The sequence below is a fragment of the Klebsiella sp. WP3-W18-ESBL-02 genome (genome assembly GCF_014168815.1).
GTDB lineage: Bacteria > Pseudomonadota > Gammaproteobacteria > Enterobacterales > Enterobacteriaceae > Kluyvera > Kluyvera ascorbata_B.
The window spans coordinates 2353398-3276143 of record NZ_AP021972.1 but is presented as its reverse complement, the minus strand read 5'-3'; the positions used below and the strand labels follow the sequence as shown (position 1 = coordinate 3276143).

Annotated in this window: 894 protein-coding genes, 4 tRNA genes, 2 other RNA genes, 20 pseudogenes, 1 riboswitch and 2 other annotated features (2 of these 923 running past the window's edge); of the genes and pseudogenes, 477 read left to right on the top strand and 443 right to left on the bottom strand. The window is 55.7% G+C overall.

Annotated elements, in window-relative coordinates; translation table 11 throughout:
• Together kdsB and H7R56_RS15700 are read left to right on the top strand one after the other, a co-directional pair.
• Positions 1–378, top strand: the 3' portion of a protein-coding gene (kdsB, locus tag H7R56_RS15705) for a 3-deoxy-manno-octulosonate cytidylyltransferase (RefSeq protein WP_182928300.1). It extends 369 nt beyond the left edge of the window; only the last 378 of its 747 coding nucleotides appear in the window; the start codon falls outside the window, past its left edge; the stop codon is at positions 376–378.
• Positions 379–518: 140 nt separating this feature from the next.
• Positions 519–1412, top strand: coding sequence for a YcbJ family phosphotransferase (locus H7R56_RS15700; RefSeq protein ID WP_106928823.1), 894 nt, complete (start codon positions 519–521; stop codon positions 1410–1412).
• On the opposite strand, the gene elyC is transcribed toward H7R56_RS15700, so the two are convergent.
• Positions 1389–2168 carry an envelope biogenesis factor ElyC gene (gene elyC / locus H7R56_RS15695; RefSeq protein WP_106928821.1) on the bottom strand — a complete coding sequence of 260 codons (780 nt, stop codon included), beginning with the start codon at positions 2166–2168 and terminating at the stop codon, positions 1389–1391. The two genes, H7R56_RS15700 and elyC, sit on opposite strands and share 24 nt — an antisense overlap.
• A 124-nt stretch (positions 2169–2292) precedes the next feature.
• Between elyC and cmoM the strand changes: the two genes are divergently transcribed.
• The 7 genes from cmoM to H7R56_RS15660 all read left to right on the top strand — a co-directional run bounded on the left by cmoM (position 2293) and on the right by H7R56_RS15660 (position 13049).
• Positions 2293–3087 carry a tRNA uridine 5-oxyacetic acid(34) methyltransferase CmoM gene (cmoM, locus tag H7R56_RS15690; RefSeq protein ID WP_106928820.1) on the top strand — a complete coding sequence of 265 codons (795 nt, stop codon included), beginning with the start codon at positions 2293–2295 and terminating at the stop codon, positions 3085–3087.
• On the top strand, positions 3080–4402 hold the full coding sequence (gene mukF, locus H7R56_RS15685; protein WP_106928818.1) for a chromosome partition protein MukF: 1323 nt from the start codon (positions 3080–3082) through the stop codon (positions 4400–4402). The genes cmoM and mukF overlap by 8 nt, the downstream gene beginning before the upstream one ends.
• Positions 4383–5087, top strand: coding sequence for a chromosome partition protein MukE (gene mukE, locus H7R56_RS15680; RefSeq protein WP_106928817.1), 705 nt, complete (start codon positions 4383–4385; stop codon positions 5085–5087). The genes mukF and mukE overlap by 20 nt, the downstream gene beginning before the upstream one ends.
• Positions 5087–9544, top strand: a complete 4458-nt coding sequence (mukB, locus tag H7R56_RS15675) for a chromosome partition protein MukB (RefSeq protein WP_106928815.1) — start codon at positions 5087–5089, stop codon at positions 9542–9544. The genes mukE and mukB overlap by 1 nt, the downstream gene beginning before the upstream one ends.
• Positions 9545–9817: 273 nt before the next feature.
• Complete coding sequence (gene ldtD / locus H7R56_RS15670) at positions 9818–11602, top strand: L,D-transpeptidase (RefSeq protein ID WP_106928814.1); 1785 nt, start codon at positions 9818–9820, stop codon at positions 11600–11602.
• Between the two features lie 183 nt (positions 11603–11785).
• Positions 11786–12337 carry a YcbK family protein gene (locus H7R56_RS15665; protein WP_106928812.1) on the top strand — a complete coding sequence of 184 codons (552 nt, stop codon included), beginning with the start codon at positions 11786–11788 and terminating at the stop codon, positions 12335–12337.
• 64 nt (positions 12338–12401) lie between these two features.
• Positions 12402–13049, top strand: coding sequence for an MBL fold metallo-hydrolase (locus tag H7R56_RS15660; protein WP_106928810.1), 648 nt, complete (start codon positions 12402–12404; stop codon positions 13047–13049).
• A 101-nt stretch (positions 13050–13150) separates the two neighbouring features.
• Here the strand turns inward: H7R56_RS15660 and H7R56_RS15655 are convergent, their stop codons facing one another.
• From H7R56_RS15655 to pncB, 4 genes are all read right to left on the bottom strand, one after another.
• Positions 13151–14341 carry an amino acid aminotransferase gene (locus tag H7R56_RS15655; protein WP_106928808.1) on the bottom strand — a complete coding sequence of 397 codons (1191 nt, stop codon included), beginning with the start codon at positions 14339–14341 and terminating at the stop codon, positions 13151–13153.
• A 184-nt stretch (positions 14342–14525) separates the two neighbouring features.
• Positions 14526–15728: a porin gene (locus H7R56_RS15650; protein WP_182928299.1), complete on the bottom strand. Its 1203-nt coding sequence runs from the start codon at positions 15726–15728 to the stop codon at positions 14526–14528.
• Between the two features lie 609 nt (positions 15729–16337).
• The gene (asnS, locus tag H7R56_RS15645) at positions 16338–17738 is read right to left on the bottom strand and encodes an asparagine--tRNA ligase (RefSeq protein WP_106928804.1); all 1401 of its coding nucleotides are present in this window, start codon (positions 17736–17738) and stop codon (positions 16338–16340) included.
• A 166-nt stretch (positions 17739–17904) separates the two neighbouring features.
• A complete protein-coding gene (pncB, locus tag H7R56_RS15640; RefSeq protein WP_106928802.1) occupies positions 17905–19107 on the bottom strand; it encodes a nicotinate phosphoribosyltransferase in 1203 nt (400 codons plus the stop codon).
• A gap of 263 nt (positions 19108–19370) precedes the next feature.
• On the opposite strand from pncB, the gene pepN reads away from it, so the two are divergent.
• Positions 19371–21983 (top strand): aminopeptidase N, encoded by a 2613-nt coding sequence (gene pepN, locus H7R56_RS15635; protein WP_106928800.1) that lies wholly within the window; start codon positions 19371–19373, stop codon positions 21981–21983.
• A gap of 89 nt (positions 21984–22072) precedes the next feature.
• Here pepN and ssuE read toward each other — a convergent pair whose 3' ends face one another.
• Entirely contained in the window at positions 22073–22648 is a 576-nt protein-coding gene (gene ssuE / locus H7R56_RS15630; RefSeq protein ID WP_106928798.1) for an NADPH-dependent FMN reductase, read from the bottom strand.
• Positions 22649–22897: 249 nt separating this feature from the next.
• Here ssuE and pyrD point away from each other — a divergent pair, with 249 nt between their 5' ends.
• Positions 22898–23908, top strand: coding sequence for a quinone-dependent dihydroorotate dehydrogenase (gene pyrD, locus H7R56_RS15625; protein ID WP_106928796.1), 1011 nt, complete (start codon positions 22898–22900; stop codon positions 23906–23908).
• 165 nt (positions 23909–24073) lie between these two features.
• Positions 24074–24616 carry a cell division protein ZapC gene (gene zapC / locus H7R56_RS15620; protein ID WP_106928794.1) on the top strand — a complete coding sequence of 181 codons (543 nt, stop codon included), beginning with the start codon at positions 24074–24076 and terminating at the stop codon, positions 24614–24616.
• On the opposite strand, the gene H7R56_RS15615 is transcribed toward zapC, so the two are convergent.
• Positions 24613–25722, bottom strand: a complete 1110-nt coding sequence (locus tag H7R56_RS15615) for a YcbX family protein (RefSeq protein ID WP_106928792.1) — start codon at positions 25720–25722, stop codon at positions 24613–24615. The genes zapC and H7R56_RS15615 overlap by 4 nt on opposite strands.
• A 98-nt stretch (positions 25723–25820) precedes the next feature.
• Here H7R56_RS15615 and rlmKL point away from each other — a divergent pair, with 98 nt between their 5' ends.
• The 6 genes from rlmKL to rmf all read left to right on the top strand — a co-directional run bounded on the left by rlmKL (position 25821) and on the right by rmf (position 33747).
• Positions 25821–27926: a bifunctional 23S rRNA (guanine(2069)-N(7))-methyltransferase RlmK/23S rRNA (guanine(2445)-N(2))-methyltransferase RlmL gene (gene rlmKL / locus H7R56_RS15610; protein ID WP_106928790.1), complete on the top strand. Its 2106-nt coding sequence runs from the start codon at positions 25821–25823 to the stop codon at positions 27924–27926.
• A 12-nt stretch (positions 27927–27938) separates the two neighbouring features.
• Positions 27939–29846: an ABC transporter ATP-binding protein gene (locus H7R56_RS15605; RefSeq protein WP_106928788.1), complete on the top strand. Its 1908-nt coding sequence runs from the start codon at positions 27939–27941 to the stop codon at positions 29844–29846.
• 13 nt (positions 29847–29859) lie between these two features.
• Positions 29860–31119, top strand: coding sequence for a membrane integrity-associated transporter subunit PqiA (gene pqiA / locus H7R56_RS15600; RefSeq protein ID WP_106928787.1), 1260 nt, complete (start codon positions 29860–29862; stop codon positions 31117–31119).
• A gap of 4 nt (positions 31120–31123) precedes the next feature.
• On the top strand, positions 31124–32761 hold the full coding sequence (gene pqiB, locus H7R56_RS15595; protein WP_106928785.1) for an intermembrane transport protein PqiB: 1638 nt from the start codon (positions 31124–31126) through the stop codon (positions 32759–32761).
• Positions 32761–33318, top strand: coding sequence for a membrane integrity-associated transporter subunit PqiC (gene pqiC / locus H7R56_RS15590; protein WP_106928783.1), 558 nt, complete (start codon positions 32761–32763; stop codon positions 33316–33318). Before pqiB ends, pqiC begins: the two co-directional genes overlap by 1 nt.
• Before the next feature lie 261 nt (positions 33319–33579).
• Complete coding sequence (gene rmf / locus H7R56_RS15585; RefSeq protein ID WP_035892402.1) at positions 33580–33747, top strand: ribosome modulation factor; 168 nt, start codon at positions 33580–33582, stop codon at positions 33745–33747.
• Positions 33748–33843: 96 nt separating this feature from the next.
• Here rmf and fabA read toward each other — a convergent pair whose 3' ends face one another.
• Both fabA and H7R56_RS15575 read right to left on the bottom strand, forming a co-directional pair.
• A complete protein-coding gene (gene fabA, locus H7R56_RS15580) occupies positions 33844–34362 on the bottom strand; it encodes a 3-hydroxyacyl-[acyl-carrier-protein] dehydratase FabA (RefSeq protein WP_064548854.1) in 519 nt (172 codons plus the stop codon).
• 69 nt (positions 34363–34431) lie between these two features.
• Positions 34432–36192, bottom strand: a complete 1761-nt coding sequence (locus tag H7R56_RS15575; protein ID WP_106928781.1) for an AAA family ATPase — start codon at positions 36190–36192, stop codon at positions 34432–34434.
• Between the two features lie 184 nt (positions 36193–36376).
• Between H7R56_RS15575 and matP the strand changes: the two genes are divergently transcribed.
• Positions 36377–36832, top strand: coding sequence for a macrodomain Ter protein MatP (matP, locus tag H7R56_RS15570; RefSeq protein WP_106928779.1), 456 nt, complete (start codon positions 36377–36379; stop codon positions 36830–36832).
• 85 nt (positions 36833–36917) lie between these two features.
• Here the strand turns inward: matP and ompA are convergent, their stop codons facing one another.
• Together ompA and sulA are read right to left on the bottom strand one after the other, a co-directional pair.
• The gene (ompA, locus tag H7R56_RS15565) at positions 36918–37973 is read right to left on the bottom strand and encodes a porin OmpA (protein WP_106928861.1); all 1056 of its coding nucleotides are present in this window, start codon (positions 37971–37973) and stop codon (positions 36918–36920) included.
• 355 nt (positions 37974–38328) lie between these two features.
• Positions 38329–38838: an SOS-induced cell division inhibitor SulA gene (gene sulA / locus H7R56_RS15560; protein WP_106928778.1), complete on the bottom strand. Its 510-nt coding sequence runs from the start codon at positions 38836–38838 to the stop codon at positions 38329–38331.
• Between the two features lie 218 nt (positions 38839–39056).
• On the opposite strand from sulA, the gene H7R56_RS15555 reads away from it, so the two are divergent.
• Complete coding sequence (locus H7R56_RS15555) at positions 39057–39662, top strand: TfoX/Sxy family DNA transformation protein (protein ID WP_106928776.1); 606 nt, start codon at positions 39057–39059, stop codon at positions 39660–39662.
• On the opposite strand, the gene yccS is transcribed toward H7R56_RS15555, so the two are convergent.
• Both yccS and H7R56_RS15545 read right to left on the bottom strand, forming a co-directional pair.
• Positions 39663–41789 (bottom strand): YccS family putative transporter, encoded by a 2127-nt coding sequence (gene yccS / locus H7R56_RS15550; RefSeq protein WP_106928774.1) that lies wholly within the window; start codon positions 41787–41789, stop codon positions 39663–39665.
• Positions 41790–41807: 18 nt separating this feature from the next.
• The gene (locus tag H7R56_RS15545; protein WP_106928772.1) at positions 41808–42254 is read right to left on the bottom strand and encodes a YccF domain-containing protein; all 447 of its coding nucleotides are present in this window, start codon (positions 42252–42254) and stop codon (positions 41808–41810) included.
• Positions 42255–42376: 122 nt separating this feature from the next.
• On the opposite strand from H7R56_RS15545, the gene helD reads away from it, so the two are divergent.
• Positions 42377–44431, top strand: coding sequence for a DNA helicase IV (gene helD / locus H7R56_RS15540; RefSeq protein ID WP_106928770.1), 2055 nt, complete (start codon positions 42377–42379; stop codon positions 44429–44431).
• A 37-nt stretch (positions 44432–44468) separates the two neighbouring features.
• On the opposite strand, the gene mgsA is transcribed toward helD, so the two are convergent.
• Positions 44469–44927 (bottom strand): methylglyoxal synthase, encoded by a 459-nt coding sequence (mgsA, locus tag H7R56_RS15535; RefSeq protein ID WP_106928769.1) that lies wholly within the window; start codon positions 44925–44927, stop codon positions 44469–44471.
• Between the two features lie 133 nt (positions 44928–45060).
• Here mgsA and H7R56_RS15530 point away from each other — a divergent pair, with 133 nt between their 5' ends.
• A complete protein-coding gene (locus tag H7R56_RS15530) occupies positions 45061–45474 on the top strand; it encodes a CoA-binding protein (RefSeq protein ID WP_106928767.1) in 414 nt (137 codons plus the stop codon).
• Positions 45475–45552: 78 nt separating this feature from the next.
• Here the strand turns inward: H7R56_RS15530 and hspQ are convergent, their stop codons facing one another.
• Positions 45553–45870 carry a heat shock protein HspQ gene (gene hspQ, locus H7R56_RS15525; RefSeq protein WP_106928765.1) on the bottom strand — a complete coding sequence of 106 codons (318 nt, stop codon included), beginning with the start codon at positions 45868–45870 and terminating at the stop codon, positions 45553–45555.
• Positions 45871–45932: 62 nt separating this feature from the next.
• On the bottom strand, positions 45933–47123 hold the full coding sequence (gene rlmI, locus H7R56_RS15520) for a 23S rRNA (cytosine(1962)-C(5))-methyltransferase RlmI (protein ID WP_106928763.1): 1191 nt from the start codon (positions 47121–47123) through the stop codon (positions 45933–45935).
• Between the two features lie 127 nt (positions 47124–47250).
• Between rlmI and yccX the strand changes: the two genes are divergently transcribed.
• Positions 47251–47532, top strand: coding sequence for an acylphosphatase (gene yccX, locus H7R56_RS15515; protein WP_106928760.1), 282 nt, complete (start codon positions 47251–47253; stop codon positions 47530–47532).
• Here yccX and tusE read toward each other — a convergent pair.
• Together tusE and yccA are read right to left on the bottom strand one after the other, a co-directional pair.
• Positions 47529–47858, bottom strand: a complete 330-nt coding sequence (gene tusE, locus H7R56_RS15510; protein WP_106928758.1) for a sulfurtransferase TusE — start codon at positions 47856–47858, stop codon at positions 47529–47531. The two genes, yccX and tusE, sit on opposite strands and share 4 nt — an antisense overlap.
• 89 nt (positions 47859–47947) lie before the next feature.
• Complete coding sequence (yccA, locus tag H7R56_RS15505) at positions 47948–48607, bottom strand: FtsH protease modulator YccA (protein WP_106928755.1); 660 nt, start codon at positions 48605–48607, stop codon at positions 47948–47950.
• Between the two features lie 224 nt (positions 48608–48831).
• On the opposite strand from yccA, the gene H7R56_RS15500 reads away from it, so the two are divergent.
• On the top strand, positions 48832–50451 hold the full coding sequence (locus tag H7R56_RS15500; RefSeq protein WP_106928753.1) for an ABC transporter substrate-binding protein: 1620 nt from the start codon (positions 48832–48834) through the stop codon (positions 50449–50451).
• A gap of 144 nt (positions 50452–50595) precedes the next feature.
• Positions 50596–50683 (top strand) — tRNA-Ser (locus tag H7R56_RS15495).
• Between the two features lie 492 nt (positions 50684–51175).
• Here the strand turns inward: H7R56_RS15495 and hdeB are convergent.
• From hdeB to hdeA, 4 genes are all read right to left on the bottom strand, one after another.
• Positions 51176–51493 carry an acid-activated periplasmic chaperone HdeB gene (gene hdeB, locus H7R56_RS15490; RefSeq protein ID WP_223878953.1) on the bottom strand — a complete coding sequence of 106 codons (318 nt, stop codon included), beginning with the start codon at positions 51491–51493 and terminating at the stop codon, positions 51176–51178.
• A 194-nt stretch (positions 51494–51687) separates the two neighbouring features.
• Positions 51688–53025, bottom strand: a complete 1338-nt coding sequence (gene adiC / locus H7R56_RS15485) for an arginine/agmatine antiporter (protein WP_106928749.1) — start codon at positions 53023–53025, stop codon at positions 51688–51690.
• A gap of 116 nt (positions 53026–53141) precedes the next feature.
• A complete protein-coding gene (locus tag H7R56_RS15480; RefSeq protein ID WP_106928747.1) occupies positions 53142–53906 on the bottom strand; it encodes an AraC family transcriptional regulator in 765 nt (254 codons plus the stop codon).
• A gap of 331 nt (positions 53907–54237) precedes the next feature.
• Entirely contained in the window at positions 54238–54552 is a 315-nt protein-coding gene (gene hdeA / locus H7R56_RS15475; protein ID WP_106928745.1) for an acid-activated periplasmic chaperone HdeA, read from the bottom strand.
• A gap of 241 nt (positions 54553–54793) precedes the next feature.
• Between hdeA and H7R56_RS15470 the strand changes: the two genes are divergently transcribed.
• Positions 54794–55360 carry an HdeD family acid-resistance protein gene (locus H7R56_RS15470; protein WP_182928298.1) on the top strand — a complete coding sequence of 189 codons (567 nt, stop codon included), beginning with the start codon at positions 54794–54796 and terminating at the stop codon, positions 55358–55360.
• 58 nt (positions 55361–55418) lie between these two features.
• Here the strand turns inward: H7R56_RS15470 and H7R56_RS15465 are convergent, their stop codons facing one another.
• The 3 genes from H7R56_RS15465 to H7R56_RS15455 all read right to left on the bottom strand — a co-directional run bounded on the left by H7R56_RS15465 (position 55419) and on the right by H7R56_RS15455 (position 61198).
• Positions 55419–55949, bottom strand: a complete 531-nt coding sequence (locus tag H7R56_RS15465; RefSeq protein WP_106928742.1) for a helix-turn-helix transcriptional regulator — start codon at positions 55947–55949, stop codon at positions 55419–55421.
• 116 nt (positions 55950–56065) lie between these two features.
• A complete protein-coding gene (gene adiA / locus H7R56_RS15460; protein ID WP_106928740.1) occupies positions 56066–58333 on the bottom strand; it encodes an arginine decarboxylase in 2268 nt (755 codons plus the stop codon).
• A gap of 465 nt (positions 58334–58798) precedes the next feature.
• Positions 58799–61198, bottom strand: a complete 2400-nt coding sequence (locus H7R56_RS15455) for an autotransporter outer membrane beta-barrel domain-containing protein (protein ID WP_106928737.1) — start codon at positions 61196–61198, stop codon at positions 58799–58801.
• 792 nt (positions 61199–61990) lie between these two features.
• On the opposite strand from H7R56_RS15455, the gene cfa (H7R56_RS15450) reads away from it, so the two are divergent.
• Together cfa (H7R56_RS15450) and H7R56_RS15445 are read left to right on the top strand one after the other, a co-directional pair.
• Positions 61991–63130, top strand: coding sequence for a cyclopropane fatty acyl phospholipid synthase (cfa, locus tag H7R56_RS15450; RefSeq protein WP_106928735.1), 1140 nt, complete (start codon positions 61991–61993; stop codon positions 63128–63130).
• A 28-nt stretch (positions 63131–63158) separates the two neighbouring features.
• The gene (locus H7R56_RS15445) at positions 63159–64103 is read left to right on the top strand and encodes a LysR family transcriptional regulator (protein ID WP_106928859.1); all 945 of its coding nucleotides are present in this window, start codon (positions 63159–63161) and stop codon (positions 64101–64103) included.
• A gap of 548 nt (positions 64104–64651) precedes the next feature.
• On the opposite strand, the gene H7R56_RS15440 is transcribed toward H7R56_RS15445, so the two are convergent.
• A complete protein-coding gene (locus H7R56_RS15440) occupies positions 64652–65338 on the bottom strand; it encodes a DUF1275 family protein (RefSeq protein ID WP_223878952.1) in 687 nt (228 codons plus the stop codon).
• Positions 65339–65572: 234 nt separating this feature from the next.
• Here H7R56_RS15440 and H7R56_RS15435 point away from each other — a divergent pair, with 234 nt between their 5' ends.
• Entirely contained in the window at positions 65573–65770 is a 198-nt protein-coding gene (locus tag H7R56_RS15435; RefSeq protein ID WP_106928730.1) for a hypothetical protein, read from the top strand.
• Between the two features lie 539 nt (positions 65771–66309).
• Here the strand turns inward: H7R56_RS15435 and H7R56_RS15430 are convergent.
• The 5 genes from H7R56_RS15430 to H7R56_RS15410 form a co-directional block, all read right to left on the bottom strand.
• The gene (locus H7R56_RS15430; RefSeq protein WP_106928728.1) at positions 66310–67959 is read right to left on the bottom strand and encodes a glycerone kinase; all 1650 of its coding nucleotides are present in this window, start codon (positions 67957–67959) and stop codon (positions 66310–66312) included.
• Between the two features lie 67 nt (positions 67960–68026).
• The gene (gene dhaM / locus H7R56_RS15425) at positions 68027–69439 is read right to left on the bottom strand and encodes a dihydroxyacetone kinase phosphoryl donor subunit DhaM (protein WP_106928726.1); all 1413 of its coding nucleotides are present in this window, start codon (positions 69437–69439) and stop codon (positions 68027–68029) included.
• A 16-nt stretch (positions 69440–69455) separates the two neighbouring features.
• Positions 69456–70088: a dihydroxyacetone kinase subunit DhaL gene (gene dhaL, locus H7R56_RS15420; protein ID WP_106928724.1), complete on the bottom strand. Its 633-nt coding sequence runs from the start codon at positions 70086–70088 to the stop codon at positions 69456–69458.
• 11 nt (positions 70089–70099) lie between these two features.
• Positions 70100–71170, bottom strand: coding sequence for a dihydroxyacetone kinase subunit DhaK (dhaK, locus tag H7R56_RS15415; RefSeq protein ID WP_106928722.1), 1071 nt, complete (start codon positions 71168–71170; stop codon positions 70100–70102).
• 163 nt (positions 71171–71333) lie between these two features.
• The gene (locus H7R56_RS15410; protein ID WP_146145727.1) at positions 71334–71660 is read right to left on the bottom strand and encodes a hypothetical protein; all 327 of its coding nucleotides are present in this window, start codon (positions 71658–71660) and stop codon (positions 71334–71336) included.
• A gap of 83 nt (positions 71661–71743) precedes the next feature.
• On the opposite strand from H7R56_RS15410, the gene H7R56_RS15405 reads away from it, so the two are divergent.
• Both H7R56_RS15405 and dhaR read left to right on the top strand, forming a co-directional pair.
• A complete protein-coding gene (locus H7R56_RS15405) occupies positions 71744–72844 on the top strand; it encodes a glycerol dehydrogenase (RefSeq protein ID WP_106928720.1) in 1101 nt (366 codons plus the stop codon).
• 129 nt (positions 72845–72973) lie between these two features.
• Entirely contained in the window at positions 72974–74899 is a 1926-nt protein-coding gene (dhaR, locus tag H7R56_RS15400) for a dihydroxyacetone kinase operon transcriptional regulator DhaR (RefSeq protein WP_106928717.1), read from the top strand.
• On the opposite strand, the gene H7R56_RS15395 is transcribed toward dhaR, so the two are convergent.
• The 4 genes from H7R56_RS15395 to H7R56_RS15380 are packed head-to-tail and all read right to left on the bottom strand — an operon-like array spanning position 74877 to position 77470.
• Positions 74877–75413, bottom strand: a complete 537-nt coding sequence (locus H7R56_RS15395) for a cob(I)yrinic acid a,c-diamide adenosyltransferase (protein ID WP_106928715.1) — start codon at positions 75411–75413, stop codon at positions 74877–74879. The genes dhaR and H7R56_RS15395 overlap by 23 nt on opposite strands.
• A 2-nt stretch (positions 75414–75415) precedes the next feature.
• Positions 75416–75781, bottom strand: coding sequence for a glycerol dehydratase reactivase beta/small subunit family protein (locus H7R56_RS15390; protein WP_106928713.1), 366 nt, complete (start codon positions 75779–75781; stop codon positions 75416–75418).
• 60 nt (positions 75782–75841) lie between these two features.
• Positions 75842–77005: a 1,3-propanediol dehydrogenase gene (gene dhaT / locus H7R56_RS15385; protein WP_106928711.1), complete on the bottom strand. Its 1164-nt coding sequence runs from the start codon at positions 77003–77005 to the stop codon at positions 75842–75844.
• Positions 77006–77041: 36 nt separating this feature from the next.
• Complete coding sequence (locus tag H7R56_RS15380) at positions 77042–77470, bottom strand: GlcG/HbpS family heme-binding protein (RefSeq protein WP_106928709.1); 429 nt, start codon at positions 77468–77470, stop codon at positions 77042–77044.
• Between the two features lie 393 nt (positions 77471–77863).
• Here H7R56_RS15380 and H7R56_RS15375 point away from each other — a divergent pair, with 393 nt between their 5' ends.
• The 10 genes from H7R56_RS15375 (at position 77864) to dsbG (ending at position 88359) form a co-directional block, all read left to right on the top strand.
• Positions 77864–79531 carry a propanediol/glycerol family dehydratase large subunit gene (locus H7R56_RS15375; RefSeq protein WP_106928707.1) on the top strand — a complete coding sequence of 556 codons (1668 nt, stop codon included), beginning with the start codon at positions 77864–77866 and terminating at the stop codon, positions 79529–79531.
• 13 nt (positions 79532–79544) lie between these two features.
• On the top strand, positions 79545–80135 hold the full coding sequence (locus tag H7R56_RS15370; RefSeq protein WP_106928706.1) for a propanediol/glycerol family dehydratase medium subunit: 591 nt from the start codon (positions 79545–79547) through the stop codon (positions 80133–80135).
• On the top strand, positions 80132–80563 hold the full coding sequence (locus H7R56_RS15365) for a diol dehydratase small subunit (RefSeq protein WP_106928703.1): 432 nt from the start codon (positions 80132–80134) through the stop codon (positions 80561–80563). Before H7R56_RS15370 ends, H7R56_RS15365 begins: the two co-directional genes overlap by 4 nt.
• Positions 80564–80574: 11 nt before the next feature.
• Positions 80575–82407 (top strand): diol dehydratase reactivase subunit alpha, encoded by a 1833-nt coding sequence (locus H7R56_RS15360; RefSeq protein ID WP_106928701.1) that lies wholly within the window; start codon positions 80575–80577, stop codon positions 82405–82407.
• Between the two features lie 110 nt (positions 82408–82517).
• The gene (locus H7R56_RS15355; protein ID WP_181358021.1) at positions 82518–83645 is read left to right on the top strand and encodes an alkene reductase; all 1128 of its coding nucleotides are present in this window, start codon (positions 82518–82520) and stop codon (positions 83643–83645) included.
• A 90-nt stretch (positions 83646–83735) separates the two neighbouring features.
• Positions 83736–84047, top strand: coding sequence for an ArsR/SmtB family transcription factor (locus H7R56_RS15350; protein ID WP_106928858.1), 312 nt, complete (start codon positions 83736–83738; stop codon positions 84045–84047).
• Positions 84048–84234: 187 nt separating this feature from the next.
• Positions 84235–84918, top strand: coding sequence for a hypothetical protein (locus H7R56_RS15345; RefSeq protein ID WP_106928697.1), 684 nt, complete (start codon positions 84235–84237; stop codon positions 84916–84918).
• 170 nt (positions 84919–85088) lie between these two features.
• Complete coding sequence (locus H7R56_RS15340) at positions 85089–85685, top strand: transporter (protein ID WP_106928856.1); 597 nt, start codon at positions 85089–85091, stop codon at positions 85683–85685.
• Positions 85686–86061: 376 nt separating this feature from the next.
• Complete coding sequence (gene ansP, locus H7R56_RS15335) at positions 86062–87504, top strand: L-asparagine permease (protein ID WP_106928695.1); 1443 nt, start codon at positions 86062–86064, stop codon at positions 87502–87504.
• Positions 87505–87600: 96 nt separating this feature from the next.
• A complete protein-coding gene (gene dsbG, locus H7R56_RS15330) occupies positions 87601–88359 on the top strand; it encodes a thiol:disulfide interchange protein DsbG (protein ID WP_182928297.1) in 759 nt (252 codons plus the stop codon).
• A 61-nt stretch (positions 88360–88420) separates the two neighbouring features.
• Here the strand turns inward: dsbG and H7R56_RS15325 are convergent, their stop codons facing one another.
• The 21 genes from H7R56_RS15325 to H7R56_RS15225 form a co-directional block, all read right to left on the bottom strand.
• Positions 88421–88657 carry a hypothetical protein gene (locus H7R56_RS15325; protein ID WP_106928692.1) on the bottom strand — a complete coding sequence of 79 codons (237 nt, stop codon included), beginning with the start codon at positions 88655–88657 and terminating at the stop codon, positions 88421–88423.
• Positions 88658–88889: 232 nt separating this feature from the next.
• Positions 88890–89471, bottom strand: a complete 582-nt coding sequence (acpT, locus tag H7R56_RS15320; protein ID WP_106928690.1) for a 4'-phosphopantetheinyl transferase AcpT — start codon at positions 89469–89471, stop codon at positions 88890–88892.
• Between the two features lies 1 nt (position 89472).
• Positions 89473–90702 carry a beta-ketoacyl-ACP synthase gene (locus tag H7R56_RS15315; protein ID WP_106928689.1) on the bottom strand — a complete coding sequence of 410 codons (1230 nt, stop codon included), beginning with the start codon at positions 90700–90702 and terminating at the stop codon, positions 89473–89475.
• Positions 90699–91430, bottom strand: coding sequence for a 3-ketoacyl-ACP reductase FabG2 (locus H7R56_RS15310; RefSeq protein WP_106928687.1), 732 nt, complete (start codon positions 91428–91430; stop codon positions 90699–90701). The genes H7R56_RS15315 and H7R56_RS15310 overlap by 4 nt, the downstream gene beginning before the upstream one ends.
• Positions 91427–91903, bottom strand: coding sequence for a hotdog family protein (locus tag H7R56_RS15305; RefSeq protein WP_106928685.1), 477 nt, complete (start codon positions 91901–91903; stop codon positions 91427–91429). The genes H7R56_RS15310 and H7R56_RS15305 overlap by 4 nt, the downstream gene beginning before the upstream one ends.
• Positions 91900–93069 carry a beta-ketoacyl-[acyl-carrier-protein] synthase family protein gene (locus H7R56_RS15300; RefSeq protein WP_106928683.1) on the bottom strand — a complete coding sequence of 390 codons (1170 nt, stop codon included), beginning with the start codon at positions 93067–93069 and terminating at the stop codon, positions 91900–91902. Before H7R56_RS15300 ends, H7R56_RS15305 begins: the two co-directional genes overlap by 4 nt.
• Before the next feature lies 1 nt (position 93070).
• Positions 93071–93739, bottom strand: a complete 669-nt coding sequence (locus H7R56_RS15295; RefSeq protein ID WP_374956751.1) for a DUF3261 domain-containing protein — start codon at positions 93737–93739, stop codon at positions 93071–93073.
• 2 nt (positions 93740–93741) lie between these two features.
• Positions 93742–96060, bottom strand: coding sequence for an MMPL family transporter (locus tag H7R56_RS15290; protein ID WP_106928681.1), 2319 nt, complete (start codon positions 96058–96060; stop codon positions 93742–93744).
• Positions 96029–96634 carry a LolA family protein gene (locus H7R56_RS15285; protein ID WP_106928679.1) on the bottom strand — a complete coding sequence of 202 codons (606 nt, stop codon included), beginning with the start codon at positions 96632–96634 and terminating at the stop codon, positions 96029–96031. The genes H7R56_RS15290 and H7R56_RS15285 overlap by 32 nt, the downstream gene beginning before the upstream one ends.
• The gene (locus H7R56_RS15280; protein WP_106928677.1) at positions 96631–97053 is read right to left on the bottom strand and encodes an acyl-CoA thioesterase; all 423 of its coding nucleotides are present in this window, start codon (positions 97051–97053) and stop codon (positions 96631–96633) included. Before H7R56_RS15280 ends, H7R56_RS15285 begins: the two co-directional genes overlap by 4 nt.
• A gap of 3 nt (positions 97054–97056) precedes the next feature.
• Entirely contained in the window at positions 97057–98748 is a 1692-nt protein-coding gene (locus H7R56_RS15275; protein ID WP_106928675.1) for a glycosyltransferase family 2 protein, read from the bottom strand.
• Positions 98739–99092 (bottom strand): ApeI family dehydratase, encoded by a 354-nt coding sequence (locus H7R56_RS15270; RefSeq protein ID WP_106928673.1) that lies wholly within the window; start codon positions 99090–99092, stop codon positions 98739–98741. Before H7R56_RS15270 ends, H7R56_RS15275 begins: the two co-directional genes overlap by 10 nt.
• Positions 99079–100440: an AMP-binding protein gene (locus H7R56_RS15265; RefSeq protein ID WP_106928671.1), complete on the bottom strand. Its 1362-nt coding sequence runs from the start codon at positions 100438–100440 to the stop codon at positions 99079–99081. Before H7R56_RS15265 ends, H7R56_RS15270 begins: the two co-directional genes overlap by 14 nt.
• Positions 100437–101018 carry a COG4648 family protein gene (locus H7R56_RS15260; protein WP_106928669.1) on the bottom strand — a complete coding sequence of 194 codons (582 nt, stop codon included), beginning with the start codon at positions 101016–101018 and terminating at the stop codon, positions 100437–100439. The genes H7R56_RS15265 and H7R56_RS15260 overlap by 4 nt, the downstream gene beginning before the upstream one ends.
• A gap of 6 nt (positions 101019–101024) precedes the next feature.
• Complete coding sequence (locus tag H7R56_RS15255; protein ID WP_106928667.1) at positions 101025–101276, bottom strand: acyl carrier protein; 252 nt, start codon at positions 101274–101276, stop codon at positions 101025–101027.
• Positions 101277–101288: 12 nt separating this feature from the next.
• Entirely contained in the window at positions 101289–101546 is a 258-nt protein-coding gene (locus H7R56_RS15250) for a phosphopantetheine-binding protein (protein ID WP_182928697.1), read from the bottom strand.
• On the bottom strand, positions 101527–102342 hold the full coding sequence (locus H7R56_RS15245) for a lysophospholipid acyltransferase family protein (RefSeq protein WP_106928665.1): 816 nt from the start codon (positions 102340–102342) through the stop codon (positions 101527–101529). Before H7R56_RS15245 ends, H7R56_RS15250 begins: the two co-directional genes overlap by 20 nt.
• Entirely contained in the window at positions 102339–103061 is a 723-nt protein-coding gene (locus H7R56_RS15240; RefSeq protein WP_106928663.1) for a beta-ketoacyl synthase chain length factor, read from the bottom strand. Before H7R56_RS15240 ends, H7R56_RS15245 begins: the two co-directional genes overlap by 4 nt.
• 66 nt (positions 103062–103127) lie before the next feature.
• Positions 103128–104192, bottom strand: a complete 1065-nt coding sequence (locus H7R56_RS15235; protein WP_106928661.1) for a class I SAM-dependent methyltransferase — start codon at positions 104190–104192, stop codon at positions 103128–103130.
• A 29-nt stretch (positions 104193–104221) separates the two neighbouring features.
• Positions 104222–105247, bottom strand: a complete 1026-nt coding sequence (locus H7R56_RS15230; protein ID WP_040118421.1) for an IS630 family transposase — start codon at positions 105245–105247, stop codon at positions 104222–104224.
• Between the two features lie 111 nt (positions 105248–105358).
• Positions 105359–105745, bottom strand: coding sequence for a hypothetical protein (locus H7R56_RS15225; protein ID WP_182928296.1), 387 nt, complete (start codon positions 105743–105745; stop codon positions 105359–105361).
• A 31-nt stretch (positions 105746–105776) separates the two neighbouring features.
• Here H7R56_RS15225 and H7R56_RS15220 point away from each other — a divergent pair, with 31 nt between their 5' ends.
• From H7R56_RS15220 to H7R56_RS27710, 3 genes and pseudogenes are all read left to right on the top strand, one after another.
• Complete coding sequence (locus H7R56_RS15220; RefSeq protein WP_174332463.1) at positions 105777–106757, top strand: IS5-like element ISKpn26 family transposase; 981 nt, start codon at positions 105777–105779, stop codon at positions 106755–106757.
• Positions 106758–107566: 809 nt separating this feature from the next.
• A pseudogene (gene benC / locus H7R56_RS27715) lies at positions 107567–108574 on the top strand (benzoate 1,2-dioxygenase electron transfer component BenC); the annotation flags it as partial.
• 3 nt (positions 108575–108577) lie between these two features.
• On the top strand, positions 108578–110347 hold the full coding sequence (locus H7R56_RS27710; RefSeq protein WP_223878929.1) for a cytochrome P450: 1770 nt from the start codon (positions 108578–108580) through the stop codon (positions 110345–110347).
• On the opposite strand, the gene H7R56_RS15210 is transcribed toward H7R56_RS27710, so the two are convergent.
• Positions 110344–111261: a helix-turn-helix domain-containing protein gene (locus H7R56_RS15210; protein WP_106926128.1), complete on the bottom strand. Its 918-nt coding sequence runs from the start codon at positions 111259–111261 to the stop codon at positions 110344–110346. The two genes, H7R56_RS27710 and H7R56_RS15210, sit on opposite strands and share 4 nt — an antisense overlap.
• Before the next feature lie 312 nt (positions 111262–111573).
• Here H7R56_RS15210 and H7R56_RS15205 point away from each other — a divergent pair, with 312 nt between their 5' ends.
• The 4 genes from H7R56_RS15205 to H7R56_RS15190 all read left to right on the top strand — a co-directional run bounded on the left by H7R56_RS15205 (position 111574) and on the right by H7R56_RS15190 (position 115768).
• A complete protein-coding gene (locus tag H7R56_RS15205; protein WP_106926131.1) occupies positions 111574–113310 on the top strand; it encodes an FAD-dependent oxidoreductase in 1737 nt (578 codons plus the stop codon).
• Between the two features lie 14 nt (positions 113311–113324).
• Positions 113325–114443: an NADH:flavin oxidoreductase/NADH oxidase gene (locus H7R56_RS15200; RefSeq protein WP_106926133.1), complete on the top strand. Its 1119-nt coding sequence runs from the start codon at positions 113325–113327 to the stop codon at positions 114441–114443.
• Complete coding sequence (locus tag H7R56_RS15195) at positions 114440–114766, top strand: NIPSNAP family protein (RefSeq protein WP_106926134.1); 327 nt, start codon at positions 114440–114442, stop codon at positions 114764–114766. The genes H7R56_RS15200 and H7R56_RS15195 overlap by 4 nt, the downstream gene beginning before the upstream one ends.
• 81 nt (positions 114767–114847) lie before the next feature.
• Complete coding sequence (locus tag H7R56_RS15190) at positions 114848–115768, top strand: helix-turn-helix domain-containing protein (protein WP_106926136.1); 921 nt, start codon at positions 114848–114850, stop codon at positions 115766–115768.
• Here the strand turns inward: H7R56_RS15190 and H7R56_RS15185 are convergent.
• Positions 115765–116580 (bottom strand): SDR family NAD(P)-dependent oxidoreductase, encoded by an 816-nt coding sequence (locus H7R56_RS15185; RefSeq protein ID WP_106926138.1) that lies wholly within the window; start codon positions 116578–116580, stop codon positions 115765–115767. The genes H7R56_RS15190 and H7R56_RS15185 overlap by 4 nt on opposite strands.
• A 151-nt stretch (positions 116581–116731) precedes the next feature.
• Here H7R56_RS15185 and H7R56_RS15180 point away from each other — a divergent pair, with 151 nt between their 5' ends.
• Together H7R56_RS15180 and H7R56_RS15175 are read left to right on the top strand one after the other, a co-directional pair.
• Entirely contained in the window at positions 116732–117337 is a 606-nt protein-coding gene (locus H7R56_RS15180) for a class I SAM-dependent DNA methyltransferase (RefSeq protein ID WP_106926140.1), read from the top strand.
• A gap of 241 nt (positions 117338–117578) precedes the next feature.
• The gene (locus tag H7R56_RS15175) at positions 117579–117935 is read left to right on the top strand and encodes a hypothetical protein (protein WP_227674718.1); all 357 of its coding nucleotides are present in this window, start codon (positions 117579–117581) and stop codon (positions 117933–117935) included.
• On the opposite strand, the gene H7R56_RS15170 is transcribed toward H7R56_RS15175, so the two are convergent.
• From H7R56_RS15170 to H7R56_RS15160, 3 genes are all read right to left on the bottom strand, one after another.
• Positions 117932–119494: an EAL domain-containing protein gene (locus H7R56_RS15170; protein ID WP_106926142.1), complete on the bottom strand. Its 1563-nt coding sequence runs from the start codon at positions 119492–119494 to the stop codon at positions 117932–117934. The genes H7R56_RS15175 and H7R56_RS15170 overlap by 4 nt on opposite strands.
• A 181-nt stretch (positions 119495–119675) precedes the next feature.
• Complete coding sequence (locus tag H7R56_RS15165; protein WP_106926144.1) at positions 119676–120452, bottom strand: SDR family NAD(P)-dependent oxidoreductase; 777 nt, start codon at positions 120450–120452, stop codon at positions 119676–119678.
• On the bottom strand, positions 120430–122214 hold the full coding sequence (locus H7R56_RS15160) for a sodium:solute symporter family transporter (RefSeq protein ID WP_106926146.1): 1785 nt from the start codon (positions 122212–122214) through the stop codon (positions 120430–120432). Before H7R56_RS15160 ends, H7R56_RS15165 begins: the two co-directional genes overlap by 23 nt.
• Positions 122215–122530: 316 nt before the next feature.
• Between H7R56_RS15160 and H7R56_RS15155 the strand changes: the two genes are divergently transcribed.
• Entirely contained in the window at positions 122531–123226 is a 696-nt protein-coding gene (locus H7R56_RS15155) for a FadR/GntR family transcriptional regulator (protein ID WP_106926148.1), read from the top strand.
• Here H7R56_RS15155 and H7R56_RS15150 read toward each other — a convergent pair whose 3' ends face one another.
• The 15 genes from H7R56_RS15150 to H7R56_RS15080 all read right to left on the bottom strand — a co-directional run bounded on the left by H7R56_RS15150 (position 123227) and on the right by H7R56_RS15080 (position 138726).
• Complete coding sequence (locus tag H7R56_RS15150) at positions 123227–125320, bottom strand: heparinase II/III domain-containing protein (protein WP_106926150.1); 2094 nt, start codon at positions 125318–125320, stop codon at positions 123227–123229.
• Positions 125321–125564: 244 nt separating this feature from the next.
• Positions 125565–127088 carry a sensor domain-containing diguanylate cyclase gene (locus H7R56_RS15145; RefSeq protein ID WP_181357983.1) on the bottom strand — a complete coding sequence of 508 codons (1524 nt, stop codon included), beginning with the start codon at positions 127086–127088 and terminating at the stop codon, positions 125565–125567.
• A 688-nt stretch (positions 127089–127776) separates the two neighbouring features.
• Positions 127777–128106 carry a DMT family transporter gene (locus tag H7R56_RS15140; RefSeq protein ID WP_106926154.1) on the bottom strand — a complete coding sequence of 110 codons (330 nt, stop codon included), beginning with the start codon at positions 128104–128106 and terminating at the stop codon, positions 127777–127779.
• 17 nt (positions 128107–128123) lie between these two features.
• Positions 128124–128534, bottom strand: a complete 411-nt coding sequence (locus H7R56_RS15135) for a DMT family transporter (RefSeq protein ID WP_106926156.1) — start codon at positions 128532–128534, stop codon at positions 128124–128126.
• A 19-nt stretch (positions 128535–128553) separates the two neighbouring features.
• Positions 128554–129234 carry a hypothetical protein gene (locus tag H7R56_RS15130; RefSeq protein WP_106926158.1) on the bottom strand — a complete coding sequence of 227 codons (681 nt, stop codon included), beginning with the start codon at positions 129232–129234 and terminating at the stop codon, positions 128554–128556.
• An 11-nt stretch (positions 129235–129245) separates the two neighbouring features.
• Positions 129246–129866 carry a phosphate propanoyltransferase gene (locus H7R56_RS15125; protein ID WP_106926160.1) on the bottom strand — a complete coding sequence of 207 codons (621 nt, stop codon included), beginning with the start codon at positions 129864–129866 and terminating at the stop codon, positions 129246–129248.
• Entirely contained in the window at positions 129863–130276 is a 414-nt protein-coding gene (locus H7R56_RS15120) for a BMC domain-containing protein (RefSeq protein WP_106926162.1), read from the bottom strand. Before H7R56_RS15120 ends, H7R56_RS15125 begins: the two co-directional genes overlap by 4 nt.
• Before the next feature lie 11 nt (positions 130277–130287).
• Positions 130288–131235, bottom strand: a complete 948-nt coding sequence (gene cutD, locus H7R56_RS15115) for a choline TMA-lyase-activating enzyme (protein ID WP_106926605.1) — start codon at positions 131233–131235, stop codon at positions 130288–130290.
• A gap of 54 nt (positions 131236–131289) precedes the next feature.
• A complete protein-coding gene (gene cutC / locus H7R56_RS15110; protein ID WP_106926164.1) occupies positions 131290–134676 on the bottom strand; it encodes a choline trimethylamine-lyase in 3387 nt (1128 codons plus the stop codon).
• A gap of 77 nt (positions 134677–134753) precedes the next feature.
• Positions 134754–135914, bottom strand: coding sequence for a 1-propanol dehydrogenase PduQ (locus tag H7R56_RS15105; protein ID WP_106926166.1), 1161 nt, complete (start codon positions 135912–135914; stop codon positions 134754–134756).
• 15 nt (positions 135915–135929) lie between these two features.
• Positions 135930–136187, bottom strand: a complete 258-nt coding sequence (locus H7R56_RS15100) for a EutN/CcmL family microcompartment protein (RefSeq protein ID WP_106926168.1) — start codon at positions 136185–136187, stop codon at positions 135930–135932.
• Positions 136188–136213: 26 nt separating this feature from the next.
• A complete protein-coding gene (locus H7R56_RS15095; protein WP_106926170.1) occupies positions 136214–137800 on the bottom strand; it encodes an acetaldehyde dehydrogenase (acetylating) in 1587 nt (528 codons plus the stop codon).
• A gap of 53 nt (positions 137801–137853) precedes the next feature.
• Positions 137854–138132: a BMC domain-containing protein gene (locus H7R56_RS15090; protein WP_015585230.1), complete on the bottom strand. Its 279-nt coding sequence runs from the start codon at positions 138130–138132 to the stop codon at positions 137854–137856.
• Positions 138133–138146: 14 nt separating this feature from the next.
• Positions 138147–138431, bottom strand: a complete 285-nt coding sequence (locus tag H7R56_RS15085) for a BMC domain-containing protein (protein WP_065356252.1) — start codon at positions 138429–138431, stop codon at positions 138147–138149.
• Between the two features lie 16 nt (positions 138432–138447).
• Positions 138448–138726: a BMC domain-containing protein gene (locus H7R56_RS15080; protein ID WP_001540796.1), complete on the bottom strand. Its 279-nt coding sequence runs from the start codon at positions 138724–138726 to the stop codon at positions 138448–138450.
• A gap of 402 nt (positions 138727–139128) precedes the next feature.
• On the opposite strand from H7R56_RS15080, the gene H7R56_RS15075 reads away from it, so the two are divergent.
• Positions 139129–139428, top strand: a complete 300-nt coding sequence (locus H7R56_RS15075) for a hypothetical protein (RefSeq protein ID WP_106926172.1) — start codon at positions 139129–139131, stop codon at positions 139426–139428.
• Here the strand turns inward: H7R56_RS15075 and H7R56_RS15070 are convergent.
• From H7R56_RS15070 to H7R56_RS15060, 3 genes are read right to left on the bottom strand one after another with little or no spacing between them, the layout of a single operon-like run.
• Positions 139425–139943 (bottom strand): FidL-like protein, encoded by a 519-nt coding sequence (locus H7R56_RS15070; RefSeq protein ID WP_106926174.1) that lies wholly within the window; start codon positions 139941–139943, stop codon positions 139425–139427. The genes H7R56_RS15075 and H7R56_RS15070 overlap by 4 nt on opposite strands.
• The gene (locus tag H7R56_RS15065; RefSeq protein WP_106926176.1) at positions 139940–140758 is read right to left on the bottom strand and encodes a winged helix-turn-helix domain-containing protein; all 819 of its coding nucleotides are present in this window, start codon (positions 140756–140758) and stop codon (positions 139940–139942) included. Before H7R56_RS15065 ends, H7R56_RS15070 begins: the two co-directional genes overlap by 4 nt.
• Before the next feature lie 21 nt (positions 140759–140779).
• Positions 140780–141358 carry a TetR/AcrR family transcriptional regulator gene (locus H7R56_RS15060; protein ID WP_106926178.1) on the bottom strand — a complete coding sequence of 193 codons (579 nt, stop codon included), beginning with the start codon at positions 141356–141358 and terminating at the stop codon, positions 140780–140782.
• Between the two features lie 506 nt (positions 141359–141864).
• Here H7R56_RS15060 and H7R56_RS15055 point away from each other — a divergent pair.
• From H7R56_RS15055 to H7R56_RS15040, 4 genes are read left to right on the top strand one after another with little or no spacing between them, the layout of a single operon-like run.
• Positions 141865–142653, top strand: coding sequence for an ABC transporter substrate-binding protein (locus H7R56_RS15055; protein ID WP_374956739.1), 789 nt, complete (start codon positions 141865–141867; stop codon positions 142651–142653).
• A 1-nt stretch (position 142654) separates the two neighbouring features.
• Positions 142655–143473, top strand: coding sequence for an amino acid ABC transporter ATP-binding protein (locus tag H7R56_RS15050; RefSeq protein ID WP_106926182.1), 819 nt, complete (start codon positions 142655–142657; stop codon positions 143471–143473).
• The gene (locus H7R56_RS15045) at positions 143473–144255 is read left to right on the top strand and encodes an amino acid ABC transporter permease (protein ID WP_106926184.1); all 783 of its coding nucleotides are present in this window, start codon (positions 143473–143475) and stop codon (positions 144253–144255) included. The genes H7R56_RS15050 and H7R56_RS15045 overlap by 1 nt, the downstream gene beginning before the upstream one ends.
• Entirely contained in the window at positions 144245–144928 is a 684-nt protein-coding gene (locus H7R56_RS15040) for an amino acid ABC transporter permease (protein ID WP_106926186.1), read from the top strand. The genes H7R56_RS15045 and H7R56_RS15040 overlap by 11 nt, the downstream gene beginning before the upstream one ends.
• A gap of 115 nt (positions 144929–145043) precedes the next feature.
• Here the strand turns inward: H7R56_RS15040 and H7R56_RS15035 are convergent, their stop codons facing one another.
• The gene (locus H7R56_RS15035; protein WP_106926188.1) at positions 145044–145271 is read right to left on the bottom strand and encodes a YccJ family protein; all 228 of its coding nucleotides are present in this window, start codon (positions 145269–145271) and stop codon (positions 145044–145046) included.
• 16 nt (positions 145272–145287) lie between these two features.
• Positions 145288–145893, bottom strand: a complete 606-nt coding sequence (gene wrbA / locus H7R56_RS15030; RefSeq protein ID WP_106926190.1) for an NAD(P)H:quinone oxidoreductase — start codon at positions 145891–145893, stop codon at positions 145288–145290.
• A 288-nt stretch (positions 145894–146181) separates the two neighbouring features.
• On the opposite strand from wrbA, the gene H7R56_RS15025 reads away from it, so the two are divergent.
• The 3 genes from H7R56_RS15025 to rutR all read left to right on the top strand — a co-directional run bounded on the left by H7R56_RS15025 (position 146182) and on the right by rutR (position 147654).
• Positions 146182–146490: a hypothetical protein gene (locus tag H7R56_RS15025; RefSeq protein WP_106926192.1), complete on the top strand. Its 309-nt coding sequence runs from the start codon at positions 146182–146184 to the stop codon at positions 146488–146490.
• Positions 146491–146720: 230 nt separating this feature from the next.
• Positions 146721–146897, top strand: coding sequence for a con-10 family general stress protein (locus tag H7R56_RS15020; protein ID WP_106926194.1), 177 nt, complete (start codon positions 146721–146723; stop codon positions 146895–146897).
• A 118-nt stretch (positions 146898–147015) separates the two neighbouring features.
• Positions 147016–147654: an HTH-type transcriptional regulator RutR gene (gene rutR / locus H7R56_RS15015; RefSeq protein WP_106926196.1), complete on the top strand. Its 639-nt coding sequence runs from the start codon at positions 147016–147018 to the stop codon at positions 147652–147654.
• Here rutR and H7R56_RS15010 read toward each other — a convergent pair.
• Entirely contained in the window at positions 147651–148046 is a 396-nt protein-coding gene (locus H7R56_RS15010; RefSeq protein WP_106926198.1) for a lysozyme inhibitor LprI family protein, read from the bottom strand. The genes rutR and H7R56_RS15010 overlap by 4 nt on opposite strands.
• 187 nt (positions 148047–148233) lie before the next feature.
• Between H7R56_RS15010 and H7R56_RS15005 the strand changes: the two genes are divergently transcribed.
• Positions 148234–149574: an MATE family efflux transporter gene (locus H7R56_RS15005; RefSeq protein WP_106926200.1), complete on the top strand. Its 1341-nt coding sequence runs from the start codon at positions 148234–148236 to the stop codon at positions 149572–149574.
• 211 nt (positions 149575–149785) lie between these two features.
• Here H7R56_RS15005 and putA read toward each other — a convergent pair whose 3' ends face one another.
• Positions 149786–153748: a trifunctional transcriptional regulator/proline dehydrogenase/L-glutamate gamma-semialdehyde dehydrogenase gene (gene putA, locus H7R56_RS15000; RefSeq protein ID WP_106926202.1), complete on the bottom strand. Its 3963-nt coding sequence runs from the start codon at positions 153746–153748 to the stop codon at positions 149786–149788.
• Positions 153749–154158: 410 nt separating this feature from the next.
• Between putA and putP the strand changes: the two genes are divergently transcribed.
• The 9 genes from putP (at position 154159) to H7R56_RS14955 (ending at position 164656) form a co-directional block, all read left to right on the top strand.
• On the top strand, positions 154159–155676 hold the full coding sequence (gene putP / locus H7R56_RS14995; protein ID WP_106926204.1) for a sodium/proline symporter PutP: 1518 nt from the start codon (positions 154159–154161) through the stop codon (positions 155674–155676).
• Positions 155677–155963: 287 nt separating this feature from the next.
• A complete protein-coding gene (gene efeU / locus H7R56_RS14990; protein WP_106926206.1) occupies positions 155964–156797 on the top strand; it encodes an iron uptake transporter permease EfeU in 834 nt (277 codons plus the stop codon).
• Between the two features lie 50 nt (positions 156798–156847).
• Positions 156848–157975, top strand: a complete 1128-nt coding sequence (gene efeO / locus H7R56_RS14985) for an iron uptake system protein EfeO (RefSeq protein ID WP_106926208.1) — start codon at positions 156848–156850, stop codon at positions 157973–157975.
• Between the two features lie 5 nt (positions 157976–157980).
• Positions 157981–159255: an iron uptake transporter deferrochelatase/peroxidase subunit gene (gene efeB / locus H7R56_RS14980; protein ID WP_106926210.1), complete on the top strand. Its 1275-nt coding sequence runs from the start codon at positions 157981–157983 to the stop codon at positions 159253–159255.
• 611 nt (positions 159256–159866) lie between these two features.
• Positions 159867–160655 carry a phosphate starvation-inducible protein PhoH gene (gene phoH, locus H7R56_RS14975; protein WP_181357984.1) on the top strand — a complete coding sequence of 263 codons (789 nt, stop codon included), beginning with the start codon at positions 159867–159869 and terminating at the stop codon, positions 160653–160655.
• A gap of 286 nt (positions 160656–160941) precedes the next feature.
• The gene (locus H7R56_RS14970) at positions 160942–162165 is read left to right on the top strand and encodes an SfnB family sulfur acquisition oxidoreductase (RefSeq protein WP_106926216.1); all 1224 of its coding nucleotides are present in this window, start codon (positions 160942–160944) and stop codon (positions 162163–162165) included.
• 9 nt (positions 162166–162174) lie between these two features.
• Complete coding sequence (locus H7R56_RS14965) at positions 162175–162840, top strand: methionine ABC transporter permease (RefSeq protein ID WP_106926218.1); 666 nt, start codon at positions 162175–162177, stop codon at positions 162838–162840.
• Positions 162841–162861: 21 nt separating this feature from the next.
• Positions 162862–163635: a MetQ/NlpA family ABC transporter substrate-binding protein gene (locus tag H7R56_RS14960; RefSeq protein ID WP_106926220.1), complete on the top strand. Its 774-nt coding sequence runs from the start codon at positions 162862–162864 to the stop codon at positions 163633–163635.
• Positions 163636–163645: 10 nt separating this feature from the next.
• On the top strand, positions 163646–164656 hold the full coding sequence (locus H7R56_RS14955) for a methionine ABC transporter ATP-binding protein (protein WP_106926222.1): 1011 nt from the start codon (positions 163646–163648) through the stop codon (positions 164654–164656).
• 312 nt (positions 164657–164968) lie between these two features.
• On the opposite strand, the gene H7R56_RS14950 is transcribed toward H7R56_RS14955, so the two are convergent.
• Both H7R56_RS14950 and H7R56_RS14945 read right to left on the bottom strand, forming a co-directional pair.
• A tRNA-Ser gene (locus H7R56_RS14950) sits at positions 164969–165056 on the bottom strand.
• 230 nt (positions 165057–165286) lie between these two features.
• Entirely contained in the window at positions 165287–166147 is an 861-nt protein-coding gene (locus tag H7R56_RS14945) for a pirin family protein (protein WP_106926224.1), read from the bottom strand.
• 114 nt (positions 166148–166261) lie between these two features.
• Between H7R56_RS14945 and H7R56_RS14940 the strand changes: the two genes are divergently transcribed.
• Entirely contained in the window at positions 166262–167167 is a 906-nt protein-coding gene (locus H7R56_RS14940; RefSeq protein ID WP_182928294.1) for a LysR family transcriptional regulator, read from the top strand.
• A 17-nt stretch (positions 167168–167184) separates the two neighbouring features.
• Here H7R56_RS14940 and H7R56_RS14935 read toward each other — a convergent pair whose 3' ends face one another.
• On the bottom strand, positions 167185–167916 hold the full coding sequence (locus H7R56_RS14935; protein ID WP_106926228.1) for a MerR family transcriptional regulator: 732 nt from the start codon (positions 167914–167916) through the stop codon (positions 167185–167187).
• Positions 167917–168144: 228 nt separating this feature from the next.
• Complete coding sequence (locus H7R56_RS14930; RefSeq protein ID WP_106926230.1) at positions 168145–169365, bottom strand: diguanylate phosphodiesterase; 1221 nt, start codon at positions 169363–169365, stop codon at positions 168145–168147.
• 324 nt (positions 169366–169689) lie between these two features.
• Between H7R56_RS14930 and ycgZ the strand changes: the two genes are divergently transcribed.
• From ycgZ to H7R56_RS14910, 4 genes are all read left to right on the top strand, one after another.
• Positions 169690–169929, top strand: a complete 240-nt coding sequence (gene ycgZ / locus H7R56_RS14925) for a regulatory protein YcgZ (protein WP_106926232.1) — start codon at positions 169690–169692, stop codon at positions 169927–169929.
• Positions 169930–170004: 75 nt separating this feature from the next.
• Complete coding sequence (locus H7R56_RS14920) at positions 170005–170292, top strand: hypothetical protein (RefSeq protein WP_182928293.1); 288 nt, start codon at positions 170005–170007, stop codon at positions 170290–170292.
• Positions 170293–170334: 42 nt separating this feature from the next.
• Positions 170335–170601, top strand: a complete 267-nt coding sequence (locus H7R56_RS14915) for a biofilm development regulator YmgB/AriR family protein (protein ID WP_106926236.1) — start codon at positions 170335–170337, stop codon at positions 170599–170601.
• 111 nt (positions 170602–170712) lie between these two features.
• Positions 170713–171264: a helix-turn-helix transcriptional regulator gene (locus tag H7R56_RS14910; RefSeq protein WP_106926238.1), complete on the top strand. Its 552-nt coding sequence runs from the start codon at positions 170713–170715 to the stop codon at positions 171262–171264.
• A 340-nt stretch (positions 171265–171604) separates the two neighbouring features.
• Here H7R56_RS14910 and H7R56_RS14905 read toward each other — a convergent pair.
• Positions 171605–171692 (bottom strand) — tRNA-Ser (locus tag H7R56_RS14905).
• Positions 171693–171952: 260 nt separating this feature from the next.
• On the opposite strand from H7R56_RS14905, the gene ghrA reads away from it, so the two are divergent.
• From ghrA to H7R56_RS14885, 4 genes are all read left to right on the top strand, one after another.
• Positions 171953–172891 (top strand): glyoxylate/hydroxypyruvate reductase GhrA, encoded by a 939-nt coding sequence (ghrA, locus tag H7R56_RS14900; protein WP_106926242.1) that lies wholly within the window; start codon positions 171953–171955, stop codon positions 172889–172891.
• A gap of 64 nt (positions 172892–172955) precedes the next feature.
• Complete coding sequence (locus tag H7R56_RS14895) at positions 172956–173693, top strand: phosphatase (RefSeq protein WP_181357985.1); 738 nt, start codon at positions 172956–172958, stop codon at positions 173691–173693.
• Between the two features lie 20 nt (positions 173694–173713).
• Positions 173714–174265: a TorD/DmsD family molecular chaperone gene (locus H7R56_RS14890; RefSeq protein WP_106926246.1), complete on the top strand. Its 552-nt coding sequence runs from the start codon at positions 173714–173716 to the stop codon at positions 174263–174265.
• A 96-nt stretch (positions 174266–174361) separates the two neighbouring features.
• Positions 174362–174844 (top strand): DUF1097 domain-containing protein, encoded by a 483-nt coding sequence (locus H7R56_RS14885; RefSeq protein WP_146145710.1) that lies wholly within the window; start codon positions 174362–174364, stop codon positions 174842–174844.
• Positions 174845–174915: 71 nt separating this feature from the next.
• On the opposite strand, the gene csgD (H7R56_RS14880) is transcribed toward H7R56_RS14885, so the two are convergent.
• Positions 174916–175563 (bottom strand): biofilm master transcriptional regulator CsgD, encoded by a 648-nt coding sequence (gene csgD / locus H7R56_RS14880; protein WP_106926250.1) that lies wholly within the window; start codon positions 175561–175563, stop codon positions 174916–174918.
• A gap of 1100 nt (positions 175564–176663) precedes the next feature.
• Positions 176664–178385 carry a hypothetical protein gene (locus tag H7R56_RS14875; protein WP_182928292.1) on the bottom strand — a complete coding sequence of 574 codons (1722 nt, stop codon included), beginning with the start codon at positions 178383–178385 and terminating at the stop codon, positions 176664–176666.
• Positions 178386–178799: 414 nt separating this feature from the next.
• On the opposite strand from H7R56_RS14875, the gene H7R56_RS14870 reads away from it, so the two are divergent.
• Entirely contained in the window at positions 178800–179108 is a 309-nt protein-coding gene (locus H7R56_RS14870) for a hypothetical protein (protein WP_106926252.1), read from the top strand.
• Positions 179109–179178: 70 nt separating this feature from the next.
• Positions 179179–179736 (top strand): O-acetyl-ADP-ribose deacetylase, encoded by a 558-nt coding sequence (gene ymdB / locus H7R56_RS14865; protein ID WP_106926254.1) that lies wholly within the window; start codon positions 179179–179181, stop codon positions 179734–179736.
• On the opposite strand, the gene mdoC is transcribed toward ymdB, so the two are convergent.
• On the bottom strand, positions 179733–180893 hold the full coding sequence (mdoC, locus tag H7R56_RS14860; protein ID WP_106926256.1) for a glucans biosynthesis protein MdoC: 1161 nt from the start codon (positions 180891–180893) through the stop codon (positions 179733–179735). The two genes, ymdB and mdoC, sit on opposite strands and share 4 nt — an antisense overlap.
• A gap of 254 nt (positions 180894–181147) precedes the next feature.
• Between mdoC and mdoG the strand changes: the two genes are divergently transcribed.
• The 3 genes from mdoG (at position 181148) to H7R56_RS14845 (ending at position 185614) form a co-directional block, all read left to right on the top strand.
• Complete coding sequence (gene mdoG / locus H7R56_RS14855; protein WP_106926258.1) at positions 181148–182701, top strand: glucans biosynthesis protein MdoG; 1554 nt, start codon at positions 181148–181150, stop codon at positions 182699–182701.
• Entirely contained in the window at positions 182694–185222 is a 2529-nt protein-coding gene (mdoH, locus tag H7R56_RS14850; protein ID WP_106926260.1) for a glucans biosynthesis glucosyltransferase MdoH, read from the top strand. Before mdoG ends, mdoH begins: the two co-directional genes overlap by 8 nt.
• 164 nt (positions 185223–185386) lie before the next feature.
• Positions 185387–185614: a YceK/YidQ family lipoprotein gene (locus tag H7R56_RS14845; protein ID WP_106926607.1), complete on the top strand. Its 228-nt coding sequence runs from the start codon at positions 185387–185389 to the stop codon at positions 185612–185614.
• On the opposite strand, the gene H7R56_RS14840 is transcribed toward H7R56_RS14845, so the two are convergent.
• The 3 genes from H7R56_RS14840 to H7R56_RS14830 form a co-directional block, all read right to left on the bottom strand.
• Positions 185615–185989, bottom strand: a complete 375-nt coding sequence (locus H7R56_RS14840; RefSeq protein WP_106926262.1) for a MysB family protein — start codon at positions 185987–185989, stop codon at positions 185615–185617. It abuts the gene before it with no gap.
• 106 nt (positions 185990–186095) lie between these two features.
• Positions 186096–187313 (bottom strand): multidrug efflux MFS transporter MdtG, encoded by a 1218-nt coding sequence (gene mdtG / locus H7R56_RS14835; protein WP_106926264.1) that lies wholly within the window; start codon positions 187311–187313, stop codon positions 186096–186098.
• A gap of 123 nt (positions 187314–187436) precedes the next feature.
• Positions 187437–188357: a Kdo(2)-lipid IV(A) acyltransferase gene (locus tag H7R56_RS14830; protein WP_106926266.1), complete on the bottom strand. Its 921-nt coding sequence runs from the start codon at positions 188355–188357 to the stop codon at positions 187437–187439.
• 223 nt (positions 188358–188580) lie between these two features.
• On the opposite strand from H7R56_RS14830, the gene H7R56_RS14825 reads away from it, so the two are divergent.
• On the top strand, positions 188581–189642 hold the full coding sequence (locus tag H7R56_RS14825; protein WP_106926268.1) for an oxygen-dependent tRNA uridine(34) hydroxylase TrhO: 1062 nt from the start codon (positions 188581–188583) through the stop codon (positions 189640–189642).
• Here H7R56_RS14825 and H7R56_RS14820 read toward each other — a convergent pair.
• From H7R56_RS14820 to H7R56_RS14795, 6 genes are all read right to left on the bottom strand, one after another.
• Positions 189639–189752: a YceO family protein gene (locus H7R56_RS14820; RefSeq protein WP_106926270.1), complete on the bottom strand. Its 114-nt coding sequence runs from the start codon at positions 189750–189752 to the stop codon at positions 189639–189641. The genes H7R56_RS14825 and H7R56_RS14820 overlap by 4 nt on opposite strands.
• Before the next feature lie 46 nt (positions 189753–189798).
• Complete coding sequence (solA, locus tag H7R56_RS14815; RefSeq protein WP_106926272.1) at positions 189799–190917, bottom strand: N-methyl-L-tryptophan oxidase; 1119 nt, start codon at positions 190915–190917, stop codon at positions 189799–189801.
• A gap of 136 nt (positions 190918–191053) precedes the next feature.
• A complete protein-coding gene (gene bssS / locus H7R56_RS14810; RefSeq protein ID WP_106926274.1) occupies positions 191054–191308 on the bottom strand; it encodes a biofilm formation regulator BssS in 255 nt (84 codons plus the stop codon).
• Between the two features lie 274 nt (positions 191309–191582).
• Positions 191583–191828, bottom strand: a complete 246-nt coding sequence (gene dinI / locus H7R56_RS14805; protein ID WP_106926276.1) for a DNA damage-inducible protein I — start codon at positions 191826–191828, stop codon at positions 191583–191585.
• Positions 191829–191899: 71 nt separating this feature from the next.
• Positions 191900–192946 (bottom strand): dihydroorotase, encoded by a 1047-nt coding sequence (gene pyrC, locus H7R56_RS14800; protein WP_106926278.1) that lies wholly within the window; start codon positions 192944–192946, stop codon positions 191900–191902.
• 144 nt (positions 192947–193090) lie between these two features.
• Complete coding sequence (locus H7R56_RS14795) at positions 193091–193651, bottom strand: lipoprotein (RefSeq protein WP_106926280.1); 561 nt, start codon at positions 193649–193651, stop codon at positions 193091–193093.
• Positions 193652–194065: 414 nt separating this feature from the next.
• On the opposite strand from H7R56_RS14795, the gene rimJ reads away from it, so the two are divergent.
• From rimJ to murJ, 4 genes are all read left to right on the top strand, one after another.
• Positions 194066–194650, top strand: a complete 585-nt coding sequence (gene rimJ / locus H7R56_RS14790; protein ID WP_106926282.1) for a ribosomal protein S5-alanine N-acetyltransferase — start codon at positions 194066–194068, stop codon at positions 194648–194650.
• A 9-nt stretch (positions 194651–194659) separates the two neighbouring features.
• Positions 194660–195310, top strand: a complete 651-nt coding sequence (locus H7R56_RS14785; RefSeq protein WP_106926284.1) for a YceH family protein — start codon at positions 194660–194662, stop codon at positions 195308–195310.
• A gap of 5 nt (positions 195311–195315) precedes the next feature.
• Entirely contained in the window at positions 195316–196239 is a 924-nt protein-coding gene (locus tag H7R56_RS14780) for a Gfo/Idh/MocA family protein (protein WP_106926286.1), read from the top strand.
• Positions 196240–196412: 173 nt separating this feature from the next.
• Positions 196413–197948 carry a murein biosynthesis integral membrane protein MurJ gene (murJ, locus tag H7R56_RS14775; protein ID WP_106926288.1) on the top strand — a complete coding sequence of 512 codons (1536 nt, stop codon included), beginning with the start codon at positions 196413–196415 and terminating at the stop codon, positions 197946–197948.
• Between the two features lie 42 nt (positions 197949–197990).
• Here the strand turns inward: murJ and flgN are convergent, their stop codons facing one another.
• The 3 genes from flgN to flgA all read right to left on the bottom strand — a co-directional run bounded on the left by flgN (position 197991) and on the right by flgA (position 199477).
• Positions 197991–198422: a flagella biosynthesis chaperone FlgN gene (flgN, locus tag H7R56_RS14770; RefSeq protein ID WP_106926290.1), complete on the bottom strand. Its 432-nt coding sequence runs from the start codon at positions 198420–198422 to the stop codon at positions 197991–197993.
• A 4-nt stretch (positions 198423–198426) separates the two neighbouring features.
• Positions 198427–198720, bottom strand: coding sequence for a flagellar biosynthesis anti-sigma factor FlgM (gene flgM, locus H7R56_RS14765; protein ID WP_106926292.1), 294 nt, complete (start codon positions 198718–198720; stop codon positions 198427–198429).
• Between the two features lie 97 nt (positions 198721–198817).
• Complete coding sequence (gene flgA, locus H7R56_RS14760; protein WP_106926294.1) at positions 198818–199477, bottom strand: flagellar basal body P-ring formation chaperone FlgA; 660 nt, start codon at positions 199475–199477, stop codon at positions 198818–198820.
• Between the two features lie 156 nt (positions 199478–199633).
• On the opposite strand from flgA, the gene flgB reads away from it, so the two are divergent.
• From flgB to flgL, 11 genes are all read left to right on the top strand, one after another.
• Positions 199634–200047, top strand: a complete 414-nt coding sequence (gene flgB / locus H7R56_RS14755) for a flagellar basal body rod protein FlgB (RefSeq protein WP_106926296.1) — start codon at positions 199634–199636, stop codon at positions 200045–200047.
• Positions 200048–200050: 3 nt separating this feature from the next.
• On the top strand, positions 200051–200455 hold the full coding sequence (gene flgC / locus H7R56_RS14750; protein ID WP_064549094.1) for a flagellar basal body rod protein FlgC: 405 nt from the start codon (positions 200051–200053) through the stop codon (positions 200453–200455).
• Positions 200456–200467: 12 nt separating this feature from the next.
• On the top strand, positions 200468–201169 hold the full coding sequence (flgD, locus tag H7R56_RS14745) for a flagellar hook assembly protein FlgD (protein ID WP_106926298.1): 702 nt from the start codon (positions 200468–200470) through the stop codon (positions 201167–201169).
• A 27-nt stretch (positions 201170–201196) separates the two neighbouring features.
• Positions 201197–202474, top strand: coding sequence for a flagellar hook protein FlgE (gene flgE / locus H7R56_RS14740; protein WP_106926300.1), 1278 nt, complete (start codon positions 201197–201199; stop codon positions 202472–202474).
• A gap of 20 nt (positions 202475–202494) precedes the next feature.
• Positions 202495–203250: a flagellar basal body rod protein FlgF gene (locus tag H7R56_RS14735; protein ID WP_106926302.1), complete on the top strand. Its 756-nt coding sequence runs from the start codon at positions 202495–202497 to the stop codon at positions 203248–203250.
• Positions 203251–203258: 8 nt separating this feature from the next.
• On the top strand, positions 203259–204041 hold the full coding sequence (flgG, locus tag H7R56_RS14730) for a flagellar basal-body rod protein FlgG (RefSeq protein ID WP_106926304.1): 783 nt from the start codon (positions 203259–203261) through the stop codon (positions 204039–204041).
• A 169-nt stretch (positions 204042–204210) separates the two neighbouring features.
• Positions 204211–204909 carry a flagellar basal body L-ring protein FlgH gene (gene flgH, locus H7R56_RS14725; protein WP_106926307.1) on the top strand — a complete coding sequence of 233 codons (699 nt, stop codon included), beginning with the start codon at positions 204211–204213 and terminating at the stop codon, positions 204907–204909.
• An 11-nt stretch (positions 204910–204920) separates the two neighbouring features.
• Entirely contained in the window at positions 204921–206018 is a 1098-nt protein-coding gene (locus tag H7R56_RS14720; protein ID WP_106926309.1) for a flagellar basal body P-ring protein FlgI, read from the top strand.
• The gene (gene flgJ / locus H7R56_RS14715) at positions 206018–206968 is read left to right on the top strand and encodes a flagellar assembly peptidoglycan hydrolase FlgJ (protein ID WP_106926311.1); all 951 of its coding nucleotides are present in this window, start codon (positions 206018–206020) and stop codon (positions 206966–206968) included. The genes H7R56_RS14720 and flgJ overlap by 1 nt, the downstream gene beginning before the upstream one ends.
• A 63-nt stretch (positions 206969–207031) precedes the next feature.
• The gene (gene flgK, locus H7R56_RS14710) at positions 207032–208699 is read left to right on the top strand and encodes a flagellar hook-associated protein FlgK (protein WP_106926313.1); all 1668 of its coding nucleotides are present in this window, start codon (positions 207032–207034) and stop codon (positions 208697–208699) included.
• Positions 208700–208713: 14 nt separating this feature from the next.
• Positions 208714–209697, top strand: a complete 984-nt coding sequence (flgL, locus tag H7R56_RS14705) for a flagellar hook-associated protein FlgL (protein ID WP_182928291.1) — start codon at positions 208714–208716, stop codon at positions 209695–209697.
• An 85-nt stretch (positions 209698–209782) separates the two neighbouring features.
• Here the strand turns inward: flgL and H7R56_RS14700 are convergent, their stop codons facing one another.
• Positions 209783–210997: an MFS transporter gene (locus H7R56_RS14700; protein WP_106926317.1), complete on the bottom strand. Its 1215-nt coding sequence runs from the start codon at positions 210995–210997 to the stop codon at positions 209783–209785.
• 108 nt (positions 210998–211105) lie between these two features.
• Between H7R56_RS14700 and H7R56_RS14695 the strand changes: the two genes are divergently transcribed.
• Positions 211106–212041, top strand: a complete 936-nt coding sequence (locus H7R56_RS14695; protein ID WP_106926319.1) for a LysR family transcriptional regulator — start codon at positions 211106–211108, stop codon at positions 212039–212041.
• A gap of 86 nt (positions 212042–212127) precedes the next feature.
• Here the strand turns inward: H7R56_RS14695 and rne are convergent, their stop codons facing one another.
• The gene (rne, locus tag H7R56_RS14690; RefSeq protein ID WP_106926321.1) at positions 212128–215370 is read right to left on the bottom strand and encodes a ribonuclease E; all 3243 of its coding nucleotides are present in this window, start codon (positions 215368–215370) and stop codon (positions 212128–212130) included.
• Between the two features lie 780 nt (positions 215371–216150).
• On the opposite strand from rne, the gene rluC reads away from it, so the two are divergent.
• Positions 216151–217113, top strand: coding sequence for a 23S rRNA pseudouridine(955/2504/2580) synthase RluC (gene rluC / locus H7R56_RS14685; protein ID WP_181357987.1), 963 nt, complete (start codon positions 216151–216153; stop codon positions 217111–217113).
• Between the two features lie 64 nt (positions 217114–217177).
• Here rluC and H7R56_RS14680 read toward each other — a convergent pair whose 3' ends face one another.
• Both H7R56_RS14680 and H7R56_RS14675 read right to left on the bottom strand, forming a co-directional pair.
• Positions 217178–218299: a dienelactone hydrolase family protein gene (locus tag H7R56_RS14680; protein ID WP_374956740.1), complete on the bottom strand. Its 1122-nt coding sequence runs from the start codon at positions 218297–218299 to the stop codon at positions 217178–217180.
• 168 nt (positions 218300–218467) lie between these two features.
• Positions 218468–219052 carry a Maf family protein gene (locus H7R56_RS14675; protein ID WP_106926329.1) on the bottom strand — a complete coding sequence of 195 codons (585 nt, stop codon included), beginning with the start codon at positions 219050–219052 and terminating at the stop codon, positions 218468–218470.
• 142 nt (positions 219053–219194) lie between these two features.
• Between H7R56_RS14675 and yceD the strand changes: the two genes are divergently transcribed.
• The 14 genes from yceD (at position 219195) to ptsG (ending at position 231653) form a co-directional block, all read left to right on the top strand.
• Positions 219195–219716 carry a 23S rRNA accumulation protein YceD gene (gene yceD / locus H7R56_RS14670; protein WP_106926331.1) on the top strand — a complete coding sequence of 174 codons (522 nt, stop codon included), beginning with the start codon at positions 219195–219197 and terminating at the stop codon, positions 219714–219716.
• Between the two features lie 16 nt (positions 219717–219732).
• On the top strand, positions 219733–219906 hold the full coding sequence (gene rpmF / locus H7R56_RS14665; RefSeq protein WP_003036242.1) for a 50S ribosomal protein L32: 174 nt from the start codon (positions 219733–219735) through the stop codon (positions 219904–219906).
• A gap of 79 nt (positions 219907–219985) precedes the next feature.
• Entirely contained in the window at positions 219986–221044 is a 1059-nt protein-coding gene (gene plsX / locus H7R56_RS14660; protein WP_106926333.1) for a phosphate acyltransferase PlsX, read from the top strand.
• 60 nt (positions 221045–221104) lie between these two features.
• Entirely contained in the window at positions 221105–222058 is a 954-nt protein-coding gene (locus H7R56_RS14655) for a beta-ketoacyl-ACP synthase III (protein WP_106926335.1), read from the top strand.
• 17 nt (positions 222059–222075) lie between these two features.
• Positions 222076–223005 (top strand): ACP S-malonyltransferase, encoded by a 930-nt coding sequence (fabD, locus tag H7R56_RS14650; RefSeq protein ID WP_106926337.1) that lies wholly within the window; start codon positions 222076–222078, stop codon positions 223003–223005.
• A 10-nt stretch (positions 223006–223015) separates the two neighbouring features.
• Positions 223016–223750: a 3-oxoacyl-ACP reductase FabG gene (gene fabG / locus H7R56_RS14645; RefSeq protein WP_106926339.1), complete on the top strand. Its 735-nt coding sequence runs from the start codon at positions 223016–223018 to the stop codon at positions 223748–223750.
• Between the two features lie 209 nt (positions 223751–223959).
• A complete protein-coding gene (gene acpP, locus H7R56_RS14640) occupies positions 223960–224196 on the top strand; it encodes an acyl carrier protein (protein ID WP_000103754.1) in 237 nt (78 codons plus the stop codon).
• Between the two features lie 88 nt (positions 224197–224284).
• Positions 224285–225526 (top strand): beta-ketoacyl-ACP synthase II, encoded by a 1242-nt coding sequence (gene fabF / locus H7R56_RS14635; RefSeq protein WP_106926341.1) that lies wholly within the window; start codon positions 224285–224287, stop codon positions 225524–225526.
• A 122-nt stretch (positions 225527–225648) separates the two neighbouring features.
• Positions 225649–226458 (top strand): aminodeoxychorismate lyase, encoded by an 810-nt coding sequence (gene pabC / locus H7R56_RS14630; RefSeq protein WP_106926343.1) that lies wholly within the window; start codon positions 225649–225651, stop codon positions 226456–226458.
• A 1-nt stretch (position 226459) separates the two neighbouring features.
• Positions 226460–227482, top strand: a complete 1023-nt coding sequence (gene yceG / locus H7R56_RS14625; protein WP_106926345.1) for a cell division protein YceG — start codon at positions 226460–226462, stop codon at positions 227480–227482.
• A complete protein-coding gene (tmk, locus tag H7R56_RS14620) occupies positions 227472–228113 on the top strand; it encodes a dTMP kinase (RefSeq protein ID WP_106926347.1) in 642 nt (213 codons plus the stop codon). The genes yceG and tmk overlap by 11 nt, the downstream gene beginning before the upstream one ends.
• The gene (gene holB, locus H7R56_RS14615) at positions 228110–229114 is read left to right on the top strand and encodes a DNA polymerase III subunit delta' (protein WP_106926349.1); all 1005 of its coding nucleotides are present in this window, start codon (positions 228110–228112) and stop codon (positions 229112–229114) included. Before tmk ends, holB begins: the two co-directional genes overlap by 4 nt.
• A gap of 10 nt (positions 229115–229124) precedes the next feature.
• Positions 229125–229919 carry a metal-dependent hydrolase gene (locus tag H7R56_RS14610; protein ID WP_106926351.1) on the top strand — a complete coding sequence of 265 codons (795 nt, stop codon included), beginning with the start codon at positions 229125–229127 and terminating at the stop codon, positions 229917–229919.
• Positions 229920–230219: 300 nt separating this feature from the next.
• Positions 230220–231653, top strand: a complete 1434-nt coding sequence (gene ptsG / locus H7R56_RS14605) for a PTS glucose transporter subunit IIBC (protein WP_106926353.1) — start codon at positions 230220–230222, stop codon at positions 231651–231653.
• 136 nt (positions 231654–231789) lie between these two features.
• On the opposite strand, the gene fhuE is transcribed toward ptsG, so the two are convergent.
• The 3 genes from fhuE to melR all read right to left on the bottom strand — a co-directional run bounded on the left by fhuE (position 231790) and on the right by melR (position 238756).
• Positions 231790–233973, bottom strand: coding sequence for a ferric-rhodotorulic acid/ferric-coprogen receptor FhuE (gene fhuE / locus H7R56_RS14600; protein ID WP_106926355.1), 2184 nt, complete (start codon positions 233971–233973; stop codon positions 231790–231792).
• 292 nt (positions 233974–234265) lie between these two features.
• Positions 234266–237712, bottom strand: coding sequence for a transcription-repair coupling factor (gene mfd / locus H7R56_RS14595; RefSeq protein ID WP_106926357.1), 3447 nt, complete (start codon positions 237710–237712; stop codon positions 234266–234268).
• A gap of 117 nt (positions 237713–237829) precedes the next feature.
• The gene (gene melR / locus H7R56_RS14590) at positions 237830–238756 is read right to left on the bottom strand and encodes a transcriptional regulator MelR (RefSeq protein WP_106926359.1); all 927 of its coding nucleotides are present in this window, start codon (positions 238754–238756) and stop codon (positions 237830–237832) included.
• A gap of 269 nt (positions 238757–239025) precedes the next feature.
• Between melR and melA the strand changes: the two genes are divergently transcribed.
• From melA to H7R56_RS14575, 3 genes are all read left to right on the top strand, one after another.
• Positions 239026–240381 (top strand): alpha-galactosidase, encoded by a 1356-nt coding sequence (gene melA / locus H7R56_RS14585; protein ID WP_106926361.1) that lies wholly within the window; start codon positions 239026–239028, stop codon positions 240379–240381.
• A gap of 93 nt (positions 240382–240474) precedes the next feature.
• Positions 240475–241905: a melibiose:sodium transporter MelB gene (melB, locus tag H7R56_RS14580; RefSeq protein WP_106926363.1), complete on the top strand. Its 1431-nt coding sequence runs from the start codon at positions 240475–240477 to the stop codon at positions 241903–241905.
• 2 nt (positions 241906–241907) lie between these two features.
• Positions 241908–242162, top strand: coding sequence for a SemiSWEET transporter (locus tag H7R56_RS14575; RefSeq protein WP_106926364.1), 255 nt, complete (start codon positions 241908–241910; stop codon positions 242160–242162).
• 48 nt (positions 242163–242210) lie between these two features.
• Here the strand turns inward: H7R56_RS14575 and H7R56_RS14570 are convergent, their stop codons facing one another.
• Positions 242211–242834 carry a DUF2238 domain-containing protein gene (locus H7R56_RS14570; protein ID WP_106926609.1) on the bottom strand — a complete coding sequence of 208 codons (624 nt, stop codon included), beginning with the start codon at positions 242832–242834 and terminating at the stop codon, positions 242211–242213.
• Between the two features lie 174 nt (positions 242835–243008).
• On the opposite strand from H7R56_RS14570, the gene lolC reads away from it, so the two are divergent.
• From lolC to cobB, 5 genes are read left to right on the top strand one after another with little or no spacing between them, the layout of a single operon-like run.
• Positions 243009–244208, top strand: a complete 1200-nt coding sequence (lolC, locus tag H7R56_RS14565; RefSeq protein WP_106926366.1) for a lipoprotein-releasing ABC transporter permease subunit LolC — start codon at positions 243009–243011, stop codon at positions 244206–244208.
• Complete coding sequence (lolD, locus tag H7R56_RS14560) at positions 244201–244902, top strand: lipoprotein-releasing ABC transporter ATP-binding protein LolD (RefSeq protein ID WP_106926368.1); 702 nt, start codon at positions 244201–244203, stop codon at positions 244900–244902. The genes lolC and lolD overlap by 8 nt, the downstream gene beginning before the upstream one ends.
• The gene (lolE, locus tag H7R56_RS14555; RefSeq protein ID WP_106926370.1) at positions 244902–246146 is read left to right on the top strand and encodes a lipoprotein-releasing ABC transporter permease subunit LolE; all 1245 of its coding nucleotides are present in this window, start codon (positions 244902–244904) and stop codon (positions 246144–246146) included. The genes lolD and lolE overlap by 1 nt, the downstream gene beginning before the upstream one ends.
• A gap of 60 nt (positions 246147–246206) precedes the next feature.
• On the top strand, positions 246207–247118 hold the full coding sequence (nagK, locus tag H7R56_RS14550; RefSeq protein ID WP_106926611.1) for an N-acetylglucosamine kinase: 912 nt from the start codon (positions 246207–246209) through the stop codon (positions 247116–247118).
• Between the two features lie 12 nt (positions 247119–247130).
• Positions 247131–247952 carry a Sir2 family NAD+-dependent deacetylase gene (gene cobB / locus H7R56_RS14545; protein ID WP_106926372.1) on the top strand — a complete coding sequence of 274 codons (822 nt, stop codon included), beginning with the start codon at positions 247131–247133 and terminating at the stop codon, positions 247950–247952.
• Positions 247953–247992: 40 nt separating this feature from the next.
• On the opposite strand, the gene bglX is transcribed toward cobB, so the two are convergent.
• Together bglX and H7R56_RS14535 are read right to left on the bottom strand one after the other, a co-directional pair.
• Entirely contained in the window at positions 247993–250215 is a 2223-nt protein-coding gene (gene bglX / locus H7R56_RS14540; RefSeq protein WP_106926374.1) for a beta-glucosidase BglX, read from the bottom strand.
• A complete protein-coding gene (locus H7R56_RS14535) occupies positions 250212–251489 on the bottom strand; it encodes a PTS sugar transporter subunit IIC (protein ID WP_106926376.1) in 1278 nt (425 codons plus the stop codon). The genes bglX and H7R56_RS14535 overlap by 4 nt, the downstream gene beginning before the upstream one ends.
• Before the next feature lie 260 nt (positions 251490–251749).
• On the opposite strand from H7R56_RS14535, the gene H7R56_RS14530 reads away from it, so the two are divergent.
• Positions 251750–252454, top strand: coding sequence for a GntR family transcriptional regulator (locus H7R56_RS14530; RefSeq protein ID WP_106926378.1), 705 nt, complete (start codon positions 251750–251752; stop codon positions 252452–252454).
• A 35-nt stretch (positions 252455–252489) separates the two neighbouring features.
• On the opposite strand, the gene potD is transcribed toward H7R56_RS14530, so the two are convergent.
• The 4 genes from potD to potA are packed head-to-tail and all read right to left on the bottom strand — an operon-like array spanning position 252490 to position 256318.
• The gene (potD, locus tag H7R56_RS14525) at positions 252490–253536 is read right to left on the bottom strand and encodes a spermidine/putrescine ABC transporter substrate-binding protein PotD (protein ID WP_106926380.1); all 1047 of its coding nucleotides are present in this window, start codon (positions 253534–253536) and stop codon (positions 252490–252492) included.
• A 1-nt stretch (position 253537) separates the two neighbouring features.
• Positions 253538–254344 carry a spermidine/putrescine ABC transporter permease PotC gene (gene potC / locus H7R56_RS14520; protein WP_106926382.1) on the bottom strand — a complete coding sequence of 269 codons (807 nt, stop codon included), beginning with the start codon at positions 254342–254344 and terminating at the stop codon, positions 253538–253540.
• The gene (gene potB / locus H7R56_RS14515) at positions 254341–255198 is read right to left on the bottom strand and encodes a spermidine/putrescine ABC transporter permease PotB (RefSeq protein ID WP_106926384.1); all 858 of its coding nucleotides are present in this window, start codon (positions 255196–255198) and stop codon (positions 254341–254343) included. The genes potC and potB overlap by 4 nt, the downstream gene beginning before the upstream one ends.
• Positions 255182–256318 carry a spermidine/putrescine ABC transporter ATP-binding protein PotA gene (gene potA, locus H7R56_RS14510; RefSeq protein ID WP_106926386.1) on the bottom strand — a complete coding sequence of 379 codons (1137 nt, stop codon included), beginning with the start codon at positions 256316–256318 and terminating at the stop codon, positions 255182–255184. The genes potB and potA overlap by 17 nt, the downstream gene beginning before the upstream one ends.
• A 294-nt stretch (positions 256319–256612) precedes the next feature.
• Here potA and pepT point away from each other — a divergent pair, with 294 nt between their 5' ends.
• Positions 256613–257839, top strand: coding sequence for a peptidase T (gene pepT, locus H7R56_RS14505; RefSeq protein WP_181357988.1), 1227 nt, complete (start codon positions 256613–256615; stop codon positions 257837–257839).
• A gap of 102 nt (positions 257840–257941) precedes the next feature.
• Here the strand turns inward: pepT and H7R56_RS14500 are convergent, their stop codons facing one another.
• From H7R56_RS14500 to H7R56_RS14455, 10 genes are all read right to left on the bottom strand, one after another.
• A complete protein-coding gene (locus H7R56_RS14500; protein WP_106926390.1) occupies positions 257942–259063 on the bottom strand; it encodes a ribosomal protein uL16 3-hydroxylase in 1122 nt (373 codons plus the stop codon).
• A gap of 77 nt (positions 259064–259140) precedes the next feature.
• Positions 259141–260604 carry a two-component system sensor histidine kinase PhoQ gene (phoQ, locus tag H7R56_RS14495; RefSeq protein ID WP_106926392.1) on the bottom strand — a complete coding sequence of 488 codons (1464 nt, stop codon included), beginning with the start codon at positions 260602–260604 and terminating at the stop codon, positions 259141–259143.
• Positions 260601–261275, bottom strand: coding sequence for a two-component system response regulator PhoP (phoP, locus tag H7R56_RS14490; RefSeq protein ID WP_106926394.1), 675 nt, complete (start codon positions 261273–261275; stop codon positions 260601–260603). The genes phoQ and phoP overlap by 4 nt, the downstream gene beginning before the upstream one ends.
• 155 nt (positions 261276–261430) lie before the next feature.
• Positions 261431–262801: an adenylosuccinate lyase gene (gene purB / locus H7R56_RS14485; protein ID WP_106926396.1), complete on the bottom strand. Its 1371-nt coding sequence runs from the start codon at positions 262799–262801 to the stop codon at positions 261431–261433.
• A gap of 3 nt (positions 262802–262804) precedes the next feature.
• Positions 262805–263446, bottom strand: coding sequence for a high frequency lysogenization protein HflD (gene hflD, locus H7R56_RS14480; RefSeq protein ID WP_106926398.1), 642 nt, complete (start codon positions 263444–263446; stop codon positions 262805–262807).
• Between the two features lie 72 nt (positions 263447–263518).
• Positions 263519–264628, bottom strand: coding sequence for a tRNA 2-thiouridine(34) synthase MnmA (gene mnmA / locus H7R56_RS14475; RefSeq protein ID WP_146145712.1), 1110 nt, complete (start codon positions 264626–264628; stop codon positions 263519–263521).
• A 53-nt stretch (positions 264629–264681) separates the two neighbouring features.
• Entirely contained in the window at positions 264682–265143 is a 462-nt protein-coding gene (locus H7R56_RS14470) for an NUDIX hydrolase (RefSeq protein WP_106926402.1), read from the bottom strand.
• Between the two features lie 57 nt (positions 265144–265200).
• Positions 265201–265530, bottom strand: coding sequence for a curli assembly chaperone CsgC (gene csgC, locus H7R56_RS14465; protein ID WP_181357989.1), 330 nt, complete (start codon positions 265528–265530; stop codon positions 265201–265203).
• A 59-nt stretch (positions 265531–265589) separates the two neighbouring features.
• A complete protein-coding gene (locus tag H7R56_RS14460; protein ID WP_106926405.1) occupies positions 265590–266381 on the bottom strand; it encodes a hypothetical protein in 792 nt (263 codons plus the stop codon).
• A 44-nt stretch (positions 266382–266425) separates the two neighbouring features.
• Positions 266426–266932 carry a curlin gene (locus tag H7R56_RS14455; protein WP_106926407.1) on the bottom strand — a complete coding sequence of 169 codons (507 nt, stop codon included), beginning with the start codon at positions 266930–266932 and terminating at the stop codon, positions 266426–266428.
• A 333-nt stretch (positions 266933–267265) separates the two neighbouring features.
• Between H7R56_RS14455 and H7R56_RS14450 the strand changes: the two are divergent.
• From H7R56_RS14450 to csgG, 6 genes and pseudogenes are all read left to right on the top strand, one after another.
• Positions 267266–268071: pseudogene (locus tag H7R56_RS14450) on the top strand (IS5 family transposase).
• A gap of 452 nt (positions 268072–268523) precedes the next feature.
• Complete coding sequence (gene csgD, locus H7R56_RS14445) at positions 268524–269183, top strand: biofilm master transcriptional regulator CsgD (protein ID WP_182928290.1); 660 nt, start codon at positions 268524–268526, stop codon at positions 269181–269183.
• Between the two features lie 40 nt (positions 269184–269223).
• A complete protein-coding gene (locus tag H7R56_RS14440; RefSeq protein WP_000019402.1) occupies positions 269224–270204 on the top strand; it encodes an IS5-like element IS5 family transposase in 981 nt (326 codons plus the stop codon).
• 171 nt (positions 270205–270375) lie between these two features.
• A complete protein-coding gene (gene csgE / locus H7R56_RS14435; protein WP_106926411.1) occupies positions 270376–270765 on the top strand; it encodes a curli production assembly/transport protein CsgE in 390 nt (129 codons plus the stop codon).
• A 9-nt stretch (positions 270766–270774) separates the two neighbouring features.
• Entirely contained in the window at positions 270775–271188 is a 414-nt protein-coding gene (csgF, locus tag H7R56_RS14430) for a curli production assembly/transport protein CsgF (RefSeq protein ID WP_106926413.1), read from the top strand.
• Positions 271189–271207: 19 nt separating this feature from the next.
• Positions 271208–272053 (top strand): curli production assembly/transport protein CsgG, encoded by an 846-nt coding sequence (gene csgG, locus H7R56_RS14425; RefSeq protein ID WP_106926415.1) that lies wholly within the window; start codon positions 271208–271210, stop codon positions 272051–272053.
• A gap of 20 nt (positions 272054–272073) precedes the next feature.
• Here csgG and rluE read toward each other — a convergent pair whose 3' ends face one another.
• Positions 272074–272736 carry a 23S rRNA pseudouridine(2457) synthase RluE gene (gene rluE / locus H7R56_RS14420; RefSeq protein ID WP_106926417.1) on the bottom strand — a complete coding sequence of 221 codons (663 nt, stop codon included), beginning with the start codon at positions 272734–272736 and terminating at the stop codon, positions 272074–272076.
• Between the two features lie 215 nt (positions 272737–272951).
• On the opposite strand from rluE, the gene icd reads away from it, so the two are divergent.
• Positions 272952–274202, top strand: a complete 1251-nt coding sequence (icd, locus tag H7R56_RS14415) for an NADP-dependent isocitrate dehydrogenase (protein WP_106926419.1) — start codon at positions 272952–272954, stop codon at positions 274200–274202.
• Positions 274203–274270: 68 nt separating this feature from the next.
• Here icd and H7R56_RS14410 read toward each other — a convergent pair whose 3' ends face one another.
• Positions 274271–274513, bottom strand: coding sequence for a DinI-like family protein (locus H7R56_RS14410; protein WP_106926421.1), 243 nt, complete (start codon positions 274511–274513; stop codon positions 274271–274273).
• A gap of 300 nt (positions 274514–274813) precedes the next feature.
• Positions 274814–275374, bottom strand: coding sequence for a thioredoxin fold domain-containing protein (locus H7R56_RS14405; protein WP_223878924.1), 561 nt, complete (start codon positions 275372–275374; stop codon positions 274814–274816).
• Between the two features lie 223 nt (positions 275375–275597).
• Here H7R56_RS14405 and H7R56_RS14400 point away from each other — a divergent pair, with 223 nt between their 5' ends.
• On the top strand, positions 275598–276137 hold the full coding sequence (locus H7R56_RS14400) for a DUF2058 domain-containing protein (RefSeq protein WP_106926423.1): 540 nt from the start codon (positions 275598–275600) through the stop codon (positions 276135–276137).
• 11 nt (positions 276138–276148) lie between these two features.
• Here the strand turns inward: H7R56_RS14400 and H7R56_RS14395 are convergent, their stop codons facing one another.
• Positions 276149–276847: an RluA family pseudouridine synthase gene (locus H7R56_RS14395; RefSeq protein ID WP_106926425.1), complete on the bottom strand. Its 699-nt coding sequence runs from the start codon at positions 276845–276847 to the stop codon at positions 276149–276151.
• Positions 276848–277036: 189 nt separating this feature from the next.
• On the opposite strand from H7R56_RS14395, the gene H7R56_RS14390 reads away from it, so the two are divergent.
• Positions 277037–277513, top strand: coding sequence for a cold-shock protein (locus tag H7R56_RS14390; protein WP_106926427.1), 477 nt, complete (start codon positions 277037–277039; stop codon positions 277511–277513).
• A 69-nt stretch (positions 277514–277582) separates the two neighbouring features.
• Here the strand turns inward: H7R56_RS14390 and H7R56_RS14385 are convergent, their stop codons facing one another.
• On the bottom strand, positions 277583–277978 hold the full coding sequence (locus H7R56_RS14385) for a DUF1398 family protein (RefSeq protein ID WP_106926429.1): 396 nt from the start codon (positions 277976–277978) through the stop codon (positions 277583–277585).
• Between the two features lie 228 nt (positions 277979–278206).
• Here H7R56_RS14385 and H7R56_RS14380 point away from each other — a divergent pair, with 228 nt between their 5' ends.
• From H7R56_RS14380 to H7R56_RS14370, 3 genes are all read left to right on the top strand, one after another.
• Positions 278207–278431 carry a hypothetical protein gene (locus H7R56_RS14380; RefSeq protein ID WP_106926431.1) on the top strand — a complete coding sequence of 75 codons (225 nt, stop codon included), beginning with the start codon at positions 278207–278209 and terminating at the stop codon, positions 278429–278431.
• Positions 278432–278717: 286 nt separating this feature from the next.
• Positions 278718–280067: a GGDEF domain-containing protein gene (locus H7R56_RS14375; protein WP_106926433.1), complete on the top strand. Its 1350-nt coding sequence runs from the start codon at positions 278718–278720 to the stop codon at positions 280065–280067.
• Between the two features lie 105 nt (positions 280068–280172).
• The gene (locus tag H7R56_RS14370; protein WP_106926435.1) at positions 280173–280808 is read left to right on the top strand and encodes a carbonic anhydrase; all 636 of its coding nucleotides are present in this window, start codon (positions 280173–280175) and stop codon (positions 280806–280808) included.
• Positions 280809–281075: 267 nt separating this feature from the next.
• Here H7R56_RS14370 and H7R56_RS14365 read toward each other — a convergent pair whose 3' ends face one another.
• The 3 genes from H7R56_RS14365 to H7R56_RS14355 are packed head-to-tail and all read right to left on the bottom strand — an operon-like array spanning position 281076 to position 281975.
• The gene (locus H7R56_RS14365; protein ID WP_106926437.1) at positions 281076–281258 is read right to left on the bottom strand and encodes a DUF1869 domain-containing protein; all 183 of its coding nucleotides are present in this window, start codon (positions 281256–281258) and stop codon (positions 281076–281078) included.
• A gap of 5 nt (positions 281259–281263) precedes the next feature.
• Positions 281264–281617, bottom strand: coding sequence for a TehB family protein (locus tag H7R56_RS14360; RefSeq protein ID WP_106926439.1), 354 nt, complete (start codon positions 281615–281617; stop codon positions 281264–281266).
• A 31-nt stretch (positions 281618–281648) separates the two neighbouring features.
• Complete coding sequence (locus H7R56_RS14355) at positions 281649–281975, bottom strand: TehB family protein (RefSeq protein ID WP_106926441.1); 327 nt, start codon at positions 281973–281975, stop codon at positions 281649–281651.
• A 212-nt stretch (positions 281976–282187) separates the two neighbouring features.
• Between H7R56_RS14355 and H7R56_RS14350 the strand changes: the two genes are divergently transcribed.
• Both H7R56_RS14350 and H7R56_RS14345 read left to right on the top strand, forming a co-directional pair.
• Positions 282188–282448 (top strand): DUF2534 family protein, encoded by a 261-nt coding sequence (locus H7R56_RS14350; protein ID WP_106926443.1) that lies wholly within the window; start codon positions 282188–282190, stop codon positions 282446–282448.
• A gap of 195 nt (positions 282449–282643) precedes the next feature.
• On the top strand, positions 282644–284119 hold the full coding sequence (locus H7R56_RS14345; protein ID WP_106926445.1) for a GGDEF domain-containing protein: 1476 nt from the start codon (positions 282644–282646) through the stop codon (positions 284117–284119).
• A 102-nt stretch (positions 284120–284221) separates the two neighbouring features.
• Here the strand turns inward: H7R56_RS14345 and H7R56_RS14340 are convergent, their stop codons facing one another.
• Both H7R56_RS14340 and H7R56_RS14335 read right to left on the bottom strand, forming a co-directional pair.
• Positions 284222–284326, bottom strand: coding sequence for a YoaK family small membrane protein (locus H7R56_RS14340; protein ID WP_106926447.1), 105 nt, complete (start codon positions 284324–284326; stop codon positions 284222–284224).
• A 46-nt stretch (positions 284327–284372) separates the two neighbouring features.
• Positions 284373–285392 (bottom strand): sensor domain-containing diguanylate cyclase, encoded by a 1020-nt coding sequence (locus H7R56_RS14335; RefSeq protein ID WP_182928289.1) that lies wholly within the window; start codon positions 285390–285392, stop codon positions 284373–284375.
• A 324-nt stretch (positions 285393–285716) separates the two neighbouring features.
• Between H7R56_RS14335 and H7R56_RS14330 the strand changes: the two genes are divergently transcribed.
• Together H7R56_RS14330 and H7R56_RS14325 are read left to right on the top strand one after the other, a co-directional pair.
• The gene (locus H7R56_RS14330) at positions 285717–285965 is read left to right on the top strand and encodes a putative hemolysin (RefSeq protein WP_106926451.1); all 249 of its coding nucleotides are present in this window, start codon (positions 285717–285719) and stop codon (positions 285963–285965) included.
• A gap of 60 nt (positions 285966–286025) precedes the next feature.
• Positions 286026–286331, top strand: a complete 306-nt coding sequence (locus H7R56_RS14325) for a hypothetical protein (protein ID WP_106926453.1) — start codon at positions 286026–286028, stop codon at positions 286329–286331.
• Positions 286332–286361: 30 nt separating this feature from the next.
• Here H7R56_RS14325 and H7R56_RS14320 read toward each other — a convergent pair whose 3' ends face one another.
• Positions 286362–286706, bottom strand: coding sequence for a DUF488 domain-containing protein (locus H7R56_RS14320; RefSeq protein ID WP_106926456.1), 345 nt, complete (start codon positions 286704–286706; stop codon positions 286362–286364).
• Between the two features lie 139 nt (positions 286707–286845).
• On the opposite strand from H7R56_RS14320, the gene H7R56_RS14315 reads away from it, so the two are divergent.
• Positions 286846–287553: a CTP synthase C-terminal region-related (seleno)protein gene (locus tag H7R56_RS14315; RefSeq protein ID WP_106926458.1), complete on the top strand. Its 708-nt coding sequence runs from the start codon at positions 286846–286848 to the stop codon at positions 287551–287553.
• Positions 287554–287617: 64 nt separating this feature from the next.
• On the opposite strand, the gene H7R56_RS14310 is transcribed toward H7R56_RS14315, so the two are convergent.
• Positions 287618–288805, bottom strand: a complete 1188-nt coding sequence (locus H7R56_RS14310; protein ID WP_106926460.1) for a CynX/NimT family MFS transporter — start codon at positions 288803–288805, stop codon at positions 287618–287620.
• Between the two features lie 99 nt (positions 288806–288904).
• On the opposite strand from H7R56_RS14310, the gene H7R56_RS14305 reads away from it, so the two are divergent.
• On the top strand, positions 288905–289696 hold the full coding sequence (locus tag H7R56_RS14305) for an AraC family transcriptional regulator (protein WP_106926462.1): 792 nt from the start codon (positions 288905–288907) through the stop codon (positions 289694–289696).
• Here the strand turns inward: H7R56_RS14305 and H7R56_RS14300 are convergent.
• The 6 genes from H7R56_RS14300 to yeaG all read right to left on the bottom strand — a co-directional run bounded on the left by H7R56_RS14300 (position 289680) and on the right by yeaG (position 297135).
• On the bottom strand, positions 289680–290126 hold the full coding sequence (locus H7R56_RS14300) for a DUF441 domain-containing protein (RefSeq protein WP_106926464.1): 447 nt from the start codon (positions 290124–290126) through the stop codon (positions 289680–289682). The two genes, H7R56_RS14305 and H7R56_RS14300, sit on opposite strands and share 17 nt — an antisense overlap.
• A 350-nt stretch (positions 290127–290476) precedes the next feature.
• Complete coding sequence (locus H7R56_RS14295; protein ID WP_106926466.1) at positions 290477–290977, bottom strand: YbaK/prolyl-tRNA synthetase associated domain-containing protein; 501 nt, start codon at positions 290975–290977, stop codon at positions 290477–290479.
• Complete coding sequence (dgcJ, locus tag H7R56_RS14290; RefSeq protein WP_106926468.1) at positions 290970–292466, bottom strand: diguanylate cyclase DgcJ; 1497 nt, start codon at positions 292464–292466, stop codon at positions 290970–290972. The genes H7R56_RS14295 and dgcJ overlap by 8 nt, the downstream gene beginning before the upstream one ends.
• A gap of 373 nt (positions 292467–292839) precedes the next feature.
• The gene (locus H7R56_RS14285; protein ID WP_106926469.1) at positions 292840–293616 is read right to left on the bottom strand and encodes a hypothetical protein; all 777 of its coding nucleotides are present in this window, start codon (positions 293614–293616) and stop codon (positions 292840–292842) included.
• Positions 293617–293842: 226 nt separating this feature from the next.
• Positions 293843–295123: a YeaH/YhbH family protein gene (locus tag H7R56_RS14280; RefSeq protein WP_106926471.1), complete on the bottom strand. Its 1281-nt coding sequence runs from the start codon at positions 295121–295123 to the stop codon at positions 293843–293845.
• Positions 295124–295200: 77 nt separating this feature from the next.
• A complete protein-coding gene (gene yeaG / locus H7R56_RS14275; protein ID WP_106926473.1) occupies positions 295201–297135 on the bottom strand; it encodes a protein kinase YeaG in 1935 nt (644 codons plus the stop codon).
• 436 nt (positions 297136–297571) lie between these two features.
• Here yeaG and H7R56_RS14270 point away from each other — a divergent pair, with 436 nt between their 5' ends.
• Positions 297572–298318, top strand: a complete 747-nt coding sequence (locus tag H7R56_RS14270) for a MipA/OmpV family protein (protein WP_106926615.1) — start codon at positions 297572–297574, stop codon at positions 298316–298318.
• A 78-nt stretch (positions 298319–298396) separates the two neighbouring features.
• Here H7R56_RS14270 and H7R56_RS27865 read toward each other — a convergent pair whose 3' ends face one another.
• The 3 genes from H7R56_RS27865 to gapA form a co-directional block, all read right to left on the bottom strand.
• On the bottom strand, positions 298397–302425 hold the full coding sequence (locus H7R56_RS27865; protein ID WP_181357990.1) for an autotransporter outer membrane beta-barrel domain-containing protein: 4029 nt from the start codon (positions 302423–302425) through the stop codon (positions 298397–298399).
• A gap of 322 nt (positions 302426–302747) precedes the next feature.
• On the bottom strand, positions 302748–303632 hold the full coding sequence (locus H7R56_RS14260; RefSeq protein ID WP_106926477.1) for a D-hexose-6-phosphate mutarotase: 885 nt from the start codon (positions 303630–303632) through the stop codon (positions 302748–302750).
• Between the two features lie 84 nt (positions 303633–303716).
• Positions 303717–304712 carry a glyceraldehyde-3-phosphate dehydrogenase gene (gapA, locus tag H7R56_RS14255; RefSeq protein WP_106926479.1) on the bottom strand — a complete coding sequence of 332 codons (996 nt, stop codon included), beginning with the start codon at positions 304710–304712 and terminating at the stop codon, positions 303717–303719.
• Positions 304713–305051: 339 nt separating this feature from the next.
• Here gapA and msrB point away from each other — a divergent pair, with 339 nt between their 5' ends.
• Both msrB and H7R56_RS14245 read left to right on the top strand, forming a co-directional pair.
• Positions 305052–305465 (top strand): peptide-methionine (R)-S-oxide reductase MsrB, encoded by a 414-nt coding sequence (gene msrB / locus H7R56_RS14250; protein WP_106926481.1) that lies wholly within the window; start codon positions 305052–305054, stop codon positions 305463–305465.
• 43 nt (positions 305466–305508) lie between these two features.
• Positions 305509–305787 (top strand): YeaC family protein, encoded by a 279-nt coding sequence (locus H7R56_RS14245; protein ID WP_106926617.1) that lies wholly within the window; start codon positions 305509–305511, stop codon positions 305785–305787.
• Here H7R56_RS14245 and H7R56_RS14240 read toward each other — a convergent pair.
• Complete coding sequence (locus tag H7R56_RS14240) at positions 305784–307712, bottom strand: sigma-54-dependent Fis family transcriptional regulator (RefSeq protein ID WP_182928288.1); 1929 nt, start codon at positions 307710–307712, stop codon at positions 305784–305786. The genes H7R56_RS14245 and H7R56_RS14240 overlap by 4 nt on opposite strands.
• Before the next feature lie 273 nt (positions 307713–307985).
• On the opposite strand from H7R56_RS14240, the gene ssuD reads away from it, so the two are divergent.
• From ssuD to H7R56_RS14225, 3 genes are read left to right on the top strand one after another with little or no spacing between them, the layout of a single operon-like run.
• Positions 307986–309158 carry an FMNH2-dependent alkanesulfonate monooxygenase gene (gene ssuD, locus H7R56_RS14235; protein ID WP_106926485.1) on the top strand — a complete coding sequence of 391 codons (1173 nt, stop codon included), beginning with the start codon at positions 307986–307988 and terminating at the stop codon, positions 309156–309158.
• Positions 309159–309168: 10 nt separating this feature from the next.
• A complete protein-coding gene (locus H7R56_RS14230) occupies positions 309169–310554 on the top strand; it encodes an FAD/NAD(P)-binding protein (RefSeq protein WP_106926487.1) in 1386 nt (461 codons plus the stop codon).
• Positions 310555–310608: 54 nt separating this feature from the next.
• Positions 310609–312006, top strand: a complete 1398-nt coding sequence (locus H7R56_RS14225; RefSeq protein ID WP_106926489.1) for an LLM class flavin-dependent oxidoreductase — start codon at positions 310609–310611, stop codon at positions 312004–312006.
• Positions 312007–312102: 96 nt separating this feature from the next.
• On the opposite strand, the gene H7R56_RS14220 is transcribed toward H7R56_RS14225, so the two are convergent.
• The 4 genes from H7R56_RS14220 to sppA form a co-directional block, all read right to left on the bottom strand.
• Positions 312103–313356 (bottom strand): chitinase ChiD, encoded by a 1254-nt coding sequence (locus tag H7R56_RS14220; protein ID WP_106926492.1) that lies wholly within the window; start codon positions 313354–313356, stop codon positions 312103–312105.
• 215 nt (positions 313357–313571) lie between these two features.
• Complete coding sequence (pncA, locus tag H7R56_RS14215) at positions 313572–314213, bottom strand: bifunctional nicotinamidase/pyrazinamidase (protein ID WP_106926494.1); 642 nt, start codon at positions 314211–314213, stop codon at positions 313572–313574.
• A gap of 10 nt (positions 314214–314223) precedes the next feature.
• Positions 314224–315240: an asparaginase gene (ansA, locus tag H7R56_RS14210; RefSeq protein WP_106926496.1), complete on the bottom strand. Its 1017-nt coding sequence runs from the start codon at positions 315238–315240 to the stop codon at positions 314224–314226.
• A gap of 56 nt (positions 315241–315296) precedes the next feature.
• Positions 315297–317153, bottom strand: a complete 1857-nt coding sequence (gene sppA, locus H7R56_RS14205; protein WP_106926498.1) for a signal peptide peptidase SppA — start codon at positions 317151–317153, stop codon at positions 315297–315299.
• A gap of 160 nt (positions 317154–317313) precedes the next feature.
• Between sppA and H7R56_RS14200 the strand changes: the two genes are divergently transcribed.
• The 3 genes from H7R56_RS14200 to H7R56_RS14190 all read left to right on the top strand — a co-directional run bounded on the left by H7R56_RS14200 (position 317314) and on the right by H7R56_RS14190 (position 320979).
• Positions 317314–317865, top strand: coding sequence for an NAD(P)H nitroreductase (locus tag H7R56_RS14200; protein ID WP_106926500.1), 552 nt, complete (start codon positions 317314–317316; stop codon positions 317863–317865).
• A 128-nt stretch (positions 317866–317993) separates the two neighbouring features.
• Complete coding sequence (gene selD / locus H7R56_RS14195; protein WP_106926502.1) at positions 317994–319037, top strand: selenide, water dikinase SelD; 1044 nt, start codon at positions 317994–317996, stop codon at positions 319035–319037.
• Between the two features lie 4 nt (positions 319038–319041).
• Positions 319042–320979, top strand: coding sequence for a DNA topoisomerase III (locus H7R56_RS14190; RefSeq protein ID WP_106926504.1), 1938 nt, complete (start codon positions 319042–319044; stop codon positions 320977–320979).
• A 111-nt stretch (positions 320980–321090) separates the two neighbouring features.
• Here H7R56_RS14190 and gdhA read toward each other — a convergent pair whose 3' ends face one another.
• On the bottom strand, positions 321091–322434 hold the full coding sequence (gdhA, locus tag H7R56_RS14185; RefSeq protein ID WP_182928287.1) for an NADP-specific glutamate dehydrogenase: 1344 nt from the start codon (positions 322432–322434) through the stop codon (positions 321091–321093).
• Between the two features lie 249 nt (positions 322435–322683).
• On the opposite strand from gdhA, the gene H7R56_RS14180 reads away from it, so the two are divergent.
• The gene (locus H7R56_RS14180) at positions 322684–322938 is read left to right on the top strand and encodes a DUF1496 domain-containing protein (protein WP_223878931.1); all 255 of its coding nucleotides are present in this window, start codon (positions 322684–322686) and stop codon (positions 322936–322938) included.
• Here the strand turns inward: H7R56_RS14180 and H7R56_RS14175 are convergent.
• Entirely contained in the window at positions 322898–323314 is a 417-nt protein-coding gene (locus tag H7R56_RS14175) for a pyrimidine (deoxy)nucleoside triphosphate diphosphatase (protein WP_106926510.1), read from the bottom strand. The two genes, H7R56_RS14180 and H7R56_RS14175, sit on opposite strands and share 41 nt — an antisense overlap.
• Positions 323315–323392: 78 nt before the next feature.
• Between H7R56_RS14175 and H7R56_RS14170 the strand changes: the two genes are divergently transcribed.
• Both H7R56_RS14170 and H7R56_RS14165 read left to right on the top strand, forming a co-directional pair.
• Positions 323393–323959 carry a carboxymuconolactone decarboxylase family protein gene (locus H7R56_RS14170; protein ID WP_223878926.1) on the top strand — a complete coding sequence of 189 codons (567 nt, stop codon included), beginning with the start codon at positions 323393–323395 and terminating at the stop codon, positions 323957–323959.
• The gene (locus tag H7R56_RS14165) at positions 323952–324584 is read left to right on the top strand and encodes a CDP-alcohol phosphatidyltransferase family protein (protein ID WP_106926512.1); all 633 of its coding nucleotides are present in this window, start codon (positions 323952–323954) and stop codon (positions 324582–324584) included. The genes H7R56_RS14170 and H7R56_RS14165 overlap by 8 nt, the downstream gene beginning before the upstream one ends.
• Here the strand turns inward: H7R56_RS14165 and H7R56_RS14160 are convergent.
• The 6 genes from H7R56_RS14160 to H7R56_RS14135 all read right to left on the bottom strand — a co-directional run bounded on the left by H7R56_RS14160 (position 324581) and on the right by H7R56_RS14135 (position 330648).
• Positions 324581–325885, bottom strand: coding sequence for a rhodanese-like domain-containing protein (locus tag H7R56_RS14160; RefSeq protein ID WP_106926514.1), 1305 nt, complete (start codon positions 325883–325885; stop codon positions 324581–324583). The two genes, H7R56_RS14165 and H7R56_RS14160, sit on opposite strands and share 4 nt — an antisense overlap.
• Before the next feature lie 84 nt (positions 325886–325969).
• Positions 325970–326602: an ATP-binding cassette domain-containing protein gene (locus tag H7R56_RS14155; RefSeq protein WP_106926516.1), complete on the bottom strand. Its 633-nt coding sequence runs from the start codon at positions 326600–326602 to the stop codon at positions 325970–325972.
• Positions 326602–328137 carry an ABC transporter permease family protein gene (locus H7R56_RS14150; protein ID WP_182928286.1) on the bottom strand — a complete coding sequence of 512 codons (1536 nt, stop codon included), beginning with the start codon at positions 328135–328137 and terminating at the stop codon, positions 326602–326604. The genes H7R56_RS14155 and H7R56_RS14150 overlap by 1 nt, the downstream gene beginning before the upstream one ends.
• A complete protein-coding gene (locus H7R56_RS14145; RefSeq protein ID WP_374956737.1) occupies positions 328110–329297 on the bottom strand; it encodes an ABC transporter substrate-binding protein in 1188 nt (395 codons plus the stop codon). Before H7R56_RS14145 ends, H7R56_RS14150 begins: the two co-directional genes overlap by 28 nt.
• Complete coding sequence (locus tag H7R56_RS14140) at positions 329297–329989, bottom strand: TVP38/TMEM64 family protein (protein WP_106926520.1); 693 nt, start codon at positions 329987–329989, stop codon at positions 329297–329299. The genes H7R56_RS14145 and H7R56_RS14140 overlap by 1 nt, the downstream gene beginning before the upstream one ends.
• Positions 329986–330648, bottom strand: coding sequence for a TVP38/TMEM64 family protein (locus H7R56_RS14135; protein ID WP_106926522.1), 663 nt, complete (start codon positions 330646–330648; stop codon positions 329986–329988). The genes H7R56_RS14140 and H7R56_RS14135 overlap by 4 nt, the downstream gene beginning before the upstream one ends.
• Here H7R56_RS14135 and H7R56_RS14130 point away from each other — a divergent pair.
• On the top strand, positions 330574–330732 hold the full coding sequence (locus tag H7R56_RS14130; protein WP_181357991.1) for a hypothetical protein: 159 nt from the start codon (positions 330574–330576) through the stop codon (positions 330730–330732). The genes H7R56_RS14135 and H7R56_RS14130 overlap by 75 nt on opposite strands.
• 115 nt (positions 330733–330847) lie before the next feature.
• Here H7R56_RS14130 and xthA read toward each other — a convergent pair whose 3' ends face one another.
• Positions 330848–331651 (bottom strand): exodeoxyribonuclease III, encoded by an 804-nt coding sequence (gene xthA / locus H7R56_RS14125; RefSeq protein WP_106926524.1) that lies wholly within the window; start codon positions 331649–331651, stop codon positions 330848–330850.
• A gap of 449 nt (positions 331652–332100) precedes the next feature.
• Here xthA and H7R56_RS14120 point away from each other — a divergent pair, with 449 nt between their 5' ends.
• The 6 genes from H7R56_RS14120 (at position 332101) to spy (ending at position 338955) form a co-directional block, all read left to right on the top strand.
• Positions 332101–333321 carry an aspartate aminotransferase family protein gene (locus tag H7R56_RS14120; RefSeq protein ID WP_106926528.1) on the top strand — a complete coding sequence of 407 codons (1221 nt, stop codon included), beginning with the start codon at positions 332101–332103 and terminating at the stop codon, positions 333319–333321.
• Complete coding sequence (gene astA / locus H7R56_RS14115; RefSeq protein ID WP_106926530.1) at positions 333318–334349, top strand: arginine N-succinyltransferase; 1032 nt, start codon at positions 333318–333320, stop codon at positions 334347–334349. Before H7R56_RS14120 ends, astA begins: the two co-directional genes overlap by 4 nt.
• Entirely contained in the window at positions 334349–335827 is a 1479-nt protein-coding gene (gene astD / locus H7R56_RS14110) for a succinylglutamate-semialdehyde dehydrogenase (RefSeq protein ID WP_106926531.1), read from the top strand. Before astA ends, astD begins: the two co-directional genes overlap by 1 nt.
• Positions 335824–337149 carry an N-succinylarginine dihydrolase gene (gene astB / locus H7R56_RS14105; protein ID WP_106926533.1) on the top strand — a complete coding sequence of 442 codons (1326 nt, stop codon included), beginning with the start codon at positions 335824–335826 and terminating at the stop codon, positions 337147–337149. Before astD ends, astB begins: the two co-directional genes overlap by 4 nt.
• Positions 337150–337158: 9 nt before the next feature.
• The gene (gene astE, locus H7R56_RS14100) at positions 337159–338130 is read left to right on the top strand and encodes a succinylglutamate desuccinylase (protein WP_106926535.1); all 972 of its coding nucleotides are present in this window, start codon (positions 337159–337161) and stop codon (positions 338128–338130) included.
• A gap of 318 nt (positions 338131–338448) precedes the next feature.
• Entirely contained in the window at positions 338449–338955 is a 507-nt protein-coding gene (gene spy, locus H7R56_RS14095) for an ATP-independent periplasmic protein-refolding chaperone Spy (RefSeq protein ID WP_182928285.1), read from the top strand.
• 81 nt (positions 338956–339036) lie between these two features.
• On the opposite strand, the gene nadE is transcribed toward spy, so the two are convergent.
• Positions 339037–339864 (bottom strand): ammonia-dependent NAD(+) synthetase, encoded by an 828-nt coding sequence (nadE, locus tag H7R56_RS14090; RefSeq protein ID WP_106926539.1) that lies wholly within the window; start codon positions 339862–339864, stop codon positions 339037–339039.
• 217 nt (positions 339865–340081) lie between these two features.
• On the opposite strand from nadE, the gene osmE reads away from it, so the two are divergent.
• From osmE to cedA, 8 genes are all read left to right on the top strand, one after another.
• On the top strand, positions 340082–340423 hold the full coding sequence (osmE, locus tag H7R56_RS14085; protein ID WP_106926541.1) for an osmotically-inducible lipoprotein OsmE: 342 nt from the start codon (positions 340082–340084) through the stop codon (positions 340421–340423).
• Between the two features lie 285 nt (positions 340424–340708).
• Positions 340709–341029 carry a PTS sugar transporter subunit IIB gene (locus tag H7R56_RS14080; protein WP_106926543.1) on the top strand — a complete coding sequence of 107 codons (321 nt, stop codon included), beginning with the start codon at positions 340709–340711 and terminating at the stop codon, positions 341027–341029.
• 79 nt (positions 341030–341108) lie between these two features.
• Positions 341109–342467 (top strand): PTS N,N'-diacetylchitobiose transporter subunit IIC, encoded by a 1359-nt coding sequence (gene chbC / locus H7R56_RS14075; RefSeq protein WP_182928284.1) that lies wholly within the window; start codon positions 341109–341111, stop codon positions 342465–342467.
• 54 nt (positions 342468–342521) lie between these two features.
• On the top strand, positions 342522–342869 hold the full coding sequence (gene chbA / locus H7R56_RS14070) for a PTS N,N'-diacetylchitobiose transporter subunit IIA (RefSeq protein WP_106926547.1): 348 nt from the start codon (positions 342522–342524) through the stop codon (positions 342867–342869).
• 25 nt (positions 342870–342894) lie between these two features.
• Positions 342895–343719 carry a transcriptional regulator ChbR gene (gene chbR, locus H7R56_RS14065; protein WP_182928283.1) on the top strand — a complete coding sequence of 275 codons (825 nt, stop codon included), beginning with the start codon at positions 342895–342897 and terminating at the stop codon, positions 343717–343719.
• A 105-nt stretch (positions 343720–343824) separates the two neighbouring features.
• On the top strand, positions 343825–345171 hold the full coding sequence (locus H7R56_RS14060) for a 6-phospho-beta-glucosidase (RefSeq protein ID WP_106926551.1): 1347 nt from the start codon (positions 343825–343827) through the stop codon (positions 345169–345171).
• A gap of 11 nt (positions 345172–345182) precedes the next feature.
• Positions 345183–345938 (top strand): chitin disaccharide deacetylase, encoded by a 756-nt coding sequence (chbG, locus tag H7R56_RS14055; RefSeq protein ID WP_106926553.1) that lies wholly within the window; start codon positions 345183–345185, stop codon positions 345936–345938.
• Positions 345939–346071: 133 nt separating this feature from the next.
• On the top strand, positions 346072–346311 hold the full coding sequence (cedA, locus tag H7R56_RS14050; RefSeq protein ID WP_106926555.1) for a cell division activator CedA: 240 nt from the start codon (positions 346072–346074) through the stop codon (positions 346309–346311).
• A gap of 94 nt (positions 346312–346405) precedes the next feature.
• Here the strand turns inward: cedA and H7R56_RS14045 are convergent, their stop codons facing one another.
• The 4 genes from H7R56_RS14045 to hxpB all read right to left on the bottom strand — a co-directional run bounded on the left by H7R56_RS14045 (position 346406) and on the right by hxpB (position 350239).
• Complete coding sequence (locus tag H7R56_RS14045; RefSeq protein WP_106926557.1) at positions 346406–347797, bottom strand: L-cystine transporter; 1392 nt, start codon at positions 347795–347797, stop codon at positions 346406–346408.
• A gap of 178 nt (positions 347798–347975) precedes the next feature.
• The gene (locus tag H7R56_RS14040) at positions 347976–348566 is read right to left on the bottom strand and encodes a metal-dependent hydrolase (RefSeq protein WP_106926559.1); all 591 of its coding nucleotides are present in this window, start codon (positions 348564–348566) and stop codon (positions 347976–347978) included.
• Between the two features lie 89 nt (positions 348567–348655).
• On the bottom strand, positions 348656–349414 hold the full coding sequence (gene kduD, locus H7R56_RS14035; protein WP_374956738.1) for a 2-dehydro-3-deoxy-D-gluconate 5-dehydrogenase KduD: 759 nt from the start codon (positions 349412–349414) through the stop codon (positions 348656–348658).
• A 156-nt stretch (positions 349415–349570) separates the two neighbouring features.
• The gene (gene hxpB / locus H7R56_RS14030) at positions 349571–350239 is read right to left on the bottom strand and encodes a hexitol phosphatase HxpB (RefSeq protein WP_106926563.1); all 669 of its coding nucleotides are present in this window, start codon (positions 350237–350239) and stop codon (positions 349571–349573) included.
• A gap of 138 nt (positions 350240–350377) precedes the next feature.
• Between hxpB and H7R56_RS14025 the strand changes: the two genes are divergently transcribed.
• Positions 350378–350914, top strand: a complete 537-nt coding sequence (locus H7R56_RS14025) for a YniB family protein (RefSeq protein ID WP_106926565.1) — start codon at positions 350378–350380, stop codon at positions 350912–350914.
• 97 nt (positions 350915–351011) lie between these two features.
• On the opposite strand, the gene yciA is transcribed toward H7R56_RS14025, so the two are convergent.
• From yciA to H7R56_RS14005, 4 genes and pseudogenes are all read right to left on the bottom strand, one after another.
• Entirely contained in the window at positions 351012–351410 is a 399-nt protein-coding gene (yciA, locus tag H7R56_RS14020; RefSeq protein WP_106926567.1) for an acyl-CoA thioester hydrolase YciA, read from the bottom strand.
• Between the two features lie 15 nt (positions 351411–351425).
• The gene (locus tag H7R56_RS14015) at positions 351426–351965 is read right to left on the bottom strand and encodes a septation protein A (RefSeq protein ID WP_106926569.1); all 540 of its coding nucleotides are present in this window, start codon (positions 351963–351965) and stop codon (positions 351426–351428) included.
• Between the two features lie 47 nt (positions 351966–352012).
• Positions 352013–352743 (bottom strand): annotated as a pseudogene (locus H7R56_RS14010) (YciC family protein).
• A 25-nt stretch (positions 352744–352768) separates the two neighbouring features.
• The gene (locus H7R56_RS14005) at positions 352769–353182 is read right to left on the bottom strand and encodes a YkgJ family cysteine cluster protein (RefSeq protein WP_106926571.1); all 414 of its coding nucleotides are present in this window, start codon (positions 353180–353182) and stop codon (positions 352769–352771) included.
• Between the two features lie 268 nt (positions 353183–353450).
• Here H7R56_RS14005 and ompW point away from each other — a divergent pair, with 268 nt between their 5' ends.
• Positions 353451–354086 (top strand): outer membrane protein OmpW, encoded by a 636-nt coding sequence (gene ompW, locus H7R56_RS14000; protein WP_106926573.1) that lies wholly within the window; start codon positions 353451–353453, stop codon positions 354084–354086.
• Positions 354087–354158: 72 nt separating this feature from the next.
• Here the strand turns inward: ompW and H7R56_RS27690 are convergent.
• A pseudogene (locus H7R56_RS27690) lies at positions 354159–354233 on the bottom strand (LysE family translocator); the annotation flags it as partial.
• 260 nt (positions 354234–354493) lie between these two features.
• Positions 354494–355441: a quinone oxidoreductase family protein gene (locus tag H7R56_RS13990; protein WP_106926575.1), complete on the bottom strand. Its 948-nt coding sequence runs from the start codon at positions 355439–355441 to the stop codon at positions 354494–354496.
• Positions 355442–355516: 75 nt separating this feature from the next.
• On the opposite strand from H7R56_RS13990, the gene H7R56_RS13985 reads away from it, so the two are divergent.
• Complete coding sequence (locus H7R56_RS13985) at positions 355517–355972, top strand: MarR family winged helix-turn-helix transcriptional regulator (RefSeq protein ID WP_106926577.1); 456 nt, start codon at positions 355517–355519, stop codon at positions 355970–355972.
• A 32-nt stretch (positions 355973–356004) separates the two neighbouring features.
• Here the strand turns inward: H7R56_RS13985 and trpA are convergent, their stop codons facing one another.
• Genes trpA through H7R56_RS13960 form a run of 5 tightly spaced genes read right to left on the bottom strand, consistent with a single transcriptional unit; the run spans position 356005 to position 362536 of the window.
• The gene (gene trpA, locus H7R56_RS13980) at positions 356005–356814 is read right to left on the bottom strand and encodes a tryptophan synthase subunit alpha (RefSeq protein WP_106926579.1); all 810 of its coding nucleotides are present in this window, start codon (positions 356812–356814) and stop codon (positions 356005–356007) included.
• Complete coding sequence (trpB, locus tag H7R56_RS13975; RefSeq protein WP_106926581.1) at positions 356814–358007, bottom strand: tryptophan synthase subunit beta; 1194 nt, start codon at positions 358005–358007, stop codon at positions 356814–356816. The genes trpA and trpB overlap by 1 nt, the downstream gene beginning before the upstream one ends.
• 9 nt (positions 358008–358016) lie before the next feature.
• Entirely contained in the window at positions 358017–359375 is a 1359-nt protein-coding gene (gene trpCF, locus H7R56_RS13970; protein ID WP_106926583.1) for a bifunctional indole-3-glycerol-phosphate synthase TrpC/phosphoribosylanthranilate isomerase TrpF, read from the bottom strand.
• Between the two features lie 3 nt (positions 359376–359378).
• Positions 359379–360974 carry a bifunctional anthranilate synthase glutamate amidotransferase component TrpG/anthranilate phosphoribosyltransferase TrpD gene (gene trpD, locus H7R56_RS13965; RefSeq protein WP_106926585.1) on the bottom strand — a complete coding sequence of 532 codons (1596 nt, stop codon included), beginning with the start codon at positions 360972–360974 and terminating at the stop codon, positions 359379–359381.
• Complete coding sequence (locus H7R56_RS13960) at positions 360974–362536, bottom strand: anthranilate synthase component 1 (protein ID WP_106926587.1); 1563 nt, start codon at positions 362534–362536, stop codon at positions 360974–360976. Before H7R56_RS13960 ends, trpD begins: the two co-directional genes overlap by 1 nt.
• 34 nt (positions 362537–362570) lie before the next feature.
• Positions 362571–362662, bottom strand: a sequence feature (Trp leader region).
• Positions 362663–362828: 166 nt separating this feature from the next.
• Between H7R56_RS13960 and rnm the strand changes: the two genes are divergently transcribed.
• Both rnm and H7R56_RS13950 read left to right on the top strand, forming a co-directional pair.
• A complete protein-coding gene (gene rnm / locus H7R56_RS13955) occupies positions 362829–363710 on the top strand; it encodes an RNase RNM (RefSeq protein WP_106926589.1) in 882 nt (293 codons plus the stop codon).
• Positions 363707–364327 carry an L-threonylcarbamoyladenylate synthase gene (locus H7R56_RS13950; RefSeq protein WP_106926591.1) on the top strand — a complete coding sequence of 207 codons (621 nt, stop codon included), beginning with the start codon at positions 363707–363709 and terminating at the stop codon, positions 364325–364327. Before rnm ends, H7R56_RS13950 begins: the two co-directional genes overlap by 4 nt.
• 34 nt (positions 364328–364361) lie before the next feature.
• Here H7R56_RS13950 and H7R56_RS13945 read toward each other — a convergent pair whose 3' ends face one another.
• Positions 364362–365273, bottom strand: coding sequence for a LysR family transcriptional regulator (locus H7R56_RS13945; RefSeq protein WP_197974889.1), 912 nt, complete (start codon positions 365271–365273; stop codon positions 364362–364364).
• A 97-nt stretch (positions 365274–365370) separates the two neighbouring features.
• On the opposite strand from H7R56_RS13945, the gene H7R56_RS13940 reads away from it, so the two are divergent.
• From H7R56_RS13940 to H7R56_RS13920, 5 genes are all read left to right on the top strand, one after another.
• Positions 365371–365862, top strand: a complete 492-nt coding sequence (locus H7R56_RS13940) for a GNAT family N-acetyltransferase (protein WP_106926593.1) — start codon at positions 365371–365373, stop codon at positions 365860–365862.
• 241 nt (positions 365863–366103) lie between these two features.
• On the top strand, positions 366104–367006 hold the full coding sequence (rluB, locus tag H7R56_RS13935) for a 23S rRNA pseudouridine(2605) synthase RluB (protein ID WP_106929050.1): 903 nt from the start codon (positions 366104–366106) through the stop codon (positions 367004–367006).
• Between the two features lie 181 nt (positions 367007–367187).
• Positions 367188–368549, top strand: a complete 1362-nt coding sequence (locus H7R56_RS13930) for an MFS transporter (protein WP_106929048.1) — start codon at positions 367188–367190, stop codon at positions 368547–368549.
• 18 nt (positions 368550–368567) lie between these two features.
• Positions 368568–370925: a beta-glucosidase gene (locus H7R56_RS13925; protein WP_106929046.1), complete on the top strand. Its 2358-nt coding sequence runs from the start codon at positions 368568–368570 to the stop codon at positions 370923–370925.
• A gap of 18 nt (positions 370926–370943) precedes the next feature.
• Positions 370944–371921: a helix-turn-helix transcriptional regulator gene (locus H7R56_RS13920; RefSeq protein ID WP_106929044.1), complete on the top strand. Its 978-nt coding sequence runs from the start codon at positions 370944–370946 to the stop codon at positions 371919–371921.
• Here H7R56_RS13920 and cobO read toward each other — a convergent pair.
• Positions 371893–372483 (bottom strand): cob(I)yrinic acid a,c-diamide adenosyltransferase, encoded by a 591-nt coding sequence (cobO, locus tag H7R56_RS13915; protein ID WP_106929043.1) that lies wholly within the window; start codon positions 372481–372483, stop codon positions 371893–371895. The genes H7R56_RS13920 and cobO overlap by 29 nt on opposite strands.
• Entirely contained in the window at positions 372480–373241 is a 762-nt protein-coding gene (locus H7R56_RS13910; protein ID WP_182928282.1) for a YciK family oxidoreductase, read from the bottom strand. Before H7R56_RS13910 ends, cobO begins: the two co-directional genes overlap by 4 nt.
• A gap of 253 nt (positions 373242–373494) precedes the next feature.
• Between H7R56_RS13910 and sohB the strand changes: the two genes are divergently transcribed.
• A complete protein-coding gene (gene sohB / locus H7R56_RS13905) occupies positions 373495–374541 on the top strand; it encodes a protease SohB (RefSeq protein WP_106929039.1) in 1047 nt (348 codons plus the stop codon).
• A gap of 82 nt (positions 374542–374623) precedes the next feature.
• Here the strand turns inward: sohB and H7R56_RS13900 are convergent, their stop codons facing one another.
• Positions 374624–374875 carry a YciN family protein gene (locus H7R56_RS13900; RefSeq protein WP_106929037.1) on the bottom strand — a complete coding sequence of 84 codons (252 nt, stop codon included), beginning with the start codon at positions 374873–374875 and terminating at the stop codon, positions 374624–374626.
• Positions 374876–375270: 395 nt separating this feature from the next.
• On the opposite strand from H7R56_RS13900, the gene topA reads away from it, so the two are divergent.
• From topA to acnA, 5 genes are all read left to right on the top strand, one after another.
• On the top strand, positions 375271–377868 hold the full coding sequence (gene topA / locus H7R56_RS13895) for a type I DNA topoisomerase (protein ID WP_106929035.1): 2598 nt from the start codon (positions 375271–375273) through the stop codon (positions 377866–377868).
• A 180-nt stretch (positions 377869–378048) separates the two neighbouring features.
• A complete protein-coding gene (cysB, locus tag H7R56_RS13890) occupies positions 378049–379023 on the top strand; it encodes an HTH-type transcriptional regulator CysB (RefSeq protein ID WP_182928281.1) in 975 nt (324 codons plus the stop codon).
• Positions 379024–379362: 339 nt separating this feature from the next.
• Positions 379363–379479 carry a YmiA family putative membrane protein gene (locus H7R56_RS13885; RefSeq protein WP_106929033.1) on the top strand — a complete coding sequence of 39 codons (117 nt, stop codon included), beginning with the start codon at positions 379363–379365 and terminating at the stop codon, positions 379477–379479.
• A 1-nt stretch (position 379480) separates the two neighbouring features.
• Complete coding sequence (locus H7R56_RS13880) at positions 379481–379648, top strand: hypothetical protein (RefSeq protein ID WP_181358024.1); 168 nt, start codon at positions 379481–379483, stop codon at positions 379646–379648.
• Between the two features lie 216 nt (positions 379649–379864).
• Entirely contained in the window at positions 379865–382540 is a 2676-nt protein-coding gene (acnA, locus tag H7R56_RS13875) for an aconitate hydratase AcnA (RefSeq protein WP_106929031.1), read from the top strand.
• 251 nt (positions 382541–382791) lie between these two features.
• Here acnA and H7R56_RS13870 read toward each other — a convergent pair whose 3' ends face one another.
• Entirely contained in the window at positions 382792–383772 is a 981-nt protein-coding gene (locus tag H7R56_RS13870) for an IS5-like element IS5 family transposase (RefSeq protein ID WP_000019402.1), read from the bottom strand.
• Positions 383773–383942: 170 nt separating this feature from the next.
• Between H7R56_RS13870 and H7R56_RS13865 the strand changes: the two genes are divergently transcribed.
• The 3 genes from H7R56_RS13865 to H7R56_RS13855 are packed head-to-tail and all read left to right on the top strand — an operon-like array spanning position 383943 to position 386748.
• On the top strand, positions 383943–384713 hold the full coding sequence (locus H7R56_RS13865) for a carbohydrate ABC transporter permease (RefSeq protein ID WP_227674716.1): 771 nt from the start codon (positions 383943–383945) through the stop codon (positions 384711–384713).
• Positions 384706–385608, top strand: coding sequence for a carbohydrate ABC transporter permease (locus H7R56_RS13860; protein ID WP_106929025.1), 903 nt, complete (start codon positions 384706–384708; stop codon positions 385606–385608). The genes H7R56_RS13865 and H7R56_RS13860 overlap by 8 nt, the downstream gene beginning before the upstream one ends.
• A gap of 12 nt (positions 385609–385620) precedes the next feature.
• Positions 385621–386748 carry an ABC transporter ATP-binding protein gene (locus H7R56_RS13855; RefSeq protein WP_106929023.1) on the top strand — a complete coding sequence of 376 codons (1128 nt, stop codon included), beginning with the start codon at positions 385621–385623 and terminating at the stop codon, positions 386746–386748.
• A gap of 46 nt (positions 386749–386794) precedes the next feature.
• Here the strand turns inward: H7R56_RS13855 and ribA are convergent, their stop codons facing one another.
• On the bottom strand, positions 386795–387385 hold the full coding sequence (gene ribA / locus H7R56_RS13850) for a GTP cyclohydrolase II (RefSeq protein ID WP_106929021.1): 591 nt from the start codon (positions 387383–387385) through the stop codon (positions 386795–386797).
• 167 nt (positions 387386–387552) lie between these two features.
• Here ribA and pgpB point away from each other — a divergent pair, with 167 nt between their 5' ends.
• The 5 genes from pgpB (at position 387553) to yciH (ending at position 391142) form a co-directional block, all read left to right on the top strand.
• A complete protein-coding gene (pgpB, locus tag H7R56_RS13845; RefSeq protein ID WP_182928279.1) occupies positions 387553–388278 on the top strand; it encodes a phosphatidylglycerophosphatase B in 726 nt (241 codons plus the stop codon).
• Between the two features lie 169 nt (positions 388279–388447).
• Positions 388448–388756, top strand: a complete 309-nt coding sequence (locus tag H7R56_RS13840; RefSeq protein WP_106929017.1) for a LapA family protein — start codon at positions 388448–388450, stop codon at positions 388754–388756.
• 6 nt (positions 388757–388762) lie between these two features.
• Entirely contained in the window at positions 388763–389932 is a 1170-nt protein-coding gene (gene lapB / locus H7R56_RS13835; RefSeq protein WP_106929014.1) for a lipopolysaccharide assembly protein LapB, read from the top strand.
• Between the two features lie 149 nt (positions 389933–390081).
• Complete coding sequence (pyrF, locus tag H7R56_RS13830; RefSeq protein ID WP_181358023.1) at positions 390082–390816, top strand: orotidine-5'-phosphate decarboxylase; 735 nt, start codon at positions 390082–390084, stop codon at positions 390814–390816.
• Entirely contained in the window at positions 390816–391142 is a 327-nt protein-coding gene (gene yciH, locus H7R56_RS13825; protein WP_106929011.1) for a stress response translation initiation inhibitor YciH, read from the top strand. Before pyrF ends, yciH begins: the two co-directional genes overlap by 1 nt.
• Positions 391143–391200: 58 nt before the next feature.
• On the opposite strand, the gene osmB is transcribed toward yciH, so the two are convergent.
• The 13 genes and pseudogenes from osmB to pspF form a co-directional block, all read right to left on the bottom strand.
• Positions 391201–391419 (bottom strand): osmotically-inducible lipoprotein OsmB, encoded by a 219-nt coding sequence (osmB, locus tag H7R56_RS13820; RefSeq protein WP_064545993.1) that lies wholly within the window; start codon positions 391417–391419, stop codon positions 391201–391203.
• A gap of 279 nt (positions 391420–391698) precedes the next feature.
• Positions 391699–392448 (bottom strand): DNA-binding transcriptional regulator YciT, encoded by a 750-nt coding sequence (locus tag H7R56_RS13815; RefSeq protein WP_106929009.1) that lies wholly within the window; start codon positions 392446–392448, stop codon positions 391699–391701.
• Positions 392449–392509: 61 nt separating this feature from the next.
• Positions 392510–392692 (bottom strand): YciZ family protein, encoded by a 183-nt coding sequence (locus tag H7R56_RS13810; RefSeq protein ID WP_106929007.1) that lies wholly within the window; start codon positions 392690–392692, stop codon positions 392510–392512.
• Positions 392693–392768: 76 nt separating this feature from the next.
• Positions 392769–394760, bottom strand: a complete 1992-nt coding sequence (pdeR, locus tag H7R56_RS13805; protein ID WP_106929005.1) for a cyclic di-GMP phosphodiesterase — start codon at positions 394758–394760, stop codon at positions 392769–392771.
• Between the two features lie 147 nt (positions 394761–394907).
• Complete coding sequence (locus H7R56_RS13800) at positions 394908–396842, bottom strand: exoribonuclease II (protein WP_106929003.1); 1935 nt, start codon at positions 396840–396842, stop codon at positions 394908–394910.
• An 81-nt stretch (positions 396843–396923) separates the two neighbouring features.
• A pseudogene (locus H7R56_RS13795) lies at positions 396924–398082 on the bottom strand (CMD domain-containing protein).
• A 268-nt stretch (positions 398083–398350) separates the two neighbouring features.
• Positions 398351–399136 carry an enoyl-ACP reductase FabI gene (fabI, locus tag H7R56_RS13790; protein ID WP_106928999.1) on the bottom strand — a complete coding sequence of 262 codons (786 nt, stop codon included), beginning with the start codon at positions 399134–399136 and terminating at the stop codon, positions 398351–398353.
• Positions 399137–399160: 24 nt separating this feature from the next.
• Positions 399161–399967 (bottom strand): putrescine export ABC transporter ATP-binding protein SapF, encoded by an 807-nt coding sequence (gene sapF, locus H7R56_RS13785; RefSeq protein ID WP_106928998.1) that lies wholly within the window; start codon positions 399965–399967, stop codon positions 399161–399163.
• Between the two features lies 1 nt (position 399968).
• Positions 399969–400961 carry a putrescine export ABC transporter ATP-binding protein SapD gene (gene sapD / locus H7R56_RS13780; RefSeq protein WP_106928996.1) on the bottom strand — a complete coding sequence of 331 codons (993 nt, stop codon included), beginning with the start codon at positions 400959–400961 and terminating at the stop codon, positions 399969–399971.
• Positions 400961–401851, bottom strand: a complete 891-nt coding sequence (gene sapC / locus H7R56_RS13775; RefSeq protein ID WP_106928994.1) for a putrescine export ABC transporter permease SapC — start codon at positions 401849–401851, stop codon at positions 400961–400963. The genes sapD and sapC overlap by 1 nt, the downstream gene beginning before the upstream one ends.
• Complete coding sequence (gene sapB, locus H7R56_RS13770) at positions 401838–402803, bottom strand: putrescine export ABC transporter permease SapB (RefSeq protein ID WP_106928993.1); 966 nt, start codon at positions 402801–402803, stop codon at positions 401838–401840. The genes sapC and sapB overlap by 14 nt, the downstream gene beginning before the upstream one ends.
• Positions 402800–404449 carry an ABC transporter substrate-binding protein SapA gene (sapA, locus tag H7R56_RS13765; RefSeq protein ID WP_106928991.1) on the bottom strand — a complete coding sequence of 550 codons (1650 nt, stop codon included), beginning with the start codon at positions 404447–404449 and terminating at the stop codon, positions 402800–402802. The genes sapB and sapA overlap by 4 nt, the downstream gene beginning before the upstream one ends.
• Before the next feature lie 182 nt (positions 404450–404631).
• Positions 404632–405606 (bottom strand): phage shock protein operon transcriptional activator, encoded by a 975-nt coding sequence (pspF, locus tag H7R56_RS13760; protein ID WP_106928989.1) that lies wholly within the window; start codon positions 405604–405606, stop codon positions 404632–404634.
• A gap of 167 nt (positions 405607–405773) precedes the next feature.
• Between pspF and pspA the strand changes: the two genes are divergently transcribed.
• The 15 genes from pspA (at position 405774) to H7R56_RS13685 (ending at position 421057) form a co-directional block, all read left to right on the top strand.
• Complete coding sequence (gene pspA / locus H7R56_RS13755; RefSeq protein ID WP_106928987.1) at positions 405774–406442, top strand: phage shock protein PspA; 669 nt, start codon at positions 405774–405776, stop codon at positions 406440–406442.
• A gap of 56 nt (positions 406443–406498) precedes the next feature.
• Positions 406499–406723 carry an envelope stress response membrane protein PspB gene (gene pspB, locus H7R56_RS13750; RefSeq protein WP_106928985.1) on the top strand — a complete coding sequence of 75 codons (225 nt, stop codon included), beginning with the start codon at positions 406499–406501 and terminating at the stop codon, positions 406721–406723.
• A complete protein-coding gene (pspC, locus tag H7R56_RS13745; protein ID WP_106928983.1) occupies positions 406720–407079 on the top strand; it encodes an envelope stress response membrane protein PspC in 360 nt (119 codons plus the stop codon). The genes pspB and pspC overlap by 4 nt, the downstream gene beginning before the upstream one ends.
• Before the next feature lie 14 nt (positions 407080–407093).
• A complete protein-coding gene (gene pspD / locus H7R56_RS13740; RefSeq protein WP_106928981.1) occupies positions 407094–407312 on the top strand; it encodes a phage shock protein PspD in 219 nt (72 codons plus the stop codon).
• Positions 407313–407346: 34 nt separating this feature from the next.
• Positions 407347–408744 carry a YcjX family GTP-binding protein gene (locus H7R56_RS13735; protein ID WP_106928979.1) on the top strand — a complete coding sequence of 466 codons (1398 nt, stop codon included), beginning with the start codon at positions 407347–407349 and terminating at the stop codon, positions 408742–408744.
• Positions 408741–409808, top strand: coding sequence for a YcjF family protein (locus tag H7R56_RS13730; protein WP_106928976.1), 1068 nt, complete (start codon positions 408741–408743; stop codon positions 409806–409808). Before H7R56_RS13735 ends, H7R56_RS13730 begins: the two co-directional genes overlap by 4 nt.
• A gap of 125 nt (positions 409809–409933) precedes the next feature.
• The gene (locus tag H7R56_RS13725) at positions 409934–411502 is read left to right on the top strand and encodes an ABC transporter substrate-binding protein (protein ID WP_106928974.1); all 1569 of its coding nucleotides are present in this window, start codon (positions 409934–409936) and stop codon (positions 411500–411502) included.
• Between the two features lie 83 nt (positions 411503–411585).
• Positions 411586–412635, top strand: coding sequence for an ABC transporter permease (locus H7R56_RS13720; protein ID WP_106928972.1), 1050 nt, complete (start codon positions 411586–411588; stop codon positions 412633–412635).
• Positions 412635–413468 (top strand): ABC transporter permease, encoded by an 834-nt coding sequence (locus tag H7R56_RS13715; protein WP_106928970.1) that lies wholly within the window; start codon positions 412635–412637, stop codon positions 413466–413468. The genes H7R56_RS13720 and H7R56_RS13715 overlap by 1 nt, the downstream gene beginning before the upstream one ends.
• Positions 413461–414297: an ABC transporter ATP-binding protein gene (locus H7R56_RS13710; protein WP_106928969.1), complete on the top strand. Its 837-nt coding sequence runs from the start codon at positions 413461–413463 to the stop codon at positions 414295–414297. The genes H7R56_RS13715 and H7R56_RS13710 overlap by 8 nt, the downstream gene beginning before the upstream one ends.
• Complete coding sequence (locus H7R56_RS13705) at positions 414284–414988, top strand: ABC transporter ATP-binding protein (RefSeq protein WP_106928967.1); 705 nt, start codon at positions 414284–414286, stop codon at positions 414986–414988. Before H7R56_RS13710 ends, H7R56_RS13705 begins: the two co-directional genes overlap by 14 nt.
• A gap of 212 nt (positions 414989–415200) precedes the next feature.
• The gene (tyrR, locus tag H7R56_RS13700) at positions 415201–416742 is read left to right on the top strand and encodes a transcriptional regulator TyrR (protein ID WP_106928965.1); all 1542 of its coding nucleotides are present in this window, start codon (positions 415201–415203) and stop codon (positions 416740–416742) included.
• 210 nt (positions 416743–416952) lie between these two features.
• The gene (locus H7R56_RS13695; protein ID WP_106928963.1) at positions 416953–418212 is read left to right on the top strand and encodes an oligosaccharide MFS transporter; all 1260 of its coding nucleotides are present in this window, start codon (positions 416953–416955) and stop codon (positions 418210–418212) included.
• Positions 418213–418219: 7 nt separating this feature from the next.
• Positions 418220–419881 carry a hypothetical protein gene (locus H7R56_RS13690; RefSeq protein ID WP_146145730.1) on the top strand — a complete coding sequence of 554 codons (1662 nt, stop codon included), beginning with the start codon at positions 418220–418222 and terminating at the stop codon, positions 419879–419881.
• Between the two features lie 300 nt (positions 419882–420181).
• Complete coding sequence (locus tag H7R56_RS13685; protein ID WP_106928959.1) at positions 420182–421057, top strand: AraC family transcriptional regulator; 876 nt, start codon at positions 420182–420184, stop codon at positions 421055–421057.
• Positions 421058–421102: 45 nt separating this feature from the next.
• Here the strand turns inward: H7R56_RS13685 and tpx are convergent, their stop codons facing one another.
• A complete protein-coding gene (tpx, locus tag H7R56_RS13680) occupies positions 421103–421609 on the bottom strand; it encodes a thiol peroxidase (RefSeq protein ID WP_106928957.1) in 507 nt (168 codons plus the stop codon).
• 100 nt (positions 421610–421709) lie between these two features.
• On the opposite strand from tpx, the gene ycjG reads away from it, so the two are divergent.
• Positions 421710–422675, top strand: a complete 966-nt coding sequence (gene ycjG, locus H7R56_RS13675) for an L-Ala-D/L-Glu epimerase (protein ID WP_106928955.1) — start codon at positions 421710–421712, stop codon at positions 422673–422675.
• Here the strand turns inward: ycjG and mpaA are convergent.
• A complete protein-coding gene (mpaA, locus tag H7R56_RS13670) occupies positions 422666–423385 on the bottom strand; it encodes a murein tripeptide amidase MpaA (RefSeq protein WP_106928953.1) in 720 nt (239 codons plus the stop codon). The genes ycjG and mpaA overlap by 10 nt on opposite strands.
• Positions 423386–423577: 192 nt before the next feature.
• Between mpaA and H7R56_RS13665 the strand changes: the two genes are divergently transcribed.
• Positions 423578–425194, top strand: a complete 1617-nt coding sequence (locus H7R56_RS13665; RefSeq protein WP_106928951.1) for a peptide ABC transporter substrate-binding protein — start codon at positions 423578–423580, stop codon at positions 425192–425194.
• A 44-nt stretch (positions 425195–425238) separates the two neighbouring features.
• Here H7R56_RS13665 and H7R56_RS13660 read toward each other — a convergent pair whose 3' ends face one another.
• Both H7R56_RS13660 and bdcA read right to left on the bottom strand, forming a co-directional pair.
• Positions 425239–425808, bottom strand: a complete 570-nt coding sequence (locus H7R56_RS13660) for a DJ-1/PfpI family protein (protein WP_106928949.1) — start codon at positions 425806–425808, stop codon at positions 425239–425241.
• A 124-nt stretch (positions 425809–425932) separates the two neighbouring features.
• Positions 425933–426646 carry an SDR family oxidoreductase gene (gene bdcA, locus H7R56_RS13655; RefSeq protein WP_106928947.1) on the bottom strand — a complete coding sequence of 238 codons (714 nt, stop codon included), beginning with the start codon at positions 426644–426646 and terminating at the stop codon, positions 425933–425935.
• 158 nt (positions 426647–426804) lie between these two features.
• On the opposite strand from bdcA, the gene H7R56_RS13650 reads away from it, so the two are divergent.
• Positions 426805–427170 (top strand): hypothetical protein, encoded by a 366-nt coding sequence (locus H7R56_RS13650; RefSeq protein ID WP_146145729.1) that lies wholly within the window; start codon positions 426805–426807, stop codon positions 427168–427170.
• A gap of 43 nt (positions 427171–427213) precedes the next feature.
• On the opposite strand, the gene H7R56_RS13645 is transcribed toward H7R56_RS13650, so the two are convergent.
• Together H7R56_RS13645 and H7R56_RS13640 are read right to left on the bottom strand one after the other, a co-directional pair.
• The gene (locus tag H7R56_RS13645) at positions 427214–428203 is read right to left on the bottom strand and encodes an aldo/keto reductase (protein WP_106928943.1); all 990 of its coding nucleotides are present in this window, start codon (positions 428201–428203) and stop codon (positions 427214–427216) included.
• 169 nt (positions 428204–428372) lie between these two features.
• The gene (locus H7R56_RS13640) at positions 428373–430517 is read right to left on the bottom strand and encodes a putative bifunctional diguanylate cyclase/phosphodiesterase (RefSeq protein ID WP_106928942.1); all 2145 of its coding nucleotides are present in this window, start codon (positions 430515–430517) and stop codon (positions 428373–428375) included.
• Positions 430518–430893: 376 nt separating this feature from the next.
• On the opposite strand from H7R56_RS13640, the gene H7R56_RS13635 reads away from it, so the two are divergent.
• From H7R56_RS13635 to dbpA, 3 genes are all read left to right on the top strand, one after another.
• Positions 430894–432069, top strand: a complete 1176-nt coding sequence (locus H7R56_RS13635; RefSeq protein ID WP_106928940.1) for a methyl-accepting chemotaxis protein — start codon at positions 430894–430896, stop codon at positions 432067–432069.
• Between the two features lie 165 nt (positions 432070–432234).
• Positions 432235–433218, top strand: coding sequence for a zinc transporter ZntB (gene zntB / locus H7R56_RS13630; RefSeq protein ID WP_106929056.1), 984 nt, complete (start codon positions 432235–432237; stop codon positions 433216–433218).
• Between the two features lie 332 nt (positions 433219–433550).
• On the top strand, positions 433551–434924 hold the full coding sequence (dbpA, locus tag H7R56_RS13625) for an ATP-dependent RNA helicase DbpA (protein WP_106928938.1): 1374 nt from the start codon (positions 433551–433553) through the stop codon (positions 434922–434924).
• A 46-nt stretch (positions 434925–434970) separates the two neighbouring features.
• Here dbpA and ttcA read toward each other — a convergent pair whose 3' ends face one another.
• A complete protein-coding gene (ttcA, locus tag H7R56_RS13620; protein WP_106928936.1) occupies positions 434971–435906 on the bottom strand; it encodes a tRNA 2-thiocytidine(32) synthetase TtcA in 936 nt (311 codons plus the stop codon).
• Between the two features lie 312 nt (positions 435907–436218).
• Here ttcA and umuD point away from each other — a divergent pair, with 312 nt between their 5' ends.
• Complete coding sequence (gene umuD / locus H7R56_RS13615) at positions 436219–436653, top strand: translesion error-prone DNA polymerase V autoproteolytic subunit (RefSeq protein ID WP_106928934.1); 435 nt, start codon at positions 436219–436221, stop codon at positions 436651–436653.
• Positions 436637–437890 (top strand): translesion error-prone DNA polymerase V subunit UmuC, encoded by a 1254-nt coding sequence (gene umuC / locus H7R56_RS13610; protein WP_106928933.1) that lies wholly within the window; start codon positions 436637–436639, stop codon positions 437888–437890. Before umuD ends, umuC begins: the two co-directional genes overlap by 17 nt.
• 80 nt (positions 437891–437970) lie before the next feature.
• On the opposite strand, the gene ydfZ is transcribed toward umuC, so the two are convergent.
• On the bottom strand, positions 437971–438174 hold the full coding sequence (gene ydfZ / locus H7R56_RS13605) for a putative selenium delivery protein YdfZ (protein ID WP_106928930.1): 204 nt from the start codon (positions 438172–438174) through the stop codon (positions 437971–437973).
• A 412-nt stretch (positions 438175–438586) separates the two neighbouring features.
• Between ydfZ and uraH the strand changes: the two genes are divergently transcribed.
• Complete coding sequence (uraH, locus tag H7R56_RS13600; RefSeq protein ID WP_106928928.1) at positions 438587–438997, top strand: hydroxyisourate hydrolase; 411 nt, start codon at positions 438587–438589, stop codon at positions 438995–438997.
• A 416-nt stretch (positions 438998–439413) separates the two neighbouring features.
• On the opposite strand, the gene H7R56_RS13595 is transcribed toward uraH, so the two are convergent.
• Complete coding sequence (locus tag H7R56_RS13595; protein ID WP_106928927.1) at positions 439414–439926, bottom strand: hypothetical protein; 513 nt, start codon at positions 439924–439926, stop codon at positions 439414–439416.
• 115 nt (positions 439927–440041) lie between these two features.
• Here H7R56_RS13595 and H7R56_RS13590 point away from each other — a divergent pair.
• Positions 440042–440532 (top strand): annotated as a pseudogene (locus tag H7R56_RS13590) (ATP-binding protein); the annotation flags it as partial.
• Positions 440533–440919: 387 nt separating this feature from the next.
• Here the strand turns inward: H7R56_RS13590 and H7R56_RS13585 are convergent.
• Positions 440920–441441 (bottom strand): hypothetical protein, encoded by a 522-nt coding sequence (locus H7R56_RS13585; RefSeq protein ID WP_106928925.1) that lies wholly within the window; start codon positions 441439–441441, stop codon positions 440920–440922.
• A gap of 737 nt (positions 441442–442178) precedes the next feature.
• On the opposite strand from H7R56_RS13585, the gene H7R56_RS13580 reads away from it, so the two are divergent.
• From H7R56_RS13580 to ldtE, 9 genes are all read left to right on the top strand, one after another.
• A complete protein-coding gene (locus H7R56_RS13580; RefSeq protein WP_106928923.1) occupies positions 442179–443657 on the top strand; it encodes a SulP family inorganic anion transporter in 1479 nt (492 codons plus the stop codon).
• Between the two features lie 17 nt (positions 443658–443674).
• Complete coding sequence (locus H7R56_RS13575; RefSeq protein ID WP_106928921.1) at positions 443675–444502, top strand: universal stress protein; 828 nt, start codon at positions 443675–443677, stop codon at positions 444500–444502.
• 630 nt (positions 444503–445132) lie between these two features.
• The gene (gene sufA / locus H7R56_RS13570) at positions 445133–445501 is read left to right on the top strand and encodes a Fe-S cluster assembly scaffold SufA (protein WP_106928919.1); all 369 of its coding nucleotides are present in this window, start codon (positions 445133–445135) and stop codon (positions 445499–445501) included.
• A 10-nt stretch (positions 445502–445511) separates the two neighbouring features.
• A complete protein-coding gene (gene sufB / locus H7R56_RS13565) occupies positions 445512–446999 on the top strand; it encodes a Fe-S cluster assembly protein SufB (RefSeq protein ID WP_106928917.1) in 1488 nt (495 codons plus the stop codon).
• Positions 447000–447016: 17 nt separating this feature from the next.
• Positions 447017–447763, top strand: coding sequence for a Fe-S cluster assembly ATPase SufC (sufC, locus tag H7R56_RS13560; RefSeq protein ID WP_106928915.1), 747 nt, complete (start codon positions 447017–447019; stop codon positions 447761–447763).
• Positions 447738–449012 (top strand): Fe-S cluster assembly protein SufD, encoded by a 1275-nt coding sequence (gene sufD, locus H7R56_RS13555; protein WP_106928913.1) that lies wholly within the window; start codon positions 447738–447740, stop codon positions 449010–449012. Before sufC ends, sufD begins: the two co-directional genes overlap by 26 nt.
• Positions 449009–450229, top strand: a complete 1221-nt coding sequence (gene sufS, locus H7R56_RS13550) for a cysteine desulfurase SufS (protein ID WP_106928911.1) — start codon at positions 449009–449011, stop codon at positions 450227–450229. The genes sufD and sufS overlap by 4 nt, the downstream gene beginning before the upstream one ends.
• 12 nt (positions 450230–450241) lie before the next feature.
• Entirely contained in the window at positions 450242–450658 is a 417-nt protein-coding gene (sufE, locus tag H7R56_RS13545) for a cysteine desulfuration protein SufE (RefSeq protein ID WP_106928909.1), read from the top strand.
• A 110-nt stretch (positions 450659–450768) separates the two neighbouring features.
• Entirely contained in the window at positions 450769–451761 is a 993-nt protein-coding gene (gene ldtE, locus H7R56_RS13540) for a L,D-transpeptidase LdtE (protein WP_106928907.1), read from the top strand.
• Positions 451762–451824: 63 nt separating this feature from the next.
• Here the strand turns inward: ldtE and H7R56_RS13535 are convergent, their stop codons facing one another.
• Both H7R56_RS13535 and pykF read right to left on the bottom strand, forming a co-directional pair.
• Positions 451825–452061: a major outer membrane lipoprotein gene (locus H7R56_RS13535; protein WP_006118977.1), complete on the bottom strand. Its 237-nt coding sequence runs from the start codon at positions 452059–452061 to the stop codon at positions 451825–451827.
• 310 nt (positions 452062–452371) lie between these two features.
• Positions 452372–453784: a pyruvate kinase PykF gene (gene pykF, locus H7R56_RS13530; protein WP_106928905.1), complete on the bottom strand. Its 1413-nt coding sequence runs from the start codon at positions 453782–453784 to the stop codon at positions 452372–452374.
• Between the two features lie 448 nt (positions 453785–454232).
• On the opposite strand from pykF, the gene fumD reads away from it, so the two are divergent.
• Entirely contained in the window at positions 454233–454448 is a 216-nt protein-coding gene (gene fumD / locus H7R56_RS13525; protein ID WP_106928903.1) for a fumarate hydratase FumD, read from the top strand.
• A gap of 7 nt (positions 454449–454455) precedes the next feature.
• Here the strand turns inward: fumD and H7R56_RS13520 are convergent, their stop codons facing one another.
• Positions 454456–455094: a TetR/AcrR family transcriptional regulator gene (locus H7R56_RS13520; protein WP_106928901.1), complete on the bottom strand. Its 639-nt coding sequence runs from the start codon at positions 455092–455094 to the stop codon at positions 454456–454458.
• A 132-nt stretch (positions 455095–455226) separates the two neighbouring features.
• Between H7R56_RS13520 and H7R56_RS13515 the strand changes: the two genes are divergently transcribed.
• From H7R56_RS13515 to H7R56_RS13500, 4 genes are all read left to right on the top strand, one after another.
• Complete coding sequence (locus tag H7R56_RS13515; RefSeq protein WP_106928899.1) at positions 455227–457077, top strand: bifunctional sugar phosphate isomerase/epimerase/4-hydroxyphenylpyruvate dioxygenase family protein; 1851 nt, start codon at positions 455227–455229, stop codon at positions 457075–457077.
• A 90-nt stretch (positions 457078–457167) separates the two neighbouring features.
• A complete protein-coding gene (locus H7R56_RS13510) occupies positions 457168–458517 on the top strand; it encodes an MFS transporter (RefSeq protein WP_106928897.1) in 1350 nt (449 codons plus the stop codon).
• A complete protein-coding gene (locus H7R56_RS13505) occupies positions 458507–459343 on the top strand; it encodes a shikimate dehydrogenase family protein (protein WP_106928895.1) in 837 nt (278 codons plus the stop codon). The genes H7R56_RS13510 and H7R56_RS13505 overlap by 11 nt, the downstream gene beginning before the upstream one ends.
• 68 nt (positions 459344–459411) lie before the next feature.
• A complete protein-coding gene (locus H7R56_RS13500; protein WP_106928893.1) occupies positions 459412–460149 on the top strand; it encodes a substrate-binding domain-containing protein in 738 nt (245 codons plus the stop codon).
• Here the strand turns inward: H7R56_RS13500 and H7R56_RS13495 are convergent.
• The 4 genes from H7R56_RS13495 to chaA form a co-directional block, all read right to left on the bottom strand.
• Positions 460127–460885 carry an ABC transporter ATP-binding protein gene (locus H7R56_RS13495; protein ID WP_106928891.1) on the bottom strand — a complete coding sequence of 253 codons (759 nt, stop codon included), beginning with the start codon at positions 460883–460885 and terminating at the stop codon, positions 460127–460129. The genes H7R56_RS13500 and H7R56_RS13495 overlap by 23 nt on opposite strands.
• Positions 460885–461886, bottom strand: a complete 1002-nt coding sequence (locus H7R56_RS13490) for a FecCD family ABC transporter permease (RefSeq protein WP_106928889.1) — start codon at positions 461884–461886, stop codon at positions 460885–460887. The genes H7R56_RS13495 and H7R56_RS13490 overlap by 1 nt, the downstream gene beginning before the upstream one ends.
• A complete protein-coding gene (locus tag H7R56_RS13485) occupies positions 461873–462940 on the bottom strand; it encodes an ABC transporter substrate-binding protein (RefSeq protein ID WP_106928887.1) in 1068 nt (355 codons plus the stop codon). Before H7R56_RS13485 ends, H7R56_RS13490 begins: the two co-directional genes overlap by 14 nt.
• Before the next feature lie 156 nt (positions 462941–463096).
• Positions 463097–464197, bottom strand: a complete 1101-nt coding sequence (gene chaA, locus H7R56_RS13480; protein WP_106928885.1) for a sodium-potassium/proton antiporter ChaA — start codon at positions 464195–464197, stop codon at positions 463097–463099.
• A 364-nt stretch (positions 464198–464561) separates the two neighbouring features.
• Between chaA and H7R56_RS13475 the strand changes: the two genes are divergently transcribed.
• On the top strand, positions 464562–465242 hold the full coding sequence (locus H7R56_RS13475) for a gamma-glutamylcyclotransferase (RefSeq protein ID WP_106928883.1): 681 nt from the start codon (positions 464562–464564) through the stop codon (positions 465240–465242).
• A gap of 39 nt (positions 465243–465281) precedes the next feature.
• On the opposite strand, the gene H7R56_RS13470 is transcribed toward H7R56_RS13475, so the two are convergent.
• Together H7R56_RS13470 and H7R56_RS13465 are read right to left on the bottom strand one after the other, a co-directional pair.
• Positions 465282–465527: a DUF1883 domain-containing protein gene (locus H7R56_RS13470; protein ID WP_064544976.1), complete on the bottom strand. Its 246-nt coding sequence runs from the start codon at positions 465525–465527 to the stop codon at positions 465282–465284.
• 246 nt (positions 465528–465773) lie between these two features.
• A complete protein-coding gene (locus H7R56_RS13465) occupies positions 465774–466127 on the bottom strand; it encodes a DsrE/DsrF/TusD sulfur relay family protein (protein WP_106928881.1) in 354 nt (117 codons plus the stop codon).
• A 71-nt stretch (positions 466128–466198) separates the two neighbouring features.
• Between H7R56_RS13465 and nasR the strand changes: the two genes are divergently transcribed.
• The 7 genes and pseudogenes from nasR to H7R56_RS13430 all read left to right on the top strand — a co-directional run bounded on the left by nasR (position 466199) and on the right by H7R56_RS13430 (position 478646).
• Positions 466199–467407: a nitrate regulatory protein NasR gene (nasR, locus tag H7R56_RS13460; protein ID WP_106928880.1), complete on the top strand. Its 1209-nt coding sequence runs from the start codon at positions 466199–466201 to the stop codon at positions 467405–467407.
• A gap of 201 nt (positions 467408–467608) precedes the next feature.
• Positions 467609–468779: pseudogene (locus H7R56_RS13455) on the top strand (CmpA/NrtA family ABC transporter substrate-binding protein).
• A 1-nt stretch (position 468780) separates the two neighbouring features.
• On the top strand, positions 468781–469659 hold the full coding sequence (ntrB, locus tag H7R56_RS13450; protein ID WP_106928878.1) for a nitrate ABC transporter permease: 879 nt from the start codon (positions 468781–468783) through the stop codon (positions 469657–469659).
• 10 nt (positions 469660–469669) lie between these two features.
• Positions 469670–470458, top strand: coding sequence for an ABC transporter ATP-binding protein (locus H7R56_RS13445; protein ID WP_106928876.1), 789 nt, complete (start codon positions 469670–469672; stop codon positions 470456–470458).
• An 11-nt stretch (positions 470459–470469) separates the two neighbouring features.
• On the top strand, positions 470470–474534 hold the full coding sequence (nirB, locus tag H7R56_RS13440) for a nitrite reductase large subunit NirB (protein ID WP_106928874.1): 4065 nt from the start codon (positions 470470–470472) through the stop codon (positions 474532–474534).
• Positions 474531–477137: a nitrate reductase gene (locus H7R56_RS13435; protein WP_106928872.1), complete on the top strand. Its 2607-nt coding sequence runs from the start codon at positions 474531–474533 to the stop codon at positions 477135–477137. Before nirB ends, H7R56_RS13435 begins: the two co-directional genes overlap by 4 nt.
• Before the next feature lie 117 nt (positions 477138–477254).
• Positions 477255–478646, top strand: coding sequence for a YchO/YchP family invasin (locus tag H7R56_RS13430; RefSeq protein WP_182928278.1), 1392 nt, complete (start codon positions 477255–477257; stop codon positions 478644–478646).
• 43 nt (positions 478647–478689) lie between these two features.
• Here H7R56_RS13430 and narL read toward each other — a convergent pair whose 3' ends face one another.
• Positions 478690–479340 (bottom strand): two-component system response regulator NarL, encoded by a 651-nt coding sequence (narL, locus tag H7R56_RS13425; RefSeq protein WP_182928277.1) that lies wholly within the window; start codon positions 479338–479340, stop codon positions 478690–478692.
• The gene (gene narX / locus H7R56_RS13420) at positions 479333–481132 is read right to left on the bottom strand and encodes a nitrate/nitrite two-component system sensor histidine kinase NarX (RefSeq protein WP_106928868.1); all 1800 of its coding nucleotides are present in this window, start codon (positions 481130–481132) and stop codon (positions 479333–479335) included. Before narX ends, narL begins: the two co-directional genes overlap by 8 nt.
• A gap of 311 nt (positions 481133–481443) precedes the next feature.
• Here narX and H7R56_RS13415 point away from each other — a divergent pair, with 311 nt between their 5' ends.
• The 5 genes from H7R56_RS13415 to narI (H7R56_RS13395) all read left to right on the top strand — a co-directional run bounded on the left by H7R56_RS13415 (position 481444) and on the right by narI (H7R56_RS13395) (position 489892).
• Positions 481444–482832, top strand: a complete 1389-nt coding sequence (locus H7R56_RS13415) for a NarK family nitrate/nitrite MFS transporter (RefSeq protein WP_182928276.1) — start codon at positions 481444–481446, stop codon at positions 482830–482832.
• A 397-nt stretch (positions 482833–483229) separates the two neighbouring features.
• The gene (locus tag H7R56_RS13410) at positions 483230–486973 is read left to right on the top strand and encodes a nitrate reductase subunit alpha (protein WP_106928864.1); all 3744 of its coding nucleotides are present in this window, start codon (positions 483230–483232) and stop codon (positions 486971–486973) included.
• Entirely contained in the window at positions 486970–488508 is a 1539-nt protein-coding gene (narH, locus tag H7R56_RS13405) for a nitrate reductase subunit beta (RefSeq protein ID WP_106928863.1), read from the top strand. The genes H7R56_RS13410 and narH (H7R56_RS13405) overlap by 4 nt, the downstream gene beginning before the upstream one ends.
• The gene (gene narJ, locus H7R56_RS13400; protein ID WP_035895581.1) at positions 488505–489215 is read left to right on the top strand and encodes a nitrate reductase molybdenum cofactor assembly chaperone; all 711 of its coding nucleotides are present in this window, start codon (positions 488505–488507) and stop codon (positions 489213–489215) included. Before narH (H7R56_RS13405) ends, narJ begins: the two co-directional genes overlap by 4 nt.
• Entirely contained in the window at positions 489215–489892 is a 678-nt protein-coding gene (gene narI, locus H7R56_RS13395) for a respiratory nitrate reductase subunit gamma (RefSeq protein ID WP_035895580.1), read from the top strand. The genes narJ and narI (H7R56_RS13395) overlap by 1 nt, the downstream gene beginning before the upstream one ends.
• Before the next feature lie 237 nt (positions 489893–490129).
• Here the strand turns inward: narI (H7R56_RS13395) and H7R56_RS13390 are convergent.
• From H7R56_RS13390 to H7R56_RS13375, 4 genes are all read right to left on the bottom strand, one after another.
• A non-coding RNA gene (locus tag H7R56_RS13390) (RtT sRNA) lies at positions 490130–490260 on the bottom strand.
• A gap of 46 nt (positions 490261–490306) precedes the next feature.
• Positions 490307–490391 (bottom strand) — tRNA-Tyr (locus tag H7R56_RS13385).
• A 163-nt stretch (positions 490392–490554) separates the two neighbouring features.
• Positions 490555–491397, bottom strand: coding sequence for a formyltetrahydrofolate deformylase (purU, locus tag H7R56_RS13380; RefSeq protein ID WP_106930781.1), 843 nt, complete (start codon positions 491395–491397; stop codon positions 490555–490557).
• A 46-nt stretch (positions 491398–491443) separates the two neighbouring features.
• Positions 491444–491902, bottom strand: a complete 459-nt coding sequence (locus H7R56_RS13375) for a YchJ family protein (RefSeq protein WP_106930783.1) — start codon at positions 491900–491902, stop codon at positions 491444–491446.
• A gap of 113 nt (positions 491903–492015) precedes the next feature.
• Here H7R56_RS13375 and rssA point away from each other — a divergent pair, with 113 nt between their 5' ends.
• The 3 genes from rssA (at position 492016) to galU (ending at position 495257) form a co-directional block, all read left to right on the top strand.
• Positions 492016–492927, top strand: coding sequence for a patatin-like phospholipase RssA (rssA, locus tag H7R56_RS13370; RefSeq protein WP_106930785.1), 912 nt, complete (start codon positions 492016–492018; stop codon positions 492925–492927).
• A 91-nt stretch (positions 492928–493018) separates the two neighbouring features.
• Complete coding sequence (gene rssB, locus H7R56_RS13365) at positions 493019–494032, top strand: two-component system response regulator RssB (protein WP_106930787.1); 1014 nt, start codon at positions 493019–493021, stop codon at positions 494030–494032.
• Between the two features lie 316 nt (positions 494033–494348).
• Positions 494349–495257 carry a UTP--glucose-1-phosphate uridylyltransferase GalU gene (galU, locus tag H7R56_RS13360; protein WP_106930789.1) on the top strand — a complete coding sequence of 303 codons (909 nt, stop codon included), beginning with the start codon at positions 494349–494351 and terminating at the stop codon, positions 495255–495257.
• A gap of 161 nt (positions 495258–495418) precedes the next feature.
• Here the strand turns inward: galU and hns are convergent, their stop codons facing one another.
• The gene (gene hns / locus H7R56_RS13355; protein ID WP_064545023.1) at positions 495419–495832 is read right to left on the bottom strand and encodes a histone-like nucleoid-structuring protein H-NS; all 414 of its coding nucleotides are present in this window, start codon (positions 495830–495832) and stop codon (positions 495419–495421) included.
• Positions 495833–496743: 911 nt separating this feature from the next.
• On the opposite strand from hns, the gene tdk reads away from it, so the two are divergent.
• Positions 496744–497373: a thymidine kinase gene (gene tdk, locus H7R56_RS13350; RefSeq protein WP_106930791.1), complete on the top strand. Its 630-nt coding sequence runs from the start codon at positions 496744–496746 to the stop codon at positions 497371–497373.
• A 141-nt stretch (positions 497374–497514) separates the two neighbouring features.
• Here tdk and adhE read toward each other — a convergent pair whose 3' ends face one another.
• Positions 497515–500187 carry a bifunctional acetaldehyde-CoA/alcohol dehydrogenase gene (gene adhE, locus H7R56_RS13345; RefSeq protein ID WP_106930793.1) on the bottom strand — a complete coding sequence of 891 codons (2673 nt, stop codon included), beginning with the start codon at positions 500185–500187 and terminating at the stop codon, positions 497515–497517.
• Between the two features lie 493 nt (positions 500188–500680).
• Here adhE and H7R56_RS13340 point away from each other — a divergent pair, with 493 nt between their 5' ends.
• From H7R56_RS13340 to H7R56_RS13310, 7 genes are all read left to right on the top strand, one after another.
• On the top strand, positions 500681–501328 hold the full coding sequence (locus H7R56_RS13340; RefSeq protein WP_106930795.1) for a YchE family NAAT transporter: 648 nt from the start codon (positions 500681–500683) through the stop codon (positions 501326–501328).
• Between the two features lie 759 nt (positions 501329–502087).
• A complete protein-coding gene (oppA, locus tag H7R56_RS13335; protein WP_106930797.1) occupies positions 502088–503719 on the top strand; it encodes an oligopeptide ABC transporter substrate-binding protein OppA in 1632 nt (543 codons plus the stop codon).
• Between the two features lie 84 nt (positions 503720–503803).
• Positions 503804–504724 (top strand): oligopeptide ABC transporter permease OppB, encoded by a 921-nt coding sequence (gene oppB / locus H7R56_RS13330; protein WP_106930799.1) that lies wholly within the window; start codon positions 503804–503806, stop codon positions 504722–504724.
• 14 nt (positions 504725–504738) lie between these two features.
• Positions 504739–505647, top strand: coding sequence for an oligopeptide ABC transporter permease OppC (oppC, locus tag H7R56_RS13325; protein WP_106930801.1), 909 nt, complete (start codon positions 504739–504741; stop codon positions 505645–505647).
• Positions 505648–505658: 11 nt separating this feature from the next.
• Entirely contained in the window at positions 505659–506654 is a 996-nt protein-coding gene (locus H7R56_RS13320) for an ABC transporter ATP-binding protein (protein WP_106930803.1), read from the top strand.
• Entirely contained in the window at positions 506651–507655 is a 1005-nt protein-coding gene (gene oppF / locus H7R56_RS13315) for a murein tripeptide/oligopeptide ABC transporter ATP-binding protein OppF (RefSeq protein WP_106930805.1), read from the top strand. The genes H7R56_RS13320 and oppF overlap by 4 nt, the downstream gene beginning before the upstream one ends.
• 51 nt (positions 507656–507706) lie before the next feature.
• Positions 507707–508552 carry an ion transporter gene (locus H7R56_RS13310; RefSeq protein WP_374956760.1) on the top strand — a complete coding sequence of 282 codons (846 nt, stop codon included), beginning with the start codon at positions 507707–507709 and terminating at the stop codon, positions 508550–508552.
• A gap of 49 nt (positions 508553–508601) precedes the next feature.
• Here the strand turns inward: H7R56_RS13310 and H7R56_RS13305 are convergent, their stop codons facing one another.
• Together H7R56_RS13305 and cls are read right to left on the bottom strand one after the other, a co-directional pair.
• On the bottom strand, positions 508602–508931 hold the full coding sequence (locus H7R56_RS13305) for an HI1450 family dsDNA-mimic protein (protein ID WP_106930809.1): 330 nt from the start codon (positions 508929–508931) through the stop codon (positions 508602–508604).
• A gap of 33 nt (positions 508932–508964) precedes the next feature.
• Positions 508965–510425 carry a cardiolipin synthase gene (cls, locus tag H7R56_RS13300; protein WP_106930811.1) on the bottom strand — a complete coding sequence of 487 codons (1461 nt, stop codon included), beginning with the start codon at positions 510423–510425 and terminating at the stop codon, positions 508965–508967.
• A gap of 143 nt (positions 510426–510568) precedes the next feature.
• Between cls and H7R56_RS13295 the strand changes: the two genes are divergently transcribed.
• Positions 510569–510742 carry a YciY family protein gene (locus tag H7R56_RS13295; protein ID WP_015964169.1) on the top strand — a complete coding sequence of 58 codons (174 nt, stop codon included), beginning with the start codon at positions 510569–510571 and terminating at the stop codon, positions 510740–510742.
• A gap of 190 nt (positions 510743–510932) precedes the next feature.
• Here H7R56_RS13295 and cspF read toward each other — a convergent pair whose 3' ends face one another.
• The 3 genes from cspF to H7R56_RS13285 form a co-directional block, all read right to left on the bottom strand.
• A complete protein-coding gene (cspF, locus tag H7R56_RS13290) occupies positions 510933–511145 on the bottom strand; it encodes a cold shock-like protein CspF (RefSeq protein ID WP_106930813.1) in 213 nt (70 codons plus the stop codon).
• Between the two features lie 381 nt (positions 511146–511526).
• A complete protein-coding gene (locus H7R56_RS27680; RefSeq protein WP_219906276.1) occupies positions 511527–511691 on the bottom strand; it encodes a YnfU family zinc-binding protein in 165 nt (54 codons plus the stop codon).
• Positions 511692–512168: 477 nt separating this feature from the next.
• Positions 512169–513674: a sensor domain-containing diguanylate cyclase gene (locus H7R56_RS13285; RefSeq protein ID WP_106930815.1), complete on the bottom strand. Its 1506-nt coding sequence runs from the start codon at positions 513672–513674 to the stop codon at positions 512169–512171.
• A 390-nt stretch (positions 513675–514064) separates the two neighbouring features.
• Here H7R56_RS13285 and H7R56_RS28055 point away from each other — a divergent pair.
• Positions 514065–514176: pseudogene (locus H7R56_RS28055) on the top strand (hypothetical protein); the annotation flags it as partial.
• 57 nt (positions 514177–514233) lie between these two features.
• Here H7R56_RS28055 and H7R56_RS13280 read toward each other — a convergent pair.
• Both H7R56_RS13280 and H7R56_RS13275 read right to left on the bottom strand, forming a co-directional pair.
• Positions 514234–514509 (bottom strand): hypothetical protein, encoded by a 276-nt coding sequence (locus H7R56_RS13280; protein WP_106930817.1) that lies wholly within the window; start codon positions 514507–514509, stop codon positions 514234–514236.
• Positions 514510–514713: 204 nt separating this feature from the next.
• Positions 514714–515010: a YciI family protein gene (locus H7R56_RS13275; RefSeq protein ID WP_106930819.1), complete on the bottom strand. Its 297-nt coding sequence runs from the start codon at positions 515008–515010 to the stop codon at positions 514714–514716.
• Between the two features lie 221 nt (positions 515011–515231).
• Here H7R56_RS13275 and tonB point away from each other — a divergent pair, with 221 nt between their 5' ends.
• On the top strand, positions 515232–515945 hold the full coding sequence (gene tonB / locus H7R56_RS13270; RefSeq protein WP_181358060.1) for a TonB system transport protein TonB: 714 nt from the start codon (positions 515232–515234) through the stop codon (positions 515943–515945).
• A 29-nt stretch (positions 515946–515974) separates the two neighbouring features.
• Here tonB and H7R56_RS13265 read toward each other — a convergent pair whose 3' ends face one another.
• Together H7R56_RS13265 and pfkB are read right to left on the bottom strand one after the other, a co-directional pair.
• Positions 515975–516835: a fructosamine kinase family protein gene (locus H7R56_RS13265; RefSeq protein WP_106930823.1), complete on the bottom strand. Its 861-nt coding sequence runs from the start codon at positions 516833–516835 to the stop codon at positions 515975–515977.
• A gap of 253 nt (positions 516836–517088) precedes the next feature.
• Positions 517089–518021: a 6-phosphofructokinase II gene (pfkB, locus tag H7R56_RS13260; protein ID WP_106930825.1), complete on the bottom strand. Its 933-nt coding sequence runs from the start codon at positions 518019–518021 to the stop codon at positions 517089–517091.
• A gap of 315 nt (positions 518022–518336) precedes the next feature.
• On the opposite strand from pfkB, the gene H7R56_RS13255 reads away from it, so the two are divergent.
• The 3 genes from H7R56_RS13255 to H7R56_RS13245 all read left to right on the top strand — a co-directional run bounded on the left by H7R56_RS13255 (position 518337) and on the right by H7R56_RS13245 (position 520762).
• Positions 518337–519095 (top strand): DUF481 domain-containing protein, encoded by a 759-nt coding sequence (locus H7R56_RS13255; RefSeq protein ID WP_106930827.1) that lies wholly within the window; start codon positions 518337–518339, stop codon positions 519093–519095.
• 337 nt (positions 519096–519432) lie between these two features.
• Positions 519433–520464: an IS630-like element ISEc33 family transposase gene (locus H7R56_RS13250; protein WP_003033020.1), complete on the top strand. Its 1032-nt coding sequence runs from the start codon at positions 519433–519435 to the stop codon at positions 520462–520464.
• Between the two features lie 52 nt (positions 520465–520516).
• On the top strand, positions 520517–520762 hold the full coding sequence (locus H7R56_RS13245; protein WP_106929232.1) for a YdgH/BhsA/McbA family protein: 246 nt from the start codon (positions 520517–520519) through the stop codon (positions 520760–520762).
• Positions 520763–521000: 238 nt separating this feature from the next.
• On the opposite strand, the gene yniD is transcribed toward H7R56_RS13245, so the two are convergent.
• Positions 521001–521108, bottom strand: a complete 108-nt coding sequence (gene yniD / locus H7R56_RS13240) for a small membrane protein YniD (protein WP_100249959.1) — start codon at positions 521106–521108, stop codon at positions 521001–521003.
• 102 nt (positions 521109–521210) lie between these two features.
• On the opposite strand from yniD, the gene amyA reads away from it, so the two are divergent.
• The 15 genes from amyA to selO all read left to right on the top strand — a co-directional run bounded on the left by amyA (position 521211) and on the right by selO (position 535705).
• Complete coding sequence (gene amyA, locus H7R56_RS13235) at positions 521211–522698, top strand: alpha-amylase (protein ID WP_106929230.1); 1488 nt, start codon at positions 521211–521213, stop codon at positions 522696–522698.
• A gap of 291 nt (positions 522699–522989) precedes the next feature.
• Entirely contained in the window at positions 522990–524918 is a 1929-nt protein-coding gene (gene thrS, locus H7R56_RS13230) for a threonine--tRNA ligase (RefSeq protein ID WP_106929228.1), read from the top strand.
• A 3-nt stretch (positions 524919–524921) separates the two neighbouring features.
• Positions 524922–525464, top strand: coding sequence for a translation initiation factor IF-3 (gene infC, locus H7R56_RS13225; RefSeq protein ID WP_071845866.1), 543 nt, complete (start codon positions 524922–524924; stop codon positions 525462–525464).
• Positions 525465–525560: 96 nt separating this feature from the next.
• Entirely contained in the window at positions 525561–525758 is a 198-nt protein-coding gene (rpmI, locus tag H7R56_RS13220) for a 50S ribosomal protein L35 (RefSeq protein WP_003030583.1), read from the top strand.
• 51 nt (positions 525759–525809) lie between these two features.
• The gene (gene rplT / locus H7R56_RS13215) at positions 525810–526166 is read left to right on the top strand and encodes a 50S ribosomal protein L20 (protein WP_013366084.1); all 357 of its coding nucleotides are present in this window, start codon (positions 525810–525812) and stop codon (positions 526164–526166) included.
• Positions 526167–526284: 118 nt separating this feature from the next.
• Positions 526285–526409 (top strand) — a sequence feature (Phe leader region).
• Positions 526290–526334 carry a pheST operon leader peptide PheM gene (pheM, locus tag H7R56_RS13210; protein WP_001386830.1) on the top strand — a complete coding sequence of 15 codons (45 nt, stop codon included), beginning with the start codon at positions 526290–526292 and terminating at the stop codon, positions 526332–526334. Its footprint overlaps the feature before it by 45 nt.
• A gap of 60 nt (positions 526410–526469) precedes the next feature.
• On the top strand, positions 526470–527453 hold the full coding sequence (gene pheS / locus H7R56_RS13205; protein WP_106929226.1) for a phenylalanine--tRNA ligase subunit alpha: 984 nt from the start codon (positions 526470–526472) through the stop codon (positions 527451–527453).
• A gap of 15 nt (positions 527454–527468) precedes the next feature.
• Entirely contained in the window at positions 527469–529856 is a 2388-nt protein-coding gene (pheT, locus tag H7R56_RS13200) for a phenylalanine--tRNA ligase subunit beta (protein ID WP_106929224.1), read from the top strand.
• Between the two features lie 4 nt (positions 529857–529860).
• Positions 529861–530160, top strand: coding sequence for an integration host factor subunit alpha (ihfA, locus tag H7R56_RS13195; RefSeq protein WP_003030571.1), 300 nt, complete (start codon positions 529861–529863; stop codon positions 530158–530160).
• A gap of 100 nt (positions 530161–530260) precedes the next feature.
• On the top strand, positions 530261–531247 hold the full coding sequence (gene btuC, locus H7R56_RS13190; RefSeq protein WP_106929222.1) for a vitamin B12 ABC transporter permease BtuC: 987 nt from the start codon (positions 530261–530263) through the stop codon (positions 531245–531247).
• An 88-nt stretch (positions 531248–531335) separates the two neighbouring features.
• Positions 531336–531890 (top strand): glutathione peroxidase, encoded by a 555-nt coding sequence (locus tag H7R56_RS13185; protein ID WP_106929220.1) that lies wholly within the window; start codon positions 531336–531338, stop codon positions 531888–531890.
• On the top strand, positions 531887–532648 hold the full coding sequence (btuD, locus tag H7R56_RS13180) for a vitamin B12 ABC transporter ATP-binding protein BtuD (protein ID WP_106929218.1): 762 nt from the start codon (positions 531887–531889) through the stop codon (positions 532646–532648). The genes H7R56_RS13185 and btuD overlap by 4 nt, the downstream gene beginning before the upstream one ends.
• A 95-nt stretch (positions 532649–532743) precedes the next feature.
• Complete coding sequence (locus H7R56_RS13175; RefSeq protein WP_106929238.1) at positions 532744–533208, top strand: C40 family peptidase; 465 nt, start codon at positions 532744–532746, stop codon at positions 533206–533208.
• A 279-nt stretch (positions 533209–533487) separates the two neighbouring features.
• Positions 533488–534201 (top strand): EAL domain-containing protein, encoded by a 714-nt coding sequence (locus tag H7R56_RS13170; protein ID WP_182928275.1) that lies wholly within the window; start codon positions 533488–533490, stop codon positions 534199–534201.
• A 61-nt stretch (positions 534202–534262) separates the two neighbouring features.
• On the top strand, positions 534263–535705 hold the full coding sequence (gene selO, locus H7R56_RS13165) for a protein adenylyltransferase SelO (protein ID WP_106929214.1): 1443 nt from the start codon (positions 534263–534265) through the stop codon (positions 535703–535705).
• A gap of 34 nt (positions 535706–535739) precedes the next feature.
• Here selO and hemP read toward each other — a convergent pair whose 3' ends face one another.
• From hemP to H7R56_RS13150, 3 genes are all read right to left on the bottom strand, one after another.
• Positions 535740–535919, bottom strand: a complete 180-nt coding sequence (gene hemP / locus H7R56_RS13160; protein WP_106929212.1) for a hemin uptake protein HemP — start codon at positions 535917–535919, stop codon at positions 535740–535742.
• Between the two features lie 138 nt (positions 535920–536057).
• A complete protein-coding gene (gene aroH, locus H7R56_RS13155; protein ID WP_106929210.1) occupies positions 536058–537104 on the bottom strand; it encodes a 3-deoxy-7-phosphoheptulonate synthase AroH in 1047 nt (348 codons plus the stop codon).
• Between the two features lie 153 nt (positions 537105–537257).
• Positions 537258–538091 carry a posphoenolpyruvate synthetase regulatory kinase/phosphorylase PpsR gene (locus H7R56_RS13150; RefSeq protein ID WP_106929208.1) on the bottom strand — a complete coding sequence of 278 codons (834 nt, stop codon included), beginning with the start codon at positions 538089–538091 and terminating at the stop codon, positions 537258–537260.
• Between the two features lie 330 nt (positions 538092–538421).
• On the opposite strand from H7R56_RS13150, the gene ppsA reads away from it, so the two are divergent.
• Together ppsA and H7R56_RS13140 are read left to right on the top strand one after the other, a co-directional pair.
• Entirely contained in the window at positions 538422–540800 is a 2379-nt protein-coding gene (gene ppsA, locus H7R56_RS13145) for a phosphoenolpyruvate synthase (RefSeq protein ID WP_106929206.1), read from the top strand.
• 218 nt (positions 540801–541018) lie between these two features.
• Positions 541019–543391 (top strand): glycoside hydrolase family 3 N-terminal domain-containing protein, encoded by a 2373-nt coding sequence (locus H7R56_RS13140; protein ID WP_106929204.1) that lies wholly within the window; start codon positions 541019–541021, stop codon positions 543389–543391.
• Between the two features lie 46 nt (positions 543392–543437).
• Here H7R56_RS13140 and rprA read toward each other — a convergent pair.
• Both rprA and ydiK read right to left on the bottom strand, forming a co-directional pair.
• An RNA gene (gene rprA, locus H7R56_RS13135) (antisense sRNA RprA) lies at positions 543438–543537 on the bottom strand.
• A gap of 176 nt (positions 543538–543713) precedes the next feature.
• Positions 543714–544835 (bottom strand): AI-2E family transporter YdiK, encoded by a 1122-nt coding sequence (gene ydiK, locus H7R56_RS13130; protein ID WP_106929202.1) that lies wholly within the window; start codon positions 544833–544835, stop codon positions 543714–543716.
• Between the two features lie 258 nt (positions 544836–545093).
• On the opposite strand from ydiK, the gene H7R56_RS13125 reads away from it, so the two are divergent.
• Positions 545094–548150, top strand: coding sequence for a D-2-hydroxyglutarate dehydrogenase YdiJ (locus tag H7R56_RS13125; RefSeq protein ID WP_106929200.1), 3057 nt, complete (start codon positions 545094–545096; stop codon positions 548148–548150).
• Positions 548147–548557, top strand: a complete 411-nt coding sequence (menI, locus tag H7R56_RS13120) for a 1,4-dihydroxy-2-naphthoyl-CoA hydrolase (protein WP_106929198.1) — start codon at positions 548147–548149, stop codon at positions 548555–548557. The genes H7R56_RS13125 and menI overlap by 4 nt, the downstream gene beginning before the upstream one ends.
• A gap of 198 nt (positions 548558–548755) precedes the next feature.
• Here the strand turns inward: menI and H7R56_RS13115 are convergent, their stop codons facing one another.
• The 3 genes from H7R56_RS13115 to H7R56_RS13105 form a co-directional block, all read right to left on the bottom strand.
• Positions 548756–549046, bottom strand: a complete 291-nt coding sequence (locus H7R56_RS13115; RefSeq protein ID WP_106929196.1) for a putative quinol monooxygenase — start codon at positions 549044–549046, stop codon at positions 548756–548758.
• Position 549047: 1 nt separating this feature from the next.
• The gene (locus tag H7R56_RS13110; protein WP_106929194.1) at positions 549048–550055 is read right to left on the bottom strand and encodes a zinc-binding alcohol dehydrogenase family protein; all 1008 of its coding nucleotides are present in this window, start codon (positions 550053–550055) and stop codon (positions 549048–549050) included.
• A gap of 112 nt (positions 550056–550167) precedes the next feature.
• Positions 550168–550980: a DNA-binding transcriptional regulator gene (locus H7R56_RS13105; RefSeq protein ID WP_146145733.1), complete on the bottom strand. Its 813-nt coding sequence runs from the start codon at positions 550978–550980 to the stop codon at positions 550168–550170.
• Positions 550981–551168: 188 nt separating this feature from the next.
• Between H7R56_RS13105 and H7R56_RS13100 the strand changes: the two genes are divergently transcribed.
• The 7 genes from H7R56_RS13100 to mhpT all read left to right on the top strand — a co-directional run bounded on the left by H7R56_RS13100 (position 551169) and on the right by mhpT (position 558773).
• On the top strand, positions 551169–552833 hold the full coding sequence (locus H7R56_RS13100) for a bifunctional 3-(3-hydroxy-phenyl)propionate/3-hydroxycinnamic acid hydroxylase (RefSeq protein ID WP_106929190.1): 1665 nt from the start codon (positions 551169–551171) through the stop codon (positions 552831–552833).
• Position 552834: 1 nt separating this feature from the next.
• On the top strand, positions 552835–553779 hold the full coding sequence (gene mhpB / locus H7R56_RS13095; protein ID WP_106929188.1) for a 2,3-dihydroxyphenylpropionate/2,3-dihydroxicinnamic acid 1,2-dioxygenase: 945 nt from the start codon (positions 552835–552837) through the stop codon (positions 553777–553779).
• 17 nt (positions 553780–553796) lie between these two features.
• Positions 553797–554663 carry a 2-hydroxy-6-oxonona-2,4-dienedioate hydrolase gene (mhpC, locus tag H7R56_RS13090; protein WP_106929186.1) on the top strand — a complete coding sequence of 289 codons (867 nt, stop codon included), beginning with the start codon at positions 553797–553799 and terminating at the stop codon, positions 554661–554663.
• Between the two features lie 9 nt (positions 554664–554672).
• The gene (gene mhpD / locus H7R56_RS13085) at positions 554673–555476 is read left to right on the top strand and encodes a 2-keto-4-pentenoate hydratase (RefSeq protein ID WP_182928274.1); all 804 of its coding nucleotides are present in this window, start codon (positions 554673–554675) and stop codon (positions 555474–555476) included.
• Positions 555473–556423 (top strand): acetaldehyde dehydrogenase, encoded by a 951-nt coding sequence (mhpF, locus tag H7R56_RS13080; protein ID WP_106929182.1) that lies wholly within the window; start codon positions 555473–555475, stop codon positions 556421–556423. Before mhpD ends, mhpF begins: the two co-directional genes overlap by 4 nt.
• On the top strand, positions 556420–557439 hold the full coding sequence (gene mhpE, locus H7R56_RS13075) for a 4-hydroxy-2-oxovalerate aldolase (protein WP_106929180.1): 1020 nt from the start codon (positions 556420–556422) through the stop codon (positions 557437–557439). Before mhpF ends, mhpE begins: the two co-directional genes overlap by 4 nt.
• Before the next feature lie 107 nt (positions 557440–557546).
• Positions 557547–558773 (top strand): 3-(3-hydroxy-phenyl)propionate transporter MhpT, encoded by a 1227-nt coding sequence (mhpT, locus tag H7R56_RS13070; protein ID WP_106929178.1) that lies wholly within the window; start codon positions 557547–557549, stop codon positions 558771–558773.
• A gap of 72 nt (positions 558774–558845) precedes the next feature.
• Here mhpT and H7R56_RS13065 read toward each other — a convergent pair whose 3' ends face one another.
• Positions 558846–559364, bottom strand: a complete 519-nt coding sequence (locus H7R56_RS13065; RefSeq protein WP_106929176.1) for a hypothetical protein — start codon at positions 559362–559364, stop codon at positions 558846–558848.
• 332 nt (positions 559365–559696) lie between these two features.
• Here H7R56_RS13065 and H7R56_RS13060 point away from each other — a divergent pair, with 332 nt between their 5' ends.
• Positions 559697–560563 (top strand): aldo/keto reductase family oxidoreductase, encoded by an 867-nt coding sequence (locus H7R56_RS13060; RefSeq protein WP_106929174.1) that lies wholly within the window; start codon positions 559697–559699, stop codon positions 560561–560563.
• Positions 560564–560574: 11 nt separating this feature from the next.
• Positions 560575–560994, top strand: coding sequence for a GFA family protein (locus H7R56_RS13055; RefSeq protein ID WP_182928273.1), 420 nt, complete (start codon positions 560575–560577; stop codon positions 560992–560994).
• Positions 560995–561036: 42 nt separating this feature from the next.
• Here the strand turns inward: H7R56_RS13055 and azoR are convergent, their stop codons facing one another.
• Positions 561037–561639: an FMN-dependent NADH-azoreductase gene (gene azoR, locus H7R56_RS13050; RefSeq protein ID WP_106929170.1), complete on the bottom strand. Its 603-nt coding sequence runs from the start codon at positions 561637–561639 to the stop codon at positions 561037–561039.
• 201 nt (positions 561640–561840) lie between these two features.
• On the opposite strand from azoR, the gene hrpA reads away from it, so the two are divergent.
• Both hrpA and H7R56_RS13040 read left to right on the top strand, forming a co-directional pair.
• Positions 561841–565743, top strand: a complete 3903-nt coding sequence (gene hrpA, locus H7R56_RS13045) for an ATP-dependent RNA helicase HrpA (RefSeq protein ID WP_106929168.1) — start codon at positions 561841–561843, stop codon at positions 565741–565743.
• A 358-nt stretch (positions 565744–566101) separates the two neighbouring features.
• Positions 566102–566413, top strand: coding sequence for a COG4705 family protein (locus tag H7R56_RS13040; protein WP_106929166.1), 312 nt, complete (start codon positions 566102–566104; stop codon positions 566411–566413).
• Between the two features lie 102 nt (positions 566414–566515).
• Here H7R56_RS13040 and H7R56_RS13035 read toward each other — a convergent pair whose 3' ends face one another.
• From H7R56_RS13035 to H7R56_RS13010, 6 genes are all read right to left on the bottom strand, one after another.
• Entirely contained in the window at positions 566516–567175 is a 660-nt protein-coding gene (locus tag H7R56_RS13035; RefSeq protein WP_106929165.1) for an O-methyltransferase, read from the bottom strand.
• A 21-nt stretch (positions 567176–567196) separates the two neighbouring features.
• Entirely contained in the window at positions 567197–568573 is a 1377-nt protein-coding gene (locus H7R56_RS13030; RefSeq protein WP_106929163.1) for an efflux transporter outer membrane subunit, read from the bottom strand.
• Entirely contained in the window at positions 568570–569655 is a 1086-nt protein-coding gene (locus tag H7R56_RS13025; RefSeq protein ID WP_106929161.1) for an HlyD family secretion protein, read from the bottom strand. The genes H7R56_RS13030 and H7R56_RS13025 overlap by 4 nt, the downstream gene beginning before the upstream one ends.
• A gap of 17 nt (positions 569656–569672) precedes the next feature.
• The gene (locus H7R56_RS13020; RefSeq protein ID WP_106929159.1) at positions 569673–571331 is read right to left on the bottom strand and encodes an MFS transporter; all 1659 of its coding nucleotides are present in this window, start codon (positions 571329–571331) and stop codon (positions 569673–569675) included.
• Positions 571331–571762, bottom strand: coding sequence for a MarR family winged helix-turn-helix transcriptional regulator (locus tag H7R56_RS13015; protein ID WP_106929157.1), 432 nt, complete (start codon positions 571760–571762; stop codon positions 571331–571333). Before H7R56_RS13015 ends, H7R56_RS13020 begins: the two co-directional genes overlap by 1 nt.
• Positions 571763–571909: 147 nt before the next feature.
• Complete coding sequence (locus H7R56_RS13010; RefSeq protein WP_106929236.1) at positions 571910–573232, bottom strand: MFS transporter; 1323 nt, start codon at positions 573230–573232, stop codon at positions 571910–571912.
• A 361-nt stretch (positions 573233–573593) separates the two neighbouring features.
• On the opposite strand from H7R56_RS13010, the gene H7R56_RS13005 reads away from it, so the two are divergent.
• Positions 573594–574388, top strand: coding sequence for a YdcF family protein (locus H7R56_RS13005; RefSeq protein WP_106929155.1), 795 nt, complete (start codon positions 573594–573596; stop codon positions 574386–574388).
• A 45-nt stretch (positions 574389–574433) separates the two neighbouring features.
• Here H7R56_RS13005 and H7R56_RS13000 read toward each other — a convergent pair whose 3' ends face one another.
• Complete coding sequence (locus H7R56_RS13000) at positions 574434–574922, bottom strand: hypothetical protein (protein WP_181358027.1); 489 nt, start codon at positions 574920–574922, stop codon at positions 574434–574436.
• Between the two features lie 273 nt (positions 574923–575195).
• On the opposite strand from H7R56_RS13000, the gene aldA reads away from it, so the two are divergent.
• Positions 575196–576644, top strand: coding sequence for an aldehyde dehydrogenase (gene aldA, locus H7R56_RS12995; protein ID WP_106929153.1), 1449 nt, complete (start codon positions 575196–575198; stop codon positions 576642–576644).
• A 44-nt stretch (positions 576645–576688) separates the two neighbouring features.
• On the opposite strand, the gene H7R56_RS12990 is transcribed toward aldA, so the two are convergent.
• The 4 genes from H7R56_RS12990 to gap all read right to left on the bottom strand — a co-directional run bounded on the left by H7R56_RS12990 (position 576689) and on the right by gap (position 580581).
• Entirely contained in the window at positions 576689–577615 is a 927-nt protein-coding gene (locus H7R56_RS12990) for an alpha/beta hydrolase (RefSeq protein WP_106929151.1), read from the bottom strand.
• Between the two features lie 40 nt (positions 577616–577655).
• The gene (locus H7R56_RS12985; RefSeq protein WP_106929149.1) at positions 577656–578702 is read right to left on the bottom strand and encodes a bifunctional transcriptional activator/DNA repair enzyme AdaA; all 1047 of its coding nucleotides are present in this window, start codon (positions 578700–578702) and stop codon (positions 577656–577658) included.
• Positions 578686–579462 (bottom strand): isocitrate lyase/PEP mutase family protein, encoded by a 777-nt coding sequence (locus tag H7R56_RS12980; RefSeq protein ID WP_106929147.1) that lies wholly within the window; start codon positions 579460–579462, stop codon positions 578686–578688. Before H7R56_RS12980 ends, H7R56_RS12985 begins: the two co-directional genes overlap by 17 nt.
• 117 nt (positions 579463–579579) lie before the next feature.
• The gene (gap, locus tag H7R56_RS12975; protein ID WP_064545194.1) at positions 579580–580581 is read right to left on the bottom strand and encodes a type I glyceraldehyde-3-phosphate dehydrogenase; all 1002 of its coding nucleotides are present in this window, start codon (positions 580579–580581) and stop codon (positions 579580–579582) included.
• A 225-nt stretch (positions 580582–580806) separates the two neighbouring features.
• On the opposite strand from gap, the gene cybB (H7R56_RS12970) reads away from it, so the two are divergent.
• From cybB (H7R56_RS12970) to H7R56_RS12945, 6 genes are all read left to right on the top strand, one after another.
• Positions 580807–581334, top strand: a complete 528-nt coding sequence (cybB, locus tag H7R56_RS12970; RefSeq protein ID WP_106929145.1) for a cytochrome b561 — start codon at positions 580807–580809, stop codon at positions 581332–581334.
• Between the two features lie 72 nt (positions 581335–581406).
• Positions 581407–582045 (top strand): leucine efflux protein LeuE, encoded by a 639-nt coding sequence (leuE, locus tag H7R56_RS12965; protein WP_106929143.1) that lies wholly within the window; start codon positions 581407–581409, stop codon positions 582043–582045.
• A gap of 342 nt (positions 582046–582387) precedes the next feature.
• On the top strand, positions 582388–582540 hold the full coding sequence (locus H7R56_RS12960) for a Hok/Gef family protein (protein ID WP_106929142.1): 153 nt from the start codon (positions 582388–582390) through the stop codon (positions 582538–582540).
• A gap of 198 nt (positions 582541–582738) precedes the next feature.
• Entirely contained in the window at positions 582739–583014 is a 276-nt protein-coding gene (locus tag H7R56_RS12955) for a metal/formaldehyde-sensitive transcriptional repressor (RefSeq protein WP_106929140.1), read from the top strand.
• Between the two features lie 23 nt (positions 583015–583037).
• Positions 583038–584156, top strand: coding sequence for an S-(hydroxymethyl)glutathione dehydrogenase/class III alcohol dehydrogenase (locus tag H7R56_RS12950; protein WP_106929139.1), 1119 nt, complete (start codon positions 583038–583040; stop codon positions 584154–584156).
• A 137-nt stretch (positions 584157–584293) separates the two neighbouring features.
• Entirely contained in the window at positions 584294–585988 is a 1695-nt protein-coding gene (locus H7R56_RS12945; RefSeq protein ID WP_106929138.1) for a methyl-accepting chemotaxis protein, read from the top strand.
• Positions 585989–586030: 42 nt separating this feature from the next.
• Here the strand turns inward: H7R56_RS12945 and H7R56_RS12940 are convergent, their stop codons facing one another.
• Positions 586031–588406: a membrane-bound PQQ-dependent dehydrogenase, glucose/quinate/shikimate family gene (locus H7R56_RS12940; protein ID WP_106929136.1), complete on the bottom strand. Its 2376-nt coding sequence runs from the start codon at positions 588404–588406 to the stop codon at positions 586031–586033.
• A 423-nt stretch (positions 588407–588829) separates the two neighbouring features.
• On the opposite strand from H7R56_RS12940, the gene H7R56_RS12935 reads away from it, so the two are divergent.
• Positions 588830–589729 carry a lipopolysaccharide core biosynthesis protein RfaZ gene (locus H7R56_RS12935; RefSeq protein ID WP_106929134.1) on the top strand — a complete coding sequence of 300 codons (900 nt, stop codon included), beginning with the start codon at positions 588830–588832 and terminating at the stop codon, positions 589727–589729.
• A 37-nt stretch (positions 589730–589766) separates the two neighbouring features.
• Here the strand turns inward: H7R56_RS12935 and H7R56_RS12930 are convergent, their stop codons facing one another.
• The 3 genes from H7R56_RS12930 to pcaH all read right to left on the bottom strand — a co-directional run bounded on the left by H7R56_RS12930 (position 589767) and on the right by pcaH (position 592257).
• The gene (locus tag H7R56_RS12930; RefSeq protein ID WP_106929133.1) at positions 589767–590690 is read right to left on the bottom strand and encodes a LysR substrate-binding domain-containing protein; all 924 of its coding nucleotides are present in this window, start codon (positions 590688–590690) and stop codon (positions 589767–589769) included.
• A 209-nt stretch (positions 590691–590899) separates the two neighbouring features.
• Positions 590900–591520 (bottom strand): protocatechuate 3,4-dioxygenase subunit alpha, encoded by a 621-nt coding sequence (pcaG, locus tag H7R56_RS12925; RefSeq protein ID WP_106929131.1) that lies wholly within the window; start codon positions 591518–591520, stop codon positions 590900–590902.
• The gene (gene pcaH, locus H7R56_RS12920; protein ID WP_106929129.1) at positions 591517–592257 is read right to left on the bottom strand and encodes a protocatechuate 3,4-dioxygenase subunit beta; all 741 of its coding nucleotides are present in this window, start codon (positions 592255–592257) and stop codon (positions 591517–591519) included. Before pcaH ends, pcaG begins: the two co-directional genes overlap by 4 nt.
• Before the next feature lie 226 nt (positions 592258–592483).
• On the opposite strand from pcaH, the gene H7R56_RS12915 reads away from it, so the two are divergent.
• The 4 genes from H7R56_RS12915 (at position 592484) to rimL (ending at position 597759) form a co-directional block, all read left to right on the top strand.
• Positions 592484–593827, top strand: coding sequence for a 2-oxoadipate dioxygenase/decarboxylase HglS (locus tag H7R56_RS12915; RefSeq protein ID WP_106929128.1), 1344 nt, complete (start codon positions 592484–592486; stop codon positions 593825–593827).
• A 44-nt stretch (positions 593828–593871) separates the two neighbouring features.
• Positions 593872–595377 carry a carboxylesterase/lipase family protein gene (locus H7R56_RS12910; protein WP_182928272.1) on the top strand — a complete coding sequence of 502 codons (1506 nt, stop codon included), beginning with the start codon at positions 593872–593874 and terminating at the stop codon, positions 595375–595377.
• Between the two features lie 115 nt (positions 595378–595492).
• Positions 595493–597148 carry a glucan biosynthesis protein D gene (locus H7R56_RS12905; protein WP_106929124.1) on the top strand — a complete coding sequence of 552 codons (1656 nt, stop codon included), beginning with the start codon at positions 595493–595495 and terminating at the stop codon, positions 597146–597148.
• Positions 597149–597207: 59 nt separating this feature from the next.
• Positions 597208–597759: a 50S ribosomal protein L7/L12-serine acetyltransferase gene (rimL, locus tag H7R56_RS12900; RefSeq protein ID WP_106929123.1), complete on the top strand. Its 552-nt coding sequence runs from the start codon at positions 597208–597210 to the stop codon at positions 597757–597759.
• Here the strand turns inward: rimL and ydcK are convergent.
• A complete protein-coding gene (gene ydcK / locus H7R56_RS12895) occupies positions 597754–598734 on the bottom strand; it encodes a YdcK family protein (protein WP_106929121.1) in 981 nt (326 codons plus the stop codon). The two genes, rimL and ydcK, sit on opposite strands and share 6 nt — an antisense overlap.
• Before the next feature lie 124 nt (positions 598735–598858).
• On the opposite strand from ydcK, the gene H7R56_RS12890 reads away from it, so the two are divergent.
• From H7R56_RS12890 to H7R56_RS12865, 6 genes are all read left to right on the top strand, one after another.
• Positions 598859–599839: a threo-3-hydroxy-L-aspartate ammonia-lyase gene (locus tag H7R56_RS12890; RefSeq protein WP_106929119.1), complete on the top strand. Its 981-nt coding sequence runs from the start codon at positions 598859–598861 to the stop codon at positions 599837–599839.
• Positions 599839–600468: a helix-turn-helix transcriptional regulator gene (locus tag H7R56_RS12885; RefSeq protein WP_106929118.1), complete on the top strand. Its 630-nt coding sequence runs from the start codon at positions 599839–599841 to the stop codon at positions 600466–600468. Before H7R56_RS12890 ends, H7R56_RS12885 begins: the two co-directional genes overlap by 1 nt.
• Positions 600469–600514: 46 nt before the next feature.
• The gene (locus H7R56_RS12880) at positions 600515–601144 is read left to right on the top strand and encodes a LysE family translocator (RefSeq protein ID WP_182928271.1); all 630 of its coding nucleotides are present in this window, start codon (positions 600515–600517) and stop codon (positions 601142–601144) included.
• A gap of 58 nt (positions 601145–601202) precedes the next feature.
• Positions 601203–602204, top strand: a complete 1002-nt coding sequence (tehA, locus tag H7R56_RS12875; protein ID WP_182928270.1) for a dicarboxylate transporter/tellurite-resistance protein TehA — start codon at positions 601203–601205, stop codon at positions 602202–602204.
• Positions 602204–602800, top strand: a complete 597-nt coding sequence (gene tehB / locus H7R56_RS12870; RefSeq protein ID WP_106929113.1) for a tellurite resistance methyltransferase TehB — start codon at positions 602204–602206, stop codon at positions 602798–602800. Before tehA ends, tehB begins: the two co-directional genes overlap by 1 nt.
• Before the next feature lie 146 nt (positions 602801–602946).
• On the top strand, positions 602947–603615 hold the full coding sequence (locus tag H7R56_RS12865) for a DUF3313 domain-containing protein (protein ID WP_106929111.1): 669 nt from the start codon (positions 602947–602949) through the stop codon (positions 603613–603615).
• Positions 603616–603824: 209 nt separating this feature from the next.
• Here the strand turns inward: H7R56_RS12865 and H7R56_RS12860 are convergent, their stop codons facing one another.
• A complete protein-coding gene (locus tag H7R56_RS12860; RefSeq protein ID WP_106929109.1) occupies positions 603825–604724 on the bottom strand; it encodes a DMT family transporter in 900 nt (299 codons plus the stop codon).
• Positions 604725–604909: 185 nt separating this feature from the next.
• Between H7R56_RS12860 and H7R56_RS12855 the strand changes: the two genes are divergently transcribed.
• Entirely contained in the window at positions 604910–605785 is an 876-nt protein-coding gene (locus tag H7R56_RS12855; protein ID WP_106929108.1) for a helix-turn-helix domain-containing protein, read from the top strand.
• Here H7R56_RS12855 and H7R56_RS12850 read toward each other — a convergent pair.
• Positions 605762–606928, bottom strand: coding sequence for a benzoate/H(+) symporter BenE family transporter (locus tag H7R56_RS12850; protein WP_106929107.1), 1167 nt, complete (start codon positions 606926–606928; stop codon positions 605762–605764). The genes H7R56_RS12855 and H7R56_RS12850 overlap by 24 nt on opposite strands.
• A 130-nt stretch (positions 606929–607058) precedes the next feature.
• Between H7R56_RS12850 and H7R56_RS12845 the strand changes: the two genes are divergently transcribed.
• Together H7R56_RS12845 and H7R56_RS12840 are read left to right on the top strand one after the other, a co-directional pair.
• Positions 607059–607634 (top strand): helix-turn-helix domain-containing protein, encoded by a 576-nt coding sequence (locus H7R56_RS12845; protein WP_106929105.1) that lies wholly within the window; start codon positions 607059–607061, stop codon positions 607632–607634.
• Between the two features lie 198 nt (positions 607635–607832).
• Positions 607833–609794: a peptidase U32 family protein gene (locus H7R56_RS12840; protein ID WP_106929103.1), complete on the top strand. Its 1962-nt coding sequence runs from the start codon at positions 607833–607835 to the stop codon at positions 609792–609794.
• 77 nt (positions 609795–609871) lie between these two features.
• Here H7R56_RS12840 and H7R56_RS12835 read toward each other — a convergent pair whose 3' ends face one another.
• The 4 genes from H7R56_RS12835 to H7R56_RS12820 all read right to left on the bottom strand — a co-directional run bounded on the left by H7R56_RS12835 (position 609872) and on the right by H7R56_RS12820 (position 612883).
• Entirely contained in the window at positions 609872–610225 is a 354-nt protein-coding gene (locus H7R56_RS12835) for a hypothetical protein (protein WP_227674715.1), read from the bottom strand.
• Positions 610226–610350: 125 nt separating this feature from the next.
• Positions 610351–610476: a DUF2474 domain-containing protein gene (locus H7R56_RS12830; protein ID WP_181358025.1), complete on the bottom strand. Its 126-nt coding sequence runs from the start codon at positions 610474–610476 to the stop codon at positions 610351–610353.
• Entirely contained in the window at positions 610476–611486 is a 1011-nt protein-coding gene (cydB, locus tag H7R56_RS12825; protein WP_106929098.1) for a cytochrome d ubiquinol oxidase subunit II, read from the bottom strand. Before cydB ends, H7R56_RS12830 begins: the two co-directional genes overlap by 1 nt.
• Positions 611483–612883 (bottom strand): cytochrome ubiquinol oxidase subunit I, encoded by a 1401-nt coding sequence (locus H7R56_RS12820; protein WP_106929096.1) that lies wholly within the window; start codon positions 612881–612883, stop codon positions 611483–611485. Before H7R56_RS12820 ends, cydB begins: the two co-directional genes overlap by 4 nt.
• Positions 612884–613115: 232 nt before the next feature.
• Between H7R56_RS12820 and H7R56_RS12815 the strand changes: the two genes are divergently transcribed.
• From H7R56_RS12815 to H7R56_RS12780, 8 genes are all read left to right on the top strand, one after another.
• Positions 613116–614525 (top strand): aminotransferase-like domain-containing protein, encoded by a 1410-nt coding sequence (locus H7R56_RS12815; RefSeq protein WP_106929095.1) that lies wholly within the window; start codon positions 613116–613118, stop codon positions 614523–614525.
• Positions 614526–614822: 297 nt separating this feature from the next.
• Entirely contained in the window at positions 614823–615968 is a 1146-nt protein-coding gene (ydcS, locus tag H7R56_RS12810) for a putative ABC transporter substrate-binding protein YdcS (protein WP_106929093.1), read from the top strand.
• Positions 615969–615985: 17 nt separating this feature from the next.
• On the top strand, positions 615986–616999 hold the full coding sequence (locus H7R56_RS12805; RefSeq protein WP_106929091.1) for an ABC transporter ATP-binding protein: 1014 nt from the start codon (positions 615986–615988) through the stop codon (positions 616997–616999).
• 12 nt (positions 617000–617011) lie between these two features.
• Complete coding sequence (locus H7R56_RS12800; RefSeq protein ID WP_374956752.1) at positions 617012–617941, top strand: ABC transporter permease; 930 nt, start codon at positions 617012–617014, stop codon at positions 617939–617941.
• Entirely contained in the window at positions 617931–618746 is an 816-nt protein-coding gene (locus H7R56_RS12795; protein WP_106929088.1) for an ABC transporter permease, read from the top strand. The genes H7R56_RS12800 and H7R56_RS12795 overlap by 11 nt, the downstream gene beginning before the upstream one ends.
• A 14-nt stretch (positions 618747–618760) precedes the next feature.
• Complete coding sequence (gene patD / locus H7R56_RS12790; protein WP_106929086.1) at positions 618761–620185, top strand: aminobutyraldehyde dehydrogenase; 1425 nt, start codon at positions 618761–618763, stop codon at positions 620183–620185.
• 111 nt (positions 620186–620296) lie between these two features.
• Positions 620297–620533 (top strand): hypothetical protein, encoded by a 237-nt coding sequence (locus tag H7R56_RS12785; RefSeq protein WP_146145732.1) that lies wholly within the window; start codon positions 620297–620299, stop codon positions 620531–620533.
• A gap of 198 nt (positions 620534–620731) precedes the next feature.
• Positions 620732–620905: a GhoT/OrtT family toxin gene (locus H7R56_RS12780; protein ID WP_106929082.1), complete on the top strand. Its 174-nt coding sequence runs from the start codon at positions 620732–620734 to the stop codon at positions 620903–620905.
• A gap of 2 nt (positions 620906–620907) precedes the next feature.
• Here the strand turns inward: H7R56_RS12780 and H7R56_RS12775 are convergent, their stop codons facing one another.
• Entirely contained in the window at positions 620908–621939 is a 1032-nt protein-coding gene (locus tag H7R56_RS12775) for an AI-2E family transporter (RefSeq protein WP_106929080.1), read from the bottom strand.
• A gap of 396 nt (positions 621940–622335) precedes the next feature.
• Here H7R56_RS12775 and mdtJ point away from each other — a divergent pair, with 396 nt between their 5' ends.
• The 3 genes from mdtJ (at position 622336) to H7R56_RS12760 (ending at position 625287) form a co-directional block, all read left to right on the top strand.
• Positions 622336–622707, top strand: a complete 372-nt coding sequence (gene mdtJ / locus H7R56_RS12770; protein ID WP_181358026.1) for a multidrug/spermidine efflux SMR transporter subunit MdtJ — start codon at positions 622336–622338, stop codon at positions 622705–622707.
• Positions 622700–623029, top strand: a complete 330-nt coding sequence (gene mdtI / locus H7R56_RS12765; protein ID WP_106929077.1) for a multidrug/spermidine efflux SMR transporter subunit MdtI — start codon at positions 622700–622702, stop codon at positions 623027–623029. Before mdtJ ends, mdtI begins: the two co-directional genes overlap by 8 nt.
• A gap of 92 nt (positions 623030–623121) precedes the next feature.
• Positions 623122–625287, top strand: coding sequence for a putative bifunctional diguanylate cyclase/phosphodiesterase (locus H7R56_RS12760; RefSeq protein WP_106929076.1), 2166 nt, complete (start codon positions 623122–623124; stop codon positions 625285–625287).
• On the opposite strand, the gene H7R56_RS12755 is transcribed toward H7R56_RS12760, so the two are convergent.
• The 4 genes from H7R56_RS12755 to H7R56_RS12740 all read right to left on the bottom strand — a co-directional run bounded on the left by H7R56_RS12755 (position 625284) and on the right by H7R56_RS12740 (position 629629).
• Positions 625284–626108 carry a trypsin-like serine peptidase gene (locus tag H7R56_RS12755; protein WP_106929075.1) on the bottom strand — a complete coding sequence of 275 codons (825 nt, stop codon included), beginning with the start codon at positions 626106–626108 and terminating at the stop codon, positions 625284–625286. The two genes, H7R56_RS12760 and H7R56_RS12755, sit on opposite strands and share 4 nt — an antisense overlap.
• 342 nt (positions 626109–626450) lie before the next feature.
• Positions 626451–626876: an acid resistance repetitive basic protein Asr gene (gene asr, locus H7R56_RS12750; RefSeq protein WP_106929073.1), complete on the bottom strand. Its 426-nt coding sequence runs from the start codon at positions 626874–626876 to the stop codon at positions 626451–626453.
• A gap of 170 nt (positions 626877–627046) precedes the next feature.
• The gene (locus H7R56_RS12745; RefSeq protein ID WP_106929072.1) at positions 627047–628243 is read right to left on the bottom strand and encodes an MFS transporter; all 1197 of its coding nucleotides are present in this window, start codon (positions 628241–628243) and stop codon (positions 627047–627049) included.
• Positions 628244–628378: 135 nt separating this feature from the next.
• Positions 628379–629629 carry an MFS transporter gene (locus tag H7R56_RS12740; RefSeq protein ID WP_106929070.1) on the bottom strand — a complete coding sequence of 417 codons (1251 nt, stop codon included), beginning with the start codon at positions 629627–629629 and terminating at the stop codon, positions 628379–628381.
• Positions 629630–629745: 116 nt separating this feature from the next.
• On the opposite strand from H7R56_RS12740, the gene H7R56_RS12735 reads away from it, so the two are divergent.
• The 3 genes from H7R56_RS12735 (at position 629746) to bioD (ending at position 632817) form a co-directional block, all read left to right on the top strand.
• A complete protein-coding gene (locus tag H7R56_RS12735; RefSeq protein ID WP_106929068.1) occupies positions 629746–630654 on the top strand; it encodes a LysR family transcriptional regulator in 909 nt (302 codons plus the stop codon).
• A gap of 118 nt (positions 630655–630772) precedes the next feature.
• Entirely contained in the window at positions 630773–631990 is a 1218-nt protein-coding gene (gene mlc / locus H7R56_RS12730) for a sugar metabolism global transcriptional regulator Mlc (protein WP_106929066.1), read from the top strand.
• A gap of 131 nt (positions 631991–632121) precedes the next feature.
• Positions 632122–632817 carry a dethiobiotin synthase gene (bioD, locus tag H7R56_RS12725; RefSeq protein ID WP_106929064.1) on the top strand — a complete coding sequence of 232 codons (696 nt, stop codon included), beginning with the start codon at positions 632122–632124 and terminating at the stop codon, positions 632815–632817.
• Here bioD and clcB read toward each other — a convergent pair.
• The 5 genes and pseudogenes from clcB to ynfE form a co-directional block, all read right to left on the bottom strand.
• A complete protein-coding gene (clcB, locus tag H7R56_RS12720) occupies positions 632770–634065 on the bottom strand; it encodes a voltage-gated ClC-type chloride channel ClcB (protein WP_106929062.1) in 1296 nt (431 codons plus the stop codon). The genes bioD and clcB overlap by 48 nt on opposite strands.
• Positions 634066–634078: 13 nt before the next feature.
• Positions 634079–634693, bottom strand: coding sequence for a Tat proofreading chaperone DmsD (dmsD, locus tag H7R56_RS12715; protein ID WP_106929060.1), 615 nt, complete (start codon positions 634691–634693; stop codon positions 634079–634081).
• Positions 634694–634741: 48 nt separating this feature from the next.
• Positions 634742–635598: pseudogene (locus H7R56_RS12710) on the bottom strand (dimethyl sulfoxide reductase anchor subunit family protein).
• Position 635599: 1 nt separating this feature from the next.
• Entirely contained in the window at positions 635600–636217 is a 618-nt protein-coding gene (locus tag H7R56_RS12705) for a DMSO/selenate family reductase complex B subunit (RefSeq protein ID WP_182928269.1), read from the bottom strand.
• Between the two features lie 10 nt (positions 636218–636227).
• Positions 636228–638663, bottom strand: a complete 2436-nt coding sequence (gene ynfE / locus H7R56_RS12700; RefSeq protein ID WP_106930580.1) for a selenate/tellurate reductase subunit YnfE — start codon at positions 638661–638663, stop codon at positions 636228–636230.
• Between the two features lie 245 nt (positions 638664–638908).
• Here ynfE and H7R56_RS12695 point away from each other — a divergent pair, with 245 nt between their 5' ends.
• On the top strand, positions 638909–639310 hold the full coding sequence (locus H7R56_RS12695) for a dTDP-glucose pyrophosphorylase (RefSeq protein ID WP_106930582.1): 402 nt from the start codon (positions 638909–638911) through the stop codon (positions 639308–639310).
• Between the two features lie 33 nt (positions 639311–639343).
• Here the strand turns inward: H7R56_RS12695 and H7R56_RS12690 are convergent, their stop codons facing one another.
• Positions 639344–639598 carry a DUF1161 domain-containing protein gene (locus H7R56_RS12690; protein WP_106930584.1) on the bottom strand — a complete coding sequence of 85 codons (255 nt, stop codon included), beginning with the start codon at positions 639596–639598 and terminating at the stop codon, positions 639344–639346.
• A gap of 104 nt (positions 639599–639702) precedes the next feature.
• On the opposite strand from H7R56_RS12690, the gene H7R56_RS12685 reads away from it, so the two are divergent.
• The gene (locus H7R56_RS12685; protein WP_106930586.1) at positions 639703–640413 is read left to right on the top strand and encodes a YnfC family lipoprotein; all 711 of its coding nucleotides are present in this window, start codon (positions 639703–639705) and stop codon (positions 640411–640413) included.
• Between the two features lie 196 nt (positions 640414–640609).
• Here the strand turns inward: H7R56_RS12685 and H7R56_RS12680 are convergent, their stop codons facing one another.
• The gene (locus H7R56_RS12680; RefSeq protein ID WP_106930588.1) at positions 640610–640951 is read right to left on the bottom strand and encodes a DUF1283 family protein; all 342 of its coding nucleotides are present in this window, start codon (positions 640949–640951) and stop codon (positions 640610–640612) included.
• Positions 640952–641101: 150 nt separating this feature from the next.
• Here H7R56_RS12680 and H7R56_RS12675 point away from each other — a divergent pair, with 150 nt between their 5' ends.
• The 6 genes from H7R56_RS12675 to H7R56_RS12650 all read left to right on the top strand — a co-directional run bounded on the left by H7R56_RS12675 (position 641102) and on the right by H7R56_RS12650 (position 648123).
• On the top strand, positions 641102–641428 hold the full coding sequence (locus H7R56_RS12675) for a YnfA family protein (RefSeq protein ID WP_106930666.1): 327 nt from the start codon (positions 641102–641104) through the stop codon (positions 641426–641428).
• 181 nt (positions 641429–641609) lie between these two features.
• On the top strand, positions 641610–642824 hold the full coding sequence (gene manD, locus H7R56_RS12670) for a D-mannonate dehydratase ManD (protein WP_106930590.1): 1215 nt from the start codon (positions 641610–641612) through the stop codon (positions 642822–642824).
• A 47-nt stretch (positions 642825–642871) separates the two neighbouring features.
• Entirely contained in the window at positions 642872–644278 is a 1407-nt protein-coding gene (gene uxaC, locus H7R56_RS12665) for a glucuronate isomerase (protein WP_106930592.1), read from the top strand.
• A gap of 26 nt (positions 644279–644304) precedes the next feature.
• Complete coding sequence (locus H7R56_RS12660) at positions 644305–645846, top strand: MFS transporter (protein ID WP_106930594.1); 1542 nt, start codon at positions 644305–644307, stop codon at positions 645844–645846.
• A gap of 170 nt (positions 645847–646016) precedes the next feature.
• Entirely contained in the window at positions 646017–647477 is a 1461-nt protein-coding gene (locus H7R56_RS12655) for a mannitol dehydrogenase family protein (protein ID WP_106930596.1), read from the top strand.
• A gap of 217 nt (positions 647478–647694) precedes the next feature.
• Entirely contained in the window at positions 647695–648123 is a 429-nt protein-coding gene (locus H7R56_RS12650) for a universal stress protein (protein WP_106930598.1), read from the top strand.
• A 33-nt stretch (positions 648124–648156) separates the two neighbouring features.
• Here H7R56_RS12650 and H7R56_RS12645 read toward each other — a convergent pair whose 3' ends face one another.
• Entirely contained in the window at positions 648157–648843 is a 687-nt protein-coding gene (locus tag H7R56_RS12645) for a GntR family transcriptional regulator (protein WP_106930600.1), read from the bottom strand.
• Positions 648844–648934: 91 nt separating this feature from the next.
• A complete protein-coding gene (gene ydfG, locus H7R56_RS12640) occupies positions 648935–649684 on the bottom strand; it encodes a bifunctional NADP-dependent 3-hydroxy acid dehydrogenase/3-hydroxypropionate dehydrogenase YdfG (protein WP_106930602.1) in 750 nt (249 codons plus the stop codon).
• A 198-nt stretch (positions 649685–649882) separates the two neighbouring features.
• Between ydfG and dcp the strand changes: the two genes are divergently transcribed.
• Positions 649883–651934 carry a peptidyl-dipeptidase Dcp gene (gene dcp, locus H7R56_RS12635; RefSeq protein ID WP_106930604.1) on the top strand — a complete coding sequence of 684 codons (2052 nt, stop codon included), beginning with the start codon at positions 649883–649885 and terminating at the stop codon, positions 651932–651934.
• A gap of 343 nt (positions 651935–652277) precedes the next feature.
• Positions 652278–652448 (top strand): hypothetical protein, encoded by a 171-nt coding sequence (locus H7R56_RS12630; RefSeq protein WP_181358056.1) that lies wholly within the window; start codon positions 652278–652280, stop codon positions 652446–652448.
• Between the two features lie 167 nt (positions 652449–652615).
• Here H7R56_RS12630 and mgtS read toward each other — a convergent pair whose 3' ends face one another.
• Together mgtS and ftrA are read right to left on the bottom strand one after the other, a co-directional pair.
• Positions 652616–652711 carry a protein MgtS gene (gene mgtS / locus H7R56_RS12625; protein ID WP_146145744.1) on the bottom strand — a complete coding sequence of 32 codons (96 nt, stop codon included), beginning with the start codon at positions 652709–652711 and terminating at the stop codon, positions 652616–652618.
• Positions 652712–652794: 83 nt separating this feature from the next.
• Positions 652795–653784, bottom strand: a complete 990-nt coding sequence (gene ftrA, locus H7R56_RS12620) for a transcriptional regulator FtrA (RefSeq protein ID WP_106930606.1) — start codon at positions 653782–653784, stop codon at positions 652795–652797.
• Positions 653785–653869: 85 nt separating this feature from the next.
• Between ftrA and H7R56_RS12615 the strand changes: the two genes are divergently transcribed.
• Positions 653870–654268, top strand: coding sequence for a rhodanese-like domain-containing protein (locus H7R56_RS12615; RefSeq protein ID WP_106930608.1), 399 nt, complete (start codon positions 653870–653872; stop codon positions 654266–654268).
• 152 nt (positions 654269–654420) lie between these two features.
• Positions 654421–655524 (top strand): cobalamin-independent methionine synthase II family protein, encoded by a 1104-nt coding sequence (locus H7R56_RS12610; RefSeq protein ID WP_106930610.1) that lies wholly within the window; start codon positions 654421–654423, stop codon positions 655522–655524.
• 54 nt (positions 655525–655578) lie between these two features.
• Here H7R56_RS12610 and ydeE read toward each other — a convergent pair whose 3' ends face one another.
• The gene (ydeE, locus tag H7R56_RS12605; RefSeq protein ID WP_106930612.1) at positions 655579–656769 is read right to left on the bottom strand and encodes an efflux MFS transporter YdeE; all 1191 of its coding nucleotides are present in this window, start codon (positions 656767–656769) and stop codon (positions 655579–655581) included.
• 195 nt (positions 656770–656964) lie between these two features.
• Between ydeE and eamA the strand changes: the two genes are divergently transcribed.
• Positions 656965–657867, top strand: coding sequence for an O-acetylserine/cysteine exporter (gene eamA / locus H7R56_RS12600; protein ID WP_106930614.1), 903 nt, complete (start codon positions 656965–656967; stop codon positions 657865–657867).
• A gap of 32 nt (positions 657868–657899) precedes the next feature.
• On the opposite strand, the gene marB is transcribed toward eamA, so the two are convergent.
• Genes marB through marR form a run of 3 tightly spaced genes read right to left on the bottom strand, consistent with a single transcriptional unit; the run spans position 657900 to position 658980 of the window.
• The gene (gene marB / locus H7R56_RS12595; RefSeq protein WP_106930616.1) at positions 657900–658112 is read right to left on the bottom strand and encodes a multiple antibiotic resistance protein MarB; all 213 of its coding nucleotides are present in this window, start codon (positions 658110–658112) and stop codon (positions 657900–657902) included.
• 29 nt (positions 658113–658141) lie between these two features.
• Positions 658142–658525, bottom strand: coding sequence for an MDR efflux pump AcrAB transcriptional activator MarA (gene marA, locus H7R56_RS12590; protein WP_064545350.1), 384 nt, complete (start codon positions 658523–658525; stop codon positions 658142–658144).
• 20 nt (positions 658526–658545) lie between these two features.
• Positions 658546–658980 (bottom strand): multiple antibiotic resistance transcriptional regulator MarR, encoded by a 435-nt coding sequence (gene marR, locus H7R56_RS12585; protein ID WP_106930618.1) that lies wholly within the window; start codon positions 658978–658980, stop codon positions 658546–658548.
• Between the two features lie 225 nt (positions 658981–659205).
• On the opposite strand from marR, the gene H7R56_RS12580 reads away from it, so the two are divergent.
• The gene (locus H7R56_RS12580; RefSeq protein ID WP_106930620.1) at positions 659206–659874 is read left to right on the top strand and encodes a MarC family NAAT transporter; all 669 of its coding nucleotides are present in this window, start codon (positions 659206–659208) and stop codon (positions 659872–659874) included.
• Positions 659875–659920: 46 nt separating this feature from the next.
• Here the strand turns inward: H7R56_RS12580 and H7R56_RS12575 are convergent.
• Positions 659921–661119, bottom strand: a pseudogene (locus H7R56_RS12575) (sugar transporter).
• Positions 661120–661321: 202 nt separating this feature from the next.
• On the opposite strand from H7R56_RS12575, the pseudogene H7R56_RS12570 reads away from it, so the two are divergent.
• A pseudogene (locus H7R56_RS12570) lies at positions 661322–661756 on the top strand (PhzF family phenazine biosynthesis protein); the annotation flags it as partial.
• A gap of 157 nt (positions 661757–661913) precedes the next feature.
• Here the strand turns inward: H7R56_RS12570 and H7R56_RS12565 are convergent.
• The 30 genes from H7R56_RS12565 to H7R56_RS12420 all read right to left on the bottom strand — a co-directional run bounded on the left by H7R56_RS12565 (position 661914) and on the right by H7R56_RS12420 (position 686216).
• A complete protein-coding gene (locus H7R56_RS12565) occupies positions 661914–662483 on the bottom strand; it encodes a recombinase family protein (protein WP_182928267.1) in 570 nt (189 codons plus the stop codon).
• A 317-nt stretch (positions 662484–662800) separates the two neighbouring features.
• A complete protein-coding gene (locus tag H7R56_RS12560; RefSeq protein WP_182928266.1) occupies positions 662801–663202 on the bottom strand; it encodes a tail fiber assembly protein in 402 nt (133 codons plus the stop codon).
• Positions 663203–663206: 4 nt separating this feature from the next.
• Positions 663207–664274 carry a glycine-rich domain-containing protein gene (locus tag H7R56_RS12555; RefSeq protein ID WP_182928265.1) on the bottom strand — a complete coding sequence of 356 codons (1068 nt, stop codon included), beginning with the start codon at positions 664272–664274 and terminating at the stop codon, positions 663207–663209.
• A gap of 12 nt (positions 664275–664286) precedes the next feature.
• Complete coding sequence (locus H7R56_RS12550) at positions 664287–664871, bottom strand: YmfQ family protein (protein WP_023293624.1); 585 nt, start codon at positions 664869–664871, stop codon at positions 664287–664289.
• Positions 664862–665944 (bottom strand): baseplate J/gp47 family protein, encoded by a 1083-nt coding sequence (locus H7R56_RS12545; protein WP_023293625.1) that lies wholly within the window; start codon positions 665942–665944, stop codon positions 664862–664864. Before H7R56_RS12545 ends, H7R56_RS12550 begins: the two co-directional genes overlap by 10 nt.
• A gap of 1 nt (position 665945) precedes the next feature.
• Positions 665946–666383 carry a phage GP46 family protein gene (locus tag H7R56_RS12540; RefSeq protein ID WP_023293626.1) on the bottom strand — a complete coding sequence of 146 codons (438 nt, stop codon included), beginning with the start codon at positions 666381–666383 and terminating at the stop codon, positions 665946–665948.
• Positions 666380–666964, bottom strand: coding sequence for a phage baseplate assembly protein V (locus H7R56_RS12535; protein WP_023293627.1), 585 nt, complete (start codon positions 666962–666964; stop codon positions 666380–666382). The genes H7R56_RS12540 and H7R56_RS12535 overlap by 4 nt, the downstream gene beginning before the upstream one ends.
• Positions 666961–668094 (bottom strand): phage baseplate assembly protein, encoded by a 1134-nt coding sequence (locus H7R56_RS12530; RefSeq protein ID WP_123277547.1) that lies wholly within the window; start codon positions 668092–668094, stop codon positions 666961–666963. The genes H7R56_RS12535 and H7R56_RS12530 overlap by 4 nt, the downstream gene beginning before the upstream one ends.
• A complete protein-coding gene (locus H7R56_RS12525) occupies positions 668084–669508 on the bottom strand; it encodes a DNA circularization protein (RefSeq protein ID WP_023293629.1) in 1425 nt (474 codons plus the stop codon). Before H7R56_RS12525 ends, H7R56_RS12530 begins: the two co-directional genes overlap by 11 nt.
• 11 nt (positions 669509–669519) lie before the next feature.
• Positions 669520–671481, bottom strand: coding sequence for a tape measure protein (locus H7R56_RS12520; protein ID WP_023293630.1), 1962 nt, complete (start codon positions 671479–671481; stop codon positions 669520–669522).
• A 129-nt stretch (positions 671482–671610) separates the two neighbouring features.
• Positions 671611–672054 (bottom strand): phage tail assembly protein, encoded by a 444-nt coding sequence (locus H7R56_RS12515; protein WP_023293631.1) that lies wholly within the window; start codon positions 672052–672054, stop codon positions 671611–671613.
• 9 nt (positions 672055–672063) lie between these two features.
• Positions 672064–672420 (bottom strand): phage tail tube protein, encoded by a 357-nt coding sequence (locus H7R56_RS12510; RefSeq protein ID WP_023293632.1) that lies wholly within the window; start codon positions 672418–672420, stop codon positions 672064–672066.
• 9 nt (positions 672421–672429) lie between these two features.
• Positions 672430–673950 (bottom strand): phage tail sheath subtilisin-like domain-containing protein, encoded by a 1521-nt coding sequence (locus H7R56_RS12505; RefSeq protein WP_182928264.1) that lies wholly within the window; start codon positions 673948–673950, stop codon positions 672430–672432.
• Positions 673947–674120, bottom strand: coding sequence for a DUF2635 domain-containing protein (locus tag H7R56_RS12500; protein ID WP_115258398.1), 174 nt, complete (start codon positions 674118–674120; stop codon positions 673947–673949). The genes H7R56_RS12505 and H7R56_RS12500 overlap by 4 nt, the downstream gene beginning before the upstream one ends.
• The gene (locus tag H7R56_RS12495; RefSeq protein WP_023293635.1) at positions 674117–674650 is read right to left on the bottom strand and encodes a phage protein Gp37; all 534 of its coding nucleotides are present in this window, start codon (positions 674648–674650) and stop codon (positions 674117–674119) included. Before H7R56_RS12495 ends, H7R56_RS12500 begins: the two co-directional genes overlap by 4 nt.
• The gene (locus H7R56_RS12490; RefSeq protein WP_023293636.1) at positions 674650–675072 is read right to left on the bottom strand and encodes a gp436 family protein; all 423 of its coding nucleotides are present in this window, start codon (positions 675070–675072) and stop codon (positions 674650–674652) included. The genes H7R56_RS12495 and H7R56_RS12490 overlap by 1 nt, the downstream gene beginning before the upstream one ends.
• Positions 675072–675542, bottom strand: a complete 471-nt coding sequence (locus H7R56_RS12485; RefSeq protein ID WP_182928263.1) for an HI1506-related protein — start codon at positions 675540–675542, stop codon at positions 675072–675074. Before H7R56_RS12485 ends, H7R56_RS12490 begins: the two co-directional genes overlap by 1 nt.
• Before the next feature lie 88 nt (positions 675543–675630).
• The gene (locus tag H7R56_RS12480) at positions 675631–676551 is read right to left on the bottom strand and encodes a Mu-like prophage major head subunit gpT family protein (RefSeq protein ID WP_023293638.1); all 921 of its coding nucleotides are present in this window, start codon (positions 676549–676551) and stop codon (positions 675631–675633) included.
• On the bottom strand, positions 676548–677663 hold the full coding sequence (locus H7R56_RS12475; RefSeq protein WP_182928262.1) for a phage protease: 1116 nt from the start codon (positions 677661–677663) through the stop codon (positions 676548–676550). Before H7R56_RS12475 ends, H7R56_RS12480 begins: the two co-directional genes overlap by 4 nt.
• Positions 677664–677861: 198 nt before the next feature.
• The gene (locus H7R56_RS12470; RefSeq protein ID WP_023293640.1) at positions 677862–678320 is read right to left on the bottom strand and encodes a phage virion morphogenesis protein; all 459 of its coding nucleotides are present in this window, start codon (positions 678318–678320) and stop codon (positions 677862–677864) included.
• A complete protein-coding gene (locus tag H7R56_RS12465; protein ID WP_182928261.1) occupies positions 678317–679648 on the bottom strand; it encodes a phage minor head protein in 1332 nt (443 codons plus the stop codon). Before H7R56_RS12465 ends, H7R56_RS12470 begins: the two co-directional genes overlap by 4 nt.
• Positions 679632–681176, bottom strand: coding sequence for a DUF935 domain-containing protein (locus H7R56_RS12460; RefSeq protein WP_182928260.1), 1545 nt, complete (start codon positions 681174–681176; stop codon positions 679632–679634). Before H7R56_RS12460 ends, H7R56_RS12465 begins: the two co-directional genes overlap by 17 nt.
• On the bottom strand, positions 681176–682840 hold the full coding sequence (locus H7R56_RS12455) for a hypothetical protein (RefSeq protein ID WP_182928259.1): 1665 nt from the start codon (positions 682838–682840) through the stop codon (positions 681176–681178). Before H7R56_RS12455 ends, H7R56_RS12460 begins: the two co-directional genes overlap by 1 nt.
• 1 nt (position 682841) lies before the next feature.
• Positions 682842–683423, bottom strand: a complete 582-nt coding sequence (locus tag H7R56_RS12450; RefSeq protein WP_023293644.1) for a DUF3486 family protein — start codon at positions 683421–683423, stop codon at positions 682842–682844.
• Positions 683424–683431: 8 nt separating this feature from the next.
• Positions 683432–683719 carry a VpaChn25_0724 family phage protein gene (locus H7R56_RS12445; protein WP_023293645.1) on the bottom strand — a complete coding sequence of 96 codons (288 nt, stop codon included), beginning with the start codon at positions 683717–683719 and terminating at the stop codon, positions 683432–683434.
• On the bottom strand, positions 683719–684015 hold the full coding sequence (locus H7R56_RS12440; RefSeq protein WP_023293646.1) for a DUF2730 family protein: 297 nt from the start codon (positions 684013–684015) through the stop codon (positions 683719–683721). The genes H7R56_RS12445 and H7R56_RS12440 overlap by 1 nt, the downstream gene beginning before the upstream one ends.
• A gap of 358 nt (positions 684016–684373) precedes the next feature.
• Positions 684374–684760 carry a DUF2570 domain-containing protein gene (locus tag H7R56_RS12435; RefSeq protein ID WP_182928258.1) on the bottom strand — a complete coding sequence of 129 codons (387 nt, stop codon included), beginning with the start codon at positions 684758–684760 and terminating at the stop codon, positions 684374–684376.
• Complete coding sequence (locus tag H7R56_RS12430) at positions 684747–685250, bottom strand: lysozyme (protein ID WP_308538058.1); 504 nt, start codon at positions 685248–685250, stop codon at positions 684747–684749. The genes H7R56_RS12435 and H7R56_RS12430 overlap by 14 nt, the downstream gene beginning before the upstream one ends.
• Positions 685251–685365: 115 nt before the next feature.
• Positions 685366–685785 (bottom strand): Mor transcription activator family protein, encoded by a 420-nt coding sequence (locus H7R56_RS12425; RefSeq protein ID WP_023293650.1) that lies wholly within the window; start codon positions 685783–685785, stop codon positions 685366–685368.
• Between the two features lie 71 nt (positions 685786–685856).
• A complete protein-coding gene (locus tag H7R56_RS12420) occupies positions 685857–686216 on the bottom strand; it encodes a hypothetical protein (RefSeq protein WP_182928257.1) in 360 nt (119 codons plus the stop codon).
• A gap of 131 nt (positions 686217–686347) precedes the next feature.
• On the opposite strand from H7R56_RS12420, the gene H7R56_RS12415 reads away from it, so the two are divergent.
• Positions 686348–686770, top strand: a complete 423-nt coding sequence (locus tag H7R56_RS12415) for a DUF2513 domain-containing protein (protein WP_023293652.1) — start codon at positions 686348–686350, stop codon at positions 686768–686770.
• Here the strand turns inward: H7R56_RS12415 and H7R56_RS12410 are convergent.
• The 13 genes from H7R56_RS12410 to H7R56_RS12350 form a co-directional block, all read right to left on the bottom strand.
• Positions 686753–687067, bottom strand: a complete 315-nt coding sequence (locus H7R56_RS12410; protein WP_032676848.1) for a hypothetical protein — start codon at positions 687065–687067, stop codon at positions 686753–686755. The genes H7R56_RS12415 and H7R56_RS12410 overlap by 18 nt on opposite strands.
• A complete protein-coding gene (locus tag H7R56_RS12405) occupies positions 687064–687573 on the bottom strand; it encodes a gp16 family protein (RefSeq protein ID WP_182928256.1) in 510 nt (169 codons plus the stop codon). Before H7R56_RS12405 ends, H7R56_RS12410 begins: the two co-directional genes overlap by 4 nt.
• A complete protein-coding gene (locus H7R56_RS12400) occupies positions 687563–688015 on the bottom strand; it encodes a hypothetical protein (RefSeq protein ID WP_182928255.1) in 453 nt (150 codons plus the stop codon). The genes H7R56_RS12405 and H7R56_RS12400 overlap by 11 nt, the downstream gene beginning before the upstream one ends.
• Entirely contained in the window at positions 688012–688251 is a 240-nt protein-coding gene (locus H7R56_RS12395) for a hypothetical protein (protein ID WP_023293655.1), read from the bottom strand. Before H7R56_RS12395 ends, H7R56_RS12400 begins: the two co-directional genes overlap by 4 nt.
• Positions 688251–688694 carry a hypothetical protein gene (locus tag H7R56_RS12390; protein WP_182928254.1) on the bottom strand — a complete coding sequence of 148 codons (444 nt, stop codon included), beginning with the start codon at positions 688692–688694 and terminating at the stop codon, positions 688251–688253. Before H7R56_RS12390 ends, H7R56_RS12395 begins: the two co-directional genes overlap by 1 nt.
• Complete coding sequence (locus H7R56_RS12385) at positions 688691–689173, bottom strand: nucleoside triphosphate pyrophosphohydrolase family protein (RefSeq protein WP_182928253.1); 483 nt, start codon at positions 689171–689173, stop codon at positions 688691–688693. Before H7R56_RS12385 ends, H7R56_RS12390 begins: the two co-directional genes overlap by 4 nt.
• A complete protein-coding gene (locus tag H7R56_RS12380) occupies positions 689166–689432 on the bottom strand; it encodes a hypothetical protein (protein ID WP_182928252.1) in 267 nt (88 codons plus the stop codon). The genes H7R56_RS12385 and H7R56_RS12380 overlap by 8 nt, the downstream gene beginning before the upstream one ends.
• 83 nt (positions 689433–689515) lie before the next feature.
• Positions 689516–690133, bottom strand: a complete 618-nt coding sequence (locus H7R56_RS12375) for a DUF3164 family protein (RefSeq protein WP_182928251.1) — start codon at positions 690131–690133, stop codon at positions 689516–689518.
• A gap of 9 nt (positions 690134–690142) precedes the next feature.
• The gene (locus H7R56_RS12370) at positions 690143–690385 is read right to left on the bottom strand and encodes a hypothetical protein (RefSeq protein ID WP_182928250.1); all 243 of its coding nucleotides are present in this window, start codon (positions 690383–690385) and stop codon (positions 690143–690145) included.
• A gap of 245 nt (positions 690386–690630) precedes the next feature.
• The gene (locus H7R56_RS12365) at positions 690631–690804 is read right to left on the bottom strand and encodes a hypothetical protein (RefSeq protein WP_182928249.1); all 174 of its coding nucleotides are present in this window, start codon (positions 690802–690804) and stop codon (positions 690631–690633) included.
• Positions 690804–691742 (bottom strand): AAA family ATPase, encoded by a 939-nt coding sequence (locus tag H7R56_RS12360; protein WP_182928248.1) that lies wholly within the window; start codon positions 691740–691742, stop codon positions 690804–690806. Before H7R56_RS12360 ends, H7R56_RS12365 begins: the two co-directional genes overlap by 1 nt.
• A 78-nt stretch (positions 691743–691820) precedes the next feature.
• Positions 691821–693803, bottom strand: a complete 1983-nt coding sequence (locus H7R56_RS12355) for a transposase domain-containing protein (protein WP_227674714.1) — start codon at positions 693801–693803, stop codon at positions 691821–691823.
• 2 nt (positions 693804–693805) lie between these two features.
• Positions 693806–694051, bottom strand: a complete 246-nt coding sequence (locus tag H7R56_RS12350) for a helix-turn-helix domain-containing protein (RefSeq protein WP_163180918.1) — start codon at positions 694049–694051, stop codon at positions 693806–693808.
• Positions 694052–694213: 162 nt separating this feature from the next.
• Here H7R56_RS12350 and H7R56_RS12345 point away from each other — a divergent pair, with 162 nt between their 5' ends.
• On the top strand, positions 694214–694822 hold the full coding sequence (locus H7R56_RS12345; RefSeq protein ID WP_182928247.1) for a hypothetical protein: 609 nt from the start codon (positions 694214–694216) through the stop codon (positions 694820–694822).
• Between the two features lie 381 nt (positions 694823–695203).
• Positions 695204–695560, top strand: a pseudogene (locus tag H7R56_RS12340) (PhzF family phenazine biosynthesis protein); the annotation flags it as partial.
• A gap of 35 nt (positions 695561–695595) precedes the next feature.
• Here the strand turns inward: H7R56_RS12340 and H7R56_RS12335 are convergent.
• Positions 695596–696540, bottom strand: coding sequence for an L-lactate dehydrogenase (locus H7R56_RS12335; RefSeq protein ID WP_106930624.1), 945 nt, complete (start codon positions 696538–696540; stop codon positions 695596–695598).
• A gap of 151 nt (positions 696541–696691) precedes the next feature.
• On the opposite strand from H7R56_RS12335, the gene H7R56_RS12330 reads away from it, so the two are divergent.
• A complete protein-coding gene (locus tag H7R56_RS12330) occupies positions 696692–697171 on the top strand; it encodes a GNAT family N-acetyltransferase (RefSeq protein WP_106930626.1) in 480 nt (159 codons plus the stop codon).
• On the opposite strand, the gene ptrR is transcribed toward H7R56_RS12330, so the two are convergent.
• Positions 697125–698003, bottom strand: a complete 879-nt coding sequence (gene ptrR, locus H7R56_RS12325) for a putrescine utilization regulator PtrR (protein WP_106930628.1) — start codon at positions 698001–698003, stop codon at positions 697125–697127. The genes H7R56_RS12330 and ptrR overlap by 47 nt on opposite strands.
• 104 nt (positions 698004–698107) lie before the next feature.
• Between ptrR and sad the strand changes: the two genes are divergently transcribed.
• From sad to H7R56_RS12285, 8 genes are all read left to right on the top strand, one after another.
• Positions 698108–699493, top strand: coding sequence for a succinate-semialdehyde dehydrogenase (gene sad / locus H7R56_RS12320; RefSeq protein WP_106930630.1), 1386 nt, complete (start codon positions 698108–698110; stop codon positions 699491–699493).
• Between the two features lie 70 nt (positions 699494–699563).
• Positions 699564–700490, top strand: coding sequence for a glutaminase B (gene glsB / locus H7R56_RS12315; RefSeq protein WP_106930632.1), 927 nt, complete (start codon positions 699564–699566; stop codon positions 700488–700490).
• Entirely contained in the window at positions 700490–700855 is a 366-nt protein-coding gene (locus tag H7R56_RS12310; protein WP_106930634.1) for a DUF4186 domain-containing protein, read from the top strand. The genes glsB and H7R56_RS12310 overlap by 1 nt, the downstream gene beginning before the upstream one ends.
• A gap of 165 nt (positions 700856–701020) precedes the next feature.
• Positions 701021–702013: a sensor domain-containing diguanylate cyclase gene (locus H7R56_RS12305; protein WP_106930636.1), complete on the top strand. Its 993-nt coding sequence runs from the start codon at positions 701021–701023 to the stop codon at positions 702011–702013.
• An 87-nt stretch (positions 702014–702100) separates the two neighbouring features.
• The gene (locus tag H7R56_RS12300; protein WP_106930638.1) at positions 702101–702628 is read left to right on the top strand and encodes a GNAT family N-acetyltransferase; all 528 of its coding nucleotides are present in this window, start codon (positions 702101–702103) and stop codon (positions 702626–702628) included.
• Positions 702629–702742: 114 nt separating this feature from the next.
• Complete coding sequence (locus H7R56_RS12295; RefSeq protein ID WP_106930640.1) at positions 702743–704194, top strand: tagaturonate reductase; 1452 nt, start codon at positions 702743–702745, stop codon at positions 704192–704194.
• Between the two features lie 236 nt (positions 704195–704430).
• Positions 704431–705345: a bestrophin family protein gene (locus tag H7R56_RS12290; RefSeq protein WP_106930642.1), complete on the top strand. Its 915-nt coding sequence runs from the start codon at positions 704431–704433 to the stop codon at positions 705343–705345.
• A 12-nt stretch (positions 705346–705357) separates the two neighbouring features.
• Complete coding sequence (locus tag H7R56_RS12285) at positions 705358–705798, top strand: GNAT family N-acetyltransferase (RefSeq protein WP_106930644.1); 441 nt, start codon at positions 705358–705360, stop codon at positions 705796–705798.
• A gap of 303 nt (positions 705799–706101) precedes the next feature.
• Here H7R56_RS12285 and H7R56_RS12280 read toward each other — a convergent pair whose 3' ends face one another.
• Entirely contained in the window at positions 706102–707049 is a 948-nt protein-coding gene (locus H7R56_RS12280) for a GlxA family transcriptional regulator (RefSeq protein ID WP_106930648.1), read from the bottom strand.
• Positions 707050–707063: 14 nt separating this feature from the next.
• On the bottom strand, positions 707064–707840 hold the full coding sequence (locus H7R56_RS12275; RefSeq protein WP_106930650.1) for an MBL fold metallo-hydrolase: 777 nt from the start codon (positions 707838–707840) through the stop codon (positions 707064–707066).
• 270 nt (positions 707841–708110) lie between these two features.
• Between H7R56_RS12275 and H7R56_RS12270 the strand changes: the two genes are divergently transcribed.
• Positions 708111–708461 carry a PerC family transcriptional regulator gene (locus H7R56_RS12270; RefSeq protein ID WP_106930651.1) on the top strand — a complete coding sequence of 117 codons (351 nt, stop codon included), beginning with the start codon at positions 708111–708113 and terminating at the stop codon, positions 708459–708461.
• Here H7R56_RS12270 and H7R56_RS12265 read toward each other — a convergent pair.
• A complete protein-coding gene (locus tag H7R56_RS12265; protein WP_223878973.1) occupies positions 708458–709195 on the bottom strand; it encodes a helix-turn-helix domain-containing protein in 738 nt (245 codons plus the stop codon). The two genes, H7R56_RS12270 and H7R56_RS12265, sit on opposite strands and share 4 nt — an antisense overlap.
• 178 nt (positions 709196–709373) lie before the next feature.
• Between H7R56_RS12265 and cfa (H7R56_RS12260) the strand changes: the two genes are divergently transcribed.
• Positions 709374–710528: a cyclopropane fatty acyl phospholipid synthase gene (gene cfa, locus H7R56_RS12260; RefSeq protein ID WP_106930653.1), complete on the top strand. Its 1155-nt coding sequence runs from the start codon at positions 709374–709376 to the stop codon at positions 710526–710528.
• A 61-nt stretch (positions 710529–710589) separates the two neighbouring features.
• On the opposite strand, the gene H7R56_RS12255 is transcribed toward cfa (H7R56_RS12260), so the two are convergent.
• Both H7R56_RS12255 and H7R56_RS12250 read right to left on the bottom strand, forming a co-directional pair.
• Complete coding sequence (locus H7R56_RS12255) at positions 710590–711858, bottom strand: amino acid permease (protein ID WP_181358057.1); 1269 nt, start codon at positions 711856–711858, stop codon at positions 710590–710592.
• Positions 711859–712134: 276 nt separating this feature from the next.
• Positions 712135–713448: a glycoside hydrolase family 10-like protein gene (locus tag H7R56_RS12250; RefSeq protein WP_106930655.1), complete on the bottom strand. Its 1314-nt coding sequence runs from the start codon at positions 713446–713448 to the stop codon at positions 712135–712137.
• A gap of 244 nt (positions 713449–713692) precedes the next feature.
• Between H7R56_RS12250 and H7R56_RS12245 the strand changes: the two genes are divergently transcribed.
• The gene (locus H7R56_RS12245) at positions 713693–714697 is read left to right on the top strand and encodes a zinc-binding dehydrogenase (protein WP_106930662.1); all 1005 of its coding nucleotides are present in this window, start codon (positions 713693–713695) and stop codon (positions 714695–714697) included.
• Here the strand turns inward: H7R56_RS12245 and H7R56_RS12240 are convergent.
• The 3 genes and pseudogenes from H7R56_RS12240 to H7R56_RS12230 all read right to left on the bottom strand — a co-directional run.
• Entirely contained in the window at positions 714687–714971 is a 285-nt protein-coding gene (locus H7R56_RS12240) for a VF530 family protein (protein ID WP_106930670.1), read from the bottom strand. The genes H7R56_RS12245 and H7R56_RS12240 overlap by 11 nt on opposite strands.
• 212 nt (positions 714972–715183) lie before the next feature.
• Positions 715184–715453, bottom strand: a complete 270-nt coding sequence (locus tag H7R56_RS12235) for a hypothetical protein (protein ID WP_146145743.1) — start codon at positions 715451–715453, stop codon at positions 715184–715186.
• 49 nt (positions 715454–715502) lie between these two features.
• Positions 715503–715622 (bottom strand): annotated as a pseudogene (locus H7R56_RS12230) (VF530 family DNA-binding protein); the annotation flags it as partial.
• Positions 715623–716193: 571 nt separating this feature from the next.
• On the opposite strand from H7R56_RS12230, the gene H7R56_RS12225 reads away from it, so the two are divergent.
• On the top strand, positions 716194–717597 hold the full coding sequence (locus tag H7R56_RS12225; protein WP_001567368.1) for an ISNCY-like element ISKpn21 family transposase: 1404 nt from the start codon (positions 716194–716196) through the stop codon (positions 717595–717597).
• A gap of 28 nt (positions 717598–717625) precedes the next feature.
• Here H7R56_RS12225 and H7R56_RS12220 read toward each other — a convergent pair whose 3' ends face one another.
• On the bottom strand, positions 717626–718258 hold the full coding sequence (locus H7R56_RS12220; protein WP_001567369.1) for a DUF6904 family protein: 633 nt from the start codon (positions 718256–718258) through the stop codon (positions 717626–717628).
• A gap of 297 nt (positions 718259–718555) precedes the next feature.
• Here H7R56_RS12220 and H7R56_RS12215 point away from each other — a divergent pair, with 297 nt between their 5' ends.
• A complete protein-coding gene (locus tag H7R56_RS12215; RefSeq protein ID WP_106927039.1) occupies positions 718556–718999 on the top strand; it encodes a VOC family protein in 444 nt (147 codons plus the stop codon).
• A 46-nt stretch (positions 719000–719045) separates the two neighbouring features.
• On the opposite strand, the gene H7R56_RS12210 is transcribed toward H7R56_RS12215, so the two are convergent.
• Genes H7R56_RS12210 through H7R56_RS12200 form a run of 3 tightly spaced genes read right to left on the bottom strand, consistent with a single transcriptional unit; the run spans position 719046 to position 720461 of the window.
• Positions 719046–719696, bottom strand: a complete 651-nt coding sequence (locus H7R56_RS12210) for an ArsR/SmtB family transcription factor (protein WP_106927065.1) — start codon at positions 719694–719696, stop codon at positions 719046–719048.
• A 53-nt stretch (positions 719697–719749) separates the two neighbouring features.
• On the bottom strand, positions 719750–720142 hold the full coding sequence (locus H7R56_RS12205; RefSeq protein ID WP_106927037.1) for an amino acid-binding protein: 393 nt from the start codon (positions 720140–720142) through the stop codon (positions 719750–719752).
• Complete coding sequence (locus H7R56_RS12200; protein WP_106927035.1) at positions 720135–720461, bottom strand: antibiotic biosynthesis monooxygenase family protein; 327 nt, start codon at positions 720459–720461, stop codon at positions 720135–720137. The genes H7R56_RS12205 and H7R56_RS12200 overlap by 8 nt, the downstream gene beginning before the upstream one ends.
• Positions 720462–720621: 160 nt before the next feature.
• On the opposite strand from H7R56_RS12200, the gene H7R56_RS12195 reads away from it, so the two are divergent.
• Positions 720622–721206, top strand: a complete 585-nt coding sequence (locus H7R56_RS12195) for an NUDIX hydrolase (protein WP_106927033.1) — start codon at positions 720622–720624, stop codon at positions 721204–721206.
• Here the strand turns inward: H7R56_RS12195 and H7R56_RS12190 are convergent.
• On the bottom strand, positions 721203–722105 hold the full coding sequence (locus H7R56_RS12190; protein ID WP_181358001.1) for a LysR family transcriptional regulator: 903 nt from the start codon (positions 722103–722105) through the stop codon (positions 721203–721205). The two genes, H7R56_RS12195 and H7R56_RS12190, sit on opposite strands and share 4 nt — an antisense overlap.
• Positions 722106–722254: 149 nt before the next feature.
• On the opposite strand from H7R56_RS12190, the gene H7R56_RS12185 reads away from it, so the two are divergent.
• Positions 722255–723232: an NAD(P)H-dependent flavin oxidoreductase gene (locus H7R56_RS12185; protein WP_106927029.1), complete on the top strand. Its 978-nt coding sequence runs from the start codon at positions 722255–722257 to the stop codon at positions 723230–723232.
• Between the two features lie 50 nt (positions 723233–723282).
• Here H7R56_RS12185 and H7R56_RS12180 read toward each other — a convergent pair whose 3' ends face one another.
• The 4 genes from H7R56_RS12180 to H7R56_RS12165 are packed head-to-tail and all read right to left on the bottom strand — an operon-like array spanning position 723283 to position 726355.
• On the bottom strand, positions 723283–723597 hold the full coding sequence (locus tag H7R56_RS12180) for a non-heme iron oxygenase ferredoxin subunit (RefSeq protein WP_106927027.1): 315 nt from the start codon (positions 723595–723597) through the stop codon (positions 723283–723285).
• 9 nt (positions 723598–723606) lie between these two features.
• Positions 723607–724083, bottom strand: a complete 477-nt coding sequence (locus H7R56_RS12175) for an aromatic-ring-hydroxylating dioxygenase subunit beta (protein ID WP_223878933.1) — start codon at positions 724081–724083, stop codon at positions 723607–723609.
• 1 nt (position 724084) lies between these two features.
• Positions 724085–725341 (bottom strand): aromatic ring-hydroxylating dioxygenase subunit alpha, encoded by a 1257-nt coding sequence (locus H7R56_RS12170; protein WP_182928668.1) that lies wholly within the window; start codon positions 725339–725341, stop codon positions 724085–724087.
• 36 nt (positions 725342–725377) lie between these two features.
• Positions 725378–726355, bottom strand: a complete 978-nt coding sequence (locus tag H7R56_RS12165; protein ID WP_106927023.1) for a 2Fe-2S iron-sulfur cluster-binding protein — start codon at positions 726353–726355, stop codon at positions 725378–725380.
• Between the two features lie 115 nt (positions 726356–726470).
• On the opposite strand from H7R56_RS12165, the gene H7R56_RS12160 reads away from it, so the two are divergent.
• A complete protein-coding gene (locus tag H7R56_RS12160) occupies positions 726471–727376 on the top strand; it encodes a LysR family transcriptional regulator (protein WP_106927021.1) in 906 nt (301 codons plus the stop codon).
• A 19-nt stretch (positions 727377–727395) separates the two neighbouring features.
• On the opposite strand, the gene H7R56_RS12155 is transcribed toward H7R56_RS12160, so the two are convergent.
• On the bottom strand, positions 727396–728187 hold the full coding sequence (locus H7R56_RS12155; RefSeq protein WP_106927019.1) for a helix-turn-helix transcriptional regulator: 792 nt from the start codon (positions 728185–728187) through the stop codon (positions 727396–727398).
• A gap of 101 nt (positions 728188–728288) precedes the next feature.
• Here H7R56_RS12155 and H7R56_RS12150 point away from each other — a divergent pair, with 101 nt between their 5' ends.
• A complete protein-coding gene (locus tag H7R56_RS12150) occupies positions 728289–729047 on the top strand; it encodes a class I SAM-dependent methyltransferase (protein WP_106927017.1) in 759 nt (252 codons plus the stop codon).
• 85 nt (positions 729048–729132) lie between these two features.
• On the opposite strand, the gene H7R56_RS12145 is transcribed toward H7R56_RS12150, so the two are convergent.
• Complete coding sequence (locus H7R56_RS12145; protein WP_106927015.1) at positions 729133–729591, bottom strand: SgcJ/EcaC family oxidoreductase; 459 nt, start codon at positions 729589–729591, stop codon at positions 729133–729135.
• A 267-nt stretch (positions 729592–729858) separates the two neighbouring features.
• Between H7R56_RS12145 and H7R56_RS12140 the strand changes: the two genes are divergently transcribed.
• A complete protein-coding gene (locus tag H7R56_RS12140) occupies positions 729859–731553 on the top strand; it encodes an NAD-dependent malic enzyme (protein WP_106927013.1) in 1695 nt (564 codons plus the stop codon).
• Positions 731554–731957: 404 nt separating this feature from the next.
• Positions 731958–732218: pseudogene (locus H7R56_RS12135) on the top strand (ATP-binding cassette domain-containing protein); the annotation flags it as partial.
• A gap of 32 nt (positions 732219–732250) precedes the next feature.
• Here H7R56_RS12135 and H7R56_RS12130 read toward each other — a convergent pair.
• On the bottom strand, positions 732251–732856 hold the full coding sequence (locus H7R56_RS12130; protein ID WP_000509966.1) for a recombinase family protein: 606 nt from the start codon (positions 732854–732856) through the stop codon (positions 732251–732253).
• Positions 732857–732950: 94 nt separating this feature from the next.
• Between H7R56_RS12130 and H7R56_RS12125 the strand changes: the two genes are divergently transcribed.
• The 3 genes and pseudogenes from H7R56_RS12125 (at position 732951) to adhP (ending at position 738602) form a co-directional block, all read left to right on the top strand.
• Positions 732951–735848: a Tn3-like element Tn5403 family transposase gene (locus H7R56_RS12125; RefSeq protein ID WP_001553819.1), complete on the top strand. Its 2898-nt coding sequence runs from the start codon at positions 732951–732953 to the stop codon at positions 735846–735848.
• Between the two features lie 33 nt (positions 735849–735881).
• Positions 735882–737339 (top strand): annotated as a pseudogene (locus H7R56_RS12120) (ATP-binding cassette domain-containing protein); the annotation flags it as partial.
• Positions 737340–737591: 252 nt separating this feature from the next.
• On the top strand, positions 737592–738602 hold the full coding sequence (adhP, locus tag H7R56_RS12115; RefSeq protein ID WP_106927009.1) for an alcohol dehydrogenase AdhP: 1011 nt from the start codon (positions 737592–737594) through the stop codon (positions 738600–738602).
• A 38-nt stretch (positions 738603–738640) separates the two neighbouring features.
• On the opposite strand, the gene araJ is transcribed toward adhP, so the two are convergent.
• From araJ to fdnG, 4 genes and pseudogenes are all read right to left on the bottom strand, one after another.
• The gene (gene araJ / locus H7R56_RS12110; RefSeq protein WP_106927061.1) at positions 738641–739807 is read right to left on the bottom strand and encodes an MFS transporter AraJ; all 1167 of its coding nucleotides are present in this window, start codon (positions 739805–739807) and stop codon (positions 738641–738643) included.
• A gap of 376 nt (positions 739808–740183) precedes the next feature.
• Positions 740184–740840 (bottom strand): formate dehydrogenase-N subunit gamma, encoded by a 657-nt coding sequence (gene fdnI, locus H7R56_RS12105; RefSeq protein ID WP_106927007.1) that lies wholly within the window; start codon positions 740838–740840, stop codon positions 740184–740186.
• Positions 740833–741720, bottom strand: coding sequence for a formate dehydrogenase subunit beta (gene fdxH / locus H7R56_RS12100; protein ID WP_106927005.1), 888 nt, complete (start codon positions 741718–741720; stop codon positions 740833–740835). The genes fdnI and fdxH overlap by 8 nt, the downstream gene beginning before the upstream one ends.
• Positions 741721–741731: 11 nt before the next feature.
• Positions 741732–744779, bottom strand: a pseudogene (fdnG, locus tag H7R56_RS12095) (formate dehydrogenase-N subunit alpha).
• A gap of 222 nt (positions 744780–745001) precedes the next feature.
• On the opposite strand from fdnG, the gene yddG reads away from it, so the two are divergent.
• On the top strand, positions 745002–745883 hold the full coding sequence (gene yddG / locus H7R56_RS12090) for an aromatic amino acid DMT transporter YddG (RefSeq protein WP_106926999.1): 882 nt from the start codon (positions 745002–745004) through the stop codon (positions 745881–745883).
• A gap of 3 nt (positions 745884–745886) precedes the next feature.
• Here the strand turns inward: yddG and H7R56_RS12085 are convergent, their stop codons facing one another.
• The 3 genes from H7R56_RS12085 to H7R56_RS12075 all read right to left on the bottom strand — a co-directional run bounded on the left by H7R56_RS12085 (position 745887) and on the right by H7R56_RS12075 (position 748597).
• The gene (locus H7R56_RS12085; protein WP_106926997.1) at positions 745887–746582 is read right to left on the bottom strand and encodes an RES family NAD+ phosphorylase; all 696 of its coding nucleotides are present in this window, start codon (positions 746580–746582) and stop codon (positions 745887–745889) included.
• The gene (locus H7R56_RS12080) at positions 746579–746980 is read right to left on the bottom strand and encodes an MbcA/ParS/Xre antitoxin family protein (protein WP_182928667.1); all 402 of its coding nucleotides are present in this window, start codon (positions 746978–746980) and stop codon (positions 746579–746581) included. Before H7R56_RS12080 ends, H7R56_RS12085 begins: the two co-directional genes overlap by 4 nt.
• Positions 746981–747100: 120 nt before the next feature.
• Entirely contained in the window at positions 747101–748597 is a 1497-nt protein-coding gene (locus tag H7R56_RS12075; protein ID WP_106926993.1) for an MFS transporter, read from the bottom strand.
• 121 nt (positions 748598–748718) lie between these two features.
• Between H7R56_RS12075 and H7R56_RS12070 the strand changes: the two genes are divergently transcribed.
• From H7R56_RS12070 to H7R56_RS12060, 3 genes and pseudogenes are all read left to right on the top strand, one after another.
• Positions 748719–749300 carry a TetR family transcriptional regulator gene (locus tag H7R56_RS12070; RefSeq protein ID WP_106926991.1) on the top strand — a complete coding sequence of 194 codons (582 nt, stop codon included), beginning with the start codon at positions 748719–748721 and terminating at the stop codon, positions 749298–749300.
• Positions 749301–749477: 177 nt separating this feature from the next.
• Positions 749478–750866, top strand: a complete 1389-nt coding sequence (locus H7R56_RS12065; RefSeq protein ID WP_106926989.1) for a NarK family nitrate/nitrite MFS transporter — start codon at positions 749478–749480, stop codon at positions 750864–750866.
• Between the two features lie 136 nt (positions 750867–751002).
• Positions 751003–752793 (top strand): annotated as a pseudogene (locus tag H7R56_RS12060) (nitrate reductase subunit alpha); the annotation flags it as partial.
• A gap of 161 nt (positions 752794–752954) precedes the next feature.
• On the opposite strand, the gene H7R56_RS12055 reads toward H7R56_RS12060, so the two are convergent.
• The 14 genes from H7R56_RS12055 to H7R56_RS11990 all read right to left on the bottom strand — a co-directional run bounded on the left by H7R56_RS12055 (position 752955) and on the right by H7R56_RS11990 (position 760525).
• Positions 752955–753344 (bottom strand): Mor transcription activator family protein, encoded by a 390-nt coding sequence (locus H7R56_RS12055; protein ID WP_001281697.1) that lies wholly within the window; start codon positions 753342–753344, stop codon positions 752955–752957.
• Entirely contained in the window at positions 753341–753769 is a 429-nt protein-coding gene (locus H7R56_RS12050; RefSeq protein ID WP_048994581.1) for a gp16 family protein, read from the bottom strand. The genes H7R56_RS12055 and H7R56_RS12050 overlap by 4 nt, the downstream gene beginning before the upstream one ends.
• The gene (locus H7R56_RS12045) at positions 753759–753974 is read right to left on the bottom strand and encodes a hypothetical protein (protein ID WP_058814434.1); all 216 of its coding nucleotides are present in this window, start codon (positions 753972–753974) and stop codon (positions 753759–753761) included. Before H7R56_RS12045 ends, H7R56_RS12050 begins: the two co-directional genes overlap by 11 nt.
• Positions 753964–754194 (bottom strand): hypothetical protein, encoded by a 231-nt coding sequence (locus tag H7R56_RS12040; RefSeq protein ID WP_048994580.1) that lies wholly within the window; start codon positions 754192–754194, stop codon positions 753964–753966. Before H7R56_RS12040 ends, H7R56_RS12045 begins: the two co-directional genes overlap by 11 nt.
• Complete coding sequence (locus H7R56_RS12035) at positions 754191–754682, bottom strand: hypothetical protein (protein ID WP_048994579.1); 492 nt, start codon at positions 754680–754682, stop codon at positions 754191–754193. The genes H7R56_RS12040 and H7R56_RS12035 overlap by 4 nt, the downstream gene beginning before the upstream one ends.
• Positions 754669–754965 carry a nucleoside triphosphate pyrophosphohydrolase family protein gene (locus H7R56_RS12030; RefSeq protein WP_023214067.1) on the bottom strand — a complete coding sequence of 99 codons (297 nt, stop codon included), beginning with the start codon at positions 754963–754965 and terminating at the stop codon, positions 754669–754671. Before H7R56_RS12030 ends, H7R56_RS12035 begins: the two co-directional genes overlap by 14 nt.
• Positions 754962–755150 carry a hypothetical protein gene (locus tag H7R56_RS12025; RefSeq protein WP_048994575.1) on the bottom strand — a complete coding sequence of 63 codons (189 nt, stop codon included), beginning with the start codon at positions 755148–755150 and terminating at the stop codon, positions 754962–754964. Before H7R56_RS12025 ends, H7R56_RS12030 begins: the two co-directional genes overlap by 4 nt.
• 78 nt (positions 755151–755228) lie before the next feature.
• Complete coding sequence (locus H7R56_RS12020; protein ID WP_006118595.1) at positions 755229–755840, bottom strand: DUF3164 family protein; 612 nt, start codon at positions 755838–755840, stop codon at positions 755229–755231.
• Between the two features lie 17 nt (positions 755841–755857).
• Positions 755858–756127: a hypothetical protein gene (locus H7R56_RS12015; protein WP_000835317.1), complete on the bottom strand. Its 270-nt coding sequence runs from the start codon at positions 756125–756127 to the stop codon at positions 755858–755860.
• Positions 756128–756129: 2 nt separating this feature from the next.
• A complete protein-coding gene (locus H7R56_RS12010) occupies positions 756130–757296 on the bottom strand; it encodes an ExeA family protein (protein WP_048994574.1) in 1167 nt (388 codons plus the stop codon).
• 11 nt (positions 757297–757307) lie between these two features.
• A complete protein-coding gene (locus H7R56_RS12005; protein ID WP_048994573.1) occupies positions 757308–759077 on the bottom strand; it encodes an integrase catalytic domain-containing protein in 1770 nt (589 codons plus the stop codon).
• 3 nt (positions 759078–759080) lie between these two features.
• The gene (locus tag H7R56_RS12000) at positions 759081–759989 is read right to left on the bottom strand and encodes a DUF3102 domain-containing protein (protein ID WP_048994567.1); all 909 of its coding nucleotides are present in this window, start codon (positions 759987–759989) and stop codon (positions 759081–759083) included.
• A gap of 9 nt (positions 759990–759998) precedes the next feature.
• Complete coding sequence (locus tag H7R56_RS11995) at positions 759999–760304, bottom strand: helix-turn-helix domain-containing protein (protein ID WP_000042842.1); 306 nt, start codon at positions 760302–760304, stop codon at positions 759999–760001.
• A complete protein-coding gene (locus H7R56_RS11990; protein ID WP_001041677.1) occupies positions 760301–760525 on the bottom strand; it encodes a hypothetical protein in 225 nt (74 codons plus the stop codon). The genes H7R56_RS11995 and H7R56_RS11990 overlap by 4 nt, the downstream gene beginning before the upstream one ends.
• 88 nt (positions 760526–760613) lie before the next feature.
• Here H7R56_RS11990 and H7R56_RS11985 point away from each other — a divergent pair, with 88 nt between their 5' ends.
• On the top strand, positions 760614–761024 hold the full coding sequence (locus tag H7R56_RS11985; RefSeq protein ID WP_044241752.1) for a helix-turn-helix domain-containing protein: 411 nt from the start codon (positions 760614–760616) through the stop codon (positions 761022–761024).
• Positions 761025–761065: 41 nt separating this feature from the next.
• Complete coding sequence (locus H7R56_RS11980; protein WP_227537752.1) at positions 761066–761593, top strand: hypothetical protein; 528 nt, start codon at positions 761066–761068, stop codon at positions 761591–761593.
• A gap of 47 nt (positions 761594–761640) precedes the next feature.
• Here the strand turns inward: H7R56_RS11980 and H7R56_RS11975 are convergent, their stop codons facing one another.
• Entirely contained in the window at positions 761641–762411 is a 771-nt protein-coding gene (locus H7R56_RS11975; protein ID WP_048994563.1) for a DNA adenine methylase, read from the bottom strand.
• A 243-nt stretch (positions 762412–762654) separates the two neighbouring features.
• On the opposite strand from H7R56_RS11975, the gene H7R56_RS11970 reads away from it, so the two are divergent.
• Positions 762655–763221, top strand: coding sequence for a DUF2441 domain-containing protein (locus H7R56_RS11970; protein WP_048994562.1), 567 nt, complete (start codon positions 762655–762657; stop codon positions 763219–763221).
• Here H7R56_RS11970 and H7R56_RS11965 read toward each other — a convergent pair.
• A complete protein-coding gene (locus H7R56_RS11965) occupies positions 763142–763465 on the bottom strand; it encodes a hypothetical protein (protein ID WP_024160641.1) in 324 nt (107 codons plus the stop codon). The genes H7R56_RS11970 and H7R56_RS11965 overlap by 80 nt on opposite strands.
• A gap of 131 nt (positions 763466–763596) precedes the next feature.
• Between H7R56_RS11965 and H7R56_RS11960 the strand changes: the two genes are divergently transcribed.
• The 32 genes from H7R56_RS11960 (at position 763597) to H7R56_RS11805 (ending at position 786203) form a co-directional block, all read left to right on the top strand.
• Positions 763597–763947, top strand: a complete 351-nt coding sequence (locus H7R56_RS11960) for a putative holin (protein ID WP_048994561.1) — start codon at positions 763597–763599, stop codon at positions 763945–763947.
• Positions 763948–763949: 2 nt separating this feature from the next.
• Complete coding sequence (locus tag H7R56_RS11955; protein ID WP_048994560.1) at positions 763950–764678, top strand: transglycosylase SLT domain-containing protein; 729 nt, start codon at positions 763950–763952, stop codon at positions 764676–764678.
• A complete protein-coding gene (locus H7R56_RS11950; protein WP_048994559.1) occupies positions 764662–765312 on the top strand; it encodes a lysis system spanin subunit in 651 nt (216 codons plus the stop codon). Before H7R56_RS11955 ends, H7R56_RS11950 begins: the two co-directional genes overlap by 17 nt.
• The gene (locus tag H7R56_RS11945; protein WP_000175096.1) at positions 765309–765641 is read left to right on the top strand and encodes a hypothetical protein; all 333 of its coding nucleotides are present in this window, start codon (positions 765309–765311) and stop codon (positions 765639–765641) included. The genes H7R56_RS11950 and H7R56_RS11945 overlap by 4 nt, the downstream gene beginning before the upstream one ends.
• Positions 765634–765945: a hypothetical protein gene (locus tag H7R56_RS11940; protein WP_006122433.1), complete on the top strand. Its 312-nt coding sequence runs from the start codon at positions 765634–765636 to the stop codon at positions 765943–765945. Before H7R56_RS11945 ends, H7R56_RS11940 begins: the two co-directional genes overlap by 8 nt.
• Positions 765945–766490 (top strand): DUF3486 family protein, encoded by a 546-nt coding sequence (locus H7R56_RS11935; RefSeq protein ID WP_011410682.1) that lies wholly within the window; start codon positions 765945–765947, stop codon positions 766488–766490. The genes H7R56_RS11940 and H7R56_RS11935 overlap by 1 nt, the downstream gene beginning before the upstream one ends.
• Positions 766487–768010: a Mu-like prophage FluMu protein gp28 gene (locus H7R56_RS11930; RefSeq protein ID WP_048994558.1), complete on the top strand. Its 1524-nt coding sequence runs from the start codon at positions 766487–766489 to the stop codon at positions 768008–768010. The genes H7R56_RS11935 and H7R56_RS11930 overlap by 4 nt, the downstream gene beginning before the upstream one ends.
• Positions 768010–769506, top strand: a complete 1497-nt coding sequence (locus H7R56_RS11925) for a DUF935 domain-containing protein (protein ID WP_048994557.1) — start codon at positions 768010–768012, stop codon at positions 769504–769506. Before H7R56_RS11930 ends, H7R56_RS11925 begins: the two co-directional genes overlap by 1 nt.
• On the top strand, positions 769487–770308 hold the full coding sequence (locus H7R56_RS11920; protein WP_032637445.1) for a phage head morphogenesis protein: 822 nt from the start codon (positions 769487–769489) through the stop codon (positions 770306–770308). Before H7R56_RS11925 ends, H7R56_RS11920 begins: the two co-directional genes overlap by 20 nt.
• Positions 770309–770310: 2 nt before the next feature.
• A complete protein-coding gene (locus H7R56_RS11915; protein WP_006122439.1) occupies positions 770311–770769 on the top strand; it encodes a phage virion morphogenesis protein in 459 nt (152 codons plus the stop codon).
• Positions 770770–770983: 214 nt separating this feature from the next.
• Entirely contained in the window at positions 770984–772081 is a 1098-nt protein-coding gene (locus H7R56_RS11910) for a hypothetical protein (RefSeq protein ID WP_048994556.1), read from the top strand.
• Positions 772082–772094: 13 nt separating this feature from the next.
• Positions 772095–773048, top strand: a complete 954-nt coding sequence (locus tag H7R56_RS11905; RefSeq protein WP_048994555.1) for a hypothetical protein — start codon at positions 772095–772097, stop codon at positions 773046–773048.
• Positions 773049–773058: 10 nt separating this feature from the next.
• On the top strand, positions 773059–773415 hold the full coding sequence (locus tag H7R56_RS11900; RefSeq protein WP_048994554.1) for a DUF2190 family protein: 357 nt from the start codon (positions 773059–773061) through the stop codon (positions 773413–773415).
• Between the two features lies 1 nt (position 773416).
• Positions 773417–773863, top strand: a complete 447-nt coding sequence (locus H7R56_RS11895) for a gp436 family protein (RefSeq protein ID WP_000271666.1) — start codon at positions 773417–773419, stop codon at positions 773861–773863.
• Positions 773863–774327 carry a Gp37 family protein gene (locus tag H7R56_RS11890; RefSeq protein ID WP_001101809.1) on the top strand — a complete coding sequence of 155 codons (465 nt, stop codon included), beginning with the start codon at positions 773863–773865 and terminating at the stop codon, positions 774325–774327. The genes H7R56_RS11895 and H7R56_RS11890 overlap by 1 nt, the downstream gene beginning before the upstream one ends.
• The gene (locus H7R56_RS11885) at positions 774327–774578 is read left to right on the top strand and encodes a hypothetical protein (RefSeq protein ID WP_000666495.1); all 252 of its coding nucleotides are present in this window, start codon (positions 774327–774329) and stop codon (positions 774576–774578) included. Before H7R56_RS11890 ends, H7R56_RS11885 begins: the two co-directional genes overlap by 1 nt.
• Positions 774568–775995: a phage tail sheath subtilisin-like domain-containing protein gene (locus H7R56_RS11880; RefSeq protein ID WP_048994553.1), complete on the top strand. Its 1428-nt coding sequence runs from the start codon at positions 774568–774570 to the stop codon at positions 775993–775995. The genes H7R56_RS11885 and H7R56_RS11880 overlap by 11 nt, the downstream gene beginning before the upstream one ends.
• Positions 775992–776516 carry a phage major tail tube protein gene (locus H7R56_RS11875; RefSeq protein WP_162837902.1) on the top strand — a complete coding sequence of 175 codons (525 nt, stop codon included), beginning with the start codon at positions 775992–775994 and terminating at the stop codon, positions 776514–776516. The genes H7R56_RS11880 and H7R56_RS11875 overlap by 4 nt, the downstream gene beginning before the upstream one ends.
• 1 nt (position 776517) lies before the next feature.
• Complete coding sequence (locus tag H7R56_RS11870; protein ID WP_048994552.1) at positions 776518–776811, top strand: Gp49 family protein; 294 nt, start codon at positions 776518–776520, stop codon at positions 776809–776811.
• Positions 776801–777082 carry a hypothetical protein gene (locus tag H7R56_RS11865; protein WP_000215406.1) on the top strand — a complete coding sequence of 94 codons (282 nt, stop codon included), beginning with the start codon at positions 776801–776803 and terminating at the stop codon, positions 777080–777082. Before H7R56_RS11870 ends, H7R56_RS11865 begins: the two co-directional genes overlap by 11 nt.
• A 98-nt stretch (positions 777083–777180) precedes the next feature.
• Positions 777181–777495, top strand: coding sequence for a phage tail assembly protein (locus H7R56_RS11860; RefSeq protein WP_000084225.1), 315 nt, complete (start codon positions 777181–777183; stop codon positions 777493–777495).
• Positions 777461–777598, top strand: coding sequence for a GpE family phage tail protein (locus H7R56_RS11855; protein ID WP_001148841.1), 138 nt, complete (start codon positions 777461–777463; stop codon positions 777596–777598). The genes H7R56_RS11860 and H7R56_RS11855 overlap by 35 nt, the downstream gene beginning before the upstream one ends.
• 92 nt (positions 777599–777690) lie before the next feature.
• Positions 777691–780156: a phage tail tape measure protein gene (locus tag H7R56_RS11850; protein WP_048994549.1), complete on the top strand. Its 2466-nt coding sequence runs from the start codon at positions 777691–777693 to the stop codon at positions 780154–780156.
• Positions 780156–781040, top strand: a complete 885-nt coding sequence (locus tag H7R56_RS11845; RefSeq protein ID WP_048994547.1) for a phage tail protein — start codon at positions 780156–780158, stop codon at positions 781038–781040. Before H7R56_RS11850 ends, H7R56_RS11845 begins: the two co-directional genes overlap by 1 nt.
• Positions 781040–781252, top strand: coding sequence for a tail protein X (locus H7R56_RS11840; RefSeq protein WP_179192287.1), 213 nt, complete (start codon positions 781040–781042; stop codon positions 781250–781252). The genes H7R56_RS11845 and H7R56_RS11840 overlap by 1 nt, the downstream gene beginning before the upstream one ends.
• Positions 781240–782409, top strand: a complete 1170-nt coding sequence (locus tag H7R56_RS11835; protein WP_048994545.1) for a phage late control D family protein — start codon at positions 781240–781242, stop codon at positions 782407–782409. The genes H7R56_RS11840 and H7R56_RS11835 overlap by 13 nt, the downstream gene beginning before the upstream one ends.
• The gene (locus H7R56_RS11830) at positions 782409–782921 is read left to right on the top strand and encodes a phage baseplate assembly protein V (protein ID WP_048994544.1); all 513 of its coding nucleotides are present in this window, start codon (positions 782409–782411) and stop codon (positions 782919–782921) included. Before H7R56_RS11835 ends, H7R56_RS11830 begins: the two co-directional genes overlap by 1 nt.
• A gap of 54 nt (positions 782922–782975) precedes the next feature.
• A complete protein-coding gene (locus H7R56_RS11825; RefSeq protein WP_000859115.1) occupies positions 782976–783323 on the top strand; it encodes a GPW/gp25 family protein in 348 nt (115 codons plus the stop codon).
• On the top strand, positions 783314–784417 hold the full coding sequence (locus H7R56_RS11820) for a baseplate assembly protein (protein ID WP_006122457.1): 1104 nt from the start codon (positions 783314–783316) through the stop codon (positions 784415–784417). Before H7R56_RS11825 ends, H7R56_RS11820 begins: the two co-directional genes overlap by 10 nt.
• Entirely contained in the window at positions 784410–784988 is a 579-nt protein-coding gene (locus H7R56_RS11815) for a phage tail protein I (protein ID WP_016246279.1), read from the top strand. The genes H7R56_RS11820 and H7R56_RS11815 overlap by 8 nt, the downstream gene beginning before the upstream one ends.
• A 2-nt stretch (positions 784989–784990) precedes the next feature.
• A complete protein-coding gene (locus H7R56_RS27670) occupies positions 784991–785800 on the top strand; it encodes a gp53-like domain-containing protein (protein WP_227674737.1) in 810 nt (269 codons plus the stop codon).
• 1 nt (position 785801) lies between these two features.
• Positions 785802–786203, top strand: a complete 402-nt coding sequence (locus H7R56_RS11805; protein WP_048994542.1) for a tail fiber assembly protein — start codon at positions 785802–785804, stop codon at positions 786201–786203.
• On the opposite strand, the gene H7R56_RS11800 is transcribed toward H7R56_RS11805, so the two are convergent.
• Both H7R56_RS11800 and H7R56_RS11795 read right to left on the bottom strand, forming a co-directional pair.
• The gene (locus tag H7R56_RS11800) at positions 786151–786774 is read right to left on the bottom strand and encodes a tail fiber assembly protein (protein ID WP_075210026.1); all 624 of its coding nucleotides are present in this window, start codon (positions 786772–786774) and stop codon (positions 786151–786153) included. The genes H7R56_RS11805 and H7R56_RS11800 overlap by 53 nt on opposite strands.
• On the bottom strand, positions 786774–787265 hold the full coding sequence (locus tag H7R56_RS11795; RefSeq protein WP_182928693.1) for a phage tail protein: 492 nt from the start codon (positions 787263–787265) through the stop codon (positions 786774–786776). Before H7R56_RS11795 ends, H7R56_RS11800 begins: the two co-directional genes overlap by 1 nt.
• A 49-nt stretch (positions 787266–787314) precedes the next feature.
• On the opposite strand from H7R56_RS11795, the gene H7R56_RS11790 reads away from it, so the two are divergent.
• The 5 genes and pseudogenes from H7R56_RS11790 to narI (H7R56_RS11770) form a co-directional block, all read left to right on the top strand.
• Positions 787315–787896, top strand: coding sequence for a recombinase family protein (locus H7R56_RS11790; RefSeq protein ID WP_048994538.1), 582 nt, complete (start codon positions 787315–787317; stop codon positions 787894–787896).
• A gap of 70 nt (positions 787897–787966) precedes the next feature.
• A pseudogene (locus H7R56_RS11785) lies at positions 787967–789931 on the top strand (nitrate reductase subunit alpha); the annotation flags it as partial.
• On the top strand, positions 789928–791454 hold the full coding sequence (narH, locus tag H7R56_RS11780; protein ID WP_106926985.1) for a nitrate reductase subunit beta: 1527 nt from the start codon (positions 789928–789930) through the stop codon (positions 791452–791454). The pseudogene H7R56_RS11785 and the gene narH (H7R56_RS11780), both read left to right, overlap by 4 nt.
• Entirely contained in the window at positions 791454–792149 is a 696-nt protein-coding gene (gene narW, locus H7R56_RS11775) for a nitrate reductase molybdenum cofactor assembly chaperone (protein ID WP_106926983.1), read from the top strand. The genes narH (H7R56_RS11780) and narW overlap by 1 nt, the downstream gene beginning before the upstream one ends.
• Positions 792146–792625: pseudogene (narI, locus tag H7R56_RS11770) on the top strand (respiratory nitrate reductase subunit gamma); the annotation flags it as partial. The gene narW and the pseudogene narI (H7R56_RS11770), both read left to right, overlap by 4 nt.
• 148 nt (positions 792626–792773) lie before the next feature.
• On the opposite strand, the gene H7R56_RS11765 reads toward narI (H7R56_RS11770), so the two are convergent.
• Positions 792774–793754, bottom strand: a complete 981-nt coding sequence (locus H7R56_RS11765) for an IS5-like element ISKpn26 family transposase (RefSeq protein ID WP_033544729.1) — start codon at positions 793752–793754, stop codon at positions 792774–792776.
• 68 nt (positions 793755–793822) lie between these two features.
• On the opposite strand from H7R56_RS11765, the pseudogene narI (H7R56_RS11760) reads away from it, so the two are divergent.
• Both narI (H7R56_RS11760) and H7R56_RS11755 read left to right on the top strand, forming a co-directional pair.
• A pseudogene (gene narI / locus H7R56_RS11760) lies at positions 793823–794026 on the top strand (respiratory nitrate reductase subunit gamma); the annotation flags it as partial.
• A 194-nt stretch (positions 794027–794220) separates the two neighbouring features.
• Positions 794221–794404: riboswitch (M-box (ykoK) riboswitch) on the top strand.
• Between the two features lie 54 nt (positions 794405–794458).
• Positions 794459–795472, top strand: coding sequence for a magnesium transporter (locus tag H7R56_RS11755; RefSeq protein ID WP_182928665.1), 1014 nt, complete (start codon positions 794459–794461; stop codon positions 795470–795472).
• Positions 795473–795563: 91 nt separating this feature from the next.
• On the opposite strand, the gene H7R56_RS11750 is transcribed toward H7R56_RS11755, so the two are convergent.
• From H7R56_RS11750 to H7R56_RS11730, 5 genes are all read right to left on the bottom strand, one after another.
• Positions 795564–796352 carry an MBL fold metallo-hydrolase gene (locus H7R56_RS11750; RefSeq protein WP_106927059.1) on the bottom strand — a complete coding sequence of 263 codons (789 nt, stop codon included), beginning with the start codon at positions 796350–796352 and terminating at the stop codon, positions 795564–795566.
• Between the two features lie 40 nt (positions 796353–796392).
• A complete protein-coding gene (nhoA, locus tag H7R56_RS11745) occupies positions 796393–797238 on the bottom strand; it encodes an N-hydroxyarylamine O-acetyltransferase (RefSeq protein WP_106926979.1) in 846 nt (281 codons plus the stop codon).
• Between the two features lie 78 nt (positions 797239–797316).
• Entirely contained in the window at positions 797317–798969 is a 1653-nt protein-coding gene (locus H7R56_RS11740) for an ABC transporter permease (protein ID WP_106926977.1), read from the bottom strand.
• Positions 798970–799067: 98 nt separating this feature from the next.
• Positions 799068–800027, bottom strand: a complete 960-nt coding sequence (locus H7R56_RS11735) for an ABC transporter substrate-binding protein (RefSeq protein ID WP_106926975.1) — start codon at positions 800025–800027, stop codon at positions 799068–799070.
• Entirely contained in the window at positions 800024–800725 is a 702-nt protein-coding gene (locus H7R56_RS11730) for an ABC transporter ATP-binding protein (protein ID WP_106926973.1), read from the bottom strand. The genes H7R56_RS11735 and H7R56_RS11730 overlap by 4 nt, the downstream gene beginning before the upstream one ends.
• Before the next feature lie 212 nt (positions 800726–800937).
• Between H7R56_RS11730 and H7R56_RS11725 the strand changes: the two genes are divergently transcribed.
• Positions 800938–801519: a flavin reductase family protein gene (locus H7R56_RS11725; RefSeq protein WP_106926971.1), complete on the top strand. Its 582-nt coding sequence runs from the start codon at positions 800938–800940 to the stop codon at positions 801517–801519.
• 71 nt (positions 801520–801590) lie between these two features.
• On the opposite strand, the gene pptA is transcribed toward H7R56_RS11725, so the two are convergent.
• A complete protein-coding gene (gene pptA, locus H7R56_RS11720; RefSeq protein WP_035897392.1) occupies positions 801591–801818 on the bottom strand; it encodes a tautomerase PptA in 228 nt (75 codons plus the stop codon).
• Between the two features lie 71 nt (positions 801819–801889).
• Positions 801890–802444 (bottom strand): AAA family ATPase, encoded by a 555-nt coding sequence (locus H7R56_RS11715; protein ID WP_106926970.1) that lies wholly within the window; start codon positions 802442–802444, stop codon positions 801890–801892.
• 102 nt (positions 802445–802546) lie between these two features.
• On the opposite strand from H7R56_RS11715, the gene H7R56_RS11710 reads away from it, so the two are divergent.
• Complete coding sequence (locus H7R56_RS11710) at positions 802547–803437, top strand: LysR family transcriptional regulator (RefSeq protein WP_106926968.1); 891 nt, start codon at positions 802547–802549, stop codon at positions 803435–803437.
• Between the two features lie 57 nt (positions 803438–803494).
• Here H7R56_RS11710 and paaY read toward each other — a convergent pair whose 3' ends face one another.
• From paaY to paaA, 13 genes are all read right to left on the bottom strand, one after another.
• Positions 803495–804091, bottom strand: a complete 597-nt coding sequence (gene paaY, locus H7R56_RS11705) for a phenylacetic acid degradation protein PaaY (protein ID WP_106926966.1) — start codon at positions 804089–804091, stop codon at positions 803495–803497.
• A gap of 11 nt (positions 804092–804102) precedes the next feature.
• Positions 804103–805029, bottom strand: a complete 927-nt coding sequence (gene paaX, locus H7R56_RS11700) for a phenylacetic acid degradation operon negative regulatory protein PaaX (RefSeq protein ID WP_181357996.1) — start codon at positions 805027–805029, stop codon at positions 804103–804105.
• Between the two features lie 158 nt (positions 805030–805187).
• Positions 805188–806504, bottom strand: a complete 1317-nt coding sequence (gene paaK, locus H7R56_RS11695; protein ID WP_106926962.1) for a phenylacetate--CoA ligase PaaK — start codon at positions 806502–806504, stop codon at positions 805188–805190.
• A 28-nt stretch (positions 806505–806532) separates the two neighbouring features.
• A complete protein-coding gene (pcaF, locus tag H7R56_RS11690) occupies positions 806533–807738 on the bottom strand; it encodes a 3-oxoadipyl-CoA thiolase (RefSeq protein ID WP_071696747.1) in 1206 nt (401 codons plus the stop codon).
• Positions 807738–808160: a hydroxyphenylacetyl-CoA thioesterase PaaI gene (gene paaI / locus H7R56_RS11685; RefSeq protein WP_071696746.1), complete on the bottom strand. Its 423-nt coding sequence runs from the start codon at positions 808158–808160 to the stop codon at positions 807738–807740. The genes pcaF (H7R56_RS11690) and paaI overlap by 1 nt, the downstream gene beginning before the upstream one ends.
• The gene (locus tag H7R56_RS11680; RefSeq protein ID WP_106926960.1) at positions 808153–809571 is read right to left on the bottom strand and encodes a 3-hydroxyacyl-CoA dehydrogenase; all 1419 of its coding nucleotides are present in this window, start codon (positions 809569–809571) and stop codon (positions 808153–808155) included. The genes paaI and H7R56_RS11680 overlap by 8 nt, the downstream gene beginning before the upstream one ends.
• A 3-nt stretch (positions 809572–809574) precedes the next feature.
• Entirely contained in the window at positions 809575–810363 is a 789-nt protein-coding gene (paaG, locus tag H7R56_RS11675; protein ID WP_106926958.1) for a 2-(1,2-epoxy-1,2-dihydrophenyl)acetyl-CoA isomerase PaaG, read from the bottom strand.
• 2 nt (positions 810364–810365) lie between these two features.
• Positions 810366–811133 (bottom strand): 2,3-dehydroadipyl-CoA hydratase PaaF, encoded by a 768-nt coding sequence (gene paaF, locus H7R56_RS11670; protein ID WP_106926956.1) that lies wholly within the window; start codon positions 811131–811133, stop codon positions 810366–810368.
• Positions 811130–812200 (bottom strand): 1,2-phenylacetyl-CoA epoxidase subunit PaaE, encoded by a 1071-nt coding sequence (gene paaE / locus H7R56_RS11665; protein WP_182928664.1) that lies wholly within the window; start codon positions 812198–812200, stop codon positions 811130–811132. Before paaE ends, paaF begins: the two co-directional genes overlap by 4 nt.
• Positions 812201–812207: 7 nt before the next feature.
• Positions 812208–812708, bottom strand: a complete 501-nt coding sequence (gene paaD, locus H7R56_RS11660; protein ID WP_106926952.1) for a 1,2-phenylacetyl-CoA epoxidase subunit PaaD — start codon at positions 812706–812708, stop codon at positions 812208–812210.
• A 12-nt stretch (positions 812709–812720) separates the two neighbouring features.
• Complete coding sequence (paaC, locus tag H7R56_RS11655; RefSeq protein WP_049016306.1) at positions 812721–813476, bottom strand: 1,2-phenylacetyl-CoA epoxidase subunit PaaC; 756 nt, start codon at positions 813474–813476, stop codon at positions 812721–812723.
• A gap of 7 nt (positions 813477–813483) precedes the next feature.
• Positions 813484–813771: a 1,2-phenylacetyl-CoA epoxidase subunit PaaB gene (paaB, locus tag H7R56_RS11650; protein ID WP_003030843.1), complete on the bottom strand. Its 288-nt coding sequence runs from the start codon at positions 813769–813771 to the stop codon at positions 813484–813486.
• A gap of 10 nt (positions 813772–813781) precedes the next feature.
• Entirely contained in the window at positions 813782–814711 is a 930-nt protein-coding gene (gene paaA, locus H7R56_RS11645) for a 1,2-phenylacetyl-CoA epoxidase subunit PaaA (RefSeq protein WP_236645166.1), read from the bottom strand.
• A gap of 286 nt (positions 814712–814997) precedes the next feature.
• Here paaA and paaZ point away from each other — a divergent pair, with 286 nt between their 5' ends.
• The 5 genes from paaZ (at position 814998) to H7R56_RS11620 (ending at position 823517) form a co-directional block, all read left to right on the top strand.
• Entirely contained in the window at positions 814998–817043 is a 2046-nt protein-coding gene (paaZ, locus tag H7R56_RS11640) for a phenylacetic acid degradation bifunctional protein PaaZ (RefSeq protein WP_106926950.1), read from the top strand.
• 219 nt (positions 817044–817262) lie between these two features.
• Positions 817263–819530 carry a primary-amine oxidase gene (gene tynA, locus H7R56_RS11635; RefSeq protein WP_106926948.1) on the top strand — a complete coding sequence of 756 codons (2268 nt, stop codon included), beginning with the start codon at positions 817263–817265 and terminating at the stop codon, positions 819528–819530.
• Between the two features lie 463 nt (positions 819531–819993).
• Positions 819994–820569 carry a hypothetical protein gene (locus tag H7R56_RS11630; RefSeq protein WP_106926946.1) on the top strand — a complete coding sequence of 192 codons (576 nt, stop codon included), beginning with the start codon at positions 819994–819996 and terminating at the stop codon, positions 820567–820569.
• A gap of 489 nt (positions 820570–821058) precedes the next feature.
• Positions 821059–821553 carry a putative pterin-binding protein gene (locus H7R56_RS11625; protein ID WP_106926944.1) on the top strand — a complete coding sequence of 165 codons (495 nt, stop codon included), beginning with the start codon at positions 821059–821061 and terminating at the stop codon, positions 821551–821553.
• A gap of 17 nt (positions 821554–821570) precedes the next feature.
• Positions 821571–823517: a putative bifunctional diguanylate cyclase/phosphodiesterase gene (locus H7R56_RS11620; RefSeq protein ID WP_106926942.1), complete on the top strand. Its 1947-nt coding sequence runs from the start codon at positions 821571–821573 to the stop codon at positions 823515–823517.
• A gap of 53 nt (positions 823518–823570) precedes the next feature.
• On the opposite strand, the gene H7R56_RS11615 is transcribed toward H7R56_RS11620, so the two are convergent.
• The 3 genes from H7R56_RS11615 to H7R56_RS11605 all read right to left on the bottom strand — a co-directional run bounded on the left by H7R56_RS11615 (position 823571) and on the right by H7R56_RS11605 (position 825395).
• The gene (locus H7R56_RS11615; protein WP_106926941.1) at positions 823571–824233 is read right to left on the bottom strand and encodes a putative quinol monooxygenase; all 663 of its coding nucleotides are present in this window, start codon (positions 824231–824233) and stop codon (positions 823571–823573) included.
• A gap of 69 nt (positions 824234–824302) precedes the next feature.
• Complete coding sequence (locus H7R56_RS11610) at positions 824303–824893, bottom strand: NAD(P)H-dependent oxidoreductase (RefSeq protein WP_106926939.1); 591 nt, start codon at positions 824891–824893, stop codon at positions 824303–824305.
• A gap of 193 nt (positions 824894–825086) precedes the next feature.
• A complete protein-coding gene (locus H7R56_RS11605) occupies positions 825087–825395 on the bottom strand; it encodes a superoxide dismutase (RefSeq protein WP_106926937.1) in 309 nt (102 codons plus the stop codon).
• A gap of 139 nt (positions 825396–825534) precedes the next feature.
• Between H7R56_RS11605 and H7R56_RS11600 the strand changes: the two genes are divergently transcribed.
• The 3 genes from H7R56_RS11600 (at position 825535) to H7R56_RS11590 (ending at position 827828) form a co-directional block, all read left to right on the top strand.
• Complete coding sequence (locus H7R56_RS11600; RefSeq protein ID WP_106926935.1) at positions 825535–826446, top strand: LysR family transcriptional regulator; 912 nt, start codon at positions 825535–825537, stop codon at positions 826444–826446.
• Positions 826447–826473: 27 nt separating this feature from the next.
• A complete protein-coding gene (locus tag H7R56_RS11595) occupies positions 826474–826956 on the top strand; it encodes a glutathione peroxidase (RefSeq protein ID WP_106926934.1) in 483 nt (160 codons plus the stop codon).
• A gap of 119 nt (positions 826957–827075) precedes the next feature.
• Positions 827076–827828 carry a hypothetical protein gene (locus tag H7R56_RS11590; protein WP_106926932.1) on the top strand — a complete coding sequence of 251 codons (753 nt, stop codon included), beginning with the start codon at positions 827076–827078 and terminating at the stop codon, positions 827826–827828.
• Positions 827829–828218: 390 nt separating this feature from the next.
• Here H7R56_RS11590 and H7R56_RS11585 read toward each other — a convergent pair whose 3' ends face one another.
• Positions 828219–829718 (bottom strand): aldehyde dehydrogenase family protein, encoded by a 1500-nt coding sequence (locus H7R56_RS11585; RefSeq protein WP_106926930.1) that lies wholly within the window; start codon positions 829716–829718, stop codon positions 828219–828221.
• Between the two features lie 233 nt (positions 829719–829951).
• On the opposite strand from H7R56_RS11585, the gene feaR reads away from it, so the two are divergent.
• Positions 829952–830860, top strand: coding sequence for a transcriptional regulator FeaR (gene feaR, locus H7R56_RS11580; RefSeq protein WP_106926928.1), 909 nt, complete (start codon positions 829952–829954; stop codon positions 830858–830860).
• A 10-nt stretch (positions 830861–830870) separates the two neighbouring features.
• Here feaR and H7R56_RS11575 read toward each other — a convergent pair whose 3' ends face one another.
• Entirely contained in the window at positions 830871–831092 is a 222-nt protein-coding gene (locus H7R56_RS11575; RefSeq protein WP_106926926.1) for a YgdI/YgdR family lipoprotein, read from the bottom strand.
• 143 nt (positions 831093–831235) lie between these two features.
• Complete coding sequence (locus tag H7R56_RS11570) at positions 831236–832300, bottom strand: 7-bladed beta-propeller protein YncE (RefSeq protein WP_106926924.1); 1065 nt, start codon at positions 832298–832300, stop codon at positions 831236–831238.
• A gap of 256 nt (positions 832301–832556) precedes the next feature.
• Between H7R56_RS11570 and pqqU the strand changes: the two genes are divergently transcribed.
• Positions 832557–834659 (top strand): TonB-dependent receptor PqqU, encoded by a 2103-nt coding sequence (pqqU, locus tag H7R56_RS11565; RefSeq protein ID WP_106926922.1) that lies wholly within the window; start codon positions 832557–832559, stop codon positions 834657–834659.
• A gap of 51 nt (positions 834660–834710) precedes the next feature.
• On the opposite strand, the gene H7R56_RS11560 is transcribed toward pqqU, so the two are convergent.
• Both H7R56_RS11560 and H7R56_RS11555 read right to left on the bottom strand, forming a co-directional pair.
• Positions 834711–835370 (bottom strand): GntR family transcriptional regulator, encoded by a 660-nt coding sequence (locus H7R56_RS11560; protein WP_106926920.1) that lies wholly within the window; start codon positions 835368–835370, stop codon positions 834711–834713.
• A 174-nt stretch (positions 835371–835544) separates the two neighbouring features.
• Positions 835545–836120, bottom strand: coding sequence for a helix-turn-helix domain-containing protein (locus H7R56_RS11555; RefSeq protein WP_106926918.1), 576 nt, complete (start codon positions 836118–836120; stop codon positions 835545–835547).
• Positions 836121–836158: 38 nt separating this feature from the next.
• Between H7R56_RS11555 and H7R56_RS11550 the strand changes: the two genes are divergently transcribed.
• Positions 836159–836677: a GNAT family N-acetyltransferase gene (locus H7R56_RS11550; protein ID WP_106926916.1), complete on the top strand. Its 519-nt coding sequence runs from the start codon at positions 836159–836161 to the stop codon at positions 836675–836677.
• A complete protein-coding gene (locus H7R56_RS11545) occupies positions 836674–837123 on the top strand; it encodes a DMT family transporter (RefSeq protein WP_106926914.1) in 450 nt (149 codons plus the stop codon). The genes H7R56_RS11550 and H7R56_RS11545 overlap by 4 nt, the downstream gene beginning before the upstream one ends.
• Positions 837124–837173: 50 nt before the next feature.
• Here the strand turns inward: H7R56_RS11545 and H7R56_RS11540 are convergent, their stop codons facing one another.
• Positions 837174–837407, bottom strand: a complete 234-nt coding sequence (locus H7R56_RS11540) for a DUF2526 family protein (protein WP_106926912.1) — start codon at positions 837405–837407, stop codon at positions 837174–837176.
• A 9-nt stretch (positions 837408–837416) separates the two neighbouring features.
• Positions 837417–839012 carry an ABC transporter substrate-binding protein gene (locus H7R56_RS11535; RefSeq protein WP_106926910.1) on the bottom strand — a complete coding sequence of 532 codons (1596 nt, stop codon included), beginning with the start codon at positions 839010–839012 and terminating at the stop codon, positions 837417–837419.
• 258 nt (positions 839013–839270) lie between these two features.
• On the opposite strand from H7R56_RS11535, the gene H7R56_RS11530 reads away from it, so the two are divergent.
• The 4 genes from H7R56_RS11530 (at position 839271) to H7R56_RS11515 (ending at position 847239) form a co-directional block, all read left to right on the top strand.
• Positions 839271–840614, top strand: coding sequence for an SrfA family protein (locus H7R56_RS11530; RefSeq protein WP_106926908.1), 1344 nt, complete (start codon positions 839271–839273; stop codon positions 840612–840614).
• A 3-nt stretch (positions 840615–840617) separates the two neighbouring features.
• Entirely contained in the window at positions 840618–843599 is a 2982-nt protein-coding gene (locus H7R56_RS11525; RefSeq protein WP_106926906.1) for a virulence factor SrfB, read from the top strand.
• Positions 843596–845719, top strand: coding sequence for a virulence factor SrfC family protein (locus H7R56_RS11520; protein ID WP_182928663.1), 2124 nt, complete (start codon positions 843596–843598; stop codon positions 845717–845719). The genes H7R56_RS11525 and H7R56_RS11520 overlap by 4 nt, the downstream gene beginning before the upstream one ends.
• A gap of 131 nt (positions 845720–845850) precedes the next feature.
• A complete protein-coding gene (locus H7R56_RS11515) occupies positions 845851–847239 on the top strand; it encodes an aldehyde dehydrogenase (RefSeq protein WP_106926902.1) in 1389 nt (462 codons plus the stop codon).
• Between the two features lie 47 nt (positions 847240–847286).
• On the opposite strand, the gene H7R56_RS11510 is transcribed toward H7R56_RS11515, so the two are convergent.
• The 10 genes from H7R56_RS11510 to H7R56_RS11465 all read right to left on the bottom strand — a co-directional run bounded on the left by H7R56_RS11510 (position 847287) and on the right by H7R56_RS11465 (position 855699).
• Positions 847287–848537: a putative acyl-CoA thioester hydrolase gene (locus H7R56_RS11510; RefSeq protein ID WP_106926900.1), complete on the bottom strand. Its 1251-nt coding sequence runs from the start codon at positions 848535–848537 to the stop codon at positions 847287–847289.
• A 178-nt stretch (positions 848538–848715) separates the two neighbouring features.
• The gene (locus tag H7R56_RS11505) at positions 848716–849534 is read right to left on the bottom strand and encodes a PhzF family phenazine biosynthesis protein (protein WP_106926898.1); all 819 of its coding nucleotides are present in this window, start codon (positions 849532–849534) and stop codon (positions 848716–848718) included.
• Entirely contained in the window at positions 849524–850180 is a 657-nt protein-coding gene (locus H7R56_RS11500; protein WP_106926896.1) for a helix-turn-helix transcriptional regulator, read from the bottom strand. The genes H7R56_RS11505 and H7R56_RS11500 overlap by 11 nt, the downstream gene beginning before the upstream one ends.
• Positions 850177–850542 (bottom strand): RidA family protein, encoded by a 366-nt coding sequence (locus H7R56_RS11495; protein WP_106926894.1) that lies wholly within the window; start codon positions 850540–850542, stop codon positions 850177–850179. The genes H7R56_RS11500 and H7R56_RS11495 overlap by 4 nt, the downstream gene beginning before the upstream one ends.
• Before the next feature lie 89 nt (positions 850543–850631).
• A complete protein-coding gene (gene pcaC, locus H7R56_RS11490; RefSeq protein ID WP_106926891.1) occupies positions 850632–851024 on the bottom strand; it encodes a 4-carboxymuconolactone decarboxylase in 393 nt (130 codons plus the stop codon).
• Positions 851014–851778: a 3-oxoadipate enol-lactonase gene (gene pcaD / locus H7R56_RS11485; protein ID WP_106926889.1), complete on the bottom strand. Its 765-nt coding sequence runs from the start codon at positions 851776–851778 to the stop codon at positions 851014–851016. The genes pcaC and pcaD overlap by 11 nt, the downstream gene beginning before the upstream one ends.
• The gene (locus H7R56_RS11480) at positions 851756–853120 is read right to left on the bottom strand and encodes a 3-carboxy-cis,cis-muconate cycloisomerase (protein WP_106926887.1); all 1365 of its coding nucleotides are present in this window, start codon (positions 853118–853120) and stop codon (positions 851756–851758) included. Before H7R56_RS11480 ends, pcaD begins: the two co-directional genes overlap by 23 nt.
• Before the next feature lie 9 nt (positions 853121–853129).
• Complete coding sequence (gene pcaF / locus H7R56_RS11475; RefSeq protein WP_106926885.1) at positions 853130–854332, bottom strand: 3-oxoadipyl-CoA thiolase; 1203 nt, start codon at positions 854330–854332, stop codon at positions 853130–853132.
• 9 nt (positions 854333–854341) lie between these two features.
• The gene (locus tag H7R56_RS11470) at positions 854342–854998 is read right to left on the bottom strand and encodes a 3-oxoacid CoA-transferase subunit B (RefSeq protein WP_106926883.1); all 657 of its coding nucleotides are present in this window, start codon (positions 854996–854998) and stop codon (positions 854342–854344) included.
• A gap of 11 nt (positions 854999–855009) precedes the next feature.
• On the bottom strand, positions 855010–855699 hold the full coding sequence (locus tag H7R56_RS11465) for a 3-oxoacid CoA-transferase subunit A (protein WP_106926881.1): 690 nt from the start codon (positions 855697–855699) through the stop codon (positions 855010–855012).
• Between the two features lie 168 nt (positions 855700–855867).
• Here H7R56_RS11465 and H7R56_RS11460 point away from each other — a divergent pair, with 168 nt between their 5' ends.
• Positions 855868–856674, top strand: a complete 807-nt coding sequence (locus tag H7R56_RS11460) for an IclR family transcriptional regulator domain-containing protein (protein ID WP_106926879.1) — start codon at positions 855868–855870, stop codon at positions 856672–856674.
• On the opposite strand, the gene smrA is transcribed toward H7R56_RS11460, so the two are convergent.
• Positions 856671–857234, bottom strand: coding sequence for a DNA endonuclease SmrA (gene smrA, locus H7R56_RS11455; RefSeq protein WP_106926877.1), 564 nt, complete (start codon positions 857232–857234; stop codon positions 856671–856673). The genes H7R56_RS11460 and smrA overlap by 4 nt on opposite strands.
• A 587-nt stretch (positions 857235–857821) precedes the next feature.
• On the opposite strand from smrA, the gene ogt reads away from it, so the two are divergent.
• Positions 857822–858337, top strand: coding sequence for a methylated-DNA--[protein]-cysteine S-methyltransferase (gene ogt, locus H7R56_RS11450; protein WP_106926875.1), 516 nt, complete (start codon positions 857822–857824; stop codon positions 858335–858337).
• A gap of 196 nt (positions 858338–858533) precedes the next feature.
• On the top strand, positions 858534–859286 hold the full coding sequence (fnr, locus tag H7R56_RS11445) for a fumarate/nitrate reduction transcriptional regulator Fnr (RefSeq protein ID WP_015964308.1): 753 nt from the start codon (positions 858534–858536) through the stop codon (positions 859284–859286).
• Positions 859287–859346: 60 nt separating this feature from the next.
• On the opposite strand, the gene H7R56_RS11440 is transcribed toward fnr, so the two are convergent.
• Positions 859347–859841 carry an anti-virulence regulator CigR family protein gene (locus H7R56_RS11440; RefSeq protein WP_106926873.1) on the bottom strand — a complete coding sequence of 165 codons (495 nt, stop codon included), beginning with the start codon at positions 859839–859841 and terminating at the stop codon, positions 859347–859349.
• A 252-nt stretch (positions 859842–860093) separates the two neighbouring features.
• Here H7R56_RS11440 and uspE point away from each other — a divergent pair, with 252 nt between their 5' ends.
• A complete protein-coding gene (gene uspE, locus H7R56_RS11435) occupies positions 860094–861044 on the top strand; it encodes a universal stress protein UspE (protein WP_106926870.1) in 951 nt (316 codons plus the stop codon).
• A 97-nt stretch (positions 861045–861141) separates the two neighbouring features.
• On the opposite strand, the gene H7R56_RS11430 is transcribed toward uspE, so the two are convergent.
• The 3 genes from H7R56_RS11430 to pntA all read right to left on the bottom strand — a co-directional run bounded on the left by H7R56_RS11430 (position 861142) and on the right by pntA (position 864391).
• Complete coding sequence (locus H7R56_RS11430) at positions 861142–861330, bottom strand: YdiH family protein (protein ID WP_106926868.1); 189 nt, start codon at positions 861328–861330, stop codon at positions 861142–861144.
• Between the two features lie 132 nt (positions 861331–861462).
• Positions 861463–862851 carry a Re/Si-specific NAD(P)(+) transhydrogenase subunit beta gene (pntB, locus tag H7R56_RS11425; RefSeq protein WP_106926866.1) on the bottom strand — a complete coding sequence of 463 codons (1389 nt, stop codon included), beginning with the start codon at positions 862849–862851 and terminating at the stop codon, positions 861463–861465.
• Positions 862852–862861: 10 nt separating this feature from the next.
• Positions 862862–864391, bottom strand: coding sequence for a Re/Si-specific NAD(P)(+) transhydrogenase subunit alpha (gene pntA, locus H7R56_RS11420; protein ID WP_106926864.1), 1530 nt, complete (start codon positions 864389–864391; stop codon positions 862862–862864).
• Between the two features lie 524 nt (positions 864392–864915).
• Here pntA and ydgH point away from each other — a divergent pair.
• From ydgH to folM, 3 genes are all read left to right on the top strand, one after another.
• A complete protein-coding gene (gene ydgH / locus H7R56_RS11415) occupies positions 864916–865866 on the top strand; it encodes a DUF1471 family protein YdgH (protein WP_106926862.1) in 951 nt (316 codons plus the stop codon).
• Positions 865867–866035: 169 nt separating this feature from the next.
• On the top strand, positions 866036–867418 hold the full coding sequence (locus H7R56_RS11410) for an amino acid permease (protein ID WP_106926860.1): 1383 nt from the start codon (positions 866036–866038) through the stop codon (positions 867416–867418).
• A 39-nt stretch (positions 867419–867457) separates the two neighbouring features.
• Positions 867458–868180, top strand: coding sequence for a dihydromonapterin reductase (folM, locus tag H7R56_RS11405; protein ID WP_106926858.1), 723 nt, complete (start codon positions 867458–867460; stop codon positions 868178–868180).
• Between the two features lie 3 nt (positions 868181–868183).
• Here folM and H7R56_RS11400 read toward each other — a convergent pair whose 3' ends face one another.
• A complete protein-coding gene (locus tag H7R56_RS11400; protein ID WP_106926856.1) occupies positions 868184–868519 on the bottom strand; it encodes a GlpM family protein in 336 nt (111 codons plus the stop codon).
• A gap of 178 nt (positions 868520–868697) precedes the next feature.
• On the opposite strand from H7R56_RS11400, the gene rstA reads away from it, so the two are divergent.
• A complete protein-coding gene (gene rstA / locus H7R56_RS11395) occupies positions 868698–869417 on the top strand; it encodes a two-component system response regulator RstA (RefSeq protein WP_106927055.1) in 720 nt (239 codons plus the stop codon).
• 126 nt (positions 869418–869543) lie between these two features.
• On the opposite strand, the gene H7R56_RS11390 is transcribed toward rstA, so the two are convergent.
• Both H7R56_RS11390 and H7R56_RS11385 read right to left on the bottom strand, forming a co-directional pair.
• Positions 869544–870086, bottom strand: coding sequence for an isochorismatase family protein (locus H7R56_RS11390; protein WP_106926854.1), 543 nt, complete (start codon positions 870084–870086; stop codon positions 869544–869546).
• A 148-nt stretch (positions 870087–870234) separates the two neighbouring features.
• Entirely contained in the window at positions 870235–870870 is a 636-nt protein-coding gene (locus H7R56_RS11385; protein ID WP_106927053.1) for a hypothetical protein, read from the bottom strand.
• A gap of 587 nt (positions 870871–871457) precedes the next feature.
• Between H7R56_RS11385 and rstB the strand changes: the two genes are divergently transcribed.
• Positions 871458–872759, top strand: coding sequence for a two-component system sensor histidine kinase RstB (rstB, locus tag H7R56_RS11380; protein ID WP_182928662.1), 1302 nt, complete (start codon positions 871458–871460; stop codon positions 872757–872759).
• 86 nt (positions 872760–872845) lie between these two features.
• Positions 872846–873778, top strand: a complete 933-nt coding sequence (gene tus, locus H7R56_RS11375; protein ID WP_106926850.1) for a DNA replication terminus site-binding protein — start codon at positions 872846–872848, stop codon at positions 873776–873778.
• Here the strand turns inward: tus and fumC are convergent.
• Both fumC and fumA read right to left on the bottom strand, forming a co-directional pair.
• Positions 873775–875178 carry a class II fumarate hydratase gene (gene fumC / locus H7R56_RS11370; protein WP_106926848.1) on the bottom strand — a complete coding sequence of 468 codons (1404 nt, stop codon included), beginning with the start codon at positions 875176–875178 and terminating at the stop codon, positions 873775–873777. The genes tus and fumC overlap by 4 nt on opposite strands.
• A 103-nt stretch (positions 875179–875281) precedes the next feature.
• On the bottom strand, positions 875282–876928 hold the full coding sequence (gene fumA / locus H7R56_RS11365; protein WP_106926846.1) for a class I fumarate hydratase FumA: 1647 nt from the start codon (positions 876926–876928) through the stop codon (positions 875282–875284).
• A 198-nt stretch (positions 876929–877126) separates the two neighbouring features.
• Between fumA and manA the strand changes: the two genes are divergently transcribed.
• Together manA and H7R56_RS11355 are read left to right on the top strand one after the other, a co-directional pair.
• Positions 877127–878305 carry a mannose-6-phosphate isomerase gene (gene manA / locus H7R56_RS11360; RefSeq protein ID WP_106926844.1) on the top strand — a complete coding sequence of 393 codons (1179 nt, stop codon included), beginning with the start codon at positions 877127–877129 and terminating at the stop codon, positions 878303–878305.
• 98 nt (positions 878306–878403) lie between these two features.
• The gene (locus tag H7R56_RS11355; RefSeq protein ID WP_106926842.1) at positions 878404–879927 is read left to right on the top strand and encodes a YdgA family protein; all 1524 of its coding nucleotides are present in this window, start codon (positions 878404–878406) and stop codon (positions 879925–879927) included.
• A 50-nt stretch (positions 879928–879977) separates the two neighbouring features.
• On the opposite strand, the gene H7R56_RS11350 is transcribed toward H7R56_RS11355, so the two are convergent.
• Complete coding sequence (locus tag H7R56_RS11350) at positions 879978–881006, bottom strand: Mal regulon transcriptional regulator MalI (RefSeq protein ID WP_106926840.1); 1029 nt, start codon at positions 881004–881006, stop codon at positions 879978–879980.
• 176 nt (positions 881007–881182) lie between these two features.
• Here H7R56_RS11350 and malX point away from each other — a divergent pair, with 176 nt between their 5' ends.
• Both malX and H7R56_RS11340 read left to right on the top strand, forming a co-directional pair.
• The gene (malX, locus tag H7R56_RS11345) at positions 881183–882775 is read left to right on the top strand and encodes a maltose/glucose-specific PTS transporter subunit IIBC (protein WP_106926838.1); all 1593 of its coding nucleotides are present in this window, start codon (positions 881183–881185) and stop codon (positions 882773–882775) included.
• Between the two features lie 66 nt (positions 882776–882841).
• A complete protein-coding gene (locus tag H7R56_RS11340) occupies positions 882842–884014 on the top strand; it encodes a MalY/PatB family protein (protein WP_106926836.1) in 1173 nt (390 codons plus the stop codon).
• Between the two features lie 42 nt (positions 884015–884056).
• Here H7R56_RS11340 and H7R56_RS11335 read toward each other — a convergent pair whose 3' ends face one another.
• Positions 884057–884827, bottom strand: a complete 771-nt coding sequence (locus tag H7R56_RS11335; RefSeq protein ID WP_106927051.1) for a DeoR/GlpR family DNA-binding transcription regulator — start codon at positions 884825–884827, stop codon at positions 884057–884059.
• A gap of 119 nt (positions 884828–884946) precedes the next feature.
• Here H7R56_RS11335 and H7R56_RS11330 point away from each other — a divergent pair, with 119 nt between their 5' ends.
• The 3 genes from H7R56_RS11330 to add all read left to right on the top strand — a co-directional run bounded on the left by H7R56_RS11330 (position 884947) and on the right by add (position 887381).
• The gene (locus H7R56_RS11330) at positions 884947–885330 is read left to right on the top strand and encodes a VOC family protein (RefSeq protein WP_106926834.1); all 384 of its coding nucleotides are present in this window, start codon (positions 884947–884949) and stop codon (positions 885328–885330) included.
• Positions 885331–885638: 308 nt separating this feature from the next.
• Complete coding sequence (gene cybB, locus H7R56_RS11325; protein WP_106926832.1) at positions 885639–886181, top strand: cytochrome b561; 543 nt, start codon at positions 885639–885641, stop codon at positions 886179–886181.
• A gap of 198 nt (positions 886182–886379) precedes the next feature.
• The gene (gene add / locus H7R56_RS11320; RefSeq protein ID WP_106926830.1) at positions 886380–887381 is read left to right on the top strand and encodes an adenosine deaminase; all 1002 of its coding nucleotides are present in this window, start codon (positions 886380–886382) and stop codon (positions 887379–887381) included.
• A gap of 47 nt (positions 887382–887428) precedes the next feature.
• Here the strand turns inward: add and H7R56_RS11315 are convergent, their stop codons facing one another.
• Positions 887429–888469: an oxidoreductase gene (locus tag H7R56_RS11315; protein WP_106926828.1), complete on the bottom strand. Its 1041-nt coding sequence runs from the start codon at positions 888467–888469 to the stop codon at positions 887429–887431.
• A gap of 237 nt (positions 888470–888706) precedes the next feature.
• Between H7R56_RS11315 and blr the strand changes: the two genes are divergently transcribed.
• The 13 genes from blr to gstA all read left to right on the top strand — a co-directional run bounded on the left by blr (position 888707) and on the right by gstA (position 900714).
• Positions 888707–888856 (top strand): division septum protein Blr, encoded by a 150-nt coding sequence (gene blr / locus H7R56_RS11310; RefSeq protein ID WP_106926826.1) that lies wholly within the window; start codon positions 888707–888709, stop codon positions 888854–888856.
• A 117-nt stretch (positions 888857–888973) separates the two neighbouring features.
• Complete coding sequence (locus H7R56_RS11305) at positions 888974–890344, top strand: GH1 family beta-glucosidase (RefSeq protein WP_106926824.1); 1371 nt, start codon at positions 888974–888976, stop codon at positions 890342–890344.
• 288 nt (positions 890345–890632) lie between these two features.
• Positions 890633–890848, top strand: a complete 216-nt coding sequence (gene ydgT, locus H7R56_RS11300; RefSeq protein ID WP_106926822.1) for a transcription modulator YdgT — start codon at positions 890633–890635, stop codon at positions 890846–890848.
• Positions 890849–890932: 84 nt separating this feature from the next.
• Positions 890933–891373 carry a DUF2569 domain-containing protein gene (locus tag H7R56_RS11295; RefSeq protein WP_106926820.1) on the top strand — a complete coding sequence of 147 codons (441 nt, stop codon included), beginning with the start codon at positions 890933–890935 and terminating at the stop codon, positions 891371–891373.
• Positions 891374–891450: 77 nt separating this feature from the next.
• Positions 891451–892032, top strand: a complete 582-nt coding sequence (rsxA, locus tag H7R56_RS11290) for an electron transport complex subunit RsxA (protein WP_064545680.1) — start codon at positions 891451–891453, stop codon at positions 892030–892032.
• Positions 892032–892607: an electron transport complex subunit RsxB gene (gene rsxB, locus H7R56_RS11285; RefSeq protein ID WP_106926817.1), complete on the top strand. Its 576-nt coding sequence runs from the start codon at positions 892032–892034 to the stop codon at positions 892605–892607. Before rsxA ends, rsxB begins: the two co-directional genes overlap by 1 nt.
• Positions 892600–894846 (top strand): electron transport complex subunit RsxC, encoded by a 2247-nt coding sequence (rsxC, locus tag H7R56_RS11280; protein ID WP_106926815.1) that lies wholly within the window; start codon positions 892600–892602, stop codon positions 894844–894846. The genes rsxB and rsxC overlap by 8 nt, the downstream gene beginning before the upstream one ends.
• The gene (gene rsxD, locus H7R56_RS11275) at positions 894847–895899 is read left to right on the top strand and encodes an electron transport complex subunit RsxD (RefSeq protein WP_106926813.1); all 1053 of its coding nucleotides are present in this window, start codon (positions 894847–894849) and stop codon (positions 895897–895899) included. It begins immediately after the preceding gene.
• 8 nt (positions 895900–895907) lie between these two features.
• Positions 895908–896528 (top strand): electron transport complex subunit RsxG, encoded by a 621-nt coding sequence (rsxG, locus tag H7R56_RS11270; protein ID WP_106926811.1) that lies wholly within the window; start codon positions 895908–895910, stop codon positions 896526–896528.
• Positions 896529–896531: 3 nt separating this feature from the next.
• Positions 896532–897227 carry an electron transport complex subunit E gene (locus tag H7R56_RS11265; RefSeq protein ID WP_106926809.1) on the top strand — a complete coding sequence of 232 codons (696 nt, stop codon included), beginning with the start codon at positions 896532–896534 and terminating at the stop codon, positions 897225–897227.
• On the top strand, positions 897227–897862 hold the full coding sequence (gene nth, locus H7R56_RS11260) for an endonuclease III (protein ID WP_106926807.1): 636 nt from the start codon (positions 897227–897229) through the stop codon (positions 897860–897862). The genes H7R56_RS11265 and nth overlap by 1 nt, the downstream gene beginning before the upstream one ends.
• Before the next feature lie 594 nt (positions 897863–898456).
• Positions 898457–899962 (top strand): dipeptide/tripeptide permease DtpA, encoded by a 1506-nt coding sequence (dtpA, locus tag H7R56_RS11255; protein ID WP_106926804.1) that lies wholly within the window; start codon positions 898457–898459, stop codon positions 899960–899962.
• 146 nt (positions 899963–900108) lie between these two features.
• Positions 900109–900714, top strand: coding sequence for a glutathione transferase GstA (gstA, locus tag H7R56_RS11250; RefSeq protein ID WP_106926802.1), 606 nt, complete (start codon positions 900109–900111; stop codon positions 900712–900714).
• A 60-nt stretch (positions 900715–900774) separates the two neighbouring features.
• Here the strand turns inward: gstA and pdxY are convergent, their stop codons facing one another.
• The 5 genes from pdxY to anmK all read right to left on the bottom strand — a co-directional run bounded on the left by pdxY (position 900775) and on the right by anmK (position 905356).
• Positions 900775–901635, bottom strand: coding sequence for a pyridoxal kinase PdxY (pdxY, locus tag H7R56_RS11245; protein ID WP_106926800.1), 861 nt, complete (start codon positions 901633–901635; stop codon positions 900775–900777).
• A gap of 65 nt (positions 901636–901700) precedes the next feature.
• A complete protein-coding gene (gene tyrS, locus H7R56_RS11240) occupies positions 901701–902975 on the bottom strand; it encodes a tyrosine--tRNA ligase (protein ID WP_106926798.1) in 1275 nt (424 codons plus the stop codon).
• A gap of 125 nt (positions 902976–903100) precedes the next feature.
• Positions 903101–903757, bottom strand: a complete 657-nt coding sequence (gene pdxH / locus H7R56_RS11235) for a pyridoxamine 5'-phosphate oxidase (RefSeq protein WP_106927049.1) — start codon at positions 903755–903757, stop codon at positions 903101–903103.
• A 57-nt stretch (positions 903758–903814) separates the two neighbouring features.
• Entirely contained in the window at positions 903815–904138 is a 324-nt protein-coding gene (gene mliC / locus H7R56_RS11230) for a C-type lysozyme inhibitor (protein ID WP_106926796.1), read from the bottom strand.
• A 93-nt stretch (positions 904139–904231) separates the two neighbouring features.
• Positions 904232–905356, bottom strand: coding sequence for an anhydro-N-acetylmuramic acid kinase (anmK, locus tag H7R56_RS11225; RefSeq protein WP_106926794.1), 1125 nt, complete (start codon positions 905354–905356; stop codon positions 904232–904234).
• A gap of 275 nt (positions 905357–905631) precedes the next feature.
• Between anmK and slyB the strand changes: the two genes are divergently transcribed.
• Both slyB and H7R56_RS11215 read left to right on the top strand, forming a co-directional pair.
• Positions 905632–906099 (top strand): outer membrane lipoprotein SlyB, encoded by a 468-nt coding sequence (slyB, locus tag H7R56_RS11220; RefSeq protein WP_106926792.1) that lies wholly within the window; start codon positions 905632–905634, stop codon positions 906097–906099.
• 218 nt (positions 906100–906317) lie between these two features.
• Positions 906318–907676 carry a sensor domain-containing diguanylate cyclase gene (locus tag H7R56_RS11215; protein ID WP_106926790.1) on the top strand — a complete coding sequence of 453 codons (1359 nt, stop codon included), beginning with the start codon at positions 906318–906320 and terminating at the stop codon, positions 907674–907676.
• Positions 907677–907747: 71 nt separating this feature from the next.
• Here the strand turns inward: H7R56_RS11215 and slyA are convergent, their stop codons facing one another.
• Positions 907748–908188 carry a transcriptional regulator SlyA gene (slyA, locus tag H7R56_RS11210; RefSeq protein WP_106926788.1) on the bottom strand — a complete coding sequence of 147 codons (441 nt, stop codon included), beginning with the start codon at positions 908186–908188 and terminating at the stop codon, positions 907748–907750.
• Positions 908189–908383: 195 nt separating this feature from the next.
• Between slyA and H7R56_RS11205 the strand changes: the two genes are divergently transcribed.
• The 3 genes from H7R56_RS11205 to H7R56_RS11195 are packed head-to-tail and all read left to right on the top strand — an operon-like array spanning position 908384 to position 911511.
• Positions 908384–908620 (top strand): DUF1656 domain-containing protein, encoded by a 237-nt coding sequence (locus H7R56_RS11205; protein WP_106926786.1) that lies wholly within the window; start codon positions 908384–908386, stop codon positions 908618–908620.
• A 9-nt stretch (positions 908621–908629) separates the two neighbouring features.
• Positions 908630–909490, top strand: coding sequence for an efflux RND transporter periplasmic adaptor subunit (locus tag H7R56_RS11200; RefSeq protein ID WP_182928661.1), 861 nt, complete (start codon positions 908630–908632; stop codon positions 909488–909490).
• Complete coding sequence (locus H7R56_RS11195) at positions 909487–911511, top strand: FUSC family protein (RefSeq protein WP_106926782.1); 2025 nt, start codon at positions 909487–909489, stop codon at positions 911509–911511. Before H7R56_RS11200 ends, H7R56_RS11195 begins: the two co-directional genes overlap by 4 nt.
• 36 nt (positions 911512–911547) lie before the next feature.
• Here H7R56_RS11195 and H7R56_RS11190 read toward each other — a convergent pair whose 3' ends face one another.
• Complete coding sequence (locus tag H7R56_RS11190; protein WP_106926780.1) at positions 911548–912444, bottom strand: aldo/keto reductase; 897 nt, start codon at positions 912442–912444, stop codon at positions 911548–911550.
• A gap of 49 nt (positions 912445–912493) precedes the next feature.
• Positions 912494–912733 (bottom strand): DUF1289 domain-containing protein, encoded by a 240-nt coding sequence (locus H7R56_RS11185; RefSeq protein WP_106926778.1) that lies wholly within the window; start codon positions 912731–912733, stop codon positions 912494–912496.
• A 143-nt stretch (positions 912734–912876) separates the two neighbouring features.
• Between H7R56_RS11185 and H7R56_RS11180 the strand changes: the two genes are divergently transcribed.
• The 4 genes from H7R56_RS11180 to rnt all read left to right on the top strand — a co-directional run bounded on the left by H7R56_RS11180 (position 912877) and on the right by rnt (position 915854).
• Positions 912877–913473, top strand: coding sequence for a TetR/AcrR family transcriptional regulator (locus H7R56_RS11180; RefSeq protein ID WP_106926776.1), 597 nt, complete (start codon positions 912877–912879; stop codon positions 913471–913473).
• Positions 913474–913528: 55 nt separating this feature from the next.
• On the top strand, positions 913529–914626 hold the full coding sequence (locus H7R56_RS11175; protein ID WP_106926774.1) for an alkene reductase: 1098 nt from the start codon (positions 913529–913531) through the stop codon (positions 914624–914626).
• Between the two features lie 72 nt (positions 914627–914698).
• On the top strand, positions 914699–915106 hold the full coding sequence (gloA, locus tag H7R56_RS11170) for a lactoylglutathione lyase (protein WP_106926772.1): 408 nt from the start codon (positions 914699–914701) through the stop codon (positions 915104–915106).
• Positions 915107–915209: 103 nt separating this feature from the next.
• A complete protein-coding gene (gene rnt, locus H7R56_RS11165) occupies positions 915210–915854 on the top strand; it encodes a ribonuclease T (protein WP_106926770.1) in 645 nt (214 codons plus the stop codon).
• Between the two features lie 86 nt (positions 915855–915940).
• On the opposite strand, the gene grxD is transcribed toward rnt, so the two are convergent.
• A complete protein-coding gene (gene grxD, locus H7R56_RS11160; RefSeq protein ID WP_106926768.1) occupies positions 915941–916288 on the bottom strand; it encodes a monothiol glutaredoxin 4 in 348 nt (115 codons plus the stop codon).
• 340 nt (positions 916289–916628) lie between these two features.
• Here grxD and H7R56_RS11155 point away from each other — a divergent pair, with 340 nt between their 5' ends.
• Together H7R56_RS11155 and sodB are read left to right on the top strand one after the other, a co-directional pair.
• The gene (locus tag H7R56_RS11155; protein ID WP_106926766.1) at positions 916629–917447 is read left to right on the top strand and encodes a C40 family peptidase; all 819 of its coding nucleotides are present in this window, start codon (positions 916629–916631) and stop codon (positions 917445–917447) included.
• 122 nt (positions 917448–917569) lie between these two features.
• On the top strand, positions 917570–918151 hold the full coding sequence (sodB, locus tag H7R56_RS11150; RefSeq protein ID WP_106926764.1) for a superoxide dismutase [Fe]: 582 nt from the start codon (positions 917570–917572) through the stop codon (positions 918149–918151).
• Positions 918152–918227: 76 nt separating this feature from the next.
• On the opposite strand, the gene H7R56_RS11145 is transcribed toward sodB, so the two are convergent.
• Positions 918228–919394, bottom strand: a complete 1167-nt coding sequence (locus H7R56_RS11145; RefSeq protein ID WP_106926762.1) for an MFS transporter — start codon at positions 919392–919394, stop codon at positions 918228–918230.
• Positions 919395–919552: 158 nt separating this feature from the next.
• Positions 919553–919642, bottom strand: a complete 90-nt coding sequence (locus H7R56_RS11140) for a cytochrome bd-I oxidase subunit CydH (protein ID WP_106926760.1) — start codon at positions 919640–919642, stop codon at positions 919553–919555.
• 294 nt (positions 919643–919936) lie between these two features.
• Here H7R56_RS11140 and purR point away from each other — a divergent pair, with 294 nt between their 5' ends.
• Positions 919937–920962 carry an HTH-type transcriptional repressor PurR gene (gene purR / locus H7R56_RS11135; RefSeq protein WP_064545731.1) on the top strand — a complete coding sequence of 342 codons (1026 nt, stop codon included), beginning with the start codon at positions 919937–919939 and terminating at the stop codon, positions 920960–920962.
• 18 nt (positions 920963–920980) lie between these two features.
• Here purR and punR read toward each other — a convergent pair whose 3' ends face one another.
• Positions 920981–921892, bottom strand: coding sequence for a DNA-binding transcriptional activator PunR (gene punR, locus H7R56_RS11130; protein ID WP_106926758.1), 912 nt, complete (start codon positions 921890–921892; stop codon positions 920981–920983).
• Positions 921893–922004: 112 nt separating this feature from the next.
• On the opposite strand from punR, the gene punC reads away from it, so the two are divergent.
• A protein-coding gene (punC, locus tag H7R56_RS11125; RefSeq protein ID WP_106926756.1) for a purine nucleoside transporter PunC crosses the window boundary here: on the top strand, positions 922005–922746 show its 5' portion. The gene runs 452 nt beyond the window's last position; 742 of the gene's 1194 nt are visible here — the first part of the coding sequence; its start codon is at positions 922005–922007; its stop codon lies beyond the right edge, outside the window.

The following is a 922746-nucleotide window of genomic DNA, read 5'->3' as shown; positions in this document are numbered from 1 at the left end:
GCGACGCTGGCGGTACCGATTCACGATGCGGAAGAAGCCTTTAACCCGAATGCGGTGAAAGTGGTGATGGACAAAGACGGCTATGCGCTTTATTTCTCCCGTGCGACCATCCCGTGGGACCGCGATCGCTTCGCCAAAAGTCGCGACGAGATTGGTGGCACCCTGCTGCGCCACATTGGTATCTATGGCTACCGCGCCGGGTTTATTCGCCGCTATGTCAACTGGGCGCCAAGCCCGCTGGAGCACATTGAGATGCTCGAGCAGCTGCGCGTGTTGTGGTACGGAGAAAAAATCCACGTTGCCGTCGCCAAAGAAGTGCCGGGGACAGGCGTTGATACGCCGGAAGATCTGGCCCGCGTTCGCGCCGAACTGAAGTAGTCCTGCCGCCCCCTTGCCACAAGGGGGCGCCTCCCGTCGGGTATTTCCTCTCTTTCTGTTGCAATTTTGATCTTGTCTGGTGAAATTCACCCTTCATATGCTCATTATGAAAGCAATGGCTTTCATAGGGGTAATCTGACATGGAACAGCTACGTGTAGAACTCAGCCATCTGTTGGGTGAATCGCTCAGCCGCGTGGAGTGCATTAATGAGCAGGCGGATACGGCGCTGTGGTCGCTGTATGATGCTGAAGGTAACCCGCTGCCGCTGCTGGCGCGCAGCTTTTCATCCCCCGGCGTGGCGCGCCAGTTGGCGTGGAAAATCTCGACTCTTGCGCGCCAGGGCACCGTACGTATGCCCGTGGTTTACGGCATCATGACCCATGAAGAACATCCCGGACCCGATGTCCTGCTGCTAGAGCGCCTGCGCGGCGTCGCCGTTGAAGCACCGACGCGCAGCCCGCAACGCTGGGATGCGCTCAAAGATCAAATTGTCGAAGCGCTGCTGGCCTGGCACCGCGTGGACAGCGCCGGCTGCGTCGGCTTTGTCGATAGCGCTCAGGAAAACAGCTGGCCACACTGGTATCGCCAGCGAATTGAAGTGCTGTGGGGGACGCTGAATCTGTACCAGAACACCGGCCTGACGATGCAGGATAAGCGGCTGCTGTTCCGCACCCGCGAATGCCTGGATACGCTTTTTGAGGACTTTAACGACAACTGCGTGTTAATCCATGGCCACCTGACGCTGCGCAGCATGCTGAAGGACTCGCGGAGTGACCAACTGTTAGCCATGGTAGGCCCGGGGCCGATTTTATGGGCCCCGCGCGAATATGAACTGTTCCGGCTGCATGAAAGCCCGCAGGCTGAACAGCTGTTGTGGCGCTATCTCCAGCGCGCGCCAGTCGCCGAGGGGTTTATGTGGCGGCGCTGGCTCTACCTGCTGTGGGACGAAGTCGACAGGCTGGTGAATACGGGTAAATTCAGCCGTGATAATGTCGATTTGGCGGCGAAATCACTGCGCCCCTGGCTTGTCTGAATCGGCTTTCAGCCATTGCCAGATACGCCCCAGCGTTTCATAGCCCACCCGGTCGCTGTGCATCAGCCACACCGGTGAGGGAATCATGCGCTCCCACGGGTTCAACGGCGAGGCGATCGCCAGCTGATTAGCCGGTGCAGGCAGCGGGTGAAGGCCCGCCTGTTGGAAGAAAATCATGGCTCGCGGCAGGTGTGATGCCGACGTCACCAGCAGGAACGGCGCCTCGCCAATGGCGGCCTTCACGGCGCTGGCTTCTTCTTCGGTGTCTTTCGGCGTATCGAGGACAATAATGGCATTGCGCGGCACCCCGAGGCTTTCGGCGACGCGCGCCCCCGCTTCGGCGGTGCTGACCGGGTTAGTCAGCGCTCGCGCCCCGGTAAAGATCAGCTTCGCTCCGGGGTTGGACTGCCACAGCCGAATGCCCTCCGCCAGGCGGGGCAGACTGTTGCTGATCAGGTTTGAACTTGGCGCCCATTCGGTATTCCACGTATACCCGCCCCCGAGTACGACCACATACTGAACCGGCTGTTCGCCGCGCCAGGTAGGATACGTATCTTCAATCGGCTTGAGCAAGCCGTCGGCCACCGGCTGGAGGCTTAGCAGGAGTAAAAAAAGCCAGCCGAGGGTAATGGCGCTTTTACCCAGCTTCTGGAAGCGGGTAAACCAGACCAGGACAATTCCTAAACCGATGAATGAAAGGAGGAGAGGCAGCGGCAGCATCATCCCGCCGATGAACTTTTTCAGCATAAAAAGCATTCTGTAGCGTACCTTTTTTAACCATCTGACCGCATGAATGCAGGGATATTACACCAGATAGCTTCATTCTCGCCGTGGGTGTGACAAAATAGACCCTTTGTGGCTGGCGAAGTAAGGACATCCCGTGCAGGATCGCAATTTCGATGACATTGCGGAAAAGTTTTCGCGCAATATATACGGCACCACTAAGGGCCAACTGCGTCAGGCTATTCTGTGGCAGGATCTTGATGCGCTGCTCGCAACCCTGGGTTCGCAGCCGCTGCGTATTCTGGACGCCGGCGGCGGGGAAGGCCAGACGGCGATCAAAATGGCGCAGCGTGGTCACCATGTGACGCTGTGCGATCTGTCTGCTGAAATGATCGCCCGGGCAAGCCAGGCAGCCAGCGACAAAGGTGTGAGCCACAACATGCATTTCATACAATGCGCGGCGCAGGACGTGGCCGGGCATTTGGAAAGCCCGGTTGATCTGATATTGTTTCACGCTGTACTGGAGTGGGTGGCTGAACCACAGGCGGTATTAAAAACGCTGTGGTCGGTGCTTCGCCCGGGCGGCGCATTATCATTAATGTTCTACAATGCAAACGGCCTGTTGATGCACAACATGGTAGCGGGCAACTTTGACTACGTCGTTGCCGGCATGCCGAAAAAGAAAAAGCGTACGCTGTCGCCGAACTATCCGCGCGACCCGCAGCAGGTCTACGGCTGGCTGGAAGAGATCGGCTGGCGCATTAACGGGAAAACCGGCGTGCGGGTGTTTCATGACTATTTGCGCGATAAGCATAAACAGCAGGACAGCTATGACATCCTGCTCGAGCTGGAAACGCGCTATTGCCGTCAGGAACCTTACGTCAGCCTGGGGCGCTACATTCATGTCACCGCGCTTAAGCCGCAGACAGAAACAAGGATAAACGATGAGTGAATTTTCCCAGACAGTCCCCGAACTGGTTGCCTGGGCCAGAAAAAATGATTTCGCCATTTCGCTACCCGTCGATAGGCTCTCATTTTTGCTGGCCGTCGCAACGCTGAACGGTGAACGGCTGGAAGGTGAAATGACGGAAGGCGAGCTGGTGGATGCGTTCCGTCACGTCAGTGATGCGTTTGAGCAAACCAGTGAAACCATCGGTACGCGTGCGAATAACGCGATTAACGATCTGGTTCGCCAGCGTCTGCTGAACCGCTTTACCAGCGAAGTCACAGAAGGAAACGCCATCTATCGTCTGACGCCGCTGGGCATTGGCATTACCGACTACTATATTCGTCAGCGCGAGTTCTCCACGCTGCGTCTGTCGATGCAGCTGTCGATCGTCGCCGGCGAACTGAAGCGAGCCGCCGATGCGGCGGAAGAGGGCGGCGATGAATTCCATTGGCACCGTAACGTCTATGCGCCGTTGAAATATTCGGTAGCGGAGATTTTCGACAGTATCGACCTCACGCAACGCATCATGGATGAACAGCAGCAATCGGTGAAAGACGATATCGCCCAGTTGCTGAATAAAGACTGGCGCGCGGCGATCTCCAGCTGTGAGCTGTTGCTGTCTGAAACCTCCGGCACCCTGCGCGAGCTGCAGGATACGCTGGACGCGGCGGGCGATAAGCTGCAGGCCAACCTGCTGCGCATTCAGGATGCCACGCTCAGCCATAACGATTTGCATTTTGTCGATCGGCTGGTGTTCGATCTGCAAAGCAAGCTCGACCGCATCGTCAGCTGGGGACAGCAGGCCATCGACCTGTGGATCGGCTACGACCGCCACGTCCACAAATTTATCCGTACCGCGATTGATATGGATAAAAACCGCGTCTTCGCTCAGCGTCTGCGCCAGTCGGTGCAGTCCTACTTTGATGCGCCGTGGGCCCTGACCTACGCCAGCGCCGATCGTCTGCTGGATATGCGCGATGAAGAGATGACGCTGCGCGACGAAGAGGTTACCGGGGAACTTCCGCCGGACTTAGAGTACGAAGAATTTAACGAAATCCGCGAACAGCTTGCCGCGCTGATTGAAGAACAGCTGGCTATCTATAAAACCAAACAGCTGCCTCTGGACCTCGGTCTGGTGGTGAAAGAGTACCTGGTACAGTATCCGCGTGCGCGGCACTTCGACGTGGCGCGTATTGTGGTGGACCAGGCGGTTCGTTTGGGCGTCGCGCAAGCAGATTTCACCGGACTGCCGGCCAAATGGCAGGCAATTAATGATTACGGAGCCAAGGTACAGGCGCATGTCATCGACAAATATTGAACAAGTGATGCCGGTTAAACTGGCACAGGCCCTGGCCAACCCCCTTTTCCCTGCGCTGGATAGCGCGCTGCGTGCCGGTCGCCACATTGGCCTGGACGAGCTCGATAACCACGCCTTTTTGATGGATTTCCAGGAATACCTGGAAGAGTTTTATGCCCGCTATAACGTTGAACTTATTCGCGCGCCCGAAGGGTTTTTCTACCTGCGCCCGCGTTCGACGACGCTGATTCCGCGTTCGGTGCTGTCCGAGCTGGACATGATGGTCGGCAAAATTCTTTGCTACCTCTACCTCAGCCCGGAGCGCCTGGCGAATGAAGGCATCTTCACCCAGCAGGAGCTGTATGACGAGCTGCTGGCGTTGGCCGACGAAGCCAAGCTGCTGAAGCTGGTTAACAACCGTTCCACCGGCTCTGACCTTGACCGTCAGAAGCTGCAGGAGAAAGTGCGCTCGTCGCTCAACCGCCTGCGCCGCCTGGGCATGGTGTGGTTTATGGGCCATGACAGCAGCAAGTTTCGCATTACCGAGTCCGTGTTCCGCTTCGGCGCCGACGTGCGCTCCGGCGACGACGCGCGCGAAGCGCAGCTGCGCATGATTCGCGACGGTGAAGCCATGGCGATTGAAAATCATCTGCAGCTCAATGACGAGAACGATGACCATCAGCAGGATAGCGGGGAGGAAGAGTAATGATCGAACGCGGTAAATTTCGTTCGCTAACGCTGATTAACTGGAACGGGTTCTTTGCCCGTACCTTCGATTTAGATGAACTGGTTACCACCCTCTCGGGCGGTAACGGGGCGGGTAAATCCACCACCATGGCGGCCTTCGTCACGGCGCTGATCCCCGATTTAACCCTGCTGCACTTCCGTAATACCACCGAAGCGGGCGCGACCAGCGGTTCACGCGATAAAGGCCTGCACGGTAAACTGAAGGCGGGCGTCTGCTACTCCGTGCTGGACGTCATGAACTCGCGCCACCAGCGCGTGGTGGTGGGCGTGCGTCTGCAGCAGGTCGCGGGACGCGACCGTAAAGTCGACATCAAGCCGTTCGCCATTCAGGGGCTGCCGACCTCTATCCAGCCGACCCAACTGCTGACCGAGACGCTCAACGAGCGACAGGCGCGCGTGCTGACGCTGCAGGAGCTGAAAGATAAGCTCGAAGCCATCGAAGGCGTGCAGTTCAAGCAGTTCAACTCGATCACCGACTACCATGCGCTGATGTTTGATTTGGGCATCGTCGCGCGCCGCCTGCGTTCTGCAGCCGACCGTAGCAAGTTCTATCGTTTGATTGAGGCCTCGCTGTATGGCGGGATCTCCAGCGCCATTACCCGCTCGCTGCGTGACTACCTGCTGCCGGAAAACAGCGGCGTGCGTAAAGCCTTCCAGGATATGGAAGCGGCGCTGCGCGAAAACCGCATGACGCTGGAGGCGATTCGCGTTACTCAGTCTGACCGCGACCTGTTTAAGCACCTGATCTCGGAAGCGACCGACTACGTGGCCGCTGACTATATGCGCCACGCCAACGAGCGCCGGGTGCATCTGGATAAGGCGCTGGAGTATCGCCGCGAGCTGTTCACCTCCCGCTCGCAGCTGGCCGCGGAGCAGTACAAGCACGTCGAGATGGCGCGTGAGCTACAGGAGCACAACGGTGCGGAAGGCGATCTCGAAGCCGATCACCAGGCTGCCAGCGACCATCTCAACCTGGTGCAGACCGCACTGCGTCAGCAGGAAAAAATTGAACGCTATGAAGCGGACTTAGACGAGCTGCAAATTCGTCTGGAAGAACAGAACGAAGTGGTCGCGGAAGCTGCCGAAAAGCAGGAAGAAAACGAAGCCCGCGCCGAAGCCGCCGAACTGGAAGTGGATGAGCTGAAAAGCCAGCTTGCCGATTACCAGCAGGCGCTGGACGTACAGCAAACGCGCGCGATTCAGTACACCCAGGCCCTCCAGGCGCTGGAACGAGCAAAAGAACTGTGCCACCTGCCGGACCTAACGCCGGAAAGCGCCGGTGAATGGCTGGAAACCTTCCAGGCCAAAGAGCAGGAAGCGACGGAAAAACTGCTGTCGCTCGAGCAAAAAATGAGCGTGGCTGAAACGGCGCACAGTCAGTTTGAGCAAGCTTACCAACTGGTGGCGGCCATCAACGGTCCGCTGGCGCGTAATGAAGCCTGGGACGTGGCACGAGAGCTGCTGCGCGACGGCGTGAATCAGCGCCATCTGGCAGAACAGGCGCAGCCGCTGCGCAGCCGTCTGAATGAGCTGGAACAGCGTCTGCGTGAACAGCAGGAGGCTGAGCGCCTGCTCGCTGACTTCTGTAAACGCCAGGGTAAACAGTACGATATTGACGATCTGGAAAACCTGCATCACGAGCTGGAAGCGCGTATTTCTGCGCTGAGCGACAGCGTCACCGACGCTCGCGAGCAGCGGTTGCAGCTGCGCCAGGAGCAGGAACAGCTGCAATCGCGGATCTCCGCGTTGATGCACCGTGCGCCGGTATGGCTGGCGGCGCAGAACAGCCTGAGCCAGCTGTGCGAGCAGAGCGGTGAACAGTTTGAGTCCAGCCAGGACGTGACCGAATATCTCCAGCAACTGCTGGAGCGTGAGCGTGAAGCGATCGTTGAACGCGACGAAGTGGGGGCGCGTAAGCGTGCCGTTGACGACGAAATTGAGCGTTTAAGCCAGCCGGGCGGTTCTGAGGACCCACGTTTGAACGCGCTCGCAGAACGTTTTGGCGGCGTGCTGCTGTCAGAAATTTACGACGACGTTAGCCTGGAGGATGCGCCGTACTTCTCCGCGCTGTACGGCCCGTCTCGACACGCTATCGTGGTGCCGGATCTGTCGCAGATCGCCGAGTATCTGGAAGGGCTGGAAGATTGCCCGGAAGATCTCTATCTCATTGAGGGGGATCCGCAGTCCTTTGATGACAGCGTATTCAGCGTCGATGAGCTGGAAAAAGCGGTGGTGGTGAAAATTGCCGATCGCCAGTGGCGCTACTCGCGCTTCCCGTCGCTGCCGCTGTTTGGTCGCGCGGCGCGCGAAAGCCGCATTGAAAGCCTGCATGCCGAGCGTGAAGTGCTGTCTGAGCGTTTCGCGACCCTGTCGTTTGACGTCCAGAAGACCCAGCGTCTGCACCAGGCGTTCAGCCGCTTTATCGGTAGTCATCTGTCGGTGGCGTTTGACGATGACCCGGAAGCAGAAATTCGTAAGCTGAATACTCGTCGCAACGAGCTGGAGCGTGCGCTCAGCAGCCACGAAAGCGATAACCAGCAGCAGCAGGTGCAGTACGAACAGGCAAAAGAGGGCGTTGCGCTGCTTAACCGCATCCTGCCGCGCCTGAGCCTGCTGGCCGATGAAACGCTGGCCGACCGCGTGGATGAAATTCAGGAGCGTCTGGATGAAGCGCAGGAAGCCGCGCGCTTTATTCAGCAGCACGGTAACCAACTGGCGAAGCTCGAGCCGATGGTCTCTGTACTACAGAGCGACCCGGAGCAGTTTGAACAACTGAAAGAAGACTATGCCTGGTCACAGCAGGTGCAGCGCGAAGCGCGTCAGCAGGCGTTTGCCCTGACGGAAGTCGTGCAGCGTCGCGCCCACTTTGGCTACTCCGACTCGGCGGAAATGCTGAGCGGCAATAGCGACCTGAACGAAAAACTGCGTGAGCGTCTGGCGCAGGCGGAAAGCGAGCGTAGCCGCGCGCGTGAAGCCATGCGTAGCCACGCCGCCCAGGTGAGTCAGTACAGCCAGGTACTGGCATCGCTGAAAAGCTCTTATGACACCAAGAAAGAGCTGCTCAACGATCTGTATAAAGAGCTGAAAGACATTGGCGTGCGCGCCGATGCGGGTGCCGAAGAGCGCGCGCGTATTCGCCGTGACGAGCTGCATGCGCAGTTGAGTAACAACCGCGCGCGTCGTAACCAGTTGGAAAAAGCGCTGACCTTCTGCGAAGCGGAGATGGATAACCTGACCCGCAGGCTGCGCAAGCTGGAGCGTGATTACCTCGAAATGCGCGAGCAGGTGGTGAGCGCGAAAGCGGGCTGGTGCGCGGTGATGCGTCTGGTGAAAGACAATAACGTCGAACGTCGTTTGCACCGTCGCGAGCTGGCCTATCTCTCCGCTGACGATCTGCGCTCGATGTCGGATAAGGCGCTGGGTGCGCTGCGTCTGGCGGTGGCGGATAACGAACATCTGCGCGATGTGCTGCGCATGTCGGAAGATCCGAAGCGTCCGGAGCGTAAGATTCAGTTCTTCGTCGCGGTGTACCAGCATCTGCGCGAACGTATCCGTCAGGATATTATTCGCACCGACGACCCGGTTGAAGCCATCGAGCAGATGGAAATTGAGCTGAGCCGTCTGACCGAAGAGCTGACCAATCGCGAGCAGAAGCTGGCCATCAGCTCCCGCAGCGTAGCGAACATTATCCGTAAAACCATCCAGCGCGAGCAGAACCGTATTCGCCAGCTGAACCAGGGCTTGCAGAGCGTGTCGTTTGGCCAGGTCAACAGCGTGCGTCTGAATGTGAACGTACGCGAAACCCACTCAATGCTGCTGGATGTGTTGTCAGAACAGCATGAACAGCATCAGGATCTGTTCAACAGCAACCGTCTGACCTTCTCGGAAGCGTTGGCGAAGCTGTACCAGCGCCTGAACCCGCAGATCGACATGGGGCAGCGTACGCCGCAGACTATCGGTGAAGAACTGCTCGACTACCGTAGCTATCTGGAGATGGAAGTTGAGGTTAACCGTGGTTCCGACGGCTGGCTGCGCGCGGAGTCCGGTGCGCTGTCCACCGGTGAAGCGATCGGTACCGGGATGTCGATTCTGGTGATGGTGGTACAGAGCTGGGAAGATGAAGCGCGGCGTTTGCGCGGTAAAGATTTGTCACCGTGTCGACTCCTGTTCCTCGATGAAGCCGCACGTCTGGATGCGCGTTCTATCGCCACGCTGTTCGAACTGTGTGAACGACTGGAAATGCAGCTTATCATCGCGGCGCCGGAAAACATCAGCCCGGAAAAAGGCACCACCTACAAGCTGGTACGTAAAGTGGTGAATAACCATGAACACGTCCACGTGGTAGGGCTGCGCGGCTTTGCCGCCCAGTTGCCGGAAACGCTGCCGGGTACCGCCGAGGCGTCACCGGCCGGATAACATTACCGGATGGCGGTTTTGCCTTATCCGGCTGACAGGTATCGGACTGTGTAGGCCTGATAAGCGTAGCGCCATCAGGCAGGCCGTCCCGGAAGTTTGAAAACGGAATGAAGGGCGACAGCGATGTCGCCCTTTTTGTTTTCTGCTTTTGGCCGCTAGCGCGTTATTATCTTTAGACTTCTTTACATTTGAGCGGGCAAAAAAGTTTTTGTCTTTATATACTGAAGGTAAGCCCACGTTAGGGGTCTTCGTATATTTAACAGGGGGCAAGGGATGTTGCTGAAAAAAGAAAATGGTCGTCGTTTGTCAGCCGTGAGTTTGTGTCTGGCTATGACGTTTGCTCCACTGTTTACTGCCTTTGCGGACGAGCCTGAATTGGTTCCTTCTGACAGTACCGCAACGCCAGCAGACCAGTCGCCGGTGCTTCTGCACCCTGGCGCCCAATCGCCCGCAATGGCGAGCCTCACCGGTGCGCAACCGCTGGCCGAAGGGACGGCAGCAAAAAGCCGCGCCGAGCTTCTTGCCACGCTGCCTTCTGGCTACCAACCCGTCTATCTCAACCCGCTGGTGACGCTGTATGCCGCCCGCGAAATGAAGCCCATGTGGGAAAATCGCGAGGCGGTGCGCGCCTTCCAGCAGCAGTTGGCGGAGGTAGCGATTGCCGGTTTTCAGCCGCAGTTTACCCGCTGGGTTGAGCTGCTGACCGATCCCAGCGTCAACGGCATGGCGCGTGATGTGGTGCTTTCCGATGCGCTGATGGGCTATCTGCACTTTATCAGCGGTATCCCGGTACAGGGCAACCGCTGGCTGTATAGCGCTAAGCCGTATGCGCTGGCGACACCGCCGCTGTCGGTGATGAATCAATGGCAGCTCGCGTTGGACAACGGTTCGCTGCCGCAGTTTATTGCCGAGCTGGCACCCCAGCATCCGCAGTATGCAACGATGCATCAGGCGCTGTTGGCGCTAACCGGCGACGCGCGCCCGTGGCCGAAGCTGACCTCAACGGCGTCGCTGCGTCCAGGGCAGTGGAGCAGCGACGTGCCAGCGCTGCGCGAAATCCTCCAGCGTAACGGTATGCTGGATAACGGCCCGGCGATTGCGCTGCCGGGCGATAATGTCGGTAAAACGAAAAAAACGGCGAAGAGCGGACCGCAGGCCTACGACCGTCAGCTGGTGGAGGCGGTGAAGCGCTTTCAGGCCGCTCAGGGGCTGGGGGCCGATGGAGTTATTGGAGCATCCACCCGGGACTGGCTGAACGTTTCCTCTGCTGAACGTGCCGGCGTGCTGGCGCTGAACATTCAGCGTTTGCGTCTGCTGCCGGGGAAAGTATCAACCGGCATTATGGTGAATATTCCGGCCTATTCGCTGGTGTACTACCTCAACGGCAGCGAAGCGCTGGCTTCGCGGGTGATTGTGGGCCGCCCCGATCGCAAAACGCCGATGATGAGCAGCGCACTGAATAACGTGGTGGTTAACCCGCCATGGAACGTGCCGCCGACGCTGGCGCGTAACGATATTCTGCCGAAACTGCGCAACGACCCGGGCTACCTTGAACGGCATAACTACACCGTGCTACGCGGCTGGAACAGCAAAGAAACCATCGATCCGTGGCGGGTTGACTGGTCTACCATCACGCCGTCAAATCTGCCGTTCCGCTTCCAGCAGGCGCCGGGAGAACACAATTCTCTGGGGCGCTATAAGTTTAATATGCCAAGCTCCGACGCCATTTATCTGCATGATACGCCTAACCATAATCTGTTCCAGAAAGATGTGCGGGCATTAAGTTCGGGCTGCGTGCGGGTAAATAAGGCCTCCGATCTGGCAAATATGTTGCTGCAGGATGCGGGCTGGAATGACGCGCGAATTTCTGATGCGCTGAAGGGCGGGAATACGCGATACGTGAATATCCGGCAGAATATTCCGGTTAATCTCTATTATCTGACCGCCTTTGTCGGCGCTGATGGTCAGACACAATATCGAACAGATATTTACAATTACGATATCACCGCGCGATCGGGTGCACAGATTTTGCCAAAAGCGGAACAATTGATCAGATAAATGAAGTAGTTCAGGTAATGTAGTTGTCGAACTAAAAGCGCAGATGCCAGCCCCGCAGGTCCAGGGCTGGCGGCTCTGCGCGGTAGGCCGCCTTGACGCTGGCTTTCATGCCCGGTAAGGTGCTTAACGTGCGCCAGAAGTGCATATATTTCGATTACATTACTGACTGTAGACCTGATTATCATGGACAAATTTGACGCTAATCGCCGCAAGCTGCTGGCGTTAGGTGGGGTTGCGCTCGGCGCTGCCGCCATCTTGCCCACGCCTGCGTTTGCAACCCTCTCGACCCCACGTCCGCGTATTTTAACGCTGAATAACCTGCATACAGGTGAGTTGATAAAAGCCGAGTTTTTTGACGGCCGAGGCTATATTCAGGATGAATTAGCAAAACTGAACCATTTTTTCCGTGACTATCGCGCGAATAAAATAAAGAGTATCGATCCTTCTTTGTTCGATCAGCTTTATCGCCTTCAGGGATTATTAGGAACAAATAAACCTGTGCAATTAATCTCCGGGTATCGTTCTATTGATACCAATACCGAGCTCAGAGCGCACAGCCGTGGGGTGGCTAAAAATAGCTATCACACGAAAGGTCAGGCAATGGATTTCCATATCGAAGGCGTTTCATTGAGTAATATACGCAAAGCCGCGTTATCTATGCGCGCAGGTGGTGTAGGATATTACCCACGAAGCAACTTTGTGCATATTGATACCGGTCCGGTCCGGCACTGGTAGCTCTACGCCAATCGTTCAGGCACATTGATGCGTTTGAACGGTGACGAGCCTAAACAGGAGCAACATGAATTATCGTATTATTCCGGTGACTGCGTTCGCGCAAAACTGTTCATTGATCTGGTGTGAGCAAACCAAACTGGCGGCGCTGGTCGATCCGGGCGGTGATGCTGAAACTATCAAGCAGCAGGTTGCTGAAGCGGGCGTAACGTTGCAGCAAATTTTGCTGACCCATGGTCATCTTGACCATGTGGGCGCGGCGGCCGAGCTGGCGCAGCACTACGGTGTGCCGATTATCGGGCCGGAAAAAGAAGATGAGTTCTGGTTGCAGGGGCTACCTGCGCAAAGCCGGATGTTTGGCCTTGACGACTGTCAGCCGTTAACGCCGGACCGCTGGCTGAACGAAGGTGATGTGGTTAGCGTTGGTAACGTGAAGCTGCAGGTGTTGCATTGTCCGGGGCATACGCCGGGGCACGTGGTCTTCTTCGATGACCAGGCGCGTTTGCTGATCTCTGGCGATGTTCTGTTTAAGGGCGGCGTTGGGCGCAGTGATTTTCCGCGTGGCGACCACACGCAGCTGATTGATGCTATCAAGCGTAAACTGCTGCCGCTGGGCGACGACGTGAAGTTTATTGCGGGCCACGGGCCGATGTCGACACTGGGCTATGAACGGCAGCACAACCCGTTCCTGCAGGATGAACTTCCTGTCTGGTAAGTGATAATAAAAAAGGCCGCGAATGCGGCCTTTTTACTTTCTGGTGACGTCTGCAAGACATAGCCGAATGGCGGCGTAAACGCCTCATCCGGCCTACGCGGTTACAGCACGGCGACGATGGCTTCGCACAGCGGCGCCATGTTGTCCGGCGTCATGCCTGCCACGTTGATGCGCCCGGAAGCGACGGCATAGATACCAAACTCTTCACGCAGACGCAGCACCTGATCTTTGGTCAGGCCACTGAATGAGAACATCCCGTTCTGTTTGGTGATGAAGGTGAAGTCGCGGCTCGCGCCTTTTTCCTGCAGCGTGTTCACAAACAGCAGACGCATGCGCTGAATGCGCTGGCGCATATCGGTCAGCTCTTGTTCCCAGATGGCGCGCAGCGCGTCGTTGCTGAGAATGGTCGCCACCACGGAGGCACCGTGAGCCGGCGGGTTAGAGTAGTTGGCGCGGATAACGGCTTTCATCTGGCTGAAGGCGCGATCGGCGGTATCGGCATCGGCGGTCACCAGGGTGCAGGCGCCAACGCGTTCGTTATACAGGCCGAAGTTTTTCGAGTAAGAGCTCGCGACGATCAGCTCTTTATGCAGCGCGGCGAACGCGCGAAGACCTTCAGCATCTTCTTCCAGACCGCGGGCGAAGCCCTGGTAGGCGAAGTCGAACAGCGGCAGCCAGCCTTTTTCGATGGACAGGGTAGCCAACTGCTGCCACTGCTCCAGCGTAGGATCGATGCCGGTTGGGTTATGGCAGCAGCCGTGGAACAGCACTACGTCACCGGCCTGAGCGTCGCTCAGGCTTGCCAGCAGGCCGTCAAAGTTGAGGGCGTGTTTTTCGGCGTCATAGTAATCATATTCGCGTACTTCGAGGCCAGCAGCGCCGAAGACGCTTTTGTGGTTCGGCCAGCTCGGGTTGCTTACCCAAACGCGCTTCACGTCAGTGTTTTTTGCGAGGAAGTCCGCCGCTACGCGCAGGGCGCCGGTACCGCCAGGCGTCTGAGCGGTGCGCGCACGTTTATCGCTGATGATGCTGTTGCCTTTGCCGAACAGCAGCTCCTGCGTGCAGCGGCCAAACTCAGGAATACCATCAATACCGAGATAGTTTTTGGTTGTTTCATTCTCCAGCAGATACTGCTCAGCTTTTTTAACGCTGGTCAGCACCGGCGTCTTGCCGGTTTCATCTTTATAAACACCAATCCCGAGATTGATTTTTCCCGGGCGTTCGTCGGCGCGAAACAGATCGGCCAGGCCCAGAATCGGGTCGGCAGGGGCGGCGGTAATGTTCTCAAACATGACGAGGTTCCATTAATAAGTTCTGGGGAAATCCGCTATCAGGTTAACGGCAGATTTACAAAATGCCAACCGTTAGAGACTAAAAGCGCGAAGCTTTTCAAAAGTTGCGATCTTCCTCTCTTGAACGCAAAAAAGCAGGACCGAAGTCCTGCTTTTGAGGCATATAGCAGCGAGGGTCTGCTGATTAGAACTGGTAAACGATACCCACAGCAGCCTGATCGTCGGTCGCCAGACCGGTAGCTGCACTGTAAGCGTTGTCGTCCAGCAGGTTGAACTTGTACGCCGCGTAAACGTTCATGTTTTTGTTGAAGTAGTACCAGGTACCCACTTCGATGTATTTAACCAGGTCAGCATCGCCGCCTTTGAAGCCAGTGCCTACACGTTCATGCAGGTCTTTACCTTTAGACTGTACGTAGCCGATGGACGGACGCAGACCGAAGTCGAACTGGTACTGAACCACTGCTTCGATGTTCTGCGTTTTTTCAGCAAAGTTGCCGTCGTTTTCACGAGTCATGTTCAGAGTCTGAGCATACATGACAGCAGCATAAACATTGTTTGCATCATATTTGAATGCTGTGGACCATGCTTCCGCTTTGCTACCATCTGCGCTTGCATTCCCGTAAACCAAACCAGCGTTAGGACCGGATGGAACGGTGAAGGTTTTCGGATTAACCTGGGCGTTAGTGCGGTCTGCAACTTCATAACCAGCAGCAAATGCCATGCCGTTACCGAAGTCGTATTGTGCAGATGTGCTGAAGCCGTCGCCGTTTGCTTTCGCGCCGTTACCGGTCAGGCTGTAGCTCTGTGCTGCGCCGCTGTTATCATCGTAGTCAACAGTAATTGGGCTGTTACGATCATTTTTTCCCTGGTACTGCAACGCGAAGCTCAGACCATCAACCAGACCGAAGAAATCGCTGTTACGGTAGGTCAGCAGGCCGGAAGAACGACCGTTCATGAAGTTGTCGGTAGCAGCCCAAGAGTCGCCGCCCCACTCAACCAGCATATCGGTGTAAGCTGCGACGTCGTAGATAGCGCCGTAGTTACGACCGTAGTCCAGAGAACCTGCATCGCCAAATTTCAGACCAGCGAACGCCAGACGAGTTTTGTTGCCCTGGGAGCCTTCCGCGTTGGAGGCGTCCATGTTGTATTCCCACTGACCGTAACCCATCAGTTGATCGTTGATCTGGGTTTCACCTTTGAAACCGATACGGGCATAGGTGGTGTCTTCGTTGCTGGTGTTACCGTTGGTGGTCCAAATGTGCTCACCAACTGCTTTACCGTAGAAGTCCAGTTTGTTGGCATTTTTGTTATAGATTTCGGCCGCGTTGGCCGCGCCAGCTACCAGCAGGGCAGGGATTACCACTGCCAGGATATTACGCTTTATCATTATTTATTACCCTCATTAGGTTTTTTTTTATAGACACTCGCCACTGCCGTCAATAACTTCCGTCAATAAAAATTTACGGAACTATTGATGATAGTTTGGTGTCTTTATGTGTCTGAGAGGCATCTTTCCATTCAAAACACTCTTTCGCCCCCCTGAAAATGCTACAAACATCGAGAATGAGTAAGCAAAAGAAATAATGTGTAACTAAATGTGTATTTTAAGGAACTTTGTGAAGTACCTCAAAGTTCTGGGGTGGCGGAGATTAATTAAGCAGCAGCTTATCTATCAATATGAATTTCTTATCTTTTATTCGCATAACGCTTTTTCCTATCGCACAGAGCGGATGTGTGATCATTTCGTTATGATATTTTTTAGCCGTCTGGATAGCTGTTGTTTTGAACAAAAAACGTGCTAAGCGCAAGGTGATTCTTAGGTGCAATAAGAATTAGTGTGTTTTTTGTACAGTTTTATTTCTGCGAAATGTGATGTAACAAACAGCGCGCGGCAAGGTGTTGATGTTTAGGTTTGTTAAAATTAATAAAGATTTCTTTACATGAGCAGTAAAAAAAAGGCCAGCGCGAACGGCTGGCCTTGAAGAGACGTCGGACTTTAGAAACTGGCGTTACGCGGCGTTCTTGGGAACGGAATTACATCGCGAACGTTCTGTACGCCGGTGACGTAGGCAATCAAGCGTTCGAAGCCCAGGCCAAAGCCGGAGTGCGGTACGGTGCCGTAACGACGCAGGTCACGGTACCACCAGTAGTCTTCTTTATTAAGGCCCATTTCGGCCATGCGCGCATCGAGCACGTCCAGACGCTCTTCACGCTGGGAGCCCCCGATGATTTCACCAATGCCCGGAGCCAGAACGTCCATTGCGGCAACGGTTTTACCGTCTTCATTAAGACGCATATAGAAGGCTTTGATCTCTTTCGGGTAGTTTTTTACTACGACCGGCGCTTTGAAGTGTTCTTCGGCCAGGTAGCGCTCGTGCTCAGAGGAAAGGTCCACACCCCAGTAAACCGGGTTTTCGAACTGCTTGCCGCAGTTTTCCAGAATGGTTACCGCGTCGGTGTAGTCGACCTGCGCGAAATCGGCGGATACGAAACGCTGCAGACGATCGACCGCGTCTTTATCGACGCGTTCAGCGAAGAATTTCATGTCGTCGGCACGTTCTTCAAGTACGGCTTTGAAGACATACTTCAGCATGGCTTCCGCCAGACGGGCGTTATCTTCCAGATCGGCAAACGCCACTTCCGGTTCCAGCATCCAGAATTCCGCCAGGTGACGGCTGGTGTTGGAGTTTTCTGCACGGAAGGTCGGGCCGAAGGTGTAGATTTTTGACAGCGCGCAGGCGTAGGTTTCGCCGTTCAGCTGGCCGGAAACGGTCAGGAAGGCTTCTTTGCCGAAGAAATCTTTATCGTAATCGACTTTGCCCTGATCGTTACGCGGCAGGTTTTCCATGTCCAGCGTGGACACGCGGAACATTTCGCCAGCGCCTTCGGTATCGGAAGCGGTAATCAGCGGGGTGGAAACCCAGAAGAAACCCTGTTCGTCGAAGAAACGGTGCAGCGCCTGTGCCAGCGTGTGGCGAACGCGGGCAACCGCGCCAATCAGGTTGGTACGCGGACGCATATGCGCGACTTCACGCAGATACTCAATGCTGTGGCGTTTCGCCGCCATCGGGTAGGTGTCGGGATCTTCAACCCAACCGGTGACTTCTACGCTGGCAGCCTGAATTTCAAAGCTCTGGCCTTGACCCTGAGACGCGACCACTTTACCGGTGACAATCACCGAGCAGCCGGTGGTCAGGCGCAGGACTTCGTCATTGTAATTGGGCAGAGAATTATTAATAACGGCCTGTACAGGATCAAAGCAGGAACCGTCATAGACGGCGAGGAAGGAAAAGCCAGCTTTTGAATCTCGGCGGGTACGTACCCAGCCGCGCACGGTGACTTCGCTGTCAACGGCTACGCGGCCCTGGAGTACGTCGGCTACAGGCACAACGCTCATAATAGTCTCTCTATTCGTAGTCCAATAAAAAAATCGTTTACCCCGGAACGGCGGGGGATATCTATGTTACCTGTCATCTTCCGTCAGACAAGCAGAATTCGCATAGCGAGAGGGTGTTTTGAGAAATAAATAAGAAGAAGGGAGCCTTCAGGGCTCCCTTTGGTGATTAACTGGCCTTTTTGATCTGTGGGAGATCGAAGGCTTTGCGCAGCGCGCGAACAAATGCCTTATCGTGGCAGATGGTTTTGCCCGGGCTGTCGGAGAGTTTTGCTACCGGTTTGCCGTTACATTCGACCAGCTTGATGACAATGTTCAGCGGCTTCACCTGCGGGATATCGCAGGTCAGGCGAGTGCCGATGCCAAAGCTCAGGTTAATGCGCGAAGAGAAGTGACGGTAGAGCTCTACGGCCTTCGGCAGATCGAGGTTGTCGGAAAACACCAGCACTTTGCTCATCGGGTCAATGCCCAGCTTCTGATAGTGGTTGATGGCTTTTTCGCCCCATTCAACCGGATCACCGGAATCGTGACGCAGCCCCTGATAGTGCGTCGCAAACTCCCGGCCGAAGTCGCGCAGAAAGGCGTCCATCGTGATGCAGTCGGTGAGTGCGATGCCAAGCTGGTCGGGATACTCTTCCAGCCAGGCGGCCAGCGCGGCCCGCTGGCTGGTGGCCAGATCCGGACTAATTTGCTGATGTGCCTGGAACCACTCGTGCGCCTGGGTGCCCATAGGGGTTAGGTTCAGACGACGTGCCAGGTCATAGTTACTGGTGCCGGTAAACCACGGCTCCTGCTGCAGGCGGCTGACGATAGCCTCTTGTACTTCACGGGAGAAACGGCGGCGGGTACCGAAGTCCATCAGTTTGAAAGCGGACATATTCAGGTCAGCCGTCATTTGATTAAAGTCGGTAAGCTTATGTTCGAGCATTGCCAGCGCCTGCGGCACGCCGTTTTCCGGCGAACGATAGTGGTGCACCAGCTCGCTTATTACGGCGAGCAGCGGAACTTCCCACATAATCACTTCACGCCACGGCCCTTCCAGACGGATATTCAGCTTACCGTTATCGTTGATGACGGTAACCTGCTGCGGATCGTAGCGGAAGTCACGCAGCCAGCGGAGGTAGTCCTGCTTGAAGAAAGGCAGACCGGACAGCCAATGGTATTCATCATCACGCAGCGTGAGTGAACGCATGGCTTCGACTTGTTCGCGAATAGCGTCAGCATAAATGCCCAGCAGATCGTCCCCACGGCAGCGGAATTCAGCCGCGACGTTTACGTCGTAGTAGTGGTGGAAAACGGCCTGCTGCATATGCAGTTTGTAGGCATCTGTATCCAGCAGCGAATGCAGAACAGGAGAAGCGAATTGTGTCATGGTGCGCAGTAGCATCCTCTCACAGGAGCGTTTAGTACAATAAACAACAGGGGAGAATGGCTGGAGTATACCTTGTTTATCGATTTATTGAACCCCGATCACATCATAAGGCACGAAGCGCCACCTGTGCGTTTTGTGCGGCATGTTGCGTAAATGTATCATTTTTCCCTATTTGACTGGAAAAGATGAAGATTCTGCGTAGCGCGTTTAACACAACAGGAATAGACTGAGGTGACATTTACAAAAGATGCTAAAGGTTTTTTATGACACAACAGCCCCAAGCCAAGTACCGCCACGACTACCGTGCGCCGGACTACCTGATTAGTGATATCGACCTGGCCTTTGACCTGGATGCCGCAAAAACCATCGTGACTGCGGAAAGCCAGGTTTCCCGTCATGCAGCGTCTGATGTGCCGCTGCGCCTGAATGGCGAAGACCTGACGCTGGTCTCCGTTCATGTTAACGGCGCGCCGTGGGCCGACTATAAAGAAGAAGATAATCAGCTGGTGCTCTCCGGCCTGCCCGAGCGTTTCATCCTGAAGATTGTTAACGAGATAAGCCCGGCGGCGAATACCGCGCTGGAAGGGCTGTATCAGTCTGGCGAAGCGCTATGTACTCAGTGTGAAGCTGAAGGTTTCCGTCATATTACCTGGTATCTCGATCGCCCGGATGTGCTGGCGCGCTTTACCACCAAAATTACCGCCGATAAAAGCAAATATCCGTTCCTGTTGTCCAACGGGAACCGCATTGCCGAAGGCGAGCTGGAAGACGGTCGTCACTGGGTTCAGTGGCAGGACCCATTCCCGAAACCATGTTATCTGTTTGCCCTGGTCGCGGGCGATTTTGACGTGCTGCGCGATACCTTCAAAACCCGTTCCGGGCGCGACGTTGCGCTGGAGCTGTTTGTCGATCGCGGCAACCTTGACCGTGCGCCGTGGGCGATGACCTCGCTGAAAAACTCCATGAAATGGGACGAAGAGCGCTTCGGCCTTGAGTACGACCTCGACATCTATATGATCGTCGCCGTCGACTTCTTTAATATGGGGGCAATGGAGAACAAAGGCCTGAACGTCTTTAACTCCAAGTATGTGCTGGCGCGTACCGATACCGCCACCGATAAAGATTACCTCGATATCGAACGCGTTATTGGCCACGAATATTTCCATAACTGGACCGGCAACCGCGTGACCTGCCGCGACTGGTTCCAGCTGAGCCTGAAAGAAGGCCTGACCGTGTTCCGCGATCAGGAGTTCAGCTCGGATCTCGGCTCACGCGCCGTGAACCGCATCAGCAACGTGCGCACCATGCGCGGGCTGCAGTTTGCCGAAGACGCCAGCCCGATGGCGCACCCGATCCGCCCGGATAAAGTTATTGAAATGAATAACTTCTATACCCTGACGGTCTACGAGAAAGGGGCGGAGGTGATCCGCATGCTGCACACCCTGCTGGGCGAAGCAAACTTCCAGAAAGGCATGCAGCTCTATTTCGAGCGCCATGACGGCAGCGCCGCAACCTGTGATGATTTTGTTCAGGCGATGGAAGATGCCTCCAATATCGATCTCTCGCATTTCCGCCGCTGGTACAGCCAGGCCGGTACGCCGATTGTCAGCGTCCACGATGACTACAATCCGGAAACGGAGCAATACACCTTAACTATTCGTCAGCGCACGCCGGCAACCGCCGAGCAGGAAGAGAAGTTCCCGCTGCACATTCCGTTCGATATCGAACTGTACGATAACGAGGGGAAGGTGATCCCGCTGCAAAAAGACGGTCATCCGGTGCATCACGTGCTGAACGTCACTCAGGCAGAACAAACGTTTGTTTTTGATAATGTTTACTTCCAGCCGGTGCCATCGCTGCTGCGTGAGTTCTCCGCGCCGGTGAAGCTGGAGTATAAATGGAGCGATCAGCAGCTCACGTTCCTGATGCGTCATGCGCGTAACGATTTCTCCCGTTGGGATGCGGCGCAGAGCCTGCTGGCGACCTATATCAAACTCAACGTCGCGCGCCATCAGCAGGGCCAGCCGCTGTCGCTGCCGGTACACGTTGCCGATGCGTTCCGCGCGATTCTGCTTGATGAGCACATCGACCCGGCGCTGGCGGCTGAAATCCTGACGCTGCCATCAACGAGCGAAATTGCTGAGCTGTTCGAGATTATTGATCCTATCGCTATTGCTGCGGTGCGCGAAGCGCTGACCCGTACGCTGGCGACTGAACTGGCCGATGAATGTCTGGCGGTGTATAACGCCAACAAGCTCGACAGCTATCGCGTAGAGCATGCCGACATAGGCAAGCGTTCGCTGCGCAATACCTGCCTGCGCTATCTGGCATTTGGTGACCGTGAGCTTGGCGATAAGCTGGTGAGCGATCAGTACCATCATGCCGATAACATGACGGATGCGCTGGCGGCGCTGTCGGCGGCCGTGGCGGCAGAGCTGCCGTGTCGCGATGCCCTGATGCAGGAATATGATGATAAGTGGCATCACGACGGTCTGGTGATGGATAAATGGCTGATTTTGCAAGCGACCAGTCCGGCGGAAGATGTGCTGGCGACGGTGCGTAAGTTGTTGAACCATCGCTCATTCAGTATGAATAACCCGAACCGTATTCGCTCTCTGATAGGTGCTTTTGCCGGTAGTAACCCGGCGGCGTTCCATGCCCAGGACGGTAGCGGCTACCAGTTCCTGGTGGAAATGCTCACCATACTGAACAGCAAAAACCCGCAGGTGGCTTCACGTCTGATTGAGCCGCTGATCCGCCTGAAACGCTATGATGCCAAACGCCAGGCGCTGATGCGTGCGGCGCTGGAGCAGCTGAAAGGGCTGGAAAATCTGTCCGGCGATCTGTTCGAGAAGATTACGAAAGCGCTAGCGTAATCGTTGCCCCGGAAGGCGTTAACCTCCCGGGGGTTCTTCACGCAATAAATGAAAAACGCCGCGGGTATTTGCCTGCGGCGTTTTTTTTATCAAACATGGGCAGCCTGTCGCGCGGTATTTAAAGCGGGGACCTGAATGTCCCGCCGGTGCAGCGCCTGCCAGAATGTCTCCAGCGCGTTGTCCAGCCGCGTGTGCAGGTTCGGGCTGAACTGCGGCTTGTGCTGATAATCGGTCACCTGGCTGTCGTCGGCGAATACGCCCTGCAGAATCTCCTGTGCTTTCAGCGCGTTGAGCACCGGTTTGAGGGCGTAATCGACCGCCAGCATATGCGCCACGGTGCCGCCGGTGGCCAGCGGCAGCACGATTTTTCCTTCCAGCGCGCGCTCTGGCAGCAGATCGAGCAGAGCCTTTAACGCGCCGGCAAATGAGGCTTTATACACCGGCGTGGCGATAATAAGCCCATCCGCATGGCTCAACTGTTCGGTTAAGGTTTGCAGCGCCGGGCTGTCAAAACGAGCGTGGAAGAGATCTTCCGGCGCAAAATTCTGCAGATGCCAGTGAAACACTTCGACGTCGGCCGCTGACAGCTTCTCGCGTGCGTATTCCAGCAGCGCGCTGGAGCGAGAAGGAAAGCGGGGACTGCCAGCTAAAGTAATGACGCGCATAATCTCTCCTTATAACCAAAAATAAACATAAAGTTAAAGTTGATAACATTTGTACCAGTGTCTCAAAGCCGTTCTGGCGCGCGAAATACTTTTTCCGGCGTAGGATTACCGGAAAATGCATATGCGCTGAGCGCGATAAAGGAGGAGAGGAAAACGATTGCGCTTTTTTTGCCATAGGTCAATTCCCTTTCGAAGCAAGATCGCACATAATACGCCCCCGGTTTGCACACCGGGAATCCAGGAGAGTTCATGTACTATCCCTTCGTTCGTAAAGCACTTTTCCAGCTCGATCCAGAGCGCGCTCATGAATTAACGTTCCAACAATTACGCCGTGTCACCGGTACGCCGCTGGAAGCGCTCGTGCGCCAGAAAGTACCGGAAAAACCGGTCACCTGTATGGGGCTGACGTTTAAAAACCCTCTCGGTCTGGCCGCCGGTCTGGATAAAGACGGTGAATGTATAGATGCCTTAGGGGCCATGGGATTTGGTTCGATCGAAATTGGCACCGTTACGCCGCGCGCGCAGCCGGGTAACGATAAACCGCGCCTGTTCCGCCTGGTGGATGCGGAAGGGCTGATCAACCGCATGGGCTTCAATAACCATGGTGTAGATAACTTGGTTGAGAACGTTAAAAAGGCGCATTTCGACGGTATTCTGGGGATTAATATTGGCAAAAATAAAGACACCCCTGTCGAGCACGGCAAAGATGACTATCTGATTTGTATGGAAAAAATCTACGCCTATGCCGGTTATATTGCGATTAATATTTCATCGCCAAATACCCCGGGATTACGCACGCTGCAATATGGTGAGGCGCTGGACGATCTGCTTTCTGGTATTAAAAATAAACAATCAGAGCTTCAGCAAAAGCACCATAAATATGTTCCTGTGGCAGTGAAGATCGCGCCGGATCTTTCTCACGAGGAGTTGATCCAGGTGGCCGATAGTTTGCTTCGCCATAATATCGATGGGGTAATTGCCACCAATACGACATTGGATCGTTCGCTGGTTCAGGGGATGAAACACTGTGATGAAACCGGTGGTTTGAGCGGTCGTCCATTACAATTAAAAAGTACCGAAATTATTCGTATGCTGTCGGCTGAATTAAAAGGTCAGCTGCCTATTATTGGCGTCGGTGGTATCGATTCAGTGATGGCGGCGCGCGAAAAGATGGCGGCTGGCGCAACGCTGGTACAGATTTATTCCGGCTTTATTTTTAAAGGCCCACCGCTGATTAAAGAAATCGTCACCCACATCTAGTCTTTTTCTTCGTAATGTGATCCAGGGCTTTATTTCCAGCCCTGGTTGCTTTATATTTCCCTATTGTTGCTTATTTAGACATATTAGTCTTTTATTATTTAGGGCGACAATAACGGAATGGAAGAACAGACAGCGCAATGGATGCAAAAATGATGGGGGAAACACATGCGAATTAAACCTGATGATAACTGGCGCTGGTATTATGATGAAGAGCACGATCGTATGATGCTCGATTTAGCCAACGGCATGTTGTTCCGCTCGCGTTTTGCTCGTCGCATGTTAACGCCCGATGCTTTTGCTCCTACCGGTTTTTGCGTCGATGACGCTGCACTGTATTTCTCTTTTGAAGAAAAATGCCGCGACCTGCTGCTGTCGAAAGAACACCGCGCTGAACTTATTCTTAACGCGCTGGTGGCGATCCGCTTCCTGAAGCCGCAAATGCCGAAAAGCTGGCACTTCCGCGCCCATCAAGATGCCTGGACGCCGGTCACCGGCGATGCGGCTCGCGTCTGGCTGAGCGATGACGACAGCCAGGTGAACCTGCTGGTGGTTGAGCCGGGTGAGAACGCCGCGCTGTGTCTGCTGGCCCAGCCGGGTCTGGTTCTGGCCGGGCGCACAATGCAGCTTGGCGACCCGATCAAAGTGATGAATGACAGGCTGCAACCGCAGCCTGGGCTCGACGGTTACAGCCTGGAACAGGCGGTTTAACTTTTTAGCTTCAGCGCCGTTTTAGGTATGCAGCTGCAGCTCAGTATGGTGCCGTCGGCCGCGACCGCGCTTTTCTTAAGCGGGCTGACTTCCCCTTCAACCAGCGTCACGCGGCAGCTACCGCACAGGCCAGCGCGGCAGGTGTAGGGGATGCGAATACCCTGCTGCTCGAGCTGCTCCAGCAATACCTGCTGATTATTGCCGCTGAAGGTGTTTCCCTCCCAGTCAATATCGACCAACGCATTTTGCTGCGCCTGCGGCGCCACGGCTTCGTCGCTCTGCGCGGCGGTATAGACTTTGCCCGGCCCGGTCGCGAGAATATCCACCTCATCACCCACGCGTACAACGCCGCTATTGCGGGCAATCAGATTCTGGCCAAAATCGACGTCGCCGCTGGCCGAATCGGTACGAAACGTCTGCAGAGTATTTAACGGTTCCCCGGCGGGATGCTTTTGCCCCTTCTCCGGGCTGATGGTTGTAAAAATACATCGGCTGCACGGCTTAACGACGTCAAACACGACGTCGCCGATGCGAATCGTTTTCCACGTATCTTCTACCCATGGGGCTACGCCGGTGACCACCAGGTTAGGGCGAAACTGCTCCATCCTTACGCTGGCCGGGCAACGCTGCTGTAGGTCGCGCAGAGAGGCTTCGTTGACCAGCAGGAAAGGGAAACCGTCGGCAAACGACAGCGGCACGGCATCATGGCGTTTGACGCGGCGCGTGAGGTCGGCACCGAGCCAGCGCAGCTGGACGTCGCGTTTAAAGAACGGAGAAAGCCACTGATTAATGGTATCCGGCGCGATACGCGAGGTAAAATGATTGCCCCAGACTTCGGTCGGCGAAGGCTGGCCGATGAAATCGGCAAAGCGCACCAGCGCGCTGCTGCCGTCGGGCGCGGTGAGGTGTAAACCGTCGTGCAGGACCGCGGGGGTAAAGCGAACCATCGCCGGAAACTGGCGGGCGGTAATAAAAGTGCCGTCGGGTTCGGTGATCATAAAAATGCGGTCAAATGCTAATCCGCTAATATCAGCAAAGGCGTGCGTGAGGCCAATGCCCCGCATCGATTTCACCGGATGTATAAAAAGTCGCGATAACGTGGCCACAACGCTGTCCCTGAGTCGAAAATAAGCCTTTAACTTTATGACATGGGGCGCAGATTGGCTATAATGCGCAACAATTTTCTGCGAGTAAAAGTGACGATATGAATTCTCTGTTTGCCAGTACGGCCCGTGGGCTGGAAGAGCTGTTAAAAACTGAACTGGAAGGCCTGGGCGCCCAAGAGTGCCAGATTGCCCAGGGCGGCGTCCATTTCCAGGGCGACACGCAGCTTCTGTACAAAAGCCTGATGTGGAGCCGCCTGGCGTCGCGCATTATGATGCCGCTGGGAGAATGTAGCGTCTGGAGCGATCTCGATCTTTACCTGGGCGTGCAGGCCATTGACTGGACGTCTATCTTTACCCCCGATGCCACCTTTGCGGTGAGCTTCGGCGGCCTGAACGATAGCATTCGTAACAGCCAGTACGGCGCGTTGAAGGTGAAAGATGCGATTGTCGATGCCTTTACACGTAAGAATCTGCCGCGTCCGAACGTCGATCGTGACAATCCGGATCTGCGCATTAACGTCCGTTTGAATAAAGAGACCGCTTATATTTCGCTTGATCTGAGCGGTGAAGGTCTGCACCTGCGCGGCTACCGCGATCGTACCGGTATGGCGCCGATCAAAGAGAACCTGGCGGCCGCTATCGTCATGCGTTCCGGCTGGGTGCCGGGGACGCCGCTGCTCGATCCGATGTGTGGTTCCGGTACGCTGCTTATCGAAGCGGCAATGTGGGCTACCGACCGCGCGCCGGGGCTGCATCGTGGTCACTGGGGCTTCAACGGTTGGGCACAGCACGATGATGCGGTCTGGAAAGAGGTAAAAGCTGACGCTCAGACCCGCGCTCGTGCCGGTCTGGCGGCCTATGAATCCCGTTTCTTTGGTTCTGACGTTGACAGCCGTGTGGTTGAGCTGGCGCGCAGCAACGCCCGTCGCGCCGGAATTGGCGAGCTTATCACCTTTGAAGTGAAAGACGTGGCGCAGCTGACCAACCCGCTGCCGAAAGGCCCTTACGGTACCGTTATCAGCAACCCGCCATACGGCGAGCGTCTGGAAAGCGAACCGGCATTGATTGCGATGCACAGCCTGCTGGGCCGCAATATGAAAAACCACTTTGGCGGCTGGAACCTGTCGCTGTTTAGCGCCTCTCCGGAGCTGTTAAGCTGCCTGCAGCTGCGCGCTGAGCGTCAGTTTAAAGCCAAAAACGGCCCGCTGGACTGCGTACAGAAAAACTACCATCTGACCGAAACCACCGGTGAGAAGCCCGCTTCTCTGGCAGAAGATTACGCCAACCGTCTGCGTAAAAATCTGAAGAAATATGAAAAGTGGGCAAAACAGGAAGGAATTGAATGCTACCGCTTGTACGACGCTGACCTGCCGGAATACAACGTGGCCGTTGACCGTTACGCCGACTGGGTGGTGGTGCAGGAATACGCGCCGCCGAAAACCGTTGATGCCAATAAAGCGCGTCAGCGTCTGTTCGACATTATTGCCGCCACTATCGCCGTATTGGGCATCGCGCCAAACAAGCTGGTGCTGAAAACCCGCGAGCGTCAGAAAGGTAAAAATCAGTACCAGAAGATGAACGAGAAGGGCGACTTTATGCAGGTGAGCGAATACAACGCGCGCCTGTGGGTCAACCTGACCGACTACCTGGATACCGGCCTGTTCCTCGACCACCGCATCGCTCGCCGCATGCTGGGTGAAATGAGCAAGGGCAAAGATTTCCTCAATCTGTTCTCGTACACCGGCAGCGCCAGCGTGCACGCAGGTCTGGGCGGCGCACGCTCCACGACCACCGTGGATATGTCGCGTACCTACCTGGAGTGGGCGGAGCGCAACCTGCGCCTGAACGGCCTGACCGGCCGCGCGCATCGCCTGATGCAGGCAGACGTGCTGGCATGGCTGCGCGATACTGACGAACAGTTCGACGTGATCTTTATCGATCCGCCGACCTTCTCTAACTCCAAACGCATGGACGATGCGTTTGACGTTCAGCGCGACCACCTGCGTCTGATGAAGGATCTGAAGCGTCTGCTGCGCAAAGGCGGCACCATCATGTTCTCCAACAACAAACGCGGTTTCCGTATGGATCACGACGGCCTGGCAGAACTGGGACTGAAAGCACAAGATATTACCCAAAAAACACAGTCACAGGATTTCGCTCGTAACCGTCAGATCCACAACTGCTGGCTGATTACCGCAGCCTGAAAGGAATAAAGAATGTCATTAATTAGTATGCATGGCGCCTGGCTGTCGTTCAGCGATGCGCCGCTTCTCGATAATGCCGAACTGCATATTGAGGATAACGAGCGCGTCTGTCTGGTCGGCCGTAACGGCGCGGGCAAATCAACGCTGATGAAGATCCTCAACCGCGAACAGGGCCTGGACGATGGACGCATTGTCTACGAGCAGGATCTGGTCGTCGCGCGCCTGCAGCAGGATCCGCCGCGCAACGTACAGGGCAGCGTGTATGATTTTGTCGCCGAAGGTATTGAAGAACAGGCGATATACCTCAAACGCTATCACGATATCTCGCATCTGGTGATGAGCGATCCGAGCGATAAAAACCTGCAGGAGCTGGCAAAGGTTCAGGAACAGCTGGATCACCACGGCCTGTGGCAGCTTGAAAACCGTATCAACGAAGTGCTGGCGCAGCTTGGGCTGGAGCCGGATATGGAACTGGCCTCGCTCTCCGGCGGCTGGCTGCGTAAAGCGGCGCTGGGCCGTGCGCTGGTCAGCGCGCCCCGCGTACTGCTGCTCGATGAACCGACTAACCACCTGGATATCGAAACCATCGACTGGCTGGAAGGTTTCCTGAAAACCTTCAAAGGTACGATTATCTTTATCTCGCACGACCGTTCGTTTATTCGCAATATGGCGACCCGTATTGTCGATCTCGATCGTGGCAAGCTGGTGACGTATCCGGGCAACTACGATCAGTATCTGATCGAGAAAGAAGAGGCGCTGCGCGTAGAAGAGCTGCAAAACGCCGAGTTCGACCGCAAGCTGGCGCAGGAAGAAGTGTGGATTCGCCAGGGCATTAAAGCGCGCCGTACCCGTAATGAAGGCCGCGTCCGCGCGCTGAAAGCGATGCGTAACGAACGTAGTGCCCGTCGTGAAGTGATGGGCAGCGCGAAAATGCAGGTTGAAGAGGCCTCGCGCTCCGGCAAAATTGTCTTTGAAATGGAAGACGTCAACTACCAGGTTGACGGCAAGGTGCTGGTGAAAGACTTCTCCGCGCAGGTACAGCGCGGTGACAAAATTGCGCTTATCGGGGCCAACGGCTGCGGTAAAACCACGCTGCTGAAGCTGATGCTTGGCCAGCTGCAGGCCGATAGCGGTCGCATTCACGTCGGTACCAAACTGGAAGTCGCCTATTTTGATCAACACCGCGCTGAACTGGATCCGGATCGGACGGTGATGGATAACCTGGCGGAAGGCAAGCAGGAAGTCATGGTCAACGGCAAGCCGCGTCACGTGTTGGGCTATCTGCAGGACTTCCTGTTCCACCCGAAACGGGCAATGACGCCGGTGCGCGCGCTGTCCGGTGGGGAACGTAACCGTCTGCTGCTGGCGCGTCTGTTCCTGAAGCCAAGTAACCTGTTGATTCTCGATGAACCCACCAACGACCTCGATGTTGAAACGCTTGAACTGCTGGAAGAGTTAATTGACGGCTATCAGGGTACCGTGCTGCTGGTGAGCCACGACCGTCAGTTTGTCGACAACACCGTCACCGAATGCTGGATCTTCGAAGGCGAAGGGCGCATCGGTCAGTATGTTGGCGGCTATCATGATGCGCGCGGTCAGCAGTCGCAGTCATTGGCGCAAAAACAGGCAGTAGCGAAAAAAACGACGGAAGTTGTTCAGCCAAAAGCAGAAACTGTCAAACGCGGCAGTAACAAACTAAGCTATAACCTGCAGCGCGAGCTGGAACAGCTGCCGCAAAAACTGGAGTCGCTGGAAGCCGAACTCGAGGTGTTACAGGCGCAGGTAGCGGATGCGGCGTTCTTTAGTCAGCCACACGACCATACCCAAAAGGTGCTGGCCGACCTGTCCCAGGCAGAGCAGGCGCTGGAAGAGGCGTTTGAACGTTGGGAATATCTGGAAGCGTTGAAAAACGGCGCCTGATTGAGGAATTTTCATGTGCGATCAACATCATGCTGCGCAGCATATTCTCTGCTCACAGTGCGACATGCTGGTGGCGTTGCCGCACCTTGAGCACCGACATAAGGCCGCGTGCCCGCGCTGCGGCACAACGCTGACCACCGCGTGGGACGAGCCGAGACGCCGTCCCACGGCCTATGTGCTGGTGGCGCTGTTTATGCTGCTGCTGGCCAACCTGTTCCCGTTTATCAGCATGAACGTGGCGGGGGTTAACAGCCAGATTGAACTGCTGGAAATTCCCGGAGTCATGTTTTCCGAAGACTACGCCAGCCTGGGCACTTTCTTCCTGCTGTTTGTCCAGCTAGTGCCGGCGTTTTGTCTTGTCACTATTCTTCTGCTGGTAAACCGTGTGCGTATGCCGCATCGGCTGAAGGCTTTCCTGGCACGTATTCTGTTCACGCTGAAAACCTGGGGAATGGCGGAAATCTTCCTTGCCGGGGTGCTGGTGAGCTTCGTGAAGCTGATGGCCTATGGCGATATTGGCGTGGGCAGCAGTTTCCTGCCCTGGTGTCTGTTCTGCCTGCTTCAGTTGCGTACGTTCCAGTGCGTCGACCGCCGCTGGCTGTGGGATGATATTGCGCCCATGCCGCCGCTGAAGCAGACGCTGCAACCTGGCGTCACCGGTATTCGCCAGGGGCTGCGTTCGTGTGCGTGCTGCACGGCGATTTTACCTGCCGACCAGCTCGAGTGCCCGCGCTGTCACAGTAAAGGCCACGTGCGCCGTAAGAACAGCCTGCAGTGGACCATGGCGCTGCTGGTGACCTCGATTATGTTGTATCTCCCGGCCAATATTCTGCCGATTATGATTACCGATTTGCTCGGCGACAAAATGCCATCGACGATCATTGCGGGGGTCATTTTGCTGTGGAGCGAAGGGTCATATCCGGTAGCGATGGTGATTTTCCTGGCCAGTATCATGGTGCCGACGCTGAAGATGATTGCCATTGCCTGGCTGTGTCTGGATGCCAACGGCATGAAGCGACGCCATCGCGACAGCGAGCGGATGCATCTGATTTATGAAGTGGTCGAGTTCGTGGGCCGCTGGTCGATGATTGACGTGTTCGTGATCGCCGTACTCTCTGCGCTGGTGCGCATTGGGGGATTAATGAATATTTACCCGGCAATCGGTGCGCTGATGTTTGCGCTGGTTGTCATAATGACCATGTTCTCGGCAATGACGTTTGATCCGCGTTTATCGTGGGATCGGGAACCTGAATCAAGCCATGAGGAGTCGTAAAAGCATGGAAACCAAGAGTGGGGAGGCAAAGGTGCAAAAAGTGAAAAACTGGTCTCCCGTTTGGATCTTCCCGATTGTGACTGCGCTTATTGGCGCGTGGATCCTGTTCTATCACTATAGCCATCAGGGCCCGGAAGTGACGCTTATCACCACCAACGCAGAGGGCATTGAAGGCGGTAAAACCACCATCAAAAGCCGCAGCGTCGACGTGGGCGTGGTCGAAAGCACTACGCTAACCGATGACCTGACGCACGTGGAGATTAAGGCGCGTCTGAATTCGGGGATGGAGAAGCTGCTGCATAAAGATTCCGTCTTTTGGGTGGTGAAACCGCAGGTGGGCCGCGAGGGCATTAGCGGGCTGGGCACGCTGCTGTCCGGTGCCTATATTGAGCTGCAGCCGGGCACCAAAGGTTCGACGCAGGACCAATATCAACTCCTTGATGCGCCGCCGCTGGCGCCGCCGGATGCGAAGGGGATTCGTGTCCTTCTCGACAGCAAGAAGGCCGGGCAGCTTAACCCCGGCGATCCGGTACTGTTCCGCGGCTATCGCGTCGGCTCGGTGGAAACCAGCTCGTTCGATCCGCAGAGTCGCAGCATTTCCTATCAGCTGTTTATCAGCGCACCTAACGATCGTCTGGTGACCAGCAACGTTCGCTTCTGGAAGGACAGCGGCGTGGCGGTAGACCTGACTTCTGCCGGGATGCGCGTAGAAATGGGCTCACTGGCGACGCTATTTAGCGGCGGCGTTAGTTTTGACGTGCCGGAAGGTGTAGATTTGGGGCAACCGATCGCCGAAAAGACCGAGTTCAAGCTTTATGACGATCAGAAGAGTATCCAGGACTCGCTGTATACCGAGCACGTTGACTATCTGATGTTCTTTAAAGATTCAGTGCGTGGTCTGCAGCCGGGGGCTCCGGTTGAGTTCCGCGGCATTCGTCTGGGGACGGTCGATCAGGTGCCTTTCTTCGTTCCGGGGCTTCAGCAGGCGCTGAATAATGACTACCGTATTCCCGTCAAGATTCGCATTGAGCCGGAGCGTCTGAAAAGCGCGCTGGGTGAAAATCCGGATATCGCCAGCCACCTTGATGAGCTAACCCAGCGCGGCCTGCGCGGGGCGCTGAAAACGGGGAACCTGGTGACCGGCGCGCTGTATGTCGACATGGACTTTTATCCGAAAGAACCGGCAGTGACCGGCATGAGAAGCTTCGGCGGCTACCAGATTGTGCCTACCGTCAGCGGTGGCCTGGCGCAGATTCAGCAGCGCCTGATGGACACCCTGGATAAGATCAACAATCTGCCGTTAACGCCGATGGTTGAACAGGCGACCAACACGCTGTCGGAAAGTCAGAACACCATGCGCCGTCTGCAAACAACGCTGGATAATCTGAACAAAATCACCGCCAGCCAGTCCGCTCAGCAGCTGCCGGCCGACATGCAGAAAACACTGCGTGAGCTGAACCGTAGCATGCAGGGCTTCCAGCCAGGATCTGCGGCTTACAACAAAATGGTCGCCGATATGCAGCGCCTGGATCAGGTATTGCGCGAATTGCAGCCGGTGCTGAAGACGCTGAATGAGAAGAGCAACGCGCTGGTATTCGAAGCGAAGGATAAAAAAGATCCAGAGCCTAAGAGGGCGAAATAATGAAAAAGTGGTTAGTCATTGCCGCCGCCTGCCTGTTGGCAGCCTGTAGCAGCACGGAGAATAAAACGTACTATCAGCTGCCGTTGGCTACGGGCACGGTGCAAAACGGTGCCAGCAGCACCGGTCAGCGGATGCTGTGGATTGAGCAGGTGAATATTCCTGACTTTCTTGCCGGCAGCGGCGTGGTGTACCAGACCAGCGACGTTCAGTACGTGATTGCCAGTAACAATCTGTGGGCCAGCCCGCTGGATCAGCAGCTGCGCACGACGTTGGTCTCCAATCTGAGCAATCAGCTGCCAGGCTGGGTCGTGTCGTCGCAGCCGCTAGGTAGCGATCAGGATACGCTGAATGTCTCGGTGAGCGGCTTCCATGGCCGTTATGATGGCAAAGTGGTGGTCAGCGGCGAATGGCTGCTTAACCACCAGGGGCAGTTGACCAAACGTCCTTTCCACATTGAGCTGGCTCAGCAGCAGGACGGTTACGATGCGATGGTGAAAACGCTCGCCCAGGCATGGAGCCAGGAAGCGGCATCTATCGCCAGGACTATCAATCGTTAACTATAAGTAGAATTAATCGTTCTAAAGGCCGCCGCCGGTGTTAAACCGACGGCGGTTTTTTTATCCCTGATGTCAGCGTGTTACCTGTGCGGCCTCACATTTCTTGTACAAATGTTCTTCTGAGTAGCTCACAAATATGACAAAGGTATGAATTCTACGCATTGACGGGGCCATTTTTTAGCGGTATTCGTATTATGTGGTTGCATACTTTGTAGCCACTGTTTTCTTTTCCACCAGACCAAGATATGAGGGAAACGAGGCATGAAGAGACAAAAACGAGATCGCCTGGAGCGGGCACATCAGCGTGGATATCAGGCCGGTATTACCGGGCGTCCGAAAGAAATGTGTCCTTACCAGACTATAAACCAGAGGTCTTACTGGCTGGGAGGCTGGCGAGAGGCCATGGAGGACAGGGCAGTAGTTGCCTGACACTGTCTCTTTAAAAAGAAACCTCCGCAGTGCGGAGGTTTCGCCTTAGATTCATCAGACAAATTTATCGCCAGCAGAAAGTGGCGATAACTCGTATCAGAATGCAGAGGTATCCTGGAACAAGCCGACTTTCAGGTCGGTTGCGGAGTAGATCAGGCGACCATCAACCAGCACTTCGCCATCCGCCAGGCCCATAATCAGACGACGGTTAACAACGCGCTTGAAGTGAATACGGTAGGTCACTTTCTTCGCCGTTGGCAGTACCTGACCGGTGAACTTCACTTCACCCACGCCCAGCGCACGGCCTTTGCCTTCGCCGCCCAGCCAGCCGAGGTAGAAACCGACCAGCTGCCACATTGCATCCAGACCCAGGCAACCAGGCATTACCGGATCGCCGATAAAGTGGCAACCGAAGAACCACAGGTCCGGGTTAATATCCAGTTCGGCTTCAACGTAACCTTTGTCAAAATTGCCGCCGGTTTCGGTCATTTTCACGACACGATCCATCATCAGCATGCTAGGAGCCGGTAACTGCGGGCCTTTAGCGCCGAACAGTTCACCGCGACCAGAGGCAAGAAGGTCTTCTTTTGTATAAGATTCGCGTTTATCTACCATGTTTTAAGTAAGCCTTATTTTAAGTTCGGGACGCAGGATAGCTAACACGTGTACGCTGAACAAGTCCGATCAGTTGGAATTCGGACGGTTTAACCAGCGTAGCGGCCACGGATAGCGGTATCGAGGCTCCTGCTGAGTGGCTTGTGCAATGCGTTCCTGAATAGTTTGCAACAGCGTCTGGCCTTCGCCATCCCAGTTGAGCTGGGTGAGAAGCGGCAGCGCATCGGTGACGTCATCAATAGCCCAGATAGAGAACTCACCGGCCTCTACGGCTTCCTGTACCTCAGTTGCGAGGCTCAGATGGCGTACGTTGGCAGAGGGAATGATGACCCCCTGTTTTCCGGTCAGGCCGCGCTGAGCGCAGATAGCAAAGAAACCTTCAATTTTTTCATTCAGTCCGCCGACCGGCTGAGCACGGCCAAACTGGTCAACCGAACCGGTCATCGCGATGCTTTGATTAATCGGGACGTTTGCCAGGGCGCTGATCAGCGCACACAGTTCTGCCATTGACGCGCTATCGCCGTCGACTTCGCTGTATGACTGTTCAAAGGTCAGCGAGGCGGAGAACGGGATTTGCTGATCCAGGTCCAGTTCGGCCATCAGGAAAGCCTGCATTAGCATCATGCCTTTAGCATGAATGTTACCGCCGAGTTCGGCTTTACGTTCAACGTCGGTGAACTCGCCGTCGCCGATGTGGACAACGCAGCTAATACGCGACGGTTCACCGAACGGGCGCGGGTGGCCTGGGAAGTCAATGACCGACAGGGCGTTAATCTGGCCGATGCATTCGCCTTCGGTTTCAATCAGGATTTGCTCAAGCAGAATCTCATCCTGCATACGCTCGGCAAGGAAACCTTCGCGCCACTGGCGCTGAGTCAGCATCGTTTTCAGCTGTTCTGCGTTAATCACTTTATCGGTGGTAAACGGCGCCGCTTCGCGCAGCTGGCGGCTAATCCACAGCGGGCAGAGCGGCATGATTTCCTGGTCACCGGTATAGCGCGCGCCTTCCTGCATCAGCAGTGGCCAGGCGTCAGCGGCCAGCCCGGGCAGCGATTTTTCACGCGCTACGGTCCATACCCACTGACACCACTGGCGCAGCGTCTCTTCGTCGGCAAGCTGCACGCTGTCTTCAAATTCACTGTACAGTGAGGATTCGCAGAGCTCTGGCTCCATTTCCTGAAGATCCGCCAGCGAATCACGCTCGCCGACCAGAATAACCTTCAGATTAAGCGGCATTGAGGGAATGCTGACCGGCAGTGGACGAGCATCGTCAAAGGTCAGCCATTCAAAGCGCTGCTGGATCACCTGATTCTTTAAGCGCATCCACAGCAGCGGCTGGCTCATCAGCGTGCGCAGAGGCAGCACGAGAATGCCGCCGTTCGCCTGATGCACCAGGCCCGGCTGAAGGCTGATTTCGCCATTAAACTGACGCACGCAGCCAAACAGCTGCTCGGCCTCAGCCCAGTCGGCAAAAATGACCGGCCCCTGGCTAGCGAAGTTGTCTTCGGCACTGCTGGCGGGGTGCATGGTGATGTGACTGCCGGAAACCTGATAGTCGACGCCCGTCAGGGTTGGTTCTGCGTCATCACGCAGGGACTGCGTCGTTTGAGCGAGCAGCTGCAGGTACTCTTTTTCTTCTGGCGCTTTAACCAGTAAGAAAGGGGAGATGCCCTGAGGATGCAGAAACTGCTCAAGCGCGTAGTGTAAACGAGCCTGTAGCTCGCTGAATAAAATGTCGTTTTCTGAGGCTAAATCAGGCTGGGTAAATAGCGCCTGGAATGCTTCAGTCGCGGGGGCGAGAAAGCGCCGGGAAAGAGTATTTATAGTCAATGTCGCTATTTTTAGTCAGATGTAAAGTGCGTGATTATACCCGATGCCGTCGGGAAGCTCACGGAGAATAGGGAAGTATCTTGTACCACGGTTTTTATCCGTATCACAGTTGCAGATTTCTTCTCAGCACATTGAGAAAAAACTGTTATCCTGAAAAGAGTTACACGGTCACACTGAGATCGCAATGAAATATCAACAACTGGAAAATCTTGAAAGCGGCTGGAAGTGGAAATACCTGGTGAAAAAGCACCGGGAAGGCGAGCCCATCACCCGCTATATTGAAGCCAGCGCCGCGCAAGAGGCCGTCGATGTTTTGCTGAAGCTGGAAAACGAGCCGGTGCAGGTCAATGGCTGGATTGCTCAGCATATCAATCCGCAGCTCGTTAATCGGATGAAGCAAACTATTCGTGCGCGCCGTAAGCGCCATTTCAACGCCGAGCATCAGCATACCCGCAAGAAATCTATCGATCTGGAATTTGTGGTCTGGCAACGTCTGGCCGGGCTGGCGCAGCGTCGCGGTATTACGCTCTCTGAAACTATCGTTCAGCTGATTGAAGATGCGGAAAATAAAGAGAAATACGCCAGTAAAATGTCCAGCCTGAAGCAGGACCTTGAGGCTATGCTGGGCAAAGATAAATAGGCTATTTTGCTCGTCGTTCTGCAAAGCAGGCCGAGAAAAGGCCAAAAAAAACCCCGCAGCGCGGGGTTTTTTATTAGACGATAACTTAAGCCTGCGGCTGAGTTACAACGTCTTTGATGCCTTTAACTTCGATCTCTACGCGACGATCCGGAGCCAGGCAGTCGATCAGCGCAGCTTTCGCTTTTACGCCGTCACAGGTGTTGCCAGTAACCGGGTTAGATTTGCCCATGCCACGTGCAGAGATTTTGTCAGACGGGATACCTTTAGATACCAGGTAATCAACGACGGACTGAGCACGTTTCTCGGACAGACCCTGGTTGTAAGCGTCAGAACCGATGCGGTCAGTGAAGCCCAGAACAACAACGGAACCGTCTTTCGGATCCAGGTTGCTCAGCTGGGAGTACATCTGATCCAGAGCCTGTTTACCTTCCGGTTTCAGGGTTGCTTTGTTGAAGTTGAACAGAACGTCAGACTTCAGAGTGAAGTGTTTGGTCTGTACTTCTGGAGCCGGAGCCGGAGCCGGAGCAACTACCGGAGCTGCTGCATCCTGCTGGCCGAAGCGGTAGGAAACACCTACGCTCAGCATGCCGTTGTCAGGACGTACGCCGACGGTGTTTGCGTCGCCGATGTTGTTAACCCACTGGTATTCCAGACGGGTAGCGATGTCACGAGTAACAGCCCACTCAACGCCGCCAGCGAATACTGGGGAAACGCCGGTGTCGTGATGGTCGCCAGCGATGTTGTTGCTGGAGTCAGCACGCCATACCATACCGCCCAGACGGGTGTAGATGTCCAGGTCGTCAGTGATTGGGTAGCCCAGTTTAGCAGTCAGCTGAACGCCTTGAGCTTTCAGAGCGCCATTGGTCTGGCTGCCGGTGTATTCCATACGGCCCAGCCAGTCGTAACCCATTTCGAAACCAACGTACGGGTTAACCTGGTAACCACCGAACGCGCCTGCGCCCAGCTGGCTCTCGTGGGTGGAACCGTTGTTGTTCAGGTCACTCTGGTACCAACCGGTGTCATGGAACTGGGACCAACCCAGTTTACCACCAGCATACCAGGTGTTGTCTTGCGGAGCGGCCTGCGCTACAGAAGCGAAGCCTGCCAGTGCCACTGCAATCGCGATAGCTGTCTTTTTCATTTTTTGCGCCTCGTTATCATCCAAAATTTGCCATGAAGTTCTAAATAGACTCACGGTTAAATCCTTCCACCGGGGGCGGGGCTTAGTTAAATACTCAGCAGATATCTGCGGTGTTAAGCTGAGCACCCCTGGCGATGTAAAGTCTACAACGTCGCCGGAAACTTACAAGTGTGAACTCCGTCAGGCTTATGAAAAAAAAAGAGTTGTATACGCAATATTTAACAAATGCGTCGAAAAAATAATCGATATTAACGGCGGGAAACCGCATCAGACCGGCATTCTGCCTGAAAATGCCCAGAAAAACGGCGACATAAAAAAAATGCAAAAAAATTCCCAGGAAAATTCCTAATTTGGCTCAATGGAACAAATTTGAGTGAATTTTTATCCCATTGTATTGTCCTGTTGGGTGTAACGCAGACCGAACTGGTCGCATAATGAACACCATCGCGTTACCTTTCTCCGCTGCACTCTGTAAACGTGCATGTTCCTCAGCGGACAACTCGTCCGTCAACCAGCCAATAACCACGCTATAGTTACCGGTACGCGACGCGCGGATCATTGAATCAAGCATGTCGCAAGATGACATCTGGCGAAGCTGCATGACCTTGGTCAACGGTAAGCCGGAAGCTTGTACCCACTGGCGGCTCAGTTTCTGCTGTGGTGTGAGCCAGAGCTGCCAGCGCGACTGCTGGCCCAACTGCTGTAATAATGGCAAGAGCAGCAGCTGTGCCATCATTGGCTGATCCTCACGATATTGCACTTCACTAATTAACGCGGTATGCGCGCTATTGACGGAAGTCAGCGTATGGGAGGCCGTAGTGACGGCAGCGACAGAAGAACGATTTACGACACCAGAAGTATACATAGTTAATCCAGCCCTGTGGGTTACTGTATGAATATACAGTACTACCCTGAAGACTAAAGATCAACCTCATTTTCTGAAACCAACTCGCAAAATTGCATAAGAAACACCCGTGACTACAAATACACCTTGCCGTACCGGCGGAACTTCCCTATGTTGCTTATTATCTGATCGATTAACAAATCTGATGTATTCATGTGCATGATTATTAAGGATTAATCATGAAGATAATCTCGTATAAAAGGATTTACCAATCCATGGAATATTTTTCTGGATTGGGCAAAGTGCAGTCTCGGGCGCTGTTCGGCGGCTACAGCCTTGCGGTCGACAATACCGTTTTTGCCATGGTTGCAGAAGGGGAACTGTATCTGAGGGCGTGTGAAAAAAACGCTGCTTATCAGAGTCAGTACTCGCCGCCTCTGCTGACGGTACGCAAACGCGGGCATGAACAGCAGCTCAACTATTTTCGCGTCGACGAACGGCTTTGGTCGAATAAATCTGCCTTAGTGCAGCTTGGCCAATGTTCCCTGGAAGATGCGCAAAATGAAAAGCGACGACGACGGTGCCGCAGGCTCAGGGATCTTCCCAATCTTTCTTTTCATCTGGAACTGCTGTTGCTCGAGGCTGGAATCAAAGATGTGCGTACGCTGCGGCAGATGGGCGCGAAAACGGCGTGGATGCGTTTGCGGCAGATACGTAAACAGCTGAACGTTAGCGTGCTGTATTCGCTAGAGGGGGCAATCATCGGAGTACATTCTGCCGCGCTCCCGGCGCAAACGCGCCAGGAGCTGGAAATATGGGTGCAGAACTACACCCAACGACGGTGATTACATCATAACCTGCTTTTGCAGACGGCAAATTTCAGGCAGAAGTGAAATCATCAACCCAATTTGTTGCAGGACCAATGGTTCTTTGCTGTCCGGACGAGGATCGAGATGCTGGATCCTCGCCGCGAGCTCGCTAAGCGCACGTTGAACCCGCTCCTCATCGGAAGGCTGATGGTGCAGGGCATCATCGACATAGCAGACCGCATCGTCGAGAAGCGCCAGGATTTCCGGTGTGGTGAGTTTCTCTCGATGGGCACCCAGCGCAGAGATATAGCTGGTTAAAGTGTGGTTAAGGCAGAGAAGTCGAAACGCCGTTTCCCGCATTTCCGCCGTTACTTTCGGTTCCGTCGACATATTCGACACCACTGACGCCAGCTCGGCATCCCGATTATGCGCATCGCGGCGCGCAATACGATAGGCCAGACGGTTATCGCGCCCCTGGTGGTACTGTTCAAGAATGGCGTCCAGGTAGCGACAGTTGGCATCCACGGCGCGTTCCAGCACGCGCGGCAGGTTACGGAACTTCCAGTCCGGCCAGATAAAGCTTACCGCCAGCCACGCAATACCACAGCCAATCAGGGTATCTACGACGCGCGGTAGCGCCACTTCAAATCCTTCGCCGAGCAGGTTAAAGCACAGTAGCACCAGTAGAGTAATAAACATGGTGGCATGCGCGTACTGTACGTTGCGAAAAGCGAAAAACAGCACGCCGGTTACGACGATCAGAATCAACTGACCTTCCAGTGATGGTACCAGCCAGAGTATGGGCAGACCCAGCGCAACGCCAACCAGCGTGCCGATAATACGCAGCGCAAGGCGGTGACGGGTGGCGTTATAGTTGGGCTGGCAAACAAACAGGCTGGTCAGTAGGATCCAGTAGCCATGCTGTAGACCGGTGAACTGAATAAAGGCATAGCCCACGCACAGCACCACAGACATGCGAACGGCGTGGCGGAACAGCGCTGACTCCGGTGACATGTTGCGGCTCAGCCGCGAACGGATATCGGCGAAGCCGTGCAGGCTGTCGTCGGCGAGGAGGTTTTCCGTTTCGCTTCGCGTTTGCGACTGGAGCTGTTCTGACTCGATGGTGGCGAGCTGGGCATCAATTGCCCGCAGGTTATTGAGCAGAAAACCCAGCGCTTTCATTTGTTCCGGCGCGGTGCCGCCAGCGCGAATACGATCGAGCGCGGCATCCAGATGGGTAAACGCGCGTTCAAAGCGAGCATCGTGTTGATACGGCGTGCGCAGCAGGATGGCCTTCGCCAGATCCTGACAGGCGATAGACTGCATTGAGAGTAGGCGCTGGAAGCGGAACATGACGTCGCTGTAGCGAAACTGATCGCGCAGCGCCTGGTACTGGATATGCGACGAACTGGCGCGTTCGTGGATATCCTGAGCCACGAAATAGTAGTGCAGCGTCCGGCGCGTGCTGCGCTGGCCGCGGTCTCCACGCAGGCGTGTCAGTAACGATGTTTTAGTCTGGTTCAGCGTCGCCATCAGTTGCCCGTTCGCCAGCGCCAGTTCATATAACGGCGCCTGGTTGTCATCGTCGAGATCGGGATCGAACAGACGCGATTTCAGTTCGAGGTAGCGGGCGAGCTGTTCGTAGCTGCGCGCGAGGTTATCCTGCAGCGGGCGAATTGGGAAAATCAGGTGCCCGGTTAAGGTCAGCACGTTATACCAAACGGCTCCCGCAATCAGCAGCAGCGGCTGCTGATACCATTGGGCGTACAGCGATACGCCGAGCATCGTATAAATGGCAATCAGCAGCGCGCCGAAGGCGATAGTCGCATAGCGCTGCCCAAGGCCGCCGAGCAAAATAAAACCGATAGTGGAAAGGGTCAGTCCTACCGCAAATAACCACGGCCAGGGAAACAGCAGTTCTACCGACGCCGAGGCGATAAAAAAGCAGATGAGGGTAATGACCAGGTTACGCAGCCGCCCGGCCAAACGATCGTCGAGGTCCGTTAGCGCAGCAGCAACCACCCCCAGGGTGAGCGGAATGGTCAACTTTGCGTCGCCCAGCCACCAGGGCAGAGCGGTTGTGCCAATTAACGCAATAAATATCCTGGCGTTATATAGCCAGGTACTGTTCCATGTATAGCGGCGAAGCAGCGGGCTTAGCATAGCAATTAATCGTCCTGATTACTGGAAACGGCGGCGGGCGTTCGCTTCACGCGCCGCGCGTGCAACTTCGACAGGCACAACCCGGCGTCCTACGGGCCACAAAGCAATAGCGGCAATTTTAAAATTCGCAATGCCGACAGGAATACCAATAATGGTGATGCATTGGGCGATCCCGGCCATAATGTGCGTCAGGCACAGCCACCAGCCGAACAGCACGAACCACAGAATGTTGAGCAAGGTGCCGCCAGCGTTCATGACGCCGCTTTTCGCGCCGGGCTCCAGTTCGTCAACGTGTACCGCTTCATTACCGTAAGGCAGCAGCGATAATTTGGTGATTTCCCAGCAGGACCGCGTGAGCGGCAGCGTAATAATCAGCACGATGCTGACCAGCGTTGCCAGCAGCCAGCCCAACGTTGTCAAAAAACCACCCAGCACAAAATTCAAAATATTCAGAACAGTACGCATAAATCCTCAGTGCAGCGCTGTGAATAATAAGTCCTGTTGATTGTAACGTTTTTTTAGGCTGGAGCACCTATTCTCTGGCGGTTACACTGTGAGATATCGAAAAAGTCAGGATTCAGCACGACATGGAATTAAAAGCAACGACGCTGGGCAAGCGCATGGCGCAGCATCCTTACGACCGGGTTGAGATCCTCAATGCGGGCGTCAGGGTGTCCGGCCCTCAGCATGAATATCTCATCCCTTTTAATCAGTTACTGGCCATCAACTGCAAGCGTGGTTTGGTGTGGGGGGAGCTGGAGTTTGTTCTGCCCGAGGACAAAGTTGTGCGCCTGCACGGTACGGAATGGGGTGAAACCCAGCGTTTTCACCGCCACTTGACGGCGCTGTGGCAGCAGTGGAGCGCAGAGATGAGCGATATCGCCGCTGGGCTGCTCGAGGCGCAGCTGGCAATTATTACCGGTAGCCGCGAGCAGACGCGCTGGCTTACCCGCCAGCAGGCGCAGACTATCCGGCAGCAGATCGTTAACGCGCTCGAAGGCCTGCCCTTGCCAACCACGCGGTTGGCAGAATTTGATAACTGCCGAGAGGCCTGGCGGCAGTGCCAGGCTTGGCTGGCGGATAAAGAAAGCGGTCGCGTGCAGCATAATCAACGCTATACCGACGCCATGCTGACACAGTACGGCGACTTTTTTGCTCGCATTGAATCTTCACCGCTGAACCCGTCACAGGCTCGCGCGGTGGTGAACGGTGAGCGTTCACTGCTGGTACTGGCCGGGGCCGGCAGCGGTAAAACGTCGGTGCTGGTGGCGCGTGCCGGCTGGCTGCTTGAGCGCCAGGAGGCCTCAGCGGAACAGATTCTGCTGTTAGCCTTTGGCCGCAAGGCGGCTGAAGAGATGGACGAGCGTCTACAATCACGCCTGAATACGGATGCCATTACCGCACGCACCTTCCACGCGCTGGCGCTGTCGATTATCCAGCAGGGCAGTAAAAAAGTGCCTGTCGTCAGTCAACTGGAAAACGATGCTGCCGCACGTTATAAGCTGTTTACCGATTGCTGGCAGCAGCAGTGCCGCGAGAAAAAAGCGCAGGCGAAAGGTTGGCGGCAGTGGCTACAGGACGAACTGGGCTGGGAGGTCGGCGAAGACAGCTTCTGGGAAGATGACAAAATCGTAAAACGGATGGGCAGCCGCCTCGACCGCTGGGTGAGCCTGATGCGAATGCACGGCGGTTCGCAGGCGGATATGATCGCTGGTGCGCCGGAAGCCGTGCGAGAGTGCTTTGGTAAACGGATAAAGCTAATGGCACCGCTGCTGAAAGCGTGGAAAGCCGCGCTGAAAGACGAGAACGCCGTCGATTTTTCCGGTTTAATTCACCAGGCTATTATTATTCTCGATAAGGGCCGTTTTGTGAGCCCGTGGAAGCATATTCTGGTTGATGAATTCCAGGATATCTCACCACAGCGCGCCGCGCTGCTGGCGGCGCTGCGTAAACAGAATTCGCAAACATCGCTGTTCGCCGTTGGCGACGACTGGCAGGCAATTTATCGCTTCAGCGGCGCGCAGCTGTCGCTGACTACGGCTTTTAGCCACTATTTTGGCGAGGGCGATAACTGCGCGCTGGATACGACTTACCGTTTTAACAGCCGCATTGGTGAAATTGCCAACCGCTTCATTCAGCAGAACCCACATCAACTGAGTAAACCGCTGAACAGCCTGACCGTTGGCGATAAGCACGCCGTTACGCTGCTGGAAGACGATAAGCTCGATGCGCTGTTTGATAAGCTCAGCGGCTACGCCACGCCAGACCAGCGTATTCTGGTGCTGGCCCGTTATCATCATCTTAAGCCTGCCGCGCTGGAAAAAGCCGCTACCCGCTGGCCGAAGCTGAATATTGATTTTATGACCGTGCACGCCAGTAAGGGGCAGCAGGCTGACTATGTCATTGTGCTGGGGCTGCAAGAGGGCTTCGACGGTTTTCCCGCTCCCGTGCGGGAGTCGATTATGGAGCAGGCCCTGTTGCCGGAGCCGGAGGATTTTCCCGACGCGGAAGAGCGGCGTTTGCTGTACGTGGCCATGACCCGCGCGCGGTTGCGCGTCTGGCTGTTGTTTAACAAGGCGCAGCCGTCTCCGTTTGTTGAGATACTGAAGCAGCTGTCGGTGCCAGTGGCACGCAAACCCTGAATGACGCCCGAAGTTTTTGCTCCGGGCGCAGCCTGGCTTATTTGAGACGTTCGGCCAGATAGCGTGGGTAGTCTGGAATGAGGATATCTACCGGCTCGGCAAAGTTGGGTGACTGAATGATAAAGTCCGCGGTAGCAGCATTGGTCGCGACCGGGATGTTCCACACGGTCGCGAGGCGCAGCAGAGCCTTAACGTCCGGATCGTGCGGCACGGCGTTGAGCGGGTCCCAGAAGAAAATCAGCACATCGATTTTGCCTTCTGAAATGAGCGCGCCCACCTGCTGATCGCCGCCCATCGGGCCGCTGAGCATCGCTTTAACTTCCAGGCCGGTTGCGCGCTGCACCAGGTTGCCGGTGGTGCCGGTCGCCGACAGCGTATGCTGCGCAAGGCATGCCTGGTGGCGCTGCACCCATTTCATCAGCATATCTTTGCAGTGGTCGTGCGCAACCAGCGCAATGTGTTTACGCGCCGGTAAGGTGCGAGTGGTCAGTTCCATAAAACGATCCCTGAGTGTTAAATGCAGACAGATTACTGCATGCGACTCAGGCTGCAAGCGCTGATTGGCAAAAATTTGACGCGCGACATTAGCGGACTCGCGTACACTTAAGTTATTGGCCAGGAGGATAATGATGACTGAAAACGATATTGCCAGCATTTTGACCAGCACCCGTACCATCGCGTTGGTAGGCGCCAGCGACAAACCTGACCGCCCGAGCTATCGGGTGATGAAATACCTGTTAGATCAGGGCTACCACGTCATTCCGGTTTCGCCGAAGGTGGGCGGTAAAACCCTGCTCGGGCAGCAAGGCTATGCAACCCTTGCCGAGGTGCCAGAGAAAGTGGACATGGTGGACGTCTTCCGTAATTCAGAGGCCGCGTGGGGCGTCGCGCAGGAAGCTATCGCCATCGGGGCGAAAACGTTGTGGATGCAGCTCGGTGTCATCAATGAACAAGCTGCCGTACTGGCGCGCAATGCGGGGTTAAACGTGGTGATGGACCGCTGCCCGGCAATCGAAATTCCGCGCTTAGGGCTCGCAAAATAGCGGGGGCTGGGCAAAGAGAGAAGCCCGGTTGCGCTGTAAATAAAAAACCCCGCAGCGCGGGGTTTTTTGATGCGGCAGTCAGTTACGCAGCCGTGGGGCCTGTAGCTGCCGGCGGATAGTACGCGCCAGTTCATCCATCGTGGGTTGTTCCGGATGATCCTCGCGCGGCTCGCTGCTTAACTGGGCTTCGGCCAGGTAGGTATGCACCGGCTGGCCTTCGTCGTCTTCCATCACCACGTGATACCACGGCAACGCGCGCAGTTCGTCGTTAGCCGCCAGATCGTCGGGTTCAGGATCGTCGAGCGAGTATACCGGGTCGATATCCACCACCACGCCCAGATAGCCCAGCAGGGAGTGACGCACCTGCTGGCCGATACCGAATTTGCTGGTCATCATCATACTCACCTCCCGGGAAATGGCCTCTCTCTAGATATATAGACACCATTTCGCTTTTCAAGTTACATGACGCGGCAGGCAAATCCTTTCAGGTACAGTCCTTCCGGGTACGTCGCAATCACCGGGTGATCGGCTGCCTGACGGAACTGCTCTATAAATTGTACATCACGACCGGCATCCACAGCGGCATCGGCGATGATTTTCTGGAATAAATCTGACGTCATCAGGCCGGAGCAGGAGAAGGTTAGCAGCACGCCGCCCGGATTCAGCAGCTGGATAGCCAGCATATTGATGTCCTTATAGCCGCGGCAGGCACCCATTAGCTGGCTTTTATTCTCGACGAATTTCGGCGGGTCCATCACGATAACGTCGAATTTCTCCCCCTGATCGCGGTATTTGCGCAGCAGTTTGAAAACGTCGTCACGCACGAACTCGGCTTTGCTGAGATCGAGTTTATTCAGCTCAACATTCTGGCGCGCCACGTCCAGCGCTTCCTGCGAGGTATCAACGCTGGTGACCTGGCGACAGCCGCCCATCAGGGCAGAAACCGCAAAGCCGCCGGTGTAGGAGAAACAGTTGAGAACGCGCTTGTCTTCCACGTAACGACGGGTGGCAAGGCGGCTGTCGCGCTGGTCAAGATAGTAGCCGGTTTTGTGGCCGCCCTGAATATCGACCAGCAGCTTCATGCCGTGTTCTTCGATGGGCAGCAGGGCTGGCGGCAGTTCGCCGGTGACCGGGCCCTGGGTCAGCTCCATACCTTCTTTTTTACGCACCGCCACGTCGCTGCGATCGTAGATAGCGCATTCCGGATAGAGGGTTTGCAGGGCGCTGATGAGGGCGGCGCGCTGATATTCCGCACCGGCGCTCAGCAGTTGTAATACGAGGAAGTTGCCGAAACGGTCGATGGTGACGCCCGGCAGGCCATCGGATTCACCGGCGATCAGACGGTAGCTGTCCAGCCCGTCTTTTTTCGCCAGCCAGTCGCGCCAGCTTTGTGCCTGCTGAAGGCGACGCACGAAGAAATCGATATCAATGCTTTCATGGGCGTCAAACGTCCAGACGCGCGCACGGATCTGCGAAGCGGGAGAGTATGCGCCGCGGGCTAACCATTTACCCTGATGATCGACAATATCAATGGTCTCTCCGAGGCTGGCTTTGCCTTCCATGCGGGCGACCGCGCCGGAAAAGACCCAGGGATGGCGGCGCAGCAATGATTTTTCGCGCCCTTTGGCTAACACTAAACGTACACTCATAGTTTATTTATCTGACTGTTTGAGGGAATCAGGCTGCATTTTCCCGACTTCCCCGCACAAATGCAACGCGCGGCGGAAGAATGTGGGGAGAATTGGCGCTACAGTTGGGGTATATACAGGAGGAAGCATGATGGATAAATGTGTGATCTGCTGGGTCTACGGCAAGGTGCAGGGCGTGGGTTTTCGTTTTTTTACCCAGCAGGAGGCGCAGCGCCTGGGGCTAAGCGGCTATGCGTTGAATCTGGACGATGGCAGCGTCGAGGTGGTTGCCTGCGGCAAAAGCGAGCAGGTAGAGCAACTACTGGCCTGGCTAAAAGCCGGTGGGCCACGCAGCGCGCGGGTTGATAAAGTCCTGGCGGAACCTCACCAACCCGATAAGGCGTGGAACAAGTTCAGTATTCGCTATTAAATACACTTTACCGGTTTAGGCAGGCCGGCAATTTTCGTCGCCTGTTTAGCCGGGCCTTTTGGGAACAGGCGGTACAAATAGCGGCTGTTGCCTTTCTCTTCGCCAAAGGTATTCGCCATGGCTTTAACCAGCATACGGATGGCCGGCGAGGTGTTGAACTCCAGGTAAAATTCGCGCACGAAGCGCACCACTTCCCAATGTTCAGGGCTCAGTTCAATCCCTTCGTTGGCGGCAATCGCCTGAGCCAGCCCTTCACTCCACTGCGTGGTGTCTTTGAGATAGCCTTCGCTATCGGTCTCAATTTCGATGTTTTCGTAGATAAGCATAATTTTTCACACAACAAACAGATGGCGGGAAGTGTAGCAAATAAAAAGGCCCCGCATAAGCGAGGCCCTGGAGACTGAAGCGTTAAGCCTTAATCGCGGCTGGCGAAGCCCAGAATGCTTAACAGGCTGATGAAGATATTGTACAGCGAAACGTACAGGCTCACCGTCGCACGGATATAGTTGGTTTCACCACCGCGGATGATGTTACTGGTCTCGAACAGGATTGCCCCGGAGGAGATCAGGATAAACACCGCGCTAATCGCCAGGTGCAGTGCCGGCAGCTGCAGGAAGATATTGGCCACCATACCGATCAGCACCACCACGATACCGGCCATCAGCATACCGCCGAGGAAGGACATGTCTTTACGGGTGGTCAGCACGTAGGCCGAGCAGCTGAAGAACACCAGCGCGGTGCCGCCTAGCGCCATGCCGATCACGTCACCCATGCCCGCAGACAGGTAGGCGTTCAGGATGGGCCCAAGGATATAGCCCAGGAAGCCGGTAAAGGCGAACGCGGACAGAATACCCACCGGTTTATCTGCCGTTTTATAGGTCAGGAACATCAGGCCGTACATACCAACCAGCGTCAGAATCAGGCCCGGCGACGGCAGCCCCAGCACGGTGCTGGCGGTTGCGGTAATAGCGGAAAATGCCAGCGTCAGGCTCAGCAGGAAGTAGGTATTACGCAGGACTTTGTGCGTGCTCAGCAGTGATGAGCGGTCACGCGATGAAGTAATTATGCGATCCATGAGTCACTCTCTTATGACAGATGTTATTAGTGGGTCAGCATAAGAAAACTCTTCTTTATTCCCAAATGTTTTTACCCATCTTTACTCAGACTTTGAGCGCGTCACAGAATCACCTCATTCTGCGCCAAAGAGCGAGATCAATCTCTTATAGGTTATTGAAAGAACTTGCGTTAATGCGTGTCTGTGTCAACAGTGAAAAGGGTAATAACAACAAGGCAATGGAAATGAAATTATACAAACATAACTCCATCACGACGGTATTTCTGGCAATGGGTCTGGCGGGGGCGGCGCAGGCGGCAACCGTGCCGGAGGGAACCCCACTTGCCGACAAACAGGAGCTGGTTCGCAGTAACGGCAATGAACCGGCGTCACTCGACCCGCATAAAGTGGAAAGCGACGTTGAGTTCAATATTATCAGCGACCTGTTTGACGGTCTGGTGGCGGTAAAACCGGACGGCAGCATCGAGCCGCGGCTGGCAGAATCCTGGGAGAATAAAGACAACACGGTCTGGACCTTCCATCTGCGCCCGGGGATCGTCTGGTCGGACGGTTCGGCGATAACCGCGCAGGATATCGTGTGGAGCTGGCAGCGTCTGGTCACGCCGACGACCGCGTCGCCGTACGCCAGCTATCCTGGCAATATGCACATCGTCAATGCTGCCGATATCGCGCTGGGCAAAAAAACGCCGGATACCCTTGGCGTTAAGGCTATCAACGATACTACGCTGGAAGTGACGCTGACGCAGCCGACCTCGGCGTTCCTTGCTATGCTGGCGCACCCGTCGATGGTGCCGTTGGATAAAGTACTGATCGGCCGCTACGGCGATAAATGGGTGAAGCCGGAGCATTTTGTCGGCAGTGGCGCCTATCACCTGTCGCAATGGGTGGTTAACGAGCGCATTGTCGCCGAACGTAACCCACGTTACTGGGACGATAAGCATACGGTGATCAATAAAGTGACCTATTTGCCTATCCGTTCCGAAGCGGCGGACGTCAACCGCTATAAGGCGGGTGAGGTTGATATTGTGTATACGCTGCCAATAAACCAGTTCAGCCAACTGAAGAAAACGCTGGGCGATGAGGTGGATGTATCGCCGCAGCTGGCTACCTACTATTACGAGTTCAATACCACCAAAGCGCCGTTTAACGATGCGCGCGTCCGTCGTGCGCTGAATATGGCGCTGGATAAAGACATTATTGCTGAAAAGGTCATGGGGCAGGGGCAGCGTCCGGCGTGGGTCATAAGCCAACCGGAGATTGGCGGTGTGAAGCTGAACGGGCCTGACTATGCAAGCTGGCCGCGTGAAAAACGTATTGCTGAAGCGAAGAAGCTGCTGGCGGAGGCCGGGTTCAGTGAGGCGCATCCGCTGTCGTTTAATCTGCTGTATAACACCTCGGAATCACACCAGCGCGTGGCGATTGCCGCGTCTTCAATGTGGAAGAAAAATCTTGGCGTTGAGGCGAAGCTGCAAAACCAGGAGTGGAAGACCATGCTGGACGCGATGCACACCGGTAATTTTGACGTGGTGCGCTATGCGTGGATTGCCGACTACGACGACGCTTCAACCTTCCTGAACACCTTCCGTACCGGCGACAGCGAGAACACCGCTAAATACAGTAACCCGGACTATGATGCGGCGCTGCGCGATGCGGCGAAAACGCAGGATGTCGCCCAGCGCGCTCGCGATTACCAGAAGGCTGAAGATCTGCTGGCTCGCGATGTCCCCGCAATCCCGGTCTATCACTACGTGCGTACGCACCTCGTGAAACCGTGGGTAGGGGGATTTACCCCCGATCGCTTGGGGTACTACTACACCAAAGATATGTTTATCAAAAAACATTAAGCAGGATGAGGGCGGGAAAAGCGTTTTAAAACTAGCCATTTTGTTGTTTTTTCAGACGAATAACAACTTTTTGGCTGTTTTTCAGGCAAACGAACGTTTTGGTGCTTTACAGGTCCGTTCGGGATGTTTATAGTGCGCCTCATTGGAAGCGTGGCCGAGCGGTTGAAGGCACCGGTCTTGAAAACCGGCGACCCGAAAGGGTTCTAGAGTTCGAATCTCTACGCTTCCGCCAAATCAGAAAAGGGGTTACCGAAAGGTAACCCCTTTTTGCTTTGGCTGTTGGTATCGCTGCCATCACGTTTCTCGCTTTATCCCCTCATCAACTCTTCTTCTTTTGTCAGCAGCGAAATGATCAGCTGTGTCGGTATACAGACTTTTCTATCCATTTCAAAACGATTAACTGCCTTGACGTGAGCGAGGGACAAGCAACGTTGGTATCGTCAAATCTTGAGCAAGGCGTAACCTAACTAAAATAATGGATGCGCTGAGACAAGATAGTTGATATTAAATGGCAACAGGAATATCTGTGCCTAATCTGGCGGGAAAGAAAATATTAATAATATTTTCTCGCGATAATATATTTTATTCTATGCGGCAGGGCCGATTATAATTAATTTTACGCAAGGCGATCACGCTGCAGCATCGATGTTTAATTTCGGCTCATATTCTCATAATATGAGCCATTCGTTGTTCTATACCTCGTTATCTCATAATAAAAAGGTGATTATTTTTTTAGTTCTTGTTTTACTGTGTCTTTAATATCTTTCAGTGTGCTCTGTGGGTGTTTTTGACAAATTTCAAGAGTGAGGGGGACCGCCGTCGTTTCGGTTTCATTGAAGTCAACGTAGTCACCGCCTTTAAAATCAACATCTTGATTCAGCATCCAGAAGGCTACGGGTGCCATGGTTTGTGGGTTGAGGTCGGTAAATTCTTGACAGTTCATATTTTTCGGCGTCACTTCTTTGGCCACGGCGTTAACCCCAGCGGTAGCCAGAAGTGCCGTAGCGATAATACCGATAGTGGATAGTTTAAATCTGTTGATCATAATAGACTCCATAATAAATATTGAGATGCTGCGGTGACCGACAATACTTGATATGTCGGGCAGGGCGATAATAGCGCGCCAAAAAAAATCTGGGGCATGAATGCGTAAAAATAGCCATTAGCGATATTTTTTGGCGCTCATCTTACTATTTTCTGTAGACAAAATAGGTCGTCAATTTCTCTTCTATCTCGTTATGCCTTGTCGGTTGGCGCATCTAACGGATAGGGATTTTTATGAATACGGTTATAGTTAAGCGCATAGAATGCAGTAATAACCATTAAGGTGACGAATGACCACATCACCTCTTTTGCACCGGAGCCCACGACGGCCCAGATACAGTAAACAAAGGCGATAAAGGTGACGAACAAGTACAGCGGTCGTGCTTTCCCAAAGTGGCCGTGACCGAGCAGCAGCAGCGCTGCGCAGGTATACAGATACGGCACAAGGGTGAAAATGACCGAGACCGAAGAGACCAGACCAAACTCTTTTGCCGCGTTAGGCGAAATGCTGCTGAACTGGAAAAGGGTCATCAGCACGCCCACGATCAGTAATCCGGCCACCGGCGTGCCGGCCTGGTTCACGCGAGAGAAAATCGGGGGAAACAGGCCATCATCGGCCGCTGCTTTTGCGGTTTGACCAGCCAGCAATGTCCACCCGCCGAGGGAGCCAAGGCAACCCGCTGCGGCACAAAATGAGACGATTGCCCCAGCGGTGTTGCCAAGCGCCAGGCGCGCGGCGTCGCCGAAGGGAGAAGCGGAAAGTCGCAGGGCGGCATTGGGGATCATGCCCATAATGGCGCTGGTCGATAGCACATAACAGATGGCGGCAATCAGTACGCCACCGATAGTGGCGATCGGTACGTTACGTTTTGGGTTTTTCACCACGCCAGCGGCGACTGAAGCGCTTTCTACGCCGATAAAGGACCATAGCGTTACGCTGAGCGTACTTTGGATCGCTCCGAAGGTGCTAAGTCCACTGACGTTCCAGGCAGACATATAGGTTTCCCCTTTAAACCAGAACCAGCCAAAGAGGGCAATGCCGACGATAGGGATTAGCGCCAGCACGGTTGCAATGGCCTGCACGCGGGTGATCATTTTAGGCCCGACGATATTGAGCAGAACGAATATCCAGAGCACTGCTACACAGGTGACCGTCAACACCATTGGGTCTTTGAGAATGGGGAAGAAGTAGCTCAGATAGCCCACCCCAATCACCACCATGGCAATATTTCCCACCCAGCAGGCAAGCCAGTACAGAATGTTGGTCTGGTAACCTAAAAAAGGCCCAAAGCAGCGGCGGGCATAGGCGTAAGAACCGCCGGGACTGGTGTCCAGGGACGACATTTTGGCATATACCATTGACAGCGCTAGCGCGCCGATGATGGTGACAAGCCATCCATAGATAGCAATTCCGCCGGTTGCTGCCAGGTTAGCGGGTAGTAGAAAAACCCCTGAGCCCATGATATTCCCGGAGACCATCAGAGTTACCGGAATAAGGCCCACTTTGTTTGCATCAGCGTCGCTCGACATAGTATTTCTCCTGAATTTAATTCGACGGAGATAATAACGTATTGCCGCTATCGTTTTAGTCGCCGCAGGGGGGTATGTCCGTTGTGGGTATTATTATGGCTAATATCTTAATCTTCTCAGGCGCTAACACATTGTTGGCGATGCTGTGTGACATAATGTAATGGTGTCATGCCGTAAAAGGTCTTAAAAACGGATATAAAATAGGATGTACTGCGATAACCACATAATTGCGAAATCTGTGAAATATTTTTTTCCGCGATGAGCAGCTGCTGAGCAGCATAGCGCATACGGCAGTCGGTTATTATCTGACTGTAGCTGGTGTCCTCACTTTTCAGCTTCTTTTTTAACAAGCTTGGGCTTAGGCAGAGCGCGCTGGCCACCAGACTTAGATTCCACTCTTTTTGAATATCACTCTGGATAATCTGATAAACGCTCTCTTTGACGCTATTTCTCAGCATTTGCATGATCAGTGAAATGAAGCCCGGGCTATCGAGAAAGAGAGACAAAACGGTAAAGAGCAATGACCGGGTACGTTCAATTTCGCATCTGTCGCTGGTTTTGAGCACGCTATGTAACGCTGCCTCACGGAAGATCTCTGGCGTCCGGCAATGACAGGAGATAACGGAAATTGCCTGTCTTGGCCATGGCGAAACCTGCGTCAAATCTCTATTCAAAAAGAGTAAATAATCATTCAAAACCTCACGGCTCATGTGTGCGACGAGGGCATTATCCAGGTAGGAAAAATCAATCACGTTATTGTTGCAGGCTATGATGTTAAGATGATTTGCCGGTAATACCAGGGATGTGTTGTCGTTAATATTTACGGCAACGTCATCTTCTGTTAATACAACAACGCAGGGGGCACTGCTATTCAGTCTCATACACGCACTCCAGAGATACGAACAAAAAAACCTCAAAACAAAGGATGTATATTGAGGTTAAAAATGAATTGTATGATGAATCAGGGGCAGGCATAAAATACACGAACTAATGATAATGGCAATTGTGATAGATGAATTGATAGTGTCAATTTTTATTGACACAACTGGAAAGGGAAAAGGGCCGGTCAAGGGAATGGTCGGTATCTGTAAAATAGATAAGTATTTCTAACTTTAAATTTTATCAGCAGGGGTGATATGTTTATCGTGCCGGGAATTCACCCCTGTTGAACAGTCCGTTAAGTCAGTTCAGACTTAACTGAAATTTTATTCATTAAATATGTTTTTTAAGCTTGTCCCATTCGCTTTTTACTTTTTCCTTGAAGCTGGCTTTATGATTCTCGGTGCAGGCCTGCACGATGGCCGGAGTGACGGTTTCAATGCCTTTAACATCCATCACCGCGTCTTCCGGTTTGTCCTTATTGTTTAAAGCTTCGGCAAAACCCACAGCGGTAGGCTGGAAAGTGGAGTCGAGGGCCAGAAAATCTTCACAGGTCCAGGTGTTGACGGGTTTTTGGTTTTCAGCCGCCTGACCCAGGACCGGGATCAACAGTAGACTACCGAGAATAATACCGGATATTTTCTTCATCATTTAATCCTCAATAACACAGTTAACGACACCGCGAAATTATATCACTAGCGGTGCCGAGGAACAGAGTATCAGTTATTTTTAAAATGCATGCTACATTTTAAAAAATTCTTGTAATTCATTTGATTAATTTTATTTTAAGAGTCTGGTATCAGAATATTTTATTAAATTGGTTTTATCTGGTCATCCCTTTTTGTTGTAAATTTACACTGTGCTCTTATTCATTTTTTAGAGGTGTAGTGTGTTAAATATCAATCAGGAAATTATTGCTAAACTCGATGTGCAAATGCTCGAAAAACAAAAAAATCTGCTAAGAATTATTGCCGTTTTGATGTTTATCTCCGGCGTGCTGCTCATTGTATACCCCTTTATTTCAGGAGAAATTCTGGCCATGATTTTGGGCATCGTGCTGATCTGCAGCTGTATTGCCTATGCGGCCATTATGATAAAAAATCGGTTGCATAATTTTTGGCCGGTGGTCTCTGGTGTTATTATTTGTATCGCTTACGCCGTCATGGGATACCTTTTTATTACCGCACCCGCGTTTGGTTTGTTTACGATAGCCAGTTTTCTCGCTTGCCTGTTTGCGCTTGGTGGGGTCATTCGCATTATGGACTGGTTTAACCATCGTCAGGTTAAAGGCCGCTGGCTGCAGATCGTGATTGGCGTGCTTGACCTGCTAATTGCCTGGTGCTTTATCGGCGCCGCACCGCAGGCGTCGGTAGTGATGGTTTCGCTGGTGGTGGGAATTGAACTGATGGTGAGTGCGATGGGCTGTTGGTCACTGGTGCGCTTGTTCACAAAATAATAAACCGACGGTTAATGATCTACCCGAGGGCGGGTAGATCATGCGTGACAGACCACATTCAGAAGTACGGAGAGATACTGAGCGTGGCGATGTCACTCATCCTGCGAAGTTTTAGCTTAAGCATAATGTTAAACTTCTGGCTGCGTAGCGTGTTTCCGGAGATGTTTAACGCAGAAGCGATGCCATCATTATCTTCCTCATGCAAAATATAGCTGACAATTTTGAATTGATTGTGTGAGAAACCTATTTTGGGTTTGCGATAGGATGTTCCGCCGCTGGCCAATAGTGCGGGCCAGTTTGCCAGCGGCATTTTTCTATTTATGAAAAACAGCGGCGATCGGCATTTTATCTTACTGATATGAAACGGTGCCAGCACGACAATACGGTCGATATTGAGTGACTGAATGATCTTGACGGCATTATCGTCAATAACATGATTGTGATAGACATCAATAATCATTTTGGCGGTGGAATCCGTCATCTGCCGCTCGATATCAGGTACACGTTCTATTCTGATGACGTTTTCATTATTGAACAAATGTGCCACCCCCTGATACAGGAATTCATCTTTGGTGACCATAAAAATCATAAACTGACTCCATGACTGAAAAAAGCGCGGGGCGACCCGCGCAAAAATGAGACTCAGGATTTAAACTAATGACATTTCCGGGCTTTTAGATTTCATATAAAAAGCCGTCAATGGCCTCAGGCCTTTATGCACATCACGTGGTAAATGCCCTCAATAATTTCTGTTCCTTCTGTTTCATGTTCGAAACCAGGGAACTCGTGATCCCAGGACTGCAAAGCACGCAAATAGGCAATCTGTGGGCTATTGCTGTCACCGAAGTTTTCTCCGGAAAGCAGCATAGGAATGCCTGGCGGATAAGGAATCACGGAATTGGCGGCAATGCGTTTTTCTAGCCGTTCAATCGCCACCATTTCAACGTTATCAGAGACAATAGCCTGATACGCATCGCGCGGCGTCATCATGGCTTCTGGCAGCGACGCGTAGGCAGCATTAAGACTGGCTCCCGGGTTATTGCTTTTCAACCAGGCAAACATTTTATCGCCCAAATCACGCATGCCCATTGCCGCATAAGTTTTCGGATACTGATTGCTCAGTTCCGGCATGACCTGTGACAGCGGGGCATTGCTATCATAATGGCGTTTAAAGGAGCACAGCGTGTTAATGAGCGTACCCCATTTCCCGCGGGTAATACCCATTGAAAAGAGGAACATTATCTGGAAGTCGGTGGTGCGGGTTGGCACGATACCGTGACGGCCAAGCCAGGCGGTGACCAGCGCAGCTGGTACGCCGCTTTCCAGCAAGTTGCCGTCATCCCCCATGCCAGGGGCGAGGATACTGACCTTGATAGGATCCAGCATGCTCCAGTCATCCGGCAGATCTTTAAAACCGTGCCAGCGTTCTCCTGGACGCATAATCCAGCAGTTCTGATCGTGACTGAGCAGTTCAGCGGGGGCATCCTCGAAGGCGATTTCTTTACCCGTTTGCGGATCAATCACCGTTTCTTTGTTCCAGGGTTTAAAGAACCAATCGTTATTGTCGCTGAACTCGCGATACAGACGCGCCATCGCCTGACGAAAATCTACCGCCTCATCAATGACTTCCTGAGTCAGCGATAGGCCGCTATGACCGTCCATCATGGAGACTGCAATATCGTTTGATGCGCAGATGGCGTACAGCGGTGAGGTGGTGGCATGCATCATATAGGCCTGATTGAAGCGCGAGAAGTTCACCGCGCCACGGCCTTCGCGCACATGAATATAGGAAGCCTGAGAGAGGGCATTGAGCAATTTATGCGTGGAGTGGGTCGCGAAGACGGTAGGGCCGGTGTGGTCGCCGGGATTACCGCGCATAGCATAGTGATCGTGATACACCGGATTGAAACGCGCGTAGCCGTACCAGGCTTCATCAAAGTGAATACGATCGCTGGTCTGTTCCAGTAGCGCCTGGGCGTTTTTGGCGTTATAACACACGCCGTCATAGGTGCAGTTTGTCACCACACTGTAGGATGGTTTATGCGCCGCATACTCGTGTGTCAGCGGGCTGGTGCGAATCTTTTCCTGCAGGGTTTCCGGCAGCATTTCCTGCGGGTAGATAGGTCCGATAATGCCATAGCGGTTTCGGCTGGGCACCATATAAACGGGTTTAGCGCCGGTGAGGATCAGACCCTGCTCGATCGATTTATGGCAGTTGCGGTCAATCACCACGACATCATCATCGGTCATGCAGGCTTGCATAATCGTCCGGTTCGAGCCGGAAGTCCCGACCACGACGGACCAGGAGCGATCGGCTCCGAACACGCGTGCCGCGTTTTTTTCACTTTCCCCAAAGGCACCGGTGTGATCCAGCAGAGAGCCTAAAGAGGCGCGTTCAATCCCCATATCGGTGCGGAACAGATTTTCACCGTAGTAGTCATGATACAGGCGACCTGCCGGCGTTTTGGTAAAGCCGACGCCTCCCTGGTGCCCCGGTGCGGCCCAGGAGTACTCATGAATATCGTTATATTTGACCAGCGCTGAGAACAGCGGGGGCAGAAGTTGCTGTCGATAACGATTCATTGCGGCGACGGCGCGTCCGGCGATAAAGTCAGCAGAATCCTCCAGAATCCAGGCAAACTCATCGATAAGCTCCATCAGTTGCGGGTCAATCAGCGCGGTGGCTTTCTCACGCTCACCGAGCAGAAATACCGGCACGTCTTGCTGACGTTCGTGAAGCTTATCGAGCAGTTGGCGCACGCGCTGGTGTTCATCTTGCTCTTCCATTTGATAACTGAACATCAGGCAGTCAATGGCTTCATTGGCTGCGATAATGGCATAACCGTCGTCAAGCGAGGCGGATTGCATCACCTCAATACCCTGACGGCTTAGTGCCTGCACCAGGCGATGCACGGCAGCGCCAACCCAGGTGTCCTGGCGTAGAAATTCGCTTTCAACAATTAGTATTCTCATCTCGTTAATCTCTTCGGTATGTTGGGACGAGATAAGTAATACGCCAGCGAAAAAAAAGAGTAAATGCAGCAGAAGAGGTTATCGACAGGGCAATTATTTTTATGGCTGATTCTGATATTTATGGCGTTATATCACAGGGTAATCTTGAATCTATTTTGTGATAAATCACCGACCCTCCGATGGTGATCGCCGAACGTTATTACATCTTGTTCGCGTAGATTCTCTGCGGTCAGTAGGTCTCTTTATTTTCAATTGCCGTCATGTGAGTATTTTATTGCGATGTTCTTTAAAACATCGCAATAAAATAAAAATGGTTAGCTTGTCAGTGATGATCGTCGTCGTGATTACGCCCTGTACGGCAACCTTCAGGGTGTGGATACCATTCAGGATGGGGTTAAGAACGCAATCACGATCCGCGCTGTCAGTCCCCGTCACACGCCGAGGGGATCTGTCACGTATTCAGTATTAAAACCCAATGCGGATCCCCAGCGCACCCTGAACAGGTTCTTCAATATAGCTGCCCTGACGATAGCTGGCTTCACCATAGAATGCGGCATCCTGGGCAAAGGAGACGGAGATTCCCGTGCTATACTTACCAGAGGTTCCGTTCTGATTATTATCAAATCGATTAAGGCCGTTAATGGTGGTCTGGTTTGATTTAGCAAATTCTTGCTCCACGCTTGCGCTAAGATACGGTGCAAACGCGATTCCCCCCAGACTCAATTGCGTCCCCACGCGCGTTCCTGCTTCTGCGATGAATGAACGAGCTTTGCCTGTTTCAGCCTTCATGCCATTGGAAAGTTTTATGTTGGCATTGTTGATATGGCTACCCGTTATGCGGGTAAAGGGCGCTATGCGCAGGCTTTCGGTAGGCTTAAAAATAATACCGCCTTCCACTGCTGAGCTGATGCTGTAATGATGCCAGTTACCGGATGCCTGGCCACCGTGGGTCATTCTGGCGTTGAGTTGGCTGCCCAGGCGGTTTGTTTTCATCACGCTATCCAGGTAAAAACCTCGGTTGTCATACCATGTGGCGTATAGGCCCAGACCATAGCTGTCAATTTTGCTCTGGCCGCCGCGCGAGTGATTCACATGGTTATCGGATACGCTCATATACGCCCCGGTCACCAGATCGCCGCGCTCAAACGAGGTATTGAGATCGCCACCGAGTACAAAGCCGTTCTGGTACAGTTTATAAGCCGCGCCGTTGCGGGGGTCGATAGCGCTCTTTTTACCCAGGTAGTGTCCCCAGACGTTGCCTTCGCCGCGCTTGCGTTCTGTATTCTGGTTAGTGCGATAAACGCGGCGAGCATCGAGTTCCGTGCGCAGAATGTTCAGCCCGGCATTCGCCATACTGAGAATGGCATCAGTCGATGGGGTCGTGACCAGATTTCCACCTCCGCTATTGCCGCCGCCATCACTCCCGCCGTTATCACCGCCGTCTGTTTCATCGGTCATGGCCCCCAGATACCAGACGGTGCCGCCGTCCAGTCCATCCTTATCCTGCGCGCTGTGAAGGGTGTACATATAGGTACCGCCATCAACGGCCCGCGTACTGCGGCCGTTTGTGGTCACCATGGAGAAATCAATATCTCCGCCCCGATCGTGAATCAGGTTAACGGTCAGGTCGGTATGGTCGGTAATTTCTTGGCCAGAATCGATGACGACCACGCCGAAATGACCCGTGCCATGCGCGATAGTCACGAAGTTGGCATTACGTTCAGCCAGCGACGCGTTGAACAGAAAATTACCCGTGCCGTTTAATTCGGTAATATTAAGCGCGGCGTAGTCTCCTTCGCTATCACGCAGGAAGGAAACATAACCGTCCGACAGGGTTAGCTTATCAACCTGGGCGGCCGTATAGCTTGTCGTATCGTCCGTCAGGTCAGTGATGGAAAGGGTGCCTCCCTGTATCACAACGTCAGTGGCATGAGAACCCGCTTCCATCAGCATTTCGCCCGAGGCGTTGATTTCGGTTTTGCCATCAGCGAATCCCCCGGTATATAACCAGGATTGACCGCCATTAATCGTGGTGTGAGTCGATGTGCCGAAAATATGTAATATGCCGTTATTGATGAGCGTGTTGTTGGCGAGGCCGGTACGATTCACTTCCATTGTGCCGCCGTGAATAACGGTATTATTAGCGGTGCCCGCTAGCGTAATTAATCCATTGTGCATAATACTATTATGGGTCGTAGCGCCAGCGGAAACAATCTGCTGAGCCGTTTCGTCATGGATAATCGCCCCGTTGGCTAAGCCACCGCTATTAATATATTGAGTGCCGCCATTATATATGGTAGTACCATAAGATATTCCCCCGCTATTAATGGTTTCACGTGCGGCATTGCGGCCAATAATGGTGGTGTTATTCGATATTCCACCGTCATTAACGATCATATGCGTATTATTGCCATGGATGGTTGTGTTATTGGCTATTCCGCCATTTGCAACATAGGTACTCCCACCTGTTTGTGTTAGACCATTACTGATACCTCCGTTGATAATATTCACAACGCCCAACAGCATAAAAGCATCGTTAGACGTCCCTCCATCAATGGTGAGGGTGCCACCTTGAATGAGTGAACTATTTGCTATACCGCCCGAGTAGACGTTTTGTTTGCCATAGGTAACGGTTGATCTATTTGCCATACCGCCATCATAGATATTCTGCACTCCCCCCGTGTTTACCGATGTACTTGTCGATGTGCCACCATTATTTACATTCTGTATCTGCGTACTATTAACAATAACACCACTGGTCGTTTCACCATCATTAACCTCAAAATCTGAAGCGATAATGGGTGAGGAAATGCCAAATAAAGCTAATGGTACTGTAAAAGCCAGAGGTTTTCTTATGAATGTCATGGCACCAATCCTTTTGGCAATGAATGTTGAGTGTTATTTAATCTTCTCAATATTAAACCTATGCTAAATGAATGGCGCTAGTCGTATTGGTTGACGTTGAATTGAAAATATATACACGTGTTTACAAAAAATAAGTTTTCAATAAAATCTTATTTTATTGTTTTTGATGGCGATCAATATTTACGGGAAGGGTAAGTGCCGCCTTAATAAGGAATGCTCGGTAAAGCAGATGTCTTTGTTAAATAATAATGGATTGACATCGAGTGCATGTATTTATTATGAAGGTTTAGGCTGTAAAGCCGTGCGCTGATTACGTCAGTGGGCGATCATATAGCTCGGGCGTAACGCAGGGATCAGGCTTCCAGTGGTTTACTCCTGTGGCTAAAAATGAACAAACAAGATTTTATATTGGAATGCTTTAATATAAAAAGACAAAAGCGGTATCGTATATTTTAAGTTTTGCAGCAGCATCGCCTGTATATAATAGCATTTTGCTGCTGGCGTTGTTTTTGGCGCATCCTTACAGCCGCCACTATGTTCTCTACCGTTGCGGATTCAGCTGTTGATGCTGCCCGTTGCAGATTGATAACCGATGAGGCTGTCAACTTTACTTCAGAAGGTGCATTCGCAGTGAAATCAAGCAATATACTGTTCACCTTTAGATGGTTCAGATAACGATAATCATACGTCGTTAATGTTATCTGTGAAATATTCATTATAAGAATATTTATATTCATTGATTTTTTATGGCTCCTTTGCATAACATTCTTCACTGTATTTTAAGGAGATATAATGAGCACATTAGAAATAAGTAAGATTAGCCGCAGTCGTCAAATCATTGAATCATTATTATACCAATGTGACGTCATCATAAATGGAGACAAACCGGGAGACATTAAAGTTAATGACTCCAGGCTATATAAACGTGTTTTAAAAGAGGGTTCAATAGGGTTAGGTGAGGCCTACATGGATGGCTGGTGGGATTGCGAGTATCTGGACGCATTTTTTTATAAATTATTGAGTGAGGGAATTGATAGCAAAGTCTCGGATAATTTTCACGATGCTGTCTACTATGTTGTCTCGCGGGCTATTAATTTACAGTCTATTTCACGCTCCCGAAAAGTAGCTAAAGTACACTATAATCTTGGGAATAACCTTTTTGAGTCTATACTTGAACCATGGATGCAATATTCTTGCGCATACTGGAAAGACGCTTGTAATCTCGAGCAGGCTCAGGTTAATAAATTATCATTAATATGTGATAAATTAATGTTAAAACCAGGAATGGAAGTTTTAGACGTTGGGTGTGGCTGGGGAGGATTAGCATCATTTATAGCTCAGAATTATAATGTTTCGGTAACAGGGATAACAATTTCTGAAGAACAAAAGAAACTGGCTGAAGACAGATGCCGTGGGCTAGATGTCACGATAGAACTAACCGACTATCGTGAGTTGCAGGGAAAATTTGACAGGATTGTCTCCGTAGGCATGTTTGAACATGTTGGATTGAAGAATTATGGTGTGTTTTTCAATAAAATGCATGAGTGCTTAACAGAGGATGGCTTGTTTTTATTACACTGTATTGGCAGTAATCAATCCGGCGGTGGGGTGGATCCGTGGATTAATCGTTACATTTTTCCTAATGGACGCCTGCCGTCTATACAGGAAATAGCATCCTGCACTGAAGGACGTTTTATCATGGAAGACTGGCACAATTTCGGTGCTGATTACGATAAGACATTGATGGCGTGGGATGAGAACTTCCTTCACAACTGGAAATTTCACGAAAAAGATTATGATGAAAGATTTTTAAGAATGTTCCATTATTATCTTTGCTCTTGTGCCGGTGCATTTAGAGCGAGAGAAATCCAGCTATGGCAAGTCTTATTGAGTAAAAATGGAGTCAGAGGTGGACTTCGCGTAGCGCGATAGCGTGTTACAGATGTCATATAGGGTTAATATGAATAATAACTATTATCGTTCAATGTTCAACAATTCATACCAGGGTATGGTTGCATTAGCAACGCTTTTTGATGAGCAGAGCGTCAGTTTTGCCGCATTTGCTCTTGGTATTAGTCAGCCTTCAATGAGTAAGTTGTTGATGGAGATGAGAAAGGAGTTTAACGATCCGTTATATATTAAGTCTAATAATCTATACACATTGACGCCTGTGGGTGAAGTCTTGTGTTCACTTGTGAAAAATACGATTTATGCCAACCAGTCGATCTTAGAGCAGCTGAAAAATGGAGTTAAGAAAACATATAACATAATTTTACCGCACTGGTTTAACTTGTACGAAGCCCCGACGTTGCTCCAAAAGATCAGAGCAAGCTATACCGATATTTCATTAAACTTCTCCCCACCCTATATCTCTGGTTCCAAAGAAATTCTTGAGAATTTAAAACAGGGGAAAATAGATGTTGCGGTATGTCATTTTTTCCATGATATACCTGCAGGATTTCATTCTAAAATACTTGGATTTTCTGAGCTTATTTTTCTATGCAAGAAAAATAGCGATATGTATATGAATGGCATTGATCTTGAAAAAATATACGCTACACCACTTCTTGTGTACAATGTTAGTCCTTACTTGTTTAATAGTTTTATCGAAGAAAATAGATTAAACAAGAATGCGTTAAATATTCTTATGACGGTAACCAATAACTTTAGGCAGTGGATCTCGCAGCTGACTGACGATAATGTAATCTTAGTTACGCTCAGAACCACCGGCAACGAGTTGCTGAAAGAAGGTGAGTATCGTGAAATTAAATTAAATGATGCAACATCATCATTTGCCTATAATCTTATGTGGCACGAACGCTCTACAAAAGATCCTGTTCATACTCTGATCCGTGCGGCAATAGCCAATATGAATGGTAATAGAGAGATGGATCACGAAAGATAGACCTCCATATTTGATGGTGTAGATAATATTATGCGAGAGGCGGTGGGATGCCATTAACAACCAGCGGATACAGAACCTTCGCTCCATTTAATTCATCAATACGTGGTGCAATGCGACAAAGAGCCTATTCCCTTAAAGTTATCAAACCTTCAGGGGATATAGTCTATTTTCACAGTCTCAGTCTCTTTTCATGTATGTTAGGGAAAAATATTTCTTATATACGCTCACGAGCAGTATATGCAGAGATGTTTGTTGGTGATAGCGCTGAAATATTATGGTTTGATAAGAATAAAACCCCCTACACGCTTGTCTTTACACGAGTTAAGTAGTCATAAGCGTTTATTCTTGCGCTCATTTTTAGTTTAGTTGCTACTGAAAAAATGAAATACAGAATAAGCCTATTTTCTTCAGGCGAAGTGACGGGCCTGATTGTCAGGTTTATCCCCTGAGCATGATAACGACGCTGTTCGCTGTTCGCTGATGGCAGTTGTGCTTTGCATAACTGCCATCGGGCTCTGACTGCAACAATATATTAAAGATGATGCACACTATGCAGCTTTGGACATGTGCAACGACCAGATTTTAATGCAAAATGCTATTAATACCACTGATGGAATAATAAGTGCATAAAAATGAATGTATTTATTTAATATCGCAGTAATAAATGCACCGATGAAAAAATGCAGAATCACAAGGAAATAATGCAAACTTTCAAATCTTAACCTTGTCCTTTCTTTGTTTTTGTTTTTCAGAAACGATTGGCATAACGTGGTTATCATCAGTATATAAACGGATGTGACAACAGAAGTCGACGTCGGGAGTTTGGTGCCGCCACTTTTAATGATGAAATTCTGTATGTACATAAAAATAAGACCGATGGTTACTAGCGGCATTACTTTTATCGTTGGATGGTTTGTGAATAATTCATGCGTAAACATATAATTCCCCAGCGCGATAAATGCAATCATTAAAAAGCAATTTAGCGTAAGACTTATAGCATAAACATGCCACGGACTTTTGGTTTTACTGATGTATTTATATTCGATAAGTTGATGGATGGCGCTTATCACAAGCCATATAATAATGATTAAAATATGATAAACAGATTCAAAGTCAAAACTGAATTTTACAAGCGATGTTATACCAAATACCATGTTTGACGTCATAAACCCTATCAACGCTTTATAGAGATAAATAAAGCTCATCACTTCCATACAACCACCTATGTATGACATAAGATAGTGGATTTCGTGGTTTGTTGAACGGTATATTTTGATATTCATATGCCTTACCAAATGTTCGATATCGTTAAATTTTTAAATAAATTCATTTAATGCAAACTTTAATTGGGTACTGATTATATCAATTCCACACCATAAAAAATGGAATATTAATATTCCTTGTGAGAATGCCAAGGTCGGTGATAGCGTCAGGTTGTAGATAATCAATACTAAATAAAGGTGTCGGATATGATAAAGACAGCATATATTGTTGAGAATAATAATAAAGCCAGCGTTCTGATTGAACATTCTGTTATGAAATCATTTGATGATCCAGAAGCAGCTGCGTTATGGGCGTTTTCGTTGGGTTATAGAGTCTACAAAAAAAGCGTTTTGCATGGGAAAGATTTTTGGGTTAAATATACCCCGGCTTGCCATAAAGTTTGAGCCCTGTTTTCGATTTTATAATCTGATGATATATGCAAACGTATTTTTCGTTAATATCAGTAGTGAATAATTGAACGCGTATCAATCTTGCGGCATGCCTGTAAATAGAGAAGCTTATTATCTCTAAACTATCTTCAGGTACACTCAACCAACATAATGATATTATTAACGTTTATGTACGTACTGAGAGGCCTCTTTACTGGCCTCTCAACCACCATAAAGCCAGGTCGTCTTCTTTTTATGACCTGAATTTAAACCGTTTCTGTACAATGTCACATTTGAACAATTCAATAAAAAATGAGTATCACCAGAGCAAGGTAGGTGTCAGCGCGATAGGGCACAAAATACATCTACTGATGTCGTTATCGATGGAATATCGAACCGAACAGTCGGGCTATGCCTGGCCGTTCAGCCCTTTATGATTAACTCACGCGGGTACGATATTTATCGTCCCGCGTTTATGTACGTACAATTCAGCAATTGTTTGCGAAAGAATAAAATACCCGCTGCTCCATGCGGGTGCCCATTTTCTCTCCCGACTACCGCTGCGCCAGCGCCTTAAACACCATGGCCACCGCGTGTGCCCCCGGGTCCATATTGCCCGCCAGACTGTCACTGTTCAGGTAAGATGCGCGGCCTGCATTGGCGCGGGTGGCGTGGACGGTGGCGTCGGCGCCAGCCTGTGCCGCCAGATAGGCGGCGCTAAGATTGTCTGGCTGCTGGGCCAGCGCCTCCAGTGCGGGCTGGAGCGCGTCAATCAGCGTGCGATCGCCTACGTCGGCGCCGCCGTAAAATTTCATCTGCGTCAGGCCCGCCTGAAGGGCCGCGACGAAGGGTTGGCCTTCGTGAATGGCCTGGCCTGCGGCGGTGAAGAAAATTGACATCAGCACGCCGCTGGAACCGCCCATAACCACCGTTAAGCGTTCGCCAATGAGTGCACACAGCGTATCCAGCTGTGCCAGCGGCAGGCGGTGCTGATGCAGCTGGTGGGCAATCTCGCGTGCGCCGGCGGCAAAGGTAGAGCCGGTGTCGCCGTCGCCCACTTTGGCATCAAGCGCGTTCAGCTCGGCTTCAAGGCCCGATAGCGTTGCCGTAACGGTTTCAACATAGTGGCCCGCCAGCGCATTTTCCGACGGCGTAAATTCTACCCGGGCGCTGCGAATGGCGCAGGGCTGAGTACGCTGCGCGCGCAGCCGCACCGGCGGCAGCCAGCCTGCGGTCCTGACTTCTGATAACAGCGCTTTTTCAATGCTTTCTTCCAGCACCATTGCCGTGATGGAGAAACCTTTCATATCCAGCGCGCTGACCAGCGCTGCCGGGCCGATTAACCAATCGGTACGGGCGCCAAGGGCACTGTGCGCCAGCTCGCGGGTGATAATCGCCATTTCCGTGACCGACACGCCGCCGAGGTTGTTCAGCATCAGCACCAGCCGCCCGGTATCCGGTAGCACAGCGCGAATTTTGTCTACCATCATGCGTACAATCTCAACGCTATTCTGCGTGTCGACGATGCTGACACCCGGTTCGCCGTGGATCCCCATGCCCAGTTCGGCCTGGCCGGAATGATGCCGCACGCCGTCATTCGGATCTGCGGGAAGGTGACAGCTTGCCAGCGCCACGCCGATGCTGAACACGCGCGCCATCGCCAGCCGTGCTTCGCGGGTGACGGTGTCCAGGTTGTAGCCATTTTCAGCAAAATAACCGGCCACTTTGTGGATCAGCAGAGTACCGGCAATACCGCGCGGGTGTTTGTTATCCGGCAATGAGATGTCATCGCCGACAATCACCATTTCCACTTTGTAGCCCATACGGCGGGCTTTCTCGGCGGCAAGTCCGAAGTTAAGACGGTCGCCGGTGTAGTTTTTAACAATCAGCAGGCAGCCCGCATCGCCGGTGACCGCCTGAATGGCCGTCAACACGGCGTCCACGCTAGGCGAGGCAAACAGGTCGCCGCACACCGCCGCCGTCAGCATACCTTTACCCACGAAACCTGTATGCGCTGGCTCGTGGCCGGCACCGCCGCCGGAAATCACCGCGACGTTTGATTTATCCCAATCCTGGCGCACCACGATGCGAATGGCCGGGTCGCTTTCCAGACGGGCCAGGTTATTCCACGGGCTGGCGATAATGGCCCCTTCGATAGCGTCATTAACAAGGTTTTCGCGTTGATTGTAGAAAAATTGCGACATAACAGATTCCTGAATTTTGGCTGTAGCAAGCCTGCGCAGCGCGCTGCGCAGAACATTGCCGGGGAGATTAAAGCGTGAAATTAAGCGTCAACGGGTCGCCGTTGCGCAGCGTGTCGAAAGCCGGGCCTTGCTGGCAGTGCCAGGGAATACCGGCCTGTCTGGCTATGAGGGCCCCGTGAGCCAGCGGGCTGCCTTGCCGCAGGCAGATGGCAGCGGTGTTTTCAGCGTTAAGCTGCAGCACCACGGAAGGGTAGATATCATCCGCAATCAGGATCGTGCGATGCAGCAGCGCTGGCGCGCTGTCGGGGGCATCGAGCAGGTGCCCGAGGGTGCGGTGCAGAATATCGTCGACGTCAATATACCGTGCCTGAAGATAGGCATCGTCCAGCGCCTGATACTGCTGGCTGAGTGCGCTCATCGTCTGTTGCCAGGCCCATTCTGCGCTGCACTTCTGTTCACGCAGCGTCTGTTCCAGCTCTTTCATCAGCTCCGGATCATCGAGCAGGGTCTGGTGGCCGGCGAAAATGGCGGCAATATCGTCAGCGTATTTTTCGGCCGCCAGCGCCGTGAGGCCCGCGAGATCGTCTAAGGTACGGCTGACGGCGATTTTCAGGCGGCGAAATTCGTCTTCTGCTCGCCCATTTGCCGTACGTACGACCGGGTAGGCGGCAGGCTGATAGTGCAGGACCTGGCCGCTTGCCGTAGACGGCGTGCTCGGGCGGTCTTCCGGAGGTGCTATAGCCGCCAGGCGTTCGCCAAAATTATCCTCTGCCAGCGCCCGAAACGCCGCCAGCGCTTCCTGCGCCTGCGGGCCTTTGGCAATCAGACGTACCCGATCGTGGCAGCGAACCTTCAGCAGGGCAATTTGATTGATACTGTCGGGATTCACGCATTTGCCGTCTTTTTCGAGCAGCAGCGCCGCGTTGAAACCGCCAAGCCCTTCGACCAGCCGGGCCGCCGGACGAACATGCAGGCCATTCGGGTTCTGAATTTCAACGGTAATAGACTGTGCGTCGCTGAAGTCGCTCTCTTCGCCCGACGCGGCGTCGTCCTCCGTCTCCTGCGCGGGGAAGCCAAGCTGAACGCGTTTGGCCCGCAGCGCGGTCTGTGCATCAAAAATCACTTTGTCGATACTCGCGCCGCCTGCGGCGCTGGCCGCAGCGGCTAGCGCGCCTTCAACCAGCGGAGCCGGGCACAAATGTACCTTCGCCGCGATCTCAGGCTCCAGCAGATCGAGGGCCGTTTCTGCACTCATTAAGGCGCTGCCAATATCCATCAACACCAGAATGGCATCGGCGTCCGCGAGCGAAATAATGGCATCCATGACCTTAATCGGGTCAGTGCCGATAGGGTTGTCGGGATCGTCAATCCCGGCGGCGATGGCCAGCCTGCAGCCATCACCTCTTAACATCTGGCGGGCCAGTTCCCCGACCCCCTGGCCCAGTTGGGCGCTGTGAGATACGATTACCAGGTTTACCATCGCCTTATCCTTTATCTTAGGCTTTTGCCGCAGCGGCCAGCATTTGCACCATAAACAGCGTCGAGGTCGCCCCCGGATCCTGATGGCCGATGCTGCGCTCCCCCAGATAGCTGGCACGGCCCTTGCGCGCCTGCATGGTAATGGTGGACTGTGCGGCGCGTTGCGCCACGTCGCAGGCTGCGTCCAGCGCAGCGTCGATCGACAAATGCTGTTCGCTGGATTGCCGCAGCGAGTCGGCGACCGGCAGCCAGACATCGCACATGGTTTTGTCGCCCGGCTCCGCCTTGCCGCGGCTGACGACGCCGTCTGCGCCTTCCCGAATCATCAAATAGAGCTCGTCGAGCGAGAGGCTTTGCCGCGCCTGAGTAGCCTGTGCGGCACGAATAAAGAAGGTGCCAAACAGCGGCCCGCTGGCGCCGCCGACGTTAGACAACAGCACCATGCCGGTGTTTTTAAGAATAAAACCAATGTCTTTGTCGGCAATAGACGGCAGTTTTTCGACGACTTTGCTAAAACCGCGGTGCATGTTGAGGCCGTGATCGGCGTCGCCTATCTCACGGTCCAGGCCGGTCAGAAAGTCACACTGGGTGGTGAAAATTTCGCCGCAGCGATACAGCCAGTCGACAATGTTTTCTCTGTTCAGTGACATTGCAGATCTCCTTAGCAACCCCAATTGAGGGCAGGGGTATGAACCGGGGCATCCCACAGAGTGAGAATATCCTCATCTACTTTCAGCAGGGTGATGGAAAAACCTGACATATCCAGCGAGGTACACCAGGAGCCTATCAGGTTGCGTTCGATGACGATCCCGGCTTCACCACACAGGCTTTCGAGACGGTTATAGACGCCGTACAGTTCAGAAAGCGGGGTGGCGCCGAGGTTATTGACCATGGCAATCACCCGATCGCCTTTTTGCAGCGCCTGTTTACTCTGGGTCACTTCCTGCCAACTGCCGTTGACGGTATCCCACTGACGCAGCGTGCGGCTGTACTGGCCATTTTCCAGCAGCGTGGCGAACATGGCGTCCACGGTGTCATCAAGCGACGTGAAGGGGCGGCGGTCAATACCGGGTTCGCCGTGGATCCCAACGCCAAACTCCATTTCATTATCATTGAGTTCGAACGACGGCCTGCCCGCTGCCGGTACCGTGCAGGCATCCAGCGCAATGCCGAGCGTGTGGCCCTGGTTATTGAGCCGACGGCCAAGCTCGGCGCAGGCGTCCAGGCTGTCGCCGCGTTCAGCCGCCGCGCCGACCAGTTTTTCAATCAGCACGGTATTGGCGACCCCGCGACGCCCGGCGGTATACAGGCTATCTTTCACGGCGACGTCATCATCCACCACCACGGTGGTGACCTTAATGCCGCTTTCGTGCAGCAGTTCAGTGGCCGTTTCAAAGTTCAGCACGTCGCCGGTGTAATTTTTAATAATCAGCAGTACGCCTTCGCCGCCGTCAATTTGCATCGCGCATTCGAACATTTTATCCGGGGTTGGCGACGTAAAAATTTCGCCAGGACAGGCGCCGCTCAGCATACCGTGGCCGATAAACCCGCAGTGCATCGGCTCGTGGCCGCTGCCGCCGCCGGAGAGCAGCGCCACTTTCCCGGCGACCGGCGCATCGGCGCGGGTCACGTACACCGGATCCTGATGCAATTTCAGTGACGGGTGCGCTTTTGCCAGCCCGGCCAGTTGTTCCGTTAATACCTCTTCCACACGGTTAATCAGTTTTTTCATTATGTGTACTCCGCTGGATGTGATGTGGAGCGCCCGTGGGCAACTCCGCGTAGGGTCGGCATTCAGGTGGGTGCCGATAGAGTGATTCTGGCCTGGCATGGAAAAAAGAAAATCCCCACTTATTTTAGTTTCAAGTCGAAACCTGATTGCAGAGAAATGTTTCTTAATGAAACGTTTTTTGCGGACAGGACGCAAAAGTGAGAGCCTGAACAAGCTTTTCTCGCCACCGTTGCGTATTTGCCGCTGACCGCTTTGCCGTTGGCGTGCATTTTTTTTCGTTCAGCGCTGGCAAAGCCGCGGGAAAGGGCGTTTTACGGCGTACAATAGTGTGAGAACGATCCGGACCTGGATCGCAAACCTGACGCTCTTTGCGTGTTAGCGTTTCATCATGGAACGAAAATTTCGGGCTTAGGTTTCGTTGTGGAACGAAATAGCAAAGCATTTTTTTGCGCTGCACCCGCTCTAAAGTGATGTCTACCGCGCCGGCCATGCCGATGCTTCCCTCCCGTAAAGGCAGAAGCGAGCAACGCCAGGCGCCATCATGGAAACGAGTTCAATGTGAGGGTGTAGAGAATGCTACAAGTTATTCAGTCTCCAGCAAAATATCTCCAGGGTCCTGATGCATCAGCGTTGTTCGGCCAGTACGCTAAAAATCTGGCGGACAGCTTTTTTGTGATTGCCGATGATTTTGTGATGAAGCTGGCGGGCGATAAAGTCCTTAACGGCCTGCACGAAAACGGTATCACCTGCCACGCGGAACGTTTTAACGGCGAGTGCAGCCATGCGGAAATCAACCGTCTTGGGGCAATAGCTAAACAAAAAGGCTGTAAAGGGGTGGTGGGGATTGGCGGTGGTAAAACGCTCGATACGGCGAAAGCGATCGGCTATTACCAGCACCTGCCGGTCGTGATTATTCCGACCATTGCGTCAACCGATGCGCCGACCAGCGCGCTGTCGGTTATCTATACCGAATCGGGTGAATTTGAAGAGTATCTGATTTACCCGAAAAACCCCGATATGGTGGTGATGGACACCGCGATTATCGCCAAAGCGCCGGTTCGTCTGCTGGTTTCCGGGATGGGCGATGCGCTTTCAACCTGGTTTGAAGCCAAAGCCTGTTACGACGCCCATGCGGTCAGTATGGCGGGCGGTCAGTCGACCGCTGCGGCGCTGAACCTGGCCCGTCTGTGCTATGAAACCCTGCTGGCGGAAGGCGAGAAAGCCCGTCGCTCAGCCGAAGCGGGGGTCGTGACGGTGGCGCTGGAGCGGATTATCGAAGCGAATACCTACCTGAGCGGCATTGGTTTTGAAAGCAGCGGCCTGGCGGCGGCGCATGCTATCCATAATGGTTTTACGATTCTGGAAGAGTGCCATCACCTGTATCACGGTGAGAAAGTTGCCTTCGGGACCCTGGCGCAGCTGGTGCTGCAAAACAGCCCGATGGAAGAAATTGAAACCGTGCTGGGCTTCTGCCAGAAGGTCGGGCTGCCGGTTACGCTGGCCCAGATGGGCGTGAAGGACGGGATTGAAGCGAAAATTGCCGCGGTGGCCAAAGCCACCTGTGCGGAAGGCGAGACCATTCACAATATGCCGTTCCCGGTGACCCCGGACAGCGTGTATGGCGCCATTCTGACCGCCGATCGTCTGGGCGCGGAATGGCTGGCCGCGAAGTAAAATTTTCCACCGACCGTTAACCCGGTTGGTGTGCCACCTGCGTTGTGGTTTTCCCCCTGGCGAGCGGTCCCCGGCGCCGGGGGTTGTTGCGTTTATGGATTTGCCGTTCTCGGCACTCAAGAAGAGAGTATGACCATGCAGAATCAACGCGCCGAATCGGCGCCGTCGTCGTTTATCGCGCCGTCCTGGCATCGCTGCGGCAAAATGATGCAGCGCGAGACCTGGACCACGCCGCACCAGGCGCAGGGGCTGACGTTTCAGTCGATAGGTCGACGCAAGACGGCGCTGCTGACCATCGGACAGGCGGCGCTGGAAGACGCATGGGAATATATGGACAGCCGCCCGTGCGCGCTGTTTATTCTGGATGAGTCCGCCTGCCTTCTCACCCGCTGCGGTCACCCCGACACCCTTGAGCAGCTTGACGCACTTGGCTTCCTGCCCGGCAGCTACTGTGCGGAAAGCATCATCGGCACCTGCGCGCTGTCGCTGGCCTCGCTGGTGGGGCAGCCGATTAAAACGCAGGGGGAGCAGCATTTTAAGCAGGCGCTGTTCCCCTGGGCATTTTGTTCGACGCCCATCTTTGACAATCATGGCCGGCTGTCTGGTTCTATCGCCCTGTGCTGTCTTACGCAGGAGGCGAGCGCGGCGGATCTCTCGCTGACCCTGGCGATGGCCCGAGAAGTCGGCAACTCGCTGCTGACCGATAGCCTGCTGGCAGAGTCGAATCGCCACCTAAACCAGATGTACGGCCTGTTGGAAAGCATGGACGATGGGGTGATGGCGTGGAATGAGCAGGGGATATTACAGTTTATTAATCCTCAGGCGGCGCGCCTGCTGCATCTCGATGGTCAGGCCAGCCAGGGGAAAAATATCGGCGATTTGGTGACGCTCCCCGCGCTGCTGCGCCGTGCCATCAAGCACGCCAGGCCGCTAAGCCACGCAGAAGTGACTTTCGAAAGTCAGCACCAGTTTGTCGATGCGGTCATCACGCTCAAGCCGATTGTCGAATCGCAGGGCACCAGCTTTATCCTGCTGCTGCACCCGGTTGAGCAAATGCGCCAGCTGATGACCAGTCAGCTAGGCAAAGTGAGCCACACCTTCGCGCAGATGTCGGCGGACGACCCGGAAACCCGCCGCGTGATCCACTTTGGCCGCCAGGCCGCGCGCGGCAGCTTCCCGGTGTTAATGTGCGGGGAAGAGGGCGTCGGCAAAGAGCTGATTGCCCAGGCGATTCATAATGAAAGCGCGCGGGCGGCGGGGCCGTTTATTGCGGTGAACTGCCAGCTGTATGCCGATAACGCGCTGGGCGTAGACTTTATGGGCAGCAGCGCGACGGAAGAAGAAAATGGCCGCCTGAGCCGCCTTGAACTGGCCTCCGGCGGGACGCTGTTTCTGGAAAAAGTCGAGTATCTTGCGCCGGAGCTGCAATCGGTGCTGCTGCAGGTCATTAAGCAAGGGGTCGTGACGCGTCTGGATGCCCGACGGCTGATCCCGGTGGATGTGAAAGTGATCGCGACCACCACCATGGATCTCGCGAACCTGGTGGAACAAAACCGCTTTAGCCGCCAGCTTTACTATGCGCTGCACTCCTTTGAAATCAGCATTCCGCCGCTACGCGAGCGGCGTAACAGTATTCCTTCACTGGTTCACAGCCGGCTGCGCACGCTGGAGCGGCGCTTTTCCTCCCGGCTCAAGGTGGATGACGACGCGCTGGCACGGCTGGTGGCCTATTCGTGGCCGGGAAATGATTTTGAGCTGAATAGCATTATCGAAAATATTGCCATCAGCAGCGAGCACGGCCACATTCGGCTGAGCAACCTGCCCGGCTGGTTATTCAACGACCATCCCGGTACGGCGGCCAACAGCGCGGCGACCCCTGCCGGGATGAGCATTTCGGCTATTGAAAAGGAAGCGATTATTCACGCCGCCAGGATCACCCATGGCCGGGTTCAGGAGATGTCACATCTGCTGAATATCGGGCGCACCACCCTGTGGCGCAAGCTGAAGCAGTTTGAGATAGACGTCAGCCAGTTTAAACGTCGGCATCAAGAGTAAGCGGGCCTTCCTCGAATCGCGCCATCGCAAATAGCGCATCCGACAGGCGGTTCATGTAGCTTTTGAGCGCCTCGCGCAAGGGGCTGCGGCGATCCATGGCGACCAGGGTACGCTCGATCTGCCGGGCCTGCGTGCGGGCAACGTGCAGCTGCGCCGAGGCCAGCGTCTTACCCGGAATCACAAAAGCCTTCAGCGGGCCAGTGGCCGCCATATGGTGGTCAATTTCCTGCTCCAGTCGCGCAATGTCTTCGGCGGCAATCAGGCGGCTGAGGCGCGCGGCGCCGCGCTCATCGCTGGCCAGTTCGGCCCCGACGACAAACAGCTCTTCCTGAATGCGCAGCAGCGTGCGGCAAATCGTCGGCTTCTCGCTGGCTGCGCGGCAAACGCCAAGCAGCGAGATCAGGGTATCTATGCTGCCGTAGGCTTCTACTCTGATGTCGTCTTTATCGATTCGGCTGCCGCCAAACAGGGCGGTGGTGCCTTTATCACCGGTTCGGGTGTAGATACGGTACATGCTTATTGTGCCTCGCTAAACGGGATCACTTTCACTAACTGCCCGGCATTTGCGCCGATATTGCGCCACTGGGCAGATGAGCTACCCGGTGAGCAGCGACGCAACGCGCGGTCCGCCGGATACTGCTGGTGGGTCAGGACCACTTCGCCGTTAACATTAACCCCCAGGCCGGTTTGCAGGGCTGAACGCGCCGCCGCTGCACGCGCGTACGCCAGCGCGCTGTCGTCGTGGGAACAGGGCTGGAGACGGCAGGGCACCCCTTGTTCTTCCAGTCCAAGGCAAATCTGGCGCAGAATATTGCTATCGGCGAGGCTGTGGTAATAACACAGATGCACCGCCGGTGAGGCAGAAATACCGGGATTTGGCATACATCGCTCCAAACGGGGGAAAGGAAAAGAGCGGGCCTACAGGCCCGCGACGCGACAGGATCAGAACGCCTGGCGGAAGATTTCGGCGACTTCTTTTTCATTCCCTTTACGTGGGTTAGAGAACGCGTTGCCGTCCTTGAGCGCCATTTCGGCCATGTACGGGAAGTCCGCTTCTTTTACGCCCAGTTCGCGCAGGTGCTGAGGGATACCGACGTCTTTAGAGAGACGGGTAATGGCCTTGATAGCAAGCTCTGCGGCGTCGAGGGTGGACAGTCCGGCGGTATTTTCCCCCATAAAGGTGGCGATATCGGCGAATTTTTCCGGGTTAGCGATCAGATTGTAACGGCAAACGTGCGGCAGCAGGACGGCGTTCGCTACCCCATGAGCCATGTCGTACAAACCACCCAACTGGTGCGCCATCGCGTGGACATACCCGAGGTTGGCGTTATTGAACGCCATGCCGGCCAGCAGCGAAGCGCACGCCATGTTCTCACGTGCCTTGAGGTTGCTCCCCAGCGCAACCGCCTGGCGCAGGTTGGTGGCAATCAGTTTGATCGCCTGAATGGCCGACGCGTCGGTCACCGGGTTGGCGTCTTTCGAAATATAGGCTTCCACCGCGTGGGTCAGCGCATCCATACCGGTAGCGGCGGTCAGACCCGCCGGTTTGCCCAGCATCAGCTGCGGGTCGTTGATTGACACGCAAGGCAGGTTACGCCAGCTGACGATGACAAATTTTACTTTGGTTTTGGTGTTGGTTAACACGCAGTGACGAGTGACTTCGCTGGCGGTGCCGGCGGTGGTATTGACGGCAATAATGGGCGGCAGCGCATGGGTCAGGGTTTCAATACCCGCATACTGATAGAGATCGCCCGGGTGGGTCGCGGCAATGCCGATACCTTTACCGCAGTCGTGCGGGCTACCGCCGCCGACGGTAATAATCATATCGCAATGTTCCTTGCGGAAAATGGCCAGCCCGTCGAGAACGTTGGTGTCTTTCGGGTTTGGCTCTACGCCGTCGAAAATCACGACCTCAATACCGGCCTCGTGCAGATGCTTCACGGTCCGATCGACGGCGCCGTCTTTTATTGAACGCAGCCCCTTATCGGTCACCAGCAGGACTTTTTTACCGCCCAGCAGTTTGCAGCGCTCGCCCACCACCGAGACTGACCCCGGGCCAAAGAAATTTACATTGGGAACAAGAAAATCATACATACGGTCGCTCATGTTGCACCTTCTGAAATAATGAATGAATTAGCGTGATTAATTCTTTTTAAAATAGTCCAGCGCCGCGCTGGCTATTTCCATGTCCTGCTCGACGGTGCCGCCGCTAACGCCAATGGCGCCAATAATTTCGCCTTTTTCCATTATTGGAAAACCACCGCCAAAAATAACAATGCGCTGTTGGTTGGTTAGCGCTAAACCGTACAGAGATTGCCCAGGTTGCACGACTTCAGTCAGCGCGTGGGTGGGCTGTTTCATACAGCATGCGGTCCATGCTTTGTTTAGCGAAATATCACAGCTGGTCACCAATGCATCGTCCATTCGCTGCAGCAACAGCGTGTGAGCACCGCCGTCGACGATGGAAATAACCACCGGAACGCTGATTTCAATGGCTTTTTTTTCAGCCTCTGCCGCCATGGCTTTGGCCATCGCCAGGCTTACGGTGGCGCGAGAAAGACTTTTATTCATGGCTACTCCTGACCTAATCCGTAGTTTGTTAATAGCAGTAGTTATAAATTAATAAAAGGTTGTGTCGTGAAGGATGAAATGTCGAAAACGGCATTAACGCTTTAGTGATATTTTTGGCAAAAAAAAGACTAAGTCAACGGTGCGAAATAGGTACGTTATTTCAGTGGGGGAGTATTTTTAGCGTCATTTTTGATTTGGCGACGGCCGAATATCACATTTGCCTCGTGAATCGTATTTTTCAGTTCCAATTTGAAACGCATTAATAAAAATGCGTATCAAAATGGAACGTAATTTATTTAATTTGTTTGTGCCTCTCGACCCTTTAAGTTGCCGATCATTCTCACCCGGCATGGCATTGCCGGGCGCTATTTTTAATTTTATGAGCCAGAGAAAATGAGACGATCAAAACGATTTGAAGTCCTTGAAAAACGGCCGGTAAACCAGGATGGGCTGATCGGCGAATGGCCAGAGGAAGGGCTGATCGCGATGGGCAGCCCCTGGGATCCGTCGTCATCGGTAAAAGTGGAAAATGGGCGCATTGTGGAACTGGACGGCAAAGCGCGCGCCGATTTTGACATGATTGACCGCTTTATCGCTGACTACGCCATTAACATCAATGAAACCGAGCATGCGATGTCTCTTGATGCGCTAACCATTGCGCGCATGCTGGTGGATATCCACGTTGACCGCGCTGAGATCATCAAGATAACGACCGCCATTACGCCAGCCAAAGCCGTAGAGGTGATGGCGCATATGAACGTGGTGGAGATGATGATGGCGATGCAAAAGATGCGCGCCCGCCGTACGCCGTCTAATCAATGTCACGTTACCAACCTGAAGGATAATCCCGTGCAAATTGCTGCGGATGCCGCTGAAGCCGGGATCCGCGGTTTTTCTGAACAAGAAACCACCGTCGGGATTGCGCGCTATGCGCCGTTTAACGCGCTGGGGCTGCTGATTGGCTCCCAGTCCGGTCGGCCTGGCGTGTTAACTCAGTGTTCAGTGGAAGAGGCCACGGAGCTGGAGCTGGGCATGCGCGGCTTTACCAGCTATGCGGAAACGGTCTCTGTCTACGGAACCGAAGCGGTGTTCACCGATGGCGATGACACGCCGTGGTCGAAGGGTTTTCTCGCATCAGCCTACGCCTCGCGCGGGTTGAAAATGCGCTACACCTCCGGAACAGGCTCTGAGGCGCTGATGGGCTATGCAGAGAGTAAATCCATGCTGTACCTCGAGTCGCGCTGTATTTTTATCACCAAAGGTGCGGGCGTTCAGGGGCTGCAGAACGGGGCGGTAAGCTGCATCGGCATGACAGGTGCCGTGCCATCCGGCATTCGCGCAGTGCTGGCTGAAAACCTGATTGCTTCGATGCTCGACCTCGAAGTGGCTTCCGCCAACGATCAAACCTTCTCTCATTCAGATATTCGCCGCACGGCACGTACCTTGATGCAGATGCTGCCGGGAACCGATTTTATCTTCTCCGGCTACAGCGCGGTGCCGAACTACGACAACATGTTTGCCGGATCGAACTTCGATGCGGAAGACTTTGACGATTACAACATTCTGCAACGAGACCTGATGGTCGATGGCGGCCTGCGCCCGGTCTCAGAGGCGGAGACCATTGCCATTCGTAACAAGGCCGCACGCGCGGTGCAGGCCGTATTCCGCGAGCTCGGGCTCCCGCCGGTTACCGATGAAGAAGTGACGGCAGCCACTTACGCCCACGGCAGTAAGGACATGCCGTCGCGCAATGTGGTGGAGGATCTCAGCGCGGTCGAGGACATGATGCAGCGCAACATCACCGGGCTCGATATCGTTAAGGCTCTGAGCATAAACGGCTTTGATGATGTCGCTAACAATATTCTGGCGATGCTGCGCCAGCGCGTCACCGGTGACTACTTGCAAACCTCCGCCATTCTCGACCGCCAGTTTGAAGTCGTGAGCGCGGTCAATGATGTCAATGACTATCAGGGGCCGGGGACGGGCTACCGCCTGTCGCCAGAGCGCTGGGAAGAGATCAAAAACATTGCCACGGTCATTCAACCGGACAGCATCGAGTAAACGGGGATACGCAATGGATACAACACAGAGTAAACGCCCGGTTTTTACGCTTAACCTGGTCGAGAACGGGGTCGCGAAAGCGGGTGAACGCGTGGACGAAGTGGTGATTGCCGTCGGCCCGGCGTTTGATAAATTTCAGCATCGCACGCTGATTGATATGCCGCATAAAGCGATTATCAAGGAACTGATCGCCGGTGTAGAAGAAGAAGGGCTCCATGCCAGAGTGGTCAGGGTATTACGGACCTCGGACGTTTCGTTTATGTCCTGGGATGCAGCCAACCTGAGCGGTTCAGGAATCGGTATTGGTATCCAATCCAAAGGTACAACCGTGATTCACCAGCGTGACCTGCTGCCGCTCAGTAATCTGGAGCTCTTCTCGCAGGCTCCGTTACTTACCCTGGAAACCTACCGCCAGATAGGAAAAAACGCCGCACGTTATGCCCGTAAAGAATCGCCATCGCCGGTACCGGTGGTGAACGACCAGATGGTGCGGCCGAAATTTATGGCAAAAGCAGCGTTGTTCCACATTAAAGAAACTAAGCACGTCGTGCCGAACGCCAAACCTGTCGCGCTGAAGATTGACATTACCCGGGAGGACGTATGAGCAATAAAACCACGATGACTGCCGCCGATTATCCGCTGGCCTCCCGCTGCCCGGAACGCATCCGGACGCCTACCGGTAAGCCGTTAACCGAGATTACCCTCGAAAATGTCCTTGCCGGGAAGATTGGGCCGCAGGATGTGCGTATCTCACGGGAAACGCTGGAATATCAGGCACAAATAGCTGAACAGATGCACCGCCATGCGATAGCCCGCAATCTGCGCCGCGCCGGGGAGCTGATCGCGATTCCCGATGGCCGGATCCTCGAAATTTACAATGCGCTGCGCCCGTACCGCTCTTCCGAACAGGAGCTGCTTGCCATTGCCGACGAGCTGGAACAGCAGTATCAGGCCACGGTCAACGCGGATTTTGTCCGCGAGGCGGCGGAGGTTTATCGCCAGCGCGATAAGCTGCGGAAAAAAGAAGATTAAGGGTAGGCATAATGGCGTTAATGGCGGGAATTGATATCGGCAATGCCACCACGGAAGTGGCATTAGCGGACTCCACACCACACGGACCACGCTTTCTGGCCAGCGGTATTGTTGCCACGACCGGTACCAAAGGTACGCGCGAGAACATCAACGGCGTGATCGCCTCGCTCCATCAGGCGCTGGAAAAAGCGGGCCGCAGTCCGCAGGCGCTGGAACGCGTCTATCTCAATGAGGCCGCACCGGTGATCGGTGATGTGGCCATGGAAACCATCACCGAGACCATCATCACTGAATCGACGATGATTGGGCACAATCCGCAGACCCCCGGTGGCGAAGGGCTGGGCGTGGGCACCACCATTAGCCTCAATCATCTGGCATCGCTGCCCAGGGCGCGTTATGACGAAGGCTGGATCCCGCTAATCGGCCGCCAGATTGATTTTATGGAGGCGGCGTGGCAGCTAAACGCCGCGCTCGATCGCGGCATTAACGTGGTGGCGGTGATCCTGCAACAGGATGACGGCGTGCTGATCAACAATCGTCTGCAACGCACCTTGCCGATCGTCGATGAGGTGACGCTCATTGAGCAGGTCCCGGAAGGGGTGCTGGCGGCGGTTGAGGTGGCCGCGACCGGGCAGGTTATTTCATTGCTCTCTAACCCCTATGGTATCGCCACCTGGTTTCAACTGACCCCTGAAGAGACGAAGATGATCGTGCCCGTTGCGCGGGCGCTGATAGGCAATCGTTCGGCGGTGGTGCTGAAAACGCCTCAGGGCGATGTGAAATCTCGGGTGATTCCGGCGGGGCATATCACCGTGCGTGGCGATAAACGCACGGTGCAGGTCGATGTTGCTGACGGCGCCGGTGCCATTATGCGGGTGATTTCGGGCTGCGCGCCAGTCCGTGATATTCGCGGGGAAGCCGGTACGCACGCCGGAGGGATGCTGGAGCGCGTGCGCCAGGTGATGGCGTCCTTGAGCGGTCACGGTATGGACGCCGTCTTTATTCAGGATTTGCTGGCGGTTGATACGTTCATTCCGCGCAAGGTTCAGGGCGGGCTGGCGGGAGAGTTCTCGATGGAAAATGCGGTGGGGATTGCCGCCATGGTGAAGTCAGACCGCTTGCAAATGGAAGCGATTGCCAATGAGCTGAGCCAGCAGCTGGCGACGCGGGTCGACGTGGGTGGCGTTGAGGCCGACATGGCGATCGTCGGTGCGCTGACCACCCCGGGCAGCGATATGCCGCTGGCGATTCTCGATCTCGGCGCAGGCTCAACCGATGCCGCCACCATTAATCAGGCGGGAGAGGTCAGGTCGGTGCACCTGGCCGGGGCCGGTAATATGGTGAGCCTGTTGATTAAAACCGAACTGGGGTTAAGTGATTTACTGCTGGCAGAGGAAATCAAAAAATACCCGCTGGCGAAAGTGGAAAGCCTGTTCAGCATTCGCCATGAAAACGGCGCCGTCGAATTTTTCCGCGAACCGCTCAGTCCTGCGGTATTTGCCAGGGTGGTCTATATCAAAAACGGCACGCTGGTGCCCATCGATAACCAGACATCGCTGGAAAAAATCCGCCTTGTGCGCCGGCAGGCAAAAGAAAAAGTATTTGTCACCAACTGTCTGCGCGCGCTACGTCAGGTATCGCCTGGAGGCGAGATCCGCGACATCGCCTTTGTCGTTCTGGTCGGCGGCTCGTCGCTGGATTTTGAAATACCGCAGTTGATTACCGATGCGCTGTCGCACTACGGGGTTGTTGCCGGTCAGGGGAATATCCGCGGCACGGAAGGGCCACGCAACGCTGTTGCGACCGGGCTGGTCTGCCGTGGGGGCGAGCAAGAGCGTCATTAATTCAAATATTGAAATATATAAATATTGAAATGTTTCGATATAAGGCGTAGCCTGCGTTTCACCGTCGGCGGGCGATGTTGCCCGCCAGAGAACCCGCAATGGATAAGATCATGGAAAACGCCGCGCTGTTCACCCCCTTAACGCTTGGGGCCTTCAATCTGAAAAATCGCATCGCCCTCCCACCGCTCACCCGCTCGCGCAGCGGCCAGCCGGGCAACGTCGCTAACGACCTGATGGCAGAATATTACGCCCAGCGCTGTAGCGCCGGGTTTATGGTTAGCGAAGGCACACAAATTGAACCACGTGGTCAGGGCTATGCCTGGACGCCGGGGATCTACACGCCGGAACAGATCGCGGGCTGGAAAAAAGTCACCGATCGCGTTCACCAGCAGGGTGGGGTGATCTTTGCCCAGCTGTGGCACGTCGGTCGCGTTTCGCACACCTCTCTTCAGCCCGCCGAAGGCGCGCCGGTCGCCCCGTCAGCCATTGCGGCGACCAATGTGAAAGTGTTTATCGAAACCGGGCCGGGTACCGGCGCGCTGGCTGCGCCGTCCGCACCGCGCGCGCTCAGCACCGATGAAGTCCGTGAGCTGGTGGCGCTGTACGCCGCCGCCGCGCGTCACGCGATGGAGGCCGGTTTCGACGGCGTGGAGCTGCACGCGGCCAACGGCTACCTGATCAACCAGTTTATGTCCGTGCATACCAACCAACGTGATGATATTTACGGGGGTTCCCTTGATAATCGTCTGCGCTTCCTGCGTGAAGTCACCCAGGCGGTGATTGAGGTTGTAGGAAAAGAGCGCGTGGGCGTGCGTTTTGCGCCGCTGTTTGAAAGCACTACGGAAGATCGCGTCTATCTGGGACTGGTGGAGCCGGATCCGTTCACGACCTACATTACGGCGGCTCGCCAGCTTAATGAGCTGGGTATTGCCTACCTGTCCATCGCCGAAGCCGACTGGGATAACGCGCCGGATCTGCCGCAGGAGTTTTATCATGCGCTGCGGGAAACCTTCCGTAACGTCCTGATGTATGCCGGGAAATACACCGCAGAAAAAGCCAGCCGTATGCTGGATGCCGGGCTGGGCGACCTGTTCGGTTTTGGTCGTACCTTTATTGCAAACCCGGACCTGCCGGCGCGCATCGCCCACGGCTGGCCGCTGAACCCGGTGGATCGCAATACCCTGTTTGGCGGAGGCGTTGCCGGGTATACCGATTACCCGGTTTACCGCGCGAAATAAGCGCAATGCGGGCGGCAGACGTCGCCCGCATTGACTTTTGTGGGCACGCTGCCTAATGTACAGCCCATCTTTCTTGCCGTAGCCAGCCTGATGCCGCTAAATACTGACGATATTCTGAAAGCCATTTCTAACCCCACGCGCCGGGAGATCCTCCACTGGCTGCGCGAGCCTGCTCGTCATTTTGCCGACTATCCGCATTTGCTCGATCCGCAGCAGGACGGCGTATGCGCCAGCTTTATTCAGGATAAAACCGCGCTGTCGCAACCGACCATCTCTTCGCATCTTAATAAGCTGCACAAGGCAGGGCTGCTGACCAGTAAAAAGGTCGCGACCTGGACCTATTACAAGCGCAACGAGTCGGTCATTGCCGAATTTCTACGCGAGCTGGAACAGTCGCTGTAGCGGGCGACGTCTTTCCCAATCTTCCCCTTGTTCATCGGCCATTCAACCGCGATATGCCGGAACGGTAGTACTGCCGGGCACGCGCGGTTTTAAAGCGTCAGAATATGTAAATTATCTTTATTTATCAATGCGTCACACTATTCTGTCAGCATCAGGGTTTTCGCTAGCGACGACAGGATGTGTGCAGATGATGATTTCCCCGTGGGCCGTCGCGATGGCCGCGCTTTTACTGCCGTCAGCGGGTCTGGCGGCGCAGGCTGAGATGCGCGATGAGTTCCGGCGCATCAGCTTTCATGCCCCCAGCACGCCCGGTTTTCGCACGGCCAGTATCCTGACCGCCGGTTTTACCGGCGCGACCGTCACCATGAGCAGTAATTATGAAGGACTCAATCTGAATGACGTTACCTTTAGCTTTAACCATGGCTGGCTGGAAGTCGGGGCACATCATGAAGGGCGAGTGACGCTGCGTATGAAAAGGCGCCCGCTGGCGAGTGAGCGAGAAGGGGTGTTGACGATGCACAATCGCAAAACCGGCGATACCCAGCGCTATCGCTTTACGCTCGGCGTCTGGCTGGTGGGCGACGGTGCGGTCGATGATAATTTTGCAGAAGCCCGCGAGCGCTGCCACCGCCTCGGCGGACGGCTGCTAACGACTCGCGAGCTGCGCGAGGTGTCGCGCAAGTGGTTTGGCTTCAGTAAAGGGAATTTGTCTGCCATGTACCCGCAGGCGACGCTGTTTCATGCGCAGGCGAGAGCCGGGGGCAGCTTCTGGGTGCATGAGGCAAAAGCGCTCTATCTCCATACCGGTATTAAAAGCCCAGAGCGCGGCATTAACACGCTGTGCCGCTATGCGTATGAAAATGCAACATGATAAATAGACGTTTTTTAGCGATTATTTTAACAATGCTGTTTGTGTGGTTTAAATAATCTTGCCGGTTAATAGCATGTAATGTTAAATATCGAGAGGATGTGGCACAGAACGATAAGTTACAGAAAGGTGGGCGCAGTAATATTAACGTTTTATAAAATGTAGTGAATTTTATGCTTTTAGTTAATTTATTATTGCGCGTTATTTTTTTGGCTGCGGCCGTGGTGGTGGCGGTTCTCTGTTTGCATGTTGATGTGAATATTTTTAAAAACGACCTGTCGGAAGATTCACTCACCGAAATTGTCCAGGAATGCATTCTGTTTGGCATCGTGGTGATACACCTTTTCCGCGCCCGTAAAGCGCGCATCGCGCGACAGCGTCATATCCTGATTGCCGGCTTCTTTATGGCTATGCTCATTCGCGAGCTGGACGCGGTTTTTGACCTTATCCACCACGGCAGCTGGCTGTGGTTTGCGCTGGCGGTCAGCCTGGTGACGATAGCCTACACGTTTCGCCGTCCGCAGCGGGTACTCGTGCAGCTGGTTGAGTATACCACCACGCCGTCGTACGGGCTGATGATCTCGGGCCTGCTGGCAATTCTTATTTTCTCTCGCCTGTTTGGCATGTCGATGCTTTGGCACTCTATTTTACAGGACGGCTATGTTCGTGTGGTTAAAAATATGGTTGAAGAGGGCTGCGAGCTGTTTGGTTATATGCTGTGCCTGGGGGCATCGGTTAATCTTTTTCCGGCAACGCACCGTTCTGAATGAAAAATATATTTTTAGCGCTAAGTTGATTCGACGAAATTAAGTTTTCTTGCGGCTTTCTCTTTCCCCAAGGCCTCTCTGCAGAGGCCTTTTCTCTGCCTGTCGACAGACGATCCTTATTGCGGCAACAACGTGAAATCTGCGCGGTCTGACGCAGAGCAAATCGCTGTGCTCAGCGGCGGCAACGCGCGCTTTATCTGCCGGCGTCGCCGCTGACCCCCGCGTATGTTTTGCACCGCTTATTAATTGCAGGTAGGATGCTTCGCGGCGATTTTATCCCTACGCAGAATGACGGGAAAAATCGCGTTGACCGTCGCGGCCTGCGTTCCGCCGCCGACGGCCTGAAGTCCTCCTAAAATCAGACAGGTAACAGGGAAAAATGGAAACACAAAACACATCTGCCGCGGAGCAACGCGCGGCGAAAAGACGCTGGCTGAATGCCCACGAAGAGGGGTATCACAAGGCGATGGGTAATCGCCAGGTACAGATGATCGCGATCGGTGGCGCAATCGGTACCGGTCTGTTCCTCGGCGCAGGTGCGCGCCTGCAAATGGCCGGGCCCGCGCTGGCGCTGGTGTACCTGGTTTGCGGTATTTTCTCGTTCTTCATCCTGCGTGCGCTGGGTGAGCTGGTGCTGCACCGCCCCTCGAGCGGCAGTTTCGTCTCTTATGCCCGCGAATTTCTCGGTGAAAAGGCGGCCTATGTGGCTGGCTGGATGTATTTCATTAACTGGGCGATGACTGGCATTGTCGACATCACCGCGGTCGCCCTGTATATGCACTACTGGGGCGCTTTTGGCGATGTCCCGCAGTGGGTGTTTGCCCTCGGCGCGCTGGCGGTGGTGGGCACCATGAACATGATTGGCGTGAAGTGGTTCGCCGAAATGGAGTTCTGGTTCGCGCTGATTAAAGTGCTGGCGATCGTGGTGTTTCTGGTGGTCGGCACCGTCTACCTCGGCAGCGGCAAACCGCTGGACGGCAACGCGACCGGTTTCCACCTGATTACCGATAACGGCGGTTTCTTCCCGCACGGCCTGTTGCCTGCGCTGGTGCTGGTGCAGGGGGTGGTTTTTGCCTTTGCGTCCATTGAACTGGTGGGCACCGCCGCCGGTGAATGTAAAGACCCGCAGACCATGGTGCCGCGTGCAATCAATAGCGTCATCTGGCGTATCGGTCTGTTCTACGTTGGTTCAGTCGTACTGCTGGTGCTGCTGCTGCCGTGGACGGCCTATCAGGCGGGGCAAAGCCCGTTCGTGACCTTCTTCTCCAAGCTGGGCGTACCGTACATTGGCAGCATTATGAATATCGTAGTGCTGACTGCGGCGCTCTCCAGCCTGAACTCAGGCCTGTACTGCACAGGGCGTATTTTGCGCTCCATGGCGATGGGCGGCTCGGCGCCGAAGTTCATGAGCAAAATGAGCCGCCAGCACGTGCCGTATGCCGGTATTATGGCGACGCTGGTGGTCTATGTGGTGGGCGTGTTCCTCAACTATCTGGTACCATCGCAGGTGTTTGAGATTGTCCTTAACTTCGCTTCGCTGGGGATTATTGCGTCATGGGGCTTCATCATGGTGTGCCAGCTGCGTCTGCGTAAGGCCATCAAAGAGGGCAAAGCCGCCGACGTGAGCTTCAAGCTGCCGGGCGCGCCGTTTACCTCGTGGCTGACGCTGCTGTTCCTGCTGAGCGTGCTGGTGCTGATGGCGTTTGACTACCCGAACGGTACCTACACTATTGCCGCGCTGCCGCTGATTGCCATTCTGCTGGTCGCGGGCTGGTTTGGCGTACGCAAGCGCGTAGCGGAAATTCACCGTACTGCGCCATAACCTGCCTCAACGGCCTGATGGCGACGCTATCAGGCCGATTCTCCAGCGGCGAACCACTTCACTCGCGGGGCGTCCCCGCTTTAAGGAGAGACGAAAATGAAATCCACGCTACTGATGGCGCTGACGCTGATGCCCGCGCTGGCTTTTGCCAGCACGCCGCTGCCCGACGTTGTTAAACGCTTTAGCGAGCAGCAAAACATCAAAATTATCAAAGAAATTGATGCGCCAGGCGGGCTCAAAAGCTGGGTCGGTCAGTATCAGGATATGGGCGTCACGCTGTTTCTTACTCCCGACGGTAAACACGTGGTTTCTGGCTACCTTTATGATGATAAAGGAAAAAACCTGAGCGAGGACTTTTTCAAAAGCGAGATTTACATCCCGCTGGGGCGCGAGATGTGGCAGAAGCTGAACGACGCTCACGCGCTGAAAGAGGGGCCCGATAGCGCCGAACGCAAGGTGGTGGTGTTTGCCGATCCGTTCTGTCCGTACTGTAAAACCTTCTGGTCGGCGGCCCAGCCCTGGGTAGCGGCAGGTAAAGTACAGCTCAACACGCTGCTGGTGGCCTTCCTGAACCCGCAAAGCGGCCGCAACGCGACGGCGATTCTGAATGCGGCCGACCCGGTAGCGGCCTGGCGGGACTACGAACTGTCGGGCGGTAAAAAACTGCCGCATTTTACCGGAACGACGCCGCGCGAAACCTTCAATTTACTCCAGCAGCATCAGAAGCTGATGGACGATCTCGGGGCTAACGTCACGCCAGCCATTTACTACATGAATGATAAAAATGAGCTGCAGCAGGTGGTTGGCATGCCGGATGAAAAACAGCTGATCGAGATGTTCGGCCCGCGTCCGTAGGCTATCATCGTCAGGTCTTTCTCCCGAAACGGGAGAGGACCGGCATCCGTTACGCGGCGAGTCAGCCTGTAATATGGATGAAGTTCAGAATGATGGTCACAACCACCCAGGCGAAAAGGAAAAAACGCCGCCTGTCGTTACGCGACTCCAGCGCGGAAAAATAGTTAGCGCTGTAGAATGTGGAGATAATTATCGCTACCGTCACCACGATGTGCCAGGCAGATTCCCGGATGCCAATAAACGCGCTGATGGCGGAAAAGCAGATAACGATAGCCATCGCATTCAGCGCATTACACATCAACCACCCCCACAGACTGGCTGGCCGGACAAACATTTGTTCAAGTCTTAAAACCAATTTCTCATTCACCGCATAAATAAAATGGCGCATAAAATGCACTGCCGCTGGCGGAATGGAGTTGACCAGAATCAATGTTGTAGGTCGCCGCCGACGATAGCGGTAAAAATGATGTGCATCAAAATAAGCGATTTTCCGTTTATCTGGCATTTGTGCAGACTGCACGTGGGGCGGATTAACGCACGGTTGCTGACGTTATCAGCGCCGCCAGATTAACCGGCGTTGGCGTGCAAACGGCGATGCTGAGCGTATTCAGCCAATGATGCGCGATAAAAAGCGAATCGGGCTGCGTGCTGTCGGCCTGCGCCATCTGCCAGACGCTGCCGCCGCGCTGTTTTAGCATCGCTTCTTTACGGGTCCAGATTTGCCAGAAGGTGGGCAGCTGTGCCGCCGGTGGCGCTGCCGCGATCTGCGCGCGTTCGCCGGGGCTGAACAGCGCCTCGGCCAGCGCGGGCCAGCGGGCTCGCGGGCGTAGCGCTTCGATATCGCAGCCGACTTCGCCCTCATCGCTGAGCAGCAGAGCAATATTATCCCCGCTGTGGCTCAGGTTGAACCACAGCGGGGAAGGCGAGGAGAAGCAGGGCTTGCCCTGCTCGCCGTAGCCGATGTCGGGCAGCGGTGAGACGGCGCGGGCAAGCAGGGCCCGACCGGCCAGCCAGCGGGGGCGCCGGGGGCCAGACGGTGCCTCGGCAATAAGCGCGGGCGGCAGAAAGCCTGCGCTTAATACCGACACTTTCCCCAGCAGCAGACGGTACACGCTACGGCCAGCGTTTAATAATGATGGAGGTATTGATGCCGCCAAACGCAAAGTTGTTGCTCTGCAAAAACTCACAGTCGATGCGACGGGCCTCGCCCATGATGTAGTCCAGCGCGCCGCAGTTGGCGTCCGGCTTATGCAGATTCAGCGTCGGTGCGAACCAACCCTCGCGCATCATTTGCAGACTCATCCAGGCCTCCAGCGCGCCGCAGGCACCCAGGGTGTGACCAAAATAGCTTTTCAGCGAGGAGAGGGGAACGTTATCGCCGTAGATAGCGGCCGTCGCCTGGCTTTCGGCGATGTCGCCCCGGTCGGTGGCGGTGCCGTGCGCGGAAATATAGCCGATGTCTAGCGGGCTCAGCCCGGCCATCTTAAGCGCCTGCTGCATACAAATCTGCATGGTTTCCCGCTGCGGTTGGGTGATATGCGCGGCGTCACAGTTGGTGGCGAAGCCGATGATTTCGCCGTAAATCGTCGCACCGCGCGCTTTAGCGTGCTCAAGCTCTTCCAGAATCAGCGTCCCGGCGCCTTCGCCGATCACCAGACCGTCGCGGCTTTCATCAAACGGCGAAGGGGTAGTTTTCGGTTCATCGTTGCGCTGGCTGGTGGCAAACAGCGTATCAAATACCGCCGCTTCCGACGGGCACAGCTCTTCCGCACCGCCGGCGACCATCACCGTTTGATAACCGTGACGAATCGCTTCCCACGCGTAGCCGATAGCCTGGCTGCCTGAGGTGCAGGCGCTGGAGGTGGGAATGACCCGACCGCGCAGGCCAAAGAACAGCCCGGTGTTCACGGCGGTGGTGTGCGGCATCATCTGCACATAGGTGGTGCCCGTAATATTGTTGGTGTGCTTTTCGGTAAGCATGGTCGCGAATTCGCTCACCGGACCGGTGCTGCCGGTTGATGAGCCGTAGGCGATACCGGTATCCCCGTTGGTCAGCACGTCGTCGCCAATCAGACCTGCCTGTTCCAGCGCCAGCTCGGTGGCGCGGGTCGACATCAACGACACGCGGCCCATGGCGCGAATTCGTTTGCGGGTGTAGTGCTCCGGGAGAGCAAAATCGTCAACAGGGGCGCCCAGTAGCGTGTGCAGCCCGTCGTAAACCTGCCATTCCGGCATTTTGCGCACGGCATTTTCGTAGGCCAGCAACCTGGCGGAGACGTTCTGCCAGCTTTCCCCAAAGGCGGTCACGCCGCCCATGCCGGTAATGACTACGCGACGTGTCATAACATCCCTCCATTGATGGAAATCACCTGGCGGGTGACATAGCCCGCCACGTCTGACATTAAATAGCTGGCGAGCCCGGCCACTTCGTCGGCCTGGCCCATGCGCTTCATCGGAATGATCGCCATCGCTTCTTTCAGCGCGGCTTCTTCCATCTCAATCATGCCGGTGTCGATAAGCCCCGGCGCAATGCAGTTAACGGTAATTTTGCGTTTCGCAAGCTCAATGGCCAGCGCTTTGGTCGCGCCGATGATCCCGGCTTTGGCGGCACTGTAGTTGACCTGCCCACGGTTGCCCATCACGCCGGAGACTGACGACAGCGTGATGATGCGACCGCCCTGGCGAGCGCCAATCATCGGCATAATGCACGGCTGGATGACGTTATAAAAACTGTCGAGATTGGTATGGATCACCGCGTCCCAGTCACTGTCGCTTAGCGCCGGGAAGGCGGCGTCGCGGGCGATGCCCGCGTTGCTCACCACGCCATACCATGCACCGTGTGCGTCGATATCCTGCTCCAGAACTTCGCGGCACTGGGCGCGGTCGGCGACGTCAAAACACAGCAGACGCCCGGCGCCACCGGCGGCGAGAATCGCTTCCAGCGTTGCCTGCGCGCCCTGCGCGTCACGGTGGTAGTGGACGCCGACCGTGAAGCCGTCGGCGGCCAGCTGACGGGCAATGGCGCGGCCGATACCTTTACTTGCGCCGGTCACTAAAACTGAACGACTCATGAGGACGCTCCCTGTTGAAAGAGTGATTGAAGTTCTTCTGCCGTCGGCTGGAAGGTGTTAACGCGGCCGGTGGCCAGCGTCTGTTCATCGGCGGTAATGGCGCATTCAAAGCTGCCAAAGCGCGCGTCCTGCATCAGCAGCTTGACGGTGATGGTGAGGGTTTTTCCGCCGGGCAAACAGCCTGCGGCGCAGATCAGTTCGCGGGCACCCAGCACCATGCCGAGAGCGATAGCCGCCTGCCCCTGTTGATGGCGATGCCAGCCTGACCAGACGCCAACGGTCTGCGCCATCAGCTCCAGCGCATACCAGCCCGGTAGATTTCCTTCCGGGTCAAGAAACGGCGACAGCACGCCGGTGCTGTCGATGCTCACGCGGCAAACCGCCTGCTCCTCGCTGACCCACTCGACCTCGTCGAGCAGCAGCATCGGGGCGTCGTGCGGCAGATATTCGGCGGGCGACAGATAGGGGCTCATGCGATTCTCCCGAGCAAAATGCTGGCGTTATTGCCGCCAAAGGCAAAGGAATTCGACAAAATAACCGGGCGTTCCAGCGGCTGTGGCTGCGTGATAATGCCGCAGGGTGGCAGCGCCGGGTCGCGCGGCGACTGGCTAAAGTCCTGGGCGGGTAGCGGCAAATTGCGCTGTAAAATCAACATGCTGAGCGCGGCTTCGGTGATGCCCGCCGCACCAAGCGTATGCCCGGTCAGGTGTTTGGTAGAGCTGCACGGTACCCGCTCGCCAAATAGCGCATTGACCACCCGTGATTCAATCTGATCGTTCAGCGGCGTGGCGGTCCCATGCAGATTGATGTAACCAATATCGTCAGGGGCCATACCGGCATCGCTCAGCGCCAGCTCAATGGCGCGAATGGCGCCTTCCCCCTGCGGATGCGGTGCGGAAATATGGTAGGCATCGCTGGATTCTCCGACGCCCAGCAGCGCAATGGGCTGTGGTTCGCGGGTGAGCAGCATCAGCGCCGCGCCTTCGCCGATGGTAATGCCGCTGCGCCCCTCACCGAACGGCTGGCAACGCGTTGGTGAGAGCGACTCCAGGCTGTGAAAGCCGTTAATTGGCATGCGGCTGAGCGTGTCGGCGCCACCGACAATCGCGACATCGGCCAGCCCGGCTTCGATCAGGCGACGCCCGCTGATAATGGCGCGAGCGCTGGAGGAACAGGCGGTAGACAGCGTAAACGCCGGGCCATCGAGATCCAGCCAGCGGCTGAGGAAGCGCGACGGATCGCCGAGCTCCTGCTGCGGATAATGCCACGCGGCGCTCTGCTGGCCGTTGAGCGTCAGGTTAACGTGCGCGTCGCCCTCATCGAGACCGGAAGTGCTGGTACCCAGGACAACGGCGACCCGATCGCGCCCGTACCGGGTGATGGCGCCGTCGACCTGTGGCGCAATCTGGGACAGGGCGGCCAGCAGCAGCTGGTTGTTGCGCGAACGGTGATCGCAAAAGGTATCAGGAATAGCGGGCAGCTCGCCGTCGACGCCGCCGAGCACCGCGTGTGGGTGCCCCTGGAGCCAGCCGGTTCTGGCACGCATGCCTGGCGCCACGCCGCGGGTGAGATTCGCAGCGATATCATCCGTATGGCTGCCCAGCGCATTAATCATGCCGACCGCAGAAATATAAATCATATCAGTCACCTAAATATTGAATGGTGATGTGGTATTTAAAGACGTGCTGCTCAATGCTAATAGGCTCACGCTTGCCCTTGCGGTTCAGGTAGGTGATTTCCGTCACCAGCGCGCCGCGCGCGTTGCGCAGCTCGCGTTTATCGCCGTGGTCCGTCAGGGTCCAGCCTTTCGGCAGCTGCGGCAGCCAGGCGCTAATCGGCCAGTGGCTGAGCATGACGTCGGCCAGCACCTGGCTGGCGGGCGGCAGCTGCGGCACAACGATCGACTGCTCGGCGTGGAGCCCACGGTCGTCGTAGGTCACGAGAAACAGACGGATACCGACCGATGACAGCCCTGCCAGCGTCAGTTTTTGATCGTTGGCGTTCAGCATCACCAGCAGCGACTGGGTCTGACCGTTGAAGCTGCCGGTCAGTAGCTGCTGTGAACTGACCGCCGGCGTGATGCCCGGCGCGGGCAGGGTTACACGGGTACCCGGTTCCAGCCAGGCCTGCGGGCGGCCGGATTGATCCTGCTGCGAATGGCTGCAGCCGGCCAGGACGAACGCACAGCTCAGGATTATGGCGTGGATTGCCGGATGACGGCGTAGCGTGATCCGGCCTGCCGGGTGTGGTGGTGTGTGTAAGCCGGATAGGACGGCAACGCGTCGCCATCCGGCAAAAAATGTCGCTATCATCATCGTTTTTTCTTCTCTTTTTTGCCCGGCATCGCCAGCGGCGACAGCAGGAAGGCGGTGAAAATCCCGCTCACCAGGACGATACCAAAACTGCTGATGGCCTGCGTGGCGCTGAAAACCAGCATCCCGAGGGTCAACAACGTCGTCAGCATCGCCAGACCGATCGCCAGCATTGACGTGAGCGGCGTGCCGCGCGGATTACTGAAAAATAGGGTGTAGTTAATGCCGATACCCAGCACCAGCACCAACGCCAGCAGCGAAAACAGATTGAGCGGGTGACCGCTCAGCGCCAGCGCCGCCAGGCCGCAGCCGAGCGAGAGTACCGACGGCACGAGGCTGATAAGCCCTCGCCGCCAGCCGAGCCGGACGATCGCCCCGCAGGCGATCACCGCCAGGGCGATAAACAGCAGTCCGGTTAACACGCTACGATACAGCGCGAACAGCGCATCGAAGGTGCTCTTACGATCCACCCACGCTACCCCGGCGTATTTCTCGCTCAGTGCGTTCAGCGCCGCGCTGTCCTTTACGCCGTCAACCGGCACCAGCACGCCGCTTTCGCCAGCGGGCAGTGTGAGCCACAGCAGCCGCCAGCCTTCGCTGGCCGGGCTATTGAGCCAGTCATCAACCGTGACCGGCATCGGCGACAGGTCCGGCGTCACCGTTGTCAACCCGGCGCTGTGCAACGCATTGATGATAGCGGGCGCGGCCGTTCTTAAGAGGGCGAGATCCTGCTGTTGACGGGCGAGCGAATTCAGCGCCAGGGGACGAAAGCCGCTCAGCAGACCGGATTTTTGCGCCGCGTCCAGCGCGGGCGTAAAGGCTTCCAGGCGCTCCAGCGTTTGCTGCGCGGAGGCACCGTACACCACAAACCACTTCTGATCGACGCTTTGCCCTGTGAGGGCGGTAATGGTTTTTTCCTGCTTCAGCAGATGCTGCGGCAGCGCCTGAAGCTGGGCGATATCATCATCGACGCGTAGCGTCGCCAGGCCCGCCAGCGACAGCAGCGCCAGAGCCAGCGGCAGCCCGACAGACAGCTTTTTATTCCGCCGCCAGGCCGCCAGCCAGCGCAGCATCAGTACCATTGCCGGAACCGGACGCACCGGCAGGCCGCGGCACAGCCACGGATGCCAGAAAATGACCGTCAGGCACGAGGCGCTCAGCCCCACCGCCGCAAACAGCGCCATCTGGCGAATGCCGGGGAACGGGGCGAGCATCATAATCAGGTACGCCGCGACGGTGGTCAGCAGCGCCAGCAGCAGGGCGTTGCGCACCTTATCGAGGCTTTGCCACGGCGTGGCCTCCGCGCCGTGCACCATCCGCTCGGTCAGATAGTAGAGCGTATAGTCGGCGGAAATTCCGATGATGCTCATACTCATCACCAGCGTCATCAGGTGCAGCTCGCCAAACACCAGCAGTGTCGCCACGGTCCCTGCCAGCGCGCCGATGGCGATGGAGATCAAACACAGCAGCAGCGGGCGCAGCGAGCGAAAGGTCACGACAATCAGCAGCAGCACGCCCAGCAGGGTGGCGACGCCGAGGGTCGAGACGTCCCGCTTGGCCTGCTGGCTGGCGTAGTCGCTGTAAAATACCGTACCGCGTGACAGCAGCTGAGCCTGCGGATAGCGCGCCTTGAGCTCCTCCTCAAGCGTATTGAGCGTGGTCACCAGGCGGTGCGTTTGTTGCATATCAAAAGAAGAACCCGCCAGTTCGCCGTGCAGCAGGTACCAATAGTTGCCTTCACTATCCTGGGTGACCAGCCAGCCGTCCATCAGCCGCAGGCGCTGGCCGTTTTTCGCCATCGCCAGCTGCGAGCCGCGCATCAGCATCAGCGGATCGTTTTGCAGCTCTTTGCCGCTCACGCCGGAAAAAGCCGAATAGAGCTGGGAGAGGATCCACTGCGCCTGTGCTTCGCCGCCGTTTTGCAGCCGCGTGCGGGTGTCAGGGTCAATCAGGCCGTTGCGGTGCTGCCAGAAAAAAGCGCCCCAGGCCTGCTGACTGTCGGCATCCATCGGGCCTTTTACCGTAGCGAGCGCGTGCGACTGCTGTAGCCGCGTCAGCCAGTCGCGGGCGACCTGCGGGTCGGCCTGCTTACCGGGGCTGACCAGCCAGACCAGCTGACGGTCGAGGCGCTGCATAAAGCCGTCGTTGAGGTTCGGCGGCAGCGCGCCCATGGCCTGTTTGGGCAGCATGGCCAGCACGCTGCTGTTGAGGCGTGCCTGGGGCAGCAGCGTGAGCAGCGCCGCCAGCATCAGCAGGCAGGCGAGGGCCCACAGCAGCGCCGGGCGTTTACGGGGCGGTAAAGCGTTGGCGTTCGTCATCGGTTAGCTGGGCGGGCGTCAGTTGGTGTTGGGAAAGAGTGATATCGGTGCGATCGCCCTGTTTATCATTCAACGTAATGTGCTGCAGATAGGTCTTACCGGCCAAATCAATGGTGGCAAAAATTTTATCCAGCGGCGTGGAGGTCGGCGTGAGGCGCAGCGTCCAGCGCCCGTCGCCGAGGTCGGCAAAATCGACGCGGAAGTTCTGCTCGAGCACCGTGCGATCGGCCTGGAACAGCGCGCGCAGCAGGTGGTTAAACTGGAACATCTGCGGATTATTGTCTGCGGTAATCGTCTGCGGCGGCTGACCGTTGATAGCTTGTACCATGCGTTTATCATCCAGCAGCAGCTGCATCGGGAACGGCGCCGTCTGGTCCCACAGCAGGCCCTGGTCGCGGGCGATCAGCATCGTGCCTTGCGATCGCAGCGGTTGCGGCAAATCTTTAATCGTGCGGGTCTGATCGAAGTGCGCACGGATCACCGGCTGTTCCGTAAAACGCTGTTGCAGCGTGTCGAGCGTCAGGGCGCTCACAAATGGGCTTATCAGCAGCGCCAGCAATGGCAGAAATCTCACGGCGTCACCCCCATGCGTTCGAACAAAATATCCGGGCTGACAAAACACAACTCGCGGCTGGCTTCGTCGACCGCCACCTGAATGGTGTAGCCGGTGGTGGTTCGTTGGCCGCTGTTGGCGTCAAAAATTTCGTAGCCTATGCGCAGGCGATTTTCATATTCTTCAATGCGCGCGCGCACGCGGATACGCTGCTCGAAGGTCAGCGGATGGCGGTACTTCACGCGCGTATCAACCACCGGCCAGACGAAACCCGAGTCCTTCATCTGGCGATAGCCATAGTCAAACTGGTTAAGCAGCGCCTCGCGTGCAATTTCGAAATAGCGGAAATAGTTGCCGTGCCACGCCACGCCCATCATATCGACATCATGAAAGGGAATGGTCAGCTCGACTTCAGCCGTAAAGCGGGGATCGTTTAGCACCCTTTACTCCTTGTTTTGGGGATCCGGCAGCTGCCAGAAATCGAAAAAGTTAAACCAGTCGAGCGGCGACTGCAGGGCATAGTGCTCAAGACGCTGTGCGTAGCGGTCAATTGCCTGCTGTAAGGCCTCCTGACGCGTAGCGCGCGCAAGGAGCAGGGGATCGGCAAACGGCTCGCAGTGAATATGCAGCTTCTCTGCCTGGCGCAGTGCGAACAGTAAAACCACCGGACAGCGCAGAATCGAGGCGAGAATAAACGGCCCCTGCGGGAAGGGGGCGGGCTGGTCCATAAAGCGGCTCCAGCAAACGCGCCACTCGCCGCCGCGCTGCGGATTGACCGCAATGCGATCGCCGACGATGGCAATCCATTCGCCGCGATCCAGCTTCTCTTTGAGTAAGATTGCCGTCTCCGGGCCGATGTCGGTGACCGGCATCAGGTTGATGCCCGCCTGCGGCGCCATTTCTTGCATAATCTGTTTGAAGCGCTGAGCGTTTTCGCTGAACACCAGCGCGTTGATGGTTTTGCTGCCCTGGCGCTGCGCCAGCGCACGGCAGACTTCAACATCGCCGAGATGTGAGGCCAGCAGCAGCTTGCCGCGCGTGTCATCGGCGTGAAGCGCCGCTTCTGCTCCCGGAGAAAAGACCACGTCACGGCCGAGCTGCAGTTCGCCGCGCCAGCCGGCGATTTTATCGAGCATTGCGTTGCCAAAGCGCAGAAAGTGCTGATAGCTCGTCAGGTTGGCCGGTACCGGCATCTGGCGGGCGGTGAGCCGGGAGCGCACCCGGGCTACCCAGTTTTGCGAAGCGCGCCGCGCCTGTGTTGCCGTCAGCCAATAAACGCCAACCACCGGATACAGCAGCAGGGTAAATGCCCGCCGACCGAGGCATCGCCATACCCACAGCATCAGACGCATCCCCCACAGTCCTTTCACTTCTTGCTGCCGCGCCCAGTGCGGCGACGCGCGGCGAAACAGCAGCGTCGGAATGCGCGGCAGCATGCCGAAGAACAGCCGCGTGTGCATACGGGAAATCCGCAGGTTGTCTTTGAGCGCATCAAAGTGCGACAGCCCATCCAGCGGATAGGTGACGCGGGTGGGGACGAAATAGCTGGTGTTGCCCTGCCAGTACAGACGGACCATTACTTCGGTATCGAAATCCATCCGTTTGCCGAGCGTTGCGCGCTCGGCGAGCTGGAGAGTGGGGGCCACCGGATAGACGCGAAAGCCGCACATGCTGTCTTTGAGCTGCAGCGAAAGCGTTTCAATCCACACCCATACGTGGGTGACCCAGCGGCCGTAGAGGCGCGAACGGGGAATGGAGTCATCGTAAATGGGCTGACCGGAAATCAGCGCCGTCGGGTGCTCCTCGGCAAGCGCCAGCAGTTTGGGAATATCTTCAATGGCGTGCTGGCCATCGGCGTCGACCTGCACGGCATGGCTATAGCCTGCGGCCGCGGCGGCTTCAAGCCCGCGGATCACCGCGGCACCTTTGCCGGCGTTCTCGTCCAGGCGTATCAACGTCAGGCCTTCAGTCTGCGCTGCCAGTCGGGTGAGCGTCTCTCGCGTGGCGGCATCGCTGCCATCGTCGACCACGATACAGGGCAGAGCAAACGATCGCAGGCGCGCCAACACGCCCGGCATCATCGCGCCGTGGTTATAGCAGGGGATCAGCACACAGGGAGAGAATGTCAGCGGCATAGGCGGATTTTCCCGCTGCTGGCCGTATGGCGGGCTTCGCCGTCGTGGCGCTGGTAGCTGAACGTGAGCGTCTGGCGCGTTTCCTGCCACTCCATGCTTAGCGTGACGCGCGTCATCGGCAGCAGCGGAGCCTGAAACTTCACGTTCGGCATGCTGTGAAAACGCCAGCCGGGGGCCAGTAAGGTGGTGGCATAGTGCATCACCCAGTCCAGCTGTGCGACGCCGGGCAGCAGAGGCTGCACGGCAAAATGCCCCTTGAACCAGAAAAGATCGGGGTCAAGAGACAGCACTACGTCGAGCCGATGCGGCTGTGCCTGGCGGCGCTCAATTTCACGGGGTTTCATGAAATAATTCCTGTAATTGCGCATAGACACGCTTATTCATACTGTTGACGGGCATCTGCTCGATCACCCGCCAGTAGCGCGGCACGGCGACCGGTTCCAGCCACTGCCGCAGCGCGTGTCGCCACGCCTGTTCCAGGGCCTTGCCGTCGCGCGCCTGCCAGCGTTGACGCACGGCGTCATCCAGCACCAGCAGCACGCCCACGCTCTGGCGCCCGCCGCGACTGATAGGCAGTGCGGCCGCTTCACGGATGCCTTCCAGCGACAGCAGCCGGCGCTCAACTTCGCTGAGCGAAACGCGCTTTTCTTCTATTTTGACGACCCGGCCGCGACGGCCCGCGAGATGGAATCGACCGTCGGCATCGAAGCGCAGAATGTCGTCGAGCAGCAGACCGTGAGCGTCGGCGATCAGCGGTGAAAAAACGCGCAGCGCGTCGTTTTCAGGCACAAATCGGACGCCGGGGAAGGGCAGCCAGCTCACGTTATCCTGCTGGCGGGAACGCCAGGCGAGAACGCCGGTCTCGGTGCTGCCGTAGATTTCATCCGGCCAGATTCTGAGCCATTCGGCGGCGTGGCTAACATCCTGCCACGGCAGCAGGCCGCCCGCCGAAACCAGCGCCGCCAGCGGAGGCGCGGCGAGCCGGGAATCAAGCCGCTTTAAAAAGGCCGGGCTGCTGATAAAGGTGTAGCGATACTGCGGGTCGAGCGCTGCCAGCTGTTCGGCGTAATAGAGCATCGCGGCGTGCAGCGGCAGGCCCAGCGCCATCGGCAGGAAGATACGAAACGTCAGGCCGTACAAATGCTGCGGCACCACGGACGCCACCACCCGGCTGTCGGCCAGGCGATCGGCAAAGCGTGCAGCCAGCAGCATGGCCTCGCGATCGAGGCTGGCGATCGATTTATTGATGCGTTTGGGTTGCCCGGTCGAACCGGAGGTGAACAGGGTTACGTGCGCGTCGTGGCGCAGCGCGGGAAGGGAAAGCGCGTCGAGGCTCACGGTCATCGCCGAGTGCACGACCTGCTGTGGCCCATGCCAGTCCAGCGGCCGGTCGCTGAGGACACCGTCGAAAAATGCACGTTGTTCATCCAGCAGCGACACGCGGTTATGCCCTGGTATCACCGGCGTTTTTCCCGCGTGCAGCGTGGCCAGCAGCGCCACGATAAACAAATAGCTGTTTTCAAAGCACAGCGCCCAGCGTTCACCTTCCAGCCGCTGCAGGTCGGCCATCAGCCGCGCGACATCCGCCCGCAGGTGGCCGAGCGTCCAGGTGTGGTGGTCCTGCCAGGCAATAGGGGTATGCGCAGGACGCGAGGCCGTGAGCCATTGCGTCAGCGTCAGGGTCTGCTTCATTGTGAATCTCGTTTAATCATCCGCCGGCGCACCAGCCATTCCGCGCTCATCAGCAGCCCCATTAACAGGTAGGCAATCATGCCGTTCCATGCGGTCCACAGCGACATATCGCCGTGCAGGGCGGTAAACAGCGCCACGCTGCCGTTGATGATGAAAAAGGCGCACCAGATTTGCGTGACTCTGCGGGTGTAGCGCACGCCAGACTCGGGAAGCGCGGGTTCCTGCAGGCGCGCCAGACGCTCGACGATCGGCATCGCCGACCACAGAGAACCGCCGAATACCGCCAGCATGACCGCATTCACCACTACCGGATAGAACAGCAGCATCTGGTGGGTCTTAAGCAGGTAGCTGGCAAGGCACAGGGCGATGCCCGCCGCCGCCACAACCTGCGTGACCACGCGTAGCGGTCCCGCCTGTTGTCGGGTCTGGCGCAAGCGTAAAAACAGCAGCAGCGCCATCAGCGGCAGCAGCCAGTGCAGGTCGTTATGCGCCAGACCAAAGCCAATAACAAAAGGCCAGGCCAGCAGCAATAAACCTGTCAGCAGCGGGACGACGGGCAGCGAGCGAAGGCTCGGCATCGTGAATCAGGCTTCTTTCAGCAGACGTTCTACCGCGTCAACCACGTCCTGCACGGTACGTACCGCTTTGAACTCTTCCGGTTTGATCTTCTTGCCGGTTTTCTTTTGCAGGTGAACGATCATGTCAACCGCATCGATGCTGTCCAGCTCGAGATCTTCGTACAGGCGCGCTTGCGGCTGAATATCCTGCGGGTCCACTTCAAACAGCTTAACCAGCAGGGCAGAGACTTCGTCGTAAATGGCTTGTTGTTCTGTCATGACGAGCGATCCTCAGGCACGTTGCGCGTGAATGAAAGAGGCCTGCGTGGCAACGGAGAAGAAGTGCTGACGCATCTCTTCGCTTTCCGCTGAAAGCACCACGCCGTACTGATTTTTGACCGCCAGGCCCAGTTCCAGGGCATCAATGGAGTCCAGTCCCAGACCGTCGCCAAACAGCGCCGCGTCGGTATCAATATCGTCTGCGGATAGCTCATCCAGATTTAAGGTATTGATGATGAGATTTTTAATTTCAAGATGAAGCGCTTGCATCATTAAGTCCTATGCCATTCGTAGAATTTGTTTGTAATTTAAGTAAAAGATGCCGGTTTAGCTGCCGTGCCGCCAGCGCCGGTTCTTGTGAATTCGCGTTGTAAAACTGATTGAGCGGCACCCGTTCGCCGACCGCGATGGTGAACACGGGCTTGGTCGGCGGCGCGTCGTACCATTTGCTCTGTTTGCCCAGCATGTGCTCGGTGCAGCGGATAACCACAACGCGCAGGTCGCTGCCGCAGCGTACCGCGATATTGGCCGCCCCGCGCTGAAGCGTCATTTTCTCGCCGGGAACGCTGCGCGTGCCTTCCGGAAAAATCAGAATGGTGTCGCCCTGCTGCAGCCGCTGTCGACTGGCCGGCAGCAGCGCGTCGGCCTGATCGTTAATCAGATAATCGGCGGCACGGATAACGCCGCTGACGAACGGATTATGCAGCAGCGCGCTTTTTACCAGACAGTCGGTCTCGGGCATGATAGAGGCCAGCATCACGTAGTCAATCAGACTGGGATGGTTCGCCACCACCAGACAGCCGCGCTCCTGGCGCAGCCTGTCGGCCCCGGTGATTTGGTAATCCAGTACGCCGACGGTTCTGACCACCGTCAGGAAAAGACGGAAACTGGCGGAGATGCTGCGCCGCGCCAGGCGACGGCGACGCGCTTTGTTGCGCACGACAATCAGCAGCAGGTTGAACCAGATAAGCGACAGCATTAGCCCGCCAAGGCCGAACAGCGCGAAACACACGCCGGTCATTGCCGCGCGCCACAGGCGGTTGAGGCGTGAAAATAGCGTGCTCATGATCGGCTCCAGCGCCACTGCGCGCGTTCGCCGGGAACGGTGAACGTGGCGGCATCCTGGAGATAATGCTGTAAAAACAGCAGGCTTTGCGGCAATGCGCTTTCATCCTGCGGCGCAGCGGGCAGCGTTTCGCATTGCCATGCGTCGCCCGCCTCCAGCACCAGCCCGACGGCAAAAGGCCAGGTGGGCATCGTCGGCGGCAGGCGGTCATGATAAAAGGCCGGCAAAAAGCCATCGAAATCGACCATTAAGATGCGCTGGTAGCCGGCCTGTAACAGGCCTATGACCTCACACAGTCCCTGCTGGAAGGTGTCTCTTCCCGCCGACAGCGACGACGAGACCAGCGGCTTTTTGGCGGCGATGGTCAAATTACCGACCGACGAGTTGTGTACGGAAAGGGCGAAATCGGTGGGCGAGAGCGGCTGCTCGGTGGCCAGCGCCTGAAGAATGCGGAAGTTGCGCTCCAGCTCGCCGTGACGGCTGGTGAACAGCGCGGCATCGATATCCTGTTTGCGCAGTAAAGACAGGCCGCAGTCGACCGCCAGCTTGCTGCCGGAGCTGAGGCGTCGCGCGGTCATCATTGGCAGTTCGCTGGGTTTAGCGAGCGGCGCAGCAGGATCGATGGCATACGGCTGCTGCGCCCATTGCCGCCACTGTTCTGCGTCATTGATGCCCGGCGCGCTGGCCTGCCAGTCAATTATGTTTAATGCAAATTTCATCCACTCGCGCCTAAATCAATGAGTCCATCGGCATTTTTTGAATGCCCAACGCTAAATTATGTTGCCTTAGAATGATTTCTTATGACAAATCAGTAGGGTATGACCAATACCCAGGTTGTCGTGGCGTTCATCTACCTGGAAACCTGCGCGGTCCAGATAGTGATAAAACTTCTCTACGCTATAAAACCGGCTGTTACCGTTCGCCATGCAGGTAAAGTACAGCGAGGTAGCATTCAGGCTAAAGGCCGCCGCTTCAAATTTCTGCGCGTCCCAGAACAGTTCCATAATGCACAGCTTCGCGCCGGGCTTCATTGCGCGGGCGACGTTAGCCAGCAGAGCAATAATCTGTTCGGGCGAAAAGCAGTCAAGAAACTGGCTCATCCACCAGATATCAGCCTCACCGGGCAGCGGGGCAGCGCTTAACATATCCACCGGGTGAAAATTAACCCGATGCGTGAGGCCCGCATTAGCAATATTCGCGCGCGCCAGCGTAATTTGCGGCGGCAGATCTAATATCGTTACCGTAATATTGTCATTGTATTGGCAACAATGCAGCGCCCATTTACCGGTATTTCCACCGACATCATACAATATCGTTGGATTGCTGGCGAAAATGCGCGGAAGCGCCGCCGCGAAGGCTTCATCCGAGTAATAATGATCGAAGGCAAACCAGCTCGCGCGCGCCGATTCCGGCAGCTGAGAAAGCGCGGGATAAATTGTCGGCCAATCGCCAAAAACTTTCAACCCCGAAGGCTTACCTTCTTTTAGCGCCTGTTCCAGAAAAAATAACCCTTGATAGCAAACATCCTGCGTGAAATCCATATTGACGTTAGTCATCTTGTCATGCAGCAGGAAATGGCCGATTTTGGTTAAACAATACGCATCGTTTTGCGCGGTAACGATGCGCCCACTCAGCCCCATATCCAGAAGAATACTAATAGCATATTCATTGAGAGGACATTGCGCCGCAATATCTGACAACGTGGCGCCATTTTTACCCTGTTTATCTAAATAAGCGAGAATACCGGTATTGCGAAGGCTGAGCGCCGTCTGAAATAGCATCGGAGCAAACGCAATTTTCTGGGCTTCCGTTATCGCTTCCAGTGCGCTGAGTGAGTCCTGTTCATACATTGTTTTAGGGTCTATATACCCAATAAACCTCAAGATGCAGGTTTGAGCACCTGAAAATGATCGTTAATTCGGGACGTCAGAAAACCCGCTATCCCCGGTAACGTATGGCTGAAAAATTCAGATATTGCATCCCTGAACTCCCTGCTGTTGCTGAAGTAGCGGTTATTCCGGGCATGTTCGTTCATTAACTTCCACATTCGTTCTATCGGATTCAGGTTCGGGCTGTACGGCGGGAGGTAATGAAGTTTTATATTTACCACCTCCGCCCAGTCTTTCACTAACTGTGAACGGTGATAACCAGCACCATCCAGAATAACATGAACTTTCTGCTGATAATCTGGATAAATTTTACGTATCTCATTGAAAAAACGAGATACGTTGTATTCATTAACCGTTTTATATTCGCAGATTAGCGGATGTTCCGGGGCCTTCAGATTCAGCGCCCCCATGATATTCAGCCGTGTACGACTACCTGTTGTTTTTACCGCTTTTCTCTGGCCTTTACGTATCCAGCCATAACCTATTTTGGTGGCCTGAGTCGGATGGACAGCATCAATAAAAAGAACCGGTTCATCACCTGCGGTGGCTTTGAGTTCCTCATAATATTCAATGAATTGCTTTTGTTTCTCTTCACTGAATTTATGCGGGACGCCTGACGGTTTTTTATAGGTGAAGCCGTTCCGGTGCAGCCACTTATTCATTCCCGGAATGCTGAAAACGATGTTCCATGTCCGCGCGACAAACGCGACAATATCACGGGTATGGTAAAATAAATTGTCGGATAAGTGGCTGATTAAAAAAGCCGTTTGTTCAGCGCTGAGTTTGCTGTCTGAGCCGCCATTTTCGGGCTTCAGCTTGCCTTTGTTCAGAAACTCGCTGATATGGTGGTCAACAGTAGTCTGATGCAGGCGTAAAGCCTGAGCGATCATGGCCGAACTCCAGCCCTCGGAGGCCAGAAGAATGGCTTTAATGCGATCGCAAACGCGCTTATCACGACTGGAGTCATGAAGACGCTCAAGTTCAGCTTTTTGTTGGTCAGTGATAAAGATTTTCATGGGGACAGCATGATCTCCTGTTGCTGAAAAATCAAGCGTCTTCAATGATCACGGGTATACAGAGGGTAAAAGAACCTAATCCCGCAGGTGGCGGGATTAGGCGGCGATAATTTATTGCAGAGCAGCGCTGGCCAGATTGACCTGGATATCTTTGTCGAGGTTTCTCACCCAGCGATTGTAATTCTTGTGAATTTTTCCATCGGAAGCTTTCAGGTTGAAGCTGCTATCGTAAACAATGGAATAGCCCGTTGCGGAGTATTTGATGTTTGCCGTTGCAGAGTGGTCGCGGGCTTTCTGAGTGGCCTTAATCACGCCAGGTGCCGCTTCCGTCATGATCCAATCACGCTGGATGCCCGCCTTTAAGATGGCGTTTTTTACCTGTTCGGCGCTGTGGCCTGCCGATACGACGGTGTTAATTTGTTCAATTGGCGCCGTGCGCGCGCAGCCTGCCAGAATGCTAAGGAAGGTGCGAACAAGTTCCTGATATGAGATCATCATATTCATCCGGAGCGCATCCCAGAGGGACATCATGAGCCATCAACTCACCTTCGCCGATAGTGAATTCAGCACTAAGCGCCGTCAGACCCGAAAAGAGATTTTCCTCTCCCGCATGGAGCAGATTCTGCCATGGCAGAATATGACCGCTGTCATCGAGCCGTTTTATCCCAAGGCGGGCAATGGCCGACGGCCCTATCCGCTGGAGACCATGCTGCGTATTCACTGCATGCAGCATTGGTACAACCTGAGCGACGGTGCCATGGAAGATGCCCTGTACGAAATCGCCTCCATGCGCCTGTTTGCCCGATTATCCCTGGATAGCGCCCTGCCGGATCGCACCACCATCATGAATTTCCGCCACCTGCTCGAGCTGCATCAACTGGCCCGTCAATTGTTCAAGACCATCAATCGCTGGCTGGCCGAAGCAGGCGTCATGATGACCCAAGGCACTTTGGTGGATGCCACCATCATTGAGGCACCCAGCTCTACCAAGAACAAAGAGCAGCAACGCGATCCGGAGATGCATCAGACCAAGAAAGGCAATCAGTGGCACTTTGGCATGAAGGCCCACATTGGTGTCGATGCCAAGAGTGGCCTGACCCACAGCCTGGTCACCACCGCGGCCAACGAGCATGACCTCAATCAGCTGGGTAATCTGCTTCATGGAGAGGAGCAATTTGTCTCAGCCGATGCCGGCTACCAAGGAGCGCCACAGCGCGAGGAGCTGGCCGAGGTGGATGTGGACTGGCTGATCGCCGAGCGTCCCGGCAAGGTAAAAACCTTGAAGCAGCATCCGCGCAAGAACAAAACGGCCATCAACATCGAATACATGAAAGCCAGCATCCGTGCCAGGGTGGAGCACCCGTTTCGCATCATCAAGCGGCAGTTCGGCTTCGTGAAAGCCAGATACAAGGGGCTGCTGAAAAACGATAACCAACTGGCGATGTTATTCACCCTGGCCAACCTGTTTCGGGTGGACCAAATGATACGTCAGTGGGAGAGATCTCAGTAAAAACCGGAAATAACGCCAGAAATGGTGGAAAAAATAGCCTAAATAGGCTGATTCGATGTGTTTGCGGGAAAAAAATCGGCCCAGATCCGCGAAATTTTAATCAGCGAGTCAGCTTGGGAAGAAATGACCTGCTTATTCGCACCTTCCCTAATGAATGTGAAAACGGCGAACCATTTAGCTATTTTATTCATGCTGATTTCCTATCAAATATCACTGTTTATTTTGTTATATGCCAGAAGAGATTGATCGCGATGAAGCCAGAAACAATAAATTCCAGCAAGATATAACATTGTTTGCGTATTGAGTAAAACCCATGTGCAGGCAGCTGATTTATATTTTTGATGATTGTCAAAAAATGCTTCAGTGTATTTAGCCTGTACACGATATACGTTAATTTAAAAAGGTATTATCGGCAGATTGATGCGTTTTGTTAATTTATTTTAAAAGTCGACATATTAGACTGGTTTAATCTTTTATATCTATCACTCCATCGTTTTTTGACGCCGTAGGGAGAATTTTTATCTAAAAAACGGGGTGTTGTATAGCTATTAATTATGATGGGCGTCAGCCGCGGGGTATTAACCCTCATCTGCCGTCGCCGCGGCCGGGGGAGCAAAGGGGCATTCTTCGGGGGAAACGTTTATGGCTCTGCTGACAGCGGATTAAGAAACGTGATCGGTACCGCTAACCCGACGGGATGCGGTTTTTGTCCTGTTTAATGTCATCTCTGTCCGTTGCGCCAGAACCGCATTCAGCATTTGATGAGGCTTCGGATTTTCCGACCGCAACTGCCTGGAGGATAAGAAGAGATGACCCATCAAATTACCCTGCGTTTTGAGGATGGCGCAACGCAAACTCTGCCGTGCCGCGCCGGTGAGTCCGTCGCTGACGCCGCGCTGCGCAATAGAATTAGCATTCCGCTCGACTGCCGTGACGGCGTCTGTGGCACCTGCAAAGCGACCTGTGTATCCGGCGACTACCAGCACGGCGACTACGTTGACGACGCGTTATCGGCCGAAGAAGCCCGCGCGGGGCGAGTGCTGACGTGCCAGATGCGCCCGCAGAGCGATTGCGTCGTGGAGATTGCCGCGGCTTCGCAGGCTGCCGGCGTAGCGACCTATCACGGGCGCATCACTGCCAGCAGGATGCTGTCGCCAACCACGTTAACGTTCTCCGTTGCGCTCGACGATCGTCATGCGCTGAGCTTCCTGCCCGGGCAATACGTCAACGTGCAGGTGCCCGGTAGCGACCAGACACGCGCGTATTCGTTTAGCTCCGGTCCCTCAGACCCTGAAGCGTCGTTTGTCGTGCGCAATGTCCCGCAGGGTCTGATGTCCGAATGGCTGCGTGAACGGGCCCGCGTGGGGGATGCGATAAGCTTTCGTGGGCCGATGGGCAGTTTCTACCTACGTCCGCTTGAGCGCCCGGTGCTCTTTCTGGCAGGGGGAACCGGGCTGGCCCCGTTCCTGTCGATGCTGGCAAAGCTGGCGGATGATGGCGCTGCGTCAATGCCGATACACCTGATTTTTGGCGTGACCCGCGATGAAGATCGGGTGGCGATTGATGTACTGGATGCGTACACGCGGCGCCTGCCGAACTTCAGCTACCGCTGTACCGTGGCCGATCCGCAAAGCAGCCATCCGCATAAGGGCTACGTCACCGCGCATATTGATGCCCGGCAGCTTCACGGTGGCGATGTCGATGTGTATCTCTGCGGCCCGCCGCCAATGGTCGATGCGGTACGCAGCTATCTCGATCGCGAGGGGCTGACGCCGCGTCATTTCTACTACGAGAAGTTCGCCGGTGCAGTCGCCGCGCCAGTGGCGGCAGATGATGAGCCGCCGATCGCGTCTGCGGACGTCGACGATGCCTTTGACCTGCGGCTGGCGCTGGAGCTCGGTGCGGTACAGCTGACCATGGGGCGGCTGAGCGGCGAGCAGCTCACCACCTTCCGCCGTTTGGCCGATGCGACGGCCGAATTTGTCTCCGGGCGGCGCTTCCTGGACGTGGCGGGCTACGCTGCGGCTAACCAGGCCTTCCACCGGTTCTTGATTGAAGCGACCCGTAATGCGCAGCTTATCGCGCTGTATGCCGAGCTGGCGGTGCAGGACTATATCGACCGCGCGTTAACCGCAGGCGTCGAGATTGTTGGCGACATTGTGCAGCAGCATCGGGATTTAGTTTCCGCCTTCGAATTCGGTGATTTAAATGCCGCTCGCGACGTGCTGGCCCAGCACGCCCAGCATTCACGCACCACCATGAATCGGTCGCTGGCGTTGAAAAACGTGCCCTGCGCCGTATTGCCGCCTGTGGCTACACCTCTGCCAGCGTCAGATGCGCCGCGCTGTCCATTTCATGAGCCGGCGCCGCCGCTGCCGCCATACTCAGACGAGCTGGCCTGGCCGCCGGGGCTCGAGCCTTTTAAAGTGGTGGACGACGGCGCACAGGGCGACCCGTATGCACACTACAACTGGATGCGCGAACACGCGCCAGTGCTGCGCTGCCGCTCCGCGACTTCTGACGTCTGGTTTATCTCGCGCTATGACGATGTTTATCAGGCAATCCGCAACCCGAAACTGTTTTCCTCTGAGGTGGTAAGCCCTCCGCCGCTGACGTTCCTCACGCTGTTTGACGCCCCTGGGCATACCCGGCTGCGTAAAGTGGCGCAGCCGTCGTTTATGCCACTGGCCCTGGAGCCGTTTATCCCTGAAATAGAACGTCGTGCCGAGGCGCTAATCGACGGAATGCTTGCCCGTGGCGGCGGCGATGTGGTGGAGGATTTTGCCATTCCGCTGAGTATCGCCACCATTTCGGCGATGATCGATGTGCCGAACGAAGACGAAGAAAAGATGAAGTTCTGGTCTGATGAAACCTTCAGCTACTTCGGGCGTCTGGCGCGCAATGCCCCCGGAACCGGTACCGATGAACAAAGCGCAATGGCCTTCTTCGCCTACCTAAAGGCGGCGATGGAGCGGTTGTATCTCAGCAATAGCCCGTCCATTGGCGGTCATATCGCGCGAATGTGGAAAGCCGGGGAGCTGTCGGAAAAAGAGGCCAAAGAGCTGTGCGCCTTCGTTTTCATCGCCGGGCACGACACCACCACCATCCTGGTGGCCAATGTTTTTCGCATGTTTGCCGAACAGCCGCAGCTGGTGGCGCGCATTCGCGACAATATGGATGACGCCGAACTGTTTGTGGAGGAGGTGGCGCGCTACCGTGGCACCGTACAGCGGGTAAGCCGTATCACCACTGAAGCCACGACGGTGGCGGGGGTCGAGATCCCGAAAGGCGCGGTGATACGCCTGCTGCTGTCGGCGGCGAACCGCGATAGCCGTAAGTTTGCCGATGGCGAAACCTTCAATATCGATCGCGATACGCAAGGCCATCTTGGCTTCGGCAACGGTGCCCACAAGTGCCTTGGCCAGCCGCTGGCGAAGCTCGAAACCCTGATTGCCACGAAGCTGGTGGCGCGTAAGGTCAGCGAGATTCGTCTCGATCCTGCGCGCCCCATCGAGTATGTGCGCGGTAACAATTTGACCAACTCTGGCCCGGCGCACCTGTTTGTGCAGATGCGCGCAAAGGCGGACTAAGCGGAGTGTGACAGGCGGCCCTGCTCCCGAAGGCGGTATTCGGTGGGCCGCAGTCCGGTTTGCTTGCGGAAGAAGCGGCCAAAGTAGGCTTCGTCGCGAAAGCCCAGCTCGCGGGCTATCTGTTTAACGCTGAGGCTGGAGTACATCAGCAGCCGCTGGGCTTCGTGAACGGCGCGGCGGTCAATGGCTTCAATGGCTGAAATGCCGAACGCCTCGCGGCAGATTCGGGTGAGCTGCCCGGCGGAGATACCCATGGCCTCGGCGTAGCGGGCGACCGGCTGACGGCTACGGCAACGCGCATCGAGCAGCAGGCGGAAGCGTTCAATTCGTGCGACCAGGGCCGCACGCGCGGGGTTACCCGTCAGCCGCGCCTTCTCGCTCAGGCGGGCAATTTGTACAAACAGCGCAAGGGTGAGCGCCAGCCCGGCGGTGTACTGCCAGCGTTCCGGATGCGCCGCCTCGCGGCCGATGCCTTCGAAAAGCGCCGCCAGGGGTTCGCCGCGGCGACTGTAGGGATCGACCGTCAGCACCGCTGGTGTACGCACAAAATCCAGCAGTTCGGGCGCGGCGGTCATCGCGACCGATTCAATAGCCGACTGCGCGGTGGTCACTACGTGGCCGTCAATGTCGGCATCAAAGTGAAAACCGTGTACCGAGCGGGCCGGAATAACCACCAGGCACGGCGCTTCCAGCCGCCAGCGCTGGCCATCTATCGACGTCTCACCGCCGCCGCGCGTGATGTACAGCGTTTGGATGAGCGCATCGTGAAAGTGCGGCTCAATTTCGAAGCCAAAGCGGCTGGCGCGCGATGGAATACGTTCATGGTGCACGCTGTCCACCGGGGCATGGCCGGGCTGCGCGCCGTACAGCGCGTAGTTGGGCAGGTGGCGACGGGCGCTGGCGTTAGCGGGCATGGTGCGGGTTTTGTCCGGTTGTCATGGGCGACTCCAACGATGAGATGACCTGTTATTCGGCGGTAAAACGGACCCGGGCGCAAGCGCTGAATATTCATCTTGTGATGTGGCGAGGGTCGGCTCAGCGGCGCTTCTCTATGGCAGCACGGGCGTAAAAGTTGCGCCAGCACACACTTCCTGGCAATTGTCGAAAAGTGCAGGTTTTGGCGTGAAAGTGCCCTTCTTTTTCCCGGTAGGGCTGTGAAAAATGCACATGTAACTTTTTTGCAACATCAATGGAACGATCGGAATCCTTCATCTGCGAGGTACCCTATGGCTGTAGAACTTCCTGCTCGTGAGTGCGATGTGCTGGTGATTGGCAGCGGCGTCGGCGGGCTGTCCGCGGCGGTGACCGCTGGCCTGAACGGGCTGAGCGTTCAGGTTATCGAAAAAGACGCGGTTTTTGGCGGCACCACCGCGTTTTCGGGCGGCGTGCTGTGGATCCCTGACAACCATCTGGCGCGTCAGCAGGGCATCGATGACAGTCAGGCCGCGGCGCGTACCTATTTGCAGGGGGAGGCGGGCGACAGCTTCCGCCCGGAGGTCGTCGACGCTTTCCTGAAAAACGGGCCGGAAATGCTGCGTTTTTTTGAAGAGCATACCCGCTTTCGCTGCAACCTGTATCAATACCCCGACTATCATCCCGACGCGCCCGGCGGCGTTATGCGCGGCCGTTCGGTGGTACCGGAGGCATTTGATATCCGCGAGCTCGGTGACGCGATGCCGCGCCTGCGCAAGCCGCTGCGGACCATCACCTTTATGGGAATGATGTTCAGCTCGTCCAATAACGATCTCAAGCACTTCTTTAACGCGACCCGTTCGCTGAAGTCGTTTACCTACGTCGTGAAACGCCTGAGCCGCCACCTGCTGGAGGTGGCGCGCTACGGGCGCGGTATTACCGCTAACGGCGGCAACGCGGTCGTCGCCCGGCTGGCTTGTTCTGCACGGGATCTTGGCATCCCTATTCACACCGGCGTGGCGGCAAAAGATCTGATTGTCGAGCAGGGCGCGGTGCGCGGCGTTGTGGTTGAACGCGGCGGTGAACGAATCACCCTGTACGCCCGCCGTGGCGTGGTGCTGGCTTCCGGCGGCTTTGCCCGCGACGAGGCGAGGCTGAAAAAACTGTACCCGCACGTACAGCGCGGCGGTGTTCAGCTGTCGCCGACGCCGCCGGGCGTCGATACCGGCGACGGCATTGCGATGGCCGAACGAATCGGCGCCCGCTTTGATGACAGCTACCCAAACGGTGCGGCGTGGATCCCCGCGTCGAAGGTGCAAATTGGCCGCCAGTCGTATGTCTTCCCGCATCTGGTCGACCGCTACAAGCCCGGTTTTATCATGCTAAACCGTCACGGCGTGCGCTTTTGTAATGAGGCGGATTCCTACCACGACGTCGGGATCGCCATGATAGAAACCTGCCGTGACGATACGGAAACCTTCGCCTGGCAGATCTGCGACCGCCGGGCGCTGCGCAAATACGGTATGGGCTTTGCCAAACCGGCGCCGATACCCGTCTCGCTGTACCTGAAAAACGGCTATCTGCTCGAAGGTAAAACGCTGCACCAGCTGGCGCAAAAAATGGGCGTGCCGCCTCAGGCGCTGGAACGCACCGTCAGCGATTACAACGCCGCCGCGCGGCAGGGACTGGATCCGCAGTTTGGCCGTGGTGAATCGGCCTACAACCGCTATCTCGGCGACAGTCACCATCAGCCTAACCCTTGCGTGGCGCCGATAGAACAGGGGCCCTTTTATGCGGTGAAGCTGTATATGGGCGATCTCGGCACCTTCCACGGCCTGAAAACCGACGCCGAAGCGCGAGTGCTGGACAACCAGGGGCGGGTGATACCGGGCCTCTATGCGGCCGGCAATGAAATGGCGAGCATCATGGGCGGCAGCTATCCCGGCGCGGGGATCACGATTGGCCCCGCGGCGACCTTTGGCTACATCGCCGCCCGCAGTATGGCGGCACGCGGTGAAACGGCGGTACAGCCTGCACAAGCCGCCTCATGAATCAGGAGAACATCATGTCGACACTTTTCAGTTCATTACGGGTTGGCCCGCTAACGCTGGCTAACCGTATCGTGGTTCCGCCCATGTCGCAGTATTCCGCGCGGGCGGACGGCATCGCCACTCCGTGGCATGCTCAGCATATTGGCGGGCTGGCCGTTTCCGGCGCGGGTATGGTGATTTGCGAGGCCAACGGCGTGACGGCCGATGGCCGCATTACCCCGCACTGTCTGGGGCTGTGGAATCACGATCAGGCGCAGGCGCTGCAAACGCTGCTGGCCGGTATTCGCACCTACAGTTCGACGCCGATTGGCGTGCAGCTTAACCATGCCGGGCGTAAAGCGGGCACCAACGCGCCGTGGCGAAGCCAGGGCGCATCGTTGAGCGATGAAGAGGGCGGTTGGCCGACGGTTGCGCCGTCGGCGATTGCCTATAAACCCGGCTGGCGCGTACCGCAGGTGCTGGACGTGACGGGTATGGCGCGCATTACCCAGGGCTTCGTCGATGCCGCCCGCCGGGCGCTGGACGCGGGAGTCGACTTTATTGAGCTGCATGCGGCCAACGGCTATCTGCTGAACCAGTTCCTCTCGCCGCTGAGCAACCGACGCGAAGATGACTACGGCGGCAGCCCGCAAAACCGTATGCGCTTTCCGCTGCAGGTGGCTCGCGCGCTGCGCGAGGTCTGGCCGAAAAACCGCGCTCTCGGCGTCCGCTTCAACGGCGGTGAATTTGCCGAAGGCGGTCTGTCGCTGGATGAAGCGGTGCTGTTTGCGCGTGAACTGCACGCGCTGGGCTATGATTATCTCCACGTTTCCGGCGGCTATAACATCTACAGTCAGACCCCGGCGGCCGACCAACCGGGCTATATGGTGCCGTTCGCCGAAGCGGTGAAAAAGGCGCTGCCGCAGGCGGTAGTCATTACCGTTGGGCTGATTTATGAAGCGCAGCAGGCAGAGGCGATCGTCCAGGATCGGCGGGCGGACCTGGTGGCGATTGGCCGGGGGATGCTTGACGACCCGAACTGGCCGATTCATGCGGCGATAGCCCTTGGGGAAAACCCGCCCTGGCCAAAACCGTATGACCGCTTCGGGCCGCTGGGCTGGCCGACGCACCGTCCGCAGGAGGCCAGAGGATGAATCTGCCGCTTATCGATCACCGGATCTACACGATTCGTCCACGTAAAATGAATGACTTTATCGCGGTGTTTGACCGCCTGGCGATGCCGGTGCTGCGCGAAACGCTGGGGAATCCTTTGGGGTTTTACACCAGTTTTGTCGGGCCGCAGAACCAGTTCGTTCATCTGTGGGGCTATGAAAGCCTCGCGGAATATGAACGTCGCAGCCTGCTGCGCGATACGCATCCGGATTTTGCCGCCTACCTTAAAGCGTCGGAGCCGTATATTGTGGCGCAGGAGACGCGGCTGATTCGCGCCACGGCAATGCCGTCGGTAGCGGGGTAGTTTTGTGCGGCAATAACCCTCACCCCTTTGTGGAGAGGGTTAGGGTGAGGGGAAACCGCTCATCACACTCACGGAGGCACCATGAACCTGACCAACAGCATCCCGGTATTCAAGCTGTACGGCGAAAGCTGGCACTGGCCGACGCCGGATCTGCTGCACTGCGAATCGATTCAAAGCCGCAGTAGCCTCTATGACTGGAGCATTCGCGCCCATCAGCATAGCGATCTGGTGCAGATCCTCTTCGTGCAGCAGGGGCAGGGGGACATTGAAATTGAAGGTGAGCGTCGTGCGTTCTGCGGGGCCTGCGTGCAGATTATCCCCGCGCTCTGCGTGCACGGATTTCGCTTTTCGCCGGGGACGCAGGGGTTTTCCCTGTCGCTTGCCGCCCCGCTGGTGGCGCAGCTCGAGCGGCAGTTTGGCCGTGCTTTACAGGTGCTGAATCAGGCCAGACGCGTAGCGGTCGGCGAGGCCGCTGACTATCTTCATACGCTGTTCCACACGTTACAGCAGGAGTATCAGTCCGATAGCGAGGCGCGCGATATGATGCTGCATTCGCAGCTTAGCGCACTGGTGGTGTGGCTGAACCGACGCGGTGCGACGCCGGTGGAAGTGAGCGATAAAGTAGAACGCAAACGGGCAACGATTCGCCGTTTTAATCACCTGGTGGAAAACCACTATCGCGAGCATCTGCCGCTGGCGCACTACGCGAGTCAAATTGGGATGTCCGGCGTGCATCTCAACACGCTGTGCCGCGAGTTCCATGGCTGCAGTGCGCTGAGCGTGCTGCACCACCGTTTGCTGCTGGAGGCGAAGCGCAGCTTGCTGTATACCAGCATGACCGTCAGCCAGATATCCGACTATCTCGGTTTCAGCGACGCCACCTATTTCTCTCGTTTTTTCCGCCGCAGCACTGGTTTTTCACCGCGCGATTTCCGCGATAGGCCATCCGATACCGGCGTTGAACCTGCCCGAACGACGTCGCCGGGCAGGTCTTTCGACTAGCGGGTGAAGCCCGGGCGCGGCAGCTTGCCCATCAACATGGTCGGCAGGCCGCCGTCGACGCCAATTTCCGCCCCGTTGATATAGCTGGATTTTTCACTGAGTAAAAACAGTACCGCGTTGGCGATATCTTCCGGCCTGCCGATGCGCTGGCTGGCGGTAAAGGCCTCGCGGCTCTCGCGCACGCCAGGCTGAGCGTAGTAGTCGGCAGTCAGCGCGGTTTCAATCATCCCCGGTGCCACCAGGTTACTGCGAATGCCATCCTGACCCCATTCCACGGCAATCTGTTGCGACAGCAGCCCGACGGCGGCTTTGCCGGGGCTATAGGCACCGCTCCACGGCTGCGGAATGCGCCCGGAAATCGAGCCGATATGGACGATGCTGCCGCGTTTGGCCGCGCGCATATCGTGGGCAAATTCGCGGGCGCACAGCAGATAGCCGGTGAGATTGACGTTGAGCTGCGTTTGCCATTGCTCAAGGCTGATGTCCGCTAGCCCCGCGGGGCGTAAAATACCGGCCGCATTGACCAGCCCGTCGCACGAACCGAGCAGCGAACGCACGCTCAACGCCGCCTCTTTGACCTGCGCTTCGCAGCTGACGTCACAGGCCACCGCCACCCGTTTTCCCGGCAGGTGTTCAAGCTTCTGGCGTACCGCATCGCCGCGCTGCGGGTGACTGTCGAGCAGCGCAACGTTAGCGCCCTGCTGGGCCAGCGCCGTGGCGATGGCTTCGCCAATGCCGCTCGCCGCGCCGGTGACGGCAAATACCTGGCCGCGCAGGCCCAGCCAGTCCGGGGATGCTTGTAATTCTGTCATGGTTTTCTCCACGTTTTCATAGGGTACAGATGCCCTGACATTGTTTGGCGCACGGTGGGGAAAGGAAAGGCACGAACGAAAAGCAGATGGGGACTTTTGAATACGATTTCGCTAACCTGTGCGTTCATTCACCTTTGTCATGAGGCCCTGGATGGACCATCCTGCCGCGCAGCACATTCTCGGTCTTTATCAGCGTCACGCCGACGCCTTCGTGCGCTTACGTTCGCGCGCGCTGTTTGAAAAAAGCTGGCTGGATGCCTTCCTCGCCGCCGTTGGAAAAACGGGGCATATTCTGGATATCGGCTGCGGTACCGGCGAGCCTATCGCCGCCTATTTTATGGCTCAGGGGTACACGCTGACCGGCGTTGATGGCAGCGAGGCGATGCTGGCCTATGCCTGCGCGCAGTTTCCAACGCAGCGCTGGTGTCTGCAGGACATGCGTGCTCTGGCGCTGAAGGAAACCTTCGATGGCCTGGTTGCCTGGGACAGTTTTTTCCATCTCTCGCAGGGCGATCAGCGGGCGATGTTTGCGGTTTTTGCCCGCCACAGTCATCCCGGGAGCGCATTGCTGTTTACCAGCGGCCCCGGTGACGGGATTGCCATGGGGGAGTTTGAAGGCGAGCCGCTGTTCCACGCCAGCCTGGCCCCCGAAGAATACCGCGCGCTGCTGGCAGAAAATGGTTTCACGGTGCTGGCGATGCGCGCGGAGGACCCGGAATGCACCGGGCATACCGTGTGGCTGGCGAAGCGAGAATAGCGCGGCGTTGCCTGGTGTGTGGCACCTGCGGAAATAAAGGGCGGAAGTTTTGCATCCTCTGAAATAAAATAATTCACCATTCAGGAAAGTATATTTCCGCTTATTTTTTATAATATTGTGAAGTGTATTTAATTTCTAAAATTGCATTTTCATTTATGCATTTTTATTGCGCGAGAACAAAAAAAACGTATTCATTAGATCGGTATGGTAGCGCCTCAAATTGAGTCTGCTTACCTGTAAAATGATGAAAAACCTGCTGTTATTATTATCTCTTATTTTTGTTTCAACCCCTGCTTCGGCCCTTAATTTTACCTCTACGGCGCTGCATCTTAATTGCCCATCGCGCGGGTTGGTTGAAATTACCCTGCATGTCTATGACCACGTATCCGAACTGTGGCAGGGGCATTATGAAGTGGGGTCCGGCCATCGTAAGCACGATGGCGTCGTGCTGGTGAGCTTTACGAACGGCGACAGGCTGGTTCACCGCAGCCGCACCGATGAATTTTTGTACCGCTACGCGGGGCAAAAAACATGGCAGCACTGCCGGAAGCTCTCCGAAGGCCCGCTGCATGTACAAACGCTGGCCTATCACCACTAGGCATGATGTGCTTGCAGGTTCTCTTTCGCCCAGCGAATAAACGCTTTCTTGTCCAGCGCCTGGCTGAACAGCCAGCCCTGGCCGTACTGTACGCCGTGGGCTCGTAGCCATTCGCGCTGAGCAGGTGTTTCAATCCCTTCTGCCACCATTGTGAGGTTGAGCGATTTCGCCATTTCGATGATGTGGCCGATCACCCGATTATGTTCCAGCGCGTCGACGAAGAATTTGTCGATTTTCAGCGTGTCGACGTCCAGTTCCTGCAAATAGCTGAGGCTCGAATAGCCGACGCCAAAATCATCAATAGAGAGGGTGTGACCCATTTCCCGGTAGGTCTGAATCATCGGGCACGCGGTTTTGGGCATCACCATATCGCGCTCGGTGATTTCGATGGCAATCTGCTTGGGGGATACCCGCCAGCGCGCGAGCTGTTGCTTAATCAGCGCCGGTAGGGACGGCGAACTGAGATCGGCGGCGGAAATATTGATCGAAATATGCTGCTGCGGATGCGCCGCCAGCCAGTTGCCCAGATCGTCAAATACCGAGCGCACAATGTACTCGGTGAGCTGACTAATGACGCCGGTCTGTTCAGCGAGCGGGATGAATATATCCGGCGGCAGCCAGTTGCCGTCCGGCTGTTGCCAGCGCGCTAGCGCTTCTGCGCCAACGATACGCCCGCTGTTCAGGTCAACCACCGGCTGATAGTGGACGGAAATCTCTTGCGCACGGATGGCGTCGAGAATGCGGTAGTGTGATGAACGCAGGCGACGCAGGACCCGCAGCATCAGAAACGCCGCGATAACGCTCAGGAGAACGCCAAGCGGAACCCACACCATCAGTTGGTGACGCAGGCTGGACTCCATCGGCTGCTGGGAAGACCAGGTCAACAAAATTGCGCCTACCGTCGGCAGATGCTGCTGGCGGTACACCGTACCGTCTTTTTCTATCGTCGACTGAAAAACATGCAGATTATTGAGCCAGAAATCGGGCGCGATAGCGGCATTGCTGGCGATCACCCGATGCCCGTTTTCACTAATTAACGCAGCGTGAATGGGGTAGTTAGGGTGCGGCAACACGTCAATCAGTGAATCGGGATCGACGATAGCAACGTAGCGACCGTTGCTGACGGCCACCATTTTGTCATCGGTTTGTAGGTCGTGGCGCGAGGTCAGCCAGACGTGATAGCCCCCAGGCGCGGTGAATTCGGAGTCAGGCACCTTCTCTGCCAGCGTATTGCTCAGCAGGGCGCAGGGAGACGCAGCGTTCTCAAGGTAGAATACGCCCTGTACGTACTGATGAAGGTAGGAAACCTTCTGCAATTGACGCAGGTGCGCCAGGCTACAGAGTTCGCCTTGAAAACGATCGACTTCTTCCAGCGCGTCGCGGGTCTGCTGCCTCACGCGTTCGGAGCGAGCAATCACGCGTTCAGTATAGCTATCCAGCTCCTGATTAAAGAGTTCGTGGGCCTGACGGTGGGCTAGCCAGAGGCTGAGCGTAATGGGCAGGAAGATGAGGATAATCAGCACGCCCGTGATTATGCTCACCAGACGCTGCGTGGTCATCATGATTCCTTAGTGCTCGAGCGGGAGGTTAGTAAGCAAACGATTAGCGACGGATTATATCGTTGGTCAGACCCCATAGACTATAACAATATAAAGATTGTACCTACTATTCTGTGACTTTCGGATTTTTGCTTGATACGAAATACCCCTTCAGAATTAACTGAAGGGGCGTCTTTTGCGTTTATGGCGCTATTTGTCCACCGTTAACGTCCAGGATCTGTCCGGTTATGTAGCCGCTACAGGCATGAGATGCGAAGAACAGGAACGCGGGCGCCACCTCCTCGGCGTAGCCGAAGCGGCCCATCGGAATACTAGCGGCAATTTTCGCCCGCAGCTCGTCGCTTTTGCCGTCGTGAAAGGCGGTATCGATAGTCCCCGGTGAAACGATATTGAAGCGGATACCGTCGGCGGTGAACTCTTTCACCCAGTTGCGGTGAATATCGTGGAGCCACGCTTTTGATGCGGCATAAATCCCCGCGCCAACGCCGCCGCCCTCGCGTCCGGCGATGGAGCCCGTGCTGATAACACAGCTGGTTTCTCCGCGGGCTTTTGCCGATGCGCGCAGATGCGGAATGGCGAATTTTGTCATCATCAGCGCCGAGCGGGCGTTGAGGTCCATCACCCGATCGTAGAACGCATCGTCAATGGCTTCCAGATTGGCGCGTCCCCCCAGGCCGCCGGCGTTGTTGATCAATATGTCCAGGCCGCCGAAGCGGGCAACAAATGCATCAACCAGATGCGCACAGTCGTTCGAGCGGGTGATATCGGCCTGGAAAAACTCCACCTCACCGCTGTACTGACGTAGTTTGTCCAGGGTTTGTTGCAGCTCCGGCGGTGCCGTATGGCTGTTGATGCCGACTTTAGCCCCCTGGCGAACGAACGCCAGCGCTGCGGCCAGCCCCATACCTGCGCTAGACCCGGTAATTAATACGCGCTTATTTTTCAGGTCGGTAAACATAGTTGCTCCCTTGTGTTGAAGAATCAGAAGAGGCGCTGCGCCACAGTACGTAGCCGAAGAGCATGATGGCGGTTGCGCTAAGCAGGAACAGCAGGCGTCCCCACAATGGATTTGGAATCAGGATCATCAGCAGCATACAGAGACCCATGGCGAGCGAAATTTTGCCGATTTTGCTACGTTGCAGCTGGTCGAAACCGTCCTGCTCGTGGTCGGCATACACCGGTGTTTCCATATTGCTGAAGAAGGTGGCGAGTACCGAAGCGCGTGCTTTGCCCGGCTCGCGGTAGAACAGCGTCGACAGGCAGAAGAAGCCGCCGGTGAACACCAGGTGACAGAAAATATTCCAGACGGCGGACAGGTCTTTGAGTTCACGGTTAGTCAGCGTCAGGCCAAGCGTATCGGTGACGTCTTTCACCGTGATCCAGTGGGTGATGACGTAAGAGACGATCAGACCAAATACCACCGTGCCCCACGCCGACCAGTCCGGCGTTTTACGGATAAACATCCCGAAGAACAGCGGTACGATAATCGGCGCGGAGGCCAGCGTTCCCACCTGAATCATCAGATCGAACAGGCTTAGCTCTTGCAGTGACTGCATATACTGTGCGACCAGAATCACCAGCACGCCGTTGACGATGCAGGCGGTTTGCCCCACGCGCAGCAGGTAGCGCTCGCTTTTCGCTTCATGACGATTCACCACCGGCGTCCAGAAGCTGCGCACAAAGATCCCCGAGTTGCGGTTGAGCGCGGTATCCATTGATGACATGGTGGCCGCAAACAGGCCAGCCATCAGCAGCCCGACGGTTCCTTCCGGCATGGCGCGTTCAGCAAACACCAGGTAGGCCGCATCGGTGGCGTTTTTTCCCAGTTCAGGGTGCGATTGGGCCATATCCGGATAGAGAATGGCGGTCGCCCATGGCGGAATGAACCAAATCAGGGTGCCGAATAGCATCAGGAACAGGGCAAACAGCGCGGCTTTCTTGGCGTTGGCGCTGTCCTTAGCGTTCAGGTAACGATAGGAATCCTGCAGGTTATTAAAGCTTTGCAGCTGCTTCACAAAGAAGAAGGCGAAGCAGACTATCAGGATCAAGATATAGTGCGGGCCGGTGTCCGGGCCGGTAAAGAAGCCGGACGGAAATTCATTGACCATGTTGACCGGTCCGCCCACTTTAAACAGCGCCACCGCCGCACAGACCACCGAAATAATGGCGACGATCAGCGTTTGTACGAAATCGCTCGCCACGACGCCCCATGAACCGCTCAGTAGTGAAATGAGCAGCACCACCAGCCCGGTGATCCACAGGGTTAACGTTAAGTCATACTTAAAGACCGCGCTGGCGAACACCGCCAGGCTGTTAAGCCACACGCCCGCGTTCAGGATGCTGAGCGGAATCAGAATCCAGGTGAAGAACTGCTCGTTTTTCGGCCCAAAACGCTGGCTGATAGCCTGCGTCGGTGTATCGACGCGCAGTTGACGAAAGCGGGTAGCGAACCACCACCAGCCGACGATGTAGCCAATAATGTTCCCCGCAAAGACGCCTATGGCCGTAAAGCCGTAGCGATAGGCCTGACCGGCGGCACCGGTGAAGGTCCATGCGCTGAACTGCGCCATGAACGCCGTTGCGCCCACCATCCACCACAGCATCCTGCCGCCGCCGCGGAAGTAGTGGCTTGCCGAACCGGTTCCCATCTTCTTAAACGCGTAGCTGATAGCAATCATCAGTACGAAGTACACGACCATCACAATAATGTTGATATCCATTATGTCCACACTCGCTTGTTGTATCAGGAGATGAGGTATTATTTGTCATTTAGTATGACTAATAAAATTGCGGTAGACCGTTTTGCGAGCGGGTTCAATTTTTGGCGTTTAAAAGGGAGTTACTTGTGATCTGCGTTGAATAATTAAACAATGTGGCGTGAAAATAATCCGTATTAGTATGACTAAATGTCTTATTGAGTGAACTATCGATGGTTAAATGTACGGAAAAACCCGATAAAATTGCGCTGGATGCGCTAATTGGCGCCCGCCGCTATGTTACACTGAGGCATCATTCTTGTTCAGGTATGACAAAAGCATGAACTTCACGACGATTACGACGACACAGCGTGGCCTGGACGGCCTGATTGCCAGCGACATTGCCCGCAAGATTTTTTCCGGGCAATTGCAGCCCGGCAGCGTATTACCGACAGAAGTAGAGCTGTGTGAACAGCTGGGCGTTAGCCGTACGGCGCTGCGTGAGGCCCTGAAGCTGGTATCGTCCAAAGGACTGCTGGAGTCTCGCCCGAAAACCGGCACCCGCGTTCGTGCTCGCACCGACTGGAATATTCTCGACGTACAGCTGTTAGAATGGCTGAGCGGTATGGAAGGCACGCTGGAAATGTACCAGCAGTTTCTGGAGTTCCGGCGAGTGATTGAACCGCATGCTACGCGTCTGGCGGCCATTAACGCTACCCGGGAGCAGTGTATTGCTCTGTCCCAGACGTGGGAAGAGATGTGTCGAATCGCGCAACACTTTGATGCCGAACAGTGGGTGGATGCCGATACGCGCTTTCACCGCATCATCTTTATGTCTTCCGGCAACTGCTTCTATCAGCCGTTTGGTAACGTGCTGACGACGGTGTTCAAATGGTTTATCAGCCACTCTTCAAAAGAGGGCGGTATGTGCCTCGACGACCATGAACGTATCTATAAAGCGATCATGGCCGGCGATGCGGAGGCGGCGTTCCAGGCGTCCCTCGGGATGATGGACGCCAGCAAGCACCGCCTGTAATCATGCGATGCTGAATCCGCCGCGCCCGCGGCGGTTATCCACCTCTACCCGGCAAGTCTCGCCATGATGGAAAGCAATCAGGATGACGGTCCGCGTCGGCGTATGTTCCTCAATGATGACCTCCCGCACGTTGCCCCGCGCCTGACGCGAGACTTCCCGTGATTCGTCGAACTCGCCGTGGCACTCCAGCACGTTGGCAAACAGCGTGTTTTGTGCGTGGGTGCGCAGCAGCCAGGCCGGTTCTTCTCGCAGATTGAACGCCGGATCGCTGGCGCCGCTGCGGGCGACGATCAGTTCGCCGGGCTGCTGCATCGCGCTGGTCAGCGTGTAGAAGCTGTCGGCGCAAAGCCAGCTTAGCTGGGCACCGAGTGAGGCAGGCACCTCGGCGCTGGCACAGCGCCAAAGGTACTCATAGCCTTGCGATACGCCAAGCGGCGAGCGGGTAGGTTCCGTCGTCAGCGCCCGGTTACAATGGATAATTTGCCCCAGAGTGTGCAGGCAATAGTCATACTGATGGCGGCTGTCGCTATAGAGCGCAAACAGATCGACCAGCAGCGGGCGCTCGCACTGCGGCAGCGACAGCAGTAGCACCGTGCGTTGTTGGTTGACTCCCGGCCAGTAGTCGTCGGCAAAGGCGCTCATGCCCTGATACTGGCCGCTGCCGAGAAAGAAATGGGTATGGCCAAAATGCGCCGCCGCCCGCTCTTTGTCGCCCAGGTTCTGACAGCCTTCATCCACCACCACGGTGTTATGCGCTACGGTTTTTTTGGCATAGCCGTTGTTTTCCGGGATGTAGCGGCCACCAAATTTGGGCTCGACGTTGACCCAGCGGGCGAAGCCGTAGTCCTGAAGAATTTCGCGTCCACGGGTAAAGTAGCTCAGGTGCAGGCCGTCAAAATGGCCGTGGTTCAGGGCGCTGTGCATACCGGCAATATTGCCGTGCCCGCCCCACCACAACAGCGCCATGCTTTCTGACTGCCCGGCGGGCTGAGCGCGCAGAATTCCGCCCGCCCCGCGCTCGCCTTCCACGCCGTCGCGCACCAGCTGTGAGCTGCGAAGGGGGGCAGGGGACGGCGTTTGCGCGTCTTCACTGAGCAACAGCGCGCCCCGACACGGCCAGCAGGCCTGCTGATAGCGCGCGATAGCCGATAGCTGTGGCGATGCGCCGTAGTGCTGACGGCATAGGCCGACCGCCATCAGCGCGCCTTCATCGCGAAGATTCATGGTTTTTGAGGCATCGTTCAGCGCAGGCAGGGTTCCGTCCGGGAAGGCCATATCGAACAGGGTCATGCAGGCTCGGTGGATTAAACGATCGCGGTAGGACCAGATTTCCCGTTCCGGCTGGCAGCGTTCGAGCGCCGTTGCGAACAGCAGCATCGGGCGCAGAGCGAATCGTTGGTAATAGAGGCCTTCGATATAATAGCCGTCGAGGGAGAACAGCTGATTGAGCTGGGCGTAGAAGCCGCCGCTAACGTCATCGTACCGTTTGCCGTGCAGGGCGATCTCCACCCACTCCGGGCGATCGGTCGCCAGGCCGCATACGGCAATGGCGGTCACCGACCACATTCCGTGGTTATGGACGATATCGAAGGTGCTATGGTGGACGGTGATGGCCTCATGCGCCATCAGACACAGTAAATTCTCTTCAATGTGCGCACGATCGTGGGCGCTGGCTGAGCCTTTCACACAGGCCCATGCCGCGGCGGCGTAGAGCAAAAACATATCTTCATTGAGCGTCTGATGGAACAGTCTGCCCGGCGGGTTGCTGTCGCGGCTGGTGGCGCTGCCAAGCGTCGGGTAGACATCGGCATAACCGCGCAGCAGCGCGAGCAGCGCATCACGATAGCGAATGTCGCCGCTCAGCAGCCAGTGCAGGCCGGCGAGATCCATCATTTGATAGTTGTCTTTATGCTGAGCATGTTCCGGGCCGCCGCCTTCGCCGTGGCCGGGGATCCACTGCGGGCGCGCTAGCCACGTTTCCAGCTTCTGGCGTTGTTCACGCAGCGTGATGCCGGGCTGCGTATCGCGCGTGAAGTGCTGCTGCAGCGCGGTGATATCAGGGGGTGAGAGGAATAAGGAGCGGTCGAGCGTCATCAAGCATCTCCGTTTATGTTTATTAGTATGACTATTTGATGGGAAAATAACGCCTTCAGCCGATTTTTAGCCAGAAAAAAGGTCATAAGATGCTTATCAGGTCACAAAATAAACATAATTTGTCATACTATATGAAGGCGCGGGTCATCGAGGTTTTCGCCGCTTGAACGAGGGCAGGGCGTGGAATCCATTGACTCACCCGCGCCGTTGCGGTGCGGGTGAGGTTTGAAGGGCGCGTGTGACCTTAGTGACTTTCGGCCGATGTGTTGATGATGCGATTTTTTCCGTTGCGCTTGGCTTCGTACAGCCGTTTGTCCGCCAGGGCCAGCGCTTCTTCGATACTCATTGTGCCCTTGGCCGTGAGACCGGCGCTGAACGTTACGTGCAAATTCGCCTCGCGGAACCGCCGCTGATCGCAGGTTTCTCGCCAGCGTTCGAGATAGACCCGTGCGTCTTCCTGGCTCACGTTCTGGAATAACACCGCAATTTCCTCACCGCCGTAGCGGTAGAGCGTAATGTTATCCAGCCCGCGCAGGCGCAGCCCAATGTCGGAGACGGTTTTCAGCACCATATCGCCGGTGGCATGGCCGTAGGTATCGTTAATCGACTTAAAGTTATCAATATCAATCATCGCCAGGCACAAATCGTCGGCGTGCTGCATGAACTCAAGATCGTTATCAAACGCGCGGCGGTTTTTCAGCTCGGTCAAGCCGTCGGTCAGCGCCTCATTTTTGATATTTTCCTGCTGCACCGAGGTGTTGTGGATCTCTTCATACAGCATTTCTTCCGCCGCTTTTTGTTCAATCGCGCCGTTACGGATACCGTTAGCGATACGAATATACAGCGCGTTCAGAGCGATTCGAACCATCCACCAGCAGATGAACAGCGCCAGCAGGCCAAACAGCAGGCAGTAAAGCACGTTGTCGCTGCGGTCAAAGACATGGGATGTTAAGTCGCTGTCGCGTACCTCGTGCACCAGGTACCAGCTGGTATCGCCTATCGCGCTGGTGAAATACCATTTACCGGTTTCGGGCAGAGAGAAGAAAGGGGAAGATTTATGCAGCTTCACCGAGACTTCCGCCAGCACGGCGGGGCTAATTGCGCCTCGATCGCTTGCAATCTGTTGCCCTTCACCGTCCATGATCCACTTTTGTCCGGGCAGGGGAGGCACGGCGGCGTTCAGAATATCCGCAGTGGACGCGCGGTTCAGGCGCACCGCCAGCACGCCAATTTTCTCACCATCATCGTTGTCGACCAACGATTTTGAGATAGTGAGCGTGCGGCTGCCGTTATCAAAAATGTCGCGGCTGCTGGTGTAATGCGCGCTGTCAAAGTCATCGCGCATGGCGACGGTGAACCAAATCTTGTTGCGTGGGTCGGCCTGACGCGTGGTTTCATCGTCCAGATCGACATTGGGCAGACGGATAAAGCGACCGTCGCTGCTGGCATAAATCAGCGAACGCGCGTCGGGCATAGCGTTGAAACGCTCAAACAGCCAGTGGCGAAGGTTTTCGCCGTCGCGGATTTTACCCTGAGTGTTGGCGGCCAGCTGCTTGATGGTTTCGTCCAGCATGCTTTCGTAGCCAGAAAGATATTTGGCGGTATAGGTCGACAGATTTTGGACGTAGCGTAAATTCTGCCGTTGGTAGGTACTTTTGGCATCTTGCCATTGCAGCGCCAGCACTGCCGTGCAGACTAAGGTAAATACGATAGCCGTTATCAGGAAGCAGATATTTAAAGGGCGACGAAAATTCAGGTTCCTAATCAAAGCTTTCTCCAGAAGCAAAAATCAACAGGTCCATTCGTACCAGAGCAATGTTTTCATTGTGCTATTGCAGCGTTTTACAAAAAGGAAACACTATGTTCCCTATTTTGCCATATTCATCCATTGAACAAGGTAGGCTGCTATTTATTAAAGGAGGCGCATGTTACAACCTGTAAATATCATTGTCAAAGACGATTAAATTGATTCATATCGATCGTTCAAACCGATCGTAACTATCATTAATGAAACGCCAGGGCAGAACGATCGATAACCTATTATTGATTGGTGAAAACGATCTTAATATATAAAAACTTTCCGTGTAAAATCCTTTTAGAACAATTTGTTACTATTAATTCGGTGCGATAGTTTCAGCCTTTATTATTCTGTTTTAAAGCAATAAAAAATAAATTATTTTTAATCAATAAAGGTGTTGCGCATGTATGTTTCTGAAAGTTACATATTAGCGGAAAATATTAGGTATTAAGGAATAAAGAATTCCATATTAAAGGAAGTGTAGCTTCCCTTTTTGCATGAATATAATAATTCAGGGGCGTTTTCTAACCGGATTTTTAACGCTGATAAAGGGGAGAAATATCATGAAGAGGGATGCCATTTCATCTGAATGGCGAATCAGGGATGGGCTGAGGGGAATCGCTGGCATCTTCCCCGAGGGGGAAGATGCCGTCGGGCGTTACATGCCGGAGAAAACGTTCATGATGATGCCGCCGCTGATAATCAACAGCATAGCAAAGATAGCGGGCAGATCCGGTTTCTGTTTGTAGAGGATCATGGAGCAGATCGTGACGCCGACGATGCCAAAGCCGCACCACAGCGAATAGGCCACGCCGACCGGAATGGTGCTCATCGCGCGGGTGAGCGCGAAGTAGCAAAGCGCGTACGCGCAGACCACCAGTACCGATGGCGCCAGTTTACTAAAGCCGTGGGTTTTTTTGATCATTGACGTGCCGGTGATTTCGGAGCCGATAGACAGCGCCAGCCATAAAAATCCGAGATTAAACATGAGCGATTCCTTTTGCGTTAGTTAGCGATATTGTTATCGAGTTTGGCGACCGGGGTAGGCGGCGTCTCTTCTGTGTCTTCGTGGCCCATTTTCGAGAACAGGTTCATGATGACAATACCGCTGGCGATAATCGCCATGCCGATGATGGCGGCGGTGTCCGGGTGCTGGCCGTAGAAGGCCATGCCCAGCGTCGAGACCACCAGAATACCGGTGCCCGACCAGGTGGCGTAGGCTAGCCCAACCGGAATATCTTTCACCGCGCGGGACAGCGAGTAGTAGCACACGCAGTACAGCACAACGATCAGCGCCAGCAGCAGGGTTTTGGTCATCCCTTCGCTGGAATCAAACATTTTAAGCGTTGAGGTGGCCGAGGTTTCTGAGACGATAACCAGCAGCATCCATAGCCAGCATTTTGTTTTCGAAGACATATCTACACTCCAGGGTGTGTTATCGAGGTAAGGTTATTTTTCTCTGTGTTTTTAAAAAATCGACGGCGGCATCGGTTAATACCGCGTCGGGTGAATCGGCCAACGCCGGATTATTGACGATATCTGTGACAGTCAGATAACGCCGTGTGCCGTCGGTGACGGTGGGCGCCTTTGCGCCCGCTTCTAGCCGCGCCAGCAGATCGTTCAGCGATCCGAGCATGATGCCGCATTCGGCCAGACGGGTAAGGGTCGTACCAAGATGGGCCGCATAGGCGCTGTCCGCTTCGCCGCGCAGGGCGTTGAGCTCACTGTGCGGATCGCAAAGGTAGCGCAGCGCCAGAACCGGAATACCGGCGCATAGCGCATCGTGTACCCTCTGCGCTACCGGGCTGTGCAGCGTGCCGTTCAGCAGATCCATCGCCAGCGGATAATCAAGAAACGGCAGCAGCAGCGCTTTGTAAGGGGCCGGCGGCAGCGCGCGTTGCCAGCTTTCCGCAGGCAGCGTTTCGCCGAGCGACGCCCAGCGTTCGCTATCGGGCAGCATGCCCTCTAGCGCCAGATGCAGCCGCTCGCCGCAGCGCGCCAGACGCTGGCAAATCTCGTGGCGATAGCCCTCTGCGGCGGTCACCATTACCAGCACCGGAGGCTGCAAGCGCTGGAGAATCTGCGCCACCAGGCGGTCAATCTGTTGCTCGGTCATGATGGCCTCCGTTAACGCACCAGCGTCACCTGCGCGCCGTTTTTCAGCCCGGCGGCGTTGGCTTCTTCGGTGTCGATGTGAAACTCAAGGGCGAAATCATCGCGCACCCGCACCACCACTTCGTCGAAGGTGAGCTGGCGTTCACCGCCGCTGCGTACGCTGACCTTTTGCCCATTGCTGACGTTCAGCGCCCGAGCGTCCTGCGGCGACATATGAATATGACGCCAGGCGCAAATCACCTGCGAATGAAGTTCAACGTGGCCTTTCGGCCCCACCAGCAGCGCGCTGCCCGCGTTCTCCAACTGACCGGATTCGCGGACCGGCGCCTTAATACCCAGCGCGAAGCAGTCGGCGCGCGACACTTCCAGCTGAGTGATAGGGCGGGTAGGGCCGAGGACGCGCACGTTGGTCAGCGAGCCTTTCGGGCCGACGATGGTCACGCACTCTTCGGCGGCAAACTGCCCCGGCTGGCGCAGCGGCTTAAGCGGCGTCAGCGTATAGCCTTTGCCGAAAAGCGCTTCGACGTCCGGCTGCGACAGATGCACGTGACGGTTAGAGATGCCCACCGGAATGGCGGGCGCAGTGTGGGCCAGCCGGGCGGTGATTTTTTCCTGTAGCAGGGCGTCAATCATGCCTTTTTCCCTTTCTTATGCACGGCGTTTTTCTCATCAACAACCGGAGAGAGAGGTGTCGGCTCTACGGCAGGAATCTGAGGCTCAACGGCAGGTTCAGCGTGAACCTTTTCCTGCGCTTTAGCACGCGGCGGATGGCCTTTCAGGCTGCTGAGCGCTTCCACCACGCAGCGTTCCGGGCGGGCAATCACCAGTGATTTCACCTGCGAGTCGACGGTTTTTGCTACCGCGACGCCGCGCTCGATGGCGGTATGAATGGCGCTGATCTCGCCTTCAAAACAGACGCTCACCAGCCCGGAACCGACCTTGCGATAGCCAATGCAGGCCACGCCCGCGGCTTTACAGGCGGCGTCGACGGCCTGAACGGCGGCGACCAGTCCACGTGTTTCAATGACGCCTAAACTTTTCATTATCGGCTCCTTTAATGACGAACTAAGCGAATATCAAAATCAAACTGTGCGAAAAACGCCTCCAGCTTGTTCAGCTCTTCCACGCTGTAGGTGGGATCGTTGAGGATCGGGTAGGGCATCTCCAGACGATCGTACTTTTTGCGCCCCAACTGGTGGTACGGCAGCATGTCGATGCGGCGGATATTGCCGCGCTTCGCCAGCTTCTGGACGTAGTCAATCGCCCCCGTAATGGCTTCCCATGAGTCGTTGTAGCCGCGCACCAGCGGCATCCGCACAATGACGTTAGCGCCAGAGTCCACCAGCCACTCCAGGTTGCGGCGCACCCCTTCGTTACCGATGCCAAACAGCGTTTTATGGTGATCGCTGTCGATCTGTTTAATGTCGAACAAGAAGGTATCGGTCACCGGTGCCAGCTTCTGGTAGTTGGCCAGCGGCGTGGTGCCCTGGGTCTCGACGGCGGTGTTGATCATCATCTTCTTGCATTCGCTGAACAGGGCGACGGCAAAATCGGTTTGCAGGCTCATCTCGCCGCCGCCGATGGTGACGCCGCCGCCGGAGGAGACATAGAAGTCATAGTCCTGCATGATGATGTCCATCAGCTCGCTGACGGTGACGTCTTTGCCGAGAATATCCAGCGCGTGCTGGGTGCAAATCTCTTCGCATTTACGGCAGCCAATGCAGTCTTTATTGCGGTTGACGAAGTGCTTCATTTCGCCGTTTTCTTCCGCGCGGTAGTGAATGCCCGCCGGGCAGACGTTAACGCAGTCGCCGCAGTTGATGCACTTGTCCTGCGAAAACATCACCTGAAACTGGCTGCTTAAGCCTTCCGGGTTAGCGCACCACGGGCAGCGAATATTGCAGCCTTTGAAAAACACCAGTGTGCGAATGCCGTCGCCGTCGTAGATCGAGTACTTCTGGATATTGAAAATGCGCCCGGTTAATTCTTGTGTATTGCCAATCACGCTTGCCTCCTGAAAACTGCGGACGTCCTTGTCCGATTACTGTCCGTGTTATCAGAACTTCTCGATCACCGTACGGCTGATGATCTCGTCCTGAACTTCCTTGCACAGCTCCACGAAGTAGGCGCTGTAGCCCGCCACGCGGACGATCAGGTCGCGGTATTTCTCCGGCTCCTGCTGGGCTTTTTTCAGCACTTCGTTGTCGACGTAGCTGAACTGCATCTGGCCGTTGCCGAGAATGGAGGCGGTACGCAGCAGCGTAATCAGGCCGTGGCGGCCTTCCGGGGTATCCAGCAGCCCTTTGAGGAACTTGAAGTTGTGCACCATGCCGATGTTCATGGTTTCCACGTTCATCTTGCTGACGGATTTAATGATGGCGGTGGGGCCATTTTTATCCGCGCCCTGGGTCGGGCTGATACCGTCGGAGAGCGGCATCCACGCCAGGCGGCCGTTCGGCGTGGCGTTGGTCAGCTCGCCGATTGGCGTATTGTTGGAAATCGACAGCGTGCCGTGGCTCAGGGTGGAGTAGAGCATCTGGTATTTGCGGCACTCGCGCTCGGTCCACTCGGTGATGTCCAGCGCATACTGGTCAACATAGTTGTCGTCGTTGCCGTACTTCGGCGCGTTCAGGCAGTCGCGGCGCAGCGCTTCAAAGCCTTCGAAGTTGGCCAGCAGCGCATCGCGAACCTGCTCGAGGGTGTATTTCTTATCCTCAAACACCAGCTTGCGAATTGCCGCCATCGAGTCGACGTAGGTCGCCAGGCCAGAGAAAATCAGCCCCGGGCCGTGGTTGACCATCGCGCCACCGGCGGCAACGTCTTTACCTTTCTCCATGCAGCCTTCGACCAGCAGCGACATCAGCGGTTTCGGCGCCACGTCGCGGTGTACGCGCTGGCTGATTACCGTGCCGATAGCGGACAGGCGCACGATATGGGCAATCTGCTGTTTGACCGCGGCATCGAACTGCTCGAAGGTGCTAAAGTCGCGCAGGTCGCCGGTGTCCAGCCCCTGGTAGCTGTCAAACAGCACCATGCGACCACGGTTGAGTACAAACTCGATAGCGATCGGCCACTGGGTGTAACCGGTAGAGGTCCACTGGTAGATACGGCCGGATTTCTGCGGCTCAACGCAGCCCATCAGGCAGTAGTCGCGGGCGTCTTCGAAATCGAAGCCTTTGCGCAGCATCATCTTGATGTGGGAATCATCAAAGTGGCAGGCCGGGAAGCCCATGCCCGCTTTGACCACGTCAACGATTTTTTCCATGTACTTCTGCGGCGACTGGTTGTGAATACGGCAGGCCAGCGACGGCTGGTAAACCTTCACAAAGCGCACGGCGTCCATGATCAGATAGGTCAGGTCGTTACAGGCATCGCCGCCGGAACGCTTCTGGCCACCAACGGTCAGGTTGATAAATGGTTGATAACCGGCGAAATATTTAGCCCCCAGCTCGCTGGACATCCACATCAGCTCGGCACATTTGATGATAAACGCCTGCATCATTTCCAGCGCGCTCTCATGGGTCAGGCGGCCTTCGCGGATATCAGCTTCAAACATCGGGTAGCAGTACTGGTCCACGCGGCCCAGCGACAGGCCGGTCTGGTTCTCTTCAATTTCAAACAGCGATTCCACCGTCCAGATGCTTTGCAGCGCTTCCTGCAAGGTTTTCGGCGGGTTGGCCGGCACGTTCTGGTTCACGTCGGCGATGGTCAGCAGCTCGGCGCGGCGCTGGGCGTTCTGCTCAACGGCCGCCAGTTCGCGGGCGCGGGCGGCGATGCGGTGCGAATAGTTAATCACCCCTTCGCAGGTTTCAATCGCCGCTTTGTAGTAGTAAATGCGGTCGATATCGTCCGGGTTCTCCATGCTCAGGCTGGCGAGGTGCGCCTCGGCGTCGGCCTTGATGCCGTTCATGCCTTTGGTGAACAGCAGCACGTCGTAGCCCGGGCAGGTGTCGCCGCCGCCGTTGATCTGGTGGTAGGAGAGGTCGCTGACGAAGGTTTCGCCGCTGAACGCCCACACGCCCGCTTCGCGGTACTGCGCTTCGCAGATTTCATCCAGAGAACGGCCTTCCCAGAACGGCACGATCTCTTCGCGGATGGTCTTTTTATCTTCTTCGCTGATTTCGAACGGATCCTGCGGACGGGTGCTCATGGTGTCGAGCTCGTCGCGCACCCAGCGCCAGGCGATATCCGGCGAGAAGGCCCCGGCGCGCGGCTTACCGCACGGATGGCCGACGATCAGTTCGTCGTCCTGAATCAGAATCGGCGCGGTTTCGCAGGCGTGGCGGAAGGCTTTGGCACGCAGCAGAATGGTCGGCATGCCCGGATTGGCTTTGACCACTTCGGTGAAGGCCAGCGCGCGGTAGATAGAGACGCTCGGGCGCACGGTCAGGTAGTGGTTACGCAGGCGCTGCATGCGCGGCGTCAGCCCTTCCACGGTAGCGGTTTCACTGACCTGTGCGAACGGCGCGCCAGACACCTGCTGCGCGCCGCTGAACAGACGCACCGGCAGATTCAGGGCGCTGAGGTTTTGCTGCGCGCTGAGGAACATCTCTGAGAGCGCGTTAATACGCGCGTTCTCAAGGCTCGCACCGTGCAGCAGGGCGTCGAACATCGGGTAGCCGTCGATTGCGCAAGCGGCGCGGACTTCGCTTAATTCCGCCAGCTTAAACCACAGGCATTCAACGATTTCATACGCCTGTGCGTCGGTTAACGTGCCGTTGGCAACATCATGCTGGTAGTACGGCAGCAGCGCTTTATCGGCACCTTCCGGGTTGACGGCGTAGCTACCGTTGTCGAGCTGAAGCGCCAACTGGAACAGGTAGAACGCCTGGCAGGCTTCTTTAAAGCTGCGCGCCGGGTGCGCCGGAACGTGGTGCAGAATGGCGGCGCTGTCTAACAGCTCCGCTTTGCGATAGGCGTTGGTTTCGGCAGCGGCAAGCGTTTCGGCGCTGTTGGCCAGGTTCTGCGCCAGCGCCATCAGCGCGTCGCAGGCGTAAATGGCGGCGCGGCAGCCGTTGACTTCGTCCATGCCGCTGCGGCTGACGGCGCTGCCCAGCGCGCGGGTTTTCTCTTCCAGCTGCTGTTTAATCGCCAGCACGCCTTTTTCGACCACCAGTTTGTAATCCGGGGAGTCGAGGTTGCTGTTCAGATTGAGGAACTGGAAGGCGGACGGGCGATGCGCGGCGCTGTCATCGTGGAAAATTGCCCCGTGCGGTTTGCGGGTCTGGTTGCCGACGATCAGTTCGTCGGCGCTGATGGTCAGCGGCAGCTGGCGCATCAGTTCATAGAAACGGCGCGCCGGTTTTACGGCGGCAGGAACGCCGGCGATATCGCTATCGAGCGCGTTCAGCACGGCGGCGTGCTCGGTGCACAGGGTGCTTTTTTGCGAAAGTAAACGTTCTGCCAACACTTTGACGCGCGGCGTTAAGCTGTAGAGTGCCATGTCGTATTCTCCAGATGTTCTTATTGGGTGCCCGTATTGTGCCGGGTAGCGCTTCGCTTACCCGGTCTACCAGGACGTTACCCGTTGGCTCGTGCAAGCGGCGCGCCGCTCCATGCCTGGCGATAAAGTTCGGTTAATGCCTGCGCGTCCGGCGTGCGCGGGTTGGTCGGCGTGCAGCTGTCGCGCAATGCCTGCCCGACCATTTCCGGCAATCGGCGCTCGAAATCGGCGGCATCGACGGCGGTGGCGCCAATGCCAGCGGGCATTTGCATCTCTTCTTTCAGCGTCTCAATGGCGACCAGCAGGCTGGCCACCCCTTCACGCACGGTGTGCGCCGGGAGATCCAGCAGATGCGCCAGACGGGCATATTTGCGAGCAGCGTCGGTGTCGCACTGGCCGTTAACATCGGCGTTCCAGGCCACTACCGATGCCATCAGCAGCGCGTTGGCGCGGCCGTGCGGCACGCGGAACACGCCGCCCAGCGCGTGTGCCAGGCTGTGGGTGACGCCGAGTGATGCGTTGGTAAACGCCATCCCCGCCATGCAGGAGGCGTTGTGCATTTTCTCGCGCGCCAGCAGGTCGCCGCCGTTGCGCCAGCAGGTGGGCAGATAGCGGAAGACCTGCTGCACCACTTTCTCGGCCAGCGCGTCGGAAAAGTCGCTGGCGGCGGTGGAGACGTAGGCCTCCAGCGCGTGGCACAGTACGTCCATTCCGGTGTCGGCGGTAATCGCCGGCGGCACGGAGGCCACCAGCGTCGGGTCCAGAATGGCGATATCCGGCAGCAGCGACGGATCAACCAGCACCAGCTTTTCAGCGTGGGCTTTGACTACCGAGAAGCTGGTGACTTCCGAACCGGTGCCGCTGGTGGTGGGGATGGCCACAAACTGCGGGCGCTGGCGTGCAGCGTCCGGGCGGGTTTGCGCCAGGGTGAAAATAACCGCTTTGGCGGCATCAATCACCGAGCCGCCGCCGAGCGCGACCACCAGATCCGGCGCGCAGCTGTCCATCTGCTTCATACCGCGCACGACCGTGGCGATATCCGGGTCGGCCACCACGTCGTCCCAGATCTGCACGTCAACGCCGCGCGCGCGCAGAATCGTCGTCACGCGGTCGGCGAGGCCAAACTTGACCATCGCCTGGTCGGTGACCAGCAGGGCACGCTGGGCGTTCACTTCGGTCAGGACCGCAAGCGCGTCCTGGCCGAAGCAGATCCGGGGTTTCAGTAAAAATTCACTCATTGGGTTATTCACTCCTCAAGCGTCCCGAAAGACGTTCTCGACAATGGCGACCACGGACATCGCTTTATAACGGTCCTTGTTGAGCGCGAAATACTCCTCCGCCAGCACGATGTCGTGCATCCCCGCGCCGACGCTGTCGACGGCGACCCAGGTGCGGTCCTTCATGGGGCGGTGTTCATCATCCAGCTGCGTGATCATCAGCAGATTGCTGCCGCGCAGCTCATCGCATTTCTGCGTGGCGACGACATGTCCGGTTACCTTTGCGAGAATCATCTTTTTTATCGCCTTATATCAATGCGTTACTTGCCTAAGCGCTCAAGCACCTGGCGGATGACGCGCTCCACGTTCTGCTCGCTGATGTCGCCTTCTACGGCTGCCGTTGCGCTGGCAAAGCGGTTATCACCCGCGGTGCTGGCCGGAGCAGGGGAGGCGAAGCGTGCGTCGTCGAGGATGCTGCGGCGCGGGTCTGCCTGCGGGCTGACGACCGTCGGCTGCGGTTCCACACGGCTGCCCGGCGCGCGCAGTTCATCAATCGAACGCACGCCGTAACCCACTTTGCGCACGTTCAGCAGGTTCATCGGCCCGACGTTGTCGGAGCTGGAACCGCCGCCGACCGCGCCGCAGCCGAGCGTCAGCGCCGGCGAGATATTGGTGGTGGCACCGATGCCACCGAGGGCCGCGGGCGTATTGATGAGGATGCGGTTGACCGGTTTTTCGAGGCAGAACTGGCGGATCACGTCCTGGTTACGGGTGTGGATCACCAGCGTGTGGCCAAGACCTTCGTTGGTCAGCAGCTCCACCACGCGGTGGCAGGCGGCTTTCCAGTCCTCTTCCACGTACAAGCCCAGCACCGGGCACAGTTTTTCGCGCGAGTATGGGTTCTTGTGGGAGACGGTGGTCTGTGCGGCAATCAGCACGCGGGTGCTGGCCGGAACGCAGAAGCCCGCCATCTGGCTTAAATAGAGCGCCGTTTTGCCGACCACTTGCGGATTGATGGTGCCGTTCGGGCGCAGCAGCAGGGCCGCCATTTTCGCCGCTTCGCTTTCGTTCATGAAGTAGGCGCCCTGAGCTTCCAGTTCGCGGTGGACTTCATCGTAAATGCAGCGTTCGACGATGATCGACTGCTCAGAGGCGCAGATCACGCCGTTATCGAAGGTTTTGCTGGTGATGATATCTTTCACCGCGTGGTGGATATCGGCGCTGCGCTCGATAAACGCCGGGCCGTTACCCGGGCCGCCGCTGATGGTCGGCGTACCGGAGGCATAGGCCGCGCGCACCATGCCTTCGCCGCCGGTCGCCAGGATCAGCGAGACGTCCTTGCTGTGCATCAGCTCGGAAGTGGCTTCCAGCGTCAGTTCGGTAATACCGTCGACGATACCTGCCGGTGCGCCCGCCGCTTCTGCCGCGCGTTTAACGATCTCAATGGCTTTCCAGCTGCACTGACGCGCCCCCGGATGCGGAGAGAAGATAATGGCGTTACCGGCTTTCAGCGCAATCAGCGTTTTGTAGATGACGGTCGAGGTCGGGTTGGTCGACGGCACCAGCGCGCAAATCACGCCCAGCGGCACGCCCACGTCCATCACTTTTTTCGCTTGATCGTCATGAATGATGCCGACGGTCTTCATATCTTTGATGGCATCGTAAACGCGCAGCGAGGCAAAACGGTTCTTCAGGACTTTGTCCTGCCAGTTGCCAAACCCGGTTTCTTCCGCGGCCATTTTCGCCAGCGCTTCGGCATGATGCGCCGCTTCCTGGGCCACGTTCTTCACGATGGCGTCGATTTGCTGCTGCGAAAAAGTGGCCATAATCGCTTGCGCCTTTTTGGCGTTACGCACCAGCTCACGCGCATTCTGGCGAGAGCGCAAATCGGTATCCAGTTCAATCATGAGTCTATCCTTCATCAGACTAAAAGAGTGCAGACGGGGCGTGCCCAGTCAGGTCATGCTTTGTGCTGCGACGCGATTTTTTCGATATCGTTATGCGGGCGCGCAATCACGCGGGAGGTGACGACTTCACCAATGCGTTTTGCCGCTTCCACGCCGGAATCCACCGCGGCGTTCACCGCGCCGACGTCGCCTTTCACCATCGCGGTGACCAGGCCGGAGCCGACGTTTTCATAGCCAATCAGCTCAACGTTGGCGGCTTTACACATGGCGTCTGCCGCTTCAATGCAGGCCACCAGTCCTTTGGTTTCAATTAAGCCAAGCGCTTCTTTCATCATGATTTCTCCGGTTATTCGGTAATTTTGTAGTGAGCGACAATCTTGTTGATGTCGTTATGCGGGCGGGCGATAACCAGCGAGGTCACCACTTCACCGATGCGCTGTGCGGACTCGACGCCGGAGTCCACCGCCGCTTTTACCGCGCCGACGTCGCCTTTCACCATCGCGGTAACCAGGCCGGAGCCGACGTTTTCATAGCCGATCAGTTCGACGTTAGCGGCTTTACACATCGCGTCCGCCGCTTCAATGCAGGCCACCAGGCCTTTGGTTTCGATCAAACCTAATGCATCACCCATTTGCGTTCTCCTGGCCTTAAGCCTTGTGTTTAATGACGATTTTGTTGATGTCGTTATGCGGACGCGCAATGACCAGCGACGTCACCACTTCCCCGATGCGCTGCGCGGACTCGACGCCGGAATCTACCGCCGCTTTCACCGCGCCGACGTCGCCTTTCACCATCGCGGTGACCAGGCCGGAGCCGACGTTTTCATAGCCAATCAGTTCGACGTTAGCGGCTTTACACATCGCATCCGCCGCCTCAATGCAGGCCACCAGACCTTTGGTTTCGATAAGCCCTAATGCATCACCCATGGCTCTCTCCTCAGAACAGGTTTGTGATTTGGAAAACCGTCCGTGTCACGGCATTTACCCACGGCTGCGGCGTTCGTGAGTCACTATAAGGAAGGGCGAGTGATTTGGAATTTAAATCCAGAAGGCGTAGTGAATTAGAATAAAACTCTGTGATTTAGCTATTTTATTACCACTATTTATCTATTTGTCCTGTTGTGGAGGAGGCGATTTGGCTGCCAATATCGCGGCCTGGAGCGCAAATTTTTCATCGGCGATAAATGTTATTTATTTGCTAAATAATTATGCGGCTGGGGTAAAAAGGCGGGCGGTTAACTGTGGCGAGGCTCAAGATTTTTTATGGAGTCTAAATGCAAAAAGTGCTGTTTATTCAGTTGAAAAAATGAGGTTAAGCCGAAGAGTGCGGTGTATCACACTATTAACTTCGTTAATAACGACATTTTTGTCGAGCGAGTGGCTCGCGGTGACGGCCTTCACTATGCATTTAGCGCGGCAGAGAGGGATTTTGCTCCGGGGAGTCATGCCAGTCAGTTAAGCTATATTCGTAAGCCGGATAAGCAAAGCGCCATCCGGCATACCGCGCGGCAGATTGCCGGATGGTGGAGTAAACGCCTTATCCGGCCTACGGTTCCGGTTCCTGAATTCAACGCGTTAACTGACCAGCATGACTCTCCGGGGAGGGGCTTTTTTGATGATGTGGGTTAGTTCAGCGTGCTGCCTGATTTCAGCGTGCAGATCCACAGCGGGGAGTTGATGGAACTCAGCAAGATAGCTTTATCGTTCAGCTTTTGGGCGTTGAGGAACAGCCCGTCGTGGCTGTCGGACATTTCACGCATAAAGTAGTCGAATATCACGTTCGGCGACTCATCGATGGACGAGGCGCTGGCCTCCCACTGGCTGATGCGATAGTGGCGCTCGGTGGCGGAGATGCGCTTGCTGTTGTAGTTGAACTTCACGTAGCGCTGCAGGTACAGCCAGCCGGCGGCAGAATCGGTATAGCCTTCCACCACCATTGAGCCTTTCCCCTGAGGGCCAAAGTTGAAGTGAATATTGCCGTTTACATTCTCTTTGTCCATGTTTTCAAAACGCATAATGCCTTTGGTAGAGCAGCTCATCGCCCCGGCGTCGCTGGCGGGCAGCAGCCGCCAGGCGCTAAATCCGACGGCGGCAATCAGTACCAGAACGGACAGGGCAAAAAAGGTACGCGGCGCGAGTCTCATTGCGGCTTCCAGGAATAGTAAAAGTAGTTATCGCAGTAGCTGAACGGGTTATCTTCATGCATGGCGCAGTGGGCAAGAAACACGCGTCCCAGACCGTTGGTTTCCAGCCGGTCGCCGTAGAAAAAGAGAAAGCGTTCCCCCGGTTTGCAGGCGATATTTAAACGCTGGCGCACCTCATCGAAATTTTTACCGTAGGCACCGGCGCTGACCGAACGGCGCATCTCGTCGCTGGCCAGCAGCTCGCACTGGCTGTGGCTGAGACGGGTAAGCGCAATGGGCCGCGATTCCCGCGGGCCAATCAGGCTAAACAGGATCAGCAGCAGCGCGATAGTCAGTAAACATCCTCCCGCCATATACCAGCACATACCGCGCGCGTGGGCGCTGCGCGGCAGCGCTGTGTTGGCGGCAGAGGGTAACGCCTCGGGCTGCGCGTCTGGCTGCGTCTCGGGCTGGACGGACTCCGCGGGTTCAACGGGCGGGGAGGCGTCCAGCGGTTCCACCAACACGTCTGGATTAAGCTGCAAATAGCCGCGCGAGACGGTGATGATGATGTTGTCGATACCGTAGTGGCGGCACGTTTTACGCAGCATGCTGAGGTACTGGTTCAGGTTGCTGTTCGAGGAGGTTAATCCGTTGTCATCCCAAACTTTTTTCAACACCTCTTCGCGGCTGACGATGCCGGGGTGGCGCAAGAAAAAATCGAGCAGCGCGCTGGCGGTAATCGACAGCTGGCTGTCCGGCTCATCGCTTTGCGGCAGCGTCAGGGTACCGTCGGTAGCATCGTAAATAAAACGGGCATTGATGTTGTAGCGCATCGCGGCCTCAGTCTCAGTGCTTCATGCGGGAAGCGTCATCTTATTGAGGGAGTCAACCAGCGCGCGGCGGTGGCCTGCGCTCATGGTGATCCCTTCCGTCAACTCCGACAGCCAGATTCCGTCAGCGGCGTAGCGCACCAGCGTGCCGGTTGGGCCGTTGTCCAGCTCGTCACCCTGCGCCAGTTTGTCCAGCATCCAGTCGCGCCAGCATTTACGTAGCACCGGTTCATCGGGCATCGCCAGCGATAGCACCATCAGCTGGCGGCTTTCATGGGTGTCCGTCAGATCGGCAAGATAGTTCAGGTAAGCGCGGGTGAAGCGGCCGTAGCTCACGCCGTCCTGCTGCATGAGCGCGGTAATCGCTTCTTCCATAATGGCCAGCAAACGGGCGAACAGGGCAAAGATCAGCGCTTGTTTATTGGGAAAGTGGTGAATCAGACCGCCTTTGCTGACGCCAGCCTCGCGGGCCACGGCGTTTAGCGAGAGAGCGGCAATGCCGTCTCGTCCGGCGATCGTCGCAGCGGACTCAAGCAGCTGCTGATGCAAACGGACGGGATCTTTTTTACGGTGCTGAGTGTCGATATTCATGGGCCGAATCATACCGACCAGACGGTATGATTATTTTTGACGGCGATCAAGGCGTGCGGGATGTCCGTAAAATGAATGCGGGTAATGCGTGAGAGGTCACAACTTGTAGTAGAAATCAGCCTGTTATCATAGCGTTCATCCGCGATGCGCATATCGCGGATCGCTGTTTCCGCGGGTCACGATGGGAAACAATCACCGCACGACATCATGACTTTTTGCCTATTAAGGCCGTTTTCTTCTTTCTCTTCGAACGCCTATTTCAACCTTAAATGGTGGCAAAAGGAAATGCGAAATATCGCTAAGCATTTGCATTTTTCACCCGCCTTTAGCCACGCGCATCAATTATTTTACCTTTATATAACAATCACTTTCGCCAAATGATATTTGGTAATAAGGCATAGCAAATCGTTATTTGTTCCGCTAAGGGCAGTGTGGGAGCGTAAAAAGACAATACAAAAACAGGGGTATCCAGAAAAATTATGGCAAAGACAAAACAGACAGTAGCACAGCTCGCCATCATGACCGGCCTGGTCGTCGCCAGCGTTACCGCGTTTAGCGCGCAGGCAGATCAGCTGGCCGATATTAAAGCGAAGGGCGTGGTGAAGGTGGCCACGTTTGACGCGAACCCACCGTTTGGTTCCGTGGATGCCAAAACGCACGAGCTGGTCGGCTACGATGTCGATTTTGCGAAGGCGCTGGCCAAATCGCTGGGGGTAAAACTGGAGCTGGTCGCAACCAATCCGGCGAACCGCATCCCGCTGCTACAGTCCGGCAAGGCCGACCTGATTGTGGCCGATATCACCATCACCCCGGAGCGTGCGCAGGTGATTGACTTCTCCACGCCTTATTTTGTGACCGGACAGCAGTTCCTGGTACCGGTCAGCGGTAGCGATAAGCTTGACGGCTACAGCAAGGCGCGCATTGGGGCAGTGAAGGGGACGACCGGTGAGCAAACGCTGCACCAGCGCTTCCCGCAGGCCCGCGTGCTTTCTTATGACGATATCCCGCTGGCGCTGACCGCCCTGCGCAACGGTAACGTGCAGGCGATTACCCAGGACAGTACGATTCTGGCCGGTCTGCTGGGCGAAGCGCCGGATAAAGCCAAATTCAAAATCCTGCCGGATCTGCTGAGCAAAGAAGAGATTGGCGTCGGCGTGAAGAAAGGCGAACCGGCGCTGCTGAAAGCGGTTAACGATGAGCTGGTGGCGCTGGAAAAATCCGGCGACGCGGCAAAAATCTATGACGTCTGGTTTGGCCCCGCCACCAAAGCGCCACAGCCCCGTTCCTTTACCATAGAAGCAAAATAATATGTTGTCGGCTTTACGCACTCTTTCCGCGGCCAAGGCCGCGGATTTTTCACATCTGGAGAATGCCAGCGTGGCCTTCCGACAGGTCGTGAAAACCTACGGCGATCATCGCGTGCTTAACGGCATCGATTTGACGATTAACCCCGGCGAGGTGGTGGCGATTCTCGGGCCTTCGGGCTCGGGGAAATCGACGCTGATTCGCCTCATTAATCAGCTGGAAAACCTGAGCGGCGGCGAGATCCTGATAGACGGTAAACCGACCCGAGGGCTCAGCGGCAGAGCGCTACGCCAGCTGCGCAGCCGCATTGGTTTTGTTTTTCAGCAGTTCAATCTCTATGCCCACCTGACCGCAGCGCAAAACATTACCCTGGCGCTAGAGACGGTGCACGGCTGGCCTCATCAGGACGCACAGGCGCGCGCGCTGGCTCTGCTGCATAAGGTTGGGCTAGCGGAAAAAGCCGACGCCATGCCGTCTGAACTCTCCGGCGGTCAGCAGCAGCGCGTGGCGATAGCTCGGGCGCTGGCCTCATCGCCGCAAATCATTCTGTTTGATGAACCCACCTCGGCGCTGGATCCGGAAACGATTGGCGAGGTGCTGCACGTCATGCAGTCGCTGGCGCACAGCGGTATCACGATGATCGTGGTGACCCACGAAATGCAGTTTGCCCGTGAAATCGCCGATCGCGTGGTGTTTATCGACGGCGGCGACGTGCTGGAGGTCGCCGCGCCGGAGGCCTTTTTCACCCGGCCGCAGCACCCGCGCGCGGTACGTTTTTTGCAGAAGGTGCTCGACCCGCTGCATCAGGAGCGAATGGCGTGATGATTCCTTTTGATTGGCAGGGCGTGCTCAGCGGGCAGCCTTTGCAGTGGATACTCTCCGGTTTTCTCACCACCCTCTGGGTGACGCTTGCCGGCATGGCGCTGGCCAGCCTGCTGGCGGTGCTGTTTTTGCTGCTGCGGCTGGCGGGCGGTCGCGGTGGTGCGGCGGTGGCCGCCGTGTGGGTCTCGCTTTTTCGCAATACACCGCTGCTGGTGCAGCTGTTGTTCTGGTACTTTGCCGGCTGGAATTTTTTGCCGCAGATCGTACGCGACTTCGTTAACGATCCGCACGACTGGTCAATTCTGCCGGGTAATGTCTGGTGGCTGACGCCCGAGTTTCTCTGTTCAGCGTGGGGCCTTGGCGTGTTCACGTCGGCGTTTCTGGTCGAAGAGATAGCCGCCGGGCTACGCAGCGTCCCCGACGGTCAGCGGGAAGCCGCGCTGGCGCAGGGTTTTTCGCATGCCAGCCTGCTGCGCCATATTCTGTTGCCGCAGGGGCTGGCGAACGCCTGGCAGCCGGTGGTTGGGCAATATCTTAACCTGATGAAGCTCTCTTCGCTGGCGAGCGGCATTGGCTTTGCCGAACTGACCTATCAGGTACGGCAGATTGAAAGCTATAACGCCCATGCGCTGGAGGCCTTCGCCGTGGGCACCGTACTGTATCTGCTGACCGGCGTGGTGCTGGGGCTGCTGTTGAGCCGCCTGGGGCCGAAACCGCACGGAGTATCGATGCGACGGCGTCGGGCGGCCATTGCGCAGAGAGGTATACAGCATGAACGCTAGTCTGGCGACGATCGTGGATAATCTCGACTATCTGCTGTGGGGGCGGCTGGCCGAGGGAGAGCCCGGCGGGGTCGTGCTCACGCTAATGATGGCGCTGGGGGCGGGGGCCATGGCGCTACCGGGCGGCGTACTGCTGGCCTGCGCAGCGTGGCGTTTTCCCGGCACCGTGCGTCGCCTGTTGTATCTGTGGGCAGAGATTATTCGCGGTATTCCGCTGATTTTTGTCATCTTCTGGCTGTGGTATCTGCTGCCGATGCTGACCGGCAGCGATATGCCAGGCGCGGTGACGGTGACTTTTGCGCTGGCGTGGTTTACCGCCGCCTCGGTAATGCACTCGGTGCTGGCCGGGCTGCATGCGCTGCCGGGCGGGCAGTATGAAGCGGCGTTGACGCAGGGCTTTAGCGCCGGCCAAATCCTGTGGCGGATTCTGCTACCGCAAACGCTGCGCAACGTACTGCCGTCGTTGGTGGGTATTTTTATCGGCCTGCTCAAGGATACATCGCTGGCGTTTATCGTTAACGTACCGGAGTTGACGACCGTGGCCGGGCAGGTGAACAACCGCGTGCAAATCTATCCGACGGCAATCTTTGCCTTTATCGGCGTCGTCTATTATCTGCTGTGTTTCGGCCTGGAAAGGGGGGCAAAGCGCTGGCAGCGGCGACTGAGGGTATAAAAAAATAGCCCGGCGTCGCGATGGCTGGCCGGGCTACTGAATGAATTTTGTAGGCCTGATAAGTATAGCGCTATCCCGGATAGCGGCGTTGCCTTATCTGGCCTACACGCTCGGATCAAACGTTTTTACGTTCGATGGTTTGTTCGCCCCAGAACAGAGAGTCTTTATCTGTTTTGCTGAAGGCCAGCTCCAGGACGGCATCGCTGCCTTCTTCCCAGATTTGTTCCGCCGCTTTTTCATCATATTTTGCGAGTTCAAAAATCGCTTCGGCGATCTCTGGTGAAGTGTTGCGCAAGCTCGCCCATTCACCGATATGATGTGTTTTGCCTTCTTGTGTGGGCATATCTCTTCTCCCTCAATTAGCCTTTTAATTTAACCGCCAGGCCTGCGACGTATTCGCCCTGATAGCGGGCAATCGCCAGCTCTTCCTGGCTTGGTTGACGTGAACCATCGGCACCAGCAATGGTGGTTGCGCCATACGGCGTACCGCCACGCACCTGCGAAATATCAAACAGTTCTTGTGCCGCATAACCGATCGGTACAATGACCATACCGTGGTGGGCGAGCGTCGTCCAGGTCGAAGTGATGGTCTGTTCCTGGCCGCCACCGGTACCGGTAGAGCTAAAGACGCTCGCCAGTTTGCCGTACAGCGCGCCGGATGCCCACAGACCGCCGGTTTGATCGAGGAAGGTACGCATTTGTCCGGCCATGTTGCCGAACCGGGTGGGGGTACCGAAGATAATGGCATCGTAGTTTGCCAGTTCCTGCGGGGTGGCTACAGGGACCGCCTGTGCTTTGCCGCCGGCTTTCGCAAATGCTTCTGCTTGCATGGTTTCTGGTACGCGCTTGATGACAACGTCTACGCCATCGACTTTGTTTGCGCCTTCAGCAACGGCTTTGGCCATCGTTTCAATGTGTCCATACATAGAATAATAGAGCACCAGAACACTTGCATTTCCACTCATCTTAACTCTCCTGTGTCAAATTCGTTGGTTACGTAACAAGCTCCAATAAGCATAGTTCGTGTTGCAGGATTCGCTGCATCGCAGCGGCAATTAATTGCCGATTGCGTTCGTTTGCTGCTTTATTAAACGAAACTTGCTCAGGTTTTGAGTGAAAATGGATATGTTATTAATAACCATAATAAATAATACTGAGCATTAATTATTTATTTGATTGATTATCATCAACAAAACCGCCCCGTCTTATCAGGACAATGCCTGCGAATGATTCAGCGCAATGACGGAAGATGAATGAAAAAACGGATGGTTGCGGCAGCGCTGATGGGCGCGAGCCTGCTGGCGGTCACGCTGGCATCTGCGCAGGCGGTGACGCAGTACACGCAGGTGGCGAAAAAGCGCGCGTATCACGGGTTTGGTATCACCGTCACGCGCGCGGGCGACGCGGTGAGGGTGAACGGTGAGGCGGCGCGAAAACAGGAATACAGCGCCGACGCCGATGTGTTTGTTCACGGGCCGTACCGCATCGTGTTCCACAAACGCACGGGTAAGGTGAGGTTAATGAAGAACGGCACCTACCTGGGAGTACTAAAATCACGCTGACGCATCACGATACATTTTTCTCCCGCCGCTTTTCCCTGCCGCAAGCGTTGGTTATCGCCTGGCGTGAGGGGGAAAACCTAAAACCCGACGGCAGATATGTCAAAATATATCCAGCCGCTGCGGTGCCTGTCTTTGCCAGCTACGCTTATGACTACCCGCGCAATCTCGCGGGTGATGACGCTTTACATCGACGTCATGCACGATGTCGTTCTCTTAACGGGAGGTCAGTCATGGCAAATCATCGCGGCGGTTCCGGTAATTTTGCTGAAGACCGGGAAAGAGCAGCAGAAGCAGGTCGTAAGGGAGGCCAGCACAGCGGCGGGAATTTTAAAAACGATCCCCAGCGCGCCTCGGAAGCGGGTAAGAAAGGCGGGAAAAACAGTCACGGTAGCCATCGCGGAACCTAGGCGCGGCTGACGGCATTTTTCTCTGCCCACCGCCGGTTTTACCGGCGGTGTTTTTTTGGGGGTTGAAGCAGGGCGACGCGATACGCAAAATAGAGGGGAATTCACAAGGAGAGGGCGTATGGCTCAGGATGCAGTAAAGAAAAGCGGCAAACGTTCTCAGGCGGTAAGCGCCAAAAAACAGGCGATACTCAACGCTGCGCTAAATACCTTTTCCCAGTATGGCATCCACGGCACCCGGTTGGATCAGGTTGCCGAGCTGGCCGGGGTGTCAAAGACGAATCTGCTGTACTACTTCCCGTCAAAAGAGGCGCTGTACGTTGCCGTCATGCAGCAGATCCTCGATATCTGGCTGGCGCCGCTGCGCGCCTTTCGCGAAGATCTGGCGCCGCTGGCGGCCATCGGCGAATATATTCGCCGCAAGCTGGAGGTTTCGCGCGACTACCCGCAGGCTTCTAAGCTGTTTTGTCTGGAAATGCTTCAGGGGGCGCCGCTGGTGATGGACGCGTTAACCGGCGATCTGAAACAGCTGGTAGCCGATAAGTCGGCGATCGTCGCCGCGTGGGTGAAGAGCGGCAAACTCGCACCGGTCGATCCGCACCACCTGATTTTTATGATTTGGGCCACCACGCAGCACTATGCGGACTTCGCCACTCAGGTTGAGGCGGTGACCGGCAAAACGCTGCGCGATGAGGATTTCTTCCAGCAAACCGTCGAGAACGTCCAGCGGATCATTATCGACGGTATTCGTGTGCGCTAGCTGGCGGGCGGTAGAGGGCAGCTCAGGTCACCCTCTTCACACTGGAGCAGCGAGGCGAGAAACGCTTCGCGCTCGGTGGTTTTATCGGTCAGGCACTGGCTGTTGATCATCGGCTGTACGCTGCCGCCGTGGGTGCTGGAGCTGAGAAACGCACAGTCGGCATCGCGCAGGGCAATCCACGCCGTCTGGGCTTTTTTCAGTAAATCGCGCTGGGTCGGTTCCGCGCGCTTTAGTACGTCCTGCCAGGTCTGATTGAGCTTCTTATCCGCTGCCTGATACTGCTCGGCGGCGCAGGCGTTCATCTCGGCCTGGGTATTGGCGCTGGCGCATTCGTCGGCCAGCGCATAGCCGCTGGTTAACAGCAGGGCGAGGGCCGGTAAAACAGATTTCATTCGTTGACTCCCAAAAGTAGGCTTCCCGAGCATAGGCTCTGGATATAACACGATTTTAACCTGGAATCTCCTCCAACCAGCGTGCGTTTTTCTGAATTTCAAAGCCAGCGCAATGTTCGGATAGACGCCTTTGGTCGAGAAGGTTGATGATCCCACGCTGGGTGTGAAACAAGGGAGATTGTCAGTGATGACGGGCACGGAAAGTCAGGTGCGGCTGGGGCTTTTTACTCTGGCGTGGCCGATATTTGTGGAACAACTTTTGCGGTTGATGCTGGGCTACGTGAGCGTTTTTATGCTGGGGCACTACTCGGATGAGGCCGTGGCCGCCACCGGCGTGGCTAACCAGATCCTTGCCATTTCGGTGATCTTCTACGGCTTTCTGACCGTCGGCGTGCAAATTGTGGTGGCGCAGCTGCTGGGGGCGAAGCGCTTCCGGCGCATTGAGCGGGTGATCACCAACGGGCTGGTGGTCGCGTTTCTGATCGGCGTGGCGATGAGCCTGGTGTTTGTGCTGTTTGGCGATACCTTCCTACGGCTGCTGGGGCTCAGCGACGAACTGGTGACAGTGGGGTCGCCGTTTATTCGTATTATCGGCGGCATTTCGGTGGTTATTGCGCTGTACTCCTCCATCCTGCCGATTCTACGTACCCACGGCTACGTGCGTCAGGCTATGCTGGTGCCGATCGCCGTCAGCATTATCAACGTGGTATTTAACTATCTGTTTCTGTACGGCCAGCTGAGCTTCCTTGGGCTTGGCGTTACCGGTGTCGGTATCGCGGTGTGCATTGCCAACGTTGTGGGGATGCTGATGTCGGCGTGGATGCTGAAAAAGTACATCGGCTATGCCTTTCGCTGGCAAAACCTGCGCCACTGCTCGCGCAAAATACTCGGCGCGATTTTGCGCTTCGGCCTGCCATCGGCGGGTGAGAACCTCTCCTATGCCGGGTCGCAGCTGGTGGTCACCGGAATTATCGCTTTTCTGGGCACCGAGGCGCTGACGACCAAAGTTTACGCCTCGACCATCAGTCAGTTCGTCGCGCTGTTTGCGATGTCGATAGGCCAGGCCTCGCAGATTATTATCGGCCGTGCGGTGGGGGCAAGGGAGATTGAGTCCGCCTACCGGCAGGGGCTGAAAAGCTGGCGCCTCGGGCTGGCGGTGGCGTTTTCTATCAGCGTGGTTATCTACCTGCTGGCTGCGCCGATCATGCAGCTCTTTACCCCGAATCAGGAAATTATCGCGCTAACCCGTAAGCTGTTTTTACTGTCTATTTTGCTGGAACTGGGGCGTGCGACCAATATCATTGTGATCAGCAGCCTGAATGCCACCGGCGACGTTCGCTTTCCGTTTATCTGCGGCATTATTGTGATGTGGATTATCAGCCTGCCGTTTTCGTATTGCCTCGGCGTGTACATCGGGCTGGGGCTGGTGGGGGTCTGGCTGGCCTATATTATTGATGAAGGGCTGCGGGCGATACTGATGTACCGCCGCTGGCGCAGCCGGGTGTGGACAACGAAGTCGATGTTTTAGGCCGGCCTGATGGCGGCGTAAACGCCTTATCCGGCCTCCCCATAAAAAACCCGGCGATTGCCGGGTCAGATTGCAGACAAACCCGCTCGCGCGGTGCCGGATGTCGATTTCAATCAGCGACGCCATCCACGTAGGCCCGATAAGCGTAGCGCCATCGGGCATTGCGGATGTTGTCATCAGTCTTACCCGGCAATCGCCGGGTTTGAAAATCTTAACCAATCGTCATCAAGCTGGCGTTTCCGCCCGCTGCGGCGGTGTTCACGCTGAGCGAACGCTCATGGTACAGACGCTCCAGCAGCAGGTTGGTTTCACCGCGGGCAAAACCCTGCACCGACACAATCGCCCCGTCGCGCGCCGCCACCTGTTCGCACAGTTCGCGCAGCTGGTCAGAATCACCGTGGTAAATCACCGCATCGAAGAAGGCGTTCATCAGCGTTTCCGGCTTCGCGAAGTGGATACGTTCGCTCACCGCTTTCGGCAATGATTTCACCAGCTCACGTTGCAGTGGCGCATCCTGCCACAGCACTTCACTGCCTACTGCCATCACTGCAGACAGCTGGGTCAGCAGGTCCGTTTCGTTATCCGCCACGCACAGCACTCGTTCGCGTGGGACCAGCGTCCAGGTGTTGCGCTCGCCGGTGGGGCCCGGCAGCACCCGCTGGGTGCCGGCCTGTGCCAGCTCGCTGTACTGCTTGCTGATCGCCAGCAGCGCCGGGCGATCGGCCATCCAGCCCTGCAGTTCGGTCAGCGGTTTTTCCAGCAGCGTTTTCAGCTGAGTATCGACGGCCTGACCGGCGTCCTGGCGTGCCAGCGTTTTCGCCAGCGCCGTTTCCGGGCGGCTCGCCAGCAGGCGATACAGGTACATCGGGCCGCCCGCTTTCGGGCCGGTGCCGGAGAGGCCTTCACCGCCGAACGGCTGCACCCCAACCACTGCGCCCACCATATTCCGGTTAACGTACAGGTTGCCGACTTTCGCGCTGCCGGTCACCTGCGCAATGGTTTCATCAATGCGGGTGTGCACGCCCAGGGTCAGACCGTAGCCCGAGGCGTTGATCTGCGCGATCAACTGATCCAGCTGGTTGCGGCTGTAGCGAACAACGTGCAGCACCGGACCAAAGACCTCTTTTTTCAGCTCGTCGAAGCTGTCGAGTTCAATCAGCGTCGGTGGGATAAAGGTCCCACTCTGCCATTCGCGGCTGTCTTCGGCATTTTCACGCGCGGCCTGGAACACGGTGCGGCCTTTGGCGCGCATGGCCTGAATGTGTTTCTCAATGCCGGCTTTCGCCTCGGCGTCAATCACCGGGCCGATGTCGGTCGTCAGGCGGCCCGGGTTGCCCATGCGGCATTCGGCCATTGCGCCGCGCAGCATGGTCAGCGTATGGTCCGCGACGTCATCCTGCAGGCACAATACGCGCAGGGCGGAGCAGCGCTGACCGGCGCTGTCGAAGGCGGAGGCGACTACGTCCACCACCACCTGCTCGGTCAGGGCGGAAGAGTCAACGATCATGGCGTTCATCCCGCCGGTTTCGGCAATCAGCGGCGTCGGGCGGCCCTGTGCGTCCAGACGGGTGGCGATATTACGCTGCAGCAGGCCGGCGACTTCCGTCGAACCGGTAAACATGACGCCGCGCACGCGGGCATCAGAGGTCAGCTGCGCGCCGACGGTTTCACCGCGACCCGGCAGCAATTGGACCACGCCAGCCGGTACGCCAGCCTCCAGCAGCAGTGCGATACCCTGCGCGGCAATGAGCGGCGTTTGTTCGGCTGGTTTTGCCAGCACGCTGTTGCCTGCGGCAAGCGCGGCGGCAATCTGCCCCATAAAGATCGCCAGCGGGAAGTTCCACGGGCTGATACACACCACCGGGCCCAGCGGGCGGTGGGTTTCGTTATCGAAGTCGTCACGAACCTGACCGGCGTAGTAGTGCAGGAAGTCCACTGCTTCACGCACTTCGGCGATGGCGTTGCTGAAGGTTTTACCGGCTTCACGTACCAGAATGCCCATCAGCGGCTGCATCTGATCTTCCATCAGCACCGCGGCGCGTTCGAGAATGGCGGCGCGCTCCTGCGGCGGGGTGGCGAACCAGATGGGTGCGTTGTTCACCGCGCTTTCCAGCGCTTGCTCTACTTCCTGTTCGCTGGCTTCCCGGACATAGCCGACGATATCTTTCGGCTCCGCCGGGTTAATCACCGACAGCATATCGCCGTCGGCAACCGGATGCTCCAGCATCGGTTTTGCGGTCCATTTATGCAGCGCGCTGTTGAGCAGCGAGGAGGAGAGCGACGCCAGGCGGTGTTCGTTGGCCAGATCCAGGCCTGCTGAGTTGACGCGGCCGCTGCCATAGAGATCGCGCGGCAGCGGAATTTTCGGGTGCGGCAGCCCGGACGCGCCTTCCTGCAGAGCCATCTTCTCGACGGCCAGCACCGGATCGGCGACCAGCTCATCCAGCGGCAGGCTGCTGTCGGCGATGCGGTTAACGAACGAGGTATTCGCGCCGTTTTCCAGCAGGCGGCGAACCAGGTAGGCCAGCAGCGTTTCGTGGGTCCCCACCGGAGCATAAATGCGGCACGGGCGATTCAGCTTGCCGTCAGCCACTTTCCCCACCACCTGCTCGTAAAGCGGCTCACCCATCCCGTGCAGGCACTGGAATTCGTACTGCCCCGGATAGTAGTTATTGCCGGCCAGCTGGTAAATCGCCGCCAGCGTGTGGGCGTTATGGGTCGCGAACTGTGGGTAAATCAGGTTAGGGACGCCGAGCAGCTTTTTGGCGCAGGCCAGGTAAGAAACGTCGGTATACACTTTGCGGGTATACACCGGATAGCCTTCCAGGCCGTCCATCTGCGCGCGTTTGATTTCGCTGTCCCAGTACGCGCCTTTAACCAGACGGATCATCAGACGGCGACGGCTGCGGGTGGCGAGGTCGATCAGGTAGTCGATGACGAACGGGCAGCGCTTCTGGTAGGCCTGAATCACGAAACCGATGCCGTTCCAGCCGGCCAGCGCCGGTTCGAAGCACAGTTTCTCCAGCAGATCGAGGGAGATCTCTAATCGGTCGGCTTCTTCGGCATCGATGTTAATGCCGATATCGTACTGGCGTGCCAGCAGGGTCAGGGACTTCAGACGCGGGTACAGCTCATCCATCACGCGATCGTACTGCGCGCGGCTATAGCGTGGGTGCAGGGCAGACAGTTTGATAGAAATGCCCGGGCCTTCATAAATGCCGCGGCCGTTGGAGGCCTTACCAATGGCGTGAATAGCCTGCTGATAAGAGACCATATAGGCCTGGGCGTCGGCGGCGGTAAGCGCCGCTTCGCCGAGCATATCGTAGGAGTAGCGGAAGCCTTTCTCTTCCAGCTTGCGGGCGTTGGCCAGAGCTTCGGCAATGGTTTCGCCGGTGACGAACTGCTCGCCCATCAGGCGCATCGCCATGTCCACGCCTTTGCGCACCAGCGGTTCACCGCTTTTACCGATAATCCGGTTCAGCGAGCGCGACAGGCTGGTTTCGTTGTGGGTGGAGACCAGTTTGCCGGTAAACAGCAGCCCCCAGGTGGCTGCGTTAACAAATAATGACGGGCTGCGGCCAATATGCGACTGCCAGTTGCCGTTGCTGATTTTATCGCGGATTAAGGCATCGCGGGTTGCCTTGTCAGGAATACGCAGCAGCGCTTCCGCCAGGCACATCAGCGCGACCCCTTCCTGAGAGGAGAGGGAGAACTCTTGCAGCAGGCTTTGTACCATTCCGGCGCGACCGCTGGCGGTTTTCTGATTGCGTAGCTTTTCCGCTAGCTTCCAGGCGAGCTGATGCGCCTGCTCGGCGATCGGCTGCGGCAGACGTGCCTGCTCCAGCAGCATGGGGACGGCGTCGGTTTCGCTGCGGCGCCAGGCGGCGGTGATCGCGGCGCGGGTGACCGACTGGGGCAGGATCTGCTCGGCGAACTCAAGGAACGGCTGAGGGTTGTCGTCGGCCGGCTGTGGCGTTTCGTCGCTTTCGTTAGCGGCACCGGACAGCAGCGCGGGCAGCTCCGGCAGGAGCTCGTCATTTTCCAGCTTTTCCAGATAATTGAAAATTGCCTGCTTGATTAGCCAGTGAGGGGTACGGTCGATTCGGGTCGCCGCACTCTTAATTCGCTCACGCGTTGCGTCATCCAGCTTAACCCCCATGGTGGTGGTGCCCATGCCATCTACTCCTGTTGCTCGGTTGTCATATTTTTTGCGTAACAGGAATATCACTCATGTTGCAACTTTGTGCAACCGTGTTAAATGTGACGTCTGTTGCAGGCTTAAAAATGAATTAATTGTTAAAGGTAAAACTTATGATAAAGGCGCTGAGCAATACGTCATGGTGCGAGTTTTTATGCGCTACTTAACAGTTATTTTGGGTGCAACCTGAAAAAGCGTGAGGGAGTGCAACCTATAGAAAAATGCTATCTCCAGCCTGATGCATTTGATGTAAATGCAGTGTTAAATCGTTTGTGAAAAAATTCCGCTTCCGTCAGGATACGGTCGCTTCAAATGATTGCCCCGTTCCGGCAATGATAAAAAACGGCAAATTGGGATGTTGCCGACGCATATTTCTGGAGAGTTGAATGACTATTAGCACCCCGATGCTGGTGACTTTTCTTGTCTATATTTTTGGCATGATCCTCATTGGCTTTATTGCATGGCGCAACACCAAAAACTTTGATGACTATATTCTTGGCGGCCGCAGTCTTGGGCCATTCGTGACCGCGCTGTCCGCCGGTGCCTCTGATATGAGCGGCTGGCTGCTGATGGGCCTGCCGGGGGCGATTTTTATCGCCGGGATCTCTGAAAGCTGGATCGCTATCGGCCTGACCCTGGGCGCGTGGATCAACTGGAAGCTGGTTGCCGGGCGTCTGCGCGTGCATACCGAAGTCAATAATAATGCCTTAACCCTGCCGGACTATTTCACCGGCCGCTTTGAAGACAAGAGCCGCGTGCTGCGCATTATCTCTGCGCTGGTGATCCTGCTGTTCTTCACCATTTATTGCGCATCCGGAATTGTGGCCGGTGCGCGACTGTTTGAAAGCACCTTCGGTATGAGCTATGAAACCGCGCTGTGGGCGGGGGCGGCGGCGACCATCCTGTATACCTTCATCGGTGGTTTCCTGGCGGTGAGCTGGACCGACACCGTGCAGGCCAGCCTGATGATTTTCGCGCTGATCCTGACGCCGGTTATCGTTATTTTCGCCGTTGGCGGCCTTGGCGATTCGCTGGAAGTGATTAAGCAGAAGAGCATTGAGAACGTCGATATGCTCAAAGGGCTGAACTTTGTTGCCATTGTGTCGCTGATGGGCTGGGGGCTGGGTTACTTCGGCCAGCCGCACATTCTGGCGCGCTTTATGGCCGCGGATTCCCACCACAGCATTGTGCATGCGCGTCGTATCAGCATGACGTGGATGATCCTCTGCCTGGCCGGTGCGGTGGCGGTAGGCTTCTTCGGTATTGCCTACTTCCAGAACAACCCGGCGCTGGCCGGACCGGTTGGCCAGAACGCCGAACGCGTGTTTATCGAGCTGGCGCAGATTCTGTTTAACCCGTGGATTGCCGGTATTCTGCTGTCAGCGATTCTGGCTGCGGTGATGTCGACCCTGAGCTGCCAGCTGCTGGTGTGTTCAAGCGCGATTACCGAAGATCTGTACAAAGCGTTTCTGCGTAAAAACGCCAGTCAGAAAGAGCTGGTGTGGGTAGGGCGCCTGATGGTGCTGGTGGTGGCGCTGGTGGCCATTGCGCTGGCCGCTAACCCCGAAAACCGCGTACTGGGACTGGTGAGCTATGCGTGGGCTGGCTTCGGCGCTGCGTTTGGCCCGGTGGTCCTGTTCTCGGTGATGTGGTCACGTATGACCCGCAACGGCGCGCTGGCCGGGATGATCATCGGTGCCGTTACCGTTATCGTCTGGAAACAGTTCGGCTGGCTGGGGCTGTACGAAATTATTCCTGGCTTTATCTTCGGTAGCGTCGGCATTGTGCTGTTCAGCCTGCTGGATAAGGCGCCGTCGAAGACGATGCAGGCGCGTTTTGCTGAAGCAGACGCCCATTACCACTCTGCGCCGCCGTCACGTTTACAGGAACAGGAACAGCGGTAGGCTGGATAAGGCGTTTACGCCGCCATCCGGCAATATGAGCCGAACAGCCTGATGGCGCTACGCTTATCAGGCCTACGTAAACCCGCGGTTTCGCGGGTTTTTTACGCCCATTGCTCTAGCGTGCCAGTGATAATCAACGCAACTATATCGTTGCTATTCTTTTACATCTCGTCATTATTTCCCACATATTTCACTTGTGTTTCTTTTTGGCTTAATGATAATCACTATCACTCACATTTACCTGTCTTTGCATAAGTTGACGGCGTTTCACATTTAAGGGTGTTTGCATGTTTGTTCCTTTTCTCATCATGTTGCGCGAAGGGCTGGAAGCAGCGCTGATTGTCAGCCTGATTGCCAGCTATCTGAAGCGAACCCAGCGCGGTCGCTGGATTGGGGTAATGTGGATTGGCGTTTTCCTGGCCGCCGCGCTGTGCCTGGGCTTGGGGATCTTTATTAACGAGACGACCGGTGAGTTCCCGCAAAAAGAGCAGGAACTGTTTGAAGGGCTGGTGGCGGTCATCGCCGTGGTTATCCTGACCTGGATGGTGTTCTGGATGCGTAAAGTCTCCCGCAACGTCAAACAGCAGCTGGAGCAGGCGGTAGACAATGCCCTGCAAAAGGGGAATAACCACGGCTGGGCGCTGATCATGATGGTCTTTTTCGCCGTGGCGCGCGAAGGGCTGGAGTCGGTCTTCTTCCTGCTGGCGGCTTTCCAGCAGGATCTCGGTATCTGGCCGCCGCTGGGTGCGATGCTCGGCCTGGCCACCGCGGTAGTGCTGGGCTTTCTGCTCTACTGGGGCGGTATTCGCCTGAACCTTGGCGTATTTTTCCGCTGGACGAGCCTGTTTATTCTGCTGGTTGCGGCTGGGCTGGCTGCGGGGGCGATTCGCGCCTTCCACGAAGCGGGCCTGTGGAACGCCTTCCAGGATGTCGCCTTCGATCTCAGCGGCACGCTGACTACGCATTCGCTTTTCGGCACCCTGCTGGAAGGTATCTTTGGCTATCAGGAAGCGCCGAGCATCAGCGAAGTGGCGGTCTATTTCCTGTATTTGATTCCGGCACTGGTGCTGTTCTTCTGGCCGCCGCGTGCAACAACGTCAACATCCCGTATCGCCCCTTGAAAGCGATAACGGTGATGGCATCACACTCTACTTATTGAAAGGGATGGACCATGACCAAGAACTTCCGCCGCAGCGCGTTGCAGACGGGGATTGCCGCGCTCTTCTCGACGGCGTTTATGGCACACGCTGCCGATATTCCGCAGGTTAAAGTGACGGTAAACGACAAACAGTGTGAACCGATGTCGATTACCGTGGACGCGGGTAAAACCCAGTTTATCATTCAGAACCACAGCCAGAAGGCGCTGGAATGGGAGATCCTGAAAGGGGTGATGGTGGTGGAAGAGCGCGAGAATATCGCGCCAGGCTTTACCCAGAAGATGACCGCCAACCTGCAGCCGGGTGAGTACGAGATGACCTGCGGCCTGTTGACCAACCCGAAAGGCAAGCTGATCGTGAAGGGAGAAGCGGGCAAAGACGTGGCGAAAGCCGACGCGCTGCGCGATCTGGGCGCGGCGATTACCGCGTATAAAGCCTACGTGACGGCCGAAACCGCCGAACTGGTCAAAGGCACTAAAGCCTTTACCGACGCGGTAAAAGCGGGCGATATCGAAAAAGCGAAATCCCTGTATGCGCCGACGCGTCAGCACTACGAGCGTATTGAACCGATTGCCGAGTTGTTCTCTGACCTCGACGGCAGCATTGACGCGCGTGAAGACGACTACGAACAAAAAGCGGCCGACCCGAAATTTACCGGCTTCCACCGTCTGGAAAAAGCGCTGTTTGGCGACAACAGCGTTAAGGGCATGGAGCACTACGCGACCCAGCTTAATGGCGACGTGCTGGAGCTGCAAAAACGTATCGACGAGCTGGCTTTCCCGCCGTCAAAAGTGGTGGGCGGTGCAGCTGGCCTGATTGAAGAAGTGGCCGCGAGCAAAATCAGCGGGGAAGAGGACCGCTACAGCCATACCGATCTGTGGGACTTCCAGGCGAATATCGACGGCGCACAGAAAATTGTCGACCTGCTGCGTCCGCAGCTGCAAAAAGAGAACGCCGCATTGCTGGCGAAAGTTGACGCCAACTTCAAGAAAGTGGACGGCATTCTCGCGAAATATCGCACGAAAGACGGTTTTGAAACTTATGACAAGTTGACCGATGCGGACCGTAATGCGCTGAAGGGGCCGATCACCACGCTGGCGGAAGATTTGTCTCAACTGCGCGGGATTCTGGGGCTGGATTAAGTAAGATGGCAAAGCAACACGCCGACGACCTGAATGAACCTTCACGTCGCCGTTTATTAAAAGGGATCGGCGCGCTGGGCGGCGCGCTGGCAATTTCAGGCGGTTGCCCGGTGGCGCACGCGGCGAAAGCCAGTGATGCGCCGGTGGCCAATAGCCGGATGGAAACCCAGCCGTTTTACGGCGAGCATCAGGCAGGCGTTTTGACGCCGCAGCAGGCTGCAATGATGCTGGTGGCGTTTGATGTGCTGGCGGCAGACAAATCAGACCTTGAGCGTCTGTTTCGTTTGCTGACGGACCGCATTGCTTTCCTCACCAAAGGTGGCCCGGCGCCGGATACGCCAAACCCGCGACTGCCGCCGATGGATTCGGGCATTCTCGGCGCGTTTATCGCGCCGGATAATCTGACCATCACGGTGTCGGTCGGACACTCGCTGTTTGATAGCCGCTTTGGCCTTGCCGATAAAGCGCCGAAGAAGCTGCAAAAAATGGTTCGTTTCCCGAATGATTCGCTGGATGCGGCGCTGTGCCACGGCGATCTGCTATTGCAGATTTGCGCCAACACGCAGGATACAGTGATCCATGCGCTGCGCGACATTATCAAGCACTCGCCAGATTTGCTGAGCGTGCGCTGGAAGCGGGAAGGGTTTATCTCTGACCATGCCGCGCGCAGTAAAGGCAAAGAGACACCCATCAACCTGCTCGGTTTTAAAGACGGCACCGCCAACCCGGACGGCAGCGATAAACCGCTGATGGACGAGGTGGTGTGGGTAACGGGCGATCAGGGTGAACCCGCGTGGGCGAAGGGCGGTACTTATCAGGCTGTGCGCATTATTCAGTTCCACGTTGAGTCCTGGGATCGTACGCCGCTTAAAGAGCAGCAGACGATTTTCGGGCGTGATAAGCACAGCGGCGCGCCGCTGGGGATGAAGAACGAGCACGATACGCCTGACTACACCCGTGACCCGAACGGTGACGTGATTGCGCTGGACAGCCACATTCGTCTGGCCAACCCGCGCACTAAAGAGACGCAGTCGGGCCTGATGATGCGGCGGGGTTACAGCTACTCGCTGGGGGTGTCTAACTCGGGTCAACTCGATATGGGCCTGCTGTTTGTCTGCTATCAGCATGACCTTGAAAAAGGGTTCCTGACGGTGCAGAAACGCCTGAACGGTGAAGCGCTAGAGGAGTACGTGAAGCCGATTGGCGGCGGGTATTTCTTTGTGCTGCCGGGCGTGGCATCGGATAAGCGTTATTTGGGCAGCACGCTGTTGCAGGCTTGAGTGCAGTCCCGGCGGTGCTTTGCTTGGCCGGGCTACATTGTACGGTGCACGCTTGTAGGCCGGATAAGGCGTTCACGCCGCCATCCGGCTGCCTATTTGTCGCCCGGGCGAGCGTAAGCGACCCCGGGATTTCTCCCAAACTTCAGAATATCGCCAAAAATCAGTCCTTTTTTTTCATTTCCCCCCTGATTGATATAAAACTGTCACATAAGTGTCAGATGCTATCTCTGAACGCTATCGTTATGTTTATGTAAAAATTATGTTGCATCTTTTGTTGATTTGGATGTAATAATAAATAAAGCGGTAGTTTCCGTTTCACTATGGAGATCGCGAATGGTAGCGTCCTTGACCGGACTCAACAAACCAACAGCCCGTACCATCCAGCGCGGAGGCCCTCTCTCCGGCAGCGATTTCGTCACCTCAATTTTTCATCCAATGTGCATTCATCTCGTTGTTCCCGACGTATTGTGCGGTGCGCGTAGCCGTGCGTTTTCGTCATTTCGACAGGCAGTTGCTATGGCTTACAAGGAAGCCAAACCTCAGACGTTCGTGCGCATAATCGCGCTGTATTTAGCGCGTGTGATGTAAACCAACAACTCAAGGTGCTATCCATGGGAAGACAGAAAGCAGTGATCAAAGCTCATCGCGAAGCAAAACGTGTGCTGAGGCGGGATTCACGCAGCCACAAACAACGTGAAGACGAATCGGTCACCTCGCTTGTGCAAATGGGTGGAGTGGAAGCGATTGGCATGGCGCGGGACAGCCGCGACCATTCGCCCATCGTGGCCCGCAATGACGCTCAGGCACGTTACCTGAATGCTATCGAGAGTAAGCAACTGATTTTCGCCACCGGCGAGGCAGGCTGCGGCAAGACCTGGATTAGCGCGGCCAAAGCGGCCGAGGCGCTGATACATAAGGATGTGAATAAAATCATCGTCACGCGCCCGGTCTTGCAGGCCGATGAAGATCTCGGCTTCCTGCCCGGCGACATCTCAGAGAAATTCGCGCCGTATTTCCGCCCCGTTTACGACGTGCTGGTAAAACGGCTGGGGGCTTCCTTTATGCAATATTGCCTGCGCCCGGAAATTGGTAAGGTAGAGATTGCGCCATTCGCCTATATGCGCGGACGTACATTTGAAAATGCGGTGGTGATTCTTGATGAGGCTCAGAACGTTACCGCAGCGCAAATGAAGATGTTTTTAACCCGCCTCGGGGAGAACGTCACGGTTATCGTCAACGGGGATATCACCCAATGTGACCTGCCGCGCGGCGTTCAGTCCGGTCTTAGTGACGCGCTGGATCGTTTTGAAGAAGATGAAATGATAGGCATTGTCCGCTTTACCAAAGATGACTGCGTGCGTTCGGCGCTGTGCCAGCGCACGCTGAAAGCCTACTATTAATCGCAGTTACGTCTGCAAAGCCCGGGAAACCGGGCTTTGTTGTTTTTGGTTGTTGCAAATCCAACAGTGGCAGCAGCAGCGTGTTGCATTTTACACTCCTTATCGCGCGATAACGGCAATAACGTACTGAAAAATATAAATAATAATGTATGGCACAAAGTTTGCTATCAATGCATATAACCTAAAAAGTTAAAGACGCAATAATTCATTCCATTTAATGATATGTATAAATATCAACCGGATGTTGCGTCTGAACGTGCTGATAACATTCAAGTGAGACCATGCTATGCCCGTAAATCACGCTGTTCCCGACTATACGCACCATGCGCCGAACGCCCATCGTATCGCCAGTGATGAAGAGGCGCTGAGCATCGCCCACGAGATCGCTGCTTTTTTACAGGCCGGCGCCTCCGAGCGAGACCTGAGCGTCGTAGTGCCGCCCGACGTCGTCAATACCTACTCCAACAGCGGGCTATGGGGGATAACCGTACCGCGCCGTTTTGGCGGGGCCGAGGTTTCCGCGGCGACGCTGGCGTCGGTGATTGCCATTATCTCGGCGGCAGATCCGGCGCTGGGGCAAATCCCGCAAAACCACTACTGCCTGCTGGAAGATATTCGCCTGCAGGGCAGCGAAGAACAGCAGCGCTACTTCTTCGATCTCGTGCTGCAGGGCTATCGATTTGCCAATGCGCTGTCGGAAACCGGCGGTAAAACGGTACAGGATATTCAGACCCGGCTGACCCAGACTGACGATGGCCTGCGCATTGACGGACGCAAAGGCTACTGCACGGGTTCACTGTATGCTCACTGGCTTGGCGTACTGGCGTTGGATGAGGATGGGCTGGCACAGCTGGCCTTCGTGCCGCGCAACACGCTGGGCGTGACGGTTGTCAACGACTGGGCCTGCCTGGGCCAGCGCACCACCTCCAGCGGTACGGTGCTGGTGGAGAACCTGCGGGTTGAGCCGTTCAATATCATTCCCAGCTGGAAATCTTACGCGACGCCCACTCTCGCCGGGCCGTTTGCCCAGCTCACGACGGCGGCTATTGATGCGGGGATCGCCCGCGCCGCGTTGAACGATACCGTCAGTTTTGTGAATCAGTTCGCTCGCCCGTGGATCGACGCAGGGGTGGAGCGGGCCGGAGACGATCCGCTGACGGTGTATCAGATTGGTGCGCTGGATAGCCGACTCGCCGCCGCTGAGGCGCTGCTTGAACAGGCGGGTAGAGTGCTCGACCGCTATAAACACACGCTGACCGAAGAGACCGTGGCGCTAGCGTCTATAGCGGTTGCTCGCGCCAAAATATTTACCACCGAAGCCGCGCTGGAGGCCTCGACGCGGCTGTTTGAGCTGGGCGGTACGCGCTCGACCCATCCGCGCTACAACTTCGATCGCCACTGGCGCAACGGGCGGGTTCACACGCTGCACGATCCGGTGCGCTGGAAGTATCACCTGCTGGGTAACTGGGTGTTGAACGGCAAAGCGCCCGCGCGCCACGACTGGAACTGAGGAGGCACGATGCTCGCTTTTCTGGCCGAAATTGATTGGGGTGACGTGGCGCAGGCGGGGGCAGATACCCTGACGATGCTGGCCTGGGCACTGGGCTTTACCGTACTGATCGGCCTGCCGCTGGGCGTGGTGCTCTACCTCACCGGGCAGCCGCGGCTGTTGCATGCCCCGACGCTGTATCGCGTGCTCTCGCTGCTGGTTAACGTACTGCGATCGCTGCCGTTCATCATTTTGCTGATCGTCATGATCCCGTTGACCACGCTGATTACCGGCACCTCGCTGGGCGTGGAAGGTACCATTCCGCCGCTGGTCGCGGGCTGTGCGCCGTTCTTTGCACGATTGGTAGAGACGTCGTTGCGCGAAGTGGACCACGGGCTGGTGGAAGCCAGCTGGGCGATGGGCGGCAGCACCTGGCAGCTAATCTGGTACACGCTGCTGCCGGAGGCGCGATCGGGGCTGATTGCCGCCGTTACCGTCACGGCGATTGTGCTGGTGGATTACACCTCAATGGCCGGCGTTATCGGCGGCGGCGGGCTGGGAGATTTAGCCATACGCTTTGGCTACCAACGTTTTCAGACCGACGTGATGGCGGTGACGGTGGTGCTGCTGATTGCGCTGGTACAGGTTTTACAAATGAGCGGCGACCGCCTGGTGCGCCGTATGAGTCGTCAATAAATCGCTTAACAGGTATCAACAATGAAAAAAACCGTGATTGCCGGGCTGCTGGCGCTGTTCTCTTATTCGGCGATGGCCAATGAAACCCTGTTGGTAGGCGCCACGCCCGTTCCGCATGCTGAAATACTGGCGTTTGTGAAACCGGTGCTGGCGAAGGAAGGGGTAGATCTGAAAATCAAAGTCTTCAACGATTTTATTCAGCCTAATCAGCAGCTGGCGGAGAAAAATCTCGATGCCAACTACTATCAGTATCGCCCGTTCCTCGATGATTATAACAAAAACCGTCATACCAACCTGGTGCCGGTGGTGGGTGTCCACATCGAGCCGTTTGGCGCCTACTCGACGAAATATAAAAATCTGCACGACCTGCCGGACGGCGCAACGATCGCGATTCCTAACGATCCGGTCAATACCGGGCGCTCGCTGGTGCTGCTCAGCGAAGCGGGGCTGATTACGTTGAAAAACCCACAGGACCCGCAGTCGACGGAGAAAGATATCACCGCCAATCCACACCATTTCAAAATTCGCCCGCTGGAAGGGGCGATGCTGGCGCGGGCGCTGAATCAGGTGGATCTGGCGTTTGTCTTTGCTAACTATGCGCTGGAAGCGGGAATTGATACGGACAAAGCGTTGATCGTTGAAAAAGGCAAAAGCCTGTACGTTGAATATCTTGTGGCGCGCCCCGACAACATTAACGATCCCGGCATTCAAAAGCTGGCGAAAGCGCTTAATTCCGACGCGGTGCGCCAGTTTATTTTGACCCGTTATCAGGGAAAGATTGCCCCCGGTTTTTAGGAGACAGCGTATGACACAGCACCAGAATACGCCGCACATCCGCCTGCGTGGCATCAGTAAAGCCTACCCGAACGGCGTTCAGGCGCTGGAAGACATCAGTCTCGATATTCACGCGGGTGAAATATTCGGCATTATCGGGCGCAGCGGCGCGGGGAAATCGACGCTGCTGCGGCTGTTTAACCGCCTGGAGCGCGCCGATCGCGGTGAAATAGGTATTCACGACGTCCCCATTGATGGCGGCGGCAGCGGGCCGCTGCGCGATTTACGCCGCCGGGTGGCGATGATTTTCCAGCACTTCAATCTGCATTCCACCAGGACGGTGGCGGAGAATATTGAACTGCCGCTGCGAATGGCCGGTATTCCGGCCATCGAACGCCGCCGCCGCGTTGAGGAGATGCTTCGGTTGGTGGGGCTGGAGTCACTCCGCGCGAGCTATCCCTCGCAATTGTCCGGTGGGCAAAAACAGCGAACCGGGATTGCCAGGGCGCTGGTCACGCAGCCAGAAATTTTGCTTTGCGATGAGGCGACTTCGGCGCTCGATCCGGAAAATACGCTAGCCGTGCTGAGCCTGCTCAAAGAGATTAACCAGCGTCTGGGGCTGACCATTATTCTGATTACCCACGAGATGGACGTGATTCGTACGCTGTGCGATCGGGTGGCGGTGCTGGAGAAAGGACGGATTATTGAGCACGGTGAAGTCTGGCAGGTGTTTGGCGACCCGCAGCATGAGGTGACGCGCGGAATGCTCGGGACGCTGCATCACGGGCGCGAGGAGAATCGTGAAATCATGGTCGAAGGACAGCAGCTGATCACGCTGCATTTTAATGGTGTGAACGGGCGGGAACCGGATTTGCAGCAGATTGCGAAGGCGCTCGGTGGTCACCCGCAGCTGGTGTACAGCAGCTGTGAACCGATTCAGGGGCGGATCGTTGGGCAACTGCGGGTGCGTGTCGATACGCCGCTGACGGCGGAGTCTTTGCAGCGGGTGACTCAGGTCGCGGATAAGGTGGCGGTCAGGTAGACCGAGCGGCCCCCGGCGGCGCTGCGCTTGGCCGGGCTACGTGATTGTGCCGGGTCCGGGGTTCTCACCCCGCCAGGCTGTGCAACAGGCGAAAAAAAAGCCCGTACTTGCGTACGAGCTCTTCTTCGAATATGGCGGTGAGGCGGGGATTGACTCGCTTCGCTCGCCCTGCGGGCAGCCCGTTCACTGTGTTCACGGTCTGTCCAACTGGCTGCGCCAGTTGTCGAACCCGGGTCCGGGGTTCTCACCCCGCCTGGTTGTGCAACAGGCGAAAAAAAAGCCCGTACTTGCGTACGAGCTCTTCTTTAAATATGGCGGTGAGGCGGGGATTCGAACCCCGGATACGTTGCCGTATACACACTTTCCAGGCGTGCTCCTTCAGCCACTCGGACACCTCACCATATTGTTTTGCTGCTCACCTTAGGTGGTCAACGGGGCGCTACTATAGGGAGTTGACCTAAAACGGTCAAGCATAATTTCGGCTTTCTTTATCGTTCGGTTAAGCATTGAGCATTCCCCCACCGTAAACGGCGGGGGAGGGGACTGACGCTGTGGATCGAGCCGCTCAATGCGTAATCACGCACTGCGCCTTTGTGTCGCGGGAGCGCCATGTTTTTAACTTCTGTCGTTTTACATTTGACCAAAACGGCCAGCGTTAAAATCGCGAACGGCTTCGGCAATTTCGGTTTGACTGTTCATCACGAAGGGGCCATAGCCCACAATCGGTTCATTAATTGGTTCTCCGGCCAGCACCAGAACCCTGGCATCGCTGCTGGCGTGCAAATGCACCTGCTCGCCCTGATGACTCATGACAACCAGCTGCGCTTCCTGGACGGCACTTTCACCGTTGACCGTTACGCTACCCTCCAGCACCACCAGTGCGGTGCTCCAGCCGTCGGGCTGCTCAAACATGACCTCTTTGTCCTGATTAATCTGGATATCCCAGACGTTAAGCGGCGAGAAGGTGTGGGCCGGGCCCCTGGTGTCGCGGTAGCGCCCGGCGATCGCGCGTAGCGTTCCGCTGTCATCCGGCAGCGCCACGACAGGAATCGATGCGGCTTCTATGCTCTGATATCCCGGCGCGGTCATCTTGTCTTTTGCCGGCAGATTGACCCACAGCTGGATCATTTTCAGCTCGCCGCCACGCTGGGCAAACGCTGCCGAGTGAAATTCCTGATGCAGAATGCCCGAGCCGGCGGTCATCCACTGCACGTCGCCGGGTCCAATAACGCCGCCTTTACCGGTAGAGTCACGATGCTCGACTTCTCCCGCGTAGACGAGAGTGACCGTCTCAAAACCGCGGTGCGGATGCTCACCCACGCCGCGTTTAGCACCGTCAGCGGGGAAGTGTTGCGGCCCGGCGTAATCAAGTAGTAAAAACGGGCTCAGGCTTTCGCCGTGCGACTGATAAGAAAATAACGAACGAACCGGAAAACCGTCGCCCACCCAGTGCGGACGTGGTGCGGTATAAACACCCGTAATTTTTTTCATGGTTTTCTCCTCAGGAGCGAGTCTGGATGTCAATAAGCTTATATTCGAGGGTAAATATCCGGTAGATAGCAAAAGTGACCTACACTGTTGCAAAAATAGAACGATGGAGTGGGTATGCAGGATCTCAATGATTTCGCGTGGTTTGTGCATGTGGTCGATCACGGTGGCTTTGCGGCGGCAGGCAGAGCGCTGGATATTCCCAAGTCAAAACTCAGCCGACGCATTGCCCAGTTGGAAGCGCAGCTCGGCGTGCGGCTGATTCACCGTACCACACGCCAGTTTACGGTCACCGACGTGGGGCAAACCTTTTATCAGCACTGCAAGGCGATGATGATTGAAGCGGAGGCGGCACAGGAGGCGATTGCGGTGTTACAGGCGGAGCCGCGTGGCAGCGTCAGGTTGACATGCCCGGTGACGTTACTGCATGTCCACATCGGCCCGATGCTGGCGCGCTTTATGCGGCGATACCCGGGCGTTCAGCTTCATCTGGAAGCAACCAATCGACGGGTTGACCTGATAGCAGAAGGCGTTGACGTCGCCATCCGCGTGCGGCCAAGGCCATTTGACGACAGTGACTTAGTGATGCGCGTGCTGGCCGATCGCGGGCATTGCCTCGTCGCCAGCCCGTCCCTGGTTGCGGAGCACGGCCTGCCGCGCTCGCCGGACGATCTGAGCCGCTGGCCAGGCTTAAGCATGGCGATGGGCAAACAGGTTCACTCATGGTCGCTTAGCGGACCGAACGGCGCGAAGGCGGACGTACATTTCACCCCGCGGCTGATCGCTAGCGATATGCTGGCGCTGCGTGAAGCCGCCGTCGCGGGAGTGGGCGTGGTACAGCTACCGCTCCTGATGGTGCGGGAACAGCTGGCGAAAGGCGCGCTGGTGCGCGTGCTGGAGGACTGGGAGCCGAAGCGGGAAGTCATTCACGCGGTATACCCCTCGCGTCGCGGTCAACTGCCCGCAGTGCGAGCGCTGGTGGATTTTCTCCGCGAGGAGTATGCGCAGATGATTGAAGAGTGACGTTTCCGGGCAGGTAATCAGGCGAGGTGGAAAGCCAGAGAATAGCCCTGTTCATGCCAGTGCTGTAGCAATTCCTGCTGTCGGCGGGTGGGGGTAACCCCCGTCCAGACGAACAGCTGCTGGCCGGGAAACAGTTCAGGGCGCGGTGATTCCAGCGGCTCGGCGAGCACTGCAATATGCCAGCCCCGTTGAGAAAGCCGCCAGGCCTCAAGCCACAAACGCGTACGATCGTCGGTGTCCCAGCCCATCAGCAGCGCATCTTTGCCGGCTTTGCGGCGTGATTCGGACAGGCAGGAGGTGACAAACTCAATCAGCACGCCGTCGAGCAGGCTGCACATGATGCGGGCAGTGTTTTGGTCGAGGCTGAGACGTTGACGAACGGGAACAAAAACATGGTCGATCAGTGCATCACAGGGATGTTCACGACCTAATGCGCTGATTTTGGCGCGCAGCCGCGCCGGGCGAGCGGAGCGGAGTGCTGCCATCATCTCTTCCTGCAAGGCACTCCAGTCATCGTGCGTCGTGGTCTGACTTTCTTCAAGCAGCGCTTTGACTTTACCCACGGGCACGCCGCTTTTGATCCAGCGCTTTATCTCTTCGATACGCTGAATATCTTCTTCATCAAACTGTCGGTGGCCGCCTTCGCTACGCTGGGGCTTTAATAAGCCGTAGCGTCGCTGCCATGCGCGCAAGGTGACGGGATTGATACCGCATCGTTCGGCAACATCGCCTATGCTGTAAAAGCTCATACAATCCCTCATGCTATAACCAAACGTCCTGTATAAAAATAACGAATTCACCGCCATCTGTACAATTTATAATTTATTGTACAGTGCCGTTTGTACAGGTGTCATCGTGGATGATTACCTGCCGAGAAGAAGTAAGTGTAGAGGTGATTAAGATGGTAATTTATTGATTTTTAATGACAAAAAAGAATGGTGCGCGCCTTCGGCCGGAACCTCAGGCGAAATAATTAATTACAGTTCGGTTTTTTTCTCTGGCCAGGTGATGGCCGGGATCCCATAGTGGCACGGCGCCGCAAATAAATGCCCCTGGAATTCGGTAATCCCAGCAGATTCAAGCCACATCCACTCTTCCGCCTTTTCGACGCCTACCGCAGACACGGCAATTTCAAGTGACGAACAACATTTGATGATGGCCTGAATAATGGCCTGACGTGGGCCACTTTTGTGAACATCCTGAATAAGGTCGCGGTTGATTTTAATTCTGTCGGGCTGGAACTGCGCCAGCAGCTGCAAGCCCGCGAATCCCGCGCCAAAATGATCGATAGCGACGCTTATCCCAGAACCCTTCAGCGTACGCACGGCCTGAGTGAAAGCATCAAATTGCGAAATGGCTTCACTTTCAGTGAATTCGACGATGATTTGCTCGGGAATGAGGCCATTGTCGGCAATCGCCTGCAGCAAAATGTTGACCGCATCCGGCACGTTAACCAGCGTCATCGGCAGCAGGTTAATCGACAGCGTCAGATCGCCAATACCGAGCGCAACGGCAAGCGCGAAGGCCGTTTTCTTACTGTGCAGGTCAGCCAGATAAAGGTCGTCGCCGTTGAGTGAGTCAAAGAAAACCGCGGGAGAACCGCCGGAGGGCGCACGGACCAGCGCTTCAAGCGAGACAACCTCCTGAGCAAGCGGGTCAATAATGGGCTGAAATGCAAAGCCGCATTGCGCTTCGCAGCGGATGACGGAAGCGTCGAGGATGTGGTCGCGTTCAGTGGTGATAAACGCCCAGCTATCGGCGGGCGGGATCTCGAAATAATTTTCCTTTTCTACCGACTCGACAAACGTGCGAAAGAATTGCAACGCACGATCGTTATAGGTGAGCTGGTAGCGGGAAGTGCCTTTATTAAGAATGAGTTGCAGTACTTCTGTCCTGTCGTGTTCACGGAGATCGAAAAGCTCCATACCGACTTTGCCAAAGCGACGTGAAGGACCGTAATCGCAAAGTAGCTCGACGATGTTGTAGTGGCGGCGATCCTGGCAAATTGCGCGGTAGATGGGTTTTACCGTTTCTTCCGGACCCTCGAGGAGCTGAAAGAAATGCGTACCGTTGAACAGTAGGATGCCCGTGACGTCGGCATGACCATTTTTAAGATTCGCAGCGGCGACCATACTTTCGAGCGCTTTCACCGGCACGTCATCACAGAGATGGCTGCGGTAGATGATGGTAGTAAGCATGATTTTCCGGCGTAGGAGAGAAGGACCTTAACCCTAACAGATAGCAGCGTAATTAACACATTAAATTAACAAAAGTTTTACCACTCATGATTATCACGCTTACGTTATGCCAGAAGGAGAGGGGGGTAGCGTTTTTTCTCTTTCAAAATTAGTACAATAACAATGGTTAAAAAATGAAAATTAGCACAGTAAGTAATTGAAAGTATTGCATTAGCATTTTTAGCTAAATTTTAAAACATATGTTTGTACAGATATTGTGTACAATTTTTATGACTTTGAGTGACGAAGCGTTTACTTTTTTACTGATTCGTACAGGAGCATCTCATGCAGCAGAATGGTTACATTTTTGATACGGCTGGTGCCATCGCACAGTATTTCAATAAGGCCAGCCTGCCTACACAGCAGGAGACACTAGGAGAGATTGTGGTCGAAATTTTGCACGATGGGCGAAACCTTAATCGTAAATCATTGTGCACGAAATTACTGAGTCGCCTTGAACAGGCGTCCTGCGCTGAGGAAAAAGGTCATTACAATGCGTTAATCGGTTTACTTTTCGAACGCTGAGCGCAGGTCACGCCAGAGGCGAGCAGCAGCATGCTGCGACTTCGTTTCTGGCTCAAGGGGTATAAGAGAGCGGTAATGTACAAAAATGACATTGAGAAACTCACGGATGAACTTATCGGGCAGGCAGTGCTGTTATTGCTTAAACGCAACGTTCCAGTGAACTCAATGGCGCTGCTCACTCAGCTTCGTGCGATGCAGGCGACTGAAACTGAACGGTCCCGACGTGATGTTTTCCCGTCGCTGATTGCCCGCATTGAAGCGGCGACGGGTAAGCAAACCAAATTAACGCAGGGCGAGCATAGGGAAAATGCCCGATGGAGATCGCGCGACGGCTCGAGACAACGAAAAAGGAAAGTTCACTAAAACCTTTACTTATCAACAGTGGTGAAAAGAATGAACACAGCAATGATTCAACAACCCGATATTTACAGCGCTTTATCCGATCATTCTCTGTCCGATTATTTTCGTCATGCTGGCGATGTGCTTGCTGAGGAAGCGGCTGTATTAGGTTCAGCCATCCGACATATTCTGATGAACGGTGAGCATATTAATAATAAGAATATTATTTTATCACTTGTACAACGGCTGGAGGTCACCGCTGACGTGGTACAGGCAGATGTTATAAGAAAGACGCTGGAGATTGTGGTTGGTCATACCATGGATGATATTTGATCGCGATGTCAGCGGGTTAATTCATCCGTACTCTAACCCAATACGCTATGGCGGTCGGTAGACGCTGACCAGCCTGGTAATTGCCGTTTGATTTTCAGTGGAAAATGAACAATGTGCTGCGACGACTATGTACGGACGGGGCATGCCGACCTTTGGCTTTCCGACAACTATCTCCGCTGTGGCCTGGAGAATATTCTGACAAAGGTGTCCTTTGGCGATAACGCAATCCGCTATGTATTTTTAACTGAACATGAATATGCCGAAGTTATTAATCATAATTATAACCTGAGAAAAAGCAGGATAATTCTGCTGACCGATGGTTCGCGTTTTGAATTTCTCGATGACCTGTCGGTGTATCAGTTTCCGATGAAATCAAGCGTTGAAGAACTGCATGAATTTATTCTGTCGGTTGTGAATCAAAAAGGGCGACGGGCTGCCCGTAAAAACAGGGTGTTGCTGACGCCACGGGAACGACGGCTGATTGATTTAATTAAGCAGGGTAAACGCATGGCGGATATGGGCGATCACCTGGATCTGCATATCAAAACGATCTATCAGACGCGCCGGGCGCTGATAAAAAAGATGGGATGCAGCGGCGCGGTGGATCTGCTGAAAAAACTGCGCAGCGAAGTCTTTAACAACTGGCTGATGGAGAGCCATTAGTCATTCAGGGACGGACTTCTCACCCCACCATGCCATGCAACAGGCGAAAAAAAGCCCGTACTTGCGTACGAGCTCTTCTTTAAATATGGCGGTGAGGCGGGGATTGACTCGCTTCGCGCGCCCTGCGGGCAGCCCGTTCACTGTGTTCACGGTCTGTCCAACTGGCTGCGCCGCTACTCGGCCCATCCCTGGGCCTCGCCCCTCCGGGGCCAGCGCATGCGCTGTTCAAAATTGCTCCCGGCAATTTTGTGTCGAACCCGGGTCCGGGGTTCTCACCCCGCCAGGCTGTGCAACAGGCGAAAAAAAAGCCCGTACTTGCGTACGAGCTCTTCTTTAAATATGGCGGTGAGGCGGGGATTCGAACCCCGGATACGTTGCCGTATACACACTTTCCAGGCGTGCTCCTTCAGCCACTCGGACACCTCACCATATTGTCTTCCCAGCGTCGCTGGGACGAGCGCTAATGTAGGGAAAAGGCTCTCCAGCGTCAATAAACTTTTTCGAAAAATCGCGCGTTTAGACAAACTTCAATCAAATTGCTTCTTAAACATTCATAAATCGTCTTTTTTGCGATCGCCGCCGCATTTCCCAGGACAGCCTGGCGAAATTTGTTATTCTGTAAAATCACAAAAATAATCAAAAACCGCGTCCGATCGCACAAATACGGGCGCCCTGAGCTGGAGTCACTATGGAGATCATCTTTTATCACCCGACGTTTGATACCCCTTACTGGATTGCCGAACTGAGCAAAAAGCTGCCCGGTGCCAATATTCGTGCCTGGGTGCGCGGGGACAATGCGCCGGCTGACTATGCGCTGGTGTGGCATCCGCCGGTTGAGATGTTACAGGGCAGAACGCTGAAGGCGGTTTTTGCGCTGGGGGCGGGCGTTGACTCGATTCTCAGCAAGCTAAAGGCACATCCGGAGATGTTGCCATTGTCGATCCCCCTGTTCCGCCTTGAAGATACCGGCATGGGTATTCAGATGCAGGAATATGCGGTCAGCCAGGTGTTGCACTGGTTCCGTCGTTTTGATGATTATCAGGCGCAGCAGCGAGAATCTCTCTGGCAGCCGCTGGAGGACTATACCCACGATGCATTCACCGTTGGCATTATGGGCGCGGGGGTTCTTGGCTCAAAGGTCGCGGAAAGCCTGCTGGCGTGGGGTTTCCCGGTACGGGTCTGGAGCCGCAGCCGCAAAGCGTGGCCGCAGGTCACCAGTTTTGCCGGCGAAGGCGAACTGAGTGCGTTCCTCAGCGGTACCCGCGTCCTGATCAACCTGCTGCCGAATACCGCGGAAACCGCTGGCATTATTAAGGCACCGCTGCTTGCGCAGCTTCAGGACAATAGCTACGTGCTTAATCTGGCGCGCGGCGTTCACGTGGTTGAAGAGGATCTGTTGGCGGCGCTGGACAGCGGTAAACTTAAAGCGGCGATGCTTGACGTGTTCAGCCGTGAACCGTTGCCGGCTGAAAGTCCGCTGTGGCGTCATCCGCGCGTCACCATGACGCCGCACGTGGCGGCCGTCACCCGTCCGCAGGAAGCCATCGCCTATATTGCCCGCACCATCACGCAGCTGGAGCGCGGTGAAACGCCAGGCGGGCAGGTCGACCGAGTTCGCGGCTATTGAGCCAGGCGTTATAAACGCACGCCATTCCTGCTATCCTTGGTTTATCACGAGAGAGGAGAAAGTGATGTATCCTGTTGACTTACATATGCATACTGTTGCGAGCACGCACGCTTACAGTACCTTGCATGACTATATTGCCGAGGCGAAACGTAAAGGGATTAAGCTCTTCGCCATCACCGACCATGGCCCGGACATGGCCGATGCGCCCCACTATTGGCACTTCGTGAATATGCGTATCTGGCCGCGCGTTGTCGATGGTGTGGGTATCCTGCGCGGTATTGAATCCAATATTAAAAATATTGCGGGTGAGATTGATTGCACCGGGCCGATGCTGACGTCGCTGGACTTTATTATCGCCGGGTTCCATGAGCCGGTTTTCGCGCCGCAGGACAAAGAGACCCATACTCAGGCGATGATCGCGGCGATGGCGAGCGGTAATGTGCATATGATTTCACACCCGGGAAACCCTAAATTCCCGGTGGATATTCCCGCCATCGCGGCGGCGGCGGCGAAATATCATGTGGCGCTGGAAATCAACAACTCATCGTTTGTCAGCTCGCGCGTCGGCAGTGAACATAACTGTCGGGCTATTGCCGCAGCGGTTCGGGATGCGGGGGGCTGGCTGGCCCTGGGCTCGGACTCGCACACCGCGTTCACGCTTGGTGAGTTTACCGAATGCCAGAAGATCCTTGATGCGGTTGATTTCCCGCAGGAGCGGATCCTGAACGTCACGCCGCGACGTTTTCTGAATTTCCTTGAGTCGCGCGGGATGCCGCCGATTCCTGAATTTGCTGAATTTTAACGACTAACTGGAATAATTGAATGAACGAGTTTTCTATCCTCTGCCGCGCGCTGGGTTCTCTGTACTACCGTCAGCCGCAGGATCCGCTGCTGGTGCCGCTGTTTACCCTGATTCGGGAAGGCAAGCTGGCGGCAAGCTGGCCGCTGGAGCAGGATGAACTGCTGGCTCGTCTGCAAAAAAGCTGCGATATCCAGCAGATTGCTGCCGACTATAACGCGCTGTTTGTGGGTGAAGAGTGCCGCGTGCCGCCGGTGCGCAGCGCCTGGGTAGAAGGGGCGAGCGAAGCGGAAGTGCGTGCGTTCCTCAGCGGTCAAGGTATGCCGCTGGGGGAGAGCCCGGCGGATCAGATGGGGACGCTGCTGCTGGCGGCTTCATGGCTGGAAGACAACGTTGAAGATGATAATGAGGCGCTGGAAACCCTGTTTGCCGACTATCTGTTACCGTGGTTTGAAACGTTCCTCGGGAAGGTCGAAGCTCATGCCACGACCGCCTTCTGGCGTACGATGGCACCGCTGACCCGCGAAGCGATTGCGGCCATGTGGGATGAGCTGCAGGAAGAAGCTGAGGAGTGATTTAAGTCACGCTTTTGGTGAAAATGAAATGTATATGATGAACATAATGTGCTCGTGATCTCATCATAACGGCGGGCATCTGCTAAGATGCTCGCCATGAACGTTATCTTAGCTATCGCAATCACAACAGGCATTCTCTCCGGTATCTGGGGATGGGTGGCCGTGTCTCTCGGACTCTTGAGCTGGGCCGGTTTTCTTGGCTGTACGGCCTATTTCGCCTGTCCGCAGGGCGGGCTGAAAGGGCTGGCTATTTCCACCTGCACGACCATGAGCGGGGTTGTCTGGGCGCTGGTGATTATCTACGGCAGCGCATTAGCGCCGCATCTGGAGATTGTTGGCTACATGATGACTGGCGTCGTGGCATTTCTGATGTGCATTCAGTCTAAGCAGCTGCTGTTGTCATTTGTCCCCGGCACGTTTATTGGCGCTTGCACTACGTTCGCAGGACAGGGCGACTGGCGCGCGGTTGTGCCGTCGCTGCTGGTGGGGTTGTTGTTTGGCTATGCCATGAAAAACAGCGGCCTATGGCTGGCAAATCGTAAGGCGGAACGTAAGCAAACGGAAGAATCGGCGCTATAACGGTGCAGACATGACGAAGACAAAACGGCGGCGGGGGAATACCCTGGCCGCCGTTTTTTTGTCACGCGATCTTAATGTTTGAAGTTATCGTTAGCCCAGGAAACGGCCTGTGTGCGGTTTTTGACGGCTATTTTCTTAAATAAATGATAGAGATGCGTTTTAACGGTACTCTCACTAATAAAGAGCGCACGGGCGATCTCAAGATTGGAGGCACCGATCCGCAGCTTGTTCAGGATCTCTTTCTCGCGATAGGTGAGAATAGTACTTTCCGAATTATCATAGCGATAGTTACCGGAATGCATAATAAGATAGCTTGCTAATTTACGTGAAAAGTAGCATTCGCCTTCCATCACCTTTTGCAGCCCTTTGACCAGAAAGTGTTCTTCATCATGTTCATAGAATATGCCGCTGATGTGCGGCCATGCCTCGATGTCGGGATAGGAGTACTCTTCTGGCGTGTTGAACAGCAATAATTTTGCACCGTTGTTCAATTTGCACAGCGCTTCCTGCCAGGCCTTCATTAACCGTCTATCGGTATCCATCATATCGAAAAGGATAATGCCCGGGTCTAAATTATCAATGTTAACTAGATGAATATTAACAATTTTAATTTCCATCCTGAGTAACTTTTTCAAATTCTGCGACAGGGCACAAGACTGTAATGAAGGCCTTGTGACTAAGGAGAGAGTCTGGTTTGTCGAGGTAAGCTCTTTTGCCATGATGAGTCCCCAATATAAATTATGCAGCAGGCAAATATTATCAAATCATCTATTTAAGCACTGCTGAAATGTGGTTGCTGTATGGATGAAGTGTTTCAAATAAGAGAATTAAAACTAAAGTTTCTTAATTTAAAATTTAGACGCTGATAAACCTAAATCAAGAAATAATCATGAAACATAATGTAAAAATAAATTACAAAATGTAAATAAGGCCGATTTATTAAGTTTTTAACCTGCATTCTTAATGATCATACATATTGCACCTTTATATTTTATTTTGTTATTATTCAATATGATATCGGTTGATTTATTTTAAGTAATATGATCGCCTCAGATAATTTGTGTGATGATTGCGTGTGACCTTAAGCACTTTTCAAACTTTTGTTGAATCGTCTTCTTTATAACGTGTTGTTTTCCGTGTGCGTTATTCGGTTAGCCTCTCTGGGGATTTATTAATACTAAAGGTTGACTTTTTGAAAATAAATCAACCTTTGTTATGAGATCGCCACGCCAAACTGGTATGCATACTCATCCATATAGCATCGAGTCACTCAGTATTATCGGTGTGGTAAACATAATGCAGCTTTCCTTCGATATTTCTAACATGGCGGGGTGGTTTGTTTTCAAAAGTATGATGAGCTAACCGAATACAGATAAATGGGATGCGGTCTGCACTACGGGTTTTATTTAAATTCGTGGCGAGGATTATTATACCATCAAATACTGTGCGTAATCTTTTTCAGATTGTGCCGGGCAGCTATCAACTTATTTTTGGCCATTATTTTCTTCTTTCGACATTCTCTGCGATAACGGATTGAAAAAAAGACCATTATCTGCAGATTGGCTTTTATCTATATCGTCAGAATGCTAGGTCATTTATCAATGGGTGTCGTGATTATCACCAGTTCTATTTTGTTTATATTGCAAAATAATCGATTGTTACGGCAATAGCATACAGCAACTTATAACGTGTGAAAGGGTTCATCATGAAAATGAAGCAACTCGCCATAATTATGGCGCTCACCGTTTTATACCCTGCGACGACTATATATGCCGTAGCTGCAGGTGAGAATGGTAATAACGACAACCGCGGTCAAAATTCAAATAACCGGGGGAATGGCAACGACAACGGAAATGGCGGAAACGGTCAGGATAACGGTCAGGGTGGAGGCGGCAATAGCGGCAGCGACCATGGAGGCGGCGGCAACGGCGGTGGTGGCAACGGAGGCGGCGGCAACGGCGGTGGTGGCAACGGAGGCGGCGGTAACGGCGGTGGTGGCAACGGAGGCGGCGGTAACGGCGGTGGTGGCAACGGAGGCGGCGGTAACGGCGGTGGTGGCGACCATGGAGGCGGCGGTAACGGCGGTGGCGGCGACCATGGAGGCGGCGGCAACGGCGGTGGCGGCAATGGAGGCGGCGGCAACGGCGGTGGCGGCAATGGAGGCGGCGGCAACGGCGGTGGCGGCAATGGAGGCGGCGGCAACGGCGGTGGTGGCAATGGAGGCGGCGGCAACGGCGGTGGCGGCAACGGAGGCGGCGGTAACGGCGGTGGCGGCAATGGAGGCGGCGGTGGCAACGGAGGCGGCGGCAATGGAGGCGGCGGTAACGGCGGTGGCGGCGACCATGGCGGTGGCGGCAACGGCGGTGGCGGCGACCATGGCGGTGGCGGCAACGGCGGTGGTGGCGACCATGGCGGTGGCGGCAATGGAGGCGGCGATAATGGCGGTGGTGGCCAAGGCGGTGGCGATCACGGCGGTATGGGTGGTGGCCAGGGCGGCAGCGGCGGCGATCACGGCGGTATGGGTGGTGGCCAGGGCGGCAGCGGCGGCGATCACGGCGGTATGGGTGGTGGCCAGAGCGGCGGCGACGGTGGCGATCACGGCGGTATGGGTGGTGGCCAGGGCGGCAGCGGCGGCGATCACGGCGGTATGGGTGGTGGCCAGGGCGGCAGCGGCGGCGATCACGGCGGTATGGGTGGTGGCCAGGGCGGCAGCGGCGGCGATCACGGCGGTATGGGTGGTGGCCAGGGCGGCAGCGGCGGCGATCACGGCGGTATGGGTGGTGGCCAGGGCGGCAGCGGCGGCGATCACGGCGGCATGGGTGGTGGCCAGGGCGGCAGCGGCGGCGATCACGGCGGTATGGGTGGTGGCCAGGGCGGCAGCGGTGGCGATCACGGCGGTATGGGCGGTAATGGCGGCGGTCAGGGTCATAACCCGTTCGGTGGTCATGATAACCACGGTGGCAACGGCGGCGGCAACCAGGGCGGTGGTGATAACCACGGCGGTATGGGCGGCGGTCAGGGTCATAACCCGTTTGGCGGCCATGGTAATCACGGTGGCAACGGCGGCGGTGGCAACCAGGGCGGCGGTGATAATCACGGCGGTATGGGCGGCGGCCAGGGTCATAACCCGTTTGGCGGTCATGGTAATCACGGTGGCAATGGCGGCGGTGGTAACCAGGGCGGTGGTGATAATCACGGCGGTATGGGCGGCGGCCAGGGTCATAACCCGTTTGGCGGTCATGGTAACCACGGCGGTAATGGCGGCGGTGATGATAATCATGGCGGCGGTCACCACGGCGGTAACGGCGGCGGCGATGATAATCATGGCGGCGGTCACCACGGCGGAAACGGCGGCGGCGATGGTAACCATGGCGGTGGTCACCACGGCGGAAACGGCGGCGGCGATGATAACCATGGCGGTGGTCACCACGGTGGTAACGGCGGCGGCGGTAACAACGGCGGCGGTAACAACGGCGGTGGCAACAATGGCGGCGGTAATAACGGTGGCAGCAATGGTGGTAGTAACGTCGGCGGGGTTCAAACAACCAGCGGAATTACGGGCACCACGGTGACGACGACCGGAAGACAATCAAGCGGCAACAACGGCGACAGGTCGCGCTCCGGCTTGTGCAACCAACCGGGTGCTATTGGCTGTAACTTCCGCTAATTGAGCGATAACGCTTTATCGTTAACAAAGCATCAAGACAGATCGTTAGTAAAAGGCCGTAACCCAAGCGTTACGGCCTTTTTTTGTCGTTTGCACGGCAGGCATAAAGTATATGGTTCAGTTGCCGATAATGAGTCTAACTATATAAATTTTCTATATAAAAAGAGATTGCAATTGGCAGGCTTGGTTACTATTGTAAACATAATGTTTACAAAATGTGCTAACTAACCATTTCTGCTTCGGGACAGATCCTGCTCAGGGACGATCTCAGATAAACGGGGAGTTACCATGCAAACATTTACGCGCATTTTCATTCCGATCGTTTCACTGCTGTCTGTTTTTACAACCGGAGCGCTGGCGGCAAACAGCGGTGTTATCCATTTCCGTGGGCAGATTGTCGAATCCCCCTGTGATTATCAAACCCTACCGGGCAAAGTGGGGGTCAGCTGTTATCAGGATGGAAAAACCCGGCACCAGTCGGTTCCCATCCATACGCTGCTGGACGGGCGGCAGTTCGTGAATGAAAAAAGCACCGCCAACCTGCGCTGGATTGATAAGGATAAAAAAACAGCAGTCCTCACCGTGGAATACAAATAGCCGAAACGAAATGACGAGTCGTGTTGTCTATGGTAGATAATCGATTTGTCTGAGTGAGAGGATAGTAAGCATGGCCGAACGAATTCAGGTGCTGCAGGGGGATATCACCACCCTGGAGGTGGATGTTATCGTCAATGCAGCCAACCCTTCGTTAATGGGCGGTGGCGGCGTTGATGGTGCGATTCATCGCGCTGCCGGGCCGTCGTTACAGGAAGCCTGCGCGGTTGTGCGTCAGCAGCAGGGGACCTGTCCGACGGGGCATGCGGTGATTACGCATGCGGGAAACCTGAAAGCAAAAGCCGTGATTCACACGGTCGGGCCGGTGTGGCAGGGGGGCGGTGAGCAGGAAGCATCGTTGTTACAGCAGGCGTATTATAACAGCCTTCAGCTGGCGCTGGATAATGGCTATCACACGCTCGCCTTTCCGGCGATCTCAACGGGCGCTTATGGCTACCCGCTGAAGGCGGCAACGGAAATCGCCGTCAGCACGGTGGCGGCATTTTTGACCCGCCGTAGCCTACCGGAGACGGTCTATTTCGTGTGCTTTGATGACGCGACCACCCGGTTGTATCGGGAGGTACTTGGCCAGACGAGAATCCCCGTTCTGGCCAACGATGCGAACACTTAGTGGCTGGCAGCCTGGGTTTTCGTCACCTTTTGCTGCGGTTTACCGGAAAACAGGAAACGCAGCAACGGGATACGCAGGTGAATTTCATAGAGCACCAGCGCACAGCCGACCACAAAGACCAGCCCCGTCAGGAAGCCGAGTGAGTTTGAGCTGATGCTCGGCATAATCCATGCGCCATAGAACAGCGTTAGCGGATGGTGTACTAAATAGATAAACAAGGAAGCATTCACGAAATAGGTCACGCGGGCAGACTGGAAGTTGAGCATGCGGTGACCGAACGAGAACACGACGTTCACCATCCACAGCCCCAGCACCATCGTAATCAGGTATTCCGTTTCATACATCCATGCGTCGCCAGAACCATAGTGCTGGTTCAGGCGGTAGGCGATAAAGCCGAGCAGCGCCGCGACGATGCACCACGGTGACGGGGTGGTGAACAGGGTTTTGAGCTTTGGATGAATAAAGGCCAGCGCGCCCAGGATAAAGAACGGCACGTAAAATAGCGTCTGCATCACTACAAAGTTGAACAGCCCATCGCTCAGAATCGGCGGATAGACGATGAAAATGGTGCGACGGATGGCGGCGTAGAGCAGGCCAAGCAGCAGAAACATGACCGTCAGTTTGCCCATCGTCATGTTATCGAAAAGATCCGCGCGACGGCGCGTCTGGCGACGGCGCATAAAGCGGAAGGCCATAATCCCGAGCGTGGTGAGCACCACCAGCACAAGCAGGAACCACAGGTGTGACACCAGCTCCCAGGCCAGCGTATTATATTTTTGGTAAAACGTCAGCGTATGCCACGTTTCCGTCTTACCCTTAACGTATTGCAGCATCAAAAATTGCGGCAGCGTGAGCAGCGGAATGGCGGTTAGCATCGGGATACCGACCCGTTCCACGCGAACTTTCCACCATTTTTTCAGCGGGTAACGCAGAAAAAGCATGTAGGAAAAGTAGCCGGAAATGACAAAGAACACCTGCATGCGAAACGCGTGCACAAAATCGTTAAACAGCGTCAGCCACCATGACGGCGTCGGGCTGTTCATATGCCAGGTGTGGGTCGAATACAAAAGTGAGATGTGAAAGGGGATCCCCAGCAGCATCAGCCAGGCCCGGATCGAGTCGAGAAAATATTCACGCTGTGCGGGTTTGTTATTCATAGGGTTAGGTACGATTCTCAGACTAATCGCCTTACAGCGTAAGGTGATAAAGTTTACATTCGTTGGCAACCCTACACGAACTCTGGTTACCTGTCTCCAGGATAAGCACGCAAAGTGCAAAGCGCAGTTAACAGTTGCTTACTCGATAAGCCACCGCGCTCAACAATACGGGGATTATGTTGTCGGATAGCTTGAATTTCCAGTAAAATGGATCGGATCGATTTAAGCACACAAAGGGGGAAGTGCTTAGTTATATGAAACAGAAACCACAGATGATGAAACTGCGTTGGTTAGGCGCAGCCGTAATGTTGTCCCTGTGTACTTCATCTGCATGGGCATTCAGTATTGATGACGTTGCAAAGCAGGCTAAAACGCTGGCGGGCAAGAGCTACGAAGCGCCAAAAAGCAACCTGCCTTCCGTCTTCCGCGACATGAAATACGCGGACTACCAGCAAATCCAGTTTAATCACGATAAGGCATACTGGAGCAAAGTTAAGACCCCGTTTAAGCTCGAATTCTACCATCAGGGTATGTATTTCGACACGCCGGTGACGATTAATGAAGTCACGGCAACCTCCGTGCGCAAAATTAAGTACAGCCCGGACTACTTCACGTTCGGCGACGTTCAGCATGACAAAGATACCGTGAAGGATCTTGGCTTCGCGGGCTTCAAAGTGCTGTACCCGATCAACAGCAAAGACAAAAACGACGAAATCGTCAGCATGCTGGGCGCTAGCTACTTCCGCGTGCTGGGTCAGGGCCAGGTTTATGGTCTGTCCGCTCGCGGTCTGGCGATTGATACCGCCCTGCCGTCCGGCGAAGAGTTCCCGCGTTTTCGCGAATACTGGATCGAGCGTCCGAAAGCGACCGACAAGCGCCTGACGATTTATGCGCTGCTGGATTCCCCGCGCGCGACCGGTGCTTACCGCTTCGTGGTGATGCCGGGCCGCGATACCGTGGTTGACGTACAGACCAAAATTTATCTGCGCGATAAAGTCGGTAAACTGGGCGTCGCGCCGCTGACCAGCATGTTCCTGTTCGGGCCGAACCAGCCTTCGACCACAACCAACTATCGCCCGGCGCTGCATGACTCTAACGGTCTGTCTATTCATGCCGGTAACGATGAGTGGATCTGGCGTCCGCTGAACAACCCGAAACATCTGGCCGTCAGCAGCTATGCGACCGAAAACCCGCAGGGCTTTGGCCTGTTACAGCGTGGCCGCCAGTTCTCTCGTTTCGAAGATCTTGATGACCGCTACGATCTGCGCCCAAGCGCCTGGATCACCCCGAAAGGCGATTGGGGCAAAGGCACCGTTGAGCTGGTAGAGATTCCGACCAACGACGAAACCAACGATAACATCGTTGCATACTGGACGCCGGACAAGCTGCCGGAAGCCGGTAAAGAGATGAACTATAAGTACACCATCACCTTCACCCGTGACGAAGACAAACTGCACGATGCGGACAGCGCATACGTGATGCAGACGCGTCGCTCCACCGGTGATGTGAAGCAGTCGAACCTGATCCGTCAGCCGGACGGTACGCAGGCGTTTATCATCGACTTTACCGGCGCGGATATGCGCAAAATGCCGCAGGACACGCCGGTAACGGCGCAGGCCAGCATCGGTGATAACGGTGAAATCGTTGAAAACAGCGTTCGCTACAATCCGGTGACCAAAGGCTGGCGTCTGACGCTGCGCGTGAAGGTGAAAGATCCGAAGAAAACCACTGAAATGCGCGCTGCGCTGGTCAACGCTGACCAGACGCTGAGTGAAACCTGGAGCTATCAGCTGCCTGCAAATGAATAAGACAACGAAGTATATCGACGCACTGTCGCTTACGGATGCAGAAAAAGCGGCGCTCCCGGACACGACGCTGCGCGCCGTGCACGAAGCGCTGGATGACGAGCATCAGGCTTTTCCACGCGATGACGACACGCCGCTGGCGTCCGTGAAGGCGCGTCTGGAAGAGGGCTGGCCGGACTCCCTGGGCGGCGAGCAGCTTATCAAAGACGACGAAGGGCGCACGCAGCTGCAGGCGATGCCGAAAGCAACGCGCTCTTCTATGTTCCCGGACCCGTGGCGGACCAACCCGGTCGGCCGCTTTTGGGATCGTCTACGTGGTCGCGATGTCACCCCGCGCTACCTGTCTCGTCTGACCAAAGAAGAGCAGGAGCATGAGGCGAAATGGCGTACGGTGGGTTCGTTACGCCGTTACACCCTGTTGATCCTGACGCTGGCGCAGACCGTCGTCGCCACCTGGTATATGAAGACCATCCTGCCGTATCAGGGCTGGGCGCTGATTAACCCGGCCGATATGGTCGGGCAAAATCTGTGGGTCTCCTTTATGCAGCTGCTGCCATATCTGCTGCAAACCGGGATTCTGATCCTTTTCGCCGTGCTGTTCTGCTGGGTCTCCGCCGGTTTCTGGACCGCGCTGATGGGCTTCTTACAGCTGCTGATAGGTCGCGATAAGTACAGTATTTCTGCGTCAACCGTTGGCGATGAGCCGCTAAATCCAGAGCACCGGACGGCGCTGATCATGCCTATCTGTAATGAAGACGTCTCTCGCGTCTTCGCCGGCCTGCGTGCGACCTGGGAGTCGGTGAAAGCCACGGGCCAGCAGAAGCACTTCGACGTGTATATCCTCAGCGACAGCTACAATCCGGATATCTGCGTTGCGGAGCAAAAGGCCTGGATGGAGCTGATTGCCGAAGTGCAAGGGGAAGGGCAGATCTTCTATCGCCGTCGCCGCCGTCGCGTGAAGCGTAAAAGCGGTAACATCGATGATTTCTGTCGTCGTTGGGGTAACCAGTACAGCTATATGGTCGTGCTGGACGCTGACTCGGTGATGTCCGGCGACTGCCTGACTAACCTGGTGCGCCTGATGGAAGCGAATCCGAATGCGGGGATCATCCAGTCTTCGCCGCGCGCTTCCGGTATGGACACCCTGTACGCGCGCTGCCAGCAGTTTGCTACCCGCGTCTACGGGCCGTTGTTTACCGCCGGTCTGCACTTCTGGCAGCTCGGTGAATCGCACTATTGGGGGCACAACGCCATCATCCGCGTGAAGCCGTTTATCGAGCACTGCGCGCTGGCGCCGCTGCCGGGCGACGGTAACTTTGCCGGGTCGATTCTGTCGCATGACTTTGTTGAAGCCGCGCTGATGCGTCGCGCAGGGTGGGGCGTATGGATCGCCTACGACCTGCCGGGCTCCTATGAAGAACTGCCGCCGAACCTGCTGGACGAACTGAAGCGTGACCGCCGCTGGTGTCAGGGTAACCTGATGAACTTCCGCCTGTTCCTGGTGAAAGGGATGCACCCGGTTCACCGTGCGGTGTTCCTGACCGGCGTGATGTCCTACCTGTCTGCGCCGCTGTGGTTTATGTTCCTGGCCCTGTCGACCGCACTGCAGGTGGTTCACGCCCTGACCGAGCCGCAGTACTTCCTGCAGCCGCGTCAGCTGTTCCCGGTATGGCCACAGTGGCGTCCTGAGCTGGCGATTGCGCTGTTTGCATCGACCATGGTGCTGCTGTTCCTGCCGAAACTGCTGAGTATCATCCTTGTATGGTGCAAAGGGTCGAAAGAGTACGGCGGTTTTGTGCGCGTGACGATCTCTCTGCTGCTTGAAGTCCTGTTCTCTGTGCTGCTGGCGCCGGTACGTATGCTGTTCCACACCGTGTTTGTGGTCAGCGCGTTCCTCGGCTGGGAAGTGGTCTGGAACTCGCCGCAGCGTGACGATGACTCTACGCCGTGGAGCGAAGCCTTTATGCGTCATGGTTCTCAGCTGCTGCTGGGGCTGGTATGGGCGGTCGGGATGGCGTGGCTGGATCTGCGCTTCCTGTTCTGGCTGGCGCCGATTGTGTTCTCGCTGATCCTCTCGCCATTCGTGTCGGTGATTTCCAGCCGTTCCACTATGGGGCTGCGCACCAAGCGCTGGAAGCTGTTCCTGATTCCGGAAGAGTACAGCACGCCGAAAGTGCTGGCCGATACCGAAGCCTATCTGGAACAGAACCGTGCGCGCGTGCTGGACGATGGCTTTATGCACGCGGTGTTTAACCCGTCGTTTAACGCCCTGGCCACGGCGATGGCCACCGCGCGTCACCGCGCGAGCCACGTGCTGGAGATCGCTCGCGATCGCCACGTCGAGCAGGCGCTGAACGAAACGCCGGACAAGCTGAACCGCGATCGTCGCCTGGTACTGCTGAGCGACCCGGTCACGCTGTCGCGAATGCACTATCGTGTTTGGGCCGCACCGGAGAAATACTCCTCATGGGTGGCCGAGTACGATAAGCTGACGCTGAACCCGCTGGCGCTGAAAGCCAAATAGCGCGGCGCTTCTCTGGCGTCGGTGTTGTGCCTCGTCCGGGCTGCCGGTTAGTAGCCCGGGCAAGTGTGGCACCGCCAGAGAGGGCTCTGAGCCATTGTTTGCCGCAAAAAATACCGGCCATCAAGCCGGTATTTTTTTGTCTGTTTAATGAGGAGAATGACGTGATAAGAATCATACTGGTTGCCGCCATGGCGATCGTGCTCAGCGGATGCGGTAGTATTATCAGTCGAACGATCCCCGGGCAGGGCCACGGAAACCAGTACTATCCGGGCGTGAAGTGGGACCTGCGCGACTCTGCCTGGCGCTATGTCACCATCATCGATCTGCCGTTTTCACTGGTGTTTGACACGCTGCTGCTCCCTATTGACGCCAGCCATGGCCCCTACGAGTAGCTAGCGTTCATCCCATTCATCCGCGGCGGTCTGCCCCTCTTCCGTATCGAGAGAGGGCTCCAGCTGGTATTCGCCTTCGTCCCACTCGTGCAGCGTGTTTTCCTCCAGCCACTCCTGACGCAGTTCTATCTCATCAAAATCGCCGTCAAACACGCTCTGCGCGGCTTCACCGCTGAGCATAGGCAGACACTCTCCTTCACCGTCTTCATCGGCGAAGAACTCGGCCTGCCACATGATGTCACCGTCTTGTAAAACGTACTTTTGCATATTGAACTGCTGTACGTCCGCTTCACTCTCCTCAAGACCAGGGTTATCGGCGAGAAAAGTTTCGCGTGCCGCATCAATAGCTTCTTCGAGCGTGGCGTATAAAGTCATCTCAACTCCCTGCAATTTGACGTGGTATTTAGGGAAATAATAGCTGAAGTTTTCGGTTGTACACGCCCTGCGCGATGTTTTCATACTCAGCGCAGGGCAGGGATGACTAGGGGCGGGAGGGCTCGGGGCTACGGCGCAGGCTAAAACCGGTATAAATAGCGTTAAACAGGACCACCGTGGCGGTGACGCAGAATACGGCGCGGAAACCGTAGTTGGCCGACACCGCGGCGCCGATTAGCGGCCCGGTGACGTTACCGATATCGCGGAACGACTGGTTATAGCTGAATATGCGCCCGGCGATCTGATTACTGGAGTTATAGACCAGCAGCGTTTGGACGGCCGGCAGCAGCGCGCCGTCAGCGGCACCGAGCAGAAAACGCAGAATGCCAAGCTGCAGCGGGTTTTGTACAAACGACATGGGAATCAGCAGCAGCACGGAAACGATCAGCGCGGCAATCAGAATTTTTTCTGGCCCAATACGATCGCCCAGCTTGCCTAACCGCGGCGCGCAGATCAACGCCGCCACGCCGGGTACCGAGGCTATCATGCCGCTGACAAAGGCAATATCGCTGATGTTACCCGCTAAATCGCGGACGTAGAGCGTCAGAATGGGGGCAATCGAGCCGGTCGCCACCTGAATAATCAGCGTGGTGACGAACAGGCTGAGCACCAGTTCGCGGTTTTTCAGCGAACCAAACACCTCTTTGACGTGCAGCATCTCTTTTTTGGACACCGGCGTGAACTGTTCGCGGATGAAAAACAGCGTCAGCACAAAGCAGATAAACAGCACGGTAGCGGTCATAAAGAACACCGGACGCAGACCATAGTTATCGGCCAGAAAGCCGCCGGCCAGCGGCCCGAGCAGCGCACCGCTGACGGCGCCGGTGGACAGCGTGCCCAGCGCCCAACCGCTCTTATGGCGTGGAATTTGCGTGGCGATCAGCGCATTGGCGTTGGGAATAAAGCCGCCAAGCAGGCCGAGCAGCGCGCGCAGAATCAGAAACTGCCAGATATTCTGCGCCATCCCCATCAGCAGCATGACGATAGCCATGCCTAGCGCCGAGCGCAGCAGCATGATTTTACGCCCCTTGCGGTCGGCTAATCCGCCCCACAGCGGCGAGGCGATAGCGGAAAACAGGAACGTGATGCTGAATACCAGGCCAGACCACATGTTCAGCGCGCCATGTCCGGTCACGCCAAGCTGTTCAACGTAAAGCGGGAGGAAGGGCATGACGAGGCTGAAGGCGGCGCCGGTTAAAAAACAGCCTAGCCAGACGACAGCGAGGTTACGCTTCCAGTTAATGGGGGCATCTGAGGGTTGCATAAGGTTCCGCAGGAAAAAGGGTGTATTTGTAAGCCTGCTAATTATGCGCCTGTGTTCATATCACCGCAACGCGAAGGGCTTTTAAAGCTAAAACGCGCGCGGTCGGGGACCGCGCACGGGGGATCAGTAGCGAGAAGGAACGCCTTCCGGGCGGGTTTTAAAGCGTCGGTGCAGCCACATATATTGCTCGGGGGCCATCATGATGCATTTCTCAACGACGGTGTTCATCCACGCCGCGGTAGTTTCAGCATCATCGAGCGGCGGATTACACTCCGGTTCAAGGATGATCAGCTCATAGCCTTTACCGTCCGGCTTACGACGCGGTACGAACGGTACCACGCAGGCCTTTGACATTTTGGCCAGCATCCAGGTGCCGGAGGTCGTCGCGGCGTCTTTAACCGCAAACAGCGGTACAAACACGCTGGCGCGCGGGCCGTAGTCGTGATCCGGCGCGTACCAGATAATCTCGCCGTTTTTCAGCGCTCTGATCATGCCCTTCAGATCCTTACGATCGATCATGCTTTTATTCGAGCGCATGCGGCCCCAGGTCTGCAGCCAGTCAAGAACCGGATTGTCGTTTGGCCGATAGACGCCGATCCCCGGGTTCTGGATACCGAACATACGGGCACCCATTTCGAGGGTCAGGAAATGGATACCGATCAGCAGAACGCCGCGCCCTGAATCCTGCACGCTGCGAATGTGTTCGAGGCCGCTGGCGTCCATCCAGCGATTGATGCGTTTAGTCGGCCAGAACCAGGCGATGCCGGTTTCCATCACGCCCATGCCCACGGACTCAAAATTCTTTACCACCATTCGGTGACGCTCGGCCGCGCTCATTTCCGGGAAACAGAGCTCAAGGTTGCGATAGGCAATTTTCGCGCGGCGCTTCATCAAGCGCATGGCCAGATGCCCCATGGCGTTGCCGAGGCGATAGATGACCGGATACGGCAGTTGAACAACCAGCCAGAGCAGGCCAATACCCAGCCAGGAGGGCCAGTAGCGGGGGTGCAGCAGCGCAGCGGTGAACTTAGGTAACTGGGTCATGTGTTTCCTGTTTTTACGAGCAACGGGTTCTATTGTCGCACTATTTTTCCCTCAACCAAAATGCGGGGGGCGCAAGTGGCGCTATTTTAGGCAGAGTTTTTACGCGCCAGGATTAATGGTGATGAAAATGTAGCGCAAAATGTGGGGATGTAAATTAACGATGATTGCTATATCATGCGCCCCGATCATAACTCTCCATTCTCTTTTGCAGGATAAGAACACCATGCCAGTGTTGCATAACCGCATTTCGAATGAGACGCTGAAAGCGCAAATGCTGGCTGAAACCGAGCCGCGCACCACCATCTCATTCTATAAATATTTCACCATCGTCGATCCAAAAGCGACCCGCGATGCCCTCTACATTGCGCTGACCGAACTGAAGGTCTTTGGTCGCATCTATCTCGCCCATGAAGGGATTAACGCCCAGATAAGCGTGCCGGCAAGTCAGGTCGGAAGCCTGCGTGAGCGTCTGTACCGCTTCGATCCGGCGCTGAAGGACCTGCGTCTGAACATCGCGCTGGATGATGACGGCAAATCCTTCTGGGTGCTGCGTATGAAGGTGCGCGATCGTATCGTGGCCGACGGCATTGACGATCCGACCTTTGACGCCAGCGACGTTGGCGATTATCTGAAGGCGGCGGAAGTGAACGCCATGCTTGACGATCCGGATGCGGTGTTTATCGATATGCGTAATCATTACGAATATGAGGTAGGCCATTTCGAACAGGCGCTGGAGATCCCGGCGGACACCTTCCGCGAACAGCTGCCGAAAGCCGTTGAGATGATGCAGGAACATAAAGATAAAAAGATCGTGATGTACTGTACCGGCGGTATTCGTTGTGAAAAAGCCAGCGCATGGATGAAACACAACGGCTTTAAGCAGGTGTGGCATATTGAAGGCGGAATCATTGAATACGCCCGCCGCGCTCGCGAGCAGGGGCTGCCGGTGCGCTTTATTGGCAAGAATTTTGTCTTTGATGAGCGGATGGGCGAGCGTATTTCCGATGAGGTCATCGCGCATTGCCACCAGTGCGGAACGCCGTGCGACAGCCACACCAACTGTCTTAATGACGGCTGCCATCTGCTGTTTATCCAGTGCCCGGCCTGTGCCGAGAAGTTCGAAGGCTGCTGCAGTGAAGTGTGTCAGGAAGAACACAAGCTGCCGGAAGAGGAACAGCGTCAGCGCCGCGCCGGCCGTGAAAACGGCAATAAGATCTTTAATAAATCGCGCGGCCGTCTGAATACCCGTCTGGGGATCCCCGACCCCCAGACGCATAATGACTAGCTGAAATAGAGCCAGAGAAGGTCGGCGATAGCCAACAGCATCGATAGCGTCAGATAGAGCATCAGATGCTCGCGAATATTGTTGACCAGAAAGTAGAACAGACGGCGCATAGTCATTCCTGCTAAACGGCCCCGCATCGTCGGGGCCGTTGCTATTTTAGCGGTTAAAGCGGGTGAGGGCGAAGGGACTTAAGTCGAATGCCGGGGCTTGCTGCTGCGCAAACTGCGCGGCAATTTCGCCCAGCACGGTGGCAAACTTAAATCCGTGACCGCTGAGACCGCCGATAAACAGCACATCGGGCTGGCCCGGCAGGGTATCAATAATAAAATCTTCGTCTGGCGAATTGTCATAGGTGCAGGCTGCTCCGTGCAGACAGCCGCCGATACCCGGCAGAATCTGACGCAGGAAGCTAAATGCCTCCGAGCCGTCGGTGGCTACTGCGCCAAACGCTTTACGTTCTTGCGGCTGGTGAATCAGCTGGCCACCGTTGTGCTTACCTATCTTCAGTTCGTTGTCGACGGCCGGAAAACCGTAGAACTGATCGCCGTTCGGCAGCTCGCCGGTGAAGGCCGGGAAGTTATTTTTTTGGCTGTAGCGGCCGTCGGCCTGAAACCAGGCAAAAACCTTACGTACCGGCTGAATCGGCAGCTCAGGGTAAAACTGCTTTACCCAGGTCCCGGCGGTCAGCAGCAGTTTTTTACCTCGCCAGCTACCTTCGGCGGTGTCAATCGTCACGCCGTCAGCATCGCTGTGAATCGCGGTGACCGGGCAGTTAAACAGCTGGGCGCAGCCAGCCTCTTTGGCCATGGCAATCAGCGTTTTGACCGCCAGCTCGCTTTTCAGTACGCCAGAACCCGGCTCGAAAATAGCCCGGTAATGGGCGGGTACGGTAATCTCCGGCCAGCGGGCCATCAGCGCGTCGGCATCAAGCTGCTCTACCTCGAGGTTAAACTGTGCGGCGCTGTGGGCCACGGTGCGCAAAAATTCGGAATCAGCAGGGCCAAGATTGACCACGCCGCTGCGCTCGAACAACGGCTCGCCGCTGACGGCGGCCAGTTCGTCCCACAGCGCCTGGGCACGCAGCACCAGCGGAACATACTTCTCGCCTTCGCCGTAGGCATGACGCATCAGGCGGGTGTCGCCGTGGTGGCTGCCTTCATGATGAGGCGGCATATGGGCGTCGGTCATCAGAACGTTCAGGCCCGCTTTACGGGCGTAATATCCAGCCGCGGCACCAACGGAGCCGCTGCCCAGAATAATGAGATCGTATTGCATAGTCTTTCCTGACGCGATAATAAGGCTGAAATCTGTGTTTTGTAGAGTAATTAAGCCACAGTTGTTATACAAGCGTGAAAACAAGAAAGGCACCCTAAGGTGCCTGTTTGCCCGAAATCGGCGGAAAGTATCGGCGTTAGTGCCTGCGATACTCGTTGACCTGGTAATCGCCAGATTCAATTTTGGCAATCACGGCTTCCAGTATGGAAATAAACTGACGTGCGACGTCCGTGGTTAGCCACAAGGTCTGGCCAACTTCTGCCTCTTTGCTGCTCGATTGATTGGGGTCTTGGTAGTGCAGGCGCAACATCAGCGCATCATAGCTGTCTACGGTGCTGATGTCCCATCCGACGAGGGGATGGGTCTGGATGACTTCATTATTCTTTTCCATCATAACCCCTTATTTACGTGTTAAAAGGCAACAACTCTCGAGGTTTAATGCAATTTTTTGTGAAGCTTTATCAGTATACAACACTTCAATAAATACTCGAGAATCGAAATCAAAAGCAACATAAATTCCTGAGTTAGCGGCCTGTTTGCGCAATAAACGACCATGTCGGCCATTGTTTTGCCGCTAATGTAAAAAGTGGGGATGGATCACAAAAAAACAAGCGGGAAGATAAAAAAAGCCGGGGCGACCCGGCAAAGACACAATGAGGGAAAAACTAATCGGTGATGAACCAGTCGTCGGCGCTTTCCCAGGTTTCCTGGAGGATTTCGCTGATGCGGTCTTTGTCTTCTTTAATGCCGCCGATCACGGAAAGGTTATTGTTGGCCGCATAGCGCACGCTGACGGCGCCATCACGGTCCGGAAATTGAGAGTTGATACGGCGGGAAAGTTCGTTGGCCAGCGCGTCTAAGGCGCCTGCCGGCAACGCGGTGGTTTTTGCAATAGTGACTTCAATGCGCATAATTGCCCCCTGTGTAATATACTGTATATTTATACAGTCACTCGCGAATATTTACAACAGGGGGCGTGATTTTATTTTTTTACCGTCCAGCGCAGCGTTTCCCCGGCGAGGAACGGCACCAGGGTGTCATCGCTCAGGGCGATGCTTTCGGCGACCTGGCTTTCTTCGCGCACTAGTTCGACGTAGCTGTCGTTCACCGGCAGGCCGTAGAAACGCGGGCCGTTGAGGGAGCAGAAGCCCTCAAAGTGCGATAAGGCATTCATCTCTTCAAACACCGTCGCGTAGCTGCCCAACGCGGTCGGCGCATTAAAGCAGCCGGCGCAGCCGCAGCTGGCTTCTTTACGATGGCGAGCGTGGGGCGCGGAGTCGGTGCCGAGGAACGCGCGTTCAAAGCCGCTAGCGACCAGCTCACGCAGCGCCTGCTGGTGAATATTACGCTTGAGAATCGGCAGGCAGTACAGATGCGGGCGCACGCCGCCGACCAGCATATGGTTACGGTTAAACATCAGATGCTGCGGTGTGATAGTGGCGGCAAGCAGATCGTTACCGTCGCGCACGTACTCGGCGGCATCTTTGGTGGTGATATGCTCAAACACCACTTTCAGGCCCTGCAGGCGCTGGCGCAGCGGCTCCATGACGGTGTCGATAAAGCGCGCTTCCCGGTCGAAGATATCGATGTCCGCGTGGGTGACTTCACCGTGCACCAGCAGCGGCATACCCAATTTTTCCATGCGCTCAAGCACCGGCATAATCGCATCGGTGCTGGTGACGCCGTGGCTGGAGTTGGTGGTGGCATTGGCCGGGTACAGCTTGGCGGCGGTGAATACGCCTTCGTTAAAGCCGCGCTCCAGCTCATTCGGATCGAGAGTATCGGTCAGATAGCAGGTCATCAGCGGCGTGAAATCGTGCCCGGCGGGAACGGCGTCGAGAATACGCTGGCGGTAAGCGATCGCGGCGTCGACGGTGGTAATCGGCGGAACCAGGTTCGGCATGATAATTGCGCGGCCATACAGCTCACTGGTATACGGTACAACCGTTTTCAGCATCTCGCCGTCGCGAAGATGGATGTGCCAGTCGTCTGGGCGGCGAATTTTCAGAACTTGCGGTAGTGCGGTCATGTAAGGCTCCGGCTGGTGGGATATCAGTCATTTTTGCCGGGCACTAAGGATAAGCGGAAACGTTTTCCTTTGCATCCTTTTCTGTAAAAAATAACGCGGGGAGGGTGATGCCCGATACGCGATCGGGCATACGTGGCACGAGGCTTAATTGGTGAACGGGATGATAATTTCGCCCGGCTTGACTTCAATGCCCTTGGCGTATTTCTTCGCCAGCGCTTCGCCTCTGCTGGCGTCTTCTTTCAGCACATAGGCCGGCTGCTGGTTAAAGTAGGTACGCAGGGACTGGTTGAGATACGGGATTAACGTCTGCACGACTGACTGCATTTTCTCTGGCGTCACTTTGGCATCCACCACTTCCATTTCCTGCAGGTAAATGGCTCCCTGCTCCTGGTTAAACACCGGCAGCGCCTTCAGCGTCAGCGCGATGTTGGCTTTCTGGCTGCCAAACAACGAATTCAGGTCCAGCTTCGCATCGCCGCTGAGGGTCACTTTATTGGGCTCTGCGCGGCCAATCGCACTGGTCAGATTGTTAAGGACGATATGGGCGTCGGCGACGCCGGGGACCCCGATATCTTTGGAGAAGTTATTCCGTTTTTGCAACGCCTGGTTAATCTCCTGCTCGCTGACGGAATACTGCGTCAGCTGATTGCAGCCGACGACCAGACCGCTGACGATCAGGGCGGCAATGACAAACAATTTTTTCATGGGGTTCCTCAACGTAAAGCGTTGTATGCATCCTGACATAAAGCAGCATACGCTGTCAGTAGGTCTCTGACAGCGGAAAATACTGAAAGTGCCGCCGACGGACAAAATGGCTGAGGCCGTGGGCCGCGAAACGGCGTGAAAGCGGTCGCGTACGCCGAACAATAACGCCACGAGACGGGGCACCGATGACAAAAAAATCGCCGCTGCATTTTATCACATTTCTCAATTGCTTAGCCGCAGAGGCCCGGCCAGGAGAAACATCTTCATTTTCCGCGCTATCTCACCTTTTCACGTATTGCCAGCGGTAACCCTTTTTTATCACAATGCAAAAAGACAGCGTGTTGTTTTCATTGGCTGCCGTCAGGCAGGTATAGTGAAATGACCAGGGTATAGATTGGGTACAGGAGTAGTGAGATGTTTGGCTATCGCAGTAATGTGCCGAAAGTGAGGTTAACGACGGACCGGCTGGTTGTTCGGCTGATCCATGACCGCGACGCATGGCGTCTGGCGGACTATTACGCCGAAAATCGGCAGTTTTTAAAACCCTGGGAGCCCATTCGCGATGACAGCCACTGCTACCCCTCCGGGTGGCAGGCGCGCCTGTCGATGATTAATGAATTCCATAAGCAGGGCACGGCCTTTTATTTTGCGCTGCTCGACCCGGAAGAGAAGGAAATTATCGGCGTAGCCAATTTCTCCAACGTGGTGCGCGGTTCATTTCACGCCTGCTATCTCGGTTACTCGATTGGCCAGAAATGGCAGGGGCAGGGCATGATGTACGAAGCGCTCACCAGCGCCATTCGCTATATGCAGCGCACGCAGCATATTCACCGCATTATGGCGAACTATATGCCGCATAATCAGCGCAGCGGGAATCTGCTGGCGCGCCTTGGCTTCGAAAAAGAAGGTTATGCGAAGGACTACTTATTGATTGACGGCGAATGGCGCGATCACGTGCTGACCGCGTTAACCACCCCACAATGGACGCCTGGCCGCTAAGGAAAAACGATGAAATACCAATTAACACCTCTTGAAGCTCGAGTGATCGGCTGTCTGCTGGAAAAGCAGGTCACCACGCCGGAGCAGTATCCGCTGTCCATTAACGCCGTGGCGACGGCCTGTAACCAGAAAACCAACCGCGAGCCGGTGATGACGCTCAGCGAAGCCGAGGTGCAGGAGCAGCTCGATACCCTGGTGAAGCGCCATTATTTACGCACGGTGAGCGGCTTCGGCAATCGTGTGACCAAATACGAGCAGCGTTTTTGTAACTCTGAGTTCGGCGATCTGAAGCTCTCCTCCGCGGAAGTGGCGCTGGTCACTACGCTGCTGCTGCGCGGGGCTCAAACCCCTGGCGAGCTGCGCGGTCGCGCCCAGCGGATGCACGAATTTGCCGATATGGCGGAAGTCGAAAGCACCCTTGAACGGCTGGCAAACCGCGAGGACGGCCCGTTTGTGGTGCGCCTGCCGCGCGAGCCGGGTAAACGTGAAAGCCGCTACATGCATCTGTTCAGCGGCGAGGTCGACCTCCAGACTGCGGCGGTTCAGAGCGACGCGTCGGCGGTCGATGACGATCTGCGCGCGCGCGTTGAGGTGCTGGAAGGTGAGGTTGCCGAACTGAAACAGCGGCTGGATTCACTGCTGGCGCATTTAGGGGAGTAATCAGCATGGCGAAGATTCGCATTGGCGTCGTTGGGCTGGGCGGAATCGCCCAGAAGGCGTGGCTGCCGGTCGTCAGCGCGGCGACCGACTGGACGCTGCAGGCGGCGTGGTCGCCGGGCAAAGAGAAAGCGCTGAAGGTGTGCGAAGCCTACCGAATGCCGTATGCCGACTCGCTGGCGTCGTTGGCGGCCCAGTGCGACGCGGTCTTTGTGCATAGCTCTACCGCCTCGCACTACGCGGTGGTGAGCGAGCTTCTCAATGCCGGCGTTCACGTCTGCGTGGATAAGCCGCTGGCCGATAAGCTCGACGACGCCGAACGCCTGGTGGCGCTGGCGGCACGTAAAAATCTGACCCTGATGGTGGGCTTTAACCGTCGCTTCTCGCCGCTGTATCGCGAGCTGAAAAAGCGCGCGGGAGAGATGTCTTCGCTGCGCATGGATAAACACCGTAGCGACAGCGTCGGGCCGCACGATCTGCGCTTTACCCTGCTTGATGATTACCTGCACGTGGTCGACACCGCGCTATGGCTGGCGGGGGGCAGAGCGAAGCTCGGCGGCGGCGTTCTGCACACCACCGACGAAGGCTGTCTGTTCTATGCTGAGCATCACTTCAGCCAGCCGGGTCTGCAAATCACCACCAGCATGCACCGCCGCGCGGGCAGCCAGCGTGAGTCAGTGCTGGCGGTCGCGGACGGTGGTCTGTACGACGTGATCGACATGCGCGAATGGCGCGAGGAACGCGGCGCGGGCGTGGTGACCCGGCCGATTCCCGGCTGGCAAACCACGCTTGAGCAGCGCGGTTTTGTGGGTTGCGCGCGACACTTTATCGAATGCGTGCAAAATCAGACCGTTCCGGAAACGGCGGGAGAGCAGGCCATCCTGGCGCAGCGTATCGTTGAAGGGCTGTGGCGTGAGGCGATCCGCGAGTAGGACGTGCCGTAGGCCGGATAAGCGCAGCGCCATCCGGCACCCTATGGCACATGACCGGAGCAATCCACTGTAACAACTGGCAGTAGCAATTCATCCCGAACCCGGTAGACTAACGCCACTTTTTTAGCGCTCATCCATCGGGCGCTCGTTCCGGTTTGTGGAATCACAAGTTAATGAACCTATTAAAATCGCTGGCAGCCGTCAGCTCGATGACAATGTTTTCGCGCGTGCTGGGTTTTGCGCGCGACGCGATTGTGGCCAGGGTGTTTGGTGCCGGTATGGCAACCGACGCCTTTTTCGTGGCGTTTAAGCTGCCGAACCTGCTGCGCCGTATCTTTGCCGAAGGCGCTTTTTCCCAGGCATTCGTGCCGATTCTTGCCGAATACAAAAGCAAACAGGGCGAAGAGGCCACGCGGGTCTTTGTCGCCTATGTCTCCGGGCTGCTGACGCTGGCGCTGGCGATCGTCACCGTGCTCGGGATGCTGGCGGCGCCGTGGGTGATCACCATTACCGCACCGGGCTTTGCCGATACCGCCGATAAGTTTGCGCTGACCACGCAGCTGCTGCGCATTACCTTCCCGTATATCCTGCTGATCTCGCTGGCTTCGCTGGTGGGGGCCATTCTGAACACCTGGAACCGTTTCTCGGTGCCGGCCTTTGCGCCGACGTTCCTCAATATCAGCATGATAGGCTTTGCGCTGTTTGCCGCGCCGCACTTCCATCCGCCGGTGCTGGCGCTGGCGTGGGCGGTAACGGTCGGCGGCGTGCTGCAGCTGGCCTATCAGCTGCCGCACCTGAAAAAAATTGGCATGCTGGTGCTGCCGCGTATCAGCTTTAAAGATGCTGGCGCGGTGCGGGTGGTGAAACAGATGGGGCCGGCGATCCTCGGCGTCTCGGTCAGCCAGATCTCACTCATCATCAATACCATCTTTGCTTCGTTCCTCGTCTCGGGCTCCGTGTCGTGGATGTACTACGCCGATCGCCTGATGGAGTTCCCCTCCGGCGTGCTGGGCGTGGCGCTGGGCACCATTCTGCTGCCGTCGCTGTCGAAAAGTTTCGCCAGCGGCAACCACGATGAATATTGCCGCCTGATGGACTGGGGGCTGCGTTTATGCTTCCTGCTGGCGCTGCCGAGCGCCGTGGCGTTGGGTATTCTGGCTAAACCGCTCACCGTAGCGCTGTTCCAGTATGGCAAGTTTACCGCCTTTGACGCGGCCATGACTCAGCGCGCGCTGGTCGCCTACTCGGTTGGCCTGATGGGGCTGATTGTGGTGAAGGTGCTGGCGCCGGGCTTTTACTCGCGTCAGGACATTAAAACGCCGGTTAAAATTGCCATCGTGACGCTGATCATGACCCAGGTGATGAACCTGGCGTTTATCGGCCCGCTTAAACACGCCGGGCTGTCGCTGTCGATTGGTCTGGCAGCCTGTCTGAACGCTGCGCTGCTGTACTGGCAGCTGCGTAAGCAGAAAATCTTCACGCCGCAGCCGGGCTGGGGCGCGTTCTTAGTGCGTCTGGTGGTGTCGGTGCTGGTCATGGCGGCCGCGCTGCTCGGCATGATGTACGTAATGCCGGAGTGGTCTCTGGGCACCATGCCATATCGTCTGCTGCGCCTGCTGGGCGTGGTGGTGGTCGGCGTGGTGGCCTATTTTGCGACGCTGGCGATTCTGGGCTTCAAGATTAAAGAGTTTGCGCGCCGGACGGCGTAATGAAGGGGCACTTCGCGGGGTCGTTTTTGACCCCGCACGCTGTCAGACAGAGAATTTCTTCGCGCTGCGGGCGATAGGGTTGCCCGCCGCCTGACCATCCTTTCCGTACAGCCCCGTTTCCTGATACGGCTTCAGTACCGCAATCGCCTGCTGGTTGCGGACAATCTGCCCTTCCAGAAGCCAGCCGTTATGCTGGTTTAAGCGACGCAGCTGCTGCGTGGTCTCGGTAATATGCTGCCAGCGGCCGCTGATGTCTTCAGCATCGTCGCTGCGCTGGGCGTCTTGTTCGACGCGACGCTGTTTTTCCAGGTAGTCCAGCGTGGCCAGCAGAGAGCTTTTCTCTTCCGTAATGCTGGCAAGCTGCAGGCCGTTAACGTTACCCGCAGAGAGCTGCTGTTGCTCAGCATCCATCACCGTTTTCAACGAATGAAGGATGCTGGTCATTTGGTCCAGAATGGCTGACAAACTGCTCATGTGATTATTTACTCTGCAGATAATCTTGCGTGTCCTGGATTAACGCGTCGGCAATTTTACCGGTGTCCATCTTTAACTCGCCGTTACGAATGGCGGTTTTCAGTTCCTCAACGCGCGCCATATTGATATCACCGCTGCTTGAACGGGTCAGTGCGGTCTGTGCATTGCTCAGGGTGACGCTGGCGCTGGTGGCCGTTTCGGTTTTTTCCGCGCGCACTTTCTGTGAATGGGTTTCCGGAGTTTCGCGATGCTGTACCGCCGTTACCGCTTTCAAAGATGATGTACGATCGATGCTCATGATGTATTCCTCATTGGAGGCTTTTGTATGGCGCAGGCGCCGACTCTCATTAATTGTTAATTATCTATCGGCAAGCGACACATATTCTTTAAGAAGTTTATAGATTAATCAGAATATTCCCATCAGCGCCGACCTGCCCGCTGACCACCTGGCCAGAGGGCATTCGCACCCGCGCGTTCTGGGCAACGGCGGCGTTATTTAACGCCTGGCCTTCACTATTAATACTAAAGCCTTCACCCTGCGCAACCACCATGACTTTTTGCCCGGCTTTCACCCGCCATGACTGGCGCACCATCGACAGCTGAAGCGGCTGGCCTATCGCCACGTCGCGCAGGCTGATGGCATCTTCTGCCTGCGACAGCGTGAGCATCGTACGCGGCGGTAGTTGGTCGAGTCGCCCACGCATCAACGCCACGCTCTGTGCTTCGATGGGGGCTCCGCGCACGATGGGGGCGGCGGCGACCACGTAGTTACCCATCGCCTGAACGTTGACCTGTAAAAACTGTTTCGCGTTTCCGCACTGGGCCTGCACCGTCAAATTTCCCCACAGCCGCGAGTTGCCCGGCGTGCTGAACGTGGGCGCTTCGCAGGCAAGCGGCTGGCGTTGCGTATTGCGCAGACTCACGCTGACTTCATCGCTAAAACCGGCAAGCCGCTGGCTAAAAAACGCAGTCAGCTGCGTCTGAATATCGGCCGCCTGAACCAGCGGGCTAAAAGCCAGTATCGCAGCGGTGAGTGGGGCAATGAGCTGACGCATTGAACGCTCCAGTGGGTGGCGAATGGACGTATTTTACCCATCTTGCGATGACATCAACGCAACAAATAGCGACGCATATTGCGTTTATTCCGGCGATGACGCGCGCGTAATGAGAATTAAGCTGTCGGCTGAAACTTTGTCATTAGCGGAGGAGACATGCTCGATAAACTCGACGCCGCATTACGTTTTCAGCAAGAGGCATTAAACCTGCGCGCCGAACGGCAGGAAATTCTGGCTGCCAATATCGCGAACGCCGATACCCCAGGGTTTCAGGCGCGCGATATTGATTTTTCCAGCGAACTTAAAAAAGTGATGGCGCGCGGACGTCCGGAAAACAGCGGCGTGGCGCTGACCCTGACCTCTGAACGGCATATTCCAGCCCAGGCGATCTCTACGCCCAACGCCGATCTGTTGTATCGCATTCCTGACCAGCCCGCGTTGGACGGCAACACCGTCGATATGGACCGGGAACGCACGCAGTTCGCCGATAACAGCCTCCAGTACCAGACCGGGCTTTCGGTTCTGGGCGGACAAATCAAGGGCATGATGAGTGTCCTGCAGGGGAACTAATCCATGGCATTACTCAATATCTTCGACGTTGCCGGCTCCGCGCTAACCGCGCAGTCCAAACGTCTTAACGTGGCCGCCAGTAACCTGGCGAACGCCGACAGCGTAGCCGGGCCGGACGGCCAGCCGTATCGTGCCAAACAGGTGGTGTTCCAGGTAGATGCCCCGATGGGGGCAGCGACCGGCGGCGTGAAGGTGGCCGACGTGGTGGAAAGCCAGGATCCGGACAAGCTGGTTTATCAACCGGGTAATCCGCTGGCGGACGCTAAAGGCTATGTACGTATGCCGAACGTGGATGTCGTGGGAGAGATGGTTAACACCATGTCGGCGTCACGCAGCTATCAGGCGAACGTCGAGGTTCTCAATACCGTGAAGAGCATGATGCTCAAAACGCTGACGCTTGGGCAATAACGGAGGTCACCGATGTCTGTCGTAGCCAATATTAACGATACCACCAGCAGCAGCGCGACTTCGTCATCGTCGTCGCTCAGCAGTTCCGGCACCAACAGTTCGTCCGATCTGCAAAGCAGCTTTCTGACGCTGCTGGTCGCTCAGCTGAAAAACCAGGATCCAACCAATCCGCTGCAAAACAACGAACTCACCTCACAGCTGGCGCAGATCAGCACCCTGAGCGGCATTGAGAAGCTCAACACCACGCTGGGGTCTATCTCCGGACAGATCAACAGCGGCCAGTCGCTGCAGGCCAGCGCGCTGGTCGGCCACGGGGTGATGATTCCGGGCAGCACCATTCTGGCAGGCAAAAACAGCAGCGATGAAACCAGCGTGGACACCACGCCGTTTGGTATTGAGCTGACGCAGGCCGCTGAGAAGGTGACGGCCACTATCGTCGACGGTACCGGTAAGGTCGTCCGCACGCTGAACTTAGGGGCGCAGACCGCGGGCGTACATACCTATACCTGGGACGGCAAGATGGACGACGGTACCGCAGCGCCGGACGGCGCCTACAACATCAACTTTGCCGCCAGCCAGGGCACCACGCAGCTGGTGGTTCAGCCGCTGCAGTTCGCACTGGTGCAGGGCGTCACGCTCGGCAGCGATGGCAACAAACTGGATTTGGGAACGTACGGCACCACCACGCTGGATCAGGTTCGCCAGATTATTTAAGCCTTTAACTATTTCAGGAGAGACGTTATGGCCTTTTCACAAGCGGTCAGCGGTTTAAACGCGGCTGCCACCAACCTCGATGTTATCGGCAACAACATCGCCAACTCCGCCACCTATGGCTTTAAATCGGGGACCGCCTCGTTTGCCGATATGTTCGCCGGCTCCAAAGTCGGGCTGGGGGTCAAAGTGGCGGGAATTACCCAGGACTTTACCGACGGTACGACAACCAACACCGGCCGCGCGCTGGACGTGGCAATCAGCCAGAACGGCTTCTTCCGCCTGGTGGATGCTAATGGTTCCGTCTACTACAGCCGTAACGGTCAGTTTAAGCTCGATGAAAACCGCAATCTGGTCAATACCCAGGGCCTGAGCGTGACCGGTTACCCGGCTACCGGTTCACCTGCGACGATCCAGCAGGGGGCTAACCCGGTTGCGCTGACGATTCCGAATACGCTGATGTCGGCAAAAGCGACGTCGACGGCAGCGATGCAGATGAACCTGAACTCCACCGACAGCGCTATTACCAAGACCTTTAACGCCAGCGATCCGGATACCTACAACAAAAAGGGTACCGTGACGGTTTATGACACCCTCGGTAACGCCCATGACATGAACGTTTATTACGTGAAGAACACGGATAACAAGTGGGATGTCTGGACGCTGGACTCTAGCGTCAGCGGCGCAACCCCGGTGAAAGCGGCGCAGATGGAGTTTTCCTCTAGCGGCACGCTGCTTGGCGTCACGAACTATAAAGCGGATGCCACCGCAACGGACGGTTGGGCTCTGGATACGGCAACAGGCGCGAATGCGGCTCCGCAGATCAATATTACGCTCGCAGGGTTAAATGGCTCCGCCACTAACACCACGTTCAGCCTGAGCTTCCTCAACTCGATGCAGCAGAACACCGGTTCGAACGATATCGTCGCCACCACTCAGAACGGCTTCGCGCCGGGCAACCTGGTGAGCTACCAGATCAACGAAGACGGCACGGTGGTGGGTAACTACTCCAACCAGCAAAGCCAGCTGCTGGGGCAGATCGTGCTGGCGAACTTCGCCAACAACGAAGGCCTGAAGTCGGAAGGCGACAACGTCTGGTCGGCAACTCAGTCTTCCGGTGTCGCGCTGCTGGGCACCGCCGGTACCGGTAACTTCGGCTCGCTGACCAACGGTGCGCTGGAAGCATCCAACGTTGACCTCAGCAAAGAGCTGGTGAACATGATCGTCGCGCAGCGTAACTATCAGTCGAACGCGCAGACTATCAAGACCCAGGATCAGATCCTCAACACGCTGGTTAACCTGCGTTAATCGCTTAACAGGGTAACGTTATGGATCACGCCATATACACGGCCATGGGTGCCGCCAGCCAGACCATGCAGCAGCAGGCGGTCACGGCGAGCAACCTGGCCAACACCTCGACGCCGGGCTTTCGCGCCCAGCTGACGGCGATGCGCGCGGTACCGGTGGTCGGCCCGATTGTGGAAACCCGTACGCTGGTTGCCGCCACCACGCCGGGGGCGGATATGACGCCCGGGCAGCTCGACTACACCGCGCGTCCGCTGGACGTCGCGGTGCAGCAGGACGGCTGGCTGGCGGTACGCGCGGCCGACGGCACGGAAGGGTATACCCGCAACGGTAATATCCAGGTCAGCGCCACCGGACAACTGACTATCCAGGGCAACCCGGTCATCGGCGAAGCCGGGCCGCTGAACGTGCCGGAAGGCTCGCAGGTGACCATTGCCGCCGATGGCACCATCTCCGCGCTCACCCCGGGGGACCCGCCGAATACGGTGTCGCCGGTGGGCAAACTGAAGATGGTCAAAGCTAACCCGACCGAAGTCGCCCGCGGCGATGACGGGCTGTTTCACCTGACGCCGACGGCCATTGCCGCGCGCGGGCAGGCACTGCAGGCCGACCCGACGCTGCGCCTGCAGTCCGGCGTGCTGGAGGGGAGCAACGTGAAACCTGTGGCGGCGATGGCGGATATGATCGCCAGTTCGCGCCGTTTTGAAATGCAGATGAAGGTTATCAGCAGCGTGGATGAAAACACGCAGAAAGCTAACCAGCTGCTGTCCATGAGCTAAGGAAAATTATGATCAGTTCATTGTGGATCGCCAAAACCGGTCTCGACGCGCAGCAAACCAATATGGACGTTATCGCCAACAACCTGGCGAACGTCAGTACTAATGGTTTTAAGCGCCAGCGCGCGGTGTTTGAAGACTTGCTCTATCAAACCGTGCGCCAGCCGGGTGCGCAATCATCCGAGCAAACGACGCTGCCTTCCGGCCTGCAGATCGGTACCGGGGTACGCCCCGTCGCCACCGAGCGCCTGCACAGCCAGGGCAACCTGTCGCAAACCAATAACAGCAAAGACGTGGCGATCAAAGGCGAAGGGTTCTTCCAGATCCTGCTGCCGGACGGCTCGTCGGCGTATACCCGCGACGGCTCGTTCCAGGTTGACCAGAACGGCCAGCTGGTGACCTCCAGCGGCTATCAGGTGCAGCCGGCGATCACCATTCCGGCGAACGCCATCAGCATCACCATTGGCCGCGACGGGATCGTCAGTGTGAACCAGCAGGGGCAGGCGAATCCGGTGCAGGTGGGGCAGTTGAACCTGTCGACCTTCATGAACGAAACCGGTCTCGAAAGCATCGGGGAAAACCTGTACATCGAAACCCAGGCGTCGGGCGCACCGAACGACACCACGCCGGGCTTGAACGGCGCGGGGCTGCTGTATCAGGGCTATGTTGAAACCTCGAACGTCAACGTGGCGGAAGAGCTGGTCAACATGATTCAGGTGCAGCGTGCGTACGAAATCAACAGTAAAGCGGTATCGACGACTGACCAGATGCTGCAAAAACTGACGCAGCTGTAACGGTAAGCAGGGCGACTACATTGCCGGATGGCGACGCTCACGTTGCTTATCCGGCCTACGGACTTCCATCGTTTGTAGGCCGGATAAGGCGAAGCCGCCATCCGGCACTCCGTCGCCAGGCTGAGCGACGCGAGGCCGAGATGTTCCCGAGATTCAGAAGAAGAAAACAATGCAAAAATCCGCAGCGTTTCGTTATCCGCTTTTAACCGTCATCGCCATGAGCGTGGCGGGATGTGCATGGATCCCCTCTAAGCCGCTGGTCGAAGGGGCGACGACCGCACAACCGATCCCCGGCCCGGTGCCGGTGGTGAACGGTTCTATTTTCCAGACCGCTCAGCCGATTAACTACGGCTACCAGCCGCTGTTTGAAGACCGTCGTCCGCGCAATATTGGCGATACGCTGACCATTCAGCTGCAGGAAAACGTCAGCGCAAGCAAGAGCTCGTCAGCGAATGCCAGCCGCGATGGCAAAACCAGCTTTGGCATTGATACGGTGCCGCGCTATCTGCAAGGGCTGTTTGGCAATGCGCGCGCCGACGTGGACTCTTCCGGCAGCAACTCGTTTAACGGTAAGGGCGGCGCGAATGCCAGCAACACCTTTAGCGGCACGCTGACCGTGACCGTCGACCAGGTGCTGGTCAACGGCAACCTGCACGTGGTGGGCGAGAAACAAATCGCCATCAACCAGGGGACCGAATTTATCCGCTTCTCCGGCGTGGTTAACCCGCGCACGATCAGCGGTAGTAACACCGTTCCGTCGACGCAGGTGGCGGATGCGCGCATCGAATACGTCGGCAACGGCTATATCAACGAAGCGCAGAATATGGGCTGGCTGCAGCGTTTCTTCCTTAACTTATCGCCGATGTAACGAGGTGAACCATGTTTAAAACTCTGCTTACTCTGGCGCTGGTGCTGGTCACCGGCCTGGCGCACGCCGAGCGCATCCGCGATCTGACCAGCGTCCAGGGCGTCAGGGAAAACTCGCTGATAGGCTACGGTCTGGTCGTGGGCCTGGACGGCACGGGCGATCAGACGACCCAGACACCGTTCACCACCCAGAGCCTGAATAACATGCTGTCGCAGCTGGGGATCACCGTCCCAGCGGGCACGAATATGCAGCTGAAAAACGTGGCGGCGGTGATGGTAACCGCACAGCTACCGGCCTTTGGTCGTCAGGGGCAGACCATCGATGTGGTGGTCTCTTCCATGGGCAACGCCAAAAGCCTGCGCGGCGGCACGCTGCTGATGACCCCGATGAAGGGCGTCGACAGTCAGGTGTATGCGCTGGCTCAAGGCAACATTCTGGTCGGCGGCGCGGGCGCGTCGGCGGGCGGCAGCAGCGTTCAGGTGAACCAGCTTAACGGCGGGCGTATCACCGGCGGCGCGACCATTGAACGCGAGCTGCCGAGCCAGTTCGGCGCGGGCAACACCATCAATCTGCAGCTCAATGATGATGACTTCACTATGGCGCAGCAGATTGCCGACACCATTAACCGCCGCAGCAGCCTGGGTAACGCCACCGCGCTGGACGCGCGTACCGTCCAGGTGCGCGCGCCGGTCGGTGGCAGCGGTCAGGTGCGGTTACTGGCCGATATCCAGAACCTGGAAGTGGGGATGCCGCCGCAGGACGCGAAGATCATTATCAACTCGCGTACCGGTTCGGTGGTGATGAACCGCGAAGTGACGCTGGATACCTGTGCCGTGGCGCAGGGCAATCTCTCCGTGTCGGTTAACCGTTCCGCGCAGGTCAGCCAGCCGGATACGCCGTTCGCCGGTGGTCAGACGGTGGTTACACCGCAAACCCAGATAGACCTGCGCCAGAGCGGCGGTTCGTTGCAGAGCGTGCGCGCTAGCGCCAATCTTAACAACGTAGTGCGCGCGCTGAACGCACTGGGCGCTTCGCCAATGGAGCTGATGTCGATTATTCAGGCCATGCAGAGCGCGGGCTGCCTGCGCGCCAAGGTGGAGATTGTCTGATGCTGACCGACAGCAAATTACTGTCTAGCGCCGCGTGGGATGCGCAGTCGCTGAACGAGCTGAAAACCAAAGCCGGGCAAGACCCGCAGGCCAACCTGCGTCCGGTGGCGCGTCAGGTGGAGGGGATGTTCGTGCAGATGATGTTGAAAAGTATGCGCGAAGCCCTGCCCAAAGACGGGCTGTTCAGCAGCGATCAGACCCGGCTCTATACCAGTATGTATGACCAGCAAATCGCCCAGCAGATGACCGCCGGGAAGGGCCTTGGCCTGGCCGATGAGATGGTCAAACAGCTGTCGGCGCAGCAGCAGGAACCGGCTGACTCCGTCGGCCAGGTTCCGATGAAGTTTGATATGCAAACGGTCACCAGCTACCAGAACGCCGCGCTGACGCAGATGGTGCGTAAAGCGCTGCCGAAGGCGCCGGACAACAGCGATACGCCGCTGTCCGGCGACAGTAAAGACTTCCTCGCACAGCTGTCGCTGCCCGCGCGGCTGGCGAGCGAGCAGAGCGGTATTCCGCATCACCTGATTCTGGCGCAGGCGGCGCTGGAATCTGGCTGGGGCCAGCGGCAGATTCGCCGCGAGAACGGTGAACCAAGCTTTAACCTGTTTGGCGTGAAAGCGTCCGGCGACTGGAAGGGCAAGGTTACCGAGATCACCACCACAGAATTTGAAAACGGCGAGGCGAAAAAGGTGAAGGCGAAGTTCCGCGTTTACGGCTCGTATCTGGAAGCGCTGTCTGACTATGTCAGCCTGCTGACCCGCAACCCGCGCTATGCGGCGGTGACCTCGGCGGCGACGGCAGAGCAGGGCGCGCAGGCGCTACAGAACGCCGGATATGCGACCGATCCGCAGTACGCGCGTAAGCTGACCAGCATGATTCAGCAGTTGAAATCAATGAGCGATAAGGTCAGCAGCGCCTACCGAAATGATATTGAAAATCTGTTCTGATTCATCTCAAGTTTGCCGTCCGCCAACCGATAAGTAATACCATGGTCTTAAGAAGGAGCGTTCATGTCCAGTTTAATTAACAGCGCGATGAGCGGGCTCAGCGCCGCGCAGTCGGCGCTGAATACCACCAGTAACAACATCGCAAGCTATAACGTCGCCGGCTACACGCGTCAGACAACGGTGCTGGCCTCTGCCAACAGTACGCTGGGTGCCGGCGGTTGGGTGGGCAACGGTGTGTACGTCTCTGGCGTGCAGCGTGAATATAATGCCTTCATTACCAACCAGCTGCGCTCGGCGCAGAGCCAGAGCAGCGGTTTAACCACCCGCTATGAGCAGGTGTCGAAAATTGACAATATGCTCTCCAGCTCAACCAACAACCTGTCGACAACGCTGCAGGATTTCTTCAGCAGCCTGCAAACGCTGGTCAGCAACGCCGAAGATCCGGCGGCGCGCCAGACCGTGCTCGGCAAGGCCGACGGCGTCGTGAACCAGTTTAAGGTGACGGATCAGTATCTGCGCGATCAGGACAAGCAGGTTAACCTGTCGATTGCCTCGAGCGTTGATCAGATCAACAACTACACCTCACAGATCGCCAGCCTCAACGACAAGATCTCGCGCCTGACCGGCGTGGGCGCCGGAGCGTCACCGAACGACCTGCTGGACCAGCGCGATCAACTGGTGAGCGATCTGAACAAGCTGGTGGGCGTGGAAGTCAGCGTGCAGGACGGCAGCACCTACAACATCACCATGGCCAACGGCTATACGCTGGTGGCGGGGACGAAGTCAAACCAGCTTGCCGCGGTACCGAGCAGCGCAGACGCGTCGCGCACGACCGTAGCGTATGTGGATAATGTAGCCGGCAACGTGGAAATCCCGGAAAAACTGCTGACCACCGGTTCGCTGGGCGGCCTGCTGACCTTCCGTTCACAGGACCTGGACCAGACCCGTAATAGCCTGAACCAGATGGCGCTGGCCTTTGCCGACGCGTTTAACCAGGTGCATCGCGGCGGGATTGATGCCGATGGCAACACCAACGTCGATTTCTTCGACTTCGGCGATCCATCGGTAGTGGCTAACGGTAAAAACAGCGGTAAAGCCGAGCTGACGGCGACGATGACCAGTTCATCGGCGGTGCAGGCGACCGATTATCGTATTACCAAAACCGATTCCGGCTGGGAAGTGACTCGTCTGTCCAACAACACGAGCGTGACGCTGGACCCGACCAGCGACGCGCAGACTCTGGTGTTTGATGGTCTGTCGGTCAAAGTTGACAGCACCAAGGGCGCTGCCAACACCGGCGACAGCTTTACCGTTAAACCGGTCAGCGACACCATTGTGAATATGAAGGTGGCCATCAGCAGTGAATCGCAGATTGCGATGGGGCTGGCGGATACCACCACTGGCACGAGCGTGGGTGAAAGCGATAACCGTAACGGACAGAAGCTGCTGGATCTGCAAAACAGCAAGGTAGTCGGCGGATCGAAGACCTTTAACGATGCCTACGCCGCGCTGGTCAGTAATATCGGTACCCAAACGGCGACGCTGAAGAGCAGCAGTACCACTCAGGCGAACGTGGTGACCCAGCTGAGCAATCAGCAGCAGTCTATCTCCGGGGTTAACCTCGACGAAGAGTACGGTAACCTGCAGCTGTTTCAGCAGTACTATCTGGCCAATGCGCAGGTGCTGCAAACCGCCAGCACGCTGTTCGATGCATTAATTAATATCCGCTAAGGAAGGGGGCAGCCATGCGCGTGAGTACCATCATGATGTACCAGCAGAATATGAGAGGCATCACGGACTCTCAGTCTGAATGGTTAAAGTACGGCGAACAGATGTCTACCGGCAAGCGGGTTAACCGCGCCTCGGATGACCCGGTCGCCGCGTCGCAGGCGGTGGTGCTGTCACAGGCCCAGGCGCAGAACAGCCAGTACGCTACCGCGCGAACCTTTGCCACCCAGCGCGTATCGATTGAAGAAAGCACGTTGTCGCAGGTGACCACTGCGATTCAGTCGGCGCAGGAGAAGATCGTTTATGCCGGTAACGGCACGCTGAGCGACGATGACCGCGCTTCGCTGGCAACCGACCTGCAAGGGATCCGCGACCAGTTAATGAACCTGGCCAACAGCCAGGACGGTAATGGGCGTTACATTTTTGCGGGCTATATGGCCAACAGCCAGGACGGTAATGGGCGTTACATTTTTGCGGGCTATAAAACGGATAAGCCACCGTTTAGCGATGATGGCACCTACGTCGGCGGCAATATCAACGTTGAGCAGCAGGTGGATTCGTCGCGGACCATGGTTATCGGGCATACGGGCAATCTGATTTTTGATAATGCGACCAGCAATGCCAAGCCGGATGCGGATAAAAACATTTTTACCGCGCTCGATACGGCCATTGCTCAGCTGAAAATCCCGGTCGCTGACGATGAAACCGCCCAGGCGACGGCATCGGCGGCGATTGATAAAACTAACCGCAGCCTGAGCAATGCGTTGAATAACGTGCTGACCGTTCGCGCCGAACTGGGCACCCAGCTCAATGAGCTGGATAAGCTGGATTCCCTGGGCGATGACCGTGCGCTGGCGCAAACGCAGCAGATGAGCAACCTGGTGGATGTGGACTGGAACTCGACGATTTCCAACTACACCATGCAGCAAACGGCGCTGCAGGCGGCCTATAAAGCCTTTACCGATATGCAGGGCATGTCACTGTTCCAACTGAATAAATAACAACATGCAGTTTTGAACATGTCTGGAAACTGGATATGTTTTTGTCGCCCGCGTCACTACCCCGTCGCGGGCTTTTTTTCCTGTTTTATCGCGCGTTAAGCGCCGTCTGGCGCAGACGGTAGGTTTCACTCACGCGAATAGCCAGCGCCACCAGGCCTGCGACCGTCGCTAACGCCACCACGCCTTCCCAGCCTGCCAGTGAATACACCTGCGTGCCCAGCACGGAGCCCACGGACATGCCGATAAACACGCCGGTAAACAGCAGCGCATTCAGGCGACCGCGCGCCTGAGGTTCCAGGCTATAGACCAGATTCTGGTGCGCCACCAGGCTTGATTGCAGACCCAGGTCAAAGCCGATCGCGGAGATGGCAATCAGCGCCAGCTGGGCCATCGGCGGCAGGGCAGGCAGCAGGAACATCAGGGCAAACGAAATGCTGACCAGCAGAGCACCCAACTGGGTAACCTTTTCCGCGCCTACTTTATCGGCTAAACCACCTGCCAGCGGGGCGGCCAGCGCGCCCGCCGCCCCGGCGATACCAAAACCCCCGGCGACCGCGCTACCCATGTGGTAACGTTCGGCCAGCATCACCGCCAGCGTTGACCAGAAAGCACTAAAGGCGATGGACAGAAAGCCCTGCGCCATCGCGGCGCGGCGCAGCGTGGGATAACGACGCCACAGGTGCGCCATCGACATCATCAGCGCCGGGTAGCGCAGCTCGGAGTGGGCGGTAAAGTGCGGCAGCACGCGCCACAGCAGCGCGCCAATCAGCGCAATACTGACGGCGGCGGCCTGATACATCACGCGCCAGCCGAACAGCTCACCCACCACGCCGCTGACGGTACGCGACAGCAGGATCCCTAGCAGCAGGCCGGTCATGACCGTGCCGACCATCTTCCCTTGCTTACCCGCCGGGGCGAGGATGGCCGCCGCCGGAACGATGTCTTGCGCCATGGTGGCCGCCATACCGATGAGCAGGCTGACCGCCAGCAGCGAGTGAAACTGCTGGGTCAGGCTGTAAACAAGCAGCAGCGCTGCCAGCGACAGGCTTTTAAGCAAAATGAGCGTGCGGCGATCGTAGCGGTCGCCGAGCGGCAGCAGGAACAAAATGCCCAGCGCGTAGCCGGCCTGGGTCAGCGTCGGGATAAGCCCCATCCCTTCAACGCTCAGCTTCAACGTTTCCCCCATTAGCGGCAGCAGCGGCTGAGCATAGTAGATGGCGGCGACGCTAAAGCCTGCGCCAAGCGCCAGGACAAAAATCATCAGGCGAGATGCCTGAGTGTGGATATGTTCGGTTTTCATGGTGTCATCCTCAACGGTGTATGCCGCGTATTCTCTGCTTCTTCAGGGTGGTGCGGTAGCCGCAGCGGTGGTAAAACAGTTATACGTTTCCGTATAGGCAATAGGGTAATGAAAAGAAATGAGCGTATAGATCGCGTCGAGCTGATGCGCACCTTCATTCGCATCGTCGAGTCCGGCTCGCTGTCGGCGGCGGCGCGACAGCTGGAAACCACGCAGGCGACCATCAGCCGTCGCCTGCAATCGCTGGAAGCGCTGCTGGGGGCGAAGCTGCTGCTGCGTTCGACCCATGCGATGAAGCTGACTGACGACGGCGAACGCGCTTACCAGCACGCGCGGCAGGTGGTCGACGCATGGCTGGCGCTGGAGGACGCGCTGCAGCTTACCGAGGAACAGCCGGTGGGGACGCTACGCGTACGTGCCCCGCATGCGTTCGGCCAGCAGCAGCTGCTGATGCCGCTGGTGGGATTCCTGGCGCGCTACCCGCAGCTTTCCGTGGAGTGGATGTTGCACGACAGGGCGGTGGATTTTATTAGCGATAATATTGACTGTGCGATTCGGGTTGGCGCTGAGGTCGATCCGGCAACGGTTTCGGTACTGCTGGCGGAAGTGCCGCGCTGTACCGTAGCCTCACCCCAGCTGTTGGCCCACTATCCGACGATAGCCGGGCCCTCCCAGCTATCTGCGCTGCCGTGGATTGCCATCAGTACGTTCTATCAGCATGAGGTTGTGCTGCACCATGTGGAACGCGGGCTGAGTGAGAATATTGCGATCGCCGCCCGTTTGAGCACCGACAGCCTGTATGTGGCAAAGAACGCGGCGCTGGCGGGGCTTGGGGCGGCGGTCGTATCAAGCTGGACGGTGGAAGAGGAGCTGGCAAACGGTACGCTGGTGGAACTGCTGCCGGAATGGCAGGCAGCGCCGCTGCCGGTCCATCTGGTCTACCCGTGGGCGCGCTATTATCCGGCGCGTCTGCGCACGTTTCTGAACCTGATGCGCGAAGTGATGCCGCAGATTGCGGGGATGCGGCTGCCGGAGCAGGACTAGAAGGCCCCAGGCCTGGCGCTAGCAGCCACTCGACGGATAAAAAAAATCGGCCGCGGAGGGCCGATTTTTTATTTCACGCGCGCGGTTTATTCAACCGACTGCGGGCGAGTAGGGCCTGCGGTAGCGGTGTGCGTTGCACTGTGGCCGCCAGCGGAACCTTTGCCGTCGAAGTCGAAGGACGGACGAACCCAGTCGCTATGACGCGGCGCTTCCGGCACGTAGTCCGGCGCAGGTGCGCGGGTCATCGGTGCAGAGGCGCGATTAGCGGCCACCGGTTTTGCAACCGGAGCTGGCTCGGCAATCGCCGGGCTGGCGGCGGCAGGTTCAGCGACGACCGGTGTTTCGATGACCGGCGCTTCAACAACCGGCGCTTCAACAACGGGAGCCTCAACTACCGGGGCAGCAACAACAACCGGTTCAGCTTCAACCGCAGGGGCAACGACCGGCTCAGCCTGAACAGCCGGTGCCGCTTCGACGACCGGTGCTTCTGCTTCGGCTTTTGCCTCTTCGACGACTGCCGGCGCGGCGGCTTCTTCCACCTGTGCTACGACGGCGTCTTCGACGACCGTGGCGACAGGGGCTTCGCTTTCCGCTGCCTGTTCCTGCACAATGACAGCCGGTTCAGTCACGACGGTTTCAGCGTGTTCCGTTACGGTTTCTACCGCGACGGCTTCAGCAACGACAGCCTGCTCGGTGGCTTGCGTCTCAATCGGCTGCACGACTTCTTCTTGCTCAACCGGTGCTTCGAGATCGGCCTGATTTTGCACCTGTGCAATCGGGTAGCTGATCCACACTTTACCGGAAGCCAGCTCAGGTGACGCACAGGCGACAGTCAGCGGCATCGGTGATTGGGTCGGGTAACGCTCGTCACGGTAACGACGACGACGCTGGCCGCTCACGCGCAGGTGGCGCGGGGAACGACGAGAACGACGTGGCATACCGTTGTTATCGCGGCCTTCGGCGCTTTCGTCCTGCTCGCCCTGAACCGGGGCATCGACAACGGCTGGCAGGTCAACTTTGGCCAGCGCGGTACGCGGCGCTTCCTGCTGAGGTTCATCGTCGACGATCAGCTCGCGGGCTGCGGTCTGCTCAGGCGTTTCGATACGCACTTTCTGCGCCAGCTGACGCGGCTTACGACGCGGCATGGTCTGTACGCGTTCTTCCTGCGCGGCGTCTGACTCGACAACCGATTCTTCACGCACCTGCTGCGGTTTCGCTTCCTGCGGCTGCTGACGTTTTTCGTCATTGCGGCGGCGGTTACGTTCGCGGCGGGACTGCTGCTGTTCGTCGCGTGACTTCGCTTTCTCGGCGTCATCTACGGCGTTCTGCTGGCGATTTTCGCGGGCTTCGGTCTGCTGCGGCTTCTCGCGGCGGTTGCGGCGATTGTCTTCGCGACCTTCACGGGTTTCGCGCGGCTCACGAGCTTCGGTGTTTTCGTTACGTTCGCTGCGATCGTTACGATCATTACGGTCGTTACGACGGTCGCTGCGTTCGTTGCGATCGCGACGGTTGTTCTGACGCGGCTTGCGGCGCTCCTGCTGACGCTCAGGTTTCGCATCCTGCTTCTCCGGTACGGCTTCAACCGGCTTCTCCGGGCTACCGGCAAACAGGCTCTTCAGCGCGGCAAAGAAGCGAGAGAGCAGGCCCGGTGCGGCAGCAACAGCGACTTTTGGCTGTACGGCGGCCGGTGCAGCTTTCTCGGCAGTCGCCTCAGGCGGAACTTCCGGCATGACGAAGGTTGCCAGCGCCGGCTGCTCAGGCAGCTTACGTTCAGCAAACTCTTCTTCAACCGGCAGCGCCATGGCTTCTTCATGCAGCTTCGGCAGCAGGTAGCTTAGGGTGGTCGTCTCTTCGCCTTTACGCACGCGCAGTACGGAGTAGTGCGGCGTTTCCATCTGGTCGTTCGGAACGATGATGCAGCGAACGCCGCCCAGGCGGGATTCAATGGCGCTGACTGCCGCACGTTTTTCGTTCAACAGATAGGATGCAATCGGCACCGGGACGATGGCGTGAACTTCTTTGGTGTTCTCTTTCAGCGCTTCTTCTTCAATCAGACGCAGAATGGAGAGCGACAGCGATTCGTTATCACGCACGGTGCCGGTACCGGAACAGCGCGGGCAAACGTGATGGCTGGACTCGCCGAGCGACGGGCTCAGACGTTGACGGGACATTTCCAGCAGGCCGAAGCGAGAAATGTGGCTGATCTGGATACGCGCACGGTCCTGACGCACCGCTTCGCGCAGACGGTTTTCGACCGCGCGCTGGTGGCGTACCGGGGTCATATCGATAAAGTCGATGACGATCAGGCCGCCGAGGTCACGCAGACGCAGCTGGCGAGCGATTTCATCGGCCGCTTCAAGGTTGGTGTTGAAGGCGGTTTCTTCGATATCGCCGCCGCGGGTTGCCCGCGCGGAGTTGATGTCGATAGCGGTCAGCGCTTCGGTGCTATCGATAACGATAGACCCACCTGACGGCAGACGGACTTCACGCTGGAAGGCGGATTCAATCTGCGATTCAATCTGATAATGGCTGAACAGCGGGATTTCGCCGGTGTACAGCTTAATTTTGCTGCTGAAATCCGGACGGCCCAGCGCAGAAATGTGCTGACGCGCCATTTCCATCACTTTCGGGTTGTCGATCAGGATTTCGCCAATGTCCTGGCGCAGGTAGTCGCGGAAGGCGCGAACGATGACGTTACTTTCCTGGTGAATCAGGAATGGAGCAGGGCGGCTTTCAGCGGCTTTCTGGATGGCTTCCCAGTGCTTCAGGCGGAAGCTTAAGTCCCACTGCAGCGCTTCGGCGGATTTGCCAACGCCTGCGGTACGAACGATTAAGCCCATGCCGTCAGGCAGTTCGAGGCTGGACAGCGCTTCTTTCAGTTCGGTACGATCGTCACCTTCAATGCGACGGGAGATACCGCCCGCGCGCGGGTTGTTCGGCATCAGTACCAGATAGCTGCCCGCCAGGCTGATAAAGGTCGTCAGCGCAGCGCCTTTGTTGCCGCGTTCCTCTTTATCGATCTGGACGATAACTTCCTGGCCTTCACGCAGCACATCTTTGATGTTTGGACGACCGTGTGAGCTGTAGTTGGCTGGGAAGTATTCGCGAGCGATTTCTTTGAGAGGGAGGAAACCGTGACGTTCGGCGCCGTAATCAACAAATGCGGCTTCGAGGCTCGGTTCAATACGGGTAATTTTGCCTTTGTAGATGTTCGCTTTTTTCTGTTCGTGCCCTGGGCTTTCAATATCCAGATCGTACAGACGCTGCCCATCAACAAGGGCGACACGCAACTCTTCCTGCTGAGTTGCGTTGATTAACATTCTTTTCATCGTAACTTACTCATTATTCTTACATTGACGACTAAGCTGCGAGCAGAGTGTTGCCTTTCCGGGGTAAACCGATGGCCTCGTGACTATTCACGTCGCCAACCTCACGGTTGTCGCTCGCTTAAGAGGCGCAGAGTGTCGGTAGCCTGTGTTTCAAACGGAAACACAGCGCAATTATTCGGGGAACAGCCTGGGATAACTCTCCAGAGAAGATTCCATTTATACTCGTCATCTTTCAGAAGGTAGAGGGTGCACGGATGTTTCCCGTTGCGTTTTCTTTCTGCCATCTAAAATTCGTACAGTATATGTACCGGTAAGGACTGCAACTCGCAGCCCGCTAACTGTCTGAGGGATCAATACGTCTTACGCCATTGCTGCGTGGATGATCGAACAGACAAAACTGGTCATTCCGTCATACACTTCATCGTTCAAGCTGCTTCGGCGTTGGCTGCGTTCGTTCGCTTCAGTGACGTACTCAAGTACGCTCCTGCGGGCTCACTCCCTTGCCGCCTTGATGCCGCTAGAAGGATTTTGTGCATTTATCCTTGTTATTCCAGGTTCAACACGGAAAACAGCTTCATTATTCCTTGGTAACCCGGTTATAGCAAGATGACTTTCACCTTTTATCACCCGGTTACTCACAGTTTCTTCACTCGCTCACTGAGATTGTTCTAATAACAAACAGCTCGCGGGGAAAAGCAACAGCAATAAACGGGTAATGATAAATATAAGCATAGAAAAATGAGTGGCGCTAATGTGCCGGGATATTTAAAATCGCGCACCATGAAAACTGAGACTCCGACCGTAAAAATGATTGCCATTAGCGCTGATGAAGCCGGGCAACGAATTGATAACTTTTTGCGCACCCAGTTAAAGGGCGTGCCAAAGAGCATGATTTATCGCATCCTGCGTAAGGGCGAGGTGCGGGTGAATAAAAAGCGCATCAAGCCAGAGTACAAGCTGGAAGCCGGCGATGAAGTGCGTATTCCGCCGGTGCGCGTCGCCGAGCGTGAAGAAGAAGCGGTCTCGCCGCATCTGCAAAAGGTGGCCGCGCTGAGCGATGTGATACTGTATGAAGACGATCATATCCTGGTGCTCAATAAACCTTCCGGTACCGCAGTGCACGGCGGCAGCGGCTTAAGCTTTGGGGTGATTGAAGGGCTGCGCGCCCTGCGCCCGGAAGCCCGCTTCCTTGAGCTGGTTCATCGTCTCGACCGCGATACCTCCGGCGTGCTGCTGGTGGCGAAGAAGCGCTCGGCGCTGCGTTCGCTGCACGAGCAGCTACGCGAGAAGGGGATGCAGAAAGACTATCTGGCGCTGGTGCGCGGGCAGTGGCAGTCGCACGTGAAATCGGTGCAGGCGCCGCTGCTGAAAAATATTCTGCAAAGCGGCGAACGCATTGTGCGCGTGAGTCAGGAAGGCAAACCGTCGGAAACCCGCTTTAAGGTGGAAGAGCGCTATGCGGTCGCTACGCTGGTGCGCTGTAGCCCGGTGACCGGACGTACGCACCAGATTCGCGTACACACGCTGCATGCCGGCCATCCCATCGCTTTTGATGACCGCTATGGCGACCGCGAGTTTGATAAACAGCTGGCGGGCACCGGCCTGAATCGCCTGTTCCTGCACGCGGCGGCGCTGAAGTTTACCCACCCGGGTACCGGCGAAGTTATGCGCGTGGAAGCGCCGATGGACGACCAGCTTAAGCGTTGTCTTCAGGTACTGCGTAATCAAAGCAAGCAGCAGTAAGCTGTAAGGCCGCAGGCCGGATAAGCGAAGCGCCATCCGGCCTACTAGCCTCTCTTATTTTCACTCACTTCAGCCATTTATCCAGCCAGGGGAAAACTTCCTCCTGCTGTCGCAGGTAAAAGACGTGACCTAAATCTTGCCAGGTTTTGGTGACGAGCCTATCGTCGGCGTTTTGCGAAGACCAGACGCGGTGTGCTTTAGCAAAGGCATCATTGACGGCGTTCGCCGGGAACAGTTTGTCCTGCCCGCCGCTGAAAATCAGCATCGGTTTCGGCGCGGCGAGGCTGGCGATATCAGGGATATCCATTCTGGCAGGCATCCCCGGATGCAGCATATAAAACGCCGACTGGCCGCGCAGCACGTTGTTGCCCGGCGTCATCAGGCCATCGTAGGTACCAAACCAGGAGATAACCGCCGTGGCGGCGACGTTTTCAGAGAGCGCAGCCAGCTGCCAGGCGCGGAAACCGCCCATTGAGAAGCCGAGCACGCCGATACGCTGAGGGTCGACGCCCTTAAGCGAAGCGACGAAGTCGACGGTACGCATATCTTCATAGGCGACTTCCCCGGCTAACGAACGGCCAAGATTGAAGTAGTTACTGGCCAGCGCCTGCTGCTGTTCGTAGACCATCGGGCCACGATCGCCCCAGCCGGGGCTGTCGATGGCGATCACCACATAGCCACGCTTGGCCAGTTCATCACCGATAAAGCGCCCGGTAAAGAACTTATCGGCCCACGCCTGGGCGCTGGCGAGCTGTTCCGGATTGCCCCAGGGGCGAATCAGCTTCTCTTTACCAATATCGAATTTTGAACCATGGTCGTGCAGCAGGACGATGGCCGGATGCGGGCCGGGCGATTTGGGCGTGAGCATGAGCGCGGAGATCCGGTTGTCGTCGGTAATATTGAGCGCTAGCTTTTCCGCGGTATAGCTGCCGCGGTCTTCACTGGCGACTTTACGCGCATCGAAAGGTTTGGTTGCGTCCGGCGTCAGCAGGGATTGCCGGAATACCTGCCGGGCGTGCTGCTGCCAGCGTTTAAAATCAGTGAAATGCCCGGAAAGCCACGAATCAGGGTACTGCATGCTGGTTTTCATCTGCTGCCAGCTGGCAGGGAGATTGCCCTCCACCACGCCCTCTGTTTGCCAGTCATCAGCGGCGTGCGCCTGAACTGCGGTTAGCATTGCCAGCATAAATAATATGTTACGTTTGCCACGCATTATCACCCCTTAAATTAAAACGTTGTTTCAATATGGTAAGGGGATTTTAACGGTGAGGAAAAAATAAACTGTGATCGTGGAAGAAATAAGCACGTTTATAGCGCGCGTTTCCCGACGCCGGATCACAACGCCGGGAAGCGACTAATCTAACAGCGGGTTATGATTTTCGCGGCGCAGCATTTTGCACAGCGCAATCAGCGGTAGCCCCACCAGCGTATTGGGGTCACGGCCTTCAAGCCGTTCAAAAAGCGTAATACCTAACCCCTCGCTTTTAAAACTGCCGGCACAGTTGAGCGGGTTTTCTTTGCGAATATAGGCGGTGATTTCTTGTTCGCTTAAATGGCGGAAATGCACATCGAACGGTTCGCATTCGGTCTGTAATTGTCCGTTAGCGGAATTGTACAGCGCCAGCCCGGTATAAAATGTCACCACATTACCGCTGGCTTTTTGTAATTGCAGGCGGGCGTTATCCGGCGTGTGCGGTTTGCCGGTAATTTCACCATCCAGCATACAGACCTGATCGGAGCCAATAATCAGATGATTCGGGAAGCGTTCTGCCAGCGCCTGCGCCTTTAGCTGCGCCAGACGCAGCACCAGGCTGCGTGGCGTTTCGCCCGGCAGCGGCAGCTCGTCCACCTCCGGAGCCGCGCATTCGAAGGGCACGCCAAGCTTCTCTAGCAGCTGTTTGCGATAGGGGGAAGTAGAGGCAAGGATCAAATCAGGCATAATTTTTCAAATAGACGGTAGCGAATTAGATTCCGACATTTTAAACTATAGGCCGCAATGTGTGCGAATTATTGGCAAAAGGCAACCCGAGGCTGCCTTTTTCTTTGACTCTATGACGTTACAAAGTTAATATGCGCGCCCTATGCAAAAGGTAAAATTACCCCTGACTCTCGATCCGGTTCGTACGGCTCAAAAACGCCTTGATTACCAGGGTATCTATACCCCCGATCAGGCGGAGCGCGTCGCCGCGTCCGTAGTCAGTGTGGACAGTGATGTAGAATGCGAGATGTCCTTCGCTATCGATAACCAACGCCTCGCGGTCTTGACCGGTGATGCGAAGGTGACGGTATCGCTGGAATGTCAGCGTTGCGGGAAACCGTTTACTCATCATGTCTACACAAAGTATTGTTTCAGCCCGGTCAAAAATGACGATCAGGTTGAGGCACTCCCGGAAGCGTATGAGCCGATTGAGGTTAACGAATTCGGTGAAATCGACCTGCTGGCGTTGGTAGAAGATGAAATCATCCTCGCCTTGCCGGTAGTTCCGGTGCATGATTCTGAACACTGTGAAGTGTCCGAGGCGGACATGGTCTTTGGTGAATTGCCTGAAGAGGCACAGAAGCCAAATCCATTTGCCGTATTAGCCAGCTTAAAGCAAAAGTAATTGAGGAGTAAGGTCCATGGCCGTACAACAGAATAAACCAACCCGTTCCAAACGTGGCATGCGTCGTTCTCATGACGCTCTGACCGCAGTCACCAGCCTGTCTGTAGACAAAACTTCTGGTGAACAACACCTGCGTCACCACATCACTGCCGACGGTTTCTACCGTGGCCGTAAGGTCATCGCTAAGTAATCACGCGAAAGCGTGGTGAAGCTTAGTGAGGATTTCCCCGCGCAAGCGGGGATAAACCAAACCGAGCGGCGACGATACCTTGACACGTCTAACCCTGGCGTTAGATGTCATGGGGGGCGATTTTGGTCCTTCCGTGACAGTGCCTGCAGCTTTGCAGGCACTGAGTTCTAATCCGCAACTCTCACTTCTTTTAGTCGGCAATCCCGACGACATTACGCCATTACTTGCCAGAGCTGACTTTGAACAACGTTCACGTTTGCAGATTATTCCTGCCCAGTCGGTTATTGCCAGTGATGAGCGGCCATCGCATGCTATCCGCCACAGTCGCGGCAGCTCAATGCGATTGGCGCTGGAGATGGTGAAAGAAGGGCGGGCCGAAGCCTGCGTCAGCGCTGGAAATACCGGTGCGCTGATGGGGTTGGCAAAATTGCTGCTAAAGCCCATTAAAGGGATTGAGCGCCCGGCGCTGGTGACGGTACTGCCGCATCAGCAGAAGGGCAAAACGGTGGTGCTGGATCTCGGCGCTAACGTAGATTGCGACAGTACCATGCTGGTGCAGTTTGCCGTCATGGGGTCGGTGATGGCCGAGGAAGTGTTGGGAATTGCTAACCCGCGCGTTGCCTTGCTCAACATCGGCGAAGAAGAGATTAAGGGTCATGATAGTATTCGTGACGCCTCATTAATGTTAAAAACAATCTCTTCGCTCAATTATATCGGCTATCTTGAAGCCAATGAGCTGTTAACGGGCAAAACTGACGTTCTGGTTTGCGACGGCTTTACAGGAAACGTCACCTTAAAGACGATGGAAGGGGTGGTTCGCATGTTCCTTTCGCTGCTGAAATCGCAGAGCGAGGGGAAAAAACGGGCGTGGTGGCTGATTTTATTAAAGCGTTGGTTACAAAAAAGCCTGACAAGGCGATTCAGTCACCTCAACCCCGACCAGTATAATGGCGCCTGTCTGTTAGGATTGCGCGGCACGGTGATTAAGAGCCATGGTGCCGCCAACCAGCGAGCCTTTGCGATCGCCATTGAACAGGCAGTGCAGGCGGTGCAGCGACAAGTTCCTCAGCGAATTGCCGCTCGCCTGGAATCCGTATACCCCGCAGGGTTTGACGTGCTGGAAACGGGCAAGCAGTAAGGCCCGCTTCGCCGTGCGTTAAACAGAGCGGCTAAATTAGCGAAAAGTGACTGAGCGTACATGTATACGAAGATTATTGGTACCGGCAGCTATCTGCCTGAGCACGTGCGGACTAACGCCGATCTGGAAAAAATGGTTGATACGTCTGACGAGTGGATTGTCACCCGTACAGGTATCCGTGAGCGCCGTATTGCTGGCCCTGATGAAAACGTGTCTACGCTGGGTTACGAAGCGGCAAAACGCGCGCTGGAAATGGCGGGTATTGAGGCAAGCGAACTGGGCCTGATTGTGGTCGCGACCACTTCGGCGACCCACGCGTTCCCAAGCGCTGCCTGCCAGATTCAGGATATGCTGGGCGTGAAAGGCGCGCCGGCGTTTGACGTTGCCGCCGCGTGCGCAGGTTTTACCTATGCACTGAGCGTGGCCGATCTGTACGTGAAAACGGGCGCGGTGAAGTACGCGTTGGTTGTGGGTGCAGATACGCTGGCTCGTACCTGCGATCCTACCGATCGCGGCACGATCATTATCTTCGGTGACGGCGCGGGCGCCGTGGTGCTGGGCGCTTCCGAAGAGCCGGGCATCATCTCTACCCATCTGCACGCCGATGGGAGCTACGGTAAGCTGCTGACGCTGCCGAACGCCGATCGCGTTAACCCGGAAAACTCTATCCATCTGACGATGGCGGGTAACGAAGTCTTTAAAGTCGCGGTGACCGAACTGGCGCACATCGTTGATGAGACGCTGGCGGCGAACAACCTCGACCGTTCTGAACTGGACTGGCTGGTGCCGCACCAGGCGAACTTACGTATTATCAGCGCGACGGCGAAGAAGCTCGGCATGTCCATGGACAACGTCGTCGTCACCCTTGACCGTCACGGTAACACCTCGGCGGCTTCCGTACCGTGCGCCTTCGATGAAGCCGTACGCGATGGCCGCATTAAGCGCGGTCAGCTGGTGCTGCTGGAGGCCTTCGGCGGTGGTTTCACCTGGGGCTCTGCGCTGGTTCGTTTCTAAGTATAAGGATAAAAAACATGACGCAATTCGCTTTTGTGTTCCCGGGGCAGGGTTCACAGGCGGTAGGCATGCTGTCTGAACTGGCGGCTACCTATCCGGTTATCGAAGAAACTTTTCATGAAGCTTCTGCGGCGCTTGGTTATGACCTGTGGGTGCTGACCCAGCAGGGTCCGGCGGAAGAGCTGAACAAAACCTGGCAAACGCAGCCTGCGCTGCTGACGGCTTCCGTTGCGCTGTATCGCCTATGGCAGCAGCAGGGCGGTAAAGCACCGGCGGTGATGGCGGGCCACAGCCTGGGCGAATACTCTGCGCTGGTTTGCGCGGGCGTTATTGCCTTTGCTGACGCGGTACGTCTGGTTGAAATGCGCGGCAAGTTTATGCAGGAAGCCGTACCGGAAGGCACCGGCGGCATGTCCGCAATTATCGGTCTGGATGACGCCTCTATTGCCAAAGCGTGTGAAGAGTCTGCTGAAGGGCAGGTGGTTTCTCCGGTTAACTTCAACTCGCCGGGCCAGGTGGTTATCGCGGGCCATAAAGAGGCGGTTGAACGTGCGGGCGCAGCCTGTAAAGCCGCAGGCGCCAAGCGCGCGCTGCCGCTGCCGGTCAGCGTGCCGTCTCACTGCGCGCTGATGAAGCCTGCCGCAGAAAAACTGGCCGTAGAACTGCAGAAAATCACCTTTAATGCGCCGACGGTTCCGGTTGTGAACAACGTTGACGTGAAGTGCGAAACCGATGCCGACGCGATTCGCGACGCGCTGGTTCGCCAGCTGTACAGCCCGGTTCAGTGGACCAAAACCGTTGAGTTTATGGCGTCCCAGGGCGTAGAGCATCTGTATGAAGTTGGTCCGGGTAAAGTCCTCACCGGCCTGACCAAACGTATTGTAGATACCCTGACTGCGTCGGCCATTAACGAACCGACTGCCCTGTCAGCGGCACTTGCGCAATAAAGAGGAACGCATGAGCTTTGAAGGAAAAATTGCCCTGGTAACGGGTGCAAGCCGCGGTATTGGCCGCGCGATCGCTGAAACTCTCGTCGCTCGCGGCGCAAAAGTTATCGGCACTGCGACCAGCGAAAGCGGCGCGCAGGCGATTAGCGACTATCTGGGTGTGAACGGTAAAGGTCTGATGTTGAATGTGACCGACCCTGCATCTATTGAATCTGTTCTGGGAAATATCCGCGCAGAGTTTGGTGAAGTCGATATTCTGGTCAATAATGCCGGGATTACTCGTGATAACCTGTTAATGCGCATGAAAGATGACGAGTGGAACGATATCCTCGAAACCAACCTGTCATCTGTTTTCCGTCTGTCAAAAGCGGTAATGCGCGCTATGATGAAAAAGCGTCATGGGCGTATCATCACTATCGGTTCTGTGGTTGGTACCATGGGAAATGCGGGTCAGGCTAACTACGCTGCGGCGAAAGCCGGTCTGATCGGCTTCAGTAAATCACTGGCGCGTGAAGTTGCGTCACGCGGTATTACTGTGAACGTTGTTGCTCCGGGCTTTATTGAAACGGACATGACGCGTGCGCTGACCGATGAGCAGCGTGCGGGTACACTGGCGGCAGTTCCTGCGGGGCGCCTCGGCACTCCAAATGAAATCGCCAGTGCGGTTGCATTTTTGGCCTCCGACGAAGCAAGTTACATCACTGGTGAAACGTTGCACGTAAACGGCGGGATGTACATGGTCTGATCGTGTTTTGCACAAAGTGCTCAGACAACGGGCAATCTACGTATGTCTGAGTATGATTAGTGCAAAATCATTTGCGTTATGAGGGCAAACACCCGCAAAATAGCGTAAAATCGTGGTATGACCTGCCGGGATTTAGTTGCAAATTTTTCAACATTTTATACACTACGAAAACCATCGCGAAAGCGAGTTTTGATAGGAAATTTAAGAGTATGAGCACTATCGAAGAACGCGTTAAGAAAATCATCGGCGAACAGCTGGGCGTTAAGCAGGAAGAAGTGACCAACAATGCTTCCTTCGTTGAAGACCTGGGCGCAGATTCTCTTGACACCGTTGAGCTGGTAATGGCTCTGGAAGAAGAGTTTGATACTGAGATTCCGGACGAAGAAGCTGAGAAAATCACCACCGTTCAGGCTGCCATTGATTACATCAACGGTCACCAGGCGTAAGTGAACATCTCCAGGCGGTCATTCGACCGCCTGAGTTTTATCTTTTTGTCCCACAAGTATCTATTTTATCCCTCCCTGGAGGACAAACGTGTCTAAGCGTCGTGTAGTTGTGACCGGACTGGGCATGTTGTCTCCTGTCGGCAATACCGTAGAGTCTACCTGGAAAGCTCTCCTTGCCGGTCAGAGTGGCATCAGCCTGATCGACCATTTCGATACTAGCGCCTATGCAACCAAATTTGCTGGCTTAGTAAAGGATTTTAACTGTGATGACATCATCTCGCGTAAAGAACAGCGCAAGATGGATGCCTTCATTCAATATGGAATTGTCGCTGGCGTTCAGGCCATGCAGGATTCTGGCCTTGAAGTGACGGAAGAGAACGCTCACCGTATTGGCGCCGCTATCGGCTCCGGTATTGGCGGCCTCGGTCTGATCGAAGAAAACCACAGTTCGCTGGTAAACGGCGGGCCGCGTAAGATCAGCCCCTTCTTCGTTCCGTCCACGATTGTTAACATGGTGGCAGGTCACCTGACCATCATGTTCGGTCTGCGTGGGCCAAGCATCTCTATCGCGACCGCCTGTACTTCCGGTGTGCATAACATCGGCCAGGCCGCGCGTATCATCGCCTACGGCGATGCAGATGCCATGGTTGCCGGCGGTGCCGAGAAAGCCAGTACCCCGCTGGGCGTGGGTGGCTTTGGCGCAGCGCGTGCGCTGTCTACGCGTAACGATAACCCGCAGGCGGCAAGCCGTCCGTGGGATAAAGATCGCGATGGCTTCGTGCTGGGCGACGGCGCAGGTATGGTCGTGCTGGAAGAGTACGAACATGCGAAAAAACGCGGTGCGAAAATCTATGCGGAAGTCGTTGGCTTCGGTATGAGCAGCGATGCCTACCACATGACGTCACCGCCGGAGAACGGCGCAGGTGCTGCGCTGGCGATGGTTAACGCCATTCGCGATGCAGGTATTGAAGCGGGCCAGATTGGCTACGTCAATGCTCACGGTACCTCTACGCCAGCGGGCGATAAAGCAGAAGCACAGGCCGTTAAGTCTGTCTTCGGCGACGCCGCCAGCCGCGTTATGGTCAGCTCCACTAAGTCAATGACCGGCCACCTGCTGGGCGCTGCGGGTGCAGTAGAGTCTATCTACTCCATCCTGGCGCTGCGCGATCAGGCCGTGCCGCCAACCATCAACCTGGATAACCCGGATGAAGGTTGCGATCTGGACTTCGTTCCGCACGAAGCGCGTCAGGTCAGCGGAATGGAATACACCCTGTGTAACTCCTTCGGCTTCGGTGGTACCAACGGCTCGTTGATTTTCAAAAAAGTCTGAGTTCGTTGTCTGACAACGCCGTGATAAGGGCCCGCTAGTCGGGCCTTTTTTTATTCGGCTTTCTCTGCTTGTTCAGCGTTGTTCATCCTGCGACACTACCCGGCCATCAATAAGGAGCCATGATGTTCTTAATTAATGGTATTGAGCAGAACGCCCTTGCGGCGGGCGATCGCGCCACGCAGTTTGGCGACGGTTGTTTCACCACCGCGCGGGTGATACAAGGGCGAGTACAGATGCTGGCGGCCCACATCACCCGTCTGCAGCAGGCGTGCCAGCGCTTGGCGATTCCCTTTACCGACTGGTCTACCCTGAGTCAGGAGATGACGCAGCTGGCGCAGTCGCAGCGTGACGGCGTGCTGAAGGTTATTCTCAGTCGCGGTGCCGGCGGCCGCGGCTACAGCGGCAGCGCCTGCCTCGCGCCGACGCGCATTTTGTCTACCTCTCCCGTGCCCGCACACTACACCCGCTGGAAAGAAACGGGCATAACGCTTGCCCTCAGCCCGGTTCCACTGGGCCGCAATCCTTATCTTGCAGGAATGAAACACCTCAATCGCCTTGAGCAGGTGTTGATTCGTTCTCATCTTGAGCAGACGGACGCCGATGAGGCCCTTGTTCTTGACAGCGACGGGTGGCTTACGGAATGCTGTGCCGCAAATCTGTTCTGGCGCTGCGGGCAGAATGTCTATACCCCGTGCCTCGACCAGGCTGGCGTAAACGGTATTATGCGGCAGTTTATCATCGCCCAGCTGGCACTGACCGCGTATCGCGTTGTCGAAGTGAATGCGCCGCTAACGGCGCTCGCACAGGCCGATGAAGTCCTTATTTGTAACGCGCTGATGCCGGTGATCCCCGTTCAGCGCTACGCGGAGCAGCAGTGGCCTGCGCGCGAACTTTACCAATATTTAGCCCCAATTTGTGAGTCGTCTGATTAGCATGAAGAAACTGTTACGCCTTGTTCTGTTACTGTTGGTTGCCCTCGGCGTTGCCGCCGGCGTCGGCATGTGGAAAGTGCGCCAGCTGGCAGACAGCACTATCCTGGTGAAAGACGAGACCATCTTCACCTTAAAAGCGGGCACCGGGCGACTGGCGCTGGGCGACCAGCTGTACGCCGAGAAGGTGATCAATCGTCCGCGGGTGTTCCAGTGGCTGCTGCGCCTTGAGCCGGAGCTTTCCCACTTCAAAGCCGGGACCTATCGCTTTACGCCGCAGATGACCGTTCGCGACGTGATGCAGCTGCTGGCCAGCGGCAAAGAGGCGCAGTTCCCGCTGCGCTTCGTTGAAGGTATGCGTCTGAGCGATTATCTGAAGCAGCTGCGCGAAGCGCCTTATATCAAACACACGCTGAGTGACGATAGCTACGCCACCGTGGCGAAAGCGCTGGCGCTGGAGAACCCAGAGTGGATTGAAGGCTGGTTCTGGCCTGACACCTGGATGTATACCGCCCACACGACCGATGTCGCCATCCTCAAGCGTGCGCACCAGAAAATGGTTGCCCAGGTCGATAAAGCCTGGGAAGGGCGAATGGACGGCCTGCCGTATCAGGATAAAAACCAGCTGGTGACCATGGCGTCGATTATTGAAAAAGAGACGGCGGTAGCGGAAGAGCGCGATCGCGTGGCGTCGGTATTTATCAATCGCCTGCGTATAGGTATGCGTCTGCAAACCGATCCCACCGTGATTTACGGCATGGGAGAGCGCTACGATGGGAAGATCTCGCGTAAGGATCTTGAGACCCCAACTGCGTATAATACCTACACGATATCTGGCCTGCCGCCGGGCCCGATCGCCAGCCCGGGCGAAGCGTCGCTGAATGCCGCCGCGCATCCGGCAAAAACGCCGTACCTCTATTTTGTGGCCGACGGTAAAGGTGGTCATACGTTTAATACCAATCTTGCGAGCCATAATCGCTCGGTGCAGGATTACCTGAAAGTGCTAAAGGATAAAAATGCGCAGTAATTACATCGTCATTGAAGGACTGGAAGGGGCCGGGAAAACCACCGCACGGGATGTCGTCGTTGACACGTTGCGCGGCCTCGGCGTCAACGATCTGCTGTTTACCCGCGAGCCGGGTGGCACCGTGCTGGCAGAGAAGCTGCGCAGCCTGGTTCTGGATATCAAATCAGTCGGCGACGAAGTCATTACTGATAAGGCCGAAGTGCTGATGTTCTACGCCGCGCGCGTGCAGCTGGTTGAAACGGTGATTAAACCGGCGCTGTCAAGCGGGCAGTGGGTGATTGGCGACCGCCACGATCTTTCAACCCAGGCCTACCAGGGCGGCGGGCGCGGTATCGATCGCCATTTGCTGTCGACGCTGCGTGATGCGGTGCTCGGTGACTTCCGTCCTGACCTGACGATTTACCTTGATGTGACGCCGGAAGTTGGCCTTAAGCGCGCCCGCGCGCGCGGCGATCTTGACCGCATTGAGCAAGAGTCGCTGAACTTCTTTAACCGCACCCGCGCGCGCTACCTTGAACTGGCTGCGGCGGATGACAGTATTCTCACCATTGATGCCACCCAGCCGCTGGACAACGTGATGAGCGATATCCGTGCGGCGGTGACCGCGTGGGTGGTGGAGCAACAGGCATGAAATGGTATCCGTGGTTACGCCCGCCGTTTGAACAGCTCGTCACGAGCTATCAGGCCGGACGTGGTCACCATGCGCTGCTGGTTCAGGCGCGCAGCGGAATGGGGGCTGACTCTCTGGTCTATGCTATCACCCGCTTCCTGATGTGCCAGACGCCGGACGGTCATAAAAGCTGCGGCCACTGCCACAGCTGCCAGCTGATGCAGGCCGGTACGCACCCGGATTACTATGCGCTACAGCCTGAGAAAGGCAAAAGTACGCTGGGGATTGATGCGGTGCGCGAGGTCAGCGAAAAGCTGTACGAGCACGCGCGTCTCGGTGGCGCTAAAGTGGTGTGGATAGCCGATGCGGCGCTGTTGACCGAGGCTGCCGCTAACGCGTTACTGAAAACGCTGGAAGAGCCGCCGAAGAATACCTGGTTCTTTCTGGCCTGTCAGGAGCCCGCGCGGCTGCTGGCTACGTTGCGCAGCCGCTGCCGTTTTTACCATCTGGCTCCGCCGGGTGAAGGGTACGCGCTGGCGTGGCTTGAGCGTGAAATCAGTGCGTCGCGTGAGACGCTGCTGAGCGCGCTGCGCCTGTCCGATCACGCGCCCGCTGCGGCGCTGGAACTGCTTGCCCCCGATACCTGGGCGGCACGGGAAAAATTATGTCAGGCGCTGAGTGCCACGATCGACAGCGGCGACTGGCTGGCATTTTTGCCGTCGCTGAACCATGATTCAGTCGTACAGCGTTTACATTGGTTTTCATCGCTGCTGCTGGATGCCCTTAAGCATCAGCAGCGGATTACGCGCCTGACCAATGCCGACTGTCCGGCGCTGGTTCACCAGCTGGCGCAGACGCTGTCCGGCGCTCGCCTGCAGGCGATTGCCGCCGATGCCTGCACCTGCCGTGAGCAGCTGCAAAGCGTGACCGGGCTGAACCGCGAATTAATCCTCACCGAGCGCCTGCTGCGCTGGGAACAGTATTTGCAACCTGGTGCGGTACTGCCAGTATCTCACCTCTAAGAGAGACACCATGTTTTTAGTCGACTCGCACTGCCATCTTGATGGCCTTGATTATCAATCCCTGCACAAAGACGTAGACGACGTGATGGCGAAAGCCGCCGCGCGTGACGTCCGTTTTGCTCTGGCGGTGGCCACCACGCTGCCGGGCTACCGTCATATGCGCGAGCTGGTGGGCGCGCGCCCGGAGGTGGTGTTCTCCTGCGGCGTACACCCGCTCAACCAGGACGAAGCCTACGATGTTGAAGAGCTTCGCCGTTTCGCGGCGGAGGAGGGCGTCGTGGCCATGGGTGAAACGGGCCTGGACTACTTCTATACGCCGGAAACCAAAGCGCAGCAGCAGCTGTCGTTTCGCCAGCATATTCAGATTGGTCGTGAACTGAACAAACCGGTTATCGTCCATACCCGTGACGCCCGGGCCGATACGCTGGCGATTCTGCGGGAAGAAAAAGTGACGGATTGCGGCGGTGTACTACACTGTTTCACTGAAGACGCGGAGACGGCGGGTAAGCTGCTGGATATGGGGTTCTATATTTCATTTTCCGGGATTGTGACCTTCCGTAATGCTGAACAGCTTCGCGAGGCCGCGCGCTATGTGCCGCTGGATCGTCTGCTGGTAGAGACCGATTCACCTTATCTGGCGCCGGTACCGCATCGTGGCAAAGAGAACCAGCCGGCCATGGTTCGTGACGTCGCCGAATATATGGCGGTGCTGAAGGGCGTAAGCGTTGAACAGCTGGCCGAACAGACCACCGAAAACTTCTCTACGCTCTTCCATATCGACCCCGCCCGCCTGCAATCTGCCTGATTTTAGAGCTTATTTTAATGCTCGTAATTAATGGTCAAAGCGAGTACAGTTCACCGCCATAAAAGTGGCGGTGAATGTTAATCTTGCAACATACAGACACGTTTTATGTAAAGAAGATTAAGTTTTTAAGCCATGGCTCTTTGAAACGTGATAGCCGTCAAACAAAAGCACAGGGATTTATTTTACTCTGTGTAATAAATAAAAAGGGCACTTAGATGCCCTGTCCCTGGTGAGTTTCTCCCCATCTCACCGATGCGTGAAAACGTAGATAAAAGTACAAACTCAGGAGCACTCCTTATTATGTTTAAGAATGCATTTGCTAACCTGCAGAAGGTCGGTAAATCGCTGATGCTGCCGGTATCCGTACTGCCTATCGCAGGTATTCTGCTGGGCGTCGGTTCCGCAAACTTCAGCTGGCTGCCAGCCGTCGTTTCCCATGTTATGGCAGAAGCAGGCGGTTCTGTTTTTGCTAACATGCCGCTTATCTTCGCTATTGGTGTCGCATTAGGCTTCACCAATAACGACGGTGTTTCCGCGCTGGCGTCCGTCGTCGCTTACGGCATCATGGTGAAAACCATGGCCGTGGTCGCGCCGCTGGTACTGCACTTACCGGCTGAAGAGATTACCGCGAAACACCTGGCTGATACCGGCGTGCTCGGCGGGATCATCTCCGGTGCGATTGCCGCGTACATGTTCAATCGCTTCTACCGTATCAAGCTGCCGGAATACCTGGGCTTCTTCGCGGGCAAGCGTTTTGTTCCGATCATTTCAGGTCTGGCCGCCATCTTTACCGGTGTGATCCTGTCCTTCATTTGGCCGCCAATCGGTACCGCCATTCAGACCTTCTCTCAGTGGGCTGCTTACCAGAACCCGGTTGTGGCGTTCGGTATTTACGGCTTCATCGAGCGTTGCCTGGTGCCGTTCGGTCTGCACCACATCTGGAACGTTCCTTTCCAGATGCAGATCGGCGAATTCACCAACGCAGCGGGTCAGGTCTTCCATGGCGATATTCCTCGTTACATGGCAGGCGACCCGACCGCGGGCAAACTGTCCGGCGGTTTCCTGTTCAAAATGTACGGCCTGCCGGCTGCTGCGATTGCAATCTGGCACTCTGCTAAACCAGAGAACCGTGCAAAAGTGGGCGGTATCATGATCTCCGCTGCGCTGACCTCGTTCCTGACCGGTATCACCGAGCCGATCGAGTTCTCCTTCATGTTCGTAGCGCCGATTCTGTACGTTATCCACGCGATTCTGGCGGGTCTGGCATTCCCGATCTGTATCCTGCTGGGTATGCGTGACGGGACGTCGTTCTCTCACGGCCTGATCGACTTTATCGTCCTGTCTGGTAACAGCAGCAAACTGTGGCTGTTCCCGATTGTCGGTATCTGCTATGCGATCGTGTACTACGTCATCTTCCGCGTGCTGATTAAAGCACTGGATCTGAAGACGCCGGGCCGCGAAGACACCACTGAAGAAACCAAAGCGGGCGCAACCAGTGAAATGGCTCCGGCGCTGATTGCAGCCTTCGGCGGTAAAGAAAACATCACGAACCTTGACGCCTGTATCACTCGTCTGCGCGTGAGCGTAGCCGACGTCGCGAAAGTGGATCAGGCTGGCCTGAAGAAACTGGGCGCTGCGGGTGTGGTGGTTGCAGGTTCCGGCGTTCAGGCTATTTTCGGTACCAAATCCGATAACCTGAAAACCGAGATGGACGACTATATTCGTAATAACTAAGTTATTCGAAGTCGAAAAGTTGGGGAGACTAAGGCAGCCGAATGGCTGCCTTTTTTACGTCTGGAGCAGGGTGCCGCCGCCATCCGGCAATAAAAAAGGAGCCATCAGGCTCCTTTTGTCTAGTGACGCTCCCCGGTCAGAACTGATAGCTCGCGGTCACGCTCACGTTACGCGGTTCACCGTACACGATTGAACCATCAATATTGGTGTCGTAGGTTTTATCAAACAGGTTGTTCAGGTTGCCCTGAATAGCGAAGTTTTTGGTGACCTGATAACGGGTGAATAAATCCACCAGCGCGTAGCTGCCTTGTTCTGCTCGGAACGTTCCGTATGCGGTGGCGGTATCTTTGTAGACGCGGTTCTGCCAGTTCACGCCGCCGCCAACGGTCAGTTCGGGCATTGCAGGCAGGCGATAGTGGGTGAACAGCTTCACGGTGGTGCGCGGCAGGTTCGGGTTAACCGCTTGACCTTGATTGTCGGTGGCAACATAGCGGGTGGCGCCAAAGGTCATCTGCCAGTTGTCAGTCAGCGCACCGTTAATTTCAAATTCAACGCCTTTGCTGACGGTGCCGTCGGCGGTGGTGTAGGCCGTTTCGCCGTTGCTGCCGGCGATCGGTACCCCGGTAGACTGCGCCAGGTTATCCTGCTCAATGCGGAACACGGCAAGCGTGGTGGTCAGGCGGCTGTCCATCCAGTCGGATTTCAGGCCGACTTCATAGTTGTTGCCGGTAATGGGCTTCAGATATTTGCCGGAACTGTCTTTGTCCTTTTGCGGCTGGAAGATGGAGGTATAGCTGGCGTAGGTAGACCAGTTATCGTTGATGTCGTAAACCAGCCCCGCGTACGGCGTCGTGTGGTTCTGTTCCATGCTGTAGGACAGCGTGTTAACGCTCCAGTTGGTATAACGTGCCCCAACGATCAGATGAAGCGGGTCTGCGAGCGTGATGCGCGTAGCCGCATACAGCGACTTCATGCGCGTGGTATCGTCCTGCGCGAGGCTCTGTGGGGACCAGTTGGTTTCCGGGAAACTGGCGCTATTGAAGTTATCAAAGTTGCCGATTGCATCCGGGAAAACGTTATCCCAGGAGCTGAAATAGCGATTGTTCTGCTTGCTGTAGCTACCGCCCAGCATCAGGTTATGCTGGCGGCCGAACAGGTCATAGCTCCCGTCTGCATAAAGATCTAACGCATCAACTTTACGCTTACCGCTGTTCCAGCCCGTCCCGCCAACGTATTCATAATCCGGACCGTAGCTGCCGTACGGGCCAACTAATGTTCCATCCGCCTTGTTAACATAGGCGTCGATGTACATCATTTTACTGTCGAACTTCACCTCTGAATGGGTGGCATTCAGCGTCGCCTGCCAGGTATCGGCAAAGCGCTGCGTCAGCGTCATGAAGACTTTATTGATGTCTTTATCGTTATAGGCCCAGTCCGGCGAGGTGCTGTGCGCGCGATCGTAATGGTTGGTACTGCCGTCGGTATTCCAACGTGGTAAACCGCCCCAGGTAGGGCTGTTGACATTGATTTGCTGGTATTCATAACCAACGGAGAGGCGGGTGGTGTCGCCGAGATCCGCATCCAGAATGCCTGAGAAGAAGGTCTTTTCGTTATTGTAGCGGTCAAGCCAGGAATCATTGTTCTGATAGCCTGCAACGATACGCGCGCGCACTTTACCGTCATCGGTCAACGGGCTTTGCAGGTCGGCAACATAGCGTTGTTTATTCCAGCTACCGTACTCAGCGGAAAGGTTGCCTTTGAACTCCTGGCTGGTGGCATGTTTACGGATCATGTTAATGGAGGCGGAAGGGTTCCCAGTCCCCGTCATCAGGCCATTTGCCCCGCGTACCACTTCCACGCGTTCAAACAGCGCGGTATCGGAAAGCGCATCGCCCAGGTTCCAGCGCGATTCAAAATAGGTCGGGATACCGTCGACCATATAGTTATCGATTTGAAAGCCGCGTGAGAAATAGCTGGTGCGATCGGAGTCGGCCTGGCTGCTGGTAATGCCGAGGGTATTATTCATGACGTCGCCGAGCGTTTGCAGCTGCTGATCCTGCATACGCTGCTCGTTCACAATGCTGACCGACTGCGGGATATCGCGCTGAACCATCTGCATTTTGGTGCCAGCGGTGGTGGATTTTACGCTGTAGTCCTGCTGGTCGTTGGCAGCACTGCTGTCGGCCGAACCATCGACGACGATGGTGTCTTCGCCGCTGCTGGCAGCAATGCCGAGGCCTGGGTAGAGCGCCAGCGCAATGCCCATAGCCACGAGAGTGAGGGCGGCACGGTTATCCCGGGTAGTGGAAATGAAAGACATGATAAACCCTTAATCTAACGAGTGTTGTTGTGTTCCGCAGCTCTGTGGCCACGGTCAATGAGTGATGCCAATGTGCACTTAAAGATAAATGCAAATGAGAAATATACGCATTTTTATTAATATGTAAACAAAAGTAAGCCGGATAAGGGGCGAAGTGAAACGGTTTTTCAGTCGGGAGCGATCGGTGAGGAAAGGGGGGCGGGGAGAAATGGCCCGGCGGCGCGACGCTTACCGGGCCTACCATGATGAGGTTAAAAGCCGGGTAAACGTCGCGCCGCTCGGCAGGAGAAACTCAGGCGAGCGCGTTCTCTTCAAGCTGACGCATAAACTGGCGTACCCAGTCCATGCGTGTTTTACGATCGCCGAGCTCCTGGAAGAACTTCAGACGCGTCGGGCCGTCGAGACGGAAGTGCTGCGGCTGCTTCTGTAGCAGGCCAATCAGCCACGTCGGGTTAACGTGGTTCTTCTCGGCGAACTCGATAACCCCACCTTTCTCGTTGCCCTCCAGCTTGCGAATGCCCAGCTTCTGCGCCTGCTGACGCAGACGGGCAATATCCAGCAGGTTACGCGCGGCGTCCGGCAGCAGGCCGAAGCGATCAATCAGCTCAACCTTGATTTCATCCAGCTCGTTTTCGCCCTTCGCGCTAGCGATACGCTTGTAGAACGACAGGCGCGTGTTGACGTCCGGGATAAAATCGTCCGGCAGCAGCGACGGCATGCGCAGCTCGACTTCGGTTTGCTGGCTGGTTAAATCCTCCAGCGACGGCTCGCGACCTTCTTTGAGCGCATCGACGGCGTTTTCCAGTAGCTCCATATACAGCGAGAAGCCGATGGTCTCCATGGAACCACTTTGGTCTTCGCCGAGCAGTTCGCCCGCACCGCGAATCTCGAGGTCGTGGGTCGCCAGCGCAAAGCCCGCACCGAGGTCTTCCAGTGACGCAATGGCTTCCAGGCGTTTTTGCGCATCGGTGGTCATCGCTTTCGGATGCGGCGTCAGCAGCCAGGCGTAGGCCTGGTGATGCGACCGACCGACGCGGCCGCGCAGCTGGTGTAGCTGCGCTAAGCCGAAGTGGTCCGCTCGCTCGATGATAATGGTGTTGGCGGTCGGAATGTCGATACCGGTTTCGATGATGGTGGTACACACCAGCACGTTGAAACGCTGGTGGTGGAAATCGTTCATCACCCGTTCCAGCTCGCGTTCGCGCATCTGGCCGTGACCGATGGCGATACGCGCTTCGGGCACCAGCTCAGACAGCCGGTCGGCCGCTTTCTGGATATTCTCGACGTCATTGTACAGATAGTACACCTGGCCGCCGCGCAGGGTTTCACGCAGAATCGCTTCGCGTACGACAAGGCTATCGTACTCGCGCACGAAGGTTTTCACCGCCAGACGTCGGGCGGGCGGGGTGGCAATAATGGACAGATCGCGCATCCCGCTCATCGCCATATTCAGGGTTCGCGGGATCGGGGTGGCGGTCAGGGTCAGTATATCGACGTCGGCACGCATCGCCTTAATGCGCTCTTTATGGCGCACGCCGAAGCGGTGTTCTTCATCGACAATCAACAGGCCCAGGTCGCGCAGCTTGACGTCGCTTTGCAGCAGCTTATGGGTGCCGATGAGAATGTCAATTTTGCCTTCAGCGGCTTCGGCAAGGATCTGTGTTTGCTCTTTGGCGCTGCGAAAACGCGAGAGCATTTCAATACGCACCGGCCAGTTGGCGAAGCGGTCGCGGAAGTTATCGTAGTGCTGCTGAGCCAGCAGGGTGGTCGGTACCAGCACTGCCACCTGCTTGTGGTTCTCTACCGCGAGGAAAGCGGCGCGCATGGCGACTTCGGTTTTACCAAAGCCGACGTCGCCGCACACCAGTCGGTCCATCGCCAGCGGCTGGCACATATCGCTGAGCACGGCGTTAATCGCCTGCGCCTGGTCCGGCGTGGTTTCGAACGGGAAGCTGTCGCAGAACAGCTGGTACTGCTCGCGGTCATGTTTGAAGGCGAAGCCTTCTTTTGCCGCCCGCTGCGCGTAAATATCCAGCAGTTCTGCTGCGACATCGCGCACCTTCTCGGCGGCTTTCTGTCGCGCGCGGGTCCAGGCATCGCCGCCCAGTTTGTGCAACGGTGCGTTCTCTTCGGCCCCACCTGCATAGCGGCTGATCAGATGCAGGGACGACACCGGCACATACAGTTTGGCGTCGTTCGCGTAGGTGAGCATCAGATACTCGGCGGTAATGCCGCCCGCTTCCAGCGTAGTCATTCCGGCATAGCGGCCGACTCCGTGCTCCAGATGCACCACCGGCTGGCCAACGTGCAGCTCCGCCAGGTTACGAATCAGGGTATCCGGGTTGATGGTACGCCGTGCGTCCTGACGACGACGGGCCACGCGCTCGCCCAGCAGATCGCTCTCGCAGACCAGCGCCAGATTGGCCTGAGTGTCGATAAAACCGTGCTCGGCCGCGCCAATCATCAGATAGTGACCTTTGCCGCTGGCCTCATCCAGCCGCTGAATACGCTTAGGCGACAGCTTAATGCGCGCCAGCAGCTCGCCCAGCGCCTCGCGGCGGCCTTCGCTCTCTACCGAGAACACCACTGAGCCGCCAAAGGACTCAATAAATTTGCGCAGGTTATCCAGCGGCGATTTATTCTGCGCCTGCACGGAAAGGTCCGGCAGCGGCTGGAACCCCAGGTTCGTGTGGGCCGCTTTCTCGGCCAGACGGTCGGTCTTCAGCTGGACGCGCGGCCATTTTTTGAGTTCGCTGTTCAGCTCGTCGGTGCGCAGCCAAAGCTGGGCAGGCGGCAGCAGCGGGCGCATCGGGTCAACGCCGCGGCTTTCAAAACGCGCCTGCGCATCGGCCTGGAAACGCGCCGCGCTGGCTTCCAGATCTCCGGTATTGACCAACAGCGTGTTGGCGGGGAAATAGCTAAACAGCGGCGGCAGCGGCTCGCTGAAGAACAGCGGCTGCCAGTATTCGATCCCGGCGGGCAGGGTGCCTTTGCTGACCTGCTGGTAGATATGCTCGGCATCGCGTTTGACATCGAACTTGTCGCGCCACGCGCTGCGGAACAGCTCAATAGCCGCTTTGTCGGTGGGAAATTCGTGCGCGGGCAGCAGGTTGATGGCCTCAACCTCTTCCAGGGTGCGCTGGCTGTCGACGTCAAACACGCGCAGGCTGTCAATTTCATCGTCGAAGAAATCGAGACGATAGGGTCGGTCGCTGCCCATCGGGTAGAGGTCGAGCAGCGCGCCGCGGGTAGCGAATTCGCCGTGTTCCATAACCTGATCAACGTGACGGTAACCCGCGCTGTCTAGCTGGTCGCGCAGGGCGTCGCGCGACAGGCGCTGGCCTTTTTTCATCACCAGCGCGTGGCCGTGCAGGAAGCTGTGCGGGCATACCCGCTGCATCAGCGTGCTGACCGGCACAATCAGTACACCGCGCTGCATGGTCGGCAGCTGGTACAGCGTCGACAGGCGCGAGGAAATAATATCCTGATGCGGCGAGAAGCTATCGTAGGGCAGGGTTTCCCAGTCGGCAAGGTTCATCACCATGCTGTCGGTAAACTGGCCGATTTCATCGTGCAGGCGCAGAGCGTTTTGCATATCCGGGGCGATGAGCACCACCGGCCCCGCGTGGCGTTCGGCAATATCTGCCACCAGCGTCGCACAGGCCGCGCCGGTCAGTTCGCCAAGCTGGCGCTGGTCGCCAGGTTTTGTCGGTAGGGCATAACGAGCAAGTTCAGGCATAGTCAGCGCACGTTCTCCAGAAGGCCGTAATTTCACGGTAATAATATAAATTTGCTGTACTTATTATCCGTGATGGCGGCGGGAGTGCAACCGCTGAAAGTGCGGGGCGTTCGGGTTTCAGATCATTTGCCGTCTCTGCTGGCTGAGCTTGCGGTATTGCTGCGGCGACATGCCGACAAATTTACTGAAGGTACTGTAAAAACGACTGCTCGAGCGGAACCCGGCGGTCATGGCAACGTCGATAATGGTTTTATCGGTATCGCTGAGCAGCGCACGCACGTGGTTGATGCGCATGGCGGTAATGTATTGCTTCAGCGTGAGCTGCATGACGCGTTGGAAGATGCCCATTGCGTAGTTAGCGTTAAGCTTCACGTGTTCGGCGACGTCGTTGATCGTCAGCGCCTGATCGTAGTTGTCGGCAATAAAGCCCAGCATCTGGCTGACATAAAACTGCGCGTGGCGCGAGACGCTGTTTTTGTGGGTGCGTGAAGTTTTGTTCAGCAGGATCGGCTGCCAGCCGGAAAGGCTAAAGCGTTTGAGCATCAGGGCGATTTCGTCGATCGCCAGCTGGCGAATTTGCTCGTTGGGGCTGCTGATTTCCTGCTGCCAGCGCATCACTTCAAAAGTGCTGAGCTGCTGGGTAGCCGGTGATTTAATCACCATACCATGCGTCACGTGATTGACCAGTTCCCGGTCCAAAGGCCAGGAGAGAAACAGATGCATAGGCAGGCTGAAAATGGCCATCTGTTTACAGCTACCGGGGCGGGTTAGCTGGTGCGGCGTACAGGCCCAGAACAGGGTGATGTGCCCCTGTTTTATCTGCACCACTTCGTTGTTAATCAGGTATTCCACATCGCCGTCGAACGGGACGTTGACCTCAACCTGCCCGTGCCAGTGGCTGGCGGGCATGGCGTGAGGCGGGCGCAGCTCAACGTCCAGCCGCTGGTATTCGGAGTAAAGCGACAGCGGGCTGCGGGTCTGTTTTTCATCGCCGTTACACATGTGCGGGTCGGGAGGAAGAAAGACTATCGGTTCGCTGCTCATGATTGCTCCATTTCCTGATTTATCAGAATCATGCCATCGCGGCGGCTTTTAAACCGGGAAGCAGGACGCAAAAGCCACCGTTACTCATAAGAATAGACTCAAAAAAGGGCCGGATACTCTGCTTTTTTGCCTATTTGTTCCCATAAACTCAGATTATTTGCCTTCCCGCAGAGGATCTGAGTTTATGGGAATGCTCATTGTGGAAGGTGGAAGTTTTCTGTACCAGGCGCGTGCCACCATGAAGGTGTCCAATACTGTTCGGGAGAGTCATGATGACAGCACCAAAAATTACCTTTATCGGCGCCGGTTCCACCATTTTTGTTAAGAATATCCTCGGCGACGTGTTCCACCGCGAGGCGCTGAAGTCGGCGCATATCGCGCTGATGGATATCGACGAAACGCGGCTGGAAGAGTCGCATATCGTGGTGCGCAAGCTGATGGATTCCGCCGGCGCATCCGGCCATATTACCTGCCACACCGACCAGCGCGTTGCGCTGCAGGGGGCTGATTTCGTGGTCGTCGCCTTCCAGATTGGCGGCTACGAGCCGTGCACCGTCACCGACTTTGAGGTTTGTAAGCGCCACGGTCTGGAACAGACGATCGCCGATACCCTTGGCCCCGGCGGCATCATGCGCGCGCTGCGTACGATCCCGCATTTGTGGCAGATTTGTGAGGATATGAGCGAACTGTGTCCGGATGCCACCATGCTGAACTACGTCAACCCGATGGCGATGAACACGTGGGCGATGTATGCCCGCTATCCGCATATCAAACAGGTTGGGTTATGTCACTCCGTACAGGGAACGGCGGAAGAGCTGGCGCGTGACCTGGATATCGATCCGGCATTGCTCCGCTATCGCTGCGCCGGAATTAACCATATGGCGTTTTATCTTGAGCTGGAGCGTAAAACGGCCGATGGCCGCTACGTCAATCTGTACCCTGAGCTGCTGGCTGCCTATGAGGCCGGGCAGGCGCCTAAGCCGAATATTCATGGAAATACGCGTTGCCAGAACATCGTGCGCTATGAAATGTTCAAAAAGCTGGGCTACTTCGTCACCGAGTCGTCTGAACACTTTGCGGAATATACCCCGTGGTTTATCAAACCCGGGCGGGAAGATCTCATTGCGCGCTACCGCGTTCCGCTGGATGAGTACCCGAAACGCTGCGTTGAGCAGGTGGCGAACTGGCATAAGGAGCTGGAGGAGTACAAACGCGCCGATCGCATTGATATTAAACCGTCGCGCGAGTACGCCAGCACCATTATGAACGCGCTGTGGACCGGTGAGCCCAGCGTCATTTATGGCAACGTGCGCAATGACGGGCTGATTGATAACCTGCCGCAGGGCAGCTGCGTGGAAGTGGCTTGTCTGGTTGATGCTAACGGGATCCAGCCAACCAAAGTCGGGGCGATACCTGCGCACCTGGCGGCGATGATGCAGACCAACATCAACGTGCAGACGCTGCTCACGGAAGCCATTCTGACGGAAAACCGCGATCGTGTTTACCATGCGGCAATGATGGACCCGCATACCGCCGCCGTGCTGGGTATTGAGGAGATTTATGCGCTGGTGGATGACCTGATTGCTGCCCACGGCGACTGGTTGCCAGCCTGGCTGCATCATTAATCAAAATGACACTGCGCCGGGCAATGTATCCGGCGCGTTACCTTTTGCTACTCTACAGAAGGCGGGCGCTGGTAACAGCGACCCGATTACCCTATGAGCATCTCTCTGACGACAAAACTGAGTTACGGATTCGGGGCATTTGGTAAGGACTTCGCTATCGGTATTGTGTACATGTACCTGATGTATTACTACACCGATGTTGTGGGGCTGTCGGTGGGCCTCGTGGGCACGCTTTTTCTGGTGGCGCGCATCTGGGACGCGATAAACGACCCGATTATGGGGTGGATTGTCAACGCGACCCGCACGCGATGGGGGAAGTTTAAACCGTGGATTTTTATCGGCACGCTGGCGAACTCGCTGGTACTGTTTTTGCTGTTCAGTGCGCATTTGTTTGAAGGCACCGCGCAGGTGGTGTTTGTCTGCGTCACCTACATTTTGTGGGGCATGACCTACACCATTATGGATATTCCCTTTTGGTCGCTGGTACCGACCATTACGCTTGATAAACGTGAACGCGAGCAGCTGGTGCCGTATCCACGCTTTTTCGCTAGCCTGGCCGGGTTCGTCACGGCGGGTATTACGCTGCCGTTTGTGGAATTTGTCGGCGGGGCGGATCGCGGCTTTGGCTTCCAGATGTTTACGCTGGTGTTAATTGCCTTCTTTATCGTCTCCACCCTGGTCACGCTGCGCAATGTCCATGAGGTCTTTTCCTCGGATAGTGACGCCTCTGCCGACGGCGCTCGCCTGACGCTGAAAGGGATTGTCGCGCTGATCTACAAAAACGATCAGCTCTCCTGTCTGCTTGGTATGGCGCTGGCCTATAACATTGCCTCAAACATCATTACCGGCTTTGCGATTTACTATTTCACCTACGTGATTGGCGATGCGGCGCTGTTCCCGTATTACCTGTCCTACGCCGGGGCGGCAAATTTACTGACGCTGATATTGTTCCCGCGGCTGGTGAATGCGCTCTCGCGCCGGGTACTGTGGGCCGGGGCATCGGTGCTGCCGGTTATCAGCTGCGCGGCGTTATTTGCCATGGCGCTGGCGGGCTATCATAACGCACCGATGATTGTGCTGGCAGGGATCTTCCTTAACGTCGGTACCGCGCTGTTCTGGGTGCTTCAGGTCATTATGGTGGCTGACACCGTCGACTACGGCGAGTATAAGCTCAACGTGCGCTGTGAAAGTATTGCCTATTCGGTACAAACAATGGTGGTAAAAGGCGGCTCGGCGTTTGCCGCATTCTTTATCGCCGTGGTGCTCGGGGTGATTGGCTATACGCCTAACGTGGCGCAGTCGGCGCAAACCATTCAGGGGATGCAGTTCATTATGATTGCGCTGCCGGTGCTGTTTTTCATCGTGACGCTGGTGCTTTATTACCGCTTCTATCGCCTGAATGGCGATATGCTGCGTAAGATTCAAATCCAGCTGCTGGATAAATACCGCAAAGTCCCGCAGCCGACGGTGACCCCGGAGAAACCGGCCATTGCGGTGGCAACGGCACGTGACGTAAAGGCATGAGCATGGAATGGTCGTCATGGATTGGTTATCTGGCCGCCAGCCTCACCACGCTCTCGTTTTTACCGCAGGCGATAAAGGTTATCGCCACGCGCAACACGCAGGGTATTTCCGGGCTGATGTACGTGATGTTTGTCTGCGGGCTGGTGATGTGGCTGGTTTATGGCCTGATGATTGAAGACGCGGCGGTAAGCATGGCGAATTTTCTGACGCTGGTGTTTGCTCTGCCGATTTTAATTATCAAGTTTCGTCGCGGGTAACGTGCGCCGCCATCCGGCCTACAACTCGATCCGTAGGCCGGATAAGCGCTAACGCCATCCGGCAGATTTCAGTTGGCAACTGTGCCAGCGCGCCAGCAGCAGCACCGTCGTCAATGCGCCCAGCAGCGCACAGAACATGTCCGACTGGGTATCCCACGGGTCACCCTGAGTGCCAAGAAAATCGTCCGCGCCTTGCCCCATCGCCAGCGCCGCCCACCATTCAATCAGCTCGTAGGTGGCGCTGATCGCCAGCGCCACGCAGCACACCAGAAACGCCAGCATTTTTTCACCGCGTACAATGTGCCCGCGCAGCAGAATTTCGCGCGCCGCTAGCGCCGGTACCAGCCCCTGGAAGAAATGGCCGAGTTTGTCGTAGGGATTACGGCTCAGGCTCAGCCACTCCTGCACCTCAAACCCCAGCGGGACTTTCGCATAGGTATACTGGCCGCCGACCATCAAAATGACGGCATGCAGGAAAATCAGCAGATACAGCAGTGGCGTCAGCGGGTAGCGCTTTGCCGTTAACAGCAGCAGCGGGACCACAATAATCACCGGCGTCACCTCCATCAGCCAGGTCACTTTTTCTGCGGCGCTGACGCCGGTATACAGTAAGAACAGGCTCAGCAACAGGGCGCCAGCGGCTAATATCTGTGGGGGAACGGTGCGGATCATCATGAATTCACGGCTAATAAGGGAAAACATCACTATTAACCGTTACGGCGAAAATTTCAACGTTGTCGCCGCCCGGCGGAGAATTGTCAACCTTGCGCTTACGGTTCAGTCATTTACCCATCCTGCTTTCGCTTATATACTCGTGCTTCTGCTATCAGCAACCAGACGGATTACATGTACCAACCTGTCGCATTATTTATCGGCCTGCGCTACATGCGCGGGCGAGCAGCGGACCGCTTTGGTCGCTTTGTTTCCTGGCTGTCAACTATCGGCATTACGCTTGGCGTGATGGCGCTGGTCACCGTACTTTCGGTGATGAACGGCTTTGAACGCGAGCTGCAAAACAACATCCTGGGGCTGATGCCGCAGGCCATTCTGAGCGCCGATCAGGGCTCACTCAATCCGCAAAAAATTCCGCAGGATAGCGTGAAGCTACAGGGCGTGACCCGCGTGGCACCGCTGACGACCGGCGACGTCGTGCTGCAAAGCGCTCGCAGCGTGTCGGTTGGCGTGATGCTGGGCATTGACCCTGCGCAGAAAGATCCGTTGACGCCATATCTGGTGAACGTTAAGCAAACCGACCTGGCGCCGGGCAAATACAACGTGATCCTGGGTGAACAGCTGGCAGGCCAACTGGGCGTGAATCGCGGCGATCAAATCCGCGTGATGGTGCCTTCGGCCAGCCAGTTCACGCCGATGGGGCGTCTGCCGAGTCAGCGTCTGTTCACGGTAATTGGCACCTTTGCGGCGAACAGTGAGGTCGACGGTTACCAGATGCTGGTCAACATTCAGGACGCTTCGCGCCTGATGCTTTACCCGCTGGGCAACATCACCGGCTGGCGTCTGTGGCTGGATAAACCGCTGCAGGTCGACACCCTTAGCCAGCAAACGCTGCCGACAGGCACCAAATGGCAGGACTGGCGCGAGCGTAAAGGCGAGCTGTTCCAGGCCGTGCGCATGGAAAAAAACATGATGGGCCTGCTGCTCAGCCTGATCGTCGCCGTTGCCGCATTTAACATCATTACCTCGCTGGGGCTGATGGTGATGGAGAAGCAGGGCGAAGTGGCTATTCTGCAAACCCAGGGCCTGACGCCGCGGCAGATCCTTACCGTCTTTATGGTGCAGGGGGCCAGCGCGGGCATTATCGGCGCACTGTTAGGCGCGGTGCTTGGCGTGCTGCTGGCCAGCCAGCTCAATAATTTAATGCCGATTATCGGTGCGTTCCTCGACGGCGCGGCGCTGCCGGTTGCCATCGAGCCGCTGCAGGTTATCGTGATTGCGCTGGTGGCGATGGCCCTGGCGCTGTTGTCAACGCTTTACCCTTCCTGGCGCGCTGCCGCCACCCAACCCGCTGAGGCTTTACGTTATGAATAAGATCCTGTTGCAATGCGACAACCTGTGCAAACGCTATCAGGAAGGCTCGGTGCAGACTGACGTGCTGCACAACGTCAGCTTCAGCGTCGGCGAGGGGGAAATGATGGCGATTGTCGGCACCTCCGGCTCGGGCAAAAGTACGCTGCTGCACCTGCTGGGCGGCCTGGACACGCCGACCAGCGGTGATGTGATTTTCAGCGGCCAGCCGATGAGCAAACTGTCGTCGGCGGCAAAAGCCGAACTGCGCAACCAGAAACTCGGCTTTATTTACCAGTTCCACCACCTGCTGCCAGACTTCACGGCGCTTGAAAACGTGGCGATGCCGCTGCTGATTGGCAAGAAAAAAGCGGCAGAAATTAACACCCGCGCGCTGGAAATGCTCAATGCGGTCGGCCTGGCGCATCGCGCCAGCCATCGTCCATCGGAGCTGTCCGGCGGCGAACGTCAGCGCGTCGCGATCGCCCGCGCGCTGGTCAATAACCCGCGTCTGGTGCTGGCGGATGAGCCGACCGGCAACCTGGATGCCAAAAATGCCGATAGCATCTTCAAACTGCTTGGCGAACTGAATCAGTCTCAGGGCACCGCTTTTCTCGTCGTGACCCACGATTTGCAGCTGGCGAAACGTATGGGGCGTCAGCTTGAGATGCGCGACGGCCACCTGAGCGACCAACTGACCCTGATGGGAGCGCATTAATGGCTCCTTCGCTGTCGTTACTGATCGGCCTGCGCTTTAGCCGCGGGCGTCGGCGCAGCGGCATGGTGTCGCTGATTTCCGTTATCTCAACCGTTGGCATTGCGCTGGGCGTAGCGGTACTGATCGTCGGGCTAAGCGCGATGAATGGCTTTGAGCGCGAGCTGAACAACCGCATTCTGGCGGTGGTACCGCACGGCGAAATTGAGGCGGTCAACCAGCCGTGGAACCACTGGCAGAGCGTGTTACCGAAAGTTGAAGCGGTGAGGGGCATTGAGGCCGCCGCGCCGTACATCAACTTTACCGGTCTGGTGGAGAGCGGCAGCAATCTGCGCGCGATTCAGGTTAAAGGCGTGGATCCACAGCAGGAAACCCGACTGAGCGCGCTACCGCGCTTTGTGCAGGCCGATGCCTGGGCCAACTTTAAAGCCGGTGAACAGCAAATTATTCTCGGCAAAGGCGTTGCCGATGCGCTAAAGGTCAAAGCCGGTGACTGGGTATCGATAATGATCCCCAACTCCAACCCTGAACACAAGCTGCTGCAGCCAAAACGCGTGCGTCTGCACGTGACCGGCATTCTGCAGCTGAGCGGCCAGCTTGACCATAGCTTCGCCATGATCCCGCTCCAGGATGCTCAGCAGTATCTCGATATGGGCGAGAGCATTTCCGGTATCGCCATCAAAGTGAACGACGTGTTTAACGCCAATAAACTGGTGCGCGACGCGGGCGAGGTGACGAATAACTACGTCTATATCAAAAGCTGGATTGGCACCTACGGCTATATGTACCGCGATATCCAGATGATCCGTGCGATCATGTATCTGGCGATGGTACTCGTGATAGGTGTGGCTTGCTTCAACATCGTGTCGACGTTAGTGATGGCCGTTAAAGATAAAAGTAGCGATATTGCGGTGCTGCGCACACTGGGTGCCAAAGACGGGCTGATTCGCGCAATTTTCGTGTGGTATGGTTTATTGGCCGGTTTGCTGGGCAGCATCTGCGGTGTGGTTATCGGGGTGCTGGCATCCCTGTATCTGACCGGCATTATTAACGTGATTGAAAAACTGATTGGTCACCGATTCTTGTCGGGTGACATTTATTTTATCGACTTCCTGCCGTCTGAACTGCACTGGCTGGATGTCGTTTATGTGCTGGTCACGGCACTGTTGCTGAGTCTGCTGGCAAGCTGGTATCCCGCCCGCCGCGCCAGCCGTATCGACCCTGCGAGGGTGCTGAGTGGCCAGTAATTTGACGTCCTGACCACGCGGCGTTGCTGCTGCGTGCGTCAGTTAGAGGAATTGATCATGATGCATTATGGATTTGACATTGGCGGCAGCAAAATCGCGCTGGGCGTATTTGATTCATCGCGCCAGCTTCAGTGGGAAAAACGCATTCCGACGCCGACAGAGAGCTATGAACGCTTTCTTGAGGCGGTGACCGGCCTGGTGGCGGAGGCTGACGAACGCTTTCACTGCCGGGGCTCTGTCGGTATCGGTATTCCCGGTATGCCGGAAACCGAAGACGGTACGCTGTACGCGGCGAACGTGCCAGCGGCGACCGGACGCCCGCTGCGCGCGGACCTGAGCAGGCTACTGGAACGTGACGTACGGCTCGACAACGACGCCAACTGCTTTGCCATCTCCGAGGCCTGGGACGACGAGTTTACCCAGTACCCGCTGGTGATGGGGCTGATTCTCGGCACCGGCGTGGGTGGCGGCATCGTACAGAACGGTAAATCGATTACCGGGCATAGCTATATCACCGGCGAGTTTGGCCATATTCGTCTGCCGGTCGATGCGCTGGAAGTCGTGGGGCGTGATTTTCCGCTCGTCCGCTGCGGCTGCGGCCAGCTTGGCTGCATTGAAAACTATTTATCCGGTCGCGGGTTTGCCTGGCTGTATAACCATTTTTATCAACAGTCGCTCACTTCACCGGAGATTGTGGCCCTGTGGCAGCAGGGAGATGAAAAGGCGCGTGAACACGTTGAACGCTACCTGGATCTGCTTGCCGTCTGCCTGGGCAATATACTGACCATTGTCGACCCGGATCTGCTGGTGCTCGGCGGTGGGCTATCAAACTTTTCAGCGATCGCCGATGGACTAGCGCACCGCCTACCGCGTCATTTACTGCCTGTAGCCCGCACGCCGCGTATTGAACGCGCGCGCCACGGCGATGCAGGGGGAATGCGCGGCGCTGCGTTCCTTCATCTGACCAACTAACATGGAGTAGATATGCAGTCGCGCCGCTTACATCGATTGAGCCGTTTCCGTCGGAATAAACGTCAACTGCGCCAGCGTCTGCGCCAGCGTATTTTTTTCACGGACAGGGTGATGCCAGAACAGATGGATAAACCAAGAGTACTTGTGCTTACGGGCGCGGGGATTTCGGCAGAGTCGGGTATTCGGACCTTCCGCGCGGCGGATGGCTTATGGGAAGAACACAAGGTTGAGGATGTGGCGACGCCGGAAGGCTACGCGCGCGATCCGCAGCTGGTGCAACATTTCTATAATGCCCGTCGTCGCCAGCTTCAGCAGCCGGAGATTGCGCCCAACGCGGCGCACCTGGCGCTGGCCCGGCTGGAAGCGGCGCTTGGCGAGAACTTTATGCTGGTGACGCAGAACATCGATAACCTGCACGAGCGCGCGGGCAATCACAACGTGCTGCATATGCACGGCGAGCTGCTGAAGGTGCGCTGTACCCAAAGCGGCCAGGTGTTCGACTGGCCGGGGGATTTAACGGTGGAGGACCGCTGCCACTGCTGCCAGTTCCCGGCGCCGCTGCGCCCGCATATCGTCTGGTTTGGCGAGATGCCGTTCGAGATGGACCATATCTATCTTGCGCTGTCGATGGCCGATATTTTTATCGCTATTGGCACTTCTGGCCACGTCTACCCTGCGGCGGGTTTTGTGCACGAGGCGAAGCTGCACGGTGCGCATACCGTTGAGCTGAATCTTGAACCGAGCCAGGTGGGCAGCGAGTTTGAGGAGAAGCATTACGGTCTGGCGAGCGAAGTGGTCCCAGCCTACGTCGACGCGCTGCTGAAATCGCTGTAAACGTTCGGGCGCCCGCGACAACTCGCCGGGCGCCCGAAAATTAACTTTCTGCGTAGTAAAATTCTCCCTCCAGCAGTGATGCGCTGTTCAGGCCGACAAAGGCCCTGAACCTGCCGTACTCCAGCCGAACATCGCCTTCGGCATCGTAGAAGCCAAGATCGTGCGGCGTTATCTCAAAGTGAACCACCTGCGTTTCACCTGCGGCGAGCATCACCTGGGTAAAGCCTTTCAGCTGCAGGGCGGGGCGGGCGATGCTGGCGACACAATCATGAAGATACAACTGGAGGGTTTCGAGGCCGTCAACGTCAGACGTATTGTGAGCTGCCACGCTCACCATGACCGTCCCTCCGGGCAGCAGACGGGGCGTCACGTGAAGATCGCTAAGGCGCGTCTCGTGCCACGATAGGCCAAAACCAAAGGGAAACAGCGGCGCGTTCGGGCAGTCCAGATATTTGGACAGAAAGCGCGGGCTATGGTCGGACTGATGCGCCGGTCGGCCGGTATTCAGCGCGTTGTAATAGACCGGCACCTGGCCGTTGGCATAAGGGAAACTCATCGACAGCCGTCCGGAAGGGTTGCGTTTGCCGCTGAGTACATCGACCAGCGCGTGGCTGCCCTCAATGCCGGGGAACCAGGCCTCGACGATGGCATCAACGTGGTCGACAACGTCGGTCAGCACCAGCGGTCTGCCGTTAAACAGGAGCAGCACGGTTTTCTTTGCCACGGCGGCGATCTGCTGAATAAATTCGACCTGATGGCGGGGCAGGTGCAGGTCGGTGCGGCTGGCGGCTTCGCCGCTCTGCATCATATGCTCCCCCATCGCCAGCAGGACCACATCGGCCTGACGCGCGTAGTCCAGCGCGCGCTCAAGCTCCTGCGCTCGCTCGTTATCGGTCAGGCAGCGGGTTTGTTCTACCTGGTGCGTTGCGCCAAATTCGCCGAGAAAACCGTAGTCCAGCAGCAGGTCGCAGCCCGGCGTTACGCACAGGTTGCCGTCGGGGATGGCCTCTTGCAGCGCGGTCTTAAGCGTCGTACAGCGCGATTTCTCGCCGTAAACGGCCCACAGCCCAAAGATATCCGGGTTGTCGGCATAAGGGCCAATCAGCGCAACGCGCGTTGTCGCCGGGTTAAACGGCAGCGTCTGACGATCGTTTTTGAGCACCACCAGCGATTTCCCCGCCGTCTCCCGGGCAAGGCGCAGATGCTCCGGGTGATAGCAGCAGCGCTGCTCGCCCTCGGGGGTGACGCCGCGATACGGATCGTCGAATAACCCCAGCTTCTGCTTCAGCCGCAGCACGCGCAGGACGGCGTCATCCAGCGCGCGTTCGCTGATTTTTCCGGCCGCCAGCAGCGGCTTCAGGCCGTTGGCATAGCAGGCGGTTTTCATGTCGATATCCAGCCCGGCGTTGAACGCGATCGCGCAGGCGTCCTGTTCATCGGCCGCGACGCCGTGCGCAATCAGCTCTTTCACGGCGGCATAGTCGGCAATGGTGATCCCCTGAAACCCCCAGCGCTCGCGCAGCAGGGTTTTCAATAGCCATGGGTTGGCGGTGGCGGGAACGCCGTCAACGGTGTTGAAGGACGTCATCACCATCTCGCAGCCCGCGTCAATGGCGGCCTGGAAGGGCGGGAAATAGTCTTCGAACAGGCTCTGGTGCGACAGCTCAACGGTATTGTAGTCGCGACCGCCGATCGGCGCGCCGTAGCCGGCAAAATGCTTCACGCAGGCGGCCAACCCTTGCTGCGTGGGCATATCCTGCTGGAAACCCTCAACGCTGGCGCGCACGTACTGTGTGTTCAGAAACACATCTTCGCCGGTTGACTCCATGCAGCGACCCCAGCGCGCATCGCGCACCAGGTCGGCCATTGGCGCAAAGGTCACATGGCTACCGGCGCTGGCGGCTTCTCTCGCCGCCACGACGCAGCACTGACGGATCAGCGCGGGCGACCAGCTGCAGCCGAGCGCCAGCGGGATCGGGAAGATCGTCCGGTAGCCGTAAATCACGTCGGCCATAAACAGCAGCGGTATCTTTAGCCGACTGTTTTGCAGGTGTTTGCGCTGGATTTCGCGCGTTTTCACCGCACCGGAGACGTTCAGCACCGAACCGACGTTATCCACCACCGCCTGCGCGATACCCAGCTTCGCCTTCGGCCCCACGGTCAGCTGGGGCTCATCAAGGAAAAACTCCCCGGACAGCTGTACCAGCTGGCCTATTTTTTCGTCCAGCGTCATCTGCGCCAGCAGCGCGTGAAGGGAGGTCATTGGGCCTCCTGGTCAGCGTTGCGTTCTGCCGCCAGCGCGGCGCGCTCGGCCATTTTGAACCACGGATACCAGAGCAGCGGCGAAAGAATCAGCTGCAGGAACAGGTGCAGGGCGATAATTGATGTCGCGCCGCCTACCGCAGCGAAGAAGCCGACCGGCAGGCCAAAGAGGGTCTGAGCCCCCACGATTTTGGCCACCAGCCCCAGTTTGATCAGCAGCCACGCAATGACGATGGCGATGGCGTTGTTGGTCACAAACGGCACCATCAGGCGGTAGTTCATCACCAGCGGCGTACCGAAGATCACCGGTTCGGTGATGCCGAACAGCGCGGGCATCAGCGCCAGCCTGCCCATCTGGTTAAACTGTTTGCTTTTTGACAGGCACATCAACAGTACCAGCCCCAGCGCCAGCCCGCTCCAGGTCACGATGTTAAAGAACGCCAGCCCGAGCACGTTGGGCATTTCCAGACCGTTACGCCACGCGTCAAGGTTTTCGAGATCCATCGCCAGCCAGATGGGGGTCACCAGCGGCAGCACCACGTTGGTGCCGTGAATACCGAGAAACCACATCAGCTGCATGACCAGCGTGACCAGCAGGAACGCCCAGAGGCTACCGCCCAGCCCTTTCAGCGGTTGCTGGATAAGGGTATAGATGCACTGGTGAATGTTTTCCCACGGTGTTGCCACAAAGAGGCGGTTAATCAGCAGAAACACAATACCCACCAGCACGAACGGAAACAGGCCTTCGAACACCCGGCCAATCATCGGCGGCACGCCTTTTGGCAGACGCAGCGTCCAGCCGCGCTGGATGGTAAAGATAAACAGACGCCCGACGCCCAGGCCAATCAGCATCGCGGAAAAAACACCCTGTACACCGAGCCAGGTCAGGGGAATAGCGGTAATTGCGCCACTTTCGTCCGCCATCGGCGTCACGATTAAAAAGGCCATGACAGCCGCCACGCCGCTCAGCGTACTGTCCGTGTCGACGTTGTACTGCCGGACCAGGTTGCGCGCCATGAAGAACGTAACGTAAATGGCCAGGATGCCTAGCGTGCTGGTCGTGACGTTGTTAAACACCGGCATCATGCTGCTGCTGACAAAAAATTGATGCACGCTGTCGATAGGCAGCACCATCAGGAGCACGCTGAGCGATCCGATGAGCGTAATTGCGACGGTAGAAACCATTGAAATAGAGATGGCCTGTAGCCATGGGCTTTTCCCGAGCCAGACAATAAGAGGATTTATTTTATGAAAGGTTTTTTCTAATTTATTCATGAGGTTAATGATAAGTGGTCAGGTCGTCGGGTATTTTTGTTTTAATTGGCTCGGGATAATGTTAAGTCCATCAATATTTTTCTGCGCTGACGTGTCCATTTACATCGCCAGACAGGAATAGGTAGGCGGGAATGGTGCGTAATCATTATTTATCTTATTGAAATAATGATGAAAAAACGTGTTCCTTAGTGGTGCCTTTGCGTGCTGGCAATCCGGGGAAATCGCGTTATGCTGTTTCTCTGAACCGCAGGGAGGCTGCCATGATTTACCGTTCGGTTGTCCATTTAATAAATGAATATATTGATACGTCGAACCGGCGGGAGGGCGATGCGCTACCGGCGGAAAAATCGCTCGCCGCGCATTTCAAGGTGTCGCGAAATACGCTGCGTAAAGCGCTGGCGGTGCTGGAAGCGGAAGGTATTATTGAAAAACGGCAGGGCGCTGGCAGTATTATTCGCCACAAAAAAACGGTGGCCTGGCTGAATGGATTTATGGGGTTTAGCGAGATTGCCCGCATTCAAGGCAAACCGGCGGTCAGCCGCGTGCTGAGCTTTGAGGTGATCCCGGCAGTGGAGAATATTGCCGGTTGGCTACAGTGTGACCCGGGTGAGCCGTTGTTCCACGTGAAGCGGATTCGCACTATGGATAAAACCCCAATGCAGTTGGAGGAAACCTGGCTGTCGGCGCTGCGTTTTCCTCGTTTGACGCTGGAGCACATGAACCACTCAAAGTTCGACTTCTTCGAACAAGAGTGCGGTATTACCATCGCCGGCTGCTATGAGACGTTTTCTACCACTTTAGCTCGCCGAGACGTGGCGCGGATGCTCAATCTGAGCGAAAAGGACCCGGTGATTCGTATCGAAACGCAGGCCGTGGAACCCTCGGGCAGGCCGCTCGACTATTCGGTACTGTATAACAATAACGATGAATTTCGGGTGCGCTATTTCTACCCGCGGGTGAGGTGAGCGTCGGGACGCACGGTGTCCCGACGCGTGGACGCTTAACGTCCGGCTTTCAGTTTCTGATAATACTGTTCATACAGCGCGCTGGCGTTGCCGACGTCGTTCTGCCACTCGCCTTTCTGAATGGTTTCGGCGTCAGGGTAGAGCGACTTATCGTTGGCCACCTCCGGGCTCAGCAGTTTGCGTGCCGCCAGGTTAGGCGTCGGGTAGCCGATGGTTTCCGCAACCTGTTTTGCCACGTCCGGGCGCAGCAGGAAGTTAATCAGCTTCAGCGCGCCCTCTTTATTTTTGGCATTGGCCGGAATCGACAGGCTGTCCATCCAGAAGATACCGCCTTCTTTCGGCCACACGATTTCCAGCGGCGTGCCGGCCTGGCGAGCCACGAACGCCGAGCCGTTCCAGACCATACCGAGGTTAACTTCGCCTTCCATATACGGGTTCGCCGGGTTGTCGGAGTTGAACGCGGCAACGTTCGGCATCAGTTTTTTCAGCTCGTTATAGGCGGCTTCAATCTCTTTCGGATCCGTCGTGTTACCAGAGTAGCCGAGCTTGCGCAGAGCAACCTGGAACACTTCGCGCGCATCGTCGGTCAGCAGCAGGCTGCTTTTGTATTCCGGCTTCCACAGGTCGGCCCAACTGGTGACGCTTTTCGGATCGATGGCATCGCTGTTGACGCCGATCGCCGTTGCGCCCCAGATGTACGGAATAGAGTAGTCATTGTTCGGGTCAAACGGCTTGTTGAGCATCTCTGGGTCAAGATTGCTGAAGTTGCTCAGTTGGGTTTTATCGATCTTCTGAATCATCCCTTCTTTGCGCATTTTGTCGACAAAGTAGGTGGACGGCACCACCAGATCATAGGCACCGTCTTTATAGGTTTTAAGCTTGGCGTACATGGTTTCATTCGACTCGTAGGTCGAATAGATAACCTTGATGCCGGTCTCTTTGGTGAACTGTTCCAGCAGTCCGGGCGGAACGTATTCCGTCCAGTTATAGAAATACAGCGTTTTGCTATCGTCCGCGTGGGCTACGCTCATGCCGAGCGCTAAAGCACCTGCCGCGAGCAGGTGGCGTGACCATTTCATCATTTTACGTCCCCTGAGTTGTGCGCCTGACCTTCAGGCCCTTGGTTTTATCACGAGCAATCAGCTGGCTGGCAATCACCATGACCAGCGACAGAACCAGCAGAATCGTTGCCAGCGCGTTCACTTCCGGCGACACGCCGACTTTCACCATTGAATAAATCTTCAGCGGCAGAATTTCGTAGCTGGGCCCGGTAACGAACGACGAGACCACGACATCATCCATCGACAGGGTGAAGCTCAGCAGCCAGCCCGCCGCCACCGCCGGCATCGCCAGCGGCAGAATAATTTTCCACAGGATAGTCAGCTCGCTGGCCCCCAGATCTTTTGCCGCCTCCAGCATGCGTACGTCAAAGCCCTTCAGACGGGAGAAGACGGTGACCACCACGAACGGCAGGCAGAAGGTGATGTGGGAGAACAGCAGCGACCAGAAGCCGAGCTGGATCCCAAGCAGCATAAACAGCACCAGCAGCGAGATAGCCATGACGATATCTGGCGACATCATCACCACGAACAGCATGCCGCTGACGAACGGTTTACCGCGGAAGCGATAGCGATACAGCGCCACGGCGGTTAACGAGCCGATGAGCGTGGCGGCGGTCGCGGAGAAAATCGCCATCGTCAGCGAGTGCTGGGCCGCCTGCAGCAGGCTATCGTTGTTCATCAACAGGCTGTACCACTGGGTGGTAAAACCCTGCCAGTTGATCCCGAAACGCGAACTGTTAAACGAGTTCACGATCAAAATGATAATCGGAATATAAAGATACGCATAAATGGCGGTCATAAAGCCGCCGCGCAGCAGTCGACCTATCATTCCAGCTCCACCTTTTTATTGAGCAGGCGCGACGCGCGCCAGTACACCAGCAGCATCAGCCCCATCACCACCGTCAGCGTTATGCTGGTGGCCGCGCCGAACGGCCAGTCGCGAATGTTGAGGAACTGGCTCTTAATGACGTTACCAATCAGCAGGTTTTTCGCCCCGCCCATGAGATCGGAGACGTAGAAGAGGCCCATCGCCGGCAGCATCACCAGCAGACAGCCCGCAATAATACCCGGCATGGTAAGCGGAATAATAATGCGAATGAAGGTTTGCAGCTTGCTGGCGCCAAGGTCTTTAGCGGCTTCCAGCAGCGGTTTATCGAGCTTTTCGATGCTGGAATAGAGCGGCATCACCATAAACGGCAGCAGGATGTACACCAGGCCGATGATCACGGCGCTGGGGGTGAACATAATCCGCATTGGCGTATCAATGATGCCAAGCCACAGCAGAAATTCGTTGAGGTAGCCTTTGGTGCTGAGGAAGATTTTCAGCCCGTAGATGCGAATCAGCGAGTTGGTCCAGAAGGGCACGATCAGCAGAAACAGCAGCAGCGGGCGCACTTTCTGCGGCAGCCGGGCCAGGAACCAGGCAAACGGATAGCCCAGTACCAGGCACGCCAGCGTGGCGATGGCCGCCATGTTCAGCGAGTGCAGTAGCACCTGCGCGTAGAGCGGATCGAGCAGACGCGTATAGTTGTCCAGCGTGAACACCATCTGAACAAAGTTGGCATCGTCACGGGTCAGGAAGCTGGTGACGATGATCATCAGGTTGGGCAGGAACACGAACAGCACAAGCCAACCGACAATTGTGGCAATCACCACATTCTGGAATTTACTTGTGCTCTTCATCAGCCAGTACGACCTCCCAGCTTTCGACCCAGTTAATCGCCATTTTCTGGTCCAGCGAGTGGTCAAAGTCCGGATCGTCTTCGTTAAAGAACTCGCTGACCATCACCATCTTGCCGTTTTCCAGCTCAACGACCGACTCCAGCGTCATCCCTTTATAGTTACGTTCACGGATGTAGCCAATCAGTCCTTCCAGTTCATTGCCGTCATGGATCTCCTCGACGCGCAGATCTTCCGGGCGCAACAGAACGTTGAGCTTTTGTCCCGGAACAACCGGGAAGTTGACGTAGATATTGCATTCACGGCCTTCGACGTTGGCGCGTACCCGCAGATCGTCAAGACGTGCGATCACGGTCGCATCGAACAGGTTGATCTCGCCAATAAAGCCGGCGACAAACAGGTTTTTCGGCTCTTCGTAGATTTCACGCGGCGTACCGTCCTGCTCGATTTTGCCGTCGCGCATGACCACGATACGGTCGGACATCGTCAGCGCTTCTTCCTGATCGTGGGTAACGAACACGAAGGTGATACCGAGCTTACGCTGCAACGCCTTCAGTTCGTTTTGCATCTGTTTACGCAGCTTGTAGTCAAGCGCAGAGAGCGATTCGTCGAGCAGCAGCAGGCTTGGCTTATTGACTACCGCACGGGCGATGGCGACGCGCTGCTGCTGGCCGCCGGAGAGCTGGTGTGGCTTGCGCTGGGCAAACTCTTCCAGCTGTACCATCCGCAGGGCGTCGTGCACGCGTGGCGCAATTTCGCTCGCCGGCGTTTTCTGCATACGCAGGCCAAACGCGACGTTATCGAAAACGGTCATATGCGGAAACAGCGCGTAGCTCTGAAATACGGTATTAACGTGGCGATCTTCGGCCGGAACGCGGGTGATATCCTGGTTTTCCAGGTGGATCTGCCCTGCGTCAACGCTTTCAAGCCCGGCAATCAGGCGTAGTACGGTCGTTTTGCCGCAGCCAGAAGGGCCAAGCAGCGTGAGGAACTCACCGTTATTGATGGTCAAATCGAGATCCGAAATGACCGTTTTACCATCGAAGTCCTTGCGAATCCCCACCAGTTCGACCAGCGGCGACAGCGAACGCGATTTTGTGTTCAATTTATTACTCTGTCCCATGTAAACGCACCGTGGATACACATCATCTTCGATCGACGGTATCGCTTCCCGATGCGGGGTTTGTGGTTAACCACCTTTAGACGTTTAGAGGTCTGATTCGTATTAATAAGGGCTGGCATTCTACGGCAAACGTACTCAATCGCCAATCCTTGTTAAACTTCCTATAGGAATATCTGACGATTAGATGCCGTTCGGGGAAAAAAAGTCGCCTTTGACGGGCTAAAAGTGACCTGACGCAATATTTGTCTTTTATGGCTTATTGATAATGTTGTCACAAAAAGTGAGGGTGGCTACATGGATAAATTGCTTGAGCGTTTTTTGCAGTACGTTTCTCTGGACACGCAATCGAAGCCCGGCGTGCGTCAGGTGCCGAGTACCGAAGGGCAGTGGAAACTGTTACATCTGCTCAAAGAGCAATTGGAAACGATGGGGCTGGTTAACGTCACGTTGAGCGAAAAGGGCACCGTCATGGGGACTCTGCCGGCCAACGTCAGCGGCGACATTCCGGCGATTGGTTTTATCTCCCATGTGGATACCGCCCCGGACTTTAGCGGTAAAAACGTTAACCCGCAGATCGTGGAAAACTACCGCGGCGGCGATATCGCGCTGGGTATCGGCGACGAAGTGCTGTCACCGGTGATGTTCCCGGTGCTGCACCAGTTGCTGGGGCAGACGCTGATCACCACCGATGGTAAAACGCTGCTCGGCGCCGATGATAAAGCAGGGATCGCCGAAATCATGACCGCGCTGGCGGTGCTGAAAGAGAAAAATATCCCGCACGGCGACATTCGCGTGGCCTTCACGCCGGACGAAGAAGTGGGCAAAGGGGCAAAACATTTCGACGTTGAGGCTTTTAACGCTCAGTGGGCCTACACCATTGACGGCGGCGGCGTGGGCGAGCTGGAGTACGAAAACTTTAATGCCGCATCGGTGACGATCAAGATTGTCGGTAATAACGTCCACCCGGGAACTGCGAAAGGAGTGATGGTCAACGCGCTGTCGCTGGCGGCGCGCATTCATGCGGAAGTGCCCGCCGATGAAAGCCCGGAAAAAACCGAAGGCTATGAAGGTTTTTACCATCTGACCAGCATCAAAGGTTCGGTAGATCGCGCCGAGATGCACTACATTGTGCGCGACTTTGAACGTAAGCAGTTTGAAGCCCGTAAGCGCAAGATGATGGAAATCGCCAAAAAGGTCGGCAAAGGCCTGCACCCGGATTGCTATATTGAACTGATCATTGAAGACAGCTATTACAATATGCGCGAGAAGGTGGCGGAGCATCCGCATATCGTCGAGATTGCTCAGCAGGCGATGCGCGACTGCGATATTGAGCCGGATCTCAAGCCGATTCGCGGCGGCACCGACGGCGCGCAGCTCTCCTTTATGGGGCTACCGTGTCCGAACATTTTCACCGGCGGCTATAACTACCACGGCAAGCATGAATTTGTGACCCTGGAAGGGATGGAGAAAGCGGTGCAGGTGATTGTGCGTATCGCTGAGCTGACGGCCCAGCGCGGCTAACCGTCAAAGAAAACCCGGCGTAGATTCGCGCTGGGTTTTTATGTAGGCCGGATGGCGGCGTAAACGCCTTATCCGGCCTACTATCGGTATAGATTCGGTGGTTTATTCTGCAAAGAACCAGTAGCCGCTGTTGACCAGCGCAGCCAGCAGCGCCAGGAACGATGGATCGTCCAGCGCTTCACCAAAATGCTGGCTTTCCAGCATGATGCTGCCCGCCATCGCATCCAGCGCCTGATGGTGCGGAGAATCCACCTTCTCGCCGTTGACGAAGAAATCATCGCCGATACGGATCACCCGCAGCCCGCCCAGACGCTGAAGCATGTCGCCTTGCTGCAAGGCATCGTAGATTTCATCCGGCTGGTACGGCGGCTCCGGCGGCGCAATATCCAGCTCGTGGCGCGACTGGCTGATAAATTCGCCCAGCCACTGCTGGAAGTGCTCCGGCTGCTGAATTAATCCCAGCATCATCTCGCGAAGGCTGTCGACTTCCTGTGGCAGTAAGTCTGCCGGATGATCGCGCGAGGGCACGTCCGGATCGCTGTAGTGCTGGTTGCCCAAGTCGCGCTGCAGAATGTAGTCGGCAAAGCCGCTGATCAGCTCACGGCTGTTCGGCGAACGGAAGCCTACAGAGTAGTTAAGCGAGTTTTCCAGCGCGTAGCCTTCATGCGGGAATCCTGGCGGGATGTAAAGAATGTCGCCCGGCTCCATCTCTTCATCAATGATGGCGTCAAACGGCTGCACCTGCAGCAGGTCAGGGTGCGGGCAGTGCTGTTTAAGGGCGGTTTTCTCGCCTACGCGCCAGCGACGGCGGCCGGTCCCCTGGATAATAAAGACATCGTACTGATCGACATGCGGGCCAACGCCGCCGCCGGGTACCGAAAAAGAGATCATCAGATCGTCAATACGCCAATCGGGCAGGGCGCGGAATGGACGCATCAGCGCGCTGGACGGTTCGTGCCAGTGATCGACGGCCTGCACCAACAGCGACCAGTTGCTCTCGCCGAGGTGGTCGAAGCTTTCGAACGGGCCGTGGCTCACCTGCCAGTCGCCGTCGAGATGGCTAACCAGGCGGCTATCGACCTCATTTTCCATCGCCAGACCCGCCAGTTCATCCGGTGATATGGGGTCAATAAAGTTGGCGAAGCCGCGTTTAAGAACGACCGGGCGCTTTTGCCAGTAGCGAGCCAGAAAATCGGCCCAGTTTAACGTTAAGTGGTATTCCATATGACTATTTCCGCAGCAGAGATATGTCCTGGATTATACATCTTATTCACAAAACTACCTTGCTGCGGAAACAGAATTTACCCTTCGTGACTGTCCAGGTTCTGGTGGCCGAAGATAACCTCCATTTTCGCCCCGCCGAGCAGGCTATCGTGGGCAGCAATATGGCCGTCATACTGTTCAACAATATCGCGAGCGACGGCGAGGCCAACGCCCTGACCTGGACGCATGGTATCGGCGCGCTGACCGCGGTCGAAGACGATATCACGCTTGCTCTGTGGAATACCGGGGCCGTCATCCTCAACGATAATGTGCAGGTAATCGTCGGTCTGGCGGGCGGACACTTCCACAAACTCCAGGCAGTATTTACAGGCGTTATCCAGCAGGTTGCCCATGACTTCCATAAAGTCATTTTGTTCACCTGCAAAGGTTATCTCCGGCGAAATATCCAGCGTGATGTTCACCCCTTTGCGCTGATAGACTTTATTCAGCGCCGAGGTCAGGCTGTCTAGCAGCGGCGCAACCGGGTGCAGCTCGCGGCTGACCAGGGTGCTGTCGGTACGCATGCTGGCACGGTGCAGGTAGTAGCCGATTTGCTGCGAGATACGGCTGATTTGCTCCAGCATAACCGGCTCGGCTTCACTGACGGTGATTTTCTCGCTGCGCAGCGAACGTAGCGAGCTTTGCAGCACCGCCAGCGGCGTTTTCAGACTGTGCGTCAGGTCGGTTAGGGTGGTGCGATATTTGTCATAGCGCTCGCGTTCGCTTTTCAGCAGTCGGTTCAGGTTGCGTACCAGGCTGGTGAGCTCGCGGGTGGTATCGGGATTAAGATGCTCACGGTGGTGCTCTTCCAGTTCGCGCACTTCGCGGGTGAGGTCGGCAATCGGGCGCAGGCTCCAGTGAGCGGCTATCCACAGCAGCGGAATGACCAGCAGCAGGTTGGCGGCAACCACGTAGGAGAACCAACTCCAGACCATATAGGAGCGTTTCAGCTCTATCGGAATGGTGTCGATGACCACGATCACCAGCGCGGGCATCAGGCTGGTGGCCGGGTAGCTGTTGACCGCCACCGAGTGAGTCATTTCTGAGTCGTCCCCCTGTTCACGCATCTCGGTGAGCTCTTTTTGCATCTCATGATCGTTGCGCAGCAGCGTACTGGTAGAGTTGACGTCGGCTTCAATTTCATAAAAACCGTTGCCCCGCAGCCACTCCGGCTGAATACGTTTGGTCAACCACGGCAGGTCTTTTTGCTGCCACAGCAGCTGGCCTTTGTCGTTGTAGATCAACGCTACCGTAGGGCTTTGCATATTGAGATTGTCGGGAATATCAACGCTCAGCGCATTGTTTTCCCATTTTGCCAGGGTATAGAACAGGTTGCTCTCGCCGCGCAGCAGACGAAAAGTGGTTTTATCAAAACTGACGCTGTAGCCGACCAGCGCCACCATGCCGTAGGCCAGCGACAGCACGATAACCACGGCAGCCGTCGCCAGCAGAAAACGCATCCGCAGCGACAGCGGCAGAATATGCCGACGAATATGCTTCATTCGCGTAGTTCGAACAGGTAGCCCTGACCGCGCACGGTAATAATCACGTCGTGCGGATACTGGGCCTGAATTTTCTTACGCAGACGCCCCATCAGCACATCAATCGTGTGGCTTTCGCGCAGTTCGGCGTCAGGGTAGAGCTGAAGCATGAGAGAATCTTTACTGACAACCTTGCCATTGTTGCGGATCAGCGTTTCCATAATGGTGTATTCGAAGGCGGTGAGTTTGATCACTTCTTCATTAATGGACAGCTCGCGGCGCGACAGGTCAACCTGGAACGGCGGCAGAGATATCACCTGCGACGCGTGGCCGCTATTACGGCGCATCAGCGCCTGCATGCGGGCGGCGACCTCTTCAATATGGAACGGTTTGGTCACGTAATCATCAGCACCGGCGCTCAGAACTTCCACCTTATCCTGCCAGCTCTCACGGGCCGTCAGCACCAGAATCGGCAGTGAGATATCGTGGCTGCGCCAGCGGCGAATCAGCGACAGGCCATCTTCATCCGGCAGGCCCAGATCGACAATCGCAATATCGGGGAGGTGCTCGCCTAAATAATAATCTGCTTCCTTCGCGTCTTCTGCGGCATCCACCTGATGGCCCATTTCCTGGAGCTGAACTTTCAGATGGTGACGTAACAGAGCGTTGTCCTCTACGACGAGTACGCGCATGCTGTTTCTCCATTAAATTAGTGACATGAATAGTTTAACGCTGATTATGTCGCGATGGAGATAAACATTTCTTAAATTACAGGAAAAGTCCCTAATGCTGTAGGCCGGATAAGGAATGCCCTCTCCTTCGGAAAGAAGGAGAGGAGGAGACGGGATTATTTCAGCTCGTCGACCATGGTGATGGCGCGGCCGATATAGTTAGCCGGTGTCATCGCCTTGAGGCGGGTTTTCTCTTCTTCCGGCAGCGCAAGGCCGTCGATGAACTGTTTCATGCCTTCAGCGTCAACGCGTTTGCCGCGGGTCAGTTCTTTCAGCTTCTCGTACGGCTTCTCGATGCCGTAGCGACGCATAACGGTCTGGATAGGCTCGGCCAGTACTTCCCAGTTGTGATCCAGCTCGTCGAGCAGACGATCGCGGTTCACTTCCAGCTTGCTCACGCCCTTCAGCGTAGACTGGTAGGCGATCAGCGCGTAGCCGATACCCACGCCCAGGTTACGCAGCACGGTGGAGTCGGTCAGATCGCGCTGCCAGCGAGATACCGGCAGTTTGCTCGCCAGATGCTGCAGCACCGCGTTCGACAGGCCCAGGTTGCCTTCGGAGTTTTCGAAGTCGATTGGGTTGACCTTATGCGGCATGGTGGAAGAACCAATCTCGCCAGCGATGGTTTTCTGCTTGAAGTGGTTCAGCGCAATGTAGCCCCACACGTCGCGATCGAAGTCGATCAGGATGGTGTTGAAGCGCGCGATGCAGTCAAACAGCTCGGCAATATAGTCGTGTGGCTCAATCTGGGTGGTGTACGGGTTCCACTGAATGCCCAGCGAGGTCACGAACTCTTCGCTGAACTGGTGCCAGTCAACGTCCGGGTATGCGGCGATGTGGGCATTGTAGTTACCTACCGCACCGTTGATTTTGCCCAGAATTTCTACCTGGCCCAGCTGACGGAACTGACGCTCCATACGGTACGCGACGTTGGCCATTTCTTTGCCGATGGTGGACGGCGTAGCGGGCTGACCGTGGGTACGGGAGAGAAGCGGGATATCACGATACTGCACCGCCAGGTCTTTAATGGCATCAATAATTTTACGCCAGTACGGCAGCACCACTTCTTCGCGCGCGGTTTTCAGCATCAGTGCGTGAGACAGGTTGTTGATGTCTTCGGAGGTGCAGGCAAAGTGAATAAACTCAGACACGGCGTGCAGCTCAGGCACCGACGCGACTTTCTCTTTCAGGAAATACTCAACCGCCTTGACGTCGTGGTTGGTGATGCGCTCGATAGTTTTAATGCGCGCGGCGTCTTCTTCAGAGAAGTTAGCCACGATGCTATCAAGGTAACCGTTTGCGTCGGCAGCAAAAGCAGGAACTTCCTTGACGGCTGCGTGTGCGGCCAGCTTCTGCAGCCAGCGTACTTCGACTTGTACACGGAATTTCAGCAAACCATATTCGCTGAAAATCCCGCGCAGCGCGCTGACTTTATCGCCGTAGCGTCCATCGACAGGGGAAACGGCGGTCAGTGAGGATAATTCCATAGATCACAACTCCGGGGTTAAATGAGCGAGAATTTGTTTTGCCTGAGTGGTCAGGCGATTACGAGAAAACATGAGCTGCAGACGTCCGCCGCCGACCTGGTGCCACAGCACCGCCGAGCGGATCCCCGCCAGCAGCGAAGCACGGACTTTGGCCTGCACCTGCGGGCTTTGCAGCACTGCAGGGGAGCCAGTCACCTGAATACGCGGGCCGAGTGGGCTGATGACGTCCACATAGATACCTGCCATGGCGCTGAGCAGCGTATCGGACTGCAAATCAAAATGGTCGAGCTGACGCTGCAGGCCGCTGATGCGGTTGCCCAGCGTGTCCATTGCGCCTTTGGCGGCGGCAAGCTTGCGCTCGAGCACCATCAGGCTGAGCGTATAGCGAGTCAGCTCGGCGTTCAGCCCCTGGCGGCTGCTGGCGTTCAGCACGCCGAGTAAGGTTTCAAGGCCGAGACGAAGATTGGCTTCGCTGCCACCAAACACACCCAGCGCGGAGTCTGGGTTAAGGTCGATGACGCTGTTGAGCGAAACGTGTAACGCGTCGCCTTCGCAGTGCCCCTGATGGGCCAACTGCTGCACCAGACGGGCGGACTGGCAAATTCCCGCCAGCGCCAGGGTGATGTCATAGTAATTCTTCGCCACGCTAACTCCTTGTTGCGCTGCCCGACGGCGCGACGCCAGGCAGACTACGTTATGCCCTGCTCGGGGAGGGCTTTATTCCACAGGCAGCGGCAGGCGCTGCTCAATCACGCCGCCGCCGAGGCAGACTTCACCGCGATAGAACACGGCGGACTGGCCAGGGGTAACAGCGGCAACAGGTTCATCAAAGCGAACCTCAATACGTTCTGCATCCAGCGCGGTGACGGTGCACGGGATATCCGTCTGGCGGTAGCGGGTCTTCACGGTGCAGCGGAAGGTGCCGGTGACCGGTTCGCGATCCACCCAATGCAGCTGCTGGGCAATCAGCCCCACGGACATCAGGCGCGGATGATCGTGACCCTGAGCGACAACCAGAATGTTGTTCTCAACGTCTTTATCCACCACGTACCACGGATCTTCGCTGCCTTCTTTGGTGCCTCCGATGCCCAAACCTTTGCGCTGGCCCAGCGTGTGATACATCAGCCCCTGATGAGTACCGATCTCTTCGCCATCGACGGTGATAATTTTACCCGGCTGTGCGGGCAGGTAGCGGCCGAGGAACTCGCGGAATTTACGCTCGCCGATAAAGCAGATACCGGTGGAGTCTTTTTTCTTCGCGGTGATGAGATCCAGCTCTTCGGCGATTTTACGCACCTGCGGCTTTTCCAGTTCGCCGACCGGGAACAGGCTTTGCGCGATCTGTTCGTGGCTCAGCGTATAAAGGAAGTAGCTCTGGTCTTTGTTGCCATCGAGGCCGCGCAGCAGCTGGCTCTTGCCGTTAACATCGGCGCGGCGCACGTAGTGGCCGGTGGCAATGTAGTCGGCGCCGAGATCTTCTGCGGCAAACTCGAGGAAGGCTTTGAATTTGATCTCTTTGTTGCACAGGATATCCGGGTTGGGCGTGCGGCCCGCTTTGTACTCTTCCAGGAAGAGCTCAAATACGTTGTCCCAGTATTCGGCGGCAAAGTTAACGGTGTGCAGCTCAATGCCGAGCTTATCGCATACCGCTTGCGCATCGGCAAGGTCGGCGGCGGCAGTGCAGTATTCCTCGCCGTCGTCTTCCTCCCAGTTCTTCATGAACAGGCCCTCCACCTTATAGCCCTGTTGTTGCAACAGGTAGGCGGAAACGGAGGAATCAACACCGCCGGACATGCCGACGATCACTTTTTTCTGGCTTTCTGACATTGGAATACTCACGACATTGGACTTCAAGGCGGCATATTCTAGCACGCAGCCTGTTACTTGGCACCCTCGGTAAACGGCCAGTTAAATGCACCGATCAACGACAGCGGATAGCGCTCGCCCTGCTGATAGCAGCGGATGCTTTCGGCAACCAGCGCAGACCGGAGGTTTTTGGCATTGAGGATCTCTTCGGCGCTGAGCCACAGGCAGCGATCGATATCGCTATCGTGCGGTTCAGTGGCGCACATTTCGGCAAGTTCAATGACGAAAAGAAAGCGCAGAAACGGCGTGTGGTCGGGTGCCAGCCACTGATGCAGACGCACAAAATGCTGCGGCGTTGCGCGAATGCCGGTCTCTTCCCACAGCTCGCGCTCGGCGGCCTGTATCAGGGTTTCGTCGGCTTCCAGATGGCCGGCAGGCTGATTCCACAGCACTTTGCCATTGATGGTTTCTTCTACCAGCAAAAATTTGCCTTCGGCGTGAACCACGCAGGCGACGGTAACGTGAGGTTTAAACATGCGGCATCCTTATCGGGCAAGAAAGAGGATAAGGATATAAAGAAGGGGAGGGGAAAATCAAACCTTCGTCGGCGAACTCCAGCTTTGCTGCAAAATAACGCCTTTACTGTCGCTGAGGGTGACGGTGATTTGTGTCCATTCGCCGTGGGGAATATCCAGCATCATGCTGGCCAGCGGCTGCGGATGCTGACCTTTTATCACGACGCTGCCGCTTTGGCTGCTGTTGCTTTGCCCGGACTGCCCCTGATGAATCACGTTAATCGTCATCTGGCAGCTGCAATCGTTTGTCAGCGTCGCCATCGGTGTGACAACCAGCGCGTTATCCTGCTGTTGGGTTTCAAACCACAGTTGGTTGCTGAGCGCGGCGGCGATAAGCAGGAGGTGCATAGAAGTCCTCGTCATTGAGCGAAAGACAGCCGGATGAAAAATTCATCCGGCTGTAGGGGTTAGTTCTGATTAACGTACGAAATGTTACCTGAACCGGATTGCTGAACGTAGGTCACCGCATTGTTATGCGTCTGACCGACGCTGCTGAAGTTACCCGCGTTGGTCTGAGACACTAAAATAGCCGAATCATTAGCGCTCTGATTCACGTAAGACTTGTTGTTGCCGACAGACTGCTGTACATCAACAATACTTTTGCTGCCCGCCTGGACAATATCAGAGAGGTTGTAGTTGCCGCTCTGTACTACAGAGCTTGAGTTACTGGTGCCAGATTGTTTAACGCCGGAATTATTGCCAGTGCCATCTTGTGACACCACAATGGCGTTACCCTGACCACCCGATTGCTGTGTCGCAGAAGAGATGTTGTTTGCGCCTTTTTGAGTGACGCTGATAGAACTAGTGGTACCTTTCTGCGTCGCCGAAGATTGGTTACCCGAACCATATTGGTTTACGAAGACAGCGCTTTTGGTCGCAGCCTGGTTGACGATAGAACTGCCATAACTGCCGTACTGATGGACATCAATGACGGAGCCGGATGAGCTCGCCTGATCGGCCTGGGAGAAGTTACCGTTTCCCGGCTGGTAAATATGAATGGCCTGATCCCATTTGCCGCTTTGCGGGACGATAGGGGCTTTGCCCGTAATTGTCGGGATATCCGGAAGCGTGACGCCGCTGCCACCGCCGCCGCCATTACCATTACCAGGCCAACTACCACCGCCTTTGCCATCTTCACTTGCCACAGCGACACCCGATGCTAACAGTGTTGACAAAATAACAATTTTCCACGTTTTCATTAAGATACCCCATAGGTTTAGAGATTGGTCAATCAGTTAAAACGCTAATTTTGGGTAATGCGAATTGCCATTCCTGCCGAATTTTGCACAACGGCCGCGCCGCGGCTTGTGCCTGTTTGATTAATCTGCGTAATATTGCCAACGCCTTTGCTGACAATTTTTGCAGAGTTATCAAAACCAGTTTGCGTAATATCCGCCTGGTTCGCCGATCCTGCCTGCACGACCTCTGCAGAATTATTCGTCCCTGATTGGCTTACCGTAGCGTTATTACCATTACCGTATTGCGCTATTGCAGCGCGATTATTAAAACCATTTTGATTTAATATCGCGTTGTTATACCCACCCACCTGAGAAATAGAACCATAAATATGCGAGCCTGACTGGTTAATAGACGCGTTATTACCGCTGCCATGTTGGCCAGTAATTGCTACCATATCGTAGTTCTGACGATATTGACTTAACCCTGAAAACTCAGAGCCCGCCAGATCGCCTCCCGCAGTAGCCAGATATGAACAGCCCAATAAGGGTATTAATAAGAACCACTGTTTCATAATGGCACCTTGATTTAACCGACGGTTAAAGTCAGGAGTTAAACCAGCGATAGCTTCGTCCGCTTACGGAGTGCGGCAGTCGCTGATTTATGGATTGAGTATGTTCGACAGAAATAATCATTGTTTTCGCCTGGATTACGTATTTTGAAAATGAGCGTCAGTCGATAGTATGAGGATTCAGGAATGAGACAGGCTGGCAGCGGCGTCACCAGGCGGATGCAAACGGAGCGGGCTGCCGCGATAGCACAACAGTATTTAGCGCTTTACGGCCTAAGAACCTATCCCAAAAGGAATTGTCAGATAATAAAATATGATAATTTCTGAGGGCGAAGCGTGGCGGGCAACAAGTGGCAGATCAGTGATGGACTCTGGGAGAAAATGGCTCCACTCATCCCGGAGCATAAAACTCAACACCCGCTGGGTACGCACCGCAAGCGGGTTGATAATCGCGCTGCAATGAACGCCATTTTCTTCGTACTCAGGACGGGCTGCCAATGGAATGCGCTGAATGCCACCGGTATATGCTCGTCAAGCTCTGCTCATCGCCGATTTCAGGAGTGGCGAGATGCTGGAGTATTTGAACGCTTCTGGCAAAATGGGTTGCTTGCTTGCGAACAGTTGGACTCTATTGACTGGTCGTGGCTGTCGATGGATGGTTGTATAACCAAATCACCGCTGGCAGGCTCAAAAAAACAGGCAGGAACCCTACAGACCGGGGGAAACAGGGCGTAAAGCGCAGTCTGATGACTGACGGGAACGGGCTACCGCTTGCACTGGTTGTTGCCGGAGCAAATACGCACGACATAAAGTTGGTTACGGATACGCTCGATGCCCTCCAGACGGGCAGACCGGGCAAGAGGCTCCGGTTGTGCATGGACAAAGGGTATGAAGCGGAATGGCTGGAATCGTATCTGAAAAGTCGTCGCTATGAACCTCATATCCAGTCACGAAAGGATGAGTCAGAGGCCATCAAATACACGGATTTTAAGGCTCACCGCTGGGTTGTAGAGAGAACACACAGTTGGATGAATCGCTACCGCCGTGTCCTGACTCGTTGGGAGAAGAAGGTCGAGAATTATGAGGCGATGCTGCATTTTGCCTGTGGTGTCATTGTCTGGAACAAAACCCTATTGGGATAGGCTCTAAGCTAAATTATTCTTCCATAAGCTAAATGATGGAATAGAAAGTTTACAGCTAGCGGCATTGTCGGCAGAAGATGGCATACCTTGAATAGACTGAAGTGTAAATACGCATGTTGGCTCAGGCGCTATGGGAAAAGATAAAATTATTTTCTTTATATAAATCATAACCAATAGTGTATTTCTTCGTAATAACCTGACATGTTATTGTTACATTTTGAAACACAAATAACCCTTGCGATTAAAATGCCAATGTCTAGATTGAACAGTATTGCAGCACTTAGGAAACAAGCGCACATTCTGTGCTTAATAGCCTTTATTGTCATACTTATTAATTGTCATACTTATTAAATCAGCAACTACACAGAACGGCGACTCTTTCTGCGTATGCATATTGTGTGCATAGCAGAAAGAGATCGCGTTCCGAGCAGCAAGCGGGATGGGGTTTCATAATGCCGAAAGAAACTGAACCGGTACATAACGATATTTTGCTGTTAATAACCAGGCCGTCATTGCAGGCCACTGCCCTGGTTCATCAACTCAAAACATCATTACCAATTAATGTCAGAATTCAGAATATTCAAAAAATGCTCGAGCAGACTGACGCCGAGCGCGTTCTGGTTCTTTTTGATCTTAGTGAGTCGGATAAAAAAAGGACCTTACTCTGGCAAAGTGAACTACGACGATTACGTGAAAAAGTGAAAGTTTTGCTCATTAATATGCCAGAGGACTATCACTTTCATGAAGTAGAGTCATGGTTTGGTATTAGCGCAGTGTTTCATCTTTCCGTCGATGAACAAACCTTAGTGGGTGGCATTCGCAACGTGATGAACGGTGGTTGCCATTTTCCTCACGATCTCACCAGCTATCTTATTAATCAGTCGGGCAGTTACCGGTACCATGACGATACCAGCGGGTTGACGCAGCGCGAAAAGGATATTCTTAATAAGCTGCGAATGGGTGCCTCGAATGTTGAAATTGCCCGCCTGCTATTTATTAGCGAGAATACCGTGAAGACACATTTATATAATCTTTTTCGCAAGATATCTGTAAAAAATAGAACGCAGGCTGTTACCTGGGCTAAGGAAGGTGCGAACAAGTCCCTGATATGAGATCATGTTTGTCATCTGGAGCCATGGAACAGGGTTCATCATGAGTCATCAACTCACCTTCGCCGACAGTGAATTCAGCAGTAAGCGCCGTCAGACCAGAAAAGAGATTTTCTTGTCCCGCATGGAGCAGATTCTGCCATGGCAAAACATGGTGGAAGTCATCGAGCCGTTTTACCCCAAGGCTGGTAATGGCCGGCGACCTTATCCGCTGGAAACCATGCTACGCATTCACTGCATGCAGCATTGGTACAACCTGAGCGATGGCGCGATGGAAGATGCTCTGTACGAAATCGCCTCCATGCGTCTGTTTGCCCGGTTATCCCTGGATAGCGCCTTGCCTGACCGCACCACCATCATGAATTTCCGCCACCTGCTGGAGCAGCATCAACTGGCCCGCCAATTGTTCAAGACCATCAATCGCTGGCTGGCCGAAGCAGGCGTCATGATGACTCAAGGCACCTTGGTCGATGCCACCATCATTGAGGCACCCAGCTCGACCAAGAACAAAGAGCAGCAACGCGATCCGGAGATGCATCAGACCAAGAAAGGCAATCAGTGGCACTTTGGCATGAAGGCCCACATTGGTGTCGATGCCAAGAGTGGCCTGACCCACAGCCTGGTCACCACCGCGGCCAACGAGCATGACCTCAATCAGCTGGGTAATCTGCTTCATGGAGAGGAGCAATTTGTCTCAGCCGATGCCGGCTACCAAGGGGCGCCACAGCGCGAGGAGCTGGCCGAGGTGGATGTGGACTGGCTGATCGCCGAGCGCCCCGGCAAGGTAAGAACCTTGAAACAGCATCCACGCAAGAACAAAACGGCCATCAACATCGAATACATGAAAGCCAGCATCCGGGCCAAGGTGGAGCACCCATTTCGCATCATCAAGCGACAGTTCGGCTTCGTGAAAGCCAGATACAAGGGGTTGCTGAAAAACGATAACCAACTGGCGATGTTATTCACGCTGGCCAACCTGTTTCGGGCGGACCAAATGATACGTCAGTGGGAGAGATCTCACTAAAAACTGGGAATAACGCCTTAAATGGCGAAGAAACGGTCTAAATAGGCTGATTCAAGGCATTTACGGGAGAAAAAATCGGCTCAAACATGAAGAAATGAAATGGCTGAGTCAGCCGAGAAGAATTTCCCCGCTTATTCGCACCTTCCCTAACGAAAACCTTAGACGCTAATCATGAAAAAACTGATAGTGATAACGGTAACATTAATAATGCTGCTGGCAGTACGCGTCACCGCTGCAGCAGAAATAGAGGTGCCGGGGCTGGTGACGGATAATACGATCACCCGTGTGGGCCACGATTTTTATCGGGAGTTTACCGACCATTGGGAGGAAGAGTACCCGGGTTCGATTACGATTAATGAACGCCCCAGTGCCCGCTGGGGCAGCTGGATAACGATCAAGGTCGATCAAGATTTGCTGTATCAGACGTTTTTATTTCCAAGTAAAAATGACTTTGATAAACAAGTTAATGTCGCATTAGCTTCCGTGTATGAGGCTTTGCAGAAGCGCGCCATTAATAAAGCTTTATTAAATACTGGCGACTTAACCAAAGATGAGTTCTAGGAGCGTACGATGAAAGTGCTTTCTTTAATTCTTGGTATTGGTTTTTTATCTACCACAGCCCAGGCGGGGAACCTGACCTTCCAGTTTGTTAACCCTAATTTTGGCGGCAACCCCAATAATGGTTCTTTTCTGCTCTCGGAGGCGAATGCGCAAAACTCCTATAAAGATCCCAATGCTTACGACTGGAGTACTTCGTCATCAAGTTCAACACTTGATAATTTCACTTCAGCTATCCAGTCGCAGCTGCTCGGTAGCCTGATGGGCAACCTCTCTACCGGTAAACCGGGGCGGCTGGTCACTAAAGACTTTATTGTTGATATCACCAATACCGACGGTCAGCTGATGATGAACATCCTTGACCGCTCTACCGGGAAATCGTCCTCTATTCAGGTCAGCGGCCTGAGCAGTGTTTCAACAAATTAATCAGTGGCGGGATGCTGAGATGAAAAATATAACCGGCGTAGTGGTCATTTTAATTAGCCTGTCGATGCTTACGGGCTGCATTACCTCTCCCCCTAAACAGGCTGCAAAACCAACGCTGTTGCCGCGCTCGCAGAGCTATCAGGACTTAACGCATCTGCCGCCACCGCAGGGTAAACTGTTTGTCTCAGTTTATAATATCCAGGATGAAACCGGGCAGTTTAAACCTTACCCGGCGAGTAACTTTTCAACCTCTGTCCCGCAGAGCGCCACCGCGATGCTGGTTTCGGCGCTGAAAGATTCCAACTGGTTTACGCCGCTGGAACGTCAGGGGCTGCAAAACCTGCTCAATGAGCGCAAAATTATTCGCGCCGCGCAGGAAAACGGTACCGTCGCAGAAAATAACCGCGGTCAGCTGCCGTCGCTGGTGGCGGCTAATATCCTGATTGAAGGTTCGATCATCGGTTATGAAAGTAATGTGAAATCGGGCGGGGCGGGGGCGCGTTACTTTGGTATTGGCGCCAGCACGCAGTACCAGCTCGATCAGATTGCCGTCAACCTGAGGGTCGTCAACGTGAGCACCGGCGAAGTACTTTCCTCGGTAAATACCAGTAAAACGATTCTGTCCTACGAGTTCCAGGCGGGCGTCTTCCGCTATATCGACTATCAGCGTCTGCTGGAAGGGGAAGTGGGCTACACGGTGAATGAACCGGTCATGCTGTGCCTGATGTCGGCCATTGAAACCGGCGTCATTTATCTGGTCAATGACGGGATCACCCGCAACCTGTGGCAGTTGAAGAACGCCTCGGATATCAATTCGCCGGTACTCGAAAAATACAAAAGTATCATCGTTCCTGATATTTCCTGACCGCTCACGCCAGGCGAGCGCTATTCGCGCTCGCCGCTGGCATCACGCCATTCGCCATTGCCGAGGTTGTCCAGCGTGTAGCCACCCATCGCGTAACGAATTAACCGCAGCGTCGGGTAGCCCACGTGAGCGGTCATCCGCCTTACCTGACGATTACGGCCTTCATAGAGCGTCACTTTGAGCCAGGCAGTGGGAATAGACTTCCGCTCGCGGATCGGCGGGTTACGCGGCCACAGCCACTCCGGAGCCTCAACGCGTTCGATACCGGCCGGCAGCGTCGGGCCGTCGTTGAGCGTGACGCCGTCGCGCAGCGCCTGCATCGCCTCTTCGCCAGGCTCGCCTTCTACCTGTACATAGTAAATTTTGCCCGTCCGCTTACCCGGCTGGGTGAGCCTGGCCTGCAGCGCGCCGTCATTTGTTAACACCAGCAACCCTTCACTGTCGCGGTCAAGGCGTCCGGCGGCGTACACATTCTGCACGGGAATAAAATCTTTCAGCGTGCTGCGGCCCGCTTCATCGGTAAATTGCGGCAAAACATCATAGGGTTTATTGAACAGTATGACGCGTTTTGGTTGGTTATCCCGGCGCGGCTTAGCGGCTTGTTTTGAGCTGAATCGCTCAACCCGGTGTTTTCTAAAAGAAGTTTTAATCATAGTATTTTCAGGCTTTATAGATTCGCGCATTATAGCCTAAGAACGAGAGTCTTTCATGGCGCCAAACAATCAGGTAGTATTGACAGGCTTATTACAAAACATTAACAAAAATGCTCTAACTCTTTGTGTTGCAGGAAGACGGTAAGACAGTGCATCTCCAGACTAAGTGGAGTGGGCGTAGTAGCGGCAAGAACCTGTGGCGTAAAGGATGACGAGCACACCAGTAGCGCTCGAAGGAGAGGTGAATGGAAAGCAAAGTAGTTGTTCCGGCGGAAGGTCAAAAAATCACCCTGAAAGACGGCAAGCTGAATGTGCCACACAATCCGATTATCCCATTTATTGAAGGCGACGGTATCGGCGTTGACGTGACTCCGGCAATGCTGAAAGTGGTTGATGCCGCTGTTGAGAAAGCCTACAAAGGCGAGCGTAAAATTTCCTGGATGGAAATTTACACCGGGGAAAAATCCACTCAGATCTACGGCCAGGACGTATGGCTGCCAGCAGAAACGCTGGATCTCATCCGCGATTACCGCGTTGCTATCAAAGGCCCTCTGACCACGCCAGTTGGCGGCGGCATCCGTTCTCTGAACGTTGCGCTGCGTCAGGAACTCGACCTGTACGTGTGTCTGCGCCCGGTGCGTTACTACCAGGGCACGCCTAGCCCGGTGAAACACCCAGAACTGACCGATATGGTTATCTTCCGTGAAAACTCCGAAGACATCTACGCAGGTATCGAATGGAAAGCTGACTCCGCAGACGCTGAGAAAGTGATTAAATTCCTGCGCGAAGAGATGGGCGTGAAGAAAATTCGTTTCCCGGAACATTGCGGTATCGGCATTAAACCGTGTTCCGAAGAAGGGACCAAGCGTCTGGTACGTGCGGCGATCGAATACGCGATCACCAACGACCGTGACTCCCTGACCCTGGTGCACAAAGGCAACATCATGAAGTTCACCGAAGGCGCGTTCAAAGACTGGGGCTACCAGCTGATTCGCGACGAATTCGGCGGCGAACTCATCGACGGCGGCCCGTGGCAGAAAATCAAGAACCCGAACACCGGTAAAGAAATCATCATTAAAGATGTGATTGCCGATGCGTTCCTGCAGCAGATTCTGCTGCGTCCGGCAGAATACGACGTGATCGCCTGTATGAACCTGAACGGTGACTACATCTCTGACGCCCTGGCGGCGCAGGTTGGCGGTATTGGTATTGCACCGGGCGCGAACATCGGTGACGAATGCGCACTGTTCGAAGCGACCCACGGTACAGCACCGAAGTACGCAGGCCAGGACAAAGTGAACCCTGGTTCTATCATCCTGTCCGCAGAAATGATGCTGCGTCATATGGAATGGTTCGAAGCGGCTGACCTGATTGTTAAAGGTATGGAAGGCGCGATCAACAACAAGACCGTGACCTATGACTTCGAACGTCTGATGGAAGGCGCTAAACTGCTGAAATGTTCAGAGTTTGGTGACGCGATCATCTCAAACATGTAATCCAGATTCTGGGTTAGTGTGAAACGGGAGCCTGATGGTTCCCGTTTTTTTATCGGTGAATAACGCGCTTACTCGCTGACCAACCAGAATTCAGCTTCCTCAAACATTTCCGTGACGACCCGGCTGATTTGTTCTTTTTCGTGCTTGCTGGCGTCAGTGTTAATGGCGGGCAGCGTCATCATCGGCTTTACGCGAACGTCGGCATCGGGAAAGAGGTTATGAACTCTTTTGCTGAGCTCTGACAGGATAATCTCTTTTGCGCCGGGCAACCCTTCAAAATTCCGTTTGTCATACACCAGTTCCACAAACATGCTAACACTCCATTTTACTGTATATAATAACAGTATATATATCGGAGGCGTGGTGGTGTCAATATCAGCGAGCGTATCGGCCAGGGTTTGCGCAAAAAACGCTGTACGGCAATGCAGGTTTTAGCGGGTGGCAGGCCGGATAAGCGAAGCGCCATCCGGCAGCCTGTACTTGATTGCCGGATGGCGGCGTCAACGCCTTATCCGGCCGGCCTACCGCGCGATTATGATGAATCTATCGGCGCCATAATGCTTAACCTCGCGGGATTACCGCCGTGCGGGGTTATCTCAGGCGCCTGCGGGTTACAGGGCTTTGCCGGCTATTTTGTCCAGAATGGCATCCGGCTTGGCGCTGCCCAGAATGACCTTTGGCGGGTTATCCAGCACGATCATCGTTGGGGTCAACTGAATCCCCAGGCGTTCGGCTAAGGCCGACTGTTGCGCCACTTCGTCCGAGCAGGAGGTACTGGTGCCATTATTGGGCAAAAAGCCCGCCATTGCGCCTTGCAGGCTTTTTTTACGGTCATCGGCACACCACACTCGCCCCATATCTTCAATCACGGAATCACGGATGGAAGGCGGTGCGACGGTCAGGAATGACATTGTCAGCCCGGCGTCGTTGTAGCTCTTGATGTTTTTTACAACCTGCGAGCAGAAAGAACACTGATTATCGATGAACACCAGAACCTTGTGTTTTTCATCAGCGGCGGTGAAGGTCACGGGGGCTAACTTAGGCAGAGTGCGGTCGAGATCCTTTAATGCTTCTGCGGTGCTCTCATCGGCGCTGGCCGGGGCATCAGCGGAAAAAACGCTAAAACTCATTGCCCAGACAACTGGCAGGGCAATCAGCGGAAATACTTTCACGGTATACCTCATTTCAACAAACATCGGATCGTCAACGGCGTCTTCGGATGATGTTATTGGCATCAACCGTAAAACGCAGTGACTTTAGCGGATCGAAGCATATTTGAGCAATGATTATTTTTTATACATCTCGCGATACGCGCTTAGCGGCTCCGCCAACTGGCTTCGCGGTGGTCATTGCGGCTATAATCGGACTAAATTTTTCAATGAGTTTAAAACAACGATGACCAAACTGACCTTACAAGAGCAGATGCTAAAAGCCGGGCTCGTCACCAGCAAGAAAATGGCCAAAGTACAAAGAACGGCTAAAAAGTCGCGCGTTCAGGCTCGTGAGGCCAGAGAAGCGGTGGAAGAGAATAAAAAGGCCCAGCTGGAGCGCGATAAGCAGCTGAGCGAACAGCAAAAGCAGGCGACGCTGTCTAAAGAGTATAAAGCGCAGGTGAAGCAACTGATTGAGATGAACCGCATCACTATTGCCCGGGGGGATATCAACTTTAACTTCACCGATAATAACGTGATCAAAAAGCTGGTGGTGGATAAACCGACGCAGACTCAGCTGATTAACGGCCGTCTGGCGATTGCACGCCTGGCGACGAATGCGGCTGGGGAAAGTGAGTACGCGATCATTCCGGCGATTGTCGCGGATAAAATTGCCCAGCGTGATACCAGCAGCATCGTACTGCACAGTGCGCTAAGTCAGGATGTGCAGGATGAAGACGATCCGTACGCTGATTTTAAAATCCCTGACGATCTGATGTGGTAACGCATTGCCCATCAAAACGGGCTCGCGCAGTGGGCGTTGATATGTTCCAAAGTGACGGGATGGACAAAACGCAGCTCGCTGGCGTGCAGCATCAGCCGCGGCGTCCGTTCGGTGCCTGGAAGCAGAAGGCCGCCATACAGATTGCAGCCTAGTATCGGGTGGCCCAGCAGCTGGCAGTGGATACGGAGCTGATGGGTACGCCCGGTTTCCGGCAGCAGATGTACCCGGGTGAGCGGCAGCGCGCTGCCGTTTTCCTGCTCCTGGCAGAAACGCGACAGCACGCGATAGCGCGAGCGCGCGGGCTTACCGTTGGCGGTGGAAATCGACATCAGGGGAAAACGTGCCGGGTCTTTGGCGATGGGTGCGTCAATCAGCCCCTCGTCATGGCTCAGGTGCCCGCAGAGCAGAGCGCTGTAGGCCTTGCTGACCGTCCGCTGGCTGAACTGCTGGCTGAGCGCCGCGTTGATGGCCTTATTTCGCGCCACCACCATCAGCCCGGAGGTCCCGAAATCCAGGCGATGCACCAGGGTACAGCCCGGAAAGCGCTGCGTCAGACGGTAGTGCACGGAATCAAAATTTAACGGATTCTTCCCCGACAGGCTGAGCAGCCCGCTGGGTTTATTGATAATCACCAGGTATTCGTCCTGATAGCGTATTTCAATCTGCTTATCGCAGGGTGGCGCAATAAAGGTATCGAGAATGGTAGACATCAGGCTGCACGGCTGGAGAGTGGAAGCGGATGATACCCAATTTTCCCTCGGCTGGCGAATTACACGCTCGCCCGTCAGAAAATTATCATCCACACTTAACCCAAAGACATAGTCTGCGCGCGCATTGTGCATTACACTGCGCGCTGCAAAAAATTGAGTTGATTAACGATTAACCAGGCGGTAACGGCGATGAACGGAACAATCACAACGTGGTTTAAAGATAAAGGTTTTGGATTTATCAAAGATGAAAATGGCGACAACCGCTATTTTCACGTGATTAAGGTTGCCAACCCTGAGCTGATAAAAAAAGATGCAGCCGTCACTTTTGAACCGACCACCAATAATAAAGGCCTGTCGGCCTATGCGGTGAAGGTGATACCGGATAGCAAGTACATCTACATTGCAGGCGAAAAGCTGAAGCTGACGTCAATCAAATCTTTCGTGGTCTACAGCGAAGAGGTGCCCGCTGAGACGCGTGTCGATAAAGAGAATGCGGTGCTGTCGGTTGGCCTGCTGATGAACAGTATCCGCCCGAAATCAGAAGCGAAGCCCGGCGAAATGCGCTCTCTGAAAAAGCTGGCGATCACGACCTTCCAGGGGACGACGCTGATTTTCTCGGAAGATGAGATCGATATTGACGCCACGATAAAGCTGCTTAAAATCTAACCATTGCTGTGATGGCAGAAACGGGAGACGATCGTAACCGGCGTTCTCCCGTTTTTTTATGGGTCATTATCAGGTGGGACTAATAATATTCTCGGTATGTAATAGCTGATTGTCTTTCGACCAGTATGAGCGGTTGACTTCATTCACATCCACCACCCACTTAAAGACGCCCGCTCTGGCTAATTCGCGGCAATATTGTTCAAACGGGGTGATGCCGGTAAAATGTCGCTTTGCGGCCATTCGGGCCAAATGGCTGCTGCCGCCTGCGCTGACTTTAATTAAGCTACGGTCACTCTTCATGGATACGTAAGAGTCAGAGGTCGTGACAATTTTGACATTGCCCGTGGCGACAAAATAAATGTAATACGAAATATCATTTTGTTTTAACTGTGTTAAGAACTGCGGGAAATCAGATTTATACCTGACTTGCTCAAAAAGTTCGCACAGCGTGTCGCTCAATTCCATTTTTATCTCCCCTGTATCCCTGTTTCTTATATTAATTTTATTGATTCACCATCCCTGTATTCCCTGAGATGAGTGTAGACGATTGATTGCAAAACTAATAGTTTGTGATGGTTATTTTGTCTGTTTGCGCAGGTTACGCCGCGCTTATGTGGCTGACGGTGGGCGATTTTGGTGGCCTGCGCGCGGCTATCCCCCTACACTAGGCAAGCACTTATAAAGGAGATAACCATGTTAGAAGGGTACTTTGATCTTGATGATGCAACCGGCGTTGATGCCGCTGAGAACCGCAAGCGTCTGCTGGCCGTTCAGGCTGCGCTAGAGATAGCTAAAGCGGCCGTGTCTGCCACCACTGCGAATGCCGGAATTCGTTCGCAGATGGACCTGCGTAACGTCTCACAAGAGGTTGCTACCCTGGCTGATGCAATCCAGGATGCGCTGGAGTCAGACGTGTAGTATCGCAATACCGCCTTCGGGCGGTTATTTCCGACGTGAAGCGTATCAGGCGGTTTATCTATTAATGCGGGCATTTATTTGGAACGCTTTTTGCCAATATAAATACATTTTATTAATGATGGTGATTAAAGTATTCATCGCGTGAATGATTTTTCTCTTCATATAAATGGCTGATAAAACATTAGCAAAGAAATAGCAAGTGGATGTCCTGCTATTTATAAAGTTAAATATTGATTAAGCGCAATATGCATTGGCGTGACGACAGACTATAACATGAGAAGTTGTCATGGAGGACTCATTGATGAGCCTGTGCTGTTCCTGCGTCAGTAAACGAATTATTTTTAGCCTCACCGCCGTCAGCCTGCTTATCGTGGCGATGTTTATGCTGGCGGGCCATCTGGCTACCTATACCATTTTTATTGCCGATATTTATTACCTGGTTTTTTCCGGGCTACTGCTGTTGCTTGATGCAATTATCTTTTTCTTTATGTTTTTCCAGTTTATCTGTAATAGAAAACTGCTTTTTGTCGCCATCCTTGGGCTGGGATTTCTCGGTGCGGATATTTATTGGGTCGAGGTTCTGGTTCTTATCCAGGAAATGATTGCGCTGTGTATTCCATTGAAAGCTATCACCAATGATTTAGCGATTTTTTATCTGTTTCGCCAGCTAACGCTGATGTCGTCATTTCTGATTGCGCTGTTTTATGCCCGTCGAATGAACCAGAATATTGCGCCTGTGGGTAAAGATGAAGCGCTGGTGCTGCTCCTTGCCTGCATATTCCTGGTGATGGCGATCTCTGCGCATAATTTGTCCAGCTATAATCCGCAGATTTCACTTAATCTTATGGGGACGCGCTTTGCGAATGGCCGCAATGCCTGGAATTCCTACTACGGCGTTGCCGTTGTGGCCGCCTGGTTTATGACTCTGGTGCTGACTATTGTGATTACCCAACTGCGCAGCTTGCTGTGGTGCAGCATCGCCGCGTTCTGCGTTTCCAGCCTGTTCAGCAATATTATTTTGCTTAACCTGAACGAGTACAATTTCCCCGTCTGGTACCTTAGCCGCGGCGTGGAGGTCGTTTGTACCTTCTTTGTGATTGTCGTGCTGCTGTACGATATTTTCAAAATGCATAAAAAATCGACGATGTTGTCGATTCACGATCCGCTTACCGGGATCTATAACCGCGCCTATTTCTACCAGGAGCTGCAGCAGTTGATGGTTTCCAGGAGGCCAATCAGCCTGATGATTATGGACATTGATCATTTTAAACGTATCAACGACCGCTATGGGCACCCGGCGGGCGATGCGGTGATTAAGACGGTGGTTGCGCTGGCGAAAAACGCGGTGCGCGAGGAGGATATTCTGGCACGCATCGGCGGGGAAGAGTTCGCGGTGCTACTGCACGACACGCCCCCGACGGTGGCGGCGCGGATTGCCGAAAGAATACGCGTTGAAATAGAGCGGGAAACGGCGCAGGGCTTGGCGTATCGGACTCCGGAGCCAATGACGATTAGCATAGGTTTGTTTTGTTCGTCGGACAAAGTGTTCTCCGCCGATGAATGTATTTCTTTCGCCGACAGCGCGCTGTACGCCGCCAAGCGCGCCGGGCGTAACCGGGTTATGACGAGTACGTAACTTGCATGTTAATGCCAGAAGGGTCTTTTCCTTCTGCGCGCAGGTGGTACACTGAAAATGTGATGTTAATCATGACCTGCGTAAAAACGAAAAAGAGATACTGCTATGCAACATATCATTGAAGGGTTCCTCAACTTTCAGAAAGAAGTTTTCCCTCAGCGTAAGGAACTCTTCCGCAGCCTGGCGTCTAGCCAGAATCCAAAAGCACTGTTCATCTCCTGCTCAGACAGCCGTCTGGTGCCTGAACTGGTGACACAGCAAGAGCCGGGGCAGCTGTTTGTTATCCGCAACGCCGGGAATATCGTGCCGTCATTTGGCCCGGAGCCGGGCGGCGTATCAGCGACGATCGAATATGCTGTTGTCGCGTTAGGCGTCACGGATATCGTTATCTGCGGTCACTCTAACTGCGGTGCCATGAAAGCCATTGCGACCTGCCAGTGCCTGGAGCCTATGCCCGCGGTATCCCATTGGCTGCGTTACTCCGATGCGGCGAAAGCGGTCGTTGAGAAGAAAACCTTCGTCAACGAAACCGATAAAGTGAACGCCATGGTTGAAGAGAACGTGATTGCTCAGCTGAATAATATTAAAACCCATCCGTCGGTGGCAGTAGGCCTGCGCGATAACGCGCTGCGTTTGCATGGCTGGGTATACGACATTGAGAGCGGCGAAATTCGTGCGCTGGAAAAAAACAGCAAGCGCTTCGTGTCGCTGGCCGATAACCCAGACGTTTTCTTCGAGTAATCGACAAACCTGCGTCGCTATACGCTGCTGACCAACCTGAGCTTGCCGCGTCCTGGCGTAAGGTGTGGTGTTTTGTTGATGATCAAATAAAGAAAAGGTCGCCAGGCCATTGCGTTTTCCTCCGCCAGTGATTGTTTTAAACCTGGCAAAACGCGGGGGCTAGGGCGCTGCAACCAAAGTATGAATCTGCATTGATGGCCTACGCCATCCGGGCGAGAACAAAAAAAAGGAGCCGTTTCAGGCTCCTTTTTTCATTTCATGCGAACGCTACCAGCCGCAAACATCATGCTCGTTTTCGGTATCATAAGCGCGCACGGTATTGACCAGCTCTTTAACCACGTCAGCGGCAACATCTGGGACCAACAGCTCCATCGGCGTCTCGGTTTCATAATCGACGGAAACGCCGTTGCTATTGTTGGTGACGGTCACCGTATAGGTTGCCTTACCCATTGCTGTTACCCCTTATGTGAATTAACCACTTTGCCCAGGCCAATACCCTCAAGCGTAGCATCAGGATCGGCAAAGAAGTCGATATTAAAATAGGTGTCGTCAGTGAGCAGCTCAATGCGATGCCACTTCTGCGGCGGTGAAATGCCAAAGGAGCCCGCTTCTATCACCACCTCAACGTCTGGTTCGGTTGCGTCGCCGTCGGGGAAGCCAAAGTAGCGCACGGCCCCTTGCATCACGGATAACCGTCCGTAAACGTGGGCTTTAGTGTTGTGATGGGTGAACAGGGCTTTCGGCGCGGTGTCTTTATTCCAGAACGGGGTCGAACGCGAATGAACAAAGTTTTCAGGAATACGTAACATGGATGGCTCCTTACTACATCACCATAGTGTTCTATAGGGATTTCAGCACATCAGCTTCGACAAAGAAGTCGATGTTAAAGACGGTATCGTCGGTCATCGTTTCGATGTAATGCCACTTCTCCGGCGGGAACACGCCAAAATGGCCGGCGTTGATAACCAGTTCGCTCTCCGGCTCCGGTGAGGTTTCGCTGGCAAAACCCAGATAACGAACGGCCCCCTGATGGACCGACAGTCGCGGATAAACGCCCGGTCGCGTACCTTTATCCAGGTGACGTTGAAAAATACCGGCCGGCGCGGTGTCTTTGTTCCAGAACGGGGTGGAACGGGTATGAATACAAGTTTGCGGAATGCGTAGCATGTTTTCCCCCTATACGTTGAATGTATTAAAGCACATTTTTTCCAGCCTGTTTACAATAAAATGCATTTTAAATGCATCTTTCGTGTGGTGTTAAATTCTTGTTCTTTTTTGCCGTTAATTGTTCACTTGTTGCAATGATAAATATTCAATTTATGCTTCATTAGTGTTACAAATACGGTGAAATATCGTGAAGTCAGCGTCGGGAGGATGCAATGATTCTGGAGAAACTGCGGACGTCAAACGGCAAAAAATTCCTGTTGTCCGCTTTTGTGGTGTTTGCGATTGCCGTTGTGGTGGTGGGACGAGCGACCTTCGGTGGGGTGGTGAGTGAATACAACCTGCCGTATTCCGAATGGACCACAAGCATGTTTGTGCTGCAGGGGGCAATGGTGCTGGTTTACAGCTCTATTTTTACCTTACTGTTTTCAATTCCATTGGGTTTTTTCTTTTTAGGCTCTGATAACCAGCGTTAATTCTTTCCGGCGAGCGTTCTGCTCGCCTTACCGTATTCTGATTGCCATTTTGATAAAGACCTGACACGATCAAATTCACGCGTGCGCACTTCGTTATCCAGAATGATCCTGCTTCGTAATGCAAATTTATCGCAATACGAAAAATGCTAACGTAGAGCGTGTTTCAGGAAGAAAGCCCATTCATTCGGGGTGCCAGTGAGAATTATCCAGGACAGTTTACGTAAGAAACAGGCGCTGCTGGCATCGGCATTGATGACCTTGGGTTTGATCTGCGTAACGCTTTTCATTCTTTATTCCCGCGCCATGTCGCAGGTTAACGAAGGCATTAACGCTCTGCAAAATCAGATGACGGAGATGTTTAATGATAATGAGCTGATTGCCGATGCGACGGGCGTGCGCTTTCAGCAGATAAGCTCTCACGCGATGTGTGGCGAGGCCGATATTTTCGAGGCGCGAGGTAGCGCATGGGGGATTAACGCTAACCCGCAGGCGCTTGACCTTCAGCGCGGCGCGATGGTTGCCCGCACCCAGGAGCGTCGTGGCCGCTGCATGTACCTGGCCGCCGAATTCGTGCGTCAGAAAAGCCACGCGCTGAATCCAGCCCTCAAAGACATTCACCGCTATGTTATTGCCAGCGACGCGAGTTGGTTTTACTGGTTTAACGCCTCTGACTCCGTGCCGTTTAATTTTGACACATCACAAATGGCTAATAACCTGCGAAAGTTCTTTTCCGAGCCAGAACCGTTTTACGATCGCGTATTACAGACCAGTGTCCTGAAAAAATCGCGCAGTTCGACGGATTTTTATGATGATAAAATCACGGGCAGTAAAGCCTATAGCGTGGTGAGCTATATTTACGATCTTTCCGAGGGGGAGGCCAGCAATCATATTGTTGCTTACCTGGTTTATGATTTATCTTCACCCCAACTGATGTCTGCCCTGAAGGAGGCATTTAATAATCGGGTGCAGGACGGATTAATACTGGGTTTTCAGAATCGTCGTACGGGCGAATTGCTGTGTATCGTTAATGACTGTAGCTGGCTGGATAACTACCATACCCATACGGTGTCGTCGCGTTATGAGATCAAATATGCGCTGCCTTTCTGGTCCTTCCTGGGCGAAGATCCTGCGGCGATAACCACCCTGACACTTGCGCCTGTGCTGCTCATACTGCTGTTTATACTGATTCGCTTCCACCTTAATCGCGCCGATTTGCGCTTTTATCGCGACGCGTTGACTGGTTGCTTTACGCGCAATATTTTCTCTGTGATTCAGCAACGCTCGCTGCCGTATATGACGGTGATCCTCTTCGACTGTAATAAATTTAAGTCAATTAACGATAGCTACGGGCACCAGGTGGGCGACCTTGCGCTACAGGCGATTGCTGGCCGCATGCTGGATTCAGTGCGCGCTAACGGTGACTGGGTCATTCGCAGCGGCGGCGATGAGTTTATTGTGCTGCTCAGCCGTACGGATGTTGCCCACGCGCATATGGTGGCTGAACGGATAGCTTCCGGTATTGCCATGCTGCCATTTAGCGTCCAGGGGACGCCGGTGCCGCTGTCGGTATCATGGGGCGTGGCATCGTGCCGGGATAGCCTGGACGAGGCGATTCAGCAGGCGGATGCGGAAATGTATCAGATGAAAAAGCGGCGCGGGGAAAGGGGATAAGCCGGCGGGGGCGCGGCTTATCTTTGGCGAGCTACCACCAGCCGAGCTGGACGCCAACGACGGTGACGATGGCGACGATCAGCATGATAATCGTGGTCTTTCTCATTGTGCTCCTCCCGGCAGCGCGTAGCCGCCAATAAAAAACCAGCCCAGAAAGATCACGGCAATAACAAAGATAACGATAGGGAAAGCGATACCCAATCTCATGGTGACATCCTGATTCCTGTTATAAACAGCGCGTATGATACTGTAATTAGCCTACCCGCTGGGCGCTAATTTGCGGCCGATGGCGAAATTTTTTGTCCTCGTACATTGCGCTATCGGCGGCGCGAAGGGCGCTGTCCGGGTCCATGTGCGATGGGTCGACGCGCACTGCGCCGATGCTGGCGCCAGGATAGTGGATCAACACCTCACCCAGCAGATAATCGCCGATCAGCAACTGGCGCAGCGTTTCGGTAAACTGCGCAAGCTGAGTGGTCGAACGCTCAAGCGTGGCGACCATAAATTCGTCGCCGCCTAGTCTGCCGAGCTGATCGTCGACAGAAATGCCGTGCCTAAGACGTTGCCCCACCAGCTGTAAAAATTCATCGCCCGCCTGGTGACCGTAGACATCGTTAATTTCCTTGAAGCGATCGAGGTCGATAAACGCGAGAATGACCGCGAGGTTCAGATGACGCGCCAGTGAAAACAGCGTCTCCAGGTTTTCAAAAACCGCCCGGCGGTTAGGCAGGCCGGTCAGCGCATCGGTATAGGAGTGATAGACCAGCGCCGCGTTGGCCTCCTGCAGCTGGGTGACCAGCGACTCCTTTTCGATATAGCGCGCGATAATGCTGGCAAACAGCTGCAGCACCTGTTCGCTGTTAAAGCTGAGCGGCTTTTGCTGCGTGCTGGTGGCGCACAGCGTGCCATAGAGCGAACCATCGGTAAGGTGAATCGGTGTACTGAGGAAGGTGGTGATACCCAGCGCTTTTGCCGCTTCGCAGTCGGCCCAGCGTTCTGGCACGTTGTCGCTATAGAAACAGCGATCGTCCATTGCGCGCTTACATAGCGTATCGCCCCACGGCACCGTCAGGTTTTCGGGGATGGTCATATCGCCGCTGTTGCGCGAATAAACAATGTGCTGCAGGTCGGCCTGCGTATCAATTTTTGTCAGATAGGTCGATTCCATATTAGTAACTAACTCAAGCATTTCAAGCAGTTGCCGGACAAGGCTTTCCAGCGACTGTTCCGTAGCAAGCGTTTGTGACACTCTGGCGAGAATAATATCTGACATGAAAACAACGGTCCCCTGGAATGGTATGAGCGATCATAGTGTATGATCCTCAAACGAAATCGTATCTCCTGAATTTTATACATTCTGTATCAGAAAGGTAAGCATAGTGCTGGCAAAACGGGGGTGTTTACCGAGAAGCACCGTGAATGACGGGTAAAAAAAAGCCCCATCGGGGGAGATGGGGCAAAGTAACTCATTGATTATGGAATGTTCTGTTCTCTGGTCAGTTGAGAACGAGAATGACTTTACCTATCAAAAGTGTAGTTAAAATGAAGAAATTATGGAGTTTAAAGCTAAACTCCGGCGTAAAAATAAGGAAAAATTATGTCATCCCGCTATCTTTTACTGCTGCCGCTGTTCCTTGCTGGCTGCGCAAAACAGGCTCAACCGGAGGCGCCATTACCGCCGCAGATCGGTATGGCAAATCCTGCTGCCGTCTACTGCCAGCAGAAGGGCGGAGAAAGCATTCCGCAGGTTAATGAGAAGGGACAATTCAGCCTGTGTAAACTGCCAGATGGGGAAACGATCGAAGAATGGGCGCTGTGGCGTCGCGATCATCCGCAGAAAAAATGACAGCGAAGGTGACATCCAGTACACTTCGTAACCAGGATTATTCTGACTAACGAGTGATGTATGTTTTCGCTAAAACCGGGCACTACCGCCATGATCATCGGTGCCCGTACGGTTGCTGGCCGTGCCAATATAGGCAAGAGCGTTGAGCTTTTCGCTCTCATCCAACCCGGTGAACGCTGCCTGAATCCTGTCAACGGCGTGATGACTGAACTGGCTGCCGACGCGCCGCGCGCGCTGTGGCTGGTGACCGGTGACGTCAGCGCCGGCGACGGTCTGCACGGTTTTGCCTTTGTGCGATCGGAATATTTAATGCCGCTGACGCCCGATATGCTGCCGGCGCGTGAGCGTGAGGTGCAGGTAGCGTAAACGCGACGTCGGCTGACGTCGCGCGGTAGGTCAGAGATTTTTCAGCCAGTCGGCGAGCACGCGCGCGTGGTTTTGCGCGGTGTTTGCGGCGGCGTAAACCAACGTAACGCCCTGATTATGCGCAATGTCGGCCAGCCTGCGACCGTCCTCCAGATGGTGTGAAAGCTCTTCGCGATAGTGCTGGCAGAAGCTGGCAAAATCGATCACTTCTCCGTGAAAGGCCTTACGCAGCTCTGCCGACGGGGCCAGGGTTTTACACCACTCATCGTAGATGAGGTCTTCCTTTTTAATGCCGCGCGGCCACAGCCTATCAACCAGAACACGGTAGCCATCATCAGGTGCAGCGTCTTCGTATACGCGTTTACACTGGATCATATCCTTCCTCCCTTTGTCCTTTTTGACCATACCACAAACTTTGGTTGGGTTCTCTGGTCAGCTATTGCTATTGTGCGCAGACATCGCTAGTCTGAGGCTCCTTATGCCGTACGTTAACGTCAGCCCATAAGGACTCATCATGGAAAACTCCGCCGTTACTCCTCTTCTCCGTATTGCCCTCGTTGGCGACTACAATGCCGATGTCATTGCGCATCAGGCGATTCCGCTGGCGATCGACGATGCTGCCGCGGTGCTGGAACTGCCCGTTGAATATTGCTGGTTGGCCACGCGCGATGTGAAAAGCGCTGACGATCTGGCCGGTTTTGATGCCCTCTGGCTGGTGCCTGCCAGCCCGTACCAGAATACCGAAGGCGCGCTGACTGCCGTGCGCTATGCGCGTGAAAACAGCCTGCCGTTTCTGGGTACCTGCGGTGGTTTTCAGCATGCGATTGTTGAATACGCGCGTAATGTGATGGGCTGGGAAGATGCCGCGCACGCGGAAACTGACCGCGAGGGGCGGATGGTCATCGCGCCGCTCACCTGCTCGCTGGTGGAAAAAAGTGATGCCATTGAACTGCGCGCCAACACGCTGATTGCCCGCGCCTACGGCCGCGACACGATCGAAGAAGGGTATCACTGCAACTACGGGATTGCCGCCGACTTCGCCGCCGAGCTTGATGCGCAGCCGCTGCGCGTGACGGGTTGGGATGATAATGGTGATATTCGCGCGGTAGAACTGGTCACTCACCCGTTCTTTGTCGCGACGCTGTTCCAGCATGAGCGCAATGCGCTGGCGGGCCGGCCGGCACCGCTGGTGCAGGCCTTCCTGCACGCCGCCGCGCAGTAAAAATAGACTCACAGTCGATTGGATGGCGGCTACGCCTTGCCCGGCCGACTGTGACTCTCTCTCTCTACTGGCCGACGCGAATCTCTTTGTCGCGCCCGGCCAATCCGCCAAATACGGCCATCACCAGCGCCAGCCCGGCGACCGCCATCAGTGACAGCTGCCATGCTCCGGTGGCGTCATGCATTTTCCCCATCAGCGGCGGGCCACAGGCGGCGAGCAGATAGCCCACAGCCTGAGCCATACCGGACAGCGCCGCCGCCTGATGTGCCGAACTGGCGCGCAGGCCGATAAACGTCAGCCCGAGAATCATCGTCGCGCCGGAACCGAAACCAAAAATAACCGTCCACAGCGCTGCCTGTGCCGGCAGCAGCCAGTAGCCCAGCGCGCCGATCGCGCACATTAACGCCACGGCAATGGCGATCCCGCGCTGATCCTTTAGCCGATGGAGGATCAGCGGGATGGCGAAACCGGGTGCGGCCGTGGCCAGCTGAAGCAGGCCATGCAGAGAACCCGCCTGCGCTTCGCTGTAGCCCTGGCTAATCAGAATTGCCGGTAGCCAGCCAATAATGACGTAGTAGACCAGCGAGTTCAGCCCGAGGAAAAGCGTGACCTGCCAGGCCAGCGCCGAACGCCAGATCCCCCGGTTATGCATCGCGCCGCTACTGGAGATTGCGCTAGCGCGCGATGAACGCCACTGCGGCAGCCAGCACGCCAGTGCCAGCAGCGGGAATACCATTAACATCAGCAGCGCACCGCGCCAGCCCAGGCCGCTGAGTGCAATCGGTACTACCAGCGCGGAGCCCAGCGCGGCGGCGGCCCCCATCGTTACCGAATAAGCACCGGTCATTTTCGCGACCTGGCCAGAAAAATCCCGTTTGATAAGCCCTGGCAGCAGCACGTTGCCCAGCGCAATGCCGCAGCCAATCACCGCGGTACCGATAAACATCAGCGCAATCGAGGGCAGTGAGCGTACGGCGATGCCGGCGCAAATCAGTAACATCGCGGCAAACAGGCTGCGTTCCATACCAAAACGGCGAGCGACGCCGGCGGCCAGCGGCGAGACCAGCCCAAACGCCAGCAGCGGCAGGGTGGTCAACAGGCCTGTTTGCGCGGTGGTGAGCGCGTATTCGGCGCGAATGGCGTCAAGCAGCGGTGCCGCGCCGGTAAAGGTGACGCGTAGCGTCGAAGCAATCAGTAAAATACCGACAATCAGCAGCCAGCGGCGGCTGGAAGAAGTCACAGCGTCAGACATAGTGTTCTCAGGTCAACAGTAGAGACGCTACGATACCTGCTTTAGCCTTCGTTTAAATCAAGCTAAAATGACAAATTATCGCTAAATTCGGACAAAATAATGCTGGGGTTGGGTTTAGGTGGCTATCATCCTGACAGCCATGAGGATGCTGCAGTAGCCTTTGGTGTGCAGGTATCAGAAGGGGAACAGCATATTCCGCTGCATCAGCACCGAAAAGGACAGCTGATTCTGGCGCTGCACGGTGCGATTACCTGCGAAGTTGAAAACGCTATGTGGATGGTGCCGCCGCAGTTTGCGGTGTGGATCCCCGGAGAAGTACCGCACAGCAATCGCGCGACGCCACAGGCGGAGCTGTGCTTTCTGTTTATTGAACCGGGCGCCGCGAAGATGCCCGCGCACTGCTGCACGCTAAAAATTTCGCCGCTGGTACGTGAGCTGATTCTGACGCTGGCCCGGCGGGATAAGGACGCGCGTCTGACGGTGGAAAGCCAGCGGCTGATACAGGTTCTCTTTGATGAACTGCCGCAGCAGCCGGAGCAACAGCTACAGCTGCCGGTTTCCACGCACCCGAAAATCCGCCTGATGGTCGACACGATGGCATCGGCACCGGCGCATTGGCAGACGCTGACGCAGTGGGCCAGCCGCTTTGCGATGAGCGAACGTAACCTTGCCCGGCTGGTGGTTAAAGAGACCGGCCTCAATTTTCGCCGCTGGCGGCATCAGCTGCAGCTGATCCTCGCGCTACAGATGCTGGTACGTGGCCTGAGCGTTCAGCAGGTGGCGCTATCGTTAGGCTATGACTCGACGACCGCGTTTATCACCATGTTCCGTAAGGGGCTCGGGCAAACGCCGGGGCGCTATCTGACGGCGCTGACTACGACTTCCCAATAAGCAGCGACACCAGCCCAGCGGCAATCAACGGCCCTACCGGCACGCCGCGAAACAGCGCTACGCCGAGCACGGTACCTATCAGCAGACCCGCTACCAGGTGCGGCTGGCTGCCCATCAGCGTCACGCCGCGCCCGCCAAGCCAGGAGACAAAGACCCCGACGGCGATAGCAACCAGTGATTTCCAGTGACCGAAAGAGTGAATCAGCGTGCTGGCGGGCAGGGTGCCGCTGGCGATAGGCGCCATGACGCTGATGGTCAGAATAATGATACCCATGCTGAGCCCCTGTTTTTCCACCCACGGGAAAAAGGCGCTCAGCGGCGTAACGCGGATAATAATCAGAACCAGGATAGACACGGCAACGGTGGTGTTATGGCTTACAAAGCCAAGCGCCGCCAGACCCAGGAGGATCAGCAGGGTGGTATCGAGCATAGAGCGGTAATCCTTGCCAAAAAGAGAAAAAGACAGCGTTGCCGTAGCCCTGGCGAGGCATTTATTGTCCCCCGGGTCGTGCCCCGGCGTTGTTATGCTCGGCCGGGCTACGTATTTCCGTTTCCCTACTGTACGCAAGAAGCGGCGCGCTGGCAGGTGTTTTTCAATCTTTGCGCAGGATTTCAGGCATTTGCCTGATTATTTGACCAATACCGTCATTAATGGGCTGCCTTCGCGCATAAACAGTGGAATCGTCTTCAGCCATACTTTGCGTAGCGCCGTTCGGCAATGGGTGTCAGGGTGCCGGCTGGCGCTTCGCTTATCCGGCCTACGATCGACCAGGGGTATCATCAGGATTGGCGGCGGAAGGCAACCAGCTCCGGCTGGGCAATGCGCAGGTAATCAGCGGTATTGAGGATCACGGATTTTTCGAGACTGCCTGCGTTAAAGGCAATTTCATCAAAGCGTTCAAACAGCAGCGGATCGGCAATAAGCCGCAGCGCGCGGTGGAAGCTGAACGGCGGGATAGCGCCGAACACGCAGGCCGTGAGCGCTTCAACTTCCGCCGGGCTTGCCAGCGATGCCTTCAGCCCGCCAATATGCTGTGCCAGGCGCGACAGATCGGCCTGCTGGTCGGCCGCCAGAATCGCCAGCACATGCTGGTTCACGCCGTTGCCTTTTACTTTGCATACCAGCGCCTTTGCGCCCTGGCCAAGCGCGGTACCGCGAAGGGCGGAAACGGCTTCACACTTACCCACTGCGTCGTGCTCCATCACCCGATAGCGCGCCTGTTGGTTATCCAATAATGCCAGCAGCCGCTGGTGGATATTTGGTGATACGGGCTCAATCATGCTTCCCCCCATTATTGCCATTTCGCTGATGTTTATGTTGATAAAGGCGCTGGTCGGCAATGTCCATCGCCGTATCCAGGTTATCGCCTACCTGCATTTTATACGCGCCCCACGAGAAGCTAACGCGATTTTCATCGTCAAGCAGCGCCAACTGCGCTTTGATGCGCTGCGGGATCAACCGGGCATCTTCTTCGTCATAGTCGACCAGAATAATGCAGAACTCGTCGCCGCCGAGACGCACCGCATAATCGCTCTTGCGCACGGTAGCGGAAATCGCCTGGGCAAGCAGGATAATGGCGCGGTCGCCCTCGTTATGCCCCCAGGTGTCGTTGATTTTCTTTAACTTGTCGAGATCGAGCGCGATGATCACGATGCTGGCACCTTGCTCGGTCAGGCGCTGAAGGCGCATGCTTTGCACCGGCGAGAGGATCTTCCGGTTATACAGCCCGGTGAGTGAATCGCTGATGTTTTCTTTGCTGACCATCTGGTAAAGACGGAAGTGGGTGCGCACCAGGTGCATTAAGGTCGCGGTTGTCAGCAGATAAAACAGGAACAGTTTCCACGAGCTGAGCAGGAAGTACATCACGTCCAGCGACAGCTCGATGCGCATATTTTCTGCTAGCGGGCGTGAGTAGTTCACATAGCTCAGTAGATGCGCTGCGCTGCGATGGACTTCAATATGCGCATTATTGTCGGAGTCGGTGAACGAGATATCCAGGTAGCGCCAGACCAGCGGCCGATCGTGGGTATAAAAGATATCGCGCATATCCTGATGAGAAAGATCGACCATCACGATCCCTTTCAGCAGTTCATGCTGAAAGACAGGGGTCAGGAAAGTTAAGATATTCTTACGGGTAAAGGTATCGGCATAGATGCTTGATACCACCGTTCTACCCAGAAAGAGGTTTTCCAGACTGGCGGGAGAAATACCCAAACGCCCACCGTAGAGGAAATTCCAGCCGGTTAACGCCGTATTTGTAATTTTAACCGGGGAATTGAAATAAATATATTGATTCATTAAATCAATATAATAACGAAAACGTTTTTGTGGCTGCGGTTCATTCGGCAGAATAGATTTCCACGCTGTATTATTGGCGATGGCAGAATCAAAGGCTTCCAGCGCGGGCAGATCGTTCACCCACGTCTGGCAGGGAGAATGACCCGCGGTCAACGTGCCCTGCAGCGGCGTATAGGTGTAGTCGTCGACGTTCAGGCCGCTGATGTCACCGCGGTGCTGAACGCTGGCGCAGGCGCGCGCCGCCGCCTGGGCAGTAGGTCGGTCGCCCATTTTGCGGGTGAATTGCGATATAATTAGCTGGTTCTGATATTTATCATAGAGAAAAGCGGCTTCTCCTTTGTCTATGATATATCGCATATATTCTGTCATATCCCGGTGGCTGGCCACCAATTCATAGATCAGAAATGATGATGTCAGTATTACCACACCGGAGGAGATGACGAAACGTAATATTTTGCTCTGCAGTTTCATGGTGAAATTAAATCTTCTTCCGTGTAATTCGGAATTTTACCATGGGCGGGGCCGTATCTCTAGTAAAGCATTAGCAACGAAAATGTTTCAAAACACGTAGATGCGCTGGCAGAGGGCGATTCCCGCAATGCGTTTTTGTTTCTTGCCTGTTTCATCGGTTATGTGAAAGTAACATGTAAAGCATTTTAGCCCTACCATGTTGTCAGTAGGTGAAATGATTAAATCATAATAAAATGAAACGCTTTGAGCATGCCTCATCCGTTGCCGGATGGGCAGTCATCCACAGAGGGGCCTGGCTCAACAAAAGCCTGGTTCATCATACTGTTCTGCCAACCGTCATTATATTGGATGGTGGCCTATACATAGCGATACCTTAAAATAAACGAGACCAGAACCCTTTTTTAGGTGTGACCACCGCGGGCGTAGGGGGCACGGCAAGTTCAAGCGCATTTTTTTCGACCGCAACAAAGCATTCTTTCATTATTTCAGTCAGCTTCGGGTAACTGTGGATCTGCTGTTGAGCATAATATTGCATGTAAAGCTCAATACCATGAGCACAATAGCGCCATGTGTTTTGATAAAGCGTAAATTTGGCTTCTTGACTGAGATGATATTTTTTCGCTGTTTCATCCACTTTTATTTCGGTGCATATGACATATTCATAGAGGTCTTTTTCGTTATGCAGAATACGCGATGCGCCCCAAATAGCGCCGGAAATATAGCACTCATCGCTATCGCCAAAGAAACAGATCACACTGTATTTTTTAGCGTGACAATCTGACCATTCACTTAAGGTTATATCCTCTTTAGATTCAAGCATGTTAGCCGCATCGGCGTACAGAGGGCTACAAAATTTGAGGATTAATTTGAGGTGGTCCAGATCGCACCAGTAGGCACCGTTAATCGTGACAAGTGACTCACTTTGCGGAAGGTTACTGACAAATAGCTGTGTTGCTTGCAAGACGGCTTTATAGGTCGTGGTAGCAAAAGGGTCATTGTTTTTTTTCGCTAAGTCCGCTCTGGCCAGCGCAAAACGGTCAAGCATTTCTGAGACATTATACAGGCCTAAACTGTTTGGCTTCAGAAACAGGCGGTTATCGGCTTCAAGGATGCTGTCTATTTTAACGTTTATAGCGACTTCATTAATCACAGAGATACTCTCATCATCATTCAATTAGACCTATTATACACTTTTTGTATGATTAATCGTTACGTCGGGCATACTCTCCTAATTGTGGTGAGCGTTTCATCAAGTGATGATGATATGACCGGGGGATCTGCGAAGTAAAAAGGGACAATCAATCCTCCAGAGAGCGTTCAATGGCTATTGTGAAGGAAAATCAGCCAGCAAAATTTCACCGGCTGATTGATATGACTTAGTCCTTAACGGTACTGCCTTGCTTATGAAACAGTTCTCGGAACACCGGATAGATATCATCCTGATCGCGAATATGCTGAATGGCAAAATTATCAAACGTCTGCTGCAGGTGTTCATACTCGCGCCACAGGGTTTGATGTGCCCGGCGGGTGATTTCGATATAGCTGTAGTAGCGCACCACCGGCAGAATCTTCTTCGCCAGAATCTCATGGCACAGCGGCGAATCGTCCGCCCAGTTATCGCCATCCGACGCCTGCGCGGCATAGATATTCCATTGTGCCGGGTCGTAGCGGGCCTTCACCACTTCGTCCATTAACTTCAGCGCGCTGGACACGATGGTGCCGCCGGTTTCCTGCGAGTAGAAGAACTCATGTTCATCCACCTCTTTGGCCTGGGTATGGTGGCGAATATACACCACCTCGACGTTTTTATAGGTCCGGCTCAGGAACAGATAGAGCAGGATATAAAAGCGCTTGGCCATGTCCTTGGTGGACTGATCCATCGAGCCGGAAACGTCCATCAGGCAGAACATTACCGCCTGGCTGGAGGGTTCTGGCCGCTTCTCATAGTTTTTGTAGCGCAGGTCAAAGGTATCGATAAACGGAACTCGGTCAATTTTGGCCCGCAGCTCGGCTATCTCTTTGCGTAAGCGCTCTTCTTCCAGCAGCTGTGCGGGCTCACTTTTGGCCACCTCGTCAAGCGTGGCCTCCAGCGCGTGCAGCTCGCGGCGCTTCCCGGCCGTCATGGCGGTACGGCGAGCAAGGGAGTTTTGCAGCGACCGTACCACGCTGATATTGGCGGGCACGCCGTTAGACGTGAAGCCCGCGCGATGGGTTTTGTACTCGGTGAGCTGGCGCTGCTGATTGCGCTTGAGGTTCGGTAGGGCCAAATCCTCGAACAGCAGATCCAGGTATTCGTCTTTGGAAATCTGGAAGACAAACTCATCCTGACCTTCGCCATCGGCGCTGGCCTGTCCTTGACCACTGCCGCCACCGCCGCCGCCCTGCGGGCGCTCGATGCGATCGTTTTGCACAAAGTGATCGTTACCGGGATGTACCCGGTGGCGTAATCCGCCGCGCCCCTGATGGAACATCGGCTCGCTGATATCATCCGTCGGTATAGAGACAGATTCGCCGCTGTCGATGTCGGTCACCGAACGTTTATTGATAGCCTCGGAGATCGACTGTTTGATTTGCGCTTTATAACGGCGCAAGAAGCGCTGGCGGTTAACCGCACTCTTGTTTTTGCCGTTCAGACGCCGGTCAATGAACCAGGTCATAGCCCCTCCTGAACTGCGTTGCCAACTTATGCATGCCTTGGCCCGGTAAGCGTAAGCTTCCGGGCCGTATGTGGCTGTTATGATGATTTACGTACGCGCAAATACCATTCACATAACAGGCGAACCTGTTTACGGGTATAGCCTTTTTCCATCATCCGATCGACAAAATCATCGTGCTTTTTCTGTTCGTCAGTTGAGGTCTTGGCGTTAAACGAAATCACCGGCAGCAGCTCCTCGGTATTGGAGAACATTTTCTTCTCAATGACCGTGCGCAGCTTCTCGTAGCTTGTCCAGTTCGGGTTGCGGCCGTTGTTGTTGGCGCGGGCGCGCAGCACAAAGTTGACAATTTCGTTGCGGAAGTCTTTCGGGTTGCTGATCCCGGCAGGCTTCTCAATTTTCTCCAGTTCGGCGTTCAGCGATTCGCGATCGAACAGCTGTCCGGTGTCCGGATCGCGATATTCCTGGTCCTGAATCCAGAAGTCCGCATAGGTGACATAACGGTCGAAAATGTTCTGTCCATATTCAGAATAGGATTCAAGGTACGCCGTCTGGATCTCTTTACCGATAAACTCGGCGTATTTCGGAATCAGGTAGCCTTTCAGGAACTCCAGGTAACGCTCCGACTGCTCCTGAGGGAACTGTTCGCGCTCAATCTGCTGCTCCAGCACGTAGAAAAGATGTACCGGGTTAGCCGCCACTTCGGCGTGATCGAAGTTAAACACCCGCGAGAGGATCTTAAAGGCGAAGCGGGTCGACAGACCGTTCATTCCCTCGTCGACGCCAGCATAGTCGCGATACTCCTGGTATGACTTGGCTTTCGGGTCGGTATCCTTCAGGCTTTCCCCATCGTAGACGCGCATTTTTGAGTAAATGCTGGAGTTTTCCGGTTCTTTCAGACGCGAAAGAATCGAGAAGCGCGACAGCGTTTCGAGCGTACCTGGCGCACACGGCGCATGGGTCAGCTCACTGTGGTTGAGCAGTTTTTCGTAAATTTTGATCTCTTCGGAGATCCGCAGGCAGTAAGGCACTTTGACGATGTAAACACGGTCAAGGAACGCTTCGTTATTTTTGTTGTTACGGAAAGTCACCCACTCCGATTCGTTCGAGTGCGCGAGGATAATACCGTTAAACGGCAGGGCAGAGATCCCCTCAGTACCGTTATAGTTCCCTTCCTGGGTGGCGGTCAGCAGCGGATGCAGCACCTTGATAGGCGCTTTAAACATCTCAACGAACTCCATAATCCCCTGGTTGGCGCGGCACAGTGCGCCGGAATACCCATAGGCATCCGGATCGTTTTGTGCGTAGTGTTCAAGCTTACGGATATCGACCTTACCGACCAGTGCCGAAATATCCTGGTTGTTTTCATCGCCGGGTTCAGTTTTGGCAATCGCAATCTGTTCAAGAATGGATGGCCACACTTTGACTACGCGGAATTTGGTGATGTCGCCGCCAAATTCATGCAGCCGTTTCGCCGCCCACGGCGACATGATCGTGCCGAGGTAGCGGGAAGGGACGCCGTACTCTTTTTCCAGAATCTGCGCATCTTCCTGCGGGTTAAACAGACACAGCGGATGATCGTTTACCGGGCTGCGCTCGCCGTTGGCGCTCAGCACATAAATGGGCACGCGCTGCATTAAGGATTTCAGACGTTCAGCCAGCGATGATTTACCGCCGCCGACCGGTCCCAATAAGTAGAGAATTTGTTTTTTCTCTTCCAGTCCCTGGGCGGCGTGTTTCAGGTAGGAAACAATCTGTTCGATGGCTTCTTCCATGCCGTAAAACTCTTCGAACGCCGGGTAGCGCCCGATGACTCGGTTCGAAAAGAGACGGGAAAGCCGCGGTTCCTGGGCGGTATCAACCATTATCGGCTCGCCAATAGCCGTTAATAGCCGTTCTGCCGCGTTAGCATAGGCACTGCGATCCTGCTTACATACAGCAAGAAACTCCTGCAGTGTGAACTCTTCGTCCTTGGCAGCTTCATAGCGCTGGCGATAGTGATCGAATATATTCATGGCATGCCGTCCTTTCGTTTTTTAGCACAGGTTAAGAGCCGTTGGTATGAATAATGGGGGCTCCCGGAAGAGGTAAGCCGAACGCCGTTCAACCTTGACCCAGCAACCTGTATGCCAGGTCTGCGGACAATTAACGGTTACGCGTGTGGCGATTACGCCTTCTAAAAATAAGCGTAGATGGCATTTGCAAAACTTGCATGGCGATAAAATCGATTTTCAATGACATATCAATAACTCATCAAAAAATACGAGCATTAAATCTTTTCAACTTTTTTGTGCTTTCATATAGCCGTCATGCATTTGTAAGGGCATTGCCATCAATAGGCGAGATAATGACAAGTCACATTATGTAATTACAGGTAAAAAATTTGTCGTCCGGCTAAGTGGAAGGTAAACTTTCGCCGCTGATACGTTGAAAAAAAAGGAATTACAGATTGTGAATCGAATCAAACTTCTAGCCCTAGGGGTGCTGATTGCCACTTCTGCTACCGCTGCTCAAGCGGAAAGTAAGTTCACGCTGGGTGCGGGCGTCGGCGTCGTTGAGCATGCATACAAACAGTATGACCACGATGTGTACCCGGTACCGGTAATCACCTATGAAGGCGATAACTTCTGGTTCCGTGGTTTTGGTGGTGGTTACTACCTGTGGAATGACGGTACTGACCAGCTGTCTCTGACGGCGTACTGGTCACCCATGTATTTCAAACCGGGCGACAGCGATAACAGCCAGTTGCGTAAACTGGATCGTCGTCAGTCCACGATGATGGGCGGGCTGTCCTGGTTCCACCATACTCAGTACGGTTCTCTGCGTACCACCCTGGCGGGCGATATGCTGGATGAAAGCAACGGTCTGGTCTGGGATCTGGGCTGGGTTTACCGTTACACCAACGGTGGCCTGACCTTAACGCCGGGCATCGGCGTACAGTGGAACAGCGATAACCAGAACGACTACTACTACGGCGTTTCCCGTCGTGAAGCGGCGCGCAGCGGCCTGCGTAGCTACAGCGCAGACAGCAGTTGGAACCCGTATCTGGAAATGACCGCGAATTATCGTTTCGCTGGAAACTGGAGCGTGTACGGTACCGCGCGTTATACCCGTCTGTCTGACGAAATCACCGATAGCCCGATGGTTGATAAGAGCTGGTCCGGACTGCTGTCTACCGGTATCACCTACACCTTCTAAGGCGTGAGCATTCGGTGCGACATGTCGCACCGAATTCAGGCCCCATGACGGTGCGTCGCACCGTCATGATCCCTCCCGCTAAAACGCGTATTTCATCCCAACCATCACCGAGACATCGCTGTAGCGATTGTTGCCTGCCTGTAGTGCGGTTCCGCCCCAGACGTTCAACGCCGACGTCAGTTGCCCCTGAACGCCAAGCTTAAGCTGCGCCACGTTTTGCGCGCCTTGCTGGGTAATGCGTACGGTATTCATGCGAATATCTGCAGCGTGCGTATTGTGCAACCAGTCGAGCTCAACATAAGGTTTGAATTCACGGTTTTTACCGTCACCCTCTGCACGATGGCCGCGCAGATAGAGACGAAGCCCCAGCCGCGACTGCATATTCCCGTGTCCGTTGTCCTGAATTCGGGTCCCGTTATCCTCGGTATGCGCTGCGCTTTTTACGCCCATCCACGTCAGCTGAGCCTGAGGTTCAAGATAGACCGCCTGGCGCCGCGATTGATGCAGCAGAATGTTGTATCCACTCTCAATCGAGGCCGTCATTCCCTTACTGCGGTAATGCTCGCTGGCCAGACTCTCGCCTTTAATCTGGTTATTGAACCAGCTGTAGTTGAGCCAGCTGTCCAGATACATGCCCCGACGGTTCTGCGCATTCTGATACCAGGTGCCGTAAGCCCCGACGCTGTAACCATCCATGCTGTTGCGCGAGCGATAGCCCGTCGTGGCGGCGCGGGTTGAACCTTGTATGTCGCCGTAGCCCGCCATTAAGCCAGCCCCCCAGCGATCGTCACCGTTGCGGCTGCCGTGGAGGAACTCATTGCCCATTTGGGCAACGTAGCGATTGGCCCGCGAACGAAGCTGCCCTTCGGCAGCGCTAACGCGATTCTGCCCCCCTTCCTGGCGCAGCCAGAATGACCCGGCGAGAGCAGGGCGGTGATCTCCCTGAACGCCGTATTCAGTGGCCCCTTCACGATCGTCGAGCGAGAGATTGAACAGCGTGTTGGCGGCGGCAAGGTTCATCAGATAGCTGCCGGCTTCCGGGCGATACTGTGGCACCGGCGATGGCGGTGAAACTGGCGTTACCGTGGTGGTATTGATCGACGTCAGGTACCAGTTTTTCCCTTTTTGCACCAGGCTGTAATCCCATGGCCCGGCAACCACGCGCCCCGTCTGGCGAAATGCGCCCGTAGCGGAGGCCCCGCTAACGCTAATGACCTCAATCCCTTGCTGGGTTTGCGCTCCCAGCCCGCCGACGTTGCGAAAACTGACCGCCGTGGTTCCGGCGGTACTGCCGGCAATGCTGACGCGATCGGTCAGCGAATGATCGCCGCCAAGTACGGTGTTGATCGCCAGCAGGGCGCTGCCCTGGCCGCGGTAATTGCCGCTAATATTAAGCTGATTACCGGCATGCCCGGCGCTGCGTGAGAGGGTGACGGTTCCGCTATTATCCAGCGCTCCGGTAATGCTAAAGACGGCATCAGCGCTCGTAGCCTGGGCGAGCGAGCCGACGGTCAACGAACTGCCGTCATCGAGAGTGGTGCTGCCAACGCTGCCGTTACCTGAAAGCGCCGTCCCGGTTTGCGCACGCACGGCTCCTGCAAGTGAGCCGGTAACATCAAGACGCCCGGCGGCAAGCTTCGTCTCGCCGCTAAAGCGATTGTCGCCGCTCAGCGTTAAGGTACCCGCCCCCTGTTTAGTCAGGCCCCCGTGGCCGGTGATCCCTTGCGTAATCGTCGTATCGTAGCCTTGAGTATCGAGCGTGCCGCCCGCGTCGTTAAGCGCGATCGGACGCGCGCTGTTTAAATCCAGATTATCCAGCAGCTGCAGCGTACCGCCGTCAAACGTCAGCGTACCGCTGGCGCTGCCGAGGTTGGCATCTTTAGCGATTTGCAGTATGCCGCCGGAGAGTGTCCACGGCGTCGTGGCCGTCGTGGTGTTTTGCAAAAGCCAGGTGCTCGCGTCTTTTTTCGTAAAATGGTCAAAGCCCTGATACTGGGCGTCGTTGCCGATGCTGGAAACATCAAAACGGGCATTTTGCGACCCGCCGAGCATAAGGGTATCGTCACCGCTATCGCCGCTTACCGTGCCGATCACCTGATACCCCGCGTGCAGCGTAAGTGAGTTCGTGCCGTCGGTAAACTCGACCGCCCGGGCTCGCGTCTTGCCGTCCTGGCTCATCCCGCCTTCAAGTGTGCCGCTATTAATAATCGTCATATTGCTGCCGTAGACGCCGATACCGCCCGCGCCGGAGGTGCCGCTGGCCGTTCCGGCATTGCCGCCGCTGCCACCGGCAATGGTCCCGGTATTATTGAGCGTTCCGCCGCCGCTGGCGATGTGTACGCCGTCGCCGCCGCTACCGCCATCCGCTTTACCGCTGCCACCGCCGCGATTACCGGTACCGCCGAGGATCGTGCCGTCGTTGGTCACCGTTCCCCCCGCGCCAATCAGCACGCCGTTACCGCCTTTCCCGCCAGCGCCACCGTTGCCGGTATTGCTCCCGCCGCCGCCGGTACCGCCCATCCCGCCGCGCACCGAGGCGCCAGCGGCATTGGTGACGGTGCCCTGGCCGTCAATGGCGAGCCCGTTGCCGCCCTGCGCGCCGGTACCGCCGTTCGCGCTGGTGCCGTTGGCATTGGCTCCCGCGCCGCCGTCACCGCCGATAAACTGCCCTTTATTCAATACCTCGCCCGCGCCGGTAATGCTGACGGCGGTGCCGCCAACGCCGCCGACGCCACCGCCGCCGGCAGAATCATCGCCGCCTTTGCCGCCCGATACCTTACCGGAGGTTTCGTTAGTGACGTTGCCCTGCTGGCTGATTTCGATTCCGGTGCCGCCGGTGCCTGAATCACCGCCGCGCGCAGAGGGGAGGTTACCGCTACCGCCGCCTCGGTTGCCCGTGCCGCCGAGCACGGCGCCAAAGTTATCGACGTTCCCGCCGTTTTGTAACGCAATGCCGCTGCCGCCGTTCCCTCCGTCGCCACCGTCCCCGCCGGTCAGGTTGAGCCCGCTGCTGGTGGAGTTTCCGCCGCCGCCGGTACCGGCGCTACCGCCAACTATCTGTCCTGCGGCTTGGTTGGTGATGATGCCGCTGCCAACGACGGTGATCCCGCTGCCGCCGTCGCCGCCCTCTGCGCCATAGCCGACAACGCCGGATCCCTGACCCACTTCTGCAGCCCCGCCGTTACCGCCGTCGCCACCAATGCCGCCGACGATCTGCCCGCTGTTGGTAAGGGTGCTGGTATCACTCAGCCAGACGCCACTGCCGCCGCTGGCGGCTTCACCACCGGTGCCGCCAACGCCGGTAACGGTACTGTTTTGCGTGCTGTTGGCGTTAGCCGCCAGCCCGCCCGTCGCACCGCGACCGCCGCGAAGGGTACCGGTGTTATTAATGTTGCCGCCCTGGGTGGCGGTCACGCCGTCACCGCCTTTCCCGCCGGATCCGCCGCTTCCCGCATGAAGCGTACTGCCGCTGGTGGTCAGAGCGCTAGCGCTGGCGCTACCGGTATTCCCGCCGGTGCCACCATCGCCACCGCTTATTGTTCCGCTGTTGGTATAGCTGCCGCTGGTGGTTAACAGCACACCGCTACCGCCGCCGCCGCCATCGCCGCCGTTACCTCCGTTGCCGGCATTCGCGATATCCGCAGTGTTTGCGCCGCCGTTGCCGCCGTGGCCCCCACGGCCCCCGACGATCGTACCGGTATTGCTGGTTGATCCGCTGCCGTTAAAGACAACGCCAGCCGAACCGCCGCCGCCGCCCCCGCCTGCGGCCCCGGACCCGCTGTTTGCACTGCTAACGGGCTCCTGATGACGGCCACCTGTTCCTGCGGGGAGCGGCGTGCTGCCGGTGCTGCCAGCATAGCCGTTTTCACCATCGCTGCTGGCCTGGCCACGGCCACCGACGCCGCCGCGGCCACCGTTACCCCCTACGCCGGTGACAAGGTCCATATTGCCGCCGCGTCCGCCCTGGGCGCTGGCATCCGATGTCGCTGGGCTGCCATCCGCACCGTTGGCGGCATAGGCACCCTGGCTGAAGGCGGCGTAAAGCGCCAGGCTTGTGGCAAACGCAATTGCGCTCTGCCTGAAGGGGAGCGCGTGTAAAACAGGCATGGTAATCCTCTGCTAAAAACTGAATCGGCACATATACGCTTTGCGCAGGTGAGGCCTTTATGGCGTCATGGTTTGCGCAATAGAGTTGATAAGGGAGGCGAGGAGGGATTTAAATAGATAAAAATGGTATTCATTCACTATTAGCTAGTGAGTTGTTTTTATCGATTCAGACTATCACCGATTTTTGTGCCGATTTAGGATCTTGCTTAGAAGATTGATCTATTCAATGTTACCGGTAACTTATTTTGAATAAATGCGCTTTGTTGATGTGCCGTAGAGAAAAAGGCCGGGCAATAGGATAGGCCCGGCCAGGAGGAGGGAATTAGCGGTTGAGGACGCGAATGGTTTGCGCAAGGCGCGCCGGTTTTTCTTCGGTGGCTTTCTGCGTTGCGCTGGCGCAGGCGGTTTCTACGCAAACGAAGGTTTTATAGCCGTCATCCGGCATATCACCCATGCTAACGGACAGGGCCGGGCCAGGGTTCCAGCCGACAACGTTCACATGGTGATGATGAATCACGTCGATAGTACGCTTCAGCGAGGCGTCGTGGATCACGCTGCATGCTTCCGGGTTCAGGTAAACGCGGTCGGTTCGATCCGGGAAGGTCTGTACACCGTCGCTCAGCTCACCGATTTGCGCATTCAGCACTTTATCAATATAGCGATCGCCCAGACCACTCACTTTCACGGCATGAATGTCGCCGACGTTGAAATAGGTATGCAGTGCGGTCGTGGTTTCGAATTCACCGTGGGCTTCCAGCTCCATCTCGCAGGTTTTACCCAGCTTGAAGCGCGCGAGCAGAGAGAACTCGTGCGGCCAGTACTGGCGGGTGGCATCGCTGCTTTTGAGCTCGAAGGTTAAGACCACGCCATTATCGTCTTCATTATGCGCCTTCAGCGCCCACGGCAGGTTACGGGCAAAACCGTGCGCCGGGAAACCCTGCTGCGCGGCTGGGCCAAACCACGGCCAGCAAATGGGCACGCCGCCGCGGATGGCAACGCCGTCTTTAAACGGGGTATTGGCGCTTAGCCACAGCACTTCTTGTTCCCCCTCTGGCTTCCAGGAAAGCAGATGTGCACCCTGGAAGGCCACTGAGGCTTTTACTTTGGGATGGTCTACGACAATCAGTTCCAGCTCGTCGAGCTGGCGACGGGAGAGGACAGGGGTAAGCTGTTCGATAACCGGGAGAGCGAAAATTTTGTTAATCATGATGCAATCCTTGGTGTTGATAACTTTTAGCCATAAAAAAAGGCGACCGAAGTCGCCTTTTTGGATCAGGTTCTCATCTCAAACTTATTTGGAGATGTGAGCGATCAGGTCCAGAACTTTGTTAGAGTAACCAGTTTCGTTGTCGTACCAGGAAACCAGTTTCACGAAGTTGTCGTTCAGAGCGATACCTGCTTTAGCATCGAATACGGAAGTGCAAACTTCACCGTTGAAATCGGTAGATACAACGTCGTCTTCGGTGTAACCCAGAACGCCTTTCATTGCGCCTTCGGAAGCAGCTTTGATTGCTTTCTTAATTTCTTCGTAAGAAGCAGCTTTTTCCAGACGAACGGTCAGGTCAACAACGGATACGTTCGGGGTAGGAACGCGGAACGCCATACCGGTCAGTTTGCCGTTCAGTTCTGGCAGTACTTTACCTACAGCTTTAGCAGCGCCGGTAGAGGACGGGATGATGTTCTGAGCTGCGCCGCGGCCGCCGCGCCAGTCTTTGTGAGACGGGCCATCAACGGTTTTCTGAGTGGCGGTGGTCGCGTGAACAGTCGTCATCAGACCTTCGATGATGCCGAAGTTGTCGTTGATAACTTTAGCCAGCGGTGCCAGGCAGTTAGTGGTGCAGGATGCGTTGGAAACGATGTCCTGGCCTTCGTATTTGTCAAAGTTAGCGCCTTTAACAAACATCGGGGTGTTGTCTTTGGACGGACCAGTCAGAACAACTTTTTTCGCGCCAGCGGTGATGTGCTTACGAGCGGTTTCGTCGGTCAGGAAGATACCGGTAGCTTCAGCAACAACGTCAACACCAACTTCGTCCCATTTCAGGTTAGCCGGATCGCGTTCAGCGGTAACACGGATTTTTTTACCGTTAACGATCAGATGACCGTCTTTCACTTCAACGGTACCGTCGAAACGGCCGTGAGTGGAGTCATATTTCAGCATGTATGCCATGTACTCTGCGTCTAACAGGTCGTTGATTGCAACGATCTCAATGTCAGAACGTTTCTGAGCAGCACGGAAAACAATGCGACCGATACGGCCAAAACCGTTGATACCTACTTTGATAGTCATATATTCCACCAGCTATTTGTTAGTGAATAAAAGGTTGCCTGTAAAATTACAAAAACCTTACGCAGCGTCAAGCGGAATCGTGTCAATCATTGCGACAAATCAATCTGCTGCCTAAGCTTTGCACGACTAACCTGCCTCACTCTCCCTTTGAGCTTGAAACCACGTGGGGGCGGCGCCGGGAATTTTAAAGGGCACTGGAGATAAAAATGTGATTGGCGTCACAATTACCCGGCAGCTTTTTTACGCCGATTAAGTTTAGAACAAAAGTTCACGCTTCATTGTTAATGTTTTGTTAGAATCGACTGGCAAATGTATTTTTCATAGCGAGATGTGAGCAAAATGGTGAACAAACCCACCCCAGAAGAACTGAAAAATACCCTGAGTGAAATGCAGTTCTATGTCACGCAGAAACATGGCACAGAGCCGCCGTTTACCGGGCGTTTATTGCACAACAAGCGTGATGGGATTTACCACTGTCTGGTGTGCGATGCGCCGCTTTTCCACTCCCAAAGTAAGTACGATTCCGGATGCGGCTGGCCGAGCTTTTATGAGCCGGTTAGCGATACGGCCATTCGTTATCTCAACGATTACTCCCACGGTATGCAACGCACTGAAATTCGTTGCGGAAATTGTGACGCGCATTTGGGGCACGTGTTTCCCGACGGTCCGCAGCCAACGGGTGAACGTTTTTGCGTCAATTCCGCATCGCTTAGCTTCACGGATGACGAAAATGGCGACGCAATCAAAGGGTGAAGAAACGATTCAGCAAATTATTCCACAGGAGAGGGGGCTGAACATGAGTATTGAGCAAATGATCGACAATATGACGCCGGAAATTTACCAGCGTTTAGCCACCGCGGTGGAGCTGGGTAAATGGCCCGACGGCGTGGCGCTGACCGCAGAGCAAAAAGAAAACTGCCTGCAGTTGGTGATGCTGTGGCAGTCGCGCAACAACAGCGATGCCCAGCACATGACCATTGATACCAACGGCCAGATGGTGATGAAAAGCAAGCAGCAGTTGAAGGAAGACTTCGGTATTGCGCCGAAGCCTATTGCGACCTTTAAGCAGCACTAAGCGGCGGCCCACGGCTCAATTAACCGCTCTTTGGCGTACCACATCGCCTCTCTGACCGCGACCGGCCTGCTCAGCAGGCCAAGCGCGTAGAAGCGATCGGCGATGGTTTGCTGCGCGCGAATGGCCTGCATGTCCATTTCCCGGGTCTGATGGCTGCGCCTTGCCAGCGCGCAGGCCAGAGACCCGGTATCCAGCCCCAACTCCCCGGCCAGCAGCTGCGCGGCCTCCTGGCGGTGACGATCGATATATTTGCCAGTTTTGACCAGCGCGGCCACCACCCCGGCAATAATATCCTCGTTTTGTTGAGCGTACTGGCGGCGGGTGATGTAAAACTGATGATTGTTGACGCGGCCTTCGCCCGTGGCCAGGACACGCAGCGTACCGCTGCGCTCGGCGGTGCTCAGCAGCGGGTCCCACATCATCCAGGCGTCGGCTGACAACACGTCGCTGGCGGTCAGCGGGTATTTCGGCGGCGCGTAAACCACTTTCACATCTTCAAGCCCCAACCCGGCTTCCTTCAGAATCTGTACCAACAGCCAGTGCACGTTCGATCCCTTATTCAACGCAATCCGTTTTCCCCGGAGCTGCTCAAGCGTGCGGATATCGCTCGCGTTGGGCACGACCATCGCCACGCTCCTAGGCGCTGGCGGCTCCCAGGCAACGTACAGCAGCGCGTTGTCCTTCGCCTGGGCGAAAATCGGCGGGGCTTCACCGGTGGTGCCAAAATCAATTTCGTTGTGACTTAAGGCCTGTAACAGCTGTGGGCCTGCCGGGTATTCGCTCCACATCACGTTAACCCCCAGTTCGGCGAAGTTTTGTTCAAGCAGCTGACGTGCCTTCAGCACGCCCAGGTTGCCAAAACGCTGATAGCCGATACGCAGTTCGCGTTCGCGTGGCGCAGGAGGCGGCAGCACCCCGGCTTTCCTCCGCTGTTTAATCACGCCCAAATGTGCCAGATGCGTGCGCAGCGTATGGCGGCTGATACCCAGAAGCTGAGCGGCCTGGCTTTGGTTATGGTCGCTTCGGTCCATGGCGGCGTGGATCATCGCCTGCAGCAGGCGGTCGTACAGCGCGCCGCTGTGGCTGTCCAACTGACGACGCATAAAGGCGGCCAGTTCATCGCTCTCCTCCGGTGCGCCCGGCTGCGTGGGCGAAACCGGCGTTAAGCGCAGATGTTCGGCGCCGAGTTCGCTTTCCGGGTTCAGCAGCACCGCGTTGTGCAGCGTGTTTTCCAGCTCGCGGATGTTGCCTGGCCACGGATGAGCGCTCAGCCGCGCCAACGCCTGGGCGGAAAGCCGCTGGGTTGGTCGCCCCAGACGACTGGCATACAGCTGCACGAAATGGTGCGCCAGCACCGGAATATCCTGCCGACGCTGGCGCAACGGCGGCAGCGTGACGGCGGCGATGTTCAGACGATAAAACAAATCCTCACGAAAACGGCGCGCCTGAATCGCTTGCGCCAGATCGACGTGGGTGGCCGCCAGCACCCGCACGTTAATACGGATGGGACGATGAGAGCCGACGCGGGTAATTTCCCGTTCCTGAAGCACCCGCAGCAGTTTCACCTGCAGCGCGAGGCTGAGCTCACCAATCTCATCAAGCAGCAGCGTGCCGCCTTCTGCCGCCTCAAACCAGCCCTGATGGGTGTGGGTGGCGCCGCTGAATGCGCCTTTTTCGTGGCCGAACAGCTCCGACTCCGCCAGCGACTCGGTCAGCGCGCCGCAGTTGACGGCTAAAAATGGCCCGCCGGCGCGCGGGCTATGGCGATGCAGGTAGCGCGCCACCACCTCCTTGCCGGTGCCGGTTTCTCCGATAATCAGCACCGTCGCGTCGGTAGGCGCAAGGCGCGCAAGGACCTTCTGGAAGGCCTGCGACGCGGGGTCGATCGGCGCGGGTCCGGATAATGTGAGTTCGGCGTTAAGCATCGTGTATCTCCTGCGGATTAATGGCTCGACGTTATCCGTTGCCCACGCAAGATACCAGAGGGGGAAGGCGGCGGTTTGTCGCCATTGCAGCAGCTTTCGCCGTTGCGCTGTTGTATTTGCAACACGCACCGAACGACGGCTTTCTGTTTAATTCAATGATAAATAACGTTTTTATTTTAACGAAAAACTGGCACGCATTTCGCTAATGTCTTTATAACTGACGAAGATAATGCCTTCTATAAATACCAAATATAGTTATAAAGGAAATGGATAATGACAGTACAAGCCGCTGAGAAAATAAATGTTTTCTGGTTCTTACCCACCCACGGTGACGGGCGCTACCTGGGGACTACCGAAGGCGGTCGGCCGGTCGATTTACCGTATCTCCAGCAGGTTGCGCTGGCGGCGGACAGCCTTGGCTATTACGGCGTGCTGATCCCGACAGGTAAAAGCTGTGAAGATTCCTGGCTGGTGGCCGCCGCGCTGGCACCGATGACCCGCAACCTGCGCTATCTGGTGGCGGTACGTCCCGGGCTTCAACCGCCGACGCTGGCGGCGCGCATGGCGGCTACCCTCGATCGCCTGTCAGAAGGACGGCTACTGATTAACGTGGTTACGGGCGGCGATCCGGTCGAAAACAAAGGCGACGGCATTTTCCTCAGCCACGCCGAGCGTTACGAAGTCACCCATGAATTCCTGGAGGTTTATCGCCGACTGCTGGCGGGCGAAAAAGTGGATTACCACGGCCAGCATATTCAGGTGGAAGGGGCAGAAGTGCTGTTCCCGGCGGCGCAGAAAAATGGGCCGCCGCTCTATTTTGGCGGTTCGTCGACGCAGGCGATCGACGTTGCCGCTGACCACATCGATGCCTACCTGACCTGGGGCGAGCCGCCTCAGCAGGTGGCGGAAAAGTTGGCAGTAGTCCGGGCGCGGGCGCAAGAAAAAGGTCGTCAGCTTGAGTATGGCATTCGTCTGCATGTGATTGTGCGCGAGACGGAAGAAGAGGCATGGGCGGCGGCAGACAGGCTGATTGCGCATCTTGACGACGACACCATCGCTCAAGCGCAGCAGATTTTCGCCCGTATGGATTCAGCGGGGCAGGCGCGGATGAGCGCGCTGCATAACGGCAGCCGCGACAACCTGCGCATTGCGCCCAATCTGTGGGCGGGCGTCGGGCTGGTGCGCGGCGGCGCGGGGACCGCGCTGGTGGGCAATCCGCAGCAGGTGGCGGAGCGTATTCGTGAGTATCAGGCGCTGGGCATCAGCCACTTTATTTTCTCCGGCTATCCGCATCTGGAAGAGGCGCACCGCTTTGCCGAGCTGGTGATGCCGCTGCTGAACACCAGCAGCCAGCCGCGTTCGGCAACGGGGCAGGTGAACACCGGGCCGTTTGGCGAAACCATCGGCGGGGCCAAACGCCCCACTCAGCACGCCAGCGCCAGCTGAGGAGGAAACCATGCCCGAGCGTGAGAAGGACCCGCATATTGTGATTGTCGGCGGCGGCTTTAGCGGCACGGCCGTGGCGATTCATCTGCTGCGCGAGGCGACGAGCCCGCTGCGCATTAGCGTCGTGGAGCCGCGCCCGAGTCTGGGATTCGGCGTGGCCTATTCAGCCACCGATCCGGCGCACCGCATTAACGTGCCTGCCGCACGTATGCAGCTTGCCGGTGACGACGATGGCGCGTTCGATCGCTGGTATCGGCGGCACGGTGATTTCCCTCAGGACCCGCAGGCCCTGCTGGCGGACGGTAGCGTTTACCCGCAGCGCGGCGCGTTTGGTCGCTATGTTCAGGACGCGTTTACCGCGGCGGCGCGGGCCCATGGCGATCGTGTGACTCACGTCCGGGAGCGCGCGGTGGGCTGGCAGGATGGCTGCGTTATCACAGCTGAAGGCCAACGCCTGCGCGCGGATGGCCTGGTGCTGGCGGTGAGCCATCCGCCGCCGCGACTGCCTCAGGCTGCACGGCCGCTGGCGCAGCACCCGCGCTTAATTGCCGATCCCTGGCGCGACGGGGCGCTGTCGGCGATCCCCGCCACCGCGCGGGTCGCCATTATGGGAACGGCGCTGAGCATGGCTGACGCGGTCGCGACGCTACAACGTCAGGGGCATCACGGTGACATTGTCGCGTTTTCACGTCATGGGCTGCTCTCGCGGCCCAATGCGCCGCTGACCGCCGAGAAATGGCAGGCCGACTATCAGACGGGAACGCTGCGCCAGCGTTTACGCCAGATTCGCGTCGATATCGCCCGGGCAGCGGCGGTGGGGCTGCCGTGGCAGGCGGTGCTGGACGCGGTGCGCGGACAGGGACAAACCCTCTGGCAGCAGATGGGCGATGCAGAAAAACGGCAGTTCTTACGTCACCTGCGGCGCTACTGGGACGTGCACCGTTACCGGATTGCGCCACAGGTTGCGCAGGCCATTGAGGCACGACGCGCCAACGGAACGTTTCGCTCGCTGGCCGCGCGTTTGCAGACGCTGGAAGCCGATGACGAGGCGCTGGCGCTTCATCTGGCGCTGCGCGGCGGCGGTCAGCATCGGGAAGCGGTGGATTATCTGGTGCTGACTACCGGGCCTGCGCATCACGATTTACTCGACGGCCAGCCTTTTTTCACCGCGCTGCGGCAGGCAGGACTGATTCGCGCGGATGCGTTGGGATTGGGGATAGCTGTCGATGCGCAATCCCTGGCCGTGGGGCGTGCCGACCACATCTGGGTCGCCGGACCGGCGGCGCGCGGCTATTTCGGTGAGTTGATGGGGCTACCGCAGGTTGCGGACCACGCTCAACGGGTGGCCCGGTCGGTACTACAAACCCTGGCCTGTCGGCAATCCGTAGCCTTCTGAAATTAATACAACCTTATGATTGCGCTGGGGAATCCGGGCGCAGGAGAGACCGTTATGCCATCACAACGTGAAATTCGTCTAAATGCCTTTGATATGAACTGCGTCGGCCACCAGTCCCCGGGACTGTGGGCGCATCCGCGCGATCGTTCGTGGCAGTATAAAGACCTGGAATATTGGGTCGATCTGGCGCGTCTGCTGGAACGTGGCAAATTCGACGGTTTGTTTATCGCCGATGTGTTGGGCGTTTACGATGTCTATAACGGTAACGGCGACGCGGCGATTCGCCAGGCGGCCCAGGTACCGGTAAACGATCCGCTGGCGCTGGTGACGCCGATGGCCCTGGTGACCGAACATCTGGGCTTTGGCCTCACCGCCTCGCTGTCGTTCGAGCACCCTTATCCGTTTGCGCGCCGTCTGTCGACGCTGGACCACCTCACCAAGGGCCGCGTGGGCTGGAATATTGTCACCTCCTATCTGGAGAGCGGGGCGCGCAATATTGGCCAGCAGGCGCAAACGGCGCACGATGCCCGCTATGACTACGCCGATGAATATCTGGAAGTGGTGTATAAACTGCTGGAAGGCAGCTGGGAAGAAGGGGCTATTCTGCGCGATCGCGAGCGGCGTATTTTCAGTGACCCGAGTAAAATTCACGCTATCAATCATCACGGTAAATTCTTCGATGTACCGGGCTACCATCTGTGCGAGCCGTCGCCGCAGCGTACGCCGGTGCTGTACCAGGCGGGCGCGTCAAGCCGTGGTAAACAGTTTGCCGCCAGCCATGCGGAATGCGTGTTTGTGGCTTCGCCGTCGAAAAGCGCGCTGAAAAAAACGGTGGCCGATATTCGCCGTCGCGCCGAAGAGGCCGGGCGCGATCCGCGCAGCATTCTGATCTTCAACATGCAAACGGCGATCGTTGGCGAGACGGATCTCGCCGCGCAGGCCAAATGGCGGGAGTATAAAAACTGGACCAGCTACGAAGGCGCGCTGGCGCTGATTTCCGGCTGGACCGGCATTGATTTTGGTCAGTATCAGCCGGATGAAGTGTTTACCTATGCCAAAACCAACGCGATTCAGTCGGTGGTGGATACGTTTTCAACCGCGGATCCCGATAAACAGTGGTCGGTGAAGGCAATGGCGGAGTGGGTGGGCATCGGCGGGTTTGGCCCGCTGGTGGTCGGCAGCGCGCAGACCGTGGCCGATGAGCTGCAATCCTGGGTGGAAGAGACCGACGTTGATGGGTTTAACCTCGCGTATGCGGTGACGCATGAAACCTTTACCGACGTGGTGGAGCTGCTGATCCCCGAGCTGCAAAAACGCGGCGTGTATAAAAAAGCGTACCGCGAGGGGACGTTGCGCGAGAAGCTATTCGGCGGTAGCGCCCGGCTTCAGGCGCCACATCCGGGGGCCGGTTACCGTATTCATGAAACCAGCGGGCTGTTAACGCCGGTCTGAATTTTGTAGGCCGGATAAGGCGACGCCGCCATCCGGCAAACGGCGCCGGAGCGCCTGATGGCGCTGCGCTTATCAGGCCTATAGGATCACCGCGTCTTAATGCTTGATGCCTAACGACTCAGCCAGTTGCTTCGCCAGCTGGTTGTGGTCATCCGCGCCGTACTCCCAGAACATCGCGCCAGCCAAACCTTTACGCTTGATGTAGTCGGCCTTAATGCTGACCGATCGCGGATTCTCATACGACAGCGCAAACAGCGGTTTACCGTCGCTTGACTGCACCGACAGCCACGGTACCTTCGCCTGGTCGTCCCAGTGCTCGGTAAAGCGTTTCTGCGGGTCGTTCAGCAGCTTGCTGACGATATCGTTGTACTTGACGTACGTATCTTTGGTTAAGTCAACGCCGAGCGATTTAAACAGCGCCAGCTCCGGCTCGCCGAAATAAGGCTGGGTAACCGGATTTTTCTGTGCGTCCGCTTTGCTCCAGTCGATGCCCGGCTCTACGCTGCGTTTGGGCACCCGACCATAGAAGCCGATGCCGAGGTTCATCTGGCTGGGCTTCAGCCCGGCGGCAAGGTAGTTATTGACCACAAAGTCGACGCTGTATTTATCGGCGTTCGCCACCGTTGGCCACTGGGTTGAATCATACAGGTTCGCGTTAAAATACTGCGTGCCGTATGCCATGTCATAGGTCATCAGGTTGATGTAGTCCAGCAGTGGCGCAATTGTCTTCACGTCTACCCAGCTTTTCGGGCTTTCTGCGTTGGCCCCCACGGCGATAGTGACCAGCTTTTTCTGCCCGAACGCCGCGCGGAGCTCTTTCAACAGCGCGGTGAAATTATCACGATCCGCTGGCTGACTTGCGACCAGCCCCCACGCGCCGTTGACCGGATATTCCCAGTCAAGATCGATTCCGTCGAGGCCGTATTTTGCCACTACCGCCTGGGCCGAGCGGATAAACACCGCGCGTGTTTCAGGCGTCGCTGCCGCGCCGGAGAAGCCGCGAGCCCCCCAGCCGCCGACCGACAGCAGTACTTTCAGATTGGGGTTCTGTTTACGCAGCGTGGGGATGATTTCTAAATCGGACTGCACCTTCGGCGACAGCCAGATTTGATGCAGCCTGGCGGCATCTTTTAAGGCGTCGTTGGTTTCATCTTTTTCGTCATTGTAGATAAGGCCAAACGAATAGTTCAGGTGGGTGATTTGCCGCACGTCGAGCTTATTGATATCGCCGCCCGGCCCGGCGGTAACGTCACCGCCGCCGTTGAAGTAGCCGACGGACATCAGGGAATTCGCGGAAACAACCGAAACGCAGAGCAGGGGTAATGCTGCCAGCAAAGGCAAAAGTTTCATACACGGTCCTCTTTGACATTGAAAAAGCAAACATGCCACGGAAAGGGTGTGGCGAAAAAACAACCGCCTGAACATAGCATTGCCGTGAGGGGAAATCTGCGAGGTGGTTCACGCCGAAGGGAGAGGAGGCGCGTAGGCCGGATAAGGCAAAGCCGCCATCCGGCAAACTGTGCCGCAGTGCCTGATGGCGCTGCGCTTATCAGGCCTACGTGGTGCTAGTTGTGAATTTCCAGCCAGTCGTCCAGCGTATACAGCGTTGCGCCTGCCGCTGCCATCTCCATAAACGCGTTGGCGCTGTCCTGCGGCGTAAGATTCACCCCGCGGCAGCCGTCGGTAATGACGTTAACGGTATAGCCCAGTTGCAGCGCATCGAGCACGGTGAATTTCACGCAGTAGTCAGTGGCCAGGCCCAGGACGATCAGTTCGCGGATATCGTGCTCGTGCAGCCACGCGTCCAGCCCGGTTTTCTGCCGATGCCCGTTGTCGAAAAAGGCGCTATAGCTGTCGATATTGACGCTTTCGCCTTTGTAGAACACCGCGTCGATCGCCTGCTGAGAGAGCAGCGGGTGCAGGGCGGCACCTTCGCTGCCCTGCACGCAATGATCCGGCCAGAAGGTCTGCGGCAAACCGTCAAGCGTCCCCTGGCTGTAAGGTTCCACGCCGTGCTGGCGGGCAAAGCTACCGTGGTTGGCCGGATGCCAGTCCTGGCTGGCGATAACGGCCTCGTCGCGCTGTTTCGCGGCGGCGATCAGCGCATTCGCCACATCAACGGTGCTGTCGCCATCGGCAACGGCCAGCGCGCCGCCCGCACAAAAATCGTTTTGCAGATCAACTAATAACAATGCGCGTGCGCTCATTATGCTCTCCTTAGTCGTCCGGGGTTAATTCACCGCGCAGGTTTTGCTGCATGGCCTTACGAATCGCCGTCGCATCCAGCCCCTGGCTTAGCAGATAGTGCAGTTTGGTCAGCGTCGCCTCAACGGTCATGTCCGAGCCGCTAATCACTCCTGCCTGTGCCAGCGCATTGCCGGTGGCGTAGCCGCCCATATTGACCTTACCCGACATACACTGTGTCAGATTGACCACCACGATGCCGCGCTTGCTGGCTTCCGCCAGTTCGTTGAGGAATACGCCGTTCTGCGGCGCATTGCCTACGCCATAGGAGCGCAGAATCAGCGCTTTCACCGGCTGCAGCAGGAAGTTGCGTACCACGTCGGCGGAAATGCCCGGATAGATCGTGACCACGCCAATCGGCTGCGGGGTGATGGGATGCACGATAAGCGGGCCTTCACCGTGCGGGGCGGGCGGCGTACCGAGCCTGCGGATATGGATGCCCGCTTCCAGCAGCGGCGTCAGGTTCGGTGACGCAAAGGCATCGAAGCCGTCGGCATGAGCTTTGGTGGTTCGGTTACCGCGATAGAGACGGTTGTTGAAAAACAGCGTCACTTCGTTGATCGGGTAGTTGGCCGCCACGTACAGCGAATTGAGCAGGTTGATTTGCCCGTCAGACCGCAGCTCCGCCAGCGGAATCTGCGAGCCGGTGACGATGACCGGTTTACCGAGGTTTTCCAGCATAAACGACAGCGCCGAGGCGGTGAACGCCATCGTGTCGGTGCCGTGCAGGATCACAAAGCCATCGTACTCGTCGTAGTGCGCTTTAATATCGTCAGCGATGTGCTGCCAGTCTTCCGGTGTCATGTCGGAAGAGTCCATCAGCGGCTCGTATTCGTGGATAGTAAAGTCCGGCATCTCGGGGCGATGGAACTCCGGCATCAGCGCCAGCTGACGCTGCAGGTGCCCAGAGACCGGAATATAGCCGTGGTCTGAGCGCTGCATCCCGATGGTCCCGCCGGTGTAGGCGACGTAAATGGATTTTTTAGGCATGGTTCGTCTATTGATTGAGCAAAAGAAAATCCCCTCCGGCGAGGAGGGGATTACGATTAGCGAATATTGGCGCAGGTCAGGCAAATTGCATAGCGATTTTGCGGATCGTTAAAAATCGCCAGCTTGTCGCCTTCAGCCTTCATCGCGCTGGCGGCATTCGCCAGCGGTGCCGGTAGGTAGGCCTGTAGCGCCTGCGGCAGCGATGCACGCACCGAGCCGGAGAGGTTATCCATGACCATATCAAAGAACGTCGGCTCGCTCTGATAGTAATCGATGTGCCACACCTTCAGTTTCGCCAGTTCAGCGGCTTTCGCCACCGCATCGTCGAAGTCGCCGAGGCTATCTACCAGGCCGTTCGCTTTCGCGTCTTCGCCGGTCCAGACGTGGCCTTGGGCGATTTTATCGATCGCTTCCGGGGTGCTGTGACGCGACTGCGCGACAAGGGTAATAAAGCGTTTGTAGCCGTTCTCAATGCTCAGCTGCATCATCTGCTGCACTTCCGGCGTTAAGGCTTTGGTGACCGCCATGTCGGCCAACGGTGAGGTTGCGACGCCGTCGGTGTGCACGCCGATAGAATCCAGCGTATTTTCCACGGTATTGATCACGCCAAAGATACCGATAGAGCCGGTCAGCGTGCTTGGACTGGCGATGATGTAATCCGCCGGGGTGGAAATCCAGTAGCCGCCGGAGGCCGCCATGCCGCCCATTGAGACCACAACCGGTTTGCCCGCCGCCTTCGCCGCCGCCAGCTCTTCGCGGATCACCTCAGAGGCGCTGACGCTGCCGCCTGGGCTGTTCACGCGCAGCACAATCGCTTTCACCTTCGCGTCCAGGCGTGCGTCGCGAATCTGCGCTGCCGTGGTGTCGCCGCCGACGTTGCCCGGGGTTTCTTCACCGTCCATGATAGCACCGTTGGCAAACACCACCGCGATGCTTGAGCCGGTGTCGGCCGGGGTTTTCACCGCATAGTCATACATGCTGACGGCGCTGAAGTTATTGTCTTTTTTACTCCAGCCGAACGCTTTGGTCATCGCTTTTTCAATCTCTGCGCTTGAGCCTAAGGCATCCACCAGCTTGTTATCCAGCGCGTACTGCGCCGTGTCGCCGTCGACTTTACGCAGGCCGTCCAGCACGCCCTGCGCGCCCGGGAAGATCTGCTGCGCAGTAACCTGACGGTTGGCGGCGACGGTATTGAGGTAGTTCTGCCACAGTTCGCCTATCCAGCGGCTGTCGGCCTCGCGCGCGGCGGGGGACATATCGTCGCGGATAAACGGTTCGACGGCGGATTTATACGTGCCGACGCGGAACACGTGGGTCGAAACCTTCAGCTTGTCGAGCAGCGTTTTATAGTACAGGCCGTTGGTGGCGAAGCCGTGTAAATCAACCACGCCCTGCGGCGACAGCCAGATTTTATTGGCGAAGCTCGCGAGGTAATACTGCGCCTGACTGTAGCTGTCGTTGATCGCATAGACCGGTTTACCGCTGTCGCGGAACTCGCGCAGCGCTTTACCGATATACTGCATTGAAGGCTGGTCGCCGCCGGCAAAGTTTTTCAGGTCCAGCACGATGCCGGTGATGTTACGGTCATCCTTCGCCTGGCGAATGGTCTGAACGACATCGAACAGTGAGTTTTCCTGCAAACGGTCCGAGCTGGCGCCAAAGAACTGACGGCCCAGAACGCTGAGCTTGCTGCTGGGCGAGGGTTTATCCACCACCACGCCGCTGATGTCCATCAGCAGCGCACCACGGGTACTGTGCTCCGTGCTGCTGCTGGAACTGAGCTGCATCCAGATGCCGACGCCGACCAGCACCAGCAGAATAAAGAACAGGTTCAGCACCAGTTCCCGGACGAAATTAAGTAATCGCCACGTCCATTTAAAGAATCCGGCAATGAAGCGCCATACGGTTCGCATGTATTCTCCCTGCAAAACAAAAAAGGTTTACCGAAACGGTAAAACGTCTGGCTATCCTAAATAGACCGCCGCCGGTTGTCAGCAGGAATCGCCTTCGGCGCTGTAACAAAATCCTTGCGCATGTTAATTTTATGAAAAATAACGTGAGAGGAGTGGTTCAATGGATGCCCTGGAACTATTAGTGAATCGCCGCAGTGCGTCGCGCCTGGCCGAACCGGCGCCGGCGGGCGAACAGCTGCAAAATATTCTCCGTGCCGCGCTGCGCGCGCCGGATCACGGCACGCTGCAGCCGTGGCAGTTTGTGATTGTCGAAGGCGAAGGCCGCGAGCGCTTCAGTCAGCTGCTTGAGCAGGGCGCGGTGGCCGCTAACGGCGATGATAAGGCGATTGAAAAAGCGCGCAACGCGCCATTCCGTGCGCCGATGATTATCGTGGCGATCGCCAAATGCCAGGATCACCCGAAGGTGCCGAAGTGGGAGCAGGAGATGTCGGCTGGCTGCGCGGTGATGGCGATGCAGATGGCCGCGGTAGCCCAAGGGTTCAACGGTATCTGGCGCAGCGGTGCGCTGATCGACAGCCCGGTGGTGCGTGCAGGCTTCGACTGCACCGAGCAGGATAAAATTGTTGGCTTCCTCTATCTGGGTACCCCGCAGCTGAAAGCGTCGACGACGATCGGCGTGCCGGATACCGCGCCGTTCGTCCGTTATCTCTGAAAAACGGCTACGATTGTCTGGATTTCACGCAAATGCCCGCGAATTCAGACAGTCGTACTTATCACCGCAGTGTTCTGGCGTTAACATACATCTCTATTCCCATGCCAAAGCAATGACAGGAGTTGTCCATGAGCGAGCAGGCCATTCGTTTAACGCAGTACAGCCACGGAGCAGGTTGCGGTTGTAAAATTTCGCCGAAAGTGCTGGAGACTATCCTGCACAGCGAGCAAACGAAGTTTATCGACCCCAACCTGCTTGTCGGCAACGAAACGCGCGACGATGCTGCCGTTTACGACCTGGGTAACGGTACCTCGGTCATCAGCACCACCGATTTCTTTATGCCAATTGTCGACAATCCGTTCGACTTTGGCCGCATTGCCGCGACCAACGCCATCAGCGATATTTTTGCCATGGGCGGCAAGCCGATTATGGCAATTGCGATCCTCGGCTGGCCTATCAACACGCTGGCGCCGGAAATTGCTCGCGAAGTGACCGAAGGCGGGCGCTTTGCCTGCAAACAGGCGGGCATTGCGCTGGCGGGCGGCCACTCCATCGACGCGCCAGAGCCCATTTTCGGCCTGGCGGTTACCGGCATCGTACCAACCGAACGGGTGAAGAAAAACAGCACCGCGCAGGCGGGTTGCAAGCTATTCCTGACGAAGCCGCTGGGCATTGGCGTGTTAACCACCGCCGAGAAAAAATCGCTGCTGAAGCCTGAACATCAGGGGCTGGCGACGGAAGTGATGTGCCAGATGAACCTGGTTGGCTCGGCGTTTGCCAATATCGAAGGCGTTAAAGCCATGACCGACGTGACCGGTTTTGGCCTGCTGGGCCACCTGAGCGAAATGTGCCAGGGCGCTGGCGTGCAGGCGCAGATTGACTTTGCCGCCGTACCGAAGCTGCCGGGCGTTGAAGCGTATATCGCGCTGGGCGCGGTACCGGGTGGAACCGAGCGCAACTTTGCCAGCTATGGCCATCTGATGGGCGCGATGAGCGACGCTCAGCGCGCGCTGCTGTGCGACCCGCAAACCTCCGGTGGCCTGCTGCTGGCGGTGACGCCGGACGCGGAAGCTGACGTGCAGGCAGCGGCAGCCGAATTTGGCATCACCCTGACCGCCATCGGCGAGCTGGTGACGGCCCGCGGCGGTCGTCCGATGATCGAGCTGCGCTGAACCCATGCGGCTGTTTATTGCGGAAAAACCGAGCCTGGCCCGCGCCATTGCTGATGTACTGCCAAAGCCTCACCGCAAGGGCGATGGCTTTATCGAGTGTGGCAACGGCCAGGTGGTGACCTGGTGTATCGGTCACCTGCTGGAGCAGGCGCAGCCGGATGTCTATGACAGCCGCTATGCGCGCTGGAATCTGCAGGATTTACCCATCGTCCCGGAAAAATGGCGGCTGCAGCCGCGGCCTTCGGTGACGAAGCAGCTCAACGTCATTAAGCGCTTTCTTCACGACGCCAGCGAAGTCATTCACGCCGGAGACCCGGATCGCGAGGGGCAGTTGCTGGTGGATGAAGTGCTGGATTACCTGGAACTGCCGGCGGAGAAGCGCCATCAGGTGCAGCGCTGCTTAATTAATGACCTTAACCCTCAGGCGGTGGAGCGTGCGATTTCGCGCCTGCGCGCCAACAGCGAGTTTATTCCGCTGTGCGTTTCGGCGCTGGCCCGCGCCCGCGCCGACTGGCTGTACGGCATCAACATGACCCGCGCCTACACTATTCTGGGGCGTAACGCCGGTTACCAGGGCGTGCTCTCCGTCGGGCGCGTGCAAACGCCGGTGCTGGGTCTGGTGGTGCGTCGTGATGAAGAGATTGAACACTTTGTCTCGAAAGACTTCTTCGAGGTGAAAGCGCACATCGTGACGCCGAAAGATGAGCGTTTTACCGCCGTCTGGCAGCCAAGCGAAGCCTGTGAACCGCACCAGGATGAAGAAGGCCGTTTGCTCAACCGGGCGCTGGCCGAGCATGTGGTGAAGCGCATTACCGGCCAGCCGGCGCTGGTCACCGCCTATAACGATAAGCGTGACTCTGAACCGGCGCCGCTGCCATTTTCGCTTTCTGCGCTGCAAATTGAGGCGGCGAAGCGTTTTGGCCTGAGCGCGCAGAACGTGCTGGATATCTGCCAGAAACTGTATGAAACCCATAAAGTGATCACCTATCCGCGTTCTGACAGCCGCTATCTGCCGGAAGAGCATTTTGCTGGCCGCCACGCGGTGATTAACGCCATCGGCGTGCATGCGACGGATTTGCTGCCGCAGCCGGTGGTCAATACCGATACCCGCAACCGCTGCTGGGACGACAAAAAGGTTGATGCTCACCACGCGATAATCCCGACCGCGCGCGCCAGCCACGTGAATCTCAATGACAACGAAGCAAAGGTGTATAACCTGATTGCGCGCCAGTATCTGATGCAGTTTTGCCCGGATGCGGTCTACCGTAAATGCCAGATCGACCTCGATATCGCCAACGGTAAATTTGTCGCCAAAGCGCGCTTCCTTGCGGAAGCGGGCTGGCGTACGCTGCTGGGGGCGAAAGAACGTGATGAAGAGAACGACGGCACGCCGCTGCCGGTGGTGGCGAAAGCTGACGAATTACTGTGTGAGAACGGCGAAGTTGTCGAGCGGCAAACTCAGCCGCCGCGGCATTTTACCGACGCTACGCTGCTGTCGGCGATGACCGGGATCGCCCGCTTCGTGCAGGATAAAGACCTGAAAAAAATCCTCCGCGCGACCGATGGCTTAGGCACTGAAGCGACGCGTGCTGGCATTATCGAGCTGCTGTTTAAACGCGGTTTCCTGACCAAGAAAGGGCGTTATATCCATTCTACCGACGCCGGTAAAGCGTTGTTCCACTCTCTACCCGAGATGGCGACGCGTCCGGATATGACCGCGCACTGGGAGTCTACCCTGACGCAGATCAGCGAAAAACAGTGTCGCTATCAGGACTTTATGCAGCCGCTGGTGGGGACGCTGTTCCAGCTGATTGACCAGGCTAAGAGCACGCCGGTGCGGCAGTTCCGCGGACTGGCAGCGCCGGGTGGGACGAAGAAGTCATTCAGTAAAGGGAAGGGGAAGAGTAAGAAGCCCGCGGCGAGTTCAGAGCAGCCCGGATAGCCCCTCATGCCTGGTGGCGCTGCGCTTATCCGGCCTACAAGACTATCGTAGGCCGGATAAGGCGTTTACGCCGCCATCCGACAACCTGCTCAGGATGGCGGGATAACGCGATTAAATCACGCCCTGCGCCAGCATGGCATCGGCCACTTTCACGAAGCCTGCGATGTTCGCGCCGCGCACGTAGTTGGTTTGCTTCGCTTCACCGCCGTGCTCAACGCAGGCGTGGTGAATATCCAGCATGATGTGGTGCAGACGCGCGTCGACTTTCTCTGCCTTCCAGCTCATGCGCGCGGCGTTCTGCGCCATTTCCAGACCGGAAGTGGCAACGCCACCGGCGTTGGCTGCTTTGCCCGGCGCGAACAATACGCCCGCGTCGAGGAACAGGTCGGTCGCTTCGATCGTGGTTGGCATGTTGGCACCTTCCGCGACCGCCTTCACGCCGTTGGCGATCAGCACGCGTGCCGCATCGGCATCCAGCTCGTTCTGGGTAGCGCACGGCAGGGCAATATCCACCGCCACGCTCCACGGCTGCTGGCCTTCGAGATACACCAGACCAAATTCACGCGCGTAGTCGGCGACGCGGCCGTCTCGGCTGGCTTTGATTTCACACAGGCGCGCCAGTTTCTCTTTAGTGAAGCCAGACTCATCAACCACGGTACCGCTGGAGTCAGACGCGGTGATCACGCGCGCGCCCAGCTCCATCGCTTTTTCAATCGCATACTGCGCTACGTTGCCGGAGCCAGAGACCGCGACGCGCATCCCCTCGAAGCCCAGGCCGTGACGCTGCAGCATTGCCTGGGTGAAATACACCAGTCCGTAGCCGGTGGCTTCCGGACGAATCAGACTGCCGCCAAAAGAGAGACCCTTGCCGGTAAACACGCAAGAGGTGTCGTTGGAGAGTTTCTTCATCATTCCGGCCATAAAGCCGACCTCACGGCCGCCTACGCCGATATCGCCCGCTGGAACGTCGGTGTCGGCGCCCAGATGACGATACAGTTCGGTCATCAGTGCCTGGCAGAAGCGCATCACCTCACCTTCGCTTTTGCCTTTTGGATCGAAGTCAGAACCCCCTTTGCCACCGCCCATCGGCAGGGTTGTCAGGGCGTTTTTAAAGGTCTGTTCAAAGCCGAGGAATTTCAGAATAGAGAGGTTTACGGACGGGTGGAAGCGCATCCCGCCTTTGAACGGCCCGATAGTCGAGCTGAACTGGACGCGCCATGCGCGGTTCACCTGAACCTGATTACGGTCGTCTACCCACACCACGCGGAACTGAATGACGCGCTCAGGTTCAACCAGTCTTTCCAGCAGGGAAAGCTGACGATAGCGCGGGTTCTGCTCGAGGAACGGCCAGAGGGTCGTCATGACTTCGCGTACGGCCTGAGCAAACTCGGTCTGGTGTGGGTCGCGCTGTTGAACATGAGCCAGGAAGGTATTAAGGGAGCAAGCCTTGTCCATAAGTATAAGTACCTCTTATGATTGTGAATGTATGTAGTTGTTATGGTTGTGTTTAATAACGTGCGTTATTTCGACTATATCACTACCCTGCTAACGGATGACAAGGAATTTCCGGGTGCGTAATAAAATTAATACGTCGCGTCGGGTCATAACGAAAAGCGATGACGTAAAAAAGTTAAGTTAGACGTCCATTTGGTCGATAGTAATAAAAGGGCTTTTTAAAGGAGATTGCTGATGAAATGGGTGTGGATGGTCGGTGGGCTGTCGCTTTTGTGCTGCGTCGCGCAGGCGAGGCAGCAGGTGGAAGTGAACGTTCCACCTGAAGTGTTCAGCAACAATGCCAGCAGCCAGCGCGCACAGCCGTGCGCCCGTTGCTGCATGTATGAAGACAGGAACTACTCGGAAGGGGCGGTGATTAAAGCGGAAGGCGTGCTGCTTCAGTGCCAGCGCGATGAGCGCGCCATCAGTACGAATCCCCTGGTGTGGCGTCGGGTAAAGCCATAAACGCGGCGAGTAACGGCACGTCGGCAGGGGCCAGCGCGTAGCGTAAGGCTTCCTGCGGCGTGCACCACACCAGCGCGCTGTGTTCGCGGGCAATGAGTTCGCCGTCGAAACGGGGGACGTGCCAGCCGTGCAGATGCACGATCCTTCCTGAGACTTCGCGCCGATGGCTAGTAATATAGCGCCCCGGCCACGCGACGATAGCCAGCTCTTCCTGTAGTTCGCGCACTAACGCCTCCTGCTGGCTTTCACCGGCTTCAACTTTCCCACCGGCAAATTCCCACAGCCCGGCCTGATCGGCATGCGGCGGGCGCTGCGCAAGGAGAATTTTGCCATTTTGTTCGATAATAGCGGCAACAACATCAATGGTTTTCAGCATAGCGGTCAAAGACTCCGTGAATGAGTTGCCATATTATCGCTGCTTTGTCGTGTGCTAAAGCCTTACAGGAGTTTTCGGGTGAAAAATCAACAACCCTGGGTGCCGCCGCTCAGCCAGCTGCCGCTGAGCCTGAAGCCGATTACCGCGATGCAGCAAAAGCACTATGGCGAGGTGCTGAACCCCACGCGCTGGTGGGGGCGGATGCCGCGACTGTTCTGGCTGGTGGCGCTGTTTGTCGGCTACCTGGAGCGGAAAAAAGCGCGTCTGACGCCGACGCTGCGCGCGCTGCTGATGACCCGCGTCTCCCAGCAGTGCGACTGCGCGTTTTGCATTGACGCCAACAGCCTCCGCCTGGCTCAGCGCTGCGGGGCGATGGACAAGGTGCTGGCGCTGAGCGACTGGCGATCGTCGCCGCTGTTTAACGATGCTGAGCGCGCGGCGCTGGATTATGCAGAAGCGATGACCGCTACGCCGCCGCAGGTCACTGTTGCGCAAAAAGATGCGTTACGTTGTCACTTTAATGCGGAGCAGATTAGCGAAATGACGGCGCTGGTGGCGTTTCAGAATTTATCCGCTCGCTTCAACGCCGCGCTGGATATTCCGTCGCAGGGGCTGTGTCAGATGGGAGAAAAAGCCGATGCTTGATAAGCACCTTCATCCGCGACTTAAGCCGGTACTCAACCGCCTGGCGCAGGCGCTGGACAAGCCCGGCGTATCGGCGGACGGCATTACGCTACTGGGGTTCGCCATTGGGGTGCTGGCGTTGCCGTTCCTTGCGCTCGGTTGGTATGGCGCGGCGCTGGTGGCGATTGTGGCCAACCGTCTGCTGGATGGTCTTGACGGCGCGCTGGCGCGGCGGCGCGGCCTGACGGATGCCGGGGGATTTCTCGATATCGCGCTCGATTTTCTGTTCTACGCGCTGGTGCCGTTCGGCTTTATGCTGGCGGATCCGGCAGCCAATGCGCTGGCGGGCGGCTGGCTGCTGTTTGCGTTTATGGGCACTGGCAGCAGCTTTCTGGCCTTTGCCGCGCTGGCGACGAAGCACCAAATCGACAATCCGGGCTATGCTCATAAATCGTTTTATTACCTGGGCGGCTTAACTGAAGGCACGGAGACGATCCTGCTGTTTGTGCTGGGCTGCCTGTTTCCGGCGTGGTTTGCGTGGATGGCGTGGGTTTTCGGCGCGCTGTGCTGGCTGACGACCTTTAACCGGGTGTGGGGAGGTTACATGACGCTGAAAGGGCTTCAGCGTCATGAAGGCGCGAATTAGCGTGCGCTTTCTGGCCCGCGATCGCCGGTGGCAACCGGGTTTTTCGGGTTCGCACTCCATTCGTACCAGCCGCCATCGTAGACGCTGACGTTCTGCCAGCCCATGGCGCGCGCGTACATGAAGGTTTCCGAGGCGCGCCAGCCGGTACCGCAGTAGAAGGAAACCTGCTGGCTCGGCAGGATATTCCAGGATTTCCACATCCGGGTGATATCATCGGCGCTGCGCATAGTGCCGTCCGGGTTGTGGAAGTCTTCCATATGGGTTGAATCGCTGCCCGCATGGCCCCAGCGCGCGCCGGCAATGTCACCTTTTGGCTTAATGTAGCTATAGCCGCTGGTGGTACCGATAAATTCCGGCCATGAGCGAATGCTCACCAGCGAAGCGTCCTGACGGTGCAGTAGGCCGCGCGCCTGTTCCATATCCAGCATCAGCTGCGGCTGCGCGGGAATGGTGGCACCAAAATCAGGCGCTGGTTTCACGTCCTGAGGTAAGCCACGCTCGACCGGCAGCCCGGCATCGGCCCAGGTCTTCCAGCCGCCGTCCAGCAAGCGAACATCCTTCACGCCCGCATACAGCATGATCTGCGCGACGCGCGCTGCGGCGTACACATCACGACCGTAGAGAATCACGGTGGTGTCGTGGCGGATACCGTGTTTGGCCAGCATCGCCTTGAGCTGCTCGTCGGACACTTTATTCCACAGCGGCTCGCTTTCAACCTCGTTGGTATCGATATAGCCAGCCCCCGGAATATGGCTGACCAGATACAGCTTCGGCGCGCCCCATGCGGCTTCAATAATTTTGTAGTCGCCCGCCGGTTTGGCGGCCACCGCTTTACCTTGCTGCAGGTCGTGCAGCCACTGCGGGTACACCAGTTGCTCGAAGTGCGGCAGCTTTTGCAGCCGTTCCGGCTGCTGCAGCGCATCGCTGAGGGTGGAGATACGGGTGAAACCTGCCGCTTTTAAGCGCTTCGCCACGGCATCGTTATCTTTGCTGTCACCGTAGAGGGCAATGTCGGTCTCTTTTTTCAGCTGATGCTGCTGCGCCCAGGCTTCCAGCTGCTCGTTGTTCATGGCTGACAGCCAGCTGGCAGAGAGGTTCAGCGCGCCTGGCTCATGCCCGCGAGGGCCATTTTCCTGCTGTGGCCAGCCGTTGTAAAAGGCGCTCATGCGCGTATCGATGGCGGCACCCTTTTGCTGGAGCAGGTGGGTAAAGGTGAGGGTACTCGCCGTTTCAGCGGCGAAAGCAGAAGAGGCGAGGCCAAGCGCAAGGGCCAGCGCAGTCAGTTGAGAAACACGTTTCATCAAATCGTCCGACGAAGATAAAAGGAGCGTCATTCTGAACCTCTGCTAAAAGAAATACCTTGCGTTAACGCAGTATTTACCGCGTCAGCGCCAGTCCGCGAGCGGTAAACAGCGGCCGTTCGGCGGCACATCGTCCGGGTCGTGGGTGACCTGAACGACCGGAATCTGCTGCGCGCGTAGCGCGTGAAAGACCCACTGACGAAAGCTGCCGCGCAGCTGTTGATCGAGACGGCTGAACGGTTCATCCAGCAGCAGAGCATCCGGCTGCGCCAGCAGAGCGCGGAGCAAGGCCACCCTGGCGCGCTGACCGCCGGAAAGCGTCGCCGGATCGCGCGAGAAAAACCCGGCCAGCTCCGCGTGGGTCAGCGCTTGTTCAACCTGCGCATTACGTGCGCTGCGCGGCACGCTGGCGGGCAGGGCCAGCCGCAGATTCTGCCCAACGCTCAGATGATCGAACAGCAGCGCGTCCTGAAACAGAATGCCGATGCGCCGCTGCTCGGTAGGCAGCGCATCGCAGCGGCGGCCGTTGAGCCACAGCTGGCCCTGGCTGCGGAACGCGCCGTCCAGGGCGCCAACCATCCACGAAAAGAGCGTCGATTTTCCGCAGCCGGAAGGCCCCATCAGCGTCACAATTTCACCCGGCGCGACGCTAAAGTTAACCTCGCGCAGCAGGGGCTGCTCTGCCTGCATGAGCGTTAAATTCTGCACCTGTAGCATCAGCGTAGCCCTCGTCTGAAATGGCTGATTCGCCGCGCCAGTAGCGCGGTTAACAAAAAGAAGAACATCGGCAGCAGCGTTTGCCAGAGTCCCTGAGCGGCAAGCGTGGCGGTGGCGCCGCCGCTGCTCAGCGCGACCGCTTCTGTGGTGAGCGTGGGAATGCGCCCGCCGCCGAGCCATTGCGTGGGGAGATATTGCGCGATGCTGACGGAAAAGCCGACGGCCAACGCAGAGAGCAGGGGGCGGATGACCAGCGGGCACTTTAGCTGTAAAAAGACGCGCCCGCGCCCCCATCCCAGCGTGTGTGCCAGCAGCGTCTGGCGCGGGTCTATCTGCCGCCAGGCAGGACGCAGTACAAACAGCATCCAGGGGACGACCCACAGCAGATGTCCCCACAGCACGGTACTGAACAGTCCGTCTACCCAGCCGTACAGCGCTAACTGATACTGCCCGGCGGCCAGCGGCAGCGCCGGCAGCAGCAGCGGCAGATCCAGCCAGCGCTGATGCCGCGCAGGCCCCCATTCCAGCCACAGCAGGCAGACGACAGCGCCAATCGTGGCCGACAGCAGCGCCAGCCACAGGCTGTTGCCGATCGTTTCCTGGCCGGGCAGCGCGCCGTGCGCCAGCGCCAGCAGGAACAGCGCGCAAAGCGGGCCGCACAGCGGCAGAAGTTGCCCCAGGCTGCGCCCCGGTAGCAACGGGAAATGCGGCTGCCGTTCGCCGTCAAAGTGCGGCGTGCGGTTTTGCCCGTACCGCCACAGTCGCGCGGCGGCGCTGGCAATGACGGCGAGGGCCGCCAGCAACAGCAGGCAGGCCAGTGCGCCTTTGGCCTGCGTGTCGACGTCGCCGTCGTTCAACCACTGCCAGGCCTGGACTGCCAGCGTCGGCGGGTTCCCCGGGCCGACTATTATGGCGACGTCGACCACTGAAAGCGTCCAGGCGGTGGTCGCCAGCAGCGCAACGCTGAGCGATGGCATCAGCGAGGGCAGGATCACCCGATTAAGACACTGGCCGCGCCCGTAGCCGAGACTTTTGAACACCACCACCTGTTCCGCCAGCCGCCGCTCGCCGAGTAGCGCCCAACAGACCCATAGCAGAAAGCCGCTTTCTTTCACCGCCAGCACCAGCCCGAGTCCGATGCCATAGCGATCCTGAATCGGGCTCAGGGCCGGCAGCAGCCGATACAGCGCGCCGCCTTCGGCAAACAGCAGCAGCGCCGCGCTGGCAAAGGCCACATGCGGCAGCGCCAGCAGCCACGGCAGACGCGAGGCCAGCCGCTGCCAGGTGGGAGAGGGCCAAAGGGTGGCGATAATCAGCAGGGTTAACAGCAGCGCGCCGCCGACGGCAATCAGCGTTGAGATAAACGTCGCCGCTGCAGCCTGAGGCAGTTGAGGATCCGCCAGCAGCTGTTGCCAGGAGGATAGCGATAGCACAGGCGTGAAGAGCACACCCGCAGCGGGCAGCAGGGGCAGATAGATGACCAGCATCATGCCCCAGCACAGCAGAATCAGTGCGTACCGTAGCGGCGAAGCCATTCCTGCTCCAGCGCGTTCACCCAGGCAGCGTGCGGCTCAGCCAGCACCGGCGGCGTATCTTCCGGCATCAGCGCCCGCAGCGTTTTTTGCTGGCCGGCGCTGAGCGTTGCCGGGTTGAGCACGCTCGGGTCACCCCATACGGCGGGGTCCGCTTTACGCAGTTGTGCCGTCGGCGACAGCAGGAAATTCGCCACCACCTGCGCTCCGGCGCTGGCCGAGGCATTTGCCGGAATGGTGACGAAGTGAACGTTGCCGAGCATCCCGGAGCGGAAGCCGAAGCTGTAGCTGTCCTTCGGCAGTTGGCCTTTTGCCACTTTCTGTCTGGCGTGCATAGGGTTAAAGGTCAACGACAGGCGTAGCGTGCCGTTGGCCAGCATGCTATCCATCCGCGCGGGCGAGGGCGGGAAATCTTTGCCCTGGCGCCACATCAGCGGATGCAGCCGGTCGAGATAAGCCCACAGCGGCGCGGTAACGGCGGCAAAGCTCTGGGAGTCCGGTGGCAGCTTAAGGGCGTCGGGTTGTGTGGTCAGGTTGATCAGCAGCTGTTCGAGCAACGCGGTGCCGGTAAAGTCCGGCGGACGCGGGTAGGTCACCGTACCTGGATGCGCCTGGGCAAAATCGAGCAGCGCCTGCGGTGATTGCGGCGGCTGCGGCGTTTGCTGCTGACGGGCGATAAAGGTCAGCTGCGCGCTGCCCCACGGTGATTCAGCGCCCTCGACCGGCACGGAAAAGTCTTCACGTACGGGCTTGCTGAGATCGACATAGCGCCAGTTTGGCAGCTGTTCTGCCCAGCCGGTGCGCAGCAGGTTGGCCTCTTTAAGCGTACGGAAGTTCTCACCGTTGACCCATAGCAGGTCGACCGAGCCGCGCTGGGTACGCCCGGCACGGGCTTCGGACTGGATGCGTTTAACCGTATCCGCCGCGTCGGCAATGTGCACAATCCGCAGGTTGATGGCGTAATCACGCTTCACTTCACCGCTGACCCAATCCAGGTAGTGATTGACCGCTTCATCGCCGCCCCAGGCGTTGAACCAAACGGTTTGGCCTTTGGCTTCATGTTCAATTTGCTGCCAGTCGGCGGCGATGGCTGCCGATGAACATAGCGACAGCAGGCCCAGCAGCGCGCCGCGCAGGTAACGGTGTGATCCGTGATAACGCATCAGGATTTCCTCTTCTGGCGTTCGAGATAAAATGTCTTCGCGACAAAGATAACGATAGTCAGTGCGAACAGAATCAGCAGCCCCGTCACGAACCAGTACGTGCCGCCGGTAAGCATGCTGCCGACCCACGAATAGATGATGGTGGCGGGCAGTTGACCGAGGCCGGTGGCAATCAAAAAGTGGCGAAAGCGCATTGACGTTAGCCCGGCGGCGTAGCTTATCGGATCGAACGGCACGAAAGGCAGCAGGCGGCAGATAAGGATCGTGTGTTTACCGTAGCGTGCAAAAAAACCGTCGACGCCGTTGAGCACCGCTTTTCCAGTGAGCTTTTCTACCACGCCGCGGCCCATAATGCGCGCAATATAAAAACATAGCGCTGCGCCGGCCATCGCGCTGCTCCAGGAGAGCACGCCGCCCCAGAATGCGCCAAACAGCGAGGCGTTGGCAAAGGTGATCAAAAACGCCGGCAGCGGCGCGGCTATAGCCTGAAAAATCATCAGCAGAAACGAGACGATCGCCGCTTGCGAACCGTAGGCGCGAATAAAACGCTCGATGCCCTGCTGGTCTACCGCCAGAAAGGCATCGAGGCTATCGCGAACGAACGCATGTACGCCGGGAATCAATAGCCATGCGAGCACCAGCGCCGTCAGCGCGGCAATCATCAGCAGTCGGGCGTACCAGATAGGCTTCATTTCTCGTCCTCTTCGGCCAGCGCAATGTGCTTATGGCGTGCGTAAGCCTTGGCCGCCTGTACCAGCGCAAACAGCACCAGCCCGGCAAGGCTAAGCTGAAGCACAAAGGTCAGGGTGATGCCTTCCGCCGCCAGTTTGCTGGCCATCAACGTATAGATAACAATCCCCGGCAGGGTGGTGAGCGCAGAAACCAGGGTGTATGACCAGAAGGGCATCGACGTTAAGCCGTACGCGTAGTTCTGAATATTATACGGAAACAGCGGGATAAGTCGGGTCAGGATCAGAAAATCAATGCCGCTGTGGGCGATGCCGCGCTCGATAGCCTGAAAGGTGCGGGTATGGCCGACGTATTTGAGCACCAGCGCGCGTCCCAACCCGCGGGCCAGCAAAAAAGAGAGCGCCGAGGCAACGGTCGCGGCGATAAGCGACAGCAGCGTACCGAGCCATGGGCCGAATACCATGCCCGCCGCCAGCACCAGGACGCTGCCCGGCAGCAGGCAGAGCGACGCGAGCACAAACAGGGTGATGTAAAGCGCATAGCCCATCGCGCCGCTTTGCTGCACGGTATCCTGTAATTGACGTAAATGGGTGACCAGCTCAATCAGGCCGATGCGGTGTATCAGAAAGGACAGCAGTGCGACAACGGCAACAATCAGCAGGAGCTTAACGGCTGCGTGGTTGCGACTTCTTTTGCATGGGGGTCCTCCTGCCGGGAAGAAAAGGTGCGCGCGACGGTATTATAGAACGGCCATCTCGGCAAGGATTTCGCGCCTGTTTGTTGATTTTGCTCAGGATTTTTACAAAGCTGCGTTAACGCGACGCCCTTTACGTCAGCAAAGCGCGCCGCGCGGCAACCGATTATTTAAACGTCGCCCATACCGGCGCGTGGTCCGACGGTTTTTCCATCCCGCGGATCTCATAATCGATGCCGGTTTCCACGCAGCGTGCTGCCAGCGGCTGGCTGGCCAGCAGCAGGTCTATGCGCAGGCCACGATTGTCGTCAAACCCTTTGGAGCGGTAATCAAACCACGAGAAGCGGTCGTTGGTTTCCGGATTGGCGTGACGGAAGGTATCCACCAGACCCCAGCCGAGCAGACGCTGCATCCATTCACGCTCTTCTGGCAGGAACGAACATTTACCGGTGCGCAGCCAGCGCTTGCGGTTCTCTTCGCCGATACCGATGTCGAGATCGGTCGGGCTGATGTTCATATCCCCCATAATCAGTACCGGGTTATCTTTGTTCAGCCGGGTTTCCAGGTAATCCTGCAGATCCTGATAGAACTTGGTCTTGGCCGGGAATTTGGTTTCGTGATCGCGGCTTTCTCCCTGCGGGAAGTAGCCATTGATTACCGTCACGTTGCCAAACGGCGACGGCACTTCGGCAATGATAATGCGGCGCTGAGCGTCTTCGTCATCGTTCGGGAAGCCGCGATAAACCGCTACCGGCTCGGCCTTGGTCAGCAGCGCCACGCCATAGTGACCTTTCTGGCCATGATAGAAAATGTGATAGCCGAGCTTTGCCACTTCTTCCAGAGGAAACATGTCATCGTGAACTTTTGTCTCCTGTAGACCAATCACGTCGGGCTGATGCTTTTCGACAATGGCTTCCAGTTGATGAGGACGGGCGCGCAGGCCGTTGATATTAAAAGAGACAAATTTCATAGTCGTTGCCACTTTGCAGAGTGAATTGTGACGGGATAGTAGCAGAATTTAACGTCAGCCGCTGCCTTCACTCCGCGGTATCGCCAATTTCTTTGATGGCTGCTGCCATCTTCCCGAGCAAAATGTGCACCAGGTTGAGGCAATCTGCGCCGTGATGAAGCGTAAAGCTACGATAAATTTCGCAGTGGATCACAAATCCAGAATGATATTTTGCTGATGCATAACATTTCTTAATTTTGCCCTGCAAAGCGCCGTTAATGCCTTAATATTCACTTTTTATGCACATTTATTGAATGGTGATGGTGTGTAACCTATTGATATTTCGTTTGCAGTCCGCGTTTATGCAGTTTTCTCTCTCGCTGGCACGAACCGTGCAATCTACATTTACAGTGAAAAACACTCAAATAATTAACATAAATTAAACCATTCATTTACCTGTAGAGGTCGCTATGTCTCAGTCAATCAGCCGTCAAGATTTTGATCAGTGGATGATGCCGGTTTATGCACCGGCACCGTTTATTCCGGTTCGCGGTGAGGGCGCCTGGCTGTGGGATCAACAGGGGAAAGGCTATATCGATTTTGCTGGCGGTATCGCGGTAAATGCGCTGGGACACGCCCACCCGGCGATGATACGTGCGCTGACCGAGCAGGCGGCAAAATTCTGGCATACCGGTAATGGCTACACCAACGAACCGGCGCTGCGACTGGCAAAGCAGCTGATCGATGCCACGTTTGCCGACCGCGTGTTTTTCTGTAACTCCGGCGCCGAAGCTAACGAAGCGGCACTGAAGACGGCGCGTAAGTATGCGCACGACAAGTTTGGCAGCCATAAGAGTGGGATCGTGGCCTTTAAGAATGCGTTTCACGGCCGCACGCTGTTTACCGTAACCGCCGGCGGGCAGCCCGCCTACTCGCAGGACTTCGCGCCGCTGCCGGGGGAGATCCGTCACGGGGTATATAACGACATCGACTCGGCCAGCGTGCTGATTGATGACGATACCTGTGCCGTTATCGTGGAGCCTATCCAGGGCGAAGGTGGCGTGGTACCGGCATCGGGTGAATTTTTACAGGCGCTACGTGCGCTGTGCGATCGTCACCACGCGGCGCTGATTTTTGATGAGGTGCAGACCGGCGTAGGGCGTAGCGGAGAACTCTATGCGTATCAGCATTATGGCGTGACGCCGGATCTGCTGACGACCGCCAAAGCGTTGGGCGGTGGCTTCCCGATTGGCGCGCTGCTGGCACGCGATGCGTATGCCAGCGTGATGACGGTGGGGACGCACGGCACCACCTATGGCGGTAACCCGCTGGCCTGTGCGGTGGCCGGTGAAGTGCTGTCGATCGTGAATACGCCGCAGGTGTTAAACGGGGTGAAGCAGCGCGAACAGTGGTTCAAAGAACGCCTGCAGGCGATTAACCACCAGTTTGCGTTATTTAAAGAGATCCGCGGCGTTGGCCTGCTGATTGGCTGCGCGCTGCGGGATGAGTATGCCGGGAAGGCGAAGCTGATAAGCCAACTGGCGGCTGAAGAGGGGCTGATGGTGCTGATTGCCGGGGCTAACGTGGTGCGTTTTGCGCCGGCGCTGATTATCAAAGAAGACGATGTGACCCTTGGCCTCAATCGCTTCGCCACCGCCTGTGAACGGTTCATTGCGGGAGAATCATCATGATGATTATCCGTCCGGTCGGCGTAGACGATCTGCCCGGCCTCTATACGCTGGCGGGGGAAACGGGCGGCGGGCTGACCTCACTGCCGGCCGACAAACAGACCCTGGCGGCGCGTATCGCCCGCTCGCAGGCCACCTGGCAGGGCACGCTGCCGCGCGGCGACCAGGGCTATGTTTTTGTCCTGGAAGATACCCGCAGCGGCGCGGTGGTTGGGGTGTGCGCGATTGAGGTCGCCGTTGGCATCAACGATCCCTGGTATAACTACCGGGTCGGTACGTTGGTACATGCCTCGAAGGAGCTGAACGTGTATAACGCGCTGCCGACGCTGTTCCTGACCAACGATCATACCGGCAGCAGCGAGCTGTGTACCTTGTTTCTCGACCCGGCGTGGCGCAAAGAAAGTAATGGCCACCTGCTGTCCTCGTCGCGTTTTCTGTTTATGGCGGCTTTTCGCGATCGCTTTAACCACAAGGTGGTGGCGGAAATGCGCGGGGTAATTGATGAGCACGGTTATTCGCCGTTCTGGGAAAGCCTGGGCAAACGCTTTTTTTCTATGGAGTTTGCTCGCGCGGATTACCTGTGCGGCACCGGGCAAAAGGCGTTTATCGCTGAGCTGATGCCAAAGCATCCGATCTACACCGATTTCCTGAGCGAAGAAGCGCGGGCAGTGATAGGCCAGGTGCATCCGCAAACGGCTCCCGCGCGGGCGGTGCTGGAAAAAGAAGGCTTTCGCTACCGTGACTATGTCGACATTTTCGACGGTGGCCCGACGCTGGAATGTGAAATTGACCGGGTGCGCGCGGTGCGTAAAAGCCGTCTGGTGACGGTGGCTGAAGGCGAACCCGGCGGCGGCGACCTGCCGCTGTGCGTAGTGGCTAACGAACAGTACCAGCATTATCGCGCCATGCTGGTTCACGCTGACCCGGCGAGTGACAGCCTGAGCTTAAGCGCCGAACAGCGAGATGCGCTGAACTGCCATCCTGGCGATAACGTACGCCTGGTGCGCCTGTGCCCAGAGGAGAAAAAATAATGAGCCTGTGGATTAATGGAACCTGGCTTGCTGGCGATGGCCCGCGTCGCCAGCGCGCAAACCCGGTAAGCGGTGAAACGGTGTGGCAGGGGCACGACGCGAGCGTGCAGCAGGTGACCCTGGCCGTGGACGCGGCGCGGGCGGCGTTTCCCGCCTGGGCGCGCCGGCCGTTCGGCGAACGTCAGCAGATTGTTGAGGCCTTTGCCGGGCTGCTTGAGGCGAATAAGGCGGGGTTGACGGAAACCCTGGCACGCGAGACGGCCAAACCGCGCTGGGAAGCGGCGACCGAGGTGGCGGCGATGATCAACAAAATCGCCATTTCCGTGAAGGCCTATCACAGCCGGACCGGCGAAAGCCAGGCCGATATGGCCGACGGGGCCGCAACGCTGCGGCACCGCCCGCACGGCGTGCTGGCGGTTTTCGGTCCCTACAACTTTCCCGGTCATTTGCCGAACGGGCATATCGTACCGGCGCTGTTGGCAGGCAACACGGTGGTGTTTAAACCCAGCGAACTGACGCCAGATTGCGCGCAGGCGGTGGTGAAACTGTGGGAACGGGCGGGGCTGCCGCCGGGCGTACTTAACCTGGTTCAGGGCGGGCGGGAGACCGGGGAGGCGCTGAGCGCCCAGCCGGGAATCGACGGCGTGCTGTTTACCGGCAGCTCGGCGACCGGTTTCCATCTGCATCGTCAGCTGGCCGGTCAGCCGCAGAAGATACTCGCGCTGGAAATGGGCGGCAACAACCCGCTTATCGTCGATGAACCTGCGGATATTGACGCTGCCGTACATTTGACCATTCAGTCGGCGTTTATCACCGCCGGTCAGCGTTGTACCTGCGCGCGCCGTCTGCTGGTGAAACGCGGCGCGCTGGGCGATGCGTTCCTGCAGCGGCTGGTCGAGGTGAGCGGACGGATTATTCCGGCCGCCTGGGACGCTGAACCGCAGCCGTTTATCGGTGGGCTGATTTCTGCGCAGGCCGCCGAACGCGTGTATCAGGCCTGGCAAATGCAGGTGGAAAAGGGCGGCGTGACGCTGCTGGCCCCGCGTCTTCTCCAGCCGGGAACATCGCTGCTCACGCCGGGGATTGTTGATCTGAGCGAAGCGCGCGATCTGGCTGATGAAGAGGTCTTTGGCCCGCTATTGGGCGTCTGGCGTTATGATGATTTCGATCGGGCTATCGCGCTGGCGAACGCGACGCGTTACGGGCTTTCCTGCGGATTGATTTCGCCGGACCGGCACAAGTTTGACCGTCTGCTGCTGGAGGCGCGCGCCGGGATCGTGAACTGGAATAAACCGTTAACCGGCGCGGCCAGCACCGCACCGTTTGGCGGCGTGGGTGCATCGGGCAACCATCGTCCAGGTGCCTGGTACGCTGCGGATTATTGCGCATGGCCAATGGCCAGCCTCGAATCGCCGACGCTGGTGCTGCCTGCCGCGCTTAATCCCGGGCTGGATTTTCAGCGTGAGGTGCCCTCATGAACGCCTGGGAGGTTAACTTCGATGGCCTGCCGGGTCTGACGCACCACTACGCCGGGCTGTCGTTTGGCAACGAGGCGTCGACGCGTCATCAACATCAGGTGTCGAATCCACAGCGAGCGGCCAGACAGGGGCTGCTGAAAATGAAGGCGCTGGCTGATGCCGGTTTCCCGCAGGGGGTGATTCCGCCGCAGGAACGGCCCAACGTGGCGCTGCTGCGTCAGCTTGGGTTTAGCGGCCGCGACGAGCAGGTGCTGGCGAAAGCCGCGACGCAGGCGCCAGCGCTGCTCAGCGCCGCCAGTTCGGCGTCGGCGATGTGGGTGGCGAATGCGGCGACGGTATGCCCCTCCGCCGACGCGCTGGACGGAAAGGTCCATTTGACGGTTGCCAATTTGAGCAGCCTGTTGCATCGCGCCAGCGAAGCGCCCACCACCCAGGCCATCCTGCAGGCGATATTTGCCGATCCGGATAAGTTTGCGGTACATGGCCCGCTGCCTGCGGGCACATCGATGGGGGACGAAGGTGCGGCAAACCATAATCGGCTGGGGCGTGATTACGGGCAGCCGGGCACTCAGCTGTTTATCTACGGCCGTGATGCGCATGCCAGCACATCACCGCAGCGCTATCCGGCGCGGCAGACCCGCGCCGCTAGCGAAGCGGTGGCCCGGCTTAACCAGATCAATCCCAATCAGGTGATTTTTGCCCAGCAAAATCCGCAGGCGATCGATGGTGGCGTGTTTCATAATGATGTTATCGCCGTCAGTAACCGCCAGGTGCTGTTTTGCCATGAGCAGGCGTTTGTTGACCAGCCGGCGTTATTGCAGCTGCTGGCGCATAAAGTGCCGGGGTTTATGCCCATCGAAGTTCCCCGTGCGAAGGTGACGGTGGCGGAAGCGGTGGCGACCTACCTGTTTAACAGCCAACTGCTGAGTAAGCCTGACGGCAGCATGCTGCTGGTGTTGCCGGGAGAAGTGGAGGAGAACCCGCGCGTCTGGCGTTATCTGAATACGCTGCTGGCGCAGGATAATCCTATCGACGAGCTAAAGGTGTTTGATCTGCGCGAAAGCATGGCCAACGGTGGCGGCCCGGCGTGCTTGCGTCTGCGGGTCGTGCTGACCGAAGATGAGCGCCGGGCGGTAAACCCGGCGGTGATGATGAACGATACGCTGTTTGCCACGCTCAATAATTGGGTCGACCGCTATTATCGCGATCGGTTGACTCAGGCCGATCTTGCCGATCCGCTGCTGCTGACAGAAGGGCGCGAAGCGCTCGACCGTCTGACGCAAATTTTACAGCTGGGTTCCCTCTACCCCTTTCAGCGTTAAGGAGGCGGCATGAAACAGTTTCTGGCATTAACGCTGGCGGGGCGGTTGCCGTCGCAGCCCGAAGGGGACATGGGCACGTTTCACTGGGAGTGGCGAGAAGCGGGGGTGCTGCAGCTGACGCCGCACCGCCCTTGCTCGCAGGCGATGGTGCTGTCGGCGGGGATCCACGGTAACGAAACGGCACCGGTCGAAATCCTCGATAAACTGTTGAGTGCGCTGATCGGCGGCAAGCAGGCGCTACGCTGGCATCTGCTGGTGGTGTTAGGTAACCCGCCGGCGCTGCGTGATAACAAGCGCTACCTGCACAGCGATCTTAACCGCATGTTCGGCGGACGCTGGCTGCATTTTCCGGTCAGCGATGAAACCATCCGTGCCGCCAGTCTGGAGCAGACCGTGACGGCATTTTACCAGCGCTGTGCGGCCGACACGCGCTGGCACCTTGATATGCACACCGCCATTCGCGGCTCACATCACCCGCGCTTTGGCGTCCTGCCGGCGCGCGAGCTGCCTTGGGAGCCGGAGTTTTTAAGCTGGTTAGGCTCAGCGGGGCTTCAGGCGCTGGTGTTTCATCAGGCACCGGGCGGCACGTTCAGCCATTTTACTAGCGAGGCCTTTGCGGCGCTGTCATGCACGCTGGAGCTGGGTAAAGCGCGGCCTTTTGGGCAAAACGAGCTGAGTCAGTTTGCCCTGGTGGAACGACAGTTGGCCAATCTGCTGGCGGACGAGCGCGGCGGCGGCTGTGCAACGCCGCCGCTCAACTACCGGGTGGTACAAGAAATAACGCGTCGCAGCGCTGAGTTCCAGCTGCACATGTCAGCACAGACGTTGAACTTTACGCCGTTTGCCAAAGGGACGCTGCTGGCGCAGGACGGCGAGATCCGCTACGTGGTGCAATCGCCCTGCGAGTACGTGCTGTTTCCTAACCCTGACGTCGCGCTGGGTATGCGGGCGGGGCTCATGCTTGAACGTCTTCCCCCATAATATAAAAAAGCCGCACATCATGGTGTTGCGGCTTTTTATTATTTATCCTCGAGGATATTGCAGAATATTCCTGGTGTTTTGCTTTATTAATAAACATGCTTGCTTTATACTTCTTAAAAATCTCTTCTTAATCAGCATATTGCATATTTTTGTTGCAACTCTCCACAGTTTATCCTTAATTTCCTCATAATTGTCGTAAAATTGTTTTTTACACTTTCATTGTTTTACCTACACTCTGATTATTTGACGATAAACCCCGTAAAGTTAATCTCGTCAACACGGCAATGCGCCGTCAGAATAACTGAAAGTAAGGACTTGATGATGAAAAAATTAACTGCACTGTTTGTTGCTTCTACCCTGGCTCTGGGCGCGGCTAATCTGGCTCACGCTGCGGATACCACCACGACCACCGCGGCAGATGCGACGCAGCCGGCCGGTAAGATGATGCATCATCACAAAGGTAAGATGGGCCCACGTCACGATATGATGTTCCAGGGGATGAACCTGACCGATGCACAGAAACAGCAGATTCGCGACATTATGAAAGACAGCCGCGAACACATGAAACGCCCGCCGCAGGAAGAGATGCGTGCAATGCACAGCCTGATTGCCAGCGACAGCTTCGACAAGGCTAAGGCTGAAGCACAGATTAACAAGATGGAAGAGCAGCATAAGACCATGATGCTGTCTCGTCTGGAAACACAGAACAAGATTTACAACATTTTAACGCCGGAACAGAAAAAGCAGTTTAATGCTAATTTTGAGAAGCGTCTGACAGAACATAATGCACCGGAAGGTAAAATGCCTCCTGCGCCTGCCGAATAATCGACCCGGCATACGATCTTAAGACCGCCGAAGTTGCCCATAAATGCCGATGGCTATGGGCAGCTCCGGCGGTTTTCTCATTTATCGCTTCCAGAAGTCATCAAAAACGGTAATCGGCGGACGGCGTTTGTGCTCCGTCTTCAGATACCAGCCTTCGATAATCTTCGCCTGTTCAGGCGCCAGGGTTTTACCTTCCAGATAGTCGTCAATGTTGTCATAAGTGACGCCCAGCGCGACCTCGTCCGGCAGAGAAGGGCGGGAATCTTCAAGGTCAGCGGTGGGGGCTTTCAGATAAAGATGCTCAGGGCAGCCCAGCGCGGCGAGCAGCTGTTTGCCCTGGCGCTTGTTGAGGCGGAAGATGGGGTTAATGTCGGTGCCGCCGTCGCCGTATTTGGTGAAGAAGCCGGTTATCGCTTCCGCTGCATGATCGGTACCGACCACCACGCCGTGGGTCATCCCCGCGATGCTGTACTGGGCCTTCATGCGCTCACGGGCTTTTTCATTGCCGCGAACGAAGTCGCTCAGCTCAATGCCTGCTTCGCGCAGCGCCTGTTCGCTGGCCAGCACGGCTCCTTTAATATTGACCGTCAGTACGCGGTCCGGCTGAATAAATTCGATGGCATCCTGACAGTCCTGTTCGTCGGCCTGCACGCCATAGGGCAGGCGGACCGCGATAAACTGCAGCGCACTGTCGCCGGTTTCCGCGCGCAGCTCGTTAATGGCCTGTTGGCACAGCTTGCCGGTTAGCGTCGAATCCTGACCGCCGCTGATTCCCAGCACCAGGGATTTGATAAACGGATAGGTTTTCAGATATGCCTTGAGAAAATCCACGCTGCGGCGGATCTCTGCTTGTACATCTATTTGTGGTTTTGCGCCGAGCGCCTGAATGATCTCTTGCTGTAATGCCATTTACCCCTCCGGAATGAGTGTGCCAGCCTTGCCGATAGCCCATCAGAACAAAGTGTTAAAGCTACCTCTTTGACGGTAAAACGACAAGGATCACAGTTTTACCAGAGGTAAATAAATCCGATTCATTAACCTGATTGGCGTTGATTTCGGCGTATCGGTTGATAATTAGCAATATTTATTCCAGGCTTAAAAAACATCGAACGAAAGGAGAGGGAAGATGAAAAAGCATGTTGCAGGACTTCTGGGTGCCGCAGCCGTACTGGCAATGCTGGCAGGCTGTACCGCTTACGATCGTACCAAAGACCAGTTCACGCAGCCGGTTGTGAAAGATGTTAAAAAAGGGATGAGCCGTTCACAGGTGATGCAGATTGCCGGCAAGCCGTCATCAGAAATAACCATGACTCACGCCCGGGGTACTTGTCAGACCTATATATTGGGTCAACGAGATGGTAAAGCGGAAACCTACTTTGTGGCCCTGGATGACACCGGTCACGTTATCAATTCCGGCTATCAGACCTGCGCTGAGTACGACACCGATCCGGCGGTTAAGAAGTCATAATCGCGCATCTAGAGGACATCTACGAAAGCCCGACCTTAGCGTCGGGCTTTTTTATCAGACGTCATGCTTATTTCTTGTCGCGAATTATTTTGAGCAAAGTGTGAAGGTAGTCAAAACAAGAGGTCAATGAGAGACAATTTTTGGCTCTTAGGAATTATCGGTAGACAAATTGTTGCCGTATACTCAAGGCATAAACAGTAGATAACTCATCTGTTACATACGAGGGTTATGGGCACATGGAACATCGCCCGATGATGACAGATTTCACAAGTTGAGGAAGCGTGAATGGAAAAGAAACATATCTATCTCTTTTGCTCTGCAGGGATGTCCACTTCATTGTTGGTATCCAAAATGCGTGCTCAGGCTGAGAAATACGAAGTGCCGGTCGTAATTGAAGCATTCTCTGAAACGTTTGCTGGGGAAAAAGGCCCACAGGCTGACGTGATTTTGCTCGGCCCACAAATTGCCTACATGCTGAACGATATTAAAAAGTTATTACCGAACAAGCCGGTTGAGGTTATCGATTCAACGCTCTACGGCAAAGTAGATGGTTTAGGTGTGTTAAAAGCAGCGGTTGCTGCAATTAAGAAGTCAGCTTCGCAGTAATTTTTTATTTTTCCCGTCAAAGAGTTATTTCATATTTAATCGCCGCAATTTTATTGCGGCCCTTTAAGGGTATTTTTCTATGAGTAAAGTGATCGATTCGCTTGAAAAGGTACTCCTTCCTTTTGCTGTTAAAATAGGAAAGCAGCCACACGTCAATGCCATTAAAAACGGCTTTATTAAATTAATGCCACTGACCCTCGCGGGGGCCATGTTTGTATTAATTAATAACGTTTTTCTGAGCTTTGGTGAGGGGTCATTCTTCTATTCAATGGGCATTCGTCTGGATGCGTCCACCATTGAAACATTAAACGGCTTTAAAGCCATCGGCGGTAACGTTTATAACGGTACCTTAGGCATTATGTCGCTGATGGCGCCTTTCTTTATCGGTTCAGCGTTAGCCGAAGAACGCAAAGTTGACCCGATGGCCGCAAGCTTAATTGCAATTGCCGCGTTTATGACCGTTACGCCGTACAGCGTAGGCGAAGCCTATGCCGTAGGCGCTAACTGGTTAGGCGGGGCAAACATTATCTCCGGTATCATTATCGGTCTGGTTGTTGCCGAACTGTTCACCTTTGTGGTGCGCCGTAACTGGGTCATCCGTTTGCCGGATAGCGTACCGGGCTCGGTGTCCCGTTCGTTCTCAGCGGTTATCCCGGGGTTCATTATTCTGTCCATCATGGGGATTATCTCCTGGGCGCTGACCCACTGGGGCACCAACTTCCACCAGATCATCATGGACACCATCTCTACGCCGCTGGCTTCTATGGGTCACGTCGTGGGCTGGGCTTACGTTATCTTTACCTCGCTGCTGTGGTTCTTCGGTGTGCACGGTTCCCTGGCGCTTTCCGCGCTGGACAGCGGCATCATGACCCCATGGGCGCTGGAAAACATCTCTCTGTACCAGCAGTACGGTTCTGTTGAAGCCGCGGTTGCCGCCGGTCACCAGTTCCACATGTGGGCGAAGCCGATGCTGGATTCCTACATCTTCCTCGGCGGTACGGGTGCAACGCTGGGTCTGATCATCGCTATCTTCATCGCCTCTCGCCGCGAAGATCACCGTCAGGTTGCTAAGCTGGCGCTGCCGTCAGGCATCTTCCAGATTAACGAACCGATTCTGTTCGGTCTGCCAATCATCATGAACCCGGTTATGTTTATTCCGTTCATCCTGATTCAGCCGCTGCTGGCCGCGATTACCATGACCGCGTATACCCTGGGCATCATCCCGCCAATCACCAACGTGGCGCCATGGACAATGCCAACCGGTCTGGGTGCATTCTTTAACACCAACGGTAGCGTAGCCGCACTGATTCTGGCGCTGTTCAACCTGGGTGTCGCAACGCTGGTCTACATGCCGTTCGTGATTATCTCGAATAAAGCGCAGGCCACCATTGACAAAGAAGAAAGCGAAGAAGACATCGCCGCTGCTCTGAAATTCTAATGCCAATGCGGTATGGAGCGAACCTCCATACCGCCCTCACAAAAGGGAATAAGTATGTTCGATCTGGATAATGTTGTTGCTGAGGACGTGCAGGAAAACGATCTCGAAGAAGTGGTGATGGGTCTGATTATCAACTCAGGTCAGGCGCGTAGCCTGGCATACGCCGCGCTGAAGCAGGCAAAGCAGGGTGAATTTGAGGCCGCGAAGGCGACCATGGAACAGTCCCGCATCGCGCTGAGCGAAGCACACCGCGTACAGACGCAGCTGATTGAAAGCGATGAAGGTGAAGGCCGCATGAAGGTTAGCCTGGTGCTGGTTCATGCGCAGGATCATCTTATGACGTCAATGTTAGCGCGCGAGCTGGTTGCTGAATTGATCGAACTTCACGAGAAGGTACAATAGGCTTTTCCATATGAGGCAACCAAAGATGATCACCATGGAAATCAACACCGCCCGAGAACAACAGCTCTTTAACGGTAAGAATTTTCATGTCTTCATCTACAACAAAACGGAAAGCATCAGCGGGCTGCACCAGCATGACTACTACGAGTTCACCATCGTACTGACCGGGCGCTATTATCAGGAGATAAACGGCAAGCGGGTCATGCTGGAGCGCGGAGACTTTGTTTTCATCCCGATGGGTTCGCACCACCAGAGCTTTTACGAGTTTGGCGCGACGCGGATCCTCAACGTCGGGATCAGCAAAGACTTCTTCGACACCCATTATCAGGCGCTGGTACCGTTTGCTTTGGTTGCTTCGCAAGTCTATTCGATTAAAAGCACGTTTCTTAGCTACATTGAGTCCGTTATTTCTTCGCTGCATTTTCGTGAAACGGAATTTGACGAATTTATTGAACTGGTTTCCTTCTATGTGATTAACCGCTTGCGGCATTACCGTGAAGAACAGGCGCAGGATGTTACGCCAGCGTGGTTAAAATCCACCGTTGAAGCCATGCACGATAAATTAAAATTTGGTGAAGGTGCTCTGGAAAATATGGTCGAGTTATCCGGAAAAACTCAGGAACACTTAACTCGAGCGACCCAGCGCTACTATGGCAAAACGCCAATGCAGATCATTAATGATATCCGCATTAACTTCGCCAGAAAACAGCTTGAAATAACCAACTACTCGATTACCGATATTGCCTATGAGTCAGGGTATAGCAGCCCAAGTTTGTTTATTAAAACATTCAAAAAGCTCACCTCATTCACGCCGAGCAATTATCGGAAGCAACTGACGGTTATTAAATAACGCGCTGCGGAGTTTCGCCGCAGCTCTGAATTAAAGACTTTAACTATCCACGCATAATGTGGAGGGTAACCCACGTTTAACTTGTGGATCACGAGGGAGAAAAGTATGAGCCAGAAATTAAAAGTTGTCACAATTGGTGGTGGTAGCAGCTATACGCCGGAATTACTGGAAGGTTTTCTCAAGCGCTATCATGAACTGCCGGTCAGCGAACTGTGGCTGGTGGACGTGGAAGATGGCCAGGAGAAGCTGGACATCATTCACGCACTTTGTGAGCGCATGGTAGAAAAGGCCGGCGTGCCGATGAAGGTCTATAAGACGCTGAACCGCCGTGAAGCCCTCAAAGATGCCGACTTCGTGACCACCCAGCTACGCGTGGGCCAGCTTAAAGCCCGTGAAAAAGATGAACGCATTCCGCTGAGCCACGGTTACCTGGGCCAGGAAACCAACGGTGCGGGCGGCCTGTTTAAAGGTCTGCGCACTATTCCGGTGATTTTCGACATCATTAAAGATGTTGAAGATGTTTGCCCGAACGCGTGGGTTATCAACTTCACCAACCCGGCCGGGATGGTGACCGAGGCGGTGTATCGCCATACCAACTTCAAGCGTTTTATTGGCGTATGCAACATTCCGATCGGCATGAAGATGTTCTTCACCGACGTGCTGCGACTGACTGAGAAAGACGATCTTTCCATCGACCTGTTTGGTCTGAACCACATGGTCTTCGTGCGTGATGTGATCGTCAACGGCGAGTCCCGTTTTGCCGAACTGCTGGACGGCGTGGCCTCCGGTACGCTGTCTGCCAACACGGTGAAGAACATTTTCGACATGCCGTTCAGCGAAGGGCTGCTGCGCTCCCTGAATCTGCTGCCGTGTTCTTATCTGCTGTACTACTTCAAGCAGAAAGAGATGCTGGCTATCGAAATGGGCGAGTACTACAAAGGCGGCGCGCGCGCGCAGGTGGTGCAGAAGGTTGAGAAACAGCTGTTTGAGCTGTACAAGAATCCGGATCTGAACGTCAAACCGAAGGAGCTGGAACAGCGCGGTGGAGCGTATTACTCCGACGCGGCGTGTGAAGTGATCAACGCTATCTACAACGATAAGCAGACCGAACACTACGTCAACATTCCGCACCATGGGCACATTGACAATATTCCGGCGGACTGGGCCATTGAGGTCACTTCTATTCTGGGCCGCGACGGCGCGAAACCGCACCCGCGTGTGACCCATTTCGATGAGAAGGTGCTGGGCCTGATTCACACCATCAAAGGCTTCGAAATTGCCGCTAGCCAGGCGGCTATCAGCGGTGAATTCAACGATGTGCTGCTGGCGCTGAACTTAAGCCCGCTTATCCACTCTGATAAAGATGCAGAGGTGCTGGCGCGCGAACTGATTCTGGCCCATGAAAAATGGTTGCCGAACTTCGCCGCCACCGTGGATAAACTGAAACAGTGACAGGAGGCATGATGGAGCGTTTGTTAATCGTTAATGCCGATGATTTTGGCCTGAGCAAAGGGCAGAACTACGGCATTATCGAAGCCTGTAAGAATGGACTGGTTACCTCGACCACCGCGCTGGTTAACGGCGCGGCTATCGACCACGCGGCTCAACTGAGCCGCCGCACGCCAGCGCTGGCGGTGGGGATGCACTTCGTATTGACGCTGGGCGAACCGTTGACGCCGATGCCGGGTCTGACCCGTGAGGGTAAGCTGGGCAAATGGATTTGGCAGATGGCGGAAGAAGACGCGTTGCCGATGGATGAGATTGCCCGCGAGCTGGAGTGTCAGTACCAGCGCTTTGTCGACCTGTTCGACGCTGAGCCGACGCATTTTGACAGCCATCATCACGTGCATATGATCCCGCAAATCTTCCCGCTGGTGGCCGAGTTTGCGAAATCCAAAGGCATTGCGCTGCGGGTTGACCGCACCATTCCGTATCCGTTTACCCTCCCGGAAGGGCTGCGCAGCAGTGAAGGGTTCAGCAGCGAGTTTTATGGCGATGCTATCTCAGATGCGCTGTTCCTTGAGGTACTGGATAGCTCTGCCGCGCGCGGCGAGCAGTCGCTGGAAGTGATGTGCCATCCGGCGTTTGTCGACAACACCATTATGGGCAGCGCGTATTGCTACCCGCGTCTGGCTGAACTGGATGTACTGACCTCAGCGTCGTTGAAATATGCTATTGCGGAAAGAGGCTACCGCCTCGGTACATTCCGCGACGTGTAATCCTTGTTTTACCCCCTCAACCCTTTGCCCGACAGCCACCCTGTCGGGCTTTTTTGTGTATGACGATTGCGCGTGAATCCTGCTATCATAAGGGTTTACCGCTTTGTCTTACTGATTGTGAATTTAACTGCTTATGAAACCGCTTCGCCAACAAAATCGGCAGATTATCAGCTATGTCCCCCGTTCCGAACCCGCTCCGCCCGAGCATGCTGTGAAGGTTGAAGGCTTTCGCGACGTGTGGCTGCTGCGCGGCAAATACGTGGCGTTTGTGCTGATGGGCAGCGCGTTTCGACGTTCTCAGGCGTTCAGCGTTCCGGAATCGGCCCAGCGTTGGGCGGTGCAGATGCGTCAGGAAGGGGACATTGAGGCGTAGCAGGTATAACACCGGATATCAAAAAACCGCGGGTGATTAACCCGCGGTTTTTTTGTGCCCCGGAGAGGGGCGGCGATAACGGTAGCCCGACAGATTAGCGGTGGGCTAACTCGGCATCTTCTTCGCTGTTCAATACGTCTTTATCGGTCTGACGCAGCCATTGGCTGGTCAGCGTACCGGCGGTCATTGAGCCACTGACGTTCAGCGCGGTACGCCCCATGTCGATCAGCGGTTCAACGGAGATCAGCAGCGCCACCAGCGTGACCGGCAGACCCATCGCGGGTAGGACGATCAGCGCGGCGAAGGTTGCACCGCCGCCAACGCCCGCAACGCCTGCGGAGCTAACGGTGACCATACCGACCAGGGTCGCAATCCACAGCGGATCCAGCGGGTTAATGCCGACGGTTGGGGCAACCATTACCGCCAGCATGGCCGGGTAGAGGCCCGCACAGCCGTTCTGGCCGATGGTCGCGCCAAAAGAGGCGGAGAAGCTGGCGATAGATTCCGGTACGCCCAGACGACGCGTCTGCGCTTCAACGTTCAGCGGGATGGAGGCCGCGCTGGAGCGACTGGTGAAGGCGAAAGTCAGCACTGGCCATACTTTACGGAAGTATTTCAGCGGGCTGACGCCGTTGACGCCCAGCAGAATGCCGTGCACAACGAACATAATCAGCAGGCCCAGGTATGAGGCAACCACAAAGCTGCCCAGCTTGATGATGTCCTGCAGGTTAGAACCGGCAACCACTTTGGTCATCAGCGCCAGTACGCCGTACGGCGTGAGCTGCATGACCAGACGCACCAGCTTCATGACCCAGCCCTGTAAGGTGTCGATAGCCGTCAGCACGCGCTGGCCTTTCGGCGCGTCATCTTTCAGCAGCTTCAGCGCAGCAACGCCGAGGAAAGCGGCAAAGATAACCACGCTGATGATTGACGTTGGGTTAGCACCCGTCAGGTCAGCAAACGGATTTTTCGGCACAAACGACAGCAGCAGCTGAGGAACGCTGAGGTCGGCCACTTTACCTGCGTAGCTGCTCTGAATTGCGTTCAGGCGTGCCGTCTCGGCGGTGCCCTGTACCAGACCTTCGGCGGTCAGGCCGAACAGGTTGGTGACCAGTACGCCGACCAGCGCGGCAATCAGCGTGGTGAACAGCAGAGTACCAATGGTGAGCACGCTGATTTTACCCAACTGAGAGGCGTTGTGCAGACGGGCCACCGCGCTCAGAATCGAGGCGAAGACCAGCGGCATGACAATCATTTGCAGCAGCTGTACGTAACCGTTGCCGACAACGTTAAACCACTGAATAGAGTCTTTGAGTACCTGGCTATCAGACCCGTAAATAAGCTGCAGTGCAAGCCCGAAGACCACGCCGATAACCAGACCGACCAGCACTTTTTTTGCCAGACTCCACTGCTTGTGACGCGTTTGCGCCAGCGCCAGCAGCAATACGGCGAACACAACGACGTTCGCGATTAATGGAAGGTTCATCCCCGTTCTCCTGAAGTATTTTCCACGCCGTCTGCGGGCAGTAAAGATGCCGCAGCGGGTGTCTTTTTAGGACAAACCCGTAAAGATTTGTCTGGATGTGAGAAGGTTAACAGAACTGAAAAAAGTCCGCTTATATCCAAATGGAATGGATTATGCCAAAAAAGACATTATCGCTGGATTATTGCTCAGCCCGGCGATTAATAAAGCGATCGAAGTCGTTTTGCAGCAAATTAATCATCGACGAAGACCAGCGCACCACGCTGTTGTCTGGCAGCGATTGCGGCATAAAAACGGCGTAGGCAAACAGCGCCATGCACAGTACGCGCTCTAATTGGTTGCCCTTGCGCGGTGCGAGAATCGGCAAACGAAAGCGCCAGCGGCACGGCCAGAGTAGCGGTACGCCGGCGGGCGTGAGCATATCGGCAAGAATGTGGCTCAGGTAGCCCAGCACCATGCCCTGTACGGCATCGGCGGGGACAATCCAGCTATCCGGGACTTTCAGGTAGAAAAGGGTTAGCGCGCCGAACACGGCGAGCAGGCTGTGGGTAAAGCCGCGATGGCCGCACATTCGGGCGATGGGTTTAGACAGCCAGCTGAGCCGTTGCCCGAGGAAGGAGCGCGGATGGTCGATGTCCGGAAGCAGACAAGTTAATATCGCCGAAGGCACGATGTGCCACCAGTCTCCTTGTGCGAGTACCGGCGTCAGTTCGGCATTTTTAGCAAATACCGCGCAGGCGATAGAAAAGAGCAGATGACCTTCCGCCGTCATGATAAAACCCATTAATCTGTGAATTCATACAGTATAGGGTTTTTGTACAGTAGGCGGAAGAGGTTACGGTGTAACTCTTTGTCAAAAAATTAACGTGCCAGCCAGCCACCGTCTACGGCTATCGTATAGCCATTGATGTAGTCTGATGCCGGCGAGGCAAGAAACACCACCGGGCCTTTGAGATCGTCCGGCGTTCCCCAGCGACCGGCGGGAATGCGTTCGAGGATGGCTTTATTGCGCTCGACGTCATCACGCAGCGCCTCGGTGTTGCTGGTCGCCATGTAGCCCGGGGCGATGGCGTTAACGTTGATGCCATGCTGCGCCCATTCGTTAGCCAGCAGGCGGGTGATACCTAATACGCCGCTTTTGGAGGCGGTGTAGGATGGCACACGGATGCCGCCCTGGAAAGAGAGCATTGACGCAATATTGATAATCTTGCCGCCGCTGCCCTGGCTCAGGAACTGCTTTGCTACCGACTGGGAAAGGAAGAATACGGATTTCAGATTCAGGTTCATGACGTCGTCCCAGTCTTTTTCGCTGAAGCTCAGCGCATCTTCGCGACGGATAGTCCCGGCGTTATTCACCAGAATATCGATGCGGCCAGCGGCAGCAACGGCGGCCGGCACGATATCGGCGATCCCCTCAGGTCGGCTGAGATCGGCCTGAATAGCAAACATCCGGCGGCCCAGCGCGGCCACTTTTTCTGCGGTTTCCTGCGGGATACTGCGGCTGACGCTCACGATATCGCAGCCGGCTTCCGCCAGCCCCAGCGCCATCCCTTGACCAAGACCTTTATCACACCCGGTCACCAGCGCGACTTTACCTTGCAGATTGAAAGTATGAAGCATGATTTCGACCCCTGTATTTGGTTTTTATCGTTATGAGAAGACTTACAGGGCTAGAGCATAGAAGGGCATAGCAGAAATTTCAAATAAAAATAAAACAGCGTTTCATTTTTATGATTGGGTTGGCATTTGCGGGCACAATTGGTGCCCGCATTATCATTAGCCGCACAGATTTTCGCGGGTCAGATATTCCAGCGACGTCAGTTTAACGTCGGCAAGCGCAAAACGCGGGTCGAGCTGGCTTTCTGCGGCAGGCACGACAATCGAGCGCATGCGGGCGGCCTTGCTGGCAACCATGCCGTTCACGGAATCTTCCAGCGCCACGCAGCACAGCGGGTCAACGCCTAGCGCCGCCGCACAGTTGAGATACACCAGCGGGTGCGGTTTGCTGTAGGGCAGGCTGTCGGCGGAAGCGAGCGCATCGAACTGGTCACGCAGGTCGAACATGGTCAGCACTTTTTCCAGCATATACAGCGGAGAGGCCGAGGCCAGGCCCACTTTTAGCCCCTGCGCTTTACACAGGGCGACGGCTTCGCGTACCCCCGGCAGCAGTGGACGCGTTTGCTCAACCAGCGCAATCACTCGGGCAATCATGCGTTCAACGACCGTCGCGCGGTCCGGGCCGCTCCAGGGTTGTTGACCGAACCACAGATCCACCACCAGGTCGATGCGCAAACCGCGGGTGTCAGGAAGCTCGTGTCGGCGGGAGAAATCGACACCCAGTTCGCTCAGTACTTCGTGTTCGGCGCGATCCCACAGCGGCTCAGAATCGATCAGTAAGCCATCCATATCGAAAATAGCGGCGCGTATTTGACGCTCGGCGGACATAACTACCTCTCCTTTAGGGTAACGAATGCGGCTTAATGGTATATCATATCGCGCGTAAAGTCGGGCGAAAGTCGCCTTCAGCAGGTAGACTTCATAAGCACTTAGCCCGAGATTCAGGCGTCTTAACAAGGGGAACTCATGACGTATCAACAAGCTGGACGCATTGCCATCCTCAAGCGTATCGCCGGGTGGGTGATATTTATTCCTGCGCTTATCTCTACGCTGATTTCCGTGCTGAAATTCATGTACGAGCACAGTGCAAAGCAGCCGGGGATCGATGCCGTCATGATGGATTTCGTACACGTGATGGTCGACATGATGCGTTTCAATACGCCGTTTTTGAATCTGTTCTGGTACAACTCGCCGCAGCCGGACTTTCATAACGGGCTGAATATTATGTTCTGGATTATCTTTGCGCTGATCTTTGTGGCGCTGGCGCTGCAGGATTCCGGGGCGCGGATGGCGCGTCAGGCGAAGTTCCTGCGCGAAGGGGTGAACGATCAGCTCATCCTGGAGAAAGCGAAAGGGGCGGAAGGGCTGAGCCGTGAAGCGCTGGAGGCGCGGGTAGAGGTACCTCGCCATACGATTTTTGTGCAGTTCTTCCCGCTGTATATTTTGCCGATTATCGTCATCGCGATCGGTTATTTCGTTCTGAAGGTGCTGGGTTTTCTCTAATGCAGGCCGGATAGGGCGTTTACGCCGCTATTCGGTCATCTGACCGTATCCGGTCGACAAACAATAGGCCCGGCGATTCATTGCCGGGCCTATTGTTTTATGCAGCGGGAATGGCGCGCGGTTTGCCCTGAGGGTCGACCGCAACGTAGATAAACAGCGCCTCGGTGGCTTTATAGCGCTGGCCAATCGGTTCTGATGAAACCTTCTTGACCCAGACTTCAATATTGATGGTGACCGACGTATTGCCGCGCTTGACGCAGCGTGCGTAGCAGCACACGACGTCGCCGACCGCGACCGGGCGCAAAAACGTCATGCCGTCGACCCGTACCGTCACCACGCGGCCGTGGGCCACTTCCTTCGCCATAATGGCGCCGCCAATATCCATTTGTGACATTAGCCAACCGCCAAAAATATCGCCGTTGGCATTGGTATCCGCAGGCATGGCTAGCGTACGTAATACCAGCTCTCCCTGCGGAGCGTCATTCTGTAGTGTCATTCTTATTCTCTGTGCTTACTTGTGGTCGTCTTGTGGCATATGACGATAGATGTACACGCCGCTCAGTACGGTGAATACCAGCGTCAACGCCGTCAGGCCAAACACCTTAAAGTTTACCCAAATGTTTTGCGGTAACCAGAAGGCGATATAAATATTTGCCAGCCCGCAGAGGATGAAAAACACCGCCCAGGCGAGGTTCAGCTTCGACCAGACCGCGGCCGGCAGGGTAATCTCTTTGCCGAGCATGCGCTGAATCAGCGGCTTTTTCATTACCCACTGGCTCACCAGCAGCGCGCCGGCGAACAGGGCGTAAATCACCGTCACCTTCCACTTAATGAACTCGTCGTTGTGGAAGAAAATGGTCAAACCGCCGAAGAACGCCACCACGATAAAGGTGATCAGGGCCATTTTTTCGACTTTGCGATAGCGCACCCAGCTGTAAATCAGGACCACGGCAGTGGCGACAATCAGCGCGCCGGTTGCCGCATAGATATCATAAATTTTATAAAAAGCGAAAAAGACAACCAGCGGTAAGAAATCCAGAAACTGCTTCATACTTCGATTCCGTAGTTCAGCGCCGCCCGCCAGCGGGCGGCATGAGATTATTGACGAATAAGCATATACACGCGGAATAAATAGATCAGCAACAGGGCGGAAACCAGGTTACTGAGCGCATTAACCACTACGGCGCCAAGGTACGGCGTCAGGAAGGCAAAGCTTGATGCAAACAGTAGCAGCAGCGTTTTTGCCAGCATCCAGCCCACGACGGCGGGCGCAATCAGGCGCATATTAGCCCAGCCGAGTCGGGTACTGTGCCGAATGGCGGCAAAGACACCCAGCTTGTCCTGGACCAGCATGACCGGCGCGAACGCCAGCACGATAGCCAGCAAAATGCCCGGCACCACGATCAGCATGACGCCCATCTGGACGAGGAAGGTACTGATAAAAATCAGCACCAGCAGCTTCGGCAGCACCGGCGCGCTGGCGCCAATGGCGCGAAGCGCGCTCACCGGCTGCCCGGCAGAGATGAGCTGAATCATCAGCAGAATACCGCCCGCAAGGATGGCATTACCAATCAGCCCGGCAAAGGTCGATGCCGCAGGATCTGCTGTTGCTCCGGCGTCATGTTCTGAACCAAATCAAACAGCCCCGTACTGCCGGCGAGATGATCGCCGGTTGTCAGCGTCGCCAGCTGTTCATCGCTGGGGGAAAAGGCATGGCCAAGCACCACCGTGATAAATGAACAGAGCAAGGCAATCAGTAAAATGGTGACGAACTGATTGCGGAAAAAATTACCCGTGTCACGGTATACAGACTGCGCCGTGATAGACATGCACTCTCCTTGAGTATTGCAGGTGTTAATTAGCCGGCAATTGTACCGCAAATCGCGCCTGCGTAGCAGCCTCTGCGCCAGCTCCGCTAAGTATATCTTTGTAAAGAGGTTCCAGCGGCGGCAGGCCGTATCGCGCGCGGGCTCGATTGCACGCTTCGTTGAGTTCGCCGTTCTCACCGGACATCGCGAACTCGCGGCACGGAGAGGGACGGTGAGCATAGATAGTACAACTGACGGAATCGCCTATCGTGCCCGAAAGGGCCGAGCAGCGCGACTGACGCTGGTTAGTGCCGGTCATACAGCGCAAAAAGGGGGTAACAGGCTCAGTAAGCTGCGCGGGGACGGGGCCACCTGCATCATCACCTTCTGCCCAGTAAAAAGAGACTCGAAAATACGCACAACAGGCACCGCACGTCATGCACGGGTTGATTTCACTCATGATTACACCTGATCAAAACGCATCAACAATATTGTCGTGTCCTAAATTATCCAGCCGCTGAGAAGCCGACAAGAGGAGACAAAAAAAATTTTCCGACAAATCAATAAAATTGATATAGCTATTAATAACGGTTGTGACATAAAGCCACAAAATTGATCTGGATTAACAAATGTTAAATCTAATGACTTTGTGTGATCCGTGACGGATCAAAAGTAACTCATTGTGGGTATATTTGCCGCGCTTGAAAAACCATAATGAGGAAGTGGATATGAAAAAGTTAGCAGCGGTTGCATTGGCGTTAAGTACTGTTTCCGGCGGCGCCTGGGCGCATGAAGCCGGCGAGTTTTTTATTCGTGCGGGTTCGGCAACGGTACGTCCTACGGAAGGATCGGATAGCGTCCTCGGCAGTCTGGGAAGCTTTAACGTCAGTAATAACACTCAGTTAGGCTTAACCTTTACCTATATGGCGACTGACAATATTGGTATTGAACTGCTGGCCGCCACGCCGTTCCGTCATAAGGTTGGCACGGGCCCTACCGGCGATATCGCCACTGTCCATCATTTACCGCCGACGCTGATGGCGCAGTGGTACTTTGGCGACGCGCAGAGCAAATTCCGTCCTTATATTGGCGCGGGTATTAACTACACCACCTTCTTTGATAATGATTTCAATAAAACCGGTAAAGAGGCGGGGCTGTCGGATCTCAGTCTTGACGATTCCTGGGGCGCGGCCGGGCAGGTGGGGCTGGATTATCTGATCAACCGCGACTGGCTGATCAACATGTCCGTCTGGTACATGGATATCGACACCAACGTGAAGTTTAAACACAATGGCGTGAACCAGAGCGTCAGTACCCGACTGGATCCGTGGGTGTTTATGTTCTCGGCGGGTTATCGCTTCTAAGGCGTTCCCGGCGGCAATTTATGCGGTCGGGATGTTTTTCTAGCGGCAGGCCTCGGTAGTGATTTTCACCGCCAGCCTGGCCGCGCGCCCTTGGGCGATAGAACGCGGAATCAGGTAGATCATATTCGGACCCGGCGTCAGCGCCATGCCCAGCGAGACGGTGATTTTTTCATCCTACGATGCCAGGCTTTACTGCGGAGGTCATTGTTAGTGGGAAGGTCAGTTACGCCAGGCGTAGCGTTTCGGGCGAAAAAAAAGCCCGCATCGGATGCGGGCAAAAATACTGGAAGCAATGTGAGCAATGTCGTACCGAATACCTGAGTGATTTGCTCAACTACTCGGTAATGAGAAAGATAATATTTCTCATTTAAGATATCAACCCTATCTTTTGTGTGAAAGCGATTTTTTTATCCGAGGGTGAAGACCGTCCGTTTCAGACTATTGTCCAGTGACCAGGCTGTGGCAACGTTTTGCAGCGGCACGGGCGTGGTGGCGATGGTAAATCCGCCCGCAACCGCCGCATTCAGCATCTCGCCGGTCGCCTGCAACAGCTGCGACATTGGCAGGCTGCCAATCCCGCTTCCCATTAGCTGCAGCGGGGCGGATCGCAGTATCGCGCCGTTAAGCGCAATGTCGCTTCCCGCGAGTGACCCGACCTGTACGTAACGAATGGGGGTGTGGCCGCGGCTGTATTTCGCCAGCGCCGGCAGCATCAGTTCCGCGCTGTGCCCCCAGAGATAATCGACGACGACATCAATCCCCAGGTTGGCCTGAACGGCGAATTCGGCGCTGAGGGCGGTGTCATCTCCGGTGAGCAGGATGCTGACATCAGCGTCCAGTGCCGCAAGTGTGCTGGGGTTACGCCCGGTAGCGATCACTTTGCTGGCCCCGAGATGGCGGGCAATTTGCACCGCTAGCTGTCCGGCGCTGCCGGTTGCGCCGTTGACCAGTACGGTTTCACCGGCCCGGAAATTCGCGCGCTTCACCAGCGCCGCCCAGGCGGACATGCCTGGATTGGCCATCGCCGCGGCGGTGATATCGTCCAGGTCGTCCGGCAACGCAAAGCAGTTCTGACGGTCAACAGGGGCGTACTGCGCCATGCTGCCCCACGGCGCGGTTGGAAAGGCAAAATAGACTCGTTCACCGGAAGGGAGCGTGCCGGTGCCGTCGATGCCGACGACAAACGGCAACCTGCCGTCAAAGCTGTAATGTTTACCCGAGGCGCGGCTTTTCACGACGTGGCTGATGGCGGCGGCACGGACGCGAATCCGCATCTGTTCATCGCCCACCGGCGGTTCATCAAAATCGGCCCATACCGGGCCCTGGTCAAGGTCAAAAACGACGGCTGCTTGCATAAAGGTGTCTCCAGAAGATAATTATGTGTAAAATGCACATATCAGATAACGGCACTATACTTGGTTGGAAAATATATGCAATATGCACATAATAATTATGACATCACGGACTTCCACGGTGCGCTGCTGGATATTATCGGCGTCATGAATCAGCCGGCCCGCGACGAGCAGCTGTTACAGGCGGCGGGCGTTCAGCTTGAACAGCTGCTGTTTCCGCTGCTGGTGGCGATTGGTCGCTGTGGGCCGATAGGCGTGGTGGAGCTGGCGGATAACCTCGGGCGGGATTACACCACCGTCAGCCGCCAGGTGAAGAAGCTTGAAGCTCAGGGGCTGGCACATAAGCAGCCGAACGAACGCGACAGGCGGATTAGCGAAGTGACGCTGAGCGAGCAGGGGCAGGCGATTTTTGCGCAGATAGCGGTCGCGCGGCAGACGCTGATGAATCGGGTACTGGGGAACTGGTCGCCGGAAGAGGTACAGACGCTGTTTACGCTGACGCGTAAATACGCCGACAGCCTGCAACAGCAATAAGCCGCCCGACGAGCGTCAGGCGGCTTGAGGCGTTACGCCGATTTGGTGGCCGCTTTCATACGGGCCACAAAGCGTGAAAGCTCATCCAGCATTGCCTGCGGATTGTCGACGTTACGCTCAATGATTTTGACAATGGCGGAGCCCGAGATAGCCCCGGCGGCACCGGCTTCAATCGATGCGGATACCTGATCCGGCGCAGAGATACCAAAGCCCTGCAGCGGCGGCGCGGCGTTGTACTCTGCCAGTTTCGCCACCAGGTGGTGCAGCGGCAGGGCGGCGCGAGTTTCGGTACCCGTCACGCCCGCACGGGAGAGCAGATAAGTGTAACCACGACCGTGTTCGGCAATCTGACGCAGCAGCTCGTCGTCGGCGTTCGGCGGGCAGATGAAAATCGGTGCCACGTTATGACGCATGGCGGCCTGACGGAACGGCGCGGACTCTTCCACCGGCACATCGGCGACCAGTACGGAGTCGACGCCTACGCGCGCGCATTCGGTGTAGAACTCGTCAATGCCGCGGTTGAACACCAGGTTGGCGTACATCAGCAGGCCAATCGGAATCGTCGGGTGCTTCTGGCGAATAGCCGCCAGCATCTCAAAGCACTGAGTCGGCGTGACGCCAGAAGCAAACGCACGCAGGGTCGCGTTCTGGATGGTTGGGCCATCGGCCAGCGGATCGGAGAACGGAATACCCAGCTCAAGCGCATCGGCGCCGCCTTCAATCAGCGCATCAATGATTTTCAGTGATTGTTCCGGATTCGGATCGCCTAAGGTGACGAAGGGAACAAACGCGCCTTCCTTGCGGGCCTTCAGTTGAGCAAACAGGTTGTCATAGCGTTCCATCAGATTTCCCCTCGCGCTTTCAGAATATCGTGTACGGTAAAGATGTCTTTGTCGCCGCGCCCGGACAGGTTTACGACCAGCAGCTGCTCTTTTTCTGGGTTTTCACGCATCATTTTCAGCGCGTGGGCCAGGGCGTGGGAGGACTCCAGCGCCGGGATAATCCCTTCATGGCGGCTGAGTTCCTTGAACGCATCCAGCGCTTCGTTATCGGTAATCGAGACGTATTCAGCACGGCCAATGCTGTTCAGGAAGGCGTGCTGCGGCCCAACGGACGGGAAGTCCAGACCCGCAGAGATTGAGTAAGACTCTTCAATCTGGCCTTCATCAGTCTGCATCATCGGCGATTTCATACCAAAGTAGATGCCGACACGGCCGTGTTTCAGCGGCGCGCCGTGTTCGCCGGTTTCAATACCGTGACCGGCTGGCTCAACGCCAATCAGACCAACGCTGGTTTCATCGATGAAGTCGGCGAACATACCGATGGCGTTAGAACCGCCGCCGACGCAGGCAATAACCGCATCCGGCAGACGACCTTCTTTTTCACGGATTTGCACTTTGGTCTCTTCACCAATCATGCGCTGGAATTCACGCACGATGGTTGGGAACGGGTGCGGGCCTGCTGCGGTGCCGAGCATATAGTGCGCGGTTTCATAGCTGCCAGACCAGTCGCGCAGCGCTTCGTTACAGGCATCTTTCAGCGTCGCGGAGCCGCTGTGTACCGCAATAACCTCTGCCCCCATCAGGCGCATACGGAAAACGTTCGGCGACTGACGTTCGATATCTTTCGCGCCCATATAGATGCGGCACTTCAGACCGAGCAGGGCACAGGCGAGCGCGGAGGCTACGCCGTGCTGACCAGCACCGGTTTCGGCGATAATTTCGGTTTTACCCATGCGTTTTGCCAGCAGCGCCTGACCCAGAACCTGGTTGGTTTTGTGCGCGCCGCCGTGCAGCAGATCTTCACGCTTGAGGTACAGCGTGGTTTTGGTGCCTGCCGTCAGGTTGCGGCACTTGGTCAGCGCAGTCGGACGACCGGCGTAGTTTTTCAGCAGGTCGGTAAATTCGGCCTGAAATTCGGGATCCTTCTGCGCGCTGACAAACGCTTCTTCCAGCTGGCGCAGGGCGGGCATCAGAATCTGCGGAACGTACATGCCGCCAAATTCGCCGAAGTAGGGGTTCAGTAAAGTACTCATTCTTGCTCCTTAATATGCGCGCAGCGTCTGAAACACCGAGGCCAGTTTGCTGGCATCTTTAATACCCGGTTTTGACTCGACACCTGAATTGAAATCCAGCCCGACGCAGCCGCTTTTGGCTGCATCTACGCAGTTGTCTGCGCTTAACCCACCGGCCAGCATCACATTGCTCAGATCCTGACCTTGTAACAGTGACCAATCAAACCGCTGGCCGGTGCCGCCCTGGCCGTTGTCGAACAGATATCTGTCGACGTGCTTCAGGCTGCGCGGCGGCAGTGCATTGGTGACGCTCAGCGCTTTCCAGATTTGTACATCGGCCGGTAGCGCGGCGCGCAGGTCATCGATGTAGGCCTGTTCTTCATCACCGTGCAGCTGTACCGCACGCAGGGAAAGCGCAGTCGCGCGACCAACGACCTCCGCAACCGGGGCATTGCGGAATACGCCGACGTAGCTCAGCGGCGCGGCGGCGATAACCTCGCGAGCCTGCTCAACGCTTACCGCGCGCGGTGAAGTGGGGACAAAAATCAGTCCGCCATAAATAGCGCCCGCTTCATAGGCCGCCTGGGCATCCTGCGCGCGGGTCAGCCCGCAGACTTTATTCTCCCCCAGCAGTACACGGCGGACCGCCGCGTTGAGGTCATCGTGCGCCATCATCGCTGAACCGATCAGGAAACCGTTGGCGTAATGGGCCAGCTCACGAACCTGGGCATTCGTGTTGATACCGGATTCGCTGATGACGGTGACCTCGTGACCCAAACGCGGTGCCAACTGGCGGGTACGGTTGAGGTCGATGGAGAGATCGCGCAGGTCGCGGTTGTTGATGCCGACGACTTTTGCCTTCAGCGCAATGGCGCGCTCAAGCTCTTCTTCATTGCTCACCTCGGTCAGCACGCCCATGTTCAGGCTATGCGCCACCGCGGACAGCTGACGATACTGTTCATCGTCCAGCACGGAGAGCATCAGCAGACAGGCGTCCGCCTGGTAGAAACGCGCCAGATAAATCTGATAGGCGTCGATAATAAAGTCTTTGCACAGAATCGGTTGCGGTGCGATACCGCTGACGATCGGCAGAAAATCAAAGCTGCCCTGGAAGTACTTTTCATCGGTCAGTACCGAAATGGCGGAGGCGTAATGCTTGTAAACGTTGGCAATACGTGCCGGATCGAAATCATCGCGAATGACCCCTTTTGACGGAGAGGCTTTTTTGCACTCCAGAATAAACGCGGTGCGGGTGCCGCTGAGCGCATCATAAAAATGACGCTGGCTTGGTTGCACGTCGTTCTGGAACGAGGCTAACGGTTGTTGTTGTTTGCGGGCTTCTACCCAAATCGCTTTATCGGCAACGATTTTTGCTAATACGGTCTGCATTTCTTATCCTCTTGCCGCTAATGCGGTTACGCGGTCGTAGGCTGCACCGCTGTGCAGCACGTCCAGCACTTTCTTGACGTTCGCCTTCAGGTCTTCATGACCGTACAGGCGCATCAACATGGCGACGTTTACCGCGACGGCGGACTCATGCGCGGTCTCGCCTTTACCTTGTAGCAAGCGCGTCAGAATGTCACGGTTTTCTTCCGGCGTACCGCCCGCCAGCTCGGCCTGGTGGTAGGGCTTGAGGCCGAAGTCGTCGGCAGTCAGCTGATAGCTTTTGATTTCGCCATGGTTCAGCTCGGCAACCACGGTCGGCGCATGCAGCGACACTTCATCCATGCCGCCGCTGTGTACCACCGCCGCACGCTCATAACCCAGCACACGCAGAGTCTCGGCAATCGGCAGCACCAGCTCCGGGCTGTAAACGCCGATCAGCGCCAGCGGCGGGTGAGCCGGGTTAATCAGTGGCCCCAGCACGTTAAACAAGGTGCGGGTTTTCAACTGCTGGCGAACCGGCATGGCGTAGCGGAAACCGGTGTGATACTTCGGTGCGAACAGGAAACAGACGCCCAGTTCGTCCAACGCCGCGCGAGACTTGTCGGCGTTCATGTCGAGATTGATACCAAATGCCGCCAGCAGGTCTGACGAGCCTGATTTACTGGAGACGCTGCGGTTACCGTGCTTGGCGACCTTCAGACCACAGGCCGCGGCCACAAAAGCGCTGGCGGTGGAGATGTTAATGCTGTTGCTGCCATCACCGCCGGTGCCGACAATATCGGCAAACGGATAGTCCGGGCGTGGGAACGGTGCGGCGTTCTCCAGCAGCGCGGTGGCGGCGCCGGCGATTTCGTTCGGGCTCTCGCCGCGAATTTTCATACTGACCAGCGCGGCGGCCAGTTGCTCCGGTTTCACTTCGCCGCGCACCACGGCGGAAAACAGTACGTGGCTTTCCTGCTGGCTCAGCGTTTGTGCCTGATACAGTTTTTCCAGAATCGGCTGGATGGTGTTGCTCTGCTCCAGCTTCTGCAACGCCCATGCCAGCGTTTGTTCCAGCAGACGCGCACCCTGGGTAGTCAGGATGGACTCCGGATGGAACTGAAAGCCGCAGACGCGATCGGCATCGTGACGAACCGCCATCACCATGCCATTAAAGTGGGCGTTGATGGTCAAGCCGGCCGGAATGTTGCTGCCGACCAGCGAGTGGTAGCGCGCTACCGGTAGCGGATTGCTTAAGCCTTCAAACATGGCCTGGCCGTCGTGCTCAATGCTGGACGCTTTGCCATGCAGAATTTCGCCGGCCTGGCCGACGTAGCCGCCGTAGGCTTCCACGATGGCCTGATGGCCGAGGCAGATGCCGATAATCGGCAGCTTGCCGCGCATACGGGTCAGCAGCTCCGGCATGCAGCCGGCTTCGGACGGCGCCCCCGGCCCCGGGGAGAGCATCAGCACCGGGTTATCCATAGTGCCGAGACGGTCGATTAAGGTCTGAGCTGGAACGTGATTACGGTAAATGACCACGTTATGCCCGTTCGCGCGCAGCTGATCTGCCAGGTTATAGGTAAATGAGTCGATGTTATCGAGCAGCAGAATGTCAGCCATCAGAAAATCTCCTGTGCATGATGCGCGGTGGCAATGGCACGCAGCACCGCGCGCGCTTTATTACGGGTTTCATCGGCTTCAGACTGCGGGATGGAATCCAGAACCACGCCTGCGCCAGCCTGAACGGTGGCGATACCGTTTTCAACAAACGCAGAGCGAATAACAATACAAGTGTCCAGGTCGCCGTGTGCGGTGAAGTAGCCCACCGCACCGCCGTAGCTGCCGCGGCGCTTGCCTTCGGCGGCGGCAATCAGCTGCATCGCGCGCACTTTCGGTGCCCCGCTAAGGGTGCCCATGTTCATGCAGGCGCGATAAGCGTGCAGCACGTCGAGATCTTTACGCAGCTCGCCGACCACGCGGGAGACGAGATGCATGACGAACGAGTAGCGATCAACTTTGGTCAGGTCCGCGACGTAGCGGCTGCCCGGGGTGCAGATGCGCGCCAGATCGTTACGCGCGAGGTCAACCAGCATTAAGTGCTCCGACAGCTCTTTGTGGTCGGTGCGCATCTCCAGCTCAATACGGCTGTCGAGGTCGCGATCCAGCGAACCGTCGGCGCGACGGCCGCGCGGACGGGTACCGGCAATCGGATAAATTTCAATCTGGCGGCTGGTAGCATCGTACTTCAGCGAACTTTCCGGCGATGCGCCGAACAGGGTGAAGTCGTTGTCCTGCATAAAGAACATGTACGGGCTTGGGTTGCTCTTCTTCAGCACGTCGTAGGCCGCCAGCGGTGACGGGCAGGGCAGTGAGAAGCGGCGAGACGGCACCACCTGGAAAATTTCCCCGGCGCGAATCGCTTTTTGCATCTTGCGCACGACGTCGCCGTACTCTTCATCGCTTTGGTTAGTTTCACAGCGCATGGTGCTGATTTCTTCTACCGGCAGCGCCGACGGCGGCTCATTGAGCTGCTGGCGAACCTGGGCAATACGCTCAAGCAGGCGATCTTTTTCCGCTGCTGATGGCGTAAACAGGCTGGCCTGAATGCGGGTGCTTTTGGTCTGATGGTCGATCACCAGCAGCGTTTCTGCCAGGTAGAAACAGTAGTCCGGGCAGGCGGTGTCGCTGTCAAGATGCGGTAAATCTTCAAACCCGGCAACCAGGTCGTAGGCGAACAGGCCGCCAAAGAACATGGCTTCGCGTTCGTTCTGCGGCACGTTGACCAGCGTTTGTAACAGACGGAAGGCGTCGAAGACCGACAGCGAGCACAGGCGGGCATCTTCATCCAGCAGCGCACTGACCGCCGGGAAGCGCAGGACGCGGCCGTCAGGCTGATGCGTATTCTCAACGCCCGCGGGCAGTACCGCGTCCAGCAGCGGCAGCAGAGACGCGCCGTTGGCGGAGAGCGCCTGAAGGGTGACGGTATCGCCCAGCGCGGTGATGCGCAGTGCGCTATCCACCAGCAGCAGGCTTTTTAAATCGTTTTTACTGTCAATGTCGGCTGATTCAAGCAGCAGCGTGGCCGGGCGCTTCGCGCAGAGTTGGTGAAACAGTGCGGTTGGGTTTTCACGGTAAATCGCGTCACTGGTCAGAAGCTCGAGCATGGGTTTTGGTGTTTGCATCGTTGTTCTCGCCTGTTCTGTATAATCTTTGCTTAATAAAAAGCCCGCTCATTGGCGGGCTGGTATCTGTATGCGTAACGCAGACGTGATGACTTCGCCCTATAGGGAAGTACGCCACCAACCGCCGTGCAGAGCAATCATTTTGCGAGCCATTTGCAGATACCTTTACTAAGTGAACTTGCGTACTAGTTAACTAGTTCATGAAGGCAAAGTCAACCCCTGATTTTAGAATTTCCCGTATTCCCGCTATGATAGGTCGCGAATAACTCTGAGTAGCACAAAGGAAGCCGTTTTGAGCGACACCAATTACGCAGTGATTTACGATCTGCACAGCCATACTCTCGCCTCGGATGGCCGCCTGACGCCGGAAGAACTGGTGCACCGCGCCGGGGAGATGCGCGTGGGGACGCTCGCCATCACCGATCATGATACCGTTGACGCCATTCCGCGCGCGCGGGCAGAAATTGCCCGCGCCGGGCTGCCGTTAACGTTAATTACCGGCGTTGAAATTTCGACGCTGTGGGAAAATCACGAAATTCATATCGTCGGGCTGAATATTGATATTGCTGACCCGGCGTTGACGGCGTTTTTACGCGCCCAGATCGAACGCCGCCAGCAGCGTGGCATGATGATTGCCGAGCGCCTGGAAAAGGCGCATATCCCCGGCGCGTGGGAAGCGGCTCTGGCGCTGGCCGACGGCGGAGCGGTTACCCGCGGCCACTTTGCCCGTTTTCTGGTCGAGCAGGGCAAGGCCAGCAATATCGGCGATGTCTTCAAAAAATATCTCGCGCGAGGGAAAACCGGTTACGTTCCGCCACAGTGGTGTACAATAAGGGAAGCTATTGATGTCATTCATCATTCGGGTGGGGTCGCCGTACTGGCCCATCCGGGGCGGTACAATTTGTCCGCCAAGTGGCTGAAAAGACTGCTGGCACACTTCAGTGAACACGGCGGTGACGCGATGGAAGTGGCCCAGTGCCAGCAGGCGCCTCACGAGCGCGCTCAGCTTGCCACCTATGCCCGTGAATACGGATTACTGGCGTCACAGGGGTCGGATTTCCATCAACCCTGCCCGTGGATTGAGCTGGGCCGCAAACTGTGGCTCCCGGCGGGCGTCGAGGGCGTCTGGCAGCGCTGGGAACAGCCGCAGAATACAACTGAGAGGGAAGCATGAGTCAGTTTTTTTATATCCATCCGGATAACCCGCAGGCGCGTCTGATTAACCAGGCGGTCGAAATTGTGCGTAAGGGCGGCGTTATCGTCTACCCAACCGACTCCGGCTACGCGCTGGGCTGCAAAATTGAAGATAAAGGCGCGATGGAGCGTATCTGCCGCATTCGTCAACTGCCGGACGGCCACAACTTTACGCTGATGTGTCGCGATCTGTCCGAGCTGTCGACCTATTCCTACGTCGACAACGTGGCGTTTCGCCTGATGAAAAACAACACGCCGGGTAACTACACTTTTATCCTGAAAGGGACGAAAGAGGTACCGCGTCGGCTGTTGCAGGAGAAGCGTAAAACCATCGGGATGCGCGTGCCGTCCAACCCGATCGCGCAGGCGCTGCTCGAAACCTTAGGTGAGCCGATGCTCTCTACCTCGCTGATGCTGCCAGGCAGTGAGTTTACCGAGTCTGATCCGGAAGAGATTAAAGATCGCCTCGAGAAAGTGGTCGATCTGATCATTCACGGTGGCTATCTCGGACAGCAGCCGACTACGGTTATCGACCTTACCGAAGATGCACCGGTGGTGGTGCGTGAAGGCGTGGGGGACGTTAAACCGTTCCTGTAATGCTTCTTATAACCCGGCGCCCGCCGGGTTATTGCTATTTCAAGGCCGCAATCTGCGCCAGCATCCACTGCTGTGCTTTTGCCTGTCCGTTGGACGGGCGGTAATAGACTTTTAGCGTATACGGTGGAATAGGGAATGGCGGTGCGTGTAGCGCCAGCTGGCGGGTATCAAACAGTTGATGCACACCACGGCGCGGTAGGGTAATCGCCAGATCGGTTCGACTGACGATGAATGGCGCCGACATAACGCTTGGCAGCTCTACCACCGTATTGCGGCTGACGTGGTGTGATAGCAGGTAGCTGTCGATCGGACGGTGGTGCTCGTTCCATGGGCTAACGACCACGTGACCGAGCTGGAGATACGTTTCTGGGGTCAGCGTCTCTCCCGCCAGCGGATGGCCTTTACGCACCGCAACAACATAATCATCGGTAAACAGCGCCAGCGACGCCAGGCCGTGGCGCGGTTGAACTTTTTCCTCTTCAAATCCCACCGCGAAATTAACGCGCCCTGCGAGTAAGTCTTCCAGCGCATCATATTCCCGTGAATAGATGATACGGACACGAATTCCCGGCGCAGCGGCCTGCAGGCGGGCAATCAGTTCGGGAAAGAAAACGGCGGCGGTATAATCGGTAGCCGCAAAGGTAAAGGTCTGAGTGCTGGTGGCGGGATCGAAGCTGTCGACTTTCCCCAATTCCCCATTGAGCGTTTCCAACGCACGGGAGATCGCGGGAAAAAGCGCGTCGGCTCTTGGCGTGGGCTGCATCTGGCTGTCCTGGCGGACGAAGAGCGGATCCTCTAACGCAACACGCAAACGCGCGAGCGCATGGCTAAAAGCCGATGGGCTGATGGCGAGCTCGCTGGCGGCTTCCGTCACGCTGCCAAGCCGGTAAAGCGCGTCGAACACCAGCAGCAGATTGAGATCGAGCAGGCGAAGATTATGATGCATGATATTCAGTTTAGTAGTGAAAAGAATGCAGCGTGTTCATATCATGTTAGCGCTAAAATAGCGACTTCTTATCGGAGTGCGTTAATCAGGAGGCATTGTGTCACACGTGACTTTTCGTCAGGCGACCGCGGCGGATATTGACCGCTGTTATGAAATCGAATCGGCGGCCTATCCGGCCGACGAGGCGGCAACCCGGGAAAAAATCGCCATACGTATCGCCCGCTATCCACAGGGCTTTTTGTGTATGGAGCAGCGCGGAGAAGTGATCGGCTTTATTAATGCCGGCTGCGCCTGGGAGGTGGTGATGTCGGATGAGGCTTTTAAAGAGCTGGTCGGCCACGATCCGGCGGCACCCAATGCGGTCATTATGTCCGTTGTGCTGCATCCGGATTATCAGGGCCAGGGGCTGTCGACGCAAATGATGCAGGCCTTTATCGCCCACTTGCGTCAGCAGGGAAAAACGGCCATTTATCTGATGTGTAAGGCCCAGTACCTGGAGATGTATAAGCGTTTTGGCTATCAATTCCTTAAGCGCTCCGATTCGACCCACGGTGGCGAAGAGTGGTTCGAGATGATGCAAACCCTGTAGCGGGCGGCGACGCTTTTGCTTCATTCAGACGCTATCATGTCGCGCGCGGTAGAAAAGGGCAGGAACAAGCTGCCCATTTCTTCTAAAATTCGTGTAGTATGTGCGGTCACCATTCTGGGCGGGTAGCCTGCGCTGTTGTAAAGCGCCGCTGCCGGCCTGTTTATGCGGCCCGGTGTATACTTCCCGCGCGGCTAATGAAGTCTCTAAGACGCCTGTGAAGGCGACACCTGAAGGAAGCTCAATGAGCGATAAAAGCGAAAAACTGCAAAAAGTGCTGGCACGCGCTGGCCACGGCTCCCGTCGTGAAATTGAAACGATTATTGAAGCGGGCCGCGTGAGCGTCGACGGCAAAATCGCCAAGCTGGGCGATCGCGTTGAAGTCATCCCTGGTCTCAAAATTCGTATCGACGGGCATCTGATCTCCGTTAAAGAATCCGTAGAACAAATTTGTCGCGTTCTGGCTTATTACAAGCCGGAAGGTGAACTGTGTACGCGTAATGATCCGGAAGGGCGTCCGACCGTGTTCGATCGCCTGCCTAAACTGCGTGGCGCACGCTGGATTGCCGTGGGGCGTCTGGACGTCAACACCTGTGGTCTGCTGCTGTTTACTACCGACGGTGAGCTGGCTAATCGCCTGATGCACCCAAGCCGTGAAGTTGAACGTGAGTACGCGGTACGTGTGTTCGGTGAGGTCGATGACAATAAGGTGCGTCAGCTTTCCCGCGGTGTGCAGTTGGAAGATGGCCCGGCGGCGTTCAAAACCATTAAATTCAGCGGTGGTGAAGGTATCAACCAGTGGTACAACGTGACCCTGACTGAAGGCCGTAACCGTGAAGTACGCCGCCTGTGGGAAGCCGTTGGCGTACAGGTTAGCCGACTGATTCGCGTCCGCTACGGCGACATTCCGCTGCCGAAAGGCCTGCCGCGCGGCGGCTGGACCGAGCTGGATTTGGCGCAGACCAACTATCTGCGTGAGCTGGTTGAACTGCCGGCAGAAACGTCCTCAAAAGTGGCGGTGGAAAAAGACCGTCGCCGTATGAAGGCCAACCAGATTCGTCGCGCCGTGAAGCGCCATGCGACCACCGGCAATAGCGGTAACGGCGGCAACCGTCGTTCCAGCACGCGTAACAACCCGAAAGGGTAATGACGTAGGTTCCGGCGGGTGTCCGCCGGAACCATCTTCTCGTTTTCATTCTCTCCTGTGATTGCATTCACACTTCTGTATAAAGACAAAAAACAGGAATTCCCCAGACAAAGAACGCAAAGTGATAAAATAACCCCCGCCATATACTGTCGCTACAGATTACTTAAACAGGTAGCCCGAAATGGAAACAACCCAAAAACTCTCGGCAAGCTATGTGGTTATCGGCGTAAAAGAAAAAATTGGCTATGGCTTTGGCGATTTTGCCTCTAATTTATCCTTCGGTTTTGTTTCGCTCTTTTTATTATTTTTCTATACCAACATCTACGGCATTAGCGCCGTTCAGGCGAGCCTGATATTTGTGATTGCGCGGGTGGTTGACGCCATTTTCAATATTCTGATTGGCTTTGCGATTGATAAAACCCACAGCCGTTACGGCAAGCTTCGCCCCTGGTTATTATATGGTTCAATCCCCCTTGGGTTATTAACCGTACTCTGCTTCCTGCCGTTTGGCGGTGAGGTGAAATTCTGGTTTGCGCTGTGCTCGTATACCCTTTATTGCCTGGCGTATACCGCCGTCAATACGCCGTATTCGGCCATGACTAACCGCTTAACGCAGCATGAAGCCTCGCGTTCATCGCTGTCCGTATATCGCTTCGTGCTGGCGATTGTCGGCTATCTGATTGTATCAACGACTGCAGATATTCTGATTTCTCCGTTTGATGACAAGCAAATGGGCTACGTTTTTGCCGTTTCCTGTTTTGCGCTGCTGGCGACGTTTTTGTTCCTGGCCTGCTTTGGCATGACCAAAGAGCGCGTGGGGGCAGAGGAAGATACGCCCGCGCCAACGCTGCGTGAAATGTTCCGTGCGGTAATGGGGAATGCGCCGTTGATTAACCTGTCGCTGTTTACCGTCTTTTTCTATATTGCCTATACGGTCTGGATGGCGATTGCTATCTACTTTATTAAATACATTATTGGCAATGAAGGTTTTACCTCCTCGTTCTTTATGATCCAGTCGGCGGCCTATATTTTGGGGACCGTCATTTCTGAGAAAGTCATCGCCGTCATGGGCAAAAAGAAAATGACCCTGGTGGCGCTGCTGATAGGCGTACTGGGGATGCTCATGCAGTATTTTGTTGCCGGTCATAATATCTGGCTGATTATGACCGGCGTCTGTTTATTCAGTATTACGCTAGGCATGGGATTCGTCGCCATGTGGTCAATGATTGCCGATACCGTTGAGTATGCTGAATGGCACCATGGCGTGCGTACGGAAGGCGCCATATACGGTTTCTTCAATTTCATCACCAAAATTGCCATGGCTATCGGCGGCGGCTGTGCCGGATGGATGCTCGATTACTACCACTACGATGCGGCTAACGTGAGCGCCAGCGCGCTGGCGGGAATCAATATTCTGATGACGCTGTTCCCCGGCGCGATGTTTGCGATCGGTGCCATCTTTGTGGCCAGTTACGCGCTGGATGAGAAAACCTATCGCGACATCGTACAAAAAATCAGCCTGCGTAAGCAGAATGCGCTTTAACCTCAGGGAGTCAGAGAAATGAATCGTGATTTTACCAGCATCATTACGGCAATGAGCGCCGAAGAGAAAGTTGCGCTGCTTACCGGAAGCGGCCTGTGGCGCACGGCGAACCTGCCACAGCATGGCATCCGCGACATTGTGATGACCGACGGCACCTATGGCGTGCGCTACAGCAGTGCGCAGATAGACGGTAGCGAGAAGTGGAGCATGGATGACTTCATCTCCGTCATCACGCAAACCGCCAATCAGGCCAGCGCTGAAGAATCGGCCGCGAAAGGGGGCAGTGAGGCTCTGTTTAGCGCGTCACTGCCGGCAACCTGCTTCCCGAACGGCTCCAGTCTGGCCTGTAGCTGGGACAGTGAACTGGTCTACCAAATGGGGCAGGCGCTTGGGCGTGAGTGCCAGCATATGGGTGTCGGCATTCTGCTTGGGCCGGGGATCAATATTCGCCGTACGCCGCTGGCCGGGCGCGGTTATGAATATTATGCCGAAGACCCGGTTGTAAGCGGCGATATTGCCGCCGCGCTGATTAACGGCCTGCAGGATGAGGGGGTGGGGGCAAGCCTCAAGCACTTTGCTGCCAACAACTCGGAATACCGTCGTACCGAGATGGATTCGATTATTGAAGAACGCGCGCTGCGTGAAATCTATCTCGCGGGTTTCCAGCGGGCGATTGCGAAGTCGCAGCCGTGGACGGTGATGTCCTCCTATAACCGCCTCAACGGCGTGCAAACCTCTCAGGACCCGTTCCTGCTGACGCAGGTGCTGCGTGAAGAGTGGGGATACGACGGTCTGGTGATGTCTGATTGGTACGGCGTGAAAGATCGCCCGGCGTCGCTGCTGGCGGGCAACGATCTGGCCATGCCGGAGACGCGTCGCGATAAACAGACGCTGCTGGCGGCCATTGAGGAAGGGACTGTACCGATGGCGGTGGTGGATCGAGCCTGTCTGCGAATGCTGACGCTACTGGATAAAGTACATCGTCACCGGCGGCCTGACGTGCAGGCGGACTTCCCTGCACATCACGCGCTGTCTCAACAATTGGCTGCTGAATCCATTGTATTGTTGAAAAATGAACACGATCTTCTGCCGCTGCGTGCGGAAAAAACGCGACGTATTGCCGTTCTGGGCAAGCCCGCGCAGGAGCCGGTTATTCAAGGTTCAGGCTGTGCAACCACGGTACCGTACCTGCTTGACCGCCCGCTGGACGAAATTTTTGACCTCGCCGGGGACGATTTCAGCGTGAGCTGGGCGGTAGGGGCACCGGATGATGTCCACAGTGACGAAGCCGCGCTAGCGCAGGCGAAAGCGGTGGCCCAGGAAGCTGACGTCGCGGTGATTTTTGTCAGCACGGCCGTCGGTGAGGACGGTGAAAACGGCGATCGCCAGGATCTGAATATTCTCGCCGTGCATGAGCGGTTGATCCGCGAAGTCGCCTCGGTACAGCCTAATGTCGTGGTGGTGCTGGCTAACAGCGATGCGGTCGTGATGCCGTGGCTGGGGGAATGTAAGGCGCTACTGGAGACGTTCTTCGCCGGGCAGGGCATGGGGCGCGCGGTGGCCGAGATCCTCTTCGGCTTGCGTAACCCCAGCGGTAAGCTGACGGTGACGGTGCCAAATACGCTGGAAGAGACGCCCGCCTGGCTGCATTACCCGGGGGAAAACCTGCGCCATCACTACGGCGAAGGGCTGTTTGTTGGCTACCGCTACTATGATAAACGCCGCCTGACGCCGCTGTTCCCGTTCGGGTTCGGCTTAAGCTACACGCAATTTACCTACGCGAATTTGACCCTGGAGGCCACTCGGTTAGGGGCGGAGGACACGCTGGCGGTATCATTTGATTTGAGCAACGTGGGCCAGATTGACGGTAAAGAAGTCGTTCAGCTTTACGTCAGCGCGCCGCAGGGCGAGCTGATTCGTGAAGTCCGTGCCCTGAAAGGTTTTGATAAAATTGCGTTGGCGGCCGGGGAAACTCGGCGGGTAACGCTGAGGCTGCCGGTTGCGGAGCTGGCTTGCTATCATCCGGGGCTGGCCGATTGGCTGGTAACCCCGGGGACATGGCAGGTCCAGATTGGCGGCTCTTCCCGTGACCTGCCGTTTCAGGCGGAATTTACCGTTGACTGCCCGGCTCGCCATGTTCCGTTGCGCGACGATAACTCGCTGCAGCAGCTGATTCAGCAGCCGGAAGCGTTTGCCCGCGTGGTGCAGCTGATTAGCGATAAAAGCCATCTGCCTGCGGATCGGGTGCGGGAAAAGCTGATTCGCCTGGCCCCGGATCTGTTTTGCGGCCTGCTGATTGCATTGACGGAGTTCCTTGCACTGGATATTGAGCGCGATGAGCTGAATGCAGTACTGGCAGGGCGGCCTTACCCGTAAGTACACAGGAGAGCGCGCGTGTTTCCTTTTTCAGTCACTCACCCGGGCCCGGTGGTACAAACCGGGCGGCAGACGGCCCACAGCGGCTATGAGCTGATTGCCTTCGACGCCGAGAAGCTGAACGTATTTGCCGCGGAGGTTCGCTACTGCGAACCCCACTGGCATCTTGCGCCGGAGCTTATCACCGTCCTCAGCGGCCGTTTTTCATTGACGGTTGGTCAGCGCAATGTGGAACTCGGGCAGGGGGAGATGCTGTACATCAATGCGGAAGAGGTACACGCGCTGAGTGCGCTAGAGGACGGGAGTCAACTGGTGACCGTCCAGTTTTCCCCCGGACTTTTTGATGAGCTGCACCCGGCGCCGGTACTGGACTGGCGGACATCTCGCCAGGCGCCGACTGACGCAGCTCGGCAGGTGTTTCAGCGGCTCATCGCGCTGCTGGCGCAGATTATTGATGAACGTGCGCCGTTTCAGCGCATCGCGGCAATTTACCTGTTGCTGGATGCATTAGTTGCCGGCGGTAAACCTACCCAGCGGGCGGAAAGTACGCTGCGGGAAGAGGCGATGATAAAAGAAGGCATTGACTACATTAACCAGCATTTCGACCGGCCGTTGACGCTTAGCGATGTCGCCCACCATAGCGGCATGAGCTACTCGTGGTTTTCCAGGCTGTTTAAAAAGGTCAGTCGACACAATTTTAAAGAGTATCTGACGCTGGTGCGGCTCAACAAAGCCCGCACGCTGCTGCGTGATACGCGAACGCCGATTACGGAAATCAGCCACAGCTGCGGTTTTCAGGAGCATAAATCGCTGATCGCCGCGTTTAATAAATACTGTGGCCTAACGCCGACCGAATACCGAAAGCGCTTTATTTCGCGTCAGAATCTGGCGGAGAGTACCCTGGCACAGGGGGAAGATTGCCTGTGCCTGCCGCTCAACCGCGCGTTGCTCGACAGGCTCACGCTGCTTAGTAATCGATGCCAATCTGCGCCTTGATTCCGGCTTCGAACGCGTGTTTTACCGGGCGCAGTTCGCTGACCGTATCGGCATAGTCGAGGATGTCACGGTGACAGCCGCGACCGGTGATGATGACCGTCTGGTGATGCGGGCGGCTTTTCAGCGCGGTTAACACCTCTTCCAGCGGCAGATAATCATAGGCCACCATATAGGTCAGCTCGTCGAGCACCACCATATCCAGGCTATCGTCGGCCAGCATTCGTTTGGCATGCTGCCAGACTTCAAGGCAGGCCGCCGTATCGCTTTCGCGGTTCTGCGTATCCCACGTAAAGCCGGTCGCCATCACCTGAAACTCAACGCCTAGCGGCTCAAGCAGGTTACGTTCGCCGTTAGGCCACGTGCCTTTAATAAACTGAATCACGCCGACGTTATGGCCGTGGCCCACAGCTCGGGTGGCGGTGCCGAAGGCGGCGGTGGTTTTACCTTTGCCGTTGCCGGTAAAGACAATCACGATCCCCCGGCTATCCTGGGCGGCGGCGACGCGGGCGGCCACGCGCTCTTTTACGCGCTGCTGGCGTTCGCGGTAACGTTCATCACTCATTGGGCAATTCCTGGTTTACGCCCTGGCTGGGCATCAAAAGTCATGCCGGTTTTCCGCCGGCTATCGTCGCCCATCAGCCACAGGTAAAGCGGCATAATATCGGCAGGGGTTTTTAACTTCATTGCATCTTCCGTCGGGAACGCACTGGCGCGCATTTTAGTGCGCGTGCCGCCCGGGTTAATGCAGTTTACGCGCAGATGGCGGCTTTGATACTCCTCGGCCAGCACCTGCATCATACCTTCGGTGGCGAATTTAGACACCGCGTAGGCCCCCCAGTTAGCGCGGCCCTCGCGCCCGACGCTGGAGGAAGTGAAGACCAGTGAGCCGGCTTCAAATTCCAGCAGCAGCGGCAACAGTGCCTGGGTGAGCATAAAGGTGCCATTGACGTTCACCTGCATCACCTGCTGCCAGACCTGCGGATCCTGCTCGGCCATCGGGACCACGTCGCCCAATAGCCCGGCGTTGTGCAGCACGCCGTCAAGGCGCGGGGAGTGCAAACGGATTCGCTGCGCAAGCTGCTGGCAGTCCTGCGGGGTGCAGGTTAACAAATCCAGCGTGTAAATGTGGGCAGGCAATGCGCTGATTTTGCTGATTTCCTGCGCAACTGAACGCAATTTTTCTTCGCTGCGGCCCAGTAAAATGACGCTGGCGCCGTAGCGCGCGTAGGTGATTGCGGCTTCCCGACCGATGCCGTCGCTGGCACCGGTGACCAGAATGATACGGTTTTGCAACAAGTCGAGCTGGGGTTGATAGTGCACGGTTGCTCCTCTATGGCCCTTGCTGACCATATTTTATGTACTTTTCATGGCTTTTGGGCTTTATGCCTGAATCTGCTCGCTATTTCAATCAGCGAGCCGGAGAGACAACGTCTGATTAACAATTTGCAATGATTTCATTTGCAAAAAAGTCATCTGGAAGCCGCCTCGAAGGCTGATACTCGGGCCGAGACGCGCCGGGCTCGGTGTTGTACACTGAGCGACAGAATATGTGATTTTTGTACAAGGTGGATGTGTGGAATTACTTTTTCAGTATGGTCTGTTTCTGGCGAAAATCGTCACCGTTGTCGTTGCCATCGCCGTGGTGGCGGTGCTGATTGTTAATCTGTCGTCGCGTAAGCGGCAGCGCGGCGAGCTGCGGATCACCAACTTAAGCGAGCAGCACAAGGACATGCAGGAAGACTTAGCCGTGGCGCTGCTTGATGGCCCGCAGCAGAAGCTGTGGCAGAAAGCGCAGAAGAAAAAGCTGAAGCAGGAGGCGAAAGCCGCGAAGGCGAAGGCTAAACAGGGTGAGTCGTCAACATCCAGCAAGCCGCGCGCCTGGGTTCTGGATTTTAAAGGCAGCATGGACGCTCACGAAGTGGCCTCGCTGCGCGAAGAGATTACCGCCGTATTGACGGTTGCGACTCCGCAAGATCAGGTGGTGCTGCGTCTTGAAAGTCCTGGAGGGGTGGTGCACGGCTATGGTCTGGCGGCTTCCCAGCTACAGCGTATCCGCGATAAGCAAATCCCACTGACGGTGGCGGTGGATAAAGTCGCCGCCAGCGGCGGCTACATGATGGCCTGCGTGGCGAACAAAATTGTTGCGGCGCCGTTTGCGATCCTCGGTTCCATTGGCGTGGTGGCGCAGATCCCGAACCTGAACCGTTTTCTGAAAAATAAAGACATCGACGTAGAGCTGCATACCGCCGGCCAGTATAAGCGCACGCTGACTCTGCTGGGCGAGAACACCGAAGAAGGGCGACAGAAGTTCCGCGAAGAGCTCAACGAAACCCACCACTTATTTAAAGACTTCGTGAAAGCGATGCGTCCGTCGCTGGACATCGAACAGGTTGCCACCGGTGAACACTGGTACGGTTCGCTGGCGCAGGAAAAAGGGCTGGTGGATGAAGTGGGCACCAGCGATGAGCTGCTGCTGGGGCTGATGGCCGACCATGAAGTGGTGAACGTGCGCTACACTCAGCGTAAAAAAATGATGGATCGCTTTACCGGCAGTGCTGCAGAAAGCGCCGATCGTCTGATGATGCGCTGGTGGCAGCGTGGGCAGAAGCCGATGCTGTAAGAGGCCTCCGTCTGAAATGACGACGCCCGGTAAACATCGTTTACCGGGCGTTTTTGTTGGGGCTTAGGCCAGGGCCTTACGCTCAGTCAACCAGGTGATACTTTTCAGATAGCTCGTGGGCGAGATACTTGAACATATTAAACACGGCTGTGCTTTTCGGCGTCGGCAGGCCCTGTTCATCAAGGAAGTACTCTCCGCTGAAAACCAGCACGCCGTTACGCTGTTCAACGCCCGTTGCTTCAATTCCGGCCAGGGTATCTTCGTGCTCGCGGATAAGGCGATTAGCTTCAATCAGCAGCGTCTGACGATCGATAGGTTGGCTATTCTTTGACATATTCAACTCCTCAACATTCTCGCGCTAGTGTACGCCGGGAGGATGCTGTGGGCAAATATTCCCGACGTTTACCAGGGGCAATCATTTTATCGCAAAGTTGGCACGAATGGTGTTTGCATGCTAATAAAGTTGCGTAACGAATTTTATCAGGTACAGTGTGACGCTTTCGGCAATCTGGCAGCAGATTTGCTTGACATTCGACCAAATATTCTTCGTGCTATAGCACCTGACGAAAAAAAGTCTGTAAACTCAGCCGCCTGGCCGCTTGCCTCAAAAGCCGGTCAGTAAAGGGTTGATATCCATTGGCGTTGCCGCAACATACAAGGTTTGTCGCCAGTGGGATGTGGAACATGTGCGATGTATTCCTGGAAGAATCAAATTAGGTAAAGGTGAATATGGGTAAAGCTCTCGTTATCGTTGAGTCCCCGGCAAAAGCCAAAACGATCAATAAGTATCTGGGTAATGACTACGTGGTTAAGTCCAGCGTCGGTCATATCCGCGATTTGCCGACAAGTGGCTCAGCCGCCAAAAAGAGCGCTGACTCTACCTCCACCAAAACGGCCAAAAAGCCTAAAAAGGATGAACGAGGCGCGCTGGTTAACCGCATGGGCGTCGACCCATGGCATGACTGGGCGGCACACTATGAAGTGCTGCCAGGCAAAGAAAAGGTAGTTTCGGAACTCAAACAGCTGGCGGAAAAAGCCGACCACATCTATCTCGCAACCGACCTTGACCGCGAAGGGGAGGCCATTGCATGGCACCTGCGGGAAGTGATCGGTGGAGATGAAACGCGCTACAGCCGCGTGGTGTTTAACGAAATTACCAAGAATGCGATTCGTCAGGCTTTCGAAAAGCCGGGCGAACTGAATATCGACCGTGTTAACGCCCAGCAGGCGCGTCGCTTTATGGACCGCGTTGTGGGTTATATGGTCTCGCCGCTGCTGTGGAAAAAGATCGCCCGTGGTTTATCCGCCGGTCGCGTACAGTCCGTTGCGGTGCGCCTGGTCGTAGAGCGCGAGCGCGAAATTAAAGCCTTCGTTCCGGAAGAGTTCTGGGAAGTTGACGCCAGCACCACCACGCCGAGCGGCGATGCGCTGGCGCTGGAGGTAACCCATCAGGGTGACAAGCCGTTCCGTCCGGTAAACCGTGACGAAACCATGGCGGCGGTCAGCCTGCTGGAAAAAGCCAGCTATAGCGTGCTGGAACGTGAAGATAAGCCGACCAGCAGCAAGCCGGGTGCGCCGTTTATTACCTCCACGTTGCAGCAGGCGGCAAGCACCCGTCTGGGCTTTGGCGTGAAGAAAACCATGATGATGGCGCAGCGCCTGTATGAAGCGGGCTACATCACCTACATGCGTACCGACTCAACCAACCTGAGTCAGGATGCGGTCAACATGGTTCGCGACTATATCGGCGATAACTTCGGTAAAAAATATTTGCCGGAGAACCCGAACCAGTACGCCAGCAAAGAGAACTCGCAGGAAGCGCACGAAGCGATTCGTCCTTCCGACGTTTCCGTTCAGGCGGAAGCGCTGAAAGACATGGAAGCGGACGCGCAGAAGCTGTATCAGCTGATCTGGCGCCAGTTCGTGGCCTGTCAGATGACGCCGGCACAGTATGACTCCACCACGCTGACCGTGAAGGCCGGGGATTTCAAACTCAAAGCGCGCGGTCGTACGCTGCGCTTCGACGGCTGGACTAAAGTGATGCCAGCGCTGCGTAAAGGCGATGAAGACCGCACGCTGCCGATGGTCAACCAGGGCGATAAACTGAGCCTGGTTGAACTGACCCCGGCGCAGCACTTCACCAAACCGCCTGCGCGCTTTAGCGAAGCATCGCTGGTGAAAGAGCTGGAAAAACGCGGAATTGGCCGTCCGTCGACCTATGCGTCGATCATTTCGACCATTCAGGACCGCGGCTACGTGCGTACCGAAAACCGTCGTTTCTACGCGGAAAAAATGGGCGAGATCGTCACCGATCGTCTGGAAGAGAACTTCCGCGAGCTGATGAACTACGACTTTACCGCGCAGATGGAAGACCACCTCGACCGCGTGGCGAACCATGAAGCCGAGTGGAAGCAGGTGCTGGATCTGTTCTTTGGTGATTTCACCAAGCAGCTCGAAAAAGCTGAGAAACCGCCAGAAGAGGGCGGCATGCAGCCGAACGAGATGGTACTGACCAGCATCGACTGCCCGACCTGTGGCCGTAAGATGGGGATTCGTACCGCCAGCACCGGTGTGTTCCTCGGCTGTTCCGGCTACGCGCTGTCGCCGAAAGAACGCTGCAAAACCACCATTAACCTGGTGCCGGAAAACGAAGTCCTCAACGTGCTGGAAGGCGACGATGCCGAAACCAACGCGCTGCGCGCCAAACGTCGCTGCCAGAAATGCGGCACGGCGATGGACAGCTACCTGATCGATCCGAAGCGTAAGCTGCACGTTTGTGGTAACAACCCGACCTGCGACGGCTACGAGATTGAAGAAGGCGAGTTCCGCATCAAGGGCTATGACGGTCCGATCGTCGAGTGTGAAAAATGTGGTTCTGAGATGCACCTGAAAATGGGGCGTTTCGGTAAGTACATGGCCTGCACCAATGACGAATGTAAGAACACGCGTAAAATTCTGCGTAACGGTGAAGTGGCGCCGCCGAAGGAAGATCCGGTGCCGCTGCCGGAGCTGCCGTGCGAGAAGTCTGACGCCTATTTCGTGCTGCGTGATGGCGCCGCTGGGGTATTCCTGGCCGCTAACACCTTCCCGAAATCACGTGAAACTCGCGCACCGCTGGTGGAAGAACTGTTCCGCTTCCGCGACCGTCTGCCGGAGAAACTGCGCTACCTGGCCGACGCGCCGCAGCAGGATCCCGCGGGCAACAAAACGATGGTGCGTTTCAGCCGTAAAACCAAACAGCAGTACGTTGCCTCTGAAAAAGACGGCAAAGCGACGGGCTGGTCAGCGTTCTTCGTTGACGGTAAATGGGTCGAAGCGAAAAAGTAACGTTTTTCATCAAAACATCACAAAGGGCCGCATTGCGGCCCTTTTTTATAACCTCGTTATTATTTTTTGTTTCCATCTATACACACTTGCTATAAATGATATAGTGGTTATAGCCGATGCATTTCTTATGATTAAATCGTCTTTATGATCGATTTCTGAGTACAGACTGGATACAACCGCATGAAATTACAGCAGCTCCGCTATATCGTTGAGGTGGTAAACCATAACCTCAACGTCTCCTCTACCGCAGAAGGGTTATACACTTCACAGCCGGGTATCAGTAAGCAGGTCAGAATGCTGGAGGACGAGCTGGGTATTCAGATTTTCGCCCGTAGCGGTAAACATCTGACGCAGGTTACCCCCGCTGGACAGGAAATTATCCGCATTGCGCGAGAGGTGCTGTCGAAGGTTGACGCCATCAAGTCGGTTGCCGGGGAGCACACCTGGCCGGATAAAGGCTCGCTGTACGTGGCGACAACCCATACGCAGGCGCGCTATGCGCTGCCGGGCGTGATTAAAGGCTTCATTGAGCGCTATCCGCGCGTGTCCCTGCACATGCACCAGGGGTCGCCGACTCAGATTGCCGAGGCGGTCTCTAAGGGGAACGCTGACTTTGCTATTGCTACCGAAGCGCTGCATCTTTATGACGATTTAGTTATGCTGCCGTGCTATCACTGGAACCGTTCTATCGTGGTGACGCCGGAGCATCCGCTGGCGTCGAAAACGTCGGTCACCATTGAAGAGCTGGCGCAGTACCCGCTGGTCACTTACACCTTCGGCTTTACCGGCCGCTCTGAGCTGGATACGGCATTTAACCGCGCGGGCCTGACGCCGCGCATCGTCTTCACCGCTACCGATGCGGACGTGATTAAAACCTACGTGCGTCTGGGGCTCGGGGTGGGGGTGATTGCCAGCATGGCGGTCGATCCGATTTCCGACCCCGATCTGGTGAGGCTCGATGCGGACGGTATTTTCAGCCACAGCACCACTAAGATAGGTTTCCGTCGCAGCACCTTCCTGCGTAGTTATATGTATGATTTTTTTCAGCGTTTCGCCCCACATCTGACCCGAGATGTAGTGGATACAGCGGTTGCGCTGCGCTCGAATGAAGATATCGAGGCCATGTTTAAAGATATTAAGCTGCCTGAGAAGTAATCCGTAATGATTATCCGCCTTCAGCCCTTGAAGGCGGAAATGCTTATAATACTCCCCAATAATCCCCTGTTTTTTATGCTGTCATCCTGCAATTTCAAGAAATAAGAATTGTTTCTATTAGCCATTTAGCCACAAAAGTAGAAATAAATTTAAGGTAAGGCAAACTTCTTCGCGTAAATAACCCACGGCTGTCAAAAGATTAAATAAATCTCCGCCGCGGGTTCGTAAAATCGCTGGATCTTTGCTTAAAATTTACTTAGGATTTATCTCAATGATGATTAGTTGTAACAATTAATTGGTGTGAAAGTGATAAGTAATATCGATTGTGAGAGGGCGGTAATGACGTCAGAAAATAAAGCATCAGGCGTGAAACGTAAAGCCTGGCTGAGCGTGTTCCTCGGGTCTGCGCTGTTCTGGATTGTCATTGCGCTGCTGATCTGGAAATTCTGGGGCTGACATGCTGGCGTCCGAACGCGTTAAGCCGAAGAAACCTCGCGCCCCGTTGGTAGAGAAGCCGGCCCGCGATGATGAGAATAAGGTTAAGCTCCCTGAAGAATGGAAACTGACGCCGGAGCAAAAGGAATTTATCGAACTCTTCAATCAGGATGAGAATAAGAAACAATAACAATATAGCTGTTTTGCCGCCGTCCGATCCCTCCTGTTTACCAGCCTGCTATTCCCCTTAGCTCTTTATTACGTCCCATCGCTGTCCCTGAATAAGGCGTTGATCGCATTTGTCATTCCGAGCCCTTTTCCGGCGTGTTCGGGCCTGTGTGTTATCTTTAATAAGGACCCTAAGGAGTGTCTGAGTACCGCAATTCCCGCCATTTAAGGAGGAGCTATGTCGTCAACCCTACGAGAGGCCTGCAAGGAAACGCTACAGGTCGATAATAAAACGTACCACTACTACAGTTTAGCGCGCGCCGCTGAAGCCTTGGGCGATCTCTCCCGCCTGCCCAAATCACTCAAAGTCTTACTTGAAAACCTGCTGCGCTGGCAGGATGGCGACTCGGTTACCGCGCAGGATATTCAGGCGCTGGCCGGCTGGCTTCATGGTGCCCATGCGGACAGAGAAATTGCCTATCGCCCTGCGCGCGTGCTGATGCAGGATTTCACCGGCGTACCGGCGGTGGTGGACCTGGCCGCCATGCGTGAAGCGGTAAAACGGCTGGGCGGCGATACCCACGAGGTTAACCCGCTGTCGCCGGTCGACCTGGTGATTGACCACTCGGTGACGGTGGACCGCTTTGGCGATGATGAGGCGTTTGATGACAACGTCCGCCTCGAAATGGCGCGTAACCACGAACGTTATACCTTTTTGCGCTGGGGGCAGCAGGCCTTCAGCCGCTTCCGCGTCGTGCCGCCGGGCACCGGTATTTGCCACCAGGTCAACCTTGAGTACCTTGGCCAGGCGGTGTGGAGCGAACAGCAGGGCAATGAATGGGTTGCCTATCCCGACACGCTGGTCGGCACCGACTCGCATACCACGATGATTAATGGTCTGGGTGTTCTGGGCTGGGGCGTCGGGGGTATTGAAGCCGAAGCGGCGATGCTGGGGCAGCCGGTCTCCATGCTGATACCTGACGTGGTGGGCTTTAAGCTGACCGGTAAACTGCGTGAAGGCATTACGGCCACCGACCTGGTCCTGACCGTTACTCAGATGCTGCGTCAGCTTGGCGTCGTGGGTAAATTTGTCGAATTTTACGGCGATGGGCTCGACGCTTTGCCGCTGGCAGACCGTGCCACGATTGCCAATATGGCGCCGGAGTACGGCGCAACCTGTGGTTTTTTCCCGGTTGATGAGGTTACCCTTGGCTATATGCGGTTGAGCGGGCGTAGCGACGCGCAGGTCGCGCTGGTAGAAGCCTACGCCAAAGCGCAGGGGATGTGGCGACAGAGCGGAGACGAACCGGTATTCAGTCAGACGCTGGCGTTGGATATGGGCACTGTCGAAGCCAGCCTGGCTGGACCGAAGCGCCCGCAGGACCGCGTTGCGCTGGGCAGCGTACCGAAAGCCTTTAGCGCCGCGACGGAGCTCGAGGTTAACGGCGCGCCGCGTGCGAAACCGGCCGTTGGCTTCACGCTCGATGGTAAACAGCATGCGCTGCCGGAAGGGGCGGTGGTGATTGCGGCCATCACGTCGTGTACCAACACGTCCAATCCCAGTGTGCTGATGGCCGCCGGGCTGTTGGCGAAAAACGCCGTCGCGCGCGGCCTGAAGCCCAAACCCTGGGTCAAGGCCTCGTTGGCACCGGGATCGAAGGTGGTGTCCGAATATCTGGATTACGCCGGGCTGACGCCGTATCTCGACCAGTTGGGCTTTAATCTTGTCGGCTATGGCTGTACAACCTGTATCGGCAACTCCGGCCCGCTACCGGAACCGATTGAGCACGCGATCAGGCAGGGCGACTTAACCGTTGGGGCGGTGCTCTCCGGTAACCGTAACTTTGAAGGGCGTATTCATCCGCTGGTGAAAACCAACTGGCTGGCTTCTCCGCCGCTGGTGGTGGCCTATGCGCTGGCGGGCACCATGACGGTTGACCTGACGCAGGAGCCGCTTGGGGAGGATAGCCTGGGTAACACGGTATATCTGAAGGATATCTGGCCGAGCAGCGCTGAGATTGCGCATGCGGTGCAGCAGGTGTCGACCGATATGTTCCATAAGGAGTATGCAGAAGTGTTCGCGGGGACGCCGGAGTGGAAGGCCATCAGCGTGCCTGCCTCTGATACCTATGGCTGGCAGGCGAATTCAACCTACATCCGGCTGTCGCCGTTCTTTGATGAGATGGGCGTAACGCCCGATCCGGTTGAGGATATCCACGGTGCTCGCGTGCTGGCCATGCTCGGCGATTCGGTGACGACCGACCATATCTCCCCTGCGGGCAGTATCAAGGCCGATAGCCCCGCTGGCTGCTATTTGCAGGAGAACGGCGTCGCCAGCCGCGACTTCAACTCCTACGGCTCACGCCGCGGTAACCATCTGGTCATGATGCGCGGGACGTTCGCCAACATCCGTATCCGCAATGAGATGGTGCCTGGCGTTGAAGGGGGAATGACGCGACTGCTGCCGGGCAACGACGTGATGTCTATCTATGACGCGGCCATGCAGTATCAGGCCCAGGGAACGCCGCTGGCGGTGATTGCCGGTAAAGAGTACGGCTCAGGATCCAGCCGCGACTGGGCGGCAAAGGGCCCGCGTCTGCTGGGCGTTCGGGTCGTTATTGCCGAATCGTTTGAACGTATTCACCGCTCGAATCTGATCGGTATGGGCATTCTGCCGCTGGAGTTCCCGCAGGGCGAAACACGCAAAACGCTGCAGTTGACCGGCGAAGAGCGGATTGATATCGGCGGGTTACAGCAACTGAAGCCCGGCGCAACTATTCCGGTGCTGTTCACCCGCGCGGACGGTCAGCAGCAAACCGTGCCGTGCCGTTGCCGAATTGATACGGCAACCGAGCTGACCTACTACCAGAACGACGGCATTTTGCATTATGTGATTCGCAATATGCTGCATTAAAAAAAGGGGGCCGGTGACGGCCCCCAAAACGGACGATTGCAAAAGGGAAAACGGACCCGGCATGTTGAACAGCATCATTAATGCGTTCATGCTCTACACCACTAGGGAAGGTGCGAATAAGCGGGGAAATTCTTCTCGGCTGACTCAGCCATTTCATTTCTTCATGTTTGAGCCGATTTTTTCTCCCGTAAATGCCTTGAATCAGCCTATTTAGACCGTTTCTTCGCCATTTAAGGCGTTATTCCCAGTTTTTAGTGAGATCTCTCCCACTGACGTATCATTTGGTCCGCCCGAAACAGGTTGGCCAGCGTGAATAACATCGCCAGTTGGTTATCGTTTTTCAGCAACCCCTTGTATCTGGCTTTCACGAAGCCGAACTGTCGCTTGATGATGCGAAATGGGTGCTCCACCTTGGCCCGGATGCTGGCTTTCATGTATTCGATGTTGATGGCCGTTTTGTTCTTGCGTGGATGCTGTTTCAAGGTTCTTACCTTGCCGGGGCGCTCGGCGATCAGCCAGTCCACATCCACCTCGGCCAGCTCCTCGCGCTGTGGCGCCCCTTGGTAGCCGGCATCGGCTGAGACAAATTGCTCCTCTCCATGAAGCAGATTACCCAGCTGATTGAGGTCATGCTCGTTGGCCGCGGTGGTGACCAGGCTGTGGGTCAGGCCACTCTTGGCATCGACACCAATGTGGGCCTTCATGCCAAAGTGCCACTGATTGCCTTTCTTGGTCTGATGCATCTCCGGATCGCGTTGCTGCTCTTTGTTCTTGGTCGAGCTGGGTGCCTCAATGATGGTGGCATCGACCAAGGTGCCTTGAGTCATCATGACGCCTGCTTCGGCCAGCCAGCGATTGATGGTCTTGAACAATTGGCGGGCCAGTTGATGCTGCTCCAGCAGGTGGCGGAAATTCATGATGGTGGTGCGGTCAGGCAAGGCGCTATCCAGGGATAACCGGGCAAACAGACGCATGGAGGCGATTTCGTACAGAGCATCTTCCATCGCGCCATCGCTCAGGTTGTACCAATGCTGCATGCAGTGAATGCGTAGCATGGTTTCCAGCGGATAAGGTCGCCGGCCATTACCAGCCTTGGGGTAAAACGGCTCGATGACTTCCACCATGTTTTGCCATGGCAGAATCTGCTCCATGCGGGACAAGAAAATCTCTTTTCTGGTCTGACGGCGCTTACTGCTGAATTCACTGTCGGCGAAGGTGAGTTGATGACTCATGATGAACCCTGTTCCATGGCTCCAGATGACAAACATGATCTCATATCAGGGACTTGTTCGCACCTTCCTTAGGTCTGGCATGGATCTCGCCCTACATAATAGGGTTACTGGTGTTTACCGCATTCCCCTTTGTATCATCGTTCCTATTGAGTTTTACTCAATACGATCTGATGAGCCCGCCGCAGTTTACCGGTATTGAAAACTACCGGTATATGCTGACGGAGGATGGTCTGTTCTGGAAGTCCCTTGGGGTGACCTTTGCATACGTTTTTGTCACGATTCCCCTCAAGCTCGCGTTTTCGCTGTGCATTGCCTTCGTGCTTAACTTTAAGCTGCGTGGCATCGGTTTTTTTCGCACGGCTTATTACATTCCCTCGATCCTCGGCAGTTCGGTCGCGATTGCGGTGCTGTGGCGAGCGCTGTTCGCCATTGATGGGCTGCTGAACAGCTTTATTGGCGTATTTGGCGTTGACCCGATTAACTGGCTTGGGGAGCCGCCTTTAGCGCTGCTCTCGGTCACGCTGCTGAGCGTATGGCAGTTTGGTTCGTCGATGGTGATCTTTCTCGCTGCATTGCAAAACGTCCCGCAGTCGCAATATGAAGCGGCGATGATCGACGGTGCGACAAAATGGCAGATGTTTTTGAAAATCACGGTGCCGCTGATTACCCCGGTTATCTTCTTTAACTTCATTATGCAAACCAGCGGTGCCTTTCAGGAATTTACCGCGCCGTATGTTATCACCGGCGGCGGCCCAACGTATTACACCTACCTGTTCTCGCTGTACATCTATGATACCGCCTTTAAATACTTCGATATGGGCTATGGCGCTGCGCTAGCGTGGGTGCTGTTCCTGGTCGTGGCTACCTTCGCCTTACTTGCCTTTAAATCGTCGAAATACTGGGTGTTTTATTCTGCCGATAAGGGAGGCAAAAATGAGTGAACTGACCCACCAGACCCCTTCGGAAATGGCAGCCGCGCGCGAGGTTGCACGTACGCTGCGGCGTGAAAAGATCAGCCGCAACATCCGTTATACCATCCTGATGCTGGTGGGGCTGCTGATGCTTTACCCGCTGGCGTGGATGTTCTCAGCCGCGTTTAAACCGAACCATGAAATCTTCACCACGCTGAGTCTGTGGCCTTCACACGCCACCTGGGACGGCTTTATTAACGGCTGGAAGACCGGTACGGAATATCACTTCGGTCATTACATGCTCAACACCTTCAAGTACGTGATCCCGAAAGTTATTCTGACCATTATCTCCTCGACCATCGTGGCCTACGGTTTTGCCCGTTTTGACATCCCAGGGAAGAAATTCTGGTTTGCAACCCTGATTGCCACCATGCTGCTGCCGAGCACCGTGCTGTTGATTCCTCAGTACCTGATGTTCCGCGAAATGGGCATGCTCAACAGCTATCTGCCGTTGTATCTGCCCACCGCATTCGCCACTCAGGGGTTCTTCGTCTTTATGCTGATTCAGTTCCTGCGCGGCGTGCCGCGTGACATGGAAGAAGCCGCGCAGATTGACGGCTGTAACTCCATTCAGGTGCTGTGGTATGTGCTGGTGCCGATTCTGAAGCCGGCGATCATCTCCGTGGCCCTGTTCCAGTTTATGTGGTCGATGAACGACTTTATCGGTCCGCTGATCTACGTCTACAGCGTGGATAAGTACCCGATCGCCCTGGCGTTGAAAATGTCTATCGACGTCACCGAAGGCGCGCCGTGGAACGAAATTCTGGCTATGGCAAGTATCTCCATTCTGCCTTCGATCATTGTCTTCTTCCTGGCGCAGCGTTACTTCGTCCAGGGTGTCTCCAGTAGCGGAATTAAAGGTTAAAAGGAAAATATCATGGCTGAAGTGATTTTTAACAAACTGGAAAAGGTGTACTCCAACGGCTTCAAAGCGGTGCATGGTATCGACCTGAAAATCGCCGAAGGCGAATTCATGGTGATCGTCGGGCCATCCGGCTGCGCTAAATCGACGACCCTGCGCATGCTGGCAGGGCTTGAAACCATCAGCGGCGGCGAAATTCGCATTGGTGACAAGGTGGTGAATAACCTCGCGCCGAAAGCGCGCGGCATCGCGATGGTGTTCCAGAACTATGCGTTGTACCCGCACATGACCGTGCGTGAAAACCTGGCGTTCGGCCTGAAGCTGAGCAAAATGCCGAAAGAGCAGATTGCGGCCCAGGTGAACGAAGCCGCCAAAATCCTCGAGCTGGAAGAGCTGCTGGACCGTCTGCCGCGACAGCTCTCCGGTGGGCAGGCGCAGCGTGTGGCCGTGGGCCGCGCGATTGTGAAAAAGCCGGACGTGTTCCTGTTTGATGAACCGCTGTCTAACCTTGACGCTAAGCTGCGTGCGTCGATGCGCATCCGTATTTCTGACCTGCATAAACAGCTCAAACAATCGGGTAAGCCGGCGACCACCGTTTACGTCACCCACGATCAAACCGAAGCAATGACCATGGGCGACCGCATCTGCGTGATGAAGCTGGGTCATATTATGCAGGTCGATACCCCGGACAACCTCTATCACTATCCACATAATATGTTTGTTGCCGGGTTTATCGGCGCGCCGGAGATGAACATCAAACCGGCGAAAATACTGAAAAAAGCGGACGGGCTGCACGTGACCGTCGGCCACGATACGCTGCCGCTGAGCGCCCAGCAGCAGCGTAAAGTCGTCGGCCACATCGACAAAGACGTGTTCTTCGGCATTCGCCCTGAATATGTTGCGGTATCAGTCCGTCCGTTCGCGGAAGGCGGCGGTAGGGGCACGCTGATCCGTGCGGAAAATATGGGCCATGAGTTCTTCCTCTATCTGCAGGTAGGGGAGTTTGAAATGACGGCGCGAATACCGTCAGACGATGCGAAAGAGATCCTTGACGCCGGTCTTCACCGCCCGGTTTGGTTTTGCTTTGATATGGAGAAATGTCACATCTTTGATGCGCAGAGCGAGCTGAATATTTCGCTGTAGGGTGGGGGACGGTCGCCGTTCAGGAACGTAACGGCGACCGCAAATATTACTTAGTCAGCAAATGCCCCATCTTGGCCGCTTTGGTGTCAAGATAGTGGGCATTTTTCGGGTTACGGCCAACGATCAGCGGCACGCGTTCCACGATATTGATTCCCGCTTCGGTCAGAATTTCGACCTTCTTCGGGTTGTTGGTCAGCAGACGCACCGCGTCAACGCCCAGCAGCTTGAACATATCGGCGCACAGGGTGAAGTCGCGCTCATCGGCGGCAAAGCCGAGCTGGTGGTTGGCTTCTACGGTATCGTAGCCCTGATCCTGCAGCGCATAGGCACGAATTTTATTCAGTAGACCAATGTTGCGACCCTCCTGGCGATGATACAGCAGGATCCCACGGCCTTCTTCCGCGATGTGCGACAGCGCGGCTTCAAGCTGGAAACCACAGTCACAGCGCAGGCTGAATAGCGCATCGCCGGTCAAACATTCAGAGTGTACCCGCGACAGCACCGGCGTTTGCCCGGTAATATCACCAAAAACCAGCGCGACGTGGTCGTGCCCGGTTGCCAGTTCTTCAAAGCCCACCATCAGGAAATCGCCCCAGGGGGTTGGCAGTTTGGCTTCTGCCACACGTTTAAGCTGCATGTGATTCTCCAGATTATGTCAGCGCCAACGACGCCTTCTGTTTTCCTTATTTTGCCACAACGTGCTTTACTTCACCTAATCGTGCGCGGGCGACCGCCGTTAAAGCGCACAAAATTGACACTTTATTGGGTTTCCACACTGTGACATCGCTGAAAAAAGGAAGAAAAATGCCGACCATTGCCACGCGAACCCTTATTGGAGCCGCCATACTTTTACTGATGCCGCTCGCGGTGTGGATAACCGGCTGGCAGTGGCTTCCGGGGCCGAGCGGCTGGGGGCTCAAGGCGCTATACGCGGTAACGGAAACGGTCACTCAGCCCTGGGGGATTATCACCCATCTGCTGCTATGCGGCCTGTTTGTCTGGGCGCTGCGCCCGCGTCCGCGTGGCGCGATTGTGCTGGTGTTGATTCTGAGTGCAGCGGTTGTGCTGGGGCAGGGGGCAAAATCGCTGGTGAAGGGCATGGTGCAGGAACCCCGGCCGTTTGTGGTCTGGTTGGAAAAAACGCAGCAAATCCCGGTTGAGCAGTTCTACACTTTAAAACGGAGCGAACGCTCGGCGTTGGTCAAAGAGCAGCTGGCGCAACAGCGTGATATTCCCGGTTTTTTACGCCATCACTGGCAAAAAGAGACCGGTTTTGCGTTCCCGTCAGGACACACCATGTTTGCCGCAACCTGGGCTCTGCTGGCCGCCGGGCTGCTGTGGGCGCGGCGTCGCGCGATTGCGGTAGCGCTGATGATGGCCTGGGCGATTGCCGTGATGGGCAGCCGTCTGCTGTTAGGGATGCACTGGCCGCTGGATTTGATGGTGGCCACCGTCATGTCGTGGGTGCTGGCGACGCTCGCCGGCTGGCTCGCCGTGAGGTACTGTGGGCTGCTGGAAAAAGAGACATAAAAACAGGGCGCGAAGCGATGAAAAGGGGAAAAGGGTTGATTTCCTTCGTTGTCACCCATAGATCCTGGTCTTACAGAACGCTTTTCCATTTCGTCGCCGCGGTGAAGATGTTATTTTATAAGGCTGGATGCTGTGTTAACACTGCAGAAGCCGCATAACGGGAAGTCATGTGAAATACTTACTCATATTCTTATTAGTGTTAGCGATTTTCGTCATTTCAGTGACGCTGGGTGCGCAAAACGATCAGCTTGTGACCTTCAACTATCTGCTGGCACAGGGTGAATTCAGAATTTCGACGCTGCTTGCGGTGCTGTTTGCCGTTGGCTTCGCCATTGGTTGGCTGGTTTGTGGCCTGTTCTGGCTGCGTGTGCGCGTGTCGCTGATGCGTGCGGAACGTAAAATCAAACGACTGGAACATCAACTTGCCCCAGAGACGGCCCCAGCGGTAACGCCGGCGGCAGCGGCGGCGAAGGAATAATTATCTATGCTGGAGTTGTTGTTTCTGCTTTTGCCTGTCGCCGCCGCCTATGGCTGGTATATGGGCCGCAGAAGTGCGCAACAGTCCAAACAGGACGAAGCGAACCGCCTGTCGCGTGACTACGTGGCAGGGGTCAACTTTCTTTTAAGCAATCAGCAGGATAAAGCGGTTGACCTGTTCCTCGACATGCTGAAAGAGGACACCGGCACCGTGGAAGCGCACCTGACGCTGGGCAACTTGTTCCGTTCGCGCGGCGAGGTTGACCGGGCTATCCGCATTCACCAGACGCTGATGGAAAGCGCCTCCTTAACTTACGACCAGCGTCTGCTGGCGGTGCAGCAGCTTGGCCGCGACTATATGGCCGCCGGGCTGTACGACCGCGCCGAAGATATGTTCAGCCAGCTGGTCGACGAAACCGATTTTCGCATTAGCGCGTTGCAGCAGCTGTTGCAAATTTATCAGGCTACCAGCGACTGGCAGAAGGCGATTGATACCGCCGAGCGGCTGGTCAAACTGGGTAAAGACAAACACCGCGGCGAAATTGCCCACTTCTGGTGTGAACTGGCGCTTCAGCAGATGGGCAACGACGAGCTGGATAAAGCCCTGTCGTTACTCAAGCGCGGCGCGGCGGCCGATCCGTCCAGCGCCCGTGTCTCCATTATGATGGGCCGCGCGTGGATGGCGAAAGGCGACTACGCCAAAGCCATGGACAGCCTGCTGCGGGTGATTAACCAGGATAAAGAACTGGTTAGCGAAACCCTCGAGATGCTGCAAACCTGCTATCACCAGTTGGGCAAAGACAAAGAGTGGGAACCGTTCCTGCAGCGTTGCGTGGAAGAAAACACCGGCGCAGCGGCCGAACTGATGCTCGCGCAGGTCGTGGAGCAGAGCAAAGGCAGCGACGCGGCGCAAACCTACGTTACGCGCCAGCTCCAGCGTCACCCGACGATGCGCGTGTTCCATAAGCTGATGGACTACCACCTCAACGAGGCGGAAGAAGGGCGCGCGAAAGAGAGCCTGATGGTACTGCGCGACATGGTTGGCGAACAGGTGCGCAGCAAGCCGCGCTACCGCTGCCAGAAGTGCGGCTTCACCGCTTATACGCTTTACTGGCACTGCCCGTCGTGCCGGGCATGGTCAACCATAAAACCAATTCGCGGCCTTGATGGGCAGTAATTGTAAAAAAACGCCCTCCTTAGTTACAACATACTTTAATTTCCCCACCGTTGCCGCCTCTGCCATTGTGCCTGCTGGGTCACGCAGGTAGAATGCTGCCCGTTTACCTTTTCTGCACCGCGCGTGCCCATCAACAAGAAGGTCCAGTCATGTCCGTTGCTTCATCTTCTTCTCGTATCGTCACATCCTCTCCCGTTGTTGTTGCTCTCGACTATGATAATCGCGATAAGGCGCTCGCCTTCGTTGACCGTATCGATCCGCGCGACTGCCGCCTGAAGGTCGGCAAGGAGATGTTCACGCTGTTTGGCCCACAGCTGGTGCGTGATTTACAGCAGCGCGGTTTTGATATTTTCCTCGACCTGAAGTTTCACGATATCCCAAACACCACCGCCCACGCGGTGGCGGCAGCAGCCGATCTCGGCGTGTGGATGGTGAACGTCCACGCTTCAGGCGGCGCGCGCATGATGACCGCCGCGCGTGAAGCGCTGGTGCCGTTTGGCCACGATGCGCCGCTGCTGATTGCGGTCACCGTGCTCACCAGCATGGAGTCCAGCGACTTACAGGATCTGGGCATCGCGCTGACCCCGGCCGACTACGCGGCTAAGCTGGCGACGCTGACCAAGAACTGCGGGCTGGACGGCGTGGTATGCTCGGCGCAGGAAGCGGTACGCTTTAAGCAGGAGCTGGGACAAGCGTTTAAGCTGGTGACGCCGGGTATTCGTCCGGCTGGCAGCGCGGCGGGCGATCAGCGTCGTATTATGACGCCGGAACAGGCGCTGGCGGCGGGCGTGGACTATATGGTGATTGGTCGTCCGGTGACGCAGTCCGACAATCCGGCACAAACTCTGCGTGATATTAACGCATCGTTAAATCTGGGGGCGTAATGAGCGAGACGAACAGCCGTCTGGTTTACTCAACGGAAACCGGGCGTATTGACGAACCGAAAGTTGTCGCAGCGCGTCCGAAAGGCGATGGTATTGTGCGTATACAGCGCCAAATCAGCGGGCGTAAAGGGAAGGGCGTGTGCCTGATTACCGGCATCGATCTGGATGACGATGCGCTGGCAAAGCTGGCCGCCGAACTGAAGAAAAAATGCGGCTGTGGCGGTGCGGTGAAGGACGGCGTGATTGAAATTCAGGGCGATAAACGTGACCTGCTGAAATCACTGCTGGAAGCGAAAGGCATGAAGGTGAAGCTGGCGGGAGGCTGAGTAGCCTCCATGAAAAGGGCCCCGATTTTCATCGGAGCCCTGCAATTCTGCGTGCGACTTACTTGCCAACCTGATGGCCGATAATCCCGCCAACCGCCGCGCCACCCAGCGTACCCAGGGCGCTGCCGTCCGTTAATACTGCGCCACCGATGGCACCTGCACCGGCACCCAGCGCGGTGTTACGGTCACGTTTAGACCAGTTAGAACATGCGCTCAGCGACATGACCAGTGTTACTGCTACCATCGCGGCAGCCATTTTTTTGCTCATTGAAGTCATTTTGTTTCTCCTGAATGTTTCTATTCACGGAAGCGCTACCGTCATTATAGACATCGCAGGCGGTCCTCTCCCGTAAAGCTTGTTGCGCAGGTTGTAAATTTTGCTGCTAAAAGTCACGCAAGTGATAGTTACTTCCTGTTATATCGCTAACATTAATTTTACGGTTTTGTGATGTTGTAGACAGGTAAAAACTCTTAATTCCGTGGTCGGAAAAATCTCATAGCGAGGCGGGGGCGGGAAAGGGAAACAACCCGACGCGGTGCGCATCGGGTCAAGGCGTTACGGGCGTTTAACGATGTTCACGGTCAGACCCGTTTGCTCAAGCTGAAGCTGCTTTTCGGTGGTCAGATTATCGTCGGTGATCACCCGGTTGAATGCGCTCATCGGGCCGAGCGCGTAAGGGTGAATCGCACCGAATTTCGAGCTGTCGCTAAGTACAATCGCCTCGCTGCCTTTTTCCAGCACGGCGTTGACGATATCGGCACGCATCATATCGCGGCCGGTAAAGCCAGTCTCTGGCTGCCAGCCGTCAATGCCGATAAACGCCTTACTGAAATGCACCTGCTGAATATACTGACGCGTCAGTGGGCCGACCATACTCTCGCTTTTTTTCTGGTAAATGCCGCCCAGCAGAATCACTTCTCCCGGCGTCTCTTTGAGCAGATGGGCAATATAGCTGCTGACCGTAATAATGGTGATATCCGCCTGAGTTGCCAGCGCGCGCGCGAGCAGGGCGTTGCTGCTGCCGTTTTCGATAAATACGGTTTCACCCGGACGAACCAGCGAAGCGGCAAACTCTGCCAGCTCACGCTTGAGGGCGAAGTTGTTCATCATGCGCGTTTCGACGTCTTCGCTGTCCAGCGGCACCGCATAGCCGTGGGTACGGCGCAGGTAGCTCTGTTTTTCCAGCAGGTTCAGGTCCTGACGAATCGTCACTTCCGATACGCCGGTCATTTTCGCCAGATCGGCGACGCTCATACGGCCTTTATCAATGACCAGTTGGAGAATAGTTTGCTGTCGGGCGTTCATAATAAATCGATTAATTTCTCTATGCTAAGGCGTCCGTTACGCGATGGCAGGGCAAATGGCGTCAGATTTCCCACGGGGATTTAGGCTGACCTGTTTTGGCATCGCGTTCATCTGCGGCATACGCCAGCAGCTCGGCTTTTAATATTTCCAGATTATTGATGGCGGAGTGGGTATCGCCGCCGACCAGAATATCCAATACGGTATCAATACGTTGGGCAACCTGGCGCGCATCGAGCTCGGACATGGTGGGATCCTGTTAATAAATTCGATTGAAATCAATGATGCAAAATTTACAGACAAAAGAGAAGTGAAAAAAAAGCTTAGCTTATAACCCCCTGGCGCGCCGCCAGCCAGCTTTCCAGCTCGGATGCGGGCATGGGGCGGGCAAAAAAATAGCCCTGACGTTCCTCGACGCCGTTGTGGGTCAAAAATGCATCGTCGTTTGCATCCTCCACGCCTTCGGCAATAACGCGTAAATTCAGCGCGCGGGCCACCGCGATAATCGCCAGCACGAGCGATTGCGATACGGAATGCGTGTGTACGTGATGCACAAAAAGATGGTCCAGTTTGATGGTATCAATAGGGAAACGCGCCAGCTGCGAAAGAGAAGAATAGCCGGTACCGAAGTCATCAAGATGGATTTGCGCGCCCAGCGAACGAAACTGCTTGATGACCTCCAGCGCCAGTTCCGCGTTATCAATCAGACAGCTTTCGGTCAGCTCGATATCAATCGGGCATTCCGCAAAATGCTGCGCCTTTAGCGCCTGTTTGAGGTCGCTGACGATGGATTGATCGACCAGCTGGCGCGCTGAGACGTTCACTGCGACGCGCAGATGAATGCCGCGATCGCGCCACTGCGCCAGCTGGCGGATAGCCTCCAGCATCACCCAGCGCCCCAGCGGGACAATCAGCCCGGACTCCTCGGCGTAGGCAATAAAGTCCATCGGCGGGATCAGCCCGCGCTCCGGCGAATTCCAGCGTACCAGCGCCTCTACGCTTTGTACTTCACCGTTCATCGTCACCTTGGGCTGATAGTGAATGATGAGCTGATCGCTTTGCAGTGCTTTGCGCAGGTTGGTGTCCAGCCACAGGTATTCAAATACCCGCAGATTCATCTCAGGGGAAAATATGCTAAAACGACCGCGTCCGCGCTCCTTGGCGGTGTACATGGCGGTATCGGCATTGCGAATCAGGCTTTCCGGGTCTTCACCGTGCTGCGGGGCGAGCGAAATGCCGAGCGAGCAGCCGCTGTAAACTTCAATCAACCCAATGCGGAACGGATCGCGCAGGCGGCTCAGAACCCTGGATGCCATCGCCTCTAACGCCCCCTGCGACGTATTGACCGCCAGTACGATAAATTCGTCGCCGCCGAGCCGGGCCAGCGTCTGACCCTCTTCCAGGCAGCTTAAAATCGACAGCGCGACCGATTGCAACAGCTGATCGCCAAAAACGTGGCCATAGGCATCGTTCACTTTCTTAAAGTTATCGAGGTCAAAATAGACGATGCCAATCTGCTCGTCCCCCTGGCGGGCGTCAATGGCGTGGCCGATCATCTCAGTGATGGCGTGACGGTTGGGTAAGCCGGTGATGGTATCGGTATTCGCCAGCACCCGCAGCCGCTCCTGAGCCTTACGCTCTTCGGTAATATCGATGCCGGAGCAGATTAAGTAGATTTCATTTTTGCCGCTGCCGCTGTGGACGAAGCGGTTGCGGAACAGAAACAGGCGTAGCCCCTTGCGGGTTTTAATCCAGCGTTCAACTTCATAGGGCCCGCCGTTAGTAAAAAAATGGGCAACGTTTTCCCGGGCGGCGGCGGCCTCCGGGGCGGACATAAACAGCTCAAACGCTGTTTTACCAATCACGTCCTGCTCTTTGACACCGCTGTATTCCTCGCACAGGCGGTTAAAGCGCTGAATTTTGCCTTCACGGTCGAGGATAACGATGACGGTATTGGCCTCGGAAACGACCTGTTCGGCAAACAGCAGACCCTGTAAAAGATCGCGGGCGACGGAAGAGGTGTCGAACCAGGAGGAGGCGGTACCGGCCCATTCGGTACAGCTGATTTTGCGGCCAATCAGATGAACAGGCACGTCATAGCCGTTGAGCTGAATAGAGATAGCCACGCTTGAGGTCGTAACGGTCATGGCGCGAATACGGCTGACGCTTTCTTCGCTTAGCGGAATGGCGAGGTCGGTGTTTCTGTCGGGGTCCGTCCCCATATGCAGCGCGGACTCACCGTGCGACATACGCCAGTACAGGCTGCTTTCACTGGAGTTTGGGTCGAGCAGACTTTGTGCCAGAGATTTCTCCATTTCTTCCCCTCGTACACCTGCGTTTGATGAGACCAATTTCCACGTCATTGGTATTCAGTGTGAACGCATTTGGGTAATTTCGCTGGAAAAAAAAGAGAAGGGTATCGCGGATAAAAAAACGGCCCCGTCAGGGGCCGTTTTACAGCATTATGCTGCTGGTCGGGCAATCACGCTGCGTGTCTCCATGCGGACTTCCGCAATGGTGACATCAATAACGTCGGTCACTTTATAAACCACTTCGCCTTTGATTTGCACGGTGCCGTTTTCCTGGCTGCAGACCAGCTCGTCGCGCACGGCGTGCAGGAACGGTGCCGGGATAAAGGCAACCGCGCCGTTATCAACCAGACGCACGCGCATACCGCCGCGGCTGACGTCGATAATCTCAGCGGCAAAGCGGGTATCTTTACCCGCCTGCGGATTGAGGTAGCGTGCGTAGAGCCAGTCGGCCACGTCGCGTTCCGCCATGCGGTTCAGACGGCGGCGTTCGGCCATCTGCACGGTAACGTCGTCCTGAGGGCGCGTTGCACTTTCACCTTTCACGATTGCTTTCAGCAGACGATGGTTGATCATGTCGCCGTACTTACGAATCGGTGAGGTCCAGGTGGCGTAGGCTTCGAGCCCTAACCCAAAGTGCGGGCCTGGCTCCGTGCTGATTTCAGCGAACGACTGGAAGCGGCGAATGCGGCTATCGAGGAAGCCTGACGGCTGTGCATCCAGCTCACGGCGCAGCTTGCAGAAGCCCGGTAGCGTCAGAACCTCAACCGGATCAACATGCACGTCATGGGTTTTCAGCAGGGCGGCCAGCGCTTCCGTGTTGTCCGGAGTGAAGCCGGTGTGAACGTTGTAAATACCAAACCCGAGCTTATCGCGCAGCACGCGGGCAGCGCAGATGTTCGCCGCGATCATCGACTCTTCAACGATGCGGTTGGCAATGCGGCGCGGCTCGGCCACGATATCCAGCACTTCACCTTTTTCACCGAGGACGAAGCGATAGTCCGGGCGGTCTTTAAAGACCAGCGCGTGGATTTTACGCCACTCGCTGCGCAGCTGGCACACGCGCTGTAGCAGGGTGATTTGGCGCGCAATGGCATCGTTCTGCGGCTGCCAGCTACCGGTGTTCTCCAGCCAGTTGGACACGTCGTCATAGGCCAGTTTGGCTTTCGACTCGATGTTGGCGGCGAAGAACGCGATGTTGTCTTCGATGGTGCCATCGGCGGCCAGCGTCATTTGGCAGGCCAGCACCGGACGCACGACGTTAGGGCGCAGGGAGCACAAATCGTCAGACAGCTCACGCGGCAGCATCGGAATATTGAAGCCCGGCAGATAGTTGGTGAATGCGCGGATTTTTGCCGCCTCATCCAGCTTGCTGCCTTCGACTATCCAGGCCGTTGGGTCGGCGATGGCCACGGTGAGCAGCAGCTTGCCGTCGGCCGCTTCTTCTACGTACAGCGCATCATCCATATCTTCAGTGCTGGCGCTGTCGATAGTGACGAAGTCCAGCGCGGTCAGATCGCGGCGCTCAAGACCTTCGTCCTGCATTTCGGTGGCGACGCCGTTCGGCGCTTCTTTTTCCAGATTGTGACGGGCGAGGGTGACCCACCACGGCACAAAGTGGTCGTCACCGTAGGTGATAAACTGGGTGAGTTCGGCGTAGAAGCTACGATCGCCTTTCAGCGGATGACGGCGCATTTCAGCAACGGCCCAGTCACCCTCTTTAAAATCATGAGTTACGCCGCGTTCAGCGCGGCATGGAATCGCATCTTTCAACAGCGGATGGTCAGGCACGATAGACAGACGATCGTCTTTGCGGTGAACCTTGCCCACAAAGCGAGTCAGGAACGGCTCAACCAGTTCTTCGGGCTCGGCGCTCTCTTTCTCTTTTTCAGAGTGAATTACCGCGATAATGCGGTCGCCGTGCATCACTTTTTTCATCTGCGGCGGCGGAATAAAGTAGCTTTTCTGTGCGTCGACTTCGAGGAAACCGAAACCTTTTTCCGTGGCTTTGACGACCCCTTCCGCACGGGGCGTTTGGGAATGGAGTTGCTGTTTTAGCTGCGCAAGCAGCGGGTTGTCCTGAAGCATATTGATCTATTTTCGTGGCCAAAAGAGCGGCTGACATTTTTACGCGAATCGATGGGTTGCAGCAAGCGCTCTTTCACCCTTTTACGTAACTTGTTGTGCGCTACTAAACGCGATGCGCAGCCGGTTTAGCCAGCCGCTCAGCGCGCTCCAGACCAGCAGCGCAATTGCGTCAGGTGTTGATATGCCGTGCTCGGCGAGCGGGCTCAGCTGCGCGGCGCTAAATCGGTCCGGCGCGCGGGTCAACAGCTGTGTTGCCAGCGCAAGCGCGCGCTCGCAGGGATAGTGGTGGCTCCAGGCCTGAATCGCGCGCTCGCCGTTACGCACAGCGTCGGGCAGGCCGCTGGCGCCTTGCCAGAGGGTGCTGTAATGGTTAAAGCAGCTGACGCTGCCATTGACGCGCGCCGGGATCAGCGCCGCCAGCGGCAGCATCGGGTGGGCGAAAGTTAACGCATTAATCAGCTCGCCAAAGCCATCAAGCAGCGCCGCCTCGTGCGCCAGCACCGGCGCCAGTGCGTTCAGCTCAGGCAGATGTTGCCAGCGAGCGAGAACATCACTCTGCGGGGTATTGGCCTGCTGGGCCTCAATGGTCGGCAGATCGCTGTGCCAGCGCGCGTTCTCGTGGCGAAAACGTTCGGCGTCTGCATCTTCCTGCACCGGCATGCCGGGGATCCAGCGCACCGGAAAGCCGAGCTGAGCCTGGAATATCGCCACCACTCGCGCCTGGAAGCCGACAAACCCCACGATCTGGTTGATGAGAATCATATCGTGGAGCGTCAGGCCAACGTCGTCCAAACTGCTGGCGCGCGCGTGGCGTGATGATTGACGGCGAGCTGGCGAGCTGGCGGGCATATTCGGTAATTTGCGCCAGACGGCGGTTGCTTTCACGCGAGGAGTCCGGGCCGGGCAACGGCGCCAGGCGTGCGGCATAGTGGTTACACAGCCGCTGAACGCCGGAAACCTGGGCGACGGTCAGCGCGGTGCTCAGCCTGTCGTACGCGCTGAAGGTCTGTAAACGGCTGACGGCGACGGTATCAGGGAACAGGGTATTGGCTAACCGCGTGGCGGCACTCAACCAGCGCAGATTGGCGTTTAGCAACGCATCGGGCAGGGCGAGATCCAGTAAAAAACGGTCGTCTACGTGCGCGGCTTCGGGAACCAGCGGCATCACGTCGCTGTGTTGGGTTCTCGACTGGGTTTCGTGATACCAGTGGTTTTTGCCGGAAACGCGGCGTGGCTCCATGGGTGTTCCTTGATCTGAAGGTGGCGAACCAGCAGCGTCGAAGGTGATGTTGCCGGATCGTTATGGGTAAATATCCTGGCGCATGCGTGACGAGGGAGAAAATATTGTTCGGCGATAATTAATAACTGACTGGAATAACAGAGGGGGAAGAAGGGAAACGTTGTCGCCCGGCAGAACGCAGTGACGCCGGAGAATGCAGGCCTGATAAGCGTAGCGCCATCCGGCAATGCGGAGCACATTGCCGGATGGCGGCGTTGCCTTACCCGGCCTACAGTTCCAGTTCGTTCATCGCGGCAATGCTGAAACCGCCGTCCACGTGCACCACTTCTCCGGTGATCCCAGCGGAAAGGTCAGAGCACAAGAAGGCGGCGGAGTTCCCCACGTCTTCGATAGTGACGGTGCGGCGAATCGGCGTGACGGCTTCGCAGTGCGCCAGCATTTTGCGGAAATCCTTGATGCCGGAGGCGGCGAGCGTGCGAATTGGGCCGGCCGAAATCGCGTTTACGCGCACCCCCTCTGGCCCCATAGCGTTCGCCATATAGCGCACGTTGGCCTCCAGCGACGCTTTAGCCAGCCCCATCACGTTGTAGTTCGGGATAGCGCGCTCGGCACCCAGATAGGAAAGGGTCAACAGCGCAGCGCCGGGATTCAGCATGCTGCGGCAGGCTTTCGCCATCGCCACAAAGCTGTAAGCGCTGATGTCGTGGGCGATTTTAAAACCTTCACGGGTCACGGCATTGACGTAATCACCGTCCAGCTGATCTGCCGGAGCAAAGCCAATAGAGTGAACAAAACCGTCAAACGTCGGCCAGACTTTAGCCAGCTCGGTGAACAGGGAATCGATGCTTGCATCTTCCGCCACGTCACACGGCAGAACGATGCTGGAGCCCAGAGAGGCGGCGAACTCGACTACGCGGCCTTTCAGTTTGTCGTTCTGATAGGTGAATGCCAGCTCGGCGCCTTCGCGCTGCATCGCCTGGGCAATACCGTAGGCGATGGAGAGCTTACTGGCGACGCCCGTAATCAGAATACGTTTACCGGAAAGAAAACCCATCGTATTTCATCCTTCTCTTCAGTGTTAGCGATCTTTACGCCAGGCGTCGGCGGTCAGCGCCTCGCCAAAGTGGCCAGCAATCAGTCGCTTGGTTAAATCGTGCAGCGGAGAGGCCAGCACATCAGCAGTGCTGCCGCGTTCCACAACCTCACCCTGGTGCATCACCAGCACCTGATCGCTGATGTGTTTCATCATGCCTAAATGCTGGGTCACGTAAATATACGAGATCCCCTGTTTTTCCTGCAGTTCGAGCATCAGGTTAACCAGCTGCGAGCGCATCGACATATCCAGCGAGGCCAGCGCTTCATCACAGATGATCACTTTAGGACGTAGGATTAGCGCGCGCGCCAGCCCCAGACGCTGTTTCTGGCCCGGCGCCAGCATATGCGGATAGTAGCTGACGTGATCCGGCAGCAAGCCGACCAGACGCAGCGTGTCGATAATCTGCTTCTGCCGCGCCTCCGGCTCGAGATCGGTGTTCAGGCGCAGCGGGAAATCAAGGATCTGCGAAATACGCTGACGCGGGTTCAGCGAGGTGCTCGGGTCCTGGAAAATCATGCGAATACGCTGGCTACGGAACGAATAATCGCCGAATTCCAGCGGGTGATCGTCAATCAGCAGCTCGCCGGTGGTCGGCTCGACCATCCCCGCCAGCATTTTGGCCAGCGTCGATTTGCCGGAACCGTTCTCACCGATGATCGCCAGCGTCTGTTTTTCGCGCAGCGTAAAGCTCAACGGCTTCACCGCCTGTAGCGTCTGGCGGTGGAACCAGCCGGTGCGGTAGCGGAAGGTTTTACTCAGGTTGCGAACTTCAAGCAGCGTTTCAACCATGTCACTCTTTCTCCATGTTCAGCGGGAAATGACAGGCGAACAGGTGGTTCTTCGCTCCCGTCAGGCGCGGGGTTTCAATGCATTTGCGCTGTGCATAAGGGCAGCGCGGCCCCAGGCGGCAGCCCATCGGCAGCTGTTCGAGCAGCGGAATGGCCCCGGAAAGGGTGTTCAGGCGGCTCTTATGCGGCATCGAACGGCCGAAGTCCGGAATAGCGCGAATCAGCGCCTGGGTATACGGGTGATGTGGAATCGTCACCAGCTCTTCGCTGGGCGCGCTCTCCACCGTCTGCCCGCAGTACATGACGTTAATCTTATCCGCCCAGTGGGTCAGCATTTGCAAGTCGTGTGAAATCAACAAAATGGTGGTGTTGTTATTCTGGTTAAGGCCGGTCAGCAGGCGGAAGATTTGCGCCTGAGTGGTGGGCTCCATGGCGTTGGTTGGCTCGTCGGCAATCAGCAGACGCGGCTGGTTGGCGAGCGCAATCGCGATCATCACTTTCTGACATTCGCCTTCGGTCAGCTCGTAGGGGAAGCTACGCATCGCGTCTTTGTGATCTTTAATCCCCACGCGGTGTAAAAGCTCGATGGCGCGGCGCTTACGCCAGCCCAGACGCTGCCACCAGCGGCCTTTAAAGGTCCAGCCAGGGATATTTTGCATCAGCTGCATGCCCACACGTTCAGACGGATCGAGACAGGACTGCGGCTCCTGGAAAATCATCGATACGTTGTGGCCGACCAGCCTGCGGCGCTCGCGGTTGGACAGGCGCAGCAGGTCAATATCATCAAAGCGCATACGGTCGGCGGTGACCCGCCAGTTGTCTTTGGTGACGCCGCAAATTGCTTTGGCAATCAGGCTCTTGCCCGAGCCAGACTCCCCTACCAGGCCGCGAATTTCACCTTCTGCCAGCGTCATGCTGACGCGATCGACGGCCTTCACCCAGCCTTCGTTGGTTTTAAACTCAATGGTTAAGTTGCGAATATCCAGTAACGGCATTATTCCACCCCCGCATTAATCGCGCGGCGAATGCCGTCGCCCAGCAGGTTGACCAGCAGTACGCTGACCATAATGGCCGCGCCGGGCAGCATCACCGTCCACGGCGCAACATAGATAAGTTCCAGCGCATCACCCAGCATCGCGCCCCATTCGGGGGAAGGCAGCTGCGCGCCAAGATCAAGAAAGCCCAGCGCGGCAATGTCCAGAATCGCCATCGACAGGGCGCGGGTAATTTCGGTGACCAGCCCGGCGGCGATGTTCGGCAGAATGGCAAACCATAAAATATTCAGCGTCGTCGCGCCGTCCAGACGCGCGGCGATGACGTAATCGCGCTCCAGCTCGTCGTGCACCATGCTGTAGATAGAGCGCACCATGCGCGGCAGCAGCGCCAGCCAGACGGCAAACATAGCGTGCGTCAGGTGTGGCCCGGCAAAGGCCACCACGATAATCGCCAGCAGCAAAGAGGGGATGGATAAAAGCGTATCAAGGATGTGGTTCAGTACCGCCGAGCGCAGGCCGTGGGTTGACCCGGCAAACGCGCCCAGCACCAGCCCAAAAGCGGTAGCCGCGAGGGTCACCACAAACGCGCCGCCAACGGTGGGGGCCGCGCCGCTCAGCAGACGGCTTAAGACATCACGGCCCAGGTCGTCGGTGCCGAGGAAGAAGGAGACCTCGCCGTAGCGCGACCACGACGGCGGCAGCAGCTGATAGCCGAGGAACTGTTGATCGATACCGTATGGCGCAAACCAGCCGCCGAGAATGCAGATTACCGCCAGGGCGATGCAGCCGTAAAAGCCGATCATCGCGGTGGTGTCACCGTAGAACTTACGCCACACGGTGCGTAGGGCGCCCGGCGGGCGCTTCTCAAGGTAGACGCTATCGTAAGGCATACCATTCCTTATGTTTCAGCGGGTTAGCCATAGCACCCAAAATATCGGAAATCACGTTAACGATGATCACCAGCGCGCCAATCACCATCACACCGGCCGAAATGGCCGCGTAGTCCTGCTGGCGAATGGCGTTAATCAGCCAGCGTCCGAGCCCCGGCCAGCTAAAGACCATTTCGGTGATCATTGCCAGCGTCAGCATGGTGGAAAACTGCAGCCCCAGGCGGGGAATAACCGGCGGCAGCGCGTTGTGCAGCACGTGACGGCGCAGAATGGTCAGGCGCGATACGCCGCGGGTGGCGGCAGCCTTCACGTAGTTGGTGTCGTAGACAGCGATGGTGCTGATACGCATCAGGCGCACCACTTCGGTGGTTGGGGCGACGGCCAGCGTCAGTACCGGCAGCACCATATGACGCAGGGCGCTGACGATCATCTCATGGCGCCACGGCGAGTCGGAAAGCCACGCGTCAATCAGCGCAAAACCGGTGACGTTTTTCACTTCGTACAGCAGATCAAAGCGGCCGGAAACCGGCAGCCAGCCCAGCGTCAGCGAGAAGAACAGCGTCAGCAGCAGCGCCAGCCAGAAAACAGGAATGGAGAAGCCGAGCAGCGCGAAGAAGCTGATGACTTTGTCCTGCCATTTGTTGCGGGTGATCCCGGCCAGCATACCGACCGGAATACCCATCAGCAGCGCAAAGCCGAACGCCAGAATGCACAGCTCCATCGTGGCGGGGAAGACCTCGCGCAGCTGCTCGGAGATCGGCTGGCCGTTGATGCTCGACACGCCGAAATCCCAGTGCAGGACGCTCTCAAACCAGAACGTCCATGCGTTCCACAGCGATGCGCCCTGAAGCGGTGCGTGCGGGGTAAAGTAGCTCAGGCTGAAGCCAACGAAGGTCAGGAAAAAGAGCGTAACCAGCAGCAGCAACAGGCGACGAAGGGTGAAAATAATCATGGTTTTTGCACCTTCTCTTCTTTTTCCCGCGAGACGCCGGCGAACGAGGCGTTACCAAACGGGCTCAGCACCAGCCCTTTAATATCGTACCGGTAGGCCTGCAGCCGCAGCGAGGAGGCCAGCGGCAGTATCGGCAGCTCGCGAGCCAGAATCTGCTGGGCTTCGTCGTAGGCGTCAATACGTGATGCCAGCTGCTGCGAGTCCAGCGCTTTGCGCAGCACGTTGTCGAATTCGCGGTTGCACCAATGGGCAAAGTTGGTTTGCGAGTTAATCGCCGCACAGCTCAACAGCGGGCGGAAAAAGCTGTCCGGGTCGTTACTGTCGGTGGCCCAGCCGGAGAGGGTCAGGTCGTGGTTCATGTCCATCAGCCTGGCCTCCTGGAAGCGGCCTTCCACCGGGACGATAATCACTTTGACGCCAATCTGCGCCATATCGGCCTGAATCAGCTCCGCGGTTTTCAGCGGGCTGGGGTTCCACGCCTGAGAGCTGGTAGGCACCCACAGGCGCAGCGTCAGCTTATCGAGGCCCAGAGCCTGCAAACGGCGCCGCGCTTCTTTCGGGTTGTATTCGGTAATTTTAGCTTCGTTATCGTAGGCCCAGGAGGCACGAGGCAAAATCGACGCCGCCGTTTCGGCGGTACCGTAATAAATCGACTGCATCAGACGCTGATTATTGATAGCCAGCGACAGCGCATGACGTACCTCAGGATTATTGAGCGGCGGTTTGTCGGTATTGAAGGCCAGATAGGCGATGTTCATCCCCGGGCGCAGCGTCAGGCGCAGGCGCGGATCGTCGCGTAAAATGGTTAACTGGCTGGCGGCAGGCCAGGCCAGAACATCGCACTCGCCGGTCAGCAGCTTCGACAGCCGCCCGGTGCCGCCGGAACCGAGGTCAACCACCACCTGCGGCATCAGCGGCGTACCGCGCCAGAACTGCGGGTGACGCTGCAAGCGGATATATTGCCCGGCGCGATATTCATCAAGCTGGAACGGCCCTGTGCCTACCGGCTGGCGATCCAACTGCTCCTGACGATCCTCTTGGGTGAGCCTGGCGGCGTATTCTGCTGACATCACCGACGCGTAGTGGGTGGCCAGATGCCAGAGGAAAGACGCGTCCGGCCGCGCGAGGCGAAACTCAACCGTGTGGCTATCGAGCTTGCGCACGCTCTGTACGCTGTCGGCAAACTGCAGGCTATCGAAATAGGGGAACGCGCTGCCGTTGACGTTATGCCACGGGTGCTGGCGATCGAAAATGCGCTCGAAGGTAAACACCACGTCGTCGGCGTTCAGCGCGCGCGACGGCGTAAACCAGCGGGTGGTCTGAAACTGCACGTTATGGCGCAGATGGAAACGGTAGGTTGCGCCGTTGTCCAGCACCTCCCAGCTTTCCGCCAGCTCCGGTACCAGGCGATAGGTGTACGGGTCGACGTCCAGCAGACGGTCGTAAAGCTGTGCGGCGAGGGTATCGACAATCAGCCCGCTGCCCGCTTTTTGCGGGTTAAAGGTGTTAACCTGCCCGCTAACGCAGTAGACAAAGCCGCTGTCGCGAATGTCGGCATGGGGTGGGGCAAGCGGCTGCGGTGCGGCAATCGCCTGGCCGCAGATTAACCCCAACGCTGCCAGGAAAGGTGACAAATTCAGGCGCATAGTTTCTGTGTTTTTTCGATTGATCTGCAAAGTGTATCGCACTTACGGCTGCCAGGTACAAATGTCTGCGCGTAACTGCTTTAAAAGTCATCAAATCAGTGGGGTTAACGCGTATAACACCCGCGTGTTGCTCTCTGATCGCCACGCAAAATTCGCCGCTGGTGCGGCGCGTCGTGCCGTTGTCAGATCTGATGTTTTTTTAACAGCGCGCGCAGTTGATGGTAGGTTAGCCCCAGCAGTTCAGCGGCGTTTTTCTGATTAAACCGGGCCTGTTGCAGGCTTTGCTGTAGCAGGCTTTTTTCTTGCTCCAGCTGAAACTGGCGCAGGTTAAGCGGCAGCGCGGGGCGGGCGGTAGCCTCTTCCGTTGCGCTGCTGATGGCGGGCTGGCGGTGGAAGGGGTCGATAATAATGTCGTCCAGCGGTTCATCAATGGAGCCATGGCGATAAACTGAACGCTCCACCACGTTTTTCAGTTCGCGAATATTACCCGGCCAGCGGTAGTGCCGCAGCGTGTCGCGCGCGCGTTCGGTAAAGCCCGGGAACAGCGGCAGCTTCAGCTCGCGGCACATCTGAATCGCAAAATGTTCGGCCATCAGCATGATATCGCTCTGGCGCTCGCGTAAGGGCGGTAGCAGCACCACGTCAAACGCCAGACGGTCAAGCAGGTCGGCGCGGAAGGCGCCTTCCGCAACCTGCTGGGGCAGATCGGCGTTGGTGGCGCAGACCAGGCGGACGTTGACCTGCAATGGCTGACTGCCGCCGACGCGTTCGAGCTCGCCGTATTCAATGACGCGCAGCAGTTTCTCCTGTACCAGCATTGGCGCGGTGGCCAGTTCATCAAGGAACAACGTGCCGCCATCGGCGCGCTCGAAACGGCCTGGATGACGCTTTTGCGCGCCGGTAAAGGCGCCGGCCTCATGGCCGAACAGCTCGGAATCGAGCAGGTTTTCATTCAGCGCCGCGCAGTTGAGCGAAATAAACGGCCCCTGCCAGCAGGAGGAGAGGTAGTGCAGACGGTTGGCGATAAGCTCCTTGCCCGTCCCGCGCTCACCGATAATCAGCACCGGTTTATTCAGCGGCGCCAGCCGGGAAACCTGCTCCAGCACTTCGAGAAAGCGGTTGTCCTCGCCGAGAAGGTTATCTTTGTATTCTGCCATGATGAAATTCGCCACTTGTTGGTGTAATTCGCCATTTCACTGTAGGCGTTTGCGGCGCAAAATTCAATCACCTCTTTTATAATCAATGAGATAAAAAGTTGGCACGGAAGTTGTAATAAGCATTACGCAGGGCTAAGCCCGAAACACAGAACTATGAGGATTGAACAATGGGTATTTTTTCTCGTTTTGCCGACATCGTGAACGCCAACATCAACTCGCTGCTCGAGAAAGCAGAAGATCCGCAGAAGCTGGTGCGACTGATGATCCAGGAAATGGAAGATACGCTGGTGGAAGTGCGCTCCACCTCCGCCCGCGCGCTGGCGGAAAAGAAAGACCTGACCCGCCGCGTGGAACGTGCGCTGGCGCAACAGGTTGAGTGGCAGGAGAAAGCCGAGCTGGCGCTGCGCAAAGATAAAGAAGATCTGGCGCGCGCGGCGCTGATTGAAAAACAAAAGCTGACCGACGTTATCGATACGCTGGAGCATGAAGTCACGCTGGTGGATGAAACGCTGGCGCGAATGAAAAAAGAGATTGGCGAGCTGGAAAACAAGCTGAGCGAAACCCGCGCCCGTCAGCAGTCGCTGGCGCTGCGTCATCAGGCGGCCAGTTCGTCCCGCGATGTGCGTCGTCAGCTGGACAGCGGTAAACTGGATGAAGCGATGGCCCGCTTCGAGTCCTTTGAACGTCGTATCGATCATATGGAAGCCGAGGCTGAGAGCCACCGCTTTGGTAAACAGCCGTCGCTGGACCAGCAGTTTGCTGAGCTGAAGGCGGACGATGAAATCAGCGAGCAGTTGGCCGCGCTGAAAGCCAAAATGAAGCAAGATAACGAATAATTATTCCAGCGGCGCGCCATCCCCGCGCCGCTGCTCATACATGATAAGGAGTTATTATGAGCGCGCTTTTTCTTGGCATACCGCTGACGCTGTTTGTGCTGTTCGTATTGCCAATTTGGCTCTGGCTTCACTACAGCAACCGCTCCCGTTCGGGTGAGCTTTCGCAGGGCGAGCAGCAGCGTCTGCTGCAGCTGACCGATGACGCGAAGCGAATGCGCGAACGCATTCAGGCGCTGGAGGCGATTCTCGATGCCGAGCATCCAAACTGGAGAGACAAATAATGGCGCTGGATTTTAACAAAAAGCTGTGGCGAATCCCGCAGCGGGGCATGGTGAAAGGGGTCTGTGCCGGCATTGCCGAGTACCTCGACGTGCCGGTGAAGCTGATTCGTATTATTACCGTGCTGGCGATGCTGTTCGGCCTGTTTTTCTTCATCCTCGTCGCCTACGTCATTCTGACCTTTGCCCTCGATCCGATGCCGGAAGGGGCCATGAACGGCGAGCATCAGCCCACCAGCCGCGACTTGCTGGACGCGGTCGATGCCGAACTGGCCGCTGGCGAACAGCGGTTACGCGAGATGGAACGCTACGTGACGTCCGATACCTTTACGTTGCGCAGCCGCTTCCGTCAGCTCTGATAAAGAGGTAAACGATGAGCAATAAATGGCAGCGGGCGGGACAGAAGGTGAAGCCCGGTTTGAAAATCGTCGGCAAACTCGCTCTGCTGACCGCACTGCGTTACGGTCCGGCGGGCGTCGCCGGATGGGCGGTGAAGTCCGTGGCGCGCCGTCCGTTGAAAATGATCCTGGCGGTGGCGCTGGAACCGCTGCTGTCGCGCCTCGCCAAACGCTATTTCCCCATGGCAAAATAGCGCTATCGGCGTGGACGGGAGTGTCTGATAAGCAATGAAGCGACTCAAAAATGAATTCAATGCGCTGGTCAACCGTGGCGTTGACCGGCATCTTCGTCTTGCCGTTACCGGCCTGAGCCGGAGCGGCAAGACCGCATTTATCACCGGCCTGGTGAATCAACTGCTGAACGTGCATACCGGCGCGCGGCTGCCGCTGCTGAGCGCGGTGCGTGAGGAGCGTCTGCTGGGCGTGAAGCGCATTCCCCAGCGCGATCTCGGCATTCCACGCTTTACCTATGACGAAGGGCTGGCGCAGCTCTACGGCCAGCCGCCGGCGTGGCCGACGCCCACTCGCGGAGTGAGTGAAATTCGCCTTGCGCTACGCTACAAATCCAACGATTCGCTGCTGCGTCATTTCAAAGAGACCTCCACGCTGTATCTGGAGATTGTCGACTATCCCGGCGAATGGCTGCTCGATCTGCCGATGCTGAATCAGGACTACCTGACCTGGTCGCGACAGATGACCGGTCTGCTGAACGGCCAGCGCGGCGAGTGGTCGGCAAAATGGCGCCAGCTGTGCGCCGGGCTGGATCCGCTGGCTCCCGCCGATGAAAACCGTCTGGCGGAAATCGCCCAGGCCTGGACCGACTATCTGCACCGCTGTAAGCAGGAAGGGCTGCACTTTATTCAGCCAGGGCGCTTTGTGCTGCCCGGTGATATGGCGGGCGCCCCGGCATTACAGTTCTTCCCGTGGCCTGACGTCGACGGTGCGGGTGAGGCAAAACTGGCGCAGGCGGACAAACACAGCAATGCGGGGATGCTGCGCGAACGCTTCCATTATTACTGCGAAAAAGTGGTGAAAGGGTTCTACAAAGAGCATTTCCTGCGTTTCGACCGCCAGATCGTGCTGGTTGACTGTTTACAGCCGCTCAACAGCGGGCCGCAGGCGTTTAACGATATGCGTCTGGCCCTGACTCAGTTGATGCACAGCTTCCACTATGGTCAGCGCACGCTGTTCCGCCGCCTGTTTTCGCCGGTGATTGATAAGCTGCTGTTTGCCGCTACCAAGGCGGATCACGTGACCGTCGATCAGCACGGCAATATGGTGTCGCTGCTACAACAGCTGATTCAGGATGCCTGGCAGAATGCCGCCTTTGAAGGTATCACCATGGACTGCCTGGGGCTGGCTTCGGTGCAGGCGACGCAAAGCGGGTTGATTGAGGTCAACGGCGAGAAGATCCCTGCGCTGCGCGGCCATCGTCTGAGCGACGGCCAGCCGCTGACGGTTTATCCTGGCGAAGTCCCTGCACGGCTGCCGGGCCAGGCTTTCTGGGACAAACAGGGCTTCCAGTTCGAGGCTTTTCGCCCGCTAACGATGGACGTTGACCAGCCGCTACCGCACATCCGCCTGGATGCGGCGCTGGAGTTTTTGATTGGAGATAAGCTGCGATGACCGATTCTTTTAAACCGCGAATCGATTTTGACGGGCCGCTTGACGAAGCGAAGGCGGAACAGTTTAAAGGCGCGCAGGCGTTTGACGGTGAAGCGGCGGAAAAATTCGCCCCCGTGGCGCTGGATGACATCGGCGAGCAGGAAGGACAGGCCGAAGCTACCGTGGAAGCGGCGCTGCGCCCGAAACGCAGTCTGTGGCGTAAAATGGTCACCGCCGGGCTTACGCTGTTTGGCGCCAGCGTGGTTGCGCAGGGCGTGCAGTGGACGGTGAATGCCTGGCAAACCCAGGACTGGGCCGCGCTGGGCGGCTGCGTTGCGGGCGCGCTGATCGTTGGCGCGGGCGTGGGCTCGGTCGCCACCGAGTGGCGCAGGCTGTGGCGTTTACGCCAGCGCGCGCAGGAGCGTGATGAGGCCCGCACGCTGATGCACAGCCACAGCGTCGGCAAAGCGCGTGCCTTCTGTGAGAGCCTGGCACGTCAGGCTGGGCTGGATCAATCTCATCCGGCGCTACAGCGCTGGTATGCCGCAATACACGAGACCCAAAGCGACCGTGAAGTGGTGAGCCTGTATGCACACCTGGTGCAGCCGGTGCTCGATGCGCAGGCGCGGCGCGAAATCAGCCGCTCAGCGGCAGAATCGACCTTGATGATCGCCGTCAGTCCGCTGGCGCTGGTGGACATGGGGTTTATCGCCTGGCGTAACCTGCGGCTGATTAACCGTATTGCTAACCTGTACGGCATTGAGCTCGGTTACTACAGCCGTTTGCGCCTGTTCCGACTGGTGCTGATCAATATCGCTTTTGCCGGCGCCAGCGAGCTGGTGCGTGAAATCGGCATGGACTGGATGTCGCAGGATCTGGCCGCGCGTCTTTCGACTCGCGCAGCGCAGGGTATTGGTGCCGGGCTGCTCACGGCACGACTGGGCATTAAAGCCATGGAACTGTGCCGCCCGCTGCCGTGGATCGACAACGACAAACCGCGTCTGGGGGATTTCCGCCGCGAGCTGGTCGGGCAGTTGAAGGCGACGGTACAGAAGGGCAAAAGCGCGCCGTCGCGGGACGATTGAACGAGATAAAATAACCTTATGCGAAAATAGCATAAGGTATATCTATACTTATCTTTACTGAAAGTGACAAGCGGCGCTACCTTAGCGGGTATCGCCAACCGCATGATCATTATCAGGAAGTCCCGATGACAAGAAAATTGCTGCCGTTTTTGGTGCTGACCGCGCTGTCAGCTTCTGCCTATGCCGCTACGCCGCCCACGACGCTGGTGGTCGCACAGGGCCTGGATGATATCGTCAGCCTTGACCCGGCGGAAGCGAACGAGCTTTCCAGCATCCAGACGGTGCCGAGCCTGTACCAGCGGCTGGTCCAGCCGGACCGCAACGATCCGGCAAAAATCACGCCGATTCTCGCCGAAAGCTGGCAGGCCGATGCGGCGGCGAAAACGCTGACCGTCAAGCTTAAGAGTGACGCCAAATTTGCCTCCGGCAACGCCCTTCGTCCAGAAGACGTGATTTTCTCTTACACCCGCGCCGTGACGCTCAACAAGTCGCCGGCATTCATCCTCAACGTTTTAGGCTGGCAGCCGGATAACATTGCTAGCCAACTGAAGAAAGTTGACGATCACACGCTGCAAATTCACTGGACCGCTGACGTCAGCCCGGCGGTGGCGCTGAATATTCTGTCGACGCCAATTGCCTCTATCGTGGATGAAAAATTGGTCGCGGCCAACGTGAAGGGGAATGACTTTGGCAACGAGTGGCTAAAAATGCACTCGGCCGGCAGCGGTGCGTTTAAAATGCGCGTTTACCAGCCGCACCAGGCCATCGTACTGGAAGCAAACGCTACCTCGCCAACCGGTGCGCCGAAGCTGAAAAGCGTGATCATTAAAAACGTGCCCGATCCGGCCTCGCGCCGCCTGCTGATTCAGCAGGGTGACGCTGACGTGGCGCGCGATCTCGGCGCCGACCAAATTGATGCCTTGCAGGGCAAGCCAGGCCTACAGGTGCTGAGCATTCCTTCTGCGGAGCAAAACTACGTTGCCTTCAACACTGCCAATACCGCCAACCCGCTGCTGGCTAACCCGGCGTTCTGGGAGGCCGCGCGCTGGCTGGTCGACTATAACGGGATTACCAAAGATCTGCTGAAAGGGCAGTATTTTGTGCATCAGAGCTTCCTGCCGGTCGGCTTCCCGGGCGCGCTGGACAACACGCCGTTTAAATTTGACCCTGAAAAAGCGAAAGCGATTCTGGCGAAAGCGGGCATTAAAGATGCGCACTTTACCCTCGATGTGGAAAACAAGCCGCCGTTTATCACCATCGCGCAATCGATGCAGGCCAGCTTTGCCCAGGGTGGCGTGAAGGTTGAACTGCTGCCGGCCGCGGGCAGCCAGGTGTACGCTCGCGTGCGTGCGAAGCAGCACCAGGCGGCCATCCGTCTATGGATCCCGGACTACTTCGATGCGCACTCTAACGCCAGCGCTTTTGCCTTTAATGACGGTAAATCAAGCACCGTCGCCGGGCTAAACGGCTGGAAAATTCCTGAGCTGAACAAAGCGACGCTGGCGGCAGTGGCTGAGCCGGATGCGGCTAAACGTCTTGACCTGTATAAGAAAATGCAGGAAGAGCTACAGCGCAGCTCGCCGTATATCTTTATCGATCAGGGGAAAACGCAGATTGTTATCCGCGATAATGTGAAAGGCTACCAGCAGGGGCTTAACGCCGATATGGTCTGGTACGATCGCGTGACCAAGTAACCGCTATCGCCGCCGCGGCCCGCAGGTATCCGCCTACGGGCCGCGGCCGTTTGTTTTGTCGTTGATAGAAATACGGAATTCCCATGCCCGCCGTTTTACCGAATCTAACCGCTCTGCGAACCCGGCGTCTGCTGTCGGCGCTGCTTCAGGGGCTACTGACGCTGGCGCTGACGCTTCTGGGGCTGCTGCTGGTGACCTTTGCGCTTTCTGCGCTTTCGCCCGTCGATCGGGTGCTGCAAATTGTTGGCGACCATGCCAGCCAATCTACCTATGACCAGGTGCGCCACCAGTTGGGGCTGGATCGATCGCTGCCGGTACAGTTCTGGCACTATCTGGTGAATCTGACCCACGGCGATCTGGGTACCGCGAGCGCCACCGGACAGCCGGTACTGCACGATCTGCTGGCGGCATTTCCGGCCACGCTGGAACTGGCGACGCTGGCGCTGATTATCGGTGCGATTTTCGGCGTTATCGCCGGGGTCTTGTGCGCCCGCTATGCTGGCTCGCCGTGGGATTTTGCCGTGCGCACGTTGACGCTGCTGGGTAACTCGGTGCCGATTTTCTGGCTCGGGCTGCTGATGCTGGCGCTGTTTTACGCGAAGCTACAGTGGAGCCCCGGCCCCGGTCGCCTTGACGATATTTATCAGTTCACCATTGAGCCAAAAACCGGCTTTGCGCTGATCGATACCTGGCTTTCCGGCGATAAAGAGGCTTTCCGCAACGCTTTCAGCCACCTGGTGCTGCCGGTGCTGCTGTTGGCCTACTATTCGATGGCCAGCATTACGCGCCTCACGCGTTCGGCCTGTCTGAGCGAAATGAATAAAGAATACATCCTGCTGGCGCGCGCCAAAGGGGCGGGAGAAATGAGCATTCTGCTGCGCCACGTACTGCCGAACATTCGCGGCACGCTGCTGACGGTGATTGCGCTGGCCTATACCGCCATGCTGGAAGGCGCGGTGCTGACCGAAACGGTTTTTTCCTGGCCGGGCATCGGGCGTTACCTGACGACGGCACTGTTTGCCGGTGATACGTCGGCGATTATGGGCGGAACGCTGCTGATTGGCGTGTGTTTTGTCCTGATAAATAACCTCACCGACGTGCTGGTGCGGCTAACCGATCCGAGGGTTCGCTAATGCCCACTTCGCTATTTTTACGTCGTCTGCTGCGTTCACCTGCGGCGTGCTGTGGGCTGACGGTTATTGCTTTACTGGTCCTGACGGCGCTGTTTGCGCCGTGGCTCGCGCCGCAGGACCCGAACTGGCAGGATGCCGCCGCGCGTCTGCAAATGCCCAGCGCGCAGCACTGGCTGGGGACCGACAGCTACGGGCGCGATCTGCTTTCCCGGCTGATCTACGGTACCCGGCCTGCGCTGGGGCTGGTCGCGCTGGTGACGGTGATTACCCTGCCGGTTGGGCTGCTGATTGGCATCCTCTCCGGTTATTACGGCGGCTGGCTGGAACGCGTTCTGATGCGCTTTACCGATGTCGTGATGTCGATGCCGAGGCTGATTCTGGCCTTCGCATTTGTCGCGATGCTCGGCCCTGGCCTCGTGAACGGTGCGCTGGCGCTGGCCTTAACCACCTGGCCTGCCTATGCGCGCCAGGCGCGCAGCGAGATTCAGCGTCTGCGCCACAGCGACTATCTGGCCGCCGCCGAAATGATGGGCATTCGCGGTCTACGGCTGCTGGTGGGCCACATTCTGCCGCTGTGCCTACCGTCCGCCATTGTGCGTCTGGCATTGGATCTGGCGGGCATTATTCTTGCGGCGGCGGGACTCGGTTTCCTCGGGCTGGGCGCTCGCCCGCCGATGGCGGAGTGGGGGGCGATGATTGCCGATGGTATGCAGGTTATCTTTGACCAGTGGTGGATTGCCGCCGCGCCGGGCGCGGCCATTCTGCTGGCCAGCCTGGCATTTAACCTGCTAGGCGATGGTTTACGTGACGTACTGGAGCCGCAACATGACTGAACAACGTCTCTGCGTACAGGGGCTGAATATTGACTATCCTGCTGCCCGGGTGGTCAATAATATGAATTTTACCCTGGGTAATGAACGCCTGGCGCTGGTGGGTGAATCGGGCTCCGGTAAGTCGATGACCGCACGGGCGTTGATGGGGCTGGTGCGTAAGCCCGGTATCGTCAGCGCCGAACGACTGAGCGTGCTAGGCCGCGATGTGCTGACGCTCAACGCGCGTGGCTGGCATGAGCTGCGTGGTAACGATATCGCCATGGTATTACAGGACCCGCGCTATGCGCTGAACCCGGTGAAAACCATACGGGTACAGCTGGAAGAAGCGCTGACCCTGCATCAGCGTCTGGGGCGACGCGAGCGGCAGGAAAAAATAGAATCCGCCGTGCTGGCCATGGGGCTGGACGTGCGCGTGCTGGATCGCTATCCCGGCGAACTGTCCGGTGGAATGGGGCAACGGGTGATGATCGCCATCGCGCTGATTAACGACCCGCAGGTGCTGATCGCCGATGAACCGACCTCGGCGCTGGATGCCCGGCTGCGCAACCAGATCCTTGAGCTATTGGTCGCCCAGTGCGAGCAACGCCATATGGCCATGCTACTGATCAGCCACGACCTGCCGCTGGTGGCGCAGCACTGCCACCGCGTGCTGGTGATGTACCAGGGCAACGGCGTTGATGAGATGGCGGCTGCAGACCTGCCGCAGGCTACGCATCCCTATACGCGCACCCTGTGGACCTGTCGCCCGAATGCGCAAACCTATGGACAAATGCTGCCGACGCTGGACCGTACGCAGAATTTTGAGGAGGCGGCGCATGGCGATCGTTAATCTTGAGTCGCTTCAGGTGACCTTTGGTGACAAAACGGCAGTCTCTGCTGCCAGTTTTCAGGTCGAGGAGGGCGAAACGTTCAGCCTGATCGGCGAGTCCGGCTGCGGGAAGTCGACCATTCTGCGGGTGATTGCCGGGCTTCAGCGGGAATGGCGCGGGAAGGTGGCGCTGTTCGGCCGCCAGATTGGCGCGGGGGCGCGCTTTCACGGCGATCTGCGGCGCAATGTGCAGATGGTATTCCAGGACCCTTACGCCTCGCTGCACCCGAATCATACGCTGTGGCGCACGTTGGGCGAACCGCTGCGCATTCACGGCGAGACGGAGGTCGACATGCGCGTGCGCACCGCGCTGGAGCAGGTGGGCCTGCCCGCCGATGCCGCGCGGCGCTATCCGCATCAGCTCTCCGGCGGCCAGCGTCAGCGCGTTGCCATTGCCCGCGCGCTGTTGTTGCGTCCAAAAATCCTGCTGCTGGATGAACCCACATCGGCGCTGGATATGTCGGTGCAGGCGGAGATCCTTAATTTGCTTAACCGTCTCAAACAGGCGCACGGCATGACCTATCTGTTAGTCAGCCACGATGCGGACGTGATTGCGCATATGTCGGATCGCGCGGCGTTTATGGCCGGCGGCGTCATTCAGCGCTTTTTCGATCGCGAAGCGTTAACGCGCGGCGAACACCGTATGGGGTAACCCCTCAATGCCCGACACAGTCCGCGCCCTCACCCTTAAAAGGGAGAGGGCGCGGGTGCGGTTTAGTGATTCTGTCCGATTGATCGTATAACTTTACGGCACAAAGGCCATTTTTCCGCCATACTGTCAATAATTGTTGACAGTCATCTTCCCGCCGACCGATAACTGTCTTATTATTCATACGTCTTTGGCTCTTAAGGGTGAACACTCCCATGCGTCTTGAAGTCTTTTGTGAAGACCGCCTTGGTCTGACTCGTGAACTGCTCGATTTATTGGTCCTGCGCGGTATTGATCTGCGCGGTATCGATATCGACCCTGTTGGCCGAATCTACCTTAATTTCGCGGAGCTGGATTTCTCCAGCTTCAGCAGCCTGATGGCGGAAATCCGCCGTATCGCCGGCGTCACTGACGTACGTACCGTACCGTGGATGCCCTCCGAGCGCGAACACCTGGCGCTGAGCGCGCTGCTGGAAGCCATGCCGGAACCGGTGCTGTCGCTGGATACGCGTAGCAAAATCGAACGTGCCAACCCGGCGAGCTGCCAGCTGTTTGGCATGAGCCAGGATCGCATGCGTAACCACAACGTGGCGCAGTTGATTAGCGGCTTCAACTTCCAGCGCTGGCTGGAGAGCGATGCGGTGGAATCACATGCTGAGCATGTGGTGATCCACGGGCAAAACTTCCTGCTGGAAGCCACGCCGGTCTACATCAACGGCGAGGGCGATAGCCGAATCCTGGCGGGGGCAGTCGTCATGCTGCGCTCGACATTGCGTATGGGCCGTCAGCTGCAAACCATGACCACGCAGGATGTTAGCGCGTTCAGCCAGATTGTCGCCGTCAGCCCGCGTATGCGGCAGGTGGTCGATCAGGCTCGTAAGCTGGCGCTGCTGACCGCGCCGCTGCTGATTGTGGGGGAAACCGGCACCGGTAAAGATCTGCTGGCTCACGCTTGCCATCTGGCGAGCCCGCGCGCGGCGAAGCCGTACCTGGCCCTGAACTGTGGTTCTATCCCGGAAGATGCCGTCGAGAGCGAGCTGTTTGGCGATGCTGCCGATGGCAAAAAAGGGTTCTTTGAGCAGGCTAACGGCGGCTCGGTGCTGCTGGATGAAATTGGCGAAATGTCGCCGCGTATGCAGACGAAACTGCTGCGCTTCCTCAATGACGGCACTTTCCGCCGGGTGGGTGAAGATCATGAAGTGCACGTTGACGTGCGCGTTATCTGTGCCACGCAGAAAAACCTGGTCGAGCTGGTGCAAAAGGGATTATTCCGTGAGGATCTCTACTATCGCCTCAACGTGCTGACGCTCAACCTGCCGCCGCTGCGCGATCGTCCGCAGGACATCATGCCGCTGACCGAGCTGTTCGTGGCGCGCTTTGCCGATGAGCAGGGGATCGCGCGGCCGAAGCTGTCTGCCGATTTGAATACGGTGCTGACCCGCTATGGCTGGCCGGGCAACGTGCGGCAGCTGAAAAATGCAGTCTATCGTGCGCTGACGCAGCTGGAAGGCTACGAACTGCGTCCGCAGGACGTGCTGCTGCCGGATCACGATGTCTCAAGCGCGGCGGTCGGTGAAGAGGCGATGGAAGGTTCGCTGGATGACATTACCCGCCGTTTCGAGCGCTCGGTGCTGACTCAGCTTTATCGCAGCTATCCGAGTACGCGCAAGCTGGCTAAGCGTCTTGGCGTATCGCATACGGCGATTGCCAATAAATTGCGGGAATATGGCTTGAGTAATAAGAAGGGCGAAGAGTAATCCCTGCCGCGTAATAACCCGGTGGTGCCGTGCCACCGGGTTATTCTGGACATATCAAAATAGAAAAGTTTGCATCATAATTCCAAACTTTTTCCCCGCCCCGACGACAATTACTTCCACGTTTTTAGCAGAATGATTTTTTTTGTGATCTCAATGCCGTTTTAGAACAGGTTGCCCGAATACTGTTGGCACTCCAATATAGGAGAGCCTATGAATACGTGCGACGAAGCAGTAAAAGCAAAGCGTAAAATTTATATTACGTTGAGCTTATTTATATTAGTGTACTTTTTTTCATGGAAAGCGACCCTGGATACCTATTCCTTCTGGTTATCAGAAAAAATAGGTCTGGACGGCGTGGCGATCGGTATTGTTTTCGCAGTAAACGGTTTTTGTGCGGTATTGATTAAACCGGTTTACGGATTTTTAATCGATCGGCTTGGGCTGCGTAAGGATTTGCTTTTTTTCATATCACTTATTTCTATTACCGTGTTTCCATTCTTCTTTTATATTTACAAACCGCTATTACAGAATGTTCTTTATCTGGGGATCGTGGCGGGTGCGGTCTTTTTAAGTATGGGGTATTACGCGGGCTGCGCGGCGGCCGAGTCATATCTTGACCGCTTTGGTCGCCTGTTTGACCTTGAGTTTGGGCAAATTCGCATGTGGGGAGCGATTGGCTCAGTTTTCTCGGCGGCCAGCACTGGCTACATTTTTAATATTAACCCCATGATTAACTTTGGCATCAGCTCTGCCGGTGCGCTGGTCATTCTGATTATTGTTCTGACCATGAAGATTGAGGTCAGCGATGAGGTGAAAAGCCGGATTATCGCCAAAGAAAAAACGACGCTGAAAGACATCACGGCCCTGTTCCGCCAGCGCAATTTCTGGACGTTTGTCCTTTATGTTTGCGGTGTGGTGTGGGTATTGTTTGTCGCGGAGCAGCAGTATCCTCGTTTCTTTATTACCTTTTATGACAGTAAAGAGACGGGACATCAGATGTACGGCTATCTTGGCGCAGCGAGCCTTGGCTGCGAGTTTCTGTGCATGATGGTTGCGCCGGGAATCGTTAACCGGCTGGGGCCAAAAGCGGGGATGCTGATCACCGGTTTTGTCGTCGCCGCACGTTTTATCGGTTCCGGGCTGGTCACCAGCGCGCTAGCGATTGGTATTATCAAACTTTCCTGGGGCATTGAAATGTCCTTTCTGCTGGTGTCGGTATTTAAATACCTCGAGATAAATTTTGATAAAAAAATTAACGGCACCATGTATTTATTAGGCTATCAAAGCGTGAACTATGTGGGCACCGTTTTGCTGTCACCGTTGAGCGGTTATTTATACGAAAAAATCGGCTTTGCTGATACCTATTTATTAATGGGCGGTACCGCACTGCTGTTTACGGTTTTATCGGCGGTGCTGTTGAACAATAATCGTAAAACAGCGCAATTAACCTTGAACCCCCGACACTCATGAGCCGAAAATGACAAGAGCGCGAATTATCAGTCGACTTTACCAGATAATAAATAGCACCGTAACCCGAACGCTGAATAAACAACAAAGCTTTGCTCAGACATTAACATTAGCGGGGGATCCCTATATTAGCGGGAAGTTTTCGCTGGCGTTGAGCCTGCTGCTTGAACAGTCTCCAGAGCGTTGCGCGGAATGGGAAAGCCTTTGGCCTGAACTGGTGAGTGCGCCTTGCGATAACTGGGGCAAATATTATTTCCTCCAGGCGCTGCTGAGGCTGCAACAACAAAGGGTGCTGGAACAGGTATTGACCGCCGGGCAGCTCGCGGTGCTGCGTGGTAAGCTAGACTGGCAGGAGATGGTCGAAGAGACGACGTGGCAGCTGAAATCGTGCTTTCCCACTAACTTCTACGGCGTTGCGTTCAGCGTGGCGCGGCTCAGGTTCCTGCTGGGGTGGGAAAGCGAACGGGCATCGCAGGAAATCTTACAGCGGCTCCTTGAGCATTACCGCGCCCACGCGGAGAACGGCTGTTGTGACGAAACCCGTGGGCATGGCCGCTTTGATCGTTACAGCGTGCTGCTGGTAGCGGAAATTTGCCAGCGCCACCTCGAAACCGGGTTGCCGGTCGCCGATTGGTTACAAGCGTCGCTGCGCCAGGCGGCAACGCTGGTGCTGTCGATGTGTACCGATAATGGTAGCGGTTTCCAGTGGGGACGTTCGATCGGTGCCTATGGCGACAGTGCCTTTAATGAGATTCTGGCGGTCAGTGCGCGTCTTGGGTTGCTGAATGCGCAGGAACTGGCGGCGGCAGGCGCGTTTTCTCTGGCCTGTAGCGAACGCTTCCTGAGCTTCTGGTATGACCCGGATGAGCAGAGCGTAAATTTGTGGTTTAAGGGCCGTCAGACCGACGCCTATCGTGCCGAGCATCGGCTGGTCGGGGAGAATATTAGCCTTTGCGTGCAGCACCTGAACGTCCAGCAGGTCTGGTCCGCGCGAGCTGCCGCATCGGCGTCAGTGCCACGTCCGGCGCAGCTTGCGCTAACCTTCACCGCATTTCGTGAAGCGCGCTATGCTCGCGGCCTGTATCAGTGGTATGACGGGCAGCGTGCTTTTGTGCTGCCGCTGATAAACGGTGCTCGCCCCTACCACGGTACGTCGCCTTATTTCCCTATTCCGTTCAGTGAAGGGCTGTTTACCGGCGTGGCGCAGGGCGATGCGCCGCTATGGGTGCCCGGCATTTATGATGAGCGCGGCCGCGTGCTGCGTCCGCTGGTCTGGTTTCGCGGTACTCGGCAGCAAAAGACCGCCGGGGGATGGGAAATTATTATCGAATATGACGGGCTGGACGTGGTCGCCGAAGCTGGTGAGGTGGTGCAAGAACCGCTGCGCGACGCCGAATTCGGTTGCAGGACGCGCTTTCTGATCGCGCCCGGGAGCGTGACGCGCGAGGATACCTTTACCTGTCCGCCGGGTAGATCGCTGCGCATTGAGCTGATCGCGGCGGTTTATGCTGAAAGCACGCCGGTCCGGTTGCAAGGGTATACGCAGATCCAGCGTCGGGCGACCACGCTACGTAGCCCGACCGGCCCGCTGGCGCAGGAAATCGTTGGCAGCCTCGCGTGCGCCGAACGAACGGAGTTCACCGTTAGCTGGCAGGTACAATACAATGAATAAATTGCCTCTGGCGGGGCGATAAAATACACGACGCGTCATCAATCTATTTATCACCTCCTTTTATATTACGATGATTTTATATCACTCGCTTAAGGGCTTCTGCGGCTATTTGAATATGACCATGCGGGTGAGCAAGATCATCATATTGACGGACGCAGGAGGCTGGAACATTAATTGATTGATTTAATGTGATGGGTCTCTGGGTTTAACCTGGTCAGCACGAAGACAATTCTATTGTCGTCTCGAACGGGCGGCCAGGCGTAAGCCCGGATAAATTTACTTTCTCTGAACTGAGGTTCTATGGCGACATCGCGCGGCTATGGAAAAGATGCCACCCTATTGGAAACCCTTGAAATTGATGAAACGGCCATCTATTTCAATCGAATGAAAAATACATCAGCTGATTATTATCATTTTCATGAATGCCCTGAAATGCTTTTTATTACCCGGGGTATTGGCATTGCCGTCGCCGAACATCAGCAGTTTACGGTGAAACCCGGGCGGCTATTTATTTTTCCGCCTGGGCGAGTGCATAAAATTTATGTTGAACAAGGGGCGAACAATCAATATCACCGTACGACGCTACATTTCAATAGCACTCTGCTGGAACCTTTCTTTCGTGACTTTCCCCGGCTGCAGATACTGCTGCGCCAGTTGAGCAGTTACGGTGAGAAAATACGTATTTTCGATGTTTCTGCTATTCAGCCAATGATTGAAATGCTGCTCGAGCGCTTCGACGGTCTGGGGCATGATGGCCTGGTCACAATCAATGATAGCGCGCTGTTGCTGATGCAACTGATTAGCTTTCTGCCCGGGCAGGAACTGGAGAATGCGCTGCATTCAGAGCAGAATGCGTTTTCCGCCAGTATTATTCGCTGGATTGAAGAACACTTTCAGGAGCACTGCTCGCTGGAGGCGCTGGCTGCCGCATCGGGCTGTTCGGAGGGGCATGCATCGAGGCGCTTTCGTCGCGAAACGGGCGGTACGTTGCAGGAATATTTGATCATGAGGCGGATCCGCCATGCCTGTGAACTGCTCGTGCATACAACCCTGTCGGTCAGGGAAGTGGGGAAGCGCTCGGGATTTACGGAATATGCCTGGTTTATCACCAGTTTTCGAAAATATATGGCAAAAACCCCCCTCCAGTACCGCAAATCATATAGTCTAAGAGGCTGAGGGATAAGAAATTGTCCTGACCGCAGTGCGGTCAGGACAAGAATATTACGCTTTCAGCGCTGCCAGCGCAGCGTCGTAGTCCGGCTCGTTGGTGATTTCGTTCACCAGTTCGCTGTATACCACGTTGTCGTTCTCATCAATCACGACAACCGCGCGAGCGGCCAGGCCTTTCAGCGCGCCATCGGCAATGCCGACGCCGTAGGTCTGCAGGAATTCCGGCGCACGCAGAGTAGACAGCGTCACGACGTTGCTCAGGCCTTCTGCGCCGCAGAAGCGAGACTGGGCGAACGGCAGGTCAGCGGACACGCACAGAACAACGGTGTTCTCCAGTTCGCCAGCCAGCTGGTTGAATTTACGCACGGATGCCGCGCATACGCCGGTATCGATGCTCGGGAAAATGTTCAGAACTTTACGTTTGCCAGCGAACTGGCCCAGGGTGACGTCGGACAGATCTTTTGCCACCAGCGTAAACGGTTGAGCTTTATCGCCCGCCTGTGGGATAGAACCTTGAACAGCAACGGGATTGCCCTGGAAATGTACGGTTTGCGACATGATTATCTTCCTGTTTACATATAGTTAACGTCAACCCTAGTGTATGACAACAGACGTTAACACGGCAAACCCTATTTACGCCTGAATAAAAGGAGCCAAAATGAGAAACCTGCGCGTGTTTGAAGAGGCCTGGCCGCTGCATACGCCTTTTGTGATTGCCCGCGGCAGCCGCAGCGAAGCAAAAGTGGTGGTGGTTGAACTGGAGCAGGATGGTGTAAAAGGCGTCGGTGAGTGCACGCCGTACCCGCGCTATGGCGAGAGCATCGCCTCGGTGATGGCGCAGATTATGACCATCGGGGAGCAGCTGGAGCGCGGGATAACCCGCGAACAGCTTGCTCAACTGCTGCCGGCCGGGGCCGCCCGCAATGCGGTCGACTGCGCGTTGTGGGATCTGGAAAGCGCACTGGCCGGTCGCTCCGTCGTCAAGCAGCTGGGCGTCACGCTGCCCGGCACGGTGACGACGGCGCAAACGGTGGTGATCGGCACGCCCGAACAAATGGCCGCCAGCGCAAAGGCACTGTATGCCAGCGGCGCCAGGCTGCTGAAGGTGAAGCTGGACAATCATTTTATCTGTGAGCGAATGGTGGCGATTCGCGAAGCCGTACCGGAGGCGACGCTGATTGTCGATGCCAATGAGTCCTGGCGCGGCGAGGGGCTGGCCGCACGCTGCCAGCTGCTGGCGGACCTGCGCGTCGCCATGCTGGAGCAGCCGCTGCCGGTGGGCGAAGATGACGCGCTGGAGACGTTTATTCACCCGTTGCCGATCTGCGCTGACGAAAGCTGCCATACCCGTGAAGACCTGTCGATGCTGCACGGGCGCTATGAGATGGTGAATATCAAACTCGATAAAACCGGTGGGTTGACCGAAGCGCTGGCGCTGGCGGCCGAGGCAAAAGCGCAGAATTTTGCGCTGATGCTTGGCTGTATGCTTTGCACGTCGCGGGCCATTGCCGCCGCGCTACCGCTGGCACCACAGGTACGTTTTGCCGATCTCGACGGCCCCACGTGGCTCGCCGCCGACGCGCAGCCGGCGCTACGCTTTACCTGCGGTGAGCTTCATTTGTGAGGTTTCGGCTGCCAGTGCAGCAGCCTGGTCATCGCCGCCAGATAACGCTCGCTGGCCTCGTCTGAGGAGATGGGCGGGAACTCGGCGGTAATACAGTGCAGCCCTATATCGTTGCACCAGCTGCCGAATGAACCGGGCGTCTCGTAGCCGACGCTGCTGACCAGCGGCAGAGTGAAGGCGTCCGCCAGCCAATGCCCCAGCTCGCTGCCGCGGGTGTCTTCAATGCAGGCCAGCGGGTCGTGGAACGATACCACCCACGCGGGGCTAATCTGGTGAATCAACTGACATAGCGCGCGGCTTTCCGGCTCGGAGGCCGGGCGGCTGCCGGTGAGCAATACCACGTCGCGCTGTTCCGCAGCGCTATTCCAGCGATATACCGTTTCCCCTTGTTTCCAGTTTGCCGCCGGGAAATTGCGATTCAGATCCACGCCGTTGGCGTTGGCGCGCAGTCCGAGCTGGCAGCCGTCCGGATTGACTGCCAGCACCACGTGATGCCGACGCAGATCCGGCGACAGGGTGCGCAGAGCGCAGGAGAGCGTGACCACCGAGGAATTTTCATCCCCGTGGGTGCCTGCGATGATTAAGCCACTCTGCGGCCCGGCCAGCGGCGCAGGGAACCAGATCAGCGGCGCGCCCAGCAGCGAGCGGCCATAGTGTTGTGTCCCGGGTGGGAAAGCGCCGCGCTGGGCGCGGGGGCGGGTAGCAGCCATAGCGTGAGTCCTGATACATAAAGGGGATATTGTGCAGTGTTGTGCAAAATTCGCCGTGAATCAAATAGTTTCCTGCATATGAATTGACGGTGTAAATCAACTTTCTGCGACATGGCGTTTGCAATTATGGCAAGTGAAACAAATAATATTTTCATTATGTTGTGTGGGTTTATCTACTTTTAAGGGGATGTCATGAAGTATCCTTTCACCTTGACCTGCTGTGCTGCGCTGTTAGTGGGTCTGAGTACTGTCGCCGTGGCGGCGGAAGTGCCTGCCGGGACGACGCTGGCGAAGCAGCAGGAGCTGGTTCGCCATATTAAAGATGAACCCGCTTCATTAGATCCGGCAAAAGCCGTCGGGCTGCCGGAAATTCAGGTTATTCGCGATCTGTTTGAAGGCCTGGTTAACCAGGATGCTAACGGCAATATCATTCCTGGCGTGGCTGCCCGCTGGCAAACGAACGATCAGAAAACCTGGACCTTTACCCTGCGCAGTGATGCGAAATGGTCGGACGGCACGCCGGTCACCGCGCAGGACTTCGTTTACAGCTGGCAGCGTCTGGTCGATCCGAAAACCACCTCGCCGTTTGCCTGGTTTGCCGCACTGGCGGGGATCATGAACGCGCAGGACATCATCGATGGTAAAGCGAAGCCTGAAACGCTGGGCGTGACGGCGGTTGATACCCATACGCTGCGCGTGCAGCTCGACAAACCGCTGCCGTGGTTCGTCAACCTGACCGCTAACTTCTCGCTCTATCCGGTCAATAAAGCCGCCGTTGACAGCGATAAAAACTGGACGCGTCCGGGCAAACTGGTGGGCAACGGCGCCTACGTGCTGGCCGATCGTGTGGTTAACGAAAAGCTGGAGCTGGTGCCGAATAAGCATTACTGGGATAACGGCAAAACGGTGATCCAGAAAGTCACCTTTATGCCGATTAACCAGGAGTCAGCCGCCACTAAACGCTATCAGGCCGGGGATATTGATATCACTGAATCTTTCCCGAAAAACCTGTATCAGAAGCTGAAAAAAGAGCTGCCGGGCCAGGTCTTTACGCCCCCACAGCTGGGAACTTACTACTACGCTTTTAACACCCAGAAGGGGCCGACCGCCGATGCGCGCGTGCGTCTGGCGCTCAGCATGAGCATCGATCGGCGCATTATCGCCGATAAAGTGCTGGGAACCGGTGAAAAACCGGCGTGGCGCTTTACTCCGGATGTCACGGCAGGCTTTAAGCCGCAACCGTCGGCGCTGGAAGAGAGTAGCCAGGCCGAGCTGAACGCGCAGGCCAAAATGTTGCTACAGGCCGCAGGCTACGGTCCGAATCGCCCGCTGAAGCTGACGCTGCTGTATAACACCCAGGAAGTTCACCAGAAGATTGCCATTGCCGTGGCGTCGATGTGGAAGAAAAATCTGGGCGTCGACGTGAAGCTGCAAAATCAGGAATGGAAAACCTATATCGACAGCCGCAACACCGGCAACTTCGATGTGATCCGCGCGTCGTGGGTTGGAGACTACAACGAGCCGTCGACTTTCTTGTCGTTGCTCACCTCAACCAACAGCGGCAATATCGCACGCTTTAACGATGCGGCGTATGACAAGGTGATTCGCCAGGCCAGCCTGGAGAGCAGCGCCGAGGCGCGTAACGCCGATTACAACATGGCCGAGAAAATTCTGGCGGAAAAAGCGCCGATTGCGCCGATTTACCAGTATACCAACGGGCGCTTAATTAAGCCTTGGGTGAAAGGATACCCGATCACCAATCCGGAAGACGTGGCCTATACGCGCACGATGTATATTATCAAGCACTAACCTCTTCGCTGGCGCAGTGAACTGCGCCAGCGGTCTTTCTTCTCTTACCGCTGCAACACCTCTGCGAACCTGGCCAGCCACTGTGGGTGCGCGGGCCAGGCAGGAGCCGTCACCAGATTACCGTCCACGTGCGCCTGATCGATACCAATGTCGGCATACTGACCGCCGCTAAGCCTGACTTCCGGCGCGCAGGCGGGATAGGCGCTACAGGTACGGCCCTTTAATACGCCAGCGGCTGCCAGCAGCTGTGGGCCGTGGCACACGGCGGCAATCGGCTTGTTGGCTGCATCGAAGTCCTGCACCAGCTTAATCACCTGCTCATTGAGGCGCAGATACTCGGGCGCACGTCCGCCGGGGATCAGCAGGGCGTCATAATCCTGCGCGTTTGCCGAGGCAAAATCGGCGTTCAGCACAAAGCGGTGGCCGGGCTTTTCGCTGTAGGTTTGGGCACCGTCAAAATCGTGGATCGCCGTCATAATGTAATCGCCTTTCGGCTTATCCGGACAGACCGCATCAACCTGATGGCCAATCATCTGCAGCGCCTGAAATGGCACCATGGTTTCATAATCTTCCGCATAATCACCAACCAGCATGAGAATTTTCTTGCCAACCATAATCTACCCTCAAGAAATCAAGATGTTTAAGATATAGCCTGGCGGTGAAGGGATAGCGAACCGCAAACCGCGCGCTGCATCACGGATATGACGAGAGCCCGCGCGGTAGACGGCGAGGACAGCGTCAGGCACCGAATGCGCCGTCGATGGTGTGCATCGCGCCGGTAACAAATGCTGCTTCAGGCCCCGCGAGCCAGGCCACCATCCCGGCGACTTCTTCCGGGCGTCCGTGGCGTTTCAGCGCCATAAAGCTGTGCATCAGCTCTTTTAGCGGGCCGGATTCCGGATTGGCGTCGGTGTCAATCGGCCCCGGCTGCACCACGTTCACCGTGATACCGCGCGGGCCAAAATCGCGCGCCAGCCCGCGAGCCAACCCCTGTAGCGCCGATTTACTCACCGCATAGGCGGCCAGGCCGGGAAGGGGCATTCGGTCGCCATTGACTGAACCAATCACAATAATCCGCCCGCCGTCGGGCATGAGGCGGGCGGCTTCCACCGCAGCATGATAGGGCGCATGGATGTTAATCCGGAACAGGCGGTCGATGGCGTCGCTGTCTTGCTCTAACGCATCACCGAAAATAATGATACCCGCGTTAATCACCACAATATCCAGCGGACCGCAATCGCCTACCAGTTTGATGACCGCATCGCGGTCAGCGCTATCCGCCACTACGGCAGTGCTGCCCGTTTCTGCCGCCAGCCGTTCGGCGGCTTCTCGTGAGCCAGCATAGCTGAACGTGACCGCCGCGCCCTCGGCGGCAAAGCGCCTGACGATGGCCGCGCCGATGCCGCGGCTGCCGCCTAAAACCAGTACGGATTTATTCTGAAAGACAGACATAGAATCGACCCTCATGCAGATGATGCGACGATGATGATGACGTGCGGCAGACCGCGCTGCCAGCAAGGAGTATAGCTGCTTGCGTAGCGCTCCATTTGCCGCCGCCGCTGCTATACTTGCTCAAGCAATTTTCCAATTCTGGCTGCGGGCAAACTGAGATGATCTATGCATCTGATATCATGATCTTTGGCAAAGTGTTGCTCGCCATTCTTTTGCTGCTGTTGCTGGCAAGCTATCTTTTCGCAAAATTCAATTTCCCGATTTCCGTGCTATTGACCACCTGGCTTTCTACTGCCGCGGCGTTTGCGTTGCTGGTGGTGTTGGTATTGATGCCGGGGATCCGGGAGGATGAAGTGTCGCTGGGCAAACGCTGGCTGGAAGAGTGTTCAGTGGTGGAGAAATATGAGCGACATTCGCTAGGTGAATCGACCAATCGGTTACGGTGTCACGGTGTGGAAGAGCGGGTGGATGCGCGCGATTATCAGACATTTACTCTGGCATACCTCGAACGCGGGGCGCGCTGAGATAGCCCGGCATGACGAGAGTATCGTCTCCGGGCTGCCGTGGTTATCGCCCTACGCGTGCCTGAAGCGCCGCCGGGTAACGGTCACCGACTATCTTCACGGCGTCCAGCGCACGGGTGATTTGCTGGCGTTCATCGGCGGTCAGTTGGATATCCACCGCGCCGAGGTTTTCCTCCAGCCTGTACCGTTTTGTGGTGCCGGGAATCGGCACAATCCACGGTTTTTGCGCCAGCAGCCAGGCAAGCGCAATCTGCGCGGGCGTCGCCTGACGTTCGGCGGCCAGCGCGCCCAGTACGGTTATCAGCTGCGCGTTAGCGGCCAGCGCATCGGCCTGAAAACGGGGCACCTGGCTGCGAAAATCGTCGCTGCCAAAAGCGGTGCTGGCGTTAATCGCCCCGGTCAGGAAACCTTTTCCCAGCGGGCTGAACGGCACAAATCCGATTCCGAGCTCTTCCAGTAACGGAATGATTTCCTCTTCAGGCTCGCGCCACCACATAGAGTATTCGCTCTGTAACGCCGCGACCGGCTGTACGGCATGCGCGCGGCGAATGGTTTGTGCACCGGCCTCAGACAGGCCGAAGTGTTTCACCTTACCTTCGGCAATCAGGTCTTTGACGGCGCCCGCCACCTCTTCAATCGGCACATTCGGATCGACGCGATGCTGATAAAGCAGGTCGATGGTCTCTGTTTTCAGGCGGCGCAGCGAGCCTTCTACCGCTTGGCGGATATGCTCCGGACGACTGTTTAAGATCTGTTGTTTGTTATCATTGCCGAATGTGAATCCGAACTTGGTGGCAATGACCACACGTTCACGAAACGGTTTCAGCGCCTCACCGACCACGTCTTCGTTGACATAAGGGCCATAAACTTCGGCAGTATCGAAGAACGTCACGCCGCGTTCGACGGCAGCGCGAATTAATGCGATAGCTTCATGCGTGTTCGTTGCCGGGCCATAGCCGTGGCTCAGCCCCATGCAACCTAGGCCAAGCGCGGAAATGGTGAGGCCGGAACGGCCAAGAGTGCGTTGTTGCATATCAAGCTCCTCAATACGTGAAACGGCGGCCCGCCGGGCGAGGGTGCTGCGGGCTGTCTTGTGTGAGCAGAGAATAGCGCGGGTGGATTTATTTTATCAGAGGGTCTAATTCGATAAGCTTAATGAATTTTATTCATAACCGATGGCCAGACCTGCCGGCCATCGGCGTTCAGGCGTGCTTTTTCTTCCCGGCGGAAGAGGAGATATCGCGGCGCAGCGCGGCGGGGGCATTCAGCTCGCCGCTGAGCGGGAGATTATTGAGCATCACTTCAATATCTTCTGCCGGGACCGGATCGGAGAACCAGAAGCCCTGTAGCGCATCGCAGCCCAGCCCGGTGAGAATGCGCTGCTGTTCCTGCGTTTCTACGCCCTCCGCCACGACGGCCATATTCATCGAATGCGCAATCGAGATAATCGTGGAGACGATTTTGATATGTTTGCTGTTTTCCCGCATGTCTTTCATAAAGCTTCTATCAATTTTCAGCTCTCCGGCAGGGAGGTCCTGCAGCGCCAGCATGTTGGAATAACCGACGCCGAAGTTATCAATTGAGATCGTGATACCGATACGGCAGAAATCGTGAAAGATCTGAACGCTGCGATCAAATCCGTGCAGCGCTGCGGTTTCGGCGAGTTCGAGCGTTAAGCGCGTTGGCGAGACGCGATGGCGGACCAGCGTGTCGCAAACCAGTTCATAGAAGTTCTGCTGCTCAAACTGCACCGGGGAAATGTTAATCGACAGCGTCCAGTCATCGTGCCCGGCAAGACTCCATTTATGCAGCTGCGCGCTGGCTTGTTCCAGGATCCAGTTACCCACCGGTACAATGAGCCCGGTGTTTTGCAGCGTCGAGAGGAACACTTCCGGCAGCAGGATGCCTTTTTTCGGGTGGCGCCAGCGCAGCAGCGCTTCAAAACCGTAAATGCGCTTTTCATTGACATGATATTTGGGCTGATACCACAACTCAAACTGGCCGCGCTCCAGCGCTTGGGTCAGGTCCTGCAAGAAGTGCGCGCCTTGCCATGTGCTGTCGAGCATCGACTCATGATAAAACACCCAGCCGTTGCGACCATTGTGCTTCACGTGATACATCGCTGTATCGGCAGAAAGCTTCAAATCCTGCGGCGTTTCGCCGTGACCCGGGTACAGGCTGATGCCGACGCTCAGCGATATTTGCAGAATCTGCCCGGAGTGATAAAACGGCCGCCGGATGCTTTCGACCATGCGCGTACAGATATCGGCAATCTCGGCTTCGGTGCTGTCGGGGGCCAGCAGAATAAATTCATCGCCGCCGATACGGGCAAGGGTCATTTTAGGCGTCAGGCAGGCGCTCATACGGTTGGCAACGGAGACCAGTAGATTATCCCCAACGTGATGCCCCCAGGCGTCGTTGACCAGTTTAAAACGATCAAGATCCATCAGCACCAGAGCAAAAGTGCTACCCGCCAGCCGAGCCTGGTGCAGGCAGGCCAGCAGACGCATATCGATCTGGCTGCGGTTGGCAAGGCCAGTCAGACCATCGTAGCGGGCCTGCTGTTCAAGCTGCTGGTTCAAACACTGCAGGTTTTCGGTAAGCCGCGTGGTGCGGACCTGAGAGTCGACCATGGAAATCATCAGCATCAGCCCCAGCAGCAGCAGCGTGGTGACGGAGACCCAAATAGACAGGCCTTCTTCGCTGACCATCGCCGTATGGCTTACCATGATGTGGCCATGCCCGGTAAAGGTGGCGGCGCTCATGCCGGTATAGTGCATGGCGGCAATCGCTATCCCCATCGCCAGCGCTGCACCAATGCGCGTCAGCAGGACGCCTTTGCTGTTCAGTCGCAGGCTGAACGCCAGCCACAGGGCGACGCAGGAGGCGACAATGGCTATCACCACCGAGACGATAATCAGCGGAATGCTCCAGGTTATTTCATCGTGAGCCATCAGTGCCGCCATGCCCACATAGTGCATGGTCACGACGCCGCTGCTCAGCAGCGCGGTGGCAATACACAACCGCTTAAGCGATAGCGTGTTACCGGCAACGGCAATATTAATGGCCAGCGATGATGCAATAATCGCGGCCAGCAGCGAAATAACCGTGAGCCCCAGGTGATAGCTCATGGGCATCGACATTTTCATCGCCAGCATGCCGATAAAATGCATTGACCAGATACCAATGCCGAGCGTGGCGCCACCGGTTATGCGCCAGAAGATAGCCGCTTTCTTATTTGAAGCAGCGATTTTTGCAGCACTATCAAGCGCAACGAAAGATGCGATGAATGCCACCAAAAATGAAATACCGACCAGTATCGGGTCCCACGAAGCGTGCAGCATCATGCAATCCATACCTTTTCATAAAGTGGGTTCTATTTAATCTATCAGCATAATCCGAATTTTATCCAGAAAAATAACTATCAAAATCCGTTTTTTTTCACGGATTAGATACCTTTAGAAATTAATTAAGCAGGGCTTAAACACGGTGAAATGACAGTGAATAATACAGCGTCGGGCATTATATTGTGCTTGCTTTCTATGGAGTTAATCTATTTTCTGGTGGCTGTGGTAATAAGTTTTGCTTTGGTTGAGATAATGCGCTGAAAAAAGTGAAACTCGCACAGCTAACGGTTAAAGTGATGAAAATATTTAAAAGAGTCTGGAAAATACATCTTCTGGTGATATAACAAAATGACACAACGAGCGTTGAGGGGAATTTATGTTTAAAAACATTAGCGTCCGAACGTTTATCCTGGTGTTTATTTTGGCGGTATTTTTTATTGCGGATGTGATCTGCCTTATATTGTCTAAAAATATATTCTTGCTTTTGGCTATTAATATTATATGGGTGGCAGCGATCGCCTTGCTGTGGCTGTATATGACCAAATATCTGGTCACGCCTATCAATGCGGTGAAACGCAGTATAGATGAAGTCAATGATGGCAACCTGTCGGTACGTATTCCGGTCTTTGGCAATAACTGTGCAGGCCGCTTAATTCCGGGGATCAATAACTTATCGAATAATATCTCGACGCTGGTCGCCGAAATACGCAGTTCGTCAGACACGGCGATGACGTTGTCTGAACAGCTGGCGACCCGCAGCGGTGAACTGTCGGTAAAAACGGAACAGCAGTCGGCCACGCTGATGGAAACCGCCGCGAGCATGGAACAAATTGCCGCCAGTACCAAAAATAACGCCGAGCATACGCGGCTGGCCAGCGAGCGCGCGGGTGACGCAACCCAGTGCGCCCGCAAAGGCGGCGCGCTGATGGGGGAAGTGGCGACCAATATGCAGTCTATTACCGACTGCGCCCGGCAGATGACGGAAATTATCGCCATGATTGACGGTATTGCCTTCCAGACCAATATTCTGGCGCTGAACGCGGCGGTTGAGGCGGCGAGGGCGGGCGACCACGGAAAAGGATTCTCGGTGGTGGCCGGTGAAGTGCGTAATCTGGCGCACCGCAGCGCGGAAGCGGCGAAGAGCATCAAGACCTTGATCAATGTCACCAGCGAAAACGTCACCCAGGGGGCAAGTATTGTCGCCGAGGCGGAGAAAAATATGCAGGAGATCGTGACCGGCTCTGGCGAGCTGAACGGTCTGATGGAGCAGATTGCGGTGTCGACGTCCGAGCAGGAAAAAGGTATCGACCAGATAACCCTGGCGCTGAATGAGCTCGAGACCGTCACGCAAAGCAATATTACGGTGGTCGAAGAGCTGGCGAGATCGTCGGATATTCTGAAACGTCAGGTTATTGAGCTACAGTCGCGGACGCAGAATTTCCGCGTTGGTGACGAACAGCAGGCTGCATCTCCACGCCCGGCCATCGTAGGTCAACCGCTACAGCCTGCGGTGGCGGGCAGCAGCGAGCAGAATTTCTGGCAATCGTTTTAACCCGTTTTGCTTCCCTCACCCCGGCAGAGATGCCGGGTTTTTTTTGCCTTACGCCCACTCACTGCCGCTTTTATGAACGATTTCAGCGCCATGGCGCAGTCACAAGTTGCTTAACAAAGCGAGATGGCTAGACTATCAGGATAAAGAGCGGTGAGCGGAGGCGAAGTGGAAGCCATAAAAGGATCTGACCTTAACGTACCCGATGCGGTATTTGCGTGGCTGCTGGATGGCCAGGGCGGCGTGAAGCCGTTAACCGATGCGGACTGTGTCAGCCAGGACAATCCGTGCTGGCTGCACCTGAACTATACCCATCCAGACAGCGCCCAATGGCTGGCGACCACGCCGCTGCTGCCAAACGTGGTGCGCGATGCGCTTGCTGGCGAGAGCCTGAGGCCGCGGGTGAGCCGCTTGGGTGAGGGGACGCTGATTACGCTGCGCTGCATTAACGGCAGCACCGATGAACGACCCGATCAGCTGGTGGCGATGCGTCTGTATATTGACGAACGTATGATTGTCTCTACCCGCCAGCGGAAAGTGCTGGCGCTTGATGACGTGGTCAGCGATTTGCAAGAGGGCAGCGGCCCGACGGACTGTGGCAGCTGGCTGGTGGATATTTGCGATGCGTTGACCGATCACGCCAGCGAGTTCATTGAACAACTGCACGATAAAATTATCGACCTTGAGGATAACCTGCTGGAGCAGCAGGTACCGCCGCGCGGTTTTCTGGCGCTGCTGCGTAAGCAGCTTATCGTCATGCGCCGGTATATGGCTCCACAGCGTGATGTTTACGCCAGGCTCGCCAGCGAACGTCTGTCGTGGATGACCGATGACCAGCGCCGACGGATGCAGGATATCGCCGATCGTCTGGGACGCGGGCTGGATGAGATTGACGGCTGTATTGCGCGTACGGCAGTCATGACCGATGAAATTGCCCAGATGATGCAGGAATCGCTCTCCCGACGAACCTATACCATGTCATTGATGGCGATGGTTTTTCTGCCGAGCACCTTCCTGACCGGGCTGTTTGGCGTCAACCTTGGCGGCATCCCCGGCGGCGGATCGCATCTGGGTTTTTCGCTCTTCTGCATTATGCTGGTGCTGCTGATAGGCGGTGTTACGTGGTGGTTACATCGTAGTAACTGGTTGTAAAAAATCGCCTTTTTTACCCCCTTAGGATAGGGTAACGCCACTTAATTTGAGCGAAGTCAATAAAACGGTATGCCAATCGAGGCAATATCGATCTCGCAGGTGAATGCAACGTCAAGCGATGGGCGTTGCGCTCCATATTGTCTTACTTCCTTTTTTTGAATTACTGCATAGCACAATTGATTCGTACGACGCCGGCTTAGAATAGTCGGCTTTTTTTTGTCCTTTTTCCGCGGCCTGACCGCACCCGCCGATTAATTTGTCGCATCCCGCGGCGAGATCTGCGACGATACGCGCCTGCTGACCGTTAGCCCCCTAATTCGCGAGAAAATATTGTGACCGCTTTTGCCACCCTGAATGCCCTTCCTGCCGCCCAGCTCGATAATCTGAACGATCTGGGCTATCTCTCTATGACGCCGGTTCAGGCCGCGTCGCTGCCGGCAATTCTGGCCGGGAAGGACGTGCGCGTGCAGGCAAAAACCGGCAGCGGTAAAACGGCGGCGTTTGGTCTCGGCCTGCTCCAGCACGTTGATGCCAGCCTGTTCCAGACCCAATCGCTGGTGCTGTGCCCCACGCGTGAGCTGGCCGATCAGGTCGCTGGTGAAATTCGTCGACTGGCCCGCTATCTGCCGAATATTAAGGTGCTGACGCTGTGCGGCGGTCAGCCGTTCGGCGCACAGCGGGATTCCTTACAGCACGCGCCGCATATTATTGTGGCGACGCCGGGCCGCCTGCTGGATCACCTGCAAAAGGGCACCGTTTCGCTGGATGCCCTGCATACGCTGGTGATGGATGAAGCGGACCGCATGCTGGATATGGGCTTTAGCGATGCGATGGATGAGGTGATCCGCTTTGCGCCCGCGTCTCGCCAGACGCTGCTGTTCTCCGCCACCTGGCCGGAGGCCATTGCCGCCATCAGCGGCCGCGTGCAGCGCTCGCCGGAGACAATCGAAATCGACAGCGTTGATGCATTACCGGCGGTAGAGCAACAGTTCTTTGATGTGCCGCGCCACGGTAAAATTGCACTCTTACAGCAGCTGCTGAGCCAGCATCAGCCAGCATCCTGCGTCGTGTTTTGTAATACCAAAAAAGATTGCCAGGCCGTGTTTGAGGAGCTGAATGCCGCAGGGCAGAGCACGATCGCCTTACACGGCGACCTTGAACAGCGCGACCGCGATCAGACGCTGGTGCGCTTTGCCAACGGCAGCGCGCGTATTCTGGTGGCAACTGACGTCGCGGCTCGCGGGCTGGACATCAAATCGCTGGCGATGGTGGTGAACTACGAGCTGGCGTGGGATCCGGAAGTGCATGTTCACCGTATTGGCCGTACCGCCCGCGCGGGTAACAGCGGGCTGGCGGTAAGTTTCTGCGCGCCGGAAGAGGCGCAGCGCGCCAATATCCTGGCCGAAATGCTGCAATTAAAGCTGAACTGGATGCCGGAACCGGCCAAAACGCGCGTGACGCCGCTGGCGCCGGAAATGATGACGCTGTGCATCGACGGCGGTAAAAAGGCCAAGATGCGCGCGGGCGACGTGCTGGGCGCATTAACCGGTGACGTGGGGCTGGTGGCTGCGGATATCGGGAAAATTGACGTGCACCCGGCGCATGTCTACGTGGCGGTGCGCGAAGGCGTGGCCCATCAGGCCTGGAAACTGTTGCAGAAAGGGAAAATCAAAGGCAAAGCGTGCCGTGCGCGTCTGCTGAAATAACCGCTTGAATCAGCGTCTCAGGCCGCAGCCTGAGACGCTAAATCGCTTACTTCACTTCGACCACGTTCAGACGCAGCTCGTCCAGCTGGCCGTCTTCTTCTTCCGGCTGCCAGCCCATCGGCTGTAGCGGCAGCTCTTCCCGATCAAACGCCAGGTCACCGCCGTCAACCACTTCAGAACCGCGGGTCAGTCCTTTGAAGTCAAACAGGCTGGTATCGCACAGGTGCGACGGTACCACGTTCTGCATCGCGCTGAACATGGTCTCAATACGGCCAGGATAGCGTTTATCCCAGTCACGCAGCATATCGCCAATCACCTGACGCTGCAGGTTCGGCTGCGAACCACACAGGTTACATGGAATGATCGGGAACGCTTTCGCTTCGGAGAAGCGCTCGATGTCTTTTTCACGACAGTAGGCCAGCGGGCGGATAACGATATGTTTGCCGTCATCGCTCATCAGCTTCGGCGGCATCCCTTTCATTTTCCCGCCGTAGAACATGTTCAGGAATAGGGTTTGCAGAATGTCATCGCGGTGATGGCCGAGGGCAATTTTCGTCGCACCCAGTTCGGTGGCTGTCCGATAGAGAATACCGCGGCGCAGGCGAGAGCACAGCGAGCAGGTGGTTTTGCCTTCCGGGATCTTCTCTTTCACGATGCCGTAGGTGTTCTCTTCGACAATTTTGTACTCGACGCCCAGCTTCTCAAGGTATTCCGGCAGAATATGCTCCGGGAAGCCCGGCTGCTTCTGGTCGAGGTTGACCGCCACCAGGCTGAAGCTGATCGGCGCGCTCTGCTGCAGGTTGCGCAGAATTTCCAGCATCGTGTAGCTGTCTTTGCCGCCGGACAGGCAGACCATAATACGGTCGCCATCTTCAATCATGTTGAAGTCGGCGATGGCTTCGCCCACGTTACGACGCAGACGCTTCTGTAATTTGTTCAGATTGTATTGTTCTTTTTTGCTAATTTCTTGATTTTGTTGCATTTAATAGTTACTCAGAAATCTAAATGGAAACTCAGGCCCACTACAGCGTCTTCCAGTCCATTTGATTTACGATAAAAGCGCTGTCCCGCGCTGACGGCGAATCAGCGAATGTGTGGCGTGTATGGTACGGATTACGGCGACGAATGCCAGCATGTTTTGCACGACAGCGCCGACTGACCCGCCGATGGTCGTTGCCACGCGGTAAATGTTGTTCGTCTTCAATAGGTTCACGCCGTGGGGCACGGGATGACTTGATCTTTTTATGTGTCCTATAATACTGTATATATAAACAGTGTTATTGAGTGGTTGAATATGAAGGTGCCTTATCTCTCTAAACCCGAACCCCCTGTCAAACTGCCGCTGTTCTTAGAGCGGGTTCCCTGCGGTTTTCCTAGCCCGGCGCAGGATTATGTGGAAGAAAGTCTGGATCTGACTGCGCTGGTGGTCAAGCATCCCAGTGCGACCTATTTTATCCGGGTGAGCGGGGATTCGATGATTGGCGCGGGGATCGGTGATGGCGACCTGCTGGTCGTGGATCGCTCACTAAAAGCCTGCCATGGCGACATCGTGGTGGCGGCGGTGGCGGGGGAGTTTACGGTTAAAGAGCTGCGAATCCGGCCATCGGTTCAGCTGGTTGCGCATAATGCTCGCTATGCGCCGATTGTTTTTCACGCGGAAGAGGAGCTGCAAATCTTCGGCGTCGTGACCTTTAGTTTAAAAGCCCATAAATATGTTCGCGCTGGTTGATGTTAACAATTTCTATGCTTCCTGTGAGACGGTCTTTCGCCCCGATCTCCAGGGTAAACCAGTGGTCGTGGTGTCCAATAACGATGGGTGCATTATTTCGCGCTCGGCAGAGGCAAAAGCGCTCGGCATCAAGATGGCTGCGCCGTATTTTAAAATTAAGGATGAGCTGCGCCGTCAGGGAGTAACCGTTTTTAGCTCAAACTACGCGCTGTATGCCGATCTTAGCCATCGGGTCATGCAGACGCTGCTGGCGTTCGTGCCGAATGTCGAGATTTATTCTATTGATGAAGCGTTTATCGATCTGTCGGGCTGCCGTTCGCTGGAATCATTTGGCCACCAGATACGCGAAACGGTGCAGAAGCATACCGGGCTGACGGTCGGCGTGGGGATCGGGCCAACCAAAACCCTCGCCAAACTGGCGAACCTGGCCGCTAAAACCTGGCGTAAAACCCATGGCGTGGTGGATCTTTCAGCGACAGAGCGCCAGCGCAAGCTGCTGGCGCTGCTCCCGGCACATGAAGTCTGGGGAGTCGGGCGTCGCACGCGTAAAAAACTCGAACTGATGGGCATTGAGACAGCATTGCAGCTTGCTGACACGTCAACATGGGTGATTCGCCAGCATTTTAACGTGGTGATGGAGCGTACGGTGCGGGAGCTGCGCGGCGAGTCTTGCCTGGCGCTTGAGGAGTTTGCGCCTATTAAGCAGCAAATTATCTATAGCCGTTCGTTTAGCCACCGCATCACGGACTACGATGAAATGCATCAGGTTGTTTGTGCTTATGCTGAACGCGCAGCGGAGAAACTGCGTGCGGAAAGGCAGTACTGTTGTGTGATTAGTCTGTTTATGCGCACCAGCCCGCATGCGGTAAATGAGGTATTTTACGCGCCGCAGTCTAGCGGCAGGCTGGCCGTTCCGACCTGTGACACCCGAGATATTATTCGTGCAGCGACCCGTTCGCTGGACACCGTCTGGCGCGAGGGTTTTCGTTATATGAAGGCGGGGGTGATGCTAAGCGATTTTTTCAGCCAGGGCGTAGCGCAGCTTAACTTGTTTGACCCTCATCCGCCGCAGGCTAACGGGCACGCGTTGATGCAAGTTATCGATAGTATTAATCACTCGGGACGGGGGCACATTGGTTTTGCTGGTAAAGGAATTGAACAGGCATGGGCAATGAAGCGAGCGATGCTGTCTCCTGGCTACACAACGCGCTATACGGATCTGCCGGTTGCCAGATAGCGGGCTGCCATTAAGGCCACGCTGAGCGGCCTTAATGGGCGTGCTTTCACCGTTTAACGCGGTGAGAACAGGGGGGCTGATTAGTTGAGCCCCAGGCGGATCAGATCAATCGGGCAAAACGTACCGTCCTGACCATCAATCTCTACGCAGCTTGCGCGGCGTAGCTGTTCCGCCGTTTTGCCTTCTCCGTGGATAGTGGTAATCACACCGGTTGCGCCATTGTTGGCGATCATCACACGGCTACCAGTGGTGATAGCGTTACGGTTACGATCGTAAGTTTTCATCGTCTCCTCCTTTCACATTGTAAGACGGGTTAGATTGGCGGTATGAATTAATAGCGCGGTAGACGGTGTCATGTTTTGCGCTCTGTCAAAATGCGGCTTTTTTTGTCGGGATTTATGGACAAAACAACTGTGTCCTTGCCCGCTTAATACCTATCCCGATGGACAAGCTGAATGTTGTTCAGGCTGAAACACTGGCCATCGGCATCGACAAAAACGCCGGAAGCCGCTTTACCGCTTGTCTTATTCGCCAGCATCAGATGCGGCTCACCATGTAAAATATGCGCGTGCTTCTTCAGAACACCACTCCGTGAACAGAGGACATTTTCCCATCAATTGATAACAAAAAGTTGAATTTTATTTATCAATAAGATGACTAAGATTGACCTGTGATTTTGATTACAGGAAGCAAACAATGAATGCAAAAATAAGTCTGGCGTTGTTACTGACCTCTCTGTTAGCGCCGGTGGCGTACAGCGCACCAATAGGAACGCTCAGCGTCCACATTCTCAACCAGCAAACCGGGATACCGTCAAAAGACGTTGATGTGACGCTGGAAAAACAGCAGGCGACGGGCTGGGATATGCTGGCGAAAGGAAAAACGGACAGCGATGGCCGGATTAAATCGCTGTATCCTGACGATCGGGACATGCAGCCAGGCGTTTATCGGGTCACGTTTAAAACCGGGGATTATTTTAAGCGTGAAAAGTACGCGTCGTTCTTCCCTGAAGTCCCGGTATTATTCACGGTGACAAAGACCAATGAAAAGCTGCATATTCCACTTCTGCTGAGTCAGTATGGATATTCGACCTATAAAGGAAGCTGAGTTTCGTTCTCTGCCAGAACGACCGCCAGGCCAGCCTGAACGCTGGCTTTTTTTATGCATTATTCGGATGGTGCGGGGGAAAAATCCAGTCGGACGAAGGGGATTTATTATCCACCCTCCATTGCCCACGATGAAATGAAACCGCCGTATGCTGGTGTTTTTCGCACCGCGGTGGTTTTGCATGGAACCCAAATCGCCAGCGTTTATGTCTAATCTACGCTGCTTCCATGGGAGAAAACTGGTCAGATATCACCCCATTATGGGGCATGTTATTGTCATATTTTTAATGGGGGTAATATGTGCACTAATCTTTTTGATAATGCTCGTCGTTACACTGACGAGAAAAAATAACAACGAAAGCCGCAGATTGCGGCTTTTTTCATACACCTGAAAAGAAGGGGCGTTCTGGTGATTAATTATTCACCTATATTATGCGTATTGATTAACTCGGGTTTCAGGCGGTCGAATGGCACGCAATCGCGCATGTCGTAATACAGCCCTTTGTCGATGTAGCGGCTGCAAACCAGGTCTACAGCATTGCCAACATCCAGATCTTTCAGCCACTGAATGTCTTCAGATTTCGTATTGTGCGGGCGGAAAGAAAATCCCATGCCGCCTTCTTTACTCACTGCGTAACAATCAACGTCTGTTTCACATTGAATACGGTCGATAGTCATTGAGAATCTGATCCAGCCTCGTTTAAGTTGGTCTTTCAGCTTCAGTTCGTTTTTAAGCCGCTGCTCGGATACGCTATCGATGCTGTATGTGTAAACCTCAATTTTCGGTTGTGGCTTTACTTCCTGCTGGTGCGGAACTGATGGTGGGATCTCCCCTGCGCTATCGTGGGAGTTGCCAGCAAAATGGTAACCGGCGAGGCCACCTATTATTAAACAACCCAATCCTGTGGCTAAAACACCATAAGTCTTCATCGTAATTCTCATTCAGTGGATTCATTCGCCGCAAAGTATACAGGATATGAATATGTATTTTTAAAGCGGTGATTGATTTCATCCCTCCGATAATAGGGGGGGATGTGCTATCTAGCCGAAATTCACCAACCCAGCAGAGCTGCTGGCGCGGCAACGGGAAGACGGACTCAAACGGTGTGAGGCGCTGGACAAACTGAACCAGAAGCGCGGACAGATAAAATCTGCAGTGGTTCCGGCATTAAACGCCTGCATCGCAGCTGTACGTTCGCCAACGACGAAGGGTCCAGCGAGCAACAGCGCAAGGCCTACACCATAGCGAAAAGCTACGCGCAGAACTTCGGGAATGGCTTTGCTCGCTTCGTGTTTAGCTGCGGCCGGGGTACCGGGAAAAACCATCTTGCCGCGGCGATTGGTAACCATCTACTGTCTGCTGGTTATTCGGCCCTGGTCGTCACCATTCCGGATCTGATGCTTCGGGTTCGAGAGTGCTACGACGGCGGCCAGTCGGAAGCCTCTCACCAGGAGAATCTATGCACGGTTGACCTGCTTGTGCTGGACGAGGTCAGCATTCAGCGCGGCCGCAGCGGCGAGAAGACCATGATCAGCCATAGCCGGGAGAAGTTCTTTGAAGAAATCGCTCTAGTGGCGCAGTAAATTTGGCCACCTGATTAAAGGTGATATTCTCACCACAACATAAAACAGGTGGCTTAATGAACAAGAAAGCCAAACGTACGTTCCTCCTGCGCAGGCATTGTGGAGCGTGCGGTTGGGCTCCGGCACGGAAGGGCTAGTGCGTCTTTGTAATGGCTGAATTAATCGTCAACATTGACCTCCATCTCCCCTTGTGGCAGTTCACCCTTAGCGCAGTCAGTAAGTTGCGCACTGTAGCGATCATCTATTTTGTTACAGTCAATGATGGATACATAGGCTCACTGAGCGTGGGCCTGAATTACTGGCAGACAGAATGTCGTATTTCTTGCTACGAAGCCGAAATTAAAAAACCTTCCAGAACGGGCGAGAACATATTTTTTTAACATTCCAATATTTAACTGGATTATTGCTGTATTGTTTTACCACCTCTTCTGAGCTGACTGACGCGTCAGGAACAAAGTCCGCAGGGACCTGAACCGCGTGGCTTCCGGATGATATGTAATAGTACTTTCCTGCTTCTGGAATAAGTGATGAATGAGTGCTACTAATAAATGAGCCGAGATTCTTTAATTGTGAGACAGAATACAAAGCACCCGGTTTTACTTTACTGACGACTACGTTTCCTTTTGATTTGAAAACATTAGAATCAAGCTCATAACGATCAGCCATTTCGAAACAATCATCTTTACTATTCAGGACGTAAGAGCCGAGATAGATAGTTCCTATGTTTCCCTGACGATTCAGTACATACAATGTTGCAGCATCACTGCCATTATAATTATCATAATCAAGGGGCAGTACCCTTGCGCATCCAGTAACCCCAAGAGATATTGCTGCAATTATGATTATTTTCTCTATTTTCATATCATATCAACCTTAATTAGATAGATAGTTTTCATCATTAACAAAATTTGTGATTTTGGCTTATGATACATATAGTTATGGGAGTCGAATAGCCGCCTTGTTCACAAAGTTGATAATACACCTTGTAGAAATGATGAAGCTGTTTGCTTCAGGGTATTGAGGTATTTAAAGACTGGCAGTCTTGACGTCGGTAGGAATGCTCAGAACACATCTCTCCTTGTTCAGGTGAGGGAACAGCCCCTATAAGTATCCATGGCAAACCGAACCATTCACTTTCAAAGACTATCTGGAGAACGGTTCAGTTATCCTGTAAGCCTAATGTCCGTTACTCGCTTACTGCGGAACTTCAGTTCAGCTAGCTGGTCCGCGTTGTGCCAAAAGCGGACACTTCCAAAACAGAATGGATAAATAAATGTCAAATAGCGCGTACAGAAGTCCACTCACAGTTTGACCCTGTCTGTGGTTTGCTTATAGTATTGTTCGGCTTTGAACGAATTCAGGTTCCGGCCTTATGCCTGTCAGTTGCCCCCAGGCAACACGCGGACAATACATATACACCAGCAATGGAGAATCTGATAACCGTTATGCGTATTACGCCACCCTGAGTTTTTCCTACCTCCGTCGTACTGAGCGAGTCTCAGCACGCACTCAATTACATCCCGTCTGCGGATGTGCTTTATCGTACGTAAAATCGTTGCCCTCCAGGGCTGACTGTATCTAAAAACTGAGAAATTATTATGCTGCTGTCCTCGACACGTAGGGACTGGCTGGGTAACGTCCGTGGTGACGTTCTTGCCGGTATTGTTGTCGCGCTCGCGCTCATTCCAGAAGCGATCGCATTTTCCATTATTGCCGGTGTGGATCCCCAGGTAGGCCTCTACTCAGCGTTCTGTATCCCTCTCGTTACGGCCTTCTTTGGCGGGCGTTCGGCAATGATTTCGTCCTCCACGGGGGCAATGGCGCTGCTGATGGTGACTCTGGTGAAAGATCAAGGCCTGGAATATTTACTGGCCGCGTCCATTCTTACAGGGGTATTCCAACTGATAGCCGGCTATCTGAAGCTCGGCGGGCTGATGCGCTTTGTTTCACGCTCAGTGGTGACGGGATTCGTTAATGCGCTGGCAATACTGATATTCATGGCCCAGTTGCCAGAACTGACCAACGTAACCTGGCATGTCTATGCCATGACTGCAGCGGGCCTGGGGCTTATCTATCTCTTCCCCTATCTCAACAAAACCATTCCTTCACCTCTTGTCTGCATCGTGGTACTGACCGGCATTTCCGTGTTGCTGCAGCTTGATGTTCGGACCGTCGGGGACATGGGGAAACTTCCCGACAGCCTGCCGGTATTCCTGCTTCCTGACGTACCTTTAAATCTCCAGACGCTGCTCATCATCCTGCCTTATTCTGCCGGGCTTGCGGTGGTTGGCCTGCTTGAGTCGATGATGACCGCCACGATTGTGGATGACATGACCGACACGCCAAGTGACAAAAACCGGGAGTGCAAAGCTCAGGGTATCGCGAATATCTGCACATCCTTTATCGGAGGAATGGCAGGCTGCGCGATGATTGGGCAATCCGTTATCAACGTAAAATCTGGTGGACGTGGACGGCTTTCAACCCTCACGGCGGGCGTGGTTCTGCTTTGCCTGATTGTGTTCCTGCGCGACTGGGTATCTCAAATACCGATGGCGGCGCTGGTCGCAGTGATGATTATGGTTTCCATCGGAACATTCTCCTGGCGCTCTATTACAAACCTGCGTTCACACCCCCTTTCAACCAGCGTGGTCATGCTTGCCACCGTCCTGGTTGTGGTGGCAACACATAATCTGGCCTTCGGTGTACTGACCGGTGTACTGATTGCTTCGCTTAACTTTGCCACTAAAGTATCCCGGTTCATGCGTGTAACCTCAGTTCTGGAAGGGATGAGCCGGACGTATACCGTTACCGGCCAGGTATTCTTTGCATCAGCAGATCGCTTTACCAGCCACTTTGATTTCCGTGAAGCGATTGAGAATGTGGTGATAGACGTTTCACATGCCCATTTCTGGGACATCACTTCGGTTACAGCCCTGGACAAAGTGGTTATTAAGTTCCGCAGAGAGGGTACTGAGGTTGAGATTCGCGGGATGAATGATGCCACACGCACCCTTGTTGATCGGTTTGGTATGCATGATAAACCCGAAGAAGTTGATAAATTAATGGGAGGTCATTAATGTCCGGAAGTCATGAAATGAACAACACCGTTGTTGCCTGTGTGGATGGTTCGTCATCAACACAGGCCGTCTGTAAATATTCGGCTTGGGCGGCCTCCACGCTGAAGGTCTCTCTGGCCCTGCTTCATGTACTGGAAAAAAGTAGCCAGCCTGTGGCTTCGGACCTGACTGGAACCATCGGCTTAGACAGTTGGGAACATTTTACAGAAGAGCTGGTTCACCTTGAGGGCGAACGTAACCGATTATTGATGGCGCAGGGTAAAGCCATTCTGAAAAATTGTTCTGAGCTGCTGGCAGAGACGGGGCTACAAGCACCACAACAATTGCAAAAACATGGCACGCTAGATGGGATTTTGGCTGAATTAGGGGAGACGCGTCTTATGGTGCTGGGGCGTCGAGGGGCATCAAATCCGGTCGGAAGCCATCTTGAGAATGTTATTCGTCTGCAAAAAAATCCTGTCTTAATTGTACCCGAAACCTTCTCTGTTCCTTCACGTGTCATGTTCGCCTATGACGGAAGTGAAGCGAGTCTGGAAAATTTGCGCCAATTATCCGTAAGTCCATTGTTTTTGAATCTGACATGCCATCTGGTGATGGTGAATGGAAGGTCAGAGTCGCTGGAGGTCGCTCAGTCTCTGCTGCAAAGAGCAGGCATAACCAGTCAGGCAAGTTTGCTAAAAGCCGATACTGTGGCTCATGCGCTGTGCCGCTACGCCGAGGAACACGGGATTGATCTTATGGTTATGGGAGCGTACGGACATTCACGGCTGCGCAAATTCTTTATCGGCAGCAACACAACAGAGATGCTATCTGATAGCCGTCAGCCCCTGCTAATGCTCAGATAAAACAGGCGGGCCCTGATTTCGGGGCTGCTTCTAGCTCACAGCAGCCCTTTAGCTCTGTGATCTTTTCCGCTTTGTGCCAGAGGCGGACGTTAGCTATACCGTGACATGATGATTTATTAGGAGCCGGTAGGGGGAGTTACCATTGCAGCACACTACCAGAGATTCTACGATTTAAAATTCCCTGCGATCATTAAGAGGTTACAGCGAAATGCAATAGCACAAATCTGGGGGGGAATGGGGGCAAAAGGTATTGTGGGGGCATGTTTGGGGGCATAAAAAAGTCTGTATATGTCCCTATATAGCTATACAGTAGTTTCCGTAACCCATTGATAGTGCTCTAACCCCTTGATTCACAGAACACGCCAAAACCGATTAAATAAATAGGCATTAGCTATGCATCTTTAATTCTCTGCCGCATTAAGCCTATCAATGCAATTAAATCTATTATTTTTCAAAGTATTGCAAAATTTTCTCTATCCCATTCACCTGCCGTAGCAGGGTCTATGCTTATAAAAAGCGATACACAAAGGGGCGCAGGCGCAATACCCCCACGCGGCGCGGGTTGAAGTGATAATCATTATCACTAACATGGCGTTATTCCCTTTGTGGCTCCACTGATGAGGTAGACCTATGGAAGTGCATTCTGGAACCTTTGATCCCAACGATGTGACCTGGCGCGGTATCACGCTGACGCCTTCGGCAGCGGCGCATATTCGCGAACTGGTCAAACAGCAGCCGACGCTCCAGGGCGTGCGTTTGGGGGTTAAGCAAACCGGCTGTGCGGGCTTCGGCTACGTGCTGGACGCAGTCAGCGAGCCGGATCGTGACGATCTGTTGTTTGAGTACGAGGGCGCGAAGCTGTGGGTGCCTTTACGCGCAATGCCGTTTATTGACGGTACAGAGGTGGATTACGTGCGCGAAGGGCTGAATCAGCTGTTCAAATATCATAACCCCAAGGCGCAGAACGAATGCGGCTGTGGCGAAAGCTTCGGGGTATAGGCGGTACATAATGACGCGTAATACTGACGCAACTGACGATGTCCAGACCTGGGCCGGCGGCCCGCTGAACTATAAAGAAGGCTTTTTCACTCAGCTGCAAACCGACGAGCTGGCGAAGGGCATTAACGAAGACGTGGTGCGGGCGATCTCCGCCAGGCGCAACGAGCCGGAATGGATGCTGGCATTTCGCCTCAAGGCCTATCGTGCCTGGCTGGAAATGGAAGAGCCTCACTGGCTGAAGGCGCACTATGATGCGCTGAACTATCAGGACTACAGCTATTATTCCGCGCCGTCCTGCGGAAACTGCGACGATAGCTGCGCCTCTGAACCTGGCGCACAGCAGCAAACCGGGAGCCGCAGCTTTTTAACCGATGAGGTTGAAGCCGCGTTTAACCAGCTTGGTGTTCCGGTACGTGAAGGCAAAGAGGTGGCGGTAGACGCCATTTTTGATTCGGTGTCGGTGGCGACAACCTACCGGGAAAAACTCTCTGAACAAGGGATTATTTTTTGCTCGTTTGGTGAAGCGATTCATGACCATCCGGAGCTGGTCCAGCGTTACCTCGGTACGGTTGTTCCGGAAAATGACAACTTCTTTGCTGCGTTAAACGCGGCGGTGGCTTCAGACGGTACCTTTATTTATATCCCTAAGGGCGTCCGCTGCCCGATGGAGCTGTCGACCTATTTCCGTATCAACGCAGAAAAAACCGGCCAGTTTGAGCGCACGATTTTGATAGCCGACGAGGGCAGCTATGTGAGCTACATTGAGGGCTGCTCGGCGCCGGTGCGCGATAGCTATCAGCTGCATGCGGCGGTGGTAGAGGTGATCATTCATAAAGATGCCGAGGTGAAATACTCTACCGTGCAGAACTGGTTCCCCGGTGACAACAACAGCGGCGGGATCCTCAACTTCGTGACCAAGCGCGCGCTGTGCGAAGGTGAAAATAGCAAAATGTCGTGGACGCAGTCGGAAACGGGCTCGGCCATTACCTGGAAATACCCTAGCTGTATTTTGCGCGGCGATAACTCGGTGGGGGAATTTTTCTCCGTGGCGCTGACCAGCGGTCACCAGCAGGCTGATACCGGCACCAAGATGATCCACATCGGTAAAAACACAAAATCGACCATCATCTCGAAGGGGATTTCCGCCGGGCATAGCCAGAACAGCTATCGCGGGCTGGTGAAAATTATGCCGACGGCGACCAACGCCCGCAACTACACCCAGTGTGACTCGATGCTCATCGGCCCTGACTGCGGTGCACATACGTTTCCGTACGTGGAGTGTCGCAATAACAGCGCCCAGCTGGAGCACGAGGCGACCACTTCGCGTATTGGTGAAGACCAGCTGTTCTATTGTCTGCAACGCGGCATCAGCGAAGATGATGCCATCTCAATGATTGTTAACGGATTTTGTAAGGATGTTTTCTCGGAGCTGCCGCTGGAGTTCGCCGTGGAAGCGCAAAAACTGCTGGCTATCAGCCTTGAACACAGCGTCGGTTAAGCATTAAGGGAAACGATATGTTGAATATCAAAGATTTACAGGTCTCCGTTGAGGATAAAGAGATTCTGCGCGGCGTCAGCCTGAACGTCCGCCCGGGCGAAGTCCACGCCATTATGGGACCGAACGGGTCGGGGAAAAGTACGCTCTCTGCGACGCTGGCTGGCCGTGAAGACTATACGGTGACCGGAGGGGCTGTCACCTTTAAAGGCCATGACCTGTTAGCGCTGTCGCCGGAAGAGCGGGCCGGGGAAGGGATTTTTATGGCCTTCCAGTACCCGGTTGAAATTCCCGGCGTGAGCAACCAGTTTTTCCTGCAAACCGCGCTCAACGCGGTGCGCGCCCATCGTGGGCAAGAGCCGCTGGATCGCTTCGATTTTCAGGATTTGATGGAAGAGAAAATCGCCTTGCTGAAAATGCCGGCGGACCTGCTGACCCGGTCGGTGAACGTCGGGTTTTCTGGCGGTGAAAAAAAACGCAACGATATCTTGCAGATGGCTGTGCTGGAGCCTGAATTATGCATTCTTGATGAAACCGATTCCGGGCTGGATATCGATGCGCTGAAAATTGTCTCGGAAGGCGTTAACGCGCTACGGGACGGCAAACGCAGCTTTATTATCGTCACTCACTACCAGCGTATCCTGGACTATATCAAGCCTGACGTGGTGCATGTGCTGTATCAGGGGCGGATCGTGAAATCGGGTGATTTTCGGCTTGTGAAACAGCTGGAGGAGCAGGGCTATGGCTGGCTTAGCGAACAACAGTAGCGCGCTGCAGCAGTGGCATGCGCTATTACAGGCGCGCGGCGGACAGCCGTCACCGCAGGCGCTGGTGCACCTGCAGCAGATCCATCAGCTTGGCCTGCCCACTCGTAAGGATGAAGACTGGAAGTACACCGCGCTTGATAAGCTGCTCGCCAGCACCTTTGTCGCGCCCGCGCTGCCTGCATTGACGGCTCAACAGCGCGATGCTCACGCGGTAGCGCTGGCGGCGCATCGGCTGGTGTTCGTTGACGGTCAGTTTGATGCACGTCTCAGCGATGATCCTGGCGGTAGCGGGTTTGAGGTGACGGTGGATAATCAGCGCCAGTCGCTGCCGGATGCGGTTCATCCCGAGGCCTTCCTGCATCTGACGGAAAGTCTGGCCACCAGCGTGACGCGTATCCGCGTACGGCGTAATCAGCGTCCCGAAAAACCGCTGCTGCTGCTGCATCTGACGCGCGGCCTGGAAACGGGCGAGATGAATACGGCGCATTACCGCCACCATTTACAGCTAGAGGAAGGGGCCCAGGCGACGGTTATCGAGCACTATGTCAGCCTGAATGCGCTGCGCCACTTTACCGGCGCAAGGTTGACGATGGACGTGGCCGATAATGCCCAGCTACAGCATCTGAAGCTGGGGTTTGAAAACGATCAGAGCTACCACTTTTCCCATAACGATCTACGGCTAGGGCGAGACGCAGCCGCTTTCAGCCACAGCTTCCTGTTGGGCGCGGCGGTTGCCAGACACCACACCAGCAGCCAGCTGAATGGCGAAAACAGCACGTTGCGTTTGAATAGCCTGGCGATGCCGGTTAACGCTGAAGTGTGCGATTCCCGCACGTGGCTTGAACATAATCAGGGCTACTGTAACAGCCGGCAGCTGCATAAAACCATCGTCAATGATAAGGGACGGGCGGTATTCAACGGTGTGATTACCGTGGCGCCGCACGCCGTTAAAACCGACGGCCAGATGACCAACAACAATCTGCTGCTGGGGCGGCTGGCAGAAGTCGACAGCAAACCGCAGCTCGAGATTTACGCTGACGATGTGAAATGCAGCCACGGTGCCACCGTCGGGCGAATCGACGACGAGCAGCTCTTTTATTTACGTTCACGCGGCGTGGCGCTGGAGGAAGCGAGGAACATCATCCTTTATGCGTTTGCCGCCGGGCTGACCGATGCCATTACCCTGGAGGCGCTGAAGCAGCACGTACTGGCGCGGATCGGGCTGCGTCTGGCAGGAGGTAAACAATGACTTTTTCCGTACAACAGGTGCGCGCCGATTTTCCGGTACTCTCCCGCGAAGTCAACGGCCAGCCGCTGGCGTATCTGGACTCCGCGGCCAGCGCGCAGAAACCCGAGCAGGTGATCCACGCGGAAGCGGCGTTTTATCGCAACGGCTACGCGGCGGTACACCGGGGCATTCACACGCTGAGCGCCGAAGCCACCCAGCGAATGGAAGAGGTGCGCCAGAAGGTCGCGCGTTTTCTTAATGCGGCCAGCGCCGAAGAGATCGTCTTTGTGCGCGGTACGACAGAAGCGATTAATCTGGTCGCCAACAGCTGGGGCAACCGTAACGTTCAGGCGGGCGATAATATCGTGATCACGGCGATGGAGCACCACGCCAATATTGTGCCGTGGCAAATGCTCTGTGCACGTGCCGGGGCACAGCTGCGGGTCATCCCGCTCAACGCCGATGGCACGTTGCAGATGGCGGCGGTCGAGGGGCTATTTGATGCGCGCACCCGCCTGCTGGCGGTGACCCAGGTGTCTAACGTGTTGGGGACCGAGAACCCGCTGTCGGAGCTGATTGCCATCGCGCATCGCCATAACGCGAAAGTGCTGGTGGACGGCGCGCAGGCGGTGATGCATCACCCGGTCGACGTGCGGGCGCTGGGCTGCGACTTCTACGCCTTCTCTGGCCATAAACTCTACGGCCCCACGGGAATTGGCGCGCTGTATGTTACCGCCGACATCCTACAGACGATGCCGCCGTGGGAAGGCGGTGGGTCAATGATTGCCACCGTTAGCCTGACGGAAGGCACCACGTGGGCGAAAGCGCCGTGGCGTTTCGAGGCCGGCACGCCGAATACCGGCGGCATTATCGGTCTGGGCGCCGCGCTGGATTATGTCAATGGCCTGGGGCTGACGCACGTTGCTGAATATGAACAGACGCTGATGCGCTACGCGCTGGACGCGCTGGCAGACGTGCCGGATCTGCATTTGTACGGGCCCGCCGAACGCCTGGGGGTCATCGCTTTTAATCTCGGCAAGCATCATGCCTACGACGTTGGCAGCTTTCTCGATAACTATGGGATTGCCGTACGCACCGGCCATCACTGCGCGATGCCGCTGATGGCGTTTTATCAGGTGCCCGCGATGTGCCGGGCGTCGTTGGCCATGTACAACACCGTTGAAGAGGTCGACCGCCTGGTGGCGGGCCTGCAGCGCATTCGCCGATTACTGGGGTAACAGGGAGCAACCATGGCGGCTTTACCGGACAAAGATAAACTGTTGCGCAACTTTAACCGCTGCGCCAACTGGGAAGAGAAGTATCTCTATATTATTGAGCTGGGCCAGCGTCTGGCGCCGCTCAGCCCCGAGCAGCACCGCCCGGAGAATATTATTCAGGGGTGCCAGAGCCAGGTGTGGATTGTGATGGGGCGTGACGATCGGGGTCGTATCACGCTGCAGGGCGACAGCGATGCGGCAATTGTTAAAGGCTTGATTGCCGTGGTGTTTATCCTCTACGATGGGATGACCGCTGCGGACGTACAGGCTTTTGATGTACGGCCCTGGTTTGAACAGATGGCGCTGGCGCAGCATCTGACGCCGTCACGTTCTCAGGGACTGGAGGCCATGATTCGCGCTATCCGCACGCAGGCGGCAAGTTTTAGCTAATATCAAATAGACAGCTTTCATTCTGTTACGAAAGGTGGGCGGGCAGCCCACCACGCTGGTGGTTCAGCTTTCTGGCATGTTGTCAGTGAATATGAATAAGGAATCCAGATATGAAGCGCGCGTCCCTCTTAACACTCGGCATTTTAGGCGCCCTCAGCGCGATCTCAAGCGCCTGGGCGGTTGACTACCCATTACCCCCTGCCAACAGTCGTTTAATCGGCCACAATCAAACCTACACGGTTCAGGAGGGGGATAAGAACCTACAGGCCATCGCCAGACGCTTTGATACGGCGGCGATGCTGATTCTTGAAGCCAACAATACCATCGCACCGGTTCCCCGTCCCGGCACCGTGGTGACGATTCCGTCGCAGATGCTGCTGCCGGACGTCCCGCGTGAAGGGATTGTCGTCAACCTCGCCGAACTGCGCTTGTATTACTTCCCGCCGGGTGAACAGCAGGTCCAGGTCTATCCAATAGGCATCGGCCTGCAGGGGCTGGAAACGCCGGAAATGACGACTCGGGTCGGGCAGAAGATCCCGAACCCGACCTGGACGCCAACGCCGGGTATCCGCGCGCGTTCGCTGGAGCGCGGCGTGACGTTGCCCGCTGTCGTGCCTGCCGGGCCGCATAACCCGCTAGGGCTGTATGCGCTGCGTCTGGCGTACGGTAACGGTGAATACCTTATCCATGGTACCAACGCGCCGGATAGCGTCGGGCTACGCGTCAGCTCGGGCTGTATTCGCATGAATGCGCCGGACATTAAGGCGCTGTTCGCCCAGGTGCGCAGCGGGACGCCGGTGCGGGTGATCAATGAGCCGGTGAAATATTCAGTGGAACCGAACGGCGCGCGCTATCTGGAAGTGCACCGCCCGCTGTCGCAGAACGCCGAGCAGGACACGCAAACGATGAAGATGACGCTGTCATCCGGCTTTAAAGCGTTTGCTGGTCACGGTAGCGTGGATGAAGCGCAGGTGAAGCGCGTGCTGTCTCGTCGTGCCGGATATCCGGTGGCGGTGTCTCAGGGCGCTGGGGCGGCTTCAGCTTCGGAGCCGGTCGTGTCAGCACAGAATGCAGACATGACGTCAGGGAAGGTTACGCAGTAGGGCAGGGGATTTACAGGCAAAAAAAATGGCGCACAATGTGCGCCATTTTTATTACCAGAACTCTTACTTACGGTAAGAGTGAGCCTGGTTGTCCAGACGCTGGTTAGCACGAGCTGCGTCGTCTTTAGCAGCCTGAACGTCGGAACGCACTGCGTTCACGTCGTTGCTCAGCTGGTCAACTTTAGCGTTCAGAGTCTGAACGTCAGAAGACAGCTGATCGATTTTAGCATTGCTGGAGCAACCTGCCAGCAGAGTAGAACCCAGGATTACCGCGCCCAGTACCAGTTTAGTACGATTCATTATAAATACCCTCTAGATTGAGTTAATCTCCATGTAGCGTTACAAGTATTACACAAACTTTTTTATATTGAGAATATTTTTTTATGCGTTTTCCCTTATTTTTGATCGTTCGCTCAAAGAAGCACCGACTTTGCGCTTTTGCCGGGAAAATGCGTGTGAAAACAGAGGACTTCCATCGGATTCATCTTAGATAATCGAAGTTTAAATAGTGAGAGCCTATTTGATTTTTTATTGAGCAGGGTTATCTGAGTGTATAAAAAAAGCGCCCAATGGGCGCTTTTTAGGCAAACTATAATAAGTATGTGGATTATTACAGTACGTGTACGGAGGCGGTGTTGGTGGTGCCGCTCGGTACCAGCGCGCCGGAAACCATCACCACGACGTCGCCTTTCTGTGCCAGACCGCTTTCTACAGCGACTTCTTTGCCCAGACGGTAGAAATCATCGGTAGAGCTGATTTCTTTGACAACCTGTGCGACAACGCCTTTGCTCAGCACCAGCTGACGCGCAGTCGTTTCGTTGGTGGTCAGCGCCAGGATGGTGGCATCCGGGAAGTATTTACGGATAGCGCGTGCGGATTTACCGCCCTGGGTTGCTACCACGATCAGCGGTGCGTCCAGTTTCTCAGCGGTTTCTACTGCGCCACGGCAGACGGCTTCGGTGATGCGCAGCTTACGGCTGTCGTTGTTGAACTCCAGACGGCTGGTCATCACGCGGTCAGTACGTTCACAGATGGTGGCCATAATGGTCACGGCTTCCAGCGGGTACTTACCTTTTGCGGATTCACCGGACAGCATGACTGCATCGGTGCCGTCGAGGATGGCGTTTGCTACGTCGCCGGCTTCAGCGCGGGTCGGACGTGGGTTTTTGATCATGGAATCCAGCATCTGGGTCGCAGTGATAACGACTTTGCGCGCGCGGATACATTTTTCGATGATCATTTTCTGGGCGAAGATAACTTCTTCAACCGGGATCTCAACGCCCATGTCACCACGAGCAACCATGATGCCGTCAGAGGCTTCGAGGATTTCGTCGAAGTTGTTCAGGCCTTCCTGGTTTTCAATTTTGGAGATGATCTGGATGTTTTCGCCGCCGTGCGCCTTCAGGTGCTCGCGGATTTCAATAACGTCAGAACGTTTACGAATGAAGGATGCGGCAACGAAGTCAACGCCCTGTTCGCAACCGAAGATCAGGTCCTGTTTGTCTTTTTCAGCCAGCGCTGGCAGCGCGATGGAAACGCCCGGCAGGTTAACGCCTTTGTTCTCACCCAGGTCGCCGTTGTTCAGCACTTTACAGATAACTTTGTTACCTTCGATAGCGGTCACTTCCATACCGATCAGGCCATCGTCAACCAGCACGGTGTTGCCCACTTTCAGGTCAGAGGTGAAGCCTTCGTAGGTGACCGCAACGATTTCGCTGTTGCCGATAACGGATTTGTCGGTGGTGAAGGTGAAGGTCTGGCCCGCTTTCAGGGAGACGTCGTTACCGCCTTCCAGTTTGATGGTACGGATTTCCGGACCTTTGGTATCCAGCAGGATAGCGGCTTTCTTACCGGTTTTGCTCATCACGTTGCGCAGGTTCTTGATGCGCTGACCGTGTTCAGCATAGTCGCCGTGAGAGAAGTTCAGACGCATAACGTTCATGCCCGCGTCGAGCATTTTGCCTAACATCTCTTCGGATTCGGTTTTCGGCCCGATGGTGCAAACAATTTTGGTCTTTTTCATGACAGTCTTAGTCTTTAAGTTGAGATTGAGAAGGATTTGGAATTCTCGCCCCATGCGCGCACGGCCACGGAGTCAAACCTGTGTTACGAAAGTTGCTATGCCACGCCATAAGGATAGGTGACATAAAAAAAGCGTGCAGAGGAAAGTGTGCTAGAGGTTCAGCATAGTCAAAAAGGCGATGTTTTAATCGTTTATTGATGTAGTCCAATGAGCTGAAACCATTCAAGAAAGAAACGCGGCGGATTATACGATGTTATGGCGAAAAAAGAAAATAAAAACGCTGTTTCAAAATGAATGAAGGCTGTTTAACAAAATAAAAACGAATTATAGGTGAAAATGTAACAGCATAGATGCGCAACGGCAGACGCCGGGAGCCTGCTGATTTGCTTTCTGTGCGAAACGAAACAATAATAATTTGATTCTTAATGGAAATTAGCGAGCGTAAACGATGGGAAATCAGGCAAAAGACGACGTTTTATACCAGGAAATGTGCCGCGTAGTGGGAAAAGTTGTGCTGGAAATGCGCGATTTGGGCCAGGAACCGAAGCATATTGTGATCGCTGGCGTGGTCCGCACGGCGCTGGCAAACACCAAGGTCCAGCGTTCAGAGCTGACGCGTGAAGCGATGCAGAAGGTGGTGACCGCGCTGTCAGGGCAGGCCTGACAGCGGATCAGGCGATCACAAAGCGCAAAATCGATTTCACCGCCAGCTCGCTGTGGTGATGAATCAGCCCCTCATCGTTGATATCCGGAAGCGGACCGTCCAGATAGAGGCTGTTAAAGCTGTAAAAATTAGACACCTGATAAAAGCTGAAGCTGCTAATCAGACGGTGAACGTCGCGCGCGTCTAACGCGGGCTGGAATATGCCCTGTTCTTGCCCGCGGTGCAGAATCTGCTCCAGCAAGGAGAGGGCGCTTTTATTCAGCCGCTTCAGATCGCCCGAAGCCAGCAGCCATTTCCCGCGCTGCATATTCTCCATACAGATAATCCGCATAAAATCAGCGTGCTCGGCGTGATAACGTACGCTCCATTTCACCAGTTGGACGAGTGCTTCCACCGGCGGCAGGTTCTCCAGCCCCAATTGCTGCTCGGTCTCGCGAATGCGCGTATAGACGTACTGCAGTACCGCCTGGTACAACAGCTCTTTAGTCTTAAAGTAGTACACCACCATACGCTTGGTCGTCTGCGCCTCGCCGGCTATCTGTTCCATACGCGCACCGGCCAAGCCGTGTTCCGCAAAAACCGCGATTGCGGCGGTAAAAATCCGTGTTTTTAGCGACTGCGCTTCATCGTGAGCGATGGCTGACATAACCACTCCTGTTCATTTTTACCGGGCACAAAAAATATACACAATGATCACAAATTAGCAACCAAATCTGGCGCGCTTGAACCAAATGATTCATATTCGATGCAACTGCTACCGCCAAAGCCAGGTGAAACCATGTTGCGTTCAATTGCTACCGTATCCCTTTCTGGAACCCTGCCTGAAAAGCTCAGCGCGATTGCCGCTGCCGGTTATCAGGGCGTTGAAATCTTTGAAAACGATTTGCTCTATTATACCGGTACGCCGACGGATGTCCGTAATATGGCCGACGATCTGGGGCTTAAAATCACGTTATTTCAGCCTTTTCGCGATTTTGAAGGCGGCCCGCGCGAGCGGTTTGCGGCTAACCTGGCGCGAGCCGAGCGCAAATTTGCGCTGATGCACGAGCTGGGCTGCGACACGCTGCTGCTGTGCAGTAACGTTCAGGCCGACTGTTCTGCCGACTTTTCCCTGCAGGTTGAAGATTTGCGCGCGCTGGCGACGCTGGCGGAGCGGGAAAATATCCGCATTGGCTATGAAGCGCTGGCGTGGGGTACCCACGTAAATCGCTGGTATCAGGCCTGGGAGCGGGTGAAAGCGGTAGATAGCCCGGCGTTGGGGATCGTGCTCGATAGCTTCCATATCCTGGCATTAGGCGACGATCTGCGTCGTCTGCACGAAGTGCCGATGGACAAGATCACCTTCCTCCAGCTGGCCGATGCACCGTTGATGAAAATGGATGTGCTCGAGTGGAGCCGCCATTTCCGCTGCTTTCCGGGGCAGGGTGAACTGCCGCTGGTGGCGTTTACTCAAGAACTGACGCGCCTTGGCTACCGTGGCCCATGGTCGCTGGAAATTTTTAACGACGGCTTCCGCGCCTCGCCCAACGGCGCGACGGCCAAAGACGGCTATCGCTCGTTGCTGTGGCTGGAAGAGCAGACTCAACGCACACTCGGTGAGAGCGGGGCGGATCTGTTCCACACGGCCAATCTACCAACTTTTGAGGGCATTGAGTTTATTGAGTTCGCCGCGAGCCCTGGCGAAGCGAAAAAGCTGAGCACCATGCTCGGCGGTATGGGATTCCAGCTGGAGGGGATGCACCGTTCCAAGCAGGTCGCGCTGTGGCGTAACGGCGGCGCGCGGGTAATTATCAACTATCAGCCCCACAGCTGGGCGGATCACTTCTATCAACGTCACGGCGTCTCGCTGTGTGCGATTGCGCTACGGGTCAGCGAAAGTGCGCCAGCGATCGCTCGCGCCAAAGCCTATGGCTACGCCACCTGGCAGGGCGAAGCCGGGCCGAATGAAAGCACCATCCCGGCGGTATGCGCACCGGACGGCAGCCTGATTTATCTTGTCGATAGCCAACAGGATATTTACGCGCAGGATTTTACCCTTACCGAAACGGCGAACGTGGGGCCGCTGCTGGGGATCGACCATCTGGCGCTAGGGATGGAGGCCGACAGCCGTGACAACTGGGTGATGTTTGTTCGCGCGGTGCTGGGTTTTACGCTGGAGCATGAACAAACGCTACCAGACCCTTACGGCCTGGTGCGCAGCCTGGCGGTGCAAAGCCCGCAGGGCACCGTACGCCTGGCGCTGAATATCTCTCAAAGCCGCGCAACGCAGATTGCCCGCTCGGTGGCCTGCTATCAGGGGGCCGGGCTACAGCACGCGGCGTTCGCGGGTCGCGATCTCCCCACGCTGCTGGACAACCAACCGCTGGCAGCCGCGCTGTCGCTGCCGGTTCCGGCAAACTATTACGATGATTTGCAGGCGCGATTTGGCGATAGCGCGCAGGTGGAAACCCTACGCCGCCAGCAGATTCTCTACGATCGTGACGGTACGGGCGGCGAATTTTTACATCGTTACACCTTACCGTTCAGCGAAGGGCGCTTCTTCTTTGAATTTACCGAACGTCGTCACGGCTACGCGCAGTACGGCGCGGTGAATGCTGCCGTACGACTGGCGGCAATGCAGTACCGTTAGCGCCGGAATGTACCATTCGGTACGCTGGCGCCGCAGGCTAGACCATAACAATAAACATTCATCTGCACTCGACAACGACAGGTAAACACTATGAATTCACTCGGCCAACCTCGTGTGGCCACCGCTGCGGCGGTGAACGCGATCCCTCGCTCCCGGCGGCGCATTGGTATTCTGGCGCTGCTGGCCGTGGGGACCATGATCAACTATCTCGACCGCACGGTGCTGGGGATTGCCGCGCCGCAGCTGACCCAGGAGCTGGGCATTAGCGCCGCGGTGATGGGGATTGTCTTTTCCGCCTTTGCCTGGACCTACGCGCTGGCGCAGATCCCCGGCGGCATGTTCCTCGACCGCTTCGGCAACAAGTTGACCTATTTTCTGGCGCTGAGCTTCTGGTCGCTGTTTACGTTGCTGCATGGTTTTGCCGTAGGTCTGAAAACGCTGCTGCTGTGCCGTTTTGGTCTTGGCGTCAGCGAAGCACCGTGCTTCCCGGTGAATAGCCGGGTGGTGAGCGCCTGGTTTCCGCAGCATGAACGAGCAAAAGCGACCGCGGTGTATACCGTTGGTGAATATCTCGGGCTGGCCTGTTTTGCGCCGCTGCTGTTCTGGATTATGGGCGGTTTTGGCTGGCGCACGCTGTTTATCTCGGTAGGTGTCGTCGGCATGTTATTTGCGCTGGTCTGGTGGCGATGCTATCGCGAACCGCATGAGGACAGCCGTCTGAGCCAGCAGGAGCGCGAGTACATTGCCGCCGGCGGCGGCATCAGCTCTGGCGCTGAGCAGCGCAAGGCGTTCAGCTGGCCGCTGGTACGTCAGATGTTGCGCAAACGGCAAATTATTGGCGCCAGTATCGGCCAGTTTGCGGGCAATACCGTGCTGGTATTTTTCCTGACCTGGTTCCCCACCTATCTGGCGACCGAGCGGCATATGCCGTGGCTGAAAGTCGGGTTCTTCGCCATTCTGCCGTTTCTGGCAGCGGCGGGCGGCGTGATGTTCGGCGGTTGGGTGTCGGATAAGCTGCTGAAAGCTACCGGCAGCGCCAACCTGGGCCGTAAGTTGCCCATTATCGCGGGGCTGCTGATGGCGAGCTGCATTATTAGTGCTAACTGGCTGTCCAGCGACACGGCGGTGATCCTGGTGATGTCGTTCGCGTTCTTTGGCCAGGGGATGGTCGGGCTGGGCTGGACGTTAATTTCCGATATGGCACCGAAGGGGCTGGGCGGGCTGACCGGCGGGCTATTTAACTTCTGCGCCAACCTGGCGGGGATCCTCACGCCGCTGGTGATTGGTTTTATCGTGGCGGCGTTTGGCAGCTTCTTCTACGCCCTGGTGTATATCGGCGGCGCGGCGCTGCTTGGCGTGGTGGCGTATCTGTTTATTCTCGGTGATGTGAAGCGCATCGAACTGGATCTGCCTGAACAGGAGGAAACGCATGCACATTAGTGGGCGTACGCGGTTGATTGCGCATTTGGGATATCCGACGGAAAGCTTCAAGGCGCCAATGATCTATAACCCCTGGTTTGAAAACCAGAGCGTCGACGTCAAAGTGGTACCGATGGGCATCAAGCCGGAAGATTATGCGTCGTTGATCCCCGCGCTGTTTTCGCTAACCAATATTGCGGGCGCACTGGTGACGATGCCACATAAAGTGGCGACCTGCGGGCTGGTCGACCGGATGAGTCCCACCGCGCAAATTGCCGGTGCCTGCAACGCTATCCGCCGCGAAGCCGATGGTTCGCTGACCGGCGATATGTTTGACGGTGACGGCTTTGTGCGTGGCATTCAGCGCAAGGGCTTTGGTACCGTCGGGGCACGCGCGATGGTGGTGGGCAGCGGCGGCGTGGGGTCGGCGATTGCGGCTTCGCTAGCGGCAGCGGGCGTCAGTGCGTTGACGCTATACGATGCGCGGGAAAGCACGGCGCACGCGCTGGCTGACCGTTTACAGGGGCATTACCCGCAGCTCGAACTGACGGTGATGGACAACGATCCTGCGGGGCATGGCCTGGTTGTCAATGCGTCACCGTTGGGCATGCTCCCTGCCGATCCGCTGCCGATGGACGTTCAGCGAATAGAGCCCGGCACGTTCGTGGGCGAAGTCGTCATGAAGCAGACGTTTACGCCTTTCTTGCAGGCGGCAATGGCGCGCGGGTGTCCGGTACAGCCAGGGACGGATATGCTGTTTGAAATGATCCCGGCCTATCTGGACTTCTTCCATCTGCCGGTGGCAACGCCGGATCGGCTGCGGATGCTGGCGGAAATTCACGACTAAAGTGCTGGTCAGAAGCGTAATAGCCCAGATAATATAACGCTTATGTCTGGGCTACTTCGTTTCTTCTTATGCATTCCACGTTAACACTTCTGGCGGCCGGCAGCCTGCGCCGCGCGTTTATCCCGTTACAGGCGCAGTTTTCCGGGCAAACCGGCATTGCGCTGAAGCTGGTTTTTGGCCCCGCCGGTTTACTGCGCGAGCGTATTGAAAGCGGTGAACCGTGTTCGCTGTTTGCATCGGCGAATCGCCAGCATCCTCAGGCGCTTTGTGACGCCGGCCGCGCAAGCGGTCTCCATCTTTTTGCCCGCAATTCGCTGATGCTTACCGTGCGAAATACCCCGCAGACGAAGGGAAAAACGTGGCGGGAACTGCTGGCGGATGAGACGCTGCGGTTAGCGACTTCGACGCCGCTGTGCGACCCTTCCGGTGACTACACCTGGCAGCTTTTTGAGCGTATAGCGTCCTGCTATCCGGCGCTGGGCAATGCGCTCAAGCAGCGCGCAATGCCGCTGGTTGGCGGGCGGCATTCGCTCGCGCTGCCGAACGGGGCGATGGCCAGCCAATGGTTGATTGATGAGGGGTTCGCCGATCTGTTTATCGGCTATGCTCACTACGCCACCGCGCTGGAGAATCAAAGCAACGTTCGCTGCGTCGTTATTCCCGAGCCGTGGAATATTCACTGTGAATATTACCTGACCGATGTTGATGAGCATGACGACGCGCGGGTGTTCCGCCAGTTTATACTGGGTGAAGAGGGGCAGCGCTGCCTGCGCGACGCCGGGTTTATGTCGGCGAGCGGTGAATAGTAAAAAGCGGAGTCACCACCGGGGAAGGGTAATCCTCAAGCTGAAGCTTACGAACCCGTACGCCGTAAGCGCGCTGGAGATTGGCTTCCTGTACCACCTCGGCTGTTCGTCCGGCCAGCCATTGACGGTCAGGCATCAGCAGTAGCGTATGGCTCGCCACCTGAAGCGCGTGGGTAGGATCGTGGGTGGTAAACATCACGGTACGCGACTGGGCGCGCGACAGATCGCTTATCAACTGTAATACCGTCTGCTGATTGCCCAAATCGAGCGCCGAGCAGGGTTCATCCAACAGGATATTCTGGCTGGCGCTGACCAGCGCGCGGGCGATCATCACCAGCTGCTGCTGACCGCCGGACAGATTGCTGAACAGCGCGTCAGCCAGATTGGCGATATTCAGCTGAACCAACGCCGCCTGCACCTGACGTTCGTCCTCTTCCTGCGGCTGTGAAAACAGGGCAATATGGCGCGCGCGTCCCATCAGTACGATTTCTCGAACCCGCCAGCCAAAAGCGGGGCGAAAAGACTGTGGAACAATCCCTACGCCACCGCTGGCCACCACCCGGCCGGATAACGACGGCAGTACGCCGGTAATGGTGTCCAGTAACGTACTTTTCCCCCGACCATTGGCCCCCAGAATCGCCCACACTTCGCCGGGCTGGCAGTGCAGATTCAGCGGGGTAAACAGCGGCAAGTGGTGACCATATTCGAGCTGCGAGAATGTGAGCGTCGGGGTCATCAGATCGTTCCTTTTCGGCTGGCGCGTACCAGCATAATGGCAAACAGCGGCGCACCGACCAGCGCAGTAATAATCCCGATGGGGATTTCTGCCGCGGTCAGCGTACGGGCGAGATCGTCAACCAATACCATAAAGCTGGCACCGATCCAGAAGGCGCAGGGGAGCAGGCGACGGTGATCGGCGCCGCTGAGCATTCGCGCGAGGTGAGGGATCACCAGACCAACCCAGGCAATACTGCCGCTGACGGCCACCTGCGCCGCGACCAGCAGCGCGCAGCACAGCAGCACGACGCGGCGCAACGCGGTTACGCTAACGCCCAGCGCGCGGGCGTCTTTATCATCCAACGACAGCAGGTTGATGCGCCAGCGCAGCGTGTAAAGCACCAGCGAGGCGGCCGCCACCGGGATGACGAGCAGCAGCACTTTGTGCCAGTTGGCGGTGGCAAAACTACCAAGCAGCCAAAAGACAATATTCGGCAATACCTCTTCCGTGTCGGCCATGTACTGCATCAGGCTGACCAGTGCGGCGAAGAAACCGCTGAGAATAATCCCGGCAAGTATCAGCACCAGCGTGCTTTCCCGGCCTTGAAGCGCCGCCAGAAGGTAAACCAGCGTGAGCGCCAGCAGGCCAAAGAAGAAGGTGGTGCCCATCATCAGCGGCATACTGAGTCCGAGCAGAATAGCCAGCGTGCCGCCAAAGGCAGAGCCCGAAGTGACGCCGATAATATGCGGGTCGACCAGCGGATTCTGGAACACGCCCTGGAGCGTCGCGCCGCATAGCCCCAGCGCGCCGCCGGCGAGCAGCGCCATCAGAATGCGCGGCAGGCGAACGGACCAGACGATCTGGTGGGCGATATCGCGGCTATGCGGGTGTATCAACTGCGCCAGCACTTCACCGATAGATAAACCGTATTGACCAAAACACAAAGAGAGCACGGCAACGGTGAGCGTGAGCAGCATCAGCCCACCCTGTAACGTTTTGGGGCGACTACGGATGTGCATTAGCCTGCCAATCGGTACGGTAGAAACGATGGTAGTAATCCTGCGCCTGCGCATCGACGTCGATATCTTTGTAGCGCTGCGGGTAGAGTTTTTTCGCCAGCCACAGTTCGCCAATGGCCAGCGCTTCCGGCATTGGATAGCCCCATGCTTTCGCGTATTCCGGCATCAGCCAGACGCGGTGATTTTTCACAGCATCAATGCCTTGCCACTGCGGGTCGTTGACTATCTGTTTCACCACCTCGGGGTAGCGGTCCTGCACGAAGATAACCTGCGGATCCCACTGCAACACTTGTTCCATCGATACCTGGCGTGCGCCTTTTACGGTTGCGGCGGCCACGTTGATAGCGCCCGCATGTTGCATCATCAGGCCGGTATATTTCCCTGAACCATAGGTATTCAGATCCGGGTTAGCCATGTACACGCGAACTTTCTCTGCGGACGGAATGGCGGCGACCGGCGCGTTGAATTTGGCGCGCGCGGCAAAGGTGTAATCAATGAGCGCATCCGCCTGTGCCTGACGGTTAACCACGTCACCAATCAGGCGAATACCCTGTTTCAGACCTTCGTTATACGCGCGTTCTTCATCGGCCATGGTGGGATTCATTTTATTTTGCTCACCGGCGGCGTCTTCACGAAGAGAGATGGCAACGACGGGGATCCCCGCATGGGAAATTTGCTGAATCATGGCCGCCGGTGCGTAGTTGGCGACAAACACCACCTGTGGGTGCAGCGCCAGCAGGCTTTCAATATTGACCTGGGTGAGGTCGCCCGGCATCGGCAGCGTTTCAATGCCGGGCATGAAGCGGGCAAAACCCGGGCCGAGCTGTTTTTTCCAACTGCTCAGGACGCCTACGATATCCGCAGAGGCGTCCAACTGTACCAGCAGGTTTAAGGTCTGGTGTTGGAGCACCACCACGCGGTTGACCGTATCGGGAAGGGTAACCTGGCGGCCAAGCTGGTCGGTTACGGTACGGTCGGCAAGCGCAGGGGTCGCTGCCGCCAGGCTGGCGCAGGCTAGCGTCAGACCAACAAGTAAACGGTGTAATGTAGACATGAGTCGCTCATTCAGGAGGGGAAGTAATCGGTGTGTATTTGATTATATAACGAAGGGAAATGCAAACCGTCTGACGGAAATACCCCTAAATTTCTCCTGAAAACAAAAAAGGCCGCAGCGTTTCCGCGGCGGCCTGGTTCGGGCGCATGCTGCCATTCAGGCAAAAATGGTCATCAGGTATGCGGCAAACAGCGCCAGGTGCGCCGCGCCGTTCAGCACGTTGGTACGCCCGGTCGAGAACGAGATGTGGCACAGTATCAGCGAGGCAACCATCACGATCATCTCCGGCATCCCCAGGCCGAACATCAGTTCGTTACCGGTCAGCCAGGCGATCAGCGTCACCACCGGCACGGTGAGGGAAATGGTCGCCAGCACCGAGCCAAAGAACAGGTTCATCGCACGCTGCACCTGGTTATTAAGAACCGCCTTCAGCGCGCCTAAGCCTTCCGGCGAGAGGATCAGCAGAGCGACCAGGAAACCGGTAAACGCGACCGGCGCGTTCATGCTGGTCAGCAGCGTCTCCAGCGGGTTTGCGTTCATTTTGGTCACTGCAATCACCGCCACCAGATGGACAATCAGCCACAGGGCGTGCCAAAGGCTGCTGTGCGCCGACGGTTTACCGTGGTGCGGGTCATCATCGTCGCTGTCGTCCTCATGCTCGTAGACAAACAGACTCTGGTGCGTTTTGGTTTGAATAAGCAGAAATACGCCGTACATGGCGGCGGAAATCAGCGCCACGAGCAGCGACTGGCCGATGGTAAAATTGGCCCCCGGCAGCGCCGTCGGGAACACCAGCACAATAATGGCCAGCGGAAACAGGGCAATCAAATATTGTTTGATGCCGAACAGGTTCATATATTGCGTGGCAAATTTGCGCCCGCCAAGCAACAGCGAGAAGCCCACCAGTCCGCCGGTCACGATCATAATGATCGAATACAGCGTATCGCGCATCAGGGTAGGGGCGGCATCGCCGGTGGCCATCAGCGCAGAAATCAGGCTGACTTCCAGAATGACGACAGAGAGACTTAAAATCAGGGAGCCGTAGGGCTCGCCGAGACGGTGGGCTAAGACGTCGGCGTGGCGAACCACGCTAAAGGCACTGCTCAGAATACCAACCAGAGCGAGAGCATTAATCGCAACAACCACTGGCAATGACTGACTGCTTCCCCAGAAGAACAGGATTGCCAGCGCGATGACCGGGAAAATGAGCGACGTCTCCTTGTGGCGAGTTTTCACCGCCTCATGTGCGTGGGTCATGTGTTTCTCCATATATGCAGGTATTTATAATTATAGAAAAAATCAGGGGCATAAATTAACAAAATTTTCCATGTGTCAGGCAATCTTTTACTAAAATTTACCCATGGCGCGAATTTTATGGTTAAAGGTCTATAATATAAAACAACGGATAAATATCTATTAAATAACAGTCAATTGTCATGTTGTTATTTTTATTATTCGTCTGGAGTGTTCACGGTGAAACGCAATAGGGATCCGGCAGACAAATTGCATCCGAGGGCGTAAAGCTGGATAATATTTCGTCAATGACAGCGCCGGAAGTCGCCATCCGTTCCCTTGAGAGCGTATGTGTTGCAAGGACGAGTTGTGGTGGTGGAGGTTTAAAGTGTTAACGCGTGATTTCTTAATGAAGGCGGATTGTACGACGGCGTTTGGCGCCATTGAGGCGTCGCTGCTATGGTCAGCTGAACAGCGCGCGGCATCGCTGGCGGCAACGCTGGCCTGTCGGCCGGATAATGGCCCGGTATGGATATTTGGCTACGGTTCGCTGATGTGGAACCCGGCGCTCAACTACAGCGAGTCGGTTACCGGCACGCTGGTTGGCTGGCATCGGGCCTTCTGCCTGCGCCTGACGGCGGGGCGCGGCAGCGCGTGCCAGCCGGGCCGTATGCTGGCGCTGAAAGAAGGCGGGCGCACCACGGGCGTCGCCTATCGGTTGCCGGATGACGAAATTGAAAACGAGCTGTCGCTGCTGTGGAAACGCGAGATGATCACCGGCTGCTACCTGCCCACCTGGTGCAAACTGGCGCTCGACGATGGGCGTACGGTAAATGCGCTGGTGTTTATTATGGACCCGCGCCATCCGCTGTATGAATCCGACACCAGCGTGCAGGTCATTGCCCCGCTGATTGCGCGCGCAAGCGGCCCGCTTGGCACAAATGCGCAGTATCTTTTCTCGCTGGAACAGGAACTGCAAAAGCTGGGTATGCCGGACGATGGATTAAATGAACTGATTCATAAAGTGCGGCTGCTGGTGGGGGGCGTCAATCCGCCGGGGCTGGCTTAGTCGCAGGACCACCCCGGAAGCGTGCTTCCGGGGCAGGGCTCAGGCAGCGACGTAGCTGATAGAGTGCTCAAGAGACTGGCTATGACTGTCAATCAGTACGTTCCAGGTACCGCTGTAAGGCACGGTCAGGTATGCCTTTTCTTCGTTCTGTACGCTCAGAATATCGGCGCCGTGATTGCTGGCGCTCTTTTGGGTGCTCATTAAATGAATGTGGCAACGCTCAGAGCAACGCACCACCACCGTATCTCCGCCAAATAACGTCAAACTTGCCTTTACCATCACCAAATACCCCGCTGCCATGAGTCAATGCGCTCCCTGCGATGAAATCCTGCTTGTGATGTTGTTCACAATTCACTCATCGCATAACACCAAACCCTGTGCCTGCGGATGCTGATTTTGATCAAAAAATGCCGCAATGCTTCAACAAAAATGACAATGTTCCTGAATGCATTCAGCCTTCGCCACATTGCTGCGCAGAATGCAGCAGACGTAATACAAAATCCTTTAAAAACGGGGTAAATGGCGACGATATCAGAAGGTCAGCACTTTATCCGCGGCCAGCGTCCACTGCGCTAGCTCGACCAGCGTGCCAATCTCGACGCCGTCAATCAGCGGCAGGGCGGTGATGCCACGGCCGTCGGTGCAGGTTTTACACAGCTTCACCGGCACGTTTTGCGCAGTGAGGATCTCGAGCATTTGCTGAATGTTGTAGCCTTCCGCGGGTTTTTGCCCGCGCAGGCCTGCGGTGACGGCGTCAGACATCAAAAATAGCTGAAGATGCAGGTCTTCCTGCTGTTCGCGCAGGGCGATAGCAAGGCGCAGGCTGTTGAACAAAGATTCGCTGCCGTAGGCGGCACCGTTGGCGATAATGACGATACGTTGCATCTGAACTCCTTTTAGGCACAGTTATTGCTGGTTGTTGCTAAAGATAGGTAAATCCTCTACCGGGAGCGCATATGATAAATCATGAAGATGATACCCCCGACGCTATCGAGTGGTTTCGCTACGCGCGGCAGGTGCAGAAAGACCAGCTTCGGCAGCTGGCGCGGCAAGGGCAGTTGGTCAGCCAGATAAGCCACGTCGTGCATATGTTACAGTGTGAACGCGGGGCCTCCAACATCTGGTTATGTTCACAGGGGCGACTGTACGGCGCCGAGCGCCGGGCCAGCGCCGCGCTGGTGGATGAACAGCTGCGCCCGCTGCTGCGGTGCCTGTCGCCGCGCCATCTGCCATCAACCAGCGGCCTTTGCCAGCGCATCGCTCGTGCGGTCTGGTCGTTGGAACAGCTGCCCGCGCTGCGCGAAAATGTTGCCAGCCGGCAAATTGCCGCCGAGACGGCCACCGGCCAGTTCAGCCGCACCATTCGCCATTTACTCAACATTATTCCACAGCTGAACGACAGCATTGACGATCCGCAGCTCGCCGCGCGGCTGGTGGCGCTGTACAGCTTTATGCAGGGCAAAGAGCTGGTGGGGCAGGAGCGTGCGCTGGGGGCGCAGGGGTTTGCGCTGGGCTGTTTTAGCCAGGAGCTTCGCCAACGGCTGGTCGATCGTATTGACGGCCAGCAGCCCTGTTTTGACAGCTTTCTGTCGCTGGCGACGAGCCCGCTGAAGATGCTGTTTTACACCGAATGTCAGGCGGGGATAGCGATTGAACAGCTGCGGCGGATCGCCTGTACCCGCCAGCCCGGCGAGGATGATGGCGAAACGGCGCTGCGCTGGTTCCAGCTGCAAACTCAGCGGCTGGAGCAGATGCGCGGGCTGGAAGAGCTGCTGATTGGCGAGCTGATGACGGCCGTTGATGGCCTGCTGCTGGACGATAACGCCCCCGATCCACGGCAGGATGACGCCGTCAGCGACGGTATGTTGCTGCACCTGGACAGGCAGCTGCTGCCGCTGGTGCGCCAGCAGGCGCGCGAACTGGAGCAGCTTTCCAGCCAGCTGGCGTCGCTGAAGGATACGCTGGAAGAGCGGCGGCTGATTGATAAAGCCAAAGGCGTGCTGATGACCTACCGGCAGATGAACGAAGAGCAGGCCTGGCACTGCCTGCGCAAAATGGCGATGGAGAAGAATCAGCGCATGGTAGAGATCGCGCGCGCGCTGCTGGCGGTAAAGACGTTATGGCAGCAGGAGGCCCCCCCACCGTTGCACAATGAACGGGCATGAATGCTTTGCTGCGGTGCAAAAAAGGTGACGCAGACAACATTATTTGCCGCAACCCCATGTGTTTACGACCTGGCATCTGAATTGCATTAACTTAATAAATCATCGGTCACGAGCCAACGGCGGTTCGGAGACCACGAGGATAAAGGCGTCCTGCAATGCGAAGCATTGCCGGGCGCTTTTTTTTTGCATTCGGGAGCGAATATGGGCGAGACGTTTTCACTATCACGGCGGCGATTTATTCAGGCGGGCGCGGCGCTGGGCGGCGCGATGCTGCTGCCGGGCATCATGCAGGCAGCCTGGGCGGCCGGTTCCGATAAACCGGAACGGCAAACGGTCAAGGTGGGGTTTATCCCGCTCACCGACTGCGCGCCGTTGGCGATTGCGGCGTTAAAGGGATTCGATAAGAAGTACGGCATCACCCTCGTGCCAAGTAAAGAAGCCAGCTGGGCGGCAGTGCGCGACAAACTGGTTAACGGCGAGCTGGACGCGGCGCACGTGCTCTATGGCCTGCTGTATGGGCTGGAGCTGGGCGTGGCGGGTAAACCGCAGGCGATGGCTAACCTGATGACGCTGAACCGTAACGGCCAGGGGATCACCCTATCGACGGATTTGCATGCGCAGGGCGTGAGCGATCTCAGCGCGCTGAAGACGCTTATTGGCAACAGCGCGCCGGGCACCTACACCTTTGCGCATACCTTTCCGACCGGCACTCATGCGATGTGGCTCTACTACTGGCTGGCCAGCGGCGGCATTAATCCCTTCAGCGATATTCGTACCGTGGTGGTTCCGCCGCCGCAGATGGTGATGAACATGCGTATTGGCAACATGGTGGGTTTTTGCGTCGGCGAGCCGTGGAACGCCCGCGCCATCAACGATCGCATCGGCTTTACCGCCGCCACCAGCCAGGAAATCTGGCCGGAACACCCGGAAAAAGTCCTGGGCACGCGCCGTGAGTGGGTTGAACAGTACCCGAATACCAGTCGTGCGCTGGTGGCTCAACACCAAAGAACAGTACCTGACCGGCCGTATGCTCGGCGACTACGACAACGGTATCGGGCGTCGCTGGCACGATGCGCACCCGATTCGTTTTTTTGACCAGGGCGATGTTAGCTTCCCGTGGCTGTCGGACGGCATGTGGTTCCTGACCCAGTTCCGTCGCTGGGGTCTGCTGAAAAGCGATCCGGATTATCTGGCCGTTGCCCAGCGCATCAACCGCATCGACGTGTGGAAAGACGCCGCGCAGGCCGTGGGAGGGATCGCCGCACCAACGCAAACCTTACGCAGCAGCACACTGATTGACGGCACCGTCTGGAATGGGAGTGACCCCGCCGGATACGCCCGCCGTTTTGCCATTCAACGTTTGGGAGCATGAGATGAAGAGCAGAAACAAAACCGTTGAGAAGATGCCCGCGCCAGCGGGAGAAGTGATTACGCTGCCGCCGGTGCAGGTACGTCGACAGGCCCCCGTATGGGGTCGGCGGATTCGCGGTCTGGCTGAGCGCGCGATCCCGGCGCTGATGGGATTAGGCATGCTGGTGCTGCTCTGGCAACTGGCGGCAGTCAACAGCAAAGGTTTTCCGACCCCGCTAAGCACGCTCGACTCCGCGCTGACGCTGTTCGCCGATCCGTTCTACAACAATGGCCCTAACGATGTGGGCGTTGGCTGGAATGTGCTGGCGTCGCTCCAGCGTGTGGCCGTGGGGTTCGGTCTGGCGGCGCTGGTCGGGATCCCGCTGGGCTTCCTGATTGGCCGCTTTACCTTTTGTTCCCGCATGTTTACGCCGCTTATCGCACTGCTGCGCCCGGTCAGCCCGCTGGCGTGGCTGCCAATTGGCCTGCTGTTGTTCCAGAAGGCGGAGCCTGCCTCGAGCTGGACCATTTTTATCTGCTCTATCTGGCCGATGGTGATCAACACCGCTGAAGGGGTCAGACGCATTCCGCAGGACTACCTCAACGTTGCGCGGGTGCTACAGCTTTCTGAATGGACGGTCATGCGCAAAATCCTCTTCCCGGCGGTATTGCCCTCGGTACTGACCGGCGTTCGGCTGTCGATCGGTATCGCCTGGCTGGTGATTGTGGCGGCGGAAATGCTCACCGGTGGTCTGGGCATTGGTTTTTGGATCTGGAACGAGTGGAACAACCTCAACGTGGAAAACATCCTCATTGCGATCGTCATCATTGGCGTCGTCGGGCTGCTGCTGGAGCAGGGGCTGATGCTGATTGCGCGTCGTTTTAGCTGGCAAGAGAAATAAGGAGAATCGCATGAAACCATTAATTCAGGTCCAGGCCGTGAGCCAGCGTTTCCATACCGCCAGCGGCGAGTTTCTGGCTTTACAAAACGTCTCGTTTGATATTCACGAAGGGGAAACGGTGAGTCTGATAGGCCATTCTGGCTGTGGGAAATCCACGCTGCTCAACCTGATCGCCGGGATTACCCTGCCAAGCGAAGGCGGGCTGATTTGCGATAACCGGGAGATCGCGGGGCCGGGACCGGAGCGGGCGGTGGTGTTCCAGAACCATTCGCTGCTGCCGTGGCTGACCTGCTTTGATAACGTCGCGCTGGCGGTTGACCACGTTTTCCGCCGCAGCATGAGCCAGGCCGAGCGCCGGGAGTGGATTGAACACAACCTCGATCGTGTACAGATGGGTCATGCGATGCACAAACGGCCTGCGGAAATCTCCGGCGGCATGAAACAGCGCGTTGGCATTGCCCGTGCGCTGGCGATGAAACCTAAGGTGCTGCTGATGGATGAACCGTTCGGTGCGCTGGACGCGCTGACCCGCGCGCATTTGCAGGATTCGGTGATGCAGATCCAGCAGGCGCTGAATACCACCATCGTCTTGATAACCCACGACGTGGATGAAGCGGTGCTGCTCTCCGATCGCGTGCTGATGATGACCAACGGCCCGGCGGCCAGCGTGGGCGAAATACTGGAGGTTAATCTGCCGCGCCCGCGCAATCGGGTACAGCTGGCTGATGACGGGCGCTATCACCATCTGCGTCAGCAGATTCTGCATTTCCTCTACGAAAAACAGCCCAAAGCGGCGTAAGGGACGGGCGTATGCGGAAACTGGTGATGATCGGTAACGGTATGGCGGCAACCCGGCTGGCAGAGAAGCTGGTGACCGCTGCACCGGGGGCGTTTGCGATAACGATTATCGGCGATGAGCCGCACCCGGCCTACAGCCGTATTCTGCTTTCTCCGGTGCTGGGCGGAGAGAAAACGTTTCCGCAGACGCTGCTGCAGCCGGAGGGATGGTACGCCGGACACGGCATCACGCTGTGCACCGGGGAGACGGCGCTGGCGGTGGATATTGCGGCCCGTCGGGTCACCACCACTCAGCGCACGCTGATCTGGGACGAGCTGGTCTTCACCTGTGGCTCCCACGCTTTTATGCCGTCGTTGCCGGGCATCACGTTGCCGCATGTGTTTGCCTTCCGCACTCAGGCTGATGTTGATGCCATCCTGGCAAGTCCGGGGGCGACGGTGGTGATCGGCGGCGGGGTGCTGGGGGTGGAAGCGGCGGCCGCGCTGCGGCAATCCGGTGACAACGTCACGTTGGTGCAGCGCAGCGGTCGATTGATGGAGCAGCAGCTCGATGAGCAGGCCAGCAAACTGCTGGTACAGCGCCTGGCGGCGCGCGGCATCCGCTGCGAACTGAATGCCGGAATTGCGGCCATCACCCCTCAGGCCGTCATGCTTGATGACGGCCGCAACATTCCTGCACAGCGGGTGGTGATGGCGACCGGCGTGCGGCCAAATATCGCGCTGGCGCAGGCCGCAGGGTTGCTGTGTCAGCGCGGCATTGTGGTTGATCGCCAGCTGGCGACGTCGGTCCCCGGCGTTAGCGCCATCGGCGAATGCTGCGAAATTGATGGCCAGACTTTTGGCCTGGTCGCGCCCTGTATGCAGCAAGCGGATGTGCTGGCGGCGCGGCTGTGCGGCGCGCCCGGCAAGGATTTTCACTGGCAGGATGCGGGAACGCGCCTCAAGGTCAGCGGTATCGATCTGTTCAGCGCCGGGCAGGTTGAGGCTCGCGATGAGGATGAACAGTGGTCATCGTTCGACCCGCAGACCGGCCATTATCGTCGCCTGCTGGTGCGCGATGAACGCCTGATAGGCGTTCTGCTGCTGGGCGACTGCGCCCGTGCGGCGACCTTTACCGATTTATTGCACGCTACGCAGCCTGCGCAAGCGGGTTGGATCTTCGACCAATTCACGACGCAGCCGCGGGCTGCAGGAACGCAAACAATGACTAAATCAACCTTAGCGGTGGTCGGAAACGGCATGGTCGGCCACCATTTTCTTGAGCAGTGCGTCAGCCGTAATCTGCATCGGCAGTACCAGATCGTGGTCTTTGGCGAGGAGCGTTATGCCGCCTATGACCGCGTCCATCTGTCAGAATATTTCGCCGGACGCAGCGCCGACTCGCTGTCGTTGGTTGAGGGCGACTTTTTCGCCGAACACGGCATTGAGCTGCGCTTGTCGCAGCGCGTGGCGGCGATTGATGGCGATGCCCGGCTGATTCGCGATGCCGACGGTCACGAGCTGCACTGGGATAAGCTGGTGCTGGCGACCGGATCTTACCCGTTCGTGCCGCCGATCCCCGGCAGCACGCTGCCCGGCTGTTTTGTTTACCGCACACTCGACGATCTGGATGCCATTGCCGCCCGCGCAAAAACGGCGACCCGTGGCGTGGTGATCGGCGGCGGCTTACTGGGGCTGGAGGCGGCGAATGCGCTGCGTCAGCTGGGGCTGGAGACGCACGTGGTGGAGTTTGCGCCAAATCTGATGGCGGTACAGCTGGATAACGGCGGCGCGGCGATGCTGCGTGAAAAAATCACGGCGTTGGGCGTGAATGTACACACCAGTAAGGCGACAACCTGCATTGAAGAGACGGAGCAGGGGCTGACGCTGCGTTTTGCCGACGGCGAGAGCCTGAGCGGCGATCTGGTGGTGTTCTCGGCCGGGATCCGCCCACAGGATAACCTGGCGCGTGCCAGCGGGCTGTGCATGGGTGAACGCGGCGGCATCGTGATTGATAATCAGTGTCGTACCTCCTGTGAGGATATCTACGCTGTCGGTGAATGCGCGCTGTGGGACAGCAAAATCTATGGCCTGGTGGCGCCGGGCTACCAGATGGCACGCGTCACGGCCGCGACCCTGGCCGGTGAACCGGCCGCGTTTACCGGTGCTGACATGAGCACCAAGCTGAAGCTGCTGGGTGTTGACGTGGCCTCGTTTGGTGATGCCCAAGGGCGCACTCCCGGTAGTCAGAGCTATCAATGGATCCACGGGCCGCAGCAGATCTACAAAAAGATCGTGGTCAGCGCCGACGGTACACGACTGCTCGGCGGCGTGCTGGTGGGCGACGCCAGCGACTACGCCACGTTATTACAGATGATGCTTAACGACATGGCGCTGCCGTCGCAGCCGGAATGGCTGATTCTACCCGCGCTGGAGGGCAGTGCGCCTAAAGCGCTGGGGGTGGCGGCGCTGCCTGATTCGGCGCAGATCTGCTCATGCCATAACGTCAGCAAAGGGGATATTTGTCAGGCGGTCAGCGATGGCGCAACCAGCGTGGGGGCGATTAAGCAATGCACCAAGGCGGCGACCGGCTGCGGTGGCTGTAGCGCGCTGGTAAAACAGGTGATGGAATATCAGCTGGCGCAGCAGGGGGTGGAGGTGAAGAAAGACATCTGCGAACATTTCCCGTATTCGCGGCAGGAAATCTATCATCTGGTGCGCGTCAACCGTATTCATACCTTTGATCAGCTGATTGCCCGCTATGGACATGGCGATGGCTGCGAAATTTGTAAACCGCTGGTTGGCTCGGTGCTGGCCTCCTGCTGGAATGAATATCTGCTGAAACCGGCGCATCTGCCGCTACAGGACACTAACGACCGCTATTTTGCCAACATTCAAAAAGACGGTTCCTACTCGATTGTCCCACGAATGCCCGCCGGGGAAGTCACGCCGGACGGGCTGATCGCCATTGGGCAGATCGCCAAGCGCTATGCGCTGTACAGTAAAATTACCGGCGGGCAGCGTATCGATCTGTTCGGCGCGCGATTAGAACAGCTACCGGAAATCTGGCGTGCGCTGCTGGAGGCCGGCTTTGAGACCGGACACGCCTATGGAAAATCGCTGCGTACGGTGAAATCCTGCGTCGGCTCGACCTGGTGTCGCTACGGTGTGCAGGACTCCACCGGGCTGGCGGTGACGCTTGAGCATCGGTACAAGGGGTTACGCGCGCCGCACAAAATTAAGATGGCGGTGTCCGGCTGCACGCGGGAGTGCGCCGAGGCGCAGGGCAAAGACGTCGGCGTGATTGCGACGGACAAGGGCTGGAATCTTTATCTTTGCGGCAACGGCGGTATGAAGCCGCGCCATGCGGATCTGTTCGCCAGCGATCTGGATGATGCCACGCTGCTACGCACCATCGATCGTTTCCTGATGTTCTATATTCGCACCGCCGATCGTCTTCAGCGCACCAGCACCTGGATGGATAACCTGGAAGGCGGCATCGACTATCTGCGTAGCGTGATCATGGACGACTCGCTGGGCATCGGCGACGAGCTGGAGCAGGAAATGGCGCGGGTGATTGAGAGCTACCAGTGCGAATGGCAAACCACCCTCAACGATCCGCAGAGACTGGCGCTGTTCCGTTCCTTCGTCAACAGCGAAACGCCGGACGAAGCGATGCAGCGACAGCCGGTGCGCGGGCAGCCGCAACGGGCTGTCATCGCTGCACCGCTCGCGCTGGAGGTCAGCCGTAAGCCCTGGCAGGCTATCTGCTCGCTGGAGGATATTCCGCCGCAGGCCGGTATTGGCGCGCGTCTGGGCGAGCTGCAGATAGCGCTGTTCCGGCTTAACGATAAGGTCTATGCGCTGGATAATCTGGAGCCGGGCAGCCAGGCTAACGTGCTGTCACGCGGGCTGCTGGGCGACGCCAGCGGTGAACCGATTGTCATTTCACCGCTGTATAAGCAGCGCATTCGTCTGCGCGACGGGCGACAGTGCGACAGCGGCGAGCAGGTCGTGCGGGCCTGGCCGGTGAAGATTGAACAGGGGCAGGTATGGGTTGGCAACCAGGCGCTGGTACTGCGCGCGGAGGCGTCATGAGGGAAACGAAAACCACCTGTCCCTACTGTGGCGTTGGCTGCGGGGTTGTCGCGCGCGTTGAGGGCAGCGTCGTCAGCGTGGAGGGCGATGCGACTCATCCGGCCAACGCGGGGCGTCTGTGCGTCAAGGGGGCATCGCTGGCGCAAACTATCGGCCTGGAAGGGCGATTGCTGTACCCGCAGCTTGATGGTCAGGCGGTGAGCTGGCCGCAAGCCCTGACCGCGGCCGGCGAACGGCTGCGGGCGATCATCGATGCGTACGGCCCGCAGGCGGTGGCTTTTTATGCGTCAGGCCAGCTGCTGACCGAGGATTATTACGCGGCCAACAAGCTGATGAAAGGGTTCATCGGTGCGGGCAACATTGATACCAACTCACGGCTGTGTATGTCGTCGGCGGTGACGGGCTATAAGCGCGCGTTCGGTGCGGATGTGGTGCCGTGCAGCTATGAAGACGTGGAGCGTAGCGACCTGGTTATTCTGGTGGGCTCCAACGCTGCCTGGGCCCATCCGGTGCTGTATCAGCGGTTGGTTCAGGCAAAACAGCGGCGTCCGCAGATGAAAGTGGTGGTTATCGATCCCAGACGCACGGCTACCTGCGATATTGCCGATTGCCACCTGGCGATTTCACCGGGCACCGACGGTGGGCTGTTTGTCGGCCTGCTGCGGGCGCTGGCGCAAGCGGGCGTGGCCCGAATGGACTACGCCGACGCTAGCGCTGCGCTGACGGCGGCAGAGGGGTGGACGGTGGCTCGCGTCGCCGCATTTTGTGGCCTGAGTGAGGGCGAGGTGCAGGCGTTCTATGCCCAATTTATCGCGGCGCCGCGTGCCATTACGCTCTACACCATGGGCATCAACCAATCCTCCAGCGGCAGCGATAAATGCAACGCCATCATTAATGTCCATCTGGCGAGCGGTCAATTCGGCCGCGAAGGCTGTGGGCCATTTTCGCTGACCGGACAGCCTAATGCTATGGGGGGGCGCGAGGTGGGCGGTCTGGCGACGATGCTGGCGGCGCACATGAATTTTGAGCCGGCGGATCTGGCCCGTGTAGCACGGTTCTGGGGCACTGAGCGGCTGGCGCAGACGCCGGGACTGATGGCGGTTGACCTGTTCACTGCTATTGGGCGCGGTGATGTCAAAGCGGTATGGATCATGGGGACCAACCCGGCAGTATCTTTGCCTGACAGCCACGCGGTGAGTCAGGCGCTGGCGGCCTGCCCGCTGGTGATTGTCTCTGAGGTCGCTGCGGAAACGGACACGTCGCACTATGCCGATATTCGTTTCCCGGCGCTGGCCTGGGGGGAGAAAAATGGCACCGTGACGAACTCCGAACGGCGCATTTCCCGTCAGCGCCCGTTTTTACCGCCGCCGGGCGAGGCGCGTGCCGACTGGTGGATAATCGCTCAGGTGGCCGGCAAACTCGGCTTTGCCGAGGCATTCGGCTGGCAGCATCCGCATGAGGTGTTCAGCGAACATGCGGCGCTTTCCGGGTTTGAGAACCACGGCCAGCGGGCGTTCGATATCAGTGGGCTTGCGAGCCTTACCCGTGCGCAGTGGGATGCGCTGGCGCCGGTGCGTTGGCCGGTTAGCCGTGGTGAAGGCAAATGGGATCTTCATCGCGGCTGGCGTACGGATGGCCGTCTGCGAATGGTGCCGGTAACCCCGCAAACCATGCAGGCGCGCAGCGAGCCGCTGTATCCGCTGATTCTCAACAGCGGGCGCGTACGCGATCAGTGGCACACCATGACCCGAACCGGCAGCGTACCGCTGCTGATGCAGCATATCGCGCAGCCGATGGTGGAAATTTCGCCACAGGATGCCGCCCACTATACGATACAGCACGGCGGCCTGGCGCGGATCAGCTCACCGCGCGGCGTGATGGTGGCTCGCGTCGCGGTAAGCGATACGCAGCGTCCGGGCTCGCTGTTTACGCCGATGCACTGGAATGACGGCTTCGCGCGTCAGGGTAAAGTCAACAATCTGGTTGCCCCCACGGTCGATCCGCATTCCGGGCAGCCGGAAAGCAAGCAAACGGCGGTGCGTATTGCGCCGTGGCAGCCGCTGTGGCAAGGGGAATTGTTGAGCCGCGCGCCGGTAATGCTACCGCGCCATCTGCACTGGTGGCGTAAAGCCGCACCGGGGTTGCATCATCTGACGCTGTGCGGCGAGCGCCTGATTCAGAGCGCGCTGCTCGCCTGGTGTCAACGGCAAGGTTGGCAGATTCAGGTCGCAAGCCTGGGGGATACCTGGCATCTGCTGGCCTGGCATGACGGGCGGCTGATGCTGGGATTCTGGAGCAGCCGCACGCTGCCGGACGTTGACGTCTCGCTGATTTTACGCGCTTTCGACGAAGCGCCGCAGGCGCTTGCCGAACGTCATGCGCTGCTCGGCGGGCGCGATCTGGCGCGGCCGGCGGTGGGGAAAATTGTGTGCAGCTGTTTCAGCGTGGGTGAAAAAACCATCGTCGATGCCATTGAAAGGCAGGGATGCGCCACAACGGAGGCTTTGGGGGAACGGTTGAAATGCGGGACCAACTGCGGTTCGTGTCTGCCGGAGCTAAAGGCGCTGCTGGCCTGCGCCGAACGCAGGGCGGCGATTTTATAGCCTTTCAGTCTATTCCTGGAATGCGCCGCAGAAGCTGAACAATGCGCGTAAAGGGAATAGACTTAAGGCGTTAGGGTCGGCGATTTCCGACCTTTGATTTACGCTGGCTATGAGGTTGTGGATTTGTCTTTGCGTTTTTACTCGTCATTTCTGGTGCTGCTGATATTAACCAGCGGCAGCGCGCGGGCACGGCAAACGTTTATTGAAGAGGCCGAACACCCTTTCGATAATCTACCGGATCTGGGTATCGCGCCGGAAACACACGATGGCGAAAAACAGTTTGCCGAAATGGTAAAGTCGTTTGGCGAAGCCAGCATGACCGACAACGGCCTTGATACCGGCGAGCAGGCGCGGCTTTTTGCCCTCACGCAGATCCAGGAAAAGGTCAACGGCGAAGTGAACGAACAGTTGGGCAGTTGGCTGTCGCCGTGGGGGAACACCGACTTCCAGATGCTGGTGGATGAAAAGGGCAAACTGACCGGCAGCCACGGCAGCTGGTTTATTCCGCTTGAGGACAATACGCGCTACCTCACCTGGAGCCAGCTTGGACTCAGCCAGCAGGATGAAGGGCTGGTGGGCAATCTCGGCGTGGGGCAGCGTTGGGTCGCGGGGCACTGGCTGCTGGGCTATAACACCTTTTATGACAGCCTGCTGGACGCCAGCCTCGATCGCGGCGGCGTCGGCGCGGAGGCGTGGGGCGAGAACCTGCGCTTCTCAGCCAACTATTATCATCCTCTTCATGATTGGTATCGTGGCGGTACGACGTTGCAGCAGCGGATGGCGCGCGGTTACGATGTGACCGCACAGGCCTGGATACCGGCCTATAACCACATCAATACCAGCCTCAGCGTTGAACAATACTTTGGTGATAACGTTGATCTGTTTCGCAGCGGTACCGGCTACCACAATCCGGTCGCCGTTTCCCTGGGGCTCAATTACACGCCCGTTCCGCTGCTTACCTTCAGCGCCCAGCACAAACAGGGCGAAAGCGGGGTTAATCAGAACAACCTTGGCATGAAGGTGAACTACCGCTTCGGCGTGCCGTTAAAAAAACAGCTGGCAGCCGACGAGGTTGCGCAGCGGCGTACGCTACGCGGCAGCCGCTACGATGCGCCGGAGCGCAATAATCTACCGGTCATGGAGTTTCGTCAGCGTAAGAGCCTGACGGTGTATCTGGCGACGCCGCCGTGGAACCTCACCGATGATGAAACGGTTGAGCTTAAGCTGCAGGTGCGCGATCGGTATGGCGTGAAGTCGCTGACCTGGCAGGGGGATACCACGGCGCTCAGCCTGACGCCACCTGCGGCTAATAACAGCACCGAGGGCTGGAGCATCATCATGCCGGCGTGGGATTATACGGAAGGCGCCAGCAACACCTGGCATTTATCGGTGGTGGTGGAGGATAACAAAGGCCAGCGGGTGACCTCGAATGAGATCACGCTGGCGTTGACCGAACCGGTGGCCAGCGTTTCGCCGACCGAGAACGGTTGGTCGAACGTTGCACCTTAATTGTGCGTGACAGCGGCTGCCACGACAATTAAGCGGCGGTGGCTCAGAAAATACGTTCCTGATGCACCCAAACGGCAGCTTCCACGCGGGATTTCAGCTTCATCTTTTTCAGCATATGCTTCACGTGCACTTTCACCGTGCTTTCGGTGATGTCCAGACGGCGGGCAATCATCTTGTTCGGCAGTCCTTGGGCAATCAGCTTGAGGATATCGCGTTCGCGTGGGGTCAACTGGTTGATGTCGCGATCCGACGTTGCGCGGTTAGCGCGCAGGCTGGCGGCCAGCACCGGCGTTAATGCTTCACTCAGCACCATTTCACCGGCGGCGGCCTGTTGCAGCGCCTTCAGCAGATCTTCGGGTTCCATATCTTTCAGCAGGTAGCCGTCGGCGCCGCGTTTGAGGGCGGTGACAACGTCTTCTTCATGATTCGATACGCTGAACACGACAACGCGCCCGGAGAGCGACTTTTCACGCAGCTTGTCGAGCGTTTCCAGACCGTTCATGCCGGGCATATTGAGATCGAGCAAAATCAGATCCGGATCGAGCGTTTCCGCCAGTTCAATACCTTGCTCGCCGTTGCTGGCTTCCCCGACGACCTGGATATCCGAGGCCATACTGACCAGCTGTTTAACGCCGGTACGCAGCATGGGATGGTCGTCAATGAGCAGGATGGTAGCCCGTTCCTGATTAGTCATGGATTTCTCCTTGGAGGGTTGAAAGCGATTTTTCGGGGATAAACGTGACCACGACTTCAGTGCCGCCGCTTTCACGACGGCGAACCTGGCAATCGCCGCGCAGGCTTTGTGCGCGATCACGCATAATAATAAGACCGTAGTGGTTGCTGCGCTCGGCGTGCATCGGCACGCCGCAGCCGTTATCCGCCACCACCAGTTTGACCTGATTGGCCTGCTGGGTGACCGTTACCTTCACTTCGCTGGCCTGCGCGTGTTTTAGCGCGTTGCTGAGCGCCTCGCGGGCAATTTGCAGGACGTGGATCGCCTGGTGTGACGGCACGTGGCGCGGCGGCAGCTGGTAATCCAGCTGGACCGGGAAGCCGAAGTGATTACTGTATTCCTGACAGCTGGCTTCCAGCGCCGGACGCAGGCCCGATTCGGTCAGCTTCAGACGGAAGGTGGTTAACAGCTCGCGCAGCTGCGCCCAGGAGGTGTTCAGCTCGTTACGCACCTGGCCGAGCAGCTCGCGGCTCTCTGCCGAGGCGTTTTCGTTTTGCATCATTTGCAGACAGCTGATCTGCATTTTCATGCAAGAGAGCGACTGGGCAATAGAGTCATGCAGCTCACGGGCAATGGTCGCCCGCTCTTCCATCACGATCAGCTGCTGCTGGCGTTCGAGCTGTTTATCCAATGCCAGCGTCGACGTTAGCTGTTCGAGCAGCGTGTCGACTAACTGCTGCTGATCGTGGCTCAGTTCACGCCCGTGTGGCAACGTGGCGAGCAGGATCCCGTACTGGTTGCGAGGGTCGGTGAGCCGCCATTTCAGCGTGACGCCGTCCGGCGCGGAGGCTTCTTCATCGCGCGGGCACAAATAACAGCCCCGGTCGTCGCATTCACGGCCGGAATGACAGCTGAATTCCTGATGGTTTTCCTCATCTTCGGTGTCGTAAACCCGCACTTCAATTTCCCGCAGCGGGGTGAGCGCCTGAAGGCCGTTCAACACTGGCGAAATGCGTTCACATAGCGGCGCGCTGGCGTGCAGGCGGCGGTTGGCCTGCCACAGGAAGGAGAGGATGGCGTTTTTCTGCTCCAGCCCGGCGGTTTTTTCCTGAACGCGCCGCTCCAGCGAGGCGTAGCTTTCGGCGAGCTCGGCGGACATATTGTTCAGCGCCATACCGAGGGTTGCCATCTCATTGCGCCCGCTGATTTGCGCGCGGTAGGTAAAATCACGATGGCTGATGGCTTCAGCCATACGCAGCAGCTGACGCCACGGATGCAGCAGCCGAGTACGCAGCCAGAAGACGGTAAAGATAAACAGCAGCGCCATGAAGAAGGCCATCAGGCGGTGCATCCATACCACGTGGGTAATACGTTCTTCCGTGGTGTGGTCAAAGACGGTCACCAGCTGATTGATACGACTCACGAAACCGGTCACGTCGTTCAGCACCTCATCCTGGCTGCGGGCGTTACGAATGTCCGGCGCCAGATGGCCCAGCCAGTATTGCTGTAACGACTTCAGCTGCGGCACCTGGCCGTCGCGCTCGGCTGCCAGCTGCAGCTCGGGGCTGAAGACGGTGCGCTGCATTTCATCAAATAACGTCTGGTCGCTCGGTTTTACCGGGATGGCCGCCAGCAGGCGATAGCTTTGCATACGCAGCGAACCGGCCTGGTTAATGGCGTGTGCGCTGCCCTGGACACCGTTGACCAGGCGGGCAGAAATCATCATGCTTGCCACCCCGATAAGGGTTGATAGCAGGACGATGAGGGCCAGTTGATTCACCAGCGTGAGTGGTGTAAAAAAACGTTTAAACATTGTGCGATGCGGCTCCTGGCGGAAGACTCTCCGGCGAGTGGCGTTATTTTCGGCTATCGCCTGGAGTATACCCATACCCCTAAAGGGTTACCCCTTTATTTCCATAATAGTAAAGCGCGGGTACGCGGAGGGGTAGCGACGTAACAGCCACGTGATAAAACAGGTTTTTTTGGGCATAAAAGCCTACTCCCTAAGGATGAAGCTGTTTTTTTGCGCATTCTACAGCCAACTTTTCCTTTGATTTATATCAACTTACCTCACGGTGTAAACCCTAATGTGGCGGGGGTTAATATTAATAATCAGAGGTGTCTATGAGTCACTCCACTGCCCCCGAAAGGGCAACCGGCGCTGTCATTACCGACTGGCGTCCGGAAGATCCGGCGTTCTGGCAAGAGCGCGGCCATCGCGTCGCAAGCCGGAACCTGTGGATTTCAGTACCGTGCTTGCTGCTGGCGTTCTGCGTTTGGATGCTGTTCAGCGCCGTCGCGGTGAATTTACCGAAAGTGGGCTTCCAGTTTACCACTGACCAGTTGTTCATGCTGACGGCGCTGCCGTCGGTGTCCGGGGCGCTGCTGCGTGTTCCTTACTCCTTTATGGTGCCGATGTTCGGCGGCCGCCGCTGGACGGCATTCAGTACCGGAATCTTGATCATTCCTTGCGTATGGCTGGGCTTTGCGGTTCAGGATACGTCTACGCCATTTAGCACCTTTATTATTATCTCACTGCTGTGTGGTTTTGCGGGCGCTAACTTCGCTTCCAGCATGGCGAACATCAGCTTCTTCTTCCCGAAACAAAAGCAGGGCGGGGCGCTGGGCCTGAACGGCGGTTTGGGGAATATGGGCGTGAGCGTGATGCAGCTGGTGGCTCCACTGGCGATCTCGCTGTCCATCTTTGCCGCTTTCGGTAGTCATGGCGTACAGCAGCCGGACGGCTCCGAGCTGTTCCTGGCAAACGCCGCGTGGATTTGGGTGCCGTTCCTGGCCATCTTCACCGTCGCGGCCTGGTTCGGGATGAACGAACTGGCGACGTCTAAGGCATCGCTGAAAGAGCAGCTGCCGGTGCTGAAACGCGGCCACCTGTGGATCATGAGCCTGCTGTATCTGGCGACCTTCGGTTCGTTTATCGGGTTCTCGGCGGGCTTTGCGATGCTGTCAAAAACCCAGTTCCCGGAAATTCAGATCCTGCATTACGCCTTCTTCGGCCCGTTTATTGGCGCACTGGCGCGTTCAGCGGGCGGGGCGATCTCTGACCGCCTGGGCGGCACGCGCGTGACGTTGATCAACTTCATTATGATGGCGGTATTCAGCGCGCTGTTGTTCATGACGCTGCCGAGCAACGGTGAAGGCGGTAACTTTATCGCGTTCTACGGCGTGTTCCTGGCGCTGTTCCTGACGGCCGGTCTGGGCAGTGGTTCTACCTTCCAGATGATTTCGGTTATTTTCCGTAAGCTGACGATGGATCGCGTGAAAGCCGAAGGCGGTTCTGAAGAGAAAGCGATGCGTGAAGCGGCGACCGATACGGCGGCAGCGTTGGGCTTTATTTCCGCCATTGGTGCGATCGGCGGGTTCTTTATTCCGAAAGCCTTCGGGACCTCGCTGGAATTAACCGGCTCACCGGCTGGCGCGATGAAAGTATTCCTCGTGTTCTATATTGTCTGCGTGATCGTCATCTGGGCAGTATACGGTCGTAAAGCAAAATAATAACCGCGACGGTTATTTGTGAAATAAAAGCGCGAGGGTTCGCGCTTTTATTTTATTCCCTCTTAGTTACAACATACTAATAACCGAATCTGTGCTTGTAGCCGCGTGCCCGTTGGGGGCCTTGCAGGGAGAGAGAAATACCTACCCCTTAATACCAGTACGCTAAGTTGTAACAATACGAAACGCATAAAATTAATAAAATATCCTTAAAATACATGGTGTTAAAAAATAGGTGTTAATACCACCTTAGTGGTATGTGTGTTTTGCGTGGTGGTTGTTAAGCAAGAGCATCTTGATCGTTATCAATTCCCTTCATCTTTCAGCGCGTTACCTTCGCTGCAAATTCAGCAATGTCGACTTATCAGAGAGCCGTCAGGCTCCACACAGGAGAGACCCGATGAGTAAATTCCTGGACCGGTTTCGCTACTTTAAACAAAAGGGTGAAACATTTGCCGATGGGCACGGACAGATTCTAAATACCAACCGGGATTGGGAAGATGGATACCGCCAGCGCTGGCAGCATGACAAGGTGGTTCGTTCCACGCACGGCGTAAACTGCACCGGTTCCTGCAGCTGGAAAATCTACGTTAAAAACGGTCTGGTCACCTGGGAAACCCAGCAGACTGACTATCCGCGCACCCGCCCGGACCTGCCGAACCACGAACCTCGTGGCTGCCCGCGCGGCGCGAGCTATTCCTGGTACCTCTACAGCGCCAACCGCCTGAAATACCCGCTGATGCGTAAACGCCTGATGAAAATGTGGCGTGATGCGAAGAAACTGCACAGCGATCCGGTTGATGCCTGGGCCTCCATTATTGAAGATGCGGATAAAGCGAAAAGCTTTAAGCAGGCGCGTGGTCGCGGTGGTTTCGTTCGTTCCTCCTGGCAGGAAGTGAATGAGCTGATTGCGGCGTCTAACGTCTACACCGTAAAAACCTACGGCCCAGACCGTGTGGCAGGCTTCTCGCCAATTCCGGCGATGTCGATGGTCTCCTACGCCTCCGGCGCACGTTACCTTTCCCTGATTGGCGGTACCTGCCTGAGCTTCTACGATTGGTACTGCGACCTGCCGCCGGCTTCTCCGCAGACCTGGGGTGAGCAGACTGACGTTCCAGAATCAGCCGACTGGTATAACTCAAGCTACATCCTCGCCTGGGGTTCCAACGTTCCGCAGACGCGTACCCCTGATGCCCACTTCTTCACCGAAGTTCGCTATAAAGGCACCAAAACCGTTGCTATCACGCCGGACTACGCTGAAATCGCTAAACTTTGCGACCTGTGGTTAGCACCGAAGCAGGGTACCGATGCGGCCATGGCGCTGGCCATGGGCCACGTGATGCTGCGTGAATTCCACCTCGACAAGCCGAGCCAGTACTTCACCGATTACGTTCGCCGCTATACCGACATGCCAATGCTGGTGATGCTGGAAGAGCGTGACGGCTTCTACGCCGCGGGCCGTATGCTGCGCGCAGCGGATCTGGTTGATGGCCTGGGCCAGGAAGAGCATCCAGAATGGAAAACCGTCGCTTTTGATGAAAAAGGCGAGATGATCGCGCCAAACGGTTCCATCGGTTACCGCTGGGGCGATAAAGGTAAGTGGAACCTCGAACAGCGCGACGGCAAAACCGGCGAAGAGGTTGAGCTGCGCCTTAGCCTGCTGGGCAGCCATGACGATGTTGCACAGGTTGGCTTCCCGTACTTTGGCGGCGACGGTACCGAACACTTCGCCAGCGTAGAACTGGAAAATATTCTGCTGCACAAACTGCCGGTGAAACGCCTGCAGCTGGCAGACGGCAGCACCGCGCTGGTGACCACCGTTTATGACCTGACCATGGCCAACTACGGCCTGGAACGCGGCCTGAACGATGAAAACTGCGCAACCAGCTACGAAGATATTAAAGCGTACACCCCGGCGTGGGCTGAGAAAATCACCGGTGTATCCAGCGCGCAGATCGTCCGTATCGCGCGTGAGTTCGCCGATAACGCCGATAAGACGCATGGTCGTTCGATGATCATCGTCGGTGCCGGTCTGAACCACTGGTACCACCTCGATATGAACTATCGTGGTTTGATTAACATGCTGGTGTTCTGCGGCTGCGTCGGTCAGAGCGGCGGCGGCTGGGCACACTACGTAGGCCAGGAAAAACTGCGTCCGCAGACCGGCTGGCAGCCGCTGGCGTTTGCCCTTGACTGGCAGCGTCCGGCTCGTCATATGAACAGTACGTCCTACTTCTATAACCACTCGAGCCAATGGCGCTATGAGTCGGTTACTGCACAGGAACTGCTGTCACCGCTGGCGGACAAATCTCGCTATACCGGTCACCTGCTGGACTTCAACGTGCGTGCTGAACGCATGGGCTGGCTGCCGTCTGCTCCGCAGTTAGGTACTAACCCACTGCGCATTGCCGATGAAGCGAAGAAAGCGGGTATGACCCCGGTGGACTACACCGTTAAAGCGCTGAAAGAAGGTTCTATCCGTTTTGCGGCTGAACAGCCGGAAAACGGTAAAAACCACCCGCGTAACCTGTTCATCTGGCGTTCTAACCTGCTGGGCTCTTCCGGTAAAGGTCACGAATACATGCTGAAGTACCTGCTGGGTACCGAGCACGGCATTCAGGGGCTGGATCTCGGCAAGCAGGGCGGCGTGAAGCCGGAAGAAGTGGAATGGCAGGATAACGGCCTCGACGGCAAGCTGGATCTGGTGGTGACGCTGGACTTCCGTCTGTCGAGCACCTGTCTATACTCCGACATCGTGCTGCCTACCGCGACCTGGTATGAAAAAGACGATATGAATACTTCGGATATGCATCCGTTTATTCATCCGCTGTCTGCCGCCGTTGACCCGGCCTGGGAATCAAAAAGCGACTGGGAAATCTACAAAGGCATCGCGAAGACATTCTCCGAAGTCTGCGTGGGGCACCTTGGTAAAGAAACCGACGTTGTCACGCTGCCAATTCAGCACGACTCCGCTGCCGAACTGGCACAGCCGTTAGACGTGAAGGACTGGAAAAAAGGCGAATGCGACCTGATTCCGGGCAAAACCGCACCGCACATTATTCCGGTTGAGCGTGATTATCCGGCAACCTATGAACGCTTTACCTCTATCGGCCCATTGATGGAAAAAATCGGTAACGGCGGTAAAGGGATTGCCTGGAACACCCAGAGTGAAATGGATCTGCTGCGTAAGCTCAACTACACCAAGACGGAAGGCCCGGCGAAAGGCCAGCCTAAGCTGGACACAGCAATCGACGCCGCAGAGATGATTCTGACTCTCGCCCCGGAAACCAACGGTCAGGTGGCAGTAAAAGCTTGGGCGGCGCTGAGTGAGTTTACCGGTCGTGACCACACGCATCTGGCGCTCAACAAAGAAGACGAAAAAATTCGCTTCCGTGATATTCAGGCGCAGCCGCGCAAGATTATCTCCAGCCCAACCTGGTCCGGTCTGGAAGACGAACACGTCTCTTACAACGCTGGTTATACCAACGTTCACGAGCTGATTCCATGGCGTACGCTGTCTGGTCGTCAGTCGCTGTATCAGGATCACCAGTGGATGCGCGACTTCGGGGAAAGCCTGCTGGTTTACCGTCCGCCTATCGACACCCGCTCGGTAAAAGAGGTGATGGGTAAGAAATCCAACGGTTACCCAGAGAAGGCGCTGAACTTCCTGACGCCGCACCAGAAATGGGGCATTCACTCTACCTACAGCGACAACCTGCTGATGCTGACTTTAGGTCGCGGCGGCCCGGTGGTGTGGATGAGTGAAGAAGATGCCAAAGAGATCGGTATTGAAGACAACGACTGGATTGAAGTCTTTAACAACAACGGTGCACTGACCGCGCGTGCGGTAGTCAGCCAGCGTGTACCGGCCGGCATGACCATGATGTACCACGCGCAGGAACGTATCGTGAACCTGCCGGGTTCAGAAATTACCGGTCAACGCGGCGGTATCCATAACTCGGTGACCCGCATTACGCCAAAACCGACCCATATGATCGGTGGCTATGCGCACCTGGCCTACGGCTTTAACTACTACGGCACCGTAGGTTCAAACCGTGATGAGTTCGTGGTGGTACGTAAGATGAAGAACATTAACTGGCTGGACGGCGAAGGCAATGACCAGGTACAGGAGAGCGTAAAATGAAAATTCGTTCACAAGTCGGCATGGTGCTGAATCTCGATAAATGCATCGGCTGTCATACCTGCTCAGTCACCTGTAAAAACGTCTGGACCAGCCGTGAAGGGACCGAGTACGCATGGTTTAACAACGTTGAAACCAAGCCGGGCACCGGTTTCCCGACCAACTGGGAAGATCAGGAGAAGTACAAAGGCGGTTGGATCCGTAAAATCAACGGCAAGCTGGTACCGCGCATGGGTAACAAAGCGCTGCTGCTGGGTAAAATCTTCGCCAACCCGCATCTTCCGGGTCTGGATGATTACTACGAGCCGTTTGATTTTGACTACCAGACGCTGCACAACGCGCCGGCTGATAGCAAGGCGCAGCCGATTGCACGTCCACGCTCGCTGATTACCGGCAAGCGCATGGACAAAATCACCAAGGGTCCGAACTGGGAAGACGACCTCGGCGGTGAGTTCGAGAAGCTGTCGAAAGACAAAAACTTCGAGAACATGCAGAAGGCAATGTACGGCCAGTTCGAAAACACCTTCATGATGTACCTGCCTCGCCTGTGCGAGCACTGCCTGAATCCGGCGTGTGTTGCTACTTGCCCGAGCGGTGCAATTTACAAGCGTGAAGAAGATGGCATCGTACTGATCGATCAGGATAAGTGCCGCGGCTGGCGTATGTGCATCACCGGCTGCCCGTACAAAAAAATCTACTTCAACTGGAAAAGCGGTAAATCGGAAAAATGCGTTTTCTGTTACCCGCGTATCGAAGCCGGTCAACCGACAGTATGTTCTGAAACCTGCGTGGGCCGTATTCGTTACCTCGGCGTGCTGCTGTACGACGCGGATGCCATTGAAACCGCAGCCAGCACCGAGAACGAGAAAGACCTGTATCAGCGTCAGCTGGACGTGTTCCTCGATCCGAACGATCCGAAAGTGATCGAGCAGGCGCAGAAAGACGGTATCCCGCTGAGCGTGATTGATGCAGCACAGAAATCGCCGGTTTATAAAATGGCGATGGACTGGAAGCTGGCACTGCCGCTGCACCCGGAATACCGCACGCTGCCGATGGTCTGGTATGTGCCACCGCTGTCACCGATTCAGTCCGCAGCCGATGCGGGTGAACTGGGCAGCAACGGCATTCTGCCGGACGTGGAAAGCCTGCGTATCCCGGTTCAGTACCTGGCAAACCTGCTGACCGCAGGCGACACCCAACCGGTAGTGCTGGCGCTGAAACGTATGCTGGCGATGCGCCATTTCAAACGTACCGAGACCGTTGACGGTGTGATTGATACCCGCGCGCTGGAAGAGGTCGGTCTGACCGAAGCGCAGGCGCAGGAAATGTACCGTTACCTGGCGATTGCCAACTACGAAGATCGTTTCGTGGTACCAAGCAGTCACCGTGAACAAGCGCGCGACGCGTTCCCGGAGAAAAACGGTTGTGGCTTTAGCTTCGGCGATGGCTGCCACGGTTCGGACAGCAAGTTCAACCTGTTCAACAGCCGTCGTATTGATTCTGTGGATGTGAGCAGCAAAACGGAGCCACACGCATGATTGAACTCGTGGTGATTTCACGTCTCCTTGAGTACCCGGATGCTGCCTTATGGCAGCATCAAGGCGAACTCTTTGACGTTCTGTCTGAATCAGAAAAACTGGAAAAAGCGGATGCCCAGGCGCTGGGCGTTTTCCTGCGCGATTTAACCGCGCAGGATCTGCTGGATGCTCAGGCTGCCTACAGCGAGCTGTTTGACCGCGGTCGTGCGACGTCGCTGCTGCTGTTCGAACACGTGCATGGCGAATCCCGCGACCGCGGGCAGGCGATGGTCGATCTGCTGAATCAGTACGAGCAGCATGGCCTGGTTCTCGACAGCCGCGAGCTGCCGGACCACCTGCCGCTGTATCTGGAGTACCTGGCGCAGCTGCCAGAGAGCGAAGCGATTGGCGGCTTGCAGGACATCGCGCCGATTCTGGCGCTGCTCTGCGCGCGTCTGCAACAGCGTGAGAGTCGTTATGCGGTGCTGTTTGAGCAGTTGCTGAAGCTTGCGAACAGCGCGGTTGATGAAGCGAAAGTGGCGGAAAAAATTGCCGACGAAGCGCGCGATGATACGCCTCAGGCGCTGGATGCGGTGTGGGAAGAAGAGCAGGTGAAATTCTTTGCCGACCAGGGCTGTGGTGACTCGGAAATTACTAACCACCAGCGTCGCTTTGCTGGAGCCGTGGCCCCGCAATATCTGAATATCTCTAACGGAGGACAGCAATAATGCACTTCCTGAATATGTTCTTCTTCGACATTTATCCGTACATAGCGGGTTCTGTCTTCCTGATTGGCAGCTGGCTACGTTACGACTACGGTCAGTACACCTGGCGCGCCGCGTCCAGCCAGATGCTGGATCGTAAAGGGATGAATCTCGCATCTAACCTGTTCCACCTTGGGATCCTGGGCGTGTTCGCCGGTCACTTCCTGGGTATGCTGACGCCGCACTGGATGTATGAAGCGTGGCTGCCGCTGGAAGTCAAACAGAAGATGGCGATGTTTGGCGGTGGCGCGGCTGGCTTGATGTGTCTGGTCGGCGGCGTGCTGTTACTTAAACGCCGTTTGTTCAGCCCACGCGTGCGTGCGACGACGACCGGTGCTGACATCCTGGTGCTTTCCGTGCTGGTTATCCAGTGTGCGCTGGGCCTGCTGACCATTCCGTTCTCGGCGCAACATATGGACGGCAGCGAGATGATGAAACTGGTTGGTTGGGCGCAGTCCGTGGTGACCTTCCACGGTGGTGCGTCTGCACACCTGGACGGCGTGGCGTTTATCTATCGTATGCACCTGGTGCTGGGGATGACGCTGTTCCTGCTGTTCCCATTCTCGCGTCTGGTGCACATCTGGAGCGTGCCGGTCGAGTATTTGACCCGCAAGTATCAGATTGTTCGTGCGCGCCATTAATACGGCGTAGTGACGTGCTAAACCCCGCTTCGGCGGGGTTTTTTGTTTGTGCGGCCTGTGTTCCCCGGCGGCGCTGCGCTTGGCCGGGCTACACGGATATCGAAGCATTTGTAGCCCGGCCAAGCGCAGCGCCGCCGGGATATATATGGCAAAGACGCAAGATAGAGCTAGAGAAATAAAAGAAATAACTGAGAAAGATTTGAATATTTAATCAGAGGAGATACTACCGAGAGAAGGTGGTGGTGGGGGAAGGATTACTCAGCGCTACGCGCTTCGCCCTTCGGGTCGTTGTCTGCGACAACGCTTTCTCGCTACGCTCGAATCGAACCTTAGTCGAAGCTTCTCATCCTTCTCCGCATGGGCAGAATATACAATTTTAGCGTTTTAATTAAATGAGATACTATCAGGAAGTGATGGTGGTGGGGGAAGGATTCGAACCTTCGAAGTCGATGACGGCAGATTTACAGTCTGCTCCCTTTGGCCGCTCGGGAACCCCACCACTGGGGTAATGCTAGGTTTTACTGGCCTGCTTCCTTCTCGGGAAGCGGGGCGCATCATATCAAATGACGCGCCGCTGTAAAGCATTCGTTTGTCGAAAATGAACTGTTTGCCTGCTTTTTATCCGTAACGGGTTAAAGCTAATCAATTCATTTCGCTAACGATTAAAGAATAATCGTCCGGTTACCGTACACAAAGACGCGCTGCGCCAGCACCTGATAAAGCGCGCGGCTGAGCACGTTTTTTTCTACATCGCGCCCGGCGCGCATCATATCTTCTGCTGTATAGGTATGATCGACGTGAATCACATCCTGCATAATGATCGGACCTTCGTCCAGGTTATCGTTGACGTAGTGGGCGGTGGCACCAACGATCTTCACGCCGCGTTCATAGGCCTGGTGATACGGACGCGCGCCGATAAAGGCCGGCAGGAACGAGTGGTGAATATTGATGATTTTGTTCGGGAAGCGGGCAACAAACTCCGGCGTCAGCACGCGCATATATTTCGCGAGCACGACATAATCCGGCTGGTGGGCTTCAATGGCATCCGCCATCAGCTTGTCGTGCTCCTCGCGGGCAAGACCCTCGTGGCTGACCAGTTCGAACGGAATACCAAAACGTTCAACCAGCGAACGCAGCGTATCATGGTTGCCAATAACGGCAGCAATCTCAACGTCCAGGCCGCCGTAGTTCGCCTTCATTAACAAATCGCCCAGGCAGTGCGCCTCTTTGGTCACCAGAATCACGATACGGCGACGCCCGGCGGGATTCAGCTCGCGTACCGAACCTTCCGGCAGGGCGCTGTCCAGATCGGCCAGCAGGGTTGCATCGTTGAAGATCCCTTCCAGCTCGGTACGCATAAAGAAACGCCCGGTGCGGTGATCGACAAATTCATTGTTCTGCACGATGTTCAGTTCGTGTTTGTAACAGATATTGGTAATGCGCGCGATCAGGCCTTTCTGGTCAGGGCAGATTGTGCGTAAAACTTTTCGTTGGATGGAATGCATTGCCGGGTAAATCCTGTTGATGATGTTTGCGAAGCTGTTGCCGGGCCTACTGCCCGCAGCATTTTTTAAATTTCTTCCCTGAACCACAGGGGCAGGGATCGTTTCTGCCAATGACTGGCCGTGTGCCATCGATATAATACCACTGCCCGTTTTCTTTTAAGAATCGTGAACGCTCAATGATGGCGCCGTTCTTGTTATGTTCACGAAAACGGGCAACGAAGCTCACGAAGCCTTCGTCGGCGTGGCGGCCGTCTTCCTCGGCGAAAACGGTGAGCCCCAGCCATTCAGTATGGGCGAAACCGTTGCGAATGTCGTCGCGAAACGCGTCGGCCTGACAGGTGGGGTGCCAGGTTTTCACCAGATAATCTGCATCCTTCTTCACGAAGGCGCAATAGCGCGAACGCATAAGACTCGATGGGCTGGGGGCCGCGGCATTGCCAGACAGATAAGGCTGGCAACATAAGCTATACTCGAGAGCGCTCCCACAAGGGCAAAGTTCAGACAAAGAGATCTCCCTGATTCGATAAAATAACGGCGAGGTTTCGCCTGATTGCGATATGGTAACCGAGCGATGGAGATGATGCCACGCCAGAAATAAGAGGATGTTCGTCGGTAACAATGAGAAAAATTAAAATCGGCCTGGCGTTGGGTTCAGGAGCGGCGCGCGGCTGGTCGCATATCGGCGTGATTAAAGCGCTACAGAAAATGGGCATTGAAGTTGATATTGTTGCCGGTTGCTCTATTGGTTCACTGGTAGGGGCAGCTTACGCCAGCAACCAGCTTCCCGCGCTCGAGCAGTGGGTGTGTTCGTTTAGCTACTGGGATGTACTGCGCCTGATGGATCTCTCCTGGCGGCGCGGTGGGTTGCTGCGCGGTGAACGCGTATTTAATCAATATCGGCAGATTATGCCCAATGACACCATTGAGCAGTGCGAGCGACGCTTTGCGGCCGTCGCCACCAATTTAAGCACCGGTCGCGAGTTGTGGTTTACGGAAGGTGATTTACATATGGCCGTGCGCGCGTCATGCAGTATTCCCGGTCTGATGGCGCCGGTGTTGCATAACGGCTACTGGTTAGTTGACGGTGCGGTGGTTAACCCGGTACCGGTTTCGCTCACGCGTGCGCTGGGCGCGGACATTGTTATCGCTGTCGATTTGCAACATGACGCACATCTTATGCAGCAGGATCTGCTGTCCGTGAATATTCAACCCGATGCGGAGATCGATGAGTCTCCCGATGAGCTATCATGGCATGAACGCCTGCGCGCTCGGCTAGGACGCGTTGCCTCACGTCGTTCCGTGGTGGCGCCTACGGCAATGGAAATCATGACCACATCGATACAGGTGCTGGAAAACCGTCTCAAGCGTAACCGCATGGCGGGTGACCCGCCGGATATTTTACTGCAACCGTTTTGTCCCCAGATCTCAACTCTGGATTTTCATCGAGCCTCATCTGCAATCGCCGCGGGCCAACAAGCGGTTGAAAAAAAGACAGATGAGCTTTTGCCTTTGGTTCAGAGTTCAACTTAAGGCACTTTTTTCGACTACTTCAGCAAAATCTGAAAGGCGATGATCGCAATAGCATGCCACTATTTAAATATCGTCGGGCAGGGGAGATATCATGACGCAGCCGTTGGCGGGTAAACACATTTTAATTGTCGAAGACGAACCCGTTTTCCGCTCACTTATGGATTCATGGCTTTCGTCGCTTGGCGCGCGCACGTTGCTGGCCCAGGACGGCGTTGATGCGCTCTCGCAGATAGAGTGTCAGAGGCCAGATCTGATGATTTGCGACCTGGCCATGCCAAGGATGAACGGCCTGCAGCTGGTGGAGCATTTGCGTAATGCAGGTGATACCTTGCCGATTCTGATTATTTCCGCGACTGAAAATATGGCCGATATCGCGAGGGCACTGCGCCTTGGCGTGCAGGATGTGTTATTAAAGCCGGTAAAAGACCTCAACCGGCTGCGGGAAACCGTGCTGGCTTGTCTGTATCCCAATATGTTTAATTCCCGAGTGGAAGAGGAAGAGCGGTTATTTGAAGATTGGGATGCGTTAGTGAGCAATCCGGCAGCGGCGGCAAAACTGTTACAAGAGCTACAGCCGCCGGTGCAGCAAAAAATATCCCATTGCCGGATAAATTATCGCCAGCTGATGGCGGTGGATGCGCCAGGCTTAGTTTTGGATATTGCGCCGCTTTCTGAACACGATCTGGCATTTTATTGTCTGGATGTTACCCGCGCGGGTGATAATGGCGTTCTTGCCGCATTGCTATTACGTGTGCTGTTTAATGGTCTGCTGCAAGAGCAGTTCGCGCATCAAGGCCAGCGTCTGCCAGAATTAGGCAGTTTGTTAAAACAGGTTAATCAACTGCTCCGTCAGGCCAATCTACCCGGCCAGTTCCCGCTGCTGGTGGGTTATTATCACAGCGGGTTAAAAAATCTTATCCTGGTATCGGCCGGTTTGAACGGCACATTAAATACCGGCGACCATCAAATACAAATAAGCAATGGCGTACCGCTGGGTACGTTAGGAAACGCCTACCTTAACCAAATAAGCCAGCGCTGCACTTCATGGCAGTGCCAGATTTGGGGTAAAGGCGGCCGTTTACGCTTAATGTTGTCTGCGGAATGAGCAAACGCATTTTTTTTCAGGGATAGCTTTAACAGCTTAACTGCCGTGGTGATACTATCAGGCAAATTGATGTGGATATACTCGTCATACTTCAGCGTGCTGTGCGTTGAACGAACCCGTTATCTTCGGCTTAGGTGATTTATGCCAGCGCCGATCTTATGGGCGGCGCTCCTCCTTCAGCCCGACTTTCGAGTATAAATCTTAATTCGAGGTCATCGCGTCCTTTTCAGAGCAGCCTCAGTAGGTTGTGATGATATACTCGGCGCGTTATTAATAAACGAGCAAGTTCAAAGTTTGAACAGTTCAGGAGATTTGAATGGCTGCCCTAAATTCGAAAGTAAGAAAGGCTGTTATCCCGGTTGCCGGATTAGGTACAAGGATGTTGCCTGCCACCAAAGCAATTCCTAAGGAAATGCTGCCGCTGGTGGATAAGCCTTTAATTCAGTATGTCGTGAACGAGTGTATTGCAGCTGGTATCACTGAAATTGTGCTGGTGACTCATTCTTCTAAGAATTCTATTGAAAACCACTTCGACACCAGCTTCGAACTTGAAGCGATGCTGGAGAAGCGCGTTAAGCGTCAGCTTCTCGACGAAGTGCAGGCTATTTGCCCGCCGCACGTCACCATTATGCAGGTTCGCCAGGGTCTGGCGAAAGGCCTGGGCCACGCGGTACTGTGCGCGCACCCGGTGGTCGGCGATGAGCCCGTTGCGGTCATTCTGCCGGACGTTATTCTCGACGAATATGAATCCGATCTGAGCCGTGAAAACCTGGCCGAAATGATTAGCCGTTTCGATGAAACCGGCGTGAGCCAAATCATGGTCGAACCGGTTGCAGACGTGACGGCCTACGGCGTGGTTGACTGCAAAGGCGCAGAGCTGAAGCCTGGCGACAGCGTACCGATGGTGGGCGTCGTTGAGAAGCCGAAAGCCGACGTTGCGCCGTCTAATCTGGCGGTCGTTGGGCGTTATGTTCTTGGCGCGGATATCTGGCCGCTGCTGGCGAAGACCCCTCCGGGAGCCGGCGATGAAATCCAGCTGACTGACGCGATTGATATGCTGATCGATAAAGAAACCGTCGAAGCATACCATATGAAAGGCAAAAGCCATGACTGTGGTAATAAGCTGGGTTATATGCAGGCGTTTGTTGAATACGGTATTCGTCACAATACGCTGGGCGAAGAGTTCAAAGCGTGGCTGCAAGATACGCTGGGCATTGCTAAGTAATATAACGGATGCTCTAAAAAGCCGGGGAAACCCGGTTTTTTTATTTCTGAATAACACAAAAGGATAAAAAATGAGCGTGCTTGCGTAGGTGCGTTCGTGCAGACGGGGTATTGTGGATATAAAAAATCCCGCCGTAGCGGGATTTTTGCGAAGCGTAAGGATTAATCCTTGATCAGGAAGTCGTCCAGAGATTTACCCTGTTCGTCCATCGCTTTTTTGATAACTGCCGGGGTACGACCCTGGCCGGTCCAGGTTTTGGTTTCGCCGTTTTCGTCAACATAGCTATATTTAGCCGGGCGTGCAGCGCGTTTTGCTTTGGTGCCGGTTTTAGCAGCAGCCATGCTATTCAGCAGTTCGTTCGGATCAATACCGTCAGCAATCAGCATTTCGCGATATTGTTGCAGTTTACGGGTACGCTCTTCGATTTCCGCAGCAGCTGCGTTTTCTTCTTCGCGACGTTCGTTAACAACAACTTCTAATTTTTCCAGCATTTCTTCAAGCGTTTCAAGGGTGCATTCTCTTGCCTGCGCACGAAGAGTACGGATGTTGTTCAAAATTTTAAGTGCTTCGCTCATTGTAGTAATCTCAAACTTATATTGTGGGGTGGTTTGTTGAAGTAATAATAGAGCGATAAAATCAGATGTGCAATAGGGAAGAATGTAAGGAATTCAAAATAACGTGTTATTTGATGCTGCCATTAATATTTATAAGTTAAATTGCGGCCAGACTTCTTCGGTTGATCGGTCGTTATTGCGGGAAAGCGCAGCGGGATAACGAGTGCCATGCTGAAGCACACGGGTGCATAAATATACCCCGTATGGATAAATATCAACCTTATGTATTAGCGTGGTTGCATCCATTTTGTGCATTACTTTATCGATGATGAATGGTTACGCTGCTCAACCATTCTGCCTCCAGGCCGGCTTTCGGCAGCGGTATCCTTAACCGCTATTCATCTATTTGCCTCAGCGCGTGTATGGGTAAATTGTTGGGTAGAGAAAACGATTCCAACAAGGAAACTACGGTAATAAGCCCGGCGTAATGGGGTTCACAGGGTTAAGTCCATAGTTATGGCGATGTTATTTCAAGCCGATGCTGTTTAATTTACAGATAACAATACCCGGCAGTGCGCTACACAATTTGTCGGCGATCACATTTTTTCAGGCAAACTCATTAATCTTTTCAACTATTAACCTGTCGAGCTAATTTGTGGGCGCACGGTGTGCGGTACATTGACGTCTGACTGAACGGGATGCGGTTAAATATTTCAGATTTATGATGCAGTTACCTCTATGTCGGTTATAAATAGGCAGCAATAAACCTCTGCAGCCGTTTAATTTCGGTTTTACCGACCTTTTTCATCCCTCTCTGGCGTTGCTGGTGCGAAGTAAGGGGGAAATGGTATGGATGACGCAGGAAGCCTGGGGATAAAATATGTTACACTGCGCTCCGTTTAAAAAACGCATCGATTAGGATTTCTCAGCCAATGGCACAACTTTATTTCTACTACTCAGCAATGAATGCCGGGAAGTCGACCGCCCTGTTGCAGTCGTCGTACAACTATCAGGAGCGCGGCATGCGCACCGTGGTTTATACCGCGGAAATAGACGACCGCTTTGGTGCCGGTAAAGTCAGCTCGCGAATTGGCCTTTCTTCGCCAGCGAAGCTGTTTAACCAGAGTAGCGACCTGTTTGACGAAATTCGTGCGGAGAACGCCCGTGAGCAGGTTAACTGCGTGCTGGTGGATGAATGCCAGTTCCTGACCCGAGAGCAGGTCTATGCGCTTTCTGACGTGGTAGATAACCTCGATATCCCCGTATTGTGCTACGGGCTGAGAACGGACTTTCGCGGCGAACTGTTTATCGGCAGCCAATATTTGCTGGCGCTCTCCGACAAACTGGTGGAATTAAAAACCATCTGCTTCTGCGGGCGGAAGGCCAGTATGGTGCTGCGTCTCGATCAGGAAGGGCGTCCTTACAATGAAGGTGAGCAGGTGGTGATTGGCGGTAATGAGCGCTATGTCTCCGTTTGTCGAAAACATTACAAAGAAGCGCTGGAAACAGGCTCTCTGGCCGTTATTCAGGATAAGCATCGTCTAGCCCATCGTTCCTGCTAAACGCCTTCAGACGCGTTTCTACCCCCTGTCATCGCCGGGGAGTAGAAGCGCGTTTTTTATTGCTGATTTCACGGTAATAAAAAAAGCCCCATCACGAGGATGGGGCTTGTTCTTTGTGCTTTCAGCGAGCGTTAAAGCGAATTATTTTTTCGCTTTTTTCTCAGCTTTAGCCGGTGCAGCTTCTTTTTTCTCTACTGCCGGCGCGCCTTCAACGAACTCACGACCGTAGTAGGTATCCAGCAGAATCTGTTTCAGTTCAGAAATCAGCGGGTAACGTGGGTTAGCACCAGTACACTGGTCATCAAACGCATCTTCAGACAGTTTGTCCACGTGTGCCAGGAAGTCAGCTTCCTGCACACCAGCTTCACGGATAGACTTAGGAATACCCAGCTCAGCTTTGATTTCTTCCAGCCAGCCCAGCAGTTTTTCGATTTTCGCTGCGGTACGGTCGCCCGGAGCAGACAGCCCCAGATGGTCAGCGATTTCAGCGTAGCGACGACGAGCCTGCGGACGGTCGTACTGGCTGAATGCAGTCTGTTTAGTCGGGTTGTCGTTCGCGTTATAACGAATAACGTTGCTGATCAGCAGGGCGTTCGCCAGACCGTGAGGAATGTGGAACTGAGAGCCCAGCTTGTGCGCCATTGAGTGACATACGCCCAGGAAGGCGTTCGCAAACGCAATACCGGCGATGGTGGCTGCACTGTGTACACGCTCACGTGCTACCGGGTTCTTAGAACCTTCATGGTAAGACGCTGGCAGGTTTTCTTTCAGCAGTTTCAGCGCCTGCAGAGCCTGACCGTCGGAGAACTCAGAAGCCAGTACGGAAACGTAAGCTTCCAGGGCGTGAGTGACGGCATCCAGACCACCGAAAGCACACAGGGACTTCGGCATATCCATGACCAGGTTGGCGTCAACAATCGCCATGTCAGGCGTCAGCGCGTAGTCAGCCAGTGGGTATTTCTGGCCAGTTGCATCGTCGGTTACAACCGCAAACGGAGTCACTTCAGAACCGGTACCGGAAGTGGTGGTGATCGCAACCATTTTTGCTTTCACGCCCATTTTCGGGAACTTGTAGATACGTTTACGGATATCCATAAAGCGCAGCGCCAGTTCTTCGAAGTGCGTTTCTGGGTGTTCGTACATGACCCACATGATTTTTGCTGCGTCCATCGGGGAACCGCCGCCCAGCGCGATAATCACGTCTGGTTTGAAGGAGTTCGCCAGCTCTGCACCTTTACGAACGATGGTCAGAGTCGGGTCAGCTTCAACTTCGAAGAATACGTCAGTTTCAACGCCAGCCGCTTTCAGTACAGAAGTGATCTGGTCTGCATAGCCGTTGTTGAACAGGAAGCGGTCGGTCACGATCAGAGCACGTTTGTGGCCATCAGTAATCAGCTCATCTAACGCGATTGGCAGTGAGCCACGACGGAAGTAGATAGACTTCGGAAGTTTGTGCCACAACATGTTTTCAGCTCGCTTAGCAACGGTTTTCTTGTTGATCAGGTGCTTAGGACCAACGTTTTCAGAGATGGAGTTACCACCCCATGAACCACAACCCAGAGTCAGGGAAGGTGCGAGTTTGAAGTTGTAGAGGTCACCGATACCACCCTGAGAAGCAGGGGTGTTGATCAGGATACGCGCGGTTTTCATCATCTGACCGAAGTGAGCAACGCGTTCTGGCTGGTTGTCCTGGTCGGTGTACAGGCAAGAGGTATGACCGATACCGCCCATCGCAACCAGTTTTTCAGCTTTCTCAACGGCATCGTTGAAGTCTTTTGCACGATACATCGCCAGGGTTGGAGACAGTTTTTCGTGAGCAAACGGTTCGCTTTCGTCAACAACCTTCACTTCGCCGATCAGAATCTTAGTGGTTTCTGGTACGGTGAAGCCTGCCAGTTCGGCAATTTTGTGCGCCGGCTGACCAACGATAGCGGCGTTCAGCGCGCCATTTTTCAGGATAATATCCTGAACCGCTTTCAGCTCTTTGCCCTGCAGCATGTAGCCGCCGTGGCTGGCGAAACGTTCGCGAACGGCATCGTAAACGGAGTCAACAACAACAACGGACTGTTCAGAAGCACAGATAACGCCGTTATCGAAGGTTTTAGACATCAGAACAGATGCAACAGCACGTTTGATATCAGCGGTTTCGTCGATAACAACAGGGGTGTTACCTGCGCCAACGCCGATTGCTGGTTTACCGGAGCTGTATGCTGCTTTAACCATGCCTGGACCACCGGTCGCAAGGATCAGGTTAATGTCCGGGTGATGCATCAGCGCGTTAGACAGTTCTACAGACGGTTGGTCAATCCAGCCGATCAGATCTTTTGGCGCGCCAGCAGCGATTGCAGCCTGCAGAACGATGTCTGCTGCTTTGTTGGTCGCATCTTTCGCACGCGGGTGCGGAGAGAAGATGATGGCGTTACGCGTCTTCAGGCTGATCAGTGATTTGAAGATAGCGGTAGAAGTTGGGTTAGTGGTCGGTACGATACCGCAGATGATGCCGATGGGTTCAGCGATGGTGATGGTACCGAAGGTGTCGTCTTCAGACAGCACGCCACAGGTTTTTTCATCTTTATAGGCGTTATAGATATATTCAGAAGCGAAGTGGTTTTTGATCACTTTATCTTCAACAATACCCATGCCGGATTCGGCAACGGCCATTTTTGCGAGAGGAATTCGAGCATCTGCGGCAGCCAGGGCGGCGGCGCGGAAGATTTTATCAACTTGCTCTTGAGTGAAACTGGCATATTCACGCTGGGCTTTTTTTACGCGCTCGACGAGTGCGTTAAGTTCAGCGATATTAGTAACAGCCATAATGCTCTCCTGATAATGTTAAACTTTTTTAGTGAATCATCTGCTCGACAAGTCAGTATAGACAAATCACCTGCAGCTGGTGAAAGAGTTAAGGAAACAAGGTGTTACCCACAAACTGATTCACTGATTTACTAAAAGAGCTTCGATTTAGCCAAGGAGCTTACCGGAAAATACGCCTTATTTATGAGGCCGTTTCTCTTTCGGTGTAAGCAGATTACCCACTTCTGAGTACGATTTACGTGATCTAAATCAAATTTAAGGCAAGCTGACACCTTTCAGCAGGCCGATTTTAGCAAATTGTATAAACTGTTAATCATTGGTGGGTATTGGTGGTGTAAACATTAGCATACTTTATACAAATGCATAACACTCTGTTTTTGCCTCATTTTTATGGATAATTCTAATGAACATGGCTAATAAAAAGGGTATTGTCTGCGCGACTCGCGATTTGCAGTTCGTCAACTACAACTTTTAATGATGCTCCGGGGTTCACGTGATTCAAACGCTGTTTGATTTTCCTATCTTCTTTAAGTTCTTTATTGGGCTGTTTGCGTTGGTGAACCCGGTTGGGCTGATACCCGTTTTTATCAGCCTGACGAGTTATCAAACGGCGGCGGTGCGTAATAAAACCAACCTGACGGCAAGCCTGTCGGTGGCAATTATTCTGCTGACCTCGCTTTTCCTTGGGGATTTCATCCTGCAACTGTTCGGCATTTCCATCGATTCGTTCCGCATTGCCGGCGGGATCCTGGTCGTATCGATTGCCATGTCGATGATCAGCGGCAAGCTGGGGGAAGATAAGCAGAACAAGCAGGAAAAATCAGAAACCGCCGTACGTGAAAGCCTGGGGGTTGTGCCGTTGGCGCTGCCGCTGATGGCGGGGCCGGGGGCCATAAGTTCGACAATCGTTTGGGGTACCCGCTACCATTCGCTCACTTATCTGCTCGGCTTTTCTTTATCTATTGCGCTGTTTGCCTGGTGCTGTTGGGGCATTTTCCGTATTTCTCCCTGGCTGGTACGTATGCTGGGGCAAACCGGAATTAACGTCGTCACCCGTATCATGGGCCTATTATTGATGGCGCTTGGCATCGAATTTATTGTGACCGGTATCAAATCCATCTTTCCGGGGTTGGTCGGTTAAATATTCTACGGCGGCAATGGATGTTAACATCTATTGTTGCCGTTAATATCACAAAATCATATCGTTCATTTATCATGCCGATACAGAAATAATTAATTCGAATGATTCTAAAATAACCATTAATATCAATGCGATATGCATTTCCTCATCTTCTTGCTTCCCGCATAGAAATGTTATTTCTCTCACACGATACTCTGGGGCTTGCCGTTAGATAATTGAAATGATATTAGTAATTTCAGTTTCACAGCAGAGTTATGTGCTAAAAATTGAGCAACTGTTAAGTTTTTGTGCAAAAAATCGCCTCCGACGCTGACGCGTTGAGTCATACGAAAGATTTTTGCATATCTATCTGAAATTTATGGATTTCATGATTAGGTGCTTTCTCTATAGGCTGTCCTGCTGCGGGTGGGATGCTGCGCAAAAGAGAATTGGTTAACAAATTTGCAAATTATATTGGCGGTGATAATCGTCATTTGGTACTTTCCGGCCTAAGTTATTTGCGGATAACGTAATGTAAACGATAACTGTTTCTATTTGTAAACAGTGATGAACAGAATAAGAAAAGCGTCCCGACAGGGGGAGGCTTTAATGAATCGACGTCAGGTTGCCACAAAGAGCGACCGTAATAAAAAAGTCGGTGATAGCAGGCAGTAAATGACCTGGCAGACGCAAAAATCTCCTGCGCTGTACAGGAACCCGCAAGGGGACTAAAACAGGCTGACTTCAGTCAGTAATAATAATGAACGGAGTATCAACACAATGTCCATCATCACAAAAAGAAGTTTGGTTGCGGCAGGTATTCTCACCGCGCTGATCGCAGGGAACGCGGCTATGGCTGCAGAAGTACCCGCGGGTGTGCAGCTGGCAGAAAAGCAAACCCTGGTTCGTAATAACGGTTCCGAAGTGCAATCTCTTGACCCGCATAAGATCGAAGGTGTTCCAGAGTCCAATATTAGCCGCGATCTGTTCGAAGGGTTACTGGTCAGCGATCTGGACGGCCATCCAGCACCGGGCGTAGCAGAATCCTGGGATAATAAAGACTTTAAAGTCTGGACCTTCCATCTGCGTAAAGACGCTAAATGGTCCGACGGTTCGCCGGTGACCGCACAAGATTTTGTTTACAGCTGGCAGCGTTCAGTTGACCCGAAAACCGCTTCACCGTATGCAAGCTACCTGCAGTATGGCCATGTCGCGGGTATCGATGAAATCCTCGAAGGTAAAAAACCGATTACCGATCTCGGCGTAAAAGCGGTTGACGACCATACGTTAGAAGTGACCTTAAGCGAACCGGTTCCTTATTTCTACAAGTTGCTGGTGCATCCTTCCACTTCGCCAGTACCAAAAGCAGCAATCGAAAAATATGGCGAAAAATGGACCCAGCCGGCGAATATCGTCACCAACGGTGCTTATAAATTAAAAGATTGGGTAGTGAACGAGCGTATCGTTCTTGAGCGCAGCCCAACTTACTGGAATAACGCGAAAACCGTTATCGATCAGGTTACCTTCCTGCCAATTTCTTCTGAAGTGACGGACGTAAACCGTTACCGTAGCGGCGAAATCGACATGACCTATAACAACATGCCGATTGAACTGTTCCAGAAGCTGAAAAAAGAGATCCCGAGCGAAGTTCACGTTGACCCATACCTCTGCACCTACTACTACGAAATTAACAACCAGAAAGCGCCGTTTACCGATGCGCGCGTGCGTACTGCGCTGAAGCTGGGTATCGATCGCGATATTATTGTTAATAAGGTAAAAGCACAGGGTGATATGCCGGCTTATGGCTATACGCCACCTTACACCGATGGTGCAAAACTGACGCCACCAGAGTGGTTCGGTTGGACTCAGGCCAAACGTAACGAAGAAGCGAAGAAATTGCTGGCCGAAGCGGGTTATACCGCGGATAAACCGCTGACCATTAACCTGCTGTATAACACATCCGATCTGCACAAGAAGCTGGCGATTGCCGCAGCATCGCTGTGGAAAAAGAACATTGGCGTGGATGTGAAGCTGGTTAACCAGGAGTGGAAAACCTTCCTGGATTCCCGTCACCAGGGGACGTTTGATATTGCGCGCGCAGGCTGGTGTGCCGACTATAACGAACCCACCTCTTTCCTGAACACCATGTTGTCTAACAGCTCAATGAATACCGCGCATTATAAGAGCCCGGCATTTGATAGCATCATGGCTGAAACGCTGAAAGCGACCGATGAAGCGCAGCGTACCGCACTGTATAGCAAAGCAGAGCAGCAGCTCGACAAAGACAGCGCGATTGTACCGGTTTATTACTATGTAAACGCCCGACTGGTGAAACCATGGGTCGGTGGCTATACCGGCAAAGACCCGCTGGATAATACTTATACAAGAAATATGTATATTATTAAGCACTAATGGCAATACGTGGGGCAGGCTCGGCTTGCCCCACGGTGTCTCGCATTATTGTATTATTACAGGCACAGCCAAAAGGTATGGGCAATGTTGAAATTTATTCTCCGTCGCTGTCTTGAAGCGATTCCGACGTTATTTATTCTTATTACCATTTCGTTCTTTATGATGCGTCTTGCGCCTGGTAGCCCATTTACGGGGGAGCGCACGCTGCCGCCAGAGGTTATGGCCAATATTGAAGCGAAATATCACCTTAACGATCCCATTACCACCCAATATTTCAGCTATCTGAAACAGCTCGCGCACGGCGATTTTGGGCCATCGTTCAAATATAAAGATTATACGGTCAACGATCTGGTGGCGAGCAGTCTGCCAGTGTCGGCCAAATTAGGCGCGGCGGCATTCCTGCTGGCGGTTATTCTTGGCGTCTCAGCGGGGGTGATTGCCGCGCTTAATCAGAATACCAAGTGGGACTACGCGGTGATGGGGGTCGCGATGACCGGGGTGGTTATCCCCAGCTTCGTGGTGGCGCCGCTGCTGGTCATGATTTTCGCGATTACACTGCACTGGCTGCCCGGCGGCGGCTGGAACGGCGGGGCGCTGAAGTTCATGATTCTGCCGATGGTGGCGCTTTCTCTGGCCTATATTGCCAGCATTGCGCGTATTACCCGTGGCTCAATGATTGAGGTTTTACACTCCAACTTTATTCGTACCGCAAGGGCGAAAGGGTTGCCTATGCGGCGGATTATTTTCCGTCACGCTTTAAAACCCGCGCTGCTGCCGGTGCTTTCTTATATGGGGCCTGCCTTCGTCGGTATCATTACCGGTTCGATGGTCATTGAGACAATCTACGGCTTGCCGGGGATTGGACAGCTGTTCGTTAACGGGGCGCTTAACCGCGACTACTCCCTGGTACTGAGCCTGACCATTCTGGTTGGCGCGCTAACGATCCTGTTTAACGCGGTTGTCGACGTACTTTACGCCGTGATTGACCCGAAAATTCGCTATTAAGGCTGGAGTTCGCCATGATGTTAAGTAAAAAAAGCAGCGAGGCGCTGGAAAACTTCAGTGAGAAGCTTGAGGTTGAAGGCCGCAGCCTGTGGCAGGACGCGCGTCGTCGCTTTATGCATAACCGCGCGGCGGTAGCCAGCCTGGTTGTGCTGGTATTGATTGCGCTGTTCGTCACCCTGGCGCCGATGTTGTCGCAGTTTTCCTATTTCGACACCGATTGGGGCATGATGTCCAATGCGCCGGATATGGAATCCGGGCACTATTTTGGTACCGACTCTTCCGGCCGCGACCTGCTGGTCCGTGTGGCAATCGGCGGGCGAATCTCTCTGATGGTTGGGATCGCTGCGGCGCTGGTTGCAGTGGTTGTCGGCACGCTGTACGGCTCGCTCTCCGGCTATCTGGGCGGGAAAATCGATTCGGTAATGATGCGTTTGCTGGAAATCCTCAACTCCTTCCCGTTTATGTTCTTCGTGATCCTGCTGGTGACCTTCTTTGGGCAAAACATCCTGCTGATCTTTGTTGCTATCGGGATGGTGTCCTGGCTGGATATGGCGCGTATCGTTCGCGGGCAGACGCTTAGCCTGAAGCGTAAAGAGTTTATTGAAGCAGCCCAGGTAGGCGGCGTATCGACCGTCAGCATTGTGGTGCGCCATATCGTACCGAACGTGCTGGGGGTGGTAGTGGTGTATGCCTCTCTGCTGGTGCCCAGCATGATTCTGTTTGAATCATTCCTCAGCTTCCTCGGACTGGGGACACAAGAGCCGCTGAGCAGCTGGGGCGCTCTGCTGAGCGACGGTGCTAACTCGATGGAAGTTTCGCCATGGCTGCTGCTGTTCCCGGCGGCGTTCCTGGTGGTGACCCTGTTCTGTTTTAACTTTATCGGCGATGGCCTGCGTGATGCCCTCGACCCGAAAGACCGTTAAGGAGCGTTGCCATGAGCATAATTGAAACGGCAACAGCGTCACAGCGTCTGCTGGATGTGAAAGATCTGCGCGTCACCTTCAAAACTCCCGACGGCGATGTCACCGCCGTTAACGACCTCAACTTCAGCCTGCGTGCAGGCGAAACGCTGGGGATTGTCGGCGAGTCCGGCTCCGGAAAGTCGCAAACCGCGTTTGCGTTGATGGGGTTACTGGCAAGCAACGGGCGTATTGAGGGATCGGCGCTGTTTAACGGTAAAGAAATCCTGAACCTGCCGGAGCATACGCTTAACAAGCTGCGCGCCGAGCAGATTTCCATGATTTTCCAGGACCCGATGACCTCACTGAACCCGTATATGCGGGTAGGCGAGCAGCTGATGGAAGTGCTGATGCTGCACAAAGGCATGGGAAAAGCTGAAGCGTTTGAAGAATCGGTGAAAATGCTGGATGCGGTGAAAATGCCGGAAGCGCGTAAGCGCATGAGGATGTACCCGCACGAGTTTTCCGGCGGGATGCGTCAGCGTGTGATGATCGCTATGGCACTGTTGTGTCGCCCTAAACTTCTGATTGCCGATGAGCCAACGACCGCACTGGACGTGACCGTTCAGGCGCAAATCATGACCCTGCTGAACGAGCTTAAGCGCGAGTTCAATACGGCGATAATCATGATCACCCACGATCTCGGCGTGGTCGCCGGGATCTGCGATAAGGTGCTGGTGATGTACGCCGGGCGGACCATGGAATACGGCAAAGCGCGCGATGTCTTCTATCAGCCTGCGCATCCTTATTCTATTGGTCTGTTGAATGCGGTTCCACGTCTCGACGGCGAAGGAGAATCGCTGTTGACCATTCCGGGTAACCCACCAAACCTGCTGCGTTTACCATCAGGCTGCCCGTTCCAGCCGCGCTGTCCGCATGCGATGGACGTGTGTAGCAGCGCGCCGCCGCTGGAAGAGTTTGCGCCAGGCCGCTTACGCGCCTGCTTTAAGAACGTGGGGGAACTGGTATGAGCGCCGTGACTGACGAAAGAAAAGTACTGCTCGAAATCGCCGATTTAAAGGTCCACTTCGAGATTAAAGATGGCAAACAGTGGTTCTGGCAGCCGCCAAAAACTCTGAAAGCGGTTGATGGCGTGACGCTGCGTTTATACGAAGGCGAAACGCTGGGCGTGGTGGGAGAGTCCGGCTGCGGTAAATCCACCTTTGCGCGTGCCATTATCGGCCTGGTGAAAGCGACCGATGGTAAAGTCGCCTGGCTGGGGAAAGATCTGCTGGGGATGAAACCGGATGAATGGCGCAACGTGCGCAGCGATATCCAGATGATTTTCCAGGATCCGCTGGCGTCGCTGAACCCGCGTATGACCATCGGCGAGATTATCGCCGAGCCGCTACGCACCTACTACCCGAAAATGCCGCGTCAGGAAGTTCGTGACAAAGTGAAAGCCATGATGATGAAGGTGGGGCTGCTGCCAAACCTCGTCAATCGTTACCCGCATGAGTTTTCCGGCGGTCAGTGCCAGCGTATTGGCATTGCGCGGGCGTTGATTCTTGAGCCGAAGCTGATCATTTGTGATGAGCCAGTATCCGCGTTGGATGTGTCGATTCAGGCACAGGTAGTGAACCTGCTGCAGCAGCTACAGCGTGAAATGGGCCTGTCGCTCATCTTTATTGCCCACGATCTGGCCGTCGTGAAGCACATTTCCGATCGCGTACTGGTGATGTATCTGGGGCATGCGGTGGAGCTGGGCACCTATGACGAGGTGTACAACAACCCGCTGCACCCGTACACCAAGGCGCTGATGTCCGCTGTGCCGGTTCCGGATCCGGATCTGGAGCAGAATAAAACCATTCAATTGCTGGAAGGGGAGCTGCCTTCGCCGATTAACCCGCCTTCAGGCTGCGTATTCCGTACGCGCTGCCCGCTGGCCGGGCCAGAATGTGCGCAAACGCGCCCCCTCTTAGAAGGCAGTTTCCGCCACGCGGTTTCCTGTCTCAAGGTTGACCCGTTATAATCATCTGGGCTGGCAGGTTGCCAGCCCTTATTTTTTATACGAGGGTTCATCGTGGTCGGTATTAGCGCTCTGCGCCATCGTCTCTATCATTTGCTCTTTGAACAACGCACACGAACCGGACGCCGGTTTGAAGCGTTGTGCGGTTTTTTCGCCTTATTAAGCGTCTGCGCTATTTTTATTGAGTCGGGCATTGGTACAACCTACCACCTGAGCTACGACGAATGGCATGCTTTTGTCTGGCTGGAAATAGCCTTTACGCTGGTGTTCACGCTGGAATATTTTCTGCGGCTATTCTGCTGGCCAAATCCCGCTCGCTATGTTTTTAGCTTCTGGGGTTTTATCGACCTGGCGACAATTTTACCGTTTTACGTGATTATGCTGTGGCCGGAAATAGGCGTGGAATATCTGTTTGCCTGGCGTGCGATGCGCGTTATTCGGGTGTTACGTATTCTGAAGCTGCTGCGCTTGATGCCCGCATTGAATAGCTTCTGGACGGCGATCGTCAATTCCCGCCATCAGCTGATTCTATTCTATGCCTTTATCGGCATTGTGATGGTGGTGTCCGGTGCGCTGATGTACGGCATTGAAGGGCCGGTGCACGGTTTTACCACGCTCAGCACTTCGGTCTACTGGGCCATTGTGACCGTGACCACCGTGGGCTATGGCGATATTACGCCGCACACCGCCGCGGGCAGAATGGTGGCTTCTGTACTGATATTGATCGGCTATTCCGTCATTGCCATTCCGACCGGCATTATTACCGCGCAGATGACCAGCGAGTTTCAAAAGCGTCGCCAGGAGCGCGTTTGCCCGCACTGCAAACAGCGGCATCATGAACCCAGCGCGCACTACTGCAATAGCTGCGGTACCGCGCTTCCTCAACATCAGCCGCAATAAGGCGGTATTACAGGCATAAAAAAGGGCAGTCAGGCTGCCCTTGATGTTGTTATTCTCGCCAGAGAATATGGCAAAGCTTGTGATCTTTTTCGCGACACAGCAGCACACGGGCAAAAATATCGTTCAGTTCGCCGCCGTCAGTATCCGCAAGGCCAATCACCACTTCGGCAAAGAAATCCGGGTTCAGATCGTAGTCGACATGCTCCTGCCAATCTTCGGAAGGATCGAACAGCTCAGCGCCGCCGCGTTCTTCAAATTGCAGGTTGAACAGAATAATGTCGGCCGGGTCAAGATTGTCTGCCGCCAGCTCGAGAAAAATGTCATAAGCCTGCTCGAGCGTTTCATCTTCGGTCAGACGATTATTTAAATCCATATCCATGATGGCTACCTGTTGAGTGCTGATGGGCACGTTTTACAGTAATGGGCTAAAGAAGTAAAACAGTCGCTCAGCAATACGGTGCCAGAATGGACGTTTTACCCATAAACGCGCGTCCAGTAACCGCGAGCGGGAAATATAATCATCCTGCACGGCTGCGAGATCGCTGCCGAATCCGCTGTCATCGATGACCAGGGTAATCTCAAAGTTAAGCCACAGGCTGCGCATATCGAGATTAACCGTGCCGACAAGGCTCAGCTCGCCATCGACCAGCACGCTTTTGGTGTGCAGCAGACCGCCTTCAAACTGATAGATTTTGACGCCGGCCGCCAGGAGTTCGGTAAAGAAGGCGCGGCTAGCCCAGCCAACCAGCACCGAGTCGTTTTTACGCGGCAGGATAATGCTGACATCAACCCCACGCTGTGCGGCGGTGCAGATTGCGTGCAGCAGATCGTCGCTGGGGACGAAGTACGGCGTCGTCATAATCAGGTATTCGCGAGCAGAATAGGCTGCGGTCAACAGCGCCTGATGAATCAAATCTTCAGGGAAGCCTGGGCCGGAGGCGATAGTCTGAATAGTATGCCCGCTGGCCTCTTCAAAGGGCATAATGTTAAGGTCCGGCGCAGGGGGTAATATGCGCTTACCGGTTTCAATTTCCCAGTCACAGGAATAGACAATACCCATTCCCGTGGCGATCGGCCCTTCCATTCGCGCCATCAGATCAATCCATTGGCCAACGCCGGAGTCCTGCTTAAAGAAACGCGGGTCGACCATGTTCATACTGCCGGTGTAAGCAATATAGTTGTCGATCATGATCATTTTGCGATGCTGACGTAAATCCATGCGCCGTAAAAATACACGCATCAGATTAACCTTGAGCGCCTCGACCACCTCGATGCCTGCATTACGCATCATCGCTGCCCACGGGCTGCGGAAGAAGGCGACGCTGCCAGCCGAATCGAGCATCAGGCGGCAGTGTACCCCGCGACGTGCGGCGGCCATCAGCGATTCGGCTACCTGATCGGCCATGCCGCCGGGCTGCCAGATGTAAAAGACCATTTCGATATTGTGCCGCGCCAATTGGATGTCGCGGATGACCGCCTGCATGACATCGTCGGAGTCGGTAAGCAGCTGTAGCTGATTGCCCTTCAGGCCGGCGATGCCTTGACGGCGTTCGCATAGCTTAAACAGCGAAGAGGCGACCTGGCTGTTATCGTCGGCGAAAATGTGTTTGCAGGCCTTCAGGTCGTTTAACCATTTGGCGGTGGAAGGCCACATGGCGCGCGCACGTTCCGCGCGTCGCTTGCCGAGATGCAGTTCGCCCAGCGAGAGATAGGCAATAATACCGACCAGCGGCAGGATATAGATGATCAGCAGCCAGGCCATTGCCGACGGCACGGCGCGGCGTTTCATCAGAATACGCAGCGTTACCCCGGCGATTAACAACCAATACCCCAGAATAGCCATCCAACTTACTACGGTGTACACGGTTGTCATAGTTCGAAAATCCTTTTGAATGCCAGATGTTAAGAGTTTACGCATCAGGAGACATCTGGCAAATAAAAACGCACCCAGAAAGCGCTGGTCAGCGATTAGCAAGGGGCTATAATGGAGCGTCTTTTTTAGCAAGAGCGTGAGCAATGAAGCGTAGTAGACCTGAAGTGGGGCGCTGGCGGATGCTGAGACAAGCAAGCCGCCGTAAAGCGCGTTGGCTGGAAGCTCAATCGCGTCGTAACATGCGCATCCACTCCATCAGAAAGTGCCTGGTCGGTCGGCAGCGTAACTGCCTGTTGTTCGCCATCTACGATCTCTGATGATAAAAAAGGGCACCGTCAGGGTGCCCTCTGTTTTTGCTGGTGGCTCAGCGTTAACGTCAATCAGAACACTTTTTATATTGTCGTTCGCGTATTCCGATTAAAGACGTTCCATTCCATGAATCCCCGTCCTCTCTGACGCGACGCGTATCTGTGAGTACGGCATGCTGCGTTGCGGGTGAAAATAAGATCAAGATAAGTAGATGTTTGCGGCCACTGGTCCGTTGAGACCATTGATACGACAAAACTCAACGCGGATTCCCGGTATCAGGCTTTCGGATTGACTACAATAGACTGCTGAAATGTGTAGCAGAACGTCTTTTCGACCGTCGGAAGGGGTGATAAAACCTTTACCACTGATAGCATCAAAACTTTTGACAATGCCTGTCATTTTACGAGACAAATAGATTCCTTGTTAAAAATTACGGGCAAACTATACGCTTAAAAAAAATTAAAAGCTAATGTTATGCCAGAATTTTAATCAGGACTCCTGGATGGCTAAAATAAAATTTGCTAATCCGCATAGGAAATGCATTAATGGCTGCGTAAGCTTGAAACGCAAGCAAAACGTAAAATATTCTTCTGTATAACCTTCATCGTCTGGCGCTATCGCTGATATCTCCTTCCTTTGAGTTCAACGTACAGTACTATGTGTTTATAGCAATCATCGAAATTAACATACGTAAAAGAAGTCGGTATGTTTTCAAGAATGATTGCATACAAATTTGATTGCCAAATGAGGATTTTAGTTAACGCCATGAGAACATTTGGCCACCGCGTATTTTTAGATGTTCGGCGAGGATTTGAATAAACTATTGCAATACGGGCAGACTAACTGTGAGCCCTTCTGAACTCGAGTAAAACTATGCTCTGAGTTCTTCGAGCAGTTTGGGCATAGGCACTTAACCAGATAATTGCGGTTTGATTGTGTATTCTTACGTCCGGACATGGACATCTCCTGATTGAATGGACTGTCACCATACACGGTTATGCATGTGGATGCTTTTTTGTTTTAGCTTTACATCGGTATTGCCACGTAAAAGTCACATTTATAACAAAAAGTAAGTTAAACCTTCAAAAAGAGGTATATAGTATTAATTTAAATATTCATTTTAGATGCCCATGTTGCCATGGCTCTCAATATCGAATGTCAGCGTTTGATGTCTCAGAGAAAAACCCATTTGGTGCGAAGTGTATTTTTTGTAAAACCAATATGGTCTTTAATGGGTCTATGAATGCCAGTGATAAAATTCCTGGTGTGCGGCATGGCGTTTAGCACAACGGAGGACTGTGCTGGTTATCTTTTCGGATATTATCAAGCAAGATATTACTCAATACAGAGATTAGTTTGAGCAGTAATCCCCTAAGCATAAGAGGATTATTGCTTTATACTGACAATGTATAAGTTTATACGGCTAAACGCTGATTAAATTTTTGTTCCATCATATATTCTATCTTTACCCATAGATTTCGCCTGGTACAGGTAGCCGTCAGCGATAGCGATGGCATCTTCAGTTTTTTTATCGCTCAGCACGCAAACCCCGCCACTGAACGTCACTTTCAGGTTTGGCTCTCTGAATTGACGATGCTTAACTTCATTTTTCCAGTTTTCCAGCCACTTGATAGCATCATCTAAATTCACATCGGTAAAGATTACAGCAATTTCCTCACCACCGTAGCGATACAAAGTGATGTCAGATAGCCCGCACAAGCGCATTCCAAAGCTTGCAACCGTTTTGAGCACGATATCTCCGGTTGTATGACCAAAGCTATCATTAATCAGTTTGAAATTATCAATATCTATCAAGGCAAGAATGGCATTGTTATTACTGCTTTTTTTCTGAATGTCAGCGTCAAACGCACGGCGATTTTTTAAACCAGTAAGGCTGTCAGTTAACGACTCTGATTTGACGTGATCCATCTGGAGGGTGGTGTTTTTTATTTGCTCGACGAGCAGTTCGTCAGCAGCTTTCTTCTCAATAATTCCATTCTGTATGGAACCCGTAATACGGATATATATATTGTTAAGTATTGTCCTCATTGACCACCAGCAGGTGGCGAGAACAAGTAGTAAGATCGTTGTTATAATGAAAATTGGGAAGTTTTTATTATAAGCGATATTGCTGTATTCTGAACGGTCTACTTTAATCAACAGATACCAATCCGGATGGCTAATATGATAATAGTAATAATATGCCTTAGTATCGGGAAGGTAAAATGTACCATTGTACTCACCGATATTGGACATCACATCAGGAATATGCGTCAGTTCATCTTTGCTATCTGAACTGAGTACGACAGAACCCTCTCTGGTTATGAGATACTTAGTGTTCGGCAACGGTGAGGCCAGTTTCTTTAATGAGCGCTCTCCTTTGATAACATCAATGTCGAACGAAACAACACCAAAATGTTTACCGTCACTGCCACTGACCGGTAGTGACATTGAATATATTTTTCTTGATGTATTCAGGTCAGTATAAGGTTCAGTAAATACTACATCACCGGCGCTGATTTGACCTGCGATATACCATGGCCGCGTTTTATGATCGACTGAATCAGTGCTTGATGCATAAGGAACATGAACCTCTCTGTCTTCAGGAGTAGACGTAATGATTGCCAGGATGTCGGGTAGTAACCTTAGATGACTTGTCAAAAACGCCGATAATTCACCGTCACTCATTTTGCTGTTTTTTTCTTTGTATTTTTCAATAAGCTCTGATTTTAGATATAACAGAGACTCTTCGTTAGCATTTATGTCTTTCTGAATAAATGACGCAATATTTTGCGTATGCGTATTATGCAGAGAGTGATAATGTTTGAATATATGATTTTTCTGCAATAGAACTAGCACAAGACTAGAGAGAAATACGCATACGGCAAGTATCGTAAATATAAAATTTAATGGTCTCTTAAAACTTAAACTACCAATCATAAATTACTCCAGAGCTTGTTAATATCTACATCCATGCAAAATAAATGTACTTAATAAAAACGTATTTATTTTTTCGAAACCACGTTTTATTTTTATTGTAACTATATCATTGATTGTCATTAACGATCAATATTTATGTATCGATCGTTTTTGCCTATAGTTAATTTTTGTGAGCAAGCGGTCATTCAAATACGTATATCGCATTAGGCTCAGCGTGCTTTACAGCCTGAAGGGAAGAGGGGTGGTTCTTTTGGTGGAAATCAGCGGAAGATTAACTTCCTGTTATTTGGTTGGTTTGGCCTGGTGGAATGGCAATGCAGCGTTAATAACATTCACCGGAACAACCCACGCCGGGCCTCAGCCAGGATGTTTTGAAAGTCATTCAAAAAATCAGAATGCTGTGGCCTGGTAATACGCATATCTGATGATATTACAAGGAGCATCACCGGGTAGAATCCCTGAGTTGATACGGGATTTGGAGAATACGGAAAGTATGGTAAAACCAGACTGGGAGGTCATCGAGACGGCGCACTGGATCCGTAGGTGAACAATCTTATTCTTACACCGATAGCGACCTCATATATAGAAAAACCTGAAGACTTTCATCGAATATAACAACTCCTATTGCGAAAAGCAGCGCGCCTATTACCGCCATCCCGATAACGTTAAAATAGAAATTCCAGGGTTCTTTTGCGCGGTAGATATAGTATTTTTCATACGAGCCCTTGTACCAGCCAATGAAAACGCCAGTTTGGATAGCTCTTCCTGTATGACAGATATAGAAGAGGCCGCACAGACAAAAAGCCAAAGCAGCTAGCGCATCTAAAGTACTCATTCAGACAATAACCTTATCTTTCAAAATGGCAGACCAGGCACTTATACTTCAAGTATGTCATTAGCAAACAACACGTTGAACCCGGTGGAAGGCAAATCGAGGGTAAAGTTAAGGGCACAAACATTGTGTACTTGTTTGCGCCCTTAAGAATTAAAGTCAAGGCAGTGTCTTTTTTAATGTATTGTATTTATTGATTATTTATTATCAAAATACCTTTTTATACGGTTTTACCCAAACCTGCTGATAGACTCCGGCCGCCACGTACGGGTCGTCCTGGGCCCAGGACTGGGCGGCTTCAAGAGATTCAAATTCTGCAATAACCGTGGAACCGCTGAAACCTGCGGCGCCCGGATCGTTGCTGTCGACTGCAGGCATTGGGCCAGCGGTCAGCAGACGGCCTTCATCGTGCAGCAGTTGCAAACGGGCCAGATGAGCAGGGCGAACGGCAAGACGTTTTTCAAGAGAGTCGGCGACATCCTGGGCATAAATGACGTAAAGCACGGGCAGAACTCCTGTTTAAAATAGTTTGCGGATTACGGTAAGGGAAAGCGTCGGTGACTGCAATGCAAAGTTGCACTGCCGTAAAAAGAGGGAAATCGGTGCGCGCTTTTTGGGCAACTGCGGGAGAAAATTGACCGAAGATAAGATGTCTTATTGAATATGATTGCTATTTGCATTTAAAATTGAGCTCTCATTTTTCAACTGTAACGACTATGACTGCAATGACCTATGATTTACCTCGCCGGTTTCCCTGGCCGACGTTGCTCTCAGTTGGCATCCATGGCGCCGTCGTGGCCGGTCTGCTGTATACCTCGGTACATCAGGTTATTGAACTGCCCGCGCCCGCGCAGCCGATTACGGTCACGATGGTGGCCCCTGCCGATTTAGAACCGCCTCAGGCCGTGGTTCAGCCCCAGCCTGTCGTTGAACCGGAACCTGAGCCGGAACCAGAGCCTATTCCTGAAGTGCCGCAGGCGCCGGTGGTGATCCATAAACCGAAGCCAAAACCGAAACCGAAGCCAAAACCGGTGAAAAAAATTGAGCAACCGAAGCAAGAAGTGCGGCCGGTTGAATCTCGTCCGCTGTCAACGGTCAACCGCGATGCGCCACCGGCAAGTTCAGTAGCGAACAATCTTCCCGGGGCCAGCGCGCCGTCGGTGAATGCACCAACCGGTCCGCGAGCGCTGAATCGTCCTCAGCCGGGGTACCCGACGCGCGCTCAGGCGCTGCGTATTGAAGGTAAAGTGCGGGTCAAATTCGACGTGACCGCCGATGGTCGTGTGGAGAATGTGGAAATACTCTCGGCGCAGCCATCCAATATGTTTGAACGCGACGTGAAAACGGCGATGCGTAAATGGCGTTACGAAGCCGGGAAACCGGGGACGGGATTGATTATGAATATTGAATTCCGCCTGAAAGGCGTGCAGATGAATTAAGCGAAAGCCCCCGAAAGGGGGCTTTGTCGTTATACGGCGAGGACTTTATCCAGCGCCTTCTGCGCGGCGACGAAGTGCTGGCCGCCAAAAAGAATAGCGCGGTTAATCAGCGTATAGAGCTGGTAAATGGGCTGACGGTCGAGAAAATCGGTCGGAAGCGGGGACACCGACTGATAGCCATCGTAGATCTGCGGTGGGCGATCCGGATGCAGCGGCAGCATGGCCAGATCGCACTCACGGTCTCCCCAGTAGCAGGCAGGATCAAAAATGTAGGGCCCGTTCGGCCCAAGCGCGCAGTTATTTGACCACAAATCGCCGTGCAGCAGAGAAGGCTGAGGCTGATGTGCGCTCAGGCGCTGCTGCACGTGATCGACGATCGCGTCGATATCGCCAAACTCCATGCCTTTTTCCGCCGCCAGCTCGAGCTGCCAGCCGATGCGCTGCTCGGAAAAGAATGTCGACCAGCGACGCTGCCAGGCGTTGGGCTGCGGGGTAGTGGAGAGATCGTTATCAAAATCGAGACCGAACTGCGGCTGATCGCTCCACTGATGTAAGTGCGCCAGCTGTTGACCCAGCAGGAAGGCATTGTGCGCGTCCAGCGGACGAGGCGGGAGATATTCCATCACCAGGAAACTGTAGTCGCGGTCTGCGCCGACGACGAAGACCTCTGGGACAGACACCGTTTTACTGCGAGAGAGCAGCTCCAGCTGGTCGGCCTCTGCGGTAAAAATGGGCAACAATTCACGTTCATCGCACTTCACGAAAAAATCACGACCGGCATAACGCATATGCCACGCGGCGTGAATTTCTCCGCCGGGCAGTTCATTACGCAGATCGATTTCGCCACTTCCGAGTTGCTCGCCTAACAGGCTACTGATCGCTTGCCACATGATGTCTCTCCCCATGTTTTCTGCCGTATCATAAGGTTAGCGCATTACTGCCGGGTAAAAATTCGAGCTATACCGCACAACGGGTAAAAAGAATGTAGAAAGCAGAAGCGACGTAATAACGTTTCTGCTACAGACGTATGGTGACTCAACCAGCGGAGACACTCGATTGTTAACAATGGAGTTTGCTTAGCATAGTTGATTACAACAATTTAGCGACCTGCGGGTTAGCCCGCAGGGGCGTTTTCCTGCACATTTAGTGCGATTGCAGGTAGTCGTAGATCTTTTGCGTATTCTCGCGCGAGCACAGGCGGGTGCCTTGATTAAGCGTCGCGGCGCTGCCTGCTGCCACACCGTAGCGAACCATGTCCTGCAGGCTGGCGTTTTCCGCCAGTTTCAACGTCATCGCGCCGACCATGCTGTCGCCCGCGCCAACGGTGCTTTGGCTTTTAATGGGGGGCGGGACAACTTGCACGCAGCTATGCGCGTCAACGGCCAGCGCCCCTTGGGCACCTAGCGACACCACGACACGGTGGGCTTTTCCACTGCGGACCAGTTCCTGCGCGGCGTTGCGGACGTCGTCCGGCTGGCTTAAATCGCGCTGTACCAGCGCACTTAGCTCTTTTTGATTCGGTTTTACCAGCTCGATATTGCCAATCTCCAGCGCGGCCGTGAGCGCCTCGCCGGAACTGTCGATAATGCAGCGTAATCCGTGCTGTTGAGCGGCACGGATCAGGGCGACAAATTGCAGCAGTGAAACGCCGGGCGGTAAACTGCCGCTGATGACTAATAACGAGCCCGGGGGAATCTGTAACACCTGCGTCTGAAGCGCCTGAATTTCGTCATCATGTAACGCAGCGCCCGGCATCACAAAACGGTACTGCTCGCCGCTGGCATCAATGTGTACGTGCAGGTTCTGACGCGTCCATTCACGCGAGGCAATGGTCACGACGGGAACATGTTCAGTCTGCAGCAGCGTAACCAGATGTTCGCCCGTTGCGCCGCCCGCCGGGAAGAGGGCGGTGGCGTTGCCGCCAAGGAAGGTTATCGCCCGTGCAACGTTAATCCCACCGCCGCCCGGTTCAAAAATGGGTGCGCTACAGCGGAGTTTCCCCTCAGGATAGATTTGCGGCGTTTGGGTCGCGCTGTCGAGAGAAGGGGCGAACGTGAGTGTGTAAATTTTAACCATAGCTATAAACTCCATTTATGAGCTAATGAGCGGCTCGAAACACATGTAGAGGTAAGTCTGGCACCTGGGTAACAATAAATAAAGCAACAACGGCATGATTTTTATAGAAAAGAGTAAATAAATGCTTACTTTTATTATGAAATAAAATGCGGTTTAAGAACGCTCTTATTCAAAAAATGACAGCAGATTAGGATTGCTATGTTATACGTGGCTTTTTATAATTTGTTGCCTTTCTATGGACCACCCCGTCGTTGATCCTCGCGAAAGTTTCCGGGACGTAAGCGTCTCCTTTTTTGTTGTACGGACTCATAATAAATGAAGCTTTTGAAGACAGTACCGGCAGCGGTTGTGCTGCTGGGGGGCGTGTTTGCGTCTGCGTATGCAACCGCCAGTGATACCGTTTTTACTGTCATGGATGACCCAACAGCCGCTAAGAAACCTTTTGAAGGTAACGTGAATGCGGGCTACCTCGCGCAATCAGGTAATACTAAAAGCTCGTCAGCCACCGCTGATACGACGCTGACCTGGTACGGCGATACGACAGCATGGTCCCTGTGGGGCAATGCCAGCAATACTTCGGCTAACGATGAACGATCTTCTGAAAAGTACGCCGTTGGCGGCCGTAGTCGTTATAACATGACGAATCAAGACTATCTGTTCGGTCAGGCCAGCTGGTTGACTGACCGCTATAACGGCTATCATGAACGAGATGTCTTCACGGCTGGTTATGGTCGTCAGTTCCTGAATGGCCCTATTCACAGCTTCCGCTTTGAATTTGGTCCAGGGGTTCGCTATGACGAATATACCGATGGCAACACGGAAACCCAGGCGCTCGGCTACGCTTCTGCTGCCTACGCGTGGCAGATGACCGACACCGCCAAATTTACTCAGGGCGTATCCGTCCTGGGGGCTGATGATACCACCGTGAACTCAGAGACCGCGCTGAACGTGGCAATCAACGCACACTTCGGTCTGAAGGTGGCTTACAACGTCACCTGGAACTCTGAGCCGCCGGAAACTGCGCCGAATCACACCGATCGCCGCACTTCTCTGACGCTGGGTTATACCATGTAATATTTATGGGCCGGTTTTCTTCCGGCCTGTATTTTCAGTTTAGCGTATTGTGTTATTCTTAAATTCAACCGCTGTTTTATTTAATTAAAAATACACTCCCTCCATAATATCTCCATATTTGCCGTTTTAGACATATATTCAGTAAATTTGACACGAATAGCTAAATATTTTGACTAGTCAAAAGTGTGATCTGGATCTAGACTATGTTCAAGGGCGAAATGATGCCTGGCAGTCTAAATAGCTGCGCGGAATAGTAGATCACTGAAAGGGAACTCAGCCCGGATTGCGCGATCTGATCATTCGCCAAACCAACCAAAACCACCAACCGGACTGAGCGATGCCGATCATAGCACCAATACCCCGTGGCGAACGACGCCTGATGCAGAAAGCTATTCATAAAACGCGCGATAAAAATCATGCCCGCAGACTCACGGCCATGCTGATGCTTCATCGGGGTGAACGGGTCAGCGATGTTGCCAGAACTCTCTGTTGTGCCCGTTCATCCGTTGGTCGCTGGATTAACTGGTTTACGCACTCAGGTATTGAAGGCCTGAAATCCTTACCCGCAGGGCGCTCCCGACGCTGGCCTTTTGAACATATCTGCACCCTGTTACGTGAGCTGATAAAGCATTCTCCCGGCGATTTTGGTTATCAACGTTCACGCTGGAGCACCGAATTACTGGCAATAAAAATCAATGAGATAACCGGTTGCCAGTTACATGCAGGAACCGTTCGCCGCTGGTTGCCATCTGCGGGGCTTGTATGGCGCAGGGCCGCGCCAACTCTGCGCATCCGTGACCCACATAAAGATGAAAAGATGGCGGTAATCCACAAAGCGCTGGATGAATGCAACGCAGAGCATCCGGTATTTTATGAAGATGAAGTGGATATTCACCTTAATCCTAAAATCGGTGCGGACTGGCAGTTGCGCGGACAGCAGAAACGGGTAGTGACGCCGGGGCAGAACGAAAAATACTATCTGGCCGGCGCACTGCACAGTGGCACGGGTAAAGTCAGCTACGTGGGCGGCAACAGCAAAAGTTCAGCGCTGTTTATCGCTCTGCTGAAGCACCTGAAAGCCACTTACCGGCGGGCGAAAACAATCACGCTGATCGTTGATAACTACATTATCCATAAAAGCCGCGAAACACAGCGCTGGTTGAAAGCAAATCCCAAGTTCAGGGTAATTTACCAGCCGGTTTACTCGCCGTGGGTGAATCATGTGGAACGGCTATGGCAGGCACTTCATGACACGATAACCCGTAATCATCAGTGCCGCTCAATGTGGCAGTTACTGAAAAAGGTCCGCCATTTTATGGAAACCGCCAGCCCATTCCCCGGAGGAAAACATGGTCAGGCAAAAGTGTAGCGGTATTAGGCGCAGCTATTTAGAGTCTTAATCCAGTTAGAGAATAAACATTATGAAAAATATCAAAATCGCATCTGCAGCTATTCTGCTGTCAGCACTCTCTTTCGGCGTATTTGCCGCCGAACCTGCAACGCAGCCAGCCCGTACCACTAACGCCACCACCGTTCAACACGTGGGGATCTCCAGCGCTTATGACGTTGAAGCGGGTTCTAACATCGCCCCCGGCTCACAGTCTACCGGCCGCTCTATGGACGACGCATTCAATGTCCATACCCTTGTTGCGGGTGAGTGGTATTAATCATTCTGTGCTGTAATAATTTGATTTAATTATTTTATACCGGCAGAGAAAACCGGGTAGAGATGTACCGGTTTTTCTTGCTGCTGTTGATATTTAGCTAATTAAGTATGTTGATATTTAAAACGACAGTTCGGATATTTTAACGGCACGTATTGTTAATTGAATCGGGTTAAGCGCATTTTTTGTATATAAATGATCTTTAACCATACTTTTTCCAACCCTCATTCTTTCCGTTTTATTATCCCCAAATCATTGCTGCCCATCGCAGCAACAGCATGGCACCACAGATAGCGATCAGCACTAGCACCATTTTCCAGTGTTTTTTTGCAAATCGATGTGTTGGCATGGTCCATTCCTTTTGGCGTTGAATGCACTTAGTGTACCAGAATCTCGCACCTGGCGTATTTCCCTCTTATAGTTCTTGTGTCGTCTTATGCGGAGAACAGGTATGCGCAACCCCACCTTATTACAATGCTTTCATTGGTATTATCCCGCCGGTGGTGAATTGTGGCTGGAAGCGGCGGCGTTGGCGCCCAGCTTGAACGAAATTGGTATCAACATGATTTGGCTGCCGCCGGCCTGCAAAGGGGCGTCTGGGGGGTATTCCGTTGGCTATGACAGCTACGATCTTTTTGATTTGGGGGAGTTCGATCAGAAAGGAACGGTGGCAACCAAATATGGCGATAAATCTCAGCTGCTGGCGGCCATCGATGCCCTGAAACAACATGATATTGCGGTGCTGATGGACGTGGTCGTCAACCATAAGATGGGAGCAGATGAGAAGGAGCGTATCCGCGTACAGCGCGTGAATGCAGACGATCGTACGCAAATCGATGACGAAGTCATTGAGTGTGAAGCGTGGACCCGCTACACGTTTCCCGCGCGCGCAGGAAAATACTCGCAGTTTATCTGGGATTTCAGATGTTTTAGCGGCATTGACCATATCGAGAACCCTGACGAAGATGGCATCTTCAAAATCGTGAACGACTATACCGGCGAAGGCTGGAGCGATCAGGTCGACGACGAAATGGGGAACTATGACTATCTGATGGGCGAAAATGTTGATTTTCGCAATCAGGCGGTGGCGGAAGAATTGAAATACTGGGCACGGTGGATGCTTGAGCAGACCGGCTGCGATGGTTTTCGCCTGGATGCCGTTAAACATATCCCCGCGTGGTTCTATAAGGCGTGGATTGAGCACGTGCAGGAAGTGGCCGCCAAGCCGCTGTTTGTTGTTGCGGAATATTGGTCCCATGATGTCGAGAAATTACAGCAGTACATTGCTCAGGTTGAGGGGAAAACCCTGCTGTTTGATGCTCCATTGCAAATGCATTTCCACGATGCGTCGCGCATGGGACGCGATTATGACATGAGCCAGATCTTTACCGGTACGTTGGTAGAGGCCGACCCGTTCCATGCGGTTACGCTGGTAGCGAACCATGATACCCAGCCGCTTCAGGCGTTGGAAGCGCCGGTGGAAGCCTGGTTTAAACCGCTGGCTTATGCGCTAATCCTGCTGCGTGAAAACGGCGTGCCGTCGGTCTTTTATCCCGATCTGTTTGGCGCCCACTATGAAGATAGCGGCGGGGACGGTGAAAACTACGTTATCGACATGCCGGTGATTGAGCAGCTACACGAGCTGATTCATGCCCGCCAGCGCTTCGCCCACGGTGTACAGACCCTGTGGTTCGATCATCCGAACTGCATTGCCTTTAGTCGCAGTGGAACAGAAGATATGCCGGGCTGCGTGGTGGTGCTGTCTAATGGCGACGCCGGTGAAAAGACGCTGACGCTCGGCGAAAATTATGCCAATAAGCGCTGGAAAGATTTTCTTAATAACCGCGAGGAGTGTGTTGAAACCGACGACGCGGGGGGGGCGACCTTTACCTGTAATGGCGGTAGCGTCAGCGTGTGGGTGATGGAGGAGGGGCTGTAAGCGCCAGTCAGTCACCATCATCGCCATTGGCGGTGACGATGCGCTGCTTTTATCGTCGATAGCGGCAGTCATCGGCTGTCGTCGCCAATTCACACTTTTCTGCCAGGTCAGCGGCGTGTACACTGGTGCTTCGGTATCAGGGCGTTAATGCGGGTACATTCAGAGTACTTGTGGATGTACACACTTAGCAGAGTGAAGCTCAGAAACGCATTTAACAAACTGATATTTCTAAATACTTTTGTTTTGTATGTGCTCTTTCGTGTGGGGCACCACTGCAAATAAGGACATGAAATGCCTGTAATTACTCTTCCTGATGGCAGCCAACGCCATTACGACCACGCCGTTAGCCCGATGGATGTCGCTCTGGACATCGGCCCTGGTCTGGCAAAAGCCACCATCGCTGGGCGCGTGAACGGTGAACTGGTTGATGCATCCGACATTATTGAAAATGATGCCACGCTGTCTCTCATTACTGCAAAAGATGAAGACGGTCTGGAAATCATTCGTCACTCGTGTGCTCACCTGCTTGGACACGCTATCAAACAGCTGTGGCCTAACACCAAAATGGCGATCGGCCCGGTTATCGACAACGGTTTCTATTACGACGTCGATCTTGACCATACGCTGACCCAGGAAGACATCGACGCGCTCGAAAAACGTATGCACGAGCTTGCCGAGAAAAACTACGACGTCATCAAGAAGAAGGTCAGCTGGCATGAAGCTCGCGATACTTTCGTAAAACGTGGCGAAACCTATAAAGTTTCCATTCTTGATGAAAATATCGCGCATGATGACAAACCTGGTTTGTATCATCACGAAGAATACATCGACATGTGCCGCGGTCCGCACGTGCCGAATATGCGTTTCTGCCACTACTTCAAGCTGATGAAAACCGCAGGCGCCTACTGGCGTGGCGACAGCAACAATAAAATGCTGCAACGTATCTACGGTACGGCGTGGACGGACAAAAAAGCCCTGAATGCCTATCTGCAGCGTCTGGAAGAAGCGGCAAAACGCGACCACCGTAAAATCGGTAAGCAGCTTGACCTGTATCATATGCAGGAAGAAGCGCCGGGCATGGTCTTCTGGCATAACGACGGCTGGACCATCTTCCGTGAGCTGGAAACTTTCGTACGCTCCAAGCTGAAAGAGTACCAGTATCAGGAAGTGAAGGGCCCGTTCATGATGGACCGTGTGCTGTGGGAAAAAACCGGCCACTGGGACAACTACAAAGATGCGATGTTCACCACCTCTTCGGAGAACCGCGAATACTGCATCAAACCGATGAACTGCCCGGGGCACGTTCAGATCTTTAACCAGGGTCTGAAATCCTACCGCGACCTGCCGCTGCGTATGGCGGAGTTCGGTAGCTGCCACCGTAACGAACCGTCTGGTGCGCTGCATGGCCTGATGCGCGTACGCGGCTTTACTCAGGATGACGCCCATATCTTCTGTACGGAAGAGCAGGTGCGTGATGAAGTGAACGCGTGCATTCGTTTAGTCTATGATATGTACAGCACTTTCGGTTTTGAAAAAATCGTGGTCAAACTTTCAACGCGTCCGGAAAAACGTATCGGCAGCGATGAAATGTGGGACCGTGCAGAAGCGGATCTGGCCGTCGCGCTGGAAGAGAACAACATCCCGTTTGAATATCAACTGGGTGAAGGCGCGTTCTATGGTCCGAAAATTGAGTTTACCCTGTATGACTGCCTCGATCGTGCTTGGCAGTGCGGTACTGTACAGCTGGACTTCTCCCTGCCGGCTCGTCTGAGCGCCTCTTATGTGGGCGAAAACAACGAACGTCAGGTTCCGGTAATGATTCACCGCGCCATTCTCGGTTCACTGGAGCGCTTCATTGGCATCCTGACCGAAGAATTTGCCGGTTTCTTCCCGACATGGCTTGCGCCGGTGCAGGTTGTGGTGATGAATATTACCGATTCTCAGTCTGAATACGTTAACGAATTGACCCGTAAACTACAAAATGCAGGCATTCGCGTAAAAGCAGACTTGAGAAATGAGAAGATTGGCTTTAAAATCCGCGAGCACACTTTACGTCGTGTCCCTTACATGTTGGTCTGTGGCGACAAAGAGGTTGAAGCCGGCAAAGTTGCCGTGCGCACCCGTCGTGGCAAAGACTTGGGCAGCCTGGACGTAAACGAAGTGATTGAGAAGCTGCAACAAGAGATTCGCAGCCGCAGTCTTCAACAACTGGAGGAATAAGGTATTAAAGGCGGAAAACGAGTTCAAACGGCACGTCCGAATCGTATCAATGGCGAGATTCGCGCCCAGGAAGTTCGCTTAACTGGTCTGGAAGGTGAGCAACTGGGTATTGTGAGTCTGAGAGAAGCAATCGAAAAGGCTGAAGAGGCTGGAGTAGATTTAGTTGAAATCAGCCCTAACGCCGAACCGCCAGTTTGTCGTATCATGGACTACGGCAAGTTCCTTTATGAAAAGAGTAAGTCTTCTAAGGAACAGAAGAAAAAGCAAAAAGTTATCCAGGTTAAGGAAATTAAATTCCGTCCTGGGACCGATGATGGCGATTACCAGGTAAAACTCCGCAGCCTGGTACGCTTTCTCGAAGATGGCGATAAGGCTAAGATCACGCTGCGTTTCCGCGGTCGTGAGATGGCCCACCAGCAGATCGGTATGGAAGTGCTTAACCGCGTCCGTGACGATCTGAGTGAACTGGCAGTAGTCGAATCCTTCCCTACGAAGATCGAAGGCCGCCAGATGATCATGGTGCTCGCTCCTAAGAAGAAACAGTAAGGCCTTCAAGTAGCAATGTCCGTGGAGCTTTCGGGCTTCACTGGCGTTGTTCGCCTATGTTTCGTTTATTAACAATGCGAAGTGGAAGTTATTAAGATGCCAAAGATTAAGACCGTACGCGGTGCTGCTAAGCGCTTCAAAAAAACCGGTGGTGGTGGATTTAAGCGTAAGCACGCAAACCTGCGTCATATTCTGACCAAAAAATCTACTAAACGTAAACGTCACCTGCGTCCAAAAGGCCTTGTTTCTAAAGGCGATCTGGGTCTGGTTATCGCGTGCCTGCCGTACGCATAAGCCGTTAACGTTTAAATTTTTTACTAAGAATATAGATACAGGAGAGCACATATGGCTCGCGTAAAACGTGGTGTAATTGCACGTGCACGTCACAAGAAAATTTTGAAACAAGCTAAAGGCTACTACGGTGCGCGTTCTCGCGTATACCGCGTTGCCTTCCAGGCTGTTATCAAAGCTGGTCAGTACGCTTATCGTGACCGTCGTCAGAAAAAGCGTCAGTTCCGTCAACTGTGGATTGCGCGTATCAACGCAGCAGCACGTCAGAACGGCATTTCTTACAGCAAATTCATCAACGGCCTGAAAAAAGCCTCTGTTGAAATCGACCGTAAGATCCTGGCTGACATCGCAGTATTCGACAAAGTAGCGTTCACCGCTCTGGTCGAAAAAGCGAAAGCAGCACTGGCATAAGCCAGTTGGAAGAGGGAGCTAGTCTCCCTCTTTTCATTTTAATCGCATCAAAACGTTGACATTTATTCCCGTAGCCCTTTCAATAAAGGTGTTACGACCCTTACCACACAAGGTAACGCAAGCATGAATGCTGCTATTTTCCGCTTCTTCTTTTACTTTAGCACCTGAATCCAGGAGGCTTGCGCGTGAAAGAAGAAACGAAAAATCAGCGCCAATAAGCCTCCGGATGGAGGCTTTTTTTGTATCTGAATTCGAGATTAAGTCCACCAAACCGGTGTCTGCACCGACATAATGAGGAAAACCATGTCACATCTCGCAGAGCTGGTTGCCAGTGCCAAGGCAGCCATTAACCAGGCTTCAGATGTTGCCGCGTTAGACAATGTCCGCGTCGAATATCTGGGCAAGAAAGGGCATCTGACCCTTCAGATGACCACACTGCGTGACCTGCCGCCAGAAGAGCGCCCGGCCGCAGGCGCGGTCATTAACGAAGCGAAAGAGCAGGTGCAGCAGGCACTGAACGCGCGTAAAGCCGATTTGGAAAACGCCGCGTTGAACGCCCGTCTGGCCGCAGAGACCATTGACATCTCCCTGCCGGGTCGTCGTATTGAGAACGGTGGTTTACACCCGGTAACGCGTACTATCGACCGTATTGAAAGTTTCTTCGGTGAGCTCGGCTTTACCGTTGCAACGGGCCCGGAAATCGAAGATGACTACCATAACTTCGATGCGCTGAACATCCCAACGCACCACCCGGCACGTGCTGACCACGACACTTTCTGGTTTGACGCCACCCGTCTGCTGCGTACCCAGACTTCCGGCGTACAGATCCGTACCATGAAAGATCAGCAGCCGCCAATTCGTATCATTGCGCCGGGCCGCGTCTATCGTAACGACTACGATCAGACCCACACCCCGATGTTCCATCAGATGGAAGGCCTGATTGTTGATAAAAACATCAGCTTTACCAACCTGAAAGGGACGCTGCACGATTTCCTGCGCAACTTCTTTGAGGAAGACCTGCAGATTCGTTTCCGTCCGTCCTACTTCCCGTTTACCGAACCGTCAGCGGAAGTTGACGTGATGGGCAAAAACGGTAAATGGCTGGAAGTGCTGGGCTGCGGCATGGTGCACCCGAACGTCCTGCGCAACGTGGGTATCGATCCGGAAGTTTACTCCGGCTTCGCCTTCGGTATGGGCATGGAACGTCTGACTATGCTGCGTTACGGCGTCACCGATTTACGTGCATTCTTCGAAAACGATCTGCGTTTCCTCAAACAGTTTAAATAAGGGCAGGGCAACATAATGAAATTCAGTGAACTGTGGTTACGCGATTGGGTTAACCCGGCTATCGACAGCGAAGCGCTGTCCGATCAAATCACCATGGCGGGTCTGGAAGTCGACGGCGTTGAAGCCGTGGCCGGCTCCTTCCATGGCGTGGTAGTGGGTGAAGTGGTTGAATGCGCCCAGCACCCGAATGCAGACAAACTGCGCGTTACAAAAGTTAACGTGGGCGGCGAACGTCTGCTGGATATCGTCTGTGGCGCGCCGAACTGCCGCCAGGGTTTGAAAGTTGCGGTCGCGACTATTGGCGCCGTACTGCCGGGCGACTTCAAAATTAAGGCCGCGAAACTGCGCGGTGAACCGTCAGAAGGGATGCTGTGCTCCTTCTCCGAGCTGGGCATTTCCGACGATCATAGCGGTATTATCGAGCTGCCGGCCGACGCGCCGCTGGGTACCGATATCCGTGAATACCTGAAGCTTAACGATAACACTATCGAAATCAGCGTGACTCCGAACCGTGCCGACTGCCTGGGCATCATTGGCGTTGCCCGCGACGTTGCGGTGCTGAACAAGCTGCCGCTCAACGCGCCGGAAATTGCGCCAGTAGCGGCAACCATTGCTGATGTGATGCCGATTGACGTAGAAGCAGCCGATGCCTGCCCGCGCTATCTGGGCCGGGTGGTCAAAGGTATCAACGTGAAAGCGCCAACCCCGCTGTGGATGAAAGAAAAACTGCGTCGTTGCGGTATTCGATCCATCGATGCCGTGGTTGATGTCACCAACTACGTCCTGCTGGAACTGGGTCAGCCGATGCATGCGTTCGATAAAGATCGCATTGAAGGCGGCATCAAAGTGCGCATGGCGAAAGAGGGCGAAACGCTGGTGCTGCTGGACGGCTCTGAAGCCAAACTTAGCGCCGACACGCTGGTGATTGCCGATCATAACAAAGCGCTGGCGATGGCCGGTATCTTTGGTGGCGAGCATTCTGGCGTGAATGATGAAACCCAGAACGTGCTGCTGGAATCGGCGTTCTTCAGCCCGCTGTCCATCACCGGACGCGCACGTCGTTATGGCCTGCATACCGATGCGTCTCACCGCTACGAACGTGGCGTTGACCCGGCGCTGCAGTACAAAGCCATGGAACGCGCTACCGCGCTGCTGATTGAACTGTGCGGCGGCGAAGCGGGTCCGATTGTTGACGTTACCCACGAAGCCTCACTGCCGAAGCGTGCAACTATCACGCTGCGTCGCAGCAAGCTGGATCGCCTGATTGGCCATCACATTGCCGATGACCAGGTGACGGATATCCTGACCCGTCTGGGCTGTGAAGTGACCGTCGGTAACGACCAGTGGCAGGCGGTTGCGCCAACCTGGCGTTTCGATATGGAGATTGAAGAAGATCTGGTTGAAGAAGTGGCGCGTGTTTACGGCTACAACAGCATCCCGAACGAGCCGGTACAGGCCGGTCTGGTGATGGGTAGCCATAAAGAAGCCAATCTGTCGCTCAAACGCGTCAAAACCATGCTTAACGACAAAGGCTACCAGGAAGTGATCACCTACAGCTTCGTGGATCCGAAGGTCCAGCAGCTGGTGCACCCAGGTGAAGAAGCGCTGATTCTGCCAAGCCCGATTTCCAGCGAAATGTCCGCGATGCGTCTGTCTCTGCTCACCGGCCTGTTGTCGACGGTGGTTTATAACCAGAACCGTCAGCAAAACCGCGTGCGTATTTTCGAGACTGGCCTGCGCTTTGTTCCGGATACGCAGGCTCCGCTGGGTATTCGCCAGGACGTGCTGCTGGGCGGCGTGATTTGCGGTAACCGCTATGACGAACATTGGAATCTGGCGAAAGAGACCGTTGATTTCTACGATCTGAAGGGCGATCTGGAATCCGTTCTCGACCTGACCGGTAAATTGTCTGAAATTGAGTTCAAAGCGGAAGCCAACCCGGCCCTGCATCCAGGCCAGTCCGCCGCCATTTATTTGCACGGTGAACGTATTGGTTTCATTGGTGTTATCCACCCGGAACTGGAACGTAAACTGGACCTGAACGGCCGTACGCTGGCGTTTGAACTGGAGTGGGACAAGCTCGCAGACCGCGTGGTTCCTCAGGCGCGTGACGTTTCTCGCTTCCCGGCAAACCGTCGTGATATCGCCGTCGTTGTGGCTGAAAATGTGCCTGCGGCAGATATTTTAAACGAATGTAAGAAAGTTGGCGTAAATCAGGTAGTTGGCGTAAACTTATTTGACGTGTACCGCGGTAAGGGTGTTGCGGAAGGCTATAAGAGCCTTGCTATCAGCCTGATTCTACAAGATACCAGCCGTACACTCGAAGAAGAGGAGATTGCCACTACCGTTGCCAAATGCGTAGAGGCATTGAAAGAGCGATTCCAGGCATCATTGAGGGATTGAACCTATGGCGCTTACAAAAGCTGAAATGTCAGAATATCTGTTTGATAAGCTTGGGCTTAGCAAGCGGGATGCCAAAGAACTGGTGGAGCTGTTTTTTGAAGAGATCCGTCGTGCTCTGGAAAACGGTGAACAGGTTAAGCTGTCCGGTTTTGGCAACTTTGATCTGCGTGACAAAAATCAACGCCCGGGACGTAACCCAAAAACGGGTGAAGATATTCCCATTACAGCCCGGCGTGTGGTGACCTTCAGACCAGGACAGAAGTTAAAAAGCCGGGTCGAAAACGCAACACCCAAAGAAGAGTAATTCTGCACTAACTAAAAAGGCCGCTGATGCGGCCTTTTTCTTTTCTGTGCGGCATTGTCACCGTAAAATCAAACGCTTCTCTACGGGCTGACGGATAACTATGCAGGTTTACGTACATCAACAGCAGCGGCGCAACCGCCGCTGGCTTGTCGGGCTGTCTCTGGCGCTACTGTGTATGCTGGCGATCAGCCTTTGCGCGGGTGAGCGCTGGATCCCGCCCGGCGAATGGCTGACCGCAAAAGGCCAGCTGTTTATCTGGCAGATTCGCCTGCCGCGAACCGCCGCCGTACTGTTGGTGGGTGCCGCGCTGGCCCTTTCCGGCGCGGTGATGCAGGCGTTGTTTGAAAACCCGCTCGCCGAGCCGGGGCTGCTGGGCGTCTCTAACGGCGCGGGCGTCGGACTTATCGCGGCGATTATGCTCGGCCAGGGCAACCTGCCGGGATGGGCTCCCGGGCTTGCGGCCATTGCCGGTGCGCTGGTGATTACCGCGATTCTGATGCGCTTCGCGCGTCGTTACCTGTCGACCAGCCGGCTGTTGCTGGCCGGAGTGGCGCTAGGGATTATCTGCAGCGCCATCATGACGTGGGCCGTCTATTTCTCGACCTCGTTCGATCTGCGTCAATTAATGTATTGGATGATGGGCGGTTTTGGCGGCGTGGACTGGCAGCAGGTGTGGCTGATGATTGCACTATTGCCGGTGATTATCTGGGTCTGCCTGCAATCACAGCCTCTGAATCTGCTGGCGCTGGGGGAAACGTCTGCCCGCCAGCTGGGCGTGCCTATCGCATTCTGGCGCAAGCTGCTGGTGATGGCGACCGGCTGGCTGGTCGGCGTGAGCGTCGCGCTGGCTGGGGCGATTGGGTTTATCGGTCTGGTGGTGCCGCACATGCTGCGCCTGTGCGGTCTGACCGATCACCGGGTGCTGCTGCCTGCCAGCGCGCTGGCGGGAGCCTGTACGCTGCTGTTTGCCGACATTGTCGCGCGACTGGCGCTGTCGGCGGCGGAACTGCCAATTGGCGTGGTGACGGCGACGCTCGGCGCGCCGGTGTTTATCTGGCTGCTGCTCAGGTCAGGACGCTACGCGTGAATGAAAAGGCTTGCCGTCGGGCTAGCCTATCTGTCTATTATTAAAGACCGGGCGATAAGACCCCCTAACACGCTGAAATGAGGATGCTATGCAAACCACGATTCTGAACACCCCCGTGACCACCATTGACGGCGAGAACACGACCCTGGAACGCTATCAGGGCAAGGTCCTGCTGATTGTTAACGTGGCGTCGAAGTGCGGCCTGACGCCGCAGTACGAACAGCTGGAGGCGCTGCAAACGTCATTGCAGGATGAAGGCTTCACCGTGCTGGGCTTTCCCTGTAATCAGTTCCTGGGCCAGGAACCGGGCAGCGAGGAAGACATTAAAATCTTCTGCAGCACGACTTACGGCGTAACTTTCCCGCTGTTCAGTAAAATTGAAGTGAACGGTGCAACGCGTCATCCGCTGTACAGTTTGTTGACGCGCCTGGCGCCGGTTGCCATTGCACCGCAGGGGAGCGGCTTTTATGAGCGAATGGCGAGCAAAGGACGTGCGCCCGCGCATCCTGGTGACATCCTGTGGAACTTTGAGAAGTTCCTGATTGGCCGTGACGGACGCGTTATCGATCGTTTCTCCCCGGATATGACGCCGGACGATCCGATTCTGACGGCGGCAATTAAGCAGGCTATCGCCGAGCTATGACCACGTTGATGCAGCTTCAACACGTCGGCGAAGGTGTCCGTCTTCAGGACTTCAGCGCCGACGTGGCGCGCGGGGAAATCGTGCATCTGGTCGGGCCGAATGGCGCCGGGAAAAGCACGTTGCTGGCCAGAATGGCCGGTCTGCACCGCGGTAAGGGCGAGATTACGTTGAACGCGCAGCCGCTGGAGGCATGGCCTGCTCCCGAGCTTGCGCGCCACCGAGCCTATCTCTCCCAGCACCAGACGCCGCCTTTTGCCATGCCCGTCTGGCAATTTCTGATGCTGCATCAGCAGGGGGGGCAGCACTCGCCGCTTGCCGTCCATATTACCGATGCGCTGGGGCTGAAAAACAAGCTTGCACGCAACGTTAATCAGCTTTCCGGCGGCGAATGGCAGCGCGTCAGGCTGGCGGCGGTGATGCTGCAAATTCACCCCGCAGCGAATCCGGACGGGCAGCTGCTGTTGCTCGATGAGCCGATGAACAGCCTCGACGTATCCCAGCAGGCGGCGCTGAACAAAATGTTGGATGAACTCCGCGCCGCAGGCGTGGCTATCGTAATGAGCAGCCACGATCTGAACTACACGCTACGCCATGCCGATCGCGTGTGGCTATTATGCCAGGGGCGATGCATTGCCCGTGGTGAAACTGAAAATGTAATGCAGCCGAAGAATTTAGCCGCAGCATATAATATGCATTTTCAGCGGCTGGACATTGCCGGTCATCAAATGCTCATTTACGATGAAGTCGGCGAAAATTAATCCAACTCCGCTTGTCGGGGCGCGGATTGCTTGCCAGCCAATACGCAATGGATATAATTTATTGGCTGAATAAAAAAATAGAGGATTCGCTGGATATGCGTTTCTGGGCTCTTTTTCTCGTCGCATTCATTTTAGCAGGGTGCAGTAGCCATCGTGCACCGCCGCCGAATCCCCGGCTTGCGGATTCGATCACCGTGATTGCCAGCTTAAACGATCAGCTGCAAAACTGGCACGGTACGCCATATCGCTATGGCGGAATGAATCGTCGCGGCGTTGATTGTTCTGCGTTTGTGCTGGTGACGTTCCGTGATAAATTCGAAATGCAGCTACCGCGCGAAACGCGACAGCAGGCGAAAATTGGCACCGAAATAGACAAAGACGATCTGCTGCCCGGCGATCTGGTGTTCTTCAAGACTGGAGCAGGTGAGAGCGGGCTTCATGTCGGTATCTATGACACCGATAACAAATTTATCCATGCCTCTACCAGCCAGGGCGTGACGCGATCGTCGCTTAACAACGTCTACTGGCAGAAAAACTTCTGGCAGGCCAGGCGAATTTAATCGAAAAGAAAAGGAGGCGAAATGCCTCCTTTTCTTTTTATATACGGCATAAATTTAATTAATCCGCCCGTATTATTCTGATTTTGTTAGGCGAGATCATAGAACTTCAGGTTGATTGTGTTAATCCATTACTTTCGATTACAATCATTATGATCCAGTGACGGACTATAAAAATAAAAAGGGACCGATGAAAGGAATAACCACCACATTCACTACCGTAGGTTTTTTGCTTTGTGACGTCAGGAACCCGGACATGACTTTTAGTGAAGGGCAGTCGCAATGATGGTATCGCTGGATAATACGTATTGTTCTCAATTGTTTTTCCTACCCGCGAGAAATAGCGACGGGCAGCTTGTCGGTCTGAAAATTGTCAGCCAGTTTAGCGGTATTGATAACGACATCCGCATTCCCACCGGCCTGGTGCTGCCGCGCCTGACGCCGCAGCAAGAAATCACTCTCTTCGAGGAAAAGCTGGCGCTGCTGAACAACTGCCAGCTGTTCTTTCTTCAGCACAATCTCAAAGCCTGGATAACGATCCCCCCTGGCCTCGTAGACGTGCTGCTGGCCGATGCTGAACTGGCCGCCAGCGCTCAGCGTTTTCCGTTTCTCGAATTAGCCGTCAGTGAAAGTTTCCCAGGGCTGAATCAAATAGACGATCAGCATCCGCTGGCGCAGCTGAGCCTGTACTTTCCATTGGTCTTAAGCGACTTTGGGTCCGGTGATGCCTCTACCCGGGCGGTGTTTAGCGGGCTGTTCAGCCGTGTCGTACTCGACCGCAACTTTGTACAGCGGCAGGCGAGATCGGCGTCATTTGAGCCGTTTATGCGCGCTATCGTGACGCAGATCCAGCCTTACTGTCAGGGAATCATGATTTCCGGCGTCGATGACGGCAATACGCGTCAGCGCGTCGCGTCCTATGGCTTTAGCGGTATGCTCGGCAGCTTGTGGCCTGTCGTTGCCGAATCCTCCCTCATCACCCTCGTTCAACAATAACCCTGCTCTTACCCGGGTGTTTAACGTACAGTAACCCAATACACTACGGGCAGGAGGAACCATGAACCTGTCATTTAACACCCGCTGGCGCGACGAGCTGCCAGATTTTTACACAGCGCTACGGCCCACGCCGCTGCATAACGCTCGCGTTATCTGGCACAACGCACCGTTGGCGCAAGAGCTTGAGATACCGGAATCACTCTTTACCCCTGCACAGGGCGCTGGCGTCTGGGGCGGTGAAGCGCTGCTGCCGGGCATGTCGCCGTTGGCCCAGGTCTACAGCGGTCATCAGTTTGGCGCATGGGCCGGTCAACTGGGTGACGGGCGGGGTATTTTGCTTGGTGAACAGCAGCTGTCGAATGGCCGCACGGTTGACTGGCACCTCAAGGGCGCAGGGCTGACGCCGTATTCACGTATGGGCGACGGCCGCGCGGTGTTACGCTCAACTATCCGCGAAAGTCTGGCTTCTGAGGCGCTGCATTATCTGGGTATTCCCGGTACTCGCGCGCTGACGATAGTCACCAGCGATACGCCGGTGTACCGTGAAACGGTCGAGTCCGGTGCGATGCTGATGCGCATTGCCGAAAGCCATATTCGTTTCGGGCATTTCGAGCATTTCTACTATCGCCACGATATCGACAGTGTGCGTACGCTGGCAGACTTCGCCATCCGCCATTACTGGCCGCACTTGCAGCATGAGGCCGACGGCTACGCACTGTGGTTCCAGGATATTGTCGCCCGCACCGCGCGGATGATTGCCCGTTGGCAAACGGTCGGCTTTGCCCATGGGGTGATGAATACGGACAACATGTCGATTCTGGGGCTGACGCTGGACTATGGTCCGTTCGGTTTCCTCGATGACTATCAGCCCGCCTTTATCTGTAACCATTCCGATCATCAGGGCCGCTACCGCTTCGATAACCAGCCCGCCGTAGGGCTGTGGAACCTTCAGTGCCTGGCGCAGGCGCTGTCTCCGCTGATTGCGGTCGATACGCTTAATGCGGCGCTCGACGACTATCAGACGGTGCTCTTCCGCGAGTACGGTCAGCGAATGCGCCGTAAACTGGGGCTGTTTAGCGAAGAAAATGGCGACAACGATCTGCTGAATGGATTGTATGCGCTGATGGAGCGCGAGGGCAGCGACTACAGCCGAACCTTCCGTCTGCTTAGCGAAACTGAGCAGCATAACGGCGCCTCGCCGCTGCGCGATGAGTTTATCGATCGTGCGGCGTTTGACACCTGGTTTACGCAGTATCGCGCGCGCTTACAGCAAGAGCAGGTTGATGATGCGCAGCGTCAGCAGGCGATGAAGCAGGCCAATCCTGCCATTGTGCTGCGAAACTGGCTGGCCCAGCGGGCGATTGAGCAGGCGGAGAAGGGGGACTATCAGGAACTGCATCGCCTGCACGATGCGCTTCGCGATCCGTGGTGCGATCGTGACGACGAATACAGCCGTCGTCCGCCGGACTGGGGCAAACGACTGGAAGTCAGCTGTTCAAGCTAAGGGCTATTGGCTGCGCCAGCAAACGGCGGCGCAGCTATTTCGTCAGTATCAGTTTTCCTGCCTGAGTTTGACGCAGCAGATAGCGCTGCTCACCGTGTTCAATGATTAACCTGCCTTCCTGGCCCAGCAGCGTTTTACTGTCGACCCGGCGGTCGTTGGGTAGGGGATGAGGAGTATGATCCTTTTGCGGTTCCTGCGTTGCGCACGTATCCATTTGCGTTATTTAATAATGAAAATTAATGTAACAATGATAACTATTATCAATATTCAATAAGTTAACCGCAAGTCTTATTTATTACGCAAATGAACGGCAGGAGGGAAAACACCCGCCGATGTCCGGCGGGCGGGGGCATTACAGGCGAGTCGCGACCGCTGCGGCCAGTTTTTCCAGCAGCAGTTCCGTATCTTCCCAGCTCAGGCACGGATCGGTAATCGACTGGCCGTAGGTGAGGGGCTGGTCGGCAACAATTTTTTGCGTCCCTTCACGCAGGAAGCTTTCCGCCATGATGCCGGCAATAGCCGACGAACCGTTGCGGATCTGCTGACAAATATCGTCACACACTTCCAGCTGGCGACGATGCTGCTTCTGGCAGTTACCGTGGCTAAAGTCGACCACCAGATGCTCCGGTAGATCGAACTGATGCAGCGTGTCGCAGGCGACGGCAATATCATCGGCATGGTAGTTTGGCTTTTTACCCCCACGCATAATGATATGACCATACGGATTCCCGCTGGTCTGGTAGATAGTCATCTGGCCGTTTTTATCCGGCGACAGGAACATATGGCTGGCGCGGGCGGCACGGATGGCATCGACGGCAATGCGGGTGTTACCGTCGGTACCGTTTTTAAAACCGACCGGGCAGGAGAGCGCTGAGGCCATTTCCCGGTGAATCTGGCTTTCGGTGGTGCGCGCGCCAATGGCGCCCCAGCTGATCAGGTCAGCAATAAACTGGCCGGTAACCATATCGAGAAACTCGGTTGCCGTTGGCACGCCGAGGGTATTCACCTGGAGCAGCAGTTTACGTGCCAGCTCAATGCCGTGGTTTACGCGGTAACTGCCGTTGAGATCCGGGTCGGAAATCAACCCTTTCCAGCCCACCACGGTGCGCGGTTTTTCAAAATACGTGCGCATCACAATTTCCAGCTCACCCTGGTGCTTTTCACGCAGAACCTGAAGACGGCGGGCGTAGTCCATTGCCGCATCCAGATCGTGAATTGAGCAGGGGCCGACGATCGCCAACAGACGACGATCTTCACCGTTGAGAATTTTTTCAATACGCTGGCGTGATGCGGTGACGTGAGCCGCAACTTCAGGTGATACGGGGTGTCGCTGAGCAAGTTCAGCAGGCGTAATCAGGCTCTCAATTCGAGCGGTACGCAATTCATCGGTCTTATTCATGGAAGTCTCAGAAATTTGTTGCTTCGTCGGCCAAAATGCCGAGAAGTGATGCACATCACGATAAACCAATCTGCGCTTAATTCAAGCGTGGCAGGTGATGTGCGCTCAATCACAAAGCCATGATAAACAAAATTGCTGCATTGTACTAGTGTATTAGTACATTCTGCGGCTTAATCCCATGATGTCCATGATTTTGGTAGCAATTTCTTCGACCGAGTAATTGGTGCTGTTGATCCAGGGGATCTGATTACGACGATACAGTGCCTCAACCTCAGCGACCTCCATCCGGCACTGGCGCATTGACGCATAGCGACTGTTCTCACGGCGCTCTTCACGGATTGCCGCCAGCCGTTCAGGGTTAATGGTCAGACCAAACAGTTTATGCTGTAGCGGCTTTAACGAGGCGGGCAGGACGAGGTTGTCCATGTCATCGGCAATAAACGGATAGTTGGCGGCGCGAATACCAAACTGCATCGCCAGATAAAGGCTGGTCGGTGTTTTGCCGCAGCGCGAGACGCCAAGCAAAATGACCTGCGCCTGATCGAGGTTGCGTAATGAGATGCCGTCATCGTGCGCCAGCGTGTAGTCAATGGCGGCAATACGCGCATCGTACTTGGTCAGATTACCGGGGGTGAGGCCGTGGGTTCGATGGGCAATCGGCGTAGGATCAAGCTGGAGTTCCTCCTGAAGCGGGGCCACCAGCGCCTGCACGATATCCTGACAAAACCCTTCACATTGCAGAATAATGTCACGAATTTCAGGAATAACGATCGAATAGAACACTAACGGGCGCACGCCCGTTTGCTGATAGATGGCGTCTATCTGTTCCTTCACCGCCCGTGCGCGGCTTTCGCTTTCGATAAAGGGCAGGGTAATGCTGTTGATCGCCACCGGGAACTGTGACATCACCGCATGACCGAGCACTTCGGCGGTGATCGCGGTACCGTCGGAAATATAAAATACCTGCCTGTCGACTGCGTTATCCATATTGCTTGACTCCCGTTAATTGCCTGAAAGGGTAATTAAATTTAAACACAAGCCGCTCATCTTTGTCTTAAAAATAAAAATGAAATGGTATTTTTATTTTTAATGAAATGGTCGTTTCAATTCCCAAAAGCTGCCAATAGACCGCTGGTTACTGTGCCTTTTCAGGCTAATCAGTAGGTTATGAATAATCAGGAATCAATCCTAAAAAGTAAAAAAATAATTTGCTTACACGATTCACCGTTTTTTTCAGCGGTTTAAATATGCCAAGATATTTTGAGTAGTCAGTCGTTTCTTATCACTGCTTCTTTAAATCAAAAAAGGATTGTCTCGATGTCCAACAATGGCTCGTCACCGCTGGTGCTTTGGTACAACCAACTCGGCATGAATGATGTAGACAGAGTTGGAGGCAAAAATGCCTCCTTGGGTGAAATGATTACTAATTTGTCCGGAATGGGCGTATCCGTGCCCAACGGATTTGCCACCACTGCCGATGCGTTTAATCAGTTTCTCGACCAGAGCGGCGTGAACCAGCAGATTTATCAACTGCTGGATAACACCGATATTGACGACGTTACCGCTCTGGCGAAAGCCGGCGCGCAGATCCGCCAGTGGATCATCGACACTCCTTTCCAGAGCGAACTGGAAGAGGCTATTCACGAAGCCTATAACCAACTGGCCGCCGATAACGCCAACGCCTCCTTCGCCGTGCGTTCCTCCGCCACGGCGGAAGATATGCCGGACGCCTCGTTTGCTGGCCAGCAGGAAACCTTCCTGAACGTGCAGGGCTACGATGCTGTACTCGTGGCGGTGAAACATGTGTTTGCGTCACTGTTTAATGACCGCGCGATCTCATACCGCGTTCACCAGGGCTATGACCACCGGGGCGTTGCGCTTTCTGCAGGCGTGCAGCTGATGGTCCGCTCCGATCTGGCGTCTTCCGGCGTGATGTTCTCGATTGATACCGAATCTGGCTTCGACCAGGTGGTGTTTATCACCTCCGCGTGGGGGCTGGGTGAAATGGTGGTGCAGGGCGCGGTGAACCCGGATGAGTTCTACGTGCACAAGCCGACGCTGGCCGCGGGTCGCCCGGCGATTGTACGTCGTACCATGGGGTCGAAAAAGATCCGTATGGTCTACGCACCTACGCAGGAGCATGGCAAGCAGGTGCGTATTGAAGACGTGCCGCAGCAGCAAAGCGATATTTTCTCGCTGACCAACGATGAAGTGCAGGAGCTGGCGAAGCAGGCTGTACAGATCGAAAAACACTACGGCCGTCCAATGGACATCGAGTGGGCGAAAGACGGCCACACCGGCAAGCTGTTTATCGTTCAGGCGCGTCCTGAGACCGTTCGCTCTCGCGGGCAGGTGATGGAGCGTTACACGCTGCACTCGCAGGGGCGCATCGTTTCTGAAGGGCGTGCTATCGGCCACCGCATCGGAGCGGGCCCGGTAAAAGTTATTCAGGACATCAGTGAAATGAACCGCATTCAGCCGGGCGATGTGCTGGTGACCGACATGACCGACCCGGATTGGGAGCCGATCATGAAAAAAGCGGCGGCGATCGTCACCAACCGCGGCGGGCGTACCTGCCACGCGGCGATTATCGCCCGTGAGCTGGGGATCCCGGCGGTGGTTGGCTGCGGCGATGCCACCGAGCGTATGAAGGATGACGAAAAGGTCACCGTTTCCTGTGCCGAAGGCGACACCGGATACGTCTACGCCGATCTGTTGGACTTCAGCGTGAAAAGCTCCAGCGTGGACACCATGCCGGACCTGCCGTTGAAGGTGATGATGAACGTCGGTAACCCGGATCGCGCGTTTGACTTTGCCTGCCTGCCGAACGAAGGCGTGGGGCTGGCGCGTCTGGAGTTCATCATTAACCGCATGATTGGCGTGCACCCGCGTGCGCTGCTGGAGTTTGATGACCAGGAGCCGAAGCTGCAAAACGAAATCCGCGAGCTGATGAAAGGCTTCGACTCGCCGAAAGAGTTCTACGTCGGCCGTCTGACGGAAGGGATCGCGACGCTGGGCGCGGCATTCTATCCGAAGCGCGTTATCGTGCGTCTGTCTGACTTTAAGTCGAACGAATACGCTAACCTGGTCGGTGGCGAGCGCTACGAACCGGAAGAGGAAAACCCGATGCTGGGCTTCCGCGGTGCCGGTCGCTACGTGTCGGAAAGCTTCCGCGACTGTTTCGCACTGGAGTGCGATGCGGTGAAACGCGTGCGTAACGAAATGGGCCTGACCAACGTTGAAATCATGGTGCCGTTCGTACGTACCGTAGAGCAGGCGAAAGCGGTGGTTGATGAACTGGCGCGTCAAGGGCTTAAGCGCGGTGAAAACGGGCTGAAGATCATTATGATGTGTGAGATTCCGTCCAACGCCCTGCTGGCCGAACAGTTCCTTGAGCACTTCGATGGCTTCTCTATCGGTTCAAACGATATGACGCAGCTGGCGCTGGGCCTGGACCGTGACTCCGGCGTTGTGTCTGCGCTGTTCGACGAACGCAATGACGCGGTGAAAGCGCTGCTGTCGATGGCGATCCGCGCGGCGAAGAAACAGGGCAAATACGTAGGTATCTGCGGCCAGGGGCCGTCTGACCACGAAGACTTCGCCGCCTGGCTGATGGAAGAAGGGATCGACAGCCTGTCGTTAAACCCGGATACCGTCGTGCAAACCTGGCTGAGCCTGGCTGAACTGAAAAAATAACGCTGCGGTAACGCGCAAATCCCGGGTCAATGCACCCGGGATTTTTTTTATCGGTCAGGAGTTGCGGCCGATCACACTTCTCCAGAAAAACCAAATATCGTAAATCTGCAGGCAATTTCAACAATTGTTCCCCACCGGTCACTTCTGAATACTGAGACTTATACCTTGTGCTTACCTGAATGTTTTCGGGTATTTATCAGCGAATCAGGAGCGTGGCTATGACCCCGATTTACAAAGACCCTCAACGTCCCATCAAGGAACGCGTCGCCGATTTACTGGCGCGAATGACTCCGGAAGAGAAGTACGCCCAGATGCATGCCTGGTGGCTGGTGCTGTCACCCGACGGCAATCATCGCGAACGTACCGACATGAGCGATGAGTTTGCGGGCGTCAGCGAACAAACCGCGCTGAGCGAGCGGCTCAAGCTGGGCGTTGGGCAGATCACCCGTCCGTTAGGCACCCACATTGTCGATGCCAGAACCGGCGTGCGCGCGGCGAACCGCCTGCAAAAAATGCTGATGGAAGAGACGCGGCTGGGGATCCCTGCGCTGTTCCACGAAGAGTGTCTGGTCGGCCTGTTGTGTAAAGACGCCACGCTGTTCCCGTCATCATTAAACTACGGCTCCACCTGGGACCCTGAGTTGGTCAAACGCGCCGCGCAGCAAATTGGCGAGGAAGCCCGCTCGACCGGCTGTAAGCAGGGGCTTGCGCCGGTGCTGGATGTCTCCCGCGACGTGCGATGGGGGCGGACGGAAGAGACCTTCGGCGAGGACCCGTGGCTGGTGGGCGTGATGGCCTGCGCCTACGTTGAGGGATTACAGGGCGAAAAACGTGACGTGCTGGCAACGTTAAAACATTATGTCGGTCACTCCTTTAGTGAAGGGGCGCGCAACCATGCGCCGGTTCATCTTGGTTTCCGGGAGCTGAACGATACCTTCCTGTTACCGTTTGAAATGGCGGTGAAACGTGCCAACGCCGGTTCGGTGATGCCTGCATACCACGACATTGACAATCAGCCGGGCCACAGCGACCGCTTCCTGCTGACCACGGTTCTGCGCGAGCGCTGGGGCTTTGACGGCATTGTGGTTGCCGATTACGGCGGCGTTAGTCTGCTGCACCAGCACCACGGTGTCTCTCACGATCCGGCTGAGTCGGCGGCGCTGGCATTTAATGCCGGTCTCGACGTTGAGCTGCCGAAGGACGATTGTGCGCGTCATTTAGCCGAGGCGGTGGCTCGTGGGCTGATTACGCCAGAAAAGATTGATGAGATTGTCGCAAGGACGTTAACGGAGAAATTCCGCCTGGGGCTGTTTGAGCATCCTTACACCGACGAACACGCCATCTCACTGCAATCGGCGACCACGCGTCAGGTGGCGCGTGAGGTCGCGACCCGCTCGATGACGCTGCTTGAGAACCGGGATGCGCTGCCGCTGTCCGGCCAACAGACCGTGGCGGTCGTTGGTCCTACGGCAGACGATCCGCTGGCGCTGCTTAGCGGCTATAGCTTCCCGGTGCATCTGATCATCAGCGATATGGTTGAGAAAACATCGCAGGTGACCACGCCGCTGGTGGCGCTGCGCGATTATCTTGGCGCAGACCGCGTACGTTACGCGAAAGGTTGCCACATCATTGAGCAACGGATGGCCGGCGCGCCGGTCTTCCCGGGCGACAGTTCTGGCAAACCGATGCAGTCTTCTCCCGTTTCGCAGGATCTGAGCCTGATTGCGGACGCGGTGCGCGCTGCGCAAGAAAGCGATGTGGTCGTTGCCTGCGTGGGCGATCTGGCCGGTCTGTTTCAGAGCGGCACGGTGGGGGAAGGGTCAGATACCGACAGCCTGAATTTGCCTGGCGTACAGCAGCAGCTGCTACAGGCGTTGGTCGATACCGGCAAGCCGGTCGTGGTGGTGATGACCGGTGGACGGCCATACAGCCTCCAGGGGCTGGAAAGCAAGGTCGCTGCGCTGATGCTGGCGTGGGCGCCTGGACAGGAAGGCGGCTGGGCCATTGCCGATGCGCTTACCGGGCGCGTCGAACCGCAGGGGCGCCTGGTGGTGAGCGTGCCTAAAAGTGCGGGCGCGATGCCGTTTTACTATAACCACAAGCTCAAAAGCGGCGGTACGCCGTTTGCGTTTCACTTTGGCGCGCGTTACCCCTTCGGCTACGGAAAAGGTTGGGGTGACTTCCAATTTGGAACGCCGGAGCTAGCGGAATCACAGGTGGCGATCGACGGCGAAATTGCCCTGCGGGTGACGGTAACCAACCGCGCCGATCGCCGCGGTAGCGAGGTGGTGCAGCTGTATGTGCGCGACAAGGTCGCCAGCCTGGTGCGTCCCCTGCAGGAGCTCAAGGCTTTCCAGCGCGTCACCTTAGCGCCGGGTGAGCAGGCAACGCTGACCTTTACGCTGCCGGTCGATATGCTCAACTTCACCTCTTATGAAGGCCAGCGTATCGTCGAACCGGGCGAATTTGAGCTGCAGGTAGGGCGCTCATCAGCGGATATTCAGGGGCGTGTAACGGTGTCGGTCATCGGTCAAACCCGGGTTCTGTCGTCAGACTGGGAAATGATGAGCCGCTGTGAAGTGGGGTATTAATCAGCTGCCCGGATGTTACGCATCCGGGTCATTACTGTGTCACAGGTAAAAAAAAGGCCCATCGTGGGAGATGGGCAAAGACTACACACAGCAATTCTTAGTTTCACTCAGGGGATATATAAATCAAGGGGTTGATTTAATGTCTTGACGTTAATAGTAAGCATTGCCTTTTTTACCGTCGATCGGATTCGTCTCAATAGTTAAATAAATGTGAATAATATCCGGGATATGTCGCAGTTCAGAGGGGATAGAGCGGGGCGAGGGGGCGCATTAAATCAGCGTCGCTTAACTAACAAGGCGGGTTTCCCCGCCTTTGACGTGCTTATGGTTTCGGATAGTTATTCTTTTCCAGCTCGCTGAGCTCTTCCAGAACGTCATCCGGGTCAGTCGATGGCGGGGGAACTTCGTGCAGCCAGGCATCAAACAGACGCCACGAAACGGCCAGCAGTACCGGCCCGATAAACAGGCCAATCATACCAAAGGCGACCAGGCCGCCGATCACGCCGGAGAGAATCAGGATCATCGGCAGGTCGGCACCCATGCGAATCAGCATCGGGCGAATGACGTTATCCATGGTACCTACCACGCAGCTCCACACCAGCAGCACCGTGCCCCAGGTGGTGTCCCCGGTCCAGTAGAGCCAGATAATACATGGCACTAACACGATCAGCGGCCCAAGCTGCACCAGGCAGGAGAAAATCATCACGACGGTCAGCAGCGTTGCGTAGGGTACGCCAGAGATACCCAGGCCAATCCCGCCCAGCACGGCCTGTACCAGCGCCGTGACCACTACGCCCAGCGCGACCGCGCGAATCGCCTGGCCGGCCAGCAGCACCGCCGCATCACCGCGCTTGGCAGCGAGGCGGGTCGCAAAATAACGCATCCCGAAAGCGACCTTTTCCCCCTGCCAGTACAGCAGGGCGCTAAACAACAGCATCAGCCCGCTGTGCAGCAGGAACCGACCCACGTGGGCCGCTTGACCGACAAACCACGTGGTTGTGGTGCCGATATAAGGGCGAACCTTTGCCATCAGCGCGGTGCCGCCCATATCGAGCAGGCTGTGCCAGCCGCTGTACAGGCGATCGCCGATAAACGGAATGCTGTTCAGCCAGGCGAGGTCCGGCAGGGTTAAGGTGCCGCTGGTGATGGCGTGAATCAGCGGCGTGCTGCCATCAACCAGGCTGTTGACCAGCAGCGCAATCGGAATAACGAACAGTAAAAAAAGCAGTAACGTCATGACCAGCACGGCAAGGCCGCGTCGGCCAAAAAGTACGCGCTGGAACCAAAGCAGCACCGGCCAGGTGGCAATGACGATGGTCGCCGCCCAGGCGAAGCCCAGAATAAACGGCTGAACAATCCATAAACAGGCGATGATCATCAGCGCTAAAAACAGCACCGATAGCAGTATTTGTGGAATATCACGAGGCCGAGGGATGGTGTTCATAAATGCGTTTTACCTTCTGTTGCTCGTCAGCGGACTGACGCAGCGTAAATCCGTTCATTGATAGCAATATCAATAAATTCCCGGCGCTGATTCTGCGACAAAAACTCCCGGGCGTATAAGAAAAAAATGTGATAAAACGATAACGGCACGACGCAAACGATTAATTATTTATACACCGTCTTTTTGCCGTTTGCTGCGAATGCGCAAATCGGCAACATACGGTGCGTACAACACAACATTCAGAAAGGGTCAAGCGTAATGATCCCACAGATTTCCCAGGCACCCGGCGTAGTACAGCTGGTGCTGAATTATTTGCAGGCACTGGAGCAACAAGGTTTTACCGGCGATACCGCCACCCGCTACGCCGACAGGCTAACGATGGCGACCGATAACAGTATCTACCAGCTGCTCCCGGATGCGGTGGTATTCCCGCGCTCCACCGCCGATGTCGCGCTGCTGGCTCGTCTGGCGGCGGAAGAACGTTTTCAATCCCTGGTTTTCACCCCGCGCGGCGGCGGCACCGGCACTAACGGGCAGTCGTTGAACCAGGGCATCATTATTGATATGTCCCGCTATATGAATCGCATCATTGAAATCAACCCTGAAGAGGGCTGGGTGCGCGTCGAAGCGGGTGTGATTAAGGATCAGCTTAATCAATATCTTAAGCCCTATGGCTACTTTTTCTCGCCTGAACTGTCGACCAGTAACCGTGCAACGCTGGGCGGGATGATCAATACCGACGCCTCCGGGCAGGGTTCGCTGGTGTACGGTAAAACCTCCGATCACGTGCTGGGCGTGCGCGCCGTGTTGCTGGGCGGCGATATTCTGGATACTCAACCGGTGCCGATCGCGCTGGCCGAAACGCTGGCCAAACAGCAGTCGGCGGTAGGGCGAATCTATCGCACCGTGTTTGAACGCTGTCGCGAAAACCGCCAGCTGATCCTCGACAAATTCCCCAAACTCAACCGCTTCCTGACCGGCTACGACCTGCGTCACGTCTTTAACGATGAGATGACCGAGTTTGACCTGACCCGCATTCTTACCGGTTCGGAAGGGACGCTGGCGTTTATTACCGAAGCGCGTCTGGACATTACGCCGTTGCCGAAGGTGCGCCGGCTGGTCAACATTAAATACGACTCCTTCGACTCGGCGCTGCGCAACGCGCCGTTTATGGTAGAAGCGCGCGCGCTGTCGGTTGAAACCGTTGACTCTAAGGTGTTGAACCTCGCGCGGGAAGACATCGTCTGGCATTCGGTGAATGAACTGATTACCGACGTTCCCGACAAAGACATGCTCGGGCTCAATATCGTGGAGTTCGCCGGTGATGACGATGCGCTGATCGAAGGCCAGGTCAGCGCACTGTGCCAGCGTCTGGATGAACTCATCAGCCAGCAAGAAGGCGGCGTGATTGGCTGGCAGCGCTGTAACGAACTGGACGGTATCGAACGTATCTATGCTATGCGTAAAAAGGCCGTCGGCCTGCTTGGTAATGCAAAAGGCGCGGCCAAGCCGATTCCCTTTGCCGAAGATACCTGCGTGCCGCCGGAGCATCTGGCGGACTATATCGTTGAGTTCCGCGCGCTGCTCGATAGCCACGGCCTGAGCTACGGCATGTTTGGCCACGTGGATGCGGGCGTACTGCATGTGCGTCCAGCGCTGGATATGTGCGACCCGCAGCAGGAGATTCTGATGAAGACGATCTCCGATGAGGTGGTGGCGCTGACCGCGAAATACGGCGGTCTGCTGTGGGGCGAGCACGGTAAAGGGTTCCGCGCCGAGTACAGTCCCGCCTTCTTCGGCGAGCAGCTGTACGGCGAACTGCGGAAGGTGAAAGCAGCATTTGACCCGGACAACCGCCTGAACCCGGGCAAAATCTGCCCGCCGGAAGGTATTGATGCGCCAATGATGAAAGTCGATGCGGTGAAGCGCGGCACTTTCGACAGGCAAATTCCGGTCACCGTGCGTTCGGCGTGGCGTGGCGCGATGGAGTGTAACGGCAACGGTCTGTGCTTCAACTTTGACGCTAAAAGCCCAATGTGCCCGTCGATGAAGATCACCAACAACCGGATGCACTCGCCAAAAGGCCGTGCGACCCTGGTGCGCGAATGGCTGCGCCTGTTGGCCGACCGCGGCGTCGATCCGCTGCTGCTGGAAAAAGAGCTTCCGGAGAAACGCGCCAGCCTGCGTGCGCTGGTCGAGCGCACCCGTAATAGCTGGCATGCGCGCAAGGGCGAGTATGATTTTTCGCATGAGGTTAAAGAGGCCATGTCCGGCTGTCTGGCCTGCAAAGCCTGTTCAACCCAGTGCCCGATTAAAATCGACGTGCCGGAGTTTCGCTCCCGCTTCCTGCAGCTCTACCACACGCGCTATCTGCGCCCGGTGCGCGATCATCTGGTCGCGACGGTGGAAAGCTACGCGCCGCTGATGGCCCGCGCGCCGAAAACCTTTAACTTCTTTATGAGCCAGCCGCTGGTGCGTAAGCTGTCGGAAAAACACATCGGCATGGTCGATCTGCCGCTGCTTTCCGCGCCGTCGCTGCAAAAGCAGATGGTGACGCACCGTTCTGCCAATATGACGCTGGAGCAGTTGGAAACGCTCACTCCGGCGCAAAAAGCGCAGACTGTGCTGGTTGTACAGGATCCCTTCACCAGCTATTACGATGCTCAGGTAGTGGCCGATTTTGTCCGGCTCATCGACAAGCTTGGCTACCAGCCGGTGCTGCTGCCGTTTTCACCGAACGGTAAGGCACAGCATATTAAAGGCTTTGTTACCCGTTTCACCAAAACGGCGCAGAAAACCGCCGACTACCTGAACCGGGTGGCGGCGCTGGGGATGCCGATGGTAGGCGTCGATCCAGCGTTGGTGCTGTGCTATCGCGACGAATACAACCAGGTTCTGGGCGACAAACGCGGCGACTTCAACGTGATGCTGGTGCACGAATGGCTGCCGCAGGCGCTGGCACAACGTGAAAGCCCGCCGCCGTCGGGTGAGGCCTGGTATCTGTTCGGCCACTGCACGGAAGTGACCGCGCTGCCGACGGCACCGAAACAGTGGGCGTCTATCTTTGCGCGCTTTGGCGCCACGCTTGAGAACGTTAGCGTCGGCTGCTGCGGTATGGCGGGCACCTACGGCCATGAAGTGAAGAATCACGCCAATTCGTTGGGCATTTATGAGCTATCGTGGCAGCAGGCGATGCAGCGCCTGCCGCGCAACCGCTGTCTGGCAACCGGCTATTCCTGCCGCAGCCAGGTGAAGCGCGTTGAAGGTAACGGCGTACGCCATCCCCTGCAGGCTTTACTGGAGATTATCGGATGATCTGGAGACGGCAAACCACGCTGGAGGCATTGAACGCGATGGGCGAAGGCAATATGGTCGGGCTGCTGGATATTCAGTTCGACAGTATTGGCGACGATTCGCTGGAAGCCACCATGCCGGTAGACCACCGTACTCATCAGCCGTTTGGCCTGCTGCATGGCGGCGCGTCGGTGGTGCTGGCTGAAACCCTCGGGTCGGTGGCTGGATATCTGTGTACGGAGGGCGATCAGCGGGTGGTGGGGCTGGAGGTGAATGCCAACCATATCCGCTCTGCGCGCAGCGGGCGGGTACGCGGAGTGTGCAAAGCGCTGCATGCCGGGCGGCGCCATCAGGTCTGGCAGATTGAAATCTTCGACGATGAAGGGCGGCTTTGCTGCTCCTCGCGGCTGACGACGGCAGTCGTATAAGCCCTCAGGCAAAACGCGCTTCCCTGTGGGGAGCGCGTTCAGATGGCTCACAAACCAGCCCGCGCTGTGCCGGATGGCGTCGCAAGCGACTTATCTGGCCTATAACGGATGTCGATTTCAATCAGTGACGCCATCCACGTAGGCCTGATAAGCGTAGCGCCATCGGGCTTTCGGACGTGGTCATCAGTCTTAACGCACTTACGCCTCGATCGGCGTTAAATATTCCAGCCGTAGCGGCTCGGCCAGCAGAGTATCCATTTGCCCAACAAACGCCTGAAAGTGCGCCTGCGATACATGATGGTCCAGCGCAGCCTGGTCGCGCCAGCGCTCGTGCATGTAAAATGTCTCTGGTTCATCGCGCCGTTGAAACAGCGCGTACTCGAGGTTGCCTGGCTCCTCACGCGTGGGTCGCAGCAGAGCGCTTAGCGCCTCGCGCAGCGCCTGCGTTTTTCCCGGTTGGGCCTTCAGCACGGCAAGTATCGCGATCATCCTAAAACCCCTCCAGCACGATTTTTCCAACCGCGCGGCCGGTTTCGAGCTGAGCGTGCGCCCGTTGCAGGTTTTCAGCGTTAATCACGCCGTAATGCTCGCCCAGCGTGGTGCGAATAACCTGAGTATCTATCAGCGTCGCCACTTCAGACAGTAAACGGTGCTGTGCATCCATGTCTTTGGTCTCAAACATTGAACGGGTGAACATAAACTCCCAGTGCAGCGAAAGACTTTTTAGCTTCAGCGGCACCACGTCGAGGTGCTCCGGGTCATCAATGAGCGCCAGTTTTCCCTGTGGGGCCAGCACGTTAATAAGCTCTAAATAGTGTTCTGCCGTATTATTCAGGCTGGCAACGTGCGTGACGGCGGGGACGCCAATGCGTGCCAGCTCGTCGCTCAGCGGTTGACTGTGATCGATAACATAGTGGGCGCCAGCCTCACGCACCCACTGCTGACTGGCTGGGCGAGACGCGGTACCGATGACCGTCATGTTCGTCAGTTTACGGGCAAGCTGAGTCAGAATAGAGCCGACACCGCCCGCCGCGCCGACAATGAGCAGCGTATCGCCCTCATTGCCGCCGCGGGCAACGCCCAGACGGTCGAACAACAGTTCCCAGGCGGTAATGGCGGTCAGCGGCAGCGCGGCGGCTGCGGCGTTATCCAGGGTACGCGGCTTCAGTGCGACGATACGTTCATCCACCCGCTGAAATTCGCTGTTGCTGCCAGGACGACCGAGTGCGCCGGCATACCAGACTTCATCGCCGGGGGTGAAAAGGGTCACACGTTCGCCGACGGCTTTGACGACGCCAACGGCATCCCAGCCGAGCACGCGCGGCGTCTCGCCTGAAAAACCGGCGCGCACTTTAGCATCGACGGGGTTGACGGAAATCGCTTTGATCTCCACCAGCAGGTCGTGGCCCGCAGCTTGTGGAACGGGCAGGGAAATCTCTTGAATAAACGGAATGTTGCTGCCGTCTGCGGCGGCTCTGGTAATGGCAAAGGCTTTCATCATGGCTCCAGGTCTGATTTGTCTTACCCGGATAATAAAAATAAGCGATGAAGAGAAAAACGGCGTCGCGGCGATAAGACTTATACGCAAACCGCGAAAATCACGCCGTGGGCTAACGATGTTCGAAGAAAATTTCTTCCTCTTCCATGCGTTCTTCAATCTGCCGGGTCACGCGCTGTAGCGCCGCCAGATGCTTTTCCGCCGCTTGCTCAATGGTCATCGCCTTCGCGATATAGACCAGATTCAGGCAGCCGATAACCCGCGCCTGGCTTCGTACCGGTACGGCGATGGAGGCGATTTTTTGCTCCAGCTGCCAGCCCTGAAAGTTTTCGCCGTAGCCGTTTTTCCGCGTACGTTCGAGTATCGCGTGCAGTTTTTCCGGCTCGCGGGCCAGTTGGTATTCCTCTTCCGGGCGGGCGGCCAGCATTTCAATAATGGGCTGACGCTCATGCTCGGGCGAAAAAGCCAGCCACGTCAGGCCAGACGCGGTCAACAGCAGCGGCAGGCGTCGGCCCACCATGGCGCGGTGGAAGGAGAGGCGACTAAAACGGTGGGTGGTTTCCCGTACGACCATGGCATCAACGTCGAGCGTGGTTAAATCGGTGGGCCAAATGACCTCGCGCAATAATTCTCCAAGTAGCGGCGTTGCAAGTGCAGAAATCCAATGTTCGTCACGAAATCCCTCACTTAACTGCCGCACTTTCATCGTCAAACGGAAGCTATCGTCTGACAAACTGCGCCGCACGTACCCCTCCTCCTGAAGGGTCTCCAGCAGCCTGCGTACGGTGGTGCGGTGCAGGCCGCTAAACTCCGCCAGCGTCGCGGTTGACGCGCCTCCGTCGAATTTATTTAACAAATTAAGTAACAATAAACCCCGCGTTAATCCCCGCACGGTTTTGTAATCGGTCGCCTCGTTATTCTTCATATTTCCTGACATTTTTATATCTAAAACAACGTTGTGCACCTGGTGCACATCCTGGTCTGTTTTGATTGTAGCCTAAATTCCCGGACATATACTGCGCTCATTATGAAAATATGTTTACAGCAAATTAACAGTCGAGCATGTGCGTTAACAGCACCAACCCGGCTGGTCCGATTCGTGAGGTATTGAAGATGACAACATCAAATCCGGATATTCAACCTGCAGTACAACACCATGTTCAGGTCGCTATCGCTGGCGCGGGTCCGGTAGGGCTGATGATGGCGAACTACCTGGGACAGATGGGCGTGGAGGTGCTGGTTGTCGAGAAGCTGGATAAATTAATCGACTATCCGCGCGCCATCGGCATTGATGATGAAGCGCTGCGCACCATGCAGTCTGTCGGGCTGGTCGATAACGTGCTGCCACACACGACGCCGTGGCATGCCATGCGTTTCCTGACCCCGAAAGGCCGCTGCTTTGCTGATATCCAGCCGATGACCGACGAATTTGGCTGGTCGCGCCGCAACGCGTTTATCCAGCCGCAGGTCGATGAGGTGATGTATCAAGGCCTGAGCCGTTTCCCGAACGTGCGCTGCCTGTTCTCCCGTGAACTGGAGGCGTTCACCCAAAAAGGTGACACCGTCACCATTAATCTGAAAGGCCCGGAGGGCGAACGTGAAACCGTACAGGCTAACTGGCTGGTGGCCTGCGACGGTGGCGCCAGCTTTATTCGCCGTACGCTGAACGTACCGTTTGAAGGTAAAACGGCGCCCAACCAGTGGATCGTGATTGATATTGCTAATGACCCGCTGGCTACGCCGCACATCTATTTGTGCTGTGACCCGGTGCGCCCTTACGTGTCGGCAGCGCTGCCGCACGGCGTGCGCCGCTTTGAATTTATGGTGATGCCGGGCGAAACCGAAGCCCAGTTGAGCGAGCCGGAGAATATGCGTCGCCTGCTCAGCCAGGTGCTACCGGATCCGGATAACGTCGAGCTGATTCGCCAGCGTGTATATACCCATAACGCCCGTATCGCAGAACGCTTCCGTATCGATCGCGTGCTGTTGGCCGGTGATGCGGCCCACATCATGCCGGTCTGGCAGGGGCAAGGCTACAACAGCGGTATGCGCGATGCTTTCAACCTGGCATGGAAGCTGGCGATGGTGGTCAACGGCAAAGCGGGCGAGACGCTGCTGGACACGTATCAGCAGGAACGCCGCGACCATGCCAAAGCCATGATCGATCTCTCGGTGACCGCTGGCAACGTACTGGCACCGGCAAAACGCTGGCACGGGACGGTGCGTGACGGCATCTCCTGGCTGCTGAACTACATTCCACCGGTAAAACGCTACTTCCTGGAAATGCGCTTTAAACCCATGCCGCAGTACCGCGAAGGCGCGCTGTTGCTGGAAGCTAACGCTAAAAATTCACCGGTCGGCAAGATGTTTATCCAACCGAAAGTGACCCGCGAAAACGGTGAAGTGGTGCTGCTGGATGAGGTTATTGGACCGAAGTTTGCCGTGATTGCCTGGGGCTGCAACCCGCTGTGGGGTATGAGCGACAGTCAAATCGCGCAATGGCGCGCGCTGGGAACCTGTTTTATTCAGGTGGTGCCGGATGTGCAGATCCGTACGCCGCAGGACAATTTCACCGGTGTGATACGTCTCGGTGATAGCCAGAATCGGCTGAAAACATGGTTTGCGGCGCAGAACGCTTCCCTGGTGGTGGTACGCCCGGACCGCTTTGTTGCTGCGCTGGCTATACCACAGACGCTGAATACAACCCTCGACCAACTTGCTCAGGCGATGGCGCTGACCCCCGCGACATCGGGTCTGGCTGAAGAGAAGGTGGCCTGAAATGAATGCATACCTGCACTGTCTTTCCCACACGCCGCTGGTGGGCTATGTCGACCCCGCACAGGAGGTGCTGGACGAAGTTAACGGCGTGATTAGTGAAGCGCGCGCGCGCATTGCGGCATTTGACCCGGAGCTGGTGGTGCTGTTCGCACCGGACCACTACAACGGCTTTTTCTATGACGTCATGCCGCCGTTTTGCTTAGGCATCGGCGCCACCTCCATCGGCGACTTTTCCAGCGCGGCAGGGGTATTGCCGGTTCCGACGGCGCTGGCGGAAGCCTGCGCTCACTCGGTGATGAAAAGCGGTATCGATCTGGCGGTTTCCTACTGTATGCAGGTCGATCACGGTTTTGCCCAGCCGCTGGAGCTGCTGCTTGGCGGGCTGGACAAACTGCCGGTACTGCCGGTGTTTATCAATGGCGTCGCCACGCCGCTGCCGGGTTTCCAGCGTACGCGCATGCTGGGCGAGGCCATGGGGCGCTTCCTGTCGACGCTGAATAAACGGGTGCTGATCTTAGGATCCGGTGGCCTGTCGCACCAGCCGCCGGTACCGGAGCTGGCGAAGGTGGACGCCCATATGCGCGATCGCCTGCTCGGCAGCGGTAAACAGCTGCCGCCCGACGAGCGTGAGCTGCGCCAGCGTCGGGTCATTGAAGCGGCTGAACGCTTTGTTGAAGACCAGAAAACGCTGCACCCGCTGAACCCCATCTGGGACAACCAGTTTATGACGTTGCTGGAACAGGGCCGCCTGACGGAGCTCGATGCTATCAGCAATGAAGAACTTTCGGCGATCGCCGGCAAATCGACCCACGAAGTGAAAACCTGGGCTGCGGCGTTTGCCACGCTTGCCGCCATGGGGCGCTACCGCGCCGAAGGCCGCTACTATCGGCCGATCCCGGAATGGATCGCCGGCTTTGGCTCACTGAGCGCCATGACAACGAATTGATTAAGCAGGAGATTATGATGAGCTATCAACCACAAACCGAATCTGCAACCAGCCGTTTTCTTAACGTGGAAGAGGCCGGACAAACGCTGCGCATCCACTACAACGACTGCGGCCAGGGCGATGAAACCGTCGTGCTGCTGCACGGTTCCGGACCGGGGGCAACCGGCTGGGCGAACTTCAGCCGCAATATCGATCCGCTGGTGGAGGCGGGCTATCGCGTACTGCTGCTGGACTGCCCGGGCTGGGGCAAAAGTGACTCGATCGTGAACACGGGCTCTCGCTCCGATTTGAACGCCCGTATTCTGAAAAGCGTGGTCGATCGGTTGGATATCGAGAAAGTACACCTGCTCGGTAACTCTATGGGTGGGCACAGCGCGGTGGCCTTTACGCTGACCTGGCCTGAACGCGTCGGCAAACTGGTACTGATGGGCGGTGGCACCGGCGGCATGAGTCTGTTCACACCGATGCCGACGGAAGGCATCAAGCTGCTGAACGCGCTGTATCGCGAACCGACCATCGAAAATCTCAAAAAGATGATGAGCATTTTCGTTTATGACACTCGCGATTTGACCGACGCGCTGTTTGAAGCCCGTCTGAACAACATGCTGTCGCGCCGTGACCACCTGGAAAACTTTATTAAGAGCCTGGAAGCCAACCCGAAACAGTTCCCGGATTTCGGCCCGCGGCTGGGTGAAATTAGCGCGCCGACCCTGGTGGTCTGGGGGCGTAACGACCGTTTTGTCCCGATGGATGCGGGCCTGCGACTGCTCTCCGGGATTGCCGGTTCCGAACTGCATATTTACCGCGATTGCGGCCACTGGGCACAGTGGGAGCACGCAGAGGCGTTTAACCAGCTGGTGCTGAATTTCCTGGCGCGTCAATAAGGAGCCGCAATGTCTACCGATTCTTTGGCCACACTGGCCGCCGCGCTGCGCGAAGCAGAACGCACCGAGGTGGCGATCGCGCCGCTGCGCGAGATGATTGGTCTCGATAACGCCGAAGCCGCGTATGCCATTCAGCGCCTGAACGTCGAATTTGGTGTGGCGCAGGGCCGCCGCATCGTGGGGCGCAAAGTGGGTTTGACCCACCCGAAAGTCCAGCAACAGCTGGGCGTCGACCAGCCGGATTTTGGCACCCTGTTTGCGGATATGTGCTACGGCGATAACGAGACCATTCCCTTCGACCGCGTGCTGCAGCCGAAGATTGAAGCCGAGATCGCCTTGGTGCTGAACCGCGATCTGCCGCATGCCGACACCACCTTTGATGAACTGTATAACGCCATTGAGTGGGTTGTCCCGGCGCTTGAAGTGGTGGGCAGCCGCGTGCGCGACTGGTCTATTAAGTTTGTTGACACCGTCGCCGACAACGCCTCCTGCGGCGTGTACGTGGTCGGCGGCCCGGCGCAGCGTCCAGCCGCGCTGGACCTGAAAAACTGCGCGATGACCATGACCCGCAATCACGAAGAGGTGTCCAGCGGTCGCGGCAGCGAATGTCTGGGTCACCCGCTGAACGCCGCCGTCTGGCTGGCGCGCAAAATGGCCAGTCTCGGCGAGCCGCTACGTGCGGGGGATATCGTACTCACCGGCGCACTGGGGCCGATGGTCGCGGTCAAACCGGGCGATCGTTTTGAGGCGGTTATCGAGGGCATTGGCTCGGTTGCCGCGACCTTTTCAGAGCAAGAAGGAAGTCAGTCATGAGCAAATGTAAAGTCGCCATTATCGGTTCAGGCAATATCGGCACTGACCTGATGATCAAAATTCTGCGTCACGGTAAGCATCTGGAGATGTCGGTGATGGTTGGCATTGATCCGAACTCTGACGGCCTGGCGCGTGCGGCGCGTATGGGCGTCGCCACCACTCACGAAGGGGTGAGCGGATTAATGGCGATGGCGGAATTTGCCGACATTGATATCGTATTCGATGCCACCAGCGCGGGCGCGCACGTGAAAAATGACGCCGCGCTGCGTAAGGCAAAGCCGGGTATCCGCCTGATTGACCTGACGCCAGCGGCGATTGGCCCGTACTGCGTGCCGGTCGTTAACCTCGACAAAAATCTGTCGCAGGGCAACGTCAACATGGTGACCTGCGGCGGCCAGGCTACCATCCCAATGGTGGCGGCGGTTTCCCGCGTGGCAAAAGTTCACTACGCGGAAATTATTGCCTCTATCTCCAGCAAATCCGCGGGCCCGGGCACCCGCGCGAATATCGACGAGTTTACGGAAACAACGTCGCAAGCGATTGAAGTGGTTGGCGGTGCGGCGAAGGGGAAAGCGATTATTATCCTCAACCCGGCCGAACCGCCGGTGATGATGCGCGACACGGTATACGTGCTGAGCGAAGCGGCCTCGCAGGCTGAAATTGAGGCTTCCATCGAAGCGATGGCGGCAGCGGTACAGGCCTACGTGCCGGGCTACCGTCTGAAGCAAAAAGTGCAGTTCGAGGTTATCCCGCAGGATAAACCGGTGAACATTCCCGGCGTGGGTCAGTTCTCCGGGCTGAAAACGGCCGTGTATCTGGAAGTCGAAGGTGCCGCTCACTATCTGCCGGCCTACGCCGGAAACCTCGACATTATGACCTCGGCGGCAATGTCTACCGCTGAAAAAATGGCCCAAACGCTGGTTAAAGTGGCAGGAGAAGTCGCATGAACGGTAAAAAACTCTATATCTCAGATGTGACGTTACGCGACGGGATGCACGCCATCCGCCACCAGTATTCGCTGGACCACGTTCGGCAGATAGCCAGGGCGCTGGACGATGCGCGCGTCGACTCGATTGAAGTTGCGCACGGCGACGGCCTGCAGGGATCCAGCTTTAACTACGGCTTTGGCGCGCACAGCGATATCGAGTGGATCGCTGCGGCGGCGGAAGTGGTGCAACATGCCAAAATCGCCACGCTACTGATCCCGGGTATCGGCACGCTGCACGACCTGAAAAATGCCTATCAGGCAGGGGCCCGCGTGGTGCGTGTGGCGACGCATTGCACCGAAGCAGACGTTTCCGCGCAGCATATTGCCTACGCCCGCGAACTCGGGATGGACACCGTCGGTTTTCTGATGATGAGCCATATGACCACGCCGGAAAATCTGGCGAAGCAGGCAAAACTGATGGAAGGCTACGGCGCAACCTGTATTTATGTGGTGGACTCCGGCGGCGCAATGAACATGAACGATATTCGCGATCGCTTCCGCGCGCTGAAAGAGGTGCTTAAACCGGAAACGCAAACCGGTATGCACGCGCACCATAACCTGAGCCTTGGCGTTGCCAACTCGCTGGTGGCGGTAGAAGAGGGCTGTGACCGTATTGACGCCAGCCTTGCGGGAATGGGTGCCGGTGCCGGTAACGCGCCGCTGGAAGTGTTTATCGCCGCCGCTGACAAGCAGGGCTGGCAGCACGGTACTGACCTGTATGCGCTGATGGCGGCAGCGGACGATCTGGTGCGTCCGTTACAGGATCGTCCGGTACGCGTCGATCGTGAAACGCTGGCGCTCGGCTATGCCGGCGTCTACTCCAGCTTCCTGCGTCACAGCGAAGTGGCAGCGGCGCGTTATGGTCTCAGCGCGGTTGATATCCTGGTTGAACTGGGCAAACGCCGAATGGTGGGTGGCCAGGAAGACATGATCGTCGACGTGGCGTTGGATCTGAAAGCCAAAGCGCAGGCTTGATAACGATCCGGTCGGCAATGTACTGACCGGGCGAACGAAAATGAAAAAATAACGCGGCCGGCAACGTATCGGCCGCCTTTCACCTGTTCTCTACAGAAGGTAGCACGATGTCGAATATTACTCACGTTTCCTCACCGCCGAAAACGTCCCGCCTGATGCAGACCGTCGGGCTTTGCTTTTTGGTCGCCCTGATGGAAGGGCTCGATTTACAGGCCGCGGGTATTGCTGCGGTGGGCATTGCCCAGGCATTCTCGCTGGATAAAATGCAGATGGGCTGGATTTTCAGCGCCGGGATACTGGGTCTGCTGCCAGGGGCGCTGTTTGGCGGTATGCTGGCCGACCGACATGGCCGCAAGAAGGTGCTGCTGGGCTCGGTAGTGCTGTTTGGCCTGTTTTCGATTGTGACCGCGCTGGCGTGGGATTTCCCGTCGCTGGTATTTGCCCGCTTTATGACCGGTGCGGGGCTGGGTGCGGCACTGCCGAATCTGATTGCGCTCACTTCTGAAGCGGCGGGGCCACGTTTTCGCGGTACCGCAGTGAGCCTGATGTACTGCGGGGTGCCGATTGGCGCGGCGCTGGCTGCCGCCATGGGGTTCAGCGGCCTGACGCAGGCCTGGCAGACGATTTTCTGGGTTGGCGGTATTGTGCCGCTGTTGTTGGTTCCGCTGCTGATGCTCCGCCTGCCGGAGTCGCAGGCGTTTAGCCGTCAGCAGCAGGATGCCCCGGCGCCGCTGCGGGCCATTTTTGCATCCGGTACCGCCTCATCAACGCTGCTGCTGTGGCTGTGTTACTTCTTCACCCTGCTGGTGGTGTATATGCTGATTAACTGGCTGCCGATGCTGCTGGTCGATCAGGGCTTTAGCCGCCCGCAGGCTGCCGGCGTGATGTTCGCACTGCAAATGGGGGCGGCGCTGGGTACGCTGATGCTGGGTGCGTTGATGGACAAACTCAGCCCGCTCAAAATGTCGCTGTTGATTTACTGCGGAATGCTGGCGTCGCTGATTTCACTGGGTATGGCGAACTCATTTGCCATGATGCTGGTATCAGGTTTTGTCGCGGGGATGTTTGCGACCGGTGGGCAGAGCGTGCTTTATGCCCTGGCGCCGCTGTTTTACGGCACCGAAATTCGCGCTACTGGCGTTGGCACGGCGGTAGCGGTCGGGCGGCTGGGGGCGATGAGCGGCCCGCTGCTGGCCGGAAAAATGCTGGCGCTGGGCACCGGCACCGTGGGGGTGATGGCCGCCTCCGCGCCGGGGATTGTGCTGGCGGGCGTGGCGGTGTTCTGGCTGATGAATCGCCATCAGCGCAGCGTGGCGGAGGAAAGCGCGGGATGATAATGGGGGCGTCGCTGGCGACGCCATCCGGCACAGGGAGCCTTAATAGGCTCCCTTTTTTATGCGTGATGATTAATCAAAAGCGCTGCTCGGGCACAATTTAACGCCGTCCGTTTTCCAGCGAACCATTTTGGCGTTGGCATCGAGATCTTTTACCGATACAGAATCACCGGAATATAACGATCCGGTGACGATAATATCGTAATTGTGGTTCGGCTGCGGGACGAAATCAGAATAGGATGTGGTGCTGGCGTAATGCACGATATCAATGAGTTGCCCCGGTTTGATGGTAAATTCATTGATAAATGCGCCCTTAACATCGTTTGATGCCGGCATGTCTGAGAGGCGTTTGTTTCCGGTTACCGGAATGCCAATGATCGCCAGTCCGGAGGTAATTCGCCTTTCCAGTACTTTCTTATAGCAGCCATCAGGCTGCTTTTCATAAAACTGCAATGCGGTATTGCCAGAGGTGCTGGCGCGAATACGCGCGGCATCATTACCTTTGTAATCTTCAAGCGCAGGTCGGAAACCGGCGGTGCATCCACTCAGAAGTACGGCGACCAGGCCACTGACTAAAATATTTTTATACATTTTTATCCGTGATAATAATTTTTATTAAGGACGAAGGAGGATGTTGCTTTTAATTATTCAAGACCTTTTATAAACGCAATACTACACGTGATTTCAGGCATTACTTTATTCGTAATGCTATGATTCACAGTGGTTTCTTGGTTTGGTTAACGTTATCGTGCCAGAATGTTTTTTTCAACACTAAAATAGGCTGCTTGCTGAGCAGGGAACTGACGTGATGGAATAAACGCTATTTGCCGCGCAAAGCGTTAAAAGCCATCTATTCTTGTTGAGCGCCTTTGCGCGATGGTTAAGAATAGAATGACACTTCACGATGCGACAGGCAGGACGTTATGACTCAGTACAGTACGTTTTCCCTTGGTTCTCAATTTGTTAATCGTCTCGGATACGGGGCGATGCAGCTGGCCGGTCCCGGTGTCTTTGGCCCGCCAAAAGACCGCCACGCGGCGATTTCCGTGTTACGCGAAGCTCTTGAACTGGGCGTCAATCACATTGATACCAGCGACTTTTACGGCCCGCATATCACCAATCAGATTATCCGTGAAGCGCTGCACCCGTACGCCGACGATCTGACCATTGTCACTAAAATCGGCGCCCGCCGCGGCGATGACGCGTCCTGGCTACCGGCATTTTCCGCCGCAGAACTCAAGCAGGCGGTGCATGATAATCTACGCAATCTGGGCCTCGACGTGCTTGATGTGGTCAATATGCGGGTGATGATTGGCGACGGACATGGGCCGCGAGAAGGCGATATTGAGGCCAGCATTAGCGTACTGGCAGAACTGCAGCAGCAGGGGTTGGTGAAGCATATTGGCCTGAGCAACGTCACCCCGGCGCAGGTCGCGCAGGCGCGTCAAATTGTGCCGATTGTTTGCGTTCAGAACGAATACAATATTGCTCACCGCGCCGACGATGCGCTGATTGACGCACTGGCGCACGACGGTATTGCCTACGTGCCGTTCTTCCCGCTTGGCGGTTTCTCACCGCTGCAATCCACCACGCTCAATCGCGTTGCCGCCGATCTGGGCGCGACGCCAATGCAGGTGGCTCTGGCCTGGCTGTTGCACCGCTCGCCAAATATTTTGCTGATCCCTGGTACGTCGTCAGTGGCGCACCTGAGGGAAAACATGGCTGCGGCGCAGCTGCCGCTGCCGCCCGAGGCGCTGGCGACGCTTGACGGGATTGCTGCTAAAGGGTAACGGGAGGTTACATGACGCAAACGCTCTCGGCCCGGTGCCACTGCGGCACGGTCGCGTTCACCGTTGCGCTGAGCGAGGGTTTTAACACCGCGCGGCGCTGTAACTGTTCCTATTGCCGGATGCGCGGCGCGGTGGCCGTGTCTGCACCGTTGACGGGGATTAAGGTGCTGCGCGGGCGAGATAAGCTGACTGAATACCGCTTTAATACCGGCGAAGCGGTGCATTTTTTCTGTTCGGTATGCGGAATCTATACCTTCCACCAGCGTCGTTCTAATCCGCAGCAATATGGCGTTAACGTTGCGTGCATTGAAGGCGTATCGCCGTTTGATTTTGCCTGCGTAGAGGTCGTTGATGGTGCGAATCACACCAAAGATGGCGGCAGCGGCGGGGTAGTCGGGTATTTACGCTACGAAGGCATAAAGTCGGAATAAAAAAAGCCCTGCTTTGAGCAGGGCTTGTCAATTTCAGGGCAATTAAGCCACCAGGCTATCAATCGCCGCTTTCGCGTCAGCAGACGCTTTTGCCGCCATTTCCGGACCGTAAGCGATGCCTTCAGCGAAGACCACGTTCACGTCGGTGATGCCGATGAAGCCCAGGAACACGTTCAGGTACGGGGTGATCAGGTCGGTCGGGGTATCTTTATGGATGCCGCCGCGGCTGGTCAGTACGATAGCGCGTTTACCGGTCACCAGGCCTTCTGGACCTTTCTCGGTGTAACGGAAGGTCACGCCGGCACGGGCAATCAGGTCAAAATAGTTTTTCAACTGAGTTGGGATGTTGAAGTTGTACATCGGCGCAGCAATAACAATCACGTCGTGCGCTTTCAGTTCAGCAATCAGCTCATCAGACAGCGTCAGCGCTTCCTGCTGGCGCGGGGTCAGCGGGGAATCGCTCGGACGCAGCGCACCTACCAGTTCACCATCCAGTACCGGAATCGGGTTGGCGGCCAGGTCACGCACGGTGATTTCGTCAGCGGAGTGCTTTTCGCGCCACTGTTCAACGAAATAATCGGACAGCTGACCTGATTGAGAGTAGCCTGCCAGGATGCTGGATTTCAGAACTAATACTTTGCTCATTGGGTGATTCCTTATATTTGATTGACGGGCTGTGCCCTGTTGCTTGCTGACACTCTATTCACATTCCTGCCGCAGGGATAGCGCAATATATCGAATTCTATATTCAGTTTTTTTGAACAAGGCAACAAATGCGCAAATGTGGTACTCTAGGACCATACTTTATAAGCGTTTTTTACAGGCACTCCGCTGCCCGATAACACTATGACAGAACAACAAAAAATCACCTTCGCCACGCTCAGCCAGCGCCTTGACGCGCTGACGCTGCGGGATAAACAGCGTTTTGCCCGCCGTCTGCACGGCGTGAAGAAGGTTAAAAATCCTGATGCTCAACAGGCCATTTACCAGGAGATGGCGCAGGAAATTGAACAGGCGGCAGGTAAGGTTGTGCTACGCGAAGCGTCACGTCCGGCGATTGAATACCCGGAAAACCTGCCCGTCAGCCAGAAGAAACAGGATATTCTTAACGCCGTTCGCGACCACCAGGTGGTGATCGTTGCCGGTGAAACCGGTTCGGGTAAAACCACCCAGCTGCCAAAAATCTGTATGGAGCTGGGACGCGGGATTAAAGGCCTGATTGGCCATACCCAGCCGCGTCGTCTGGCGGCGCGCACCGTGGCTAACCGTATTGCAGAAGAGTTAAAAACCGAGCCGGGCGGCTGCATCGGTTATAAAGTGCGTTTCAGCGACCACGTCAGCGATAACACGATGGTCAAGCTGATGACCGACGGTATTCTGCTGGCGGAAATTCAGCAGGACCGTCTGCTGATGCAGTACGACACCATTATTATCGATGAAGCGCACGAACGTAGTCTGAACATCGACTTCCTGCTCGGCTACCTGAAAGAGCTCTTGCCGCGTCGCCCCGATCTGAAAGTCATTATCACTTCCGCAACGATCGACCCGGAGCGCTTCTCCCGTCACTTTAATAACGCGCCGATCATTGAAGTCTCCGGCCGGACTTATCCGGTAGAAGTGCGTTATCGACCCATCGTGGAAGAGGCGGACGATACTGAGCGCGATCAGCTACAGGCGATTTTTGACGCGGTTGATGAACTGGGTCAGGAAAGCCCTGGCGACATCCTGATCTTTATGAGCGGTGAACGTGAAATTCGGGATACCGCCGATGCGCTCAACAAACGCGACCTGCGCCACACCGAAATTTTGCCGCTGTACGCGCGGTTGTCGAACAGCGAACAGAACCGCGTGTTCCAGCCGCACAGCGGGCGTCGCATTGTGCTGGCGACCAACGTGGCGGAAACGTCGCTCACCGTACCGGGCATCAAGTACGTTATTGACCCGGGCACGGCGCGTATCAGTCGCTACAGCTACCGCACCAAGGTTCAGCGTCTGCCTATTGAGCCGGTCTCACAGGCCTCCGCCAACCAGCGTAAAGGCCGCTGTGGCCGTGTGTCGGAAGGGATCTGTATTCGTCTGTATTCTGAAGACGACTTCCTGTCGCGCCCGGAGTTTACCGACCCGGAAATTCTGCGCACCAACCTGGCGTCGGTCATTCTGCAAATGACCGCGCTGGGGCTGGGTGATATCGCCGCGTTTCCGTTTGTTGAAGCGCCCGATAAACGTAACATTCAGGATGGTGTACGCCTGCTGGAAGAGCTGAGCGCCATCACCACCGACGAGCAGCAAACCGCTTACAAGCTGACGCCGCTGGGGCGTCAGCTTAGCCAACTGCCGGTTGATCCACGTCTGGCGCGTATGGTGCTGGAAGCGCAGAAACACGGCTGCGTGCGCGAGGCGATGATTATCACCTCCGCGCTGTCTATTCAGGATCCGCGCGAGCGGCCGATGGACAAACAGCAGGCGTCCGATGAAAAACATCGCCGTTTCCATGATAAGGAGTCCGACTTCCTGGCGTTCGTCAACCTGTGGAATTACCTTGGTGAACAGCAGAAAGCGTTGTCGTCAAATCAGTTCCGCCGCCAGTGTAAGCAGGATTTTCTTAACTATCTGCGCGTACGGGAATGGCAGGATATCTACACCCAGCTGCGCCAGGTGGTGAAAGAACTGGGCATTCCGGTTAACAGCGAACCGGCGGAGTACCGTGAGATACATATCGCGCTGCTTACCGGTCTGCTTTCGCACATCGGTATGAAAGATGCCGACAAGCAGGAATTCACCGGCGCACGCAACGCGCGCTTCTCTATCTTCCCGGGCTCCGGGCTGTTCAAGAAGCCGCCTAAATGGACCATGGTTGCCGAACTGGTGGAAACCAGCCGCCTGTGGGGGCGTATTGCCGCGCGAATCGATCCGGAATGGGTGGAGCCGGTTGCGCAGCATTTGATCAAACGCTCTTACAGTGAACCGCACTGGGAACGCGCGCAGGGCGCGGTGATGGCGACGGAGAAGGTGACCGTCTACGGCCTGCCGATTGTCGCTGCGCGTAAGGTCAACTACAGCCAGATCGATCCGGCGCTGTGTCGTGAGCTGTTTATTCGCCATGCGCTGGTGGAGGGGGATTGGCAGACACGCCACGCTTTCTTCCGCGATAACCTGAAGCTGCGTACCGAAATTGAAGAGCTGGAGCATAAATCGCGCCGTCGCGACATCCTGGTGGATGACGAGACGATGTTTGAATTTTACGACCAGCGCATCAGCCATGAGGTGATTTCCGCGCGCCACTTTGATAAGTGGTGGAAACAGGCCAGCCGTGAAACGCCGGATCTGCTCAATTTTGAGAAGAGCATGCTGATTAAAGAGGGGGCGGAGCAGGTCAGCAAGCTGGACTACCCGAACTTCTGGCACCAGGGCAACCTGAAGCTGCGCCTCTCTTATCAGTTTGAACCCGGTGCTGACGCCGATGGCGTGACGGTGCATATTCCGCTGCCGCTGCTCAATCAGGTGGATGACGCCGGGTTTGAATGGCAGATCCCGGGCCTGCGCCGTGAGCTGATTATCGCGCTGATTAAATCACTGCCGAAGCCGGTGCGCCGCAACTTTGTGCCTGCGCCGAACTACGCGGAAGCGCTGTTAGGCCGCGTCACGCCGTTTGAACAACCGCTGCTCGATGCGATGGAGCGCGAGCTGCGCCGGATGACCGGCGTGACCGTTGATCGTGAGTCCTGGCAGTGGGATCAGGTGCCCGATCACCTGAAAATTACCTTCCGCGTCGTTGACGATAAAAACAAGAAGCTTCAGGAAGGCCGCTCGCTGCAGGAATTGAAGGACGCGCTGAAGGGCAAAGTGCAGGAGACGCTTTCGTCGGTGGCCGACGACGGCATCGAACAAGCCGGGCTGCATATCTGGAGCTTTGGCGACCTGCCGGACCGCTACGAGCAGAAGCGCGGCAACTATAAGGTGAAGGCCTGGCCGGCGCTGGTGGATGAACGCGACAGCGTGGCGATCAAGCTGTTCGATAACGAGCTGGAACAGCAACAGGCCATGTGGCGCGGCCTGCGTCGTCTGCTGCTGCTGAATATCCCGTCGCCGATCAAGTATCTGCACGAGAAGCTGCCGAACAAAGCCAAGCTGGGCCTGTACTTTAACCCGTACGGCAAAGTACTGGATCTGATTGACGACTGCATCTCCTGCGGCGTGGATAAGCTGATTGATGAAGCGGGTGGCCCGGTGTGGACGGAAGCAGGCTTTAACGCGTTGCATGATAAAGTGCGCGCGGAGCTCAATGAGACGGTGGTTGACATTGCTAAGCAGGTTGAGCAAATCCTGACGGCGGTATTCAACGTTAACAAACGCCTGAAAGGGCGCGTCGACATGACGATGGCTCTGGGGCTGTCGGACATCAAAGCGCAGATGAACGGTCTGGTGTACCGCGGCTTCGTCACTGGCAACGGCTTCCGTCGTCTGGGCGACACCCTGCGTTATTTGCAGGCTATCGAAAAACGGCTGGAGAAAATGGCCGTCGACCCGCACCGCGATCGCGCGCAGATGCTCAAAGTGGAGAGCGTTCAGCAGGCGTGGCAGCAGTGGCTGAATAAGCTGCCGCCAGCGCGCCGGGAAGATGACGACGTGAAAGAGATCCGCTGGATGATCGAGGAGCTGCGTGTCAGCTTCTTTGCGCAGCAGCTCGGGACGCCGTATCCGATTTCCGATAAGCGAATATTGCAGGCGATGGAGCAGATAGTGGCGTAAGCGTGACCCACGCTGCTGATGGCAACGAACCGGGGCGTAAGGTTTACCTGCGGCCCGGTTCGGCGCATGCTTTTATGGTGACGATATCCGTTCACCATCAGATTGACGCAGTCATGGCACAAACCAGAAGGCGTGGGCGTCTCGTTCCTGGCTACGCTTGCAATATTTCTCACCGTTCCCCCCTTACTGCAATTCCTGCTCAACGGTATATCGATAAACCCGCATACGCTGCTTCGGATCGCAACGTTATCGTTGTCTTCTGAGAAATCAATATGCTGATTGCTGACTTCCAGATTGATTTGCAGCTGATAAGGCATTGTTCTTAATTAAGATCTTTATTCAATATTTCGAGAATTAATTGGGAGACGGGCTGGCGGAGGGCATTGACCTCGGCTATTACGGTGCGGCGCTGTTCTTTGGTACGAGGATCCTGATTACCGCCGGGGCTTGCTTTATCTTTAAAGCTAACCGCGTGTTTTGCTTCTGGGCGGCATATATTCTGACCCGACCGTTTGGCGCGGCCTGCGGGGATCTGCTTTCCCAACCGGTGGATAACGGCGGCGTTGGGTTAGGTGCGAACATGACCAGCCTGATATTCGGCCTGGCGATTATGCTAATGATTGCCGGACTGGTGGTGAGCGACTGGCGTAAGCGCGTAGGCGCCAAATAGTGATAGGGAGCGGGCTGACCGCTCCCTTGCGGTATTAAACGCTGTATGTCAGGCCTTCACCCGTGATGAGAAAAAGCGGGTTGTCCCGCCAAACCCGCAGCATCATGCGTTGACCCAGGTGAGCGTAAACCCGTCCCAGCCCTTTATCCCTACGGTTTGCAACGCCGTTGACGTTAAGCGCGGGTTGTTATGTATCATGTCAATGAACCGGCGTACGCCCTGCACGCGTTCGTCGGTGCTGTCAGGATCCGTCACCTCACCGTCGCGCACGACGTTGTCGCCAATAATCAACGTACCCGGGCGTGAATATTTCAGCGCCCATTGCAGGTAATAAGGATTATTGGGTTTGTCCGCGTCGATGAAAATCAGATCGAACGGCGCGGCATCGCCGAGCATGGCCAGTGAATCCAGCGCCGGGCCTTCATGCAGCGTCACGCGATCGTTAAGACCTGCCAGCGCAATGTTTTGCCGCGCGATTCGGGCGTGGTTCGGGTCAGCTTCCAGCGTTATCAGATGCCCACTGGCGGGCAGTTCACGCGCCATCCAGATAGCGCTATAAGCACCGAGCGTGCCGATTTCCAGTATTTTTTTCGCGCCTGACATCCGTACAAACAGCGCTAGCAGCTGCCCCTGATTGGCGGCGACGTCGTGGGCGGGCAGCCCCGCGCGGAGGTTATTTTCCAGCACCTGAGACAGGATGGCATCTTCGCCAATCAGTTTTTCAATCAGATAGTTATCAACATCGGTCCACCGTTTTTGCATTGCGATGCTCTCATGGTTTTGTCAGCCTGACGATGAAGACCAGCCGCCTCCCAGCGACCGGTAAAGATCGATCTGCGCCAGCAGCAGATTATTTTTCACCTGTACTTCGCTAAGCTGCGTCGAGAACAGGGTGCGCTGCGCGTCCAGTACGTCAAGGTAGGAGGAGTAGCCGTTCCGATAGCGGTTTTGCGCAATGCGCAGCGTTTCCTGTGCCACCGTCTCTTGCCCCTGGAGTTCGCTGAGCTGTTCGCCGTAGCGGGCGATAGCATCAAGACTATCATTCACCTCTTTAAAGGCGTTGCGCACGGTTTTCTCATAGCCGTACAGCGCCTGATTGCGCTGGGCCATCGAAACATCGACCTGGGCGTTTAACACCTGCCGATTCAACAGCGGAGCCAGAATACTACCGCCGAGGCTCCACAGCCGCAGCGGGTTATCCAGCAAATCGGGCAGGGTGCGGTCCTGTAAGCTGCCGGTAGCGGTCAGGTTGATGGACGGCAGCAGCTGTGCTTTTGAAGACGCCAGCGTGGCATCGGCGGCCAGCAGTTGGCGCTGTGCCTGAACGATATCCGGGCGCCGGTTGAGCAGCGATGATGGTAGCTGAGAAGGTAACACCAGCGGCGTCAACTGGGCAAACTCATGACGCATAACGTCGCCGGGGTTTTTACCCAGCAGCACGCTCAGGGCATTCTCCTGCTGAGCAATCTGATGACGTAACACTGGCACCTGAGCGCGCGTCGCACGCAGTTCTGAATCGGCCTGCATCAGTTCGAGCCGCGAGGTATAGCCGGTTTCAAACTGCCGCTTTGCCAGAGTCCAGGCGTCTTCACGTGATTTCAGCGTTTGTTCGGTGACCCGTAGCTGCTCGTCCAGCGAAAGTAGTGAGAGATAACCGGAAGCGACGGCGGTGGCCACTGTCAGATCCGCCGCGGCAGCGGCGGCTTTTTGCGCCTCCAGGCTCGCCTGCGCGGCATCGGCGGCGCGACGGTTTACGCCCCATAAATCGACGTCGTAGCTGGCGGTCAGTCCGCCTTTGTACACCGTGCTGTGGACCGGCAGCCCGGTCGCAGCCGACTGCGCGCGGGCGCGGGTACCGCCCAGGCTGGCATCAAGCGACGGGAACAGGCTGCTGTCGGCAGCGTAGGCGCGGGCCTGATATTCATTGACTCGTTCGCGGGCGATGAGCACATCGCTGTTATGGCGCAACGCCAGGTCAACGTACTGGTTCAGCGCGTCGTCATGGAAGTGACGCCACCAGACACCTTCGACGGCGCTGGCGGGGCCGATATCAGCGCGCCAGGCCGTAGGGATTGCCAGCGTTGGCTGCGCCTGCTGAACGTCTGCCGACTGGCAGCCCACTAAGGCGAGCGCTAATGCAACGACCGCTGGCCGGATCATTTATCCGCCTCCGCATGCGTATCAATCGTCACTTGCACCGACATCCCCGGACGCAGACGCTCGAGATTTTTCTGCCCCGTGTTCACGGCAATACGCACGGGAATACGCTGGGCGATCTTGACGAAGTTACCGGTAGCGTTGTCCGGCGAGATGGCGCTGAACTCAACCCCGGTGGCGGGCGAAATACTTTGTACGGTGCCGTGGAATTTTTCGCTGTTCAGCGCATCGACGCTAAAGGTTACGGCCTGGCCGACGCGCACGCTTGCCAGCTGCGTCTCTTTCAGGTTGGCGATGACCCAGTGCTGCGGTGGTACCAGCGGGGCAAGGTGGGTACCTGCCGTGACGTACGCGCCGAGGCGCACGGCCACTTGTCCTAACTGACCGTCGGTAGGCGCGATGATACGCGTATTCTGTAGATCGATCTCCGCCAGTTCCAGCGCCGCTTTAGCGTTCGCCACGTCGGCCTCAAGCGATGCGCGATTGACGATGGTCGACTGTAAATCCTGGCGCGACATTTCCAGCGTGGCCTTCGCCTGCTCAATATCGGCCGCGCTCTGCGCGGCGCTGGCGCGTGCGGCGTCACGTTCGCGTACCGACAGCGAACCGTCGGCGGTCAGCTCCTGCACGCGCGCTAAGTCGGCCTGTGATTTGAGATTCTGCGCGCGGGCGTTTTGCAGCGCCGCGTCGTTGCGGGTAATCACCGCTTCGGCGCTTTTTCGCTGCTGGAGGTTATTTTTCAGCGCGGCCTCTTTCATCGCCAGCTGCGCCTGCGCCTGGTGAACTCGCTGCTTATAGATGCGATCGTCAATCTGAAAGAGGACTTGCCCCCGTTTGACGCGGTTAAAATCCTGCACGTTGACCTGGGTCACGTAGCCGCTGACCTGCGGGCTGATAAAGGTCGTCAGGCCGCGTACGTAGGCGTTATCGGTAAACTGGCTGTGGCGGGTGAAGGGCGGCAGTTGCCAGGCGTACAGGACGACCAGTACGCCGACAAGGCCAATGGCCGCAGCGGTAAAAATGGACACCACGCGGATGTTGTTGCGGGTGTTGGCCTGCTGCCTGGCGGCATCCTGCTGACTCATGACGACTCCGATCTCTCTTAAGGTAACTTGCTGCCCGTGGCGCGCTTGAGCGCGATATGGGCAGTGATTTTCAGTCTTAGCAAACGCCAGAACACCCACAATAATGTGGCGGCGGAAATGGCGGCCGTCAGCATATAGGTGTCATTGTAGGCGAGGATATTGGCCTCCAGCGTTGAGGCGGTTTGTAGCAGTGAGCTGGCCTGTACGTTAAGCAGTGCGCTGTCGCCTATCTGGCTTTGATACTGCTGGGCATACTGCTGCAAACGTTCGTTAATAATCGGGTTCAGCGTGGTTAACTGATCGGCAAGCTGACTGGAGTGAAATTTTTCACGCCAGGTCTGGAATGTGCCGAGAATAGCCGAGCCCAGCAGGCCGCCAACGTTTTGACTCATGCCGAACAGCACCGAGAAACTGACCAGATTGCGCTGGTCAGCCACCACGCCGCCGATGCCCGCCAGCATGGCCGGGGCAAGGAAAAACGCGCTGCCGAAGCCGAGCAGGAACTGGCTGAGCATCAGTTGATCCGGCCGGGTCAGGCTGTTGGATTGGCTGTCGAGCAGCGAAGCCGCCATGATAAGCGCCAGCGCGGTGGCGGTTGGCCAGTAGAGGCGGCGCGGGTTGAGCGTCAGGCAACTGGCGACAATGCCGCAGACGATACCGGCGAAAATCGACCAGGCCAGCTTGGTCATCTGTTCGTTTTGCAAGCCAACATACTGGAGCCAGCCGATGACGCCGGTGTTTTGCTCTGCCAGCACAATACGGATGAGCACCATAATCAGCCCCAGACGCAGAATACTGCCGCTGGAGAGCCAGCGCGTATTCAGCAGCGGATTACTGCGGTTGTGTTCGAACGCAATGGCGCTGACGATAAGGACGATAGCGCCAGCCAGCGACCAGCCGATCCACGGCGCTTCAAACCACCAGTCGAGGCGGCCAAGTGAGAGCACCGCGCAGACCAGCGCCATTCCGGGGGCCAGCAGCAGAAAGGTAATGAAGTCTTTTTTCTCAAAGACCTTTTTACGATCGCTGGGCGGCAGCTTCAGGGCAATCACGCAGGCCAGCGAGACCAGCGCCAGACCCAGTTCAAAGAAATACAGCCCGCGCCATTCGTCAATTTGTAGCAGTTCGGTTGAGAACAGCCGGGCGAGGGGGATCGCCAGCGACGAACCGGTAATGCCGATCGTCAACGCCTTCAGGCGATGCTTTGCCGGCCATGCCTGCACCTGATAGTAAATACCTAACGAGCTAAGCGCGGCAGCCACCATGCCGTGTGCGGCTCGCACCATCAGCGCGGAGCTGAGATCGTTAACGAATAAATGGAAAAAGGTGACCAGTACATACAGCACCAGAAAGCCTTCGGTGAACGCCCGCAGGCCAAACTGCTGGCGGAACTTCACCAGCAGAAGATTAATGGAGACGTTGGTCATCACGTACACCGCCGGTAGCCAGGCGATTTCGTTTGACCAGGCGGAGAACGAGCCCTGTAAATTCTGCAAATTAGCGGTGACGACCGCATTTCCCAACGCACCGGTCAGGCACACCAGCAGGCCAACGATGCCGTAGGCAATACGCCTGGGCGTGCTGTGAATTGGGGTTGAGGGGGAACCGAGAATGGCCGGTCTTTCGTGCGGTGCCCAGTCGCGAGGGGCGTAGGGATCGCGGCGCGGAGGAGCCATTATTTCTTCTCCACTTCACGCAGCAGCTTGAGCAGCACATCGTACGTCTGTGCCTGCTCTTGCGGCGTGAGAACGGTCAGAATTTCTTCTCGTAACGCATCCGCGACGGCTTTGACCTGGTGATACAGCGCGAGCCCTTGCTCGGTCGCAATCAGCAGGCGTTTGCGTTTGTCCTGCTCGGTGAGGACGCGTTCGACCAGCCCCTGGGCGACCAATCGGTTAATGAGCGGCACCACGGTAGCCGTTTCCACGCCGAGCTCTTGCGCTAGTTCCGTTTGCGAGAGCGGCCGTTCATTACGGGCTATGCTGGCAACGGCAACCCAACTGGCCTGGCTCATGCCGAGCGCTTTCAGCCGACGGTCGACGGCAAGCCGCCAGTGGTGAGCGGTCAAATAGAGCAGATGGGAGAAATTCAGCTGGCGGTTATCCATGGCATCATCGTTAAAATCATTAGAGCTCTAATGATTTTAGATTCGCCGGAACCCATAATTCAAGAGAATGTGAAAAATAAAAGTTAGTAGAACGTTGCTATTTGTGGGTAGCCCGGGCGAACGCAATGGCGTCGCCCGGGGACCGCATTAGATTTGACTGGTTTGTGCGTTAACCGTTTTGGATTGGCGTTTACGACGGCTGGCGAAGAAAATCGCCGTCAGCGAGATAGCCACGGTCGCACCCAGATACCAGGCAACCGGCACCCAATCGCCGTTGTATTTCGCCAGCAAACCGGTGGCGATTAACGGCGCGGTACCGCCGGCCAGCGCAGCGCCAATTTGATAACCGAGCGTAATGCCCGTATAGCGGACGTTAGCGCTGAAAATCTCCGAACACAGCGTACCCAGTACGGCGGTGATCGGCGACCACAGCACCCCAAAGGTGATCACCGTTGCCACGATAATCCCCCAGGTGGTGCCGGTATTGAGCAGCAAAAACCATGGCACGATAAACAGGCCCAGCAGCACGACGCTGATAGCATACATTCGCTGACGGCCGATTTTATCGGAAAGCAGGCCCATCAGCGGAATCATGACCGTGGAGACCAGGGCTCCGAGGGTCACCGCTTCCAGCACCTGTGATTTTTGGTAGGTCAAGGTGGTGGTGGCATAGCTGACAACGAAGGTTGAGAAAATATAGAACGGCGCGGTCTCTACCACCTTGAGCCCGGCGGCAATAACCACTTCACGCCAGTGATGAGTTAAGGTCTCGCGCAGCGGCGCTTTGGCGACGTTACCGGAGGCTTTCACTTTTTTGAACTCCGGCGTTTCATCGATATCTTTACGGATCCACAGGCCAATCAGTACCAGTACCGCGCTCATCAGGAATGGGATACGCCATCCCCAGGAGAGGAACTGTTCTTCGCTGAACAGCGTCATTAGCGAGACGATAAACGTTGCCATCAGCATACCGATGGTGACGCCCGCCTGCGGAATACTACCGAAGAAACCTTTACGTTTTTCCGGCGCGTATTCGTAGGCCAGCAGCAGCGCGCCGCCCCATTCGCCGCCAATGCCCATCCCCTGAATGATACGCATCAGAATCAGCAGAATAGGTGCCCAGATACCAATCTGATCGTAGGTGGGCAGCAGGCCTATCATCACGGTTGCGCTGCCCATTAGCGACAGGGTTAACACCAGCGTTTTTTTACGGCCAATACGGTCGCCAATGTGGGCAAAAATCACGCCGCCGATCGGGCGAATAAAGAACGTCAGGGAGAAAGAGAGATACGAGAGAATCAGGCCAATGACCGGGTCAACCATCGGGAAAAAGATCTTGTTGAACACCAATGCGGCAGCCGTGCCGTAAAGAAAATAATCAAACCATTCAATGGAACTGCCCGTCAGGCTAGCAATCAAAACCCTTTTATTCTTTTTCAGGATTGTGGTGCTGCTTTCTTGTATTGTCATGAAGAATAACTCCCGCCACATTGGGTTAAAATCAGGTGTCACCTTTTTGATGTTGTGGGTGCAACCTGGATTGTGAAAAAGGTTGTGTGTTTGTTAAGCAAATTAGATATGTGCGTTATTTTTGGCAAGCGCGGTATTGAAATTTGTGAGTAAAAATGAGAGTCATTTTCATTAATTGGAACTGTTGTTTGCGGATTTGTTGGGTTTAAATACTGAAAAAATCTGATTTAATAGCGGATTATTCAGGTGCAACCGCATTGTTTTTAGACGTTTCTGGTTATTTCATTATTGTTACAAATCGGCTGCGATGAGGCGCTTTTCCGCACTCTGTGAGCCTGTATTAAAAGGAGCTGTGCGCGCGATGAGTCTGTTACATTTATCGGAAACCTCGGTTGAGGATGCCAACCTTCTCGGCGGATGGCTGGCGCAGGATGATTTCTCCGCAAGCCCCGGTGCTGCGGAGAGTCAACTGGTCGTATTGGCGGGTAACGCGGTTATGCCAACCATTGACGCCGCCTGTCGGCTGGTCAGCGAACATGGCGGAACGCTGCTGATTAGCGGCGGCATTGGCCACTCAACGTCGTTTCTTTATGACGCCATCGTCCATCATCCGCGCTATTGCAGCATTGCCACCCAGGGCGAACCGGAGGCGGTGCTGCTGGCGGAAATCGCCCAGCGTTTCTGGCAAATCCCGCGATCGCGGATTGTGGTTGAGGCGCAGTCGACCAACTGCGGTGAGAACGCGGAGTTTACCCGCCAGGTGATGGAAGAAAAGGGCATCCGCGTAGCCAGTGCCACGGTGGTGCAGGACCCAACGATGCAGCGCCGTACCATGGCGACCTTTGCCCGTGTCTGGCAGGGCGTTGAGTACGCGCCGCGCTGGCTAAGCTACCCGGGTTACCTTCCCGTGGTGGATTATACCCCGCAGGGCATTCTCTGGCGGCAGCCGGACAATGGCGTCTGGCCGCTAGCGCGCTATTTATCGTTGATTTTGGGCGAATTGCCGCGTTTGCGCGACAATGCAGACGGCTATGGTCCACAAGGAAAGGGATTTATCGCCCATGTCGATATTCCGCAGGACGTTGAGGCCGCGTGGCAGCGGTTAACCGCCGACCCGCAGCTACAGCAAATATTAGCGAGCCGCCGTATGGCATAATGAGTCTCTCCGGCCAGGCGCAGCGACGCCGGAGGGGCATACCGCTTAGCGGAAACTCCACTGCATGCTCACGACAAATATCGACGGTAAAATCACGCCGCTTTCAATCCCGAAGTTGTCGGTAAAATTATACTGCAGCCCGTGGTAAATATACGGTGAAAAGCCTACACCGGTGATTTTCTTCGCCGTATGGTAAGCCCCTTCATCGCCGCAGTGTTTAAAGGCATCAAAAAAGAACTCTCCCGTATAGGCGTATACGCCTTTAAAGGTCCAGCCTTTATTGCTGTTCGTGCCGTTTAACCAGTCGCGGCGCACGCCCAGCGTCAGGCAGCGATCGGCAAAGCTGTTTTTCATGGTTCCAACGAGGACGCTGTATTTTGACTCGGCGGAGAATTTACGCTCGACGGAGAAGAATTGGTTGTTGAAATTCTCATTATATTGCCCGTGATTCCCGGTCATATGATAAACGAATGACCCGGTATTCACGGAATACAGATTTAACTCACTCGCGATGCTCGACGCAGCTGGCGTCATTGCTGACATAAATACCAGCGCGTTGGCGATTTTACGCATGATAAAACTCAGAAAGAACTCAAAAGTAAAATAATATCCTTCATCATACATTCTTCGTAATAAACAAAGGTTCAACCAAGCTGGAACGGTAGTTTATTATTTGTGCCGTAGCGGCGTTATCTTTACGCGTGACCTCACATAAACGGCGTGAATTGGTTGGGGAAAGTTGCCAAATTGTATATGTGTTTAACAATATTTTTACCTGTTAAACACTCACGCAGAAAGGAGCAGCTTATGACGTCACCCGTACAACATCCGATGTATATCGATGGCCAGTTTGTCAACTGGCAGGGCGAAGGCTGGATTGATGTGATTAACCCGGCAACGGAGGTGTGCCTTTCACGCATCCCCGATGGCGACGCTGAACAGGCGAAAAGGGCGATTGATGCTGCCGAACGCGCCCAGCCTGGATGGGAGGCGTTGCCTGCGATTGAACGCGCAGGGTGGTTGCGCAAAATTGCCGCCGGCATCCGCGCGCGTTCATCGGAAATCAGCAAGCTGATCGTCGCCGAAGGCGGAAAAATACAGCAGTTGGCTGAGGTGGAAGTGAATTTTACCGCGGATTACATTGAGTATATGGCTGAATGGGCGCGTCGTTATGACGGCGAGATCCTGCAAAGCGACCGTGCTGGTGAAAATATTTTTGTCTTTAAACGTGCGCTGGGCGTAACCACCGGGATCCTGCCGTGGAATTTTCCGTTCTTCCTGATAGCCCGTAAGCTGGCGCCTGCATTGATTACCGGCAATACCATTGTGATTAAGCCGAGCGAGTTTACGCCAAATAACGCCGTTGCTTTTGCCGAAATTGTTCACGATATCGGGCTGCCTAAAGGGGTCTTTAACCTGGTGCTGGGGCGCGGTGAGACCGTGGGCCAGGAACTGGCGGGCAATCCGAAGGTCGCGATGGTTAGCATGACCGGTAGCGTAACGGCGGGCGAGAAGATTATGACGGCGGCGGCCAAAAATATCACCAAAGTTTGCCTTGAACTGGGCGGCAAGGCCCCGGCCATTGTGCTGGATGATGCCGACATTGCGCTGGCGGTGAAGGCAATTGTTGATTCCCGCGTGATCAATAGCGGGCAGGTGTGCAACTGCGCGGAACGCGTGTACGTGCAGAAAGGCATTTACGATAGCTTCGTGAGTCAACTGGGTGAAGCGATGAAGGCGGTCTCATTCGGCGATCCGATGGAGCGTAATGATATCGCCATGGGGCCGTTGATTAATGCTGCGGCATTGGCGCGCGTTGAGCAAAAGGTGGCGAAGGCCGTTGCTGAAGGGGCAAACGTGGTGCTCGGCGGCAAAGCGGTGCAAGGCCCGGGCTATTTCTACCCGCCAACCCTGCTGCTGAACGTGCGTCAGGATATGAGCATCATGCATGAAGAAACCTTCGGCCCGGTGCTGCCGGTGGTGATGTTTGATACGCTCGATGAGGCGCTAAAGATGGCTAACGACAGCGACTACGGTCTGACGTCGTCGGTGTATACCCGCGACCTCAACCTGGCGATGAAAGCGATCCGCGGGCTGAAGTTTGGTGAGACTTACATTAATCGCGAAAACTTTGAAGCGATGCAGGGTTTTCATGCGGGCTGGCGTAAGTCGGGTATTGGTGGTGCCGACGGCCGTCACGGTCTGAACGAATATTTGCAGACCCAGGTGGTTTACCTGCAATCGCAGGGGGCGTAAATCGAGTGCCATCCGGCACCTGCTGCGCCGGATGGCAGATGTCGCTAGGCTTTAGTGGCTATCCAGTTCATCATCAGCTGTGGCCATACCGCGACGGGCAGACCCTGCGCATCGCGAATACCAAAGCCGTGCCGCCCCTGCTCAAACAGGTGCATTTCGACCGGTACGCCCTGAGCATGCAGGGCGTTAAACAGCGCGATGCTGTTCTCCACTTTGACCGCCGGGTCATCCACAGCATGCAAAATAAAGGTGGGCGGTGCTTCCGGCGTCACTCTTTTTTCCAGCGAGTAATGTGCGCGTTGCGCAGCGCTCGGCATATGGCCGATCAGTGCCTGGCGAGAGCCTGCGTGGCCAAACGCGTCGTCCATACTGATAACCGGGTAAACCAGCGCCATAAAATCAGGGCGTGCGCAAAGGTCGTCAATGGTGTCTTGTGAAGGGTATACGGTTTCCTCGTATCGGGTGCCGAGGCTAGCGGCGACGTGACCGCCAGAGGAAAATCCCAGTACCCCGAGTTTATCGGGCTGTAGGCCCCAGTCAGCCGCCCGGCTGCGGATCGTGCGCATGGCTCGCTGCACGTCGGCCAGCGGCGCATTCGCCTCCTCGAGGTGCCCATCGTCGGGCAGGCGGTAGGTCATCACGAAAAGCGTATAGCCTCGCGCGGTAAACTCCGGGGCCAGCGCTGTGCCTTCTTTGTCCAGCACGACGCGGCGGTAGGAGCCGCCGGGCGTGACCAGAATACCCACGCCGTTTGGTCGTTCGGGTTCAAACACCGTAATGTGCGGCGCGCGGATGCCGGTTACCGCACGATCCCATTCGCTGGGGCCGGTGTGATCGGCCTCCAGCGCGGGGACCGCATGGCTATTGCGTGCACCGGGCGCATCGCCTTCGGGCCATAGTGAAAACGTGGTGGCCGCGCGGGCGGCTTTATCCATCCGCGCCAGCAAATCTTCCTGGGTGACAACGTGCATTTTCTCCTCCTTGGTGTGGTGTTTATGGCGGTTACCGTCCTCAGCGGCAGGTTTTTTCGTGCGCCAGCAGCCAGGCTTTACGCGCAACGCCGCCGCCATAGCCGGTCATACTGCCGTCTTTGCCGATAACCCGGTGGCAGGGAATAACGATAGCAATACGGTTCGCGCCGTTGGCGGCTGCGACCGCGCGTGCGGCGGTGGGGTGATTCAGACTCTCCGCCAGCGCCTGGTAATGGGTGGTTTCACCGCTGGGCAACTGGCGCAGCGCGGCCCACACGCGGCGCTGAAAATCGCTACCGGGCGTATCGAGTGCCAGAGTGAAAGCGCGGCGCGTGCCGGCAAAATATTCACCGATTTCTCGCTCTGCCAGGCGGGTATGCGCGTTCTGACCGGCGATAATCTGCGCGCGCAGCAGACGCTGAAGATCGCTGAATTCGGTTTCCAGCATACGACGGTCGACAAACTCCAGCAGACAGACGCCGCGCTCGGTAGCGCAAACGAACATTGGCCCGAGCGGGGTGGTAAAGCGGTGGATAACGATCGTTTGCTGCCGAGCGGCCGGTGAGTGGCCGGTGAGTTTTTTACAGGTATAACCAAAACCGCTCAGCGAGTCGTAGCCATTGTCGAAGGCGACATCAGTGGCACTGCGGCCGCCTCTCAACTCTTGCAGCGCGACATTCACTCGCTGCATCCGCTGGAACGCCTGAAAGGTGATGCCATGATGCTGCAAAAACCAGCGGCGAACGCGCTCGGGGCTGATGCGATGCTCGCGCAGTTGACTATCGCTAATCCGCGCTTTGGGCGTCAGACGCACCAGCGCCAGCGCCTGCTCAATATAAGGCGGTGCGGTACAGGCATTTTCCGTGGGGCGGCACACTTTGCAGGGACGAAAACCGGCATCGAGCGCCGATTTGAAGTCACTGTAAAATTCAACGTTTTCTCGTTTGGGCTTCCGCGCCCGGCACACGGCAATGCAAAACACCCCGGTCGTTTTTACGCCGACGAAAAATACCCCGGTATATTCTGACGCACGCGCCAGCAGCGCCTGGTACCAGCGATCACACTGCGCGCTATCGGTAATTTTCATCGTTAAAGACTCCTGCGAATGACTGCTGCTGCTGAACGGTTAACAGTAGATCGTTTAGCCGATGTTGTATTGCACTATGTAGCGCATTCCCCATCGAAATGCGGCGTACGCCAAGTTTTGCCAGCGTGGTAAAGTCGCTGAGCCCGGGAATGGCCATGACGTTCAACGGCAGCCGGGTGTGCTGAACCAGCGCCGCAATATCCTGTGCTTCGATGACGCAGGGAATGAAGAGACCGTCCGCGCCGCAGGCAGCATAACGCGTTATTCGTGACAGTGTCACATCAAGGGCGTCGGTAAGACCGAGTAAAAAAGCATCGCTGCGCACATTGATAAACAGCGAGCAGCGATGGAAGACCAGCGTCGTACGAACCGCCTGCAGGCGCTGGCTGAAGAGGTCAGGATCTTCAAGCTTACGCACGCCATCAATGACCCGACTGTCCTCCAGATTGATGCCGACAACGCCCATCTCAGCCAGCTGGCGCAAATGGAGAGTCATATCTTCGGCGGTCGTGGCGTAGCCTGCTTCAACGTCTACGCTGAGGGGCAGCGAACAGACGGCGCGGATGCGGCGTACGATCAACAGCAGGGCGTCAAATGGCAGGGCTTCGCCATCGGGATACCCGAGCATGGCGGCAACGGCAGCGCTCGAGGTGCCTATCGCCTGATAACCGGCTCGCTGCGCAGCCTGCGCGCTGGGCACGTCCCAGACGTTGGCGATAACTAAGGGTTTTTGTTGATAATGTTGGGCAGTGAAATCCATGAGTGTCTCCGGTTGTGTGTGCAGACGGAGTGTGCCGCTACGGCAACCCTGCTCACAACCGAAAATTGGACGACCATTTTGTGAGAAAAGGCGGGCGCTAAGCACCCGCCGGAGGGGTTACATTTTGGCGAATTTCTCCAGCACGCGAATCAGCTGCGTCACAAAACCGTATTCGTTATCGTACCAGGAGACGGTTTTAACCAGCTGCAGGCCGCCGGCTTCGGTGACCTCCGTTTGCGTGGCGTCAAACACGGAACCAAAATGGGTGCCGATGATATCGGAAGAGACAATTTCTTCTTCGGTGTAGCCGAACGATTCATTGTTTTCGGCCGCTTTTTTCATCACCTGATTAACTTCATCGGCGGTCACTTTTTTGCCGAGAATCGACACCAGTTCCGTTACCGATCCGGTTTTGGTCGGCACGCGTTGAGCATGACCTTTGAGCTTGCCGCTCAGCGCCGGGATAACCAGACCGATCGCTTTGGCCGCGCCGGTGGTATGCGGAATGATATTCTCCGCCGCCGCGCGCGACGCGCGCAGGTCTTTGCCGCGCGGCCCGTCGACCAGCGACTGGGTGCCGGTGTAGGCGTGAATGGTCGTCATGGTACCCACTTCAATGCCGAATGCATCGTTGAGCGCTTTAGCCATCGGCGCCAGGCAGTTGGTGGTGCACGAGGCGACGGAAATAATCTTATCACTGGCGTTCAGCGTGTCGTCGTTGACGTTAAAGACCAGGGTTTTCATCTCTCCGGCTGGCGCGGAGACCAGCACTTTTTTAGCCCCGGCATCAAGGTGCGCCTGTGATTTTTCGGTTGAGGTGTAGAAGCCGGTGCACTCTACGATAAGCTCGGCGCCCTGGGCCGTCCACGGGATATTTTTGGCCTCTTTTTCGGCATAAACGGTGATGGTTTTGCCGTTGACGATCAGCGCGTTGTCGGTGAAATCGACGCTCCATGGGAAGGGGCCGTAGTTCGAATCATGCTTTAAAAGATAAGCCAGTACTTTTGGCGACGTCAGGTCGTTAATCGCCACCACTTCATGACTGCTGGATACTTCCAGTAACCGGCGCAGCACCAGACGGCCGATGCGCCCAAACCCGTTAATGCCAATTTTACTCATGTTACTCTCCTGTCAGTGATGGGCCTTTACCCAATATCGGTACTTAACAATCGCTGATAAATAAGTGTGGATGATATGTTTCACCTGTCCAGGCTTAGTTCAGCCAGGGCTGAAGGGCAATGTAAGCGTGATAAAATAATTTGTAGTGATATGAAAAAGTTAATGAATTTTTAACGAATGGCGGCTATTTTTGTCTTTATGTGAATTTTTAGCGTGTCATCAACAATGAACGACAAATACTCCCGCTCGCAAATTACGATCCACTGGTTGGTGTTCCTGCTGGTGGTTGTGGCCTACGCCGCCATGGAGTTGCGCGGTTTTTTCCCGCGTAGCGATCGCCCAATCATCAATATGATTCATGTTTCCTGTGGCATCAGCATTCTGCTGCTGATGGTGGCGCGCCTGTTGATTCGTCTCAAGCGACCGGCGCCGCCGATTGTGCCGAAACCAAAGCCGATGATCACCGGTTTGTCGCACCTGGGGCATCTGGCTATCTATCTGCTGTTTATTGCCTTGCCGCTTATCGGATTAGTCATGATGTACAATCGTGGGAACCCGTGGCTGGCGTTTGGCATGGTGATGCCGCATGCCGCTGAGGCGAATTTCGATCTGGCCGATACGCTTAAGCAATATCACGTTCTGCTTGCTAATCTCGGCTACTGGCTGATAGGGCTGCACGCTCTGGCTGCGCTGGCGCATCACTATTTCTGGAAGGACAATACGCTGCTGCGCATGATGCCGCGCAAGCGTTAACAAGGCTTTAAACTCTCTGGGCTTCGCGTTACCATACGTCATCTTTTAAACGTATGAGTCAGGGAGAACAGGGTGTTCGCAGATTTTGGCGTGCTGAATTACTGGACGTATTTGCTCGGGGCCATTTTTATTATTCTGGTGCCGGGGCCAAATACCCTCTTTGTGTTGAAAACCGGCGTCGCGCACGGTATTCGCAAAGGTTACATGGCGGCGCTGGCGGTCTTTATTGGCGATGCCGTGCTGATGTTCCTCTCCTTTGCTGGCGTGGCGACGCTGATCAAAACCACGCCGCTGCTGTTTAACATCGTCCGCTACCTTGGCGCATTTTATCTGCTGTATCTTGGCGGCAAGATGCTTTACAGCACGCTGAAGCGAAAGGCGGCGGGGCAGGACGCGCATGCGGAACCGGGGCACGCTATCTTTAAACGCGCGCTGACCCTGAGCCTGACGAATCCAAAGGCTATCCTGTTCTATGTCTCGTTTTTCGTGCAGTTTATTGATGTGCACGCGGCAACTCCGGGGCTGGCGTTCTTTATTCTGGCGCTGACGCTTGAGCTGGTCAGCTTTACCTACCTGAGCTTCCTGATTGTTTCTGGCTCGCTGGTGACGCGCTACGTGAAAACCCGTAAAAAGCTGGCAAAAATTGGCAACAGCCTGATTGGCCTGGTGTTTGTTGGTTTTGCCGCACGCCTGGCTACGCTCCAGTCCTGATTCCCTTGTGCCGGGTTGCGCGATGCTCACCCGGCCGGCCTTCCTGATATTACTCTCGCCGCGCGTAAAATCACCCGCGTGACCTGCTACGCCCGCAGCCCTGGCATTTTCCGAAAAAAGTACGTCTGGTTGAATCGCGGTAGGGAACGTCATTGGCGGGTGTAGAATGTTGGCGGGTGCTTGAGGCTATTTGTCTCAGGCATTGACCGAAAGGCAGATAGAAGAAAGCCCCGGAAACATTATGCGTCTTGCAGGACGCTTAACATTTACCGAGGCCACATCTATGCCCTACAACATAGAGACTAGCCTCTTACAGACCTTCGGGTCAAGGAGTAGTGGGCTATGGAACCACGAAAATCAGCGCTTCTGGCGCTAATCGTTATCGGTATAACGCTTTTGTGCGCTTTGCTGTTTAACAATAAAAACCTCTGTGATGTTCGCTTCCGAAGCGGCGAAACGGAGATAGTGGTTCACATGGCTTACGAAACCAGGTAAGAGCCAGGCGGGGAGAAATCCCCGCCATTCTTCCTGTTGTCCGGTATCCTCAACGCACCCGATCTTTATCCCGCGTTAGATTCGTTGTCCTCGGGCCTGTTTTACCGCCTCAACCCGATCTTTTTGACGTTAATGAAATCATTTTTTTACAATCACATAGAAAATGATAGTATACCCCCCTATATCACCGGAGGGGCTATGCCACATTCACCCGAAGATAAAAAACGCGCGCTTACCCGGGTTCGCCGTATTAAAGGGCAGGTTGAAGCGCTGGAGCGCGCGCTGGAGTCCGGCGATTCCTGCCTGACCATACTGCAACAGATCGCCTCTATTCGCGGGGCCGCCAACGGCCTGATGGGCGAAATGGTTGAGATGCATCTCAAAGACGAACTGGTCAGCGGAGAAACCACCCCGGATCAGCGTGCGGTGCGCATGGCTGAGGTCGGTCATCTGCTACGATCCTATTTAAAATAATCATCACAACGGAAGGGACAGCTATGAAATCACGTGCTGCAGTTGCGTTTGGCCCCGGTCAGCCGCTGAAAATTGTTGAAATTGACGTCGCACCGCCGAAAAAAGGGGAAGTGCTGGTCAAAATCACCCATACCGGCGTTTGCCATACCGATGCATTTACGCTCTCCGGGGACGATCCGGAAGGCGTCTTCCCGGCGGTGCTGGGCCATGAAGGCGGCGGCGTGGTGGTGGAAGTGGGTGAAGGCGTGACGAGCCTGAAGCCGGGCGACCACGTTATTCCGCTGTATACCGCCGAATGCGGCGAGTGCAAATTCTGTAAATCCGGTAAAACCAACCTGTGCCAGGCCGTACGTGCGACGCAGGGGAAAGGGCTGATGCCGGACGGCACGACACGATTTTCTTACAACGGCGAAACTATTTACCACTATATGGGTACCAGCACCTTCAGCGAATACACCGTGGTAGCGGAAATTTCGCTGGCGAAGGTGAACCCACAGGCTCCGCTGGACAAAGTGTGCCTGTTGGGCTGCGGCGTGACCACCGGTATCGGTGCGGTGCACAACACGGCGAAGGTCAAAGAGGGCGACACCGTAGCGGTCTTTGGCCTTGGCGGTATTGGCCTGGCGGTGATCCAAGGCGCGGTGCAGGCGAAAGCCGGGCGCATCCTGGCCGTTGACACCAACCCGGAGAAGTTCAAGCTGGCCGGGGAAATGGGGGCCACCGACTTTATCAACCCGAAAGACTACGACAAGCCGGTTCAGGACGTGATTGTGGAACTGACCGACGGCGGCGTGGACTTCAGCTTTGAGTGTATCGGCAACGTGAACGTTATGCGCTCCGCGCTTGAGTGCTGCCATAAAGGCTGGGGTGAAAGCATTATCATCGGGGTAGCCGGTGCCGGGCAGGAAATTAAAACCCGCCCGTTCCAGCTGGTTACCGGCCGCGTGTGGCGCGGTTCTGCCTTCGGCGGCGTGAAGGGCCGTACCCAACTGCCGGGCATGGTTGAAGAGGCGATGGCGGGCAAGATTCAGCTCGATCCGTTCATCACACACCGCCTGCCGCTGGATCACATCAACGAAGCGTTTGACTTGATGCATGAAGGTAAATCTATTCGTACCGTTATTCATTTCGGCGATAAATAACGCCATCAACCAGCGGGTGTTTTCCCGCTGGTTTTCTGAAGTGTGACCCGCCTTACGTTTTACGCCTTTGCTGATAAGAAATTAGCGGCTATGGCCGATGACTCTAGTACTTACCTCAAGTACAAGAGAGCTTACTCATGGATAACAAGGCTGCGCCGAGCCGTGCGCAAAAGATCGGTTTCTTACACCATATCCGGCTGGTGCCGTTTTTTAGTTCCGTTCTGGGCGGTATTCTGCTGCTGTTTGCCCTGAGCTCTGGACTGGCGGGCTACTTTATGTGGAAAGCCGATAACGATCAGCGTGATGTGACCCGAGAACTGCAGGTTCGTGTGGGGCTGTCAGACAGCGCCAACTACCTGCGCGAAGCGCGTTTAATGATGATCCACGCCGGTGCCGATAGCCGTATCGCCGAAATGGACAGCATGAAGAAGAACCTCGCGGCGGCCAGCCACTGGATTGAACGTTCACAGGACGGTTTCAAGGTTTATACCGATCGCAGCGTCAAAACCCCGGCCGATCGGGCGTTGGATAACGAGATGAATCAGCGTTATACCGCCTATCTTGAGGGGATGAAGCCAATGCTGAAATATGCCCAGAACGGTATGTTTGAGGCCATCATCAACTATGAGAGCGAGCAGGCCCGTGCGTTGGATGATGCCTACAACGATGTTCGTTTGAAAGTGATTGATATTCGTACCGCACGCGCGAACCAGCTGGCCGATCTGGCGCACGACCGCACCCGATTGGGCGTGATGTTTATGATTGGCGCTTTTGTCATGGCGGTGGCGATGACGCTGCTGACCTTTACGACTCTGCGCCGGGTGGTCATTCTGCCGCTGCAGCGTGCCGGAGCGCGTATCGCGCAGATCGCCAGCGGCGACCTGACCATGGCTGATGAGCCCGCGGGGCGTAGTGAGATAGGCCAACTTAACGCCAACCTGCAAAAAATGCAGCACTCGCTGGTGAAGACCGTGGGTACGGTGCGCCAGGGGGCGGAAGAGATCTATCGCGGCACCAGTGAAATCTCTATGGGCAACACCGATCTTTCCTCGCGTACCGAGCAGCAGGCGGCGGCAATTGAACAGACCGCCGCCAGCATGGAACAGCTGACGGCAACGGTGAAACAGAACGCCGACAACGCGCACCATGCCAGCAAGCTGGCAGAGGATGCCTCCGGCAAAGCGACGCGCGGCGGGCAACTGGTGTCCGGCGTGGTGTCCACCATGGGCAGCATCTCCACCAGTTCGAAGAAAATCTCCGAAATCACCTCGGTAATTAACAGCATTGCCTTCCAGACCAACATTCTGGCGCTGAACGCGGCGGTCGAAGCGGCGCGAGCGGGCGAACAGGGGCGCGGGTTTGCGGTGGTTGCGAGCGAAGTGCGGACGCTGGCCAGCCGCAGCGCACAGGCGGCAAAAGAGATAGAAGGGCTGATCAGCGAGTCGGTTACGCTTATCGAACGCGGTTCGGATGAGGTTGTCCGCGCCGGGTCGACGATGACTGATATTGTGGATGCGGTTAAACGCGTGACGGACATCATGCTGGAAATTGCGGCGGCCTCCGATGAGCAAAACCGGGGTATTCAGCAGGTAAGCCAGGCGGTGACCGAAATGGACAACGTCACCCAGCAGAACGCCTCGCTGGTGGAAGAAGCCTCGGCGGCGGCGGCCTCGCTGGAAGAGCAGGCGGCGCGCTTAACTCAGGCAGTAGGCACGTTCCGCATTGGGCGCGGCGAAAGCGTTGAGCACGAGAAGGCGAGTGTAAAAGCAACGTTTACGCCGACGCGCCCAGCGGTAGCGACGGCCGGAGCCGATAACTGGGAAACGTTCTGACGAGGAAAAATCCCCGTAGCCTTGTGGCTACGGGGCTGTGGATTACTGTGAATCCGGCAGGGCGTAAGCAATGATATAGTCACCGCGATCCGGCGACTGACGAGCGCCCCCGGCGTTAATCACGATGTACTGCTTACCGGTTTTCGGCGACACGTAGGTCATCGGGCCGGACTTGCTCCCCACCGGCAGACGATCTTTCCAGATTTCTTTCCCGGTTGCGGTATCAAACGCGCGCAGGTAGAAATCCTGGGTACCGGCGAAGAACAGCAGACCAGACTGTGTCGACAGCGAGGCGCCCAGCGTCGGCATGCCAATGGGGATTGGCATGTGCATACGAATACCCAGCGGGCCGGTGTCCTCTACGGTACCCACTGGAACCTGCCAGACAATCTTACCGGACTTCAGGTCCACCGCGGACAGGGTGCCAAATGGTGGTTTCTGGCATGGGATCCCCAGCGGTGACAGGAAACGTTCGCGCATCGCACCGTATGGCGTGCCATCCATAGGCACAATCCCCATCTCAATCCCGCTGGCGTCTTTAGCAACGTTGGCGCGCGGCACCATATAGTTTGCCAGACCCAGGCGCATATCGTTGACGAACATCAGACTATTGTTTGGATCAACCGATACGCTGCCCCAGTTCATACCGCCGAGGGATCCCGGATACTGCAGCGAGCGGTCAACGCCCGGCGGGGTGAAGATGCCCTGATGGCGCATTTCTTTAAACTGGATGCGGCACAGCAGCAGATCGACCGGGGTAGCGCCCCACATATCGGACTCTTTCAACGTGTCATTACCGATCATCGGCATACCCACAGAGTACGGTTGGGTGGGCGAGTAACGCTCTCCCTGCACATTGCCTGCCGGTACCGGGCGCTCTTCGACTTTCGCGACCGGTTCGCCGGTTTCTCGGTTGAGCATAAAGATCATGCCCTGTTTGCTGGTTTGCACCAGTACCGGCGTAGTACCACCTTTGCCGTTCGGCAGGTCGTACAGCAGCGGCTGAGACGGCAGGTCGAAGTCCCACAGATCGTGGTGAGTTGTCTGGTAGTGCCAGCGAACTTTACCGGTCGTGGCATCAACGGCAACGATTGACGAGCTGTACTTATCGTCCAGCGCGGTACGTTCACCTGCCCAGAAGTCCGGCGTCGCATTACCGGTGGGCAGATACACCAGGTTTAGCTTCGCGTCATAGGACATCGCGGACCAAACGTTCGGCGTCCCGCGCGTGTAGGTTTGGCCTTCCGGCGGCAGTCCGGTCAGATTCGGGTTGCCAGGATCCCACGCCCACGCCAGTTTGCCGGTGCGTACATCATAAGCGCGTACGACACCCGGCGGTTCACCGGTAGAGAAGTTGTCGGCAACGCGGCCGCCAACCACCACCACATTTCCCGCCACCAGCGGCGTCGAGGTTTGCTGGTAGTAGCCCGGTTTGATTTCACCCATCCCGACGCTCAGGTCCACGGTGCCGCGGTCGCCGAAGTCTTCGCACAGCTGGCCGTTATCGGCGTTGATGGCGATCAGCCTGGCATCGGTGGTCGGCAGGAACAAGCGGCGTGGACAGGCGGCGGGTTGCGCAGAAGACTGAGGTGAGGTGAGTGCGGTCGTGTCTTCAAAGTAACCCAGTCCACGGCAGCGCTGCCAGTTCGGCGCGGTGGCTTTCGCATCATAGCGCCACTTTTCTTTACCGCTATCGACGTCCAGCGCCAGTACCTTGCTGTACGGCGTGCAGACGAATAGCGTATCGCCGATTTGCAGCGGCGTATTCTGATCTTCCGCGCCGGAACCGTTGCTGAGCGGAATATCGCCAGTATGGGCCGTCCAGGCTACCTTCAGCTGATTAACGTTTTGCTTGTTAATCTGATCCAACGCAGCAAAACGATCGCCGTGAGTAGTATTGCCCCAGTGTGCCCAGTTTTTCTGCGCTTCACCCGCTGCCACCGGTTTCACCGGTACCGCCTCGTTGGCGGATACCAGCGTCTGCGGTCTGAACATACCGCCTACGCTTGCCAGCAGGGCAACGGCGAGCACGGCCGCCAGGCCAAACGCGGGCCCTTTACGTGCAGGTGCCGTCGTGGCCATAAACGGCCACACCAGCGCGCAAAGCAGCGCCAGTACGCCAAAGGTAAAGAGGCGGGAAAACAGCGGCCAGAAATCCCAGCCCGCATCGCCAATTGACCAGATAATTGCCACGATAAACGCCAGTGCGTAAAGCATAATCCCGGCGCGGCGCTGGCGCGCGATCAGCACAGCGCTGACGAGCATGACCAGCCCCATCAGGGCAAAGAAGACCGAGCCACCCACGGCGGCGAGTTTCGCCCCCAGCGCGCCGATTGCCAGACCGACGATCGCCATCAGCCCAATAAGAAGCCACTGCAGGATTCGCGGGAATCCTCGCGGCACGTTGCCAGTAGACATACTGTTCTCCTTACGACAGCAGATATTGCACACGGCTGAACCACATGGGGTATAAGTTCCGTATTTTTATTTTGAATGAAGCGAGTACCTGTTTCTAAGTGAGGGTTTTAGTTCTCATGTGAAACCAGTTGTGAACCATTTGGTTAACTGGTGACTATGATAGATCTGTTAAAATGCATTGCGCAATTGTTAATAAAAGATTTCGCATTATTTGCGTATTGGTCTTGGTTCGGTGATGCGCACGACCGCAGACGACCAAGCGGATATTGTCTACCCCACAGACACGGGCCGCGAAAAGCGTTGTGCAGAAAAGTCCGTCTATGAACCCAATCGCCGCATTCAAAACGTAGAAATAAAAATGTGTAAATATTATTAATCCCGCCGGATAAAAAATAATTTAATAATATTCATGGTGTGAATGATATGAGCGGGATAAATATTTTTTCCAGATGGGTCTATAAAACATTTTACCGACTGACGCATTCTGAAAAATACGATCACAATAAAAATCTTTGGCCCTATTTTAAAGTCCAGCGTAAGCCCTGCGGAATGATTCAAAACGTTTATTTTAAAAATAGTCGATTGAACCACATTGATATTGAGGCGCGAGCCAGAAATAAACCACTGCTGATTATGGCCTCCGGGCCGTCGGTCAATCGTATCCGGGGTGAGTTTTATGATGATTATTTCGACTATATGGGCGTTAACGGCGCCTGTGCCCTGACGCCGATAAACTTTCGTTGGTATGTGATTATCGATCGCAGTTTCATTATCAATAAACTTGATTTTATTAGGGAAATTGTTGGCGTGTCCGATCTGGTGTTGTTCTGCCCGTGTAAATGTCTGGAGGCTATCTGCTCGTTGATTCCGCCTTCGCGCATTCGCTGTCAGTTTAAAATTATTGAAACGATCACCAATGCAATGTGTGAAACCTTTCTGGGGAAAGCCTACCCGGTAGAACCGAACGATGGCGAATATCACTGGTTTAATGAAACAGGATTCTCTGCTCATTTATCTCGTGCGGTATTTGATTATGGTACGGTCGCTTATCCCGCGCTACAAATAGCCTGCGCCTTAGGCTATAAGCATATTTATTTTGCCGGACTGGATATGAACAGTTTTCATTCGCCTCGTTTTTATGAGCAGGCTGATAATATATTATCAACGCGCCTGCAGCGCGATTTTGATAAAATAACCCGGGCTTTTACTGCCGCACATTCCTATTGTGATAAACATGATATTAATGTAGTGAATTTATCGACGGAGAGCGCGGTGACGGTTTTTCCCCGACAATCCTGGGAAACGGTGATAAAGAGACGCTGAGCGCGTGGCCTGCCGGGAGCAGGCCAGCGGAGGCCGATCAGGAGGGAACGGCCTTTCGCACCGCGCTCAGCAGCGTCTGTGCGCCGGAGGAAAGCGGCATATCTACGCGGGTCAGAATGCCAATGGGCTCGCCCTGGCCCTGGGTCGCAATCGGCAAGGCGGTGAGCGTACCGCGTCGCAGGTCGTCTTTTACCGCACCCGAAGGAACAAACCAGATGTAGTTGTAGTCAACCGTGAGCTGGCGGGACAGCGATGCAGACAGCGTTTCAATACAGCCAGCAGGCATTTTGCAGCCCTGGCTTTGTAGCAGGGTCTCGGCGTTCTGGCGCGGCACGGTGCCTTTAGGTGACACAACGACCGGCCACTCCAGCACCCGACTCAGGGTGATGTTTTCATGCAAAATCGGATGATCCGGGCGAACCACCAGCTTCAGCGATTCAAGAAACAGCAGTTCGTAGTTCAGCCCGGTCATCAGTTCAGGATCGGACATACGGCCAATGCCGAGGTCAATATCGCCGGACTTCAGCGCCGCCAGCAGCATGGTGTTGTTCATGGTCGCCACCTGCAGCGTGACGTCTTTTTGCTGCTGGTGAAATGGGCCGATTACCGCAGGCAGCACGCCCAGAGCCGCAGTGGGTAGCGCGCCAATGCGCACCACATCATTATTAACACCTTCTTTACGTACCAGCGCCTGTCCGGCGGTGTTCAGCGCGTCGAGCACTTTCACCGCATGGGTCAGAAATTGTTCGCCCACTAAGGTCAGCTGCGCGCCGAGGCGGCCGCGTTCAAACAGGCGGGTACCGGTAAGCTGTTCGAGTTCATTTAAGGTCTTAGAAAGCGCAGGCTGGCTAAGATTAAGGGTTTCAGCCGCTCGCCCCAATGTTCCTTGCTGGGCGACGGCCACGAAAGTGTGCAGATGGCGCAGACGAATGCGCTGACTAAAGAGAGCATTTTTTTCCATAAGCGATGTTTAAAACAGAGCAGCATGGGTGACAAGTAATGTTGTTTAATTTTGATAACTTGCTAGCAAATTATTATTAACATTTGTGCGGTTTAACAGACAAGCGTTTTGTTGCAGGAAGAAAGGAAACCCGGCGTGGCGATCCTCGCCGGGTGCGATCGTGTCGGCCTATTGCTCACCCGCGCGCAATCGCGGCGAAGGGGCCGCCATCAGACGTCAAAGAAGACGGTTTCTTTTTCACCCTGCAGATAAATATCAAAGTGATAGACCGTTTCGTTGCCACGGCTCTCTTTTCGGCCAATCAAGGTCTGACGGCGAACCTCCCATTCGATCAGGTTGAGCACCGGATCGCTGGCGTTCGCTTCTTGTTCGTCAGAGAAGTACATGCGCGTATTCAGGCCAATGTTAATGCCGCGCGCCACGATCCACAGATTGACGTGCGGTGCCATCATGCGTCCATCGCGGCCGACCGCCTGACCCGGCTTGATGGTGTCAAAACGCCAGACGCCGCTGTCAAAATTGGAGCAGGCGCGGCCCCAGCCGCGAAAATCGGCGTCCAGCGCTTTGCCTTCCTGATGGTCGGCGACATGGTTATAACGCCCGTCGGCGTTGGCCTGCCAGATCTCAATCAGCACGTCGCGCACCGGGGTGCCTGAGCCGTCGAAGACGCGTCCTTCAATGGCAATGCGTTCGCCCGGCGTGTGGCTGTTGGTCAGCGTGGGACCAAAGTTTTTCTCGAAAATATGAAAGCCGGCAGCGTCCGGCGCAAGGCCAATATGAACGTATGGCCCGGCGGTTTGTGAAGCGGTTTCCGGTAAATAGTCTTTCATCGTGCAGCCCCCTGGGTACGATTCTCAAACAGCGTGGCGCGCTGGCCGCGTAGCACCAGATCAAAACGGTACGCCAGGCAGTCGAGCGGCACGGCGGCATGGGTATCAAGTTCAGCAATCAGCGTGCGGACGGCGTCATCGTTGTTAATGGTTTTGACGATGGGGCACTGCTTGATGAGCGGGTCGCCTTCAAAGTACATCTGCGTGATCAGTCGCTGGGCGAACGCCTCGCCGAAGATCGAAAAGTGAATATGTGAAGGACGCCAGTCGCTGACCTGATTACGCCACGGGTACGGGCCCGGCTTGATGGTGCGGAAGAAGTAGTAGCCATTTTCATCGGTCAACACTCGCCCGCAGCCGCCAAAATTTGGATCAATCGGTGCCAGATACTGATCTTTCTTATGCCGATAGCGTCCGCCGGCGTTGGCCTGCCACACTTCAACCAGCGTATTTTTCAGCGGGCGACCAAAGCCGTCGCGGACATAGCCGTGCACGATAATACGCTCGCCGATCGGCAAGCCATCTTTGGCGTAGTTGAGGATCAGGTCGTTATCCAACGGGCCTATATCCTGCTGAGAAAAGACCGGGCCGGTGATTTCTGACAGCGAATTTTGCAGGGAAATAAGCGCGTTACGCGGTGAACGCAATACGCTGGTTTTATAGCCTGGCGCATAGGCCGGCGGGTGATTGTTGTAATCACGATGAATCACTTCTTGCGATGACCATTTTGTGCTCATAGGTGGCTCCGTGTAGGGTATTTTATTATTGCCGCACTCAGTGTGTGTAAATGCATTGTTAATTAATAGTGAATTTAAGGTGTATTTTAAATAACCTCTGGTTATGGCAACGCCAGAGTTAACGGTGGAATTTATGCAGTCGCCGGGATCACACTTTGTAAATTCTTACCGCACGGCGTTATGCGCTTACCTACACTGCAAATAGAGTCACAGGAGGCGAGATAACATGGCGCATACCCTTTCAGCAGATGATATTCGGGAAGATTTTTCGCAAGCAATGTCGGCAATGTACCAGCAGGAAGTCCCGCAATATGGCACTTTGTTAGCGCTTGTTGCTGACGTAAATCTGGCGGTGCTGGAAAATAATCCGCGCTTACATGAACAGCTGGCCAACGCCGATGAACTGGCGCGCCTGAACGTGGAGCGTCACGGGGCTATCAGGGTGGGAACGGCGCAAGAGCTGGCGACGCTGTGCCGCATGTTTGCCATCATGGGGATGTACCCGGTGGGGTATTACGATCTTTCCGTGGCGGGCGTGCCGGTGCACTCCACCGCTTTTCGTCCGGTTGATGACGCGGCGCTCCAGCGTAATCCTTTTCGTATTTTTACCTCGCTGCTGCGTTTGGAGTTGATTGACGACCCGGCGCTGCGTGACAAAGCGGCGCGTATTCTTGCCCGACGCGATATCTTCACGCCGCGCTGTCGGGCGCTGATGGCCCTTCACGACGAGCAGGGTGGCTTGACCCCGGCACAGGGGCAGGAATTTGTCCGTGAAGCGCTGGAAACCTTTCGCTGGCATCACCACACGACGGTCGATAAAGAAACGTATCAGGCGCTGCATCAACAGCATCGGCTGATTGCCGATGTGGTGTGTTTTCCCGGCTGTCATATTAACCATCTGACGCCGCGTACCCTGGATATTGACCAGGTACAGTCGCTGATGGCGAAATACGGCATCGAACCGAAAGCGGTGATCGAAGGGCCGCCGCGTCGCGCGGTGCCGCTGCTGCTGCGCCAGACCAGCTTTAAAGCCCTGGAAGAACCCGTTTCCTTCGCCGGTGACGCCAGCGGCACGCACACGGCGCGCTTTGGGGAAATAGAGCAACGCGGCGTGGCGCTGACACCTAAGGGACGGGCATTGTACGACCGGCTGTTGAGCGAGGCGGGTGTGGGAAAAGATAACCTTAGCCATCAGCAGCATCTACAGGCCGTGTTCAAAGCGTTCCCGGACAGCGAATTTCTGCTGCGCCAGCAGGGGCTGGCCTGGTTCCGCTATCGTCTGACCCCCAGCGGCGATGCGCATCGCCAGGCCATTCGTCCCGGCGACGATCCGCAGCCGTTTATTGAACGCGGCTGGGTTATCGCACAGCCCATCACCTATGAAGATTTTCTGCCGGTCAGCGCCGCCGGTATTTTCCAGTCCAATCTCGGCGGTGAATCGCAGACGCACAGCCATGGCAACGCCAGCCGCGGCGCCTTTGAAACGGCGCTGGGAAGGCCGGTACTTAACGAGTTCAGCCTGTACGAAGAGGCGGAGATGCGCAGCAAACGGCGTTGCGGTTTGCTCTGAAACGGTTAATCTGCAAAGGAATAATGTAAAAAGGATGAACACCGATGCAGAATGCCGCAACGCGCGTAGAGACCCGTCAAGGATGGCTATCAGGACGAGTGGATGACGATATTCATGTGTGGTGCGGTATTCCCTATGCCGCGCCGCCCGTGGGGGCGCTTCGCTGGCGAGCGCCCCGGCCGGTTGCGCCGTGGCAGGGCGTTCGCCCGGCCGAGACTTTTTCTGCCGCCAGTTGGCAAAATGGGGAATACTGCCAGGAACTGGGGGGCGGCGATCCGGGGCGTTTCTCGGAAGATTGTCTCTATCTCAACGTTTGGGCACCCGTAGAACGTTCCGGCCCGCTGCCGGTGATGGTCTGGCTGCACGGCGGCGGATTTACCATCGGTTCTGGCGGGCTGCCGCCATACGACGGTAAAGCGCTGTCCAGACGCGGCGCGGTGGTGGTGACCCTGAATTACCGGCTTGGGCATCTGGGCTTTTTTGCGCATCCGGCGCTGGAAGGCGAAGACGGCGAGCGGCTGTATAATTTTGGCCTGCTCGATCAAATCGCCGCGCTGCGCTGGGTACAGGAGAATATCGCCGCGTTCGGCGGTGACGGTGACAACGTCACGTTATTCGGCGAATCCGCTGGCGCCCGCAGCGTGCTATCGCTGATGACCTCACCCAAAGCTGAAGGGCTCTTCCATAAAGCCATCATTCAGAGCGGCTACACGTTGCCGGATGTGCCGCGTGAAGCCGCATTGGCTCGCGGTGAAAGGCTGGCGGAACATTTTAATCTCGCCAATGCGTCCGCCGACAGACTGCGTGAAATTCCCGCCGAGGCGTTCTGGCCGCTAGCCGCGCCGCATACCACCGGCCCCGCGCCCATTGCGGGCGATGCGGTGCTGCCGCAGCCGATGCTTGACGTGTTCTTCGCCGGTAAACAGCACGCGATGCCGGTACTGGTTGGCTCCAATAGCGATGAAGCCAGCGTTATGGCGGTGTTCGGCGTCGATCTTGCCGGTGAAATCCAAAAACTACGCCGCGAGCGCCGCCTGGGGCTGGGATTGATTCGGCTACTGTATCCGGGCGTGAAGGCGGATGAAGCCCTAGGCCGTGAGGTGTGCCGGGACATGGCCTTTACCACCCTGGGTTACGTTGTGATGCAGGCGCAGCAGCGGATTAATCAACCGTGCTGGCGCTACTGGTTTGACTATGTTGCCGAGGTTGAACACGCCACTTATCCCCACGGCGCCTGGCATGGTAACGAGGTGCCTTACGTGTTTGATACGTTAGGGCACATTTCCCCCTCCTGTGACTATGCCACGCAAGACGATCTGGCCTTCGCCGCGCAGGTTGCCGACTACTGGGTACGCTTCGCGCGTGAAGCCAGCGCCGCGCACGTTGTGCTGGCGGGGCCGGTACGTTGGCCTGCAGCGGTGCGCGGCCGGGATCGCCTGTTGCGCATTGGGCTGCATAAGCGCGCCGGATTTCGCGTTGAAAACCGCTTTATGCGCGCGCGACTGGCGCTGTTCAAACGCGTAATGAAACACCATGTGAACCTGGATTAGCAGATTTTATTGCCTGACCAATTGGATTATCAGTGAATTTTGTCTAGAGTGGGCGGCAGTTAACACGCGCATTTTTTTGCTGCATTCCGATGATAAAAAGGACGCTTTGCCAGGCATGAACCGCAGACACTTTCTCAAATCTTCAATGGCTGTTGCCGCCGTGTGCGGTACTTCCGGTTTTGCATCGCTTTTCTCTCAGGCCGCGCTGGCGCAGGAGTCCGATATTGCCGACGGCCAGACGCGTCGCTTTGATTTCGGCGTGCTGCAATCGATGGCCCACGATCTTTCCCGTCAGCCCTGGGTTGGCGCGCCGCGCGCGCTGCCGGAAACCCTGGCCAACCTGACGCCGCAGGCTTACAACAGCATTCAGTACGATGCGCAGCACTCTCTGTGGAATAACGTCAACGATCGCCAGCTGGATATCCAGTTCTTCCACGTTGGAATGGGTTTCCGTCGTCGCGTGCGCATGTTCTCACTCGATCCGGCCAGCCAGCAGGCGCGTGAAATTCATTTCCGCCCTGAGCTGTTCCAGTATCACGACGCCGGTGTCGATACGAAACAGCTGGAAGGGCAAACCGATCTCGGCTTTGCCGGGTTCCGCGTGTTTAAAGCGCCGGAGCTGGCGCGCCGCGATATCGTCGCTTTCCTGGGGGCAAGCTATTTCCGCGCCGTAGACAGCACCTATCAGTACGGTCTTTCCGCGCGTGGTCTGGCAATCGACACCTACACGGATTCGCTGGAAGAGTTCCCTGACTTTACCTCCTTCTGGTTTGAAACCGCGAAACCGGGCGATACCACCTTCACCGTCTATGCGCTGCTCGACAGCGCCAGCATCACCGGCGCGTATAAATTCGTCGTGCACTGCGAGAAGGCGCAGGTGATCATGGACGTGGAAAACCACCTCTATGCGCGAAAAGATATCAAACAGTTAGGTATCGCGCCGATGACCAGTATGTTCAGCTGCGGTAATAACGAGCGCCGCGTCTGTGACACCATCCACCCACAGATTCATGACTCCGACCGTCTGGCGATGTGGTTGGGCAACGGCGAGTGGATCTGCCGTCCGTTGAATAACCCACAGAAGCTGCAGTTCAACGCCTATCAGGACAAAAACCCGAAAGGTTTTGGTCTGCTGCAGCTGGATCGCGACTTTACCCACTATCAGGATGTCATGGGCTGGTACAACAAACGCCCGAGTCTGTGGGTTGAGCCGCGCAATCAGTGGGGAAAAGGGGCCGTCAGTCTGATGGAAATTCCGACTACCGGCGAAACGCTGGATAACATCGTCTGCTTCTGGCAGCCGGAAAAGCCGATGAAGGCGGGCGACCAGCTCAACTTTAGCTATCGCCTGTACTGGAGCGCGATGCCGCCGGTTCGTTCGCCGCTGGCGCGCGTGCTGGCCACGCGTACCGGGATGGGCAGCTTCCCGGAAGGTTGGGCGCCGGGGGAACACTACCCGGACAAATGGTCCCGTCGTTTCGCCATTGATTTCGTCGGCGGTGATTTGAAAGCCGCCGCGCCGAAGGGGATTGAACCGGTGATCACGCTGTCCAGCGGTGAGGCGAAACAGGTTGAAATCCTGTACGTAGAACCGTTTGACGGTTACCGGATTCTGTTCGACTGGTACCCGACTTCCGATTCAACCGAACCGGTGGATATGCGCCTGTTCCTGCGCTGCCGCGGCGAAGCGATCAGCGAAACCTGGCTGTATCAGTACTTCCCGCCAGCGCCAGATAAGCGTCAGTACGTTGACGACCGCATTATGAAATAACGCCCCTGGCCCGGCCGAGCTTTGCCTGGCCGGGTTTTCTTCCCGAGTGAGAACCTAACATGACCCGCGTTGAAACGATCGTGGTATCGGACGCCATCACCCTTCAGGCCGTTAATGAAGGCCATATTACCGATCTTCACCAGATGGTGCTGCGCAACCGTGACTGGCTGCAGCAGACGCTGAACTGGCCGCAGTTTGTGAACAGCGAGCAGGACACCCGCCAGAACGTGCAGGGCAATATGATGCTGCACCAGCGCGGCATCGCGAAAATGTTTCTGATTTTTGTCGACGGCAAAATGGCGGGCGTGCTGTCATTTAACCAGATTGAACCGTCGAATAAGACCGGGTATATCGGCTACTGGCTCGATGAAGCCGCGCAGGGTAAGGGGATTCTGTCGGCGTCGTTACAGGCGTTTATTCGCTATTACGTGGACCGCGGCGAAATCCGCCGCTTCGTGATCAAATGCCGGGTTGATAATCTGCGCAGCAATCAGGTGGCACAGCGTAACGGTTTCCAGCTGGAAGGATGTTTACGTCAGGCCGAGTTTCTTAACGATGTCTTCTACGATCAAAACCTCTACGCGCGAATTATCGAACAGTCTGATTTATAGCGCACCGAACAGCGGGGTGCGGGTGATACGCTGCGCGCCGCTAATCGCTTTACGCCCGCGCAGGTGGATGGCCTCACCCGGCAGCGCTTCTACCACCACGCTGTCGCCAATATCAATGTGATACTCGATCAGCACATCGCCCTCGATACGCGCGTCGCCCTGAATCACGACGTGATCGTCCAGCAGAATCGGCCCGCCGCGGAGCCGGGCATTTCCGCCGACCCTGACATGATGCTTCAGCACGCAGTTGCCCTCGATGACCGCGTTTTCTGCCACCTGCGCACTGTAGCGAAGAGTGGGGATCGCATCCTCACCGTGTCCGGCGATGATACGCGCGTTGCCGTAAACCCTGGCGCAGTCGCACACCCAGATGTTGTTCGCCTCATTGCCCTCTAACCGTGCGCGGTCATAGATCTCTGCCCGGTGTTCGATAAAGGCGTGACACAGCGACGCATCACCGTAGATTTGCGCCTGGTGCACAACCCGGCAGTCGGTTAAACGGGCGCGATCGTAGATTTGCAGCGGCAGATCGCTGTCAGCGGTCAGGCCCTTCGCGCCGACAATCTGGCACTGTTCGCCTATGTAGGCACTGCCAAACAGATGGCAGTGGCCGTGAACCCTGGCCCCTTTAACGATGACGTTCTCGCTCAGCCGCGCGCCGTGGCTGATACGACTGGCACATACCCGTACGTTGCCGCCAATGGCTGCCTGATGGCTGACTTCGCAGATCTGCGTCAGCCGCGCGTTGCCGGCGACGGTTGCGCCCGCATAAACGAGGCTATTTTCATCGTAAATCCAGCAATCGCCTTCGTGACTTAACGCCTGCTCATCCGCAATCCACCCCCCCAGGCTGCCGGCGGCGACATCGGCAAAATCACGCAGGGCAATGATTTGCCACACCTGTACGCTCTCCCGAGCACCAGGCTCGCCAATTTGCACGCGACGGGAATTCTCACTGAGACGGTACTTTTTCATGGTGGCCTCTGACCTGGCGGATACCTTAAATGTAGCAAATTACGCTGGGCATAAGCGGGGATGAGGCGTATAACGAATAATACAAAAAATATTAATTAATACTAAATGTATTAGTGGTGAAAAAATGACAGAACGAAAATTACCAGACTATGGCGATGTCGCCGCCGCGGCGGAACGTATTGCCAACTATGCTCACCGTACGCCGGTGATGACCTCGCGCACCGTCAACGCTGATTTTGGTGCCGAAGTGTATTTCAAGTGCGAGAATTTTCAGCGTATGGGGGCGTTTAAGTTTCGCGGCGCGATGAACGCGCTGTTGCAGTTTACGCCCGAGCAGCGCGCCGCTGGCGTCGTGGCTTTTTCCTCTGGCAACCATGCGCAGGCGGTGGCGCTGGCGGCTAAGCTGCTGTCGATTCCGGCAACGATCATCATGCCGCTCGATGCCCCGGCGGCCAAGGTGGCGGCCACTAAAGGTTACGGTGGCCGCGTTGTGACCTACGATCGCTATACCGAAGACCGGGAGCAGATTGGCCGTGAGCTGGCGCAAAAAGAGGGGCTGACGCTGATTCCGCCTTACGATCATCCGCAGGTGATCGCCGGTCAGGGCACGGCGGCGAAAGAGCTGATTGAGGACGTGGGGCCGCTGGACGCGCTGTTTGTGTGCCTGGGCGGCGGCGGTTTGCTGTCGGGTTCGGCGCTGGCCGCGCGGCATCTTTCGCCGCGGTGCGCTATCTACGGCGTTGAGCCCGAGGCGGGCAATGATGGGCAGCAGTCGCTGCGCAGCGGTCAAATTGTCCACATTGAGACGCCGAAAACCATCGCCGACGGTGCACAGACTCAGCATCTGGGCCACTACACGTTTCCCATTATCCAGCATACGGTGGAGGATATTCTGACCGTGAGTGATGATGAGCTGATCGCGGCGATGACGTTTTTTGCCGAGCGTATGAAAATGGTCGTCGAGCCGACCGGATGCCTCGGCTTTGCCGCGGCGCGGGCAAGAAAATCCTCGCTGCGGGGCAAAAAGGTCGGTGTGATTATCAGCGGCGGTAATGTGGATATCCACCGCTATGCCCGTTTTCTGGCCGGTGAAAGGGAAAGTTGATGCAGGATGATAATACGCTGCTCCGGCAGCTCGATAACATCGCGAAAGGGGTGAGCGCAACGTTGTCACCCTTTTGTGAGGTGGTGGTTCACGACCTTACGCACCCGGATCACGCCATTCTGGCGATACACAACAATTTATCCGGCAGAACGGTAGGGCAGCCGGCCACGGAAATGGGGCTGGCGCGCATTGCATCGGCGGAATTTCCGCAAATTGTGGCGAATTACGCCAATCAGTTTGCCGATGGCCGCCCGGTAAAAAGCACCTCCATCGGTATTAAAGACGCCAATGGCGAATACGTCGCAGCACTGTGCCTTAACGTTGATATGACGCTGTTTCGCGGTATGCAAAGCGCGTTATCTCAGTTTACCGCAGTGGCCAGCGCGCCCCTGGTCGAGCACCTTGAGCCTGCTGGCCTGGAGGCTATCCGTCGTTATATCGACCGCTATGCGGCAACAAGGGCGACCACCGCACGAGCGCTGAGCGTTGACGACCGCAAAGCGCTGATACAGGCCCTGGGTCAGGAAGGGCTGCTGGAAGTACGTAAATCGATGGACACCGTGGCCCAACATCTTGGGATCTCGCGCGCTACCGCTTATCTCTATGCAAGACAGAAAAATGCCGTATAACGGAAAGACCGTTTACCTTAGCTAACGTCCATCTTCAGGAGAAAATATGCTGTTATCGAGTCTGCTTGCCATTGCTGCTGTGCTGATTATGGGGGTAATGAGCCCCGGCCCCAGCTTTATCTACGTGGCGCGAACGGCCGTCGTGCACTCCCGCGCCCACGGCCTGGTGACCGCGCTGGGCACCGGGGCTGGGGCCGCGACGTTTGCGCTGATGGCGATGCTGGGGCTGCAAAAGGTGCTGAATGCGGTACCGGAACTGTTTATCGGCCTGAAGCTGGCGGGCGGTGCTTATCTTATCTGGATAGGTATTAAAATTTTTCGCGGCGCACGTCAGCCGATGGCGATTGCCGTGGGGGGAGAAACGGTCTCTATTTCACTGTGGAAGGCGTTTCGCGATGGGCTGTTCACCCAGCTCAGCAACCCGAAAACGGCTATTGTTTTTGCCTCAATTTTCACTGCGCTGCTGCCCGCGCATATTCCTACCGTGTTTTATTACCTGATCCCCTTGATGAGCTTTGTTATTGACGCCGGTTGGTACGCGCTGGTGGCGCTGCTGCTGTCGGCGGAGAAGCCGCGTCGTGTTTATCTGCGTATGAAAGGGGCGGTAGACAGGGTCTCGGCGACCATTTTGGGGCTGCTGGGCGTGAAGCTTATCTATACTTCTTTTTCACGCTAGCGCCGCGCTAAAGAATCATTTAAAATGCAACTTAAATAAATTTGAATAAATAAACAAAATGCATAATAAAAACGACGAACGCCAGGTGCTGAATTTGCCCGCCGGCTATTTTGGCATGGTTCTCGGCACCATCGGGATGGGCTTCGCCTGGCGCTACGCCAGCACTATCTGGCCGCTGAGCCACGCCATCGGCGACGGGCTGGTGATACTGGCAATCGTGATGTGGGCGCTGCTGGCGCTGGCGTTTATTGTGCGCGCAGTCCGCTTTCCGTATAGCGTCTGGCTGGAAATGCGCCATCCTATCGCCAGCAGCTTTGTGAGCCTGTTCCCGGCGACCACCATGCTGGTCGCGATTGGCGTAACGCCGTGGCTGCGGCCGCTGGCGTTGGCGCTGTTTATCATCGGGGTTGTGCTTCAACTGAGCTATGCTGCCCGGCAAACCGCCGGGCTGTGGCGCGGTGAACATCCGGCAGACGCCACCACGCCGGGGCTGTATCTGCCGACGGTGGCGAATAACTTTATCAGCGCCATGGCCTGCGGTGCTCTGGGCTTTAACGACGCCGGGCTGGTGTTCCTGGGGGCCGGGGTGATTTCCTGGATAACGCTGGAACCCGCGATTGTACAGCGCCTGCGTAGCGGCGGCGCGCTATCGATTCCGCTGCGTACTTCGCTCGGCATTCAGCTGGCCCCCGCGCTGGTGGCCTGTAACGCATGGCTGAGCGTCAACGGCGGCCACGCGGACGTGTTCGCCAAAATGCTGTTTGGCTATGGGCTGCTTCAGCTGCTGTTTATGCTGCGTTTGATGCCGTGGTATCTGCGCCAGGCGTTCAACGCCTCGTTCTGGAGCTTCTCGTTCGGTATCTCCGCGCTGGCCTCTACCGGGCTGCATCTCGGGCATGCCAGCGGCTCCGGCTTTTTCCACTACCTGGCGCTGCCGCTGTTTATCTTCACGAATATCGTGATCGGCCTGCTGCTGATTAAAACGCTGCTGTTGCTGCTTCAGGGTAAATTTTTGACGCGAGCTGCTGCGTCGACACTGATGAAACCGAAGGATGACTAATGACCATGCGTGATGAAAACTACTTCACCGAAAAATACGGCCTGACCCGTACCCATTCCGATGTCGTGCATGCGGCGACGATCGTTAAGCCGGGTAAGGCACTCGATCTGGGCTGCGGTAACGGGCGTAACAGTCTTTATCTGGCGGCGAACGGTTATGACGTAACGGCGTGGGATAAAAACCCGATGAGCATCCAGAATCTGTTGTCGATTCGCGAGGCTGAAGGGCTGACCTCTTTGCAGGCGGCGGTCAAGGACCTTAATACGCTGAGCTTTGATGGCGCGTACGACTTTATTTTGTCTACCGTGGTGATGATGTTCCTTGAGCCGGGGACGATCCCGCGTCTGATTGCCAACATGCAGCGCTGCACCGTTGCAGGGGGGTATAACCTGATCGTTGCGGCGATGGATACCGATGATTTTCCGTGCACGGTGGGTTTCCCGTTCGCGTTTAAGGCCGGCGAGTTGAAGGCATATTATGCGGGGTGGGATCTGTTGAAATATAACGAAGACGTTGGCGAGCTTCACCGTACGGACGAGCAGGGTAATCGAATTAAATTGCGCTTTGCCACCCTGCTGGCGCGTAAGAAATCATAATTAGTATTTATATAACGGGCGAAGAGCCCGTTATATGGTGAATTCTTTTTATTAATATTGCGTGTCTCCTCTATTTTTGTCGCGACAATCTCCTGATTCCTTTGCTATAACTTACTGGCATCTGTGCATTTCTCAGGGATTATCTCATGCGTACTCAAACGTTTTTTAAAGCGGCGGTTCTTGTCGGCGTTCTGGCTCTTGCCGGTTGTGCATCTAAGACCACCACGCCCGAGCAGTATTCCGGCTTTTTGAAAGATTATTCTGGCCTCAAACAAACGACAACGGCGTCCGGGAAAACCGAGCTGCGTTGGATCTCTCCGGACTACAAACCGGCCAACTACGCGAACGTTGTTTATAACCCTGTTACCTATTATCCGGTGCCGAAACCGACCACGCAGGTGGGTGAAAAAGCGCTGAACGACATTCTGGCCTATACCAATACCGAGCTGAAAAAAGCCATCAGCGAGCGCAAGCCGCTGGCGACCACCGCCGGTCCGCATAGCCTGATTTTCCGCGGTGCGATTACTGCTGTTGACTCCAGCAAAGAAGGGCTGCAGTTCTACGAGGTGATCCCGATTGCGATGGTCGTTGCCGGTACGCAGGCGGCCACCGGCCATCGCACCATGAACACCAACCTGTATTTTGAAGGCGAACTGATTGATGCGGCCACCAACAAACCGGTTATCAAAGTGGTGCGTAAAGGGGAAGGCAAAGACCTGTCGAACTCAGATGCGAAGCTGACGCTGGATACGCTGAAACAGGTGATTGATGATATGGCGATTGATGCGGTGAAATTCGATCCGTCGCAGAAATAAAAAATATCCCATCATGAATAAAGGGGCACCGATAAGGTAGCCCCTTTATTTATGATGGTATTATATTTTTGATGAATACATTATTCCGATTTTGTGGCCGCTTATTTTCCCTGTCAGAGAAAATATCGTGCCGTCAGCATGTTCGCGTCATTACTTTTACTCTCGAACGGCACGGTTGATTTATTTTCCACAGCACATTGCGTGAAGGACTAGGCGCGGCTGAGAAACGGCAGACGCCAGGCCAGCGGTTTGGCGAACATCACCAGATTGCCCAGCAGAATCAGCACCAGCCCGACGACGGCGTTTGCGTGCCATTGGTATCCTTCGTAGACCGTTGACAGCGTCAGCGCAACCAGCGGAAACAGCAGGGTACTGTAGGCGGCATTGCTGGCGCCGATGCGGCCAACCAGCGTGAAATAGACGCCGAAGGCAATGACCGAGCCGAACAGCGCCAGATAGAACAGCGCGCCCATATAGCTGAGGGTCCACTGCGGTGTGAAATCATCGCCGCGCAGCAGGGCGACAAGGCCAATGACTATCGTGCCGTAGAGCATCGCCCAGGCGTTAGTGGTGAGCGTCTCTAGCCCGCGGCGCTGGTGACGCAGACTGAGCATATTGCCCAGTGAGAAACCGTAGGTGCCCAGCGCGCTGAGGAGAATACCGGCCAGCAACGTACTGCTCATCCCCACGGCCTGCAGATCGTCCCAGAAGAGCGTCACAATCCCGGCCAACCCCAACAGCGCCGCCGCGTAAAAGCGTTTGGGCGGCGTCTGGCGGAAGAAAATAAAGCTATTAATCGCGTTAAACAGAACCGCCATCGAGAAAATAACCGATTCCAGACCGGTATTGATCCATTTCGCGGCGGTGTAAAAACAGAGGAAGTTAAAACCAAATACGCAGCAGCCTTGTACCATGCAGAACAGGTGGTCACGCAGCGCTAGCGGCCGCAGGCGGCGCAGGCACAGCAGAATGGTCAGCATGGTGGTGCTGGCGATGGCGAAGCGCCAGAAAATAGAGACGGCTTCGGGCACCGGACCCTGCTGTAAAAAGATGGCAATCCAGGTGGTACCCCAAATAACGACAACTAAAGCATAGAGCAGCGCGTTCATTTTTCCTCACAACGGTTATCGCGACAGAGATCCAGTCTGCCGCACGCGTGTCGTCGCCGCTTGCAGAAGGTTGCGGATGACTTGCATATTCTTGCGGTTTTTTGCCGTATAGCGGCGCAGAAAAGTAGCATCCACCCGCGACAGCCCCTAGACTAGGGCTATCGTTAATCGTGACAGAAATCGTAATGACCCACACCTACGCGACGTTTGAAAGACTACGGAGTCAGAAAGCTATTCTGCGGGAAACCGTCGCGCTCAATTCCGGCATTCAGCTTGCCGCGTGGTACAACAAACTCGATACGCTGACGGTGCAAAGCGATCATCATACCCTAAGCCTGTACGTCGCCGACGGCTATGAAAGCTACCAGAAAACGCCACACGGCTGGAAAAACGGCGGCGGGCCTAACCGTTTTTGCCTGATGCCGGAGGACAGTGAATCGACGTGGGATATTCGTGGCGATCTGTCGTTCGTGCATCTTTACTGCACCGATGAACACCTGCGCCACGTTGGGGAGCAGGTGTGGGATCGTAGTCCGGCTAGCGTGACGCTGGATGAACAAATCTTTGGCGATGACCCGAAAATTACGCTGCTCTACCGCCAGTTTTTGCTCGGCTGTGACTGGCAGCAGCCGGCAAATCAGCTGACGTTAAGCAGCGCCAGCACGCTGCTGCTGACCCATTTGCTACAAAATTATGCCAACGTCCAGTGGCGTCTGCCGACGGTCACCGGTGGGCTGGCACCGGGGGTGTTACGAAATACGCTGGATTATATTGACGCGCATCTCAGCGAGCCGTTAACGCTGGCCGACCTCGCCGCGCAGGCATCGTTGAGCGAGTATCACTTTGCGCGCATGTTCCGTCAGTCTGTGGGCCTGGCGCCGCATCAGTACGTGATGCAGCGGCGGATGGATACGGCTCAGCAGATGGTGCGCTATAGCGCATTGCCATTAACCGACATTGCGCTACGCTGCGGTTTTAGCTCCGCGAGCCACTTCAGCAACCGTTTCAAAACGGCAATCGGCGTGACGCCATCGCAGCTACGCGCGAGCCTTGCTGGCTAACAGCGCGAAGCTCACCCCACCCAGCACTAAGCCCCAGAATGCGGAGCCGATACCCGCGAGGGTTATGCCGCTGGCGGTCACCAGGAAAGTGACCAGCGCGGCGTCGCGTTCACGTTCCGCATTCAGAGCCTGAAACAGACTTCCGCCCAACGTACCGAGCAGCGCCAGCCCCGCCAGCATTTGAATCCACGCGACGGGAAGCGCTGCCATCAGCGCGGTGATCGAACCACCGAAGATGCCTGCCAGAAGATAAAACACGCCTGCCGCCGCTGCGGCCAACCAGCGTTTTTGCGGATCGGGGTGAGCATCCGGGCTTTGGCAAATGGCGGCGGTAATGGCGGCAATGCACACCGAATAAACGCCAAACGGCGCCAGCAGCAGGCCAAAGGCGCCGCTGATCACCATCAGCGGCGAGACCGGCACCCGATAGCCCGACGCCTGTAGCGTGGCAAGGCCGGGCGCATTTTGCGAGGCCATCGTGACGAGGAAAAAGGGAATGCCTACGCTCAGTAACGCGGTGAGTGAAAAATGAGGCGTGACAAACTGAGGTGCAACGAAAGCCAGGTTAAGTGATTTCGTGACAACGTCACCTTTAAGCCATGCCACCGCGATCCCCACGGCCATGGCGGCCACCACCGCATAGCGTGGCGCCAGCGCTTTACACAGCAGCCAGCCCATCAGCATACTGCCGCATAGCAGCAGTTGCCCCTGTAGGGTGGCAAACGCCTGAAGGCCGAAACGCAATAAAATCCCCGCCAGCATCGCCGCGGCCAGTGAATGCGGGATCAGCCTCATCAGACGGGCGAACCAGCCGGTCAGGCCGCAGATGACAATCAGCGCGTTAGCGAAAATAAAAATGCCCACGGCTTCGTTGAGCGTCGCGCCCTGCAGGCCACCAACCAGCAGCGCCGCGCCGGGCGTTGACCACGCGGTCAGAATAGGGACTTTACGCCACAGCGTCAGAACCAGCGTGCTGAGGCCCATGGCCAACCCTAACGCCGTCATCCAGCCGGAAATTTGCTGCGGGCTTGCACCCGCAGCAGCGGCGGCCTGCCAGATAATTGCCGCCGAGCTGGCATAGCCGACCAGAACGGCTACAAACCCCGCCAGCAGCGAGGGGAAAGGAATAAGATAGGATCGCATTGTAGACCTTTGTGCGTTATAACGTACATTGAATGTATCATTGTGCGCTATAGCGCACAAGTGGCGTGCGACGGGCGAAAACACGCGCTGGCTGGGGTATACTGCGAAAAGGCAACGACATGGAGGCTGAATGAATATTGCGCAACACCTGGCGACAACGCTAAAACACCTGCGTCAGCAGCGGGCATGGAGCCTGTCTAAGCTCGCCGAAGAGACGGGCGTTTCCAAGGCTATGCTCGGGCAGATTGAACGTAATGAGTCCAGCCCGACGGTGGCAACGCTGTGGAAAATTGCCACGGGCCTGAACGTGCCGTTCTCGGTGTTTATCACGCCGCCGTCGCCCGGTCTTGAACAGGCGTTCGATCCTCAGCAGCAGGCGATGGTGGTCACGCCGGTGTTTCCGTGGGATCCGGAACTGTGTTTTGACCATTTTTCCATTACGCTGGCACCCGGCGCGCTGAGCGAATCGACTCCGCACGAAAAAGGGGTGATTGAACATGTGGTGGTGATTGAAGGGCGTTTGGATATGCACGTGATGGACGAATGGCGCACGCTGTCGGCAGGGGAAGGGCTACGGTTCGCTGGCGATCTTGCGCATGCATATCGCAACAGCGCAGAGCAGACCGTGCATTTTCACTCGCTGATTCACTATCCCAAAGAAAAAGCCGCAGGAAACCCTGCGGCAAATCGCGACAATCAATCCTGATGTGGCCGTTACGAGGAAATCCCGAACACGCTAGCGACTGTAACGCGTTGCTCCCGGCTTCGGAACTGAGAATTCTGGCAATCGGTTTTCGAAATTAAGCTAACGGTGGCGCAGAAGCGGTGGAAACTGTTTTCGTCTCTCGCCGCTTCTGGCTACAATAGCCGCCATTTTGTGACTCTACTGGATAACTCAGACCGTATGCGCCAGCAGAACGCTCTTCTCGAACTCCTCAGCCCGGCCCGCGACACGGCGATAGCCCGGGAAGCGATACTTCACGGTGCCGATGCCGTTTATATCGGCGGCCCGGGTTTTGGCGCACGCCATAACGCCAGCAACAGTCTTCAGGACATTGCCGCGCTGGTGCCGTTTGCTCACCGCTACGGCGCGAAGATTTTTATCACGCTCAATACCATCCTGCATGACGATGAGCTGGCGCCGGCGCAGAAGCTGATCACCCAACTGTATGATGCCGGCGTGGATGCGCTGATCGTGCAGGATATGGGCATCCTGCAGCTTGATATCCCTCCGATAGAACTGCATGCCAGCACCCAATGCGATATTCGCAGCGTGGAGAAAGCTAAATTCCTCTCTGACGTTGGTTTTAGCCAGATCGTTCTGGCGCGTGAGCTGAATTTGCAGCAGATCAAAGCGATTCACGATGCTGCCGACGCCACCATTGAATTCTTTATTCACGGTGCGCTGTGCGTGGCCTATTCCGGCCAGTGTAATATCTCTCATGCGCAAACCGGGCGCAGCGCCAACCGCGGTGACTGCTCCCAGGCCTGTCGCCTGCCGTATACGCTGAAAGACGATCGGGGACGCGTGGTCGCGTTTGAAAAGCACCTGCTGTCGATGAAAGACAACGATCAAACCGCCAACCTTGGCGCGTTGATTGATGCAGGCGTGCGCTCCTTCAAAATTGAGGGGCGCTATAAAGATATGAGCTATGTGAAAAATATCACTGCACACTATCGCCAGATGCTGGACGCCATTATTGAAGAACGCGGCGATTTGGCCCGGGCTTCCGCTGGCCGTACCGAGCATTTCTTTGTGCCGTCGACCGATAAAACCTTCCACCGCGGCAGCACGGATTATTTCGTCAATCAGCGTCAGATGAACATTGGTGCGTTTGACTCGCCGAAGTTCGTCGGTCTGCCGGTAGGGGAAGTGCTGAAGGTTAACAAAGAGACGCTGGATGTTGAAGTGAGCGAACCGCTGGCCAACGGCGACGGTCTCAACGTGCTCATCAAACGCGAAGTTGTCGGTTTTCGTGCCAATACGGTGGAGAAGATTGCTGAAAATCGCTACCGCGTTTGGCCAAACGAGATGCCGGCTGACCTGCATAAGGTGCGTCCGCATCAGGTGCTCAACCGTAACCTCGATCACAACTGGCAGCAGGCGCTGTTGAAAACCTCCAGCGAGCGCCGCATCGCCGTGGATATCGAGCTGTCTGGCTGGCAGGAACAGCTGGTGCTGACGCTAACCAGCGAAGACGGCGTGGCGGTGACCCACACTTTAGACGGGGAATTTGCAGCGGCGAATAACGCAGAGAAAGCGCTGAGCCAGCTGCAAGACGGGATCGCTAAACTGGGGCAAACGCTGTACTACGCACGCAACGTTGAAGTGCTGCTGGCGGAAGCGCTGTTTGTTCCGAACAGTCTGCTTAACCAGCTGCGTCGTGAAACCGTGGCGTTGCTCGACCAGGCGCGCCTGGATGCCTATGTTCGCGGCAGTCGTAAAGCAGTTGCCGAACCGGCGCCGGTGTACCCCGAAAGCCATCTGAGTTTCCTGGCTAACGTTTATAACCATAAAGCGCGTGAATTTTACCACCGTTATGGCGTTCAGCTGATAGATGCAGCCTATGAAGCGCACGAAGAGAAGGGCGACGTGCCGGTGATGATCACCAAGCACTGCCTGCGTTTTGCCTTCAATCTGTGCCCGAAGCAGGCGAAAGGGTCGATTAAAAGCTGGAAAGCGACGCCGATGCAGCTCATCAACGGTGATGAAGTCCTGACGCTGAAATTTGACTGTCGTCCATGCGAAATGCACGTGATTGGCAAGATTAAAAATCACATACTGAAGATGCCGCTACCGGGGAGCGTGGTGGCCTCGGTAAGCCCGGACGAATTGCTGAAAACGCTGCCTAAGCGGAAAGTTTGACGCTAACGCCACTCGCCAGCGCGGGGGCATATAAAGTAAAAGGCCGGAAAGCGAGTGTGCTCTCCGGCCTTTTTTAATTAATTACGCTGGTCGTTCGGCGGTGGCAGTTTGTTGTCGCCGTCATGTTTTGGCGGCTGACCTTTACCATCGTGCTGCTGACCCTTGTTATCGCGCGGCGGTTGGCCTTTGCCATCATGCTGCTGACCTTTGTTGTCGCGCGGCGGTTGGCCTTTGCCATCTTGCTGCTGACCTTTTTCATCACGCGGCGGCTGGCCTTTGCCATCGTGCTGCGGGCCTTTGTTATCGTGCTGACCCTGATGCTGTTGTTCTACAGGCGGCTTTTTCGGCGGATCCTGACGATCGGCGGCAAAGGCGGTTGAACACAGGCCCAGCGCCAGAATCGCAGACAGTGCAATACGTTTTTTCATCATGTACTCCAGACATTGCTTTGGTGCAATGGCGTTAGTTCACCAACAAAAAGTGGAGGAAATGTGAAGGCCAGAGCAATTAGGATTTCTCTTGGCCAGTACGATTCAATACCCAGGCAGCTGTTCTTTCAGGCTTTAAAACCGGCAGCGGTCATCAGCATGCGAAATAAGCCGCCCACCGTTGCCAGCGCCAGCACGCTGCCGCCCCACAGCGCAATTAACCAGAACAGGCGTGATATCCAGCGGCTTTTCATCAATGATATCCCTCATTTTGCGGCACTTTGCCGCGAAACACGTAATAGCTCCAGAAGGTGTACGCCAGAATGACGGGAATAATAAAGATGGCGCCAATCAGCATAAACTCCTGGCTTTGTTGCGGCGCGGCGGCCTGCCACAGCGTGATAGACGGTGGAATAATCGCGGGCCAGATGCTGATACCCAACCCGCTAAAGCCCAGGAATACCAGCGCGAGCGTCAGAATAAACGGCGGCACATGGCTTTCACGCAGCGCCAGTTGATGCCATAGCGCGCCGCTTGCGGCCAGCACCAGCAGCGGGACCGGCAGCAGAGAGTAGAGATTGGGCAGGCTAAACCAGCGCGCTGCGATTGCGGCATGCTGAAGCGGCGTCCACGCGCTGATAATCGCCATCACCGCCAGCAGCGCGAGCAGCAGTCCACGCGCAGCGCGGCGCATACGGCTTTGCAGAGCGGCTTCGCTTTTCATGACCAGCCAGGTTGCGCCCAGCAGCGCATAGGCGATGACCAGCCCTACGCCGCAGAAGAGCGAGAATGGCGTCAGCCAGTCGAATGGGCCACCACTGAAGGCGCGCTGGCTGACGGGAAAACCGTTAATGACGGCTCCGACAACTACGCCCTGGCAGAAGGTGGCCAGCATCGAGCCGCCCATAAAGGCGTTATCCCAGAACGGGCGATGTGAAGGCGTGGCATTGAAGCGAAACTCGAAGGCGACGCCGCGGAAAATCAGCCCGATAAGCATCAGCGAAAGCGGAATCGTCAACGCATCAATAATGACCGCGTAGGCCAGCGGGAACGCGCCAAAGAGTGCTGCACCGCCGAGTACCAGCCAGGTTTCATTGCCGTCCCATACCGGAGCGACGCTGTTGACCATTACGTCACGCTCCTGTGCGCTGCGGGTGAAGGGAAACAGGATGCCAATACCCAAATCAAAGCCGTCCATGACGATATACATCAGGGTGGCAAAGACAATAATCACAAACCAGACAATAGACAGATCGACATTCATGCTCGCTTCTCCTGGGACGACTGTGCGGTGATCGCGGCGGAAAGTGGACGCGACGGCGTACCGTGCGGCGGTGGATTAAACGGCTGAGGCCCTTTGCGAATCAGTCGTACCATGTAGCTGTAGCCGACGCCGAAGACCGCGCTGTACACCACAAAGAAGGCCAGCAGGCTGATGCTCATATGCAGATCGCCGTGGGCCGAGACGGCTTCCGCCGTACGCTGCAAGCCGTAGACCACCCACGGCTGACGACCGACTTCGGTGGTCACCCATCCCGCGAGAATGGCGATGAGCCCCGATGGCCCCATCAGCAGCGCGAACCACAGGAACGGGCGTGAAGTATAAAGCGTCTGTTTTTTGCGTAGCCACAGCGCGACGACGCCTAGCAACAGCATCAGCATGCCTAATCCGGCCATAATGCGGAACGACCAGAAAACGATCGTCGAGTTTGGCCGGTCTTCTTTGGCAAAGTCTTTGAGTGCAGGCACCTGTTTATCCAGACTGTGGGTGAGGATCAGGCTGCCCAGCGCCGGGATTTCCAACCCGTAGCGGGTACGCTCCTGGTTCATGTCCGGCCAGCCAAACAGCAGCAGCGGCGTCGGTTCTCCCGGCGGATTTTCCCAGTGGCCTTCAATCGCTGCAATCTTTGCAGGTTGATGCTTCAGCGTATTCAGCCCGTGCATATCGCCAACCATCGCCTGAATAGGGGCGACAATCAGGGTCATCCACAGCGACATGGAGAACATCACGCGTACTGCCGGTGAGGGGTTGCCACGCAGTAAATGCCAGGCTGCCGAAGCGCCGACAAACAGCGCGCTGCTCAGAAACGCAGCGATGCACATATGCAGCAGGCGGTAAGGGAATGATGGGTTAAATACCACCGCAAACCAGTCTACCGGCACCACTTGACCATTGACGATTTCGTAGCCCTGTGGCGTTTGCATCCAGCTGTTGGAAGCGAGGATCCAGAACGTTGAGATCAGCGTGCCGAGGGCCACCATGCAGGTGGCGAAAAAGTGCAACCCTGGCCCAACGCGGTTCCAGCCAAACAGCATCACGCCGAGAAAACCGGCTTCGAGGAAGAAGGCGGTCAGCACTTCGTAGGTCAGCAGCGGGCCGGTAATGCTGCCGGCAAACTGCGAGAAACCGCTCCAGTTGGTGCCAAACTGGTAGGCCATCACCAGGCCGGAGACGACGCCCATGCCAAAATTGACGGCGAAAATCTTTGACCAGAACTGATACAGCGAGCGCCAGAGCGGGTTACGGGTTTTTAGCCATAGACCTTCCAGCACCGCCAGGTAACTTGCCAGCCCAATGGTGATAGCAGGGAAGATAATGTGAAACGACACGGTAAAGGCAAACTGAATTCGTGCGAGGTGAAACGCATCAAGACCGAACATGCAGACTCCGGAAAATAGAATAACTCCCGGTGATTTTACGCAGCGGCGTGAATGGGTTGCAGAAACAGTCGCCGCCTTTTAAATGATAACAGTTTTGCTTTTTTATTTGCCCGTTTTTCCGACAAAGCTAATTCAATCATGGCGATAGAGTGAATATATCAGTTACATAAAAATGCAAAAATTGTAACGCTGATATAATATATTCGCACAGTTTGCGCGATTGGGATCGACCATGAAAAAGTACCAGCGGCTTGCCGAGCAGATGACGGAACAGATCGCCCACGGGGTGTGGCAGCCGGGTGATAAGCTGCCGTCGCTGCGCGAGCAGGTGGCCAATAGCGGTATGAGCTTTATGACCGTCAGCCATGCGTATCAGCTGCTGGAAAGCCAGGGGCGGATTGTTGCACGCCCGCAGTCCGGTTATTACGTGGCGCCGCATCCGGTAGCACCGCGCGCGGCGGCCCCCGCACAGGTAATGCCGGATAACGCCGTCGATATCAATACCTACATCTTTGAGGTACTGCAGGCCAGCCGCAACGCGGCGGTGCTGCCGTTTGCCTCGGCGTTTCCCGACCCTAAACTGTTCCCGCTGCCGCAGCTGAACCGTTCGCTGGCACAGGTGAGTAAAACCGCCACGGCCATGAGCGTGATTGAAAACCTGCCGCCGGGTAACGATGAGCTGCGTCATGCTATTGCCCGCCGCTATGCGTTACAGGGTATGACGATATCCCCTGATGAGATCGTGATTACCGCCGGTGCGCTGGAAGCGCTGAACCTGAGCCTTCAGGCGGTAACGGAGCCGGGCGATTGGGTGATCGTGGAGAACCCCTGTTTTTACGGGGCGCTTCAGGCGCTGGAACGCCTGAAGCTGAGAGCGCTGTCGGTTGCCACCGACGTGAAGGATGGGATTGATCTCGACGCATTGGTGCAGGCGCTACAGAACTATCCGGTGAAAGCCTGCTGGCTGATGACTAACAGCCAGAACCCGCTGGGTTTTACGCTGACGCCGGAAAAGAAAGCGAAGCTTATTCAGATCCTTACCGCCCACAATGTGACCCTGATTGAAGACGATGTTTACAGCGAGCTCTATTTTGGCCGAGAGAAGCCGCTGCCCGCGAAGGCGTGGGATAAGCAGGATATGACGCTGCACTGCAGTTCGTTTTCCAAATGCCTGGTTCCTGGGTTCCGTATTGGCTGGGTGGCGGCCGGTAAACATGCGCGTCGCATTCAGCATTTGCAGCTGATGAGCACGCTGTCGACCAGTTCGCCGATGCAGCTCGCTTTGGTCGACTATCTGGCAACGAAGCGCTACGACGCTCACCTGCGCCGCTTGCGCCGCCAGCTGGCCGAACGTAAGCAATTGGCGTGGCAGTCGCTGCTGCGTTCGCTGCCGCCTGAGGTGCGCATACACCATAACGATAGCGGCTATTTTCTCTGGCTGGAGCTGCCGGCCGGGATGGATGCGGGCACGTTGAGTGCGAAAGCGCTGGAACACCACATTAGTATTGCTCCAGGCAAAATGTTTTCGACGACCGACAGCTGGTCGTCATTTTTCCGCTTTAATACCGCGTGGGGCTGGGGGGAAAGAGAAGATAAAGCGGTCGAAACCCTGGGGCAACTTATTCGACAAATGCTGAGTTAATCACCAACGCTTATTTTCAGCTTCTGTATTTAATTATTCCCCCGGTTATTCGGGGGCTTTTCATTTTGGCTGGTCATAGGAAATTCGCATAGCACCTGCGGCCAGTAACTCCTTGTCTATAATCCATATTATCTGCATTGATTATTGCTTTTTTGCGGAATGCGCACTTTGTCACAACCTGTGCAAATTTTTATCTGCCGCAACGGTGGTTGTCATGGCGCCGTCTATTTTTAAACAGGGAGATATTTTTAACGGCACGGCTGCCGCTCAAATTCATTGTGACAGGAGTAAAACTTTATGAGCAAGACATTTGCCCGCAGCAGCCTGTGCGCGCTGGTGATGACGGTTGCCACCGCCAATGCCGCCGAGCCGCCAACGTCATTGGGAAAAGGCGAAGGACGACTGGATATTATTGCCTGGCCGGGTTATATCGAACGAGGTCAGACCGACAAGCAGTACGACTGGGTCACGCAGTTTGAGAAAGAGAGCGGCTGCCAGGTGAACGTCAAAACGGCGGCGACGTCTGACGAAATGGTTAGCCTGATGGCGAAAGGCGGCTACGATCTGGTGACGGCTTCCGGCGATGCCTCGCTGCGTTTGATCATGGGTAAGCGCGTGCAGCCGATTAATACCGCACTTATCGAAAACTGGAAAACCCTCGACCCGCGACTTGAGAAAGGTGCATGGTTTAACGTCGACGGCAAAGTGTATGGCACCCCGTATCAGTGGGGACCTAACCTTCTGATGTACAACACTAAAACCTTCCCTGTGCCGCCGGATTCCTGGAACGTGGTCTTTGTGAAACAGGATCTGCCGGACGGCAAAACCAATCAGGGCCGCGTGCAGGCCTACGATGGCCCAATCTACATCGCGGACGCGGCGCTGTTTGTGAAAGCGACACAGCCGCAGCTCGGCATTAGCGACCCGTACCAGCTGACCGAAGAACAGTACCAGGCGGTACTGAAGGTCTTGCGCGATCAGCATAGCCTGATTCATCGCTACTGGCATGACACGACCGTACAAATGAGCGACTTCAAAAATGAAGGCGTGGTGGCGTCCAGCGCCTGGCCATACCAGGCCAACGGCCTGAAAGGTGAAGGTCAGCCGATTGCGACCGTCTTCCCGAAAGAGGGCGTTACCGGTTGGGCGGATACCACCATGCTGCACGCCGAAGCGAAGCATCCGGTTTGCGCCTACAAGTGGATGAACTGGTCGCTGACGCCGAAGGTGCAGGGTGATGTGGCGGCGTGGTTTGGCTCACTGCCGGTGGTGGCTGAAGGGTGTAAAGCCAGCGCGCTGTTGGGCGACAAAGGTTGTGAAACCAACGGCTACAGCTTCTTTGACAAAATTGCCTTCTGGAAAACGCCGATTGCCGAGGGCGGCAAGTATGTGCCTTACAGCCGCTGGACGCAGGACTATATCGCCATTATGGGCGGCCGTTGATTACCCAGGAGTCCATTATGACGTATGCAGTAGAGTTTCATGACGTCTCGCGACTTTATGGTGACGTTCGGGCGGTGGATGGCGTGAGTATCGCCATCCATGACGGCGAGTTCTTTTCGATGCTGGGGCCGTCTGGCTCCGGCAAAACCACCTGTCTGCGGCTGATCGCCGGATTTGAACAACTGAGCGGCGGCGCTATCTCTATTTTTGGCCGTCACGCCAGCGAACTGCCGCCGTGGGAGCGTGACGTTAACACCGTCTTCCAGGATTACGCGCTGTTTCCGCACATGTCAGTGCTTGATAACGTCGCCTACGGGCTGATGGTCAAGGGCGTTGGCAAGAAAGAGCGTCAGGCCAGGGCGGCGCAGGCGCTGGAGAAAGTGGCGCTGGGTTTCGTCGGCGGGCGCAAGCCGTCGCAGCTTTCCGGCGGCCAGCGTCAGCGCGTGGCGATTGCCCGCGCGCTGGTTAATGAACCCCGGGTGCTGCTGCTCGACGAACCGCTAGGTGCGCTGGATTTGAAGTTGCGCGAGCAAATGCAGTTCGAATTAAAAAAGCTGCAACAGTCCCTGGGGATCACTTTTATTTTCGTCACCCACGATCAGGGCGAGGCGCTATCGATGTCGGACCGTGTCGCGGTCTTTAACAACGGTCGCATTGAGCAGGTGGACTCGCCGCGTGCGCTTTATCTGCGCCCGCGAACGCCGTTCGTCGCCAGCTTTGTCGGGACCTCTAACGTGTTCGACCCGGCGATGTCGGAGACGCTATGCGGCATGACGGGGAACTGGGCGCTGCGACCTGAACACATCCGCCTGAATGAAGGTGGCGAAGTGCAGGTGAAAGGGCGGATACAGGCGGTGCAGTATCAGGGCGCGGCGACGCGCTATGAGCTGTTGCTTGAAAGCGGCGATAAGCTACTGGTGAGCCAGGCGAACTTTGCCGTCGGGCTGGATGCGGAAGGACCTGCGGTGGGCCGGGATGTTCTGGCCTCCTGGCCGCGCGATGCCATGATCGCGCTGGATGGAGGGAGGTAAATGGAGATGAGCATGACGCCGGTACCTTCCTCCCGCGGCGGCGGAAAGATAGCCAGCCTGTTCTGGCGTAAGCCGACGCTGGGGCTTTTTCTGCTGCTGCTCGGGCCGCTGATGTGGTTCGGCATTGTCTATTTCGGTTCGCTGCTGACGCTGCTGTGGCAGGGGTTTTACACCTTTGATGATTTCACCATGTCGGTTACCCCGACGCTGACGCTGGCAAACCTGTACGCCCTGTTTAACCCGGCTAACTACGACATTATTGTCCGTACGCTGGTGATGGCGCTGGCAGTGACGGTCGCCAGCGCGCTGCTGGCGTTTCCGATGGCGTGGTATATGGCGCGCTATACCCACGGCAAGAAAAAGGCCTTCTTCTACGTGGCGGTCATGCTGCCGATGTGGGCCAGTTATATTGTCAAAGCCTACGCCTGGACGCTGCTGCTGGCCAAAGACGGTGTAGCCCAGTGGTTTTTAAATCACCTGGGTCTACAGCCGCTGCTGGCGGCGATACTGAGCGTGCCGGGCGTTGGCGGAAATACGCTGTCGACCTCCGGTCTGGGGCGCTTTCTGGTGTTTGTATACATCTGGCTGCCGTTTATGATCCTGCCGGTACAGGCTGCGCTGGAGCGGATCCCCGGCTCGTTGTTGCAGGCATCCGCTGACCTCGGCGCATTGCCGCGCCAGACTTTCCGCCATGTCGTGCTGCCGCTGGCGATACCGGGGATTGCGGCGGGGTCTATCTTCACCTTCTCGCTGACTCTTGGGGACTTTATCGTCCCGCAGCTGGTGGGGCCGCCGGGCTACTTCATCGGCAATATGGTTTATTCTCAGCAGGGGGCTATTGGCAATATGCCGATGGCGGCGGCGTTTACCCTTGTGCCAATCGTCCTGATTGCGCTCTATCTGGCGTTTGTGAAGCGCCTGGGAGCATTCGATGCACTCTGAACGCGCACCGCAGTTCCTCAAAATTGCCGCCTGGGGGGGCGTTATTTTCCTGCACTTCCCGCTGGTGATTATCGCGCTTTACGCCTTCAACACCGAAGACGCCGCCTTCAGTTTCCCGCCGCAAGGCCTGACGCTGCGCTGGTTTAGCGAGGCGGCTGGGCGCAGTGATATCTACGAGGCTGTGACACTGTCACTGAAAATTGCCGCGCTGTCGACGGCCATTGCGCTGGTACTTGGCACGTTTGCTGCAGCAGCGCTGTGGCGGCGGGATTTTTTTGGCAAAAGCGCGATATCGCTGCTGCTCCTGCTGCCGATTGCGCTGCCGGGCATTGTTACCGGACTGGCGCTGCTGACCGCGTTTAAGGTAGTGAATCTGGAGCCGGGGCTGTTCACGATTGTGATCGGTCACGCCACGTTCTGCGTGGTGGTGGTGTTTAACAACGTCATTGCCCGATTCCGGCGGACCTCATGGAGCCTGGTCGAAGCGTCGATGGATTTAGGGGCTAACGGCTGGCAAACCTTCCGTTACGTTGTGTTGCCAAATCTGGGCTCGGCGCTGCTGGCAGGGGGAATGCTGGCATTTGCGCTGTCGTTTGATGAAATTATCGTCACCACCTTCACGGCAGGCCATGAGCGCACGTTGCCGCTGTGGCTGCTTAACCAACTTGGGCGCCCGCGCGATGTGCCGGTGACCAACGTGGTCGCGCTGTTGGTGATGATACTGACAATGATACCGATTTTAGGGGCATGGTGGCTGACGCGCGAAGACGACGCGGCCACCGGCGGTGGTACGACATTTAAATAAAACAGGATCATGCTATGCAACATAAGTTACTGATTAACGGTGAGCTGGTCGCGGGTGAAGGCGAAGCGCAGCCGGTCTATAACCCCGCTACGGGTGAGATCCTGCTGAACATCGCGGAGGCCAGCGCCGCGCAGGTAGATGCGGCGGTGCATGCCGCCGACCGTGCATTCATACAATGGGGACAAACCACGCCAAAGCACCGCGCAGAGTGTTTGTTAAAACTGGCCGACGTGATTGAAGCGCATGCTCAGACGTTCGCCCGGCTGGAATCCCTTAACTGCGGCAAGCCGCTGCACTGCGTGGCCGGTGATGAAATTCCGGCGGTGGTGGATGTATTCCGCTTCTTTGCCGGCGCGGCGCGCTGCCTGAATGGCCTGGCGGCCGGGGAATATCTTGAAGGCCACACTTCCATGATTCGCCGCGATCCGGTTGGCGTGGTGGCCTCGATTGCACCGTGGAATTATCCGTTGATGATGGCCGCGTGGAAGCTGGCACCGGCGCTGGCGGCGGGCAACTGTGTGGTACTGAAACCGTCTGAAATTACGCCGCTTACGGCGCTCACGCTGGCCGAGCTGGCGAAAGATATTTTCCCTGCCGGCGTGCTGAACGTTCTGTTTGGTCGCGGTCATACCGTTGGCGATCCGCTGACCGGCCACGCGAAGGTACGCATGGTGTCGCTGACCGGCTCAATCGCCACCGGCGAGCATATTCTGGCGCATACGGCATCTTCCGTTAAGCGCACGCACATGGAGCTAGGAGGGAAAGCGCCGGTGATTGTGTTTGACGACGCGGATATCGATGCCGTGGTTGAGGGGGTACGGACGTTTGGTTTTTACAACGCCGGACAGGATTGTACCGCCGCCTGTCGAATCTATGCGCAGCGGGGCGTTTATGACCGGCTGGTGGCTCGCCTTGGCGCGGCGGTGGCAACCCTTAAATTCGGCGACCCGGAGGATGTGAGCACCGAACTGGGGCCGCTGAGTTCACTGGCACATCTGACGCGCGTCAGCGATGCCGTGGCGCGGGCCAGGGCGCTGCCGCACATTAAGGTGGTAACCGGTGGTGAGAAGGCAGAGGGAAGCGGTTATTACTTCCAGCCGACTCTGCTGGCGGGCGCGCTGCAGGAAGATGATATCGTTCAGCGAGAAGTGTTTGGCCCGGTAGTCAGCGTGACGGTGTTTGACAGTGAAGAGCAGGTGCTGGCGTGGGCCAACGATTCACAGTATGGCCTGGCCTCGTCGGTATGGACCCGCGACGTAGGGCGCGCGCACCGTTTGAGCGCGCGTTTGCAGTACGGTTGTACGTGGATCAACACCCACTTTATGCTGGTCAGCGAAATGCCCCACGGCGGGCAGAAGCTATCGGGGTACGGCAAGGATATGTCGATGTACGGACTGGAGGACTACACCGTCGTGCGCCATGTGATGATTAAGCACTGATTACCCCCTTCGCGGTAGGCGAAAAACCTGCCGCCCACTGCGCCATTTTTGACATGCCCGGAGCAACGTGCGAGGATGCGCGCCGTTGTAAAACCGGGCAAAGTCAGCATCATGAAAAAGAGTATTGTGTGTAGCGCTGCCGTTATCGCGGCCTTAATCGGCGTGGGTATTATCTATTCCGCGAATCATATTGCCGCCTGTCACGGCGAACATCGGCTTGATGCCGCCTGCCTGGCGCAGGCCTGGGATACGGAGAAAGTGAACCCTATCGCGCAGTTCAATCCCAATTATGCGGTGAGCGACCCGGTCGCCGATACGGTTTTTACCGCTTCCCAACCAAAACGCTAATCGTAACCCATATCACAGAATTAAAAACTAAAGAGGCGTACCGTTGCTTTGGTTTTAATTCATCCACGCAGTGAATTCATCTGGAGATGAATGTGTGTGGATTAGCGATCCCTACGCGAAAAGCGGCAAAAACTTGATGTGTGTCAAAAAACGTAGCATATTGCGCCGCTTTAACGATCAATTGTAAGGACTAAATTGGTGACGCTGTATCAACACATGCTTGTTTTCTACGCCGTGATGGCCGTGATCTGTGCCTTTATCACCTGGTTTCTCACTAAAGAAAGTACCTCTATTCGTCTGATAGCGACGGTATTGATTGGCGCAACGTGGCCATTCAGCTTCCCCGTTGCGCTACTGCTGTCGCTGTTCTGACGTTAATGGCTAAGATCGCTGAGCAGAATGGCAATGCTTTTACCGCCTTCAGTCTGTTCGAGTGCGATTTTGACGATAATCGTCAGCGGTACCGATAGCAGCATCCCGACCGGGCCCAGCAGCCAGCCCCAGAAAATTAACGACAAAAAGACCACCAGCGTGGAGAGCCCAAGGCCGCGTCCCATGATGCGAGGCTCAAGAATATTGCCGAAAACGAGATTTATAATCAGATACCCCGCAAGTACGATAAGCGCGTCGTAAAAGCCGCTGAACACCAGCACCTGCAGAATAGGGGGAATGGCCGCCAGCACCGACCCGATGTTGGGGATATAGTTGAGCGCGAATGCCAGTAGACCCCAGATAAACGCAAACCGCACGCCCAGCAGTTCCAGCATTCCCCACACAATCAGGCCGGTAACGAGGCTAATGGCGGTTTTCAGCACCAGATAGTGCGACACGCTGTCCAGCGCCCGTTGAATGGCCGCCATCCCTTCCACCGGTCGCGACATAATTTGCTGGAATTTTGCCGGGAGCTGCGGCACCTCCAGCAGCATAAACACAACCGTGAGCAGCAGCAGGAAGATTGACGACATGGCGTTTGACAGCTGGCTTAACAAACGTGAAACCAGCGTCATGGCGGCGTTGGGATCGATATACTTAATCAGTTCATCGGGAGAGACGGAAATGCCGAAGCGCTGCATCCATGGCTGAAGGTTATAAAGCGGTACCGCCAACGACGAACGATATTGCGGTAGCGTACGCGTCAGCTCGTTAAGCGAGGTGCCCAGCGATGCTAACAGCAGCACGGCAACCAGGATAATCACGGCGATGAGCAGCGAAATGCCGAGCACGCGCGGGACGCGGCAGCGCACCAGCAGTTGAACCACCGGGTTAAGCACCACGGCGATAAACAGCGCCAGTACGAAGGGCACGATAATTTCCGCCGCAAAGCGAATACCGGTAAGAATGATAACCAGCATGCCGAGCATGATGACGATTTTTAATCCATTAAGCGTGATGATCGGCCTGGCCATGGTTGCTCCTGCTATAAATTCTGCTGATTATGATAATTGCGAATCATCTAATAATAAATGCATTTACATCAAACAACCTTAGTAAAGATTTGAAAACATTTTGAAATACTTCGTTGGCTGTGTTAGAAATTAACTGTGTTTAACTACTGAGGACAATTTTAATCCGCAACGATGAGAAGCAATACCGCGGATGATTGTAATTTTATGGACAATATGTTCAGGACGTTTGTTTCTGCCAAAACTTCTGTTTTTCCTTCCTTTTCTGCCTTCTGTGGTGAGCATCACTGGCGCAGCGCGCTATAGTCCGTCTCTTCGTTTGAGCTAAATACTAATCATTTTATTTCGGTTTGCGCACGTCGCGAGCCGTAGCAGATTATATTCTCATGCAGGAGAAGGATCATGTTTTACTGGATTTTATTAGCCCTGGCTATCGTTGCTGAAATTACGGGTACGCTGTCTATGAAATGGGCGAGCGTCAGTGATGGCAACGCTGGTTTTATTTTAATGCTTGTTATGATCGCACTGTCTTATATTTTTCTTTCGTTCGCAGTTAAGAAAATAGCTCTCGGTGTCGCCTACGCGCTCTGGGAAGGGGTCGGCATTTTGTTGATTACCCTGTTCAGCGTTTTATTGTTTGACGAAAGCCTGACGGTGATGAAAGCAACCGGCCTGGCGACCCTGGTTGTCGGCATCGTGTTGATCAAATCGGGTACGCGAAAAGCGCCGAAGAAAAGCGTTATGATGAAAAAAGAGGTGAATCATGCCTAAGTTTGAATTGATTCACGGCTTGTGGCTGGCGGGCTCCATTGTACTGGAGATAGTCGCTAATATTTTCCTCAAGTTTTCGGACGGCTTCCGTCACAAGCTTTACGGCTTCCTGTCGCTGGCGGCGGTGTTAGCCGCTTTTAGCGCGCTGTCTCAGGCGGTAAAGGGGATTGACCTGTCGGTTGCCTATGCCATTTGGGGTGGTTTTGGCGTCGCGGCAACGCTGGCGGCGGGCTGGATTCTTTTCGGCCAACGTCTGAACCATAAGGGTTGGATGGGGCTAGCCCTGCTGCTGGTCGGTATGGTGATGATTAAACTGGCCTGATGTGATCGCTGCCTGAGAAATCGGGCAGCGAAATTCGCTGTCTGTATTACGCTTGTAACAAAGGGTTCGCTTTGTTTCTGCGAGGGTGATACATGTTCAATCCGTCACGCTGGCGTAATATTGCCACGGCCAAAACGCTGTTCGTGATGATCTTTTTAGCAGGCATCGGCCTGATTTTTTCCATTATCGCTTTACTGTACCTTTCACAGAATCTGATAAGCAGCAAAACAAACGATATTGATGCTCGCCGTTCGGCACTCTCCGTTGATGGCGCGATACAGACCTCCATTAACCGCGTTTTGTCGCTGGTTATCGATAACGCCATCTGGGATGACGCGGTGCGCGAGGTGTATGCACCGAAGCTGAACACGACCTGGCTGTACAATACCTGGGGCGCAGGCTTTAAAATTAACAATCTCTATGACGGTACGTTCGTACTTGATGAACACGATAAAGTACTGTGGGGATCGTTTCGCAGCGCGCCGTTTACGGAAACCAATCTCGATTTTTTTGGCGAAGGATTGTCCGCGCTGATTGCCAAAAATGAAGACGCGCTGCGTCGCGGTAGCAATATTTTCGCCGGTATTACCCGTACCCGTGAAGGGATTGCCTTTGTGGGGGTCGGCCTGATTCGCCCCATGGTCGGTCGTTTACAGGTGCGTGACGCCACGCGCCGCTATCTGGTTATCACCCGCCATATCAATCCTGTTTTATTGAAAAACCTTGGTAATACGTTTCAGATTGAGAACCTGACCCTGGTCGATGCGCCCAGGAATATGTACAACATTCCGCTACGTACCTCAGGCGATAAGGTCGTTGGCTGGCTAGACTGGCAGCTTCGTCAACCGGGCGCTGAAGCGGCCAGCGCGGCATCGCCGCAGATCCGTATCATTGCGCTGCTGGCCGCCGGGCTCATTTTGCTCTTTATATTGCTCAGTAGCTTAGGGCTCTGGAAACTGGCGCGCGGGGAACGCCAGGCGCGTGAAATCGCGCTGACCGATTGGCTGAGCCATTTGCCAAACCGGCGGGCGCTGATCGAGCAGCTTGAGCGCGTTAGCCGTCGCGGCGATGACAATATCACCACGGTGGTATTTATCGATCTCGATGGTTTTAAGGATGTTAACGACATTTATGGTCACGATATCGGTGATATTCTGATTATTCGCATTGCCGATATGCTGCAAACGTTGCTGCCAACCGGGGGCATGCTGGCGCGAATGGGCGGCGACGAATTTGCAATGACCGTTGGCGGTGAACAGTCGGAAGCGCGCGCCTCGGCGTTTGCGGGTCGCGTGCTGGATTATCTTAACACGCCGATTCGTATCGGCGAACGGACGCTGCACATCAGCGCCAGCATCGGTATTGCCAGCGGTCGCCTGCAAACCATTTCAAGCTCCGAGCTGTTTCGCCAGGCCGACATCGCCATGTACCACTCTAAAGTCACCGGAAAGGGGCGCATTACCCATTATGACGCCGAGCTGAACGGCGCCCGCGAGTACCAGCTTTCTATTGAAAACGATATCCGCCACGGCCTGGAACATGATGAGTTCGAGGTATGGTATCAACCGATTGTCTGCGCGCGCACTCAGGTAATGATTGGCGTGGAAGCGCTGGTGCGCTGGCCCCGGCGGCCAAAGGGTGAACTGATGCCCGAAGCGTTTATTGCCATCGCCGAAACCAGCGGTCTGATTTATTCTCTCGGGCAGTTTGTGCTGGCGCGGGCCTGCCGCGATCTGCTGGCGCATCCGGATCTAAAGCTCTCGGTGAACATTTCACCCGCGCAGTTCCGCGATCCTGAGTTCGAAAATAAAGTGTCGAGCGTACTCAGGTCGTCCGGTTTCCCGCCTTCACGTCTACAGCTTGAGGTGACGGAAACCTACGTGCTGGAGAAACCTGAACGCGCCCGCGCGGCGATTGCCAACCTTAAGGCCCTGGGTACCGCCGTTGCGCTGGATGATTTCGGTACCGGCTATTCGAGCATCGGTTATCTTCGCCGGTTTAATTTTGACACCATCAAAATTGATAAATCACTGGCCGGACTGGTGGACGATGATGAACAGGCGGCGGCGCTGGTCGGTGGTACGATTCGTATTGCCAGTGCGCTGGGAATGACGGTGATTGCAGAAGGGGTTGAGACAGAGAAGCAGATGAAGCTACTGCGCCTGGCGGGTTGCGATCAGCTGCAGGGTTTCTATTTTAGCGAACCGATGCCGTTATCGTCGCTGCTGGCTTTGCGTCGCCAGCAGCGGCAGAGTTAGTTACCGGCGGCCAGCGCTTCCAGCTTATCGCGAAAACCGGTAACAGAAATGGCCCGATTATCGGCGCGCCAGCGATCTTTCGCCGCCGGTGCCGAACTTTGTACGGCAATCAGCTGCCATCCGGCGTCGGTTTTCAGCAGCAGCGGAGAACCGCTGTCGCCAGGCAACGTATCGCATTGGTGGGAAAGGACGGTGTCCTGCGCCCAGCCGGTGACGGTACAGTCTTCATGGCTATAGAGTGAATCCAGATGATCGACCGGGTAACCGGACTGCGTGACTTTGCGCCCGGCGGCTTTCAGCGCGGCGGTCAACTCGGCTTTGTTGCCGGTAAATAGCGGCAGCGGCGTGATGCCGGAGGGGGGATAGCGCAGCACAATCAGCCCAAAGTCCCACGGTGCGGCGGAAGATGGCACAATCCAGCCGTCACCGTCGGCCTTCAGCCGTTTACCCAGCGAAGGATCGACGCGCCCCTCAATACCGTGAATTTCATAGCGCCAGCTGCCTTTTTGCGATACGAAGCGCAGCGCAACGGCTTTATCCAGCTTGCCGCGAGGCGGCTCCAGCAGACAGTGTCCGGCGGTTAATGCCAGGTGCGGTGAAATGAGCGTGGCGGTACACAGGTTGCCGCTGGCGGTTTCCAGTTGACCGATGGCATCCCACGGCTCTTGCGATGGATGACTGACCAGGGTGCGATCGTCCTGACCAAAGAACAGGGTTTTAATATCTTTTGCGCTGATGCCGCTATCACTGTCATCAGCATGAGTCATGAAGGGCTGAACGGATAACGATCCCAGTAAACAACACACAAAGGCTGTACGCATATCACTCTCTGATGGGGCAATTATGATTATAAAAACGAAACCCAGTGAGACTACTATAGACGGGAGCAATGAAAAGTGGGAGCAAAATCAGCGAACTACACTCAGTAAAAGAAGAACTGGGTCGCAATAAGCGCGCAGACGATCAGTAATGCCAGGATGAGCTCGAAACGATAGCGCCGCAACATGATTGGCTCTCCGGGAAAAAATCGGCGCTGTAATAGCGCCGATGCGAATAGTTGATCGTTCAGACCGTTGGCGAATCCGACGCCAGAGAATGACGTGACGGGATAACGCGGCGGTCTGAACCGGCGCGTTCACCGCGCCGATGTCTATCAATAATGATTAAGCAGCTGGCTGTGCAGCCGGTTTAGCAGCGGCGTGATGTTTCACTGCTTTTTTGTGTTTTTTAGCAGCCTGAGCTTTTTGCTCTACAGCCGGTTTGGTTGCTGCTTTTTTGTGTTTTTTAGCAGCCTGAGCTTTTTGCTCTACGGCCGGTTTAGTTGCTGCTTTTTTGTGTTTTTTAGCAGCCTGAGCTTTCTGTTCTACTGCTGGTTTAGCAGCGGCTTTTTTGTGTTTTTTGGCAGCCTGAGCTTTCTGTGCAGGTGCAGCTGCTTTGTGGTGTTTTTTATGGTGAGTCGCTTTTGCCGGAGCAGCGTGAGTCGCCGTCGCAGCAGCAGCCGGTGCCGGAGTGGCAGTCGCGTCAGCAGCGAAAGCAGCAGAAGACAGACCCATAGCAGCGGCAACAACCAGAGCTAATACTTTTTTCATTCTCATACCCTCGAATTGGTTTTTTCATTCAACCCCACTGCGGGGCCGTTGAAAGAACTATACCCGCAGGCTATAAGTCTTTCCGTGAGTGATTGGTATCGGCGTGTAACGGAATGTACAAGACTTGTTGTACAAACGTACAAGGGCGATTTTTCATCGCCCTCAATAGGTTAGTCAGCGCAGGTTGCCCGGTCAGATCGCTGCGACAGGTAGACGCGGAAAATAAGCACAAAGGCCATTGCCACCACGATAGCGGCAAGCAGGTAGATACTGTCCAGCCCGTGATAGCCGGCGATCCATCCGGCGACCGGCCCGGTAATACCCAGCGCCAGGTCGAGGAAGGCAGAATAGGTGCCCAGCGCGGTGCCCTGGTTTTGCTCTTCAACCTGCCTGACCGCCTCGACGCCGAGGGCCGGGAAGACCAGCGAGAAGCCGGAGCCCGTCAGGAAAGCGCCGAACCCGGCAACCCACGCATTCGGCGCAAACCAGATAATCAGCAGCCCAAGGCATTCGAACAGATAGCAGACCAGCGACACGCGAATACCGCCAAAGCGAATGATGGTGTTGCCGAGTACCAGACGAATACAGATAAAGCCGACGCTGAATAATGACAGCGTGAATGCTGCACCCTGCCAGCCGTGGGCGGTGAAGTAGAGCGTGATAAACGTCGCGATGACCCCGAATCCCACCGTACCCAGCCCAAGCCCCAGGCCGTATGGCCAGATTTTACGTGCCACGACGTGGAAGGGGGCTCTGACGCCTGCGCTGACGCTCACGTCGGCGCGGGTGCGGGCAAACAGTAAACCGACGACCGAGATAATCACAATCAGCGCGGCAAATCCGCTGATACCAAATGCGTCATTCAGCATCACGCCCAGCGGCGCGCCTGCGGCCATCGCAACGTAGGTGGCGACGCCGTTCCAGGAAATAACCCGCGAGGTATGAACGGCTCCGACCGTTTTTATGCCCCAAAGCGTGGACCCGGTGGAGGTAAAGCTTTCGCCGACGCCAAGGAATACGCGGCCAACCAGCAGCATCGTCACCGCCAGAAGCGGGCTGCCGTGTGCGGCGGCGGCGGCCAGAGTGAACAGACCACTCAACATACAGCAGATGATCCCGAGGCTGACGACCTTTTTCGGCCCCCAGATATCGGTGTAACGCCCGGCGTGAGGGCGGCTAACGAGCGTGGAAATATACTGCAGGCTAATCACTGCACCCGCGACCAGCGTGCTGTAACCAAGATGGTAATGGATAAATCCAGGCAGCACCGCCAGCGGCAGACCAATGGAGAGGTAGCAGATGCAGGTAAAAACAACGATCGAGATAATGCGCAGATTGAGCTGGGTATTGTTAGCGTAGGTAGTCATCACACGAAGCGGGTAAGACAAAGGTGGGCTTATTATAGAAAGTGCCATCTAGTATGGCGAGACAACAAGGCATTTTATGTCAATAACATAAGCATTAAAAATAATGGGCGGCGACGCGTGCGCCGCCGCTTATGATCAACGCAAGCGTTTATGCAGGGTGTAGCCAATGGCCAGAGCACCCACCAGCAGTATGGCGATGAAGGCACCGACGCCGTTCCAACCGTATTGGTGCCAGAACACGCCACCTAGCGTACCGGCAATGCTGGACCCCAGATAGTAGCTGAACAGATACAGCGATGAGGCCTGGCCTCTGGCGCGGCGCGCGCGCGGGCCAATCCAACTGCTGGCCACCGAGTGCGCGGCGAAAAAGCCTGCGGAGAACAGCAGCATACCCGGAAAAATCACCCACAGCGGCGAGAACAGCGTCAGCAGCAGGCCGAGCAGCATCACGCCGGTAAAGAAGATCATCACCGGGCCACGCCCGTAGCGGCTGGTCATGACGCCGGCTTTCGGCGAGCTCCAGGTGCCGGTCAGATAGGCGACGGAAAGCAGACCTACCACCGCCTGATTCAGCGACCACGGCGACAGCATCAGACGGTAGCCAATATAGTTGAACAGGGTGACAAACGACCCCATTAGCAGGAACCCTTCGACAAACAGCAGCGGTAAGCCGCGATCGCGCCAGTGCAGGTGAAGGTTAATCAGCAGCGACTTTGGCTTCAGTGAGCTGGGGCGGAAGTGGCGTGACTCCGGCAAAATACGCCAGAACATAATGGCGGCGGCCAGCGCAAAGGCGCTGATCACCGCCAGCGCGAGGCGCCAGCCGAAGAAATCGGTCAGTACGCCGGTAAGCAGACGGCCGCTCATCCCGCCAATGGAATTGCCGCTGATATACAGCCCCATGGAAAAGGCCACGAAGCTGGGGTGGATCTCTTCGCTCAGGTAGGTCATGCCAACGGCAGCCACGCCGCTCAGCGACAGGCCGATCAGCGCACGCATGATCAGAATACCGTGCCAGCTGGTCATGACGGTCGACAGCAGCGAGCAGCAGGAGGCCAGCAGCAGGGCGGTCACCATGACCTTCTTGCGCCCGATGGCATCGGAAAGCGGGCCGGTAAACAGCAGACCAACGGCCAGCATCGCCGTTGAAATAGAGAGTGAAATACTGGTTCCGGCGGGGCTGATGCCGAATTCATGCGACAGCACCGGCAGAATGGGCTGCACGCAGTACAGCAGGGCGAACGTCGCAAGACCCGCGGAAAACAGGGCGAGCGTGACGCGGATAAACGGCGGCGTACCGCGGCGGATAAAAACATGGGTGGAGGTTGGGCTAGCATCGCGGACATCAATAACGGGCGTATGGTCTGCGGTAGTTGTGCGGCTCACGGGAAGATCCTTGGCTAAAAACAACGAGTAATGGCGACATAGGTCACATAATCAGAGTAGGAAAATGTAAATATTCTGTCTAATATATTAATAATCTCAATTGATATGTATTAAATATGAATATCGAGCTGCGTCATTTACGTTATTTTATCGCTGTCGCAGAAGAGCTGCATTTTGGCCGCGCCGCCGCCCGCCTGAACATCTCGCAGCCCCCGCTGAGCCAGCAGATCCAGATCCTGGAACAGCAGGTGGGCGCCCGTTTATTTGCCCGCACTAACCGCAGCGTTAGCCTGACGGAAGCCGGGCGTCAGTTTCTGGCCGACAGCCGCCAGATCCTATTACAGGTCAACGAAGCCGCCGCGCGCGCAAGCCGCCTGCACCATGGTGAAACCGGCGAGCTGCACATCGGCTTTACCTCCTCTGCGCCATTTATCAAGGCCGTTTCCGATACGCTGTCGGCCTTTCGACAGCGCTACCCGGACGTGCACATTCAGACTCGCGAAACCAATACGCGCGAACAGATTGCGCCGTTAACTGAAGGGACGCTTGAGCTGGGTCTGATGCGTAATACGCAACTGCCGGACACGCTCGACTGGCAGATTATCCTGCGCGAGCCGCTGCTGGCGATGATCCACCGTGACCACCCGCTGGCTCAGCGACCCTCGGTCAGCCTGGTTGAGCTGGGCAAAGAACCGTTCGTTTTTTTTGACCCTCACGTTGGGACCGGTCTGTATGACGATATTCTCGGCTTGATGCGTCGCTACGGCGTGACGCCGGCGATCGCTCAGGAGGTTGGGGAAGCGATGACCATTATCGGCCTCGTGGCGTCAGGACTTGGTGTTTCCATCCTGCCGGCCTCGTTTAGCCGCGTGCAGCTGAATGAAATGCGCTGGGTACCCATTACTGAGGTGGATGCGGTATCGGAAATGTGGCTGGTGTGGTCAAAACATCATGAGCTTAGCCAGGCGGCGGAACGTTTTAAACAGCAGCTGATAAATGCAGCAAAGCTGAGCGTTGAGCGATAAAAAGCGTGAAAAATTGTGCGGTAAATCACAAGGCTAAGTAAATATTTGACGACAGCCATTGAAGTCATTCACCATAGCCCAAAGTTTATTTCGAAGCGCGAAAATAAGGGAGTTAACGGTGGTAGCGGATAGTCAGCCAGGCCATATCGATCAAATCAAGCAGACCAACGCGGGGGCGGTCTATCGCCTCATTGATCAGCTCGGCCCGGTGTCACGCATTGACCTTTCCCGACTTGCGCAACTGGCCCCCGCCAGTATTACCAAGATTGTACGCGAACTGCTGGAAGCTCACCTGGTACAGGAAACCGAAATTCAGGAAGCGGGTAGCCGCGGCCGCCCGGCGGTTGGGCTGATGGTAGAAACTGAAGCCTGGCACTATCTGTCCGTGCGCATTAGCCGTGGTGATATCCATCTGGCGCTGCGCGACTTGAGCAGTAAACTGGTGGTGGAAGAGTTGCTCGAGCTGGCGCTGGAGGACGAAACGCCTTTCCTTAACCGCGTACTGAGCCATATCGATCAATTTTTTATCCGCCATCAGAAGCTGCTTGAACGGTTAACCGCGATTGCGATTACGCTGCCGGGTATTATCGATACCGAAAACGGCATTATTCACCGCATGCCATTTTACGATGTGAAGGATATACCGTTGGGTGAAACGCTGGAAGCGCACACCGGCGTGCCGGTGTACATTCAGCACGACATCAGCGCCTGGACCATGGCTGAAGCGCTGTTCGGCGCTTCGCGCGGCGCGCGCGATGTCATTCAGGTGGTCATCGATCACAACGTAGGTGCCGGTGTCATTACCGATGGGCGTTTGCTGCATGCAGGCAGCAGCAGCCTGGTGGAAATCGGCCATACCCAGGTTGATCCGTATGGTAAGCGTTGCTACTGCGGCAACCACGGCTGTCTGGAAACCATTGCCAGCGTGGAAAGCGTGCTGGAGCTGACCCAGGTGCGAATGCAGCAGTCGATGAGCTCGATGCTGCATCAACAGCCGCTGACCGTCGACTGGCTGTGCCAGGCGGCAAAGCAGGGCGATTTGCTCGCCAAAGATATCATCATCAGTATTGGTACCAACGTCGGGCGCATACTGGCAATCATGGTGAATCTGTTTAATCCGCAAAAAATTCTTATCGGTTCGCCGTTCAACCAGGCGGCCGACATTCTCTTCCCCGCCATTGGCGACTGCATCCGCCAGCAGTCGTTGCCAGCCTACAGCCAGCATATTTCCGTGGAGCAAACGCAGTTCTCCAACCGAGGCACCATGGCCGGTGCCGCGCTGGTCAAAGATGCGCTGTATAACGGAACGCTGCTGATCAGACTGTTACAGGGTTAACATTTTTTCGCGGTTTTGCAAAAAATTGCGCTACCTCAATCCGACCCCCTGGCGCATCACGTAAACTTTCACCCCGTTGAATTATTCATTGTCTTGATATTTTATCGGCATACCTGTGGGGTTCGTGAGTGATGCTAAATCGTTTCTTTATTACTGGAACTGATACTTCTGTCGGTAAGACGGTGGTTTCTCGTGCGCTATTACAGGCGCTCGCCGCCAGCGGGAAACGTGTGGCAGGTTATAAGCCGGTAGCCAAAGGCAGCAAAGAAACCGCCGAGGGGCTGCGTAACAAGGATGCGCTGGTGTTGCAAAGCGTTTCGTCGTTGGCGCTGCCCTATGAAGCGATTAATCCTATCGCACTGAGCGAAGAAGAAAGCAGCGTGGCGCACAGTTGCCCAATCAACTACACGCTGCTGTCCGACGGCCTGGCCAATCTCAGCGGCATGGTGGACAACGTGGTGGTTGAAGGTACGGGCGGCTGGCGTAGCCTGATGAACGATCTGCGCCCGCTGTCTGAATGGGTCGTGCAGGAGCAACTGCCGGTGCTGATGGTGGTGGGGATCCAGGAAGGGTGCATCAATCATGCGCTGCTGACGGCGCAGGCCATCGCTAATGACGGCCTGCCGCTGATCGGATGGGTTGCCAACCGTATCAACCCTGGGCTGGCGCACTACGCGGAAATTATCGATGTGTTGAGCAAGAAACTGCCGGCGCCGCTCATTGGCGAATTGCCGTATCTGCCGCGCCCGGAACAGCGTGAACTCAGCCAGTACGTTGATTTAGCGATGCTCCGGAACGTGCTGACGGTAGATAGAATTCTGGCGTAAGGTACGCGACAGCACCGACGCCAGCACGCAGGCCATCAGCAAACCGGGCAGCAGCGTATACTGCCCGGTCATTTCACAAATCATCAGCGCTGACATAATCGGCGCATGCGTGGTCGCCGCCAGCAGCGCGGCCATCCCGGTCATCGCCAGCAGTATCGGCAGGCTCTCGTTTCCCGGGAATCCGGCGCTGCATGCCTGAGCAAACAAAATCCCGATAGCCAGTCCGACAAAGAGCGTGGGCGTAAATACCCCGCCGGGCGCGCCGGAGCCGCTGCTGGCGAGAATGGCGAGCAGTTTACACACGAAGATCCCCGTAATGATGGCCAGGGTCGGTGGCGTGAGCAGAAAACCCTGTACCACGCTGTAGCCATTGCCCCAGACGGCGGGGGTCAGTAGCGACAGCAGACCGACGATAAGCCCACCGAGCGCCAGCTGCCACGGTGGCGACAGCTTCAGCGCCACAAAACCGCGGTGAGTGGTATCCATTAGCCACATTAATAGCGGCCCGGCAAGGCCGCAGATCAACCCGGCGGCAAGCATCAGTCCATAGTCAACGGCAGTGAGAGCAGGCAGCGCGTCGACCTGATAAAGCGGCCTGGCGTCGCCATTGAGTAGCTGACTGGCGAGCAGGGCAACCACGGCCGCAATCACGACCGGCCCCAGAGAGGCGAGCATCAGCGTGCCGAACAGAATCTCGGCAATAAACAGACTCCCGGCCAACGGCGCATGGTAGGCACTGGCCATCCCGGCGGCCGCACCACAGGCAATCCATAGTTTCCATTCGGCTTTTGGCGTAAAGCGCTGGGCAAAAAACGATGCCGCCAGCGCGGCCAGCAGTATCATTGCCCCTTCGCGGCCGATTGCGCTACCGCTAGCAACCACCAATAGCGAGGCAGTGGATTTGATCAGGCTGGAGCTGGCGTCAAATCGGCCCTCATCGCTCTCCAGTGCTTCCATATAGTCGGTGGGCGCATGGGGCCGCTGACGCGTATAGCGCTGCCAGCCCCACAGCAGCGTACCGGCGGCCAGACCGCCCAGCGCCGGGGTAATCAGGCGTCGCCAGCCGCTTAGCCCTTCGGCGGCGTTCACCAGGCTGCCGCTGTCGTTACTTAAAAACAGCCATTCCAACAGCAGCATGGCATGGCGAAACGCCGAGACCGCCAGGGCCGCCAGAACGCCAATGATGCAAGCGAGCAGAAGGCGGCGAAACATCGCGTTGATGTCGGGATAATGATGAAGACGCTGCATGAGACTGAAACGCTTAACGATAGAGCTTTTTATCAGCGACGGGGATCAGCAGCTGCGACTGCCACTGCGTAAGGGTATGCTGCGCGAGCTGCCCCAGCGCGGTGAAGAAGGGGTGATTGGCTTTCTCGACAAACTCCTTGAGGAAGCGCGGAGCCCACGGCAGCAGATGCCAGGCAAGCAGCTGCTCGCAGGCTTCTGGTCGATCATTTTCAACCAGCCATGCCGCCAGCATCAGCAGGGTACCAAAGTGATCTTCCGGCTCGTTTTGTTCAACGTCGAACGCGATCGCGTTTTCACGCATCCACTGGCGTAGCGCCAGCGTGGAATCGCCAAACAGCACGTTTTCCCGGTCTAGCCAGACGGAGCCCCACGGCGGCGACGGTAACGCCGATGGGCCGATAAACAGCCGCTGCCAGGCCTCGGCCAGCGATTCATCGCTGTGGGCGGCAAATGCGGTGGACAGCGCATCGGCGTTTTCGAGCGGATACGGCCATTGCCCGGCCCACTCGCCGTCGCGTAAGGCGGCGACCAGCGGCTCAGCGAGTGCGCTATCCGGCGCGAAATAGAACAGTGCTCCCAGTACGCGAGCAGAGAAAGCTAAAGCGTCGTTGTGCTGAACGTCATTCATTACTGCAAATTCCTTAAAAGGGCGCGGGAGAGGTCCCGCGCCGAGAGTTTATCCGGCAATCGCCATGCCGACGGTCATATGCAGGCCGTAGAACAGCCCACGGCCGATCAGTTCACCCACGATCAGCAGCAGCAGCCCGAGCGCCAGGCGACGGCCCGAGGCGGTACACGGCGCAGCAGCGGGCATAACCAGCAGCCCAGACCCGCCGCCAGCAGCACGAAGCGCACGACCTGCCAGAGTCCCCAGTCGGGGATCAACGCATTGGCCTGCTGTACTGAACTGTGAATAAACCCCAGATCGTTGGTCTGCATTACCACAATGGCCAGGCTCGCCAGAAAGGCCAGCGTGCTTAAACCGGCAAAGAACTTGCCGTTAAAAGGCACCTTCGAGAGCTTAAGCAGCAGGGCAGCAAACAGCGGGCCGGTTAGCATGACGGTTAAGAAGAACGTGGCCGTCGTATAGCCATTATACCAGGTTGGCACCGTATCTATCTGATAAACGCGCGTCATTGCCCAGACAAATATCAGCCCCAGCGCCATGGCGATCACCAGCCAGATACGGCCCAGGGTTTCCGGTATTTTGCCCAGTACGGAAAACAGCCACCAGAAGCCGCCAACGGCGAAGAAAAGCGAGCCGCTGGCGATTTCATTGCTGAGCGCGGAGGCGCCGATGCGGTTGAGCGAATTGAACGCCCGCAGCGGCGAACCAAGGTGCAAAACCGAGGCAAAAAAGGCAATGCCCATTATCACCCACAGGAAGAACATATTGCGTACGATGCGTCGCCGATCGTCGGTTTCACTGCGTGCCGCCAGCCAGCCCATCCCGCTCACGATGATGGCGCCCGCCACGCATTGCCCCAGTACCGTAAACAGCACCAGTGGCCATTCATGCCATCCGTTGCCCATCTTACACCTCCTTCGGGTTGGCCAGGTAGCCAGTGGTATCGCCGCACGGACGTGCATTGGCGTTAGGTTTAATCACAATGCTCGGCTTGGTAAAGTGCGCCGACGGCAGCGGCGCAACGGCTGCCAGCTGCCCGTGCTTCTGGCGAAGCGCTTCAATCGGCCCGAAGTCCAGCGCGCGCAGCGGGCAGGACTCGACGCAGATCGGTGTTTTGCCTTCCGCCACGCGTTCGTGGCAGCCGTCGCACTTGGTCATGTGGCCTTTTGCCGCATTGTACTGTGGGGCACCGTACGGGCAGGCCATATGGCAGTAGCGACAGCCGATGCAGACGTCTTCGTCGACGACCACAAAGCCGTCTTCTCGTTTATGCATCGCGCCGCTCGGGCATACTTTAGTACAGGCCGGATCTTCACAGTGGTTACAGGCGATGGACAGGTAGTAGGCAAAAACGTTCTGATGCCAGACGCCGTTATCTTCCTGCCAGTCGCCGCCGGCGTATTCATAAATACGGCGGAAGCTGACGTCCGGGGTTAAGTCTTTGTAATCTTTACACGCCAGCTCGCAGGTTTTACAACCGGTACAGCGGGCGGAGTCGATGAAAAATCCGTATTGCGTGCTCATTGACTAATCCTTATACCTTCTCGATCTCAACCAGGTTGGTATGCTGCGGGTTGCCTTTCGCCAGCGGCGAAGGGCGGTGGGTGGTCAGCGTGTTGATACAGGAACCGTGGTCAATGCGATCGCCATCCATCTTCGCGTCGTGCCATGCGCCCTGGCCCATGGCCGACACGCCGGGCATGATGCGCGGCGTCACTTTTGCTGCAATGCGCACTTCACCACGTTCGTTGAATACGCGAACCATATCGCCGTTCTGAATCCCGCGTTTTTGCGCGTCTATCGGGTTGAGCCAAATTTCCTGGCGACAGGCGGCTTTTAAGACATCCACGTTGCCGTAGCTGGAGTGGGTGCGGGCCTTAAAGTGGAAACCAAACAGCTGCAACGGGAATTTGTCGCGCAGCGGATCGTCCCAGCCTTCAAAGGTGGAGGCGTACACCGGCAGCGGGCTGATAGTTTCATCTTTTTCCAACTGCCATTTCGCGGCAATATCGGCCAGACGGCTGGAGTAAATTTCAATTTTTCCCGATGGAGTTTTCAGGGGATTCGCCTGCGGGTCTTGACGGAAATCGCGATAGGCCACGAAGTGGCCGTTGGGATCTTTGCGTTTATAGATGCCCATTTTTTTCAGCTCATCGTAACCCGGTAGCGCCGCGTCTTTTGCGCGCATTTTGGCATACAGATATTGCAGCCACTGTTCCTGAGTGCGACCTTCGGTAAACTTCTGGTGCACCTCGTCGCCCAAGCGTTTAGCCACTTCGCTAAGGATCCAGTAAATTGGCTTACGTTCGAACTTCGGCGCGGTGGCGGGCTGGATGAAAATCAGGTAGCCCATGTTGCCCGCGTAGTCGTTTGGAATGATGTCTTCTTGCTCGACGGTCATCAGATCCGGCAGCAAAATGTCGGCGTATTTTGCCGACGCGGTCATAAAGTTCTCAATCACCACGATCATTTCGCATTTACTTTCGTCCTGCAGAATTTCGTGGGTTTTGTTGATGTCCGAATGCTGGTTAATGATGGTGTTGCCCGCATAGTTCCAGAAGAACTTGATGGGAACATCCAGCTTCTCTTTACCGCGTACGCCGTCGCGGGTGGCGGTCATTTCTGCTCCGCGGTCGATGGCATCGGTCCATGTAAAACAGGAAATCGCGGTTTTCACCGGGTTTTCCAGCACAGGGAAGCGCTCGATGGTAATGGTGTAGGTCGATTCACGCGCGCCGCTGTTGCCGCCGTTAATTCCGACGTTACCGGTCAGAATGGGCAGCATAGCAATCGCACGGGCGGCAAGTTCGCCGTTGGCCTGACGCTGCGGGCCCCAGCCCTGACAAATGTACGCCGGTTTCGCGCTGCCTATTTCACGCGCCAGTTTAATAATACGGTCGGCCGGAATCCCGGTGATGCCCGATGCCCACTGTGGCGTTTTCGCGATACCGTCGTCGCCCTGGCCGAGAATATAGGCTTTGTAGTGTCCGTTGGCCGGTGCGCCTTCCGGCAGCGTTTTTTCGTCGTAACCGACGCAGTATTTGTCGAGGAACGGCTGATCGACGAGGTTTTCGTCAATCAATACCCATGCAATACCGGCAACCAATGCGGCATCGGTGCCGGGGCGGATAGGGATCCATTCATCTTCGCGCCCGGCGGCCGTGTCGGTATAGCGTGGATCGATAACGATCATGCGCGCATTTGAGCGTTCCCGCGCCTGTTCAAGATAATACGTAATGCCGCCGCCGCTCATGCGCGTTTCCGCCGGATTGTTGCCGAACATCACCACCAGCTTGCTGTTTTCGATATCAGAGGTGCTGTTGCCGTCATTGCTGCCGTAGGTATACGGCATAGCGCAGGCGATTTGCGCGGTACTGTAGGTTCCGTACTGGTTGAGCGAGCCGCCGTAGCAATTCATCAGACGCATGACGGCCGAACCGGACGGTGAAGAGCGGGTAATGTTGCCGCCGACGATGCCGGAAGAGTAGTTAATGTAAACCGCTTCATTGCCGTAATCTTTCACCACGCGCTTCAGGTTGTCGGCAATGGTGTCCAGCGCTTCCTGCCAGCTGATACGCGCAAATTTACCTTCGCCGCGCTTGCCGACACGTTTCATCGGGTAGTTGAGGCGATCGGGATGGTTGATTCGCCGACGAATGGAGCGACCGCGCAGACAGGCGCGCACCTGGTGATCGCCATAGCGATCTTCGCCGGTGTTGTCGGTTTCAACCCAGTAGACTTCGTTATCTTTCACGTGCAGCCGCAGCGCACAGCGGCTGCCGCAGTTAACGGAGCAAGCGCCCCAGACCACTTTATTGTCTTTACCGCGCGCCTGCTGCACGGCCGCTGCCGTTGCTCGCAGGGAGAAAGGCAGCGATAGACCACCGGCGGCGAGGGCCAGCGAACCAATCGCTGACGATTTAATGAGGGTGCGTCGGCTTAGCCCCCCGGGCTTTTCCTGATCGGACATTGCTCACTCCATTATTATTTAATGATTACATCGTGCAATTAGAAACACGCTAATGGAGCGTCATCCTACCCGCTAAGTGGTATACAAGTATTAACCGTGGTCAAAACTCAACGGAACGGCGTAAAGGAATTGCGTAACGATATTTGCCAGTATTCGAGGGGCTATGCATAATTGTTTTACAACAAAAAAAGCGCATTTCGGGCCCTCCGGCAATGCGAAACTCTGATGCTGATGGAACCTCCCCTATGCACGATATTGCTACCCACGTTATCCCGATGCCCGCGATTGAGACGGTCACCGTTCCGCATAAGGGGCTGAATTTTTTGCGCCCCGAAATTTTGCTCGATTTCATTAGCGTCACCGATAAACCGGTGATCGCGGTGACGCCGCTGGCGGTGCTTTATTCGACGGTTGGCGTGCTGCAAACGACGGCGTTGCGCAAGATCCCGGTGCTGGTTTCCGGTCGGGTGGTGTATCCCATCACCTCGCAGTCGCTGCCCTGTTTGCATTCGCGCCTGACTATCAATACGACTACGCAGAAGCTGCGTTTTCAGGGAGATCTCGACGCGCTGTCTGACGATCATTCACTGCGTGATGCCGTGCTGATTGGCGTAGCGCTTGAGTTTACCGTTGAGCAGGGCGGATAAAGCGAGCCGCCTCCGGGCGAAGGCGGCAGGGGGTTACTGAGCGTTATCGGTGCGGGTGTAGAGAATTTTGAAGGTGTCGTTGGCGCAGTGGCCTACCACCTGTGCCCCCGGCTGGTCGGCCTGGTCATTGGGGACGATATCGAGACTGAACGCGTCTTGTGCTACGCCGTTTTGCTCAATTTTCTGCTGAATGTCACTACGAACGCGCTCGCAGGACTCCGGTACTGCCGCGAGCGCGGGCATCGCGCCTGCTAACAGAAGTGCCAGTAACCAGCGTGAAGATCTCATGGTCGGCTCCTTTATCTTTAGACTCGCAAAAAGTATAGCAGTGCTAGTGTAAACAATTGTATTTCCTAATATGATTGAGAAAACTCCCGAAACAGGATGGCGGTGTGAAGAAATTATTATTACTGGCGTCAGCGCTGACCCTGCTCAGCGGTTGCGATAAACCCGGCGCTCCCGCGGCATTCACGCCGGAAATGGCCAGTTTTTCTAACGAATTTGATTTTGATCCGCTGCGCGGGCCGGTGAAGGATTTCAGCCAGACGCTGCTCAACGAGAAGGGCGAAGTGTCGAAACGCGTTAGCGCACAGCTTTCGCGGGAGGGGTGCTTCGATATGCTGGAGTTTCACAATATTGAGGATGACACCGGCGCGCTGCTGGTGCTGGACGCGAACTATTATCTCGACGGCGTCACGCGCGAAAAACGCGTGCGTTTGCAGGGCAAATGTCAGCTGGCCGAGTTTCCGTCGGCGGGCGTTTCGTGGGAAACGGACGATAACGGTTTTGTGGTGAAAGCACAGGGCAAAGAGAGTGAGGTCGACTATCGCTATGATGCGGAAGGCTACCCGCTGGGGAAAACGTCAACGACGAAGAATAAAACGCTGTCGATTGTGGCCACCCCGTCACAGGACAGTCGTAAGAAGCTTGACTATACCTCGGTCAGCCTGCTGGACAAACAGCCGGTCGGCAACGTGATCCAGCGTTGCGATTACGATGGCCATGACAACCCGGTGAGCTGTGATTTAACGATCGTTGATGAGAGCGTCAAACCTGCGACGACCCAGCGCTATACGATCAAAAATACGATTGAATACTACTAGCCGCCGTGAAAGGAAAAAGACGCCCACGGCGTAATGCTGAATACGTAGGCCGGATAAGCAAAGCGCCATCCGGCATACTGCACGCTGATTGCCGGATGGCAGCGCAAACGCCTTATCCGGCCTACCGTTCCTGCCCCTGCTCCTGACTTCTGAAGTCAACGCCTTAACTGGCAAGCATTACTGCCACGGCGCTTTTTTATGGATGCAGGGTGCGGCCCGTTGAGCGATCAAGGCAGCGTAGGGTGTTGGGTTCCCAGTAGGCATTGACGTTCGGGCTTTGCAGGCATTTATCGCGAGCGTCAAACGCCACGTCGGCTTTGTCCCACTCTTTTTCCGCGCGTTTGTTCACTTTCTGGCGCAGCTGGCGCGTATCGTTCCACTGCTCCTTGTCCATCGCTGCATTCTGACGGCTCTGTGCGCTATCGCCGGATTCAATAATCAGTTTGCTGGTTTCAGCCGATGCGCAAGCGGTGTACACGACGGCACCCAGCGTCAGCATTGCCGTCAGGCACAGGCGTTTGCTAAGTGTAATTTTCATTTTGGGTTCCTTTAACGTGATAAAAACGATGGCTCCTGTTGAGCAGTCTACTACATCTCTTCTGGCTGGCATACCCGCGAAAATCATGTGGTCGATTCGTCATGATTTATCCGTATGATGGCGCCATTCTTAGTTTATCGATCCGTCATGATGCTCAAAACTTCGCTGCTTTTTTTTGCTACCGCGCTGTGTGAAATTATCGGCTGCTACCTGCCATGGCTTTGGCTTAAGCGTGGCGCTACGCCGTTACTGCTGCTGCCTGCCGCGCTGTCGCTTGCGCTGTTCGTCTGGCTGTTGACGCTGCATCCGGCGGCCAGTGGGCGCGTCTACGCCGCCTACGGTGGGGTGTATATCTTCACCGCACTCTTGTGGCTGCGGGTCGTGGAAGGGGAAAAACTGACCCTGTACGATTGGCTTGGCGCGGCGGTTGCGCTGTGCGGCATGCTGATCATCGTTGCCGGCTGGGGCAGAGCGTAGTGCTATCGTCGCGCGTGACCATCAGTTTTCGACATAACGGGTGTGACTTGTCATGCCTTCTTCAGCACGCATTCCCCTTTTTTTTGTGATCCTTCTCGGTAATTTTTGATCTCTATACTTGTATGGTAGTAGTTCAGGGCGTAAATTTTTCGCACTAACCGATGAGATGTAAGGATTGAAGATGAAAATTGTGGGTGCTGAGGTTTTTGTAACCTGTCCGGGTCGTAACTTTGTCACGCTGAAAATTACTACCGACAGCGGATTAATTGGCTACGGCGATGCGACGCTGAATGGCCGCGAGCTGTCCGTGGCATCTTATTTAAAAGATCACCTTTGCCCGCAGCTGGTGGGGCGCGACGCGCACCGCATCGAAGATATCTGGCAGTTCTTTTATAAAGGCGCGTACTGGCGTCGTGGCCCGGTGACCATGTCGGCTATCTCCGCCGTGGATATGGCGCTGTGGGATATTAAAGCCAAAGCGGCCGGTATGCCGCTGTATCAACTGCTGGGCGGGGCGTCACGCGAAGGGGTCATGGTTTACTGTCACACCACCGGCCACACGATTGATGAAGTGCTGGAAGATTATGCACGTCATAAAGAGATGGGCTTCAAGGCCATACGCGTTCAGTGCGGCGTACCGGGCATGAAAACCACCTACGGGATGGCAAAAGGAAAAGGGCAGGCATACGAACCGGCGACCAAGGGTCTGTGGCCGGAGGAACAGCTGTGGTCAACGGAAAAATACCTCGACTTTACGCCGAAGCTGTTTGATGCCGTTCGTAACCAGTTTGGCTTTAACGAACATCTGCTGCATGACATGCACCACCGCCTGACGCCAATTGAGGCCGCACGCTTTGGTAAGAGCGTTGAAGATTACCGTCTGTTCTGGATGGAAGACCCAACACCAGCGGAGAACCAGGAGTGCTTCCGTCTGATTCGCCAGCACACTGTGACGCCGATTGCGGTAGGTGAAGTCTTTAATAGCATCTGGGATTGCAAGCAGCTGATCGAAGAGCAGCTTATCGACTACATCCGCACCACGATTACCCACGCGGGAGGCATCACCGGTATGCGCCGCATCGCCGATTTTGCCTCGCTTTACCAGGTGCGTACCGGCTCACACGGCCCGTCCGATCTTTCTCCGGTGTGTATGGCCGCGGCGCTGCACTTCGATCTGTGGGTACCCAACTTTGGCGTGCAGGAATATATGGGCTACTCCGAGCAGATGCTGGAAGTCTTCCCGCACAGTTGGACCTTCGATAACGGCTATATGCACCCAGGTGATAAACCCGGTTTAGGCATCGAGTTTGATGAAAAACTGGCGGCAAAATATCCGTATGACCCTGCATATTTACCGGTAGCTCGTCTTGAAGACGGCACGCTGTGGAACTGGTAATCCCCCGGAATCAGTAAAGTAAGCTTTATCTTAACAAGAGAATAAACATGGACTTCATTAACGATCGTTTCATGATCGATAGTGAAGTCGGTGTTCGGTTATATAAAGACGTTGCTGCAAAATTACCGATCATCGACTATCACTGTCACCTTGATGCAAAAGAAATCTACGAAAATAAAAATTTCGAAAATATCACCCAGCTGTGGTTGGCTGGCGACCACTATAAATGGCGAGCGATGCGCGCAAATGGAATTGCCGAGAAGTATATAACCGGTGATGCTACGCCGGAAGAAAAATTTAAGGCCTATGCGGAAACCGTCGAAGCCGCTTTTGGTAATCCGTTATATCACTGGACGCATTTAGAGTTAAGCCAGTATTTTTCCTGTAATGAAATGCTGTCTAGTGATAACTGGCAGGAAATTATGCAGCATTGTAATGGTTTAATTTCCGGCGACGATTTTAAACCACGTAATTTAATTTCTCGCTCCAACGTTGAAGTTATTTGCACCACCGATGCGCCGCTGGATACGCTGGAATATCATCGACGGCTACAGCAGGACCCGAGTTTCACGACCAGGGTACTGCCTACGTTCCGTCCGGATGATATTTTTACCGAAGATTCCCAGGCATTTTGCCGCTTTATTGACAAGCTCGCGCTGGCTACCGGACAGTCGATTCGCTCCTTTAACGATTTTGCCATTGCGATGGCGCAGCGTATTGAGGTGTTTCACGAAGTGGGCTGTCGCATCTCCGACCACGGGCCGGTCAGCATTGCGTATCTTGCTGCCGATGCGGAAACGATTAATACGCTTTTTAGCCAGAAATGCCGCGGTATGCAGCTAAGCGAGCGGGAAACCGTACAACTCAATAGCGCTATGCTGGTGATGCTGGCGAAAGAGTATAAACAGCGCGGCTGGGCGATGCAGGTGCATTTTGGCGCTATTCGCAACAATAACGGCAAAATGCATGCGCAGCTTGGCATTAACACCGGGTTTGATTCCATTGCCGACCAGCATCATCTGGCCTCGGGTCTCAATCGCCTGCTGGATGCGATGGCGCAGAATAGCGGTCTGCCGAAGACCATAATTTATAATCTGAACGCCAGTTATAACGATATTGTTGCGACAACTATCGCTAATTTCCAGTCGGCGGATGACGGTGTCAAATCTCCGATGCAGTTTGGTTCCGGCTGGTGGTTTAACGATACACGCCGGGGAATGGAAAACCAGCTGAATAGCCTGGCCGATCAGGGTTTATTAATGCACTTCGTTGGCATGTTGACGGATTCACGTAGCCTGGTGTCTTATCCTCGTCACGATTATTTCCGGCGTATTCTTTGTAATTTAATAGGTAGTTGGGTTGACCGTGGTGAAATTCCTGATGATGAGAGGATATTAACGCGGATGGTTAAGAATATTTGTCACGATAATGCAGTGAACTATTTTAGATTCTAACGTCCTTCCTTACATGAGGGTAGAACATGTCTCGTACTAATAGAAAAATAACAATTCCAGTCAGCATTGGTTATGGCTTAACAGATATTATGGGGGGCGGTGCGTTTACCGTTATTGGCGCCTGGCTTTTATTCTTTTATACAACCTTTGTCGGTTTGTCGCCGGTTGAAGCCGCTTCAATTGTAGCGATTGCTCGTATCGTTGATGCTATCGTCAGCCTGTTTATGGGCAGTTTCACCGACCATTTCTATAAAAACCGCTTAGGCAAACGCTTTGGCCGCCGCCGTTTCTTCTTACTGATCGGCGCACCGCTGATGCTGGTGTACATTCTGCTGTGGATTACCGGGATGAGCTTCTGGTTCTACCTCGCTGTGTATCTTGCCTTTGAAATTATTGCGGCAATGGTGCTGATCCCGTGGGAGACGCTGCCGTCGGAGATGACCAAAGATTTTAACTCGCGTACTAAGCTCTCGACCTGCCGGATGTTCCTGTCGGCTTCCGGTACTTTCCTGGCGACCTTTATTCCTGGCCTGCTGATTAGCCACTTTGGCGAGCACGATCCAAACGCTTATTTTATTAATGGCGTTGTATTTGCAGTGCTGTTTATGTTCTGCGTCTTCATCTCCTGGAAAGTCACCTGGGAGCGTGAACTCACGCCGGAAATGCTGGCCGAGCTGGAAAAAGATCATCAGCCGACCACCTTTGCAGCGAAAGTAGCCGCCACGGGCAAACTGTTCAAAGAGTATTACTCGACGCTGAAAGTTCGCGCTTTCCGTAAACATCTGGCTATCTATTTGTTCTCCTTTACGGCAAAAGATGTCTATAACACGGTCTTTGTTTTCTTCTGTGTATATTGCCTGAACGTGTCGCCATCGCTGTCCGGCACGCTGCTGTCGATGAGTATCGTCGGCCTGCCGGTCACGCTGCTGGCGGGGGTGGCAATCATTAAGTTCGGGCCGTCACGACTGTACGTTTTTGCCTATACCCTGATGATGCTATGCCTGGCCGGGCTGTTTATGGTTTACCAGTTCCCGACTGACAATAAGGTGACGATTCTGGTCGTACTGGCCGCGCTGTATCAGGTTGGCCGCTGCGTGCTGGAATTTACGCCGTGGAACGTGTTCCCGTTTATCCCGGATATTGATGAAATGATCACCCGTCAGCGCCGTGAAGGGCTGTTCGCTGCGGTCATGACGTTCTCGCGTAAAACGACCGTTGCGATTGCGACGTTCATCGTCGGCGTGATGCTGCAGGAAGGGGGCTTCGTCAAGGGCAGCCAGGTGCAGCCGGAGAGTGCGGTCAATACCATTGCCATGCTGCTGTTTATCGGTACCGCCGGTTTGCTGGTCATCGCATTGTGGCAGGCGGTGACGTTCCGCCTGAATAAACGCACGCATAAGATTTTCGTTGATGAAGTTGAACGTCTGAAGGCGAATGGGGCAAAACAAGATGTGACGCCGGAAACGCGGCATATTGTGGAAGACCTGACCGGCTATTCCTATGACGACCTTTGGAATGTGCCGCAGAAAACCGACAGCACATACCGCCGCCCAGCGCGCGTAAACTAACCGCCCGCCGTGACAGCATCAGCAACGGCCGCTGACTTTTGCTGATGCTGTCACACAGCTTGAAAATCATGTCATACCAATCGCCAATAAATTAATGCAAATCAAAATCTCGCTTGATGAACTCGTTAATCTAGTATGGCAATCAACATTCTCTACAGTGAGTAAAAAAGATGCAGAATATGCTATTAACCGCGAAGGCGACTCTCCCGACCTACGATCGCAGCAAACTGGTGCCACGTATTGTGCACCTGGGCTTCGGCGCATTCCACCGCGCACATCAGGCTGTTTATGCCGATATCCTTGCCGCTGAGCACGGCAGCGATTGGGGGTATACCGAAGTTAACCTGATCGGCGGTGAGCAGCAGATTGCCGACCTGAATCATCAGGACAATTTATACACCGTGGCGGAAATGTCCGCGGATGCATGGACTGCCCGCGTGGTGGGCGTGGTCAAAGAAGCGCTGCACGCCCAGGTTGATGGTCTGGAAACCGTGCTGGCAAAAATGTGTGAACCGCAGGTGGCGATTGTCTCCCTGACGATCACTGAGAAAGGCTACTGCCACTCTCCGGCCACCGGCCAACTGATGCTCGATCATCCGCTTATCGCGGCTGACCTGCAAAACCCGCATCAGCCTAAATCAGCGCCGGGCGTGGTGGTTGAAGCGCTGGCACGTCGTAAAGCGGCGGGTCTGCCGGCGTTCAGCGTTATGTCTTGCGACAATATGCCGGAAAACGGTCACGTGATGCGCAACGTCGTGTGCGCGTATGCGCGCGCCGTGGATGCGGGTCTGGCCGATTGGATCGAGTCCCATGTGACGTTCCCGTCCACAATGGTTGACCGTATCGTACCGGCCGTGACGCCGGAAACGTTGGATAAAATTGAACAGCTGACTGGCGTACGCGATCCGGCGGGTGTGGCCTGTGAGCCGTTCCGTCAGTGGGTTATCGAAGATAACTTTGTCGCGGGCCGCCCGGCTTGGGAAAAAGCGGGCGCTGAGCTGGTCAGCGACGTGATCCCGTTTGAAGAGATGAAGCTGCGTATGCTTAACGGCAGCCACTCGTTCCTGGCTTATCTGGGCTACCTGGCGGGCTATCAGCACATTAACGACTGCATGGGCGATGAAAATTATCGCCGCGCTGCGCACGATCTGATGCTGAAAGAGCAGGCTCCGACCCTGAAAGTGCAGAACGTTGACCTGGCGCGCTATGCCGACCTGCTTATCGCTCGTTACACCAACCCTGCGCTGCGTCATCGCACCTGGCAGATTGCCATGGACGGTAGCCAGAAGCTGCCTCAGCGTATGCTGGACTCCGTACGCTGGCACCTGGCGGATAACAGCAGCTTTGCGCTGCTGGCGCTGGGCGTGGCTGGCTGGATGCGTTATGTGGGTGGAGTAGATGAACAGGGTAACGCCATTGAAGTCTGCGATCCGCTGCTGCCGGTCATTCAGGCGGCGGTCCAGCAGAGCGAAGAGGGCGAATCCCGCGTGAAAGCACTGCTGGCTATCGAAGCCATCTTCGGTCACGATCTGCCGCAGGAAGGCAAATTCGTGGATCTGGTGACCCAGGCCTACCTGTCGCTGGTGAGCAAAGGCGCGAAGGCGACCGTCGCCGAGTTTGCTGCGCGTTAATGACACCCTATAATGCCGCCAGCCCTGGCGGCATTTTCTTGCCTGTTTTTCCTCCGCATTACACTTCTTTAAGTTAATTCATCTCGCTTGAAATAATGGACGATTATTTTCATGCTGAAACTATCATTTTGGTGAATTAATGCTATGTAGAAAGTCCTGCTTGTGTCATGGTTATAGCGAAACAAAAATGGATTCTCTGAAATAAGGAGCTCGGGCTATGTACAAAAAAATTCTCATGCCTGTAGATATTTTCGAAATGGATTTGAGCGACAAAGCAATTCGACATGCCGCGTATCTGGCGGGGGAGTTTGGTGAAATTACGTTATTAAACGTATTGCCGAACAGTAACCGTTCAATATTACGCGGATTCGCGTCAGATATTAAAAAATTTGAAGATTTCATGCAGATGGAATCGGCAAAGAAGATGAAGAGCCTGCAGCGGCTGTTTGATATTCCAGAGTCGCGACTGCACACCGAAGTTCGCTTTGGTAATATTCGCGATGAAGTGATCGCGTTAAGCAAAACCGGCGAGTACGACGCGATTGTCATTGGCTCGCGCCAGCGCGGCATGACCACCCATCTGCTGGGGTCTAACGCAGAATCAATTTTGCGTTACGCAAATATACCGACGATGGTTATTCGATAAAAAAAAGGCCTTCAGCAATGAAGGCCTTTTTTATTACTCTTCGCTAAACCAGTCGCGATTTTCCTGACGAATTAACAGCACCGACTCGCTAATTTCCTGAAGATGCAGAGTCATGGCTTTCTCAACCGCATCGGCATCCCGCTGTTCCAGCGCGCTGAAAATTTCGTGATGCTGGCGCAGCAGCATTTCGGGTGATGAAATATGATCGAGGCTCATATAACGGACCCGGTCAATCGCCGCTTTGATATTTTCAATCGTGTCCCAGGCGAGCTGGCAATCGGCAATATTCGACAGCAGCTGGTGGAATTCATCGTCGAGCAGGAAGAAATCATTGAGCTGCTGGCGCTCAATCGCCATTCGCTGCTGATGCAGATTTTGCTCGAGCTGATAGGTTTGCGCATCGTTAATCATGGTTGCTGCACGGCGCGCGACCGCACACTCAATCGCCTGGCGCACGAAGCAGCCGTTACGAACCTGAGAAAGCGAAATTTTATTCACGTAACTGCCGCGTTGCGGACGAATCTGGATAAGTCCGTTTTCAGCCAGCTTAATAAAGGCCTCGCGCACCGGCTGACGCGAAACGTCAAAGCGCAGAGATACCTCTTTCTCCGACAACGGGGTGCCTGGCGGAATGAGGCAGTGCACAATATCGCGACGCAGAATGCGATAAATCTGTTGGTTGACGGGCTGTGTTGGGTTCAGTTGGGTTTCGGCGGCCATTGAGTCGTTCTTATCAGCTGATTAAGCAGCTATTTTACGCTCTTTTTGCCGCCGAGCCCAGCCCGACCGGGGGGCGGGCTGGGATTAAATGCTAACTTTCGCGATGAACGCTCAGACCCGCGTAGGTCTGGCTGACCGGCATCATTTCTACGGTATTAATATTGACGTGTTTTGGCAGCGTCGCGACCCACCAGACCGCCTCGGTAACGTCTTCTGGCGTCAGGGCATTGGCATTTTCGTAGGTTTTTCCGGCCTTCGCATCGTCACCCTTGAAGCGAACGTTGGAAAACTCGGTTCCGCCGACCAGCCCTGGCTCAATATCCGTGACGCGAACGGCGGTACCATGCAGATCGGTACGCAGATTAAGGCTGAACTGGCGCACAAAGGCTTTGGTGGCGCCGTAGACGTTGCCACCGGCATAAGGCCAGCTACCGGCGGTGGAACCAATGTTAATAATATGGCCGCGATTGCGTTCTACCATGCCCGGCAGTACCGCGCGGGTCATATACACCAGGCCTTTGTTGTTGGTGTCGATCATATCTTCCCAATCGTCAACGCTGGCACGGTGTGCGGGCTCCAGACCCAGCGCCAGCCCGGCGTTATTGACCAGAATATCAATCTCGCGCCACGCTGCCGGCAGGTTAGCAATGGTTTCTTCAATCGCCGCGCGGTTGCGCACGTCAAGCTGCACGGTCAGGATGCTGTCGCCCAGCTCATCTTTGAGTGCTTTTAAACGTTCGTTACGACGGCCTGTGGCGATGACTTTATGCCCGTTGGCAATAAAACGGCGGGTTATGCTTTCGCCAAATCCTGCCGTTGCTCCGGTTACCAGTACGATCATTTCTCTGTTCCTTCAACGTTTAACTGTCACATTACGATAGCAGAACGCCTGGGGCATAACTATCACGGCCCTGCGCTTTACTGAAAGAAAGGCGATAACCCGCGAGGAAGAAAAATGCGGGAATGTTGAGATAAGCGGGCAGCCCCGCGCCGTTTTGTTTATTCTGCTACGGTTAACCGTTTTGTTAAGGAGTACACCATGTCGGCCATGAATCCCTTTTTTGCCAGCAGCACCTTACCGTATCAGGCGCCGCCGTTCGATATGATTAACGATGAGCACTATCGTCCGGCTTTTGATGAAGCGCTGAAGCGCAAACGTCAGGAGGTTGCCGACATCGCACATAACCCTGAGCCGGCAACGTTCGACAATACCTTCGTGGCGCTGGAAAACAGCGGCGAGATGCTGGCGCGCGTCACCGCCGTGTTCTTTGCCATGGCCGCCGCAAACAGCAATGAGACCATTCAGCGGCTGGATGAAGCGTTTTCTGCCGAGTTGGCCGGACTGGCGAACGATATTTATCTTAACGATGCGCTATTTAAGCGTATCCAGTCCGTCTGGGCGCAGCGTGAATCGCTGGGGTTGGATAGCGAGTCTCACCGTCTGGTTGAGGTGATTTACGCCCGTTTTATCCAGGCCGGTGCGATGCTGGGTGAAACGCAAAAGGCAGAGCTGAAAACGCTGAATACCGAAGCCGCCACGCTGAGCAGCCAGTTTCACCAGTGCCTTCTCGGTGCCGCTAAAAACGGTGGACTGGTGGTGGACAGCGAAGCGGCGTTAGCCGGCTTAAGTGCTGATGAGATTGCCACGGCCGCCGCTGCGGCCGCGGAACGCGGGTTGGCGGGACGCTGGTTGATTCCGCTGGTGAACACCACTCAGCAGCCCGTGCTGGCGAGTCTGCGTGTTCGGGAAACCCGTGAAAAACTCTTTAATGCGGCCTGGCAGCGCAATCAGCGCGGCGACGATAACGATACGCGTGAACGCATTCTCAAACTGGTCGCCATCCGCGCGCGTCAGGCCGAGCTGCTTGGCTATGCCGATTATGCCAGCTGGAGCATGGCTGACCAGATGGCAAAAACGCCGCAGGCGGCGTTTGAGTTCATGCGCGAAATTACCCCGGCGGCCCGCGCTCGCGCTGAAAGTGAACTGGCCGATATTCAGGCGCTGATTGATAACGGTGATGCGCCCTTCAGCGCACAGGCCTGGGACTGGCTGTATTATTCCGAACAGGTCAGGCGCGAAAAATACGCGATAGATGAAGCACAAATTAAGCCTTTCCTGGCGCTGGAGCGTGTGCTGATTGATGGCGTGTTCTGGGCTGCCAGCCAGCTGTTTGGCATTCGTTTTATCGAGCGCTTCGATCTGCCGGTTTACCATCCCGACGTGCGCGTGTGGGAGATTTTTGATGCCGATGGCGAGGGAATGGCGCTGTTCTATGGCGACTTCTTTGCCCGAGACAGCAAAAGCGGCGGGGCGTGGATGGACAACTTCGTCCCGCAGTCAACGCTGCTGGGCACGCGTCCGGTTATCTACAACGTGTGCAATTACCCGAAACCGGCTGCCGGAAAAAGCGCGCTGATCTCGTGGGATGATACCATTACGCTATTCCATGAGTTCGGCCACGCGCTGCACGGCCTGTTTGCGAATCAGCGTTATGCGACGTTATCCGGCACCAATACGCCACGCGATTTTGTTGAGTTTCCATCGCAAATAAACGAGCACTGGGCGAGCCATCCGGAGGTGTTTGCCCACTATGCGCGTCATTACGAAACCGGTGAGCCGATGCCGGAAACGTTGCGAGATAGCCTGTTCCGCGCAGCGAACTTCAATAAAGGCTACGATATGAGCGAACTGCTCAGCGCGGCGCTGCTGGACATGAACTGGCACAGCCTGTCGGCAAATTCATTGCCTGAGAGCGTAGACGAGTTCGAAGCCCAGGCGCTACAGCGCGAGCGTATCGATCTTGCTGCCGTTCCTCCGCGTTACCGCAGCAGCTATTTTTCGCATATTTTCGGCGGCGGCTACGCGGCGGGTTATTATGCCTATCTGTGGACGCAAATGCTGGCCGATGATGGTTATCAATGGTTCGTCGAGCGCGGCGGTTTAAATCGCGAGAACGGTCAACGTTTTCGCGATGCTATTTTATCGCGCGGTAACAGCAGCGATTTAGAAAAACTGTATCGTTGCTGGCGGGGACACGATCCGCGCATTGCGCCGATGCTGAAAAATCGTGGTTTAAGCGAAACGGATTAATACTCGCACCGCTCGTCCGGCTGTTTAGATATTCCGGACGAGCGTAAAAAACGAAAAAAAACCCGCACACAGGGCTGGCGGGTTAAGTACCACAATAAATAGAGCATTGTTGCTGCCATTCCTGGAGCGAAGGCAACTGCTGTGATTTTACGTGGTGATAACAATTACGCAACCTGACATTTTCGGTAGGGTATCACCTCTTGGCGCAGAGAGGTGCGCTGGCTCACAGGCTCTTTACAAATACGTGCAGTTGTTGAAATAACTCGCCATTCAGCTTGCTAACATGTCTGCGTAAATCGTTGAGTTAATGGATTTAATATCGACAATCTGCCCGGAGGCAATAATGAAAAAATCCCAGCGTAACGCTCGTCGCGAATCCATCTGGTCTACCCGTCCTGAGCATCAGGACTTACAGGAGTCGCGTTCCGGCAGATTGTGGGCGGGCCGGCGGGCCGGCTGCCAGAGCAAGAAGGCGTGGAAACACACCGCCTTAAATAATGCGTTGGCCGTTTAGCATTAGTTGAATAAAGCAGTGATAAGATCCCTTTACAGCAACGGTTTCTTCATTCAGGACGGATGGGGAACTGGAGAAGTAAAAATCTATCCATGCAAGCATTTATACCGCCAGTTTCCTGGCGGTTTTTTTATGCGCGATATGCTACAGGCTTATTTCGGTTGTCGTTAATCGTTCCATTTCCCGCTAAAATAGGCAGTCAGAAAACCGGAAAACAGAATAAGCCCCATTGCAACCAGAAACACGTGCATATTATCCAGCATGATGACCTCCTCTTTTAACGATTCCACTCCGGACATCCTTTAGCGTACTGTTTTAAACTTAGACTAACGCGGTCATTTGTGAATTAATTATTTGTTGCGGTAAATTTCTTACGGTAGGCCAGCGGACTGGTGGCCAAATGCTGCTGAAAACGCAGACGCAAATTTTTGGCGTTACCAAAACCGGTTATCTCCGCCACTCGCTCTACGCTGTCTCTGCTGGACGCCAGGTGGTGCTGTGCCTGCTGCAGGCGGGCATCAAGCAGCCAACGGGCAGGCGTTTTGCCGGTGGCCTCCTGGAAACGTCGCAGAAATGTCCGTTCACTCATGCCCACCCGTCCTGCGAGCGAACGGACGCTATGGCTATCGGCCAGATGCTGATGAAGAAAATCAAACAGCACGCCCAGACGCTGGCTCTCACGGGAGCGGGCAACCGGCCGACTTACCTGCTGTTTCTGGGCCCCGTCGCGGTGCGGCTGGATGACCAGCCGCCTGGCAACGCGATTGGCCGCTTCCAGACCATAATCCAGGCGCACCACGTGTAAACAAAGATCGATCCCCGCAGCGCTGCCCGCGGAGGTCAATACGTGCCCTTCCTCGATGTATAGCACGTCCTCCGCCACCTTGATTTGCGGGTAGCGCTGCTGCAGTGGGGCGGTATAACGCCAGTGGGTGGTTGCCCGCTGGCCATCAAGCAGCCCGGCTGCCGCCAGGACGAAGACGCCGGAACAAATCGACATCACCCGACAACCACGCTGGTGCGCGCGGCGTAGCGCCTGGCACAGCGCATCGGGCACCGGGCTGTCTATTCCACGCCAGCCGGGAACGATGATGGTGTCGGCGTCGTCGAGTAACGTCAGGCCGCCATCGGCCATAATCCGAATGCCGCCGGTGGCGCGAAGTTCACCGTCATCGACGGCGGCAACGGCGAAACGGTACCAGTCGTCGCCCATTTCCGGGCGATGCAGGCCAAAGACCTCGACCGCCACGCCAAATTCGAAGGTACATAGCCCGTCATAGGCGAGCACCACCACGCGATGGGCGCGGATTGTCATATTCTGGCCGTTTTCTGTCATCTCTGGGGGCGGTCCTCTCGGCAGGTGCCTGTTTATACTCATCTCATCGTTACCATAGTGGTAACACATAATGAGAGAGTCAACGATGAGTTACGTAACTGAATTTCCGGCCGCCAGCGCCGCCGAAGCCGCCGCCCATTTCCGCCAGCGTCTGAGCGTTGAAACGGATTGTGCTGATGTTCATGCCGCGCTCCAGCAGCCGCCGTTAGATTTTGTATTACTGCACGTGGTGGGCAACGCCGAGACCTTTGCGTTCCGCCATATCCCCGGTGCGATTCACCTTCGTCACGCAGAGATCAACGCTGAGCGTATGCAGACATGGCCGCCGGAAACGCTGTTTGTGGTCTACTGCGCGGGGCCACACTGTAACGGCGCAGATCGCGCAGCGCTTAAGCTGGCGATGCTTGGGCGTCCGGTGAAAATAATGATTGGCGGTATCACCGGTTGGCAGGATGAAGGTTTCGCTTTTAACGTGGGATCGTGAATTTTCTTCATCATCCATGAATTATTCTCGTTTGCCTGCGTGGGTTACGGATGACATTATTTGGATATCTAGCCATCCAGAAGTCTAAATAGTTTAAATAACCAATAATCACCCAGGGGAAACACATTCTCCCGGGAAGTCAGGAGAAACGCATGGCACATCAACACGCTCCTTATCGCGCCGATATCGTCGGCAGCTTTTTACGTCCGCTGGCAATAAAGCAGGCGCGTCAGCAGTGGCTTAACGGAGACATCACCGCACAGCAGCTGCGTGCGGTAGAGGACGAGGAAATTCGTCGCGTTGTGCAGCACCAGTGCGACTGCGGCCTGCACGTAGTGACCGACGGTGAATTCCGTCGTGCCTGGTGGCACTTTGATTTCTTTGACGGCCTACAGGGCGTTGAACGCTATGATGCGGAGCAGGGCATTCAATTTAACGGCGTGCAGACGCGGGCCCATGGCATTCGCGTGACTGGCAAGCTGGGCTTTGGTGACCATCCTATGCTGGACGATTTTCGTTTCCTGAAAAGCATCAGCGGCGATGCCACGCCGAAAATGACGATTCCAAGCCCCAGCGTGCTGCACTTCCGCGGCGGGCGCAAAGATATTGATGCCACCGTATATCCGGATCTGGCGGATTATTTTAACGATCTGGCCGATACCTGGCGTGATGCCATCCGTGCCTTCTATGATGCGGGCTGCCGCTACCTTCAGTTGGATGACACGGTCTGGGCCTATCTGTGTTCCGAAGACCAGCGTCGGCAGGTGCGTGAGCGCGGTGACGATCCGGATCGACTGGCGGCAATTTATGCCGATGTGCTGAACCGCGCGCTGGAAGGTAAACCGGACGACCTGATTATCGGCCTGCACGTCTGTCGCGGTAACTTCCGCTCGACGTGGATTTCGGAAGGCGGCTATGAACCGGTAGCCGAGATCCTGTTTGGCCGTGTGAACGTTGATGCGTTCTTCCTGGAGTATGACAACGATCGTTCTGGCGACTTTGCACCGCTGCGCTTCATCCGTCCTGGGCATCAAAAAGCGGTGCTGGGTCTGATTACAACCAAAAACGGTGAGCTGGAAAATCCGCAAGGGGTGAAGGCGCGCCTGGAAGAGGCGGCAAACTACGTGGCGCGGGATCAAATCTGCCTGAGCCCGCAGTGCGGCTTTGCCTCCACTGAAGAGGGCAATAGTCTGAGTGAACAGCAACAGTGGGATAAGGTACGTCTGGTGACGGGGATTGCCGCACAGGTCTGGTGATTCGCGCAGGCAAAGGCCGGATCAGGCAGCAGGCTTATCCGGCCGATTGCGCTATCACACGGCGTTAAGCTCAGGGTGCCAGCCGCTGGCTTTAATGCCGCGGAAGATCAACAGCCAGGCCAGCACAATCACCACCATCATGATGGGGAAGAGCGCAAGGGGCGCGAAATGCGTCAGGATCTGCCCGGTCAACAGCGGATTCAGCGCCGCCCCTAACCACCCCAACGCCTGAGCGGAAAAATAGCTGGCTTTCATTCCCGGCGGGGCGATGTTGTCGATGAGCATATATTCTCCCGGGGCGTAGATAACCTCGCCCAACGTGAAGACGGCGGCCGCCAGCCCCCAGAACAGCAGATTGCTGCCCGACATCATAAAACCCGCCAGGCCCAGCACGTAGCAGACGGTGCCAAAGGTCATCAACGGACGCAGGTTGGTCGAGGTAAGCCGGCGGCCAATCGCATACTGCAAGGTCACCACCACGGCGGCATTGACCGGCAGGATCACCGCCACGACTTTTTCAGCAAAGGTGCTGTCGCCAATGGCCAGCACATACTGTGACAGGCAGGAAGCGAATGAACCACCGACAAACGACGCCAGCAGGCCGGAAAGCGTAAACCACAGCAGCGCCCGATCGCGTAGCAGAACCGACGGTGACCAGGCGACCGGCGATTCGGCCATTTCGGCCGCTGAGACACGCTCAACGTAGCGCTGGATAAACAGCAACGGGAACGCCGCGCAAATGGCTGCCAGCCAGAACGGCAGGTTGATGCTGCTCATGACCAGCAGCGTGCCGATAGGCGGCCCGATGGTCCAGCCGATGTTCAGGAACGTATAGTTCAGCGAGAACACGCGCGCTTTAGTGGTAGGCGCAAGCGTATCGGAAAAATAGGCTTTCAGCACGGTGGAGAACACCGAGTACGAACAGTTGATCAGCGAAAAGAAAAACACCACTAGCGTGACGCTGTGCACCAGAGGGATAGCCACAAAACCGCAGATGAAGAACGCGATGGCGATCAGCATATAGCGTTTTTTATCAAACTTGTCGGCCAGAATGCCGAAGCCGAGGCTGAACACCACACCAATCACCAGCGCGATAGACATCGCGTAGCCGATGGTATCTACCGTCATCGCGTACTGGCGCGTGAGGTAAATGGTCATAAAGGGAAGTGTGGCACCGCGCCCGATGGTTAACAGTAACGACGATGCCAGCAGCGCAATCGTGGATCGCCTTGTCGTTGGTTTCATTTTCCTGCCCGAGAAGTGTGGTTGGCTTATTTTTTGTTATCGCTTTCAGAAATATCACGCCATAAGCGGCTTGTATAGCCAGGGTCTTGTCGGGAAGTGCGATTTCAGCCTGCCAGAAATAATGATCTATTCCTGGGGTGAATTTTTCGTTACTTTGATTGTGTTTACATAAATTTAATAAATGACGGGGCGGGTATGACGCGTAAAGATGGACTGCTGGCGTTGCTGGTTGTCGTGGTATGGGGGCTGAACTTTGTCGTTATCAAAGTGGGGCTGCACGGTATGCCGCCGCTGCTGCTGGCAGGTCTGCGTTTTTTATTTGTTGCCTTCCCGGCGCTGTTCTTCGTGCCGCGTCCGCGGGTGCCGCTCTCGCTGCTGCTGGGCTATGCGCTGACCATTAGCTTTGGCCAGTTTGCCTTCCTGTTTTGCGCCATTAATTTCGGTATGCCGGCCGGTCTGGCTTCGCTGGTCCTCCAGGCACAGGCTTTCTTTACTATTGTGCTCGGTGCCTTCGCGTTCGGTGAACGACTGCAGCGCAAGCAACTGGTGGGCATTTCGCTGGCGGTGTTTGGTGTGCTGGTGCTGATAGAAACCAGCATGACCGGCCAGCATGTCAAGCTGCTAGGTTTTATGCTGACGCTGGCGGCGGCACTGTGCTGGGCCTGCGGCAATATCTTCAATAAAAAGATCATGCACCATGATTCGAAGCCGGGCGTGATGTCGCTGGTGGTATGGAGCGCGCTGATTCCTATTTTACCTTTCATGCTCAGCTCGTGGATTTTTGAAGGATCGCAGCAAATGGCGCAGAGCCTGATTCATATTGATCTGACTACCGCGCTGTCGCTGGCCTATCTGTCCTTTGTCGCCAGTATTGTCGGCTATGGCATCTGGGGATCGTTGCTGGGGCGTTATGAAACCTGGCGCGTGGCGCCGCTGTCGCTGTTGGTGCCGGTGGTGGGGCTGGCCAGCGCAGCGCTGCTGTTAGATGAAACGCTATCGGTAATGCAGCTCATCGGTGCGCTGCTGATTATGGCCGGGCTGTTTATTAATGTCTTCGGGCTGCGTTTGCCGGGACTGAGGCGAGCGGTGAAGGGCTAAAAAAAGCCCCGCAAAGGCGGGGCAATTAGCGTTTAGCGATTGTTTTCATTGTAATACGGTACGCCCAGCTCATCGGATTTATCGCTGCCGGAACCCATATGATTAAAGTCAAACGGTGACTGGCTGCTGGCGGACGGCATCAGCATGGTGTCGTGCGCGTTCTTGTGGGCTGGAAGTTGCTCCGCGTAGCTCTGCATGGAGGCCATCGCCAGTAGGGCGAAGGCAACGGAAGCGAACAGTTTCATGATTTCCTCAATACGTCTTTTGCAGGCGATTAACAAACACAGTGATTAATAGGGTGGAGATAGCGAGACTCTCCGTGCATATTGGTGACGCGATACTTGTGCGGCGGCACGTCAAAATAGTTTTTAAATGTCCGCGTCAGCGTCTGCTGCGACTCAAACCCGTAACGTTCGGCCAGATAGAGAATCGGCTCGTTGCCTTCTTTGAGTTTCTGGGCGATTTCCGTCAGCTTGCGGGTGCGAATGTACTGACCTAATGAATGGCCGGTTTCTTTTTTAAACATCCGCTGCAGGTGCCATTTAGAGTAACCGGAACGTTCTGACACTTTCTCAAGCGACAGCGGTGATTCCAGGTTATCTTCGATCCAGTCCAAAATGCTATGAATAGTGATAGCGTCAGTGTTGCGTCTGGACATCGTCTTACCTCTTCTTCTGTTTACGGCAATATTTTTTTAAGGAGAAGTTCGAGCGTTGCAACTTCATTTGCCGTTAAGTTTTTTGTTAATTCCTGGTGCAGGTTTTGCCCAACGAGCAGATGGCATTGTTCACAAATGGCTGCGCCTTCAGGCGTCAGCTGAATCAACACACCGCGTTTATCGCTTGGATTGGGTAACCGGGCAATCCAGCCCCGGCACAGCAAGCGATCGAGCATGCGGGTGAGCGCGCCCAGATCCACCGACAAGGTTTTTTTCAATTCCACGGGGGTGATACTGCCTTGACAACGAATAGAGCAAAGCACTCTGAACTGTGAGGCTGTAATGTCTTCCGGCGATAAATGCTCGTTGAGTAAGCGATCTTTTTTTTGGTTAACCAGGTGAATCAAATGCCCAAGTGGAATCATTTCATTGAAGAGATTGCTTGTGCTGTTCACGATGGTTGCCCTGGCAAGTACTTTAGTTGCGGTGGATATTATTTCTCACGCAACCATAAGTCAACTGAATGGATTGGGCGATGCCACGAATTGCTAAAACGCTCCAAATCGACCCAAATAGGATATCCTCTAAAGTGTCGCTTTGAAGTCATACATGCTGTGTAAAAAGCGACAGCGCGGCGTAAAGGCCATTTTCCGTAACACAGACAGGATTTTTGAACGCTTATGAAGGAACTCTTTCAGGCTATTGGACTGGGGCTGGTGGTTTTGCTGCCGCTGGCTAATCCGCTAACGACCGTTGCGCTGTTCCTTGGGCTTTCGGGGAATATGAACAGCGCGGAGCGTAACCGCCAGTCGCTGATGGCGTCAGTTTACGTCTTCGCTATCATGATGGTGGCCTATTATGCGGGCCAGGTCGTGATGAATACATTCGGCATATCAATACCAGGGCTGCGTATTGCCGGTGGGCTTATCGTGGCTTTTATCGGTTTCCGGATGCTGTTCCCGCAGCAAAAAGCGCATGACTCCCCGGAGGCGCGCAGTAAATCGGAAGAGCTTCAGGATGAGCCTACTGCCAATATCGCGTTTGTGCCGCTCGCGATGCCCAGCACGGCAGGTCCGGGGACCATTGCCATGATTATCAGCTCGGCATCTACGGTGAAACACGGGGTTAACTTCCCGGAGTGGGTGGTGCTGGTGGCACCGCCGATAATCTTCGCACTGGTCGGGGTGATTCTGTGGGGATGCCTGCGCAGCTCTGGGGCGATCATGCGGCTGGTTGGCAAAGGTGGCATCGAGGCGATCTCGCGCCTGATGGGCTTCCTGCTGGTATGTATGGGGGTACAGTTTATTATTAACGGCGTACTCGAAATTATTAAGACCTATCCCGCCTGATACCGTCCGCGACCGCAGCACGGAACAGCGCTGCGGTCGCGGGTCATTAATGCTGATGTGCTTGTTCTTCCAACGACGCCGCTGGCCAGCGGCGGAAAATCACCACTGACCAGATAAACGCCGCCAGTGCCGGCAGCGCGCCCACGTAGCCGATAGATGACATCGACCAGTGGGTGCTGATCTGGCTACCGAGCAGCGCACCGGCCCCAATACCGATATTAAATATCCCGGAAAACAGCGACATGGCGACGTCGGTTGCATCCGGCGCCAGCGCCAGCACTTTGACCTGCATTCCCAGACCAATCACCATAATGGCAATCCCCCAGAAGATGCTCAGCACGCGAGGTGACTCGCGTCGCGCGCGGCAGGCAGCAGCAGCAGCAGGCAAATCAGCAGCATGCCAATCGCACTGCTGATGAGCCCGGAGGCGTGTTGATTACCCAGTTTTCCGAAGACAATGCTACCAATAATGCCCGCGCCGCCCAGAATCAGCAGCAGGATCGTGGCGAAATTGCCGCTCAGGCCTGCCACGGTCTGCACGAACGGTTCAATGTAGCTGTAGGCCGTGTAGTGCGCGGTCACCACCACCACGGTCAGCAGATAGATGCTGACCAGCGCCGGTCGGCGGAACAGTACCGGCAGGCTTTTCAGCGAGCCAGAGTGTTCACTTGGCAGACGCGGCAGCAGTTTGATCAGCGCCAGCAGGGTCAGCAGCGCGCCAACGCCAATGGCGAAAAAGGTGGTACGCCAGCCGAAGTACTGGCCGACGATCCGGCCAATCGGGATACCGAAGACCATCGCCAGGGCGGTGCCGGTGGCTATCAGACTCAGCGCCTGCGCGCGTTTACCTGCTGGTGCCATGCGAATAGCCAGCGAGGCGGTAATTGACCAGAACACCGCATGTGCGAACGCAATACCGATACGGCTGGCCACCAGCACGGTGAAATTCCATGCAAGGAAGGAAAGAACGTGGCTGGCGATAAATAAAATAAACAGACCAATAAGCAGCTTACGTCGCTCCATCTGGCTGGTGAGCAGCATAAACGGCAATGACATCAGCGCCACCACCCAGGCATAGATGGTCAGCATGATGCCCACTTCGGCGGTTTGCATACCAAAACTTTGCGCAATATCGGAAAGCAGGCCCACCGGAACGAATTCCGTGGTGTTGAAAATAAAGGCGGCGATAGCCAGCGTGACTACCCGAAGCCACGCGATCCGACGAGAGACCGTGTTCGTTGTCATAGGTAAATGCACCGGGAGTATGAGAGGAATGAAGAGACGCACGATCTTAAAGCTATTACCGCCGCGAATACAATCATTATGTGATTTACATCTCATTTTTACATTATGGTGACAGTGTCACGTTTAGGCGGGCAAAAGAGACTTGTTGCTGTTAACGTTCTGTGTCAGTTTGCCTTAACGCCATGACAACACGGAGAAGCAGATGCACGAGATTGATTTTTTTATGGTTGATGCCTTTAGCAACAAGGCGTTCGGCGGCAATGCGGCGGCAGTGTGTCTGCTTCGCGAGTGGCCAGAGGATGCGCTACTGCTCAGTATGGCCCAGCAGCATAATCAGTCCGAGACGGCCTTTATCGTCAATCAACCGGGAGGTTTTGCGCTACGCTGGTTCACCACCCGCAATGAAGTCAACCTGTGTGGTCACGGTACGCTCGCCAGCGCGCATGTGGTGTTTAACCATCTCAACTACCCGGATGATCGCATCCATTTCGAGACGCTATCGGGGCGCTTAACCGTGACGCGCAGCGGTGACTGGCTGACGCTGGATTTTCCGGCCGGCGACACCAAAGCGGCGACACCGCCCCCCGCGATGCTGCGTGCGTTGGGCATCAGTACCTATCGTCATGCGCGTCGCGGGTGTAGCGCGGCACATAAATCGCGAAACTTTGACAGCTAAAATTGGATCGCATCAAGCGTTCTAAGTTTAAGTGACATTGGTGCAAGATTTGATATGAAATGATGCCGAACGTTGGAAACGTATCATAGCCGCCAGATTGGCGGCTTAGTGCGGTAGTTCACAAAACTGAAGCAGAATTAGCGCAGATAGGAAATTTTTTATAAAGTGTCGAAACTCCCACTCCATATTGTTCAGATACCTCTTTATGCGTTCTTCCAGCCTTCAGCGCTGACTCACATCTATTCCAGTCATCGTCTGTAAACTTAGGTCGCCGCCCACCGCAGCGCCCCTTGGCGCGGGCCACAGCCAAACCAGCCAGCGTCCGCTCACTATTAAGGTCAGACTCATACTGTGCTGCTGAGAGGATATTACGGAAGTTATAACGGCCACTAGCTGTACTGAGGTCAACACCATCAGTAATGGACCGTATGTTTACATTGCGCTTTGCCAGGTTCTGAAAGGTCAGTAAAGCGTGCAGAACGTTACGGCCGATACGATCCAGTTTCCATATAACCAGTTCATCTCCTGGCTCCAGCATATCAACCACCTTTTTCAATATTGGACGGTTTGTCTTACGACCTGAAGCCTTCTCTTCGAATATTAATTTGCATCCAGCAACTCTGAGCGCCTGCATCTGAAGCTCGGTGTCCTGATGGTTACTTGATACTCGCGCATACCCAATAATCATAAGTCTGATCTCCATTCGTTTGAATGCGTTCAGGCTAACAAAAAAGCACTGAAGGTTGGGGTTCAGGAACCGCAGGATTGAATGTGATACGAGGCTCTTTACCTGGTTGACGATTCACCGTTTTAGCGAAACTTCTCGGTTGACGTTTTTGTTATTTCCCGAAAAGGTTCAATTTCGAGAAACAGTAACCGGCATCATCGGCGCATCGAGAAATGCGAGAATGATGCGCGTTATATTGAATTTTATAACGCGCAAACTGAGATTATGCAGCAAATATTGCCAGCGCCAGCGATATAAGAAACATACTAACTGGCCTGTTAAGCCGGAATAGCTGGCCAGTTGATATCAGGTGCGGTGCTGGCATCTATTGCTGCCACCGCGTCTATATAGTCCATCCATCCGTTAAGGCTGGATGACTCAGCATTCGTAAGCTTGCGACCCATCAAAAGCTTGGTTTGCCAGACAATAATCCGGTTGGTCGCCGTATCGATACGGGCGAGCTTTTCTGATTCAACCTCTGCGACTAATTCATCGTGAGATTTTACAGGCTCGGGAATATCCGGCGCAGTCAAATTGCCATCAGCATATAACCAGCCAATCCCGACACCATTAGCAGCCGGTATTGCTATGCCATTATCAGGCGACCATTCTGACTCGCCATCCCATAAGACGACATTTACAACGGTATTATTTTTTATTACTGCGTATGTTTTGCTCATCACATCACCACTCAATAATCACCAGACCGGGCGTGCCTGCGCCGCCTGCGCCGCCATTTCCACTCGCAGCTGTATATGACCCGCCTCCAGCCCCGCCACCGGAACCATAACAACTCGCTGGTTTTCCATCTATACCACCGTCCCGACCACCGCGACCAGGAGTTCCAGCGCCACCAAAGATACTATTACCCCCTGCGCCGCCATCACCCGAAGCATTGCCCGCGGTTGAATCAGAACCATATCCGCCGTCAGGATACCCGACGCCACCCGGAGCTCCTCCGGCATTACCAGATATCCGATTTATGCCGCCCTTTCCTCCTTTCCCACCTGCCAGTGTTAAGAGGTTTCCAACGACAGTATTACCGCCATCACCGCCGTTTCCGCCATCACCGCCCGTCGAGCTTTTAGTGCCAGGAGTACCGGCTGCGCCGATTGTTACGGAAATAACCATACCTGGCGTAACCGCGAATTTTTTTCTGATGACTGACTGACCGGCCCCTCCACCTCCACCGCCCGAGCCAACAAAGCCACTACCCGCAGCCCCAGCACCCGCGCCACCGCCACCGCCAGCGGCGCAGCCTGATATATAAATTTCTGTTACCCAGTCGGGAACAGTGACAGTCTGGGACGAAGTGACAACGGCAAAGCGCGAATCGTTTAAACCAAGGTCTGAGAGAACGCCAGCAGCATCACTACGGCCAAGCAGCGTTCTGGCGAAAGCTGTCAGGTCTGTCATGGCTACTTTATCTTTGCCGGTGAAGTACGGCATTTTGTTGGCCGATGTGACAAGAGCTGCTATCGCAGTGAGCAGCGCACTGTTCGCAGTGGCATTCTGGCTGATAGCTTCTTCAATAGCGTGTTGAAGCTGATTAAAATCAGATTTATTCGGGTTAATACCGTAGGCACTGAGCAAATTTAAAAGCTCCGCCTGGATAATGTTGTACCAGTCAGCCCCCGGATAACTGGCAGGAGTACCGCCGCCACCCTCCGTATACCAGCGGGGTGCAGAACTCTGCACAGCACCGACTGGAGGCATGGCAGAAACGCCACTGTTATTGTCTAAATGGAACATGTTGGTATTCCTTTATTGGTAGATATAAATAAAGACCTGGTGAGCAGGTTTATATTTCTCAAGAAGGCACTCAAGAACGCCACCGGAGTAAACGACAAGCGGCGTCAGGCAATTATCGAGTACCGTTGCATTACGGCGTTCTATGCTGTTCTTCACAATAATATGGGACGTATAACGGCCGTAATTTTTCCGTAATCGAGTGAGGCAGTTATCCATGCAGGTGGCATAAGCACCATCACTAAAAGATTCAATATCAATATCGAATCCATATTTGGCAGCCAGTTCGATATAAAACTGACGGTTGAGACTACCAACCATCCTGTACTTCTCTGCAGCCGCCGTTCTGCGTTCATCAAATGTCTGCCCAGCGCTGGTACAGTCCGGCAATCCCAGCCACTTCTCCCAGTCATCCAGCAGTACTGTCGACTGGTCGGGGAAACGTTCAGGCAGCAAACGCTCAATCGACTCATCGTCCTGCTCCGGGCCATCAGCCAGCGCACCAGCAAGCATGCTTAGCTCCGAACCGGGCTCTTTATTCCAGGCCAGCCCTGTAGGAAGTAGTTGCAGGAAGATTCGCTGAAATCGGGTCATGACCATGTGATCGTTCCTGGCACCAGTAGTTCATCTGCAGCCGAGTAAGTTGGTGACGTGGGTGAAATTAGCTCAAAGTCAGTCAGGCTCTGACTGGCAGCTATCACACGAACGATACTGGATGTTGTCAGCGTACTTCCGGGATCGCATTTGTTATAAAACAGCGACACCAGCCCATCCGTTATTTCACCCTTCAGAACATCCGTTTTAGGTGATATTTTAATAGTCATATCCAGCGGCTTTAATTTCGGTGCAAATACTGCCACCTCCGGCCCTTCTGGTTGTCCCTCAATAACGCCGGTAATCGGATTCGGATGCCCTGCAATATAATCCGTCACCCTGGCAATATCTGAATCACCCGGAATAATGCTGCTGTTACCATCCATCACAAACGCGACTCCGACCGTTCCCGGCCCCTGCCAGGTCGGCAGACACCATGCACGAGTTACACCAGCACATTCCCGCGCCCAGCGCTCATAGTCGTATTTATTACCGCCGCATGGCGGATGCTGAGCGCGAAACTCAAGCCGCGCCAGTAGTTCAGAGACCGGCTCAATATCACTACCGCCAGTCAGCCCGTTCGTGGCCACGGCATCTGAAGAAATCCCCGCGACAGGCGTGACCAGCGTCAATGCAGTACCCGCAGGAGCATTGCCGGCAGTCCCTGACACTACCGCCGTCACAGGGACATTGACGGTCCCGGCCGCTGCGACATCAAAATCAGCTTCAAGCGCATAAAGGATGTTGCCGGCACGCTGCCAGCGGGTATTTTTTGGAATAGTGCCGGCAGCGCTGGCCGTGACCGTAATCGGGTCGCTTGCCGGCGTCGGCTGCTTGCGGCGAATACCCCAGAACTGGCAATGTTTGAGCAATTCAGCTTCATCCGCATCACCGGGGATAATCTGGCGATATGCCCAGGAAATATGCTCATGCAGACCTGCATCGAGACCAGCCTGCGCACGCGCCAGCACGCCCAGGACTTTTTCCTTATTTCCTGTCGCGGAACCTTTTAAACGCTGCTGAATATTACCTTCAGCACGCGCGATTAATTCAGGCAACGTAGGCGATTTATAAGGCATGTTAAATTCCGTTATATTGCGATTTAAAGGAATAAGGACTGACAGAGCCATCCGGCAGCGTGAATTCAATATCCAGCTGCAACCAGCCGCTTTCCGGCTGGCTGGCGTAAACGGCTATCTTTTTCACGCGGCCGGCTTCTTTAAGCCATACCAGCGCCTCAAGCGCATATTCAGCAGCGCGGGTGAGCACTGAATTGAGTGTCTTTTCACGGGAAAGCAGCCACAGTCTTGAGCCAATAGGACGGTCACGGAAGGTATCTGCCCACCACCCACGACGGTCAGTGTTATCGCCGGGAATATCATCTGAATCCAGCGCACGACGATCCGTATGCAGAGAAATGATGACGTCATTAGTCAGACTGTCGTCGGTCAGCATGTCCTCGCCGTTCTGCGCAATATCACCCCGGCCATTAATCCAGACGAATGCCAGGTCAGTCATTGCATCTCCTTAGTTAATGGGCCGTCATGTTCTTCATGTACGTGGTCTTTGGTGGACTTACCATCAACGATGATATCTGGCGCAGTGGCTTCACCCTGAAGCTCCGTTTTACCTTTAACCTGAAGATTTTTATCTACCTCAAGGTCACCGGTAAACCGGGCTTTTGGCATGTCGAACAACCCACGTTCATCAGCGTACACCTCAACCGTTTTGCAGGTCACAATGGCCCGGCCGTCTTTGGTTAAGCGGATGCGGTGCCCCTCGTAGTGATAAAGACCGCTATCGCCCGCGACCAGACCGACAGGACGATAACGACGGTCATCAACCACCAGAGCTACGGCGGAATCAGTATCGCCGCCAAGACTCACCATAATGGCTTCAGAGCCAGCCAGCGGGACGCTAATCTGACCGTACTGCAGAGGGCGCTCGACGTCATCCAGTGGACCATCATCAAGGCTCGTCACCTGCAGGTTCTGCATCTTCAGGCTGTCATTGACCAGCGTTACCACGGCGCGGCCAATCATCAGCCGCAGCCGGCGCATGACGGGAGCAATCAGACGCTGAAATGCCTGTTCACTCATGGGCGCTTCTCCGGGTGCTTGCGGTAATACTCTTCAGCCAGCGCATCCACGCCGCTCTTATCTTCGCTTTTACGGGATTTTTTCGTTTTACTGTCCGGCTCAATTGGTACCAGCCAGCCATCGCGCGGGGTAAGCGTCAGCGTGGTCATGATGCCGGTGCGATCATCCAGCGCCAGTACGACTTTGCTGACCAGAAGCGGTCCCGTAGTGATACTGAAGCGGGATGCATCGATATCGACCAGCAGGTTAGGCATCCACAGCGAACCATCGCGGCGCAGCCAGCCGTCTACTTTCGCCTCGAAGGTGCGTGATTTAGCCAGGCGACGACGCATTTCACGTGTCGCGCGGCCGCTGGCACCTTTGGAATCCGTTTTGCTGTCAGCAAGGATGATCGTCGGGCGGTAGCGCGTGATATCGGAGTCTTTCACCTCAGCTTTCTGACTGGCGATGTTTTTTGCGCTCTGGTCGTCACCGACTTTACCGCTGGCGCGGCCGTGGCCAGCGACAATGTAATCACTGAAGCGGTCACGATCGTCTTCTTCAAACTCCATCTCAATCAGGTTCTCACCGAGGATCAGCTTATCGGTCTGGGTTTCATCCGCGCGGGTGAAAACCAGCTCACCAGCGGCATTGCTGGTCATCAGCACACCACGGGCGCGGCTGGCACGCCCCAGCGCCTCATAGACGGTTTCTGAATAATCGAGTGTGAAGGACGGGAACGGCGCTGAGGATTCACTGTCGGTCAGTTCCCAGCGGACGGTCACCTTATACGGGCCGCACAGGTCACGCGCAATCTGCTCAAGCGTGCGCCCCTTCCACTGGCGGCCCTGATAGATAGCCGCGCAGTCAATCAGGTCAGCAGTTTTATCCCGGCCGGAGATGGTGATGGACATAGAGTCGGCCGTCATGTTGCGACGACGGCCATCGAGATAACCGGTAATGACCGTCTGGCCATTAATGGTGAGGGTAAAAGGCTGACCCGGAGAAAGTGATGATAAATCGGTTTCTGGCTGAACGTTGACACCGAGTTCGAAATAGCCGGAGAGTGATTCGATGGAGCGGTTAATATTGATGGTCGTCCACCCGGCGAAAATCTTTCCTGCGGTGCGTAATTCGACGTCAGCCATCAAGGATCTCCAGAGAAACGCCCCCTGGCATCAGGAGCGGATTGGGTACACTGTTTCGGCGACCAAAACGCTGCCAGTAAAGGCTGTCACCAGTTTCGCGATACAGGGCAACCAGTGCCGGCTCCGTCTGATTTAGGGTGACGTTGCGTACATTCGCCAGATGAATACCGCGAGTACGCAAATCGTTAATCACCACAAGACGAAACGTGGCCAGTTCAAGGCTGCTGGCCGTAAATCCGGCATCAGAAGCAGCAATGGTGCTGTCATCCAGCATCTGGCCCAGTTCACTGGTAACCCGTTCGATATCAGCCTGGCTTTCAAAGAGTGGAAACGATGCCGGACTGTTCTCTGAGGCTACAGAAGTTGAATCGCTCCGGGTGATTCCGGCGGCTGAGTCCTGCTGAGTTGCTGAAGGTGTGGAGACAGAGCTGACTGGCGTCGTGGTCGTCAGTTCTGGAGTGCGGGAGAGTCCATCATCAGTGGCCAGTGCATCAGTCAGAACGGCAGATGCCGCTTCAGCCTGGCTGGTCTGTGTGGCGACGGTCGCAACATAATACAGTGTATTAATGTTGGACGCAGCGGCCTGATCAAGATGGGCGGTAGTCGTGCCGGACTGCCGGCGCTTCAGATTCACCCCCAGACGCTCCCACGCCTGGAATGCTGAACCGGAATCGGTCACATCAGACAGCCCGGAGAATGCCCCCAGAAGGTTCGCGGCCAGTAGTGCTGGCGCATTGACCATCGCTGTCGCCGAGCCTTTTACCTTCGTGATCGCCGAAAGCAGACCATTAACGCTACCCATCACGCCAGCGTTTTCAATCACACCGGAGATATCTTCAAACACACCGCTAATAGCATCGGCCACAGCAGCTGCGCCATCAGTTGCTTCCTGAACGGTTTGCCACGCCTCACTCATCGTATCGCCTAGAGAGCCAAACAGACTGTCTTTTTTCGCGCTGACAGCTGCTGCCGTATCTGCAGACGGCTCAGGCGCATTGTCCTCGGCTGCCGGATAGACGGTGATCGTAAATTCGTAATAATTCAGGTCATCGGCAGAATGCCTGCACTCCCATGTTTCGACCAGAACCTGCAACGTGCCAAACTCAGGATGACTGAGTTCACCTGCGCCAGCGGCATCGAGCGCCTCAATCAGGTTGTCTTTCTGGTTTTCAACGTCTTTCCCCAGCAAGCAGGCAGTGAAAGAGAACTCATGCAGTTTTCGCCCAAGATCAATCGCGCCACCCTTATCACGCAGCGGGTACTCACGTTTCACGATTCGACGTCCACCTGTCTGGCGTTGCTCACGATAAATCAGGAATGGCACGTTACGGAACGAACCCGCACCGTCTGCGCTTTTGTTTTTAAGCCCCATCGAATCACGGGCGCTGTTAATGCTGGCTACAGTGCTTTCAAACATGGTTTATCCCGTTAATAAGGGTAAAGGTTCTGACCAGTCCAGACGTTCATGCCCATGCCGTCTTCCTGAATATTGGTGCTGGTGATCTGCAGGCCGTCAGCCAGCTGGATTTTCAGCTGTGCCTGAGCACTGACTTTCTGTTCTGGTGGCGGGGTCTGCTGCTGGCCGCTGCTGTCGTTCCCGGCAAATTTCTCGTAAACATTCCCCAGCCATCCGCCCAGATAATCCCCAAGAACACCACCGAGAGTGGCACCGACAACAGTACCCGCCGGGCCGAGCAACGAGCCCAGTGCGCCGCCACCCCATGCGCCGGCTGTGCTGCCCATAGCAGAGCCTTTATCTTCAGCCGTCGCGTTTTCATCCATCAACGTTGGCACCATCATTGCGCCAGCCATCAACGGCCCACCAAAGCGGGAGAACATACGGCCTGCGCCGCGCCCAAGCCAGCCCAGCGCACTGGCACCTTTTGCAGCCACACGACCAATGGCACTGTTGGCCACCCAGCTACCAGCACCTTTGATGGCTGAGCCTGCGCCGGCAAGCATCGAGCCAGCGCCGCTGAAGATGCGGGAAAACAGCCCCGCTTTTGCGGCAGGAGCTGCTGCAGGTGATGGAACAACCGGGACACTGGTGCCACGACCACGTCCCGGCCCACGCTTGCGTTTACCATTACCCGCATAGACGTCGCCACCACCGCCGAACGACGCTGGCCAGTTGGTGACAAAGACCTGCTGGATGAGCTGCGGATTGCTCATGATAGGTGGCATACCCGGCCCGCCCGCACCTGGCTGGTTTCGGCCGCGCATCCACCGATAGGCACGGTATGGTGAGGTAGCAACCTGCCAGGTTGGACGAACGATAGCGCCGCCCATCCGTAGCGCCTTGTTCGCCAGCCAGATACCACCAATAACCTTGGCCATCGTTTTCAGGCTGACAATATTGTCATCCACCCAACTGAGGGCATCTTTACCCATTTTCAGGTAACGCCAGGTCTCCTGAGCGGCGCTGCTGATCGTATCAAAAGCCGTCTGGAAATTAGCGGCTAACTCATCGGTTAGCTGGTCAACACCACTTACACCGTTTGCTCCAGGTTTACTCAGTTGGCCATACCAGTCGAGCACACCTTTAACACGGCCTTTAAGTATGTCGAAAGGCCCTTTATTCATCAGTTTATCGGCGAAGTCTTCCCACACATCGCCCATCTGCGCGGTCAGCCCCGTCCAGCTGTTCATCGCTGTTTTCTGGGCCCCTTTCGATTCCTCACTTAAAGCCTGAAACAGTTGAATAATAGACTTCAGACCTAGATTGCCTTTTTCACCAGCCTTGCGGACTTCCTTGACATCTTTATTCCATTTATCTGCAAGAATCTGATAAACGTTGATACCGTAGCCTGTTAGCAAGTTGGCATCAGCTGCCGTAATCTGCTGGCGAGAAAACATCTGTTTGAGCTGGAGAGATGCCCCTTGCGCTGCATTTAAATCCCAGCCCTTGAGTGCCCCTTGGTCTTGCAGCATGGTGATAAAGTTAGTGGTCTCTTTATCCGACATACCGAACGATTTACTGCTGACCAGTTCCTGCATAACACCAGTCAGACCCCACGTGGAGTCTTTGGCGTTCTGAATGGCCCATTGCATCATTTCTGACGCATGCTGCTGGTTGCCTTTGTAGAGAGAGTTGAGCGCGATACGTTGGTTTTCTCGCGTGGACGCGATGCTGATGAATAGCTTATTGGCTGTGTAACCGAGGCCGGCTATCGTCGCACCGCCAGCAGTAAGCATGCCGAACGTGCGGGTTGCCGAGGAACCGAGGCGGTCAATGGAGTTTGAAACACTGGCGACGGAATTGCGCAGACCGTTCATCGCCGTCTGGCTGCTGCGAGCCATTGAGGAGATGTTCCCGGAGAACTGGCGGGAACGCTGGGCAATATTGCCCATTAAATCAATAATGATTGAGGCGCGAAATTGCCCAGCCATGATAATTACCTTTTAAAGAGGGTTTCAGCCTGCTTGCAGTGCCGGAAAAGGCGGGATAGCGGAAGAGAAAGGGCCCATTCCGGGCCCCCTTTAAGCATGACGCCGACCGCTATAGCCGCCTGTTCAATCTCATTCCGACACTGCAGCCACTCGCCCCCGGTCAGGGGTCATCGCCGCGGCCTGAGCAACATCACGTAAATCGGTCGCCAGTGAGACTCGATGGAAATCACGCTGGGACATTTTTTTAAGCAGAATCAGAGACAATGGCCCCTTAATAGCGCCGACAGTTGCAATCTGCCGGCGCAGCATTTCCAGCCCCATCTGAGAAGGTGAACTCACCAGTTGTGGACCCGCTTTGGTCTCCACAACTCGCTCAGAGGCCATCTGTGCATCAATAATGTCGCCGGCCGTCAGCTCGCGGAAGGTGATGTCATATTGCATTTCCACCTCTTCACCCACGCCATAGGGGATGCCATCGAGCAGACGGAAAGTTCCATTTTTCAGGGCATCAAGGATTTCCTGCTGGAACTCAAAAGCTTCCAGCTCAGGGTCTTTAATCTCGGTCATGGACATGGTGACTCCTTACGCGATACGTTTGCTGGTTTTAGCGGCGAGTTTGATGGTGATTTCACCGTCGCTGTTTTGTGGTTCGTCGGTCTGCCAGGCATTTGGCATCATCCAGGTTTCCCCGGTATCGGCTTTAAACTCGGCGGTCACATCCGTCCAGTTGATGACTTCATCCAGACCAATACCGCTGCCACCAGGGATTTTGCATTCCAGTGTGGCTTCACGCGGCGTCGATTTATAGCCATAGACACGACTGCCTTTAACGGTTTCCCGAGTGTCACCCGCAGGGGTGAAGGTACAGCCCGCCAGCGTTTCAAGCTCAAGGCCGTTGACGCGGATAAAGGCGACGCCCTGACGTTGATTTCCTGCCATGTTCCCCCCTTAGAGGATGAAGCGGATCTGTTCCGCGAAGATGCGGAACTGGTTAATGAGGTTCGGCCCGGCCAGCACATCAACACGGTCACGATCGCTTTTGTTGCGCACCACATAGAGCTCGTCTTTAAAGGTGGTGAAGTCTTCCACCAGACCGGCTTCCTCCCACTCGGTAAACAGTGCCAGCAGCTCCGTTTTGATAATCGATGGGGTTACAACCGGTTGACCCGGCGCGAAGTTCGTACCGTTGTCAGCGAGCTTATGACGCGGGAATTTCTGTGTAATACGCACGCGGGTCGAATAGCGCAGATAGCTCAGCGTCGCGATGGTCTCAACGTTGAGGTAGGACGGGTCCGGGTCGCCGTAGCTGTTGGTGCGATATGTCGTGATAAGACGCTCAAGCTGCACCTGACCGCCGTCGTTGACGGTAAAGGTGCTGATGCCGTCAAACAAAAGACCATTACGCTCAGGCCAGGTGAAGAGGTCTGTCTCTTTCGGCGGCATCAGGTTACTGACGACCAGCGTCTGCAGAGGTCGGGCCGGGTCGATGCTCAGTGACGCAGCCGCCACAGCAGCAATACTGGTGCACCAGACATACTGCGGTTGTGGTGTCGCTGGTGCGCCAAGGCAGCACAGCAGATGATCATTGCGGCTCTGCCCGAAGGTCGTCAGACTACCCATCGTGCCGTGATAGCTGGTAAACGCGATACCATCCGCCTGGTTAATCGGCCCCCAGCGGTCCGTCAATTCGGTACGCAACAGGTTCAGGTTCGTCGGGTCGGTATAAGGCATGACCAGGTATTTAAACTGCAAATCACCCATTGCGGCGATAGAGGCTGACAGGTCCGGGTTGCTGTTGGTATCGGCCGGATAGGTCACCGTGGCCACAATGCCGCCAGGTATCATTTCCTGATCGTAATAGTTGAAGCGCGTATCTGTCGGGCAGGAGCGGCCGAGAAACTTAGCTGATAACTTCACATCGGCATGGGTCGGGTCTGCGTTCTCGCCGCCGCTATCGGGTACGACAGTCGCTGTCACCGGCAGATCGTATTTTGCATTAATCAGGTCAGCCAGACTCTGCGCGATATCCGCGCCTTTATCGCCAGTCTTAACCGTGGCAGGAATACGAACACCCGCAACATAAGTCACCAGAGTACCGTTCTCTGTTGCTGTACCGCTCAGCTTAATGGTAGCGGCATCGGCAACACCTGTTCCATCGCCCTGGGCGATGCAGTACAGCTCCGCAACGCGGTTGAGCCTCAGGAACTCCGTCGCCATCAGGTGGATCATCGACCCCTGGCCGAATGCGGCAGATGCCTGAGACGGGGAGTAAATACGCGTCAACGTATTCGCCGGCACCGACCCCACAGGCTTCTGATTAACGTCAGAAGCTCGCTGGCCGAACATCAGAACACGCTGACGTGGCGCAGGAGTGCCGGAAACCGCGTTGCTGTTGTTGAACTCGATATACGCCAGAGGAACGCGAATTTCGCCGCCCGCCGGGATCGAATCAAAGGAAATATCGCTCATTTCGCACCTTTCTTAGTGGCTTCTACCGGGAGCACGTCGCCATCTTTGAGGCGGCGCAGCCAGAAACTGGTTTGCGGCTTGGTCTCACCGTCCACGGCCAGCAGTTTCATGGTCTGCGGGTCGCGAACAGTGCGGCCGGGAGCCGGCTTAATCTTCAGCACATCAGTCATGGTTGTTTCTCATTTACGTTGATATGCGCCTCAAAAGGCGGGGTGCCGTCTGGTTGTTTCCACGTCTGCCAGTGGCGTTCGTAGTCATCCAGAGAGCTGAGATCAATGCTGGTATCGATGGGCGTTGTGCCGCTGAAATAAAGGCCGTAAAGCGCACAACCTGCGCCCCCTTGCGCATCGGTGTAGAGGTTTTGTCCTTTGGTCAGCTTCATGCCGGTGGTGGAGCCGAATGTCTTCCAGTTAATCCCCGCCACCAGGCGCTCAACAATCTGGTAGATACCCAGCCGGTCACCTTCACGACCGTTGAGCATGCTGGCGCATACGTAGAGGACCCAATGGCTTTCAACCTCACGAGAGGTTCGTCCGGGACCACAGCCCAGCCAGGCGATATAGACCGCTGGCTCACTGAGCAGCATGCGCTTGATAGCCACATCATCCCAGGTACCCGGATGCGTATCGACATCGCGCAAGGTGTTGCCGAAAAGTCCTTTAACAGCCTCAAGCAGCGCGGTTTCGGTATCGCCAATCATCAGATAAAACCCTGCTGTTTACGCGAGAAAACAGGCGCATCAGAAACCACCTGAGCAAGGTTCTCACCATCTGGGGCACTGCCGGCAGTGTCGGTGCCAAGCGGAATCTTTCCGTCCCGGACGCCTTCCAGCCAGCGGATGGCGTCCTTATAGCGCTGTGTTGATTGTTCAGTCGCTCGCGTGTCCTGCAGGAAGTACCAGGCAATGACGCAGCAGACCTGCGGCAAGGTCGCTGGAGCCACCGTCAGCGGTAATGTGTAGCGGGCGACAATGTAGCTATCCATCATCGCAGTCGCGTCAGCCAGCGCTGCATCAATGATGACGTCATCCGGCTGGTTATTATCCGTCCGTGTTTTGGTCAGTAGATCCAGATTGCGGCGCTGATACCGGGACGCCATTTCCGCGACAGTGGCATAAGTCATTACGCGTCCTCACCCTGTGAGGCCAGCGCCGCATTGAGCTGCTCACTGGAGATGATTTCCCCCAGAGCGGTAGACACAGCAGCCACGCGCGGTTTTCCCGCAGAGGTGAAATGCTCAGCGTTAGACTTATCCAGACCCGCGACGGCCAGAATGATGCGCTCGTTCAACGGTGGCTCATTCAGTTCTTCAGTTTTCAGCTCACTGCCCAGGCCCACGTTGTCCACGGTCCCTGGCTCTTCCGCGTCCGGTGCTGGCGAGCCAGATACGATTTTGAGGACGCTGTCGCCTTCGAGAATACGCACTTGCGCTTCAGTGACGCCCACCACGCGATTCTCGCCACGGGTGAACGGGATGCCGGCGCGGCGGTATACGTCCCGGTAACATTTGACAACCAGGTCGAAAAGCTGATTGCCAGCTGTTTCGCGAGTCGGTGAAGTGCCATCAATGCCTTGCTTAAGTTCTTCTGACATGACATGGGTTCTCCCTTTGAATCCACGTTAAACGGCAGGTTAAAGGCGGATTAACCGCCTTTAACATCGGTTTAAGACTGCAGGTAACTTACAGGTAGTCAGCGACCACCAGTTCCAGCTTGCCTTTCATTTCGTTACTGACGACGCCGTTGGTGCCGGCAATCAGTTCACGCTCCAGCAACTGGATGGCCGCTTTCTCATTGCCCGGAGTAACCACCAGGTGAGTAGGACGCAGCCCCAGTGGACGGCCACCATCGGCGTGGAATTTGCGCATGGTGGTCCAGCCGGTCCAGAGGTTGTCGAGTGTCAGATCGGCGTTCATGGCCATCGCCATCTGCCAGAAACCAAAGCCCACCGCACGACGACAGCTGACACCAAACAGGAATTCGTTGTCGGTAAAGACGTGTTCGTCAGTGATGGCTGTTTTTGCAACCAGTTCAGCCTTGCGGCGGTCCTGGAAGATCAGCGGCTTGATAGCACGGGAGCAGTCCAGCAGATACCAGCTATCACCCGTCCAGTCAGCGGCCTGTTGGAAGACGTTCGCAACAGACGTCGCCGTCCCGGTGCCATCCACTTTCGAATAGACCGGATGGTCGGTATCGAAGAAGTTCTGGCCGTCATAACATGCCTGGTTAAAGCCATCTTTCAGCAGGCCAAACACCAGCTCGTCAGGCTGTACAGCCGCAGAACGGCCCAGCTCAGAGAACATCGGGCTGTAAACGCCAAGGTTGTCATCTTCGAAATCATCACGACTGATGCCGACGGTGCCTTCATAGGTTCTGTTGGCCACGGTGTAAGCGCTGGCCGCCATCTGATTCACAACTCGCGCACCGACCCACTCACGCAGCTGCGGCGCGTTACCCAGCCAGCCATAGGTATTGGATTTGGAGGATGACGGTACCGTCATGGCAATTTTCTGGTACTGGGATGGCGCACCATCCAGACCACCCTGAAAATCCTTACGGAATGAGGTCATCAGGGCCTTAATGGAGCTCGGGGTAACGATCATTTATCGCCTTCCTCTTTGAGTTTCTGGTATTCGGCTTCAGACATGCCGAGTGCTTTTGCTGCTGATTTTTCATCGGCAGACAGCGCCGTAAGACCTTCGCGGCGGGTATCAGGGATACTGGTCGTCGCAGTCTGTAGTGCAGTCAGCGCCGCAATCGGCTGCTTGGCATCGAGCTGAGCAGAGAGTGCGACAACCCCAACCTGAGCGCCAACCTGCTCAAAGTAAGCCCGCTCGGATTTGAAGATACGGCCTTCGGTTTCCGCCTTATCCAGAACAGCGCTAAGGGAAACCGTGGAGTGTTTACCAGTGACCTCTGCCAGCTCCTGGCGAATGGCGTTATAGGTTTCCACCGGTACCCATTTGGTGAGGTCTGGCGTGCCGGATTCGGCTTTTGCCGTAACCAGTTCAGCACTGAGTGCAGTCACACGGGTGTTCAGTTCATCGTGCTTATCTGCCTTGCCCTTGAGCGCATCAAAAGCTGACAGTGCGGCTGTGGCCTGCTCATCGGTCACGGCAGCATTCTCAGCCAGCGTGATACCGAGTCGCGCCAGCAGCTGACGCAGGTTTTCATTCATGGGACGTCCCTCATGTGGGTGGTTAGTGAGTTCATCAAAGGAAGCAGCCAGCGCCGCCAGCTTTTGCATGCCAGTCGCGCCAGGGTCATTGGTCAGCGCCACCATGCGCAGCACGGTTGGTGCACCAGTAACAAGGTCGTAAGGAAAAACGGCCGAAAGGAAGCCGAATTCTTCGTTGGCCAGATAGGTCAGCGCCGCAGGTGTCCAGCGAGGCTTAACAAAAAGCCCCTGGCCTTCACGCCACTGCATTTCATCAGCGTTAAACCAGCCAGCCGCTTTCAGTTCATCAGGCGAAAGTCCTTCAGACTTGCGCAGCTGGTTATGCTCGTAATCAATCAGCACGTCCTGGCCAAGAGCCCGGACGCCATCAATCAGACGTGCAGCGATGGCCGCATCCATATACCAGCCATCAGCAACATCGAACGGCCGACCATCACGGGCACGAAAACGCCCGGCGGGAAGCAACTGGCACCAGCCGTCATCACCGACGGTGGCCGCAAGAATGGCGATACCAAAAGAGGAAGGTTTTGTTTTCATGGCCTGCTCGTTGCTGAGAAACTCAGGCCATTTTTACGCGGGGAAGAAAATGCAGGTGATTCCGGTATCTGACTGAAAACAACGAACCGGATAGAAAGCGAAGCGGGAGAACGGACGCAACCCCATTTAAAACACGTTTAAATCTCTCTGTACGCGTTTAAAAGATTTTATAAGCGTCAACGTATAGCAAACATCATACTATGGCCTGAGAGCAGCCTGAGCACGTTTTTCGATAGCAGCGTAAATCTCTTTGCGACCGACCTTATCAAGCCCCATATATGGACGAGCTCTCAGGACAGTATATCGCGCCTTTCCGCCCCACTGGTGAATCGCAGCATAAATCATCGGCGAACCAATCAGTGCCCAGTCCGGGCCATAGTCCGTGGTGATGCTCCTGGCCAGATCGCCATTCAGGGTCAGGATAGTACCAGGAACATAATTATGTTTCTCACGCCACGCAAGATAAGGATCGCTCCAGCTGGCCCAGTGCTCACCGGTGACCGGGTCCGCCTGCTGTTCAAAAGCGTTCTCCGTTGAGGAAAGCAGTGCAGCAGCTGCGGCACGTGGAATGGCCCCATCGTTGGCCATTGCGCCCAGGCTGATGAACGCCGTCTGGATCCTGTTGATATCGAGCACAACCGCTAAATCAATACTCATGGTGCCACCTCCAGCCCCAGACGGCCCTCAATCACTTCAAGCGAACCAGCGTTCACCGCTGATTGCAGGCTGCTCAGGCTTGCCCGTGACAGGCTGACGACCTGGTCAAGCAGGTCTCCACCGTTCTTCACTGCGGGCTCTGTGCGGATAACTATCTGCTGTCCGGCATCATCTGCAGGCGTTACATACATGAGCACATTCCTTGCGCTATCCCACAACACCGCCTGAGGCTGAGCCATCAGCGCCGGCAATTGTTGTACATCGGCATCACTGAGCTTTGGGTCTGCAGCTGAAACCGCATCAGACAAACCTTTTTCGCTGATCGCCAATAACCGGGCTGGTTCAGCACCGACTCGCGCTCTGACCACGGCGGCAACGGATTCAGACATGAAGCCCAGCGTCTGAATGGCTTCACCGGCGCGGCCACTGGTGAGGGTCCGTTTTGCCCACACTGAAAACGCCAGCTGGCGCTCGCGGCTGTTGTTGAGCGACTGGATAACCTGCTCACGCAGCTGCGGGTCGCGGGTCTCGATAACTTTACGGATAAGCGTCTGGTCAGTGCCGAACGCCGCCGAACCTGGGTTATACGACCAGCCCACATCGGGCGTCATTTTCACGCGGCCGTTATCAAAGGTCGTGGATTCCGTCCTGAAGATTTCACCCGTGGTCTCATCAATGCCGGCGTCAACGTCATGGGTGTGCACGAAAGATGCCCCATAACTGACTTTCAGCCCCAGCGCTTTCATACGTTCAGCAGACAACGCCCTGACGCGGCAGCGGCAATTCCAGCCATTCGGCGGGTAGTGCGTCTTCCAGAACGGGTCATCATAGCGAAACACCAGCCCATTCAGCGCAGCATGCTCCGGGCGGGTTCGCCCGTCCATAACGGCCACATACTGCCAGAACGGGTAATCTTCAACGTTATTCATCATCTGCGCATAACGGCCGCTGTTATAAGCCGTGCGCATATTGACGTTGTAAATGGTCGCAAGACGGCGCGGGCTGCCCAGTTCGATTTCCTTAGCATTACCCTCGGTATCAACAACAATCTGCTTTCCCCACCATCCCAGCTTCTGCAGGCGCGGTGCCAGCGTCCGGGTAAACTCCTGACGCGTGATGCCGTCGTGGACAGCGCGATCAACCTCGTCACGAAGGGTGTTCAGCACATCAAGCCGCACCGCTTTAGCGACGGTAAACGCGCGGGCATGCGCGTCCGTCAGTTGCTCATACCAGTTCCAGGTGACGTTATGGCCCTTGGCTCTGAAGTAAGAGACCGCCTCTTTTGGGGGTAACCGGGCGGCGTATGCCAAATCAACTGCTTGTGCCATCGATACGCCCCCACAGGTCAGCGACAAAGATAGCGCGGGTCAGGAGGTCGATAAGCGCTGCATCATCCAGTTCGGGATAGAGCGTCGCCGCATCCTGCATCGCCGATTCAGGGCCGTTTTTAATAATGCTGGCAATAACGGGCTTTAAAAGCGGATCAATGGCCTGTTTAAACGCATCCGGCGTCACCGCCGCGCCCATATCGTCAATATCATCAGTCTGCTTCAGGTCTGTCGCACTCAGACTGGCCTGACCGTTTACCGCTGGCAGACCTTCAGCCACTGGCGCGGCACGGAATACCTGCTCGTCACCGTTAGGCTGCGGGATATTCAGTTTTTCCTGAATCCAGGACACTGGCACCGGCATACCTGCCGCCAGTTTCGGAATGGCCTCCGCAAACATAGAGAGGTCTTCGTATTCACCGGAATCAAATACGATACCCGGCAAACGGCACGGGTCGAGGGTGGTTCGGCTGTTGACTGCCAGTAACGGATAAATCAGGTCACGGTTGACAGAGCGACGCAGCTGCCGCAGGTCGGCATTGCGGATCTCTTTACGGACTTCGTTATGAACTTCGCCCAGAGAACGAGCACCTTTGTCACCGGCTTCCGTGGTCAACGTTCCACCCAGAATGGCTTTTGACATGGAGCGCTCAGCCCAGCTGATTTGCGCCTGGAACGGGTCTGCCTGGCCATCGGCCGCACTCTGGAACTCCAGCGCCATACCCATCGGGATAATACCGCCAGCACGACGCCCGATATCCATGACCGCCTGCATCAGAGTGGATTTCTCTCGGGAGGTTGCGCCGGTTGGGTACTTGCCCACGCGCATCGGCAGACCGTAAATCTCCAGAAACTCAGCAAAATCACGTACCGAATAGTTTTTGAAAATAAACGGCCAGACCAGCGTACGGACCAGACCCAGCGTGCCGGCATACCCTGAGCGGGACTTTGCCTGATGGCGGAACCAGCCAAACGGCTGAAGTTCAACTCCGTCGGCGCTGCCATCGCGCAGCCTGAGCTGATTCAGATTGCTTTCTGGCGTACAGAACAACGCAGGATCACGCCAGTGAAGCGCAACAGGCACGCGCTGCTTACCCAGCCAGCCCCATTCGATCTCCTGCATGCTGTAGCCCTTGAGGATGGCGTCGCCGGCATCAAAAATGCCGTCCTCAAACCAGGCAGCGTCCTGCAACATCTCATCGAGCATGGCCGCATCTTTCTTTTCCTGCGGAGTGGCGTCTTTCGGTGGCTGAATACTCCAGGGCAAAGACTGGATGGCCAGCCGGCGCTTTGACAGCTCGGAAAACAGATGCGTGTCCTTTTCTTCCATATCAAAGGCGAGGTCAGCCTGAGCCGTCAGGTCTCCGCGTTCGGCGTCACGCAGAACAATGGCGGCACGGTTTGGCGTGATACCACTGGACGGGTGATCCTGGGTACGCTTTGCCATCATCACCAGTGATTCCTGCGCCGTCTGCAAATCAGGATCAAAATCGAAGGGATTGCCCGTTAAATCCAGAATACGGCCCATTACCAGCATCCTCTTTCAAATTCATGGTAGTCATCATGGGTTTCATCATCGTGCGCATCTTCCCGGCGCTTACCTGGCAACGCCTGCACGCTGTCTTCGTCGATGACAAAACCATTCATATAAGAAGCGCGTACCGCCATCGCCAGCGCTACCGCAAAGTCACCGTGACGTTTGCCACCGGTGCCACTGGCATTGGCGTCTTTGGTTCTGCCCTTATCAATCTGGGGAACGCCATTAACGACCTTGATATTGAGCAGGTCATCCAGCGTTGTCTGGTGACGGGCGATAATCAGGTTCTGCGCCTCAAATTCACCTTTTAGCTTTGGCATCCATTCCTGATACCAGGCTGCTGACAGGTGCACGCTGTCAATCATCTCCGGGCCATACACCAGACGCGCAGCCTCAGCGAGATAACCACCATTACCCGTGGCATCAAAAGCGGCGCCAATAAAGCGAGGTAAACGCGCCAGGATAAACAGCATGATCTGACGCTGCTGGTCATAGGTGACGTTCTTCAGCTCGACGCGGAAGCATTCACGCTTATACAGGTCGGCGGTGATTTCCAGCGGGACAAAAACGGTCAGGTCGCCATTACGGGCAAAGTCTTCACCAAAGGCGTGCTTATGCTGAACGTTGAGCGCGGCCAGTAACGGGGCCAGCTCTTTCTCGCACCACGCTGAAACTTCCGCTTCCCGCAGTTCTGGCGACCAGGATTCAAAATCGTCAGGAGCTTCAAAGCGCAGGATCGGAATATCACGCTCCGGCGTCATCGCCGCTTCAATGAGTACGCGGGAAAGGTAGGCACCACCGGATTTTTTCGGCACGCAGCCATATTCCTCGTCGGCGCTCTCTTTGTTCGGGGCATTGCGGTAAAGGTCATCACGCCATTTTTTCTCTTTTTCGGCGGACCACTCCTGACCCGTGACGTAGCAGATACGGCGATACAGACCATCACTGATCGCGTCATCCAGGGTAATACGATGAACGGAATAATCTTTCCGCCCCTCTCGCGCGTCCTGAATGTACTGGTTAAACAGATTATCAACGCCGTTATGAGTGGAGATGATGCGTACACGAGCGCCCCACATGGTCAGCGCAAATGCCGCTTTCAGCAGTTCATCAAGCGACTCATGGAAACCGGCTTCATCAATAACGACGTCCCCCTGTAACCCACGCAGGTTGGACGGCCGCGAGGACAGCGCCTGGATCTTAAAATTGCTGTTCGGAAAGCGAATCATGTACGACAGAATTTCTTCGTTCTTATCGCTGTCCCAGAAGGTCTGCTCATAGACGTCGGCTTTTGCCAGCTGATTGAAAGCACGGGCAAACAGCGCACAAGCGGCGATGTACTCCAGCGCCATCTCCTGCCGGGAGCCGACATAAAAGACATTGCGGCCACCGCGTTTACGTGGCTTTGCGGCCGTCATGACATTACGGCCAGCCTCTGCCCAGGTCAGACCGGTACGGCGGGATTTTTCAGCGATACAAATCTGACTGTCATCGCTGAACCACCGGGCCTGATAGGGAAGGAAAACGGCTTCGCTCGCCGGGTTCAGACTGCCGGCATCCGTCACAATATCCACGCCGAGTTTGCTGGCTTCTTCCTTCAGGTCAATCTGGCGCGGTTCGCTGAGTGGGGTGAGTCGTTTTGTAGTTGCGGTCATATCACGCTTTCCCCAGCAACACATTGCGAATACGCTGCTCAAGCTCTTCGCTCATCCCATCCGTACCGCGCAGTTCGTCACTGACAGCATTAGCCGCTTCTTCTGCAAAGGCCTGGCGAATTTCTTTTTCGCGCTTATGACTGGACATGGCTGTTGATTCCAGACGCTGGGCCGCCAGCATGGCATTTTTGAGCATGTCGATATCGACTTCGGCTTCTGGATCTTCAATCTGGCGCATCAATGCTTTAAAGAGCTGACTTCTGGCCATCTCCAGTATGAGCTTGGTCGTTTCACCCATCGGCTTATCGCCGAGCTGGCTGGTGAGCGCCTGTGTCATTTCCCTCATCTGACGCAGGTTCTGTCCCACCTGCTCGACACTGGTGGCATAACGGTTCAGGCCAGAACGGGAAAGCCGCATGTCTTCCGGTAGCCCAGCATCATCAATCAGCGCATTAATCTCTTCCAGGATCTGCGCCTGTGGAATGGCTTTATCCCTGAGCATGGCATGAAGCGTTTTTTTGACGTCTTCAGGCAGCAGATCAACTTTCGACGCGCGGCCGCGAGTGGGTTTTGTCGTTTCCATAGCTAACCTCAGCGGGCACGGGGCTTTTTAACACCGGATACGCGGGAACGACCTTCGGCGACATCCTGCCCCCGGCCAGTAATGGTGACGACATAAAAACCACGCAGGTTTTCAACCGTAACCAGCCCTTGCTCCTGCAGCCAGTCAATATGAGTACGAACGAGATCGCGTGAAATGTTGTGGCCGTAGGCATCAAGGCAGTCATTCAGAATGCTTTCGTTCGCTTCGTTGTTGCAGTCCATCAGGCTGCGAAGAATGACCAGCCTCTGGTCTTCAGTCAGAATATCGTTAATCATCATTTGCTCCGGTTCACCGCATTTTCCAGTAACAATTCAATCTGGTGGGTCATTGACTGCACGCGCTGGCCGATAACCTTCATATCTCCAGCAATCTCCGTCATACGCAGGCGCATTTCCTGCATATCTTCAACGCCAGGCATATTGGCGTATTTGGTTTCCATCTCGGTGAGGCGATTTTCCAGCTTTTCTACCCGTTCGGTACTGGCGAACGTGCGCCGCATCGCCCAGACAATCCCGCCAAAAGCTACTGGTAACAGATATGGCCACAGACCGATATATTCAAAAATGCCCACGTTTAACTCCCTGAATAACAACGCTGACACAACGTCTCATACTGGCCAGTCAGCTCAACAATCCCCAGCCTGCGACGACATAAGGCACAAATACGGTCAGGCTCAGAGCGCTGGATTTGTGGTCCAGGCCAGCTGCAGCCTTGTTGCTGCCAAAGTTCCCGCAGAAACTCTTCAGCCTCCTGAAGCAGGTCGGCGTCCATAAATTTCAATCCTTTTTAAATCCTGCTGGCGGGCATCGTTCTTATCGCGATTGCACTGGCCAAGTGCTGTTAATAGCGTGGCATTCCAGACCACCGAGGCACCGTATGTGAACGGTGCGGGGCGCACTGGCACAGGCGTTTCCGCCAGCAGTTCTGCATCAATAGGCAGCGGGGTCACCACCACCGGAACGGGCGCGGTTCTCGACCCGCTGCAACCACTCAACAGCAGCAGCAGGCACATCGCGCTTAGCGCATTCTTCTTTTTCAAGGATGAGGGTGATCTGGTTCTGAGCTTCATCGCGCAGCCTCTCGTCTTCGCGCCGTGCTGCGGCATTGGCCGCGCGGATGGCACTGAATATCTGGATGGTTTGCTCCTGGCCGTGTAGCAGCCATTCTGCTGTGTTTCTGGCTTGCGTCTGGGTCTGCAAGTCCCGGCGTAACTGGACGTTATCGCTGTGCGTTTTCTCAGCCTTTACCCAGACCGCACCCACGGTGACCAGGAGTGCAACCGCGCCGGCAGCGATAAGACGATCAGCGAAGGTCATCAACACCTCCGACTGACCATATGGCCATCTCAACTTCACGGCGCGTCATCAGTCCTTTCCACGGTTTCCCGGCCGCAAATATCCAGCGACGCATCTGGTCGCGAGCACCTTCAAAATCACCGGCATTCAGTTTTTTGAGGAGGGTCGAACTGGCGAACGCGCCGGTGCCGGTATTGAAAATGAACGTCTCAAGTGCGGTGCGCTGATAATCGGTTAAAGGGACTTTTACCAGACGTTTAATGGCTGCCCGAACGGGCTTTAAATCACTGTCCAGCAGGGCCATGCATTCATCATGGGTGTAGGTGCGCATCTGGATATCAGCGCCAGTATGGCCAACACATACGGTCAGGATGCCGGCAATGTCGCGGTACGGGGTATATTCGATCCCCTCGACGTGGATAAGGGTCTCGCGGGTCATTTCGTGATAACCGCCACCGGCGATAGCAATCGCCAGCAATGACGCTTTCAGACTACGGGGTATTTGGGGCATCAGCTTATCCGGTGAGTGGATCTGCATCCGAGGATAAGAAAAAGCTGATTAGAGAGGTGATTCCGGTATCTGAGTACAACCCGCACTCTCGAGCGCAGTCGGTTGTTACAGATAATTAGTGCGGGAATAAATCCGGTTGGCGACGACGGGTATGAAGCTTGCGCTGACGGGCGATGATATCGTAAATCTGCGTCTGAGATAAACGATGCTCGCGGCGCAGGTCTTCAAGGTTGCGGCCATCGAAACGGGAGAAGATAAGATCGTCCCGTAACGCTGTAACAAGCTTGTCCCCGGATGGCAGATAATACTGACGTCCGCCCATATAGTGGGACATGGCCAGCGCCAGTTTACGCGCCAGCAAGCGGCTGTCTTCAGCAATTCCGAGGCGCTTCAATTCTGCCTCCATCACATCGACAAGTGCAACCAGCATTTGTGGCCATTGGTGCTCAAGCTCACCGACAGGGATATTGTCGATATGGTCAAGCAACTGGTGAATGGCCGGGTCGTGTTCAAAAAGCTCCGACTGTTGTGACATAAACCCTCCTCAAGGTAAGTGCACAGTCAGTATACAAAAAATCCCGCACGTTGGCGGGATTGTTGATGACATCAGCTGTCACGTTTGCATGGGTGAAGCTTGAAGAATTTTATATCGTCATGGAGATATAATTTTTTCCCCGATTTATCGACTATAAAAAACTTGATGACTGCCGGGTTACGCATTGAAGCAAAGGTATACGAAGTTCCATGCACGGAAATTTCTTTGTCATTCTCTGGTGACGGCGGCTCTGTCTGCACATAGGTATCACCATCATCAAGATTCTGCCAGGAAACCAGGTCAACGCCCATATGAAGCTTGATGCCGTTACAAGTCCAGAACCCAGACGCAGGATCTTTCTTGATTGGTTTCTCTGCAGCATGAGAAGCCAGACTAGCCACCATTATCGCTACTGCCAATAAATACTTCATATAACCCCCTTAAAAATAATGATTAAAATTTATCACCGTTTTGTCTGAAAAGCATTTACTGATAACGTTGCCCCGTGGCGGCATCATGGTCACAAAGAGCCGGGACAATTTTCTAACAGTGAGATACTTGGATGAAACTCGATCTTGATGAAATGAAGAAGTTGCTAAATTGTTTTATTGAATCCCCAGAACCCTACATCACCCTTAAAGAACTTGGTCTGTTTGACGTCGATGAGAAGGAACAGAACATATTGATTGCTCATTTGCTACTTCTGGCCGAGAACGGGTTCATCAGTAGTCTCAAACTGGAGACAGGCTTTGAATCTTTGGGCCTGCATCCGACGCAGAAAAGTACAGGCATCTCATGGAATTTTGCAATCAAACCAATACGTTTGACACAAGCGGGACATGATTTTGCGGCAGTATTAAACCAACGCCCCGTATTTGAAAAGCTGAAAGAAGAAGCGCAGGAGGCTCCAGTCGCCCTCCTGCGCAAGATCGGCAGCGCCCTTGCAGAAAAATTGCTGAAAGAAAAATTAGGGCTGGGGGACTGAAGGTAATAGATCCGCTAATCGAGCTGCTGCGATTGCAGCAGCATCATATTCACCAGCAGCCATAGCCTGTGTTCTGATTGTTTCCAGATTACAAACAACACGGTACAGATTCATTTTTGACATCATTTCAAGTTTAAAATCCTGAGTCAGTTCAGCAATAACGGTTGTGCGATAGACAGGGGCTGAGGGTTTTAACAAACCGTGAATTAACTCCTCTGGCCAGCCACTTGCAATCAGCTCAGCGGCATGGACTTCTGCGTTTGAAAGCTCTCTGATTTTGCTAGACTCTGGTTTCATTTTTCCCCCTTGCAAATGTTCAACATGATTTGATAACGCTCACATACACGGTCGTAAATAGGTTTGATACCGGTGTCTGGTAAACGCTCCAGCATGCACCGCATATGCCACCGTTTCAGGCTTTCGAGAACGGTTCGAGCTTTCTCATCACGCAACCAGTTCAGCTTTGCCACACCTTCGCCACCGTTCTGTTGCCGGGTTATGCGCTTTACATACGCATCAATCGCTGCAGTGTCGTTACTGGTGACAAAACCCTGATTGAACATGGTAAACCATACCGCCCGAATTTTGCCGGCAATCCCCGATGGTGCTTTTGGTTTAGATGAAACAGGCTTAAAACCTCGCTCTTTAAGAGCATCCAGCACGGCCTGCAGCTGCGCCGAGCTCATATCACGGCAGCTGCTTTTACCCGGCACAACAGTGCTAAGAAAAACACGATAAGTCTCATCATCAAGACCCAGAGTACGACGCGCGACGTGGATCAATTTGATAGTATTAGCTCGCATCAGCCATTACCTCACTCAGTGGTGATACCAGCTCAAGACCATCAATTTTCTTAAATTGACGAACCAACGATGATGCGGTGCTGAAATGACATACCCAGTATTCCACTACCTCATGGAGGTGCGCATTTTCTTTGCGTTTCAACCAGCGCAGGCCGTCTCTGGTTTTTGACGCTCGGCAGATGATGGAAGCGCCTGGCTTATACGTTTTACGACGCCATACTGCCTTCGTAATCGGACGAAAATCCTTATGTGACGGCCAGCCCCATGCTTCACTGCGGGTATCATCAATCCAGACTATTAACGCCAGCTTATTTTCAGAGACAATGGCCTTATAAACTGCAATTTTTTCTCCAGAAGACAGCTTAAATTCAACCCTGGTATACAAATCACCTAGCGTGTTCTGGATACCGTTCCATTGTTCCTTTGTGATAGTGGTTGTCATTTGCGACTCCTGAAATAGGTTGAGGTGGCGAAAAACAACAGCTCCAGCACATCAAACAGCCACCAGAGAGTGATGCACCCAATCAGTGCCATCAGAGTGAATGGCCAGGCTACAGCCGCAACCAGAGCGCTGATTGAATCAGCCTCTTTATCCATGATTTTGCTACCACGCAGCGCAGCAACGAGCACGAAGGTCAGTATGCCGCCAGCGATATAACAAACGATGACGATTACCATCAGGCAACTCCTTGCACATCAATAGGCAGGTATCTAAGGACATGCCGGGTAATAATTTGCCCGGTTCTGGAGCACTGAAAATGCCCCATTCGAATATCGATTAACGCACTTTCAAATTGTGGCCAGCCCTGCATCTGCTTTTTGTCATCCAGCTCAACCAGAACAAACACCGTTTCAGCTGACCATGGCCCGGAAGCCAGGTACATCACACTTCGGGGAATCTCAGTACCCTCAATCCACCCAAATGAGCGTCGAGCCGCAACAGGTGATTTGCTGCGGATAATGTCGTAATAACCGTTACGCTCTTTCACCTCGGAACGTGCCACCGCTTTGCGTAGCGCCTTGATAAGCAACTGGGCACTGATTCCCGTCGCACTGACCAGTTGCAGACAGGTCATTTCGCCCTTATCGGACAGCACGGCTTTGATTGCGTCGATCATCATTTGCCTCCCTGGCGCTGTTCTGCCTGTTGCTGCTCGCGGATCATGCTTTGGGCCGCATGCATCAGAACGGCGATGCAACGGCGGGTTCTGGCGGCAGCAAGACGGTTACTGGATTGCCTGTCGATATAAAGCGCCTGTGCCATTTCAAGTTGCTCTGCAGCTTCTTCAAGTAAGGAAGATACTGACGGGCTGGCTGGTGATACCGCATCAGGTATCTCAGCCCCTACGCGTTGAGATAAACGGGCCATTTTTCGTGTTTTATGCTGATCAATCATGTCGCTCATTCCATTATGGCGAAGCTGCTCAATCATAATTTCAACGTCGGCAGCTTCTTCGGCGATACGGTTGCCGTTCGCTTTATGAGTAACAAAACGAGTGCACGCAGCGGCTAGCTCATTACATTCTTCGGCTGTTGCCAGAACCTGACGGTCATAACCCCACATCGCCAGGGCTGCATCGAAAACATGAGGTTTATTCATCGTCTTCATCCTCCATGTTGTCATCTGCCGGTTTCATGGTGATCGGAAAAGGCTGGAACTGAAGAAGTGCCAGTTGGACACCAATTCGGATGAAACGGGCTTCTTTGGTGTCAGCCCCAAATTCCAGCACCTCGCTTTCGCCCATTTCTAAACAGATATCAGCGTCTTTGTTGTCAATAACCATCTGGCATTTATCAACGCGATTTTGATGCCAGGATTTCAGGTCGATAATCATCGAAATTAATTGTTGTTCGCTCATAAAATATTCCTTTTGCTGAATTCGGCGCGAACGAATCCCTGACGCAAGCGCCGTTTTCAATTTGAAGTTTTATTTAAAAGTATTTAAAGTTTGGCTAAATCCAGCGAAATCTGCTGATAGTTACCATCCGCCTGACGCTCATAAATACGCAAATACTGACTGGTGCCGGAAACCTGAATTGCATCAGCAACAGCGTCCATCGCCTCATTCCATTTCGGGTCATTGATATCGAGCTGACGGAGGCCCAGAACCTGGTTGATGTCGATGCGACCTTGCTTGTTAACGCGGAAGGCATGATCTACCAGGGCCATAATGCGTTCATCCGCACCACCAGACCATTCGCTGATGCAGGTATCAATCAGCGCTTTAGCCGCCTGGATACGTTCATCAAATACGCGATGCTCACCGACTGCGCGAATGAGCTTGTAACGGCCGTCAAAACTGACCAGGGTCACATTGCCTTTCGTGCCGCCATACTCCACGCCATACTCAGACGCCGAAAGGTCTGTGAAGTCGGCGATTCTCTGCATAGACTCCAGTTTGAACGCTGCCAGCAACTGACGCTGCTGACGTGCTGCGCCGACGATCGTCATCACGACTTCATCACGCAGCTTATCCACGGGTTTGACCTGAGACTCAGGGATTAAATGCCCCTGAGCATTGGTGCGGTAACCCACAGGTACGGTATTTGAATTATTCATCTATTCGCCTTAATGAGTGGTATTGGATTCGGTATTCCCGGTCCGCGCTTTCCATTCATTTACATAATGGAAATTTGCGGCCTTAATAATTTGTGGTGCCATTTTATTAATGATATTGACCAGGTGGTCAGCAGCCGATGGGCATTCATGATTTACGTCTTCCATAACTGCATTGATATCGACTACTTCCTTAACCTGACCACCTTCGGAAAACACATCCTTGGTAATTACTGTAAAAATAAGTTTTGCCATTTTGATTCCTCAGCGCCAGATAATCCGGCAACCATTGAAACTGGCTACCCACACGGAGCGGGAACCTGAATTGTTACGTTCAACAATACGCACAGCACTGTTGAGCAGGTCAACCGGAGGGCATGACACCTCCAGAACGGGACGTGAACGGGTCTGGCGAAACTCCGTAACCAGACAGCCTTTTTTGTTCAACATCGCCTCAGTGGCCATCGCTTGCTGTACATGTGAGGAAATCAGTTCGCTAATCATTGTTTGCTGACCTCTTTGCTCAAATCGTAAAAGTTTTTACAACCGCAGCGGGGGCATACAAGGGTAAAAACCTTAATGCCCTTATATGCTTTATCCCTGACCTCAATTCGCTCGCCTTCTTTATGAATATTCCGGCAACGAGTACATTTGACCATGTTCTCTTTATTCATTAGTCCTCCACAATTTCAGCATGCCCCAGCTCAAGCATTGCTGAATGAATATGGCCAGAATTAACCGGCTCGCTTTTACCGCTGGCGTAGATATGGGCCAGCGGCAGAATGTGGGAGAGAGAGCGCAGAGCACCAGGGCGCTTTGCAATCGCACGTAACAGTTTGCGTTCATCGCGGCCGTCAACCTTCCATGCATCGCAGAACGCATCCACATCAGCAGCCAGCACGTTGTTGATGACAATTTTCTTTGCCACGCGAGAGAACAGACGGGCAAAGTCTACGGTGCGACTACCACCGGTCAGGCGGTCATAGACTTTATGGTTACCGATAAACGCCAGCCCGATGCCGCATTCCTCCTGGAGGATGCGCAGCTCTTCGATGGCGTCATAGTTCAGCCAGTCAGCTTCATCAATGATGACTAAGGCATTAGTGTCACGCAGCCGGCGTCGCAGCAGGCGGGATAATGCGCCGCGCTGATAAGGCGCATCTGAAATGCCCATATCCAGCGCCAGTTCGTACATGGTTTCCAGCTCGTTCGTGCGGGATTTACTGGCGGTAAGACGCCAGACGTTATTACCGGTACGAGCGTATTGTTTCAGCGCTTCCGTTTTACCTACACCAGGATGGCCATAAATCAGCGCAATGGTGTGAGTCAGCTGCGCATACGTCAGCGCCGCAGTGATTTTTTCAGAGGTCGGCGTCACGACATAGTCAGGGATTTCCGGCAGTGCACTCTGGGCCGTCTTACGGGATTCAAGCCACGTGCTGATTGATGCCGCCACGGCATCATTATCGCCCTTGTATTTACCGTTAATAAACTGAGAAAGGGCAGACGAAGACACCCCTGTTTCACGCGACAGAGCAGCACCAGAAATTGTTTTGTCATCAATCAGACCTTTTACGGTATTACGGATTACATCATGGTTAATTTGCGTCATCGTTTTTAATCCTGTATTTTTCCATTGTTAATACGTTTTTAAACACTTCTCAAAAGCGGCGGCTCAAACGTCGCTTTTTTATTTCTTCGATTTACTGACATTTTTCATCAGCGTCTGGAAAATCACATCGTTCTCGTGCTGATGCTCCTGGACTTCCTGAACTTTTTTCAGTGCATTACCCTGGGCAAAGACACGTTCAACAACATGCCGCTGCGGTGGTTCTGGCGGCGCGACTTTTGGCAGCAGGTCGTTCACCTCTATTGCCGTCATGCGGCGCTGAGCCTTGGCGGCGCGTTTGGTATGGGTCATCATCTGCTTACGCTGGCGGCTATGTTCACGACCTGTTTCGGTATCGCCGAACGCAACAGCTGAACGGCATTCCGCCATGCAAAGGAAACGGCCATCAAGGTCGTAACACGCCACTTCGCTGTGAAGATTGCGAGGGTCGAAACGCACTGTAATTTTGCGCTGGCGAATATTGGCCAGAACCGGATTCCAGTAACTGTTTTTACGGCCATACAAAGAACCGCCGCACTGGAGGAAGAATTCACCGGTAGTTTTCACCGTTACGGCTTCTGCTGGCAGCATCAGCTGGCGGATTTGCTCTTCACTGAGGCGGGTGACAACCGCATTGCTGTAACTGCGCTCAAATGCCTGGTCAAATGACAGCTCGCCCTGACACATCTCAGTTTCACGGCCGACACGCGCGTTATAGATGGCGATCCCCTCGTTGACAGCGGAAAGGAATGTCTCAACATCAACAACCCGGTCACCGTAATTGTCCGGTTTATTCTGGGTATTCGGGCCAGTATATGCCCCGGCCAGAGAAGGATGTTTGTCGATATAATCCCCCAGACCGCCGATACCAAACGCACGTTCAATCGGTTTTGCCTGCCCCCAGCCTTTACCGCCAATAACACTCGTCCAGTGAACCTGAATACCGAGCATCGGCAGAATACCCATCGGATCATCCGGCTTAACTTTGAAGCGATAGCGGTTAGGAACACCACCTGACAGCCATTTGTTAGCCGCTGCGCGGGTGTTATCGATGGTGACATGTTCAGGCTTACCGAATTCTGAAATGGCATCCATCAGTGACAGGCGAATGCTGTCGCTGTTTTCAGAGACGTCAGTACGCCAGCCAATAATTTTGCGACTATGGACATCCTGCCAGACCCACGTTTTTGGGCGGATCACTTCACCGTTGTACCACTGCACGAATACGTTGTGCTGGTAACCATCGCCGTTTATCCATTCCATCGCATGCAGCTGCGCGACGGTGCGCTGCTGGCTCGGGAACATACGTGCCAGTGCGTTATCACCTTTGCGGGTAGCGACAATGACACGTGCATCAATTTCGCGTTCCACACGGCGGCGCAGTGTGCGTTCAGAAGGGATTTCCCAGCCATATTCCCGCGCCGCTATCTGGAGAAGTTCATACGACTTCGTGAAGCAGGGCTCTTCCGGGCGGAGATAATCCCCCAGGAAAAATTGCCAGGCATCTTCGCTGATTGGCGCTTCACGGTTGGTTTTGCACTTCTCACGCAGACGGCGGTCAAGCAGAACGGGGGCCCAGACGTCACGGCTGCGGTTTTGTACGCGGTAATACAGGTTACGCAAAGAGCCTTTGCTCATATGCAGTTTCATTGCCGCTGTTCTCAGAGCCAGGCGCAAAGACAGACCTGAATCGACCAGCTCCGCTACAAGAGAGACCGCAGTGGTGCGCTGCTCAGCACGCTGGCGCTGTTCGTTGGTCGCACCTTCCCAGTGTTTCCAGAGCTGCTGGCGCTCGAAGTTATGTGCAGAGTCAGCATTACCCTTAGTGCGTTCCGGCAGAGAGATGACACCAGAAGATGTTTCCACCATGCCTTTAGCGGAGAGTACCTCTGCACGTGCTTCAGGAGGCAAAACGGTGATGTGAAACTCTAATGCTTTGCCGCCTGCACGCTTGCGCACTTTATCTTCAGCACCTGCGGAATAGCGCGTTAATGCCTCACGAATTCCTTTTACCGTTTTAGGTAAACCAGGTACACCGACCAATTCCTTTGCAACAACAAACATAATCAGACCGCCTTATTCATGTAGCTATGAGCGGCATAGCGGCTCGGCCAGATGGTTTCAGGAGAAACACCAAGAGCATCAGCAACAATCTGCTGATACGGGCGGCATGGTGTGCGCAATACACTCTTTAAAGAGTCTTTTTGGTAGCCCGCCTGAACCGATAAAGAGCGGAAAGATAAACCACGCTTGTGGATTTCCGCCTTAATCGTCTCAGGGTGCCAATCAGTCAGATCTTCATTTCGGTTCATGATTCATCTATCCTAAAAAGTTATCCGCGCGGATAACTGCGCGGGTATCCGTATGGATAAAGATTAGGACTCGAAAGAGATGTTTGCAAGGTGTTTTTGAGTCCCAAATCAGATTTTAAATAAAAGACATTAATATCAACAAGATACAAGGGATTCATTAAGATGAAAAATGATAATACGAAAGGTTCTTTTGAGAGCAATCAAAAAGAACCCTTTTGTGAAAGGTTGAACCTACTACTGAAAGGTCGTTCTTTGTACAGAGCGGCGAAAGATTGGGATATCAATTTCAGTACACTCAAGAACTATTACGCCAGACCTGAATCATCACCAAGAATCGAGGTAGTACGTAAAATAGCAAGTATCGAAGGCGTGACTATTGGATGGCTTCTTGGGCAGAGCCCAGACGAGAATGACGCTATGCTGGAACGCTGGATTGATGACGCTGTCATCGCTGTCGAACCCAAGAAGGATAAACATAAGGAATCCCGCAATACTTTGGTTCACGTGAGCTATGAAACAACCCTCGTTTCCATTTTAAGCATCCTCAATGAACACGAGATAAAATCATTGTTTGAGTTGATTGCCCGAAAAGGGGTCGATACTGTTTTAAAACTGAAAGATGAGAGAAACCTCCAGCTCATACAATGCTCTGATTATGAGAAGGAACGCCTGCTTACTTTTCTTGAGTCCACAGTCAAAAAAGGGTCATCTGCGGTTGGTGCAGATGTAGCCTCACCAGGCCCTTTGGGTGATAGCAAAAAGGCCGGTTAAAGTGTTCATCAGAACAACTTAACTGGCCTTTAGGATTGTGAGAATTGACTCTAATCAAGCTGTGCTTTAACTCGATCAAAGCAGTACCAACTGATTACAAAAAGCGTCAAAGTGCCACAAAGCAAGTTACACAGTTAAAGATATTTAAACGCTGTATGAATCCATTAAACAAAGCGCATTAACGTTACATTTTTATGTGTCAGAAGTATGCAAGCGCTCGGCGGTGATCTAATTTTAACAATGAACAATCCGTCTTAGCACGCGAGCGAGCATATTGCCGCCAAGCCTTAATCTGCCTGAGTTTGTCCCACCAGATCCCGCTTTCTTTCACCTGTTCCCGGATTCGTTCCGATGTTCACTACATAACTGTCACCTTACAGCGGGCGCGCGTGGGTGATTGAACTGGATAACCGCGAGCAGGTAGAGGCGCTTCAGCCGGATATCGGCGCGATGACCCCCGGCGAACATAAGGTGTCGGTAACGGCCGTCGGTGAGGGCGAATATGATTTTGTCAGCCGCTTCTTTTCACCCGGCGAGGCGGTATGGGAAGACCCGGTTACCGGCTCGGCGCATACCATGCTGATCCCGTATTGGGGGGAGAAGCTCGGTAAAACGCAGATGCTGGCGCGGCAGGTGTCGACGCGGGGCGGCGATATTCGCTGTGAGTGGGCAGGCGACCGCGTGCTGATGGGGGGAAAGGCGCGAACCTATTTGCAGGGTAAGGTGCGGCTGGATTAACCCGGCCTCTTGACCGGGTCAGAGAATTGACACGGCTACGGCAGCAAGGCGATATTTGCCTTAATCACCTCGACCGAGCGGGCGAATTTCTCTCGTTCGTCCGCCGCCAACTGTAGCTCAATGACCTGCTGAACGCCGCTTTGCGCCAGAACCGCCGGCACGCCAATGGCCACGCCGTTCACGCCATATTCACCGTCAAGAATGCAGGAAATAGCCAGCGCGCGGTGGCTGCCGGTAAAGACGTTGCGGCAGATTTCGGCAATGGTGCCAGCGATGCCGTATTCGGTGCAGCCTTTACCCGCATAGATTTCGAACCCCAGCTTGCGCACGCTATCGGCCATTGCCTGACGATCGAGCTCGCGGCCGGTACCACGTTGATAAACCTGGCCAATCGGAGAGCCGTACACCGAGGAGTGCGACCATACCGGGAACTGGCTATCGCCATGCTCGCCGAGAATAAAGGCATCAATACTCTGTGCGCCAATATCCAGATCCTGCGCCAGCTTGCGGCGCAGGCGGGTAGTATCGAGCCAGACGCCGGTGCCGATCACCTGGCTGCGTGGCAGACCGGAAAGCTGCCATACCTGCCACGTAATGATGTCGCACGGGTTCGTAGCAATCAAAAAAATACCGTTAAATCCGCCGGCCATCATCTGCGGCACAATACTGTGGACGATTTTGGCCGTGCTTTTTAATTCATCCAGCCGTGTCTGGCCGGGTTTCAGCGCACCGCCGGAAACGGTAATGACGGCGATATCCACATCGGCGCAGTCGCTGGCGTCGCGGCAGGAAATCGTCATCATGCCGGGCATATAAGCGGCCGCGTCGCTGAGATCCTGCGCGTGGGCCTCGGCGCGGGTTTTATTGAGATCGACCAGGATCAGTTCTTCGCAAATATTCTGATTCAGCAGCGCATAGGCTGCGGATGCGCCAACGTTGCCGGCGCCGATGATCATCACTTTACGGGCTTTCGTATTCATGAATCTTCCATTGTATGGCCAAACGACGGGAATAAAGCTACTCGTTAACAAGCGGTTAGCGCAAGTGTCTGCGGACAATATAAGTTAATGCTATGAGCGGCGGCGAGAGGGAATGGTAGAGTGGCAAGATAATCACAAACAGGAGCCTGCTATGTACGCTTTCATGCTTACATCTCCCGCTGAACCCGCCGTAGTGCGCCTGATTGCTGCGCTAGACCAATATCAGTCCATGCTTTATCCAGCAGAAAGTAATCATCTTCTGGACTTGTCGATGCTACCTGCCGAACAGGTGATCATTCTGCTCATTCGTCATGGCGAGAAGGCAATCGGCTGCGGTGCCGTGGTGATGGGGGAAGACGGCCATGGTGAAATGAAGCGGGTGTTTATCGAGCCGACGCACCGGGGTAAGCAACTGGGCGAGCGGCTGCTGGTGGAGCTTGAAACGGTGGCGGTGCAGCGTGGCTGCACTCTGTTGCGCCTGGAAACCGGAATTCATCAGCACGCGGCAATTCGCCTGTACACGCGATGCGGCTATCGCAGCTGCGAAGCCTTTGCACCGTACTCGCCGGACCCGCTCAGCGTATTTATGATGAAACCGCTGGCGTCTGAGGCTCATCCAGCAACGCAATAAACGCTTCCAGCTGGCGGCTCATCGCGCCGCGTCGCCACACCAGCCAGGTGGTTAACCAGCGCCATTTCTCCGCCAGCGGCCAGGCGCTGACCTGATGATGACCGGGCATACTTTCCAGCATACTGCGCGGCATCAGCGCCAGCCCGGCGCCAGCGATAACGCAGGCCAGCATACCGTGATAGGACTCCATCTCATGAATACGCCCGGGCGTGGCTCGATCGGCGTGAAACCAGCTTTCAAAATGCCGACGATAAGAACAGTTGGCGCGAAACGCATAAATGCTGGCGCCGTTGACGTCGCTAGCGCGGGTAATGGGAGGATGACCGTGGGCGGCGACAATCATCATCTCTTCCTGATAGACCGGCATGCCATCAAGGCCGGGGTGCATCACCGGTCCATCAATAAAGGCCGCGCTCAGGGTGCCTTCCAGTACGCCATCGGTCATCGTACCGGATGGGCCGGTAGCGAGATCGAACTGGATTCGCGGATAGCGTTGATTATAGCGGGCCAGCGTCTGTGGGATGCGCACCGCTGCGGTACTTTCCAGCGCGCCGAGTGCAAATAACCCCTGCGGTTCGTCACCGGCGACCACCATGCGTGCTTCATCGACCAGGGCGAGAATTTGCTGACTGTAACGAAGGAAACTGTGTCCCGCGGGCGACAGACGCAGGCGCTGATTTTCCCGGATAAACAGCTCAACGCCAAGATCGGCCTCCAGTTGGCGAATACGGGTCGTCAGGTTGGACGGTACGCGGTGAACTTTCTTTGCGGCCTGCGTGATACTGCCGCTTTGGGCGACAGCGTTAAACATTTCCAACTGAGTTAAATCCATGCGTATTCTCGTATCGTGAATGGGGTGGTTAATATTATTCAGTTTTCATAAACGGAAGAATAGGTGAGTATGTGACCACAACGCAATCAATCAGAGAGAAAAAGATGACTTCACCTGCAACTCATGCCGTCTCCGTGAACCCGATGAATGGCGAAACGATTTCCGCGCTGCCGTGGGCGTCCTCTGCTGACGTGGATCGGGCGGTGACGCTGGCGGAGACGGCTTTCCGTCAATGGCGTAAGACCTCCGTTGCGCAGCGTGCCGATGCGCTGCGTTCGATTGGCCGCGTGCTGCGCGAGCGTGCCGAAGAGATGGCGCAATGTATTACCCGCGAGATGGGAAAACCTATTAAACAGGCGCGTGGCGAAGTGGCGAAATCAGCCCACCTGTGCGACTGGTATGCTGAACACGGCCCGGCCATGCTCGCCACCGAAGCGACCCTGGTTGAAAATCATCAGGCGGTGATTGAGTACCGTCCGCTGGGACCGGTGGTGGCGGTGATGCCGTGGAACTTTCCGCTGTGGCAGGTGCTGCGCGGTGCGGTGCCGATTATGCTGGCGGGGAATAGCTATTTATTAAAACATGCGCCGAACGTGATGGGCTGCGCGGCGCTGATTGGTGAGATTATCACCCAGGCAGGCGTACCCGCTGGCGTTTTTAATTGGGTGAATGCCACTAACGATGGCGTCACGCAGATCATAAACGATCCGCGCATTGCGGCGGTCACGGTCACCGGTAGCGTTCGTGCGGGTAAAGCAATAGGCGCTCAGGCCGGTGCGGCGCTGAAGAAATGCGTGCTGGAGCTTGGCGGCTCCGATCCGTTTATCGTGTTGAATGATGCCGATATCGACCTGGCGGTACAGGCGGCGGTAACGGGGCGCTATCAGAATACCGGGCAGGTGTGCGCCGCGGCGAAACGATTTATTGTCGAAGCGGGTATTGCCGATACCTTCACCCGGAAGTTTGTCGATGCCGCCGCGCAGTTGAAAATGGGCGATCCGCGTGAGGAAGACAACTATCTTGGACCGATGGCCCGTTTTGATTTGCGCGATGAGCTTCACAGTCAGGTGATGGCCACCGTCAAAGAAGGGGCTAGCCTGCTGTTGGGGGGGGAGAAGTGCGGCGGGGAAGGTAACTTCTACCCGGCAACCGTGCTTGCCAACGTAACGCCGACGATGACCGCCTTCCGACAGGAAATGTTTGGCCCGGTCGCTGCGATCACCGTTGCTCGCGACGCCGATCATGCGCTGGCGTTAGCCAACGACAGTGAGTTTGGGCTCTCCGCTACCGTCTTTACTGCCGATACGGCGCAGGCGCAGCGTTTTGCTGATGAGCTGGAGTGCGGTGGCGTATTTATTAATGGCTATAGCGCGAGCGATGCCCGAGTGGCGTTCGGCGGCGTGAAAAAGAGCGGCTTTGGCCGCGAGCTGTCGCATTTTGGCCTGCGTGAATTCTGTAACGTTCAGACGGTATGGAAAGATCGCCGATAAGCGAAACGACGTAGCCATTTCGCTCTGTTATACTTCCAGGCCGAAAATAGCCTGTGGGCAAGGAGTGTGAGTGGCTACGGTTATCAATAATGCCATGCTGGCGTCTGTCCTCGACGACGTCAGGCCGCTGATTGGACAGGGGAAGGTGGCGGACTACATTCCGGCGCTGGCCTGCGTCAGCGGCAAAAAACTGGGGATCGCCATCAGCACCGTTGACGGGCAGCACTTTAGCGCCGGTGATGCGAACGAGCGATTCTCTATCCAGTCAATTTCTAAAGTCCTGAGTCTGGTGGTGGCGATGAATCACTATCAGGCTGAGGAGATCTGGTCCCGCGTTGGTAAAGATCCGTCCGGGCAGCCGTTTAATTCCCTATTACAGCTGGAAATAGAACAGGGGATCCCGCGCAACCCGTTTATTAACGCCGGGGCGCTGGTGGTCTGCGACATGTTACAAGGGCGTCTTAGCGCCCCGCGTCAGCGGATGCTGGAAATTGTGCGTAAGCTGAGCGGCGTATCCAGTATTGGTTATAACGCACAGGTGGCGCGCTCTGAGTTTGAACATTCTGCGCGCAATGCGGCCATTGCCTGGCTGATGAAATCGTTCGGTAACTTCCACCAGGATGTCACGACGGTATTGCAGAACTATTTCCACTACTGCGCCCTGGAAATGAACTGCGTGGAGCTGGCGAAGACGTTTTTGTTTCTGGCGAATCAGGGGCAGGCGCTGCACCTTGACGCGCCGGTGATCACGCCGATGCAGACGCGTCAGGTTAATGCGCTGATGGCGACCAGCGGCATGTATCAGAATGCCGGCGAATTTGCCTGGCGGGTGGGATTGCCGGCAAAATCCGGCGTCGGCGGCGGGGTGGTCGCCATCGTGCCGCACGAAATGGCGATTGCCGTCTGGAGCCCGGAGCTGGATGAAGCGGGCAACTCGCTGGCGGGCGTTGCTGCCCTGGAAAAACTCACTCAGCAGATAGGACGTTCAGTTTACTGATGGACACGCTTGATAGCTTATTTGCCCGGCTGCAGCGCTCAACGTTTCGCAGCCGTTTTCGCCTTGGGGTGAAAGAACGGCAGTATTGTATTGATAAAGGGCCGGAGGTGATTGATAGCCACGCGGCAGATTTTATCGCCAACCGCTTAGCACCTGCACAGCCGATCAACGACGGTAAGCAGACGCCAATGCGCGGTCATCCGGTGTTTATCGCCCAGCATGCCACGGCGACCTGCTGCCGCGGCTGTCTGGCAAAGTGGCACCATATTCCGCAAGGTCAGGTCCTCAGCGATGAGGCGCAGCGCTATATTGTCAGTGTTATTCACCATTGGCTGGTGATTCAGATGAATCGTCAGGATCGGTAGCACGTCTAAGATTATTCTGAATAGCTATCGATTTTGATAGCTTGATCGGCGTTCCGGCTCTTAATAAGATGAGCCGGGCGTCGTATCGGAATAAATTGCGTTATGAATAGTTTTGACAAACTTATTACGAATAGTGAGGTGGCGGGAGCCCGGTTTGTCAGACGGATGTATCTGATGCGGATGCTCGGCACTTTCCTGTGTTTTCTGCCGATTCTTTCCGTCCTGTCTGAGCATCACCGGCCGGTTTATCTTCAGGTCTTGCTGGCCATTAATGCCTTTATCTGGCCGACGGTTGCCTATCTGCGCGCGATACGTGCGCCGATACCGCGTTTGGTGGAGCAGCAAAATTTGCTGCTGGATGCTGGCGTCGGTGGCTTCTGGATAGCCATGATGTCACTGAACCCGCTACCCTCGGTAACGATAGCGACCATTCTGCTCACCGACAGGCTTTCCGCCGGTGGGGTGACGCTGATGCGTAAAGCGGCATTCATGCTGGTTTCCTGCTTCGCCCTTAGCTGGGTTCTGACCGGCATGCCTTTTATTGGCTATGTTTCTCAACGCACTATGCTGGCGACGCTGCCGCTGATTTCCTTATATGTACTTGCCTTGAGCCTGCTGACTGATGGTATTGCCGTCAGGCTGCGGCTGAAGAGTCAGGAACTGGAGCGTATTGCGATGCTCGATCCGCTGCTGGATATCGCCAACCGCCGCCTTCTGGAACAGCGTATTGCGTGGGAACTGGTGCGCCTGCAACAGCACTGTGGCCACTCGCTGCTGATGTTTATCGATCTGGATAACTTTAAAGAGATCAACGATCGCTATGGGCATAAAGTGGGCGACGTCATGCTTAAAACCGTCTCACAAATTTTGCAGATGGCGACGCGTGCTACCGATACGCCCGCGCGTTTAGGCGGCGACGAGTTTGTTATCCTGCTGCCCGATACGTCGCTGGAAGAAGGGCGGTCGATAGCTCAGCGGATTATGGATGCTACATCGCTGGTCACCGAACGTCCGGACCACTCTCAAACATTGACGCTCAGTATCGGTATTGCCGAAGCGCTACCGGAGATGCTTGAAGTTTCGGACTGGTTGCAGGCGGCGGACAATGCGCTGTATGAGGCCAAACGGCGCGGTAAGAACCAGATTTTTGCCCATTAATACCGATAAGAAAATGCGATGGCGGTTTCTGTTGTGTTGTCAACTTGTTAACGTAAAATCGGTGGTACCCCTTTTCCGGAGATCGCCATGAATTCAACGTACTCGCTTCATATCTTTTCTGAATCCGATATCCTTTCACATCTTGATGCGTTGTCCGGTGTGCTGACAAACTGCGTTAACGGCGGCGCATCCGTCAGCTTTATGCTGCCGTTCAGCCCGGAAACCGCACAGCAGTTCTGGCAGCGGACTGCCGGTAGCGTGGCGCGAGATGAGCGTGTCGTGCTGGTCGCTAAAGATGTCGACCAGCATATCGTTGGGACCGTGCAGCTGATTGTTGACCAGCCGGAAAACCAGCCGCACCGTGCCGACGTCGCGAAACTGTTAGTGCATGAACGTGCTCGCCGCGGGGGGATTGCCCGTGCGCTAATGCAGCGCCTGGAAGCGGTCGCCGTTGACAGGCATAAAAGCGTGCTGGTGCTGGATACGGCGACCGGTAGCGGGGCGGAAAGTTTCTATCAGCGCTGCGGCTGGCAAAAGGTGGGGGAAATTCCGCGCTATGCCTGTATGCCGGACGGTGCGTTGACGGCGACGTCGATTTTTTACAAATTTTTATAGACTCGCTATTTATTCTCTCACTTTTGATCAAAACAGGGTTTCATAAGCGGAAAATCTGATAAGTTATTAGACCAATTGAGCAGGTTGTATGACTAATCCAGAAAGGAACCCATTGTGAAAACACTGAACCGCCATGATTTCCCCGGTGCCCAATACCCTGAACGTATTATCCAGTTTGGCGAAGGAAACTTCCTGCGCGCGTTTGTCGACTGGCAGATTGACCTGCTGAACGAACACACTGACCTGAATTCAGGCGTGGTTATCGTTCGCCCGATTGCCAGCGACTTCCCGCCTTCTCTGAGTACTCAGGACGGCCTGTACACCACAATTATTCGTGGTCTGAATGAAAAGGGTGAGGCGGTCAGCGATGCTCGCCTGATCCGTTCGGTGAACCGTGAAATCAGCGCTTATAACGATTACGCAGAATTCCTTAAGCTGGCTCACAACCCGGACATGCGTTTTGTGTTTTCCAATACCACCGAAGCGGGCATCAGCTATCACGCGGGCGACAAGTTTGATGACGCCCCGGCGGTAAGTTATCCGGCGAAACTGACGCGCCTGCTGTTCGAACGCTTCAGCCATTTCAACGGCGCAGCCGATAAAGGCTGGGTGATCATTCCTTGCGAACTGATTGATTATAACGGTGAGGCGCTGCACGAGCTGGTGGTTCGCTATGCGCAGGAGTGGGCGCTGCCGGCTGAATTCATGACTTGGCTGAATGAATCAAACGCTTTCTGCTCTACGCTGGTGGACCGTATCGTCACCGGATACCCGCGTGATGAAGCGGCAAAACTGGAAGCGGAGCTGGGTTACAAAGACGGCTTCCTCGATACCGCTGAGCACTTCTATCTGTTTGTGATTCAGGGGCCAAAATCCCTCGCCAGCGAACTGTGTCTCGACAAGCTTGCACTTAACGTACTGATTGTTGACGATATTAAACCGTATAAAGAGCGTAAAGTCGCGATTCTGAACGGTGCACATACCGCGCTAGTGCCGGTGGCCTATCAGGCCGGTATCGATACCGTGGGTGAAGCCATGAATGATGCGGAAATCTGTGCATTTGTTGAAAAAGCGATTTATCAGGAAATTATTCCGGTGCTGGATCTGCCGAAAGACGAGCTGGAATCCTTTGCCAGCGCAGTTACCGGTCGTTTCCGTAACCCGTACATCAAGCATCAGCTGTTGTCTATTGCCCTGAACGGTATGACAAAATTCCGTACCCGCATTTTGCCGCAGCTGCTGGCAGGGCAGAAGGCCAGCGGTAAGCTGCCTGCACGCTTGACCTTTGCGCTGGCTGCGCTGATCGCTTTCTATCGTGCGGAACGTAACGGGGAAGCGTATCCGGTACAAGACGACGCGCACTGGATCGAGAGTTATCAGCAGCTATGGGCGCAGCATCGTGACCACCAGATTACTACCCGCGATCTGGTCAGCGCGGTACTTTCCGTGAGCGAACATTGGGAACAAGATCTTACACAGGTTTCCGGATTGGTCGAACAGGTGACAACCGATCTTGACGCGATTCTGACTCAGGGAATGCGTAAAGCCGTGCAACCGCTCTGCTAACGGCGGTTCAACGCTTATCAAGCCCGGCTTCGGCCGGGTTTTCTATGGCCGTAACAAGGCAGATTAGTTACAACATACATATTTTCTTTTATTACTATCCCACTGAAACACCGAGCATAAACCGCCTAACAGCCCATAAAGGGCTTCGCTAGCATAGCATTTCACCGTCAGTACCGCTTGAATACATGACGTAGATCACGTTTAATATACAATTCATTAACCTGATTGATATCAAAATGATCGTTCGTCCTCACCAGCACTGGCTGGCCCGTATCTTTGTCTGGCACGGTTCCGTGCTGCCGAAAATCTTTTCGCGGTTGCTGCTTAACTTCCTGCTATCGATAGTCGTGATCCTGATTTTGCCCTGGTATTCTTCGCTGGGGGTGAAGCTGACGGTCGCCCCGTTCAGTATTCTCGGCGTGGCCATTGCCATATTCCTGGGGTTTCGCAATAACGCCTGTTATTCCCGCTACGTTGAAGCCCGTCAGCTTTGGGGACAACTGATGATTGCCTCACGCTCTTTGCTGCGTGAGGTAAAAAACACGCTGCACGACGATCCGCATCTGAATGAATTTGTGGGTCTGCAGATTGCGTTTGCCCACTGTCTGCGTCTGACGCTACGCCGCCAGCCTACGCGTGCGGTGCTGGCGAAGTATCTTTCCGAATCGCATCTTCATGAGGTGATGACCGCCCAGTCGCCGGCAAATCGTATTTTGCTGATTATGGGGGAGTGGCTGGCTCAGAGGCGTCGGGCAGGGCAACTGTCGGATATTCTGTACCATAGTCTGAACATTCGCCTCAACGATATGTCCATCGTGCTGGCCGGCTGTGAACGTATTGCCAATACGCCGGTGCCTTTTGCCTATTCCCTGATTTTACATCGCACCGTGTACCTGTTCTGCATCATGCTGCCGTTCGCGCTGGTTGTTGACTTACACTATATGACGCCATTTGTCTCGGTGCTGATTTCGTACACCTTTATTTCTCTGGATACGCTGGCGGAAGAGCTTGAAGAACCCTTCGGTATGGAAAATAATGACTTACCGTTGGATGCTATCTGCAACGCTATCGAAATCGATCTGCTGCAAATGAACGATGAACCCCAGATACCTGAGCGCCTTACCGTCGATAAGCATTACCAGCTCAGCTAAGAGGAAGAACGCGTGACCGTAATCATTCGTGCCATACAGGCTGAAGATAAAGCGCAGTGGTTGGCGCTATGGCAGGGTTACAACACTTTTTATGGCGCGACACTGGCCGACGATGTCACGGAAAACACGTGGCAGCGAATGCTCAATCCGCAATCGCCTGTTTTTGGCCGAGTGGCGGTGGTAGAAGGGCGCGTGACCGGTTTTGCCCTGTGCGTATTACACGAAGGCACGTGGGTGACCCAACCCATCTGTTATCTGGAAGACCTGTTCGTGGACCCGTCATTTCGTGGCCTGGGCATTGCCCGGCAACTCATGCATTTCGTGCTAAATGAAGCCAAAGAACAGAAATGGTCGCGTTTCTACTGGCATACGCGTATTCATAATCCTGCCCGTAAGCTTTATGATGAATTCATCTCCGCAGATGATTACGTACGTTATTGTGTTAGGCTGTAAAGCCAGGATGCAGAATAAATCATTAAGGTTTTCCCTGTTTAATGGTTGCACCGACATAAGGAGAATCAAAATGGAAAAACGAATCGAGACTGCCGTTAACATCATTCTGTTCATTTCACTGTTCGCTACCGCCTGGGATCTGTCGCTGGTACGCGCGCTTGGCTGGTAAGCGGTACGCTCGACTGAAACGGGCGCAGGACACGCTGCGCCCCTGTACATTTCATGAACGCCTCATTAATCAACGGCTTTTAGGCTAATTACCCACAAGGTTGTGCACCGTTTCTGTGGATAACCTCAGCGAAGTTATCCGCGAAAGGTTTTACGCCATTCCCCCGGGCTGACGCCCATTCTTTCACGAAAGGTCTGGCGAAACGTAATAGATGACTGAAAGCCTGCGCGCTCCGCGACCTGCTCAATGGAAAGCTGGCTGCTCTCCAGCAGGCTCTGACTCCGTCTTAACCGCTCAGCGGTGATCCATTCACCAATCGACATACCGGTAGCTTTCTGAAAATGGCGGGTTAGCGTACGGCGGCTCATCGCCGCTCGCTCGGCCAGTGAGTCGATGTTAAGTGTCTGACCGAGGTTATTTTGCAGGAAAAGAAGAAGCTGGTTAATCCGCGTATCGTCAGTTCGCAGTGGTACCGTAGGTTCAATAAACTGGGCCTGGCCGCCTTCACGGTGTGGCGGCGTGACCATACGCCGGGCTATCTGGTTTGCGACGCTCGCACCAAGACGCTGACGAATCACATACAGGCAGCAGTCCAGCGCGGCGGCGGTGCCAGCCGAGGTAATCAGACCATCGTCGTCGGTATACAGAACGTTGACATCGAGCGTTACCTGAGGGAAAAGCCGTGAAAAGTCAGGCTCATATTCCCAATGCGTCGCGGCTCGACGGTGGTCGAGTAACCCGGCATAGGCCAGAACAAATGTTCCCAGGCACAGACCGACCACTGTCGCACCGTTAGCACGTGCGGTTTTCAACGCGGCCAACAATGCGGTCGACGGTTTCTCGTTCACGTCTCGCCAGAAGGGCACGATGACAATATCGCTTTGTGTCAGCGCGGTAAAATCTGCCGTGGCCAATACCGCTGTACCTTCCTTAGACCAGACCATCCCAGGCGTTTCAGCGCATATGATACGGCGAAAATGCGTTTCGCTGCTGGCGCTGTCGCCAAACAAAATTAGCGGTACCGAAAAATGAAAGGTGCTGAACCCTTCACTGGCCACAATCGCAACGGAGGTGGGGGTCATTATGTTCTCACTCTTTAATACGTGACAGTGTCACCATCTGCTGGGGCACAGACGAAATCCTCTATCTGGTTATCTCGAGCATATTCCAGCAGCGCTTCTCGCGTCACCAGACAATGGTTAATCGCCCCCATATGGGTGGCAACGATCTGCGCCTGCGGCAATAGTGCATGTGCTTTTAGCAGATCTTCATTGCCAAAAATAATCGGGCCAAATCCCAGCACGTGTGCCCATCCGGTATTCATCACCAGCACTTCCGGCTGATAGTGGCGCATATTTTCAGCAATGGCGTCGATCCAGATTGTGTCGCCAACCAGATAGAGCGTTTTTTCTTCCGGATGCTGAAATACTACGCCGCAGGCTTCGCCAAGTCGTTCTGCCAGTTCAGGTATCGCGTAGGCGGCGTCTGATCCATGCTGCCCGTCGGTTTTGAGCAAACGGATGTGGCCAAAATGACTGTCAGCTGAAAGGAGGCGCACTTCGCTAAAGCCCTTAGCGCGCAGAAGCGCTTCATCATGGGCATTCTGCACATAAATCGGTATCGACCCTGGAAGAGCAGCGGCGGCCGCGTCATCCCAATGATCGAGATGAGTATGCGTCACAATCACCGCATCCACGTCGATAATCTCGCCGATCGGCAGAGGCAGTTCCACCATCGGGATACGAATATCGGCGCGGGCCGTGCCGGGAAAGCCCGGGTAGGTGTCTTTGGCCGCCAGCATCGGGTCAATCAGAAAGCGTTTACCCGCGTAGTGAATCAACTGGGTGGCGTTGCGGATTTGGGTAATGTTCATAGTGAGAGTCCTGTTGTGTGAGGAGATGAACACAGTATGTCGGATTCTCAGCGTTGCGCCGCTGGCGTAATGACAATCTTCGATGGTATTGGGCCAATTGATGGCCGCTGTTGTGCGCAACGATGCCGTTCAGGCATAGCAAGTATGAATATTCAGTATAGAAATAGAGCCAAACAGGCATAGACAGTGGGGATATTTTGTATTTATCATACAAATGAAGTGAGCCACAGCGCATACGCGTATTATTCATTTATCCGTGGGTTTTTGATTATGTCCGCCGAAATTAATGCACTCATTGTGCTTGCCCAACTGAACGAAACGAAAGGCTTTTACCGTCGAGCTCTGCGTCTTTGGCGAGAAATTTCAACGCATTTTGATGCCGACAAGGCTCAGTGCCGACTGGCTTCGGAGAAAATAGATAACTGCAGTTTACATCTGCGTATCAAATCACCCCATGATGCGCCAGCAGGGAACGACAAAAAACAGCATGTTGAACGCGATAAATTAAAAATTCAGCAGCTTCTGAAGCAGGGATACAGCATTAAAGAAGTGCAGCATATGACCGGAAGGTCGAGCGCGTTTATCTACAAATATAATCCCCGTAGTAAACCAATCCATTAGTAACTCGATGGGGGTACACCGAATGCCTGGCGAAAGGCAAAGCTAAATGCGGCCGTGCTGGAATAGCCGACATCAAGGGCAACGGCGGTCACATTTTTATTTTTTTTCAGCAACATTACCGACTCGAGAATGCGCATTTTTTGTTTCCAGGCGCCAAACGGTAAGCCAGTTTCTTTTTTAAAATGACGCGAGAAGGTACGGGCCGACATACCTAAATGATCGGCCCAATATTCCATCGAATGCTCTAATGCAGGCGATTCCTGTATAGTCCGACAGACCTCTATCAGCGCCGCATTATGTGGCCACGGTAGCATCAACTCCACTTCCGGTAGTTTCAAAATAACGTCCAGCAGGACGCTGACCAACTGACCATCTTTACCTTTAATATCATAACGTTCTGGTATATTTGTGGTAGCGTAATGGATAAACTCGCGTACAAAATCGCTGATGGCCACCATTTTACAGTCATCGATCGGCACCGGTAAAAACGCGGGCTCGATATCCAGACTCTCCAGGTGCACTTCATCCAGTGCCCACACCGCATGTTCGGTATTATGCGGTATCCAGATCCCATAGTGGGCAGGTATCACCCAGCATTTCCCCGCGACATCAATTCGCATGCTGCCCGTATGAGCAAAATGGAACTGCGCGAAGGAGTGGCTATGATTGGCAACATGATTATTGGCTTCAAGCACATACGAACGAAAGTACACCGACTGCGGCAGCTCTTTCATCGAATTATCCTGCGATGAAAACCACCGTTTTGCCTGTATGGTTGAGAAAGAAGGGCGCTCGTCCATCGTTATGGCGTCTACTCGATAAATATTGTCCTCACATCATAATACATACCATCGTGTTATCAATAATAATCTTACGCAGAAAATACTGACTTCTAATTTATGGAATAGAATTATGGCGACGGTTTGCTCAGACGTAATAAATGTTGAAGAATTGAATGATAATTGGTCGCGAATGGGCAACGAACTGCTCCAGCAGGCGGATATTAAAATCAACGGCTCGCGCCCGTGGGATATTCAGGTGCATCACGCTGATTTTTTTAAACGCGTATTTCAACAAGGTTCGTTAGGCTTTGGTGAAAGTTATATGGACGGTTGGTGGGATTGTGACCGGCTGGACATTCTGTTCTGTAAAATTCTTCAGGCCAAACTGGATAAACAGATGCCGGGAAATCTGAAGGATATTCTGCAAATTGCCAGCGCGAGATTGTTTAACCTACAGTCGCGCCGACGCGCCTGGATTGTCGGTAAAGAGCATTACGATATCGGTAACGATTTATTTTCCAGGATGTTAGACCCTCACATGCAGTACTCCTGTGCTTATTGGCGTACGGCAAGTTCTCTGGAAGAGGCGCAAGATGCCAAGCTGAAAATGATTTGTGAAAAATTGCAGCTCCAGCCCGGCATGCGTTTGCTGGATATCGGCTGCGGGTGGGGCGGTTTGGCCGAGTACGCCGCTCGCCACTATGGCGTCAGCGTTGACGGCGTGACCATTTCGCAAGAGCAGCAAAAAATGGCACAGCAGCGCTGTGAAGGGCTTGATGTGAGCATTCTGCTGCAGGACTATCGCGATCTGAACAGAAAATACGATCGTATTGTTTCCGTTGGGATGTTTGAGCACGTTGGTCCCAAAAATTACGACACCTATTTCAAGGTCGTTGACCGCTGCCTGAAGGCCGACGGACTGTTTTTACTCCACACTATCGGCAGTAACGAGACCGGGGTTAACGTCGACCCATGGATTAACAAATACATTTTCCCGAACGGCTGCCTGCCGTCAATTCGTCAGATCGCCAACGTCAGTGAATCCAGGTTGATTATGGAAGACTGGCACAACTTCGGTAGTGATTATGATAAAACGCTAATGGCCTGGCACCAGCGCTTTAATGCGGCATGGCCCGACATTGCCACGCACTATACTCCGCGTTTTCGTCGAATGTTCAACTATTACCTTTGCGCCTGCGCCGGTGCATTTCGCGCACGTGATATTGAACTCTGGCAGGTATTGTTCAGCCGGGGAACCGAAGGCGGGATGTACGTTTATCGGTAAACTGTTAAAACGGGCTGGACCGATAGTCGGTGCCAGCCCATCGTCATATTAATAACTGAGATCAGAACATCCCGTACAGCAGGGCGGAAACGGTCAGTACGCCGCTGGCCATGACCATCGCGGAGAGCATACCTCGCAGTGGTTTCAGCGCTTCGCGGGTGAAAATCAGCCAGGTTGGAATAATAAACAGGAAGATCGCAATTAATGGCCCGCACAGGGTTTCAATCATATTAATGACGTCCGGGTTAAGATAAACCACCGCCGATGTGATAATAAACATCAGCACGGAAATGATTAATTTGGCCTGTTTAATATGGCTGGTGCGTTTAATGCCAAAAAGATCTGCCGCCAGGACATTGAACGTTTCGGCAACCGGCATCGAGATCCCCAAAAATGATTTAGTCATCCCCAGAATCGCAATCAACGGCGCCAGGTAGATCATCACGCTCATACCGTCGTTGCCGCCGATAACCGACAGCACATTAAGGTTTTGCGCCTTAGCCATTTCAAACGTTTCGCGCGGGGTGCTCAAAATACAGCTCAGTACGAAAAAGAGAATACTGAAGAAAATCAAACCATAGGCGTGCCGAATAACACGAACGGACTGCGTCTCGCCACCGTTGCCAGGTTCGCGGTACCAGTAAGCCAGTGCGGGAATCAGCGGCGCGGAGCACAGCGAGAAAGCAATCAGCGGTAGGGTTAACCACAAATCCTTCAGAGAACTGCTGGCCGACGTTGAATGGGTTGATTGCCACGCATGGGCGATATTGCTGAAATCCCAGGCCGGAATCTGTGACGCCGCCACCACAATAATAGCAATGGCGAACGGCAGCGCAAGGGCGCTCATGGTGCTGACGACTTTATCACGACCTTTGCTTAGCACCAGATGCAAAATTGCCAGCACAACCAGCGTCAGAGTCGCGCGGTTAAAGCCGGTGAAGTGCAGGCGTTCGGTCAGGAAATGGCTGAGGGCGTTAATCAACGAAACGGCGTACACCAGCGTCACCGGATAGTGTGCAACGCAGAAAAACAGCTTCATCAACTGACGTCCCTTGGCACCGAAGAACGAACCAAACAGCGGCAGCGTGCGATCGCTCTGCTCGTCCGCCGGGTTGTCGCGCATAAAGACACGGCATATCAGCACGTGGGGAACTAACGACAGCGGAAAACCGAGTAGCAGTAGTAGAATAAAGACCAGCGGACCGCGCGTACCAATTTCTACCGGCAGGAATAGCGTGCCTGCTCCGACGGTAGCGCCATACACACCCATCATCCAGATGGTGTCCTTTTTCGTCCATTGAGGACGAGATACTTCGGTTTCTTTATTCATAGTACTCATAAATATTAGAATTAACGCAAGCGTTAACGAGCGAGTGGTTGGTATCCAAACGGGAATGAGAAGGTAGAGGGGGTTATCTTATTTTTATTTCAGGCCGTAAACTGGCCCTTTTCCTGATACTACTGGTACGACGGCAGGCGTCGCAAGCTATTTTTATTAACGATCGTTAGTTTAGATATATTAATGATAATAATTCACAGCTATGTAACTTATATCGCTTTTTATTAAAAAAGAGCCGGCCGCATAACGGCCGGTTCAGGGTAGACGTTAATTACCCCAGCGGTCTTTTAAATAATCAACCGCCTGCTGGGTTTGCGGTTGTTCCAGATAACCTTCGCGGAACAGGATGGTTCCGTTGATGTTTGATGCAGATTCATTGAGGTCAATTTGCTTTTTCAGCTCCGGAACGCCGCCTTCGATTGTCCAGTCCGGCTCGTTCTTTGACGGTTCACCCACTTTATACAGCGCGATGCCAATGTACAGACGCGTGTTAGTCGGCTTCACTACATCCGCCCACCATTTGGCTAACACATCGTAGCGCGCCGCATCACGGGCAAAGGGCCAGTAGATCTGTGGGGCGATATAATCCAGCAAACCTTGTTGTACCCATTGACGCGTATCAGCATAGGATTCATCGTAAGCCGCCGCGCCACGGGTATCTGACCCGGCCGGGTCATGCGAACGGTTACGCCAGACCCCTGCCGGACTGACGCCAAACTCGACGTTCGGGTTCAACTGTTTAATCGTGCGGGATACCTGGGCGATCAACTGCTGAGTGTTACTCCGACGCCAATCGGCTTTGGAGGCATAACCCTGGCCATAGCGGCGGAATGTGGCGCTGTCATTCAGCGAAGAGTTAGCGGTTTCGGTGTAGAAGTAATCATCGAACTGAACGCCGTCGATGGGATAGCGCGATACGACTTCCGCCACAATACTGGTGATCCAGTCACGGGCATCCGGAATTCCAGGGTCGAGCACAAAGCGATCGCTCGCCGTACGAATCCAGTCACGATGCAGCACAAACACGCTCGGTGGCGTCATCGAGAGGGTGCTATTGAGTGCCGCAACGGTCGACGGTTTAGTATTAGTGGAAACCCGGTACGGGTTGAACCACGCATGGACTTTCATTCCGCGCTTATGGGCTTCATCCAGCATAAACTGCAGCGGATCGTAGCCAGGATATTCGCCGATATTGCCGGTCATGACGTCGGACCACGGTAGAATATCAGACTTCCACAGCGCGGTGCCGTCAGGTTTAACCTGGAAAAACACGGTATTGATACCGAGATTTTTGAGCCTGTCGAGCTTAGCCCGCAGCGCCGCCTGCTGCTGGTCAATACGCTGAGTGGCGCTGCCGGCATTGATGGAGCTTATTGGCGGCCAGTCCAGGCGTGAAACGGTCGTCAGCCAAACGCCACGCATCGGTTGATTGCTCTGCTGTGATTTGCCCGGATTCACGGTGGACGGCGGCGTGGTTGGCTGCTTCGAATCACAGCTGACCAATAACAGGGCGGCAACAATCAGCGCGCTGGCCTTTTTCAAAGTGGAGAGACGGAAGAAGCGGTAAGAGCTGGGAGTCATAGGTGCCGTTTTTCGGATTGTCACGAGTGGAGAACATTTTCGTACTATTTACGGCGAAGTCAATTGGTTAGCCAGTAGCAAATAGGGTCTTTACTAACCCAGAGCAATGAATGTACCGTTACTCAATACGATGAGCTGATATCAGTCCTGATGATGCCTACTATAAAAGAAGGTAATTTGCCTTATTTCAGTACATTTCTTATCTTTGGAAGTCATGCTCCTGGAAAATAGGTAAAGAAGGCTTATGTCGAATAATATCCCACACGCGCAGACGCATCTGGCCTGGACCTGGCACAATAGTGCAGAACCCCATGATCTGCAGCTGGAACGTATTGCGATCCCGCAGCCTGCTGCCGGTGACGTGCTGGTGCGCAACCAGGTCATTGGCCTGAATCCGGTTGACTGGAAGGTGCTGACCCCGGGGCTGGTCGATTGGCAGACAGGACACGTTCCGGGCGTTGACGGGGCCGGAACCGTGGTAGCACTGGGCGAGGGCGTTGATAAACGCTGGTTAGGCAAACGAGTTGCCTATCATCAAAGTCTGGCCAGGCCCGGCAGCTATGCTGAACATACCCCGGTGGCCGAGCGGGCACTTATTGCGATTCCTGATGCGCTAAGTTTTGACGTTGCCGCCAGCATTCCTTGCCCGGCGCTGACCGCCTGGCTGGCCATTGAAAAGCTACCCGCTATTCAGAATGCACCGCTGTTGATTAGCGGCGCCGGTGGTGCGGTGGGCCATTATCTGGTGCAGTTCGCCGCAGCCCGCGGCTTTGTGATTACCGCGATGTGTAATCCTCGACACTGGCCACGCCTGCAGGCCATGGGGGCTGCGCACTGTATTGCCGGGCCACTGGCGCCGGAACAGGTCTGGCCGGAAGATAAAAACGGCACGTTCTTCGCCGTTATTGATAGCGTCAATGAAGATCACGCTGCGCGCCTGACGCCGGCGCTTAAGGCGAACGGACATATTATTTGTATTCAAGGACGGCTGACGCAGTGGCCGTGTGCACCTTTTGGCAGAACGTTGTCTATGCACGAGGTGGCACTCGGTGCGCTGCACTGGTACGGGGATGATGAGGCCTGGAACGATCTCACCACTGCGGGAGTGCAGATATTCGACGATCTGGTGAATAACCGTTTGGTTGCCGAAGAGACCGTCGCCGTCGATTTTGATGAACTGCCGCAGCTCCTTGATAAACTGCGCCATCGCCAGTTTAGCGGCAAACCGCTGGTGCGGATTAACCCTTAGCGCGGTGATTCGCCCACGGATCGAACGCCGGTTCTGCCGGCGTGATTTCCACATCACCATTCAATGAATCCAGATACAGCGCTTCAACTTCCGCGCGTGCCCACGGAGTCCGACGCAGAAACTTCAGGCTCGATTTTACGCTTGGCTCATTCTTGAAACAGTTGATGTTAATCAGCTTGCTTAACTGCTCCCAGCCGTAACGCGCGACCAGCGCGTTTACCTGCATTTCCAGGGTAACGCCGTGTAAAGGATCTTTAGATGTATGCACAGTGATGGAATTCCGTTGTGTCTGATAGTTCGGCGAGGGAAGGGTACAAGAAAGCGGAGTCAGCGGCAATGCCAGCGTTTACTGTATGTTTTTTCACCCAATAAAACCGCGCAGCTACGTAAAATCTGACCCACTATGACACAGCGAAAATCACAGAATTCGCGTAGCGCTAGCATAATCGATAATTTATCAATAAATCAGTACGTTACATTTGTTTTTCAGAAGCAACCGTGCTGTGTTATGTATTTTCCGACCCAAACCACGGTTTCCGTGTTCGGATCTACATTGAGCACGACGTTGCGAATCTGCGGGCAAAACAGTTCCTGACTGGTTTTCGCACATTCCAGCTGTTTTAAAACCTGAACACCCGATTCTGTATCAACGTGGCTGAGCCTGGCATCGCGATCGCAAACAAAGCCTGCAGCGCTGATTTTTTCTTTAGACGCTAAACGCAGGCGCCGCAATGAAATAGAATTAAATGAGGACAAAACATCCCAGAAGGTTAAGGGGGATGTGGTGGAGTCGGTAAAGGACTGGGTTATGGTGTTGGTTCAAATTCAATTTTAACTGCTCCCAGCCGTAACGCGCGACCAGCGCGTTTACCTGCATTTCCAGGGTAACGCCGTGTAAAGGATCTTTAGATGTATGCACAGTGATGGAATTCCGTTGTGTCTGATAGTTCGGCGAGGGAAGGGTACAAGAAAGCGGAGTCAGCGGCAATGCCAGCGTTTACTGTATGTTTTTTCACCCAATAAAACCGCGCAGCTACGTAAAATCTGACCCACTATGACACAGCGAAAATCACAGAATTCGCGTAGCGCTAGCATAATCGATAATTTATCAATAAATCAGTACGTTACATTTGTTTTTCAGAAGCAACCGTGCTGTGTTATGTATTTTCCGACCCAAACCTGTATCAACGTGGCTGAGCCTGGCATCGCGATCGCAAACAAAGCCTGCAGCGCTGATTTTTTCTTTAGACGCTAAACGCAGGCGCCGCAATGAAATAGAATTAAATGAGGACAAAACATCCCAGAAGGTTAAGGGGGATGTGGTGGAGTCGGTAAAGGACTGGGTTATGGTGTTGGTTCAAATTCAATTTAACATAATATACATTATGCGCACTAATGTTGTAATGGCTCAATAGTAATGTCCGCCTGTGGCTCAATTCAGATGTCCGCGCTATGGTAAGCTTCACTGGTCCGTTTAAACTACCGGGAGGCATATCATGAGCGCAGAAAGCTCAGGAGTGTTTACTTTGAAAGAGATCAACCGGATCAAGATTATACAGGACGTCATTGAACGTCGCATCACAACGCGCCGTGCGGCCGAGCACCTCGGTATCAGCGACAGGCAATGCCGCAGACTTCTTGCCCGTTACCGTGAAGGCGGACCGCTTGGTATGGCCAGCAGACGATGTGGCATGCGTGGTAACCGCCAGTTGCCACCCGGGCTCGCAGATCAGGCTCTGGAACTGATCAAGACGCGTTATGCTGATTTCGGTCCGACTCTGGCGCGTGAAAAGCTCGAAGAACTCCACGGACTGTTTCTTGGCAAAGAAACTGTCCGGCGCATCATGGTGCGGGCTGGCTTATGGGTTCCCCGTAAACAACGTGCCGCAAGGATCCCTCAACCACGGTACCGGCGTCCGTGTACTGGTGAGCTGATACAAATAGATGGCTGTGATCACGACTGGTTTGAAGGCCGTGGCCCGGCCTGCACCGCGCTGGTCTATGTTGATGATGCAACCAGCAAACTGATGGAACTGTTGTTTGTTAAATCGGAGTCCACGTTTTCTTACTTCGAAGCCACGCGGCGCTATATCGATAAGCATGGTAAACCGCTGGCACTGTACAGCGATAAAGCCGGTGTTTTTCGTGTTAACAATAAACACGCCACAGGCGGAGACGGGCATACTCAGTTTGGGCGAGCCATGCATGAACTGAACATCCAGACTATCTGTGCAGAAACCAGTCCCGCCAAAGGGCGTGTAGAACGAGCTCACCTCACTTTACAGGATCGTCTGGTCAAAGAGCTGCGGTTACAGGGCATTTGTTCAATGGAGGCTGCAAATGACTTCGCTGAGGCCTATATGGCTGACTATAACCGCCGTTTTGGCAAAGTACCGCGACATGATTTTGACGTACACCGTGCTGTAGAACATGATGAGGACCTGGGGCTTATTTTCACTGTTCGTGAAAAACGTAAAGTCTCAAAATCGTTGACGATACAATATGATAAAATGTTGTACCTGATTGAAGACAGCGAACTGAGTCGCCGTGCAATAGGTAAATATATCGATGTGTATCACTATCCTGATGGCAGAAAAGAGCTGCGCCTGAACGGTACGCTACTTCCCTACTCTACCTACGACCGACTGTCAGAAATCGACCAGGGCGCGATTGTCGATAACAAGCGTCTTGGCCGAACCCTGGAGTTTATCAGTCTGGTGCAGAGCAAGCGGGATAACACGCGCTCTCAGTCAATTCCCGCTGGAGATGGCCCTTCCCGACGACGGCCAAAGCAGGAAGGGAAGAAATCCCAGCGCTCACTGGATAATGATGACATGCTCGAAGCACTCAAACAGCTTCAGTCACGTTCAGAGGACATTTTTGGTAAAAGAGCCCGCTGATGGTACTCACTGGCCGGACAGTGGTTGCTCACCAGTTGATATTGTCCGGCCAGACCCATGATGTATTATTCATTTCGTTCAGCATCTTTATGTCCTGCTTTTCACGGGCATACTTACCCCATAATGAATGAAAAGAACGAACAATACTGATTAACTGCTTTTTTCTTTGCTCCGGAGATAGGCTGATAAAATAGCAGCACCTGCTGTCAATATTATCCTCAATGAAATTAAAATCAGAGTCTGATGCATATTTTACTGTTAGCATAATATCATTCGACGTTGTTCTCTCAGACTCTGTTAATGCTGATTCTATCAGGTATTCAAAGGCATACATGACAGACAGCTGGTTTTTGTCTGTCTGAATATAACCCATTGAGTTTCTGAGTATTGAGGACTGTACCAGGACCAGAGGCCATAAAAGCTCAACACCATAAAGCTTATATGTATCATGTTGATCATACTGATGTTGCTCAACACGACGATTACCTTCCCGTGCTTTACGAATATCATAGGCAAGGGATAACATAAATCCGTCTTTAACTTTAATCAGTGGGCTTTCATCCACGATGTAATGAATGAGTTCATGTAATTCATTCAGGGCTTCTGAATCTCCCCACAGTATAAAACCTGCATTGTTCGGCGTTAACTCGTATCGAAGCATGGGCTCAATCATCCTGTTGTTTCAGTCGGAGGAAAGTCTATCAGTAAAGAGAATGAGAGATCAAAGTGGTCATTTTAATTGAGCTGGATAACGGACATTTCAATTGAGCCTTGACAAATGTAGGGTCAGATGGAATCCGACGTTTTGTGGTCATGATTGTCCTGGTCGTTGATAGCGCTCTAAAAGCGCTTACTCCTGTGCAGGCTCCACCTACGCTGATCATTTCATAGCTCGCCGTTGCGTCGGCCGTCGCAACCCTATACATTCAAATACTTCACTGTATCTTCAGGAGGAAGTATGGTTCCAGAACTCACCAATCTTAACGTTATGTTCGTTGCCGGCTTTGGGCCTGTTACCCGTGATACTCAGGACAGCAAAGCATTTTATATCAACGCGTTGGGCCTGCCGCTAAAGTCCATGGATGGCAATGATGATTATCTGCTGACGGATGTAGATGCACTGCATGGTGTTAAGCATTTTGCGCTTTGGCCACTGTCCCAGGCGGCGAAATCTTGTTTTGGCACGGCGTTCTGGCCTGATGATATTCCCGTTCCTCAGGCATGGATTGAATTTGAAGTGGCGGATATTGATATTGCTACCAATACACTTTGCGATCAGGGATATCATCTGCTCGTCGCAAAACGTACCGAGCCCTGGGGTCAAACCGTGACGCGTCTGCTCAGCCCCGAAGGCTTATTGGCCGGTGTGACCATTACGCCGTGGCTGCGCGAAAATCGCTGATGTCAGTGAACTGAACCTGAAGACATCAGGTTCGTTTTCTGTCTGCTTAGGCGTCAACCCGGAAATGCTTTCTCAGCGCCCTTTTCCCGGCGTCGGTAAAACGAACTTCCCGGTAACCCGGTACTCGTTCAACCCACCCATGTTGGGTAAACGCCTTTAGCAATGCCGCGCCGGCTTCACCACCAAGATGCGGCCGTCGTTCGCTCCAGTCCAGACAGGCACAGACCGGTTTACGCGATGAGCGCGCGCTGATGACGGCGCCTAACCCGTCGAGTCTGGCTGAGCCGACGACAGACAATGATGCGTTATCCGACGTAAACCAGCCCTCTTCAACCATAAAATCATACAGACTAACGGCAACTTCACCGGCCAGATGATCGTAACAGGTCCGTGCTTTACGCAAATGCACCGGCGTTGTGGGCTTCGCGCGTGGAACTGCCTTCATCGATACCCCCATCAGGGTTTCCAGCAGAGACGCGATTTCGCGTCCGGCCAGCCGATAATAGCGATGTCGCCCCTGAGCCAGGCAGAGAATAAGCTGACCGTTCAGCAGCTTATTCAGATGCGCGCTGGCCGTGGATGGCGCAATCCCGGCAACGGTACTCAGCTCGGTCGCCGTCCACGCTCGCCCATCCATTAACGCACAGAGCATGCTCACGCGTGAAGGATCCGCCATGGCTGCCGCAATGTTGGCCATGGTTTTTTCCAGCTGCGCGCCGTCGTCAAATTCAGGGCAAGAGTTAAGCGATTTCACGGTAATCTAACGCTCCATTTATCGGTCAGCCTGGCGGCCAGAGGATCATCATCGGTCAGCAAAATCAGCCTGTTATCATGATCGCTGTACTGCACCAGGATCGTGATGCCCGCGTCGGCCAGCACGCGCGCTATCTCACCTAGCTCACCGGGCCGCTCCTGCTTCAGGCGACGAATTAATGGCCGGGTTACGCAGATAACCGTCATGCCGGCATCAACGAGCACTTGTCTGGCCCGTTCACCTTCGGCGACCAGAAAATGGGCATGTGCAATTTCTCCTGCGGTAAACACGCCACCGCCTTCCAGCCCTACGCCGTGCAGGCCCAGCGTCGTACCTAATCGCGCCAGCTCTCCCGGACGAGATTGAAGAATGACATGGATATCATACATGATGCGAGCCCCCGCGTTCATCAGACGAATATTCACGAATCACCTGTGCGACCCGGATACGGTAGTGGGAAAAGATCGTCCGTTTCCCCTCCTCCTGGGCCATCTGATGCAGAGCATTTCGCTTCCATTCGAGCACCGAAGCCTCACTTTCCCACCAGGAAAGTGACAAGATAGTCCCTTCACGACTGAGACTTTTAAATCGTTCAATGGCGATAAATCCCGGAATATGCGCCAGTGCGGCATTCAATTCCGCGGCGAGCACCAGGTAGCGGGCCTGATGGTCAGCAGCGGCCTGCGCTTCAAACAGTACGGCAATCATAGCAACCCCCTTGCGTTGTGAGGTACTCACTGTAGCGTCGGGTTCGACCCTTATGCTTCGATAGATAACGAAATATGCCTAAAGCCAGAAATGCACGAATTATCTTGAATTTGCACGAAATCGCCGTATATGATGCATTTTCTAACCTGGAGAAATCATCGTGCAGCAAAAAACCGCAAAAATACGCATTATCAAGATCGATACGCTCTCTGACAATTGGTATGTACTCAAGAAATATACGTTTGCCCTACAGCGACAAAACGGTGAATGGCAGCAGCAAGACCGTGAAGTTTACGATCGCGGTAACGGTGCGACGATCCTGCTCTATAACCGTGAGCGCCGCACCGTTATTCTTACTCGGCAGTTCCGTTTTCCGACCTTCGTCAATGGCTATCCGGGCTATCTGATCGAGAGCGCCGCTGGGCTACTGGATAATATGGATGCCGAAAGCCGTATCAAAGCCGAAGCCGAAGAAGAAACCGGGTTCCGTCTTACCAACGTGCAAAAGGTCTTTGAGGCCTTTATGAGCCCCGGCTCCGTCACGGAAAAACTGCATTTCTTTGTTGCTGAATATGCCGACCAGAATAAGGTCAGCGCCGGAGGCGGCATTGAAGCAGAAGGCGAAGATATTGAAGTGCTAGAGATGCGTTTTGACGATGCGCTGGCCGCTATCGATAACGGTGATATTATCGATGGCAAAACGATTATGCTGCTGTACCACCTTGCGGTAAAAGGTCTGCTTTAAGCGCGCGGCTGCTGGATTTGCGCCAGCAGCCCTTCCAGCCACTGCGCAAACACCCTGACTTTGTGTGATAAATGCCGATGCGGATAAAGCAGCGAAAGCCTGCGCGCCGGACATGGATTATCGGACAGCACTTCCACTAACTGACCGCTGTCTATGTACGGCTGTAAGAAGAAGTTCATTCCCTGAAGCAGGCCAAGCCCGGCAAGCCCTGCCGAAATATAGACCTCGGAATTATCGAGGATCAGCTTGCCCGGTAGATATATTTCCTCCACGCCCTTCTCCGTCTGGAAGCGCCACGGCACCACTTCTCGGCTGTTGTTGACAAACCAGTTAACGCCCTGATGGTGGCGCAACGACTCAAGCGACGTCGGCGTGCCGTACCGCGCAAGATAATCCGGGCTGGCGCAGGTGGTCATGTTGATGTTGCCAAGCGGCCGGGCCACGTAGTCGCCGTCGTCAAGCTCGCCCATGCGCAATACGCAGTCGAGGCCGTCGCGCAGCATATCGCGACGCATGTCGCTACTGCTGAGTACGATCTCCAGATCCGGATGCGCGTCATAGAACGCCCGCAGATGCGGCACCACCACCAGGCGGGCAAATGCGATTGGCATATCTACGCGCAGCTGGCCGTGCAGCGGGCGATCCGGGGAAAAGGACTCCAGCAGATCGTCTGCCTGAGACAGCAGCGGTTTACTGCGACGATAAAATTCTTCACCTTCCGGCGTCAGATAAATACGTCGCGTGGTGCGCTGTAGCAGCCGTACGCCGCTGCCCTGCTCGAGCTGCTGCACCGCTTTGGTCACCGCCGGGCGGTGTATTTGCAGGTTTTCCGCCGCCTGGGTGAAGCTGCCTGAATCGACAATTTCGATAAAAATCTTAATATTTTCAAAAAGATTCATCTGCATGATGCACGTTTCCCGGCAATCGAAGAATTATTGTTATTTATTTAATAACAGTGAAGAACTTTTTTCACTATTTTTCTAAACAATGAACCTCTCTACACTGCCCGCATCCCAGCAAATTCGCGCTGTAATGAGGAAATAGCATCATGAAAACGAATCGTATCACTCAGATCCTCGGCATCGAAAAACCCGTTGTCCAGGGCCCGCTTTCCTGGCTGACCGATGCCCGTTTCGTTGCCGCCGTTAGCAACGCCGGCGGCCTGGGCGTGTTAGGCCCAAACGCTGGCCTGACGGCAGAAACGGCGGTGTCGACGCCTGAAGAAACGGCAGAAAAAATGCGCGAAGAAATTCGTAAAACCAAGGCGTTAACGGAAAAACCGTTTGCCGTTAACCTGATTCCATCAGCAGAAAACGACATCTGGACCCCCGGTATTCTGCGAGTGACGAAGGAAGAGGCGGTAAAAGCCGTGGTTTATACCGGCTACGGTGAAGGCGCCATTATTCCTGCGTTGTTTGAGGAATTAAAAGCCGCAGGTATTGCCATTATCTACCGTGATATCAACCCAACGCCGGCGAATAGCCGTGAGGCAGAACGTGCGGGGGCGGATATCATTGTGGCCACAGGCTTTGATGAAGGCGGTACTCTGCCGGGCACTGCGCTGGGCACATTCTCCGTCGTTCCGATGATTGTCGACGCCGTGAAGCACGTGCCGGTCCTCGCCGCGGGAGGGATTGTGGATAAACGCACGGCCAAAGCCGCCCATGCGCTTGGCGCGGAAGGCGTGTTCGCCGGGTCGGTGTTTATCAGCACGCTAGAAAACCGCGTACCGCTGTCGGTGAAAGAAAAAATCGTCGCCGCCAACGGTCTGGACCTTAGCCTGTTCCGCACCCTGCCCGACTACTACCGTTCGCTGCCGGGGAAACTGACCGAGAAACTGGTGGCCATGGATAAAGCCGGTGCCACGAAGGAAGACATCGGCAGCGCAATGGGCGGTTTGCGCGGACTGCGTCTCGGGATGCTGGAAGGCAACACTGACGAAGGCTATATCTCATTAGGTACGGGGATTGGCGGCATTAAGCGGATTGTCAGCGTTGCCGACGTTGTTGAACAACTCTCGGTTTAGCCCTTCCAGAGAGGGGTGACTAAAAGGGCAGCCTTCGGCTGCCCTTTTCATCAGGCAAAGCGGAGATAAACCTGCTCGCCGTCGATCTGTACCGGGTAAATAGCCACACCTTCAGTTAACGGGCTGCACATTGCCTTACCGGTTTTAATGCAGAATCGGCCCTGATGCAGCGGGCACTCAATTTCACCGTCTTCAAGAAAACCGTCGCTCAAGCGCGCATTGCCGTGAGAACACTGATTATCGCTGGCAAAAACGCCCTCATCGGTACGGTAAAGCGCGATATCGCGACCGTTAATCGCGATGCCAATTACATCGTCTTCCGGCAGATCGGCCAGCTCGGCGGCAAAAATCCAGTTATCAGACATATCATCACCTCAAATAGGATAGATCAGCGAGTTAGGTACCAGTTCGCTATCGAAAATGCACAGGCGGCTGGCAAAGCGCAGCCCTTCCGCCGTTCGAACCACCGTATCGAGGTAGTAGCCCACGTTGAAGACCTCGCTGTGGCCATCCGGCTTGGTACGGAAGACGGCATAGTGGGTCCGCGCTACGATCCCTTGTTCATCGACCGAGATCACATGCGGTAACCCCACCACGTGGCGCTGGTAGTAAGGGTCATGAAAAAGCGTTTCGGCAACGCCGTAAATACGGTCTTTCAGCATACCTTTGCTTTCAAGATTGATGGTGCAAAGCGGCAGCTGGCGGTCGTAGTTCTCCCGCGGGATCACCTTATAGCAGCAGTCTTCGGTAAATAGCGTCGTCCACTTTGCCCACTCAGCGCGATCAACGGCGTCGCTGTACTCGGTTTGCAGCGCCACAAGCTGTTGCCAGATTTCATTGTTAATCATCATGTTAAATCTCCAGTACGCCGCGCCAGTAATGGTACATCCCGCGAATCAGGCTCTCCGAGACCATATGATCGCTATTTTCATAGCCGGTGCCGTTCATCTCGGCAAGGGTGCGTCGATGGTCATTGTGATGGAACCCCTGCTGAGAAAACTCCACGACTTCGCCGTCGTCAGCCGACACGAAACCGGCCGGGCCGAACAGATTGGCCTGTTTCAGACGACGTTGGGTCATCTCCTCGTCATCGTCAGCAAAACCAAAGTGAGTCCAGACAAAATCGAAGGCGTTTGGCCCGCGCGGCTGAATATGGCGTACCGACATCGAATTGACGTTTTGCTGAATAACCAGGCTCGGAAATAGCGTCATCATGACCACCGTCGGGCCGTTCCACCAGGGTTCCTCCACCACATCAAGGAAGCTGGCATCGTTCAGCTGCATTTGCTCTTTAAAGCTGCTAACTCCTTGTGTCACCGCGCTTTTACCGCCATTTCCTTTCCGGCTAATCATCGCCGCATGGCGGTATTTATCGTCCATAATCAGCTGTGAACGATTATCGGCACGCCACAGGCCAAACGTCACAAACCAGGTGTGCAGCAGGCCCGCGTGGTACGGATCTTTAATGTTTTCCTGCATCAGCTTCCAGTTACCTGGAATGCGTTGGCGGTTATAGCCCAGCAGCTCGAGCTGACGACCGCTAAACACGCGCTCAAAATATGCCAGGATATCCGGGCCCAGATACTGCTCAAGCGGCTCGACGTCGGGCGAGAAAGAGGCAAACACGACGCCATTGTGGCAAGCGACGTTCAGCTTTTTCAGCCCGTGTTCCGCAGGGTTAAAGTCCTTGGGCATTCCACCGTTGACTTTGCCGTCCTGCTTCACGCCGCGACGGAAAGGCACGCCCTGAAGGTTACCGTTGAGGTCGTAATTCCACTGATGATACGGGCAGACAAAATCGCTGCGGTTGCCCGATTTTTCACGGCAGAAGCGCATTCCACGGTGCGCGCAGACGTTTTCAACCACATTAATTTCCCCCTGTTGATTACGTACCGCGATCACCGAACGTTCGCCGATGACGCTGCGCACAAAATCACCAGGCTCTGGGATCTCGGCTTCCAGCGCCACATAGCACCAGTGTTTTCCGTAGAAAATCTTGTCGAGCTCGCGCTGGTAAATATCGTCGCGGGTATAGGCCCAGTAAGGAATACGGCTGGTCCCATCGTCTGGCCAGAGTAAATTGCTATTGGGTTCAGAGGTGAAGTTCATAGTGACTCCTTTTAGTTATCTATCCGGGTAACGACATTACGGTTGGTAATAAAACGCATCGGCGTGAATATCTTCGGCGCGGGCACCTAGCGCACGAGCCTGCAGGGTCATGGCTTCAACCATCGCCGGTGGCCCTGCCGGGTAAACCTTCCAGCCCTTCAGCGTCGGCAGATCCTGCGCAACCGCGGCGGGCAGACGCCCGGTGCGTATGGTTTCGGTTGGTGTCTCCTGGCTTAGCACTATCTGATAGCGGAAATGAGGGTATGCATTGGCCAGCGCCTCCAGCTGTTCGGTACCGTACAAATCGGCAGCCCAGCGGCAACCGTAATAGAGGTGAATGGGATTCTTCATCCCGGCGGCCAACGCCGAGCGAATAATCGACAGCTGTGGCGCCAGACCGGTTCCTCCGGCAACGCAAAGGATTGGCCCGGGATGTTTTTGTCGCAGCCAGCTGGCGCCCAAAGGGCCGTTCAGCTTAATCATGGTACCCGGCATTAGCGTTTGACTCAGCCCTGGCGTCACCCGGCCATCTGCAACAATGCGAATATGAAACTCCAGCTCATCGTCCTGCGGGCTGCCGGCCATGGAGTAGCTGCGCTGGCCGCCCCCGGGAAAGGTCAGCCTGACGAACTGCCCGGCAGACCAGCTAAAGGCTTTGGCCGGTTTCAGACGCAGCCGCCATACGTCATGGCACAGGGGCGAAAATTCGCTCACCGTTGTTTTTAACGTCCGTGCCGGGTGCACCACAATTTCATCGGTCGGCGGCAGCGCAATAGCACAATCTGAATGTAACGTCGTACAGCAGGCCAATACTTCGCCGGCAGCCATTTCCGGAGCGTCCTCCGGCAGCGTTTGCTCAACGTTGCCGCGCAGTACGGTACAACGGCAGGTCTGGCAGCGCCCGGCCATACAGCTGTAGGAAATAGCAATTTGATGTTCACGTAACACATCCAGCAGGTTACTGCCCGGCGTCACGGTGACCTGCCGGTTGACCGTAGTGAAGTCCACATGCATCACAGTTCCTTCCCTTAAATGTTGTTATTTTGTTAATGAAGCGTATAAAAAAACATCTCAGTGAGATATGCCGTGTGGTTTATCGCGGTTATTAATCGGATTGATAACGATATCTATGTCACGTTTACACGAAGTGGATCTCAACCTGCTGGTGCTCTTTCGCCATATGTACACTGAACGTCATACCGGGCGCGTGGCGGAGATTATGGGGCTGACTCAGCCATCCGTTAGCCATGCGCTAAAACGTTTACGCGTCATGCTGGACGATGAATTATTTGAAAAAGCGTCGCGCGGTATGCGCCCTACGCCCTATGCCGAGGCCATTGCCGGTGATGTGGATGATGTTCTGAGCGCGCTGGAAAAGACGCTGAGCTATCGCAATACCTTCACGCCGTGGGAGAGCCAGCGCGAGTTTCGCGTGGCGATGACCGACCTGGGTGAAATTTACCTGCTGCCCAGGTTAATGAATCTGCTGAGTAAAGAGGCGCCGGGAGTCCGTATTACCACCGTGCGCGACACCGCGGTGCCGCTGAAAATAGAGATGGAAAACGGCGGCGTTGATCTGGCGATCGGCCTATTGCCGCAGCTGGAAGCGGGGTTTTATCAGCGCCGGTTGTTCGACCAACGCTATGTCTGCCTGATGCGTAAAGATCATCCGCTAAGCGCCGTCCCGTTCGATGAGGCGGCGTTTCGAGCAGCCCAGCACATTAAAGTGATGGCCCAGGATTCAGGGCATAAGCGGATCTTCGAACTGTTTGCCAAAGCGGGAATCAGCGATCAAAGCCTGCTGTGCGTACCGCATTTTATGGCGATCCCCTACATCCTGAGCGAAACCGACTTTATTGTTACGGTGACCGAGAAGCTGGCGCTGCAAACGGCGCAGCGCTTCGGGTTGGCCATTCGCCCGCTGCCTTACGCGCTCCCCGGCATCCAGATTAACCTGTTCTGGCACAGCCACGTACACCAGGATGCCGCTAACATTTGGCTGCGCCGCTGCTTTATGCGCCTGTTTACAGAATAGTCGCGACTAGGTGACAATGTCACTTATTGAGGCATTCAGGAACCAACATGATCATTTTTAGCGCCCGATTACTGGACAACTGCCAGCTCAGTTGGCGATAAGTCACATCGCCCTGTCCGGCGTGGTGAAATATCCGTTCTCCCCCTTCTCGCACAATAACCTGCTGTTGCGCCCAGAATTCGCGAAAATCGCGGCTGTTGTCGGTCATCTGTTGTACAAACGCGTTCAGGGCGCTGTCGTTAGGATAATGAATAGCGTCGGCGCGCAGTTCGGCGACGATTCGCCGTGCGCGTGCCTCCCAGTTATCCACCAGGGTACGCGCCAGCAGGTTATGAAACATAAACATCATCATATTAGGCGCGGGATCGGTATCCAGCCAGCCGCTAAACAGCGCCTGCGCCCCGCTATTCCAGGACAATACCTGCCAGGTGAGATCTAATAAGTAACACGGCGCAGCAACCTGATGAACGGTTGATAAGATGGTTTGCTCTACCGCCGGTACCTGTTCACTTAGCGGATCGCTTTTGTGCGCGAGCAGGAAAAGATATTCACGCTCTGCGGAATTGAGCTGAAGGGCGTTCGCAATGCCTGAAAGCGTCTGTGCCGAAACGGTCACGTCGCGCCCTTGCTCTAGCCAGGTATACCAGGTGGTGCTGATGCCGCTCATTTGCGCCACCTCTTCACGACGTAACCCTTGGGTCCTTCGACGAGAAAGGATGGGAATACCTAATCGTTCCGGGGACGTATTCTCGCGCTTAACGCGCAAGAAAGCGCCCAATGCTTGTGGCCCTGTCAGCCCGCTTTTGTCCATGGTAGTGATTCGATATACCAGTATAAGTAGCAATATTGTACCCGTATTAATCCGGGCGTATAGTCCATTTTAACAACAACATAACAATGAGGAAGTCGGGTATGAGCAATCATCATGAAGCATTAGTTAAAGCACAGTTTGGCGGTCAGGCTGCTGCCTATTTGCAAAGCAACGTCCATGCGCAGGGCGCGGATTTACGCCGCCTGGCAGAATGGTTAGCCAATGCCGGCGACGCCAATCTGCTGGATGTAGGCTGTGGCGCCGGGCACGCGAGCTTCACCGCCGCCCCTTTGGTTGCGCAGGTGACCGCCTACGATCTGTCTGACGGCATGCTGGCAGTCGTCGCCGAGGAAGCGGAAACGCGCGGCTTGCACAATATCGTCTGTGCCCAAGGGCCTGCTGAAGCCCTGCCGTTTGCCGATCGGCATTTTGATATCGTCATCAGCCGCTATTCCGCCCACCACTGGCACGATATGCAGGCGGCATTGATGGAAATTCGCCGCGTTCTGAAGCCTGGCGGCCGTTTTATCATGATGGATATCGCATCACCGGGAAAAGCGATTCTCGACATCTGGCTGCAGACGATTGAAATGCTGCGCGATCCTTCGCACATTCGTAACTATTCGCAGGGAGAATGGCTGGCCATGGTCAATAGTCGGGGCCTGATGGTCGAAAAACTGGTGGGCGATACGCTGCGCCTGGAGTTTTCGTCCTGGGTGGCGCGAATGAAAACGCCCGACAATATTGTGGAAGCAATACGCTATCTGCAAAGCCGGGTTTCTCAGGAGGTGCACGCGCATTTTGCCATTGAGGATGACGGCAGCTTCACTACCGATACCATTATGTTTGAGGCGCGATAAGAGAGTTTGCTAGCGTTCTCATTGATGATGGAATATTGTGACAGTGTCACATAAAAACAACGGGCCCTGCAGGCCCGTGAATAACCTAGCCTTCCGGCATTGCTGATGAATGGTGGCTGGAGATTTTCCAGTCACTACCATCCCATGCGTAGGTAAACGTGTAACGGGCTGAAACCTGCGTTTTGTCGGCAAAAGTAAAGGTATATGTTCCCGTATCAATGGCTTTATTGCAGCCCAGGCGAATAGTACGGGTATCAATCTTGCCGACGGGTTTCTTTGCCAGGAAATGCTCAAAGTAATCCACTCGCTCGGCATCCGTCAGGCGAACCTGATTCGATACGGTAGGTAATAAAACGGCATCGCTAAGATAGCCTTCGGCCACCTTTTTAGCATCCCCGGTTTTCAGGGAGTCATTCCAGCGGTCAAATAATCCTTCAATCTGTGCTTTGTCGACTTTCACACAATCAGATGCGGGCGCGGTTGAAGCCAATGCGGACCCAGATATAAGAAGCAGTGAACCAAGGGCATAAGTTATCTTCTTCATACTATTCCTTTGTTTTAATGTGGAAATTATGAATTGAAAATACATTTGATTTCACTGCGAAACAATCATAAAACAATATAGTTACAGTGGTTTACATATATTGAATTTTGGATTCTTTGAGCGCCTATACGTAGTCTGATTGCTGAAGTTATCACCATCCCCCCGCTTTTTTGTGCCCTTTCCCTCAATTTGTCACCATCATGTTAAAGCTTGCTCTATAATCTGGCCCGCCGCTGGTGTGGAGTGAAAATTACGGAGTGAAGTCAGATGTTACCAGGTAAGAAAAATCGTTCCCTGTATATCCCCTATGCAGGTCCGGTTCTGTTGGAATTTCCGCTGCTCAATAAAGGCAGCGCGTTCAGTATGGAAGAACGCAGCAATTTTAACCTGTTAGGGCTACTGCCTGAAGTGGTTGAAAGTATTGAGGAGCAGGCCGAGCGTGCCTGGATCCAATATCAGGGTTTCAAAACTGAAATCGACAAGCATATCTACCTGCGCAACATTCAGGACACCAACGAAACGCTCTTTTATCGTCTGGTCGAAAATCATCTCGACGAGATGATGCCCGTCATCTACACCCCTACCGTAGGCGCGGCCTGTGAACGTTTCTCTGAGATCTATCGTCGCTCCCGCGGCGTGTTCATCTCCTACCAGAACCGTCACAACATGGACGATATTCTGCAAAACGTCCCCAACCACAACATTAAAGTGATCGTGGTGACCGACGGTGAACGCATCCTTGGCCTGGGTGACCAGGGGATTGGCGGCATGGGGATTCCAATCGGCAAACTGTCCCTGTACACCGCCTGCGGCGGTATCAGCCCGGCATACACCCTGCCTGTCGTGCTGGATGTGGGGACCAACAACCAGCAGTTGCTGAATGACCCGCTGTATATGGGCTGCCGTAACCCGCGCATCAGCGACGATGAATACTATCAGTTCGTTGACGACTTTATTCAGGCCGTTAAACAACGCTGGCCAAACGTGCTGCTGCAGTTTGAAGATTTTGCGCAAAAAAATGCGATGCCGCTACTCAACCGCTATCGCGATGAGATCTGCTGCTTTAATGATGATATTCAGGGCACTGCGGCAGTCACCGTAGGTACGCTGATTGCTGCAAGCCGCGCCGCCGGTAGCCAGCTTAACGAACAAAAAATTGTCTTCCTCGGTGCCGGTTCCGCCGGTTGCGGCATTGCAGAGCAGATTATTTCGCAGATGCAGCGCGAAGGGTTGAGCGAAGAACAGGCGCGTAGCCGCGTCTTTATGGTTGACCGTTTTGGTCTGTTGACGGACCAGATGCCAAACCTGCTGGCGTTCCAGAGTAAGCTGGTACAAAAACAGGAAAAAATTCAGGACTGGCAGTACGACAATGAGCAGATCTCGTTGCTTGACGTCGTGCGCAACGTGAAGCCGAATATTCTGATCGGCGTGTCTGGCCAGACCGGGCTGTTTACGGAAGAAATTATCCGTGAAATGCACAAACACTGCCCGCGCCCGATCGTGATGCCGCTGTCTAACCCAACCTCACGCGTTGAAGCCACGCCGCAGGATATCATCAGCTGGACCGATGGTCAGGCGCTGGTTGCCACCGGTAGCCCGTTTGCGCCGGTAACCTGGAAAGATACCGTATACCCTATTGCGCAGTGCAATAACTCCTATATTTTCCCGGGCATAGGTTTAGGCGTGATCGCCTCTGGCGCCTCACGCATTACCGACGAGATGCTGATGTCGGCAAGCGAAACGCTGGCCAAGCACTCGCCGCTTGCCACCCAGGGCGAAGGACTGGTGCTGCCCGAGCTGAAGGACATTCATAAGGTGTCTCGCGCAATTGCATTTGCGGTCGGTAAAATGGCTCAGCAACAGGGCGTGGCGACCAACACGTCCGCCGATGCGCTGCAGGAAGCGATCGATGAGAACTTCTGGCTGCCGGAGTATCGCAGCTATCGTCGTACCTCAATTTAATCTCCTCTCTCATCCCGGCTGAGCATAGTGACGTCGGGATTTTCCCTTTTTGCTGTTTGACGTGTTCAATAAGCACGATGCTGATGTGTCATTCATTGAGAAGCAATAATATGTATGTTGTAACTAATGTTTTTTAAGTGGCATAAAACGCATGCTGCGGCTAGACTGCTTTTACCGTTCAATCTAACAACATCAAAAGGAGGTTAATTATGCTGTACTGTGAAATTTTCAATGTTTCACATACATTTGGTGATCGTACCTGCTCAAGCGTTATCGGTATCGTGCTGCGATAACTTCTGCTTGAGCGAAGACATCAACTCTTAATCCCTTCCCTCGGGCTTACCAGGTTATCGTCAGCGATGTTTGACGAGGCATTTTCATGCCTGTAACACTTGAGTAAGCAAATGAGCACTTTACTAACTGCACAATCTCTTCACGTTGAGACGGCATTCGGCCCGCTTTTCGACGCACTCACCTTCACCCTGAAGAAAGGCGACCGCATCGGTCTGATTGGCTATAACGGCTGCGGAAAAAGTACCTTATTACAGGTGCTTGACGGCTCAGTATCGCCCACTTCCGGTAGCGTATCACTCGCCGCCAGCTGCCTGATGGCGCGCGTGGAACAGCATCTTCCCGACGCGCTGCTCTCGCAGTCGTTGATTCAGGGGTCGGTTCCGGCTGAGGGCGAAATGACACCCTAAGCGTTAGCTCTGTGTCGTTGCACGATGTCAGCGACGGTATTCTTGCTGATACCGAGCTCGCGTGCGATCCAGCGATAGCTGCGTCCCTCGGCCCTCATCGCAACCACCTTAGGCAAAAGTCGGTCTGATTTTGGTCGCACTCCGGCCTGACGACCAAGCCTCTTACCACGTGCCTTCGCAACAGCAAGGCCTGACTTGACCCGCTCGCTGATGAGATCCCGCTCAAACTCCGCAATGCCGGAAAGAAACGTCGCCAGCATTCGTCCATACGGCGACGAAAGATCGAACGCCATTCCATTCATGGCTATCACGGAAACCTTCCAGTTCTCCAGTTCACGTAGCGTATTGAGCAGATCGAGCGTCGAGCGCCCCCACCGGGAAAGCTCAGTGACCAGGATTGCATCAATTTGTCTGGACTGGGCAAGCGCCAGGACTTTCTTTCGCTCGGCCCGGTCGAGTTTAGTTCCTGAACCTGTTTCCTTAAATATTCCCACCACGTCGTAGCCGGCACGGCCGGCGAAGGCTCGCAGATCAAATTCCTGGCGTTCACAAGACTGATCCGCTGTTGAAACCCGGCAGTAAATGGCGGCACGATGTCCCAATTGAACCCTCCTGGATTTTTGTATCGGAACGCCCTGATTTATATGGGCTGGCTGTTGTCCAAAACAGACTATACTTCAAAAGGGACGAATTTGTATGTCACGACGCCATATTTTCACCGAACGGCAGCGAGCAGCGCTGTTCGATCTGCCCACGGACGAACTGTCGCTACTGAAGTTCTACACGCTGGGCGATGATGACCTGGAAAACATTAGGCAGCGCCGCAGACCGGAAAACAGGATTGGCTTTGCCCTGCAACTTTGTGCCTTACGATATCCGGGCCGTGCACTGGCTCCTGGTGAGATGATCCCGCGTGAAGTCCTTTCCTTCGTCGGTGCTCAGCTTGGAGTTCCGGCTGATGCGCTTCTCACTTATGCCACACGGCGCCAAACCCGTCAGCAGCACATGGACACGCTGCGCGAAATTTACGGCTACAAGACCTTCACGGGCCGTGGTGCCCGTGATCTGCGTGAGTGGACTTTCGGCCAGGCCGAAGATGCCAGATCAAACGAGGATCTTGCTCATCGTTTTATTGTGCGGTGTCGGGAAACTTCCACCATTCTGCCCGCAGTATCGACAATCGAGCGCTTGTGCGCGGATGCTCTGGTCGCCGCTGAGCGGCGGATTGAAACGCGGATTGCGGAAAATTTAACAGCGGATGTTCGCGATCACCTGGACAAACTTCTGAGTGAAATGCTCGCCGGCAATATCAGTCGTTTCATCTGGCTTCGCAACTTCGAGGTTGGTAACAACTCGGCTGCTGCTAACCGTTTGCTCGACAGGCTCGAATTTCTGCGTACCCTGAATATCAATCATAGTGCTTTGGCCAGCATACCTGCCCATCGCATTGCCCGGCTGCGTCGGCAGGGTGAACGCTACTTCACCGACGGTTTGCGTGACATCACTTCGGACCGCCGCTGGGCGATCCTTGCCGTCTGTGTTGTGGAGTGGGAAGCGGCGATTGCTGATGCCATAGTCGAAACCCATGACAGGATCGTAGGAAAAACCTGGCGGGAAGCGAAGCGCCAGCATGACGAAACAATTTCCGGCTCTAAAGCCACACTCACGGATACGATCCGTACCTTCACCGCGCTGGGAGCTTCGTTGCTTGAGGCCCGCAGTGACGGAACCCCGCTGGAGATGGCTGTCGCCAGTTCGGTTGCATGGGACCGGCTCGCTCAACTGGTAGCGACAGGGACTCAACTCAGCAACACGCTAGCCGATGAGCCTCTTGCATATGTCGGGCAGGGATACCATCGCTTTCGTCGTTATGCGCCCCGCATGTTGCGCTGTCTGAAGCTCGAAGCCGCGCCGGTCGCCGGACCATTGGTAGCAGCAGCTTTGTCGATCGGAGAGATGAAAGGTGTTGCATCGCCAGAAAGGCGTTTCCTGCGGCCCAGCTCCAAATGGAACCGTCATTTACGAGCTCAGGAAAAAGGAGATACCCGTCTTTGGGAAGTGGCGGTACTCTTTCACCTCCGGGATGCTTTTCGTTCCGGAGATGTCTGGCTCGCTCATTCGCGCCGCTATGGTGACCTCAAGCAGGTACTGGTGCCGATGATCGCGGCGCAGGAAAATGCAAAACTGGCCGTGCCTTCCAACCCACAGGATTGGCTGGCAGACAGAAAGGCGCGACTCACGATCGCTCTTAAGCGGCTGGCCCGGGCTGCCCGTAACGGCACTATTCCGCACGGTAGCATAGAAGATGGAACGTTGCGGATCGACAGGTTGACAGCAGACGTGCCGGATGGTGCCGAGGCACTCATACTGGATCTGTATCGCCGAATGCCGTCCGTTCGGATTACCGACATGCTGCTTGAAGTTGATGCAGCCCTTGGTTTCACAGATGCGTTTACCCATCTGAGAACCGGGGCTCCATGTCGCGACCGGATCGGTCTGCTCAACGTCCTGCTCGCTGAAGGGCTCAATCTGGGCCTGCGTAAGATGGCGGAAGCTACAAACACGCATGATTACTGGCAGCTCTCACGCCTTGCCCGCTGGCATGTTGAAAGCGAAGCCATGAACCAGGCATTGGCAATTGTGGTGGCCGCGCAGGGTAAACTGCCGATGTCACGCGTCTGGGGGATGGGCACGTCAGCATCGAGCGATGGTCAGTTTTTCCCGACAGCGCGGCATGGCGAAGCCATGAACATGGTCAATGCCAAATATGGTTCTGTTCCCGGCCTCAAAGCGTATACTCACGTAAGCGACCAGTTCGCGCCATTCGCTTGTCAGTCGATCCCGGCGACCGTGAGCGAGGCACCGTATATTCTCGATGGACTACTGATGAACGAGGTCGGTCGCCATGTTCGCGAACAGTATGCCGATACAGCAGGATTCACCGACCATTTGTTCGGAGCCAGTAGCCTGCTCGGCTACAATCTCGTTCTGCGAATCAGGGATCTGCCATCGAAGCGGTTGTACGTATTTAATCCCGATACGACCCCCAGGGAGTTACGCAAGTTGGTAGGTGGAAAAGCCCGGGAGGATCTTATCGTTGCGAACTGGCCTGATATTTTCCGTTGTGCCGCGACGATGACCGCTGGCAAAATCAGGCCCAGCCAACTCCTGCGCAAGCTCGCTTCTTACCCACGACAAAACAACCTTGCAGTTGCGCTTCGTGAAGTTGGTCGTATTGAACGGACCCTTTTCATTATTGAGTGGATCCTGGATACGGACATGCAGCGGCGTGCTCAGATCGGTCTTAACAAGGGAGAGGCCCACCATGCGCTCAAAAATGCGCTCCGTATCGGGAGGCAGGGGGAAATTCGCGATCGCACGACAGAGGGGCAGCACTACCGAATCGCTGGGCTCAATTTATTGACTGCGGTGATCATTTACTGGAATACCGTCCATCTTGGTCATGCCGTCACGGAGCGGCGGAACGAAGGGTTGGATGTTCCCCCTGAATTTCTTCCCCACATATCCCCATTGGGCTGGGCGCACATTCTACTGACTGGCGAATATCTTTGGCCCAAGGAACCGAAAGCTTAGGGTGTCATTTCGCCCTCAGCCGGAACCGACCCCATTCAGGCCGTGCTGGCGCAATTACCTGTCGCCATGCGCGAAAGCGAGCGCTGGCAGGCGGAGCGTTTGCTGGTTGAGATGGGATTCACCGTCACCGAAATTGACCATCCTGCGGCAACCCTAAGCGGCGGACAGCACACGCGTCTTTTGCTGGCGCGCGCACTGATTCGCCAGCCGGATTTACTGCTGCTGGATGAACCGGGTAACCATCTCGATCTCCCCACGCTGCTGTGGCTGGAAACGTTCCTGAACGGCTGGAGCGGGAGTTTTATCCTGGTTTCCCACGATAACCCGCTGCTGGATGCGGTAACCAACACCAGTTGGATACTGCGCGATAACACCCTGCACGCCTTCTCTCTGCCCTGTTCCGCCGCCCGCCAGGCGCTGGCAGAACAGGATGAAAGCGATGCGCTGCGCCACAAGGCCGAGCAAAAGGAGATCGACCGGGTTGCCGCCAGTGCCAAACGGCTGGCGATTTGGGGTCGGGTATACGACAACGAAGATCTCTCGCGCAAAGCCAAACAGATGGAGAAACAAGTCACGCGGCTTAAATCGTCACAAACCGAACTGACTACCGGTACACCCTGGCGGCTCGCGCTGCATGGTGATGCCGTACGTGCGGATCGGCTGCTGGAAATGGATAGCCTCCCCGTTGCGCCAGCCGAGGGGCTACCGCCGCTGTTTACCACGTCGACAACCCGACTGCAAAGCGGCGATCGGGTCGCCATCATGGGGCGTAACGGCGGCGGTAAATCCTCGTTGTTGCGCCTGCTGTGGCGGCAAATGCAGCAGCAAACGCCCGACGCCGGGCTAAAGCTGCATCCCCGACTGCATCCCGGTTATTACGATCAAACGCTTCAGCAGTTGGCCGATGATGCCACGCTGCTCGACGCGCTGGAATCGTTCGAACCGTCAGCGGAAATCCGCAAGCGCGCGTTAATTTCAGCGGGTTTTGGCTGGGCGCGGCACGGGCAAAAAGTCAGTACGCTCAGCGGCGGTGAGCGTTCTCGCCTGCTGTTTATTGGCCTGTCGCTTGCCCGCTACAGCCTGCTGTTGCTCGATGAACCGACCAACCATCTGGATATCGAAGGGAAAGACGCGCTGGCGCAAACCATTCGCGACTATCCCGGCGGCCTGCTGCTGGTCAGCCACGACCGCCAGCTGATTAGCCAAAGCTGCAACCGCTTCTGGCTGATTGACGAACGCGGGCTGAGCGAATGGCCGGATGCCGACGCGGTGTACGCGCAGATAAGAGACACAGCGAGCCGCCGTTCTCCTCTGCCAACGCGTCCTCCCGCTACCCATGAAGCCCTGAGTGACGATGCGCTGCTGGAACGCTTAATCACCCTTGAGCAACTGTTGGCCGACGATGTTGCCCGTAAACCCAAACATCAGAAGCCGCAGCATCAGGAACAGTGGCGTGAGGAGATCGCAAAAATACACGCACAATTAGCGTAACCCCATGCCCGACGCCAGCTTGTTTCGGCGTCGGGCATCATTCATCCCGTGCAGGGCACGCCATTTATAAGCCAGACAAAAGTGTTTACCACTGTCTACCGGGTAACCACTCGCTGAATAAAGCAGCAATATCCGACTGTATCAATATGAAAACCCACCAGATTTTTCCCTGTTCGCGCCTTGCGTTTTGCCCATGGATGGCTAATCATTAATGAGTATTATTGTCGATTACAAATTAACCAGGAGTAGGATATGAAGGCTGCTGTCGTCACTCATGACCATCAGGTAAACGTCACCGATAAGAAACTGCGTCCGCTGCAGCACGGTGAAGCGCTGTTATCCATGGAATGCTGTGGGGTCTGTCATACCGATCTGCACGTAAAAAACGGCGATTTCGGCGATAAGACCGGGGTGATCCTCGGCCACGAAGGAATTGGTATTGTGAAAGAAATCGGCCCGGGCGTGACCTCGCTGAAAGTGGGCGATCGTGCCAGCGTTGCCTGGTTCTTTGAAGGCTGCGGCCATTGTGAATACTGTAATTCCGGTAATGAGACGCTGTGTCGCTCGGTGAAAAACGCTGGCTACACCGTCGATGGCGGTATGGCTGAAGAGTGCATCGTCACCGCAGACTATTCGGTAAAAGTACCGGACGGCCTGGGCTCTGCCGAGGCCAGCAGCATCACCTGCGCGGGTGTCACCACCTATAAAGCGGTCAAAGTTTCGCACATCAAACCGGGCCAGTGGATTGCTATCTACGGCCTGGGCGGCCTGGGTAACCTGGCGCTGCAGTACGCGAAAAACGTCTTTAATGCCAAAGTGATCGCACTGGACGTTAACGACGAACAGCTGAAGCTGGCGGCAGAAATGGGCGCTGACCTGACCATCAACTCACGCAGCGAAGACGCCGCGAAAATTGTGCAGGAAAAAACCGGCGGTGCGCACGCAGCCGTGGTTACCGCCGTCGCCAAAGCGGCGTTTAACTCCGCGGTTGATGCCGTTCGCGCCGGTGGCCGCGTAGTCGCCGTTGGCCTGCCGCCGGAAGCCATGAGCCTGGATATTCCGCGCCTGGTGCTGGACGGTATTGAAGTGGTAGGTTCCCTGGTCGGCACACGTCAGGATCTGACCGAAGCCTTCCAGTTTGCCGCCGAAGGTAAAGTGGTACCGAAAGTGGCGCTGCGTCCGTTAAACGACATCAACGCTATTTTCAAAGAAATGGAGCAAGGCCAGATTCGCGGCCGTATGGTCATCGATTTACGCCATTAATGCTTAGTGCCTCTCCCCGCCGGGGAGAGGCTTATTGCTTAGCCACCAGCCGCTAACGCCTGACGCTGTTGATAGCGGGCGTAAATCAGTAAAGAAGACATGGCCAGGAACGATAGCGCCGCCGCCGGCAACGCCACGCTGTTCCAGCCGAAATTAAGCGTAATCATCAGCCCGCCGAAGAACGCGCCAATCGCGCTGCCGAGATTAAACGCAATCTGTCCCCCTGCCGCCCCCAACATCTCCCCGCCTTTCGCATTTTGTAGCAGCAGAATTTGCAGCGGCGCAGACAGCGCAAACAGCCCCGCACAGCAGACAAACGCCAGTATCAGCGATGCGACCGGGAAACCACCTAGTGCGAAGATCAACAGCAGCGCAACCACGATAACAAAATCCGTCGTTGCCGCAATGCGTAGCGGGCTGAAGCGACCAGACAGCTTACCGCTGAGGATATTCCCCAGCACCATCCCGAGCCCCACCAGCATCATAATGAACATCATCGCCCCTTCGGTAAAACCCGAAACGTTCATCATAAATGGCTTGATATAGCTAAACCACGCAAAGACCCCGGCATTGCCGAACATCGTGGCGGCAAAAATAAGCCACGGCGCAGGGCTTTTGAGGAAATGGAATTGTTCGCGCAGGCGGGCATCCGATTTATCAAATAAGGTCGGCACCCAGGCCATTATCGCCAGCAGTACCGCAACGTCAAACAAGGCAATGGCCAGAAATGTATAGCGCCAGCTAAACTGATGCCCCAACCACGTCCCCGCGGGCACCCCCACCAGGTTCGCCACCGTCATCCCGGCAATCATGCCCGCCACCGCGGCCGTTACCCGCCCCCGGGGGGCAATTTTCGACAGAATAATCGCCCCGACGCCAAAGAACGCGCCGTGCGGAAATCCCGACACCAGCCGCCCGAACGCCAGCATAACGTAGCTAGAGGAGACGGTAAAAATGATGTTACCGAGAATACACAGCGCCGCCAGCAGCAGCATGATGGATTTCAGGGAAAACCGCGTTGAGAACAGCGCAATAATCGGCGCACCGATCACCACGCCAAAGGCATACCACGAGATCATATTCCCCGCTGCCGGGATCGAGATCCCGACATCGTGCGCCAGCTCGGGCAGCACGCCCATAATGCCAAATTCAGCCATACCCAGGCCAAAAGTGCCAAGAGCCAGCGCGAAAATTGTCTTTTTCATCCCTCTAATCACTTGTTTATGTTGAGTTTGCTGGATGGCATTATCAAGCATAGGACAGACGCAAACCAGATAAAAAGGCATAACGATGGATTTATCCATAAATACAGCGTGAATGGTACGACGATCGCTAAAATGTCGATAAATGTAACGCCATACGCTTTTCTGGAAGCGTTCTTTTAAAGGCATGGCCTTTTAACCCGCTCAGGGGATAAATAAGCTGAATACACGGCACTTCATTTGCAACTTGCCTCTCGCACGAATGTCATCGCAGCGTTTGACGCATTAATCATCAATACCGAATGCCGCCTATAAAAAAAGCGGCTTAATATTTCCTATTGAGGAAACACTAAACCGCTCTTCACCTGACGAAGAGAAGCTACTTCATCCCTTCCATACTCTCTTTCTTCGCCTCTTCCCGCTCGACGTCACGATACCAGCGCGGATGGTGCTTCTGCGCCCAGCGACGGCTGACTTTACCTTCAATCATGCCTTTAATCGATCCTTTGACCCAGAATGCCATATACATATGGATAAGGATCGCGTGGATCAGAATAATGGCCGAGGTCGCATGAATCAACAGCGCATAACGGATAACCTGAATCGGGAAATAAGGCGCAAAGTACGGTCGCCAGATAATCACCCCGGTCACCAGCAGCACGAAAATCATGCTCATGATGGTCCAGAACATCATCTTTTGCCCGGCGTTATATTTACCGACGCGCGCGACTTTATGCTCGTTGCCCTTCAGTACTTCTACAATCCCCAGCACCCACGGAATATCCTGCTTATCCGGAATGTTATGGTGTACGAAACGCGCGAACATAAACATCAGCACCACGAAAATCAGCACGCCAAAAAACGGGTGCAGAATACGCCCCATTTGCGGCGTCCCGAATGTTTCGGTCAGCCACTGCAGCGTCGGGAAGAAGAACGAAATTCCCGAAACGGCCACCAGGAAGAAACAGATAACCACCGTCCAGTGACAGGCGCGATCGATAAACTTCGTGCGCACAATCATTTTCGACTTACTCATGGCCATCCTCCTCTTCGTCATCGTCAACTTCTTTGTTCGGGCCAATACCGATGTAGTGATAAATCAGCCCGGCAAACGTCGCGATAAAGCCGGCGGCCGACAGCGGCTTCAGCGCGCCCTTCCAGAGGTTGATGCTGGTATCAATCGCCGGATCCTTCGGCAGCTTATGATACAGCTCAGGCTGATCCGCGTGATGCAGCACATACATCACGTGCGTCCCCCCCACACCCTCCGGATTGTAAATACCGGCATGAGGATAGCCGCGTTTTTTAAGCTTATCGACCCGCTCCTGCGCCACGTCCAGCATCTCTTTCTTGGTGCCGAAATGAATCGCACCCGTCGGGCAGGTTTTGACACAGGCCGGTTCTTGCCCCACGCTGACGCGGTCTACGCAGAGGGTGCATTTATACACGCGGTTATCCTCTTTATTGAGGCGCGGAATATTAAATGGACACCCGGCGATGCAGTAGCCGCAGCCGATACAATTATCCTGCTGGAAGTCGACGATACCGTTAGCGTACTGAATAATGGCACCGGCAGACGGACACGCCTTCAGGCAGCCCGGGTCCTCACAGTGCATACAGCCGTCTTTACGAATCAGCCACTCGAGCTTGCCGTTCTGTTCGGTTTCGCTAAAACGCATCACCGTCCAGGACTTGGCACTCAGGTCCGCCGGGTTGTCGTAAACGCCGACACAGTGCCCCACTTCGTCACGAATATCGTTCCATTCTGAGCAGGCCACCTGGCAGGCTTTACAGCCCACGCAGGAGGAGACATCAATCAGCTTGGCCACTTCTTCCTTATAATCCCGCGCACGTGGCGCGGGGGTAATCGGATTGGTTGCCGAGCGTTTGATAATGTCTTGTGTTTCCATTGCCATCTAAACGCTCCTTACGCTTTCTCAATGTTAACCAGGAACGCCTTGTATTCCGGCGTCTGCGAGTTGGAATCGCCTACGTTTGGCGTCAGGGTGTTGGCGATATAGCCTTACCGCGCCACGCCTTCATAGCCCCAGTGCAGCGGAATACCGACGGTTTCCACCTGCTGACCGTTAACGTTGAGCGTTTGCAGACGACGCGTCACCACCGCCACGGCGCGAATAAAACCACGCTGGCTGCTGACGGTCACGCGATCGCCATTGGCAATTCCCTTGGCTTTCGCCAGCCCTTCACTGATTTCCACAAACTGTTCCGGCTGCGCGATGGCATTGAGGCGCGCATGCTTGGTCCAGGTATGGAAATGTTCGGTCAGACGATAGGTCGTGCCGACGTACGGGAACTTGTCTTTCTTCCCGAGGCGAACCGCATCCTCTTCGTACAGACGCACGACCGGACTGGAAATCACGTTCGGGTGCAGCGGGTTGGTCCCCAGCGGCGTTTCCATCGGCTCGTAGTGTTCCGGGAACGGTCCTTCCGCCAGCTTATCGATGGCGAACAGGCGACCCAGCCCTTCCGGTTGCATGATGAACGGATTGGTCTTGCTTCCCGGCGGCGCGGTATTAAAGTCCGGGATATCGTTACCCGTCCATTTCGTCCCGTTCCACTGAATCAGCATCCGTTTTGGATCCCACGGCTTACCGTTAACGTCCGCCGATGCGCGGTTATACAGCACGCGGCGGTTCAGCGGCCAGGCCCATGCCCAACCCAGCGTATTGCCCAGCCCTGATGGGTCAGCGTTATCGCGGTTGGCCATCTGGTTACCCTGTTCGGTCCAGCTCCCGCTATAGATCCAACAAGACGATGCCGTGGTACCGTCATCGCGCAGCAGCGCAAAGCTATTGAGCAGTTGGCCTTTCTTCGCCACCAGTACGCCGTTGGCGTCATACAGGTCAGCCAGCGCATAGCCGTTGTTCTCTTTAGCGACTTCTTCAGACTCCGGACGATCCGGCTGTTTATAGTTCCAGCCCATCTTCAGCAGCGGCTCAACGCCTTTACCGCCTTCGTTGCGATACATCTCGCGCAGACGATGGTAAATACCGGCCAGAATTTCGCCGTCATTACGTGCTTCACCCGGTGCTTCCTGACCTTTCCAGTGCCACTGCAGCCAGCGTCCAGAGTTGGCGATAGAGCCGTCCTCTTCCGCAAAGCAGGTGGACGGCAGGCGGAACACTTCAGTCTGAATCGTCGACGGATCGACATCGTTAGACTCACCGTGGTTTTGCCAGAACGTCGACGTCTCAGTCACCAGCGGATCGATAACCACCATGTACTTCAGCTTGCTTAAGCTGCGCACGACTTTGTTTTTATCCGGGAACGAGGCCACCGGGTTAAAGCCCTGGCAGATGTAGCCGGTGACTTTGCCGTTATCCATCATGTTGAAGTACTTGATAACGTCATAGGCCTGGTCCCATTTCGGCAGCCAGTTAAAGCCCCAGTCGTTCTCTTTCGTCGCCGCATCGCCGTAAAACGCTTTCATCAGGCTGACGTAAAACTTCGGATAATTGCCCCAGTAGTTGACCTGGTCCGGCAGCGTCGCCTTCGGCGTATTCGCCTCCAGATAGGTTTGCAACGAGGTGTGTTTATCCGACGGCAGCGTCAGATAGCCTGGCAGGCTGGTCGACAGCAGGCCTAAGTCGGTTAACCCCTGAATATTTGAGTGACCGCGTAGCGCATTGACGCCGCCGCCGGCCATCCCCATGTTGCCTAACAGCAGCTGAATCATCGCCATAGTACGGATGTTCTGCGCACCCACGGTATGCTGAGTCCAGCCCAGCGCATACAGGAAGGTGGTCGTACGATCGGCCGCGCTGGTAGAGGCCAGCACATCACACACTTTCAGGAAGTCGGCTTTTGGCGTACCGCAGATGTTTTCCACCACATCCGGCGTATAGCGGGAAACGTGCTGTTTGAGCAGGTTCCACACGCAGCGCGGGTGGCTGAGCGTTTCATCACGTTTGGCATAGCCGTTTTCGTCGAACTGATAGTTCCAGGACGATTTATCGTACTGGCGTTTTTCGGCGTCGTAGCCGCTGAACAAACCGTCTTCGAACGTGAAATCGTCCCGTACCAGCAGGCTGGCATTGGTATAGTGCTTCACGTATTCGGCGTTGATCTTATTGTTTTCGATCAGGTACAGCAGTACGCCCGACAGGAAGGTAATGTCGGTGCCGGAACGGATCGGCGCGTAGATATCAGCCACCGACGCCGTACGCGTAAAGCGCGGGTCGACGACGATCAGCGTCGCATCGTTGTTGTTCTTCGCTTCCATCGCCCAGCGGAAACCGACCGGGTGGGCTTCTGCGGCGTTACCGCCCATCACCATCACGACGTTAGCGTTTTTGATATCAACCCAGTGGTTGGTCATCGCACCGCGACCAAATGTTGGAGCAAGACTTGCTACCGTTGGTCCGTGTCAGACGCGCGCCTGGTTGTCTACCGCCAGCATGCCGAGGGAGCGCACAAATTTTTGCGTCAGCATGCCGGTTTCATTACTTGCCGCAGATGCACACAGCATCCCGGTAGAAAGCCAGCGGTTTACCGTTACGCCCTGTTCATTCTTCTCAATGAAGTTGGCGTCGCGGTCGGCCTTCATCAGCTTTGCGATACGATCGAAGGCTTCATTCCACGAAATACGCTGCCATTTATCCGAACCCGGCGCGCGGTATTCCGGATAACGCAGGCGGTTTTCACTGTGTACGTAGTCGAGCAGCCCGGCACCTTTCGGGCATAGCGCGCCGCGGCTAACCGGATGATCCGGGTCACCTTCGATGTGATAAATCGACTCTCGGGCATTTTTGGCCCCATCGCCCAGGCTGTACATTAACAGCCCACAACCCACGGAGCAGTATGTGCAGGTATTACGAACTTCTTTGGCGCGCAGTAATTTGAAATTACGCGCCTGTGCCAGCGCCATTTTAGGAGCAAACCCTAATGCCGCTGCCGTCGTCCCGGCCATACCGCCCGCGCAGATTTTAAAAAACTTTCTGCGACTGACGTCCATTGTATTCCTCATGATATGGATCTACATTTCGCCGGAAAAACTAACAGCAAAAGCCCTGATTTTTTTGCGTCAAATCAATGTCGAAAACGGAGCCCCCCTTAATAGTCAGGGGTCGCAGGTTTTATTAACTCTTTAGGGTTATGGCACTCACAAAAATATCCCAGCGGGCGGCCAAAAGGTGCTATAACCGCAGACTTCGGTTTTAAAAGCATCAGGTTAAATATGGACAAAAAAAGAGCGACGCTCATCGGACTCACCGCGATTGTATTATGGAGCACCATGGTGGGGTTAATTCGCGGCGTCAGTGAAGGCCTCGGTCCGGTCGGCGGCGCGGCGATGATCTATAGCCTGAGCGGCATCTTACTGGTTTTCACCGTTGGTTTTCCTCAGCTGCGTCAGATACCTGGCCGCTACTTACTGGCCGGCAGCGTGCTGTTCGTTAGCTATGAAATGTGTCTCGCACTGTCGTTAGGCTACGCCGCCAGTCGCCAGCAGGCCATTGAGGTGGGCATGGTGAATTATCTGTGGCCAAGCCTGACGATTTTGTTCGCTATTCTGTTTAACGGCCAGAAAAGCAGCTGGCTGACGATCCCCGGTTTACTCCTCGCGCTGTTTGGCGTCACCTGGGTATTAGGCGGCGAGCGTGGTCTCGATATCGCAGAAATAACGCGCAACGTTATTTCCAGCCCGTTGAGTTATATTCTGGCGTTTGTCGGCGCGTTTATCTGGGCGGCCTACTGCACGGTCACCGCCAAATATGCCAGGGGAAAAAACGGCATCACGCTGTTCGTTTTGCTGACCGCGCTTAGCCTGTGGGTGAAGTTTCTGCTGAGCGAACAACCACCGATGGTATTTAGCTGGCCGGTGATCATTAAGCTGCTGATGTGTGCGCTGTCGTTAGGATTAGCCTATGCGGCGTGGAACGTCGGGATCCTGCACGGTAACGTCAGCTTTCTGGCCGCCGCATCCTATTTTACGCCGGTGCTCTCTTCCGCGTTGGCGGCGGTGTTGCTCAGCGCAACGCTCTCGTGGTCTTTCTGGCAAGGTGCAGGAATGGTCTGCGCCGGTTCCCTGCTCTGCTGGCAGGCCACGCGCCGGCCATAGCCGCTAGTCGCCGTAGAGTTTAATACTCAGTACGTTAGCGATCGCGCTGCCGTTCCAGTGGTATTCCAGATGCTCGGCCTGTAACACCTGCGTGACCAGGCAAGGCCGATACAGCACATAACAGGTATGCCCGGTATGGCGGACGGAACAGTAGTGAATGCCGTCTCTGTTGTGCTTTTTCTGCGTTTGCGCGAACGCCTTTGACTGGCTGTAGTCGGTGGCATGATAGAGCGGCGAAGAGAGAAACGGTTCCTGAGTGATATCCACTAACGTCGCATCAAACTCGGTATACAACACCCGCATCTGCACTTTCTGCGCTGGCTCTCGGGTGTAACCAAAAATACGCTCCTGATGATATACCGTCTCCTTGACGGCGGTATCGAGCAGTGGCGCACAGTAGTAACCGCCAAAATCGCCGGTGCTAAAACGCGCGCCCTCCGGGTTAATATGCGTAAACGCCGCCATGACGTAGCTGCTGCCGTTAAGCCCGACCAGCCAGTCTTCTTTCGGCACCCGCATCAGTTCGCCGGCGGACTCCATCAAGCGTTCGTTGGTCAGCGCTTCAACGGCCCACACCGCCTCAAGCTCATCGCTGCTGGCAACATCCTCAAACAGATCGATAGTCGGATAGCGGCTGGGAATGATGCGGTATGCGGTTGCGCCCTTAAACGCAACCAGCGGAGGTGTGTCAGTGCTCAAGCCATTCCCCCTCTCCAGGCCTGAAGCCGCGAAGCGACTTCATACAGATCGGCCACCCGACCACCGTTCATTACATCCATCGCCGAGCGCCCGGCAAAGAAAGGATGCGCATTCGGTTTACGCACCCAGCCATAGATGCTGTCCTCGGCGGAAAACAGGATCCGCAGGCATTTATGGATGTTGAGGATATAGCTCATCCGCTCCTGAATGTCGGCGCTTAAGCGAATGCCGCCTTTGGACTCTTTATATTTGTTCAATGTTGAACGCGAGCTGATACCCAGAAGCCGTAGCTGTTCATCTGTGCTGCAGTGCCATTTTTCCAGAACACGGAACACGACAGGCAGCGCCTTACTGGTATCAACATGACCGTTTACATGGCTTTCTTGTGCTGTGGCCATCGTTCCTCCCGGACATAATTACCGTACATCGCCGTAAAAACAGGCTGTACATTTAATGTCAATTGTAGTGTAAACGTTCAAATATGTACACTGTAAAAAGGCGACGGCTGCACCATCGCCTCACGATCGGGCCGCCTCCGGGGCGTTGGCGAGCCCGCGCCAGATCCCTGCCGCCAGTAGCAACAGCAGCACACCCGCCGTTGCCAGCGCAACGCTATGAGCGCTGATAAAGGCAGTTTGCGCAGCGTCAACCAACGCCTGGGCCGGTATGGCGGGTAGCGACTGCGCCAGCTGCATCGCCTCGCCAATTGACGACGCGGCCCGCACGGCGTTTTCACTTTCCAGCCCCACAGGCAACACAATCGCGGCGCCGTAACTGCGGGTCAGAATCAGGCCAAACAGCGCAATACCCAGCCCTGCACCCAGCTCATAGGCCATGGTTTCTATCGCCCCGGCCGCTGCCGCTTTTTCTTTAGGCGCAGCGGCCATGATGGCGGAGGTCGACGCCAGCAGCGCGCTGGCGGCGCTAAAGCCCAGCAGCGCCATTAGCCCCCATGCCTGCCAGGGCTGAGTGCTGAAATTGGTGACGGACAGCCCAAGGAAGCTCAGCGCGCTCAGCGTCATACCACCGGTGGCGACCTGGCGTAAACCCAGACGCGACACCAGTACGCCGGCTATTGGCCCGCTGAATCCGCTGGCCACCATAACCGGCAGCATAAACATCCCCGCTTCAAACGGCGTTTTCTGGTGCACAAACTGCAGCTCCTGCGCCATCAGCAATTCGAAGCCCACCAGCGTGACCAGCGCGGTCATGGCCATCACCACGCCGCTTAAGATGATGCGGTGGGTAAACAGCCGCATATCAATCATCGGCCGGGTGGCCGCCAGCTGCTGACGGACAAAGGTATACAGCATGGCGGCCCCCACCGCGGCCACCAGCGTGGTCAGCCACACGGCCTGCTGCCCTTTGAGCGCCGATTTGGCGCTGAAAACCAGCATCAGAATGGCGGCAATGAGCATCAGCGCCTGGGTCAGGTTCAGCGGCTGCTCGCGACGCGCAGGCTGACGCGGCACCATGCGCGCGCCGATAATCATCACCACCAGCACGATGGGAACGTTAATCAGGAAGACCGATCCCCAGTAAAAGTGCTCCAGCAGCAGGCCCCCGACCAGCGGGCCAAAGGCCGCACCGCCGGAACCCACCGCCGCCCACAGCCCGAGCGCCATATTCCGGTGTTTAGCTTCAGCAAAGGTACTGCGAATACCGGCAAGCGTTGCGGGTACGATCATCGCAGCGCCAACCGCCAGCATCGCACGCGCGGCAATCAACGCCAGCGCGGTCGATGAAAATGCCGCCGCCAGCGACGCCAGCCCGAACAGCCCGCTACCGAGCAGTAGCAGGCGCTTAAAGCCAATTTTATCGCCGAGCGCGCCCATCGGCAGCACCATCCCGGCCATCACTAATGAGTAGATATCAATGATCCATAGCAGCTCATTGCCGCTGGTGCCCAGCGCTCCGCTTAGCGTCGGCGCTGCCACATGCAGCACCGTGGCATCAATTGCCACCGGGATATAGACCAGCAAAATAGCCATCAGCGTTAACCACTGGCGAGACATCGTTTGTTCCTCTCGTTATTTTGAAATTGGACATGTGTCCAGGAAAAGGATCCTGCCGGATTGTTGAACGCGTGTCCAATTTTTTGTTATTCTCAGCTAAACACTCCTTAAACAATTAAAAATGAACTATTTAACGCGTGAAGAACGACGGGAAGTGATCCTCAAAGCGGCGATGCAGGTTGCGCTGAACGGTGGGCTCAGTGCGATGACCGTACGCCATATCGCCACCGTGGCCGGCGTCGCCAGCGGCCAGGTCCATCACCACTTCGCCTCCATAGGCGAACTCAAGGCGCTGGCTTTTGTCAGGCTGATACGCGAAATGCTGGATATGCCGCTGGTCAGCGATGACGCCAGCTGGTACGAACGCCTGTTTTCCATGGTGGGCAGCGACGATCGACGGCTGGAGCCGTATATCCGCCTATGGCGGGAAGCACAGCTGCTGGCAGACAGCGACAGCGACATCAAAGGGGCGTATCTGCTGACGATGGACATGTGGCATCAGGAAACCGTCAATCTCATTTTACTGGGCACGCAAGCAAATGAATTTCGGCCAATTGATAACGCAGACGATATTGCCTGGCGCCTGATTGCGCTGGTTTGCGGGCTGGATGGTATTTATGCCCTGGGCATGGCAGAAATAAGCGATGAAATTTTCACTCGCTATATAAAGCATTATATTTCGATAGAGCTTAATCCCGCTTAATTTACATTTAGTAACAATTCACAACGTTTTATTCACGACGCGTTTTCTTACAACGCGTTTTTTTTATCTATTCTTCAACGATAAAGAGATAAAACGGCCTGGCGATAATAACTCCTCCCTACCTACTTCGCTGTTTTTCCTTTTTTTCTTTTTTATGACGTGGCTTCCGAGGGTAATATGGCGACAAAAAATGAGAAAGAGAATCATTATCTTTTAAAAGACTGGAGACCTGAAAATCCCGCCTTCTGGGAAAATAAAGGCAAATCAATTGCCAGGAGAAATCTGTGGATTTCCGTAGCCTGCTTATTACTCGCCTTCTGCGTCTGGATGTTATTTAGCGCCGTTGCGGTAAATCTCAACAAAGTAGGATTTAATTTCACTACCGACCAGCTATTTTTATTAACCGCACTACCTTCTCTCTCCGGCGCTATTTTGCGCGTGCCCTACTCCTTTATGGTACCTATATTTGGCGGGCGTTACTGGACCGTATTAAGCACGGTGATCCTGGTTATCCCCTGCATCTGGTTAGGCATTGCCATCCAAAACACCGCTACTCCATTCTGGGTATTTATCACCATCGCGTTACTGTGCGGTTTCGCCGGTGCTAACTTTGCCTCCAGCATGGGTAACATCAGCTTCTTCTTCCCAAAAGCCAAACAGGGCAGCGCGCTTGGCGTGAACGGCGGCTTAGGTAACCTGGGCGTGAGCGTGATGCAGATGGTGGCGCCTGTGGTGATCTTTCTGCCGATGTTCACCTTTATCGGCGTCCATGGCGTCACTCAGGAAGATGGCTCGACGCTGGCACTGAGCAACGCCGCCATCATCTGGGTACCGCTGCTGGTCATTGCCACGATCGCCGCATGGTTTGGCATGAACGACATCGCCAGCTCAAAAGCCTCGGTACGCGATCAGCTCCCGGTGCTGAAACGCCCTCATATGTGGCTGCTCAGTCTGCTGTACCTCGCCACCTTTGGCTCATTTATCGGCTTCTCGGCCGGTTTTGCCATGCTGGCGAAAACCCAGTTCCCTGACGTTAACATCCTCAAGCTGGCCTTCTTCGGGCCGTTTATCGGCGCGCTGGCGCGTTCGTTTGGCGGCGTCATTTCCGATCGTCTGGGCGGCGTGAAGGTGACGCTGGTGAACTTCGTCCTGATGGCGGTCTTTACCGGTCTGCTGTTCCTGACCTTGCCCGGCAGCGGCTCCGGCAGCTTCCTCGCTTTCTACGTGGTGTTTATGGGGCTGTTCCTCACCGCCGGTCTCGGCAGCGGCTCCACCTTCCAGATGATTGCCGTGATCTTCCGCCAGATAACCATTGAGAGCGTGAAAAAACGCGGTGGCACCGATGAGCAGGCGCAGCACGAAGCGGTGACCGATACGGCTGCCGCGCTTGGATTTATCTCCGCCATCGGCGCTATCGGCGGCTTCTTTATCCCGAAAGCGTTCGGTACCTCTTTAGCCATGACCGGTTCACCGGTCGGCGCCATGAAAGTGTTCTTTGTTTTTTACGTCGTCTGCGTGCTGGTGACATGGCTGGTCTATGGCCGCCGCGCACCGGCAAAACAATAACGAGAAATTTGCCGGATAGCGGCTCACGCCTTATCCGGTCTACGGGGTCGAGCGGACTTGTAGGCCAGATAAGGCGCGCGAGCGTCGCCATCCGGAACGGCACGATGCCGGACATTATCGGAGCAGGAGGAATGTCATGAGTAAACTACTGGATCGCTTTCGCTACTTTAAGCAGAAAGGCGAAACCTTTGCCAATGGTCACGGGCAGGTCTATGACAATAACCGTGACTGGGAAGATAGCTACCGTCAGCGCTGGCAGTTCGACAAAATCGTACGCTCGACGCACGGGGTGAACTGTACCGGCTCATGCAGTTGGAAGATTTACGTGAAGAACGGACTGGTGACCTGGGAGACACAGCAAACCGACTACCCGCGCACCCGCCCTGACCTGCCTAACCACGAACCCCGCGGCTGCCCGCGCGGCGCAAGTTATTCCTGGTATCTCTACAGCGCCAACCGGCTGAAATATCCACTGGCGCGTAAAAAGCTCATTGAGCTGTGGCGCGAAGCGCTGGCACAAAATCCGGACCCGGTCATCGCCTGGGACAGCATTATGCAAAGCGCTGAGAAGACCCGTCGCTACAAAGAAGCGCGTGGGAAAGGCGGTTTTGTCCGTTCATCATGGAAAGAGCTCAACCAGCTGATTGCCGCCGCTAACGTCTGGACCATCAAAACCTACGGCCCGGACCGCGTCGCAGGCTTCTCGCCGATCCCGGCAATGTCGATGGTCTCTTACGCCGCCGGCACGCGCTATCTGTCGTTGATTGGCGGCACCTGTCTGAGCTTCTACGACTGGTACTGTGACCTGCCGCCGGCTTCGCCGATGACCTGGGGCGAGCAGACCGACGTGCCCGAGTCCGCCGACTGGTATAACTCCAGCTATATCATCGCCTGGGGCTCGAACGTGCCGCAAACGCGTACTCCGGACGCCCACTTCTTCACGGAAGTGCGCTATAAAGGCACCAAAACCATTGCCATTACGCCGGACTTCTCCGAAGTCGCCAAGCTGAGCGACCAGTGGCTGGCACCGAAACAGGGTACCGACAGCGCGCTGGCCATGGCGATGGGACACGTGATTCTCAAAGCGTTCCATCTCGACAACCCCAGCGATTACTTTATCAACTACTGCCGCCGCTATACCGACATGCCGATGCTGGTGATGCTCGATAGCCGTGAAGACGGTACCTATACCGCAGGCCGTATGCTGCGCGCCGCCGATCTGGTCGATGGTCTGGGCGAAAGTAACAACCCGGAATGGAAAACCGTGGCCTACAGCAGCGACGGTGAGCTGGTCGCCCCTAACGGCTCTATCGGCTTCCGTTGGGGTGAAAAAGGGAAATGGAACCTCGAATCACAGGCCGCCGGTCAGGAGGTTGAACTGACGCTCTCCCTGCTCGACAGCCGCGATACCGTGGCCGGAGTGGCGTTCCCCTACTTTGGCGGCAATGAAAATCCGCACTTCCGTAGCGTGAAGCAGGACCCGATTCTGGTACGCAAGCTTCCGGCAAAGGCGCTGACGCTGGCCGACGGCAGCCAACGCCTGGTCGTCAGTATTTATGACCTGACCCTGGCGAATTACGGCCTCGATCGCGGGCTGGACGATGCGCTGGCGGCCACCAGTTTCGACGACGTCAAAGCCTATACTCCGGCCTGGGCCGAGCATATCACCGGCGTCTCGCGGAAAAACATCGAGAAAATCGCCCTCGAATTTGCCGACACTGCGCACAAAACCCATGGTCGTTCGATGATCATCCTCGGTGCCGGGGTTAACCACTGGTACCACATGGACATGAACTACCGTGGCATGATCAACATGCTGGTGTTCTGCGGCTGTATTGGTAAGAGCGGCGGCGGCTGGGCACACTACGTGGGCCAGGAAAAGCTGCGCCCGCAAACCGGCTGGCTGCCGCTGGCATTTGCGCTGGATGATTAGACTTGAGATAAATGACAGGGAATAAGTGAGATAATTATGGGAAGAACTGGGTCAACATGGGAAGAGACTGGATGGAATATGCAATAACCTTACAGTATGTGAAAATCAGACCGGCCCGAAAAAAAACAGAACTCGCACCAGCCTGATTGCAGATATTACTCCTTTTTCCCCGTATCGGCATCAGGTTCGCCATCAAACAGTTTGCCCTGCATCCGATCCAATTCTTCTTTTCTGACCCGTTTCACCACGCTGTAAACCCACTGTAGTGAAACACCAAATTTGCGGGCCAGTTCGTGATGGTTGCGCCCGTCAAACTCCAGGAAGATTTCCCGGTCACGCTGGCTGACCTTCCAGACCATCCCCATCGGGAAATAGACGTTTTGCCCGCCCCAGACCTGCATCATGCGGTTCGCGACGGCCTGACCTATCTGGTCGGCAACTGCGGGTTCGATATCAATAATCTCGCGGACGGTCTCAGAGGTGTGCTGTGCCAGTTCCACCAACAGTTCCGGCCCTTTACTACGAAACTGATTCAGGTCGCTCATTGCTTCACCCCCGCAGCTCTGCGCTGCCACTTCTTCAGTTTCTCAATAACGCTACTCGCCTGCTCATTGTTGAGCCAACGTAACGCGCTGATGCCCGTTTCCCGTTTAACCCACAGCGCCAGCGCCTGCTCTGAACTGTCACGGACGACGCCTGCCGCAGCCATTTCAAGCCATAGCGCACGGATTTTCTTTGACTGCGGATGACTATCCAGCGGTAAGCCGGACGTGGCTTTTCCGGCAGGCTTAATGCGAAAGCCTTTCTTTTTCATGGATTCGAGCACGCGGTTTAGCTGCGGGGTATCCATCCCTTTGGTTGAGGCTTTGCCGGTCAGCCCCTGTAGCATCTGGCGGTAGGTGTCCTCATCCATCTGGAGATCGCTGCGGGCAATATGAATGAGTTGAATAAGACGCTGTTTAGTCATCATCGCCACTCCTTTTACCTGCGCTACCGATATAATCGACATATAAAGGAAGCGCTACAGGCCAGCACAGGAACATCACGGCCCAACTGATCCAGTGTCCGGCACCGCTGTAACGTGAGTAAAACCCTGAGCGGCGGTGCAGTTCAGCAGTACACCACCCCACGAGACCATACCAGAACAAGGCACATACAATAGATTCAGCCATCATGATGAATTCCTCCCCAGTTAATATGAATATTGCGAGCCGCAATAACAGGGTCGTTATTCCTCCAGGCACCTGACATGTAGTTTTTAACCTGTTCACGTCCGGCAATAACCCCAATTTGAATGCCCGGTCTGACATTCTTAAAAAAAGCACGGGCAAAAATATATTTGGCAGTTGTACGGCAAGGTTTCAGTGATTTTTTCTTGCGTAATAACATAATCATTTAGCCCCCAGTTGCTGCTTGTTACAGCGCTGTTGGCAAGCGAGGTCGAGGCGCATTTTCCCGGTCTTCATACGGAAAATAGTTTTGAGTGCAGCAGTAGATGCGATCGTGTCTACGGCCAGTATCTCATCAACAATTTCGTCAATAGCATCCAGTAAATTCGGCGCTAATTGTGGGACTGTGTATAGAAATATCTGGCGACGTGGATCTGTATTTTTGTCCTTATTTTCTATGGATAGCATTGCCGCATAACCATCTCGCTCTAGGTCTCGCAGTTCTTCTGCATCGGTCCAGGCAATTGGGACAGAGCCATCTGCCTTGCGGCGTTCCTGAAGTTCCGCCAGCGCTACAACACAGTCATGAAATATCGGGTCTATCTTTGTTCCGCTGATGTAACTATTTAAAGTGTTATCGTGGTCAGCCCAGCGTTTAAGGCTTTTATGTATTTGAGCCAGACGCTCATCTGTTAAGTTCTTATTCTGCGGCATAAGTCACCCCCAGACGTTCGGCAAGGCGTTCCAGCTTTTTCTGCTTATGAAAGTCAATCATCAGGCCCATCCCGTTGAGGCGGAACTGTTCAATCATGATTTCAACGTCAGCCAGTTCGCCAGCCAGATCAACTTCATTGCCCAGTCCGTTCATATTGCGGGCAGCGGCAGCGGCCAGTTCGGCGGCTTCTTCCATTAACTTCAGCGCCTGTGCTTCAGGGCCAAAGGTTTTCAGGGCCAGATGGTAGATCGTCGAACGGTTATATAATTTCATGCCTTTCATTTTGTTGCCTCGCAGGGGATGAACTCCATGGCCGGGACTTCGGTGTAGTAATGCTGGCTGCAGTGAGGACATACCAGCGTGATGAGGACGGCTGGCACATGGTATTTGCCAGAGGCAATGACGCTGGCGTCGCTGAACTTCAGGGTGGTGATACCTTTCTTACAGTTGGAACATTTGATGGACATGATTTATTCCTCAATACTGTTTTCGGCGTGCAGAAGCCCACGGCGCTGACGCCGAAATAAAAAGAAATTGAATTAAAATTAAATGGCAGCGATATCTAACGGAATATTAATTAACTTCCCGTGTTTATCTTTCTCCCGGAAATTAATATAGGTTTTGGACATGGCCACCTGCAGTGATTCCGATATGGCCTCCATTGCCCGGTTCCAGCGCTCGTCCTGAATCTTGACCCGGCGCAGGGAAAGAATACGTCCGGTGTTAAGCTGGCCCTCTTTGTCCACCTGGAAAGCATCGCTGATGATGGCTCGCAGGTTGGCGTTTGCGCCTTCCGACCACTCGGTGACGCACTCGTCTATCAGGTCTTTGGCAATCTGCAGCTCTGGCCCGAAGGTCAGGGTTTCCTGCACGCGGATGGTGATCTGCTGAGCACCGTCGAAGCTGCTGAAGGTCACGTTGCCTTTGGCCCCGCCGCGCGTTCTGCCGTACTTCTCGGCCACAAGGTCAAGCCAGGCATAGCACTCGTCAAAGGCACGACGCTTGAAGTCGCTGAGTTCATCGCGTTTAACTTTCGCGGCGGCAACCTGTTCTTTAACGAAAGAATCCATCGCAAGGTCATAGTCAGACACCTGGTCAACCGGCACCAGACGCCCCTTGCGGTCTTTCATGTAGTCTTCTTTATTTACTTCGCTCATCTCTGTTCACCTTGTGGTTAATGTAATGACTCTGACCAGGTAATACGGCAGCCATGCAGTTCAAAGACGCCCTGACGAAAGCGCCCTGAGCCGTCATGACCAACATGGGTATAACTTGCCTTCCCCTGCTCCAGCAGGCGGGCACAGTGCCCGTTACGGGCAATACGGATAACCGGCTTACTACCCGCAATCATGACGCTCTGCACGGTAGTGTTCATGGCGTTGAGCGCCATAATGGCGGACTGCACCTTGTTCATCTGCTGATTGATATCGGCGATGGATTTCATGGTTAAACCCCCTTGACGACGTCGGCGTTGACCTGCGGAACCCCGATTTCAGCGGCCAGATTCATGGCTGCTATCACCAGGTTACTGACGGCCAGCGGATACAGCAGGCTGACCATGCTTTTACGGTTGCTGCCCAGATTGCTCAGGCGGGCACGGATGGCTTCCACTGCGCTGGCGTCCATGATGTCGGCCAGCTGCTTACCGGCACGTTGCAGTTTGAACGCCAGAAACTCTTCCAGGCTGTTGTCCAGCGGCAGCAGTTCAACCACCTCGCAGCGCTGGACGACCTCACGGACTTCCATGTTGCGTTCGGACAGTTTGTCCGCCAGTTCAGGCTGGCCAATCAGCACGATGGACAGCAGTTTTTTGAAGCCGGATTCCAGCTCAAAGAAGCGTTTGAGGTGCTTCAGCGTCGGGATGGGCAGACTGTGGGCCTCCTCAATCACCAGAACGTGGCTGAAACCCGCCTGACTGCTGTCCTTCAGGACGCGGTGCAACTGGCGGAAACGGGCGTCCTGGCTGCGTTTGATGCTCTCCAGTGGCGCGATGGTGCTGATGATTGCCTCAGCGATAGCTGCTGCCTTCAGGGTTTTGCCCTTCACGTCGTTGTCTTCCATGGCGATGATGTATGGCTCGATAACAATCACCGGTGCGTTCTCGCGGTTGACGCGTTCAATCAGGTCTCGGCGCAGCGTGGATTTACCCGCGCCGGACTCGCCGATAACCGCCAGAAAGCCACCGTGGCGGGCTGTCTGGAACAGTGCCTCACGCACGTAGCGGATATCCGGTGTGCTGAACACATCGTCCGCGCCCTGCATGGCCTCATCAGCGAACGGATCACGGAAAAGGCCAAACGCTTTTTTGGTTGCTGGAAATAACACCTGCTTTTTGAGTAACATGTTCTCTTCCTCACTGAGGTTGGTTTTATCGGTAGTACCCGCTGTACGGGGCGTGACAGCGCCCTGTGCAGCATCAAAACTCTTCGCTGTATCAATTCCCTGACTTTCCAGCCAGGACGCCAGACGCTGGCGCACCGCCTCCGGGCTGGTGCGGGGCCACTCGTTGTGGTTCACAATCTGGGCCAGCGTGGCCTCGGAAACGGCGACGGCTCTTGCCACCACCGCCTGCGGGATGCGGGCCTCTTTCAGTTGTTGCTTCAGTACCAGCATGTTTTTCCTCCTCAGTTGCCGTTAACGATGCTGATAACGCTGCTGCGGGCCGGAGCGGTCAGGGTGACCATCACCTCATCCAGTGCGGCTTCCGGTACGCCGTCCGGGTACCGTGCCGTTAACTGGCGGTAACATTCCGGCGTCCAGGTATGGCCGTTCGCGCTGAACTTCTCGCGCAGGGCTTTCGCCGCCTCCACATGGGTCAGCGGACGCTGCTCAATACGCGGCCCGCGCACATCTGAAGCCTGACCGCGCTTCGGTATATAGGCCGGAAGCGTGGTGTCGTCGATATGTTTATACGGGTCAAGTCGTCCGCCAAACGGCAGCGCCTTCGCCTTGCGTGCAGCAGCTGCATCGGCGGCGTTGTCGGTGCCGGTGACCAGCTCTTCGATTTCTTTTGCCGCCGTTTGCGCCGGGGTCTCCGGCAGGGCTTTGTAGCTTTCGCCAAATACCGCCGCGCTTTCGGCAAAGCCGAACTCGTTCTTTCTGACCTCTTCGACCAGGAAAAACGTCTCGTGGCCGTCCTCGCCGGTCAGCACCACCTGCGCCACATCGCTGCGCCACGGGTTACGGGTAATCATCAGTTTTTCGCCGACCAGTACGCCCGGTACTGTAGAAACATCAAACTCAGCGCCCCGGAACGGTACACGCAGTTTTGATGTGACCTTGCGGCTTTCCGGCGCAGCCACTGCCAGTTCGCGGCATACCTCAACGGATGGCGCTTTCTTCAGTTGCTCGGCGGTAATTTTCAGCCAGATATCCGTGCGGGTTTTACCGTGGCGACTGTGGACTGCAGTGGCGTTAAAGTGGCTGCGCCATTTCACGGCCAGCGCGTTCAGTTCTTCCAGGCTGTGAACCGGCTGGAACTTGAGACCCGGCTCCAGCTTGCGTTCGATAATGTCACGGGCCTTTTCCACCTGCCCGGTAGCGCGGGCGTTATGCGGCTTGTGCGCTATCAGGTCGATGCCAAGCGAGCGGCACATGTTTTTCGTCATACCGGCGGTGTTCGCCGAGCCGGGGTCGAGATAGAGTATTTTCGGCACACCGTGCAGTACGTCTGCGCCGCCGCGCTCCTGCATGGCGTTGATAAGCACAGAGCAAAGGTTTTCACCCGACTCCGCGCCCATCACGTACTCAACGTAAATCCAGCCGCTGGTGTGGTCGGTAATCTCGTAACTCCACACGCGGTCACTGGCGATGCGGGCAATGTTGGCGGGCTTGTTCTTGTAGAATTTCGCGCTGTCCATCACCTGCAGCCCTTTATGGCCGTTGCTCAGGTAGTAGAGCGTACAAAGTGAGGCATCAATCTCCCATACGTGATTGGGATGCAGGCTGGCCATCTCGGACGACGGAGCCGGTGCGTCAAGCTGTTCCGGGTGCAGGCCATAGTTACGCAGGGCGCGGCTGATGGTGTCCTCGGACAGCGGGAAAAACTCGCCTGTCGCCTCATCCGTTCTGCCTGCGGTGATAAAGCCGTTTGAACGCAGGGTCTCCACCGCATCCGCGATGGAATAGAGGCGCTTACCGTTCTTACGGGTGGCCTCGCGCAGCGTGGCGGATATCACCGCGGCTTCGTCGCGGCTCAGGGCGCTGCGCCCGGCATCGGCGCGTTTTTTGCGTTTATCAGTCACTGATACCTCCTTCAGCTTGCGCAGCAGGGTGGCGCGGGACATGCCCAGTTCAGCGCAGGCGGCGTCGTATATTGCACCGCGCTTACCATGCCCCGCGTCACGTGCCGCGCGGGCAACATAAACCAGTCGTTCAGTCAGGGCGGCACTCATGGGTTATGCCTCCTGCCCGTTAATCTGTGGCATCGGGTCAGTCAGCCATGAAGGGGCGGCGTTGCCAGTCGGTTCGTCCGGCAGGTCAAATGTGGAGCGCAGGCTACATGCGGTACTTTCCAGTTGGCAGACCAGACCCGCCATGAAGTCTCTGGGTGTATCAATCATGTTTTCAGCGCAGTATGCGCACAGGGTCTCAAAGGCGCTGGACAGCCGAACAGCAATGGCAGATTCGGCCTCAACCGCTAACGCCGTCACTTCCGCGCGTAACTTCTTCACTTCTTCGTCAGGCTTGGGTGGCTGGATACGGGATTTCTTCTCCAGTTTTGTGGAAAGCGAGTCGATTTTTTCGTTTTTGTCGGCCAGCACGCGCTGTTGCGCTGCGTTGGTTTCGCGCGCTTCGCGCAGGGCTGCTTTCAGTTCTCGGCTTGTCATGCGATCGATATCGTCGAGGCTCATACCAGCAATCGTGCCGCCATCGGCTAATTCGGCGAGGTCTTCGTCATTTTCCGTCATCAATTCAAACAGCTTTGTTTTACCCAAAAGCGCAAGCGCTTGCGCTTTTGGTTCAAGCTTGGGAGACAAGTATTTGAGTGATGCCTGCATCATCACCTGCGCGGTACGTTTGGACAGGGATAACTGAGACTCGACGATGTCGATGAAGTCACCATGCGGTTCATTTTCTTTGAGAATTACCAGTCGCTTACCGGCCTCCAGCATGGCTTCAGCACTCTGAGCCATGTAAAAACGTGTTTCATGGACAATACGATCACGTTCATACGGCAGCCCATCACCAAACTGCTGCATGATTTCGAGGCGATGTTCGGACATAGCATTAAGATTGACGCTGAGACCATCGGTCAGCGGTGCATCTTCCACTAATTCAACTGGTTGTGATTTTGTGCGTCCCATTTCAACTCCTTAGCGACTGCCAGCCATAACACGCTGGTTAATTTCATTGATACGATCCTGTGCCCGTGCCATTTCGGTACTGTGCGCCATGGCGATTTGTAAGAGCTGGACTCCAGGGGCAAAACGACCGTTATCCAGTTTCAGGGCCAGTCCTTCTTCGATAAGGGTATTCAGCGCACGATTGATATTCGCCGGTGACTCACCCAGAGCCGATGCCAGTTCACCGTTAGAAACACCGTTCAGAGCGTGACCGCGTAAAGCTTTAAGGACACGCAAAATACGGGTACCTGAGCTTGATGTATTTGGTTTACTCATGACGCCTCCTTGAGGATGCCGGGGGTAACTTCTTTGCCTATTGCGACCGAAAGGTCTCGCAAAATCCGATAAGTCAAACGACCGCGTGGTAGTTCGCTTTTTCCTGCCCAGCGGCTGACAGCTTGGGTGACTGTTCGTGGCTCATAGCCCGCGTTAAGCGCGAACTGGCGCAAGCTACTGCCTCGTTCAACCAGCCGTGCCCGAACTTGTTGTTTGTTCATATGCACCGTGTTCCTGTTGGGTTATGATGTACTCTATTGGGTCTATTGTACGCACCCAAACGGGTATGTCAAATTGAGATATGTTCAAATGAGTATAAAAGAGAGATTGCGCGAAGCGATGGATGCTAAGGGTTTGACAATAAAAGCATTGTCAGACTTGTCGAAAATTCCATATCGCTCACTTCAAAACTATCTGCGTGGAGAGAGAGAACCTAATGCGGAGGCTCTTGTTGCGTTAAGCACCCATTTGAACATATCAATAGATTGGCTACTTACTGGTAAAGGGGAAGCTGTTGGGGTAGAGAAAGCACAGCCAGCTAATCAGGAGCAGCATTTCAACCAGTCTGATCTGAAATTACTGGAACTGCTCAACCAACTGGAGCCAGAGGTGCGAAAAGAGTTGCTGCGAGGCGCTGAGGAAAAACAGCGAATGATTGATATGGAAAAACAGCTTAAGGAGCTGTCCGCAGCGTTCGATAGATTAAAAAATACGGGTTAATCTGTTCCTATTAAGAACATTAGAGGTATAAGGACATGACTATGCGCAAATTATTTTTACCGTTGATATTTGTTTTATCTGGGTGTGGAGATAATACCGATCCTGCTGATACGTCCACCACAGCTAAGGAGTACACGGTTTTTAGCGTTGAAACAGATAATCCGGTTATAAAACGCGAATTACCGTTTATTCGCCAACAACTCCCCGGCCTGGATAAGTACGCGGACAGTTTTGAAAAAATCGAAGTATCCGAGGATAGCGAACGCCCGGTGACAACGGTGCAGTTTCATATTAAAGACGAAAATAATATTCCAAGTGACTACATAGCTTCTGGTCATAACTGTTATTTGTTCATATCAAATAACGCCCACGAAGTGAAAATATCTAAATCAGCATGTCAGGCTGTTTTTTTCGATAAAACGGATGTTCCCGGTGGAGACCTGACCGTGAAACTTGATAAGGAAAAAGTTCCTATGACAGATGATGGTGAGTCCCCGCGAGCAGGTTGTTTGAAGGCTTATTCACCAGAGCCAGATAATGATTATTGGACTTGTCCAAGGCAGGATTAAATGTTTAGGTGGTGCTGCAGATGCACCACCACCTTTAACTATCTCTTTCAAAAATTACAAATCACTAATTCTTTCCTTGGCGTAGCTTTACCTGTGACCTTCAAGTTGTAGCTGATATCAACTGTCTGAATGTTCAGTCCATTGAACGCCTGCCGCATTTCCGGGATATCGTTCACCGATATAATCATCTTCCCTTTGGTACTCCGCGCCAGCTCTGCCATGTGATCATAGTTTTCCAGCCCGAACTCCACGCCATAGCCTTCCGTTCCCCAGTACGGTGGGTCACAGTAGAACAGCGTATGCGGGCGATCATATCGCTCTATGCACTGGTACCAGTCCAGATGCTCTATCAGTGTTCTCGACAGGCGCAGGTGTGCCATCGACAGTTCTTCCTCAATACGCAGGAGATTGAAGCGCGGCGCACTGGTTGTAGAGGTACCGAATGTGTGATCGGCGACCTTGCCTCCAAACGCCTGTTTCTGCAGGTAGTAGAACCGGGCCGCCCGCTGTATGTCGGTGAGTGTCTCCTCCGGCGTATCCTGCAGCCATTTGTAAATCTGACGGCTGACCAGTGCCCATTTGAACTGGCGGACAAACTCTTCAAGGTGATGTTTTACCACCCGATAGAGGTTCACCAGCTCACCGTTGATATCGTTAATGACTTCGATCTTGCTGGGTGTCTTAAGAAAATAGAGCGCAGCTGCCCCGCAGAACGGCTCCACATAGCAGGTATGGGCTGGAAATAACGGTAAAATATGCTTCGCCAGACGACGTTTTCCGCCAATCCAGGGAACGATGGGCAAAGATTGTTCTTTCATTATCCGTAAGCCTTTTGCAATCAGTGAAAATATGGCAGGCTAGTCTGGTCTCGCGAGACTGACTGAACCCTGGTCGGCTCACAGTGCATACCTGTGGGTTGATGACCAGCCCGGTGTTCGAGCACCGGGCTGGTCGTTCTTTCACTGTCAGAGTGAAGTTTCGGGATACCTGATTTCTATTAACGCGATTTACTGGATGTCTTACCTACGTGCAGTGTTTGTTCGATAAGGATTGTTTTCTGAATGGGAACGTATTACACACTTGATTCCGCTAATCGTCTGCCTTCGCCTTGTCATGTAATTACCGGAAAATACGAACCTGAAGCGCCTGAGTTAGCCGCCTTCCTGCATCAGATGTATCCCGATGGTCTTTCCAAGCACGGTCATCACTATCTCTATAACCCCGGCCCTAAAATGGAAGATGACAGCGGAGTCAGCAGAAGTCTGCTGATCGGTCTGGTGTTTGAGTTAGTTCGCCGTAGCCATTTTCCTGACAAACCCTCCCGCTACCAGTCACTGTTTGCCTGTCAGCATCTGAGTGAAGTCAGGAAGTTCCAGGGATTACTGGCCGATGAGAGAGGCGAAGAGGAAATCAGAACGGCACCGATATATGAAGTCATCACAGATGAGCCGGTGCATCGCGGAGATATGAGGTTATTGAACAGTGATTGCCCGGTGCTGGAACTGTATCACCGGGCCTGGCTTTACTGGTCGGGAGAAGCGGCTCCGGTTAAGACTGGTGAGGAAGAACCGTTCTGGGAACTGCTGATTCCGCTTCCAGTATTCGTTGGTCGCAGGATAACTGAGTAGCAGGATTAGGTGCGGCTTTAAATCGTGATGTCGCCGCCACATTGCCAATCATCATGACGTTGTTTTCTCCGCTGGCGAAATGACTTCTTCTCTCTTCAAGTGCAACCAGCGCGTTTTTCAGTTCTGCAATCGCTTCGGTTGGGCAACATGCATCCACGCTTAGCGTGTAAGTTTTATTTTTCTCTCCGGTTCTGATCCCAAAGAGGAACCCTTTTTTAAAACCGGGCTGTTTCGGTTCAGTCATCGTGCTTGCCTCCCCTGTGTTTTGTGTGCCACCATTCTGGCCGCTTCCCTCTGCGAACACTTATAACGCGCTTTAAAATCCGTATCCCGCCACATTTGTGATGCTGTCTCCCACACAACAAGGAGACACTCATGAAAAACCTGAAAAAATTCATTCCCCCTGTTAAAAAGCCCCGTCTCAGCGGCTGGCTGCTGACCTCTGTGCTGTTACTCGGCACCATCGGTCTGGTATCGCCCCAGCAGTTGCCGGTGGTTGTCTACAAGCTGTCGCTCATCACGCTGGCGGCTGTGCTGGGCTACTGGCTTGACCGTTCGCTTTTCCCCAAATCCCGCCCCGGTCAGTACCTGAAGCACGATGACAGGCTGATGGCTGATGGTCGCTTCCCCGTCCAGACTGGCCTTCACCTGGTCTTTTCCGCTGCGCTAATCCGCCGTGCGTTGATTGTTGCAGCGGTCTGTCTGGCCGTGGCTACGGGGCTGTGACCATGAACTGGCCTCAAATCACCCTCATCATCCTGCTCGCCTTTGGTCTGGGCGTAACCGCCATCAAGCATGGCGAGCCACGCAACGATAAATACAGCTTCTGGTGGCAGCTCGCTGGCAACCTGGTGATTGCCTGGCTGCTCTGGTGTGGCGGTTTCTTCAGTCAGGCCCGCGCAGCCCAGCCGCCACAGGCCGCTCTGCAGTATCGCGACGATGTGATCCGTAATGCCCGGCTTGAATGGGGACTGTCTGCGCCGGTGGCCGATTTCGCCGCGCAGCTGCATCAGGAAAGCGGCTGGCGACCTGATGCGGTCTCGCCGGTTGGCGCTCAGGGGCTGGCGCAGTTTATGCCCGCCACCGCTGACTGGATAAGTCAGCTGATGCCGGGGCTGAACAGCCATGAGCCGTTTAATCCGGCATGGGCCATCCGGGCGCTGGTCAGCTATGACCGCTGGCTGTGGCAGCGCGTCAGCGCCGCCAGCAACTGTGAGCGTATGGCCATGACGCTGTCGGGCTATAACGGCGGTCTGGGCTGGGTACAGCGGGACAAACGGCTGGCCTCACAGAAAGGGCTGGACAGTGCCCGCTGGTTTGGCCATGTCGCCACGGTGAATGCCGGACGTAGCGCCGCCAACTGGCGGGAGAACCGCCACTATCCGCAGCGCATCCTGCGGGAGCTGGCTCCGCGCTATCTCACATGGGGAGGCAGCAGCTGTGTGGAACCTGGTTAAAAGATTGCCGTGGCGCGGCATGGTGCTGGCGATTGTTCTGGTGGCTGCTCTTTATGGGCTGAACCGCTGGGGCTATCACGACGGTTCTGAGGACGCAAAACGTGACGGTGACGCAGCGCTCAGTCGGCTGCAGTCAGCGTTTGATACCTACAAAACCGAACAGACCACGCTTGAGAACGCAGCGCTGCGGGCCTGGGCAAAGCGGTATCAGGAGCAGGTTGCCGCAGGCCATCAGGCCGAAGCCAGTTACCTTGAGCAGATTGCTCAGCTTGAGAGCCAGAAAAAACAACTACAGGGGCAAATTAACGATGTCACACAGCGCTGGATTGATGAAAAAGGTAAGAGCCATCCCATTGAGTGCGTGTTTACTCGCGGTTTCGTGCGCCAGTACAACACCGCGCTCGGATATGACAACGCATCCGTCGACACCGGTCATTCAGACACAACTGCCGCCGCTGGCACCGGCACTCGCGCAGCGTCCGGGCAACCTGAAGCCGCTGACGCCTGGCTACGCGACTCAGGCGTCTCCCAGCGTGACGTCCTCGCCAACATCATCGACAACGCGAAGCAGTGCCGCATCTGGCGCAGCCAGATAAACCAGCTGCTGGACGAACGGGAAGGATTACAGAAATGACGTTGCAGGTTGAATTCTGGACGGTGGTGGGCTTTCTCATCACCTTCATGAGCTTTGTCGGCGGTATGGCCAAGTGGCTGTTCAGTAAAGCGGAGGAGCGTCAGGCGGCGCGGTTCGCCTCCCTTGAGCAGTCGCTGCAACAGTCCGCCTCCAACTGGGGCGAGCTGGAAAAAGAATTTATGCGGTTTAAGGCGGATTTACCGCTGAACTACGTCCGCCGCGAGGATTACATCCGTGGCCAGACGGTCATCGAGGCCAAGCTGGACGCACTCTACAACAAACTGGAAGTGGTACAGCAGTACCGTCATACAGGAGGTCACCATGGTTGATATCGCCCGAGTGCGCCGGGAATCCCTGCGCTGGAGTCTGCTGGTTGCTCTGAACAAAACCCGCCCGTACACCGCCAGCGAGACGCTGCTGCTGGACGTGTCCCGCGCCATCTACCCGGACACCACGCCGCTGGAGCTGCGCCGTGAGCTGGATTATCTGGCCGACCGCAAGATGGTTGATCTGGAGAAAAAACCCTCCGGCGACTGGTTTGCCGACCTGACCCGCCTCGGCGTCGACCTGGTGGAATACACCGTGGAATGCGGCCCCGGCATCGCCCGCCCGGAAAAGTACTGGAGTGAATGATGGCCAGACGCAGCACGATAGAAAAGCTGCCGGAAGATGTGCGTCGCTGGCTTGAGCGGGCGCTGACTGAATCCGGCTTCAGTGGGTATAACGAGCTGGAGTCCCTGCTGCGTGAGCAGGGTTACGTCATCAGCAAATCGGCTATCCATCGCTATGGCCAGAAGATTGAGCGCCGCTATGGTGCCATCCGTGCGGCTACCGAAGCGGCCCGCATGCTGACCGAGGGAGCTGCTGACGATCAGGATGCGCGTTCGGAGGCGGTGATCGCCCTGATTCAGACCGAGCTGTTCGAGAGCATCGTCCAACTGCAGGAAGCGGAAGAAGGCGAAGTCGACCCCAAAGAGCGCGTGGCGCTGCTGTCGAAGGTGGCGAAGAACGTGGCCACGCTGTCCCGCGCGTCCGTCAACCTCAAGAAGTTCCAGTCCGAAGTCCGGGCCAGAGCGCAGCAGGCGGCCAGCAACGCCGAGAAGATTGCCCGTAAGGGTGGTCTGTCAACCGATGCGGTACAGGCGCTGCGCCGTGAAATTCTGGGGATTGCCACATGAGCCAGCTTGCTCCCGTTTTGCCTGATACCTCGGCGCTGGATATCCCCGCCGTTCTGATGCCTTACCAGCAGCGCTGGGTGGCTGATACGTCGCCGCTCAAGGTGATTGAGAAGAGCCGCCGTACCGGTATCACCTGGGCTGAAGCGTCCGATGATGTTCTGACCGCAGCCTCTTCAGCACCTGCGGGCGGGATGAACGTGTATTACATCGCCTATAACCAGGACATGACCGTCGAATATATCCAGGCGTGTGCGATGTGGGCACGGGCATTCAACTATGCCGCCAGCGAAATCGAAGAGGGTTTCTGGGAAGAGGACGAAGACGACAAGCACATCAAGACCTACACCATCAAATTCCCTGATTCGGGCTTCCGCGTTGTTGCGCTCTCAAGCCGTCCGTCTAACCTGCGTGGCCGTCAGGGCATCATTGTTATCGACGAAGCGGCGTTCCACGAGCAGCTGGACGAGCTGCTGAAGGCGGCACTGGCGATGCTCATCTGGGGCGGTAAAGTCCGCGTTATCTCCACCCATGACGGTGATGATAACCCGTTCAATACGCTTATCGGTGATATCCGGGCCGGACGTCAGGGGGGCAGTGTACATCGTATTACTTTCCAGGAGGCCGTGGCGGAGGGACTGTTCCACCGCGTCTGCCTGCGTACCGGGAAAGAATGGTCGCAAGCGTCCGAGCAGGCGTGGATGGCATCGGTATACAAATTCTACGGTGCCGGTGCATCCGAGGAGCTTGACTGTGTCCCGGCCAACGGAGGCGGCGCCTGGCTATCCCGCGCCCTGATTGAGTCCCGTATGTCGGCAGGCACACCGGTGTTGCGCCTGACCTGCCCGGAGGGCTATGAGCTGAAGCCCGACGACGTTCGGTGGAGCGAGACGCAGGACTGGCTAGATGAGAATCTGAAACCACTACTGGAGGCGCTTCCCGCCGATGCCCGCTCGTTTTTGGGGCGTGACTTTGGCCGCAGCGGTGACCTGTCAGTGGACTATCCCCTGCTGCAGGAGAAAAACCTGGTACGCCGCGTACCGTTCGTGCTGGAGCTGCGCAACGTGCCGTTCAAACAGCAGGAGCAAATCGCGTGGTATCTGATGGACGGCCTGCCAAACCTGATGGGCGCGGCGCTCGATGCCCGTGGTAACGGCTCTTACCTCGCCGAATACGCCATGCAGCGCTACGGCTCCAGCCGGGTTAAGCAGGTTATGCCTACTGAAAACTGGTATCGCGAGCATATGCCGCCAGTCAAGGCTGCGCTGGAAGATGGCAACCTGGTGGATTTACCGAAGGATGAAGACACGCTGGACGACTTGCGGGCCGTTCAGGTGGTCAACGGCGTTCCCCGCGTGCCGGAACAGCGCTCAAAAGCGAAGTCTGACAGTGGCAAACGTCACGGGGATTCAGCCATCGCGCTGGCGCTGGCGTACTTCGCCAGCCGTGAAATTAACAAAGGGCCGGTGAAGGCAAGCTCACGCCGTCGTCGTCAGGCGGCCCGTATGCTGGAGGATTACTGATGGCCCGTGGACTTTGGGTTTCACCCAATGAGTTTGTCTCTTTTGCCGAACCCAATAAAACGCTGACGGAGCAGATCGCCTCGCGCAGCCGCTCTATCGACTTCTTCGGGCTGGGAATGTACCTGCCTAACCCTGACCCCATTCTGAAATCTCAGGGCCGGGATATCCGCATCTATCGTGAACTGCGTACCGACCCGCTGGTTGGTGGCTGCATCCGCAGGCGTAAGGCGGCGGTCAAGTCGCTGGAGCGTGGTCTTGAGCGCGGTCATGCCCCGGCGCGGGTATTCAGCTTCATCCGGGATATGCTCGACGATCTGGATTTGTCCCGCATCATCGGCGAGATGACCGACGCTGTTCTCTACGGGTATCAGCCCTGTGAGATCATGTGGGGGCGTTCTGTTAAATCCTGGGGCATCGCCGATATCGTGGGTAAGCCGCCAGAGTGGTTCCAGTTCGACAATGACAACCTGCTGCGTTTTCGGGCAAAAGACGCCGGGCTGGAAGGCGAGCCGGTACCGCTGAACAAGTTCGTGGTACCGCGTCAGGACGCGACCTACGACAACCCGTATGGCTTCCCTGACCTGTCAATGTGCTTCTGGCCCGTGACATTCAAAAAAGGCGGCATGAAATTCTGGGTGCGTTTTGCCGAGAAATACGGTTCACCGTGGGTCATCGGCAAGCATCCGCGCGGGACAGCCCAGGGTGAGATTGACCTGCTGCTGGACTCCATGGAGGCAATGGTGGAAGACGCGGTGGCCGCCATTCCTGACGATTCCTCCATTGAAATCAAGGAGGCCGCAGGCAAGGCCGACAGCAGCGATATTTATCAGAACCTGATTACGCTTGCCCGCAGTGAAATCTCCATCGCCCTGCTGGGGCAGAACCAGACCACCGAGGCCAACAGTAACCGCGCCTCCGCGCAGGCCGGACTGGAGGTCACCGATGATATCCGTGACGCTGACGCTGATATCGTGGAAAGCTCGGTGAATCAGGCCATCAGGATGGCGGTATCAATGAACTTTGGCGATGTGGCCAGCCCCGTCTGGAAGATGTGGGAACAGGGAACGGTCGACGATACTCAGGCAACCCGCGACGAGAAGCTCAGCCGCGCCGGTGTGGTCTTCACCCCGCAATACTTCAAGCGTGAATACCAGTTGCAGGACGGCGATATTGACGAGACACCACCGTCAGAGCGCCAGAAGAACACGCTGCCGCTGTCGTTCGCCGAGGCCATAGATGCCGATATTCAGGCCCAGCAGGATCTCGATGATGCGCTGGATATTCTGATGAACGGTGGCACCTTAAACGGCGTACTTGCGCCGGTGCTGGAACCGCTCTTTAACCAGGTGAAAGACGGCGTTAACCCGTCTGAGCTGCTGGGGGCGCTGGCTGAACTGTACCCGCAGATGAATGCGGATGACCTGCAGGAACGGCTGGCCCGTATCATGTTTGTTGCAACTGTCTGGGGGCGTCTGCATGAGCGTGACAACGGCTGAACTGGCGTACTGCATGACGCTGCCCCCAAAACGGGCTGTCAGCTACCTGAAGTCCAAAGGGTATAGCTTCACGTGGGACTGGGAGGAGATGTGGCAGGATGCCCATGCCCGCGCCTTTACCGTCGCCAAAGTGACCCGGCTGGATATTCTGGAAGATATCAGGAGCGCCCTGCAGCAGGCACTGGATGAGGGCAAGACTGACCGCTGGTTCCGCCAGCAGCTGGAGCCGGAGCTGCAGCGCAAGGGATGGTGGGGGCCACGTGACACCACCGACCCGGTAACGGGCGAGCCGGTCACCATCCAGCAGGGCAGCCCGTGGCGGCTCGACACCATCTTTCGCACCAATATGTCCGTACTCTACAGCGCCGGTCGCTGGGCGGAGCAGATGGAGAACGTCGACGACAGGCCGTACTGGATGTATACCGGCATCAACGACAGCCATACCCGCAAGAGCCATCTGGCGCTGCATGGTCTGGTGCTGCGCTATGATGACCCGTTCTGGCAGGCGTTCTACCCGCCGAACGGCTGGCGCTGCCGCTGTGGCGTCATTGCCCTGAGCGCGGCGGATGTGCGTGCCCGTGGCCTGAAGGTGTCAGATTCTGGCTCAGCCATGGGCTGGGAGCTGAAGCTGGTCTCAGAGAAAACAGGCGAGATGCAGAACGTCGCCACCTTCAATACCGGTACCACGAAGGTGGCCACCGACGTCGGCTGGTCTTACGCGCCGGGGGCTGCATACCGTCCCGACCTTGCCCGCTATCAGGGTACGCTTCAGCCGCTGGCACAGCAGGAACTGAGAGGATAACGATGGCTTCCGATAACCTGGTCAATATCACCATTAACGATGAATCCCTGCGCCGGAGCCTCCGTGCGCTGGACCTGGCTGCCACAGACCTGGAACCCGCGATGCGCAAAATCGCCGGAACCCTGCTGGCGGAGACGCAGTTTAACTTTCTCGATGAGGGGCGTCCGGGGTGGACTCCCTCGCTGGCAGCAGAAGAGCGCGACGGACAAACACTGCAGGATACCGGGCGTCTGATGGGGTCGGTATCAACCGACCATGACGACCGGCAGGCAGCGGTTGGCACTAATGTCGTTTATGGGCCGATTCACCAGTTCGGTGGTAAAACGGGGCGTAATGAGTCCGTTGAACTTCCGGCCCGTCCGTTCCTGCCGCTGACAGGGGACGGTGAGCTGCAGCCTGAAGTGGTTGTCCCCATCCTCGATACGATTGTCCGCCATCTTGAAGCAGCGGCCCGTCGCTGAGTTTTGTCTCTACAGGCGGGTGATTTATCATTGCCAGCCGCTGAGGGGCTGTATTACCTTTATAAAGGCTTTACAGCCCCCGCTTTGCACCACTATTCGCCCGCAGCGTGACATTCCCCGTACTGATACCCCCGATTTTTTCTAAAGCAGATTAAAAGCGCTGCTGATGCTTTTTCCACAGACTGTCCCCGACAACGTAACGCGGGACAGCAAAATGCCAGCCATTCACATTTTTAAAGCCGGTACTCATACCGATATGCACGGCACGAAACTGCCGTTCACGCAAAGCGATCTTGCCGCCTGCGTGAAAGCCTATGACCCGTCCGTCCATGAAGCACCACTCGTTATTGGCCACCCCAAAACGGAAGACCCGGCGTGGGGCTGGGTGAAATCCCTGTCGCTTAGCGGCGGCGATCTGCTGGCAGAGCCTGACCAGCTCGACCCGCAGTTTGCCGAACTGGTGGGCAACGGACGCTTCAAGAAGGTCTCCGCCTCATTCTATCTCCCTGACTCACCGAACAACCCGAAGCCCGGCACGCTTTACCTGCGTCATGTCGGCTTTCTGGGGGCGCAGCCACCTTCCATTAAGGGGCTGAAGCAGGTCTCGTTTGGTGAGAAAGAAGAAGGCGTCGTGGAGTTTGCCGACTGGAGTGATATCACCAATGCCTCTTTATGGGGCCGTCTGCGCGATTTTCTGATCGCCCAGTTCGGGCTGGACGAGACCGACAAGGTACTTCCTTCATGGCAGGTTGATTCCCTGCGCGAAGAGGCTTACCGCGACACCGGGAAGTCTGAACCGGACTTCAGTGAACACAATCCCAACCCTCAACAAGAGAACAGCACCATGACTGAAGAAGAAATCAAAGCGCTTCAGGCGGAAAACACGCGTCTGAAAGCGGAAGCCACCCAGCGGGCGGAACAGGAAGCAAAGACCAGGCAGGACAAGCTGCACGCGGACAACGTCTCCTTTGCCGAGAAGCTGGTCGGCGCGGGTCGCCTGACCCCGGCAGCAAAACCGGTTGTTGTTGCCATTCTTGACGCGGTCTCTGCAGGAGACAAGCCGGTTGAGTTTGCCGAAGGCGATACCCGCACCCCGCTGGCCACGGCGTTTAAGACGCTGCTGGACAGCACTGATCCGGTACTGAATTTCAGTGAGCATGCGACCAAAGACCGCGTGAGCACGGATATCAAAACGACGTCAGCGGAGTTTGCTGAAGCCGACCCGGAACGTCTGGCGCTGCATCAGAAAGCGCTGGAACTGTCGAAAAAAGAAGGCATCAGCTACGACGCTGCTGTCTCCCGCTGCCTGTAATTAAGGAGAGAACATGTCTGACTATTTAAAGGGTAAGCGCGTCGTTGACCCGGTGCTGACCAGCATCGCACGCGGTTATAAAAATGCCGCGTTCATCGGCGAACGCATCTTCCCCATTGTCCTTACCGATAAGGAAGGTGTGACCGTGCCGACCTTCGGTAAATCCGCTTTTGTGGAGTACGACACCGAGCGTGCCGTGGGGGCTGACAGTAACGTTCTGGTGCGCGAGAAAACCGGCAAGCTGGACCTGGTTCTCAACGAGCACGATCTGGCTGCGCCGGTGGACTATCGCGAGCAGGCGGAGTCGATGTTCAACGAAGAGGCCAAAGCCATTCGCCGTGTGACGAGCGGCGTCAACCTGAAGCGCGAACTGTATGCGGCCCGTCTGGCCCAGGACAAAAACGTCTATCGCGCGGCTAACGTCAAAGCGCTGGCTGCGGCTGACCGCTGGGGCGGTGGTAAGGGTGACCCGATTGGCGTCATTGAAGGCGGGATTGAGGCGGTACGTAACGCCACCGGCCTGCGTCCGAACCTGATGACCATGGGGGCAAGCGTCATGTCGCTGCTGAAGTTCCACCCGGCGATTCAGGCCGCGATTGGAGCTAACGAGCGCAAGCGTATCACCATCGAAATTCTGAAAGACCTTTTCCAGCTGGAAGATGTGGCGATCGGCGAGCCGGTCTCCATGGCCTCCATGAAAGACGCGCAGAACAAGGACAAAGCCCCGACCGATATCTGGGGCGACAACCTGATGCTGCATTACGTCGGCAAACCCCAGCCGGGAACCGACAGCGCCGACGAAAACGAACCGTCCTTCGGTTACACCCTGCGCCGTAAAGGGATGCCGGTGGCGGATAAGTATGACGGCGTCGGCGGCAAGGTGAAGTACTGCCGTTATACCGATATCTACAAAGTCGCTGTGGTCGGTGGCGATGCCGGGTATCTCGTCACCAACATTGTGAAATAAGGAGACGGTCATGGGTACAACTCAACAGGTCATTCTGACCACTACCGTGACGGCCAGCGCGGCGCTGACGCAACAGCGCTTTGTCGGTGCAGATAACGCGCCCTGTCATGCCGGAGCCGTCGCGCTCGGCGTGGCAGAGGTGGATGCCGCTGCCGGTGATGTAACGCCAGTCAACGTACTGGGTATTGTTGCCGTCGAGGCCGGTGCGGCAGTCTCCAGAGGGCAGATCGTTCAGTCGGATGCGAACGCCTGCGCCGTTCCTCAAGTCCCCGCAGCCGGTGAGACCCCGGCAGGCATTTCTGCCGGGGTTGCGCTGGATGAGGCACTGGCCGAAGGCGACGTTATCCGCATCCTGCGCGGGGTGTGATATGTACTGCACCCTCGCGGATTTGCTTGAGCAGGTGCCTGAGCGGACGCTTATCCAGCTCACCAACGAGGAGCTGGACTTCGACTCGCCCGCGACGGTGAAAACTGAGGTGGTGGACAGCTGTATTCGCTATGCAGATGAGCTGATTGATGCCCATCTGCGCGGACGCTATACCCTGCCGCTGGCGGAGATACCGACCGTTCTGCGGGATATTGCCATCACGCTGGTGCGTTACCGGCTCTACACCCGCCGCCCGGAAGGGGCTGTCCCGGATACCGTGAAGGATGACCACAAAGAGGCCCGGCGACAGCTGGAGGGGTTGCGTGACAACAAGCTGACGCTGGGGCTGCAGTCCACTCAAAAAGACGTGCCTGAGTCCGGTGAAATCCGGGCGCGGGCACGTCGCCCCACCTTTGGCGGGCGCGATGGCTTACTGGAGAAATACTGATGAACGTTCTGCCCGTCCTCGATGCAGTACTGACCCGGTTACGGGAGAAGCTGCCGCAGCTGCAGGTGGAGTACTTCCCGGAGAAACCGGCTGAGTATCGCCTGAATCATCCGGTTGGGGCGCTACTGGTGAGCTATGCCGGGTCGCGCTTCGATAAGCCGAATGATATCGGTGCGGTGCTCCAGACTCAGACTATCCAGCTCTGCGTCACGGTAGTTTTCCGCCAGCTCAACGGTAAAAGAGGCGCGATTGACGTTCTGGATGCAGTCCGTCGCATCCTCGGTGGCTACACCCCGCCGAACTGCCGCCGTCGCATCTGGCTGACCCGCGAGGTGTTTATCGGTGAGGTCAAGGGGCTGTGGCAGTACGCCCTCGACTTTGCCACTGAAAGCGTCTTTATCGAAGACAGCGATTTACCGTCCGGCCCGCTGTTAACCGAAGTGAACTATGAGGAAAGCGAGTGATGAAAGAATACCGCTATTCCGGCCCGGCCAGCGGCGTCACGCTGTCGGACGGAACCGAAATCCTGCTCTGGCCGGGGAAGAATGTTTCCCTGCCGGAGGAGCATGACTATGTGAAGGTACTGGTGGCGCTGAAGCATCTGACACCGGTATCTGAAGAGACTAAACCCGCCAGCACACCGGTTGTGCAGTCACCAAAGCGCAGGAACGCCGGCGACAACGATGTGAAAACGGAGGACTCCCATGGCAGCTAACTATCTGCATGGCGTCGAAACCATTGAGGTGGAAAACGGTGCCCGCCCGGTAAAAACGGTGAAGTCTGCCGTCATTGGCCTGATTGGTACCGCCCCGATGGGGGACGTCAATACGCTGGTGCAGTGCCTGTCTGAGAAAGATGCAGCGGCGTTTGGCAGCCAGCTCACCGGCTTTACCATTCCGCAGGCGCTGGATGCGATCTACGACCATGGGGCAGGCACCGTTCTGGTCATTAACGTGCTTGATCCGGCTGTGCATAAAACCGCTGTGTCCGATGAAGATGTGACGTTTGACAAAGCGACGGGCAAGGCACAGCTGGCTAATCCGGTGGTCGCGCAGCTGGTACTGAAACCGGACAGCGATGGCCAGCCTTATGTGGAAGGTCAGGACTACTCGCTTGATGCACAGACCGGAGTGATTACCAACCTTGGTAAGAGCATTGCCGCAGATGCAACGGTGAAGGCCAGCTATAACTATGCTGATCCAACTAAAGTCACCCCGGCTGATATCATCGGTGCCGTTAACGCTGCGGGCAACCGTACCGGCATGAAGCTACTTAACGATAGCTTCAACCTGTTTGGCTACTTCGCAAAAATACTGATTGCCCCGGTCTTCTGCACCCAGAACAGCGTCTCGGTTGAGCTTATCGCCATGGCTGAGAAGCTGGGCGCGGTGACCTACATCGACGCGCCGATTGGTACCACTTTTGCGCAGGCTCTGGCGGGGCGTGGCCCGGAAGGCACCATTAACTTCAACACCAGCTCCGACCGCGTCCGTCTGTGCTACCCGCACGTCAAGGTGTACGACGCGGCCACCAACAGCGAACGGCTGGAGCCGCTGAGCCAGCGTGCTGCAGGTCTGCGTGCCAAAGTCGACCTGGACAAGGGCTACTGGTGGTCGTCCTCCAACCAGGAAATTCTGGGTATCACCGGCGTGGAGCGCCAGCTGTCGGCAATGATTGACGACCCGCAGAGCGAGGTGAACCTGCTCAACGAGCAGGGCATCACCACGGTCTTCAGCAGCTACGGCAGCGGCCTGCGTCTGTGGGGCAACCGTATGGCGGCATGGCCAACGGTCACCCATATGCGCAACTTTGAGAACGTTCGCCGTACCGGTGATGTGATCAACGAGTCCCTGCGTTACTTCAGCCAGCAGTACATCGACATGCCGATTACCCAGGCGCTGATTGATGCGCTGACGGAGTCGGTCAACGCCTACGGTCGCAAGCTGATTGGCGACGGTGCGCTGCTGGGCTTCAGCTGCTGGTTTGATCCGGCCCGCAACGAAGAGACGGAGCTTGCCGCCGGTCACCTGTTGCTGAGCTACAAATACACGCCACCACCACCGCTGGAGCGACTGACGTTTGAGACCGAGATCACCTCGGAATATCTGTTAACCCTGAAGGGGAATAGCTGATGGCAAAGATTGAGATCAACCGCATCACGAATGCCAACATCTACCTGGATGGCGCTAACCTGCTGGGCCGGGCCGAGGAGGTCAAACTCCCGGACGTCTCCATGACCATGCAGGAGCATAAGGCGCTGGGGATGGTGGGCAAAGTGGAACTCCCGGCAGGCTTCGACAAGCTTGAGGGCGAGATCAAGTGGAACAGCTTTTACCGCGACGCGATGCTGTCTGCTGCGAACCCGTATAAGTCGCTGGCGCTGCAGTGTCGCTCCAGCGTCCAGCGCTACAGTTCGCAGGGGTTGATTGACGAAATTCCGCTGGTCACCTTCCTGACAATCATGTTCAAGAAGAACCCGCTGGGGACGTTCAAACAGCACGAGAACGCCGAGTTCTCCAGTAGCTTCACCTGCACGTACATCAAGCAGGTACTGGATGGTGAAGAGCTGCTGGAGCTGGACTATCTGGCCAACATCTTCCGCGTCGGCGGCGTTGACCAATTGACCGACTACCGTATCAATATCGGGGGGTAATATGGTGGTCCCCAAAGTTGAGCGCAAAACGATAGACGACCTGGTAGCGTCGCTGAATTATCAGACCCACCACTTTCCGGGCACCACGCTGACCATTGCTGTTGCACTGATGCCGGATGGCTTTATGGTCAGCAGTGGATTCAGCGCCACGGCGCATCCGGGGCTGTTTGATGAAGAGACCGGCAGGAAAGTAGCCATCGCTAAAGCGCAGCACAATGCGACTGAAGCGCTGTGGCAGTTTGAGGGATACAGGCTGAAGTCCCAGTTGGCATCGGGGAACCACGATGACCGTTGAGATCGAAGATAAAGGCGGGAACTGTGGTTCGATTGGCATGGGAAATGGCACCTGGTTTACCATCCTCGATATTCCGGGAGTGGAAAACCTTTTTAATACCCAGAAAACCAATGACCCGATTGACTGCACACGCTCTAAAGCACGAAAGCTCGCTGACCTGATTGAGGCATGGGAGCCACCTGACCACTGGTTCACCGGCATCGGCAAATCTGAAGGAAAGGCGCTTCTCATTGCCTTCCTGCGTAACTGCAAAGGCTTTCGCACTCACTGATACCAAAGGGGCTTCGGCCCCTTTCTTCTTAATCCCCTTTAATATCTGTCAGTCCCACCACCGGACATACTGCTCTGAACTTACACAGGAGCACGATCATGTCACAAACCCAATCCGATACTTTTAAGCTGTCTTACCCCTTCACCACAGCTGCTGGCACCAGAGTTGAGCAGGTTGAACTGAAACGCCTGACGGTCAAAGACCTGAAACAGGTACGCAAAATCAGCAAAGACCCGGCTGACTGGGACGAACCGCTGATTGCCCGCAGTACCGGTATTCTCCCGGAAGACCTCGATAACATGGATCTTGCTGACTACATGGAGCTGCAGAAACGATTTCAGCAAGTCACTGGGCTGGGTAAGAGCGACGAAAACGCTGATGCAGGCGCAGGGGCTGCTGGCGAGGTGGTTTAGATTTCAGCCGGGGGAGATTGATGCCCTTGATACTGACGATCTGGAGATGTGGCTGGAGCAGGCTGAAGAGCAAATCAAAAGCGAGTTCGGCGACAATCAGTAACTCCTCATCACTTAACAGCCGCCACACGCGGCTGTTCTGCATGCCTCTCAGACACTTTCCTTCCGTTTTTCCGCTTTCAGAGGATAACCACCGTGGCCAGTGAATTTTCAGTCGGCGTCATTATTGGCGGCATTGTCGGGAGCAGCTTCCGCTCAGCCGTCAGTGGCACCCGACGCGCCCTTGATTCCCTGGGGGATACATCCCGACGCCTGCAGGAGCGCCAGAACGCCTTAACCCGTGCAACTGAACGTTATGGCCAGTTAGGTTCTTCGCGGATGCAGCGCCTCAACAGTGAGCTGCTGCGGGTAAGCCGCACAATGGAGCAAATTGAACGCCAGCAGCGCCGTCTGTCAGCAGTATCAGCCACCAGTGATGCGCTGAAAGCTAACCGCATGGCGCTCTATGGCCAGGGGGCAGAGACTTATGGTATCGCCCGAACGCTGGGCGCACCGGTCATGGCCTCTGTCAAACAATATTCATCGTTTGAATCCCAGCTACGCGATATCAGTGTCACCGGTGATCTGGATTCAAGGCAGGAACAGGCCATCGGTACTGCCATTCGTCGGGCATCCCTGCAGGTCAATCAGCTCCAGGAATCTCTGTTGGGCGGCGTGGGTCAACTGGTTGCCGATGGCATGAATCCGCAGCAGGCAGCGACCTTTGCCGGGATGCTCGGTAAAGCGGCCACGGCCACCAAAGCGGATATGACTGACCTCGCAAAAATGACCTACGCCTTTAGCGATGCGCTGAAAATTACCGATGCCAGAGAGCTGGAGCAGGCGTTTGGGATTGCGGCAACCGGGGCCAAGCTAGGCTCGTTTGAGCTGAAGGATATGGCGAAAGCGTTACCCGGTATGGCCAAAGCCTTCGCTGCACGTGGTATTTACGGCAAAGACGCTATAACCCAGATCGTCGCCAGTCTGGAAGTGGGTAAAGGCAGCGGCTCAGCGGAAGAGGCCGTCACCAATATGTCAAACTGGCTGGCGGCAATGGGACGCGGAGATACCACGCAGAAATACGCTAAGGCTGGCGTGGATTACCAGGGATCAATGCAAAATTATGTAGCCCAGGGGTTCTCTCAATATGAAGCCTCCCTGATGATTGCCAACCGGTTTATCGACGGTAAAGGCAAGGCATTTGTGCAGCAATGGAAAGCGGCAGGCTCAAGAGGCGATCAGGAAGGCCAGCAGAAGCTGATGGAGTCCTTCGGACTGGCGGAAGTCTTTACCGATATCCAGACCGTGAACCATCTGCTGTCTATGCGTCAGGGCTGGGATAAGTACCAATCTAACAAGCAGGAAATGAACACTCCCTCTGCAATGTCTACGCTGGACAAGGATGCAGCGAAACAAAATGATACGCTCGAAGGACGTTGGCGCAGAACGCAGATTGGGTTTAACGACTCGGCCATTAGCATCGGAGAATCATTACGTCCGGCGTTGATCCAGTTGGGGGAAACATTCATCCCCTTAATGAACAGCGTTGGAAAATGGATAGCGGCTAATCCGCAACTCGTGAGCGGCACAATTCAAGTGATTGGCGCATTACTTGCGTTCAAGATGGCAACCATCGGCCTCAAGCTCGGGCTGAATCTCCTTATTTCACCTTTCGTCAACGTCTGGAAAAATGCCGTGCTCCTGCGGGCCAACTGGCTTCGCCTGACACTCGCGCTGGGTGAAGGCGGCAAACTTCGCTGGCTGGTGACCGGCTTCAGCGCCGTCGCCAGAGGAGCCAGAACTCTGGGGGGGGCGCTATCAGGCGGGCTGGTTCGCGGCATTATGATCGCCGGGCGTGCCGTTCTCTGGATTGGGCGGGCACTGCTGATGAATCCCATTGGTCTTGCTATCACCGCCGTCGCGGCGGCGGCTTACCTTATTTACCGCAACTGGGGCGCAGTCAGTAGCTGGTTTAAACAGCGCTGGGCTGACATTAAAGAGGCTTTTAACGGCGGTATCGTGGGGATTGGTAAGCTGCTGATTAACTGGTCGCCGGTTGGTCTGCTCTATAAAGCCTTTGCGGCTGCACTGAAATATCTCGGCGTTGATCTGCCCGCGAAGTTCACTGACTTCGGTGGCCATCTTATCGACGGGCTGATAAACGGCATCAAAAACAAATGGGAGTCGCTCAAAACCACCGTCACGGACATGGGCGACAGTGTCGGCGGCTGGTTCAAGGAAAAGCTGGGCATCCATTCGCCGAGCCGCGTGTTTATGGGCTTTGGTGACAACATCGCGCAGGGTGCCGCTATCGGCCTGCAGCGTACCACACCATTGGCCGCACTCGCGGGGCAACGTCTTGCCACCGAAATGACCCCGGACGTTCCCCGCATCCCGTCGCCGGAAATCATGGCTGCGGGATATTCAGGCCGTGGCGCAGCTGCAGCCGGAGGCGGAACATCTGGCGGTATTCAGGTCAGCTTTAACCCTCAGTTTTTCCTCAATGGCAAAGAAACCGCAGCGCCTGCCGGACTGACCGGCGCACTGAATATGAGCCTGCATGAACTGGAGAAAATGCTGGAACGTCTGCTGGCTCAGAAACAACGTCGGGGGTACGAATAATGTTTGCGGTACTGGGTGATATTGAGTTTGAACTGATTACCTACTGGGACGGCTTTGAGGCCACTTTCGGTGTCGATTATGCCGAACATGCCCGCATCGAGGGTAAGCCCGGCCTGCAGTTCGTCGGCGATAAGCTGGACGAAATCCAGATAAGCCTGGTCTTCCATCAGCATTATTGTGTGCCCGACGTGGAGCTGGCGAGACTGAGAACGGCCATGAAAGCCCATCAGGCGCTAGCGCTGGTCTTTGGTAACGGTGACTATCGCGGCTGGTTTGTGATTACCGACGTGACCGCGACCAGCGAGCAGACCGACAGCACCGGCAACGTGCTGGCCGTTAATGCCACTGCGTCTCTCCGGGAGTACATTGGCGACCCGAAAAACCCGCTGCAGCCGCCTGCAATCCGCACGCAGGTACCCGGCGTCGGGGCGGTCTCCGGTGCCGTTCCTTCGCCCTCCGGGGTGGCGCGGTACGTTCGCGACGGCGTCAACTATGCCAAACAGGCGCAGTCTGTTCTCCAGACCACCATCAGCGCCGTTCGGGTGGCGCAGAAAATGAAGGATAACCCCGCCGTTGCACTGACCCGCGTGCCGGGGCTGATGAGCGGGCTGGGCAACGTATCCGGGGCGTTAGGCCAGAGCGTTCCTGCGTTTAATGCGCTCTCTGAATCCATGCCTGATGCCATCAGTCTGGCCAGAGCCACCAGTGATGCGGCCACGTATGTACAACAGGCACAGTCTTCGCTGAGCGGAGTGGACGGCAGCAATATCGCAGCGGCGCTGGATGCCGTTTCCGGGCAGCTTAACTCCGCCAGTACCACCTTCACCCGTATGTCGCCGGGGTTAAGCACCATGGCAGCCAGAATACTGGCGAGGAGTGTGTGATGTTTCTTGAACATGTCACCCGTGACGGGGAGCGCTGGGACTCTCTCGCATGGCAGTACTATGGCGACACGCTGGGCTATCCCCGGATAATTGCCGCCAATCCGCACGTGGCCATCACGCCGGTGCTGCCCTCCGGGCTGTTGTTACTGATCCCGGTTATCGAAGCTGAAGAGGCCACAACAGAAGAGGATATTGCCCCATGGCTGAGATAAACAGCACTGCACAGGCCGCATCAGCGTTAACCGGCGTCAGCGATGTTCTGAGTCCGGTGTTCACGCTATGGTATCTGCAGAAGAACATCACCACCGATATCGCCCCCTATGTCACCCGCGTAACCTACAGCGATAACATCAAAAGCGAGTCCGATACCATTGAGGTGGAGCTGGACGACACCGATGGCCGCTGGCTGGATAAGTGGTATCCGGGCAAGGGGGATACGCTGACGCTGAAAATGGGTTATCAGGGCGAGACGCTGCTGTCCTGCGGTACGTTCTCTATAGACGAGATCGAGGTGAGTTCGCCCGCGTCCGTTGTCGCTATCCGGGGTGTGGCCACGTCGGTCAACAACGCCCTGCGGACAAAATCCAGTCGTGGTTTCGAGAGCACCACGCTGGCGGCTATCGCCGGACGGATTGCCAAAAAGCATCAGTTGAAGCTGGTTGGCAGTATTGAGTCCATCAAAATTGACCGGGTGACCCAGTATGCAGAAACGGACGTGGGCTTCCTGCGCCGACTGGCCAGCGAGTATGGTTATGCCGTGAAAGTGGTCAGCGACCAGCTGGTTTTTTCTCATCTTGCCACGCTGCGCGGTCAGGAGCCGGTCAGGCAGTTAAAGCCGCAGGATGTGGCCAGCTTTTCCCTGCGTGACACCATCAACCGCGTCTACAAATCAGCAAAGGTAAAACACCAGAAGAGCAGCGATAAAAAGCTGATCGTTTATGAAGCTGATGGCGGTACCAGCGAAAGCGACAAACAAACCAAAGGCGGTAAGGTCACCAGTGCCGACTCACTGAAGGTCAACAGCCGCGTCAGTGACCCGGACAGCGCCCGGATTAAAGCAGATTCGGCGCTGGCCAGACATAACGAATACCAGCAGAACGGCTCCCTGACGCTGATGGGGACGCCCCAGTTGACTGCAGGCAACAAAATTGAACTAGTGGGCTTTGGTCAGTTATCCGGGCCATGGCTGATAACCACTGCCCGCCATGCATTTGACCGTAACAGCGGCTACATCACCGAACTGGAGGTGGCACGAGGGCCGGTCACGCAGGGCAAGGCGAAGAAAGGTAAAAAGACCGGCAAAACCCAGACGCTGACCGTCTATAAACCGGACGGCAGCACCTCCACGGTAATAAAGGAGAAGAAATAATGGCAGGTGTCACCCGTCAGGTCGGCACGGTCAGCGCCGTTGATGCCGACAAGGTTCAGGCCCGCGTTCGTCTGCCTGAGTGCGATAACCTGCGCACTAACTGGCTTAACGTGCTGCAGCGCAATACCCAGGATAACAAGGATTACTGGCTCCCTGACGTGGGGGAGCAGGTTGAGGTGCTGCTCGATGCCAACGGCGAGGATGGTGTCATTCTGGGCGCGGTGTACTCAGACGTCGATAAACCACCGTTCAGCGACAAAAATGTCCGGGGCACAAAATACGCTGATGGTGCTGAGTTCAGCTATAACCGCGCGACCCATACGCTGACGGTTAAAGGCGGTATCGAGCATGTGGTGATCGAGGTTGCGGTGGGTATCAGCCTGAAGGGGAAAACTATTGATTTGACCGCTGACACCACCACGGTGAACGGCGACCTTGAAATCAACGGCAATGCCCACTCAACTGGCAGCATGCTCTCTGACGGCCAGAACTCCAATCATCACTCTCACTGACCTTCTTAAACGCCTTTAATATCGGCGTTCCCGCACAGGGGCAATGCTGCCCCCATGAAAACAACTTCCGTATTCTGGCAACCGGCTCTGCAGGCCCCTGGCGAAATCGTCCGGGGGCTGGATGATATCTGGCAGGCCATTCAAATCATACTGCGAACTCCTCGCGGCAGCGACCCGCATCGCCCGGAGTTCGGCAGCAACCTGCACCTTTATATCGACTGGCCCATCGACCGGGCTATTCCGCATGTGGTGCGCGAGTCCGTCGATGCCATCCGGCGCTGGGAGCCTCGCTGCCAGCTTATGTCGGTTAAACCTGCCGTCGACGGTGAACATCTTACGCTCCGGGTGAGCTGGAAAGGCTCTGACGGACAGCCCCGGACTCAGGAGCTTTTATGGCGCTGACAGAACCCGATTTCATTGAACGCGATGCCGACAAAATCACGGCTGAAATGATTGCTCAGTACGAAGCCGCAACCGGTAAAACGCTGTACCCCGCTCAGGCTGAACGCCTGTTGATTGACCTGTGGGCATACCGCGAAATGCTGGTCAGGGTGGCGGCGCAGGAAGCGGCCAAACAGAATCTGGTCGCCTTTGCCCGCGAGCCGATGATTGATTACCTCGGTGAACTGGTCGGTGTTTACCGCCTTGCCGCGCAGCCTGCCACCACCACGCTCCAGTTCTCCGTGGATGAGGCACTGGCCATTGACGTGCTGATTCCGGCAGGCACCCGCGTCAGCGCTTCCGACAGCATTATTTTTGCCACCGATACGGACGTGGTACTGAAAGCCGGATTGCTGCTGGTCAATGCCACGGCTACCTGTACCGAGCCGGGGGCAGCTGGCAACGGCTGGCAACCTGCGCAGGTCAGTCAGTTGCTTGATGAGATTGATAACGTCGACCTGCAGGTGACCAATCTGGCAGCCAGTTCTGGCGGTTCTGAGCAGGAAGACAATGACAGACTCCGCGAGCGTATCAAGCTGGCCCCGGAATCATTCACCAATGCCGGAAGCCGTATGGCATACCGCTTTCATGCCATGCAGGCCCATCCCAACATCGTCGATGTTGCGGTGCTTTCCCCGGTTCCCGGCACCGTAGAACTGTATCCGCTGCTCAGCACCGGCCTGCCGGACGACAGCATCCTCACGCTGGTAGAGAGTTTCTGCTCGGACGAAAAAGTCAGGCCGCTCACTGATACCGTGCGGGCTAAAACACCTGTGCAGGTGGATTACGCCATTGAAGCCAACATCACTATCTATCGTGACCAGGATGCTAACTCAATAAAGGACAACGCCAACAGCGCCATACAGAACTGGGTGGCGTCCCGTACCGCCACGCTGGGTCGCGATATTGTCCCCAGTCAGATTATCAGCGTGCTGTCCGTTGCCGGAGTGTATCAGGTCGAACTGGTGACACCGGTGCTGAAGGTGGTGGCAGAAAACGAATGGGCAAACTGTACGGCGATCACTCTTAACATGACCGGGGTGTCCGATGGCTGAGCCGTTACAACTTCCGCCACCGCTTGAGGGTGATATCAGCCTCAGAACGCTGGGAAGATTGGCCGGGCGGCTGGATAACATCGACCTGAGCGTACTGATGGTCTATCTCGTCGATATTGTCGACAGTTCCGCGCTGCCATGGCTGGGCGAGCAGTTCTCACTGTTCGGCGATGGCTGGGAGCTGGCGGAATCGGACGATGTACGCCGCATGCTTATCAAATCCGCTATCGAGCTGCACCGCTACAAAGGGACGCCGTGGTCAATCCGGGAAATTATCCGCCGTTTTGGCTTCGGCGAAGTGGATCTGATTGAAGGCACTGGCCAGATCGGCTACGACGGCAAACACACTTACAACGGGCTTTTCGTCCATGGCGATGCGGAAGCCTGGGCGGTTTATCGCGTCATCCTTCAACAGCCCATCACTAACGATCAGGCGGCGCTGTTACGCCAGACGCTCGCTGCTTTTGCTCCGGCCCGCTGCCATCTGGCAAGCCTGGAGTATCAGTCTGTCGCCATTCGCTACAACAACACCGTCAACTATGACGGCAGCTATAACCACGGGAGCAGTTAATTATGGCAAACCTACCCGAAACCCCGCAGTGGGAAGAAGGCATCTACCAGATTGAGGTCTCTGACCCCGTTCTGGGCGGGTCTGACGGAATTTCTAACCGTCAGGGTAAACAACTGGCCAGCCGCACGCTGTACCTGAAACAACAGGTTGAGAAAGGCGGTACAGACCTTGCGAAACACATCGCGGCAGCAGACCCGCATACACAGTACGCACCGAAAGCCAGCCCGACATTCACCGGCACGCCAACAGCGCCCACGCCTGCAAATAGCGATAACAGCAAGAAGCTGGCGACGACGGAGTTTGTGGCCAAAGCACTTGCGGCTCTTGCAGGCAGCGCCCCTGAGACGCTGGATACGCTTAAAGAGTTGGCGGATGCCCTCGGTAACGATCCGAATTTTGCGACCACGGTGCTTAACAAACTGGCGGAGAAGCTGGCCAAAGACCAGAACGGCGCAGATATTCCTGACCCGGCGCTCTTTGTCAAAAACCTTGGTTTAAGAGCAGCGGTGACAGGTACTGAATCCATGCTACGAATTCCTGCATTTATTAATGGCAAACCGGGTGAGTATGTTGTTCAGACACAAATATTGAGCAGCACCACAAGCAACGGCTTGATCGTCTTTCCAGAGGCATTTAACAATAAGTGCATGATAATCATTGCCGTTGATTATGCTTCTGCTGCTGTTGATAACTCTCGCGTCAGATTTAACATACCTACAAAATCGCAGTGTGAATGGTATGGGCAGACCATGTCCGTCAATCCAACTCCCGCTAACCCGTCCACGTGGGCATGGCTGGCAATAGGATATTAATATGAAATATTTCACAGCAAAACCGATTGGTCTCTATGACGATGAAAATAATGTCATCCCTACTGATGCTATCAGCATTAGCGAGGAACTGTACCTGCGTTTACTGGAAGGGCAGCGTAATGGTAAATTTATTCAAGCTGATTCTGCTGGTACTCCTGTGCTTGTCGAAGAGCTATCGCTAACGCATTCAGAACAAATTGAGATTGCCAGAAGTCAGCGTGCAGTACTTCTCTCAACAGCTAATGTAGAAATCGCATGGAGACAAGATGCAGTCGATGCAGGAATAGCGACGGAGGAAGAAACCGCCGCTTTAACTGAATGGAAGAAATACCGGGTGCAGTTGATGAGGGTTAATCCAGAGAAACCTGAATGGCCTCCTCTCCCGGGTGCGGGGGCCAACTGATATCCGGTGCGGTGCTGGTATCGACTTTAGTCAGTTTGTAGCGGTATCGCTGCCATTCGGCCAGGCGTGGCACTTCGGCATCATCGATATAGCCCCCTGCCTGAGCATCCACTAGTGGGGCGATAATCGTTGTCGCCTCAGCCAGTAATGTTGTTTTCCTCTGTTCTGCTATCGCTACGTCTGCTATGTGTTGTTTTGCAATATCCGTCACCCAGCTATTACCTTCCCATGTATCGTATGGCGTGGCAGGTGCCTGTGTAGTGGTATTCTCTGGGTAACTTCCAGGCAAAGAGATGATTACTGCTTCACCGGTTTCAGTGTTATATACTGTTTCACCACGATGGTCGGTAACATACTCCCAGGAGGTAAAATCTTCTGTTCGACAAACAGTAAAGCCATCTTTACTGTTACCTGGAGCATCAATGCAGGAATTAGCCGGAATGCCAACCCCCACAGCCAGATATTCAACTGTTGAATCAAGATATTCTCGTGTCTCGCCGTCGTAGTTATAGACGGTAATATTACCTGCCACTGTAGCGATAAGTTCGCTGTTCAGTTCTGCTTTCATCATCATGCTGCTCTCACGATGTAGTTAAATGCAATATTGCGCGGACGAGTTTCATTCCCACCATTACCCGCTGTACCGTATTTGCCGTTGAACTTTCCATTTACAGAGCCGCCAGCCCAAACTGCATTGTCAGTCGATAGCAATAAATCTCCTTCTCGGTCGTTCGGTGTTAATACGCTTGAATCCCACGCATCCCAGGCAGTAACTCCGTGGTTATGCGAACGAAAACTATCAGCTTGTCCTTCTAGCAGCATTCGCCCGCCGTCTACTCCCCGCCCGTCATCCCAGCCACGGATAAACTCGCCGCGCAGGTCTGGAAGTTTCAGCGCCGGATATGCCTGCGCCAGTTTAGGGTACTGCGCTGCTGTGAACGCTGCTCCGTTGCACTTGAGCCACCCCGTTGGTAACGTTGCTGACGGCCACGGAATGGGCACGCCAACCGGCAAAGCAGAGCCTTCTCCTAAACCAAGGTTTTTGGAAAAGCGGTTACACATAGCGAAATCTGTAAAAATCCTCCCGCTGCGACATAGAGGAGGAGAATTGATGGCCATCATTGGTTATATCCGCGTATCAACAATCGACCAGAACAGCGATTTACAGCGTAATGCACTCACAAGCGCAAACTGTGACCGCATTTTTGAAGACCGTATGAGTGGAAAAGTTGCCAGCCGTCCCGGTCTGAAACGCGCTTTAAAGTGCGTTAATAGCGGAGACACCCTGGTCGTGTGGAAACTGGACAGGCTGGGGCGCAGCGTTAAGAACCTGATCGCACTGATATCAGAGTTACATGAACGCGGTGCCCACTTCCGCTCTTTAACAGACAGTATTGATACCAGCACTGCCATGGGGCGCTTCTTTTTCCACGTGATGTCGGCACTGGCGGAGATGGAACGCGAGCTAATCGTCGAACGGACAGTGGCCGGGCTGGCAGCAGCCAGAGCACAAGGACGCGTAGGTGGAAGGCCCAACGCATTAAAAGTGCATGAACGAGAGCAGATTGGGCGGCTATTGGCGAAGGGGCACACCCGCCAGCAGTTGGCCATTATCTATGGTGTAGGGTTATCGACGCTTTACCGATACTTTCCGGTGGATGGTCAGAGGAAGGATAACGCAGTAGGAATGTAATTCTTTTGCGAATATTGAAACGCCGCAGCGATGCCATTTATCTCACGGAAATGGGCGCATTTATCGCGCGGCGCATCAGCTGGACTGGAACCGCCCGCCGCGTCAGATGAACAGTACCTCCTACTTCTACAATCACGCCAGTCAGTGGCGCTACGAGAAGCTGACCGCGCAGGAACTGCTTTCCCCGCTGGCCGATCCGGCGAAATATACCGGCCATCTGATCGACTTTAACGTTCGCGCCGAACGTATGGGCTGGCTGCCATCTGCACCGCAGCTCAACCTCAACCCGCTGAGTCTGAAAGCCAAAGCCGAAGCCGCCGGCATGACGCCGCAGGCGTACACCGTGCAGGCGCTGAAGTCCGGCGACATCCGTTTTGCCAGTGAACAGCCGGATAGCGGGCAGAACCATCCGCGCAACATGTTCATCTGGCGCTCTAACCTGCTGGGATCTTCCGGCAAAGGACATGAATACATGCTGAAGTACCTGCTGGGTGCGGACAGCGGTATTCAGGGGGAAGAATTGGGTTCGACCGATGACGTTAAACCGGAAGAGGTCGAGTGGCAGACTGCAGCCCTTGAAGGCAAGCTGGATCTGCTGGTGACGCTCGATTTCCGCATGTCCAGCACCTGCCTGTTCTCCGATATCGTCCTGCCGACCGCCACCTGGTACGAAAAAGACGACATGAACACGTCAGACATGCACCCGTTTATCCACCCGCTTTCCGCCGCCGTCGACCCGGCGTGGGAATCGAAAAGTGACTGGGAGATCTACAAAGGCATCGCCAAAGCATTTTCGAGCATCTGCCAGGGCCATCTGGGGACCGAAACCGACGTCGTGCTGCAACCGTTACAGCACGACTCGCCGGCAGAACTGGCCCAGCCGTTTGCGATCCAGGACTGGCGCAAAGGCGAATGTGACCTGATCCCGGGCAAAACCGCACCGAATATCATCGCCGTCGAGCGCGACTATCCGGCCACCTACGAGCGCTTTACCTCGCTGGGGCCGCTGATGGATAAACTCGGCAACGGCGGTAAAGGCATTGGCTGGAAAACCCAGACCGAAGTCGATTTCCTCGGCAAGCTCAACTACGTCAAGCTCGACGGCCCGGCCAAAGGCCGCCCGTGTATTGAGACCGCGATAGATGCCGCAGAAGTGATCCTCGCCCTCGCCCCGGAAACCAACGGTCAGGTAGCCGTGAAGGCCTGGGAAGCGCTGGCGGAATTTACCGGCCGCGAACACGCGCACCTGGCGCTCAACAAGGAAGATGAAAAAATCCGCTTCCGCGACATTCAGGCGCAGCCGCGTAAAATTATCTCCAGCCCCACCTGGTCGGGTCTGGAAGATGAACATGTCTCGTACAACGCGGGCTACACCAACGTACACGAGCTGATCCCATGGCGTACCGTTTCCGGTCGTCAGTCGCTGTACCAGGATCACCCGTGGATGCGCGACTTCGGCGAAAGCCTGGTGGCCTACCGTCCGCCTATCGATACCCGCAGCGTCAGTCAGATGAACGCAATACCGCCAAACGGGTTCCCGGAAAAAGCGCTCAACTTCCTGACGCCGCACCAGAAATGGGGTATTCACTCCACCTACAGCGAGAACCTGCTGATGCTGACGCTGTCGCGCGGCGGGCCGATCGTCTGGCTGAGTGAAACCGACGCCAAAGAACTGGGCATTGCCGATAACGACTGGATTGAAGCCTTCAACGCTAACGGTGCGCTGACCGCCCGCGCGGTGGTCAGCCAGCGCGTGCCGCCGGGCATGACCATGATGTATCACGCCCAGGAGCGTCTGATGAATATTCCAGGCTCGGAGGTCACCGGTCGACGCGGCGGTATCCACAACTCGGTCACGCGTATTTGCCCGAAACCTACCCATATGATTGGCGGCTATGCGCAGCTTGCCTACAGCTTTAACTACTACGGCACGGTCGGTTCGAACCGCGATGAGTTCATTATGATCCGCAAAATGAAAAATATTAATTGGCTGGACGATGAAGGCCATGACCAGGTACAGGAGGCGGCAAAATGAAGATTCGCTCGCAGGTTGGGATGGTGTTAAATCTTGATAAATGCATTGGCTGCCATACCTGCTCCGTGACCTGTAAAAACGTCTGGAGCAGCCGCGAAGGCATGGAATATGCGTGGTTCAACAACGTGGAAACCAAACCGGGCATCGGTTTCCCGAAGGATTGGGAAAACCAGGAAAAGTGGCAAGGTGGTTGGGTACGCGGTATATCCGGTAAGCTGACGCCGCGCCTCGGCGGGCGTATTGGCGTGCTGTCGAAAATATTCGCCAACCCGCTGATCCCGGGGATTGACGACTATTACGAGCCGTTCACCTACGATTACCAGCATCTGCACAACGCGCCGGAAGGCAAACATCTGCCAACCGCCCGCCCGCGCTCGCTGATCAGCGGGCAGCGGATGAACAAAATTGAATGGGGCCCGAACTGGGAAGAACTGCTCGGCGGCGAATTCGAAAAGCGCGCCCACGACCATAACTTCCAGGAAATGCAAAAGGAGATGTACGGTCAGTTTGAAAACACCTTCATGATGTACCTGCCGCGTCTGTGCGAACACTGCCTGAACCCAAGCTGCGTTGCCACCTGTCCAAGCGGTGCTATCTACAAGCGTGAAGAAGACGGCATTGTGCTGATCGATCAGGACAAATGCCGCGGCTGGCGTATGTGCATCAGCGGCTGTCCGTACAAAAAAATCTACTTCAACTGGAAGAGCGGCAAGTCGGAAAAATGCATCTTCTGCTACCCGCGCATCGAGTCCGGCCAGCCGACCGTGTGCTCGGAAACCTGCGTTGGCCGCATCCGCTACCTGGGCGTGCTGCTGTACGATGCTGACCGCATTGAAGAGGCCGCCAGCACCGAGAAAGAAACCGATCTTTATGAACGCCAGTGCGATGTGTTCCTCGACCCACACGACCCGGCGGTGATTGAAGAAGCGCTAAAACAAGGCATCACCCAGAACACCCTCGACGCCGCCCAGCGTTCGCCGGTATACAAAATGGCGATGGACTGGAAGCTGGCGCTGCCGCTGCATCCAGAATACCGTACCCTGCCAATGGTCTGGTACGTGCCGCCGCTGTCGCCGATTCAGTCCGTTGCGGACGCAGGCGGCCTGCCGAAAACCGACAGCATTCTGCCAGCGGTCGAAAGCCTGCGTATTCCGGTACAGTACCTGGCAAATATGCTAAGTGCGGGCGACACCGGCCCGGTGCTGCGCGCGCTGAAACGCATGATGGCCATGCGTCACTACAAACGCTCGCAGACCGTTGAAGGGGTCACCGACACGCGCGCGCTGGAAGAAGTGGGCTTAAGCGTCGAACAGGTTGAAGAAATGTACCGCTACCTGGCGATTGCCAACTACGAAGATCGTTTCGTGATCCCCACCAGCCATCGTGAAATGGCGGAAGATGCCTTCCCGGAAAGCAAGGGCTGCGGCTTCACCTTCGGCGACGGTTGTCACGGGTCGGACACCAAGTTCAACCTGTTTAACAGCCACCGTATTGATGCCATCAACATCGGGGAGAAAGACTAATGCGAGTCCTGAAAATCATCGGGCTGCTGCTGGAGTACCCCGATGAGCTAAGCTGGGACAACAAGGCGGAGCTGTTTGCGCTGATTGACAGCGACGCCCCGGCGCTGCGTCCCTTCCTTGAACAACATCTGGCGGCCTCGCTGCTTGATAAGCAGGCTGAATGGTGCGAAATTTTCGAGCGCGGGCGCGCGACGTCACTCATGCTGTTTGAGCACGTGCATGCGGAATCCCGCGACCGTGGTCAGGCGATGGTTGAGCTCATGTCGCAGTATGAACAGGCCGGTTTGCAGCTCGACTGCCGCGAACTGCCTGACCATCTGCCGCTCTATCTTGAGTATCTCAGCATTCTGCCACAGGCTCAGGCGCAGGAAGGCCTGCAAAACGTCGCGCCGATTCTGGCGCTGATTGGCGGGCGGCTGAAACAGCGCCAGGCACCGTGGTATCAGCTGTTCGACACCCTGCTGTCATTGGCGAAAACATCATTATCAAGTGACAGTGTCACAAAACAGGTGGCGGGTGAAGCGCGAGATGATACCCGTCAGGCGCTGGACGCAGTCTGGGAAGAAGAACAGGTGAAGTTTATCGAAGATAACGCCACCGCCTGTGACAGTTCCCCACTGCAAAGTTATCAACGACGCTTTAGCCAGGACGTGGCGCCACAGTATGTCGACGTCCGTGCGGGAGGCCCGAAATGATACAGTACCTCAACGTCTTTTTTTACGATATCTACCCTTACCTCTGCGGCACGGTGTTCCTGCTGGGCAGCTGGCTGCGCTACGACTACGGTCAGTACACGTGGCGCGCCTCCTCCAGCCAGATGCTCGACAAGCGCGGAATGGTGATTTGGTCCAACCTGTTCCACGTCGGTATTCTGGGGATCTTCTTCGGCCACTTCTTCGGCATGCTGACGCCGCACTGGGTCTATGAATCCTGGCTGCCGCTGTCGCAGAAACAGCTGATGGCGATGATTCTCGGCGGTGCCTGTGGGGTAATGACGCTGGTCGGCGGCGCTGGTCTGCTGATTCGTCGTCTGTTCAACCCGCGCATTCGCGCAACCTCATCGACGGCGGATATTCTGATCCTCAGTATTTTGCTGATCCAGTGCTGCCTCGGCCTGACCACCATTCCGTTCTCCGCGCAGCACCCTGACGGCAGCGAAATGCTGAAGCTAGGGAAGGTGCGAATAAGCAGGTCATTTCTTCCCAAGCTGACTCGCTGATTAAAATTTCGCGGATCTGGGCCGATTTTTTTCCCGCAAATACATCGAATCAGCCTATTTAGGCTATTTTTTCCACCATTTCTGGCGTTATTTCCGGTTTTTACTGAGATCTCTCCCACTGACGTATCATTTGGTCCACCCGAAACAGGTTGGCCAGGGTGAATAACATCGCCAGTTGGTTATCGTTTTTCAGCAGCCCCTTGTATCTGGCTTTCACGAAGCCGAACTGTCGCTTGATGATGCGAAACGGGTGCTCCACCCTGGCCCGGATGCTGGCTTTCATGTATTCGATGTTGATGGCCGTTTTGTTCTTGCGTGGATGCTGTTTCAAGGTTCTTACCTTGCCGGGGCGCTCGGCGATCAGCCAGTCCACATCCACCTCGGCCAGCTCCTCGCGCTGTGGCGCCCCTTGGTAGCCGGCATCGGCTGAGACAAATTGCTCCTCTCCATGAAGCAGATTACCCAGCTGATTGAGGTCATGCTCGTTGGCCGCGGTGGTGACCAGGCTGTGGGTCAGGCCACTCTTGGCATCGACACCAATGTGGGCCTTCATGCCAAAGTGCCACTGATTGCCTTTCTTGGTCTGATGCATCTCCGGATCGCGTTGCTGCTCTTTGTTCTTGGTAGAGCTGGGTGCCTCAATGATGGTGGCATCCACCAAAGTGCCTTGGGTCATCATGACGCCTGCTTCGGCCAGCCAGCGATTGATGGTCTTGAACAATTGACGGGCCAGTTGATGCTGCTCGAGCAGGTGGCGGAAATTCATGATGGTGGTGCGATCCGGCAGGGCGCTATCCAGGGATAATCGGGCAAACAGGCGCATGGAGGCGATTTCGTACAGAGCATCTTCCATCGCGCCATCGCTCAGGTTGTACCAATGCTGCATGCAGTGAATGCGTAGCATGGTTTCCAGCGGATAGGGCCGTCGGCCATTGCCCGCCTTGGGATAAAACGGCTCGATGACAGCGGTCATATTCTGCCATGGCAGAATCTGCTCCATGCGGGAGAGGAAAATCTCTTTTCGGGTCTGACGGCGCTTAGTGCTGAATTCACTATCGGCGAAGGTGAGTTGATGGCTCATGATGTCCCTCTGGGATGCGCTCCGGATGAATATGATGATCTCATATCAGGAACTTGTTCGCACCTTCCCTAGTGGACTGGGCGCAGGCGGTGGTCACCTTCCACGGCGGCGCATCGGCGCACCTGGACGGCGTAGCCTGGGTTTACCGCGTGCATCTGGTGCTCGGCATGACCATCTTTCTGCTGTTCCCGTTCACCCGCCTGGTGCACGTCTGGAGCGCGCCGGTGGAATACCTGACTCGCCGTTATCAGGTCGTGCGCTCACGCCGGTAACCGTTTTAATCCCTGTAGCCCGGCCGAGCATCGCGACGCCGGGTTTTTTACGCCACAAACAAAATACTAAACCTAATCTCAACCACTTTATCTTTCACCACCGCAATGAATAATAACGCGCTATATTACGCTCGTTGAATTTACCAGCGTGCCTGAAAGCACGCGGGGAATATAAATTCACTCAGCATCGTAATTAATAATCTTGTTATGGCGAGGCTCCTGAATAAACATAAGTTATCGCCCTGGTGGTATCGAGAGAGACCATCACAGGGAAATACAGGCATCCATCGAATCAAGGTGTTGCCAAGATAACTTCTGACGGCTCAAGGTCGTACAGATACGTTGTTCAGTGCTAAAACCGGGACGTAGGGATTTTTCTCAGCATTTCCAGTTTTGTTCGCCCTATATAGAATTTCTATAGGGAACATTTTGATGTCTTATATTCATGCCACTGCGCCGCACTATCCAACTGCCCCGGCTACGGGCGATATTATCTCAAGCTACATGTCGATAACGTTTATTTCGTTGCCGGAACCACTCAGCGTAAAAGAAGCGCGCGAGATGTTCCTGCGACAATTAAATGACGATCATTTCCCCTGCGCCGTATTCGTGGTTTCCGGCGACAACCTGCGTGGAATATTATCGACTCGCGCGCTGTTACAAGCGTCCGACGATCATCAGCCGGTCGCGCAGCTGATGACCACCACCCTATTCCACGTCGGCCCGGACGATACCCGCGACGTGGCCGCGGAGCTTATCGAAAAGCACCGCCTGACGCTGCTACCGGTGATTGAAAACGGCAAGCTTATCGGCTGCCTCAATGAAAAAGAAATTGATAAGCTGTTAGCCGATGAAATCACCGAAGATGCGCAGCTTCAGGGGGCGACGTTGCCGCTGGAAAAACCGTATCTGGAGATTAGCCCGGTTACGCTGTGGAAAAAACGCGCCGTCTGGCTGCTGCTGCTGTTTATCGCGGAAGCGTACACCAGCACCGTGATTCAGCACTTTGAAGAGGCGCTGGAGTCCGCCATTGCGCTAGCCTTCTTTATCCCGTTGCTGATTGGCACCGGGGGCAACAGCGGTACGCAAATCACCTCGACGCTGGTGCGCGCCATGGCGCTAGGCGAAGTGGGCTTAAGGGATCTGGGGCGAATTCTGCGTAAAGAGATGTCGACGGCGATGCTGGTCGCCATCACGCTCGGCGCGGCAGGCTGCCTGCGAGCATGGATCATGGGCATTGGCCCGGAAATCACCTTTATCGTCAGCCTGACGCTGGTGTGCGTTACCATCTGGAGTGCGATCGTCTCCTCGGTGATCCCGCTGGTCATTAAACGCGTCGGCATCGACCCGGCGGTGGTTTCCGCGCCGTTTATCGCCACGCTGATTGACGGCACCGGGCTGATTATCTACTTCAAAATCGCCCAGCATTTCTTAGGGTTAAACTAGCGCGAAGCCTCTCATTCCGTAGCCCAGCCAAGCGAAGCGCCGCCGGGGTTTGGCTCGGTACTCATTCCCGCCGGCGCTTCGCTTGGCCGGGCTACAGGGTGAAGGTGTCGCCGGTTGCCGGGGAGATAACCTCCGGCAGCCACAGTTTTCCCCACGCGCCGGTGCAGTGGCAGCCCATGACTTTATCGGGCTTAAGCTGCTGTAAAAATTGCCTGACCTGCCAGAGCGTGCGCGGAGAAGCACTGCGCAGATGAAAACCGCCGATAATCGCGTGGACCTTGTCGATGCCGGTTATCTGCTGGCAGTGCCGCACAATGTTGATAATCCCGCGGTGCCCACAGCCGGTAATAATGACCAGCCCGCGTTCGGACAGATAAATCAACACCCCCTCATCAATCACGTAATCCGTTTGATCGCCGGTCACACCGTAGGCTTTGGGGCTATCAACGGCTATTTCGCCTGACCAGATAAAACGGTCACTAATGTGCAGCGGCGCGCGGGTGTACTCCATACGATGGCGAGCGTAATCAATCTCCAGCGACAGCTTTTTGATTTTATGGCTGCGCCCCGCCACGTTCAGCGCGGCATAGCGCTCGTTGCCAATGGTCGGGTGGCAAATAATGCGGCTGTTATCCGGCAGCCAGGGCACGCCGCCGCAATGGTCGTAATGACCGTGTGAAAGCACCGTCGCCGTGAGGTTATCCAGCGAAATCCCCATTCGTTCGGCATTGTGCTGGAAGCTGTCATCGGGGCCGGTGTCGAAAAGAATCGAGGTGGTTTCATCCTCAAGCAGCAGACTTAATCCCGCTTTGGCTCGGAGTCCGCTATCGGCACCACGAGCCAGCTGGTTTTCAAGCAATACGCGAAGCGTTAAGGCCATCATCTCATCCCTGAAGGTTACGTTATGACGTAACCGTATATTATTTCCCGGCTTCGGGATGGGTATCGAATGCCGCCATAATGGCCGCCAGTTCGCTGACGCTAAAGCCGTATTTCGGATCGGTCACGCCAAGCCCGAAGCGAGTTTGCAACGCTTCGTACAGCGCGGGCACATCCGGGAAATCCATCTTCTCGACCACGTGATTGTTATCCCAGTGGGTAAAGTGGAAGTTGGTTAGCGTCATTTTGCCACCGTCCGGCAGATGGCGACACATCAGCAGATGGTGGCGGAAATGCGACTGCGGCCAGTGAGCCGACCAGAAGTTGCCCATCACGTAATCTGACGCATACTGACGACCTAAATCGAAGTGATACATCGACTGCCAGTGATCGTGGTGGCTGAACTGTAAAATCCATTCCTGATTTTCATACAGCAGACGATAGTCGCCGTGCGGCGTTGTCTGGGTGATATCCGCCAGCAGCTTGATTGGCGCGGTCAGCGTCTGTCCGCCAAAGCCGACGTCAGCAATCCAGCGCTCGCCGTCAACGTCCACCAGCAGCAGGCGGTGGGTTCTCGGCGGCATCTGCGGCGGATGCGATAGCACCACGCGGCCCAGCAGGCTGCGCACGTGGAAACCCAGTTCGCGCAGCGCGCGCTCGAACAGACCGTTTTGTTCAAAACAGTAGCCGCCACGGCGTGCGTGAACCAGCTTATCTTCCAGCGATTGATCGTCGAGGTGCATCTCGCGCGGCAGCAGCACGTCAAGGTTCTCGAAGGGAATGGCGCTGTTATGGTGGATATGCAGACTGCGCAGCGTCTCAATGGATACGTCAGGGGTTCCCGTCCAACCGAGACGAGCAAAATAGGCGCTTAAGAAAGGGGTCATCAATGCCTCCAGCGTTGGTGTCCGTTCTTTATAACCTATTTTGCCCGCTCCACTGACCGATTTGTGCGATCGGTTAACCTACCGTGTACTTCGCTGCATTAACCCCAGCGCGGTCAGCATTAACCCCAGCCCGACGAACAGCGTCAGGCTCGCCATCGCCATCCCCTGGCCGACCGAACCCTGCTCGAACTGCCGCCAGATAAACACCGCTACGGTCTGCGTCCCCGCCGGTGCCAGCAGCAGCGAGGTCACCAGTTCACGGGAAGCAACGGCAAACACCATCAGCATCGCCGCCAGCAGCGCCGGAAACACCAGCGGCAGGACAATCAACCGTAGCGCCAGCCACGGCGATGCGCCGTGCACCCGCGCCGCGGGCTCCAGATTATTCCCCAACTGACGCAGCGCGCTGCCGACATAGCGTACCGGCCACGGCAGTAACAGACAGCAATAAGAGAGCAGCAGCATAAACCACGTGTTGTAAGGTGAGACCGGCCAGAACGGCTGATTCCACAGTAGAATCAGCCCAACGCCCACCACCACTCCCGGCAACGCCGCTGGCATCAGCGACAGCGCATCAATCAGTGCGCTGCCTTTGATTTTTTGTACCAGCACCAGCCAGGCCGCCACCAGCCCGAGCAGGCCGACAATCAGCGCCGACGCCAGCGCCAGCGATAAACTAGTGCCCAGCGCCGACAGCGCATCGCCCTGCTGAGCGAACAGCGCGCTAAAGTGCTTCAACGTAAAGTTGCCCATGTTCAATCCGCCGGAAAGCGTCCCCATCAGGCTGGTTGCGACCATCGACGCGCCGGGAAGCAGAACCGCCAGGCCACCAACGCCGCCCATCACCAGCAACGCAGGTAGCGTCATCACACCGAGCGACGCCCCGCTGTTCTCCCCGGGTTTTCCGGTGACGCTGGTGACCTCCGTCGTTCCCGTCAGCCGTTTTTGTAACCACCAGGCGAGCAGCGCCACGGTAATCAGCAGCACCGACAGCAGCGACGCACCGGTGAGATCGATAGGCCAGTCCGCGAGCTTTTTCTCAATGCCCACGGTGAGCATCACCACGCCCGCCCGCGAGCCCAGCGCCGCGGGCACACCGTACTCTTCAATCGCCAGAGTAAAGGCCAGCAGCATCCCCGCCGCCAGCGCCGGGGAAAGCATCGGCAGCGTGACGTGCCAGAATGCCCGCCAGGCGCTCGCCCCGTGAACCCGTGCAACAATTGCCAGCCGCAGCCCGCTCGCCAGCAGGCTGCGGGAGACGGCAAAATAGACCACCGGGAAGATATTCAGGGTCATCACCAGCACGATCCCGGTGCGGCTAAACAGCAGATCGTTCAGATCCCAACCGGTCAACTGCTGCAGGTAACCGTTATGCTGGAGCACCAGCATCCATGACAGCGCAGCGATATACGGTGGCGTGAGGAACGGAATTAAGAACAGCAGATCCCACAGTTTCGGCAGCGGCAGGTTAAACAGCCCGCGCAGCACGCCGAGCGGCAGGCCGACAATCACGCTCATCAACGCCACGCCGCAGGCAATCCATAAGGTTCCGCCGAGCATCGGCATCACTTGCGGATCGCTCAGTAAAGCCGTAATCCCACTAAACGGCTGATGCAGCGAACCGGCGCTGAACTGCGGGAAAATAGCCTGTAACAGGATAAAAAAGAGCGGCAATGCCACCAGCACCACCAAAGCGATGAGGGTGACGAGAGAGAGGGATTTTTGTTTCACCCGAGGTTCCAGATTGTAGCCCGGCCAGGCGAAGCGCCGCCGGGGCTGTAGACAATGCTAAATCCCGGCGTCGCTTCGCTCGGCCGGGCGATGGAAATTTACTGCCCGAACAACGTATTAAACCGAGCCAGAACGGCGCTGCGCTCGCTGCTACCATCGCTGGCGGCTGGCAGTACTTTCAGGTCGTTCAGCAACGGGCGTTTCGCCGACACATCGCTGCGAGCCGGCATCAGCCACGCTTCGGCCACCATTGCCTGACCTTCCGGCGACAGCACGTAGTCGACAAAGGCTTTCGCCTCATCCGCATGTTGTGTGGATTTGAGGATCATCATCGGGCGCGGCGCAATCACCGTACCGCTTGCCGGGAAAATCACCTTCAGCGATTCGCCCTGGGCGATATTACCGTAGGAGACATAGTCCACCGCGCCAAATACCGCCGCTTTCGCCCCCTGCATCACCGGCGTCACCGCCTGCGCGTTCGGCCCGCTCACCACCATGCCGTTCTTTCTCAGTTCATCAAACAGCGCCCAGGCTTTCTCGCCCATACCGTTTTGTAACCCGATCAGCAAATCGAGCGAGGCACCGGAGAGCGCCGGGTCCGGCGTGGTGACGTTGTCTTTAAACGCCGCTTCGGTCAGATCGCGCCACTCTTTCGGCTCCGGAGTACCGCTTTTGGTGTTCCAGACAATCCCCAGCGCCGAAATACCCTGCGCCACATAGTCGGTAGATTTCAACGCCGCCGGAACCTTATCGGCATTCCCGCTCTGATATGGCAGCAACCAGCCGCGGCCGTGCAAGTCTTCAGCGGTGTCCCACGAGGCGGAAATCAGCACATCCGCCTGCGGGTTAGCCTGCTCGGCTTCCAGACGGGCCATCACCTTGCCGGTGGTGGCCTGGAAAATATTCACCTTCACACCGGTTTTCTTTTCATAGCCGCTGGCCAGATTTTTTGCCAGTGAACCTGGGCCTGCGGTGTATACGGTCAGCGCATGGGCGCTGGAAATCATCGAAGCAGATAACATCATCGCGAGCGCAACGCCTTTTTTAACGGATTTCATACCAATTCCCCTGAGGTAGAAGCAACAGTGCGAACAGCAGCAATGCTGCCCGCAGAAAGGTGCACAATTCGGTCGGCCAGCAGTTCGGCCTCGCGGCGGTCGTGGGTGACGTACACGGCGGTGATGCCGAGCTGGCGCAGCAGTCGGCTCATCTCCAGACATAACGATTCACGCAGTTCGCTATCGAGGTTGGAAAGCGGTTCATCAAACAGCAGTACCCGTGGTTCGGCGACGATCGCCCTTGCCAGCGCCACGCGCTGCTGCTGCCCGCCGGAGAGCCCGGAAGGCTTACGTTCGCCAAAACCGGAAAGCCCGACCATCGCCAGCGCGTCATTAACACGGCGCGTCCGCTCATCGCGGGCCACGCCGCGCATTCGCAGTGAAAAAGCGACGTTTTCAGCGGCAGTCATATGCGGCCACAGCGCATAGTCCTGGAAAACCATGCCAATATCGCGCTGTTCGGGCGGCAGCCCCCAGCCGGGTCTGGCAATCAGACGGTCGCCAAAATGAATTTCACCTTCAGCGGGAACGGTGAGCCCTGCCAGCAGGCGCAGTAACGTGCTTTTGCCGCAGCCGGAAGGCCCAAGCAATGCCACGATGCTGCCCGCATCGATCTGCAGGTTGATGTGATTAAGAACGGTGGTGGCACCGAAAGCGAAAGAAACGCCATCGAGCCGAATGCCAGTTAGCGCGCGCATTTTCGCCCTCCCCGATGGGAAAGCGATGCTTCACCCGTGGTCGAAATCCGACGGGCCGCGCTCACCTGCATGAAGATCAGGGGAGCCAACATATTGTTATCCTCTTTGGGACTTAGTGCTGGCGACTATAGGCAGGTGATATGACGTATTGATTACGCTTTTATTGCGATTTAGTGTGTGGTTAACCGCATCCCATTATTCAGGAAATCCTTATGAGCCGTTTTCGCCCCGTTGAACTTCACCACGCCAGCCGCCTGCTCAATCACGGCCCGACCATCCTCATTACCAGCTTTGACGTCGAGTCAAAACGACGCAACGTGATGGCCGCGGCCTGGTCAATGCCGGTGGAGTTCGAGCCGCCGCGGATCGCTATCGTGGTCGATAAGAGCGCCTGGTCGCGGGAAATTATTGAGCGCAACGGCACGTTCGGCATCGTGGTGCCAGGCGTCGCCGCCGCCAGTTGGACGTATGCCGTTGGCAGCGTCAGCGGACGCGAAGAGGATAAATTCAACGCCTACGGTATTCCGGTGGTAAAAGGCCCGGTGCTGGGGCTGCCGGTAATTGAAGAGAAATGTCTGGCGTGGATGGAGTGCCGACTGCTGCCCGCCACGGCCGCCGCCGGGCAGTACGATACGCTGTTTGGCGAAGTGGTTTCCGCCGCGGCGGATGAACAGGCGTTTGTCGCCGGACGCTGGCATTTCGACGACGATAAGCGCAATACGCTGCATCATCTTGGCGCAGGAACGTTCGTAGCAAGCGGAAAACAAGTCCGCGCCAATACACCGTCAGAGTAACTCAGCAAGCGCCGCCGGGGAGGGTTCGGTGCCATTCCCGGCGGCGCTTCGCTTGGCCGGGCTGCGGAGTCTTACATGCTGTAGCCGGGTTTTTTAATCAGCTCATCCATATGTGGGGCAATCTCGGTATCCCACACCTGCTGCCAGTCGCTCTGCTGCACCTGATTCAGGGCAACGCTAACGGCGCCCTCTTTGCTATTCAGATGGCGAATTAATACTTCGGTGATGTCCGCTGCCAGCGCGGTTTTTTGCTCGTCGTTCAGGTCGCGGGGAAAACATTTGATATCAACGTGTGGCATCTGCAGGGCTCCTTATGGTTAGAGCCATAAAGCTACCATAGCCTGGCGTAAACCACTGCCTTTTCGTGCGCTTAAGCGACAGATTGCCGCGCCTTTTCGGCCATCAATTGCCTGATAAACGCTTCGGTTTCACGCTGATTACGCAGCCGCACAAAGCGGATATGCTGCCACGCGGGGTCGGCCATATCCCGCAGATAGCGCGCGCGGTTTGGCCGCCAGGTTTTCAGCGTCCAGAGGATGATGGAGTCACGGCTGAAGAAGGAACGCCGGAAGCTCTCCCGGTTACCGGTGCCCGGCCACAATTCCTGTTGTCGCCACGCCCGGCTTGCGGCACGCCCGACAGCCTGGCGGAAGGTGCGCCAGAAGCTGTAATCGACCCACACCACCAGATCCACGTCGCGCCATTTTACCGGGCGACTGCGATTGTAATTACCGTCCAGCACCCAGGCCGGTGCAGCGGTTGCCTGCGTCAGCGCGGCAAAGAGTTCCTCATCGGTTACGCCCTGCCAGTCTGGTCGCCAGTAAAGCGTATCCATTTCGATATAGGGCACGGAAAACAGCGTCGCCAGACGCTTTGCCAGCGTCGATTTCCCCACGCCGCTAGTGCCTACCACATTGATTTTCATTGGCCTCTCACTCACGTTCCCGGGTTGCATATCGCGCGACGAACATTAAACTAAAAAAAACCCTCTGGAGCTATGAACCAGATTCATTAATGGCCACATCCCATGCTTAAAGACAACATCAACGACCTCATTTCGTTTATGGTCGTGGCGCGCGAGCGCAGCTTTACCCGTGCGGCGGCGCAGCTTGGCGTGTCGCAGTCGGCGCTGAGCCACGCGATGCGCAATCTGGAAAGCCGTCTCGACGTACGTCTGCTGACCCGCACCACCCGCAACGTGGCACCAACCGAGGCGGGCGAAAAACTGTATCAGCGTCTTAGCCCACATCTGCTGGAAATTGAGCAGGAGATTTCCGCGCTGCGTGACACCCGCGATCGTCCGGCGGGAAATATTCGCCTGACGGTGGGCGAACATTCGATGAATACGCTGATCTGGCCGCGAATCAAGCCATTTATGCAGCAATACCCGGAAATCAATATTGAAGTGACCGTCGACAACGGTCTGACCGATATTGTTGATGCGCGCTACGACGCCGGTATCCGGCTGGGTGAACAGGTGGCGCGCGATATGATAGCCGTGCGAATCGGCCCGGATATGCGCATGGCCGTCGTTGGCTCACCGGACTATCTGGCACGCTGCGGCGTGCCGCAAACGCCGCATGATTTACAGCATCACCGCTGTATTAATATGCGCCTGCCTACCCGCGGCGGGTTGTACGCATGGGAATTCGAAAAGGATGGCGAACCGCTGCGCGTCCGGGTTGAGGGCCAGCTGATTCTTAACTGTCTGCCGCAGCGTCTGGAAGCCGCTGAAGCGGGCCTGGGGTTAGCCTATGTGCCGGAAGACACCATCGCCGATGCCGTGGCCGCCGGACGTTTGCAGTCGGTGCTTGAAGACTGGTGTGCGCCGTTTGCCGGCTACTATCTCTACTACCCCAGCCGCCGTCAGCACACCGCCGCCTTTGCACTGCTGGTCGATGCGCTACGCTACCCGTAGCGACGATTTTGTAGGCCTGATAAGGCGAAGCCTTATCAGGCCTACATTCCTCTTGCGCTAAACAGCAGATTTAGGCTGCAGGTTTTCGTCAAACGCCAGACGCTTACGGTCCGGCTCTTCTTCGGTTAACGGTTCGACGGCAACCAGCGTCTTCTGACAGCGGTCGACCAGCACCTGATACTCGCGGGTGCCCTGCTTTTTCCACTCGAGCTCCTGCTCGGTTAAGGCGCGAATCGCCTTCGCCGGGCTGCCGATAATCAGGTGGTTAGCTGGCATTTCCGCCCGCGCCTTCACGAAAGCACACGCGCCAACGATACTGTTTTCACCGATGGTCGCGCCGTCAATAATCACCGCACTCATGCCAACCAGCGCGTTACGGCCAATCACGCAGCCGTGCAGAATGGCGCCGTGGCCGATGTGCCCGTCTTCTTCCACCACCGTGTCCTGCCCGGGGAAACCGTGCATGACGCAGTTATCCTGAATGTTCGCACCATCTTTGACGACGATACGCCCAAAATCGCCGCGCAGGCTGGCGTTCGGCCCCACGTAAACCCCTTTGCCAAGGATCACGTCACCAATCAGCACGGCGGTGGGGTGAACATAGCTTTCTGCGGGCACGACGGGGATCATTCCGTCTATCTGGTAAATCGGCATCGGGTCTCCTGTTACGCCTCGGACAAACCGCCAAAGCGCTGATAATAAAGCGGCCCCGGCGCGGGCAGTTCGCCCACCGAACTTTCGCCTTTTTCACTGACAAAAGCCTGCGCGCCTGGGGCAACGCGTTGATAAATGTTGATGCACAGCTGACGCGCCGTCTGCCCCAGCCAGTGCGCAGGCAGCAGCTCTTCCGGCAGCAGCGGATCTTTCAGCACCACCCGACGGTAGAAGTGAATCAGCAGCAGGCGGATCTGGAAGCAGCGTTCCGGTGTCAGCTCCGCCGGTTCGGCGTCGCGCAGTAGCGCCAGCAGCGGGCGAAACAGCGTGATAAAAGCCTCATACATGGCGTTCTGTTCAGTCAGATGCCAGCACTCTTCCACGCGCTCACGCAGCGCAGCGCGGGAAAGCGCCAGCGGTGAGTGCGCCTCAAAGAAGATCACGTTTTCCGCCACGCCGGCTTCATGCAGCAACGACTGCACGTCGGCGAGTTTTTGCGACGGTGAGGCTAGCAGGCTGGGCGCAAGGACGCCAAACCCCTGCCAGATAAGCTGTTTTTTCACTTCGGCGAGGGTCTGTTTTTCCAGCCCTTCGGAAAGCAGGAGCAGCCAGGTGCCGTCCCATTCCGGCGCGCTGGCGCGGTAAATTTTGCTCTCGGCACGGCGGGTTAAGCGCAATCCTTTGTCGCTGAGGCGGTAGAAGCTGCGGCGGCCGATACGCACCACGTCCAGCCACTCTTCTTTGTTGAGGCGAAACAGCGCGGTACGCACGAAGCGTTCACCGAATCCCAGCCCTTCCAGCAGCGCAGCGACGCTGCCCAGCCAGACTTCCCCGCCGCGCTGGGATAGGCAGTCTCCGTATAGCGACGCAATCAGCGAGGTGCCGCTGATGGGCATCGCGGTCACCGCCTGTTGAATAAAGCTATCGAGTTTTTCCATATGATTCATACTGTTGTTATTTTTGTCCTTTTTGAATCATAGCACAGGAATAAAGCAGCGAAACGCCAGGCGTTTGTAGACCGGATAAGGCAACGCCGCCATCCGGCAGCGTTGCGCCATTGTGCCTGATGGCGCTACGCTTATCAGGCCTACGAGAGTTAGCCGTTGGCAGCGGCTTTACGCAGGTCAAATACGCGGCAGGCCTTGCCTTCGGAGCGTGGAATGCTGCCGCAGTTAACGATGCTCACGTCCGTTGAAATGCCGACCATCGACTTAATGCGATGACGCAAGTGGTGGCAAATCTGGCAGCGCTGCTCGTGGCTCAGTACGAGGCTACTCTCTTTCAGCTCAACGCGAATCGAAAGTGAATCAAGATGCCCACGGCGATCGACTTCCAGCTGGTAGTGCGGCGCCAGATGTTCAATCTTGAGGATCTCTTCTTCCACCTGCGACGGGAAAACGTTCACGCCGCGAATAATCAGCATGTCATCGCTACGGCCGCTGATGCGATCCATCCGGCGCATGGTGCGGGCGGTGCCCGGCAGCAGACGCGTCAGGTCGCGGGTGCGGTAACGAATGACCGGCAGCGCTTCTTTGGTGAGCGTGGTGAACAGCAGTTCGCCGTGCTCGCCGTCAGCCAGCGGCGTACCGTCGTCCGGGTTGACCACTTCCGGGAAGAAATGGTCTTCCCAGATGGTTGGGCCGTCGGCGGTTTCAAGACACTCCATCGCTACGCCCGGCCCCATCACTTCGGACAGGCCATAGATATCCAGCGCGGTAATGCCCAGACGGCGTTCAATTTCCGCCTTCATGCCGGTGGTCCACGGCTCGGCGCCGAAGACGCCGGTACGCAGCGAACAGCCGCGCGCGTCGCCGCCCATCTGGCGTTCCAGCTCTTCAATCAGGTTCAGGCAGTAAGATGGCGTCACCATGATCATGTCAGGTTTGAAATCGCGGATCAGCTGCGCCTGTTTCTCGGTCTGGCCGCCGGACATCGGGATCACCGTCGCCCCTAAACGCTCGGCACCGTAGTGCGCGCCCAGGCCGCCGGTGAACAGGCCGTAGCCGTAGGCCACATGAATTTTATCCTTTGCCGAGCCGCCAGCGGCGCGCAGCGAACGGGCGACGATGTTCGCCCAGGTATCGATATCGTTCTGCGTGTAGCCAACGACGGTCGGTTTACCCGTCGTACCGGATGACGCATGAATACGCACAATCTGTTCCATCGGTACCGCGAAGGTATCGAACGGATAGTTATCGCGCAGGTCCTGCTTGGTGGTGCACGGGAATTTGCTCAGGTCGCTCAGCTCACGGAAATCATCCGGGTGAACCCCCGCCGCATCAAATTTGCGGCGGTACATCGGCACGTTTTCATAGGCGTGTTTGAGCGTCCACTTCAGGCGCTCGGTCTGCAGAGCGACTAATTCGTCACGCGATGCGGTTTCAATCGGATCTAATGTTGTTATCGTTGTCATTTTGTAGGGTACTCGCAGGTCAATTCGCTCACACACGCTCGAGGATCAGGGCAATGCCCTGGCCCACGCCAATACACATCGTACACAGCGCATAACGTCCATTGCGTCGTTCCAGCTCCAGCGTTGCCGCCAGCGCCAGACGCACGCCGCTCATCCCCAGCGGGTGGCCTAAAGCGATGGCGCCACCGTTTGGATTCACGTGCGGCGCATCATCCGCCAGCCCCAGCTGCCGCATCACGCCCAGCGCCTGGGCGGCAAAGGCTTCGTTCAGCTCAATCACGTCCATATCGTTAATATTCAGCCCGGCACGCTCCAGCACTTTACGCACCGCCGGAACCGGCCCCAGCCCCATGTACTTCGGCTCAACGCCCGCCGTCGCCATCGCCACGATGCGCGCCCGCGGCGTCAGTCCCTGTTCTTTTACCTGCTGTTCACTGGCGATAATCATCGCCGCCGCGCCGTCGTTCACGCCCGAGGCGTTGCCTGCCGTCACCACGCCGCCCTTGCGGAACGGGGTTTTCAACTGAGCAAGCTGTTCCATTGTGGTTTCCGCACGCGGGTGCTCATCGTCGCGCACCGCGCTGACCGCGCCCTTCTTACCGATAATCTGTACCGGTACGATTTCCTGCGCCAGAATGCCGTCACGCTGCGCTTTTGACGTGCGCTGCTGGCTGCGGTAGGCGAAGGCGTCCTGATCTTCACGGCTTATATTTAACAATTCGGCTACATTCTCCGCCGTTTCCGGCATGCTGTCAGTACCAAATTGTTGCTGCATGAGCGGGTTCACAAAACGCCAGCCGATGGTGGTATCGAACATTTCCGCCTGACGCTGGAACGGCGCGGTGGCCTTGCCCATGACGAACGGCGCGCGGGACATCGACTCGACGCCGCCGGCAATCAACAGATCCGCATCGCCCGCCTTAATGGCTCGTGCGGCAAAGCCGATGGCGTCCAGCCCGGAACCGCACAGACGGTTGATGGTGGTGCCCGCCACGCTGTGCGGATAACCCGCCAGCAACGTTGCCATATGCGCCACGTTACGGTTGTCTTCACCGGCCTGGTTGGCGCAGCCGAAAATCACATCGTCGATGGCGCTGGCATCCAGGCGCGGGTTGCGACGGAGCAATTCACGCAGCGGGATCGCCGCCAGATCGTCAGCGCGAACCCCCGCCAGCGCGCCGCCGTAGCGGCCAATCGGGGTACGAATTCCGTCACAAATAAAGGCGTCACGCATTAGGCTTCTCCTGTGATTGTGCCGCCGATGCGGTGCGATTTTCCGCGAAACAGGGCAACGGTTTTTTGCTGTTGATTAACAATCTCAATGTCGTAAACGCCGGTCAGCTTGCCCTGCTGTTTCACCCGCGCGGTGGCGGTCAGCAGATCGCCAGTGAAGGCCGGGCGCAGGAAATCGATGCTCGCCGCCGACGCCACCGCCGCCAGCCCCTGGCTGTTACAGGCGTAGGCAAAGGCGGTGTCCGCGAGCGAAAACAGCTGCCCACCGTGACAGGTCTGGTGGCCGTTGAGCATCGATGGCAGCACCGCCATCGTCATCTGCGCATAGCCTTCATCCATTTCGATAATCTCGATGCCCAGCGCGCGGGCGCAGGTATCTTTCTCGTACATGGCGCGGGCGTTGCGCCAGGCCTGGTTACTCATGACGCATCTCCAGCAGCGCCATCCGGCGCAGTCGCGCACTTGGGCGGTAGCGTTCTTCGCCGTAGTGCTGTTGTAGGTTTTCCAGCAGGCGCAGCACGCGCCCCCAGCCAAGCGATTCACCCCAGGCAATCGGGCCGCGTGGGTAGTTCACCCCCAGACGCATAGCGGTATCGATATCATCCGCGCTGGCGACGCCTTTTTGCACCGCATCCAGCGCTTCGTTCGCCAGCATCGCTACCGTACGCCATACCAGCAGGCCGGGATAATCAGCAATGTGCAGAACCTTTTTGCCCTGCTGCTGGAAGTAGTACACCGCTTTGTCGGTTGCCGACTGTGGGTTGGTTTGCGCGCTCGCCAGTACGATCGTGTTGCCCGCCGCATGGTCATAAACCACCACCGGACGCTGATGCTGCACGCTTAAGGCCAGCGCGGTTTCACCGGTGGTTTCAAGGAGCAGAACATCATCCAGTTCAGTGACAACGTCACACTGAATGTTTTTTGCTGCATTTTCAGGCACTACCGCTGCAACAGCCAGATCAGGCGATACTTCAACAGGCCAGCGATAGACGCCGTGGCCGCTCTTCTTGCCCAGACGCCCGGCCAGCGCCAGCTCCTGCTGAAGCAGCGACGGCAGAAAACGGCGGTCCTGCCAGAAGGCGTTAAATACCGAACAGGTGACGGCAAAGTTGACGTCCTGACCAATCAGATCGGTCAGCGCCAGCGGCCCCATCGGGAAACCGCCGCCGTCGCGCAGCGCCGCGTCAATCACTTCCGGCGCGGCGACCTGTTCCTCCAGCGCCCGCCAGGCTTCGGCGTAATACGGGCGCGCCACGCGGTTGACAATAAAGCCCGGCGTGGAGCGGCAGCGCACCGGCTGCTTACTCCAGGCGCTGACGCACTGGCAAAGCTGCTCGACCACTTCCGTGGAGGTGGCAAGGCCGCTCACCACTTCCACCAGTTTCATGACCGGTGCCGGGTTAAAGAAGTGCAGCCCCGCCACGCGTTCGGGATGTTTGATGCCCGCCGCAATGGCGGTAATGGAAATCGACGAGGTATTACTGGTCAGCAGCGTTGACGGTGAACAAATCTCCGCCAGTTGGCTGAACAGCGCCTGTTTAATCTCCAGGCGTTCCGAAGCGGCTTCAATCACCAGCTGCGCGTCGGCAAGCTGGTGTAATTCCGTCGCCGGTGTAATCCGCGCGAGCAGGGACTGCGCCAGCTCAGCGCTGATTTTCCCCCGGCTGACGCGGGCGTTGAGGCGCTCGGCAATGCCGTCGATAGCGCGGGTAATCGCCTCAGGCGAAATGTCATACAGCCGCACCGCGTGTCCGGCACTGGCCGCCACTTCGACGATCCCGGCCCCCATGGTGCCACCGCCAATCACGGCGACGGTGTGAAGAGTCTGGTTCATGGCTTATTTCCCGCTGAACTGTGGCTGACGTTTGGCGAGGAAGGCGCTGACGCCTTCGCGATAGTCGTCGCTGCGACCGGCCATGCGCTGATAATCCCGCTCCAGATCGAGCTGGCTTTCCAGCGTATTGGTTTCAGAAAGCTGAAGCGCTTTCTTAATTAACCCCAGCCCATAGGTCGGCTGGGTAGCAAAATGACGCGCCATGGCTAACGCGGTGTCTTTCAGTTCAGCGTCATCCACCACCTGCCAGATCATTCCCCACTGCGCGGCCTGTTCGGCGCTGAGGTTATCGCCCAGCATCAGTAAACCTACGGCGCGAGCGCGAGTGGTCACACGGGGCAGCAGCCAGCTACCGCCGCAGTCCGGCACCAGGCCAAGCTTGCTGAAGGCCATCACAAACTTCGCCGAACGCGCGGCCAGCACGATATCGCAGCCCAGCGCTAACGTTGCACCCGCCCCGGCGGCCACGCCGTTAACGGCGCAGATAACCGGTTTTGGCAACGCGGCTAAACGACGCACCAGCGGGTTATAAAAACGCTCCACCGACATGCCCAGATCCGGCGCAGGGCCACTCGGGTCAACGTTACGGTCGTTCAGATCCTGTCCGGCGCAAAAACCGCGCCCGGCACCGGTAATCAGCAGGCAGCGAATGGTGTCGTCGCGCTCGGCCTGTTTCAGGCAGTTGGCGAGCTGCTGGTGCATCACGTCATTAAAGCTGTTGAGTCGGTCTGGGCGGTTTAGGGTGAGGGTCATTACACCCTGTTCCACTTCGCTGAGAATGAATGCGTCCACGATTAGCGTCCTTTAAATTCCGGGGTACGTTTTTCTAAAAAGGCGCTCACGCCTTCACGACGATCTTCGGTACCGCTGAGCAGCGTAAATAACTGACGTTCCTGCACAAGACCGGCCTGTAAGCCCACCTCATGCGCCAGACGCAGCGACTGTTTCGCCGCCCGCAGCGCCAGCGGCGAGTGGCGAGCGATGTTTGCAGCCAGCTTCAACGCGTATTCATCGGAGAGGTCCGCCGGATGAATATCGCTGACCAACCCGGCCTGCTGTGCGCGAACGGCATCAATGCTTTCGCCGCTCAGGACCATCCGGCTGGCCAGTGCTTTACCGACGCTGCGAATCAGACGCTGGGTACCACCCGCGCCGGGCATGGTACCGAGGGTAATTTCCGGCAGGCCAAAGCGGGCGTTATCGCCGGCAATCACCAGGTCACACAGCAGCGCCAGCTCGCAGCCCGCGCCCAGCGCATAGCCGTTCACCACCGCAATCAGCGGCTTGTTGAAGGCGTCGATGCGCGCCCACAAACGGGGACGAATATCGTCGAAGGTGGCGGGCAGGTCTTTTTCCGCCATTTCGTTGAGATCGGCACCGGCCGCGAAATAGCGCGGGTTGCCGCTAATCACGCACACACTCACCGTCGGATCGGCCGCCGCGCTTTCCAGCGCTTCGGCAAGCAGCAATAGCAGCGCGTTGTTTAACGCATTACGCGCCTGCGGACGGTTCAGCGTCAGCTGCAGCACGCGGTCATGACGGGTAATCAGCAGTTCGCTCATGCCATCCCCCGTGCGTCAAAGTCGACCACCACATCCGCGCTTTTGGGCAGCGCCTGGCAGCTCAGCACATAGCCCGCCGCCACTTCATCGGCTTCCAGACTATAGTTAGCGGCCATTGCCACTTCGCCCTGCACCACTTTGCATTTACAGGTGGCGCACACGCCGCCTTTACAGGCAAACGGCAGGTCTGCGCCCTGACGCAGCGCGGCGTCAAGAATGCTGTCATCTTCGGCGGAGAGTGCAATCAGGCGGTCGCGACCGTCCTGGCGAATGGTCACCGTGCGGCCTTCTGCCTGTACGCCGGTGGCCCGCTTAACGCTGGTGCCAGGCGTGTTGAAACGCTCAAGGTGAATAGATTTCTCCGCCATACCCAGCTCGTGCAGGGCCACTTCGGCTTCGTCCATCATCGCCGACGGGCCGCAGATAAACGCGTCGTCAAAACGGCTAAAATCGAGCAGGGTTTTACCCAGCGCACGCAGCTTGTCGCCGTCAATGCGCCCTTGCAGCAGGTCGCTGTCCATCGACTCCTGGCTGAACAGATGCACCACCTGCAAACGCTGCGGGTAGCGATCTTTCAGGTCAGCCAGCGCCTGGCGGAACATCATGCTGTGGCTGCTGCGGTTACCGTAGATAAGCGTAAACCGGCTGTCCGCTTCGGTCGTCAGCGTGGCTTCGATAATCGCCATCATCGGCGTAATGCCGGACCCGGCGGCAATCGCCAGATATTCCGCTTCACGCTCGGCCTGCGGCTGGTAGCCAAAGTGCCCCTGCGGCACCATCACCTCAAATTCCATACCCTGCTGAATATCGCTCTGGGCATAGCGGGAGAAACGGCCGCCGTCGATGGCTTTGACCGCCACGCTGATTTCTGACGGCGAGCGGCTGCGGCAAATGGAGTAGCAGCGGCGTAACTCTTTCCCGCCCAGGCGGGCTTTCAGCGTCAGATGCTGGCCCGGGCGGAAGGCGTAATCGTTGCGCAGCGCCTCAGGAATAGCAAAAGTGATGGTCACCGCATCACGGGTTTCCGGCTCAACGTTTGCCACGGTAAGAGAATGAAATGTTGTCATCGCAGCCTCAAATACATTTAAAGTAATCAAAGGGTTCACGGCAGCTGTCGCAGCGATACAGCGCTTTACAGGCCGTGGAACCGAATTCACTAATCAGCGAGCTGTGGGTGCTGCCGCAGCGCGGGCAAGCCACGTCTTTCAGCATCTCGCCGGCGTGGCAGGCATGGGCCTGCGGCGGGCTGATACCGTACTGGCGCAGGCGTTCGCGGGCATCCGGGCTCATCCAGTCGGTGGTCCATGGCGGATCGAGCTGTAGCACAATATGTACCGGCGTGTAGCCATGCGTGGTCATCACCGTACGAATCTCACCCAACAGGTGCTCGGTAGCCGGGCAGCCCGAGTAGGTTGGCGTAAAGCCAATCACCCAGCCGTCGCCGAGGCGTTCAACCCGGCGTACCATCCCCAAATCGGTAATGGTCAGCACCGGCACTTCCGGGTCGGGGATCGCGCTTAACAGTCCCCACACGGTGCGCACTTCGGCGGGCGCGATATCGGCAAGACGTTGCATAGCCACCTCCTGTTACCACTGCTGTCCAGGGTACGAACGCTGTAAATACTGCATCTCTGCCAGCATCGGACCGAGATGCTCACTGTGCAGCCCCTGCTTACCGCCGCTGCGGAACGCCGCCTCCTGGGGAATTTGCAGGCCGGAATCAAGCAGCGCGGTGTGGACCGTTGCCTGCCATTCCGCCTGGAGCGTGCGCGGATCGACGGCGATCCCCTGCTCGCTCAGGTCAATTTCCAGCGCATCGGCAACGAACAGTTCACCGGTATAGCGCCACAGGTTATCGACCGCCTGCTGCATACGCTGCGTCGAGAGCGCGGTGCCGTTACCCAGACGTTCCAGCCAGCCGCGGCTGAAGCGCTGGTGATAACGCACCTCTTTCAATCCTTTGGCCGCAATGGCGGCGAGCTGCGCGTCGCGGCTATAGACCAGACGGCTGAACAGCGCCACGTGCCAGACGTCGATAAAGAACTGGCGGGCAATGGTGTCGGCAAAGTTGCCGTTCGGCTGTTCAACCAGCAGCAGATTGCTGAACTGGCGTTCATCGCGGCCGAAGGCCAGCGTGTCTTCGTCGCCGTTACCGTTCAGTTCGGCGGCGTAGCTGAGAAAATTGCGCGCCTGTCCCAACAGATCGAGACCGATATTGGCCAGCGCCAGGTCGATTTCCAGCTCCGGTGCGTGGCCGCACCATGCGCCTAAACGCTGTGCCAGGATCAGGCCGTTATCGCCCAGACGCAGGGCATAGGTTGCAACGGGATTGAGAGTCGTCATCGTTGCCTCACATATGTTCCATGCCGTCCGGCACGGTGTAGAACGTCGGGTGGCGGTAGACTTTGCTTTCTGCCGGGTCGAAGAATTCACCGCGATCCTCCGGCTGCGAGGCAACAATTTCACTCGCCTTCACGACCCAAATAGAGCAGCCTTCGCTGCGGCGGGTATACGCATCGCGGGCGTTCTCCAGCGCCATCTGGTCATCGGCGGCATGCAGGCTGCCCACGTGACGATGCGACAGACCCTGCTTGCTGCGGACAAACACTTCGTATAACGGCCAGTATGTTTTGCTCATGGTTCTCTCCTTACGCCGCATCGCGGGCCTGTTGTTTTTGGGCATGCGCCAGCGCAGCTTCGCGCACCCATGCCCCCTCTTCCCAGGCCTTGCGCTTGGCGCCCAGACGTTCGTGGTTGCAAATACCACGGCCGCTGATGACCTCATTCAATTCCTGCCAGTCAATCTCGCCGAAACGGTAGTGACCGGTTTCTTCGTCGTAGCGCAGATCGGCATCCGGTACGGTCATGCCGAGGATCTCAACCTGCGGAACGGTGTTATCCACAAAGCGCTGGCGCAGTTCGTCGTTGGAATGCAGTTTGATTTTCCACGCCATACTGCGGGCGCTGTTCGGCGAGTTGTCGTCGCTCGGCCCGAACATCATCAGCGCGGGCCACCAGAAACGATTGATCGCATCCTGGAGCATCTGGCGCTGTTCTTCGCTGCCCGCCGCCAGCGCCATACAGGCTTCAAAGCCCTGACGCTGGTGGAAGCTCTCTTCTTTGCAGATTTTGACCATCGCCCGGGCATACGGACCGTAAGAGGTACGGCACAGCGCCACCTGGTTGACGATGGCTGCGCCGTCGACCAGCCAGCCGATCACGCCAATATCCGCCCAGCTGAGCGTGGGGTAGTTAAAGATGGAGGAGTACTTCATCTGCCCATCGAGCATTTTCTGATACAGGTCTTCGCGGGCGCAGCCGAGGGTTTCAGCAGCACTGTAGAGGTACAAACCATGGCCAGCCTCATCCTGCACTTTCGCCAGCAGAATCGCCTTGCGGCGCAGCGTTGGCGCACGGGTGATCCAGTTACCTTCCGGCAGCATGCCAACAATTTCCGAGTGCGCATGCTGACCAATCTGGCGGATCAGCGTCTTGCGGTACGCATCCGGCATCCAGTCCTGCGCCTCGATGGCGGTGTCCTGCGCGATGCGCTGGTCAAAGCGTTGTTCTTCTGTCACGTCATCACCTTTATGATTCCGATAAATCAAACAATTCATTTTTTGTGAATCATGTTGTTTTGTAAAAGTTACACTCTAGTTAAATAAAACCACAAATTTTGTTTGTGGATTTTGTGATGCGCACCGCAAAGCCTTTTAGTTTATTCAGCAAATTCAGAACCATAATCAATAAAGGTAAAGTGTTTGCGATCGCATTGTTAATAAATTATTAAAATCACGCTTGCATTTTGTGATTCATAAAAGAACTATTTATAGCGAGATTACGTAACATATCTGGAGATTTACGATGCAGCAGTTAGCCAGCTATTTATCCGGCGCCTGGCAGACCGGCCGGGGCCGCACCCGCACCATCCATCACGCCATTACCGGCGAGCCGCTTTGGGAAGTGACGAGCGAAGGGCTGGATATGGCGCAGGCGCGCCGCTTTGCCATTGAACACGGCGGCAAAGCGTTACAGGCAATGACCTTTATTGAACGCAGCGCGATGCTAAAAGCGGTAGCAAAGCATCTGATGGAACTGAAGGCCGACTTCTATGCCATATCCACCGAAACCGGCGCCACGCGCGGCGACAGCTGGGTGGATATTGAAGGCGGCATCGGCACGCTTTTCACCTATGCCAGCCTCGGCGGGCGTGAGCTGCCGGATGATGTGCTGTGGCCGGAAGATGAGCTGATTCCGTTGTCCAAACAGGGCGGCTTTGCCGCGCGCCACGTGCTGACCTCCAAATCCGGCGTTGCGGTACATATCAACGCCTTTAACTTCCCCTGCTGGGGGATGTTAGAAAAGCTGGCGCCGACCTGGCTTGCCGGCATGCCCGCGATCGTTAAACCGGCGACCGCCACCGCGCAGCTGACGCAGGCGATGGTCAAAGCCATTGTCGACAGCGGGCTGGTGCCGGACGGCGCAATAAGCCTGATCTGCGGCGGCGCGGGCGATCTGCTGGATAATCTGGATAGCCAGGACGTAGTGACCTTTACCGGCTCTGCGCATACCGGGCAGCAATTGCGCGTACATCCGAATCTGGTGGCGAAATCTGTGCCCTTTACCATGGAAGCGGATTCGCTGAACTGCTGCGTACTGGGCGACGATATCACCCCGGAGCAGCCGGAGTTTGCGCTGTTTATTCGCGAAGTGGTGCGCGAAATGACCACCAAAGCCGGGCAGAAATGTACCGCCATTCGCCGCATTATCGTGCCGCAGGCGCAGGTGAAAGCCGTCAGTGAAGCGCTGATTGCCCGCCTGCAAAAGGTGGTGGTCGGCGATCCGGCGCAGGAAGGCGTGAAGATGGGCTCGCTGGTCAACGCAGAGCAACGTCAGGATGTGCAGGACAACGTGAATCGCCTGGTGGAAGCCGGATGTGAAGTGCTGCTTGGCGGTAAGGCGGATCTCCACGCCGCTGGCGCGTTCTTCCCCCCTACGCTGCTGTTCTGCCCGCAGCCGGATGAAATCAGCGCCGTGCATGCGATTGAAGCCTTTGGCCCGGTGGCAACGCTGATGCCGTATCAGAACAGCGAACACGCCCTGACGCTGGCGCGCGCCGGTGAAGGTAGCCTGGCCGGCACGTTGGTGACGGCGAGCAGCGAACTGGCGCGAGAGTTTATCCTCGGTGCAGCCCGCGCCCACGGGCGTATTCAGGTGCTGAACGAAGAATCTTCCGCTGAGTCCACCGGCCACGGCTCACCGCTGCCACAGCTGGTCCACGGCGGCCCGGGACGTGCGGGAGGCGGCGAAGAGCTTGGCGGCCTGCGCGCGGTGAAGCACTACATGCAGCGTACCGCCATTCAGGGCAGTCCAACCATGCTGGCCGCCGTTAGCCAGCAGTGGGTGCGCGGCGCGCAGGTCACGGAAGATCGTATTCACCCGTTCCGCAAATATTTCGAAGAGATCCAACCCGGCGATAGCCTGCTGACTCCACGCCGCACGCTGACCGAAGCGGATATCGTCAATTTTGCCTGTCTGAGCGGCGATCACTTCTACGCCCATATGGACAAAATCGCCGCTGCCGAGTCTATTTTCGGCGAACGCGTGGTGCACGGCTATTTCCTGATTTCCGCCGCTGCCGGTCTGTTTGTAGACGCGGGCGTTGGCCCGGTTATCGCCAACTACGGAATGGAAAACCTGCGCTTTATCGAGCCGGCCAAACCGGGCGATACCATCCAGGTACGCCTGACCTGCAAGCGTAAAACGGTCAAACGCCAGCGCAGCGCCGAAGAGAAAGCGACCGGCGTGGTCGAATGGGCGGTAGAAATTTTCAACCAGCACCAGCAGGCGGTGGCGCTGTATTCCATTCTGACGCTGGTTGCGCGTCAGCACGGGGATTTCCCGGCGTAAGTTGGCGCTATTGCCTGATGGCGCTTCGCTTATCAGGCCGACAAAGCCATCCGGCAACACAAACACCTATGCCTCTGCGGAGGCATTTTTTGTATCTGGCAAAACTGACAAATAACCTGGCAAGCGCAGGCAAACACCGGATGACCATCGGCTGTTAGGTTAAGACACTGGAACTGAAAAGCCTGGCACGGCACAACATAACGATAAGATGAGGTCACAATGTCTAAAGCTTTGATTCGATCTAACCGAAAAACAGCGCTCGCGCTGGCTATCGCCCTGTGTTGCGTCGGGCCCGCCACGGCTTTCGCCCACGGCGGCGAAGCGCACATGGTGCCAATGGACAAAACGCTGCAGGAATTTGGCGCCGACGTGCAGTGGGACGACTATGCGCAGATGTATACCCTGATTAAAGACGGGGCGTTCGTGAAGGTCAAACCGGGCGCCAAAACTGCCATCGTCAACGGGAAAACGCTGACCTTGCAGGTACCGGTGGTGATGAAAAAAGGCAAAGCCTGGGTGTCAGAGACCTTTATTAACGACGTTTTCCAGTCTGGCCTCGATCAAACCTTCCAGGTCGAAAAAGTCCCACACCCGCTGAACTCGCTGTCATCCGCTGAGATTGGCGAAGCGGTCACTATCGTCAAAGCCGCGCCGGAATTCCAGCCAAATACCCGCTTCACCGAAATTTCTCTGCATGAACCGGATAAAAAAGCCGTATGGGAATTTGCCCTGAAAGGCACGCCGGTAAATGCACCGCGCACCGCCGATGTGGTGATGCTTGACGGTAAGCACGTGATTGAAGCGGTGGTCGATCTGCAAAATAAAAAGATCCTCTCCTGGACGCCTATCAAAGATGCCCACGGGATGGTGCTGATTGACGATTTCGTCAGCGTGCAGAACATCATAAACGCCAGCACCGAGTTTGCTGACGTACTGAAAAAACACGGTATTAAAGACACCACCAAAGTCATCACCACGCCGCTGACCGTCGGTTATTTCGACGGGAAAGACGGCCTTAAGCAGGACGCGCGACTGCTGAAAGTGGTGAGCTATCTCGATACCGGCGACGGCAACTACTGGGCGCACCCGATTGAAAACCTGGTGGCGGTGGTTGACCTTGAGCAGAAGAAAATCATCAAGATTGAAGAAGGCCCGGTGATCCCGGTGCCGATGGAATCTCGCCCGTTTGATGGCCGCGATAGGGTGGCAAAAACGGTGAAACCGCTGGAAATTATCGAGCCGGAAGGCAAAAACTACACCATCACCGGCGATATGGTCCACTGGCAGAACTGGGACTTCCACCTGCGGTTGAATTCCCGCGTCGGCCCGATTCTCTCCACCGTGACCTATAACGACAACGGCAAAAAACGCCAGGTGATGTACGAAGGGTCGCTCGGCGGGATGATTGTCCCATACGGTGACCCGGACGTTGGCTGGTACTTCAAAGCCTACCTGGATTCCGGCGATTACGGCATGGGCACCCTGACCTCGCCTATCGCTCGCGGCAAAGACGCGCCAAACAACGCCGTCCTGCTGGATGAAACCATTGCTGATTACACCGGCACGCCAACGACGATCCCTCGTGCGGTGGCGATTTTCGAACGCTATGCCGGGCCAGAGTATAAGCACCAGGAGATGGGTCAGCCGAACGTCAGCACCGAACGCCGTGAGCTGGTGGTGCGTTGGATCAGTACCGTAGGTAACTACGACTACATCTTCGACTGGGTATTCCACGAAAACGGCACCATCGGCATCGATGCTGGCGCAACCGGCATTGAAGCGGTAAAAGGCGTGAAGGCGAAAACCATGCACGACCCAAGTGCCAAAGATGACACCCGTTACGGGACGCTGATCGACCATAATATCGTCGGCACCACTCACCAGCATATTTACAACTTCCGCCTCGATCTCGACGTGGACGGCGAAAACAACAGCCTGGTGGCGATGGACCCGGAAGTGAAGCCGAACACCAGCGGCGGCCCGCGTACCAGCACGATGCAGGTGAATCAGTACACCATCGAGTCTGAGCAAAAAGCGGCGCAGAAATTCGACCCGGGCACCATTCGTCTGCTGAGCAACACCACCAAAGAGAACCGGATGGGGAATCCGATTTCGTATCAGATTATCCCTTACGCGGGCGGCACTCACCCGGCAGCGACCGGCGCCAAGTTCGCCCCTGATGAGTGGATTTACCATCGCCTGAGCTTTATGGATAAGCAGCTGTGGGTGACCCGCTATCATCAGGATGAACGCTATCCGGAAGGCAAGTACCCGAACCGTTCCGTACACGACACCGGGCTGGGGCAATATGCGAAAGATGACGAATCCTTGAGCAACCAGGACGACGTGGTCTGGATCACCACCGGCACTACCCACGTGGCGCGCGCCGAAGAGTGGCCGATTATGCCAACCGAGTGGGCTCATGCGCTGCTGAAGCCGTGGAACTTCTTTGACGAGACGCCGACCTTAGGCGAGAAGAAGAAGTAATTTGTGATAACGCGCCGCCAGATTGCCTGGCGGCGCTTTTTGTGGTCATTCCCGCCGCGATCGCAGATTGGCTATCTGTTTATCGACACAGCGACGCACAATCTCATCAGTAGTGGTCAAAACATCCCAGCCATCAAATGCCCCATAGCGCTGCTGAAATGTCACCGCAGGCGCTGACGTCAGACGCGTCTTCGCCCCGTATGGGCGAATAATTTCAATTTAAACGCGAGAATATCAAGAAAATGTATTTAACGCTGATATTATGCGCAATACAAAATATGACACATAATATATTAAAACCAGTCCGAAACGTGTAAATAAATTTAATTAAACGCATATCAATATCATGCATAATATATCAATAAAAAATAATTCTCTGTCAATCTAAAATATTAAAAGCAATCGCCGATAAATAAATTGCACACAGCCCGTGTGACTAAGCCATTATCGAAGGAGAGTTATTATGTCTGATTTTGCTCTGGTCCTGAATGATATGCGCGATCACTATAAGAAGAATTTAGGCAAGAAAAGCGTCACCCGGTTCCGACCGGTAGAGGAAGTGCACGACGATATTTTGTTTGCCGCAGTAACGGATGACGTTGCCGTATCTGGCGAAGAAGTACTGGCACAGCTTAAAATCACCGCCAAGGCAGGCGCCACGGCAACCGCTACCGCAATCCAAAATGGCATTACTGACGCCACCGGCATCCTCAAGGACCACGGAGCGACATCGTCTGCTGTCGATGATTTTATCAGTAAAATGAACAAGCAAAGGGAAGATGCTAAACAGAACGCCAGTAAAACGATTGATAAGATTTATGACGAAGCGATCAGTATCGGCAAAGAGCATCCGAAGTTGCAGGGGTTAATTGCCGGTCTCATGGACACGGTTAGCCAGTTATTCCATGAGCTGGTGAGTAAAATTGTCGACTTTGTGGCGGGCATCGTGAAATCCGTCGTAGCGTGGCTAAACACCGCATGGAAAAGCATCAACACGTTCTTCTCAAGCGTTGGCAGCTGGGTCTCCGGCTGGTTTTAAGTCGTTAATCCCAGAATAAAAAACCGCCATCCTGCGGAGTGCGTCAATTTTGCGCCTCCGCTTCAACGCTGCCACTGCGCGTTGGTGATTCAGCACATTGCGATACCATGAGAATGCCTGTGTTATCAGGTTGATGTAAAATCTTATCCTGCCATTAAGCCAAAGTACGATTTATTCAGTAAAGCCTGCCGCAGGATAGCGGCAATACCGTGCTGCGCAATCAAATAATCCCCTTTATTTATATGCGTTTTTTTCATCCACAAATGGGCGACTTTTTTTTGTTCAGCTACAATAAAATTTAGCTCAACTCAAATAATGGACGCGATCGTTTTCAACGCACAGGCCCAGAGGGATACAACTAACTCACTGATTTAAATGAGGTTAAAAATAAAACAGAAATATTAAACTCATAATAGCCAGACAGCATATGTAAATAGAATGCTAACTAAATTATAATTCTTTCACATCTGATAGATAGGTAAGGTTAGTATGCGATTCATTGTCATGTTGTTAAGCATTGTGGTCTGCGCGCAGGTCTGGGCGGGCGAACTTCCCAAACCTACAGGGAAAGTCCTGCTAACACTGTCCGGCAATATCGAAAATACAAATGGTAGCGGTAAAGCGGCTCTGGATATCGCGGGTCTGGAGAAACTGGGCATGGTCAGTTTCCAGACAACCTCTCCCTGGTATAATGGGCGCACGACCTTTACGGGTATTCCCGTACAGAAATTAATGGATTATGTCGGCGCGAAAGGTTCCGTTGTTAAGGTCACCGCGCTTAATGACTACACCACCGTTATCCCGCTCAGCGATTTCAAGAAGTACAACGTGATCCTCGCTTTAAAAATCAACGGCGAGTATATGCGCATCCGTGACAAGGGGCCGTTATTCATTGTGTATCCCTATGACAGTCTTCCGGAACTGAATAATCAGATTTATTATTCCAGATCCGCATGGCAAGTCAGCAGAATGAATATTGAGTAAGGGTTCAGAAGCGCATTATGAACAGAATACTGGCAGCCATCATTTTTTCCCTTTTTATTTCTACGGGATATATTTCTTTCCTTGTGCATGAAAGGCAACAAGAGTTACAAAAGCTGACCCACTACACCGATTCATGGTCTGCTGCACAGCTGGTGTCAGAATATTACCGCTTCGAATCGTCGTTAGGCCTGTACACCATCGATGACACCATGCCCCTCGATGCGGTGCGTCTACGCCTCGATATTATGCTCAGCCAGAGTGCTTTACTGAAAGAAGGCGACCTGGGGCACTACATTGATAGCAATAAACCGCATCATTTACTGGCGGTGAAGCTGGAGGAGATTCTTGACTATCTGGACGCGAATCTTGAGAAGATGGACCGCCCGGAGCTCCAGGCATACCTGAAAAAAATGCATGCGCTTGATACCCCCCTGGGCCGCCTGTCGTCCGGTGCCTTGAATAAAGATGTTAACTCAATTAATAACGCCAACCTCAAAATTCAAACGCTGTATTATATTTACTCAGCGACATCGGTCCTGCTGATAATACTGAGTGCGATACTGGGCGTTCTGATATTTTATCAGAACAGGAACATCCTGAAGGCGCACCTTCAGGTGAAAAGCCTGGCTGAAGAGTTGCAAAAATCGAAAGAAAAGCTGCAAATCCAGAATGCGAAACTGGAATATGACGTATTCCATGACTCTCTGACTCAGATGAATAACCGTCATTTCTTCTGGGGAAATTTGAACAGGACTATCGACATCGCCAAAGAAAACAACACCTCGGTCACCGTGATGTTGTTCGATCTGGACTGCTTCAAGGAAGTTAATGACACCTATGGTCATGATGTCGGTGACATCTTATTACGCCAGATCTCCCATCGGCTGAGCTCGATAAACTTTACCTCCGACGCGCTGTACCGCTTAGGTGGCGACGAATTTGCGTTTCTCTCGAGCGGTCTGACCGAAAATCGTGCCGTGTTGCTGGCACAAAAAATCAGTGAATCCGTCAACCAGCCCTACACCATCTATAACTCGATTATCAATATTACCACCTGCGTCGGGATTGTTATCTCAGAAACGGAACGTCGCCCGGACTATCTGTACAAGTTCGCCGATTTGGCCCTTTATGAAGCCAAAAATGAAGGCGCAGGCAAGATTAAAGTCTTCCGTCAGCGCATGTTGGACAAGCTGCAGGAACGCCGGACCCTTGAGCATGATATGGCGCTTGCGCTCGTGAATAAAGAATTTGTGGTTTATTATCAACCCATTGTGGATTCATTCAGCCGCGAGATTTACAGCTATGAAGCCCTGATTCGCTGGGTGCATCCGTCAAAAGGGCTGATGTCACCGGACAGTTTTATTCCCGTTGCGGAAAAAACCGGCATGATCAACGAAATGGGAAGATCGGTGCTGGAAATGGCCTGCCGGGAGGCAGCTTCGTGGGCGATTCCGGCCAAAATATCCGTCAACGTCTCTCCGGTGCAGCTCAGCAGCAAAGGCTTTGCCGGCATCGTGCTGTCTATTTTGAAAGAAACCGGGCTACCGGCGGACCGCCTTGAGCTAGAGGTCACGGAAACCGCGCTGTTTACCGAGAGCAATACGCCGATGAATACGCTCAACAAGCTCAGATCCCTGGGCGTAACCATCGCCATCGATGACTTTGGCACCGGCTACTCTTCTTTGTCACGACTGAGCAGGCTGTCCTTCGACAAAATCAAAATAGACAAATCTTTTGTGCACTCGATATCCACCCAGGAAGACGCCCTGAATATTATCAAGCTCATCACCGGCATGGCAAAATCGCTCAATATGAAGGCGGTTGCAGAAGGGGTGGAAACGCTGGAACAGCTGGAAAGCCTGCAGGCGCTGGGCTGTGATTTCGCCCAGGGTTATCTGTTCAGTAAACCTCAGCCCTATATCGATGACGTGGTTAAATATCGAAAATTCCCCCTGTCATCGTAAAAGCGCTGCTGCCCTGCTATTGATGGATGGACCGAACAGGTCATCGTGCATCGTTAGCCTGGGCGGCATGCCATTGTTGATTTCATTCCGCCTTTATTACGCAGAAATACAGGGTTAACCGGAATGGCCTGTTTGCGGGTCGTTATTGCCGCGGTCTGCGTAATATAATCGCGGAAGTGCGGCGTTTGCCGGTGCTGCTGATAGTCTTCCTCGCTCGCATAAACTTCATAAAAATACCAGCGGCAGGCATTCGTGACGTCCGTTGCGGCATATATGGCAAGCACGCCGTGCTCCACGTCGAGCGAAGTCGCCATTTCCGGCAACACGCTATTTTTGAATGCGATCTGGAATTCCGGCTTCACCTCCACAATCACCAGATTATTGATGGTTCGTTCATCCTGAATAACGTGCTTATCACCGACAAATTGAGGTACCAGCGTGATTTTCTGTTTCTGCTCGATAATCTCCGCGGCATTGGCGGCGAATGTCTTATAAGCTGCGCCATTCAGATGCTGGTAATAAGCGTCATCGTCATTATAGAGTTCGACCATATAAGCCCGTCGCAGATCATCCTTGTGTTTCAGAGCATACATTGCCAGCGTGCCAACTTCGCTACTGATAGAGGCTGAAATGGTTTGCTCCGCGATCTCATCATAGCGAGCGCTCTGATTGGCTTTAACGATAAGTTCATAAAGATTGATCGCGATATTCTGCATATTGACCCCTTTGTCAACGTCACACGGTAAAGTCGGCCGTCAGCGGCTGGCAAAAAATGCCCGATCGCCCTACGCTGCCGGTTGGCTGCGGGATGTCTGCCCCTTCGCCGAGAGCCCCTGCAAAACAGTCACCAACCTGGCGGCATGTTCTCTGGCCTGCGTTTTTTGCTGCGCAATTTTATCTGCATCCCTGTCGGCATAGCTGATTCCGCAGGTGTAAACCGGGTCTAATAATTCAAGATTACACAGCCTTGCCGTGGTCTCAAAGGGGATTAAATAGTCCTCAACCGCGTGGCCGAAGAGCCCCTGCGCGTCATACAGCGACGCTGGCGCGCCCGTGGTAAACGAAAGTAGCAGCTTTTTACCGCCCAGTTTTGCCCTTGAACCATGGGCAAAGCCATGTACAAAAACCTCATCCAGCCAGCGCTTCATCAGCCCCGGCAGGCCGTACCAGGAAAATGGAAACTGCCAGACGATAATATCTGCCTTCAACAGGCTTTCCTGCTCAGCGAGAATATTGATTTTCCCGTCAGGATACAGGCTGTCCAGGCGACGAATTTCAGCATCAGGCAGCGCCGCGGCGATTTCGCCCAGAATAGTGGCATTCGCGATGGAATGATTCAGGTCAGGATGCCCGGAAATAATGGTAATATTTTTCATATTCAATGCGTTAGTTAGCTGTATGTGTATCGTAAAGTCAGTATAGACCTGGCCTATTATTATTTTTAGACGAGTAATAACTTAATCTCTTTTAGCTAAAAACGAATAATCACCGCCCGGTCTGGCAAAGGTGCGGGGGCACGTTGGTGCTGACCAACAGACCGCCCGTCGCGCCTGGAGCCATCGTGCCCGCCTACTTTTGATCTTTAAATTCCGCACTAAACAAGTTTTCCCAGTTCACAAATGAACCCAGCGGGATGCATTCGAACGACAGCAGATTTGCCTTTGCCAGCGGGAACTCAGCCATCGTTTCCATCGCCTCATCTACCGAGTCGCATTCCAGAAAAATGGCAACGCCGGTCCGGTCCTGGCGGAAATAGATATCGCGGATAAACCCGGCTTTATAAAGCCCCCAGGCGTGCAGCGCTTCAGCGGTCAGATGCGGCGCATACTGTTCAAGCGTGGCGCCGGCGGCGGGAACATCCAAACATAAAATTCTCATAACGGTCTCCTGAACACAGTTACCAGTGGGAAGTGGCTGAAGTATAATTGCTTGTATTCAGGAAGATTAGGTGCCGATGGGCTTAAGCATATTTAGCCTATAGTTAAGAATAAGTCGGGGATTTACTCAGGATGACAGCATGAATAATGCGATTTATAACCAGATACGCATATTTCAGAGCATTGCTCGCGAAGGCAGTATTTCCGCGGCCGCGCGAAAGCTGGAAATTACGCCGCCCTCGGTCAGCCATGCCCTCAAGCTGCTGGAACAGCATCTCGGCCACCCTCTTTTTGTCCGTACCACTCGGCGTATTGAGCTGACGGAAGCAGGCCAACAGCTGCTTGAGCAAACTACCGCAGCGGTGGACTCGCTGGAGAAATCGCTGGAAAGCCTGCGCGACCAGAATCGGGAACCTTCTGGCCTGGTGCGGATTACGCTTTCACGCTTCGCCTATCTGTTGATTCTGAAACCCGCAATGGCCGGCTTCTGCCAGCAATACCCGGGTATCCAGCTGGAGATATCGGTCTATGACGGTACCGTGAATATTATCGACGACCGTTTTGACCTCGGCATTCGTTTCGGCGATATTCTCGACGGCGGCGTCGTTGCCCGTCCGCTAATGAAATCGTTCCGTGAAGGGTTGTATGCTTCTGCGGCCTATCTCGCCGAATATGGCGTGCCTGAAGTGCCGGACGATCTCAACCGTCACCGGTTAATTGGCTACCGCTTTATCACTAACAATCGTATCCTGCCGCTTATTCTGAACGACAACGGCGAACCGCTGACCGTTGAGATGCCCAGCCAGCTCATCAGCAACGATATTGAGGTGATGGCCGACGGTATTCGGCATAATCTGGGGATTGGTCGTCTGTTTGAACCGGTTTATCAGTTACAGCCCGACCGGGAGAAATTTATCCCCGTCATGGAGCGCTACTGGCGAACCTATCCGTCGGTCTATCTTTATTACCCGAAAAGCGCCGGAAAAACGAAAAGAGTGAAGGCGTTGATTGATTTTCTGCTGAGCCATATGGAAAAACAGGCGTCATCTTAACCCCATCTCACCGCTGAGGATTTCACTATGCCCACCTTTTATCAACTTTCCGCCACCGCGCTGAATGGCCAGCCCGTCGCCATGGCTGATTTCGCAGGCAAGCTGGTTCTGGTGGTCAATACCGCCAGCCATTGTGGCTTCACGCCGCAATACGCGGGTCTTGAAGCGCTCTACCAGAAATATGCCGGTCGGGGGCTGGTGATACTGGGTTTCCCCTGTAACCAGTTCGGTAAACAGGAGCCCGGCGGCAGCGACGACATTTCCCGTACCTGCCACATCAACTATGGGGTGAGTTTCCCGATGTTCGAGAAAGTCGAGGTTAATGGTGCCGGCGCGCACCCGCTGTTTCGTTACCTGAAGCGCGAACTGCCCGGCGTGCTGGGGGGGCGAATAAAGTGGAACTTCACCAAGTTTCTGATCGGCCGTGACGGTAAACCATTCAAACGTTTTGCGCCATTTACCACCCCGGAGAAAATGGAAGCGGCTATTCTTGACGCGCTCAAAAGTTAACCTGGCTTAACCATCAAAGCCTCGCACTTTTAGAAAATGCTTACCTGACGATTTAAGTTCTGTCTGATTATGCCGATTATCATTAACAATGAAAATACCAGACTAAGGTAGCATTTTTAATGAAGGATATTGCGAAATATACAAAATCTTTGGATTTAGCAAAGTACTATGTTTATGCCTTTTATGATCGAGAGGATCCCTTCAAAAAGCCTTTTTACATCGGTAAAGGTAAATCAGGGCGCTGTTTTGACCATATAAGAAACCCCGACGACTCGCCAAAATCTGCGCGTATTAAAGCGCTGCTGGCAAAGAAGAGCCTGGGCATCGATATTCTTCGACATGGCATGGACGAGCCCACGGCCAAACTGGTTGAAGCCACGTGTATCGACCTCCTTGGCGTGGGTGAATTGACGAACAAAGTGCGTGGAAGCAGCTCGCTGATGGGGCGCATCACCCTTGATTCTCTTCAACATTTACTGCTGCAAGAAGAAACCGAGATTGCACCGGAGCACGCTGGCCTCGCATTTCTGCTTAACAGTACCTACAAATCCGGTATGAGTGCATTGGAACTCTATGAGGCCACGCGCGGAATCTGGAAAAACGTGCCAAAAGATGACTCTTTAAAATTTGCTTATGCGACTTATGGTGGGCTGGTTATGGAAGTCTACGAAATACAGTGCTGGGTAAAAGCGGGTTCGCAAGAATACTTTACGCGTGAATTGAATATTGCCCCTGACACTCAACGAAGGGAGTTTGTTGGCCGAATTGCCGCTAAAGAAATCAGAGAGTTGTATGTTGGGAAGTTAATCAAAAAAGCACGCAGCCACGGTAGCCCATTCGTTAAAGTCGGTGTGGAACAAGCTACGCCTTAACCGCACTGGCAAATCGATTATTGTGTCAGAGACAGCGCCCGCTTTCTGACACAAATTGGAGCCCATCCCCAGCAGAAAAATAAATTCGCTCGTCACGCTCAAGCGCAATTGTCATTGTGATGAAAACCCCAGCATCACTTGATGTGATAATTTTTATATTTGACGGTTCGAACTGAATAAACATAGTCATCCTCAGCATCAATTCGGTTTTTGATGCCTTCTATCTTCTGCCTCGATTTTTTGGAATTCAATTGATTTTCGAAACGCTTCTCGAAGAAGAATCACTTTGAGGACATGCAGAAGTCTGAATGCGAGAATTCGAACAGAGTTTGCCGCTCCATCGTTAGACCCACTCTCTCCCGGAAAGGGAGAGAGTGCTGATGGTAAAAATTAGTACCGCACGCACACCGATTTCGTTTCACACCAGTCATTCAGCCAGTCCGGACCAAAATCACGCCCCGTCCCCGACTGCTTCATGCCGCCAAACGGCAGGTTGGCGTCAATCAGCGTATGGCTGTTGACCCATACCGTGCCGGCCTGCAGACGGTCAGTGTAGTTCAGCGCCTGGGTCAGATCGCGAGTCCAGACGCTGGCGGTCAGGCCAAAGTCGCTGTCGTTGGCAAGGCGCAGCGCTTCTTCACCGTCGGCCACCCGCACCAGGTTCACCACCGGGCCAAATACCTCTTCGCGGGTCAGGCGCAGGTTGGCATCCGGGTTAATGACCAGCGTTGGCGGAATGTAGAAACCCTGCGCATCCGGGCCGACGTTGCCGGTAATCAACTCCGCGTTGTGCTTGCGGGCGTCGTCCAGATAGGCCGCCACTTTCGCGCAGTGCGCCTGAGAAACCACCGGGTTAATCTGCGTGGTCTCCAGCATACCTGGCCCCACCTGCAGCGATTTCACCGCCTGCTCAAAGCCGCTGACCAGCGTATCGAACAGCGGCGCTTCAATATAGATACGCGAACTGGCGGCGCACACCTGCCCCTGGTTAAGGAAGCTGCCGGTCATCAGGCCCTCAATCACCCACGCCGGATCGGCGTCTTTCAGCACGATCGCCGGGTTTTTTCCCCCCAGTTCCAGCGTGACGCGGGTCAGTCGGTCGGCGGCAACGCGCGCAATCTGTTTACCCGTGGCGGTGGAGCCGGTAAAGCTGACTTTCGCTACGTGCGGGTGCGATGTTAACGCCGCTCCGCACTCGGCGCCGCTGCCGGTGACCACGTTGAACACGCCTTCCGGCACGCCCGCTTCGATGGCCAGTTCAGCCACGCGCAGCAGCGTCAGCGGCGTGGTTTCAGACGGTTTGATGACGATCGAGCAGCCCGCCGCCAGCGCGGGCATCACTTTCCACATGCCAATCATCAGCGGGAAGTTCCACGGAACGATACCCGCCACAACGCCTACCGGCTCTTTTTTGGTCCACGCCTGGTAGCGCGCGCCTTGCGGGAAAGGAATCGATACGTCCAGGGTGCGGCCGCTGATCTTGGTGGCCAGCCCGGCGGTGTAGCGCATCCAGTTCAGCGTGCAGCCCACTTCGAAGGCGCGAGAAATGTTGATCGATTTACCCTGCTCCAGGGTTTCTAACTGGGCCAGCTCTTCACCATGCTGCTCCACCAGATCGGCAAAGCGCAGCAGAATGCGTTCACGCTCGGCAGGCGTGCGGCCAGCCCAGCTGCGGGAGACAAACGCACGCCAGGCCGACATCACCGCGCGGTCAACGTCCGCCGCGTTGGCATCGGCGGTTGTGGCAATCGCCTGACCCGTGGCCGGATCCCAGACGGTGAGACGTTTTTCGCTCTGCGCCGCCTGCTGTGCGCCATCAATAAACAGGCCATGCTGACGGTCTAAAAACTGCTGCACGCTGGCGAGCAGCGCTACCTGTGCTGCGGACATATCGTCTCCTTATTCTTCGCGGTTAGTCATTTCAGTCTACGGCGGGTCTGGCGAAGGCGCTTTTATCTGTGTGACATTCGCTTGTGCGGCTGTGACAGAGACCGCAATTAAACAGATTGCTCTGGCAGAAATGTGCAACAGGTAATAGTTCTTTCATATATTCCCCGCTGAGCCCTTGTTAAAGGCAACATAAATGCAACAATACCAAAACATTTTCATTGCAGAGATGGCGTATGGCAGCGGTAAATAGCGGTGAGACCTATCAGTCGTGGCTGGCAAAAATCAATCAGGTGTGCGGGCATTTCGCCGCGCGTCCGTTGGATGGCGACTTTCATGGTGAGATAGACACCAGCTATGCGGGCAGCCTCAAGCTCAGCACGGTCACCACCCGCAACGTCAATCTGTTCCGCACTCGTCAGGAGATCCGCAGCGGCAACGATGCCTGGTTCTATACCGTGTTTCAGCTCTCCGGCCAGGCGAGCATTGAGCAGGATGATCGTCAGGTGCAGCTGGAAACCGGCGATATGACGCTGATCGACGCCTCGCGGCCCTGCTCCATCCTCTGGCAGCAAACGTCGCGTCAGGTCTCGCTATTGCTGCCGCGACAGTTGCTGGAAAACCAGCTGCGCGGGAGTGGAATTAGCGTGGCGACCCGGCTGGATAAATCGCTACCGATGGTACAGCTCAGCCAGCGCCTGCTGCACGAGAGCATGAGCAGCCCGCAGCTATCAGCCAGTGAAAGCGAAGCCGCGCTTGATGCCATGGTCTGCCTGCTGCGCCCGATGTTACATCAGCAAGACGTCCGACCGTCACGGCGTGAGAAGCAGTATCAGAAAATCATGGCCTTAATTGATGATGCGATTCAGGAAGAGCACCTGCGCCCGGAATGGCTGGCCAGCGAAACGGGAATGTCAGTACGCAGCCTCTACCGGCTGTTTGCCGATAAAGGTCTGGTGGTGGCGCAGTATATTAAAAACCGCCGACTCGATTTATGCGCACAGGCACTGTTGTGCGCGCACGGCGATGAAAAACTCGCCGGAATCGGCTACCGCTGGGGGTTCAGCGACCACAGTCACTTCTCCACCGCCTTTAAGCAGCGATTCGGCATGTCGCCGGGAGAATATCGCAAGCGCGGCCGCTAAATAGCGAGAATCAGTTATCTTCGACCAGTTGGGCCACGTCGTTACTGTTGATTTGACGTGCGTTGCCGTCCTGATCGGTATAGCTGGTCATACCGGTGTCTTTATCAAGCTTCGGTTTTCCCTGCGTCACAATCGTCTGCCCGCTTTTGGTGGTCATCACGTAATTGCTGCTACAGCCTGCCAGCGCCAGTAGCATGACGCTCGCGCACAGAATAGATAACGGCTTATTCATGGTATCTCCCTTATTTAACCCTACCCACAGTGGGTTTAAGTGTCTGTATTGTAGGCCCGAGCGCAAAAAATGAAACCAGACGGATGTAACAGAAGTTATATCGGGAGCGAGCGGGAGGCGCAACGCGCCCCCCGTCGGGGTGATTACAGCGCGATGCGGATGACATCGTCAGGCGCAGTGGCCTCTTTCTGGCGGGTAGACTCCTGCTTCACGCTCACAAACAGCGTGTTACCGTCGGCGGACAGCGCCAGGCTGTTCGGGAAGGTTGGCGTCTTGATGGTTTTTGTCACTTTATAATCTTTGGCGTCGATCACCGTCACGGTACCGGCTTTACGCTGGGTCACATACACTTCGTTGCGCGTCGGGTTAAACAGCACCGCCAGCCCTTCCTGGGTATCGACCTTCGACAGCACCTTGCCATCTTTCAGGTTAACCACCAGCAGCTCAGGCTGTTTGGAATCGGTGATGAACGCACGCTGTCCGGCTTTGTCCAGGCTGATGTTGATGTAGAAATGCTCTTTGCCGTCATCCTGCAGCTTCTGGCGCTTGACGATTTTGTTGCTGGCGGTATCAATGGTCACCAGCTCACCGTCGGCGTTGGTCACGTACAGGCGTTCTTTATCCGCATCAACCGCCAGCCCGGTGCCGAAGCTACCGGTACCTTCAATGGTGGTTTTCAGAGCAATTTTATCGCCATCTACCACCCATACCGAGCTGCCTTCTTTACCAATGCCGGTGATGTACACGGTATTGGTTTTCTCATTTACCGCCAGTTGGCGCGGCTGCAACGGTTTCACAGTTTCGCTACGCTGACGTCCATCCAGAACCAGTCGCCCTTTCACATCGCCGGTTTTAGCGTCAATCGCCGTTACCGCGCCGTTGATCGTGTTGCCGAACCACAGGGTCTGGGTTTGCGCGTTCAGCGTGGCACCAAACGGTTTAAGGTCGTTATGAATTGTCTGGGTCACTTCCAGCGTGACCGGGTCCAGGCGATACACCACCCCGCCCTTATCGGTTTTACGGCTCTGTGAGGTGGCCAGCCACAGCGCGTTCTCCTGCTGGCTGTAGGCCATTTCATATGCCCCTTTACCGACCGCTTTACGCAGCATTTCATCTGCGGCGTGTGCGCTAAAGCTCCCGGCCAGCAGTAAAGCACTCAACAACAGAGAACGGCGCAGGCGCGGTGCGGATAATTGACGTAATGACATGACGACTCCCTTTGATGAACTGAATGATTACTGCTTCACATGGCTTCAGCCTTCGCAGCGTCATGGCGCTGCGTTTTGTAGATGCGAATAGTAATCATTAATTCATGGAATGTGGAGCTTTTCTTTGCATCCGCAACCGAAATGCCTCTATTTAATTACCTGAAATTAACTATTTATGCTGCTAAAGTTTTCAATGTGTTTACAAAACATTACTCTAGTCGAGTCTGTTCCATTTGGTACATTTTGCGAGTTTTTCATGAAAATAATCACCGTACGCTCAGCTGCGCTGCTGTTACCACTTGTTTTTGCTCCGTTTTCCTGGGCCAGTGACGAACAAACGTTGATTGTGACCGCCGCCCCTCAGACCGTGTCCGAACTGGATACCCCGGCAGCGGTCAGCGTGGTCGACGGTGAGGACATGCGCCATGCGACGCCGCGCGTAAATCTATCAGAATCGTTGGGCGCGGTGCCGGGCCTGCAAATTCAGAACCGTCAGAACTATGCGCAGGATTTGCAGCTCTCGATTCGTGGTTTTGGTTCGCGCTCCACCTTCGGGGTACGCGGCATTCGGATGTACGTTGATGGTATCCCCTCCACCATGCCGGACGGCCAGGGGCAAACCTCAAATATTGATATCGGCAGCATTGATCATATCGATGTGCTGCGCGGCCCCTTCTCTGCGCTGTACGGTAACGCTTCCGGCGGCGTGGTGAACGTGACCACAGAAAGCGGCAAACAGCCCACCACGCTTGAAGCCAGCAGCTACTACGGCAGCTATGGCACCTGGCACTACGGGATGAAGGCCAGCGGCGCGGTTGGCGATGGCAGCCACGCGGGCGATGTTGATTACACTGTGTCGACGAATCGATTCATCACTCGCGGTTATCGCGATCACAGCGCCGCGCGCAAGAATCTGGCCAATGCCAAGCTCGGCGTGCGCATCAATGATGCCAGCAAGCTGACGCTGCTGTTTAACAGCGTCGATATTAAAGCCAACGATCCCGGCGGGCTGGATGAGAACGAGCTGCAGCAGAACCGCGAACAGTCGCCGCGTGGCGATCAGTACAATACGCGTAAAAGCGTGAAGCAGACGCAGGCAGGCCTGCGCTACGAGCGCCAGCTGAGCGAGCAGGATGATTTGAGCGTGATGATGTACGCCGGTGAACGACAGACGACACAGTACCAGTCGATTCCGCGCGGACCGCAGCTTAACCCGACTCATGCCGGCGGCGTGATCGATCTCGATCGCCACTATCAGGGCATCGATACCCGCTGGACGCACCGCGGCGAACTGCTCGTCCCGGTGACCCTCACCACGGGGCTTAACTACGAGAATATGAGCGAGAAGCGCCGCGGCTATGAAAACTTCGTCATGGACGGCAGTACGCCGGTCTACGGCGAGAAAGGCAATCTGCGCCGCAACGAGCGCAACCTGATGTGGAACCTCGACCCCTATCTGCAAACTCAGTGGCAGTTGACCGATAAGCTGAGCCTCGACGCGGGCGTACGCTACAGCTCCGTCTGGTTTGACTCCAATGACCATTACATTACCACCAAAAATGGCGACGACAGCGGCGACGCCAGCTACCACAAATGGCTGCCGGCAGGATCGTTAAAGTACGCGCTGACCGATGCGTGGAACCTGTATCTCTCCGCCGGTCGCGGTTTTGAAACCCCGACCATCAACGAACTGTCGTACCGCTCGGACAACCGCAGCGGGCTGAACTTCGCCCTGCAACCCTCAACCAATGAGACCGTGGAGATAGGCAGTAAAACGCGTATTGGCAATGGCCTGCTGACCGCCGCACTGTTCCAGACCGATACTGATAACGAGATTGTCACCGACGCCAGCAGCGGCGGACGTACCAGCTACAAAAACGCGGGAAAAACCCGCCGCCAGGGCGCGGAGCTATCGCTGGATCAGCAGTTTGCTGAAAACTGGCGTGCCAAAGCGGCCTGGACATGGCTCGACGCCACCTACCGCAGCAACGTGTGCGATGATGCAAACTGTAACGGCAATCGTATACCGGGCATCGCACGCAATATGGGCTTCGCCTCGCTGGGCTATGAGCCGGAAAGCGGCTGGTACGCGGGCGCGGACGTGCGCTATCTGAGCGACATCATGGCGAACGACGAAAACACCGCTCGCGCGCCGTCGTGGACCGTTGTCGGACTGAACACCGGCTATAAATTCGATATCGGTAACTGGAATCTGGACGTCTTTGGCCGCGTCGACAATCTGTTCGACCGCCAGTACGTTGGCTCGGTGATCGTTAACGAATCCAACGGCCGCTATTACGAACCGGCACCGGGCCGTAACTATGGCGTCGGGGTCAACGTCGCGTGGCGTTTTGAATAAATAACCTGAACGTTTCCGGGGAGCCCCGGAAACGGTTTACTCACGAAATCATCAATGGCTGTATTGTTTTTGCAGGAAACTTGCGGACTCATCAATAACCTGACATATAGCACTATAGCTGGCGTTAGATTCTTTTTTCTCCAGCGCCGACAGCAACGGCTGGTATACGTTTATTTGCTGAAACGGTTCCATAGAATTTAAATATAAATAATGACAACTGGGTCCCACGCGTACCCATAATTGTTCGATAATGGTCATTAACGTGGGCATTTCCGCGTATTCATATATTCGAAAACGAAACCGGTAATTACACTGCAGCATCCGTGTGATATCGCCCACAGCTTTTGCCTCATGAAATAATCCTGAGAGATGATGAAGTTCCCTTAATCTTTCCATGGTTATATGTTTAGACGCCGCTGCGGTCGCCATTCCTTCAAGATTTTTACGAATATGGTTTATTTCCTGATAGCCAGAATGGTTTAATACCGGGACCATAAATGCCTGTGCAGGCGCGGCCTGCAAGGCGCCAGAAGAAACCAGCCGCAGCAGCGCTTCTCGTACTGGCGTAATACTAATGCCCTGATTGACGGCAATTTCCCGAGTCACTAATCGTGCACCCGGCTTCAGTGCGCCAATGATCAGCGCACTTTTGATATTATTCTCTACCTGCTGTGTCAAACTGATACGTTGTGCTTTAGCAAAATCCAGCATTTTTATTATAACTCCACATAGAATCGGCTCAGAGCCCTAATATAATTAATAGCTGGAGTTGGTTATTTTGCGCGAAAAATACAACATATATTTCAGAAACGAACCTTTAGTGAAATTTATGCCCCTGAGAGCGCTTCACCGTTTATCACAGTTAAAACCTCAAAAGATATAAAATCACGTCAGAGGAATATTCAAACGCACCACTAAATAAATACAAATGTGACCGCTATCGTTAATAAAGCGACAGTCGTTTGGCGGCCCCAGTTCCAGGCAGTCACCGCCCCGCATGCGATGCGCGGTTTCGCCCTCCATAAACAGCAGCTCGCCCTGCTGCACCCAGATAAGCTGGCGCGCCATCGCGTAGGCCGATGCGGGCATGGGAATATCGCTGCCCGACGGCAGTTCAATCTGCACCAAATCGACCGGCAGCTCGCCGCGCGGTGAAACGTGACGGCGGAGATAATGGCTCTGTGGATCGTGCCACACCGGCTGATCGGCAAAACGCAGCAGTTTGCCTTCCTGAATTTCTGCACGGGCAATCAGCGTTGACATGCTGATGCCAAATGCGCCGGATAGCCTCGCCAGCAGCGCTGCCGTGGGGCTGCTTTCGCCGCGCTCAATTTTGTGGATCATCGCCCGCGACACGCCCGCGCGCTCGGCCAGCTCGCTCAGCGACCAGCTGCGAGACTCACGCTCAATGCGAATTCGTGCGCCGATGCGTTGATTTAGGTTGTCTTCAATAGTATTCATGGCGTAATAATATAGTGAACAACATACAGGGTGCAACTATGTCTATTCGTTTTGCGACAAAAGAAGACTGCGCCGCGATCGCGGCCATTTATAACCACGCCGTACTGCATACGGCCGCCATCTGGAACGATAAAACCGTCGATACCGATAACCGTATTGCCTGGTTTGAGGCGCGGCAGCTCGGCCATTTTCCGGTGCTGGTCAGCGAAGAAGACGGCGTGGTGACGGGCTATGCCTCCTACGGCGACTGGCGGGCGTTTGATGGTTTCCGCCATACCGTCGAACACTCCGTCTACGTCCACCCGGAGCATCAAGGCAAAGGTCTGGGTCATATTCTGCTTACCCGGCTGATTGAAGAAGCCAAACGTCGCGGCAAACACGTCATGGTGGCAGGGATTGAGTCGCAAAATTACGCGTCCCTGCATCTGCACGCCAAACACGGCTTCGTCACCACCGGGCAGATGCCGCAGGTCGGCACCAAATTCGGCCGCTGGCTGGATTTAACCTTTATGCAGCTGCAACTGGATAACCGCTGCGACCCGGACGGTAACGCATGAATCAATCCCTCACGCTGACGTTTCTGATCGCCGCAGGGATTGGCCTGGTTATCCAGAACACGCTCATGGTGCGGATCACACAGTCCGCTTCGACGATTCTGGTAGCGATGCTGCTGAACTCATTAGTCGGCATCGTGCTGTTTGTCAGCATTCTGCTGATTAAGCACGGTCTGGCGGGCGTGAGCGAACTGGTTTCAACCATTAAATGGTGGACGCTGATCCCCGGCTTGTTGGGATCATTCTTCGTCTTTGCCAGCATTAGCGGCTATCAGTACGTGGGGGCGGCAACGACGATTGCGGTACTGGTCGCCAGTCAGCTGATTGGCGGGCTGGTGATGGATGTGGTGAGAAGCCACGGCGTACCCTGGCGAGCGCTGGTAGGACCGGTTTGTGGTGCAGTGATGTTGATTGTCGGCGCGTGGCTGATTGCAAAACGCCAGTTTTAATCGCTTGCGTAGGCCGGATAAGCGCAGCGCCATCCGGCCTACAAGAGGGCTTACAAAATCTTGCCACCTTCAGTGAGATGCTCCCTGCGTGCCTCTTCCTGTTCACGCTGATGCTGGCCGTGATGGGAAATGGTCACGCGCAGGCGCTGCTGCTGGGTGAAACGCTCTTCACGGCTCAGTTGCGTATCATCGCTCAGCGCGACCAGCAGCTCGTTCATATGCGTAATCACGCTTTCTGCAATCGCCGCATCAACGCGGGCGATGACCTCATCCAAATGTGACATATCTGCTCCTTAATTGATTTTCACTTTCGAGAAATCGCTGCCCATCAGGCTGACGCTGTAGCCGCTCACGTTGCTGCGCGTGGCGTAGAACGTTTTGCCATTGGCAAGGGCAATCCACGGTACCTGCTGAGCGTAGATCTCCTGCGCCTGGCCGTACAGCGCGGCGCGTTTAGCCGGGTCGCTCACCACCAGCGCTTTTTTCACCAGACCATCATACTCTTTATTGCACCAGCGTGCGGCATTAGAGCCGGTCTTAATGCTGTCGCAGCCCAGCAGCGTGTTGGCGAAGTTATCCGGATCGCCGTTGTCCGACATCCAGCCGTACAGCGCGCTGTCGTGTTCCCCTTTACGGATCCCGGAAAGGTACTCGCCCCATTCATAGGTGACAATTTTAGCCTTCACGCCGACTTTCGCCCAATCGTTCTGAATCATTTCCGCAATGCGGCGTGAATTCGGGTTATACGGGCGCTGCACCGGCATTGACCACAGGGTCACATCAACGCCCTTCTCCAGTCCCGCCTGCTTCAGCAGCGCTTTAGCCTTCTCGGGATCGTAGCTGTAATCCTTCAGATCCTTCTTATAGCCCATCATGTTTGGCGGGATCGGTGATTTTGCAACCGTACCTGACCCCATAAACACCGCGTTAACGATCGCTTGTTTATCGGTCGCGTAGTTCAGCGCCTGACGCACCAGAACGTTATCAAACGGTTTTTTCTCCGTGTTAAACGCCAGATAGCCAACGTTCAGCGCTTCAACCGCATGCAGCGTCAGATCGTGATTGCTTTTGATCGCCTCAAACTGGACCGGCGACGGTGCCGGAATAATCTGGCATTCGTTGGTTTGCAGTTTTGCCAGCCGCGTTTCAACGTTCGGCGTGATGGCGAAAATCAGGTGTTTCGTTGGCACCGGGCCATCCCAATAGTTCGGGTTGGCAAGATAGCGAATCTGCGAATCGACTTTGTACTGTTGCAGCACGTACGGGCCGGTACCGATAGGCCAGGTATCGACGTTCTCCGGCGTGCCTTTTTTCATCATCGCGTCTGCATATTCGGCGGAAAGAATAGAAGCGAAATCCATCCCCCAATCGGCAAGAAACGCGGCATTGGGTTCGTTCAGGACAAACTGCACGTGGTAATCATCGACTTTTTTCACCGACTTAATCAGCTTATCGAGACCCACGTCGTTGAAATATTCGTAGTTACCCTGCGAAACCTTATGATACGGATGATCGTTGTCCTTCTGGCGCAACACGGAGAAGATCACGTCATCAGCGTTGAAGTCACGGGTTGGGGTAAAGAACTTATTGCTGTTGAACTTCACTCCCTGACGCAGCGTAAACGTATAGGTCAGGCCGTCTTCCGAGATAGTCCAGTCGGTCGCCAGCGACGGGATGGGCGTATTTTTTACCGGGTCAAAGTTGATCAGGCGGTTGTACAGCGTTTGCGAGCTGGCGACAAACGTCGGGCCAGAGCTGGCAATTTGCGGGTTAAAGGACTCCGGCGAAGCTTCGGAGCAATAAACCAGCGTGTCATGATTGGCCGCAATGGCACCTGCCGGCAACAGCGCGCTGAGTGCCAGCGCGAGGAGCGTTTTCCCTGTCATCATGGTTATAAGCCTTTCGATTTTATTATATGAACGGCTTAATAACAGCACAGCGCCAGGTAACTGGCAAATAACCAATTTGTCTCAGGTTATACTGAATATCCGTTTTTTGCTGGTTTCTTCATCGCTTACCCATCAGGTTTTACTTAAGTCCAGATATTCAATGCCAGGAGAATTACCCTATTTACCCCTCTCTTTCACCGTTTGTTGCATCTTGCTTTGCGTAAAGTAATGCCGTGAAGAAGTCTATGGGACAGGAACGTGGCAAAAACTCTTTTACGCAGCGGAAGTCTTGATGACTTTCAGGCCGTAGGCGGCGGCGGGCAAACGGTATTTCACTCTGCGCTCCAGGTGCGCGAAACGCTGCGCCTACGCAAGCAAAACGCGCTGGTCGACTGCCTGGCGATACCGCAGCTGAACGATGAAGGTGACCGGGTAGACTGGTATTCGCCGGTTGACGGTACGCCAATGGGCTGGAAAGCGGCGAATGAATCTCAGCGCACGCGAGCGCTGCACTACTTAGAAGGATTGCAGGATAGCGCGCGGACGCTCAGCAAGAAATGCCTGCAATCTGAAAAAACGGCACAGCAGCTGTTCGGCGCGCTGCTGGAAAAAACGCTGCAGTTTCCCGGTGAAAACCACCTCTTTCTCGTCGACGGCAAGCCCGTCATCAGCTTCTGGGGCTTTGTAAACCTTAACGAAGGCGCGCGCGAAGACGTTTTTGACTGCCTGCGTTATGTGGAGCCCGAGCCGCCCGAAGCGCCGCTGATTGTCGAGCTGCCCGAAATAATAGAAGAACCCGAACCGGTTATCGCCACGTTCAGCGAGGCCGACGCCCCGTTGATTTCGCCAAATGAACCGCGCCTGGATGCTTACACTCTGCCGGAGAACGAGCCGGAAGAACAAACCCGCCCGGCAGAACCCGCGGAGCCGGTGGCGATGGTCATGACGCCCCCGCGTCGTCCGCGCTGGCTCTGGGCGCTGCCGCTGGCGGCCGCTATCGCCGCCGTTGCCATTGCGCTGCCGTTGATGATCCCCTCAACGCAGGCGGAAGCGGAGCCTGAGCCGGTAGCAAAAGATATTGCACCGCCGCTGCGGGCGGCGGCACCCGCCATGCCCACCCTGACGGACGGGCTGCCGCTGCATCAGGCAAGCGTCAAAACGACGCCGGACGTGAAAGAAGACGAAAAGGAAAAACCGCTGGTGATTGCCGCTATCCCAAAAGATGCGCTGGTGATGGATGCCGATCAAATGCGCGCGGGAACGACCCGCTTTCTCAACGGCAGCTGGCGTGCGCAGATGGATATCAGCGACGCCCATACCGGTAAAGCGCCCAATCTGCGCTACCAGATTCAGAACAATAAAGGCACCGCACGCCTGCTGCGCGACGGCAATATTGTCTGCAAAGCGGCGGTGTTCTCCGGGCTGCACCAGAACGGCGAGCTGATGATCAAAAGCCGCGGCAACGCGCAGTGCAGTGACGGCGCGCGCTATCCGCTGCCGGAAATCAGCTGCAAACCGGGCAACAGCAACGTTGCCGTATGCTCCGCGCGTTTCGATGCCAAAACGGTGGTGGCGCTGACCTTTAAGAAGACGGGAGCGTAAGCCATGCTGGTGACACTTTGCGATTACAAACAGAGCGTGACGCTGATTGCCAACAGCGGCGTGCAGTTCCTTGATTTTGGCCTCAGCCCGCAGGAATCGCTGCAAAACGGCCGCTTCGTGCGAAAAACCGCCAACGGCCCGCTGCTGCGTCTCGACTATGACGTGGTGAACCAGCGCTACACCCTGCCGGGTGAAGCGGGACGCCCGCCTGAGGTGGTCAAGCCGGAATCCACGCTCGCGCTGCACCATTCGTTGACGCTATTGGACGGCGTGTGGCTGCCCCTGCCGTTCCTGCGCTTTAACCCGCCGCGCACCTTCGTGGAAGGCCCGGATAACTGGGCGCGCGTGCAAATTCGCCGCCTCAATGAGCCGGACAGCGCGGGCAATAGCCACCGCGTAACCCTGGCATTTGATAGCCAGATTGGCCACGATGACCTTAATGCACTCTCGCCGGTCGCCAGCGACCTGCTGAACGGCACCCGCTTCGCGCTGGCCTGGCGCGATGACGAAATCAGCGATTTTCTCGACCAGACGTGGATTGACGGCTGGCTGCGCGAAGCCTTCCAGCAGAGCGTAACGACGCATGAAACCCGCAGCGAGCGCGACGTGGCGCAGGCGCTGCGCAGCTTTGAGTATCAGGGCCACTGGCTCAATATTCTGGCCCTGCTCGGCGAGCAGCTCACGGTACCGGAAATTAAAATGGTGACCGCCACGCTGAGCACCCCGGCCATTCCGGTTGATTTGATCCTCGATGTCGGCAACACCCATACCTGTGGCGTTATTATCGAAGACCACGGCGACGCGAATGACGGCCTGCGCCAGACCGCCGAGCTACAGGTCCGCTCGTTAAGCGAGCCGCAGTATCTGAATGAACCGCTGTTCACCAGCCGCGTCGAGTTTTCAGAGTCACGTTTCGGCAAGCAGCACTTCTCGGTGGAAAGCGGCCGCGAAGACGCCTTTATCTGGCCGTCGCTGGTGCGCGTGGGCGATGAAGCCCGTAAGCTGGCGATGCAGCGTGCCGGCACCGAAGGCTATAGCGGTATTTCCAGCCCGCGCCGCTATTTGTGGGACGAAACCCCGACCGTACAGGACTGGCGCTTTAGCCAGATGAACGGTAAAACCCAGCGCGAACCCCTGGCCACCGCCTTCCCGCTGATGAACCTGATGAACGATGAAGGCCAGCCGCTGTTTACGCTGCCGCCGGACGAGCGGATGCCGGTCTTCTCGCCGCAGTATAGCCGTAGCACCCTGATGACCCACATGCTGTGTGAAATTCTGGCGCAGGCGCTGGGGCAGATCAACAGCGTCGCTACCCGCCTGCGGCTGGGCTTCCCTGCCTCGCCGCGCCAGCTGCGTACGCTGATCCTCACCCTGCCGTCGGCGATGCCGAAACAGGAACGGGAAATCTTCCGCCGCCGGATGTTTGAAGCGATTGCGCTGGTGTGGAAAGCCATGGGCTGGCATCCGCAGGATGAAGACTTTGCCAACGTGCGCCTGCAGGAAAAAAGCGTGGTTCCGGTACCGAAAATTCACATGGAATGGGATGAAGCCAGCTGCGGCCAGCTGGTCTGGCTGTACAACGAAGCGATCTCGCATTTTTCCGGGCAGACCGAAGCGCTGTTCGCCGCGATGGCACGCCCGGATCGCCAGCCCGAGCCGGAGGCTGCCCCCGGACGAGCGCTACGCATCGCCTCGCTGGATCTCGGCGGTGGAACCACCGACATGGCCATTGCGCAATACCAACTGGATGACGGCATCGGCGGCAACGTCAAAATTACCCCGCAGCTCCTGTTCCGCGAAGGGTTTAAAATCGCCGGTGACGATGTGCTGCTGGATATTATCCAGCGCTGCGTGCTGCCCGCCCTGCAAACCCAACTGCAAAAATCCGGCGTTGCCGACGCCCAGGCGCTAATGGCTACGCTGTTTGGCGACTCAGGCAGGCTTGATACCCAGGCGGTGCTGCGCCAGCAAACCGCCCTGCAGCTGTTTATGCCGATCGGCCATGCCATTCTGGCGGCGTGGGAGCAAAGCGACGTCCAGGACCCGCTGGCCGGGCTGCACGCTACCTTTGGCGAGCTGTTGAGCCAAACGCCAACCCGCAACGTGATGAACTATGTCGGCCAGGCCATTGAACATGCGCTCCCCGCAGGCAGCGCGCCGTTCGACCTGCTGGCAGTGCCGTTAGAAATCACTTTCAGCAACCTGCAAGACGCGATGCTTGCCGGGGAATTTACTCTTTCTGGCCCGCTGCATGCGCTGTGTGAAGCTATTTCTCACTACGCCTGCGATGTTCTGCTGGTAACCGGACGTCCTGGCTGTCTGCCGGGGGTACAGGCGCTGATTCGCTACCTGCAGCCGGTGCCGGTTAACCGCATGGTCTGGCTGGATAAATATCACGTTCATGAATGGTATCCGTTCAGTCAACAGGGGCGCATCGGCAACCCGAAATCCACCGCGGCCGTGGGCGCAATGCTGTGCAGCCTGGCGCTGGACCTTCGCCTGCCGCACTTTAATTTCAAAGCGGCCGACATTGGCGCCTACTCCACGGTGCGCTATCTCGGCGTTCTGGATAAAACCGTCAATACGCTGCGTGATGAAAACATCTGGTATCACGATCTCGATCTCGACAAACCCGGCGCAAAGCTTGACGCACGGCTGCATTTCCCGCTGCGTGGCAACGTGACGCTGGGCTTCCGCCAGTTAGCGAATACCCGCTGGCCCGCCACGCCGCTGTATACGTTGAGCATCAACTCGCCGGAGCTGGCAAAAGCGATCGCGGGCGACGGTGTTCTTCAGGTACGTCTGAAGCTTGAGGGCGGTAGCCGACACGAAGCGCCGCTGTCCTTTGTGCTGAGCGACGCCTGGCTACAGGACGGCACCCCGGTTTCGCCGGATGCCCTGACACTGAAGCTCAATACTCTGGCCGACCGCCGCCACAGCGGCAGCCACTACTGGATTGACAGCGGGAGCGTATTCCTGAAATGACCACTTTACCTGCAGTTATCGACTGGCTCGCCGCCGCCCGACAAACGCACCCGGCGCTGGACGACGATGCCGATGCGCTGATGATTCGCCTGCTGGCGCTCGACGCTCAGCACAAGGCACATCTGCACGCCAGCGCCCGTCGCGCCAGCATTGCCCTGTTTGGCCATTCGCAGGCCTCTAAGGCCCACCTGCTACGGACGCTGTGCGGCAGCGGCGACGGGCGGCTGACGGTACAAACGGGCAGTAAAACCCTTGATTACTTCAGCCATATCAATCCCGGGCATAGTCTGACCCAAATGGCGGTGCGTTTTAGCCGCGAACAACCCACGCCCGATGACGCCTTCCCGCTGCGCCTGGCATTAATGAGCGAAGCCGATCTGGTTCAGCTGTTTATCGCCCACGCCTGGCAGCGCGGAGAGGTTAGACCGCCGGATAATGCGCTACTCGCCTCCCGCCTGCGCAGCTGGCAGAGCCTGCGCCAGCCGCAGCCGGTGGCAGGGATAACCGCCGCAGAGATTGCGGCCATCGCCCGCTTCTGGCGCGATACGCTGCCGAGCGCCTATCAGCAGATCGACGACACGCTGTGGTACCAGTTTGCCCATCTGCTGCCGTCGCTGGATCTCACCGCCCGCGCCCGCGCGTGGTCACTGCTCTGGGGGGAACAGCAGGCGCTGACCCAGCAATGGCTGACCCTGGCACACGCGCTGCATCAGGCGGGAAACCGTCGCGAAGTCATGGCGCCGCTGAGCCTGTTGGTCGATAGCTTCACGCTGCCCATGGATGCCTTCCTGACGCCGGGCGGCGACAGCGATGACGCGGTGCTGGTGCACCCGCTGACCGCCGAGGGCTATCAGAACGCAGTCAGCATACCGGTGGCGACGCTGGCGCTGCTGACCGTTGAACTGGTGCTGAATGTAGAACAAGGCGTGCTGGATAACGTTGATATTATTGATATTCCCGTCCCGGCGCTCGCCAACGATACGCCGCTGTGGGCCAGCAAATGCCGTTGGTTGCTCGATCATTATCGCCAGCAGCGCCAGCCGGATATTCTGTTAGCCTGCAACGCCACCGCCCAGCGCACCGCCATTCCCTCCACGGCGAAAGCGCTGCTGCGCTGGGTGCATGAAACCCAGCCAACGCAGGAAAATAAGCTGCCGGGCCTGGTCTGGGCGATTACGCCGCAAGACGATCGATTTGTCCATAAACGCCACTTTGATGAAGCGATTCAACAGCTGGTCGGCAAACCCGGCCAGCACTGGGGGACGCTGCAGGCGCTGGATCACAGCAGCCTTCAGCGGCTGATTGAATGGCTGTCGCAGGCCACGCAGCCTGAGCTACGCCAGCGCCGTTTTACCGCCATGTGCCAGGCGCGTCACCAGCAGCTACGCGTTCTGTGTCAGCCGCTGCTGGCCTCCTCATGCCCATCGGCCGCACAGGCAGAAAGCCTGATTCGCGAACTGCAAACCCATGCCGCGCGCCACGGTGAGCTGCTGGAAGCGCTGCTGCCGCCGCTGAGCGAGTTCGACAGCCTGTGTCAGGTACAACAGCAGCGCGAAGAGAAAGCCAGCGGTTTGTTTAACGATGCGGTGGATCTGTTTGCCGCGCCAGATACGGTGGCGCAGCATGCACCATCCTTCCAGGATCACGGTTCCCTGGCCTATGCGCTGTGGTCTAAGCACCTGCGTCAGTGGAGCCGTCAGCCTCACCCGTTGCTGACGCCCTCGGCCCAGCAGCAGCTGGTTCTGGCGCTGATTGCCGCCAGCCAGCGCCAGGGCTTAGCGTCACAGCTCCGTCGCGCCAGCGCGGAGCAGCAGGCCGGTGCCGCGCAGCTGCGCGCGCTGATCGGCAACTTCATTAACTGGCTAGGCTATGCCGAGCAGCCGGCTGAGCAACGTCCTGCCAGCCGTATTGCCAAAGGCAGCGCCATTTTCGCCACCGGCAGCACGACGGCCAGCGCGCGCCTGACTCAGCTCGGCGAGCAGCCGGTTCACGCCGCCACGCGCTATGTGTACGACTGGCTGGTGGCGCTGTATGCGCGCAGCACCGAGCCCGGCGAGGCGGTGAATCTGCTCCAGCTCAGCGATAACGCCCAGCGCGAACTGCTGGCGTTTCTCGGGTAACCCTCGGCGGCACAGGGATGTGAACCGCTTTCAAAAGCTGAAAAAAAGCGTGCGAAATCCGCATCATGGATATTCAGCACGCTTGCGCCTCTCTACACTCGATGCGTTACCCGAGATGAGAAGAGGTTTCCATGACCATCACCTGTACCCTGCTGATTAACGGCGAAGCATGCGCCGCGCAAGGCAATGCGACGTTTACACGCCATAATCCCATCGATCATTCCGTTGCCAGTATTGCCGCGGCGGCCTTCCCCGCCTGGCGCGATACGTCGCCCGGTGAACGTCGCCGCCTGCTGCTCGCGGCGGCCGAGCAGCTTGAACAACGCAGCGAACGCTTCACGGCAGCGATGCACGCCGAAACCGGCGCTACGCCGCACTGGGCGGGGTTTAACGTTCATCTCGGCGCGGATATTTTGCGCGAAGCGGCGGCGCTGACGACGCAAATCGAAGGTCTGGTGATCCCGTCTAATATTCCGGGTAACCTGGCGATGGCTATCCGCCAGGGGGCGGGCGTCGTGCTAGGCATGGCGCCGTGGAACGCGCCGATTATTCTGGCCGTTCGCGCCATCGCCACGCCGTTGGCCTGTGGTAATACGGTGATCCTCAAAGGCTCTGAGCTTTCTCCGGCTACGCAGGGGTTAATTGTTGAGGCACTGGCGGCCGCCGGGTTCCCGGCGGGCGTCGTGAACTATCTCACCTGCGCACCGCAGGATGCCCCAGCGATAGTCGAAACGCTGATTGCGCACCCCGGCATCCGACGGGTTAATTTTACCGGCTCCACGCCGGTGGGCCGAATCATCGCGCAGACCTGCGCGCAGCACCTGAAACCGGTCGTACTGGAGCTCGGCGGCAAAGCGCCGCTGCTGGTGCTGGACGATGCCGATATCGACCAGGCCGCCGCTGGCGCAACCTTCGGTGCGTTTGCCAATGCCGGGCAGATCTGTATGTCGACTGAACGGATCATCGTTGATCGGGCCATTGCCGAACCGTTTATTGCCGCACTGGTAAAACGCGTCGAAGGCCTACCCGCCGGGCTGCTGGGATCGGTGGTAGATAGCAAAACCGTCGAGCGCTGCAATGCGTTAATTGACGATGCGCTGGCGAAAGGCGCCACGCTGTTGACCGGCGGCAAGGCCGACTCCACGCTAATGACGGCCACGCTACTGGATGGCGTCACGCCCGACATGCGCCTGTGGAACGAAGAATCCTTTGGCCCGGTCAAAGCGGTGATCCGCGCCCGTGATGAGCAGGATGCGGTACGCATCGCTAACGACAGCGCCTACGGTTTATCGTCTGCGGTCTACAGTCGGGATACCGCCCGCGCGTGGAATGTCGCGCAGGATCTGCAAACCGGCATTTGCCACATCAATGGCCCAACGGTGCATGACGAAGCGCAAATGCCGTTTGGCGGCACCAAAGATTCCGGATACGGCCGCTTTGGCGGGCGCGCGGGCGTCCACGAGTTTACCGAACTGCGCTGGGTGACAATGCAAACGCAGCCGCGCAAGCTACCGTTCTGACGCCAACGCCTGGCCGGGCTACAGGTTCGGCCAGGCGCCTCGCCTGGCTAGCGCTGCCAGCGCGTGTTCCACTCCCACAGGCGATTATGGTTCACATCATTCAGCTGCCGTGACGGCTGAGCGTTGCCGTTAAACGGCCGCGCCGTGGTGGCCGCCGCGCCCCACGGCGACAGTCGGTCATAGCCGCCATCAATCACGCTATCGACAATGAGCACCTGACCGTTGGCCGTGTTGCCCGGCAGGTAGCCGGTTTTCCCTGCCCCCTGATCCCACGCCCGCCCCAGCCTGGCCTTAAAGGTGCCTTTGTAACCTTCATCGGTAGTAAAGCGACTGTTTTTCACCAGAAAACCGTAGGGATTGTCCGGCAGCGTATTGGGTGCAAGCACGTAGGCCTCCGGCGATTTTCGGCTGGAAACGGTATGGAAATGCACGCGATCAAACACCGCATTGGCGCGGCCGAACACGTAGTCCACATCGCCTTCAATGTAGCTGTCCTGCACGTAAACGCGATGAATACGATCGGTCAGCGCATCGTTACGCCGGTTACTGACGTTGAGATAAAGCGTATCCTGCCGCCCCAACAGACGCATATTTTTCAGCTGTACGCGGTCACCGTCGGTACGCAGCGCGACGCCCTGATGGGTGCCGCCGTCGACGGTATCGAGAAGGCTGTTAGCAATCGTCAGGTTCACCAGTTGAAAATCGTGGCTTTGCGACCAGAACACCGCCGCACAGTTGGTCCCTATCTGCGAGGTGGTTTTCCCCGCGCACAGCGCATACTGGTAGTACGCGGGCGACCCCGGAGGATAGTCTTCGGCGTTGACCGTCTGCCGGTAAGTTGCCGGACTGAACTGCGAGTCGATCGCGAATTCAATACGCACCGCCTCCGGCCCATTGCCCGCCCCAAAAATCGTGATAGGTGGCGCATCGTCCGGGATATACACCGTGCCGACATACACACCCGGCTCAATGCGAATGTACAGACGCTCGGCCCCCTGGTGCTGAGCAATGGCAGCATCGATCGCCGGCTGAATGCGGGTGAAAGGTGCGCCGGATGGCGCAACGCGCCACGGCGTATTGATGTTTTCCAGCGTGATTGCCGCAGGCCGCCAGGGGCCCCGCGGGCGGTCTGACAGACCGCCTTGCGCGAAATAGTTTTCAACGGTGTAAGGCGCGGCCTCCTGCGCCGTCAGCAGGGGCCGGGTTGCCGTTCCTGTTGACGACGCTGCCGCGCAGCCCTGTAGGACCAGCGGCATACAAAGCAGCGTCGACATGCCCAGATAAGGTCGTCTTGTCATCGGTTCTCCATTTGCAACGTTAAACAGAAACTAAGAACCGATAATAATGGAACGCTATTTTGTTTTAATCCTTCGCGATCACGCTTTGCCCTATTACGACAACGCTATCAGCAGGCCGTACAGCACTAACGTACACACCAGCGTAAGCTGAACAACCCGGCACTCACGTTTTGATTTCTCAGCCATTATGCGACAGACGGAACGTCCCCTCGATCATCAATCGCGCCTGGCCGTACAGCGCCACGCGCCCTTCCTCACGCATCACACAACGCAGGGTTCCCTTCCGCGCGCCGCCCTGCTGGGCGCACAGTGAATTTTTGCCACAGCGCTTCGCCCAGAACGGTGCCAACCAGGCGTGTGCTGATCCGGTGACAGGATCTTCATTAACGCCCACCTGAGGGCCAAACCAGCGGGATACAAAGTCAAATTCATCGTCTGGTGCCGTCACGATCACCCCTCGGGTATTAAAGGCAGCCAGCAGGTTAAAGTCCGGCGTCAGCGCATCGACGATCGCTTTATCATTCACCAGCACCACGATGTCATCAGACTGCCAGAAACCTTCAACGCCTTCACTCAGGCCAAGCGCAGCCAGCAGTCCCGGCGGTTCGTCAATCGGCCGCAGCATTTTGGTCGGGAAATCCATGCACAGCTCGTCGCCTTCGCGCCGGACGGTCAGCAGGCCGCTACGGGTGGAAAATCGCAGCGTCTCGCCCGGATAGTTCAGCACGTTGAACAATATCCATGATGCGGCGAGCGTGGCGTGGCCACAAAGATCGACCTCCACCGCCGGCGTGAACCAGCGCAGATGAAAGCCGTCGTCGAGCGGGGCGAAAAATGCGGTTTCAGAAAGGTTGTTTTCTGCAGCAATCGCTTTTAAGACGCTGTCATCCGGCCATTCGCGCAATGGCATAACGGCGGCAGGGTTACCGCCAAAAGGCTGCGCAGTGAAGGCATCAACCTGATAAAACGGCAGCGTTAACGGGATGTTAGTGTTCATTGAGTTTGTCCAGATAGTTGTAAATGGTGTAACGCGTCACGCCAAGCGCTTTCGCCACTTCATTGACGCTGCCTTTAATCTTGAAAACCCCCATGGCGTGCAGTTCGCTTACCACTCGCAGACGAAATGCTTTCGGGTTTTCCATTGGCCCCGGCTGAAAGCGGCCTAACAGCGCCGTCAGCGAGCTTTCAGGCAGCGAACTGACCGGATGGTCAACGGGCTGGGCTGCGGGGACAGCGGAAACCAGATAATCCAGCTCACGACGAAAACGCATCACCGGCTCCATATCGACGTTGACACAAAACGCGACGACCGCTTTGCCGCTGGCATCGTAATAGAGCGTCGAGGCGCTGCTCAGCGGTTTGCCGCCGTGCGTCAATGAGGTATAGCCGCTGAACAGGCGGGAAGAAGACGGCGGCTGCGATGCGTCAAGCAGCCCCAGAAACCCTTCATCGTCTTCCGGCCCGCTGAGCAGCCCATCACCCAGTTGCCGCCCGCTGACGTGCCCGTTGACAATGCCCACTACCGAGGACTGCGGCTGGGTTAGATCGTGCAGCACCACTTCCGTATTGGCCGGGAGCGTGGCTTTCAGTGCCTCCAGCGCAGCGTTCAGCGTGGAGATCGTGGTGTCGCGTATCGAATTCATGGCTGCACCGCCTGAATCTCGATTTCAACATCGAGTGAGAACGCCAGCGCGCTGGTCGTCACGCTGCGGCTGGGGAAACCCTCAGGAAACCATAGACGCCAGGCGTGATTAAATTCAGCAAAATGCGCCATATCGCTCAGCCAGACCTGCGCACGCACCACGTTACTCAGCTGTGCGCCCCCGCGCGCCAGCGTTTCACTGACCGAGCGCATAATGGCATTAACCTGCTCAGTTACGGTGCCGTACTGCGGCTGCCCCTCCGGGCTCATCGCCACCTGACCAGAAAGGAAAAGAAAACCGTTCGCCGCTACGGCGTCGGAAAAGGGAAAGGGTTTGGTCGTGGGATAACGGACGAGTGCCATCGTAAAACTCCTGAGGTAACGGAGAATTGACGATAGCATCGCCCGCTGACAATTTCAACAAAATTGTAATTTTCAACAAATGTTGATTTTCAGGCGGCGGATTCAGCGTCCATCTCGCTAAACACCTGCTGCGCCAGATGCAGCGTCGCGTTGGCAGCCGGCAGGCCGCAGTACAGCGCTGAGTGCATGATCAACTCTTTTAGCTCATCGCGGGTCACCCCGTTGTTAAACGCCGCACGCAGGTGCATTTTCAGCTCCGCTTCACGGTTAAGCGCGATCAGCATCGCAATGGTTATCATGCTGCGGGTATGATGATCCAGCCCCGGCCGGGTCCAGGTTTCTCCCCACGCGTAGCGGGTAATGAAATCCTGAAATTCTTCGTTCAGCGGCGACAGGTTTTTCAGCGTCCGGTCAACGTGCGCATCGCCCAGCACCTTGCGGCGTACCGCCATCCCCTGTTCATAACGTTGCTTATCGTCCATTTTCCCTCCGTAAAAAGGCAATCAGCGCCGAGGTAAATTCCTCGCTGGCTTCCACGTTAGAGAGATGGGAAGCCGGTAAATTCACCAGGAAAGCGCCGTCAATCTGTTGGTGCAGGTAGTTGGCATCGGCAACCGTGGTGACCGGATCGTGTTCGCCAGCGATGATCAGCATCGGCAGTCGGATGGCCGCCACTTCGCCGCGCAGATCGGCCGCCGCCAGCGCTTCACAGCACTCGGCGTAGCCTTCGGCGTCGGCATGCGCCAGCTGATGGCACAACGGCTCAACAATCGCAGGCTGGTGCTGGCGAAAATCGGCAGAAAACCAGCGATCCGCCGAGCCCGCTGCCACCACGCCCATGCCTTCGCTTCGAACGGTGCGCGCACGCGACAGCCAGTTTGCCTGCTCGCCAATTTTTGCCGCCGTGTTGGCCACCGCCACCGCCATAAAGCGTTCTGGCGCAAAGCGGGCCAGCCAAAGCCCGGTCAGGCCGCCCATTGATATCCCGCAAAAGAAGGCGCGCTGAATATGTAAATGGTCAAGCAGCGTGATCACATCTTCACCCAACTGTGACAACGTCACTTTTCCGCGTTTACCCGTTTGCCCGTGACCGTGGGTATCGTAGCGGAGTACGCGAAAGTGCTCGGTTAGCGCGGGCATCTGCGCATCCCACATGGACTGGGTGGTTCCCAGTGAATTAGAGAGCACCAGTACCGGTGCCGTTTCTGGTCCTTCAAGACGATAATGGATATTCATGTCCCTGCTCCTGATAGCGCGCCAGTACCTGGCGCACGAAATGATCGGTACTGCCGATGGCGGCCGCTGGGTCCAGCAGCTGCGAAAGTTGCGCCGGGGAAAGGTGCTGGCTGACCAGCGGGTCCTTCTCCAACAGCGGTTGTAGCGGGCAATCCAGCGCGATGGCCCGCTGACAGAGTTTTTCTATCTGATGATGGGCGTCAGCTTTACCAATAAAGGCCGCCAGCGCCTGAGTGACCGATTCGGCCATAATCAAACCATGAGTGATATCCAGATTGGCGCGCATTTTCGCCGTATTGACCTGCATACCACGCAACAGATATTCACTGTTTTCCAGCACGCCGCCGGAGAGCATCACCAGCTCCGGCAGCGTCTCCCATTCGGCCTGCCAGCCGCCCAGCGCGCGTTCATGTTGCTGAATTTGCGCGGCATACAGCGTAGCCATTAGCCCCGGCATCCGCTGTACGGCGGCCAGAATGGCCGCGCAGCTGACCGGATTACGCTTATGCGGCATGGCCGAGGAGCCCCCCCTGCCTTCGGCAATCGGTTCGCTCACCTCTGCCACTTCGGTCTGCATCAGCAACGAGAAGTCATTGGCAAACTTGCCAAGCGTCACGCTCAGCCCGGCAAACCAACCGGCGACCTCAAGGATACGATCGCGTTGGCTGTGCCAGGGCGTAGACGGCAGCGCCAGCCCGAGCGTCGCAGACAGCCGCTGCGCCACCTCCGGCCCCTGCGCTTTCAGGGAGGCCAGCGTCCCCGCTGCGCCGCCAAACTGCAGCGACAGGACGCGTGGGCGCAGCTGTACGAGCCGTTCCTGCCAGCGTAGCAGCGCATCGAGCGTGCCAGCGAGCTTCAGGCCAAACGTGATGGGTAAGGCATGTTGCATCCACGTTCGCCCCGGCATCAGCGTGTGCTGGTAGCGCGCCGTCTGTTCTGCCAGCACCTGAATCAAACGGCACAGCCGGATTTCCGCTTCCTGAAGCGCGCCGCGCAGTTGAAGCACCAGGCCGGTGTCAATGGCGTCCTGGCTGGTCGCCCCCCAGTGCACATAGCGCGCAGCCTCAGGGTCTTGCGCCTTCACGCGCAGGGTGAGTTGCTTCACCAGTGGAATCGCCAGATTGCCCGCGTTCGCCGCCGCGCTTGCCAGCTCCGGCAGATCAAGCAGCTGCGCCCGGCACATCGCCGCGATGGGGGCCACCGCCGATTCGGGAATCACGCCGCACTGCGCCTGCGCGGTGGCCAGCGCCGCTTCAAAGTCCAGCATCCCCTGCACGGTCTGCTCGTCGCTGAAAAAATCAGTCAGCGCACGGGTACGCAATAGCGGGGTCAACACACTCATTCCAGCTCCTTATACGCGTTCAATAATCAGCGCGATCCCCTGTCCGACGCCGATACACATGGTACACAGCGCATACCGGCCGCCGGTACGACGCAGCTGGTAAGCAGCGGTCATCGCCAGTCGGCCGCCGGAGGCACCAAGCGGATGGCCCAATGCAATCGCCCCGCCGTTCGGATTCACATGGTGGGCGTCGTCAGGCAGGCCCAGATCGCGCAGCACCGCCAGCGCCTGCGCGGCAAACGCTTCATTCAATTCGATAACGTCCATCTGCGCCAGCGTTAACCCCGTCTGCGCAAGGACTTTTCGTACCGCCGGGGCCGGCCCGAACCCCATGATTCGTGGCGCAACGCCAGCGGTCGCCACGCCAACTACGCGGGCCAGCGGCTGTAAATCATTCTGCGTCATCGCCCGTTCGCTTGCCAGCAACAAGGCGCAGGCACCGTCGTTGACCCCGGAGGCATTCCCGGCGGTGACGGTCGCATCGGGGCGCACCACCCCTTTCAGTTTCGCCAGCGCCTCGATGGATGTGCTGCGCGGGTGTTCATCCTGTGAGAAATTCAGCGCTTCGCCCTTACGCTGCGGCACCCATACCGGGATCAGCTCATCGTTAAAGGCGCCGTTAGCCTGCGCCTGCGCGGTACGCTGCTGGCTGCGAAGCGCAAAGGCATCCTGATCGACACGCGAGATGGCGAAATCCATCGCCACGTTCTCCGCCGTCTCCGGCATCGAGTCTACGCCGTATAGTGCTTTCATTTGCCCGTTGATAAAGCGCCAGCCGATGGTGGTATCTTCCATTTTCATCGTACGGCTAAAGGCGCTTTCCGCTTTGCCCATCACAAACGGCGCACGCGACATACTTTCCACGCCGCCGGCAATCATCAGTTGCGTTTCGCCGCTTTTAATCGCGCGCGCCGCCACGCCGATGGCATCGAGGCTGGAGCCGCAAAGCCGGTTAATCGTACTGCCCGGCACCGTTTCCGGCAGACCGGCCAACAGCAGCGCCATGCGCGCGACGTTGCGGTTATCTTCCCCCGCCTGGTTGGCGCAGCCGTAGATCACATCATCAATACGCGATGGGTCTAACCCGCGATTGCGCTCCAGCAGCGCCTTCAGCGGCAGTGCCGCAAGGTCGTCAGCGCGAACGCCAGCCAGAGTACCACCAAAACGACCAAACGGTGTGCGTACCGCGTCGCAGATAAATGCTTGATTCATCATCATTCCTTAAGCGGTTTCCGCGACCGCGTCATAAGTCAGGGTAACCGGCGTGATGCGCTGAAGCTCATCAAAGGAGAGGCCGTTGAAAATCTCACGCACCACCGGGCCGTGGGCGGTGATATCGATAACCGCCAGGTCGGTATAAATACGGCTGACGCAGCCTACGCCGGTCAGCGGATAGGTGCAGTGCTCCACCAGCTTACATTCGCCGTCACGGGTCAGATGGTCCATCATGACAAACACCTGACGTGCGCCGACGGCCAGATCCATCGCGCCCCCCACGGCAGGAATGGCATCCGGCGCGCCGGTGCTCCAGTTGGCCAGATCGCCGCGAGCCGAAACCTGATAGGCCCCCAGTACGCAAATATCGAGATGGCCGCCGCGCATCATGGCGAACGAATCACCGTGATGGAAATAGCAGCCGCCCTGCAGCAGCGTCACGTACTCTTTCCCGGCGTTAATCAGCTCCGGGTCCTCCTCACCAGGTGCGGGCTTTGGCCCCATGCCCAGCAGGCCGTTTTCACTGTGTAAAAAAACTTCTTTATCCGACGGCAAATAGTTGGCGATGCGGGTTGGCAGCCCAATGCCCAGGTTAACGTAGGCCCCTTCAGGGATATCCTGTGCCACGCGTTTGGCCATATCGTCGCGAGAGAGTTTCTGCATTTTTCGGCTCCTTAAGCGCGCTGTGCCTGAGCGATGTGAGATTCCTGCGCATACACGCGCTGAACGAAGATGCCGGGCGTGACGACGTTTTCAGGATCGAGGTCGCCCAGCGCGACCATGCTGGCCACTTCCACAATGGTGGTTTTCGCCGCCGTAGCCATAATCGGCCCGAAGTTACGCGCAGCTTTACGGTAAACCAGATTGCCCCAACGGTCGGCCTGGTGAGCTTTAATCAATGCAAAATCAGCGCTTATCGGGTACTCCAGCACATAGTGGCGGCCATCGATTTCACGGGTTTCTTTGCCTTCCGCCAGCGGCGTGCCGTAGCCCGTAGGTGTGAAAATCGCCCCCAGCCCGGCGCCCGCGGCCTGAATGCGGGCCGCCAGGTTGCCCTGCGGTACCAGCTCCAGCTCGACGCTGCCGCGACGATAAAGATCATCAAAAATATGTGAATCGACCTGACGCGGGAACGAGCAAATCATCTTGCGCACGCGTCCGGCTTTGAGCAGCGCCGCGAGGCCGATTTCACCGTTACCGGCGTTGTTGTTGATAATGGTCAGGTCGCGCGCGCCCTGTTCAATCAGGGCATCGATCAGCAGCGTCGGCTGCCCGGCAGGCCCGAAGCCGCCAATCATAATCGTCGCGCCATCGTGGATACCCGCGACGGCATCGGCCAGCGACGGCACACTTTTATCAATCATCAGGTTGCTCCTTGTTGTGCGGTTATCGCACTAATATTCGTTGTTCGCACAAAATGTGACCCGCTTAACGATGTCGGTCAAGGGCGATAATCGAAATATGGTGCGATAATCGAACATCATGTATGTTTAGGTTCAGAATGTGATCGACGGCATAATCGGAGAGAAAAAGTGGACAAACATCCGGACGATATTTTGACGGGCGATAGCGACCCGTTTAAGGGCGACCCCAACTTTATGGCTTCGCTGGCACGCGGGCTGGAGGTGATTCAGGCGTTCACCCCACAGCGTCGGCTGCTGTCGATTTCGCAAATCAGCCAGAAGACGGGGATCCCGCGCGCGGCGGTGCGCCGCTGCCTGTATACGCTGGGCAAACTGGGTTTTGTTTACGCCGAGGACGGTAAGCATTTTCAGCTGCGTCCGCGTATTTTATCGTTGGGTCACGCGTGGCTGGCCTCTACCCCGCTGGCCCGTTCGGCGCAGCCGGTGCTGAAACACTTGAGCGAGATGCTGAATGAGTCGTGCTCCATCGCCACGCTCGACGGCGACGATATTCTGTATATCGCCCGCGCCTCAAGCTCGCGCATTATGACCATCGATCTGGATATCGGCAGCCGTCTGCCCGCCTGGTCAACGTCAATGGGTCGCGTGCTGCTGAGCCATCAGCCGGAAGAGAAGCTAAACGATATGCTGGCACGCATCACCATGATTCGTTACACCCCGCAGACCATCGCCTCGGTCAGCAAGCTGCGCAGCGAGTTGAAGGCCGTACGCCAGCAGGGGTATGCGTTAAACGATCAGGAACTGGAAATGGGGCTGCGTTCACTGGCGGTGCCGCTGTTCAACGCCCAGGGCCAGGTTGAAGCCGCGCTAAACGTTGGCGTGCACGCCGGTCAGGTGTCGGCCAACGAGCTGCTCGAGCGCGTGCTGCCCGAGCTGCAAAAAGCCGCCGCAGAGCTGTCGCTGCTGCTGCGCTAACGGCTGCGTTTGGCGTGACGTTCCCAGTTTTCTTGCTTAGCGACCGCCGACTTACGCAGCGCCACGTAACATGCACCGCTGCCGCCATGATGCGGCAGCGCGCTGCAAAAAGCCTGAACGTCGTCAAATTCGGTTAACCAGCGGGCCAGATAGCTGCGGATGATATTAGCGTGCGAACCGTCCTCTTTGCCTTTACCGTGAATAATCAATACATTACGCAAATTGTCACGCTGTGCCTGAACAATAAAGGCATACACATTCTGGCGGCAGCTTTCTACCGTTTGCTGGCGCAGCTCAAGGCTCGCCTGCTGACCGTATTTTCCCTGACGCAGTTTATCCAGCACGCCGGTCTGTAGCCCTTCGCGCTTAAACTCCAGCGGCGTCCCCAGCGGGATGATGTCAAGAAAGCCGGTCGTCAGAAAATTGTCCAGCTGGAGCGTATCGATCTGCTGGCGGGTCCGGGAGTTTCGTACGGGCTGCCAGTGAACATCACTGTGCTGCTTCAGCGGCTGGACATCCTCCATGGCGCCAAGAAACAGCGATTTGTCGTCAAGATTCATGAGAACTCCCCAGTGTTGCAACTGGCGCATACTATAGCCGTGAGGATTGGCGTGCTCAATGCTTTTCCCTTTACTGTTAAATAATCACTCTGCGAAGTATATAAATGTGTAACAAATTCAAAATATGAATTATTTAACTCAACCTTAAATACAGTAAATCAGCCATTAATTGTTGGGGGCTATTTTGAATACGTGAAATAAATCACCAAGAATTATCTGGAAAATAAACGCAGACCCGTTATAAATAGTAATACCCGCTGTGCGGAGCAAAATGTGGGGAACGGTACGGATACAATTGTGTGGTTGCTGCGGGGTCTGGCGATGTCGACAGACCCCGATTTTTATTCTACGCCCGCCGGCAGTGACTTTACCCGCCCATTCAAGGATATATCTTTACCTTACGGCCCTCGCTTTATATTCTCCCCTCGGCTTTATCTTATTTATTGATCAGTTTTAGCGAAGTTTACCTTTGATTATAAATACACCACATTAATTATAAGGTTATACATCTGAGGTATAGAGTCGTCCCCGCCCACATGCTATGGTGACGCAAGAATAATTTGCGTAAACAAATACAGAGAGTGCGCATGCTGACTTTGCTTGAAGATAAAATAACCACCCCGCTTGGGCCGCTGTGGATTCTGTGCGATGAGCAATTTCATCTGCGCGCCGTTGAATGGGAAGAACACAGCGACCGCATGGAACAGTTGCTGGATATCCACTACCGCGCCGAAGGCTATACCCGCGTAACGTCGGCTAACCCCGGCGGGCTCAGTCAGCAGCTGGCGAACTACTTTGACGGCGACCTGGCAATTATTGAATCGCTTCCCACCGCCACCGCCGGGACGCCGTTTCAGCGTGAAGTGTGGCAAGCTCTGCGCACCATTCCCTGCGGCCAGGTCATGCATTATGGCCAGCTCGCCGAACAGCTTGGTCGTCCCGGCGCTGCGCGCGCGGTGGGTGCAGCAAACGGCGCGAACCCGGTGAGTATTGTGGTCCCCTGCCATCGAGTCATCGGCCGCAACGGAACCATGACCGGCTATGCCGGCGGCGTGCAGCGCAAAGAGTGGCTTCTGCGCCATGAAGGTTACCTGCTACTTTGATTTTCTGTGCCCTTTTCGACGTGCAACGGCGCGTTTAAGCGTAAAGATGCCTGAAATTTTATAAACCATATCAATTAGATATATATCAATCCAGGCTATCCCTTTTTAATCTTGGGTGAATACGCGCGTCGAGACTTACCTGCTCACCAAAAAGATGTTAAAATTGACCAATATCAATTACGGCTTGAGCAAACCTATGATCCCGGAAAAGAGAATTATACGACGCATTCAGTCTGGCGGTTGCGCGATCCATTGTCAGGATTGCAGCATCAGCCAGCTTTGCATCCCGTTCACTCTTAATGAGCATGAGCTTGATCAGCTGGATAATATTATCGAGCGCAAAAAGCCCATTCAGAAAGGGCAAACTTTATTCAAAGCCGGCGATGAACTGAAGTCTCTGTATGCGATCCGTTCCGGTACCATCAAGAGCTACACCATTACTGAGCAAGGCGACGAGCAGATTACCGGCTTCCATCTGGCGGGCGATCTGGTTGGTTTCGATGCCATCGGCACCGGGCACCACCCGAGCTTTGCACAGGCGCTGGAAACCTCAATGGTTTGCGAAATTCCGTTCGAAACGCTTGACGATCTCTCGGGTAAAATGCCGAACCTGCGCCAGCAGATGATGCGTTTAATGAGCGGCGAGATCAAAGGCGATCAGGACATGATCCTGCTGCTGTCGAAGAAAAATGCCGAGGAGCGTCTGGCGGCATTTATCTACAATCTGTCACGTCGTTTCGCCCAGCGCGGCTTCTCTCCGCGCGAATTCCGTCTGACGATGACTCGTGGCGACATCGGTAACTACCTCGGCCTGACGGTCGAAACGATCAGCCGTCTGCTGGGTCGTTTCCAGAAAAGCGGCATGCTGGCGGTTAAAGGTAAATACATTACCATCGAAAACAGCGATGCGCTGGCGGTACTGGCGGGACATACCCGCAACGTTGCCTGATGCCCGTTTTGCTCTACAAATAAAAAACCCCGGCCTGCCGGGGTTTTTTATTGCCTTCGTTTAATCAAACACGCCGTTGATAATCGTCGTGACGATGGCCGTGCTCAGCGCAATCAGCACCAGATTGTCGCCAACGATCTGCCATTCGTACCCCGGGTAGTACGGCAGTTGATTCAGCATCGAACCGGGCACCGTTTTTTTGGCAATCCCCGGCGGCAACGGTTTTCCACGGGCCAGGTTTTTAGCGATCCCCGGCGGTAACGATTTATAGCCGGTTAAGCCAAAGTTGACCGCTAGCTGCCTGGCCGCTGCATAGCTAATATCGCGATCGACACGATCGGGTTTACCGTAATCTTTTCGCCCTGCGCTCGTATGCCCGTTATCATGCCCGCCGCTCCACTGCTGGCTGCTTCCCTTGTTGCCATTATTGCCATTACCATGATTACCGTTTCCATTACCGTGCCCGCTGCCGGGATTAGCCAACGCGGGAGTGGTACAAAGGACCAACGTCACGATCGCCACCACCGCCGTTGAGACTGAAGAACGTCTTGACATCATCATTTCCTTCTGTGCCGGAACCTATTAGTAATGTAAAAGTTTCAGAACAAAATAACCTACGCAATAAATCTGATTTTTTAACCCGCGTGGCCGGCTCATGGCGCTGCGCTGCTGAATTCTTCCCGCCTGGCGCCGTCGGGTTAATTTATCCTGTTTATTGATCTTACGAAGGTTCTCCCCTGTTTCAATCCCATTATATGAGTTATCTTTTACTGACAAACTGTGGTTACAGCTGTAAGGAGACCCTGTATGGCCAGATATCAAAATATGCTCGTGGCGATTGACCCCAACCAGGACGATCAGCCCGCGCTGCGGCGCGCTGTTTATCTTCACAAGCTGATTGGCGGTCGCATTAAAGCGTTTTTGCCAATCTATGATTTTTCCTACGAGATGACGACCCTTCTGTCTCCTGATGAACGCACCGCAATGCGCCAGGGCGTCATTAGCCAGCGAACCGCATGGATCCGCGAGCAGGCGAAATTCTACCTGGAAGCCGGCGTTCCGCTGGAGATTAAAGTGGTATGGCACAATCGTCCGTTCGAGGCGATTATTCAGGAAGTAGTCAGCGGCGGTCATGATTTGCTGCTGAAAATGGCGCACCAGCACGACAAGCTGGAGTCCGTGATCTTTACTCCAACCGACTGGCACCTGCTGCGTAAATGCCCGTGCCCGGTGTGGATGGTAAAAGACCAGCCGTGGCCGGAGGGCGGTAAAGCGCTGGTTGCGGTCAATCTTGCCAGCGAAGAGGCGTACCACAACGCGCTGAACGAAAAGCTGGTCAAAGAGACCATCGAACTGGCCGAACAGGTCAACCATACCGAAGTGCATCTGGTCGGTGCCTACCCGGTGACGCCTATCAATATCGCCATCGAACTGCCTGACTTCGATCCCAGCGTTTATAACGACGCGATTCGTGGCCAGCATCTGATAGCCATGAAGTCGCTGCGCCAGAAGTTCGGCATTGATGAGAAGTTTACCCATGTAGAGAAGGGGCTGCCTGAAGAAGTCATCCCGGATCTGGCCGCACATCTGGATGCAGGTATCGTGGTGCTGGGCACCGTCGGGCGTACCGGCATTTCTGCCGCTTTCCTCGGCAACACCGCTGAACAGGTGATCGATCACCTGCGCTGTGACCTGCTCGCCATCAAGCCGAACGACTACCAGACGCCGGTTGAGATGGACGACGAAGAAGACGATTAAGCTCGTCTTTTAAGGCTAAAAACCGGCTGCTGGCCGGTTTTTTTATCTCTTATCGCTACCAGCCGACTTTGCTTCCCCGGCTGAACGGTGGAGTCTATCAATGGAGGCCTAGTCGCCAGGCAAAATCGATCTCTTCTTTGAGCTCAATAGCAGAGAGTGACATCAGATCGGCAAACTCCAGCTCGAGCTGCTTAACGCGTTTCAGGTACTGTGCGGGGGTTAAAGGCGTGGTTTCACGGCGGAGAAATTCGATTGCCAGTTGTGCAGGCGTTAACAAGGTATCCATAACTTCCTCTATAGGTTTAGACGACGTTATGCAGTATAGCACCTTTCACTGCGCGTTTTTTGACCAAAAACAATCAGCAGACAAATAAAAGCCGCCCAAACAACAGGCGGCTTTTCTGCTTTATGCGCGTGATTAAAGCGCTTTCAGAATCGCGTCCACGCTCGCTTTCGCATCGCCGAACAGCATCTGGGTGTTCTCTTTAAAGAACAGCGGGTTCTGCACGCCGGCATAGCCGGTGTTCATCGAGCGTTTGAAGACGATAACGTTCTGCGCCTTCCACACTTCCAGCACCGGCATCCCGGCAATAGGACTCTTCGGATCGTCCTGCGCGGCTGGGTTAACGGTGTCGTTCGCGCCGATAACCAGAACGGTATCGGTGTCGGCGAAGTCGTCGTTAATTTCGTCCATTTCGAGCACGATGTCGTAAGGCACCTTCGCCTCTGCCAGCAGCACATTCATATGCCCCGGCAGACGCCCGGCAACCGGGTGAATACCGAAGCGCACCTTGATGCCGCGCGCGCGCAGCTTCTCGGTGATTTCCGCCACCGGATACTGCGCCTGCGCGACCGCCATGCCGTAGCCCGGGGTGATGATGACCGAGTGCGAGTTTTTCAGCATCTCGGCGGTTTCTTCCGCGGTAATTTCGCGGTGCTCACCCACTTCTTCTTCGCTGCCGCTTGAGGAGCCGTCGGTACCAAAGCCGCCAGCGATAACGCTGAAGAACGAACGGTTCATCGCTTTACACATAATGTACGACAGAATGGCACCGGAAGAACCGACCAGCGCGCCGGTGACGATCAGCAGGTCGTTGCTGAGCATAAAGCCCGCCGCCGCCGCCGCCCAACCGGAGTAGGAGTTCAGCATGGAGACGACTACCGGCATGTCTGCCCCGCCAATTGACGCCACCAGGTGCCAGCCAAAGGCCAGCGCGATAACCGTCATTACCAGCAGGCACAGAACCTGGGTGCCAACGCTGTCGGTACGCACAAAAGCGACCATCAGCAGGAAGGAAACCACCAGCGCCGCCAGATTCAGCTTGTGGCGGTTTGGCAGCATCAGCGGCTTCGAGGACATCTTGCCGCACAGTTTGCCGAACGCCACGATAGAACCGGTGAAGGTCACCGCACCGATGAAGATACCGAGGAACACTTCGGTCAGGTGAATATTGACCAGAATCTGGTCCATGCCGGTTTCGTGCTGCAGGTAGCTGTTGAAGCCCACCAGCACCGCCGCCAGACCCACGAAGCTGTGCAGCACCGCCACCAGCTCCGGCATTTCGGTCATTTCCACTTTCTTCGCCAGGCGAATACCGATCGCGCCGCCGATAATCATCGCCAGCAGGATCCATGCGACGTTGCTGGTATCCGGCCCGAAGATGGTGGCAATCAGCGCGATGGCCATACCGGCAATACCGTAGTAGTTGCCCTGCTGTGACGTTTCGTGTTTAGACAAACCGGCCAGGCTGAAAATAAACAGGACGGCGGCAACAATGTATGCAGCTGTGACTAATCCTCCAGACATGTGTTACCCCTTATCCTTTGCGGAACATTTTCAGCATGCGCTGGGTGACGGTGAAACCACCAAAAATATTAATGCTGGCGATCAGCACCGCGATAAAGCTCAGGAAGCTCACCCAGCCTCCGTGGCCTATCTGCAGTAATGCTCCAACCACGATAATGCCCGAAATGGCGTTAGTCACCGACATCAGCGGCGTGTGCAGCGCATGAGAGACGTTCCACACCACGTAGTAACCAACGACGCAGGACAGCGCGAAGACGGTAAAGTGGCCGAGGAACTCTTTCGGCGCCACGTTCGCCAACCAGCCGAACAGGATAATGACCAGCGCAATCAGCGCGTATTTCCGCCACGGCGACGCCGGTTTTTCGGGTTCTTTTGCTGCCGGAGCTGCTTTTGGCGCAGCCTGCGGCTGGGCAGAAACCTGAATCGGCGGTGCCGGCCAGGTGACTTCCCCTTCGCGGATCACGGTTACGCCGCGAACCACGACATCGTCAAAGTCGATGGCGATATTGCCGTCTTTCTCTTTGCACAGCAGCTTCAGCAGGTTCACCAGGTTAGTGCCATACAACTGGGAGGACTGCGTCGGCAGGCGGCCAGCCAGATCGGTATAACCAATCACCTTCACGCCATTTGCGGTGGTGACGATTTCATTCGCCACGGTGTACTCACAGTTGCCGCCGTTCTGTGCGGCCAGATCGACAATGACGCTGCCCGGCGTCATGGAGTCGACCATTTCGCGGGTGATCAGCTTCGGTGCCGGTTTGCCCGGAATCAGCGCGGTGGTCACGATAATGTCGACCTCTTTTGCCTGGGCGGCAAACAGGGCCATTTCCGCAGCGATAAACGCCTCGGACATGACTTTGGCATAGCCGTCTCCGCTGCCGGCTTCTTCTTTGAAGTCCAGCTCGAGGAATTCGGCGCCCATGCTCTGCACCTGCTCTTTCACTTCCGGGCGAGTATCAAAGGCACGGACGATCGCGCCAAGGCTATTTGCCGCGCCAATGGCAGCAAGCCCGGCAACGCCCGCGCCGATCACCATCACCTTGGCCGGCGGCACTTTACCCGCAGCGGTAATCTGCCCGGTAAAGAAGCGGCCAAACTCGTGGGCGGCTTCAACAATGGCGCGGTAGCCCGCGATATTTGCCATCGAGCTCAGCGCATCCAGCGACTGCGCGCGGGAAATACGCGGCACAGAATCCATCGCCATCACGTTAATATTGCGCGCGGCGAGTTTCGCCATCAGCTCGGCATTTTGTGCCGGCCAGATAAAGCTAATCAGCGTAGTGCCCGGATTCAGCAACGCAATTTCTTCATCCAGCGGCGCGTTAACTTTGAGAATAACGTCGGATTGCCAGACATCGTCACCTGAGACGATTTCCGCCCCAGCCTGGATAAAGGCGCCATCATCAAAGCTGGCTAATTTTCCTGCACCACTCTCCACTGCCACGCTAAAACCGAGTTTCAGCAGCTGCTCTACCGTTTTCGGCGTTGCTGCAACTCGCGTTTCCTGGGCCCACCTCTCTTTCGGTACACCAATACGCATAACGATTCCCTTATAGCGGTTCTTATTTGATGGTTTGCCGTTTTGTCAGTTTGTTGCGGATACCCCGTCAGTGACCAACAGGCGAACAACCTGAATAAATAAAACAGTAACAAACTGTCTATAACCTACTGAAAATACCGATTGTGATCTAGCGCCGAAAAACAGTATTTTTGCATTAAATGCCAAATAAGGAGTTCCGGCCGCTGCAAACAGCGATATTTACCCCCATTTGAGTCGCGAACCTCATAATTCGCTTCATCTCCGTGGGAAAACATGATTTTTCGCGGGCGCAGCAGCGCGTTTAACATTCCATTAACTTAAAAAAGTCATATGGTTGACCGCTTTTTCTGGTCAAGCGCCCGTTTTTTCAACATATCAGGAAAAGTTATCCAAAACCGTCACCGGGTTCGCATCTGAAGTTAAAAATGACGCAGACAATGGCGTCATTTCAATGCCATAATCAGACGTTTTCCCATTAACAACATGACCCGAATTTGGTTTGCGCAAGGCGAAGGATTATTTTTATGAAGCTTAAGAACACCCTCCTCGTGTCCGTCATGCTGTCTGCCGCGGCAATGTCCGCCCAAGCAGCCACCGAGCTGACCCCGGAGCAAGCGTCCGCATTAAAGCCCTATGACCGCGTAGTGATCACCGGTCGCTTTACCGCCATTGGCGACGCCGTCAATGCGATGTCACGTAAAGCGGACAAAGAAGGCGCAGCCTCTTTCTATGTTGTCGATACGTCTGACTACGGCAACAGCGGCAACTGGCGCGTGACGGCTGACCTCTATAAACAAGATGCACCGAAGGCCGACACCCCGAAAAACCGCATCATCAACGGCGTAATGGAACTGCCGAAAGATCAGGCCGTTGAGCTGGAGCCGTACGACACCGTTACCGTGCAGGGCTTCTACCGCAGCCAGCCGGAAGTCAACGACGCCATTACTAAAGCCGCTAAAGCAAAAGGCGCAGACTCTTTCTTTATCGTGCGCCAGGTGGATGCCAACGACGGCGGTAACCAGCGTATTACTGCCTATATCTATAAAGCTGATGCGAAAAAACGTGTGCTGCAGAGCCCGGACGCCATTCCGGCTGACTCCGATGCGGGTCGTAAGATGCTGGCAGAAGGTGGCGAAGCCGCGAAACAGGTTGAGATCCCAGGCGTCGCCACCACGGCCGCAGTGGGTTCCGGCACCGGCGTAGGCCGCTTCTTCGAAACGCAAACATCGAAAGGCGGGCGTTACAGTGTCACGCTGCCGGATGGCACCAAGGTTGAAGAACTGAATAAAATCACCGCTGCGCAGATGATTCCGTTCGACAGCATCAAATTCACCGGTAACTACGGCAACATGACCGAAGTGTCTTACCAGGTGGCCAAACGTGCCGCTAAGAAAGGCGCTAAGTACTACCATATTACCCGTGAATGGCAGGAGCGCGGCGGCAACGTCACCATCAGCGCCGACCTGTACAAGTAAGCCACAGCAAAAGGCGGCCCCGGCCGCCTTTTTTATTCTTTTCCTGCCATCCTGTGTTGCATGTCTGCAGCGCTCTCCGTAAAATCGCCGCCTTCAGCGCAATCCTCCATTTTTATGCGATTTCGCCAAATAAATATTCTGGTTCTTCTCTTTCCACAACAGGATTCACATGGAAAAGAAATTAGGGCTTAGCGCCCTGACCGCTCTGGTTCTGAGCTCGATGCTCGGCGCTGGCGTTTTTAGTCTGCCGCAGAACATGGCGGAGGTAGCCAGCCCGGCAGCGCTGCTGATTGGCTGGGCCATTACCGGCGTCGGTATCCTGTTTTTAGCCGTCGCCATGCTGGTGCTGACGCGCATTCGCCCCGATCTTGACGGCGGCATTTTCACCTACGCCCGAGAAGGCTTTGGCGAGCTGATTGGCTTTTGTTCGGCGTGGGGCTACTGGCTCTGTGCGGTTATTGCCAACGTGTCGTATCTGGTGATTGTCTTTTCCGCCCTCAGTTTCTTTACCGATACGCCCGAACTGCGTCTGTTCGGTGACGGCAATACCTGGCAGTCGATCGTCGGCGCGTCGGTGCTGCTGTGGGTCGTCCACTTCCTGGTCCTGCGCGGGGTACAGACCGCCGCCAGCATTAACCTGGTTGCCACGCTGGCGAAGCTTGTGCCGCTAGGCCTGTTCATTGTGCTGGCCGCCATCGCGTTTAACAGTGATATCTTTACCCTGGATTTCCACGGCATCGATCTCGGCGTGCCGGTGTGGGAACAGGTGAAAAACACCATGCTGATTACCCTGTGGGTATTTATCGGCGTGGAGGGCGCGGTTGTTGTCTCGGCGCGTGCACGCAATAAAAAAGACGTGGGCCGCGCGACCCTCCTGGCCGTCATTTCCGCGCTGGGGGTGTATTTGCTGGTGACGCTGCTGTCGATGGGCGTTGTCGCTCGCCCTGAGCTGGCGGAAATGCGTAACCCGTCAATGGCCGGGTTGATGGTGCGAATGATGGGGTCCTGGGGTGAGATTGTCATTGCCGCCGGGCTGATTGTTTCCGTCTGCGGTGCCTACCTCAGTTGGACGATTATGGCGGCGGAGGTCCCGCTGCTGGCCGCTACGCATAAAGCGTTTCCGCGCGTCTTTGCCCGCCAGAATGCTAACAATGCGCCCTCGGCCTCGCTGTGGTTAACGAACCTCTGCGTCCAGGCAAGCCTGGTGCTGATCTGGCTAACCGGCTCAGATTACAATACGCTGCTGACCATCGCGTCCGAAATGATCCTTGTACCTTATTTCCTGGTGGGCGCATTTCTGCTGAAGGTCGCCCGTCGTCCGCTGCATAAGGTGATTGGTATCGGCGCCTGTATTTATGGCTTATGGTTATTGTATGCGTCCGGCCCGATGCATCTGCTGCTGTCGGTGGTGCTTTACGCGCCGGGTCTGTTAGTGTTTATCTATGCACGCCGCACGCATCAGGATAATATCCTGCTCAAGCGCCGCGAATTAGCCTTAATTGGCCTGCTTCTGCTTGCCGCCGTGCCGGCAACGTGGATGTTGATGGGGTAACGCGTGTCGCCCCATCGTCGACAACATATGGAGATAACGATGGGAAATACGCTATCACGCCCCGTTCTGATAACCGGTGGAGGTCGCCGCATCGGCCTCGCCCTTGCCCACCATTTTCTCGCCCAGCAGCAGCCGGTGATCGTCAGCTACCGTACCCGCTACCCGGCCATCGATAGGCTGGAACAGGCCGGGGCGGTCTGCATTCAGGCCGATTTTTCCCACGATGATGGAATCTATACCTTTGCCGAGGCGGTAAAATCACGCTGCAGCGGCCTACGCGCCGTGCTGCACAACGCCAGCGGCTGGCAGGCGGAAAGCCCAACAACCCCGCTGAGCCATGTGCTCAACGCCATGATGCAAATTCACGTACACGCCCCCTACCTGCTTAACCATGAGCTGGAAGACCTGCTGCGCGGTCATGGGCACGCCGGGAGCGATATTATTCACTTCACCGACTACGTGGTTGAACGCGGCAGCGATAAGCATATTGCCTATGCCGCCAGTAAAGCCGCGCTGGATAATATGACCCGTTCGTTTGCCCGTAAACTGGCGCCGGAAGTCAAGGTTAACGCCATTGCGCCTGCGCTGGTGCTGTTTAATGAAGGCGACGATGCGGACTATCGTCAGAAGGCGCTGAATAAATCGCTGATGAAAATCGCCGGCGGCGAGAAAGAAATTATCAACCTGGTTGAGTATATTCTCACCAGCGATTACGTCACCGGCCGCTCCTACGCCGTCGACGGCGGGCGACCGCTGGTTTAAAGGTTAATGCAGGCGGCCCCATAGGAAAATCAACAGCCAGGCGCTGACGCCCCAACAGGCGACGGCGCCTGCTAATGCCAGCGGCAGACGCATCATGCCGGTGAAATACCACAGCGATAGCAGATACAGAAAGTACGGAATAATCGACCACATCCCAAAAACGATAGTGGCCCGCAGCGCCTCAGTGCCACGCTCGCTGGCAACGATATAGTGCGCAAGCAGCGCAAAGGTAGGAAACAGCGGAATCAGTCCGGCGATGGCGTAGTTTTTCGTTTTTGCCAGAATGCCGATCAGTACCACCACCAGCGCGCCAAGCAGCGCCTTAATTAACAACCCCATCTTATTATTCACCAATATACAACATGTTGCTCCAGCATAGCGGAAGCGGTGCCATTAATGAATGGAAATTCAACGGTATTGCCAGCCCCTATTTTAACACGGCCGCAGGGGTGGCTTTTTGTGGCAGCAAAATCGCGCGCAGTGTATCGTAGCTTTTTTTAAGCCAGTGCGTAGAGTCATGAATAAGATCGTTTATGTTGAGGATGATCCGGATGTAGGCGCGTTGATCGCCGCTTATCTGGGTAGGCATGATATGGATGTGGTGGTCGAGCCACGCGGCGATAACGCCGAAGCAACCATTGCCCGCGAACAACCGGACCTGGTGCTGCTGGATATCATGCTGCCGGGCAAGGACGGAATGACGCTGTGTCGCGATCTGCGCGGCCAATGGCCGGGCCCGATCGTGCTGTTAACCTCACTGGACAGCGATATGAACCATATCCTGTCGCTGGAAATGGGCGCGAACGACTACATCCTGAAAACCACCCCGCCGGCCGTGCTGCTCGCGCGCCTGCGCTTGCATTTACGCCAGCGCCCTACCGGCAGCAGCGCAGCAGCGCCCGCCCAGCCGGCGCTGACGCCGCATAAAGCCATTCGTTTTGGCACGCTGGCGATCGATCCGGTCAACCGCCAGGTGCTGCTGAGCGGAGACTCCATTGCCCTTTCCACCGCCGACTTCGATCTGCTGTGGGAGCTGGCTACCCATGCCGGGCAAATTATGGACCGCGACGCGCTGCTGAAAAATCTGCGCGGCGTAAGCTATGACGGGATGGATCGCAGCGTCGATGTGGCTATTTCACGCCTGCGCAAAAAGCTCCAGGACAGCGCGACGGAGCCTTATCGTATTAAAACCGTACGCAATAAAGGTTATCTTTTTGCGCCACATGCCTGGGAATAGCCATCAGCATTTTATGCTGGTGCTAAAACTATAACCCTCGAGAGACAGCGCACCGCCCACCTTAAAAACAGAGTGTTTATGCTGCCAACGGCGCAAATCTTCGCCACATGGCAGCATTTTCTGCAATTACTCCGCAGCCAGATTCAGCGCAGCGGTGTTCACGCCGCGGGCAAAGCCATTTTCCAGTAGCCCAAGGGTCACGTTGTACACGTCCTCAGCGCTAATGCCTGCGTTCTCAAGCGGAAAGCTGAGCACCGCATCGCGAATCACCGTTATTGACAGCCCCAGGTCGGCCGCCATACGTACGGTAGAATTCACGCAGTAACCAGCTACGGCACCGATGACGGCAAGATCGTTTATCTGCGCACGCTTTAACCCGTCATAAAGATCGGTGGAGCTAAAGGCCGACGATGTGGTCTTGATAAATACCGCTTCACCGGCACGCTCTTCAAAGCCGGCAACGGGTTGAAACTGGGGTGAGTCCCGGTGCATCGGTGAGCCAGGCTCCAGCGTTTCGTGGCGCACGTGCAGCACCGGCTTGCCTGCCGCCCTGAATGCCGCAATGGCGGTGCGCATATTGTCGATACTGTTGGTGGGAAAATAAGCCATGCCCCCGGCGATTCTTTCCGGAACAAACCCCTGCATATCGATGATCAGTAACGCTTGCATAGCACCCTCGCGCGAACGGAAAACCACCAAACTACGTCCGTCACGCGAGGATAGCAAGCTGCTGATTTTAGGGTGTTAGCCTAGGGCCAGAACGTCATGAAAACGATCGCATCGCCACGATCTTTTTAACCTGGATATAGCCAGAGGTTTATAGGTTGTGTTGGTATCGTACGCCGACAGAATGCGACACCGCATTATCATGTTTCATAAAATAAAAGCTGGTCAGAAACAGCCCCACCATAAACGGTATTTCGTACAACTCTTCCATCAGATCCGCATAATTCGGTTCACGCACAAACAAGGGTGCCAGCAGACGGTGATGTTCGATCGTGTCCGCAATCAAAAATGTCATCACAGTGACGGCCATTAACCACAGCGGCTTAGGGCTATCTTTAATGCGTCGAACAATCTCTTTACGCAGCGGCGACGACAGCAGAGAAAGAAGCACCCCTGCAACCAGTACCGTGGCTATCGCGTGAAACACAATACGCGGCGCATCAGGAAAATAAACGCGCCCCCAGCTGGTGCTGCGCCCAAGCAGCACCAGCCACCACAGCGTAGCCCACATCCAGAACTGTTTCTCGCCCGCCGGTTTTTCCCACGGCTTGCTGTAGCACACGGTAAACACGGCGCCAAACAGCAACCACAGCGCCTGTCCATTCTCGATATGTGTCACCAGCGCACCGTCGTCCAACGAAATACGCCACTCCGCCACGAAAGGAAACAATGCGGAAAGCACCAGCAGGACCATCGCAGAGAATGAGAAGTGTGTGTCAAATTTCATCATCGTAATTTACCTTAAGAACCGACTTACGATAATAAAATTGAGAGGAGACAATACATTAGCATTGAATGCTATCTTCTTAAGGTTTTCTTAATATTCGCATCTTTGGCAAAAAACATTTAATGCTTTATTGCCCACACCTTTTGGTCTGAGCCCGCACTGTATTTTATATAACAGCACATAATGCACAAATAGACGACGAGAAGAATATTCCTATCATCTCGTCATTATTCCGATCGTGACTATGATTGTTTAACAAGCCACCATCAGCGTGCATTGGCTTTATCGATCGCGTTATTTCCTGCCGCGCTTATGTTTATATTCACTCCCAATATGTCGACGACATGACCGTCAGCGGCTAACGGCGTGGTATTAGGGGGATTTATCGGCAAATGAAATCACCGCTTCCCCGGCCACAGCCGCGGCGATTTATCTCGGTGACCCCGTGCGCTGCATGCAGAAAGTATGAATACAGTGTACTCTCCCGGGTACGCTGCTAACCGGCGGCTGGGTAGCGTTCTGGCCTGTTTGTACGCCAGAGTCATGCGCCCCCTCGCCACACCCTATTGAACGTTCGGTGGTTTTCGATGAAAAAGCTGTTTGTGCAGTTTTACCTGTTGCTGTTTGTCTGCTTTCTGGTCATGACGATGCTGGTCGGGCTGGTCTACAAATTTACCGCCGAGCGTGCGGGGCGTCAGTCGTTGGATGACCTGATGAAAAGCTCGCTGTACCTGATGCGCAGCGAGCTGCGTGAGATTCCGCCGCGTAACTGGAGCAAAACGCTTAACGAACTGGATCTGAACCTGTCTTTCGATCTGCGCATTGAACCACTGAGTAAGTTCCAGCTGGCCGATAGCGCCATGCAGCACCTTCGCGCCGGCGATATCGTTGCGCTCGACGATCAGTACACCTTTATTCAGCGCATTCCGCGCAGCCACTATGTGCTGGCGGTCGGCCCGGTCCCGTATTTGTACTTTATGCATGAGATGCGGCTACTCGATATTGCCCTCATGGCGTTTATCGCCATTTCGCTGGCCTTCCCGGTATTCATCTGGATGCGCCCGCACTGGCAGGATATGCTACGTCTGGAAAACGCCGCGCAGCGCTTTGGCGACGGGCATCTGGGGGAGCGTATTCATTTCGACAGTTTATCCAGCTTCGAGCGGCTGGGCGTTGCTTTTAACCAGATGGCCGACAATATCAATGCGCTTATCGCCAGCAAAAAGCAGCTGATTGACGGCATTGCACACGAGCTGCGTACGCCGCTGGTTCGTCTGCGCTACCGTCTGGAGATGAGCGAGAACCTGACTGAAGCCGAGTCACAGGCGCTGAATCGCGATATTAGCCAGCTGGAAGCGCTGATTGAAGAACTGCTGACCTACGCACGTCTTGATCGCCCGCAGACCGAGCTTTCTCTGACCACTCCCGACCTCCCGCGCTGGATAGCCGCGCACGTTGAAGATGTGCAAGCGGTGAACCCGCAGCGAGACATCACGCTTAAGCAGTTGACCCAGGGCGACTACGGCGCGCTGGATATGCGCCTGATGGAACGCGTTCTCGATAACTTGATCAATAACGCCATGCGTTACAGTCAGTCCCAGATTCAGGTCAGCCTGACCCTCAGCGGGAGCCAGGCCTGCCTGCTGGTGGACGACGACGGCCCGGGTATTGCCGCCGATGAACGCGAGCGCGTATTTGAACCGTTTGTTCGCCTGGATCCCAGCCGCGACCGCGCGACCGGCGGCTGCGGCCTGGGTCTGGCTATCGTCCACTCCATCGCCACGGCCATGGGCGGACACGCTAGCTGCGAAAGCAGCCCGCTCGGCGGCGCGCGCTTCAGTCTGCAATGGCCTATTTACCACTCTATTTCCCTGCCCGCGGCTAGCTGACAGCGGTTTGCACGGTGCCGAATCGTGGATTATAGTCACAACATCAAAAGTATGTTGTAACTAATTAACAACAGAGGAACGCGACCATGGCCAGTTACGATCTCGTTGAGCGCTTAACCGACACCTTCCGCCAGCTTGAACGCAACCTTGCCGAGCTGCGCAACGAGCTGTCTGCGTGCCGTCTGCTGACGGCCCGCATCTTCGCGCTGCCGGAAGTACCGAAAACCGCCGAGCACGCCCCGCTGTCGCGCATTCCGGTTGTCCAGCATCTCGGCCAGCCGGCGTTTGCCATGGCGCTTCAGCACTTCAGCCACCTGTTTATTCAGCAGCAGTCGGAAAACCGCAGCAGTAAGGCCGCGGTACGTTTGCCCGGCGCAATCTGCCTGCAGGCAGGCAGCGAACAGCACGACGCGCTCAGCCGCCGGGTCCAGCTGATTAACCGTCTGAAAGCCGAGCTGGAACAGATTATCACCGTTGATTCCGGCCTGCCGTCGGTGGCCCGTTTCGAATGGGTTCATCGCTATATACCGGGGTTAATTACCCTCAACGCCTACCGCTCGCTCACCCTGCTGCACGACCCGAGCACGATTCGTTTTGGCTGGGCCAATAAGCACATTATCAAAAACCTGACCCGTGATGAGGTGTTGGCACAGCTGGAGAAGAGTCTGAAATCGCCCCGCGCCGTGCCCCCCTGGACGCGGGAACAGTGGCTGGCGCGGCTGGAGCGCGAATATCAGGACATTGCCGCCCTGCCGCAAAAGGCCAGACTGAAGATTAAACGCCCGGTGAAGGTGCAGCCCATTGCGCGCGTATGGTACGCCGGAGAACAAAAGCAGATACAGTACGCCTGCCCCGGCCCGCTGATTGCCGTCAGCAGCGGGCGCAACGGCGTCAGCGTACCGGATCTGGGCGAGCTGCTGGACTACGACGCCGATAATGTACAGCACCGGCATAAGCCGCAGGCACAGCCTCTACAGCTGCTTATTCCGCGGCTTCATCTGTGGCTCGCGACCGATTAACGCAGGCCCGGCAGGCTCCCTACCATCTCCTGCGGACGAACCCAAAGATCGAACTCTTCGGCGCTGAGATAGCCTAAAGCCAGCGCCGCATTTTTCAACGTCAGCCCCTCTTTGTGCGCCTTCTTGGCGATTTCTGCCGCTTTATCGTAGCCGATATGCGTATTCAGCGCGGTCACCAGCATCAGCGACTCATTAAGCAGTTGCTCAATTCGCTCGCGGTTTGGCTCAATGCCCACCGCACAGTGCGCGTTGAAGCTCTCCATGCCATCAGCCAGCAGTCGCAGCGATTGCAGCACGTTATGAATAATCATCGGCCGGTAGACGTTCAGTTCAAAGTTACCGGATGCCCCGCCCATATTCACCGCCACATCGTTGCCCATGACCTGGCAGCACAGCATGGTCATGGCTTCACACTGGGTTGGGTTGACCTTTCCTGGCATAATTGACGACCCCGGTTCGTTTTCCGGTATCGACAGTTCACCGATGCCGCAGCGCGGCCCCGATGCCAGCCAGCGCACGTCGTTGGCAATTTTCATCAGCGATGCCGCCAGCCCTTTCAGCGCACCGTGGGTATGCACCAGCGCATCGCAGGTGGCCAACGCTTCAAACTTGTTCGGCGCCGTCACAAACGGCTGCCCGGTCAGCGCTGCCAGCTCTTTCGCCACGCGAACCGCATATTCAGGATGGGTATTCAGCCCGGTTCCCACCGCCGTCCCGCCCAGCGCCAGCTCGCTCAGGTGCGGCAGGCTCTGCTCCAGATGACGACGATTGTGCTCCAGCATGGCCACCCAGCCGGAAAACTCCTGCCCGAGGGTCAGCGGCGTGGCATCCTGAAGGTGGGTGCGGCCGATTTTGACAATATCGCGGAAGCGTTCGGCTTTCTGGCGTAACGTTTCCTGTAATATCGCAAGCTGCACCAGAAGATGTTCGCGCAGCGCGATGACCGCCGCCACGTGCATCGCCGTCGGAAACACGTCGTTAGAGCTCTGACTTTTGTTGACGTCATCGTTCGGATGGACCTTACGAGCCATCCCGCGCTCGCCGCCCAGCAGTTCGCTGGCGCGGTTGGCCAGCACCTCATTCATGTTCATGTTGCTTTGCGTGCCGGAACCGGTTTGCCAGATGGCCAGCGGGAACTCATCCTGATGGCGGTTTTGCAGCACTTCATCGGCCGCCGCCATAATGGCACCGGCTTTATCCGCGGTGAGCAGGCCTAAATCCTGGTTGACCTTAGCCGCCGCGCGCTTGGTCAGCGCCAGGGCGTGAATCAGCGAAAGCGGCATTTTCTCCGTGGAAATACGAAAATGCTCCAGGGAGCGTTGGGTTTGTGCGCCCCACAGTTTGTCGGCGGGCACCTCGATAGGGCCCATTGAATCGCTTTCGCGGCGTGACGTTGTCATTACTTTCTCCTTGAATTCAAAGTGATTGTGAAGTGACAGTGCTCAAGCAGGCTAAGATCAGTATGGTACAAATAAAAAACCGCCCCGAGGGGCGGTGAAAGGATTACTTCACGCAGCGGGCGCACTGCGACGCCTGAATCTGCTGGAAGAAGTCGTTACCTTTGTCATCCACGAGGATAAACGCCGGGAAGTCTTCTACTTCAATTTTCCAGATAGCTTCCATTCCCAGCTCCGGGTACTCCACGCATTCAAGGCTCTTAATACTGCTCTGCGCCAGTACCGCCGCCGGGCCGCCGATGCTACCGAGGTAGAACCCGCCGTGTTTGTGGCAGGCATCGGTGACCTGCTGGCTACGGTTGCCTTTCGCCAGCATGATCATACTGCCGCCTTCCGACTGCAGCTGATCGACGTAGGAGTCCATACGGCCTGCGGTGGTTGGGCCCAAAGAGCCAGACGCGTAGCCCTCTGGCGTTTTTGCCGGGCCGGCATAGTAAATAGGATGATCTTTGATGTACTGCGGCAGACCTTCGCCTTTATCCATGCGTTCTTTCAGCTTGGCGTGGGCAATATCGCGCCCCACGATAATGGTGCCGCTCAGCGACAGGCGAGTGGAAACCGGATACTGAGACAGCTGCTTGAGGATCTCGCTCATCGGGCGATTGAGGTCAACCTTCACCGCTTCGCCTTCGCCAGCCTTACGCAGCGATTCCGGTATGTATTTACCCGGGTTGTTCTCCAGTTTCTCAATCCAGATGCCGTGACGGTTAATCTTCGCTTTGATGTTACGATCGGCGGAACACGAGACGCCCATCCCCACCGGGCAGGATGCGCCGTGGCGCGGCAGACGAATCACCCGAACATCGTGGGCAAAGTACTTGCCGCCGAACTGCGCACCCAGCCCCAGGTTCTGCGCCTCTTCCAGCAGTTCTTTTTCCAGCTGTACGTCGCGGAAGGCCTGACCGTGCTCGTTCCCCTCGGTCGGTAGGCCATCGTAGTATTTCGTGGACGCTAGCTTCACCGTCTTCAGCGTTGCTTCCGCGGAGGTCCCGCCGATGACGAATGCGATATGGTACGGCGGGCAGGCCGCGGTTCCCAGGGTACGCATTTTCTCAACCAGATAGCTTTTCAGCTTCGCCGGGGTGATCAGCGCCTTGGTTTCCTGATACAGATAGGTTTTGTTCGCCGAGCCGCCGCCTTTGGCAATGCACAGGAACTTATATTCGTCGCCATCGACGCTGTAGAGGTCAATCTGCGCCGGCAGGTTGGTACCGGTGTTGACCTCTTTATACATATCGAGAGGCGCGTTCTGCGAGTAGCGCAGGTTATCTTCAATAAAGGTGTCATACACGCCGCGCGCCAGCGCCGCTTCATCGCCGCCGCCGGTCCAGACGCGCTGGCCTTTTTTACCCATGATGATCGCCGTGCCGGTATCCTGGCAGGTCGGCAGAATACCCTTCGCGGCGATATCCGAGTTACGCAGGAACTGCAGCGCCACGTACTTGTCGTTTTCGCTGGCCTCCGGATCGTTAAGAATATCGGCCACCTGCTGCTGATGCGCGGGGCGGAGCATAAAGGAAGCGTCGTGGAAGGCGTGTTTGGCGAGGAGCGTCAGCGCTTGCGGGGCAACTTTGAGGACTTCCTGCCCTTCAAATTCTGCGACGGAAACGTAGTCGTTGCTCAACAGATAGTATTCGGTCTCATCCTTTTTTAACGGAAAAGGATCCTGATAATAAAAAGGTTTATTCGACATTGTGCTCTCACTTACTGCTTTGATGATGTTGTTAAAGGCAGTCTTTCCATTTGCCCGGTTAAAAGCGAGTTACCCTATCGTACACAATTTTTTAACAAAAACTGAGACTAGTACGACTTTTTATTTCTTGAGAATACGCGCGCGCTTTTTTTTGCTTTAATACGTCGCAAAGAATCCACATTGAAACAGGGCTTGATAATGCAAAAACTCATTAACTCAGTGCAAAACTATGCCTGGGGTAGCAAAACTGCGTTAACGGAACTCTACGGAATGGCCAATCCTGACGATCTGCCGATGGCGGAACTGTGGATGGGCGCGCACCCGAAGAGCAGCTCAAAAATTGCCGATGCTCAGGGAAATGTTCATTCACTGCGTGAGGTGATTGACGGCGACAAAACCGCGCTGCTGGGCGAGAAAGTCGCCGCGCGGTTTGGCGAATTACCCTACCTGTTTAAAGTCCTGTGCGCCGCACAGCCGCTTTCCATTCAGGTGCATCCGAGCAAAACGGCTGCGGAAACCGGTTTTGCCAAAGAAAACGCCGCCGGTATCGCACTGGACGCGGCGGAACGTAACTACAAAGATCCCAATCACAAACCTGAGCTGGTCTTTGCCCTTACCCCCTTCCTGGCGATGAATGCCTTCCGCGAATTCGGCCAGATCGCCGCGCTGCTGGCGCCGGTCGCCGACGCGAACCCGCTGATCGGTCAGTTTATTGCGCAGCCCGACGGCGACAACCTGAGCGCGCTGTTTGCCGGTCTGCTTAATATGCAGGGCGCAGAAAAAGCCCACGCCCTGCAGGTGCTGCGTCGTGCGCTGGAAGCCGAACGTGGCGACGCCTGGGATGCCATCCGCCTGATTGCCGAGTTCTACCCTGACGATAGCGGCCTGTTCTCACCGCTGTTGCTGAACATCGTCAAGCTGAATCCGGGCGATGCCATGTTCCTGTACGCCGAAACGCCGCACGCCTACCTGCGCGGTACCGGTCTGGAAGTGATGGCGAACTCCGACAACGTACTGCGCGCCGGTCTGACGCCGAAATACATCGATATTCCGGAACTGGTGGCGAACGTTAAGTTTGTTGCCAAACCGGCGAACACGCTGTTAACGCAGCCCGAGAAGCGCGGCAGCGAGCTGGACTTCCCGATTCCGGTCGATGATTTTGCTTTCTCTTTACATGACCTCAGCGCCAGCGAAACCCACCTGGCGCAGGACGGCGCGGCGATCGTCTTCTGCTTAGAGGGCGAGTCTGTACTGCATAAAAATGGCCAGCAGTTGGTGCTAAAACCGGGCGAGTCGGCGTTTGTCGCCGCCAATGAGTCACCGATTCAGGTCAGCGGCAGCGGCCGCTTAGCGCGCGTCTATAATAAGTTAAAGTAAATACTGAAGTTTCTGGACAGGCTTGCTACTCTTTCGCATAGCCTTATGACTTAACCAGGCGGCCTATTCGCCTGGTTTCATTTTTACGGACAAATACGATGAAAAAAACGCGGGTTGCTGTAGGCATCATTGTTGCTTTGGGGGTTATCTGGACGGGCGGAGCCTGGTACACGGGTAAACAGCTGGAATCACGCATCGCCGAAATGGTGTCACAGGCGAACGCCCAGTTGAAGCTGACCGCGCCGGAAGCGGGCCTTGAACTGAGCTACCAGGACTATCAGCGCGGCGTGTTCAGCAGTCAGCTGAAAATGGTGGTCAAGCCGCTGACGGGGGCCGAAAATTCATGGCTGAAACCGGGCCAGAGCGTACTGCTCGATGAAACCGTCAGCCACGGCCCCTTCCCGCTGGCATCGTTAAAATCCTTCAATCTGGCGCCAGCCATGGCGTCGGTTAACACCGTACTGGTCAACAACGATGTCACCAAACCGCTATTCGATATCGCCAAAGGGCAATCGCCGTTCGATATCAATACCCGTATTAGCTACGGCGGTGATACCGAGTCGGCTATTACCCTCAAGCCACTGGATTACGAGAAAGACACCGATAAAGTGACCTTCAGCGGCGGCGAATTCGTTCTCTCCGCCGACAGCCAGGGTAGCCTGGTGTCGCTGACCGGCGAAGCGAAGAGCGGCCAGGTTAACGCGGTCAACGAATACGATCAGAAGGTGCAGTTTACCTTTAACAACCTGAAAACCGACGGTTCGAGCAAACTGACCTCGTTTGATGAACGCATCGGCGATCAGACGCTGAGCGTCGAACGTCTGGCGATGAGCGTGGAAGGTAAAGATCTCGCCGAGCTCAACGGTATGCGCATTGCCGGTAAGTCTGAACTGACCGCCGACGGCAAAAAAATCAACAGCCAGCTCGACTACTCGCTTAACAGCCTGAAGCTGCAAAACAAAGACTTCGGCAGCGGACAGCTCACCCTGAAGGTCGACGGCATTGACGGTGTCGCCATGCATCAGTTCAGCCAACAGTATCAGGCGCAGACCCAGGCGCTAATGGCGCAGCCGGACCTGGCAAAAAACCCGGAGCTGTATCAGCAAAAAGCGGTAGATGCACTGTTCAGCTCGCTGCCAATCCTGCTGAAAGGTGACCCAGTAGTGACACTGTCTCCGCTGAGCTGGAAAAATGCCAAAGGGGAAAGTTCGCTGAACCTGTCGCTGGCGCTGAAAGACCCGGCGCAGGCTACCGGCGAAGCGCAGACGCTGTCACAACAGGTCGATCGCGGCGTGAAATCGCTGGACGCGAAGCTGAATATCCCAACGGACATGGCTGTCGAACTGATGACCCAGGTGGCGCAGCTGGAAGGCTATCAGCAGGAAGAAGCCGCTAAGCTGGCCAAACAGCAAATTCAGGGGCTGGCCGCGATGGGGCAAATGTTCCGTCTGACCACCACCCAGGATGACGCCATCAGCAGCAGCCTGCAGTATGCCTCAGGCCAGGTCACCCTGAACGGGCAGAAAATGCCGTTGGATGATTTTGTCGGTATGTTCGGGATCCCGACGCTGGCCGACCCGGAAGAACCGGCGGACGCGCCGGCAGAGACGCCGGCACAGTAAGCCGCAGATAAGCCTACGGCCCCCGCGAAAAGCCCCGAATTGGGGCTTTTTTATTTTCTCACCACCAGCCGTGGCGGCATAATCAGATTTCGCGCCTCGCCCTGGCCGGTTTCAATGCGCTGCAAAATGCGCTCCGCCACGCTTTTGCCCATGTCACGGGCAGGCGTCGTTACCCAGGTTAAGGGCACATCGTCAAGCGCCTGCTCCGGCACCTCAGCAAACGCCGCCAGCGTGACCCGCTGCTCATAATAACTTTCAACGCTGTCTTCGCCGCTCTGCTTACCGGCGCGCATCAGGCCGAACCACGCGCCTACCGCAATCACGCTGTTGTAACACAGCACCGCGGTGATGGTCGGGTTGTGGCGCAGCAGGCCGGTAATCGCTTCCGCCGCCTGTTTCTGGCTGGACTCGCACTCCAGCACCCAATCGCTATGGAACGGCAGGCCGTACTTGATGAGCGTTGCGCAGTAGCCGCCCACCCGCTCCGCGCGGGTCAGCGATGAACTTTGCCCGCCCAGCCAGGCAATGCGCTGATGGCCGCGCCGAATCAGATGCTCGGTCACCAGTTGGGCCGCCTGCATGTTATCCGGGCGAATAATGTCGACCTCGTCGAGATAGCTGGCGCGGGAGGCAAACACCAGCGGCGTCTCGGTTTCAGCGGCTTTGGCCCGCAGTTCTGCGGCCCGGTCGACCGAACCGGCAATCACCACGCCGTCGACGCCCTGCGACACCAGCGCTTCAAAACGCTGGAGCATTTGCTCGCCGCAGTTGCCCCCCTGGGTCAAAAAGACCATTTTCCCCTGCGACTCGAGGGCGGCGGTTAACCCCGCCGTCAGTTCCGCATAAAACGGTGATGACAGATCGCCGACAATCAGACCAATCACGCCGGTTTGCCCGCCGCGCAGCGACACCGCCTGGCGGTTGCGCACGAAGCCCAACTGGTCAATCGCCTGATAAACCCGTTCCCCCGTGGCCGACGAGATACGCCCCTTGCCGCTCAGGACCAGCGAAACGGTGCTGACGGAAACGCCTGCCGCCAGCGCAACATCGTTAATGGTGACTTTCTTTGCAATCGCCATAGCGCCTGCGCGACTCCTTTTGCTTATCCGATAAAACGTTTTATCTCTAGGTATACTTTATAAACTGTATTATCCATTGCTTTTGTGATTTGTTTCTCACTAAAAATTGATAAAACGTTTTATCTTCCTTTACCGAAATTACCAGAAACCTTTTTTCAGGATTAAGGAGTCGTTTCATGACGGCGAAAACCGCACCAAAAGTCACCCTCTGGGAGTTCTTCCAGCAGCTTGGCAAAACCTTTATGCTGCCGGTCGCGCTGCTCTCCTTCTGTGGGATTATGCTCGGTATCGGCAGCTCATTAAGCAGCCATGACGTCATCACGCTACTGCCATGGCTCGATACCCCGTTCCTGCAAGCAGTCTTTATCTGGATGAGCAAAGTTGGCTCATTCGCGTTCAGCTTCCTGCCAGTGATGTTCTGTATTGCCATCCCGCTGGGTCTGGCGCGTGACAATAAAGGCGTTGCGGCCTTTGCCGGTTTCGTCGGCTACGCGGTCATGAACCTGGCGGTAAACTTCTGGCTGACGGCCAAAGGCATTCTGCCAACCACCGACGCCGCCATTCTGAAAGCCAACAACATCCAGAACATTATCGGTATTCAGTCCATCGACACCGGTATTCTCGGCGCGGTGATCTGCGGGATCATCGTCTGGATGCTGCACGAACGTTTCCACACCATCCGCCTGCCGGATGCGCTGGCGTTTTTCGGCGGTACCCGCTTCGTGCCGATTATTACTACCGTGGTCCTGGGCCTGGTCGGTCTGGTGATCCCGCTGGTGTGGCCGATTTTCGCCATGGGCATTAACGCGCTGGGTCACGTGATCAACAGCGCGGGCGATTTTGGTCCGATGATTTTTGGTACCGGCGAACGTCTGCTGCTGCCGTTCGGCCTGCACCATATTCTGGTGGCGCTGATCCGCTTTACCGAAGCCGGCGGAACCATGGACGTCTGCGGCCACAGCGTCAGCGGCGCGCTGACGATTTTCCAGGCCCAGTTGAGCTGCCCAACAACCCACGGCTTCTCCGAAAGCGCTACCCGCTTCCTGTCGCAGGGTAAAATGCCGGCCTTCCTCGGCGGCCTGCCCGGCGCTGCGCTGGCGATGTACCACTGCGCTCGCCCGGAAAACCGTCATAAAATTAAAGGCCTGCTGATTTCTGGCGTCATTGCCTGTGTCGTCGGCGGCACCACGGAACCGCTGGAATTCCTGTTCCTGTTCGTGGCACCGGTACTGTACGTCATTCACGCGCTGTTGACCGGCCTGGGCTTCACCATGATGGCGATTCTTGGCGTCACCATCGGTAACACCGACGGCAACATTATTGACTTCGTGGTGTTCGGTATTCTGCACGGTCTGTCTACCAAGTGGTATCTGGTACCGGTAGTGGCAGCGGTCTGGTTCGCCGTGTACTACGCCATTTTCCGCTTCGCTATCGTGCGCTTTAACATTAAAACGCCGGGCCGTGATATCGACAACGCACCGGCCGCAGAGCACGTTACCAGCGGCGCAACCGGCAAATCCGGCTACAACGTTCCGGCAATCCTGTCCGCACTGGGCGGCGCAGAGAACATTGTTTCGCTCGATAACTGCATCACCCGTCTGCGTCTGTCGGTCAGCGATATGGACAAAGTCAACGTCGATGCGCTGAAGGCCAACCGGGCGATTGGGGTGGTTAAGCTCAACCAGCACAATCTCCAGGTTGTCATCGGCCCACAGGTTCAGTCGGTGAAAGATGAAATGTCGGTATTGATGCATTCCGTACAGGCGTAAACCACTTTGCCCCCGCCCGCCGCGGGGGCACAATAGCTCACCTCTTTTCTTCGTGAGGACCCTCACATGTTTGACTTCTCAACGGTGATTGACCGACATGGCACCTGGTGCACCCAGTGGGACTATGTTGCCGACCGCTTCGGCGACGCTGACCTGCTGCCGTTCACCATCTCGGATATGGATTTTGCCACCGCCCCCTGCATTCTCGACGCGCTCAGCAAGCGTTTATCTCACGGCGTATTTGGCTACAGCCGCTGGAAGAACGACGAGTTTTTACCGGCTATTGCCCACTGGTATGCCCACCGCTTTCACAGCACCATCGACACCAACAGCATCGTCTACGGGCCATCGGTGATTTACATGGTCGCCGAGATGATTCGTCAGTGGTCAGCCCCCGGCGACGGCATTGTGGTTCACACGCCGGCCTACGATGCCTTCTTTAAAACGATTGAAGGCAATCAGCGCGAAGTGGTAGGCGTTCCGCTTCATCAACGCGACGGCCAGTGGTTCTGCGATATGAACGTGCTGGAGGCCGCGCTATCGCAGCCGCAAAACCGCATCCTGCTGCTGTGCAGCCCGCAAAACCCAACCGGTAAAGTCTGGACCCGTGAAGAACTGCAAACGATGGCGGCGCTGTGCGCAAAACACAACGTTCGGGTGATCAGCGATGAAATTCACATGGACATGACGTGGGACGGTCATCGCCATATCCCGTGGTGCGACGTCGCACAAGGGCCGTGGGCGCTGTTCACCTCCGGCTCCAAAAGCTTCAATATTCCGGCTTTTACCGGCGCATACGGGCTGATCGACGACGAAGGCGCACGCAATGATTATCTCAACGCATTAAAAAGCCGTGACGGCCTCTCCTCGCCGTCCGTTCCCGCACTGGTCGCGCATATTGCCGCCTATCGGCACGGCGAACCGTGGCTGGACGCGTTGCGTGATTATTTGTTGGGCAATATGCGCTATATCCAGCAAACGCTTAACGCAGCGTTTCCGGCGCTACAGTGGCAAGCTCCGCAGGCAACTTATCTGGCATGGATTGATTTACGCCCGCTCAATATTGACGATCGTGCGCTGCAGGATGTGCTGATCAAACAGCAAAAAGTGGCGATAATGCCCGGCTACACCTACGGTAATGAAGGCAACGGCTTCATTCGCCTCAACGCGGGGTGCCCGCGCGTGAAGCTTGAGCAAGGCGTGGAACGCCTGATTGCCGCTATCCGCACTCTGCACTAATCCCATCGCGCAACGTCGCCCGGCGTTGCGTATTTTCTCGCGCTACACACCGTGCAGCAAAATCTCGTAGGGCGCAAAAGCCTCGGCATATTGCTGACGTACGCTTTCCTCGACCACCAGCACGTCTATTTGCCGACAGCCGGCGACCACGTAGCGCGCGACGGCGGGAATTTTATCGGCCGTCAATCCAACAATAATTTCGCTACATTGCGGGATAACCGCTTTCTTGAATGCGCAGTCTGCATAGTCGAATCCGGTCAGCCCCGACTCCGGAGCCATGGCACAGCCGCCAATAAACCCCTGATCGAAAAGAATGTCGTTGACCTGCGCCAGCGCCGCGGCCCCGACGCTGCCACCGCTGCTGCGCTGGATCCCGCCGCCTAACATGATCACCTCACAGCGCGGCTTTTTAAGCAGCGCGCAGGCGATTTCCGGCGAATTGGTCACTGCCGTCAGAACCAACGTGTCGTCAATCGCCTCAGCCAGCGCCAGATTGGTGGTACCGGAATCAATAAACACGCAGCTATTGGGTTTGATAAGTTGTGCACATTTATGCGCGATGATGCTCTTTACATCCGCCTTTTGTGTTTTTCGTTCAATAAAGCTACCGGTATCAGGCAGCGTCGCGACAGCGCCGCCGTAAACCTTCTTACACACGCCTTCCTTACTCAGTTCATGTAAATCACGGCGAATAGTGTGTTCAGACACCCCCAACTGCACGGCTAGTTCAGCACAAACAACCCGGCCTTGCTGCCCGAGCGCCTGGCGAATCAAGGCTTGTCGTTGATCCGGAAAAGCTGCATAATCGAGCATGAAATTACCTTTAATCATTAAACCGAGCAATAATAAGCATAATCGTGCATTGCAACAGTGGCTGTCAACCCGCCCTGACTTTCGCCGTTGCGTACGTTAAAACCTTCTGGAGATCGGACATGAAAATTGCACACGTTGCGCTTTGGACGCAGGCGCTGGAAGCACAGGCGCGTTTTTGGGTGACGTTTTTTGACGGGAAAATCAACGAGAAGTACCGCAGCAAAACGAACCCGGGGTTCGAGTCATACTTTGTGACCGTCAATGAATCCATTGCCATCGAGTTGATGAGCAAACCCGGGCTACAGATTGCGCAGCCCGATAACAACACCACCGGATGGGTACATCTGGCGATTTCGGTCGGCAGCAAGGAGGCCGTTGATGCGCTGGCGGCGCGCGCAGCGGAGCTGCATATTCTGGTCTCCCCCCCACGTACCACCGGCGACGGATATTATGAAGCGGTGATTAAAGATCCGGACGGTAATCTTATCGAGATCGTCGCCTGATACCGTGGGATGTTCGCCAGCGCGCGATGATTGATACGTAAAAAATCTGCATAGTGAGATACAGAGATTAAAATGCCGGTCGGAAAACGGTAGATGGATTGCCGTCATTGTTTTCAGGGGACGGAAGGCGAAAAATATCTGACGAGATAACGGTTCCCCCCCACATGACGCAGACGGTCGTATGGCGGCTTATACTTGTTTTTATTTTAAGTACCCCGTTTTTGCGGCCAGACTTTCTTTATCAAAGTTAAGGTGTGCTTAAGGTTGTTTATTGATAATCAATCATCACATATTAAAAGGACATCACCGTGAAAAGAACCTTCGCCAAAAGCCAGATCCTGATGCACTGGCTCGTCCTGATCCTGATTATCATCGCCTATGCCGCCATGGAGCTGAAAGGCTTTGCCCCTAAAGGCAGCCCAGCCCGCGCAACAATAGCGTTAATCCACTACACGGCGGGGCTGAGCGTTTTGTTGTTGATGCTGGTCAGAGTGGTGTTAAAAATCACCCACCGCGACCCTGAAATTACCCCCACGCCGCCGCGCTGGCAGATTGCGGCCTCAAAGTCCGTGCACGGGTTGCTCTATTTAATGTTTCTCGCCTTGCCGTTCCTGGGAATAGCCTCGTTGTATTTCGGCCAGGTGGCATGGTCCTTTTTTGGTATCGCCCTACCGGTTGCCGCAGTCCCGAATCAAGATATTCAGCACAATTTAAAAGAGTGGCATGAATTAATTGCCAACGCGGGTTATTTTTTAATTGGTCTGCACGCGCTGGCGGCCTTATTCCACCATTACATCATGCGTGATAATACGCTGCTGAGAATGCTGCCCATATCAAGCCACAAAAAATAACGACAAACCGGGTTAGACACGACGGTCAACGGGCTGGAATCTGCGGCCCGTTGACCTGAAAGCCGCAAAATACACACTGCTAAAAATTCATCGTCGTACAGCCAAATCCCTGTATCCTCGCAATTTTTTCAATACTTTTAATCAGTTACCTTCCTATGGTATAATGATTTGCACTTTAACTAAAACTCGAGTGCTATCATGATTGATACCAACCTGCCCCTAACTGACGTTCACCGCCATCTCGACGGAAACATTCGCGCCCAAACCATTCTTGATCTCGGCCGCCAGTACAATCTGACGCTGCCTGCGTCTACGCTCGACGCGCTGCTGCCGCACGTTCAGGTCACCAGCAATGAACCCGATCTGGTGAGTTTCCTCAGCAAGCTCGATTGGGGCGTGAAGGTTCTGGCATCATTAGACGCCTGCCGCCGCGTCGCGTACGAGAACGTAGAAGACGCTGCGCGTAATGGCCTGCACTACGTTGAGCTACGTTTTTCCCCGCGTTATATGGCAATGAACCACGGTTTGCCGGTTGACGGTGTGGTTGAAGCGGTGATTGCCGGGGTGAAAGAAGGCTGTCGCGCGTTTAACGTTGATGCGCGCCTGATTGGCATTATGAGTCGCACCTTTGGCGAAGCCGCCTGTGAAGAAGAGCTGAACGCCCTGCTGGCGCACCGCGACGGTATTACCGCCCTCGATCTGGCCGGCGATGAGCTCGGTTTCCCGGGGCATCTGTTCCTGGAACACTTCAGCCGCGCACGCGATGCAGGCTGGCATATTACCGTGCACGCGGGCGAAGCTGCCGGCCCGGAAAGCATCTGGCAGGCGATTCGCGATTTAGGCGCCGAGCGTATCGGTCATGGCGTCAAAGCGGTTCAGGATCCGGCGCTGATGGATTTCCTTGCGGAAAAAGGTATCGGCATCGAATCCTGTCTGACCTCCAATATCCAGACCAGCACCGTACCGTCGTTGGCGCAGCATCCGCTGAAAACGTTCCTCGAGCATGGCGTGCTGGCCAGTCTGAATACGGACGACCCGGCGGTACAGGGCATTGATATCCAGCACGAATACCGCGTGGCGGCACCGGCGGCAGGCCTCACGGCTGCACAAATCCGTCAGGCGCAGATTAACGGGCTGGAGATGGCGTTCCTCTCTGCGGCAGAAAAGCAGGCGCTGATCGCCCGCGTCCAGCGCGGATAACCTGCTCCCCGGCAGCCGCCGCTGCCGGGGTCTTTATTACCGTTTCGTTAGACCAGCGCCAGCGCCGCGCGATGTTTCGCCGATTCGATACCCAGCTCAATCAGCTCCATAATCTGAATCGCCTGGCCCGCCGGTACCGGGTTTTCGCCGATTCCGTTAAGCGCATCACGAATGCCCGCGTAGTATGCCGGATAGTTACCCGGCAGCGTCAGCCAGTTCTCTTCTACCCGCGTTTCCCCGTCAACCGTCGTCAGGATACCGTCTCGCATATCATAGCCCCAGTCGGCCTGCGGCAGACGTTCGCCGCTTTTCAGCCTATCTTCCTGCGGATCGAGGCCAAATTTCACATAACTGGCCTGCGAGCCATGTACGATGTAGCGCGCCGTTTCCGCCGCCGCCAGCAGCGTGCCGTGCAGCACCACGCGACGCTGCGGCCAGGTCAATACGGCATGAAAGTAGTCGGTGGCCTGCGCACCCGGGCGCAGCTGACCGAGATCGACATACAGGCTGTGCGGCAGGCCAAACAGATTGACCGCCTGATCCAGCAGATGAGGGCCCAAATCGTACCAGATACCGCTACCGAGCCCGGCCTGCTCGCGCCAGCGCGCGCGCACCTGCGGACGATAGCGGTCAAAGTGCGACTCAAAGTAAGTGACGTCACCGAGCTTACCTTCATTGATCAGCGCTTTCACCGTCAGAAAATCGCTGTCCCAGCGGCGGTTATGAAATACCGACAGCAGCTTGCCCTGCTGCTTTGCCAGCGCATCCAGCTCGCGAGCCTGTGACAGTGTCACTGTGAAGGGTTTGTCGACCACGACGTTTTTCCCTGCCTCCAGCGCCGCTTTCGCCAACGGATAGTGCGTATCGTTAGGCGTAGGAATCACGACCAGATCAATGCTGGGGTCGTGGAACAGCGCCTGAGGATCGGAGACCACGCTGACCGTAGGCCAATCTGCGTGAACCTTACCGGCATCGCTGCTTGAGACAGCCGCCAGCGTCATCCCCGGCGTGCCGCAGATGAGCGGCGCATGAAACGTTTTACTGGCATAGCCATAGCCCACGAGTCCAACGCGGATTGAGTCACTCATATTTGCAGCCTCACTGGTGAAGTTTAAGGGGGCATTTTGATTTTGTAATCGATTTCTTATTTGACCTCATCTGGCGATAATGCACAACACTTTAATAACATTATGGCTTGCCTCCCCGAGAATCGATTAAAAAAACAACGCCCGTGGAATCGATCCCGCTGAAAACTTGCGTTGTGGCATGAGCGCGCTAATATCCTGGTCTGGCGTTACTTCTCAATGGATTGTTAAATAAATTTCATGAATTCTGTATTGTCTCGTATTGTTGAATTAATTGGTTGGGTTGTTCTCGGTTTTTCCGTTCTGCTGTTGTTTATTGCGCACCATATCGACGATTACAAGTCACCGGAGCCCGCCGCTACCGCCACCGTCTCGCTGCAGAAAAAATAAGCCCATCGTGGGAAAAAAGTGATTCGGATCGCATAGATGCAACCGGTTTCTGAAACCGGTTGCAGATGATATTCACTCACTTTACACTCGCCTTATCACACAGATAAGGAGTGTTGTATGTCCGCTTTTCCCCAACATTTTCTCTGGGGTGCTGCTACGGCGGCGTACCAGGTGGAAGGTGCGTATAATGAAGACGGCAAAGGTCCGTCGATCTGGGATGTGTTTTCCCACCAGCCGGGAACGACCTATCAGGGTACCAACGGCGATATCGCCGTCGATCACTACCACCGCGTTAAAGAAGACGTAAAGCTCATGGCCGAAATGGGGCTTCAGAGCTACCGTTTTTCCATTTCATGGCCTCGCCTGCTGCCTGAAGGGCGCGGCACCATCAACGAAGCCGGAGTGAAGTTCTACAGCGATCTGATAGACGACCTGCTGGCCCACGGTATTGAGCCAATGATTACGCTCTACCACTGGGATCTGCCGCAGGCGTTGCAGGACGAGGGCGGCTGGGAAGCACGCTCCACCGCTGAGGCGTTCGAAGAGTACGCGCGGCTGTGCTATTCCCGCTTTGGTTCGCGGGTGCAAAAATGGGCCACCTTTAATGAAACCATCGTTTTTATCGGGCATGGTTATATTACCGGCAGCCATCCGCCGTCCGTGCGTAATCCGGCGCGCGCTATTCAGGCCTGTCATCACGTATTTATTGCCCATGCCATGGCCGTGAAAGCGTTCTGCGGCATGCAAATTAACGGCGAAATCGGCTTCGTTAACGTGCTGCAGCCCCACTCTCCGCTGACGCAAAGCGCAGAAGACATGGCTGCCAGCGAGTTAGCCGACGCGATTCACACCCACTGGTTCTACGACCCGGTATTAAAGGGCTGCTATCCTGCCGAACTGCTGGCACAGTCCCAGGCCCTTTGGGGAGTACCGCGCTTCGCGCCGGGCGATGATGACCTGCTGCGCAATAACCGCTGCGATTTTATCGGCCTGAACTATTACCGCCGCGAAACCGTCTCTTCACAGCCACCAGCAGAAAAAGTCAGCGGTGAACAGGGCGTCGAGGGGCTTTTCTATTTCGTGCGCAATCCACAGAGCGTCTATACCGAATGGGGCTGGGAAATCTGGCCACAGGGGCTGACCGACGGCATTATGATGATCAAGGCGCGCTACGGCGATATTCCGATGTATATCACCGAAAACGGCCTGGGCGCGGTTGACCCGATTATCGACGGAGAAGTGGTCGACGATCCTCGCATCGACTTCCTGCGCGTACATATTGATGCGCTGGAAACCGCCATTGAACAAGGCGCCGACGTGCGCGGGTATTATCCATGGTCGTTTATCGATTTGCTGAGCTGGCTGAACGGTTATAAAAAGCAGTATGGCTTTGTCTATGTCGACCACCAGCAGAACCTGGCGCGTAAGCGTAAGAAAAGCTTCTTCTGGTACAAAGATGTGATCGCCAGCCGCGGCGAACAGCGGTAACCTCAACCTTCTCTCTACAGGGCGTCAATCGGCGCCCTGATTGCATAAAAACGCATTAATTCTGGCGCGAAATCAATAAGCACATTTTCTGTTATTGTAATTCATTCCTATTAGCCAAATAATTAAGAATATCCTATAGAGGGTGAGCCAGATGCGCGCAACCCTCGCTAAAAATGGATGTCGATTAACAACATTGGCTATCAATGCCGCATTAACCGTCGCGTATTCTGCCCGTCTCCGGCGGAAATGACGTGCGGTGTGCCTTAACATTATAATGGATGCCCTCAAATGACCGTTCTGGATTATTTATTAAAGTTCCGCAAAGTCAGTTCGCTGGACAATCTTGAAAAACTTTATGACCACCTTAACTATTCCCTCACCAGTAACGAAGAATTGATCAATATGTATCGCGCCGCCGATCATCGTCGCGCGGAGCTGGTTTCCGGTGGTCGTTTGTACGATGTGGGCCAGGTGCCAAAGAACGTTTGGCGATTCGTGCAATAATAGTTTTTTCCTCAGCGCCAGTTGCTTATACTCCTCGACCTGTATTTTTCCATGCAACACTGGCGCTGATTTTCGGGAGACACAATGTCGGATAATTCTGCAGAACGTATTGGCGGATGGTTACTTGGCCCGCTGGCCTGGCTGCTCGTGCAGCTGTTGAGCATCACCATCACCCTGGCTAAATTTGGTTACGTCCTGCTGACGCCGCACACTCTGGCATTGGTAAAAGAAATGGGCGGCAGTAACATGCTGCTATTAGCCGCGTCGTTCCTGTCGTTTATTGCCATGTGGTATTACACGCTGTGGCTGACCATTGCCTTCTTCAAACGCCGCCGCAACGTTCCTAAACACTACATTATCTGGCTGATGGTTGGCGTACTGCTGGCGGTTAAAGCGTTCGCGTTTTCGCCGATCTCTGACGACCTGGCCGTGCGCCAGCTTCTGCTTCCGCTGTTAGCGGCGGCGCTAATCGTGCCCTACTTCAAACGTTCCCAGCGGGTAAAGCGTACGTTTACGCGTGCGTAATAACCCCACTGTTACCCTGTTGTCGCCCGACGCGCTTTGTCAGATAATAGGTGGCTTTTTTTGTTACAGGTCGAATGATGACTGACTATTTATTGCTCTTTATCGGTACAGTTCTGGTAAATAACTTCGTCCTGGTGAAGTTCCTTGGGCTGTGCCCGTTTATGGGCGTTTCCAAAAAACTGGAAACCGCAATGGGAATGGGGCTGGCGACAACCTTCGTCATGACGCTCGCCTCGATCTGCGCCTGGCTTATCGATACCTGGATTCTTATTCCGCTGGATTTAGTCTACCTGCGCACGCTGGCCTTTATTCTGGTCATCGCCGTGGTTGTCCAGTTCACCGAGATGGTCGTGCGGAAAACCAGCCCCGCGCTGTATCGCCTGCTGGGGATTTTCCTGCCGCTTATCACGACCAACTGCGCCGTGTTGGGCGTGGCGCTGTTGAATATCAACCTTGGCCACAACTTCCTGCAATCCGCGCTGTACGGTTTCTCCGCCGCCGTCGGTTTTTCGCTGGTGATGGTGCTGTTCGCATCGATTCGCGAACGTCTGGTGGTGTCCGACGTGCCGGCCCCGTTCCGCGGCAACGCCATTGCACTAATTACCGCAGGTTTAATGTCGTTGGCCTTTATGGGCTTTAGTGGGTTGGTGAAGTTGTAATGATGACCTTCTGGATTGCTGTCGCTGCGATCAGCCTGCTCGGGCTGATTTTTGGCGTCATTCTCGGGTACGCCTCGCGCCGTTTTGCCGTTGAAGACGACCCGGTCGTAGAAAAAATTGATGAACTGCTGCCGCAAAGCCAATGTGGGCAATGCGGTTATCCCGGCTGCCGCCCGTACGCCGAAGCGGTCAGCAACGGTGAAAAAATCAACTGCTGCGCCCCCGGAGGCGAAGCCGTTATGCTGAAAATCGCTGCCCTGCTGAACGTAGACCCACAGCCGATTGACGGCGACGATGCGGCCCCCGAGCCGGCCCGCATGCTGGCAGTGATTGATGAAGATAACTGCATCGGCTGCACCAAATGCATCCAGGCCTGCCCGGTTGACGCCATTATTGGCGCCACCCGCGCCATGCATACGGTCGTGAGCGATCTGTGTACCGGCTGTAATCTGTGCGTGGCACCGTGCCCGACGCAGTGTATTACGCTGCGCCCGGTAGAGACGACCACCGAAAGCTGGAAATGGGACCTGCAAACGATCCCGGTACGAATTATTCCTGTGGAACACCATGCTTAAGCTATTCTCCGCCTTCAGAAAAGACAAAATCTGGGATTTCGACGGTGGCATTCACCCGCCCGAAATGAAAACGCAGTCTAACGGTACGCCGCTGCGTCAGATTCCGCTCGCCCAGCGTTTTGTGATTCCTCTGAAGCAGCACATTGGCGCCGAAGGTGAACTGTGCGTGCAGCCCGGCGATCGCGTGCTGCGCGGCCAGCCGCTTACCCGCGGCTGGGGCCGTATGCTCCCCGTACACGCGCCGACCTCCGGGACGGTGGTGGCCATTGAGCCGCACGCCACCGCCCATCCGTCCGCCCTGCCGGAAATGAGCGTCATCATTGATGCCGATGGTGAGGACCGCTGGATCGCCCGCGATGGCTGGAACGACTACAAAAACCGCAGCCGCGAAGCGTTGATTGAGCGTATTCATCAGTTTGGCGTCGCCGGCTTAGGCGGCGCGGGTTTCCCGACGGGTAACAAGCTGCGCGGCGGCGGTGACAAAATTGATACACTGATCATTAACGCCGCAGAATGCGAACCGTATATCACCGCAGACGATCGCCTGATGCAGGACTGCGCGGCGCAGATTGTTGAAGGTATTCAGATCCTGGCGCACATCCTGCAGCCGCAGCAGGTGCTGATTGGCATTGAGGACAATAAACCGCAGGCCATTTCGATGATGCGTGCGGTGCTGGCAGGCTGCCACGGTATCAGCCTGCGCGTCATCCCGACGAAATACCCGTCCGGCGGTGCGAAGCAGCTGACGCAGATTCTGACCGGTAAACAGGTGCCCCACGGTGGCCGCTCGTCGGATATTGGCGTACTGATGCAAAACGTGGGTACGGCCTACGCGGTCAAGCGTGCCGTTATTGACGGCGAGCCGTTGACCGAACGCGTCGTCACCCTGACCGGTGAATCGATCAGCATGCCAGGCAACGTGTGGGCGCGTCTCGGCACGCCGGTGAAACATTTGCTTAGCCACGCGGGTTTCTGCCCCGTCAGCGATCAAATGGTGATTATGGGCGGCCCGCTGATGGGCTTTACCCTACCCTGGCTCGATGTGCCGGTAGTCAAAATCACCAACTGCCTGCTAGCGCCATCCCCGTCTGAAATGGGTGAACCGGAAGAAGAAAAGGGCTGCATTCGCTGTAGCGCCTGTGCCGACGCCTGCCCGGCCGACCTGCTGCCACAACAGCTTTACTGGTTCAGTAAAGGTCAACAGCACGATAAAGCGACGGCGCACAATCTCTCGGATTGTATCGAGTGCGGCGCCTGCGCCTGGGTGTGCCCAAGCAGCATTCCACTGGTGCAGTATTTCCGTCAGGAAAAAGCAGAAATTCACGCGATTCGCCAGGAAGAGCAGCGCGCTGCGGAAGCGAAAGCTCGTTTCGAAGCCCGCCAGCAACGTCTCGAACGAGAGAAAATTGCTCGTGAAGAGCGTCATAAGAAAGCCGCCGTTCAGCCTGCCGCTAAAGATCAGGATGCTATCCACGCAGCCCTGGCGCGCGTGCGGGAAAAACAACAGCAGGCAACGCAGCCGATTATCATTCAGTCCGGTGCGCTACCGGACAACAGCGCCGTAGCCGCCGCGCGTGAAGCGCGTAAAGCGCAGGCGCGCGCTGCCCAGGCGGAAAAACGCCTGAATGCGAGTGAAGCGTCAGATCCACGCAAGGCCGCCGTTGAGGCTGCTATTGCACGCGCGAAAGCGCGTAAAGCGCAGGACCCGCTGCCGGAAGCAGCATCGGCCGAAAGCGTCAACGATACCGTCGACCCGCGTAAAGCCGCGGTTGAAGCCGCAATTGCCCGAGCCAAAGCGCGCAAAACCGCCCAGCAGCCGGAAGCGGCGCCTGCCGAAACCGTCAGCGACGCCGTCGACCCGCGCAAAGCCGCGGTTGAAGCCGCGATTGCCCGGGCCAAAGCGCGCAAAGCCGCCCAGCAGCCGGAAGCGGCGCCTGCCGAAACCGTCAGCGACGCCGTCGACCCGCGCAAAACCGCGGTTGAAGCCGCGATTGCCCGAGCCAAAGCGCGCAAAGCCGCCCAGCAGCCGGAAGCGGCGCCTGCTGAAACCGTCAGCGACGCCGTCGACCCACGTAAAGCCGCGGTTGAAGCCGCGATTGCCCGGGCTAAAGCGCGCAAAGCCGCCCAACAGGACGTCAGCGAAGCTGCCGCCAATGACGACCCACGCAAAGCCGCCGTTGCCGCTGCTATTGCCCGTGTTCAAGCCCGGAAAGCCGCTCAGGCCGTTAACGAGGATTAAATGGTTTTCAAGATCGCGAGTTCCCCTTATACCCATAACCATCGCCAGACCTCTCGTATCATGATGCTGGTGATCGTCGCCGCACTGCCCGGCATTCTGGTGCAGAGCTGGTTTTTTGGTTGGGGAACCTTTATACAGCTCATCCTCGCTATCGTTGCTGCCTGCCTCGCAGAAGCGCTGGTACTGCGTCTGCGTAGGCAGAATATCGCCCGGACGCTAGCCGATAACTCGGCGTTGCTAACCGGCCTGCTGCTGGCCATCAGTATTCCCCCCTTCGCCCCGTGGTGGATGGTGGTGCTGGGGACCGTCTTTGCAGTGATCATCGCCAAGCAGCTGTACGGCGGGCTGGGTCAGAATCCGTTTAACCCGGCAATGATTGGCTACGTGGTGTTGCTGATCTCTTTCCCCGTACAGATGACATCCTGGCCGCCACCGCACGGGATTGCCGCCGTGACGCCGGGGTTTATGGATGCGCTGCAGGTGATTTTCACTGGCCATACGACGGCGGGTCAGGATATGAACGCGCTGAAGCTGGGCATTGACGGTATCAGTCAGGCCACGCCGCTCGACACCTTCAAAACCTCACTTCATGCCGGTCAGCCGGTCGAAACCGTTCTCAACGCCGCCATTTATCACGGTGCGCTGGCCGGTATTGGCTGGCAATGGGTGAATGTCGCTTATCTGGTCGGCGGCCTGTTCCTGCTCTGGCAGAAAGCGATTCGCTGGCATATTCCGGTCAGTTTCCTGGTCAGTCTGGCCTTCTGTTCAACGCTCGGGTGGCTGCTGCATCCGGAAAGCGTCGCCTCGCCGCAGATGCATCTGCTGTCAGGGGCAACCATGCTCGGTGCCTTCTTTATTCTGACTGATCCGGTAACGGCATCCACCACCAACCGCGGGCGCCTGATCTTTGGCGCGCTGGCGGGCCTGCTGGTATGGCTGATTCGCAGCTTCGGCGGCTACCCTGACGGCGTGGCCTTTGCCGTGCTGCTGGCCAATATCACCGTGCCGCTGATCGACTACTACACGCGCCCGCGCGTTTACGGACACCGCTGAGGATTGAGATGTTAAAAACCATGCGCAAACACGGTGTGACGCTGGCGCTGTTCGCGGCGGGCTCAACCGGGCTTACGGCGGCCATCAACCAGTTGACGAAGCACACCATTGACGATCAGGCTGAAAAGCAGCAAAACGCGCTGTTCCAGCAGGTGATCCCCGCCGACAGCTATAATAATTCACTGCTGAAAAGCTGCTTTGTGGTGAACGCTCCCGAGCTGGGTAAAGGTACGCACAAAGTTTACATCGCTCGCCTGGACGATAAACCGGTTGCCGCCGTGCTGGAAGCCACCGCGCCGGACGGTTACTCCGGGGCAATCCAGCTGTTGGTTGGTGCCGATTTTAACGGTACCGTTCTTGGGACCCGGGTAACCGAGCACCATGAAACACCCGGCCTCGGTGATAAAATCGAGCTACGCCTCTCCAACTGGATAACCTTCTTTGCTGGCAAAAAAATCGCGGGTGCAGATGACGGTCAGTGGGCGGTGAAAAAGGACGGTGGCCAGTTCGACCAGTTTACCGGCGCGACGATTACCCCACGCGCGGTGGTCAACGCAGTTAAACGCGCAGGGCTGTATGCTGAAACCCTACCGAATCAACTTTCACAACTGCAAGCCTGCGGAGAGTAAATCATGAGCGAGGTTAAAGAAGTTATCGTCCAGGGGCTCTGGAAGAACAACTCCGCATTGGTTCAGCTTTTAGGCATGTGTCCGCTGCTGGCGGTCACCTCAACCGCCACAAATGCGCTGGGTCTGGGTCTGGCGACCACGCTGGTGCTCACCCTGACCAACCTGGCTATCTCCAGCCTGCGTCGCTGGACGCCGGCGGAGATTCGTATTCCTATTTACGTCATGATCATTGCCTCAGTGGTCAGCGCCGTACAGATGCTGATTAACGCCTATGCGTTTGGCCTTTATCAGTCTCTGGGGATCTTTATTCCACTGATTGTGACCAACTGCATTGTCGTTGGCCGCGCCGAAGCCTTTGCGGCGAAGAAGGGCCCGGCGCTGTCGGCGCTCGATGGTTTCGCAATCGGCATGGGAGCTACCTGCACCATGTTTGTGCTGGGTTCTCTGCGCGAGCTGCTCGGCAACGGTACCTTGTTCGACGGGGCCGATGGTCTGCTCGGCGGCTGGGCAAAAGCGCTGCGCATTGAAGTTTTCCATACCGACACCCCTTTCCTGCTGGCTATGCTGCCGCCGGGCGCGTTTATCGGCCTGGGCATGCTGCTGGCAATCAAATACCTGATTGATGAACGGACGAAACAACGACGCGCGCAGGCCGCTACGGCGGAAGGCGCGAGCGTTGAAACGGCAGAGAAAGCCTGATGAACAAAGCCAAACGCCTGGAGATTTTGAGCCGCCTGCGGGACAACAACCCGCATCCGACCACTGAACTGAATTTTACCTCACCGTTTGAACTGCTGATTGCGGTTCTGCTGTCGGCACAGGCGACCGACGTCAGCGTCAACAAAGCCACGGCCAAGCTCTACCCGGTGGCCAACACACCGCAGGCAATGCTGGATCTCGGCGTTGACGGCGTGAAGCAATACATTAAAACCATCGGTCTGTTTAACAGCAAGGCAGAAAACGTCATCAAGACCTGTCGTATGCTGCTGGCGCTGCACGACGGTCAGGTACCGGAAGATCGCGCTGCGCTGGAAGCGCTGCCGGGCGTGGGCCGAAAAACGGCCAACGTGGTCCTCAACACCGCGTTTGGCTGGCCGACAATAGCCGTCGACACGCATATTTTCCGCGTCTGCAATCGGACAAACTTCGCACCGGGTAAAAACGTCGAACAGGTTGAAGAGAAGCTGTTAAAGGTTGTCCCTGCCGAGTTCAAGGTTGACTGTCACCACTGGCTGATTCTGCATGGCCGCTACACCTGTATCGCCCGCAAACCACGCTGTGGCTCCTGCATCATCGAAGATCTCTGTGAATACAAAGAGAAAACCGACCCGTAGCGCATTTTTGCGGCGTGGCAAGTCGATGGCACGCCGCCACCCTCTCGCGCCAACCGCAATTAACACCATATATTTATTCAGTATTTGGCATTTATATCGCTTATATAACGATTTTGCAGATTAAATACGTCATCACTAGCGAAAATTTCTATACAAACACTGACATGAACAGCCATGCAACATAATGTTGCATTTATGTTTCTTTACGCACAATCTGCCGTCATCATCACAATGCAACATTTGCAGCCAACAAAACGATCATCCAGCTTTTTTTCAGAATCCAGCCTATATCACTACTTCTAAGCGCGATCAGCAGAAGATATCGTTATATCCCACAGTTTCCCGCCCAATACCAGAAGAAAAAACCATCTATTTTTAAAGCGTGAAATTTAACGCTAAATAACATTTGCAAAGATGGTCGTTTGTGCCAGTCTTTTTATTTGTAACAGAGTATTGCAAAATCCTTGTTTGCAGGCGCAGGATAGTGAACATTACTTCCCGTTTCCCTCCAGAATAACTATAAGGCGGGTGCCAAAAAGAGCATCTCCGCCCAGTACACCCCCCATTAAGATGGGATGTAAATAAGAGGTATATGTGTCTACTGCAAACAATAAACCAACGGAAAGCGTTAGCTTAAACGCCTTCAAACAGCCTAAAGCGTTCTATCTCATTTTCTCCATCGAGTTATGGGAGCGTTTCGGCTTCTACGGCCTGCAAGGCATTATGGCCGTTTATCTGGTGAAACAGCTGGGTATGTCTGAAGCAGACTCCATTACGCTGTTCTCCTCCTTCAGTGCTCTGGTCTACGGTCTGGTTGCCATCGGCGGCTGGCTGGGCGACAAAGTACTGGGCACCAAGCGCGTTATTATGCTGGGGGCCGTGGTCCTCGCTATCGGCTACGCTTTAGTGGCGTGGTCAGGGCACGACGCCGGTATCGTCTATATGGGTATGGCGGCTATCGCTGTGGGTAACGGCCTGTTCAAAGCCAACCCGTCCTCTCTGCTGTCTACCTGCTATGCCAAAGACGACCCGCGTCTGGACGGTGCATTCACCATGTACTACATGTCCGTCAACATCGGTTCGTTCTTCTCTATGCTGGCAACCCCGTGGCTGGCGGCCAAATACGGCTGGAGCACCGCATTCGCACTGAGCGTTGTGGGTATGCTGATCACCGTAGTGAACTTCGCCTTCTGCCAGCGCTGGGTGAAACAGTACGGTTCTAAACCTGACTTCGAGCCGGTTAACTTCCGTAACCTGCTGCTGACCATCGTAGGCGTGGTTATTCTGGTTGCCGTTGCCACCTGGCTGCTGCACAACCAGGGCATCGCACGTATGGTTCTGGGCGTGATCGCGCTGGGCATCGTGATTATCTTTGGTAAAGAAACTTTCGCGATGTCCGGTGCGCCGCGTCGTAAAATGATTGTGGCCTTTATCCTGATGCTCGAAGCCATCATCTTCTTCGTGCTGTACAGCCAGATGCCGACGTCGCTGAACTTCTTCGCGATTCGTAACGTTGAGCACACCATTCTGGGCATCGCGTTCGAGCCGGAACAGTATCAGGCGCTGAACCCGTTCTGGATTATTATCGGTAGCCCGATTCTGGCCGCTATCTATAACAAAATGGGTGATACCCTGCCGATGCCAACCAAGTTTGCCATAGGTATGGTGTTGTGTTCCGGTGCGTTCCTGATTCTGCCGCTGGGGGCAAAATTCGCCTCTGACGCTGGTATCGTCTCCGTGAACTGGCTGATCATCAGCTACGGCCTGCAGAGCATCGGTGAACTGATGATCTCCGGTCTGGGCCTGGCGATGGTGGCACAGCTGGTACCGCAACGTCTGATGGGCTTCATCATGGGTAGCTGGTTCCTGACCACTGCCGGCGCAAACATCATTGGCGGCTATGTCGCTGGCATGATGGCAGTACCGGAAAATGTGACCGATCCGCTGATGTCGCTGGAAGTATACGGCCGCGTGTTCCTGCAGATTGGCGTCGCGACTGCCGTGATTGCCGTACTGATGCTGCTGACCGCACCTAAGCTGAACCGCATGACTCAGGACGACTCAAAAGCAACTGCTGAAGGTAAAGTCGCTTCCGCCTAACGTCATCGGGAAACGAATAATTTTGGGCCGCTAACTGCTGTTAGCGGCTTTTTTTTTCTTACCGCAAGCACTAACATACCTTCATATCTATTGGTGCCCTTCTGCCAGTAGAGAACAAAAATAATCATAGTCTGAAGGAGTTACCCATGAAATTGTTCTATAAACCCGGCGCCTGTTCCCTCGCATCGCATATCACGCTTCGGGAGAGCGGAAAGGACTTTACGCTGATTGGCGTCGATCTGATGCACAAACGTATGGAAAACGGTGACGATTTCCTGGCGGTCAACCCGAAAGGCCAGGTTCCGGCGCTGCTGCTGGACGATAACACTCTGCTGACCGAAGGCGTGGCGATCATGCAGTACCTCGCGGATAGCGTAGCCGACCGCCAGCTGCTGGCACCGGTTGGCACCATCAACCGCTACAAAACGCTGGAGTGGATGAACTTCATCGCTACCGAGCTGCACAAAGGCTTTACTCCGCTGTTCCGTCCAGACACTCCGGAAGACTACAAACCAACGGTACGTGCGCTGCTGGATAAAAAACTGGCCTACATCGATGAGTCGCTGGCTGGCGCACAGTGGATCAGCGGCGCTCGCTTCACGATTGCCGATGCCTACCTGTTTACCGTGCTGCGCTGGGCGTTTGCTGTGAAGATGGATATGGCGGGATACAAAAATATTGCCGACTATATGGCGCGCGTTGCAGCGCGTCCGGCAGTCGCGGCGGCACTGGCCGCAGAAGGTCTGAAGTAATATCCCACGCCGGCTCGATAAGAGAGCCGGCGCTTTTACGCCGCAATCCGGCGCTGCCGACTACAGCTGAGTGGCGCTAAAGTGGCAGGTTGGTTTAGCAATACCATCCTGCGCGGCAACAACCTGCAGTTCGTACTCGCCCATCTCTTTCGTTGTAACCATGATTTCGTACACCGCTGCGGTGACATGCTCCAGCGCATCCTGCAGCGAAGCCCCCTGTAGCAGTTTGACCAGCAGCAGCCCGCTGGTCACATCACCAACACCCACCGGGTGGCGTGCGCCAAAATCAATCAGCGGACGGCTGATGTGCCAGGCTTCATCAGCGGTGACCAGCAGCATTTCGAAACGGTCCGCGCTGTAGCCCGCACGCGCCAGATGTTTCACCAGCACAATTTGCGGCCCCAGGGAGATAAGCTCGCGCGCCGCCTGCACGGCGCCGTTAACGTCCTGCACATCATGACCGCAAAGGATCTCCAGCTCAATCAGGTTCGGGGCGATGATGTCGCTTGCCGGCAGCGCATAACGCTTGTGGAATTCCGCCACGCCCGGCGCAACGATACACCCTTTTTCCGGATGCCCCATCACCGGATCGCAAAAGTATTTTGCCTGCGGATTGGCCGCTTTTACCTGACGTACGACGCCAAGAATATGTTCACCCTGCTCTGCGGACCCGAGATAGCCGCTCAGCACGGCGTCACAGCGTTTCAACTGATCGATAGCCGCAATACCCTGCACTATCTCCGTAAGGTGCGCAGGCGGCATCACGCAGCCCGTCCATTGGCCATACTGCGTATGGTTGGAGAACTGCACCGTATTTAGCGGCCAGACGTTCGCGCCAAGACGGCGCATAGGAAATTCGGCGGCGCTGTTGCCCGCATGCCCGAAAACAACGTGGGATTGAATGGCGAGAATGTTGTTCATTAGTTCTACTCAGACGACAAAAAAGAAGGGGGGCGTAGTTTCCCACGCCCCCCTGTTTCTAAAGATTACTTCCAGCAGATCAAACAGTAATTTTTCTTACCGCGGCGTAACAACGTGTAGCGCCCGAACAGAATATCGCTGTCTTTGAAGAAGTATTCCGGGTCAGCCTGTTTTTCACCGTTGATGGTGACCGCGTTTGACGCGATGGTTTTGCGCGCCTGCCCACGAGACGGCTGCAGTTCGGAATCGACCAGCGCCTGCATCAGGTCTGCGCCTTTATCCATCTCAACCATCGGCACGCCGTCCTGAGCCAACTGCTCAAAGTCAGCTTCGCTCAGCGCGCTCAGGGAGCCGCTGAACAGGCTGTCGGTGATGCGCTTCGCCGCCACCAGCCCTTCTTCGCCGTGCACCAGACGGGTGACCTGTTCGGCCAGTACGTACTGCGCGCGCGGTGCTTTGCCGCTGTTTTTGTCTTCTTCTTCCAGCGCATTGATCTCTTCAATGTCCATGAAGGTGAAGAACTTCAGGAAGCGGTATACGTCGGCATCCGCGGTGTTAATCCAGAACTGGTAGAATTTGTACGGGCTAGTTTTCTTCGGATCCAGCCATACCGCGCCACCTTCAGTTTTACCAAATTTGGTGCCGTCCGCTTTGGTAATCAGCGGAACGGTCAGACCGAACACCTGGTTCTGGTGCAGGCGACGAGTCAGGTCGATACCGGAGGTGATGTTACCCCACTGGTCAGAGCCGCCGATCTGCAGCGCAACGCCGTGCAGTTTGTTCAGGCAGGCAAAGTCATAGCCCTGCAGCAGGTTGTAGGAGAACTCGGTAAAGGAAATCCCCTGATCGTCACGGTTCAGACGCTGTTTCACCGCTTCTTTGTTAATCATCTGGTTAACAGAGAAGTGTTTGCCGATATCGCGCAGGAAGGTCAGCACGTTCATGCTGCCGAACCAGTCGTAGTTGTTCGCTGCAATGGCGGAGTTATCGCCGCAGTCAAAGTCCAGGAACGGCGCAACCTGCTTACGGATTTTGGCCACCCAATCCTGAACGGTATCTTCGGTGTTCAGCTTACGTTCAGCGGCTTTAAAGCTCGGGTCGCCAATCAGACCGGTCGCGCCGCCAACCAACGCCACAGGCTTATGGCCTGCCTGCTGGAAGCGTTTCAGGCATAACAATGGAACAAGATGCCCCAAATGCAAGCTGTCAGCGGTAGGATCGAAGCCGCAATAGAGCGCGATCGGGCCTTGCGCCAGTCGCTCTGCTAACGCTACCTCGTCCGTTACCTGGGCAACTAGCCCCCGCTCTTGCAGTTGTTTAATCAAGTTACTGCTTGCCATCAAATTCTCCATCTCTTTACGACTGCACCTTTGCCGGTACACGACTTTTCGCCAGACGCGAAAGCTCTATAGAATAAAGCGCTGACGCCCTCAGCGCTAGCGCTTAAAACAACAAATTTCGGGGATTACGGCGCCAGCCGGTCGATTTTCCAGGCACCGTCTTCGCGCTGGTATAAAAAACGATCGTGCAGACGATGTTCACCGCCCTGCCAGAACTCCATCTGTTCAACAGAGACGCGGAAACCACCCCAGAAACTCGGCAGCGGTACTTCACCCTGCTGGAATTTCTGCTTCAGCTCCATAAATTTGCTTTCGAGAATACCGCGCGCGGAGATGCGGCTGGACTGTTTTGACACCCAGGCACCTATCTGGCTATCGCGCGGTCGGCTATGGAAATATTTGACCACTTCCAGCGTCGATAAACGCTCGGCCTTGCCAATAACCATCACCTGACGATCCAGCATATGCCACGGGAACAGCAAGCTTATGCGCGGATTTTGCTCGAGTTGATGCGCTTTGCGGCTGCCCAGGTTGGTGTAAAAGACCAGCCCTTTCTCGTCATAATGCTTCAGTAGAACAATACGCTGGTACGGCTGGCCGTTTTCATCGACCGTTGCCACTACCATCGCCGTCGGATCGGCCAGTTTTGCTTCACAGGCCTGAGAAAGCCAGCGTTCAAAAAGCGGGAGCGGTTCAGCGGGAAGGTCGTGGCGACGCAGGCCGCCACGGGTGTACTCTCGGCGCAGATGCGCAATTTGCTGCAGATCGTCGTTGTCAGACATGGCGTTGAAACCCGTAATCATTCGGTGGCGTTATTGTGCGCCGCCCGCCTGAAAATCTCAACGCTTAGGATTTTGTAACTGACAGTTATTCAACACGATACGGTCACGTTTGTAGACGGTCGCCTCATTGCCTTTCGACCAGAAAACGTAGATTCCGTCGGTATAACGCGCTCCGGAAGCGGAAACGCCCTGCGCAAGGGTCTGCTGTTGATTATCATAGATAAAGCTCACCTGCTGGCGCGAGTTGTTGAGATGCACCGTCAGCGGTTTTTCATCACACTGATACTCCAGCGTGTCGGTTTGCATCCGCTCCATAAACTGGTTATAGGCGCTACAGCCTGCGAGCATAAAAGGGAGAGCAACGATAAGAAGTTTTTTCATTTTTCCGGGCCTTTCGACATTCCTGGTCAAGGAGTGATTTTCACACTCCCGTTTTGCTTAAGTCTACCGGCCCAGTGTAAAAGATGATGTCAGTTAACTCTTATTATTCTGTGGGTTCGCGGGGAAAATGGCCCCCAGCACGCTTGCCTGTGACGCGCCGGTCACCGACGGCAGGTTGCCCGGTAACCCGGCAACGGTACGCCACGCCAGCCATGCAAAGGCCAACGCTTCCATATCATCACCGCTGATGCCGTATTCGTCGGTGGTCGCCACCTCGGTTCCGGCAAGCAGCCCGGCAAGGCGCGCCATAACCAGCGGGTTGCGGCTGCCCCCGCCGCACACCAGCAGACGCTCGCATCCACCGCTCAGCAGCACCTGCTCGCTGATGGTCACCGCCGTCAGCTCGGTCAGGGTCGCCTGGACGTCCTGGGCGCGCAGCCCCGGATAGCGTGCGAGGAACTGTGCCAGCCAGCCGTAGTTGAAGTACTCACGGCCGGTGCTTTTCGGCGCGGGTGCGGCGAAATAAGGATCGCTCAGCATATCCTGCAACAGCGGCAGAATAACCCGACCTTCATTCGCCCATTCGGCGTCTTTATCATACGGTTTGCCCAGGCTGCGCCAGATCCAGACATCCATCAGCATATTGCCTGGACCGGTATCATAGCCACGTACCGGTTGGCCGGGTATCAGCAGCGAAAGATTAGCAATGCCGCCAATATTCAGGATCATGCGGCGCTCGCTGGGGTCTGCCAGCAACGCCTGGTGAAAGGCCGGAACCAGCGGCGCGCCCTGCCCGCCAAGGGCCATATCGCGACGGCGGAAATCCCCCACCACGCTCACGCCGGTGCGGGCGGCAATAATATTGTTGTCGCCAATCTGTAGGGTATGGGGCGCATCGCCGGTCGGTTCATGCCAGACGGTTTGCCCGTGGCAGCCGATGGCCACAATATCCTGGGCGGCCAGTTTTTCCTGAGCCATCAGCGCCAGAATGGCGTCTGCAAACAGATGCCCCAGTCGGTTATCCAACTGGCCCAGTTGAGAGAGCGTGAGCGGCTGCCCCTGGCAAACGGCCAGTACTGCTTCTTTCAGTGCGATGGGGATGGGCCAGGAAAGGCTCGCCAGCTGCGCCACGCTATGTTGATCAATAACCGCCAGCACCACATCCACGCCATCAAGGCTGGTTCCTGACATCACGCCAATATATCGCCCGGATTTCATACGCCGTCCTTAGTCAGCTCTGTAAAGTTAACACTCCAGCATAAAGCCGTACGTAATGCTATTAACCAATAATATTTTTTAACAATATACGTCCGCCCCACCGCTGTTTTTAGCGCTGCGCCACAGTTTTTCTTGCGTTTAGCGTTGGTTAAGTCAGGATGGCTTATTATCGTGAATAATGAATGCGGAAGATATGACCGCTCCGATCAAATGCCATATAATTGTTTAGTACGGATGCTCAAGAGAGCAATTCTTAGTGAACTGGAGATTCATAAATGATGTTACGCGTATTGGCTGTTTCAATGATTGGTTTATCCCTGGCCGGATGTGCCAACAACAGCGGTTTGTCAGGCGATGTTTACTCAGCATCCGAAGCAAAACAGGTTCAGAACGTGACCTACGGTACCATTGTACACGTGCGTCCGGTTCAGATTCAGGGTGGCGATGATAGCAACGTCATCGGCGCTATCGGCGGTGCAGTACTGGGTGGTTTCCTGGGCAACACCGTCGGCGGCGGTACCGGTCGTTCGCTGGCTACCGCAGCGGGTGCCGTTGCCGGCGGCGTAGCGGGCCAGAGCGTCCAGGGCGCGATGAACAAAACCCAGGGCGTCGAGCTGGAAATTCGTAAAGATGACGGCAACACCATCATGGTGGTGCAGAAACAGGGCGACACCCGTTTCTCAGCCGGTCAGCGCGTCGTGATGGCCAGCAACGGCCGCCAGGTAACCGTTTCTCCGCGTTAATGTTCTTCGGGTGCGTGCCTATCGCGCGCACCTGCTTTCATAACACTTACCGCTTACTTCCCTTCTATTAATTCATACTACAAATATATAAAGTCTATTCAGGCAATCTATTATTTGCGCACGGACAATATTTCTTTACGGCCAATCCATTAAAATTGAGTCCAATCCGGGCAGGACGCCCGAAGGTTTGCAGCGCTTAGCGTATACAGGACTCATCTATGCTTTTAAAATTCCCACTGCAACGCTTCTTGATTTATATCACGATATGCCTGATTGGTATTCTGTTACTCAATCATTTTTCTACTATTTTTATTCGCCACGTTCCCTCGATTGCGCCTATTCTTTTTCCCACGCTGACGATGTTTCTGATGGTCTTCCACACGATGATCGCGGTATTCATGGTGATGAAGTACCTGTGCGACAGGCAGCGTCTTTATTTGATGGCGATTGCCTGTGCCTTTGCCAGCTCAGCCATATTGATGATGGGGACGCTGAACAGCTACCCGATGTGGTTCTTGTGCGGTGCCGCAAGCGAGGTGAACTATAACGATACGCTCATATTTTATTTTTTCCGTAATATTATTATGACCGTATTGTTTATTGCTTCGGTGGGCCTATACGCCATCAAATCACGCGATATGCACAGTACCAGAAATCATATTTTTATATTATGCGGCATCTTCGGTTTCGCCATTATTATGCTGATATTATCGTGGCTGTATTCCAGCCATAATCCAGCGTTAAGCGTACATCTGGTCGATAATGCCACATATCAATATAGCGAAACGTGGAACGATATTATGAACTGGGCATTGGTCATAATATGGTTGGTCACGCTATTTACGCTGATATTTATCACTCGCCTGAACAATATATTCTGGTATAGCGGTGCTTTCTTCTGCGCCTGCTATATCTTCACCCTACTGGTGCTGATGTCCGGTCAGGACACCGCCAGCTACAGCTGGTATCAGGCACGACTGTTTGAAACTATTTCAACAATGTTCCTGATCTTCGTTCTGTTTTGCGATGTGTTCACGCTGTACCGCCAGTCAAACACGAAATACCTGAACTCGTACCAAAACTCCATCCGCGATCCATTAACGCGGCTGTACAATCGCAGCTATTTCTACGACTCTTTTACCGCGCTACAGGCTTCTATCGCCAGCGGAAACCCGGTATCGGTTATTGTGAGCGATCTGGACCACTTCAAGCGCATTAACGACAAATATGGTCACCTGCAGGGCGATAAGGTGATTCAGTTCGTCGCGAAAGTGCTGCAGGACTCGGTACGCCAGAATGATATCGCCGCGCGCATCGGCGGTGAAGAGTTTGCGCTGCTGTTAGCCAACACCGATGCAGAAGAAGCCCACGCTATCGCGGAACGTATTCGTCTGGCCATCGGCCAGCATGATTCCAATAGCAGCCAGGACAAGTTGCCTGAGCCAATTACCATCAGTATCGGCGTCTTTACCGTGACCGATTTGTCGGTACCGGTTGAAGAGTGCGTGCGTCGCGCTGATGAGGCGATGTACCGCGCGAAGGGAACGGGACGAAACCGCGTTGTGGTGTGGGAATGAGAGTATCCCCCTTCACCAGGCGTGTGCGAGGGGGATAATAAAAAACCCGCGATATTCGCGGGTTTTTAGTGTCAATCGCGTGATTGCAGCTCGATGATGTTCTGCTCAAGCTTACGAATAAGCGTCGTCAGGATCTCCAGCTCATCGGCTGAGATACCTGCCAGAATATCACCGCGCGTATGGCTGATGACCGCTTCCATTTCCTGAATCAGCGGTTCCGCCTTCTCAGTTAACTTAATACGTTTAGCACGACGGTCGCTGGCACAGGTCTGGCGGGAGATCAGTCCCTTCTCTTCCAGCTGATCCAGTGTTCGTACCAATGACGGCTGCTCAATGCCGATCGCTTTAGCCAGTTGGATTTGCGACTGTTCGGGCGGAAGCTGATGAATGTTATGCAGCGTGACCCAATGTGTCTGCGTAAGTTCCAGAGGTTTGAGGCGATGGTCAATCAGAGCACGCCAAATGCGCACCAACCGTGCCAGATCAGAACCTAATGGCGATTCCAATTTCATCTCCTTATAATTAGCTTGCTAAGTTATTATACTGATTTTAGAATAGTGTGCAGTATTTAAATTAGCAAAACAAATGAATTGCCACGTGCACGTAAACCAGATCCATGCTTTACACTGTTTCAAATCATGTGATTTTATGTCAAAACACGACACACTATCGAGTTATAACTCTTCAATTGCAAAGGATTTCTGCTTGTGAAGTCGATTCTCCACATCCCGGGACTGCCTCTACAAGACCTTGTCGTCGGTGCTTCGATCTATTTTCCTCCCGTATTTAAGGCAGTTCTGCTCGGCTTCCTGTTCTGGCTGGTTCTCCATCGTCTGCTGCGTGACTGGATGTACGCTGGTGATATCTGGCACCCGCTATTAATGGATCTCTCTTTCTTTGCGCTTTCGGTATGCCTCGCGCTGCTGCTCCTTGTCTGGTGGTGATGTCATTCAATGAAAAAATTAAAATACTTCTCAACGCTGCTGATCGCCGCCGTTGCTATCGTCGCCGTCTGGCTGGTCTGGAACTATTACATGCAGTCACCGTGGACGCGTGACGGTAAAATTCGCGCCGAACAGGTCGACATCACCCCGCAGGTATCCGGTAGCATTCAGCACCTCAACGTGAAGGATAATCAGTTTGTGAAGGCCGGTGACGTTCTGTTCGAAATAGACCCAACGCCGTGGAAAATCACCGTCATGAACGCCGAAGCCAAATGGGCCAAGGCGCAGTCCGACCTACTGCGCGCAAGCCATGAAGTGGAACGTCGACGGGGGCTGTCGCAAAATGTTATCTCCGCTGAAGACCTTGATACCGTCAACATCGCGCTGAAAGTCGCGCGGGCCAATGCAGACGCCGCTAAAGCCGAACTGGACCATGCCCGCTGGCAGCTGGCGCAAACCGAAGTCAAAGCGCCGGTCGACGGCTGGGTCACCAACCTTACGACCCGAGCAGGCAACTATGCCGCGGTCGGCCAGCCGGTTTTCGCCCTTATCGACAGCCACTCATTTTATGTTGTCGGCTATTTTGAAGAGACCAAGCTGCGGCATATCCGCGAAGGCGACCGCGCAGATATCGTACTCTATAGCGATAATAAAAAGTTACAGAGTCACGTTTCCAGCATCGGTCGCGCTATCCACGATCAGAGCCTGGCCACGGATGGAACGCTGGTTGCAGACATCAAGCCAACCATCCCCTGGGTGCGCCTGGCCCAGCGCGTCCCGGTTCGCATTGCGCTTGATCCACAGCCTGCGGATACCATCCTGATCGCGGGCACCACGTGCACGGTGTCAATTACAGGCCGTCAGCAATGACCCAGCCCACGCTGACGTGGAGCGCATTGCCCTGGTTTAAAGCCACCGTTCCTCAGTGGCGCTACGCACTGCGCAACGCGATCGCCATGTGTCTGGCGCTGACCTTCGCCTACTGGCTGAATCTTGACGAACCGTATTGGGCCATGACCTCCGCTGCGGTGGTCAGCTTCCCCACCGTCGGCGGCGTCATCAGCAAAAGCCTGGGCCGCATCGCGGGCAGCCTGCTGGGCGCCAGCGCCGCGCTGCTTATCGCCGGGCACACGCTGACCGACCCGTGGCTCTTTTTGTTCGCGATGTCTGGCTGGCTGGGTTTTTGCACCTGGGCCTGCGCGATGTACAGCAATAATGTCGCCTACGCCTTCCAACTGGCGGGCTACACCTGCGCCATCATTGCTTTCCCGATCATTAACGTGGTCGACGCGACTAAACTGTGGGAGATAGCCCAGGCACGCGTTTGTGAAGTGATCGTCGGTATTCTGTGCGGCGGGCTGATGATGATGATTTTGCCCAGCACCTCCGACGGCAGCGCGCTGCTTACCGCGCTGAAAAATATGCACGCGCGTCTGCTTGAGCATGCCAGTATGCTGTGGCAGCCGGTGACCACCGACGCTATCCGCAGCGCCCACCAGAGCGTCATCAGTCAGATCCTGACCATGAATCTGCTGCGCATTCAGGCCTTCTGGAGCCACTATCGTCTGCGTCGGCAAAATGCGCTGCTCAACTATCTGCTGCACCAGCAGCTGCGCCTCACCAGCGTTATCTCCAGCCTGCGGCGGCTAATGCTCAACTGGCCCAATCTGCCAAATCATGTTCGCCCGGTGCTGGAAACCTTGCTCCAGGCGCTGGCGTCTCCGGGCTGTGACGCCTACACCGTCGCGCGTATTATCGCCCCTCTGGCCCCCGTCGATCCGCAGGATTATCGCCACCATGCCTTCTGGGATCGCCTGCGCTATTTTTGTCGTCTGTACCTTAAAACCAGTCGCTGGCTTCAGCGGCTGGAGAACGCAACGGCGGTCACAGAGTTTTCCGTCCCGGCTGCGCCCGCGCTGATGCGCCATACCGATCACGCCGAGGCGGCCTGGAGCGGTATCCGGACCTTTTTCGCCCTGGTCAGCGTGGGAGCATTAAGCATCAGCACCCAGTGGGAGTCCGGCGCGGCGGCGCTGACGCTGGCAGCCATTTGCTGCGTGCTTTATTCCAATGTCCCCTCGCCGTTCAGCTCTCTCACGCTGCTGATGCGCACGCTGATTCTGCTGTCATTCTTTAGCTTCGGCGTTAAGTTTGGCCTGATGGTGCAAATTAACGATCTGTGGCAGTTCATGCTGTTCTTATTTCCACTGCTACTGACCATGCAGCTGTTAAAGCTACAAATGCCGAAACAGGCACGGCTGTGGGGATCGCTGATCGTCTTTATGGGTTCGTTTATCGCCGTGACTAACCCACCGGTGTATAACTTCGCCGATTTTCTCAACGATAATCTGGCCAAGATTATCGGCGTCGGGCTGGCGTGGCTGGCATTTGCGGTACTGACGCCCGGCTCGGACGCGCGCAAAAGTCGTCGCCATATTCGCGCGTTACGCCGTCACTTTGTCGATCAGCTCAGTCGTCACCCGTCAAACCGCGAACATGAGTTTGAATCTCTGGTTTATCATCATGTTAGCCAGCTCAGCGCGAGCCAGGATGACGCCGCGCGCCGCTGGCTGCTGCGCTGGGGCGTGGTGCTGCTGAACTGTTCGCACGTGGTGTGGCAACTGCGAAGCTGGGAGGCGCGCTCGGACCCGCTGTCGCAGGTGCGCGATATGTGTATTAGCCTGCTGCGGGATGTGATGAGCGAACGCGGGGTGCAGCAACGACCGCTAGCCGCAACCCTTGAAGAACTGCAGCGAATTTGCGCCGCCCTGGCCCATCATCACCAGCCTGCTGCTCGTGAACTGGCGTCCATCGTCTGGCGGCTGTACTGCTCGCTATCGCAGCTTGAGGCGGCACCGGCACCCGATACGCTGACCGAGCAAACGGCGTAAAAACGACAGCAGGCGGCAGCGCCTGCTGTTTAGACATTACGGCACGTCGTAGCCCAATGCGGCTTTACGAATGCGGAACCACTGCTGGCGAGACATATCGAGAGACTGCGCGACAATTGCCGAACGCACGCGCTCAATTTTCCCGGAACCGATAATCGGCAGCGGCTGCGACGGCAGGCGCATGACCCACGCGTAGACCACCTGTTCAATGCTCCCGGCATTCAGCTCATTCGCCACCTTTGCCAGCTCATCGCGCAGTGGCTGGAACGCGTCGTCGTTAAACAGGCGACCGCCGCCGAGGCATGACCAGGCCATCGGACGAATACGCAGTTGCTGAAGCTGATCCAGCGTGCCATCCAGCAGCGTCGGCTGATGAACAGGCGAAATTTCAACCTGGTTCGTCGCCAGCGTGAACGGCAGACGCGACTGCAGCAGCGCAAACTGCGCTGGCGTAAAGTTTGACACCCCAAAATGACGCACTTTGCCGCTCTGATGCAGCGCCGTAAACGCCTCGGCCACTTCGTCCGCATCCATCAGCGGGTCCGGACGGTGGATAAGCAACAGGTCAATAACGTCGGTCGCCAGATGACGCAGTGACTGTTCAGCGCTGTGCACAATGTGCTGGCGATCGGTAATGTAATGCCCGATTGCATGTTCCGGTTTCGCCGTGGTGGCAATGCCGCATTTGGTGACAATTTCCATCCGTTCACGCAGGTGCGGTGCCAGCTTCAGGGCTTCACCGAACGCCGCTTCACACTGGTAGCCGCCGTAGATATCGGCGTGGTCAACGGTCGTCACGCCAAGATCCAGATGCGCTTCCATAAAGCTGGCAAGCTCACGCGCGGACATATTCCAGTCCATCAGACGCCAGTAGCCCATGACGAAGCGTGAAAATTCCGGCCCCTGCGGCGCCAAAGTAATACGTTGAACCATAACCACTTCCTCAACAAAAAAGTTGGATTGAGTATACGCACTTTTGCGCTTAAAACAGTGAGGGCTGCTGAGGATCTTCCGTTGGATTCGCTTTCGCTGCGCGCAATTTGCGCAGTAGCCGCTGGCGACATAGCCGCAGCACTTCCTGTTTTTGCGCATCGCTCATCGTCTGCCAGTTAAAACGCTCGTCGCGACTACGAAAACAGCCGCGACAAAAGCCGCGTTCGTCCGACTGACAAATTCCCCGGCACGGACTTTGAACCGGGAAAAACTCCAGTTGCTCTGCCACGTTAGCCTCCCCATTACCTCGTCATTCCTTCATTGAAGACGTTTACTTCCCAGTACGCAACTTTTATCCCCTTTCGTGCTCATCTGGCGAGATGGGGCAAAAAAAATTTGCATTAGACCAATCGGTCTATTACAGTGCCTGCTATGAGCAAATCCATTGAACATGATACCCGTGAACATATCCTGGCAACCGGCGAGCGTCTTTGCATGCACCGCGGTTTCACCGGGATGGGCCTGAGCGAACTCCTGAAGACGGCGGAAGTGCCGAAGGGATCGTTCTATCACTATTTTCGTTCAAAAGAAGCCTTTGGCGTGGCCATGCTGGAGCGGCATTTTGCTGATTATCACCAGCGCCTGACGCAGCATTTCACGCAAGGGGCCGGTAACTACCGTGACCGCTTGCTGAACTACTACCAGCACACGCTTGAACAGTTTTGCCAGCAAGGTTTGATTAGCGGTTGTCTGACCGTCAAGCTGTCTGCTGAGGTGTGCGATCTTTCTGAAGATATGCGTACCGCCATGAATAAAGGTGCTAGCCAGATTATGGTTCTGCTCGCGCAAGCGCTGGAAAACGGCCGCCGTGAAGGCTGCCTGACGTTCAGCGGTGAAGCCGCCATGACAGCCCAGGTGCTCTATTCACTGTGGCTGGGGGCGAACCTGCAGGCAAAAATTTCGCGCAGTTCTGCACCGCTGGAAAGCGCGCTGACGCACGTCAGAAATCTGATTGCTGCGCCGGAATAATCCCGGCGTTTTTATTTCGTAAATTGCTAGACGACCGGTCTACTTAGGAGTCACCATGTCACAAGAAAAACTGTTTACCCCACTGAAAGTGGGTGCGGTTACCGTCCCAAACCGCGTGTTTATGGCCCCGCTGACGCGCCTGCGTAGCATCGTGCCAGGCGACATTCCCACTCCGCTGATGGCCGAGTACTATCGCCAACGCGCCAGCGCAGGCTTGATTATCTCTGAAGCCACTCAGGTTTCCGCCCAGGCCAAAGGCTACCAGGGCGCGCCGGGTCTGCACAGCCCAGAGCAGATTGCCGCGTGGCAGAAAATTACCGCCGGCGTGCACGCTGAAAACGGCCGTATCGCCGTACAGCTGTGGCACACCGGGCGTATTTCACACAACAGCCTGCAGCCAAACGGTGAAGCGCCTGTTGCCCCTTCCGCGCTGAGCGCCGGTACCCGCACTTCGCTGCGTGATGAAAATGGTCACGCGATTCGCGTCGATACCTCTATGCCACGCGCGCTGGAAACCGCTGAAATTCCGGGGATCGTGAACGATTTCCGCCAGGCAATTGCCAACGCTCGTGAAGCCGGATTCGACCTGGTTGAGCTGCATTCTGCTCATGGCTACCTGCTGCACCAGTTCCTTTCTCCGTCTTCTAACCACCGTACCGATCAGTATGGCGGCAGCGTTGAAAACCGCGCGCGTCTGGTGCTGGAAGTGGTGGATGCCGGGATTAAAGAATGGGGTGCCGACCGCATCGGTATTCGCGTGTCGCCGATTGGTAGCTTCCAGAACGTCGACAACGGTCCGAACGAAGAAGCCGATGCGCTGTATCTGATAGAAGAACTGGGTAAACGCGGTATTGCCTATCTGCATATGTCCGAACCTGACTGGGCGGGTGGCGAGCCGTATAGCGATGCCTTCCGTGAGAAAGTACGCGCACGTTTCCATGGCCCCATCATTGGTGCGGGTGCCTATACGCCAGAAAAAGCCGAGGAGCTGATTGAAAAAGGGCTGATTGACGCCGTTGCTTTTGGCCGCGCTTATATTGCCAACCCGGATCTGGTCGCTCGCCTGCAGCACAAAGCCGAGCTGAACCCACAACGCCCGGAAAGCTTCTACGGCGGCGACGCGGAAGGCTACACCGATTACCCAACCCTGTGATCCTGCATTGATAGCGGCGGCCTTCCGCCGCTATACTAGTCAGATTATTCATAAGTAAGGACGAGGGATATCATGCGTTTACTGCATACCATGCTGCGCGTCGGCGACCTGCAACGCTCCATTGATTTTTACACCAAGGTGCTGGGCATGAAGCTGCTGCGCACCAGCGAAAACACCGAGTACAAATACTCGCTGGCCTTTGTGGGCTACGGTGACGAACGTGATGAAGCGGTGATCGAGCTGACCTATAACTGGGGCGTAGACAAATACGACCTGGGCAACGCATACGGTCATATCGCGCTGAGCGTTGATAACGCTGCCGAAGCCTGCGACCGTATTCGTCAGAACGGCGGCAACGTCACTCGTGAAGCCGGCCCGGTAAAAGGCGGCACCACGGTGATTGCGTTTGTTGAAGATCCGGACGGTTACAAAATCGAACTGATCGAAGAAAAAGATGCCGGCAAAGGTCTCGGCAACTGATTTTCTGCGGGTGCTTTTAGCACCCGTTTTTTCCCCCTGCCTTTCCAAGCCGCGGCAAAATTTGCCATAATGCGCGCTACTTTTTCTGAGTTAAGAGATTCTGATGTCCGACAATGCGCAACTTAATGGTCTATGCGACCGTTTTCGTGGGTTTTATCCCGTGGTGATTGATGTTGAAACCGCCGGATTCAATGCCAAAACGGATGCCCTGCTCGAAATAGCGGCAATTACGTTGAAAATGGATGAGCAAGGCTGGCTGATGCCGGACAACACGTTACATTTCCACGTTGAACCGTTTGAGGGAGCGAACCTCGAGCCGGAGGCGCTGGCGTTTAACGGGATCGATCCGAATAACCCGCTGCGTGGCGCGGTCAGCGAATACGATGCGTTGCACGCCATCTTCAAAATGGTACGCAAGGGTATTAAAGATAGCGACTGTAACCGCGCGATTATGGTGGCCCACAACGCGACGTTCGATCATAGCTTTATGATGGCTGCCGCCGAGCGTGCATCGCTGAAACGCAACCCTTTCCATCCATTCGTGACCTTCGACACCGCCGCGCTGAGCGGGCTGGCGTTGGGACAGACGGTTTTATCGAAAGCCTGCGCTGCGGCAGGTATGAATTTCGACAGCAGCCAGGCCCACTCTGCCCTGTACGATACCGAGCAGACCGCCATTCTGTTCTGCGAGATCGTCAACCGCTGGAAACGTCTGGGCGGCTGGCCGCTGCCCGTCGTTGCGGAATAACGCAAAAAAAAGCGACCTGACGGTCGCTTTTTTATTTCTGCATAGCACTCCCCGATGCCGCGCAACGCGCCATCGGGATTGAAGATTTATTCCGCTTTTGGCTCTTCCGCTTTATACTTCGCCGCGGTTTCTTTGATCAGCGGCTGCAGTTCGCCACGCTGATACATTTCAATGATGATATCGCAGCCGCCAACCAGCTCGCCGTCAACCCACAGCTGCGGGAAGGTCGGCCAGTTTGCATATTTTGGCAGTTCGGCACGGATGTCCGGATTCTGCAGGATATCAACATAAGCAAAGCGTTCGCCGCAGGCAGACAGCGCCTGAACGGCCTGCGCAGAGAAACCGCAGCTTGGCAGCTTCGGGGAGCCTTTCATGTACAGCAGGATCGGGTTCTCAGCGATCTGGCGCTGAATTTTTTCAATTGTTTCGCTCATTGTCTTGCTTCCTCAAACTTCTTTTTACGGCAGTAGTCCACCATTGTAACGTTTTGCGGCCTGAACAGAAAATAACATTTTATTCACGCCTTATTATTTTATCCTCTGCGCATTGAAGTTGCCTTATAAATATGTGTTTATCGGCAGCTGGATGAAAAACCTGCTCATTTTTTAGCTCAAGCTGTATCAAATGATGTTTTTTTTTGCACTTGCTAACGAAACAGCGTTTTGGGATGAAAAACACTATTAACATTTCGTGTTTTTATGGATTAGAATCGTTGGGTTTTGTAAACCATACCCAGGCAAGGATATTTAGCCTGCATACTCAGAGGGTTGTTCAGTGGCGCAGATAAAAAAATGGTCGATCACGCTCTGTGCATTGTTGTTTACATCGTTATCGTTCACGCCGTTGGCGCATGCAACAGGGCATGCCAAAACACCGACGGCGCAAAAATCACTTCCCGTTAAGGGCAGTGAACGCAAGAAAAAGAATACGGTCAGCAAATCAACCAGCAAGAAAAAAACCAGCACCGTCGCGAAGAACAAAACCGCACCCGCGGTCAGCAAAGCGAAAAAGGCCGCTACCCCTTCACGTAAAACGGTCGCCAGCAAAACCCGCAAAGCCAGCGCGGTAAAAACCGCCAGCGTCGTGACAACCTGCAAGGCGACCCGCAAAGGGCATAAAAAAACCTGTACCACCAGCAAAGTAGAAAGTCAGCCCACCACCATCGCCCAGGCGCATAAAGTTCGCGTGCAGAAAGCGCAAAAAACCGCCATGAACAAACTGATGGGCCAGTTGGGTAAACCCTACCGCTGGGGCGGCAACTCGCCGCGTACCGGTTTCGATTGCAGCGGTCTGGTTTACTATGCTTATAAAGATCTGGTGAATATCCGTATTCCACGTACCGCTAACGAAATGTACCACCTGCGCGATGCCCGCCCGGTTGACCGCAGCGAGCTGGAAAGCGGTGATTTAGTCTTCTTCCGGACCCAGGGTCGCGGCACTGCCGATCACGTCGGCGTGTATGTTGGTAACGGTAAATTTATCCAGTCGCCTCGCACCGGTCAGGACATCCGCATTACCTCGCTGAGCGAAGACTACTGGGTACGCCACTATGTCGGCGCCCGTCGCGTGGTAACCCCGAAGACGATTCGTTAATTACTTACCCCGTTTGTTAATAAACGGGGTAAGCTTATCTTTTATCTCACCTTTTAATTTGCTACTCTATCCCCACTCAATACAAGGTTATTGAGAGTAAAAATAATAAAAGGAGAGTAGCAATGTCGTTCGAATTACCTGCATTACCGTATGCCAAAGACGCCCTGGTTCCGCATATTTCTGTGGAAACGCTTGAGTATCATTATGGTAAACACCACCAGACTTACGTCACCAACCTGAACAACCTGATCAAAGGCACCGCCTTTGAGGGTAAAACGCTCGAAGAGATCGTACGCACCTCTGAAGGCGGCGTGTTCAATAACGCGGCTCAGGTCTGGAACCACACCTTCTACTGGAACTGCCTGGCGCCGAACGCCGGTGGCGAACCGACCGGTGCCGTTGCAGAAGCGATTAACAAATCCTTCGGCAGCTTCGCCGACTTCAAAGCCCAGTTTACCGATGCCGCAGTGAAAAACTTCGGCGCAGGCTGGACCTGGCTTGTGAAGAAAGCTGACGGTTCTCTGGCCATCGTATCCACGTCTAACGCCGGCACCCCGCTGACCACCGACGCGAAGCCGCTGTTGACCGTCGACGTGTGGGAACATGCTTACTATATTGACTACCGCAACGCCCGCCCTAACTACCTGGAGCACTTCTGGGCTCTGGTGAACTGGGCGTTCGTGGCTGAAAATCTGGCTGCGTAAGCACAAAAAACCCGGCGTTGCCATGCTTCGCCGGGTGATATGCCATCGCGCAGAAGGCTTGCCTTCTGCGTTTTTTTTACTCGCTGACCAGCGCCTGCGCACCACGGCGACGGCCGCTGAAGAACACGACCGCCAGCGCCAGCGCAGCAACGATCGCCCCCATCACCGGTACAAAGCTGTAGCCCAGCCCGCCCGATATAACCGCACCGCCGGCCACGGCCCCCAGCGCATTACCGAGGTTAAACGCGCCAATATTCACCGACGACGAAAGCCCCGGCGCTTCGTGTGCTACCCGCATCACGCGCATCTGTAGCGGCGGCACCACGGCAAACGTTGCCGCGCCCCACACCACCATGCTAAACGCCGCCCCCACCTGGCTCTGCGCCAGCCAGGGAATGGCCAGCATAATGGCCATCAGCAGCAGCAAGAAACCTTTGAGCGTACCGCTAACCGAGCGGTCAGCAAATTTGCCGCCAAGGAAGTTGCCAATAGAGAAGCCAACGCCAATCAATACCAGCATCAACGTAATAAATCCCGGCGTGGCGTGCGTCAGGGTCCGCAATACCGGCGAAATGTAGGTATAAAGCGTAAACATCGCACCAGCGCCGAGCACGGTGGTCAGTAAGGCAGAAAGTACCTGTGGGCGCACCAGTACCGCCAGCTCACGCTTAACGTCCGGTTTTTCCCCTGCCCCACCCTTCGGCAGCGACAGCCACAGCCCCGCCATGGCGACAATCCCAAGGCCAGCGGTCGCCAGGAACGACATGCGCCAGCCAATGGTTTCACCCAGCCAGGTCGCCGCCGGAACGCCGCCGATATTGGCAATTGTCAGGCCCATAAACATGGTCGCTACCGCGCTCGCCTGCTTATGCTTCGGCACAACGCTCGCGGCAACCACCGACCCCAGACCAAAGAACGCGCCGTGGTTGAGGCTGGTAATAATGCGCGACAGCATCAGCGTGGTGTAGTCAGGCGAGATAGCCGACAGCACGTTACCAAGGGTAAAAATCGCCATCAGGAAAATCAGCGCATTGCGCCGCGCGCGATGAGACAACAGCAGCGTCATCAGCGGGGCCCCGACCATCACGCCCACGGCGTAGGCGCTGATCAACATTCCAGCGGCGGGAATAGAGACGTCAACGCCCTTCGCAATGACCGGCAGCAGCCCCATGGGCGAAAATTCGGTGGTCCCTATGCCAAAGGCGCCAATCGCCAGGGCAAGCAGGGGATAATTGACTTTCATGCAAAAACTCCGGTTGGCCGCGCACAGCTGGCGGCATGACAACATAGGGCAAAAGCATGACATCAATCACAGAAAATCAGAAGTGTACAAAACAGCAAAAGATTATTGCTAATTTGATAACAATTGACGGGAGGGAGCGAACTCCCTCACCGGAGGAATTAATGCAATACGGCGGTCAGTGCAGCGGCAACAATGAGCGCAAGCGTAATAATGGTAGTGGTGAGCGACAGCTTAAGTTCGGTACTCATCAATTTTTCTCCTTTTTATTGCCACAGTGAAACTGAGCTTACTCATTTTTGCACAGATAATCGTAAAAATCTTCACAGATTTAGCAGGATGTTGTTTTTTGCTCTTCCACTTTGCGTCGGGATACGTCAAAATTCGACGCTTATTTATAAGCGTACCGGCCATTGACCCCCTCCTGTCGTCCTGTATCGTTTTCCCGGCGAATCGCAATTCACAAAATTGCGTCAGGGTGTGTGAAGGCAAACGTTTTCCTTTCGATTTTTTCAGGGGCAGGCCAGGGTCTGGAGTGAGATGGAATGGCAACAATTAAAGATGTAGCGAAGCGCGCAAACGTTTCCACTACAACCGTATCACATGTAATTAACAAAACGCGTTTTGTCGCCGAAGAGACGCGTGAAGCGGTCTGGGCGGCGATTAAAGAACTGCACTACTCGCCGAGCGCCGTTGCCCGCAGCCTGAAGGTCAACCACACCAAATCCATTGGTTTGCTGGCCACCAGCAGTGAAGCAGCCTATTTTGCCGAAATTATTGAGGCCGTAGAGAAAAACTGCTTCCAGAAAGGGTATACCCTGATCCTCGGCAACGCGTGGAACAATCTTGAGAAGCAGCGCGCGTACCTGTCAATGATGGCGCAAAAGCGCGTCGACGGTCTGCTGGTCATGTGCTCAGAATACCCGGAGTCACTGCTCTCCATGCTGGAAGAGTATCGTCACATTCCAATGGTGGTGATGGACTGGGGCGAAGCCAAAGCCGATTTTACCGACTCGGTTATCGATAACGCCTTCGAAGGCGGTTATATGGCGGGCCGCTATCTGATCGAACGCGGCCATCGCGATATCGGCGTGATCCCGGGCCCGCTGGAGCGCAATACCGGCGCAGGCCGTCTGGCAGGCTTTATGAAAGCGATGGAAGAAGCGCAGATTAACGTACCGGCAAACTGGATTGTTCAGGGCGACTTTGAACCAGAATCCGGCTACCGGGCGATGCAGCAGATTCTGTCCCAGCACCCGCGCCCAACCGCCATCTTCTGCGGCGGCGATATTATGGCCATGGGCGCACTGTGTGCCGCCGATGAAATGGGGCTGCGCGTGCCGCAGGATATTTCGCTGATCGGGTATGATAACGTGCGTAACTCACGTTTCTTCACCCCCGCGCTGACCACTATCCATCAGCCGAAGGACTCGCTTGGCGAAACGGCCTTTAACATGCTGATGGATCGCATCGTCAGCAAGCGCGAAGAGTCACAGTCAATTGAGGTGCACCCGCGCCTGATTGAGCGTCGTTCTGTGGCCGACGGTCCATATCGCGACTACCGCCGTTAATCGCGTTCTGCGAGCGCCCTATACGGGCGTTCGCAGCCACTCCTCGTTCAGCGTCTCACTATCCCCCAGATACTCCAGCAGCCAGCTTAATGCCGGTGACGCTTCACTTTGCTGCCACGTGAGGCAACAGGCGGCATCCGGGAACGGGTTCTCCAGCGTCAGTGCGACCCACTCTCCGCTCTCCAGCCATGGCTGAGCCAGATGCCCCGGCACCATCGCCGCACATAAGCCGGCGGAAATACAGGTTTCTGACGACGCCCAATCCGGCACCACCACGCGTTTTTGGTTATCCAGCAGCCAGGTCGTACGCTTAGGCAGCGAACGTGAGGTATCCTCGCGCACCAGTGACGGCCAGTTGCGCAGTACATCATCGCTGAGCGGCCCATCCAGACGCGCCAGCGGATGTGCGCTGGACACCACGCAGTGCCAGTTGAGCATTCCCATATCCCTAAAAGCAAAGCGCCCCCCGACCGGAATCGCCTGCGTGGCGCCAATCGCCAGCTCGACGCGGCCGTCCGCCAGCGCATCCCATACGCCGTTAAAGACTTCCTGGTAAACAATCAGCTCAACGTCGCTAAAGTGACGGTAAAAATCGACGATCAGCTGGCGCGTACGCTGTGGCTTAACAATATTATCAACGGCAATCGCCAACTGGCCACGCCAGCCGTTGGCAATCTGCTGGCACTGCTGGCGGGTGATCTGCATTTTTTTGATAACAGACCGCCCTTCTTTCAGGAACCATGCCCCGGCAGGCGTTAATTCCACGTCGCGATGACGGCGTTCAAACAGCGGTACAGCCAGCCACTCTTCCAGCTGTCGTACCGTATAGCTTACCGCAGAAGGCACACGATGCAGTTCCTGCGCGGCGGCGCTAAAGCTACCGTTACGCGCTACCGCATCAACGACTTCAAGAGAATATTCAGACCACATTTTCTGCCTGCAAAAAATTTGAATCCATGGCTCAAATATTAGCGTTTCACAACCCTGAATGCACTCTCTACACTCGGCGGCAAGGTTAATATCAGATAATAAAGGGCAATTTATGCAACCTGGGAAAGGATTTTTAGTCTGGCTCGCGGGGCTGAGCGTGCTGGGTTTTCTGGCCACCGACATGTACCTGCCTGCTTTTGCTGCCATTCAGCAAGACCTGCAAACGCCGGCCTCGGCGGTCAGCGCCAGCCTGAGTTTGTTCCTGGCCGGCTTCGCCGTCGCGCAGCTGCTGTGGGGGCCGCTGTCTGACCGCTATGGCCGCAAACCCATTCTGCTGGCGGGCTTAACCATTTTCGCCGTGGGCTGTCTGGGGATGCTGTGGGTCCGTGACGGCACTACCCTGCTGGTGCTGCGCTTTGTGCAGGCGGTCGGTGTATGCGCCGCAGCCGTTACCTGGCAGGCAATGGTCACCGACTACTATCCGGCCCAGCGTACTAACCGCATTTTCGCAACCATCATGCCGCTCGTCGGGCTGTCACCCGCGCTGGCACCGCTGCTTGGCAGCTGGCTCCTGGTCCACTTTGACTGGCAGGCCATCTTTGCGACGCTGTTTATTATCACGCTGGTGCTGATGCTGCCGGCTTTTCGTCTCAAGCCCGCGCACAAAAAGCACGCCGTCAACGGAGAAAAGCTGACGTTTATGCGCCTGCTGCGCAGTAAAGACTATCGCGGTAACGTACTTATCTACGCCGCCTGCTCCGCCAGCTTCTTTGCCTGGTTGACCGGCTCGCCGTTTATCCTGCACGAAATGGGCTATAGCCCGACCGTCATTGGCCTGAGCTATGTGCCGCAGA

Coding starts and splice junctions, on each gene's coding strand:
- H7R56_RS15700 (WP_106928823.1), top strand. CDS start 519: ATGGAACAGCTACGTGTAGAACTCAGCCATCTGTTGGGTGAATCGCTC.
- elyC (WP_106928821.1), bottom strand. CDS start 2,168: ATGCTTTTTATGCTGAAAAAGTTCATCGGCGGGATGATGCTGCCGCTG.
- mukF (WP_106928818.1), top strand. CDS start 3,080: ATGAGTGAATTTTCCCAGACAGTCCCCGAACTGGTTGCCTGGGCCAGA.
- mukE (WP_106928817.1), top strand. CDS start 4,383: ATGTCATCGACAAATATTGAACAAGTGATGCCGGTTAAACTGGCACAG.
- mukB (WP_106928815.1), top strand. CDS start 5,087: ATGATCGAACGCGGTAAATTTCGTTCGCTAACGCTGATTAACTGGAAC.
- ldtD (WP_106928814.1), top strand. CDS start 9,818: ATGTTGCTGAAAAAAGAAAATGGTCGTCGTTTGTCAGCCGTGAGTTTG.
- H7R56_RS15665 (WP_106928812.1), top strand. CDS start 11,786: ATGGACAAATTTGACGCTAATCGCCGCAAGCTGCTGGCGTTAGGTGGG.
- H7R56_RS15660 (WP_106928810.1), top strand. CDS start 12,402: ATGAATTATCGTATTATTCCGGTGACTGCGTTCGCGCAAAACTGTTCA.
- H7R56_RS15655 (WP_106928808.1), bottom strand. CDS start 14,341: ATGTTTGAGAACATTACCGCCGCCCCTGCCGACCCGATTCTGGGCCTG.
- H7R56_RS15650 (WP_182928299.1), bottom strand. CDS start 15,728: ATGATAAAGCGTAATATCCTGGCAGTGGTAATCCCTGCCCTGCTGGTA.
- asnS (WP_106928804.1), bottom strand. CDS start 17,738: ATGAGCGTTGTGCCTGTAGCCGACGTACTCCAGGGCCGCGTAGCCGTT.
- pncB (WP_106928802.1), bottom strand. CDS start 19,107: ATGACACAATTCGCTTCTCCTGTTCTGCATTCGCTGCTGGATACAGAT.
- pepN (WP_106928800.1), top strand. CDS start 19,371: ATGACACAACAGCCCCAAGCCAAGTACCGCCACGACTACCGTGCGCCG.
- ssuE (WP_106928798.1), bottom strand. CDS start 22,648: ATGCGCGTCATTACTTTAGCTGGCAGTCCCCGCTTTCCTTCTCGCTCC.
- pyrD (WP_106928796.1), top strand. CDS start 22,898: ATGTACTATCCCTTCGTTCGTAAAGCACTTTTCCAGCTCGATCCAGAG.
- zapC (WP_106928794.1), top strand. CDS start 24,074: ATGCGAATTAAACCTGATGATAACTGGCGCTGGTATTATGATGAAGAG.
- rlmKL (WP_106928790.1), top strand. CDS start 25,821: ATGAATTCTCTGTTTGCCAGTACGGCCCGTGGGCTGGAAGAGCTGTTA.
- H7R56_RS15605 (WP_106928788.1), top strand. CDS start 27,939: ATGTCATTAATTAGTATGCATGGCGCCTGGCTGTCGTTCAGCGATGCG.
- pqiA (WP_106928787.1), top strand. CDS start 29,860: ATGTGCGATCAACATCATGCTGCGCAGCATATTCTCTGCTCACAGTGC.
- pqiB (WP_106928785.1), top strand. CDS start 31,124: ATGGAAACCAAGAGTGGGGAGGCAAAGGTGCAAAAAGTGAAAAACTGG.
- pqiC (WP_106928783.1), top strand. CDS start 32,761: ATGAAAAAGTGGTTAGTCATTGCCGCCGCCTGCCTGTTGGCAGCCTGT.
- rmf (WP_035892402.1), top strand. CDS start 33,580: ATGAAGAGACAAAAACGAGATCGCCTGGAGCGGGCACATCAGCGTGGA.
- fabA (WP_064548854.1), bottom strand. CDS start 34,362: ATGGTAGATAAACGCGAATCTTATACAAAAGAAGACCTTCTTGCCTCT.
- matP (WP_106928779.1), top strand. CDS start 36,377: ATGAAATATCAACAACTGGAAAATCTTGAAAGCGGCTGGAAGTGGAAA.
- ompA (WP_106928861.1), bottom strand. CDS start 37,973: ATGAAAAAGACAGCTATCGCGATTGCAGTGGCACTGGCAGGCTTCGCT.
- sulA (WP_106928778.1), bottom strand. CDS start 38,838: ATGTATACTTCTGGTGTCGTAAATCGTTCTTCTGTCGCTGCCGTCACT.
- H7R56_RS15555 (WP_106928776.1), top strand. CDS start 39,057: ATGAAGATAATCTCGTATAAAAGGATTTACCAATCCATGGAATATTTT.
- yccS (WP_106928774.1), bottom strand. CDS start 41,789: ATGCTAAGCCCGCTGCTTCGCCGCTATACATGGAACAGTACCTGGCTA.
- H7R56_RS15545 (WP_106928772.1), bottom strand. CDS start 42,254: ATGCGTACTGTTCTGAATATTTTGAATTTTGTGCTGGGTGGTTTTTTG.
- helD (WP_106928770.1), top strand. CDS start 42,377: ATGGAATTAAAAGCAACGACGCTGGGCAAGCGCATGGCGCAGCATCCT.
- mgsA (WP_106928769.1), bottom strand. CDS start 44,927: ATGGAACTGACCACTCGCACCTTACCGGCGCGTAAACACATTGCGCTG.
- H7R56_RS15530 (WP_106928767.1), top strand. CDS start 45,061: ATGACTGAAAACGATATTGCCAGCATTTTGACCAGCACCCGTACCATC.
- hspQ (WP_106928765.1), bottom strand. CDS start 45,870: ATGATGACCAGCAAATTCGGTATCGGCCAGCAGGTGCGTCACTCCCTG.
- rlmI (WP_106928763.1), bottom strand. CDS start 47,123: ATGAGTGTACGTTTAGTGTTAGCCAAAGGGCGCGAAAAATCATTGCTG.
- yccX (WP_106928760.1), top strand. CDS start 47,251: ATGATGGATAAATGTGTGATCTGCTGGGTCTACGGCAAGGTGCAGGGC.
- tusE (WP_106928758.1), bottom strand. CDS start 47,858: ATGCTTATCTACGAAAACATCGAAATTGAGACCGATAGCGAAGGCTAT.
- yccA (WP_106928755.1), bottom strand. CDS start 48,607: ATGGATCGCATAATTACTTCATCGCGTGACCGCTCATCACTGCTGAGC.
- H7R56_RS15500 (WP_106928753.1), top strand. CDS start 48,832: ATGAAATTATACAAACATAACTCCATCACGACGGTATTTCTGGCAATG.
- adiC (WP_106928749.1), bottom strand. CDS start 53,025: ATGTCGAGCGACGCTGATGCAAACAAAGTGGGCCTTATTCCGGTAACT.
- H7R56_RS15480 (WP_106928747.1), bottom strand. CDS start 53,906: ATGAGACTGAATAGCAGTGCCCCCTGCGTTGTTGTATTAACAGAAGAT.
- hdeA (WP_106928745.1), bottom strand. CDS start 54,552: ATGAAGAAAATATCCGGTATTATTCTCGGTAGTCTACTGTTGATCCCG.
- H7R56_RS15465 (WP_106928742.1), bottom strand. CDS start 55,949: ATGATTTTTATGGTCACCAAAGATGAATTCCTGTATCAGGGGGTGGCA.
- adiA (WP_106928740.1), bottom strand. CDS start 58,333: ATGAGAATACTAATTGTTGAAAGCGAATTTCTACGCCAGGACACCTGG.
- H7R56_RS15455 (WP_106928737.1), bottom strand. CDS start 61,198: ATGACATTCATAAGAAAACCTCTGGCTTTTACAGTACCATTAGCTTTA.
- cfa (WP_106928735.1), top strand. CDS start 61,991: ATGAGCACATTAGAAATAAGTAAGATTAGCCGCAGTCGTCAAATCATT.
- H7R56_RS15445 (WP_106928859.1), top strand. CDS start 63,159: ATGAATAATAACTATTATCGTTCAATGTTCAACAATTCATACCAGGGT.
- H7R56_RS15440 (WP_223878952.1), bottom strand. CDS start 65,338: ATGTCATACATAGGTGGTTGTATGGAAGTGATGAGCTTTATTTATCTC.
- H7R56_RS15435 (WP_106928730.1), top strand. CDS start 65,573: ATGATAAAGACAGCATATATTGTTGAGAATAATAATAAAGCCAGCGTT.
- H7R56_RS15430 (WP_106928728.1), bottom strand. CDS start 67,959: ATGTCGCAATTTTTCTACAATCAACGCGAAAACCTTGTTAATGACGCT.
- dhaM (WP_106928726.1), bottom strand. CDS start 69,439: ATGGTAAACCTGGTAATCGTATCTCACAGCGCCCAACTGGGCCAGGGG.
- dhaL (WP_106928724.1), bottom strand. CDS start 70,088: ATGTCACTGAACAGAGAAAACATTGTCGACTGGCTGTATCGCTGCGGC.
- dhaK (WP_106928722.1), bottom strand. CDS start 71,170: ATGAAAAAACTGATTAACCGTGTGGAAGAGGTATTAACGGAACAACTG.
- H7R56_RS15410 (WP_146145727.1), bottom strand. CDS start 71,660: ATGGCCGGCGCGGTAGACATCACTTTAGAGCGGGTGCAGCGCAAAAAA.
- H7R56_RS15405 (WP_106928720.1), top strand. CDS start 71,744: ATGCTACAAGTTATTCAGTCTCCAGCAAAATATCTCCAGGGTCCTGAT.
- dhaR (WP_106928717.1), top strand. CDS start 72,974: ATGACCATGCAGAATCAACGCGCCGAATCGGCGCCGTCGTCGTTTATC.
- H7R56_RS15395 (WP_106928715.1), bottom strand. CDS start 75,413: ATGTACCGTATCTACACCCGAACCGGTGATAAAGGCACCACCGCCCTG.
- H7R56_RS15390 (WP_106928713.1), bottom strand. CDS start 75,781: ATGCCAAATCCCGGTATTTCTGCCTCACCGGCGGTGCATCTGTGTTAT.
- dhaT (WP_106928711.1), bottom strand. CDS start 77,005: ATGAGCGACCGTATGTATGATTTTCTTGTTCCCAATGTAAATTTCTTT.
- H7R56_RS15380 (WP_106928709.1), bottom strand. CDS start 77,470: ATGAATAAAAGTCTTTCTCGCGCCACCGTAAGCCTGGCGATGGCCAAA.
- H7R56_RS15375 (WP_106928707.1), top strand. CDS start 77,864: ATGAGACGATCAAAACGATTTGAAGTCCTTGAAAAACGGCCGGTAAAC.
- H7R56_RS15370 (WP_106928706.1), top strand. CDS start 79,545: ATGGATACAACACAGAGTAAACGCCCGGTTTTTACGCTTAACCTGGTC.
- H7R56_RS15365 (WP_106928703.1), top strand. CDS start 80,132: ATGAGCAATAAAACCACGATGACTGCCGCCGATTATCCGCTGGCCTCC.
- H7R56_RS15360 (WP_106928701.1), top strand. CDS start 80,575: ATGGCGTTAATGGCGGGAATTGATATCGGCAATGCCACCACGGAAGTG.
- H7R56_RS15355 (WP_181358021.1), top strand. CDS start 82,518: ATGGAAAACGCCGCGCTGTTCACCCCCTTAACGCTTGGGGCCTTCAAT.
- H7R56_RS15350 (WP_106928858.1), top strand. CDS start 83,736: ATGCCGCTAAATACTGACGATATTCTGAAAGCCATTTCTAACCCCACG.
- H7R56_RS15345 (WP_106928697.1), top strand. CDS start 84,235: ATGATGATTTCCCCGTGGGCCGTCGCGATGGCCGCGCTTTTACTGCCG.
- H7R56_RS15340 (WP_106928856.1), top strand. CDS start 85,089: ATGCTTTTAGTTAATTTATTATTGCGCGTTATTTTTTTGGCTGCGGCC.
- ansP (WP_106928695.1), top strand. CDS start 86,062: ATGGAAACACAAAACACATCTGCCGCGGAGCAACGCGCGGCGAAAAGA.
- dsbG (WP_182928297.1), top strand. CDS start 87,601: ATGAAATCCACGCTACTGATGGCGCTGACGCTGATGCCCGCGCTGGCT.
- H7R56_RS15325 (WP_106928692.1), bottom strand. CDS start 88,657: ATGTGTAATGCGCTGAATGCGATGGCTATCGTTATCTGCTTTTCCGCC.
- H7R56_RS15315 (WP_106928689.1), bottom strand. CDS start 90,702: ATGACACGTCGCGTAGTCATTACCGGCATGGGCGGCGTGACCGCCTTT.
- H7R56_RS15310 (WP_106928687.1), bottom strand. CDS start 91,430: ATGAGTCGTTCAGTTTTAGTGACCGGCGCAAGTAAAGGTATCGGCCGC.
- H7R56_RS15305 (WP_106928685.1), bottom strand. CDS start 91,903: ATGAGCCCCTATCTGTCGCCCGCCGAATATCTGCCGCACGACGCCCCG.
- H7R56_RS15300 (WP_106928683.1), bottom strand. CDS start 93,069: ATGATTTATATTTCTGCGGTCGGCATGATTAATGCGCTGGGCAGCCAT.
- H7R56_RS15290 (WP_106928681.1), bottom strand. CDS start 96,060: ATGACGAACGCCAACGCTTTACCGCCCCGTAAACGCCCGGCGCTGCTG.
- H7R56_RS15275 (WP_106928675.1), bottom strand. CDS start 98,748: ATGCCGCTGACATTCTCTCCCTGTGTGCTGATCCCCTGCTATAACCAC.
- H7R56_RS15270 (WP_106928673.1), bottom strand. CDS start 99,092: ATGAAACCCCGTGAAATTGAGCGCCGCCAGGCACAGCCGCATCGGCTC.
- H7R56_RS15265 (WP_106928671.1), bottom strand. CDS start 100,440: ATGAAGCAGACCCTGACGCTGACGCAATGGCTCACGGCCTCGCGTCCT.
- H7R56_RS15260 (WP_106928669.1), bottom strand. CDS start 101,018: ATGCCGAGCCTTCGCTCGCTGCCCGTCGTCCCGCTGCTGACAGGTTTA.
- H7R56_RS15255 (WP_106928667.1), bottom strand. CDS start 101,276: ATGACAGAACAACAAGCCATTTACGACGAAGTCTCTGCCCTGCTGGTT.
- H7R56_RS15250 (WP_182928697.1), bottom strand. CDS start 101,546: ATGCAAGCGCTTCATCTTGAAATTAAAAATCTCATCATCAATACCTTA.
- H7R56_RS15245 (WP_106928665.1), bottom strand. CDS start 102,342: ATGAGCACGCTATTTTCACGCCTCAACCGCCTGTGGCGCGCGGCAATG.
- H7R56_RS15240 (WP_106928663.1), bottom strand. CDS start 103,061: ATGAAATTTGCATTAAACATAATTGACTGGCAGGCCAGCGCGCCGGGC.
- H7R56_RS15235 (WP_106928661.1), bottom strand. CDS start 104,192: ATGTATGAACAGGACTCACTCAGCGCACTGGAAGCGATAACGGAAGCC.
- H7R56_RS15230 (WP_040118421.1), bottom strand. CDS start 105,247: ATGAAAATCTTTATCACTGACCAACAAAAAGCTGAACTTGAGCGTCTT.
- H7R56_RS15225 (WP_182928296.1), bottom strand. CDS start 105,745: ATGATGATCTCATATCAGGAACTTGTTCGCACCTTCCTTAGCATTCTG.
- H7R56_RS15220 (WP_174332463.1), top strand. CDS start 105,777: ATGAGCCATCAACTCACCTTCGCCGATAGTGAATTCAGCACTAAGCGC.
- H7R56_RS15210 (WP_106926128.1), bottom strand. CDS start 111,261: ATGCCCGCTAACGCCAGCGCCCGTCGCCACCTGCCCAACTACGCGCTG.
- H7R56_RS15205 (WP_106926131.1), top strand. CDS start 111,574: ATGGCTGTAGAACTTCCTGCTCGTGAGTGCGATGTGCTGGTGATTGGC.
- H7R56_RS15200 (WP_106926133.1), top strand. CDS start 113,325: ATGTCGACACTTTTCAGTTCATTACGGGTTGGCCCGCTAACGCTGGCT.
- H7R56_RS15195 (WP_106926134.1), top strand. CDS start 114,440: ATGAATCTGCCGCTTATCGATCACCGGATCTACACGATTCGTCCACGT.
- H7R56_RS15190 (WP_106926136.1), top strand. CDS start 114,848: ATGAACCTGACCAACAGCATCCCGGTATTCAAGCTGTACGGCGAAAGC.
- H7R56_RS15185 (WP_106926138.1), bottom strand. CDS start 116,580: ATGACAGAATTACAAGCATCCCCGGACTGGCTGGGCCTGCGCGGCCAG.
- H7R56_RS15180 (WP_106926140.1), top strand. CDS start 116,732: ATGGACCATCCTGCCGCGCAGCACATTCTCGGTCTTTATCAGCGTCAC.
- H7R56_RS15175 (WP_227674718.1), top strand. CDS start 117,579: ATGATGAAAAACCTGCTGTTATTATTATCTCTTATTTTTGTTTCAACC.
- H7R56_RS15170 (WP_106926142.1), bottom strand. CDS start 119,494: ATGACCACGCAGCGTCTGGTGAGCATAATCACGGGCGTGCTGATTATC.
- H7R56_RS15165 (WP_106926144.1), bottom strand. CDS start 120,452: ATGTTTACCGACCTGAAAAATAAGCGCGTATTAATTACCGGGTCTAGC.
- H7R56_RS15160 (WP_106926146.1), bottom strand. CDS start 122,214: ATGGATATCAACATTATTGTGATGGTCGTGTACTTCGTACTGATGATT.
- H7R56_RS15155 (WP_106926148.1), top strand. CDS start 122,531: ATGAACTTCACGACGATTACGACGACACAGCGTGGCCTGGACGGCCTG.
- H7R56_RS15150 (WP_106926150.1), bottom strand. CDS start 125,320: ATGACGCTCGACCGCTCCTTATTCCTCTCACCCCCTGATATCACCGCG.
- H7R56_RS15140 (WP_106926154.1), bottom strand. CDS start 128,106: ATGTTTAATCTCGGATTTTTATGGCTGGCGCTGTCTATCGGCTCCGAA.
- H7R56_RS15135 (WP_106926156.1), bottom strand. CDS start 128,534: ATGTCTTCGAAAACAAAATGCTGGCTATGGATGCTGCTGGTTATCGTC.
- H7R56_RS15130 (WP_106926158.1), bottom strand. CDS start 129,234: ATGACCGAGCAACAGATTGACCGCCTGGTGGCGCAGATTCTCCAGCGC.
- H7R56_RS15125 (WP_106926160.1), bottom strand. CDS start 129,866: ATGATTGACGCCCTGCTACAGGAAAAAATCACCGCCCGGCTGGCCCAC.
- H7R56_RS15120 (WP_106926162.1), bottom strand. CDS start 130,276: ATGAAAAGTTTAGGCGTCATTGAAACACGTGGACTGGTCGCCGCCGTT.
- cutC (WP_106926164.1), bottom strand. CDS start 134,676: ATGGCACTCTACAGCTTAACGCCGCGCGTCAAAGTGTTGGCAGAACGT.
- H7R56_RS15105 (WP_106926166.1), bottom strand. CDS start 135,914: ATGAGTGAATTTTTACTGAAACCCCGGATCTGCTTCGGCCAGGACGCG.
- H7R56_RS15100 (WP_106926168.1), bottom strand. CDS start 136,187: ATGATTCTCGCAAAGGTAACCGGACATGTCGTCGCCACGCAGAAATGC.
- H7R56_RS15095 (WP_106926170.1), bottom strand. CDS start 137,800: ATGATTGAACTGGATACCGATTTGCGCTCTCGCCAGAATGCGCGTGAG.
- H7R56_RS15090 (WP_015585230.1), bottom strand. CDS start 138,132: ATGAAAGAAGCGCTTGGCTTAATTGAAACCAAAGGACTGGTGGCCTGC.
- H7R56_RS15085 (WP_065356252.1), bottom strand. CDS start 138,431: ATGGGTGATGCATTAGGTTTGATCGAAACCAAAGGCCTGGTGGCCTGC.
- H7R56_RS15080 (WP_001540796.1), bottom strand. CDS start 138,726: ATGGGTGATGCATTAGGGCTTATCGAAACCAAAGGTCTGGTGGCCTGC.
- H7R56_RS15070 (WP_106926174.1), bottom strand. CDS start 139,943: ATGAGACTCGCGCCGCGTACCTTTTTTGCCCTGTCCGTTCTGGTACTG.
- H7R56_RS15065 (WP_106926176.1), bottom strand. CDS start 140,758: ATGCGCTACAACATCAATGCCCGTTTTATTTACGATGCTACCGACGGT.
- H7R56_RS15060 (WP_106926178.1), bottom strand. CDS start 141,358: ATGATTCGGCCCATGAATATCGACACTCAGCACCGTAAAAAAGATCCC.
- H7R56_RS15055 (WP_374956739.1), top strand. CDS start 141,865: ATGACCGGCCTGGTCGTCGCCAGCGTTACCGCGTTTAGCGCGCAGGCA.
- H7R56_RS15050 (WP_106926182.1), top strand. CDS start 142,655: ATGTTGTCGGCTTTACGCACTCTTTCCGCGGCCAAGGCCGCGGATTTT.
- H7R56_RS15045 (WP_106926184.1), top strand. CDS start 143,473: ATGATTCCTTTTGATTGGCAGGGCGTGCTCAGCGGGCAGCCTTTGCAG.
- H7R56_RS15040 (WP_106926186.1), top strand. CDS start 144,245: ATGAACGCTAGTCTGGCGACGATCGTGGATAATCTCGACTATCTGCTG.
- H7R56_RS15035 (WP_106926188.1), bottom strand. CDS start 145,271: ATGCCCACACAAGAAGGCAAAACACATCATATCGGTGAATGGGCGAGC.
- wrbA (WP_106926190.1), bottom strand. CDS start 145,893: ATGAGTGGAAATGCAAGTGTTCTGGTGCTCTATTATTCTATGTATGGA.
- H7R56_RS15025 (WP_106926192.1), top strand. CDS start 146,182: ATGAAAAAACGGATGGTTGCGGCAGCGCTGATGGGCGCGAGCCTGCTG.
- H7R56_RS15020 (WP_106926194.1), top strand. CDS start 146,721: ATGGCAAATCATCGCGGCGGTTCCGGTAATTTTGCTGAAGACCGGGAA.
- rutR (WP_106926196.1), top strand. CDS start 147,016: ATGGCTCAGGATGCAGTAAAGAAAAGCGGCAAACGTTCTCAGGCGGTA.
- H7R56_RS15010 (WP_106926198.1), bottom strand. CDS start 148,046: ATGAAATCTGTTTTACCGGCCCTCGCCCTGCTGTTAACCAGCGGCTAT.
- H7R56_RS15005 (WP_106926200.1), top strand. CDS start 148,234: ATGACGGGCACGGAAAGTCAGGTGCGGCTGGGGCTTTTTACTCTGGCG.
- putA (WP_106926202.1), bottom strand. CDS start 153,748: ATGGGCACCACCACCATGGGGGTTAAGCTGGATGACGCAACGCGTGAG.
- putP (WP_106926204.1), top strand. CDS start 154,159: ATGACTATTAGCACCCCGATGCTGGTGACTTTTCTTGTCTATATTTTT.
- efeU (WP_106926206.1), top strand. CDS start 155,964: ATGTTTGTTCCTTTTCTCATCATGTTGCGCGAAGGGCTGGAAGCAGCG.
- efeO (WP_106926208.1), top strand. CDS start 156,848: ATGACCAAGAACTTCCGCCGCAGCGCGTTGCAGACGGGGATTGCCGCG.
- efeB (WP_106926210.1), top strand. CDS start 157,981: ATGGCAAAGCAACACGCCGACGACCTGAATGAACCTTCACGTCGCCGT.
- phoH (WP_181357984.1), top strand. CDS start 159,867: ATGGGAAGACAGAAAGCAGTGATCAAAGCTCATCGCGAAGCAAAACGT.
- H7R56_RS14970 (WP_106926216.1), top strand. CDS start 160,942: ATGCCCGTAAATCACGCTGTTCCCGACTATACGCACCATGCGCCGAAC.
- H7R56_RS14965 (WP_106926218.1), top strand. CDS start 162,175: ATGCTCGCTTTTCTGGCCGAAATTGATTGGGGTGACGTGGCGCAGGCG.
- H7R56_RS14960 (WP_106926220.1), top strand. CDS start 162,862: ATGAAAAAAACCGTGATTGCCGGGCTGCTGGCGCTGTTCTCTTATTCG.
- H7R56_RS14955 (WP_106926222.1), top strand. CDS start 163,646: ATGACACAGCACCAGAATACGCCGCACATCCGCCTGCGTGGCATCAGT.
- H7R56_RS14945 (WP_106926224.1), bottom strand. CDS start 166,147: ATGAAAAAAATTACGGGTGTTTATACCGCACCACGTCCGCACTGGGTG.
- H7R56_RS14940 (WP_182928294.1), top strand. CDS start 166,262: ATGCAGGATCTCAATGATTTCGCGTGGTTTGTGCATGTGGTCGATCAC.
- H7R56_RS14935 (WP_106926228.1), bottom strand. CDS start 167,916: ATGAGCTTTTACAGCATAGGCGATGTTGCCGAACGATGCGGTATCAAT.
- H7R56_RS14930 (WP_106926230.1), bottom strand. CDS start 169,365: ATGCTTACTACCATCATCTACCGCAGCCATCTCTGTGATGACGTGCCG.
- ycgZ (WP_106926232.1), top strand. CDS start 169,690: ATGCAGCAGAATGGTTACATTTTTGATACGGCTGGTGCCATCGCACAG.
- H7R56_RS14920 (WP_182928293.1), top strand. CDS start 170,005: ATGTACAAAAATGACATTGAGAAACTCACGGATGAACTTATCGGGCAG.
- H7R56_RS14915 (WP_106926236.1), top strand. CDS start 170,335: ATGATTCAACAACCCGATATTTACAGCGCTTTATCCGATCATTCTCTG.
- H7R56_RS14910 (WP_106926238.1), top strand. CDS start 170,713: ATGTGCTGCGACGACTATGTACGGACGGGGCATGCCGACCTTTGGCTT.
- ghrA (WP_106926242.1), top strand. CDS start 171,953: ATGGAGATCATCTTTTATCACCCGACGTTTGATACCCCTTACTGGATT.
- H7R56_RS14895 (WP_181357985.1), top strand. CDS start 172,956: ATGTATCCTGTTGACTTACATATGCATACTGTTGCGAGCACGCACGCT.
- H7R56_RS14890 (WP_106926246.1), top strand. CDS start 173,714: ATGAACGAGTTTTCTATCCTCTGCCGCGCGCTGGGTTCTCTGTACTAC.
- H7R56_RS14885 (WP_146145710.1), top strand. CDS start 174,362: ATGAACGTTATCTTAGCTATCGCAATCACAACAGGCATTCTCTCCGGT.
- csgD (WP_106926250.1), bottom strand. CDS start 175,563: ATGGCAAAAGAGCTTACCTCGACAAACCAGACTCTCTCCTTAGTCACA.
- H7R56_RS14870 (WP_106926252.1), top strand. CDS start 178,800: ATGCAAACATTTACGCGCATTTTCATTCCGATCGTTTCACTGCTGTCT.
- ymdB (WP_106926254.1), top strand. CDS start 179,179: ATGGCCGAACGAATTCAGGTGCTGCAGGGGGATATCACCACCCTGGAG.
- mdoC (WP_106926256.1), bottom strand. CDS start 180,893: ATGAATAACAAACCCGCACAGCGTGAATATTTTCTCGACTCGATCCGG.
- mdoG (WP_106926258.1), top strand. CDS start 181,148: ATGAAACAGAAACCACAGATGATGAAACTGCGTTGGTTAGGCGCAGCC.
- mdoH (WP_106926260.1), top strand. CDS start 182,694: ATGAATAAGACAACGAAGTATATCGACGCACTGTCGCTTACGGATGCA.
- H7R56_RS14840 (WP_106926262.1), bottom strand. CDS start 185,989: ATGACTTTATACGCCACGCTCGAAGAAGCTATTGATGCGGCACGCGAA.
- mdtG (WP_106926264.1), bottom strand. CDS start 187,313: ATGCAACCCTCAGATGCCCCCATTAACTGGAAGCGTAACCTCGCTGTC.
- H7R56_RS14830 (WP_106926266.1), bottom strand. CDS start 188,357: ATGACCCAGTTACCTAAGTTCACCGCTGCGCTGCTGCACCCCCGCTAC.
- H7R56_RS14825 (WP_106926268.1), top strand. CDS start 188,581: ATGCCAGTGTTGCATAACCGCATTTCGAATGAGACGCTGAAAGCGCAA.
- H7R56_RS14820 (WP_106926270.1), bottom strand. CDS start 189,752: ATGCGCCGTCTGTTCTACTTTCTGGTCAACAATATTCGCGAGCATCTG.
- solA (WP_106926272.1), bottom strand. CDS start 190,917: ATGCAATACGATCTCATTATTCTGGGCAGCGGCTCCGTTGGTGCCGCG.
- bssS (WP_106926274.1), bottom strand. CDS start 191,308: ATGGAAAAGAATAATGAAGTCATCCAGACCCATCCCCTCGTCGGATGG.
- dinI (WP_106926276.1), bottom strand. CDS start 191,828: ATGCGCATTGAAGTCACTATTGCAAAAACCACCGCGTTGCCGGCAGGC.
- pyrC (WP_106926278.1), bottom strand. CDS start 192,946: ATGACCGCACTACCGCAAGTTCTGAAAATTCGCCGCCCAGACGACTGG.
- H7R56_RS14795 (WP_106926280.1), bottom strand. CDS start 193,651: ATGAAAAAATTGTTTGTCATTGCCGCCCTGATCGTCAGCGGTCTGGTC.
- rimJ (WP_106926282.1), top strand. CDS start 194,066: ATGTTTGGCTATCGCAGTAATGTGCCGAAAGTGAGGTTAACGACGGAC.
- H7R56_RS14785 (WP_106926284.1), top strand. CDS start 194,660: ATGAAATACCAATTAACACCTCTTGAAGCTCGAGTGATCGGCTGTCTG.
- H7R56_RS14780 (WP_106926286.1), top strand. CDS start 195,316: ATGGCGAAGATTCGCATTGGCGTCGTTGGGCTGGGCGGAATCGCCCAG.
- murJ (WP_106926288.1), top strand. CDS start 196,413: ATGAACCTATTAAAATCGCTGGCAGCCGTCAGCTCGATGACAATGTTT.
- flgN (WP_106926290.1), bottom strand. CDS start 198,422: ATGAGCAGTTTGTCAGCCATTCTGGACCAAATGACCAGCATCCTTCAT.
- flgM (WP_106926292.1), bottom strand. CDS start 198,720: ATGAGCATCGATCGTACATCATCTTTGAAAGCGGTAACGGCGGTACAG.
- flgA (WP_106926294.1), bottom strand. CDS start 199,477: ATGCGTCAGCTCATTGCCCCACTCACCGCTGCGATACTGGCTTTTAGC.
- flgB (WP_106926296.1), top strand. CDS start 199,634: ATGCTCGATAAACTCGACGCCGCATTACGTTTTCAGCAAGAGGCATTA.
- flgC (WP_064549094.1), top strand. CDS start 200,051: ATGGCATTACTCAATATCTTCGACGTTGCCGGCTCCGCGCTAACCGCG.
- flgD (WP_106926298.1), top strand. CDS start 200,468: ATGTCTGTCGTAGCCAATATTAACGATACCACCAGCAGCAGCGCGACT.
- flgE (WP_106926300.1), top strand. CDS start 201,197: ATGGCCTTTTCACAAGCGGTCAGCGGTTTAAACGCGGCTGCCACCAAC.
- H7R56_RS14735 (WP_106926302.1), top strand. CDS start 202,495: ATGGATCACGCCATATACACGGCCATGGGTGCCGCCAGCCAGACCATG.
- flgG (WP_106926304.1), top strand. CDS start 203,259: ATGATCAGTTCATTGTGGATCGCCAAAACCGGTCTCGACGCGCAGCAA.
- flgH (WP_106926307.1), top strand. CDS start 204,211: ATGCAAAAATCCGCAGCGTTTCGTTATCCGCTTTTAACCGTCATCGCC.
- H7R56_RS14720 (WP_106926309.1), top strand. CDS start 204,921: ATGTTTAAAACTCTGCTTACTCTGGCGCTGGTGCTGGTCACCGGCCTG.
- flgJ (WP_106926311.1), top strand. CDS start 206,018: ATGCTGACCGACAGCAAATTACTGTCTAGCGCCGCGTGGGATGCGCAG.
- flgK (WP_106926313.1), top strand. CDS start 207,032: ATGTCCAGTTTAATTAACAGCGCGATGAGCGGGCTCAGCGCCGCGCAG.
- flgL (WP_182928291.1), top strand. CDS start 208,714: ATGCGCGTGAGTACCATCATGATGTACCAGCAGAATATGAGAGGCATC.
- H7R56_RS14700 (WP_106926317.1), bottom strand. CDS start 210,997: ATGAAAACCGAACATATCCACACTCAGGCATCTCGCCTGATGATTTTT.
- H7R56_RS14695 (WP_106926319.1), top strand. CDS start 211,106: ATGAAAAGAAATGAGCGTATAGATCGCGTCGAGCTGATGCGCACCTTC.
- rne (WP_106926321.1), bottom strand. CDS start 215,370: ATGAAAAGAATGTTAATCAACGCAACTCAGCAGGAAGAGTTGCGTGTC.
- rluC (WP_181357987.1), top strand. CDS start 216,151: ATGAAAACTGAGACTCCGACCGTAAAAATGATTGCCATTAGCGCTGAT.
- H7R56_RS14680 (WP_374956740.1), bottom strand. CDS start 218,299: ATGCTGGCAATGCTAACCGCAGTTCAGGCGCACGCCGCTGATGACTGG.
- H7R56_RS14675 (WP_106926329.1), bottom strand. CDS start 219,052: ATGCCTGATTTGATCCTTGCCTCTACTTCCCCCTATCGCAAACAGCTG.
- yceD (WP_106926331.1), top strand. CDS start 219,195: ATGCAAAAGGTAAAATTACCCCTGACTCTCGATCCGGTTCGTACGGCT.
- rpmF (WP_003036242.1), top strand. CDS start 219,733: ATGGCCGTACAACAGAATAAACCAACCCGTTCCAAACGTGGCATGCGT.
- H7R56_RS14655 (WP_106926335.1), top strand. CDS start 221,105: ATGTATACGAAGATTATTGGTACCGGCAGCTATCTGCCTGAGCACGTG.
- fabD (WP_106926337.1), top strand. CDS start 222,076: ATGACGCAATTCGCTTTTGTGTTCCCGGGGCAGGGTTCACAGGCGGTA.
- fabG (WP_106926339.1), top strand. CDS start 223,016: ATGAGCTTTGAAGGAAAAATTGCCCTGGTAACGGGTGCAAGCCGCGGT.
- acpP (WP_000103754.1), top strand. CDS start 223,960: ATGAGCACTATCGAAGAACGCGTTAAGAAAATCATCGGCGAACAGCTG.
- pabC (WP_106926343.1), top strand. CDS start 225,649: ATGTTCTTAATTAATGGTATTGAGCAGAACGCCCTTGCGGCGGGCGAT.
- yceG (WP_106926345.1), top strand. CDS start 226,460: ATGAAGAAACTGTTACGCCTTGTTCTGTTACTGTTGGTTGCCCTCGGC.
- tmk (WP_106926347.1), top strand. CDS start 227,472: ATGCGCAGTAATTACATCGTCATTGAAGGACTGGAAGGGGCCGGGAAA.
- holB (WP_106926349.1), top strand. CDS start 228,110: ATGAAATGGTATCCGTGGTTACGCCCGCCGTTTGAACAGCTCGTCACG.
- H7R56_RS14610 (WP_106926351.1), top strand. CDS start 229,125: ATGTTTTTAGTCGACTCGCACTGCCATCTTGATGGCCTTGATTATCAA.
- ptsG (WP_106926353.1), top strand. CDS start 230,220: ATGTTTAAGAATGCATTTGCTAACCTGCAGAAGGTCGGTAAATCGCTG.
- fhuE (WP_106926355.1), bottom strand. CDS start 233,973: ATGTCTTTCATTTCCACTACCCGGGATAACCGTGCCGCCCTCACTCTC.
- mfd (WP_106926357.1), bottom strand. CDS start 237,712: ATGCCTGAACTTGCTCGTTATGCCCTACCGACAAAACCTGGCGACCAG.
- melR (WP_106926359.1), bottom strand. CDS start 238,756: ATGAGCAGCGAACCGATAGTCTTTCTTCCTCCCGACCCGCACATGTGT.
- melA (WP_106926361.1), top strand. CDS start 239,026: ATGATGACAGCACCAAAAATTACCTTTATCGGCGCCGGTTCCACCATT.
- melB (WP_106926363.1), top strand. CDS start 240,475: ATGAGCATCTCTCTGACGACAAAACTGAGTTACGGATTCGGGGCATTT.
- H7R56_RS14575 (WP_106926364.1), top strand. CDS start 241,908: ATGGAATGGTCGTCATGGATTGGTTATCTGGCCGCCAGCCTCACCACG.
- H7R56_RS14570 (WP_106926609.1), bottom strand. CDS start 242,834: ATGATCCGCACCGTTCCCCCACAGATATTAGCCGCTGGCGCCCTGTTG.
- lolC (WP_106926366.1), top strand. CDS start 243,009: ATGTACCAACCTGTCGCATTATTTATCGGCCTGCGCTACATGCGCGGG.
- lolD (WP_106926368.1), top strand. CDS start 244,201: ATGAATAAGATCCTGTTGCAATGCGACAACCTGTGCAAACGCTATCAG.
- lolE (WP_106926370.1), top strand. CDS start 244,902: ATGGCTCCTTCGCTGTCGTTACTGATCGGCCTGCGCTTTAGCCGCGGG.
- nagK (WP_106926611.1), top strand. CDS start 246,207: ATGCATTATGGATTTGACATTGGCGGCAGCAAAATCGCGCTGGGCGTA.
- cobB (WP_106926372.1), top strand. CDS start 247,131: ATGCAGTCGCGCCGCTTACATCGATTGAGCCGTTTCCGTCGGAATAAA.
- bglX (WP_106926374.1), bottom strand. CDS start 250,215: ATGACCTCCCTTCACGCGCTGCTGGCGCAGATGACGCTGGACGAAAAA.
- H7R56_RS14535 (WP_106926376.1), bottom strand. CDS start 251,489: ATGAATAAATTAGAAAAAACCTTTCATAAAATAAATCCTCTTATTGTC.
- H7R56_RS14530 (WP_106926378.1), top strand. CDS start 251,750: ATGATTTACCGTTCGGTTGTCCATTTAATAAATGAATATATTGATACG.
- potD (WP_106926380.1), bottom strand. CDS start 253,536: ATGATGAAATGGTCACGCCACCTGCTCGCGGCAGGTGCTTTAGCGCTC.
- potC (WP_106926382.1), bottom strand. CDS start 254,344: ATGATAGGTCGACTGCTGCGCGGCGGCTTTATGACCGCCATTTATGCG.
- potB (WP_106926384.1), bottom strand. CDS start 255,198: ATGAAGAGCACAAGTAAATTCCAGAATGTGGTGATTGCCACAATTGTC.
- potA (WP_106926386.1), bottom strand. CDS start 256,318: ATGGGACAGAGTAATAAATTGAACACAAAATCGCGTTCGCTGTCGCCG.
- pepT (WP_181357988.1), top strand. CDS start 256,613: ATGGATAAATTGCTTGAGCGTTTTTTGCAGTACGTTTCTCTGGACACG.
- H7R56_RS14500 (WP_106926390.1), bottom strand. CDS start 259,063: ATGGAATACCACTTAACGTTAAACTGGGCCGATTTTCTGGCTCGCTAC.
- phoQ (WP_106926392.1), bottom strand. CDS start 260,604: ATGAAGCATATTCGTCGGCATATTCTGCCGCTGTCGCTGCGGATGCGT.
- phoP (WP_106926394.1), bottom strand. CDS start 261,275: ATGCGCGTACTCGTCGTAGAGGACAACGCTCTGTTACGTCACCATCTG.
- purB (WP_106926396.1), bottom strand. CDS start 262,801: ATGGAATTATCCTCACTGACCGCCGTTTCCCCTGTCGATGGACGCTAC.
- mnmA (WP_146145712.1), bottom strand. CDS start 264,628: ATGTCAGAAAGCCAGAAAAAAGTGATCGTCGGCATGTCCGGCGGTGTT.
- H7R56_RS14470 (WP_106926402.1), bottom strand. CDS start 265,143: ATGTTTAAACCTCACGTTACCGTCGCCTGCGTGGTTCACGCCGAAGGC.
- csgC (WP_181357989.1), bottom strand. CDS start 265,530: ATGCACCTCCTGCTTATCGCCGCCGCGCTCAGCAACCAACTGTGGTTT.
- H7R56_RS14460 (WP_106926405.1), bottom strand. CDS start 266,381: ATGAAAACGTGGAAAATTGTTATTTTGTCAACACTGTTAGCATCGGGT.
- H7R56_RS14455 (WP_106926407.1), bottom strand. CDS start 266,932: ATGAAACAGTGGTTCTTATTAATACCCTTATTGGGCTGTTCATATCTG.
- csgD (WP_182928290.1), top strand. CDS start 268,524: ATGCCGAAAGAAACTGAACCGGTACATAACGATATTTTGCTGTTAATA.
- H7R56_RS14440 (WP_000019402.1), top strand. CDS start 269,224: ATGAGTCATCAACTCACCTTCGCCGACAGTGAATTCAGCAGTAAGCGC.
- csgE (WP_106926411.1), top strand. CDS start 270,376: ATGAAAAAACTGATAGTGATAACGGTAACATTAATAATGCTGCTGGCA.
- csgF (WP_106926413.1), top strand. CDS start 270,775: ATGAAAGTGCTTTCTTTAATTCTTGGTATTGGTTTTTTATCTACCACA.
- csgG (WP_106926415.1), top strand. CDS start 271,208: ATGAAAAATATAACCGGCGTAGTGGTCATTTTAATTAGCCTGTCGATG.
- rluE (WP_106926417.1), bottom strand. CDS start 272,736: ATGCGCGAATCTATAAAGCCTGAAAATACTATGATTAAAACTTCTTTT.
- icd (WP_106926419.1), top strand. CDS start 272,952: ATGGAAAGCAAAGTAGTTGTTCCGGCGGAAGGTCAAAAAATCACCCTG.
- H7R56_RS14410 (WP_106926421.1), bottom strand. CDS start 274,513: ATGTTTGTGGAACTGGTGTATGACAAACGGAATTTTGAAGGGTTGCCC.
- H7R56_RS14400 (WP_106926423.1), top strand. CDS start 275,598: ATGACCAAACTGACCTTACAAGAGCAGATGCTAAAAGCCGGGCTCGTC.
- H7R56_RS14395 (WP_106926425.1), bottom strand. CDS start 276,847: ATGTCTACCATTCTCGATACCTTTATTGCGCCACCCTGCGATAAGCAG.
- H7R56_RS14390 (WP_106926427.1), top strand. CDS start 277,037: ATGAACGGAACAATCACAACGTGGTTTAAAGATAAAGGTTTTGGATTT.
- H7R56_RS14385 (WP_106926429.1), bottom strand. CDS start 277,978: ATGGAATTGAGCGACACGCTGTGCGAACTTTTTGAGCAAGTCAGGTAT.
- H7R56_RS14380 (WP_106926431.1), top strand. CDS start 278,207: ATGTTAGAAGGGTACTTTGATCTTGATGATGCAACCGGCGTTGATGCC.
- H7R56_RS14375 (WP_106926433.1), top strand. CDS start 278,718: ATGGAGGACTCATTGATGAGCCTGTGCTGTTCCTGCGTCAGTAAACGA.
- H7R56_RS14370 (WP_106926435.1), top strand. CDS start 280,173: ATGCAACATATCATTGAAGGGTTCCTCAACTTTCAGAAAGAAGTTTTC.
- H7R56_RS14365 (WP_106926437.1), bottom strand. CDS start 281,258: ATGGGTAAGGCAACCTATACGGTGACCGTCACCAACAATAGCAACGGC.
- H7R56_RS14360 (WP_106926439.1), bottom strand. CDS start 281,617: ATGTTACGTATTCCTGAAAACTTTGTTCATTCGCGTTCGACCCCGTTC.
- H7R56_RS14355 (WP_106926441.1), bottom strand. CDS start 281,975: ATGCTACGCATTCCGCAAACTTGTATTCATACCCGTTCCACCCCGTTC.
- H7R56_RS14350 (WP_106926443.1), top strand. CDS start 282,188: ATGATTCTGGAGAAACTGCGGACGTCAAACGGCAAAAAATTCCTGTTG.
- H7R56_RS14340 (WP_106926447.1), bottom strand. CDS start 284,326: ATGAGATTGGGTATCGCTTTCCCTATCGTTATCTTTGTTATTGCCGTG.
- H7R56_RS14335 (WP_182928289.1), bottom strand. CDS start 285,392: ATGTCAGATATTATTCTCGCCAGAGTGTCACAAACGCTTGCTACGGAA.
- H7R56_RS14330 (WP_106926451.1), top strand. CDS start 285,717: ATGTCATCCCGCTATCTTTTACTGCTGCCGCTGTTCCTTGCTGGCTGC.
- H7R56_RS14325 (WP_106926453.1), top strand. CDS start 286,026: ATGTTTTCGCTAAAACCGGGCACTACCGCCATGATCATCGGTGCCCGT.
- H7R56_RS14320 (WP_106926456.1), bottom strand. CDS start 286,706: ATGATCCAGTGTAAACGCGTATACGAAGACGCTGCACCTGATGATGGC.
- H7R56_RS14315 (WP_106926458.1), top strand. CDS start 286,846: ATGGAAAACTCCGCCGTTACTCCTCTTCTCCGTATTGCCCTCGTTGGC.
- H7R56_RS14310 (WP_106926460.1), bottom strand. CDS start 288,805: ATGTCTGACGCTGTGACTTCTTCCAGCCGCCGCTGGCTGCTGATTGTC.
- H7R56_RS14305 (WP_106926462.1), top strand. CDS start 288,905: ATGCTGGGGTTGGGTTTAGGTGGCTATCATCCTGACAGCCATGAGGAT.
- H7R56_RS14300 (WP_106926464.1), bottom strand. CDS start 290,126: ATGCTCGATACCACCCTGCTGATCCTCCTGGGTCTGGCGGCGCTTGGC.
- H7R56_RS14295 (WP_106926466.1), bottom strand. CDS start 290,977: ATGATTGAGCCCGTATCACCAAATATCCACCAGCGGCTGCTGGCATTA.
- dgcJ (WP_106926468.1), bottom strand. CDS start 292,466: ATGAAACTGCAGAGCAAAATATTACGTTTCGTCATCTCCTCCGGTGTG.
- H7R56_RS14280 (WP_106926471.1), bottom strand. CDS start 295,123: ATGACCTGGTTCATTGACCGGCGTCTGAACGGCAAAAACAAGAGTGCG.
- yeaG (WP_106926473.1), bottom strand. CDS start 297,135: ATGAATATATTCGATCACTATCGCCAGCGCTATGAAGCTGCCAAGGAC.
- H7R56_RS27865 (WP_181357990.1), bottom strand. CDS start 302,425: ATGCCTGTTTTACACGCGCTCCCCTTCAGGCAGAGCGCAATTGCGTTT.
- H7R56_RS14260 (WP_106926477.1), bottom strand. CDS start 303,632: ATGATTAACAAAATTTTCGCTCTCCCGGTTATCGAACAGCTTACCCCT.
- gapA (WP_106926479.1), bottom strand. CDS start 304,712: ATGACTATCAAAGTAGGTATCAACGGTTTTGGCCGTATCGGTCGCATT.
- msrB (WP_106926481.1), top strand. CDS start 305,052: ATGGTGAACAAACCCACCCCAGAAGAACTGAAAAATACCCTGAGTGAA.
- H7R56_RS14245 (WP_106926617.1), top strand. CDS start 305,509: ATGAGTATTGAGCAAATGATCGACAATATGACGCCGGAAATTTACCAG.
- H7R56_RS14240 (WP_182928288.1), bottom strand. CDS start 307,712: ATGCTTAACGCCGAACTCACATTATCCGGACCCGCGCCGATCGACCCC.
- ssuD (WP_106926485.1), top strand. CDS start 307,986: ATGACAGTACAAGCCGCTGAGAAAATAAATGTTTTCTGGTTCTTACCC.
- H7R56_RS14230 (WP_106926487.1), top strand. CDS start 309,169: ATGCCCGAGCGTGAGAAGGACCCGCATATTGTGATTGTCGGCGGCGGC.
- H7R56_RS14225 (WP_106926489.1), top strand. CDS start 310,609: ATGCCATCACAACGTGAAATTCGTCTAAATGCCTTTGATATGAACTGC.
- H7R56_RS14220 (WP_106926492.1), bottom strand. CDS start 313,356: ATGAAACTTTTGCCTTTGCTGGCAGCATTACCCCTGCTCTGCGTTTCG.
- pncA (WP_106926494.1), bottom strand. CDS start 314,213: ATGAGCGCACGCGCATTGTTATTAGTTGATCTGCAAAACGATTTTTGT.
- ansA (WP_106926496.1), bottom strand. CDS start 315,240: ATGCCTAAAAAATCCATTTACGTCGCCTACACCGGCGGGACCATCGGG.
- sppA (WP_106926498.1), bottom strand. CDS start 317,153: ATGCGAACCGTATGGCGCTTCATTGCCGGATTCTTTAAATGGACGTGG.
- H7R56_RS14200 (WP_106926500.1), top strand. CDS start 317,314: ATGGATGCCCTGGAACTATTAGTGAATCGCCGCAGTGCGTCGCGCCTG.
- selD (WP_106926502.1), top strand. CDS start 317,994: ATGAGCGAGCAGGCCATTCGTTTAACGCAGTACAGCCACGGAGCAGGT.
- H7R56_RS14190 (WP_106926504.1), top strand. CDS start 319,042: ATGCGGCTGTTTATTGCGGAAAAACCGAGCCTGGCCCGCGCCATTGCT.
- gdhA (WP_182928287.1), bottom strand. CDS start 322,434: ATGGACAAGGCTTGCTCCCTTAATACCTTCCTGGCTCATGTTCAACAG.
- H7R56_RS14180 (WP_223878931.1), top strand. CDS start 322,684: ATGGTCGGTGGGCTGTCGCTTTTGTGCTGCGTCGCGCAGGCGAGGCAG.
- H7R56_RS14175 (WP_106926510.1), bottom strand. CDS start 323,314: ATGCTGAAAACCATTGATGTTGTTGCCGCTATTATCGAACAAAATGGC.
- H7R56_RS14165 (WP_106926512.1), top strand. CDS start 323,952: ATGCTTGATAAGCACCTTCATCCGCGACTTAAGCCGGTACTCAACCGC.
- H7R56_RS14160 (WP_106926514.1), bottom strand. CDS start 325,885: ATGAAACGTGTTTCTCAACTGACTGCGCTGGCCCTTGCGCTTGGCCTC.
- H7R56_RS14155 (WP_106926516.1), bottom strand. CDS start 326,602: ATGCTACAGGTGCAGAATTTAACGCTCATGCAGGCAGAGCAGCCCCTG.
- H7R56_RS14150 (WP_182928286.1), bottom strand. CDS start 328,137: ATGGCTTCGCCGCTACGGTACGCACTGATTCTGCTGTGCTGGGGCATG.
- H7R56_RS14145 (WP_374956737.1), bottom strand. CDS start 329,297: ATGCGTTATCACGGATCACACCGTTACCTGCGCGGCGCGCTGCTGGGC.
- H7R56_RS14140 (WP_106926520.1), bottom strand. CDS start 329,989: ATGAAGCCTATCTGGTACGCCCGACTGCTGATGATTGCCGCGCTGACG.
- H7R56_RS14130 (WP_181357991.1), top strand. CDS start 330,574: ATGGGTGACCAGCTCAATCAGGCCGATGCGGTGTATCAGAAAGGACAG.
- xthA (WP_106926524.1), bottom strand. CDS start 331,651: ATGAAATTTGTCTCTTTTAATATCAACGGCCTGCGCGCCCGTCCTCAT.
- H7R56_RS14120 (WP_106926528.1), top strand. CDS start 332,101: ATGTCTCAGTCAATCAGCCGTCAAGATTTTGATCAGTGGATGATGCCG.
- astA (WP_106926530.1), top strand. CDS start 333,318: ATGATGATTATCCGTCCGGTCGGCGTAGACGATCTGCCCGGCCTCTAT.
- astD (WP_106926531.1), top strand. CDS start 334,349: ATGAGCCTGTGGATTAATGGAACCTGGCTTGCTGGCGATGGCCCGCGT.
- astB (WP_106926533.1), top strand. CDS start 335,824: ATGAACGCCTGGGAGGTTAACTTCGATGGCCTGCCGGGTCTGACGCAC.
- astE (WP_106926535.1), top strand. CDS start 337,159: ATGAAACAGTTTCTGGCATTAACGCTGGCGGGGCGGTTGCCGTCGCAG.
- spy (WP_182928285.1), top strand. CDS start 338,449: ATGATGAAAAAATTAACTGCACTGTTTGTTGCTTCTACCCTGGCTCTG.
- nadE (WP_106926539.1), bottom strand. CDS start 339,864: ATGGCATTACAGCAAGAGATCATTCAGGCGCTCGGCGCAAAACCACAA.
- osmE (WP_106926541.1), top strand. CDS start 340,082: ATGAAAAAGCATGTTGCAGGACTTCTGGGTGCCGCAGCCGTACTGGCA.
- H7R56_RS14080 (WP_106926543.1), top strand. CDS start 340,709: ATGGAAAAGAAACATATCTATCTCTTTTGCTCTGCAGGGATGTCCACT.
- chbC (WP_182928284.1), top strand. CDS start 341,109: ATGAGTAAAGTGATCGATTCGCTTGAAAAGGTACTCCTTCCTTTTGCT.
- chbA (WP_106926547.1), top strand. CDS start 342,522: ATGTTCGATCTGGATAATGTTGTTGCTGAGGACGTGCAGGAAAACGAT.
- chbR (WP_182928283.1), top strand. CDS start 342,895: ATGATCACCATGGAAATCAACACCGCCCGAGAACAACAGCTCTTTAAC.
- H7R56_RS14060 (WP_106926551.1), top strand. CDS start 343,825: ATGAGCCAGAAATTAAAAGTTGTCACAATTGGTGGTGGTAGCAGCTAT.
- chbG (WP_106926553.1), top strand. CDS start 345,183: ATGGAGCGTTTGTTAATCGTTAATGCCGATGATTTTGGCCTGAGCAAA.
- cedA (WP_106926555.1), top strand. CDS start 346,072: ATGAAACCGCTTCGCCAACAAAATCGGCAGATTATCAGCTATGTCCCC.
- H7R56_RS14045 (WP_106926557.1), bottom strand. CDS start 347,797: ATGAACCTTCCATTAATCGCGAACGTCGTTGTGTTCGCCGTATTGCTG.
- H7R56_RS14040 (WP_106926559.1), bottom strand. CDS start 348,566: ATGACGGCGGAAGGTCATCTGCTCTTTTCTATCGCCTGCGCGGTATTT.
- kduD (WP_374956738.1), bottom strand. CDS start 349,414: ATGCTTCATACTTTCAATCTGCAAGGTAAAGTCGCGCTGGTGACCGGG.
- hxpB (WP_106926563.1), bottom strand. CDS start 350,239: ATGTCCGCCGAGCGTCAAATACGCGCCGCTATTTTCGATATGGATGGC.
- H7R56_RS14025 (WP_106926565.1), top strand. CDS start 350,378: ATGACGTATCAACAAGCTGGACGCATTGCCATCCTCAAGCGTATCGCC.
- yciA (WP_106926567.1), bottom strand. CDS start 351,410: ATGACACTACAGAATGACGCTCCGCAGGGAGAGCTGGTATTACGTACG.
- H7R56_RS14015 (WP_106926569.1), bottom strand. CDS start 351,965: ATGAAGCAGTTTCTGGATTTCTTACCGCTGGTTGTCTTTTTCGCTTTT.
- H7R56_RS14005 (WP_106926571.1), bottom strand. CDS start 353,182: ATGAGTGAAATCAACCCGTGCATGACGTGCGGTGCCTGTTGTGCGTAT.
- ompW (WP_106926573.1), top strand. CDS start 353,451: ATGAAAAAGTTAGCAGCGGTTGCATTGGCGTTAAGTACTGTTTCCGGC.
- H7R56_RS13990 (WP_106926575.1), bottom strand. CDS start 355,441: ATGCAAGCAGCCGTCGTTTTTGACCTTGACCAGGGCCCGGTATGGGCC.
- H7R56_RS13985 (WP_106926577.1), top strand. CDS start 355,517: ATGCAATATGCACATAATAATTATGACATCACGGACTTCCACGGTGCG.
- trpA (WP_106926579.1), bottom strand. CDS start 356,814: ATGGAACGCTATGACAACCTGTTTGCTCAACTGAAGGCCCGCAAGGAA.
- trpB (WP_106926581.1), bottom strand. CDS start 358,007: ATGAGTACTTTACTGAACCCCTACTTCGGCGAATTTGGCGGCATGTAC.
- trpCF (WP_106926583.1), bottom strand. CDS start 359,375: ATGCAGACCGTATTAGCAAAAATCGTTGCCGATAAAGCGATTTGGGTA.
- trpD (WP_106926585.1), bottom strand. CDS start 360,974: ATGGCTGACATTCTGCTGCTCGATAACATCGACTCATTTACCTATAAC.
- H7R56_RS13960 (WP_106926587.1), bottom strand. CDS start 362,536: ATGCAAACACCAAAACCCATGCTCGAGCTTCTGACCAGTGACGCGATT.
- H7R56_RS13950 (WP_106926591.1), top strand. CDS start 363,707: ATGAGTCAGTTTTTTTATATCCATCCGGATAACCCGCAGGCGCGTCTG.
- H7R56_RS13945 (WP_197974889.1), bottom strand. CDS start 365,273: ATGCATCATAATCTTCGCCTGCTCGATCTCAATCTGCTGCTGGTGTTC.
- rluB (WP_106929050.1), top strand. CDS start 366,104: ATGAGCGATAAAAGCGAAAAACTGCAAAAAGTGCTGGCACGCGCTGGC.
- H7R56_RS13930 (WP_106929048.1), top strand. CDS start 367,188: ATGGAAACAACCCAAAAACTCTCGGCAAGCTATGTGGTTATCGGCGTA.
- H7R56_RS13925 (WP_106929046.1), top strand. CDS start 368,568: ATGAATCGTGATTTTACCAGCATCATTACGGCAATGAGCGCCGAAGAG.
- cobO (WP_106929043.1), bottom strand. CDS start 372,483: ATGAGTGATGAACGTTACCGCGAACGCCAGCAGCGCGTAAAAGAGCGC.
- H7R56_RS13900 (WP_106929037.1), bottom strand. CDS start 374,875: ATGTCAAAGAATAGCCAACCTATCGATCGTCAGACGCTGCTGATTGAA.
- topA (WP_106929035.1), top strand. CDS start 375,271: ATGGGTAAAGCTCTCGTTATCGTTGAGTCCCCGGCAAAAGCCAAAACG.
- cysB (WP_182928281.1), top strand. CDS start 378,049: ATGAAATTACAGCAGCTCCGCTATATCGTTGAGGTGGTAAACCATAAC.
- H7R56_RS13885 (WP_106929033.1), top strand. CDS start 379,363: ATGACGTCAGAAAATAAAGCATCAGGCGTGAAACGTAAAGCCTGGCTG.
- H7R56_RS13880 (WP_181358024.1), top strand. CDS start 379,481: ATGCTGGCGTCCGAACGCGTTAAGCCGAAGAAACCTCGCGCCCCGTTG.
- acnA (WP_106929031.1), top strand. CDS start 379,865: ATGTCGTCAACCCTACGAGAGGCCTGCAAGGAAACGCTACAGGTCGAT.
- H7R56_RS13870 (WP_000019402.1), bottom strand. CDS start 383,772: ATGAGTCATCAACTCACCTTCGCCGACAGTGAATTCAGCAGTAAGCGC.
- H7R56_RS13865 (WP_227674716.1), top strand. CDS start 383,943: ATGAGCCCGCCGCAGTTTACCGGTATTGAAAACTACCGGTATATGCTG.
- H7R56_RS13860 (WP_106929025.1), top strand. CDS start 384,706: ATGAGTGAACTGACCCACCAGACCCCTTCGGAAATGGCAGCCGCGCGC.
- H7R56_RS13855 (WP_106929023.1), top strand. CDS start 385,621: ATGGCTGAAGTGATTTTTAACAAACTGGAAAAGGTGTACTCCAACGGC.
- ribA (WP_106929021.1), bottom strand. CDS start 387,385: ATGCAGCTTAAACGTGTGGCAGAAGCCAAACTGCCAACCCCCTGGGGC.
- pgpB (WP_182928279.1), top strand. CDS start 387,553: ATGCCGACCATTGCCACGCGAACCCTTATTGGAGCCGCCATACTTTTA.
- lapB (WP_106929014.1), top strand. CDS start 388,763: ATGCTGGAGTTGTTGTTTCTGCTTTTGCCTGTCGCCGCCGCCTATGGC.
- pyrF (WP_181358023.1), top strand. CDS start 390,082: ATGTCCGTTGCTTCATCTTCTTCTCGTATCGTCACATCCTCTCCCGTT.
- yciH (WP_106929011.1), top strand. CDS start 390,816: ATGAGCGAGACGAACAGCCGTCTGGTTTACTCAACGGAAACCGGGCGT.
- osmB (WP_064545993.1), bottom strand. CDS start 391,419: ATGACTTCAATGAGCAAAAAAATGGCTGCCGCGATGGTAGCAGTAACA.
- H7R56_RS13815 (WP_106929009.1), bottom strand. CDS start 392,448: ATGAACGCCCGACAGCAAACTATTCTCCAACTGGTCATTGATAAAGGC.
- H7R56_RS13810 (WP_106929007.1), bottom strand. CDS start 392,692: ATGTCCGAGCTCGATGCGCGCCAGGTTGCCCAACGTATTGATACCGTA.
- pdeR (WP_106929005.1), bottom strand. CDS start 394,760: ATGGAGAAATCTCTGGCACAAAGTCTGCTCGACCCAAACTCCAGTGAA.
- H7R56_RS13800 (WP_106929003.1), bottom strand. CDS start 396,842: ATGCTTCAGGACAACCCGCTGCTTGCGCAGCTAAAACAGCAACTCCAT.
- fabI (WP_106928999.1), bottom strand. CDS start 399,136: ATGGGTTTTCTTTCCGGTAAACGTATTCTGATTACGGGCGTCGCCAGT.
- sapF (WP_106928998.1), bottom strand. CDS start 399,967: ATGGTTGAAACGCTGCTTGAAGTTCGCAACCTGAGTAAAACCTTCCGC.
- sapD (WP_106928996.1), bottom strand. CDS start 400,961: ATGCCGTTACTGGATATTCGCAACTTAACCATTGAGTTTAAAACCAAC.
- sapC (WP_106928994.1), bottom strand. CDS start 401,851: ATGCCTTACGATAGCGTCTACCTTGAGAAGCGCCCGCCGGGCGCCCTA.
- sapB (WP_106928993.1), bottom strand. CDS start 402,803: ATGATTATTTTCACCCTTCGTCGCCTGTTGCTGCTGCTGGTTACGCTC.
- sapA (WP_106928991.1), bottom strand. CDS start 404,449: ATGCGCCTGAATTTGTCACCTTTCCTGGCAGCGTTGGGGTTAATCTGC.
- pspF (WP_106928989.1), bottom strand. CDS start 405,606: ATGGCAGAATACAAAGATAACCTTCTCGGCGAGGACAACCGCTTTCTC.
- pspA (WP_106928987.1), top strand. CDS start 405,774: ATGGGTATTTTTTCTCGTTTTGCCGACATCGTGAACGCCAACATCAAC.
- pspB (WP_106928985.1), top strand. CDS start 406,499: ATGAGCGCGCTTTTTCTTGGCATACCGCTGACGCTGTTTGTGCTGTTC.
- pspD (WP_106928981.1), top strand. CDS start 407,094: ATGAGCAATAAATGGCAGCGGGCGGGACAGAAGGTGAAGCCCGGTTTG.
- H7R56_RS13735 (WP_106928979.1), top strand. CDS start 407,347: ATGAAGCGACTCAAAAATGAATTCAATGCGCTGGTCAACCGTGGCGTT.
- H7R56_RS13730 (WP_106928976.1), top strand. CDS start 408,741: ATGACCGATTCTTTTAAACCGCGAATCGATTTTGACGGGCCGCTTGAC.
- H7R56_RS13725 (WP_106928974.1), top strand. CDS start 409,934: ATGACAAGAAAATTGCTGCCGTTTTTGGTGCTGACCGCGCTGTCAGCT.
- H7R56_RS13720 (WP_106928972.1), top strand. CDS start 411,586: ATGCCCGCCGTTTTACCGAATCTAACCGCTCTGCGAACCCGGCGTCTG.
- H7R56_RS13715 (WP_106928970.1), top strand. CDS start 412,635: ATGCCCACTTCGCTATTTTTACGTCGTCTGCTGCGTTCACCTGCGGCG.
- H7R56_RS13710 (WP_106928969.1), top strand. CDS start 413,461: ATGACTGAACAACGTCTCTGCGTACAGGGGCTGAATATTGACTATCCT.
- H7R56_RS13705 (WP_106928967.1), top strand. CDS start 414,284: ATGGCGATCGTTAATCTTGAGTCGCTTCAGGTGACCTTTGGTGACAAA.
- tyrR (WP_106928965.1), top strand. CDS start 415,201: ATGCGTCTTGAAGTCTTTTGTGAAGACCGCCTTGGTCTGACTCGTGAA.
- H7R56_RS13695 (WP_106928963.1), top strand. CDS start 416,953: ATGAATACGTGCGACGAAGCAGTAAAAGCAAAGCGTAAAATTTATATT.
- H7R56_RS13690 (WP_146145730.1), top strand. CDS start 418,220: ATGACAAGAGCGCGAATTATCAGTCGACTTTACCAGATAATAAATAGC.
- H7R56_RS13685 (WP_106928959.1), top strand. CDS start 420,182: ATGGCGACATCGCGCGGCTATGGAAAAGATGCCACCCTATTGGAAACC.
- tpx (WP_106928957.1), bottom strand. CDS start 421,609: ATGTCGCAAACCGTACATTTCCAGGGCAATCCCGTTGCTGTTCAAGGT.
- ycjG (WP_106928955.1), top strand. CDS start 421,710: ATGAGAAACCTGCGCGTGTTTGAAGAGGCCTGGCCGCTGCATACGCCT.
- mpaA (WP_106928953.1), bottom strand. CDS start 423,385: ATGGCTGCTACCCGCCCCCGCGCCCAGCGCGGCGCTTTCCCACCCGGG.
- H7R56_RS13665 (WP_106928951.1), top strand. CDS start 423,578: ATGAAGTATCCTTTCACCTTGACCTGCTGTGCTGCGCTGTTAGTGGGT.
- H7R56_RS13660 (WP_106928949.1), bottom strand. CDS start 425,808: ATGGTTGGCAAGAAAATTCTCATGCTGGTTGGTGATTATGCGGAAGAT.
- bdcA (WP_106928947.1), bottom strand. CDS start 426,646: ATGTCTGTCTTTCAGAATAAATCCGTACTGGTTTTAGGCGGCAGCCGC.
- H7R56_RS13650 (WP_146145729.1), top strand. CDS start 426,805: ATGATCTATGCATCTGATATCATGATCTTTGGCAAAGTGTTGCTCGCC.
- H7R56_RS13645 (WP_106928943.1), bottom strand. CDS start 428,203: ATGCAACAACGCACTCTTGGCCGTTCCGGCCTCACCATTTCCGCGCTT.
- H7R56_RS13640 (WP_106928942.1), bottom strand. CDS start 430,517: ATGATGCTGCACGCTTCGTGGGACCCGATACTGGTCGGTATTTCATTT.
- H7R56_RS13635 (WP_106928940.1), top strand. CDS start 430,894: ATGTTTAAAAACATTAGCGTCCGAACGTTTATCCTGGTGTTTATTTTG.
- ttcA (WP_106928936.1), bottom strand. CDS start 435,906: ATGCAACAAAATCAAGAAATTAGCAAAAAAGAACAATACAATCTGAAC.
- umuD (WP_106928934.1), top strand. CDS start 436,219: ATGAAGGTGCCTTATCTCTCTAAACCCGAACCCCCTGTCAAACTGCCG.
- umuC (WP_106928933.1), top strand. CDS start 436,637: ATGTTCGCGCTGGTTGATGTTAACAATTTCTATGCTTCCTGTGAGACG.
- ydfZ (WP_106928930.1), bottom strand. CDS start 438,174: ATGAAAACTTACGATCGTAACCGTAACGCTATCACCACTGGTAGCCGT.
- uraH (WP_106928928.1), top strand. CDS start 438,587: ATGAATGCAAAAATAAGTCTGGCGTTGTTACTGACCTCTCTGTTAGCG.
- H7R56_RS13595 (WP_106928927.1), bottom strand. CDS start 439,926: ATGAAGACTTATGGTGTTTTAGCCACAGGATTGGGTTGTTTAATAATA.
- H7R56_RS13585 (WP_106928925.1), bottom strand. CDS start 441,441: ATGAAAATAGAGAAAATAATCATAATTGCAGCAATATCTCTTGGGGTT.
- H7R56_RS13580 (WP_106928923.1), top strand. CDS start 442,179: ATGCTGCTGTCCTCGACACGTAGGGACTGGCTGGGTAACGTCCGTGGT.
- H7R56_RS13575 (WP_106928921.1), top strand. CDS start 443,675: ATGAACAACACCGTTGTTGCCTGTGTGGATGGTTCGTCATCAACACAG.
- sufA (WP_106928919.1), top strand. CDS start 445,133: ATGGAAGTGCATTCTGGAACCTTTGATCCCAACGATGTGACCTGGCGC.
- sufB (WP_106928917.1), top strand. CDS start 445,512: ATGACGCGTAATACTGACGCAACTGACGATGTCCAGACCTGGGCCGGC.
- sufC (WP_106928915.1), top strand. CDS start 447,017: ATGTTGAATATCAAAGATTTACAGGTCTCCGTTGAGGATAAAGAGATT.
- sufD (WP_106928913.1), top strand. CDS start 447,738: ATGGCTGGCTTAGCGAACAACAGTAGCGCGCTGCAGCAGTGGCATGCG.
- sufS (WP_106928911.1), top strand. CDS start 449,009: ATGACTTTTTCCGTACAACAGGTGCGCGCCGATTTTCCGGTACTCTCC.
- sufE (WP_106928909.1), top strand. CDS start 450,242: ATGGCGGCTTTACCGGACAAAGATAAACTGTTGCGCAACTTTAACCGC.
- ldtE (WP_106928907.1), top strand. CDS start 450,769: ATGAAGCGCGCGTCCCTCTTAACACTCGGCATTTTAGGCGCCCTCAGC.
- H7R56_RS13535 (WP_006118977.1), bottom strand. CDS start 452,061: ATGAATCGTACTAAACTGGTACTGGGCGCGGTAATCCTGGGTTCTACT.
- pykF (WP_106928905.1), bottom strand. CDS start 453,784: ATGAAAAAGACCAAAATTGTTTGCACCATCGGGCCGAAAACCGAATCC.
- fumD (WP_106928903.1), top strand. CDS start 454,233: ATGGGAAATCAGGCAAAAGACGACGTTTTATACCAGGAAATGTGCCGC.
- H7R56_RS13520 (WP_106928901.1), bottom strand. CDS start 455,094: ATGTCAGCCATCGCTCACGATGAAGCGCAGTCGCTAAAAACACGGATT.
- H7R56_RS13515 (WP_106928899.1), top strand. CDS start 455,227: ATGTTGCGTTCAATTGCTACCGTATCCCTTTCTGGAACCCTGCCTGAA.
- H7R56_RS13510 (WP_106928897.1), top strand. CDS start 457,168: ATGAATTCACTCGGCCAACCTCGTGTGGCCACCGCTGCGGCGGTGAAC.
- H7R56_RS13505 (WP_106928895.1), top strand. CDS start 458,507: ATGCACATTAGTGGGCGTACGCGGTTGATTGCGCATTTGGGATATCCG.
- H7R56_RS13500 (WP_106928893.1), top strand. CDS start 459,412: ATGCATTCCACGTTAACACTTCTGGCGGCCGGCAGCCTGCGCCGCGCG.
- H7R56_RS13495 (WP_106928891.1), bottom strand. CDS start 460,885: ATGACCCCGACGCTCACATTCTCGCAGCTCGAATATGGTCACCACTTG.
- H7R56_RS13490 (WP_106928889.1), bottom strand. CDS start 461,886: ATGCACATCCGTAGTCGCCCCAAAACGTTACAGGGTGGGCTGATGCTG.
- H7R56_RS13485 (WP_106928887.1), bottom strand. CDS start 462,940: ATGTCTACATTACACCGTTTACTTGTTGGTCTGACGCTAGCCTGCGCC.
- chaA (WP_106928885.1), bottom strand. CDS start 464,197: ATGACCCACGCACATGAGGCGGTGAAAACTCGCCACAAGGAGACGTCG.
- H7R56_RS13465 (WP_106928881.1), bottom strand. CDS start 466,127: ATGCAACGTATCGTCATTATCGCCAACGGTGCCGCCTACGGCAGCGAA.
- nasR (WP_106928880.1), top strand. CDS start 466,199: ATGATAAATCATGAAGATGATACCCCCGACGCTATCGAGTGGTTTCGC.
- ntrB (WP_106928878.1), top strand. CDS start 468,781: ATGAAGAGCAGAAACAAAACCGTTGAGAAGATGCCCGCGCCAGCGGGA.
- H7R56_RS13445 (WP_106928876.1), top strand. CDS start 469,670: ATGAAACCATTAATTCAGGTCCAGGCCGTGAGCCAGCGTTTCCATACC.
- nirB (WP_106928874.1), top strand. CDS start 470,470: ATGCGGAAACTGGTGATGATCGGTAACGGTATGGCGGCAACCCGGCTG.
- H7R56_RS13435 (WP_106928872.1), top strand. CDS start 474,531: ATGAGGGAAACGAAAACCACCTGTCCCTACTGTGGCGTTGGCTGCGGG.
- narL (WP_182928277.1), bottom strand. CDS start 479,340: ATGACTAATCAGGAACGGGCTACCATCCTGCTCATTGACGACCATCCC.
- narX (WP_106928868.1), bottom strand. CDS start 481,132: ATGTTTAAACGTTTTTTTACACCACTCACGCTGGTGAATCAACTGGCC.
- H7R56_RS13415 (WP_182928276.1), top strand. CDS start 481,444: ATGAGTCACTCCACTGCCCCCGAAAGGGCAACCGGCGCTGTCATTACC.
- H7R56_RS13410 (WP_106928864.1), top strand. CDS start 483,230: ATGAGTAAATTCCTGGACCGGTTTCGCTACTTTAAACAAAAGGGTGAA.
- narH (WP_106928863.1), top strand. CDS start 486,970: ATGAAAATTCGTTCACAAGTCGGCATGGTGCTGAATCTCGATAAATGC.
- narJ (WP_035895581.1), top strand. CDS start 488,505: ATGATTGAACTCGTGGTGATTTCACGTCTCCTTGAGTACCCGGATGCT.
- narI (WP_035895580.1), top strand. CDS start 489,215: ATGCACTTCCTGAATATGTTCTTCTTCGACATTTATCCGTACATAGCG.
- purU (WP_106930781.1), bottom strand. CDS start 491,397: ATGCATTCCATCCAACGAAAAGTTTTACGCACAATCTGCCCTGACCAG.
- rssA (WP_106930785.1), top strand. CDS start 492,016: ATGAGAAAAATTAAAATCGGCCTGGCGTTGGGTTCAGGAGCGGCGCGC.
- rssB (WP_106930787.1), top strand. CDS start 493,019: ATGACGCAGCCGTTGGCGGGTAAACACATTTTAATTGTCGAAGACGAA.
- galU (WP_106930789.1), top strand. CDS start 494,349: ATGGCTGCCCTAAATTCGAAAGTAAGAAAGGCTGTTATCCCGGTTGCC.
- hns (WP_064545023.1), bottom strand. CDS start 495,832: ATGAGCGAAGCACTTAAAATTTTGAACAACATCCGTACTCTTCGTGCG.
- tdk (WP_106930791.1), top strand. CDS start 496,744: ATGGCACAACTTTATTTCTACTACTCAGCAATGAATGCCGGGAAGTCG.
- adhE (WP_106930793.1), bottom strand. CDS start 500,187: ATGGCTGTTACTAATATCGCTGAACTTAACGCACTCGTCGAGCGCGTA.
- oppA (WP_106930797.1), top strand. CDS start 502,088: ATGTCCATCATCACAAAAAGAAGTTTGGTTGCGGCAGGTATTCTCACC.
- oppB (WP_106930799.1), top strand. CDS start 503,804: ATGTTGAAATTTATTCTCCGTCGCTGTCTTGAAGCGATTCCGACGTTA.
- oppC (WP_106930801.1), top strand. CDS start 504,739: ATGATGTTAAGTAAAAAAAGCAGCGAGGCGCTGGAAAACTTCAGTGAG.
- H7R56_RS13320 (WP_106930803.1), top strand. CDS start 505,659: ATGAGCATAATTGAAACGGCAACAGCGTCACAGCGTCTGCTGGATGTG.
- oppF (WP_106930805.1), top strand. CDS start 506,651: ATGAGCGCCGTGACTGACGAAAGAAAAGTACTGCTCGAAATCGCCGAT.
- H7R56_RS13305 (WP_106930809.1), bottom strand. CDS start 508,931: ATGGATATGGATTTAAATAATCGTCTGACCGAAGATGAAACGCTCGAG.
- cls (WP_106930811.1), bottom strand. CDS start 510,425: ATGACAACCGTGTACACCGTAGTAAGTTGGATGGCTATTCTGGGGTAT.
- H7R56_RS13295 (WP_015964169.1), top strand. CDS start 510,569: ATGAAGCGTAGTAGACCTGAAGTGGGGCGCTGGCGGATGCTGAGACAA.
- H7R56_RS27680 (WP_219906276.1), bottom strand. CDS start 511,691: ATGTCCGGACGTAAGAATACACAATCAAACCGCAATTATCTGGTTAAG.
- H7R56_RS13285 (WP_106930815.1), bottom strand. CDS start 513,674: ATGATTGGTAGTTTAAGTTTTAAGAGACCATTAAATTTTATATTTACG.
- H7R56_RS13280 (WP_106930817.1), bottom strand. CDS start 514,509: ATGAGTACTTTAGATGCGCTAGCTGCTTTGGCTTTTTGTCTGTGCGGC.
- tonB (WP_181358060.1), top strand. CDS start 515,232: ATGACCTATGATTTACCTCGCCGGTTTCCCTGGCCGACGTTGCTCTCA.
- H7R56_RS13265 (WP_106930823.1), bottom strand. CDS start 516,835: ATGTGGCAAGCGATCAGTAGCCTGTTAGGCGAGCAACTCGGAAGTGGC.
- pfkB (WP_106930825.1), bottom strand. CDS start 518,021: ATGGTTAAAATTTACACACTCACGTTCGCCCCTTCTCTCGACAGCGCG.
- H7R56_RS13255 (WP_106930827.1), top strand. CDS start 518,337: ATGAAGCTTTTGAAGACAGTACCGGCAGCGGTTGTGCTGCTGGGGGGC.
- H7R56_RS13250 (WP_003033020.1), top strand. CDS start 519,433: ATGCCGATCATAGCACCAATACCCCGTGGCGAACGACGCCTGATGCAG.
- H7R56_RS13245 (WP_106929232.1), top strand. CDS start 520,517: ATGAAAAATATCAAAATCGCATCTGCAGCTATTCTGCTGTCAGCACTC.
- yniD (WP_100249959.1), bottom strand. CDS start 521,108: ATGCCAACACATCGATTTGCAAAAAAACACTGGAAAATGGTGCTAGTG.
- amyA (WP_106929230.1), top strand. CDS start 521,211: ATGCGCAACCCCACCTTATTACAATGCTTTCATTGGTATTATCCCGCC.
- thrS (WP_106929228.1), top strand. CDS start 522,990: ATGCCTGTAATTACTCTTCCTGATGGCAGCCAACGCCATTACGACCAC.
- rpmI (WP_003030583.1), top strand. CDS start 525,561: ATGCCAAAGATTAAGACCGTACGCGGTGCTGCTAAGCGCTTCAAAAAA.
- rplT (WP_013366084.1), top strand. CDS start 525,810: ATGGCTCGCGTAAAACGTGGTGTAATTGCACGTGCACGTCACAAGAAA.
- pheS (WP_106929226.1), top strand. CDS start 526,470: ATGTCACATCTCGCAGAGCTGGTTGCCAGTGCCAAGGCAGCCATTAAC.
- pheT (WP_106929224.1), top strand. CDS start 527,469: ATGAAATTCAGTGAACTGTGGTTACGCGATTGGGTTAACCCGGCTATC.
- ihfA (WP_003030571.1), top strand. CDS start 529,861: ATGGCGCTTACAAAAGCTGAAATGTCAGAATATCTGTTTGATAAGCTT.
- btuC (WP_106929222.1), top strand. CDS start 530,261: ATGCAGGTTTACGTACATCAACAGCAGCGGCGCAACCGCCGCTGGCTT.
- H7R56_RS13185 (WP_106929220.1), top strand. CDS start 531,336: ATGCAAACCACGATTCTGAACACCCCCGTGACCACCATTGACGGCGAG.
- btuD (WP_106929218.1), top strand. CDS start 531,887: ATGACCACGTTGATGCAGCTTCAACACGTCGGCGAAGGTGTCCGTCTT.
- H7R56_RS13175 (WP_106929238.1), top strand. CDS start 532,744: ATGCGTTTCTGGGCTCTTTTTCTCGTCGCATTCATTTTAGCAGGGTGC.
- H7R56_RS13170 (WP_182928275.1), top strand. CDS start 533,488: ATGATGGTATCGCTGGATAATACGTATTGTTCTCAATTGTTTTTCCTA.
- selO (WP_106929214.1), top strand. CDS start 534,263: ATGAACCTGTCATTTAACACCCGCTGGCGCGACGAGCTGCCAGATTTT.
- hemP (WP_106929212.1), bottom strand. CDS start 535,919: ATGGATACGTGCGCAACGCAGGAACCGCAAAAGGATCATACTCCTCAT.
- aroH (WP_106929210.1), bottom strand. CDS start 537,104: ATGAATAAGACCGATGAATTGCGTACCGCTCGAATTGAGAGCCTGATT.
- H7R56_RS13150 (WP_106929208.1), bottom strand. CDS start 538,091: ATGGATAACGCAGTCGACAGGCAGGTATTTTATATTTCCGACGGTACC.
- ppsA (WP_106929206.1), top strand. CDS start 538,422: ATGTCCAACAATGGCTCGTCACCGCTGGTGCTTTGGTACAACCAACTC.
- H7R56_RS13140 (WP_106929204.1), top strand. CDS start 541,019: ATGACCCCGATTTACAAAGACCCTCAACGTCCCATCAAGGAACGCGTC.
- ydiK (WP_106929202.1), bottom strand. CDS start 544,835: ATGAACACCATCCCTCGGCCTCGTGATATTCCACAAATACTGCTATCG.
- H7R56_RS13125 (WP_106929200.1), top strand. CDS start 545,094: ATGATCCCACAGATTTCCCAGGCACCCGGCGTAGTACAGCTGGTGCTG.
- menI (WP_106929198.1), top strand. CDS start 548,147: ATGATCTGGAGACGGCAAACCACGCTGGAGGCATTGAACGCGATGGGC.
- H7R56_RS13115 (WP_106929196.1), bottom strand. CDS start 549,046: ATGATCGCGATACTTGCCGTGCTGAAGGCCCAACCGGGAAAAACGCAG.
- H7R56_RS13110 (WP_106929194.1), bottom strand. CDS start 550,055: ATGAAAGCCTTTGCCATTACCAGAGCCGCCGCAGACGGCAGCAACATT.
- H7R56_RS13105 (WP_146145733.1), bottom strand. CDS start 550,980: ATGAAGAATAACGAGGCGACCGATTACAAAACCGTGCGGGGATTAACG.
- H7R56_RS13100 (WP_106929190.1), top strand. CDS start 551,169: ATGACAACATCAAATCCGGATATTCAACCTGCAGTACAACACCATGTT.
- mhpB (WP_106929188.1), top strand. CDS start 552,835: ATGAATGCATACCTGCACTGTCTTTCCCACACGCCGCTGGTGGGCTAT.
- mhpC (WP_106929186.1), top strand. CDS start 553,797: ATGAGCTATCAACCACAAACCGAATCTGCAACCAGCCGTTTTCTTAAC.
- mhpD (WP_182928274.1), top strand. CDS start 554,673: ATGTCTACCGATTCTTTGGCCACACTGGCCGCCGCGCTGCGCGAAGCA.
- mhpF (WP_106929182.1), top strand. CDS start 555,473: ATGAGCAAATGTAAAGTCGCCATTATCGGTTCAGGCAATATCGGCACT.
- mhpE (WP_106929180.1), top strand. CDS start 556,420: ATGAACGGTAAAAAACTCTATATCTCAGATGTGACGTTACGCGACGGG.
- mhpT (WP_106929178.1), top strand. CDS start 557,547: ATGTCGAATATTACTCACGTTTCCTCACCGCCGAAAACGTCCCGCCTG.
- H7R56_RS13065 (WP_106929176.1), bottom strand. CDS start 559,364: ATGTATAAAAATATTTTAGTCAGTGGCCTGGTCGCCGTACTTCTGAGT.
- H7R56_RS13060 (WP_106929174.1), top strand. CDS start 559,697: ATGACTCAGTACAGTACGTTTTCCCTTGGTTCTCAATTTGTTAATCGT.
- H7R56_RS13055 (WP_182928273.1), top strand. CDS start 560,575: ATGACGCAAACGCTCTCGGCCCGGTGCCACTGCGGCACGGTCGCGTTC.
- azoR (WP_106929170.1), bottom strand. CDS start 561,639: ATGAGCAAAGTATTAGTTCTGAAATCCAGCATCCTGGCAGGCTACTCT.
- hrpA (WP_106929168.1), top strand. CDS start 561,841: ATGACAGAACAACAAAAAATCACCTTCGCCACGCTCAGCCAGCGCCTT.
- H7R56_RS13035 (WP_106929165.1), bottom strand. CDS start 567,175: ATGCAAAAACGGTGGACCGATGTTGATAACTATCTGATTGAAAAACTG.
- H7R56_RS13030 (WP_106929163.1), bottom strand. CDS start 568,573: ATGATCCGGCCAGCGGTCGTTGCATTAGCGCTCGCCTTAGTGGGCTGC.
- H7R56_RS13025 (WP_106929161.1), bottom strand. CDS start 569,655: ATGAGTCAGCAGGATGCCGCCAGGCAGCAGGCCAACACCCGCAACAAC.
- H7R56_RS13020 (WP_106929159.1), bottom strand. CDS start 571,331: ATGGCTCCTCCGCGCCGCGATCCCTACGCCCCTCGCGACTGGGCACCG.
- H7R56_RS13015 (WP_106929157.1), bottom strand. CDS start 571,762: ATGGATAACCGCCAGCTGAATTTCTCCCATCTGCTCTATTTGACCGCT.
- H7R56_RS13010 (WP_106929236.1), bottom strand. CDS start 573,232: ATGACAATACAAGAAAGCAGCACCACAATCCTGAAAAAGAATAAAAGG.
- H7R56_RS13005 (WP_106929155.1), top strand. CDS start 573,594: ATGAGTCTGTTACATTTATCGGAAACCTCGGTTGAGGATGCCAACCTT.
- H7R56_RS13000 (WP_181358027.1), bottom strand. CDS start 574,922: ATGACGCCAGCTGCGTCGAGCATCGCGAGTGAGTTAAATCTGTATTCC.
- aldA (WP_106929153.1), top strand. CDS start 575,196: ATGACGTCACCCGTACAACATCCGATGTATATCGATGGCCAGTTTGTC.
- H7R56_RS12990 (WP_106929151.1), bottom strand. CDS start 577,615: ATGCACGTTGTCACCCAGGAAGATTTGCTGGCGCGGATGGATAAAGCC.
- H7R56_RS12985 (WP_106929149.1), bottom strand. CDS start 578,702: ATGAAAATTACCGATAGCGCGCAGTGTGATCGCTGGTACCAGGCGCTG.
- H7R56_RS12980 (WP_106929147.1), bottom strand. CDS start 579,462: ATGGATTTCACTGCCCAACATTATCAACAAAAACCCTTAGTTATCGCC.
- gap (WP_064545194.1), bottom strand. CDS start 580,581: ATGAGTAAAATTGGCATTAACGGGTTTGGGCGCATCGGCCGTCTGGTG.
- cybB (WP_106929145.1), top strand. CDS start 580,807: ATGAACGACAAATACTCCCGCTCGCAAATTACGATCCACTGGTTGGTG.
- H7R56_RS12960 (WP_106929142.1), top strand. CDS start 582,388: ATGGAACCACGAAAATCAGCGCTTCTGGCGCTAATCGTTATCGGTATA.
- H7R56_RS12955 (WP_106929140.1), top strand. CDS start 582,739: ATGCCACATTCACCCGAAGATAAAAAACGCGCGCTTACCCGGGTTCGC.
- H7R56_RS12950 (WP_106929139.1), top strand. CDS start 583,038: ATGAAATCACGTGCTGCAGTTGCGTTTGGCCCCGGTCAGCCGCTGAAA.
- H7R56_RS12945 (WP_106929138.1), top strand. CDS start 584,294: ATGGATAACAAGGCTGCGCCGAGCCGTGCGCAAAAGATCGGTTTCTTA.
- H7R56_RS12940 (WP_106929136.1), bottom strand. CDS start 588,406: ATGTCTACTGGCAACGTGCCGCGAGGATTCCCGCGAATCCTGCAGTGG.
- H7R56_RS12935 (WP_106929134.1), top strand. CDS start 588,830: ATGAGCGGGATAAATATTTTTTCCAGATGGGTCTATAAAACATTTTAC.
- H7R56_RS12930 (WP_106929133.1), bottom strand. CDS start 590,690: ATGGAAAAAAATGCTCTCTTTAGTCAGCGCATTCGTCTGCGCCATCTG.
- pcaG (WP_106929131.1), bottom strand. CDS start 591,520: ATGAAAGACTATTTACCGGAAACCGCTTCACAAACCGCCGGGCCATAC.
- pcaH (WP_106929129.1), bottom strand. CDS start 592,257: ATGAGCACAAAATGGTCATCGCAAGAAGTGATTCATCGTGATTACAAC.
- H7R56_RS12915 (WP_106929128.1), top strand. CDS start 592,484: ATGGCGCATACCCTTTCAGCAGATGATATTCGGGAAGATTTTTCGCAA.
- H7R56_RS12910 (WP_182928272.1), top strand. CDS start 593,872: ATGCAGAATGCCGCAACGCGCGTAGAGACCCGTCAAGGATGGCTATCA.
- H7R56_RS12905 (WP_106929124.1), top strand. CDS start 595,493: ATGAACCGCAGACACTTTCTCAAATCTTCAATGGCTGTTGCCGCCGTG.
- rimL (WP_106929123.1), top strand. CDS start 597,208: ATGACCCGCGTTGAAACGATCGTGGTATCGGACGCCATCACCCTTCAG.
- ydcK (WP_106929121.1), bottom strand. CDS start 598,734: ATGAAAAAGTACCGTCTCAGTGAGAATTCCCGTCGCGTGCAAATTGGC.
- H7R56_RS12890 (WP_106929119.1), top strand. CDS start 598,859: ATGACAGAACGAAAATTACCAGACTATGGCGATGTCGCCGCCGCGGCG.
- H7R56_RS12885 (WP_106929118.1), top strand. CDS start 599,839: ATGCAGGATGATAATACGCTGCTCCGGCAGCTCGATAACATCGCGAAA.
- H7R56_RS12880 (WP_182928271.1), top strand. CDS start 600,515: ATGCTGTTATCGAGTCTGCTTGCCATTGCTGCTGTGCTGATTATGGGG.
- tehA (WP_182928270.1), top strand. CDS start 601,203: ATGCATAATAAAAACGACGAACGCCAGGTGCTGAATTTGCCCGCCGGC.
- tehB (WP_106929113.1), top strand. CDS start 602,204: ATGACCATGCGTGATGAAAACTACTTCACCGAAAAATACGGCCTGACC.
- H7R56_RS12865 (WP_106929111.1), top strand. CDS start 602,947: ATGCGTACTCAAACGTTTTTTAAAGCGGCGGTTCTTGTCGGCGTTCTG.
- H7R56_RS12860 (WP_106929109.1), bottom strand. CDS start 604,724: ATGAACGCGCTGCTCTATGCTTTAGTTGTCGTTATTTGGGGTACCACC.
- H7R56_RS12855 (WP_106929108.1), top strand. CDS start 604,910: ATGACCCACACCTACGCGACGTTTGAAAGACTACGGAGTCAGAAAGCT.
- H7R56_RS12850 (WP_106929107.1), bottom strand. CDS start 606,928: ATGCGATCCTATCTTATTCCTTTCCCCTCGCTGCTGGCGGGGTTTGTA.
- H7R56_RS12845 (WP_106929105.1), top strand. CDS start 607,059: ATGAATATTGCGCAACACCTGGCGACAACGCTAAAACACCTGCGTCAG.
- H7R56_RS12840 (WP_106929103.1), top strand. CDS start 607,833: ATGCGCCAGCAGAACGCTCTTCTCGAACTCCTCAGCCCGGCCCGCGAC.
- H7R56_RS12835 (WP_227674715.1), bottom strand. CDS start 610,225: ATGATGAAAAAACGTATTGCACTGTCTGCGATTCTGGCGCTGGGCCTG.
- H7R56_RS12830 (WP_181358025.1), bottom strand. CDS start 610,476: ATGAAAAGCCGCTGGATATCACGCCTGTTCTGGTTAATTGCGCTGTGG.
- cydB (WP_106929098.1), bottom strand. CDS start 611,486: ATGAATGTCGATCTGTCTATTGTCTGGTTTGTGATTATTGTCTTTGCC.
- H7R56_RS12820 (WP_106929096.1), bottom strand. CDS start 612,883: ATGTTCGGTCTTGATGCGTTTCACCTCGCACGAATTCAGTTTGCCTTT.
- H7R56_RS12815 (WP_106929095.1), top strand. CDS start 613,116: ATGAAAAAGTACCAGCGGCTTGCCGAGCAGATGACGGAACAGATCGCC.
- ydcS (WP_106929093.1), top strand. CDS start 614,823: ATGAGCAAGACATTTGCCCGCAGCAGCCTGTGCGCGCTGGTGATGACG.
- H7R56_RS12805 (WP_106929091.1), top strand. CDS start 615,986: ATGACGTATGCAGTAGAGTTTCATGACGTCTCGCGACTTTATGGTGAC.
- H7R56_RS12800 (WP_374956752.1), top strand. CDS start 617,012: ATGACGCCGGTACCTTCCTCCCGCGGCGGCGGAAAGATAGCCAGCCTG.
- H7R56_RS12795 (WP_106929088.1), top strand. CDS start 617,931: ATGCACTCTGAACGCGCACCGCAGTTCCTCAAAATTGCCGCCTGGGGG.
- patD (WP_106929086.1), top strand. CDS start 618,761: ATGCAACATAAGTTACTGATTAACGGTGAGCTGGTCGCGGGTGAAGGC.
- H7R56_RS12785 (WP_146145732.1), top strand. CDS start 620,297: ATGAAAAAGAGTATTGTGTGTAGCGCTGCCGTTATCGCGGCCTTAATC.
- H7R56_RS12775 (WP_106929080.1), bottom strand. CDS start 621,939: ATGGCCAGGCCGATCATCACGCTTAATGGATTAAAAATCGTCATCATG.
- mdtI (WP_106929077.1), top strand. CDS start 622,700: ATGCCTAAGTTTGAATTGATTCACGGCTTGTGGCTGGCGGGCTCCATT.
- H7R56_RS12760 (WP_106929076.1), top strand. CDS start 623,122: ATGTTCAATCCGTCACGCTGGCGTAATATTGCCACGGCCAAAACGCTG.
- H7R56_RS12755 (WP_106929075.1), bottom strand. CDS start 626,108: ATGCGTACAGCCTTTGTGTGTTGTTTACTGGGATCGTTATCCGTTCAG.
- asr (WP_106929073.1), bottom strand. CDS start 626,876: ATGAAAAAAGTATTAGCTCTGGTTGTTGCCGCTGCTATGGGTCTGTCT.
- H7R56_RS12745 (WP_106929072.1), bottom strand. CDS start 628,243: ATGACTACCTACGCTAACAATACCCAGCTCAATCTGCGCATTATCTCG.
- H7R56_RS12735 (WP_106929068.1), top strand. CDS start 629,746: ATGAATATCGAGCTGCGTCATTTACGTTATTTTATCGCTGTCGCAGAA.
- bioD (WP_106929064.1), top strand. CDS start 632,122: ATGCTAAATCGTTTCTTTATTACTGGAACTGATACTTCTGTCGGTAAG.
- clcB (WP_106929062.1), bottom strand. CDS start 634,065: ATGCAGCGTCTTCATCATTATCCCGACATCAACGCGATGTTTCGCCGC.
- dmsD (WP_106929060.1), bottom strand. CDS start 634,693: ATGAATGACGTTCAGCACAACGACGCTTTAGCTTTCTCTGCTCGCGTA.
- H7R56_RS12705 (WP_182928269.1), bottom strand. CDS start 636,217: ATGAGCACGCAATACGGATTTTTCATCGACTCCGCCCGCTGTACCGGT.
- ynfE (WP_106930580.1), bottom strand. CDS start 638,663: ATGTCCGATCAGGAAAAGCCCGGGGGGCTAAGCCGACGCACCCTCATT.
- H7R56_RS12695 (WP_106930582.1), top strand. CDS start 638,909: ATGCACGATATTGCTACCCACGTTATCCCGATGCCCGCGATTGAGACG.
- H7R56_RS12690 (WP_106930584.1), bottom strand. CDS start 639,598: ATGAGATCTTCACGCTGGTTACTGGCACTTCTGTTAGCAGGCGCGATG.
- H7R56_RS12680 (WP_106930588.1), bottom strand. CDS start 640,951: ATGAAAATTACACTTAGCAAACGCCTGTGCCTGACGGCAATGCTGACG.
- H7R56_RS12675 (WP_106930666.1), top strand. CDS start 641,102: ATGCTCAAAACTTCGCTGCTTTTTTTTGCTACCGCGCTGTGTGAAATT.
- manD (WP_106930590.1), top strand. CDS start 641,610: ATGAAAATTGTGGGTGCTGAGGTTTTTGTAACCTGTCCGGGTCGTAAC.
- uxaC (WP_106930592.1), top strand. CDS start 642,872: ATGGACTTCATTAACGATCGTTTCATGATCGATAGTGAAGTCGGTGTT.
- H7R56_RS12660 (WP_106930594.1), top strand. CDS start 644,305: ATGTCTCGTACTAATAGAAAAATAACAATTCCAGTCAGCATTGGTTAT.
- H7R56_RS12655 (WP_106930596.1), top strand. CDS start 646,017: ATGCAGAATATGCTATTAACCGCGAAGGCGACTCTCCCGACCTACGAT.
- H7R56_RS12650 (WP_106930598.1), top strand. CDS start 647,695: ATGTACAAAAAAATTCTCATGCCTGTAGATATTTTCGAAATGGATTTG.
- H7R56_RS12645 (WP_106930600.1), bottom strand. CDS start 648,843: ATGGCCGCCGAAACCCAACTGAACCCAACACAGCCCGTCAACCAACAG.
- ydfG (WP_106930602.1), bottom strand. CDS start 649,684: ATGATCGTACTGGTAACCGGAGCAACGGCAGGATTTGGCGAAAGCATA.
- dcp (WP_106930604.1), top strand. CDS start 649,883: ATGTCGGCCATGAATCCCTTTTTTGCCAGCAGCACCTTACCGTATCAG.
- H7R56_RS12630 (WP_181358056.1), top strand. CDS start 652,278: ATGAAAAAATCCCAGCGTAACGCTCGTCGCGAATCCATCTGGTCTACC.
- mgtS (WP_146145744.1), bottom strand. CDS start 652,711: ATGCTGGATAATATGCACGTGTTTCTGGTTGCAATGGGGCTTATTCTG.
- ftrA (WP_106930606.1), bottom strand. CDS start 653,784: ATGACAGAAAACGGCCAGAATATGACAATCCGCGCCCATCGCGTGGTG.
- H7R56_RS12615 (WP_106930608.1), top strand. CDS start 653,870: ATGAGTTACGTAACTGAATTTCCGGCCGCCAGCGCCGCCGAAGCCGCC.
- H7R56_RS12610 (WP_106930610.1), top strand. CDS start 654,421: ATGGCACATCAACACGCTCCTTATCGCGCCGATATCGTCGGCAGCTTT.
- ydeE (WP_106930612.1), bottom strand. CDS start 656,769: ATGAAACCAACGACAAGGCGATCCACGATTGCGCTGCTGGCATCGTCG.
- eamA (WP_106930614.1), top strand. CDS start 656,965: ATGACGCGTAAAGATGGACTGCTGGCGTTGCTGGTTGTCGTGGTATGG.
- marB (WP_106930616.1), bottom strand. CDS start 658,112: ATGAAACTGTTCGCTTCCGTTGCCTTCGCCCTACTGGCGATGGCCTCC.
- marA (WP_064545350.1), bottom strand. CDS start 658,525: ATGTCCAGACGCAACACTGACGCTATCACTATTCATAGCATTTTGGAC.
- H7R56_RS12580 (WP_106930620.1), top strand. CDS start 659,206: ATGAAGGAACTCTTTCAGGCTATTGGACTGGGGCTGGTGGTTTTGCTG.
- H7R56_RS12565 (WP_182928267.1), bottom strand. CDS start 662,483: ATGATTATTGGGTATGCGCGAGTATCAAGTAACCATCAGGACACCGAG.
- H7R56_RS12560 (WP_182928266.1), bottom strand. CDS start 663,202: ATGAGCAAAACATACGCAGTAATAAAAAATAATACCGTTGTAAATGTC.
- H7R56_RS12555 (WP_182928265.1), bottom strand. CDS start 664,274: ATGTTCCATTTAGACAATAACAGTGGCGTTTCTGCCATGCCTCCAGTC.
- H7R56_RS12550 (WP_023293624.1), bottom strand. CDS start 664,871: ATGGTCATGACCCGATTTCAGCGAATCTTCCTGCAACTACTTCCTACA.
- H7R56_RS12545 (WP_023293625.1), bottom strand. CDS start 665,944: ATGCCTTATAAATCGCCTACGTTGCCTGAATTAATCGCGCGTGCTGAA.
- H7R56_RS12540 (WP_023293626.1), bottom strand. CDS start 666,383: ATGACTGACCTGGCATTCGTCTGGATTAATGGCCGGGGTGATATTGCG.
- H7R56_RS12535 (WP_023293627.1), bottom strand. CDS start 666,964: ATGAGTGAACAGGCATTTCAGCGTCTGATTGCTCCCGTCATGCGCCGG.
- H7R56_RS12525 (WP_023293629.1), bottom strand. CDS start 669,508: ATGTTTGAAAGCACTGTAGCCAGCATTAACAGCGCCCGTGATTCGATG.
- H7R56_RS12520 (WP_023293630.1), bottom strand. CDS start 671,481: ATGGCTGGGCAATTTCGCGCCTCAATCATTATTGATTTAATGGGCAAT.
- H7R56_RS12515 (WP_023293631.1), bottom strand. CDS start 672,054: ATGTCCATGACCGAGATTAAAGACCCTGAGCTGGAAGCTTTTGAGTTC.
- H7R56_RS12510 (WP_023293632.1), bottom strand. CDS start 672,420: ATGGCAGGAAATCAACGTCAGGGCGTCGCCTTTATCCGCGTCAACGGC.
- H7R56_RS12505 (WP_182928264.1), bottom strand. CDS start 673,950: ATGAGCGATATTTCCTTTGATTCGATCCCGGCGGGCGGCGAAATTCGC.
- H7R56_RS12500 (WP_115258398.1), bottom strand. CDS start 674,120: ATGACTGATGTGCTGAAGATTAAGCCGGCTCCCGGCCGCACTGTTCGC.
- H7R56_RS12495 (WP_023293635.1), bottom strand. CDS start 674,650: ATGATTGGCGATACCGAAACCGCGCTGCTTGAGGCTGTTAAAGGACTT.
- H7R56_RS12490 (WP_023293636.1), bottom strand. CDS start 675,072: ATGACTTATGCCACTGTCGCGGAAATGGCGTCCCGGTATCAGCGCCGC.
- H7R56_RS12485 (WP_182928263.1), bottom strand. CDS start 675,542: ATGTCAGAAGAACTTAAGCAAGGCATTGATGGCACTTCACCGACTCGC.
- H7R56_RS12480 (WP_023293638.1), bottom strand. CDS start 676,551: ATGATCGTTACCCCGAGCTCCATTAAGGCCCTGATGACCTCATTCCGT.
- H7R56_RS12475 (WP_182928262.1), bottom strand. CDS start 677,663: ATGAAAACAAAACCTTCCTCTTTTGGTATCGCCATTCTTGCGGCCACC.
- H7R56_RS12470 (WP_023293640.1), bottom strand. CDS start 678,320: ATGAGTATTGATTTAGCGGTTGTGCTCGATATCAACAGGATCCAGACG.
- H7R56_RS12465 (WP_182928261.1), bottom strand. CDS start 679,648: ATGGCACAAGCAGTTGATTTGGCATACGCCGCCCGGTTACCCCCAAAA.
- H7R56_RS12460 (WP_182928260.1), bottom strand. CDS start 681,176: ATGGGCCGTATTCTGGATTTAACGGGCAATCCCTTCGATTTTGATCCT.
- H7R56_RS12455 (WP_182928259.1), bottom strand. CDS start 682,840: ATGACCGCAACTACAAAACGACTCACCCCACTCAGCGAACCGCGCCAG.
- H7R56_RS12450 (WP_023293644.1), bottom strand. CDS start 683,423: ATGGAAACGACAAAACCCACTCGCGGCCGCGCGTCGAAAGTTGATCTG.
- H7R56_RS12445 (WP_023293645.1), bottom strand. CDS start 683,719: ATGATTAACGATATTCTGACTGAAGACCAGAGGCTGGTCATTCTTCGC.
- H7R56_RS12435 (WP_182928258.1), bottom strand. CDS start 684,760: ATGACCTTCGCTGATCGTCTTATCGCTGCCGGCGCGGTTGCACTCCTG.
- H7R56_RS12430 (WP_308538058.1), bottom strand. CDS start 685,250: ATGCCCCAAATACCCCGTAGTCTGAAAGCGTCATTGCTGGCGATTGCT.
- H7R56_RS12425 (WP_023293650.1), bottom strand. CDS start 685,785: ATGTCACAACAGTCGGAGCTTTTTGAACACGACCCGGCCATTCACCAG.
- H7R56_RS12420 (WP_182928257.1), bottom strand. CDS start 686,216: ATGAAGTATTTATTGGCAGTAGCGATAATGGTGGCTAGTCTGGCTTCT.
- H7R56_RS12415 (WP_023293652.1), top strand. CDS start 686,348: ATGAAACTCGATCTTGATGAAATGAAGAAGTTGCTAAATTGTTTTATT.
- H7R56_RS12410 (WP_032676848.1), bottom strand. CDS start 687,067: ATGAAACCAGAGTCTAGCAAAATCAGAGAGCTTTCAAACGCAGAAGTC.
- H7R56_RS12405 (WP_182928256.1), bottom strand. CDS start 687,573: ATGCGAGCTAATACTATCAAATTGATCCACGTCGCGCGTCGTACTCTG.
- H7R56_RS12400 (WP_182928255.1), bottom strand. CDS start 688,015: ATGACAACCACTATCACAAAGGAACAATGGAACGGTATCCAGAACACG.
- H7R56_RS12395 (WP_023293655.1), bottom strand. CDS start 688,251: ATGGTAATCGTCATCGTTTGTTATATCGCTGGCGGCATACTGACCTTC.
- H7R56_RS12390 (WP_182928254.1), bottom strand. CDS start 688,694: ATGATGATCGACGCAATCAAAGCCGTGCTGTCCGATAAGGGCGAAATG.
- H7R56_RS12385 (WP_182928253.1), bottom strand. CDS start 689,173: ATGAATAAACCTCATGTTTTCGATGCAGCCCTGGCGATGTGGGGTTAT.
- H7R56_RS12380 (WP_182928252.1), bottom strand. CDS start 689,432: ATGAGCGAACAACAATTAATTTCGATGATTATCGACCTGAAATCCTGG.
- H7R56_RS12375 (WP_182928251.1), bottom strand. CDS start 690,133: ATGAATAATTCAAATACCGTACCTGTGGGTTACCGCACCAATGCTCAG.
- H7R56_RS12370 (WP_182928250.1), bottom strand. CDS start 690,385: ATGGCAAAACTTATTTTTACAGTAATTACCAAGGATGTGTTTTCCGAA.
- H7R56_RS12365 (WP_182928249.1), bottom strand. CDS start 690,804: ATGAATAAAGAGAACATGGTCAAATGTACTCGTTGCCGGAATATTCAT.
- H7R56_RS12360 (WP_182928248.1), bottom strand. CDS start 691,742: ATGACGCAAATTAACCATGATGTAATCCGTAATACCGTAAAAGGTCTG.
- H7R56_RS12355 (WP_227674714.1), bottom strand. CDS start 693,803: ATGTTTGTTGTTGCAAAGGAATTGGTCGGTGTACCTGGTTTACCTAAA.
- H7R56_RS12350 (WP_163180918.1), bottom strand. CDS start 694,051: ATGAACCGAAATGAAGATCTGACTGATTGGCACCCTGAGACGATTAAG.
- H7R56_RS12345 (WP_182928247.1), top strand. CDS start 694,214: ATGAAAAATGATAATACGAAAGGTTCTTTTGAGAGCAATCAAAAAGAA.
- H7R56_RS12335 (WP_106930624.1), bottom strand. CDS start 696,540: ATGAATACGAAAGCCCGTAAAGTGATGATCATCGGCGCCGGCAACGTT.
- H7R56_RS12330 (WP_106930626.1), top strand. CDS start 696,692: ATGTACGCTTTCATGCTTACATCTCCCGCTGAACCCGCCGTAGTGCGC.
- ptrR (WP_106930628.1), bottom strand. CDS start 698,003: ATGGATTTAACTCAGTTGGAAATGTTTAACGCTGTCGCCCAAAGCGGC.
- sad (WP_106930630.1), top strand. CDS start 698,108: ATGACTTCACCTGCAACTCATGCCGTCTCCGTGAACCCGATGAATGGC.
- H7R56_RS12310 (WP_106930634.1), top strand. CDS start 700,490: ATGGACACGCTTGATAGCTTATTTGCCCGGCTGCAGCGCTCAACGTTT.
- H7R56_RS12305 (WP_106930636.1), top strand. CDS start 701,021: ATGTATCTGATGCGGATGCTCGGCACTTTCCTGTGTTTTCTGCCGATT.
- H7R56_RS12300 (WP_106930638.1), top strand. CDS start 702,101: ATGAATTCAACGTACTCGCTTCATATCTTTTCTGAATCCGATATCCTT.
- H7R56_RS12290 (WP_106930642.1), top strand. CDS start 704,431: ATGATCGTTCGTCCTCACCAGCACTGGCTGGCCCGTATCTTTGTCTGG.
- H7R56_RS12280 (WP_106930648.1), bottom strand. CDS start 707,049: ATGACCCCCACCTCCGTTGCGATTGTGGCCAGTGAAGGGTTCAGCACC.
- H7R56_RS12275 (WP_106930650.1), bottom strand. CDS start 707,840: ATGAACATTACCCAAATCCGCAACGCCACCCAGTTGATTCACTACGCG.
- H7R56_RS12270 (WP_106930651.1), top strand. CDS start 708,111: ATGTCCGCCGAAATTAATGCACTCATTGTGCTTGCCCAACTGAACGAA.
- H7R56_RS12265 (WP_223878973.1), bottom strand. CDS start 709,195: ATGAAAGAGCTGCCGCAGTCGGTGTACTTTCGTTCGTATGTGCTTGAA.
- cfa (WP_106930653.1), top strand. CDS start 709,374: ATGGCGACGGTTTGCTCAGACGTAATAAATGTTGAAGAATTGAATGAT.
- H7R56_RS12255 (WP_181358057.1), bottom strand. CDS start 711,858: ATGAATAAAGAAACCGAAGTATCTCGTCCTCAATGGACGAAAAAGGAC.
- H7R56_RS12250 (WP_106930655.1), bottom strand. CDS start 713,448: ATGACTCCCAGCTCTTACCGCTTCTTCCGTCTCTCCACTTTGAAAAAG.
- H7R56_RS12245 (WP_106930662.1), top strand. CDS start 713,693: ATGTCGAATAATATCCCACACGCGCAGACGCATCTGGCCTGGACCTGG.
- H7R56_RS12225 (WP_001567368.1), top strand. CDS start 716,194: ATGAGCGCAGAAAGCTCAGGAGTGTTTACTTTGAAAGAGATCAACCGG.
- H7R56_RS12220 (WP_001567369.1), bottom strand. CDS start 718,258: ATGCTTCGATACGAGTTAACGCCGAACAATGCAGGTTTTATACTGTGG.
- H7R56_RS12215 (WP_106927039.1), top strand. CDS start 718,556: ATGGTTCCAGAACTCACCAATCTTAACGTTATGTTCGTTGCCGGCTTT.
- H7R56_RS12210 (WP_106927065.1), bottom strand. CDS start 719,696: ATGGCCAACATTGCGGCAGCCATGGCGGATCCTTCACGCGTGAGCATG.
- H7R56_RS12205 (WP_106927037.1), bottom strand. CDS start 720,142: ATGTATGATATCCATGTCATTCTTCAATCTCGTCCGGGAGAGCTGGCG.
- H7R56_RS12200 (WP_106927035.1), bottom strand. CDS start 720,461: ATGATTGCCGTACTGTTTGAAGCGCAGGCCGCTGCTGACCATCAGGCC.
- H7R56_RS12190 (WP_181358001.1), bottom strand. CDS start 722,105: ATGAATCTTTTTGAAAATATTAAGATTTTTATCGAAATTGTCGATTCA.
- H7R56_RS12185 (WP_106927029.1), top strand. CDS start 722,255: ATGAAAACGAATCGTATCACTCAGATCCTCGGCATCGAAAAACCCGTT.
- H7R56_RS12180 (WP_106927027.1), bottom strand. CDS start 723,597: ATGTCTGATAACTGGATTTTTGCCGCCGAGCTGGCCGATCTGCCGGAA.
- H7R56_RS12175 (WP_223878933.1), bottom strand. CDS start 724,083: ATGATGATTAACAATGAAATCTGGCAACAGCTTGTGGCGCTGCAAACC.
- H7R56_RS12170 (WP_182928668.1), bottom strand. CDS start 725,341: ATGAACTTCACCTCTGAACCCAATAGCAATTTACTCTGGCCAGACGAT.
- H7R56_RS12165 (WP_106927023.1), bottom strand. CDS start 726,355: ATGCATGTGGACTTCACTACGGTCAACCGGCAGGTCACCGTGACGCCG.
- H7R56_RS12160 (WP_106927021.1), top strand. CDS start 726,471: ATGTCACGTTTACACGAAGTGGATCTCAACCTGCTGGTGCTCTTTCGC.
- H7R56_RS12155 (WP_106927019.1), bottom strand. CDS start 728,187: ATGGACAAAAGCGGGCTGACAGGGCCACAAGCATTGGGCGCTTTCTTG.
- H7R56_RS12150 (WP_106927017.1), top strand. CDS start 728,289: ATGAGCAATCATCATGAAGCATTAGTTAAAGCACAGTTTGGCGGTCAG.
- H7R56_RS12145 (WP_106927015.1), bottom strand. CDS start 729,591: ATGAAGAAGATAACTTATGCCCTTGGTTCACTGCTTCTTATATCTGGG.
- H7R56_RS12140 (WP_106927013.1), top strand. CDS start 729,859: ATGTTACCAGGTAAGAAAAATCGTTCCCTGTATATCCCCTATGCAGGT.
- H7R56_RS12125 (WP_001553819.1), top strand. CDS start 732,951: ATGTCACGACGCCATATTTTCACCGAACGGCAGCGAGCAGCGCTGTTC.
- adhP (WP_106927009.1), top strand. CDS start 737,592: ATGAAGGCTGCTGTCGTCACTCATGACCATCAGGTAAACGTCACCGAT.
- araJ (WP_106927061.1), bottom strand. CDS start 739,807: ATGAAAAAGACAATTTTCGCGCTGGCTCTTGGCACTTTTGGCCTGGGT.
- fdnI (WP_106927007.1), bottom strand. CDS start 740,840: ATGAGTAAGTCGAAAATGATTGTGCGCACGAAGTTTATCGATCGCGCC.
- fdxH (WP_106927005.1), bottom strand. CDS start 741,720: ATGGCAATGGAAACACAAGACATTATCAAACGCTCGGCAACCAATCCG.
- yddG (WP_106926999.1), top strand. CDS start 745,002: ATGGACAAAAAAAGAGCGACGCTCATCGGACTCACCGCGATTGTATTA.
- H7R56_RS12080 (WP_182928667.1), bottom strand. CDS start 746,980: ATGGCCACAGCACAAGAAAGCCATGTAAACGGTCATGTTGATACCAGT.
- H7R56_RS12075 (WP_106926993.1), bottom strand. CDS start 748,597: ATGTCTCGCCAGTGGTTAACGCTGATGGCTATTTTGCTGGTCTATATC.
- H7R56_RS12070 (WP_106926991.1), top strand. CDS start 748,719: ATGAACTATTTAACGCGTGAAGAACGACGGGAAGTGATCCTCAAAGCG.
- H7R56_RS12065 (WP_106926989.1), top strand. CDS start 749,478: ATGGCGACAAAAAATGAGAAAGAGAATCATTATCTTTTAAAAGACTGG.
- H7R56_RS12055 (WP_001281697.1), bottom strand. CDS start 753,344: ATGAGCGACCTGAATCAGTTTCGTAGTAAAGGGCCGGAACTGTTGGTG.
- H7R56_RS12050 (WP_048994581.1), bottom strand. CDS start 753,769: ATGATGACTAAACAGCGTCTTATTCAACTCATTCATATTGCCCGCAGC.
- H7R56_RS12045 (WP_058814434.1), bottom strand. CDS start 753,974: ATGATGGCTGAATCTATTGTATGTGCCTTGTTCTGGTATGGTCTCGTG.
- H7R56_RS12040 (WP_048994580.1), bottom strand. CDS start 754,194: ATGATTATGTTATTACGCAAGAAAAAATCACTGAAACCTTGCCGTACA.
- H7R56_RS12035 (WP_048994579.1), bottom strand. CDS start 754,682: ATGCCGCAGAATAAGAACTTAACAGATGAGCGTCTGGCTCAAATACAT.
- H7R56_RS12030 (WP_023214067.1), bottom strand. CDS start 754,965: ATGAAAGGCATGAAATTATATAACCGTTCGACGATCTACCATCTGGCC.
- H7R56_RS12025 (WP_048994575.1), bottom strand. CDS start 755,150: ATGTCCATCAAATGTTCCAACTGTAAGAAAGGTATCACCACCCTGAAG.
- H7R56_RS12020 (WP_006118595.1), bottom strand. CDS start 755,840: ATGAGCGAAGTAAATAAAGAAGACTACATGAAAGACCGCAAGGGGCGT.
- H7R56_RS12015 (WP_000835317.1), bottom strand. CDS start 756,127: ATGAAATCCATCGCCGATATCAATCAGCAGATGAACAAGGTGCAGTCC.
- H7R56_RS12010 (WP_048994574.1), bottom strand. CDS start 757,296: ATGCTGGTACTGAAGCAACAACTGAAAGAGGCCCGCATCCCGCAGGCG.
- H7R56_RS12005 (WP_048994573.1), bottom strand. CDS start 759,077: ATGAGTGCCGCCCTGACTGAACGACTGGTTTATGTTGCCCGCGCGGCA.
- H7R56_RS12000 (WP_048994567.1), bottom strand. CDS start 759,989: ATGGGACGCACAAAATCACAACCAGTTGAATTAGTGGAAGATGCACCG.
- H7R56_RS11995 (WP_000042842.1), bottom strand. CDS start 760,304: ATGAGTAAACCAAATACATCAAGCTCAGGTACCCGTATTTTGCGTGTC.
- H7R56_RS11990 (WP_001041677.1), bottom strand. CDS start 760,525: ATGAACAAACAACAAGTTCGGGCACGGCTGGTTGAACGAGGCAGTAGC.
- H7R56_RS11985 (WP_044241752.1), top strand. CDS start 760,614: ATGAGTATAAAAGAGAGATTGCGCGAAGCGATGGATGCTAAGGGTTTG.
- H7R56_RS11980 (WP_227537752.1), top strand. CDS start 761,066: ATGCGCAAATTATTTTTACCGTTGATATTTGTTTTATCTGGGTGTGGA.
- H7R56_RS11975 (WP_048994563.1), bottom strand. CDS start 762,411: ATGAAAGAACAATCTTTGCCCATCGTTCCCTGGATTGGCGGAAAACGT.
- H7R56_RS11970 (WP_048994562.1), top strand. CDS start 762,655: ATGGGAACGTATTACACACTTGATTCCGCTAATCGTCTGCCTTCGCCT.
- H7R56_RS11965 (WP_024160641.1), bottom strand. CDS start 763,465: ATGACTGAACCGAAACAGCCCGGTTTTAAAAAAGGGTTCCTCTTTGGG.
- H7R56_RS11960 (WP_048994561.1), top strand. CDS start 763,597: ATGAAAAACCTGAAAAAATTCATTCCCCCTGTTAAAAAGCCCCGTCTC.
- H7R56_RS11955 (WP_048994560.1), top strand. CDS start 763,950: ATGAACTGGCCTCAAATCACCCTCATCATCCTGCTCGCCTTTGGTCTG.
- H7R56_RS11945 (WP_000175096.1), top strand. CDS start 765,309: ATGACGTTGCAGGTTGAATTCTGGACGGTGGTGGGCTTTCTCATCACC.
- H7R56_RS11940 (WP_006122433.1), top strand. CDS start 765,634: ATGGTTGATATCGCCCGAGTGCGCCGGGAATCCCTGCGCTGGAGTCTG.
- H7R56_RS11935 (WP_011410682.1), top strand. CDS start 765,945: ATGGCCAGACGCAGCACGATAGAAAAGCTGCCGGAAGATGTGCGTCGC.
- H7R56_RS11930 (WP_048994558.1), top strand. CDS start 766,487: ATGAGCCAGCTTGCTCCCGTTTTGCCTGATACCTCGGCGCTGGATATC.
- H7R56_RS11925 (WP_048994557.1), top strand. CDS start 768,010: ATGGCCCGTGGACTTTGGGTTTCACCCAATGAGTTTGTCTCTTTTGCC.
- H7R56_RS11920 (WP_032637445.1), top strand. CDS start 769,487: ATGAGCGTGACAACGGCTGAACTGGCGTACTGCATGACGCTGCCCCCA.
- H7R56_RS11915 (WP_006122439.1), top strand. CDS start 770,311: ATGGCTTCCGATAACCTGGTCAATATCACCATTAACGATGAATCCCTG.
- H7R56_RS11910 (WP_048994556.1), top strand. CDS start 770,984: ATGCCAGCCATTCACATTTTTAAAGCCGGTACTCATACCGATATGCAC.
- H7R56_RS11905 (WP_048994555.1), top strand. CDS start 772,095: ATGTCTGACTATTTAAAGGGTAAGCGCGTCGTTGACCCGGTGCTGACC.
- H7R56_RS11900 (WP_048994554.1), top strand. CDS start 773,059: ATGGGTACAACTCAACAGGTCATTCTGACCACTACCGTGACGGCCAGC.
- H7R56_RS11895 (WP_000271666.1), top strand. CDS start 773,417: ATGTACTGCACCCTCGCGGATTTGCTTGAGCAGGTGCCTGAGCGGACG.
- H7R56_RS11890 (WP_001101809.1), top strand. CDS start 773,863: ATGAACGTTCTGCCCGTCCTCGATGCAGTACTGACCCGGTTACGGGAG.
- H7R56_RS11885 (WP_000666495.1), top strand. CDS start 774,327: ATGAAAGAATACCGCTATTCCGGCCCGGCCAGCGGCGTCACGCTGTCG.
- H7R56_RS11880 (WP_048994553.1), top strand. CDS start 774,568: ATGGCAGCTAACTATCTGCATGGCGTCGAAACCATTGAGGTGGAAAAC.
- H7R56_RS11870 (WP_048994552.1), top strand. CDS start 776,518: ATGGTGGTCCCCAAAGTTGAGCGCAAAACGATAGACGACCTGGTAGCG.
- H7R56_RS11865 (WP_000215406.1), top strand. CDS start 776,801: ATGACCGTTGAGATCGAAGATAAAGGCGGGAACTGTGGTTCGATTGGC.
- H7R56_RS11860 (WP_000084225.1), top strand. CDS start 777,181: ATGTCACAAACCCAATCCGATACTTTTAAGCTGTCTTACCCCTTCACC.
- H7R56_RS11855 (WP_001148841.1), top strand. CDS start 777,461: ATGCAGGCGCAGGGGCTGCTGGCGAGGTGGTTTAGATTTCAGCCGGGG.
- H7R56_RS11845 (WP_048994547.1), top strand. CDS start 780,156: ATGTTTGCGGTACTGGGTGATATTGAGTTTGAACTGATTACCTACTGG.
- H7R56_RS11840 (WP_179192287.1), top strand. CDS start 781,040: ATGTTTCTTGAACATGTCACCCGTGACGGGGAGCGCTGGGACTCTCTC.
- H7R56_RS11835 (WP_048994545.1), top strand. CDS start 781,240: ATGGCTGAGATAAACAGCACTGCACAGGCCGCATCAGCGTTAACCGGC.
- H7R56_RS11830 (WP_048994544.1), top strand. CDS start 782,409: ATGGCAGGTGTCACCCGTCAGGTCGGCACGGTCAGCGCCGTTGATGCC.
- H7R56_RS11825 (WP_000859115.1), top strand. CDS start 782,976: ATGAAAACAACTTCCGTATTCTGGCAACCGGCTCTGCAGGCCCCTGGC.
- H7R56_RS11820 (WP_006122457.1), top strand. CDS start 783,314: ATGGCGCTGACAGAACCCGATTTCATTGAACGCGATGCCGACAAAATC.
- H7R56_RS11815 (WP_016246279.1), top strand. CDS start 784,410: ATGGCTGAGCCGTTACAACTTCCGCCACCGCTTGAGGGTGATATCAGC.
- H7R56_RS27670 (WP_227674737.1), top strand. CDS start 784,991: ATGGCAAACCTACCCGAAACCCCGCAGTGGGAAGAAGGCATCTACCAG.
- H7R56_RS11805 (WP_048994542.1), top strand. CDS start 785,802: ATGAAATATTTCACAGCAAAACCGATTGGTCTCTATGACGATGAAAAT.
- H7R56_RS11800 (WP_075210026.1), bottom strand. CDS start 786,774: ATGATGAAAGCAGAACTGAACAGCGAACTTATCGCTACAGTGGCAGGT.
- H7R56_RS11795 (WP_182928693.1), bottom strand. CDS start 787,265: ATGTGTAACCGCTTTTCCAAAAACCTTGGTTTAGGAGAAGGCTCTGCT.
- H7R56_RS11790 (WP_048994538.1), top strand. CDS start 787,315: ATGGCCATCATTGGTTATATCCGCGTATCAACAATCGACCAGAACAGC.
- narH (WP_106926985.1), top strand. CDS start 789,928: ATGAAGATTCGCTCGCAGGTTGGGATGGTGTTAAATCTTGATAAATGC.
- narW (WP_106926983.1), top strand. CDS start 791,454: ATGCGAGTCCTGAAAATCATCGGGCTGCTGCTGGAGTACCCCGATGAG.
- H7R56_RS11765 (WP_033544729.1), bottom strand. CDS start 793,754: ATGAGCCATCAACTCACCTTCGCCGATAGTGAATTCAGCACTAAGCGC.
- H7R56_RS11755 (WP_182928665.1), top strand. CDS start 794,459: ATGTCTTATATTCATGCCACTGCGCCGCACTATCCAACTGCCCCGGCT.
- H7R56_RS11750 (WP_106927059.1), bottom strand. CDS start 796,352: ATGGCCTTAACGCTTCGCGTATTGCTTGAAAACCAGCTGGCTCGTGGT.
- nhoA (WP_106926979.1), bottom strand. CDS start 797,238: ATGACCCCTTTCTTAAGCGCCTATTTTGCTCGTCTCGGTTGGACGGGA.
- H7R56_RS11735 (WP_106926975.1), bottom strand. CDS start 800,027: ATGAAATCCGTTAAAAAAGGCGTTGCGCTCGCGATGATGTTATCTGCT.
- H7R56_RS11730 (WP_106926973.1), bottom strand. CDS start 800,725: ATGCGCGCGCTAACTGGCATTCGGCTCGATGGCGTTTCTTTCGCTTTC.
- H7R56_RS11725 (WP_106926971.1), top strand. CDS start 800,938: ATGAGCCGTTTTCGCCCCGTTGAACTTCACCACGCCAGCCGCCTGCTC.
- pptA (WP_035897392.1), bottom strand. CDS start 801,818: ATGCCACACGTTGATATCAAATGTTTTCCCCGCGACCTGAACGACGAG.
- H7R56_RS11715 (WP_106926970.1), bottom strand. CDS start 802,444: ATGAAAATCAATGTGGTAGGCACTAGCGGCGTGGGGAAATCGACGCTG.
- H7R56_RS11710 (WP_106926968.1), top strand. CDS start 802,547: ATGCTTAAAGACAACATCAACGACCTCATTTCGTTTATGGTCGTGGCG.
- paaY (WP_106926966.1), bottom strand. CDS start 804,091: ATGCCGATTTACCAGATAGACGGAATGATCCCCGTCGTGCCCGCAGAA.
- paaX (WP_181357996.1), bottom strand. CDS start 805,029: ATGGAAAAACTCGATAGCTTTATTCAACAGGCGGTGACCGCGATGCCC.
- paaK (WP_106926962.1), bottom strand. CDS start 806,504: ATGACAACGATAACAACATTAGATCCGATTGAAACCGCATCGCGTGAC.
- pcaF (WP_071696747.1), bottom strand. CDS start 807,738: ATGCGTGACGCCTTTATTTGTGACGGAATTCGTACCCCGATTGGCCGC.
- paaI (WP_071696746.1), bottom strand. CDS start 808,160: ATGAGTAACCAGGCCTGGCGCAACGCCCGCGCCATGTACGAGAAAGAT.
- H7R56_RS11680 (WP_106926960.1), bottom strand. CDS start 809,571: ATGAACCAGACTCTTCACACCGTCGCCGTGATTGGCGGTGGCACCATG.
- paaF (WP_106926956.1), bottom strand. CDS start 811,133: ATGAGCGAACTGCTGATTACCCGTCATGACCGCGTGCTGCAGCTGACG.
- paaE (WP_182928664.1), bottom strand. CDS start 812,200: ATGACAACATTTCATTCTCTTACCGTGGCAAACGTTGAGCCGGAAACC.
- paaD (WP_106926952.1), bottom strand. CDS start 812,708: ATGCAACGTCTTGCCGATATCGCGCCCGCCGAAGTGCGCACCGTGTGG.
- paaC (WP_049016306.1), bottom strand. CDS start 813,476: ATGACGACTCTCAATCCCGTTGCAACCTATGCCCTGCGTCTGGGCGAT.
- paaB (WP_003030843.1), bottom strand. CDS start 813,771: ATGAGCAAAACATACTGGCCGTTATACGAAGTGTTTGTCCGCAGCAAG.
- paaZ (WP_106926950.1), top strand. CDS start 814,998: ATGCAGCAGTTAGCCAGCTATTTATCCGGCGCCTGGCAGACCGGCCGG.
- tynA (WP_106926948.1), top strand. CDS start 817,263: ATGTCTAAAGCTTTGATTCGATCTAACCGAAAAACAGCGCTCGCGCTG.
- H7R56_RS11630 (WP_106926946.1), top strand. CDS start 819,994: ATGTCTGATTTTGCTCTGGTCCTGAATGATATGCGCGATCACTATAAG.
- H7R56_RS11625 (WP_106926944.1), top strand. CDS start 821,059: ATGCGATTCATTGTCATGTTGTTAAGCATTGTGGTCTGCGCGCAGGTC.
- H7R56_RS11620 (WP_106926942.1), top strand. CDS start 821,571: ATGAACAGAATACTGGCAGCCATCATTTTTTCCCTTTTTATTTCTACG.
- H7R56_RS11615 (WP_106926941.1), bottom strand. CDS start 824,233: ATGCAGAATATCGCGATCAATCTTTATGAACTTATCGTTAAAGCCAAT.
- H7R56_RS11610 (WP_106926939.1), bottom strand. CDS start 824,893: ATGAAAAATATTACCATTATTTCCGGGCATCCTGACCTGAATCATTCC.
- H7R56_RS11605 (WP_106926937.1), bottom strand. CDS start 825,395: ATGAGAATTTTATGTTTGGATGTTCCCGCCGCCGGCGCCACGCTTGAA.
- H7R56_RS11600 (WP_106926935.1), top strand. CDS start 825,535: ATGAATAATGCGATTTATAACCAGATACGCATATTTCAGAGCATTGCT.
- H7R56_RS11595 (WP_106926934.1), top strand. CDS start 826,474: ATGCCCACCTTTTATCAACTTTCCGCCACCGCGCTGAATGGCCAGCCC.
- H7R56_RS11590 (WP_106926932.1), top strand. CDS start 827,076: ATGAAGGATATTGCGAAATATACAAAATCTTTGGATTTAGCAAAGTAC.
- H7R56_RS11585 (WP_106926930.1), bottom strand. CDS start 829,718: ATGTCCGCAGCACAGGTAGCGCTGCTCGCCAGCGTGCAGCAGTTTTTA.
- feaR (WP_106926928.1), top strand. CDS start 829,952: ATGGCAGCGGTAAATAGCGGTGAGACCTATCAGTCGTGGCTGGCAAAA.
- H7R56_RS11575 (WP_106926926.1), bottom strand. CDS start 831,092: ATGAATAAGCCGTTATCTATTCTGTGCGCGAGCGTCATGCTACTGGCG.
- H7R56_RS11570 (WP_106926924.1), bottom strand. CDS start 832,300: ATGTCATTACGTCAATTATCCGCACCGCGCCTGCGCCGTTCTCTGTTG.
- pqqU (WP_106926922.1), top strand. CDS start 832,557: ATGAAAATAATCACCGTACGCTCAGCTGCGCTGCTGTTACCACTTGTT.
- H7R56_RS11560 (WP_106926920.1), bottom strand. CDS start 835,370: ATGCTGGATTTTGCTAAAGCACAACGTATCAGTTTGACACAGCAGGTA.
- H7R56_RS11555 (WP_106926918.1), bottom strand. CDS start 836,120: ATGAATACTATTGAAGACAACCTAAATCAACGCATCGGCGCACGAATT.
- H7R56_RS11550 (WP_106926916.1), top strand. CDS start 836,159: ATGTCTATTCGTTTTGCGACAAAAGAAGACTGCGCCGCGATCGCGGCC.
- H7R56_RS11545 (WP_106926914.1), top strand. CDS start 836,674: ATGAATCAATCCCTCACGCTGACGTTTCTGATCGCCGCAGGGATTGGC.
- H7R56_RS11540 (WP_106926912.1), bottom strand. CDS start 837,407: ATGTCACATTTGGATGAGGTCATCGCCCGCGTTGATGCGGCGATTGCA.
- H7R56_RS11535 (WP_106926910.1), bottom strand. CDS start 839,012: ATGATGACAGGGAAAACGCTCCTCGCGCTGGCACTCAGCGCGCTGTTG.
- H7R56_RS11525 (WP_106926906.1), top strand. CDS start 840,618: ATGCTGGTGACACTTTGCGATTACAAACAGAGCGTGACGCTGATTGCC.
- H7R56_RS11520 (WP_182928663.1), top strand. CDS start 843,596: ATGACCACTTTACCTGCAGTTATCGACTGGCTCGCCGCCGCCCGACAA.
- H7R56_RS11515 (WP_106926902.1), top strand. CDS start 845,851: ATGACCATCACCTGTACCCTGCTGATTAACGGCGAAGCATGCGCCGCG.
- H7R56_RS11510 (WP_106926900.1), bottom strand. CDS start 848,537: ATGACAAGACGACCTTATCTGGGCATGTCGACGCTGCTTTGTATGCCG.
- H7R56_RS11505 (WP_106926898.1), bottom strand. CDS start 849,534: ATGAACACTAACATCCCGTTAACGCTGCCGTTTTATCAGGTTGATGCC.
- H7R56_RS11500 (WP_106926896.1), bottom strand. CDS start 850,180: ATGAATTCGATACGCGACACCACGATCTCCACGCTGAACGCTGCGCTG.
- H7R56_RS11495 (WP_106926894.1), bottom strand. CDS start 850,542: ATGGCACTCGTCCGTTATCCCACGACCAAACCCTTTCCCTTTTCCGAC.
- pcaC (WP_106926891.1), bottom strand. CDS start 851,024: ATGGACGATAAGCAACGTTATGAACAGGGGATGGCGGTACGCCGCAAG.
- pcaD (WP_106926889.1), bottom strand. CDS start 851,778: ATGAATATCCATTATCGTCTTGAAGGACCAGAAACGGCACCGGTACTG.
- H7R56_RS11480 (WP_106926887.1), bottom strand. CDS start 853,120: ATGAGTGTGTTGACCCCGCTATTGCGTACCCGTGCGCTGACTGATTTT.
- pcaF (WP_106926885.1), bottom strand. CDS start 854,332: ATGAATCAAGCATTTATCTGCGACGCGGTACGCACACCGTTTGGTCGT.
- H7R56_RS11470 (WP_106926883.1), bottom strand. CDS start 854,998: ATGCAGAAACTCTCTCGCGACGATATGGCCAAACGCGTGGCACAGGAT.
- H7R56_RS11465 (WP_106926881.1), bottom strand. CDS start 855,699: ATGATTGATAAAAGTGTGCCGTCGCTGGCCGATGCCGTCGCGGGTATC.
- smrA (WP_106926877.1), bottom strand. CDS start 857,234: ATGAATCTTGACGACAAATCGCTGTTTCTTGGCGCCATGGAGGATGTC.
- ogt (WP_106926875.1), top strand. CDS start 857,822: ATGCTGACTTTGCTTGAAGATAAAATAACCACCCCGCTTGGGCCGCTG.
- fnr (WP_015964308.1), top strand. CDS start 858,534: ATGATCCCGGAAAAGAGAATTATACGACGCATTCAGTCTGGCGGTTGC.
- H7R56_RS11440 (WP_106926873.1), bottom strand. CDS start 859,841: ATGTCAAGACGTTCTTCAGTCTCAACGGCGGTGGTGGCGATCGTGACG.
- uspE (WP_106926870.1), top strand. CDS start 860,094: ATGGCCAGATATCAAAATATGCTCGTGGCGATTGACCCCAACCAGGAC.
- H7R56_RS11430 (WP_106926868.1), bottom strand. CDS start 861,330: ATGGATACCTTGTTAACGCCTGCACAACTGGCAATCGAATTTCTCCGC.
- pntB (WP_106926866.1), bottom strand. CDS start 862,851: ATGTCTGGAGGATTAGTCACAGCTGCATACATTGTTGCCGCCGTCCTG.
- pntA (WP_106926864.1), bottom strand. CDS start 864,391: ATGCGTATTGGTGTACCGAAAGAGAGGTGGGCCCAGGAAACGCGAGTT.
- ydgH (WP_106926862.1), top strand. CDS start 864,916: ATGAAGCTTAAGAACACCCTCCTCGTGTCCGTCATGCTGTCTGCCGCG.
- H7R56_RS11410 (WP_106926860.1), top strand. CDS start 866,036: ATGGAAAAGAAATTAGGGCTTAGCGCCCTGACCGCTCTGGTTCTGAGC.
- folM (WP_106926858.1), top strand. CDS start 867,458: ATGGGAAATACGCTATCACGCCCCGTTCTGATAACCGGTGGAGGTCGC.
- H7R56_RS11400 (WP_106926856.1), bottom strand. CDS start 868,519: ATGGGGTTGTTAATTAAGGCGCTGCTTGGCGCGCTGGTGGTGGTACTG.
- rstA (WP_106927055.1), top strand. CDS start 868,698: ATGAATAAGATCGTTTATGTTGAGGATGATCCGGATGTAGGCGCGTTG.
- H7R56_RS11390 (WP_106926854.1), bottom strand. CDS start 870,086: ATGCAAGCGTTACTGATCATCGATATGCAGGGGTTTGTTCCGGAAAGA.
- H7R56_RS11385 (WP_106927053.1), bottom strand. CDS start 870,870: ATGAAATTTGACACACACTTCTCATTCTCTGCGATGGTCCTGCTGGTG.
- rstB (WP_182928662.1), top strand. CDS start 871,458: ATGAAAAAGCTGTTTGTGCAGTTTTACCTGTTGCTGTTTGTCTGCTTT.
- tus (WP_106926850.1), top strand. CDS start 872,846: ATGGCCAGTTACGATCTCGTTGAGCGCTTAACCGACACCTTCCGCCAG.
- fumC (WP_106926848.1), bottom strand. CDS start 875,178: ATGACAACGTCACGCCGCGAAAGCGATTCAATGGGCCCTATCGAGGTG.
- fumA (WP_106926846.1), bottom strand. CDS start 876,928: ATGTCGAATAAACCTTTTTATTATCAGGATCCTTTTCCGTTAAAAAAG.
- manA (WP_106926844.1), top strand. CDS start 877,127: ATGCAAAAACTCATTAACTCAGTGCAAAACTATGCCTGGGGTAGCAAA.
- H7R56_RS11355 (WP_106926842.1), top strand. CDS start 878,404: ATGAAAAAAACGCGGGTTGCTGTAGGCATCATTGTTGCTTTGGGGGTT.
- H7R56_RS11350 (WP_106926840.1), bottom strand. CDS start 881,006: ATGGCGATTGCAAAGAAAGTCACCATTAACGATGTTGCGCTGGCGGCA.
- malX (WP_106926838.1), top strand. CDS start 881,183: ATGACGGCGAAAACCGCACCAAAAGTCACCCTCTGGGAGTTCTTCCAG.
- H7R56_RS11340 (WP_106926836.1), top strand. CDS start 882,842: ATGTTTGACTTCTCAACGGTGATTGACCGACATGGCACCTGGTGCACC.
- H7R56_RS11335 (WP_106927051.1), bottom strand. CDS start 884,827: ATGCTCGATTATGCAGCTTTTCCGGATCAACGACAAGCCTTGATTCGC.
- H7R56_RS11330 (WP_106926834.1), top strand. CDS start 884,947: ATGAAAATTGCACACGTTGCGCTTTGGACGCAGGCGCTGGAAGCACAG.
- add (WP_106926830.1), top strand. CDS start 886,380: ATGATTGATACCAACCTGCCCCTAACTGACGTTCACCGCCATCTCGAC.
- H7R56_RS11315 (WP_106926828.1), bottom strand. CDS start 888,469: ATGAGTGACTCAATCCGCGTTGGACTCGTGGGCTATGGCTATGCCAGT.
- blr (WP_106926826.1), top strand. CDS start 888,707: ATGAATTCTGTATTGTCTCGTATTGTTGAATTAATTGGTTGGGTTGTT.
- H7R56_RS11305 (WP_106926824.1), top strand. CDS start 888,974: ATGTCCGCTTTTCCCCAACATTTTCTCTGGGGTGCTGCTACGGCGGCG.
- ydgT (WP_106926822.1), top strand. CDS start 890,633: ATGACCGTTCTGGATTATTTATTAAAGTTCCGCAAAGTCAGTTCGCTG.
- H7R56_RS11295 (WP_106926820.1), top strand. CDS start 890,933: ATGTCGGATAATTCTGCAGAACGTATTGGCGGATGGTTACTTGGCCCG.
- rsxA (WP_064545680.1), top strand. CDS start 891,451: ATGACTGACTATTTATTGCTCTTTATCGGTACAGTTCTGGTAAATAAC.
- rsxB (WP_106926817.1), top strand. CDS start 892,032: ATGATGACCTTCTGGATTGCTGTCGCTGCGATCAGCCTGCTCGGGCTG.
- rsxC (WP_106926815.1), top strand. CDS start 892,600: ATGCTTAAGCTATTCTCCGCCTTCAGAAAAGACAAAATCTGGGATTTC.
- rsxD (WP_106926813.1), top strand. CDS start 894,847: ATGGTTTTCAAGATCGCGAGTTCCCCTTATACCCATAACCATCGCCAG.
- rsxG (WP_106926811.1), top strand. CDS start 895,908: ATGTTAAAAACCATGCGCAAACACGGTGTGACGCTGGCGCTGTTCGCG.
- H7R56_RS11265 (WP_106926809.1), top strand. CDS start 896,532: ATGAGCGAGGTTAAAGAAGTTATCGTCCAGGGGCTCTGGAAGAACAAC.
- nth (WP_106926807.1), top strand. CDS start 897,227: ATGAACAAAGCCAAACGCCTGGAGATTTTGAGCCGCCTGCGGGACAAC.
- gstA (WP_106926802.1), top strand. CDS start 900,109: ATGAAATTGTTCTATAAACCCGGCGCCTGTTCCCTCGCATCGCATATC.
- pdxY (WP_106926800.1), bottom strand. CDS start 901,635: ATGAACAACATTCTCGCCATTCAATCCCACGTTGTTTTCGGGCATGCG.
- tyrS (WP_106926798.1), bottom strand. CDS start 902,975: ATGGCAAGCAGTAACTTGATTAAACAACTGCAAGAGCGGGGGCTAGTT.
- pdxH (WP_106927049.1), bottom strand. CDS start 903,757: ATGTCTGACAACGACGATCTGCAGCAAATTGCGCATCTGCGCCGAGAG.
- mliC (WP_106926796.1), bottom strand. CDS start 904,138: ATGAAAAAACTTCTTATCGTTGCTCTCCCTTTTATGCTCGCAGGCTGT.
- anmK (WP_106926794.1), bottom strand. CDS start 905,356: ATGAAATCCGGGCGATATATTGGCGTGATGTCAGGAACCAGCCTTGAT.
- slyB (WP_106926792.1), top strand. CDS start 905,632: ATGATGTTACGCGTATTGGCTGTTTCAATGATTGGTTTATCCCTGGCC.
- H7R56_RS11215 (WP_106926790.1), top strand. CDS start 906,318: ATGCTTTTAAAATTCCCACTGCAACGCTTCTTGATTTATATCACGATA.
- slyA (WP_106926788.1), bottom strand. CDS start 908,188: ATGAAATTGGAATCGCCATTAGGTTCTGATCTGGCACGGTTGGTGCGC.
- H7R56_RS11200 (WP_182928661.1), top strand. CDS start 908,630: ATGAAAAAATTAAAATACTTCTCAACGCTGCTGATCGCCGCCGTTGCT.
- H7R56_RS11195 (WP_106926782.1), top strand. CDS start 909,487: ATGACCCAGCCCACGCTGACGTGGAGCGCATTGCCCTGGTTTAAAGCC.
- H7R56_RS11190 (WP_106926780.1), bottom strand. CDS start 912,444: ATGGTTCAACGTATTACTTTGGCGCCGCAGGGGCCGGAATTTTCACGC.
- H7R56_RS11180 (WP_106926776.1), top strand. CDS start 912,877: ATGAGCAAATCCATTGAACATGATACCCGTGAACATATCCTGGCAACC.
- H7R56_RS11175 (WP_106926774.1), top strand. CDS start 913,529: ATGTCACAAGAAAAACTGTTTACCCCACTGAAAGTGGGTGCGGTTACC.
- gloA (WP_106926772.1), top strand. CDS start 914,699: ATGCGTTTACTGCATACCATGCTGCGCGTCGGCGACCTGCAACGCTCC.
- rnt (WP_106926770.1), top strand. CDS start 915,210: ATGTCCGACAATGCGCAACTTAATGGTCTATGCGACCGTTTTCGTGGG.
- grxD (WP_106926768.1), bottom strand. CDS start 916,288: ATGAGCGAAACAATTGAAAAAATTCAGCGCCAGATCGCTGAGAACCCG.
- sodB (WP_106926764.1), top strand. CDS start 917,570: ATGTCGTTCGAATTACCTGCATTACCGTATGCCAAAGACGCCCTGGTT.
- H7R56_RS11145 (WP_106926762.1), bottom strand. CDS start 919,394: ATGAAAGTCAATTATCCCCTGCTTGCCCTGGCGATTGGCGCCTTTGGC.
- H7R56_RS11140 (WP_106926760.1), bottom strand. CDS start 919,642: ATGAGTACCGAACTTAAGCTGTCGCTCACCACTACCATTATTACGCTT.
- purR (WP_064545731.1), top strand. CDS start 919,937: ATGGCAACAATTAAAGATGTAGCGAAGCGCGCAAACGTTTCCACTACA.
- punR (WP_106926758.1), bottom strand. CDS start 921,892: ATGTGGTCTGAATATTCTCTTGAAGTCGTTGATGCGGTAGCGCGTAAC.